The sequence below is a fragment of the Pseudomonas sp. COW5 genome, assembly GCF_026240005.1.
Lineage (GTDB): Bacteria > Pseudomonadota > Gammaproteobacteria > Pseudomonadales > Pseudomonadaceae > Aquipseudomonas > Aquipseudomonas kribbensis.
Map to the genome: position 1 here is coordinate 2,355,600 of NZ_JAPHVP010000001.1, position 904,667 is coordinate 3,260,266.

A 904,667-nucleotide genomic window follows, 5' to 3' on the forward strand; every position below is an offset into this window, starting at 1 on the left:
CAAGGGCGAGTGGATGGAAGCGACCGAGGCGTTGAAAGTCGCCGGTCTGACCCCGCTGACACTGGCTGCGAAAGAGGGGCTGGCGCTGCTCAACGGCACTCAGGTTTCCACCGCATTTGCGCTGCGTGGTCTGTTCGAAGGTGAAGACCTGTTTGCCGGTGCACTGGCGCTGGGTGGTCTTACAGTTGAAGCGGTATTGGGTTCGCGTTCGCCGTTCGACGCGCGCATCCACGCCGCCCGTGGCCAGAAAGGCCAGATCGACACCGCTGCCGCTTACCGCGATCTGCTGGGCGAGCGCAGCGAAGTCTCCGACTCGCACCAGAACTGCGAAAAGGTGCAGGATCCGTACTCGCTGCGCTGCCAGCCACAGGTCATGGGCGCGTGCCTGACCCAGTTCCGTCAGGCCGCCGAGGTGCTGGTGATCGAAGCCAACGCCGTTTCCGACAACCCATTGGTATTCGCCGCCGAAGGCGACGTGATTTCCGGCGGCAACTTCCACGCCGAGCCAGTGGCCATGGCTGCTGACAACATGGCCTTGGCCATCGCTGAAATCGGCTCCCTGAGCGAGCGCCGCATCTCGCTGATGATGGACAAACACATGTCGCAACTGCCGCCGTTCCTGGTGGCCAATGGCGGCGTGAACTCCGGCTTCATGATTGCCCAAGTGACGGCTGCGGCACTGGCCAGCGAGAACAAGGCGCTGGCCCATCCGCATTCGGTGGACAGTCTGCCGACCTCCGCCAACCAGGAAGACCACGTATCGATGGCCCCGGCCGCCGGCAAGCGCCTGTGGGAAATGGCCGAGAACACTCGCGGGATTCTGGCGGTGGAATGGCTGGCGGCGGTGCAGGGCCTGGACCTGCGCAACGGCCTGAAGACCTCGACCAAACTGGAAAAGGCCCGGGGAATCCTGCGTCGCGAAGTGCCGTTCTACGAGAAGGACCGCTTCTTTGCGCCGGACATCAATGCGGCGACCGAACTGCTGGCGTCGCGCACGCTGAATGATCTGGTGCCGGCGAACCTGCTGCCGAGTCTGTAAGTGCCTCATCGCCAACAGGCTGTCTTCCACTCTGCGTGGAGGCCGGCCTGTTGGCGTTTCGATTTTTGCGTCGAATAAAAATAAATAAGGACGAAAAATGCAGCAGTCAGCAAAAGGTTTGAAACGCGGGCTCTCGGCCCGACACATTCGCTTCATGGCCCTGGGATCGGCGATCGGAACCGGGCTGTTCTACGGTTCTGCCTCAGCCATCCAGATGGCTGGTCCCGCCGTTCTGCTCGCTTACCTGATCGGTGGTGCGGCGGTGTTCATGGTCATGCGCGCCCTCGGCGAGATGGCGGTGCACAACCCGGTCGCCGGCTCGTTCGGGCAGTACGCAAGCACCTATCTCGGCCCCATGGCGGGCTTCATTCTCGGTTGGACCTACGCGTTCGAAATGGTCATCGTCGGCATGGCCGACGTGACGGCGTTCGGCATCTATATGGGCTTCTGGTTTCCGGAAGTCTCGCGCTGGATCTGGGTTCTGGGCATCGTTTCGGTGGTCGGCGGGCTGAACCTGTGCAACGTCAAAGTCTTCGGTGAAATGGAGTTCTGGCTGTCGTTGCTCAAGGTGGCGGCCATCGTCGCGATGATCCTCGGCGGCTTCGGCATCATGCTGTTCGGCATCAGTACCGCTCCCGGTCAGGCCACCGATATCAGCAACCTGTGGACTCAGGGCGGTTTCATGCCCAATGGCATGGGCGGCCTGATCGCCTCGTTTGCGGTGGTGATGTTTGCCTTTGGCGGTATCGAAATCATCGGTGTGACCGCCGGTGAAGCCAAGGACCCGCACCGTGTATTGCCCAAGGCGATCAACGCCGTGCCGATGCGCATCCTGCTGTTCTATGTGCTGACGATGCTGGTGCTGATGTCGATCTTCCCGTGGCAGCAGATCGGCAGCCAGGGCAGCCCGTTCGTGCAGATCTTCGACCATCTGGGCATCAGCTCGGCGGCCACCATTCTGAACATCGTGGTGATCTCGGCGGCGGTGTCGGCCATCAACAGCGACATCTTCGGTGCAGGCCGGATGATGTACGGCCTGGCCCAGCAAGGGCATGCGCCGAAAGGCTTCGCGCGTCTGTCGCGCAATGGCGTGCCGTGGCTGACCGTGATCGTGATGAGCTGCGCGCTGTTGCTGGGTGTGTTGCTGAACTACCTGATCCCGGAAAACGTGTTCCTGCTGATCGCTTCCATCGCGACCTTCGCCACGGTGTGGGTCTGGCTGATGATTCTGTTCACCCAGGTGGCCATGCGTCGTTCCATGACGGCCGAGCAGGTGGCGCAACTGAAATTCCCGGTACCGTTCTGGCCGTACGCACCCATGGCGGCGATTGCCTTCATGCTGTTCGTGTTCGGCGTGCTGGGTTACTTCCCGGACACCCAGGCGGCATTGATCGTCGGCGTGGTCTGGATCGGGTTGCTGGTGCTGGCGTATCTGACGTGGGTCAAGCCGGCGGCCGGGCAGGCTGCGCGAGTGACCAGCGATCAGCCGGTTTCTCAGTCCTGATCTGATCGAAGGGGCGCCCGGGATCGGCCGGCGTCCCTTTCACGCATCACTTCTTCGGCGATTTGCTGCCGTTGGGGATGTGCAGGTAAGACATCACGCTTTCAGTCAGCTCGGTCGCCAGTTTGACCGCTTCCTTGTTGCGCGCCATCACGCCCGCTACCAGTCCCTCGATCAATGCCAGCATGGCCACGTTGGAGCTGGTCAGCACCGGGTGATCGCAAGGCGCAAACAACACATGCTCGGCAATGCCGGTGAGCGGCGAGGCCGGTGAGTCGGTGATGGCCAGTACCGACGCGCCGCGTTCGTTGGCGAATCGGGCGAGTTGCAGGGTGTCGAGGGAATAACGCGGCAAGGAAATCGCCAGCAACACATCCTGATCGGTGATCGCGGCCAGTCGGTACGCAGCGTTTTCGTTGCCGCCCTCCATGCTGATGGCGGTGGCGTCGGCGCAGAACGGCATCAGGGTCGAGGCGGCGAGGCCGGCGAAGTAGACGCTGTTGCCGAACCCGAGGATGTAGATCTTGCGCGCGGTGGTCAGCCGGGTGACGAAGGCTTCGAAGGCTTCGGCATGGTTGTTGGTCGCCGCCGTGGCCAGGTTGCTGCTGGCGCTTTCGATCTGCTCATGCAGGCCAAAGGCTCCGCCCGGACGATGGGCCAGTTCATTGCGCAGCTTGTCGACCGGCGACACCATCTGCTGCAACGTCGCTACCAGTTCAGCCCTCATGCCCATGTAGCCACCGAGGTCCATCGCCTTGGCCAGTCGGTTGACGGCGGCCGGCGAGGTCGATGTTTCGTGGGCCATTTCCTCGATCGTCAGCGTCGCGGCTTTCAGTGGATGACGCAGGATGAAGTCAGCCACCTTGCGCAGCGACGGCGGCAGATCGGCAACGATTTCCGCCAGTTTGCGCATGACCGGTGCGGCGTAGACCGTGGTGTCTTTCGATGAGCTGGGCATATCCGGATCAACAGTTCCTGAAAGTGAGAGAAGGGCTGCGCCTGACAAGGTTGGCTGGAGTGTATCCGAAGCCAACCGTTGCAGGACAACGCCGCGCGCGCCGGCTTACTTCAGGCTGCCGGCGAGGAACTGCTGCAGGCGTTCGGACTGCGGATTGACCAGCACCTCTCGCGGATCTCCGCGCTCCTCGACCCGCCCTTTGTGCAGGAACACCAGTTGGTTTGAGACCTCGCGGGCGAAGCCCATTTCGTGGGTCACGACCACCATGGTGCGGCCTTCCTGGGCAAGGTCCTGCATGACCTTGAGCACTTCGCCCACCAGCTCGGGATCGAGCGCCGAAGTGGGTTCGTCGAACAGCATCACTTCCGGTTCCATCGCCAGCGCGCGGGCAATCGCCACACGCTGTTGTTCGCCACCCGACATGTGGGCGGGCCAGGCATCCTTGCGATGCGCCACGCCGACCTTGTTCAAATAGTGCTCGGCCTTTTCCCGGGCCTCTTTCTTGCCTACGCCGAGCACGTGCACCGGGGCTTCCATGACGTTTTCCAGAGCACTCATGTGCGACCACAGATTGAAATGCTGAAACACCATCGACAGCCGTGAGCGCATGCGTTGCAACTGCCGGGGTTCGGCTGCCTTGAGCCCGCCGAGTTTGTTGGCCACCAGTTTCAGTGGTTCGCCATTGAGCACGATGCTGCCGGCGTTGGGTTGTTCCAGCAGGTTGATGCAACGCAGGAAGGTGCTTTTGCCCGACCCGCTGGAGCCGATGATGCTGATCACGTCGCCGGCCTGGGCCTGCAGGGAAACGCCCTTGAGCACCTGGTGGGCGCCGTAGCTTTTGTGCAGGTCCTGAATTTCAAGTTTGTACATGATTTGAACTCTCTGGCATCAGTCGCTGAGCAAGCGGCCCTGGCGAATAGGGGTGAAACCGGCGACCTTGGCCAGCCACAGACCGGGCTGGGCAAAACGCAGGCGTTCGCGGGCATAAAGCACGCCGTCGGTGCAGGCGCGGACGATGCTGTGGCGGTCGTTGAGCGGGTCATGGATTTCGAACAGCGGATCGCCGACCTTCACCCGCGCCCCCAGCGGTTGCAGGAAACTGACCACGCCCGGATGCGGCGCACAGGCGTACTGCGCGCCGGCGAACGGCATCGCTTCGCAACGACTCGACGGTGCTGGCGGCCATTCACCGCTGATCAATCCCTGCTCGGCCAGATAGCCGAGAATCGCCTGGGCGCTGTCGGCACATTGCTCGCGTTCGGTGTCGGCCATGCCGCGCAATTCGATGGTGGTGGCTGCGCACGCCAGCGGAATACTGGCTTCCGGGAACAGCTCGGTCAGGCGCAGCCACGGCACCGCGCAAGCCTCGTCGAAAGCACTGCCGCCAGCGTCTTCGGCCAGCAGCGTGACCTCGGCACCCAGGCGTGCAGCCAGTGAATGCAGGCGTCCCCAGTGTTGCGGCATGGTGTAGAGTAACATCACCGATTCGAAATCGCAGTGCAGGTCGAGCACCACATCGGCGTCGCAGGCATGTTGCAGCAACAGGCGACGCAGGCCATCGAGTTCCGAGGTCGGTGGCGGCATGTCGGCGAGGGTGTCGATCAAGGCGCGGCGGATCAGCGCGACGTTGGCCTCGGCGTCATCGCCCAACCGTCCTTTGAGCAATGGCGCCACGGCTTCGGCCAGCTCCGGGAAGTCGCGATTGAAGTTCTTGCCGCTGGCGAACTCGAAGCGACCTTGATGGGTAGCCTGGAACATCTGGGCGATGCCGATCGGATTGGCCATCGGCACCAGTTCGATCACCCCGTTCAGGCGACCCTGTGCTTCCAGTTCCTGGAGGCGGCGCTTGAGCTCGACGGCCACGCGCATCCCCGGCAGCTCGTCGGCATGCAGGGAGGCCTGGATGTACGCCTTGCGCGAGCCGGTGCCAAACCGGAACACCGACAGTGTCCGTTCGGTGCCCGAAGCGCTCCACGGCAACAGGTATTGAATCTTTTCCATGTCAGCTCCTTAGTGCTTGCGCGGTGCCAGGTAGGCCAGCCAGCGGCGTTCGGCCAGCTTGAACAGGCGCACGAGAATGAAAGTCAGGGCGAGGTAGACGAGGCCGGCGGTGATGAACGCTTCGAACGGCATATAGAACCGCGAGCTCACCGTGCGCGCCGCGCCGGTGATATCCACCAGCGTGACGATCGAGGCCAGGCTGGTGGTCTGCAGCATCATCAACACTTCGTTGCTGTACTGCGGCAGTGCCCGGCGCAAGGCCGACGGCAGCAGGATGCGGCGGTACAGGGTCAGGCGGGACATGCCCATCGCCCGGGCGGCTTCGATTTCGCCGTGGGACGTGGACTTCAGGCTGCCCGCCAGCAACTCGGCGCTGTAGGCGCTGGTATTGATGGCGAACGCCAGGCAGGCACAGAACGTGGCGCTGGAGAGGTAAGGCCAGAGCGCGCTTTGGCGCACCGATTCGAACTGCGCCAGGCCGTAATAGATCAGGAACAGCTGCACCAGCATCGGCGTGCCGCGAATCACGTAGGTGTAGAGCCACGCCGGGAAACTGAGCAACGGCGAGCGCGACACCCGCATCAGCGCCAGCGGAACCGCCAGCACCAGCCCCAGGCTCAGGGAAATCAGCAGGACTTTTAGGGTCAACAAGGCGCCGTCGAGATACAGCGGCAGGTTTTCCCGGATCAGGTTGTAGTCGAGAATCATCGGCAGGTTCTCCTCACAACTCGGCGGCTTTGATGCCGACCGAATAGTGTTTTTCCAGAGCGCGCAGCACCAGCAGCGACAGGCTGGTGAGCATCAGGTACAGCGCCGCCACCGCGATGAAAAACGTGAACGGCTCGTGGGTGGCGTCGGCGGCGTTCTTGGCCTTGAACATCATGTCCTGCAGGCCGATGACCGAAATCAGCGCGGTGGATTTGGTCAGCACCAGCCAGTTGTTGGTGAACCCCGGAATGGCGAAGCGGATCATCTGCGGCACCAGAATCCGCCAGAACACTTGCGTGCCGCGCATGCCATAGGCCGCACCGGCCTCTGCCTGACCCTTGGGGATGGCCATGAACGCGCCGCGAAAGGTTTCCGACAGATACGCGCCAAAAATGAAGCCCATGGTGCACACGCCGGCGATGAACGGATTGATGTCGATGTAGCGGGTGTAGCCGCACGCCAGTGCAATGCGGTTCACCAGATCCTGGCCGCCATAGAAGATCAGCAGGATCAGCACCAGATCGGGAATGCCGCGAATCAGGGTGGTGTAGCCCTCTCCGAGCATGGCCAGCCATTTCAGCGGCGACAGGCGAAACGCCGCGCCGATCAGGCCCAGGGCAATGGCCAGCGACATGGAGGTCAGGGCCAGGTTGATGGTCAGCCAGGCACCATCGAGAATGCTCGATCCGTAGCCGTGGAGCATGATGAAGTTCCTCAAGCGTGCGCCCGAAGGCGCGCAAGACATAGCCGAAGGGCGCCCGCAGCGGGCCGGCGCCGGACGGAGGCGACGGCTTATTCGCCGTAGATATCGAAGGCGAAATACTTGCCCATCACTTGCTGGTATTTACCGTTGGCGCGGATGGCGTCGATGGCCGCGTTCAGGCGCGCAGCGTTGGCGGTGTCACCCTTGCGCAGCGCGATCCCGGCGCCACGGCCGAAGTATTTCGGGTCGTTGATGTCCGGCCCGGTCAGGGCGAAACCTTGTCCGGCCGGTGTCTTGATGAAGCTTTCATCGGTATTGACGATGTCGGCGAGGGTGGCGTCCAGACGACCCGAGGCGAGGTCAAGGAAGGCTTCATTCTGGGAGCCGTAACGCACCACGACGACCCCGGCCTTTTCCAGTTGCTCGGTGGCAAACCGGTCATAGGTCGAAGAGCGTTGTACGCCGAGTTTCTTGCCCTTGAGGTCTACCAGCGGGTCGTTGATCACGCTGCCGGCCTTCATCGCGAACTTGCCCGGCGTGTGGTAGTACTTTTTGCTGAAGTCGACCGACTTCATCCGGTCTTCGGTGATCGACATCGACGACAGCACGGCGTCGATCTTGCGCACCTTGAGCGACGGAATCATGCCGTCGAACTCCTGAATCACCCACTCGCACTTGACCTTCATCTCTTCGCACAAGGCGTTGCCGATGTCGTAGTCGAAGCCGCTGACATTGCCTTCCGGCGTTTTGTAGGAAAAGGGTGGGTAGGCGGCTTCGATACCGATACGCAAGCTGTCTTCATCGGCATGGGCCATGAAGCTGAATGCGCACAGCGCCAGCGCACCTAGAAGTTCTGTCTTGTTCATTTTGTCGACTCCTGGGAGGGCGTTAGGGAAACAGGTGCCCGCCATCCGGGATGGCGCGCTGGATCATTCCTGTGATCGGCGAGGCTATAAATGACATGAAATAAATCATTCATCAATACAACTGAAAATAAAAACATCAGTTCTGGATCGGCGGTCGTTCGCCTCGCCCGTTGAGGATCGGGTACTGCCTATAATGCGAGGCGGTTTTTCATCCACTTCGGGGACACCATGGATCGCTTCCAGGAAATGCAGGTCTTCGCGGCCGTTGCTCAGGAACAGGGCTTTTCGGCGGCGGCGCGACGCTTGGGTCTGTCGGCGGCCAGCGTCACCCGGGCGGTGGCGGCGCTGGAGCAGCGGATCGGTACGCAATTGCTGATTCGCACCACCCGCAGCGTGCATCTGAGTGAGGCGGGTCAGCGTTACCTGGAAGACTGTCGGAGGATTCTTGCCGAGGTGCAGGAAGCGGAAGACTCCGCCGCCGGCAGCCACACCCAGCCCCGTGGGCAATTGACGGTGACGGCGCCGGTGTTGTTCGGCGAGCTGTTTGTCACACCGGTGATGGCGGGTTATCTGACGCAATACCCGGACGTTTCCATCAACGCCTTGCTGCTGGATCGCGTGGTGAGCATGGTCGAGGAGGGCGTGGATGTGGCGATCCGCATCGGTGAGTTGCCGGACAGCAATCAGCATGCGATCCGGGTCGGTGAGGTGCGCCGGGTGATCTGCGGCTCGCCGGATTATTTCGCCGCGCATGGGTGGCCAACCCATCCACAGGCACTGGCCGGCGCGCCCGTGGTGGCGACCTCGTCCATCGGTCAGCTGCGCAACTGGCCGTTCCTGGAGGACGGTGAGCCCTTGGTCGTCCGCCCCGAGCCGCGACTGGTAGTCACCGGCAATCAGGCGGCAATCACCGCCGCTTGTCTGGGGCTCGGACTGACACGGGTGCTGTCTTATCAGGTCGCGAGCAAGATCGCCTCGGGTGAGCTGGAAATCGTCCTCGCCGAGTACGAGTTGCCGCCATTGCCGATTCACGTGGTGTATCAGGGCGGGCGCAAGGCGCCGACCCGGGTGCGCAGTTTTGTCGACTACACCGTGAACGCCTTGCGCGGGCATCCGGCCCTGAAAAACGCGGCGTTATTTCATCCAGAGAAATAATGGATTGCGTTTGCTGGTGATTCTGTTGTTTTCAAGATAGGTGGAAGATGGCTGCCACGGTTGTTGCCCATTCCGGGCGACGCAAACGTCCAGCGGAGTCGACCATGCAAGCGATCAAACTCTACAACTTCCCGCGTTCCGGCCATGCCCACCGGGTCGAGCTGATGCTGTCACTGCTGCAATTGCCGACTGAACTGATCTTTGTCGATCTGGCCAAGGGCGAGCACAAACAACCCGACTACCTGGCGATCAACAGCTTCGGACAAGTGCCGGCCATCGATGACAACGGCGTGGTGTTGGCCGATTCCAATGCGATTCTGGTGTATCTGGCGCAGAAGTACGGCAACGGTCGCTGGCTGCCGGGCGATCCGGTCGGCGCGGCGCGCGTCCAGCGCTGGCTGTCGGCAGCGGCCGGCCCGATTGCCTTTGGCCCGGCAGCAGCGCGGCTGGTCACGGTGTTCGGGGCGAAGCTGAATGCCGATGAAGCGATCACCCGTGCGCACAACCTGCTGAAGGTGATGGACCTGGAACTGGGCAAGACTCCGTTCCTGGTCGGCAGCGAACCGACCATCGCCGACGTTTCGGCCTACAGCTACATCGCTCACGCCCCGGAAGGCAATGTGTCACTGGACGACTATGGCAACGTGCGCGCCTGGCTGGCACGGATTGAAGCATTGCCCGGTTTTATCGGCATGCCACGTACCGTCGCCGGTCTGCAAACCAGCGCCTGAGGTTCACCATCCAGACTGCGCCGCTGGCGTGGGGGAGAGGTCGTCATGGAACGTTCACCCTGGCACGCCGGCGAGCGGCAACTGCAAGCGCAGGTCGGTGTTGCCGAGCGCATGGAGGAGTTCGGTCGCAAGGTGATTCGCACCTGGATGCCGGATCAGCACCGTCAGTTCTATCAGCAATTGCCGTTCATGCTGTTCGGCGCGGTGGATGCCGATGGTCGTCCGTGGGCCAGCGTACTGGAGGGCGAACCGGGTTTCGCTCACTCTCCCGAGCCGACGCAGTTGCACTTCGAAAGTCTGCCCGCCGGCGATGACCCTGCGCAGTTGCGGGACGGCGCGGCGATCGGTCTGCTCGGCATCGAGTTGCACACCCGTCGGCGCAATCGCCTCAATGGCCACATCGGCAATCTTGGCGCGAGCGGTTTCGATTTGACGGTGGATCAGTCCTTCGGCAACTGCCCGCAGTACATTCAGTTGCGCCAGTTCCAGCGGGTCCCGCTGACGGATCCGCAAACCCGGCGCGCCGAACACTTCGACGGGCTCGATGACGCGGCAGTCGCGCTGATCGAAACCGCCGACACCTTCTTCGTCGCCAGTTACGTCGATGTCGATGGCGAGCGCTCGGTGGATGTTTCCCACCGAGGCGGCCAGGCCGGTTTCGTGCGGGTGGAAGGCAATCGCCTGACCATCCCGGATTTTGCCGGCAACCTGCATTTCAACACTCTCGGTAACTTGCTGCTCAATCCCCGGGCCGGCTTGCTGTTCATCGACTTTTCCACAGGCGACCTGTTGCAGCTCAGCGGCCGCACGGAAGTCATTCTCGACGGACCGCAGATCGCAGCCTTCCAGGGCGCCGAACGGTTGTGGACGTTCGAGGTGGAAAAAGCGGTGCGGCGTCCGGGGGCGTTGGCCCTGCGCTGGCGCTTCGACGGCATGTCGCCGACCAGTCTGCTGACCGGTACCTGGGCCCAGGCCGACGCGCGTTTGCAGGCGCAGGCTCTGGGCGATAGCTGGCGGCCGCTGCGGGTTGCGCGGATTGAAGCGCAGAGCCGGCACATTCGTTCGTTCTACCTCGAACCGGTGGACGGCGCCGGTTTGCCGGTGTTCCAGGCCGGGCAGCATCTGCCACTGCGTTTCACTCTCGATGGTGAAGTGTTCATCCGCACCTACAGCTTGTCGGGTGCGCCGTCTGACGACTTCTTCCGGATCAGCGTGAAGCGTGAAGGGCGGATATCGACCCACCTGCATGATCAGGTACGCGTCGGCGATGTGCTGGAAGCGCGTTCGCCCCAAGGGCACTTCACCGTGGCGCCGCTGGAGCGCCGGCCCTTGGTGCTGCTCGCAGCCGGGGTCGGTATCACGCCGTTGCTGTCGATGCTGCGGGAGGTGGTGTATCAGGGCCTGCGCACCCGGCGGATTCGTCCGACCTGGCTGATCCAGAGTTCCCGCAGCCTTGCCGACCAGCCGTTTCGCGCGGAGCTGGACCGCTTGCTGGAAGACGCCGGCGATGCGGTGCGGGTGGTGCGCCTGCTCAGTCAGCCCGAGCCCGACCTGGTGGAAGGCGAGGATTACGATCTGCACGGGCGCATCGACGGTGCCTTGTTGAGGAACCTTATCGACGAATTTGATCAGATCGACTTTGTGCTCTGCGGCCCCGGCGGTTTTACCCAGGGCCTTTACGACAGCCTGCGTGAACTGGACGTGCGTGACGACCAGATCCACGCCGAGACTTTTGGTCCTTCGACCCTCAAGCGCCAGGGCGATCCGGACGCCATTGTGATCGAGCAATTACCGGCCGCCACCACCTCGGTGCCGGTGGTCTTCGAGCGTTCGGCCAAGGAAGCGCGGTGGCAGCCCGAGGGCGGCAGTCTGCTGGAACTGGCGGAAAGCCGTGGATTGCGCCCGGAGTTCAGCTGTCGCGGTGGTTCGTGCGGCACCTGCAAGACGCGGTTGATCAGCGGTGCAGTGAATTATCCACAGCCCCCGGCCGAAGTGCCGGAGGAAGGGCAGGTGCTGATTTGCTGTGCGGTGCCGGCGCAAAGTACCAGGCCGCTGGTGCTGGATCTGTAGAGGATCAGGCGTAGGACAGCGCCTTTTCCTCCAGTAGTTCCTGATACAGCGCCGTCCACTTGCGACCCATTTCGTCGGCTGTGAATAATTGCCGGTAACGGGCTTCAGCCTTGACGCCCATTTCGGCGGCGCGGGTCGGGTTTTCCCACAGGGTGCGCATCGCTTCGCGAAACGCCTGTGGATGACTTGGCGGCACCACCAGCCCGGTTTCGTTGTGGATATTGATGTAGCTGGTGCCGGTGCCGATCTCGCTGGAGATCATCGGCTTGCCGTACATCGCGCCTTCCAGCAGGGAAATGCCGAACGCTTCCGAACGCAGGTGCGACGGGAAGACGATGGCATAGCTCAATTGCAGCAGGGCAACCTTGTCTTCATCGCTCACCCGCCCGAGGAAGTGGATATTGCGCAGCCCCAGCGCAGCGGCCTGGGCGTGCAGTTCCTGCTCCAGCGGGCCGGCACCGACGATCACCACCGGGTAGTCCACGTCTTTCAAGGCATCGAGCAGAATGTGCAGGCCCTTGTAGTAGCGCATCACCCCGACGAACAGGAAAAACTTATCCCCAAGCTGCTGGCGCCAGCGATTCATGCGCTCAACGTCGGGCTGTGGATAACCGGCCTTGTTCAAGCCGTAGGGGATGACGCGGGTCTTGTCCTGGAACTGCTGCAACACATCGCTGGTGTGCAGATAGTTCGGCGAGGCCGCGACAATCCGGTCTGCGCTGGCGAGGAAGCGGTTCATCAGCGGGCGGTAGAGTTTGAGCAGGTTTTTCTGGCGAATGATGTCCGAGTGGTACGTCACCACCGTCGGTTTGTTCACGCCGCTGGCGAAGTGCACCAGGTCCATGAACGGCCACGGGAAGTGATAGTTGATCACGTCGGCCTCCGCGGCCAGTTCGCGAAACTGTTTGAACACGCTCCAGGAAAAACCGGTAGAGGCGAACTGGATGTCGAGCCTGGCGCGATGCACTTCGTGTTGGCCCAGTTGCAGCACCGCCGGCTCGGGATTGGCGCTGAGGGTCAGCACCTGACCTTCGATGCCATGCTGGGCGCCGCTCTCGCAGAGCTGGAAGATCACTTGCTCGATGCCACCGACCGAGTCAGGCAGGTACGTCTTGAAAAAATGAAGAACTCGCATTCAACCTCCCAAAGCCTGGCGGTAGGCGCCGGCCGTGGCCTGCGCGCAACGCTTCCAGGAAAAAAGCCGTGCCTGCTGCAATCCGGCTTCCCGGCATGCCTGCCAATGTGCTTGATCGTCGATCAACCGGCTCAGCGCATCACGCAGGCCGTCTGCATCGTCAGCTTCGATATAATTTCCGGCGGCACCCGCGACTTCCGGCATTGCCGAGGAGCGGGTGATCACCACGGGCGTGCCACTGGCCATCGCCTCCAGCACCGGCAGGCCAAAACCTTCATATAACGAGGGGAAAACCAGCGCCCGGGCGCCGGCCAGCAATTGTGCGACCTGCTCATCCGGCAAGTAGCCGAGCAGGCACACATGACCGCTGGCCAGGGCTTCACGCAATTCATCACTGAACTGTTCGCGCTGCCAGCCAGCCATGCCGACGATCAGCAGCGGAAAGCGCTGGCGCACGGCTTCGGGCAATAGCCCGTGGGCGCGCAGGGCCAGGCTCAGGTTCTTGCGCGGCTCCAGGGTGCCGACGCACAGGAAATACTCCCGCGCCTCCACGGCATGGGCTTTGAGCACTGTGTCGATAGCTTGCGGCTCGCGTGGATGAAAGCGCTCGGCGACACCCAGAGGCGCCACCACGAAGCGCTCGGCAGGCAGTCCGAAATAGTCTTGGGCTTCGTCAGCGATGGCTTGCGAGTCGGTCAGAATCACCTGCGCCTGCTGGACGCCGTCGGCCAGTCGCCGCTCGATTTCCCTGAGCCGAGCCTGCGGCTGGGTGTCCGGGAAATGCAGGTGCGTCAGATCGTGCAAGGTGATCACGGTCGGGCCGTCGAAGGCCAGCGGCCACAGGCTCGGTTCGTGATAGAGGTCGATGTCGTTTGTGCGCCCCTGATCGAAGCGTTTCTGCTCCAGCCAGCGGCGTGCCTGATAGGCACCGGGGATCTTGCGCAGCATCGGGGTCAGGCGCGAGTAACCGGGCATCGCCGCTTCCGGCAGCTGCGAGCTCCAGCCCCAGCCGTGAAACAGCGCCACGTCGATATCGGTCTCGGCGTGCAAGGCGTTCACCAGTTCGGCGACGTAGTGACCGATCCCGGTGCGCGGCGCCTGGAGAATCCGCGCGTTAAGGGCTATGCGCATGGGACCTCGCTTGCGCCGCAGGCGTCTGCAGCACATGGTGTGCGGTGCGTTCGGCCAGTTGCTGACTGGCTTCGCGCCAGCCGATCCATTGCCAGTCGGTCACATCGCGGGCGGCGGGGAATTGGCCACTGCGCTCGAAGGCCAAGACCAGTTCGGCGAGCTGTTGTGGATCGTGCAGATCGAAATAGGCCATGAACTCACCGCCGATCTCGCGGAACACCGCGATGTCGCTGCCCATTGCCGGCAATCCACGCTGCATGGCCTCCACCAGCGGCAGACCGAAGCCTTCGACGAACGACGGGAACACCAATGCACTGGAATGGGCATAGGCGTATTCCAGGCTGGTGTCGCTCAGGTCGTTGAACATGAACAGGCGCCGGTTCAGTTCGGCGTGGTTGCGCACCCGGGCGAGCAGGGCGTCGCACTTCCAGCCGATGCGTCCGGCGATGCACAGGCGTGCGTTCGAACCGGCCGCCCAGGCACGTTCGAAAGCATCCAGCAGGTAGTCGTGGTTCTTGCGCGGTTCGATGGTGCTGACCATCAGGAACACCGGCTCCGGTGTGGCGAACAGGCGTTCCAGGCGCGGCTCGACAGCGGCCTCGACGCTCTGCAGATCGAGTTCCGAGCCGAGGTGGAAGTAGTCGAACCAGCGTTTCTCGACCTGTGCCGAACCGAGGCGGCGCTGCACCTCCTCACGGACCTGATCGCGCACCGTGGCGGAAATCGCCAGGTAGCCGTCGGCGGTACGGGTGATCCAGTCGAACCATTCGCTGAAAACCTGCACCAGCCGCGTGTCGTAAAACTGCGGGTGGGTCAGGGGAATCAGGTCGTAGATCACCGCAACGATGCCCACGCCTTCGCGTTTGAGCCGTTCGGCATGCAGGAAAAAGTCCGAGTGCCAGGACGAATCCAGCAGCACCAGTTGATCGCCCGGCCGGTGTTGCAAAGGCTCGCAGCGCTGGGGCAACTGATAACGGTTGACCTGCTCGACCAGCCGCAGCGGTATGCCGAACAGACCGAACGAAGCCAGACGATAGCCGACGTATAGAGCACGTCGTGTCAGTTTGCTCCGGCAACGGCTGTCGAGGCGCTGATGCCATTGCCAGAAGCGATGGGCCAGGCGTTCCAGGCGCTCGCCGAACGTGACGATGGCGTTGAACAGTGGCGAGTTCAGTGGCGCCAGGCGCGTCACGCGGTACAGCTTGCCCTTGAGCAAGACCACCGGCACACAGTCGACACCTTCTGCGCTCGGCGGCAATTGTTTGATGACGTTGCGCACCACCCGCTGAATCCCCGAATTGACTTTCGGGTGCCGGAATACATGGGTGCATTCGACCAGCAGGCGAGTCATGGCGCACGCTCCGCGAGGGCTTCAGTGCGCCGGGTGATCAATGTTCTGGCTCCGAGCCACGAGCAGCCGACGAAATCTTCCTGACGGTTGTTGATCACGTGGAACACCAGCCCGTAGTCGCGCCATTCGAAATTGCGGTCCAGATGCGAGTCCAGCCGTGAGAGGCTCAGGGCTATAGAGTAGTTGCCCTTGCCCAACCCCATCACGAAAGCAAAACGGTAGGTGATGCGCTCGCCTGCGTGCAGGTCTTCCAGAGCCTGGTTCTGGCGATGGGTGTTGATCCCGTACATGGCCTGCCCGAGGCGATCCTTGATCATGAAGCCCAGCACCAGCCGTTCGATGTCCTGACGGACTTCGACCTGTACCTCCAGCACCACCGCCTGGCCGACTTCGGCGGCATCGAGGGCGCGCTCGTGCTCATCGAGCAGGCGCACGCTGAGAATAGCGGCCTCGCCGGTGCCGGACACGGTCTGTACCTGGCCGCCGGGCAGTGTTTCCTGGCGCACTGTCTGGCCTTCGCGCTCGGCGAGCAGGGCGTTGTAGTAATCCATGACCGCTTCGGGCTTGTCGTGCATGGCCATGTGGCCACCTTCGAGCAGGATCGCCGAGTCGCAGATCGACTGGATCGCCGAGCGGTCGTGGGACACGATCAGCAGCGTGGTGCCGGCCTTGCGGAAGCTGCGGATGCGGTCGAAGCTCTTGTGCTGGAAATACGAGTCGCCAACCGACAGCGCTTCGTCGACGATCAGGATGTCCGGGCGGCGTGCGGTGGCGACACTGAAGGCCAGGCGCATCTGCATGCCGCTGGAATAGGTGCGCACCGGGTGATCGATGGCCTCGCCGATTTCCGCGAAGCGTTCGATGTCCGGCATCAGGGTTTCGATCTCTTCGACCTGCATGCCCAGCAACTGTCCGGCCATCACGGCGTTCTGCCGGCCGGTGAAGTCCGGGTGAAAGCCCATGCCCAGTTCCAGCAGTGCCGCGACCCGGCCTTGCAGCTGAATCTGGCCGCAGGTCGGCTGGGTGGTGCCGGTGATCATTTTCAGCAGGGTGCTTTTACCGGCGCCGTTGACCCCGACAATGCCCACCGCTTCACCGGGAGCGATTTCGAAATTCACATCCTGAAGCACCCAGTGCTGGCGGTGACGCACCGGCGAAAACGGAATCAGCCATTCGGCCAGACGGCTCCAGCGAGTGGGGTACTGCTTGTAGGCCTTGCCCAGGCCTGTGACGCGTATTTGCCCCATCAGAGTTCATCCACCATTTCGCCGACCCGCCGGCGGAACAGGCGCAGGCCGGCCGCGCACAACAGCAGGCCGATCACGAAGATCGGCAGCAACGAACTCCACACCGGCCACTGACCGTAGAGAAACAGGTTCTGGTAACTGCCGATCAGGTTGGTCAACGGGTTGAGTTGCAGCAGGCGCTGCACCCACTCGGGCAGGATGCTCAGCGGATACACTATCGGCGTCAGCCAGAACCAGAATTGCAGGCAGATGGCGAACAACTGCCCGACATCACGAAAGAACACGTTGAGCACGCCGAGGATCATGCCCAGCCCGGCGCAGAACAGCACTTGCAGCGCCAGCAGCGGCGCCAGTGCCAATAGCGCCATGCCCGGCCAGCGCCCGGTGATCAGCAGGAAGCCGAGAAACAGGCCGATGATGATCGCGAAATTGATCCCGGCATTGAGCAGCACGATCACCGGCAGGCAGAGGCGCGGGAAGCTGATCTTCTTCAGCAGGTTGGCGTTCTCCAGAAACATGTTCTGGCTGCGCAGGGTGATTTCCGAGAACAGGCCCCAGGTCAGCAGCCCGGCGCACAGGTAGACGCTGTAGGCCATGCCGTCGTCAACGCCGGGCAGGCGGGCACGCATGATGTGGGAAAAGATCACGGTGTAGACGATGATCATCGACAGCGGGTTGAGTACCGTCCACAGCGCGCCGAACAGCGAATTGCGGTACCGCGCTTGAAACTCCCGCTTGACGCTACCGAGGATGAAACCCCGGTAGTCGTGCAGCGAGCGGTACAGGGAAAGCAGCATTCACACCGTCCTGCCGTATTGGTCTTCGAAGCGGACGATGTCGTCCTCTCCCAGGTATTCGCCGCTTTGCACTTCGATGATTACCAGGTCGATCACACCGGGGTTTTCCAGACGATGCTTGTGGCCGGCGGCGATGAACGTTGATTCGTTCTTCGCCACCAGGGTCGTGCCGCTGCCGTTGTTGGTGACCTTGGCCATGCCTTCGACCACCACCCAGTGTTCGTTGCGGTGATGGTGCATCTGCAACGACAGCTTGCCGCCAGGCTTGACCACGATGCGCTTGATCTTGAAGCGCGGGCCTTCCTCGAGCACGGTGTAGGTGCCCCACGGACGGCTGACCGTGCGGTGCAGGCGATAGGCTTCGTGGGATTTGTCCTTGAGCTGCTTGGCCACGCGCCGCACATCCTGTGCGCGGTCGGCGTGCGCGACGAGAATCGCGTCGGCGGTGTCGATCACGATCAGGTCTTCCACACCCACGGCGGCCACCAGCCGGCCTTCGCTCTGGACGAAGTTGTTGCGGCTGTCGATGAAGATCGCCTCACCGCTGGCGCGGTTGTTGTCGGCGTCCGCCGGCACCAGTGCGGCGACCGCACCCCATGAACCGATGTCGCTCCAGTCGAAACCGGCGGGCACGACCGCGACTTTTTCCGAGCGCTCCATCAACGCGTAGTCGATGGAAATATCGGTGATTTCGGCGAACAGCTGTGGCGACAGTTCCTGTTGCAGGCAGCCGACGGTTTCCACCGGTTCGCTGGCGGCCATGCAAGCGCGGGTCTGCTCCAGCAGCTCGGGGGCGTGCAGTTGCAGTTCGGCGATCAGAGTTGCCGTGGTGAAGCAGAACATCCCCGAGTTCCAAAGGAAGTTGCCGCTTTCCAGATAGTGGGTGGCGGTTTGCAGGTCGGGTTTTTCCACGAAGCGCTGCACCTTGGCTGCGCCCCTGGCATCCAGTGGCGCGCCGGTCTCGATGTAGCCGAAGCCGGTTTCCGGGGCGGTCGGCACTACGCCGAAGGTCACCAGATAACCGTCCTTCGCCAGGTTGACCGCGTGTTCGACCGCGCCCTTGAGTGCATCTTCGTCGACGATCAAATGGTCGGCGGGCATCACCACCATGATGGCCGCATCGCCATGCAGGGCTTGCAGCGACAGGGCCGCGGCCGCGATGGCCGGGGCGGTGTTGCGTCCGGTGGGTTCGAGCAGGAAGTGCCCGCGATGCCGGGACAGGCGCGCGGCCTGATAGTGATCCTTGCTCTGGAAGTAGTACTCGCGGTTGGTCACCGTGACGATGTCGCCCCAGCCGTCCAGCAGGCCGGCGGCGCGCCGATAGGTCTTGCCCAGCAGTGACTGGCCGTCGGGCAGGGTCATGAACGGCTTCGGATGGCCCTCGCGGGACACCGGCCACAAACGGGTGCCGGCACCGCCGGACAGAATCACGGGGATCAGCATGGCCTACTCCTTGGCGACGCGCTTCATGTCCGCATCCATCATCATGCGGATCAGAGTGTCCAGGTCGGTCTTCGGTTTCCAGCCCAGCACGCGCTGGGCCTTGGCCGGGTTGCCGAGCAGCACTTCGACTTCGGCCGGGCGGAAGAACGCCGGGTCGATTTTCACGTAGTCGCGGTAGTTGAGACCCACGTGATCGAAGGCGATGCGGCACATCTCGCGCACGGTGGTGGTCACGCCGGTGGCGACCACGAAGTCGTCAGGCTTGTCCTGTTGCAGCATCAGCCACATGGCTTCGACGTAATCGCCGGCAAAGCCCCAGTCGCGCTTGGCGTCGATGTTGCCCAGGGCCAGTTCCTGCTGTTTGCCCTGCTTGATCCGGGCGGCGGCGTCGGTGACCTTGCGGGTCACGAACTCGATGCCGCGCAGTGGCGATTCATGGTTGAACAGGATGCCGCTGCTGGCGTGCAGGTTGAAGCTTTCGCGGTAGTTGACGGTGATCCAGTGGCCATAGAGTTTGGCCACGCCGTAAGGGCTGCGCGGGTAGAACGGGGTGTTCTCGTCCTGTTGCTCGGCCTGGATCAGACCGAACATCTCGCTGGTCGATGCCTGATAGAAACGGGTGTGCGGGCTGAACTGGCGGATCGCTTCGAGCAGGTGAGTCACGCCCAGGCCATCGACAATGCCGGTGGTCACCGGTTGATCCCAGGACGCGGCGACGAAGCTTTGTGCGGCGAGGTTATACACCTCGTCCGGCGCCGACTTGATGACCGCGCGCTGTACCGAGCAGGCGTCGGCCATGTCGCCGTCCAGGTACACGATGTCGCCTTCAACGCCCATTTCCCGCAGACGCCAGCGCGAGTCGCTGCTGCGTCGCGCCACCAGGCCGTGAACCTTGTAGCCCTTGTCGAGCAACAGTCTGGCCAGATAGGCGCCATCCTGACCGGTGATCCCTGTGATCAATGCACTTTTTGTCATTCTTGTCGTACTCGCTTCTCCCAGTCGGACAGGATCGCCCGCAGGGATTGTTGTATAGAGATTTGCGGCGTCCATCCTGTGGTCCGGGCGAGCCGTTGATGGCTGCCGCAGACGCGACGCTGATCGGCGCGACGCATGCGCGCCGGATCCTGAACCAGTTGCAGCTCGACCTCGGCCAGGTCGCCCATCTGCTCGATGAGGCTGCGAATGCTTTGCTCATGACCCGAGCAAATGTTGTACACCTGTCCCGGCGTGCCTTTTTCCAGCAACGCGAAATAGGCCGAAACCACGTCGTCGACGTCGAGGAAGTCGCGGGTGACATCGATGTCGCCGACTTCCAGTTGCGGCGCTTGCAGCCCTTGTTTGATGCGGTTGATCTGCCGTGCGGCGCTGGCGATCACGAAGCTGTCTTTCTGCCCGGTACCGATGTGGTTGAACGGGCGCGCCACCAGCACCGGCCAACATTCGCTCAGGCCCCATTGCAGGCTGAGGAATTCGGCGGACAGTTTGCTCACGGCGTAGGGATTGCGCGGGCAGGGCGGCTGTTGCTCGGTGATCGGCAGTGCGGACTCTTCGACCTGACCGTACACGTCGCCGGAACTGACGTACAGGAACGGGCCCTTGAAACCTCTGGCCTTGAGCGCCTGCAACAGGTTCAGGGTGCCGAGCAGGTTGATGTCGAAGGTGCGGGCCGGGTCGCGAAACGCTTCGGGCACAAAGGTCTGGCCGGCCAGGTGAATGATGGCGTCAGGCAATTGCGGCCACAGGTCGACGAGGCTTTGCGGATCCGTCAGGTCATAAGGTGAAGCGGCAGGCAGCAGTTCCCACGCCGAATCATCGAGCATCAGACGCGACTGGATATGTTGTCCCACGAATCCGCTGAGACCCGTGATGAACAGACTTCTTTTCAAACAGCGACCCCTTGGTCTTTAACTCTCACCTTTTCCCACAGGCTTGAATGGGGAATGTCTGTCAGACCGTGTGTAAGTTTCGGTCGGAAGACGGGTGAAGTCGTTGTTGTATTTGTTTGGCTGCCAATCTGTGCCAATTGCGCAGCAATTTCAACCGACCAAACCGTGACCGGTCAGTTCTCGTCAGCGTAGCCCGGTTTTTCTCGCCGGGCGGTTCACGAATCCCGAACGGATGTGTTTAGAATGCCCCTCGTCGCGGTTTGCCGAGCGTTGCCGGAGTGGTAGCGCGGCACGGTGAAACTGACCACTAAAACAAGAACGACGACGTGCTTCGGGACACAGGACGATTGTCGGCCATGCCGACCCCATCCGATGCCTGGCCGTCATAGCGTGAGGCTGCCGGGATGGTGGCCGCACCGTGGGATGCCATGAATTTCATTCTCTACTCGGACGTCAACGACCGCTCCATCAGCCAGAGTCTCGGGCGTCCCGAATACAGCTATTACTTCGTGCTCAAGGCCTATCGTCCGGTGCTCGAAAGCCTGGGCCGGGTGCATGTGGTGTCCACCCGCGCCGAGGTCGATCCACTGTATCGACAGCTGCTCGCTGCCGGCGAAAGCAGTGTGTTCCTGTCCTTCACCCCGCCGCAGAATACCCCGACCGATCTCGAGTGCCCGACGATCTGCGTGATTGCCTGGGAGTTCGACTCCATCCCCGATGAGTCGTGGGACGGCGATCAGCGTCAGGACTGGACACAGATGCTCGCACGGCAAGGACGGGTCATCACGCTGTCGAGCCACACCGCCCGGGCGATCCGCCGGGCCATGGGCGAAGACTTTCCGGTGCTGGTATTGCCGACGCCGCTGTGGGAAAACTTCGCGGACATTCGTGAGCAACATGTCAGCGCACCGATCAACTCCGGAACCACCCTGGCGATCAAGGGCTGCATTTTTGACAGCCGCACGCTGGGACTCTCTGCCGATGACCTGCTGCCCAAACCGCTGACCGCCGAGCAACTGGCCGATATCGAGGCGCGCCGCCCGCCACCCCTGACACTCAAGCGTCGACTGGTCATTGCCCGTCATTACCTGCGTCTGTGGGCGTTGAACCCGAGTGATCAACCCGAGCCCATGGCCCGCGTGAAATACCTGCATCACGGCTACTGGGAAGGCTTTCGCGATCTGTTTTCGGACAAGGCCCATGCCTGGCTCGAACGGCGCCTGCCGAACATTGCAGGTCCCCATGAAGTGGCGGTGGACGAACCGCCGCTGGACCTGCCGGACACTTCAGCCGTGGTGGAAACCACCGTCGATGGCGTGGTCTACGTCACCGTGTTCAACCCCAAGGATGGCCGCAAGAACTGGCATCAACTGATCACTGCATTCTGCTGGGCCTTTCGCGAAACACCTGACGCGACGCTGGTGTTGAAGATCACCCAGAACGATCTGGCGTCCTACTACAGCGAACTGATGACCTTGCTGGCGCAACTGACGCCGTTCGCCTGCCGGGTGCTGGTGATGCATGGCTATCTGGATGATCCGCAATATGCGCGGCTTTACCAGGCCGCCAGTTTTTACGTCAACGCGTCACGCTGCGAAGGCCTGTGCCTGCCGTTGATGGAGTTCATGTCCAGCGGCAAACCGGTGATCGCTCCGGATCACACGGCGATGGAGGACTACATCGACGAGGCGGTGGCCTTCGTCGTCCAGTCCAGCGAAGAGCTGACGATCTGGCCCCAGGACACCCGCATCATCTACCGCACCCTGCGTCACCGGCCGGACTGGGGCTCGCTCAAAAGTGCCTACGAGAACAGTTACCGAATGGCCAAGGCACAGCCGCAGGACTATCGCCGAATGTCGGTCTCCGCTGTCGAGCGCATGCACGACTACTGCGCTTTCGCCCCGGTACAGCAGCGTCTGGCGGACTTCTTCGGCCTGTTGCCGGCGGCTGCCGATGACGCCCCCGTGACGGACAACGCCCCATGCTGATCATCATTCATTCGGAAACCAACCAGCACACCATCGCGCAGAACCTTGGCCGTTCCGAGTACAGCTATTACTTCGTGCTCAAGGAATACCGCCCGGTGCTCGAGCGCCTCGGGCAGGTGGTGGAAGTGACGGACCCGGCCCGCGAAGTCGATGCGCTGTACCTGGAATGCCTGGCCCGTGGCGAGCCGTGCGTGTTCCTGTCGTTCTCGCCGCCCCATCGCACGCCGATCCACCTGGCTTGCCCGACATTGCCGGTATTTGCCTGGGAATTCAGCACAATCCCCAACGAGCCTTTCGACGGCGAGCCACGCAACGACTGGCGCACGGTGCTGCGCGCCTGCGGTGCGGCAATCACGCACTCCAGCTACACGGTCAATGCGGTCCGCGAGGCCATGGGCGCCGACTACCCGATTGTCGCGGTACCGGCGCCGGTGTGGGACCGCTTTGCCGCCCGGGGCGCCCAGTTGCAAGACCAGCCCTCGACGGGGCCGGTGCGCCTGAAGATCAAGGGGCTGGTGGCCGACAGTCGCCAGCTGGATCTCGATGCCTTTGGCCCGAAGCATCTGCGCCGAGGCAAAGGCATCGACTTCGAGGCGCCGGTCCGCGAGCAAGAGTTGTTGCTGGACGGCGTGGTGTACACCTCGGTGTTCAACCCCGGCGACGGGCGCAAAAACTGGGAAGACATGCTCAGTGCGTTCTGTGTGACGTTCCGTGAGGTCGAAGACGCCACGCTGGTGCTCAAACTCACCCACCACGATGCCGAAGAAGCCCTCAGCGACATCCTTCACCATCTGTACAAGAACCGCTCCTACCGCTGCCGCATCGTGCTGATTTACGGCTACCTCGCGGACGCGGACTATGAGCGCCTGGTGCAGGCCACCCGCTACGTGGTGAACACGTCCTACGGCGAAGGCCAGTGCCTGCCGCTGATGGAATTCATGTCCTGCGGCAAGCCGGCAGTGGCGCCGCGCACCACGGCGATGATCGATTACCTGAGCGAAGACAATGCGTTTCTGGTCGAGTACACCGATGAACTCACCGCTTGGCCTCACGACCCGCGCAAAGCGTTTCGCACGCTGCGTTACATGACCAACTGGGCGTCGGTCTGCGTCGCCTATCGCAACAGCTACGAGGTGGCGAAACACCAGCCACAACGTTACGCGCAGATGTCGGCGCAAGCCGTCCTGAGCCTGCAAGGGTTTTGCAGTCAGGCTGTGGCCGAGCAGCGTTTGCGGGACTTTCTCGCGCAGCTGTTCGAGCATCGTGCAATGGCGGCGGTCGAGGCTTCCGGTTCATGATCCGCGCATTGATCAGACGCCTGCGCCCGGCGGCGCAACCCGCGCCAGTGCCGCTCCCTGAACCTGTCAGCGAGCGCGGTTCACCGCGGGATATCGGCTTGCTCGACGCGATCCTCGACGGCTGGTTTCGCGCTGACAGCGGCGAGTTGCTCAAAGGGTTCGCCATCGGTGCGGACGATACCTTGCTTGATGTCGGTTGCGGTGAGGGCGTGGCGACCCTGTTCGCGGTGCGTCAGGGTGCCTCGGTGATCTTCACCGACAGCGAGCTCGACAAGGTGCGTGAACTCGCCCGGCAGGTCGAGGCGCAATCGACCCGGACGAATCTGGGCCTGGTCAGCAACAGCCTGCCATTGCCGCTGGCCGATGGCTGCGCCAGCAAAGTGGTGTGCATGGAAGTGCTCGAGCATATCGACGAGCCCGAACCCTTCATGGCCGAACTGGTGCGCATGGGTTGCCCCGGCGCCCAGTACCTGCTGAGTGTCCCGGCCCCGGTGGGCGAGCATCTGCAAAAAGGTATCGCCCCCGCCAGTTACTACCAGTCGCCCAATCATGTGCAGATTTTCACCCCCGAGCGGTTTGCCGCGCTGGTGGAGGATGCCGGGCTGGTGATCGAGCATCGTCAGGTCAACGGCTTCTTCTGGGTGATGGGCATGATCTTCTTCTGGGCCAGCGAACGGGCGGCCGGTCGCGATCTGGAAGGCGCGGTGCGTGACCGGATCCAGGCGCCGTATCCGCCGCTGATGGAAAGCTGGGCGCGCACCTGGCAAGACCTGCTGGCGCTGCCCGACGGGCCGGCGATCAAGCAATTGCTCGATCAACTGATGCCCAAGAGTCAGGTGATCATCGCCCGCAAACCGCTGCAAACCGCTTCGTCCACCGCCGAACCTCTTTCTGGAGCCACCCCATGCTGAGCCTTTTGAAGAAACTCACGGCGACGACGCCTGCGCAGCCATCGCTGCCTGCGGCCGAGACGATCAACTCGTTCGACCTCGGCTTGCGCGACGCCATGCTCAGCGGCTGGTTCAACCACGAAACCGGCGAGCTGTACAAAGGCTTCCCGGTGTCCGCCGACGACACGGTGCTGGATGTCGGCTGTGGTGACGGCGGCAACATGCAGTTCTGCGGCATGCGTGGGGCGAAGCTGATCGTTGCCGACATCGACGCGGGCAAGATCGACGCTGCGCGCCAGCGCCTGGGCGAAACCACGGCGCAAAGCGTCGAGTGCCATGTCACCGACGGCAATCCGCTGCCGATTGCCGACAGCACCGCGACCCGCGTGGTATCCACCGAAGTACTTGAACACGTCGATGACCCGGCGCAGTTTCTCGCCGAGCTGGTGCGCGTTGGCCAACCGGGTGCGCTGTACCTGTTGAGCGTGCCGCACCCGAGCTCGGAAAACCTGCAGAAGGACATCGCCGCGCCGGCGTATTTCGAGCACCCCAACCACATTCGCATCATCAGCGAAGAGCAGTTCAAGGAGATGGTCAGCGAGTCGGGTCTGGAGATCATCAGCCACAGCCAGTACGGTTTTTACTGGTCGCTGTGGATGCTGCTGTTCTGGGACGCCAAGGTCGATCTGAGCAATCCGGATCACCCGCTGCTCAACCATTGGGCCGAGACGTGGCAGGCGGTACTCAACTCGCCGCGGGGTGCGCAGATCAAGGACGCGCTGGACGGTGTCGTGGCGAAAAGTCAGGTGATCATCGCTCGCAAGCCCTGATCCACGGGCTTTTGTGTAACCTTGCAGCCTTGTGTATTCGAAGGTTCGCAAAGGTATGCGGGTTATCGTGGGTCTGCCGGCACTGCTGGTTTCCTTGTTGTTGCTGGGCGCGTGCAATCAATCCGACGCGCCGGCGCTCGACCAGCAACTCTATGTCTGGCAACGCCAGTGGACGCAGGCCCATGAGGCTGCGCTCAACGACAGTCGCGCCGACTTCTCGACCCTGCGGGTGCTGGCGTTGCAGGCCTTTCCTCAGGTGGGCTGGAGCCGGGCGCGAATCGATCCGCAGTTGCTCAAGCGCGACGGGCGGCCGCTGATCGCGGTGATTCGCCTTGATGGCCAGCTCAAGGCGCTGGATCAGGAGCAGGTTACGGCGCAGATCCTCCAGGTCATCGCTATCTGGCAGAGCCAGGGACTCAAGCTGGCCGGAGTCGAGATCGACCACGATGCCGGCATCTCGCGGCTGCCGGCTTACGCTGACTTCCTGACTCAGCTGCGTGCTGCTTTGCCGTCATCACTTCCCTTGAGCATCACTGCGTTGCCGGCCTGGCTCGACAGCCCGCAACTGCCGGCGCTGCTGGCGACGGTCGACAGCAGCGTGTTGCAGGTGCATGCGGTCAGCGATCCGCGACGTGGACTGTTCGACCCTGAGCAGGCGCGCAACTGGGCGAAGCGCTGGGGGCGGGTCAGCGATAAACCCTTCTACCTGGCCCTGCCGGCCTACGGTGTGGCGCTGTTGCCGGACGACGGTGGCGCGCCAGTGGTGGAAAGCGAGGTGACGCTGGAGCGAAGCGGAGAACGGCGTGAATTGCTGGCCGATCCACAGCAATTGAGCCGACTCGCCACAGAGCTGCGCGAGGATAGGCCGGCGCACCTGGCCGGGCTGATCTGGTTCCGCCTGCCGCTGGCCAACGACCGCCGTGCCTGGAGCCTGACCACGTTGCGTGCGGTGGCCCGAGGCGATGCGCTGTCCAGCAGACTCGGCATGAGCTTCAAGGCGCAGGACGGCCTCTACGACATCACACTCGGCAACGCCGGCAACCTTGATAGCCCCTGGCCTGCGCGTTTGCGGGTAAAAGCCAGTGGCTGCGAAGGTGCCGATGCGCTGGCCGGTTATTCGTTGCAACAGACTGCGGATCTGCTTACCTTCACCCGCCTGCGCGACGGCCGATTGCCGGCGGGCGGGCAGCGTGCGATCGGTTGGGCACGTTGCGCAAATATTGATCAAGGAGGTTCGCATGTTGACCCGTAACTGGCCCCGCCATCTGCTTTGCCTGAGCCTCAGCCTGCCGCTGGAATCGGCGCTGGCCTGCGGCCCGGATTTTCCGATGCGTCTGCTCGACGATCGCGGGCAATCGCTGGCGGAACTGCCGGAGGGCAACTTCAGGTTCGAGATCAGTCGTCTCGGCAAAACCATTGCGGGGCTGAAGAACGTCACGGCGGTCACCTACAACCCGGACGACATTTATGGCGAACCGAAGGAGCCTGCTGAACTGCGCGAGAAGGCCGAGCAGCAGGGCCTGAGCGCGGAGCAGCAAGCGCTGGTCAAACAACTGCGCAGCCTCACCGATGCGCGTCAGGTCGAGGAGCAGGGCGCGAGCCTGCCGGCGGAGCTGCGTCTGTATGTGGCGGGCGCCGTGGCATTCGGCGCTGGCGATCATCAACTGGCGGTCGAGTATTTCCGCCAGTTGCTGGCGCTGCCGGCCGATCAGCGTCCGTTGCGCAGCACTTGGGCCGCTTATTCGCTGGGCCGGGCGTTCTATGCCATGAGCAGTGAAGCGGGCGATGCGCTCGAGGCGTTGGAAAACGCTATCGAAGCCTTCCGCCAGACGCGGCAATTGAGCATCGACGGTTTCAGCGATCCGCTGGAGCTGGGCGTGGCCAGCCTCGGCGAAGAAGCGCGAGCGCTGCGCACGGCGGGCAGTTGGGACAAGGCGATCGAACTCTACGCCACGCAAAATCTGCACGGTTCGAACGTCGGCTACACCTCGTTGAAGTTGTTGATGAACGATCTGGCTGAAGAACCCGAGGATCGACTGGAAAAGTTGCTGCGTGGCAAAGCCGTACAGCAATTGGTCACCGCATCGCTGATCAGCCGGATCGGCTGGTCGTTCGGCGATGAGCCGCCGAACGAGAAAAAACTGATCAAGGCGTTGCAGGAGAGCACCCGCGGCAGCCTCGATAACGCGGATCGCCTGGCGGCCATGAATTATCAACAGGGCGATTACGCCAGCGCCAAGGCGTTCCTCGAACACGCCGGCGACAGCGGCCTGGCGTGGTGGCTGCGGGCGAAACTGGCGGTGCGCGACGGTGATAAAAACGCCGCTGCAGCGGCTTATGCCAAAGCCGCGCAAGCCTTCCCGCAGGACGAGTCCTGGGGTGAACGGCGTACCGCCGACTGGAATCTTGAATCCCTTCAGCCTAAATGTCGGGTCGAAGGTGAAAGCGCGATTCTGGCGCTGCAACGTGGCGAGTATCTGCAGGCGTTCGATCAGTTGTATCGCAGCCAGAGCATTTACTGGTTCGACGCCGCGACCGTGGCCGAGCGGGTGCTGACGCTTGATGAGCTCAAGCAGTATGTCGATGCCAAGGTCCCGGCGCCGCCCGCGCTGAGCCAGCAGGATCGCGACAATTACGTGCCGCTGCCGGTGGCCGCGAGCCTGCGCAATCTGCTGGGGAGACGCTTGTTGCGTGAGGGTCACTACGAAGAAGCGGTCGGCTATTTCGACAACCCCGATCTGCAGCACAAGGCCCGGCTCTACGGCCAGCAACGGATGAAAGCCGATTCGGCGTGGTGGCCGACCAAGCGCGCCAGTGCGCTGTTCAATGCCGCATGGACGGCCCGCGAGTGGGGCATGGACATCCTGGGTTATGAAATGGCCCCGGATTACGCGACCTTCGGCGGCAACTACAGCCTGGAAACCACCGAGCTGAAGGTCGGGCCGCTGGTGAGCGAAGCCGAGGTGCAACGGCAGAAGGCCAGCGAAGCACAGCCGGATGAGCGCTATCACTACCGGTTCGTTGCCACGGCGCTGGCCAGTCGTGCGGCGGACAACCTGCCGCACACCAGCCAGGCATTCGCCGCCGTGCTGTGTTCGGCCGCCGGCTGGAACAGCAGCCTGGAAGAGCAAAGTGCGTTGTACAAGCGCTATGTCGATGAAGGGCCTTACGTTCCATGGGCTGTGGACTTCGGTCATCAGTGCCCGTATCCGGACTTCGAAAATGCCGACAAGCGCTATGTCACCCAGGTGACCGATTCGGTGCGCTCGACACTGCGTCCTTACAAGTGGCCGGTGATCGGTGTGATTGTCGCGTTCACGGCCGTTGCGTTGTTGCTGATTACCCGCCGTCAGCGCAAGGCCCGCAAAGCCTAAGCCTGCTGCACGAAGGTCAGGCGCACGGCAAAGCCGATCAACAGGCCGCCGAATAACCACTGCTGCACCCGTTGGGCCGTCGGGCTGTGTTTCAGCCAGCGGCCCAACGCCGTGCCGAGCAAGGCATAGGCGCTGTCGAACAGCAATCCTGCGGCCACCAGCATCGCGCCGAGCGCCGCAAATTGCGTCAGCACCGGTGCGCCATCCTCCACGATGAATTGCGGCAGCAGCACCGAGCAGAACAACAAGGCTTTCGGGTTGAGCAGGTTGGTCAGCAGGCCACGGCGGATCGCTGCGCGCCACTGACCAGGGCTGTCCGCTACGGTGCCGGCGTTCAGATCCGGCAGCAGTGTGGTGCGCAGGCATTGAATGCCGATCCACAGCAAGTACGCCGCCCCGGCCATCCGCACCGCATCGAACGTCCACGGCGCAGCCTTGAACAGCGCCGCCAGCCCCAACGCCGCCAGTGCTACATGACAGCCTCGGGCAACTGCCAGACCCACTGCTGTGGCGAGCGCTGCGCCGCGACCCTGACGGGCGCCGGTCTGCAACAGCAGGATCATGTCCGGACCGGGCAGCAGATAGACCACCGCCAAAGCCAGGAAAAACAGCCAGAGACTCGCCATGTCGCACCCCTTTCGTTGTCGATTCGGTGCAATCAGTCTATGACCGAGGGGCAGGGCAGGTGCTTGCGTAGTTGGCTTCTATAACCGTCAGGATTGGCATAACCTGCTTTCTTTTCGCGCTTAAACCATCAGGATCTGCCAACCATGAAACTCGACGCCTTTGATCGCAAGATTCTCGCCGCGCTGCAACGGGACGGGCGCCTGAGCAACGTGCAACTGGCGGACGAAATCGGTTTGTCCGCGTCGCCGTGTTTGCGCCGGGTACGGATGCTGGAGGAGGCCGGGGTGATTCGCGGCTATCAGGCGAACCTGGATCGCGATGAGGTGGGGCTGGGGCTGACGGTGTTTGTCGGAGTCAAAGTCGAGCGGCACAACGATGAACAGGCCGAGGCGTTTCACCGGGCGGTGACGGCGTTGCCGGAGGTGATTTCGGCGTTTCTGGTGTCCGGGGAATCGGACTTTCTGCTGCAAGTGGTGGTGTCGGATCTGCGCGCCTATGACCGTTTTTTAACCGGCTGTCTGCTGAAGTTGCCGGGGGTAAGCGACATTCGCAGCAATTTCGCGATTCACACGGTGAAGACCCCAGGAGCGCTGCCCCTGGGGCATCTGCCGTCCTGATACTTCCCGCATTGCGCGGGAAGTATCTTCAACGTGCTTACATCTGCGTCGCCATGCCCTCGACATTCATGGCCGCCTGACGCAGCGCCTCGGAGCGGGTCGGGTGAGGGTGGCAGGTCAGGGCGATGTCTTCGGCCGACGCGCTGAATTCCATGGCCACGCAGTACTCGCCGATCATTTCACTGACACTCGGGCCGACCAGATGCACGCCGAGGACTTCGTCGGTGTGCGCGTCGGCGAGGACTTTGGCAAAGCCTTCGGTTTCGTGATTGATCTTCGCCCGGCTGTTGGCGGTGAACGGGAATTTGCCGACCTTGTACGCCCGGCCTTCAGCCTTGAGCTGCTCCTCGGTCTTGCCGACGCTGGCCAGCTCCGGTTTGGTGTAGATCACGTTCGGGATCAGGTCGTAATTGACCTCGCCCGCCTTGCCGACGATCTGCTCGATGCAGGCCATGGCTTCGTCTTCGGCCTTGTGCGCCAGCATCGGCCCTGACGTGACATCGCCGATCACCCAGACGCCAGAAGCCTCGGTGCGATGGTGTTTGTTGGCAAGCATGCCGCGTTTGTCGGTGCTGAGGCCGACGTTCTCCAGCCCCAGGCCTTGTGTATAGGGGCGGCGGCCGATGGCGACCAGCACGTAATCGGCTTCCAGCAGTTCGGCGGTGCCACCTGCGGCCGGTTCGATGCTCAGTTGCACGCCGTTGGCGGAGGACGTAGCACTGGTGACTTTCGAACTCAGCTTAAAGCTGATGCCTTGTTTGCTCAGCGAACGTTGCAGGGTCTTGCCGGCCTCACCATCGACGCCGGGGCAGATGCGGTCGAGGTATTCCACCACCGTCACCTGCGCCCCGAGCCGCCGCCAGACCGAGCCGAGTTCGAGGCCGATCACGCCGGCTCCGATCACCACCAGATGTCTGGGCACTTCGCTCAAGGACAACGCGCCGGTGGAGTCGAGAATGCGTTGGTTGTCGATCGCCACGCCGGGCAGGGGAGTGGGCTCGGAACCGGTGGCAATGATGATGTCGGTGGCGGTCAGTTCGATCCGGCTGCCCTGATCGCCGGTCACGCTGACTTTTCCGGGGCCGTCGATATGGCCCCAGCCCTTGATCCAGTCGACCTTGTTCTTGCGAAACAGAAATTCGATGCCTTTGGTCAGGCCGGCGACGCTTTCATCCTTCTGCTTCATCATTTGCGCGAGGTTGAGCGTCGGTTTGACCTCGATGCCGAGGTTGGCGAATTCCGCGCCCATTGCCGCGTCGTACAGTTCGGACGCGTGCAACAACGCCTTGGACGGCATGCAACCGACGTTGAGGCAGGTGCCGCCCAGTGTGGCGCGGCCTTCCACGCAAGCGGCCTTGAGGCCCAACTGGCCGGCGCGGATCGCTGCGTTATAACCGCCGGGCCCACCGCCCAGAATCACTACGTCATAGTTGCTCATGCGCTTACTCCTGGCTGAAGAATGCGGATCGCTAAAAATTACGTACGTAATATGTGCGTTTCCGGACATTTCGGTCAAGGCTTCAGGAACGCGACAGGTTGAGCGACTTTGAATGGCGCAAATGAGTACAAATATTTCACTGCTTTCGTTATATCGTAACGAGTTAAGCAGTGAGCCAAGGGTTTTGGGGGGATATGCAAGTCGATCTGGACGTTGATGGCACGCAAGTGACCGGTTTGCCGCGCTTTCAGCAGGCGGCAGCCCAGGGTCGCCGATTGCGTCGGTTGGCCATGGGGCTCGGCGGGTTGGCCGTGGCCGGAGTGGTACTGGCGTTTTTTGTTGGCCTGTTCGCCTCGCAATCGTTGTGGCCGGCGCTGTTGGTCAATCTGAGTGCGGCGTTGCTGGTGTTGGTCGCCGGGTTGCAATCGGCGTGGTGGGTGACCGATTGGCGAGCCCGGGTGATCAACCCGGTGGTGCCGGTTACCGTCGAGGAAGAGACGCCCGGGCCGGACGGCTGGTACGAGCGACTGCTGGATCGGCTGAGCCGCCGCAGCCTGCATGTACTGGGGCAGATCGGTGCAGCGACATTATGGCTGGGCGGTCTGGCGCTGCTGGCGTTGCTTGGCATCGAGCAGGTGTGGAATCTCACTCTGCAACCGACTGCCGTGGGTTTGTCCGCTTCTGTCAGTGCGGCGATCGCGCTGCTGCTGGCGTTCGGTCTGCTGGTGCTGGAGCGGCAACTGGCTCAGGAAAACCCGGCGCAATGGCCCGAGGCCGGTGCGCTGGCGCAACTGACGCGCGTGACCATCATCAGCCTGGTACTGGGCGCGTTGTGCTTGTTGTTCGCCAGCGAGAGTTCGGTCTGGCCTGTGCGACTGGCGGTGCTGACCGGCATCCTGCCGGGGCTGGTCGCGCTGGAGTTGCTGCTGCGTGCGGTGCTGTCGCTGTTCAGTCCGCGCCGTGAACAGCTCGAACCGGTCTTGCTGGCCCGCAGTTTCGTTGCTGATCTGCTGCGTTGGCCACCGCAACCGCTGCTCGCGTTGCAGTACGAATTGCACAACCGCTTCGGTATCGACCTGCGGCAGATCTGGGCCTTCAGCTACATGCGCCGCGCGTTCCTGCCAGTGTTGGTGCTGGTGGCGGCGGTGGGCTGGTTGCTCACCGGCATTCATGAAATCCCGCTGCAAAGTCGTGGCATCTACGAGCGCTTCGGCAAACCGGTGCAGGTCTTCGGCCCGGGTTTGCATGCCGGTCTGCCGTGGCCGTTGGGCCGGGTGTTGAGTGTGGAGAACGGCGTGGTGCACGAATTGGCGACCAGCGTCGGCGAGAACCCGGCGCCGGTTCAGCCGGATCCGGCGGAAGGTCCGGCCCCGATTACCGCCAACCGCTTGTGGGATGCCAGCCACGTCAACGACAAATCCCAGGTCATCGCCAGCAGCCGTGGCGAGCAACAGAGCTTCCAGATCGTCAACATGGATGTGCGTTTCGTCTATCGCATCGGCCTCAGCGATCAAGCGGCATTGGCCGCGACTTACAACAGCGCGGATGTGCCGACGCTGATCCGCAGTACCGCGAGCCGGATACTGGTCCACGATTTTGCCTCGCGCACCCTCGACGGTTTGTTGGGGCAGGACAGGGTTGGGCTGGCTGACGAGATCGGCCGAGCCGTGCAAAGCGATTTGCAGAAACTCGACAGCGGCGTAGAGATTCTTGCCACGGTCGTTGAGGCGATTCATCCACCGGCTGGCGCGGCCAACGCGTATCACAGCGTGCAAGCGGCGCAGATTGGAGCTCAGGCGCTGATCTCTCGCGAGCGCGGCGCGGCGGCCGAAGCGAGCAATCAGGCGCAGTTGCAGGCCAGCCTCGCGCGCGACCAAGCCACCGCCAATGCCCACGAAACCAGCTCGACCGCCCGCGCGGCGGATCTGAAATTCAGCGCCGAGCAAAAAGCCTATGCCAGCGCCGGCCAGGCCTTCGTGCTGGAGCAATATCTCAGTCAGCTCAGTCAGGGACTGGGCAAAGCCAAACTGTTGGTGCTCGACCATCGTCTGGGCGGCAGCAGCAACTCGCCGACCATCGACCTGCGTACGTTCACGCTGCCGGCTGACCCGTCGCCGGCGCGCACCACCGCTCAACCAGGAGCCACTCATTGAGCCAGTCGCATACTCACGATCACCATGACCACAGCGGTCACGACCATGCTCATGGCGGTCACCACCATCACGGGCATCACCACCACCATCACGGCGCGCCGGAAGAGGCGGGGCCATTCCCGTGGCGACGCATGGGCTGGGCCGTGTTGCTGGTGGCGTTTGCCATTGCAGCGGCCAGTCTGGTGCAGGTGCGCTCCGGTGAAGCCACGGTCATTACCCGCTTCGGCAACCCGTCCCGGGTGTTGCTGGATCCAGGTCTGAGCTGGCGCTGGCCGGCGCCGTTCGAAGCGGCAATCCCGGTGGATCTGCGCCTGCGCACCACATCGAGCGGTTTGCAGGACGTCGGCACCCGCGACGGTTTGCGCATCATCGTGCAAGCGTATGTCGCGTGGCAGGTGCAGGGTGATGCGGACAACGTCCAGCGTTTCATGCGTGCGGTGCAGAACCAGCCGGACGAAGCGGCGCGGCAGATTCGCACCTTCGTCGGCTCGGCACTGGAGACCACCGCCAGCAGTTTCGATCTGGCCAATCTGGTGAACACCGATGCCAGTCAGGTGCACATCGCCGATTTCGAAGCGCAGTTGCGTCAGCAGATCGATCAGCAATTGCTCGCCACTTACGGCGTGCGCGTGGTGCAAGTGGGCATCGAGCGATTGACCTTGCCGTCGGTGACGCTCACCGCAACGGTTGACCGGATGCGCGCCGAGCGTGAAACCATCGCCACCGAACGCACTGCCATCGGCAAGCGTGAAGCGGCGCAAATTCGTTCTGGCGCCGAGCGTGATGCCCGAATTGTGCAGGCCGACGCCACGGTAAAAGCAGCCGAAATCGAAGCGCAATCGCGAGTCGAAGCCGCGCAGATTTATGGTCGCGCTTATGCCGGATCGCCACAGCTGTACAACCTGCTGCGCTCGCTAGACACCCTCGGCACCATCGTTACGCCCGACACCAAGTTGATCTTGCGCACCGACGCCGCGCCATTCCGTGTGTTGGTGGACGGCCCGCCGACTCTGGAAAGCAAGACCGGAACGCAGCCATGAGTGAAGTTCCACGTGGAACAAATTCGTTGAACAGTCCGTGGATTCAGGCGGGACGTCTGGCGTTTTTTGCACTGTACGCGGTAACGGTGCTGGCGGCGTTGGCCTGGGCGTTTTCCAATGTGCGGCAGATCGATCCGCAGAATCGCGCAGTAGTCATGCATTTCGGCGCACTGGATCGCATCCAGAATGCCGGGTTGTTATTGGCCTGGCCGCAGCCGTTCGAACAGGTTGTTTTGCTGCCGGCGGCAGATCGTGTCATCGAGCGTCGCGTGGAAAACCTGCTGCGCAGTCCCGCTGCAATACAGGCAGATCGCGTCGCGACATTCGCCACGCCAATCAGCGATGCACTGGCCGGTTCCGGCTATTTGCTCACCGGTGATGCCGGTGTGGTGCAGCTGGATGTGCGGGTGTTCTACAAGGTCACCGATCCTTATGACTTTGTGCTGCAAGGCGATCATGTGTTGCCGGCACTGGATCGGCTGGTGACCCGCAGCGCGGTGGCCCTGACAGCGGCGCGGGATCTGGACACCATTCTGGTGGCGCGACCGGAACTGATCGGCGCCGACAATCAAGCCGCTGAACGACGCGAACGCTTGCGCGGTGATCTGGTGCAAGGCATCAATCGCCGCTTGGCTGAATTGAAGGCAAGCGGGCAGGGCATCGGTATTGAAGTGGCGCGGGTCGATGTGCAATCGAGTCTGCCAGAGCCTGCGGTCGGTGCGTTCAATGCCGTGCTGACCGCCAGCCAACAGGCTGACAAAGCGGTGGCCAATGCCCGCACCGACGCTGAAAAAATCACCCAGACCGCCAACGAACTGGCCGACCGCACCTTGCAGGTCGCCCATGCCCAGGCCGGTGAGCGGTTGGCAAAAGCCTCCGCCGATACCGCGACCGTCATGAGTCTGGCCCAGGCCCGACAACAGGGCACCGACCCGCAAATGCTGTTGCGCCTGTACCGCGAGCGGATACCGAAGATTCTCGGCCAGGCCGGTTCGGTCACCACGGTCGATCCGAAAGACGATTCCCGCCTGATCATTCAGGGAGCCAGTAAATGACCGCCACTACCGCCGCACCGAGCCTGTTGTCCTCGGCTGAGCAACGTCGCGCTGCACGCCAGTTGACCCTGGCGATGCTCGCCCTCGGCCTGCTCGGGCTCGGTTTGATCTGGCGCTGGTTGATGCCGGAACAAACCGGGGTCAGTCAGTTGCTGCTCGGTTTTGCTTCCTTATTGGTGGCGGTACCGGTGATGCGTTCGGCTTGGTTCAGCCTGCGTTATCCGAGTCTGCACGGCATCACCGACCAGTTGATCGCATTGGCGATGCTCGGTGCCTGGGCTACTGGTGATCTGCTGACCGCCGCGCTCTTGCCGATCATCATGATCTTCGGCCATGTGTTGGAGGAGCGCAGCGTGATTGGCTCGCAGGAGGCGATTCACGCGTTGGGCCAGCTCACTCGCAGTCATGCTCGGAAAATCCAGGCGGACGGCACAGTCATCGAAGTCGATAACGGCACGCTCAAGGCTGGCGACACCGTTGAAGTCCGGGCTGGCGATCGGGTGCCGGCGGATGGCCGCGTGTTGTCTGGCCAGGCCAGCCTCGACACCGCCTCGATCACCGGTGAGTCGGTGCCGGTTGAGGCGGGCGTCGGAATGACCGTGTTCGGCGGGGCGATCAACCTCGATGGCCTGCTGCGTATCGAGGTGACCCGCACCGGCGATGAATCGACCTTGGGCAAAGTCATCGCCCTGATGCAGAACGCCGAGCGCTCCAAGCCGCCGATCACCCGGCTGCTGGAACGTTATGCCGGCAGCTACATGGTGCTGGTGTTGCTGCTCGCGGCGGTAACCTGGTTTGTGACCAACGATGCACAGGCAATGTTGGCGGTGCTGGTTGCAGCCTGTCCTTGTGCGCTGGTGTTGTCCGCACCGGCCACGGCGATTGCCGGCGTGGCGGTCGCGGCGCGGCACGGGATTCTGATCCGTAGTTCGGCGTTCCTTGAAGAACTGGCCGACCTCACATCGTTGGTGGTCGACAAGACCGGCACGCTCACTTACGGCACGTTGCGTTTGCAGTCGATCAACAGCGCGCAGGCGGATCACGATTCGGTGATGGCACTGGCCGCCAGTCTCGGTGCTGCCAGCAGTCACCCGGTCAGTCGTGCATTGGCCGGACTGGTTCACGCGGACAACGTGCTGGTGCTGACCGACATTCACGAACGCCAAGGTCTGGGTGTGGTGGCCAAAACCGAGCAGGGTGAAGCTGCACTCGGGCGTCCGGAGCTGTTTGCGCAGTTGGGGATCCCGACCACAACGATTCCCGATCACGACGGCCCGATTGCCGGCCTGGCGTTGAACGGTGAATTCCTCGCCTGGCTGTTGCTGGCCGACAGCGTCAAACCGGAAGCACGCTTCGCCTTGAGCGAACTGCGAGAGCTGGGCCTCGGTCGGCAACTGTTGCTGACCGGCGACCGTCAAAGCGTGGCGCAGACCTTGGCCCGGGATGTCGGTCTGCATGAAGTCGAAGCCCAGGCGTTGCCCGAAGACAAACTCAATCGCGTGTTGAAGGAAATCGACAACGGTTTCCGGCCGATGGTGGTCGGTGACGGCATCAATGATTCGCTGGCACTCAAGGCCGGGGTAGTAGGTGTTGCGATGGGTGCGGGCGGTGCAGACATCGCATTGGCGTCCGCCGACATCGTGCTGATCGGCAGCGACTTGCGCCGTCTCGGCACCTGTGTGCGCCTGAGTCGCCAATGCCGGCGCACGCTGCAAGTGAACGTGATCATCGGTCTCGGCTGGACGCTGGCCATCGTCGTGTTCGCCGCGTTCGGTTGGCTGGGTGCCGCCGGCGCGATGATCGCTGCGCTCCTGCACAACCTCAGCACATTGCTGGTGTTGGGCAATGCCGGTCGCTTGTTGCGATTCCAAGAGCCGCTGCTGAAGCTGAACGAGCAGAACTGATCATTTTTCGAACTGTGCGCCGGTCTTGAAGTCTTCTGAGAAGGCGCACTGCAGCATGGAGATCGGTGCCGTTACGGCCGTTTTGGCTGATAGGTGGCGACTATCGAATCGATAGCCTGCTAATTTTCAAGGATGGTCTACCCTCAGATCAGACGTCTGAAACCAGGGGGATATTCCATGCTCGCGCAACTTCCACCGGCCTTACAGAATCTGCAGCTTCCGCTTCGCCTGCGACTCTGGGACGGCCATGAATTCAACCTGGGCCCGACGCCCAGCGTCACCATCGTGGTCAAGGACCCGTTGATGGTGTCCCAGTTGACCCATCCAAGTCTCGACGCGCTGGGGGCGGCGTTCGTCGAGGGCAAACTCGAACTCGAGGGCTCGATCAGCGAGGTCATCCGGGTTTGCGACGAATTGAGTACGGCGTTGCTCGATGAAGATGAAGACAGTCAGCCGGTGCGAACCGTGCACGACAAGGAAACCGACGCCAAAGCCATTTCCTATCACTACGACCTGTCCAACGCGTTCTATCAGCTCTGGCTGGACAGCGACATGGCGTATTCCTGCGCCTATTTCGAAACCGGCAGCGAAACCCTGGAGCAGGCGCAACAGGCCAAGTTCCGGCACCTGTGTCGCAAGCTGCGTCTGCAGCCGGGCGATTACCTGCTGGATGTCGGCTGCGGCTGGGGCGGTCTGGCGCGTTATGCCGCCCGTGAGTTTGGTGCCAAGGTGTTCGGTATCACCCTGAGCAAGGAACAACTGGCGCTGGCTCGTGAGCGGGTCAAGGCTGAAGGCCTGGAAGACCAGGTCGAACTGCAACTGCTCGATTACCGTGACCTGCCGCAGGACGGTCGTTTCGACAAAGTGGTCAGCGTCGGCATGTTCGAGCACGTGGGCCACGCCAACCTGGCCGAGTACTGCAAGACCCTGTTCGGCGCGGTGAAAGAGGGCGGTCTGGTGATGAACCACGGCATCACCGCCAAGCACACCGATGGCCGTCCGGTAGGACGCGGTGCCGGCGATTTCATCGAAAAATACGTGTTCCCCAACGGCGAGCTGCCGCACCTGGCGATGATCTCGGCCGAGATCAGCGAGGCCGGTCTGGAGATCGTCGATGTCGAGAGCCTGCGCCTGCACTACGCGCGCACGCTGGACCACTGGAGCGAACGGCTGGAGGACAACCTTGAAGCGGCCGGCAAACTGGTGCCGGATCAGGCCCTGCGTATCTGGCGTCTGTACCTGGCCGGTTGCGCCTACGCGTTTGCCCGGGGCTGGATCAACCTGCACCAGATTCTCGCGGTGAAGGCCCACGCCGACGGCAGCCATGAACTGCCGTGGACCCGTGACGACATCTACAACCCTTGAGCTAGAGAATCGGTGAAATCAGCCGGGCGATCCGCATGCCGAGTTGTTGCAGGCGGTGGATCTCCCGGCCTTCTTCCTTGGCGATTTCGTAGGCCTGGGCAAAGTCGTCGTTGAGCATCTGTTCCACGTGGCCGGCGAATTCGCTGTCGACCGTCAGCAACATCACTTCGAAATTCAGCCGGAACGAACGGTTGTCCAGATTGGCGCTGCCGATGGCGCTGATTTCGCTGTCGACCAACACCACTTTCTGATGCAGGAAACCCGGTTCGTAGCGGAACACCCGCACCCCGGCGCGCACCGCTTCGAACGCGTAAAGGCTCGATGCGGCGTAAACGATGCGGTGATCGGGACGTGATGGCAGCAGCAGTCGCACGTCGACACCGCGCAGGACCGCGAGACGCAATGCGGCGAACACCGCCTCATCAGGAATGAAGTAGGGGCTGGTAATCCATACGCGTTCGGTCGCGGCATGGATGGCTTCGACGAAGAACAGCGAGCAGGTCTCGTAGGCATCCGCCGGGCCGCTCGCCAGCAGTTGGCAGAGCACGCCGTCTTCCGGGTAAACCTCCGGCAGGATCAGTGGGGGCAGCGTGCGTGCGGCCCAGAACCAGTCTTCGGCAAATGACTCCTGCATGCACGCAACCACCGGGCCGCGCACCTGCACGTGGGTGTCGCGCCATGGCGCCAAGGGTGGTTTTTCGCCCATGTATTCGTCGCCGACGTTGTGCCCGCCAACAAAGCCGATCAACCCGTCGACCACGACGATCTTGCGGTGGTTGCGGAAATTCACCTGGAAGCGATTGAGCCAGCCGCTGCGGGTGGCGAACGCTTTGACCTCGATCCCGCCATCGCGCAACGCCTGCACGTAGCTGTGGGGCAGGGCGTGGCTGCCGATGCGGTCGTACAGCAGATGAATCGCGATACCTTCCGCGGCTTTCTTCAGCAGCAGTTCGAGCAGGCGCTGGCCGAGGCGGTCGTCGTGAATGATGAAAAACTGAATCAGCACGGCTTCCCGTGCCTGGTCGATTGCGTGGAAAATCGCTTCGAAGGTGGCGGTTCCGTTGATCAGCAATTTCACTTCATTGTTGGCCAGGCACGGCATGCGTCCCAGCTTCGGCATTGCCCGTAGTGAATCGTAGGCATTCGAGGCGCGAGCGGTCAGGGCTTCTTCTACCCAGGGGCGCCAGTTCAGTTCAGAAACGGCCTGGCGCATCTGTTCGTTGGCCTGACGTCGGGCCTTGATATAACCGTCGAAGGTGCTGCGACCGAACACCAGATAGGGGATGAGGGTGAGATAGGGAATGAAGATCAGCGACAGCGCCCAGGCGATCGCGCCTTGCGCCGTGCGGACGGTCAGCACCGCATGGATGGCGGCAATTGTGCCCAGGCTATGTATCAGCGCGATCAGATAACCGAAGATGTGCGGTCCAAAATAATCCATGGGGCAACCTTGCTCCTGAAGATTCAATGCTTAACAGAGCATGTTCCTTTGCGGTTGTCGCTATTTTCTTTTTAGCCATGAAAGCAGGCCATGAACCGAAACAAGCGGCCGGCGTCTAACGGCCATTACTGATCAGGAGTTTTGCAATGAACGTTCGTCTGCTGGGTTTGGCGCTGGGTCTGGGGTTGGCCTTACCGTTGGTGGCTCAGGCGCAAATGCTGCAGCCGGGGTTGTGGGAAATGACATCGAGCAATGTGAAAGTCGATGATCAGGCCATGGACGTGCAATCGATCCTCGGCCAGATTCAGGGCCAGATCACCCCGCAACAGCGGGCGCAGTTGGAGAAGCAGGGGATCAACATTGGCGGCAAGGGCATTCGTGCCTGCCTGACACCGCAGCAAGTGGCGACCAACGACATTCCGCTGGCAGACCCGCAGTCAGGCTGCAAACAGCAGATCACCGAGCGCAATGGCAACCAGTGGAAATTCCGTTTCAGCTGCCCGCGAGCCTCGGGCACCGGTGTGGCCACGTTCGTCAGCGATCGTGAGTTCACCACCATCGCCAACGGCACGTTCAATGCCATCGGGATCAACCAGAAGGGCAGTCTGGAAACCCGCGCGGTGTGGCTGGGTCAGGATTGCGGCACTGTCAAACCAAGAGCCTGAAAATCGAAACCGCCCCACAACATTGTGGGGCGGTTTTTTTCTAGCGCATGAAGCGCAACGGCAATCCCTGACACCCGTCATGCAGGCGATTGCCGTGCCACGCAACCTGTCCCGACACCAGCGTCGTACTCACCCGATGGCGAAAGCTGCGACGGGCAAATGGCGTCCATCCGCACTGCGACAGGACCGGTTGTCGTGATACCGCGACACCCTCGGGCTCTGGCTGAATCAATACCAGATCCGCCCAATAACCTTCCCTCAGATAACCGCGATCCGGAATGGCAAACAGATCCGCCACCCGGTGACTGGTCTTCGCCACCAGCGTGGTGATCGGCAGCACGCCATCCGCCACCAGTTCCAATAATGCCGGAAGCGCATGTTGCACCAGCGGCAGCCCGGACGGCGCCTGGGCATACGACAGCTGTTTCTCCGCCCAGGTATGCGGGGCGTGATCGCTGCCGATCACATCCAGACGGTTGCTCAACAAGGCCAGACGCAGGGCATCGCGATCAGCCTGGCTTTTGATCGCCGGGTTGCATTTGATCTGGTTGCCGAAGTCCGGATAGTCGCGATCATCGAACAGCAGGTGATGCAGGCAGACTTCCGCCGTGATGCGTTTGTGCGCCAGCGGTTTGTCTTCGAACAGGTCCAGCTCTCGAGCCGTGGTCAGGTGTAGCACGTGCAGACGAGTGCCATGGCGTTTGGCGAGATCTACCGCCAGCGAAGAGGAGCGATAGCAGGCCTCGGCATTGCGGATCAGCGCATGGGCATCGGGTGGAAGATGCTCGCCAAACTGCTCGCGCAACCTAGCGGTGTTGGCTTCGATGCTCGGTGTGTGTTCGCAATGGGCCAGGAGGATCGTCGGCACCTCGGCGAACAATCGCTCCAGCGTCCGGGGATCATCCACCAGCATGTTGCCGGTCGACGCGCCCATGAACACTTTGACCCCGGCCACCTCACTCGGGTTGAGTGCTGCGACGGTGTCCAGGTTGTCGTGACTGACGCCGAAGTGAAAGCCGTAGTTGGCCACCGAATTGATCGCCGCCCGACGCTTTTTGTCAGCCAGCGCTTCGAGGGTGAGGGTGGCCGGGTTGGTGTTGGGCATGTCCATGAAACTGGTAATGCCACCGGCCACGGCCGCGCGGGATTCAGTGTAGATGCTGCCCTTGGTTGGCGAGCCCGGCTCACGGAAATGCACCTGATCGTCGATCATCCCCGGCAGCAACCATTGGCCGTTGGCGTCGATTTCCAGTGTGGCGTTTTCACCTTCAATGGAGCTAGCGATCTTGACGATGCGACCGTGGCTGACCAGCACATCGGCGTCGAACTCGCGCCCTTCATTCACCAGCCGCGCATTGCGAATCAGCACACTGTTCATGGTTCAGAACTCGTTCTGCAGGGCTTTGTAGCCGCGCACCAGATCGACGTTGGTGCGCGCCACGTCTTCGGAAAACTCCGAAGCGCTGACGCTCACCGGCGGGAATTGCGAAAGGTCGGTGTTCGGGCCGATGCGGGTGGTGGAGGGCACATAGAATGAATCCGGCAGATCCCGGCCATCGACCACCGAGTTGTGCCGCACCACGCAACCGTTGCCGACCACGCAGTTGAACAGCACGCTGTTGAAGCCGATAAACACTCGGTCTCCGACCTTGCATGGCCCATGCACGATCGAGCGGTGGGCGATGGAGCTGAACTCGCCGATGGTCACCGCCGCGCCGGACTTGGAGTGGATCACCACTCCATCCTGGATGTTCGAGTTGGCGCCAATAGTGATCGGCTCCATCTCGCCCGAAGCGTCCACTTCATCGGCGCGGATGACCGCGTAGGGGCCGACGAACACATTTTCGCCGATCACCACTTTGCCGCAGATGATCGCGGTTTTATCGACGTAGGCAGACTCGGCAATTTGCGGCAGATCGCCGGAAGGATTTTTGCGGATCATGGTTGGCTCAGGGCGTCGTAAAGGGTGTTGAGGTTGTATTCGAACAGGCCGGTGAACGTGCTGGCCGGACCCGACGCGGCGAGGGCATCGGAGTACAGCGTGCCGCCAATGTGCGCGCCGCTTTCGTCGGCGATCTGTTTGAGCAGGCGTGCGTCCTTGATGTTTTCCATGAACACCGCTTTGACCTTGGCCTGACGGATCTGGGTGATCAGCGCGGCGACTTCGGCGGCGGAAGGTTCACGTTCGGTGGAAAGACCTTGCGGCGCCATGAAGTCGATCCCGTAGGCTTGGCCGAGATAACCGAAGGCATCGTGGCTGGTGACGATCTTGCGATTGCCCGGCGGCAGGGAACCGAGCTTGGCCTTGGCTTCAGCGAGGAGGGCGTAGATCTGTTTCAGGTAAGCCTTGCTGTTAAGTTCGTAGTCGGCTTGGTTCGCCGGGTCGGCGGCGATCAGTGCCTTGGTGATGTTGGCGACGTACAACTCGGTGTTGGCCAGGTTGTGCCAGGCGTGAGGGTCGGGAACGGTCTCGCCGTCTTCATCCAGAGAACGGGGGATCACGCCGTGGCTGGCACTGATCACCGTAGCTTTGGTGTCGGTGCTGGTCACCAGTCGGTCCAGCCAAGGCTCGAAACCCAGCCCGTTCTTGACGATCAGTTTGGCTTTCAGAAGTGCCTTGGCATCGTCCGGCGTCGGTTCGTAGGTGTGGGCGTCGGCGTCCGGGCCGACCATGTTGGTGATCTGGATATGCTCGCCGCCGACCTGATGCACCATGTCGGCAAGGATGCTGAAACTGGTGACCACCGGCAGTTTCTCCGCTGCCGACAATGACATCGACAGCATCAGGCTGAACAACACAAGTAGAGCGCGCATCGGGAAACACCTCATTGGGATGTGAGCAGGGGCGGCCGGCGCAGCAGGCCATGAACCGGCCCGAGCACCACGGACAACAGGTAACCGATGCCCGCGACCAGCACGATGGCCGGACCGCTGGGCAGCGAGTAGTAGAACGACAGCAACAGACCGAGCCACACCGACAGGCAACCGATCACGGCGGCGATGGCGATCAGGATCGGCAGGCGTCGGCTCCAGAAACGAGAAGCGGCGGCGGGCAGCATCATCAGACCGACCACCATCAGTGCGCCGATGGCCTGGAATCCGATGACCAGATTCAGCACCACCAGCGTCAGGAACACACCGTGGGCGATCGGGCCGAGTCGGCTGACGGTTCGCAGGAAGAGTGGATCGAGGGTATCGAGCAGAAGCGGGCGGTAGATCAGTGCCATGGCCATCAGGCTTAGCAGCGATACGCCCAACATTCCGTTCAGGGTGGGACCGTCGACTGCCAGTGCTGACCCGAACAGCAAGTGGAGCAGGTCGAGACGTTTGCCGGCGATACCAAGAATCAGCACGCCACTGGCCAGAGAGATCGGGTAAATCGCGGCGAGACTGGCGTCCTCGCGCAGGCCGGTTCGGCGGGTGATCCATGCGGCGAGTCCGGCCATGCTCAGGCCGGCGCCAAGGCCGCCGAGGGTCAGCGCGGGAAGACTCAGGCCGGCAAACCAGAAGCCCAGCGCCGCACCGGGAAGGATGCCGTGAGCGACGGCGTCGCCGATGAGGCTCATGCGTCGCAGGATCAGAAACACGCCCAATGGTGCGGTACTGCACGCCAGCAGCAGACCGCCGAGCAGTGCTCGGCGCATGAACACGAACTCCAGGAACGGTTGCCAGAAGTGCGCGGCGCTGAGCATCAGGCCACCTGCACGTTGGGTGTTTGCTGGATCAGTTCGACGCTGGGGCCGAACACGCAGCCGCTGTTTTTGATCAGCAGCGTTTGTGGAATATGTTGGCGGACGGCGGTGAGGTCGTGGCCCACCATGACCAGTGTCCGTCCTTGCGCATGCCAGGTGTGCAGGTGTTGCCAGAGCAATGCCTGACCCAGTTCATCGAGAGCAGCATGGGGTTCATCGAGCAGCAGCAAAGGTGTGTCGGCCAGACTCAATCGAGCGAGCAGGGCGCGTTGCAGTTCACCGCCGGAGAGGGCCATTAATGGACGCTGTTCGAGGCCACTCAAGTGCCAATCTTCAAGTGCCTGGGTGAGGCGCTGTGCGCGCAGTTGAGTGGATAGTCGGCGCCCCCAGAATCCGGCAGCGACTAGTTCCTGGAGGCTGATCGGGAATTGTCGGTCCAGGTGCTGTTGCTGGGGAAGGAATGACAAACCGCTTTGGCGCGGAACACCCAATGCGACGGCACCGGCCAAAGGCCTCTGTAGTCCGGCGATGACTTTCAGCAGGCTGCTTTTACCGCTGCCGTTCACGCCGATGATGGCGGTCAGGCTGCCGCGTTCCAGTTGAAGACTCAACGGTGGCGTGAGCGGTTGGCCGGGGGCGCCCCAACTCAAAGACTGCAGGCGGATCATGCGGTCTCCCGGCGCCAGTGACTTTCAGCGACTGCATCGTGGGCGTGGAGGCTTTCGGCATGGATCACGCGCAGGTGGAATTCGCGAATGCCGGGTGAGCGACGCAGAGCCAGGTTCAGACGGCGAGCGGCGTCTTCGCAGAACATCAGGTTCTGGCCATTGGCGAGGGCGAAGGCTTGTTCGTCGGCGCGTTTCACGGCGGTTTGTACGGCGGTGCCGAGGGCAGCTTCGGCGTCGTTGATGGTCGAGGTCATCGGTAAACCATCGACGAATTCATCCAGGTGCAGATGCAGTTGTGCGGTGCTGCGCTGGCTGTGGGGCGTTGCGATAATCCCTTGAGTCGAGCCCAGCCATGCCAAAACCTCGGCATGTTGCAACGGCTTGTTGGCGAAATCGTCGACGAATTGCTGCTGGATCAATTGCCTCGCCAGAGCGGCAGAGCAGGGGCAAGTCGAGGAGTAAGCCACCTCGATTTTCAGTTCCACGTGGAACACTGTGTTTTTCAGAGTGGCTGCTATGGTCACCGGATAGGTTTTCCATCCTGCCAATGGGCTGACCAATGCGGGCCTTCTGAGCAGCAAATCGGTATGGATATTCAGATAGGCCGAGTTAGCCAGGCCTTCGTGGCTGTCGAGAAAACGCTGTAAAACCTGCTGCAAAAGTGCGGGAGTGAGGTTTTGCTGTTCGAGCATTTCCAGCGCGAGGTACAGCCGTGACATGTGAATCCCACGGGCCTCGCCGTCATCCAGGCTGACACCCGCATCGGCTTTTGCTGCCAGGCGTTGGCCCTCGATAAAGACAGGTAGAGCGATACCACGCATTCCCACCCAATCAAGCGGCAAGGCTTGGCGGGCAGCTTGCGCGGCGATATCCGGCAGCGTCAGCGCATTCATGTTCAGTACCATCGTGTTGATTGAATTTGATGTTACATTATAACAATTCAAATCACGATGCCTTTTTCATGAACGGGCTTTCATATGCACAGACGCCATTTGCTTAACCTGATGTTGGCCAGCGCTGCGTTGGCTTTTCCTTTCAGTGTCAGCGCCACACAAATCCGCAATGCACGCCTCTGGCGGTCGGATGACAAGCTTCGGCTCGTCTTCGATTTGAGCGGGCCAGTGAGCTATAAGACGTTTACGTTGAGTGCGCCGGATCGTCTGATTGTCGACCTGAGTGGTGCCAGCTTGAGTGGCGATTTCAGTCAGTTGGCGCTCAGCGAAACAGTTATTCGCAGCATCCGCTCCGGGCATTTTGGGAAAGGCGATACCCGAATCGTCCTGGATTTGAATCGCCCGGTTCAGCTCAATACCTTCCTGTTGGCGCCTCAGGATGGACAAGGGCACCGCCTGGTTCTGGACCTTTTGAGCGACTCAAAAGTGGCAACGCCAAGCGTTCCACGTGAAACACCGGGGAAAACCAATCATCCAAAACGAGACATTATCGTCGTGGTGGACCCTGGTCATGGGGGCAAAGATCCGGGCGCAGTCGGGGCAAAAGGCGAGCGTGAGAAAGACGTTGTGCTCTCGATTTCACAGCTGCTTGCCCGCCGGTTGAAGCGGGAAAAAGGCTTCGATGTGAAGCTTGTGCGCAATGACGATTTTTTCGTGCCGCTCCGCAAGCGGGTCGATATTGCCCGTCAGCACAAAGCCGATATGTTCATTTCGGTGCACGCAGATGCCGCGCCTCGTCTGACCGCTTCAGGCGCTTCGGTGTATTGCCTTTCTGAAGGTGGTGCGACTTCAGCTACTGCGCGTTTCATGGCTCAGCGGGAAAACGGTGCGGATCTGCTCGGTGCAACCAGCCTGCTGAATCTCAAGGACAAGGACCCGATGCTCGCCGGAGTCATCCTCGATATGTCGATGAACGCCACCATCGCCGCCAGTTTGCAGCTGGGCAGCACGGTGCTGGGGAGTCTGGCGGGCATCACCACGCTGCATCAAAAGCGTGTGGAACAAGCGGGATTTGCGGTGCTGAAGTCACCCGATGTGCCGTCGATTCTGGTGGAAACCGGGTTTATTTCCAACGCGCGGGACAGTCAGCGATTGGTCACTGCACGCCACCAGCAGGCGGTTGCTGACGGATTGTTCGAAGGGTTGCAGCGTTATTTCCAGAAAAACCCACCGGCCGACAGTTACATCGCCTGGCAGCAGGAGCAGCAACAAGCGCGTGTCTAGCAGCCCGTGAGTCGGCTGCAGGTGAACTTCCCGGTGCTTCCGCCGGAGCTGGAGAAGCGGTTGATCGTCGTCCAGCCCACCCGGCGGTTGTAGCCGACCCAGGCTTCGCCGTCGGAGGCGATCCCGGTGAAGAACGTCAGTTGCCCATAAATGCTGTTGGTTTGCGCCCAATAACGTTGGCCGATCTTCTCGAAACCCCGCAAATAAATCGTCTTGCCGGCGGTGTTGACGCTATAGGCGTTGCCATTGGTATCCACGCAGGCCAGCAGGTTGGCGCTGCGCGTGCAGTTGGCGAGCCCCGGGACTTGTGCCCATGCATCGATGGTCAGCAAGGCCAGGCCAAAGAGCGAGCATTTCAGCGCAGTTTTCATGAGATCACTCGACGGTGAAGTGTTTTCAGCTTCCGGCCCTTTGTCATTTCCGGCAAGAAGAAAGTGGATCTTTAATATTGTTATACTATAACATAAATTGAATCGGGCTTTCCGTGGCTCCTGTTTTCAAGCGTCTGCTTCTCTGACTGTCTCGTAGAAGCCCAAGAACGCCTGCCGCCGAGAGCGTTTCTTGCGTTTAGCTACCGTTTGATGAGGTTTACCCCATGTCTTCCCCGCTTCCCGTGACCGTTTTATCCGGCTTTCTCGGCGCCGGAAAAAGTACACTTTTGAATTACGTACTACGTAACAGAGACGATCTGCGCGTGGCGGTGATCGTCAATGATATGAGCGAAATCAATATTGATGGCAGCGAAGTCCAGCGTGATGTCGACCTGAACCGCGCAGAAGAAAAACTCGTGGAAATGAGCAACGGCTGTATCTGCTGTACGTTACGCGAAGACCTTCTGGAAGAAGTCGCCAAACTGGCCCGGGAAGGCCGATTCGATTATCTGCTCATCGAATCCACCGGCATTTCCGAGCCACTGCCGATTGCCGAGACCTTCACCTTCCGCGACGAGCAGGGTCAAAGCCTCGCGGACATCGCTCGCCTCGACACCATGGTCACTGTAGTCGACGGCCTGAATTTCCTGCCTGATTTCCAGGCTGCCGAAAGTCTGGCCTCCCGTGGCGAAATCCTCGGTGAAGAAGATGAGCGCTCGATCACCGATCTGTTGATCGAACAGATCGAGTTCGCCGACGTTCTGTTGATCAGCAAAATCGATCTGATCAGCAGCAGCGAGCGGGAAGAGCTGATGGCGATCCTCAAGCGGCTCAACGCGAACGCCGAGATCATCCCGATGGTGATGGGCGAAGTGCCGCTGGAGAAGATCCTCAACACCCACCGCTTCGATTTCGACCGGGCCGCATTGGCTCCGGGCTGGCTTCAGGAGTTGCGTGGCGAACATGTGCCGGAAACGGAGGAATATGGCATCGCGTCCACGGCTTACCGCGCGCGCCGACCCTTTCACCCTCAGCGCTTTTTTGACTTCATCAATCGACCTTGGCTAAACGGAAAACTGCTGCGCTCCAAAGGTTTCTTCTGGCTTGCGAGCAAACCCACGGATGCCGGTAGCTGGTCCCAGGCGGGCGGTTTGATGCGCCATGGTTTCGCCGGGCGCTGGTGGCGTTTCGTGCCGAAGAATCAGTGGCCACAGGATCGGGAAAGCACTGCTGCGATTATGGAAAACTGGACCGCGAGCGTAGGAGACTGCCGCCAGGAGCTGGTGTTTATTGGTCAGAACATCGATTTCGCACAACTCGAGTCAGGCCTGGACGACTGCCTGCTGACCGATGCGGAGATGGCGCTTGGTGTAGAAGGCTGGCGATTGCTGGCCGATCCGTTCGGCCCCTGGCATGACGAGGCCGCGTGATGCTTGCCCTCAAACCGCTGCAAAGCAAAACACGTCATCAAGTGCTCGGCCCGACCCCGCAAGCGCTGGCGAGCATTCTTGAAGATGAAATAAACCTCGCTGTCTGGCAGCGGCAACTACCGCTGCATGTCGCCGATTTTGCGAAGTTGTTGGTGTCACTCAACGAGCCTTATGCCGAAGCGCTGAGTCTCGAATTGCACGACGAAGACGCAGAACCAGACCTGACGGGACTGGCCAGCGGATTCCGTGACCTGGAAGGCTACGAAGGTTTTATCGCCGACCTGAAATGGCTGGTCAGCGCCTTCGCCTGCCTGCTCGGCGCACGGCGGATCGGCCTGCGTTTGCGGGTGCTGAACAAGGCGATGTGCCCGCGTTTTCACGTCGATCACGTGCCCGTACGACTGATTACCACCTACGCCGGTATTGGCAGCGAGTGGCTCAAAGAAGGGGAAATGGATCGCCAGCAACTGGGAAAACCACTGGCCGAGCCGCAGGAAAAATCGCGGATTCAGCAACTGGTCAGCGGTGAAGTGGCGTTGCTCAAAGGGGAGAAGTGGCACGGCAACGAAGGCTTCGGGTTGATCCATCGCTCTCCACAACCGGCGCCGGGCGAACGGCGTCTGATGCTGACCCTGGACTGGCTCGGCTGACGCCTCAAGGCTTGAGCCAGTTGCCCTGGCTCTGGCTTTCGCAGTACGGCTTCAAATACGCCGCGTCGGTGGCTACGCCGTAATAGTGGATATCCTGGCGATAAGGCATATTGGCGACTTGCGCGTTGCTGCACACGCCAAAAGCCCCGGCAGGGCACTGATCGACGTATTGCACGTCGACTTTTTGCCCTGCAAGGGTGGGTTGGCAGAAGCCGTCGTTGAACAGTTTCTCCGGGATGTTTCGGTTCTGCTGGCAGACCTTCACGTCGAGGCGTTCTGCCTGGCTGTGCACCACGCAGGCCTGGGCCAGCGCCTCGCCCGACACCAGCGCCAACAGCATCATCCACCCCATCCACCGCATTCCCGACCTCCAGAAAACCTTGATCATGTTGCAGAACATTCCTACCCACGTCATCGCAGGCCCCTTGGGCGCCGGCAAGACCAGCCTGATCCGCCAGCTCATGGCGCAGCGACCGGCCAGTGAGCGCTGGGCGGTGCTGATCAACGAGTTCGGCCAGATCGGCCTCGACGCTGCGCTGTTGACCCGGGACGCCGATGGTATCGCACTGGGCGAAGTGGCCGGAGGCTGTTTGTGTTGCGTGAACGGTGCGCCGTTTCAGATCGGGTTGGGACGATTGCTGCGCAAGGCTCAGCCGGATCGCCTGTTTATCGAGCCTTCCGGATTGGGGCATCCGGCGCAGCTACTACGACAACTGAGCGAGGCGCCGTGGCAGGGGGTTCTCGCGGTTCAACCCTGCGTGCTGGTGCTGGACGCCCAGGCACTGGCGGCGGGCAAGTCACTGCCGCCGGCCCAACAGGAGGCGCTCCCGAATGCCGGCCTGCTGGTGTTGAACAAGGCGGAAAACCTCGATGAATCCGAGCGTGAGCGGATCGCCCGTCAGTTGCCGTCCGTCAGGCTGATCTGGACGCAACAGGCGTCGTTGCCCTTGAGCGAACTGCCGGGTGTAACAGCTCAAGCGCAAGCGGGTGTGGATAAGTTGATCGTGCCCAAAGGGCTGGCGCAGATGCCGGCCGTCTGGAGCGATCAAGCTTCTCCGATTTGCCTGAGTCAGGCGCAGGAGGGCGGCTGGAGCATCGGCTGGCGCTGGCACCCAAGCCAGACGTTTGACGTGATTCGCATCACTCAGTGGCTGGAGTCCCTGCACTGGCGCCGGGCGAAGCTGGTTATCCACAGCCAGACTGGCTGGGAATCAGTCAATGCCCTGGATAACGCCAAACTGGACTGGCAGCCCAGCGAATGGCGCAAGGACTCTCGGATCGAACTGATTTTCGACCAGTCGCAGGCGGTCGATGAGTTGCAGGCGGGACTGGCCGGCTGTCGGATTCAAGCGGCCTGACTCAAGGCTTCCACTTGGTGTGTTCCTGGCGCCATTGGCTCAGTTCGATGACTTGCGCGCTCGGCCTGGCCACCTCCACCACGGGCGGGGTGTCGTCGAACGGTGCGGGGTAGGGCGCCAGTTCGATCTGCGCACTGTGGGGGCCGAACTGGGTGATGGTGCCGTTGTGGCGAGTTTCGCCGGTCACGGTGAATTCGAAGTTGTAGACCCGGGCCAGACGCCGACGCCCGCTGGCATCCTTGATGAGACCGATCTTCTTCAGCGCCACGTTGCCGTCGAGCAATTCGACGCCGACATTCACGCAATGCTGCTTGACCCGTTCCAGCGCCCGCTCGCGCAGGCCATGGTTGTGCCACAGCCACGCGCCGGCAACGGCGAACAGCATCAGCACGAAAATGTTTTCCAGGGTCAGCATCAACAAGAAACTCCAAAAGTTGGCATCAGCTTAACTGCGTCGCCGGTCTGTCGTACAGACTGCGTTTCGTCGCATACTGCGCGGCTTGAATTTCAATCGTTTTACGGAAAAACCCGAATGAAACGTACGCCTCATCTGCTCGCCATCCAGTCCCATGTGGTGTTCGGCCACGCCGGCAACAGCGCTGCGGTTTTTCCGATGCAGCGGGTCGGGGTCAATGTCTGGCCGCTCAACACCGTGCAGTTCTCCAACCACACTCAGTACGGCCAGTGGGCGGGCGAAGTGCTGGCACCGCAGCGAATCCCGGAACTGGTTGAAGGTATTGCCGCCATCGGTGAGCTGGGCAATTGCGACGCGGTGCTGTCCGGCTATCTCGGCAGTGCGGCGCAGGGCCGGGCGATTCTCAGTGGCATCGAGCGGATCAAGGCGGTCAATCCGAAAGCCCTGTATCTGTGCGACCCGGTGATGGGGCATCCGGAGAAGGGTTGCAGCGTGCCGGCCGAAGTCAGCGATTTCCTGCTCGACGAAGCGGCGGCGGTGGCGGATTTCATGTGCCCGAACCAGCTTGAGCTCGACAGCTTCTCCGGGCGCAAGCCGCAGTCGTTGTTCGATTGCCTGGCGATGGCGCGGGCGCTGCTGGCACGCGGGCCGAAAGCGGTGCTGGTCAAGCATCTGGATTACCCGGGGAAACCAGCGGATGGCTTCGAGATGCTGCTGGTGACGGCCGAGGGCAGTTGGCACCTGCGTCGTCCGCTGCTGGCGTTCCCGCGTCAGCCGGTCGGTGTGGGCGATCTGACGTCCGGCCTGTTCCTCGCGCGGGTGCTGCTCGGCGACAGTCTGGTGGCGGCGTTTGAATTCACTGCAGCGGCGGTGCATGAGGTGCTGCTGGAAACCCAGGCCTGTGCCAGTTACGAGCTGCAACTGGTGCGGGCGCAGGACCGGATTGCGCATCCGCGGGTGAAGTTCGAGGCCACGCCGATCAGCCTGTAAACCGCGTTGCCCTCATTCGCGAGCAAGCCCGCTCCCACATTTGGAGTGCTTTCCTCCTGTGGGAGCGGGCTTGCCCGCGAAAGCTATCTACAGAGCGCCATTGATCGAAGGGCTGATCAGGCGTCGCCCTTGATTTCCTGATAGCGCTTTTCCAGTTCCTGGCGAATCTGCCGGCGCTGCTGGGCCTGCATGTAGCGGCGTTTATCTTCGCTGTTCTGCGGCTGTAGTGGCGGCACGGCGGCCGGTTTGCGCTGATCGTCCACGGCAACCATGGTGAAGAAGCAGCTGTTGGTGTGGCGTACCGAGCGCTCGCGGATGTTCTCGGTCACCACTTTGATGCCGACTTCCATCGAGGTGTTGCCGGTGTAGTTGACCGACGCCAGGAAGGTCACCAGTTCGCCGACATGGATCGGCTCGCGGAAAATCACCTGATCCACCGACAGGGTCACCACGTAGCGGCCGGCGTAGCGGCTCGCGCAAGCGTAGGCCACTTCGTCGAGGTATTTGAGCAGGGTGCCGCCGTGGACATTGCCAGAGAAGTTGGCCATGTCAGGGGTCATCAGTACCGTCATCGACAGCTGGGCGTTTCCGGGTTCCATAACGTTCTCACGGGTCAAGGCAGGGTTGCTGGAAGAAGCACCTCTGCGGGTGCCTGGTCGCTTTTCAAAACCACCGTTATCGGGACGCCGGGCAACTGGCCGCCGTCACGCCCGGATCGATCTGTTTCCATATATTGCACCGCCTTTCAGCCGGAAGTCGCGGTGTTACCCTGCAAAAGCCCACCCCAAGGGCGATTCCTACACCTAAAGCGGATTTTTACTCAGCTCGCCCAGACGTTTTCAGACGCCTGCCGCGAGCATCGTCATTCAAGGAGCCCACGCCATGCATGCCATCAGTTTCATTCAGGATCTGGCAGTGATCATGTTGGTCGCAGGTGTGGTGACCGTGCTGTTCCACCGTTTCAAGCAGCCGGTGGTGCTCGGCTATATCGTCGCCGGTTTCATCATCGGCCCGCACACGCCTCCGTTCGGTCTGATCCACGACGAAGAAACCATCAAGACCCTCGCCGAGCTGGGGGTGATTTTCCTGATGTTCTGCCTGGGTCTGGAGTTCAGCCTGCGCAAACTGTTCAAGGTCGGGGCCACGGCGTTCATCGCGGCGTTCCTGGAAATCATCCTGATGATCTGGATCGGCTACGAAATCGGCCGCTGGTTCGACTGGAACACCATGGATTCGCTGTTCCTCGGCGCAATCCTGGCGATTTCCTCGACCACCATCATCGTCAAGGCGCTCAACGACCTGAAGATGAAAAACGAGCGCTTCGCCCAGCTGATCTTCGGTGTGTTGATCGTCGAGGACATTCTCGGCATTGGAATCATCGCCTTGCTGTCGAGCATCGCGGTCAGCGGCACAGTGAGTTCCGGCGAAGTGTTTTCCACGGTCGGCAAGCTTTCGCTGTTCATGATCGTCGCGCTGGTCATCGGCATTCTGCTGGTACCGCGATTGCTGGCCTATGTGGCGAAGTTCGAAAGCAACGAGATGCTGCTGATCACCGTGCTGGGCCTGTGTTTCGGTTTCTGCCTGTTGGTGGTCAAGCTTGAGTACAGCATGGTGCTCGGCGCGTTCCTGATCGGCGCGATCATGGCCGAGTCGCGGCAATTGCTGAAGATCGAGCGCCTGATCGAGCCGGTTCGCGACCTGTTCAGTGCGATCTTCTTCGTTGCCATCGGCTTGATGCTCGATCCGATGATCCTTCTGCAATACGCGTGGCCGATTGCGGTGATTACCGTCGCCGTGGTGCTGGGCAAGATGTTGTCCTGCGGCCTCGGTGCGTTTATCGCCGGCAATGACGGACGCACCTCGCTGCGGGTCGGGATGGGTCTTTCGCAGATTGGCGAATTCTCCTTCATCATCGCCGCGCTGGGCATGACGCTGCAGGTAACCAGCAACTTCCTGTATCCGGTGGCCGTGGCGGTTTCGGTGATTACCACGTTACTGACGCCGTACCTGATCCGCGCCGCCGATCCACTGTCGATCAAGTTGTCCGCCGCCATGCCGCAGCGTCTCGGGCGGGTGTTCGGGATGTACGGCGAATGGCTGCGCAGCATTCAGCCGCAGGGCGAAGGCGCGATGCTGGCGTCGATGATCCGGCGGATTCTGCTGCAGGTCGGGGTCAATCTGGCGCTGGTGATTGCGATCTTCTTTGCCGGCGCTTTCTTTGCCGGGCGTCTCTCGACCTGGCTGCAGGACTGGATCAGCGATCCGAGCTGGCAGAAGGCGTTGATCTGGGGTGGGGCGTTGCTGTTGTCGCTGCCGTTCCTGATTGCGGCCTATCGCAAGCTCAAGGCGCTGTCGATGCTGCTGGCGGAGATGGGCGTGAAGCCGGAGATGGCGGGGCGTCACACACAGCGAGTGCGCCGGGTGATCGCCGAAGTGATCCCGATTCTCTCGCTGCTGGTGATTTTCCTGCTGCTGGCAGCCTTGTCGGCCAGTATCCTGCCGACCAACAAGTTGCTGGTGCTGGTTGCCGTGGTCGCGGCCGCCGTGGCGGCGCTGCTCTGGCGCTGGTTCATCCGGGTGCACACGCGGATGCAGGTGGCCCTGCTGGAAACCCTCGACAACCACAAGGAATCGTCGGGGCACTGACCCGGCGGGGCGGCTGGGGAATCAGCTCTCCAGCCAGACGTCCCGGGCCCAGTGCCAGACCGATTCCCAGGACTCTTCGGTGATCAGCTCTTCTTCGCCGGACCACAGCACCACGGTGCCGTCTTCTTCGACGCAGTAGTAGTTGTCGCCGTCCTGGCAGATCGGGATCAGGTCACGCGGCACACCGGCATCCCAGGCATTGGCGGCTACATCCGGCAGATAGGTGTGGGACTGCGGGTCGGTGACGGTCACCGGCTCCAGGCTGCCGTAAACCACGTCGCTGACGGTCAGCAGAAATTCCTTGAAGACGAACGGGATGTTGATGAAGAGTTCTTCTTCGACTTCCACCAACTGGTCTTCGTCGGGCAACTCCAGGGGAACCGGCACGGGTTCGTTGGCTTCGCGCAGTTGTTCGATGATTTCTTCCACGTCCGGGATCCTCTTGCTTGAATGGCGCGGTTTATATGGGCCGGTTTATACAGTAGCTCGCTATAGATGCAACCGCGAAATAGAAAACCCCGGCCGAGGCCGGGGTTTTTATTGCAGCGGATAAAACGTCGGAGGTGATCAGCCGTTCTGGCGGATACCGGCAACCAGCCAAGGCTGGTTGTCGCCCTGTGGACGTTCCATGTTCCAGCTTTCGCTGAACACTTCGCCCTGCTGGTCGAAACGCGAGGTTTTCGACACACCGTTGAAGGTCAGGGTGGCGATGGTCTTGTCCGCACGGTCATCCACGCCGTCCAGTTGTACCTGGAGGTTTTCGATGAAGGTGGACTGGAACGCATCGCCCAGTTCCGCGCGCTCGCGCTTGAGGAACTCGAACATTTGCGGAGTCACGAACTCGGCGATCTTGTCCATTTCGTTGGCGTCCCAGTGCTGCTGCAGCGCCTGGAAGTGGCTGCGGGCGGCTTCGAGGAAGCGCTGCTCGTTGAACCAGGCCGGTGCGTTGATCACCGGACGGGCGGCAGCCGGAGCGGCCGAACCACCGAAGATCGAACCCATGGCGGCAGGTTTCTGCTCGAACACTTCACGCTGCATCGGCGCACCGGCCGGCGCGAACTGCTCTTGCTGCTTGCGGCGACGAGCGGCGATGAAGCGGAAGATCACGAAGGCGATCACGGCCATGATCAGGATGTCGAAGATCTGCATGCCCTGGAAGCCGCCGCCCATTAGCATGGAAGCGAGCAGGCCGCCGGCAGCGATGCCGGCCAGAGGGCCGAGCCATTTCGAAGCGCCGCCAGCCTTGGCAGCAGCGCCCGCGGCACCGGCAGCACCAGCGGTCGCAGCCGCGCCGCCCATGCCTGGGGAAGAAGGAGCCATCTGGCTGGTCTGGTGCGTCGGCGCAGCGCCGGCGCTTTTGCCACCACCGAAGCGCTTGGCGTTGGCGTCGAGGCTCATCGTCAGGCCGATGCACAACGCCATGGCGATGCTAAGAAAACGTTTCATAAAGGGAATTCCCGTTTGTGGAGACACGCGCGCCATGTTGCACAGCTGAAGTGTCACTGGCTAGCGAGAGAGTGTTTCGGGCTTTTGCCTGACAGGTTACGTTCAGCTCGGTCGAGGCAATAAGGCTATGTACTTTTGTCTGTAGGAAAAGGATGTAGGTTCAGTGGGAAATGGATCAGCGTCGAAACGCCAACATCACCACGCCCGCGGTGATCAGACCGATGCCGCCCCATTGGCGCAGGTCGAGTTTCTCGCCCAGCAGGATCACGCCGAGCACCGCCACCAGCACCACACTGAGCTTGTCCACCGGAGCGACCAGCGAGGCTGGCCCGGCTTTCAAGGCGCGGAAATAGCACAGCCACGAAGCCCCGGTACCCAACCCCGACAACAGCAGGAACAGATAGCTTTTGGCAGAGATCGACCCCAGGGACTGATATTGGCCCGTGGCGTACAAAATCAAGGCCAGGCTGACGAGTACCACGATGGTGCGCAGCAGGGTGGCGAAGTCGGAGTTGACGTTTTCGATGCCGACCTTGGCGAAGATCGCCGTCAGCGCGGCGAAGGTGGCCGAGAGCAGGGCCCAGAATGTCCAGGAGGAAAAGAAGCCAGAGCCCATGGATGTTGTCCTGTCGGTAAGGGTTGCATGAATCCATGTGGGAGCGAGCCTGCTCGCGATGGCTGCACCGTGGTTTATCAGATAAACGCGGCGCTCCAATTCGCGAGCAGGCTCGCTCCCACAGAACAGCAGAGCCGGCGTTTAGATGGCTTCCAGCTTCGCGTAACCCAGCATCAGCCACTTGCTGCCTTCGCTGAAGTTCACCTGCACCCGTGCCTGAGCTCCGGCGCCCTCGAAATTGAGGATCACGCCGTCGCCAAAGATCGAGTGCCGCACAGCCTGGCCGAGGCTCAGGCCGGTATCCGGGATCTCGCTGCCGCTGAACAGGTTGCTGCCGCTCATCGACTGGTTGCCGCCGAACGGTCGGCTGACGCTGTTCGACAGGCGTACCTCCTGAATCAAACCTTTCGGCACTTCCCGTACGAATCGCGACACCTTGTTGTAGGTTTCGCTGCCGTACAGGCGTCGGGTTTCAGCGTAGGTCATCACCAGGTTCTGCATGGCCCGGGTGATGCCGACGTAAGCCAGGCGACGCTCCTCTTCAAGACGTCCCGGTTCTTCCAGGCTCATCTTGTGCGGGAACAGGCCTTCTTCCATGCCCACCAGGAACACGTAAGGGAATTCCAGGCCCTTGGCACTGTGCAGGGTCATCAACTGAATGCTGTCTTCGTGCTCGTCGGCCTGAGTGTCGCCGGCCTCCAGCGACGCGTGGCCGAGGAACGCCGCCAGTGGCGTCAGGTCTTCGTCTTCTTCGGTGTTCTCGAAGTTGCGCGCGGCGCTGACCAGTTCCTCAAGGTTTTCCACCCGGGCCTGGCCTTTCTCGCCTTTTTCCGCTTCGTGGTAGGCGATCAGGCCGGATTGCTCGATGACGGTCTGGGTCATCAGGTGCAACGGCATCTCGGCGCACTTGGCGGCGAGGTTCTCGATCAGCTCGATAAACGCACCGAGGGCGCCGGCCGCACGACCGGTCAGACCTTTATTGGCCACCAGTTGGCGCATGGCTTCCCACATCGACACATCGCTGTGGCGCGCATGTTCACGGATGGCTTCGACGGTCTTCTCGCCGATGCCGCGAGCCGGGACGTTGATGACCCGTTCCAGCGCCGCATCGTTGCCGCGACCTTCCAGCAAACGCAGGTAGGCCATGGCGTTTTTGATTTCAGCCCGCTCGAAGAATCGTTGGCCACCATAGATGCGGTACGGAATGCGCTCGCGCAGCAAGGCTTCTTCCAGAACGCGGGATTGGGCGTTGGAGCGGTAGAGAATCGCGATATCGCTGCGAGCCAGGCCGGTTTTCAGCGCGCTTTCGATGGTTTCGACAACGTAGCGTGCTTCATCGTGTTCGTTGAACGCGGCGTACAGATTGATCGCTTCGCCGTCGCCGCCGTCGGTCCACAGCTCTTTGCCCAGCCGCCCGGTGTTGTTGGCGATCAGGGCGTTGGCGGCTTTCAGGATGCCGGCGGTAGAGCGGTAGTTCTGCTCCAGACGGATGGTCTCGGAATCCGGGAAGTCGGAAGAATACTGGTGGATGTTCTCGATTTTCGCGCCGCGCCAGCCGTAGATCGACTGGTCGTCGTCGCCGACCACCATCAGGCTGTCGCCACCCTTGCCCAGCAGACGCAGCCAGGCGTACTGCACGGCGTTGGTGTCCTGGAACTCGTCCACCAGAATGTGGCGGAAACGCTTCTGGTAGTGGGCCAGCAGGCCCGGATGGTCGCGCCACAGGTCGAGGGCGCGCAGCAGCAGTTCGGAGAAGTCGATGACGCCGGCACGCTGGCAGGCCGCCTCGTAGGCCTCATAGATGCCGCGCATGGTGGCCAGGTACAGATCGCCGCTGGCCTGAATGTGCTGCGGACGCAGACCTTCGTCTTTCTGCCCGTTGATGAACCATTGGGCCTGACGGGCCGGCCAGCGCTGTTCGTCCAGCCCCAGCTCGCGGATCACCCGCTTGACCAGACGTTGCTGGTCATCGCTGTCGAGAATCTGGAAGGTCTGGCTCAAGCCTGCTTCCTGCCAGTGCGCCCGCAACAGGCGGTGTGCCAGGCCGTGGAAGGTGCCGACCCACATGCCGGCCGGGTTGATCCCCAGCAATTGCTCGATGCGGTGACGCATCTCGGCAGCGGCCTTGTTGGTGAAGGTCACCGACAGGATCGAATGGGGCGAGGCGTTTTCGACCTGGATCAACCAGGCGATACGGTGCACCAGCACTCGGGTCTTGCCTGAGCCGGCACCGGCCAGGACCAATTGACGACCAACGGGAGCCGCTACGGCCTGGCGTTGGGCATCGTTGAGGGAGTTCAGCAGAAGGGAGAGATCATCGCGCATCGGGGCATTCTAGGGTGCGCCGCAGGCCCGGGCAAACCGAGCTTTGCATTAGCCGATGAAAGTGCTGCCGATGACGACCGGTCGGTCACTGGCTACAGGCGTTGGCCCGCCTGGCGTCGGGGCTTTTGCGGGTGACGGGAGGTCGAAAAGTTTCGGCGAAATTATGATCTGGAGCAGTTTGGCAAGTGGTTGGGCTTGTGTATGCTCCGTCCACGTTTCCGGGCGCATGCTCACACTTATAAGAACAAGAACGTTGCCTATGACCCTCAGCTTCGACCTGTCGGGCCCCTCTGTGGAACCCCGGGTAATCCGCAAGCATTACGCCACCCAGATGGCGGTCGAGCGCACGCGCCTTCTATATCAGGGTTCGCTGTTACCCACCCTGTTCATGTTGATCAATGGTCTGGTCTGCGCCGGTCTGCTCTGGAGCCCGCAGCGTTATTTCGTGGTCAGCGTCTGGCTGGTGTGGCTGTTGTCGCTGGTGGCATTGCGGGTGATTCAGGTCGCTGCGTTCGATTCAGCGATCCCCGACCGCCAGGCCCAGCCGATCTGGGGCCGGATGTTCCTGCTCGGTTCGACCATGACCGGCCTGACCCTGGCCGGCGCCGGCATCGCCCTGGTCCCGGCCGACAATTTCATGCAGCAGGCGTGGGTGTTCGGCCTGATCGGCGCCGCAACCCTGTCGGCCAGCGTGGCCTACGCCGTGAGTATTCCGGCGTTTCTTTCCTTTACCTTGCCGTGCCTGCTGCCGGCCATCGGCTATTTGTTCTGGGGTGGTGACGAACTGGCGCGGGGCTGGGGCTGGCTCGGGCTGATCCTGCTCGGTTCCCTGAGTGTGGTGGCGTGGCAGGTTAACCGGTTGATCGACCGTGGTTTGCTGCGACGCTTCCAGAATCAACATCTGATCGAACACTTGCAACAGGCCCAATCTCGCAGCGAACTGCTCAACCAGGCGTTGGCGAAGGAAATCGAACAGCGGCGCTGTGCCGAAGCAAAGTTACGCGAAGCCCAGGTCGAACTGGAGGACCGGGTGGCCCAGCGCAGCCGCGAACTGGATGCCGCCAACCAGGCCCTGAGCAAAAGCGAAGCGCGTCTGGCCCTGGCGTTGAAGGCCAGTGAACTGGGGCTGTGGGACTGGAACCTGCAGACCGACGAAGTTCACCACACGCAGATTCAGGAACTGTTCGGCCTTGATCCGGAATACGTCACTGGGTTGCTCAGGCATCTGCGGCCCCGGCTGCACCCGGAAGATGTGCCACCGCTTAAACGGGCGTTGATCGAGCATCTGAAGGGGCGCACCGAGGATTATCAGATCGAGTACCGCGTGCGCCATGGCGACGGCCACTGGGTCTGGATCGAAGACCGAGGGCGCGCGGTGGAGCGCGATGACAGCGGGCGGGTTATCCGCATGGTGGGCACCCGGCGCGACATCAGTGTCAGCAAAAGCCTGGAGGCCCAGCAGCAACTGGCGGCTACGGTGTTCGAAGCGGCCAGCGAAGGCATCGTTATCCTCGACCCGAACTATTCGCTGATCGCCATCAATCAGGCCTTCAGCCGGGTTACCGGGTATGACATCGATGACATGCTCGGGCGCAATGTCGTTGAACTGCCGTGCAGTCGTGACGCCCGGCGGCATTACGTCGCCATTCGCCACGCGCTGGAGCAGCACGGCAGCTGGCAGGGCGAACTGGTGGAGACCCGCAAGAACGGCGAGCTGTATCCACAGTGGCTGCAATTGAATGCGGTACGCGACAGTCGGGGAAATGTAAGTCATATCGTCGGCTTCTTCGCCGATCTGTCGGCAAGACGCGAATCCGAAGAACGCATGCGTTATTTGACGCACTACGACGAACTTACCGGTCTGGCCAACCGTTCGCTGTTCCGCGAACGCCTGCACGAAGCCCATCAGCGTGTACGGCAGGGCGGGCGCCGGAGTCTGGCACTGCTGCACATCAATCTCGATCGCTTCAAATTGCTCAACGACAGCCTCGGTCATGAGATAGCCGACCAGTTGCTGCAGAAAATGTCGCGGCGTCTGGTCAGTGCCTTGCCGGAGGCCGACACCATCGCCCGGTTATCCGGCGACGAGTTCGCGGTGTTGTTCGATGCCTATGGCAATCTGTCGAGTCTGGCGCGGGTCGCCACGCGGCTGTCGGCCAAGCTGCGCCTGCCGCTGACGGTGGAAGGGCATGAGCTGGTGGTCAGCGCCTCGATGGGCATCAGCATGTTGCCGGACAACGCCCGGGAGGTTGCCGCGCTGGTCAGTCAGTCGAACATGGCGATGCAGCATGCCAAACACCTGGGCGGCAACAACTTCCAGTTTTACACCGACAGCCTGCAAGCCAGCACGCTGGAGCGTCTGCAACTGGAAAACCAGCTGCGCAAAGCCATTGAGGACAAGCAGCTCAACGTCTTCTATCAACCGAAACTGTGCCTGGCAACCGGCCGTCTCAACGCGGCCGAAGCGCTGGTGCGCTGGGATCATCCGACCATGGGCCGGGTGCCGCCGGGGGACTTCATCGGTCTTGCAGAGGAGACGGGACTGATCGGGCCGATCGGCGAGTTCGTGTTGCGCCAGGCCTGCTGGCAGGCCTGCGAATGGCAGCGTCAGGGGCTGGAGCCGATCCGGGTTTCGGTGAACCTGTCGGTGCATCAATTGCGTCAGGGCAAACTGGTCAGTCTGGTACGGCAGGTGCTGGAGGAAACCGGGCTGGCGCCGCACTACCTCGAACTGGAACTGACCGAAAGCCAGTTGCTCGACAGCGTCGAACACATCATCGCCACCTTCCAGCAACTGCGGGATCTGGGGGTGAAGCTGGCGATCGATGATTTCGGCACCGGCTATTCGTCGCTGAGTTATCTGAAACGGATCCCGGTGGATTACGTGAAGATCGATCAAGCCTTTATCCGCGGGTTGGGGGAGGGCAGCGAGGACGCGGCGATCACCCGCGCGATCATTGCGATGGCTCATGGGTTGTCGCTGAAAGTAGTGGCAGAGGGCGTCGAACGGCCGGAGCAGCTTGAGTTCTTGAAGGCCGAGGGTTGCGACGAAGTGCAGGGGTATCTGATCAGCCGCCCAGTGGAGGCAGCCGGTCTGGCTGGCTTGTTGGGCCGGCAGGCAAATCCCCGTTAAAGGGCTACATGCAGTGCATGTCGCCTGATCCGGGGCGATCCAGTTACGCATTGAGCAGGCAAAAAGCCAATTCATGTAGTATAACTACAAGCTTGCTACATCCCCGGCATCTGGCCAAAGCACATCTTTCCATAACAAGAGTCCAGCCCCTTGAATCTGCTGCAACACATCGCCCAGTCACGTCACCTGTTACGCAAGTCGGAGCTCAAGGTCGCCGACCACGTGCTGCTTGACCCTGCGGCAGTGATGCACAGTTCCATGGCCGATCTGGCCCACAGCGTCGGCATCAGCGAGCCGACCATCGTGCGCTTCTGCCGTGCCATCGGCTGTTCCGGTTTTCAGGACCTGAAACTCAAACTCGCACAAAGCCTCGCGGCCGGCGCCAGTTTCGGTCAGTTCGCGATCCATGAAGACGATTCCGTCGCTGACTACAGTCTGAAGATTTTCGACACCACGTTGCACACGCTGATGGAGGTTCGCGAGAAGCTCGATCCGCTGGAGTTGCAGCGTGCGGTGACGTTGATGTCCCAGGCCCAGCGTGTCGAGTTCTACGGTTTTGGTGCGTCGGGCGCGGTGGCGGCGGATGCGCAGCACAAGTTCTTCCGTCTGCTGCTGACGGCGGCGGCCTATTCCGACCCGCACATGCAGGCGATGTCGGCGGTAACGCTGAAGCCCACCGACGTGGCGATCTGTATTTCCCAGTCCGGCCGTTCCAAGGACCTGCTGATCACCGCCAACCTCGTTCGCGAAAGCGGTGCGTCGCTGATCACCTTGTGTCCGAGCCAGACGCCTTTGGCCGAGCTGTCGACCGTCAACCTGGCGATCGACGTGCACGAAGACACCGAAATCTATACACCGCTGACCTCGCGCATCGCTCACCTGGTGGTGATCGACGTGCTGGCCATGGGCGTGGCCATGGCGCGCGGGCCGAGCCTGGTCAACCACCTCAAGAGCGTCAAACGCAGTCTGCGCAGCTTGCGGCTGTCGCCCAAGTCGGTGAAAGCGCTGGATGACTGAAAGTCATGGGGTGAAGGCAATCTTCATCTGCCTGTAACCCCGGCGAAGCCAAACCGTCATCGCCCGCGCCTATCGTGAAACTCCCGTACTCGCCTTGGGAGACTCGAAATGGCTCAGCCTTACGAAGAACGCAACAGCGCCGCGAAAACCCGTCGTCAGCAGGAAGACCAGCGCCGCATGGAGTTCCGCCGCGCCATCGAAGATCGCTTCGAACTTCGTCAGCTTCAGACCGAAATCAGCGATTTTCCCGAGGACATCGAACTCAACTACTGGCAGGCAGCTCCCGCAGCTTCCCGTCGAAGCGCTCAACCAGCGCGCTGATCTGCACCCGTTCGCTGCGGATAAACGCCAGGAAGGCGTGCGCCACCGGTGACAGGCGCTTGGCTTTGGCTTGCACCAGGCACCAACTGCGAAACAGCGGCAACTCTTCGACCGGAAGCTCCACCAGGCCGCCGGTCGCCAGCTCCAGGTTCAGGGCGTGGCGCGTCAACAGTGCTACGCCCAGACCCGCCAAAACGCACTCGCGCTGAGCTTCAGCCGACGCCACTTCCTGGGTCTGGGTGAAGTGCACGCGTTTTTCCTTGAAGTATTCCTCGCAGGCTAGCCGTGTTCCCGAACCGGGTTCGCGAATCAGCAAGGTGTAAGGCTCAAGGTCTTGCAGGCGCAGCGGTCCCATGTGTGCCAGCGGATGGTCCGGTCGGGCGGTTGCCACGATCGGATTGTTGAGGAAGGGGAGGAACTCCAGGCCCATGTCCTGCGGCACCATCGACATGATTACCAGGTCGTCGCGGTTGTCCGAGAGACGGCGAATCACCTGGCCGCGATTGACCACCGTCAATTGCAGGTTCACCTCCGGATGCTGGCGCTTGAAGGCTGCAAACAAGTGCGGCACGAAGTATTTGGCGCTGGATTCCACCGCCAGTTTCAATTGGCCCTGCAAGGATCCCTGCATGTCCGACAGCTGCATGTCGAGGTTTTCCAGACGGCCAAAGATGTCGCGACTGGCACGCTGGAGTGCTTCGGCAGCCTCGGTCATGTAGAGTTTTTTGCCGACGTAATCGAACAGCGGCTGCCCGATCAGCTCTTCAAGCTGACGAATCTGTAGGCTGACGGCCGGTTGTGTGAGAGACATTTCCTCGGCTGCGCGGCTGTAGGAGCGTAAATCACACACTTCGTTGAAGATCTGCAATTGACGCAATGTCATACGCATCAAGGACTTACGCATTTTCTACCGACTCTGGCCGCTGGCTGGTGCAATGACTATAAGTCTTTACTTATGCCTGACCCAATTTTTATTCATTTTTGTTAATCCCTTGTGAGCGCTAGTGTGAAGCCGCGACCAGATTGAAACATTTGGTCACGCGTCGACCTGGGTCTAGCAGGTCGTGGGTACCACCGGCTCAAGGGAACCTCCAAGTGATAACAAAGATCCTGATCGCCAACCGTGGTGAGATTGCCGTACGAATCGTGCGTGCGTGCGCCGAAATGGGCATTCGCTCGGTTGCGATTTTTTCCGACGCCGACCGCCATGCCTTGCATGTGAAGCGTGCGGACGAGGCCCACAGCATTGGTGCCGAGCCGCTGGCCGGTTACCTCAACCCGCGCAAGCTGGTGAACTTGGCGGTGGAAACCGGTTGCGATGCACTGCACCCCGGCTACGGTTTCCTTTCGGAAAACGCCGAGCTGGCAGAGATCTGCGCCGAACGCGGGATCAAATTCATCGGCCCGTCGGCGGAAGTCATCCGCCGCATGGGCGACAAGACCGAAGCGCGCCGCAGCATGATCAAGGCCGGTGTGCCGGTCACGCCGGGCACTGAAGGCAACGTCTCGGGCATTGAAGAAGCGTTGAGCGAGGGCGACCGCATCGGTTACCCGGTGATGCTCAAGGCCACCTCCGGTGGTGGCGGTCGCGGTATCCGTCGCTGCAACAGCCGCGAAGAACTCGAACAGAATTTCCCCCGGGTCATTTCCGAAGCCACCAAGGCCTTCGGTTCGGCAGAAGTGTTCCTGGAAAAATGCATCGTCAATCCGAAGCACATCGAAGCGCAGATCCTCGGCGACAGCTTTGGCAATGTGGTGCATCTGTTCGAGCGTGACTGTTCGATCCAGCGCCGCAACCAGAAGCTGATCGAAATCGCCCCGAGCCCGCAGCTGACCCCGGAACAGCGCGCCTACATCGGCGACCTGTCGGTGCGCGCGGCCAAGGCTGTGGGTTACGAGAATGCCGGCACCGTGGAGTTCCTGCTCGCCGAGGGCGAGGTGTACTTCATGGAGATGAACACCCGGGTGCAGGTGGAACACACCATCACCGAAGAAATCACCGGGATCGACATCGTCCGTGAACAGATCCGCATCGCCTCCGGCCTGCCGTTGTCGGTGAAACAGGAAGACATCCAGCATCGCGGTTTTGCGTTGCAGTTCCGGATCAACGCCGAAGACCCGAAAAACAACTTCCTGCCGAGCTTCGGCAAGATCACCCGTTACTACGCCCCCGGCGGCCCGGGCGTGCGGACCGACACGGCGATCTACACCGGCTACACCATTCCGCCGTTCTACGACTCGATGTGCCTGAAACTGGTTGTGTGGGCACTGACCTGGGAAGAGGCGATGGACCGTGGTCTGCGCGCCCTCGACGACATGCGTCTGCAAGGTGTGAAGACCACCGCCGCGTATTACCAGGAAATCCTGCGCAACCCGGAATTCCGTAGCGGCCAGTTCAATACCAGCTTCGTTGAAAGCCACCCTGAACTGACCAACTACTCGATCAAGCGCAAACCCGAAGAGCTGGCCCTGGCCATCGCCGCCGCCATTGCCGCCCACGCAGGCCTGTGAGGAATAGAACAATGACTAAAAAGATTTTCGTAACCGACACCATCCTGCGCGACGCCCACCAATCGCTGCTCGCCACCCGCATGCGCACCGAAGACATGCTGCCGATCTGCGACAAGCTGGACAAGGTCGGCTACTGGTCGCTGGAAGTCTGGGGCGGCGCGACGTTCGACGCCTGCGTACGCTTCCTGAAAGAAGACCCGTGGGAGCGCCTGCGCCAACTGCGCGCTGCGCTGCCCAACACCCGTCTGCAAATGCTCCTGCGCGGTCAGAACCTGCTGGGCTATCGCCATTACAGCGATGACGTGGTCAAGGCGTTCGTCGCCAAGGCTGCGGTCAACGGCATCGACGTGTTCCGCATCTTCGACGCCATGAACGACGTGCGTAACCTGCGCGTGGCCATCGAAGCGGTGAAGGCTGCCGGCAAACATGCCCAGGGCACCATCGCCTACACCACCAGCCCGGTGCATACCATTGACGCTTTCGTCGCCCAGGCCAAGCAGATGGAAGCCATGGGTTGCGACTCGGTGGCGATCAAGGACATGGCCGGCCTGTTGACCCCGTATGCGACGGGCGAGCTGGTCAAGGCATTGAAAGCCGAGCAATCGCTGCCGGTGTTCATCCACTCCCACGACACCGCCGGTCTGGCCGCGATGTGCCAGTTGAAGGCCATCGAAAACGGTGCCGACCACATCGATACCGCCATCTCCAGCTTCGCCTGGGGCACCAGCCACCCGGGCACCGAGTCGATGGTTGCAGCTCTCAAGGGCAGCGAGTTCGACACCGGTCTGAACCTGGAGCTGTTGCAGGAAATCGGTCTGTACTTCTACGCCGTGCGCAAGAAGTACCACCAGTTCGAAAGCGAATTCACCGCTGTCGACACCCGCGTTCAAGTCAACCAGGTACCGGGCGGGATGATTTCCAACCTGGCCAACCAGTTGAAAGAGCAGGGCGCGCTCAACCGCATGAATGAAGTGCTGGCGGAGATCCCACGCGTACGTGAAGACCTCGGCTTCCCGCCGCTGGTGACCCCGACTTCGCAGATCGTCGGTACTCAGGCGTTCTTCAACGTGCTGGCCGGCGAGCGTTACAAGACCATCACCAACGAGGTGAAGCTCTACCTGCAAGGCGGCTACGGCAAGGCGCCGGGCACCGTGAACGAGAAGCTGCGTCGCCAGGCCATCGGTAGCGAGGAAGTGATCGATGTACGCCCGGCCGATCTGCTCAAGCCGGAAATGACCAAGCTGCGTGCCGACATCGGCGCCTTGGCCAAGTCCGAAGAAGACGTGCTGACCTTCGCCATGTTCCCGGATATCGGCCGCAAGTTCCTCGAAGAGCGTGCTGCCGGCACTCTCACCCCGGAAGTGCTGCTGCCGATCCCGGAAGCGGGCAAGGTGGCTTCGGCCGGCGGCGAAGGCGTACCGACCGAGTTCGTCATCGACGTCCACGGCGAAACCTACCGCGTGGACATCACCGGTGTCGGCGTCAAGGCTGAAGGCAAGCGCCACTTCTACCTGTCCATCGACGGCATGCCGGAAGAAGTGGTGTTCGAGCCGCTCAACGAATTCGTCGGTGGCGGCAGCAGCAAGCGCAAGCAAGCTTCGGCACCAGGTCACGTCAGCACCACCATGCCGGGCAACATCGTCGATGTGCTGGTCAAGGAAGGCGACACCGTCAAGGCCGGCCAGGCTGTGCTGATCACCGAAGCGATGAAGATGGAAACCGAAGTCCAGGCCGCGATTGCCGGCAAGGTCACTGCCATTCATGTTGCCAAGGGCGACCGGGTGAACCCGGGTGAAATCCTGATCGAGATCGAAGGCTGAGATAACGGCCTCGATACAACGCTTTAAACCTCGGGGGGGCATGTGCTCCCCTTTTTTTTGCTTTCAAAGTGCTGCCGCAATGTGCGGCAGCAACCCGTCCGGACTCAGAACGCCGTTCGCCACTGGCCTGATACGCCGTGGTTTCGGCTGTCGGTGCCGATTTCTCCGGACAGTCCGACACCCAATGTGTGGTTGTTCGAGATTGCCAGATCCAGCCCGGTGTCGAGTTTAAGGCTGTTTCGATCCAGTTCGGCGCCGTAAACGGTGTAGTCGTGGCCGCCCTTGGCCAGACGTTGGCGGGTGCTGGTGTAGGTTTCGCCCGAGACATGTTTCAAGGCAACACTGAATCGTGGGGTGAGGCGCATGCCGTTATCCAGCGTACTGACTTTCGCCATGCGCAAGCCGACAGTGGTGTTGAAGTTGCCCTGGGATTGAGCATGAACCTTGAGCGCTGCATCCCCGCCTTTCTCGGTGTAGCCGTCACGCTGGTAGCGCTCGTAGCCGATTCCGGCAAATGGCTCGATGCTGACGCTGGCCCTACCAAGGTTGTACCCCGACTCGATGAACACTTGCCGGGTGCTGGCGTGGTAGTTGCCTTTGAGCCGGTCATGGAAGCGGCCGGACGCGACTTCGCGGCGGGTACTGCCTTCATGGTTGCTCCAGGCTGCGCCTAACCGAAGTGACAGCGGGCCGGTCTGGCGCAAGGCGTAGGCGCCGATGTGCCAACTGTCGAGATCGCCGTCCAGCTCCTTGCTGTCCATGCGTGTGTCGGAGGTGCCGCCCATTAAGCCCAGTCGCCATGCTTCGTCGAGACGCCAGTCCGCACCGAGCAGTAACCCTTTGGTGGAATGCTGCATGGGTTCCACATCGCGATCCAGTTTGCCGCCATGGCCGAGGGCTTGCAGCCAGACCCTGCCGCTGTCTGCGTTTCCGGCCGCATGAAGTGGAGTGTTTCCCTGAGCATCATGGATGCCATCGAGTTGATGCATGGCCGACAGCAGGCTGGCGCTGACCGGCGTGACACTGCTCAAGGTTGCCTTGGCGAGATTGGCATTGCTGCCGCCTGCCAGTTGATCGTAGGCGAGGGCGGCCGTGGATTCGTCGGCTGCGAGCACGGCTTCGATGGCTGCATTGCCGGCGGATGGAGGGGAATCCGTTGACGGTAGCTGGTCAACCACCTGGGCTTGTTGGGCTGCGGGCGTTTCGGTCAGAACCGGTTCCGGTGAGGGCGCTGGTTTTTCGAGACTTTCTTCGAGCGCGCTGCCGCTCTCGGTCGTGGCGACTTTGTTGGATGTGGGAGCGGGTACTGCCGGAATCTCAGTACTGACGGGGATTGTTCCTGGTGGCGGAGAGATCCTCTCCTCACGCACTGTTTCTTCAGCGAGATTCAGCGGAGCAGGTTTCTCCTTAGGAGGTTTGCGCGGGCTCCTGGGTTTCACTTCTTTTACGACGGGCGCGTCAGGCTCCGACTGCTCCGCCAGCGAAAACTCTACGCAACCGATAGCCAGTGCAACCGCGAGAACAAGATGCTTGAGCTTGTATTTGCATTGAATGGGCATGCAGTTCGACCTCTCGAAGGATGAGGCCGAACTGTAAAAGTCGAGGTGGGTGTGCCGATGCCGGGTGATTCCGATCAGGATGCAGGCGATGACGTCTGCTTTTGTAGCCCGGTCGGTAGCGAGTGATGAGTCCGCGCTCGTTTACCCGATCGACCAGACGCCTTTGCCTACAACACCCGCTGAAGTATCGATTGGCGAGGCCTCAGAAACTCATCTGCCACTGCCCGATCAACCCGTGATTGCGACTGTTGCTGCCAATCTCGCCACTGTAACCAAGCCCCAGCGTATGCCGCGCCGAAACACCCAGATCCAGCCCCGCTTCCAGCACCAGGCTGTCACGATCCAGCGAGCTGCCATCAACATTGAACGCTGTACCGCCAACGACGAATGCCTGACGGGTCGAACTACTGACATCGCCGTAGGTGTGCTTCCAGCCTGCCGCCATGCGCGGGGTCAGGCTCATGCCGTTTTCCAGCGCGTTCAGGTGCGCCAGGCGCAGACCGACGGTGCTGCTGAAGTTGTCCTGAGTCTGGCTGTCGACCTGCAAGGCTGCCGCGCCGCCCTTTTCCTGATAGCGGTCGCGGTGATAACGCTGGTAACCGAGGCTGGCGTAAGGTTCGGCGCTTAAACGGCCGCTGCCCATGGCGTAGCCGAGTTCGGCGAAGGCCTGCTGGCTGTGGGCGTCGTAATCGCCTTTGGGCCGATCGCTGAAACCGTTGAACGCGACCGTGCGTTTGCTCTCGCCTTGATGACCGCTGTAAGCCGCGCCCAGGCGCAGGGCGATCGGGCCGTTTTGGTGTTGGGCGTAGACCCCGGCATGCCAGCTCTCGACATTGCCATCGACACCGGTGGCGTCCAGATCGGTCTTCGAATAACCGCCAAGTACACCCAGTCGCCATTGTGGATTCAGCGCCCAATCGGCACCGAGCACGCTGCCCTTGGTGCGCTGTTCCAGACTGCTGTTGCCGTGTTCGCCATCGAGCTTGCCGTAGCCGCCGATGGCTTGCAGCCAGAGTCGGCCCCGAGCGTTCGGATCATTCAGGTTTCGCGCTTCGGACGGTATGCCGTTGGCGGCGAGGATCGGTGTATCACGCTGATCAAGGCCGACCATCAAGCCGGGACTGCCGCCCATCTGCTGCATCGCCGAGAGCATGCTGTTGCCCACCTGGCTGCTGGCACCGAGGGTGGCGCTGGTCAGGTTGGCGTTGCTGGCGCCGGCCAGTTGTTCGATGGCCGCGCCTGCGCTGCTTTGAGTGGTGTTGAGCAGCGCGTTGTACAGCGCGTTGTACAGCGCGTTGTTCTTGCCCATCGAGGCCAGGCTGTTGGCGGCGTTGCTGCCGTTGCCGGTGACGGCGAACTCATTGAACGCCACGTCATTGCGGGTGTAGGTCAGGTCGACCTGAGTCGGCGTGTAAGTCAGGGTCGGGGTGAGGAACGCGTAGTCGCTGGTGACCGCGCCGAACGTGCCGTTGACCCGTGCAGCCTGCAACACCGTGTATTGGCTCTGCCACGGATAGGTGCCGCTGCCGGGATTGACCGCCAGCGTTGCGCCGTTGAGGTTGGCCGTGCCACCGACCTGGACCGGTGCGCTGCTGCCATCGGCGTTGACACCGTAGGCGAGGGTGGCTGCGCTGCCCATGTTCAAGTCGTGCACGATGGTAGCCGTGCCGAGTCGGGTGTCAGTGCGCAACGTACCATTCACGTTGAGGTTGCCCACCGAACCACCGCCGGCATACACGCCGCCAGCGTCTACGGTCAGGTTGCCGGCGATACCGCCCTGGTTGATCAGGGTCGCGCCGTTGCGCACGGCACCGCCGTCGCTGAAATCGCCGCTGCCGGTGAGCGTCCAGGCGCCTTGCCTGACTTCCAGCCATTCGAAATTGCGGCTGGCACCGAAGCTGCCGCCCGCCGCGTCATCCATCACCACGCGGTCATAACCAGTGCCGCCATCGACCATGCCGATAAACCGGCTGCCGTTGCGCAGGGTCAGGCTGTCGTTGCCGCCGCCCAGGTCCAGCGCCAGGCCGTTACTGCCGCTGATGGTGCCGCCGTTGATCACGTTGTCGGCGAACTCGCCGACGAACTTCACGCCGAAACCGTCGAGCCCTTGAATGGTGCCGTAGTTCTCCAGTGTGGTGGCTGCCAACCCTGAACCGCCACTGCCATCGTCCACCAGAATCGCGCTGTTGGCGCCGCTGATCAGCGCGCTTTTGGCGTTGAGGATGTAACCGCCACCCAGGGCGATGCCTTCACTGCCGTTGGCAAAACCACCTTTGTCCACGCCGCCGGCGCCGACGCCCTGGATGGTGCCGTAGTTTTCGATGTGGGCGATTTTGTCGATGTCCACGCCGTCACCGTCGCCGTTGGGCTGCAAACCTGAATACGCGCCGGTGATGGTGCCGTGGTTGATCACCGTGCCGTCGCCGTCGGAACCGAAACCGGAGCCGTTGCGCCCGGTGATCTGCCCGTAGTTGACCAGCGTCGCGCCGAGGTCGGTGGTGATGCCGTGGCGGCCGCCGGAAATCACGCCGTAGTTGGTCACGCTGACGCCGGTCGCGGTGTCGATATCGATGCCGTCGAACTTCTCGTCGGCGTTGTGCGAATCACCGGTGGAAATTTCGCCGTAGTTGCTGATGGTCGCATTGGCGCCGGTCTTCATGCCGTCGCTGGCGTCACCGCGAATCAGCCCGCCCGCGCGGTTGATGATGGTGGTTTTGACCCCGTCGCTGCGCAGCGCATCCAGATCCAGCCCTTGGCCTGTGGTCGAGCGAATGGTGCCGCTGTTGTCGATCAACAGGCTGCCGCTGACGAAGTTGCTGTCGATGCGAATCGCGTCGTTGGAACCGAGAATCTGCCCGCCGCTTCGGTTGTAGATCGCGTAATTGCGCGCCTGGGTCAGGTCGCCGCTGCTGTCAATGGCCCGGCCGCCGGTGGAGATGATCTTGCCGGCGTTGTCGATAATCACGCCCGCACCGCTGGTGCTGTCCTTGAGGCTTACAGCCTTGCCGCTGTTGGTAATACTGCCCGGCGCCGAAATCGTCAGGGTGTCGCTCCCGCCCAATGTCTGCGACGCGGTGGTGGCGGTGTCGATCACGACATTTTTGCCGTGGGCGGCACTGGTGGCGATCAACAGGGCGGTGGCGAGCGACAGGCGCTGGGGCGGGAGCGGCATGGGGAGAACGTCCTTTTAGTTATAAGTGAGGGCGTTCTGTATAGCGGAGGGGGTTTACAGAATGATGTCTGGGTTATGTGCATTCTTTTGCAGATATGTCTGCGAGTTGAGTGCTTCATCTGCAATTCGTTGCAGATGAAGCAATATCAGACAGGAAGCCCCTTCAACTGCCGTAGGAGCTGCCCGGGGCGTTTATGTACTTAGCCGCGGCACTCAACCAACCCTTTCACCTGCCCCTCGGCCGTCTGATTCTCATCGCTCAGCCAGCGCTCGAACCCCGCCGCAATCGCCGGCCATTCCGAGTCCAGGATCGAGTACCACGCGGTATCGCGGTTCTGGCCTTTCACAACCATGTGCTGGCGGAACACGCCTTCGAAGCTGAAGCCCAAGCGCTCGGCCGCGTATTTGGAGCGGGCGTTGCCGTTGTTGCATTTCCATTCCAGGCGGCGGTAGCCGAGGGCGAAGGATTCCTTGGCCAGCAGGTAGACCGCTTCGGTACTTTTCGGCGAGCGCTGCATTGGCGCGCCGAAGGTAACGTGGCCGATTTCGATGCGGCCCTGGGCCGGGACGATCGACATCAGGCTGAGGATGCCTTGCACCTGGCCGCTGGCGCGGTCGATGACGCTGAAGAAATACGGATCGCTGTGGGCGGCGTGGTTGTTCAGCCAGTCATTGAAGGCGCTGCGCTCCGGAAACGGGCCGTAGGGCAAGTAATCCCAGAGTTTCGGGTCGGCGCCGGGGCCTTGCAGGGCGCTGAACAGGTCGTCGCCATGGCGCGCCGGGTCGAGCTTTTCCAGGCGGATGAAGCGGCCTTCGATCAGGGTGGTGGAGGGCGGTGGCACGCCTTTCCAGTCGGCGAGAGAAATCGTCATGCACGTGGCTCCTTAAATGGCTTTGCGAAACTGGATGAAACCCGGGCGTTCGGCGATGCGCTCGTAAAGCTGGATCGCCGTGGCATTGGTTTCGTGGGTCAGCCAGTGCACCTTGCAGCAACCGTCGGCCTTGGCGGTGGCGTAGACATGTTCGATCAGCAAACGGCCGACGCCGGTACCGCGGGTTTGCGGCTCCACCAGCAGGTCTTGCAGGTAGCAGGAGTTCTCGATGCTCCAGTTCGAACGATGGTAGATGAAATGCACCATGCCCACCGCTTTGCCATCGGCCCAGGCGAGGGCGGCGTGGGTCGGTTCGTTCGGGTCGAGAAAACGCTGCCAGGTGCTTTGGCTGACGGCCTCCGGCAATTCGGTGTTGTAGAAGCGCAGGTAGGCCTGCCACAGCGGCAGCCAGGCCGCGTGATCGGCGGCGCTGACCGGACGGATGTCGATCTGACTCATGGTGATTTCCTTAACGCATCAAGTGAGCGAGGGTTTGATCGTTGATGTCGGGGCTGGCGGCCAGGCCTTCGCGCACGCCGGCGATATCTTCGGGGCTGCGGTTCTGGCTGAGCTTGCGTTTGCCTTCGAGGCGGTCGATCGGAATGGCGAACCCGACGATGGCCTTGAGCATGCCGTCGATGTAGTCGGCCGGGGCATCGTCGACCGACCAGGGCTGGGCGCGGCCCGCTTCATGGCGATCGGTAAGGGTGCTGACGATGTCCAGCAGCCGACCGCCATCGCTGAAGGTTTCGGCGTGACCGTAGGCGTGCACGGCGACGTAGTTCCAGGTCGGCACGACTTTGCCGTGCTCGGCTTTGCTCGGGTAAAAGCCCGGGCTGACGTAGGCGTCGGGCCCCGGGAAAATCAGCATGGCCTCGGCACCGTCACGCAGGTCCTTCCATTGCGGATTGGCCTTGGCCAGATGCCCGTACAGCGTGCCGTTCGCACCTTGCTCACGATGCAGTAGCACCGGCACGTGGCTGGCCTGCAAGCCTTGTTCACCGTGGGTCACCAAGATGGCGAGGCGGGTGGCGAGGATCAGTTCGTGCAGTTGGGACAAGTCGTCGATGGCAAAGGCGCGTGGCGTGTACATGGAGAGATTTTCCTTGGCGAATGCCTGCATCCTAGGCAGGCTATTGGTCTGTTGTAAGAGCCATTGATGACCAATTTCATAGGTCCATTGCCATGCACGATTCGACTACGCTGTCGCTGCCGTTCAACCCTGCCGGTATCGAACTCGACCGCCGCAAAGGCCTGAGCCGCCAGCTCTATCAGGCCTTGCGCCTGCGGGTGCTCGACGGGCGCCTGGCCAGCGGCACGCGGCTGCCGGCCAGCCGGGATCTGGCGGCAGCGCTGGCGATATCCCGCAACAGCGTAGTGCGCGCCTACGATCAGCTGTATGCCGAAGGCTTCATCGAAGGGCGGGTCGGGGACGGTACTTATGTGGCGCAGTTGCCACAATCGACGAGACCGACGAAAAAACTATCCACAAAAGTATCCACAGGGTTGTCAACAGGCTTACCCACAGCCTTATCCACAAAATCGGTCGATTTCACTGGTGATTTATCCAGCAAAGTTATCCACAGCGGTGCGATGCAGCGGCTTGAACAGAACCATTTGCCGACGCCGCCGAGTGGTCCGCCACGGGCTTTCAGGGTGGGGGTTCCGGCGTTCGATCTGTTCCCGTTCGACGTCTGGGCCAAGTTGAATGCGGCGTTCTGGCGTAAACCCGATTTGCAGCAACTGTGTTACGGCGATCCGGCGGGCGATGCGCGCCTGCGTGGTCTGATCGCCGCTTATTTGCGCAGTTCGCGCGGCATGCAGTGCTCGGCTGAGCAAATTGTGATCACCAGTGGCGCGCAACAGGGAATCAGCCTTTGTGCACAGTTGCTGGTGGAGCCGGGCGCGGGGGTGGGCATCGAGAATCCCGGCTATCGCGCAGCGGGTCACGCGTTCGCGCTGGCCGGCGGTCGATTGCACGGCATTGCGGTGGACGAAGAGGGTATCGACTGCGCTGCACTGGCGGCCGCCGAAGATTGTCGGGTGGCGTACGTCACACCGTCTCATCAGTATCCGACCGGGGTAGTGATGAGCTTGGCCCGGCGCCTGGAATTGCTGGCCTGGGCCGAGCGCACCGGCGGCTGGATCGTCGAGGACGACTACGACGGCGAGTATCGCTACACGGGCGCGCCGCTGGCTCCGTTGGCTGCGCTCGATCGGCAGGGCCGTGTGCTCTACGTCGGCACTTTTGGCAAAGTCGCCTTTCCGGCGCTGCGTCTGGGCTATCTGGTCTTGCCGCCGGGGCTGGTTGAAGCTTTTGCGCAGCGGCGAGCGGTGGATGTCCGACATTCCGAAGTGAGCACTCAGGCGGTGATGGCCGAGTTCATGGCGGCCGGACACTTCCAGCGACACATCCGGCGGATGCGCCGGGCGGCGCTGAGCCGGCGTGACACCCTGTTGGCGGGGTGGCCTCGAGATGTACCCGGTATCGCCAGCTTGCCGAGCGTCGCTGCAGGACTTCATTTGACTGTCGCTGTGGACTCTTTGGCTCGGGAGCAGGCGCTGGTCGAAAGTGCTGCCCGGGTTGATGTCGAGATCAATGCGCTGAGTCGTTACTGGCTGCCGGACTCAGACAAACCCCTGGACCAGCGAGCCGGACTGGTTCTGGGATTTGCAGCGGTGCCCGAGGCCGGCATCACAGCCGCTTTGGAGCGTCTGGAAAAGGTCTGGCGCTAATGCAGAGAATCGCTACATAACGGGCTCTCTCCATTTAATCTGATCAGTTTGCGGAAGCAGAGGGGCCTGGCCCTGACAAGAACAACGCCATGGCCAGACGTGGGCTGATTTCGCTGCGATAGATTGCAATCAGCTCACTGTTGGATGTCGCGCTCCGTAGATCGAATCCACCCCCCAGTCTGCGCTGTGAAGCCGTTTTCAGGTGGGCGGCAGTGTAACCGCTGGCCGGTGCGTCGGGTCTGGGGTAATGAAAATGCGCGTACCAAAGCACCGCGCCTGAACTTTCGGCTTTCTTGTCCGCCTTTTCGACCCGCTCGCGAATTTCATACTCTTCCAAAAAATCTTTCCTGTTCCCCTTGAGTGGTTTGCGGCCCGGTATCTTGACGATTTTCACCAGCCCCTCACCCTGCAGCCATTCAATCCTGGCAGCCGTCGGTGGTTGGCGCTTGATCATGCTGATGCGGGTCAGGCGTCCCTTTTTGATCAGTTGTGCTGCTCCTTCGCTGAGCTGCCTTGTCAGGGTGACGGCTGAATCAGGTCCCCCCTCGGTGGCGTTCAGATCGGTCAGTGCGTTTTCGATTGCCTCGGCTGCCTCGCGCATCCGGGTAGCCTGCTGATTGAACATCTCCTCGATTTCCACCGGAATGCGTCCATCCTGCAGGGCGTGTGTTTCGGTTCGTCGAAGAAACGGCTCGAGTTGATCGATCAACGATCGACCCTTCTGGACACTGATGTCGAGACCGGGGCGTTCGGGGCCCGGCGCCTGGACCGGTCGGGTAAGGTGCTCAACCCAGTTTCCGGGTGTCTTTTCGTGAAAAGTCGCGATCACTTTGCCGGTCAGAGGAGAGGTCACGTCGTACAGATCATTCTGTTTGCCGCCAGTGGAAGGGCGTCGAGTGCCGACGACTGTGCCTTTAAAGCGTGTCTTGATGATGCGTTTGGGCGTTGGAATGACTCTGTATGGACCAGGTGTCGGCTCGAATGCCCTGCGCTCATGCAACAGGCCGGCGAGTTGCTTCACGGCAGGCTCGTTGAATGCCTCGACTCGCGCGCGCATGAGCTCCAGCGGTGGCTTGAGCAATTCAACAGGATATTCATCCGCAAGATCTGCGATGCGTTGGTCAAGGTTTGCAAATTGCTCGACCAGATCGCTCAAGGCATCGATCCGCTCGGGCAACGCGCGCGATTCGCTCTCTTCGGCCAGATCCAGAAAAGACTGGATGGTGAGTGCCGCATCTTCGACAACCCATTGCATTACCCTGCGCGCCGATGTCGTGTCGATGGCGTGATCGTCGCTCAGACACAGCTCCTGAGCCATGCTGACCTGGAACATTTTCAGGTCTTGCAGTTTGTATCTCGGTAGCTGTGTGCTGTATTCGCGAGCCACTTCGCTGGCTTCCTTGCCGAGTCGTGTTAATTCGTCGATTCGGGCCCTGGCAAATTCGATCCTGTCGATGAAACCCTGTGTCAGATCGCTGGTGCGCTGGTGGATCTGGCGGGGTGTCAGTTCGTCTTCCAGGTGTTCCTTGTCCAGCAATGCAAGGGACTGGCGCATACGTTCACCGTATTCGCGATTGCTGCGAACGAACCACTTCTGAGTCAGTGACAGCTGGCGATCCAGGCAGCTGACGATGACTGGGCGATAGTTGGAAATGGCTTCGAGGGCGTTGTAGGTCTTGAGTTGCTCGATGTAGGTTCCATAAGCGTTCACTTGTGAATCCAGGAGGTCGATCAGGGTTTTCTGATCGGTGTCGGTGGCCGACTTTTCCGCCGCTTCCAGTTCTGTCTGCATGACCAGCTTGCGGGCATCAAAGGTCTTGAGTTGTTGCTTCAACGCCTCCCTGCGTTGCTCGTTGGCACGCTGAAGGGCTGCGCGACGGCCACCGCCTCGCAACCGAAGTCGAGTGTCTATGAACCATTCGCCTTTCGCGGAATGAGTGAGCAGCGGACCTTTTGCCAACGGCATTTTGCGTGAGTCGACGATCTGTACGTCTTCGTTATCGTTCAGCATCACTTCGAACCATCGCTCACCGACCTGCGCGTACCATTTTCGATTGAGTTCATGAAGATGCCGATGAGGGCCGCTGTCGTGCGAAGGTGCGTTCAGGCCAGCCGGTTTTTCAGTACTCAGTGCATCGAGTAGCGCCCCCAGGCTTTTGGGTGTCAATGCGCCGAGTGAGTGCAGCGAGGACTCATGGGACGCCGGTGGCTGGCTGGATTGCCAATCAGGCAGGCGAGTCACTGTCGCCTTGGGGGATGGTGAGGCTTGGGGGAGGGGGCGCGTGACTTCGGTTTTTTCGGTTTGCGGCGTGGGTGAACGGGGGCGAGCGGCCTGATGGGCGAGCACCATGCCCAGGGTCAGCAACAAATCCGTCAAGGCTGCCCAGGCTACCTGACTGTCATCGTTTTCCTTCGCATCGACGGCCTGCTGCAGGTCGTCCATGATTTGCCAGATCCAGGCAGCCGTGCCGACAGTGCGACCCAGAAAGGGCAGCGCGCCATTGAACAGCTTCCAGGCGCCTTGCTTCAGTGTTTCCCAGCGGGCTTCGGCGTTGGAGACCGACTGGCGGTCGGCCAGAGTGATCATCGCATCGGCATTCGCTTTAAACAGAGACGCGAAGATTTCGCCTTCAAGCATCTTTGTACTGAACGTCACGCTGGCCATTTTCCCCAGCAGCGAGCCGGGCTCGACCAGCCATTGTCCGATTGTCCAGACTGAAGGCAGTTCACCGGGGAACACGTATTGCGAGTAATTGAAACGAACATCATCCGGTAACCAGGCCAGGACCGATTGGCGAAGCAGCTTATGGCGTTTGATCGCATACAGCAGATTCGCCTCACCCGGGTACTGCAATAGCGGAGGGTCGAGCAGTGGCCGGTAAAGCAGACAAGGTCCTTTGGTTGCGAGTCGCGGACCGATCACAAACATGTTGGCGACGCTGTCTGCGGTGTTTACAGGAGTGTTTCCATGAGTGAATGCCAGCGGGCGGATGATGATTTCCTGCCCGTCCACGCAGCGGTCCGCCGGGCTTTCCTGCATCACCGCAAGCACGTACTGGTAGCCGCGCTCATCAATGCCGGCCTGGTCCCGGATCTTGAATTGCAGAGCCTGCAACGGCAGCTGAATCTGCAGATGGCGACCAAATAGATTCTGCCGACGCAAGGTTTCCTGCGGATCGGAAAGCAGTTTTTGCCTGATCAGTGCGGGATAAGTTGCGCCCACATCGATCCGGGCAACGAGCGTTTCCAGATAGGCAGGTGTCATCCATTCTGGCGTGGCGTCACCGTTTTTGTATTGCACCGTCTTGTTACCCAAGGGAAGGGCTATCAGATTTTGCAGTGCAAGCTCCACCAGCGACAGGTTGAGGGTCTGTGTCTGGCCGGGCACGATGAACGTTCCGAGCACGATCAGGCTGGTGACACGGATTTCGACATTCTCGAGTTTCAGAGCCGATGCCCCCGGCTGATCCTTGATCATCTGCTCGCGCAGTTTTTGCAGGGTAAACGCCTGCAGCGTCGGAATATCGTCGAGGAAGGATTTGCCGGCGTCCTGCTCGCGTAAATTGGCGAGGTCCATCAAATGCCTGCTATAGCGGGTAAGGTCCGCGCTCGATGCATTTTCCAGCCAGTCCGGGATCTGATTCTGAAGGTTGTCGAATAGAGGCGAAGGCCGTTCCCTTCTGGTCGGGTTCCCGGGGGAAGCACGACCAGGAGGCAAAACAGCGGCAGCGTCATCGGTCATATTCAACTCACCGATAGCTTCGGTTTCCAACCCGATCAGCGCGCAGGCCTGATGGTGGAAAAAGTTGCCATCAGGCTCATACAGTCGCCACTGCAGGTCGTGTCGGGCTGGTAGACGTCCACTTAATGCCTCGATGGAGTCGTAACGTCTGAATCCCTCGACAATGGAATGGGTGATTACAAAGGTACGGTCGCCCAGAGTTCCAACAAGGACGGCGACGTCCAGAATCCACGCGTGCCTGCTCGTTCCGTCAATGACACTGTCGCAATCGATCAGGCAGGCTCTGCTCAGGTACTTGTCCTTGGCGCGCCGTGTTACCCGTTCGGGTTGGTCGAACACCGCCCGTGCGATGGCTTTTTCGTCTTCGCTCCAGTCGAGCGCCGGATCAAGGTTCCAGATCGCCTGCAAAGACCGCGAGAGCTGATGCCAGCGTGGCGTTGAAGGGGTTGTTTCCTGGTTCCAGTAATCCAGCTGTTGCTGCTGCCAGGCATTGAAAAGCAGCGGGGCGAGCGAATTGAGCAGTCGACCGATCGCATCGATTTTTACTGCCAGATGAGGCCTGGATTCGTCGCCCGGATGCAGCGTCAGAAAGTGTTCACCGTCGATGTAGTTCACGACGGATTCTGCATAGGCGAGTTTCACCAGTACGCGGGTGAGAGACTCATACAGGTTGTTTCCAGGAACGACGCGATCTTCGGTGATGAGCCAGGTCGGCGTAACCACCATGGCCAGCATCGGATCGATCTTCAGCTGCGGATACAGTGCATCGAGTTCGGGCCTGAGAAAATGAGCGGCGACTTCATTGACCGAAGGGCCGGTGACCAGTTCGGTCAGTAGATCCAGTTCTTTCTGGTGAGGGATTTCGGGCATCGTAGTCTCCTGACTGTAAGGAACGCCGTGGAGGACACAGCGATGAGTCGGGGGGAGACGTTAGCGGGCAGCGACAGCGGTTGTGCGGTAGATAAATATGGCCGTCAAAGAAAGACCCGCGCAGGCGCGGGTCATCAATGTTGTCAGGCATTGCCGGTCGGCAGTCAGGTACCGGACTTGATCTTGGTCCACGCCCGGGTCCGTGCCCGCTCCGCATCGCGCGGCAACGGTTGCAGGGTATAGAGCGTGTTCATCGCCGCATCGGTCGGGTACAGATTCGGGTTGTTGCGAATCGCCGGGTCGACCTGTGCGGTGGCGTCCTTGTTCGGGTTCGGGTAACCGACAAAGTCACTGACCGGCGCGATCACCTGCGGTTGCAACAGGTAGTTGATGAAGGTGTAGGCGTCCTGCGGGTTCTTCGCGCCTTTCGGGATGGCGAGCATGTCGAACCAGATCGGCGCCCCCTCCTTCGGCAGGCGCATGTCGACCACCACGCCGTTCTTCGCTTCCTTGGCGCGGTTGGCGGCCTGGGAGAAGCTGCCCGAATAACCGACTGCGACGCAGATGTCACCGTTGGCGATATCGGCCATGTACTTGGACGAGTGGAAGTAGGTCACGTACGGGCGAATTTTCATCAGCAGCGCTTCGGCCCTGGCGTAGTCCGCCGGGTTCTTGCTGTTCGGATCCAGGCCGAGGTGTTGCAGGGCCAGCGGCAGGATCTCCGACGGCGAGTCGAGCAGGGCGACGCCGCACTGCTTGAGCTTGCTGATGTTCTCTTCCTTGAAGATCAGGTCCCAGCTGTCCACCGGAGCGTTGTCACCCAACGCCGCCTTGACCTTGGCCGGGTTGAAGCCGATCAGGATAGTGCCGTACATGTACGGCACGGCGAACTTGTTGCCAGGGTCGTTGGCCTCGATCAGCTTCATCAGTTTCGGGTCGAGGTGGTTCCAGTTTGGCAACTGGCTGCGATCCAGCGGCTGGAATACCCCGGCCTCGATCTGCTTGGCGAGGAACACGTTGGACGGCACCACCACGTCGTAGCCGGAGTTGCCGGTCAGCAACTTGGCTTCCAGCGCTTCGTTGGTGTCGAAGATGTCATAGACCAGTTTGGTCTGGCTGTTCTGCGCCTTGAAATCCTCCAGTGCCTTGGGGGTGATGTAGTCGAACCAGTTGTAGACGCGCAGGGTGCGTTCTTCGGCGTGGGCGGTGCCGCTCAGCAGCGCTGCGCACAGCGCGGGGGCGATGAAGTGCTTGAGACTTTTCATGACTCGAAACCTTCCAGCACGTTCACCGCGTTGATGCCGATTTCCTCCACCGCGTAACCACCTTCCATGACGAACAGGGTCGGTTTGCCGAGGGCGGCGATGCGCTTGCCCATCGCCAGGTAGTCCGGGCTGTCGAGTTTGAACTGCGAGATCGGATCGTCCTTGAAGGTGTCGACGCCCAGCGACACGACGATGATGTCGGCGCCGTAGTTTTCGATCTCCGCGCAGGCCTGATCCAGCGCCGCGCTCCAGACATCCCAGCCGGAACCGGCCGGCAGCGGATAGTTGAAGTTGAAGCCTTCGCCGGCCCCTTCGCCGCGCTCGTCTTCGTAGCCGAGGAAGAACGGGAATTCCGCTTCCGGGTGACCGTGGATCGAGGTGAACAGCACGTCGCTGCGCTCGTAGAAAATCGACTGGGTGCCGTTGCCGTGGTGGTAGTCGACGTCGAGGATCGCGACCTTCTTGTGGCCCTGATCGAGAAATGCCTGAGCGGCGATGGCGGCGTTATTGAGGTAGCAATAACCGCCCATCAAATCGCCGGCAGCGTGGTGTCCCGGCGGACGGCACAGGGCGAAGGCACCACGGGCGCCGCGCTGGATTTCCGCTTGGGCGGTCAGTGCCACTTGCGCTGCGCTGTACGCCGCTTGCCAGGTGCCGGCGGTGATCGGCGCGCCGCCGTCGAAGCTGTAATAACCGAGCTGGCCGTGCAGGCTGGAGGGTTTGACCTGACGCAGGGTGCGCGCCGGCCAGGTGTAAGGCAACAAGTCGCCGTCGGTGTTGAATTCGGTCCAGCGCGCCCAGGCGCCTTTGAAGAAGTCGAGGTAGTCGCGGCTATGGATGCGCTCGATCGGCCCGAGGCCGAAATCCTTCGGCGCCTCGACCGGGCCGAGGTTTTGGTTTTTTACCCGTTGCAGCACGTGGTCGGCGCGGGACGGCATCTCGAAGCAAGGCTTGAGTTGCCCGTCGATCAATTCGCAGCGGCCATGGTGCAGGTGGTGATCGTCAGAGTAGATCGTCAGCATTTGTTGTTCTCCGCAGGGCTGATTCGGTTGGCTCCAGTGTTGCGGCGCGGGGCGAATCGGAGAACGGCCAGAGAGGCCAAAAGGGGATCGATGTGGCCAAAAATGCTGACCTGATATCGCCCCTCGATGGTTTAACCGTGTGGACGGAACTGACTCGGCGCCACACCGCTCCAGCGCACAAAGGCATGGCGGAAGCTCGCGGTCTCGCTGAAGCCGAGGGTTTCGGCGATGCGGTAGATCGGCAACTGGTCTTCGCAAAGCATCTGCTTGGCCCGCTCGAAGCGCAGTTCGTCGAGCAGTTCCTGATAGCTGCAACCCATGTCCTTCAGATGCCGGCGCAAGGTGCGCGGCGAGCAGTTCATCTGCTGCGCCAGACCTTCCAGCCCCGGTGCGGCATTGAGTTGCGCAGTGAGCAACTGGCGGATCCGCCCGAGCCACGCCTGACGGCCGGTGAACTCGGTGTTCTGCTTGCGGCAGCGTTCGGCCATCGCCTGATGGGTGATGATGTCGGCCAGCGGCAGCGGCTGGTCGAGCCAGCGTCGGTCGAAGGCGAAGGCGTTGTCCTTGGTGCCGAAGTGCAGGGGCGCCTTGAAGTGTTCGGAGTAACTGTCGCGATAGTCCGGTGCGGCGTGTTCGAAGCGGGCGGCCAGCAAGGGCAGCGGATGACCGAGCAGGTCGTCGCAGATGACTTTCAGCGACACCAGACAGAACTCGGCATTGAACACCGCCATCGACGGACTCTCGCGGTAATCGGCGGCGACGAACCAGACACGCTCGCCGTCGTCTTCCAGGCTCAGCTCGAAAAGTGTTCCCAGCAGCGCCGGATAACGGATCGCCAGCCGCAAAGCGTCACCGAAGGTGGCACAGGTCAGCAGCGCGTAACCGAGGATGCCGTAGCAGGAAACATGCATGCGCCGCCCCAGTTCCAGGCCGATGTCATGCTTGAGCGCGACCGCGTTGGCGCAGACCTGCATCTCCTGATTGGTGGTGATGCGGGTATCGGCCCGGCTCAGATCCGCCGCGCTGATGCCGCTGCCGGCCAGCAGTGCTTCGCTGGACAGGCCTTCGGTCTTGAACGTGTTGAGGATCAGCGAGACCGCATTGAGCGTGGTGAGGTGGGAGTGGAGCATAGGATCTTCCAGCCTTGAGGTGCTGGAAACGGCAGCAAGTTGCATGCCGGACGAAGAGTCAATTGTGGGAGCGGGCTTGCTCGCGAATGCGTTGTGTCAGACGACATCAACGTATCTGATATACCGCTTTCGCGAGCAAGCCCGCTCCCACAGGGGGATGACGTGGTCTCAGACCAACTCGCCGCACAGGTCGAGTTCGACCAGACGCCGTACTTCAGCCGTCTCAAGGCCTGCCCCCAGCAAAGCATTCAACTTGCCGAACGCCGCCTCACGAGTCATGCCGCCACCGGACAACACACCGACGCCACGCAAGCGGCTGCCCGCTTCGTAGATATCCAGTTCCACACCGCCTTCATGGCACTGCGTAACCGCAACCACCACCACGCCCTTATCCCGCGCCCGGCCGAGGCTGGCGAGGAACTCCGGGTTGTCGCTCGGCCCGGTGCCGCTGCCGTAGCACTCCAGCACCAGACCCTGAATGCCGCTGTCGAGCAGGCCGTCGATGATCTCGGCGCCGATACCCGGGAACAGCGGCAGCACGGCAACCCTGGCCAGCTGCTTCGGCTGGTTGTAGCTCAGCGCTGCTGGCAGGGAAGTGGCTTTCACACCGCCGCCCTGACGTTCCAGGCGCTTGAACGGGTGACGGCCGAAGCTGCGCACTTTCGCGCAACGGGTCGGGGCCAGCAGCTCGCCGTGGAAATACAGATGCACGCCCGGCGCCAGGCCATGGCCGAGGGCAACCAGCGCGCCGCTGAGGTTTTCCCAGGCGTCGCTGTCGGTGACGCCGGCCGGCAGCATCGAACCGGTGAAGCACACGCGGGAATGCAGGCCGAGCAACTGAAAGCTCATGGCGGCGGCGCTGTAGGCAAGGGTATCGGTGCCGTGGAGGATCAGCACGCTGTCGCAGCCTTGCACATCGACGGCATCGACGACGGCTTCGCGCAGTTGCTGCCAGTAGGTCGGGGTCATGTTGGCGCTGTCGATCAGCGGCGACATCTCGCGAAAGCGCCACTGCGGTACGACCAGTTCAGGCTGGCTGTGAAGGTAGTCGCGCATCCGCGCTTCGAAACCGGAGGCCGGGGCCAGACCGTTGGCGCTGGCCTGCATGCCGATGGTGCCACCGGTGTACAGCACCATGACGTGCTGGGCGGCAGGGTAGGAATTGGCAATCATCTGAAGGTCTCCACAAGAGATGACATGTGGGAGCGGGCTTGCTCGCGAATGCGGTGTGTCAGCTAAAGATGTTTCGACTGATTCACCGTCTTCGCGAGCAAGCCCGCTCCCACAGGTAATGCATTGCACTTTAACTGACGGGCGCAGGGGATGCGCCCGTCATTCACCCATCAGCGTTGCGCTGCAGGGATGCCTTGCGCCTGAGCGTCAGCCTTGGCAGCAGCCGACGGGCTGGTTGGCCAGGCCTTCAGGTCCAGGTCCAGATCGGCAAATTTGCTGGAGTCGAACACTGGTTGATCGACACCGGCGCGGCGCTGTTCGTCGTAGTCGCGCATCACACGCATGCCGACCTTGAACAGCAGGGCCAGGGCCACCAGGTTGACGAAGGCCAGGCAGGTCATGGTGATGTCGGCGAAGGCGAACACGGTCGACAGATCCTGCATCGAACCCCAGACCACCAGCGCCAGCACCAGACCGCGGAACGTCATCAGCGCAACGCGGTTGCGGGTGAGGAACTGCAGGCTGTTTTCGCCCAGGTAGTAGTTGTAGAGGATGCAAGTGAAGACGAACAGCGACAGCGCGACGCTGACGAACATGCGGCCCCAGTCACCGACCACGGCGGCCAGCGAGTTCTGGGTCAGGACGATGCCGTCACCTTCGAAGCCCGGGGTGTAGAAGCCCGACAGCAGGATCAGCAGCGCGGTGCAGGTGCAGATTACGAAGGTGTCGAGGAACACGCTGAACGCCTGAACCACGCCTTGGGCGCCAGGGTGCTTCACGGCCGCCACGGCGGCGACGTTCGGCGCACTGCCCAGGCCCGCTTCGTTGGCGAACACGCCACGCTTCACGCCCATGACAATGGCGCTGCCGAGCAGGCCACCGAAGGCCGGGTCGAGACCGAAGGCGCTCTTGAAGATGGTGACCAGCATGGCCGGTACGTGTTCGATCTGGGTGCCGATCACGTACAGGGTCACCGCGATATAGGCCAGTGTCTTGACCGGAACCAGCAGGTCGGACACCGAGGCGATGCGCTTGATGCCACCGATGAAGGTGATGGCCAGCAGCACCGCCAGGACGATGCCGGTGTGTTGCGGGTCAAAGGCAAAGGCGTTTTGCAGCGAGTGGGTCACGGTGTAGGACTGCAGGCCGATGAAGGCGAAGCCGTAGGTGACCAGCAGCAGGATCGAGAACACCACCGCCATGCCCTTGAGCTTCAGGCCGTGCTGGATGTAGTAAGCCGGACCACCACGGTACAGACCATCGCCATCGGCACGTTTGTAGACCTGGGCCAAAGTACATTCGAAGAAGCTGCTGGACATGCCGACCAGTGCGGTCACCCACATCCAGAACACTGCACCCGGACCACCCAGGGTCACGGCGATACCGACACCGGCGATGTTGCCTGCACCGACGCGGCCGGCAAGGCTGAGCATCAGGGCCTGGAACGAGCTGAGTTGACCGGCGCTGCCTTTGAGGCTGTCGCGGAACACCGCGAACATGTGGAAGAAGTGGCGCAATTGAACGAAACGCGAGCGAATCGTGAAGTAGCTACCGAGCCCGACAATGAGCACGATCAGTACTTTCCCTGAGAGGAAGTCGTTGATGACTTCGAGCATGGATTTTTCCTCGCTGTTTATTGTGTAAGCAAATGCTGGATGGTCGGAAACATCGCGTTACACCGGTGTGCGCGCGGCACAACGGGCGAGGCGAGGGTTTCGTCCCGGATCCATATCGCGGGTTTGTTATTAGTTCGGGTTTCGCATGGGTTATGGCCTCGTTACCGACGACCGCTCACGCGAAGAGGGGCGGCACTATACCGATCAGTGCGGCGCCCGTCTGCACGGTTGTGGTGCAAGCGACGAAACGAAGCTTTGAAACACCCGACGTTACCGGCGTCGGGCTCTTGTGGGAGCGAGCCTGCTCGCGATGCAGACGCTGCGGTTCAACAGGCAAACCGCGTGATCGTTTATCGCGAGCAGGCTCGCTCCCACAGAAGACGATTTTGCTACTCAATAGTTAAAAAAAAGGGCTTGGGGAATGATCCCCAAGCCCTCAAAAGGTGAGAGGTGTCTAGTCCCTCGACCTGGTGAGCGGTGCTACAAGTAACGCGTCGGATCAGGCCTTCAGAGGCACCAGACGCGGAGCAATCATGTTTTCCGGGCGCAGGATGTCGGCGAGCATGGCGTCGTCGAGCAGACCTTCTTCGCGCACCAGTTCCAGCACGCCGCGGCCGCTTTCAAGGGCGATACGGGCGATGCGGGTGGCGTTTTTGTAGCCGATGTACGGGTTCAGTGCGGTGACCAGACCGATCGAGTGTTCGACCAGTTCGCGGCAGCGCGCTTCGTTGGCGGTGATGCCGACGATGCAGTGCTCACGCAGCATGTCCATGGCGCGTTGCAGCAGACGGATCGAGTCGAGGATCTTGAAAGCGATCAGCGGCTCCATCACGTTCAGTTGCAGTTGGCCGCCTTCGGCCGCCATGGTCAGCGCCAGATCGTTACCGATGACCTGGAATGCAACCTGGTTCACGGCTTCCGGGATCACCGGGTTGACCTTGCCTGGCATGATCGAGCTGCCTGGCTGACGCGCCGGCAGGTTGATTTCGTTGATGCCGGTGCGTGGGCCGCTGGACAGCAGGCGCAGGTCGTTGCAGATCTTCGACAGCTTGACCGCGGTGCGCTTGAGCATGCCGGAGAACAGCACGAAGGCGCCCATGTCGGAGGTGGCTTCGATCAGGTCGGCGGCTGGAACCAGCGGTTGACCGCTGATCAGGGCCAGACGCTGTACGGCCAGGGCCTGATAACGCGGGTCGGCGTTGATGCCGGTACCGATCGCGGTGCCGCCCAGGTTCACTTCGGTCAGGACTTCCGGGGCCAGCGTCTTCAGACGGGCCAGGTCTTCGCCCATGGTGGTGGCGAATGCGCGGAACTCTTGACCCAGGGTCATCGGCACGGCGTCTTGCAGCTGGGTACGACCCATCTTCAGGACGTGGTTGAATTCTTCACCCTTGGCCGCGAATGCCTGAATCAGGCTGTCGAGGCTGGCCAGCAGCGCGTCGTGACCCAGCAGCAGACCCAGGCGGATCGCGGTCGGGTAGGCGTCGTTGGTCGACTGCGCCATGTTCACGTCGTCGTTCGGGTGCAGGTACTGGTACTCGCCTTTCTGGTGACCCATCGCTTCCAGCGCGATGTTGGCGATCACTTCGTTGGCGTTCATGTTGGTGGAGGTACCGGCGCCACCTTGAATCATGTCGACCACGAACTCTTCGTGGAAATCACCGCGGATCAGACGGGCACAGGCTTCGCTGATGGCAGCGTGCTTGGCTTCGCTCAGGTGACCCAGCTCACGGTTGGCGTCAGCGGCGGCCTGTTTGACCATCGCCAGACCGACAACCAGCTTCGGGTAGTGCGAAATCGGAACGCCCGAGAGGCGGAAGTTGTTCACCGCTCGCAGGGTCTGGATGCCGTAATACGCTTGAGCAGGGACTTCCAGGGAGCCAAGCAGGTCGTTTTCTGTGCGGAATGATGCAGCGGAGGACATGATAGAAATCATCTCGATATGGACCCGGTCTGTGCCGGAACGCTGCGAATGCTAGGCTTGTGGGAATTTTTGGGCCAATGCTGTTAAACACTGCCCTATGCACATTCGGCATAATGCCCGTGTGACGCCGCGTGCGCGGCAGACGTGTGACCTGTTTTGGTGCGTGTCCGGGAGGACGTGATGAATCTGGAAAGCAAATGGCTCGAGGACTTCAGTGCCCTGGCCGCCACCCGCAGCTTCTCGCAGGCAGCCGAACGGCGCTTCGTGACCCAGCCGGCCTTCAGTCGGCGGATCCGCAGCCTGGAAGCGGCGCTCGGGCTGACGCTGGTCAATCGCTCGCGCACGCCGGTCGAGCTGACGGCAGCGGGGCAACTGTTTCTGGTGACCGCGCGCACCGTGGTCGAACAGCTCGGCGAGGTGCTGCGCCATCTGCATCACCTGGAAGGCGGGCAGGGTGAAGTGATCCAGGTGGCGGCGGCGCACTCGCTGGCGCTCGGTTTCTTCCCGCGTTGGATCGCACAACTGCGCAACGAAGGCCTGAACATCGCCACGCGGCTGGTGGCGACCAACGTTGGCGATGCTGTGCACGCGCTGCGCGAAGGTGGCTGCGATCTGATGCTGGCGTTCTATGACCCCGACGCGGCCATGCAGATGGACCCTGAAATTTTCCCGTCGCTGCACCTGGGCCAGACCGAAATGCTCCCGGTGTGTGCAGCGGATGCCAATGGCAAACCGCTGTTTGACCTGGAAGGCGAGGCCAGCGTGCCGCTGCTGGCCTACAGCGCCGGGGCATTTCTCGGGCGCTCGGTGAACGGCTTGCTGCGCCAGCGACAGTTGCGCTTCACCACCATCTACGAAACCGCCATGGCAGACAGCCTTAAAAGCATGGCCCTGGAAGGCCTCGGCATTGCCTGGGTTCCGCAATTGAGCGTGCGGGCCGAGCTGGCCCGGGGCGAACTGGTGGTCTGCGGCGGCCCGCAATGGCATGTGCCGCTGGAAATTCGCCTGTACCGCTGTGCGCTGGTGCGCAAGGCCAATGTGCGGTTGTTGTGGCGCAAGCTTGAAGGCGGGGCTGCACAATCTTCCTGAATGCGCTGGCGCTGACCTTTGAGTCAATAAAACCGGGGCTTTTGCTCATTTGACAGATGGTCGCAACGGGGGCTGTTTATTGCTTTCTTTGCGGTATACTGCGCGGCCTTCGGCCGGTTCGTCCGGCCATTTTTCCTACAACAAGCCACGCAATCTGCGTGGCTTGTTGTTTTTGACGCGCCTGCGGGCGCCCAGAGAGAAGAGGCGCGACGATGAGTGCACTGGTTGGCGTGATCATGGGCTCCAAGTCCGATTGGTCCACCCTTAGCCACACCGCCGATATGCTGGAAAAGCTCGGCATCCCGTACGAGGTCAAGGTGGTTTCTGCCCACCGCACCCCGGATCTGCTGTTCCAGTACGCTGAAGAGGCCGAAGGCCGCGGCATCGAGGTGATCATCGCCGGTGCCGGTGGTGCGGCTCACCTGCCAGGCATGTGTGCGGCCAAGACCCACCTGCCGGTGCTGGGCGTTCCGGTGCAGTCGGCCATGCTTTCTGGCGTCGACTCGCTGCTGTCGATCGTGCAGATGCCGGCCGGCATTCCGGTAGCCACCCTGGCCATCGGCAAGGCCGGTGCGATCAACGCCGCGCTGCTGTCGGCGAGCATCCTGGGCGCCAAGCATCCACAATTCCACGCGGTACTGAAGACCTTCCGTGCCGAGCAGACGGACAGCGTCCTGGACAATCCAGACCCACGTATTGCCTGAGGTTGTTGAGATGAAGATCGGTGTAATCGGTGGCGGCCAGTTGGGTCGCATGTTGGCCCTGGCGGGCACTCCGCTGGGCATGAACTTCGCTTTCCTCGACCCTGCGCCGGACGCTTGCGCCGCTGCGCTGGGCGAACACCTGCGGGCCGATTACGGCGATCAGGATCATCTGCGTCAGTTGGCCGATGAAGTCGATCTGGTGACTTTCGAGTTCGAAAGCGTCCCGGCTGAAACCGTGGCCTTCCTTTCGCAGTTCGTGCCGGTCTACCCGAGCGCCGAAGCCCTGCGCATCGCTCGCGACCGCTGGTTCGAAAAGAGCATGTTCAAGGACCTGGGGATTCCGACCCCGGCGTTCGCCGACATTCAGTCGCAAGCCGATCTGGACGCCGCTGTCGCTTCGATCGGCCTGCCTGCCGTTTTGAAAACCCGCACCCTGGGTTACGACGGCAAGGGTCAGAAAGTCCTGCGCAAGCCGGAAGACGTGGTCGATACCTTTGCTGAACTGGGCAGCGTGCCGTGCCTGCTGGAAGGCTTCGTGCCGTTCACCGGCGAAGTGTCACTGATCGCCGTGCGTGCCCGCGATGGCGAGACGAAGTTCTATCCACTGGTGCACAACACCCACGATAGCGGCATCCTCAAGCTGTCGGTCGCCAGTTCCGATCACCCGCTGCAGGCCCTTGCTGAAGACTATTCCAGCCGCGTCCTCAAGCAGCTGGACTATGTCGGCGTGATGGCGTTCGAGTTCTTTGAAGTCGACGGTGGCCTCAAGGCCAACGAAATCGCCCCGCGGGTGCACAACTCCGGGCACTGGACCACAGAAGGCGCCGAGTGCAGCCAGTTCGAAAACCACCTGCGGGCCGTTGCCGGTCTGCCGCTGGGCTCGACGGCCAAGGTCGGCGAGAGCGCGATGCTCAACTTCATTGGCGTTGTGCCGCCGGTCGAGAAGGTCATCGCCATCAAGGATTGCCATCTGCATCACTACGGCAAGGCCTTCAAGGCCGGGCGCAAGGTCGGTCACGCCAACCTGCGTTGCAAGGACAAGGCGACCCTCGAACAGCAGATCCTCAAGGTCGAGGCGCTGATCGCCGAGTAACGAGAGTTTCATCTGGCAGCGGCGGAACCATTAAGGGCCGCCGTTCTCTGATGGCAGGATGCCAAAGTCTGACTAGGCTTTCGCATATCGACCAATTTCAGAGGGAAATGCCATGGGAATTATCGGAACCATCTTTATCGGCCTGATCGTCGGCCTGCTGGCACGGTTCCTCAAGCCGGGCGATGACAGCATGGGCTGGATCATGACCATCCTGCTGGGTATCGGCGGTTCACTGGCAGCCACCTACGGCGGCCAGGCTCTGGGCATTTATCACGCGGGTCAGGGCGCCGGCTTCTTCGGTGCGCTGGTGGGCGCGATCATCCTGCTGGTGATCTACGGCCTGATCAAAAAGAACTGATCCAAAGCGACAAAGCCCTCTCTGCCAAACCGGTGGAGAGGGCTAGAATGCTCGGCGATTTACTGTTTCCTTTTTCCTACGAGCATCTTCATGCGCCGTCTTCTGTTGACTCTCCTTTTGCTGGGCAGCGGTCTGGCCCACGCCGGCGAACTGCCGGAAACCGACTGGCTGGAACTGATGCCCAAGTCGGATCAGAAAGCCCTCGAGGCCATGCCTGAAATCGACCACAACTCTCCGGAAGCCACCGGCACCTTCACCCAGAAAGGCGGGATGAAGCAGGCCAAGGGTTTGCCGGCGGTGATGTATTCGACCAAGACCGTGGCGTCGATGAACGACAAGCACATCCGCATCGGTGGTTATCCGGTGCCGCTGGAGTCGGACGCCAAGGGCCGCAGCACGCTGTTTTTCCTCGTGCCGTACCCGGGCGCCTGCATCCACGTGCCGCCACCGCCACCGAATCAACTGGTGCTGGTGCGCTACCCCAAGGGTTTGAAGCTGGACGATATCTACACGCCGCTTTGGGTGACTGGCACGCTGAAGATTGAAAAGGTCAGCAATGACCTGGCCGATGCGGCCTATGCGCTGGAAGCGGACAAGGTGCGGGTGGTGCAGGAAAAGGATCTGTAATCCCTAGCAGCAAAAAAACGCAGCCCAAGGGCTGCGTTTTTGTTTTCAGAGTGGCTTGCTGCCGACGCTGACGCCCATGGTGTGGCGGGCATCCGGCGCGAGGGTCACGACGTCATCCATCACATTCGCCGTTTCGATGCACAGCATCCGCTGCCAGCCGTCGTTGTCCATGTCGCTGAACGCGGCGGCGCGGTCGATCCAAGGGTTCCAGATGACCGCCGTGCGTGAGCCGGTAGCGGTCAGCACGATACGCCGCTCCCAGGCCGGATCGACGATGCTCAGTTGCGGCGGAGCGTCGAGGTAGATGCGGTCGGTTTCCCCGGCAAAACGCAGGTCGCCTTGCTGGGTGTGCGTCTTCCAGTCATCCAGGGTCTCGATGTAGTTCAGGCCGTCCACGCCTTCGACGCGTACGTTGCGCACATCGCTGACGGCGAAATAGCTGTGCAGCGCCTGGCTGATGCTGACGGTGTCGGTGCCACGGTTGTGGCTGGTCAGGCTGATGTGCAGCTGATCGTCGAGGCGCAGGGTCAGGGTCAGGTCAACCTGATGCGGCCAGCCTGGAAAGCCGCCTTCAGGATAGGGCAGAGTGAACTCGACCTTCAGGCTTTCACCCTCGGTTTCGATACCGCCCAGCTCCCAGTCCATCGCCCGGACAAACCCGTGAGCGGCCGCCGGCTCTTCGCTGACGCGCATGGCCTGCACGCTCTGCGGGTTGCGGGCGAAGACGCCGAACCACGGCCAGCACACCGGCACGCCGGCGCGGATGCTCTTGCCGGTCTTGAACACGGCCTTGTCGTTCAGCCAGATCAGCGGCGGCTGGCCGTCAACCTGATAACTGAGGATGTGCGCGCCTTGCTGGGCCACCAGCACTTCGGCCTGACCGTGGCGGATGCGCCAGCAGTTCAGTTCATCCAGTTTCACGGCTTCAACGTTGGGCGTGTTCATGGGACAACTCTCGAATCAGCAACTTGGGACGACTATCGACCTTCAAACGGCCGCGAGGTTTAACGTGCGCGTGGCGGAACCGAACGGGTGCGACCGCTGCCGTCGATGGCCACGAACACGAACACCGCTTCGGTCACTTTACGCCACTCGCTGGACAGCGGGTCGTCGCTCCACACCTCGACCATCATCTGGATCGAGCTGCGGCCGATTTCCAGGGTCTGGGTATAGAAGGACAATTGCGCGCCGACAGCTACCGGCACCAGGAACGCCATGCGGTCGATGGCAACGGTCGCGACACGGCCACCGGCGACGCGGCTGGCCATTGCGGTGCCGGCCAGGTCCATCTGCGCCACCAGCCAGCCGCCGAAAATATCGCCGAAGCCGTTGGTTTCGCGGGGAAGCGCGGTGATTTGCAGGGCCAGGTCGCCTTGCGGGATCGGATCTTCTTGTTCGAGCTCTATCATGCCGGGGGTGCCTCTGACCCGTGACTCTTCGTTGGGTATTGCTGGTGGTAGCCGTCTTCAGGAAAAACGATTCAGCACCGAACATACTACGTTCGTCACGTTTTCCATAAGGCAACTAAAGGGGAAACTCTGCGAAACCGACTGGTTCAACGCGATAAGGCGGCCAGCAACGTTTTCGCACAGCAACCCCTTACAAGCCGGAGCAGGATTGCGAGTATATCGGTCGGTAGACTCCGCGACGACCATCCGGTTCTCATTTCGACCGTCAAATACGCGCCTCTATGTGCTTTTTCGAACAATTTGCTATGGTGCCGAACCTGCCCGAGCCACAGCCAGCGTTGTTGTGGCGGCAGATCCGACTATAAGAGAAGACCTTGCCATGACCACAGCGCCCTCGAGCATCGCGCAGCCGGACCAACCCGCACGACCCTTGACCCGCAATGACTACAAGACTCTGTCGCTATCGGCCCTGGGCGGTGCGCTGGAGTTCTACGATTTCATCATTTTCGTGTTCTTTGCCACCGTGGTCGGCAAATTGTTCTTCCCCGCCGACATGCCCGAGTGGCTGCGCCTGATGCAGACCTTCGGCATCTTTGCCGCCGGCTACCTCGCGCGGCCGCTGGGCGGGATCGTGATGGCGCACTTCGGCGACCTGCTGGGGCGCAAGAAGATGTTCACCCTGAGCATCTTCATGATGGCCGTGCCGACCCTGATCATGGGCCTGCTGCCGACCTATGCGCAGATCGGCATGTGGGCGCCGATCCTGCTGCTGTTGATGCGCGTGATCCAGGGCGCGGCGATTGGCGGTGAAGTGCCGGGGGCATGGGTCTTCGTTTCCGAACACGTGCCCGGAAAGCATGTCGGCTATGCCTGCGGCACCCTGACCAGCGGCCTGACGGCGGGCATCCTGCTGGGTTCGCTGGTCGCCACCGCGATCAACAGCATTTATACGCCGGTGGAAGTTTCGGATTACGCCTGGCGGATTCCGTTCCTGCTCGGCGGCGTGTTTGGCCTGTTCTCGGTCTACCTGCGCCGCTGGCTGCACGAAACCCCGGTATTCGCCGAACTGCAACAGCGCAAGGCCCTGGCCGAAGAAGTGCCGCTGCGCGCAGTGCTGCGTGACCATCGTGGCGCCATCGCAGTCTCGATGCTGCTGACCTGGTTGCTGTCCGCCGGCATCGTCGTGGTGATCCTGATGACCCCGACCGTGCTGCAGACGGTCTATCACTTCTCGCCGACGATGGCGCTGCAATCCAACAGCCTGGCCATCGTCTTCCTGAGCCTGGGCTGCATCATTTCCGGCGCGCTGGCAGATCGCTTCGGTGCTGGTCGCGTGTTCGTGTTCGGCTGCCTGGGTTTGCTAGCCAGCTCATGGACTTTCTATCACAGCCTCGCCGATCACCCGGACTGGCTGTTCCCGCTGTATGCGCTGACCGGCTTCCTGGTCGGCACCATCGGCGCGGTGCCGTACGTGATGGTCAAGGCGTTCCCGCCGGTGGTGCGCTTCAGCGGTCTGTCCTTCTCTTATAACGTCGCCTACGCGATTTTCGGCGGCCTGACCCCGATGGTGGTCAGCCTGCTGCTGAAAGAAAGTGCGATGGGGCCTGCCTATTACGTGGCGGTGCTGTGCGGGATGGGGATCCTGGTCGGCGCCTGGCTGTGGAGCAAGGGTCGGTAATTCATCCCACACGTCCGGTTACATCTGAAAGGCCAGCCTTCCGACAGGGATGCTGGCCTTTCATCCAATTGTCATATTTCAGCCATAGAGTGTTCACACGGCCTGCTGATACTTGGCCCCGACTTAACACCCCCTATCTGCTAGGAGTAAGGCATGAAACTGAAGCGTTTGATGGCGGCAATGACTTTTGTCGCTGCTGGCGTTGCGACCGCCAACGCGTTCGCCGCTGTTGACCCGTCGATCCCGAGCTACACCAAGACCACTGGTGTGTCGGGCAACCTGTCCAGCGTCGGCTCCGATACCCTGGCCAACCTCATGACCTTGTGGGCCGAGAACTACAAAAAAGAATACCCGAACGTAAACATCCAGATTCAGGCCGCTGGCTCCGCCACCGCGCCACCTGCGCTGACCGAAGGCACCTCCAACCTGGGCCCGATGAGCCGCAAAATGAAGGACACCGAACTGGCGGCCTTCGAACAGAAATACGGCTACAAGCCAACCGCTATCCCGGTTGCCGTGGACGCCCTGGCTGTCTTCGTACACAAGGACAACCCGATCCAGCACCTGACCATGGAACAGGTTGACGCAATCTTCTCGTCCACCCGTCTGTGCGGCGCCAAAGCCGAAGTCAAAACCTGGGGCGACCTGGGCGTGACCGGCGACCTGGCCAACAAGCCGGTTCAACTGTTCGGCCGTAACTCGGTATCCGGCACCTACGGCTACTTCAAGGAAGAAGCCCTGTGCAAAGGCGACTACAAGCCTAACGTCAACGAACAACCAGGTTCGGCTTCGGTCGTGCAGTCGATCAGCTCCTCGCTGAACGGCATCGGTTACTCGGGCATCGGCTACAAGACCGCCAGCGTGAAAACCGTTGCTCTGTCGAAGAAAGGCAGCACCGAGTTCATCGAAGACAGCGAAGAAAACGCCCTGAACGGCAAGTACCCACTGTCCCGCTTCCTGTACGTTTACGTGAACAAGGCCCCGAACAAGCCTCTGGCCCCGCTGGAAGCCGAGTTCGTGAAACTGGTTCTGTCGAAACAAGGCCAGGAAGTGGTAGTGAAAGACGGCTACATCCCACTGCCGGCCAAGGTTGCTGCAAAAGCACTGGCTGACCTGGGTCTGCAGGAAGGCGGCGCTGAAGTCGCAAAAAAGTAACAAACTGAGTCAGGGGTGAACCCCGCCTGACTCCCGTGTGGGGCCCGGCCCGCAAGCGGCCCGGCCCCCACACTCCCCGAATTCTTTTATCCACTGCCAGTGCCCTGCTGGCGGCGGATTTGGTGCGTCACTGCATTGTCATCTTTCTGTCATACAGGATCGCTAGGGTGTGCGCATGAATGATCTGGCCAATTCCAAAATGACTACGAACCCTCCCAAGCGCATTGATTTCAATACGCCTGAGTTGCAACGCAAGCGCCGCATTCGCGCGCTCAAGGATCGCTTCACCCGTTGGTACGTCCTCGTCGGCGGTCTGGCGGTGCTGGCAGCCATCACCCTGATCTTCTTCTTCCTCGCCTACGTCGTCGCGCCCCTGTTCAAGGGTGCCGAACTGACCGCGAAAGACGCCATCACCCCGGCCTGGATGCAGGACGCCGGCAAGCCACTGATGATTTCGCTCGAAGAGCAGAATCAGGTGGCCATGCGCGTTTCCGACAAGGGCCAGGCGCTGTTCTTCGATATCGACAGTGGCGCTGAATTGAAGCGCGTCGATCTGCCGTTGCCGGCAGGCGCCAGTGTGACCTCCATCGGTGAAGACCAGCCGGGCCATCCGCTGGTGGTCGTGGGCCTGTCCAACGGTCAGGCGCTGGTGTTCCGTCACACTTATAAAGTCAGCTACCCGGAAGGCAAGAAAACCATCACCCCGGCGATCGAGTTCCCGTACGGCGAAGCGCCGATTGCGTTGAACGAGAGCGGCGGTGCGCTGGAGCACGTCAGCCTCAACGCCACCGACTCGACCCTGATGCTGGTCGGCTCCACCGGTTCGCAACTCAATGTGCTGTCGCTGACCAGCGAAGAAAACATGATGACCGGCGAAGTCACCAACGAGCAGAAGCGTATCGATCTGCCGCAGATGACCGAGCCTGTGAAAAACATCTTCGTCGACCCGCGCCAGCAATGGCTGTACGTGGTCAACGGTCGCGCCCAGGCCGACGTGTTCAGCCTGCGCGACAAGAGCCTCAACGGTCGCTACAAACTGCTGGAAAACGCTGACGCGCAAGTCACTGCCGCCACTCAACTGGTGGGTGGCATCTCGCTGATCGTCGGTGACTCCACCGGCGGCCTGGCCCAGTGGTTCATGGCCCGTGACACCGATGGCGAACTGCGCCTGAAGCAGATCCGCACCTTCCAGATGGGCAAGACGCCGATCGTTGAAATCACCGCCGAAGAGCGCCGCAAGGGCTTCGTTGCCCTGGATGCTTCCGGCAAGCTCGGCGTGTTTCACAGCACCGCGCACCGCACCTTGCTGGTCGATCAGGTGGTCGAAGGCCAGGGCCTGTTCGGTCTGTCGCCACGGGCCAACCGTGTGATCGTCGAAGCCGGCGGCAAGCTGCAACCGCTGCTGCTCGACAACCCGCACCCGGAAGTGTCGTGGAGCGCGCTGTGGAGCAAGGTCTGGTACGAGAACTACGACGAACCTAAATACGTCTGGCAATCGACCGCCGCCAACACCGATTTCGAACCGAAACTGAGTCTGTCGCCACTGACCTTCGGCACTCTGAAAGCCGCGTTCTACGCGATGCTGCTGGCTGCACCGCTGGCGGTTGCCGCGGCGATCTACACCGCGTACTTCATGGCCCCGGGCATGCGCCGCAAGGTCAAGCCGGTGATCGAATTGATGGAAGCGATGCCGACGGTGATCCTCGGCTTCTTTGCCGGCCTGTTCCTCGCGCCGTATGTGGAAGGGCATCTGCCGGGCATCTTCAGCCTGCTGATGCTGCTGCCGATCGGCATCCTGGTGGCCGGTTTCACCTTCAGCCGCCTGCCTGAATCGATCCGCCTGAAAGTCCCGGACGGCTGGGAAAGTGCACTGTTGATCCCGGTGATCCTGTTCGTGGGCTGGCTGTCGCTGTACATGAGCCCGTTCATGGAGAACTGGTTCTTCGGCGGTGACATGCGCATGTGGATTTCCCACGACCTGGGCATCACCTACGACCAGCGCAACGCACTGGTGGTCGGTCTGGCCATGGGCTTCGCGGTGATCCCGAACATCTACTCGATCGCCGAAGACGCCGTGTTCAGCGTGCCGCGGGGCCTGACCCTGGGCTCGCTGGCCCTCGGTGCCACGCCGTGGCAGACCATGACTCGTGTAGTGATCCTGACCGCCAGCCCGGGCATCTTCTCGGCCCTGATGATCGGCATGGGCCGTGCAGTCGGCGAGACCATGATCGTGCTGATGGCCACCGGCAACACCCCGGTCATGGAAATGAACCTGTTCGAAGGCCTGCGCACCCTGGCGGCCAACGTCGCGGTGGAAATGCCGGAGTCGGAAGTCGGCGGCAGCCACTACCGCGTGCTGTTCCTCTCGGCGCTGGTGCTGCTGTTGTTCACCTTCGTCATGAACACCCTCGCGGAACTGATTCGTCAGCGTCTGCGCAAGAAATACTCGTCGCTTTAAGAAAGGTAGAAGTCTGTGAAACAGAACTCCCTGAATGGATGGTTCAAGAGCGGCGCCCCGGGCGTCTGGATCAGCGGTGGCGCGGTGTCCATCGCGGTCATCATGACCATTGGCCTGCTGGCGGTGATTGCCGTGCGCGGTCTGGGTCACTTCTGGCCGGCGGACCTGATCCACGCCAGCTACAACGTCCCGGGCCAGGGCAATCACCTGGTCATCGGCGAAGTGGTGCAGAAGGAAGAAGTGCCCCGCGCACGCCTGAAGAGCGCCGGCTTGCCGGTGCCTGACCAGGGCCCGGAATTCATGACCCGCGAGCTGATCAAGGTCGGCAACCGGGACCTGAACGGCAACGACTTCACCTGGATCGTCGGCGAGTGGCTGACCGACCAGAAGAACCCGCCGGAGCTGATGGCGCTGGAGCGTCGTGAGTGGGGCAACTTCTACGGCTACCTGGTCAACGTCAAACAGGACGGCAAGGTCATCGCCGAAGGCGAAGCGGCCTGGCCCGAGCTGCAGGCGCGAATCAACCGTGTGAACGGCCTCGCCGCGCAGCTCAAGACCCTGGAAAAAACCGACATCGGCGCGATCAACGCCGGTCTCGAGCGCATCCGTCTGCACGGTCGCAAGCTGGAACTGGAAGGCAAGCTCGACGCCACTGCGCAAGCGGACATGGACGCCGAACGTGCCGAGCTGAACGCCCGCTATCAGGACGTCGAAGCCCGCCTGGCCGATCTGCACGCGCAGTTCAACCGCGACGCCCTGACTGCTCGCGATGCCAACGGCAAGGAAATCGAAATCGGCCTGGGCAAAGTGGTTCACGCTTACCAGCCGAACGCCATGGGCACCTTCACCAAGGTCGGATTCTACTTCAGCAAGGTCTGGGAATTCCTGTCCGACGACCCGCGTGAAGCGAACACCGAAGGCGGGATTTTCCCGGCGATCTTCGGCACCGTGATGATGACCCTGATCATGGCGATGATCGTGACCCCGTTCGGCGTGCTGGCGGCGGTGTACCTGCGTGAATACGCCAAGCAGAACACCCTGACCCGGGTGATCCGGATCGCGGTGAACAACCTGGCGGGTGTTCCGGCCATTGTTTACGGCGTGTTCGGTCTGGGCTTCTTCGTCTATGTGCTGGGTGGCTCGCTCGACCGTCTGTTCTTCCCGGAAGCGCTGCCGGCACCGACCTTCGGTACACCGGGTCTGCTCTGGGCTTCGTTGACCCTGGCGCTGCTGGCGGTGCCGGTGGTGATCGTGGCCACCGAAGAAGGTCTGGCGCGCATCCCGCGTACCGTGCGTGAAGGCTCGCTGGCCCTCGGCGCGACCAAGGCTGAAACCCTGTGGAAGATCGTTCTGCCGATGGCCAGTCCGGCGATGATGACCGGCATGATCCTCGCCGTGGCCCGTGCCGCCGGTGAAGTGGCGCCGCTGATGCTGGTGGGTGTGGTGAAACTGGCGCCGTCGCTGCCCGTGGATGGCAACTACCCGTACCTGCACCTGGACCAGAAGATCATGCACCTGGGCTTCCACATCTACGACGTCGGTTTCCAGAGCCCGAACGTCGAAGCCGCACGACCGCTGGTGTACGCCACCGCGTTGCTGCTGGTGCTGGTGATTGCCGTGCTCAACCTGTCGGCAGTGTGGATTCGTAACCACCTGCGCGAAAAATACAAAGCATTGGATAGCTGATTTCCTGTGGGAGCGGGCTTGCTCGCGAAAGCGGTGGGTCAGGCAGCATTGATGTTGAATGTGCCGACCTCTTCGCGAGCAAGCCCGCTCCCACACTAGATTGCGTACAGCCGCACCATGCGGCAAACCGAACCGAATTTGTTAGCACAGGGGATCTCCCATGCAGCACGAAACACATACCCACGGCATCAACATGTCTGCCCTGGGCCGCGACAAGCAGAGCCTGAACCTCGAACAGGAAACCGTGGCCATCGAAGTGCCGGGCCTGAGCCTGTTCTACGGCGAGAAACAAGCGCTGTACGACGTCAGCATGAACATCCCGAAACAGCGCGTGACCGCCTTCATCGGCCCGTCCGGCTGCGGCAAGTCCACGCTGCTGCGTACCTTCAACCGCATGAACGACCTGGTGGACGGCTGCCGCGTCGAAGGCGCGATCAACCTGTACGGCAACAACATCTACCGCAAGGGCGAAGACGTGGCCGAGCTGCGTCGCCGGGTCGGCATGGTATTCCAGAAGCCTAACCCGTTCCCGAAGACCATCTATGAAAACGTGGTCTACGGCCTGCGCATCCAGGGCATCAACAAGAAGCGCATCCTCGATGAAGCCGTCGAGTGGGCACTGAAGGGCGCGGCCCTGTGGGACGAAGTGAAAGACCGTCTGCATGACTCGGCACTCGGCCTGTCCGGTGGTCAGCAGCAGCGTCTGGTGATCGCCCGTACCATCGCCGTGGAACCGGAAGTGTTGCTGCTCGACGAACCGTGCTCGGCCCTCGACCCGATCTCGACCCTGAAAGTCGAAGAGCTGATCTACGAGCTCAAATCCAAGTTCACCATCGTCATCGTGACCCACAACATGCAGCAGGCGGCGCGGGTGTCCGACTACACGGCGTTCATGTACATGGGCAAACTGGTGGAATTCGGCGACACCGATACCCTGTTCACCAATCCGGCCAAGAAGCAGACCGAAGACTACATCACCGGTCGTTACGGCTAGCAGACGCTGGTTGTCGCTCACTGAATTGACGCTCGCACCTTACCGGACGCTCCAAGGACGCCAACATGATTAGTAAAGAAGGCCTTACCCATCACATTTCCGCGCAGTTCAACGCCGAACTGGAAGAAGTGCGCAGCCACCTGCTGGCCATGGGCGGGCTGGTCGAGAAACAGGTCAACGACGCGGTCACCGCGCTGATCGAGGCCGACTCGGGCCTGGCCCAGCAAGTGCGCGAGATCGACGACCAGATCAACCAGATGGAACGCAACATCGACGAAGAATGCCTGCGCATTCTGGCCCGTCGTCAGCCGGCGGCGTCCGACCTGCGTCTGATCATCAGCATCTCCAAGTCGGTGATCGACCTGGAGCGTATCGGTGACGAAGCGACCAAGATCGCCCGTCGTGCGATCCAGCTGTGCGAAGAAGGTGAAGCACCGCGCGGTTATGTCGAAGTGCGTCACATCGGCGACCAGGTGCGCAACATGGTCCGCGATGCGCTGGACGCGTTTGCCCGCTTCGACGCCGATCTGGCGCTGTCGGTGGCGCAGTACGACAAGATCATCGACCGCGAATACAAGACCGCCCTGCGCGAGCTGGCGACCTACATGATGGAAGACCCGCGCTCTATCTCGCGGGTCTTGAGCATCATCTGGGTGCTGCGTTCGCTGGAGCGGATCGGAGACCACGCGCGCAACATCTCGGAGCTGGTGATCTACCTGGTGCGCGGCACCGACGTGCGTCACATGGGCCTCAAGCGCATGAAGGAAGAAGTTGAAGGAACAAGCGGCGAAACCGCTAATGTTCCGGGCGATGCTGACGATAAGTAAGATTGCCTGAGAAAAGCGCCCGGCCCTTTGGCCGGGCGTTTTTGTTTCTGCTTTTCATAGGCAGAACCGAATTAAAAAGCAGCACCCGCGAACGAAAAGTCCCGGCGTGACTGAAGAGTTTTGGCAATGTGCCATCAGCCAGCGTTATGCTTGCCGGGATTTTAATAGGGGTGTTGGATGAGCAAGATCAGTGTGTTGGTCGTGGACGATGCATCGTTCATTCGTGACCTGGTGAAAAAGTGCCTGCGAAATTACTTCCCGGGGATCCGCACCGAGGACGCCGTCAACGGTAAAAAAGCCCAGGCCATGCTGGCCAAGGAAGCTTTCGACCTGGTGCTGTGCGACTGGGAAATGCCGGAAATGTCCGGTCTCGAACTGCTGACCTGGTGCCGTGAGCAGGACAACCTCAAGACCATGCCGTTCATCATGGTCACCAGCCGTGGCGACAAGGAAAACGTGGTGCAGGCGATTCAGGCCGGCGTTTCCGGCTACGTCAGCAAACCGTTCACCAACGAGCAGTTGCTGACCAAGGTCAAGCAGGCCCTGAACAAGGTGGGCAAGCTCGACACCCTGATGAACAGCGCCCCGACCAAGTTGAACTCGGCGTTCGGCAACGACTCCCTGAGCGCACTGACCGGCGGCAAGGCTGCAGTGGTCGGCTCCGCGCCGTCTGCGCCTGCGGCCAATCCGTTTGCCAAGCCTGCCGCTGCCGCCCCGGCACCTGCCGCCGCGCCACAGCGTGGCCTGCTCAACAGCCCGCCGGTGAAAGCCCCGGCAGCCTCTGCTGCTCCGGCCAGTGGTCGTGGCCAGGGCCAGTTGCGCCTGCCAAGTGGCACCCAGCAATGCGTGATCAAGGCCCTGAGCATCAAGGAAGCGCTGCTGGTAGTGAAGCGCACCGACACCCTGCCGCAGATCCTCGACAGCGCCGTGCTTGATCTGGAGCAGGGCGACAACGCCGAAATCGCCCGCCTCAACGGTTACCTGCACGCCGTCGTTGCCCATGAGCCGAAACCCGACAGCGACTGGTTGCAACTGACCTTCCGCTTCGTCGACCAGGACGCGCAGAAGCTCGACTACATCTCCCGCCTGATCGCTCGCGGCACGGCGCAGAAGCACTTCGTTCCGGGCGCGTAAGCGTCGCGGGAAAAAGAAGACCGCCGCCTAACACAGGCTGCGGTCTTTTTTCATGCTGTGCCAAATTTGAAACATCTGTCGACTAGCCTGGTCTGCTTCAGCTGCTAGGCTCATTTCCAGGCCTTACTCGACAGAACTTTTGCCCATGCCCCTGCGCCTGCTGTTTTTCTGTGGTCTGTTCATGGCCTCCACCTCGACCGTGGCCATGACGATTTACAAATCCACCGATGCCAACGGAGTGGTTTCGTACAGCGACCGTCCGAGCAAAGGCTCCCAGGTGTTCGTGTTTCAGGACCGGATGGTCGAGAGGCTCGAGCGTCAGGTCTATCTCGACATCAAGAAGCAGAAGGGCACCGACGTAGTGTTCGTGCGCAACGACCTGTATGCACCGGTGGAGGTCGCACTGGCGTTCACCGGGATGAGTAACGTGCGTGGCGCGCCAACGGAAACGATCCGCCGGGTGCTGCCGGCGCGCAGCAACACGCGGCTGGCGTTGCTGACGGCGGTGTCCGGCGGCAAACCGTTGGTTTATACGCCGCAGTTCCAGTATTCCCTCGGCGACCCCGCTGGCGCCGCCCAGAGCTATCGCTATCCGTTTCCGTGGCGGGGCGGCCCCTTCCGCCTGAGTCAGGGCGCCAACGGCGACTACAGCCACTACGGGCCGAAGAACAAGTACGCGATGGACATCGCCATGCCGGTGGGCACGCCGATCATCGCGGCGCGGGCCGGGGTGGTGGTGAAGATCGAGAACTCGCAGAACGGGCGCGGCACCGATCCTTCCGGCAATTTCGTGCGGGTGCTGCACGACGACGGCACGATGGGTGTGTACCTGCACCTCAAGCAAGGGTCGGTGAGTGTGCGGGAGGGGCAGCGTGTGGCGGTGGGCAGTCCGCTGGCGCTGTCCGGCAACACCGGCAACAGCAGCGGCCCGCACCTGCACTTCGTGGTACAGCGCAATACCGGAGGGGGGCTGGTGTCGATTCCGTATCAGTTCAACCAGCCGCTGGGGGCGTTGCCCAACTTTGCGTTGGGCAAGCGGTAATCCCCGTCAGTCGAGCATCAGCACCTTGGCCAGAATGATCTTCGGGCCTTTCATCTTCTTGATGATGATGCGCAGGCCTTCGACTTCCAGTACTTCTTCCTCTTCCGGTACCCGTTTCAGGGTTTCGTAGATCAGCCCGGCGAGGGTTTCGGCTTCGATGTGGTCCAGGTCGATACCCAGCAGGCGCTCGACCTTGAACAGCGGCGTATCGCCCCGCACCAGCAGTTTGCCCGGCTGGTAGGCGAGGATGCCGCGCTCGGCCTTGCGGTGTTCGTCCTGGATGTCGCCGACCAGCACTTCCAGCACGTCTTCCATGGTCAGGTAGCCGATGATGTTGCCGTCGGCCTCTTCGACCACGGCGAAGTGCGAGCCGCCCTTGCGGAACTGCTCAAGCAGCTGCGACAGCGGCATGTGCCGCGACACGCGCTCCAGCGGGCGGGTCAGTTCGGCGAGGTTGAACGACTCGGGAATGTGGTCCAGCGCCGCCAGTTCCAGCAGCAGGTCCTTGATGTGCAGCAGGCCGACGAACTCCTTGCGCTCGCTGTCGTACACCGGATAGCGGCTGAACTTGTGGCGACGGAACATCGCCAGGATTTCTTTCAGCGGTGCGTTGAACTCGAGGGTGATCAGGTCTTCACGGGAGTTGGCCCAGTCGACCACTTCCAGTTCGCCCATTTCCACCGCCGAGGCCAGCACGCGCATGCCCTGGTCGCTCGGGTCCTGGCCACGGCTGGAGTGCAGGATCAGTTTCAGTTCTTCACGGCTGTAATGGTGCTCGTGATGAGGGCCGGGTTCACCCTGGCCAGCAATGCGCAGGATGGTATTGGCGCTGGCGTTGAGCAGGTAGATCGCCGGGTACATCGCCCAGTAGAACAGGTACAGCGGCACCGCCGTCCACAGCGACAGCAGCTCGGGTTTGCGGATCGCCCAGGACTTGGGGGCGAGCTCACCGACCACGATGTGCAGGTAGGAAATGATGAAGAACGCGGTAAAGAACGAGATGCCTTTGACCACTTCCGCCGACTGCACGCCGACCGCGCTCAGCAGCGGCTCGAGAATGTGCGCGAACGCCGGCTCACCGACCCAGCCCAGGCCGAGGGAGGCGAGGGTGATACCGAGCTGGCACGCCGAGAGGTACGCATCGAGCTGACTGTGCACCGTGCGCAGGATGTGCCCGCGCCAGCCGTGCTGCTCAGCGATGGCTTCGACCCGGGTCGAGCGCAGTTTGACCATGGCGAATTCCGCCGCAACGAAGAAGCCGTTGAGCAGAACCAGGATCAGAGCGAAAAGAATCATGCCGAAATCGGCGAATATTGTTGCGAGGGACAAGCCAGGGGAAGGGTCCATGATGGAGTTTTGCGGGTTCCGTGTGATTCGTAAGAGAGAAGAAATCGCGCCTGAAAGGCAGGCGCAAGTCAGCCAATGTAGCGGCTGACCTGGCGATTGCCTAGTCCGGCATTACTCAGCGGCGCTGATGAGCCGTGCCTGGGCGACCTGCGCCGGGGCGAAATGGCAGGTGAACGTGCTGCCGTGACCGGGCACGCTGCTGATTTCCATCCGCGCGCGGTGGCGCAACAACACGTGTTTGACGATGGCCAGGCCCAGGCCCGTGCCGCCGGTGTTGGAGTTGCGGCTGGAGTCGACACGGTAGAAGCGTTCGGTCAGGCGCGGCAGGTGTTTGCTGTCGATGCCGATCCCGGAATCCTGCACGCTCAGGTGTGCGCCCTGATCGTCGCCCCACCAGCGGATGCGGATATTGCCTTCGGCCGGGGTGTATTTGACGGCGTTGAACACCAGGTTGGAAAACGCGCTGCGCAGTTCCGCCTCGCTGCCCTTGAGCAGGATGCTGGCGTCGGCTTCCAGGGTGATTTTCTGATTCTTCGACCCCGAGAGCTGCTGTGCATCGCTCTTGATCGACTGCAACAGGGTGTCGATGTGCACCGGCTGGTTGTCCGACGGGTAATCGGTGGCTTCCAGTTTGGCCAGCAGCAACAAGTCGTTGAGCAGGGTCTGCATGCGTCCGCCCTGTTGCTGCATCTGCTGCAGGGCGCGGCTCCAGCGCGGGTTCACTTCCTCGACGTTGTCGAGCAGGGTTTCCAGATAGCCACAGATCACCGTCAGCGGGGTGCGCAGCTCATGGGAGACGTTGGCGATGAAGTCTTTGCGCATCTGTTCCAGCTGATGGATGCGCGTGACGTCGCGCACCAGCATCAAGTGTTCGTTGTTGCCGTAGCGCGTGAGGTACATCTGGATGCGCACGCGGTCGTTGGTCGGCGAGGGGATTTCCAGCGGCTCGGCGTAGTTTTCCTGCTCGAAGTATTCCTTGAAGCGCGGATGGCGGACCAGGTTGGTCACGGGTTGGCCGCTGTCTTGCGGGGTCTTGAGGCCGAGCAGGGTTTCGGCGGCGCGGTTCCACCATTCCAGGTTGCCGTCGCTGTCGAGCATGATCACCGCGTCTTTTAGCGCGGCGGTGGACTCCTGAACGCGGTCGATCACCGCTTGCAGGCGTCCGCGTACCCGCTGGTCGCGGCGTTGCAGGTGGTAGATGCTGTCGAACACCTCACCCCACAGGCCGTAGCCGTCGGGCGGGGCTTCATCGGGTTGGTGCAGGCGCAGCCATTCGTGAAGGCGCAGCAGTTGCTTGAGCGTCCAGGCCAGGTACAGGCCCAGTCCCGCCGCGAGGCTCCAGCCGTAGTAGCCGGTGATCAGGCCGATCACCAGGCAGCCGGTGACCAGCAACAGCATGTGGCGAATCAGGGTGCCATGCCAGTTTTGATTCACGGGAAATACGGTCCTTGTCAGCGAGTCTGGCGGTCGGCTCAGGCCTTGGTAGAGAACCGATAGCCGGTGCCGCGCACGGTTTGTACCAGATTTTCGTAGGCGTCGCCGAGGGCCTTGCGCAGGCGCCGGATGTGCACGTCGACTGTGCGCTCTTCAACATAGACGTTGCCGCCCCAGACCTGGTCCAGCAACTGGCCACGGGTGTAGGCGCGTTCCTGGTGGGTCATGAAGAATTGCAGCAGACGGTATTCGGTCGGGCCCATTTCGGCTGGACGGCCATCGATGGTCACGCGGTGGCTGATCGGGTCGAGCAGCAGGCCGCCGACTTCGATCGGCGCTTCGCCATCGGTCGGGCCGGCGCGGCGCAGCACAGCCTTGAGGCGTGCCACCAGTTCGCGTGGGGAAAACGGTTTGGTGATGTAGTCGTCGGCGCCGACTTCCAGGCCCTGGATCTTGTTGTCCTCTTCGCCCTTGGCGGTGAGCATGATGATCGGGATGTCCCCGGTCAGTTCGTCACGCTTGAGGCGGCGGGCCAGCTCGATGCCGGAGGTGCCGGGCAGCATCCAGTCGAGCAGGATCAGGTCCGGCTTGCGGTCGACGATAATGGCGTGCGCCTGCTGCGAGTTCTCTGCCTCGAGGCAGTCATAGCCGGCCATTTCCAACGCAACGGCGATCATTTCGCGAATGGGCGCTTCGTCGTCGACGATCAGAATGCTCCTGCCAACCATGCCTTAATCCTCTTGTCATTTAACTGTCTTGCGCCGCATTAGATAACGGAATTATTGCAGTCGTGTGACAGTATTTTAGTCCAGCGGCGATTGTGCAAATCCTGAACTAAGCTCTAAGTCCGAATCCTGACAACCACAAAAGAAGGTTTCCATGACTCAAATGACTGCTTCCTTTAAAGCTCTGCTGATGGCTGCTGCCGTGACGCTGCCCGGCCTTGCGATGGCCGCTGAACCGGCGATGATGAAAGACGGCATGATGGTCGATCACAAAGGCATGACCGTTTACACGTTCGACAAGGACGCTGGCGGCAAGTCGATGTGCAATGACAAGTGCGCCGACAACTGGCCTCCGATGATGGCGCCGGCCGGTGCGAAGGCGGAAGGCAAGTGGACGGTGATCAAGCGCGACGACGGCAAGATGCAGTACGCCTACGACGGCAAGCCGCTGTATACCTTCAAGATGGACGCCAAGCCGGGTGACATGATGGGCGACGGCAAGATGGACGCGTGGCACGTGGTTCACGAGCACAAGTAAGCCATCGCCAGTGAAACAGCATCGCGGCCCGCCGGCATTGCCTCGGGCCGCGATGCGTTGAGGTCAGCGCAACGCGTAATCCAGCACGATCCCGACGAAGATCGCCAGACCGGCCCAATGGTTGTGCAGGAACGCCTTGAAGCAACGCATCCGGTCCCGATCGCGGGTGTACCAGAACTCCCACGCATAGCACCCGGCCGCCACCAGCAGGCCGAGGTGGAACCACGTCCCCAACTCGAACTTCGTCCCGGCCAGCAACAGGCAGCCCAGTGACAGGGCCTGCAAGGTCAGGATGATCACCCGGTCCGCCTCGCCGAACAGGATCGCCGTGGATTTCACGCCGATCTTCAGGTCATCGTCGCGGTCGGTCATTGCGTAATAAGTGTCGTAGCCCACCGTCCACAGCAGATTGGCGATCCACAGCAGCCAGGCCGTCGCCGGCAGCTCACCGGTCTCGGCGGTGAACGCCATCGGCATGCCCCAGGAAAACGCCGCACCCAGCACCACTTGCGGGTAATAGGTGTAGCGCTTCATGAACGGGTAAGTGAACGCCAGCGCCAGGCCACCCAGCGACAGCCAGATCGTCGCGGCGTTGGTGCACAGCACCAGCAGGAAACTCACACCCATCAGCAGGGCGAAGAACACCAGTGCCTCTTTCGAACTGATCCGGCCGGCGGCCAGCGGGCGTTCGGCGGTGCGCTTCACATGGCCGTCGACCTTGCGGTCGGCCCAGTCGTTGATCACGCAGCCGCCGGCACGGGTCAGCACCACGCCGAGGACGAAAATCACGACGTTGGCCAGCGACGGCGAACCTTTGCCGGCAATCCACAGCGCCCAGAGCGTTGGCCACAGCAGCAGATAGATGCCGATCGGCTTGTCCATGCGGGTCAGCTGGATGAAGTCCCAGGCGCGCGGGTTCAGGCGATTCAGGGATTTGAGCAGGCTTTGATACATCAGCAGTTCTCCGGACGGGCGCGGACGGCTTCCCACAGCGTAGGCAGGAAAATCTCCGCCACCAGTACGCTCAAGGCACCACGGTCGAAACGCGAACGACGACCCCACAACCCGGGAGCCCGGGAATGCTCGGGCAGCCAGTGTTCCGGGTAATGGCAGACTTCTATGGCGCGGCGCTGAAACGCGTGATCGCAGAACAGCAGTTCGCCCAGTGAGCGGCTGCCCAACTCATCCATATGCAAGCCGTCGCCCTGCAAGGCACTGCGCGACGCCACGCTGCGGGCGAACACCCAGGCCTCACCATGACCGCGCAGATACACCTCGCGCACCCAGCCTTCGCTGCCTTCGGCCAGGTCCAGCGCCGCGCATTCGTCGTCGCGCAGGGTCTGCCAGCCTTCGAACAGCGGCGTGACGCTGAAGCCGTCATCGGACAGGCGGGTCAGACGGCGGGTCAGGGAGCCTTCGTCGAACAGCCAGTCGAGCGTGGACGTGTCGGGGAGGGGTGTCAGGTGGCTTTGCGGGCGCCACAACGGGGCGTTTTTGAGTTGCACAATGAGTCATTATTGGCAGCAAATGAGGCGGCGAGCTTACCATGGCGCACCGCGAATTTGATTGATCCGGGCCGCCATTGCGCCGAACAGGCTTGCATCTGGCCGGTACCATCAGTACAAAACGCCCTGAGCCGGATGGCAGTGCTGCACCATCGACCGTCCGCGCCGGCTAAAGCCTGAATCCTGAGGAAGTACCTGAATGAAAAAGTGGCAATGTGTGGTCTGCGGCCTGATCTATAACGAAGCCGACGGCTGGCCGGATGACGGCATTGCGCCGGGCACCCTGTGGCAGGACGTGCCGGAAGACTGGCTGTGCCCGGACTGCGGCGTCGGCAAGATGGACTTCGAAATGATCGAAATCAACTGAGAAAACACTGAGGAGTAGGGCATGAGCGCACCTGTCGTAATCGTTGGCACCGGGCTTGCGGGTTACAACCTGGCCCGCGAGTTTCGCAAACTCGATGGCGAAACCCCGCTGCTGCTGATTACCGCCGATGACGGTCGTTCCTACTCCAAGCCGATGCTGTCCACCGGTTTCGGCAAGAACAAGGACGCCGACGGCCTGAGCATGGCCGAACCGGGCGCCATGGCCGAGCAGTTGAAGGCCGAGATCCGCACCCACACCCGCATCAGCGGCATCGATCCGGGCCACAAGCGCCTGTGGATCGGTGAGGAAGCAGTGAGCTATCGCGACCTGATCCTCGCCTGGGGCGCCGAAACCGTGCGTGTGCCGATAGAAGGCGATGGCGGGGATCTGGTATTCCCGATCAACGATCTCGAAGACTACGCACGTTTTCGCGCGGCGGCGGCAGGCAAGCGTCGGGTGTTGCTGCTTGGCGCCGGTCTGATCGGCTGCGAGTTCGCCAACGATCTGATTCTCGGCGGCTACGAGGTGCAACTGGTAGCGCCGTGCGAGCAGGTGATGCCGACCCTGTTGCATCCGTCCGCTGCCGCAGCGGTGCAGGCCGGGCTGGAAAGCCTGGGTGCGCGTTTCCACCTCGGCCCGGTGTTGACCCGCCTGCAAAAAGTTGCCGATGGACTGGAAGCCCACTTGTCCGACGGTCAGGTCATCCCGTGCGATGTGGTGGTGTCGGCCATTGGCCTGCGCCCACGGATCGATCTGGCAGCGGCTGCCGGCATCCAGACCAACCGCGGTGTGGTGGTCGACCGTCATCTGCAAACCTCTCACGCCAATATTTACGCCCTGGGCGACTGCGCCGAGGTCGAGGGGCTGAATCTTCTGTACGTCATGCCCCTCATGAGTTGTGCGCGAGCGCTGGCACAGACCCTGGCCGGCAACCCGACCGTGGTGAACTACGGACCGATGCCGATCACCGTGAAAACCCCGGTCTGCCCGCTGGTGGTTTCGCCGCCGCCACGGGGCCGCGAAGGCGTCTGGACCGTCGAAGGGCAGGGCGCCGACGTCAAGGCGCTGTGTCACGACGCGCAAGGGCAATTGCTCGGTTACGCCCTGACCGGCGCGGCGGTGATGGAAAAACTCGCGCTGAACAAACAGCTTCCGGCCTTGCTGGCGTAAATACCGGTCGTTCTGTCGGAATCACCCCGCTTTTGCCCCCACAAAGGTCGCGGGGAGACTGGCGCCGCCCTTATCCGCGTGCCATTCTCACTCCCGTCTGCCGCAGAGTAGAGCCTGCGGCGCCTTGGGCGCTGTTCCAACGAGAGCAGCACGGACATAACAACAAAAAACCGACTCAAAGGGGCTTCACTAATGCGTAAACCAGAACTCGCCGCTGCAATCGCTGAAAAAGCGGATCTGACCAAAGAGCAGGCCAACCGCGTTCTCAATGCCGTCCTCGAAGAAATCACCGGCGCCCTGCACCGCAAGGACAGCGTCACGCTCGTCGGCTTCGGCACCTTCCTGCAACGCCATCGCGGTGCCCGCACCGGTAAAAACCCGCAAACCGGTGAACCCGTCAAAATCAAGGCCAGCAACACTGTTGCGTTCAAGCCGGGCAAGTCGTTGAAAGACAGCGTCAATCCATAATTACGGCGCATCCCTGAATAGCGGGGAGAACCGTAATAAAAAATGGGCACACCGATTGCGGTCGGGTGCCCATTTTTTGTGTCTGGAGAATCCCGAGGCCGCAGGTTCTCTTCTGGCCTTCATTGATGTATCGATCGAGCTTTCTTTGTCTTGATATGCATACGTTATAAGTCATTATCCTTGTTATTGTCTAGATATCTAGGCGTTGCTGATGTTTCATGTATCGTAGGTATTGCTTAAATCCAATGTCTTTAAATTGAGACATAAGGTTCGTTTCGTTCGTTATTGACCAGATATACGTACGCAGGGTTGGCGTTGGCTTTCATGCAGGTCGACCCTTCTGCAATGTCTAGTATTGAATACACACACTTCGTGAATTGCACATTCGCTCCAGGAATTCAGACACTATGCGCCTCCAAGCCATGACCGACGATGCGATTGCCAGTGCCATTGGTGCCCGGCTCCAGGAATTGCGCCTGAAGAAAAATCTCAGCCAGGAGCATGTCGCCAGGGAGGCCGGCATCAGCCGCCAGACCCTGATCAATCTTCTCCATGGCAAAGGCACTCTGGTGAATCTGCTGGCCGTGCTGCGTGTCATCGGCGAGCTGGAAAGAGCGGCCTCGCTCGTGGAGCCCGTTCGACCGAGCCCGTTGCAGGTAATCAAGATGGCCGGAACCCGGCGTATGCGGGCAACCGGCACGCGGGTGGTGGGCAAGGCCTCGGCGGGGAGTGCAGGCGAGCCAGTGTCCGGCAGCGAAGTCAAAAAGGAGGTTGATTGGTGATTACGGCAAAGGTCTATCTCTTCGAGCGGTTTGTCGGGGGGCTGCTCTGGGATGAGGGAACCCGGCTGGGTTTGTTCGAATACGATCCTGAATTCGTCAAGACCGGTATCGAAATCTCACCTATCCATATGCCATTGGCCGCCAATCAGACATACGCCTTTCCCGGCCTGAACCGGGAAACCTATAAGGGCCTTCCGGCCATCCTGGCGGACTCCTTGCCGGACGATTTCGGTAACGCACTGATCGATGCCTGGCTCGCCAAGGAGGGCCGTGACAAAGCGACGTTCACCCCGGTTGAAAGGGTCCTGTATCAGGGTTCGCGCGGAATGGGCGGGCTCGAATACCGGCCCGCTCTCAGCGGTTCTGTAAATGCCAGCGAACGTATTCAGATTGATGCGCTGGTAGAGCTCGCCAGCGAAGTGCTCTCGCAACGGGAAAGCCTGGCCGATCGCCTCGCCCATCACGACACCGAGGTCGATGACGAGGCACTGAAGCGTTTGATCCAGGTCGGTACCAGCGCTGGCGGTGCCCGGGCCAAAGCGGTTATCGCGATGAATGCGGCTGGCGAGATCCGCTCGGGGCAAGTCAGGGCGCCAAAAGGGTTTTCCTATTGGCTGCTGAAGTTCGACGTTGCCAAGAACACCGACGTCCTGGCCGATTCGCAAGGCTTCGGCCGCGTGGAGTACGCCTATTCGCTCATGGCCAAAGCTGCCGGCATTACCATGAGCCCGTGTGAATTGCTGGAAGAGGGTGGTCGCGCGCACTTTCTGACCAAACGCTTTGATCGTACCGATGATGGAGAAAAGATCCACATGGCCACTCTGTGTGCCATGGATCATGCCGACTACAAACAGCCGGGCGGCTACTCCTACGAGGAGGCGTTCGGGGTCATGCGGGTTCTTGGTTTGCCGCGCCGTGACGCCGTAGAGTACTTCCGCCGCATGGTTTTCAATGTGGTGGGCCGCAATCAGGATGACCACACCAAGAACACCAGCTTCCTGATGGATCGGGCAGGCACCTGGTCTCTTTCCCCGGCCTATGACGTTTCCTGGTCGTACCAGCCCGGCAGCTTTTGGGTGGCTACCCACCAGATGACGATCAACGGCAAGCGCGACAACTTCGAACTAGCGGACCTGGAGGCGGTGGCCGGACAGATCCGGGGCATCGACGCGCCGGCCATCATCAAGGAGGTTTGCGCGGCGGTTAAACGCTGGCGCGAAATAGCCGGGTCCGTAGGCGTTGCCCCGCGATTGATCGAAGAGATCGAGAAGACGCATCGTCTCTATCTCGGTGAGGCATTTGTCTGATCAGGTAGAGAAGAAGTACCGGGTCATGTGAAAGAAAATCGGTGCAGCGAAGCTGATCGGCGTCATCCAGAACATGCAACCACCGATCAGCTGTCGTTGCTACCGGTAGACGGCGCTCGATAATCGGGTGACCGCAGATACTGCTTTTAGCAGTTCACCCATAGGTAGCCAATACCATCTTGGCAAACTCGTTCTTGCTTGGCTGGTGCCCATAGGATTTCAGGTATTGACGCCACTCGGACTCGAGTATGGGGCTTTCGTATTCGCCCTCCGTCGCCAGATGTGTAGCTGCATCGTCTATCAGGGCCTGGGTGTAATGTTTCGAGGATTTGTTTGTACTGGCTTCCGAAGTTGAAATGAACGGTCCCGCCACTGTGAGAAGCAAGCCGATACCCGTCAGCATTGAGAACTCCAGGGGGCCACCGTTCACCAGGCATCCAATACCAACGCAGCCTTCTGCTCGAACAGAGGTGCTGGTTGTGAGCGTCAGCATGACAACCAGTGCGCATCCAATCCCCGATATTGATTGTTTATTGTGTCTACCGCTCATGTTGGTTTTAAAGCTCCCTTTATTGCTTACAAATCCCTTTGTGAAGCGATTGCACATGGCAAGTGACTGGAGGGTGTTTGTGATGCCTTACCAGCTCCCGAAGGGGATGCCGTATTTTTCGATGTAGGTTTTGGATGCGTCTTTGAGAGGTCGATGTTGACCTCCGGATTTACCGTCATAGGGACCTTTGGGGTTGATAGTTCCTTCGACTCGGGTAATTTCGACTGACTTCAAGCACGGCCCGCTTAGCCACACCTTGGCAATGCCGCCAGGCGCCAAGCCGATACCTATGCGATCGCGGTAGTCCGTGATCCATTTGCCATCCAGTCTGCAGTACGCCTTTTCCGGTTTGCGCATGATTTCCCGCGCAGACTCGGGAATCACAATGTAGGCCTCATAAGTTTGAGGCTCAGCCAGTGATTGCCATCGCACATAGATCAAGCGGGGAAGATCGGCACCGGTGACGTCACGTCCGGCGCCGCTGCCGGGGCTGTCAGGCCAGCCTGCGGGCTTGCCCTTGTTGTCGGCGGGGGTGTTCACCGAGGCAATCCCGGCGCCGGCGCGTTTGAACACACGTTCACGGATATCCACCACGTCGGCCGTTTCAATCCAGACCTCCATGTAGGCGGGTGCTCCGAAGCCGAGATACCAGGGCCGTTTGGTGATCGGTTGTGCATGACTTTGAGTGCAAAGCACCAACAGCAATCCGAAGACGAACCCCGTGTGTTTTTTGACGGGCCGAGTGAATTTATTCATGGGGGTGCACCACTCGTTGTTTGTTCTTTGTTGGGCGGTTGATAAAAACAACGCTCCAGTCGCTGTTGTTGAAATCTTTGGCTGCGTTCCAGTGCGCAGAAAGATGGATATAGCGGCTGCGTAACAAAGCCCGTTCTTTGATGGTCAGTCCCTCAACGGATGAATTTCCAAGCGCATAAGCCTCAAGCTTGGTGTAGATCGGGATCAGTTCCTCAGGCAGCGAAAGTTTTGAATCGTTTTCGTCAATCGCTTCAAATGGCACACCATGTCTGACTCCAAGCTCACGCATGATGCGTAGATACACCAGCGACAACTCACCGTGTACCGGGCGTTCAATCATGGCCGCAGCATAAACCCGCTTCTGGGGATCCGGTGTGGATCTGCCCCTTTCCAATCGTTGAATTACAGGGGTCTCCCAGAGTGCAACCCGCAGTTGATTGCCTGGAGCGTCATCTTCGATGACGCCTTTCGTATACCAGGCAAATGCCTCCTTTTCGGCAGCGACATAGGCTGCGCTACGGGTCGCTTCGTGGCTTCGCCTGATGGTGCTGCTGACCGGACTGCTCAACAGAAGTTTCTCCCTGGCTCTGGGCAGATAACCACCTCCCAGATCCGAGTGGGCGCCGGGTAATACCAGATCAATCTCACCCAGGCTGTTAAGGGCAAAGTTCTCGCGATATTCATCACGAGCCACCAGGTGCACCACTTTGCTGGCGCAACCTTCCGGCAGCTTCAAGTCCAGCCTGGGATTTCTGCTGTTAGCGCCTGTGAAGTCGAGCAACCATGGATTGGTGATTGCCGCGACGGTATCAAACAGACCAATGAAATTGATGCTGATACTTGATTGTGGATCCCAGTCAAAGCTACTTGCTAAAGACGGAGAGCCCGCTGGCAGCGCCTTTGCAAGAATACTGCGCTTGCCTTTGAGCACCTCGTTTGCGAAGTGCCGTGCAGCGGCGGCGCCTCGACTGAAACCGAAAATATCGAACTCGATTCTTTCTATTAGCGCGTTGGGATTGTTTTTTATCAGTGCCCGCATTTGCTTAATGATTTTTTCAGGGCTCTGCTCCACACGAGCCAGGACACCCGTTTCGCCTCGGCCGGTTGCCTGGGCGTAAAGTGAATCGCCTCCATCAGCTGTCGTACCAATGCCTTCGATGTATACGCGCAAGGAAGCCTGTTTCGTTTTTTCCGGCAGTACCTCGAACGCATGGTCCGTATACAGCTCATGCAACCGCACGATATTGCTCACATCATTGCCATAACTGTTATCCGGCGAGTTGCCATTTCCGTCATAGCCATAAGTGGCGCAGTGCTTCTGAATCTCTTCGGCTGCCTCCGCCAGATTGGCATCTGGCGCATAGCAAGCCGCGACCGTTTCGCTGTTGGCCTTGTTGTTCCCCGTCCCATCGAAAAACACGCCAATCCGCAACGTAATCCCGGCAGGCGTTTCATCCTCCAGCTCGACTTCTTCTTCCTCTTCTTCGAGCTCGCTTTCCTCTGGGGAGGGTTGCGAGGCGTTCGTCTGTCTTGCTGCCGGATTACCCGTGGCCTGCGACACAAAACGCTTGGCAGATTCATCCCTGGATACCTCGCCGCCCATCACAATCTCGGTACTGCTGAAGATCCCGCCCTCGTCGATCACGATGTGATGACCGCCTGCTTTCAGCGTGATGCTGGCGCCCGCATCCAGCACCACATTGGCACCGGCCTTGATCTGCACGTGCTGTCCCGCCTCGACGGCAATGACCTTGCCGACAGATGTCTGGCTGCTGCCCTGGATGCTTTCTCGTCGATCGCGTCCGACCTCCAGTCGACTGTCATGGAGGATCTGCCGCTCCATGTCGCGTTGGGCGCGCAGGTAAATCAGTTCCTGGCCGGCGCGGTCTTCTAGCGTCAGTTCGTTGTAGCCGCCGGTGTCGGGTGAGCTGCGACTGCGCAGCACGGTGCGGGTCTTGTGCTCTGGCAATCTGTAAGGTGCGGGCGTGAGTTTGTTGATCACGCAACCGGTAATCAGTGGTTGACCGGGGTCGCCCTCCAGAAAGGTCACCACGACTTCCATTCCGACGCGGGGAAGGGTCATTGCGCCAAAACCGTTTCCGGCCCAGTTCGACGACACTCGTACCCAACAACTGCTGCGTTCGCAGTTCAGCTCGGCCCGGTCCCAATGGAATTCGATCTTCACGCGACCGAACTCATCGCAGTAGATCTCTTCACCTTTTGGCCCGGTTACCCGAGCCGTCTGGCTCACCAACGGAGGACGGCGCGCAGAGAGAGGCGGGCGGAAAACCACTTCGGCAGGAATGGCGCGGAAGCTGTTGCGGTATCCCTGGGTAAAACCGTCTGCGGAAGCGGTTTCGTGTGTGGCATGTTCCTCCAGAACTTGAGGTTGTCGCCCGGTGTGCGTGACCTCAAGTAATTGCCACAGTCCGTTGCATTGCTTGCGGGGATGTTCGGTCAATTCGAACAGGTGGCCACAGCGCAGGGTTGGCTGGTTGCTCTGACCCTCGGCCGTTTCATAATCGGCGCGATGGCGTTCCAGGGCCTGACGGGCAAGTTGTTTGCCGCGTTTTTCGTTCTCCATCGCCAGCGGATAGCGATAGTCCTCAAGTCCGGGTGTGAAATCGGCGACAAAGCGGCTTTCAAGCAACAGGTGCGGGCGCTTCAGGTCGTAGTCCCGACGGGTGACGCGGCTGGTACGTGTTCGGGCGTGCCAGGAAAACCGGTGGACCACCGGGTACTCCGCCACCATCGCGCTGTCGTGCCGGTAGGTTGTTGCGTGCAATGTCTGTAGGAACACCGTGTCATCGGTGAATACCAGCAAATGCCTCTCCACAGAGTGCTGGTGATGCCATGCGATGCCGTCTTCGGCGCACAGGCGCTGGATGAACTCGAAATCGCTTTCACCGTACTGGGTGCAGTACGCACGTGGTGGCAAGGTCTGGACATGGAACCTGAACGCATCGGCAAGGATGCCGTGACGTTTGAGCACTTGGGTGATGATTTGCGGGACAGTCTGGTTCTGGAAAATCTGTTGATCGTGACTGAACTGCAAATAGTGGAGGACCGGAACCAGTGTCAGGCCATAGTGCGACAGGCGCTTTCCCGACTCGCCGGCCTGTACGTCCTCGATGCACCCGTGAATACCCTCGCCATCCAGTCCGAAGCGCAGGAACGCCGGCTGACCAAGCAAAGGTTCCACGTCGAAATCATGAACCTCGCAGACCAGTTCTACCTTGATGGCATACAGCGTGCTGACGGCCTCGGAACCCTCGAAAGCCAACACCTTGAAGTCGTTGCGAACGGCGGGAATCTGCAGCGTAAAGCGCGCAGAACTGACAGCTCCAGACATACGCTTGTCCTTAAGCAGAGAGGGAAATTTAGCGTGATGTCGAAACCCTCCCTGGTCAGCGCACGCGAACATTGCCCGGCACGCTAACAAGGCGTGAAACAAATTTATGTAAGAAGAGTCCCTGGTTTAAGTCGGAACATTCCGCGTTGTAAAACAGCGCCAGGGTTGTGGGAAATGCCTGTGGGAAAGTGATTCAAGGCGATAAGGAAACCCTGCGATAGTCCTGTCTGTGCAGGTATTCCAACAATATTCAACATATGAATTGCCATCAATTTGATGGCACTTTTATTGTTTGCAGTTGTCGCCGGTCATTTGTTAATAGATGAGCGTGTATTTTCGGAAGCGTCCTACTTCAAATTTTTTCCGTTTTTGTCATGCTTTCATCCGTATTTATGGAACGGTCGTGCCATCACTGTTGATGGCTTTCACTGGGCGCTCTAGATCAATGCTTACGGGGCAGCAGGCCGAAAATGTGAAATATAAACCGATATCAGGGAAACCCCTGCGACATATAGGGCGATCTCCTACACACCCCAATGAACAGTTCGTCTTGTTGTTTAATCGGATGCTTGCTAGTGGCCATCATTGTGATTACGATGCGCGCACTTGAAAGAGCACACACTCAATTGGATGAGTTTCCCCAATGCTCTTCGATACTGTCCCCGCGCCGCTGCAACTCCAATAGGCGTACGACCGTAATCCAAATAAAGGCCATGGATGTCCTACTCAAGCAAACTTTCCGCCCATTACCTCGAACTCGCTAAAGTCTCTGTTTCCAAAGAGAATTTTGCGGGCGAAGACGTTCGTTTCTCGAGCGAATTCGAGGCGCTGGAAAGCGAGCTGGCCAAAGCTTCGTCGATGCACGAAAGCGGGCAGGTCGACTGGCTGAAAATCCGCGAAAACAGCGAAAACCTGCTGCGCACCCAATCCAAGGATCTACGTGTCGGCGCCTGGCTGACCTGGTCGCTGTACCAGCGTGAATCCTTCCCCGGGCTGCTCGCCGGCCTCGGTTTGCTGCACCACTTGTCGGAAAATAACTGGGCCGACGTTCACCCGCTCAAGCCCCGTACCCGGGCCGCCGCCATCGGCTGGCTGGTGCCTCGTCTGGAGCAGGTGATCACCGAGAACATTGCGATCAAGGAACAGCTGCCGATGTTCCGGCAGTTGTTCGAGCACCTGTCCGGTCTGGACGCGGCCTGCACCGAACATCTGGGCGATGACGCGCCGCTGTTGCTGCCGCTCTCCCGCCGCCTGAAAACCATGATCCAGCGCGCCGCCGACAACCAGCCGGCCCCCGGCGTGGTGGGTGCGGCGGTGGCGCAGGTCAAACAGGCCGCCAGCCAGTTGCTGGCGCCGGGCGCGCCGATCGACAACGAGAAAGAAGCCCACAAGGCCCTCCGCGCCCAGCAGGAAAGCGCCCGCCCGCTGTGCGCCTGGTGGCTCAAGCAGAAGGCTACCGACCTGCGCGCCCTGCGCCTCAATCGCACCTTGCTGTGGATGACCATCGACGCGGTCCCCGAGCGCAACGCCGAGCAGATCACCGTGCTGCGCGGCTTGCCGGTGGACAAGCTCAAGCAGTATCAGGACCGTTTTGACCAAGGCAAATACGCCGACCTGCTGGTGGAACTGGAGGCGAGCCTGGCGAAGGCGCCGTTCTGGTTCGATGGCCAGAGGATGGTCTGGGAATGCCTCCAGAACCTCAACGCCGAGCTGGCCATGCGCGAAGTGGAAATCCACTTCGCGCTTTTGATTCAGCGCCTGCCCGGCATCATCGAGCTGCGTTTCCATGACGGCGCGCCGTTCGCCGATCCGTCCACCCGGGCGTGGATCGCGGGCAACGTCATGCCGCACCTGCAAAGCGCCAGCGCGCCGCGCAAGGTCGAAACCGAGAACGTCGAAACCCAGCCGGCCTGGGAAAAGGCCCTGGAAGAAGTCCAGCCGATCCTGCGCAAGGAAGGCCTCAAGCCGGCGGTACAGATCCTCAAACAGGGTCTGCAATCGGCGCACGGCGGCCGCGAACGCTTCTTCTGGCAGTTCGCCCTCGCGCGGCTGTGCTTCCTGGCCAAGAAATACGAACTCGCCAAGAACCAGCTCGAAACCCTCGATCAGACATTACAGGACTCAGGCCTGCACGCCTGGGAGCCCGATCTTGCATTGGAAGTGCTGCACCTGCTGCACAGTTGCTGCGAGTTGCTGCCGCAGAACCATGCCGTACGTGAACGCAAGGAAGAGATTTATCGCAGGCTGTGCCACCTCGACCTCGAAGTGGTACTCGAATAGGCCCCAGGGCCACAACCGCAAGGAGAAAAGCCATGGCCAAAGAAGGCTCGGTAGCCCCCAAGGAACGCATCAACGTCACCTTCAAACCCGCCACCGGCGGTGCTCAGGAAGAGATTGAACTGCCGCTGAAGCTGCTGGCAATCGGTGACTACACCCACCGCAAGGACGATCGCAAGATCGAGGATCGCAAGCCGATCAGCATCGACAAGATGACCTTCGACGAAGTGCTGGCCAAGCAAGAGCTGGGTCTGACGCTGAGCGTGCCGAACCGTCTGCAGGAAGATGGCGAGGCCGACGAGCTGGCCGTGCAACTGCGCGTCAACTCCATGAAGGACTTCAACCCGGCCAGCCTGGTCGAGCAAGTGCCTGAGCTGAAAAAACTGATGGAACTGCGCGATGCGCTGGTGGCCCTCAAGGGCCCGCTGGGTAACGCACCTGCGTTCCGTAAAGCCATCGAAGGCGTGCTCGCCGACGACGAATCCCGCGGTCGCGTACTCGGTGAGCTGGGCCTGAACGCCGCAGCCCCGGACGCCTGAGCCCACAGCAGCCAAGGAAGCCAACACAATGAGCACTAGCGCAGCACAACAGAACGCCGCCGAAAACGGCGAATACAGCATTCTCGACAGCATCATCGCCGAAACCCGCCTGACACCGGACGACGAAGCCTACGACATCGCCAAGCGCGGTGTGTCGGCGTTCATCGAAGAGCTGCTCAAGCCGCAGAACAACGGTGAGCCGGTCAAGAAAGCCATGGTTGACCGCATGATCGCCGAGATCGATGCCAAGCTCAGCCGTCAGATGGACGAAATCCTGCACCACCCGGACTTCCAGGCGCTGGAATCGTCGTGGCGTGGCCTGCAACTGCTGGTCGACCGCACCAACTTCCGCGAAAACATCAAGATCGAAATCCTCAACGTCTCCAAAGACGACCTGCTGGACGACTTCGAAGATTCGCCGGAAGTGATGCAGTCGGGCCTGTACAAGCACATCTACACCGCTGAATACGGCCAGTTCGGTGGTCAGCCGGTTGGCGCGATCATCGCCAACTACTACCTGTCCCCAAGCTCGCCGGACGTGAAACTGATGCAGTACGTGGCCAGCGTATCCTGCATGTCCCACGCGCCGTTCATCGCCGCTGCCGGCCCGAAATTCTTCGGCCTGGAAAGCTTCACCGGCCTGCCGGACCTGAAGGATCTGAAAGATCACTTCGAAGGCCCGCAATTCACCAAATGGCAGAGCTTCCGTACCTCGGAAGACTCCCGCTACGTTGGCCTGACCGTTCCGCGTTTCCTGCTGCGTAACCCGTACGACCCGGAAGAAAACCCGGTCAAATCGTTCGTGTACAAGGAAAACGTTGCCAACAGCCACGAGCACTACCTGTGGGGCAACACCGCTTACGCGTTCGGCACCAAGCTGACCGACAGCTTCGCCAAGTTCCGCTGGTGCCCGAACATCATCGGCCCACAGAGCGGCGGCGCCGTTGAAGACCTGCCTCTGCACCACTTCGAAAGCATGGGCGAAATCGAAACCAAGATTCCTACCGAGGTTCTGGTTTCCGACCGTCGTGAATACGAACTGGCCGAGGAAGGCTTCATCTCCCTGACCATGCGTAAAGGCTCCGACAACGCGGCGTTCTTCTCCGCAAGCTCGGTGCAGAAGCCGAAGTTCTTCGGCATCAGCGCAGAAGGCAAGGCTGCAGAGCTGAACTACAAGCTCGGCACCCAGCTGCCGTACATGATGATCGTCAACCGCCTGGCTCACTACCTGAAAGTGCTGCAGCGCGAGCAACTCGGTTCGTGGAAAGAGCGTACCGACCTCGAGCTGGAACTGAACAAGTGGATCCGCCAGTACGTGGCCGACCAGGAAAACCCGAGCGCCGAAGTACGTGGCCGTCGTCCGCTGCGCGCTGCGCAAGTGATCGTCAGCGACGTTGAAGGCGAGCCGGGCTGGTACCGCGTCAGCCTGAACGTGCGCCCGCACTTCAAGTACATGGGTGCCGATTTCACCCTGTCGCTGGTTGGCAAGCTGGACAAAGAGTAAGAGCGACTCATGGACGGATACGGCAGCCTTTTCGAACGCCTCAACGGCGACGCGGAACTACGCAAGGGCAAGAGCCTCGAGGCTTCTGCCATGGCGTCGGTGGCTGCCCATCTGGCCAAAATGCTCAGCACCCGGGCCGGCAGCGTGCAAACGCTGTCCGACTACGGGTTGCCCGATCTCAATGACATGCGCCTGAGCCTGCACGACTCCCTGAGTCAGGCCCGCCTGGCCATCGAAAGCTTCATCGAAGCCTACGAACCGCGCCTGAGCAACGTGCGTGTCATTTCCCTGCCGCGTGACCACGACCAGCTCCGACTGGCCTTCAGCATCGAAGGCCTGCTGGAAGTCGAGGGTTTCAAGCGTCAGGTCAGTTTCGCCGCGCGCCTGGATGGCAGCGGTCAAGTGAAGGTCACCTAAGGAGAACCCCGATGTCTGGCAAACCTGCAGCACGCGTATCCGACCCCACTGCTTGCCCGCTCCCCGGCCACGGCACCAACCCGATTGCCGCCGGCTCCGGCGACGTGTTCTTCGACGGCCTCGCGGCCGCCCGCGAAGGCGATGCCTCCGCGTGCGGTGGTGCGTTGGTTGGCGATCTGGCGACCACGGTTCTGATCAATGGCAAGCCCGCGGCCACCGTTGGTTCGGTTGGTTCTCACGGCAATAAAGTCACGGCTGGATCAGGGACGGTGATTATCGGCAATTCGCATTCGCCGGCGCCGTTTGTGCCGCCGTTGCCGGTGGAGATTCAGTGGCCGTTTAACGAGCACTACGTAATCAATTGCCAAGATTCCGGTAAGCCGCTGGCTGGTGTTGCGTACAGCTTCAAAACCGCTTCGGGGAAAATAATTACCGGAGTTACAGGTGTCGACGGTAAGACGCAGAAAGTCTCATCTTCGGAAGCGGAATCATACGAGCTGATTATCGAGCAACAAACTGAAGTTGTAATTGGATAACGGTAGGAAGGGCTTAGATATGGCGGATACGAAAATAGCTTCCACTCTGACGCCGGCCAGTAACCAAGCCGGAAAGTCCGCTGCTGTGCGTCAATTTAAAATTACAGACATCCCTTCTGCGATGGACAAGATGAGTTGGCCGGTTGCCGCAAAACTCATGCGTCATTGGTTTAACGGTAAACCTTGGTCTACTCCCGACGGTGCCATGAGTAAGGAGGTCAAGGATCATGATGCCCTTCCGGATCTGGTTTATGTAGAAAGTACCATCGTAAAAATGGCATGGCTCAATCAGTTCGAACCTGCCAAAGCCGTAATCAAGGAGTTGGAGTCCGTTTGGGATAATCCTCCAGCTCGTGCCAACATAAGCAAAAAAATTAAAGATAAGTATCTTGGTTCGAAACCGGGTACTTATCCTTTTAAGTTTGATAGCGCCAGAAAGGTTGAAGAGTTTGGATACAGTAATAACCGCGCAATCAAATTTGGGCTCATAGAAAAAACGGATGAGCTCAGGGCCGCACTGGCAAATTTCAACATTAGAGTATTTCCAGAGGGGCAGTTGGTGGTGTCCGCAGACAGCATCCAGTTGTTTGTAAGTCGTATTGGTTTTTACGCCGAAGATGCTTATGACTTCAATGACTCGCCGGACGACAATTTTAGCCAGCCGTTAGGGTTCTGGAATTTTGATGGGATTGCCAATCCGGCCTACGCCGCCGCCGCAAACGCTGGCATGGCGCAGATGAAATCAGATATTTCGTCGAACCCGTATATTAGTGCGGAAGACTCTCAAGCGATGTTTAAAGAAATAGAAAGCTCGCGCTATTTTTATATTACCAATTCCCATTTTGTTAAGTACCGCTCGGAATTTGGTAAGGGCGGTGATTTTCAGGTTTTGTCTGATATCCAATACAAAACTGTTGCGCCGACGATTATCAATGTCTGGAATAAATGATGCGGTTCTTGATTTTTATTGTTGTCAATTTGAAGGGTGTGGGACGTAATGATCATGCCTAAGAAAAAATGGTTGTGGACGATCAGTCTATTCCTGGTTGTTGTTGCTGCATCGCTTATCTACTCCGTTGACGCAATGCTGGGGTTCCCTGCAAGTACGGCTAAAAAAAGCCCTTCGGGGCGCTATACGATCGAGAATGTGCGTGTCGGTAGAATTTTTATGCTTGGCGGTATGGCGTATTTGAGAATTACTGATGTGCAAAACCCGAGGGAAATCTACCGGACACCGTTGTACGATACACAATCGCTGGATATGCGCGCGTTTGAAGACGATTCTCAGGTCGGTATCACCTGGATTGAGTTTGATAAAAAAAATAAAACATTCAGGATTTCCATGCCGCAATGGGAGGAAAGTTGGTTGAATCCTTTTATTAGTAATACGCCTTATGAGGTTATACCTAATTGAAGAGAGCTGACTGTCTGGAATGTCAGCCATCGGTGAGAATGGGGACTGTCCCCGATGTCATTACCGATGTCAAAGGCAATGCCATGAAAGCGTCCCTTAGAAAGAGCTTTTTACCTTTTTCGTTGTGCGTGCTTGTGCCGGTTTTGGTTCTTTTGGGCCTGAAGGTGATTAGCTCAAAGGCCGCGGAGCCTCTTTTCATTGACTGGAATGACTCAGGAAGCTGCTATATCGCAACGTATTCACCGAATTACATTTTTTTGGGTGTAGTGGCTGGTCGTGCGTTTAAGTACTTCAGCAGCCCGTATTTTTATCGCGTTTATACAAAAAATAACGACCTACTAAAAACATCAGAATGGTATCTCTGGCGGGATGAGGGGAGTCCCGGCGTTGCACCCGAATTTCGCGGAGAGATGATTGTTTATCCAGGCTCTGAAGGCTGGGAAAGTTGGATAGTTTCAGAGTGTCGTTGATGCCTGATTTAAAGCCGGCGTCGCTACCTGAGAAAGTTGGAGAGCGGTATTGATGGACGCAATGAGTTTGCAGGGGTATCTGGCCGGTGTTGCTGACAGTGATCTGTTTGGCTGCCTGGCCCTGTTGAGCTTGGTATTGCTCCTGACTGCCTCACATCGGGCTGCTCGAAATTCACGTCTTCACCGCGCACTAACGCTCTCGGTTTTGGCCGATGTTGTAGCTATCCATGGCCTTGGGTCGTGGTACGGAAATCTGAGACCAGCATGAGCAACTACTCGCGTATCTCCATGTGCCTGTTTGTCCATGCCTTCGGATGCGTGGCCTACGTGTTTTTGAATGATGCAGTCGTACATGCCTACAAGCATCTGAACGGTGGGTTCACCACTCGTGGAGTCGCCATCGGTATGGCCAGCTACGCGATGTTTTACATATTTCTCGGGGTCAATCTGATTGCAGCGCTGATTCCAGGCCTCGTCGCCAAGCTAGTGATCCTGAGCCTTCTGGTGGGATTCATCCTGCTCTGGATGCTCCCCGACAACCCGTTGAGAGCCTTGTTTTATGGCGTGGCTCAAGGTTGTGCCACGTTGCTGGCAATCCTGACCACTCAAGTCATCGAGTTGCGTTGGGCATCGCGAAACATCGCTGGACGCATCCAATCGGCTCAGTTTGAGAGCGTCATTCCATGATCAGGTCGGGCATCGAGCGTAATCCACAGGACAGTTTTTTCATGAGTTCCACTACCAGGCAGGTAACCCGTGTCCTTTAACCACTACTACCAAAGCGAACTCACCGCACTGCGCCAACTGGGCCGCCGTTTCGCCGAGCGTAGTCCGGCGTTGGCGCCGTTTCTGGGGCAGGCCGGGCGGGATCCGGATGTGGAGCGGTTGCTGGAAGGCTTTGCGTTTCTGACCGGGCGCTTGCGCCAGAAGCTCGATGACGAGTTGCCGGAGCTCAGCCATTCCCTGATGCAGTTGCTGTGGCCGAACTACATGCGCCCGCTGCCGGCGTTCAGCATTCTGCAGTTCGATCCGCTCAAACGTTCGGGGCCGGCGCTGAAGGTCGAGCGTGATACGCCGATCGAGAGCGTGCCGATCGAAGACGTGCGTTGCCGCTTCCGCACCTGCTACCCGACCGAAGTCATGGCGCTGGATCTGGCCGCGCTGAACTACTCGGTGAAGGGCGACGGCTCGTTGCTCAGCCTGCGCCTGGAGATGAGTGCCGACGGTCATCTCGGCGAACTGGAACTGAGCAAGCTGCGCCTGCACTTTGCCGGCGAGCGTTACATCAGCCAGATGCTCTACCTGAGCCTGCTGCGCAACCTCGACGGCATCGAACTGATCCCCCTCGACGGCGCTGGCAAGCCAATCGACGGCGTGAGCGGCAAGCCGATGGCGTTCAAGATTCCGGGTGACCGCGTCAAGCCAGTGGGCTTTGCCGAAGAAGAAGCGTTGATCCCGTATCCGCTGAACACCTTCCGGGGCTATCGCTACCTGCAGGAATACTTCGCCTTCCAGGACAAGTTCCTGTTCGTCGATGTCCATGGCCTGGACATTCTCAAGGCACTGCCAGAGGACACCCTCAAGCAGATGCGCGGTCTGGAATTGCGCTTCGATATCCGCAAGAGCGGCATCATGCGCATGCGCCCGACGACGGATAACGTGAAGCTGTTCTGCACGCCGATCGTCAACCTGTTCAAGCACGATGCACTGCCGATCCGCCTCGACGGCAAGCAGGACGAATATCTGCTGCTGCCGGCGGAATTCGATCTGGAAAACTGCGGTGTGTTCTCGGTGGAAACCGTGACCGGCTGGAAGCCCGGCGGCCTCGGTTATCAGGAATACGTGCCGTTCGAATCCTTCGAGCACGACCCGAGTTTCGACGTGCCCAACAGCCGTCCGCATTACAGCATCCGCCAGCGTTCGTCGCTGCTGCACGACGGTCTCGACACCTACCTGAGCTTCGGCATCCGCCACACCGAAGCCCACGAAACCCTGTCGATCGAGCTGGTCTGCACCAACCAGAACCTGCCGCGCAAGCTCAAGCTCGGGCAGATCTGCATGGCCTGCGAAGAGACCCCGGAGTTCCTGAGTTTCCGCAACATCACCCCGGCCACTTCGAGTTTTGCGCCCCCGCTGAACCGTGACTTCCTGTGGAAGCTGATCAGCAACATGTCGCTCAACTATCTGTCGCTGGCCGACGTCAATGCGTTGAAGGTGATTCTCGAAACCTACGACCTGCCGCGCTACTACGACCAGCACGCGGAGAAGGTCAGCAAGCGCCTGCTCGGCGGTCTGAAACTGATCAAGCATCACCACGTCGACCGGCTGCACCGTGGCTTGCCGGTGCGCGGTCTGCGCACCGAACTGACCATCGACCCGGAAGGGTATATCGGTGAGGGCGACCTGTTCGTCTTCGCCTCGGTTCTCAACGAGTTTTTCGCGCTTTACGCCAGTCTCAATTCATTCCACGAGCTGCGGGTAAAAAGCACACAGGGAGAGGTGTACCAATGGACACCACGTATGGGCCTGCAGCCCCTGCTTTAAGCGGGCTGACGAAGGTAATACGCGAGTACTCGCTGTTTCAGGCCGTGCTGCTGGTGATCGACCGGCTGCGCGAGGCGCACCCGTACCTGAGCGAAGAGGATCTGTACGACCAGGTGGAGTTCCAGGCCAATCCGAGCCTTGGATTTCCGCGCAGCGATGTCGATCGCGTGGAGTTTTTCGAAGAGCACGGGCAGATGCGCGCGCGCCTGCGCTTCAACCTGATCGGTCTGGTCGGTTCCGGATCGCCGTTGCCGGCGTTCTACGGCGAACAAGCCCTGGGCGACAGCGAAGACGGCAACCCGACGCGCAATTTCCTCGATCTGTTCCACCATCGCCTGCAACGGCTGATGCTGCCGATCTGGCGCAAATACCGTTACCGCGCGAGCTTCCAGAGCGGCGCGGTCGACCCGTTTTCGTCGCAGCTGTTTGCGCTGATCGGCCTCGGTGGCGACGAGATTCGCCGGGCCAAGGAGCTGAACTGGAAACGCCTGCTGCCGTACCTCGGCCTGCTGAGCCTGCGGGCCCACTCGGCGGCGCTGATCGAAGCGGTGCTGCGTTACTACTTCAAGCACGAAGACCTGGTCATCGAGCAGTGCATCGAGCGCCGTGTGGAGATTCTCGAAGAACAGCGCAACCGCCTCGGCTTCGCCAACAGCGTGCTGGGTGAAGACCTGGTGCTGGGCGAACACGTGCGCGACCGCAGCGGCAAGTTCCGCATTCACATCACCGAACTCGACTGGGAACGCTTCCACGAATTCCTGCCCATCGGTTTCGGTTACCAGCCGCTCTGCGCGCTGGTGCGGTTCACCTTGCGTGACCCGCTCGATTACGACATTCGCCTGGTGCTGCGCCCGGAAGAAATCCGCGAACTGCGCATTGGCGAGAAGAACGACTGTCGCCTGGGTTGGACCAGTTGGCTGGGCTGCGAGAAAGCAGACGGCGTGGTGACCCTGGGCAGCAAAATTCATTAAGGACGTGAGCCATGATCAACGTAGACCTGCAACAACTCATCCAGGCGCTGGACGCCGAAACCCGTCGCGATCTGGAGCGTTCCGCCGAGCGCTGCGTCGCCCGTGGCGGTAGCAAGATTCTGGTCGAAGACCTGATGCTGGGCCTGCTGGAACGCCCGAACGGTCTGCTCTCCCGCGCACTGCAGGATGCCGACGTTGATGCCGGCGAACTGAGCGCCGCGCTGCAATCGCGGGTCGAGCACAGCGCTTCGCGCAACCCGGTGTTCGCTCCGGAGCTGGTGCAGTGGCTGCAAGACGCACTGCTGGTGGCCAACCTTGAACTGGGCCAGACCTCGGTGGAAGACGCGGCGCTGATCCTCGCGCTGCTGCGCAACCCGATGCGTTACGCCGGCAGCCGCTACCAGCCGTTGCTCGCCAAGTTGAACATTGATCGCCTGAAAGAATTTGCCCTGTCGCAACAGCCTCAGGCAGCGGCCAACGGCAAACCGGCCGCCCAGGGCGAATCGCTGCTGGAGCGCTTCACCCACAACCTGACCCAGCAGGCCCGCGACGGCAAACTCGACCCGGTGCTGTGCCGCGATGGCGCGATCCGCCAGATGGTCGACATCCTCGCCCGTCGCCGCAAGAACAACCCGATTGTGGTCGGTGAAGCCGGTGTCGGTAAAACCGCCATCGTCGAAGGCCTGGCCTCGCGCATCGCCGCCGGTGAAGTGCCGCAGGTCTTGAAAGGCGTTGAACTGCTGTCTCTGGACATGGGCCTGTTGCAGGCCGGCGCCAGCGTCAAAGGTGAATTCGAACGTCGTCTGAAAGGCGTGATCGACGAGGTCAAAGCCTCGCCGAAGCCGATCATCCTGTTCATCGACGAAGCCCACACCCTGATCGGCGCGGGCGGCAATGCCGGCGGTTCCGACGCGGCCAACCTGCTGAAGCCGGCGCTGGCCCGTGGCGAACTGCGCACCATCGCCGCCACCACCTGGGCCGAGTACAAGAAATACTTCGAGAAAGACCCGGCGCTGGCCCGTCGTTTCCAGCCGGTTCAACTGCACGAACCGACGGTGAACGAAGCGGTGACCATCCTTCGTGGCCTGGCTCAGGTCTACGAGAAGAGCCACGGCATCTACCTGCGCGATGACGCGGTGGTGTCGGCAGCGGAACTGTCTGCCCGTTACCTGGCCGGTCGCCAACTGCCGGACAAGGCTGTCGATGTGCTCGACACCGCCTGTGCCCGCGTACGCATCAGCCTCGCCGCCGCCCCGGAAAGCCTGGAGCGCCTGCGTGGCGAACTGGCGGAAGGTGGCCGTCAGCGTCAGGCCCTGCGCCGCGACGCCGAAGCCGGTCTGCTGATCGACCACGAAGCGCTGGAGGCACTGGAAGCGCGCCTGGATGAAGCCGAAACCGAAATGGTCGCACTGGAAACCCTGTGGACCGAGCAGAAACAACTGGCCGAGCGTCTGCTGGAACTGCGTCAGCAACTGGCCAAGGCCCGTGAAGCGGCGGCGGTCGAGCCGGTGGTCACCGTTGAGGAAGACGCCGAAGGCACCGTGATCGAAACTCACGCTGCCGAAGTCGACGAAACCCTCAGCGTCGAAGCGCTGGAAGCGCAACTCAACGAAACCCACAGCGCCCTGACCGCCGCTCAGGTCAAGGAGCGTCTGGTCAGCTTCGAAGTCTGCCCGCGTCTGGTGGCCGAAGTGATCAGCGCCTGGACCGGCGTGCCGCTGGCGCAACTGGCCCGCGAACACAACGCCAAGGTCGCCAGCTTCGCCACCGACCTGCGCACCCGCATCCGTGGTCAGGAACAAGCTGTGCACGCGCTGGATCGCTCGATGCGCGCCACCGCTGCCGGCCTGAACAAGCCTGACGCACCGGTCGGCGTGTTCCTGCTGGTGGGCCCGAGCGGCGTCGGCAAGACCGAAACCGCCCTGGCGCTCGCCGACCTGCTGTACGGCGGTGACCGCTTCATCACCACCATCAACATGTCCGAGTTCCAGGAGAAACACACCGTTTCCCGCCTGATCGGTGCACCGCCAGGCTACGTCGGTTACGGCGAGGGCGGCATGCTCACCGAAGCGGTGCGCCAGAAGCCGTACTCGGTGGTGCTGCTCGATGAAGTCGAAAAGGCCGACCCGGACGTGCTCAACCTGTTCTACCAAATCTTCGACAAAGGCGTGGCCAACGATGGCGAAGGGCGCGAGATCGATTTCCGCAACACGTTGATCCTGATGACCTCGAACCTGGGCAGCGACAAGATCAGCGACCTCTGCGAAGACGGCGCGCGGCCAACCGCCGAAGTGCTGGAAGAAACCATTCGCCCGGTGCTCAGCAAACACTTCAAACCGGCGCTGCTGGCGCGGATGAAAGTGGTGCCTTACTACCCGGTCGGCGGCCCGGTGCTGCGCGAGCTGATCGAGATCAAACTCGGTCGTCTGGGCGAGCGCCTGAACCGTCGTCAGCTGGATTTCAGCTGGTGCCAGAACCTCGTCGATCACCTGTCCGAGCGCTGCACCCAGAGCGAAAGCGGTGCGCGTCTGATCGACCACTTGCTCGACCAGCACGTGCTGCCGCTGGTGGCCGACCGCTTGCTCGACGCCATGGCCACCGGTGAAAGCCTCAAGCGCGTGCATGCGACGCTCGATGGTGAAGCCAGCGTGACCTGCGAGTTCGCCTGAGGTGAGTGTGATGTTCACTCAAGTGCCGCAGCCACTGCTCTATGCCGAAGCGTTGCTGGCGCAGTTCGCCAGCCTGTCGCGTTCGGCGGACGGTGCTGCGCTGCTGGGTGACTTCGTGCGCGGCGTGGCCGGGTTGAGTGGCTGCGAATTGGCGCAACTGTATCTGCTCGATGCCACCCACACGTGCCTGGGGATGAACGCCGAGTGCCTCGACGGCGTGCTGCAACCACGCGGCGCGGCGAGCCTGCCGGCGGACTACAACGGCGAGCAGTTGCTGCAGTTCGCCCTGTGCCAGAACCGCGTGGTGTGCCTCGACGACCTGGGCGGCAGCCTGCACGAAACCAGTTTCCTGCCGGCGTCGGCCACGCCGTGGCAGTCGCTGTTGTGTGTGCCACTGGTCAATCAGCAGAAGGCCGTCGAGGGTCTGTTGCTGTGCGCCAGCCGTCGTCATACCGACCTGCAAGGCTTCGCCGATTCCCTCGGTCAGCTCGGCTCGTTCGTGCTCGGGCAGTTGCATCTGCTGCAACGCCTGCGCCAACCGGTGGATACCGTTGCACCGGCGATTCGCAGCGTGCCGAGCATCAGCGGCTACGGCCTGATTGGCAAAAGCGCGGCTATGCGCCAGACCTATTCACTGATCAGCAAGGTCCTGCACAGCCCGTACACCGTGCTGTTGCGCGGCGAAACCGGCACCGGCAAGGAAGTGGTCGCGCGGGCGATCCACGATTGCGGGCCGCGCCGTTCCCAGGCGTTCATTGTGCAGAACTGCGCGGCGTTCCCGGAAAACCTGCTGGAAAGCGAGCTGTTCGGCTATCGCAAAGGTGCGTTCACCGGCGCCGACCGCGACCGCGCCGGGCTGTTTGACGCAGCCAACGGCGGCACGCTGTTGCTCGATGAAATCGGCGACATGCCGCTGTCGCTGCAATCGAAACTGCTGCGCGTGTTGCAGGAAGGCGAGATCCGCCCGCTGGGTTCCAACGACACCCACAAGATTGACGTGCGCATCATCGCCGCGACGCACCGCGATCTGTCGGTGCTGGTCAGCGAAGGCAAATTCCGCGAGGACCTGTATTACCGCCTCGCGCAATTCCCGATTGTCCTGCCGGCCCTGCGTCAACGCGAAGGCGACATCCTCGATCTGGCGAAGCATTTCGCCGAGAAGGCCTGTGCCTATTTGCAGCGGGACCCGGTGCGCTGGTCCGATTCTGCGCTCGAGCATCTGTCCGGTTACACCTTTCCCGGCAACGTCCGTGAACTCAAGGCGCTGGTCGAGCGTGCCGTGTTGTTGTGCGAAGGCGGCGAGTTGCTGGCCGAGCATTTTTCCCTGCGCATGGAGCCGATGCTCGAGGACGACAGCAGCCTGAACCTGCGTGAACGGCTGGAAAGGGTCGAGCGCACGTTGCTGCTCGATTGCCTGCGCAAGAACGACGGCAACCAGACGCTCGCGGCCCGCGAACTGGGCCTGCCCCGACGCACGCTGCTGTACCGGCTCGGCCGTTTGAACATCAATCTGGGTGACTTCGATGGGTAGGCAAAAGTCCGTCGGTTTCACCTCGTCCGCTTCTATCAGCGCCGCCCGAAAGGGTCGGCGCTTTGTGCTTTGTCTACACCTGGAGACCCTCTGATGTCTGTTCGTCACTGGCACGCTGTCCTGCTGACCCTCGTCGTTCTATGCGGCCTCGGCGGCTGTAGCGGCAATTACAAATTCAACGATAACGATTACCGCCCATTGGGTGATCCGCAGGCGGTCAATCGCGGCAAGTGACCGCAAGGAGCATCAAACATGGAATTGGTTTTCGAAATGCTGAACACCAAGCAGTTCGTGCCCACCGAGCTGTGCCAGCGGACCTTCAAACAGGCCGGCGGCGTGATCGGGCGGGGCGAGGACTGCGACTGGATCATCCCTGACCGCAAGCGTCACTTGTCCAACCACCACGCCATCGTGAGTTATCGCGAGGGCACGTTCTTCCTGACCGACACCAGCAGCAACGGTGTCCAGGACGGCGACAGCGGCGCACGCCTGCACAAGGGCGAACCGGTGCGCATCGAGCACGGCAGCACCTACGTGCTGGGCGACTTCGAGATTCGTGCGCGGCTGGTGCGCGACCCGGCGACCTTTGACGGTGAAGCAGGTCTGCCTCGGGCCGCCGGCACCATCATTCCGGATGACGCGTTCCTTGACCTCGACCCGCTGAAATCGCTGGAGCAGCAAGAGCGCGTGTACTCGGAATTCGAGGAAATGCTCGCGCCGACCACCGACCCGGAAGATTCCCGTCAGCGCGCCGACTATGCGCGCATCGACATGGAAAGCCTGATGGTGCCGGAGCTGATCGTCGAGCCCAAGCCAGAACCTGCGCCGGCTCCGAAAGAAGTCGAGCGTCAGCCACAGGGTTTCTGGGATCACTTCGGTGCGGCACTGGGTGTCGATCTGAAAGGCCTGAGCCATGACGAGCGCGAGGCGCTGGCGGTCAATGCCGCACGTCTGCTGCGCCAGAGCATCGGCGGTCTGCAACAGAGCCTGCGCACCCGTTCCGAGCTGAAGAACGAACTGCGTCTGGCCCAGACCACCGTGCAAGGCACCAACAAAAATCCGCTGAAATTCGCCGTCGATCCGAGCGAAGCGCTGGACATCCTGTTGCAGCCGCACAAGCCGGGCCACTTGCCGGCCGAGCAGGCGATCTCCCGTGCGTTCCGCGACTTGCAGGCGCATCAGGTGGCGCTGCTGACCGCCAGCCGCGCGGCGGTGCGCGGCACCCTGGAGCACTTCTCGCCGGAGCAGCTGACCCTGCGTTTCGAGCGCGACAACAAGCCGTTGCTCGCCACTTCCGGTGGCCGCTGGAGAGCGTTCAACCGCTACCACCACGCGCTGCGTCAGGACGACGACTGGAGCGAGCGTCTGCTGGCCCGTGACTTCGCCCAGGCCTACGAAGAACAGATCCGCCTGATCTCCACCCTCCACACCGACCACCAAGGATGATGCGCATGTCTCGCCGCTCGACCGCTTTTTTCCAGACGCTGACCGCGCTCACCCTGTTGGTGCTGCTCGCCGGTTGCTCGTCGCTGTCACCGTATTCGAAAGTGACCAAGATCAACCTGAAGCTGACCGGCAGCGATCAGCTGAACCCGGACCTCAACGGTCGTCCGTCGCCGATCGTGGTGCGCCTGTTCGAACTCAAGCACCCGGTGACCTTCGAGAACGCCGATTTCTTCAGCCTCTACGAGCGCGCCAAGGAATCCCTCAACCCGGATCTGGTGGCCAGCGAAGAACTCGAACTGCGCCCGGGTGAAACCGTGGAACTGAAACTCAGCGTGGAGGAGGGCAGCCGCTACATCGGCATCCTCGCCGCCTACCGCGACCTGCCGGAAACCAAATGGCGCCACACGTTCCCGATCACGCCGCTGGAAGTCACCGAAGCCGATCTGACCCTGGATCAGGCCGGTATCCGCAAGACCAACGAAGTGCTCGCCAAGGCGGATGACTGATCATGAATACCCATAAAGTCATCTGGCAGGAAGGCATGCTGCTGCGTCCGCAGCACTTCCAGCACAACGACCGCTACTACGATCACCAGATGAAGACCCGCACCCAGTTGCTGGGTGGTTACACCTGGGGTTTCCTGAATCTGGAGATCGACTTGCAGTTCCTCAACATGGGCAAACTGGTAATCAGTGAAGCCTCGGGGATTCTGCCGGACGGTAGCCTGTTCGAACTCGGCGGCAACACCGAACCGCTGGCCCTGGACATTCCGCCGAACACCGGCAATACGCCGATTTACCTGGCGCTGCCGCTGGTCACCGGCAACCACATCGAGGCCCGTCGTCCGGAGCAGTCCGACGTGCTGGCGCGCTACACCGCCTATGAAACCGAAGTGGCCGACTCCAACGCCGGCGACGATTCGGCAAGCCAGGTCAAATGCGGTCGCCCGGACTTCAAGCTGTTGCTCGGCGAGCAGCAGAGCGACCAGGCCTACGTGAAGCTGAAGATCTGCGACGTGCTCGACACCACGCCGGACGGCGTGATCAGCCTCGACCCGGATTTCGTGCCGACCTACATTCAGGCCCACGCCTCCAGCTACCTGCTGTCGTGCCTGAAAGAGGTGATCAGCATGCTCGGTCACCGGGGTGACACCATTGCCGAGCGGATTCGTTCGAACGGCAAGGTCGGCGGCGCGGAAATCGGCGACTTCATGATGCTGCAACTGATCAACCGCACCGAACTGCTGCTGCGCCACTACCTTGGTCTGGAGCAGGTTCACCCGGAAGAGTTGTACCGCACGCTGCTGACCATGCTCGGCGATCTGGCGACCTTCTCCAGCGACAGCAAGCGCCCGCGTCTGGACAGCCGCTACTCCCACGCCGACCAGGGTGCGAGTTTCCGCAAACTGATGGAGTCGATCCGTCAGGTGCTGTCGATGGTGCTGGAACAGCACGCCATCGAACTGATCCTGCAGGCGCGTCAGTACGGGATCATCGTGTCGCCGCTGCACGATCACAAACTGCTGGGCTCGGCGTCGTTCGTGCTGGCAGCCAGTGCCAACTGCGACTCCGAAGAACTGCGCAACCGCTTGCCTGCGCACCTCAAGGTCGGCCCGGTGGAGCGCATCCGCCAACTGGTCAACCTGCACTTGCCGGGGATCAAGGTCAAACCGTTGCCGGTGGCCCCGCGGCAGATCGCGTTCCACTCCAACAAAACCTATTTCATCCTCGAACTCAGTTCCGAAGACCTGGCGCAACTCGAGCGCTCCGGCGGCTTCGCGTTCCACGTGTCCGGCGAATTCGCCGAGCTTGAACTGAAATTCTGGGCCATCAGGAACTGACCGACATGATCAAGGACATGGAACACAACCAGGACGACAAAACCGTCCTGCTCGACCGTCAGGGCCATGGCCCGGCGGCGAGTCCGCTGACCGACTTCGCCGCGCCGCCGCGCTTCGAACAACTGGAAGAACGGATGATCTACGCCGCGCGCCTGCGCCCGGCGGAAGCCTTCAACATCAGTCTCAATTCGCTGGTGGCGGCGTCCTCCGAACTGCTGTCGGAAGTGGTGCGCCTCAAGCACAGCGAAACCCGCGAAGACCTTTATGCGCTCAACGAGCGCCTGACCGCCGGGCTCAAGCTGTTCGAAGTGCGCGCCCTGCACAACGGCGCCGAAAGCAGCCAGGTGATGGCCGCCCGTTACGTGCTCTGCACCGTGGTCGACGAAGCCGTCGTGACCACGCCGTGGGGCAACGAAAGCGAGTGGTCGCAGATGAGCCTGCTCAGCAGCTTCCACAACGAAACCTTCGGCGGCGAGAAGTTCTTCCAGCTGCTCGATCGGCTGTCGAAAAACCCGGTCAAGCACCTGCCGATGCTGGAGCTGATGTACCTGTGCCTGTCCCTCGGTTTCGAGGGCAAGTACCGCGTGCAGGCCCGCGGCATGCTGGAGCTCGAAGGCATCCGCGACGCCCTGTACCGGCAGATCCGTCAGTTGCGTGGCGATGTGCCGCGCGAATTGTCGCCGCAGTGGGAAGGCCTCAACGATCAGCGCCGCAACCTGGTGCGCATCGTGCCGGCGTGGATGGTGGTGCTGTTCACCTTCGTCTGCCTGGTGATGATGTATTCGGGCTTCGCCTGGGTCTTGGGCGAGCAGCGCGACACCGTGCTGCAACCTTATCAGCCGCTTGATCCGGCCGCGGTCCAGCCGCAGTCGCAGCCGTAAACAGGGACGTGTGATGAAAAAGTTTTTCAAGAAAGTCGGCGCCTTCCTGCGCCAGACCTGGGTCTGGACCCTGCTGCTGGTGCTGTTCGTGGCGCTGCTGGTGTGGTTCGTCGGCCCGCTGTTGGCGGTGGATGACTACAAGTTCTGGGAGAGTTCGACCTCGCGCTTGCTGACCATCGCCGTGCTGTTCCTGATCTGGGGCCTGACCATGGTCTTCGTAAGCTGGCGCGCCGGTATCCGCAAGAAAGCCGTCGAGGAAACCGAAGACGGCCAGGACCGTATCCGTCGCGACGACCTGATCGAAGAAGAGCAGAAAGAGTTGAAGGAGCGTTTCAAGGACGCCCTGAAAACCCTCAAGACTTCGAGCCTGTATCGCGGCCGCAGCGAGCGCTGGCGCAGTGACTTGCCGTGGTACTTGCTGATCGGTCCGCAGGCCAGCGGCAAGACCAGCCTGCTGGACTTCTCCGGGCTGGAATTCCCGATCAACAAGATCGACCGCAAGCTGACCCGCGACACCCACGGCACCCGTCACTGCGACTGGTACTTCGCCGACCACGGTGTGCTGATCGACACCGCCGGCCGCTACCTGACCCAACCGGATTCGGAAGTCGACGGCAGCGCCTGGACCACTCTGCTGGAGCTGCTGCGCAAGCGTCGTCGCGGTCGTCCGCTGAACGGCGTGCTGGTGACCATTCCGGTGGAAACCCTGACCGGTGGCAGCGAGCAGGACATCGACACTCTGGCCCGCCAGGTGCGCGCGCGTCTGCAAGACGTGTATCAGAAGCTGCACGTCGACGTGCCGGTGTATCTGGTGCTGAGCAAGGCTGACAAGCTGCTGGGCTTCGACGAGTTTTTCGATCAACTGACCCGCGAAGAAAGCGACCAGGTGCTGGGTACCAGTTTCCGCAAGGATCAGGTCGGCACCGACGTCGCTGTGCTGCGTGGCGAGTTCGAAGAGCTGCTGCGTCGCCTCAACAGCCAGGTGATCATGCGCATGCACTCCGAGCGCGACACCCAGCGCCGTGGCCGCATCCTCGACTTCCCGCACCAGATGGGGCAGATCGGCGAGCGTCTGTGCCTGTTCGTCGACATGGCGTTCACCGGCAACCGCTACCAGCGTGCGACCCAACTGCGTGGTTTCTACCTGACCAGCGCACCGCACCTGACCCACGAAATGGACTCGACTACCGCCGGTATCGGCGCCAGCCTGGGCATGAGCGCCGGCGTGCTGCCGACCCTGCGCAGCGGTCGTTCGCGTTTTATCCACCACTTGCTCAGCCGGGTGATTTTCCCCGAGGCCGATCTGGCCGGGCTGGACAAGCGCGAGCGCAGCCGCATCCATTGGGGCCAGCGTGCGCTGTACGTCGGTGCACTGGGCGCGCTGGTGCTGTTCGGCATGCTCTGGGCCGGCGGTTTCTCGGCCAACTGGGAACGTCTGGAAAACCTGCGCAACCTGGCGCAGAACTGGACTCAGCAACGCACGGCACTGTCGCCGCGCGATGACGCCATGGGCACGCTGAAAACCCTCGACACCAGCTACGCCGCGACCCAGGTGTTCCCGAAGAAGGGCGACGCTGCGTACCACGAGCGCGTCGGTCTGTATCAGGGCCAGGACGTCAATCCGGTGGTCAAGGAGGCCTACGAGCGTGAGCTTGAAAAGCAACTGCTGCCACGGGTTGCAACCATGCTCGAAGGCCAGATCCGCGCCAACATGAAGGACCGCGAAAAGCTGATCAACAGCCTGCGCGCGTACCTGATGCTGAACATGAAGGACCGTCGCGATGCGGCATGGCTCAAGGATTGGGTCGCTACCGACTGGTCCCAGCGCTATACCGGCAACACTGCGGTGCAGAACGGTTTGAATGCGCATCTGGAGCGTCTGCTGAAGCTGCCGTTTATCTACCCGCTCAACGAGCAACTGGTGACTCAGGCCCGTCAGGTTCTGCGCAGTGAGTCCCTGGCGGCTGTGGTTTACCGCATGCTCCGCGAACAAGCGCGCAACCTGCCGGACTACCGTTTCAGCCAGCACCTTGGCCCGCAAGGTTCGTTGTTCATCGGCACCGAATACGTGATTCCGGGTTTCTACACCCAGACCGGTTATCAGCAGTATTTCTCGGTACAGGGTTCGGCGCTGGTCACCGACATCCTGCGTGACAACTGGGTACTGGGCGAAGGCGCGGGCATCAGCGACATGGACTTGCGTCGCTTGATGGTCGAGCTGGAGCAACTGTACTTCCGCGACTACGCCAACTACTGGAGCGAGGCCGTTGGCCAGGTGGCACTGCCGCCGATCAGCGATGCCGGTGAAGGCGCCGAGCAACTGGCGGGCCTGACCTCGGCCAACTCGCCAGTGCTGGCGCTGCTGACTGAAGTGCGCGAAAACACCCGCTTCCCGGCGGCTCCTGAGCCGGTGGATGAAGCCGGTGACGCTGCCGATGCACTGGCAGGCCAGAAGGGCAAACTGGGCAAGGTCGGCAAACTCGCCTCCGCGCTGACGGACAAGGCTGCGGCCATGAACGTGGCGAAGAACCTGCCGGACACCGCCAAGAAGTCGCTGCAACGTCGCTTCGAACCGCTGCACAAGCTGCTCGACGACAACAACGGCCCGGCCGCTGACCTGACCCCGGCCTTCGCCGCGCTCAACGACCTGCAACTGCAACTGGCGGGCCTTGCCCGTTCCAGCACGCCGGAGCAGGCCGCGTTCGAACTGGCCAAGACCCGCATGAGCGGCCAGCGTGATGCGCTGACCAACCTGCGCAATGCCTCCGGTCGTCTGCCGCGTCCGCTGAGCGTGTGGTTCAACGTGCTGGCCGAAGACTCGTGGCGCCTGGTGCTCAACGACGCCTACCAATACCTGAACGGCCGTTATCAGAGCGAGCTGTACAGCGTGTATGGCAAGACCATCAACCAGCGTTACCCGTTCAGCGCATCGAGCACCAGCGACGTAGCGATCAGCGATTTCCGCGAGTTCTTCCGGGCTCAAGGCACCATCGACCGCTTCTTCGACAGCTACATGCGTCCGTTCGTCAGCGGTGATCCGGGCAACTACCGGATGCGCAGCATCGACGGTCGCAGCCTGCCGGTGTCCAAGGTCTTCCTCGACCAGATGGCGGCGGCACTGAACATTCGCCAGAGCTTCTTCTCGATCAACCCGGCCGAGCCGACCGTGCAGTTCAAGCTCGAGCCGTACACCCTCGATCCGGCGGTCAGCCGCTCCGAGTTCAAGTTCGGCGACAAGACCATGGAATACCGCCACGGTCCGATCCTGCCGATGAACTTCAAATGGCCGACCGATGCTGAAGACGGTCGCACCAGCCTGGTCATGGACAAGATGGCCGGCCGCCCGATCGGCATCGAGAAGAACTCCGGCCCGTGGTCGCTGTTCCGTCTGTTCGACCTGATGCAGACCGAGTACCTGACCGGTCGCGATGTGCTGGTGCTGAAAGCCGATGTGGGTGGCCTGCGCGCCAACTACCTGCTGACCAGCCAGCGCACGCCGAACCCGTTCGACATGGGCGTGATGCGCACCTTCCGTATGCCGGTGCAGCTCTGATGCTGGTGGCCAGTCCCTGGCGCAGCGCGGCGCGAACCGACCCGGGCAAGGTGCGGTCGCGCAACGAAGATGCCTTCCTCGACACCCCGCAGCATGGGCTGTGGGTGGTCGCGGACGGCATGGGCGGTCATCAGGGCGGCGACATCGCCAGCCAGATGATCGTCGCCAGCCTGGCTGAACTGCCGCAGCACGAAGACTTCGACGAACGCCTCAAAGCCATCCGCCAGTGCCTGCACTGGCTGAACCGGCGCCTGGGGCAGGAGTTGACCGTCACCGCCGGGCGTCACGACAGCATCATGGGCAGCACCGTCGTGGCGCTGCTGGTGGAAGGCAATCGTGCGGCCTGCATCTGGGCCGGCGACAGCCGTTGTTACATGTGGCGCGGCCAGCGCTTGTATCAGCTGTCGAAGGACCATTCGCTGCAGCAGCAACTGATCGACGAGCAACAGATGAGCGTCGAGCAGGCTGCGGCGCACCCGGCCGCCCAGGCCTTGACCCGGGCAGTGGGCGCGGCGGAGCAACTGACCCTGGATGTGCTGGAACTCGAAGTCTATCCGGGCGACGTGTTCCTGCTGTGCAGCGATGGTTTGTATCAAGGCCTGAGCAGCGATGCCCTCGGCAACGCCCTCAGCCTGGCGGCGCCGCATGTGGCGCTGGAACGTCTGTTCGACGGCGCCCTGCGTGGCGCCGCCCGGGACAATCTGACTGCCGTGGTGATCCGCCAATGACTGAACTCGAATCCTCAGTCGATGACTTGCTGATGAGCGAAGAGCAGGCCAACAACCTGACCTACTTCGCCTTCGCCAAGGAAAACAAGGCAGAGCCTTTGCTGGCGCCGACCAAGGCCAGCATCGGTGCACTGCCGGACGTACTCGCCGGCCGCTATCACCTTGAGCGTCTGCTCGGGGCCGGCGGCATGGGTGCGGTTTACCGGGCCCGGGATCTGCTGCACGAACAGTTCGGCGATCCCGATCCTTACATTGCGCTGAAAATCCTCAGCGAAGAATTTGCCGAGTCGCCGGACGCCAGTGCCTTGCTCTACAGCGAGTTCGCCCTGACCCGACGCCTGCGCCACGACAACGTGCTGCGACCGCACACGTTCGAAGTGGACACCGATTGCCAGCGGGCCTTCATCACCATGGAACTCATGCGTGGCCTGACGCTGGACAAACTGCTCTGCGAGCGGCCGCTGGGCCTGCCGTGGAAAGAACTGCGCGACATCGCGCTGCCGCTGCTCGACGCGCTGGCCTACGCCCACCGTCGCGGCGTGCTGCACGGTGACATGAAACCGAGCAACGTCATGCTCTGCGAAGACGGCGTGCGCCTGTTCGACTTCGGTCTCGGGCAAGCCGAGGAGGGCATCCTGCCCGGCCTGCCGCACCTGAGCCGCGAGCGCTTCAACGCCTGGACCCCGGGCTACGCCGCCCCCGAACTGCTTGAGGGGCAACCGCTGTCGGCCAGCGCGGACGTGTATGGCGTGGCCTGCGTGATCTATGAACTGGCGGGCGGCAAACACCCGTTCCGCCGCTTGCCCTCGACCCAGGCCCGTGACGAACACCTGGATCGCGAACTGCAAGCCCCGGCAAATCTGCCGACACACTGTTGGCCAGCGCTGCGCACCGCACTGGCCTTTGACGCGGCAGAGCGCAACATCACTGCCGAACAATTGCGTGACGCCTTGGGCGCCACTTCGTCCTGGTTGCAGCGTTTGCGGCTGAGGGCGTAACGGATGACATTCGAACAGGGAGCACACTATGTTCAACCCAGCTAACGAAACGCACTTCAGCCTGACGGTCGAAGACTACGTGGGCGACCTGCAAGTCCTGTCGTTCACCGGCACTGAAGGCATCAGCCAGCCGTTCCGTTTCGACCTGGAGCTGGTCAGCGAAAACCCGGATCTGGATCTGGAAAAACTCCTGCACAAACAGGCGTTCCTCGCCCTCGATCCGCAGGGCTCGGGCATCCACGGCCAGATCTACCGCGTCGCCCAGGGCGATGCCGGCAAGCGTCTGACCCGCTACAAAGTCTCGTTGGTGCCGCAGCTGCAATACCTGCATCACCGCACCAACCAGCGCATCTACCAGCAGATGTCAGCGCCGAAAATCATCGCGCTGATCCTCGACGAGCACGGCATCAAGGGCAACGCCTACAGCTTCCAGTTGAGCCAGCCGTGCCCGGATCGCGACTACTGCGTGCAGTACGACGAAACCGACCTGCATTTCGTTCAGCGCCTGTGCGAAGAAGAAGGCATTCACTACCACTTCCAGCACAGCCAGAAAGGCCACCTGCTGGTGTTCGGCGATGACCAGACCGTGTTCCCGAACCTCGGCCAGCCGACCGCGTATGTGCAGGGCAGCGGCATGGTCGCCGAAGAGCCGGTGATCAAAGGCTTCAAACTGCGCCTGGAGACCCGCACCAGCCGCACCACCCGCCGCGACTACGACTTCGAAAAGCCGCGCCTGCAAATGGAAGCCGCGTACAAGCCGGATGGTGAGAGCACCGAGCCGGACCTGGAAGACTACGACTACCCCGGCCGCTTCATCGACCGCGCCCGCGGCAAATTCCTAAGCCAGCGCGCCCTCGAGCGCCATCGCGCCGACTACCGTCAGGCCGAAGGTCGCGGCGACCAGACCCGACTGGTCAGCGGCCACTTCATGGAAATGTCCGACCACCCGCGCAGCGAGTGGAACGACCTGTGGCTGCTCACCGAAATCTTCCACGAAGGCAAACAGCCGCAAGTCCTCGAAGAATCGGTGACCAGCGACACCACCGACAACAAGGACGACTTCCACCAGGGCTACCGCAACACCTTCCTCGCCACCCCATGGGACGTGTTCTACCGCCCGGCCCTCGAACACCCGAAACCTCGCGTGCTCGGCAGCCAGACCGCCATGGTCACGGGCCCCAAAGGCGAAGAAATCCACTGCGACCAGTACGGCCGCATCAAGGTGCAATTCCACTGGGACCGCGAAGGCCTGGCCGACGACAAGACCAGCTGCTGGCTACGCGTCTCCAGCAGTTGGGCCGGCGACCGCTACGGCGCCATCTCCATCCCGCGCATCGGCATGGAAGTCCTCGTCACCTTCCTCGAAGGCGACCCCGACCAGCCACTGGTGACCGGTTGCCTGTACCACAAGGAAAACCCGGTGCCCTACGCCCTCCCGGCGAACAAAACCCGAACCGTCTTCAAAACCCTCAGCTCCCCGGGCGGCGGTGGCTACAACGAACTGCGCATCGAAGACAAAAAAGGCGCCGAACAAATCTTCATCCACGCCCAGCGGGACTGGGATGAAAACGTCGAACACGACCAGAAGATTCGCGTCGGCAACGAACGGCACGACACCGTGGTGAAGAACACCTACACCGAGCTGAAGGCCGAAGAGCACCGCACCACGATTTCCGACCGCAAGATCGAAGCGCGGATGGATGACCACCTGACTATTGGTGAGAACCAGCATGTGAAGCTCGGGACTGCGCAACTGACCAGTGCCGGGAAAGAGATACACATCAAGGCAGGGGACAAGATTGTCATTGAGGCGGGAACTGAGCTGACGATTCTCGGCGGCGGCAGTTTCATCAAACTTGATGGCGGTGGGGTGACCGTGGTTGGGCCGGTGGTGAAGATCAACGCCGGCGGGTCGCCGGGAGCGGGCACTGGCATCGGGATCAAACCGCCGGTGCTGCCGGGGGCGGCGGATAAGGATAAGGCGGGGAGTTTGATGGATCAGGCGTTGTTGAATGCGCCGCCTGAGAAGGTTAAGCCGAAGGCTTTTTTTGTGTTTTCTGAGTAATGAGTTAGTTATGAAAATTAAAAAGAACGCCGGGAAATTCGGCTTGAGATGGATCGTGTTGCTGGTATTGGGCCTGAGTTCAGACGTATTCGCCATTCAGTGCCCTTCTGATAATTTTCATGGTTTTGTGAAAGAGTTTTTGGCGAAGCCAGAGGTGCAACGCGCGTTTACCGCTTCTCCTATCCACTTTTTGGAGGTTGTTGCCGAGGGTAGTCAACCTAAAGTGGTTGAGCGAGAAATTGAGGTACTTGGGGGGGGCGAGCTGAGCGCGGTCTCTCCCGAAGTAGTCGAAATGTCGAGTTTGGAGGTAAAGGTTCAACCTCCGAATAAGATCTTCGTACGTGATCGGGCAGGAGAGTTGCTGAAAATCCTTACATTCCAAAGAGCTGATTGCTGGTCTTTGAGTAGCCTTGAAAACTGGTCGTTAGAAACCGTGTTGGACTCTCAGGTTGATGCATCAAGTCTCCCTCCTGGGGAGCGCAGCTTGATGAGAGGGAAAAGCTATGCTGATTTGGCGATGGAAGCAGAGTTTCCAGCATCAAGTCAGCTTTATATTTCTGCACTTGATAGCTATATGAACGGCGCAGATAAGGGCTCCATAGAAGCGGGGTATCAGGCAGTCTTGCTGAGCCTATCAGGCCAAGCGCCGCGCTTGGATGACGCCAGGATTCTTGAGCTTTTGCTCAGCGCGGCCAGCACTTCTGGAGCAGCAAATCTGGCGCTAGCGAACTTCTATTGCGACGAAGGCCGTTATGACCAAGTCCGTCCCTGCGCAGATCCCCAAAAGTCTTTGAACGCCCTTGAGGCAGGTTCAAAACTGGGCTCTATGGAAGCGTTGAATCAATTGGGACTCTCATATGAAAGGGGGACCCTCGGTACTAAAAACATCAATCGTGCACTGGCGTGTTTCCAAGCTGCGGCTGCTCAAGGTTTTGAGTTATCCAAGGAAAATGCAGCGAGATTGATTGCCAAGAATGTAAAAACTGAATCCTCAAATTGCTTGAAGCAGGAAGCTAACTGATGACTACTGGAGTTCTTGAGCAGCGACCGCTCTATACCAAGGGCGATTATGTTTATGGTGGCGGCAAGGGAAAAGATACTGATGGCGACGGCAAAAAAGAGATTGATTGCTCAACTTTAGTGTGGGAAATGCTAAAGGCGGCTGGCTATAACGTTCCGTACAATAATACTGCTTTGCTCAAAACGAACGTCGACAATTACGATGTTATTGAGTGGAAAGATGTGTTGCCAGGGGATATCGCGCTTTGGCCAACCCATACGGGATTTGTCGAAGATATCGATGTCGAAAACAGAAGTGGAAACTTTTTCGGTTCACAAAATTCGACTGGTCCTGCTTCCGCTAAATTTGGGAACGGTTCAAATTATTGGCGAATGCCGATAAAGTTCTTACGAGTTAAGGAGATTTTTAAGACAGGTTCCCAACCGGCGTCTACCCCTGCGCCGACTCCCACAGCGCCGACTGCGCCAGCCGCTGCTCCTATAATGAATTTTCAATTTCCATTTAGAAAGGCTGATGGAACACAGTTCAAAGATTCTGAAGAGGTTTTTAAGGCCCTTGAGGGTGAGACTTCGGGAAATTTTTTATTAGGTAATCATGGTTTTTGGCATGGCGGAATTCATATATCACATAGGATTGCCCCGCAATGTATGCGAGACGAGCCTATTCGTTGTATTGGAGACGGTGTCGTCGTAGCCTACCGTTTGAATGAAGATTATCTAGCGACTGCATTTGAGACATCAAATTCTACAGAAGCATTGAAATACTCAAATTCATTTTGTCTTGTTAGGCATGACTATAAGTCACCTCCGAATAAGGAAGTGACGCCTAACACTAAGAATGAGCTCGTATTTTATAGCCTGTATATGCATCTGCTACCATATGACAGGTATGCGGATGACCCAGAGCAACCAGGTGCTCCAAAAATAAAAATGATTGCAAGTGGGTTTAAAGCGCGAAGCGATATTCTTGGCGCAACCGGCTGCGTCGAATATGGTTCGATTTCTGCTGGAACTGAAATTGAAATACTAGAAGAGCATTCTGATCACGTCCACGCCAAGGGTAAGCTGATTAAAGGCACTGTTGGAGGGCGCACTCCAGGGCAAGATTTTTGGTTCGCTTATAAACAAAACGGCATCGCCTATCCAAGAGGTGATGGAAGCGCGAGCTGGAACGCAATAACTGCACCAGAGCGAAAGAAGCCAGACTATTGGAAGGGAAAAGTTAGAGCTGTAGTTTCCGGAACGGGGCTTACTTTGCGAGCGGCTCCCTCAACGCAAAGTCACGGTGCTTTAGCTGGGGCTGCAATTAGGCAGGTAAATAGTATAGGACAGAACGAAGACTTAGTTCTTTGTACAAATAGCATAATAGAATTTGATAGCGGGAAAGTTTTTAGCCTGAAGATTGGCTCTAAGCTTTTCAAAATGGCGGAATGCTCCTTTGTACCGAGTACTTCCGGTGCCGCAACCGGTTTGAAAAGCCATTCCACTCCTGTGCCCGCCACTTTTTGGGCTTGTGTTGAAAAACCTTATGTTCAATTGCAAGGCTTGGTTCCGACTGAGTTTGATAAGATTGTGCCGATGGATACGGCAATTAAGGCAGGCGACACAATTGGTTTTCTTGGTTTAAATGAAACATTGGCAGGTCCAGATGGTGGGGTTTCGAGAAGTTATCAAGTTCACGTGGAGATTTTTTCGGCTGATCCTAAAATTGAGGATTTTCTAAAAAATAAAGCAAATGTGAAACAGGGGAAACAATACCTGCATTTGCAAGCGAATACGAACTTAAGAAGCAAGCCACCGCAAACCGGAGTGGTGACGATTTCTAATGAAAGCTTTGTAGAGCTTGGAAAGGCCGTTCTATATAAGGACACTGAAGAATGGTATGAAATAACTATAATTGATAACGCAGAAAGCAAAACCGGCTTGCTCAAAAAAGAAGGCGCGAAGCTCCTCAGTCAACACGATTGGGAAAAACTAGGTTTTCGTGTTGTTAAGGAGTCGAATTCAAATTCCGATGGTTTTCTGGATCCCGGAGATATGCCGGATTTTTTTCAAGCCTTATATAAGGATTTGGATAAGTTTGGTAATAAGGATCAAAAAGTCACCCCCGAAGATTTTCCAATTGCGCTTAAGAATGTAGAGTTTAGAAACCACTGGTCAAAGCTTATTGCATATCACCCAACAGAGTGGAGATCTAAGTCTGATTCTGCCAAGTGGGCACGGCTAGATACGTTGCTCGAGGGGAATCCGTCTGTTTTAAAGCACGAGAAAGAACGGATAGATAGCTTAATATTTTGGGATGATCCGGTTACGCAGTCTAAAGGCGTGGGCGATGGAAATGTATGGCATTTTCATCCAATTGCTATGATCGGAAATATGATGCCTTCGTCGGGCACCAATATGTGCAAGAAGTGTGGCAGTAATATCGCGTTAACTAATGCATTGATGCGAAGCGTTTGTCCATCCTCTGTAACGGATACATTTATCAGTGAATTTGTTACGGTGGCGAACGAGCTTTTCCCCAAGTATGGTGTGAATACCTGTTCTCAGGTTTTCCATATAATGGGGCAGGGTAAGCACGAAACTTTTCAATTTTCTGCTTTCAGAGAGAGTCTAAATTATACTCGCCGTAGTTATACTGCCGAAAAACTCTATAGAATGGCACCGACCGCTATTAATGATGGTTTTGCAAGGCTGGGAATGTCACTAACCAGAGAGGAAAAACTTGAGTATATAGATCAGCATTTGATTGAAAATGATCCAGCGTACGGTAAACATAGCTTTGGTAGCAATCAGTACCCTCATAACGACTACAGGGGCAGAGGGCTTCTTCATTTGACTCACTATGCTAACTATCGTGAATGTGCTGTGGCGATAGGGGTGAATATCGATGTTAATCCAAACCTGGCACAAGACAATATGAAAGTCGCAATAGAGTCTGGTCTGTGGTTTTGGAAGGCGAAAGGTATCGGTGCGCTTGCGGATGCTAGCTCATCTGATATAGATGCCAAGATTAAGTCTGTAACTAAGGTTATCAACTCTGCGCTGAAAGAGCTTGATAAACGAGAGAAGTACACTAAAGAGATTGCTGAAAAATTTAAGGCTGGATTTGGAGGCTGTTCGTTATGAGAGCTTTGTTTAAGTCGGGATTTCTAATTTCATTTTGTCTGTATTCGGTAGCTTCATTTGCTTGCGATGTCCCTGAGAGTCAAGCTTACCATTCGATCTCAACAAAAGACGGTGCGATTGTTTTTGATCTGGTTCCCATAGAGGGTGAGGCGAGTAGTGACGGATCAAACAGTCAAATGGGTATAGATGTTAACTATATTGATTGTGCGAGTAGGGCTAAGACATTGGTCGGGCAGTTACCGTATTTGGCAGATACAGGAAAAGTCCGTGCGGCTTTTTTTGCTGATGTAAAAGGCGGCTCTGAAAATGAGCTGTTTGTAATTCACAGTGTTGGAATACATTCTGATACCGGAGTTAAGTACTCTGGCGAGTACTACAGTGTGCATGTTTACAAAAAGAGCGATGATGGTTACTCAAGGGATGAGCGGATTTCCAAGTATTTTGGTGAGGGTGGGGATATATTGACTGATGACTATAAGGGGCTTTTGTACGTGTTTCCTTATAAAGATCAATTATCTGTCAGTAATAAACTTGCTACCACGGCTTTTTCTAAATGGAATGACGGTATTCCTGTTCAGCTGACGATAAACAAAAAAGCCAAAATTTATAGTTCGCCGGTTTTTGACGATGTCACTCGTATGTATCTGATCGCTGGGGACAAGGTCCAGCAGGAAGCTGTTGAGGCTGGCTGGCTCTCGGTTATGTTCAAAACACCAAAAGGTAAAGAAATTCGCGGATGGATCTTATGTGGTGATGCGGATGGATGCTGATATCACGGGACTATGAACAGGGTAAAAACTAGGGTTTGAATGGCGAGGGAAATGAACGCCGGCAAGCAATCCGCTTTGCAAAGCGCAAAGCTTGATGATCTGAATGAATCAAGGATTGAACACAGTGAAGCGTTTTGTTTTTGCGTTTATCGGCGGTTTTTTGCTGCCGGCTTCGGCGGTGTATGCGCAGGATGACTGCACTCAGGTTACTTCGAGTCTGGAAATGGTGCCCTGTTCCGAATCGGCAATGAAGGCTGCCGATACGCAGCTGAACCTCAGCTACAAGCAATTGATGGCGCGGCTTCAGTCTGACTATCGAGCAGACCCTGCGTTGGGCGCGGAGTACGCGGCGAAGGTTAAAGAGTCGCAACGTGCGTGGCTGAAATTGCGCGATGCGAACTGCCCTTTGGAGGCATTCGAGATCGAGACGGGGATGCCGGCGCATGTGTTCGCGGTCAACTCGTGCATCGCCAGAATGAGCCGCGAGCGCTCGGCGTACCTGGACAAGATCGTCCCTGCTCTTGCATCCGACAAGAGCACTTCGACGGCGCCGGCCAACGGCGCCTGTCCTTCGGAGGAATTCCCTGCTTTCCTGACAGCGTTTTCCGCCAGCAGTGAATCACAGCGTCGTCTCACTGCGATGACGGTCAAGTCGCTTGTGTTGAAGCCGGTTGCAGGTAAGGACCGTAGTACCTTTGAGCCTTCGACCTCGGGCGTCAGCGGATCTTCTTTCACCTATCCGCTGATGGCCGCCATCACACCCGGCAAGACACCTGGAGTCGAGATTGAAGAGGTCGATGACAGTCACGTCAACGTGGTCGATAAGCGGGCGGGCAACAGCAATGTAAAAATCTTCAATTTCTCTCGTCAGGCGTGCTGGGTGCTTGAAGGCGTTGAAGACTGGTCGATCAGCGAGAAGGATCTTGTCGCAACACGTAACCCTGCAATGAGCCGTGCCGAGAACTTCTGTGATCAACGTGCCGAGGCTTTGGGAGGGCTGGGTTCGCTCGAGCAATACCGTCTGACTGCGGAATTGTTAGAAGCGTCCCTGGAAAATTATGTCTGTGCGGCTGAGTCGGGTGATCCAGAGGCGAGCCTGTCAGCGGCGAGCTTGAGTCTTTCGCAGATGGCGTCTCAGTTGGAAACCAGCAAGGTTGAAGCGTTGTTCAAAGCGGCTTCGAAAATACCGAGTGGTGCGTTGGGCTATGCCACGTTTCTTTGTTCAGGAAACTCCACCGACTATGACGGTCCCTGCCTTCATCCGAAGCAGGCCGAAGAGCAGGTCATTCGAGCAATCAACATGGGCTCCATAGAGGCGATGAGTTATCTGGCGTCTACCTTTGAGGGTGGCGAGTTGGGAACAAAGGATATGTCCCGAGCGTTAGCCTGTTATGAAATGGCGGCTGATAAAGGTCACCGGTTGAGCATCAACAACGTGGCGCGATTGAAGTCGCAAGGGCCAGAGCCGATCAAGGCGAGCCACTGCATTTGAAACTCGGAGCGCGGATGTGTCGCGATTCTTTGCCGTTAAATTCCAAGTGAGTGGAGCTGTGCCTGACTTGTCGATTCCGGGTTTCGTGAGAGCTCGATATCTGCGGGTATTGCTGATCGGCATTGCAGCTTTCGCGCAGGCCAGTCATGCCGCCGCAGGTGTTGTCTCGGTGGGCAATGCGTCGGGTCAGTCGCAGATCGCGCAAGGCCCAGCCGAAGCTGCGGTCGACATGACACCTTGTCGGTTCTCAATGACGCTCTCGAAAGATCAATGGTTGCAGTTCAATACGCCTGATCTGGTATTCATTGCGGCCAAACAACAGCCTGAAACCACTAGCGCCCCGCGTTTGTCGCAGGCTCAGACCTCGACGGGTTATGAGTGGAATTTCGAAAAGCCCACAAATCTGAGCCAGCCCTGGTTCGGTGTCATGTGTGAAAGCGTCAACAACTTTTCCGCGCTCACCACTCAGAACCCGTCGCTTGATGACACGATTGAGTTGCAACTAGTGCGAGAGAGTAACGACCTTAAATGCCCGGCGACCCTGACCGATCATGGTTGGGAGCCGACGTCGCTGGCGGGGCCAAAAAACAGGTACACCTTTGAGGCATTAGGTGGGGAGAGATCCTCGGGGTTCATCTTCGGTTTCCATGACAAGTCACGACGTCACATCACCCGCGTCACGTTCTGCCTGCTGCGCGGCGAAAGCGTGCTGATCGGCTCGGCGGAGTCAGGCTCGGCCACACCGTTGGTGATCAGCGCCGAAGGGTTTGAAGAAATCAAAACAGCGGTTCGCAGCATGGCTTTTGAGTAAGCCTGCGAAGACCGAACGGAGTTACCGCGTGAAATGTTGCTGGCGAATGGCGCTACGGCGAGTGCGCCCTTTGCTGCGAATGGAAAAACACTCCCGCTGAATTGAGACGGGTTAGTTCAAAGGAAATGAAGTGAAAAGACTGCTGTTGTTATGTATGAGCTGGCTGCCGATGGCAGGGATGGCGTCGGATGTCTGCAACGAGGAAAGCGATACCAAGACTTTTCTTACGCAATGGAAAGACAGCGGAGAAAGTGTCGAAGACATACATTCTGGCTTCTACGATGGCGAATTTTCTCTAGAGCGTGGCAAGGTGGTGTACCAAGGTGATCTCAATGGCGATGGCCGAGACGATTTCATCTTCCTCTCCTATTCAAGTCACGGTTCGGCTGGCGACATGACGTACGCCTTCCTGATCCAGTGCCGTGGTTACTTGAAGCATACCGGCGGTGATTACTTTGCCGGGATCAAGGTACTGGACGGTCCGCCCAAGAACGGCGGAGACGTCAAAGACATCGAAATCTATTCCTACATCAGGGATAAACGCGGGCAGATTCGCTACAAAAACAACGTAGCCATGACCCGACCACATCTGTGGCAATTCAACCCGCAGACACAGCGTTATGAAGGTCAGTCCGAATAGATTTCAGTTACGGAGTTAAAGCGTGAAAGGATGTTCAATTCTACTCGGTGGCCTCTTGGCCATTGCCGCGTCCATGGCTTACGCCGCCAACCCGGCCTTCAAGGATTACACCGTTTCCCCAGTGTTCGCCGGCACTAATCATGAGCCTGTGCCGCAAGAACACAGCAACTCGATGATGGATAAGGCTCGTGCGCAGGCACTTAAAGGCAAGGTCAACTTTGCCGGCCACTACATCCTGTACCAATTTGGTTGTGGCGGCAGCACCTTGTGCGGCGAAGTACTGGATGCGCGTACGGGGGAGGTTGTCGGCGGACTGCCGAATGCATACGACGGCAATGCGTTAAGCCTGTCGAGCCGGCCTGATAGCCGTCTGCTCATTGTTTCCGGCATTGCGGCCGATACCGAAGAGGACGCGCAGGGTAATGAGCTGGAAAGCCGCTACAGGACTCGCTACTTCGAGTTTGTGAACAACGAGTTCCGGCTGCTGACGTTCAAGGATTTGTGATCGCCGCTGTTTGATTAAGGATGATTGGATGAACCGCTTTTCCATTCGGCCCATGCTGAGTGCACTTCTACTGTTGCCCCTCACCTACGCCATTCCGGCAAGTGCCGAAGCCGGGAGTTGCTACGGCTATCTCACCGAAATGGTCAGGAGCAGTAACTTCCCGTTTCGCTATGTCGGCAAGGACAAGGTCAATCTGTTGATTGATGAGGACGACGGTGCAATGGTGCGAGCCCAGTTGCTCTTTGATACGGACGGCACCGGTACCATCGGCTGGATCAAATACACCCCGGCCACTCGGGTGTTGCTCAACACCTCGGCTGAACTGGAAGAGCCGGTGGAACTGTCATTCGATGCCAAATTCGCCGATGGCTACGCAAAGTGCCTGGCTGGCCAACAGGCCGGTTAACGGCAAAAAGGAATTTTCCATGAATCAGTATCTTCTCGCGGGCAGCCTTTCGCTGTTGCTCTCGTTTCCAGCTTTCGCCGCTCCCAAGGATGCCTACACCCAGCGCGATGTCATGCAATGTGGCGGTGTTGAAGTGGTGATGGTGTCGTCCTGCCGATCCGTGACGGTGGATGACGCAGAAACCCACCTTATCCCTGTCTGCTCCGATCAGACGATCAACATTGGCGGCAAAGTGTTGCGCCGCAACATCGACAAGGTTTCACAGCTCACGTCTGACGGTAAGAAAGCGAAGATGCTGAGTAACGTTGTCGTGGCGATGGATTGTGTGAAAGGCACCAAGGGCAGCCTTGTTTCGATAGGTGGCTACGGCGGTTGCGGTGCCTGTCCTGAATGGCACGGGTATTACTCGACGGCGGGGCGATTGGAGCAATACAGCTTCGATAATAACCAGCGCTCATTTGGTTCGAAGGGTTCCTGGGAAGAGCTGATCAAGGCTTATGGCGTGACGAAGAGGCAGCTGCAGTCGGAAAGTCCGTCAGTGAAAAGGATCGACTATGGGCAGCCTTAAGTGGGTATTGATGATCGGCAGTCTGTGCAGCGCTATGGGCGCGTTTGCCGAGAACCCGCCAATAGTCGGCGTCAACGGGAACACGGTGTCATTTCGGGCTACAGAATGGACGATGCCCGGTGTGGATTCGGCGACTGCGTGGTTCACCGCCAATGGGAAAACCTTCCCACTCTTCGGCGTCGACATTGGCGCCGATTCACACCCGGAGTTGCTCAGTCCTGACAAGAAAACTCTATTGCTCGACCCGGTGGTCTTCGGGATGTTGACGGAGGAGGACGGTAAAGAGACGCTGCATTCGCAACAGCATTGCGATGTGATTTCGATGGAGACTGGTTGCGTGCTGGCTGAGCGCTCTCCCCGCTTTTGTCTCGGTAATTGGGTGGGCAATCAGTGGGTTTCCGAAGACGGCGAAGTGTTCAACCCCGCCCTGGAGACCGAGTCTCCAAAGAACTTGTTGAAGTATGTCGTGGGCATCAAGTCAGCGCAGTCCCGCGCACAATCGATCGAATCGAGCCTGAACTTTCTAAGCCCGGATTCCTACATGGCGTGCCATCCACCGGCACGTAATGTTCAAGCGTTCAACGACTGGGGTTTTTACCTGGCCGAGGGCGGTAACGATGAACTAGCACTGAAGTTCTATCGCGCCGTCGAGGCCGTCGGTAAACGCACAGTGCTGATGTTGAACATCGCCGACTCACTCTGGCGCCTTGATCGCAAAGACGAAGCGCAGCGCTATTACAGCGAGTACCGCGACGCGATGAGCGCCGACGGTAAGGCGCAGAAAATACCTCAACGCGTAGTTGAGCGATCCGTCATTCAGGGAATGAAACATTGAACATGTTTGTGCGCTTTATCGCGTTGTCCTTAGGCCTGCTGTCCGCTTCAATCGCGCTCGCTGAGGACAACTGCAAAGTCATCACGGTGAGCTGGCAATACGACGAGTGTGTGGAAGCTGAGCGGAAAGATGCCGACGCGAAACTCAATTCCAGCTACAAGAAATTGTTGGCTCGGTTCGAGTCTGGGTGGGAGTCTGAGCCTGAGGAGGGGAAGGCTTTCATGGTCATCGCCAGAGACTCGCAACGGGCCTGGATCAAGTTGCGCGACACCACGTGCCCCCTTGAAACCACGGCTGCACAATTCGGGTCGGCGGCGCATACCATGGTTATCAACAAATGCGTCACCAGAATGAGTCTGGAGCGTGCCGTCTATCTTGACGCTATCGCACCTGATGGCCCGAGTGAGGTGGTCGATGTCGTTAACGTTTCGAAAGCTGCTTCTCAGCGTTTCGGCAATGTTGTGGTTCGCTATATCACTACGTTTGGCAACCCATGCCTGAACGTTCAAATTGTTGCACCGGATGGTAACTGGAAGGTGCTTTCCTCTACGCGGTTTTGCAGCTTTGACGGCAAACCGTTTTGGTCGGGTTATGCCTCTGCGGGGTTTGAGGATCATGTGTTCGCGGAAGATGGTTTGCATGTGACGCTTAGCCTGACAGAGCTTCGTTCTACTGGCGCCAAGCGCCTCGCCTGTGTGATTCCGATTCAGAACGAGCAGATCAAAGAGCTGAAATGTGGCGCACCTGAGTCATCGTGAAACCAAAAGCGTAAATATTTAAAAGATTGATCAGCAGGGACGTGATCGGAATTGAACAGGCTCTTAAGTTGTTTTGGTGTGCTCGGGCTCATCGTCGGCTTGTCGACTCAGCCGGCATCGGCAAGTGACCTACAAACCATCGGAGAACTGCATCCCCCGGTGGTTGCTTCGTTGGGTGATCAAAAGATCACGGTGTTCTTTTTGAAGAACAACCTCAAGGATCAAGTCAGGGACGTGCACGTGCCTGATGCCGAGATTTTCTACACGCCCATGAATGCGGTGAAACCTTCGCTGAATTATGTGTGGAAGGTTGAGGGCGAACAGATTGCCTCGGTGTTCTTCTTCGAGCGCAAATTCCCTGAGCGAGCGGGGAAGTCCATGTTTGTCCTGACAAAACACAAAGTTTTGCACGAGCATTTCGAAGGAGATTCCTATTCGGTGTTGGAATTGCCGCTCTTCAAGGACGGTGACCACTTGGCTTTGCAGTTCTTTCGTGTTGACCCGCCAGACCCCGAGTTGCAGAACTGCCGTGACGGTATAGATCAGGAAGATGGCGTAGAAGTCGAGTGTGCTTACAAGGATGCGACGAGCATCAAGAGGTACTTGGCGGATCTGGATGGAAGGATGATTTCGGATTCGAAACTGAATCAGGGCAGCCGTCAGAAGCCACTCAAAAACGACGGTGATAGGGCCAGTGCCGCTTGCCCCTCACCCAACTTTTCAACCTTCCTTTCAGCCTTCTCTGAAAGCGCAGAGGTGCAAAAAGCCTTCGTCCAGCAGCCGCTGAAAATGGTCACGACCGTGGCCGGTGATCCCGAGCCCGAGATGCGAAAAAGCAGCCTCAGCGGCGATCAGCTCAAGTTCCCGATTATCCCGGATTTGGCGAAGCGAGAGGCCCAGGGCCTGACGTTAACCGTCAAGGAAGAGCAGGGTGATCACGCCGTCGCCATCCTGCAGAAACCGGATATCGATTATGTCTTCGAGTATCGGTTTGTTCGTGGGCAATGCTGGCGGCTGGAAGAAGTGATGGATTACTCGCTTTGAAACAGGTGGCAAGTTGAAAAGATTGTGTTTGATCGCGTTATTGCTGTGTTCTTTCTCTGCGGTGGCGGGGCCAATGTTCCCGTCTCTCAAATCGTGCAGGGACGCTGACAGCGACTGCGCGCTGGCGCTGAAAGACAATTTTCTGGTGGACGCACATTCCGGGCAGCGCCTATCCGAGACGGCGGAGCCGGCAGGGGCGATGAGTGACTTCTGGCTGTATCGAGATGACGAGCGCTACATCCTTCAGGAAGAAAACTACTCCCAGGCGAAGACGCGCCGTTGGCTGGTTTTCACCTACGACAGCGGCAAAGTGGTGCTCGACGGCGCTTATGTTTTCTCGATCGACATTGATATGAACACCGGACCCTACTGGCATGGCTATGACTGCCGAGGTGATGCCAAGCCGTTCGCCGTGCCAACGAAAGACTCGTTCAGTGAAGTCGCTTTGGAGGCGTTGTGCGGGGAGGCCGAAGGCTGGGTCGTCTCGGGCGGAGATACCAAGGTGCCGGTGTCGGCCAACGGGCTGGCCGTCAGTGTTCCCGTTTATCACGCCCGCAACCGCGATGGTTCAGCGACTTACCTGTTCACTGAAAGCGATGATCCGGATCTTTCGAAGCTGGTTTGCCTGTCCAACTGTGCTGATATCGCGAAAACGCCGGAGCGCGTTTCGCAGGAGACGGCGCCGTTGAAGGGCGGGCAGGAAGGAACGTTGTGCTCGGATGACGAAGATATCTACTTCAGTTGCCCGCTGGAGGGCGGCAAGACGGTTTCTGTTTGTGCGCGGGGAAACAGCAAGCCCACGGCCGGTTCTGTTCAGTACCGTTATGGTGTGCCGGGAAACATCGAGATGGTCTACCCCAAGAACGCTATGCCACCCAAGGGAAAGTTCTTTGTTGTAGATGCGTCGGAAGGCAGCGTGAACCTGAACATCATCAAGTTCAAAAGCGGTGCGTATACCTACCTCGTTAACCAGGCCTTTTTGAGTTATCTGAAGGTGCTCAAGGGGGACAAAGTTGTATTCCGACAGTCTTGTAATGCCGGTGGTCATGCTTACGTACATCGGTTGGCGGATTTCGGGTTAGAGACGGCCCCAAAAAGCGCAGAGGACTTTCGCTAGTTGCTGTTGCCGAAGAATGGAAAAGGGGACTCAACGTCCCCTTTTTTCCGCCCGTCATTCAGCTACGGCTTGGCCTGATACTCCCGAAACTCAATGTGATCGAGCGTGCCTTCCACCATCAATCGAACGCCGTCCGCCATTCTGCTCAGGCCCAGTGCCATCGAGCGGCGGGGGCCGTCGAGGTCGTCGGCCAGGTTGGCGGCGAAGGCGCTGATGGATAGGAGGTCTTCGGAGGCGTTGGCCATGAGGGCTTCGGCGTCGGCGTTGGGGCAGAGGGCGAACAGGCCGCCCAGGCGTTTGGGGCGTGTGGCTCTGGGTTTGAAGTGGTGGTCGAGCGCGCGTTCGGCGGCTTCGTGGAGTTTCTTCGAGTCTGGGAATTCGTAGGGGGAAACTTCTTCGTCAGTGAGGGTTGGATCGATCATCGGTGTAAATCCTTTTGGAGTTGGAAAGATTTGCCCCGGTTTTCGGACTTGCACATCCGGTCACCGATTTTGCGGTGACACACAGAGGCTATCGACGATGGTCCAGCCTGCCTAGTTCATGGACAGCACCGCAGTTTGAAGGACATTTCCCAAGGATTTGCGGGGTAGAGGAACAAGAAACCACTGCTATCGGCAGCTCCTACAGGAATGTGTTTCTTCAGGTGTAGGACGGGGGAATTGTGTGACGCGGAGCGTCACGGGATGCATTCCCACGCAGAGCGTGGGAACGATCAAGGCTAGGGGTTGGAAATCGTGACTTGGTAGTCATCTTGCAAGAAAAGCCATGCATCGTCTTCTATCAATCCAAGATAGTGGCGAATCCGTCCGAATCCCTTACACTCCCCCAGCCGTTCATTTTCCTTTTGAGGCTGTGCGCATGAAATTTCGTTTTCTACTGTGGATGCTGGGTCTGTTGATGGGTAAGGCCAGTCGGACAAATCCTGCGTTCCAGCAGCAGTTGGGTGACAAGGATCTGGTGTTTCAGCTACAGACTCTGGATGGGAAAGTGGCGCGGCATTTCGTGGTGAAGGACCAGCGCATTACCAGCAAGTCCGGGGTGGTGGCGGAGCCGGCGTTTGCGATTGCCTTCAAAGACGCGGCGTTCGGGTTTGCCACGATGCAGGCGAAGAACAAGCAGCTGGCGTTCATGCAGGGGATTCAGGACAAGTCGATCCAGCTCAAGGGCAACCCGGCGCTGGTGATGTGGTTTCAGGGGTTGATGAAGTATTTGAAGCCGCGGAAGGCCAAGCCGAAGTCATAGGGCTTTCAGGTAGCTTGCCGGGACAGGCCTGCCTCTTCAGCTTTCAGGCTCGGGAGGCTCGGCGTCCAGGGGCTGGGCCCGGTATGTCTTGTAGATCTGCTGGACTTTCGGGTTGTCCAGCTTCTCGTAAGTGATGTCTTCCTTGTCCAGGCCATCCAGGCCTCGGATGCCACTGATGGTCTCTGGCCATTCGTCACGACTGCATATATCGATTACGAACGGGTTGAGGTAGTGATCGAGATGCCTTTCGCGCGGCTCTCGGATCTCGTCGCTAAGGGCCCGCAGGTAGTCGTCTTTGTTTGTTCTTGACCAGTCGATGGCGAACCCGGCTCGATAACAGAGCTCCATGAAGACCAATAGAATCGCGCGGCCATTGCCGTCCAGGAAGGGGTGTGCGAAAGCCAGCTGGCCCATCACTCCACCGGGATGGTCTCTGAAGCGTTTCTTGTCTGCTGCGAGCTTGAGTGCATAGTCGACAGACATTTTGATGGAGTCCGGGCGCTCGAAAACTGTGCTGCGAGGGTCGTCAAAAGAGCCCTTGAAGACCGCCAGATGGGGGACGAGCTCGTTCCGGTCTTTTCCTGCCCAGTGATAGAAGCCTGAGAACAAGATCTCGTGAACCTTGAGTACAGTCTGGTAATCGATTGGCTTTTTTTTGGCCAGATAGGCAAGCGCCTCTTCGATACTCAATTCGAACGAAAGATGTTCTGATTCTTTTACTTCAACGGGATCTTTCAGTTGCAGCGAGTTTTGAAGATACCCAGCCGTCTCGAAGTCGCCGAACGGATCGAAAGTCATGCGCTACGTTTCTGTGCGCGCCTTTCCTGAAGATAGCGCCCTTGGAGCGCCAGGATTTCAGATTTGCTCAGAACGCCTTTTCTCTTGAGATTGACGAGCAACTGTTCGATGCCATCCAGCTCGACGACATCGCCAGCCAAACGGGTAATGCCCACGGCCATACGGCTCATGCCGTCACGTCTGGCCGTAACCTTGTTGTCTTTGGCTAGCTTGCGAACTTCGCTTGCAACGCTGACAGCATCTGTTTGGGTCATCGGAAATTCCTCTGATTGCCGTCAAATCATAGCAGGGCGCTAGTTTGCTGTCGTTGCTGGCAAAGTGACCGAAATCTGTGGAACCAGGGCCCTATTTGCAATCAAAACAGGCCCTGGTTGACGTTCCGAAGAGTGCTTTAAGCCTGGCTGAACTGCGAAGCCAGTTCCCGCAACAGCACTTCAGCCTCAAGCACTTTGCTGACCACGTCATTGGCCTTGTCGCGCGTCAGGCCAACGCGTTCCAGCAGCGCATCCGGAATGTCTTCGTCCGGGCCGGAGCCGATGCCGCGACTGCGCAGCAGGCGCACGGCCAGGCAGACGAGGTTCGGGTATTCGGCGTAGGCGCCGTCGTAGTTCGGGTCGTGCTGGAAGCGCAGGGCGGTGGCCAGTTCGTCCGGCATGTCCCAGTAGCGCATCAGCCAGGAGCCGATCTGTTCGCGGCTGATGCCCAGCAGGTGTTGCTCGACGTAGCTGTGGCACAGGTGCGGGTTGACCTCCAGGTGGCGGCAGATCAGCGAGAAGTGCGGCGGGAACACGTGGGCCAGCAGCAGGTAGCCGAAGTTGTGCAGCAGACCGGCGAGGTAGGTCAGGCCGGCTTCCGGGCGCTGGGCGCGCGGCATGGCGCGGGTCAGGCCTTCGATGACGGCGGCGGTGTAGATCGACTGCTGCCAGTACGGCGTGGTGTGTTGCGGGTGGTCCTTGGGCAGGCTCAGGGTCTTGCCGAGGGCCAGGCCCAGCGCCAGGTTGATCACCAGATCGAAGCCCAGCACACGCACGATCGCGTCTTCCACCGAACGGATCTTGCCCGGCGAGGCGTAGTACGGCGACGCCGCCCAGCTCACCACTTGCGCGGCCAGCGCCGGGTCGGTTTCGACCACGCCGGTGATGTCGTCGATGGTGGCGTTCGGGTCGACGCGCAGCTTGATGATTTTTTGTGCGGTTTCGGCCAGCGGCGGAATCTCGATGGTCGCTTCCAGTCGCTGCTGGATGCGCCGCGCGGTGAACGCCTGCACGGCCTGGGTGATTTCCTCGCGGTCATCGTCCGGGCGGTCGAGGTTCGGGCGGATGCTGCTCAGGGCTTCGCCGAAGTTGGCGGCGCTGGCCTTGGTCAGCATGGTCTTGAAGTCTTCGCTGGCGATTTCCAGCAGCAGGCCCGGCTCGCCGGAGTTGATCAGCAACTTCGGTTCACGCAGCAGGCTTTCTTCGTAGAGGCACGGCGAGCTGGTCAGCGCCGGCAGGCCCGGCAGCAGGCTCAGGCTGTGTTTGCCGAGCATCTTTTCCAGGCGCTCGGTGGACACGGCGGTCAGGCGACGGCCCGTCAGCTCGGCGAGGCGGTTGAGATCCAGCAACTGGCTCTGTGGAAACAGCACCATCAGCGCACCGACGGCGTCGTCCAGCAACACGGCCTGCACTTTGCGCGAGGCGTTGAGGCCGTGGTGGTCGAGCACTTCTTCGTAGGCGACGCCCAGCTTGTTGAGCAGCAGCCGAATAACAGACGGAGCGTGCGGGGATTCGGGGGCGAGAGCAGCTTCGGTCATGGTCTGTATCCGTTTTTGAAACAATTGCTGGAGTATAACCAGCTTGGTTGGAACGAGCTTTGAGAAACTGCGACGGTGCTCACACTTGGCCGTATTGCTGCCCGTGTCGCAGCCAGCGGTCGAGCAACGGGCTGACGTGCGCAGGCCAGCGTTCGAGCAAGGCCTGGGCGGCATCGCGCACGGCGGGCAACAAATCGGCGTCGCGCATCAGGTCGGCGACCTTGAATTGCAGCAGGCCGGTCTGGCGGGTGCCGAGCATTTCGCCGGGGCCACGCAGTTCGAGGTCTTTTTCGGCGATGACGAAACCGTCGTTGGTCTCGCGCATGATGCCCAGGCGCTGGCGGCCGATCTGCGACAGCGGCGGATGGTAGAGCAGCACGCAGTGGCTGACCGCGCTACCCCGACCGACGCGGCCACGCAACTGGTGCAGTTGCGCGAGGCCGAGGCGCTCGGGGTTTTCGATGATCATCAGGCTGGCGTTGGGTACGTCGACGCCGACTTCAATCACGGTGGTGGCAACCAGCAGTTGCAGGTTGCCGGCCTTGAATTCAGCCATGACGGCGGCTTTCTCGGCGGGTTTCATGCGGCCGTGGATCAGCCCGACCTTTAGCTCGCCGAGGGCGGCGGTGAGGTCTTCGAAGGTGGTTTCGGCGGCCTGGCAGGTCAGCTCTTCGGACTCTTCGATCAGCGTGCACACCCAATAGGCCTGACGACCCTCGGCGCAGGCACTGCGCACCCGTTCGATGACTTCGACGCGGCGGGTGTCGGTGACCAGCACGGTGTTGACCGGGGTTCGACCCGGCGGCAGTTCGTCGAGGATCGAGGTGTCGAGGTCGGCGTAGGCGCTCATCGCCAGCGTCCGCGGAATCGGCGTGGCGGTCATGATCAATTGATGCGGACACATGCGCCCGCCGACGCCTTTCTGCCGCAGCGCCAGACGCTGTTGCACGCCGAAGCGGTGTTGTTCGTCGATGATCACCAGCGCGAGGTTCTTGAACTGCACTTCATCCTGGAACAGCGCGTGAGTGCCGACCACCATCGGCGTGCCGCTGGCGATCTGTTCCAGCGCGGCCACGCGGTTCTTGCCCTTGAGCTTGCCGGCCAGCCACGCCACGTCGATGCCCAGCGGTTCGAGCCAGCGCTTGAAAGTGATGAAGTGCTGCTCGGCGAGGATCTCGGTCGGCGCCATCAGGGCGACCTGATAACCCGCCTCCAGCGCTTGCAGCGCGGCGAGGGCGGCGACCACGGTTTTGCCCGCGCCGACGTCGCCCTGAATCAGCCGCAGCATTGGCTCGTGCTGGCTGAGGTCGTAGGCGATTTCGTTGCCGACTCGCTGTTGCGCGCCGGTCGGGTTGAAACCAAGGTTGGCCAGGTATTTCGCCGGCAGCTTGGTGGCTTTCGGCATTGCCGGCGCACGCAGGGAGCGCATGCTTTCGCGCAGGCGCTGCTGCGATAGCTGGTGAGTCAGCAGTTCTTCGAAAGCCAGGCGATGCTGGGCCCAGTGATGACCGAGGGCGAGTTCGTCGACGTCGGCATCGGCAGGCGGGTTGTGCAGGTAGCGGATCGCGTCGGCCAGCGGCGCCAGTTGATAGTCGCGGGCCAGTTCGGTCGGCAGCCAGTCGGGCAGGGTGGCCGGTTTCAGCAGGGTCAACGTCTGCATGCACAACTGGCGCAGGCGCGCCTGGGTCAGGCCTTCGGTCAGCGGGTAGACCGGGGTCAGGGTTTCATCCACCGGGGGCGGTTCGTCGCCGTTGATGGCGCGGTATTCCGGGTGGTAGATCTCCAGCCCCGAGGCACCGGGCCGGGCTTCGCCGTAGCAGCGAATCCGCGTGCCGCGCTTGAGACCTTCTTTCTGCGCGTTGCTGAAGTGGTAGAAGCGCAGGCTCAAGCCGCCGGTGCCGTCCTGCAAACGCACGACGAGGCTGCGACGTCGGCCCATCACCACGTCGGCGCCGCTGACGGTGCCTTCGACCACGGCGTCTTGCCCCGGCCGCAACGCGCCGATCGGCACCACGCGGGTGCGATCCTGATAACGCAGCGGCAGGTGGAACAGCACGTCCTGGAGGTTTTCCAGACCGACCTTGGCCAGTTTCTCGGCCATGGCTTCACCGACACCCTTGAGTGCGGTGACCGACACCTGCGACAGCTCAGTCATGACGCTGGCTTAACCGGCCGTGACCGGCGCGGCGGGTTTGGCGACCGAGCACAGGCGAATGGAGTCGGCGAGGATCTCGATGGCTTTCGGCCGTGGGAAACTGGCGCGCCAGGCGATGGCCACGGTGCGGAACGGCACCGGTGCCGACAGCGGACGCACTTCGATCACGCCCGGGGCGTAGTGATGACTGTCCACCGCCGACAGCGGCAGGATCGAGATGCCGAGGCCGGACGCGACCATGTGGCGAATGGTTTCCAGCGAGCTGGATTCGACCGTGGTGTGCTTGGCGCCATCGTTGCCCTTGGTCAGGGTCGGGCAGGCTTCCAGCACCTGATCGCGGAAGCAGTGGCCTTCGCCGAGCAGCAGCAGACTCTTGTCGTTGAGCAGCGCGGCGTCGATGGATTCTTTCTGGGTCCACGGGTGCTGGGCCGGCATCAGGACGTAGAACGGCTCGTCGTAGAGCGGCAGGGTCAGCACGTCGGCTTCGTTGAACGGCAGGGCGATGATGATCGCGTCCAGCTCGCCGTTGCGCAGTTTGTCGCGCAATACGTGGGTGAAGTTTTCTTCGATGTACAACGGCATCTGCGGCGCGACCCGGTGCAGTTGCGGAATCAGGTGCGGGAACAGGTACGGGCCGACGGTGTAAATCGCGCCGACTTTCAGCGGGGCGGTCAGCTGGTTCTTGCCGGCTTGGGCCAGTTCGCGGATACCCTGGGCCTGCTCCAGCACTTTCTGTGCCTGGGCGACGATGCCTTCGCCGACCGGGGTCAGGCGCACGGCGCTTTTGCTGCGCTCGAAAATCAGCACACCGAGTTCGTCTTCAAGCTTTTTCACGCCCACCGACAGGGTCGGCTGGCTGACGTGGCAACGCTCGGCCGCGTGGCCGAAATGCTGCTCTTGGGCGAGGGTAACGATGTAGCGTAATTCTGTGAGGGTCATAGCAAGCGTCCATGAAGATGCGGGCCAAGCATACCGGCTGCAATCGATAGACGCACGTTATCAGACTGAGTGATGAATGCGACACCGGGCAATGCCGGTTTGCCGTTGGCAGATATGAGAAAGGCACCTTTCGGTGCCTTTCTGGCGGGATCGAGCCGTGTTCTGCCAATGCAGATCAGCGGCGGCGTTCCAGCGAGTAAACAAACGGCGCAACAATTTCGATCGAGCCATTGGTCAACATGTCGGCCGGTGGCTTGGGCAGCGGTTGGGCGCGGCGGATCATGTCCAGGGTAGCCCGGTCCAGATCAGCGTTGCCGGAGCGGCCCACCAGTTCGAACGACAGCACATTGCCTTCGGCATCGACCACGAAACGCAGCCGGTTCAAGCCTTCCTTGCCCCGTGCCTGTGCGCTTGCCGGGTACTTCTTGTACTTCTGCAAATGCGCGAGCAGGGTGCCTTGCCAGCTGGCCTTGGCCGCCAGTTGTGCTGGCGACGGGCCCGGTGCCGGCTGCGCGGATTTCTCCGTCGGCGCCTGGGTCTGCTGAGGCTCCGCCGGTTTTTCCTCGGAAGGTTTTTCCTTCACAGGCTCCGGTTTCTTCTCAACCGGTTTTGGTGGTTGCGGCTTTGGCTTGGGTTTTGGCTTCGGCTTGGGTACGGCAATCTCTGCCTTGGGGGCTTCGGCCAGTTTCGGGATCGGCAGTTCTTCGACCGGAGCCGGAGGCTGCGGTGGCGTGACGACTTTCGGCGGTGCAGGCGGTGGCGGGGCCGGAACCGGTGCCAGCTCGACCATCATTGCCTGCGGCGGCAGTTCGATGGGCGGGCGGGCGGTCCAGTTCAGCGCCAGCGCGATGGCCAGCGCGTGAACGCCCAGCACCACGGCCAGGCTACCGCTGTAACGCGTCAGCTTATGGCGCGTCGTGATCATTTCTTGACTGCGCTCTCGAGGCCGACCAGACCAACCTTCAGGTAACCGGCGCTGCGCAGCTTGTCCATTACGCTCATCAGGTCGCCGTAATCCACGCCTTTGTCGGCCTGGAAGAAGATGGTGGTGTCTTTCTTGCCATGGGTCCTGGCGTCGAGCACGGCGCCGAGGGTTTCGGCTTTGACTTCGTCGTCACCGATGTACAGGCGCTGGTCAGCCTTGACGCTGAGGAACACCGGTTTCTCTGGCCGCGGCGCCGGTTTGGCGGTCGAGGCAGGCAGGTCAACCTTGATGTCCACGGTGGCCAGCGGAGCAGCCACCATGAAGATGATCAACAGCACCAACATCACGTCGATGAACGGCGTGACGTTGATTTCGTGGTTCTCGGCCAGATCGTCGTCTGCGCCTTCTTTCAAATGCAGGCCCATGGCCGATTACCCCACTTTGACCATGTGCGGCTGCGAGCTGCTGCGCTCAGGCTGGTGGTCAAGGTCGCGGCTGACCAGCAACAGGACTTCTGCCGAGGCATCGGACACCTGAGCCTTGTAGCCGGCGATGGAACGGGCGAACACGTTGTAGATGACCACGGCAGGAATTGCAGCAACCAGACCCAGTGCGGTGGCCAGCAGCGCTTCAGCGATGCCCGGGGCCACGACGGCGAGGTTGGTGGTCTGGGTTTTGGCGATGCCGATGAAGCTGTTCATGATGCCCCACACGGTGCCGAACAGACCGACGAACGGCGCGGTGGAACCGATGGTGGCGAGTACGCCGGTGCCGCTGCTCATGTTGCGGCCACAGGCGGCCACCAGACGCTCGAGGCGGAAGCTGACGCGTTCCTTGATGCCTTCTTTCTCGCGGGAGTTGACCGACAGGCGCATCTCTTCGAGGGCGTCGTGGACCAGCAGGTTGGCGAGGGTGCCTTCCTTCGCCGCAGTGGCGCTGGCTTCTTTAAGGGTGGCGGCTTTTTTCAGGGCAGCGATTTCGCCACGCAGACGACGCTTGGCGCCCATCAGCTCGAAGCCTTTGGCAATCCAGATGGTCCAGGTGATGATCGAAGCGATGGCCAGGCCGATCATTACCATCTTCACGATGATGTCGGCGTTCTGGTACATGCCCCATGGCGACAGGTCGTGGGCCATGCCCAGGGTGTTGTCGGCTTCGAGGACTTCAGGTGCGTCTTCGGCGCTGGCGTCCACGGCCTGAACCGGGTCGGTCGCGGCCGGCGCGGCGGCAGGGGCAGCCGGTGCAGTCTGCTCGTGGGCGGCTGGAGTGGCCGGCGCCTGGGCGTCAGCGAAAGCGGCGGTTGGCGCCAGCATCAGGCTGAGGAGCAGGGCAGCCACCGCGCTCCAGGCGCGAGGTCGGTTGGTTGGCGAAGCGGGGGTTTGAATGCGTGTCATGCTGGCCGGACCTGAGGTAGAAAAACGGTGATGCTCTTCCAGGCCTCGTGAGGCCGAGAACAAAAGTGAGGTGCATTATTGCAAGTAATTCTTGTTAACAGAAGTAATAGAGTTGCTTTTTTTCCTTCATTGCTAGCCGCTCGTCCCCTGCCAGGGCTAGTCTGTCGCTTTCCGATGGGAGATTTTTGATGTCCGCGCCCTCTGTTTTGATCGCCGGTTGCGGTGATGTCGGCAGCCGTCTGGCCACGCAATTGCTGGCTGCCGGCTTCCAGGTGTATGGCCTGCGCCGCAATGTTTCACGTTTGCCGGAAGGCGTTATCGGTGTGGCCGGTGACTTGTTCAATGAAGACTGCCCCGAGACCTGGCCGGTCGGAGCCGTGGATTACCTGGTGTATTGCGCGGCGGCGACCGAGCACGATGAGGCCGGTTATCGCGCGGCTTATGTGCAGGGTTTGCAACATGTCCTGGGCTGGCTGGGCGATTACGGACAGGTGCCGGATCGGCTGCTGTTCGTTTCCAGCAGCAGTGTCTACGGGCAGCAGGACGGGGAGTGGGTGGATGAAAAATCCGAGACCGTTGCCGCTGGTTATTCCGGCCGGGTGATGCTGGAGGCCGAGCAGGTTGCGCTCAACAGCGGCATTCCCGCGAGCATCGTGCGTCTGACCGGCATTTACGGCCCGGGCCGTGAATGGCTGCTGACCCAGGTGCGTCGTGGCTATCGCGTGGCGGTCGAACCGCCGCTGTATGGCAATCGCATCCATGCCGATGATGCGGCGGGTTTGATGGCGTTCCTGCTGGAGGCGAATCGCAAGGGTGTGGCGCTGGATGACATCTACATCGGCGTGGACGATGCGCCGGCACCGCTGGCCGAAGTGGTGGCGTGGTTGCGCGAGTATCTGGGTGTCACCGAATGGTCGGAAGACGAGAGCGTGCGTCGAACCGGCAGCAAGCGTTGCAGCAACGCCCGGGCAAAGGCGTTGGGCTGGGTGCCGAAGTATCCGAGTTATCGCGAGGGGTATGCCGCGATTCTTGAAGGTCGCTGCTGACTTTCAGGCATTAGAAAGTCAATGTGGGAGCGAGCCTGCTCGCGATGAGGTCATAACATTCAACATTGATGTTGATTGTCAGACTGCTATCGCGAGCAGGCTCGCTCCCACATGGGATCTCTGAAGCTTCAAAGCCGGGTTACTGCTTCTCGAGCAACCACTTGCGCTCACCCGGGCTGAACTGCGGTTGTTCATCCGCCAGCGCCGTGTTCACGGCCTGCAAAATTTCCAGCTCCTTGCCCTTGCGAACGAAGATCCAGTTATTGCCCTGGCCGTTCTGTTGCAGCCACATGCTGTCGTTGCCGCTGCTCATCGATGCGCAGTCGCCCGCCAGGCACAAGGCATAGCGGTCGGCACCCGGAAGGCCGGAGACTTGTCCGTCAGCCTGGAATTGCACGGTGGCGCCTTCGCCCTGGCCGCTGGCGATGGTCCAGTTGCCGCCCAGGTAGGCCGAATACAGCGCACGTTCGAAGCTGGCGCCGATCGGTGCGCCTTCCGGCACCGGAATCTGCGCGCGATCGAAGAGCTGCTGAGGTTCGTTTTCGCTGGCAGCCTGATGCAACTGGCCGCCGTCGCGTTTCAGTTCGCTGCCGGAGCTGCCGTAGAAGTCGACTTTCCAGGCGCCGGACTGTTCGCCTTGCAGGCGTCCTTCGACGTTCTCGAAACCGTTGGTGAAGCGGGCCTGTCCGGCCTTGGTGTTGATGTCCCATTCCAGGTTCGGGCCATAGGCCTGAAGCGCTTCACGCAGGGGGCCGCCCTTGGCGGCGGCATCGATGGCGACCTGATTGATCCAGGTGCCGCTGATGTCACGGTCGGCAGGGTTGCTGGCGCAACCGCCGAGGAAAATGGCGAGCAGCGAGAGAGCAAGCGCTTTGCGCATGGTGGAATCCTTTCAAAACCTTTTCTTTACCGCAGAGCAGTCGGCGCGACCTTGAAGGGTCGCGCCGTGCGCATTACTCGATGACCAGAATGGCATCCATTTCAACCTGCGAACCCTTTGGCAGGGCAGCAACGCCGATGGCGGCGCGGGCCGGGTACGGCTGGTCGAAGTACTTGCCCATGATCTCGTTGACCTTGGCGAAGTGGCTCAGGTCGGTGAGGAAGATGTTCAGCTTGACGATGTCCTTGAACGAACCGCCGGCGGCTTCGGCCACGGCTTTCAGGTTCTCGAAGACCTGGACGGTCTGGGCTTCGAAGCCTTCGACCAGTTCCATGGTTTTCGGGTCCAGCGGGATCTGGCCCGACATGTAGACAGTGTTGCCAGCCTTGATCGCCTGGGAGTAAGTGCCGATGGCGGCCGGGGCCTTGTCGCTGGTGATAACGGTCTTGGTCATGTATGACTCCTTGTAATGGTGGGCTCAGGCACGCATGCGGGTGATGCGGATCACCCCGGTCAGTGCGCGCAGTTTCTTGATCACGCGGGCCAGGTGCACACGGTCGTGGACGCTGACCACCAACTGGACGACGCTGATGCGGCCATCGCGCTCGTCCATGCTGATTTTCTCGATATTGCCGTCGGCCGCGTTGACGCTGCTGGCCAGCAGGGCGATCAGGCCGCGCTGGTGTTCCAGCTCGACGCGCAGTTCGACGTTGAATTCGCCGGTGACATCCTTGGCCCACGAGAGCTGGATGCATTTTTCCGGGTTGTGGCGGATTTCGCTGATATTGCGGCAGTTGTCCAGGTGCACGACCATGCCTTTGCCCGCCGACAGGTGACCGACAATCGGGTCGCCCGGGATCGGCGTACAGCACTTGGCGTAGCTGAGCACGAGACCTTCGGTGCCGCGAATCGCCAGTGGCCCTTCCGGGCTTGGCAATTGTTCGCCTTCGCCGAGCAGGCGGCGCGCCACGACATAGGCCATGCGGTTGCCCAGGCCGATGTCTTCCAGCAAATCTTCGATCAGTTCGAGGCGGTATTCGGTGAGCATCGCCTTCACGCGTTCGGCCGGAATCTGTTCCAGCGCGCTGTCGAAACCGTTGAGCACCTTGTTCAGCAGGCGTTCGCCGAGGCTGATGGATTCGGAGCGGCGTTGCAGTTTCAGCGCATGGCGGATGTGGGTCCGCGCCTTGCCGGTGACCACGAAATTGAGCCACGCCGGATTCGGCCGTGCGCCGGGGGCGCTGACGATCTCGACTGTGGAGCCGCTTTGCAGGGGTTCGGACAGCGGTGCGAGACGACGGTTGATCCGGCAGGCGATGCAGCTGTTGCCGACGTCGGTGTGCACCGCGTAGGCAAAGTCGACCGCCGTGGAGCCTTTCGGCAGCTCCATGATCCGGCCTTTGGGCGTGAACACGTAGACCTCGTCCGGGAACAGGTCGATCTTCACGCTCTCGATGAATTCCAGCGAGTTGCCGGCACGTTGCTGCATTTCCAGCACGCCTTTGACCCACTGACGGGCCCGGGCATGGGTGCCTTTCGGTTGCTCGTCGCCGCTGGATTTGTACAGCCAGTGGGCGGCAATGCCGTTGTTGGCCATCTCTTCCATTTCGCGGGTGCGGATCTGGATCTCGATCGGTACACCGTGCATGCCGAAAAGGGTGGTGTGCAGCGACTGATAGCCGTTGGCCTTGGGGATCGCGATGTAATCCTTGAAGCGCCCCGGCAACGGTTTGTACAAATTATGTACAGCACCCAGCACGCGGTAGCAGGTATCGACCTTGTCGACGATGATCCGGAACGCGTAGACGTCCATGATCTCGTTGAAGGCCCGACGCTTGCCGCGCATTTTCTTGTAGATGCCGTAGAGGTGTTTCTGGCGACCGCTGACTTCGCCCTGGATGCCGTCGATGGCGAGGCAATGGCCAAGGGATTCTTCGATCTTGTTGACGATTTCCTTGCGGTTGCCCCGGGCGCGTTTGACCGCCTGGTAGATCCGCGCGGAACGCATCGGGTGCATGGCCTTGAAGCCGAGGTCTTCGAACTCGATGCGGATTGCGTGCATGCCCAGGCGGTTGGCGATGGGTGCGTAGATCTCGAGGGTTTCCTTGGCGATGCGCCGGCGTTTTTCGCCGGACAGCACTTCCAGCGTGCGCATGTTGTGCAGGCGGTCGGCCAGTTTGACCAGGATCACGCGAATGTCGCGCGCCATGGCCATAGCCATTTTCTGGAAGTTTTCAGCCTGGGCTTCGGCCTTGGTCTCGAAGTTCATCTGGGTCAGTTTGCTGACCCCGTCGACCAGTTCGGCCACGGTCTCACCGAACTGCGCTTGCAGCGCTTCCTTGGCAATACCGGTGTCTTCGATTACGTCATGCAGCATCGCAGCCATCAGGCTCTGATGGTCCATGTGCATGTCGGCAAGAATGTTTGCCACGGCAAGAGGATGCGTGACATACGCCTCGCCACTGCGGCGGCGTTGGCCGTCGTGGGCTTGTTCGGCGTAGAAATACGCTCGGCGGACCAGGTTGACCTGGTCGTTGCCGAGGTAGGTCGATAAGCGATCGGCGAGGGCGTCTATGCTCGGCATGATAACTCCTGCCGTAGGCTGTGATCCCGCGCCGTGCTACGTCGACCAGGCATAGGCTTAGACGGCCTCGTTGGACTCGTCCTCGAACGCAGCGAAGACCGGGTCTTCGTGGACGATTTCCTGCTCGGCGATGAACTCGTAGGTAATCATGCCTTCAGCGATTTCACGCAGCGCAACTACGGTCGGTTTGTCGTTTTCCCACTGTACCAGGGGCTCTTTGCCGCCGGTGGCCAGTTGACGGGCACGCTTGGTAGAGAGCATGACCAGCTCAAAGCGGTTTTCCACGTGTTCTAGGCAGTCTTCAACGGTTACGCGGGCCATGGTATTCCTCGGAGCGAATGCAATATGCGCGCTGCCCGGTTGGGCGAGCGGACTCAACAGTTTAAAAAATCACCAGCGATTAGGGAAGCGCTGATTTTTTGACCAGACTCTTCAACGCGCTGCAAGCACCAATGTAAAGCCCTTGCAGCGGTTTTGGGAAGTGCTGTTTCAGCCCAGCAATTCAGCCAGCAATTTGCCGAAACGCACCTGCTGGCGTTTCTGTTGCAGCTGATTGGCGCGGAAAATCGCTTTCAGATCGTCCAGCGCGTGGGCGAAATCGTCGTTGATGATCAGGTAGTCGTACTCGACGTAGTGGCTCATCTCGCTGACGGCTTCGCGCATCCGGCCGGCAATGATTTCGTCGCTGTCCTGGCCACGGTTGGTCAGGCGCTGGTGCAGGGCCTGCAGCGATGGCGGCAGGATGAAGATCGAACGGGCCTGGGGCATCAGCTTGCGCACCTGCTCGGCGCCTTGCCAGTCGATTTCCAGAATCAGGTCGTGACCTTCGTCCAGGGTCTGCTGCAGGCGGCTTTGCGAGGTGCCGTAGAAGTTGCCGAAGACTTCGGCGCGTTCGAGGAAGTCGCCGTGCTCGCCCATCTTCACGAACTCTTCGCGGGTTACGAAGTGATAGTTCACGCCGTCCACTTCGCCCGGGCGCATGGCGCGGGTGGTGTGGGAAATCGAGACGCGGATTTCCGGGTTGGCGTCGGTCAGGGCCTTGACCAGGCTGCTCTTGCCCGCGCCCGAAGGGGCGGAAATGATGTACAGGGTGCCGGTGCTGTGGGTCATGTCTGTTGCCTTACTCAATATTCTGCACTTGTTCGCGCATCTGCTCGATCAACACCTTGAGGTTGACCGCCGCCTGGGTGCTGCGCGGGTCGAAGGCCTTGGAGCCCAGTGTGTTGGCTTCGCGGTTGAGCTCCTGCATCAGGAAGTCCAGGCGCCGGCCGGCGGCACCGCCGGATTTCAGCACCCGGCGAACTTCGATGATGTGGGTGCTCAGGCGATCCAGTTCTTCAGCCACGTCGCTCTTTTGCGCTAGCATGACCATTTCCTGTTCCAGGCGCTGCGGGTCCATCTCGGCCTTCATGTCGGCGAAGCGGTCGAGGACTTTCTGGCGCTGGGTGGCGAGCATCTGCGGAACCAGTTCGCGCAGGGTCACCACGTCTTCCTCGATGGAGGTCAGGCGATCGTTGATCAGGCGTGCCAGCTCCGCGCCTTCGCGCTCGCGGCCGGCCTTGAGGTCTTTCAGGCCCTGATTGAACAAGGCCAATGCCTCGGCGTTCAGCGCTTGCGGGTCGGTGGCGTCGGCGACCAGCACGCCCGGCCAGGCCAGCACCTCCAGCGGATTCAGCGCCGCCGGGTTCTTGATCAGGCCGGCGACGGTCTCGGCAGCGGCGACCAATTGTGCAGCGCGCTCGCGATCCACTTGCAATGGCTTGCCGGTGCTTTCCTCGGTAAAGCGCAAGGTGCATTCCAGTTTGCCACGCGACAGGCCCTGGCGCAGGGCTTCGCGGACGGCGCCTTCGAGGTCGCGAAACGATTCCGGCAGGCGCAGGTGGGGTTCCAGGTAGCGGCTGTTGACCGAGCGCAGCTCCCAGCTCAGGGTGCCCTGAACGCCGGCTTTCTCGACGCGGGCGAAGGCGGTCATGCTGTGCACCATGGGGTGACCTCGCGATACAGATCGGCGCGAATTGAAGCTTCGCAGCTCGATATCAATGAATTTAAGCCGACTGGCAGCAAAGGCGCAGGATTGTAGCGCAGTGCGGCAGATGCGCCCAAACACACGGTGTGACAAAGGGCTGCAGGCCGTCGGCGAAGCGCGTTTCAGGGCCCTTGAACGACGGCCGGAATTTTTAAGCAGTGCCCAGGCACGGTGCGCAGCTCTATAATGCTCCGCAGTTTTCCGTCCCCAGTACAGGTATCTCCTATGAAACGTCCAAGTGGTCGCGCTGCCGATCAGCTCCGCTCGATCCGCATTACCCGCAACTACACCAAGCACGCCGAAGGGTCGGTACTGGTCGAATTCGGTGATACCAAAGTCATCTGCACCGTCAGCGTCGAAAACGGCGTGCCGCGTTTTCTCAAAGGTCAGGGCCAGGGCTGGCTGACCGCCGAGTACGGCATGCTGCCGCGCGCCACCGGCGAGCGTAACCAGCGTGAAGCGAGCCGTGGCAAGCAGGGTGGCCGCACCCTGGAAATCCAGCGCCTGATCGGCCGCTCCCTGCGCGCCGCGCTGGACATGTCCAAGCTGGGCGACGTCACCCTGTACGTCGACTGCGATGTGATCCAGGCCGACGGCGGCACCCGTACCGCGTCGATCACCGGTGCCATGGTTGCACTGGTCGATGCCCTGAAAGTGATCAAGAAACGCGGCGGCCTGAAGGGCGGCGACCCGCTCAAGCAAATGATCGGTGCCGTTTCCGTGGGCATGTACCAGGGCGAACCGGTGCTGGATCTCGACTATCTTGAAGACTCCGCCGCAGAGACTGACCTGAACGTGGTGATGACCAGCACCGGCGGTTTCATCGAAGTGCAGGGCACTGCCGAAGGTGCGCCGTTCCAGCCTGAAGAGCTGACCGCGATGCTGGAACTGGCCAAGAAAGGCATGAACGAGATCTTCGAACTGCAAACGGCCGCACTGGCTGACTGAGACGGTTCGTACCCGCAAGGAAGACGCGATGAGTGATGAGCAAGAGTTGCTGCCCAAGCCGAGCCAGGAGGTTCGCCAGTGGGCGATGTTCTGTCACTTGTCCGGCTTGCTGGGGATCTGGTTTCCATTTGGCAGTTTGATCGGGCCCCTGATCCTCTGGCAGATGAAGCGCGAGAAGGACTCGTTTATTGATGCGCAGGGTAGGGAAGCACTGAATTTTCAGATCACGATGACCATTGCTACGCTCATTAGCGTGGGGCTGACAGTAGTGCTTATCGGGTATCTGCTGATTATCCCGGTGGTCATTTGCTCGTTTGTGCTGCCGATTATTGCCGGGGTGAAGGCTAACAACGGATTCCCTTACCGCTATCCGTTCACTTGGCGATTGGTCAAATAACGATCAACTCTAGTCCCCTGCATAAAAGCAAAAATCAGCGCCCACAAAAAAGCCGACAGCGATGTCGGCTTTTTTGCATCCACGAATCGACGCTTAGATGGTCAGCGTCCAGTCGTAGTCCACGATCAGCGGCGCGTGTTGCGAGAACCGAGGCTGACGCGGCAGGCGTGCGCTGCGCACAAAGCGCCGCAGGCCCGGGGTCAGGATCTGGTAGTCGAAGCGCCAGCCCAGATTCAGCATCTCGGCCTGTTCGTTGTCCGGCCACCAGCTGTACTGGTCGCCTTCACGGCTGACTTCGCGCAGGGCGTCTACGTAGCCCATGTTGCCGACAATCTCGTCCATCCAGGCACGTTCCGGCGCCAGGAAGCCCGGGGATTGCTGGCTGTCGCGCCAGTTCTTGATGTCGAGCTTCTGCTGCGCGACGTACAGCGAGCCACAATAAATGTACTCGCGACGTTTGCGCCGCTGTTTGTCCAGGTACTTGCCGAAGTCGTCCATGAGCTTGAACTTCTGGTTCAAGTCCTCATCGCCGTTCATCCCCGAAGGAAGCAGCAAGGTGGCAATACTGACTTTGTCGAAATCTGCTTGCAGGTAGCGCCCGTAGCGGTCGGCCGTCTCGAAACCGAGACCGCTGATGACAGCCTTCGGTTGCAACCGCGAATACAAAGCCACGCCGCCTTGGGCAGGGACTTCAGCATCGCAGGCATAAAGGAAGTAGCCGTCCAGTTGGAAGGCTGGGTCATCCAGTTCAAAGGCGGAGGCACGGGTGTCCTGCAGGCAGATGACGTCGGCATTCTGTGCTTGCAGCCAACTGAGCAAACCGCGCTCGACTGCAGCCTGAATACCATTGACGTTCACACTGATGATCCGCATAAATGGCCCCAAAAATCGCGTGCGTGTATGATACACGGCGTCAAGCTAATTAGCTAAATCCGTGGTATTTGGGGTTTTTTTCATGCAAGCGTATCAGCGCGATTTCATTCGTTTTGCCATCGATCGCGGCGTTTTGCGCTTCGGTGAGTTCACCCTGAAGTCCGGACGCACCAGTCCTTACTTCTTCAACGCCGGCCTGTTCAACTCGGGTTCGGCCCTGGCGCAGCTGGGTCGTTTCTACGCCGCAGCCATCGCCGAGAGCGGTATTCCGTTCGACGTGCTGTTCGGCCCGGCCTACAAAGGCATCCCGCTGGCGGCAACCACCGCCGTGGCGCTGGCTGAGCACCACAACCGTGATTTGCCATGGTGCTTCAACCGTAAGGAAGCCAAGGCCCACGGCGAGGGCGGTAGCCTCGTTGGCGCGCCGCTGACCGGTGAAGTGCTGATCATCGACGACGTGATCACCGCTGGCACCGCGATCCGTGAAGTGATGCAGATCATCGCTTCCCAGGACGGCGCCAAGGCCGCCGGCGTGCTGATCGCCCTGAACCGTCAGGAGCGCGGCAACGGCGAGCTGTCGGCCATCCAGGAAGTCGAGCGTGATTTCGGCATTCCGGTCATCAGCATCGTGTCGCTGAATCAGGTGCTGGAATTCCTGGCTGACGATCCGCAGCTCAAGCAGCACCTGCCTGCCGTTGAAGCCTATCGCGCCCAGTTCGGCGTCTGATCGCTTCTTCAGGCAAAAAAAGACCCCGCTCAGTCAGGCTGAGCGGGGTCTTTTATTTGTGCGATCGCTTACGGACGCTTGCGATTGCTGATCAGCGTACCCACACCGGTGTCGGTGAAGATTTCCAGCAGGATCGCATTCGGTACGCGACCGTCGATGATCAGCGAGCTGCCCACGCCACCCTGAACTGCTTCCAGTGCACAGCGGATCTTCGGCAGCATGCCGCCGTAGATGGTGCCGTCGGCGATCAGGTCGTCGACCTGCTGGGTGCTCAGGCCGGTGAGGACCTTGCCCGACTTGTCCATCAGGCCGGCGATATTGGTCAGCAGCATCAGCTTCTCGGCTTTCAGCGCTTCGGCAACCTTGCCGGCCACCAGGTCGGCGTTGATGTTGTACGACTCGCCGTTCTCACCCACGCCGATCGGCGCGATCACCGGGATGAAGTTGCCTTTGACCAGCAGGTTCAGCAGCTCGGTGTTGATCCCGACCACTTCGCCCACCTGACCGATGTCGATGATTTCCGGCTGGGTCATCTCCGGGGTCTGGCGGGTGACGGTGAGCTTCTTCGCACGAATCAGACCCGCGTCTTTGCCGGTCAGGCCGATGGCGCTGCCGCCGTGGCGGTTGATCAGGTTGACGATGCTTTTGTTGACCTGGCCGCCGAGGACCATTTCCACCACGTCCATGGTTGCCGCGTCGGTGACGCGCATGCCGTCGACAAAGTGGCTTTCGATGGACAGGCGCTTGAGCAGATCACCGATCTGCGGGCCGCCACCGTGAACCACGACCGGGTTGATGCCGACGGCTTTCATCAAGACGATGTCGCGGGCGAAGCCGGTTTTCAGCTCCTCGCTTTCCATCGCGTTGCCGCCGTATTTGATCACCAGGGTCTTGCCGACATAACGTCGGATGTAAGGCAACGCTTCGGACAGGACCTTGGCGGTTTGGGCGGCGGCTTCGCGTTCGAGGGTCATTCAGGGCTCCGGGTGAATCAGAAATCAGAACGGTAGTTGGAGATCAGGTGCAACGCGTTTCAGCTGGGCGTGGAACACAACCTTGATGCGCTGCAATTCAGCCTCGTCATCGGCCTCGAAGCGCAGCACCAGCACCGGTGTGGTGTTGGAGGCGCGCACCAGGCCCCAGCCTTTGGCGTAATCGACCCGCACGCCGTCAATGGTGGTCAGGTCGGCGCCTGGACCCCACTGCGCATCGTGCAGTGCATCAATGATGCTGAATTTGCTCTCTTCGGTCACATGGATATTGATTTCCGGCGTGGAAATATCGTTCGGGAAGGTCGCGAACAGCGTTTCCGCGTCGGATTTTTCCTTGCTGAGGATCTCCAGCAGCCGTGCGGCGCTGTAAATGCCGTCGTCGAAACCGAACCAGCGTTCCTTGAAGAAGATGTGCCCGCTCATTTCTCCGGCCAGCAATGCGCCGGACTGTTTCATTTTCTTTTTGATCAACGAGTGACCGGTCTTCCACATTAGCGACTGGCCGCCGTATTCCTTGATCAACGGAATCAGGCGACGGGTGCATTTGACGTCGAAGATGATTTCCGCTCCCGGATTGCGGGACAGCACGTCGCGGGCGAACAGCATCAGCAGCCGGTCCGGGAACACGATGGTGCCGGTGTTGGTCACCACGCCGACACGGTCGCCGTCGCCGTCGAAGGCCAGGCCGATGTCAGCCTTGGTTTCCTTGACCTTGGCGATCAGGTCGACGAGATTTTCAGGCTTGCCCGGATCCGGGTGGTGGTTCGGGAAGTTGCCGTCGACTTCGCAGAACAGCGGGATGACTTCGCAGTTCAGCGCTTCGATCAGTTGCGGGGCGATCACGCCGGCCGCGCCGTTGCCGCAGTCGACCACGACTTTCAGGCGCCGGGCCAGTTTGATGTCCTGGACGATTTCGGTGGTGTAGCGGTCGAGGACCTCGACCTGGGTCACGCTGCCCTTGCCGCTGCTCAGGTTGCCGGTCTTGAGGCGCTCGTGCAGGGCCTGGATCTGTTCGTTGGCGAGGGTGTCGCCGGCGATCACGATCTTGAAGCCGTTGTAGTTCGACGGGTTGTGGCTGCCGGTGAGCATCACGCCGGATTTGCCGGCCAGCACGTTGGCGGCGTAATACAGCGCCGGGGTCGGCACCAGGCCGACGTCGCTGACGTGGCAGCCGCTTTCGGCGATACCGCGGATCAGCTCGGCAACCAGCTCGGGGCCGGACAGGCGGCCGTCACGGCCGACGGACACGTTCGGTTCACCCTGGGCCAGGCTCTGGGAGCCGATGGCGCGGCCGATCCAGTAGGCGGTTTCGGCATTGAGGAATTCCGGCACGGTGCCGCGAATGTCGTAGGCGCGGAAGATGCTGTCGGGAAGCTTCGGGGCGACTTGGGCGGGGGTGCTCATCTGCGGAAATGCTCCATCTCGAAAGTGGCGGGACACACCGACGAATCATCTCGGCGGCAGGCTCAAACTGAAGGGTATGACGGCGGTTTTCACAGAGAGTTCGTGGTGTGAAAGGGCCATGACGCCTTGTGCGGCGTGGCTTTGGCCTGCCAATGCCTTGATTTTCGGCGCTAAACCTTGCAGATGACATTTTGAATTTCGTGGCAAGCAACGCGCACTCGCCACGACAGGTTTCCAGTCGATTACTTGGTGCCGGAATGGCCGAAACCACCCGCGCCACGCTCGGTTTCGACAAACTCTTCGACCATTTCGAAGTGCGCCTGCACTACCGGCACCAGCACCAGCTGCGCCAGACGTTCGCCCACCGGCATGGTGAATTCGGTCTGGCCACGGTTCCAGCAGGACACCATCAGCGGGCCCTGGTAATCGGAGTCGATCAGGCCGACCAGATTGCCCAGCACGATGCCGTGCTTATGGCCCATGCCCGAGCGTGGCAGGATCAGCGCGGCGAGGTTCGGATCGCCGATGTACACCGACAGCCCGGTAGGGATCAGCACGGTTTCGCCCGGCTTGATCACGATGTCCTCTTGCAGCATGGCGCGCAGGTCGAGGCCGGCGGAGCCCGGTGTGGCGTATTGCGGCAGCGGGAATTCGGTACCGATGCGTGGGTCGAGGATCTTGGCTTGCAAAGCGTGCATGTAAATTAAACCTGGTTCAGACGTTCGGCGATAAAAGTGACCAGTTGGCGAGCAATCTTGCTCTTGCTGGTCTGGGCGAAAACCGTGGCGTGCAGCCCACGGTCGATGACGCTGCAGGCGTTTTCTTCGCTGTTGAAGCCGATGCTCGGGTTGGCGACGTCGTTGGCGACGATCAGATCGAGATTCTTGTCCTTCAGCTTGCGTGCAGCGTAGTCGAGCAGGTGTTCGGTCTCGGCGGCGAAGCCGACACTGAACGGACGGTCGGGACGGGTCGCGATGGTGGCCAGGATGTCCGGGTTGCGCACCATTTGCAGGACGAAGCCGTCACCGCTCGTAGGGTCTTTCTTCAATTTTTGCGGGGCGACGACTTCCGGACGGTAGTCCGCAACCGCCGCCGAGGCGATGAAAATGTCGCATGGGATCGCGGCTTCGCAGGCGGCGAGCATGTCGCGGGCGCTGACCACGTCGATGCGGGTGACGCGATCCGGCGTCGGCAAATGCACCGGGCCGCTGATCAGCGTGACGCGGGCGCCGGCTTCCACCGCCGCTTCCGCCAGGGCGAAGCCCATTTTGCCGGAGCTGTGGTTGGTGATGTAGCGCACCGGGTCGATGTTTTCCTGGGTCGGACCGGCGGTGATCACCACGTGCTTGCCGGTCAGCGCCTGACGCTGGAAGCAGTCCGCCGCGAGCTGGGCCAGATCGGTGGCTTCCATCATGCGGCCCATGCCGACGTCGCCGCAGGCCTGGCTGCCGGAGGCCGGGCCGAAGGTCTTCAGGCCACGGCTTTCAAGGAGTTGCAGGTTGGCCTGGGTCGCCGGGTCGCGCCACATGGCCTGGTTCATGGCCGGGGCGACAGCGACGATGGCGTCGGTGGCCAGCACCAGGGTGGTCAGCAGGTCGTTGGCGATGCCCTGGGCCAGACGGGCCAGCAGGTCGGCGGTGGCCGGGGCGATCAGCACCAGATCGGCCCATTTGGCCAGTTCGATGTGGCCCATCGCCGCTTCGGCGGCCGGGTCGAGCAGATCCAGGTGAACCGGGTGGCCGGACAGGGCCTGCATGGTCAGCGGGGTGATGAATTCGCTGCCGCCACGGGTCATGACCACGCGCACTTCGGCGCCCTGATCGATCAGGCGGCGCACAAGGTCGGCGCTCTTGTAGGCAGCGATACCGCCGCCGACGCCCAGAACGATGCGTTTCCGATACAGCCGCTGCATAGGTCTGCCTTTCATTTCGTTGGTGACATGCGTGGCGAAACCCCCTCCCCAGGGTGAATTCGCCCGCAAAAAAGATGGGCTACGATATCACAGCGACCGCTACGGAACAGCGGCGCCCACAGACAAGGAATGTGTATGAGTATTCGCGATTGGCCGGCGGCGGAAAGGCCGCGGGAGAAGCTTTTGGAACAAGGCTCGGGAAGTCTTTCCGATGCCGAATTGCTGGCGATTTTTCTACGCACCGGCGTATCCGGTAAAAGCGCGGTGGATCTGGCGCGACACTTGTTGAATCAGTTCGGCAGCCTGCGGGCGTTGCTGGAGGCAGATCTCGGCGCGTTCAGCGAGCAATTGGGCCTGGGGCCGGCGAAGTTCGCCCAGTTGCAAGCCGTGCTGGAGATGGGGCGGCGACATCTGGCCGAGCGCATGCGGCAGAAAACGGCGCTGGAGAATCCACAGGTAGTCCGCGATTACCTCAAGGCCATGTTGCGCCATGAGCCGCACGAGGTGTTCGGTTGCCTGTTTCTAGACTCCAAACATCAGGTGCTGACCTTTGAGACGCTGTTTCGCGGCTCGATCGACAACACGGCGGTACATCCCCGGGAAGTGGTGAAGCGCTCGTTGGCCAATAACGCGGCGGCCGTGATCCTGTGCCATAACCATCCGTCGGGTAACACCGATCCCAGTCAGGCTGATCGATTATTGACCAAGCGCTTGCAGAAGGCTTTGGAATTGATCGATGTGCGGGTACTCGATCACTTCGTCGTCGGTGATGGGGAACCATTGTCGATGGCGGAGTGCGGTTGGATGTAGCTTGCAGCGACTGCAGTCGCTGCAAGCCGGGGCGGATTACTTGAGGGTGACCCTGGAGTAATCCTGCCGCCCGAACGGGGACACCGAATAACCCTGCACGTCCTTACGCGTCAGCGCATAGGCGGTCGGATGCGCCAGCGGCAGCCACAGTGCCTGCTGCTGGATCTGCGCCTGTGCCTGTTCATAGAGCTTGGTGCGCACGCCCTGCTCGCTGGTGGTCTTGCCGGCGCTGATCAGCTTGTCCAGATCGGCGTTGCAGTAGCGGGCGAAGTTGGTGCCGGACTTCACCGCCGCGCAGGAAAACTGCGGTGTGAGGAAGTTGTCCGGGTCGCCGTTGTCACCGGCCCAACCCATGAACAACAGGTCATGTTCGCCAGCCTTGGCGCGACGGATCAGCTCGCCCCACTCGATCACGCGGATTTCTGCCTGAATGCCGATTTCCGCCAGGTCCGATTGCAGCAGTTGTGCACCCAGGCTCGGGTTCGGGTTGAGCAGGCTGCCGGACGGGCGCGTCCAGATGGTGGTCTGGAAACCGTCCTTCAGTCCGGCCTTGGCCAGTAAAGTCTTGGCTTTTGCCACGTCGTGCGGGTAACCCGGCAGGTTCTTCGCGTAGCTCCAGGTATTCGGCGGGTACGGGCCGTTGGCGGGTTCGGCGGTGTCTTCGAACACGGCTTTCAGGTAGTTGGCCTTGTCGAAGGCGAGGTTGATCGCCTGGCGCACTTCCGGCTTGTCCAATGGCGGATGCTGGCTGTTGATGCCAACGAATGCGGTCATGAACGCGTCAGTCTTTTCGATTTTCAGCGTCGGTTCTTCTTTCGCGGCCTGTACGTCCAATGGTTTTGGCGACAGGGCAATCTGGCACTCGTTACGCCGCAGCTTTTGCAGGCGCACGTTGGCGTCCGGGGTAATGGCGAAGATCAGCGGATCCACCGCAGGCTTGCCGCCGAAGTAGTCCGGGTTGGCCTTGTAGCGGATCGAGGCGTCTTTCTGGAACCGGGTGAACACGAACGGGCCGGTGCCGATCGGCTGGCTGTTGAGCTTGTCGGTCGCGTTGGCCTTCAGCAGCTTGTCGGCGTACTCGGCGGAATAGATCGAGGCGAAACCCATGCTCAGGGTTGCCAGGAATGTCGAGTCCGGATGATCAAGTGTGAAGCGTACGGTCAGCGGGTCCAGTGCGTCGATCTTCTTGATCAGGCTCGGCAGCTGCATCGACTGGGCGTGCGGGAAGCCGCTCTGGGCAACCTTGTGCCACGGGTTGGCTGGGTCGAGCATGCGGTCGAAGCTGAACTTGACGTCTTCGGCGGTCAGTTCGCGGGTCGGCTTGAAGTACTCGGTGCTGTGGAACTTCACCTGCGGGTGCAGTTTGAATATATAAGTCAGGCCGTCGGTGCTGACTTCCCAGCTGTCGGCCAGGCTCGGGACCACTTTGCCGGTTGCCGTATCGAAGTCCACCAGGCGGTTCATCAGCACATCGGCCGAGGCATTGGTGGTGGTCAGCGAGTTGTACTGCACCACGTCGAACCCTTCGGGGCTGGCCTCGGTGCACACGCTCAGGGCGGCGGCATGGGCCAGGGGGCTCAGCAATAACGGGGCGAGCAGCAGGGGGAGGGCAGCGAGGCGCATGGTCGGCTTCCTTTACAGATCGAAGGCCCATCTGCAAGTGCAGTCTGGAAAAGGCCTACCCTAGTGGTCGCGATTGCAAATGACTATCCCCTTTTTGCATTTTCGGGGCTGTGCGGCTGAGGATTTGTCGGAAGTGGCGGCAGGAAAAGTCCCGAATGCGGGTATGATCGGTTTTCTTCGACGAATGGTAAAAATTGCCGCCAGCCTTTGCCCAAGCCGCTTGCGGGCAGGAAAAGCGGCTTTTTAGCCATTCATTGCACACGGAAAGTTGTTGCTCCGTGGTCTTTCTGGTATAAAGCAGCGCTCTTTTCTAGGGGCCCGGTTCCTTCGCTTGTAGGTGTAGCCGGTAAGACCTCTAAAGAATCGCGGCGCCTGGCGCCACAATGACTAGAGATTAAGCGGCCAACCCATGCCGGGTTGGGCATGTGGTTTTAGAGGGCTGAGGCATGTCTAGAGTATGTCAAGTTACCGGTAAGGGTCCGGTAACCGGGAATAACATTTCCCACGCAAACAACAAAACCCGTCGTCGTTTCCTGCCGAACCTGCAGCATCACCGCTTCTGGGTTGAAGAAGAGAAACGTTTCGTACGCCTGCGCGTTTCCGCCAAAGGCATGCGTATCATCGACAAGCGTGGCATCAGCGTTGTGCTGGCCGAGCTGCGTCGCGACGGCAAGATTTAAGGGAGCTAATCATGCGTGAATTGATTCGTTTGATTTCGAGCGCCGGTACTGGTCACTTCTACACTACCGACAAGAACAAGCGTACTACCCCGGACAAAATCGAGATCAAGAAATATGATCCGGTTGTTCGCAAGCACGTGATCTACAAGGAAGGCAAAATCAAGTAATTGATTTTTCCCGACTTACGAAAAAGGCCCGTATCTCACGATACGGGCCTTTTTTGTTGCCTGGCGAAAGGCTTCAGGCCTTCTGTTCGAAGATCACGTAGACCTTGCGGCAGGCTTCCAGCACTTCCCAGGTGCCACGGAAACCGGCCGGAATCACGAAGCGGTCGCCGACACGCAAAGTCTTGGCATTGCCTTCGCCGTCACGCAGCACCGAAACGCCCTGGAGGATTTCGCAGTATTCGTGTTCGGTGTAATTCACCGTCCACTGACCCACTGCACCTTCCCACACGCCAACGCCCATTTGCCCGCAAGGGCTGTCGTATTGATTGAACACCGCCTGCTCGGGATCGCCCTTCAGTACTTTGGCCGGATCCGGGCGGTAGCGCTCGGCCTGGTCCATGGTCAGGCTGATGTCGACGACGTTCTGGATGTTCATTGTTGTTTTCTCCTGTAATGACGGCGCGGTGGCTTGAAAGGGCCAAAGTCTATGTTGATTAAATTGAACGCCGCAAGGCTGTATAACCGCCTTGTGTCAAATATATTGAAACAACCCCGGCCGCTGGTTTAGGGTGGCGGGTGCCTTGGGCCGAAAACAGGCTGGCCGGGCAGAATTCCTGAGGACGCCGGCGAAGATCGCGCGGCGCTCGTATTCAACAAGAGGAGGACACTCGAATGACCACCCTGACTCGTGCCGACTGGGAACAACGCGCTCGCGACCTGAAGATCGAAGGCCGCGCCTACCTCAACGGCGAGTACACCGATGCCGTCTCCGGCGAGACCTTCGAGTGCATCAGCCCGGTCGATGGCCGTCTGCTGGGCAAGATTGCCAGCTGTGACGCCGCCGATGCCCAGCGCGCCGTGGAAAACGCCCGCGCCACCTTCAATTCCGGCGTCTGGTCGCGCCTGGCGCCGACCAAACGCAAAGCCACCATGATCCGTTTCGCCGGCCTGCTCAAGCAGCATGCCGAAGAACTGGCCCTGCTCGAAACCCTCGACATGGGCAAGCCGATCAGCGATTCGCTGTACATCGACGTACCGGGTGCCGCGCAAGCCCTGAGCTGGAGCGGTGAAGCGATCGACAAGATCTACGACGAAGTCGCCGCCACCCCGCACGACCAACTGGGTCTGGTAACCCGCGAGCCAGTGGGCGTAGTCGGCGCCATCGTGCCGTGGAACTTTCCGCTGATGATGGCCTGCTGGAAGCTCGGCCCGGCCCTGTCGACCGGTAACTCGGTGATCCTCAAACCGTCGGAAAAATCCCCGCTGACCGCCATCCGTATCGCCGAACTGGCGGTCGAGGCCGGCATCCCGAAAGGAGTGCTGAACGTGCTGCCGGGCTACGGCCACACCGTCGGCAAGGCGCTCGCTCTGCACAATGACGTCGACACCCTGGTGTTCACCGGTTCGACCAAGATCGCCAAGCAACTGATGATCTATTCCGGCGAATCGAACATGAAGCGCGTCTGGCTGGAGGCCGGCGGCAAGAGCCCGAACATCGTGTTTGCCGATGCACCGGACCTGCAGGCTGCCGCCGAATCCGCCGCCAGCGCCATCGCCTTCAACCAGGGCGAAGTCTGCACCGCCGGTTCCCGTCTGCTGGTCGAGCGTTCGATCAAGGACAAATTCCTGCCGATGGTGATCGAGGCCCTGAAGGCCTGGAAACCGGGCAACCCGCTGGATCCGGCCACCAACGTGGGTGCGCTGGTCGATACCCAGCAGATGAACACCGTGCTGTCTTACATCGAGTCGGGCCACACCGACGGCGCCAAACTGGTGGCCGGCGGCAAGCGCATCCTTCAGGAAACCGGTGGCACCTACGTCGAGCCGACGATTTTCGACGGCGTGAGCAATGCGATGAAGATTGCCCAGGAAGAGATCTTCGGCCCGGTGTTGTCGGTCATTGCCTTCGACACGGCCGAGGAAGCGATCAACATCGCCAACGACACGCCTTACGGCTTGGCGGCGGCGGTCTGGACCCAGGACATTTCCAAGGCGCACCTCACCGCCAAGGCCCTGCGTGCCGGCAGCGTGTGGGTCAACCAGTACGACGGCGGCGACATGACCGCGCCGTTCGGCGGCTTCAAGCAGTCGGGCAACGGCCGCGACAAGTCGCTGCATGCGTTCGACAAATACACCGAGCTGAAGGCGACCTGGATCAAGCTGTAACCCGTTGAGGGAGCCTGCTCAGGCGGGCTCCCGAACGATACAAAGATCCCTGTGGGAGCGGGCTTGCTCGCGAAAGCGGTGTATCCGTCAGCACATCTGCTGAATGTGAAACCGTTATCGCGAGCAAGCTCGCTCCCACAGTGTTTTGTGGTGCACATAAAAATTATCCACAGGAGCGTGGACCATGCGTTGGGCGACGTATTTCGCCGTATTGGCGTCTGTCTTGAGTGTTGGACTGGCCCTTGGCGTCAGCATGCCTCTGGTGTCGTTGCGTCTTGAGGGCTGGGGTTACGGTTCGTTCGCCATCGGCGTGATGGCGGCGATGCCGGCCATTGGCGTGTTGCTGGGGGCGAAGGTTTCGAGTCATCTGGCGGCGCGCTTCGGCACAGCGAACCTGATGCGCCTGTGCCTGTGGGGCGGGGCATTGTCCATCGGCCTGCTGGCACTGCTGCCGAGTTATCCGATCTGGCTGGTGCTGCGGCTGATGATCGGGGTGATCCTGACCATCGTGTTCATCCTCGGCGAGAGCTGGATCAATCAACTGGTGGTCGAGCAGTGGCGCGGGCGATTGGTGGCGCTGTATGGCAGCAGTTATGCGCTCAGCCAACTGTCCGGGCCGTTACTGCTGGGTGCGCTCGGTACCGAGCATGATTACGGCTTCTGGGTGGGTGTCGGCCTCTTGATCGCAGCGCCACTTCTGTTGCTGGGTCGCAGCGGGGCCCCGAGCAGCGAGGCCAGCAGCGTGACCTTCGGTGACCTGTGGGGCTTCAGTCGCGAATTGCCGGCAATTGCCTGGGCGGTGTCGTTGTTCGCCGCGTTCGAGGCGATGATCCTGACCCTGTTGCCGGTGTACTGCCTGCAACAGGGCTTCACGGCGGAAATCGCGCTGGCGATGGTCAGCACCGTGGTGGTGGGCGACGCGCTGCTGCAATTGCCCATCGGTGCGCTGGCCGACTACCTGTCGCGGCGGACCTTGTTCGCCGGCTGCGCTGTGGTGTTGATGTTGTCGAGTCTGGCGATCCCGATGCTGATCGACACCCTGCTGATCTGGCCGTTGTGGGTGCTGTTCGGTGCCAGTGCCGGTGGCTTGTTCACCCTGTCGCTGATCCTGATCGGCGAGCGCTACCGAGATGACGCGCTGGTGCGCGCCAACGCGCATGTCGCGCAGCTGTGGGGCGTCGGTTGCCTGATCGGGCCATTGGCGGCGGGGGCGGGCAGCCAATGGATCAGCGGGCACGCGTTGCCTTGGTTCATGGCGGCCGGGGCGTTCGGGCTGGTGATTCTGCTGTCGCGGCAAGGGGCGTTCGGCAAGGTGCCGGAGCCTGCCTGACGACTTGGCCAGGGCGGACTGCTACAGCATCCGCTCCAGCCCCACCGTGGTGCTGAACCACGCATTGAAGCGCCGCCACCAGCTGCCGGGCTCCTTGGTCAGCGTGTGCATCTGACCGTTGTCCTCGGTAACCCAGACGACTTTCCCGTCCTGCAATTTCGCCTCGTAACTCAACGCCGGCGCCATGCCCTGCAACGCCAGTTCCCGTACATGGGCAGCCAGCTCGGGGCTGTCCACCAGCACCCCGACTTCGGTGTTCCACAGCACCGAGCGCGGGTCGAAATTGAACGAGCCGATGAACGCTTTTTTCCCGTCGAAGATCATCGCCTTGCTGTGCAGGCTGGAGTCCGAGCCGCGAAACGACTTGCTGTAAAACAGGTGCGGGCCGCTGCCGAAGTTATCCCCGGGCTGGCGCCGCAGCTCATACAACTTCACGCCATGTTCCAGCAGCGCCTTGCGATAGGGCGCGTAACCGCCGTGCACCGCTGGCACATCGGTGGCTTCCAGTGAGTTGGTCAACAGGCTCACCGATACGCCCGCATCGGCACGGCCGGTCAGATAGACCAGCCCCGGCTGACCCGGCACGAAGTAGGCGGAAATCATCATCAGTTCCTTGCTGACGCCTCGCAGCTCCGGTGCCAGTTGTGTGGTCAGCAGCAGTTGCGGATCCGGCTCGCCGTCCGCCAGCACTTTGCTCGGCGCATCCCACAGCGCCTGGTTCCAGGCCCAGATCAGCTCCCGGCGCCAGATGTCCATGCGCGGGTGGGTGGTGAAGGTCATCAACTGCTGATAGAGCGCGTGATTCTGTTTGCGGGTTTCCTCGAGGGATTCTTCCAGGCGCGTGCGGGTGTTCTGCAGGTCTTTGGCCGAAGGTTTGCTGGAGAGGAATTCCTCGATCGGCTTGCTCAGGGCGCTGTTCCAGTATTGATCGAAGCCGTGCCCGAGCTGTTCGGCCACCGGCCCGACGCTGAGCATGTCGATGTCGGTGAAGTTCAGGTTGGGCTCGGCATCGAAATACTCGTCACCCAGATTGCGGCCGCCGACGATGGCGGCGCTGTTGTCCGCCAGCCACAGCTTGTTGTGCATCCGCCGGTGTTGCTGCGACAGGTTGAACAGCCGGCCTGCGGCGCGGGTCACGCCGGTGCTGCGGCCCAGGTGCAATGGATTGAACAGGCGGATCTGGATGTTCGGATGCGCCGCCAGCGTGGCGATAATCAGGTCGAGGCCGTCGCTGGTGGTGTCGTCCAGCAGGATGCGCACCCGCACGCCACGGTCGGCAGCCTTGAGCACCTCTTCCACCAGCATTCGCGTACTGATGCCGTCGTGGACGATGTAGTACTGCAGGTCAAGGCTGCTCTGGGCGTTGCGGATCAATTCGGCGCGGGCGGTGAAGGCTTCGGTGCTGTTGGACAACAGGCGAAATCCGGACTGGCCTTTATACGGCGCGGCCTGAGCCTGGATCGAGCGGCCGAAACTCGATGCAGAGGCCGGCAATGCCTGGCTTGGCTCGCGCGGCACGTCGAGGGTCGCGCAACCGCCCAGGAACGAGGCGAGTAGCAGCAGAGCGAGTAGGGGCTGTCTGAAGCTCACGTAGGATCGTTCCGATTGGCGGCAAGGGTCGGCATATGGACGCGGGTCTCTGGAAAAAGGTCAGTCGGCTTCAGCGAGCAGCTTGATCGCCGCTGCACCCACCTTGCGCACAGCTTCTTCGATGAGCGGTGTCGGCTTGGCAGCGTAGTTCATGCGCAGGCAATTGCGGTACTTGCCCGACGCCGAAAAAATGCTGCCGACGGCAATCTGTACGCCCTGATCGTGCAGTGCACGATTCAGTTTCAGGGTATCGAAACCTTCCGGCAGTTCGACCCAGAGCATGAAGCTGCCTTGCGGACGGCTGGCGCGAGTGCCGGCCGGGAAATATCGCGTCACCCAATCGATCATCACGTCGCGATTGCGCTGGTATTGCGTACGCATCCGCCGCAAATGCGGTTCGAAGTGCCCGGCTTTCAGAAACTCGGCGATGGCGATCTGTGGCTGTGGCGCGGTGGAGCCGGTGCTGATGTATTTCATGTGCAGCACCCGCTCGAGGTATCGACCCGGCGCGACCCAGCCGATACGCAGCCCCGGCGCGAGAGTCTTGGAGAACGAACTGCACAGCAACACACGGCCATCTTCGTCGAAGGATTTGATCGTGCGCGGACGCGGGTAGGTGTAGGCCAGTTCGCCATACACGTCGTCCTCGATGATCGCCACGTCGAAGCGCTGGGCCAGCGTCAACAACGCGCGTTTGCGCGACTCCGGCATGATGTAGCCGAGCGGGTTGTTGCAGTTGGGCGTGAGCTGGATGACCTTGATCGGCCACTGCTCCAGCGCCAGTTCCAGCGCTTCGAGGCTGATGCCGGTGAGCGGGTCGGTGGGGATTTCCAGGGCTTTCATGCCCAGCCCCTTGAGGGTCTGCATGGCGCCGTGAAAGCTTGGCGAATCCACCGCAACAATATCGCCGGGCTCGCAGATCGCGTGGATGCTGGTGGACAGCGCTTCGTGGCAACCGGTGGTGACCACCAGATCACTGGCGCTCAACTGGCAGCCGGAATCGAGCATCAGCCGGGCGATCTGTTCGCGCAGTTCAAGGGTGCCGTGGATGTTGTCGTAATACAGACCGGGCATGTCCTGGCGGCGGCTGATACGGGCCAGTCCGCGCAGCAGCGGCTTCATCGTCGGCGACGAGATGTCCGGCATGCCGCGACCGAGTTGCACCACGTCCTTGCGCGGTACGGCGCGAATCAGCTCCAGCACCTGATCCCACTGGGAAATTTCCACCGGACGCTGGGCCGGACGCCCGATGGCCGGCAGTTCCGGCAACTCGCGGCCGACCGGCACGAAGTACCCGGATTTGGGCTTTGGCGTGGCCAGGCCGCTGTCTTCCAGCATTCGATAGGCCTGCTGCACCGTGCTCAGGCTGACCCCGTGTTCTACGCTCAAGGCGCGCACCGACGGCAGGCGATCACCAGGACGGTAGAAGCCTTGTTCGATGCGGGTGCCGAGCAACTCGGCGAGGTTCACATACAGGGTCATGGCACTGCCTCGATGCAGGTGATTCGAAAAACCAGTACAGATGCGGCGTAAATCGACAATTCAGTCCCGGAGACAGCAAATCTGTATGGAAATAATACAGATGTGTTGAATCTGTAATGCTTTTGTCGGCCCGCGCATCATGGAATCTCTGGCTACCCAAGTAAACAGGAGCGACAAAAATGAACGGCTTGAGCGATGTGCGGCTGACGTTACACAGTCAGGAACTGGAGGCAGGGCAACAGGACAGGGCGCGCAACGAGATGCTGCGCAACGCGCCGTCCGGCCTGAGCCGCTGGGGTCTGTTCTGGCATCGTCTGCACACACGCAAAGCGTTGCTGGGCCTGACACCGGAGCAGCTCAAGGATGTCGGGCTGACCCGGGAACAGGCGCTGGAGGAGGGGTTGAAGCCGTTCTGGAGGATCTGAATCTTCGGAACTCAGAAACCCATTCGCGAGCAGGCTCGCTCCCACAGGGATATGCATTCCAAAGTGGGAGCGAGCCTGCTCGCGAAGGCGTCATCAATGGCGCTGCAAAAATATCAGACCAGTTCTTTGAGTCGATGCCACAACATCCCCAACGCCAGCAACGGCGAGCGCAGATGCTTGCCGCCGGGGAAGGTGATGTGTGGCACTTTGGCGAACAGATCGAAGCCACCGCTGTGCTGGCCGCTGATGGCCTCGGCCAGCAACTTGCCCGCCAGGTGCGTGGCATTCACGCCGTGGCCGGAATAGGCCTGGGCGTAATACACGTTCGGCTGATCGCTCAGCCGGCCAATCTGCGGCAGACGGTTGGCACCGATGCCGATCATCCCGCCCCACTGATACTCGATCTTCACTGACGCAAGCTGCGGGAATACTTCCAGCATCTTCGGCCGCATGTAGGCGCCGATGTCTTTCGGGTCACGCCCCGAATAATGGCAGGCGCCGCCGAACAACAGGCGCCGGTCCGCCGAGAGCCGGTAGTAATCCAGCGCCACCCGCTGATCGCAGACGGCCATGTTCTGGGGCAGCAGGGCGTGGGCCTGTTCTTCGCTCAGTGGTTCAGTGGCGATGATGTAGCTGCCGGCCGGCAGCACCTTGCCGCTGAGTTGCGGATTCAGATTGTTGAGATAGGCGTTGCAGCCGAGCACCAGGGTTTTCGCCCGCACCGAACCTTGCGCCGTGTGTACCCGGACTTCGGGGCCGTAGTCGATACGGGTGACTGCCGATTGCTCGAACAGCTTCACCCCGAGTTGCTGCGCTGCAGCAGCTTCGCCGAGTGCCAGATTCAGCGGGTGCAGATGGCCGGAACCCATGTCGATCAAACCACCGACATAGCGTTTGGAACCGACCACGGTGTGCATCTCGTTGGCTTGCAGCAGGCGGGTTTCGTAGCGGTAACCGAGGCCGCGCAATTCTTCGGCGTCTTCGGCAAAGCCTTCCAGGTCGGAAGGTTTGTTGGCGAGGTCGCAGTAACCCCAGGTCAGGTCGCAGGGGATCTGAAATTTTTCAACACGCTGTCGGACGATTTCCACCGCTTCCAGCCCCATGAGCTTCATCTGACGCACGCCGTCGGCGCCGATCACGTTGGCGAACTGGTCGAGCCCGTGGCCTACGCCGCGAATCAGTTGCCCGCCGTTGCGACCGCTGGCGCCCCAGCCGATCCGGTGCGCTTCCAGCAGCACCACGCTTAAGCCGCGCTCAGCCAGTTCCAGCGCGGTGTTCAGCCCGGAGAAACCGCCACCGACCACGCACACGTCGGCAATCAGTTCGCCTTGCAGCACCGGATGGTCGGGCTGCGGCAGGCTGCTGGCGGCGTAATAAGAGGCAACATGGGGTTGGCTCGCGGAGGCGTGGGCGCGGGCATTCATGGGCGTCATCCTGAACGGGTGTCGAGAAAATTTGACGGAGCATAAGCCGCAGGCCCGAGGCCGGGCAACATTGGTCGGCTTATGGTGTCTGGATCACGGCTTTTGCGGCACAATTGCCGCCTATTTCGCTCCGGTTACCGCTGCAATGAGCTGCAACAGTCAGAAAATCCGCACCCTGCGTCAGCAGATTCCCACGTTCGAGTGCGTGCCGGGCTGCCACGACTGCTGCGGGCCGGTGACCACCTCGCCCGAGGAAATGTCCCGCCTGCCGCGCAAGACCCGCGCCGAGCAGGATGCGGCCATGGAAGAACTCAACTGCGTGCACCTGGGGCCGAACGGCTGCACGGTGTACGACGAGCGACCGCTGATCTGCCGGTTGTTCGGCACCACCCGGACCTTGCCGTGCCCCAACGGCCGGCGGCCGGTGGAGCTGATTCATCCACGGGTCGAGAAGCAGGTGTTCGAGTACATGGCCGAAAACCGGCAGGTGCTGGTCTGAGCGATTAATCCGGAATCGGCAGGCTCAGGCTCTCTTTCACTTCTTCCATCACGATGTAGCTCTTGGATTCGCGTACGTGCGGCAGTTTGAGCAGGATGTCGCCCAGCAGCTTGCGGTACGAGGCCATCTCGGAAATCCGCGCCTTCACCAGATAGTCGAAATCTCCTGACACCAGATGGCACTCCAGCACGTGGGGCAGTTTCAGCACGGCGCGTCGGAACTCTTCGAACGTGTCGCCGGATTTGTAGTCGAGGCTGATCTCGACGAACACCAGCAGGCTGCCCTTCAAGTGCTGCGGATTCAGGCGGGCGTTGTAGCCCATGATGATCCCCTCGCGCTCCAGGCGCCGCACCCGCTCGGTGCACGGCGTGGTGGAAAGCCCGACCTTCTCGCCCAGTTCAGTGAATGAAATCCGCCCGTCCGCCTGCAGGATCCGCAAGATGTTGCGGTCGATCTTGTCCAGCTCACGTTTGGTCTGAGTGTTGGTACGCATAGGGGATGCGCCTCCGTGAAAAGGGTTTTTGCCGAGAATTGTCGCCAAATATAGGCGCTTATACAGTGAAAAGCACTGGCGAATCTTTTTTACACTGCGCGCATCATTGCTCTAACAACAGACGTACGCGGCACGCCGCGAGAGGGATACAAAAATGCGCGTTATGGTCTTGGGTAGCGGCGTCATCGGTACCGCCAGTGCTTACTATCTGGCCCGTGCCGGGTTTGAAGTGGTGGTGGTCGACCGGCAGCCAGCCGCGGCCATGGAGACCAGTTTCGCCAACGCCGGCCAGGTCTCGCCGGGCTATGCCTCGCCGTGGGCCGCGCCGGGCGTGCCGCTCAAGGCCATCAAGTGGCTGCTGCAACGTCACGCGCCGCTGGCAATCAAGGCCACCGCCGACATCGACCAGTACCTGTGGATGGCGCAGATGCTGCGCAACTGCACCGCCAACCGTTACGCGGTGAACAAGGAGCGCATGGTGCGTCTGTCCGAGTACAGCCGCGACTGCCTCGACGAATTGCGCGCCGAAACCGGCATTGCCTACGAAGGTCGCAGCCTGGGCACCACCCAGCTGTTCCGGACTCAGGCCCAGCTGGATGGCGCCGCCAAGGACATCGCCGTCCTCAAAGAGTCCGGCGTGCCGTTCGAAGTCCTTGACCGCGCCGGCATTGCCCGCGTCGAGCCGGCACTGGCCAACGTCACCGATATCCTCGCCGGTGCCCTGCGTCTGCCGAACGACCAGACCGGCGACTGCCAGATCTTCACCACCCGCCTCGCCGAAATGGCCGTGAACCTGGGTGTGGAATTCCGTTTTGGCCAGGACATCCAGCGCCTCGACTTCGCCGGTGACCGCATCAACGGCGTGTGGATCGATGGCAAGCTGGAAACCGCCGACCGTTACGTGCTGGCTCTCGGCAGCTATTCGCCGCAACTGCTCAAGCCGCTGGGCATCAAGGCCCCGGTCTATCCGTTGAAGGGTTACTCGCTGACCGTGCCGATCACCAACCCGGCGATGGCGCCGACTTCGACCATTCTCGACGAGACCTACAAGGTCGCAATCACCCGTTTCGACAACCGCATCCGCGTCGGCGGCATGGCGGAGATCGCCGGTTTTGACCTGTCGCTGAACCCGCGTCGGCGCGAAACCCTGGAGATGATCGTCAACGACCTTTATCCTCAGGGCGGTAATCTGGCCGAAGCGAGTTTCTGGACCGGCCTGCGTCCAACCACGCCGGACGGCACCCCGATCGTCGGCGCCACCCCGTTCAAGAACCTGTTCCTGAACACCGGTCACGGCACCCTCGGCTGGACCATGGCGTGCGGCTCCGGTCGCTTGCTGGCTGACCTGATGGCGAAGAAAAAGCCGCAGATCAGCGCCGAAGGCCTCGATATTTCCCGTTATGGCAACAAGACCCAGGAGTCCGCAAAGCATGGCAATCCAGCGCCAGCTCACCAATGAGCGCATGAGTCAGATCGTCAGCCACAACGGCATCGTGTATCTGGCCGGGCAAGTCGGTGACGACTTCAACGCCGGAGTCGAACAACAGACCCGCGACGTGCTCGCCAATATCGAGCGTCTGCTGGACCTGGCCGGGACTGACAAACAGCATCTGCTGTCGGCGACGATCTACCTGAACGACATCGAGGCACACTTCGCCGGGATGAACTCGGTGTGGGATCAGTGGCTGCCCAAAGGCGCCGCGCCGGCCCGTGCCACTGTCGAAGCGAAGATGGCCAAGCCGAGCATTCTGGTCGAGATCTCCATCGTCGCCGCGTTGCCGTAAACCGTTGTAAAGATCCCTCTCCCGGTGCTGTTGGCGGTTCACGTCGTCAGCCAGCGCCGGTTTTTATTCCCATGACCGCCAAGAAGTCTGCTGCCATGCGTCCTGCCCGTGCCCTGATCGATCTAGAAGCCCTGCGTCACAACTACCGTATCGCCCGTGAAATCACCGGTGCCAAGGCGCTGGCGGTGATCAAGGCCGATGCCTACGGCCACGGCGCAGTGCGTTGCGCTCAGGCGCTGGAGGCCGAAGCGGACGGCTTTGCGGTGGCGTGTATCGAAGAAGCCCTGGAGCTGCGTGCTGCCGGGATTCGTGCGCCGGTGCTGTTGCTCGAAGGCTTTTTCGAGGCCGATGAGCTGGCGCTGATCGTCGAGCACGATTTCTGGTGCGTGGTGCATTCGCTGTGGCAGCTCGAAGCCATCGAGCAAGCGGCTTTGAGCAAACCGATCACCGTGTGGCTGAAACTTGATTCGGGCATGCACCGCGTCGGCCTGCATCCGAAGGATTACCCGGCGGCTTACCAGCGTCTGCTGGCCAGCGGCAAAGTGGCGAAAGTCGTGCTGATGAGCCACTTCGCCCGGGCCGATGAGCTGCATGAGCAAAGCAGCGCCGATCAGGTCGCCGTGTTCGAGGCTGCGCGTCAGGGCCTGGCCGCCGAAGTCAGCCTGCGCAACTCGCCGGCGGTGCTGGGCTGGCCGCAGATTCACAGCGACTGGGTACGCCCGGGCATCATGCTCTACGGCGCCACCCCGTTCGAAGAAGCCAACGCGGTGGCCGAGCGCCTGCTGCCGGTGATGACCCTGGAGTCGAAAGTCATCAGCGTGCGCGAACTGCCGGCCGGCGAACCGGTGGGGTACGGTGCAAAATTCATTACCGACAAACCGATGCGCATCGGCGTGGTCGCCATGGGTTACGCCGACGGTTATCCGCGTCAGGCGCCGACCGGCACGCCGGTATTGGTGGCCGGCAAACGCAGTCGCATTCTCGGCCGCGTGTCGATGGACATGCTCTGCATCGACCTGACCGACGTACCGGAAGCCGGCCTGGGTTCGACCGTCGAGCTGTGGGGCAAGAACATCCTCGCCAGCGACGTGGCGAAGTGGGCGGACACCATTCCGTACCAGATCTTCTGCAACCTGCGTCGGGTGCCAAGGCTCTATTCCGAGGGTTGAAGCCCGGGCCGGGCCCAAGTGTTGTAAATACTGAACGCTGTCGCCATGATAACGCTCAATATTTCTACAACACTCAGGAGGCCCAAGCCTTGGACGTCGGTGAACGACTGCAATCGATCCGCAAGCTCAAAGGGCTTTCCCAGCGTGAACTCGCCAAGCGTGCGGGCGTCACCAACAGCACCATTTCGATGATCGAAAAGAACAGCGTCAGCCCTTCGATCAGTTCGCTGAGGAAGGTGCTGGGCGGGATTCCCATGTCCATGGTCGAGTTCTTTTCCGAAGAGATCCTCCAGGAAAAACCGACCCAGATCGTCTACAAGGCCAACGAGCTGATCGACATTTCCGACGGCGCCGTGACCATGAAACTGGTCGGTCGTGCGCACCCGAGCCGGGCCATCGCATTCCTCAATGAAATCTACCCGCCGGGCGCCGACACTGGCGAGGAAATGCTCACCCACGAAGGCGAGGAAACCGGGATTCTGGTGGAAGGTCGTCTGGAGCTGGTGGTGGGCCTTGAAACTTTTATCCTCGAAGCCGGCGACAGCTACTACTTTGAAAGTACCAAGCCGCATCGTTTCCGTAATCCGTTCGACGCACCGGCGCGACTAATCAGCGCAGCCACACCGGCGAACTTTTAAACCGAGAGACGCCAGGCCACTGCGGCAAAGGTGTCCGGACTGTTTGACCGATGCGCAACAAGACCCCTTTAACTTTGGGGTTGTTTCAGTGTGGCGGGCTACCCGCTATACTTGCGCCCGCCTGCGAACCGTGGCCGCAGGCGTGAATAGCCACCATTGAGGGTGAACGCGTGAATCTAATTATGAAAATGCTGGCTGCACCAGCAACCGTACTGGCCCTCTGGGCTGTCAGCGCTCAAGCTGCGACGAATGACGACATTGCCAAACGCCTCGAGCCTGTCGGCCAGGTGTGTGTTCAAGGGCAAGAGTGCAAGGGGATGGAAGTCGCTGCTTCGGCAGGCGGCGGTGGCGGCGCCAAGACGCCGGATGAAGTGATTGCCAAACATTGCAATGCTTGCCACGGCACCGGCCTGCTGGGCGCACCGAAAATCGGTGACGCAGCAGCCTGGAAAGACCGTGCCGATCACCAGGGCGGCCTCGACGGCCTGCTGGCCAAAGCCATCACCGGCTTGAACTCGATGCCTCCGAAAGGCACCTGCGCCGATTGCTCGGATGACGAGCTGAAGGGCGCGATCCAGAAGATGTCCGGCCTGAAATAAGCCGCGCTTCTGACGAAAAAAACCGTCTTCGGACGGTTTTTTTGTGCCTGAGGTTTGCACTGACTTTTGGTGGAATATTTTAGATCTGCCCCCTCACCCCAGCCCTCTCCCGAAGGGAGAGGGGGCCGACCGAGCTGTCTGGCGTTATACATCGACCTGAAAGATCGAGTCGATTATGGATTCAGCACCATTCGCTCACGTCGGCGTAACTCTCAAATATCCCCCATTCAGTCCCCTCTCCCTCCGGGAGAGGGCTAGGGTGAGGGCATCACTCTCAAGCCAAGCAAACATCTCGAAAACAAACACGTAGCCACCCCCAAGCTGTTCATTGCAGCAAACTCAAGGCAATCTCGGTCTACCCCTATTCACGGAACGGGCAGGAGGCTTCAGATGGTGCAGTTGTGTTCGATCGAACAGGCAGTGGACGACGTGCTGGCACGGTTGCCGGCGCACATCCACATGGGCCTGCCGCTGGGGCTGGGCAAACCCAATCCCTTCGTCAACGCGCTGTACCGGCGGGTTGCCGGGTTGCCCGAACGGCAACTGACGATCTACACCGCCCTGTGCCTCGGCCGTCCGGCGTTGGGCGATGGTTTGCAGAAGCGCTTCATCGAACCCTTCGTCGAGCGGGTGTTCGGCGATTATCCGGAATTGGATTTCCTTGCTGACCTGCGCCGCGACAGCCTGCCGGCCAACATCCGCATCGAGCAGTTCTTCATGCAGCCCGGCAGCCTGCTCAATAGCGCGCCGGCCCAACAGGATTACGTCAGCAGCAACTACAGCCACGCCGCCCGCGACATCAACGCCGCCGGGCTGAACCTGGTGGCACAGTTGCTCGCCAGCAGCAGCGAACATCCCGACCGTCTGAGCCTGAGCTGCAACCCTGACATCACCCTTGATCTGTTCCCGATGATTGCCAAACGCCGCGCAGCGGGGGAGACGATCTTGCTGGTCGGCCAGGTGCACACCGAGTTGCCGTACATGCCGGGCGATGCCGAAGTCGACATCGACACCTTCGACCTGCTGATCGACGAGAAGGACAGCAGCACGCTGTTCTCCACGCCGAACATGCCCGTCGGGTTTCAGGATCATTTCATCGGTCTGCACGCCAGTACGCTGGTGCGCGATGGCGGCACCTTGCAGATCGGCATCGGCTCGATGGGCGATGCGCTGACCGCCGCGTTGCTGGCGCGCCAGGCTGACAATGCCGGCTACCGGGAGTTGCTGACCGATGTGAACCTCAGCCAGTGGGCGCAACTGATCGAACGCGAGGGTGGCACTGAGCCGTTCGCCAAGGGCCTTTACGGCTGCAGCGAAATGTTCGTCAACGGCTTGCTGGTGCTGGCGGACGCCGGGATCATCCGGCGCAAGGTCTACCCGGACGTGCAGACTCAGGAGCAAGCCAACGCCGGCACCCTCGACGAGGCGGCACAGACCGACGGCATTTCAGTGCACGGCGGTTTCTTCCTCGGGCCGCGCAGTTTCTATGAGCGCCTGCGCGAGCTGCCCCACAGCAAACGTCTTGAATTCAACATGACCCGCATCAGCTACATCAACGAGCTGTACGGTCAGGAAGAACTCAAACGTCTGCAACGCGTTGATGCGCGATTCATCAACACCGCGTTCACTATGACTTTGCTCGGTGCCGGGGTGTCCGACCAGCTACAGGATGGTCGGGTACTCAGCGGCGTCGGCGGGCAGTACAACTTCGTCGCCCAAGGCCATGCGCTACACGATGCGCGCTCGATTCTGTTGCTGCGCAGCTGGCGCGAATCCGGCGGCGATGTCAGTTCGAACATTGTCTGGGAATATGGCCACTGCACGATTCCACGGCACCTGCGCGACATCGTGGTGACCGAGTACGGCATCGCCGATCTGCGCGGCAAGTCAGATTCGGTGGTGATCGAAGCGCTGCTCAATATCAGTGACTCGCGCTTTCAGCAGGGTCTGATCGAGCAGGCTCAGAAGGTCGGCAAACTGCCGAAGGATTTCCGCCTCGATCCACGCTTTACCGACAACACCCCGCAACGCCTGCAGGCGATTGCCGCGCGGCATCCGAACCTGTTTCCGGAGTATCCGCTGGGCTGCGATTTCAACGAGGTCGAGAAGGATCTGTTGCGGGCGCTGAACTGGCTCAAGAGCAAATTCAAACTGACCGAGATTCTGGAACTGGGCAAGGCAGCGCTGGATGCGCCTGAGGCTTCGCTGTATCCGGAGCATCTGGCGCGCATGCAGCTCACCCACCCGGAAGGTCTGAAGGAAGACCTGTTTCAGCGGTTGTTGCTCACTGGCCTGAAGGCCACCGCGCAATAACTGTCCACCCCCAAAACAACGGTGGGAGCCAGCAAACTGGCTCCCACAGAAGTCCTGCGGTGTTGCGGGTTACTCGATGAAAGTAACCACGCCATCTTTCAGCGATTTCACGCGAGCCAGCGACTCGACGCGGTAACCCTGCGAATCCAGCTCCGCACGGCCGCCCTGGAATGACTTCTCGATCACGATGCCCAGGCCAGCGACGGTGGCGCCGGCCTGCTTGATGATCGAAATCAGCGCCTGGGACGCCTTACCGTTGGCCAGGAAGTCGTCGATGATCAGCACGCGGTCACTGCTGGTCAGGTGACGCGGGGAGATGGCCACGGTGCTTTCGGTTTTCTTGGTGAACGAGTAAACGGTCGCCGACAGCAGGTTTTCAGTCAGGGTCAGGGACTGTTGCTTGCGGGCGAAGATCACCGGCACGCCGAGGTTCAGACCGGTCATGATCGCCGGGGCGATGCCCGAGGCTTCGATGGTGACGATCTTGGTGATGCCGGAATCCTTGAACAGCGAGGCGAATTCGTCGCCGATCAGCTTCATCAGGGCCGGGTCGATCTGGTGGTTCAGGAAGGCGTCGACCTTCAGGACCTGGTCGGAAAGCACGATGCCTTGTTCGCGGATTTTCTGGTGCAATGCTTCCATGAAGCTGTCCTCATTTGGCGCTTTGTGCGCCGAAGGTCTAGTAAAAAGTGGTCAATTCTAGCGCTTTAACATCGCGCGTATATCAGCCAGTGCGCTATTGCCTCGCACGGCTTTGACTTCGGTCGGTGTGTCGTCGTTGCCTTCCCAGGCCAGGTCGTCCGGCGGCAGCTCATCGAGGAAGCGGCTTGGCGCGCAGTCGATGATCTCGCCGTACTGTTTGCGCTTGGCCGCGAAGGTGAACGCGAGGGTCTGGCGCGCGCGGGTAATGCCCACGTAGGCCAGGCGGCGTTCTTCTTCGATGGTGTCGGCTTCGATACTGGAACGGTGCGGGAGAATTTCCTCTTCCATGCCCATGATGAACACATAAGGGAATTCCAGACCCTTGGACGCATGCAGGGTCATCATCTGCACGCCTTCGGCGCCGTCTTCCTCTTCCTGCTGACGTTCCAGCATGTCACGCAGGACGAGTTTGCCGATGGCGTCCTCGACGGTCATTTCGCCGTCTTCGTCTTTTTCCAGGGTGTTCTTCAAGGCCTCGATCAGGAACCAGACGTTGCTCATCCGGTAGTCCGCGGCCTTGTCGCTGGAGCTGTTGGTGCGCAGCCAGTTCTCGTAGTCGATGTCCATGACCATGCTGCGCAGGGCGGAGATCGGGTCTTCGCCGGCGCACTGCTCGCGCACCTTGTCCATGAAGCGCTTGAAGCGCGACAGGCGATCGGTGAAGCGGCTGTCCAGATGCTCGCCCAGGCCGAGTTCGTCGGTGGCGGCGTACATCGAGATCTTGCGTTCGGTGGCGTAGTTGCCGAGTTTTTCCAGGGTCGTCGAGCCGATCTCGCGGCGCGGCACGTTGATCACCCGCAGGAAGGCGTTGTCGTCGTCCGGGTTCACGATCAGGCGGAAGTACGCCATCAGGTCTTTCACTTCCTGGCGGCCGAAGAAGCTGTTGCCGCCGCTCAGACGGTACGGCACCTGGTGGTGCTGAAGTTTCAGCTCGATCAGCTTGGCCTGGTAGTTGCCGCGATAAAGGATCGCGAAATCGCTGTACGGACGGTCGGTGCGCAAGTGCAGGCTGAGGATTTCCATGGCCACGCGCTCGGCTTCGGCGTCCTCGTTGCGGCAGCGGATCACGCGGATCTCGTCGCCGTGGCCCATCTCACTCCACAGCTGCTTTTCGAATTCGTGGGGGTTGTTCGAAATCAGGACGTTGGCGCAGCGCAGGATGCGGCTGGTGGAGCGGTAGTTCTGCTCCAGCATCACCACTTTCAGGGACGGATAGTCGTCCTTGAGCAGCATCAGGTTTTCCGGCCGCGCGCCGCGCCAGGCGTAGATCGACTGGTCGTCGTCGCCTACCACGGTGAACTGGTTGCGTTTGCCGATGAGCATTTTCACCAGCAGGTACTGGCTGGCGTTGGTGTCCTGATACTCGTCCACCAGCAGGTAGCGCACCTTGTTCTGCCACTTTTCGAGGATGTCGGCGTGTTCTTCGAAGAGTTTCACCGGCAGCAGGATCAGGTCGTCGAAGTCCACCGCGTTGAACGCCTTGAGCGTGCGCTGATAGTGGGTGTAGACAATGGCGGCGGTCTGTTCCTTGGGGTTGCGGGCGTTTTCCAGGGCCACGGCCGGCAGGATCAGGTCGTTCTTCCAGGCGCCGATCATGTTCTTGATCTCGTCGACGCCGTCGTCGCCTGCGTATTCCTTCTGCATGATGTCGGTCATCAGCGACTTGACGTCGGTCTCGTCGAAGATCGAGAAACCGGGTTTGTAGCCCAGCCGTTCATGTTCCTTGCGGATGATGTTCAGGCCCAGGTTGTGGAAGGTGCAGACCGTCAGGCCGCGACCTTCGCCGGCACGGAGCAGGGTGCCGACCCGTTCCTTCATCTCGCGCGCGGCCTTGTTGGTGAAGGTCATGGCGACGATGTATTGGGCACGGATGCCGCAGTTCTGGATCAGGTGCGCAATCTTGCGCGTGATCACGCTGGTCTTGCCGGAGCCAGCACCGGCGAGCACCAATAGAGGGCCGCCGACGTAGTTCACGGCTTCTTGCTGCCGGGGATTGAGTCGGGACATACGAAAATTCGGGAGTCGTTGACGAAATGGGCCGGCATTTTAACAGGCTCAGCGATTTGTGCTGCTCTCTCCGACTTGTGACGCACCACGCGATTCAAATTTGCCGGTTTTGATACTTTCACGCAGGATGCGCGGTGATTTTGCGGCTAATGTTCTCATTCGTGACACAAAATAACGTTTTGATAACCGTTGTCATTTGGTCATTGGTTGGCAGAACGGCATAATGCCCGCCGCCCACATCATTGCAGAGTCTAGGGAGTCAGCTTGACTACGCCTGTCGAACCCTTGCGTTTGCTGCTACTGGCCGAAGAGCCAGCGTGGACAGCGTTATTGCGCGAGTGTCTGGCTCCGTTGGGGAGCGCGGCGGTGCTGATCAGCGCGCCGAGCTGGGAGTCGGTCAGCAGTCTGTTCGAAGACAACCGCCATGCGGTGTTGTTGACCGTTCCCGCCTTGCAGCCGGCCCCCGGCCGTTGCAGCCTGCCGACCGTGTTGTTGCTGGAGCACGAACCGGTGACCGCGCCCGATGGCGTCAGCGACTGGCTGGTGTTCGATGCCCTCGATGCCGGCATGCTTCGTCGTTGCCTGCGCCATGTGCGCGAACGCGGCGTGCTGGAAAACACCCTGCAACGCCTGGCCGAACAGGATCCCCTGACCGGCATCGCCAACCGTCAGGGCTTTCAGACCTTGCTGACCGCGCGTCTTGCCGAAAATGACGGTCGCGGCCTGGCCCTCGGGCACCTCGATCTCGACAACTTCCGCTACGCCAACGACGCCCTCGGCCATCAGGCCGGCGACCGGTTGATCCTGCAAGTGGTCGCCCGGCTGAAAAGCCAGCTGGAGGCCGGCGATCAACTGGCGCGCCTGGGCAGCGATGAATTCGCCCTGCTGATCGACACCCGCCGCGCCCCGCAACGGGCCGAATGGATGGCCGAGCGCATCACCGAAGCCTTGGCCGAGCCTTACTGGATCGACGGTGAAAGCCTGCTGATCGGCTCCAGTCTGGGCATTGCACACGCCCGCGCCCAGGGTGGCGCCGATCCGCTGATGTGGCACGCGCACATCGCCATGCAGCAGGCCAAGAGCACCCAAGGCTGCACCTTTCACATCTTCAACGAACGGATCAACCGCAATGCCCGCAGCATCGCCGACCTCGAAAGCGAACTGCGCCGGGCGCTGCGCCGCGACGAACTGGAGCTGCATTACCAGCCACGCCTGGACATGCAGGACGGTCAGATCGTCGGCCTCGAAGCCCTGGTGCGCTGGCGTCACAGCGAACGCGGCCTGTTGCCGCCAAGCGAATTCGTGCCGCTGGCCGAGCAGAGCGGTCTGATCGTGCCGCTGGGCTACTGGGTGATTTCCCGGGCCCTGCGTGACATGCAGGCGTTGCGCGAACGCGGATTGCCGGCGCTGCACATGGCGATCAACCTGTCGTTCCGCCAGTTTCAGGACAGCCAGTTGCTGCCGACGCTCAGCCGGTTGATCGCCGAACGCGGAGTCGAGGCGCAATGGCTGGAATTCGAACTCACCGAAACCGCTGTCATGCGCCGCAGTGACTTGGTCAAACAGACCATGGACGCCCTCGGTCGCCTCGGCGTGCGCTTCTCGCTGGATGATTTCGGCACCGGGTTCTCGTCGTTCGTGCACCTCAACAGCCTGCCGATCACCTTGCTGAAGATCGACAAGAGCTTCGTCGGCGGCATGGAACAGCGCGAAGAGAACCGCAAACTGGTGCACGCGATGATCAACCTCGCGCACAACCTGCACCTGGAAGTGGTGGCCGAAGGGGTGGAAACCCGGGAGCAACTGGATCTGTTGCGCGGATTCGGCTGCGATCAGGTGCAGGGTTACCTGATCAGCAAGCCGTTGCCGTTGGCGGAGCTGGTTGACTATCTGATTGCTGACGCCAGCCAGCCTCCGCTGGGAATTGTGGTCTGACTAAAAGGCTTGCGGGAGCAGGGTTGCTCCCGTAGCCCGTCATTCCGGCTGAGCGATTTTGAATCCTCGAGATTGCGGCTCCAGCCGAATCATCCGCTTCATCTTCCATTCGAACGCCAACGTCAGGCTGATCGCCGCGCAGGCCAGGCCCAGCGCCAGACCCCACCAGACGCCGGTCGGCCCCCAGTGCAGATGGAACGCCATCAACCACGCCGCTGGCGCGCCGATCAGCCAGTAGCAACCGAGCCCGACCAGGAAGGTGGTCTTGGCATCCTTTAGTCCACGGATGCAGCCCATGGCAATGGTCTGTGTGCCGTCGAACAGCTCGAACCACGCCGCCACCGCCAGCAGGCTCACGGCCAGACGAATCACCTCGGCAAACGCCGGGTCGTTATGGTCAAGGAACAAACCGACCAGTTGATTCGGCAGCAACCAGAACACCATCGCAAACCCCAGCATCACCACTGCACCAAATGCGATTCCGACCCGCCCGGACATCCGCGCATCGCTCAATTGCCCGGCGCCGTAATGCTGGCCGACGCGCATGGTGATCGCATACGACATTCCCGCCGGCACCATGAACGCCACCGAGACGATTTGCAGGGCGATCTGGTGCGCCGCCAGTTGGGTGCTGCCCATGGTGCCCATGCACAGCGCCGCGAAGGCGAACAGTCCGACTTCCACTGCATAGGTGCCGCCAATCGGCAGGCCCAGGCGCCAGAGCTCTTTCAGGTACTGCCGGTTCGGCCGCGACAGACCCTCGCGCAACGGGTAAGCGTCGTAGGCCGGATGTCGACGTATATGCCACGCCAGCCCCAGCGCCATGCAGTTGGCCACAATCGCGGTAACCAGACCGATACCGGTTAGCCCCAGTTTCGGCAGGCCGAACATACCGGTGATCAACGCGTAATTGAGCAAGAAGTTGGCCACCGTGCCGGCAAGGCTGATGACCATCACCGGCGTCGCCCGGCCGATGGCACTGGTGAAGCCGCGCAGGGCCATGAAGCTCAGGTAGCCGGGCAGGGCAAACGGCAGGGCGATCAGAAATTGTCCGGCGGCGTTGACGTTGGTCTCGGTCTGGCCGAACAGTAACAGTACCGGTTTCAGATTCCACAGCAGCAACCCGGCGCCCAGCGCCATCAGCCACGCCAGCCACAGTCCGGCCTGGGTCAGTCTGGCGGCGCCGATAATGTCGCCGGCACCCTGACGGATCGCCACCAGGGTGCCGACCGCCGCGATCACGCCGATGCAGAAAATCGACACGAACGAATAGCTCGCCGCGCCCAATCCGCCGCCGGCCAGTGCTTCGGGACTGAGGCGGGCCATCATCAGGGTGTCGGTCAGCACCATCAGCATGTGCGCCAACTGCGAGGCGATCAACGGCCCCGCCAGCCGCAGGATGGCCCAGAGTTCGGTACGCACAGGACGTTGCATGGTTTCACATCCTTATAAAAGAGAGAGCAAGAGACCGTCGATTCTCAGGGTTTGGCGCGGGTTGCACAAAGGGATAAAAAGGATGGGTGGCATGATTAAAACTCATCCATAAGCAATTCTGCTAAGTTGGCGCAATCCCGCCATTGGAGCGCTGTGCATGTCCCGTCGTCTTCCACCCTTGTATGCCCTGCGTGCATTCGAAGCTGCGGCGCGGCACAGTTCGTTCACCCGCGCTGCCGAAGAGTTGTCGATCACTCAAAGTGCGGTGAGCCGGCATATCCGCACGCTCGAAGAGCACTTCGCCTGCCGGTTGTTCCACCGCAGCGGACGCAATCTGCAACTGACCGAGTCGGCGCGCCTGCTGTTGCCAGGCATTCGCGAGGGGTTCGCCGCACTGGAGCGAGCCTGCAATACCTTGCGCGCCGAAGATGACATCCTGCGCATGAAAGCCCCGTCGACCCTGACCATGCGATGGCTGCTGGCGCGGCTCAGTCGCTTCCGCCATTTGCAGCCGGGTAATGAAGTGCAACTGACCAGTGCCTGGATGGACGTGGACTCGGTGGACTTCAACAACGAACCGTTCGATTGCGCGGTGCTGTTGAGCGACGGGCATTTTCCGCCGGACTGGGAGGCCAGCCTGTTGTTTCCGGAAGAGCTGATTCCGGTAGGTGCCCCCAACCTGCTCAAGGACCAGCCCTGGGATGTGGCACGACTGGCCTCCACCGAATTGCTGCACCCGACCCCGGATCGCCGCGACTGGCGCAGCTGGCTGGAGCACATGGGGTTGTCGGATCAGGTATCACTCAAGGGCGGGCAGGTGTTCGATACCCTGGAACTGGGGATGATCGCGGCGGCCCGGGGTTATGGCGTGTCCATGGGCGATCTGTTGATGGTGGCCGAGGATGTGGCGCAAGGACGTTTGAGTCTGCCGTGGCCGACGGCGGTCGCCAGCGGCCTGAATTATTACCTGGTGTGGCCAAAGACCCGTCCCGGAGGTGAACGTTTGCGCCGGCTCAGTGATTTCCTTCAGGGCGAAGTGCGGGCGATGGAACTGCCGGTGGTCGCGCGCTTGAGCTGAAACGTTCGAGCCGCCACAATGCCGGCCTCGTGCCATAACCCTGCTTTGCGCTCAAGTATTCGCGTTCACCGCCGAATACGTCCAAGTGGAACCGTCGTGCCGGTTCCACGCATCACCCCCATTATTAGAATTTTTCCGAGCCGCGATCAGGGAGGATCCGCAGACTCGGCCAGGAGCTGTCCATGTCTCAACCTCGCGCCCGGATCGCCTCGCAGCTGGGCCTTGCGCTCGCCGTGATATTGGCGGTTGTCATCAGTGGCAGTACGGTGTTCGCCCTGCGTTCGCTGGACACCGCCAACCTCGCCACCCGTGAAGAACACCTGGCCAGCGAGGCACGTCTGCTCGCCGACCAGTTGAGCACCTTCCACGGCACGCTGCGTGAAAGCACCCAGCGCCTGAGCGGGCTGTTCGAGAAGCGCTTCAGCGCTGGCCTGAGCATTCACCCAAGCGAGCCGGTCAGTGTGGCGGGCACCCAGACCCCGGGCCTGCACCTGGGCAGCGAAGTGTTGAACAACAACTTCAAGGAAGTCGACGAGTTCAAGCAGATGACGGCGGGTGTTGCCACGCTGTTCGTACGCAGCGGCGAAGACTTCGTGCGGGTCAGCACCTCGCTGACCAAGCAGGACGGCAGCCGCGCCATCGGCACCTTGCTCGATCACGCCCACCCGGCCTACGCGAAGTTGATGGCGGGGCAGGGCTACGTCGGCCGTGCGCTGCTGTTCGATCGCTCCTACATGACTCAGTACACCCCAGTGCGTGACAGCAGCGGCAACGTGATTGCGGTGCTGTTCGTCGGCTTCGACTACACCGACGCGCAGAACGCCCAGTTCGACAACCTCAAGCGTTTCCGCATCGGTCAGAGCGGTTCTCTCGCACTGCTGGATGAACAGAACAAATGGCTGGTCGCGCCGGCCGGCGTGCAGGCGCCGGATCAAGCGGTCCCGGTGGTCAACGGTCTGGCGAAAGCGCCGGGCAAGGGCCGGTTCTGGAGCGACAAGTCCGAAGACTTCTACAGCATCGCCGTACCGTTCGAAGGTGGACCGTGGTCGGTGGTGGCGAGCATGCCGAAGTCCGAGATCCGCGAGGTGACCTGGAGCGTTGGCTTCCAGTTGGCCATCGGCAGCCTGCTGGCGATGCTGATCGCGGTCGGCTCGGCGGTATGGCTGCTGCGCAGCAAACTGCAGCCGCTGGGTGATCTGGTGCGTCAGGCCGAAGCCCTGGGTGCCGGCGATCTGAGCGTGCGCCTGAATGTGTCGAGCAACGATGAAATCGGCCAGTTGGCCCGTGCCTTCAACCAGATGAGCCAGGCGCTGTCGACCATGGTCGAGCACATCCGCCGCGCCTCGGAGGAGGTCAACAGCCGTGCGCAGGCACTGTCCGGTCTGTCCGGTGGCGCATACGAAGGCATGGAGCAACAGTCCGGCGAAATCACCAGCATGGCCGGTGCGGTTGAAGAGTTTTCCGCTACTTCGCTGAACATTGCCGACAACATGGGCAACACCCAGCGTCTGGCCCAGGAAAATGCCCAGCAGACCCAGATCGGCCGCAGCTCGATGGAAGAGGCATCGTCCTCGCTGGAGCAGATTGCCGGCGCGCTGAACACCACGGCGACCGTGATCAACACCCTTGGCCAGCGCTCCCAGGAAATCGGTGGCATCGTCAGCGTGATCACCTCGATTGCCGAACAGACCAACCTGCTGGCGCTCAACGCAGCCATCGAAGCGGCCCGTGCCGGTGAACAGGGTCGCGGCTTTGCCGTGGTGGCCGATGAAGTGCGCAATCTGGCGTCGCGCACCCGTCAGGCGACTGACGAAATCTCCGGGATGATCCACAGCATCCAGCAGGAAACCGGCAACGCCATCAGCACCATGGAACAGGGTAACGTGCTGATGCAGGAAGGCCTGTCGCGCAACGCCAACGTTGCCTCGGCGCTGGCGCGGATCGATGAGCAGAGCCGTTCGGCAGGGCAGCAGTTTGCGGCGATCACCACTGCGACTCAGGAGCAGAGCAGCACCGCGACGTTGTTGAGCAGCAATTTGCAGAGCATTGCGATGGCCAACAGCGAGCAGCGCGAAGTGGTGTCGAACCTGGCGATTACCGCGAAGGAACTGGAAAGCCTGGCGGCCGACCTGCGCCAAGAGGTCGACCGTTTCCGTTGAGATGGCGTATCCGCTTACTGGTACGCGCAGAGGTCTTCGCTGGAGTCGACCTCTCCCCACTCTCCCGTGTAGGCAACAGCCTCGATGGGAACCCGGCCTGCATCGATGACGCGCTGCAGCGTGTTGGTCATGTGCATCTTGTCGCGTTGTTCCGCGGTCAGTTCGGCTCTTAGCCGAACGGCCTCTGCCCAGCCCTCGGGGGTGAAGCGCAGCAGCCCCATGTATTGGCCCTGAACTTCGTCCACCGATTGCGGCTTGTTGCCGATTTCCGCCAGCGTACCGGCGTCGGTCAGGCGGAAGGTTTCGGCATCCAGCAGCGGATCGCCGAAACGTTGCGTCCACAGTTCCAGCCAGTTGGGGTCATAGGTCACCGCCAGTGACGCCGTGTTGGTCATCAACGACTGAACCGCAGCCGGGCTGTAGAAAATATCGGAATAACTCACGATGCACGGCTGCCCCTGCAGCCACGATTCGGCGCAGGCCAGTGACGACACCATGTTGGTGTCCGCCCAGCGCGGGTTGTGAAACTCGATCAGGCCACGGTCGGCCAGCAACTCACGTTTATAGCCGGTGACCACGGCGATTTCACTGATACCGGCCGCGCGCAGGGACTCCAACTGCCATTCGAGCAGGGGTTTGCCCCGCAACTCGACCAGGCACTTGGGCCGCTCATCCGTGAGGCTTTTCATGCGACTGCCACGTCCGGCAGCCAGAATAATGGCTTTCACAACACGTCTATCCCGTGGGTTATTGAGAGGAGTGGGGTTCGCCGAACAACTGCCGGATTCGCTGAAGATCGTGGGAGGCAAAATCCGCTTCACGTTCCGGGTGCCACATCCAGCCTTCCCACGGCAGTTGAAGGTGGCGGATGGCTTCGATTTCCCCGTCTTCGCTGCGGGCCATGACTTCAAACCCCTGCGGGCAGCCAGCAAGGGCGAGGCCGTGATAGCTGTTCACTTCGGCAACGATCCGGCCGGACAACCGATGTCGGGTTCGCACATGACCGGTGACCGGTTTCAGCTCGCCACCGGACCAGTGCGCCAGCATCTGCATGCCGCGACAAATGCCCAGCACTGGCAACTGACGCGCGTTTGCGTGATCAAGTAACTCGCTTTCGGTACGGTCGCGGGCCGGGCACTGACCGATGTCATTGCCCCCCGACAGCACGATGGCGTGGGGCGCGACGGCCGCCAGCCAGTGATCGAGCGGCAAGCCGTTGGGCACTGGCACCGGGACGAAACCGGCTGCCAGAAGGAAACCGATCAGTCGCTGATCCAGCGCATCACGGGTTTCTCCGCGTTCCGGGTGACTGTCCACTCGCTGACTGACGGCGACAACTTTCATGCCATCATCTCCACCCGGCGGCCCGGGCAATCCAGGTGCAGGAAATCCGCCGTCGACCAGCGCCGGTAAAGCACTTCACCCGCACCAATGACGGCCGGCAAGCCCAGTTCGCCGGCACGGATCGCCATGTGCGAATTGGCGCCGCCCCACGCTGTGATCAATCCGGCAATCGGGTAGGCGAACAACCAGTCGAACCCCGGATCCGCGTTGGGAATACAGACGATCGCCCCGGCGAGTTTGTCCCGGTCGTCGCACAGCACAACCGGCGCGGTCACGCGTTTCTGGGTGATGAAATTGGGCGCCGTTTCCGGCCACTCGAAACACCAGACATCTTCCGGTCGGGTGATCACCGGTGGCAGGGAGACCTTGAGCGTCTCGGTATAGCGCGCCTTGCCCTGTTCGATGCTGCGCAGCAGTACCTCTTTCGGATCCGCTGCCGCCACGTGCAGTTCGGTGAAGGCGCGGATATCGCAATAGGCCAGGTCTTCGCGACCGATGCCGTGCTCGGCACCGACTTGCGCAATCAATGCCAGCGCGTCGGAGAGATTGCGGGTGAAGTGAAACTTGGCCAGCTCCCGCAGTTCGATACCGTTCTGCAGAAAGTCCAGCAAACCTACCGGATCGGGCTGCAAGCCATGGGCTTCGAGCAGTTTCACGATCTCGCGCATCTGTGGCAGCGTCAGCGAAAACGGTTGAAGGGGTTCCGGGGCGGCCGGGCGTTGAGTCCAGTCGAAATAGAGCTCCGGCGCTTCATCGTAGCGCGGTGAAAGGATGTCGTAGGTGCCCGGTCGCAGATGCCCGTAACGCGCCAGGAAAGTCGTCTTGTCGAGCGTCGCCCGATCACGTGCCAATTGCCCGCTGACGGTGGAAACACCGGCCATGAACGCATCGTAGTCTGCCTGCGAAAACACACCTACGGTCACCAGCGACCTGAGCATCTGCACGGCGACGAAGCCGGCGCGGGCCAGACCGGCGAAGGGCAGGGTGCCGTAGCGTTTCGCATCTTCCAGCAACCAGTAAATGCGCTCCAGCGGATCGGCATCGGAAGCCAGCAACTCATCGCGGCGGGCATTGAGCACATCGAGTTTGTTGGCATCGCTGCGCCACAGACCGTCCTTGGGGTGGACGATACGGTTGGTCAGCTTGCGCAGGCTGGTGCTGATCGCGTCCAGCTCGTGGGGCTGAAAGCCTGCATCGGCGAGGCGTTCCAGTTGTTGCGACAGATCCAGGGTGTAGCAGGAGAACACGATTTCGAACTCCACCTTGTCGTGGAGTGTCGGCTCGGCCAGCAACCGATCGATGTAGTAGTCGACCAGCCGCCCGGCCAGATCTTCATCAAGGTCAGCCGGAATGAAGGAGTTGAACGACAAGCGCACATCGATATAAGGCAGGCCGAAAAAGTGCGGCATCAGCGGAAAGCTGCGCAAGTTGCGGTAGCCGTAGTTGTGACGCTGGTACGCCCAGATGGAGTCGGTCACCAGGTCCCGGTACAGCGAGAGTGCCAACGGCTTGGGCCGGATACCGATGATCTCGGCCGGGTTCCAGTCAGGCATCACGCCATAGACCGTGCGCTGGCCGATCAGGAAAGGATGCGGTCGCATGCCGCGCGCCACTTTGCGCTGAATGCTTTCCAGGCGGGCGGCCTGCTCCGCCTCGGATTCCGGACGGGAAGGCAGAATCAGCGGCCGGGCCTGTAACAGCCAGAGCGCTTCGCCGTCGTTTTCACCAGTGATTGCAAACTCGCAGTCGAGCGGCACGCCGCCGAATAGCGGCAGCAGCTCTTCGAGCAAGCCAATCACGGGCGCGAGGGACGCAGGTGCTGCAACTTTGCTGTGGGCGGCCTGCTGCCAGAGCCGACCGCCCATGCCACCGGTCACCGAGGCGGTGTCGCTGCCTTCCGACCAGTTCACCACGCGATAGGGGGCGCAGGTGTTGGGGTCGTGGGAAAACGCGACGCCGGAGCGCAGCACATTCCGCAGCATGGGCTGGATCAGGATCTCGTCCGACGGATACACCTCGCCGTAACTGGCGATCACCTGTTCAACCGCCGAGGCCAGCCCTGCGTCATCGACATCCGGGATCGACAGGAAGGCGCCCGCGAAGGACGCCTGGGCGCTGTCTTCGCGTCCGCAGCTTGAACGCACGATCCAGGGAGCGGCAGGCAGCCGTCCCTGGACAGCCTGGACACAGGCTTGCCGATCCCGTTGCCAGTCCGCCACGGTGAATGCCAGCAGCGGCGCAATGCGGGCCGACGCGAGTCGACCTTGCAGGCTGGACAGCGTGCCGGCCTTGGTAGAGAAATGCAGGGCCATCAGGCGTTATCTCAGCTGGGCGACCCAAATGTTCGTCGAGTACGGAATCTGGATCGAAGGCGTCTTCAGGCCTTTCAGGTAGTCGTCGATGGCGCTGATCACTTCGTGGAAGTTCGCACCGGCCTGACGCTCCAGCGTGGCGTGGGAGCGCCAGGCTTCCAGGCATTCTTCGATGCTCTGCTCGTGAATGACTCGGGCGTCCAGGTGTACGACCGGGCCGAACAGTTCACTGGCGTCGATCACGGCCGTCTGGTCTTCGCGACGGGTGCCGTAGCCATAACCCGGTACGCGCTCCTTGATGATGGCTTCGATCCGGGCCTGGATCGGGTCTTCAAGATTGCGGTGGTTCCACATGCAGGCGAACCAGCCACGAGGCTTGAGAATGCGCGCGGTTTCTTTCAGGGCCTGTTGGCGGTCGCAGACGTTGAACGAGCTGCCGAAGGTGACCATGTCGAACGCCTGGGTCGCCTGGCCGGTCACTTCGCCGGTGCCTTCGTGCCATTTGACATTGGCCAGCTCGGCGGTGCGCTTGATGCCGTTGGCGCGCATCGCATCGTTGGGTTCCACGGCGGTAACGTCCAGGCCACGAGCGGCCAGCATCAGCGTCAGGTGAGCAACACCGGCGCCGACGTCGCAGAACTTGTCGCCCTGTTCGGCACCTGCGATCGAGAGCATCGCGTCGATGGCGGCATCGGCGTAGTCAGGACGCTTCAGATAGGCGTCGGCCAGGGTGGTGTAATCCCATTCGGTTTTCATACCAGATTCCTTGTATAAATTTTATTGAGTAAATCGTCTGCCAGGCTTTGCCCGGAGCGCAGGGGGTCGAATTCAACCAGCCAGTCCGCCGCTTGCGGTTCATCAATGGGCAGGTCAAGTCCGGCAACGTTGCTCAGTTCACCGGCATGAAACCGACGGTAGATGCCCTTGGGATCCCGGCGGCTGAGTTCCTCTACCGGTACTTTCAGGTAAACCTCGAAATAACCGGGCAGATGGGCGCGGTTCCACGCATGAACTTCACGAAACAGCGAGATCGTCGCGATCACCACGGTGTGGCCTTGCGCCGCGATCATTCTGCAGAGATGGGCGTATTGCATGGCCAGCGCGAGTCGACCTTCACGGCCATGGTTCTGCGAGTTGGCGGCGGTGGCGCCGAACACCTCGCGCAGCTCATCGCCATCGAGCATCACAACCGATTGGCCATCGCTGCGCAGACGGGCAACGAGCTCACCGGCCAGCGTTGATTTGCCGGCGCCCGAGAGGCCCGTAATCCATATCACTTGCGCGTGAGGGTCACATTTCATAGCGTTCTGACCAGTGTTCCGTGTGGGTAAATGGCGTTGAATCTTGCGGCAGGTTCAACGCGCTTTATCTGTGTTCAGTCACGTTCTTTGATATTGCCAAAGGAGTCGATGGTTAACTGGCAGAACATCGAGTCATGCTTGTTTTCGATCAAGTCATGAAACACATCCTGCGGTAACGGCAAGTTGCGGTACTGCGTTTCGTAGAACTTCTTGTATATAAAATAATTGTCGTCCGGGGACATCAGGCTGAAACCCAGTGCCAGCTCTTTTAGTTCGTCGCCGTTTTTCGCAATGGGCAACAGGTTATTCATCTGTTGCAACCAGGCGTCGACAATCGGATTGCATTCATCGGATGTCGGAACGTAATAGATTGGCAGCTTGCACGAGTTGAGCATGAACGACACACCACCGGTCGAGGCGTCGGTAATGATGGTGTCGCACTGCTGGTAGAAAACCGTGCTGCTGGTGCCTGGCTTGTCTATGGTGATCCAGTCATACACAGAGAGCTGTTTGCACAGGTCCTTCAGGGTTGGATGCTCGAGGTCAGCCATGTACGGACGCAGGATGAACCGGGCATGTGCAATCTGTGACCTGACGGCATTGATCACGGTTTGCAGGTTTTCGTACAGCGACGCGCCACTTGGGCAAATACCCAATTGGGTCGGCAGCAGCCCGACAACGTAGTCTCCCAACGCCTTGTTCGACACCGGAGCGGACTCGAAGAACCGGGGGACCTTGATTGGCAACGTCGCGACCGGACTTGTCTTGCGCATGTCGGTGCGCAATGCGATGCCATCGGCAATCAGGGATTTCAGGGCTTTTCTGTCGGGTCTGTAGCGTTGCAGGCCGGTTTTGATCAGGTCAAAACCTGATCGGGATGAAGCAATGACCACGTCCCAATAGGACGTCAGTTCGGCGTAGTAATACTTGTCCTTGGTCGGCATTCCGATATTGCCGTGGGTCATGAAGATGCCAAAGTTCGAATCGTCGAGCAGGCGGCCAACCCAGGCGTCGTTTGAAATGACGATTTGTGATTCCAGATTCGAAATCTCTTCTACACCTACCTGCTGAACCGGGTAGTCGAGGATCTCTTCTGCCTCTTGCCGGCTCAGCCCCGTCTTGTCTGTTTGCAGGACGATGCAGTTGTAGGTGTTGCGCAGGGCATTGAGCGCAGGGATCAGGTATTCGAGGTATGTTTTGCCGCCACGGGTGACATTGCTGATCAGGTAGACGTTTTTCATTATTGACTGGTACTTATAAAATTTGCCGTGGCAAAACAAGTTGGGTCGGCTGGCGCGCGTTGACAATTAACTGATTGATATTGTCTGGGCGAATTAGCCATTGAAAGTCTGTCATCGGCAGTTGTTTTGGAACATGCCGTTTTATGACGATTTTAATTGATCAGATATATTGCGCCCGGTGGGCTGAAGAGATCTTTTCCATGATGTGCCGCCTCCATTTTATATTGCTTTAAAGTTTGAGCTTTTAACTAAAAGCTCTGGTGCCTGATTAAGAGCGCCGTCGTTATATCACATCTTGGCTAATGGCTATCAGCGCGTGCGGACTTTATTTTCAGCCGGCAAAGATCGCCAGCAAGCAGCCTGTCCATCCTGTCATTGCGTCGCCGGGCGATACTGAAGCGCTTCGGCCAGATGCGCGCGCGAGATGGCATCAACCTTCTCTATATCGGCCAGTGTCCGTGCAACCTTGAGCAGTCGATGTGCCGAACGCAGCGAGAGGGTCAGCCGCTCACACGCTGACTCCAGCCAGTGCTCGTCGGTTGTGGATAACTTGCAGTGTCTGCGCAACCCCGGCAGATCCAGAAACGCATTGGCGCAGCCTTGACGCTTTTGCTGTCGCTCCCGGGCTTCGGCGACCTGAATCGCTGCACTGGCGCTGTCCTCGCCGGGCTTCATTGTCGGGTTCAATGCAGTGGCTTCCCGTGCAACGGTCAGGTGCAGATCGATCCGGTCCAGCAACGGCCCCGACAGCTTGTTGCGATAACGCTGCACCATGTCCGGGGTGCATGAGCAGCGCCCCGTTGGCTCGCCCAGATATCCGCAGGGGCACGGGTTCATTGCCGCAACCAGTTGAAAGCGTGCAGGGAAGCGCACGCGATCTTTCGCGCGCGCGATGACGATATGCCCGGACTCCAGAGGTTCGCGCAGTACCTCCAGCACCTTGCGATCAAACTCCGGCAGTTCGTCGAGAAACAGCACGCCGTGGTGGGCGAGGGTGATTTCGCCGGGCTGAGGTTTTGAACTGCCACCGACCAGTGCCGGCCCGGAGGCCGAATGGTGAGGTTGGCGAAAGGGCCGTTGCGGCCAGTGGGTGAGCGGGGCGCCACTGGCGACCGACTGAATCGCAGCCACTTCCAGCGCTTCACTCTCGGCCAGAGGCGGAAGCAACCCCGGCAATCGACTGGCCAGCAACGTCTTGCCCGTTCCCGGTGGCCCGCTGAGCAGCAGATTATGCGCGCCCGCCGCCGCTATCAGCAGCGCGCGCTTGGCTGCCAGTTGACCCTGAACTTCATTCAAGTCGGGATAAGGTCTGGTGGCATGGATCAACCCATCCGAAACATAGGGTTCGACCGGTGTATGCCCATTGAAATGCGCCACTGCCTCCAGCAGATGATCCACCGCGATCACCTTCAGCCCTGATGCCAGGCATGCCTCTTCGGCATTTGCCCGAGGCACCATCAACGTCCGCCCCGCCTTGCGTGCCGCCAGTGCCGCCGGCAACACCCCGCGCACCGCCCGCACCGCGCCGGACAACGCCAGCTCACCGAGGCACTCCACGTCATCCAGCGTCAACGTCGGCACCTGCACACTCGCCGACAGGATCCCCAACGCAATCGCCAGATCAAACCGCCCGCCATCCTTGGGCAAATCCGCCGGGGCCAGATTCAACGTGATCCGCCGCGCCGGAAACTGCAGCCCGGAATTGATGATCGCGCTGCGCACCCGATCCTTGCTCTCCTTCACCGCCGCTTCGGGAAGACCGACCATGGTCAGCGAGGGCAAGCCGTTGGCCAGATGGACTTCGACGGTGACGGCGGGAGCATCCACGCCAACCTGGGCGCGGCTATGGACGATGGCGAGGGACATGGTCGTTCCTTGGGTTGGATCGGGGGGCCGCTTCCTGCGGGTTTTTTAAGGGTAGTCGGGGAGGAGGGAGTTGAAGGAATAGTTGCCTGGGCAAAGCTTCACTGGATGTTGCCGGAATCGAAATGGCTAATCTTCAGGCGTAAAAAAACCGCCTACCAGACGGTCTTTTAATGCGGGATTCAGGTTCCGCCACCGGCGAGCCAGCCATCAGGCTCCAATTCTTTGCCATAGGCTGCGGCGACCTTCAAAAAGTGCCGCTGACTGGCAGAAACCGTATCGGCCAAACTGGGCGTTTCTGCACGAAGCCTGGATGCGAGTAACGGCTGTTTTTTCTGTTTTTTCTGTTTCATAGACACCTCTCGTGTCTGGATGAATGAGTCGATCTTATTGGTCGTCCAGTGGAAAGACAAGGCGGTCGGTTGTGTCGAAATGAAAGCCAAGTTTTTGATAGTAAGGGATGGCGCCAGAGTCAGGTTCCTGGACCTCGATTTCAGTGCATCCCAGTCTCCGTGCGTAGAATTCAGTTGTCAGTAGCGCCATGGGTGCGATCCAGCCTCGCAAGGTGTGGGTTCTGCCAGTTCGTCCCTGCAAAAGGATGATTTTTATACAGATCGTGCTTTTGCGCGGGGTTGCGTAACACAAGCCGCACAGTTCTCCTTCGTACCAAAAAGCCAGGTCCAGACCCTTTGCGTCTTTGGTTTTCCACTTCAGCACTTCATCCCATGGATAGCTCACGGGCCCGCTCCACTGGTGGTATGCATTGATTGCTACAGGCGTAATTGGCTCAATTCCGAGTGATGTTGCTTCCACCCCGGCTGCTAATGCTTCCGGGTTCATAGATACGGCTTGGTGTGCAAGTTTGCGGGCTTCGGATTTGAGTGTCTGATTACGGAGCTCGGTACCTTTTCCTTTTCTTCGCATTGTCTGAGTTCTGTTTGGATCAGGCCGCAGAAGGTAGCGAAGGCGGGGATACTCACGTAATCAGGCGTGGGGGACAGTCCTTGTAGGACGGTACTTACGTAAGTGAAGGACGTTGGTTTGGGAGGATTCAGGGTGATACGGCTTGGGAGCTAAAAGTTCGCTGCGACTACTCCTCAAAAAAGAAAACGGCGTCCTGTCGGACGCCTTCCTCTTTTTATCTCTCACAGAGACCTCCCTCCTGACGGGTACATTTTCGTTTGCCAATGTAATGACAGGTGTAAGGACTGCATATCCAGGCGCAAACGCTGATTTTTGTAGGGGCATGCCCTAATAGTTGTAGGACGTCAGCGAAAGCGACTCGACGGTCTTGTATTGCAAAGTCGGGTGCTCCAGTTTTGCCGCTCAATGCAGCCTCTGGAGGCGAAAAATGGACCGCAATGGTATGCGCCCGATTCATCCGGGTGAGGTTCTGAATAAGGAATTCATGGGCCCGTTGGGCATGACTGTCATGGACTTGGCCATGCCCACGAACTGGCCTGAAACCGAGATCGAGAAGCTTGTGAAATGCCAGCTCAGGATCTGCGCCGATCTGGCAATCAGACTGGCAATTCACCTCAATACCACGCCTGAGTTCTGGATGAATCTTCAGTCGACTTACGATTTACGAAGAGCCCAGCTCCGGCATGCGGGCTTATAGCGACTGCAGCATCCGCGAAGCCCTTTTCCACCAAGTGGCCGGCACTGGGTGTTTTTGTTTTTCCCGCTCTACCACCATCTGCGGCACATCCTGCAACCGAATCCACGGCTGGTTATTCCAGTGCAGCAAACTCAACGACATCTCGGGCCAATTCAGCAGGCTTAGCTGTGGGCGTTCGCTTGTCGTGGGGTGCTGGGCGTCGCGCAGGGTGGGGATGACTTGATGGGTGAGCCATTCGCGCAGGGCACGGTATTCGGGGCAGTAGTGGTAGACAAGGAGGGCATAGATGCCGGATTCGCTGATCAGGAGGGTGTTTTCGATCTGGTTGTGGATCAGGGTTTTGCGGGTTTGGTATTGGTCAGGGTCGAGTTTTCGCAGCATGCGTTCGTTGAGGTAAATGTGTAGCAGGCGGCCCAGATCGCGGGCAGAGAACCAGGGTTGGTTCTGGATGAGCAGGGCGTGGAGGGGGAGTTTGTGGCGGGTGAAAACCTGAGGAGTGAGATACGTATCTTCGTTATTCATTGAACAGCTCCTTTTGCTTTAGGGCTGCCCTCAATTGTCGCCAAACAATTGGGTGGCAGTCGTACGCGGGTTGGCGAACCGGAGCAAAAGGAACCCGGCAGACCCGAAGGTCTCCCACGCACAACCGCCATGACTCGATGTGGCGGTAAACATAGCCGCCATCATGGTTGTCGTGCGCCTTAAGCTTTCCGGGTCGCCAAACCCAGTGCTGAACATTCAGCATTGGGTGAGCTTAGGAATCAGGGCTTCACGACGCAATCGGACGACGGGGTTGCAAGCTGTAGGATTCTGCCGAGATTCGGCAGCGAATCCTGAATGGCGGGAAGGTCGTTCCGACCTTCATTCGCGGGCAAGCCCGCTCCCACAAGGAGCCGCATTCACAAAGAAACGAGGTATTACTCAGCCGGCGGCGTCAGCTTCGCTTCCATCTCCGCCACCTTCGCCTCAAGGCTCTCAAGCCGGGCGCGAGTGCGTGCGAGTACCACCATCTGACTATCGAATTCTTCCCGGCTCACCAGGTCCAGTTTGCTGAACGCGCTTTGCAGCAGCATCTTGAACTGGCTTTCGATTTCGGCTTTTGGCAATGGCGTGTCGCCGCTGAACAGGCGGGAGGCGGTGCCGCTCAGGGCGTCGAGGAAGTCTTTGGGCGCGAGCATGGGATATGTCCTGGAAACTATGGCCGGCAGTGTATCACGCAGTGTCTATAGTCATTCGCGCGGGCCGGGATGCACGCTTTTCGCGCAAAAGGACGAACGGCTGCGCACCGTTGTTGTGCGTATCCCGTGTGCCATTTCGGTGATGGCATCGACGGCCGCGGCCAAGGGATTGAAATCAGAGGATTTTGGCGAGATGGCAAGCTTTCTGCTTAGTCGGTAGTGACCCATGCACTGATGCAGTCGCTGTGACGAATGCAGTGCGCCGGACGGGACGGGGAGTTTCGTCGGGAGCGGTTAGCTGGCGTCAGTCGGGCGGGTAGGGCCGACGATGCGTTACAAAGCCAGGCACTGCGCTTAGACTTGAGTCGGGTTTGTTTTCCTGGGGCAAGTCCACCAATTCGGGAGAGAGTTTCATGAAGCTAGTCACTGCCATCATCAAGCCGTTCAAGCTGGACGACGTGCGCGAGTCGCTGTCCGAAATCGGCGTGCAGGGCATTACCGTAACTGAAGTCAAAGGCTTCGGCCGGCAGAAGGGTCACACCGAGCTGTATCGCGGCGCGGAGTACGTGGTCGATTTTCTGCCCAAGGTGAAAATCGACGTTGCCATCGACGACAAGGATCTGGATCGGGTTATCGAGGCGATAACCAAGGCTGCCAACACCGGCAAGATCGGTGACGGCAAGATCTTCGTGGTCAATCTGGAACAGGCGATTCGCATCCGTACCGGCGAAACCGATACCGACGCGATCTAAGCGCCGCCACAAACCCAACGCCCCAGGAGAAAACAATATGACTCTGCGTAAATTCGCAGGGCTAGGCGCCCTGTTGTCCATCGTAATGCCCGGCCTGGCTATGGCGGCAGATCCGGTGGCGCCTCCAGTCCTCAATTCCGGCGATACCGCCTGGATGCTGACCTCGACGGCCCTCGTGCTGTTCATGACCATTCCGGGCCTGGCGCTGTTCTACGGCGGCATGGTGCGGTCGAAAAACATTCTTTCCGTGATGATGCAGTGCTTCGCCATTACCGGCCTGGTCACCATCCTGTGGTTCATTTATGGCTACAGCATGGCGTTCGACACCACCGGGATGGAAGCCAACGTCGTCAACTTCAACTCCTTCGTCGGCAGCTTCGGCAAGGCCTTCCTGGCAGGCGTCACCCCGGCCAGCATTACCGGCCCGACGGCGCTGTTCCCTGAAGCGGTATTCGTTACCTATCAGATGACCTTTGCCATCATCACCCCGGCGCTGATCGTCGGTGCCTTCGCCGAGCGCATGAAGTTCTCCGCGATGCTGGTGTTCATGGGCGTCTGGTTCACCCTGGTTTACGCGCCGATTGCGCACATGGTCTGGAGCGGTCCGGGTTCGCTGTTGGGTGACTGGGGCGTGCTCGACTTCGCCGGTGGCACCGTGGTGCACATCAACGCCGGTATCGCCGGTCTGGTGGCGTGCCTGGTACTGGGCAAGCGCAAAGGCTTCCCGACCACCCCGATGGCACCGCACAACCTCGGTTACACCCTGATGGGCGCGGCGATGCTGTGGGTCGGCTGGTTCGGCTTCAACGCAGGTTCCGCTGCAGCCGCCAACGGCACCGCCGGCATGGCGATGCTGGTCACTCAGATCGCAACCGCCGCCGCTGCACTGGGCTGGATGTTCGCCGAGTGGATCACCCACGGCAAGCCGAGTGCGCTGGGTATCGCTTCGGGTGTGGTTGCAGGTCTGGTGGCGATCACTCCGGCGGCCGGCACCGTGGGCCCGATGGGCTCGCTGATCATCGGTCTGGCCGCTGGCGTGGTGTGCTTCTTCTGCGCCACCAGCCTGAAACGCAAACTCGGTTATGACGACTCCCTGGATGCCTTCGGCGTGCACGGTATCGGCGGTATCCTCGGCGCAATCCTCACCGGTGTGTTCGCTGCTCCGGCGCTGGGTGGTTTCGGCACCGTTACCGACATTGCTTCCCAAGTGTGGATTCAGTGCAAAGGCGTCGGCTTCACGGTGATCTACACCGCGATCGTTACCTTCATCATCCTCAAGGTACTGGATGCCGTAATGGGTCTGCGCGCTACCGAGGAAGAAGAATCGGTGGGCCTGGACCTGGCACAACACAACGAGCGCGGCTACAACCTGTAAGTACGCGCCTCAAAAAAACTTGCCCGGTTCGCCGGGCATTTTTTTGTCCGGAATTTGTCATCTCTGATGTGGCTGAATGGATTTTTCGTACTGCTTTGGTCGTGTTTACGACGGGTGTTTTTCTACGGCCAATGGCTTACATCATTGAAGGAATATTAGGGCCTTTGTTTTTTTTCAGAGCGCGCTAGAATGCGCCCCGAACGTGCGGAGAACTGTATGTGGCAACAGACTCTGATAACCCTGCGGGCACGGCCCCGGGGCTTTCATCTGGTAACGGAAGAGTTGCTCGCCGGACTGCCCGAACTCAAGGCATGCCGGGTCGGTCTGTTGCATTTGTGGCTACAGCATACCTCGGCGTCGTTGACCATCAACGAGAACGCCGATCCGGCGGTACGTCGCGACTTCGAACGATTTTTCAATCGTCTGATCCCACAAGGAACAGACGGCTATGAGCATAACGACGAAGGCCTGGACGACCTCCCGGCGCACTTCAAGGCCAGCGTGCTGGGCTGTCAGATCAGTTTGCCGGTAACGGCGGGTCGACTGGCACTGGGCACCTGGCAAGGCGTTTACCTGGCCGAGCATCGCGATCATGGCGGTGCCCGCAAAGTCCTCGCCACCTTGCACGGTGAAGGGGCATAAACCGTTGGTCACCAATGGTTACCGATTTTTTTACGGCGACTTTCGACAGTCGCCAAAGCTGGTCTATAACTAATCTGCTTTTCGCAAGTCATGAGGTAGAACATGAGCGACGATGATCTGGAAAACGACGACCTCGAAGTAGGCGACGAAGACGAGGCCGAAGACGGTCTGGAAGCGGCAGCGGAAGACGTTGCTGAAGACGATGGCGGTGACGATACGCCGGCCCCGGCTGCCAAAGGCAAGGCCAAGGCTGCGGTGTCGGTCGACGAGTTGCCGAGCATCGAAGCCAAGAACAAGGAGCGCGACGCCCTGGCCAAGGCCATGGAAGAGTTCCTTGCCCGTGGCGGCAAAGTGCAGGAAGTGGAGGCCAACGTGGTCGCCGATCCGCCCAAGAAGCCGGACAACAAGTACGGCAGCCGCCCTATCTGAGGCGTGCCGCTTGCTTGCTGAAAAAGCCCGCCGTCGCTGCGGGCTTTTTCATGGGCGAAAGAAAACTAGCCGAGACTGTTCCAGTGAGCGAGCACGGCGGGCAGATCGTTCAGGCTGCGAATCTCCGCATCCGGCAGGCGCTCTGCTTCCCAGACCTTGCCCGCCGGGTTGAACCAGATCGCACGCAAACCGGCCTGCTGCGCCCCGGCGATGTCGTCCCCCGGATGATCGCCAATATGCACCGCCACCTCTGCGCTCACGCCACCGCGCTGCAGGGCTTCATGAAACAGTCGCGCATCCGGTTTGGCGATGCCGATGTCTTCGGCGCACAGCGCAAACTTGAAGTAGTCCGCCAGTCCGAGACGGCGCACATCGGCGTTGCCGTTGGTGACCACGCCGAGGGCGTAGTGTTTGGCCAGGGTTTCCAGGATCGGCTCGACTTCCGGAAATACCTCGATCTGATGCCGGGCATGCAGAAACACTTCAAAACTCTTGTCCGCCAGATCCGACGCTTCGTCGTGGATATATCCGGACTCTTCCAAAGCATGGAACAACACTCGCCGGCGCAACGCGCTGATGCGGTGTTTGAGACCCGGTTCGCTGGCCAGCACGCGCTCGCGGATCGACCACAGATGTTCCACCGGCACCGCGCCAAGCTTCGGTGCATGGTCGCTCAGCCACTGGCGCAAAACCGCTTCGGCGCTGACGATCACCGGGACGGTGTCCCACAGGGTGTCGTCGAGGTCGAAGGTGATCAACTGGATGCTCATGAATCATCGCCTTTCATGCGTTTGGCCCGTGGGTGGGCGCTGTCGTAGACCGCCGCCAGATGCTGGAAGTCCAGGTGGGTATAGATCTGGGTGGTCTTGATGTCCGAGTGGCCGAGCAGTTCCTGCACCGCACGCAGGTCCTGGGAGGACTCCAGCAAGTGGCTGGCGAAAGAGTGCCGCAGCATGTGCGGATGCAGGTTCTGCCCCAGTTCACGCTCGCCGGCCAGTTTGACCCGCACCTGAATTGCACGCGGGCCGAGGCGTCGGCCTTGCTGGCTGACGAACACCGCGTCGTCCGCCGGGTTGGTCAGCGCTCGCAACGGCAACCATTGCTCCAGCGCTTCCCGGGCCTTTTTGCCGACGGGCAACAGACGCGTCTTGCTGCCCTTGCCGAGCACCTGAACCATGCCGTCGGCGAGGTCGAGCTGATCGAGATTGAGCCCGGTCAGCTCCGACAGGCGCAGGCCTGAGGAATAGAACAACTCCAGAATCGCCTGATCGCGTCGGGCCAGAAAGTCGTCCTCGACCGCGCCTTCAAGCAGTTGCAGCGCCCGGTCGGTGTCGAGGGTTTTCGGCAGGCGGCGCTCGCCTTTGGGCGGTGCCAGGCCGGTGGCCGGGTCGTGATCACAGAGGCCTTCGCGATTCAAATAATGATAGAGCCCGCGCACTGCCGAGAGCAGGCGCGCCAGGCTGCGCGAGGACTGGCCCTGGGCATGCAGGCGGGCGATCAGGCTGCGCAGGCGCTGGATGTCCAGGGCCTGCCAGCTGCCGACGTTCTGTTTGTTGCACCAGCCGAGGACTTTGTCGAGGTCGCGACGGTAGGCCGACAGCGTATGCGGCGACACCTGCCGCTCACTGCGCAGGTGTTCGCAGTAAGCGTCCAGTTGTCGTTCCATGCTCAGCGTACCGAGCGCAGGGAGCTGTTGACCCGTGGCAGCACGCGGCCCATGACTTCGGCGATGTAGCTGAGGAACAGCGTGCCGACCGAACTTTTGTAGTGCTGCGGATCGCGGCTGGCGATGGCCAGAATCCCGTGAATGCCCTGGTGGCTGACGGCGACCACGGCGGTAGAACCGATCTGCTTGCGCTGTTCTTCGCCGAACAGGAAGTCCAGTTCGTGTTCACGCAGGCTGCCGCTGACGCTCTTGCCTTCGGTGAGCAGGCCGCCGATGGCGGTCTGCGCGTCGGCGTGGGTCACCCAGCGGCCGACCGGCGCCGGGTTGTCACCGAGCAGGATCAGGCTGACGAAGGGCACCTGGAAGTCCTGGCGCAGACTGTCTTCGACGCTGATGACCACGTCTTCCAGAGTGGCGGCGTCCATTAGGGCGAGGATCAGGCGGCGGGTCTTGTCGAACAGGCGATCGTTGTCCCGGGCCACGTCCATCAAGTGCGAGAGGCGATGGCGCATCTCGATATTGCGGTCGCGCAGGATGGACATCTGTCGCTCGACCAGCGACACGGTGTCGCCGCGACGATGGGGGATGCGCAGGGATGGCAGCAGTTCTTCGTGCTCGACGAAGAAGTCCGGATGAGCCTCCAGGTACGCGGCAACCGCTGCCGCCTCCAGGCTCTCGGACGCTGTTTCACCGGACTGTCGGGCGGGTACCTGAGGCTTATCGGTCATGGCTTCTGCTCACTCAAAGACGGACTTGTCCTTCGTATACACGCACTGCCGGACCGGTCATCAGCACCGGTTGGCCAGGGCCTGCCCATTCGATGGACAGGCGCCCGCCCGGCAGGTCGATCAATAGCGGCGAATCCATCCACCCCTGGCTGATCGCAGCTACAGCAGCAGCGCAGGCGCCGGTGCCGCAGGCCTGGGTTTCCCCGGCACCGCGTTCCCAGACGCGCAGTTGTGCGCGGTTACGGTCGATGACCTGGAGAAAACCGACATTGACCCGCGCCGGAAAGCGCGGATGGTGTTCGATCTTCGGCCCCAGTTCATGCACCGGTGCGGTGTTGATGTCCTGCACGCGCAGCACGGCGTGGGGGTTGCCCATCGACACCGCTGCGAGCTCGACTGATGTACCGTCGACGTCGACCTGATAGCTCAGGGCCTGCTCGGTCGCCTGGAACGGAATGTCCGCCGGCACCTGACGCGGCGCGCCCATGTTCACGCCGATCTGGCCGTCGTTACGCACGTCCAGTTCGATGATGCCGCCCTTGGTCTCGACGCGAATCTGCCGCTTGGCGGTCAGGCGCTTGTCGAGCACGAAGCGGGCGAAGCAGCGCGCACCGTTACCGCACTGTTCGACTTCGGAGCCGTCGGAGTTGAAGATCCGGTAACGGAAATCCACGTCCGGATTGCTCGGCGCCTCGACGATCAGCAACTGGTCGAAACCGATGCCGGTGTGCCGGTCGCCCCACATTTTTGCGTGCTTGGGCTGAATGTGCGCGTGCTGGCTGACCAGGTCGAGGACCATGAAGTCGTTGCCCAGGCCGTGCATCTTGGTAAAACGCAGCAGCATGGGGTTACTCCGGCAGCAGGCTTTCGCCGGCAAACAGCTCGGCCACGGTCTCGCGGCGACGCACTTCAAATACCTGATCGCCATCTACCAGCACTTCGGCGGCACGACCGCGAGTGTTGTAGTTGGAGCTCATCACAAAACCGTAGGCTCCGGCTGAATGCACGGCCAGCAGGTCGCCTTCTTCCAGCGCCAGTTCGCGATCCTTGGCAAGGAAGTCGCCGGTCTCGCAGATCGGGCCGACCACGTCGTACTTGCGTGCAGCGGTGTCGCGCGGCTTGACCGCCGTCACGTCCATCCACGCCTGGTACAGGGCCGGGCGGATCAGGTCGTTCATCGCTGCATCGACGATGGCGAAGTCTTTGTGCTCGGTGTGCTTGAGGTACTCGACCTGGGTCAGCAGCACGCCGGCATTGGCGACGATGAAGCGGCCCGGTTCGAACACCAGCGCCAGATCACGACCGACCAGACGCTCGCGCACGGCCTTGATGTAGTCGGCAGCCAGCGGCGGCTCTTCATCGCGGTAACGCACACCCAGGCCACCACCGAGATCGATGTGGCGCAGGTGGATGCCGCAATCGCCCAGGCGGTCCACCAGATCGAGCAGGCGATCGAGCGCATCGAGGAACGGTGGCAGGGTGGTCAGTTGCGAACCGATGTGGCAATCCACGCCGACCACTTCCAGGTTCGGCAGGTGCGCGGCACGCACGTACACGTCTTCGGCGTCGGCGATGGCGATGCCGAACTTGTTCTCTTTGAGACCGGTGGAAATGTAGGGGTGGGTGCCGGCATCGACGTCCGGGTTCACGCGCAGGGAAATCGGTGCACGAACGCCCAGTTCGGCGGCGACCACTTGCAGGCGCTCCAGCTCGTCGGTGGATTCGACGTTGAAGCAGTGCACGCCGACTTCCAATGCACGACGCATGTCGTCACGGGTCTTGCCGACCCCGGAGAACACGATCTTGTCAGGGCTGCCGCCGGCGGCCAGGACGCGTTCCAGCTCGCCACGGGAAACGATGTCGAAACCGGCGCCGATGCGGGCCAGGACATTCAGTACGCCGAGGTTGGAGTTGGCCTTGACCGCGAAGCACACCAGGTGCGGCATGCCGGCCAGCGCATCGGCGTAGGCCAGGTACTGGGCCTCGATGTGGGCGCGGGAGTAGACGTAGGTCGGTGTGCCGAAACGGTCGGCGATGGCGGACAGCGCCACACCTTCCGCGAACAGCTCCCCGCCACGGTAGTTAAAAGCGTCCATGGCGATCCCTTATTGGTAAACGTCGTGCTTGTGTGCTTTGGACGGCTGCTTTTGCGAAGACTGGGCTTGTGCAGCCGGATCCTGATCTTCATCGGGCAGGTACAGCGGGCCTTTCTGACCGCAGGCCGAAATCAAGCAGGCAAAAGCGACGAGCGAAGCGAGCGCAGCAATGGAAGAGATCAGGCGCTTCATGGCGAAATCCTTGAATATGCGTTAATTGCGCCGGAGTATACCGGCCACCCGGCAGCTTGCCTATGCGACGGAACTCCCGTCCGGCGGGGCTCGGGCTGCGGCGCGGAAAACTTTCCTGCATGGCGGGTGCATATTTCGTCGCCGGGCAGGGCGCTTGGTCGTTATCCTTTGCAATCGGCTGGCAGCGTCCGTATCTTGCGGCGCTTGAGCCTGATCAGACATTTTTTGAGGTTGCCGCAATGAGTTTGTCCGAAGCCCGTTTCCATGATCTGGTCGATGCCACCCAGCAAGCGCTGGAGGACATCTTTGATGAAAGTGGCCTGGATCTGGACATGGAGAACTCGGCCGGTGTGCTGACTATCAAGTTCGACAACGGCAGTCAGTTGATCTTCAGCCGTCAGGAGCCTCTGCGTCAGTTGTGGCTGGCTGACCGTTCCGGTGGTTTCCATTTCGACTATGACGAGCAGGCCGGCAAGTGGGTCTGCGAGAAAACCGAAGAGTTGCTGGGCGAAATGCTGGAGCGCATCGTCTGGGAGCGCGCCGGCGAAAAACTCGATTTCGACGAAATCTGAGATGACGACCGCGCCACGCCCTGCCAAGCCGCTCTACAGCAACGTCAGCCCGGCCGTGCCTTCGCCGTGCACCGGCGTCTGTCGGCTGGATGAGCAGAAGGTCTGTCTCGGCTGCATGCGCCATGTCGAAGACATCCGTGAATGGCGTTCGGCCGATGACGAGCGCCGCCGGGTAATCTGCGCGCAGGCGATGCAACGCCGGCAGCTCGCCGGAGCGTAGCTTGTATATTTTTTGAGCTGTGATAGTGTCCGGAAACGCCTCAACCCATCGAGGCCTGGTGAAAACCCCGTCTTTTTTGGCGGGGTTTTGCTTTTTTTGTGTGCAGAAGAAAGGAGTCTGCCCGGATCATGACCGCACCTTCCATCACCCTTACCCGTCTGGACGTGCAACGTCTGGAACGCCTGATCGACAGCCTGGATGACTCGCTGCCGGGCGTGATCGCGCTGCAAACCGAACTGGACCGCGCCGATACCCTGGTCGGCCACGATGAAGTGCCCGCCGATGTCGTGACGATGAATTCCCGTGTGCACTGTCGCGAAGAAGGCAGTGGCAAGGACTACCACCTGACCCTGGTCTATCCGAAACACGCCAACGCCGATGAAGGCAAAATCTCGATCCTGGCCCCGGTCGGCAGCGCGCTGCTGGGCCTGAAGGTTGGCCAGCACATCGACTGGCCGGCCCCGGGCGGCAAGACCCTGAAGCTGACCTTGCTGGAAGTCGAATCGCAGCCGGCCAACGGCGGCGACTTCCCGGAATAACCCTGCCTCAGACCTGCTCGAGCGCCTCGTTCAGAGAGCGTTCCAGGTCGGCCTTGTAACGCAGATACAGATTGCTCGAACTCTGCCCGTCACCGATCACGCCCGACAGGTCCAGGTCGGTGATGTAGCAGCGGTAGCGCTCGGCTTCCCGGCGCTGCCCGACGATTTCCCGGGCGACCACGCTGAACAGCTGGTCGCCATGTTCCAGCTCGCAGAATTCCCGCTGATTGCAATACAACGTGACCTGCACCTCGCCCGGTGCGGCCTTGCCGATGATCGCCTGCACGTCGTAGAACGGCTTGTTGACCGGCGTCTGCGGCGCCGGGCGCATTTCGACCCGTCGTGTGCGTCCCGGTCCAGATGGCAATAACTGGTAATACAAGATTTCAAGGCTGGCGGCGTGGTTCGAGTCCATGGGCAGCAGTGCTTCGCGCCGGAACTGGATCGATTGCAGGAAACGCTGCAACGGCACCAACAGACTTTGCTCGTCGTGATAGGGCAAATGTTGTTGCCACAGTGCGTTGAATTCGTCGAGCACGTACAACTCGGCCGTCTGCTCGGTGATCCGGTAGAACACCTGAATGCATTCGGGCTGGCCCATCGGCAGGATCAGCGCGAGGTCGTGGTCTTCCAGCGCCATCGGGTCCAGGTGCAGCGGGCTGTAGTGCGGTTGCTCCTCGCCGAGGTAATCGAGCAGTGCCGGCAGGGTCGCGAGGGCGACATGGCTGACCTGGCCCGGCACCAGTTCCAGCACGTGATAGTGCTGCTGCACCTGAATCAGGTAGCGGTGATTCAAGTCGCTGAGCAGCAGGTTCTGTGCGGTGTCGACGATCTCTTCTACCCGGCGGGCGATGAATTGCGCGCGGTTGTGGCAGAAGCAACGCACTCGCAGCGAGGGCTGTTGCGGTCCGCGCGGCAGGTTGTTGAGGTAATCGCGCAGGCAGTCGAGCAGCGCATGCGGGCCGTCGAAGCGGTTGACCAGCACTTCGTTCCAGCTGTTGAGCGTGACCTGATCGAGGGTCAGCACCAGGTTCTCGCGCACGCCGGCATAGCTCAGGGAGTCCGTGCGTTCGGTGGTCATCAGGATGTTCAGGTCGCGGTGATGCTTGAGCGGATCGACCCCGACATTCACCAGAATCAGCACTTCGCTCGGCACGCTGGCGCGCAGCAGCGGTTCTTCGGCAACGGTCGGCAAGGGCAGGGCGATGCTTTGTTGCAGGCTGCCGAGCAAATTGAACAGCTCGAACTCGCTCATGTCGCTGGTGCCGGGGTGCAGGGCCAGTCGGGTGCTGCTGTCGATCACGCCGTTGCGATGACACCAGGTCAGCAGTTCCAGCAACTGGCGGCTGCGCTTGATCGGCGCGAAGTGTTCCCACTCCAGCGCCGTCAGGCTGCCGTTGTACAGGCCCCACTGGGTTTGCCCGGGTTCCTTTTTGTTCGGCGACTGCACCAGGGTCAGGGTGTCTTCGGCCAGGTCCGGGGCGATGCCCGGGTTGATGAACTCGACCTTGTCGGCCTTGCGTTCGAACGCGGCGTACAGGCGCCGGCCGAGAACGTTGAGATCACGTTTGTTGATCAGGCTGACGGTCTGCTCGGTGCGGGCGAACTGGGTCAGGAAGCGATAGCTGTAATTCAGCTCGTTGACCAGAGCCCGGCGCTCGGCACTGACCTGTCGCACTTTCCACTGGCTGCGGCTGTCGAGCAAGGCCAGTTGCCGCTGGTCCCAGTGCCATTCGCTGGCCAGTCTTTCCAGCAATGAGCGTTGCCAGCTCTGGGTGCGGCTGTTGCCGGTGAGCTTGCGGTTGACCTTGAGGTACTGCGCACGGCGTACCAGTTCCAGTCGTTCCGGTTCGTTGCGCGCGGTGAGGTATTCCTCGATCCGGCGGTAAACCACCATGTACGGATCCAGCTCGTCGAGGTCGAGCCGGTTGGCGAATACCGCCTGCTTGAAGCGCAGGCTCAGGCACTGCACCTGCGGATGTTCGCTGGCGTAGACCTCGATCAGCAGCAGCTTGAGCACCGACTTGTATGGCGACTCTATGCCCTTGAACAACTGCCACAACCCGGCACCCACGAACTCGCCCGGCGGAATGTGCGCCAGTGGGCCGAGATCGAGGGTTTCATCGTTGCGGATGAAACGCTTGGAAATCAGGGTGTGGGTGTACTGGTCGTATGCGCGCTCTTCGTAGACCGGCACCAGCCACCAGATCGGCGTGCGCCCGGCCAGCCAGATCGCGGTGCGGTAGAACTCGTCCAGCAGCAGATAGTGCTGGGTGGTGCCGCAATCTTCGGAACTGAGCTGGGTATCGCGCTCGCCTTTGACGAAACGCACCGGGTCGATCAGGAAGAAGTGCGCCTCCGCGCCTTGGCTAGCGGCCCAGGCTTCGAGCAACTGGCATTTCTTGCGCAGTTCGGCGAGTTCGCTGTCGCTCAGGTCGGGGGCGTGGCAGACCCACACATCCATGTCGCTCTGGTCGGCCTGGGCCAGGGTGCCGAGGCTGCCCATCAGGAACAGGCCGTGAATCGGCCTTGGCGGGTTGCTGCCGTGGCGCGGCTTGTAGGAAAACGAACGCGTCAGGCGCTGGGCTTCGGCGAGAGCATCGGCATCCGGTTCGTAATTCGACAACCCGGCCGGTGTGCTGCCCGAGACATAACCGGGCAGCAGCGGATGATTGACGTGGAAAAACAGCGGCAACAGGGTCAGCACGCTTTGCTGGCGCGTCGACAGGCCTTCGAGGGCCCGGTTCAGGCGGCCTTCGTTGAGTTTGAGAAAGCGTGCGCGCAGCTGGCTGAGTACCTTGCGGTCGATTCCCTCGTCCAGGTCGGGGCGGATTTCATGGGTGCGGGTCATGTCGACTCAAACCGGCTCGCAGGGCTCGGAGGCAGAGGGTCACGGAATGCGAGGGAGTTTAGCGCCTGTGCAGCGCGAGCATTAAGCTGAATTTGTTTTTTGACGCCAGATTTCCACCGCGTGGCGTTGGCAGCGACCGGGCTGGCCCGCGGAAATCCCGTGGCGGAGGTTTCCGTGGGCAAAGTCGGGAGGGTCAGGCGGTTTGTTGCTCTTTCAGAATCGTCAGTACGGTCTGCACGTTTTGTGCGGCATCGCGACCGAGACTGGTCAGGTAACCGCCATCAGGCTGGTCTGTCAGTTCTTTTTCAAAGAGGCGTTGGGCAGCAGCAATGTGCTTCGGGGCAGCGGTCTGATGAATTTTCAGACCTTCCTGGGAACTGTCCAGGTTGAAGAGTGCGAGGACTTCCAGTTCGGCAACCAACTCAGGGGTAAGCGACATAAGGACTCCAGACTTTCTAGGAATTGGACGACAGCGCCCCTAAGGTGAACCTGCCGGCGCGGCGTGTCCAGTGTGCGCCAGGGTTTTTGTCTCGGGGGTGGATTCCAGTGTAGTCAGGGGTCGGGAGAAGGCCGGATGGAAGGGTGACAAATTGTGTGGGAGCCAGGCTGCTCCCACATAGAGTTGCCCGGTTACGGCTTTTCCGGTGGCAACTCAGGCAGGGCGCGAAGGGCTGCTTCATACCATTCGGTATTGAACGCGCGGTCGTCATCGAGCATGGCGTCGATTTCGTAGGCCAGCACGTGGGCCATCAGGTTCAGGATGTCTTCGCGCTCGTAACCGACCAGGGTCAGTTTGTTGAACGTGGCCTTGGCTGCGGGCGGGTTGTCGCTTTCGATCTGGTTTTCGATGGCTTCGATCAAAGTGCTCTCGGTGAACTCTTCTTCGTCGTTATCGATGTCTGTCGGCTCGCTCATGGCAGGCTCCTCAAGGAAAGGCGTCAGTTTACCCGCATTCAGCGGCGTGATGCTGCTGGCGGGATTCCCCGGAGCGATCTATAAACAGGCACTGCCCACCCCGCACGGCCTGGAGGCTATGTGATGTTCAAGCTCTACGGATTCTCAGTCAGCAACTACTACAACATGGTCAAACTGGCGCTGCTGGAAAAGGGCCTGCCGTTCGAGGAAGTCACCTTCTACCCGACGCCTACGCCTGAGTCTCTGGCCATCAGCCCGCGCGGCAAGGTGCCGGTGCTGGGGGCCGAAGGCGGTTACATCAATGAAACGATGGTGATGCTCGAATACCTCGAAAGCAGCCAGAAGGGTGTTCCGCTGCTGCCGGCCGAGCCGTTCGCGCGCGCCCAGGTGTTGGCGGTGGCCAAGGAAATCGAGCTGTACATCGAGCTGCCGGCCCGTGCCTGTTACGGCGAAGCGTTTTTCGGCGCGGCGCTGCCGGAGGCGATCAAGGAGAAGACCAAGTCTGAATTGCTGCTGGGGTTTGCGGCGCTGGGCCGCCACGGCAAGTTCGCCCCGTATGTGGCGGGCGACAGCCTGAGCATCGCTGACCTGTACTTCCTCTACAGCGTGCCACTGGCGGCTGCGGTGGGGCACAAGCTGTTCGGTCTGGATCTGCTGGCAGACATGCCGAAGGCCAAGGCGTTGCTGGAGCGGCTTGAGCAGAATCCGCATGTGCAGAAAATTGCAGCGGACAAGGAGGCGGCGATGCCGACGTTTTTGGCGATGATCGCGGCGAAGAAGTAAGTTTTTTGGTGCTTTCGAGATAGCTTTCGCGAGCAAGCCCGCTCCCACATTCGATCTGCTGCGAACACCGAATAGGTGTCCACTCGAGATCAGGTGTGGGAGCGGGCTTGCTCGCGAAGCTTTGGCTTTTAGCGGCTGGCGATCAATGCCTGACCGCGAGCCACGGCAGCCTTGACCTGCGCTGGCGCAGTGCCGCCGATGTGGTCACGGGCATTCACCGAACCTTCCAGGGTCAGCACGGCAAACACGTCCTGCTCGATCTGGTCGCTGAACTGACGCAGTTCTTCCAGGCTCATTTCCGCCAGATCCTTGCCGGTATCGACGCCGTACTTCACGGCGTGGCCGACGATCTCGTGGCAGTCACGGAACGGCAGGCCACGGCGTACCAGGTAGTCGGCCAGATCGGTGGCGGTGGAGAAACCGCGCAGCGCCGCTTCACGCATGATCGCGTGCTTTGGCTTGATCGCCGGGATCATGTCGGCAAAGGCACGCAGCGAGTCGCGCAGGGTGTCGGCGGCGTCGAACAGCGGTTCCTTGTCTTCCTGGTTGTCCTTGTTGTAGGCCAGCGGCTGGCCTTTCATCAGGGTCAGCAGGCCCATCAGGGCGCCGAACACGCGGCCGGTCTTGCCACGTACCAGTTCAGGCACGTCGGGGTTCTTCTTTTGCGGCATGATCGAGCTGCCGGTGCAGAAGCGGTCTGGCAGATCGATGAACTGGAACTGCGCGCTGGTCCACAGCACCAGCTCTTCGGAGAAGCGCGACAGGTGCATCATCGCGATGCTCGCGGCCGAGCAGAATTCGATGGCGAAGTCGCGATCCGACACGTTGTCCAGCGAGTTGCCGCCGACAGCGTCGAAGCCCAGCAGTTGTGCGGTGTATTCGCGGTCGATCGGGTAGGTGGTGCCGGCCAGCGCGGCGCTGCCCAGCGGCATGCGGTTGGTGCGCTTGCGGCAGTCGACCAGGCGTTCGTAGTCGCGGCTGAGCATTTCGAACCAGGCCAGCATGTGGTGCCCGAAGGTCACAGGCTGAGCGGTCTGCAGGTGGGTGAAGCCCGGCATGATGCTCGCGGCCTCGCGCTCGGCCTGTTCCAGCAGGCCTTTTTGCAGGCGGGTGATCTCGGCCAGGATCAGGTCGATCTCGTCACGCAGCCACAGGCGTATGTCGGTGGCGACCTGGTCGTTGCGGCTGCGGCCGGTGTGCAGCTTCTTGCCGGTGATGCCGATGCGGTCGGTCAGGCGTGCCTCGATGTTCATGTGCACGTCTTCGAGGTCCACGCGCCAGTCGAACTGGCCGGCCTCGATTTCGCCCTGGATGGTCTTCAGGCCATCGATGATGCTGTCGCGCTCGGCATCCGTCAGCACGCCGACCTTGGCCAGCATGGTGGCGTGGGCAATCGAGCCCATGATGTCGTGGCGATACAGGCGCTGGTCGAAAGTGACGGAGGCGGTGAAGCGGGCGACGAAGGCGTCGACGGGTTCACTGAAGCGGCCGCCCCAGGACTGATTGGTCTTGTCAGTGCTCATGAATTCGCTCGTATCGGCTTGAAGAAAGATGGCGTGAAACGCTGGCGCGGATAATAACAGGGTTGCCAATCCTGTCGTTGACACTGGTCGATACGTTTTTTTCTCATCTCTGCGTTCATAGTCGCCGCCGGTTCCGGGGGATTTGCGCAAGGATATTTTCCGATTGAGCAATATCGGCCCGGCGAGCGTCTACAGTAGGACTAAGGGTCGGCGCGACTGTGGATCGTGCAAAGGTCTGGCCGCCGACTATAAGAAGAGAGGGGTGGGTGTTTTGACCATCGGCATACCCTGCGTAAAACGCAGACAGACGCGAGCTTCGAGTGGTGCGTCCCGGGTGTCGGCAAATAATGCCGGCCGACGTACGGCACTTTTTGGCGCTCGCGCTAGTCTTAGCGTGGATCGCGGTGACGGACGTCACTCCACTTGTCTACGCTATCCTTGTGCGAGACTCACGCAGGAATCCAGCGCAATATGAATGTCCTGATCGTTGATGACGAACCACTGGCCCGCGAGCGCCTCGCCCGAATGGTGAGCGAGCTCGAGGGCTACACAGTCCTGGAGCCCAGCGCCACCAATGGCGAAGAGGCGTTGGCACTGATCGACAGCCACAAGCCGGATATCGTGCTGCTCGATATCCGCATGCCGGGCCTCGACGGCCTGCAAGTGGCTGCCCGCCTGTGCGAACGCGAAACCCCGCCCGCCGTGGTGTTCTGCTCCGGTATCGATGAATTTCCCTTGGAGGCCCTGCAGGCCAGCGCCGTGGGCCATGTGGTGAAACCCGTGAGAACCGAACATCTGCAGGAAGCCCTGAAAAGGGCCGAACGTCCGAATCGGGCTCAGCTATCGGCCCTGACCCGTCCCGCCGCCGAAAGCGGCAATGGTCCGCGCAGTCATATCAGCGCCCGAACCCGCAAAGGCATCGAACTGATCCCGCTGGATCAGGTGGTGTATTTCATTGCCGATCACAAATACGTGACCCTGCGTCATGAGGCCGGTGAAGTGTTGCTGGACGAGCCACTCAAGGCGCTGGAAGACGAGTTCGGCGAGCGCTTCGTGCGGATCCACCGCAATGCGCTGGTCGCCCGCGACCGCATCGAGCGTCTGCAACGCACCCCGCTGGGCCACTTCCAGTTGTTCCTCAAGGGCCTGAACGGTGACGCGCTGATCGTCAGCCGCCGGCATGTGGCGGGCGTACGCAAAATGATGCAAGGGCTTTAGCCCGAGGGCGTCGGGCGGCTATCCATTCTCTTCACCAGGCAATGCCGGCCAGGGAGGCCACGCCGTTTCTGATTCAGGTCAAAGTGGATTTGGCTGAGCTGTTATTATCCGCCGTATCTATTCAGTACGGATTGATCCATGTCCTCTCGCGAAATCCGCATCGCCACCCGCAAAAGTGCACTGGCCCTCTGGCAGGCCGAATACGTCAAAGCCCGTCTGGAAGCAGCCCACCCGGGACTGCTGGTGACGCTGGTGCCCATGGTCAGTCGCGGCGACAAGCTGCTTGATTCGCCTTTGTCGAAAATCGGCGGCAAGGGCCTGTTCGTCAAGGAACTGGAAACCGCGCTGCTGGAAAATGAAGCCGACATCGCCGTCCACTCGATGAAAGACGTGCCGATGGACTTCCCCGAAGGCCTCGGCCTGTTCTGCATCTGCGAGCGCGAAGACCCGCGCGACGCGTTTGTCTCCAATACTTTTTCCAGCCTTGATGCGTTGCCGGCCGGCAGCATCGTCGGCACGTCCAGCCTGCGCCGCCAGGCGCAGTTGCTGACCCGTCGTCCCGACCTGGAAATCCGTTTCCTGCGTGGCAACGTCAACACCCGTCTGGCCAAGCTCGATGCCGGCGAGTACGACGCGATCATCCTCGCGGCGGCCGGTCTGATTCGCCTCGGTTTCGAAGATCGCATCACCTCTGCCATCAGCGTCGACGACAGTCTGCCGGCCGGTGGACAGGGCGCCGTCGGTATCGAATGCCGCAGCGCCGACACTGAAATCCACGCCTTGCTCGCACCTCTGCATCACGCCGATACGGCTGACCGTGTGAGCGCCGAGCGTGCCCTCAACAAACACTTGAATGGCGGTTGCCAGGTGCCGATCGCCTGCTACGCCGTGCTCGAAGGCGAGCAATTGTGGCTGCGAGGTCTGGTCGGCGAGCCGAGCGGCGGCAAGCTGTTGAGTGCCGAAGCCCGGGCGCCGCGCACTGACGCTGAAGCGCTGGGTGTGCAGGTCGCTGAAGATTTGCTTCGCCAGGGTGCCGACGACATTCTCAAGGCTGTCTACGGCGAGGCAGGTCACGAGTGACGACCTGGCGCCTGCTGCTGACGCGCCCCGCTGACGATTGCGAGGCGCTGGCCGAGGTGCTGGCCGGGCAGGGGATTTTCAGCAGCTGCCTGCCGCTTTTGGAAATTGCGCCGCTGCCGGTCTCTGACACAATGCGCCAGACCTTTGCCGGATTGTCGCGCTACAGCGCGGTGATCGTGGTCAGCAAACCGGCGGCACGCATCGCTGTGCAATTGATCGATGCCGTGCCGGCCATGCCCTGGTTCAGCGTTGGCGCAGCGACGGCGCAGATTCTTCGGGATCGGGGTCTCGATGCGCATTGCCCGGACGAGGGCGATGACAGTGAAGCCTTGCTGCAATTGCCGCGTCTGCTCGAGGTCGTTGAACGGCCCGGCGCACAGGTGTTGATCCTGCGCGGAGAGGGCGGTCGCGAGCTGCTGGCCGAGCGCCTGCGCGCGCTTGGTGCTAGTGTCGAGTATCTGGAACTGTACCGCCGTGACCTGCCGGACTATCCGCCGCGGGAACTGCCCCGACGGATTGCGGCGGAACGCCTGAACGGGCTGGTGGTCAGCAGTGGACAGGGTTTTGAGCACCTGCGCCAATTGGCCGGCGATACATGGCCGGCGCTGGCGCAGATGCCGTTGTTTGTTCCAAGCCCAAGGGTCGCCGAGCAGGCACGTGCCGCCGGGGCCCGAACAGTTGTGGATTGTCGCGGCGCCAGTGCCGCGGCCTTGCTGACGGCGTTACGGGAGAATCCCGTGCCCGTTCTCTAATGCAAAGGATGGATACGTGAGCGAAACAGCCTTGCCTAAAGATGACGTTCAACCTGTGATCGATGCACCGGTTGATGCACCGCCACCGGCCGCTGAACCGCGCCGAGGCAACGGATTGGCCATTGTCGCGCTGCTGCTCGGCGCCGCCGGTGTTGCGGTGGGTGGCTGGGGTGTCTGGCAGGTGCGACACCTGCAAGCCAACACGCAGGAGCAATTGAGTCAGGTGCAGGCGTTGAATGATCAGGCCCAGAACCTGAAACTCAACGAGCAGCGTCTGACCGAGCGTCTCGGGCAACTGCCGGGCGCTGACGAGCTCGCCGAACGCCAGCGTCTGGTGACGCAACTGCAGGGCGATCAGCAGCGCCTCAATCAGCGTCTGGAAACCGTCCTCGGGGCTAGCCGCAAGGACTGGCGTCTGGCCGAGGCCGAGCATCTGCTGCGACTGGCCAGCCTGCGTCTTTCTGCCTTGCAGGACATCAGCAGCGCTCAGGCACTGGTGCAGGGTGCCGACGATATTCTGAAGGAACAAAACGATCCGGGTTCGTTTGCCGCGCGTGAACAAGTGGCGAAAACCCTGGTGGCGTTGCGCAGTACCGAGCAGCCCGATCGTACCGGTCTGTTCCTGAAGCTGGGCGCGCTGCGCGATCAGGTCATCGGGCTCACCGAACTGGCGCCCGAATACAAGGATCGCGGCGATTCACTGCTGGGCCTGACCTCCGATGGTGACGGTGCCAGTCGCTGGTCGCAGTGGTGGGATCAGATCTCGCGCTACATCCGCATCGATTTCAATGCCGACAAGAACGTACGGCCGCTGCTCGCAGGGCAGAGCCTGAGCCAGGTACGCCTGGCCCTGAGTCTCTCTCTGGAACAGGCGCAATGGGCGGCTCTCAACGGTCAGGCAGCGGTCTACACCCAGGCGCTGACTGAAGCGCGGGATGTGCTCAAGGGCAACTTCAATCCAGACAACCCGCAGAGCAAAATCATGCTCGAGCAGGTTGCGGAACTGAGCAAGCAACCGGTCACGGTTGTTACGCCGGATCTGGCGGGCACCCTCAGCGCCGTGCAGGCCTATCTTGAGCGCCGTAACGTCAACGCTGAAGACTCGGTGAAACCCTTCGCCAAACCTGCTGCCACCGCGCAGGAGACCACGCCATGAAACGCCTGTATGTCATCGTGTTTCTGGTGATCGCTGCGACGGCGGCCCTTGGTCTGGCGATTGCCGAGCATTCCGGTTACGTATTGGTGGCCTACAAAAGCTTCCGCTATGAGTCGAGCCTGTGGGCGACGTTGGCGCTGGTGGCGGTGCTGTGGCTGCTGATCTGGGGCATCAAGGCGCTGGTCGAGCTGGTGCTGACCTCCGGTGGCGTGGTCAATCCGTGGTCGCGCCGCAACCGCAGTCGTCGTGTGCAAGTGGCGATCGAGCACGGTCAACTGGATCTGGCCGAAGGTCGCTGGGCCAGCGCCCAGCGTCACCTTTATCGGGCTGCCGAGGCCGAGCGCCAACCGTTGCTGTATTACCTCGGCGCCGCCCGTGCTGCCAACGAGCAAGGCAATTACGAGGAAAGTGACCGTCTGCTGGAGCGCGCGCTCGAACGTCAGCCTCAGGCCGAACTGGCGATTGCCTTGAGTCATGCGCAACTGCAAACCGACCGTGGCGATACCGAAGGTGCGCTGGTGACCTTACAGGCCATGCGCGAACGTCATCCGCACAACGTCCAGACCCTGCGTCAGTTGCAGCGACTGCATCAGCAGCGCGGTGACTGGTCGGCGGTGATCCGCATGCTGCCCGAGCTGCGCAAGGACAAAGTCCTGCCGCCTGCCGAACTGGCCGAGCTGGAACGTCGCGCCTGGGGAGAGAATCTGTCGCTGGCGGCACATCGCGAAGAGGATGGCGCGGTCGGTCTGCAATCGCTCAACCGCGCCTGGCAGCAATTGACCTCGTCACAGCGTCAGGAGTCGCCGCTGGTACTGGCCTACGCCGAGCAACTGCGTCAGCTCGGTGCTCAGGTCGAGGCGGAAGAGGTGTTGCGCAACGCCCTCAAACGCAAGTACGACAGCCACCTGGCGCGCCTCTATGGCCTGGTGCGCGGCAGTGATCCGGCGCGTCAATTGCAGGTGGCCGAGGGCTGGCTCAAGGATCATCCCGCCGACCCGAGCCTGCTGCTGACGCTCGGCCGACTGTGCCTGCAAGCCAGTCTGTGGGGCAAGGCGAGGGACTATCTGGAAAGCAGCCTGCGTACGCAGCGCAACCCGGAAGCCTGCGCGGAGCTGGCGCGACTGCTGGCCCGGCTGGGTGATACCGAGCGCAGCAACCAGCTGTTCCAGGAAGGTCTGGGATTGTTGGACGAGCGCCTGCTGGCCGCGCCTTTACCGGTGCAGGCTCACGCCTGAGTGGATGGGGGAGTGCGCTCCCTCACCCATATCCTTGACTGAATAGTTACCGCTATTTCACTTCTGAGGCAAAGTCCTACAGAGGCCTACATTCTTTCCTCTCGCGTCTGTCGGGATTTCCCTACATCTCTGGTGAAGTGTCGCCAGTGACCTGCCTTGAAAGGCCGAGGCCCTTTCCTCTACCGTAACTGCCTGTCTTTATTGTTACGGATAACCCATGTCGTTGACCTGCTCACGCTCCCTGTTTTTTATGGCTTTCACGGCGGGAACACTGGCGCTGGGAGCTTCCTATTACCTTGAGTACGCGGTGGGTCTCGTGCCGTGCAGCCTGTGCCTGGTGCAACGGTTTTTCCTGAGTATGCTCACCACCTGCTGTGGTGTGGCAGCGGTGCATGGGCCAGGGCGCTTCGGCCTTTCGCTCTACTGGTCCGGTGCGCTGGCGGCCAGTCTCGGCGCAACCATGGCTGCATGGCGGCAGGTGCTCCTGCAAAGCGATTCGATGCATCATCTGGCACAGTGCGCGCCCAGTACCGAGGAGTTATTCAGCCACCTGCCTTGGCTTTGCGCCCTGGCGCGGATGTTCACTGACAGCGAGGATTGCTCGCAAATGTCCTGGACGTTGTTCGATCTGAGCGTTCCCGAGTGGAGCCTGCTGTTCTTCGTCGCCATGTCGATCCTTGCGGTTTACCAATTGCTGCGACTGGCCTGGAGCGCTCTGCAGCGACCGCTCAGCGGCGAAGCGTCGCACCGGGCGCTGGTCGGGGATTAAACACTTGTATGAACTTTCTCTCCTGCGTACCTTGAAGCCACAGGCGTGCGGGCATAATCTGGCCCGCACGTGTCATTGGATTTGTGTTGCTCGATGACGCTCTGCCTGAACGCCTCTCAAAGCAACAGCTACAAGAAGGGGCGCGGGTGTAGGGCAGCATGACCCACAAGGGAAGAGAGATCGCCATGCTCGAAAGTTGTCAGAATGCTCAGGAACGTTGGGGTGGAGTTCATCTGCTGATCGACCGCTGGCTCCAGGAGCGTGAGGAATTGATCGCTGCCTACGACAAGCTGGGCGCAGAACCTCAGGCACTGTCCGAAGATCGAAAGCCCTTGCAGGAATTCTGCGGCGTACTGGTCGATTACGTGTCGGCCGGGCACTTCGAAATCTACGAACAACTGACGGGCGAGGCCAAGGCCTTCAACGACAAGCGCGGCCTGGAACTGGCCGAGACGATCTACCCGCGCATCGATGTCATCACGGAAAAACTGCTGGCCTTCAACGATCTTTGCGATGAAGGCAAATGCGTTGCCGAAAAATTCAAGGAGCTGGGTGGGCTGCTCCACGAGCGCTTCGAACTGGAAGACTGCCTGATCGAAGTGCTGCATACCGCCCACAAAGAAGAGGATCCGGTTCAGGCCTGAACCGGTCCCGCAAGACACAAGAACGGTGCGCCAACAGCGCACCGTTTTTTATTGGGCGATCAACCGGTCGCGCCACGCAATTCGACTTCGAACACCAGCGGTGTGAACGGCGCGATCAAGTCGCCGGCACCGTCGGCACCGTAAGCCTGATCCGATGGAATCACCAACCGCCACTTCGCGCCCACCGGCATGTTTTGCAAAGCGGTGCGCCAGCCTGCGATCACGCTGTCGAGATTGAACCACTGCGGCTGAGTGTTCTGGTCGAACACGGTGCCATCCGGCAGCCGACCGATATACAGCACCTGCACCTTTCCGTCGGGGCCGGCCTTCGCACCATTGCCCGGCGTCAGCTCGGTGAGCAGGATGCCGTCGGACAACTCTTTCACTCCAGGCTTGGCTTTTTCGGCGGTAAGAAAGCGTCGCTCGTTTTCCATCGCCGCTTCAGTCGAAGGCATGGCCGCATGCTCGGCCGTCTGCGATTCGTGATCCGCCAGAATCTGTTCGATACGCGCCTCGCTCAAGGCGAGCGGCTTGCCTTGATAGGCCTGTTGCAGGCCTTCGATCAAGGCCTGGATCTGCAGTTGCGGAACCTCCTGGCGCAGCCGTTCACCAAGGCTCGCGCCGAGACTGTAGGCCAGATCGTGGGCATCGTTCGCGGCGTTTTTTTCGTCGGCCTGGACCGCCGAAAAGATCATGCAGAGGGATAAAAAAAGGTAGCGCGACATGGGCACTCTCCGTCCTGAATTGCGGTGGATTATGCCAGCGCGAAGCTCTGCAACGGTGAACTGCTTTGAGCAATGTGCAGAAGTTTTTCGCGAGCCTGCAACCGAGTGCATTCGATACTGTCAACATGCCCTAGCGGCGGTAGCAGCAGAGGTCTAGTATGAGCCGCACTCACGTCAGCCAGGAGGTAAACCATGTCGGCCACCAAGAAGCCTGTAAACACTCCGTTGCACTTACTCCAACAGCTCTCGGGCAGCCTGCTCGAACATCTGGAAAACGCTTGCTCCCAAGCCTTGGCTGATGCTGAAAAACTGCTCGCCAAACTGGAAAAGCAACGCGGCAAGGCACAAGAAAAACTGCACAAATCCCGCACCAAATTGCAGGACGCAGCCACAGCCGGTAAAGCCAAGGCGCAGACCAAGGCCAAGGCTGCCGTGAAGGAACTCGAAGACTTGCTCGATGCGCTGAAGGATCGTCAGTCCGACACCCGCAGCTACATTCTGCAACTTAAGCGCGATGCCCAGGAAAGCCTGAAACTGGCCCAAGGTGTCGGTCGTGTTCAGGAAGCTGTCGGCAAGGCGTTGTCCCTGCGTTCGGCCAAACCGGCAGCGGCGCCTGCGAAAAAAGCGGCCGCCAAACCTGCTGCAAAAGCACCGGCCAAAGCGCCAGTGAAAGCCGCCGCAAAACCGGCAGCGAAGAAACCCGCAGCCGCAAGCGCTGCGAAACCTGCGGCTAAAACAACCGCTGCAAAACCTGCTGCCGCCAAGCCGGCTGCCGCAAAACCAGCGGCTGCCAAACCTGCTGCGCGAACCGCTGCTGCAAAAGCGGCTCCGGCAAAAATCGCAGCTGCCAAACCGGCTGCTAAACCAGCCGCCAAACCGGCAGCAAAACCTGCGGCCAGAACGGCTGCTGCCAAGCCTGCGGCCAAAACCGCGGCCAAACCGGTTGCAGCCAAACCCGCTGCCAAAGCTGCAGCGAAACCAGCGGCCAAGCCTGCGGCAAAAACAGCGGCCAAACCTGCTGCCAAGCCTGCTGCGAAACCAGCCGCCAAACCGGCTGCCGCTGCCAAGCCTGCAACTGCCGCCGCCAAGCCAGCGACCGCCGCTAAACCGGCCGCCAAGCCAGCCGCAAAACCTGCTGCAAAACCAGCAGTGAAAAAACCAGCCGCTGCCAAGCCAGCTGCAGCCAAACCGGCCACCGCTCCTGCTGCCAAACCTGCCGCTCCGGCAACTCCGGCTGCGACCACAGCACCTGCATCGGCCGCCACTACCTCGACCACCGCAACCACGCCATCCTCGGCGCCGGTGTCGAGCGTCGCCAGCAACCCGTCCAGCGCTTCCTAAGCGCCGGTCGCCGCGACGCGCAGCACTTGCAGCGCGTCGCGGTTAAGGTTGGCCGCAGGGCCGGCCAGCACTTCCAGCCAGTCACTCGATTCCTTCGAATTACGCCTCCATCCCTGCGCTACGCCTTCAAGTCGCGACAGCAACGCGCGCTCCGCCTCCAGCTCCAGCCCCTTGATCTGCTCGCGCATACCCTTGAGCACGGGATCGGTGTCGGCCAGATTTTTCCACTGCATGCGCATCGCGCGCAGCGGTTGAACCACCTCTTTGTCCCAAGGGATGGTCAGCTCTTGAAGCTGCCTCGTGCGTACCTCGTCGCGGGTCGCATCGCGCTGTTCCAGCCACAAACCACACAGCATCAGGCACACACTGGCCCCCGCCGATTGCAGGCGCAGGCAGGCATCCTCCACGCCGGGGCGGGCGTAGACGGCAAGGGCAAAGCTCCACAGGTCAGAGGACATCGTGCTACTCGCGCCAGTTGTGAGCGAAGCTGGTAGACTCCGCCGCCATTATGATCCGACTTCAGAACCTGACTTTACAGCGTGGCCCGCAACGTCTGCTAGAAGACGCCGAGCTGACCCTGCACGCCGGCCACAAAGCCGGCCTCATCGGTGCCAACGGCGCCGGCAAATCCAGCCTGTTCGCCTTGCTCCGCGGTGAGTTGCACCCGGATTCGGGCGACTGCCTGCTGCCGGCCGACTGGCGTATCGCCCACATGCGCCAGGAGGTCGACACCCTCGAGCGTCTGGCGGTCGACTACGTGCTCGATGGCGACCTGCGTCTGCGCGAGGTCCAGCGTGATCTCGCAGCGGCTGAAGAGGCCCACGACGGGGCTGCTCTGGCGCGCCTGCACGCCGAACTCGACAGCGCCGACGGTTACACCGCCGATGCGCGGGCGCGCAAGTTGCTGGCCGGTCTCGGTTTCACCAACGAGCAGATGGATCGTCAGGTAGGAGATTTCTCCGGTGGCTGGCGGATGCGTCTGAACCTTGCGCAGGCTTTGATGTGTCCGTCAGACCTGCTGCTGCTCGACGAACCGACCAACCACCTCGACCTCGACGCCATCATCTGGCTCGAAGAGTGGCTGAAAAGTTACCCCGGCACTTTGTTGCTGATTTCCCACGACCGGGACTTCCTCGATGAAGTGGTCGATCACGTGGCCCACGTCGATCAGCGCAAACTGGTGCTCTACCGGGGCGGCTACACCGCGTTCGAGCGCGCCCGTGCCGAGCGTCTGGCCCAGCAGCAACAGGCCTACGAGAAGCAGCAGGCGCAGCGTGCGCACATGGAAAGCTACATCGCCCGGTTCAAGGCCCAGGCCACCAAGGCCCGTCAGGCCCAGAGCCGGATCAAGGCGCTGGAGCGGATGGAAGAGCTGTCGGCGGCCCACGTCGATTCGCCGTTCGATTTCGTGTTCCGCGAGTCGACCAAGATCTCCAGCACGCTGATCGACCTGTCCGATGCGCGCCTCGGTTATGGCGAAAAAACCGTGCTGGAGAAGGTCAAGCTGCAACTGACCCCCGGCGCGCGGATCGGCTTGCTCGGCCCCAACGGCGCGGGTAAATCGACCCTGATCAAGAACCTCGCCGGCGAGCTGTCGCCGCTGGCCGGGCGCTTGACCCGTGGTGAGAACACGGTGGTCGGCTACTTCGCCCAGCATCAGCTCGATTCGCTGGATGCCAAGGCCAGCCCGTTGCTGCACCTGCAACGTCTGGCGCCGACCGAACGTGAGCAGACCCTGCGCGACTTCCTCGGTGGTTTCGACTTCCGTGGCGCGCGGATCGACGAGCCGGTACTGAATTTCTCCGGTGGCGAAAAGGCCCGTCTGGCCCTGGCGTTGATCGCCTGGGAACGGCCGAACCTGTTGCTGCTCGACGAACCGACCAACCACCTGGACCTGGAAATGCGCCTGGCGCTGACCATGGCGCTGCAGGAGTTCAGTGGCGCGGTACTGGTGGTTTCCCACGATCGGCACCTGCTCAAGAGCACCACCGACAACTTCTTCCTGGTCGCGGACGGCAAGGTCGAAGAGTTCGATGGCGACCTCGAAGACTACGCCCGTTGGCTGGTCGAGTACCGTCAGCGCAACGCCCCGGTCAGCAACACGCCGGTCAACCCGGACAAGACCGACAAGAAGGCCCAGCGCCAGGCCGCCGCTGCGTTGCGTCAGCAACTGGCGCCGCACAAGCGCGAAGCCGACAAGCTCGAAGCCGAACTCGGGAAGCTGCACGAGAAACTGGCCAAGGTCGATGCCAGCCTCGGCGACAGCGATCTCTACGAGCCGGCGCGCAAGAACGAATTGCGCGACCTGCTGGCCGAACAGGCCAAGCTGAAAGTCCGCGAAGGCGAGCTTGAAGAAGCGTGGATGCAGGCGCTGGAAACCCTGGAAACCATGCAGGCGGAGCTGGAGGCGCTGTCCTGATGGAGGCGTTCAAGCTGCCGCTGCCGGCGGTGTGGATCGAGCCGATCTGGCTGGGTGTGCAGATTCTGCTGATCCTGTTGGCGGGTTACTTCGCTCAGCGCGTCGTCGCGCGGTTCCTGACGCGTCTGGGCGAGAAGTATCCGTTCCCGCCGCAACTGCTGATGCCGCTGCGCGGGGGCCTGCGCTGGCTGATCATGGGCAGTGCGCTGATCTTCGTGCTGGAGCGCCTTGGGGTCTCCGCCACGGTGCTGTGGACCGCATTGTCGGGTTTCGTCGCCGTTGCAGCGGTGGCGTTTTTCGCCATGTGGAGCGTGCTGTCGAACCTGCTCTGCGCGATTCTGATATTCACCGTCGGCCCGTTTCGTCTAGGCGACGTAGTCGAACTGGTCGACACCACCGACAAGCCCGGCGTCAAAGGCCGGGTGGTGGCGATCAATCTGCTCTACACCACACTGATCGAAGCCGAAGAGCTCGGCACCGGCAGCGCCATGGTGCAGGTGCCCAACAGCCTGTTCTTCCAGCGTTCGGTGCGACGCTGGCGTGGTACGGATGTATTCCCTTCCAGCGGTTTCGAAAAGTGATCGGGCGCCGGCCACGTTGGTCGGCGACCGCAACATCCTGAAAAAAATCGGTAGTCATCCAGCCTGAATCCCATTAGCTTGGACGTTTGTCACGAGTCTGAGTCGAGGTGTGCGATGGAGCTTCAAACATGGCTGGCGTTTTTTGCCGCGTGTTGGGTAATCAGCCTTTCTCCGGGCGCCGGCGCGATTGCGTCGATGTCCAGCGGTCTGCAATACGGTTTCTGGCGCGGTTACTGGAACGCCCTGGGCCTGCAGCTGGGTCTGGCCCTGCAGATTGCCATCGTCGGCGCCGGTGTCGGCGCGATCCTCACCGCTTCGGCCACCGCGTTCCATGCGATCAAATGGTTCGGTGTCGCTTACCTGATTTATCTGGCGGTCAAACAATGGCGCGCACTGCCGATGGACATGAGCGATGACGCGGCGGTACGCCCGATCGGCCGGCCGATGGCGCTGGTATTCCGTGGATTCCTGGTGAACATCAGCAACCCCAAGGCCCTGGTGTTCATGCTGGCGGTGCTGCCGCAGTTCATCAATCCGCATGCGCCGCTGTTGATCCAGTACGTGGTGATCGGCGTGACCATGATCTGCGTCGACCTGATCGTCATGGCCGGCTACACCGGGCTGGCGTCCAAGGTGCTGCGCCTGTTGCGCACACCGACCCAGCAAAAACGCATGAACCGTACGTTTGCCGGGCTGTTCATCGGTGCAGCGGCGTTCATGGCGACGTTGCGCAAAGCCGCCGCGTAAAGCGCGCAGGCATAAAAAAGGCGACCTTTTCAGGTCGCCTTTTTCGTTTTCGGCGGTCGGTCAGTGAAGAATCACCGGCGCCGAATCACGCGGCAGATTGTTGCGCTGCTGCGGTTCACGCGACTGCTCGTAACCGCCTCCGCCGAGCTGCATGCTCAGCTGGCCGGCCACGTCTTCACCCAACGCCTTCGAGACATCACGCACCACCCGAGGGCGGTTCAGCGAGATCTTGATGTCGCGGTGGTTCACCAGTTTGGTGTCCTGCGCTTCGCCCATGGCCGTGAAGGCCGATGTGATCTCGTAGGTTTTGGTGTTGATCAGGCTGAAGTCGGCCACCAGCGTCAGGCCCAGAACGGCTGAATAGCTGTCGGTGTTGGCCAGCTCGTTCATGTCCTGGGTGAAGTCGATGTCGGACACCGTACCGAACAGCACATAGTCGGCGCCCTTGAAGTTGCCGGCCTTGATCCGCTTGATCACATCGTAGATGTCACCCTTGGACGAGGCGGTGTAGGGCGTGCCCTGAATCAACTGGAACATGCCGGTGCGCAGGATTTCACCCTTGATATCGCCGGTGAATTTGCGCAGTTCGGCTTGCTCGATGTAGCTGGTGTTGGATTCGAATTCGTCGTAGCTCGAAGAACCGCTGGAGCTGTAGTAGCCCTCGCGGTAATTGTTCTTCGACGAAACGACGTGGATGTATTGCTCCACGCGTTCCTGGTACGCCAGATCCGTTACCGCGACTTTCGGGGCCGCTTGCGCGCTGAACGCGCAAGCCAGGGCCATCATGCCAATCCATGCGCGCATCGATTAACGCTCCGTGGTTTTGCGGATCTCTTTCTCGTCCATCCACTCGGCCAGACCGCTTTCAACGTCGATCAGTTGCAGGCTGAATTTGTAGAAGACGTCCTTGTAATCGCTGCTGCGCTTGACGATCGAGCTGATCGAACCTTCAAGACGGTATTTGGCGGCGATCATGTTGCCAGTCTTGGCCACGGTGCTCTTCTTGTACAGGCCGCTCTGGTTCTGCAGCTTGAGCTGGTCGACCTGGCTCTGCATCGCAGTGTTGTCGCTGGCGAAGCGGGCGGTGCCGGACTTCATCAGCTGGGTCTTGATGCTGGTGGTGATTTCGCGGGTGTCGATGTATTCGCTGGTCTTGTTCTTCACGTCGTAGACCTGCACCACCGGGCGGCCTTGCAGAATGCCGGACTGGGCCAGGGAGCGGGTCATCGATTCGGCGATCATCTGCAGGTCGGTCGAGCCGAACTCGTTGGTCACGGTTTCAACGGCCTTGGTGTCACCGTAGCTGATGTTCTTGCTGCCCAGGGTCGGCGAAGTGTTGGCGCAACCGGAAGCCAGCAGGGCGAGGACAGCGATGAAGGAAAAGCGTGCAAACATGGGAATGCTCTCTGAATCGGGAAAGGGTGTCGGGCTCAAGGCGTCTTCATTTCAAGACGGAAGTCCACGGCTTTCGGCGTCGGGGCGATGCCCTGGATGAAGCTGGTCTGGGCGCCGTACATCATCTGGCTCTTCCAGACTTCTTCTTCGGCGATCGGGAAACCTTCCGCGCCGAGCCAGGCAAAGCGGTAGTAGAACGTCTTGTTGCTGTTGAGGGTGTTGGTCAACTGCACATTGACGGTCATGAAGCCGTTCTCGCGGGCAACGCGCATGGCGCCGACCGCGATGTGTTTCTGCGGGCCCATGGCCACGACCTTGCTCGCGGCGCTGCCCGGCTCCGGTGGTGGCGGGGTGGCGCAGCCGCTGGCCAGCACGGCGAGGGCGGCGACAGCGAAGAGTTTGAAACGCATGCAAAGACTCCGTTCTTAAGGTTGTTTGAGGCTGGCTACGGCGGTGGTGCCGGCGCTCGGGGTCACGTGGGCGGCGAGGCCCGCGGCGAACACCTGATTGCCGACGGCGCGCAGGGTGATGACCTGATAACGCTGATCGACGGTGAGCTTGACCTGCGTGCCACCCACGGCGCTCGGCAGAGTAACCTGATGCTCACCCTTTTTCAGGCGCAGACGTACCACTTGAGTGGTGTCCGGCAGGGTACGCCACGTACGGGTATCGGCACCTTCGAGCATTGCTGAAGAGATACCGACTGCCAGACCCGCCAGCGGGTTGGTTTCGTTGATCTTCTTCTGCGCCACGCCTTTGGTGATTGCCCGCACCATGGTGCGCACGATGATGCCCGGCATGTCATCGCGCAAGGCGCGGCGGGACATGGCGGTGGTGCTGTTGAGGGCGGTCAGGTTCAGTTGCTGGCCGTCGACGCCGATCTGCGCGAAGGTCGTGGTCGAGGTGTCAGGCTTGATGATCGGGAACGACAGCGGGGTGATCACCACGTTGTTGGAGATTGGCAGCGGCAGCGGTACGCGGATCGAGTCGCGGGCCGGTGCCAGACCGCTTTGCACCACGATCAGGACGTCGCTGTCATCGCTCTTGACCGGTTTGTCGAGGTTGACCAGTGCCTGCTCCAGCAACGGCGTGTTCGGACGCAGCTCGGCCGCCTTGCGGTAACCCGGCGCGGCCAGGTCTTTTTCATCCAGGGCTTCGTAGACGAAACCGGCCAGGTAGTGGCTGAACGCACTCTGATAGCTGTTCTTCAGGCCGACCACTTCCGGGGCGTCGAGACTGGCGACCGGGTAGCCTTGCAAGTCCTTGTACTGGGTCTTGATGCCTTCTTTCTCGGCTTCCTCTTCGCTCTTGAGGTATTCCTTGTCACGCAGGTCGGCGATCACGGCTTCACGTTCGTGGGTCTTCTTGATCGCGGTGCGGGCGCCGTCGAAATCGTTGACCGCCAGCAGGTTCAGGGCCATCTGCGTGGTCAGCATGACTTTTTCGTAATCGTAGCCTTCGTAGCGACGGACCTTGTCATTGACCAGGAAACTGCCGAATTGGGCCAGGTATTTGTCGGTGTCGAGCTTGACCGAATCTTCCCACTTGCCCACCACCTGGTCGGCGCTGGTCCAGGCGTTCTGGCTGCCGGACAGGTCGCCCTTGGCGCGCAGCAGTTCACCTTTCTCGAAGTAATAGAGCAGGTCCTTGTCCGGGCCGGTGTTGTTCTTTTCCAGCAGGGTCAGGGCGGCGTCGACGTTGCCGGTGGCCAGTTGCTGGTTGGTCTGGGCCAGTTCGGAATCGTAGTTGCGAAACGCCGAACAGCCGGACAGCAGAGTGACTGCGCCAAGCGCGATCAGAGTGGGAGCGCGGAATGCCATGGGGTACTTCTTCCATGAGTAGCGACAGCCTCGGGTGCGGGTCGGGCTGCTGGGACCGATCGGCAGTGGCGCTGGCCTCCTGCCAAATCCTCATAAACAGAGGAGCTTTAATGCCGCGTCGCGATAACGAGGGCGCGGCATTATAAGCGGGCGATGCTGGCTATGTAATAGCTTTTTAATTGCACCGGTTAGTTAGATGCCATTACTTATTTCAGGCCGGATACCACGCGGCTTTCCGCTGAAACGGGCGCCTGGAAAGCACTGCCGTTGGCATAAATTCGGTCGCCCAGGGCTCGCAGGCCGATGATCTGGCGATCCTGATCAATGCGGATTTTCAGCGGGGCGACACCGGGCGCGGTTGGCAGGCTGATCGAGTGTTCGCCTTTCTTCAGACGCAGGCGTAGCACTTGCGTGAGGTTGGGCAGGGTGCGCCAGGTGCGGGTGTCTGCGTGCTCGAATCCATCGTAATGGGTGACGTAGGACGCTTTGGCCGGATTGCGCCGATTGTCGGTGCCCTGGACGTCTGCAGCGAGGAACGCTCGATACGTGGTGCGTTGAATGATCCCGGGCATGTCGTCACGCAGGGTGCGCAGGGACATGTCGGTGATGTTGTTGACGGTGATCAGCTTCTTCTGGCGGCCGTCGAGGCTTATCTGATTGAAAGGCTGGGTGGAGGTGTCGGGCACCATCACCGGAAACGACACATTGGCGACGATCACCTGACCGTCTTCAAGCTTCACCGGATACGGCACGCGCACCGAGCTGCGAGCCGGTGCCAGCCCGCTTTGCACGATGATCAGCACGTCGCTTTCGCCGGCCTTGAGCCCGGGGCTGTCGAGGTCGCGCAAGGCCTGTTGGAAGAACGGCATGTCAGGACGCAGTTCAATGGCCTGACGATAACCCGGGGCCGCCAGATCCTTTTCGCCCAGGGCTTCATAAGTGAAGCCGGCCAGATAGTGGCTGAACGCACTTTGATAGCCGTTCTTCAGGGCGATGACCGCCGGCGAGTCCAGCATGACCACCGGGTAACCTTGCAGGTCCTTGTAATGCACGCGGGCGCCCCGGTCCTTGGCGGCGTTTTCAACACGCTCGTATTCCAGCTCTCGCTGCCGGGCGATCAGTGTTTCGCGCTCGTGGGTCTTCTTGATGTCCGCACGGGCGCCATCGAAATCATTCACGGCCAACTGATTCAGGGCCATTTGCGTGGTCAGCATGACCTTTTCATAGTCATAGCCATCGTAGCGACGAATCTTGTCGTTGATGATGCTGCCCCATTGATTGCCCAGGGCGGAAAGCAGCTTGTCGCCAGTGGTTTCAATGGTGTCCTGGCGCTGGATCACCATCTGTTCGGCACTGCGCCAGGCCACCTGGCTCTGCGGCAACTCGCCGGCGGCGCTGAGTACCGCACCTTTCTCGAAGTAATACAGCAGGTCTTTTTCTTCATCCGGGTTATGCGCCTCGATCAGGGCCAGCGCACCCCCGGTGTTGCCTGCTTTCAATTGATCGGTGGTTTGTTGCAGTTCCAGGTCGTAATTGCGGTAGGCCCCGCAACCGCTCAGTTGCAGGAGCGCACTCAACAGCAAGGGAAACAGCAGGCAATGGCGCATGACCACGAGATCTTCCTTAATCGAAAGGGGCGAAAGGCGACGCAGTATAGAGGCGAGTGTTGGCTATGTGCTGCAGCACAATGCGCGTAATTCCGGTGCGGCCAACGAGAAAGCTTGAGTCAGCCTCCATCGACGTGAACAATGTGTTACTTCGCATTTCCAATTGAGACCCCTTCATGACTGCCTCGTCCCGATTCCTGGCCTGGCTGGTGTTCCCGTTGTTTGCCCTGAGCAGCTTCAATCTGCTGGCCGATACCGTGGAAGGCGCGCCGCAAGCGCTGCACCTGCTCGATTACATCAGCGCCGATTACCCGCCAACGGTAGAGGCAGGCAAGGTCATCGACGATGCCGAATACCGCGAGCAGCTGGAGTTCACCCGCGCGCTGCAAGGCTTGATTGCCGGCATGCCGGCCAAACCGGAGAAGGCCGGCCTGGAGCAGGGCATCGACGCTCTGCTGGCTGCGATCACCGCGAAGCAGGACGGCGCGGACGTCGCCCGTCAGGCCCGGCAACTGGGGGCGAAACTGGCGGTGGCCTATGAAGTCAGCCAGGCGCCGATCATCACCCCGGATCCGACCCGTGGTGCGCCGCTCTATACCCAGCACTGCTCGGTGTGTCATGGCACCAACGGTGCCGGCGATGGCCCTGCGGGTGTCGGCATGGAGCCTGCGCCGGCCAACCTGCGTGATGCCAGGCGTCTGGATCATCTGAGTCTCTACGCGATCTACAACACCCTCGGCCAGGGCGTCGAAGGCACCGACATGCCGGCCTTCGCCGATCAGCTGGACGACCGTCAGCGCTGGGACCTGGCGACCTACATCGCCCAGTTCAGTGCCGACCCGGCTACGGTCAAAACCGACAAGACCTACAACATCGCCGACCTTGCCCGTCAGACGCCGGCCGAAGTGCAGGCCGCGGAAGGCCCGACCGCTGCCGCGACCTTCCGCGCACAGCGGGCGCAACCGCCGCAGGTCAAGCGTGGTCCGGCGCAGTTGCTCGACTACACCGCTGCGACCCTGGACAAGAGCCTCGCCGCCTACCGCGCCGGCGAGCGTGATCAGGCGTATGACTTGTCCGTCGCCGCCTATCTGGAAGGCTTCGAACTGGTCGAAAGTTCGCTGGATAACGTCGACGCCAATGTGCGCAAGGACACCGAAAAATCCCTGATGGCCTACCGGCAATCACTGCAGGACGGCTTGCCGGTGGAGCAGGCCGAGCAGCGTCTCGACGCCGCGAAGGCCAAGCTCAAGGAGTCCGCCGATTTGCTGGGCAGCGACGGTCTGAGCTGGTCGCTGAGTTACATCTCCGGTTTGTTGATTCTGCTGCGCGAAGGCCTGGAAGCGATTCTGGTGCTGGCGGCGATCCTCGCGTTCCTGCGCAATACCGGCCAGCAATCGGCGGTGCGCAGTGTCAACGTCGGTTGGGGGCTGGCGCTGCTGGCCGGTCTTGGTACCTGGGCGCTGGCGGCGTACGTGATCGATGTCAGCGGTTCCCAACGTGAATTGCTGGAAGGCGCCACGGCGTTGTTCGCCAGTGTCATGGTGCTGTGGCTCGGGGTGTGGATGCACGACCGTCGGCACGCGGCGGCCTGGCAGGATTACATCAAGCAGAGCCTGGTCGGTGGCGGCGGGCGGTTCGGCTTCGCGATCCTGGCGTTCTTCTCGGTGTACCGCGAGTTGTTCGAAGTGATCCTGTTCTACGAAACCCTGTGGTTGCAGGCCGGGCCTGCCGGGCATGACGCGGTACTGGCCGGTGGTGCGACGGCGCTGGTGCTGCTGTTCGGTCTGGCGTGGGTGATCCTGCGCGGCTCGGCGAAACTGCCGCTGGCGCTGTTCTTCAGCATCAACGCGGGGCTGCTGTGCGCACTGTCGGTGGTGTTTGCCGGTCATGGTGTGAAGGCCTTGCAGGAAGCCGGGATCTTCGGCACGCGGCCGGTGGCGTTCTTCGATTTCGAATGGCTGGGCATTCACGCCGACGCCTACTCGCTGACGGCGCAGGCCGTGGCGATAGCCGCGATCATCGTGCTGTACGGCCGCAGCCGGGTGGCGGAAAAGCGCCGAGTGGCTGCTTAAACAGCATTCGCTGCGCTCACATTCGCGGGCAAGCCCGCTCCCACAGGGATTGTGTATAACCTTGTGGGAGCGAGCTTGCTCGCGAATTTTTTGGAGGTAGAAAACATGCGCGTATGGATCGATGCCGACGCCTGCCCGAAGATGGCCAAGGAGCTGGTGGTCAAGTTCGCCCTCAAGCGCCGCTTCGAAGTGGTGCTGGTGGCGGGGCAGCCGCAGAGCAAACCGGCACTGGCGATCGTCAAGCTGATCGTGGTGCCGAGCGGCCCGGATGCGGCGGATGATTATCTGGTGGAGCACGCGGTGCCGGGCGAACTGGTGATCTGCAGCGACATTCCGCTGGCCGACCGGCTGGTGAAGAAGGGCGTGGCAGCGCTGGACCCGCGAGGCAAGGAGTTCGACGCGCAGAACATGGGTGAACGGCTGGCGACGCGCAACCTGTTCACCGACCTGCGAGAGCAGGGCCAGGTCAGCGGCGGCCCGGCGCCGTTCGGCGACCGGGAGAAGCAGGCGTTCGCCAATGCGCTGGACCGGATCCTGACGCGGCTATCCCGCCAATCCTGAGCAAAACTCTTTACCCTGTGGGAGCGAGCCTGCTCGCGATGAGGCCCGTACATTCAACATAACGGTTGCCTGTAAAGCAGCCATCGCGAGCAGGCTCGCTCCCACACTGGATTTAGATCAGGCGTCGTTTTCGTGGGTCAGCTCAAGCACGCGATCCACCAGCTTGTTGATCCCCGAAGCTGCTTCACTGATCGACTGCGCCAGCATGTAGGCCGGGGTGGTCACCAGTTTGCGCGCCTTGTCTTCGATGATATCGGTCACCGCGCAGTCTTCGTGGGTGGCACCCATCTTGCCGATGGCCTTGGCCGTCTCCGCGTCATTGCCGATGGTGCAGGTCACGCCCGGGCCGTAGATCTTGGCGGCCAGTGCCGGCGAGATGCACATCAGGCCCACCGGTTTGCCCGCTTCGGCAAACGCCTCGGTCAGCGCCAGCACGTCCGGCTGAACGCAGCAGCCAGCGCCGTCGGCGGCGAAGTTCGACAGGTTCTTGGCTGCACCAAAACCGCCGGGCACGATCAGCGCATCGAAATCATCGACATCGGCTTCACGGACATCCTTGACGTTGCCCCGGGCGATGCGCGCCGACTCCACCAGCACGTTGCGCGACTCGGGCATTTCCTTGCCGGTGAGGTGGTTGATCACATGCAATTGCGCGATGTCCGGGGCGAAGCACTGCACCTGGGCACCGCGCTGGTCGAGGCGCAACAGGGTGATGACGCTTTCGTGGATCTCGGCGCCGTCGTACACGCCGCAACCGGACAGGATCACTGCAACTTTTTTGCTCATGGGTTTCTCTCCAGATTCATGGCGCTAAATGTCCACTAATTTGTCGTTCGTTGCCATAGGGCCAAGCCGTGGCTGCACCTAGGATCTGTGCACACGGATCTCGATCAGGGCGCGTCATGAACTTCATTCTGTATGCGGTGCCGTTTTTCTTCGTATTGATTGCGGCCGAGCTGATCGCCGACCGTTGGCGCGGGGTGAGCAACTATCGCCTGGCCGATGCGGTGAACAGCATCAGCACCGGGGTGTTGTCGACCACCACCGGCCTGCTGACCAAAGGCGTGGGGCTGGTGACCTACGGGTTTGCCCTGGAGCATCTGGCGCTGCTCAGGCTGTCGGCGGACAGCGTCTGGACGTGGGGCTTCGCTTTTGTCCTCTACGACTTCTGCTACTACTGGCTGCACCGCATGGGCCACGAGCGGAACATTCTCTGGGCGGCGCATTCCGTGCATCACCAGAGCGAGGACTACAACCTTTCCACCGCTTTGCGCCAGACCAGCACCGGGTTTCTGCTGGGCTGGATCTTTTACCTGCCGATGGCCGTGCTCGGTGTGCCGCTGCTGGTGTTTGTCAGCGTCGCGGCGATGAACCTGCTGTATCAGTTCTGGGTGCATACAAAGCACATTCCCAAGCTCGGCTGGTTCGAATGGATCTTCGTCACGCCGTCCAATCATCGGGCCCACCATGCGCAGAACGCTCTCTACATGGATCGCAACTACGGTGGGGTGTTCATTATTTGGGATCGCCTGTTTGGGTCGTTCCAGGAAGAGGACGACAACGAACCGGTGATCTTCGGCGTGACCACACCGCTGGCGAGCTGGAATCCGTTGTGGGCCAACGTGCAGTTTTACGCGCAGCTGTGGGACGACGCGCGTCGCGCCGGGAGCAAACGGGACAAGCTGCGGATCTGGTTCATGCGCACCGGATGGCGCCCGGCGGACGTGGCGGCGAAGTACCCGATGCACAAGCCGGACTTGAGCCGTTTCCGCAAATTCGAAGTGCCGCTGGGCGTCCGACAGCAGTGGTACGTGCTGCTGCAATTCGGCGTGTATGTGGCGCTGGGCAGTTACCTGATGAATCTGGAGCGCAGCCTGTCGACCGGCGCTCTGGTACTGGGCTGGGGCGCGGTGGCGTTCGGTTTGTTCGTTTTGGGCGTGGCCCTGGAGAATCGCCCGTGGGCGTTGAGGCTGGAGCTGCTGCGGTTGGCGGCGAATCTGCCGCTGGTGTGGCTGGCGCCGCAGGTCGGGCTATGGCCGGCCAGCCCCGAGGTCTGGGCCGGCCTGCTCGGTTACAGCCTGCTCAGTGGCATCGGGCTGTATTACTGTCGCCAGCGGATTACTCGGCTGGCGTCTTAGGTTCGGCGGATTTGGCCTGTTCGGCTTTATGTCGTTCAGCCTTGGCCAGTTGTTCGGCCTGCTCGTCTTCGTAGACCTTCTTGGCCAGCCGGGCATTCTTGAACCGGCGGCGCAGCCACAGGCCGACACCCAGCACCAGCAGCGCACCGAGCACCCACAGTTCATATTTCTTGATGCTGCCCAGCATGCCTTCGAGCACCGCACCGAAGTGGTACGCGGCCGCGGCCAGGGCGGCGGCCCAGATCGCTGCGCCAATGCCGTTCAACAGCAGATAGCGTCCTGGCGGGTAGCCCGACAGGCCGATCGCCACCGGCATCACCGTGCGCAGGCCGTAAACGAAGCGGAAGCTCAGGACCCAGATGTCCGGGTGTTTGCGGATATGCTCCAGCGCGCGGTCGCCCATCATTTGCCAGCGCGGTTTGCGCGCCAGCAACTTGCGCCCGTGCTTGCGGCCCAGGAAGTACCACAGCTGATCGCCGGCATAGCTGCCGAAGAACGCCACGACCACCACCAGGTTGATGTCCATGTAACCACGGAACGCGAGGAAGCCCGCGAGCACCAGGATGGTTTCGCCTTCGAAGAACGTGCCGAGAAACAGGGCAAAGTAGCCGAAGTCATGCAGAAATTGTTGGAGCATTGTCTGGGTGCTGGCGAAATGAACGCGCAGCCTAACCCTTCGGACACATTCAGGAAAGTGTCGAAATGTGTCTCGACGTTAACATTTCCTACAACGACAATGGATTGCGGCTACATGTCACAGGGGTGCACATAACTGTAATACGACCGTCATAATGGCCGCTTATAACTGCCACACTCGCCCGTCTGCGCGGGCTCAGGAGTCTGCCGTGAGCTTTACCCCAGCCAACCGCCTGTTCCCCGCCACCCGCCTGCGTCGCAATCGCCGTGATGATTTTTCCCGGCGGCTGGTGCGTGAGAACGTGTTGACGGTCGATGACCTGATCCTGCCGGTGTTCGTGCTCGACGGTGAGAACCGTCGCGAAGCCGTGGCTTCGATGCCGGGTGTCGAGCGTCTGACCATCGACCTGCTGCTTGAAGAAGCGGCGAAATGGGTCGAACTGGGGATTCCGGCGCTGGCGCTGTTCCCGGTCACGCCACCTGAACTCAAATCCCTCGATGCCGCCGAAGCGTGGAATCCCGAAGGTATCGCCCAGCGCGCCACCCGCGCCCTGCGTGACCGCTTCCCGGAGCTGGGGGTGATCACCGATGTCGCCCTCGATCCGTTCACCACTCATGGTCAGGACGGCATTCTCGACGAAGAAGGCTATGTGCAGAACGACATCACCGTCGATGCACTGGTCAGGCAGGCGTTGTCCCACGCCGCCGCTGGCGCCCAGGTGGTTGCCCCGTCGGACATGATGGACGGTCGCATCCAGGCGATCCGCGAGGCGCTGGAGCTGGCCGGTCACGTCAACGTGCGGATCATGGCCTACTCGGCCAAGTACGCCAGTGCCTATTACGGCCCGTTCCGCGATGCCGTGGGTTCGGCCGCGAACCTGGGCAAGGCGAACAAGGCTTCCTACCAGATGGACCCGGCCAACAGCGACGAAGCGCTGCACGAAGTGGGCGCGGACTTGTCTGAAGGCGCGGACATGGTCATGGTCAAACCCGGCATGCCTTACCTGGATATTTTGTTCCGGGTAAAAGATGCCTTCAAAGTGCCGACGTTCGTCTATCAGGTTAGCGGCGAATACGCCATGCACATGGCGGCGATCCAGAATGGCTGGTTGAGCGAAGGCGTGATCCTCGAATCCCTGACCGCCTTTAAACGTGCCGGCGCTGATGGCATCCTGACTTACTTTGCTGTCCGTGCCGCTCAATTGTTACGAGAGCAGAAATAGCCCTCCCAGGAACATTCGATGAATACCGAAGGACTCACTGAAGTTGCCGTAAAAGAAGCTCAACCCGTGGTCGAGCAGATTACCGAAACCCCGCCGGAACTGGAGCCTGCGCCACCCGCGCCGACGTCAGAGCCCGCAGCGGCGGCGCCGGTGATCGCGATTCCCGGCCTGGATGACAGCAGCCTGTATATCCACCGGGAATTGTCGCAACTGCAGTTCAACATCCGCGTGCTGGAACAGGCACTGGATGAGTCCTACCCGTTGCTGGAGCGGCTGAAGTTCCTGCTGATCTTCTCCAGCAACCTCGACGAATTCTTCGAAATCCGTGTCGCCGGCCTCAAAAAGCAGATCACCTTCGCCCGTGAACAGGCCGGCGCCGACGGTCTGCAACCGCATCAGGCCCTGGCCCGCATCAGCGAGCTGGTGCACGGTCATGTAGACCGCCAGTACGCGATCCTCAACGACATCCTGCTGCCGGAGCTGGAAAAGCATCAGGTCCGCTTCATCCGTCGCCGCTACTGGACGACCAAGCTCAAGACCTGGGTGCGACGTTACTTCCGCGACGAGATCGCGCCGATCATCACCCCGATCGGCCTCGACCCGACGCACCCGTTCCCGTTGCTGGTGAACAAGAGCCTGAACTTCATCGTCGAGCTCGAAGGCATCGACGCCTTCGGTCGCGACTCCGGTCTGGCGATCATCCCGGCGCCGCGTCTGCTGCCACGGATCATCAAGGTGCCGGAAGAAGTCGGCGGCCCTGGCGACAACTATGTGTTCCTGTCGTCGATGATCCACGCTCACGCCGATGACCTGTTCCAGGGCATGAAGGTAAAGGGCTGCTACCAGTTCCGCCTGACCCGGAACGCCGACCTTGCGCTCGATTCCGAAGACGTCGAAGATCTGGCCCGCGCCTTGCGTGGCGAGTTGTTCTCCCGTCGTTACGGTGACGCCGTGCGCCTGGAAGTCGCCGACACTTGTCCGAAACACCTGTCGGACTACCTGCTCAAGCAATTCAACCTGAGCGAGACCGAGCTGTATCAGGTCAACGGTCCGGTGAACCTGACGCGTCTGTTCAGCATCACCGGTCTGGACAGCCATCCGGAGCTGCAATACACGCCGTTCACGCCGCAGATCCCGAAACTGCTGCAGAACAGCGAGAACATTTTCAGCGTCGTCAGCAAACAGGACATCCTGCTGCTGCACCCGTTCGAGTCGTTCACCCCGGTGGTCGACCTGTTGCGCCAGGCCGCCAAGGATCCGCACGTTCTGGCCGTGCGCCAGACCCTGTACCGCTCCGGCGCCAACTCGGAAATCGTCGATGCGCTGGTAGATGCCGCGCGTAACGGCAAGGAAGTGACGGCGGTCATCGAGCTGCGCGCGCGCTTCGACGAAGAATCCAACCTGCAACTGGCCAGCCGTCTGCAGGCGGCCGGTGCGGTGGTGATCTACGGCGTAGTCGGCTTCAAGACCCACGCCAAGATGATGCTGATCCTGCGTCGCGAGGCTGGCGAGATCGTGCGTTACGCGCACCTCGGCACCGGTAACTACCACGCCGGCAACGCCCGTCTGTACACCGACTACAGCCTGCTGACCTCCGACGACGCCCTGTGCGAAGACGTCGGCAAACTGTTCAGCCAGTTGATCGGCATGGGCAAGACGCTGCGCATGAAGAAGCTGCTGCATGCGCCGTTCACCCTGAAGAAGGGCATGCTCGACATGATCACCCGCGAGACGCAATTCGCGCTCGACGGCAAACCGGCGCACATCATCGCCAAGTTCAACTCGCTGACCGATCCGAAGATCATCCGTGCGCTGTACAAGGCCAGCCAGTCCGGCGTGCGCATCGACCTGGTGGTGCGCGGCATGTGCTGCCTGCGTCCGGGCATCGCCGGGGTTTCGCACAACATTCACGTACGCTCGATCATCGGCCGCTTCCTTGAACACACCCGGGTGTTCTACTTCCTCAACGGTGGCGAGGAGCAGATGTTCCTCTCCAGCGCCGACTGGATGGAACGCAACCTCGACAAGCGCGTCGAGACTTGCTTCCCGGTGGAAGGCAAGAAGCTGCTGACCCGGGTCAAGAAAGAGCTGGAGCTGTACCTGACCGACAACACCCACAGCTGGAGCCTGCAGTCGGACGGCCGCTACATCCGCAACACGCCGACCGGCAACCAGAACCCGCGCAGTGCGCAGGCGACGTTGCTGGAGCGGCTGGGCAGCCCGATTCTGCCGGTGAGCAGCTAAGCGCTGAAAGGCGAAAAGCAGAAAAGGCCCTCACCCTAACCCTCTCCCGGAGGGAGAAGGGACTGACCGAGGTGTCTCACGCTATACATCGACCTGGAAAATCGAGTCGAACTCAGGATTTGAAACGCACACAAATCGGCTCCCTTTCCCCCTCGCCCCCTTGGGGGAGAGGGTTGGGGTGAGGGGGTAGCGATCTCAAACGCGCTAAAAATCCCAAGCCTGAAACAAAAAAGGCGATCCATCCGGATCGCCTTTTTTGTGCCTGCCTTTGACTCAGTGCACGGTCAGGACAACGCCCACCCGCGTCAGCCACTCGGCCTCAAGCGCGAAATCCGCCTGGGTCAGCTGGTTTTCATCCAGCCAGTTCTCCGGGAATTCCACGTCGAGGTTGTCGCCATTGGCGTGCAACGCGACCTGCGGCATGGTCTGGGTGCCGCGGATGTGGTGGAACAGGATCGCGAAGCGCAGCAGCACGCACAGGCGGATCAGCTTGTCGCCGTCCTCGCCGAATTCGGCAAACTTGTCCTTGGGGATGTTGCGGCGGTGGCCGCGCACCAGCAGGGCGAGCATTTGCTGGTCTTCGCGGGAGAACCCGGCAAGGTCCGAGTGCTCGATCAGGTAGGCGCCGTGTTTGTGGTAGTGGTAGTGAGCGATGTCGAGCCCGACTTCGTGCACTTTCGCCGCCCAGCCCAGCAGTTCGCGCCAGATGCCGTCATCCAGTTGCCAATCGACAGCCACCTGATCGAAGGCGTGCAGGGCTTTGCGCTCGACTCGCGCGGCCTGTTCCAGGTCGACGTGGTAGCGCTCCATCAGCGAGGTCAGGGTGCGTTCGCGCACGTCTTCGTGATGATGGCGGCCGAGCAGGTCGTAGAGCACGCCTTCACGCAGCGCGCCTTCGCAGTGATCCATGCGTTGCAGTTCGAGGGCGTCGAAGATCGCTTCAAGGATCGCCAGACCGGCCGGGAAGATCGCCCGACGGTCAGGCTTGATGCCTTCGAAGTCGATCTTGTCGACATCGCCGAGCTTGAACAGGCGACGCTTGAGCCACGCCAGACCTTCGGCGTTCACTTCGCCGGTGCCGTGACCGCCGGCCTTCAGCGCCAGGCCGATGGCGCGGATGGTCCCTGAGGAGCCGATGGCTTCATCCCAGGTCAGACGGTGCAGGGCGTGTTCGATGCTCATGATTTCCAGCCGCGCCGCCGTGTAGGCCTGGGCGTAGCGGGCCGGGGTGATCTTGCCGTCCTTGAAATAGCGCTGGGTGAAACTCACGCAGCCCATTTGCAGGCTTTCGCGCAACAACGGTTCGAAGCGCTGGCCGATGATGAATTCGGTACTGCCGCCGCCGATGTCGGCGACCAGACGCTTGCCCGGGGTGTCGGCGAGGGTGTGGGACACGCCGAGGTAGATCAGGCGTGCCTCTTCACGGCCGGAGATGACTTCCACCGGGTGGCCAAGGATTTCTTCGGCGCGGTGGATGAACTCCAGGCGGTTGCGCGCTTCGCGCAGGGCGTTGGTGCCGACGATCCGCACGGCGCCCAGCGGCATACCGTTGATCAGTTGGGCAAAACGCTTCAGGCAATCGAGCCCGCGCTGCATGGATTCTTCGTTGAGATGGCGCTCATCGTCGATGCCGGCGGCCAGCTGAACCTTCTCCCCGAGACGCTCGAGAATACGGATTTCGCCGTTCTGGGCCTTGGCCACGACCATGTGGAAGCTGTTGGAGCCCAGGTCGATCGCGGCGATCAGGGACAGATTCTTGGCTTGGGATTGCGGCATGGTCTGGGGTCTCGGTCGATAACCCTGACATCGTGCCACGATCAAAGGCTGCCGCCAACGCGCATGGTTCAAACCCTTGATTCAGCGCATAAAGTCTCAAGACCGCGGCGCGGCCATTCGCTAGCAGGCTAGCTCCCACATTGAAATGCGCTGCCCTGTGGGAGCTAGCCTGCTAGCGATGAGGCCTTTACCGGCGCTGAGAGTATTTTCAGGCAGTCGCTTCCACAGTTCCGATGAAGTTCGCCAGCTCCGGCGTTTGCGGGTCGGCAAACAGCACCTTCGGGTCGCCCACCTCGTGCACTTTGCCCTGGTGCATGAACACCAGTTTGTCCCCGACCTCCCGGGCGAAGCGCATTTCGTGGGTGACCATGATCAGGGTCATGCCTTCCTTCGCGAGCTGGCGGACCACGCTGAGCACTTCGTTGACCAGTTCCGGGTCCAGCGCCGAGGTGATCTCGTCGCACAGCAGCACCTTGGGCGACATCGCCAGCGCCCGGGCAATCGCCACGCGTTGTTGCTGGCCACCCGAGAGACGATCCGGGAAGGCGTCGAATTTCTCGCCCAGACCGACGCGCCCCAGCATCTGCCGCGCCAGTTCCGCAGCCTTGGCCTTGGGTACTTTCTGCACCACTTGCGGCGCGAGCATCACGTTTTCGCCAACGGTCAGGTGCGGGAACAGATTGAACTGCTGAAACACCATCCCGACTTTCTGCCGCAGGCTGCGCAGGTCGGCGCGGGCGGCGTCGAGGTATTCGCCGTCGACTTCGATCACGCCGTCATTGATCGATTCCAGGCCGTTGAGGGTGCGCAGCAGGGTGGATTTGCCCGAGCCGCTGCGGCCGATGATCGCCACCACCTGACCTTCCTCGACGCTCAGGTCGATGCCTTTGAGCACGTGGTGATCGCCGTAGTATTTATGCAGGGCGGAAATTCTAAGCAGAGGCATGCAGTCTCCTTTCCAGATAGCGCGCACTGAGGGACAGGGGGTAGCAGAGCAGGAAGTAGCCGGCGGCAACGAGGCCGTAGACCATGAACGGTTCGAAGGTGGCGTTGGCGAGCATGCCGCCGGTCTTGGTCAGTTCGGTGAAACCGATGATCGAGGTCACGGCGGTGCCCTTGACCGCCTGCACCGAAAAGCCCACGGTCGGCGCCACGGCAATACGTAACGCCTGCGGCAGGATCACGTAGCGCAGTTGCTCCAGCGGATTGAGCGCCAGGCTCGACGAAGCTTCCCACTGGCCATCGGGAATCGCCTCGACGCATCCACGCCAGATCTCCGCCAGATAGGCGCTGGTGAACAGCGTCAGGGCAATTGCCGCCGCCATCCACGGCGAAATCTCCACCCCGGCCAGCGCCACGCCGAAGAACACCAGAAACAGCTGCATCAGTAACGGCGTGCCCTGGAACAGTTCGATCCAGGTGCGGGCAATGCTGCTCGGCAGCGGGTTTTTCGAGATGCGCATGATCAGGATCAGCAACCCGACAATCCCGCCGCCGATGAACGCCACCAGCGACAACGCCAACGTCCACTGCAGGCCGGTGAGCAGGTTGCGCAGGATGTCCCAGAACGTGAAGTCGCTCATTGGCTGCTCCTTGCGCTGCTTTTCGACAGGTAGCGCCGGCCGAGCCAGTTCAGTAACTGACGGATCAGCAGCGCCATGCACAGATAAATGAGGGTGGTCAGGGCATAGGTTTCAAAAGCGCGGAAGTTGCGCGACTGAATGAAGTTGGCGGCGAAGCTCAACTCCTCGGTGGCAATCTGCGAACACACCGCCGAGCCGAGCATGACGATGATGATCTGGCTGCTCAGGGCCGGCCAGACCTTGCCCAGCGCCGGCAGCAGCACCACGTGGCGGAACGCTTCGAAACGGCTCATCGCCAGCGCGGCCGCTGCTTCCAGTTGCCCACGCGGAATCGCCTGGATGCCGGCGCGGATGATCTCGGTCGAGTACGCGCCGAGGTTGATCACCATCGCCAGCACCGCCGCCTGCCACTCGGAAATCTGGACGCCGAGGGACGGCAGGCCGAAGAAGATGAAGAACAGTTGCACCAGGAACGGCGTGTTGCGGATCAACTCCACATACACGCCGAAAATCGCCGAGAACGGGCGGATGTTCCACGCCCGTACCAGGGCCCCGACGATGCCCACGCCTACGCCAAACAGCGCGCCGATGGCCGTCAGCTCAAGGGTGAACAGCGCCCCGCGCAACAGCAGGTCGGTGTTTTCCACCACCGGCAAAAAATCGAACTGATAGGCCATGAAAGTCTCCCGCGTCGCCGGTCAGAGGTCGGCCGGCAGCGGCTCTTTGAGCCAGGTCTGCGCGTTCTTTTCCAGCGCGCCGTCAGCCTTGGCGCTGGCCAGGATCTCGTTGACCTTGCCCAGCAACGCCGGCTCGTTCTTGTTCACGCCGACGTAGACCGGCGAATCCTTGAGCTTCACTTTCAGCGCCGGTACGCGCTTCGGGCTCTTTTCGCTGATTGCGACCATCACCACGTTGCCGCTGGCGATCAGATCGACCTGGCCTGCGAGGTAGGCGGCGATGGTCGAATTGTTGTCTTCGAAGCGCTTGATGGTCACGCCTTCGGGGGCGACCTTGGTCAGTTCGATGTCTTCGATGGCGCCACGGGTGACGCTGATGGTCTTGCCCTTGAGGTCGTCCAGGCTGCTGACGGCTGCGTCTGGCGGGCCGAACACAGCGAGGTAGAACGGCGCATAGGCGCGGGAGAAGTCGATGACCTTCTCGCGTTCAGGATTTTTGCCAAGGCTGGAAATCACCAGATCGACCTTGCCGGTGGTGAGGAACGGGATGCGGTTGGTGCTGTTGACCGGGGTCAGCTCGAGTTTGACCTTGAGCTGGTCGGCCAGCAGCTTCGCGGTGTCGATATCGAGGCCGCGCGGCTTCATGTCCGGGCCGACCGAGCCAAAGGGCGGGAAGTCCTGAGGCACGGCGACTTTCAAGGTGCCGCGTTTGACCACGTCGTCCAGACCGTCGGCATGGGCGGGGGCCTGGCTCAGCATCAGACCGGCAAACAGGGCGGCGAGGAGGGCGCTGTAACGCTTCGACATGGACAATCTCCGGATCGGCGGGAAGTGAAATCTGCGATCGGACAGAGCACGGGCCGTGCCAAGCCAGCGGTCTGGCCCCGCAAAGCCACGGGTTTGGCGGGTTTGTTCGGTCTTACTGGTCTGAACAGTCAGGTCGGGTTTCGCACTGCGATAGCGCATCGATGCGCACTGTCGAACCCCACTGGGGCACGACTTGCCTGATGTCTCGAATAGCATTACAACTGGCCGCACCTTGGCCTGGTCCGTCTGGAAAACCATGAACTCGATCTCCCGCGCGGTACCCGAAGTGGCGCTGCAAGCGATCCGCAAACTGATTACCGAGCAGGGTTTCGGCCCCGGCGATGCGCTGCCCTCGCAACGGGATCTGGCGGTGCAGCTGGGGGTCAGCCGGGCGTCGTTGCGCGAAGCGTTGTCGTCTTTGAGTGCGCTGGGCGTCGTCAGCATCCAGCCGGGCAAGGGCGTATTCGTGCAGTCGCCGGTGGAGTTGCCGCGCGGGGAGGGCGCGCCGGCCTGGCCGTTCGCAGCCCAGGCCTCGCCGCTGGAAATCTTTCAGCTGCGCTATGCGCTGGAAGGTTTTGCGGCCGGCTTGGCGGCGGTGACGCTGAGCACGTTCGATCTGGACGAGCTGGAAGACAATGTCGCCGCCATGCGCGAGCAACTGCGAGCCGGCGACTTCGAGGCGGCGGCGAAACTGGACTTCGAATTCCACCAGCGGATCCTGCGGGCCAGCGGCAATCAGGCGATGCTGAGCATCCTCACCGCCAGCGCCGACATCTTTCTGGAGAGCCAGAAGCTACCGTTCATCCGCGCCGAACGGGCCATGGAAACCTGGCAGGAACACCGCAAGATCCTCCGCGCCCTGGCCCGCCGGGCCTCTGCAGCCGCGCAGAAAGCCATGCAGGAACACGTGCGCAACGCGGCACTGCGCACCGGAATTTCCTTCATCGCCCCCGCCGGCGCGTGACTTGAGCTATACCCAAACTCATCGAGTGCCATAGCAAGACTCAATCATCTGCGGCTTCCTGAACAAGGGAAGGGCGGCTATGATGGGCCACGTTTTTTTGCTTACAACCTGGAGAATTCCATGAGCAGCGATCTGATCAAACACGTTAGCGACGCTAGCTTCGAAGCCGACGTACTCAAGGCCGAAGGCGCTGTCCTGGTCGACTACTGGGCTGAATGGTGCGGCCCTTGCAAAATGATCGCTCCGGTTCTGGACGAGATTGCAGAGACTTACAAAGGCAAACTGACCGTTGCCAAGCTGAACATCGACGAAAACCAGGAAACCCCGGCCAAGCACGGCGTACGTGGTATTCCTACCCTGATGCTGTTCAAGAACGGCAACGTAGAAGCGACCAAGGTCGGCGCTCTGTCGAAGTCGCAACTGGCTGCTTTCCTCGACGCCAACATCTAAGCGTCGCGGTAAAGATTGTCCTCAAAAAGCCCCGCAAATTGCGGGGCTTTTTGCGTATTCAGGGCTAGACGCTCCGAAACTCAGGTGATACATTCGGCCCCGCACTGGTTTCTCCACTGCCCCCTGCTAGCCGTCGCCGACGCACTCCTTTTCGAACAAGTACGCGATCCTGTCGCCTTCTCCGCGGCGCGGCCTCATTAAGCCAAAAGCTTAATTTCCCCCCCTCCATAAATGATTACGTCATTCCTATATGAATCTGACTGAACTCAAGCAAAAGCCGATTACCGAACTGCTCGAATTGGCCGAACAGATGGGCATAGAAAATATGGCCCGTTCGCGCAAGCAGGACGTGATTTTCTCCCTGCTGAAAAAGCACGCTAAAAGCGGTGAGGAAATCTCCGGTGATGGCGTGCTGGAGATTCTCCAGGACGGCTTCGGCTTCCTGCGCTCCGCTGACGCTTCCTACCTCGCCGGCCCTGACGACATCTACGTCTCGCCGAGCCAGATCCGCCGTTTCAACCTGCGCACCGGTGACACCATCGTTGGCAAGATCCGGCCGCCGAAGGAAGGCGAGCGTTATTTCGCCCTGCTCAAGGTCGACACGATCAACTTCGATCGTCCTGAGAACGCGAAGAACAAGATTCTCTTCGAGAACCTGACCCCGCTGTTCCCGAACGTGCGCATGAAGATGGAAGCCGGCAACGGTTCCACCGAAGACCTGACCGGTCGTGTGATCGACCTTTGCGCCCCGATCGGCAAAGGCCAGCGTGGTCTGATCGTTGCACCGCCGAAAGCCGGTAAAACGATCATGCTGCAGAACATCGCAGCGAACATTGCCCGTAACAACCCTGAAGTTCACCTGATCGTGCTGTTGATCGACGAACGTCCGGAAGAAGTGACCGAAATGCAGCGCACCGTGCGCGGCGAAGTGGTTGCCTCGACCTTCGACGAGCCGCCGACCCGTCACGTGCAGGTTGCTGAAATGGTGATCGAGAAGGCCAAGCGCCTGGTCGAACACAAGAAGGACGTGGTGATCCTGCTCGACTCCATCACCCGTCTGGCCCGTGCCTACAACACCGTGATCCCGAGCTCCGGCAAGGTGCTGACCGGTGGTGTCGATGCCCACGCCCTGGAGAAGCCGAAGCGTTTCTTCGGTGCTGCGCGCAACATCGAAGAAGGCGGCTCGCTGACCATTATCGCCACCGCGCTGGTTGAAACCGGCTCGAAGATGGACGAAGTGATCTACGAAGAGTTCAAGGGTACCGGCAACATGGAACTGCCTCTGGACCGTCGCATCGCCGAGAAACGTGTGTTCCCGGCCATCAACATCAACAAGTCCGGCACTCGCCGTGAAGAGTTGCTGACCGCCGACGACGAACTGCAGCGCATGTGGATCCTGCGCAAGCTGCTGCATCCGATGGACGAAGTGGCGGCCATCGAGTTCCTGGTCGACAAGCTGAAAACGACCAAGACCAACGACGAATTCTTCCTGTCGATGAAGCGCAAGTAACATCGTCGGTCGAGTCTGAAAATGGCGTCCCTCAGGGGGCGCCATTTTTTTGCCCGTTTTTTGTCCGGGCTTTGGGAGGTTTGCGATCTGGTAAGGTCAGTGTGTTGGCAAAACAACAGGCAGCCCCCGCGGCTGTACAAAAAATAACCATCTGATTGGCATCAAGGATTTATGAGCACTCTCGCTTATCGAAGGGATATCGACGGCTTGCGCGCAGTCGCAGTGATTGCCGTGGTGCTGTTCCACTTTGGCGTCCCGGGATTCACCGGCGGATTTGTCGGTGTGGACGTGTTTTTCGTGATTTCCGGCTACCTGATTACCTCGATCATCTGGAACCAGCGCCAGGCCGGGCGCTTCAGCTTCGTCGAGTTCTGGGCCCGGCGTGCCCGGCGGATCCTGCCGGCGCTGTTTGCAATGATCATCGCGGTACTGGCGGTGGGCTGGTTCCTGCTGGCACCCAAGGACTACGAGGAACTCGGGCGCTCGGTGCGTTACCAGGTGACCTTCGTTTCGAACATTCTGTTCATGCGTCAGGACGGCTATTTCGACGTCGCGTCGGATCTCAAGCCGCTGCTGCACACCTGGTCGCTGGCGGTGGAAGAGCAGTTCTACATCCTTTTCCCGCTGTTGCTGACCTTGCTGTCGAGCCGACTGAAACACTGGCGACTGGCGCTGTCCGGCGTATTGCTGCTGTCCTTCGGGCTGAGCGTTTGGGCGGTCCAGCATTATCCGGAGAAGGCGTTCTTCCTGTTGCCGATGCGGGCGTGGGAGTTGCTGGCCGGTGCGATGCTTGCCGTCGCGCCGCGACATTCATGGCGCCTCAAACCGATGGCCGCGCAGTGGCTGAGCCTGCTCGGTATGACGCTGATCCTGCTGGCCGTCTTCGGGTACGACAAACGCACGCCATTTCCCGGTGTCGCCGCGCTGCTGCCGGTGCTGGGCGTGGTGGCGCTGATCCTGGCCAACGGTCATCGAGAGACGCTGATCGGTCAATTCCTGAGCAGTCGGGTGATGGTCGGCCTCGGCCTGATTTCCTATTCCTGGTACTTGTGGCATTGGCCGGTGTTTGTGTTTTCCAGCTATGCCAGCGTCGAGGAGCCGGGTGCACTGGACATCGCAGGGTTGATCCTGTTGACGCTGGTGCTGGGTTACCTTTCATGGAAGTTCGTCGAAACGCCGTTCCGCGAGCGTCGCCTGCTGGCCGGGCGTCGACAGGTTCTGCTCGCCGGTTTCTGCGGCATCCTGGTGCTCGGACTGGCCGGGCAAGCCCTGCGCTGGACCGATGGCTTGCCGTCGCGTCTGTCCGAACAGGCGCTGCAATACGCCAAGGGCCACGAGTGGCGGCCGGAGCTGATGGCGTGCCTGACGGATGACAAGGCACCGGACGACAAGTTGTTCTGCCATTACGGCGTGGAAAACCTGCCAGCCCAGGCAATGGTTTGGGGCGACAGCCACGCTACAGCATTCATTCCAGTGCTGGAGGACGGTGCGCAAGCCCATGGCGTCAGCGTGATCCTCGCCAGCTCTGCCGGTTGTATTCCGGTCGAAGGGCTGGAAACCGATGCGGCCTGCACGCATTTCAATCGGCGTGTCGAGCAGCGGTTGAGCGCGCAACGTCTCAGCGATGTGGTGCTGGTCGCACGTTGGAGCCTCTATCTGTATGGCGACGGCAAAGGCGATCTCGATCATGCGCTCAGAAAACCGGACGGCAAATACGACCGGGCCGTCGCTGAGCAACGCCTGGCCGAAGGCCTGCGCGCGCAGCTTGCTCAATTGCGCGAGGGCGGGCATCGGGTCTGGCTGGTGAAAGAGGCGCCATTGCAGCCGTTCAGCCCGCCGTATCGCCTGACACGCCTTGCAATGCTGGGCCATCCGGTGGATAGCGTCGGTCTGGCCATCGGCGAGCATGACAAGCGCCAGGCATTCATCAGCCGCTTGTTCGCCCGACTGGCGCAGGATCCGATGGTGCGGGTGATCGATCCGGCGCCACGGCTGTGCGATGAAAACGGTCTGTGTCGAGCCGAGCTCGACGGCTATTCGCTGTACAAGGATGACAATCACCTGTCGGAAGTCGGCGCGCGATTCGTGGCGCCGATCCTCGAACCGCTGTTTGTCAGCCTGCAGGCCGGCAAAAATCCGGGTAACGGCCAGGTGAATGCAGCCAAGTAAGCAGTGACGGGCTGCCAGCGACCGGCATAGCAGGTAGGATGTACGCCTATTTTGAGGGTGCCATCGTCAATGAAATTCAAGGATCTTCGGGATTTCGTGCAGCAGCTTGAGCAGCGCGGAGAGTTGAAACGCATCCAGATTCCCGTCTCGCCGGTGCTGGAAATGACTGAAGTGTGCGACCGCACACTGCGGGCCAAGGGCCCGGCGCTGCTGTTCGAGAAACCCACCGGCTACGACATTCCGGTGCTCGGTAACCTGTTCGGCACCCCCGAACGGGTCGCCATGGGCATGGGCGCCGAGTCCGTCAGCGAACTGCGCGAGATCGGCAAGCTGCTGGCGTTCCTCAAGGAGCCGGAGCCGCCGAAGGGCTTGAAGGACGCGTGGTCGAAGCTGCCGATCTTCCGCAAGATCATTGCGATGGCGCCGAAAGTCGTCAAAGACGCCCCGTGCCAGGAAGTGGTCATCGAAGGCGATGACGTCGACCTGGCGATGTTGCCGGTGCAGACCTGCTGGCCGGGCGACGTGGCCCCGCTGATCACCTGGGGTCTGACCGTCACCAAGGGCCCGAACAAGGACCGGCAGAACCTCGGCATCTACCGTCAGCAAGTGATCGGCCGCAACAAGGTCATCATGCGCTGGCTCAGCCACCGTGGCGGTGCGCTGGATTTCCGTGAGTGGTGCGAGAAGCATCCGGGCCAGCCATTCCCGGTGTCCGTAGCCCTCGGCGCGGATCCGGCAACCATTCTCGGCGCCGTCACCCCGGTGCCGGACAGCCTCTCCGAATACGCCTTTGCCGGTCTGCTGCGCGACAGCCGCACCGAACTGGTCAAGTGCCGTGGCAACGACCTGCAAGTGCCGGCCACCGCCGAAATCATCCTTGAAGGTGTGATCCATCCGGGCGAGATGGCCGACGAAGGTCCGTACGGAGACCACACCGGCTACTACAACGAAGTCGACAGCTTTCCGGTGTTCACCGTCGAGCGCATCACTCACCGGATCAAACCGATCTACCACAGCACCTACACCGGCCGTCCGCCGGATGAGCCGGCGATTCTCGGTGTGGCGCTGAACGAAGTGTTCGTACCGATCCTGCAGAAGCAGTTCCCGGAGATCACCGACTTCTACCTGCCGCCGGAAGGCTGCTCGTACCGCATGGCCGTGGTGACGATGAAGAAGTCGTATCCGGGCCACGCCAAGCGCGTGATGCTGGGTGTCTGGTCGTTTTTGCGACAGTTCATGTACACCAAGTTCGTTATCGTCACCGACGACGATATCAACGCGCGGGACTGGAACGACGTGATCTGGGCCATCACCACGCGCATGGACCCCAAGCGCGACACGGTGATGATCGACAACACGCCGATCGACTACCTCGACTTCGCTTCACCGGTGTCGGGTATTGGCTCGAAGATGGGCCTGGACGCCACTCACAAGTGGCCGGGCGAAACCACTCGCGAATGGGGCCGCGTCATCGTCAAGGACGATGCCGTCACCCAACGGATCGATGCCATCTGGAATCAGTTAGGAATAGATTGATGCGTGTAACCCTGCAGCCCTCCGGAGCGGTGCTCGAGATACGGCCCGGAGAGCGGATTCTCGATGGTGCGCGGCGCCTGGGCTACGAATGCCCGCAAAGCTGCCGCAACGGCAATTGTCATGTATGCGCAGCGTTGCTGGTGGAAGGCCGGGTCGAACAGGCCGGCAAGGTGCACGACCACGGCGAGTTCTACACTTGCATAGCGCAGCCGCTGGAAGACTGCATCCTGCTGTGGGATGGCGTGCTCGCGCTGGGAGAACTGCCGGTGCGCAGCCTGTCGTGTCAGGTCATCGAATGCCGGGACGTCGGTGGCGATACCTGGCGCGTGCGCCTGCGGGCGCCGGCCGGCAAGCCGCCGCGTTATCACGCCGGTCAGTACCTGATGATCGAGCGCGAGAGCGGTGAGAAATCAGCCTTTTCCATGGCCTCGGCGCCCCACGGCGGGCGAGACCTGGAAATCCATGTGCTGGCGCGCGAAGCCAGTGCCCTCAGCCTGATCGAGCAGTTGCAGCGCAATTCGATGGTGCGGGTCGAATTGCCGTTCGGCGACACTCACCTCGCGGAATTACCGGACGGGCCGCTGGTGTTGATCGCCGCCGGCACCGGCATGGGTCAGATTCACAGTCTGATCGAACATTGCCGGGCCAACGGCTTCAAGCATCCGGTGCATTTGTACTGGGGCGTGCGTCGTCCGGAAGATTTCTACGAAATCGAACATTGGGACGAATGGCTGAAGCTGCCCAACCTGTTCCTGCACAAGGTCGTCAGCGACCAGTGCGGCTGGGAAGGGCGCTGCGGGATGTTGCATGAGGCGGTGTGCGAGGACTTCCCGGATCTGAAATCGCTGCATGTCTACGCCAGTGGTTCGCCGGCGATGGTATACGGCACGCTGGATGCGCTGGTGGAAGCCGGGATGGATGCCCACCAGATGCGCGCCGACGTGTTTGCGTATGCGCCGCGCTCTTGAGCCTGCCTGAGTCGCTTTAGAAGCGTACGCCCGTCGTCACCATGGCCGCATTGGCGCCGAGAAACACCAGCTCGGCGCCCAGCGGGCCATAGTGGGTGCCGACCGACGGAATGATCACCGGTGCAACGCCGAAGTGATTGAGCGGGATCTTGTTCTTGTAGTCACCCCGATAGCCCTGAAGCAACCCGCCCGTGAGTTTCACGTACACCGGATAATCGGCGCTCTCGAAGCGTTTGCCGGCATAGGCGTAATTGGAGCGCTGACTGAACGAGTTACGGAAAGTTGCCCCGCCAAATACCCAGCCGGAAGCCTGATTGCGTTCAATGCCGATCAAGTCCTGATGATTATTGTGTTCGGGGTCGGGTGAGTAATGTTTGGTGTAGACACTGGTTTGTGCGTACCAGAAACCTTTGTCTTCTTGCGAGTCATCGGCGGCCACTGCCTGGCCGGTCTGAATCAATAACAGTGCGGCCAAAAGCCTGGTTGTGTTCATCGTGCAGCCTCGGTTGAACGGGTTGGCTTGCGCCAGAGGAAAGCCGTTTTACGCAGGCGATCAGCGACGGTAAATATGGGAAGTCCGAAATTTTAGTAGGAAAAATCCCGGGACTTCATGAACGAATCCTGAACGAAGAGAGGGCTTAACGATATTTCATTCGGGTATTTAAGATATCTGCGCAATGGTATTAGGCTATATCAAACAAGATAGCCCTCGCGGAAAACCCCGAATTAGCGCTATCAAAGGTGTCATACATCCTTTAGCACTTTTCGTTTTACAGTTACTGCTATATGTTCTATCAAGCGAATTGTGCTTACATCTTGTAATACTTGCGGGGCCGAACACTTCCGTCATGACAGCCATAGAATCTGCTTTTCTGAATCTGGCTTACCCTCCGCGGCTCGATCTGGGTCCGCAGCTGACTCACGAACAACTTCTCGCTTCCATGCAATCGACCATGGCACGCCACAAGGGCGGACCGGTGTGGCTGTTCGCGTATGGTTCGCTGATCTGGCGGCCGGAGTGTTCGGCGGTGGAGCGGGTCCGCGGGCGGGTGCATGGCTACCATCGCGGCTTGTACCTGTGGTCCCATGAACATCGCGGCACGCCGGAAATGCCGGGGCTGGTATTCGGTCTGGATCGCGGTGGTTCGTGCAGCGGCTTTGCCTACCGGTTGCCGGAAGACAACCTCGACAGTGCGCTGTATGCGCTGTGGAAGCGCGAGATGCCGTTTCCGTCCTATCGCCCGCACTGGCTCAACTGCCGTCTCGAAGATGGCAGCCAGGTTCAGGCCTTGGGATTCGTGTTGGAGCGACACCTGCCCAGCTATGCCGGCAATCTGCCGGATCACGTGCTGAGCCAGGTGTTCGAAAGCGCTTGCGGGCGTTACGGCACCACTCGCGATTATGTCGAGCAGACCGCCCACGCCCTGCGCAGCCACGCCATGCCAGACCGGAATCTGGAGGCGCGGCTCAAGCGCTGCAAGTCAAAAGCCGATCAGGCGACTGCTTCGCGGCTCTGACTGGCGACTTGCTTGTGCCACAGGGTCGGGGCCAGGAAGGCCATCGACAGCAGGCAAGCGCCCACCAGCAGCACGAAACCGCCATCCCAGCCGAAGTGGTCCACGGTGTAGCCCATCGCTGCACTGGCCGCGACCGAACCACCCAGATAACCGAACAGACCGGTGAAGCCTGCGGCCGTGCCGGCGGCTTTCTTCGGTGCCAGTTCCAGCGCCTGCAGACCGATCAGCATCACCGGGCCGTAGATCAGGAAGCCGATGGAGAACAGCGCGATCATGTCGATGGTCGGGTTGCCGGCCGGGTTCAGCCAGTAAACCAGGGTCGCCACGGTCACCAGGGCCATGAACACCATGCCGGTCAGGCCACGGTTGCCACGGAAGATCTTGTCCGACATCCAGCCACACAGCAGCGTGCCCGGAATGCCCGCCCACTCATAGAAGAAGTACGCCCACGAAGTCTTGTCGACGTCGAAGTGCTTGGCTTCCTTGAGGTAGGTCGGCGCCCAGTCCAGTACGCCGTAGCGCAGCAGGTAGACGAACACGTTGGCCATGGCGATGTACCAGAGCATTTTGTTGCGCAGCACGTATTTGACGAAGATTTCCTTGGCGCTGAATTCGTCTTCGTGGCTGGCGTCGTAGCCTTCCGGGTAGTCGTTCTTGTACTTCTCGATCGGCGGCAGGCCGACCGATTGCGGGGTGTCGCGCATGGTGATGAAGGCAAACGCCGCCACCGCCAGGGCTACCGCCGCCGGTACATAGAACGCGGCGTGCCAGTCGTTGAACAGGCCCATGCCGATCAGGAACAGCGGGCCGATCAGACCGCCGCCGACGTTGTGCGCCACGTTCCACACGGACACCACGCCGCCGCGCTCCTTCTGCGACCACCAGTGCACCATGGTCCGTCCGCTCGGCGGCCAGCCCATGCCCTGGGCCCAGCCGTTGATGAACAGCAGGATGAACATCATGGTCACGCTGGACGTTGCCCAAGGTGCGAAACCGAAAATGAACATCACCCCCGCCGAAACCAGCAGGCCGAACGGCAGGAAGTAGCGCGGGTTGGAACGGTCGGAGACCAGGCCCATGAGGAACTTGGACAAACCGTAGGCAATGGCGATGGCCGACATCGCCAGACCCAGTTCGCCACGGGTGTAACCCTCGTCGATCAGGTACGGCATGGCCAGCGAGAAGTTTTTGCGCAGCAGGTAGTAACCTGCATAGCCAAAGAAGATACCGGCGAAGATCTGCCAGCGCAGGCGTCGGTAAGTACTGTCTATTTTTTCTTCAGGCAATGGAGCCTGATGTGCGGCAGGTCGAAAGAAAGCAAACATTCAAGAGCTCCAGATTTCTTGTTTTGACTGCGGATGCGAATGTTACAGTTTCGTTACCGAAAATAGCACCGGTTCCCATCGGCAAAACAGCGGAAAATGTTGGAAGTCGCACGTTCTTTTACGAACCTGTCGCTCTGCTGTAAGAACAGGGCGTTTTCACCACTTATGAACATGGGCTGGCATAGACTCGCGATCCGTCGACCGACTGATCAGCAGAGATGAATGATGGCTTTGAAGGTTCGCATGCTCATGCGCCGATTATTGGCGGCGGCAGTTATCGCCGTTGCGGCGCTGGGATTGATTTATGCCGATCACCCTGCCCAGTCCGGGTTGCGCAATGCCACGGTGCTGATCATCCGTCATGCGGAAAAGCCGACGGAAGGATCGGTGCTCAATGCCCGGGGCGAAGAGCGGGCCCGCGCCTATGCCGACTATTTCAATCCATTGAAGCTCGACGGCCAGACGCTGACCCCGGAACGGCTGATTGCCGCCGGCGACACTCCCGAGAGCTCCCGCTCACGTTTGACCCTGACGCCGCTGGCCGAGCGTCTGAACCTGTCTATCGAGCAGCCTTACATCAACGGCGACGTGCATGAACTGGTCAAGCTGTTGCGCAAAAGCAATCAGGCGCCGGTCATCCTGATCGCCTGGCATCACGGGCGCATCAACAAGCTGATTGGCGCGTTCGGTGGCGACAGCACGGCGCTGATGGGCCAGAAGAAATGGCCGGACGAGGTTTACGACTGGATGCTCGTGCTGCGCTTCGATGACAAGGGCCGGATTATCAAGTCTGATAGCCGGAAGGTTCTGGAGCACCTGCTGCCGGGCGATGCTGTGGATTCTCCCGGCAACAAATGATGGCTCCGAGGTGCTTCAGCGCACCTGCACCACAACCTTGCCCACCGCCTTGCGCTGCCCAAGATCATTGATCGCTTGTGCCGCCTCACTCAGCGGATAGACCTGCGACACCAGCGGCTTCAGCTTGCCCTCCGCGAACCAACCGAACAGTTGCTGGAAGTTCGCTGCGTTGTCCTGTGGCTGGCGCTGGGCGAAAGAGCCCCAGAACACACCGAGCACCGCTGCGCCCTTGAGCAGGGCGAGGTTGACCGGCAGTTCGGGGATGCGTCCGCTGGCGAAACCGACCACCAGCAGGCGGCCGTTCCAGGCGATGGCGCGAATGGCCTGGTCGAACAGATCGCCGCCGACCGGGTCGTAGATCACGTCGGCGCCCTGGCCGTCGGTCAGGCGTTTGATTTCGTCCTTGAGGCTGGTTTCGCTGTAGTTGATCAATTCGTCTGCACCGGCAGCTTTGGCCACGGCGAGTTTCTCGGCGCTGCTGGCGGCGGCGATAACCCGGGCGCCCATGGCTTTGCCGATCTCCACGGCTGCGAGCCCGACGCCGCCGGAGGCACCGAGCACCAGCAGGGTTTCCCCCGGTTGCAGGTTGCCGCGCTGTTTGAGGGCGTGCATCGAGGTGCCGTAGGTCATGCTGAACGCGGCGGCGGTGTTGAAATCCATCGATGGTGGAATCGGCAGCACGTTATAGCCCGGCACAGCGACCTGCTCGGCAAAGCTGCCCCAGCCGGTCAGGGCCATGACTCGGTCGCCGACTTTCAAGTGACTGATCTTTTCGCCGACTTCGCGGACCACGCCAGCCGCTTCGCCACCCGGCGAGAACGGGAAGGGCGGCTTGAACTGGTACTTGCCCTCGATGATCAGCGTGTCCGGAAAGTTGACCCCGGCGGCGTGCACGCCCAGCAGGATTTCATTCTTCTTCGCGACAGGACTGGCGACGTCTTCCAGCACCAGCGATTCGGCAGGGCCGAAGGCTTTGCACAGCACGGCTTTCATCAGGGCTATTCCTTTGGGAGTGATGGCCGATAAGTGTAGGTGTGGCAGTCAACGGGTCAACGAGCATGCCCGGCCCTGATAGTCCGCCATAAGCTTGTGCTTGCGCGGCGGGTCGTTATGCTAGGCCGCAAACCGGATAAGGAGCGAATTGTGAAAGCGTGGATCATGTTGTTGCTGGCCCTGTCTCTGCCTGTGGCAGCGCTGGCCGAAGAAGCCAAAGAAGGCGAGGCGCCGAAGGTCAACTACATCACCCTGAGCCCGCCGTTCGTGGGCAACTACGGGTTGGACGGCACGCCGAAGCTCAAGGTTTACAAGGCCGACGTGGCGTTGCGGGTGACCGGCGACGAGGCGACCAAACTGGTCAAGGCCAACGAGCCGCTGATCCGCAATCAGCTGGTGGCGCTGTTCACTCAGCAGACCACCGACGCGATGGGCAGCATCGAAGGCAAGGAAAAGCTGCGTCAGGAAGCCCTGAAGCAGACCCAGCAAGTGATGAATGACGAGACCGGCAAGCCGGTGGTTGAAGATCTGTTGTTCAACAACCTGATCATTCAGTAAGGCTGGACCCGCAGGAGTCGGCTTCCGGCTCCTGCGAAGACGCGGTCAACGCAACGCGATAACCGCCGCCCACTGCTCGGCCGTCACCGGCATCACCGACAGCCGCGAGCCCTTCTGCACCAGTGGCATCTCGGCCAGCGCGGTCTGCTGCTTCAGATAATCCAGCTTCAACACCCGGGCAAACGTCTCGACATGGGCGACATCGATCGCACTCCAGGCGTTTTTCTCCGGCGTGGCTTTGGGGTCGAAATAATGGCTCTCCGGTTCCAGTGCGGTGGGATCCGGGTACGCGGCTTCGATGATCCTGCCGATTCCGGCGATACCCGGCTCCGGGCAGCTGGAATGGTAGAAAAAGAACTCGTCCCCCACCGCCATGGCCCGCAGGAAATTGCGCGCCTGGTAGTTGCGCACCCCGTCCCAGCGCGCCTTGCCGAGTTTTTCCAGACCCTTGATCGAGAGTTCGTCGGGCTCGGATTTCATCAGCCAGTAGGCCATGGTGGTTGCTCCTGAAACGGTCATTGGGCAGGTTGTCGGGCAATTTTATGACAAACCGACAGTCGGTTGACGCCAGCATTTGCGCAGAGGTTCACGTTGTCGCAAAATGCCGGCCTTTAAAGCTTGACGCTGCTGCACGGCCTACGAATGGAAACCGCTGCTGTCATCGTGATGATGTGCCTTGAGGGGGGCAATCGATGAAACGCAAACCGGATTTGCTGTGGACTTTGGTGATTTTGTTCGGCCTTGGCGTCGTGACCACCGGTTATGCGCAAAGTCTGTGGGCCAACAAGGCTGATGCTCCGATTGAAGTGGCGCAACAAGTACAGCAGTCGACAGCGTTCAAACGCTGATCCCGTCTTCCCGACGCCGCTGATTCCCTCGCGGCGTCTACCCTGCGAAATACCACGCCTTGTCGGTCACCGTTCCCTGTAACGGTACATCCCAGCTGGCCTGCGCCAGTCGTTCGACTTTCTGACATTCATGGGCCAGTCCCAGCAGCGTCGGCTTGCGCCAGTTCTGGCGGCGAGCCAGGTACGCGAGGCTGCGGTCGTAGAATCCGCCGCCCATCCCCAGGCGTCCGCCGACATCGTCAAATCCCACCAATGGCAACAACACCAGATCCAGTGCCCAGATCTTGCGCTGACGGGCGACATTGACCCGAGGTTCGAGAATACGAAAACGGTTGGGCCGCAGCTTTTCGCCGGGGCGGATCTGCTGAAAGACCATTTTGGTCCGCGGCCAGGCACTCAACACCGGCAGATAGGTTTTTTTGCCGCGACGCTGGGCGGCACGCAGCAACAGGCGCGGGTCGATTTCACCGTCGGTGGGCAGGTACAGGGAAATGTGTTTCGCCCGGCGAAAGTGCGGGTCCTGCGCGAGTTGTTTGTACAGACCTTCGGCGGCCGCGCGTTGCTGACTTGGCGTCAGGGAGCGGCGGGCCTTGCGCAGCAGGCGGCGCAGTTGGGGACGGGGCAGCAGCGCGGGTTCGGTCATGGTCGGCTTCGGCAGGGTGGGGACGAAAACGTACGCATAAAAAATCCGATGCCGGCATGCACCGGCATCGGATTCGAATCAGGCTCCCCGGATGAGCCGCTGTCGACTTAGCCCTTGAACCCGAGAGTTCAAGGTGGAGGATGCAGTAGGCTTTAAGGCTTTCCGTCTGGCGGACATGCACACCAGCCCAACGTGCAACCCCCAGGGTAGTGCAAATCGGCTCAGGGACATCGTCAACTGGCAAGCACCCCAGGGAGTGCGGCGAGTATACCTCAAGCGGCCTGGCGAATCAGCCCTTGCTGATGTCCGGATCGTCGGCGAGCACCAGATCGACACGATCGAGCAAGTCACGCACCTGTTCACGGGTCGAGCCGCTGGCCTGGATGTCCGGGCGCTCTTCTTTGTGCAAGAGATCGTGGGTGATGTTCAGGGCGGCCATCACGGCGATGCGGTCGGCGCCGATGACTTTGCCGCTGCTGCGGATCTCGCGCATCTTGCCGTCCAGGTAACGCGCGGCACTGACCAGATTGCTGCGTTCTTCCTGGGGACAGATGATCGAATATTCTTTGTCGAGGATCTGCACGGTAACGCTATTGCTTGAACTCATGAGTCTTGCTCCAGGGCCTTGAGGCGCGAAATCATCGACTCGACCTTACGCCGGGCGATTTCGTTTTTTTCAATGAGGTGCGCGCGTTCCTCGCGCCAGGTCTTTTCCTGAGCTAGTAAGAGTGCGTTTTGACTCTTTAGTTGCTCGACCCGAGTAATCAGCAGTTCGAGTCTGGCCATCAGCGCTTGCAGGTCGGTGTCTTCCATTGTGTCCACTGATTCGGTCTGATGGGTTTGGCTGGGGGACAGCCTTTAATGGTCTTGGCGAGTCTGTCGATGTAGGATACAAGGCCTTCATTCTAGACATAGCGCCGTCTGGCGCCTAGCTGCCCATGCCCATTCAGAATTCTCCGTACCAAGCCTTCGCCACCCTGCTGACTGCCAGCGGTCACAACGTCTCGCCTGCCGAACTGCATGGCCTGCTGCTCGGCCGCAGCTGCGCCGGTGCCGGCTTCAATGCCGAAGAGTGGCTGATCGACGCCGCCGAGCTGCTCGAAAGCGAGCCGCAGGACAACGTTCGCAACGCGCTCATCGGCCTGCAGGAAATGGTCAAGGGCGAGCTCACCGGCGACGACGTGACCGTCGTGCTGCTGTTGCCGACCGACGACGTGCCGCTGGCCGATCGCGCCGCCGCACTGGGCGAATGGTGCCAGGGCTTCCTCACCGGTTTCGGCCTGAACTGCCGCGACAGCAGCATGCTGAGCACCGAAGCCACCGAGGTGTTGCAGGATCTGGCAGCGATCTCCCAGGTGCAAGATGCACTGGAAGAATCCGAAGACGGCGAAAGCGACTACATGGAAGTCATGGAGTACCTGCGTGTAGCGCCGCTGCTGCTGTTCTCCGAAACCAAGAAAGCCGACGTGCCGCCAGCCGCCAAGCCGTCGCTGCACTGATCGCGTGCCAGGGAAAGCCATCTGCCCATGATCCATATCCCGAAAGCGGAATACGCCCGTCGCCGCAAGGCACTCATGGCGCAGATGGAACCCAACAGCATCGCCATCCTGCCCGCCGCCGCGGTTGCCATTCGCAACCGTGACGTCGAGCACGTCTACCGCCAGGACAGCGACTTCCAGTACCTGAGCGGTTTCCCCGAGCCGCAGGCGGTCATCGTTTTGATGCCCGGTCGCGAGCACGGGGAATACGTGCTGTTCTGCCGTGAACGCAATGCCGAGCGCGAACTCTGGGACGGCCTGCGCGCCGGCCAGGAAGGCGCGATTCGCGACTTTGGCGCCGACGACGCCTTCCCCATCACCGACATCGACGACATCCTGCCGGGCCTGATCGAAGGCCGCGACCGGGTGTATTCGGCCATGGGCAGCAACCCGGAATTCGACCGTCACCTGATGGACTGGATCAACGTGATCCGCTCCAAGGCGCACCTCGGCGCCCAGCCGCCGAACGAATTCGTTGCCCTGGATCACCTGCTGCATGACATGCGCCTGTATAAATCGGCGGCAGAAGTGAAGGTGATGCGCGAAGCGGCGCGGATTTCCGCCCAGGCCCACATCCGCGCGATGCAGGCCAGCCGTGCCGGCCTCTACGAATACAGCCTCGAAGCCGAGCTGGATTACGAGTTCCGTAAGGGCGGGGCGAAGATGCCGGCCTACGGCTCGATCGTCGCTGCCGGGCGCAACAGCTGCATCCTGCATTACCAGCAGAATGACGCGCTGCTCAAGGACGGTGACCTGGTGCTGATCGACGCCGGTTGCGAAATTGACTGCTACGCCAGTGACATCACTCGTACGTGGCCGGTCAACGGCAAGTTTTCCGCCGAGCAGAAAGCGATCTACGAATTGGTGTTGGCCTCGCAGGAAGCCGCGTTCGCCGAAATCGCCCCGAACAAGCACTGGAACCAGGCGCACGAAGCCACGGTTCGGGTCATCACCACCGGACTGGTGAAGCTGGGGTTGTTGCAGGGCGAGGTGGACGAGTTGATCGCCTCCGAGGCCTACAAGGCGTTTTACATGCACCGCGCCGGTCACTGGCTGGGCATGGATGTGCATGACGTTGGCGAGTACAAGGTCGGCGGCGAATGGCGGGTGCTGGAAGTCGGCATGGCGCTGACCGTGGAGCCGGGCATCTACATCGCCCCGGACAATCAGAACGTAGCGAAGAAATGGCGCGGCATTGGCGTGCGCATCGAGGACGACGTGGTAGTGACCAAGAGCGGTTGTGAAATCCTGACCGGCGGTGTGCCGAAAACCGTCGCCGAGATCGAAGCCCTGATGGCGCAAGCACGGACCTGCGCGGCATGAGTCGGGTCAATCTGGCAATCATCGGTGGTGGCCTGGTCGGCGCCAGTCTGGCGTTGGCCTTGCAGGCCGGAGCCAAGGCCCGGGGCTGGAAGATCGTGCTGATCGAACCGTTCGCCCCCGGCGACAGCTGGCAGCCGAGCTACGACGCACGTTCGTCGGCGCTGTCCTTCGGCTCGCGGCAGATTTATCAGCGGCTGGGCGTGTGGCAGGAAATCTCCCGCCGCGCCGAGCCGATCAAGCAGATTCACGTGTCCGACCGTGGACGTTTTTCCACCGCCCGGCTGTCGGCGATGGAAGAGGGCGTACCGGCGCTCGGCTATGTCGTGGAAAACGCTTGGCTCGGTCATAGCCTGTGGCAACACCTCGACAAAGACGTGATCAGTTGGCGCTGCCCGGCGGAAGTCATCCGCATGGAACCGCTGCCGGACGGCTATCGCCTGACCCTCAACGATGAGACCACGGTCGAATGTGATCTGGCGGTGCTCGCCGATGGCGGCCGTTCCGGTCTGCGCGAGCAACTGGGCATCAACGTGCGCAAGCGCCCGTACAACCAGAGCGCGCTGATCGCCAACATCACCCCGAGCGAAGCGCACAACGGCATGGCTTTCGAGCGCTTCACCGACGAAGGCCCGATGGCGCTGCTGCCGCTGCCGGAAAACCGCTGCGCGCTGGTCTGGACCCGTCTGGGGATGGACGCGCAACGTCTGGCGGACCTGAGTGATCGTGATTTCCTCAGCGAGCTGCAAGGTGTGTTCGGCTATCGCCTCGGTACTTTGAAACAGGTCGGCGCGCGGCATCTGTATCCGCTGTCGCTGGTGGAGGCCGAAGAGCAGGTGCGTTCGCATCTGGCCGTGCTCGGCAACGCCGCCCATAGTCTGCACCCGATTGCCGGACAGGGTTTCAACCTGTCCCTGCGCGATGCCGATGCCTTGGCCGCCGCGCTGCTGGCCAGCGACAAACCACTGGGGGATTTCGCCACGCTGCAGGCCTATCGCGAGCGTCAGCGCCTCGATCAGGACCTCACCGTAGGCTTCTCCGATCAGGTCACGCGCCTGTTCGGCAGTACTCAGCCGCTGGTGTCGCTGGGCCGCAACATCGGCCTGCTCGGCCTCGATCTGCTGCCGCCGGCCAAACGCTGGTTCGCCCGTCAGGCCATGGGGCTGGGGACGCGGCCGGATGCGTGAGTGGCTGATCAAACAGTTTGGCAAGGCGCGGCTGATGCGCTGGATCATGACGTTCTACCCGCCGTACTTCGGCGCCGGTGTCCGGGTGAAGCACATCAGCGATGACTTTCGTGACATCCAGGTCGCGATGGGCCTGGGCTGGTACAACCGCAATTACGTCGGCACCCAGTTCGGCGGCAGTCTGTATTCGATGGTCGATCCGTTCTTCATGTTGATGCTCATGGAGAACCTCGGATCGAAGTACATCGTCTGGGACAAGGCTGCCGACATTGATTTCATTGCGCCGGGCAAAGGCCCGGTGTTCGCCCGGTTCAACATCGACGACACCCTGCTCGACGAAATTCGTCGGCAGACCGCCAATGGCGAGAAATACCTGCCGCAGTTGCAGGTCGACATTCATGACGGCGCCGGCAACCTGGTGGCGCGGGTCGGTAAAACCCTTTACGTGCGGCTCAAGCCGCAAGCGAGACAGGCTTAAAGCATGGAAATGCGCGCAGATGTGCTGATTGTCGGAGCCGGAATGGTCGGCAGCGCCCTGGCGCTGGCGTTGCAGGACAGCGGGCTGGAAGTCTTGCTGCTCGACGGCAGCCCGCTGAGCGTCAAACCCTTCAATGGCGATGCGCCGTTCGAGCCGCGAGTCAGTGCGCTGTCGGCAGCCAGTCAGCGGATCCTTGATCGCCTCGGCGTGTGGGACGGCATCGTCAACCGACGCAGCAGCCCCTACACCGACATGCACGTCTGGGATGGCAGCGGCACCGGGCAGATCCATTTCTCGGCCAGCAGTGTGCACGCCGAGGTGCTCGGCCACATTGTCGAAAACCGTGTGGTGCAGGATGCCTTGCTCGACCGTTTGCACGATTGCGATCTGGGCCTGCTGGCCAATGCGCGGCTGGAGCAGATGCGCCGCTCCGGTGACGACTGGCTGCTGACCCTGGCTGACGGTCGCACCCTGCGCGCGCCGCTGGTGATTGCGGCGGACGGTGCCAATTCCGCCGTGCGTCGTCTGACCGGCGTCGTCACTCGCGAGTGGGATTATCTGCATCACGCCATCGTCACCAGCGTGCGCAGCAGCAAACCGCACCGCATGACGGCGTGGCAACGTTTCACCGATCACGGGCCGCTGGCGTTTCTGCCGCTGGAGCGTGACGGTCAGCAGGACTGGTGCTCGATCGTCTGGTCGACCACGCCGAGCGAAGCCGAACGGCTGATGGCGCTGGATGAAGCGGATTTCTGCCGTGAACTGGAGCGCGCCTTCGAAGGTTGCCTCGGCGACGTCATCAGCGCCGACCCGCGTCTGTGCGTACCGCTGCGTCAGCGTCACGCCAAGCGCTACGTGGCCGAAGGCCTGGCGCTGATCGGCGATGCGGCGCACACCATTCACCCGCTGGCGGGACAGGGCGTGAACCTTGGCTTCCTCGATGCCGCCGTGCTGGCGGAAGTGCTGCTGCAAGCCAACGAGCGCGGCGAACGCCTGGCGGACGTGAAAGTGCTGAGCCGCTACGAGCGCCGACGCATGCCGCACAACCTGGCGCTGATGGCGGCGATGGAAGGCTTCGAACGGTTGTTCCAGGCCGATCCGCTGCCGCTGCGCTGGTTGCGCAACACCGGACTGAAAATCGTCGAGCAGATGCCTGAGGCCAAAGCGCTGTTCGTACGCGAAGCATTGGGGCTGACCGGGGACCTTCCAGTCTTGGCTAAACCTTAGTTCTCTGTTGAGACTGACTGCCCCTTCGCGGGCAAGCCCGCTCCCACAGTATTCAGTGTGAAACTCCAATTTTGAGTACGCCCGGAACCCTGTGGGAGCGGGCTTGCCCGCGAAGGCGTCAGTTCAGTCGCCAGAAATTTCGGGCTGTGCAACATCTGGTAACTCCTTGGGAAAGTGATCGATTGAGCTGGTAAATGTGAGTCCTTATCATTTGGACCACTTTTCCCGACCGAGAGATCACTCCCATGTTGGCACCCCAGCGTCTTCTGACCGCACTGGCCCTGACCCTGATTGGCAGCACCGCCGCCCAGGCCGCCGATGAGGTGGTGGTCTACTCGTCGCGCATCGATGAGCTGATCAAGCCGGTGTTCGATGCCTACACCGCCAAGACCGGGGTGAAGATCAAGTTCATCACCGACAAGGAAGCGCCGCTGATGCAGCGGATCAAGGCCGAAGGCGAGAACGCCACCGCCGACCTGCTGCTGACCGTCGATGCCGGCAACCTCTGGCAGGCCGAACAGATGGGCATTCTCCAGCCGTTCACCTCGAAAACCATCGACGCCAACATTCCCCTGCAATACCGCTCGTCCAGCCACGCCTGGACCGGTCTGAGCCTGCGCGCACGGACCATCGCCTATTCCACCGAGCGCGTGAAGCCGGGCGAGCTGACCACCTACGAAGCGCTGGCCGACAAGAACTGGGAAGGTCGCCTGTGCCTGCGCACGGCGAAGAAGGTCTACAACCAGTCGCTGACCGCCACCATGATCGAAGTCCACGGCGCCGAGAAAACCGAGAAGATCCTCAAGGGCTGGGTCAACAACCTGTCCACCGACGTGTTCTCCGACGACGTTGCGGTGCTGGAAGCGATCAACGCCGGCCAGTGCGACGTCGGCATCGTCAACACCTACTACTACGGCCGCCTGCACAAGCAGAAGCCGGATCTGCCGGTGAAACTGTTCTGGCCGAACCAGGCGGATCGCGGTGTGCACGTCAACCTGTCGGGCATCGGTTTGACCAAACATGCACCTCATCCGGAAGCGGCCAAGGCACTGGTGGAGTGGATGACCACGCCTGAGGCGCAGAAGATCTTCGCTGACGTGAACCAGGAATTCCCGGCGAATCCGGCGGTGAAACCTTCGGAAGAAGTGGCGGCGTGGGGGCAGTTTGTGGCCGATACGCTGCCGGTTGAAGTGGCGGGCAAGCGACAGGCTGAAGCGATCCGGATGATGGATCGGGCGGGGTGGAACTGAGTTCTTCCTAAAGACGTTGTTTGCCATGATACCGCTGCCCTCACCCCAGCCCTCTCCCAGGGGGAGAGGGAGCCGATCTTTTTGGATTCAAAACCGAAGTTCGACTCGATGTATCAGGTCGGCGTAGTCCGCAAGAACACTACAGTCAGTCCCCTCTCCCTCCGGGAGAGGGTTAGGGTGAGGGCAGCAATCCCCACTTGAAATACCCAGCCAAACAACACCACAACTCCCTCAGAGACCCCAAAGTGGCCCACCCTGCCCAACGCCGCTGGTACCCCATCGTCTTCGCCATCGCCGCGTTGGTGCTGCTCCCTCTCAGCGTCCTCCTGCTGTCATGGCAGACCATCGACCAGCAGATCTGGTCGCACCTGTGGGAAACCCAGATGCCGCGCCTGCTGGGTAACACCCTGACGCTGGTCCTTGGCGTCGGCATCGGCGTAACCCTGTTGGGCGTCAGCCTGGCCTGGCTCACCAGCCTCTGCGAATTCCCCGGTCGGCGCTGGCTCGACTGGGCGCTGATGCTGCCGTTCGCGATCCCGGCCTATGTGCTGGCGTTCGTGTTCGTCGGCCTGCTGGACTTCGCAGGCCCCGTGCAAAGCCTGCTGCGCGAATGGTTCGGAACCGGTCTGCGTCTGCCACGGGTGCGCTCCACCGGCGGGGTGATTCTGGTGTTGGTGCTGGTGTTCTACCCCTACGTTTATCTGCTGGCCCGCACCGCGTTTCTCGCGCAAGGCAAAGGCCTTATGGAAGCGGCGCGGGTGCTCGGCCAGTCACCGTGGCAAGCGTTCTGGCGGGTGGCATTGCCGATGGCGCGACCGGCCATCGGTGCCGGCGTGGCGCTGGCGTTGATGGAAACCCTGGCGGATTTTGGTGCAGTGTCGGTGTTCAATTTCGACACCTTCACTACCGCGATCTACAAGACCTGGTATGGCTTCTTCAGTCTGTCGAGCGCTGCGCAACTGGCCAGTCTGTTGTTGCTGGTGGTGATGCTGGTGCTGTACGGCGAACGTCGCGCCCGGGGTGCCAATCGGGCGAGCAACGAGCGGCCGAGGGTCAAGGCGCTGTATCACCTGCGCGGCCCCAAGGCCTGGGCGGCGACCGGCTGGTGCGGTCTGGTGTTTGCCTGTGCGTTTGTCATCCCGGTACTGCAACTGCTGGTGTGGTTCTGGCAGCGCGGGCGTTTCGATCTGGATGAGCGTTACGCCGGGCTGATTCTGCACACCCTGTATCTGGGCGGCATGGCAGCGCTGATCACGGTCAGCGTGGCGATGCTGCTGGCGTTCGCCCGGCGTCTGGCACCGACTTCGGCGATCCGTTCCGGCGTCAGTCTGGCCAACCTCGGCTACGCGTTGCCGGGCTCGGTGCTGGCGGTGTCGATCATGCTGGCGTTCAGTTATCTGGATCGTGAGCTGGTGATTCCGCTGTCCGGCTGGCTCGGCGGTGCGGGCACACCGTTGCTGCTGGGCAGTCTGGCGGCGTTGTTGATGGCTTATCTGGTGCGTTTCGTGGCGGTGGCCTACGGGCCGCTGGAAAGCAGTCTGGCGCGTATACGGCCTTCTTTGCCTGAAGCGGCACGTAGCCTGGGTGTCAGTGGGCCGCGACTGTTTTTCAAAGTGTATCTGCCGTTGCTGCTGCCCGGCACGCTCAGCGCCGCGTTGCTGGTGTTCGTCGATGTGCTCAAGGAAATGCCCGCCACCCTGCTGATGCGCCCGTTTGGCTGGGACACGCTGGCGGTGCGCATCTTCGAGATGACCAGCGAAGGCGAATGGGCGAGGGCGTCGTTGCCGGCGTTGACCCTGGTGCTGGTCGGGTTGTTGCCGGTCATCGGACTTATCCGCCGCTCGGCGCACAGAAACACTTAGTCGTCAGTCCTGAATCATGCGGCTACAATGCGCGGCATTCGGTGCGGTCCGTCTTACAGACCCTGTCGCTGAAATCGGCTGAGAGCCTTCTCTTTCGGGGCTTTCAAACCGTGCAGCAGCGCTCCGCACCTTCGCCACGCCCGGAAGGAGAAACCCATGGGACAGCGTACGCCTCTGTATGACCTGCATCTCGCCCTCGGCGCGAAGATGGTCGATTTTGGCGGTTGGGACATGCCACTGCATTACGGCTCGCAGGTCGAGGAGCACCACGAGGTGCGCCGCGATTGCGGGGTGTTCGATGTATCCCACATGACCGTGATCGATGTTGCCGGCCATCAGGCCAAGGCCTGGCTTCAGCATTTGCTGGCCAACGACGTCGAACGCCTGCACAGCCCCGGCCGTGCGTTGTACAGCACCATGCTCAACGAGCGCGGCGGCATCGTCGACGACATGATCGTCTACCGTCTCGAGGATGGTTATCGACTGGTGGTCAACGCCTCGACCCGCGATCAGGATCTGGCGTGGATGCAGGCCCATCTCTCCGGCTTCGACGTGCAGCTGCAAGAGCGCACGGATCTGGCGATGCTTGCCATTCAAGGCCCCCATGCCCGGCACAAAATTGCCGAACTGGTGACCCAGTCCCGCGCCAATCTGATCCAGATGCTCAAGCCGTTCGAAGGTCAGGTCGACGGCGACTGGTTCATTGCGCGCACCGGCTACACCGGCGAGGACGGTCTGGAAATTGCCTTGCCGGCCGATCAGGCCCCCGGTTTCTTCAACGATCTGGTGGGCGCCGGCATTTCTCCCATTGGCCTCGGTGCTCGCGACACCTTGCGGGTGGAAGCCGGGATGAACCTCTACGGTCAGGACATCCATCAGGACGTTTCGCCGCTGGCCTCGAACATGGCCTGGAGCATTGCCTGGGAGCCGGCCACGCGCCGGTTTATCGGTCGCGATGCGCTGGAAGCGGAAAAAACCGCCGGCGTGCAGCACAAACTGGTGGGTCTGGTGCTCGAGGAACGCGGGGTTTTGCGTGCGCATCAGGTGGTTCGTATCGCTGATGTTGGCGAAGGAGAGATCACCAGTGGTAGTTTCTCTCCTACGCTTAGCAAGTCGATTGCCCTGGCGCGTGTACCGATGGCGACTGCCGACCGCGCCGAAGTGGAAATCCGTGGCAAGTGGTATCCGGTGCGAGTGGTCAAACCGACCTTCGTCCGTCACGGCAAAACCTTGATCTAACCTTTTCCGGCGGGCACGACCGCTGACAATTTCTTGAGGACACCGAGCATGAGCAATATCCCCGCCGACCTGCGTTTTGCCGAAAGTCATGAATGGGCGCGCCTGGAAGCCGACGGCACCGTCACCGTGGGCATCAGCGATCACGCACAGCAAGCGCTGGGCGACGTGGTGTTTGTCGAGCTGACTGAAGTCGGCAAGGTGTTTGCTGCCGGTGATGCGGCAGGTGTTGTCGAGTCGGTGAAAGCCGCTTCCGACATCTACTCCCCGGTCGGCGGTGAAGTGATCGCGGTCAACGAAGAGCTGGCGGATTCGCCGGAGCTGCTGAACGAAGAACCGTACAGCTCGTGGATCTTCAAGCTCAAGCCAAGCGACAAGTCCGAGCTGGACAAGCTGCTCGACGCCGCTGCCTACAAGCAGTCCATCGGCGAATAAGCGTCACGCAACACCGCAAAGCCCCGATCCGTCGGGGCTTTTTTGTGGGTGCAGTTTTTTATCGGGATGACTCAGGCGTTGCCCAGCACCGCTTTGACCGCCGCCACCGAGCGCTCGACATCGGCTTTGGTCATGGCCGTGAACATCGGCAACGACACGATCAGCCGTCCGACCCGCTCGGCCACCGGCAACATGCCTTCCTTGAAACCGCGCTCGCGGTACAGGCTCAGCAAATGGATCGGCGGGTAGTGATAACCGATGCCGATGCCCAGCGCCTGAATCTGCTCCATGAACGTGGCCCGCGCCGGCAAGCCGTCCTTGCGCTCCGGCAACACCAGCTGGAACAGGTGCCAGTTGCTGTTGGTGAAATCGGCAGGTGGCAGTTGCGCGCCGTACGTGGCTTCGAAGTCATCGCCAAAGCATTTGAAGTAATGGCGAGCCAGTTCCTGACGATGGGCCGTCAGCGCTTCAATGTGAGCGAACTGGCCGAGACCAATGGTCGCTGCGACATCGGTCATGTTGAACTTGCCGCCCAGCACATCGACATCCAGGCCGTCGAAACCGGTACGGGTGACGCCCTGCAGGCGATATTTCTCCGCCAGACGCGCTTCCTCTGGCGTGTTCAGCACCAGGCAACCACCTTCGGAGCAGGTCACGTTCTTGTTGGCCTGGAAGCTGAACGACACGAAGTCGCCGGTGGCGCCGATGCGCTGGCCGTTCCAGCTCGAACCCAGGGCCTGGGCGGCGTCTTCGACGATGCGCAGGTTGTGCTTTTTGGCGATGGCGTACAGGCGCTCCATGTCCACCGGCAGCCCGGCGAGGTAGACCGGAATGACGGCTTTGGTGCGCGGGGTGATGGCCGCTTCCAGTTTATCCAGGTCGATGTTGCGGGTGACCGGGTCGATGTCGGCGAACACCGGCGTGGCGCCCACCTCAAGAATCACGTTGGCCGTGGCCACCCAGGAAATCGGCGTGGTGATCACTTCGTCACCCGGTCCGATGCCGGCGATGCGCAGGGCAATCTCCATGGTGCAGGTGCCGGAGTTGAAGGTGCGTACCGGACGCCCGCCGAAATACTCCGACAGTTGCGCTTCGAAGGCCTGGACCTTCGGTCCGCTGGTGATCCAGCCGGAACGCAGGACATCGCCGACTGCGGCGATGGTGGCTTCGTCGATGACAGGTTTGGAAAACGGCAGAAACGGCAGTTGGCTCATGAGGATTCGATCATCCAAGGGTTGGGCGCGTGTTGCAGGTGCCACAGCATGCCCCGTTCGACCACCCGCCGCCAAGCCGTCCGCGACGGTATCGACTGCTATGCTGGTTTGACCGTGTTGCATTGACGCCGAGCGCCAGCCAAGAGAGAGCCCGTCATGTCCCAGTTGCCATCCTTGAGCCAGTTACGCGACCCCCATGCCTTCCTGCGCCGTCACCTCGGCCCCGATGCCGCCGAGCAGCAGGCCATGCTCGACAGTCTGGGCCTGGGCAGCCGGATCGAACTGATCGAGCAGACTGTCCCGCCCGCCATTCGCCTCAACCGTGAACTGGATCTGCCACCCGCGCTGGACGAACAGGCTGCGCTGGCGAAACTGCGCGGGTATGCCGAACAGAATCAGGTCTGGACCAGCCTGATCGGCATGGGTTACCACGGCACCCTCACGCCGACGGTCATTCTGCGCAACGTGCTGGAAAATCCCGGCTGGTACACCGCGTATACGCCGTATCAACCGGAAATCGCCCAGGGCCGGCTCGAAGCGTTGCTCAATTTTCAGCAACTGACCATCGACCTCACCGGTCTGGAACTGGCCAACGCTTCGCTGCTCGATGAGGCGACTGCGGCCGCCGAGGCCATGGCGCTGGCCAAGCGTGTGGCGAAGTCGAAGAGCAATCTGTTTTTCGTCGACGAAAACTGTCATCCGCAAACCATTTCCGTGGTGCAGACCCGCGCCGAAGGCTTCGGTTTCGAGCTGATCGTCGACGCTGTGGATAACTTGAAGCAGCACCAGGTATTCGGGGCACTGCTGCAATACCCCGACACCCACGGCGAGGTCCGCGACCTGCGTCCGTTGATCGATCACCTGCATGCGCAACAGGCGCTGGCCTGCGTCGCGGCCGATCTGCTGAGTCTGTTGTTGCTGACTCCGCCGGGGGAACTGGGCGCCGATGTGGTGTTCGGCTCGTCCCAGCGTTTCGGTGTGCCGATGGGGTACGGTGGGCCGCATGCGGCGTTTTTCGCCAGTCGCGAGGAATACAAGCGGGCGATTCCCGGGCGAATCATCGGTGTCTCGAAAGACGCACGGGGCAACGTTGCGCTGCGCATGGCCCTGCAGACCCGCGAGCAGCACATTCGCCGGGAGAAGGCCAATTCGAACATCTGCACCGCTCAAGTGCTGCTGGCCAACATCGCCAGTTTCTATGCCGTGTACCACGGACCGGAAGGGCTGAAACGGATTGCCCAGCGAGTCCATCGGCTGACCTGCATCCTCGCTGCCGGCCTCGAGCGGCATGGCCTCAAACGCATCAACGAGCATTATTTCGACACGTTGACCCTGGACGTCGGTGGCGCGCAGACCGCGATCATCGAAAGTGCTCAGGCCGCACAGATCAACCTGAGGATTCTCGGTCGCGGCCACTTGGGCCTGAGCCTCGATGAAACCTGTGACGAGAGCACCGTCGGCAAACTGTTCGATGTGCTGTTGGGTGTCGATCATGGGCTCAACGTCGAGGAACTCGACGCCGAAGCGTTGGTATCCGGAATTCCTGACAACCTGCAACGCAGCTCGCCGTACCTGCGCCACCCGGTGTTCAACGCCCATCACAGCGAAACCGAGATGCTGCGCTACCTCAAGCAACTGGAGAACAAGGATCTGGCCCTCAACCAGTCGATGATCCCGCTCGGCTCCTGCACCATGAAACTCAACGCCACCAGCGAGATGATCCCGATCACCTGGCCACAGTTCGCCAACCTGCACCCGTTCGTGCCCCGGGAGCAGGCCGTCGGTTACACGCTGATGATCGAAGAGCTGGAACGCTGGTTGTGCGCGATCACCGGTTTCGACGCAATCTGCATGCAGCCCAACTCCGGCGCCCAGGGCGAATACGCCGGGTTGCTGGCGATCCGCAAATACCACGAAAGCCGCCACCAGGGCGGGCGCGACATCTGCCTGATCCCGTCTTCGGCTCACGGCACCAACCCGGCCTCGGCGCAAATGGCCGGGATGCGCGTGGTGATCGTCGAGTGCGACGAGGCGGGCAACGTTGATCTGGATGACCTGAAATCCAAGGCATCCGAGGCGGGAGACAAGTTGTCGTGCCTGATGGCGACGTATCCGTCGACCCACGGTGTGTACGAGGAGGGCATCAGCGAAATCTGCGAAGTTATCCACAAGCACGGCGGCCAGGTGTACATGGACGGCGCCAACCTCAATGCCCAGGTCGGGCTGGCGCGGCCGGCGGACATCGGCGCCGACGTCTCGCACATGAACCTGCACAAGACTTTCTGCATTCCCCACGGCGGAGGCGGGCCGGGCATGGGACCGATCGGCATTCGCGCGCATCTGGCACCGTTCGTCGCCAATCACCCGGTGGTGCCGATCGACGGTCCGCAGCCGCAGAACGGCGCAGTGAGTGCAGCGCCCTGGGGCAGTGCGAGCATTTTGCCGATCAGCTGGATGTACATCGCGATGATGGGGCCGCAACTGGCGGACGCCAGCGAAGTGGCGATCCTTGCGGCGAATTACCTGGCGCAGCATCTGTCCGGCGCCTTTCCGGTGCTCTACACCGGGCGCAATGATCGGGTAGCCCATGAGTGCATTCTGGATCTGCGGCCGCTGAAGGCGCAGACCGGCATCAGTGAGGAAGACATCGCCAAGCGCCTGATGGATTACGGCTTCCATGCACCGACCATGTCGTTCCCGGTGCCAGGTACCTTGATGGTCGAGCCGACCGAGAGTGAATCCAAGGCTGAACTGGACCGCTTCATCGGCGCCATGTTGAGCATCCGCGCGGAAATCACCGAAGTGCAGAACGGTAACTGGCCGGCCGAGGACAATCCGCTCAAGCGGGCCCCGCATACGCTGGCCGATATCACCGGCGTCTGGGAGCGGCCCTACAGCATCGAGCAGGGTATTACCCCGGATGCGCACACCAAGGCGCACAAGTACTGGCCGGCGGTAAACCGGGTGGACAACGTTTATGGCGACCGCAATCTGTTCTGCGCCTGCGTGCCGGTGGACGATTACCGCTGATCGGCGGGCAAAAAAATGCCGCTCAAATGAGCGGCATTTTTGTGGGCGACAGATTTATTCCGAGGCCACGGCGTTCTTCGCCAGAATCGCGTTCGCCAGTTCCATGTCCGTCGCCTGCAGGCCCGGGTTGTCGGCGCGGACTTTCTGCATGGCGGCCTCCAGGTACGGGCCACGGATGCCGCCATCGCTGGCAACGAAACTGCCGGCGTCGTCCTGGGCGGCGACGATCAGCTTGTGATCCTTGAAGGTCAGGTACGTCGAGCCGGTGGTGGCGCCGGACGAAATGACGTTACGCCAAAAGCTGTCAGCCATTGCCGAACCGACGGGCAGAGACAGCAGGGCAAGGGTGGCGACAGCAAGTTTGAGACGCATGAGGGATGACTCCACTGGTGTTGAATAACGGCTTGGATCGTCATTTCGTCGATCCGGTTCCGTGAGGGGCTATTTCTGTTCGCTCTGCGGCGTCACCCGCAGCACCTCCTCGATGGTTGTCAGCCCCGCCGCGACTTTCTGCGCGCCGGACAGCCGCAGGCTGCGCATGCCTTCCTTGAAAGCCTGGCGGCGGAGCGCCGTCAGATCGGTATCGGGGCTGATCAGTCCCTTGAGGCTGTCGGTCAGTTGCATGATTTCGTAGACCCCGGCGCGGCCGTGATAGCCGGTGTCGCGGCATTCCAGGCAGCCGATGGCCCGTTGCGCGTTGCCCGGCAGCGGCGCCTGCCACGGCCGGGTCAGGGTTTGCCAGTCCTCTTCGGCGACAGGCAGCGGCGCCTTGCAGTGCGGGCACAGTGTGCGCACCAGTCGCTGGGCCATGACCCCGAGCACCGTGGCCTTGATCAGGTAATGCGGCACGCCGAGTTCCAGCAGGCGGCTGATGGCGCTGGGTGCGTCGTTGGTGTGCAGGGTCGAGAGCACCAGATGTCCGGTCAACGCAGCCTGGATCGCCATTTCGGCGGTTTCCAGGTCGCGGATCTCGCCGATCATGATGATGTCCGGGTCCTGCCGCATCAGTGCCCGCACGCCGGCGGCGAAGGTCAGGTCGATGTTGTGCTGCACCTGCATCTGGTTGAAGGCCGGCTCGACCATCTCGATCGGGTCCTCGATGGTGCAGAGGTTGACCTCCGGGGTCGCCAGTTTTTTCAGGGTGGTGTAGAGCGTGGTGGTCTTGCCCGAACCGGTCGGGCCGGTCACCAGAATGATGCCGTTGGGCTGCCGGGTCATGTCCTGCCAGCGCCGCAGGTCATCGGCGGAAAAACCGAGCTGGTCGAAATCCTTGAGCAGCACTTCCGGGTCGAAGATCCGCATCACCATTTTTTCGCCGAACGCGGTGGGCAGGGTCGACAGGCGCAACTCGACCTCGCCGCCGTCCGGGGTCTTGGTCTTGACCCGGCCGTCCTGGGGTTTGCGCTTCTCGGCGACGTTCATCCGGCCGAGGCTTTTCAGGCGGCTGACGATGGCCATCGTCACCTGCGGCGGAAATTGATAGACGTTGTGCAGCACGCCGTCGATGCGAAAACGCACCGTGCCTTGCTCGCGCCGTGGCTCGATGTGGATATCGCTGGCTCGCTGCTGGAAGGCGTACTGGAACAGCCAGTCGACGATGTTGACGATGTGCGCGTCGTTGGCGTCCGGCTCCTGATCGCTGGCACCGAGGTTGAGCAGTTGTTCGAAGTTGCCGAGGTTGCTGCCCGGCTGGTCGGCGTTGCTGGCGCCGCTGACCGACTTGGCGAGGCGAAAGAACTCGACGCTGAAGCGCTGGATGTCCGCCGGGTTGGCCACCACCCGTTTGACCGGCAGTTTCAGCACGTGGGTCAGATCGGCTTCCCAGCCCCTGACGTAAGGCTGGGCGCTGGCTACGGTCACCGCATCGCGATCAACCGACACCGCGAGGATCTTGTGGCGCTGGGCGAAGGCGTAGGACATCAGCGGCGTCACGGCGGCGACGTTGATCTTCAGCGGATCGATGCGCAGGTACGGCTGGCCGGTCTGCTGTGCCAGCCACAGGGTCAGGCTTTCCAGGTCCAGGTGCTTGCCCGGACGGCTGAGGTCGTCGAGTTGCTGGCCGGCGATGAATTCCAGCGGATGTATCTGACCGTGGGTCGCCTGCCGACGGCGGGCATTCAGCGCGTGTTCGGCCGAGTCCTGGCTGATGAAGCCCTGGGCGACCAGTTCACGCAAGACATCATTGAGATCCAGCCAGCGGTCCTGAGTGGCGAGTTGAACGGACATGCGGGCTCCTTTTGAACGACAGTCCGCAAAGGATAGTCGTGGCCCCGCCGACCGTTGGGCCACTACCCGACAAAGGCGTTTCCGCTTTTGTCAGCCAGCCGCCTGAGCCGGCGCATCCCACGCCGCATCGGGGTTCTGCAGATTCACCGAGCAGACGCTGATCAGGTTACGAAGTTTTTCCGCGATCACCTGGGCGCGATGCCAGCTCAGGCCACCCATGACGATGTCGATGGACAGCAGGTCGTCCAGACGCTGGACATTGACCTGTTCCGGGGTGAGGAACTGCAGGGCGAACAGGTTCAGTACCCGCACCAGCAGATCCGGTTCGGCCTCGGCCAGTATCTGGTACTGCGCAAGACAATGGGCGTTGCTGACGTTCCACACATCGGCACGGGGCGCTGGGGTGTTGACGGCTTCGAGGTGTGGCATGGCAGGTCTCCGGAATCAGTGGAGAAATTTTTACATTCGATGCCGGGCATTTCTTGTCTAAGATGAGCCGATTGGCCGGTTGATAGGGTTGGTCAATTCGGTATTGGCGGATTTTGAGGATTATTTATGCACAGTGAGCTGGACAGCTACGACCGGCGCATTCTCGCCCTGCTGCAAGAGGACGCTTCCCTGTCCAGCGCACAGATCGCCGAACAGGTGGGCCTGTCGCAGTCGCCGTGCTGGCGGCGGATTCAGCGGATGAAAGAGGAGGGCATCATTCGCGGTCAGGTGACCTTGCTCGATCGCAAGAAAATCGGCCTGAACACGCAGATCTTCGCCGAAATCAAACTCAACGCCCATGGCCGTTCGAACTTCACCGAATTCACCGAGGCGATTCGCGGCTTTCCGGAAGTGCTGGAGTGCTACGTGTTGATGGGGGCGGTGGATTTCCTGCTGCGGATCGTCGCGGCGGACATCGAGGCGTATGAGCGGTTCTTCTTCGAGAAGCTGTCGCTGGTGCCGGGGATTCAGGAAGTGAACTCGATTGTGGCGCTGTCGGAGATCAAGTCGACGACGAGCCTGCCGGTACTGCGCTGAATATGCTGGCCTCATCGCTAGCAGGCTAGCTCCCACAGTTGGAATCATTTCTTTGTGGGAGCGAGCCTGCTCGCGAAAGGGGTGTTACATGCGCAGCAGCATTTTCCAGGCGCGATTCTGGTAAACCGCAATCGCCTGATGCTTGCGTGCATCGAGCAGTTCATCGCTGATGGTCGGCTCGTTGGCCAGTTGCGCCAGTTTGTTCAGCTCGCCGTACAGACGATCCATTTCCGGGATCTCCAGCACGTTGCGCGCGTGGTGCAGCCAGACCTGGATGCGTTCGATGCGCGGCAGTTGCTCGGCCAGATCTTCCGGCTGCTGCTGATAACGCTGCAATTGCAGGGAAGTGGCTTCTTCGCCCAGCAGGCGCGGCAGCCAGCTTTGCAACTGCGCGGCACCCTGGCGATTGCCACGGGTGTTGCGGTCGGCAGCCCAGGTGCGGGCCAGCAACCAGCGCGAGGTGTTCAGCGAGAACAGGCCCCAGCGCGGGTCTTCCAGTTCTTCGAGGAACTGCTCCGGCGCGGCTTTGCGCACGTCTTCGTCTTCAAGACCGACTTGTACCAGCGGACGCCAGTCTTCCAGCAATGCATCCAGTGCCACACGCAGATCGTGGGTCGACTGACGCGGCGCGGCCTGGCCGAGGCTGCTCAGCAGGGCGCGCATTTCCGCGAGGCTCTCGACCCAGTCCTGCAGCAGGCGCCAGTGGCCGTTGAAGCGATACTGTTCGGCCAGACGCTGACTGCTGCCGAGCAGGTGCCAGCTCAGGGCGGCGAAGGCATCGTCCAGCGGGGTTTCAGCTGTGATGGCCGGCGCTGGCAGGCTCAACGAGTAGCTGTTGGCGTCGTACAGACGATAGCCGCGCTCGGCCTTGCTGATGTCGCACGGCATCAGGGCCAGGGTTTCGGCCAGTTCGGCAGCGAGTTCCAGCAGCGCGGCAGGCTCGCCCTCGCGCAGTTCCAGTTCCAGCTCGCAGATTTCTTCTTTTTGCTTGCCGACCACCACGTGGCCCAGGTCCAGCGCGGCTTCGATGACCACTTTGGTCTTGCCACGGCCCCAGGCGATTTCGGCGCGCTCGCGGACGAAATCGGTGGTGAAGATCGGTTTCAGGGTTTTCTTGTCCAGCTCGGCGAGGGACTCGGGCCAGCATTCGCCGTCGAGTTTCTTCACGTCGAGCTTGGCTTTGGGCAGGTGCCAGTCGTATTCGTTACGCTCGGACAGACCGGCGACGCTCTGGCCACGGGTCTTGAGGGTCTGAATCACTTCTTCGCCGTCCTTGCGCAGGCGCAGGGCAACCTTGGCCCGGGCCAGATCACGCTCGGGCGTGTCGAAATACTGATTCATCAACTCACGGCGTTCCCAGCCACTTTTGTTGCGTTTTTTCAGGAGAGGGTGCTCGCGCAGGGCGGCGAGGGTTTCGCGGCTGACGCGGAGTTTGATTTCGGTTTCTTTCTGCATGGCCGGAAAATCCAGGATCGGGAGCGCAGCCGGGGGAATGTGTGGCTGCCAAGGTCGTGCAGTGTACAGGACTGAACCTTCCTACGCTTTGCGGCGGTTTATTCTCGGCGCCGGATGGTTCTATGATGGACTTCAATCCGGGAGTTGGAGTCAGCGATGCCTTTGCCATCCATGCAAGACCAGTTCGCTGCACTGATCGCCGTGCCGTCGGTCAGTTGCACCCAGCCGAACCTGGATCAATCCAACCGGGCGGTGATCGACCTGCTCGCCGGATGGCTGGGTGATCTGGGCTTCAGTTGCGACATCCAGCAGGTCAGCCCCGGCAAGTTCAACCTGCTCGCCAGTTTCGGCAGCGGCCCCGGCGGGCTGGTGCTGGCCGGGCACAGCGACACGGTGCCCTACGATGATGCGTTGTGGAAAACCGACCCGCTGAAACTCACCGAAGTCGACGGCCGCTGGGTCGGCCTCGGCAGTTGCGACATGAAGGGCTTTTTCGCCCTGATCATCGAAGCCGTGCAACCGCTGCTCGACCAGCCGTTCAGGCAGCCATTGCTGATCCTCGCCACCTGCGATGAAGAAAGCTCGATGTCCGGTGCCCGGGCGCTGGCCGAAGCGGGGCAGCCGCTGGGCCGGGCGGCAGTGATCGGCGAGCCGACCGGGCTCAAGCCGATCCGCATGCACAAGGGCATCATGATGGAGCGCATCGATATCCTCGGGCAGAGCGGCCATTCGTCGGATCCGCGTCTGGGGCATAGCGCCCTGGAAGCCATGCATGACGCCATCGGCGAACTGCGTGGCCTGCGCCTGCTGTGGCAGCGCGAATTCAACAACCCGCAGTTCAGTGTGCCGCAGCCGACCATGAACTTCGGCTGCATCCATGGTGGCGACAACCCCAACCGCATCTGTGGCCAGTGTTCGCTGGAATTCGATCTGCGGCCGTTGCCGGGGATGGACCCAAAGGTGCTGCGGGCCGAAATCCTGCGCAAGCTCAACCCGGTCGCCGAGCGGCATCAGGTGAAGATCGATTACGCGCCGCTGTTTCCCGAAGTGCCGCCGTTCGAGCAGGCCGAAGACGCCGAGTTGGTGCGAATCGCCGAAAAACTCACCGGCCATACGGCCGAAGCGGTAGCGTTCGGCACCGAAGCGCCTTATCTTCAGCGCCTTGGCTGCGAAACCATCGTGCTCGGCCCTGGCGACATCGCCTGCGCCCATCAGCCGGACGAGTACCTTGAAATGTCACGTTTGCAGCCTACCGTGCATCTATTGCGGCAGTTGATCGAACATTACTGTCTCAAAGCTGTATAAATTGCCGTCCTGCCAACCCGTATTCATGAGGAGAGCGCGCGTGTCGCCAAGCCTGTTCCGACGATAACCATCAGCCCGCTGTGCGTTTTCCGTTTCGCCCTTTTTCCGGCTGCTATTTATTACAGGCCCAGGTTCATGCCCGAATACGTCAATTGGCTTCGTCACGCGTCCCCTTATATCAATGCCCACCGCGACTGCACCTTCGTCGTCATGCTGCCCGGCGACGGCGTGGAGCATCCGAATTTCGGCAACATCGTCCATGACATCGTGCTGCTGCACAGTCTTGGCGTGCGACTGGTGCTGGTGCACGGTTCCCGCCCACAGATTGAAACCCGTCTCGCGGCTCGTGGCCTGACCCCGCATTACCACCACGGCATGCGCATCACCGATGCCGCGACGCTTGAGTGCGTGATCGACGCGGTCGGTCAGCTGCGCATCGCCATCGAAGCGCGGCTGTCGATGGACATGGCCTCGTCGCCGATGCAGGGCTCGCGCCTGCGGGTGGCCAGCGGCAACCTCGTGACCGCGCGGCCGATCGGCGTGCTGGAAGGTGTCGACTATCACCACACCGGTGAAGTACGCCGGGTGGACCGCAAAGGTATCAACCGTCTGCTCGACGAGCGCTCCATCGTGCTGCTGTCGCCGCTGGGTTACTCGCCGACCGGTGAAATCTTCAACCTGGCCTGCGAAGACGTCGCCACCCGCGCCGCCATCGACCTGGGTGCCGACAAGCTGCTGCTGTTCGGTGCCGACCTCGGCCTGATCGACGAAAACGGCAAACTGGTGCGCGAGCTGCGCCCGCAACAGGTGCCGGCGCATTTGCAGCGCCTGGGCAGCAACTATCAGGCGGAATTGCTGGATGCCGCCGCCGAAGCCTGCCGTGGCGGTGTAGCGCGCAGCCATATCGTCAGTTATGCCGAGGACGGCGCGCTGCTGACCGAACTGTTCACCCGCGACGGTGGCGGTACGCTGGTGGCCCAGGAACAGTTCGAGCTGGTGCGCGAGGCGGCGATTGAAGACGTCGGCGGTCTGCTCGACCTGATCAGTCCGCTGGAAGAGCAGGGGATTCTGGTGCGTCGCTCCCGCGAAGTGCTGGAACGCGAGATCGAGCAGTTCAGCGTGGTGGAGCGCGAAGGGATGATCATCGCCTGTGCGGCGCTGTATCAGATTGCCGATTCGGATGCCGGTGAACTGGCGTGCCTGGCGGTGAATCCTGAGTACCGCCATGGCGGTCGCGGTGATGAATTGCTTGAGCGCATCGAGACCCGTGCCCGGGCGCAGGGCCTGAAGACTCTGTTCGTCCTTACCACCCGCACCGCTCACTGGTTCCGCGAGCGTGGGTTCGAGCCGAGCAGCGTCGAGCGCCTGCCGGCGGCCCGGGCTTCTCTCTATAACTATCAGCGCAATTCGAAGATCTTCGAAAAATCTCTGTGATGTGACGCCCTCATCGCGAGCAGGCTCGCTCCCACAAGGTTCACTGAGCCTGTGTGGGAGCGAGCCTGCTCGCGATAGCGTTTATTCGGTTACAAACTTCGCACTGACATACGGCGAGTAATCGGGCAGTACGCTTTCGACCTTGCCTTGTTCCTTCAGAAATTTCGCCGTCTCGCCAATCGCCTTCGCCGTGCCGCCGTCCAGCAGCGCCGTGGTCTGTTGCGCCTTGGCATCGGGGAACGCCGAACCTGCGAGCAATTCCGGGACGTCGGCGGCGTTGGCACCGGTCAGTTTGGCGATTTTCTGCACCGGCACCGAGTCGGCGGTCCAGCTGTCCTTATGGGCGGCATAGTCGGCGAACGAGTCCAGAGTCACCTTGGCGAATTTGGCCACGACCTCCGGATGCTTCTCGGCGAAGTCCTTGCGTGCTACCCAGACTTCGAAGGTTGGCGCGCCCCACTGGCCGACCTGGGCGGCGTCGGTCAGGGTTTTGCCTGTCTTGCGGATTTCACCCAGTGCCGGCGACCAGACAAAGGCGCCGTCAATGTCACCGCGCTTCCAGGCGGCCGCGATTTCTGCGGGTTGCAGGTTCACCACTTTGACTTTCGAGGTGTCCAGGCCCCAGTGCTTGAGCGCGCCGAGCAGGCTGTAGTGGGAGGTGGAGACGAAGGGTGTGGCGATGGTCTTGCCCACCAGATCCTCGGGTTTGTCGATACCACTGCCGTTGCGCACCACCAGCGCTTCGGCGGCATTGATCTGTGCCGAAACGATAAAGGCAACGATTGGCAGGTTGCGTGAAGCGGCGGCCGCCAGCGGGCTGGAGCCGAGGTTGCCGATCTGTACGTCGCCGGAAGCGATGGCTGTCACTACTTCCGGGCCACTGTTGAAACGGCGCCAGTCGATTTTCTCGCCTATGGCCTTCTCGTAAACGCCGTCGGCCTGGGGGACTTTGCTTGGATCGATGCCGGTCTGGTAGCCGACAGTGAGGCTGGAAGCATGGACAGAAAAAGAAATCAGCGCTGACACACAAACTGTAACAAATTGACTAGATAGTGCACGTTTGGCCATGATGGCGTCGCCTTTTCGATAGGGTTTGACGAATCGGGGTTTCGCCAAAGCTAAACGATCTAAAAAAAGGCTAACAAATACCATTTAGGAATGAGCTTAGGCGCCGATACGCTGTATCCCGGTACAGATGGCCACTATCCAGCCATATTCCTGAATGGTATGAAAAAGAATGAATAAATTCTTTTTGGGTTTATCTGGAAGTCTTTACCCTGCAAGGACCAAATAACTGCGATTAGACCTTGGTCGTAGACGCACAAGGTTGCGATTGACTTGTCAGTCACGGTCTGGCGCTAATCGCGCATCTTAGGATCCAGGGGCATCAGACTCCGGACCAGGAACACAAGAATTAGAAACGAGAGGAGCGATACATGAACAAGTCCACCCTGGCTCTGGCCGTGGCGGTAGGGGTTATTGCGCAGCAGGCAGGCGCAGCCGGTTTCATCGAAGACAGCAAGGCCACTCTGGGGCTGCGTAACTTCTACATCAACACCGACAACCGTGATGGCACTGGCCCGAACAAGAACGAAGAGTGGGGCCAAGGCTTCGATCTGCGTTTCATCTCGGGTTACACCCAGGGCACCGTCCAGTTCGGCGTTGACGCCATCGGCCTGTACGGCCTGCGTCTGGATTCCAGCCCGGACAAGAGCGGCAACTCGTCGGGTACCGCTTCCGGCGGCACTATTTTCCCGAGCGATGGCAACCGTGCCGTGCATGACTTCGCCAGCCTGGGCCTGACCGGTAAGGTCAAGATCTCCCAGACCGAGCTGAAGGTCGGTACCCTGATGCCGAACAACCCGGTCATCAAGTACAACGATGGTCGTCTGCTGCCACAAACCTTCACCGGTGGCGAGCTGAAGTCCAACGAAATCAAGGATCTGACCCTGACTGCCGGTCAGATCGAATCCGCCAAGGGCCGTAACTCCAGCAACGACGAAAACCTGTCGATCGCTGGTGCGAACGCCGGTTCGAACTACGACAAGGGCGTGTTCAGCAACAAGTTCTACTACGCCGGTGCTGACTACAAGCTGACCAAGGACCTGACCGCCTCGTACTACTACGGCGAGCTGAAAGAGTTCTACTCGCAGAACTTCCTGGGTCTGGTACACAACTGGGCCATCGGTCCGGGCGTACTGAAAAGCGACCTGCGCTACTACCGCAGCCGTGACAACGGCAACAACGGTGACACGCCTGCGTACTTCACCAGCGGCTACTACGGCGGCAAGACCGTCAAGGGCAAGGTCGACAACGATCTGTACAGCTACCTGGCACTGTACTCGGTTGAAGGTCACACCTTCGGTGCCGGCTACCAGTACACCAAGGGCGACAGCGACTTCCCTTGGCTGAACCAGGGTGACGGTTCGTCCAACAGCACCATCACCGACATGCAGATCCAGAAGTTCGGTCGTGCCGGCGAGCGTACCTGGCAGGCTCGCTACGCCTATGACTTCGCCAAGGTCGGCGTACCTGGCCTGACCGCCGGTGTGATCTACCTGCGTGGCGATAACATCGACACTCCGCTGGGCGAAAAAACCGAGTGGGAACGTGACCTGACCGTTGGTTACGTGATTCCGGAAGGCCCGCTGAAGAACCTCGGCGTTGCCTGGAAGAACGCCATGTGGCGCACCGACCTGGCGAACACCCGTTCCCAGGACGAAAACCGCCTGATCGTCAGCTACTCGATCCCGCTGCTGTAATAGCGCTCGAGCAACCGACGTAAAAAAGCCCCGTCCGGCATTGCGCCGGACGGGGCTTTTGCGTTTTCGGGTCAGGCCCACCCCCGTAGACCTTTCCCGACATTTCCCTCTTTACAGCAACTCAAGGCCTTCTCGAACCTTGGGGCCGATGTTCGGCGCGTTGCCGGCGAGCGTCCAGTGAACAGAAGTTTAATATTCGTAAATGATCTAGATATCTAGTTATTTATTCTTTTTCTGAATGGCAAATCCCGAGCTACAGTTGAGGTCTCCAACCACTCATCAGGAGCAGCACCATGAGCCTCAGACTCGGCGATATCGCCCCCGATTTCGAACAGGATTCCAGCGCCGGCAAGATTCGTTTCCACGAATGGCTGGGCAACAGCTGGGGCGTGCTGTTTTCCCATCCGGCGGACTTCACCCCGGTGTGCACCACCGAGCTGGGCTTCACCGCCAAGCTCAAGGATGAGTTCACCAAACGCGGCGTGAAAGCCATTGCACTGTCGGTCGACCCGGTGGACTCGCACCACAAGTGGATCGAGGACATCAACGAAACCCAGAACACCATCGTCAACTTCCCGATCCTGGCCGATGCCGATCGCAAGGTGTCCGATCTTTACGACCTGATCCACCCGAACGCCAGCGACACCCTGACTGTGCGTTCGCTGTTCGTGATCGATCCGAACAAGAAGATCCGCCTGACCATCACCTACCCGGCGAGCACCGGGCGCAACTTCCACGAAATCCTGCGGGTGATCGACTCGCTGCAGCTCACCGACAACTACAAGGTGGCCACGCCGGCCAACTGGCAGGACGGTGAAGAGGTGGTGATCGTGCCGTCGCTCAAGGATGAAGACGAAATCAAGCAACGCTTTCCGAAGGGCTACCGCGCGGTGAAGCCGTACCTGCGCCTGACGCCACAGCCGAACAAATAACCTTCCTCGGATCGTTCCCAAGTTCTGCGTGGGGGCGATCAGAAAAAACCACGATGCAGGGTTTCAGGCCGTTTTCACGGCCTGTTTTTTTGCCCGGAAGAAAGTGAAATGTATATCTCCATAAAGAATAACCAAATGAATAAATATGATTTATGGATATATGAATCAGCTGGTAAGGTCACTGACATCGAAGCGAGATCGCAACCCGCGAATCGCCTGTAACGCGCAAGGAATCGTCTGAATGCTGGTCGTCTCACTCGGTGGCAGTCCCAGTCAACGCTCCCGTTCCGGAGTGTTGCTGGAGCGCTCGCAACGCTGGTTACAGCAGCAAGGGGTGGAAGTGGTGAGTTATCAGGTGCGGGACTTTCCGGCCGAAGACCTGCTCCACGCCCGCTTCGACAGCCCGAAGGTGCTCGACCTGCTGCAACAGATTGAAAACGCCGATGGCCTGCTGATCGCGACGCCGGTCTACAAGGCGTCGTTCTCCGGTGCACTGAAGACCGTGCTCGATCTGCTGCCGGAACGCGCCCTGAACCACAAGATTGTCCTGCCGATGGCCACCGGCGGCAGCATCGCCCACATGCTGGTGGTCGATTACGCCCTCAAACCGGTGCTGTCGGCGTTGAAGGCCCAGGAAATGCTGCAAGGGATTTTTGCCGAGGACAGCCAGATCGCTTACGGCGAAGGCAGTGCTGCGGCGCAGCTGGCGCCGGCTCTGGAACAGCGGCTGCATGAAGCGCTGGACCAGTTTGTCAGCGCCATGGCCCGTCGGCCGAAGCCGCTGGAGCCGGGGCTGTTGAACGAACGTTTGTTGAGTGCTCGCTGGAGCATTTGAGCCACACCGAAACTTGAAGTACTGGCCTTACTCGCCCGCCAACGGGCAAGCAGGTGCAGCCAAAACCCAACAGCAAAAAGGAGAGCGCTATGCGCACTGTATTTTTGCGTCGTGGTCTGGTCGCTCTGTTTGCTGCGGCTGTGTCCTTCGGCGCCATCACTCAAGCTCAGGCCGAGACGCTACGAATCGGTTATCAGAAGTACGGCACGCTGGTGCTGCTGAAAGCCAAGGGCACCCTGGAAAAACGCCTCGCCGCCCAAGGCGTCGACGTGCAATGGACTGAATTCCCCGGCGGCCCGCAACTGCTGGAAGGCCTGAACGTCGGCTCGATCGACTTCGGCGTCACCGGCGAAACCCCGCCGGTCTTCGCCCAGGCGGCCGGTGCCGATCTGCTCTACGTCGCTTACGAGCCGCCCGCGCCAAACAGCGAAGCGATCCTTGTGCCGAAAGACTCGCCGATCAAATCGGTGGCGGATCTCAAGGGCAGGAAAGTCGCCCTGAACAAAGGCTCCAACGTCCACTACCTGCTGGTGCGTGCGCTGGAAGACGCCGGCCTCAAGTACACCGACATTCAAACCGTATTCCTGCCGCCGGCCGATGCCCGCGCCGCGTTCGAGCGTGGCAGCGTCGACGCCTGGGTCATCTGGGACCCGTACCAGGCCGCCGCCGAGCAACAACTGCAAGCGCACACCCTGCGTGACGGTAAAGGCATCGTCGACAACCACCAGTTCTACCTGGCGACCAAACCCTACGCACAGAAAAATCCCGAGGTGATCAAGACCCTCGTGGAAGAAGTGCGCGCCGTCGGTGAGTGGTCGAAAGCCAACCCGCAAGACGTGACCCAACAGGTCGCGCCACTGCTCGGCCTGCCGGCGGACATCACCCTGACCACGGTGAAACGCCAGGGCTACGGCGCGCTGTTCCTGACCCCGGAAGTGGTCGCCGCGCAACAGAAAATCGCCGACACCTTCTACCAGCTCAAGCTGATTCCCAAGCCGTTGAGCATCAAGGACGTGATCTGGACCCCACCGGCCGCTGTGGCCCAAAGCTCGGTTACCCAAGCCCAGTAAATCGAATCCCCAAGGAGACCACTCCATGAGCCTCAACATCTTCTGGTTCCTGCCTACCCACGGCGACGGCCATTACCTTGGCACCGCCGAAGGCGCCCGCGCCGTCGACCACGGCTATCTGCAACAGGTCGCGCAAGCGGCGGATCGCCTGGGCTTCGGCGGCGTGCTGATTCCCACTGGCCGCTCCTGCGAGGACTCGTGGCTGGTGGCGGCGTCGCTGATTCCAGTGACCCAGCGCCTGAAGTTTCTGGTCGCCCTGCGCCCCGGGATCATTTCCCCGACGGTGGCGGCGCGTCAGGCGGCAACCCTGGATCGTCTGTCCGGCGGTCGTGCGCTGTTCAATCTGGTGACCGGTGGCGATCCGGAAGAGTTGGCCGGCGACGGTCTGTTCCTCGATCACGAAGCACGCTATCAGGCCTCGGTGGAATTCACCCGGATCTGGCGTCGGGTGCTGGAAGGCGAGACCGTGGATTACGACGGCGAACACATCAGCGTGAAGGGCGCCAAATTACTCTATCCGCCGATCCAGCAACCGCGTCCGCCGCTGTATTTCGGTGGTTCGTCGGAAGCCGCGCAGGATCTGGCCGCCGAACAAGTGGAAATGGTCCTGACCTGGGGCGAGCCACCCGCAGCTGTGGCCGAGAAGATCGAACAGGTTCGCGCCAAAGCGGCCAGGCTCGGTCGCACCGTACGCTTCGGCATCCGCCTGCATGTGATCGTGCGGGAAACCAACGCCGAAGCTTGGCAAGCGGCGGACCGTCTGATCTCGCATCTGGACGACGACACTATCAAACGGGCCCAGGCTTCGCTGGCGCGGTTCGATTCGGTCGGCCAACAGCGCATGGCCGCGCTGCACGGGGGCAGTCGTGACAACCTCGAAGTCAGCCCGAACCTGTGGGCCGGCGTCGGTCTGGTGCGCGGCGGTGCCGGTACGGCACTGGTGGGGGACGGCCCGACCGTGGCGGCACGGGTGAAGGAATACGCGGCACTGGGTATCGATACCTTCATCTTCTCCGGTTATCCACACCTCGAAGAGTCGTATCGGGTCGCCGAGCTGCTGTTCCCGCACCTCGACGTCGAGCGTCCGGAACTGCCGAAGAGCGCCGGTTACGTCAGCCCGTTCGGCGAGATGGTGGCCAACGACATTCTTCCCAAAGCTGCGTCCCAGAGCTGAGGCGCCGCCATGAAGAAATTCATCCACAGCCTCGCGCCCTGGGCGTTGCCGGTGTTGCTGCTGGCGGTGTGGCAGCTGTCGGTGTCGGCGGGCTGGTTGTCGACGCGGATTCTGCCGGCACCGGTAGCGGTGATCGAAGCCGGCGTGAGCCTGGTGCGCAGCGGTGAAATCTGGACGCACCTGGCGATCAGTGGCTGGCGCGCGGCGCTGGGCTTCACCATCGGTGGCAGCATCGGCCTGGCGCTGGGCTTCATCACCGGCCTGTCGAAGTGGGGCGAGCGCCTGCTTGACAGCTCGGTGCAGATGATCCGCAACGTGCCGCATCTGGCGCTGATTCCGCTGGTGATCCTGTGGTTCGGCATCGACGAGTCGGCGAAGATTTTTCTGGTGGCGCTGGGGACGCTGTTCCCGATCTACCTCAACACTTATCACGGCATCCGCAACGTCGATCCGGCGTTGGTGGAGATGGCCCGCAGTTATGGTCTGTCCGGTTTCAGCCTGTTCTGGCAGGTGATTCTGCCGGGTGCGCTGCCTTCGATTCTGGTCGGCGTGCGCTTCGCGCTGGGCTTCATGTGGCTGACGCTGATCGTGGCGGAAACCATTTCTGCCAGCTCCGGCATCGGTTATCTGGCGATGAACGCTCGGGAGTTCCTGCAGACCGACGTGGTGGTGCTGGCGATTCTGCTCTACGCGGTGCTCGGCAAGCTGGCCGACCTCGCGGCTCGTGGCCTTGAACGTGTGTGGTTGCGCTGGCATCCGGCCTATCAAGTGGCGAAAGGAGGTGCGGCATGACGGCTCAACAACCTCCACGTCTGCTGCGCGGGATTCCGCTGGTAGTGCGCAATCTGCAGAAGACCTTCGGCGCGCGGCAGGTGCTGCGTGACATCGACCTGCATATTCCGGCGGGGCAGTTCGTCGCCGTGGTCGGGCGCAGTGGCTGTGGCAAAAGTACTTTGCTGCGCCTGCTCGCCGGCCTCGATCAGCCCACCGGCGGCGATCTGCTGGCCGGCGCTGCACCGCTCAGCGATGCGCGGGAAGACACCCGATTGATGTTCCAGGAAGCGCGGCTGCTGCCGTGGAAAAAGATCATCGACAACGTCGGTCTCGGCCTCAAGGGCGACTGGCGTCCGCAAGCTCTTGAGGCGCTGGATGCGGTTGGCCTGGCGGATCGCGCCAATGAGTGGCCGGCGGCATTGTCCGGCGGGCAGAAGCAGCGAGTGGCGCTGGCCCGGGCGCTGATCCATCAACCGCGTCTGCTGTTGCTCGACGAGCCGCTGGGCGCACTGGACGCGTTGACCCGGATCGAGATGCAGCAACTGATCGAACGTCTCTGGCAACAGCATGGTTTCACCGTGTTACTGGTGACCCACGACGTCAGCGAAGCGGTGGCGATTGCCGACCGGGTGATTCTGATCGAGGACGGCGAGGTCGGCCTCGACCTGCAAGTGGAGCTGACACGCCCTCGGGTGCGTGGCTCCCATCGGCTGGCAGCGCTGGAAACCGAAGTGCTCAACCGTGTGTTGTCCCTGCCCGGCGAACCGCCGGCGCCGGAACCCGTTTCACCCTTGCCTACGCAACTGCGTTGGGCTCAATAACTCAAGCAAACGACAGGAATCAATGCCATGACTATCAAAGCCATCAACGTACGCAACCAGTTCAAAGGCGCGATCAAGGAGATCGTTCTCGGCGACGTACTGTCGGAAATCGACGTGCAGACCGCTTCCGGCATCGTCACTTCGGTGATCACCACCCGTTCGGTCAAGGAGCTGGAACTGGAGGTCGGCAGCGAAGTGATCGCCTTCGTAAAATCCACCGAGGTGTCCATCGCCAAGTTGTAAGACTGTGAGTAAAAAACAACCCCGGAGGGTGTGAGCCCTTTGGGGTTTTTTGTGCCTGTCGTGCGGCGCTAGAGAACCCGCTTGGGCAGGTAGGGCGGCAGATACAGCCCGATGTAGGCATCGAACACGCGCATCCCTTCCTCGGCCATGCGCGGGGTGATCTGCCCGTGCTGCTGCACCGAGCGGGCGTAGACGCGGTCGCCCAGTTCCATGGCCAGCGCGAACACGTCCACGTCATCCGGCAGCTTGGGCAGTTCGAAGTGGTGGTCGAACAGCTTGTGCATCAGGTCGCCCAGTTCGAGGTCGTGCTGGCGGTCGGCCTGGGTCACTTCGGTAAGGCCGTGTTGCGCGAGGATCAGTTGGCGGGCGGCGGCGTCTTCGTCGTAGATCTCCAGCATCCGTTGTTCGACCAGCCGGGACAGGTCGCGCCAGTCCCGCAGGGCGTCGTGATCGATCGGTGCTTGCAGGCAGGCACGGAAGGCGGCGTGAACATCCGCCGTCAGACCTTCGAGCAAGGCCGGAACGCTGGCGAAGAAATGGTAGACCGAGGAGGGCGGGATCTGCGCGCGTTCGGCGACGCTGTAGACCGACAGGCTCGCCACACCCTCGGCGGCCAGCAGCGTGCGCGCGGCGTCGAGTATCGAATCGATCCGCGCCTGACTGCGGGCACGGGGTTTGCGGACGGGGGCGGGACGCGTCATGAAAGTCTCCTGCGGGGCAGCGGGCATTGTACGCAGAGCTTGAATCTCTGCCACAGAGGCCAATAAAAAAACGCCGCGGGCTGGGAAGCCAACGGCGTTTTCATGTGCTGCAGTCCGCTTAAACGGTGTGCAGGTACCAGTTGTACTCGAGGTCGGAGATGGAGTGTTCGAACTCCTCCAGCTCGCTTTCCTTGCAGGCGACGAAGATATCGATGTATTTCGGATCGATGTACTTGGCCATTACCTCGCTGTCGTCCAGCTCGCGCAGGGCATCGCGCAAGTTGTTCGGCAGGCTCTGCTCGTTCTGCTCGTAGCTGTTGCCTTCGGTCGGGGCCGGTGGCTCGATCTTGTTGGTCAGGCCGTGATGCACGCCCGCCAGTACCGAAGCCATCAGCAGGTACGGGTTGGCATCGGCGCCGGCAACGCGGTGTTCCAGGCGGACCGCGTCGGCGGAGCCGGTCGGTACGCGCAGGGCCACGGTGCGGTTGTCCAGGCCCCAGCTCGGCGAGTTCGGCACGTAAAACTGTGCGCCGAAACGACGGTAGGAGTTGACGTTGGGGCAGAGGAAAGCCATCTGCGCGGGCAGGGTCTCGAGCACACCGCCGATCGCGTGACGCAGCGCGGCGTTCTGCTCGGGATCCTCGCTGGCAAAAATGTTTTTGCCATCTTTGTCGAGAACCGAAATGTGCACATGCAGACCGTTGCCTGCCTGGCCAGGGTACGGCTTGGCCATGAAGGTGGTGTCCATTTCATGGTCGTAGGCGATGTTCTTGATCAGACGCTTGAGCAGTACCGCGTAGTCGCAAGCCTTGATCGGGTCGGCGACGTGGTGCAGGTTCACTTCGAACTGCGCCGGGGCACTTTCCTTGACGATGGCGTCAGCCGGAATGCCTTGCTCTTTCGCACCTTCCAGAATGTCCTGGAGGCAGTCGACGTATTCGTCGAGGTCGTCGATCAGGTAGACCTGGGTCGAATGCGGACGTTTGCCGGAGATCGGCGAGCGTGGCGGCTGAGGGCGGCCGTTCACGTTTTCCTGGTCGATCAGGTAGAACTCGAGTTCGAATGCGGCGCAGATGGTCAAGCCAAGCTCGTCAAACTTTGCAACAACTTGACGGAGCACTTCGCGCGGATCGGCGAAGAAAGGGTCACCTTCGAGTTCGTGCATGGTCATCAGCAGTTGCGCGGTCGGGCGCTTTTGCCATGGCTCGTTGCACAGGGTATCGGGGATTGGATAGCAGATACGGTCGGCGTCGCCGATGTCCAGGCCCAGGCCGGTGCTTTCCACCGTCGAACCATTGATATCCAGAGCAAATAGAGAGGCCGGCAGGTTGATGCCTTTCTCGTAAACCTTGTGGAGGCTGGTGCGTTCGATGCGCTTGCCGCGCACCACACCATTCATATCCGCAATCAGAAGGTCAACGTACAGAACCTCAGGATGTTCCTTAAGGAACGCGTTCGCTTCGTTAAGCTGAACGGCACGCGGGGGTACCGACATGATGCAACACCTTTGTTGTTAAAAATATCAATCATTGATCTTTTCTGGTTTCAGTCAACCCGAACGGCATGCCGAAGTCAAGCGAGGCCTTTTTTGCCCCGAAAAAGCGCCGCGAGGGCATTTATGGGGCACTTTTGGGCATTTTTTTATCCGTGAAAGACGCGCCACCCGCAGGCTTGAGCAGGCCGTGTTGTATTTTTTACGGGGGTGTTGTGTAAAAAAATGAACAAGGCTAAGCTCGGGTCAAACCCATAACAGCAATAATACCGGGGTGCTTCATGTCTCGCCTGCCGTTAATCGGCGTCACCGACTGCTCCGTGCAGTACGGTCTGCATGCTTATCACATCAGTGGCGACACGTCCGTCCGCAGCGCAGCCGACAGCCAGGCTCGCATTCTGCCAGCGATCTCTTTGTCCATGGCGGATCAGGCGCCGGCGTCCGATATTCTGGACGCGGGGAAGGGCATCCTCTTCAGCGGTTCTCCTTTCAATATAGATCTCTTTCCTGCTCCCGGCCTGCACCGCGCCCGTCGCCGTGCCCGTGATTCTGCACACCCTGGATGTGCACAGGAAATGCAACGCCAGCGTAAAGGGCAGGTAAGCTCCTCCTTCATTGTCGATGCGCGGTGCCAGGCGTAAGCCGGTACTGCGCGCAAACAAGCCCCCTTTAACGCGACGCCCCGTGCGTCAAACCTGCCTGACACGTGTCAGGAGACTCAGCCCAGAGGCATTTATGAGCAACAACCTCGACCAGCTCACCGATTGGTTGAAAGACCACAAGATCACAGAAGTCGAATGCATGATCGGCGACTTGACCGGCATCACCCGGGGCAAGATCTCGCCGACCAACAAGTTCATCGCCGAAAAAGGCATGCGCCTGCCAGAGAGCGTTCTGTTGCAGACCGTGACCGGCGACTACGTCGAAGACGACATCTATTACGAACTGCTCGACCCGGCCGACATCGACATGATCTGCCGCCCCGACCAGAACGCCGTGTACCTGGTGCCGTGGGCCATCGAGCCGACCGCCCAGGTGATCCACGACACCTACGACAAGCAAGGCAACCCGATCGAGCTGTCGCCGCGCAACGTGCTCAAGAAAGTCCTGAAACTCTATGCCGACAAGGGCTGGCAGCCAATCGTGGCGCCGGAAATGGAGTTCTACCTGACCAAACGCAGCGACGACCCCGACTATCCATTGCAGCCGCCGGTCGGCCGTTCCGGGCGTCCGGAAATCGGTCGTCAGTCGTTCTCCATCGAAGCGGCGAACGAGTTCGATCCGCTGTTCGAAGACGTCTACGACTGGTGCGAACTGCAGGAACTGGACCTCGACACGCTGATCCACGAGGACGGCACCGCGCAGATGGAAATCAACTTCCGTCACGGCGACGCCCTGTCCCTGGCCGACCAGATTCTGGTGTTCAAGCGCACCATGCGTGAGGCCGCCCTCAAGCACAACGTGGCCGCGACCTTCATGGCCAAGCCGATGACCGGCGAGCCGGGCAGTGCGATGCACCTGCACCAGAGCATCATCGACATCGAGACCGGCAAGAACGTGTTCTCCAATGACGACGGCACCATGAGCCAGCTGTTCCTGCACCACATCGGTGGCCTGCAGAAACTGATCCCGGAACTGCTGCCGCTGTTCGCACCGAACGTCAACTCGTTCCGCCGCTTCCTGCCGGACACCTCGGCACCGGTGAACGTGGAGTGGGGCGAAGAAAACCGCACCGTGGGCCTGCGCGTCCCGGATGCCGGCCCGCAGAACCGCCGGGTGGAAAACCGCCTGCCGGGCGCCGACGCCAACCCGTACCTGGCGATTGCCGCGAGCCTGCTCTGCGGCTACATCGGCATGGTCGAAGGCATCAACCCGAGCGCGCCAGTGGTGGGCCGTGGTTACGAGCGCCGCAACCTGCGCCTGCCGCTGACCATCGAAGACGCGCTGGAGCGTATGGAAAACAGCGCAACCATCGAGAAATACCTGGGCAAGACCTTCATCACCGGCTACGTCGCGGTCAAGCGGGCCGAGCATGAAAACTTCAAGCGCGTGATCAGTTCCTGGGAGCGTGAGTACCTGCTCTTCGCCGTCTGATACGCCAGGCGCGGTGGCCAGCCGCCGCGCCTTCACCGATAACAAGGAGAATTGGCATGACCAGCAACAACCCGCAAACCCGTGAGTGGCAAGCCCTCAGCAGCGAGCACCACCTGGCCCCGTTCAGCGACTTCAAGCAACTGAAGGAAAAGGGTCCACGGATCATCACCAACGCCAAGGGCGTGTACCTGTGGGACAGCGAGGGCAACAAGATCCTCGATGGCATGGCGGGTCTGTGGTGCGTGGCGATCGGTTATGGCCGCGATGAACTGGCGGATGCTGCCGCCAAACAGATGCGCGAACTGCCTTACTACAACCTGTTCTTCCAGACCGCGCACCCGCCGGCACTGGAACTGGCCAAGGCCATCGCCGACGTGGCGCCTGAGGGCATGAACCACGTGTTCTTCACCGGTTCCGGCTCCGAAGGCAACGACACCATGCTGCGCATGGTTCGCCACTACTGGGCGATCAACGGCCAGCCGAACAAGAAAGTCATCATCAGCCGCAAGAACGGCTACCACGGCTCCACCGTGGCCGGCGCGAGCCTGGGCGGCATGACCTACATGCACGAACAGGGCGACCTGCCGATTCCGGGCATCGTACACATCGCCCAGCCGTACTGGTTCGCCGAAGGCGGCGACATGACCCCGGAAGAGTTCGGGATCTGGGCGGCCAATCAGCTGGAAGAGAAGATTCTGGAAGTCGGCGTCGACAACGTCGGTGCCTTCATTGCCGAGCCGATCCAGGGCGCCGGCGGCGTGATCATTCCGCCAGACACCTACTGGCCGCGCATCAAGGAAATCCTCGCCAAGTACGACATCCTGTTCGTGGCGGACGAAGTGATCTGCGGTTTCGGCCGTACCGGCGAATGGTTCGGCAGCGATTTCTACGACCTCAAACCGCACATGATGACCATCGCCAAAGGCCTGACGTCCGGCTACATCCCGATGGGTGGCCTGATCGTGCGTGACGAAGTGGTGGCGGTGCTCAACGAGGGCGGCGACTTCAACCACGGCTTCACCTACTCCGGTCACCCGGTGGCGGCGGCGGTGGGTCTGGAAAACATCCGGATTCTGCGCGACGAGAAAATCATCGAGCGCGCCCATGAAGAAACGGCACCGTATTTGCAGAAACGTCTGCGCGAACTGAACGATCACCCGTTGGTGGGGGAAGTGCGCGGGGTCGGTCTGCTGGGGGCCATCGAGCTGGTGCAGGACAAGGCCACTCGCAAGCGTTACGAAGGCAAGGGTGTGGGCATGATCTGCCGCCAGTTCTGCTTCGACAACGGACTGATCATGCGCGCCGTGGGCGACACCATGATCATTGCGCCGCCGCTGGTGATCAGCAAGGCGGAGATCGATGAGCTGGTGACCAAGGCACGCAAGTGCCTGGACCTGACCCTCAGTGCATTGCAGGGCTAAGTGCTAGGCTTCGAGCGATGGAGCTGTTGCGCTGTCGCTCGGAGCAGTTGGAAAGGCTGGTCTTTTCTTGAAAGACCGCCTCGTATCTTGCCAGACTAGCCGCGGTTCCAGTTGTCCGGGTTCGGCCGCTGAACAAAGTGGTTCAAAAAAGAAAAATTTGGAGCATGACGCATGAAGGCATTAGGTAAAAAGCTTGCTGGCAAGACACTTCTGGCCCTGTCCGTCGCGGGCATGATGGCGGGCGCGGTTCACGCGGACGACAAAGTGCTGCACGTCTACAACTGGTCCGACTACATCGCTCCGGACACCATCGCGAACTTCGAGAAAGAGTCGGGGATCAAGGTGGTCTACGACGTATTCGATTCCAACGAAACCCTGGAAGCCAAGCTGCTGGCGGGCAAGTCCGGCTACGACGTGGTCGTGCCGTCCAACAACTTCCTGGCCAAGCAGATCAAGGCCGGTGTGTACCAGGAACTGGATCGCTCCAAGCTGCCTAACTGGAAGAACCTGAACCAGGACCTGCTCAAGGCCGTGTCGGTCAGCGACCCGGACAACAAGCACGCCTTCCCGTACATGTGGGGTTCGATCGGCATCGGCTACAACCCGGAGAAGGTCAAGGCTGCGCTGGGCGTCGACAAGATCGATTCCTGGGACGTGCTGCTGAAGCCGGAAAACATCGCCAAGCTCAAGGGCTGCGGCGTGAGCTTCCTCGATTCGCCGACCGAAATGCTGCCGGTCGCGCTGCACTACCTGGGCCTGCCAACCGACTCCCAGAAGAAAGAAGACATCAAGAAAGCCGAGGACCTGTTCCTCAAGATTCGTCCTTCGATCACCTACTTCCACTCCTCCAAGTACATCTCGGACCTGGCCAACGGCAACATCTGCGTAGCGGTCGGCTACTCGGGTGACGTGCAGCAGGCCAAGTCCCGTGCCGCCGAGGCCGGTGACAAGGTGAAAGTCAGCTACGCCATTCCGAAGGAAGGCGCTGGCAGCTTCTTCGACATGGTCGCCATTCCGAAGGATGCCGAAAACGTTGAAGGCGCCTACAAGTTCATGACCTTCCTGCAGAAGCCTGAAGTCATGGCCGGCATCACCAACGCCGTACGCTTCCCGAACGGTAACGCTGCTGCAACACCACTGGTAGAGAAAGACATCACCAGCGATCCAGGCATCTACCCGCCAGCCGACGTGCAGGCCAAGCTGTATGCGATCGCCGATCTGCCGGCGGCAACCCAGCGTGAAATGACGCGCAGCTGGACCAAGATCAAATCCGGCAAATAAGCCGGTTTGAAGCCGCAACCGCTGGCCGTCGCCTTCACCCGGGCGGCCAGCGGTGCAATTAAATGACAGAAAGTTTTGCTGGAACGGTTTTTCGAGGGTAAGTTGCGCGCCGGTTTTGTTGCCGGGCAACCGTGACTGTCATGCAGCGCGGGGCAACTTGGGCCCAACTAAATTAGAGGACCTCCACTTGCCTATTTTTTCTTCTTTGCGCAATGCCCTGCTGGCCGCTGCCGGCCTGACGTTCGCTGTCGGTGCCCAAGCCGCCGGTACTGTGCATATTTATAACTGGTCGGATTACATCGGCGAGACCACCCTGGCCGATTTCCAGAAAGAAACCGGGATCAAACCGGTCTACGACGTGTTCGATTCCAACGAAACCCTGGAAGGCAAACTGCTCGCCGGGCGTACCGGTTACGACGTGGTCGTGCCGTCGAACCACTTCCTCGGCAAGCAGATCAAGGCGGGCGCGTTCCAGAAGCTCGACAAGGCGCAACTGACGAACTACGCCAATCTCGATCCGGTGCTGCTCAAGCGCCTGGAACAGAACGACCCGGGCAACCAGTACGCCGTGCCGTACCTGTGGGGCACCAACGGCATCGGCTACAACGTCGACAAAGTGAAGGCCGTGCTCGGCGTCGACAAGATCGACTCCTGGAGCGTGCTGTTCGAGCCCGAGAACATCAAGAAGCTGCACAGCTGCGGCGTGGCGTTTCTCGATTCGGCCGATGAAATGATGCCGACCGTGCTCAACTACATGGGCCTGAACGCCAACAGCACCGATCCCAAGGATTACGAGAAAGCCACGGCCAAATTGCTGGCGGTGCGTCCTTACGTGACCTACTTCCACTCCTCGAAATACATCGGCGACCTGGCCAACGGCGACATCTGCGTGGCCATCGGCTTCTCCGGCGACATCTTCCAGGCCAAGCACCGTGCCGAAGAAGCCAAGAAGGGCGTCAACATCGCCTACGCCATCCCGAAAGAGGGCGGTGCGCTCTGGTTCGACATGCTGGCGATTCCGAAGGATTCGGCCAACGTCAAAGAGGCCCACGCCTTCATCAACTATTTGCTGAAACCTGAGGTGATTGCCCAGGTCAGTGATTACGTCGGTTACGCCAACCCCAACCCGGGTTCGGACAAGCTGATGGAGCAGTCCATCCGCACCGACGAAGCGGTTTATCCACCGCAGGCCGTCCTCGACAAGACCTATGTGTCGATCGAGTTGCCACCGAATATTCAGCGTTTGATGACCCGCAGCTGGACCAAGGTCAAGTCGGGTAAATAACGCGCAAACCATCCTGGGTTCGTCTTGCGTGGGCGAACTGCACTCTTTTTTTTCTGGGAGTTTCGTAAATGGCAGTTGCCTCCGGCGCCTATAAGAAAGCCCTCGAGGGCGACCAGACACCGAAACAGGTGCTGGTTAAAATCGACCGGGTCACGAAGAAGTTCGACGAGACGGTTGCCGTGGACGATGTGTCCCTGGAAATCAAGAAGGGCGAAATCTTCGCCCTGCTCGGCGGTTCGGGATCGGGCAAATCCACTCTGCTGCGGATGCTGGCAGGGTTCGAACGGCCCACGGAGGGGCGCATTTTCCTCGACGGCGTCGACATCACCGACATGCCGCCGTACGAGCGACCGATCAACATGATGTTCCAGTCCTACGCTCTGTTCCCGCACATGACCGTGGCGCAGAACATCGCGTTCGGCCTCAAGCAGGACAAGATCCCTGCAGCCGAGATCGACGCCCGCGTAGCCGAGATGCTCAAGCTGGTGCAGATGAGCCAGTACGCCAAGCGCAAACCGCACCAGTTGTCCGGCGGCCAGCGTCAGCGTGTGGCGCTGGCGCGCTCCCTGGCCAAGCGGCCGAAGCTGCTGCTGCTCGACGAGCCGATGGGCGCACTGGACAAGAAACTGCGTTCGCAGATGCAGCTTGAGCTGGTTGAGATCATCGAGCGCGTCGGCGTGACCTGCGTGATGGTGACCCACGACCAGGAAGAGGCCATGACCATGGCCGAGCGCATTGCGATCATGCACCTGGGCTGGATCGCCCAGATCGGCAGCCCGATCGACATCTACGAAACCCCGACCAGCCGTCTGGTCTGCGAATTCATCGGCAACGTGAACATCTTCGAAGGCGAAGTGATCGACGACGCCGAAGGCCACGCGACCATCACCTGCAAGGACCTCGACCGGCAGATCTACGTCGGCCACGGCATCAGCACCTCGGTGCAGGACAAGTCCGTGACCTACGCGATCCGTCCGGAAAAACTGCTGGTCACCGCCGAAATGCCGAACTGCGAATACAACTGGTCCAGCGGCAAGGTGCACGACATCGCCTACCTCGGCGGGCACTCGGTGTTCTACGTCGAACTGCCGAGCGGCAAGCTGGTGCAGTCGTTCGTGGCCAACGCCGAACGTCGTGGCGCACGTCCGACCTGGGGCGATCAGGTCTACGTGTACTGGGAAGATGACAGCGGCGTGGTACTTCGCTCATGAACATGCGCAAATTCAAACGCCGGCTCAATCGAATAATTCCCGGTGGCCGCCAACTGGTCATCGGGGTGCCGTTCATCTGGCTGTTCCTGTTCTTCATGCTGCCGTTCTTCATCGTTCTGAAGATCAGCTTCGCCGAAGCAGACGTGGCCATCCCGCCGTACACCGAGATCTACACCTACGCCGAGCAGAAGCTGCAATTGCTGCTGAACCTGGGCAACTACGCGATGCTCGGCGACGACGAACTGTACATCTCGGCGTACCTCGGATCGCTGAAGATGGCGTTCTTCAGCACGCTGCTGTGCCTGCTGATCGGCTACCCGATGGCCTACGCCATCGCCAGTGCCCGCAAGGAAGTGCAGACGGTGCTGGTGCTGCTGATCATGATGCCGACCTGGACCGCGATCCTGATCCGCGTTTACGCGTGGATGGGCATCCTCAGCAACAACGGCCTGCTCAACGGTTTCCTGATGAGCATGGGCTTGATCGACGAGCCGCTGCAGATCCTCAACACCAACCTCGCGGTGTACATCGGCGTCGTCTATTCGTATCTGCCGTTCATGATCCTGCCGCTGTACGCTAACCTGGTGAAACACGACACCAGTCTGCTGGAGGCCGCGTCCGACCTGGGTTCGAGTACCTTCAACAGCTTCTGGAAAATCACTGTTCCGCTGTCCAAGAACGGCATCATCGCCGGCTGCATGCTGGTGTTCATCCCGGTGGTGGGCGAGTTCGTGATCCCGGAGCTGCTCGGTGGTCCGGAAACCCTGATGATCGGTAAAGTGCTCTGGCAAGAGTTCTTCAACAACCGTGACTGGCCGGTGGCGTCCGCCCTGGCGGTGGTGATGCTGGCGATCCTGATCGTGCCGATCATCCTGTTCAACCGCAGTCAGGCCAAGGAAATGGAGGGTAAAGAATGAAGCGCTTCCGTTTCTCCAGCCTGATGCTGGTGCTCGGCCTGTTGTTCATCTACCTGCCGATGCTGATCCTGGTGATCTACTCGTTCAACGCCTCGAAGCTGGTGACGGTCTGGGGCGGCTGGTCGATCAAGTGGTACGTCGGCCTGCTCGACAACACCCAGTTGATGGGCTCGGTGGTGCGCTCGCTGGAAATCGCCTGCTACACCGCCGTTGCGGCCGTGGCGCTGGGTACGCTGGCGGCATTCGTGCTGACCCGCATCACCCGCTTCAAGGGCCGCACGCTGTTCGGCGGTCTGGTCACCGCGCCGCTGGTGATGCCTGAAGTAATTACCGGTCTGTCGCTGTTGCTGCTGTTCGTGGCCATGGCGCAGATGATCGGCTGGCCCCAGGAGCGTGGCATCGTCACCATCTGGATCGCCCACACGACGTTCTGTGCGGCGTATGTGGCGGTGGTGGTGTCGGCGCGCCTGCGTGAGCTGGACCTGTCGATCGAAGAAGCGGCGATGGACCTGGGGGCGCGGCCGTGGAAGGTGTTCTTCCTGATCACCATCCCGATGATCGCGCCGTCGCTGGCGGCGGGCGGCATGATGTCGTTCGCCCTGTCGCTGGACGACCTGGTGCTGGCGAGCTTCGTCTCCGGCCCGGGCTCGACGACCCTGCCGATGGAAGTGTTCTCGGCCGTGCGTCTGGGCGTGAAGCCCGAGATCAACGCCGTGGCCAGCCTGATTCTGTTGGCTGTTTCGCTGGTGACCTTCATGGTCTGGTTCTTCAGCCGTCGTGCCGAAGAAGCGCGCCGCAAGGCGATCCAGCAAGCCATCGAAGAAAGCGCTGCCGATTCGTGGAAGCAACCGGACGTGCGCCGGGCGCAGACGCCGGAAGCGGCTTAAGTCTGCAAACACAAAAACCTCGCGACCGGTAACGGCCGCGAGGTTTTTTATGCCCGTCAGGAAATCCACGGAGACTGGCGAATGACCTCGACGAAATTCATCGGCTTGAACCCCGGCACCTGATCTTTCAGCACATCGGTCTTCACATTGCCAAACGTGGTCTGCGGGCGATGACGCAAGCCGTCGGCAAACGCGCAGATGATGCATTCCTTGAAACCCTCGCCCCGTGGGTGCGCATGCACCACCGCCTCGCGCTGCACCGTGGTGAATGCCGCGTAGTCCATGCCCAGCACATCCATCTCGACACCCGCCGTCACCAGCGCCACGGTCGGACGCAAATGCTTCGGCACGCCCGGCGTGGTGTGCAGGGCGATCGACAGCCAGACCTGTTCGATGTCGTCGTCGCTCAACCCGTAAGGCTTGAGAAACGCGGCGGCTGCGTTGGCGCCATCGACTTCGAAGCGCTCGTCTTCGCTGCGGTGTCCTTCGACCAGACCCAGATCGTGGAACATCGCGCCGACGTACAGCAGTTCCGGATCGTAGGCCAGTTGCCGGCGTTCGCCGCTCAAGGCACCGAACAGAAACACCCGGCGCGAGTGGTGGTAAAGCAGATCGGATTCGATGTCGCGGATGTACTCGGTGGTGGCCCGGGCCAGGGCACTGTCGGGGATCTTGATACCGGCGATAGTCGTGGTCATGTTGAGCTTCCTCGTCGAAAACGCCGTTGCGGCGCTGATGGGGAAAGTCTGTTCTTGGGGGCAAACCCGGACAATCGATCCATGGCTGCGATCCTTGCCATTCCACCTGCAAATCGTGCCAGCTCGCTTCTGCGGCGCGGATTGGCTAGGGTTGGCGCTGATTAGCCATTCCCAGGGAGCCGACATCGCCATGAACAAAACCGTCGCCATCGTGGTGTTCCCCGGCGTGCAGGCACTGGACGTCAGCGGGCCCATGGACGTGTTCGCCGAGGCCAATCGCTTTCTGGCGGCGGAGGATCATTACCGGCTCGAAGTGATCGGCGTCGAGCGCGGGCCGATGGCGTGTTCCAACGGGCTGACCCTGAGTGCTCATCGGCATTTCAGCGACGTGCGGGAAGCTTATGACTTGCTGCTGGTGGCCGGCGGACCGCAGTTGCCGTTCCTGGATTTCGGTGAGGCGTTCGATGCGTGGTTGCGCGAGGCCTGCGGGCGGGCGCGGCGATTCGGCTCGATCTGCAACGGTGCGTTTATGCTGGCGCGTGCCGGGTTGCTGGAAGGGCGCACGGTTACCACTCACTGGAACGACGCTGAGGCGCTGGCGCAGTTGTGCCCGTCGAGCCGGGTCGAGGCCGATCGGTTGTATGTCGAGGACGGTCAGCTCTACACCTCGGCAGGTGTGACGGCGGGGATCGATCTGTCGCTGTACCTGTTGGCGCGTGACTACGGAGCCGAAGTGGCGCTGAGCGTGGCCAAGCGGCTGGTGGTGTTTACCCAGCGCTCGGGCGGGCAGTCGCAATTCAGCCCGTTCCTCACGCCTCACGCCGAACCGACGTCGGCAGTGGCGATGGTGCAGCTGTATGTGCTGGCCAACCTCACCGGCGACCTGACCATCGCCGACCTGGCGAATGCCGCGAACATGAGTGCGCGGAATTTCTCCCGGGTGTTTACCCGGGAGGCGAAAGTCACCCCGGCGGAATTCGTCGAACGGGCGCGGGTGGATGCGGCGCGGGTGATGCTCGAAAGCACCACGGCGCCGCTGAAGACTGTGGCGTATCAATGCGGGTTTCGCGATGCGCAACACATGCGCAGCGTGTTCAACCGCCGGTTGGGGGTGACGCCGCAGCAGTTTCGGTTGAATTTTGCGGCGATGGTTTGAGCTGAGGTTGGCTTGAGATCGCTACCCCCTCACCCCAGCCCTCTCCCGGAGGGAGAGGGGGCCGATTGGGGGGTGTTCGATAATTTCGCCGACCTGAAAGAGCTTTGTCGAATCCATAGTCGACTGGATCTTTCAAGTCGATGTATGACGTGGGACACCTCGGTCGGCTCCCTCTCCCCCCGGGAGAGGGCTGGGGTGAGGGCAGCTTTTAAGGCTCGGCGCGCTTTGGCAGCAATTTCAACGTACTCCGCGTATTCGCCGTCACCTCTTCATCACTGAAATGCGCCTGCACATACAGCCCGTCCACATACGCCTCCGCCTGATCGTCATAGTGGCTGTCGAACGGCACGCCGCTCTGGCCGACCGGGTTGATGGTCAGGCTGTGGGCCGGATCGGCGAAGTCCACCAGTCGCCGGGTCGACGGGCCGTAGGTCACCGGCCACGGTGCCGGGCCGATCTTCGCCGAGAGGTTGTTAGGCACTTCATGGGAGCCGGGGGCGGCAAACGGGCCGACGTTGAAAATCCGGTCCAGCGGCTTCTGCTGCCCCAACGGATGACCATGGGTCAGCGTGTGCGCCTTGCCCCATTGCCAGCCGGAAGCATCATCGCCGAGGGTCTGCTTCAGATGCGTGATGCTGGCCTGCCACGCGGTGCGCACGGTGTCGGCGCGGGTTTCCTTGCCCGGGGTGTTGCGGTTGTCCCACCACGGTGAATCGGCGTTCGCCGCCAGTCGCGGCAGCGCTGCGTCGAGCACGCGGGTCGACAGCAGGGTCTCGAACATGTCGTTGCCCAGCTCATCGCGCATCGCCGCGTCGGCCAGGTCGTAGAGGAACTGGTTGAACACCGTCGCGCTGACGGAATCCAGCGGGTAGTCGCCTTGCCACTGCGCCAGTTGCTCGACCAGTTTCAGCTGTGCCGGGTCGGTCACCACTTCACGCAATACCGGCAACAGCGGCGCCAGCACGCGCGGGCCATAACCGGTGGTGGTGCCCAGTTGCAGCTTCTGGTTGGCTTCGTTGTCCCACTTCACGTTCTTGTCGGCGAGCTGGCGGTTGAGCTGCTGGCCGCGGTCGGCGAGGTTGTAGTAACCGGGAATCTCCATGCCGGTCGGCGACACGGGCTGGAAGTTGGCCGAGACGATATAGCCCCGCGCCGGGTTCTCTTCCTGCGGGTTGGCGCTGAACGGGAAGTAGCCGTCCTTGTCCGCCTGATTGCTGCTGCCATCGAGGATGAACTCGGGTTTGACCCCGGCCGGCCGCTTGGGCAGCAGCGCCGAGGCCCACCAGGCGATATCGCCCTTGGCGTTGGCGTAGACGATGTTCAGCCCCGGTGCCTGCACCTTGGCTGCTGCGGCGCGGGCCTTGGCCAGGGTGTCGGCGCGGTTGAGCTGGTAGAAACCTTCGAGGATCGGGTTCGGCGTTTCGAGGAACGCCCACCACATGGCAATCGGGGTTTTCCCGGCGGCGCTGCCGAGGGCGTCGTTGACGATCGGCCCGTGGGGCGACTGACGCAGGGTGATAGTCACCGGGGCCTGGCCTTTCACCGCGATCTGCTGCTCGGTGCTGACCATGTCCGTCCACTGGCCGTGATACCAGACCTGATTCGGGTTGTCCGGATTGACCTTCTCGGCGATCAGGTCCAGGTCATCGTTCTGGAACATGGTCAGGCTCCAGCCGAAATCCAGGTTGTGTCCCAGGAACGCAAACGGCACCAGCGCCTGATGATGGCCGTAAAGTTCAAAACCCGGTGCCGACAGCTGCGCTTCGTACCACACCGATGGCACCGAGAAGCGGATGTGCGGGTCGCCGGCCAGCAAAGCCTTGCCGCCCTTGCTGCGACTGCCGGCAATCACCCAGGCGTTGCTGCCTTCGAACTGCGGCAGGCCGTTGTCGATCAGTGCCTGCTCACTGAGGCGGGCGAGGGCGTTCAGGTCTTTCCAGTCATCGGCAGCGAGGGCCGGTGGAGTGCCGGCACGGCCCTTGGCGAGCACGCCCTTGGGCTGCCAGTCGAGGTCGAAGACGTTGAGGTAATCGGCGCCCAGTTGATCGCGCACGTAGGTCAGCAGCGGTTCGGTGCGAAACGCGGCGGCGAAGCTGTAAGCCATGTAGCCGGCGACGCTGATGGTGTCTTCGGCAGTGAACGGCCGCTTGGGGATGCCCAGCACGTCGAACTCGACCGGGGCGGCGTGCGAGTCCTGATACTGGTTGATGCCGTCCAGATAGGCTTGCAGGGCCTTCCACGCCGGTGACTGCTTGTCGAGGCCGGCCACGTAACTGGCGGCGCGTTCGCGGATGCGCAGGCTGCGGAATAACTTGTCGGTGTCGAGCAGCTTCGGCCCCAGCACTTCGGCCAGTTCGCCACGGGCTAGACGGCGCATGGCTTCCATCTGGAACAACCGGTCCTGGGCGTGCACATAACCGAGGGCACGATAGAGGTCGGTTTCGTTTTCGGCACGGATGTGCGGCACGCCGCGCTCGTCGTAACGCACGGTCACCGAGCCTTGCAGGTTGCGCAACTCCACCTGGCCCTGACGCGTCGGTTGCTTGCTGTACACGTACCAGCCGCCGGCGGCGAGCAGGACAACGATGAGCAAGGCAAGAACGGTGAAGACGCGTTTCATGGTGACTCCTTGTGCATTCGGGATTGCCGCCCGTCGGGCTGCAAACAATTAGCACACGCCTCGTGTGCCGTGCATCGCTGTCCTTGAAATGTCCGGAATGCCTTACTTCGTCTCCACCGGCCACGGGCAGTAGCAACCGACCGCGAGCGTGTGGGTGGCATTCACCGGACGATCATCACTCAACGCCTGCAGGATCGGTTCAATAAAACTGTTGCTGGAGTTGCACGTCAGGCCTTCGCTGTACGGGCCGAAGTAAGCCAGTTTGCCGCTGCGATCCCAAATCGCCACGGCCGGGCTGGCGGGAATCTGTTCTGAACCGGGCAACACCGCGATGGTTTTCAACTGGCTCAGCGTGGCGGGTAACTGACCGTGGCTGCCGGTCTTCTGCACGGCGAAGAACTCCACGCCCTTGGGGCCGAACTGTTCGACCATCTCGGTCAGGTGCTGTTGATTGCCGACGTTGCATGGGCAGGCCGGGTCCCAGAAGTGCACCAGGCGGATATTGCCGGGGCCGGCGAGGTCGTCGGGCAGACGCAGCGGATCGCCGGAAAACACCGCGGTATGTTCGCTGAACGCCCGCAGGTAGCGGCCCTGAAACCAGTCGTACGCAGCCCACAGCACGCCGGCACACACGATGGCGAGCAGGCTGGCAAACAGTGCAGTGCGGTAGGGCGGGCGCATGGATTTGGTTCCTCGAGAGCGCGCTAGCTTGCCATGCTTGCTTCTACAGATGAATATCGCAGGCCGATAAAGTCTGTTTACCGTTCTGGAATTGCCCATGTCTGTTGCTTTCGATCCCGATCATCTGCGTGCGAGCCTCAAGCCGTTGGCCGAGTGGCAGCCGTTGTCCGAGGAGGCGAAGGCGTATCAGCGGTACTACCAGACCGACTTCCCGGAGCGCGATGTCTGGCGTGGCATGGGTCGCTTCGATGTCGATGGTTACGAACTCGTCAGCCATTGCTGGTGGCCGGCGGAAACGGCCAAGGCCACGCTGTTTCTGGTGCACGGTTTTTATGATCACACCGGCCTCTACCGGCATGTGATCGAGTGGGCGCTGGATCTGGGGTTCGCAGTGATTGCCTGTGACTTGCCCGGGCATGGTCTGTCGAGCGGGCCACGGGCGAGCATCCGCGATTTCTCCGAATATCAGGATGCGCTGCAAGGCCTGTTCGCCGAGGCGCGCTCGATTGCGTTGCCGCAGCCGTGGCACCTGTGCGGGCAAAGCACCGGCGGGGCGATCATTGTCGATCACGTGCTCAATCACGGTGAGAGCAGCCCGGCCCAGGGCCAGTTGATTTTGCTGGCGCCGCTGGTGCGTCCACGGGCCTGGGGTTGGTCGCAGTTCAGTTATTACCTGCTGCGGCCCTTCGTCCGGGGCATCGCCCGGCGTTTCAGCGAGAACTCCAACGACCCGGATTTCCTGCCGTTCCTGCAGGCCGATCCGTTGCAGCCTAAACGTCTGCCGACGGCGTGGGTCGGGGCGCTGTCACGCTGGATCAAACGGGTGGAATACGCGAAGAAAAGTCCGCGCCGGCCGCTGATCGTCCAGGGGCAGGCGGACATGACCGTGGACTGGCAGCACAACCTGCAAGTGATGAAATGGAAATTCGACCGGCCGCAGATTCTGCTGCTGGCCGAGGCGCGGCATCACCTGGCCAATGAAACGGCAGAGATGCGCGAGGAGTATTTCGAGTTCTTGAACAAGCGGATCAAGGGCCGTCATTCCCAGTGATCCTGATGGCCCTTTCGCGAGCAAGCCCGCTCCCACATTTAACCGTACTCATCCAGCATCAACTCGGTCGAATGTGGGAGCGGGCTTGCTCGCGAAGGCGGTCTGTCAGGTCATAAAAATTACTGGCTGAGGTTCGAGGTGCTTTGCCCCACGGCCAGCCCGGCACGAATCGCCGCCAGCGCGGCCTGATAGTAGGCCTTGCCTTCGGTGGATTCGGCGAAGGTCGCGAACTCTTCCAGTTCTTCATCCGACAGATCGCGATAAACGTACAGCAGCGTGTTGTTCAAGTCGGCACCGATCTGATCCATCAGACGCTGGCGTTGACCGTTCAACATGCCTTGCGCCTGACCGCCACCGAGCAGGCCGGGAATCATCGAACTCAAACTGTCCGCCGCCACACCGGCAATCGCCAGGCTGACTTCGGCACCGGCCTCGCGGGCGGGCAGGGCCTGGGCGAGGTGGCCGATGATCAGCAGGCGACTGTCGCTGGCCGGCATCTTCGGCAGGCCCTTGGCGTTTTTCGCCAATTGATCGCGACGGGTCGCCAGCAGTTCGGCGGCGACGATCTTTTTGCCCAGCGGTGACTGGAAAAACGACAAGGCCGGTTTCGGATCGGCGAGGTTCTTGCGCAGTTGCGCTTCGGCGCGTTGATCCACGGCCTGCGGAGCAAAACGCTGATTGCTGTTGTTCACCAACGCCTGAAACACCGCCGGCGGCAGGCTGCTCTGATAGCGCTGTTGCGCGGCACTCAGGGCGTCATTGAAATGCGCACGTTGGTCCGGCCAGCCGGCGACCTTGTACAACTGGTCGTGGCCGTCTGCCCAGGCGGGCAAAACGCAGAACATCAACAGTGAAAAAAGCAAACGGCGCATAGGGACTCCTGTCGGCAGCGGACTATTCTCCGTGCGGTGCCAGTACTTGTCGAGAATTCGTATCAAGCCGCCGCGTGGCTCTGTCGGAATTCTTGCCGCAGGCATACTATGCGCGCCATGCAAATATCCTCTGAACACCCGCTGCTGTTACGTATCGTCGACGACCTGGCCGAGCGTGGCTGGTCGCAGCAGAACATATTCCTGCCTGCGGATCTGACCCGCGCGCTGGCCGCCGAGTGCCGTAAACGTGAGGCCGAAGGTGAGCTGGCACCGGCGGGCGTCGGACGCGGGCCGTTTTCGGAGGTCCGCGAGGGCATTCGCGGCGACCATATCCAATGGATCGATCCCGGCCAGGCCGAGGCCAGCGACCGTTATCTGAACCTGATGGACAGCCTGCGCGAGGCCCTCAATCGCGGGCTGTTCCTCGGTCTGGAAGACTTCGAATGCCATTTCGCCCTGTACCCGTCGGGTGCGTTCTACCGCAAGCACGTCGACCGTTTTCGCGACGATGACCGGCGCATGGTTTCGGCGGTGATCTACCTCAACGATGGCTGGCTGCCGGAGGATGGCGGGCAGTTGCGCATGTATCTGGAAGGTGACCGGGTCCATGACGTGCAACCCACCGGCGGTTGTCTGGTGGTGTTCCTCTCCGGTGAAGTCCCTCATGAAGTGTTGCCGGCGCAGCGCGAGCGCTTGTCGCTGACAGGCTGGTTTCGCCGCCGTGGCAACGAGCCGTTCTGAGATGCAGAAGATCCTCGTCAGTCGCTGCCTGCTCGGCCATCGCGTGCGTTACGACGGTGGGGCCAGCGGGCCGTTCGATCTGCTGGAACAGTGGATCAATGAGGGACGCGTCGTACCGTTGTGCCCGGAAGTCGCTGGTGGTCTGCCGACGCCTCGGGCGGCGGCGGAGATTCCGGGCGGGCAGGGCAGTGAAGTGCTCGATGGCCTTGCAGCGGTGATCACCACCGAAGGCGAGGACGTCAGTGCGCAGTTTCTCGATGGCGCCCGCCAGGCGCTGGAGCTGGTGCAGAAACACGGGATTCGCGTGGTGGTGCTCAAGGCCAACAGCCCTTCGTGCGGGAATCTGCTGACCTATGACGGGACGTTCAGTGGGGTGAAGGTGAGTGGTGAGGGGGTTACTGCTGCTCTACTCAAGCGTCATGGTGTACAAGTCTTCAGTGAACTGGAGCTGGTTGAAGCAGCGGTGGCTTTGGAAATATTCGGCTGATCCGAGAGCGCTGCCCTCACCCCAGCCCTCTCCCGGAGGGAGAGGGGGCCGACCGCATTGTCTGGTGAGTTATATCGACCTGAAAAAACCAGTCGATTATGGATTCAGCAGAGCAACTTCAGGTCGGCGGATTTCTAGAGCATCCCCCAATCAGTCCCCTCTCCCTCCGGGCGGTCCGACGTTTCGGGAGGGTTAGGGTGAGGGGGGGGTCAAGGTTTCAACCACTTCTGCGACAACGCCTCCAGCCGCCCGTCCGCCCTGATCCGCTGCAACGCATTCTCCAGACTCGCCTGAAACGCCGGATTGCCCTTCTGAAACGGAATCGCCAGATCCACCGGCGGCCCGACCTTCGGTTTCTCTTCCGTCAGCGCCTGGACCAATACCAGCGGGCGGGGCTGTTCATCCTTTTTCGCCAGCAGATGCGCATTGACCTGCGTGTAAGGTTGGCTCACGTCGAAACGATCCTTGAGTTCCGGGGTCAGTGCTATGTGGTTGAGCGCGACGTCGTACTTGCCGCTTTCGACGCCCTGGAGCAGATCGGCTTCGTCGGTGACGATGAAGTCGGCGCGCACATCCAGCTCGTTGGCCAGCTGTTGCCCAAGCTCGACCTCGAACCCCGTGAGTGTGTCGCCGTCCTTGAAATTGAAGGGCGGTGTATTAGCCTCTAGGGCTATGCGCAACTCGCCACGGTCGTTGACGTCATCAATCAGTTCGGCGTGAGCCAGAGGGCTCAGAAGGGGAAGCAGGCAGATCAGGCCAGGCAGAAAACGCATGGTCACTCCTTTGAAATCATTGTCGCGGCCTGTTGGTCAGGCTCGCTTTGCTATGGTTGTCGAGTGCCTTCGACAACGAATGGTCATGAAGTTGTCATGACCGCGCGGATTTTACGGAAAAACTGGAGAAGAGAATGAAAACATTCATGTCACGTGCTGCTTTGGCTGGTTTGCTGATGGGCGTTTCGGTGCTGGCCAGTGCGGCCACGCCGGCGCCGAAGGGGGCCGAAGTGTTCATCGTTTCTCCCGAAGACGGAGCAAAGGTTTCGCAGACCTTCACCGTCAAGTTCGGCACCAAGGATGTCGCGCTGGCACCGGCCGGTGATGCCACGCCGAATACCGGTCACCACCATCTGCTGATCGACGCCAAGGAAATCGTTCCGGCCGGCGCAGTGGTGCCGACCGACGCCAACCACATGCATTTCGGCAAGGCCCAGACCTTCGCCGAGATCAAACTGGCGCCAGGCAAGCACACCCTGCAGCTGGAGCTGGGCGACAAGAACCACATGGCTTTCGATCCACCCGTGGTCTCGAAGAAAATCACCATCACCGTGGAATGATTTTTCCACCGGCATGAAAAAGGGAGCCCCGAGGGGCTCCCTTTTTTGTGGCTCAGCGCCGGATCAGAACAACACGCGGCTACGGATGGTGCCGTTGACGTGTTGCAGCTTCTCTTGCGCCAGCTCCGAGTACTCGGCGTCGACGTCGATCACCACGTAGCCGACCTTTTCGTTGGTCTGCAGGAACTGACCGGAGATGTTGATGCCGTTTTCGGCGAAGACCTTGTTGATCTCGCTCATCACACCCGGGATGTTCTCGTGGATGTGCAGCAGACGGTGCTTGCCAGGGTGAGCCGGCAGGGCCACTTCCGGGAAGTTCACCGACGATACCGAGGTACCGTTGTCGCTGTACTTGACCAGTTTCTCTGCCACTTCCAGACCGATGTTGGCCTGCGCTTCAGCGGTGGAACCACCGATGTGCGGAGTCAGGATCACGTTGTCCAGGCCACGCAGCGGGCTTTCGAACTCTTCGTCGTTGGAGCGCGGTTCGACCGGGAACACGTCGATGGCGGCGCCGATCAGGTGCTTGTCCTTGATCGCAGCGGCCAGGTGATCCAGCTCGACCACGGTGCCGCGTGCCGCGTTGATCAGGATGCCGCCCTTCTTGATGGCGCGGATTTCCTTCTCGCCGATCATCCACTGGGTCGCAGCGGTTTCCGGAACGTGCAGGGTGACGATGTCGGACATGCCCAGCAGCTCGTGCAGGTTGCCGACCTGGGTCGCGTTGCCCAGCGGCAGCTTGGTCACGGTGTCGTAGAAGAACACCTGCATGCCCAGGCCTTCAGCCAGGACCGACAGCTGAGTACCGATCGAGCCGTAGCCGACGATGCCCAGTTTCTTGCCACGGATCTCGAAGGAGTTGGCTGCGGACTTGATCCAGCCGCCACGGTGGCAGGAAGCGTTTTTCTCAGGGATGCCGCGCAGCAGCAGGATCGCTTCGGCCAGCACCAGCTCGGCCACGGAGCGGGTGTTGGAGTACGGTGCGTTGAACACGGCGATGCCGCGCTCGCGGGCCGCTTCCAGGTCGACCTGGTTGGTGCCGATGCAGAAACAGCCGACTGCCACCAGCTTCTTCGCGTGATCGAAGATCTCTTCGGTCAGTTGGGTGCGCGAACGAATGCCGATGAAGTGAGCGTCAGCGATCTTTTCCTTGAGCTGGTCTTCCGGCAGGGAGCCAGTCAGGTATTCGATGCTGGTGTAGCCCGCCGCCTTGAGGACGTCGACAGCCGATTGGTGGACGCCTTCGAGAAGAAGGAACTTGATCTTGCTCTTATCGAGAGAAGTCTTGCTCATCTGCGTAAACCTGTATCCCGGAGAAAAATGGCAGGAAATGGTCAACAGACATTGACCTTGACGACAAGAAAGCCGTCACCGCAGAACCGCCGTTGGGCACTGGCCTGCGGGGTCGGTATGCTAGCATAGCCGCCCCGCTAATCACTCATTCCTGCGACGTGAAGCGTTCTCAGGATGACCATGAATTGTTCGAGAGTTCTGTCGATGACCAATCCTGCCCTGATTGATGAACTGAAGACCCTGGTCGAGCCTGGCAAGGTCCTGACCGATGCCGACTCCCTGAACGCGTACGGCAAGGATTGGACCAAGCACTTCGCCCCGGCGCCGAGCGCCATCGTGTTCCCCAAGACCATCGAGCAAGTGCAGGCCATCGTCCGCTGGGCCAACGAACATAAAGTGGCGCTGGTGCCATCGGGCGGGCGCACCGGTCTTTCCGCCGCTGCCGTCGCCGCCAATGGCGAAGTGGTTGTCTCGTTCGACTACATGAACCAGATTCTCGACATCAACCTCACCGACCGCACCGCCGTGTGCCAGCCAGGCGTGGTCACCGAGCAGCTGCAGAACGCGGCCGAAGAACATCACCTGTACTACCCGGTGGACTTCGCTTCCGCCGGTTCCAGCCAGATTGGCGGCAATATCGGCACCAATGCCGGCGGGATCAAGGTCATTCGCTACGGCATGACCCGCAACTGGGTGGCGGGCATGAAAGTGGTCACCGGCAAGGGCGACGTGCTGGAACTGAACAAGGACCTGATCAAGAACGCCACCGGTTATGACCTGCGGCAGCTGTTCATCGGCGCCGAAGGTACCCTCGGTTTCGTGGTCGAAGCCACCATGCGTCTGGATCGTGCACCGAAAAACCTGACCGCGATGGTTCTCGGCACCGCCGATTTCGACTCGATCATGCCGGTGCTGCACGCCTTCCAGGGCAAACTCGACCTGACCGCGTTCGAATTCTTCTCCGACAAGGCGCTGGCCAAGGTCATGGGCCGTGGCGATGTCCCGGCACCGTTCGAGACCGACTGCCCGTTCTACGCCTTGCTGGAATTCGAAGCGACCACCGAAGAAGTGGCCAACAGCGCCCTGGAAACCTTCGAGCATTGCGTGGAGCAGGGCTGGGTGCTGGACGGCGTGATGAGCCAGAGCGAAACCCAGTTGCAGAACCTGTGGAAGTTGCGCGAGTACATCTCCGAAACCATCTCCCACTGGACGCCGTACAAGAACGACATTTCGGTCACCGTCTCGAAAGTCCCGGCGTTCCTGCGGAAAATCGACGCGATCGTCGGCAAACACTATCCGGATTTCGAAATCGTCTGGTTCGGCCACATCGGCGACGGCAACCTGCACCTGAACATTCTCAAGCCGGACAACCTGAGCAAGGACGAGTTTTTCGCCAAGTGCGCCACCGTCAACAAGTGGGTGTTCGAAACCGTCGAGAAGTACAACGGTTCGATCTCCGCCGAACACGGTGTGGGCATGACCAAGCGCGACTACTTGACCTACAGCCGCTCGCCGGTGGAAATCGAATATATGAAAGCGGTCAAGGCGGTGTTCGACCCGAACGGCATCATGAACCCGGGCAAGATCTTCGCGGTTTGATTGGCAATCCCTGATGAATCAATGAAGGCAGGAGTCGGTAATGAGCTATCAGCACCAGTATGTCGACGGTACGCGGATTCATTTTCCGCTGGGGAAAGTGGTGTGCATCGGTCGTAATTACGCCGAACACGCCAAGGAACTGGACAACCCGGTCCCTACCGAGCCGCTGCTGTTCATCAAGCCGGGCAGTTGCGTGGTGCCGCTGGAAGGCGGTTTCAGCATTCCGACCGAACGCGGCTCCGTGCATTACGAAGCGGAAATCGCCGTGTTGATCGGCAAACCGCTGTCGACCAAACCGAGTCGTGAAGAAGTGCTGGACGCGATCTCCGGTTTCGCCCCGGCACTGGATCTGACCCTGCGCGACAAGCAGGCCGAGCTCAAGTCCAAGGGGCTGCCGTGGGAAATCGCCAAGTCGTTCGACGGCGCGGCGGTGATCGCACCGTTCGTGGCCGGCAGCACCTTTGCCGACCTGACCGACATCGGCATCCGCCTGACCATCAATGGCGAAGTGCGCCAGGACGGCAACAGCAGCGCGATGCTCAACCCGATCGTGCCGATGATCCAGCATATGGCCGGTTGCTTCTCGCTGCAGGCCGGTGATGTGATCCTCACCGGCACGCCGGTGGGCGTGGGGCCGTTGAACGTCGGCGATGACATCGTGCTGGAACTGCCGGGCGCCAGTCGCTTCACCAGCAGCGTGCGCTGATCCGGGCATCGCGTTCCCGAGCGGGAGGTCGCCGGTTTGAGTTGAAAGTTCAAGCCGGCAACCTCCCGTTTTTTTGTTTTGTGATCGAGCCTGCAAAGACGCAGGGCAATCCGGCCATTTGCCGTTTTTTTCACATCTTGTCCGGATAATTCCGGTCATCCTGGCGTCTGAGCCGGCCTCTTTGTGCTATTACCCATAGCCTGAATTTTCGGAACGCGTCCTCTGATGTCATCTCAAACTCAGCTCAACCCTGCCCGTCGTTCACGTTTCGCCCTACGCTGGTATTACTGGCTGTTGCTGGTGGTCGCTGCCGCTTACGGTCTGGCGCATGCCATGCATTGGGATGACCGCGGCCTGCTCTGGGTGCGCGAGCGCTTTGAAAGCCCGACCGAGCGCAAGGAAAGTGTCTGGCTGCCGGACTATCGGGTGGTGATCGACGCCAAACTGTTGCCGGGTATGGAAAAGGACGAGGCTTCGGACCTGTCCTACGACCCGCAGTCCAAGACCCTGTTTTCGGTGATGGGCAAGAACCCGTTCCTGGTCGAGCTGACCTTGCAGGGCGACGTGCTGCGCAAGATGCCGCTGGTGGGCTGGAGCAACCCGGAAGGTGTGACCGTGCTGGGCAATGGTCTGGTGGCGATTGTCGATGAGCGAGAGCACATGCTGTCCATCGTCAAGGTCGATACCACGACCCGCGAACTGAAGCGCGACGATTTCCCGAAATACGACCTCGGCCCGTCGAAGGACCAGAACAAGGCCTTTGAAGCGATTGCCTGGGACCCGCGCAATCAACAGTTGTTGCTGGGCGAAGAGCGGCCACCGGCGCTGTTCACCTGGAAAAGCGACGGCAGCCAGACCCTCACCGGCGACAAGCAGAAACTGCCGAACGACGATCTGGACATCCGCAACCTCTCGGCGCTGGCAGTCGATCCGCGTACCGGGCATACCCTGGTGCTGTCCGCCGACTCGCACCTGCTGCTGGAGCTGGACGAGAAGGGCGAGCAAGTCAGCTTCATGACCCTGCTCGGCGGTTTCAACGGTCTGAAGAAAACCATTCCCCGCGCCGAAGGCGTGACCATGGACGAGCAGGGCACGCTGTACATGGTCAGCGAACCGAACCTGTTCTACCGCTTCGAAAAGCAGAAATAACCAGCCCGCCGCACCAAGGTTGTCGTTCCGGGCAAGTGGCCTTTAAGCTTCGATTCAGACAGGCGTGATATTTCATCCGCCTGTTTTGATCCCGAGCCCTGTCCGCATGCGTCGATTTGCCCGTCCCAAGCCACTTCTGATCATCCTTTCGGTGATTGCCCTGATCGCACTGATTGCGATCGGCCAATACCTGCGCCTGTTCGAGCGCGCCTGGTTCAACCTGCAAAGTCACTGGCAGCCCCACAGTATTGAAGCCATCAATCTGGATCAGTACCGGGTGGACATCGAGGCCCGGGTCATCGAGGGGCTGAACGATGACGTCTCCGCGCTGACCTACGATCCGGTGCGCAAGAGCCTGTTCACCGTCACCAACAAGAATGCCGAGCTGATCGAGTTATCGCTGGAGGGACAGATCCTGCGCCGTGTCGCGTTGATCGGCTTCGGCGATGCGGAAGCGGTGGAGTTCATCAACGCCGATACCTACGTCATCAGCGACGAGCGTCAGCAGCGTCTGATCAAAATCCATCTGGAGCACGACACCACGTTCCTCGATGCGGCGGACGCCGAGCAGATGACGCTCGGCGTGCACATGAGCGGTAATAAAGGGTTTGAAGGCCTGGCTTACGACTCGGTGGGCAAGCGTCTGTTCGTGGCCAAGGAGCGCGACCCGATGCTGATTTACGAAGTGCACGGCTTTCCGCACTTCAACCCGGAAAAGTCTTACGCAGTGCATGTGATCAACAACCCCAAGCGCGACGCCGGGATGTTCGTGCGTGACCTGTCGAGCCTGCAATACGACGAACGCAGCGGCCATCTGCTGGCGCTGTCGGACGAGTCGCGGCTGATTCTGGAACTGGATGTGGACGGGCGCCCGATGAGCACGATGTCGTTGAGCGGTGGCCGGCAAGGGCTGAAGAAAACCGTGCCGCAGGCGGAAGGCATCGCGATGGATGACGACGGGACGTTGTATCTGGTGAGCGAGCCGAATCTGTTTTATGTCTTCAGAAAGCCTGCGCAGAATTAACCAACACCACAAAACACTGTGGGAGCGAGCTTGCTCGCGATGAGGGAGGATCAGTCGCCAAACAAGTCGACTGACACACCGCTATCGCTAGCAAGCTAGCTCCCACAGGTTTTTTCATCTGCCCATAAAGTTGTGGGCAGGCTGGCTTACTCAGCCTTCAGGGTCTTCACACCTTCGCTGGTGCCCAGCAACAGCAGATCCGCAGGACGCGCCGCGAACAGGCCGTTGGTGACCACGCCGACGATCGCATTGATCTGCGCTTCCAGCTCCACCGGGTTGGTGATCTGCAGGTTGTGCACGTCGAGGATGATGTTGCCGTTGTCGGTCAGCACGCCTTCGCGGTAGACCGGGTCGCCGCCCAGCTTCACCAGTTGGCGGGCGACGTGGCTGCGCGCCATCGGGATCACTTCCACCGGCAGCGGGAACGCGCCGAGCACCGGCACCAGTTTGCTGCCGTCGGCGATGCAGATGAAGGTCTTGGCCACGGCCGCGACGATCTTCTCGCGGGTCAGGGCTGCGCCGCCGCCCTTGATCAGGTTCAGGTGTTCGTCGCTTTCGTCGGCGCCGTCGATGTAGAACTCCAGGTCGCTGACGGTGTTCAGTTCGTACACCGGAATCCCGTGGCCCTTGAGGCGCGCGGCGGTGGCTTCGGAGCTGGCGACCGCGCCATCGAACGCACCCTTGTGCCGGGCGAGGGCGTCGATGAAGCAGTTGGCGGTGGAGCCGGTGCCGACGCCAACGATGCTCTTGTCGTCGAGTTTCGGAAGGATGAAGTCGACGGCGGCCTGGGCCACGGCCTGTTTGAGTTGATCCTGGGTCATGCGGGCTCCGGAAGCGGGCAAGGTAAGAACGGAAAGGCCGGCATTATAGCCTCAAGCCGGGCTAAAACCTCTGGATTCGTGTGGTCGTGCGCCCGAAAGCCGGGTTAGACTCGTTGGCCCTGCCCAACCCGCTCAGTGATGCTTTCCGATGCTCGAACAGTACGTCAAGAAGATCCTCACCTCGCGCGTTTATGACGTTGCCGTAGAAACCCCGCTGCAGAACGCTCGCCAGCTCTCCGAGCGGCTGGGCAACGACATCTGGCTCAAGCGCGAAGACTTGCAGCCGGTGTTCTCGTTCAAGATTCGCGGCGCCTACAACAAGCTGACCCAGTTGAGCGACGAAGAACGCGCCCGTGGCGTGGTCACCGCGTCGGCGGGCAACCATGCGCAGGGCCTGGCCCTGGCGGCGAAAGTGCTGGGTGTGAAGGCGACCATCGTGATGCCCAAGACCACCCCGGAGATCAAGGTCGAAGGCGTGCGCTCCCGTGGCGGCAAAGTGGTGCTGCACGGGGATTCGTTCCCGGAAGCCCTGGCCTACTCGCTGAAACTGGTCGATGAAAAAGGCTACGTCTACATCCACCCGTACGACGATCCGCACACCATTGCCGGGCAGGGCACCGTGGCGATGGAAATCCTGCGCCAGCACCCGCAGCCGCTGGACGCGATCTTCGTGCCGGTGGGCGGCGGCGGCCTGATCGCCGGCATTGCGGCTTACGTGAAATACCTGCGGCCGGACATCAAGGTCATCGGCGTCGAGCCCGACGACTCCAACTGCCTGCAGGCAGCGATGGCGGCGGGCGAACGCGTGGTACTGCCGACCGTGGGCATCTTCGCCGACGGCGTGGCGGTGGCGCAGATCGGTCAGCACACCTTCGATATCTGCAAGGATTACGTCGATGAAGTGATCACTGTCAGCACCGACGAGATCTGCGCAGCGATCAAGGACATCTACGACGACACCCGTTCGATCACCGAACCGGCCGGCGCCCTGGGCGTGGCGGGGATCAAGAAGTACGTCGAACAGCGCGGCGTCAGCGGCAAGACTTTCGTCGCCATCGATTCCGGCGCCAACGTCAACTTCGACCGCTTGCGCCACGTCGCCGAGCGCGCCGAGCTGGGTGAAGGCCGCGAAGCGATCATCGCCGTGACCATCCCGGAAAAGGCCGGCAGCTTCAAGGCGTTCTGCGAAGCCATCGGCAAGCGCCAGATCACTGAATTCAACTATCGCTACAACACCGGCAGCGAAGCGCACATCTTCGTCGGCGTGCAGACTCACCCGGAAAACGATCCGCGCAGCGCGCTGCTGGCGAGCCTGACCGAGCAGGGGTTCCCGGTGCTCGACCTCACCGACAACGAACTGGCCAAGCTGCACATCCGCCACATGGTCGGCGGGCGTGCGGCGCAGGTGGTCGATGAAGTGGTGCTGCGCTTCGAGTTCCCGGAGCGTCCGGGCGCACTGTTCAACTTCCTCAACAAGCTCGGCGGGCGCTGGAACATCTCGATGTTCCACTACCGCAACCACGGTGCGGCGGACGGTCGTGTGGTCGCCGGCCTGCAAGTGCCTCACGACGAGCGACATCTGGTTCCCGCTGCGCTGGCGGAAATCGGCTACCCGTACTGGGACGAAAGCGACAACCCGGCCTATCAGCTGTTTCTTGGCTGAGCGGCTACGCTGATGGGCAGGCCATAAGGAAATTCGACAATGGAAACGTTAACTGCCCTGAAAACGGCGCACATGGTCGCCACCGTGGTTTTGCTGGCGAGTGCGCTGGGGCTGGGCGTCTGGGTTTTACTGGCCCGGCGCAAGGGTGATGCGACGGCGGGCAGCCGCACCTTGCAGCGGCCACGGGTGTTTGTCTGGCTGCTGATGGGCCTGGCGCTGCTGAGCATGCCGTTCACCGGCTGGTGGATGGTGCATCTGGTGGGCTGGCCGCTGGGGCAGACGTGGATACTGGCCTCCAGCGTGCTGTATACCGTGGCGGCGCTGGCGTGGTTCTGGCTGCTGGTGCGCTTGAACCGCTTGCGCAAGACGCCGGGCGGCGTCGGCAGGTTCAGCTTTGCCCTGGCGTTGTTCAGTTTTGTCTGCTTTGTGGCGATTGCCGGGTTGATGGGCGCCAAACCGGTTTAAGGCCCGGCACCCCACCTCGACATCAATCGCGCAGCGAGATGACCGACCAGCCACGTTTCTCGGCTTCGGCCCGCAGATTCGGATCCGGATCAACAGCGACCGGGTTCACCACCTGCTCCAGCAGCGGCAAGTCATTCATCGAGTCGCTGTAGAAGTAGCTGTCTTCCAGCGAATGCCCGGTCTCTTCCAGCCAGCGGTTCAGGCGCGTCACCTTGCCTTCGCGGAAGCAAGGCACGTCGGTGCTGCGCCCGGTGTAGCGGCCGTCCTGCATCTCGCACTCGGTGGCGATCAGGGTTTCAACGCCCAGGCGCACGGCAATCGGCGCGGTCACGAAACGGTTGGTGGCGGTGATGATCACCAGTTTGTCGCCGGCGTCGCGGTGCTTTTTCAGCAGCTCGACCGCTTTTGGCAGCATCAGTGGCTCGATGCAGTCGCGCATGAAGTCGCTGTGCCATTGCTCGAGCACGGCCATGTCGGTGCGGCCGAGGATTTCCAGACAGAAGTTCAGGTACGCGGCGTTATCCAGTTTGCCCGCCAGGTAATCCTGGTAGAACTCGTCGTTGCGCGCCTTGTAGGCGATCGGGTCGAGGAAGCCGCGTTCACACAGATAGTCGCCCCAGGCGTGATCGCTGTCGCCGCCCAGAAGGGTGTTGTCCAAATCGAATAAAGCCAGGCGCATTGCAGTTACCCGCTGAAAAGTCAGTAAAAAGGCCACAAGAATACGGTCTTTTCACAAGAGTGCACATAAGCTCGGAACCTTCGTTGCCGCCTTCACAAGCTTTGTGGAACAATGCGGCGACATGCGTTTGCGAGGTTGTTGCCGTGATCGACCCCGATGGTTTCCGTCCTAATGTCGGGATCATTCTGACGAATGACGCCGGACAGGTGCTATGGGCTCGCCGTATCAATCAAGATGCCTGGCAGTTTCCACAGGGAGGAATCAATCCCGAGGAGACGCCGGAAGACGCCTTGTACCGCGAGTTGAACGAAGAAGTGGGCCTGGAACGCGAAGATGTTGAAATTCTCGCCTGTACCCGGGGCTGGTTGCGCTATCGTTTGCCGCAACGTCTGGTGCGAACCCACAGCCAACCGCTGTGCATCGGCCAGAAACAGAAGTGGTTTCTCCTGCGCCTGATCTCCAACGAGCAGCGGGTGCGGATGGATTTGACCGGTAAACCGGAGTTCGATGGCTGGCGCTGGGTCAGCTATTGGTATCCGCTGGGCCAGGTGGTGACATTCAAGCGCGAGGTGTATCGCCGCGCTCTCAAAGAGCTTGCCCCGCGCCTTTTAGCGCGCGACTGACGACGGAGTTCGACCCCGAGCCATGCTCAATACGCTGCGCAAGATCGTCCAGGAAGTTAACTCCGCCAAGGATCTCAAGGCGGCGTTGGGGATTATTGTGTTGCGCGTCAAAGAGGCCATGGGCAGCCAGGTCTGCTCGGTCTATCTGCTTGATCCCGAGACCAACCGCTTCGTCCTGATGGCCACCGAGGGCTTGAACAAGCGCTCGATCGGCAAGGTCAGCATGGCACCCAACGAAGGTCTGGTCGGCCTGGTCGGCACGCGTGAAGAACCCCTGAACCTCGAAAATGCCGCGGATCACCCGCGCTACCGCTACTTCGCCGAAACGGGCGAGGAGCGCTACGCCTCGTTCCTCGGGGCGCCGATCATCCACCACCGCCGCGTCGTCGGCGTGTTGGTCATCCAGCAGAAAGAACGCCGCCAGTTCGATGAAGGTGAAGAAGCCTTCCTCGTGACCATGAGCGCGCAGCTCGCCGGTGTAATCGCCCACGCCGAGGCCACCGGGTCGATCCGTGGCCTGGGCCGTCAGGGCAAGGGCATCCAGGAAGCCAAGTTCGTCGGCGTGCCGGGCTCGCCAGGTGCGGCGGTCGGTACGGCGGTGGTCATGCTGCCGCCGGCGGACCTCGATGTTGTGCCGGACAAGACTGTCGACGACATCGATGCCGAAATAAAACTGTTCAAGAAGGCGCTTGAAGGCGTGCGCGCCGACATGCGCAACCTGTCGACCAAACTGGCCACCCAGTTGCGTCCCGAAGAACGCGCGTTGTTCGACGTGTACCAGATGATGCTCGATGACGCGTCCCTTGGTAACGAAGTCAAAACCGTGATCAAGACGGGGCAGTGGGCCCAGGGCGCACTGCGTCAGGTGGTGACCGACCACGTCAATCGTTTCGAATTGATGGACGATGAATACCTGCGTGAGCGGGCGTCGGATGTGCGTGACCTCGGTCGCCGTCTGCTGGCCTACCTGCAGGAAGACCGCACGACCAACATGGTTTTCCCCGACAACACCATTCTGGTCAGTGAAGAGCTGACCGCCACCCAGCTCGGTGAAGTGCCGGAAGGCAAGCTGGTGGGGCTGGTCTCGGTACTGGGTTCGGGTAACTCCCACGTCGCGATCCTGGCCCGGGCCATGGGTATTCCGACGGTGATGGGTGTCGTCGATTTGCCGTACGCCAAGGTCGATGGCATCCCGATGATCGTCGACGGGATCAAGGGCGAAATCTACACCAACCCGAGCGAAGTGCTGATCAAGCAATTCGCCGACGTGGTGGAAGAAGAGAAGCAACTGGCGCTGGGCCTCGATACCCTGCGCGACTTGCCGTGCGTGACCCTCGACGGTCACCGCATGCCGCTGTGGGTCAACACCGGCCTGCTGGCGGACGTGGCGCGGGCGCAGAAGCGTGGGGCCGAAGGTGTCGGTCTGTACCGCACCGAAGTGCCGTTCATGATCAACCAGCGCTTCCCGAGCGAGAAGGAACAGCTGGCGATCTACCGCGAGCAGCTCGCCGCGTTTCACCCGCAACCGGTGACCATGCGTACGCTGGACATCGGCGGTGACAAGGCGCTGTCGTACTTCCCGATCAAGGAAGACAACCCGTTCCTTGGCTGGCGCGGGATCCGCGTCACCCTCGACCACCCGGAAATCTTCCTGGTGCAGACCCGTGCGATGCTCAAGGCCAGCGAAGGCCTGAACAACCTGCGGATCCTGTTGCCGATGATCTCCGGCATCCATGAGCTCGAAGAGGCGTTGCACCTGATCCACCGGGCCTGGGGCGAAGTGCGCGACGAAGGCACCGATGTGCCGATGCCGCCGGTGGGCGTGATGATCGAGATTCCGGCGGCGGTCTACCAGACCAGAGAACTGGCGCGGATGGTGGATTTCCTGTCGGTGGGTTCCAACGACCTCACCCAGTATCTGCTGGCCGTGGACCGCAACAACCCGCGCGTGGCCGATCTCTACGACTATCTGCACCCGGCGGTGCTGCAAGCCTTGCAGATCGTCGTGCGTGACGCCCATGCCGAAGGCAAGCCGGTGAGCATCTGCGGCGAGATGGCCGGTGACCCGGCGGCAGCGGTGCTGTTGATGGCGATGGGCTTCGACAGCCTGTCGATGAACGCCACCAACTTGCCGAAGGTGAAGTGGATGCTGCGTCAGATCAACCTGAGCAAGGCGAAGGATCTGCTGGCGGAACTGATGACCATCGACAACCCGCAAGTTATCCACAGCTCGCTGCAACTGGCGCTGAAGAGTCTCGGGTTATCACGGATGGTCAAACCGCTCTGAACAGAAGATCGCAGCCTTCGGGCTGCGATTTTCAAAGATTGATCTCCACTTCCCCCAGATGCCCGCCGTACGGCCCGAAGCTGCGCTCCACCATCCGCCGCGTCCCGTCCGCCTGCACGATCAGCGCCGTACATGCCCGGGTTCCGTAACTCTGGCTGGCAATAAACACACTCGACAGCAACGACTCTGTCGCCAGCCCCACGCCGGTATCCGGCAGCTCGGCAAACGGCGCCGTTTGCGCATCCCCCAGCAGCGCGAGCAACTGCTCGGGTTGTGGATCATCCAGCACCGCACTCAATGCCGCCTTGGCCTTGAGCAGTTTCGGCCACGGTGTATCCAGTCCCGCGTTTGAAAGCCCGTAGAGGCCCGGCTGCAACATCACCGGTTCCGAAGAACGGGCGTTGAAATGCCACATCTCGTGGGCATTGCCCAGCAGCAGATTGAACCCGGCATACTCCGGAGAACGGGCGACAACGTCGGACAGATAGTCATCGATCGACAGGTTTCCGGTCAGAAACCCCGCCACCAGTTCACCCCGGGAGCGCCGGGCCGGAGGCTGATGCGGATCGCGGATGTTGGTCAGCGCGGCAAAGCGGCCGTTGGCGCCGAGGCCGAGCCAGGTGCCGCCGGCCTCCAGATCCCGTCCGGCATGGACGTGCGGCGACTCGGGCCACTGGGCCAGCGGCAGGCTGGGCCGGGCGTAGAATTCGTCACGGTTGGCCGCGACGATCAGCGGCTGGGCATGCCCCGGCCGCCAGGCGAAAACGATCAGGCACATAAGGTGGTCCTTGTGTGTTTTTTGCCCACTCTACGCAGACATCGTCCGTGCATCCATCGCCAGTGGAGCCGAAGGCCATGCATCCGTTACCATGCCGCTCCGGTTTTGGGATGCGCCTCTGGAGGCAGTCATGGAATTTCTGCTCTATCTGGCGCTGGGTGCCTGTGCAGGCGTACTGGCGGGGCTGTTCGGGGTTGGCGGCGGGATCATCATCGTCCCGGTGCTGGTGTTCAGTTTCACCTTGCAGGGCTTCGATCCGTCGATCCTGACCCACCTGGCCGTCGGCACGTCGCTGGCGACGATCATCTTCACCTCGGTCAATGCCGTGCGTGAACATCATCGGCGCGGGGCGGTGCGCTGGCCGATTTTCGCCTGGATGACCGTCGGGATCCTGCTGGGTGCCGGTTTCGGCGCGCTGACCGCTGAAGCGATCTCCGGGCCCAACTTGCAGAAGATCATCGGTGTGTTCGCCCTGGTGATCGCGGCGCAGTTGGCGCTGGACGTCAAACCCAAGGCCAGCCGAACGGTGCCGGGCAAACTCGGTTTGACCGTGGCCGGCAGTGTGATCGGCTGGGCGTCGGCGATTTTCGGCATTGGCGGCGGCTCGCTGACCGTGCCGTTCCTGACCTGGCGCAGCGTGCCGATGCAGCAGGCCGTGGCGACTTCGTCGGCCTGTGGCCTGCCGATCGCTTTGGCAAGTGCAATAAGTTTCATGATTCTGGGCTGGCATGATCCGTTGCTGCCGGCCCATAGTCTCGGGTTTGTGTATCTGCCGGCGCTGCTGGGCATTGCGCTGACCAGCATGGTGTTCGCCCGGATCGGCGCGCGGCTGGCGCACAAGTTGTCGCCGAAGTTGCTGAAACGGCTGTTCGCCGCTTTGCTGTTCTGCGTGGGGCTGAGCTTTCTGTTCTGAGGCGTCTGTTCCGAGCAGGCCACAATCCTGGCTTAATCCTGAGGTGGCAGCGTCGCCCGGGAATTTTGAAGATTTGAACTCTAACGAGGAGTCGCAATGCTGCCTTACCCGCAGATCGACCCGGTGGCCCTGGCCATCGGTCCGCTGAAAATCCATTGGTACGGCCTGATGTATCTGGTCGGCATCGGCGGTGCGTGGCTGCTGGCGTCGCGCCGGCTCAACCGTTTCGACCCGACCTGGACCAAGGAGAAACTCTCCGACCTGGTGTTCTGGCTGTCGATGGGGGTGATTGTCGGCGGGCGACTGGGCTATGTGCTGTTCTACGATCTGAGCGCCTACATCGCCAACCCGACGCTGATTTTCGAAGTGTGGAAGGGCGGCATGTCGTTCCACGGCGGCTTCATCGGCGTGATGCTGGCGGCGTTGTGGTTCGGCAAGCGTAACGGCAAGTCGTTCTTCCAGCTGATGGACTTCGTCGCGCCGATGGTGCCGATCGGTCTGGGCGCCGGGCGTATCGGCAATTTCATCAACGCCGAGCTGTGGGGCAAGGCCACCGACGTGCCGTGGGCCATGGTGTTCCCGCCGTTCAGCGACCCGGCGCAACTGCCGCGTCACCCGTCGCAGCTGTATCAGTTCGCGCTCGAAGGCGTGGCACTGTTCCTGATTCTCTGGCTGTTCTCGCGCAAGCCGCGTCCAACCATGGCGGTCTCGGGCATGTTCGCGCTGTTCTATGGCATCTTCCGTTTCATCGTCGAATTCGTCCGCGTGCCGGATGCGCAGCTGGGCTACCTGGCCTGGAACTGGCTGACCATGGGCCAGATCCTCTGCGTACCGATGATCATCGGCGGGCTGTTCCTGATCTGGCTGGCCTACCGCCGTGCCCCGTCGGCGCCGGTTGCACCGACAGCTTAAATATTCGAACCCCGGCGCAGTTGGCCGGGGTTCAAGGACACAGGTAACTCATGAAGCAATATCTCGATCTGGTGTCGCACGTCATCAACAACGGCACCAAACAGGCCAACCGTACCGGCGTGAACACCATCAGCTTTCCGGGCGCCATGCTGCGCTTCGATCTGCAGGAAGGTTTCCCGGCGATCACCACCCGCAAGATGGCCTTCAAGTCGGCCATCGGCGAGATGTGCGGCTTTCTGCGTGGCGTGAACAACGCCGCCGAATTCCGTGCGCTGGGCTGCAAGGTCTGGGATCAGAACGCCAACGAAAACGCCCAGTGGCTGGCCAACCCGTTCCGCCAGGGCGAAGACGACCTCGGCGAAATCTACGGTGTGCAATGGCGCAAATGGCCGGCGTACAAGCAGATCCCGCTGAGCAACACCGCCGCCATCGAACAAACCCTGAGCAACGGCTACAAGCAGATTGCCCAGGGCGAAGAAGACGGCCAGGCCTACGTGGTGCTGTACAAAGCCATCGACCAGGTGCGCCAGTGCGTCGACACGATCATCAAGGACCCGGGCAGCCGCCGCATCCTGTTCCACGGCTGGAATTGCGCCCAGCTCGATGAAATGGCCCTGCCGCCGTGCCATCTGCTGTATCAGTTCCACCCGAATGTCGAGACCAAAGAGATTTCTCTGACCCTCTACATCCGCTCCAACGACCTGGGTCTGGGCACACCGTTCAACCTCACCGAAGGCGCCGCGCTGCTGAGCCTGATCGGTCGCCTGACCGGCTACACGCCGCGCTGGTTCACCTATTTCATCGGTGACGCCCACGTCTACGAAAACCACCTCGACATGCTCAACGAACAGCTCAAGCGCGAGCCGTTCGCCATGCCGAAGCTGAAGATTTCGGATCGCGTGCCGGAGTTTGCTAAGACCGGTGTTTACCAGCCGGAATGGCTGGAGCTGGTAGAGCCGGGCGACTTCTCGCTGGAAGGCTACGAGCACCATGCGCCGATGACCGCGCCGATGGCGGTCTGACGAGCAATACGCAAAACCCCTGTGAGAGCGGGCTTGCTCGCGAAGGCAGTGTTTGAGTCGATAGAGATGTTGGCTGATACACCGCTTTCGCGAGCAAGCCCGCTCCCACATTTGGTTCTGAGTAAGTATCAATGGCCGTGACTGCGGCCCACATGCGAATGCTCGACCTCCGTCGCCACAACCCCGCCACTCACTTCCAGCCGCTGCAGGATCCCGCACTGATCCGCCTCCGGCCCCTCGCCACAGCGCTGGCGCAGGTCGAGTAGTTGCGTCTGCAATGCCAGTAACCCGTCGATCCGCGCCTTGACGTGCTGGATGTGCTCGTCGATCAGCGCATTCACGCTTTCGCACTGATCCTGCGGGCTGTCGCGCAAGGCGAGCAGGCTGCGGATTTCTTCGAGGGTCATGTCGAGAGTGCGGCAGTTGCGGATGAAGGTCAGGCGCTCGGCGTGGGCCTGGGTGTAGACGCGATAGTTGCCGTCGCTGCGGGCCGGTTCCGGCAGCAGGTTTTCGCGCTCGTAGTAGCGGATGGTTTCCACGGCGCAATCGGTCTGTTTCGCCAGTTCTCCGATCTTCATGACGGCAATCTCCAAAAGGGTGCTTGACCCTATAGTGGCTACAGGGTCTTTACTTGGCAACAGGCACCTTCATGGACGCGACCAATGAGCGATTCCCAGCACACCCACAAATCCCACGCGGGACACGACCACAGCCACAAATTGCAGCCTGTGCATAAACATGACCACGGCGCTGACTCCTGCTGTGCATCGAAAGCCGCAGCCCCGTCGCTGATTCAACTGAGCGAGGCGAAGAGCGCCGACGCCCGGTTGAGCAGTTTCCGCATCGAAGCAATGGACTGCCCGACCGAGCAGACGCTGATCCAGAACAAGCTCGGCAAACTGGCCGGGATCCAGCAGCTGGAATTCAACCTGATCAACCGCGTGCTCGGCGTGACCCACAATCTGCCGGACACCGCGCCGATCATCGACGCGATCAAATCCCTCGGCATGCAGGCCGAGCCGCTGGAGGCGGGCGTTGATGCCCCGGCCGCCGTCCCGGTGAAAAAACACTGGTGGCCACTGGCGCTGTCCGGCGTCGGTGCGCTCGCTGCCGAAGTGATCCACTTCACCAGCGCCGCGCCGACCTGGGTGGTGGCGATCATCGCGCTGATTTCGATCCTCAGCGGCGGCCTCACCACGTACAAGAAGGGCTGGATCGCCCTGAAGAACCGCAACCTCAACATCAACGCCCTGATGAGCATCGCCGTGACCGGTGCGGTGTTGATCGGCCAGTGGCCGGAAGCGGCGATGGTGATGTTCCTGTTCACCGTGGCCGAGCTGATCGAAGCACGCTCGCTGGATCGCGCACGCAACGCCATCAGCGGTTTGATGCAGATGACGCCAGAACAGGCGACTGTGTTGCAGGCGGACGGCAACTGGGTCGAACTGGATGTGAAAAGCATCGATCTCGGCGCCCGCGTGCGGGTGAAACCCGGTGAGCGCATCGCGCTGGACGGTGAAGTCGTCAGCGGCAGTTCGACTATCGATCAGGCGCCAATTACCGGCGAGAGTCTGCCGGTGGAAAAAACCGTCGGTGACAAAGTCTTCGCGGGCACCATCAACCAGGCCGGTTCGCTGGAATACACAGTGACCGCAGCGGCGAACAATTCCACCCTGGCGCGGATCATCCACGCCGTGGAACAGGCGCAAGGCGCACGGGCGCCGACCCAGCGCTTCGTCGATCAGTTTTCGAAAATCTACACCCCGGTGGTCTTCGTCCTGGCGCTGGCCGTGGCGATCATTCCGCCGCTGTTCATGGGCGCCGCGTGGTTCGACTGGATCTACCGCGCGCTGGTGCTGCTGGTGGTCGCTTGCCCGTGCGCACTGGTGATTTCCACCCCGGTGACCATCGTCAGCGGCCTCGCCGCAGCGGCGCGCAAAGGCATTCTGGTCAAGGGCGGCGTGTATCTGGAGGGTGGTTTCAAGCTCGACTATCTGGCCCTCGACAAGACCGGCACCATCACCCACGGCAAACCGGTGCAGACCGATTACCTGTCCCTCGACCCGACCGCCGACGCCACAGCCCCGGCCATTGCCGCCGCGCTGGCCGGGCGCTCCGATCACCCGGTGTCGCTGGCCATCGCCAATGCCGCTGTGGATAAAGGTTTTGCCACGTTGGTTGTGGATAACTTCGAAGCGCTGGCCGGGCGCGGTGTGAAAGGTGAGGTCAACGGTCAGGCCTACCATTTGGGCAATCACCGACTGGTGGAAGAACTGGGCCTGTGCTCGCCGCAACTGGAAGAAAAACTGTTCGCGCTGGAGAAACAGGGCAAGTCCGTGGTGTTGCTGCTCGACAGCTCCGGCCCGCTGGCACTGTTCGCCGTGGCCGACACCGTCAAGGAAACCAGCCGCGAGGCGATCCGCCAGTTGCACGACCTGGGCGTGAAAACCCTGATGCTGACCGGCGACAACGTCCACACCGCGCAGGCGATTGCGGCGCAGGTCGGCATCGATCAGGCCAAGGGCGACCTGCTGCCGACCGACAAATTGCAAGCCATCGAAGACCTGTATGCGCAGGGCCGACGGGTCGGCATGGTTGGCGACGGCATCAACGATGCGCCAGCACTGGCTCGGGCCGAGATCGGTTTTGCGATGGCGGCGGCCGGCACCGATACAGCGATTGAAACCGCCGATGTCGCCCTGATGGACGACGATCTGCGCAAGATTCCGGCGTTCATCAGCCTGTCCCGCAACACGGCCAGCATCCTGAAACAGAACATTGCGTTGGCTTTGGTGATCAAGGCTATCTTTCTTGGGGTAACCTTCGCCGGGCTCGCCACCATGTGGATGGCGGTGTTTGCCGACATGGGCGTGAGCCTGCTGGTGGTGTTCAACGGTTTGCGCCTGTTGCGCAAATAGAGGAAGAGGGACAGTTGTGCTGAGTGCCGAGCTGAAAGCGTTTTACATGGTGGCCCGTCTGGGCAGCATTACGCTGGCGGCGAAAAAGCTCGGCCTCAGCCAACCGACCGTGACCACCCAGATCCGCAATCTGGAAAGCCAGTATTCGGTGGAGCTGTTCTACCGTGGTGGCCGCCGCCTGAGTGTCAGCGATGAAGGCGCGCGGCTGTTGCCGATGGTCAAGGCGCTGTTGCAGCAGGAGGCCGATATCGAGTTCTTCCTGCGCAACAGCGGCCAGGTTCAGGGCACGCTGCGCATTGCTGCCACCGCACCGTATTACATCCTCGATCTGGTGAAGACCTTCCGCGAGCGCCTGCCGCAGGTGGAAGTGTCGGTGGAAATCGGCAATTCACAGCAAGTGCTCGAAGCGCTGGAGGACTACCGGGTGGATGTCGCGGCGTCGTCGCAGTTGCTCGACGATGCGCGGCTGATCCGCCGGGTGCTCGGCAGCGATCCGCTGGTACTGGCGGTGCATCGCAATCATCCGCTGGCGGCGCACGACCATGTGACGCTGAGCGCGCTGGCCGGGCATACCCTGTTGATGCGCGAGCCGGGCTCGACCACCCGTCGCCTGACCGAAGAGTTGCTGGCCGGTGCAGGAGTCAGTTTCGGCCCGTTGCTGGAGATCGGTAGCCGCGAGTCGATCCGCGAGGCGGTGCTGCGCAACATCGGCATCAGCATCATTGCCCGCCAGGAAGTGCCGCACGATCCGCAGTTGCGGGTGCTGACCCTGGAGAATGCGCCGCAGATTCCCGAATACCTCTACTGCCTCAAGGAACGCAAGAACGCCCGGTTGCCGGCGGCGTTTCTCGGGCTGGCGCAGGAAATGTCTCCGGCCTGAGATCTCCAGTGCCTGTTCAGGCCTCATCGCTAGCAGGCTAGCTCCCACACTGGATCTTCAGTGAATACAAATGTTGTTAGCACCCGGCTCCCCTGTGGGAGCTAGCCTGCTAGCGATGGCGGCAACCGGGACAACGGATAACCTCAAATCTGCCAATACCACTATCGGTCGTTTTTGCCTCGTTGCCATATGACCGACGCATTACAACTCTAGGATTCGTCTCATCTGCTTGATGAGGCCTGTCCATGAACCCTGCAATCGCAACTGCCCTGACCAACCCCGGCGCACCGATGAAAGTGCGCGGCGTGCAGAAGCGCTTCGGCGCCTTCACGGCGCTGGATAACGTCTCCCTCGATGTCGCGGCCGGTGAGCTGGTGTGCCTGCTCGGCCCGTCGGGTTGCGGCAAGACCACGCTGCTGCGTTGCATTGCCGGTCTGGAAAAACAGGACAGCGGCGAGTTGTACCTCGGTGATCGCGATGTTTCCCACCTCGCGCCCCAGGCCCGGGACTACGGGATCCTGTTCCAGTCCTACGCGCTGTTCCCCAATCTGACCGTCGAAGCGAACATTGCTTACGGCCTCGCCGGCAGTGGTCGCGATGAAGTACGCCGTCGCGTTGGTCAGATGCTGGAACTGGTCGGCCTCAGCGGCAGTGAGAAAAAGTACCCGGGCCAGTTGTCCGGCGGCCAGCAACAACGTGTGGCGCTGGCCCGTGCCTTGGCGCCGGCGCCGTCGCTGCTGTTGCTCGACGAACCGATGTCGGCCCTCGATGCCCGGGTCCGCGAGCATCTGTGCACCGAGCTGCGCCAGCTGCAGCGCAACCTCGGCATCACCACGCTGATGGTCACCCACAATCAGGACGAAGCCATGCTGATGGCCGACCGCATCGCCGTGATGAACAACGGCAAGGTCGAGCAATACGCCACCCCGCAGGAAATCTACAACCGCCCGGCCACGCCGTTCGTGGCCGAGTTCGTCGGCCAGGGCAACTGGCTGCCGTTCCAGCGCAGCAGCGACAGCCACGCCAAGGTCGGCGGGATGAACCTGCGTCTGGCCGACGGCAGCGTCCACAGCCCGTCGGGCCGGCTGTTCTGCCGCCCGGAAGCGATCAACGTCAATCCGCTGGTGCACGAAGAAAACCTGTTCCCGGCCAAGGTCCGCGAGATCACTTTCCTCGGCAACCGCTGCCGCATGAGCTTCGAACTCGATCAATTGCCCGGTCATGCCTTGCTCGCCGAACTGGCGCCGGAAGCCATGCCGCGCCTCGGCGCCCAGCAGATCATGGTCGCCTTGCCGCCACGCAGCCTGCAGGTGTTTGCCTGATGAACAGCAACCTCGCACTGCCGCTACCGCAAAAGCAGGCGCGGCAGGTATCCGGGGCCGAGGTCGGTGACCGGATCTTCGTCCTCGGCGGCAAACTTCTGCTGCTGGTGTTGCTCGGTGTGGCGGTGCTGTTGCCTTTGCTGGCGATCTTCTGGCGTGGCTTCAGCAGCGAAGCCGGGCAGGGCGGCGGCTGGCTCGCCGCGAAGGAGCTGGTGACCAGCGACAATTTTCACTGGCTGCTCGGTAACAGCCTGAAAGTTTCCCTCAGCGTGGCGGCGATCGTCGTACCGCTGGCCTACCTGTTTGCCTACGCCTTGCAGCGCACGTTGATTCCGGCAAAAGGCATCTGGCGCGGGATTTCGCTGCTGCCGCTGATGGCGCCGTCGATGCTGCCGGGGATTGCGCTGGTGTATCTGTTCGGCAATCAGGGCATGTTGCGCGGGCTGCTGTCGGACAATATCTACGGTTTCTGGGGAATTGTTCTGGGTGAGGTGATCTACACCTTCCCACACGCCTTGATGATTTTGCTGTCAGCCCTGTCGCTGGCGGATGCGCGACTGTTCGACGCCGCGTCGAGCATGGGTGCCAGTCCGGCGAAGGCCTTTCGCAGTATCACCTGGCCGGCGACGCGCCAGGCTGTGTTCGCCGCATTCTGTCTGGTGTTCACCCTGACCATCACCGATTTCGGTGTGCCGGTAGTGGTCGGTGGCGACTATCAAGTGCTGGCGCTGGAAGCCTACAAAGCGGTGGTCGGCCAGCAGCAATTCGGTCGCGGCGCGTTGATCGGCATGGTTCTGCTGCTGCCGGCACTGTTCAGCTTCGGTGTCGATGCCTGGTTGCGTCGGCGGCACGGTGACTCCATGAGCGGCCGCGCCCAGGTGTTCAAACCGGCGCCGTCGAAGAAGCGCGACGCCTGTTATCTGGCCATCGTCCTGCTGATCAGCGCGGCGTTGCTGCTGGTGTTCGGCATGGCGGTGTTCTCGTCGCTGGTGAAGTTCTGGCCGTACAACCTGTCGCTGTCGCTCAATCACTATCAGTTCAACGAAACCGCCGGCGGTGGCTGGCTGGCCTACGGCAACAGTCTGAAAATGGCGCTGGGCACGGCGTTGATCGGCAGCGTGCTGATCTTCACCGGCGCTTACCTGATGGAAAAGACCCGCAGCCAGCGCGGCCTCAATCTGACACTGCGCATGCTCAGTTTCGTACCGATGGCGGTGCCGGGGCTGGTGCTGGGTCTGGGTTACGTCTTCTTCTTCAACCTCACCGGCAACCCGCTGCACGTGTTGTACGGGACCATGACCCTGCTGATCGTCTGCACCATTGCTCACTATCTGACCACTGCGCAGATGACCGCCACCACCGCGTTGCGCCAACTCGACGCCGAGTTCGAAGCCGCCGCGCTGTCGCTCAAGGCGCCGCTGTACCGGCATTACCTGCGGGTCACCGTGCCGATCTGCCTGCCGGCGCTGCTGGATATCGTGCGCTACCTGTTCGTCTCGGCCATGACCACTGTTTCCGCCGCGATCTTCCTCTACAGCCCCGACACCATCCTCGCGGCGGTGGCGGTATTGAACATGGATGACGCCGGCAACGTCGGCGGCGCGGCGGCGATGTCGACCCTGATTCTGTTCACCTCGGCGGGCGTGTCCTTGCTGCTGGCGTGGGCTTCGCGCGGCTTGCTGCGCCGTTCCCAGGCCTGGCGGCAAACGGCGCCCGGTCACTGATCCACGACTTGTCCCTTTAGCCTCAACTCACCTACAGGAAAACGATCATGTTCAAGCCTATGGCCCTGGCCGCTGCTGTGCTCGCTACTTTCAGCCTGAATGCCTTCGCGGCAAAAACCGAGTTGACGGTGTACACCGCCCTCGAAGCCGAACAGCTGACCGCCTACAAGGCTGCGTTCGAAAAGGCCAACCCGGACGTCGAGATCAAGTGGGTACGTGATTCCACCGGGATCATCACCGCCAAACTGCTGGCCGAAAAGGATCGCCCGCAGGCTGACGCGGTATGGGGCCTGGCCGCTTCGAGCCTGGCGATCCTCGACCAGCAAGGCATGCTGCAAAGCTATGCGCCGAAGGATCTGGGCAAGATCGGCGCGAACTATCGCGACGCCGCCAACCCGCCAGCCTGGGTCGGCATGGACGTCTGGGCCGCGACCATCTGCTTCAACACCGTCGAGGCCGAGAAGCAGGGCCTGACCAAACCGGTGAGCTGGCAGGACCTGACCAAGCCTGAGTACAAAGGCAAGATCGTGATGCCGAACCCGGCCTCGTCCGGCACCGGTTTCCTCGACGTCAGCGCCTGGCTGCAAACCTTCGGCGAGAAGCAGGGCTGGGCCTATATGGACGGTCTGCACCAGAACATCGGCCAGTACGTTCACTCCGGTTCCAAGCCTTGCAAACTGGCGGCCGCTGGCGAATTCCCGATCGGGATTTCCTTCGAGTACCCGGCCGTTCAGCTGAAGCGTCAGGGCGCGCCGCTGGACATCATCCTGCCGAAGGAAGGCCTTGGCTGGGAGATCGAAGCGACTGCCGTGATCAAAGGCACTCCGCATGAAGAAGCCGCGAAGAAACTGGCCGACTTCTCCGCCAGCGTCCCGGCGATGGACCTGTACAAGGAAAACTTCGCCGTCCTCGCCCAGCCGGGCATCGCCAAGCCGCAGACCGAACTGCCGGCCGACTACGAACAGCGCCTGATCAAGAACGACTTTGCCTGGGCCTCGAAGAACCGCGACGAGATCCTGACCGAATGGCGCAAGCGCTATGACGGCAAGTCCGAGAAAGTTGCTGCCAAGTAAGATCTTCATCGACTGACAGGGCCCCATCGCGAGCAGGCTCGCTCCCACATTGGATCTTCAGTGAACGCAAATTCTGTGTGCACCAAAAATCCCCTGTGGGAGCGAGCCTGCTCGCGAAAGCGGTCTCTCATTCAGAGCACTTCTCAATGACACAACACAAAGACTTGCTGATCGTCGGCGCCGGCATCCTGGGTCTGTCCCACGCCTATGCCGCCGCCCGGCGCGGTCTCAAGGTCACGGTTTTCGAGCGCACGGCCACGCCAATCGGCGCATCGGTACGCAACTTCGGCCAGGCTCTGGTCACCGGCCAGCCACCGGGCCCGATGCTCGAACTGGCCAAGGCCAGCCGCGAAATCTGGGGCCAGTGGGCGCAGCTCGCCGGCCTGCAACTCAAGCGCAACGGCTCGTACCTGTTCGCCCGCACCAAGGCCGAAGAACATTTGCTCGAAGCCTTCTGTGCCGGGCGCGCCGTGGAGCACGACTACCGCGTCGAGCTGCTGCGCGGTGCCGCATTGCGTGATCTGTATGGCGGCCAGTTCAGCCATCACCGCGCCGCGCTGCACGGGGTGGACGATCAACAGCTGTATTCCCGGGAGGCGATTCCGGCGCTGATCGAATACCTGCGCCGCGAACTTGGCGTCGAGTTTCACTTCTCGACGCTGGTGCGCGATGTCGAGCCGGGGCGTCTGCAAAGCACCGCCGGGATCTTCACCGCCGAGCAGATCATCGTCTGTTCCGGCCACGATTATCAGACACTGCTGGCCGAGCCGATTGCCGCCCTCGACCCGCAAATCTGTCGCCTGCAAATGCTCCGCGCCCGGCCGCAGATCGACCTGAACCTGCAACACGCCTTGCTCACCGGCCTCAGCTGCGTGCATTACGGCGCTTTCGCTGACTTGCCGGAAGCGGCGGCGGTGCAGGCGCAGATCCTGCGCGAGCAACCGCACCTGCAGGAAAACGGCATTCACCTGCTGATCAGCCCGACGCCTTACGGCGAACTGATCATCGGCGACTCGCACCATTACGGCAGCGATCCGTCGCCGTTCAACGCCGAGCAGGTCGATAACTGGATGCTCGAACTGGCCGAACAGACCCTCGGCTGCAAGGTGCAAGTGGTCGAGCGCTGGCAGGGTGTCTATGGTTCCCGGGGGCCGGGGCCGTTTTCGTTCCTGCGTCCGGCGCCGGGGCTGAGTGTGGCGCTGATGCACAGCGGCGTCGGCATGAGCGTCGGCCCGGCCATGGCCGAGCGCAATGTTGCACAGCTTTTTGGAGAGCATTGATGTTGAGTCACGAGCAAGTCATTGACCGGGTGTTCGGCCTCTATGAGCGCTTCGGCGCCAGCGACTACATCGGCGAACCGGTGTCGCAGATCGAGCACATGTCCCAGGCGGCGCAACTGGCCATCGCCGAAGGCTTCGACGACGAAGTGGTGCTCGCCGCGTTCTTCCACGACATCGGTCACTTGTGTGTCGAAGGCGCGGAGAACATGGGCGGTTACGGTGTGGTCAGCCACGAACGCCTCGGTGCCGACTATTTGCGTGAAGCCGGATTCAGCGAGCGCCTGGCGCGGCTGGTGGAGTATCACGTCCAGGCCAAGCGCTATCTGACGCTCCGGGAGTCGGGTTATTACGAACGCTTGAGCGAAGCCAGCCGCCGCACCCTGGAGTATCAGGGCGGGGTGATGACCGAGGCTGAAGCCGATGCGTTCGAGCAGGATCCGCTGTGCGCCGTCAGTCTGCGGATGCGCCAGTGGGATGAGCTGGCGAAGGAGATGGCGGTGCCGGTGATGGATCTTGCGGTGCTGAAGCACAAGGCTTTTACCGTGCTGTCACGCGAAGCGCGCTGAACCTTCTTACGCCAAACCGGGAAACGGTGCATGGCGCGTGTTGCCCCTTCGGCCCAGACTGGTTTTTTGCCGAAGGAGCGCACGGATGCGTTTTTTGAAAGTGATTGCTCGGGATCGATCCGGCAGCGGCGCAGGGGACAGTGCCCAGCTGCGCTTTCATGACAGTGAACAGGATTGGCGCGAAGCCTCTGCCCGTGAAGTCGCGCAACTGCGCAGCTTCACCCGAACCTATCTGAAATGTGCCTGGTTCAACGCGGCCGACGAGGACACGCGACATCTGCGGATCTTCGCTCTGAACCCCGGTAGCGATGGAACGCCGGAATCAGTGAGGCTGCACTTTCATCAGGGCGAAACCATCGCTTACAAGGCCGCCGTCCACGACCTGGATAACGATGGCCGCTTCGAGGTCGTCCTGAGTTCGGACGTCGACAACGACGGGCGCGCCAATCGCACCGATCGCAGCCGGGTGACGGCGCTGGTCAAACAGTTCCTCAAGCTCGGCTGGTTCTAGAGTTCGAGGACCTTGCCGACCAGTTCATCGATCTGTTCCTGACGCTGGGCCTGATTCAGTTTCGGGTGCGGATTGAGCGACGACCACTGCGGATGGGCCCGGGCCATGTTCAGCGCCTCCGGCAGCTTGCCTTCGCGCCAGGTCTTGTCCTGCGGCGTGGCCACCTGAATGCTGTCCAGTGCCGCATGACCCCGGGCATTCAGCGCCTGCAGCAGTTGCCGCTGACGCAGGGCCAGCAGACGCAACACATTGTCGTCGACCGTCAGTTCTCGCTGTCCTTTGATCTTGCCGAGCAGGCGGTTGCCATAGCTGCGGGCGGTTTGCAGGGCGCCGCCGGCAATCGCGCCGGCCAGGGCGGCGGCACCGAGGGTGATCCCGCCGACCAGCAAATCCACACCTGCACCGGCGGCTGCACCGGCCGCAATCCCGCCACCAACGCGCACGCCCAGTTGCTTGAGGGTTTCCGGGTTGAACAGGTCATCGCCCCAACGCCCGTCGAGCAGCGGCAAATCACTGGCCGCGGCGTCTTGCGGGCGGAAGGCGTAAAGCTTGAGCAGCGCTTCGACGCATTTCTGCTCGCGCTGGCGCACGGCTTTGCGCAGATCGCTAATGGCCTGTTGTTCCTGCTCGGCGTTGCTCGCCACGCTGCGTCTACACGCGGCACAGTCGATCAGCAATTCGGCAATCAGGCGCGCGGCACTTTGCTCACGGGCGAGGCGTTGGGCCTGTTGATCGGCGATCAGGCGTTCGAGCTGCGGGCGGGCGTTTTCCAGCAACAGTGCGAGGCTTTCATACAGCCGCCGCTCGCCATCTTCGGGCGGGGCGACGCTGTCGAAGCGCACCAGCGCATGCAGTCCCAGACGCGCCAGTGCTTCACGCCAGTCCGGCTCGCGGTGGTTGGCGCTGCTGACGAAATTCAGCACCGGCAGCAACGGTTTGCCGCAACTGGCCAGCACCTCCAGTTCATCGCGGTACTTGGCCAGCACCGGTTCGCGGGCATCGATCACATACAGGCCGGCATCGGAGTCGAGCAGTTGCCGCAAGACTTTGGCTTCCTGTTCGAAACGCTGACGCGCTTCGCTGCCGTCGAGAAACCGCGCCAGCCGCGCCGGGCCGTCGAGGCGTTCGCCGGGGCGTTCCAGACGCTCGAGAAAATCCAGCAGGGCGATGGCGTCTTCCAGGCCGGGTGTGTCGTAGAGGTCAAGCAGCGGTTCGCCATCCACCGACAACCGCGCGCCTTCGACATGCCGCGTGGTGCTCGGCCGATGGGAGACTTCGCCGAAGCCGACGTCGCGTGTCAGGGTGCGCAACAGCGACGTCTTGCCGACGTTGGTGTGGCCGACCACCGCCAGTTTCAGCGGCGCTTTCCAGGCATCAGTCATGTCCGTGCTCCAGCCAGTTCAACGGGGCGCAATCGGCGAACGGCAGCTCCAGTTGTTGCAGCGCCACGTGCCAGTCGCCGAGGCGTTCAGCGTCCAGCGCCTGTCCTTGCGGCGCCTGCAACAGCCAGACCCGGGTCGCGGCGGCATTGCGCGCCAGCTCGGCAATCAGCGCCAGGCTGCCGCGATCCGGTGAGCGCCGAGGGTCGCAGGCAATCGCGAGACGCGCCGGCGGAAAACGGCTGAGCTGTTCGAGCAGTTTGTTGCGCGACTCGCGACTGTCGAGGATGCCAGCGTTGCTGACGTTTTTCGGCAGCGTCGGCGGCCATGAGTGTTGATCGTCGAGCTCGATTGCCACCAGCAACGCGCCATCGCTGGCGTGTTCGCCAACGGTGCTTTCGACGCGGTGCAATTGCGCAGGCTCGGGGTCGGTGATGCCGAGGCGTTCGCTGGTCGGCATCAGGCGTTCGCGTAACTGAGCGTAACCGGGGAGGTTCAGGTCCAGACGCAACGCCGCTTTACCACTGTTCCAGCGCCAGAAGCAAAACAGCGCCAACAGCAGGCGCGGCAACACGCCGTACACCACCAGCACGCCGACCAGCCAGGTCGCCCAGGCCTGACGGGCGCTTTCGATGTTCAGCGCGGTGTCGCCGCTGGCGCGGATCATGTCCACGGTCGGCACGTTGAAGCCCAGCAGCGCCGGCAATGCGCCGAGGGCCTGGGTCATGTTGATGAACGTGTCGGCGCTGAGAATCGTGGTTTCCCAGACGAAGCCGTAGCGCCGGGTCGCCATCAGCGTCAGCAGCAAAACCAGCGCGCTGACCATCGCCAGCAACCACAGGCCATTGACCAGCGTACCGAGCGCCCAGCGATTGAGTTTCTTTCGTTGCAGCATCAGCAGCAGGGCCGGCGCCAGTTGCGCCGCCTTGGCGTCGCGGGCGAGTTTTTCACTGAGCCACAGCCACAAGCGGCCGAGAGTGGCGCCGTGTTCGCCGGCGAAGACCAGCCCCAGCGCCCAGCTCAACAGCAGAATCAGGTTCAGCCCGAGCAGACTGCCCAGGGCCCAGAACACATTGACCGGCGTCTGGCCCAGTGCGGCGAAGGCCAGACCCGCGCCGCTCAATACCGCGAGGATCGCCAGCAGCACGAGCGCAAGTCGTGCGCCTTGCAGCCAGTGCCTGAGCGCGGAGGTCAGACCATCACGCTCGGCCAGCCACAGGGCGCGGCGTTGAATGCGTCCCGGCAGATCGCCGCCGGCCGCGCGGGCCAGGCGATTGGCTTCCTGATCGTCCAGCGAGCCTGCGTGTTCTTCGCGCAGGCGCACGGTTTCGGTGAGCCAGAGGTTTTGCAGTGAAGTCAGTTCAGTCACGCGGCATCCCGATGCTTGATTGAGCCGTGAGCATAACCGCTGTGGCGCTTATCGGGGTAAGCGCGGCTCTGGTATCCTCGCCGGCATGACTAAATCACTCCCCCTCAGCCTGATCGCAGCCCTCGGTGAAAACCACGTGATCGGCGTCGACAACAGCATGCCCTGGCACCTGCCGGGGGACTTCAAATACTTCAAGGCCACGACGCTCGGCAAGCCGATCATCATGGGTCGCAAGACCTGGGATTCGCTGGGTCGTCCGTTGCCGGGCCGTCTGAATATCGTAGTCAGCCGCCAGCAGGATCTGGTGCTGGAAGGCGCGGAAGTCTACCCGTCGCTGGAAGCCGCCGTGGTTCGCGCCGAAGAATGGGCGAAAGAGCAGGGCGTCGACGAGTTGATGCTGATTGGCGGGGCGCAACTGTATGCGCAAGGGCTGGCGCAGGCGGATCGCTTGTATCTGACCCGTGTTGCGCTGAGCCCGGAAGGCGATGCGTGGTTTCCGGAGTTCGATCTGAACCAGTGGAAACTGATATCGAACGTGCCGAATCCGGCTGAAGGCGACAAACCGGCTTACCACTTCGAAGTCTGGGAAAAAGCCTGAATCCGTGGCGAGGGAGCACGCTCCCTCGCCACAGCGTCAATCAAGCCTGAGCAAGCTCCGCATGCTCATCGGCCTCCAGCAGGGCCTTGTCGGTCTGCTGCATCACTTGGCTGGTAATCGCGCCAGCGGTGATCGAACCACTCACGTTCAGCGCCGTACGACCCATGTCGATCAGCGGCTCGACCGAAATCAGCAACGCCACCAGCGAAACCGGCAAGCCCATGGCCGGCAGCACGATCAGTGCCGCGAAGGTCGCGCCGCCACCTACGCCCGCCACACCGGCCGAACTCAGGGTCACAATCGCCACCAGCGTCGCGATCCACAGCGGATCCAGCGGGTTGATGCCGACCGTTGGCGCAACCATCACCGCCAGCATCGCCGGGTACAGGCCGGCGCAGCCGTTCTGGCCGATGGTCGCGCCGAACGAGGCGGCGAAGCTTGCCACCGATTGCGGAATGCCCAGACGACGGGTCTGCGCTTCGATGCTCAGCGGAATGCTCGCGGCGCTGGAGCGGCTGGTGAAAGCGAAGGTCAATACCGGCCAGATCTTGCGGAAGAAACGCAGCGGGTTGATCCCGGCCGCCGACACCAGCAAGCCATGCACCACGAACATCAGGCCCAGACCGAGGTACGACACCACCATGAAACTGCCGAGCTTGATGATGTCCTGAAGGTTAGAACCGGCCACTACTTTGGTCATCAGCGCCAGCACGCCGTACGGGGTCAGCTTCATCACCAGACGCACCAGACGCATCACCCAGGCTTGCAGGGTGTCGATGGCGTTGATCACTTTCTGACCTTTCTCGACGTCATCCTTGAGCAGTTGCAGCGCGGCAACCCCCATGAACGCGGCGAAGATCACCACACTGATGATCGACGTCGGCTTGGCCCGTGCCAGGTCGGCGAACGGGTTCTGCGGGATGAACGACAGCAGCAGTTGCGGCACATTCAGGTCGGCGACCTTGCCGGCGTAGTCGGTCTGAATGGTTTGCAGACGGGCCATTTCCTGAGTGCCGGCGACCAGACCTTCGGCGGTCAGGCCGAACAGGTTGGTCAGGCCGATGCCGATCAGCGCCGCAATCGCCGTGGTGAACAGCAGCGTGCCGATGGTCAGGAAGCTGATCTTGCCCAGCGACGATGCGTTGTGCAGACGGGCCACGGCGCTGAGGATCGAGGCGAACACCAGCGGGATCACGATCATCTGCAGCAGCTGCACGTAACCGTTGCCCACCAGATCGAACCAGCCGATCGAGGCTTTCAGCACCGGGTTGCCGGCACCGTAAATCGTGTGCAGCGCGACGCCGAACGCCACGCCCAGCACCAGGGCGAGCAGGACTTTTTTCGCCAGGCTCCACGAGGTGTGACGGGTTTGCGCCAAGCCGAAGAGCAGGGCGAGGAACACCAGCAAGTTGAGAATCAGGGGCAGATTCATGAGGACTCCAGAAAAGACTGTGCCAACAACCTTCCGGGGCTGTTGCGAACCGGCAAGCCTAACAGTTTGATTTCCAATGATTTAATACCGAAATCAAAGGTCGTCCGTCGTTTTTGGAATAAGCGGGTGTCGCTCTCGGGGATGCAGTTGGCGCAAAAGGGACGTGGACGGTCGCTGACAGACGGTAACTGTCACACTGATTTGTTAGCGTCGATCTCTTTCAATCGGGGAGAAACGCAGAATGAAGTTCGCACCTAAATTGCTGGCTGCCGCACTCTGCTTCGGCCTTGTTGGCCAAGCGTTCGCCACTGACCTCAAGCACTGGCCGGCGGATCAGGCCAAGGCGCTCGACGCGATGATCGCGGCCAACGCCAACAAGGGTAACTACGCGGTGTTCGACATGGACAACACCAGTTACCGCTACGACCTCGAAGAGTCGTTGCTGCCGTTCATGGAAAACAAGGGCCTGATCACCCGTGACAAGCTCGACCCGTCGCTGAAACTGATCCCGTTCAAGGACACCGCCGACCACAAGGAAAGCCTGTTCAGCTACTACTATCGCCTCTGCGAAGTCGACGACATGGTCTGCTACCCATGGGTGGCGCAGGTGTTCTCCGGCTTCACCCTCAAGGAACTCAAAGGCTACGTCGACGAACTGATGGCGTCGGGCAAACCGGTGCCGGCGACCTATTACGAAGGCGATGTGGTCAAGAACATCGACGTGCAGCCGCCGAAAGTCTTCACCGGCCAGGCCGAGCTGTACAACAAACTGATGGAGAACGGCATCGAGGTCTACGTGATGACCGCCGCCTCCGAAGAACTGGTGCGCATGGTCGCGGCCGATCCGAAGTACGGCTACAACGTCAAACCGCAGAACGTGATCGGCGTGACCACCTTGCTGAAGAACCGCGAGACCGGCGAACTGACCACCGCACGCAAGCAGATCACCGCCGGCAAGTATGACGAGAAGGCCAACCTCGGCCTCGAACTGACCCCGTACCTGTGGACCCCGGCGACCTGGATGGCCGGCAAGCACGCGGCGATCCTGACTTACATCGACGAATGGAAAAAACCGGTACTGGTGGGCGGCGACACCCCGAGCAGCGACGGCTACATGCTGTTCCACAGCGTTGACGTGGCCAAGGGCGGCATTCACCTGTGGGTCAACCGAAAGGACAAGTACATGACCCAGCTCAACGGCATGATGGCCAAGCACGCGGCAGCCCAGGCGAAGGAAGGTTTGCCGGTGACGGCGGACAAGAACTGGGTGATCGTGAAGCCGGAAGAGATTCAGTAAGCCTCAAGGCAAAAAAAATGCCCCGCACTTGGCGGGGCATTTTTGTTTCTGCGATTTGACCCTTACAGGCCGTCGAGCATCGCCTTGTTACGCACCGCACCCTTGTCGGCGCTGGTCGCCAGCAGGGCGTAGGCCTTGAGGGCGGTGGTCACTTTGCGTGGACGCTTCTCGACCGGTTTCCAGCCCTTTTTGTCCTGCTCGACCCGGCGTGCCGCCAGTTCTTCGTCGCTGATCAAAAGGTTGATCGAGCGGTTCGGAATGTCGATCAGCACCTTGTCACCGTCCTGCACCAGACCGATCGCGCCACCGGCCGCAGCCTCTGGCGAAGCGTGGCCGATGGACAGGCCGGAAGTGCCGCCGGAGAAACGGCCATCGGTCAGCAGGGCGCAGGCTTTGCCCAGGCCCTTGGATTTCAGGTACGACGTCGGGTAGAGCATTTCCTGCATGCCCGGACCGCCTTTCGGGCCTTCGTAGCGAATGATGACGATGTCGCCTTCCTTCACTTCGTCGGCGAGGATGCCGCGTACGGCGCTGTCCTGGCTTTCGAAGATCTTCGCGTTGCCTTCGAAGACGTGGATCGATTCATCGACGCCGGCGGTTTTCACCACGCAGCCGTCCAGGGCGATGTTGCCGTACAGCACGGCCAGGCCGCCTTCTTTCGAATAGGCGTGTTCGAAGCTGCGGATGCAACCGTTTTCACGGTCGTCGTCCAGGGTTTCCCAGCGGGTCGACTGGCTGAACGCGGTTTGCGTCGGGATGCCGGCCGGGCCTGCCTTGAAGAAATGGTGCACGGCTTCATCGTCGGTCTGGGTGATGTCCCACTTGGCGATGGCTTCTTCCATGCTGCGGCTGTGCACGGTCGGCAGGTCGGTGTGCAGCAGGCCGCCACGGGCCAGCGAACCGAGGATGCTGAAGATGCCGCCGGCGCGGTGCACGTCTTCCATGTGGTACTTCTGGATGTTCGGCGCGACCTTGCACAGCTGCGGCACTTTGCGCGACAGACGATCGATGTCGCGCAGGTCGAAGTCGATCTCGGCTTCCTGGGCGGCGGCCAGCAAGTGCAGGATGGTGTTGGTCGAACCGCCCATGGCGATGTCGAGCATCATCGCGTTTTCGAACGCCTTGAAGTTGGCGATGTTGCGAGGCAGTACCGACTCGTCGTTCTCGCCGTAGTAGCGTTTGCACAGTTCGACGATGGTGCGGCCGGCCTGCAGGAACAGCTGTTCGCGGTCGCTGTGGGTGGCCAGGGTCGAACCGTTGCCCGGCAATGCGAGGCCCAGGGCTTCGGTCAGGCAGTTCATCGAGTTGGCGGTGAACATGCCGGAGCACGAACCGCAGGTCGGGCAGGCGCTGCGCTCGTACTCGGCAACCTTCTCGTCAGAAGCGCTGGAGTCGGCGGCGATGACCATGGCGTCGACGAGGTCGAGACCGTGGCTGGCCAGTTTGGTCTTGCCGGCTTCCATCGGGCCGCCGGAGACGAAGATCACCGGGATGTTCAGGCGCAGGGCGGCCATCAGCATGCCGGGGGTGATCTTGTCGCAGTTCGAGATGCAGACGATGGCGTCGGCGCAGTGAGCGTTGACCATGTATTCGACGGAGTCGGCGATGATCTCGCGGCTCGGCAGAGAATACAGCATGCCGTCGTGGCCCATGGCGATGCCGTCGTCCACGGCGATGGTGTTGAATTCTTTCGCCACGCCACCGGCGCGTTCGATTTCACGGGCAACCAGCTGGCCCAGATCCTTCAGGTGAACGTGGCCCGGTACGAACTGGGTGAAGGAGTTGGCAATGGCGATGATCGGCTTCTTGAAGTCGTCATCCTTCATCCCGGTGGCGCGCCACAGTGCGCGGGCGCCGGCCATGTTGCGGCCGTGGGTGGATGTTTTCGAGCGGTAATCTGGCATGGAGCACTCCGGGCGGCTAATCAGGTATCAAAAGGGAGTGAGCTTCTATTGACGTCTGGAACACTCAGAAATGGCCGTGTGTCCTGAAGTTGCCGATGACGTTGCGGGATCGCCGCTGGTCTCAGTCTGAGCTCATAAACCCGCCGGGGATGAATGGCGATGAATCTCGCGATTCTACACCGCTGGCGTCAGGAGGGAATGGCGCAAAACGTTGTTCCAGTGCTGACACCGCGTGTGGAATGACGACCGGCAGGTTTAATCGCCCCCCGGCTGTGCGATGGCGTCGGCTTGCAGGACTTTGGCGCGACGGCTGATCCGGTTGTTCAGCGCTAGCGCCACGCCACTGAGCAAGACAAAGGCGTAACCCAGGGTGGATTGCAGATTGGCCGGGCTGAGGCTGATCAAGGCACTGATCAAGCCACCGCAGATGAAGATGATCGTGCTGCCGGCCGAAGCCGAAGTGCCGGCGTTGTCCGGAAACAGGCTCATGGCCCGGGAGGTGGCAGCCGGCCGGGCAATGGTGGTGCCGGCGGTGCAGATCAGCATCGGGATCAGCACGGTTGCCGGTGCCAGTGCAAAACTCGACGACAGGTACAGCATGGCCACGCCGGCGAACAGTATCAGGCTCAGGCCGACAACGATCTGCTGGCCGCTGCTGATACGCCTGCTCAGCACGCTGGCGAGAATGCCTCCGGTGACGTAAGCCGCACCGTAGACCAGCAGGATCAAGGAGAACTCGTAGGCGGACAATTGCAGCCGGTCCATGAAGATCAGCGGCGAGATCACGATGAATGAAAAGTGGCAGGCGAACGCAAATGCCGAAATCAGCCAGTAACCGACAAAGTCGAAATTCCCCAGAACCCGTCGGTAAGCCGTGAGGAAATTCGTGCGCGTGCCACGGGTGGTCGGTCGGCTGTTGTCCAGAAACAGCCACGCCTTGAGCATCACCACGGCCGATAGTGCGATGAACACCCAGAAGCTGCCACGCCAACCCAAGGTTGCCTGCAGGAAAGTACCGGCAAGAGGTGATACCGAGATGAAAATCCCGCCAGCGGTGACCATCAGGATTCGCAGGCGATCGCGTTCCTCACCTTCGAACAGGTCCTGAACCAGCGCCTGGGACAGCACGAAGCAACCGCAGCCCAGCGCCTGCACGACCCGGAACATCAGGAACAGCGAATAGTCGGTGGTTATCACGCAGCCGAGGGCACCGAGCATTGAAACGCTCATGCCGGCGAGCAGCAAACCCTTGCGCCCGATCACATCCGACAGCGGCCCGATCAGCAACTGGGCGAAAGCGATGCCGACGGCGAACAGGCTGATGGACAGCGCGATGTCGGCCTGGGTGCTGCGAAAGTGCTCGGCCAGCGCCGGAAATGAAGGCAGCACCACATCCAGCGGAAAAACACCCAGCAACACCATCGCCAGCAACAGGCTGACGGCCCCGCGACGCTGTCGGGTCGTCACCCCGGATTTTCCTTTACCCATCGATCAATCCCGCCCTGGCGAAAAGTATCTGGTTGTAAGGTTCAGCGAAAAATCCGGCCTTCCTCAGTGCATTCAATGTGGCAATGCTGCCCGTCCGGGCACGTCGTCGGGAGGCTTGCGCTGTTGTCAGGCTTTCGAGTATTTCCAGCACGGCACCGTCGGCAATCCCGGCATCGCACAGACTTTGTCGCAGCCACTGTTCATCGGTTTCGAAGAAAATCCCGATGATCTCGAGCAAGGTGGTGGCGGTGAACGTTCTTTGCTGCAACCCCAGATGCAGCCAGAGGTAATGGAACACTTCGGTGAAGTAGCGACTGTGTCGCGCCTCGTCGGTGAGGTGATCGCGCAGCATGTCGTTGACCCCGGACACCAGGCTGTCCCGGCAGACGTCGAGCAGTTCCCGGGCAATGATGGTTTCCGAGACGAAGCCGAGCAGAAACCATGTCAGCGGCCGCCGCTGCGGAAGGGTTTCGTCGATCAGCCTGATCATGCGAGTGATCCGCCTGGGCATCACCGGGCGCCCGGTGATGCCGTAGAACCCGGCGATCTGTTCCGCGACCTGATGGGAGAACAGGGCGTGGTAGCCCTCATCGGTGTAGAGCTGCAGCGCGGCGGTTTTCATAGGGGGCGGAACATCGACCGGCAATTCGCCGTGGACGATGACTTCCACGGCGCGATTGACGATGCGGTGTTCGAGCAGGGTGGTGTAGTCGAGAAAGTGCACCAGATGATTGGCCGTGAGCCGGTGCACTACCGAGCGGCCCGTGGCTTCGATGGCCGGGTGGGCGAGGTAGGGCAGAAATGCCGGCGGGAACCAGTGACGGGTTTCCAGTTGTTGCGCTATGTCATCCGGCAAGCGGTAATCGTGGGCACTGGCACGCACGGATGCGCGAGTGTTCCAGTCGCCCAGCGAAAACTCGAAGACCGGGGCCCGGGAGGGAAGGCTCATGCTGGCATCTCACGCAGCAGATCGCGCATTTCCTGGCACATCGCCTGACCATCGCTTTCCCCGCAACCGACGAAGAACAGGGGTTGTTCCGCACTGTTCTCGAGTTTCAGCAACGTCTCGACCTGGTCGTCGGAAAACGCACCGGTCAGCCAGGTGTTCATGCCCAGGGCCGTGGCCACCAGTTGAAACGTCTGTGAGAGGTGCCCGGCTTCGACGAATGCCATTCGATAGGCGCGCGAGTGCGGGTATTTCCACCAGAGCCTGTCGAAGCGGGCGGTGATGAACAGGCCCAGTGGCAGGTTATTGATGAAGTGCTGGCCTCCCAGCAGATTGCCCAGTGCTGTGTCGGGCAAGGGATTGATGAAGCTCAGGGCGTGTTCCGCGGGGTGATAGGCGTATACGCCCGATGGCAGTCCGTCGACGTTCTGCACCAGCACGAACCCGGCGCAGGTATTGAGACCGCCCCCGGAAGGGCTGCCGCGCCGGGCGCCAAGCCCTTCGGCGATGCTGTCGTCGCGGTCGGCTTCGCGTTCTCGCAGGTAACCGAGGGACAGGTAAAGCAAGGTGCCGACTTCGTCCAGCGACAGGGGGGCGCCGGTGAAGGATCGGCAGGTCTTTCGCCGGATCAGTGAACCCGACAGGCTGTCGTCCTTCAGTGCCGGTGGTGCGGGCAGGGCGATGAGTGCGTTCGGGGCGGTGTCCACAGGGACGTCCGCCGGAGGCGACGTGGCAAGCACAGTGTTGCAGTGTTCGAGGTATTGCCTGGACCATTCCTGAATATTTCGGGGCGTGTGTTCGCAGGGAATATTCCGGGTGCCGATATGGTAGATCCTGGACAGGTCATCCCAGCCCCAGACAGGCGCTGCGATTTTTGAAGAAGTCAGTATTCCGGCATTTAGAAGTTGTGTGTCTATTGTGTTGTTGTTGTCATATAAAGCAGGCTCGTGAATAAGTTGTGCCAGTCGAAAGGAGTATTCGAGATCAAGTTCGTGCTGAGTATGATCTTTGTAGTTCCAGACTATCTGGCCGGGCGTTCGTGGCAGTATGAATAAATAAGGATTTATATGCATGTTGGGGAACGCTGCTCTGGGTAGGTATTTTGCCAGAGGCGCTGGGTAGCCGGCATACCCAGCGCCCACCTTACTTAACGGGCTTTAGGGGCGACCAGAAAAGCCAGGTTTGCGAGGGTGCGGGATTCCAGAGTAATTGCTTTCATGATTGAACTCCTTGTTCATTGTTGCTTCGTGGTTAGTTGATGTCACCTTCGTGGTGACGACTTAATAATAGTTTGTAATGGATTAATCGCAAGCAAATATTAAGTAGGAATAATCCAGTAATTTTGTCGGAGTGATCTTTGGTCGGAAGTAAATGTGTAAGTTAAATTCCAGTAAATAAAATAGTTAAGGAAATATCCTGCACGCCGGCAGGACAATAAATGTAGGAAAGCAAAGCTCAAGACAAAAAGAAGGGGAGCCCGCGGGCTCCCCTTTGACAGCATCAATGCCGTGCGTCTGTCAGCTGTTGGGCAGCAGACGGCAGGTGATGCTCTTGATGTAGCGGGTTTCCGCAATGGCCGGGTGCACCGGGTGATCCGGGCCCTGACCGCCGCGTTCCAGCAACTGGATGTTGCGATCCAGGTGACGGGCGCTGGTCAGCAGGATGTTCTGCAGATCGTCTTCCGGCAGGTGCATCGAGCACGAAGCGCTGACCAGGATGCCGTCCTTGTTGAGCAGGCGCATGGCTTGCTCGTTCAGGCGACGGTAGGCGCCTTCACCGTTTTTCATGTCCTTCTTGCGTTTGATGAACGCAGGCGGATCGGCCACGATCACGTCGAAGCGCTCTTCGCTGGCCTTGAGTTCCTTCAGGGCTTCGAAGACGTCGCCTTCGATGCAGGTCATCTTGTCGGCGAAACCGTTCAGCGCGGCATTACGCTCGACGCCGTCGAGAGCGAAGCCCGAGGCATCGACGCAGAATACTTCGCTGGCGCCGAATGCGGCAGCCTGCACACCCCAGCCACCGATGTAGCTATACAGGTCCAGCACGCGTTTGCCTTTGGCGTAAGGCGCCAGGCGCGCGCGGTTCATACGGTGGTCGTAGAACCAGCCGGTCTTCTGGCCCTGGATCACCGGGGCTTCGAATTTCACGCCGTTCTCTTCCAGAGCAACCCACTCCGGCACCAGGCCGAACACGGTTTCGGTGTAGCGCTCCAGACCTTCGGCGTCACGGGCGGCGGAGTCGTTCTTGAACAGAATGCCGCTCGGCTTGAGCACCTGGGTCAGTGCCGCGATCACATCATCTTTATGGGCTTCCATGGTGGCGGAAGCGATCTGCACCACGAGGATGTCGCCGAAACGGTCGACCACCAGACCCGGCAGCAGGTCGGAGTCGCCGTAGACCAGGCGATAGAACGGTTTGTCGAACAGGCGCTGACGCAGGGACAGCGCGACGTTCAGGCGATGCACCAGCAGCGACTTGTCCAGTGGCAGCTTGATGTCGCGCGACAGCAGGCGGGCGCAGATCAGGTTGTTCGGGCTCATGGCCACGATGCCCAGCGGCTTGCCGCCGGCGGCTTCGAGGATCGCCTGGTCGCCGGCCTTGAAGCCGTGCAACGGGGTGGCGGCCACGTCGATTTCGTTGCTGTAGACCCACAGGTGGCCGGCGCGCAGGCGACGGTCGGCGTTGGCTTTGAGGCGCAAGCTAGGCAGGGACATGACGTCGCTCCGGAAAAAAGAGCGGGAGTATACCGTGTTGCGACGCAGGCGGGTTCGGTGCTGGACATGTGGCGCACAGGCGTGGCGCGCAAAGGGACGAAGGCAGAATTCTGTCCATGGTCTTGAATGAAAGTTTCCGCCGATCTGCCCCTGATGTGTCGTTCGTCGGTTTTTAGGGGTTAGAATCGCCGCCTGTCCAAGAGTATGTACTTATGTCCCAAGAGCTGACCACCGAACAGATTCAACAGTCCCTGCAAGGCATCAGCGTGCCGGCGCAACCGCAGATCATGGTGGATCTGCAAATGGAGCAGTACATGCCCGACCCGGACCTGGAGACGATCGCCAAGCTGATCTCCCAGGATCCCGGCCTGTCCGGCTCTCTGCTGAAAATCGTCAACTCCCCGTATTACGGCCTGAGCAACAAGATCACCTCGATCAAGCGCGCGGTGAACCTGCTGGGCAGCCGCTCGATCATCAACCTGATCAACGCGCAGTCGATCAAGGGCGAGATGAACGACGACACTATCGTCACGCTCAACCGTTTCTGGGACACCGCCCAGGACGTGGCCATGACCTGCCTGACCCTGGCCAAGCGCGTCGGCACCGAGGCGAGCGACGAAGCCTACGCGTTGGGCCTGTTCCATGACTGCGGCGTGCCGCTGATGCTTCAGCGTTTCCCGGATTACATGACGACGCTCGAAAAGGCCTACGCCAACGCGAGTGCCGAACGCCGGGTCGTGGACACCGAGAACGATGTCTACAACACCAATCACTCGGTGGTCGGTTACTACACCGCCAAGTCCTGGCGCCTGCCAGAGCATGTCAGTGCGGCCATCGCCAATCACCACAACGCCATGGCGATCTTCAGCGACGAGACTTCGCGCAACAGCCAGATGAAAAACCTGCTGGCGATCCTGAAAATGGCCGAGCACATTTGCGCGTCGTACCGGGTACTGGGCAACCAGAGCGAAGACTTCGAGTGGCAGGCTGTCGGGCCGCTGGTGCTGGAATACATCGGTCTTTCGGATTACGACTTCGAAACCCTGAAGCAGACGATCCGCGAACTCGGCGCACACTGATCAAGACACTCAAGATTCGAGACGCTCATGCCTGAATTGCCGGAAGTCGAAACCACCCGTCGCGGCATCGCCCCGCACCTGGAAGGCCAGCGCGTCAGCCGGGTGATCGTGCGTGACCGGCGGCTGCGCTGGCCGATTCCCGAAGACCTCGATGTGCGCCTGTCCGGGCAGCGCATCGTGCTGGTCGAGCGGCGCGCCAAGTACCTGCTGATCAATGCCGAAGTCGGCACGCTGATCAGCCATCTGGGCATGTCGGGCAATTTGCGGCTGGTCGAGGTCGGGATGCCGGCAGCCAAGCATGAGCATGTGGATATCGAACTGGAATCCGGCCTGGCCCTGCGCTACACCGATCCGCGACGGTTCGGGGCGATGCTCTGGAGCAACGATCCGCTCAATCACGAATTGCTGATTCGCCTGGGGCCGGAACCGTTGACCGATCTGTTCGACGGCGATCGGTTGTATCAGCTGTCACGCGGGCGGTCGATGGCGGTCAAACCGTTCATCATGGACAACGCGGTGGTGGTAGGGGTCGGCAATATTTACGCGACGGAAGCGCTGTTCGCCGCCGGCATCGATCCGCGCCGCGAAGCCAAGGGCATTTCCCGGGCGCGTTATCTGAAGCTGGCGATCGAGATCAAACGCATCCTCGCCGCCGCCATCGAGCGCGGCGGCACCACGTTGCGCGATTTCATCGGCGGCGACGGGCAGCCGGGATATTTCCAGCAGGAGCTGTTTGTTTACGGTCGCGGTGGTGAACACTGCAAGGTTTGCGGCACGGGCCTGCGGGAAGTGAAGCTGGGCCAGCGGGCCAGCGTTTTCTGCCCGCGCTGCCAGACCTGACGAAAAGCTGAAAAAGTCCTACGGTCTATAGTGAGTTGTCTCACTGTTCAGCCCGAAGGATCGTGCCATGAAGTCCTCGCAAGCCCTGCTCCTCGCACTGCTGCTGTGTTCCAGCCTGACCATTCAGGCCACGGAAGGCGGCAGTGGTGATCCGCGATACGCCATCCAGAATCCACCGGCCTACGCCATGATCGGCGATCTGCTGATTGCCCGCCCCTTGCTGGTGGCGGCGACAGTGATCGGTGCAGGCGTGTTTGTGGTGTCGTTGCCGTTTACCGCGCTGGGTGGCGGTGTCGGCGATGCGGGGGAGGCGCTGGTGGTGGCACCGGCGAAAGCGGCGTTCGTGCGTTGCCTGGGCTGTACCGGGGAAGGATTCGAGCAGCGCGAGTGAGCTGATCCGGCTTTTTTCGGTGTTGCCGATACCCTTCGCGAGCAGGCTCGCTCCCACAGGGGAATGCATTTCAAATGTGGGAGCGACGGTGCGACGGCTCGACCTGCTCGCGAAGGGGGCCAGTCAGGCGCTGCAGGACTCAGGCCTTGCCAGTAATCTTGCGGTACTTCTCCATCAACTGTTCTTCAGTCTCCGGATGGGCTTCGTCCAGTGGAATGCAATCCACCGGGCAGACCTGCTGGCACTGCGGTTCGTCGTAGTGGCCGACGCACTGGGTGCACAGGTTCGGGTCGATCACGTAGATCTCTTCGCCCTGGGAAATGGCGGCGTTCGGGCACTCAGGTTCGCAGACGTCGCAGTTGATGCAATCGTCGGTGATGATCAGGGACATGCTAACTCCAGCCGGGGCGGGGAGCCCGGGCGCTATGAATCAATGCGCGCAATTGTGCCGCATTGGCGCCCGCAGTGCACGCGGGCGCCGTTTGAACGGTCGTTACTTCTTGAAGCGCAGGGTCAGGGCATCAGCCACGGCCGGGTGGACGAACTTGCTGATATCGCCGCCCAGGGCTGCAATTTCCCGCACCAGTGTCGAGGAAATGAACGAATAACGCTCGGACGGAGTGAGAAACAGGCTCTCCACATCCGGCGCCAACTGACGGTTCATGTTGGCCAGCTGGAATTCGTATTCGAAGTCCGACACCGCGCGCAAACCGCGCAGAAACACATTGGCGTTCTGCTCTTTGGCGAAATGCGCCAGCAGCGTCGAGAAGCCGACCACTTCCACGTTCGGCAGGTGTTTGGTGACCTCGCGGGCCAGCTCGACCCGTTGTTCCAGCGGGAACAGCGGATTCTTCTTGGGGCTGGCGGCGACGGCGATGATCACATGGTCGAACAGGCGCGAGGCGCGTTCGACCAGATCGCCATGGCCCTTGGTAATAGGGTCGAAGGTACCTGGGTACAACACTCGGTTCATCGCGTCGTCCTGGCGGGAATCCGTTGGGGAGTCGGATGGTATCGCAGCCGTCCCGGTCGGCCAAGTCGCCTTTTGGGTAAGAAAGCACTATGGACGGTACGAATCTTCGGCTTTTTCACGGGTTTTTCAGCCGTTCGCCGAGGGATGTCGCCAGTTGCGCCGTCAGACCATACACCGACAACTGCGGGTTGGCGCCGATGCTGGTGGGGAACAGCGAGCCGTCGTGAATCGACAGATTACGCAACTGATGATGCCTGCCAAGGCTGTCGGTAACAGCGGTCTTCGGGTCTTCGCCCATCGCACAACCGCCCATGACGTGGGCGCTGCCCAGGCGGGTGCGATACAGCTCAAGGCTCAGGCCGTCGATCATTTTGCGGGCCTCGGCCAGGCTGTTCACATAACGCGCATCGGCGTGCATCGGCATCACCGCTTTGGCGCCGCCGGCGAACTGGATTTCGGCCATAACGTGGAAGGCCCGGCGCAAACCGTCCCAGGCGTAGGACGACACCTGATAATCGAGCACCGGCGAACCATCCCCGCGCAATTCGACACTGCCGCCCTCACTGTCCTGATGAAAGCCGTCACGCAGCAACGCCAGCATGGCGTGGGTGTGCGGAAGATCCGCCATGTGCTGCGCGTTTTCCTGGCCGAATCCGCCAAGCAAGGTAGCGGCCAGCGCCGGGTGCAGCGGCGGCACTTCGAGTTTGAAGGCCATCGGCCCGGTGGTGCCGTCCTTCCACTGGAAATGGTCGGAGTAGATCGACTGCGGTGCTCCGTAAAACGGGTTGATGACCTCGTCGAAGCGCCCGGCGGACATGTTCACCGGATGCAGGAACGTTCGCTTGCCGAGGCGTTGATGCGGGTCCGGCGCGTCCGAGCGCAGCAGCAGGGCAGGGCTGTTGATGCCGCCGCCGGCCAGCACGTAATGGCGGGCCTTGACCGTGATCTTGCGCCCGGTCGGCTCGACGCAGCGTTCGTCCATCGCCACGCATTGCAGGCCGGTGACCTTGTCGCCGTTGATCAACAGTTTTTCGGCGCGGGCCAGATAAAGCAGTTCACCACCCTTTTCCAGGGTCGCCGGAATGGTCGTAACCATCATCGATTGTTTGGCGTTGGTCGGGCAGCCCATGCCGCAGTAGCCGAGGTTCCAGCAGCCGCGCACGTTGCGCGGGATCACGTGCCAGCTGTAGCCGAGTTGTTCGCAGCCTTTGCGGATTACGTCGTTGTTGGCGTTGGGCGGCACCATCCACGGGGCGACGCCGAGGCGTTGCTCCATTTTTTCGAACCACGGCGCCATGTCGGCAGCGCTGTGACCTTTGACGTTGTGTTCCTTGGCCCAGTGTTCGAGGGTCGGTTCGGGTGTGCGAAAACTCGAGGTCCAGTTGATCAGGGTGGTGCCGCCGACCGCGCGACCCTGAAGGATGGTGATCGCGCCGTCCTTGCTCATGCGGCCGATGCCTTCCTGATAGAGGCTGCTGTAGGCCTTGTCTTCCAGCATCTTGAAGTCGCTGCTGGTCTTGAGCGGGCCTTCTTCGATCAGCAACACCTTGTAGCCGGCGGCGCTGAGGATTTCCGCCGTGGTGCCGCCGCCGGCACCGCTGCCGATGATGGCTACGTCGGTTTCCAGGGTCAGGTCATCGGTCAGTTGCGCGCCGTTGTAGGTTTTCCAGCCACGGGCAAGGCCTTCGCGAAACGGGTCGGGTACGGGCATCAATCAGGCTCTCTTATTATTGTTCGGGGGAGGCGCGAGTCTTAAACCGTAGGTGGGCCGGGATATCCGCAGTGGGCCCAGGATTCGGCGCGGGTGTACCAGGCCATCATCACCATTTGCTGCAGGGAGCTGTGGCCCATGCGCAGCAGGCTCAACGAGCTGTTTTCCCAGCGCTCGAGAAAGTGCCGGATCGCCTCGGGGCTAGCGTTTTCCCAACTGCCCCAGATGCCGGTCAGCGGTCCACGGGTCACGGCCATGCCCAGCACATCGAACAGCTGTCGGGTGAGCTTGAGCATTTCCGGCGACAGGCGATCGAGGCTGTAGTCCAGGGACTTCAGGGTTCCGTCGACAGCGGCGGGCATCTTTTCCACCGCGACGGCGCCATCGAGCATTACCGGAATCAGCGCGCTCAAAAACAGCAGGTCACCGCTGCGCAACGTGGCGAATCCGTTGGCCGATACACTCGATGAGCAACCGCTCAGACTGGCGCCAAGGCCGGCGGTGGCGAGGAAAGCCGTGGCGCCGAGGCTGAATTTCAGCAGGCCACGGCGCGAGAGGGCGGGTGTTTCGGTCAGGCTTGGGTGCATTGTTGTTATTACCCGGCGGTGACGTTAGCGAATGAACAGTTTCTGGATCAGTTTCTGAATGGATTTGCCGTACGGCGGATAAATCAGCTTCGCCGCGTTGAAGCGCTGTTTAACCAGCACGCCCTTGGCCTTGCTGAAGGTCAGAAAACCTTCGTGCCCGTGGTAATGGCCCATCCCCGACGGCCCGATGCCGCCGAACGGCATGTCGTCCTGGGCCACATGCAGCAGCGTGTCGTTGAGGCAGACGCCGCCGGAGTGGGTTTCGTGGAGCACGCGGTTCTGTTCGCGTTTGTCGTAGCCGAAGTAGTAAAGAGCCAGAGGACGTGGGCGCTGATTGATGTAAGCAAATGCCTGATCCAGGTCCCGGTACGGCACGATCGGCAGCAGCGGGCCGAAGATTTCGTCCTGCATCACCGTCATCTCGTCGCTGACATTCAGCAGCAGGCTGTGCGGCATGCGTCGGCCCTGGCCCTGCTCGAACAGCGGAATCAGCAGCGCGCCCTTGCTGGTGGCGTCGCTGAGGTAACTGTTGAGCCGCGCCAGTTGGCGTTCGTTGATGATCGCGGTGTAGTCCGGGTTGTTGGCGAGGGTCGGATAAAACCCGCGCACGGCCTGGCGATAGGCCTCGACGAAACCACCGACCCGTTCTTCCGGCACCAATACGTAGTCCGGCGCCACGCAGGTCTGGCCGGCGTTGAGGGTCTTGCCGAAGGCGATGCGTTCGGCGGCGTCATTGAGCGGCACGTCGAGGGAGACGATGGCCGGCGACTTGCCGCCCAGCTCCAGGGTCACTGGCGTGAGGTTTTCCGCCGCTGCGCGCATCACGTGCTTGCCGATGCTGGTGGCGCCGGTGAACAGCAGGTGATCAAAGCGCAATTTCGAGAAGGCCACACCGACGTCGGCTTCGCCGAGCACCACGCAGACCAGATCTTCAGGAAAGATCCGCGCCAGCAAATCCTTGAGCAGCAGACCGGTGGCCGGGGTCGATTCGCTCAACTTGAGCATCACCCGGTTGCCTGCTGCGAGCGCGCCGGTCAGTGGGCCCATGGCCAGGAACAACGGGTAGTTCCACGGCACGATCACGCCGACCACGCCCAGCGGCTGATACACGACTTTTGCCGACGCTGGCTGAAATGCGACGCCGACCTTGCGCCGCGAAGGCTTCATCCATTGGCTGATATGCCGACTGGCGTAATGAATACCGTGCAGGCTCGGCATCAGCTCGGCAAGCAGGGTTTCATCCGCGCTGCGATGGCTGAAATCCGAACTGATCGCCTCGATCAATGCCTGCCGTTCGTTGCTCAACAGATCGCGCAAGGCCTTGAGCCACTGCTGACGCTGGGCGGCAGGCGGCATCGGGTTGGCGGCGTAGGCGGCGCGCTGCGCGTCGAACAACCGGTTGAGCTCTTCCAGCGGCTGTTGCAACGATTGCAGGTAGGCAATATCGGCGGTCATTGTCGGCTCCGGATTTGTTGTCGTGAGGAACTTTCTAGAGTCTATGCTCTAGAAAGTCAAATGACTTCCTTGGGCATCATGGTTTTATCCCGTTCCGGTTAGGTCGTAAGATGCCCCCCAACGCACTCTGAATTAAAGCTCAAGCCATGGCCCCACGGATCAAAACCAGCGAGCGCATCGTGCAGAACAGCCTCGAGCTGTTCAATCAGCAGGGCGAGCGCAGCATCAGCACCAATCACATCGCGGCCCACATGGAGATTTCTCCGGGCAACCTGTACTACCACTTCCCCAACAAGCAGGCGATCATCGCCGTGTTGTTCAGTGAGTACGAAAGCCTGGTGGACAGCTTCCTGCGCCCGCCTCAGGGGCGTGCGGCGACGGTCGAAGACAAGCGTTTCTACCTCAAGGAACTGCTGTCGGCGATGTGGCGCTACCGCTTTCTGCACCGGGATCTGGAGCACCTGCTCGACAGCGACCCGGACCTTGCCGGGCGTTATCGGCGCTTTTCCCAGCGCTGCGTGATCCAGGGGGCGGCGATCTATGAAGGCTTTGTCGCCGCCGGCATCCTGAAAATGGACCGGGTGCAGATCGAATCCCTGACCCTCAACGCGTGGATCATCCTCACCTCCTGGGTACGTTTTCTGTGCACCACCCGGGAAAACTCCAACCACCTCAGCGAGCAGGCCATTAAACGCGGCGTGTATCAGGTGCTGGTGCTGGAAGCGGGATTTGTCACCGAGCAAGCCCGCGACGAGGTCAATGCACTGTTCGAAGAATTCTACGTACCGTTGGCCCAGGCCCTCGAAGAAAGGTCCTGACCCATCCGCTCACAGGAGTCGTTCGCTATGCCGATTGCGCAACTGATCAGCCCGACCACGCTGGATGCCCGCAAGGAGCAACCGGGGCTGGTGATTCTCGATTGCCGTTTTGCCCTCGAAGACCCGGATTACGGCCAGCGCAGCTATGCCGAAGGGCACATTGCCGGGGCGAGTTTCGCCGATCTTGAACGCGACCTGAGCGGGCCGGTGACCAAGGGCGTGACCGGACGTCATCCGCTGCCGGAGCCGGCGGCGTTGATCGAGCGTCTGCAAGCTTTCGGTATCAACAACGACAGCGACGTGGTTCTGTATGACGACGGCCCCGGCGCCTACGCGGCACGGGCCTGGTGGTTGCTGGCATGGCTGGGCAAGCGCGACGGCGTGTTCATTCTCGACGGTGGGCTCAAGGCCTGGCACGCGGCCGGTCTGCCGCTGAGCCTGGATGCGCCTTCGGTGGCGCGCGGGACGTTCAGCGGGCACCCGGACAAGCATCTGCTGCTCAGCGCCGAGCAATTGCAGCAGCGCCTCGGCCAACCGACTCTGACCCTGCTCGATGCCCGCGCCTTGCCGCGCTTCAAGGGTGAAGTGGAGCCTATCGACCCGATTGCCGGGCACATTCCCGGTGCGCAATGCGCAGCGTTTACCGAGAATCTGGGCAGTGATGGACGTTTCTTGCCGGTCGATCAGCTCAAGCAGCGCTTTGCCGCGAAACTCGGCGAGCGTTCGCCGAACGATCTGGTGGCTTATTGCGGTTCCGGGGTGACGGCGTGTCACAACCTGTTCGCCCTGTGTTTGGCGGGTTATCCGTTGGGTACGCTGTATGCCGGGTCGTGGAGCGAGTGGATCAACGAACCTTCGCGCGGTATCGCCACCGGCGAGTAAGCGCGTTCAGCGGTCCAGCCGCGCACTGCGATAGGCCGCCGGCCCCACGCCATAAACCTGTTTGAACTGCCGGCTCAGATGACTCTGGTCGGCAAAGCCCAGTTGCGTGGCGACTTCCACCGGCAGGCAGCCGCTCTGCAACAAACCCCGCGCGCAGGCAATTCGTTGCTGCATCAGCCAGGTGTGCGGCGGCATGTCGGTGGCGCGGCGGAATACCCGGGCGAAGTGGAAGGGCGAGAGGTTTACCGCCGCCGCCAGCTCTTCCAGTGAGGGGGGCGCCGCCAGTTGCGCCTGTAGCAATTCCTTGGCCATCACCACTGCGCGGTGCTCTTTTCCGGGTTTACCGTTGATCTGCACCGCCGCGTGACGTTGCAGCAGCAACATCATCATTTCGCGCCACACCGTCTGCTGTTGCAGCGCGGTGGCGGGGCTTTCCAGCAAACGGTGCAACTGGCTGAAGCCGTTGACCAGATCCGGATCGCGATACAGCGTCGCGCCAAAGGCCGGCATTGGCGCGGTTGGCAGCTCCAGTTCTTCAAGCAGCGAAACAATCTTGTCGGTATCCGGATAGAACGCCCGGTACAGCCAGCCGTCCTCTGTGCCTTTGTGGCCGGTGTGCAATTCGTCCGGGTTGATCAGCACCAGCGTGCCGCTGCCAGCGAGGTGTTCGGCACCGCGATAACGGTAGCGCTGGGCGCCGGCCATGATCATGCCGATCACGTAGCCGTCGTGGACATGCGGGGCGAAGCGATGCTCGATGTAGCGCGCCGAGAGCAGCTCGACGCCGGCCAGCGGCGCGGTTTGCCAGAAACGGATCGACTCGCCCTGATCGCTCATGACCTCACCCGTGCCCCGTTTCGGCCAGCCACTGGGGAATGCGCCGTTCCAGGTAATAACCCGGTTGGCGGAATGAGCCGTCGACGAAGCCGACATGCCCGCCCCGGGCCTGCAATTCGAATGCGGTCGAGCTCGACAGTTCACTGGCCGAAGGCAGGCTGTGGGGAAACACGAAGGGATCGTCCGCTGCCTGAATGATCAAGGTCGGCGTACGGATCTCGCCCAGAAAGTAGCGGCTCGATGCCCGACGATAATAATCCTCGGCATCGGCAAAACCGTGCAGTGGCGCGGTCACCCGGCCATCGAAATCCCAGAAAGTGCGCATGTTTTCCAGTGAGCCAAGGGCGGCCAGTGCGGCAAGACCCTCCTCGCGGCCGTCGTGCTGGAACTGGCGCTGCTTGTTCTTGATGTAGGCGACCATTTCACGCATGAAGTGCGCCTGATAGACCTTCGAAAACCCCTGGCCGATACGGTCGGCGCATTGATCCAGTCGAAACGGTACCGACACCGCCACCGCGCCGAGCACGCCGCTGGCACTGCCGGTTTCCCCCAGATGCTTGAGCAGCACGTTACCACCGAGGGAGTAGCCGACCGCATACAGCGGCGCCAATGGCCGCTTGGCTTTCAGGTGCTTGATGGTTTCGGCAAGGTCTTCGCTGGCGCCGGAATGGTAGCTGCGCGGCAACAGGTTCGGCTCGCCCGAGCAACCACGCCAGTTCAATGCGACGCTGGCCCAGCCTCGGGCGGCGAGCGCTGCCTGAATCCCGGCGACGTAAGGCGAGTTGGAAGAGCCGGTCAGCCCGTGCAGCACCAGCACCAGCGGCGCCTCGGCGCTGTGCGGGCCGTGCCAGTCGAGGTCGAGGAAATCGCCATCCTCCAGCCACAGGCGTTCGCGCTGGCGATCAAGGTGTACGGTCTTGCGCCACAGCGGTCCCCACAACGTTTGCAGGTGCGGATTGCCGAGGCCGAAGGCGGGGATGAACGGTTTTGACGAAGGGGACACGATTGCTCTCGATGCAGCGCAGCGAGCCTCGGCTGAGGCTCGCCGCTTTTTCAGGCCGGTCGGTTAACCGGCGATCACTGCCATACGTTGCCACAACGCGTAGTACACCCGCCCGGATTTCTGCTCGCGGTGCAGGCGCCAGTTGCCTGGCAGGCCGAGGGTCGATGGCGCGGTTTCGCTTTCAGTGTAGATCCACGAATCATCGGCCAGCCATTGGCGCTCTTCCAGCAACGTGCAGACGGACGGCAGCAAGTTCTGGTTAAAGGGCGGGTCGAGGAACACCAGGTCGAACGCGGTCGCGGTCTGGGTTTCCAGGTAGCGCAAGGCATCGGCGGTCTGCACCTGGCCGTTGGTGCAGCGCAGGGTGCCGAGGTGTTCTTTCAGGCTGGAGACCGCGACATGGCTGGCATCCAGCGCCTGGCCCATGGACGCGCCACGGGACAGCGCTTCCAGAAACAGCGCGCCGCTGCCGGCGAACGGGTCGAGAACCTTGGCCCCGGCAACGTATGGCGCGAGCCAGTTGAACAGGGTTTCACGCACACGGTCCGGCGTCGGGCGCAGGCCCGGTGCATCCGGGAAGCTCAGTTTGCGGCTGCGCCACTCGCCGCCGATGATGCGCAACTGGTTCACACCGTTGTGCAGTTTTTGTACAGGTTTCTTTGGACTGGCCATTAATGCTCCGGAACCCCGAGCGGCTGCTCGGCAGGTTTATCAGATGGGGCCGGTAACGGCTTTTGCGGCACGGTCGGGCCAGCGCTGACGATGACCATTTTGTCCGTGCTCAAGTGTTTGTTCAGGGCGTCGCGGACCTGCTCGACGGTCAGGCTCTGGGACTGACGCATGAAGTCGTCCAGATAGCTCAGCGGCAGGTTGTAGAAACCCATGGCGCCGAGCTGGCCGACGATATCGGCGTTGCTCGCAGTGGACAGCGGGAAGCTGCCGGCCAGTTCACGCTTGGCGTCATCGAGTTCTTTCTGGGTCGGGCCGGTCTTCAAGTAATCGGCAAGCACGTCCTGCACCAGTTTCAGGGTGCCTTCGCTCATTTCCGCGCGGGTTTGCAGATTGATCATGAACGGGCCGCGCGCCTGCATCGGGCTGAATGCCGAATACACGCCGTAGGCCAGGCCGCGCTTCTCGCGAACTTCGCTCATCAAGCGAGTGCCGAAACCACCGCCGCCGAGGATCTGGTTGCCCATCGACAGTGCGGCGTAGTCCGGGTCGTCACGGTCGATGCCCAGTTGTGCGAGCATCAGGTTGGTCTGCTTCGACGGGAATTCGATGTGGCCGACGCTGGCCTTCGGCTCCTGCGGCTGGGCGATCTTCACCAGCGCCGGGCCTTTCGGCAGGGCGGCGGAGACCTGATTGGCAATCGCCTCGGCTTCGCTGCGGGACAGGTCGCCGACCAGTGCAATCACCACGTTACCGGCGGCATAGGCCTTGGCATGGAACTCACGCAGTTGCGCCAGGGTGATCTTCGGCACGCTTTGCGCGCTGCCATCGCTGGAGTGCGCGTACGGGTGATCGCCGTACAGGCGCTTCATCAACTCCAGGCTGGCGAGTTTGCCGGGGTTCTGTTTCTGGTACTCGAAACCGGCGAGCATCTGGTTCTTGATGCGTGCGAAGGAGTCAGCGGGGAAGGTCGGCTTGCCGATCACTTCCGAGAACAGTTTCAGTGCCGGCTCGCGTTTGTCGGTGGCACTCAGGCTGCGCAACGAAACAATGGCCATGTCCTTGTAGGCGCCGTTGCCGAAATCCGCGCCCAGGCCTTCGAAGCCCTGGGCGATGGCGCCGACATCCTTGCCCGCCACGCCTTCGTTGAGCATGGCATTGGTCAGCAGGGCCAGGCCCGGCGCGTTGCCGTCCTGGCTGCTGCCGGCGGAGAAGATCAGGCGCATGTCGAACATCGGCAGTTCGCGAGCCTCGACGAACAGCACCTTGGCGCCTTCGGCGGTGTTCCAGGTCTGCACGTCGAGCTTGCGGCTGGCCGGGGCCTTGCCGTCGAGTTCGGCCAGCGATTGCAGCTTCTGGCTGGACTTGGCGTTATCCAGCGCTTCGCTGGCCTTGCTGTTGTCGCTCGGCGCCAGATACAGCGCGGCGGAGCCAATGACTGCCACGGCGATCAGACCGAGCAACAGGCGTGGGGTTTTGCGCTCACTCATGAGTCGTCTCCAGGGGCAGGACGTGGGCGACGCTGAGACGTTCGCGGGTGAAATACAGCTTGGCGGCGTTCTGGATGTCTTGCGGGGTGACGCTTTCCAGATCGGCCAGTTCTGTGTCCATCAATTTCCACGACAGACCGACGGTCTCCAGTTGGCCGATGGCGGTGGCCTGGCTGGTGATCGAATCGCGTTCGAAGACCAGGCCGGCGATGACTTGCGCCCGCACGCGCTCCAGCTCTTCAGCGGACGGTGCGGTGGTTTTCAGCTGTTCCAGGAGTTTCCACAGGCCGGCTTCAGCCTGGGCCATGGTCTTTTTCTTCTGGGTGTTCGGCGTGGCCGACAGGGTGAACAGGCTGTCGCCGCGAGTGTAGGCGTCGTAGCTCGACGAGCCGCCGGACACCAGCTCTTCGCCGCGCTCCAGCTGGGTCGGGATGCGTCCGCTGTAACCGCCGTCCAGCAGCGCCGAGATCAGGCGCAAGGCGTTGATCGAGCGTTTGTCTTCGGCCGTGGCCAGGCTCGGCACGTTGAAACCGAGCATCAGGCTGGGCAATTGGGTCTGCACATGCAGGGTGATCTGGCGTTCGCCGGGTTCGGCCAGTTCCAGCGGTTGCTTCGCCGGTGGCACGTCGCGTTTCGGGATCGGCCCGAAGTAGCGCTGGGCGAGGGTTTTCACTTCGTCCGGGGTCACGTCGCCGACCACCACCAGCGTGGCGTTGTTCGGCACATACCAGGACTGATACCAGTGGCGCAGCTCTTCGACTTTCATCCGGTCGAGGTCGGCCATCCAGCCGATGGTCGGCGTGTGGTAGCCGCTGGCCGGGTAAGCCATGGCCTTGTAGCGCTCGTAGGCCTTGGACATCGGTTTGTCGTCAGTGCGCAGACGGCGCTCTTCCTTGATGACTTCGATTTCCTTGGCGAACTCGTCGGCCGGCAGGCGCAGATTGGCCATGCGGTCGGCTTCCAGTTCGAAGGCTACGCCCAGTCGGTCACGGGCCAGCACCTGGTAGTAGGCGGTGAAGTCATCGCTGGTGAAGGCGTTCTCTTCGGCGCCGAGGTCGCGCAGGATCAGCGAGGCTTCACCGGGCCCGACTTTCTCGCTGCCCTTGAACATCATGTGCTCAAGGGCATGGGACAGACCGGTCTGGCCCGGAGTTTCGTAGCTGGAACCGACCTTGTACCAGACCTGCGATACCACCACTGGCGCGCGATGGTCTTCGCGCACGACGACTTTCAGACCGTTGTCGAGGGTGAATTCGTGGGTCGGTTGCGGATCGGCCGCCAGGGCCGAAAGGGGCAGGCAGACTGTGCTGAGCAGCAGGCCTGCGGCGCGGCGGGCTAGAGCATTCATTCGTTTTTAAACCTGTTCGGCTGCCCGCTTGGTCTTAGCCTAGGCGGGCGAGGAGGTGCTAGGATACTGATCCGTTTTACTGGCGGCCACGCCTATCAGGCCACTGATCGGTCTATAGGTTGTACGGGTTACCGGCAGAAGCGTTGAGTTTGTCAGCTAAGCTCTGCGTTTTCGCCGACGATGCCGTTCCAGTCCTTCGTATTTACAGACCTTTGAGGTGCTTTTGGCGCCTCGACAAAATGTTGCGCGTGAACAAGCTGGGTGAAACACAGTCTGTTCTGCATCGAATATTTATTTGCCGGGGCGCCCCTGTGGCGCGTCGCTACCGTGAGATAGCCGTCCTCCATGTTTGGTTCCAACGACGACAAGAAGACCCCAGCTGCGGCTGGCGAGAAGAAAAGCCTGTTCGGATGGCTGCGCAAAAAGCCGCAGGAACCCGTCGTCGAACAGCCGACTGCCATTCCTGAGCCAGCCCCGGCGCCCGCTCCGGTAATAGAAGAAGTGCCGGCTCCGGTTGTGCTGCCGATTGCCGAGCCGGTGTTGCAAACGGTGGCCGAAGCCGAGCCTGAAGTGCCGGCTGCCGCTGAACTGCCGCTGACTCCGGCTGCCCAGCCATGGCTGACCTTGCCCGTGGCGGAAGAGCCGGTGGCGCTGGTCGAAGAGGCTGCGCCGCACATCACGCCGCCGATTCCGGCAGCGGTTGCATTCACTCCCGAGCCTGTTCAAGCGCCGGTGGTCGAACCTGCTCCTGTCATTCCCGAGCCGGTGGTCGCTGCGCCGGTTGCGCCGATTGTCACTGCGCCCGAGCCTGCACCTGCACCTGCACCTGCACCTGCACCGGTCGTCGCAGCGCCAGTCGCTGTCGTCGAAACTCCGGTTGAGGCTCCGCGCACCGAAGAAACCAAGGCCGGCTTCTTCGCCCGCCTCAAGCAAGGCCTGTCGAAGACCAGCGCCAGCATCGGCGAGGGCATGGCCAGCCTGTTCCTCGGCAAGAAAGCCATTGATGACGATCTGCTCGACGACCTCGAAACCCGCCTGCTGACCGCCGACGTCGGCGTCGAAGCGACTTCGGTGATCATTCAGCGCCTGACCCAGAAGGTCGCACGTAAAGAGCTGGCCGATTCCGACGCCCTGTACAAATCCCTGCAGGCCGAGCTGGCCGCGATGCTCAAACCGGTCGAGCAGCCGCTGAAAATTGCTTCGCAGAACAAGCCGTTCGTGATTCTCGTGGTCGGCGTCAACGGCGCCGGCAAGACCACCACCATCGGCAAGCTGGCCAAGAAGCTGCAACTGGAAGGCAAGAAAGTCATGCTCGCCGCCGGTGACACCTTCCGCGCTGCGGCGGTCGAGCAGTTGCAGGTCTGGGGCGAGCGCAACAAGATTCCGGTGATCGCCCAGCACACGGGCGCGGACTCGGCTTCGGTGATCTTCGACGCCGTGCAGGCCGCCAAGGCCCGTGGCATCGATGTGTTGATCGCCGACACCGCCGGTCGTCTGCACACCAAAGACAACCTGATGGAAGAACTGAAGAAGGTTCGCCGGGTGATCGGCAAGCTCGACGCCGATGCGCCGCACGAAGTGCTGCTGGTGCTCGACGCCGGCACCGGTCAGAACGCCATCAACCAGGCCAAGCAATTCAACCAGACCGTCGAACTGACCGGCCTGGCGCTGACCAAGCTCGACGGCACCGCCAAGGGCGGGGTGATTTTCGCCCTGGCCAAGCAATTCGGCCTGCCGATCCGCTACATCGGCGTCGGTGAAGGCATCGACGATCTGCGTACCTTTGAAGCCGAACCCTTTGTCCAGGCACTGTTTGCCGAGCGGGAGCGTTCATGATTCGTTTCGAACAGGTCGGTAAGCGCTACCCGAACGGTCACGTCGGCTTGCATGAGCTGAGCTTTCGAGTCCGTCGCGGCGAGTTCCTGTTTGTCACCGGCCACTCCGGTGCCGGTAAATCCACGTTGTTGCGCCTGTTGCTGGCGATGGAGCGTCCGACCAGCGGCAAACTGCTGCTGGCCGGACAAGACCTGAGCACCATCAGCAATGCGCAGATTCCGTTCCTGCGCCGGCAGATCGGTGTGGTGTTCCAGAACCATCAACTGTTGTTTGATCGCACGGTGTTCAACAACGTCGCGCTGCCGTTGCAGATCCTCGGGCTGTCCAAGGCGGAAATCGCCAAGCGCGTCGATTCGGCACTGGAGCGCGTGGCGCTGTCGGACAAGACCGATCTGTACCCCGGCGACCTGTCTACCGGTCAGCAACAGCGCGTCGGCATCGCCCGTGCCATCGTGCACCGCCCGGCCCTGCTGCTGGCGGACGAACCGACCGGTAACCTCGACCCGCGTCTGGCGGCCGAGATCATGGGCGTATTCGAAGACATCAACCGTCTGGGCACCAGCGTGCTGATCGCCAGTCACGACCTGGCCCTGATTGCGCGCATGCGCCATCGCATGCTGACCCTGCAACGCGGCCGATTGATCGGCGACGGGGAGGCTGGCGAATGAGTGCAACACGTAGTCCGAAGGTTTCCGAGCGCGTGGCCCCGAAGGCCGCCGATCCGCAGCCGCCGAAGAAGAAAAAGCACGACGAGGACGATGGTCCGGATTTCGCCACGCTGTTCCACGCCTGGATCGAAAGCCACCGTGCCAGCCTGCTGGACAGCCTGCGCCGTCTCGGCAAGCAGCCGATTGGCAGCTTCTTCACCTGCATGGTGATGGCGGTTGCGCTGAGCCTGCCGATGGGCCTGTCGTTGTTGCTGAACAACGTCGAGCGCTTGGGCGGTTCCTGGCAGCGTGCGGCTCAGATCTCGCTGTATCTGGAGCTCGAGGCCAGCCCGGCCCAGGGTGAAGCATTGCGGGATCAGATCAAAGGCATGCCGGGCGTAGCTGATGCTGAATATGTCGGCCGCGACCAGGCGCTGGAAGAGTTCCAGCAACAGTCCGGATTGGGCGAAGCCCTGCGCGAGCTGCCGGAAAACCCGCTGCCGGGCGTTGTGCTGGTGACGCCGAACGAGGTCGACAAGCCGACCCTGGAAGCATTAAGACAAAAACTTTCCGAGCTGCCCAAGGTACAACAGGCGCAACTTGATCTAGTCTGGGTCGAGCGTCTGGCCGCCATCCTCAAGCTCGGCGACCGCTTTGTCTTCGGTCTGACGGTGTTGCTGGTTTCCGCATTACTTTTGGTGATAGGCAATACCATTCGTCTTCATATTGAAAACCGCCGCACAGAGATAGAAGTGATTAAACTCGTCGGCGGCACCGACAGCTATGTGCGTCGTCCCTTCCTTTATATGGGCGCGTTGTATGGTTTCGGTGCGGGGCTGCTGTCCTGGGGTGTGCTGGCGTTCGGCCTGAACTGGCTGAACGACGCGGTGGTTGGGCTGGCCGGCTTGTACGGCAGTGATTTCGCACTGGCCGGAGTGCCAGTTGCCGACGGTCTGTCGCTCTTGCTTGGCGCGGTGCTGTTGGGTTATATCGGTGCATGGATTGCAGTCGCACGTCATCTCAGGGAGCTGGCGCCGAAGTAGAATCTTTTTTGCGCGTGATTGACCTTGCGGTTTTTTGGGAACTTGTACCTGAGTTCCCGGTCAATTTTTCGCAGTGCCGAAAGGCGCGAGTATGTAAGTCGGAGGTTTTTTCGTATGACCAATTCTTTGCAACCTGCGTATGCATTGGTTCCGGGCGCAAACCTGGAAGCCTATGTGCACACCGTCAACAGCATTCCATTGCTGACGCCGGAGCAGGAGCGTGAACTGGCCGAGAGTCTCTACTATGAGCAGGATCTTGGGGCGGCTCGGCAGATGGTGCTCGCCCACCTGCGATTTGTCGTACACATTGCCCGTAGCTATTCCGGCTACGGTCTGGCTCAGGCTGACCTGATCCAGGAAGGCAACGTCGGCCTGATGAAGGCCGTTAAGCGTTTCAACCCGGAAATGGGCGTGCGTCTGGTGTCCTTTGCGGTGCACTGGATCAAGGCCGAGATTCATGAGTTCATCCTGCGCAACTGGCGGATCGTGAAAGTCGCGACCACCAAGGCCCAGCGCAAGCTGTTCTTCAACCTGCGCAGCCAGAAGAAACGTCTGGCCTGGCTGAACAACGAGGAAGTCCACCGTGTGGCGGAAAGCCTCGGCGTCGAGCCCCGTGAAGTGCGTGAGATGGAAAGTCGCCTGACCGGCCATGACATGGCCTTCGACCCGGCCGCCGAAGCCGACGACGACAGTGCTTTCCAGTCGCCGGCCAACTACCTGGAAGACCACCGGTACGACCCGGCGCGTCAGCTGGAAGATGCCGACTGGAGCGACAACTCCAATCACAACCTGCACGAAGCGCTGGAAGTGCTGGACGAACGCAGCCGTGACATCCTCTACCAGCGCTGGCTGGCAGAAGAGAAAGCCACGCTGCACGACCTGGCGCAGAAATACAACGTGTCGGCCGAGCGGATCCGTCAGCTCGAGAAGAGCGCGATGAACAAGCTCAAGTTGTCGATTGCCGCGTAACCGGTAGTCCGGCAATAAAAAACGCCCCGATCAGTGATGATCGGGGCGTTTTTGTGTGCGCTTCAGAAACTCATTGGGCCCAGGGTGCGCGGCGTGAATCATCGAGTGTCAGCAGATAGCTGTCGCCACCCAGCTGGCTCATCTGCTGGCGAATCCAGCCGGCCCGGCGCGAAACATAGGAAGTCGGGTGACTGGCGCTCCAGACCCGCGGATTCGGCAGCACGGCTGCCAGATAGCTCGCCTGCTGCCGGGACAATGACTTGGCAGAAACGCCAAAGTGATGCCGTGCCGCCGCTTCAGCGCCAAACACGCCGTCATCCCACTCGACACTGTTCAGGTACACCTCAAGAATCCGCTGCTTTGGCCAGAACACTTCGATCAGCGCAGTAAACCAAGCCTCAAGACCTTTACGCAGATAGCTGCGGCCCGACCACAAAAACAGGTTCTTCGACACTTGCTGGCTCAAGGTGCTGGCACCGCGTATCGAACCGCCGAGTTCGTTGTGGGCCAGTGCGGCCTTGATCGCACTCAGGTCAAAACCCCAGTGCTCGGGGAATTTCTGGTCTTCGCCGGCAATCACCGCCACCTTCAGGTCATCGGAGATCTCGTCCCACGGCTTCCAGGTGCGTTGCAGATCGATCGGCTCGCCGTCGACCCAGGATTCGATCTTGCGCTCGACCATCAGCGCCGTGCCCGGCGGTGGCACAAAGCGAAACACCAATACCAGCAATACGCTGCCGCCCGCGAACCAGAGCAGGGCCTTCGTGAAACGACGGAGAAATAAACGCAGCATAGAGATGGCTTGGCCGAACCGGTTGAGCGGGCCATTATACAGACCCTGCCGATCGAGTCTGAGTGGAGTTCTACATGCTGCGTAGCTTTCTGATGCTGGCTGCCTTCTTTGGTTTCACCGGTGTCGGCCTTGGCGCATTCGCCGCCCATGGCCTGAAAAACCGCCTGACCCCCGAGTACCTCGCGATCTTCCATACCGGCGTCACCTATCAGCTGGTGCACGCGCTGGCGCTGTTCGGCGTGGCGCTGCTGGCCACCCAGCTTCAGGGGCGCCTGGTCGCCTGGGCCGGTATCTCGTTCAGCATCGGCATCCTGCTGTTCTCGGGCAGCCTGTACCTGCTGACCACCGTCGGCATCGGCAAGCTCGGCATTATCACTCCGTTCGGTGGCCTGGCGTTCCTGATCGGCTGGCTGTGCCTCGGACTCGCCGCCTGGCGCCTGCAGCCAACCGCTTGACGCTTGGTGCTGACCTTTAGGTCATGATCGGGCTAGAATGCCACCCCCTAAAAAGTGATGGCGGCGTTGCGCATGCGCATTCAGTTGAATGGTGAATCCTTTGAACTGCCCGACGGTGAAACCGTTGCGGCCCTGCTGACCCGTCTGGACCTGACCGGACGCCGCGTCGCGGTCGAACTCAATCTGGATATCGTCCCGCGCAGCCAGCATGCCGACACCACTTTGAACGACGGCGACAACGTCGAAGTGGTGCACGCCATCGGCGGCGGCTAGCCGTCCGGCCTGCATGGGCCGAGAATTCTGCAAGACCCTCACCCCAACAGAGGATTTCCCATGAGCATCGTTCGTAGCGACAAGCCTTTCGTTCTGGCCGGTCGTACTTACCAGTCGCGTTTGCTGGTCGGTACCGGCAAGTACCGTGACATGGAAGAAACCCGCCTGGCCATCGAAGCCTCGGGTGCCGAGATCGTCACCTTCGCGGTGCGCCGCACCAACCTGGGCCAGATCGAAGGCGAGCCGAACCTGCTCGAAGTGCTGTCGCCGGATCGCTACACCTTCCTGCCGAACACCGCCGGCTGCTACGACGCGGTCGAAGCCGTGCGCACCTGCCGCCTGGCCCGTGAGCTGCTCGATGGCCACAATCTGGTGAAGCTGGAAGTGCTGGCCGACCAGAAAACCCTGTTCCCCAACGTGATCGAAACCCTCAAGGCCGCCGAAGTGCTGGTCAAGGAAGGTTTCGACGTGATGGTTTACACCAGTGATGACCCGATCATCGCCCGGCAACTGGCGGAAATCGGCTGCATCGCGGTCATGCCGCTGGCCGGTCTGATCGGTTCGGGCCTGGGGATCTGCAACCCGTACAACCTGCAGATCATCCTCGAAGAAGCCAAGATCCCGGTGCTGGTGGATGCCGGTGTCGGTACCGCTTCCGACGCCACCATCTCCATGGAACTGGGCTGTGACGCCGTGCTGATGAACTCGGCCATCGCCCACGCCCAGCAGCCGATCATGATGGCCGAAGCCATGAAACACGCGATCGTCGCGGGCCGCCTGGCCTACCTCGCCGGCCGCATGCCGAAAAAACTCTATGCCAGCGCCTCTTCGCCGCTGGATGGTCTGATCAAGTAAGAGCTATTGATGACTGAATCGAACGACACGCCAATCCAGACGGAAGAAGGCGACGAGCGCCAACACCGCCGCATCAAGAGTTTCGTGATGCGCGCCGGGCGCATGACCGAAGGCCAGCAGCGCGGCCTGGATCAGGGCGCGCCGAAGTTCGTCCTGCCGCTGGCCGATGCACCGGTGGATTACGATCAGGTGTTCGGCCGTTCCGCGCCGCGTTCGCTGGAGATCGGTTTCGGCATGGGCCACTCGCTGCTGGAAATGGCAGCCGCTGCGCCGGAACAGGATTTCATCGGTGTCGAGGTTCACCGTCCGGGTGTCGGCGCGCTGCTCAATGGCGTACTGACCCAGGGCCTGACCAACCTGCGGGTCTACGATTGCGACGCGATCGAAGTGCTCAACCGCTGCATCGCCGACAACAGCCTCGACCGCTTGATGCTGTTCTTCCCGGATCCGTGGCACAAGAGCCGTCACCACAAGCGCCGCATCGTTCAGGCGTCCTTCGCTGAGCTGGTGCGTAGCAAGCTGAAAGTCGGCGGCATCCTGCACATGGCCACCGACTGGGAACCGTATGCCGAATACATGCTGGAAGTGATGAACGTCGCCCCGGGCTATCGCAACCTCGCCGAAGACGGCAAGTGCGTACCACGCCCGGCCGAGCGCCCGATCACCAAGTTCGAACGCCGCGGCGAACGTCTTGGGCATGGCGTGTGGGATCTGAAGTTCGAAAAGCTCGCTTAAGCCTTATGCAATAAAAAACTGTGGGAGCCATTGGCTCCCACAGTTGTTTTAGCAGTACTCGGTCATTACATCGTAGAAAGGAATTTTGCCGGTACCCGCTCGGTCAGCCAAACACCATTCTCGGCCTGATAGAACTTGAACCCCTGCTCCTGCATCTGTCGCGCGGCGACTTGCAGAATCACGACCGTTCCGTAACGTTGCCCGACCGCCGAAGCCGTGGCGGTTTCCTGGGAAAGATGCACGTGATGACGTGATCCCGGGATCAATCCCTGTTCGTTGATCGAGTCCATGAAACGTGTCGCGGTGCCGTGATAGAGCGTTTCCGGAGGCTGCTTTTCTTCGAACTGCAGCTCCACGCTTTTCGTCGAGTGGCCCTGTACGGCGCGAATCGACTGACCGTCCGGAGAGATCGAAAAGCGCTTTTTGTCACTGCTGGCCACGACGTTTTCGATCAGCGCGCGATCCAGCGTTCTACCGTCCCGTGCCGCGCCATCGATCAAGGCGTCGATGTTCGCCCAGCCTTCTGAATCCAGCGTCAGGCCGATCGCCTGTGGCTCATGACGCAGCACGAAGCTGAGAAATTTGCTTGTTTCGTCCAGCAGTTTCTTGCTCATGAACTTCCCTGTCTGTATTCAGCGGCGATCGGCGACTACACCGATCAAAACGAGCACCACCAACAGCACCGGCGCCAGACTGTAGTTGTTGAACTGGCTCAACCCTTTCACTACCCAAGGTGTGGCGTAGATCAGCGCCGCGCCGCTGCCGACCATGCACAGCAGAGCCATCAGCGGGACGCGCAGGGCGCCGGCGATGCTGCCCAGGCGTTGCTCGACCCAGCCTTTGAAGTCGGCGCCGAACAGCACCAGCAGGCAGCCCACCAGGGCCAGCGCGATTTCCGAGAGATTGCTGCGGCTCCAGCGGGAGACAGTGGCGAGCAGGTCGAGTATCAAATCCATGCGGTTTCCCCGGGAGCCATTCAGCTCAGAAATTTCTGCAGCAAATCGTTGAGAAAGAGTTGTCCGCGCTCGGTGGCCGCCAGACGTGACGGTTCGACCTGCAACAGACCGCTTTGTTCGGCCTCACGGCGGTGTTCGTCGAGGCTTTCCAGCGGCAGGCCGGTGCGCTCGGGGTACAGGCGCGATTCGACGCCGGCAGTCAGGCGCAGGGCGTTCATCAGGAATTCGAACGGCATCTCGTCGTTGGTCAGGGCTTTCTCGCCGGCCTGGAAGCTTTTGGCCGGGTTGAGGTAGTCCTTCGGCAAGCGCGTCTTCCACGTGCGCACGATGCGCCCGTCCGGATGGCTGAGCTTGCCGTGGGCGCCGGCACCGATGCCGATGAAGTCGCCGAAACTCCAGTAATTGAGGTTATGTCGCGCCGGGCGACCCGGTTGGGCGTAAGCGGAGACTTCGTATTGCGCGTAACCGTGTTCGGCCAGCAGCGCCTGTCCGGCTTCCTGAATGTCCCACAACGTGTCGTCTTCCGGCAGCACCGGCGGATGGTTCCAGAACACGGTGTTCGGCTCCAGCGTCAGCTGATACCAGGAAATGTGCGTCGGTTTCAGCTCGATGGCCTGGCGCAGATCGCTCAGGGCATCGTCCAGCGACTGGTCCGGCAAGCCGTGCATCAAGTCGAGGTTGAAGTTATCGAACCCGGCCTGGCGCGCCATGCTGGCGGCGCGTACCGCTTCGTCGCCGTTATGGATGCGGCCGAGGGCCTTGAGCTTTTCCTGCTGGAAGCTCTGGATACCGATCGACAGGCGATTGATCCCCAGTTTGCGGTAGGCGACGAACTTCTCTTGCTCGAAAGTCCCGGGGTTGGCTTCCAGGGTGATTTCGATGTCCTCGGCAAACGGGATGCGTTGTTTCACGCCTTCCAGCAAGCGTCCCAGTGCTTCGGCACTGAACAGGCTCGGCGTACCGCCGCCAAAGAAGATCGAACTCAACTCCCGGCCGTACACCGCGTGCAGATCCTGATCGAGGTCGGCAAGCAACGCGTCGACGTATTCCTGTTCCGGCAGCACCGGGCTGGCGGTGTGGGAGTTGAAGTCGCAATACGGACATTTGCGCACACACCACGGGATGTGGATGTACAGCGCCAGGGGCGGCAGCGTCGGCAACGGCGCCCGAGGCGAGGAGGCGGCGCCACCGACGATCAGCGACGACGCGGAGGAGCTATCGGTCATTTCAAGCCCAGACGCTGGCGCAGCAGATCCATTGCACGGGCGCGGTGGCTGATCTGGTTCTTGTCGCTCGGGCTCAGCTCGGCGCTGGACACGTTACGCTCCGGCACCCAGAACAGCGGGTCGTAGCCGAAACCGTGCTCACCGCTCGCGGCGGTCAGGATACGCCCGTGCCACAAGCCTTCGCACAGAATCGGCAGCGGATCGTCAGCGTGACGCACCAGCGCCAGCACACAGACGAACTGCGCGCCGCGCTCGGCTTCAGGCACATCCTTCAAGGCGTCGAGCAGCTTGGCGTTGTTCGCCGCGTCGCCCTTGCCGTCGGCGTAGCGCGCCGAGTAGATGCCCGGCGCACCGCCGAGGAAGTCCACCGCCAGACCCGAATCGTCGGCCAGCGCCGGCAGCCCGGAGATGCGTGCGGCATTGCGGGCCTTGAGGATCGCGTTCTCGACGAACGACAGACCGGTTTCTTCCGGTTCCACGCTGCTGAACTCGCCGATCGAGCGCAGATGCACCGATTCGCCGAGCATGGCCTGGAGTTCCTTGAGTTTGCCGGCGTTATGGCTGGCCAGTACGAGTTGCTTGAGGTTCATCATTCGCCGGGGAAAAGCTCTTGGTTGAAATTGATGGTGTTGATCTTGTCGCCGTTCTGCACCTTGATTTCAAAGGTGCGGGTTTCCTGCTGTTCCACCGGGTACTGGGCGATGTAATAGATCGCGCCCTGTTCGGTGACCTGGCGGAAATTCAGGGTCACGGTCTGGCTAGTCAGATCTTTCACCGTGCCGGTGACATTGGCGGTCAGCGGCTTGCCGTCCTTGATCACCGAGACATTGATCACGCCCTGATTCTTGCTGCGGATCAGCTCGGCAGCCTTGGCGATGTCCGGTTGCAGGTAGGTCGAGTTGAAGGTGTTGTAGTGCACCGTCACGTCGCCGAAAGTTTCCTGGCGCTCGCCTTTGATGACGTCGGCAGCCATGGCCGAGAGGCTCAGGCAGGCGGCCAATAGCGCGGTAATCAAGCGTCCCATGTTCGTTCTCCTCGCAATGTCGTGGTTCAGACCGCGATTTTGTGATCCTGCAGCCCCGGGCTGCTGACGCGGTAGATACCGATCTCACCTAACAGATTAGGCCATAGCTTACTGGCCCACCCGTGGCGGTGCTGTTGATCCACGGCAAGCCGATCAATGACCTTCGCCTCACGTTCGCGGCAAAGTTCTTCAAAGTCTTCGAAGGTGCAGAAGTGGATGTTCGGCGTGTTGTACCAGGTGTACGGCAGGAACTCGGACACCGGCATCCGGCCCTTGCTCGCCAAGTACCAGCGGCAGCGCCAGTGGCCGAAGTTGGGGAAGGTGATGATGCACTGGCGACCGACCCGCAGCATTTCGTCGAGGATCTTGTCCGGGTAGTGCACGGCTTGCAGGGCCTGGGTCATCACGACTACGTCGAAGCTGTTGCTGGCGAAGTTGCCCAGGCCCTTGTCCAGGTCCTGCTCGATGACGTTGATGCCCTTGGCCACGCACTCGGCGATGTTGTCCGGGTCGTTTTCCAGGCCATAACCGGTGACTTGCTTGTGGTCGCGCAGCCAGGTCAGCAACTCGCCGTCACCGCAGCCGAGGTCGAGCACGCGGCTGCCGGCGGGGATCCATTCCTGGATGATTTCCAGATCAGCTCTCATGGCTTTCTCACAACGTGATTCGGTTCATGTAATTGCCGAACGCCTGCAAATAGCGCGGGATCGGAATCAGGAAGGCGTCGTGGCCCTGGGGGGCGTCGATTTCCAGGTAGCTGACGTCCTTGCGCGCTGCCATCAGCGCATCCACCAGTTCCCGCGATCGGGCCGGGGAGAAGCGCCAGTCGGTGGTGAACGACATCACGCAGAACTTGGCTTTTGCACCTTCGAAGGTTTTCGCCAGGTTATCGTCGAAGTTCGCCGCCGGATCGAAGTAGTCCAGCGCCTTGGTCATCAACAGATAGGTGTTGGCATCGAAGCGCCCGGAGAACTCTTCGCCCTGATAGCGCAGGTAACTTTCGACCTGGAACTCGACGCTGTGGAAGTCGTAGTTGAGTTTTTCGCTCTTCAGGCCACGGCCGAATTTCTCGCCCATGGAGTCGTCGGACAGGTAGGTGATGTGCCCGACCATCCGCGCCAGCATCAGCCCACGCTTGGGGATCACGCCCTGTTCCTGGAACGAGCCGCCGTGGAACTCGGGGTCGGTGAGAATCGCCTGACGCGCCACTTCGTTGAAGGCGATGTTCTGCGCCGACAGCTTGGGGGCCGAGGCGATGGCCAGGCAGTGGCGCACGCGATCCGGATACGTGATGGTCCATTGCAGCGCCTGCATGCCGCCGAGGCTGCCGCCGATCACCGCGGCCCACTGGCCGATGCCGAGCAGGTCGGCCAGGCGCGCCTGGCTGTGCACCCAGTCTTCCACGGTCAGCACCGGGAAGTCGGCGCCGAACGGCTTGCGGGTGTCCGGGTTGAGGCTGCTCGGGCCGGTGGAGCCGTTGCAACCACCGAGGTTGTTCAGGCTGACCACGAAGAACTTGCTGGTGTCGATCGGTTTGCCGGGGCCGATGCAGCTGTCCCACCAACCGGGCTTGCGGTCGTCGACGCTGTGATAACCAGCGGCATGGTGGTGGCCGGACAAGGCGTGGCAGATCAACACGGCGTTGCTCGCTTGCGCGTTCAGCGTGCCGTAGGTTTCGTAGATCAGGTCATAAGCGGCCAGCGAACGGCCGCAGGCCAGGGCCAGCGGTTCGCTGAAGTGCGCCGTTTGCGGCGTCACCAGACCAACAGAATCGGGGGGAAAGGCAGCTGGCATCGACCCTGCTCTCGTTGAAATGAGGCGTAAGTCTAAAGACCGCTGCCCCCAGCGGCAAGCAACGATCAGGCCTGATTTGCGCTCGTTCCCAAGCGGAGCGTGGGAGCGATCAAGGAAGAGCTAAACCGGGTAAATCCGGGAGTTTCTTCGGTGAGCAAATCTTTACCCGCTTCTGCCGGTTCAACTCACCGCTGATCAGGCTGACCTGACTCTTGGAAACCCCGAAAGCCTTGGCCAGAAACCCCATCAGATACGCATTGGCCTTGCCTTCGACCGGCGGCGCGGTCAGGCGGATCTTCAGGCGATCACCGTGCAGCCCGCAGAAAACATCGCTGCGGGCTGCCGGTTGCAGGTGACACTCGAGGATCAGGTCGTCACCGTCCCAACGGAACCAGCTCACATCAACAGGCGCAGGATTTCCGGCATCATCGTCATCGCCGCGAGGTTGTTGATCACCAGCATGTCGATCAGCTTCAGCGCGAGGAAGGCGAAGATCGGCGACAGGTCCAGGCCGCCCATGCTTGGCAGGAAGCGACGGAACGGCGCCAGGGCCGGTTCGCAGATCTGGTTCACAAGTTCGGCGCCCGGATTGTGGCTGCCCGGGGCGACCCACGACAGGATCACGCTGATGATCAGGGCGAAGAAGAAGATCTTCAGGAACAGCGCGGTCACGCCGATGATCGACCAGATGAACAGTTGCAGCGGGTTGCCGGTGGTGCCGTAGGTCAGCAGCAGGGTCAGCGCCATCAGCGCCAGTTGCACGAGGATTGCCAGCACCAGCGACGACATGTCCAGGCCGAACAGGCTCGGGATGATCCGGCGCAGTGGCTTGAGCAGCGGCTGGGTGGCCTTGACCACGAACTGGCAGAGCGGGTTGTAGAAGTTCGCCCGTACCAGTTGCAGGACGAAGCGCAGCAGCACGATCAGCAGGTACAGGCTGCCGAGGGTTTGCAGCACGTAGACCGCTGCGGTGTTCAATCCAATCATGTAAGGCTCCTTATTTGCCCAGTTGTTCGGCCATCTCGGCCGAGCGGTGCGCGGCGGCGCCGAGTGCTTTTTCCACCAGGGCTTCGAAGCCGCCGGCCTGGAACGATTTGATCGCAGCTTCAGTGGTGCCCGCTGGCGAGGTCACGCGGCGGCGCAGTTCGGCGGCGTCGACGTCGCTGGAAACCGCCATGTGCGCGGCGCCCAGCGCGGTTTGCAGGGTCAGTTGCTCGGCGGTTTCCTTCGGCAGGCCGAGTTTGACGCCGGCAGCGGTCATGGCTTCGATCAGCAGGAAGAAGTACGCAGGGCCGGAACCGGAGACGGCGGTGACCGCGTCCAGTTGCTGCTCTTCGTTCAGCCACAGGGCGATGCCCACGGCGGACAGCAGCTCTTCAGCCTGCTGGCGTTGTTCGGCGCTGACTTCGCCGGTGGCGTACAAGCCGCTCACGCCCTGACGCAGCAACGCCGGGGTATTGGGCATGCAGCGTACGATCGGCTGCTCGCCAAGCCATGCAGTCATGCTGGCGCAGGTGATGCCGGCGGCGATGGACACCACCAGTTGATTCGGTTTCAGGCTCGGGCGAATCGCTTCGCACACGGCCTTCATGGCCTGCGGCTTGACCGCCAGCACGACAACGTCGGCGCCGTCGATGGCCTGGGCGTTGTCGGCGAAGGTTTCGATGCCGTGTTCGGCGCTGACCCGGTTGCGGGTCTCTTCGCCCGGATCGCTGGCGCGGATGTGTGCGGCTTCCAGACTCTTGGCCCGCAGGCCGCCGATCAGGCTGGCGGCCATGTTGCCGGCACCGATAAAGGCAATACGCGTGTTGCTCATGTCAGGTCCTTATCTGGAAATCATCAAGATTGGGAGTAGTTGCGAGCGCCAAACAGGGCCGTACCGATACGGACCCAGGTGGCGCCCTGGGCAATGGCCGACTCGAGGTCGTGGCTCATGCCCATGGAAAGTGTGTCGAGCGGCAGATCGAGGCCGGCCTGAAATTTCCGGACGGCGGCGAATGCAGCATCCTGCTCGGCGCGATCTTCGGTCGGCTCGGGAATCGCCATCAGCCCGCGCAACTTCAAGCGCGGCAGGGCGCTGATGGCCTCGGCCAGGGCCGGCAGGTCGGCCGGGGTGCAGCCGGACTTGCTGGCTTCACCGCTGACGTTGACCTGAATGCAGATGTTCAGTGGCGGCAGATCCGCCGGACGTTGCTCGGAAAGGCGTTGGGCGATTTTCAGACGATCCACGGAGTGCACCCAGGCGAAGTGCTCGGCAATCGAGCGGGTCTTGTTCGACTGAATGGGGCCGATGAAGTGCCAGATCAAGGGCAGGTCGGCCAGTTCGAGCTGTTTGCCCAAAGCTTCCTGCAGATAGTTCTCGCCAAAGTCGCGCAGGCCGGCGGCGTACGCTTCGCGCAGGGCTTCGGCGGGTTTGGTCTTGCTCACGGCCAGCAGCTGGACGCTGTTTTCATCGCGGCCGGCGGCTTTGACGGCTGCCTTAATGCGCGAACTAACCTGGAGAATGTTGTCTGCTATCGTGGACATCAAGAGGCGCCAGCGGTCTGAAGGTTCGCGGCATTCTACTGGAATTGAGGGACGCTATGGATATCACTGAACTGCTGGCCTTCAGCGCCAAACAGGGCGCTTCCGACCTGCACCTGTCGGCCGGACTGCCGCCGATGATCCGCGTGGATGGCGATGTGCGGCGGATCAATCTGCCGGCGCTGGATCACAAACAGGTGCACGAGCTGATCTACGACATCATGAACGACACCCAGCGGGTGGAGTACGAGAAACACCTGGAAACCGACTTTTCCTTCGAAGTGCCGGGCGTGGCGCGGTTTCGGGTCAACGCCTTCAACCAGAACCGTGGCGCCGGCGCCGTGTTCCGGACCATCCCGTCGAAAGTGCTGAGCATGGAAGACCTCGCCATGGGCGACGTCTTTCGCAAGATCACCGACGCCCCGCGCGGGCTGGTGCTGGTGACCGGACCGACCGGCTCCGGCAAGTCCACCACCCTGGCGGCGATGATCGATTACCTCAACACCCACCGTCATCACCACATCCTGACGATTGAGGACCCGATCGAATTCGTCCACGAATCGCGCAAATGCCTGATCAATCAGCGTGAAGTCCACCGCGATACCCGCAGTTTCGCCACGGCATTGCGGTCGGCGCTGCGTGAGGACCCGGACGTGATCCTGGTGGGCGAGATGCGCGACCTGGAAACCATCCGCCTGGCGCTGACCGCTGCGGAAACCGGGCATCTGGTGTTCGGCACGTTGCACACCACCTCGGCGGCCAAGACCATCGACCGGGTGGTGGACGTGTTTCCGGGGGACGAGAAGTCCATGGTGCGCTCGATGTTGTCCGAGTCGTTGCTGGCCGTGGTCTCGCAGACGCTGATCAAGAAGATCGGCGGCGGCCGGGTGGCGGCGCACGAAATCATGCTGGGAACGTCGGCGATCCGGAACCTGATCCGCGAGGACAAGGTGGCGCAGATGTATTCGGCGATTCAGACCGGCGGGTCGCTGGGAATGCAGACACTCGACATGTGCCTGAAGGATCTGGTGACCAAGGGTCTGATCAGTCGCGAACATGCGCGGGAGAAGGCGCGGACGCCGGATAATTTCTAGTGGCGAAAAAAAACGCAGCCCGAGGGCTGCGTTTTTTTGTGATCTGCAAGGATCAGCGCTGAACCACGCGCATCTGCTTGCCGCCCGGTTCTTTCGGCAGCACGCGCTTGGCAACCACGTAATGCTGTTCCCAATACGGCTTGTTCAGCGTATCGATGCTCACCGCTTTGCCACGGCGCGGTGCGTGGATGAAGCGGTCGTTGCCCAGGTAGATGGCAACGTGATTGACCCGACGGCTCTTGATGTTGAAGAAAATCAGGTCGCCAGGCTTGAGATCCTTGCGCTCGACTTTCTCGCCGTGACCGCTGGCCATGGCATTCGAGGTGCGCGGCAGATCGAAAGTCGCGTCGTTGAACGCGTATTTCACCAGGCCGCTGCAGTCGAAACCTTTACTCGGGCTGCTGCCGCCCCAACGGTAAGGTGTACCGAGGACGTTCACCGCACGACTGAGGACGTTGCTGCTTTCCTTGTTTGCCATCGGTGGAACCAGCTTGCCGTGACCCTTGCTGGCGAGCGTGGTGTGTTTCGTTTGCTTGCCTTTGTTCGACGGAGCAGAGGCATGGGATTTGGGAGTGAAACCGTTGACGTTGGGAAGACGTTGCTCACGATTGGTGGCGTGGGCGGCCAGTGGCATTAATAGGCAAATAGTTAGCCATGTCTTGAAAAATGGACGCATTAGGCAGGGCTCTTATGTGTTAGCGCGCAACTTTATAACAGCTTTTTTGTCCCTTCCGAGGCCGTTGGTCGATTCAAAAGGCGGGCAACGGAACCAAACAAGCGGCAAATAGACGCAATTGTCGGACAGAAGTCAGGTGCTATAAGGCTTTGACGGACCACAAGGTAGCATTTGCCGTACGTCGGGTACCTGTAAAAAAGTCACAAAGAATTAAAGAAAATTTATCTATCGCGTGTATCGAGGTCTTCATGAACCGCTATCAACTGCCCCGCGTGAAGGAAAAGGACACCCATAGCAAGGTGATCGGTTACCTGTTGTGGATCTTCGGTTTTACCGGGTCGCACCGCTTCTATTACGGCAAGCCGGTGACCGGCACGATCTGGTTTTTCACCTTCGGCCTGCTGGGGATTGGCTGGCTGATCGACGTGTTCCTGATCCCGGCAATGGACCGGGAAGCGGACCTGCGCTTTGCGGCGGGGCCGATCGAATACAACGTGGCGTGGATTCTGCTGACATTCCTCGGTGCGTTCGGCGTGCACCGGATGTATCAGGGCAAGTGGATCAGCGGAGTGGTGTACCTGCTGACCGGCGGGTTGTTCTTTCTGGGCGTGCTGTATGACTTCTGGACGCTGAATGATCAGGTGTCGGTGCGTAATGCCGAAGGGCGGGGCGCTTTTCAGTAAGTGATGGCGAGGGGAGAACCGCCGGCGCAGTTCGTGCGCTGGCAGGCTTCCCCTTCGACATGTGGTCTTGCGCGTTATTTCAATCGCACCAAGGTTTGTATTTGGAAAACGGCAAACGTAATGGCAGTCACACCATAAAGTATTGCAATGACGGCGTGATGGGGTATCGACCAATACACAATCCTGTCCACCAAAATCACCAAGGATATTGTTGCAATCAGGTAGGCCGATATTTTCAGTAGCAGACCTGCAAACGAATTGGCGCGCGCTCGGCGTAATAAGAGAATCTGCAGTAAGTGCATTAGTGAAAGTGTCAGGAAAATAATCAGCGTTGTACCAATGGGCAGGCCAATCGAATCCTGGTGTATGTCATAAATTTCTGACTTAAGATTTTTTATTAGTATAAGTGCTCCTGCGCCAGATGTGAGTGCGAGAACGGTCAGGTACATGTAACTCAACAGTTTGCAGGTTCTGTTCATTCGTCCGCCAGTGTGCAGGTGTATTTAAAATATTGATGCTCACGGGGTGGGGTTAAGCCCAGTCTCGCTCAATCTTATTTTATGGTCGCCGATAATGTCGATCGCGACCGCCCTTAGTGATGAACGCCTCTCCTGCGCCCTGCCAATCTGCGGTTGCATAGGTTCCCCATCTGAAACCGGAGTCGACTGTAAAACCGCCAGAGTTTCCTGTTGTACCTCTGGTGATAATAGGGGGAAGCGTAAGTCCATTTTTCATGTGCTCATCCTTGTGGGTATTAGTTATCCTTCTGACGGTTTTATGTTAGTGACTCTACGTAGATATTACCTACGAGAACTTTGTAGGCTGTTTCTGATTGTTTCGCGGCTGTTTTTACAGGGTGGGTGTAAAACGTCGGAGATTTCTTTATGGCGGGTAGCCGCTTTCCTGCGCCACTTGGTGCAGATCTAACGGCAGAAGACCGGTGAGGGAGATTTGATGTTGCGAACAGTGACTTTGAGCGAAACTTTTCCAATAAGGATGTTTGTCGTTATCAAATGAAGTTCAAGAGGTAGCAGGCCATTGCAGCCTGCTACCTCCAGTCTTCATGCCTGATGGCTGATCCGGCCATCCACCAGCGTGTAGCGCACCACACCCGGCAGGCTGTGACCGAGGAACGGGCAGTTCTCGCCTTTCGACAGCCAGCTCTCGCCGGCCACGGTTGAAGCCTTCGGATCGAACAGCACGATATCCGCCGCGCCGCCGACTGCCAGCTTGCCTGCCGGCAGGCGCAGGGCCTCGGCCGGGCCGGCGCTCAGACGTGCCAGCAGGGTCGGCAGGTCCAGCAGACCATCCTCGACCAGTGTCATCGCCAGCGGCAGCAGCAGTTCAACGCTGCTGATGCCCGGCTCGGTCGCGCCGAACGGTGCCAGTTTGGCATCGCGCTCATGGGGCTGGTGATGGCTGGAGATCGCCGAGACCACCCCGGACTTCACCGCTTCACGCAGACCGTCGCGGTCGGCGCGGGTGCGCAGCGGCGGTTGCACGTGATACAGGCTGCTGAAGTCGATCAGCGCTTCGTCCGTCAGGATCAGCTGATACAGGGCGACATCCGCCGTGACTTTCAGGCCACGGGCCTGGGCCTGAGCGATCAGGGCCACGCCACGAGCGCTGGTCAGCTGACTGAAGTGCGCACGCACGCCGGTCTGCTCGACCAGCAGCAGGTCCCGGGCCAGGGCCACGGTTTCAGCGGTTTCCGGGATACCCGGCAGGCCGAGGAAACTGGCTGTCGCGCCTTCGTGGGCCAGGCCGCCGTCGGCGAGGTCGTGATCCTGGGAGTTGAAAATCACCGTCAGGTCGAACGTTGCCGCGTAGTCCAGCGCCCGGCACAGGGTGCGGGTGTTGCGGAAGCTCTCCAGGCCGTTACCGAAGGCCACGCAACCGGCGTCGCGCAAGGCAACAAGTTCAGCCAGTTGTTCGCCGTCCAGGCCTTTGCTCAGGGCGCCGATCGGGAACACCTTGGTGTTGCCGGCCTCGCGCGCACGGTCGAGGATCAGCTCGGCCACGGCGGAGGTGTCGAGCACCGGTTTGGTTTTCGGCGGGCAGCACAGGCTGGTCACGCCGCCGGCCGCTGCGGCGCGGGTTTCGCTGGCGATGGTGCCTTTGCGGCTGTAGCCCGGCTCGCGCAGGGCGACGTTCAGGTCTACGAGACCTGGAGCGGCAACAAGGCCTGTGGCGTCGATGGTTTCGACGGCGGTGAAACCGGCCGGTGCAGCGCCGAGGGCGACGATCTTGCAGGCTTCAACGTGAATATCGGTGATTTGATCCAGGCCGCTGCTTGGATCGATGACGCGGGCGCCGAGAATGCTGAGCTTCACTGGGCGTTCTCCTGCTCGAATTGGCGCTGCGCGGTTTGTCCGCTCATGGCCATCGACAACACGGCCATACGGATCGCGATGCCGTAGGTGACTTGATTGAGGATCACCGAGTGCGGGCCGTCGGCCACCGCCGACTCGATCTCCACGCCGCGGTTGATCGGCCCCGGGTGCATGACGATGCAATCGGGCTTGGCGCCGGCCAGGCGCGCGGTGGTCAGGCCGAACAGGCGGTAGAACTCGCCTTCGCTCGGCAGCAGGCCGCCGGTCATGCGCTCACGCTGCAGGCGCAGCATGATCACCACGTCGACGTCCTTCAGGCCTTCGGTCATGTCGGTGTAGACCTTCACGCCGTACTGCTCGATGCCGATCGGCAGCAGGGTTTTCGGCGCGATCACGCGGATGTCCTGGCAGCCGAGGGTCTTCAGGGCGAGCATGTTCGAGCGTGCCACCCGCGAGTGCAGGATGTCGCCGACGATGGCCACCGAGAGGTTTTCGAAGCTGCCCTTGTGCCGACGGATGGTCAGCATGTCGAGCATGCCCTGGGTCGGGTGCGCGTGACGGCCGTCGCCGCCGTTGATGATCGCCACCTGCGGGCAGACATGCTCGGCGATGAAGTGTGCGGCGCCCGAATCACCGTGGCGCACGACGAACATGTCGGCGGCCATGGCTTCGAGGTTGCGCAGAGTGTCGAGCAGGGTTTCGCCCTTGCTGGCCGACGAGGTCGACACGTTCAGGGTGATCACGTCCGCCGACAGCCGCTGGGCCGCCAGTTCGAAGGTGGTGCGGGTGCGGGTGGAGTTTTCGAAGAACACGTTGCACACGGTCTTGCCGCGCAGCAACGGGACCTTCTTCACGGCCCGGGCACCGACTTCGAGGAACGAGTCGGCGGTGTCGAGGATTTCCGTCAGCAACTCGCGGCGCAGGCCGTCGAGCGAGAGGAAGTGGCGCAGCTGGCCCTGATCATTGAGCTGCAGCGGGCGCTTGGTATCTAGAGGCGTCATCGCGAAGGGGACTCTCAATAGGGCGGATTAAAGGGCAAGGTCTTGCAGTTCGAGGGCCAGCTCCGGGCCGGACAGCTTGACCCGCTCGTGGGCGGCCAGCGACAGGGTCGCGCCGACCACGTTTGGGCGGATCGGCAGTTCGCCGGCGTCCAGGTCCAGCAGGCAGACCAGCGTCACGCTGGCCGGGCGGCCGTAGTCGAACAGTTCGTTCATGGCGGCGCGGATGGTCCGGCCGCTCATCAGTACGTCGTCGATCAGCACCAGATGCTGGCCTTCGATCTCGAAGGGCAGGGCGGACGGGCGCACTTGCGGGTGCAGGCCGTTCTGGCTGAAGTCGTCGCGGTAGAAGGAAACATCCAGCGTGCCCAACGGCGCGTCGCTGCCCAGCTCTGCGAGCAGGGCCTGGGCGACCCAGACGCCGCCGGTGCGGATGCCGATGTAACGCGGTTCGCTGATACCACGCTGGGCAAGGTGCGCCTTGAGGCGGGTCGCCATCTGGCTGATCAGATCGGCGGGATTGGGCAGGCTCATGGTTGCTCCTTCTCGGGGTCGAGCCGGTTCTCGCGAACCGGGGCTCGGGTTGTAGCCAAAAGAAAAGCGCCGTAGCGCTTGTCAGGATTCAAACAGTGCGGTGTTTTCGTCGAGCCAGCCCTGCAGCAGCAGGGCGGCGGCGATGGCGTCCACCGGGTTGTCGCGGTAACTGCCTTTCTGCCCGCCGCGCACCAGTCGCTCGCCCTTGGCTTCGAAGGTCGTCAGGCGCTCGTCGTGGGTATAGAAGGGCAGGTTGTAGCGGCCGTTGAGGCGACGGGCGAATTTTTCGGCGCGCACGCACATCTCGCTGGGCGTGCCGTCCATGTTCAGCGGCAGGCCGACCACCACGGCGTCGGGTTTCCATTCCTTGATCAGGGCTTCGACCTGGTTCCAGTCCGGCACGCCGTTCTGTGCCTTCAAGGTGCACAGCTCGCGGGCCTGGCCGGTAATCACCTGGCCGACCGCCACGCCGATCTGTTTGGTGCCGTAGTCGAAGCCGAGGATCAGGCGCAGGGCCATCAGGCGTGCCCTGCCTGGCTGGTCAGCAGGTTGAGGTTGATCCCCAGGTGTTTGGCCGCCGCTTCCAGGCGCAGTTCGCTGCTGGTGTTGAACAGGATGTCGGCGTCGTACGGGCAGGTCAGCCAGGCGTTGTCGGCCATTTCAGCCTCCAGTTGCCCGGCTTCCCAGCCGGCGTAGCCGAGGGTGATCAGGCTTTTCGCTGGGCCCACGCCGTCAGCGATGGCGAACAGTACGTCTTGCGAGGTGGACAATGCGAGGTCGCCGTCCAGCTCGACGGTGGCCTGGAAGGTCTTGCCCGCCGGATGCAGGACAAAACCGCGATCGGTCTGCACCGGGCCGCCGATGAAGATCGGCACATGCTGGCACAGCGCTGGCGGATCGATGTCCGGGCGCAGTTGCTCGAGGATGTCGGCCAGATTCAGCTCTTGCGGTCGGTTGACCACCAGCCCCATGGCCCCATTGGCCGTGTGCTCGACGATGTAGGTCAAGGTGTGGGCAAAGTTCGGGTCGGCCATGTGTGGCATGGCGATCAGGAAGTGATGCTTGAGGTAGCTGGGGCTGACGTTTTTCATGTGCGGTAGTGTGGCGTTCGGGGGGCGAACTGACAAGCTGGAGCGGTCAAAAGATCGGCTCAGTTGCTGGACAGCCGGTCGCCCCGGGCGAATTTCCAGGTGCGGATGATTTCCAGTCGGTCGATGTCCGACAGGTCGCCGGTAAACGGTGCGAAAGGCGCGGCCAGCCGCACGATGCGCTGCGCCGCCTGATCCAGCAGCGGCTGGCCGGAGGATTCCAGCACCAGCACTTCATACAGTGAGCCGTCGCGGTTGATCGACACCATCAGACGCAAATTGCCGTAAATCTGCTGGCGACGGGCTTCTTCGGGGTAATTGAGGTTGCCGATGCGCTCGACCTTCTTGCGCCATTCGTCCTTGTACCAGGCGCCCTTGTCGCGCATGGTCGAGGCCGCGCTCAGGCGGTGAATGCGCGGGCGTTTGGCGTACAGCTGTTGTTCGTTGGCCAGTTCGGCTTCGAGGCTGGCGATGTCGCTGGAGAGCTGCGAGCTGTCGAAAGTCGGCGCATCGACCGTCGGTTTGGTCTCGGTCTTGGCTTCTTCTTTCTTGGTCGGCGCCTTTTTCGGTTTTGGCGCAACGGTGGTCACCGCTGCCTTGGGCGCGGCTTCCTGCACTTCCGGTTTGGCGGCCGGTGGCGGGGTGACTTTCTTGACCTGATTGTCCTGGAACGGCGCGACCTCGGTGGTTTTGGGGATCGCCTTCTTGTCGAGGGTGCCGCTGCCTTCCTGGTTTTCCTGGGCGAGGAAATCGGCCTTCTTGGGCTTGGTTTCGCTCTTGAAGGTGGCGAGGGTGATTTCCAGGGTTTTGCTGATCTGCTTGGGCTCGACCATGGTGAAACCCACGCCGAGCAGCAGCGCCAAATGGATCAACGCCGCGAGAAACAGGGTAAATCCGAGGCGATCGACCGGGCGCACGCCTTTATGGGCGAGTTCAGCGGGCAGATCGGACGGAAGTGTCATGACAAGAAAACCAACATCGCGTTTTTCACAGGCCGCGCATGATAACGCAATGTTGGTTTCACGCCTTGGGCTTCAAGCATCAAGCGACAGGCTGCATGTGACACACATCAACCTTGCAGCTTTTTCTCGATGGCATCCATCAGCATCCCGCCGATGTCGGTGCCGAAGGCATTGTCGATCTCGCGGATGCAGGTCGGGCTGGTGACGTTGATTTCGGTCAGGTGTTCACCGATCACGTCGAGGCCGACGAACAGCAGGCCTTTCGCGCGCAAGGTCGGGCCGACCTGAGCGGCGATCCAGCGATCCTTGTCGGTCAGCGGACGGGCCTCGCCACGGCCACCGGCCGCGAGGTTGCCACGGGTTTCGCCCTGGGCCGGAATCCGCGCCAGGCAGTAATCCACTGGCTCGCCGTCGATCATCAGGATGCGCTTGTCGCCGTCCTTGATTGCCGGCAGGTAGGCCTGGCCCATGATCTGCTGGGTGCCGAGGGCGGTCAGGGTTTCCAGAATCACCGACAGGTTCGGATCGCCGACGCGGTGACGGAAGATCGAAGTACCGCCCATGCCGTCCAGCGGCTTGAGGATCACATCGCCATGTTTGGCGGCGAATTCACGCAGCACGTCGGCGCGGCGGCTGACCACGGTCGGCGGCGTGCACTGCGGGAACAGGGTGGCGAACAGCTTTTCGTTGCAGTCGCGCAGGCTCTGCGGCTTGTTGACCACCAGTACGCCGGCGGCTTCGGCCTGTTCGAGCAGGTAGGTGGAGTAGACGAACTCCATGTCGAACGGCGGATCCTTGCGCATCAGGATCACGTTCAGGTCGCTCAGCAGGGAATCCTGTTCGGCGCCCAGTTCGAACCATTTTTCCGGGTTGGCGAAGACTTTCAGCGGCTTCATCCGTGCCCGTGCCTGACCTTCACCTTGATAAAGGTCTTTCTGTTCCATGTAGAACAGTTCCCAGCCGCGCTTCTGCGCCGCCAGCAGCATGGCCAGCGAGCTATCCTTTTTATAGGAAATGCTGGCGATTGGGTCCATGACTATCCCGACGCGAACGCTCATTGGGTTTTCCTCGAAAATTGGCTACCGGATCGGTATGAAAAAAGTGCCGCCAGAGTGGCTCCGGGCGGGTTTTCGGTCAAGGAAAAACCCGTCGATAGATTGCGTCAGGAGACTGTGCTAAAAAGGCTGCCATATCGTGCTGGCCCTTAAGCATCAAGGGTTTCCGGCCATTACGCATCGCAAAACGGACAAATTGATTCGCAAAGGCGACGGTAGAGCCCCCTTATGGAACAGCAGTCCAGCGCCTTGAAGGTCATGGTGATCGACGACTCGAAAACGATTCGTCGCACCGCCGAGACCCTGTTGAAAAATGCAGGGTGCGAAGTCATCACGGCGATCGACGGTTTCGACGCCCTGGCGAAGATCGCCGACAACCACCCCGGGATCATTTTTGTCGACATCATGATGCCGCGTCTGGATGGTTATCAGACCTGCGCTTTAATCAAGAACAACAGTGCCTTCAAGGCGACGCCGGTGATCATGCTGTCGTCCCGCGACGGGCTGTTCGACAAGGCCAAGGGGCGGATTGTCGGTTCCGATCAATTTTTGACCAAGCCTTTCAGCAAGGAAGAACTGCTCGACGCGATTGCGGCCCATGTTCCGGGCTTTGCCGCTGATTTGCCGCAGTAAGACACGCACAGTGACGCTCGGCCAGCGGGCCCGGTGTCGACAAGAAAAAATGGGGAAGACCATGGCACGTATTCTGATCGTCGATGATTCGCCGACCGAAATGTACAAACTGACCGGCATGCTGGAAAAGCACGGCCACGAAGTGTTGAAAGCCGAAAACGGCGCCGACGGCGTGGCCCTCGCCCGTCAGGAAAAACCCGACGCGGTGCTGATGGACATCGTCATGCCCGGCCTCAACGGTTTCCAGGCGACCCGCCAACTGACCAAGGACGCTGAAACCAGCCACATCCCGGTCATCATCATCACCACCAAGGATCAGGAAACCGACAAGGTCTGGGGCACTCGCCAGGGCGCCAGGGATTACCTGACCAAACCGGTCGACGAAGACACGCTGATCAAGACCCTGAACAACGTGCTGGCCGGTTGATCGCGCCGCCATGAGCGAGTCGCTGACCGCGTTCGAACTGTTGTGGCAGATCGACCAGCGCTGTCGCCTGCTGGCGGCGGACCTGCCGTCGCAACCGGCGCGCCAGGATCGCTGGAGCGGCATCGGCTTTCGCCTCGGCGAGCACTGGTACGTCGCGCCCATGGGCGAGGTCAGCGAAGTGCTGCCCGAACCGCGTTTCACCCAGATGCCGGGGGTGAAGCCCTGGGTCAAGGGCGTCGCCAATCTGCGCGGGCGGTTGCTGCCGATCATGGACCTGTGCGGATTCTTCGGCCATGAGCTGTCACCGATGCGCAAGCAGCGGCGGGTATTGGTCGTGGAGCATCAGGACGTGTTTGCCGGTGTGCTGGTCGATGAGGTTTTCGGCTTGCAGCACTTCGAACAGGACAGCTTCGAACCCGTCTCGATCCGCAAGCGGCAAGGCTCCAAGGGCGAGTTCGTCAAAGGCTATTTCCGGCGCGAGCAGAACTGGCGAGTGTTCAGCCTGTTTGCGCTGGCGCAGTCACCGAGTTTCATGCACGTCGCGGTTTAACAGGCGAGGACCGATGATCAAAGCAAAAACCAGCAAGCCCGCAGAAGGCTCGCGCAGCCGCTCGCAGATCATCGTGCTGTTCATCGCGCTGATCGTGTTCATCATGCTGCTGTTCGCCAATTTCGCTTACCTCAACACCCAGGCCAACTACGACAAACAGTACATCGGCCACGCCGGCGAGCTGCGGGTGCTGTCGCAGCGGATCGCCAAGAACGCCACCGAAGCCGCCGCCGGCAAGGCCGCCGCGTTCAAGTTGCTGAGCGATGCGCGCAACGATTTCGCCCAGCGCTGGGGTTATCTGAAGAAGGGCGACCCGGCCACCGGACTGCCGCCGGCACCGTCCACCGTGCGCCCGGAAATGCGCGCCGTGCAGCTGGACTGGGAACGCCTGCTGAAAAACACTGACGCCATCCTGTCCAGCGAACAGACCGTGCTGTCCCTGCATCAGGTCGCCGCGACCCTGGCCGAAACCGTGCCGCAGTTGCAGATCGAATACGAAAAGGTCGTCGAGATTCTCCTGCAACGCGGTGCCCCGGCGGCGCAGGTGGCGATGGCCCAGCGTCAGTCGCTGCTGGCCGAGCGGATTCTCGGCGCGGTCAACACCGTGCTCTCCGGCGATGAAAACTCGCAACAGGCCGCCGATGCCTTCGGCCGTGACGCCACGCGCTTCGGTCAGGTGCTCAACGGCATGCTGCAAGGCAACCCGACACTCAAGATCAGCCAGGTCGAAGACCGTGATGCCCGTGCGCGCCTGAGCGAAATCGCCGAGCTGTTCCAGTTCGTCTCCGGTTCGGTGGATGAAATCCTCGAAACCTCGCCGGAGCTGTTCAAGGTCCGCGAGTCCGCCACCAACATCTTCAGCCTGTCGCAGACCTTGCTCGACGAAGCCTCGCACCTGGCCACAGGTTTCGAAAACCTCGCCGGCGGGCGCAGCACCGACACCATCGGCGGTTACGTGCTGGGCCTGCTGGCGCTGGCGTCGATCATCCTGATCGGCATGGTCATGGTCCGGGAAACCAACCGGCAATTGCAGGAAACCGCCGAGAAGAACGAACGCAACCAGAACGCGATCATGCGCCTGCTGGACGAAATCGAAGACCTCGCCGACGGCGACCTGACGGTGACCGCCTCGGTGACCGAAGACTTCACCGGAACCATCGCCGACTCGATCAACTATTCCGTCGACCAGTTGCGCGACCTGGTGGCGACCATCAACCTCACCGCCGGCCAGGTCGCCGCCGCCGTGCAGGAAACCCAGGCCACCGCCATGCACCTGGCCCAGGCCTCGGAGCATCAGGCCCAGCAGATTTCCGAAGCCTCGACGGCGATCAACGAGATGGCCCAGTCCATCGATCAGGTGTCGGCCAACGCTGCCGAATCCTCGGCGGTGGCCGAGCGTTCGGTGGAGATTGCCAACAAGGGCAACGAGGTGGTGCACAACACCATCCACGGCATGGACAACATTCGCGAACAGATCCAGGACACCGCCAAACGCATCAAGCGCCTGGGCGAGTCGTCCCAGGAAATCGGCGACATCGTCAGCCTGATCGACGACATTGCCGACCAGACCAACATCCTCGCCCTCAACGCGGCGATTCAGGCGTCGATGGCCGGTGACGCCGGCCGTGGCTTTGCCGTGGTGGCCGACGAAGTGCAACGGCTGGCCGAACGATCGTCCGCCGCGACCCGGCAGATCGAGACGCTGGTGCGGGCGATCCAGACCGACACCAACGAAGCCGTGATTTCCATGGAACAGACCACCACCGAAGTGGTGCGCGGCGCGCGGCTGGCGCAGGATGCCGGTGTGGCCCTGGAAGAAATCGAAGGCGTGTCCAAGACTCTCGCGGCGTTGATCCAGAGCATTTCCAACGCGGCGCAGCAGCAGACGTCGTCGGCTGGGCAGATTTCGCTGACGATGAACGTGATCCAGCAGATCACCTCGCAGACCTCGTCCGGCTCCACGGCCACCGCCGAAAGCATCGGCAACCTGACGAAAATGGCCAGCCAGTTGCGGCGTTCGGTGTCCGGTTTCACCTTGCCGGCGGCGGCAACACCCGCCACGGGCAAGGCGTGAAGCCTGCGGGCGAGATCATGTCGAGCGGAGCGGTTATGGGCGACCGGCACGACTACGTGGCCCTCGAATGGGTCAAGGGCGAAATTGCCGAAACGCTGAGGCAGGCGCATCAGGCCATCGAAGCCGTGCTCGACGATCCGCAGTCGGTGCCCGGGCTGGACGAGTGCCTGGCGTGCATCCATCAGGTCCACGGCAGTCTGCAGATGGTCGAGTTCTACGGCGCGGCCTTGCTCGCCGAAGAGATGGAGCATCTGGTCGAAGCCCTGCAGAACGACCGCGTCAGCCACCGCGACGAAGCCTTGCACCTGTTGTTGCAGGCCTTCGGCCAACTGCCGACCTACCTCGACCGCGTGCAAAGTGCACGCCGTGACTTGCCGCTGGTGGTGCTGCCGTTGATCAACGATTTGCGCAGCGCCCGGGGCGAAAGCCTGTTGTCCGAGACCAGCCTGTTCAGCCCGCAATTGCCGGAGCTACCGCCGCTGAGCCCGCAAGCGCTGACCATGCTGGAACCGGCCGATTTACCCAATGTGCTGCGCAAGTTGCGGCAGATGTTGCAGATGGCGTTGGTAGGCCTGCTCCGCGAACAGGACGACCAGACGCATCTTGGCTACCTGAGCAAAGTCTTCACCCGCCTCGAAGCCTTGAGCGGCGATGCACCCTTGAGTCCCTTGTGGCAGGTCGCCTCGGCGCTGGTCGAAGGCATGCGCGAAGGCCGGATCGCCAACAGCCCGGCCCTGCGCAGCCTGTTCAAGGACGCCGACAAGGAACTCAAGCGCCTGCTCGAACAAGGCATGGCCGGCCTCAACCAGCCACCGCCGCCCGAGCTGTTCAAAAGCCTGTTGTTCTACATTGCCAAAGCCGAACATCCCACCGGGCAGATGCTGACCATGAAAGATCGCTACTCTCTGGACGACGCGTTGCCCGACAGCGCGATGGTCGACGAAGAACGCGCACGCCTGGCCGGCCCCGACCGCGATGCCATGCGCTCGGTGCTCGCGGCGTTGTGCGAAGAGCTGGTGCGGGTCAAGGAACGCCTCGACCTGTTCGTGCGCAGCGACCGCCAGCACACCTCGGATCTGGACAGCCTGCTGGCGCCGTTGCGGCAGATCGCCGACACCCTCGCGGTGCTCGGCTTCGGCCAGCCGCGCAAGGTCATCATCGATCAACTGGCGGTGGTGCTCAGCCTCGCTCAGGGCCAGCGCGAACCGAACGACGCCACGCTGATGGATGTCGCCGGCGCCTTGCTTTACGTCGAAGCGACCCTGGCCGGGATGGTCGGCACGGTGGAACCGGAGAGCCCGGAAGACTCGCGCCTGCCCACCACCGACCTGACGCAGATCCACCAGATCGTGATCAAGGAAGCACGTATCTGCCTGCAACAGGCCAAGGACATGATCGTCGACTACATCGACGCCGACTGGGATCGCCAGCAGCTGCAACCCTTACCGGCGCTGCTGACCCAGGTGCGTGGCGCGCTGGCGATGATTCCGTTGACCCGTGCGGCGAGCCTGCTGGAAGCCTGCAACGGCTTCATCCGCGAGCACCTGCTGCTCGATCCCCACGAGCCGGGCTGGCAGCAGCTGGACAACCTCGCCGATGTCATCACCAGTCTCGAGTATTACCTCGAACGCCTGACCGATGACCCGCAGGCACCGAGCGAGCAATTGCTGGATGTCGCGCAGAAGAGCCTGGCCCGTCTCGGCTACTTTCCTGACGAGCCGCCCAGCGAACAGCATGTGCCCGTGCTCGAGGATGTGCTCAGCCCCGGCGAAGCGCTGGTCATGCAGGACCTGCAGGAACTCGATGACCCGCAAATCGCCCAGTCGCTGGCCGATGTGCTGGCCAGCCCGGTGTCGGCGGTCAACCCGCCCGCGTTGACCACGCCCGGCAGTCTGCTGCCACCGCCCGCCGATGAAGAGCCGGTGGACGACGAGTTGCGTGAAGTGTTCCTCGAAGAGACCGAGGAAGTGCTCGATGTCCTGCGCGACTACCTGCCGCGCTGGACCGCCGATCCGCAGGACCGCGCAGCCCTGAGCGAACTGCGTCGCGCCTTTCACACCCTGAAAGGCAGCGGACGCATGGTCCGTGCGCTGGTGCTCGGCGAACTGGCCTGGGCGGTGGAAAACCTGCTCAATCGTGTGCTGGAGCACAGCGTCGAACCGTCGCCGGCGGTGCAGCAATTGCTGGCCGATACGCTGCTGTTGCTGCCGGACCTGATCGCCGAGTTCGCCATCAATGGTCAGCGTCAGCGTCAGGATGTCGATCACCTCGCGGCCCGGGCCCACGCCCTGGCCAAGGGCGACACGCCACTGCCGGCCGAAGACGTGGAAGACGTCGCGGCGCTCGATCCGTTGTTGCTGGAGATTTTCCGCAACGAAGCCGAAACCCACCTCGCCAGCCTCAACCGCTTCCTCGATCAGGCCGCCGAACACGTGCCATTGCAGGCCAGTGACGAACTGCAACGTGCGCTGCACACCCTCAAGGGCAGTGCGTCGATGGCCGGCGTATTGCCGATCGCCGAACTGGCGGCGCCATTGGACAAACTGGCCCGGGAGTTCAAGGCCCATCAACTGGCGCTGGACCTGGACGAAGTGGAGTTGCTGCTGGAAGCCGAAGGCCTGTTTCGCGTCGGTCTGCGTCAGCTCAAGCACGACCCGCTGGCACCGATTGTCGGTGCGCAGTCGCTGATCAAACGCACCGAAACCCTGCTGAGCGAACGCCTCGAATCCATCCTCAACGCACCGAGCAGTGCCCTGCGGGTCAAGCGCGATCCGCAACTGATCAACAACTTCCTGGCTCAGGGCATGGACATCCTGCTCGACGCCGAAAACCTCTTGCAGCGCTGGCAACAGCATCCCGGCGAACGCCAGGAACTCAGTGCGCTGCTGGATGAACTGACGACCCTTGGCGAGGCCGCGCACCTGGCGGATCTGCTGCCGGTGGATGTGTTGTGCGAAGCCTTGCTGGATCTGTATGGCGCGGTGGAAGAAAGCAGCCTCGCGGTCAGTGAGCGGTTTTTCCATGAGGCGCAGCAGGCCCACGAAGCGCTGATCAACATGCTCGACGAACTGGCCGCCGGCCAGGAAATCACCCCGCAACCCCAGCGCATCCGTGCGCTGCACGAACTGCTCGACGAAGGCCTCGACCCGTCGGCCATGGGCCTGATCCGCAGCGACGGCAGCCGGACCCTGAGCATTTCCGAACTGGGCAGCGCCACTGCCGAGCTGCAAAAAAGCACCGGAATCGGCGCGGATGACGAGATCGTCGAGATCTTCCTCGAAGAGGCGGTGGACATTCTCGACAGCGCCGGACAAGCCTTGCAGCGCTGGTTGAACGACCCGGAAAACGGCGCGCCGCTGTCGTCGCTGCAACGGGACCTGCACACCCTCAAGGGCGGTGCGCGGATGGCCGAGGTCGAGGCGGTCGGCGACCTGGCCCAGGAGCTGGAGAACCTTTACGAAGGTCTGGTGGATCGCCGCTACAACCACAGCGACGCACTGGACCGACTGTTGCTGCAAAGCCATGAGCGCCTGGCGTTGTACCTCGATCAACTGCATGATCATCAACCGCTGAAACCGGCGCCGGACCTGATCGACGCGATCCGCCAGTTCCGTCAGGGCCAGGCCGGCAGTCCCGAGACGCCGCCGGAGGCCGCCAGCCATGATGGCGCCGGACACGACCCGGAGCTGCTGGAAATCTTCCTTGAAGAAGGTTTCGACATCATCGAAAACTCCGGCGCCGCGCTGCTGCGCTGGCAGGCCGAACCTGGCAACCGCCAGGAAGTGGAAACCCTGCTGCGCGATCTGCACACCCTCAAGGGCGGCGCGCGGATGGTGGAAATCGGCCCCATCGGCGACCTCGCCCATGAGCTCGAATACCTTTACGAAAGCCTGTCCTCCGGCACCCTGCAAAGTAGCGCCGAACTGTTTGCCCTGTTGCAGCGCGGCCATGACCGGTTGGCGCAGATGCTCGATGCGGTGCGCGCCGGCCAGTCATGCCCGCCGGCGGATCGGCTGATCGGCGCGATCCAGAATTTCAGCCACCCGGTGGCGGTGGAAACGCCTGCGCCGATATTGCCGGTGCCCTTGAAGACCGAACCCGCCGCGCCCGCTGCCGAGGCCGGCGCGGACATGGTCAAGGTTTCCGCCGAGCTGCTCGATGAACTGGTCAACCTTGCCGGCGAAACCTCGATTTTCCGTGGCCGTATCGAACAGCAGGTCAGCGATGCGCAGACCGCGCTGAACGAAATGGAAACCACCATCGAGCGCATGCGCGACCAGTTGCGCCGGCTCGACACCGAAACCCAGGGGCGGATTCTCAGCCGCCAGCAAGTGGACGCCGAACGCCTGGGCTATGAAGAATTCGATCCGCTGGAAATGGATCGCCATTCGCAGTTGCAGCAGTTGTCCCGGGCGCTGTTCGAATCCGCCTCCGACCTGCTCGACCTCAAGGAAACCCTCGACCGGCGCACCCATGACGCCGAGAACCTGCTGCAACAGCAAGGCCGGATCAACACCGAATTGCAGGAAGGCCTGATGCGCACGCGCATGGTGCCGTTCGAGCGCATGTTGCCGCGACTCAAGCGCATCGTCCGTCAGGTGGCCGAAGAGCTGAACAAGGACGTGGCGTTCACCGTCGGCAACGCTGAAGGCGAGATGGATCGCAACGTTCTCGAACGCATGGCGGCGCCGCTGGAGCACATGCTGCGCAACGCCGTCGACCATGGTCTGGAACCGGCCGACGTGCGAATGGCGGCGGGCAAACCGGCCCAAGGACAGATAAGCCTCGACCTGTCCCGCGAGGGCGGTGACATCGTTTTCGACATCCGCGATGACGGTGCCGGCGTGCCGCTGGACGCGGTGCGACGCAAGGCGATCAAGCGCGGCCTGCTGGCGCCGAATGCGGAAATCAGCGACCGCGAAGTGTTGCAGTTCATCCTCCAGCCCGGTTTCTCCACCGCCGAGAAAATCACCCAGATTTCCGGACGTGGCGTGGGCATGGACGTGGTGCACGAAGAAGTGCGGCAACTGGGCGGCACCATGAGCATCGATTCGGTGCCGGGGCAGGGCGTGCATTTCCGTATTCGCCTGCCGTTCACCGTGTCGGTCAACCGGGCGCTGATGGTGCAGTGCGGCGAGGATCAGTACGCGATTCCGCTGAACACCATCGACGGCATCGTTCGCGTCTTGCCGAATGAACTCGACGGGCATTTCCGTCACGATCCGCCGCGCTACGAGTACGGCGGCCAGCGATATGAACTGTGCTATCTGGGCGAGCTGCTGAAAACCGCGCCACGGCCGAAACTGCTCGGCCAGAGCCTGCCGCTGCCGGTGCTGCTGGTGCAGTGCAACGACCGGCACATCGCGGTGCAGGTCGACGCCATGGCGGGCACCCGGGAAATCGTAGTGAAGAGCCTCGGCCCGCAGTTCGCGGCGGTGCAGGGCGTGTCCGGGGCGACGATCCTCGGCGATGGACGGGTGGTGCTGATCCTCGATCTGCTGGCGCCGATCCGCGCGATGCAGGCGCGGTTGCCGCAGCGTCCGGCCGGTCACGAAATCGAGAGCGAACCGCAGAAGCCGCTGCTGGTGCTGGTGGTCGACGACTCGGTCACCGTGCGCAAGGTCACCAGCCGTCTGCTCGAACGCCACGGCATGAACGTGCTGACCGCCAAGGACGGGGTCGATGCGATGTTGCTGCTGGAGGAACACATGCCGGACCTGATGTTGCTCGACATCGAAATGCCGCGCATGGACGGCTTCGAAGTGGCGACCCAGGTGCGCCACGATGAACGCCTGCAACACCTGCCGATCATCATGATCACCTCGCGCACCGGGCAGAAACACCGCGACCGCGCCATGGCCATCGGCGTCAACGACTACCTCGGCAAGCCGTACCAGGAATCGGTGCTGCTCGAAAGCATTGCCCTGTGGAGCAAAAAACATGCATGAGCGGCGTCATAACCAGCGCAGCAGCCAGCTCACCGGGCTGTTGCTGCCGCTGGCCGACCGGAATCTGATCCTGCCCAACGTCGCCGTCGCCGAGCTGATCGACTACCAGTCCAGCGCTTTCGACCTCGATACACCGCCGTGGTATCTGGGCCGGGTGACCTGGCGCGAGCGGCAGATTCCGCTGCTGAGTTTCGAGTCGGCGTGCGGCAACAAGATCGTCATCGGCGAACGGGCCCGGATCGTCATCCTCAATGCCCTCGGCGGATTGCCGACGCTGCGCTTCATTGCCTTGCTGGTGCAGGGGATTCCGCGCTCGTACAAGCTCGACAGCCAATTGAGTTATGTCGACGTGCCGCTGTGTGCGCTGGAGCAGGCGGCGGTGCAGGTGGGGGAGCAGGTGGCGAAGGTGCCGGATCTGTTGGCGCTGGAGGGATTGTTGGTGGATGCGGGGCTGGTTTGATTTTCGCTTGAATTTTGCGTTGTCCTTCCCCCCTCACCCCAGCCCTCTCCCCCAGGAGAGGGAGCCGACCGAGGTGTCTTGCATAATCCATCGACCTGAAAAAACCAGTCGATTATGGATTCACTGCAACACGTTCAGGTCGGTGCAGCTATCGAACATTCCCGGATCAGTCCCCTCTCCCTCCGGGAGAGGGCTAGGGTGAGGGCGCTCTTGATCGTTACTCCAGGCGTAACGATCACGCACCGCGCTTGATTGATGCCCCCACCCGACACTCCTAAGGTAGCTCCACGACAGCGAACCCCGTGGAGTGAGCATGACAACAACAATTTCCCCCGACTCGCGCTGGACGCGGCGGCGCGACGAGAAGCAGCGGCGCCTCGACAAGGTGCGCGGGCTGGCCGACGGTGCGGTGTTGCCCACCGACAGGATCGTCGCGGCGCTTGAGGCGCTGATCCTGCCCGGCGACCGTGTGGTGCTGGAGGGCAACAACCAGAAGCAGGCGGATTTTCTTTCCCGTGCTTTGGCCAAGGCCGATCCTGAAAAGCTCCACGACCTGCACATGATCATGCCCAGTGTCGGTCGCTCCGAGCATCTGGACCTGTTCGAACGCGGCATCGCCCGCAAGCTCGATTTCTCCTTTGCCGGCACCCAGAGCCTGCGCATCAGCCAGTTGCTCGAAGACGGCTTGCTGGAAGTCGGCGCGATCCACACCTACATCGAACTCTACGCCCGGCTGGTGGTGGATCTGATCCCCAACGTCGTGCTTTCGGCCGGGTTCATGGCCGATCGGGCCGGCAATATCTACACCGGCCCGAGCACCGAAGACACCCCGGCGCTGATCGAACCAGCGGCGTTCAGCGACGGCATCGTCATCGTCCAGGTCAACCAACTGGTGGACGACGTCAGCGAACTGCCCCGCGTGGACATTCCCGCGTCGTGGGTGGATTTCGTGGTGGTGGCGGACAAGCCGTTCTACATCGAACCGCTGTTCACCCGCGACCCTCGGCACATCAAGCCTGTGCATGTGCTGATGGCGATGATGGCGATCCGCGGGATCTACGAAAAACACAACGTGCAGTCGCTGAACCACGGCATCGGTTTCAACACCGCCGCCATCGAACTGATCCTGCCGACCTACGGCGAATCCCTCGGCCTCAAGGGCAAGATCTGCCGCAACTGGACCCTCAACCCGCACCCGACTTTGATCCCGGCGATTGAAAGCGGCTGGGTCGAAAGCGTGCATTGCTTCGGCACCGAGCTGGGCATGGAAAACTACATCGCCGCCCGTCCCGACGTGTTCTTCACCGGCCGCGATGGCTCGCTGCGTTCCAACCGGATGTTCTGCCAACTGGCCGGGCAATACGCGGTGGATCTGTTTATCGGCGCAACGTTGCAAGTCGATGGCGATGGCCATTCTTCAACCGTGACCCGTGGGCGCCTTGCCGGTTTCGGTGGCGCACCGAACATGGGCCACGATCCGCGCGGCCGGCGTCACGGCACCCCGGCGTGGCTCGACATGCGTCATGACGATTCGCAGCAACCGATGCTCGAACGCGGCAAGAAACTCGTGGTGCAAATGGTCGGGACCTTCCAGGAGGGCGGCAAACCGACCTTCGTTGAAACCCTCGACGCGGTAGATGTGGCGAAGAAAAGTGGCATGCCGCTGGCACCGATCATGATCTACGGCGACGACGTCACCCACCTGCTCACCGAAGAAGGCATCGCCTACCTGTACAAGGCGCGCTCGCTGGAAGAGCGTCAGGCGATGATCGCCGCCGTTGCGGGTGTCACCGCCATCGGTCTGCGCCACAACTCGAAAGATACCGAACGCATGCGCCGCGAAGGGCTGATCGCCTTGCCCGAAGACCTCGGCATCCGCCGCACCGACGCCACCCGCGAACTGCTCGCGGCGAAAAGCGTGGCCGATCTGGTCGAGTGGTCCGGCGGCCTCTACAACCCGCCCGCCAAATTCAGGAGCTGGTAATGCACGCACTCAACCTGAAAGCGAAACCTGTTTCCTTGGCTGACCGGTTAGCGGATCTGGCCGTGGACGCGCTGATCGACGAAGCCGACCTGTCGCCGAAACCGGCGCTGGTCGACCGTCGCGGCAACGGTGCGCACACCGATCTGCACCTGGGATTGATGCACGCCTCGGCGCTGGCGTTGTGGCCGGCGTTCAAGGAAATGGCCGAGGCCGCGCTTGAGTTCGGCGAGATCGGCTTGCCGCTGCGTGAAGCCATTGGCCGCATCGGCCGGGAAGGCGAGCAAGCGATGCTCGCCACCACCCACGGCGTGAACACCCATCGCGGTGCGATCTGGGCGCTGGGCCTGTTGGTTACGGCCGCGGCGCTGGACACGAAAACCACCAGCGCTGGCGCCGTTACCCTGCGCGCCGCACGTCTGGCGTTGCTCGATGACCGTCATGCACCGCGCCCGCTGAGTCACGGTGCGCAAGTCGCTCAACGCTACGGCGCTCGCGGTGCCCGGGAAGAAGCGCAGCTCGGCTTCCCGTCCGTGGTGCAGCGCGGACTGCCGCAGCTCAAGCGCAGCCGCGCCGCCGGCCATGGCGAACAGAACGCCCGGCTCGATGCCTTGCTGGCGATCATGACCGACCTTGCCGACACCTGCGTGCTGTACCGCGCCGGCGAACCGGGCCTGCACGCCATGCAGCACGGCGCGCGGGCGGTGCTCGACGCCGGTGGCAGCGCCAGCCTCACCGGTCGCCGTCGCTTGCAAGAACTGGATCAACAACTCATCGCATTGAATGCCTCGCCCGGTGGCGCCGCCGACTTGCTCGCCGCCACGCTGCTGCTCGACCGGATCGAGCGCGACGGCATCCTTCAGGGAGCGTTTTGATGGAAACCTTATCCTTTGAATTCCCCGCCGGGCAGCCGCCACGGGGTCGGGCGCTGGTCGGTTGTGTCGGCTCGGGCGATCTGGAAGTGCTGATCGAACCGGGCCTGGCCGGCAAGCTGACAATCAATGTGCAGACCTCGGTCAACGGCGCGCAGCAGCGCTGGCAGCATCTGTTTGCGCGGATGTTCGATGGCACCACACCGCCGGCGATGGCCATTGATATCCACGACTTCGGCGCGACCCCGGGCGTGGTGCGCCTGCGACTGGAACAAGGCTTCGAGGAGATCGGCCATGACTGACACCTCGGCACTTTTGCACAAACATTCATTCGTCGAACTCGGCGCACGGCAACGGGCGAAAGCCTTGCTCGACGCCGGCACCTTCCGCGAACTGCTCGATCCGTTCCAACGCGTCATGTCGCCATGGCTGGAGCGTCAGGGCGTGGTGCCGCAGGCCGATGACGGTGTGGTGATCGCCAAGGGCAATCTCGACGGTTTGCCGGTGGTGATCGCAGCGATCGAAGGCGCGTTTCAGGGCGGCAGCCTCGGTGAAGTCGGTGGCGCAAAAATCGCCGGCGCACTGGAACTGGCCGCCGAGGACAACCGCAAGGGCATCCCGACCCGCGCCATCCTGCTGCTGGAAACCGGCGGCGTGCGCTTGCAGGAAGCCAACCTCGGACTGGCGGCGATTGCCGACATCCACGCGGCGATTGTCGACTTGCAACAGTACCAACCGGTGGTCGGCGTGGTCGCCGGCAGCGTCGGTTGCTTTGGTGGGATGTCGATTGCCGCCGCGCTGTGCAGCTATTTGCTGGTGACCCAGGAAGCACGCCTCGGCCTGAACGGCCCGCAGGTGATCGAGCAGGAAGCCGGGATCGAGGAATACGACTCCCGCGACCGGCCGTTCATCTGGAGCCTGACCGGCGGCGAGCAACGTTTCGCCAGTGGTCTGGTGGACCGCTATGTCGCCGATGACGTGGCGCAGATTCGCCAGCAGGTCGGCGAGTTGCTGCAACAAGGCTTGCCGCTGCAACCGCGCAGTCAGCGGGCCGAGTGGTTCCTGCAACGGCTCGCGAGCCTGGACACTGACAAGCAAATCGAGCCTTCGGTGGTTCGCGATCTGTATCAAGGAGAGCGCTCATGAGCGGTTATTCCGTGCGCGGTTTGAACTGGTTCAACGCCCTGAGCGCTGGTGCGAATGCCGTTGAGGGTTTGCCGCCATCGTTGAAGGTCGCCGACGGTGAGCTCGGGCGTTTTATCGCCGTGGTCGCCGATCCGAAAAACCGTTTCCCTCGCGCTCGCAACGGCGAAGTCGGATTGCTCGAAGGCTGGGGTCTGGCCAAGGCTGTGGATGACGCGATCACCGCCGATCGTGACAAAACACAAAAGCGCCCACTGATCGCCATCGTCGATGTGCCGAGCCAGGCCTATGGCCGCCGCGAAGAAGCCCTCGGCATTCATCAGGCTCTGGCCGGTGCGGCGGACGCTTATGCCCGGGCTCGTCTGGCCGGGCATCCGGTGATTGCGCTGCTGGTGGGCAAGGCCATGTCCGGGGCGTTTCTGGCCCATGGTTATCAGGCCAACCGCTTGATCGCCCTGCGTGATCCGGGGGTGATGGTGCATGCGATGGGCAAGGCTTCGGCGGCGCGGGTGACCTTGCGCAGTGTCGAAGAACTGGAAGTGCTGGCGTCCAGCGTGCCGCCGATGGCTTATGACATCGACAGCTACGCCAGCCTCGGATTGCTCTGGGAAACCTTGTCGGTGCAACAGATCGAACAGCCGACAGCGGAGGATCTGGCGCGGGTCGGCGAATGCCTGAAGCAGGCCATCGGCGATATTGGCGCGACGGATTTGAGCAATCGCCTCGGCGCGAAAAACCGTGAAGCCTCCAGCCGCGTGCGTGAGCTGCTGAGGGCGCAGTGGTGAACAGCGTTCTCGCCCACGACCTGCTGTGGGGCATGACGCCTGCGCAGTTGCCGACGGATGCGCCGCAGTGGGCTATTGATTCGCTGGCTGCCGGGCAGCCGGTGGTGGTGCGGCGGGCGTTGAGTGAAGACGGGTTCGTGGCGGTGGGCGTGCGCGGTCGATTGCGCGAGCAGCGGCTGGCGGCGTTCATGCCTGTCGATTCGATTGCCTGTCGGGTCAGTCCGGAAGCGCTTTGTCAGGTCGAGAGCGAACGTGATCTGCCTGTCATGCAGGCGCTCCGGCAACTGCGGCCGGTGCTCGATGATTGTGGTTGGGTCTGGGGCATCAGCGGCAGTGCCGGGTTTGAACTGGCCAGCGGGTTTGCAGCAATGCACGAGGCCAGCGATCTCGATCTGATCCTGCGTACACCGCAACTCATCACCCGTAATCAGGCACGCAAACTGGTTGCGATTTTCGATCAGGCAATCTGCCGGGTCGACCTGCAATTGCAGACGCCATTCGGTGCCGTCGCCCTGCGCGAATGGGCCGGGAACGCTTCGCGGGTGCTGCTGAAAAACGCCCATGAAGCCTGTCTGGTGTCTGATCCGTGGAACCCGCAGGAGCAGGCAGCGTGAGCAGCCTGCTGGTGTTTCCCGGCCAGGGCGCGCAGCAACCCGGCATGCTCCAGCATCTGCGTCGGGAAACGCTGGTCGAGGCCAGCGATAGCCTCGGTGAGGATGTCTTGCGCCTGGATTCCAGCGAAGCGTTGCGCAGCACCCGGGCGGTTCAGCTTTGCTTGCTGATCGCCGGCGTCGCGGCCTCGCGGCAGTTGTTGCAGGACGGACTCACCGCCGATTACGTCGCCGGCCTGTCCATCGGAGCCTACCCGGCAGCGGTGGTCGCCGGCGCGTTGAGCTTCAGCGATGCGTTGCATCTGGTCAGCCTGCGCGGCGAGTTGATGCAGCAGGCTTATCCACAGAGCTTCGGCATGACCGCGATCATCGGTCTGCAATTATCCACAGTCGAAACGCTGCTGGCGCAGGTGCACGGCGCAGAAACACCGGTGTACCTGGCCAACATCAACGCCGATAACCAGGTGGTGATTTCCGGCAGTGACAAGGCGATGCACGCGGTCGCCGAGCTGGCCCGCAGTCGTGGCGCCGGGCTGGCAAAACGTCTGGCGGTCAGCGTGCCGTCGCACTGCCCATTGCTGGATGAGCCTGCGCAAACACTCGCAGAAGCGTTCAAAAAGGTAGAACTGAAAACACCCAAAATCGCTTACCTGAGCGGCAGTCGCGCAAGGCCTGTGACCAAGGTAGAAGCGCTGCGCGACGATCTCGCCTTCAACATGTGCCGCGTGGTGGACTGGCGCGGCACCGTGCAAAGCGCTTACGAACGCGGCGTACGTTTACAGATCGAACTGCCGCCCGGTGCGGTGCTGACCGGGCTGGCGCGCCGGGTGTTCGAACAGGGGACTGTCACTGCCTCCGACAGTGCCCGGCTCGACACCCTGCAGGCGCTGTTGCGTGAGGAGGGTAGCCGCCGACTCTAGACCGCCGCGACTCAGGCTTCGAACAACAAAAACAACATTCGACGATGCACTTTGAGGACTACAACAATGATTATTTACGGTGTGGCGCTGCTGGCGATCTGTACGTTGGCAGGGGTGATCATGGGTGACCTGCTCGGCGTGTTGCTGGGGGTCAAATCCAATGTCGGCGGGGTCGGCATCGCGATGATCCTGTTGATCTGCGCGCGGCTGTGGATGCAAAAACGCGGCGGCATGACCAAGGATTGCGAAATGGGCGTCGGCTTCTGGGGCGCCATGTACATTCCGGTGGTGGTGGCGATGGCCGCGCAACAAAACGTCGTCACCGCCCTGCACGGCGGCCCGGTGGCGGTGCTGGCGGCAATCGGTTCGGTGGTGGTCTGTGGCTGCACCATTGCCCTGATCAGCCGCACCCACAAGGGTGAACCCTTGCCCGACGAACCGGCGGAAGTCTCCCCGGTCGGCACACCCGTAGGAGGTCGCTGACATGTGGGATCTCATTGAAAAAGGTCTGGAACACAACGGTCTGATCACTGCGTTCGCCTTCGTCGGCGTGATCATGTGGGTCTCGGTGATTCTCTCCAAACGCCTGACGTTCGGGCGGATTCACGGCTCGGCGATTGCCATTGTCATCGGCCTGGTGCTGGCCTGGGTTGGCGGGACCATGACCGGTGGTCAGAAAGGTCTGGCGGATCTGTCACTGTTCTCCGGCATCGGCCTGATGGGCGGCGCGATGCTGCGGGATTTCGCCATCGTTGCCACGGCTTTCGAGGTGCAGGCGACCGAGGCGAAGAAGGCCGGGTTGATTGGCGTGATCGCACTGCTGCTGGGCACGATCCTGCCGTTCATTGTCGGCGCGTGCATGGCTTACATGTTCGGTTATCGCGATGCCGTGAGCATGACCACCATCGGCGCGGGTGCGGTGACTTACATTGTCGGGCCGGTGACCGGCGCGGCGATTGGCGCAACTTCGGATGTCATGGCGTTGTCGATTGCCACCGGCTTGATCAAGGCGATTCTGGTGATGGTCGGCACCCCGGTGGCGGCGCGCTGGATGGGCCTGGATAACCCGCGTTCGGCGATGGTGTTTGGCGGGTTGGCCGGGACGGTGAGTGGCGTGACGGCGGGGCTGGCGGCGACGGATCGGCGGTTGGTGCCTTATGGGGCGTTGACGGCGACGTTTCACACCGGGCTTGGGTGCTTGCTGGGGCCTTCGCTGTTGTTCTTCATCGTCCGCGGGATTGTTGGCTGAACGTCAAAAGCCCCTCACCCTAGCCCTCTCCCGGAGGGAGAGGGGACTAACCGAGGTGAATATTTGAGTTACGCCGACCTGACACTTCCGAGTCGAACTCAGGTCTTGAAAGACCCCCGGTCTGCTCCCTTTCCCCTCGCCCCCTTGGGGGAGAGGGCTGGGGTGAGGGGGTAGGCTTTTGATTTGCTGTTGATCTGCTTTTGATCACACCGCCAACTGGCGATTCGCATACATCCGACACTCAGCCAACAACGCCAGCAAATTCGGATCCCGCTCTTTAGCCTTCAGAAACACCACGCCAATGTGCTGCTGCAACCGGTACTTCTCCTGCAACGGAATCAGCTTCACCCGGTTCTCGTACACCGCGGCAATCCTCCCCGGCAGCAACGCATAACCGACCCCGGAGCTGACCATGCTCAGCAGGGTGAAGATGTCGTTGACCTGCATCGCCACCTTCGGCTCGAACCCTGCCTGCCTGAACACCCGGATACCGTCCTGGTGGGTGGCGAAGCCTTGCGTCAGGGTGATGAAGGTTTCGTCGCGCACCTCTGCCAGATCCACTTCGTTGCGTTGAGCGAAGCGCGAATCAGCCGGGGTGGCGAGGAAGATGTCGTCGGAAAACAGCGGAATCTGCTCGCAGTCCGGGTCGTTGACGCTGTCGTCCAGCGACACGAGGATCGCGTCGACTTCCATGTTTTTCAGCTTGTAGAGCAGGTCGATATTCGAGCCGAGGATCAGGTCGATGTTGAGTTCGCTGCGGCGGATCTTCAAACCCATGATCAGCTGCGGCACGGTCTTCACCGTCAGCGAATACAGCGAGCCGAGCTTGAAGCGTTCGGCCGAGAACCCGGCGGCTTCGCGGGTCAGGCGTACGCTTTCGACCACATCCTGAATCAGCTTCTGCGCCCGCTCTTCGAGTACGTAGGCACTTTCCAGCGGCGTCAGGTTGCGTCCTTCGTGCTTGAACAGCGGGCAGCGCAAGGCGCTTTCCAGCGAATGGATCGCACGGTGCACGCTGACGTTGCTGGTCTGTTGCTCGGCGGCGGCGCGGGCGAGGTTGCCGGTGCGCATGAAGGCGAGGAACACCTCAAGTTTCTTCAGGGTCAATTCTTCGTCGATCAGCATGGCGCGGACTCTTCTTGGTATTGGTCGATTGTGCCCAAATATCAGGACAGGTGCAGGCCCGCGTTGAACGGAAACATTGCGCTTTTACGCTCAAGGCCGGAGCCTTGCGCGCTGCGGTAATGAAATCGAGGTGTGCGACACATGTATCACGGAGAAAAACTGAACGCCTGGACGCATCTGGTCGGGGCGGTAGCGGCGTTTGTCGGGGGCGTCTGGATGCTGGTGATTGCCAGCCTCGACGGCAGCCCCTGGAAGATCGTCAGCGTGGCGATTTACGCCTTCACCTTGCTGGTGCTCTACAGCGCATCCACCGTGTATCACAGCGTGCGCGGGCGCAAGAAAGCGATCATGAAGAAGGTCGATCACTTTTCGATCTATCTGCTGATCGCCGGCAGTTACACGCCGTTCTGTCTGGTGACCCTGCGCGGGCCGTGGGGCTGGACGCTGTTCGGGATTGTCTGGGGGCTGGCGCTGATCGGCATCCTGCAAGAGATCAAACCGCGCTCCGAGGCGCGGATCCTGTCGATCGTGATCTACGCGGTGATGGGCTGGATCGTGCTGGTGGCGGTCAAGCCGCTGATCGACGCGCTGGGGACGGCGGGGTTTGCCTGGCTGGCGTCGGGCGGCGTGCTGTACACCGTGGGGATTATCTTTTTTGCCCTTGATCACCGGTTGCGGCATGCCCACGGGATCTGGCATCTGTTCGTGATCGCTGGGAGCCTGCTGCACTTTGTGGCGATTCTGTTTTACGTCCTTTAAGGGCGCATCAGTCGGTCGAGTTGTTCCCGGGCGCGCTGACTGAAGATCTGCAGCAAATCATTCAAGGTGTGGGGCGGTGGCTCGGTGGCGCGGGTCACGGCGTACAGCGTGATTGGCAGCGGCGGGGCGAGCGGGCGGATAGTGGTGGTGGCCGATGAGGCACCGAGCGCGGTGAACGGATCAATCACCGCCACGCCAGCTCCGGATTCAACCATCGCCCGCGCCAGCGAATACGTCTGCACGGCGATCCGCACACGCGGCGGCGGTTCGACTGCTTCCAGATAACTGTCGAGGCGAGCGGCCAGCGGGTCGGCGCTGGACAGCCCGATCAGCGGCGCCCCGGCCAGAGCCATCAGTGGCAACGGCTGGCCGGCGTCTTCCTCCGGCCAATAACCTTTCGGCGCCAGCGCTACCAACACACCCGCTGCCAATGCCTGCGCCTTCAGCCCCGGATGATCCGGCAACTGCAACGTCAGGGCCACGTCCACTTCGCGCATCAGCAGGTTCTGCATCAGCTCGCGACTGTGGGCGCTGGACAGTTCGCAGACGATGTCCGGGAACTGCGCCGTCCATTGCCGGATCGCCGGCGGCAGTAATGACAGCGCCAGCGCCGGGGTCGCGCCGATCCGCAGGCTGTGGCCGGGCTCGCGACGCAGGCTCTGGGCCAGGCGCCGTACGCCTTGCAGGCTTTCCGTGACCTTGTCGACTTCGCGCTCCAGCTCCAGTGCTTCAGGGGTTGCCTGCAATTTGCCGCGCACCCGCAGAAACAGCGGAAAGCCCAGTTGCTGCTCGGCGTGCTGCAACACCTTGGTCACCGCCGGTTGCGAGACGTGCAGCAACTGCGCAGCGGCGCTGACCGAACCGGTCTGGCGAATGGCCTGGAAAATCTCGATGTGGCGAAGGCGCATGGCGAGTCCATAACCTTTGTTTATAGGTCTGGCATCTTTATTCATTGTTCGACGCCTGTCACCTCACCCTAACCTCAGCCCCGTCTTCAAATAGAAATAAGGACGGACATGGCTCAGCGTGTGTGCATCATCGGCGGCGGTGTGATTGGCCTGGCAACGGCCTACGCGCTGGTGCGCGACGGCTTCGAGGTGACAGTGGTCGAGGCGCGGCAGTCGCTGGGCAGCGAAACCAGTTTTGCCAACGGCGGCCAGTTGTCCTACCGCTATGTGGCGCCGCTGGCCGATGCCGGCGTGCCGTTGCAGGCGATCGGCTGGATGCTGCGCGGCGATTCACCGCTGAAACTTCGCCCGCGTCTGGACCCGGCGCAGTGGCGCTGGATGGCGTCGTTTCTTGCTGCGTGCCGCACCTCGGTCAACCGGGAAAACGCGGCGCATCTGTTGCGTCTGGCGCTGTTCAGCCAGAGCACGCTGAAATGCTGGCGCGAGGACGATGGACTCGCCGGCTTCAACTGGCGGCGCAACGGCAAACTGGTGACCTTTCGCAATGCCGCCAGCTTCGATCATGCGCGCAAGGGCCTGGCCGATCCGCAGCAACAGCAGGTGTTGTCCGCCACCGAATGTGCGCAACTGGAACCGGCTCTGGCCGATGCGCCGTTTGTGGGCGCGATCTACACGCCGGATGAAGAAGTCGGCGATTGTCATGGCTTCTGCCAACAGTTGGCGGCGCGATTGAAGGCATCGGGCCGCTGCGAGTTTCGTCTCGGTCAGGCAGTCACCGGCATTCGCCACAGTGACGGCGCTGTCGCCGCCATTGAGCTTGGCGACGAAGTTCTGCCGGTCGAACAACTGGTAATCGCCGCCGGCCATCGCAGTCCGTCGCTGGCGCTGCCTGGCCTGCGGCTGCCGCTGTATCCGCTGAAGGGCTACAGCCTGACTGTGCCGATCGGCAGCGAGCATCGGGCGCCGGAAGTGAGCATCACTGACTACGACCGCAAGATTGTCTACGCGCGCATTGGCGAACAGTTGCGGGTGGCGGCGATGGTCGACATCGTCGGTTTCAACCCGGCAGTCGATCCCGAGCGGCTGGCCCTGATCAAGCGCCAGGCCCGCGACACCTTTCCCGACGCCGGCAATTACGACGCCGCCGTCGAATGGGCCGGCATGCGCCCGGCCACCCCGACCGGCGTTCCGCTGCTGGGCGCCACGGCGTATCGCAATCTGTGGCTGAACCTCGGCCACGGCGCGCTCGGTTTCACCCTGGCCTGTGGTAGCGGGCAGTTGCTCAGCGAACTGATCGGCCAGCAGCGCACATCGATTGATCTGCACGGGTTCAATCCCCGTGCGGCGTGACGGTCTCTGCTAAAACACCTCACCCACAACGGAGAATAACAATGCAAAAAATCACGTTGCTCGGCTGCACACTGGCGCTGTTCATCGGCGCCCAGGCACAGGCCAATGAAGAGCCGCTGACAGGCGCGCTTGGCAAGATCGCCAGCGCCAACAGCATCACCTTGGGGTATCGCGATGCGTCGGTGCCGTTCTCGTATGTGGGCGATCACACTGGGCAGCCGATGGGGTATTCGGTGGAGCTGGCGGGCAAGATTGTCGAGCGCATCAAGCAGCAACTGGCGCTGCCGGAGCTGAAGGTGAAGTACAACCTGGTGACGTCGCAGACGCGGATTCCGCTGGTGCAGAACGGCACGGTTGATCTTGAGTGTGGCTCCACCGGGGTGACGGCCGAGCGGCAGAAACAGGTCGCGTTCTCCTACGGTTTCATCTACGTCAAAGGGCAGTTGCTGACCGCAAAGGACAGCGGCATCCACAGCTTCGATGACCTGCGCGGCAAGAACGTGGTGACCACCGCCGGCACCACCAACGAGCGCTATTTGAAGAGCTACAACCTCGACCACAAATTGAACATGTTCGTGATCAGCGCCAAGGATCACGGCGAGGCTTTCCAGATGCTGCAATCGGGGCGCGCGGCAGCGTTCTACATGGACGACGCATTGCTCTACGGCGAGCGGGCCAAGGCGCGCGACCCGCACAACTGGGTCGTGGTGGGGGAGGAACAATCGCGGGAAATCTACAGCTGCATGGTGCGCAAGGATGATCCGCAATTCCTCGCGCTGGTGAACGGCGCGCTGGCCGATCTGTACAGTTCGGGGGAGATCAACGGGATCTACCGTAAGTGGTTCGAACAGCCGATCCCGCCGAAAGGCTTGAACCTTGAGTTCCCGATGACCAGCGAACTCAAGGCGATCATTTCCAAACCGATCAGTGATCCGGTGCAGTGACGGGTTAGAAATCCCCCCACAGTTGCTGCGCCACCGCCAGCGCCACAACCGGCGCCGTCTCGGTACGCAGCACGCGCGGGCCGAGACGGGCGGCGTGGAAGCCGTTGCCCTTGGCCTGCTCGACTTCAGCGTCGGACAAGCCGCCTTCGGGGCCGATCAGGAACGCCAGGGTCGATGGTTTGGCATGGCTGACCAACGGCTCGGCCACCGGGTGCAGAACCAGTTTCAGTTCGGCCTCGATCTGTTTCAGCCAGTCCGCCAGCAGCACCGGTGGATGAATCACCGGTACCCGCGAACGACCGCATTGCTCGCAGGCGCTGATCGCCACCTGGCGCCAGTGCAGCAGGCGTTTGTCGGCGCGTTCGTCCTTGAGGCGGACTTCGCAGCGTTCGCTGAAGATCGGGGTGATTTCATTCACGCCCAGCTCGGTGGCTTTCTGGATCGCCCAGTCCATCCGCTCGCCCCGGGACAGACCCTGGCCGAGGTGGATGTGCAACGGCGATTCAACCTGACCGGCGAACTGCTCGTCGATCTGCACCACGACACGCTTCTTGCCGACTTCCACCAGCGATCCGCGAAACTCGTGGCCGGAACCGTCGAACAACTGCACCGCATCGCCCTCGGCCATGCGCAGCACGCGGCTGATGTAATGCGCCTGGGCTTCCGGCAGTTCGTGTTCGCCGGTGCTGAGCGGGGCGTCGATAAAGAAGCGGGACAGTCTCATGGTGGTTCTCTAGAAAATTGAATCAGGATCGCTGTTCTGGCGAGTGACGCTTAGCCCGGATCACGGAACCCGGGATGGAAATCCTTCGGCACCGCCACGCTGACGCTGTCACGGGTGGCGATGTCGATGCCTTCGCTGGCGACTTCGGCGAGGAAGTCGATCTGCTCCGGGGTGATCACGTACGGCGGCAGGAAATACACCACGCTGCCCAGCGGACGCAGCAACGCGCCACGCTCCAGGGCATGCTGGAACACTTTCAGGCCGCGACGTTCCTGCCATGGGTAGGCCTCTTTCGTGGCCTTATCCTTGACCATTTCGATGGCCAGCACCATGCCGGTCTGACGGATTTCCGAAACATTCGGATGATCCACCAGATGCGCGGTCGCAGACGCCATGCGTTGCGCCAGCGCCCGGTTGTTCTCGATCACGTTGTCCTGTTCGAAGATATCCAGGGTCGCCAATGCTGCCGCGCAGGCCAGCGGGTTGCCGGTGTAGCTGTGCGAATGCAGGAAGGCGCGCAGGGTCGGGTAATCGTCGTAGAACGCGCTGTACACCTCGTCGGTGGTCAGGCACGCCGCCAGCGGCAGATAACCGCCGGTCAGGGCTTTGGACAGGCACAGGAAGTCCGGGCGGATGCCGGCCTGTTCGCAGGCGAACATGGTCCCGGTACGGCCGAAGCCGACGGCGATTTCGTCGTGGATCAGGTGCACGCCGTAACGATCACAAGCCTCGCGCAGCAGCTTGAGGTACACCGGGTGATACATGCGCATGCCGCCGGCGCCCTGGATCAGCGGCTCGAGGATCACGGCAGCGACGCTGTCATGGTTTTCCGCCAGCGTCTGCTCCATGGCCGCGAACATGTTGCGCGAGTGTTCTTCCCAGCTCATGCCCTGTGGGCGCAGGTAGCAGTCCGGGCTCGGCACCTTGATGGTGTCCATCAGCAGGGCTTTGTAGGTTTCGGTGAACAGCGGCACGTCGCCGACCGCCATCGCCGCCATGGTTTCGCCGTGGTAGCTGTTAGTCAGGGTGACGAAGCGTTTCTTGTTCGGCTGGCCGCGGTTGAGCCAGTAGTGAAAGCTCATTTTCAGCGCGACTTCGATGCAGGACGAACCGTTATCGGCATAGAACACCCGGTTCAGGCCTTCCGGCGTCATCTTCACCAGACGTTCGGACAGCTCGATCACCGGCTGATGGCTGAAACCGGCCAGAATCACGTGTTCCAGCTGATCGACCTGATCCTTGATGCGCTGGTTGATGCGCGGGTTGGCGTGGCCGAACACGTTGACCCACCAGGAACTGACGGCGTCCAGGTAGCGCTTGCCTTCGAAGTCCTCCAGCCACACGCCTTCACCGCGCTTGATCGGGATCAGCGGCAGCTGTTCGTGGTCTTTCATCTGGGTGCAGGGATGCCACAGCACCGCGAGATCGCGTTGCATCCACTGGTTGTTCAGGCCCATGTTCAGTCTCCTCGAGGCGGCTCGCGTCAGGCGCGGGCAAACAATCGCGCAAGCCTATGCAATGCGTCGCGCCGGGACAACCCATTGCGTCGATTGAGCTACTTTGTATGGGCCGATAGACGTCGCTGGCGGCGTTTTGATGGCTGACGTATTCTTCGCGGTTCTTTGGGTCGACTGACCCGCAAAACTGCTTTTTCCTACGTGTTTTTCCGGAGTTCGCTGAATGTCTGTCGGTTGGCTGCGCGCCTGTGCGCTTGTGGTGTTGGGGCTTTTCAGCGTTACGGCGCTGGCCAAGGAAAAAACCGCGATCGTGATCGGCGGCGGCCTGTCGGGCCTGACCGCGGCTTACGAACTGCAGAACAAGGGCTGGCAGGTCACGCTGCTGGAAGCCAAGCCGAGCCTGGGCGGCCGCTCGGGCATGGCCACCAGCGAGTGGATCGGCAACGACAAGGCGCAGCCGGTGCTGAACAAGTACGTCTCGACTTTCAAGCTGAGCACCACGCCGGCCCCTGAATTCGTGCGTACCCCGGGTTACCTGATCGATGGCGAGTATTTCTCCGCCGCCGACCTGGCCACCAAGCAACCGGCCACCGCGCAGGCGTTGAAAACCTTCGAGAAAACCCGTGACGATCTGGCGCGTTCGATCGACGATCCGCAGAACCCCGCGGCGACCAACACCCTGCACGCACTGGACCAGATCAACGTGTCGAGCTGGCTCGACAAGCAGAACCTGCCTGCCAGCGCGCGTCAGCTGATCAACCAGGATATTCGCACCCATTACGACGAGCCTTCGCGTCTGTCGCTGCTGTACTACGCACAGCAGAGTCGTGTTTATCGCGGCGTGTCCGACCGTGACATGCGCGCTTCGCGTCTGGTCGGTGGCAGCCCGGTGCTGGCCCAGGCCTTCGTCAAGCAACTGAAAACCATCAAGACCAGTTCGCCGGTTTCCGCGATCGTCCAGGACAAGGACGGCGTGACCGTCAAGGTCGGCAGCGTGGGCTATCAGGCAGACTACGTCGTGCTGGCGGTGCCATTGCGCGCCCTCGACAAGATCCAGCTGACCCCGGCCCTGGATGCCCAGCACCTGGCCGCGATCAAAGGCACCAACTACGGCTGGCGCGACCAGATCATGCTGAAGTTCAAGACGCCGGTCTGGGAAAGCAAGGCGCGGATGTCCGGCGAGATCTACAGCAACACCGGTCTGGGTATGTTGTGGATCGAGCCGGCCCTTAAGGGCGGCGCGAACGTGGTGATCAACCTGTCCGGCGACAACGCCCGCGTCATGCAGGCCTTCGGCGACAAGCAGATGGTCGATCAGGTGCTGATTCGTCTGCACGCGTTTTATCCACAGGCCCGTGGCGCGTTCACCGGTTATGAAATCCGTCGCTACAGCACCGACCCGTCGACCGGTGGTTCGTACCTGGCCTTCGGCCCTGGCCAGATCAGCAAATACTGGCGCCTGTGGGAGCGTCCGCTGCAGCGCGTAGCGTTTGCCGGCGAGCACACCGACACCCTGTATCCGGGCACCCTGGAAGGCGCGTTGCGTACCGGTCAGCGTGCAGCCAGTCAGGTTGAAGACCTGGCGGCAGGCAAATCCTTCGAACCGATCAAGGTCGGCCCGGCAGCCGCCACCGCAGCAGCGGCGGCAGGCGCAGCGGGTGCGGCCACGGCGGCGAAGAAAGGCAACTTCTTCACCAACCTGTTCGGTGGTTCGGATGACGAGAAGAAACCGGAGCCAGTAAAAGCCCCAGAGCCGGCACCTGCTCCAGCCGCTCCGGCGCCTGCACCGACTCCGGCACCTGCGCCAGCCCCGGTGGAAGCGCCGAAGCCAGCGGCTCCGGTGAAAGCCGAGCCAGCCAAGAAAGCGCCAGCCAAGCCGGCAGCGAAGAAACCTGCGGCCAAGACCGAGGCGAAAAAAGCCCCGGCCAAACCGGCAGCGAAAAAGGCTGAACCGGCGAAGAAGCCAGCCGCAAAACCGGCTGCGGCCCCGGCGGCAGCGACCGATACCAAAGCGCAGTAAGGCTTTGCGGTGAATGAAAAAGCGCGGCTTTCAGGCCGCGCTTTTTTATTGCCTGAAAGATCGTAATCGCGAGCAGGCTCGCTCCCACAGGAGATTGCATTCCAGCTGAAGGAACACAGGCGAATGTGGGAGCGAGCCTGCTCGCAATGGGATCAATGTGGGCACTGTAAATTGAAGACCTGTCAGCTAATCTCCCGTCACACTTTTCCCTTTAATCTTTCCTTAACTCCCTTGTTCAAGACTCTTGATCGTATTTCTCGATATTTCAAAGCGAAATTTTCCGCTTTAATTCGATAGATAACTCGCTAGTCTTGGTTCGCAGTTCTCACAGGATTTGGGCAATGCAGCTACGTAACTCTTCTTCGCGCTACGGTTGGGTCAGCATCTTCATGCACTGGGGTGTGGCGCTGGCGGTCTTCGGGCTGTTTGCGCTCGGTCTGTGGATGGTGGGGCTGGATTACTACAGCACCTGGCGCAAAGACGCGCCGGATCTGCACAAGAGCATCGGTCTGGTGCTGCTGGCTGTGATGGTGTTGCGGGTGCTGTGGCGCTTTGTCAGCCCACCGCCGCCAACGCTGCAGAGCTACAGCCGCATGACCCGCATCGGCGCAAAGTTCGGCCACGGGTTTCTGTACCTTGCGCTGTTCGCCGTGATGATTGCCGGTTACCTGATTTCCACCGCAGACGGTGTCGGGATTCCGGTGTTTGGCCTGTTTGAAGTTCCTGCACTGGTTTCCGGACTACCGGATCAGGCAGATACCGCCGGGGTGATTCACTTGTACCTGGCGTGGGCGCTGGTAATTTTTTCCGGCCTCCATGCGTTGGCAGCATTGAAGCACCACTTTATCGATCGTGATGCGACCCTCACTCGAATGCTCGGTCGCAAAGCCTGAAGCTCAACCTCGACTCAAAGGAAAAGAAAGCATGTTGAAAAAGACTCTGGCCGCTCTGGCAATCGGTTCTGCCGTGCTGTCCGCCAACGTAATGGCCGCTGACTACACCGTCGACAAGGAAGGCCAGCACGCCTTCGTCGACTTCAAGATCAGCCACCTGGGCTACAGCTACATCACCGGTACCTTCAAGGACATCAGCGGCAAGTTCAGCTTCGATGCTGCCAAGCCTGAAGACAGCAAGATCGAGTTCGACGTGAAGACCGCCAGCGTGTTCACCAACCACGCCGAGCGTGACAAGCACATCGCCAGCAAAGACTTCCTGGACGTGGGCAAATTCGCTGACGCCAAGTTCGTCTCCACCAGCGTCAAATCCACCGGCAAGAACGCCGATGGCAAAGACACTGCCGACGTGACCGGCGACCTGACCCTGCACGGCGTGACCAAGCCGATCGTGGTCAAGGCCACCTTCCTGGGTGAAGGCAAGGATCCATGGGGCGGCTACCGTGCCGGCTTCGAAGGCACCACCAGCATCAAGCGTTCTGATTTCGGCAAGATGATGGACCTGGGTCCACAGTCCGACAAAGTCGACCTGTACATCTCGTTCGAAGGTGTCAAAGCGAAGTAATTTTCGCCAGACATACAAAAACGCCCCCGGTCTTGCGACCGGGGGCGTTTTTTATTGCCTTGTCGAAACTCAGCGATTGCGCGTCAGCAAGGCCGGTTTCTCACCGCGTGGGCGGCTTGGCAGTTGATCGAGCTGCTCAGGCGTCGGGAAGCGGTCGGCTTTCGATTCCTTGTGCATGATCTTCGGGCCGCTGCTGCGCGGGTTCTGCACGGCCGGTTCGGCACGTTGCTGATCGTCACGGGCCGGACGGCGGTTGCGCGAGTTTTCGTCGCGACGACCCTGGCCGTCACGCGGGGCACCGTTGCGCGGGCCGTTACGTTTGCCCGGCGGGGTGCCGGTGCTCGAACCGTTGCTGTTGCGCGGGCCGTTCTGACGACCTTGCGACTGACCGCCACGTGGAGCGCCCGAACCTGCGCCTTGCGCCGGAGCGCCAGGGCGACGGTTGCGACCGCCGGCAGGTGCCTGCTTCGGTACGTAATCAACGCGGTTACCGAAGTTATCGATATCGTCGTCGAGGAACTCGTCCGGTGCACGATCAGCCGCAGCACGTGGCGGCTGGCTTGGCTGACGCTGTTCGCGGGCCGGGGTGCCTTCGCGCGGTTTCTGCTGACGGGCTGGACGCTCGCCACGCTCACCGCGTTCGCCGGCAGGTTTTTCCTTGCCCTTGTCTTTGCCTTTGTCTTTACGACCGCCGCCACCGCCGCCGCCATTCGGGCCGTCGCCGCGCGGGCCACGACCGTTGCGCGGGTTGCGCATGTCCGGACGCTCGCGCACTTCAGGCTTTTCGGCCTCGATGGTGCTGGCGTCGAAGCCCATCAGGTCGCCGTCGGCGATTTTCTGCTTGGTCATGCGTTCGATGCTTTTCAGCAGTTTCTCTTCGTCCGGCGCAACCAGCGAGATCGCTTCGCCCGAACGACCGGCACGGCCGGTACGACCGATGCGGTGCACGTAGTCTTCATCGACGTTCGGCAGTTCGAAGTTGACCACGTGTGGCAACTGGTCGATGTCCAGGCCGCGCGCCGCGATGTCGGTGGCAACCAGGATGCGCACCTGGTTGGCCTTGAAGTCGGCCAGGGCTTTGGTGCGGGCGTTCTGGCTCTTGTTGCCGTGGATCGCCACAGCCGGCAGGCCGTGTTTGTCCAGGTATTCGGCCAGACGGTTGGCGCCGTGCTTGGTGCGGGTGAACACCAGTACCTGTTCCCACGCGCCGGCGGTGATCAGGTGGGCCAGCAGCGCACGCTTGTGGCTGGCCGGCAGACGGAAGACGCGTTGTTCGATGCGCTCGACCGTGGTGTTCGGCGGCGTCACTTCGATGCGTTCCGGGTTGTGCAGGAGCTTGCCGGCGAGGTCGGTGATGTCTTTGGAGAAGGTCGCCGAGAACAGCAGGTTCTGGCGCTTGGCCGGCAGGCGGGCGAGGACTTTCTTCACGTCATGGACGAAGCCCATGTCGAGCATGCGGTCGGCTTCGTCCAGCACGAGGATTTCAACGTGGGACAGATCGATGCTGCCCTGGCCGCACAGGTCGAGCAGACGGCCCGGGCAGGCAACCAGTACGTCCACACCACGGGACATGGCCTGAACCTGCGGGTTCATGCCGACGCCGCCGAAGATACAGGCGCTGACGAATTTCAGGTCACGGGCGTAGATCTTGAAGCTGTCGTGTACCTGGGCCGCGAGTTCGCGGGTCGGGGTCAGGACCAGGACGCGCGGCTGGCGCGGGCCGTGGCGCTGGGATTTGTCCGGGTGACCGTTGGGGAACAGCCGCTCCAGGATCGGAAGGGCGAAACCGCCGGTTTTACCGGTACCTGTCTGTGCCGCAACCATCAGGTCGCGACCTTGCAACACGGCGGGAATGGCCCGCTGTTGCACCGGAGTAGGCTCGGTATAGCCCGCGTCTTCGATAGCGCGGACCAAAGCCTCGGAGAGACCGAGGGAAGCAAAGGACATGAGTAATCCTGTTTTAGTTAGGGCTTGGCCCAATGGGAGTCTTGCCTGGCGCGAATGGCGTTTAAGAGGACGCAATCCCGTCCGGTCCTGCTGCGGTTCCGAAGGCACGTCCGGAGCGCTCGCGCGGGCTGAAAAGCTGCGCTGTAGCGGGTCGGGAGGCCTGTAACGGTTCCGGGCGTCCGGGCGTGAGCCTGGCGGGAACGCCGGAGTATAACAGAGCAATCACTGCGCGCCGCTTTCCTGCTGCTCAACGGTTTTGCCGCTGGCGGTGGCGCTGCTCAAGGGTTTTTCCGAAACCGGGGCTGCACCGTAGCGCGCGCTCAGCTCGGCATAGGCCGGCTCACGCTTGAAACGCTTGAGCTCGGCGCCGAAGCGCTGCACCAGCAAATCCATCCCCGCATTGCGCCGCACGGCCAGAAACTGGCTCTGGCGGCTAATGACGGTGGGGTTTTCGGTGATCTGATCGCGGATATTCAGTTCATCGAGCAAATGCTGACCCACGCGGCGATCGGTGATCAGCAGGTCGATGCGCCCGCGCACCAGTTTGCCGAAGTTGGCTTCATGGGTCGGGGCCGGTTCCCGGTTGAACAGGGTCGATTCACTGAAGTCCGGGCTGTACAGATAACCCGGCGAAGTACCGATGGTCAGGCCTTTGAGGTCTTCAAGGCTGCGAAAAGGGTGCGGTCGGTCGTTGGCGTAGAACATCACGAACTCGACGTCCGACAGCGGTTCGCTCGGGTAGAGCAGGGTGGCGTCGCGTTCGTCGCTGTGAAAGATGTCCAGCGCACCGTCGGCCTGGCCGGTTTCGAGCATCGACAGGCAACGTTTCCATGGCAGGAACTGCCACTCGACATCGATGCCCAGACGTTTGAACACAATGGCAGTGGTTTCGTAGTCCAGCCCGAGGTTCTTGCCGTTCTCTTCGTAAACGTACGGCGCCCACGGTTCTGTGACGATACGCAGCTTCTCGCCTCGAGCCGCAAAGCTCAGGCAAGCAAAAACCAGCACGGCGAATAACTGCGTGATCAAAGGCATGACTTGAGATTACGACGAGAAACGCCAAAGAGCCAGAAACTGGCTGCAGAAGCTCTGTTTCGGGCCTTAAAAGCAAAAGATCGCAGTTGCGACAACCCAACAGGAGCTGTCGAAACTTGCGATCTTCTGTTGTTGCATGAAGCTTTCAGCTTGAAGCTTACAGCGGTATCAGCGTGGCAACTTCAGGTTGTTCCAGATCGCCAGGCTAGGTTCGGCCTGGTTCATGGAATAGAAGTGCAGGCCAGGAGCGCCGCCTTGCAGCAGGCGTTCGCACATTTCGCTGACGACTTGCTCGCCGAAGCGCTGAATGCTCTGGCTGTCATCGCCGTAGGCTTCCAGTTGCTTGCGGATCCAGCGCGGGATTTCCGCACCGCAGGCATCGGAGAAGCGCGCGAGTTTGCTGTAGTTGGTGATCGGCATGATCCCCGGAACGACCGGAATGTCCACGCCCAGCGCCTGCAAACGGTCGACGAAGTAGAAGTAGCTGTCGGCGTTGAAGAAGTACTGGGTGATCGCGCTGTCGGCGCCGGCGCGGGCCTTGCGCACGAAGTTGGCGAGATCGTCTTCATAGTTGCGCGCTTGCGGATGCATCTCCGGGTAAGCGGCGACTTCGATGTGGAAATGATTGCCGGTTTCTTCACGAATGAATTCAACCAGTTCATTGGCGTGACGCAGCTCGCCGCTGGTCATGCCCATGCCGGACGGCAGGTCGCCACGCAGGGCAACGATGCGTTTGATGCCGGCAGCCTTGTACTCGTTCAGCAGGCCGCGCAGGTCGTCCTTGCTGTCGCCGACGCACGACAGGTGCGGGGCGGCGGGTACTTTGACTTCGCTTTCCAGCTGCAACACTGTGTTCAGCGTGCGGTCACGGGTCGAGCCGCCCGCGCCGTAGGTGCAGGAAAAGAAGTCAGGGTTGTAGGTGGCCAGCTGACGTGCAGTGGCGAGCAGTTTTTCATGCCCAGCATCGGTCTTGGTCGGGAAGAACTCGAAGCTGTAGCGACGGTCTTGGGACATCGAGGGGACCTCCAGCTACAAGCTGCAAGCTTCAAGCTGCAAGAGCAGCGGAGGTGCGCCGGTCTCTTGTGCCTGAAGCTTGCGGCCTGACACTGTTTTGACAAATAGGGGCAGAGCTTTCGGGCTTCGCGCGGCAAGCCCGGCTTGTGGCCTTGCTTGCCGCTTGAAGCTTGAAGCTCGCAGATGCTCTTAGTAGCGGTAAGCGTGCGGCTTGAACGGGCCTTCGACGGTCACGCCGATGTAGTCAGCCTGTTGCTTGGTCAGTTGAGTGACCACGCCGCCGAAGCCGCGAACCATTTCCAGAGCCACTTCTTCGTCGAGTTTCTTCGGCAGTACTTCAACGGTCAGGCGCTCGGCTTTCTGGGCTGGCGACAGGTCGGCGTACTTCTGGCCGAACAGGAAGATCTGCGCCAGAACCTGGTTGGCGAACGAACCGTCCATGATGCGGCTCGGGTGACCGGTGGCGTTGCCCAGGTTCACCAGACGGCCTTCGGCCAGCAGGATCAGGTAGTCGTCGTTCTGCGCGTCGAAAGCGCCCGGGCCGGTACGGTGGATCTTGTGTACCTGTGGCTTCACTTCTTCCCATGCCCAGTTCTTGCGCATGAAAGCGGTGTCGATTTCGTTGTCGAAGTGACCGATGTTGCAGACAACGGCGCGCTTTTTCAGGGCTTTGAGCATGTTTGCGTCGCAAACGTTGACGTTACCGGTGGTGGTCACGATCAGGTCGATCTTGCCCAGCAGCGCTTTGTCGATGCTTGCTTCGGTGCCGTCGTTGATACCGTCGATGAACGGCGAAACCAGTTCGAAACCGTCCATGCAGGCTTGCATGGCGCAGATCGGGTCGACTTCGGAAACCTTGACGATCATGCCTTCCTGACGCAGGGACTGGGCCGAACCCTTGCCCACGTCACCGTAACCGATGACCAGCGCTTGCTTGCCGGACAGCAGGTGGTCAGTACCACGCTTGATGGCGTCGTTCAGGCTGTGACGGCAGCCGTACTTGTTGTCGTTCTTGGACTTGGTCACCGAGTCGTTGACGTTGATGGCCGGGATGCGCAGTTCGCCCTTGGCCAGCATGTCCAGCAGGCGGTGTACGCCGGTGGTGGTTTCTTCGGTCACGCCGTGAACGCGGTCCAGAACCTGTGGGTACTTGTCGTGCAGCAGCTGGGTCAGGTCGCCGCCGTCGTCGAGGATCATGTTGGCGTCCCATGGCTGGCCATCTTTCAGGATGGTCTGCTCCAGGCACCACTCGTACTCTTCTTCAGTCTCGCCTTTCCAGGCGAAAACCGGGATGCCGGCAGCGGCGATGGACGCAGCAGCCTGATCCTGAGTCGAGAAGATGTTGCAGGACGACCAGCGAACTTCGGCACCCAGGGCAACCAGGGTTTCGATCAGCACGGCGGTCTGAATGGTCATGTGGATGCAGCCGAGGATTTTTGCGCCTTTCAGCGGCTGCTCGGAAGCGTACTTGCGACGCAGACCCATCAGGGCCGGCATTTCCGACTCGGCGATGATGGTTTCGCGACGACCCCAGGCAGCCAGGGACATGTCGGCAACTTTGTAATCGTTAAAATCTGCAGGCGTGATAACAGCGCTCATGAGAGCCTCCATTCGTAATGTATGCGAATGGGCGCCGTTGTGCGTTTAGTGTCCGGCCTGAGCCAGTCAACGCCCCATCCGAGCCTGACAGGTTGAACCTGCTGCAGCGCCCCTCGGACAGGTGGCGGGAAAACGGTATCAAGCGAACGTTACCGTTTTGAAACGGGAGCGATTATAGCCGTCTAGACTGATCTTCCAAAGGGTTTCTGTCGGCCAGATGAAGATCATTAATAGCGACCATAGTAGAAGCCTCATGGAGCATGACCGCTCAGTCTGCCAAGATGGCCCCATCATTCGGCAAGACGCTCAGGAGTGAAGATGAATTTCCACACCCGCAAGTGGGTAAAACCCGAAGACCTCAACCCCAACGGCACCCTGTTCGGCGGCAGCCTGCTGCGCTGGATCGACGAAGAAGCGGCGATCTACGCCATCGTTCAACTGGGCAACCAGCGCGTGGTGACCAAGTACATTTCCGAGATCAACTTCGTCAGCGCCTCGCGCCAGGGCGACATCATCGAACTGGGCATCACCGCCACCGAGTTCGGCCGCACCTCGATCACCCTGACCTGTGAAGTGCGCAACAAGATCACCCGCAAGAGCATCCTGACTGTCGAGAAGATGGTCTTCGTCAACCTCGGCGAAGACGGCCTGCCAGCGCCGCACGGGCGGACCGAGATCAAATACGTCAAAGACCAGTTCAAGGATGAAACGCCCGTTACCGAGTAATCGGCGCACCCCACAGAACGGAAGCCGAGCGGCGCGTGTCGTAGCTTTATGACCCCGCCACCGGTTTCCCGCCATGACCACGCCAACAGACGGCAAGACCCCCGACCTCTCGGCCAAGGAACAACACGAAGTCGAGAAAAACCAGCCGCCCCGGGCGGCGGTCCTGCATGAAATCATCCGCAAACAGGGCGATCAGGAGCTGGAGCGCAGCATCGCCGCGCTGTGGTGGTCGGCACTCGCGGCCGGGCTGACCATGGGCCTGTCGCTGATGGGCATGGGCCTGCTCAATTCGCGGTTGCCCGAGGGCGACGAGTTCAAGGTGATCGCCAGCTTCGGCTACTGCGCCGGTTTCCTCGCGGTGATCCTGGCTCGCCAGCAACTGTTCACCGAAAACACCCTGACCGCTGTTCTGCCGGTCATGACCAAACCGACGCTTGGCAATTTCGGCCGCTTGATCCGACTCTGGACAGTCGTGCTGTTCGGCAACCTGTGCGGCACGATTCTGGTGGCGTATGTGATGCTCGAACTGCCGATCTTCGACAGCAAGACCGACGCCGCCTTCCTCGAAATCGGCCGCAAGGTCATGGAAAACCACGCGAGCCAGATGTTCGCCAAGGGCATCGTTTCCGGCTGGATGATCGCCACCATGGTCTGGATGATCCCGTCCATGGAGAGCGCGAAGATGTGGATCATCATCCTCATCACCTACCTCATGGCGCTGGGCGACTTTACGCACATCGTGGTGGGTTCGGCGGAAGTGTCGTACCTGGTGTTTGCCGGCGAGTTGCCGTGGAGTGATTTCTGGGCGGTGTTTGCCGGGCCGACCTTGGCGGGGAACATCATCGGCGGCAGTTTCATCTTCGCCCTGATCAGCCATGCGCAGATCCGCAGCGAAAGCGGAAAACCGAAGGAGTCTGCGGATCAGGCGGAAAAGCCCGACCCGCAGCAGATCAATAAATGATCAGTGGTGCGCAGGCTCGGCAGTGGTTGCCGGTTCATCGCGGGTGGCGTGCTTGACCAGTTTGCCAATCGTCAGACCCTGCAACAGGATCGACGACAGCACCACGATGTAGGTGATGCTCAGCAGCAGATCGCGCTCGGGGCCCAGCGGCAGGGCCAGGGCCAAAGCCACCGAAACTCCGCCGCGCAAACCGCCCCAGGTCAGGATGCGGATCGTGCCGCGCGGCACCGTGCGCCAGCGCCGCAACAGGACAATGGCCGGGGCCACGGTGAGCAGGCGCGACAGCAGAATCGCCAGCGCCAGCAGGCTTGCCGCCGCCACGTGCAGCCAGTTGAACGGCAGCAGCAACAGCTCCATGCCGATCAGCGCGAACAGCAGGGCGTTGAGCATGTCGTCGAGCAACTCCCAGAAACCGTCCAGGTATTTGCGCGTCATGTCGTTCATCGCCAGGTTGCGACCGAGGTTACCGATGATCAGACCGGCGACCACCATCGCAATCGGCGCCGAGACGTGCAGCTCGGTGGCCATTGCCGAGCCGCCGATCACCAGCGCCAGGGTCAGCATGACTTCGATCTGGTGCTGCTCGATGCTCTTGATCATCAGGTACACCAGATAACCGATCAGCCCGCCGAACAGCACGCCGCCGATCGCTTCATGGGCAAACAGCATGGCGGTGGCGCCGATGGTCGGGGTTTCGCCCAGTTGCGCGATGCCCAGTAACACGGTGAACACCACCACGGCAGTGCCGTCGTTGAACAGCGACTCGCCGACGATGGTGGTTTTCAACGGTTTCGAGGCGTTGGCCGTCCGCAACACGCCGAGTACCGCGATCGGGTCGGTCGGGGAAATCAGTGCGCCGAACAACAGGCAGTAAAGGAAGCTCACGTGCCAGCCGAACAGGGCGAAGATGTAGTAGGCGAGGCTGCCGATCACGGCGGTGGCGATCAGTACGCCGAAGGTCGCCAGCAGGCCGATGGGCCAGCGATAGCTGCGCAGGTCGTTCAGGTTGACGTGCAAGGCGCCGGCGAACAGCAGGAACGACAACATCCAGTTCATCAGCAGATCACCGAAGTCGATCTGACCGATCAGTTGCTGCACGCGTTCTTCGAGGCCGGGATAACCGAGCAGGCTCAGGCCTTGCAGCAACAGGGAGAACATCAGTGCGGTAACCATCACGCCGATGGTCGGAGGCAAACCGATGAAGCGGTAATTCACGAAAGTGAGGAGGGTGGTGAGGCAGATGAAAGCGGCGACAAGTTCAAGCATCCGGGGTCCTTTGGATGGGGGGTGAAAAGACAGCGCGCCTGTTCATGGGCACAAGGGTTGGATGGGTAGACACCGGGTGGGGGCACAATTGTGTGTCCCGGACAGGATTTTTTTGGCATTTGCCTGTGCGCAATCGGGTGTGGCGAGGTCGCTTGACGTATAAACAGCGGCTGACACATCGCGAAGCAAAGACCTGATCAAATGGCTCGGGTTCAAAAACAAGAATGAAGGAGTGACACGTGCTGGCGACAGCTCTGGTGTTGGTGGCGGCGCTGTTGCACGCCGCGTGGAATACCCTGATCAAATTCAGCGCCGAGCGGTTGCTGGTGGTGGCCTGCATGGACACCGTGGCGCTGTTGTTCGTCGCGCTGGCGTTTCCTTTCATCAGCCTGCCGCCGCCGGAAATCTGGCCGTGGATTCTGGCGTCGGCGGCGTTCGAGCTGCTTTATCGCTACCTGTTGATCCAGGCCTATCGGGTCGGCGACCTGGGGCTGGTCTATCCGTTGATGCGCGGCTTGTCGCCGCTGGTGGTACTGGCGCTGACCCTGATCTTCGCCGGCGAAGTGCTGACCACCCAGCAGGTCTTCGGGATCATGTTGATCCCGCTGGGCATGGCCTGCCTGCTCTGGCAGGGCGGCGGCGGGAAACACCTGCCGTGGTCGATGCTGCCGGTGGTGGCGCTGATCGGGCTGTGCATCGGCTGCTACACCTACATCGATGGGCAGGCCTTGCGGCGCTGGTCGCATCCGCTGGATTACCTGGTCTGGGTCACGCTGCTCAGCGCCTGGCCGTTCCCGCTGCTGGCGTGGGTGGCCAAACGTCCGGCGTTCCTGCAGTTCTGGCGCGAACAATGGAAGTTGGGGCTGGCGGTCGGGTTCTGCGTGTTGTTCAGCTACGCTCTGGTGCTGTGGGCGATGCAACTGGGGTCGATTGCCGAAGCCGCCGCGTTGCGCGAGATCAGCGTGATTCTGGTGGTGCTGTTCGGCATGCGCTACCTGAAAGAACCTTTCGGCCGGCCACGGCTCTTAGCCTGTGGGCTGGTGCTGATCGGCATGCTGGTGATGAAGTTCTGACCCGCCAATACTCTAAAAACTGAAGAAGGACGGCGTTATGACGGTGGCTCTGTGGTGCGTTTTCATTGCGATCTTTCTGCCCTATGTGTGCACGGGCGTGGCCAAGGCTGTCGGTGGTTACCGGCTCAGCGACAATCACGATCCCCGGGACTTTCTCGAAAGCCTGAACGGTGTGGCGCGACGAGCCCACGCGGCGCAACTGAACAGTTTTGAAGTGACGCCGGCCTTTGCGGCGGCGGTGATCGTCGCGCACCTGGTGGGCACGGCGCAGCTGGTGACGGTCAATGTGCTGGCAGTGCTGTTCATCACCAGTCGCCTGCTGTACATCATCTGCTATCTGGCGGACTGGGCGATTCTGCGGTCGCTGGTGTGGTTTGTCGGGATGGGGCTGATTGCCAGTTTCTTCTTTGTTTCAATCTGACGCTGAAAGGATCGCAGGCTGAAGAGGCCTGCGATCTTTTGCGTTTCGCTTACTGCTTGTCGGCCACCTGCGGTACTTGCGGCAATGCTGCGCCTTTTGGCCAGAGCATCCAGATCTGCCCTTGCTGTTTCATGTCGCCGGCCAGTTGCCCGGCGGCATCGCCGGTGCCCCAGAACAGATCCGCACGAACTTCGCCGGCAATCGCGCCGCCGGTGTCCTGCGCGGCCACCGGGCGTACCAGTGCCGTGCCGTCAGGGCGAGTGGTCGACAGCCACAACAGGCTGCCCAGCGGAATCACCTTGCGATCCACCGCCGCGCTGTAACCGGCGGTCAGCGGCACATTCAGCGAGCCGCGCGGGCCTTCGTTGCTGTCCGGGTTGCGGGTGAAGAACACATAACTCGGGTTGCTGCCCAGCAATTCCGGAATGCGCGACGGGTTGGCCTTGGCCCAGTTGCTGATCGCGCCCATGGTCACGTCTTCTTTCTTCAGTTCTCCCTGTTCCACCAGCCAGCGGCCGATCGGCCGGTACGGGTGGCCGTTCTGGTCGGCGTAGGCGATGCGCAGTTGCCGGCCGTCGTCGGTCTGAATCCGCCCTGAACCCTGGATTTGCAGGAATTGCAGGTTCATCGGGTCGGTCAGCCACGCCACCACGGGCGCCTTGACGCCTTTGCTCTCGATGGTCGAGGCGTCGTCGTAAGGCTTGAGCACGCGACCTTCGAGGCGACCGCGCAGGCGCTTGCCTTTAAGCTCCGGGTAAATGCTGTCCAGAGAGACGATGATCATGTCTTCGGGCACGCCATACACCGGAACATTGGCGGTCGCGGTTTGCGTCAGGCTGCCGGGATAGACCGGTTCGTAGTAACCGGTGATCAGACCGTTGGGGTTGTCATTTTCGGCGCGCAGGCCGAACACATCGAGGTGCTGCTTGAGGAACGTGCGGATGTCGCCAGCGCTTTGCGGCACATTGGCCGCCGCCGCGCAGGTGGCGCCCCAGATCGGGTCAGCCTTGAGCCGGGTGCAGGCGCTGCGCCACGAACCGAAACCGGCCACCAGATCGTTGTCGGAAACCGCAGGCAGGGCTTCCCAGGTGGCGCTGGAGTAAGTGGCCAGGGCGTGGGTTTTCGGCTTGGCACTGTCGCCTCCGGTGCAGCCGGCAAGAATGGCCAGCAGCGGCAGGGTTGCGATGAGTGGGTGACGCCAGGCCTTGAAACGGCTGTTCATGGAGAGTTTCCTGTGTCGGTTGCAGGCGTGCTCCATGCGCGCCAGCAACCCATATTATTAATAGGGCTATTGGTGTTTGGCGGTGACGCGAGGATACTGGCCGCCGAATTCCGTGACCTGAAGCCACCATGACTCTTAAAAGACTTTCTGTTGTATTGCTGGCCTGTCTGACCTTGTCCGCCTGCGGCGGTGTCGACCCGAATTCCCCGCTGGGTCAGCGCAAGGCGATCTTCAAGCAAATGCTCAAGACCGGCGAAGACCTGGGCGGCATGCTGCGCGGGCGCATCCCCTTCGACGGTCCGAAATTCACGGAAGGCGCGGTCAAACTCGATGCGCTGTCCCATGAGCCGTGGAAGCATTTCCCGTCGGTGCGCGAAGAAGATCACACCAGCGCCAAGGACGATGTCTGGCAGAGACAGGCACGTTTCCAGGAGATGGCCCGCACCCTTGAGGCGGCCACCGGTGAGCTGGTGATCGCCAGCAAGGTTCAGCCGTACAAGGCCAGTAACCTGGGGCCGGCGGTGCAGAAGGTCGAAGATGCCTGCAGTGCCTGTCATAAAGAGTTTCGGGATCATTGATCCTGAGGTGCGGTGACGGAGAGGACTCTTTCACCGCACATTGCCTGGCGGATTACTTGTCCAGTTCGTCCAGCGCGTCCTGCAATTCCTTGCGCGACTCGGCGAGCTTGTTCTTGCGCTTGTCGATCTTCTCCGGGTCGCCTTTCTTCATGGCCTTGTCGAGATCGGCCTGGCGCTTGCTCACTTCGTGCTTGGCGTCGAGCACCTTGTTTTCACGTTCCTTCTTCAGGCCGGCGTCGGTGCAGTGCTCGGTGACTTCGCGCAGGGCGGTTTCGAGGCCGGCCTGCTGGTCGGCGTTGCCACGGGATTTGGCCTGTTCGATCTGATTGATGATGCCTTGCTTCTTGGCGGCACAGCCGGTCAGGCCCGGGGCGTCTTCGCCAGCCATCGCGGGTGCGGCCATTACGCCGCAAAGAGTCAGCATGGCGAGCGGTGCGAGAAATTTCATAAAAGCTCCATGTGCAAAGGCAATCGGGTCGGGAAAGCACTGCGCTGTTGGAGCGCTTCGGCGACCGTTGGGTTCCCGGCTTGCCGGGATGCATGTTCAGAAACCGTCGATTCCGGCGGCGCGTAAGGTTTCACTCAGGGCCAGCACCTGCGGGTCGCGGAAAAAAGCGCTCAATTGCGCCGCGCGACCGGGGCCGATTCCGGGTTCTGCCTGCCATTGTTCGGTATTTCGTTGTGCCAGCGCTTGCCATGAATCAGCCAAAGAGGCCTGACCGGTCGGCGGCAGCCCGAGGGCCTTGAGCCACTGGGTGAACGGCCGCTGGCGAGCACTGTGAAAACTGTGGAGCAGGCGGGCGCTGCTGCGCTCGCCAAGGCCGGCAATCTTAGCAAGCTCTGGCTCGTCGAGGGCCAACCAATCCAGCAGGCTGTTCAGTCGGCCTGTATCCAGAAGTTTCTCCCACGTGCCGCGACCGACATGGGGCAGTGCCAGCCCTTGCTTGCCGCCAAGCCAGGTCAGGCGCGCGAGGAACTGGCTCTCGCATCCGGGCGTCGGTTGCCAGCAGCTTAGCGGGTGAAAGTCGCTGGCGAGAGGAACGTCCAATTCGACGCGTTCCGTGCTGCGCAGCACGACGCTGTCGAGTCGCGGAATCGTCAGCCCTGCCAGGCTGATCGCCACTTGATCGCCGGGACGAATGTCCAGTTCCTGCCAGCGTTTGAGCGAGCTGACGCTGACCCGTCTGATCTGGCGGTCGTCGAGCATGACCGGCGCCAGTTCCAGTACGGGGGTGATGCGCCCGGTTCGGCCGACCCTGAAATCGACCTTGCGTACGTCGGCCAATGCCTGGGCGAACGGATATTTCCAGGCCACGGCCCAGTAAGGCGAGCGCGCCTGCCAGCGTTCGGCGGCAGGACGCTGGCTCTGACGCAAGACGATGCCGTCACTGGCGAAGGGCAGTGGCGAGCGATACCAGTGATCACGCCACTGCTGCGCATCGGCAAGACCACTGACGGGTTGGCTGTAAGGTTCTGTCGTGGCCAAGCCCAGTGTTGCCAGCCCCGTGATTCGCTCCTTCAGGCTGTCCGGCCCCAGCGGCCAGTCCCAGACAAACAGCCCGATACCCGCGGCCTGTTCGGCACTCAAGTCCTTGCGGCCCATCAGGCCGGCGACTTTCGCGCGGGCGTTGGCGCTGCCGGCGCGGGCCTGGATATGGTCGTTCAGTCGCCAATAGAGTTCGCCCTGCACCGAGAGGTCCAGCGGTTGGGTCAGCTGTCGGGGAATGGCGTTGATCTTCTGTGCCGAGTCGGTCCAGTCCTGCCCGCGAACACCGTCGCCGCGACTGATCGCCTGCTGCAACCGCCCGGCGCGATAGATCAGCGTGACGGCCACGCCATCGACCTTGGGTTGTGCCCAGACGTCCTTGCGGTCGCGCAGCCAGGCTTCGATGTCGGTTGCGTCGTGAAGTTTGTCGAGGCCAGTGTGGGCGATTGGATGCGCGACCGGGCCAGCCGCAGTCCGTAACGGCTTGGCCGGTGATGGAAGTTTGAAGCACTGGCGCCATTCGCCGAGCCGGTTGCGGGACTGATCGTAGAGTTCATCGGCGATCAGTGAACGACCTTCACGGTGATAGGCGTCGTCCCATTGATCGATCTGCTGTTGCAGGGTAGTGATTTCGCTTCGGGCCCGGTCGGCTGGCCAAGTGGGGCAATCGCCAGCGAAGGTGCTGAGGTGGGCGCAGAGCAGCAGGGAAATGCAAAACAGGCGCAGTGTAGCAGGCATCGTGAGCGTCCTTGCTCAGGGAGATACCTGAAGGCTAGGCGAGGATCTGTTGTTGAGAGAGGTGGGTGTTTTGCGAGCTGTTTCCAATCCCGATTTGAGGTCGCTGATTCGGGCCTCTTCGCGAGCAAGCTCGCTCCCACAGAGTACGAATGAAAAAGCCCCGCACGGCGAACCGTGCGGGGCTTCTTGTACCGCCAGGAAAATTACAGGCCGGCAGCAGAACGCAGAGCGTCGGCGCGGTCGGTTTTTTCCCAGGTGAAAGTGGAGAAGGTGTCTTCGCCAACAGTCTTGGTCTGCGGAGCACGGCCGAAGTGGCCGTAGGCTGCGGTTTCCTGGTACATCGGGTGCAGCAGGTCGAGCATGGTGGTGATCGCGTATGGACGCAGGTCGAACACTTCACGGACCAGTTTGATGATCTTGTCATCGCTGATCTTGCCGGTGCCGAAGGTGTTCAGCGAGATCGAGGTAGGCTGGGCCACACCGATCGCGTAGGAAACCTGGATTTCGCAACGCTCGGCCAGGCCGGCAGCCACGATGTTCTTGGCAACGTAACGGCCAGCGTAGGCAGCCGAACGGTCAACCTTCGATGGATCCTTGCCGGAGAACGCGCCGCCGCCGTGACGGGCCATGCCGCCGTAGCTGTCGACGATGATCTTGCGACCGGTCAGACCGCAGTCACCTACCGGGCCGCCAATGATGAACTGGCCGGTCGGGTTGATGTGGAACTGGGTGTCCTTGCTCAGCAGTTCGGCAGGCAGCACGTGCTTGACGATCAGTTCCATCACGCCTTCGCGCAGGTCGTTGTACGACACTTCAGGGTTGTGCTGGGTCGACAGGACCACGGCGTCGATACCGACAACCTTGCCGCCTTCGTAACGGCAGGTCACTTGCGACTTGGCGTCCGGACGCAGCCAAGGCAGCAGACCCGATTTACGGGCTTCGGCCTGGCGCTGAACCAGCTGGTGCGAGAAGGTGATCGGTGCCGGCATCAGCACGTCGGTTTCGTTGCTGGCGTAGCCGAACATCAGGCCCTGGTCGCCGGCGCCCTGATCTTCAGGCTTGGCACGGTCAACGCCCTGGTTGATGTCAGGAGACTGCTTGCCGATGATGTTCATCACGCCGCAGGTAGCGCCGTCGAAGCCGACGTCGGAGCTGGTGTAGCCGATGTCGCAGATCACGTCACGAACGATCTGCTCCAGGTCGACCCAGGCGCTGGTGGTCACTTCACCGGCAACGATGGCCACGCCAGTCTTGACCAGGGTTTCCACCGCAACGCGTGCGTGCTTGTCCTGGGCGATGATGGCGTCCAGCACTGCATCGGAAATCTGGTCGGCGATTTTGTCCGGATGTCCTTCGGACACGGACTCGGAGGTGAAGAGGGAGTATTCGCTCATCTCGATGTTTTCCTGAATTTACCGATGGTGAGTGTCGCCAGCCGGCCGCTGAAAATGGCGGACCTGGATCTGGAAACCATTACGTAAGCCTACATAGAGGCTTTCCCCGGGAACGAGTCCCGCAGCGGTGGCCCAACGGGCCAGATCGTCCTGTTCAAACCCCAACCACAGATCACCGCAGGCCTCCCTGGCCCAACTCTGGTTGTGGCTACATAACTCTGTCACGAGCAGGCTACCGCCCGGTTGCAGCAAGCCGGCCATGTGCTTGAGCGCTTCGGCCGGCGCGGCGAAATGGTGTAACACCATGTTCAAAACTACGCAATCGGCTTGAAGGCTCACGCCACCCAATGCATCGGCCAATTGCAGGCTGACGTTAGTCAGCTTTTCACGTTCACACACCTGGCGTGCCAGTTCGAGCATCGCCGCGCTGTTGTCCAGTGCGGTTACGGTGCTGAAGCGACGCGCCAGTTCCGGCAGGAAAGCACCATCGCCGGGGCCGACTTCGATGGCCGAGGCAGCGCCACCGAAATTCAGTTTGTCGAGCAAGGCCAGCACGCTTTCACGGTACTGCGGCAGGCCGGCAATCAAATCCTGCTGGGCGCGGAATTTCTCTGCTACCCGTGCGAAAAAGTCCTGGCTGTTGGCCGCGCGTTGCCCATGGACCTGTGCGATCCGCGTTTCCACGTCGGCCGGCAGTGCCAGATTGTCGACTTCTTCTAACAACGCCGCGTGCAGCTTGCCGCCCAGTAACTCGGTGTGGGGCAGGGCGCGGCGATAGAAAATCGCGTTGCCTTCGCGGCGAGTTGCCACCAGATCCGCTTGCGCCAACACCTTGAGGTGATGGCTCATGCCGGACTGGCCGATATCGAAAATCTGCGCCAGTTCCAGTACGCCGAACGAATCGTTGACCAGGGCGCGCAATACATTCAGCCGCAGCGGATCACCGCCGGCCTTGCACAGGGCCGCCAGCTCGTCGCAATCGTCATGGCGAATGGAAGGCACGCGTAAGTTCATAGGGCCAGCAGTCTAGAGACGGCCGGAAAACACCGCAAGGCCAATATCAAAAAGTTTTGATATTGCTCGATGGGTGGCACTTTTTATTGCACTTCTCACTGACCGGTTAACTCTACAGACGAACAGCGGAAAGGTTTCACCAGCCGAAACCGATGTTATCCATTGGAAAAACGCCTCCGGATGACTATCTGTCATTGCCCCGAGGCGCTCGGGTGAGGGAAAATGCCCTCCTTTTTTCCGTTTCAATCTATTCACACCCAGGAGATCAGCGATGCCTAGCCGTCGTGAGCGTGCCAACGCCATTCGTGCCCTCAGCATGGATGCCGTGCAAAAAGCCAACAGCGGCCATCCCGGTGCCCCTATGGGTATGGCAGATATTGCCGAAGTGCTTTGGCGCGACTACCTCAAGCACAACCCGAGCAATCCATCCTTCGCCGACCGTGACCGCTTCGTGCTGTCCAACGGCCACGGCTCGATGTTGATCTACTCGCTGCTGCACCTGACCGGCTACGACCTGTCGATCGACGACCTGAAACAGTTCCGTCAACTGCACAGCCGCACCCCGGGCCACCCGGAATTCGGTTACACCCCGGGCGTCGAGACCACTACCGGCCCGCTGGGTCAGGGTCTGGCCAACGCCGTGGGCTTCGCCCTGGCTGAAAAGGTACTGGGCGCGCAGTTCAACCGTCCCGGCCACAACATTGTCGACCACCACACCTACGTGTTCCTGGGTGATGGCTGCATGATGGAAGGCATTTCCCACGAAGTCGCTTCCCTGGCCGGGACCCTGGGCCTGGGCAAGCTGATCGCCTTCTACGATGACAACGGCATCTCCATCGACGGCGAAGTCGAAGGCTGGTTCACCGATGACACGCCGAAGCGTTTCGAAGCCTACAACTGGCAGGTGATCCGCAACGTCGACGGTCACGATCCGGAAGAGATCAAGACCGCCATCGAGACCGCTCGCAAGAGCCCGCTACCGACTCTGATCTGCTGCAAGACCACCATCGGTTTCGGTTCGCCGAACAAACAGGGCAAGGAAGATTGCCACGGCGCCCCGCTGGGTGACGCGGAAATCGCCCTGACCCGTCAGGCGCTGAACTGGAACCACGGTCCGTTCGAAATCCCGGCCGACATCTATGCCGAGTGGGATGCCAAGGAAAAGGGCCGCGCCGTCGAGTCCGAGTGGGACCAGCGTTTCGCTGCCTACTCCGCCGCGTTCCCGACCGAAGCCAACGAGCTGATCCGTCGCCTGAGCGGCGAACTGCCAGCTGACTTCTCCGAGAAGGCCGATGCCTACATCGCCGAAGTCGCGGCCAAGGGCGAAACCATCGCCAGCCGTAAAGCCAGCCAGAACGCCCTGAACGCGTTCGGCCCGCTGCTGCCGGAAGTGCTGGGCGGTTCGGCTGACCTGGCCGGTTCCAACCTGACCCTGTGGAAAGGCTGTAAAGGCGTCAGCGCCGAAGACGCCAGCGGCAACTACATGTACTACGGCGTGCGCGAATTCGGCATGACCGCGATCATGAACGGCGTTGCCCTGCACGGCGGTCTGGTGCCTTACGGCGCGACCTTCCTGATGTTCATGGAATACGCCCGCAACGCGGTGCGCATGTCCGCGCTGATGAAGCAGCGTGTAATCCACGTCTACACCCACGACTCCATCGGTCTGGGCGAAGACGGCCCGACGCACCAGCCGATCGAGCAACTGACCAGCCTGCGCAGCACGCCGAACCTCGACACCTGGCGTCCAGCCGATGCCGTTGAATCGGCTGTGGCCTGGAAAAACGCTCTGGAGCGCAAGGACGGCCCGTCCGCTCTGATCTTCTCCCGTCAGAACCTGCAGCACCAGACCCGCGATGCCGGCCAGATCGCCGATATCCGCCGTGGTGGCTACGTGCTGAAGGACTGCGCAGGCGAGCCTGAGCTGATCCTGATCGCTACCGGTTCGGAAGTCGGTCTGGCCGTTCAGGCCTACGACAAGCTGACCGAGCAGGGCCGCAAGGTGCGCGTGGTTTCCATGCCATGCACCAGCGCGTTCGACGCTCAGGACGCCAGCTACAAGCAATCGGTCCTGCCGTTGCAGGTCGGCGCGCGTATCGCGATCGAAGCGGCCCACGCCGACTTCTGGTTCAAGTACGTGGGTCTGGAAGGTCGCGTGATCGGCATGACCACCTACGGCGAATCGGCTCCGGCTTCGGCACTGTTCGAAGAGTTCGGCTTCACCCTGGAAAACATCCTGGGTCAGGCTGAAGAGCTGCTGGAAGACTGATCCAGAATAGGTGTCGCCTGAACTGACGCATTCGCGAGCAAGCTCGCTCCCACAGGGTTATGTATGACTCGTGTGGGAGCGAGCTTGCTCGCGATAGCGATGGTTCAGGCGCCATCGCATCAACGGATACACCACGGTAATCGAGAACCCCATGCCTCAACCGCGTCCCTACAAAGTTGCACTCAACGGCTACGGCCGGATTGGTCGTTGCGTCTTGCGTGCGTTGTTCGAGCGAGGCTCGACGGCAGGGTTTGAAATTGTCGCGATCAACGATCTGGCCGACATGGCCAGCATCGAATACCTGACACGCTTCGACTCCACTCACGGCCGGTTTCCCGGTGAAGTGAAGGTCGACGGCGATTGTCTGCATATCAATGGCAACTGCGTGAAAGTCTTGCGCAGTGCCACCCCCGAAGGCATCGATTGGGCGTCCCTTGGCGTCGATCTGGTGCTCGAATGCTCCGGCGCTTACCACACCCGTGAAGACGGCCAGCGTTTCCTCGACGCCGGCGCGCCGCGGGTACTGTTCTCGCAGCCGATGGCCAGCGAGGCGGATGTCGACGCCACCATCGTCTACGGCGTCAATCAGGATTGCCTGACCGGCGATGAACTGCTGGTGTCCAACGCCTCCTGCACCACCAACTGCGGCGTGCCGCTGCTGCGTCTGCTGGACAAGGCGATCGGCCTGGAATTCGTGTCGATCACCACGATTCACTCGGCGATGAACGATCAGCCGGTGATCGACGCCTATCACCACGAAGACCTGCGCCGCACCCGTTCGGCGTTCCAGTCGGTGATCCCGGTGTCCACCGGTCTGGCGCGCGGTATCGAGCGTCTGCTGCCGGAACTTGCCGGGCGAATCCAGGCCAAAGCCGTACGCGTGCCGACGGTCAACGTGTCCTGCCTCGACATCACGATGCAGACCGCGAGCGACACCGACGCCGGCGAGGTCAACCGGATCCTGCGCGAGGCTGCTACCAGCGGCCCGCTCAAAGGCCTTTTGGCCTACACCGAGCTGCCCCACGCAAGTTGTGATTTCAACCATGACCCACATTCGGCCATCGTCGATGCCAGTCAGACCCGCGTTTCCGGCCCCCGGCTGGTGAACATCCTGGCCTGGTTCGACAACGAATGGGGTTTTGCCAACCGAATGCTGGATGTTGCAGAACATTTTCTGCAGACAGCGACTTCAAAAAAACCGTAGGAAGTGCGACCCATGACCGTGTTGAAGATGTCCGACCTCGATCTGCAAGGTAAGCGCGTATTGATCCGCGAAGACCTCAACGTCCCAGTCAAGGACGGTGTTGTCACCAGCGATGCGCGTATCCTGGCTTCGCTGCCGACCATCAAGCTGGCCCTGGAAAAAGGCGCGGCCGTGATGGTCTGCTCGCACCTGGGTCGTCCGACCGAAGGCGAGTTCTCTGCCGAGAACAGCCTCAAGCCTGTTGCTGACTACCTGAGCAAGGCCCTGGGCCGCGAAGTGCCGCTGGTGGCCGACTACCTGGGCGGCGTTGACGTCAAGGCCGGCGACATCGTGCTGTTTGAAAACGTGCGCTTCAACAAGGGCGAGAAAAAGAACGCTGACGACCTGGCCCAGCAATACGCCGCCCTGTGCGACGTGTTCGTGATGGATGCTTTCGGTACTGCTCACCGTGCCGAAGGTTCGACCCACGGTGTGGCCAAGTTCGCCAAAGTCGCCGCTGCCGGCCCGCTGCTGGCCGCTGAGCTGGACGCACTGGGCAAAGCCTTGGGCGCACCGGCCAAGCCGATGGCCGCCATCGTGGCCGGCTCCAAGGTCTCGACCAAACTCGACGTGCTGAACAGCCTGAGCCAGATCTGCGATCAACTGATCGTCGGTGGCGGCATCGCCAACACCTTCCTGGCTGCTGCCGGTCACCCGGTCGGCAAGTCGCTGTACGAGCCGGACCTGCTGGACACCGCTCGCGCCATCGCCGCCAAGGTCAGCGTGCCGCTGCCGGTGGACGTTGTGGTTGCCAAGGAATTCGCTGAAAGCGCTGAAGCGACCGTGAAGTTGATCGCTGACGTCGCTGCTGACGACATGATCCTCGACATCGGCCCGCAAACCGCCGCCAACTTCGCCGAGCTGCTGAAGTCGTCGAAAACCATCCTGTGGAACGGCCCGGTCGGTGTGTTCGAATTCGACCAGTTCGGCAACGGCACCAAAGTGCTGGCCGAAGCCATCGCCGAAAGCGCGGCGTTCTCGATTGCCGGTGGTGGCGATACCCTGGCGGCCATCGATAAATATGGCGTGGCGGAAAAGATCTCCTACATTTCCACCGGCGGTGGCGCGTTCCTCGAATTCGTCGAAGGCAAGGTGCTGCCGGCCGTTGAAGTCCTGGAAAGCCGGGCCAAGGCCTGAGGCCGCCCGTTTGGCCAGGCAAAGGAGTGTTCAGATGGTCAAGTCGTTAGCGCTGTTGTTGCTGACCGGTACGCTGGCGGCCTGCGGGAGTAACCCGAAGGCCGAGCCGACACCGGCACCCGGCGAGGCACAGAAAGGCTGCTACCAGGCCGACTGGCAGGCTGAAACCAACCCGGTGCTGAACAAGCGCTCGGGACCGGAAGGCCTGGACAAGTACGAGACGCAAACCCCGGCCAAGGAACATGGTTGCCCTTGACCGGTCTGACTCTTTAACTCAGGGCCGGCGGCGTGCGCTGCCGGTCGAGGAACACGGATGAAAGGCTTGATCGCCGTTGCGGCACTGGGATTGTTGGGTGGTTGTGCGCAGTGGAACCCGTTCCAGTCGTCCGCCCCTGTGGATAACTGGACCACCTGGACCTGCGACAGCCAGGCCAAGGTGTTGTGGCGCTATACCGACGCCGGCCAGAAGGCAGTCGATGTGCGGCTGGGCGGCGGCGATCAGGTCTATCGCCTGAAAGAAGAGCCGGGCGCGTCGGGCGCGTTGTACAGCGACGACATGCTGGCGTTTCACATCAAAGGTAATGAAGGCCTGGTCTACTGGGTCGCTACCAATGATCTGATCGGCCGGGGCTGCAAAGCCGAATAAAACAGAATTTGCTTTATCGAATCACCAGGCCGGGCCTCAACCCCCGATCTGCAATCACTTGAATAGCCGCCGCCGCTCCGGCAGGCTGGCACGATTAACGACCCAAACCGGGAGAGAGACACACAATGGCACTTATCAGCATGCGCCAGATGCTGGACCACGCAGCCGAGTTCGGCTACGGCGTTCCAGCCTTCAACGTCAACAACCTTGAGCAGATGCGCGCCATCATGGAAGCCGCTGACAAGACTGACTCCCCGGTGATCGTTCAGGCTTCGGCCGGCGCTCGCAAATACGCCGGCGCGCCGTTCCTGCGTCACCTGATCCTGGCCGCGATCGAAGAATTCCCGCACATCCCGGTGTGCATGCACCAGGACCACGGCACCAGCCCTGACGTCTGCCAGCGCTCCATCCAGCTGGGCTTCAGCTCGGTGATGATGGACGGCTCCCTCGGCGAAGACGGCAAGACCCCGACCGACTACGAATACAACGTCCGCGTAACCCAACAGACCGTAGCCATGGCTCACGCCTGCGGCGTTTCGGTCGAAGGCGAGCTGGGCTGCCTGGGTTCTCTGGAAACCGGCATGGCCGGTGAAGAAGACGGCATCGGCGCCGAAGGCGTTCTGGATCACAGCCAGATGCTGACCGACCCGGAGGAAGCCGCTGACTTCGTCAAGAAGACTCAGGTCGACGCCCTGGCCATCGCCATCGGCACCAGCCACGGCGCCTACAAGTTCGCCAAGCCGCCTACCGGTGACGTGCTGGCGATCGACCGCATCAAGGAAATCCACAAACGCATCCCGAACACCCACCTGGTGATGCACGGTTCCTCGTCGGTTCCGCAAGAGTGGCTGGCGATCATCAACCAGTACGGCGGCGACATCAAAGAAACCTACGGCGTACCGGTTGAAGAAATCGTCGAAGGCATCAAGCACGGCGTGCGCAAGGTCAACATCGACACCGACCTGCGTCTGGCATCCACCGGCGCCATGCGTCGCCTGATGGCCACCAACCCGAGCGAATTCGACCCGCGTAAATTCTTCGGTGAAACCGTCAAGGCGATGCGCGATGTATGTATCGCTCGTTATGAAGCTTTCGGTACTGCCGGCAACGCTTCGAAGATCAAGCCGATCTCGCTGGAAAGCATGTATCAGCGTTATCTGAAGGGTGAGTTGAACGCCAAGGTCAATTGAGACTGGGTGTTGAGCTGATTTGAAAGAAACCCGCCGTGAGGCGGGTTTCTTTTTGCCTGGGTTTTTTATGTCTAGCTCATATACGTTGCGTGAGATGTCACCTATAACGGACAAAAAGCCGGAACGGCTTACTGAAGTCCGATATAGGTGACATTGATGATCTTGTACAACCCTCCGCTGTTCGGTGAGCGAATCCGTCAGTACAGGCGTGCTAAGGGTTATACCCAGGCGCTGTTGGCGCAGAGAGCGGCGTGCAGCCGTAAGACCATTATGGATCTTGAGGCGGGAGGGAATGTGGCCCTATACACCGTGTTCAGGGTTTTGACAGCGCTGGGAATGGCACTTGATATCGTGGATAACAGGATAGATATCAAATCCTTGGCGGATCTGGTTGAGCACGATGAGTAAGCTGCAACGGAGTCCGTCTACGGATTTTTACAGGAGATGATTTTTGCGTGGGGTAAGAATTATCTAAAAGTCAGAGATCATTGAATAACTCCGCAAGCTCTTCAAGAGTTGGCATTACAGCTGGAATGACAACAAGCTCACTATCCAGAGCCGCCAGGGTGCGTGCGTAGGCGATCATGCTGACAGATGGAGCGCCTTTCTCCACTGCGATGATGTTGTATCGTGTCAGCCCTGCGAGCTCGGCAAGTTGTACTTGCGTCAGGCCACGAGCTATACGTTTTTCGCGTAGTTGATTACCTAGACGGCTGATCAATAGGACGTAGTCCATGTTCCGCTACCGCAACGTTTGAAGGTTCATGTTGTGTAAATACAACATGTCATCCCGAGAAACCCGCCCTGAAGCGGGTTCCTTATATAGAGCTGGTTACTTCGGCTCGACGTGATCCAGCGCCTGATTCACCGCCAGTTCCGCCAGCATCACCACTTGTGCAATACCCAGCGCGGTTTTGCGGTGGGATGTCGGGAGTATCGCGGCGAAGTTGTTGAGCATTTCGCTGGCGGAGCCGAGGGTTTCGCTGGCGTTGGCCAGCAGGGATTCGGTGTTGTAGGCGGGGTTGGCGAAGTACATGCGGTCGGGTTCGTTGACCGTGGCCATGATGCGGGCGCCGGGGCAGAGGTAGTGGTCGAGGGCGCGTTCAGCGGCTTCGTTGAGTTTTTTGGGGTCGAGGGAATCGTAGGGGGAGGCCAGATCTGTTTCTGGCGGATGAGGCGTAGATTTAATCATTTGCTCGAAACCTGATTGGAGTGCCCCCGCTCTGGCTACTAATCAAAGTGGAGGCAACTGTACGCAGGTTAGTAGACCGGGGTTTCGAGCAAGCCGGCGCACCCGAAGGTGCCCTGCGCACAGTCGCCATCGAGTGCAGGAATCGAAATTCCTGACTGACAGATGCTTGTGAACCAAGCTTGAAACCACGGGCTACTAAACCCGATCACTGCGAATCAGTGACCCGAATCAAGTTACCGACGGCCCTCCAGGCGCACAAGCCGGCGGATTCTGGCGTACCGGTAGGCAGCGACGCAAGCCGTTGTAGGCTTCAGGAAGTAACGCGAACCGTCTTTAAACAGGAGCCTTAAACGATCACGCCGCCACTATTTATCGTGATCGATATCCAGCTTGCTGAACGTCACCTGCCCACCTTCGCTGGTGTACCCGGTGTTGTCCTGCACATACACGCCCGCCTTGAAATACAGCGGTTTGTTGCGCCAGGTCGCGCTGATCTGCGAATCCCACTGATACCCGGCCGCACTCACGCCCAGCGCGCCGCCGGGGCTGAGGTGAATCAGGTAATTGAATTCGCGATCCAGTTTGATCCCGGTCGCGAGGGTAATCACCCGGCCTTCGTCATCATCCGGGTGCATGCGCACCTTGATCACCAGGTTGCCGGAGTCCAGTTTGCTCTTGTACTGATACTCGAGTTTCACCAATGGTTTCTGGCTTTCATAGGCGTGGATCTGCCCGATGACGATCTTGCCCGAGCTGGGCACTTTGTTGACGGACAGGGTCGCGCGCAGCAGGTTGTCGGCGTCCGGGTAGTACCAGTTGCGCAGGGTGCCGTTGCTGAAGGTTTCGCGCAGTTCGGTGCGCGGGTAGATGGCGTTTTCGGTTTTCGAGCCGGTCACCGGGGACCAGAAGAACAGGGTGCCGGTGTCCGAATGGAAGTACTGATCCTTGAAGCCGTTCACCAGTCTGGAGGTTTCGACGGTGTGGGGCGGGCTGCCAACGGGAACGCTGAGGTTCCAGGTTGCGAGGTCGATCATGTCGGTTCTTCCACTCTGTTTCTGCTGCACGCGCGTGCCAGAAGCTCTAGCCCGCGCCTCTTGGGGGCGGCCTTTATAAGCGTAGAGGGATTTTTTGTTAACGGCCGTCTGGCGGATGATTGGCGCCAACATCCTGTCGAAATGCCATGTTTCCCGGTTTTCGGGGGCTGCAGCGATGACCGTTAGTCGGCTACTTACCGGTTTGGTTAAATGATGGCCTGATGACAGCTACTGCTTTTTCGGATCCAGGACTAGAGTGAAGGCTCAGTAACAGTACGGTTTTCACGAGAAACCGGCCGCGTCCCGATTGGATGTCCCGACAAGAGAAGCAGCATGGAATGCGCGCAAACCCAGCCAGGTGAAGGCAGCTCCGTCCTTTTGATCGTTGATGATTACCCTGAAAATCTGATCAGCATGCGCGCGTTGCTGCAGCGCCAGGACTGGCAGGTCATGACCGCGGCTTCCGGTTTCGAAGCCCTCAGCCTGTTGCTCGAACACGACATCGACCTGGTGCTGCTGGATGTGCAGATGCCGGGCATGGACGGTTTCGAAGTCGCACGCCTGATGCGTGGCAGCCAGCGAACGCGGCTCACTCCAATCATTTTCCTTACCGCCAACGAACAGTCCCAGGACGCCGTGATCAAGGGCTATGCCAGTGGTGCGGTGGATTACCTGTTCAAACCTTTCGACCCGCAGATTCTCAAGCCCAAGGTCCAGGCGTTGCTGGAGCACCAGCGCAATCGCCGGGCGTTGCAGCGCCTGAGTCAGGATCTGGAATCGGCGCGGGCCTTCAATGCATCGGTGCTGGATAACGCCGCCGAAGGCATTCTGGTGCTGGCCGAGGATGGCTTGATCCGCTTTGCCAACCCGGCGATTTCCCGTTTGCTCAATGCGCCGGTGAAGGAACTGGAAGGGCAGGAGTTTCTCGATTACCTGCAGAAACCGCACATTCCGCTGTGGGCCGATTCCGAGTTTTATGCCAGTTACAAACGGGGCGAGACGCTGCGCTTACACGACGCGTTGCTGCGTACCGCGCCAGGCCAGCAAGTGCCGGTGGCGCTGTCCTGCGCGCCGCTGCCGAGCGAGCAGCATGCGATGGTGGTAACGGTGCTGGACATGTCGGTGGTGCGTCATCTGCATCAGCAGCTGGAATTTCAGGCTGTCACCGATCCGTTGACCGGGCTGCTCAATCGTCGTGGCTTTTACCAGACTGTGGAAAACCTGCTGTTGCGCGGTGAGCGCAGTGACAGCAGTTGGGTGCTGATGTACCTCGATCTCGATGGCTTCAAACGGGTCAACGATTCTCTCGGCCACGACGCCGGCGACCGGGTGCTGCGCTGGGTTTCCGAACAACTGAAAGCCTGCCTGCGACCGTTCGACATTCTGGCGCGGATGGGCGGTGACGAGTTCACCGCGCTGCTGGATCTGGAATTCCCCGAACAAGCGGCGAAGATTGCCGAAAAGCTCATCGAACGGGTGTCGATCTGTCAGCAGATTGAAGGCATGGACATCGCCCTTGGCGCCAGTATCGGCATCGCCACGTACCCGGATTGCGGCAACAACCTCGACGGTTTGATGCGCGCCTCGGACATCGCCATGTACGAAGCCAAGCGTGCCGGGCGTCAGCAATATCGCTTCTACGATCATGAGATGAACGGCCGCGCTCGCTCGCGGCTGATGCTGGAAGAGAGCGTGCGTAACGCCATCGAGAACCGCGATTTCAATCTGGTGTATCAGCCACAGGTGGCGATTGGCGACGGCCGGATTCGCGGTTTCGAGGCGTTGCTGCGCTGGCAGCATCCGAGTGTCGGCGACGTGCCGCCGGGGTTGTTCCTGCCGTTGCTGGAAGAGGCGACGTTGATCAGCCGGCTCGGCAGCTGGATCTATCACCGCAGCGCCGGGCAGCGTAAGGCCTGGGAGTCCGAATTTTCCAGGGATCTGGTGCTTGGGGTGAGCCTGAGCAATACCCAGTTTGGTTTGCCGAATCTGGTGACCGAGTTACGCCAGGTGCTGGAGCGCCATGGTTTGCAACCGCATCAGATGGAAGTGGAAGTGACCGAAGAGGCGCTGACGATCAACCCGGACGAGACCCGCAAACAACTGAAGCTGCTGCGCAATCTCGGGGTGCGGGTGGCGCTGGACGATTTCGGCTCCGGGTCCTGCTCGCTGTCGCATCTGCGGGATCTGGAGCTGGATACGCTCAAGCTCGATCGCCACCTGATCGCCCGATTGCCGGACTCGTCCCGGGATGCCTCGCTGGTGCGCACTGTCATTGATCTGTGCAAGGAATACGGCTTGCTGGTGATTGCCGAAGGCGTGGAAACCGTCGAGCAATATCAATGGCTGCAAGCCCACGGGTGTGAGTACGTGCAAGGCTTCCTGGTGGCGCGGCCGTTGGTCGCCGAGGACGCGACGCGCTTCGCCGAGCCGTTCGACTGGAGCGCGTTGGCCGGTTGAATTCGCTACACTGGCGGCCTTTTCATGACCCGTGCCGCCCCATGACTGCGTTGAAATACCTCCAGGCCTATCCCGCGCAATTGCAGGATCAGGTGCGCCAATTGATTGCCGAAGATCGCCTCGGTGATTACCTGAGCCAACGCTATCCGGGCCGCCACGATGTGCAGAGTGACAAGGCGTTGTACGGCTACGCGCTCGATTTGAAGCAGGAATACCTGCGCAACGCCCCGGCCATCGACAAGGTTCTGTTCGACAACCGCCTCGACCTGACCCACCGCGCACTCGGCCTGCACACTACGGTGTCGCGGGTGCAGGGCGGCAAGCTCAAGGCCAAGAAAGAGATCCGCATCGCCTCGCTGTTCAAGGAGGCCGCGCCTGAATTTTTGAAGATGATCGTCGTGCATGAACTGGCGCACTTCAAGGAGTCGGATCACAACAAGGCGTTCTATCAATTATGTGAGCACATGCTGCCGGGCTATCACCAGATCGAGTTCGATCTGCGGGTGTACCTGACGTGGCGGGACCTGCAATAAGACATCAAACAGCGGAGTGCATGCATGGACGTGAGCAAGACCAAGAGCAGTTTCTACCGGCGCTTGTACGTGGCGTATCTGATCGACAGCGGCCTGGCCAGCAGCGTACCGGCGCTGACCGACGTCACCGGCATGCCCCGGCGCACGGCGCAGGACACTATTGCGGCGCTGGCGGATCTGGATATCGTCTGCGAGTTCGAACAGGAAGAGGGCGCGCGCAACCATGCGGGGCGCTATCGGATTCGTGAGTGGGGGGCGATTGATCGGGGGTGGATCGAGCGCAATTTGCGGCAGATCAAGGCGGTTCTGGAATATCCCTGAGTTGTGGAATCGGCTCTGGATCGTTGCCCTCACCCCAGCCCTCCCGAAACGTCGGACCGCCCGGAGGGAGAGGGGGCCGATTGGGGGACATTGGAGAGATTCGCCGACTTGAACGAATGCTGTTGAATCCATAGTCGCCTAGCTCGTTCAGGTCGGGGTATAGCGCAAGACAACGCGGTCAGTCCCCTCTCCCTCCGGGCGGTCCGACGTTTCGGGAGGGTTAGGGTGAGGGGCTTTTCAGGAACGCCGCATCCCGATATGCGGAATGTCATCCTCCAGATATTCCTCACCCGCCACGACAAACCCGTACCGCCCGTAATACCCCTGCAAATGCGCCTGGGCCGACAGATAGATCGGCACCTCAGGCCAACGCTTTTCGGCCTGCTTCAGCGCCTGTTCCATCATTTCATGTCCCAACCCCTTGCCACGCCCGGCCGGCGCCGTCAGCACGCGGCCGATCACCACATCGCCTCCCTGGGATTCCGGGTCCAGCAGACGCAGGTACGCCACCAGTTGATCACCGTCCCAGCCCATCAGGTGGCAGGTGTCGCCATCCAGATCCTGACCGTCCGGATCCAGGTAGGCGCAGCGCTGTTCGACCACGAACACTTCCGAGCGCAATTTCAAAATGGCGTACAGCTGCTCCAGTCCCAGATCGCTGTGATGTTTGCAGACCCACTCGATTGTCATCTTCCGATTCCTTGAACAACGTCGCCCGATACTAAGCGCACCGTCGAAATATGTCTGTATGGCGCAATAATCTGTGACGAAGGCCAAAATGCCATCATTCCTTTCTCGCGCCGCCGACTTCTTTGTGTAATCTGCTGAGAAGCGCTGTGCAACGGCTTCAATGAGCTAATGTTAGGGCCTGGGATTCGCCGGTACGGGGCCTTGGGGTTTTGACTGAAAACACGCCGGGCGGCCCGCCCGCTAAGGATTTTCAAGCATGCCGCGATTGCATCGAGCGTTGGCTTTGATCGGATTGCTGTTGCTGGGTCAAAGCGCTGCAGCGGAGAAATTGCGTCTGGTCTTCGACGTCTGGCCGCCGTTTACCGATGACACGCTGGTCAACGGTGGGCTGGCCACGGACATTGTCAGTACGGCTCTGGCCCGGGCAGGTTATGCCAGCGATTACGAACAGGTGCCATGGGCGCGGGCGCTGCTCGGGGTTGGCGAGGGGCGTTACGACGTGCTGGTCAACGCCTGGTACAACGACGAGCGCACGAAGCTGGGGCAGTTTTCCGACGAGTACCTGCTCAACCGCGTGCGTTTTCTCAAGCGCAAAGACACGCCCATCGAATACAACAACCTGCAGGAACTGCACACCTATCCGATTGCGGTAGTGCGCGGCTATGCCTATTCGGCGCCGTTCGATGCCGACACCGCGCTGCAGAAAGTTCCTGTGCATAACTTCGCGATGGCCGTGCGCATGCTGGCGGCGGACCGGGTCAAGCTGACCCTGGAAGACGAATACGTCGCCCGTTATTACCTGGCCCGTGAATCACCGAAAGTGCGCAACGCCGTGGAGTTTCTGCCCAAGCCCCTGAGCGAGAACAGCCTGCACATTCTGGTCAGCCTGAAGAACCCGGAGCACGAACAGATCGTGGCCGGGTTCGACAAGGCGATTGCGGCGATGAAGGCCGATGGCAGCTATGACAAGTTGCTCAGGCAGCATGGCATGTGAAGCGGCTCAATCCTCGGCGGTGTCCTTGATCAAGTGCGCCGCCAGCGTCCGCAACGGGCCTAGCTGACGGCAGATCAGCGCCAGTTGCGTCTGCACCAGTCGCTGGCCTTCGTCGATCTCGTCCGCCATCTGCTCCAGTTCATTGGCCAACGCTTCTTCTTCATCGCTCTGGATCGCAATCGGCTGTTTGCTCGCCAGACCCTGGGCGATCTCGTCGATGCTGCTGGCCAGTTTCACGCCCGCGCCATCGATCAGATGCTCACGCACCTCGGCCGGCAACTGGGTTTCCCGGTGTGCGCCGAGGCCTGACAGATAACTGAGCAAGGTGTGTGACAGCACCAGGAAACGGAAACCGACATCGGCCTCTTTCCGGAAATGCCCCGGCTCCATCAGCATGTTCGCCAGCGTGGTCGACAGTGCTGCGTCGGCGTTGTGCGCGTTGCGCCGGGCGAGGCGGTAGGCGAGGTCGTCGCTCTTGCCGGCGGCGTATTGCTGCATGATCTGGCGCAGATAGATGCTGTTGCAGGTCAGGGTGTTGGCCAGCACTTTGTTCAGGCGCCGACCCTGCCAGTCCGGCAGGAACAGGATCACCGTCAGGCCTGCGATCAGGCTGCCGAGCAGGGTATCGAACAGGCGCGGCACGAACAGCCCGTAGCCGTCGCCGACCTGGTTGAAGCAGAACAGCACCATGATCGTGATGGCAGCGGTCGCCACGGTGTAGCGGGTGGTGCGGTTGGTAAAGAACACCACGCCGGCGGCGATGGCGAAGCACGACTGCACCAGCGGGCTCGGGAACAGATCGAACAGCGCCCAGGCGATGGTCAGGCCGATGGCGGTGCCGAGAATCCGCTGGCCGAGTTTGCGCCGGGTGGCGCCGTAGTTCGGCTGGCAGACGAACAGCGTGGTGAGGATGATCCAGTAACCCTGCGACGGGTGAATCAGATGCACCATGCCGTAACCGATGCTCAGCGCCAGCGGCAGGCGCAAGGCATGGCGGAACAACAGTGACGTCGGCGTGAGTTGGGTGCGCAGACGCGTCAGCACATCCTTGAAGTTGCGCGGCGAACGGTCGAGCAGGCTGCTGTCGGTGGCATCGGCCAGCGCATCCGGATTGCTGGCATCGCTGAGCAAACGGTCGAGCGTGCCGAGGTTGGCCGCCAGTGCCCGCAGCGAACGCAGCAGCCCGCGCCAGGCCGGGTTGCTCTGGATGCGCAGGTGTTCGAGGGAAGCGTGCAGGTCACTCAGGGCTTCGGCGAATGTCGCGTCGTAGATGAACGGCTGGCGCATCTGGATCGATTCAGCCAGCGCCCGACAGGCCTTGCCTTGCTGGCGCAGCAGGCGCTGACAGCGGAACAGCACGTCGCTGTGGAAAAACGCCTCGGCCAGTGCGTTGTAAGGGTAGTGCGAAGAACTGGCGCGTTCGTGAATGTCCTGGGCGAGGAAGTACAGCTTCAGGTAGCGGCTGACTTTCGAGCCGGGGCGACCGTTGCCGACCCGATGGAGAATGATTTCCTTGGCGCTGTTCAGGGCTGCGACGACACGGCCGTTTTGCTGGGCCAGTTCCAAGCGCCGCGCTTCGACGTCCAGCTGACGGATCGGCTCGAACAACGAGGCTTTCAGCTTCAGGTAATAACCCAATTCACGGAACAGCCGCGCCAGACTCTGCTGCACCGGCTGGTTGGAAAACATCGCCTGCCACAAAACCGACAGCAAGCCATACCACGCGGCACCGGCCACCAGCAGCATCGGTTCGTGCCAGAAATCCGTGACCGCGCCGCCGCGCTGGTCCACGCCGATCATGGTGTAGACGGAAAGAATCAGGGTCGCCGAGGCAATCGCCCCGTAACGCTCGCCGAGCGCACCGAGCATGGTCAGGCCGAAACTGGCCAGTGCCAAAGCGATGACGAACACGATGGGGTAGGGGAACAGCAATTCCACCGACAGCGCCGCAACGCTGAAACACACCAGCGTCACCGCCAGTGCGTTGAGACGGCCCTGCCAACTGTCGTCGGTCTCGGCCAGGGCGCTGGCGATGATCCCGAGGAACAGCGGGATCAGCAGCCCCATTTCATCCTGATACCAGCACAGCGCCATGCTGCCGGTCAGGGCGATGAACACCCGCACGCTGTAGCTGAATTTATCCAGCGCCCACAGGCGCCGCAAAGACTGACGAAACGAGGTCGAGGACATGAAGTGCGAAGGCCTTCCGAGGCGATGCCGCTAAATTGAGCCAGTAATGACGCCGACGCAATGGCGCCGATCACATCTGACAGCAAAAAGTGTTCCCTACAGCTTCAGCGATAACAAATGTGGGAGCGAGCTTGCTCCGGGCGGCGATCCGACGATTGCAGTCTGTCAGTTGATACTTTTGTGACTGACACACCGCTATCGCGAGCAGGCTCGCTCCCACAGTTTGATATTTTCAGACGTACTGCGCGGCGGCGTAGCCGGAAGCCCAGGCCCACTGGAAGTTGAAACCGCCCAGGTGCCCGGTGACGTCCAGTACTTCGCCGACGAAGTAGAGCCCCGGGCTTTTCAGCGATTCCATGGTCTTGGACGACACTTCCCGGGTATCGACGCCGCCGAGGGTGACTTCGGCGGTGCGGTAGCCTTCGGTGCCGGCCGGGACGACTTTCCAGCTGCCGAGTTTCTCGGCGATGTCCGCCAGTTCGGCATGGGTGTACTGCTTCATCGGTTTGGAGACGAACCAGTTGTCCGCCAGCAGGTTGGCCATCTTCTTGGTGAAGATTTCCCCGAGCAGGGTTTTCAGTTCGCTGTTCGGGCGCTCGGCAGTTTGCTGTTGCAGCCAGCTCGCCGCGTCGTGATCGGGCAGCAGGTTGATCTCGACCGTGTCGCCCGGCTCCCAGAACGAGGAAATCTGCAGAATCGCCGGGCCGCTGAGGCCGCGGTGAGTGAACAGGATGTTTTCGCGAAAGCTCTGGTCGTTGCAGCTCACCAGGCAATCCACCGAGGTGCCGGACAGTTCGGTGCACAGTTCCTTGAGCTGATCGGTGATGGTGAACGGCACCAGCCCGGCACGGGTCGGCAGCAGGTCATGACCGAATTGCTTGGCGACCTGATAACCGAAACCGGTGGCGCCCAGCGTCGGGATCGACAGGCCTCCGGTGGCAATCACCAGCGACTGGCACTGGATCTGGCCGAGGGTGGTGTCGAGCAGGTAACCACCTTCGACTTTTTCGATGGTCTGGATCGAAGTGTCGAGGTGCAGGTTGACGCCGACCTGATCGCACTCGTCCAGCAGCATGCCGAGGATGTCGCTGGATTTGTTATCGCAGAACAGCTGGCCGAGTTTCTTCTCGTGATAGGGCACGCCGTGCTTGGCGACCATGCCGATGAAATCCCACTGGGTATAGCGGGCCAGGGCGGATTTGCAGAAGTGCTGATTCTGCGAGAGGAAATTGCCCGGTTCGGTGTACATGTTGGTGAAGTTGCAGCGCCCACCGCCGGACATCAGGATTTTCTTGCCGGCCTTGTTCGCGTGGTCGAGCAGCAACACCTGACGCCCGCGCCCGGCGGCGGTCAGTGCACACATCAACCCTGCGGCGCCAGCGCCAATGATCACGACTTCGGTAGAGCGCAAAACGGTGTCCTCACACAAAATTCAAATTCACCGGAAACCAATGTGGGAGCGAGCTTGCTCGCGATGTGGTCGGCACATGCAACATAGTTGTTGGCTGACAGTCCGCCATCGCGAGCAGGCTCGCTCCCACAGGGGATCTTCCTTGGGTGGAAGATCGCTTACAAAACGCGAACGCGCAGCGAACGACCCTTGATCTTGCCGTTGTTCAAGCGCTGCAGCGCCTGCATGACCACGGTGCGCTCGACGGCCACGTAGGACTGGAAGTCGAAGATCGCGATCTTGCCGACCTGCGTGCCCGGAATCCCGGCTTCACCGGTCAGTGCACCGAGAATGTCGCCCGGACGCACCTTGTCCTTGCGCCCGCCGGCGATGCACAGCGTGCTCATCGGCGGTTGTAGCGGGGCACCACCCTGGGATTTCAGGTTGTCCACCTGATCCCAGTTCAGCGGGGTTTTCTGCAGTTGTTCGATGGCTTGGGCGCGGTGCGCTTCCGACGGCGCCACCAGGCTGACCGCGATGCCTTTCTCGCCGGCACGACCGGTACGGCCGACGCGGTGAATGTGGATTTCCGAATCACGGGCCAGCTCGACGTTGATCACCATGTCCAGCGAATCGATGTCCAGGCCACGGGCGGCGACGTCGGTGGCCACTAGCACCGAAGTGCTGCGGTTGGCGAACATCGCCAGTACCTGGTCGCGGTCACGCTGTTCCAGATCGCCGTGCAGGCCGACGGCGGAAATGCCCTTGGAGGTCAGGTGATCGACGGTTTCCTGCACTTGCTGCTTGGTGAAGCAGAACGCCACGGTGGAGGCAGGGCGGAAGTGGTGCAGGACCTTGGTCACCGCGCTCATGCGCTCTTCCGGGGAAATCTCGTAGAAGCGTTGCTCGATCTGGGTGTCGTCGTGGAACGCTTCGGCCTTGACCGTCTGCGGGTCGCGCATGAACTTCGACGCCAGTTGCTTGATGCCCACCGGATAGGTCGCCGAGAACAGCAGGGTCTGACGGCGGGTCGGGGTCTGCTCGATGATGTCTTCGATGGCGTCGTAGAAACCCATGTCGAGCATGCGGTCGGCTTCGTCGAGGATCAGCGTGTTCAGGCCGTCGAGGACCAGCGAACCCTTGCGCAGGTGCTGCTGGATGCGCCCCGGGGTGCCGACGATGATGTGCGCGCCGTGCTCCAGCGAGGCGATCTGTGGACCGAACGACACGCCGCCGCACAGGGTCAGGACCTTGATGTTGTCTTCGGCACGGGCCAGACGACGGATTTCCTTGGCGACCTGGTCGGCCAGCTCGCGGGTCGGGCAGATGACCAGCGCCTGGCAACCGAAGTAGCGCGGATTGATCGGGTTCAGCAGGCCGATGCCGAACGCGGCGGTCTTGCCGCTGCCGGTCTTGGCCTGGGCGATCAGGTCCATCCCCTTGAGGATCACCGGCAAGCTCTGCGCCTGGATCGGCGTCATCTGGGCATAACCGAGAGATTCGAGGTTAGCCAGCATGGCGGCGGACAGCGGCAAAGTATTAAAAGCGGTGGCGATGGTGGTCACGGGACTGGCCTGCAAAACAAAATGTCGCGCAGTGTAGCAGCCCCGTGCCACTTTCCTCGAAAGTTCTGGACGAACAGCGGTTAATGTTCGATGTGTTCGTCCGGATGTTCATCGGGACGTTTGACGCGCCGCCCGTCCTCTTTCGAGAGTTGCGAGAAGATGGTCGCCGCCAGCATCGCCATGACACCCACGGTGACGAACGTCAGCTGGAACGCGCCCAGCACGGTTTCAACGCCATCATTGCCGATTTCCGCCGTGAAGCCGCCGAGCAAGGCACCGGCGCAGGCGACCCCGAGACTCAGCGACAATTGCGCAACCACCGACAGCAGGCTGTTGCCGCTGCTGGCGCTGGCGTCGTCGAGATCGATCAGGGTCACGGTGTTCATCGCGGTGAATTGCAGCGAGTTGATCGCGCCGAGAATCGCCAGCAGGCACAACAGCAGCCAATACGGTGTCTGCTCGCTGACCAGGCCCATGCTCGCCAGCATGATTCCCAACGCCAGCGTGTTGCCGGTCAAAACGATGCGATAGCCGAGACGTTCGATCAGCGGCCGCGCCATCCACTTGGCAAACATCGCTGCGGCGGCCAGCGGCAGCATGCTCATCCCGGCCTGCGACGGTGAATAACCCAGCGCCACCTGCAGCAGCAACGGCACCAGAAACGGCAACGCACCGCTGCCCAGGCGGGCGAACAGGTTGCCGATGATCCCCACCGCAAACGTCCGGGTCTTGAACAGCGAAGGCGCGAACAACGGATTCTCGACCCGCCCGGCGCGCAGCCAGTACGCGGCCAGACAGGCCATGCCACCAAACAGCAGCAACATCACCCGCAGGTGCGGCAGATGCAATTCGCCAAGGCCTTCCATGGCGATGGTGATCAGAATCATCGCCGCGCCGAACAGCAGGAAACCCAGGCTATCGAAGCGTGTGCGCTCGGTGCCGCGCAGGTCGGGAATGAACTTCCACACCGCATAGCAGCCGATGACGCCGACCGGCAGGTTGATCAGGAAGATCCAGTGCCACGTCAGGTATTGCACCATCCAGCCGCCCATGGTCGGGCCGATCAGCGGGCCGAGCAGGCCGGGAATGGTGATGAAGCCCATGATCCGCACAAGTTCAGAACGCGGGTAGGCGCGCAGCACCACCAATCGCCCGACCGGCAGCATCAACGCGCCGCCCAGACCCTGAATGACCCGGGCGCCGACCAGCATGGTCAGGCTGCTCGACAGGGCACAGAGCAGCGAGCCGATGCTGAACAGCAGGATCGCGCCGAAGAAGATCTTCTTGGTGCCGAAGCGGTCGGCGATCCAGCCCGAGGCCGGAATCAGCAACGCCACGGTGAGCATGTAGGCGATGACTACGCCCTGCATGCGCAACGGGTCTTCGGCCAGATCCCTGGCCATGGCCGGCAGGGCGGTGTTGAGGATGGTCCCGTCGAGGGACTGCATGAAGAAAGCGATGGCGACGACCCACGGCAACCAGCGGGCGGTGATGGCGTCGAGAGGCGGGCGGTTGGGCATGGAACCTCTTGTGGTTGGAGTTAATGCATATCCATGGTCGAGCACGGTCAATGTGGGAGCGGGCTTGCTCGCGAAAGCGGTAAATCAGTCGACATCAATGTTGAATGAAGTGGCCTCTTCGTCGGATCTCCGCCCGGAGCAAGCCCGCTCCCACAGTAGATCTGCGGTGTTCCGCTGATCCGGGGTTTACAGGGTCAAGGTCAATCGGCTCACCAGCGCCCCCGGCAGCAACGCCGACGAGGTATTGCGCTGGCTGTAGGTACTTGCCGACAGCAGCAACTCACGCTCGGCAGTCAACGCTTCCAGCTGCGAACCCAGCAGGCTGTAGGCACTGTCGTCGAAACGCATGGTGCTGACCGGCGCCTGAATCTCGCCGTTCTCGACCCAGAACGTGGCAAACCGGGTCATGCCGGTCAGGCGCGCCGCCGGTTGATCCGAGAAGTTCAGGTACCACAGGTTGCTGATGTACAGCCCGGTGCCCAGTTGCTTGAGAATCTCCGCTTGCGGCAGATCACCGGCGCCCATGTTCAGCGCGCTCGGCGATTCGCCACCGCCGGCACCGTTGGCTGTCAGGCCGTATTCAGCAGCACTGCGCGAACCCACCAACTGGTCACCCGCCTTGCCTTCGATGATCAACCGCAGATCGCTGCGCGGATAACCTTCACCGGAAAACGCCGGGCTCAGCGAGCCGCTGACTTTTTCGTCGAGGGACACCAGCGGACTGAACACCTGATCGCCGGCATACAGCTTCTGCAACGGGCTGCTCTTGCTGGCAATCGACTGCGCCGAGAAACCGCCCCAGCACAGCATGCCCATGATTTCTTCCAGGGCTGCCGGTGCCAGGTAGGCGCGGTATTGTCCCGGTGGCAGGGTGCGCAGCGGACGACCGAGAAACTCAAGCTGCTCGCGGGCCTGCTGGAAACGCTTGGCGAAACCTTCGCTGCTCCACTCGTGCCCGGCATAGCTGGCTTTCACCGCTTCACCGTTCTCGTGGAACAGGCTGAAGTCGAAGTTGAAGCTGTTGGCCTGATGCCAGCCGAACGCCCCTGAAGAACTGGCGAAACCACGGCTGATGGGACCTGCGGCATAGAAACCGACCAGATCCAGACCTTCAGCCGCCTCGGCAATTTCAGCGACCACCTGCTCGGTGTCCGGCAGCGGATGTTCCTGCACGTTCTGGCTCTGCCAGCCGTTGTGGTTGAGCAGCAGATAGGGATCCTGCGGCAGCAGCGGCAGGGTTTCGCGCAGTTGTTGCAGGCCTTCGGCCAGGCGTTGCAGGTCGGTTGCCTGTTCGCCGGACAGGGTGATGTGCAGATCGGCATGGCGCCCGTCGTCGATCAGTTTCAGACCGATACCGGCTTGTTGCACTTGCCCGGCCTGACGCACCTTGGCGTGATTGAAGCGGACGAAGGCCGACGACTCGGCGTCGTAACTCAGCGTGAATTGTTCCGGCTCGCGCACGGCATCGCGCAGCCAGTTGACCAGCACCTTGAAGGCCTCGACCTGGCTCTTGGAAATACTCATCAGGCGTCTCCCCCAAACACATCAACATTGCTGAACACGCAGGCCGGCGAAGCGTGGCCGACGCGGATCACCTGGTTCGGTTCGCCCTTGCCGCAGTTCGGTGTGCCCAGCACCCGGGTGGTGCCGGCGTTGCCGACTGCGCGCAGGCTCTTCCAGAAGTGCGCGGAAATGCCCCGGTAGTTCGGGTTTTTCACCACGCCTTTGAGTTCGCCGTTTTCAATCAACTGGCCCCATTCGCAGCCGAACTGGAATTTGTTCCGCGCGTCGTCGATCGACCACGAACGGTTGGTGCTCATCAGGATGCCGTTTTCGATGCCGCCGATCAGTTGCTCCAGCGACTGGTCGCCCGGCTCGATATTGAGGTTGGCCATGCGGTCGATCGGCGGTCGGTTCCAGCCGCAGGCGCGGCTGTTGGCGACGCCGTCCAGACCCGCGCGGAATTGCGACAGGGCACCGCCCAATGGCCGCACCAGCAGACCTTCGCGAATCAGGAACTGCTTGCTGGCAGCCGTGCCGTCGTCATCGTGGCCATAGCTCGCCAGCTCTTCGGGAATGTCCGGATCGAAGGTCACGTTGAGCAGCTTCGAGCCGTATTGCAGGCTGCCGAAATCCGAGGCTTTGACGAAGCTGGTGCCGGCGTAGTTGCGCTCGTCGCCGAGAATCCGGTCCAGTTCCAGCGGGTGGCCGATGGATTCGTGGATCTGCAGCATCATCTGGTCGGGCATCAGCAACAGGTCACGCGGACCTTGCGGCGTATTGGGTGCGAGCAGCAGTTGCAGCGCCTGATCGGCGACTTGCGGACCGGCACCGATCAGGCCGCAACGGCTGATCACGTCGGCGCCGCCCTGCTGGCCGAAGTTCTCGCGGCCGAGGCTGCGGGTCTGGCTGTCGTTGCCGTCGTAGGCGGTGACGTCCAGGCCCGGGTAGACGAAGCGCTGGGCCTGGCGCAATTCGGCCCCGGCGCTGCTCAGGTAGATCTGTTCGACGTGGGTGATGCCGATGCTCACTTCCCAATTCACCAGGCGCTCATCCTTTGGCACCGAGGCGGATTCCGCGCCGAGCAGCTCGAAGCATTCGCTCAGGGACGGGAAGGGTTGTTGCAGATTGGGTGAAAAGTAGTCGGCGCGGTCGCTGGACACCGGCTGCTGGCTCAGGTCGAGCAGGGCGTGGGGCTTGATCCGCCGGGCCTGCTGTTCGGCGCGCTCGAGGGCGGCTTGCAGGCCTTGTTGCGACAGGTCATTGGTCGCGGCGTAGGCTTCGACGCCGTTGACGCGAACGGTGAGCATCGCGCCTTCGTCGCGGCTCAGGCTCGGCGGTTCGGCGACGTTCTTGCGCACCGACAGGTACTGGCCGGACTCGCGTACGTATCGCAAGGAAAAAAACTCGGCGCCCGTGCGCAAGGCAGCGAAGCGCTGCTTGAGCTGGGGGTGGAAATCGAACATCAGGGAACCTCCTTGTTATGGGAGTAGCGGCGAAGCGGATTCGGCGGGGAGGGGTGAAACGATTGCGCGAGGACTAGAGTAGGCCTGCGTGGGGGTAGGATCAAGTGAAGAGGGGGTGTAGGAGAATTTACTGCTTTGAGTCGGCTGATCGTTCCCACATTGCATGGGAACGATCACCGCCCGGTATCACGACTTACTGAGCAACAGCACTCACATCACGCAGTGCCTTGCCTTTCACCGGCGCATCGCCGGCGACGTAGTACGGCGCCTTGCTGCGTGGCAGTGGCTGACGGCCACGGATCTTGTCGGCGATTTTCTCGGCCATCATGATCGTCGGGGCGTTCAGGTTGCCGGTGGTGATGATCGGCATGATCGAGGCGTCGACCACACGCAGACCCTGCATGCCATGCACGCGGCCCTGGCCGTCCACGACCGCCATCTCGTCGGTGCCCATCTTGCACGAGCAGGACGGGTGGAACGCGGTTTCGGCGTGCTCGCGGATGAACTTGTCCAGCTGCTCATCGGTTTGCACTTCGATGCCCGGGCTGATTTCGCGGCCACGGAAGGCGTCCAGTGCAGGCTGTTGCATGATTTCACGGGTCAGGCGGATGCCGTCGCGGAATTCCTGCCAGTCCTGCTCGGTGGCCATGTAGTTGAACAGGATGCTCGGGTGCTGGCGCGGATCCTTGGATTTGACCTGGATGCGACCACGGCTCGGCGAACGCATGGAACCCATGTGCGCCTGGAAACCGTGCTCTTGTACGCCGTTGCTGCCGTTGTAGTTAATCGCTACCGGCAGGAAGTGGTACTGGATGTTCGGCCATTCGAATTCCGGACGGGTGCGGATGAAACCGCCGGCTTCGAACTGGTTGCTGGCGCCGATGCCGGTGCCGTTGAACAGCCACTCGGCACCGATGGCCGGCTGGTTGTACCAGAGCAGCGACGGGTACAGCGAGACCGGTTGGGTGCAGGCGAATTGCAGGTACAGCTCGAGGTGATCCTGCAGGTTTTCGCCGACGCCCGGCAGATCGTGAACGACCGGGATGTCGAGGCTTTCCAGCAGTTTCGCCGGGCCGACGCCGGAGCGTTGCAGCAGTTGCGGCGAGGCGATTGCGCCGGAGCAGACGATGACTTCTTTGCGGGCGCGGGCTTCAACGCGCTCTTCGGCAGTGCCGACCAGGTAACGTACGCCGATGGCGCGTTTGCCTTCGAACAGAACCTTGTCAGTCAGGGCGTGAGTGACGATGGTCAGGGTCGAACGCTTCTTGGCCACGTCCAGATAACCACGGGCGGTGGAAGCACGACGGCCTTTCGGCGTCACGGTGCGGTCCATCGGGCCGAAGCCTTCCTGCTGGTAGCCGTTCAAGTCTTCGGTGCGCGGGTAACCGGCCTGCACGCCGGCTTCAACCATGGCGTGGAACAGCGGGTTGTTGCCAGCCTTCGGCGTGGTCACGCTGACCGGACCTTCGCCACCGTGGTAGTCGTTCGGGCCGATGTCGCGGGTTTCCGCTTTACGGAAGTACGGCAGGCAGTCGAGGTAGGTCCAGTCTTCCAGGCCTGGCAGCTTTGCCCAGCCGTCGTAGTCCATCGCGTTGCCGCGGATGTAGCACATGCCGTTGATCAGCGAGGAACCGCCGAGGCCCTTGCCGCGACCGCATTCCATGCGACGACCGTCCATGTACGGTTCCGGATCGGTTTCGTACGCCCAGTTGTAGCGACGGCCCTGCAGCGGGAAGGCCAGTGCGGCCGGCATCTGCGTGCGGAAGTCCATGCGGTAGTCCGGGCCGCCCGCTTCGAGCAGCAGGACGGTGACGCCTTCGTCTTCAGTCAGACGGGTCGCCAGGGTGTTACCGGCAGAACCGGCACCCACAATGATGTAATCGAATTCCTGGGACATTGAATGCACCCTCTTTAGATGTGGTCAGGTCGGGGCCTCGGCGAGTGCTGTGCACTCGAATCGCTGGCAAGCCAGCTCCCACAAGGATTGGGAGTTGCCACGGATTTGATGGGCGACACACAAACCTGTGGGAGCGGGCTTGCCCGCGAAGAGGCCCTCGCAGGCAATACAAGACGCGGGTCTTAGAACACCGAGACGTAATCGCCCAGCTCGACCTGTACCGATTTGATGCGAGTGAAGTTGTTCAGCGAGCTGATGCCGTTCTCACGACCAACGCCCGACTGCTTGTAACCGCCGACCGGCATTTTTGCGTCGGACTCGCCCCAGGCGTTGATCCAGCAGATACCGGCTTCCAGTTGATGAATCACGCGGTGGGCGCGGTTCAGGTCGCGGGTGACGATACCGGCGGCCAGGCCGAAGTCGGTGTCGTTGGCGCGGCGGATCACTTCTTCTTCGGTTTCGTAGGTCAGGATCGCCATTACCGGGCCGAAGATTTCTTCACGGACGATGGTCATGTCGTCGGTGCAGTCGGTGAACACGGTCGGTGCCACGAACGCGCCTTTGGCGAATTCGCCGTCGGTCAGACGGTCGCCGCCGCACAGAACGCGAGCGCCTTCTTCTTTACCCTTGGCGATGTAGCCCAGCACGTTTTCCATGTGAGCGAAGCTGACCAGCGGGCCGAAGTTGGTGTTTTCGTCTTCCGGGTTGCCAACGCGGATGCGCGCAACGCGCTCGACGATCTTGGCTTCGAAAGCGGCTTTCAGGTGGCTCGGCACGAATACGCGAGTGCCGTTGGTGCAGACCTGACCGGAGCTGTAGAAGTTGGCCATCATGGCGGTGTCGGCGGCGCGATCCAGGTCGGCGTCGTCGCAGATGATCAGCGGGGACTTGCCGCCCAGTTCCATGGTCACGTCTTTGAGCGACGAAGCCGAAGCGCTGGCCATTACTTTTTTGCCAGTGTCGGTGCCGCCGGTGAAGGAGATTTTCTCGATGCGCGGGTGCTCGGTCAGCCAGGTGCCGACTTCACGGCCGCTGCCGGTCAGGACGTTGAACACGCCGTTTGGAACGCCGGCTTCGGTGTAGATTTCGGCCAGTTTCAGGGTGGTCAGCGAGGTGACTTCGCTCGGCTTGAAGATCATCGCGTTACCGGCCGCCAGGGCTGGAGCGGATTTCCACAGGGCGATCTGGATCGGGTAGTTCCACGCGCCGATACCGGCAACCACGCCCAGCGGCTCGCGACGGGTGTAGACGAATGCGGTGTCACGCAGCGGGATCTGCTCGCCTTCGATGGCGGGTACCAGGCCTGCGTAGTATTCCAGCACGTCGGCGCCGGTGACGATGTCGACGTATTTGGTTTCGGAGAAGGCTTTACCGGTGTCCAGGGTTTCCAGGGCAGCCAGTTCATCGTTGCGCTCGCGCAGGATGTCGACGGCGCGACGCAGGATGCGCGAACGCTCCATGGCGGTCATCGCGGCCCAGATCTTCTGGCCTTTTTCGGCGCTGACGACAGCGCGCTCGACGTCTTCCTTGGTCGCACGTTGCACTTGTGCGAGGACTTCACCGTTAGCCGGGTTGATGGCTTCGAAGGTGGCATCGCTGCCGGCGTCGGAGTACGCGCCATCGATGTAGAGTTTTTGCAGTTCGAAACGGGCCATAGTGTCCTCGCAAGTGCATAAGTGGTTGGCGTTGACCACCGCGATCAGGCTGCGGTGGCGTTCAGGGGCCGAGCGTTTTCTGTGTGCTCTAGCTCACCTTCTTGGCCAATTGGAAATCCATGTATTCGTAAGCGATCTGTTGCGCCTGCGCAGTGTCGAAAGCGTCTCCCGACAGCGCGCCGCGTAACCACAAGCCGTCAATCAGAGCTGCCAGTCCACGGGCGGCGCTGCGCGCATCTTCGAGCGGCAACACACGGCGGAACTCGCAGCACAGGTTGGAATACAGACGGTGATCGTTGATCCGCTGCAACCTGTGCAAAGACGGCTGGTGCATGCTGGTGGCCCAGAAGGCCAGCCAGGTTTTCATTGCCGGGCCATTGACCTGGCTGGCGTCGAAGTTGCCTTCGATGATCACCTGCAGATGCGCCCGGGGGCTGCTGTCTGCCAGCGCCTGACGGCGCGCGGTGACGTTCTCGCTGAGGACGCTCATCAGATACCGCATCGTGGCGGCAATCAGGCCGTTCTTGTCCTGAAAATAGTGACTGATGATGCCATTCGAGACACCGGCCAGACGGGCGATCAGCGCAATGCTGGCGTCCCCCATTCCGACCTGATCGACGGCCTGCAAAGTGGCTTCGATCAGTTGTTGGCGGCGGATGGGTTGCATACCGACCTTGGGCATCTTGCACATCTCCTTAGGCCTTCCGACGAGCGATAAACGCCGATCGGATTGAGGGCCAGTCTATTTTGTTTTGATTGAACGTTCAATCAACAAAGAATAAGATCTGCGACAAATCGTCGCTGCCTACAGATTTTTCCTACGAGTAAGTGGCGATAAACCGACATCCGAAAATGCTCGAAACCTGCGCGGGGCAAGGCGCGGTTCGACGTTCGATGGACGTGTTGAATGGGCAAGACGCTCGAGGCCAGGTTTCGGATGAACGTCCGGACCTCGGCCACGACGGCGATTCGCGGTGCCATCTCTGCAGGTTCGGGCTTTTTTCGGGGTGTCTTTATATCACCCGCCGGTCGGCTGCCAACTAACCGATTGGTCGGGTTCCGTGTTGCCTTGTGTTCTTCTCTCGCACTGCCTGGAGCATTTGTGCCATGAGTTCTGCCTCGCTTATAAAGACCCCGCCCGAGAAGGTGACGGTCAACGGTTGGGTGTTCTACACCTCTACCGTGCTGATTCTGTTGTTGACCGCCATTCTGATCATCGCCCCGCAAGAGGCCGGCAGAATGTTGGGAGTGGCTCAGGCCTGGTTGTCCCGCAGCTTCGGCTGGTACTACATGGTGGTGATCGCCGCTTACCTCGTTTTCGTGGTGGGCCTGGCGTTTTCCTCCTACGGCAAACTCAAACTGGGTAGCAAGGACGACACCCCTGATTTCAGCTACGGCGCCTGGGCGGGGATGCTGTTCTCGTCGGGTATCGGTATTTCGCTGCTGTACTTCGGCGCGTCCGAGCCGCTGGATCACTACTTCAACCCGCCGGAAGGCGCGTCGGCCACCAACCTGGCAGCACGTCAGGCTGTCCAGCTGACCTTCCTGCACTGGGGCCTGCACGGCTGGGCGATCTACGCACTGGTCGGTCTGGCCGTGGCTTATTTCGCTTACCGTCACAACCAGCCGCTGGCACTGCGTTCGGCGCTGTACCCGCTGGTGGGCGAGCGTTGGGTCAAGGGCGCTGCGGGTCATGCGGTAGACGGCTTCGGCATGTTCGTGACCCTGCTGGGTCTGGTGACCAACCTGGGGATCGGCTCGCTGCAAGTGTCCTCGGGCCTGGAAAACCTGTTCGGCATGGAGCACAGCAACACCAACCTGCTGATCGTGATCATCGTGATGAGCACCGTGGCGACCATCGCTGCCGTGTCCGGCGTGGAAAACGGCATCCGTCGTCTGTCCAACCTCAACATCATCCTGTTCAGCGGCCTGCTGATTTTCGTGCTGCTGTTCGGCCCGACCCTGCACCTGCTCAACGGCTTCGTGCAGAACATCGGCGACTACCTCAACGGCGTGGTCATGAAGACCTTCGACCTGTACGTCTATGAAGGCGACAGTGCCAAGTCCGACCGCTGGCTGGGCCTGTGGACTCTGTTCTACTGGGCGTGGTGGATTTCCTGGGCGCCATTCGTAGGCATGTTCATCGCGCGTATTTCCCGTGGCCGTACCGTGCGTGAACTTGTGGCCGGCGTGCTGCTGATTCCGCTGGGCTTCACTTTGGCGTGGCTGTCGATCTTCGGTAACTCGGCGCTGGACCTGGTGATGAACCACGGTGCGGTGGAACTCGGCAAGACGGCGCTGGAACAGCCGTCGATGGCGATCTATCAGTTGCTGGAACACTACCCGGCGTCGAAAGTCGTCATCGGTGTGTCGATCTTCGTAGGTTTCGTGCTGTTCCTGACCCCGGCCGACTCCGGCGCGGTAATGATGGCCAACCTTTCCTGCAAGGGCGGCACTGTCGATGAAGACGCGCCGCACTGGCTGCGGATCTTCTGGTCGGTCGTGATCACTCTGGTGACCATCGGCCTGCTGTTCGCCGGTAACTTCGAAGCCATGCAGACCATGGTGGTGCTGGCCGGTCTGCCGTTCTCGGTGGTGCTGGTGTGCTTCATGTTCGGCCTGCACAAGGCGATGCGCCAGGACATGCAGATCGAACAGGAGCAGGCGCAACTGGCTGAGCGCGGCCGTCGTGGTTTCAGCGAGCGCCTGACTCAACTGGATCTGCAACCGAGCCAGTCGGTGGTGCAGCGTTTCATGGACAAACACGTCACGCCGGCGCTGGACGATGCGGCTGCACAGCTGCGTGCCCAGGGTCTGGAAGTGCAGACACTGCTGGGTAAATCCAAGCGCTGCATGGGCGTGCGCGTCGAGATGGAAGAGGGCAACCCTTTTGTCTACGAAGTGAGCCTGGACGGCTACCTGGCGACCCCGACCGAATCGGCCCAGTCCGATGAAGCGCGCCAGCGTTACTACCGCGCCGAGGTGTATCTGCACAACGGCAGCCAGGATTACGACCTGATGGGCTTCACGCAGGACCAGATCACTCGCGATGTGCTCGATCAGTTTGAAAGCCATCGGCAGCTCCTTGGCCGGGTGTATAGCTAAAGTCAAAAGCCCCCTCACCCCAACCCTCTCCCCTAGGGAGAGGGGGAAAGGGAGCAGATTGGGGGCTTTTCAAAGCCTGAGTACGACTCGATAGTTCAGGTCGATGTAGTTTTGAAGTGCAACTCGGTAGGTTCCCTCTCCCTCTGGGAGAGGGCTAGGGTGAGGGCTTTTTCCCTGGCCCAATAAAAAAGGGATCGCTCACCGCGATCCCTTTTTTTCATCCCGCCTTACCCCAGGTTCTTGCCGAGCAGCGCGTGATACAGCTCGCTGTCCCCGAGAATCCCCACCACATGGTTGTTGTCGTGCAGCACCAGCTTGTTGCCAGTCTGGTAACGGATCTGCAACGCGTCACGCATGCCGATGTTCGAGTCCACCAGTGTCGGACGACGATCGAGGCCTTCCACCGCTTGTCCCGGCACCCAGTTCTGCAGGTCGAGTACCGAGCCGTTCTTGCGTGCACCCTTGATGGTGTTGCCTTCGGCCAGATCCAGCCACGAATCGCCGCCCGGATCGAGGCATACCGAGCCGTTGATGCGTTTGCAGTTGTCCAGCGTGCGCATCAGGCTGCGACCGCACAGCACGTTCAGCGGATTGGTATGGGCGACGAAGGTGCGCACGTAGTCGTCCGCAGGGTTGAGCACGATCTCTTCCGGCACGCTGTACTGGATGATCCGGCCGTCTTTCATGATCGCGATGCGGCTGCCCAGTTTCAGCGCCTCGTCGAGGTCGTGGCTCACGAACACGATGGTCTTGCTCAGCTTGCGTTGCAGTTCCAGCAATTCGTCCTGCAGGCCCTGACGGATCAGCGGGTCGAGGGCCGAGAACGGTTCGTCCATCAGCAGAATGTCGGCGTCCATCGCCAGTGCGCGGGCCAGGCCCACACGCTGTTGCATGCCGCCGGACAGTTCGTTGGGTTTCTTGTTGCGCCACTGGGTCAGGCCTACCAGCTCAAGTTTGTCATCCACCAGTTTGCGGCGTTCTTTCTCGGGGCGGCCCTGCATTTCCAGACCGAAGCTGATGTTCTCGCGTACGGTCAGCCAGGGCATCAGGGCGAACTTCTGGAACACCATCGCAATGCGCTTGGTGCGCATCATCTTCAGTTCGGCCGGGCTGCAGGAGGCGATGTCGATCTGTTTGCCTTCGTGCTCGACGAACAGCTTGCCGCGGCTCACGGTGTTGAGGCCGTTGATGCAGCGCAGCAGGCTGGATTTACCGGAGCCGGACAAACCCATCAGTACACAGATTTCGCCTTTCTCGATATCCAGGCTGGCCTTTTCAACGCCGACAATCTGCCCGGTCTTTTTCAGGATCTCGTTACGGGTCATGCCCTGATCCAGCAGCTTGAGTGCCTCGCGCGGATCCTTGGCGAAGATAACGTCTACGTTGTCGAAGCGGATTATGCTCATGCGTCACCCCCTACTTTGGCGTCGGGTTGTTTGCAGATACGGTCGAGCATGATCGCCAGCAGTACGATCGCCAGGCCCGCTTCGAAGCCCAGGGCGATATCAGCAGTGTTCAGTGCGTTGACCACCGGTTTGCCGAGTCCGTCGGCGCCCACCAGTGCCGCGATCACCACCATCGACAGCGACAGCATGATGCACTGGGTGATGCCGGCTGCGATGCTCGGCATGGCGTGGGGCAGTTCGATCCGTGAAAGCAGTTGGCGACGCGAGCAGCCGAAGGCCTTGCCGGCGTCCATCAGTTCTTCCGGGACATCGCGGATGCCCAGGTAGGTCAGGCGGATCGGCGCAGCGATGGCGAACACCACCGTGGAGATCAGGCCCGGGACCACGCCCAGCCCGAAGAGGGTCAGGGTAGGAATGAGGTAAACGAAGGTCGGTACGGTCTGCATCAGATCGAGCACCGGCCTCATCAAAGTGTAGAACATCGGTTTGTGCGCGGCGACGATGCCCAGCGGCACGCCGATGACCACGCAGACCAGGGTCGCGAACATGACCTGGGCGAGGGTTTCCATGGTTTCCTGCCAGTACCCCAGGTTGAGGATCAGCAGAAAGGAGGCGATCACGAAGGCGGTGAGGCCCCATTTGCGTTGAATGAAGTGCGCGAGCAGAGCGATGAGGCCGATCAACACCAGCGGGTTGAACCAGGTCAGCGCAAACGTCACGCCGTGGATCATCGTTTCCAGGGTCACGGCGATTGCGTCGAAAGTGCTGGCGCCGTGTTGCGTCAACCATTCAACGAAGCCCGCGATGTACTGGCCTAAAGGGATTTTCTGATCAATCAGCATGGTAGTGAACGTCCGCATGCAAGGAAATAACAGCCCGGGCGGGACTGGCCCGCCCGGCATAAGCGATTACTGAGCAAGTTTGGCTTTCACGGCCTCCAGGCCAGGTTTACCGTCAATGGTGGTCACGCCAGCGAGCCAGGTATCGAGCACCTGTGGATTCTTTTTCAGCCAGGCCTTGGCGGCCGCGTCAGGCTTCATCTTGTCGTCGAGGATGTTGCCCATCAGGGTGCTTTCCATGTCGACGGTGAACTCCAGATTTTTCAGCAACTGACCGACGTTGCTGCATTCCTCGACGTAGCCCTTGCGGGTGTTGGTCGCGACAGTAGCGGCGCCGAAATCCGGGCCGAAGAAGTCGTCGCCGCCGGTCAGGTATTGAATCTTGAAGCGCTTGTTCATCGGGTGCGGCGCCCAGCCGAGGAACACCACGGCGGTGTCGCGTTTCTGCGCACGGTCGACTTGCGAGAGCATGCCCGCCTCGGACGATTCGACGACCTTGAAGCCGGCGTCTTTCAGGCCGAAGGCGTTCTTGTCGATCATGCTCTGGATCAGACGGTTGCCGTCGTTGCCAGGCTCGATGCCGTAGATCTTGCCGTCGAGCTCTTTCTTGAATTTGGCGATGTCGGCGAAGTCATGCAGGCCCTTGTCGTACAGCGCCTGCGGCACGGCGAGGGTGTATTTGGCGCCCTTGAGGTTGGTGCGCACCACTTCCACGGTGCCGGCGTCACGGTAGGCCTTGATGTCGTTTTCCATGGTCGGCATCCAGTTGCCGAGGAACACGTCCATGTTCTTGCCGTCGGCCAGCGACTTGTAGGTCACCGGCACGGAGATCATGGTGGTCTTGGTCTTGTAGCCGAGGGCGTCGAGCACCACGCTGGTGGTCGCGGTTGTTGCGGTGATGTCGGTCCAGCCGACATCGGAGAAGTTAACGGTACTGCACTGCGCCGGTTCTGCGGCTTGAGCCAGTAACGGCAGACTCAGCATGGCGGCCAACAACAACGACGGGGAACCTTTCATGGATGGACTCCTTGGTGTTTTTTTTGGCAGTGTTCCGACTGGACCACCGCACTTATAGGTTGCGGTTGGATGGCGTTCTGGAGACAGCTCTGTCACGGCGCCTTGCAATCGAGTCGATACGATCATGTACCAGTGAAAATCTGACGCCTACAGGGTGCGTCGTATCCAGTACAGGGATGGTCGCATCCAGTGTCAGTGACGTCGTTTACAGCTTTTTTCCGCCCTGTTTGGCCATCTGAACCGCATAAAAACGGCGAAAACACGGGCGAAAACCGGCACGGCGTTCGTGGGCATGAGTGCGTCGGTGTCAGACGCCGTGCGACCCGGGAAAAGCCTGATGATGCGGGCATTCCGGCGGATCGCAGCTTGAGCGTAGCAGCTCCGCCAGCGGGCGCTTCACACCCCGGACCGGCACTCTCAGGAGCTCTGCATCAATGGCTATCAGCGTTTTCGACCTGTTCAAAATCGGCATTGGTCCCTCCAGTTCTCACACCGTCGGGCCGATGCGCGCCGCGGCGCTGTTCGTCGAGTCGCTGCGCGACAGATTCCTGCTGGAGCAGGTTCGGCGGATCGAAGTGCAACTGTTCGGTTCGCTGTCGGCCACCGGTGTCGGTCACGGCAGCGACAACGCGGTAATCATGGGCCTGATGGGCGAGTGGCCGGACGCGATCGACCCGTCGCAGATCGGCCCGCGGATCCACGCCCTGCGCGAAACCCACACCCTTTTACTGGATGGTCGATTGTCGGTGCCTTTTATATGGGCCCGCGACATGCGTCTGATCGACGAGAACCTGCCGTTCCATCCCAACGCCATGACCCTGGTTGCCGAAGGCGATCACGGCGAGATTCATCGCGACACCTACTATTCGGTCGGCGGCGGTTTTGTCGTCGATGAGGCGCAGGCGTCCAGCGGTGTGGTGGATCTGGATCGCACCGAATTGCCCTATGACTTCTCCAGCGCCGTCGAACTGCTGGAGCTATGCAAGCAGAACAACCTGCGCGTGGCCGAACTGATGATGGCCAACGAAAAAGTCTGGCGCAGCGAAGAGGAAATCCGCACCGGGCTGATGAAGCTCTGGCGGGCGATGCAGGATTGTGTCGAGCAGGGCCTCAAGCACGAAGGCATCCTGCCCGGCGGCCTTAATGTGCGCCGGCGTGCGGCCAAGTTGCACCGCAGTCTTCAGGAATTGAACAAGCCCAACGTGATCGGCTCGACCCTCAGCGCCATGGAGTGGGTCAACCTGTTCGCCCTGGCGGTGAACGAAGAGAACGCGGCCGGCGGGCGCATGGTCACGGCACCGACCAACGGCGCGGCCGGGATCATTCCGGCGGTGCTCCACTACTTCATGAAATTCAGCGAAGCGGTGACCGACGCCAACGTGGTGGATTATTTCCTCGGCGCGGCGGCGGTGGGGATTCTGTGCAAGAAGAACGCTTCGATCTCCGGTGCCGAAGTCGGCTGTCAGGGCGAGGTCGGTTCGGCCTGTGCAATGGCGGCGGCGGGGCTGGCGGAAGTGCTCGGTGCCACGCCGGAGCAGTTGTGCAACGCGGCGGAAATCGGCCTGGAACACAACCTCGGCCTGACCTGCGATCCGGTGGGTGGTCTCGTCCAGGTGCCGTGTATCGAACGCAACGCGATTGCGGCGGTGAAGGCGATCAACGCCGCGCAGATGGCCTTGCGCGGCGATGGTCAGCACTTTATTTCGCTGGACCGGGTGATCCGCACCATGCGCGATACCGGCGCCGACATGCATGACAAATATAAGGAAACTTCACGGGGTGGATTGGCGGTCAGTGCGGTCGAGTGCTGATACGCCGACAGCGCCAGACCAGTCAAAACTGCGCACCAAGTGAGCATCGACAATAAAACGCGCCACCTTTTGGCGCGTCGCAATCAGATAAGAGTGTTTCCCACCCGCATGGCCGGATTCGCACCGGCTACCGTCCGTCATCCGTGCCAGCGGTGACACTGTAGGACAATCCCCCGCAGCCCTGTTCCCACAAGTGCTACCGATCTGCTCACGCACGCCGGGGCAGGGCTTTCACCGCCGCTGATGGCACTTCGAACAACCTTTCGTCGGACGGCTTGTATAGACGCGTCGCGACGTCGTTTTCAGGAGTTATTGAACAGCCATTCAATTTTAGGCATGGCAATTGCTCTGTCATAACAAAGCCCCGTCTCACGCAAGAGAACGATGGCAATAACAAGAGCCTCCGCCTGAGGCCATCACCTGCTTTGTGTGAGGAGATACCGCGATGACGTCGTTCAACTCCGGGGCTCAACCCCAGAACCGTGCGCCTCAATCCATCGGCTTTCTGCTGCTGGACAATTTCACACTGATTTCCCTGGCTTCCGCAGTCGAACCGCTGCGCATGGCCAACCAGTTGTCCGGTCGCGAGCTGTATCGCTGGACCACCCTCACCGTTGATGGCGGCCAGGTCTGGGCCAGTGACGGTCTGCAGATCACCCCCGACGCCTCCATGCACAAAGCCCCGGCCCTCGACACCATCATCGTGTGCGGCGGGATCGGCATTCAACGCACCGTTACCCGTGAACACGTCTCGTGGCTGCAAAGCCAGGCGCGCCAGTCCCGTCGCCTCGGCGCCGTGTGCACCGGCAGTTGGGCACTGGCCTGCGCCGGCCTGCTCGACGGCTTCGATTGCAGCGTGCACTGGGAATGTCTGGCGGCCATGCAGGAAGCTTTCCCGCGCGTGGCGATGAGCACCCGTCTGTTCACCCTCGACCGCAACCGTTTCACCAGCTCCGGCGGCACCGCGCCGCTGGACATGATGCTGCATCTGATCAGCCGCGATCACGGCCGTGAACTGTCCGCCGCGATCTCCGAGATGTTCGTCTACGAGCGCATTCGCAACGAGCAGGATCACCAGCGCGTGCCGCTCAAGCACATGCTCGGCACCAACCAGCCGAAACTGCAGGAAATCGTTGCGCTGATGGAAGCCAACCTGGAAGAGCCGATCGACCTCGACGAACTGGCGGTGTACGTCGCCGTGTCCCGTCGCCAGCTCGAGCGCCTGTTCCAGAAATACCTGCACTGCTCGCCGTCGCGCTACTACCTCAAGCTGCGCCTGATCCGTGCCCGGCAACTGCTCAAGCAGACGCCGATGTCGATCATCGAAGTGGCGTCGGTCTGCGGGTTCGTGTCGACGCCGCACTTCTCCAAGTGCTATCGCGAATACTTCGGCATCCCGCCGCGTGACGAGCGCGTCGGCTCCAACACCACCCAGCAGGTGGCGATGCTGCCGCTGCCGCAAGCCATCGTGATGTCGCCGCTGTCCGGGCCGATGTCGGCGCTGAGCCAGGCGCGCAACGAGTCGACCTTCGCCAGCGTGCGCCTCTAAAACGAAAGATCGCAGCCTGCGACAGCGCCTTCAGGAAAGGCACTGTCGCAGGCTGCGATCTTTTTTTCGGACAGGTATCAGGCGCGGGTCTGCTGGTACTGCGCCAGGGCCGGCAGCAACTGTTTGTCGATGGCTTCACGCACGATCGGCTGGATGCTCGCGCTGCTGGTGTACATCTGCTTGACCATGGTGCGCAGGGTATTGGCCCGCACATCGTCCAGACCGCGCACGGCGCACTCGCAGGCCTGCTGGGCCGTGGAGCCGGACGGTACTTCGAATCCCAACGACTTGAGTTGGCCCAACAGGTCTTCCTGATCGATCAAATCGGCATACATCATGACGCGAATCCTTCTTTGGCAACGGAGGTCGTGGCTCGATTCTGGTAGGCCCGCACAGGCACGGCAAGGGCGATTTGTCGCAGTGTCCACATTGGCTATGAGCATGTCGTTTTCGGCTAACTTGCCGGCCAGGGGAGTGGGCACACTGGCCTCAGCTCGCTTCACGAAGGTTTGGTCACCCTCGGCATGGCAGCTCCTCAACAGTACCCTCGCCCCGATCCTGTCACGGCTTGTATCGGGGCTTTTTTTGCCTGCAATAACGCTGGCGCGGTCTAGCGCTGCAACACCAGAATCCGCGACAGCAACTCGTCCCGATCGATGTAGCAGCCCTGAAAATGCCGGGCGCCGGTGGACGGGTCGAACGCATTGCGCGCATGCAGGGTTCGGCGGTTGTCGAAGCACCACAACTCGCCGGGATTGAGTCGTTGCATCACCCGGAAGCGCGGCTCGCGGGTCATGGCGATGAAGCGTCGATACGCTCGATACAGCACGGGCATTTGCTCCACGGACGTGTCGAATGCGCCGCGCAGAAAGTTGGCCATGCGGATTTCTGCAACCCGGCCCAAGGCATCGAGGGCGATGATCGGCGCGAGGCAGCGATAGTCGCTGTGGCGGTCCTTGTTGCGAAACTCCACCGGAATCTCGCACAGCGCCTGAAACGATGCGGGATCCTCCAGACGCAACGCTTCGGCAATCGCAAAACCGTCGACGAAAATGCTCTCGCCACCCTCGGCGTCGTTCACCAGACAATGCAGAAATTGCAGGCCCGGTTGCAGCTCGCGGGTCGGCAGGTCCGTGTGCAATGGCAGGTTGAATGCGGTGTAGGCATTGCTGTCGGCGTCGGCCTTGGATTGCACATTGAACAGCACACCGAAATTGCTCTCGCGAATGAACGAAATGCGCTGGGCGATCAGCTTCAGCGAGCCGGGTTCGGTGGGCACGCCGCGGACCTGAGTCAGGCCGATGTCGCGTACCGCCAGCAACCATTGCAGCAGTGCGGCGTTGTCGTTCATCAGCGCTGAATAGTCGAACACCGGCAACTGCAAATCGCTGTGCCACAGGAAAGGTTTCGGCTTGGTGGCGAGGCGTTCGGCACGGGATTCATCGTCATAGGCGTGGGCCCGCAACCAGCCTGCATCGAAGCGACTCAGGTGGCCGTCCTGCCAGTCGATACGCAGGCAGCCATCGGTGTCGATATGCGCGGCGGAGGGCGACAGGTCCTGCGCCGCATCGACGATCTCGAACACCTGCTCACGGGTAACGCTGTAGACGCACTGCGGACACGGGCAGTTGTCCCGCAGCCACACGTGGTGGAACGGGCTGACGCGGCCGTCGGCCCATTCGATCAGAATGCGATCCGCCAGGTTCTGCACGCCGTTCAGCGCGCTGATCAACGGATAAGTACGGAAATCGGCAACTGCGGCGGCGGTTTGCATGGCGGCTCCTTGCGTTGGATGGATTTACCGGGCTGGCGGCAATGCGATGACCCGGCCGATGTAAGCCGGGGCGGACAGGTCGGCCTGCTCGGCGACGATGGCTTGCAGACGGCCCAGGGTGTCCGGGGTGAACGGCGCGGAGCGCGGCCCTGCGAGGTCGACGTGCAGCAGCATTTGTTCGTTGCCGGCCAGCTCCTTGTCACCGCCGGCCAGGTGCAGGCTGTGATAGAGGTGCAGGCGTTTCTGGTCGTGGCCGATGATCTGCGTGCGCACTTCGACTTCGGCATCGAGCTTCACTTCGTGCAGGTAGTTGAGGTGCAGTTCGAGGGTGAACAGCGAGTTTCCGCTGGCTTCGCGGTTGTTGCTGTCCATGCCGAGGCGATCCATCAGGGCGTCGGTGGCGTAGCTGAAGATCAGCAGGTAGAAGGCGTCGCGCAGGTGACCGTTGTAGTCGACCCAGTCGGGGATGATTCTGGTTTGGTAGGTGGTGAGGGTGGGCATGATGTTGGTTCCGGCAGTTGAATGGTCATCAAGATCAAAAGCCACCCCTCACCCCAGCCCTCTCCCCAAGGGGGAGAGGGGAAAGGGAGCAGATCGGGGGCTTTTCAAAGCCTGTGTTCAGCTCGGTATTTCAGGTCGGCGTAACTCTAAAGAACAACTCGGTCAGTCCCCTCTCCCCCCGGGAGAGGGCTAGGGTGAGGGCGGCGGTCTCAAGCCAGACATATCACTCGCTGAAACTCATCCCATGCTTTTCTTTGGTGGTCTTCACCGCCTCAAGCACCGCCAGCAGACAATCATCACGATAGCGCTCCAGCGCCGAAATACTGTGTCGGCCCAGTTGATCGCTGGTGCCATCCACCACATCGTCGATCAATTTGTCCGTCAGTTCCGGTGCTGGCAGGTACGTCCACGGCAACTGCAACGCCGGGCCGAACTGCGACATGAAGTGGCGCATGCCGGCATCGCCACCGGCCAGGGTGTAAGTCAAAAACGTACCCATGAACGACCAGCGCAGACCGGCGCCAAAGCGGATCGCATCGTCGATTTCACCGGTGGTCGCCACCCCGTCGTTGACCAGGTGCAGAGCCTCGCGCCACAGCGCTTCGAGCAGGCGGTCGGCGATGAAGCCGGGCACTTCCTTGCGCACATGCAGCGGGCGCATGCCGAGGGATTCGTAGACTTTCATCGCCGCTTGAACCGCTTCCGGCGCGGTGTTCTTGCCGCCGACCACTTCCACCAGCGGCAGCAGGTAAACCGGGTTGAACGGGTGGCCGACCACGCAACGTTCCGGGTGGGTCGAGCTCTCGTAGAACTCGCTCGGCAACAGGCCCGAAGTGCTGGAACCGATCAGCGCATTCGGCTTGGCCGCTGCGCTGATCTTGCTGTGCAGTTCCAGTTTCAGTTCGAGGCGTTCCGGGGCGCTTTCCTGGATGAAATCCGCGTCACGCACGCATTCTTCAATGGTCGCGACAAAGCGCAGGCGATCCTGCGAAGCGCCCGGCGCCAAACCATTTTTCTCCAGCGCACCCCAGGCATTGGCCACGCGTTTGCGCAGCGCCGCTTCGGCACCCGGCGCCGGGTCCCAGGCCACCACGTCGAGGCCGTGGGCGAGGGCGCGGGCGACCCAGCCGCTGCCGATGACGCCGCTGCCCAGTGCTGCGAAGGTTTTGATTTCGGTGATAAAGCTCATGGTCACTTCCTGGAATGAGGCAAAAAAACGGTGGGCGCCAATGGCCCGCCCACCGGGGGAAAGGGTGTTTTCAGCCGCGCTGGGTCAGGCCCATTTTCTTGCGACCTTCAGCCGGGGTCAGCACGCGGGCGCCGAGGCGGCTGAGGATCTCGGTGGCGCGTTCGACCAGTTGGCCGTTGGTCGCCAGCACGCCTTTATCCAGCCACAGGTTGTCTTCCAGACCGACCCGCACGTTGCCGCCAAGCAGCACCGCTTGCGCGGCCATCGGCATCTGCATCCGGCCGATGCCGAAGCCGGCCCACACCGCGTCGGCGGGCAGGTTGTCGACCATCGCTTTCATGGTGGTGGTGTCGGCCGGCGCGCCCCACGGGATGCCCAGGCACAGCTGGAACAGCGGGTTGTCGAGCAGGCCTTCCTTGATCATCTGTTTGGCGAACCACAGGTGACCGGTGTCGAAAATCTCCAGCTCCGCCTTCACGCCCAGCTCGGTGATGCGTTTGGCACCGGCGCGCAGCTGTGCCGGGGTGGAGACATAAATGGTGTCGCCGTCGCCGAAGTTCAGGGTGCCGCAATCCAGCGTGCAGATTTCCGGCAGCAGCTCTTCGACGTGGGCCAGACGGGTCAGCGGGCCGACCAGATCGGTGTTCGGGCCGAACTCCATCGGGTTCTCGCCCGGGCCGATTTCCAGGTCGCCGCCCATGCCGGCGGTGAGGTTGACGATGAGGTCGACGTCGGCTTCGCGGATGCGCTCCATGACTTCGCGGTACAGCGCCACGTCACGGCTGAACTTGCCGGTCTGCGGGTCACGGACGTGGCAGTGCACGACGGTGGCGCCGGCCTTGGCCGCTTCCACCGCGGCTGCGGCGATCTGTTTCGGGGTGACCGGCACGTGAGGGCTCTTGGCGGTCGTGTCGCCAGCACCGGTGAGTGCGCAGGTGATGATGACGTCGTGGTTCATGGTGCGTTTTCCTTCAGGCGTGATGGGTCTGTTCGCAGCCCGTCGCGGGCTGCGAAACGTCGGTCAGTTCCCTCTCCCTCCGGGAGAGGGTTAGGGTGAGGGGCTTTTCAATCGAGGTTTATTTGCTGGTGAGCTGGAGGTTTTCAGCCGCCGGTTTGCCATCGAAAGTGGTGACGCCTTCGAGCCAGCGCTGTTTGTCCTGCGGGTGATCCTTGAGCCATTGTTTGGCCGATTCGAAAGCGTCCTTGTGATCGAGCAGCGGCTGCATCATCCGGCTCTCGTCTTCGGCGGTGAACGTCAGGTTGCTCAGCAGGCGGCCGACGTTCGGGCATTGCTCGGCGTATTTCGGCGCGGTGACGGTCCACACGGTGGCCATGCCTTCGTTCGGGCCCAGCGCGTCGTCGCTGCCGGTCAGATAAGTCATTTGCACGTTGACGTTCATCGGGTGCGGCGCCCAGCCGAAGAACACCACGGCTTCCTTGCGGCGCACGGCGCGGTCGACGGCGGCGAGCATGCCCGCTTCGCTGGATTCCACGAGCTGGAACTTGCCGAGGCCGAACTGGTTCTTGGCGATCATCGCCTTGATCTGGGTGTTGGCGCCCGAGCCTGGCTCGATGCCGTAGATCTTGCCGCCCAGTTCTTTCTCGAACTTGGCGATGTCGGCGAAAGTTTTCAGGCCCTTGTCCGCCAGATAGGTCGGCACGGCGAGGGTGGCGCGGGCGTCTTTAAGGCTCGGCGCCGGAAGGACCTTGACCTGATTGGCATCGACGAACGGGGTGATGGTCTGGGTCATCAACGGGTTCCAGTAGCCGAGGAACAGATCCAGACGCTGGTCGCGAATGCCGGCGAAAATGATTTGCTGGGAGGCGCTGGTCTGTTTGGTGCTGTAGCCGAGGCCGTCGAGCAGAACCTGAGTCATGGCGCTGGTGGCGATCACGTCGGTCCAGTTGACCACGCCCATGCGCACGTTCTGGCACGACGCAGGTTCGGCCGCCATGACACTGGCGCTTAAAAACGCGGTACCGCTGAGTGCGAGAACACAGCTGCTGATCAGTCGTTTCATGTCGGGTTCCTCGGCAGGTCGTTATTGTGGGTTCCGGTGTCTGATGCGCCGGTGATGCCAAGTTACGCAGCAATGCCCCTGTGAAAACGCACTGCGGCGACTGGCTCTTGCACTGTAGCGACCTGTGCTCTTGAACGCCGACGGCAAACGGCGTATCAACGTTGCACGCTACCCGCTGACCGAGTGCGCACCATGTCCCAGGATTTCTACTTTCTGTTGATGCCGGGTTTTTCCGCCATCGGTTTCATCTCCGCGATCGAACCGCTGCGGGTGGCCAACCGCTTTCGCGGCGAGCTGTATCGCTGGCACGTCTTGAGCGCCGATGGCGGGGCGGTGCTGGCGAGCAACGGGATGTCGGTCAACGCCGATGCGGCGCTGGAGCCGCTGAAGAAAGGGGCGACGCTGCTGGTGGTCGCCGGGTTCGAGCCGCTGAAATTCGCGACTCCGGCACTGGAGCACTGGCTGCGCCGGCTGGACAACGAAGGCGTGACCCTCGGCGCCATCGACACCGGCAGCTTCGTCCTCGCCGAGGCGGGCCTGCTCGATGGTCATCGCCTGACCCTGCACTGGGAGGCCATCGATGCCTTCAAGGAATCTTATCCACAGCTCAGCGTCACCCAGGAGCTGTTCGAGATCGACCGTCGGCGCATCACGTCTGCTGGCGGCACCGCGTCCATCGACCTGATGCTCGACCTGATCGCCCAGGCCCAAGGCCCGCAACTGGCGATCCAGGTCAGCGAGCAGTTTGTATTGGGGCGGATTCGCCCTCGCAAGGACCACCAGCGCATGGAAGTCGCCACGCGTTACGGCATCAGCAACAAGAAACTGGTGCATGTGATCGGCGAGATGGAGCAGCACAGCGAACCGCCGCTGACCACCCTGGAACTGGCGGAATCGATCAAGGTGACGCGGCGGCAACTGGAGCGCCTGTTCCGCCTGCACCTGAACGACACACCGAGCAACTTCTATCTGCGCTTGAGACTGGAAAAGGCCCGGCAGCTGTTGCGCCAGACCGACATGAGCGTGCTGGAAGTCAGCATCGCCTGCGGGTTTGAATCACCGTCGTATTTCACCCGCAGCTACCGGGCGAAATTTGCCCGGTGTCCACGGGAGGATCGGCGTACTGCTCAGACCTGAGCCAGACGCCAAACCAATGTGGGAGCGGGCTTGCTCGCGAAGGCTGTGGATCAATCAATTCATACATGGACTGACACACTGCTTTCGCGAGCAAGCCCGCTCCCACATTTGATCGTGTTACTTCTTCAATAGCGCCGAGCACGCCGCTTTGTAAGCCTCATGCTGATACTTGTTCAGCGTGCCCGGCAGCTCGAAATTGTGCTTCTTGGCCTGGGCATTGATTGTCTGCGGCGACAGCAGCGTCACCTCGCAACCGTCCAGCAACTGAAACACGCCCTCGATCTTGAACGTGGTCGGTCCACCGGCAAACTCGCCTTTCTTGCTGCGCTTCTTGATCGCGATGCGATCGATGGAGTTCTCCCGCACGAATGAAGCTACCTGCGCGGCGAATAGTTTGACGTTGGCCGCCTCGTCGTCATCGTCCAGGGCGATTTTCTTGGTGCTCAGAGCGACATGGCTCAGCACCGAACCGTCGAGGGACGCCACGGCGATGATCGCTTCACTGCCTTTGATTTCGATACCGCAGATGTTCATGTGAATCCCTTGATTGGCTGAAGAGGTGCAGCTTACAGCTCGAGCTGGTTGGCGGTGATGCCAAACGCCGCGGCAATCTTCTCGCGAGTGGCCTTGCGCGGCTTTGCAACGGTTTCCTGCTGTGCGAAGGCTGGCTGCGAAATGCCCATGCGTTTCGCCACTTCTTCCTGAGTCAGGTTGAGATGTTCGCGCCAGGCGCGAACCGGGAGGGCGCCATCAACGATGCGGCTAACGACTTCGTGGGGAATCATGCTTTCCATCTTCCAGTTACTCCTGACCTATCGACTCCAAAAACTCCGACCGCTCGTCACTCATCCGCGCCACGCAGTCATTCTGCGCAATCTTGAACGCCTTGCTGCCGTCCGTCGCCGGGAAGGCTTCGACGGCGCAGTCGGCGTCGCGGGTTTTCAGCCATTGTTGCTGGGCGGTCTTGAGTTTGGCGGTGATGTCGGCCAGTTGCGCGGGGTTCTTGCCGTAGGTCGCCTGCATGCGCTCGTTCAGGTTTTTGTAGTTGTCCTTGAGCAGGTCTTCGGCGGTGGTGCGGCTGTAGGTCGAGCATTCCAGGGTCTGGACGTCGTTTTCCACCGCGTCGCACGGGTTGTTGTCGGACTCTTCGGCGGCGTGTACGCCGGTCGCAATCAGTGCCAAAGCCAGGAAGATCGATTTCATTGATGTCGCCGCTCTAATCCAGTGGTGTTTCCGAGATGCGCCAGATTCTGGCTCAAGCTCGCGGGCTTGAACAGGTGGCTGGTCGGACCGGTTGGCGACGCTTTGTCGCGGATTGACGCTTTCGGCAATTCCCCTGTCGTTTTTGCACCCGGCTGGTCGCGCACCGAGGCATATGCTGGCCCCAAAGCGCCGGCAGACGATTCGGCGCATGAATCGCCAATAAGGGGACGCCTGATGAGCCCAGCCGAATTACACGCCGACAGCATCGTTATCGACGGTCTGATCATTGCCAAATGGAACCGCGAGCTGTTCGAAGACATGCGCAAGGGCGGTCTGACGGCGGCCAACTGCACCGTGTCGGTGTGGGAGGGCTTTCAGGCCACGGTCAACAACATCGCCGCCAGCCAGAAACTGATCCGCGAAAACAGCGACCTGGTGATCCCCGTCCGTACCACCGCCGATATCCGCAAGGCCAAGGAGCAAGGCAAGACCGGCATCCTCTTCGGCTTCCAGAACGCCCATGCGTTCGAAGACCAGATCGGCTATGTCGAGGTGTTCAAGCAGCTCGGCGTCGGCATCGTGCAGATGTGCTACAACACCCAGAACCTGGTGGGCACCGGTTGCTACGAACGTGACGGCGGCCTGTCGGGCTTCGGTCGCGAAATCGTCGCCGAGATGAACCGCGTCGGCGTCATGTGCGACCTGTCCCACGTCGGCTCCAAGACTTCCGAGGAAGTCATCCTCGAATCGAAAAAACCGGTCTGCTATTCCCACTGCCTGCCGTCGGGGCTGAAAGAGCACCCGCGCAACAAGTCCGATGAAGAGCTCAAGTTCATTGCTGACCACGGCGGTTTCGTCGGCGTGACCATGTTCGCGCCGTTCCTCGCCAAGGGCATCGATTCGACCATCGACGACTACGCCGAAGCCATCGAATACACCATGAACATCGTCGGCGAAGACGCCATCGGCATCGGCACCGACTTCACCCAGGGTCACGGTCAGGACTTCTTCGAATACCTGACCCACGACAAGGGCTACGCCCGCCGTCTGACCAACTTCGGCAAGATCATCAACCCGCTGGGCATCCGCACCGTCGGCGAGTTCCCGAACCTGACCGAAACCCTGCTCAAGCGCGGCCACTCCGAGCGAGTCGTGCGCAAGATCATGGGCGAAAACTGGGTGAACGTCCTCAAGGACGTCTGGGGCGAATAAGCCGCCGCTTCCCGAATACTTTCCCCCGGCCGTCCGTGCCGGGGGCAACACCAAAATTTTTCTGGAGTTAAGTTTCCATGGCCAAGATCGCCCCGCAATTGCCAATCGAAGTCGACAGCGAGACCGGTGTCTGGACCTCCGACGCCCTGCCGATGCTGTACGTGCCGCGGCATTTCTTCGTCAACAACCACATGGGCATCGAGGAAGTGCTGGGCGCCGACGCCTATGCCGAAATCCTCTACAAGGCCGGCTACAAATCCGCCTGGCACTGGTGTGAAAAAGAAGCCGAATGCCACGGCCTGGAAGGCGTCGCGGTGTTCGAGCATTACATGAAGCGCCTGTCGCAGCGCGGCTGGGGCCTGTTCAAGATCCAGGACATCGACCTCGACAAAGGCACCGCCAGCGTCAAGCTCGAACACTCGGCGTTCGTCTACGTCTACGGCAAGGTCGGGCGCAAGGTCGACTACATGTTCACCGGCTGGTTTTCCGGTGCCATGGATCAGATCCTCGCCGCGCGCGGCAGCAAGATCCGCACCGTGGCCGAGCAGGTCTACGGTGGCTCCGAAGAAGGCCACGACGACGGCCTGTTCACCGTCAAGCCGTTGTAAGTCGAGGAACCCGCCATGGCTTTCGAAGCAATGTTTCAGCCAATTCAAATTGGCAAACTGACCATCCGCAACCGCGTGCTCAGCACCGCGCACGCCGAGGTCTACGCGACCGACGGCGGCATGACCACCGAACGGTACGTCAAATACTACGAAGAGAAAGCCAAGGGCGGCATCGGCCTGGCGATCTGTGGCGGTTCGTCCGTGGTGGCGATCGACAGCCCGCAGCAATGGTGGAGTTCGGTGAACCTGTCCACCGACCGGATCATCCCGCACTTCCAGAATCTCGCCGACGCCATGCACAAGCATGGCGCCAAGATCATGATCCAGATTACCCACATGGGCCGTCGCTCCCGTTGGGACGGTTTCCACTGGCCGACCCTGATGTCGCCGTCGGGCATCCGCGAACCGGTGCACCGCGCGACCTGCAAGACCATCGAGCCGGAAGAAATCTGGCGGGTGATCGGCAACTACGCGCAAGCGGCGCGTCGCGCCAAGGCCGGTGGTCTGGACGGCGTCGAACTGTCGGCCGTGCACCAGCACATGATCGACCAGTTCTGGAGCCCACGGGTCAACAAACGTACCGACGAATGGGGCGGCACTTTTGAAGGCCGGATGAAGTTCGGTCTGGAAGTGTTGAAAGCCGTACGTGCTGAAGTCGGTGACGATTTCTGCGTCGGCATGCGCATCTGCGGTGACGAGTTCCACCCGGACGGTCTGTCCCACGAGGACATGAAGCAGATCGCCAAGTATTACGACGACACCGGCATGCTCGATTTCATCGGCGTCGTCGGCTCGGGTTGCGACACCCACAACACCCTGGCCAACGTGATTCCGAACATGAGTTACCCGCCGGAGCCGTTCCTGCACCTGGCGGCCGGGATCAAGGAAGTGGTCAAGGTTCCGGTGTTGCACGCGCAGAACATCAAGGACCCGAACCAGGCCACGCGGATTCTGGAAGGCGGTTACGTCGATATGGTCGGCATGACCCGCGCCCACATCGCCGACCCGCACCTGATCGCCAAGATCAAGATGGGGCAGATCGACCAGATCAAACAGTGCGTCGGCGCCAACTACTGCATCGACCGTCAGTATCAAGGTCTGGACGTGCTGTGCATCCAGAACGCCGCCACTTCCCGTGAATACATGGGCGTGCCGCACATCATCGAGAAATCCACCGGGCCGAAACGCAAGGTGGTGATCGTCGGTGCCGGCCCGGCGGGAATGGAAGCTGCTCGCGTGGCAGCCGAACGTGGCCACGACGTGACCCTGTTCGAGAAGAAGGAATTCATCGGCGGGCAGATCACCACGGCTTCGAAAGCGCCGCAGCGTGACCAGATCGCTGGCATCACCCGCTGGTTCCAGCTGGAACTGGCGCGGCTGAAAGTCGACCTGCGTCTGGGCACTGCCGCAGATGCCGACACCATCATGGACCTGCGTCCGGACATCGTGGTGCTGGCGGTCGGCGGTCATCCGTACCTGGAGCAGAACGAACACTGGGGCGCCGCCGAAGGGCTGGTGGTCAGTAGCTGGGACGTGCTCGACGGTAAGGTCGCGCCGGGCAAGAACGTGCTGGTCTACGACACCATTTGCGAGTTCACCGGGATGTCGGTGGCGGACTTCCTCGCCGACAAGGGCAGCCAGGTCGAGATTGTCACCGACGACATCAAGCCGGGCGTGGCCATCGGCGGTACGTCGTTCCCGACCTACTACCGCAGCATGTACCCGAAAGAAGTGATCATGACCGGCGACATGATGCTGGAGAAGGTCTACCGCGAAGGCGACAAACTCGTCGCCGTGCTGGAGAACGAATACACCGGCGCCAAAGAAGAGCGGGTGGTGGATCAGGTGGTCGTCGAGAACGGCGTGCGCCCGGACGAAGAAATCTACTACGCGCTCAAGGACGGCTCGCGCAACAAGGGCCAGATCGATGTCGAGGCGCTGTTCGCGATCCAGCCGCAACCTTCGTTGAGCAGCACTGGCGACGGTTACCTGCTGTTCCGCATCGGTGACTGCGTGGCACAGCGTAATACACACGCTGCGATCTATGACGCCCTGCGGTTGTGCAAAGACTTCTAAAGGTTTGCACATGACCCTGTGGGAGCGGGCTTGCCCGCGAATGCATTCTGTCAGTCACCGCTGCATCGACTGACCCGGCGCTTTCGCGAGCAAGCCCGCTCCCACAGGAACACGCCGAACGTGTTTCTCCAGGCTGTACTGGTGGGAGCTTCACCATGTTGAACACCCTTCTTCCAATCCTGTTGTTCGCAGCCCTGGCCCTCGCGGTGCTGGGTGCGTTGCGGCGGGTGGCCATGTGGCGTCGGGGCCGGGCCTCGAAGGTCGATCTGATCGGCGGCCTGTTCGCCATGCCCAAGCGTTACATGGTCGATCTGCACCACGTGGTGGCGCGGGACAAATACATCGCCAACACCCACGTGGCCACGGCGGGCGGCGCGGTGGCGTCGATTGTGCTGGCGATTCTGGTGCACGGTTTCGGCCTGCATAACCGCATCCTCGGCTACGCGTTGCTGCTGATGACGGCGGTGATGTTCGTCGGGGCGATCTTCGTTTATCGGCGTCGGCTCAACCCGCCGTCGCGGCTGTCGAAGGGCCCGTGGATGCGCCTGCCGAAAAGCCTGCTGGCGTTCTCGGCGTCGTTCTTCCTGGTGACCTTGCCGGTGGCGGGGATCCTGCCGGAGAACTTCGGCGGCTGGGTGCTGGCAGCGATTCTCGGGATCGGTGTGTTGTGGGGCGTGTCGGAACTGTTCTTCGGCATGACCTGGGGCGGCCCGATGAAGCACGCCTTCGCCGGTGCCTTGCACCTGGCCTGGCACCGTCGCGCTGAGCGTTTTGGTGGTGGCCGTTCCACCGGTTTGAAACCGCTGGATCTGAATGATCCAACCGCGCCGCTGGGCGTGGAAAAACCCAAGGATTTCACCTGGAACCAGTTGCTCGGTTTCGACGCCTGCGTGCAGTGCGGCAAGTGCGAAGCGGCGTGCCCGGCGTTCGCCGCCGGCCAGCCGCTGAACCCGAAAAAGCTGATTCAGGACATGGTCGTCGGCCTCGCCGGCGGCACCGATGCCCAGTTCGCCGGCAGTCCTTATCCGGGCAAAGCGGTGGGTGAACACTCAGGCAATCCGCACCAACCGATCGTCAACGGTCTGGTGGATGCCGAAACCCTGTGGTCGTGCACCACTTGCCGTGCCTGCGTCGAGGAGTGCCCGATGATGATCGAGCACGTCGATGCCATCGTCGACATGCGTCGTCACCTCACTTTGGAAAAAGGCGCGACCCCGAACAAGGGCGCCGAAGTCCTGGAAAACCTGATTGCCACCGACAACCCCGGCGGTTTCGCCCCGGGTGGGCGGATGAACTGGGCGGCGGACCTGAACCTCAACCTGCTCAGCGAGAAGAAGTCCACCGACGTGCTGTTCTGGGTCGGCGACGGTGCCTTCGACATGCGCAACCAGCGCACCCTGCGTGCCTTCGTCAAAGTGCTGAAAGCGGCCAAGGTCGACTTCGCGGTACTCGGGCTGGAAGAACGCGACAGCGGCGACGTGGCACGGCGTCTTGGTGATGAGGCGACCTTCCAGTTGCTCGCCAAACGCAATATCCAGACGCTGGCCAAATACAGCTTCAACCGCATCGTCACCTGCGACCCGCACAGTTTCCATGTGCTGAAAAACGAGTACGGCGCGTTCGATGGCAACTACCTCGTGCAGCACCACAGCACTTATCTGGCGGAAATCATCCAGGCCGGTGCGCTGAATCTCGGTCAGCACAAAGGCAACAGCGTGACCTATCACGATCCGTGCTACCTCGGCCGCTACAACGGCGAGTACGAAGCACCGCGCGAAGTGCTGCGCGCCCTCGGTATCGAGGTGAAAGAGATGCAGCGTTCCGGCTTCCGTTCGCGCTGCTGCGGCGGCGGTGGCGGGGCGCCGATCACCGACATTCCGGGCAAGCAGCGGATTCCCGACATGCGCATGGAAGACATCCGCGAGACCGGCGCCGAGCTGGTGGCCGTGGGTTGTCCACAGTGCACGGCGATGCTCGAAGGTGTGGTCGAACCGCGTCCATTGATCAAGGACATCGCCGAACTGGTGGCCGACGCGCTGCTCGAAGACGCCGCGCCGAACAAGCCTGCCACCCCGGCCAAACGTGAACCTGCGGAGGCCCACTGATGAGCGACATTATCCGCCGCGACCCCCGCGCCGAATGGATCGCACGCAACCGCCTGCATCCGCTGCACGCGGCCATGCAACCGGCGCAACACAGCTGGATGGGCCCCAACGGGATCATCCGCAAGAACCTGCACGGCATCGGTTTCATCGGGCCGAACGGCATCAAGCGCATCGACCGCAGCGGCGCCCAGCAGGGCGGGGCGGTCAAGCGTTCGGCAGCGGTCGAAGTGCAATTGCCGCTGCATCAGGTGCCGGCCCCGGCGTTCTACATCAGCGTGGTGCCGGACATGGTCGGCGGCCGTTTGAGCAGCCACGACCGCGACCTGCTTGGCCTGGCTCATCAACTGGCCGGCAGCGACGGCGCGGTGCTGGCGGTGGTGTTCGGCGAGCAAAAGGAAAACGCTTTCGCCACGGCGGGCGTTGACCGCTTGCTGGTGCTGGAAGGCGAGGAATTCAGCGGTTATGCACCGGAGCAACGGATCCAGGGCCTGCGGGCTGTGGATAACCAGTTCAACCCGCGTCATTGGCTGCTGCCGGACAGCCGCAGCGGTGGCGGCGAACTCGGTCGGCGCTTTGCCGCTGCACTGGGCGAGCGTCCGGCCACACGGGTGTGGCAGGTCAAGGATCAGGAGTGCATCGGCCGCGCCGGTGCCGGGTTGCAGGATCTGGCCCGCCCGGTGGCACGGCTGATTCTGGCGTCGGCCGAATGCGCCGAACCAGTCAGCGAAACCCGTCACGAAGCGCTGCCGGTGGAGTTATCCACACCCGTGGCGCGCAGCCTGTCGCGGATCGAGGATCTGGGTGCCGTAGCGGTGGACCCGGCGGCGATCCCGATGGCCGAAGCCGAGTTCATCTTCTCCGGTGGTAACGGGGTCAAGGACTGGGAGCTTTTCCACAAGACCGCCGCCGCCCTCGGTGCCACCGAAGGCGCCTCGCGGGTGGCCGTGGACGATGGCTTCATGTCCCGCGACCGCCAGGTCGGCGCGTCCGGCACCTGGGTCACCGCACGGGTATACGTGGCCGTGGGGATTTCCGGGGCGATCCAGCATCTGCAGGGCATCGGCGCCTGCGACAAGGTGGTGGCGATCAACCTCGATCCGGGCTGCGACATGATCAAGCGTGCCGACCTGTCGGTGATCGGCGAAAGCGCGGAAATTCTTCAGGCCTTGATCGCGGCGGTAGAGGCTTACCGCAACGAAGCCAAGCGCGATGCGGCTTAAGGAACGGTTATGAGCACAAAGATCATCAGTCTGGTTTCAATCGGCGCCCATCCGACCTCGGGCCGCCCGCGTCGTGCCGAACAGGATGCACGGGCGGTGGAGCTCGGCTTGCAACTGGCTGGGGATAACCTGCAAGTGCTGCATGCCGGGGACATTGGCGAACCTGCGCTGCGCGCTTATCTGGGCATGGGCCTGGAACAGATGCATGTGCTGGAACAACCGGCCGATGCGGATGCGTTGCCGGCGTTGACCGACTATTTGCGGGATGCCGGCGCTCAGGTGGTGTTGACTGGCAGTCAGGCGGAAACCGGTGAAGGTTCGGGGATGCTGCCGTTCCTGCTGGCCGAAGGGCTGGGATGGCCATTGGTCGTCGGTTTGGCTCAGGTCGAGTCGATCAACGACGGCTCGGCGCTGGTGCTGCAAGCGTTGCCCCGTGGGCAGCGCCGCCGGCTGAAGGTGCGCCTGCCTTTTCTCGCGACTGTGGATAACGCCGCGCCCAAGCCTCGGCAAAGCGCTTACGGCCCGGCGCGACGCGGCGTTCTTCAGGCAAAAGATGTGGAAGTGGTGGATGACGAATTGCTCTCGGTGGCGACCCTGCAACCGGCCAAGCCACGGCCGAAACGGTTGAAGGTGATCAAGGCCAAGAGCGGGGCGGACCGGATGAAGGCGGCGACGGCGAAGGCCAGTGGGGGTGGGGGGCAGGTGCTCAAGGGCGTGACGGCGCAAGCTGGTGCTGAAGCCATTCTCAAGCTGCTGATCGAAGAAGGTGTTGTCCGCTAGAAGCCCCCTCACCCTAGCCCTCTCCCAAGGGGAGAGGGAACTGACCGAGTTGAACTGGCTATCTACATCGACCTGCGACTTCAGCGGTGACCTTGGTTTGGCCAAGCCTGAGAACACGTTGCCTTACTGTAGTTTTATCGAACCTGAGGTCGCGATGAACGCTCAGGTCGGGGTACCTCTCGAGATCACCACCGTAGGCTCCCTCTCCCTCCGGGAGAGGGCTGGGGTGAGGGAGGGCTGTTTACCCACAATCCCTGTTGGCGGATCTGTGGATAACGTGTTCGCCCATCCCTGAACCCCACGCCAATCAAGCCATCCAGCCCTCAGATCAAAAAACGATCAGCCTAACTTGCGGTTTTTACGAGCTTTTTCCCCAGGATAGCTCCCCGACTTGCCCCCAATCTCTGTTGGCGCTTCTGTGGATAAGATGTTCGCTATCCGCTAAGAGCCATATAAACCGTGGCTTTCAAAGAACTGATCAAAAAACGTTCAATTCAGCCTTTTAACCCACCAATCCCCACGCAAACCCCGACTTATCAACGCCTCCAGCGCTTTTCCACAGCACCCGCCAAGTTACCCCCGATCTCTGTTGGCGCTTCTGTGGATAAGGTGTTCGCCATCCTCTGAAAGCCACGTAATCCGTTGCTTGTGGCGATTTGATCAAAAAACAGTCAATCGCTAATGGAATCGCTGCTTCTGAATAAGTCACGGTTTTTCTTCAAAAAACCCCGGTTATTTTTCCGTGTCATCCCCAGTTGTCCCCATTTGCTGTGGGTGGCTATGTGGATAACTTGTTCGCCAAACCCTGCGGCCCCCGCCGGCTATAGTCCAAATGGCAATTGATCACATTTCATACAGTTCTAAGAGCCTGCCTTGACTTCAAACCGGCCGCTGTCTTCACTCCAATGGCACAAGGACCGCCGTCACTTATCCACATCTGGTTCAGGGAGAACGCGTGATGGATACCCAGCCACATCGCTCGCCCCTCAATCTCCGCTTGCTGTCAGCCCCGAAGCCGCGTGCGCGCACCTTGCGTCGTGCCGCCAATCAGCATGCCCGTCTATAGCGCCTGAATCCTGCCACATAGCTGTACTGCCGCCGGGCCTGCCCGGGGGCCAGGTGCCCGTTCGCCCATTGATTGCAGGCAACCGCAGAGTTGCCCCATCTGCCTGAGAGAGGAACCACCTCATGACACGGATCGCAACGCCCATCAGCGACATCAAGGAACACTACGACGTGATCGTCATCGGCTCCGGGTACGGTGGCGGCATTGCCGCTTCGCGTCTGTCCCGGGCCGGCAAGAAGGTGTGCCTGCTGGAGCGCGGTCGGGAAATCCAGCCCGGCGAATACCCCAACACCATGATCGCTGCGACCGAAGAGCTGCAGGTGCACGACCCCGACGGTCACATCGGATCGCGCACCGGGTTGTTCGATCTGCACGTCAACGCACAGCAGAACGTGGTGGTCGGCTGTGGCCTCGGTGGCACGTCGTTGATCAATGCCAATGTTTCGCTGGAACCGACAGCCGATGTGTTCAAGGATCCACGCTGGCCGTTGGCGGTGCGCGAAGACCAGGATGGCTTGCTCAAGGAGGGCTACAGAAAGGCCCGGGAGATGCTCAAACCCAACGCTTATCCGGACAGCGCACCGAACCTGCCCAAGCTCGATGCCAACAAAAAGTCCGCGGACTTCCTCAAGCAAGGCGCAAACTTTTACAAACCGCCGATCAACGTGACCTTCGACAAACTGCCGAACAACCTCAACCACGTCGGCGTCGAGCAACTGCCGTGCAACCACTGCGGCGACTGCGTTTCAGGCTGTAACAACAAGGCCAAGAACACCACGCTGATGAACTATCTGCCGGACGCCACCAATCACGGCGCGGAGATTTTCTGCCAGGCCCAGGTGCGGCATCTGGAGCGCGATGGCGATGGCTGGATCGTTCACTTTCAATATCTGGACAGCGGCCGCGAGAAGTTCGACGCGCCAACGCTGTTCGTGAAGGCCGACATTGTCGTGGTGTCTGCCGGCACCTTGGGCTCCACGGAAATTCTGCTGCGCTCGCGGGACAAGGGCCTGGCGATGTCCGGCCAGCTCGGCGAGAACATGAGCGGCAACGGCGACATCCTCGGCTTCGGCCACAACTGCGAACAGACCATCAACGGCATCGGTTTCGGTACGCACTCGGCCAAGGAGATGAAACCGGTCGGCCCGTGCATCACCTCGATCATCGACATGCGCAACGGGGGTGATCGCAGCAGTCGCATGGTCATCGAGGAAGGCTCGATCCCCGGCGCCCTCGGGCGGCCGATGGTGCCGGCGATGGCCGGGTTCGCCGAGATGATCGGCGTGCCCACCGACGACAGCTTCAGCGGCAAGGTGAAGTACAAGGAGCGCGAAGCCGAAAGTTTCCTGCGCGGCCCGTACTACGGCGCGCTGCACAACATGCAGACCTACCTGATCATGAGTCACGACAGCGGCCAGGGGCGCATGGTCCTCGACAGCAAGGATCAACTGCGCATCGATTGGCCGGGCGTCGGCGAGCAGGAAAACTTCAAGATCGGCAACGAACGGCTGTACCAGAGCACCAAGGCACTGGGCGGGATCTGGGTCGAGAATCCGATCTGGACCAAATTGCTCAAACACAGCATCGTCTCGGTGCATCCACTGGGCGGTTGCGTGATGGGTGAAGACGCCGCGCAAGGCGTGGTCAACCACAAGGGGCAGGTGTTCAGCGGCGCGAGCGGCAGCGATGTCTATGCCAACCTGTACGTGACCGACGGTGCGGTGATCCCGACGTCACTGGCGGTCAACCCGCTGCTGACCATCTCCGCCGTCAGCGAGCGCAACATGGGCCTGCTGGCCGCCGACCGTGGCTGGACGATCGATTACACACTGCCTTCGGCGCCGCGCAAACAACCGGTGCCACCGACCCTCGGCGTGCAGTTCACCGAGACCATGAAAGGCTACTTCTCCCGGGCCTTTACCGCTGCGCAGAGTACCGATCTGAAGGTTTACGAAGCGGCGGCCAAACGCGGCGAGGCGGACAACTCGCCAATCGACTTCACCCTGACCATCACCGCCAACGACCTCAACCGGATGATCAAGGAACCGGAGCACGCCGCGACCATCGTCGGCACGGTGATCGCCCCGGCCCTTTCGCCGCAGCCGCTGACCGCCAGTAACGGCGTGTTCAACCTGTTCGAGCAATTCGAGCAGCAGGTCGACACACGCCACATGAAGTACGACATGAAACTGACCGCCGAGGACGGCAACGACTATTTCTTCAGCGCCTTCAAAACCGTGCCGGAAGACAACGGCGTGCTGAATATCTGGCATGACACCAGCACCCTCTACGTCACGCTGTATCGCGGGCCGGACAAATCCGGCGAAGTCATCGGCTCGGGTGTGATGCACATCAAACCGGCGGATTTCGCCAAGCAGATGACCACCATGAAAGTCCTCAATGCGCGCAACGAGCGTGAGCGCATTGAAGGGCTGGCGCGGTTCGGCAAGTTCTTCGCCGGGATCCTCTGGGAGAGTTACGGCGGCGTGTTTGCCGGTGACAAATACTTCAACCCTGACGCACCGCCACGCTTGAAACGGCCGCTGGATGCGCCGACGCCGGATGTGCATTTCTTCCCCACCGAGGATGGCGTGGAACTGCGCCTGAGCCGCTATCAGGCCGGCAGCAAGGGTCCGGTGATGCTGGTGCACGGGTTGGGTGTGGGCTCGAACATCTTTTCCACCGACACCATCCAGACCAACCTGCTGGAGTTTCTCTGCAAGCATGATTACGACGTGTGGCTGCTGGACTTCCGGGTGAGCATCCTGCTGCCGGCCAGCAAGAAGGAATGGAACGGCGACCAGATCGCCCAGTACGACTTCAAGGCTGCCATCGGGCAGATCCAACAGAAGACCGGCGCTAAGGACGTGCAGTGTGTGGTGCATTGCTACGGTGCAACCACGTTCTTCATGTCGTTGCTCGCCGGGCTGCAAAGCGTGCGTTCAGTGGTCTGCTCGCAGATCGCCGCCGACACGGTGGTCGCGACGGCGACGGGGTTGAAGGCCGGTCTGCACTTGCCGGGGATGCTCGACGCCATCGGCATCAAATCCATGACCGCCTACGCCGACAGCAAGGAGAACTGGTTCAACCGCCTCTACGACAAGGCCCTCAACGGCTACGCGCGGATCGAAGCCCAGGGCTATTGCACCAATCCGGTGTGCCACCGCATCACCTTCATGTACGCGTCGCTGTACCGCCACGACACCCTCAACGAGACGCTGCACGATAACCTGCACGAACTGTTCGGCGAGTCGAACATCGAGACCTTCGAACACCTGGCGCTGATCGTGCGCAAAGGGCATCTGGTGGACTTCAAGGGCAACGATGTCTACATGCCGCACTTCGACCGGCTGACCATGCCGATCTGCTTCATCAGCGGCGCGGAAAACCAGTGCTATCTGCCGGAGAGCACGCTCAAGACCTATCAGCGGGTTTGCGAGAAGCACGGGCCGGAGCGTTATAGCCGGCATGTTGTGCCGGGTTACGGCCACATCGATTGCATGTTCGGCAAGAACGCGGTGGTCGATGTGTATCCGATCATCCTTGAACACTTGGAGAAAACCGCCCTCGGTTGATCTCGGACCGAGTCGACTGCATCGCTGGCAAGCCAGCTCCCACAGGGTTTTGTGCCGGTCACAAAATCAGCAGACACCCCAGTCCATGTGGGAGCGGGCTTGCCCGCGAAGGCGGTAGGTCAGGCACTACATCTCTCGGGTTGCACAAGGAAATGGATGACATGGACAGCTACATCCGCTGGTTTCAACGCTTCATCTGGCTCGGCATTGCGATGAACATGGTGTTCGCGATCCCGGCGCTGTTCGCGCCGGGGTTGCTGACATCGGTGGTCGGCCTGCCGCCGCAACTCTCCGACCCGTGGCTGGAAAACGCCGGGATGCTGCTGGTGGGCATCAGCGTGTTCTACATGCCGTCGGGCTTCAACGCGCCGCGCTACGTGGTGCATTCCTGGCTGTGCGTGCTGACACGGCTGATTGCCGTGGCGTTCTGGATCTACCTGATCGACACCAGTAGCCAGGGTTCGGTGTTCGTACCGATGCTGATGGGCGATCTGAGTTTCTTCGTGATTCTCGGCATTCTGTTGTACCTCGGCACCACCCCTGAAAGCCGTCCGCTGGCGCTGCTCTGTGACGGCTGGCGCGAATGGCGGGCGGCGTGGGCGCGGCATTGGCAGAGCCACGCATTCAAGGTCGGCACGCTGGTGGTGGTCGCGCTGCTGGGATTCATCGGCTACGAGACCTGGTATCAGATGCTGCGTGTGGTGCCGGAGCAGGAATACGCCTCCGACGAAGATCACTACAAATACGCCGCCATTGGCCTGGGCATTGAAGCGCGGATTCCGTATTACCTGTTCTCCGTGCTGCCGCAGATGTGCCCCGAGAAGATGCCTAAGCCCGGCGGCTGGGAAGTCTTCGGTTTCCTGTTCGAGAACGGCAAGGACCTGCCGATCGGCATGGCCAAGCGGCAGATCGGCTACCCGACGGTGGAGCCGAACTGCGCGCTGTGTCACACCGGCTCCTACCGGGCGAATGCCAGCGACGTTGCGGTCAATGTGCCGAGCGCACCGGCCAATACCCTGCAACTGCAAGCCTTCCAGTGGTTCGCCTACGATTGCGCCAGCGACCCGAAATTCACCACCGACGCGGTGATGGCGGCGATCAACAGCAAGTTCCAGCTCGGTTTTTTCGAGCGGCTCTACAACCGTTACCTGATCATCCCGATGGCCAAGACCGCGCTGCTCAAACAGAAGCAGGCCTACGCCTGGCAAAAGCTGCGGCCGCCGCAGGGGCCGGGGCGTACCGACACCTTCAACCCGACGAAAATGGTGGTGTTCGGCTTCCCGGATGACTCGACCATCGGCACCGTCGACCTGCCGCAAGTGTGGAACCAGAAACCCCGGGAATCGATGTACCTGCACTGGGACGGCAATAACAACAAGATCCACGAGCGCAACTACGCCGCCGCGATGGCCGTGGGGGCGACGCCGGAGTCGGTGCTGCCGCCAAGCTTCAACCGGGTCACCAACTGGCTGCTCGGACACAAGGCGCCCGCGTGGCCGTGGGCGCTGGATCAGGCCAAAGTCGCCCAGGGCAAACCGATCTGGGAAGCCAATTGCGCCGGTTGCCACGACTTCGGTCGCGCCGACACCGGGCAGGTCACCACCAACATCGACCAGCTCGGCACCGATCCGCATCGGCTCGACTCGTTCACCACCGGCCTTGTGGCGGCGTTCCACACCTTCAAGAAACCGCCGTTCGATTTCGGCGCCTACCGCAAGACCCAGAGCTACAGCAACACGCCCACCGACGGCATCTGGCTACGCGCACCGTACTTGCACAACGGCTCGGTGCCGACCCTGTGGGACTTGCTGCAACCGCCGGAAAAACGTCCGCAGGTGTTCATCACCGGCTCCGATGTCTACGACCCGGTCAACGTCGGCTTCGTGACCAGCGGCGCCCAAGCGAAAGCCTCGGCGGACTTCAAGTACGACACGCGCCTGGAGGGCAATCACAACACCGGTCACCTGTATGGCACGACGCTGTCGGACGACGACAAACGCGCGCTGATCGAATTCATGAAAACCCTGTGAACCCTTACGGATAGAGGATTACGCCATGTCAGCGGTCGGTCATCTGAAACATGAAATCGACAAGGTCAAGGTTCGTCTGCACGGCCTGTTCACGCGAGTGGAAATGGCCTGGATGAAGCTCATCAGCGAGCTGGAACCCGAAGAGTTCCAGGCCATCATCAAGCTGCTCCAGCGAGGTCACGATCAGGCGCAGTACGTGCTGAAAAATGGTGAACTGCCGGACGACGAGCCGGCGGTGCCGTGGGAGTTGTCCCACGGGTTGTCGATCCTGCGCATCGGCAATGCAACGCCGTTGCCGCAGTCCCCTGATCAACTGCAAACCAAAGTGCTCAAGGACGGCACGCTGCTCGGCTGCCGCAAGTGGGAACTGCTGGACCTGCTGTGGAGCGAGGCGCTGCTCAAATGGATCGAAAACCTGCGTCACCACGCGACCTTCGGCACCGACCCGGCGCTGGTGACCATGGAGCGCGAAGTGACGTTGGCGATTGCCGGCGACTGGGGCACCGGGCCGTTCAACAGTCATGCGCCGGCGGTGTCGGTGGCCAACCAGATGCAACTGGCCAATGCCGACTTCACCATTCACCTGGGGGATGTCTATTACGCGGGCACCCATTCCCAGGAAGACACCGACATGTCCGGCTGGCCGATGGGCACCCACGGCTCGTTTACCCTCAATTCCAACCACGAGATGTACAGCGGCGCCCACGGTTACTTCAAGGAACTGGCCGCGCGTTTTCCGAGGCAGCAGGGCACCAGCTACTTTGCCCTGATCAACGACGACTGGCTGATTGTCGGGCTGGACACGGCCTATGCCTCGGACGTGATGAACCTGTACATGGACGGCACGCTGAACGAACCGCAAATCGCCTGGATGAAGGGCTTGCCCAAACGCAAGAAACTGATGGTGCTCAGTCATCATCAGGGCTTCGATATCACCGGGCACAACAAGACTGCGCTGTATCAACCGGTGTGCGATGCGCTGGGACGTGAGCCGGATTACTGGTATTGGGGGCATCTGCACAACGGCATCGTCTATGCGACCCAGGGCGGGTTGCATGCACGCTGCGCCGGGCACGGAGCGATTCCCTATGGCACCACCAGCGAGCTGAACGGGCATTCACGGATACTGTTTTCCGAAACGCAGGATGCGAAGGATCCGGACTATCCGCTGCGGGTATTGAACGGGTACGCGAAAATCAGGTTGGTGGGGGAGGAGATTTTCGAAGAGTTTATTGGCGAGGATGGCAGTGTGAGGTGGTCATCCACGTGACCGGGCGCCTGCGGTATCTGTACCGCAGGCCTTTTCATGCATTGAAAATATTAAAAATCTTAACGCCGCTTGTGCTGGCTAGTTAAAGGGTTTGGTTGTCGGTATATGCCGAATCAAAATAGAAACAGTTTCCGATAGTTCTATTGGCAAGTTTGACAGGTATGGTGGCTGCGACTTTACTTGGCCGCACGTGAGGAATTGAACAAAATTGTTCAGCAATAAATTCCGCCGGGTTCAATGCAGGAGTTTTTTTGTAATGGAGTACTTTTAGTCAATTTATTGGCTTTTTATCAAGAAGCCCTACTTTGTGATTAATCCATTTCGGGATGGCGCTGCGAAAGCTGTTTAATTCGCGCGTATTTCATGTGGGGTGCTGTTTGATAATTGCCGGATTTAAAAAGACAACGAGCAGTTGCATGGGCGGAGTATGAGTTTTTTGACGAGTGCTGCCTGCCGGTTTTATCAGCAGCATTTGTCTGCCGGGGCACAACACCAAGTGCGATAAATACAACACTACAAGGAGTTCCAAAATGTCTGAAGCAGCCAAGTCCAAAGTCAAGTCGGTCGCCGAAGCGGCCGTTCCTCCGTCGAAAGAGGCTTATGTCGAACTGCTGAACGAAATGCGCGTTCATGCCAAGAAACGCTCGTCGGGTGCGGCACGAGGCGTACTGATGGCTTCGCCACGCCTGCAACAGATTCACCTGCGCAGCCTTTATCTGAGCAATGGCGCCAATGATCCAGGTGTGAAAAGGCTGGAAAAAGAAGCCAGGGAAGCAGGAGAAGGACAGTCGAATCAATCGGAAAAAGGGCTGGTGAAAGCCACCGAAGCGTTCCAGAATTCCGGGTCGACCGATACCAAGTCCTACAAGGAAAAACTTGAGGAACTGCGTAAACGTGACCAGAAGGCTGCCGAAGAGCGAATCGACAAAATCTACGACGCGGCCATCAATGAAGTTGACAAATTTCCGGCCAGTGCCGATGCGGTTATTGGTTTTATGGAAAACTTTGGCAATCTCTTCAATGGCGTACTCAACAAGATCGGTGACTTCTTTATCGAAATTGGCCAGAAGATCCTCAGTTGGCTGAAGAATGTCTGGGAGAAAATTACCAATACTTTCAATTCGGTCGTCAGTTGGATTGGAGGCTGGTTCTCCTGAAGCCATTTTATGGTCTGTGAGGTGTTTAATGATCAAACCATTTAAACCCATCGGGCCACCGCCGTTTATCGATCCTATTGAAGGCGAGTGGTGTCGCGCAATCAATCTTGAAGAAAATCGGGCGCTTGATGCAAATAAAGCAAAGCTCGATGCTCTTCGACTTCGCGACAAGAAACGAACCGAAGAAAAGATCGATGGTTTGTACGATGCGCTGCAAAGAAAAATCGACCCGGACTATAAACGTCCGCCGAGTGCCGCTGATGTGAACAATATCTTCGAGGCGGCGCAGAGCATCATCAGATCCTGGAACTGGTAACGGTGCCACGGCTGCAATAAAAAAACCGCGAGCGTGCTCGCGGTTTTTTATTGTCGGCACTGGCGATTTTCAACCCTGAACCGGCACGCCTTTGAGGTACGGCGCAGGCTCGGCCCCGAGGTTGCTCAGCATGCGCTCGCTGTACCAGTCGACGAAGTTGACCACGCCGAACTCATAAGTCTTGGAGTACGGCCCCGGCTGGTACGCGGTGGAGTTGATCCCGCGCTGGTTTTCTTCGGCCAGGCGACGGTCCTGGTCGTTGGTCGCGTCCCACACCTTGCGCATGCGCTCGACGTCGTAGTCCACGCCTTCCACGGCATCCTTGTGCACGATCCACTTGGTGGTGACCATGGTTTCCTGGGCGCTGATCGGCCACACGGTGAACACGATGATGTGGTCGCCCATGCAGTGGTTCCACGAGTGCGGCAGGTGCAGGATGCGCATCGAGCCCAGGTCCGGGTTCTTGATCCGGCCCATCAGTTTGGCGCAGCCCTGTTTGCCGTCCATGGTCATCGACACGGTGCCCTTGAGCAGCGGCATGCGCACGATGCGGTTGCGCAGGCCGAAGCTGGCGTGGGCGTAAGGGATCTTTTCGGCTTCCCACGCGGCAGCAGAGGCGGCGACGTGGTCCTTGAACGCCTGGTCGGCGCGCGGGTCGGTGACGTCGTCCCACTCCAGCAGGGTTTTCAGCAATTCCGGGTGTGAACCGTTGCAGTGGTAGCACTCGCGGTTGTTTTCCAGCACCAGTTTCCAGTTGGCCTTTTCCATCAAGGTGGTGGTAATCGCCACCTTGGTGTTCTCCATGTCGTAGGGTTCCATGTAGTGGTTCAGGGTCGACAGGAAGTCATCGATGGCCGGCGGGTTCTCCGCCAGGCTGATGAAGATGTAGCCGCCGGCGGTCTTCACGTTCACCGGTTTGAGGCCGTACTGCTTCATGTCGAAGTCGGCGCCCATCTCGGTGCCGGCGAACAGCAGACGACCGTCCAGCTCATACGTCCACTGGTGGTAGTGGCAGACCAGTTTGGCGACCTTGCCCTTGTCGCTGGTGCACAGGCGTGAGCCACGGTGACGGCAGACGTTGTGGAACGCATGCACCACGCCTTCGGCGCCACGAATGACGATGATCGGGTTCTTGCCGATCTGCAGGGTGATGTAGTTGCCCTTGGCCGGGATCTCGCAGGTCATGCCGGCGATCAACCACTCTTTCTGGAAGATCTCCTGCATGTCGATATCGAACAGGCGCTCGTCACTGTAGAACGGTTGCGGCAGCGAATAGGTGCGCTCGCGCTCCTGCAGCATTTGTGCGGTGGCCTTGCGTGCGGGTTCCAGCAGGTCGCCCAGGCTGAGTTTTGCGGTGTCCATCGATGAATTCCTCAAGGCCATCTGCGTGGCCGCGAAAGTGGCTGATCGGGTGTGCGGCTAAAGGGTGCAACGCAAGGTGTAAAGAATCTGTTTGTGTTGGGGCGAGTGTGGGGCCGCCGCTGCCCGGAACCTTATCCATGGGCGACATGGTGCAATCTGTTCCCGACGCGCAACCCCCGGTGGTTGGGGGCTGGTCGCGATAAGTATGTGAATGTCGCGGATAGGTAAACGGGCCGTTCGCGCTATACGCAGAATCGCCACATGAAGGCCGACAGTCGGCCGTGGAGAACAGCATGTCGAACAGCTTCCTGAATCCGGTCACCACCCAGACCTGGGCCAATGGCCGACACATCGTCCGTTGCGTCAAAGTCATCCAGGAAACCTGGGACGTGCGCACCTTCTGTTTCATGGCCGACCAGCCGATCCTGTTCTTCTTCAAGCCCGGGCAGTTCGTGACCCTGGAGCTGGAAATCGAAGGCCAGCCGATCATGCGTTCGTACACCATTTCCAGCTCGCCGTCGGTGCCCTACAGCTTTTCGGTGACCATCAAGCGGGTGCCGGGGGGCAAGGTGTCCAACTGGCTGCACGACACGTTGCACGAAGGCCAGGAACTGGCGGTGCACGGCCCGGTCGGGCTGTTCAACGCCATCGACTTCCCGAGCCCGAAAGTGCTGTATCTCAGCGGCGGCGTCGGCATCACCCCGGTGATGTCCATGGCGCGCTGGTTCTACGACACCAACGGCAACGTCGACATGACGTTCATCCACAGCGCCCGCTCGCCCAAAGACATCATTTACCACCGCGAGCTGGAACACATGGCGTCGCGGATCGACAACTTCAGCCTGCACCTGATCTGCGAGAAACACGGGCTGGGCGAGCCGTGGGCCGGTTATCGCGGCTACCTCAACCACAAAATGCTGGAACTGATGGTGCCGGACTTCCTCGAGCGCGAAGTCTTCTGCTGCGGCCCGACGCCGTACATGACGGCGGTCAAGCGCCTGCTGGAAAACGCCGGTTACGACATGAAGCGCTACCACGAGGAATCCTTCGGCGCTACGCCACCGGAAGCCCGCGCCGACGCAGTGGAACAGGCCGAACAGGCCGCCGAAGCACCGGAAATTCCGGCGGCGGATCTGCATCTGGTGGAATTCACCTCATCGGACAAGAGCATCCGCGTGGCCCCGGGCGAGACTGTGCATGCGGCGGCTGCGAAGGTCGGCCTGATGATCCCGAAAGCCTGCGGCATGGGGATCTGCGGGACGTGCAAGGTGCTCAAGCTCGGCGGCGAGGTGGAGATGGATCACAACGGCGGGATTACCGAGGACGACGAGGCGGAGGGGTACATTCTTTCTTGCTGTAGTGTGCCGAAGGGGGATGTGCGGATCGAATACTGATCGGCGGTGGGGCGGTCTCCTGCGCCAGGCCTACCCCCTCACCCCAGCCCTCTCCCCAGGGAGAGGGAGCTGACCGAGGTGTCTTGCGCTATACATCGACCTGATCAAGCGTGGCGATTATGGATTCGGCAAAGCAGATTCAGGTCAGTGTATTTCTTGAGCATCCCCCAATCAGTTCCCTCTCCCTTTGGGAGAGGGTTAGGGTGAGGGGCTTTTCTCAGTCGATAAACAAATCTGGCATTAGTGCCACGTCGCTTTCTCGTTCAAAACGGTAATGATCGAAATCGGTCACGCCGCTCTCCCGCAAAATCTCTTCATCGATCAACAACCGCCCGGTAATCCGCCGCCCGCTGCTGCCCAGAATCACATACGCCGCATCCGCCATGATCTGGGGCGTGCGCGCATGCTTGAACGACTCGCGGTTGCCCAGCTGAAACTCGATCGCTGCCGTGGCGATCATGGTCTGCGGCCACAGCGAATTCACACTGATCCCGTAGTTGGCGAATTCCTCGCTCATGCCCACCGTCAGCATGCTCATGCCGTATTTGGTCACGGTGTAGGGGCTGTACTGGGCGAACCATTTGCTGGCCATATTCAGCGGCGGCGACAGGTTGAGAATGTGTCCGCCTGACTTTTTCAGATAGGGCAGGGCCGCCTGGCTGCACAGCAACACCGCGCGGGTATTGATCTGGTGCATCAGGTCAAAGCGCTTGAGTTCGATGTGCTGCACACCGGTCAACTTGATCGCCCCGGCGTTGTTCACCAGCGCATCGATCCCGCCGAAATGATCGTTGGCCTGGGCCAGTGCCTGACGCACTGCGTCCTCATCACGCACATCCAGTTGCAGGGCCAAAGCCTTGCCGCCGGCCACTTCGACTTCCGCCGCGACGCTATGAATGGTGCCGGGCAACTTGGCGTGGGGTTCGGCGCTTTTGGCGGCGATCACGATATTGGCCCCGTCCCGCGCAGCCCGCAGCGCAATCTCGCGCCCAATGCCACGACTGGCGCCAGTGATGAACAAGGTTTTGCCTTTTAGCGACATGCGCAAGCTCCTGCTTATTGTTATGTGAGCGATGGCTCGACAGACAATGTAGACGATGGAGCTGAAACGGGAGGAGGTGAGCGGTGGCGGGGAGCAGGCTCCCGCGCCACGGGGAAGGGGATCAGGCCGACATGACTTCGCGAATGTCGCGGGCCAGTTCACGCACGCGTTCTTCTTCGGTGTCCCACGAGCACATGAAGCGCGCACCACCCTTGCCGATGAAGGTGTAGAAGCGCCAGCCGCGAGCGGTCAGGGCGGCGATGGCCGGTTCCGAGAGTTGCAGGAACACGCCGTTGGCCTGGACCGGGAACATCAGTTCCACGCCCGGAATGTCGCTGACCAGTTCGGCCAGCAGTTGCGCGCAGTGGTTGGCGTGGCGGGCGTATTTGAGCCAGGCGTCGTTTTCCAGGATGCCGACCCACGGGGCCGACAGGAAGCGCATCTTTGACGCAAGCTGCCCGGCCTGTTTGCAGCGGTAGTCGAAGTCTTCGGCCAGTTTATGGTTGAAGAACAGGATCGCTTCACCCACCGCCATGCCGTTTTTCGTACCGCCGAAGCACAGCACGTCGACGCCGGCCTTCCAGGTCAGATCCGCCGGCGAGCAGCCGAGAAATGCGCAGGCGTTGGAGAAACGCGCGCCGTCCATGTGCAGGTTCAGGCCCAGTTCCTTGCAGGTGTCGCTGATGGCGCGGACTTCTTCCGGGGTGTAGACGCTGCCGACTTCGGTGGCCTGGGTCAGGGTCACGACGCGCGGTTTCGGGTAGTGGATGTCCTGGCGCTTGAGCGCGACTTCGCGGATCGAGGCCGGGGTGATCTTGCCGTTTTCGGTGCCGGCGATCAGCAGTTTCGAGCCGTTGGAGAAGAACTCCGGTGCGCCGCATTCGTCGGTTTCGACGTGGGCGGTTTCCGAGCAGATCACGCTGTGGTAACTCTGGCACAGCGACGACAGCGCGAGGGAGTTGGCGGCGGTGCCGTTGAAGGCGAAGAACACTTCGCAGTCGGTCTCGAACAGTTTGCGGAAATAATCCGAGGCGCGTGCTGTCCACTCATCGTCGCCGTAGGCGCGCTGGTGGCCGTGGTTGGCCTGTTCCATGGCAGCCCAGGCTTCGGGGCAGATACCGGAGTAGTTGTCGCTGGCGAATTGTTGGCTCTTGTCGGTCATGGCCGGCTTCCGTGATCGAGGCGCTTGTGGCGCTTCGTGGGGTCAATGATGGTGCGCACTGTACCGAAGATCATCCGGGGAGCACACGGGATGTCGCTGTCAGAACTTTACAAGGATGCGAGCCGATTATGCACCTGAGCCGGCGCGACGGCGCACTCGATCTGCTCAAGTGGCTGGCGCTGCTGAGCATGCTGTTCGATCACCTGCGATATGTCGGGATCAGCGCCGATTGGCTGTATGTGCCGGGGCGGCTGGCGTTCCCGTGGTTCTGTCTGGCGATGGCGGCGAACCTGGCGCGGGACGGCGCGCGCAAGACCGAATGGCGCTATCTGGGCTGGTTGCTGCTGTTCAGTCTGTTCAGCGAGATTCCCTACCGTTTGTACGTTCCCGATCCCGACACCTTGAACGTGATGCCCACGCTGGCGCTGGGTTTGCTGGTGGCGCGGGGCTGGCAGGATCCAACAGCGATTTCGCGACTGCTGGGCATAGTTGCCTTGCTGGTGGCCGCGCTGTTCCCGGAGCGACTGATGTTCGGTCTGTCCGGCGTCTTGCTGCCATTGGCGATGTTGCTGGTGTTTCGCAAACCCTGGTATTTCAGCCTGCTGCCGGGGCTGGTGTGTCTGGCGGCGAATCAGTGGCAGGTGCTCTTCGAATCCGCGCAGTTCGGCAACCGCGTGGCGGTCCTCGGCATTGCGACCTGCCTGATTGCGCCACTGTCCGGAATGTTCCTGTTGCGACACGCCACTTACCTCCATGCGCCACCCCTGCGGCGCTGGGCGTATGCGCTCTATCCCGCGCATTTCCTCGTTCTTCTGGCCTTGCGCCAGCTGCTTGTTTGAGCCTGTCGCTGTCGCCATGTCGTAAACGCACCTTTGCGTGGCGTCCGTAGGCATTTGACCTCCCTGCGCCGGCCATACCATCGGCATCAAAGGGCACTGCCAACATAGCCAGTGCCTTACCGAGACGAATGGCGCACAGATGCCGCTGGGAGAGACGCGATGTTCAGCAAGCAAGACCGGATCCAGGGTTACGACGATGCACTGCTGGCGGCGATGAATGCCGAGGAGCAACGTCAGGAAGATCACATCGAGCTGATCGCGTCGGAGAACTACACCAGCAAACGCGTGATGGAAGCGCAAGGCAGCGGCCTGACCAACAAGTACGCCGAAGGTTATCCGGGCAAGCGCTACTACGGTGGCTGCGAGCACGTCGACAAGGTCGAAGCCCTGGCCATCGAACGCGCCAAACAACTGTTCGGCGCCGATTACGCCAACGTCCAGCCGCACTCCGGTTCCTCGGCCAACAGCGCGGTGTATCTGGCGCTGATCCAGGCCGGCGACACCATTCTCGGCATGAGCCTCGCCCACGGTGGTCACCTGACTCACGGCGCCAAGGTCTCGTCTTCGGGCAAGCTGTATAACGCCGTGCAGTACGGCATCGACACCACCACCGGCCTGATCGATTACGACGAAGTCGAGCGTCTGGCCGTCGAGCACAAACCGAAAATGATCGTCGCCGGTTTCTCGGCCTACTCGAAAACTCTGAATTTCCCGCGCTTCCGTCAGATCGCCGACAAGGTCGGTGCGCTGCTGTTCGTCGACATGGCCCACGTCGCCGGTCTGGTGGCTGCCGGTCTGTACCCGAACCCGCTGCCGTACGCCGACGTGGTCACTACCACCACCCACAAGACCCTGCGCGGACCCCGTGGCGGCCTGATCCTGGCCAAGGCCAACGAAGAGATCGAGAAGAAACTCAACGCTGCGGTATTCCCCGGCGCCCAGGGCGGCCCGCTGATGCACGTCATCGCCGGCAAGGCCGTGTGCTTCAAGGAAGCATTGGAGCCTGGCTTCAAGGCCTATCAGCAACAAGTGATCGACAACGCCCAGGCGATGGCGAGCGTATTTATCAAACGTGGCTACGATGTAGTGTCCGGCGGCACCGACAACCACCTGTTCCTGGTCAGCCTGATCCGTCAGGGCCTCACCGGTAAAGACGCGGACGCCGCCCTCGGCCGCGCCCACATCACCGTCAACAAGAACGCCGTACCGAACGACCCGCAGTCGCCGTTCGTCACCTCCGGCCTGCGCATCGGCACCCCGGCGGTGACCACCCGCGGCTTCAAGGTGGCGCAGTGCGTGACGCTGGCCGGCTGGATCTGCGACATCCTCGACAACCTCGGCGATGCCGATGTCGAGGCCAACGTCGCCCAGCAGGTTGCGGCCCTGTGCGCAGACTTCCCGGTTTATCGCTGAGCGTTCTGGAGTAAATGACTATGCAACGCTATTCGGGCTTCGGCCTCTTCAAGCACTCCCTCAGCCACCACGAAAACTGGCAGCGCATGTGGCGCACGCCGACCCCGAAAAAGGTCTACGACGTGGTCATCGTCGGCGGCGGCGGGCACGGTCTGGCGACTGCCTACTATCTGGCGAAAGAGCACGGCATCACCAACGTGGCCGTGGTCGAGAAGGGCTGGCTGGGCGGTGGTAACACCGCGCGTAACACCACCATCGTTCGCTCCAACTACCTGTGGGACGAGTCAGCGCACCTGTACGAACACGCGATGAAACTGTGGGAAGGCCTGTCCCAGGATTTGAACTACAACGTGATGTTCTCCCAGCGCGGCGTCTACAACCTGTGCCACACCCTGCAGGACATCCGTGATTCCGAGCGTCGGGTCAGCGCCAACCGCCTCAACGGCGTCGACGGCGAGCTGCTCAACGCCAAGCAAGTCGCGGACGAAATCCCGTACCTCGACTGCTCGAAAAACACCCGCTACCCGGTGATGGGCGCAACCGTCCAGCGTCGCGGCGGCGTGGCCCGTCACGATGCCGTGGCGTGGGGCTTTGCCCGTGCCGCCGACGCCCTCGGCGTGGACCTGATCCAGCAGACCGAAGTGATCGGTTTCCGCAAGGAAAACGGCGTGTGCATCGGCGTTGAAACCAACAAGGGCTTCATCGGTGCCAAGCGCGTCGGCGTGGTCACCGCCGGTAACTCCGGGCACATGGCCAAGCTCGCCGGTTTCCGTCTGCCGATCGAATCCCACCCGCTGCAGGCGCTGGTGTCCGAGCCGATCAAACCGATTATCGACAGCGTGATCATGTCCAACGCCGTGCACGGTTACATCAGCCAGTCCGACAAGGGCGACCTGGTGATCGGCGCCGGTATCGACGGCTACAACGGCTACGGCCAGCGCGGTTCGTATCCGGTGATCGAGCACACCATCCAGGCCATCGTCGAGATGTTCCCCGTGCTGTCGCGGGTACGCATGAACCGTCAGTGGGGCGGCATCGTCGACACCACGCCGGACGCCTGCCCGATCATTTCGAAAACCCCGGTACCGAACATGTTCTTCAACTGCGGTTGGGGCACCGGCGGCTTCAAGGCCACACCGGGTTCGGGCAACGTGTTTGCCGCGAGCCTGGCCAAGGGTGAAATGCACCCGTTGGCTGCACCTTTCTCCATCGACCGTTTCCACAACGGTGCGTTGATCGACGAACACGGCGCTGCGGCTGTCGCCCACTAACAGGAGAAATCCCATGTTGCATATCTTCTGTCCTCACTGCGGCGAACTGCGCTCCGAAGAGGAATTCCACGCATCCGGCCAGGCGCACATCCCGCGTCCACTGGACCCGAACAGCTGCACCGACGAGGAGTGGGGCGACTACATGTTCTTCCGCGACAACCCGCGTGGTCTGCACCACGAGTTGTGGGATCACGTCGCCGGTTGCCGCCAGTACTTCAACGTCACCCGCGACACCGTGACCTACGAGATTCTCGAAACCTACAAGATCGGCACCAAGCCGCAATTCACCGACAAGGCTGACCCTGCGAAAACAGCTACGCCGGCGCTGGGAGAGAAGGTATGAGCCAGACCAATCGCCTGTCCAACGGTGGACGGATCGACCGCAACAAAGTGCTGAGCTTCACCTTCAACGGTCAGAGCTACAAAGGCTTCGAGGGCGACTCGCTGGCCTCGGCGCTGATCGCCAACGGCGTTGACATCATCGGCCGCAGCTTCAAGTATTCGCGCCCTCGCGGCATCTTCGCCGCCGGTGCCGAAGAGCCGAACGCCGTGCTGCAGATCGGTGCGACCGAAGCTACCCAGATCCCTAACGTGCGCGCCACGCAACAGGCGTTGTACCAGGGGCTGGTCGCCACCAGCACCAACGGCTGGCCGAGCGTCAACAACGACATGATGGGGATTCTCGGCAAGGTCGGCGGCAAGCTGATGCCGCCGGGCTTCTACTACAAAACCTTCATGTACCCGCAATCGTTCTGGATGACTTACGAGAAGTACATTCGCAAGGCCGCAGGTCTTGGCCGTTCGCCGACCGAAGTCGATCCGGATACCTACGATTACATGAACCAGCACTGCGACGTGCTGATCGTCGGCGCCGGCCCTGCCGGTCTGGCCGCTGCCCTGGCCGCTGCGCGCAGTGGTGCCCGGGTGATCATCGCCGATGAACAGGAAGAGTTCGGCGGCAGCCTGCTCGACTCCCGCGAGAGCCTCGACGGCAAACCTGCCGTGGAATGGGTCGCCAGTGTGGTTGCCGAACTGAAGAACACCCCGGACGTGCTGCTGTTGCCGCGCGCCACGGTCAACGGTTACCACGACCATAACTTCCTGACCATTCACGAACGCCTCACCGATCACCTCGGCGACCGCGCGCCGATCGGCCAGGTGCGTCAGCGCATCCACCGTGTCCGCGCCAAGCGTGTGGTACTGGCGACCGGCGCTCACGAGCGTCCGCTGGTCTACGGCAACAACGACGTGCCGGGCAACATGCTGGCCGGTGCGGTCTCGACTTATGTGCGCCGTTACGGCGTGGCGCCGGGCAAGAAGCTGGTGCTGACCACCAACAACGATCATGCCTATCGCGTGGCGCTGGACTGGCTCGACGCCAGCTTGCAAGTGGTGGCCATCGCTGATGCCCGCAGCAATCCGCGTGGCGCATTGGTTGAAGAAGCGCGCGCCAAAGGCATTCGTATCCTCACCGGCAGCGCCGTGATCGAGGCCCGTGGCAGCAAGCGCGTGACTGCTGCCCGTGTAGCTGCCATCGATGTGAAAGGCCATGCCGTGACCAGTCCCGGCGAATGGCTGGACTGCGACGTGATCGCCAGCTCCGGCGGCTACAGCCCGGTGGTGCACCTGGCGTCGCACCTCGGCGGCAAGCCGGTCTGGCGTGAAGACATTCTCGGTTTCGTACCGGGCGAAGCACCGCAGAAACGTGTGTGCGTCGGCGGCATCAACGGCGTCTACGGTCTCGGCGATTCCCTGGCCGACGGTTTTGAAGGTGGCGTGCGCGCCGCGGCCGAAGCCGGTTTCCAGACCGTCGAAGGCGTGTTGCCGAAAGCCCTGAGCCGCCACGAAGAACCGACGCTGGCGCTGTTCCAGGTGCCGCACGAAAAGGGCACTTCCCGGGCACCGAAGCAATTCGTCGACCTGCAGAACGACGTCACTGCCGCCGCCATCGAACTGGCGACCCGCGAAGGTTTCGAGTCGGTCGAGCACGTCAAACGCTACACCGCGCTGGGCTTCGGCACCGATCAGGGCAAGCTCGGCAACGTCAACGGTCTGGCCATCGCCGCCCGTTCGCTGAACGTGACCATCCCGCAGATGGGCACCACGATGTTCCGTCCGAACTACACGCCGGTGACATTCGGCGCGGTAGCCGGCCGTCACTGCGGGCACATCTTCGAACCTGTGCGTTACACCGCACTGCATCAATGGCACCTGAAAAACGGCGCCGAGTTCGAAGACGTCGGCCAGTGGAAACGTCCGTGGTACTTCCCGAAAAACGGCGAAGACATGCATGCCGCGGTCAAACGCGAGTGCAAGGCAGTGCGCGACAGCGTCGGTCTGCTGGACGCTTCGACCCTGGGCAAGATCGACATCCAGGGCCCAGACGCCCGTGAATTCCTCAACCGCGTGTACACCAACGCCTGGACCAAGCTCGACGTGGGCAAGGCCCGTTACGGCCTGATGTGCAAGGAAGACGGCATGGTCTTCGACGACGGTGTGACGGCGTGTCTGGCCGACAACCATTTCGTCATGACCACCACCACCGGCGGTGCGGCTCGCGTACTGCAGTGGCTGGAGCTGTACCACCAGACCGAATGGCCGGAAATGAAGGTGTACTTCACCTCTGTCACCGACCACTGGGCGACCATGACCCTGTCCGGCCCGAACAGCCGCAAGCTGCTCAGCGCCGTGACCGACATCGACCTGGCCAACGAAGCGTTCCCGTTCATGACCTGGAAAGAAGGTCTGGTCGGCGGTGTGCCGGCGCGGGTGTTCCGCATCTCGTTCACCGGTGAGCTGTCGTACGAAGTCAACGTCCAGGCCGACTACGCAATGGGCGTGCTGGAAAAAATCGTCGAGGCCGGCAAGCAGTACAACCTGACGCCGTACGGCACCGAAACCATGCACGTCCTGCGGGCCGAGAAGGGCTTCATCATCGTCGGCCAGGACACCGACGGCTCGATGACCCCGGACGACCTGAATATGGGCTGGTGCGTCGGTCGCACCAAACCGTTCTCGTGGATCGGCCAGCGCGGCATGAATCGTGAAGACTGCGTGCGTGATCAGCGCAAGCAACTGGTGGGCCTGAAGCCGATCGATCCGAACGTCTGGCTGCCGGAAGGTGCACAACTGGTGTTCAACACCAAGCAGACGATCCCGATGACCATGGTCGGCCACGTGACCTCCAGCTACGCGCACAACTCCCTCGGTTATTCGTTTGCCATGGGCGTGGTGAAGGGCGGTCTGAAGCGTCTGGGCGAGCGGGTGTTTGCACCGCTGGCGGATGGCAGCGTGATCGAGGCGGAAATCGTTTCTTCGGTGTTCTTCGATCCGAAAGGCGATCGTCAGAACATCTAATTGAGCGCTCCCGTGCCTGGCGCGGGAGCGGCACAGAATTCAGGAAGGGTGCTTTATGACCGCAGCCAACGTTTACCAACAACGCCCGACCACCGGGGCCAAGGCCGAGTCGTCGCTGCATCACGCCGACCTCGCCAGCCTGGTGGGCAAGGGCCGCAAAAGCGCCGGCGTGACCGTGCGCGAGAAGAAACTTCTTGGCCATCTGACCATTCGTGGCGACGGCCACGATGCCGCGTTCGCCGCCGGTGTGCACAAGGCCCTGGGCATCGAGTTGCCGGGAGCCCTGAGCGTGATCGTCAAAGGTGAAACCAGCCTGCAGTGGATGGGCCCGGACGAGTGGCTGCTGATCGTGCCGAGCGGCGAAGAGTTCGCTGCCGAGCAGAAATTGCGCGAAGCGCTGGGCGATCTGCACATCGCAATCGTCAACGTCAGCGGCGGCCAGCAGGTGCTCGAACTGAGCGGGCCGAACGTGCGTCAGGTGCTGATGAAATCCACCAGCTACGACGTGCATCCGAACAACTTCCCGGTCGGCAAGGCCGTGGGCACGGTGTTCGCCAAGTCGCAGCTGATGATTCGCCACACCGCCGAAGACACCTGGGAACTGCTGATCCGTCGCAGCTTCTCGGATTATTGGTGGTTGTGGTTGCAGGATGCCTCGGCTGAGTACGGGTTGAGCGTTCAGGCTTGAGGTGAATTGCGTCGATCTTGCTTGCGTGTAGGGTCTGAGATTTCCCCCTCACCCCAACCCTCTCCCCCAAGGGGAGAGGGGGAAAGGGAGCTGATCTCGGTTGATTTCAAAGCCTGAGTTCGACTCGGTTTCTCACGTCGGCGTAGCTCGAAAGAACAACCCGGTCAGTCCCCTCTCCCTCCGGGAGAGGGCTAGGGTGAGGGGAAATTCCCTGACACCCCGCACAAAGAACAGGAGTCACCGCACCATGAGCCGCGCCCCAGACACATGGATTTTGACCGCCGACTGCCCCAGCGTTCTCGGCACCGTGGACGCGGTGACGCGTTTTCTGTTCGAGCAGGGTTGCTACGTCACCGAGCACCACTCGTTCGATGACCGGCTCTCGGGCCGTTTTTTCATTCGTGTGGAATTCCGTCAGCCCGACGGTTTTGACGAGCAATCCTTCCGCGCCGGCCTCGCCGAGCGCGGTCAGGCGTTCGGCATGATCTTCGAGCTGACCGCGCCGAACTACCGGCCGAAAGTGGTGATCATGGTCTCCAAGGCCGATCACTGCCTCAACGACTTGCTCTACCGCCAGCGCATCGGCCAGTTGTCGATGGACGTGGCGGCGGTGGTGTCGAACCACCCGGACCTCAAGCCGCTGGCCGACTGGCACCAGATTCCCTACTACCATTTCCCCCTCGACCCCAACGACAAGCCGTCGCAAGAGCGTCAAGTGTGGCAGGTGATCGAAGAGTCCGGCGCCGAACTGGTGATCCTTGCCCGCTACATGCAGGTGTTGTCGCCAGAGCTGTGCCGCAAGCTCGATGGCAAGGCGATCAACATTCATCACTCGCTGCTGCCGGGCTTCAAGGGTGCCAAGCCGTATCACCAGGCCTACAACAAGGGCGTGAAGCTGGTGGGCGCGACCGCGCACTACATCAACAACGACCTCGACGAGGGGCCGATCATCGCCCAGGGCGTCGAGGCGGTGGATCACAGTCATTACCCGGAAGACCTGATTGCCAAGGGCCGCGACATCGAAGGCCTGACACTGGCCCGGGCAGTCGGATATCACATTGAGCGGCGGGTGTTCCTGAACGCCAATCGCACCGTCGTTCTTTAAGTCATAACAACGCAAGACCAACAAGCAATAACCCGAGCACTTAACGCGCTGCCTGTCTGGGCGGCGCGGTTCCATAAAAACAACAGCGAGGTGAAAGCATGTCTGGCAATCGTGGTGTGGTGTATCTCGGCGCTGGCAAGGTCGAAGTACAGAAAATCGACTATCCGAAAATGCAGGATCCGCGCGGCAGGAAGATCGAGCACGGTGTCATCCTGCGTGTGGTTTCAACCAACATTTGCGGCTCCGACCAGCACATGGTGCGCGGCCGTACCACGGCTCAGGTCGGTCTGGTGCTGGGGCACGAGATCACCGGTGAAGTGATCGAGAAGGGCAGCGACGTCGAAAGCCTGAAAATCGGCGATCTGGTGTCCGTTCCGTTCAACGTGGCTTGCGGGCGCTGCCGTTCCTGCAAGGAGCAACACACCGGCGTCTGCCTGACCGTCAACCCGGCTCGTGCCGGCGGTGCCTATGGTTACGTCGACATGGGCGACTGGACCGGCGGCCAGGCCGAATACGTGCTGGTACCGTACGCCGACTTCAACCTGCTGAAACTGCCGGACCGCGACAAGGCCATGGAGAAAATCCGTGACCTGACCTGCCTCTCCGACATCCTGCCGACCGGTTACCACGGCGCCGTCACTGCTGGCGTCGGTCCGGGCAGCACGGTATACATCGCGGGCGCCGGTCCGGTTGGTCTGGCGGCTGCCGCTTCGGCCCGTCTGCTCGGCGCTGCGGTGGTGATCGTTGGTGACGTCAACACCATCCGCCTGGCCCACGCCAAGGCTCAGGGTTTTGAAATCGTCGACCTGTCGAAAGACACCCCGCTGCACGAACAGATTGCCGCGCTGCTGGGCGAACCTGAAGTGGATTGCGCGGTGGACTGCGTGGGCTTCGAAGCTCGCGGCCATGGTCACGACGGCGTCAAATCCGAAGCCCCGGCCACCGTGCTGAACTCGCTGATGGGCGTGGTGCGCGTCGCCGGCAAGATCGGTATCCCGGGCCTGTACGTGACCGAAGATCCGGGCGCTGTCGATGCCGCCGCGAAAATGGGCAGCCTGAGCATTCGCTTCGGTCTAGGCTGGGCCAAATCCCACAGCTTCCACACAGGGCAAACCCCGGTGATGAAGTACAACCGCCAGTTGATGCAGGCGATCATGTGGGACCGCATCAACATTGCCGAAGTGGTGGGCGTGCAGGTCATCAGCCTCGATCAGGCGCCGGAAGGTTACGGCGAGTTCGATGCGGGCGTGCCGAAGAAGTTTGTGATTGATCCGCACAAGTTGTTCAGTGCGGCGTAAGCATCAGAGCACAAAAAAACGGCGACCTGAGGTCGCCGTTTTTTATGGTTGTTACAGCGCGGCCAACGCCCCTTGATAAAGAACCGGCCCCGTCGGCTGTCCGGTCGGCGACCCACCCTTCGGTTCAAGACTGACCGCCAGCGCAATCGGCTTGCCGATCAGCGCCTTCTGTGCCTCACTCAGTTCAACCTTGCCTTTGCCGCCCGCCGGAATCACACCGAGCGAAATGGGCTTGCCATCGGCCGGAATCGCCCACAGTTCCAGACTGCGCTGTGGATCGACGGCCGCCAGTGTCAGCGGCTCGACTTGCAGGTAGTCGTCATGGGCCTCGACCTTCAGCGCCGGTTGCGCATCGGCGCTCAGCAGCGTGGCGCGGTAGCGGGCGTCGTCGTGGGTGTACAGCGAGCCGAGGAACACCAGCACCACGATGGAGGCGAGGGCTGCTGTCACCCGCAGCCAGTTCCAGAACGGACGTTTTTCGGGCACATGCAGTTCTTGCGGTTCGATCCGCGCGGTAACGCCGTGCCACACGCGCTCCGGCACCGGAACCTCCGGCAGTGTTTCGGTGAGGCTGGCGAGGCTTTCCTGCCAGAGCGCCAGTTCGGCACGCAGGGCCGCGTCTTCCAGCAGCAATTGCTCGAAACGCCGACGGGCCGGCGCAGCCATCAGGCCGATAGCGTAATCGGCGGCGAGGGCGCGGCGCAGGGCAGGGGTCTGGTAGTTCATGATTCAAGGCACCGGCGCAGGCGTTCCATGCCACGACGAATCCATGACTTGACCGAGCCCAGCGGCGCGGCCAGATGCTCGGCCAGTTCCGAGCAGGACAAACCCTGAAAGTAAGCCACGGTGATCGACCGGCGCTGCATGCCTTCGAGGGTTTCCAGGCAGCGGTTCAGGGCTGTGGCTTCGCGGGCGCTGTTCAACAGGTCATGGGCCGAAGGATTTTCATCCACCAGGGCTTCCTGCTCGAAATCAGTCAAAGGCCTGTCCCGGTGTTTGCGCAGCTGGTCGATGGCCTGATTGCGGGTGATGTTGATCATCCAGGTCATCGGCGCCGACAGGTGCGATTCGTAGCGCGAGGCGTTGTTCCAGATCCGCACGAAGCTTTCCTGCAACACTTCTTCGGCCAGATCCGGGCGCCCCATGAACCGCAAGGCCACACCGTGCAGGCGCGGCCCCACGCTGCGGTACAGTGTTTCAAAGGCACGGCGGTCGCCCAGTGAGCACTGGGCCAGCAATTGCCGGAGCTGATCGGTGTCGGCGAGGGTAATGACGAGTCTCCAGACAGGACGGGCGCTGGTTTCGGATAGTTCACAGGCTAGTTCAGCGACAGCGCTCGTGCCATTCATCATGAGGTATCCGGCGTTTCACGTTTCATATACGCGGCCGGGTTCAGAATGGATGCGCTACGCTCGGAACATGTCGGTGGATACTCGGTCAAACCGGCAGTTTTACTCTTCGTCGACGAAGGGTTTTCACGCCACAAGAGGATGTCTGAATGAAGATTTCACGCGGTTTTGCCCTGGCATCGCTCCTGACCCTGGCGGCTGGTCCGGTGTTTGCCGGTTTCAGCCTGAACGACGTCGCCGGTGCGGTATCGGGCATGCAGGGCGGTGACAAGGCTGCGGCAGCGGCGCCAACCTCGGAAACCGCCGGGCTGTTGAGTGCACTGAGCGCGCTGAATGTCACGCCGCAGCAAGCGGTCGGCGGTACCAGTGCCATGCTGGGGCTGGCGAAGAACAAACTCAGCAACACGGACTATTCGCAGTTGGCAAAGGACGTGCCGGGGATCGACAAACTCTCCGGTGGTGGCGGCAATCTGGCGGCGTTGAGCGGTCTGCTCGGCTCCTCGGGTAAATCCGCCGGGCTGGAAAATGCCTTGGGTAACGTCAAGGACACCAATGATCTGAACAATGCCTTCGGTGCGTTGGGCATGGACAGCGGCATGGTCGGCCAGTTTGCCCCGATCCTGCTGCAATACCTCGGTCAGCAGGGTGTCGGCGGCTCGTTGCTGCAAAGTCTGGGCAGCATCTGGGGCAGCGGCAGCTGATTCAGCCGCGCTCGCCGCGCAGTTCGGCGATGCGCTGGTCTTTCTCGGTCCAGAGCTGGTTGACCCAGCTCTGGACCTTCTCGCGAAACACCGGATCGTTTTCGTAATCGCCTTGCCACAGCGCCGGGTCGAGTTCACGAGTCCGGATATCGATGATCACCCGAGGCACGTTGCCGCTGATCAGGTCCCAGAACCCCGGAATCTTCGGTTGTGGATAAACCACGGTCACATCGAGAATCGCGTCCAGTTGTTCACCCATCGCCGCCAGTACAAACGCCACACCGCCGGCCTTGGGCTTGAGCAAATGGCTGAACGGTGATTGTTGCTGCGTGCTCTTGGCCGCAGTGTAGCGGGTGCCTTCCAGATAATTCACCACCGTCACCGGCTGGCGCTTGAACAGCTCGCACGCGGCTTTGGTGATTTCCAGATCCTTGCCCGCCAGTTCCGGGTGTTTCGCCAGGAACGCTTTGGTGTAGCGCTTCATGAAAGGGTAATCCAGCGCCCACCAGGCGAGGCCGAGGAACGGTACCCAGATCAGTTCCTTCTTGAGGAAGAACTTGAAGAACGGCGTGCGTCGGTTGAGGGTCTGGATCAGCGCCGGGATATCAACCCAGGACTGATGGTTGCTGATCACCAGATACGACGTGTCGCCGCGCAGATCATCGCCGCCACGGATGTCCCATTGTGTCGGGATGCACAGGCGGAAGATCAGTTTGTCGATCTCCGCCCAGGTCTCGGCGATCCACATCACCGCCCACGAGGCGTAATCGCGAAAGCGTCCCGGCAGGATCAGCTTGAGCAGGGCGAACACCATCAGCGGGCCGAACAGCACCAGGGTGTTGAGCAACAGCAGCAGGGTGACGAGACAGCCGGTGAGCAGGCGGCGCATAAGCAACTCTTGAAAGCGGATGGGCGCGCCATGATAAGTGGCTTCGGGCCGACAGGCCAAATCATGGGTTACGAATGTTTCACCTTTGGCGCGTTAGCCTTGCGGGAACGATCAAGCGAACAGCGGTCTAAAATCTCGCGTCAGTCGCCCCCATTTCCCAAGGAAGCCCATTACGTGAAATCCCTCCTTGCATTGCTTTCCCTTGTTGCCCTGCCGGTGCTGGCCGCCGAGCCGACCCTGTACGGACGCTACGAATACATCGCGCTGCCGGAAATCGGCGGGCAAGTGCTCAAGGCGAAAATGGACACCGGTGCGCTGACCGCCTCGCTGTCGGCCAAGGACATCGAGACCTTCACCCGCGACGGTGAAGACTGGGTTCGCTTCCGCCTCGCCACCAAGGACGCCAGCAACAAGGTGTTCGAACACAAGATCGCGCGGATCAGCAAGATCAAGAGCCGCTCGGATGAAGAAGACGAGGGTGAAAGCACCGAAGTGGCCAAGCGTCCGGTGGTCGATCTGGAGCTGTGCCTGGGCAACGTCAAGCGTACCGTCGAGGTCAACCTGACCGACCGCAGCCACTTCAACTACCCGTTGCTGATCGGTGCCAAGGCCTTGCGTGAGTTCGGTGCAGCGGTAAACCCGGCGCGGCGTTTCACCGCCGACAAGCCGGACTGCTAGAGCGTCGCGTCTCGCAAATACTGTTCCCTTTTGACGGCGTCTGTCGCCGTCATGCTGCGTTGCCGCTCCTCGCCATAGCCAGCTATGACTCGTCGCGGCGCCTTGCCTGACGGCAACAGCCACTCGTCAAAAGATGAACGTATTTGTGAGACGCGACGCTGGTGGTCTCATTGACGTAACGTCAGGCTTGGGGCACCGTTCGCGCACTCATTCCACAGGCTCGGACGCCATGCCTCATATCCTGATTGTCGAAGACGAAGCGGCGATTGCCGACACGCTGATTTTTGCCTTGCAGGGCGAGGGCTTCACCACGACCTGGCTGAGCCTCGGCGCGCAAGCGCTGGAGCATCAGCGCCAGACACCGGCCGACCTGATCATCCTCGACATCGGCCTGCCGGATATCAGCGGCTTCGAAACCTGCAAGCAACTGCGCCGGTTCAGCGAAGTGCCGGTGCTGTTTCTCAGTGCCCGGGATGCCGAGATTGACCGGGTGGTGGGCCTGGAAATCGGCGCCGACGATTACGTGGTCAAGCCGTTCAGCCCAAGGGAAGTGGCGGCGCGGGTCCGGGCGATTCTCAAGCGCATGGCGCCGCGCCCGCCGGCCGAAGCCTGGTCGGGAGTGTTTCGCATCGATCCCGAACGCGTGCAGATCAGCTATCGCGGCCAGGCGTTGAGCCTGACCCGTCAGGAATTTCGTTTGCTGCAATGTCTGCTCGAACAACCGGAGCGGGTGTTCAGCCGCGAGCAGCTGCTCGATGCGCTGGGTGTGGCAGCCGACGCCGGCTATGAGCGCAGCATCGACAGCCACATCAAGAGCGTGCGCGCCAAGTTGCGCCTGATTCGCGCCGAGGCCGAGCCGATCCAGACCCATCGCGGCCTCGGCTACAGCTACAGTCCGGGGCACAGCTGATGTCACTGGGGCTGCGGATTTTCCTGGTGTACGTACTGTTTATCGGCCTCACTGGTTATTTTGTGCTCAACACCGTGATGGAAGAAATCCGCCCCGGCGTGCGCCAGTCCACTGAGGAAACCCTGGTCGATACCGCCAACCTGATGGCGGAAATCCTCAAGGACGATTTCAAGGCCGGCACCCTCAGCCAGAATCGCTGGCCGGAACTGCTCCGCGCCTATGGCGAGCGCCAGCCGAAAGCGACGATCTGGGGCCTGCCGAAAAACCAGGTCAACCACCGCATCTACGTCACCGACGCCAAGGGCATCGTGGTGCTGGATTCCAGCGGTCTGGCGGTCGGTCAGGATTACTCGCGCTGGAACGACGTCTACCTGACCCTGCGCGGTGAATACGGCGCGCGCTCCAGCCGCAGTGACCCGAATGACCCGAATTCCTCGGTGATGCACGTCGGCGCGCCGATCCGCGATGATGGCCAGATCATCGGCGTGGTCACCGTGGCCAAGCCCAACAGTTCATTGCAACCTTACGTCGACCGGACCGAGCGCCGTCTGCTGGGTTATGGCGCCGGGCTGATCATCCTGGGTCTGCTGTTCGGTGCGCTGTTGTCATGGTGGCTGAGCCGGGCACTGCACCGGTTGACCCGTTATGCCGAGGCCGTGAGCGAAGGGCGCCGGGTGGAAGTTCCGCATTACCGTGGCGGCGAGCTGGAACAACTGGCGAGCGCTGTGGAACAGATGCGCACCCAGCTTGAAGGCAAGGCCTACGTCGAACGTTACGTCCACACCTTGACCCATGAACTGAAGAGCCCGCTGGCGGCGATTCGCGGTGCTGCCGAGTTGCTGCAGAGCGAAATGCCATTGGCGCAACGCCAGCGTTTCGTCGGCAACATCGACAGCGAAAGTGCGCGCATGCAGCAGTTGATCGAACGGCTGCTCGATCTGGCCCAGGTGGAGCAGCGTCAGGCGCTTGAGGAGCGCGTCGCCGTACCGCTTGCGGCGCTGGTCGATGAAGTGTTGCAGGCACAGGCCGCACGTATTGAAGGTAAACAGCTGCGAATCGAGTGCACCATCGCGGCGGACCTGTCGTTGATCGGCGAGCCATTTCTGCTGCGTCAGGCCTTGGGCAATTTGCTGGAGAACGCCCTGGATTTCACGCCGCCACGGGGAGTGTTGCGATTTGACGCCGAGCGGGTTGGCGAGCAGATCGAGTTCCGGCTGTTCAACGAAGCAGCGTCGATTCCCGATTACGCGTTGGCGCGTCTGACCGAGCGATTCTATTCATTACCGCGTCCGGACAGCGGGCGCAAAAGCACCGGGCTCGGGCTTAATTTCGTCGAAGAAGTAGTCAAGTTACACGGTGGTTCTCTGCGCATCGACAACCTGGAAGGTGGCGTGCAGGTCCAACTGCTCCTGCCGTGAACACACGAGTGACCCGCTTTCTGCTCAGGACGGCGTCATCACCTGATTGATTCGGGCCTTGCTTCGACGGTGCACCCACTGCAGCGCTGGTCGTTCAATCCAGATCCATGAGGCAGCGGCCAACACGATCACGATCAGCGTCGACACGATCATGGACGGCACGAACGCCAGTGACGTCTTGTTGATCACCAACTGCTGTACCGGAAACGCATACAGATAGATGCCGTAAGACAGATCGAACCGGCCCCGGATAGTGTGATCGACGTACAGCAGACCCAGGCTCAATGTGGCCAGGCAAATGCATAGCGTGACGACCACCCCGGACAGCGACGTTCCCGCCGCCAGCGGAATCAGGCCCAGACAGGTCGCCAGGGTGATGACCAATCGGTGCCTGGCACCCAGATGCTGCCTGTAGAAAGCCACCAGCGACCCGGCAAAGAAAGCGATACCGGCACAGCCATACAACGCCAGTTTCTGCGTCAGTGCCGTGACCGGTGCATTACCCAGCACATAGGTCGCAATACAAAACGCCACGAGCAACGCAGCGGCCGTCGCGGCCCGGCGGAACAGGCCCAGCGCGACCGCTACCAGCAGATAAAAGGCGAATTCGATTTTCAGCGTCCACAGGCTGCCGTTGAAAGATTCGCTGAAGATAAAGGCTTCAGTGATTTCTTCGATGTTCGCCCGGCCGAACAGTGAAATACGCAGGAAGTCGATCAGGGCGGCGGAGTCCGTCACATAGCCCTCGGCGAACACCGCGCCGGCCACAAAAGTCATCATGAAGGCGCAGACGATCAGTGCCGGGAAAATCCGTGCGATGCGCTTGCTCAGGTAGTCGGTGAAGCTGTTGGCATTGAGGAAGCTGAGGGTGATCAGCAGGCCGGAAATCGAGAAGAAAGCGATGACCGCGATCCCGCCCAGCGAGTTGTAGCCGGCAATTCCCGGACCTTCCGACCCTGTGAGGGCGAAGTGATGGCTGACCAGCACCAATAGCGCGGCAACGTGCCTGATCAAATCGAATGAGTTGTTTCGCAATCCAATAGTCCTTTATTCCTGCCTTGTCCGCTGGTGGCGGGCAAGTTTGCTCGTTGCTCCTGGAAGAAAGCTTTTTACAGGTATTTCCACGTAAAGCCCACACAACCTCCATAACAAAACCACACAGCACTTCCAGACTCGCCTCATTCAAACGAGGGGCGTGGCCATGAACAAAAACCTGACATTCAAACTGGGGGCGATTGCCCTGCTGATCCTGCTGTTACTGGTGCCACTGCTGATGATCGACGGCATCATCGACGATCGCCAGCAACGACGCGATGGTGTCCTTGAAGACATCGCCCGCAGTTCAAGCTACAGCCAGCAGATCAGCGGGCCGGTGATGGTGGTGCCGTATCGCAAAGTGATACGCACCTGGAAGACCCGGGAAAAAAACGGCGAGCAATATCTGGAGCTCAGCGAAGAACGTGGTCGCCTGTACTTCCTGCCGGAGCGCTTCGAACTCGACGGCCAGGTGCAGACCGAGCTGCGAGCCCGGGGCATTTACGAGGCGCGGCTGTTCCATGCAGAAAACCGCATCAGCGGGCATTTCTCGCTGCCGGCGCAGTTGGGAATTACCGAGGACTTCACCGATTACCACTTCGATGCACCGTTTCTGGCGATCGGCATCAGCGACATTCGCGGGATCGAAAATGCCCTGAAACTGGAACTCGGTTCGCAACGCCTGGACTTCGTGCCCGGCACGCAAGTGGGCTGGCTCGGCGAGGGTGTTCGGGCGACGTTGCCGGCACTCGATACAACTCAGGCCACGGAACTGGCCTTCGGTTTCGATCTGCGTTTGCAGGGCACCGGCTCGTTGCAGGTGCTGCCGGTGGGCAAGACCAGTCGCGTGAATCTTTCCGCCAACTGGCCGCACCCAAGCTTCATCGGCAACTTCCTGCCGGCCAAACGAGAAGTCACCGATCAGGGCTTCACCGCCGATTGGCAGACCTCGTTTTTCTCCACCAACCTGCAAGAAGCCATGAATCGTTGCGTTTCTGGCAACGATTGCGAGGCGTTCAACGGGCGCAGTTTCGGGGTGAGTTTCATCGATCCGGTAGATCAGTACCTGAAGAGTGAACGGGCGATCAAATATGCGCTGCTGTTCATTGTCCTGACGTTCGCCGGTTTCTTCCTGTTCGAAGTGCTGAAGAGCCTGGCGGTACACCCGGTGCAATACGCGCTGGTGGGGGTGGCGCTGGCGTTTTTCTACCTGTTGTTGCTGTCGCTGTCGGAACACATCGGGTTTGCCCTGGCGTATCTGCTGTCGGCCAGTGGTTGTGTGTTGTTGATTGGCTTCTATGTCTGCCATGTGTTGCGCAGTGTGCGTCACGGCCTGAGTTTTTCGGCGGGGCTGGCGGCGTTGTATGGCCTGCTCTACGGCTTGCTGAGCGCCGAGGATTACGCGCTGCTGATGGGCTCGCTGTTGCTGTTCGGCCTGCTGGGTGTGTTCATGGTGCTGACCCGTAATCTGGACTGGTATGGCGTCGGGCAGAAACCGGCCAAGCCCCTGGAGTTTGATCTCGGAGCGGTGCAATGAGCCGGTTCGTGGGGTTGCGTGAGGAGCAGCGGGAGGCGGAGGTGTTGATGACGCGGATTATCGGGTTTCTGCCAGTTGAACCGCGCTGGTGCATTCGCGAGCAAGCTCGCTCCCACAGGTGCACGCGTTCCAGTGTGGGAGCGAGCTTGCTCGCGAAGGGGCCGGAACAGTCGGCCTAGACTTTCGGCATTGTCGCAATCATCGACGGGCGCTGGCTCACTTCAAAGAACCAGTTGGCCAGTTGCGGGTTGGCTTCACGCCAGCCCAGATCCGGGAAGCGCAGATCCAGATAACCCAGTGCGCAGGCCACGCTGATCGCGGCGACGTCGAAATGGCTGGTCAGTTCGGCGATGGCGTCGTGCTCCAGCAGCGCCAGGGTGCGGCGGATCTTGTCGCGCTGGGCCTCGAGCCACTCGTCCCAGTGCTTCTCCGGGGCGCGCAGGACTTGCTCGTAACGCACCATCACCGAGGCGTCCATGATCCCGTCGGCCATCGAGGCCAGTGTTAGGCGCCGCCAGCGGGCCGAGCCGTCGCGAGGGATCAGTGGATTGCCGACGTGCTGGTGGTCGAGGTAATCGAGGATCACCCGGCTGTCATGGATGACGTTGCCGTCGGCCAGGCGCAGGGCCGGTATCTTGCCCAGCGGGTTGTCTTCGTTCAGCGCAGCGTTCGGGCTGACCGGTGTCAGGACGCAGTCCTGCAGGGCGACGCGATCCTGCTGGCCGGTCTCGTGCAGCAGCACCATGACTTTGCGCACGAACGGGGACAGGGTGTTGTGGAACAGGGTCATGCTGGGAGCGGACATCGGCAGGGTCTCGGTCAAGGGCAATGAACGGGCAGCATAGCCTGTCAGCGACTTGGCTCAAGCCTTTTGTGGGAGCGAGCTTGCTCGCGATAGCGGACTCTCAGTCGCCTGGATTGTGAATGAACAGACGCTATCGCGAGCAGGCTCGCTCCCACAGGTTTTTCAGCTTCGCCACAGCAGACCGCGCAAGGCGAGTGCGGCCGGCACACCCAGACCGATCCAGCTCAAGCCGTCCCAGATTCCGTCGCCCAGCAGTGCGGCGAACAGCCCCGCCGCACTGAGCAACGCGATCACCAGCGGTGTGCTGAAGACTTTCCAGAAGTTCGACTGACGCGGTTTCATGTCGAAGCCTCCATTGTTTCCAGTACCGGCTTCGCCGCTTTACGTCGCACCACCCACAAGTACACGCCGCTGCCGAGGACGATGATGGTCAGTACGTCCAGCGTGGCCCAGAGGATTTTCATCGGCATGCCGCCGTAGTCGCCAAAGTGCAGCGGCTGCGACATGCCCATGGCGTCCATGTACCACGGCCGTTCTGCGACTGCCGTGACCTGCAGGGTGCTGGCGTCGATCAGCACCGGCGTCAGCAAGTGCGAAGTCAGGTGGGTGCCGCCCTTCATGAACACCGAGTAATGGTGCTCGCTGGAAAACCGCGTACCGGGAAAGGCGATGAAGTCCGGTTTCATCCCCGCTGCGACTTCGCTGGCGATATCCAGCAGGCGGGTGGCCGGGGCGAGATAAGTCAGCGGCGGGGCATCGCGGTAGGGCGCGATCATGGCGTTTAGCGAATCGTTGCGCCAGGCCGCGATGATCAGATCGGCACAGGCGCTGATCACTCCGGTGACTCCCACCACCAGCGCCCAGGTCAGGGTCACCACGCCGATCAGGTTGTGCAGGTCGAGCCAGCGCAGGCGGGTGGATTTGTCCCGGCGCACGGTGCCAAAGTCCAGGCGACGCATGAACGGCAGGTACAACACCGTTCCGGACACGATGGCGACCACGAACAAAACACCCATGAACGCCAGCAGCAACTTGCCCGGCAGGCCGGCAAACATGTCGACGTGCAGGCGCAGGATGAACAGCATCAGGCCACCGTTGGCCGACGGTGTTTCCAGGGCTTCGCCGGTGCGCGCGTCGAGCATGAAGGTGTGCGAGGAGTTCGGCTCGGTGCCGGCGGTCTTCGCCATGATCGTCAGCACGGTGTTCGGCTCGTCGTCTTCGAAGCCGAAGTACTGCACGACTTCACCGGGGCGATGGGCCTCGGCGGCTTGCACCAGTTGCGCCAGATTCAGGTGCGGCGTGTCGGCCGGCATCTCGCGCACCACCGGAGCGTCACCGAGCAGGTGCTCGATCTCATGATGGAAAATCAGCGGCAGGCCGGTCAGGGCCAGCAGCAGCAAAAACACGGTGCAGATCAGACTGGTCCAGGTGTGGACGAGCGACCAGCGACGGATTGTTTTACTTTTCATTTCATGACCTTCAAAAACACCAAAGCCGTCCACGAGGGACGGCCTGGTTGCAGGGCCTGTTTCAGCTCAAGCAATTACCACTTGTAGGTGGCGCTGGCGACGACGCTGCGCTGGTCGCCGTAGTAGCAGTAGAAGCTGTCGCAGGTGGAAATGTAGTCCTTGTCGAACAGGTTGGTGGCGTTGAGGGCCAGCGATGCGCCCTTCAAGCTGTTGTCCAGGCGACCGAGGTCGTAATGCACGCTGGCATCGAACACGGTGTAGGCGTCGGCCTTGCCCAGCCAGGTGTTGGCCTTGTCGCCGTAGGTGTTGCCGGTGTAGCGCACACCGCCGCCGATGCCGAAGCCGTCGAGCACGCCGCTGTGCCAGGTGTAATCGGTCCACAGCGAGGCTTGCTGGTTCGGCATCAGTTGCAGGCGGTTGCCCTTGTCGACGCCGTTCTGCACTTCGGACTTGGCCAGGGTGTAGGCCGCGATGACTTTCAGGTTTTCGGTGACGTCGGAGGTGGCTTCCAGCTCCAGGCCTTTGACTTTCACTTCGCCGGTCTGGCTGGTGATCGATACGCCATTGACGAAGGAGCTCACCGAGACGTTTTTCTGGGTCAGGTCATACACGGCGGCGGACAGCAGGGTCTTGCTGCCGGGCGGCTGGTACTTGATGCCCAGTTCCCACTGCTTGCCTTCGGTCGGCTTGAGCGATTCCGTGGAAGAGGCGTCGGCGCCACTGGTGGGCTGGAAGGATTCGGCGTAGGAAATGTACGGCACGAAACCCGAGTCGAACACGTAGCTCAGTGCCGCGTTGCCGCTGAAGGCCTTGTCGCGGTCGGTGTTGGTCGCATCGGCCTTGTTGATGAACTTCGTACCGGTGTGCACCCAGTCTTCACGACCGCCGAGGGTCAGGCGCCATTGGTCGAGGGCCATCTGGTCCTGCACGTACAGGCCGGTCTGGTTTGTCTTTTGCTCATAGTCGTAGAAGGCGGTGGAGCGCGCCGGACGCACGATCGGCTGACCGTAGATCGGGTTGAGCACGTTGGTGGTCAGGCCGTCACCGAAGATCGAGGTGTAGTTGTTGTTGCTGCGCTGGTGATCCAGACCCAGCAACAGGGTGTGGCGGATGTCGCCGGTGGCGAAGTCGGCCTGGAAGTTGTTGTCCACGGCGAACTGGCTGATGTCCTCATTGACACTGGTGCTGGTGCGGCCGACGTTGCCAGCGTTGTCCACCTGAGTGTACGGATACGAACCCGGGGTCAGGCTCTGGAACGACAGCTCTGACTTGGTGTAACGCAGATTCTGCTTGAACTGCCACACATCGTTCAGGCGATGTTCAAAGGCGTAACCGAGTGCGTAGTAGGTGCGGTCGTAGTATTCCCAGTCCGGATCACCGAGGTTCTTGTGATGGGAAACCTTGCCGAACGGCATGTCGATCTTGGTGCCCTGCACCGGCAGGAACTGGCTGGTGATGCCGGTATCGTCGCGGGTGAACTGGGTCAGCAGGGTGAACTTGGTGTTGTCGTCGATGTTCCAGGTCAGGCTCGGCGCGATGTTGTAGCGCTTGTTGTCGACGTGATCGACCTGCGTGCCGCTGTCACGAACCACGCCGCTGAGGCCGTAGAGGAACTGGCCGGCGTCGTCGATCTTGCCGGTGCTGGCGAAGTTGATCTGACGGTGGTTGTCGCTGCCGTATTGCAGCTGGATTTCGCTGCTCTGAACATCGCTCGGGCGACGGCTGACCATGTCCAGCAAGCCGCCTGGCGGGGTCTGGCCGTAAACCGACGAGGCCGGGCCGCGCAGCAGGGCGAGGCGGTCGAGGTTCCAGGTTTCCTGTTTCGGGTTGGCGTACACGCCTTTTGGCAGCGGCAGGCCATCGAGGAACTGGGTCGGTTCGAAGCCACGCACGCGCAGCCAGTCGGCGCGGGTGTCGCTGCCATAGCTGCTGGCGGTGATGCCCGGCATGTAGCGCACGGCGTCATCAAGGCTGTGCACGCTGCGGTCGTCCATCTGCTGGCGGGTGGCGACGGAGATAGAGCGCGGCGCTTCGACCAGCGCGGTGTCGGTCTTGGTGCCGGCGGCAGTACGGGTGGCGGTGTAGCCTTCGACCGGGCCCCAGGCGCTTTCAGTGTTTTCCACACCGATCACCGAAGTCTCCGGCAAGGCCATTACGCCTTCCGGCACGGCGACCAAGGTGTAAGTGCCGGTGCTGCTCTGCTCCAGTTGCAGGCCGGTGCCGCGCAGGGCAGCGCTCAATGCACCTGCCGCGTCATATTGGCCGTTGACCGGCGCCGAGGTCTTGCCGGCTGCCAGCGACGGATTCAGCGACAGCGTGAGGCTGCCCTGACTGGCGATCTGGTTCAGGGTGGTGGACAGCGGCGCGGCCGGCAGGTTGTAGGCGCGTACGCTCGACGCCTGTTCAGCGGCGATCAGCTGGCTGCTGGCCAGCGGGGTGCAGAGAGCAATGGCGACCGCCAGCAAACTGGGGCGCAACAAGGTGTCTAGCGAACGGGACATACGGCGGCTCCTGAATGGAAATATTTCTCAATTGCCTGTGTGCCGGACGAGATTCGAAAAGTGATAGGGCTGGATGAAAATAATTTCGATTAACGGACGGCATGGCGGCTGAAGTCAGCTGAAAGTCCGTTTTCATGGGGGGAGGGCGAGCAGGCAACGCGGTGTGTCAGGGCTTCGGATCAGCCTTGGCCACGGTGACCCACCACGGCGTGTGCTGCTCGATCTGCACCGGCAGGGTCGGGAGCAGGGCGCTCAACGCTTTGTCGGTATCGTGCAGCGGGAAGCTGCCGGTAATGCGCAGGTCAGCGACTTCCGGCGCAATGCCCAGATGACCGCGACGATAGCGGCCAAGCTCATGCACCAGGTCTTCCAGGCGGGCGTTGTCCACCACCAGCATGCCCCGGGTCCAGGCATCGGCACCGGGGTTGAGCGCCACCACCGAATCCAGACCGTTATTGCGGATCAGCACTTGCTGGCCTTCACGCAGGATCTGTTCCTGCGGATCGGATTGCGGATGCGCCGCGACGGCCGATTGCAACACGCTCAGGCGCGTACCCTGTTCTTCGCGCTTGACCAGAAACCGCGTGCCCAGCGCACGCATGCGGCCTTCGCGGGTTTCGACGATGAACGGTCGTGCATCGCCATGGCCGGTCTCTATGAGGATTTCGCCTTCCTGCAACACCACCAGGCGCTGCTTGTCATCGAACCGCACATCCATGGCGCTGTGGGTGTTGAGATTGACCACGGTACCGTCTGCCAGCCGCACGGTGCGTTGTTCGCCGGTGGCGGTGCGCTGGTCGGCGAGCCAGTAATCCAGCGGCAGATAGTGTTCTGCGGCAAACAGCGAAAGGCCGATCACCGCGACAACACTGGCCAGACCACTGCCAAGCTTGCGCACACGCCGGCGAATGCCTTCGCGCGATTGCAGCAACGCGGCGCGGGCCGGACCGCTGGCCATGCTGAAACGCTGGTCGAGCATGCCCAACTGGCGCCAGGCGCGGGCGTGTTCTTCGTTGGCGGCGTGCCATTTGGCGAATTCTTCGCGCTCCAGTGGCGTGCTGGAATCGAGGGTCAACTGCCAGGCAATCGCCGCATCCAGTACATGGGCCGGCACCGGTCTGGAACTGGCGGGGTTCATGTCGGCTCACCGTACAGGGCGATGTAGCACTGGCGGATGCCCTGGGCCAGATACTGGCGCACGCGCGGCACCGACACGCCGAGTTTGTCGGCGATCTCGGCATGGGTCAGGCCATCGAGACGGTTATAGAGGAATGCGGCGCGAGCCTTGGTCGACAACTGGCCGAGCAGGCGGTCGATGGCTTTGAGGTCTTCGAGTATCAGTTGCTGCTCTTCCACCGACGGCTGTTCGCCTTCGGGGATCAGCATCAATTCGGCGAGATAGGCCTGCTCCAGCGCGGCGCGACGGAAATAGTCGAACAACAACCCTTTGGCGATCGCCACCAGAAAGGCCCGGGGCTCGCGGGGTGTCAGCAGTTCTTCGCGACCAAGCAGGCGCACGAAGGTGTCCTGGCTCAGATCTTCTGCACGTTGCGGACAAGCCACGTTGCGCCGCAGCCAGGCCAGCAGCCAGCCGCGATGGTCGCGATACAACGCACCGACGAGCTCACTGTGAGGGCTTTGGGCTGACGACACGAAGGCACCGACTGGGAAATGTTAACCAACGAGAATTGTTCGCGATTGTGGCAGAGGTGGGAATGGTTAGCAATTGGCCACCGGTCGGGTTGTCGGGCGACAACCCGGGGCTCAGAACGAATGTGTCTGCTGGCGGCGCTTCCACTGGCTCAGGCGTTGCTGCAAATTCAATGGGCTATGAATCTGCTGCTGACGCGCCCGGCTGAACAGAATCAACGCCAGCTCCGCCGTGGCCAATGCGTCGGCGCTGGCGTGGTGGCGCTCGAACACTTCGAGCTTGAACCAGTTGATCCACTCATCCAGACCTGCCTCGCGAATGTGAGCCTGCGGGCAAACCAGCGGTGCAATGTCTGCGACATCCAGAAATACCTGCTGCAACTTGTGGCCCAAATGTTCCTTCACCGCCCGGCCCAGCATGTGCTGATCGAACGGCGCATGAAACGCCAACACCGGACTGTCGCCAATAAACTCCAGCAGCTCGAGCAATGCCTCGGCCGGCTCGCTGCCGGCAGCAATCGCATTCGGCCCCAAACCATGGATCAACACGCTGGGGCCGAGTTTGAGTTCACGACATTGCAGCGTGCGTTCGAACTGCTGGCTGAAATCGATGGCGCCGTCTTCGATTACCACCGCGCCAATCGACAGCACCCGGTCCTTGTTCAGGTTGAGCCCGGTGGTTTCCAGATCCAGCACCACCCAGCGCTGTTCACGCAGGCTGCACTCGCTCAGTTCGAGGACCGCGGGCAGTTGCGCCAGGCGTTGTCGTAAATCGTCCGGCAGAACGGGGCTGGCCGGACGCAGCCACGAGAACAGGCTCATAGCTGATACCGCAGGGTCAGGCTGCTTTGCAGGCGTTGGGCCTGGCGCAGGGATTCACGCAGGATGCGCCGGTCCAGATGATTGAGGCTGTCCGGATCGACCCGGTTGGAGTACGGCAGGTTTTCCCGGGTCTGCAGTTGATGCTGTTGCATGCGCGTCTGCTGGATGAAGTGATAGGCCTCTTCGTAAGCTGCGCCATCCAGCCGCTCGATGACTTCTTTATCGACTAACTGGCGGAAACGTTCGAGGGTGTTGTTCGCATCGATGCCGTTGGCCAGTGCCAGCAGGCGTGCGCCATCGACAAACGGCGTCAGGCCCTGGATCTTCAGGTCCAGCGTGGCTTTCTCGCCGTTCTTTTTCGTCAGCACGAATTCACGGAAACGCCCCACTGGCGGACGGTTGCGCAGGGCGTTCTCGGCCATCATGCGCTGGAACAATCGATTGTCGCCTACCTGATCGAGAATCCCCCGGCGCAATTGCTCGCAACCCTGTTCATCGCCCCAGACCACCCGCAGGTCGAAATAGATGCTGGAGCCCAGCAGGTTCTCCGGCGTTGCCTCGCGGATGAACGCGGCAAAGCGCCGGGCCCATTCGGCGCGGGACAAACACAGCTGCGGATTGCCGGCCATGACGTTGCCCTTGCACAGGGTGAAGCCGCATTGCGCCAGGCTGTTATTGATCTGCTGGGCGATGGGCAGCAACTTGCCGCGAATCTCCGCCGCATGGGCCGCATCCCGGGCTTCGAACAGAATGCCGTTGTCCTGATCGGTGTGCAGGGTCTGCTCGCGTCGGCCTTCGCTGCCGAAACACAGCCAACTGAACGGCACACCGGGGTCGCCTTTCTCGGCGAGGGTCAGTTCGATCACCCGGCACACGGTGTGATCGTTGAGCAGGGTGATGATGTGAGTGATTTGTGTCGAAGAGGCACCGTGAGCGAGCATGCGCTCCACCAGCTGGCCGATCTCGCCGCGCAGGGTCACCAGTTGTTCAACCCGCTGGGCGCTGCGGATGGTCCGCGCCAGGTGTACCAGATCGACCCGCTGCAGCGAAAACAGATCGCGCTCTGAAACCACGCCACACAATCGCTGATCCTTGACCAGGCAGACGTGGGCGATATGCCGTTCGGTCATGGCGATTGCCGCGTCGAAGGCGCTGTGATCCGGCGACAGATAGAACGGCGAGGGCGTCATGTGGCGTTCTATCGGTTCATTGAAGTCGCCGACACCTTCCGCCACCACATGCCGAAGGTCACGCAGGGTGAAAATCCCCAGCGGTGCCTTGTGTTCATCCACTGCGACGATGCTGCCGACCTGTTGTTCGTGCATCAGCTTCACCGCTTCGCGCAACGGCGTGGTCGGGCTGCAGGTGACTGGATGGCGCATGGCCAATTCGCCGAGGCGGGTGTTCAGCGAATACTGGGTGCCGAGGGTTTCCACGGCTTTCTGCTGGACCTGCTGGTTGACCTGATCCAGCAGGCTGCTGACCCCGCGCAGGGCGAAGTCGCGGAAGGTGTTGGAGAGGGCGAACAGCTTGATGAACGCCAGTTTGTTCAGTTGCAGGCAAAAGGTGTCTTCGCCGGCCAGGTGTTCGGTGCGGGTCGCCCGTTCGCCGAGCAGCGCGGCGAGGGGAAAACACTCGCCGGTGGTGATTTCAAACGTGGTTTCGGTGCCGCCCTTGGCCGTGTGCGGACGCTCGCCGACCACCCGGCCCTGCTTGACGATGTAGAAGTGTTCGACCGGCCCGTCGGCGGGTTTGATGATGCTCTCGCCCTGGCCGTAGAAACGCAGCTGGCATTGCTCCACCAGATAGGCGAGGTGGGCGTGTTCCATCTGATTGAAAGGGGGGAAGCGCTGGAGAAACTGCAATGTGCCCTGAATGTTCTGCAACACCGCGGTTTTCCCTGCCTGGGTGAAGGCGTCCGCTTTACTCATAACCATTACCGCAGTCTTTTTCGAATTGTTGTTATTGGATCGTTGCAGCCATGGTCGACTCCGGCGCGCAGGGTGCCCATTGGACGTAAGTCTAGGTTTGGCATGCCGTTGGGTAGTTTTCGGATATGCCCTACACAAACAGTCGGAAATTCTCGGGTTCGCCCCTTGGAAAAAAATCCGACGAAGTGCACATTGAAGCTCTGCCCAGCGATGTCTGACCACTGTGCCAGGGGATCGATTTTGAAAACGTAGAGAACGCCATGTCCGACCACGATATTTTGAGCGACGCCGAGCGGGAAGCGCTCAGCGCCGTCATGCTGGAACCCGACCTGCCGCCGCAGCGGGTACTGATCGTTGATGACGACAAGGACGCCCGCGAGCTGCTGTCGGAGATCCTGGCACTGGACGGCATTCGTTGCATGACGGCAGCCAGCGGCGAGTCCGCGCTGAAGATGATCGAGGAAAAACCTTCGATCGGCCTGGTGATCACCGATCTGCGGATGGGTCATGTCGACGGGCTGGACCTGATTCGTCAGGTGCGAGAGTCGGCGCGGGCGGCGATGCCGATCATCATTGTGTCCGGTGATGCCGACGTGAAGGATGCGATTGCGGCGATGCATTTGAGCGTGGTGGATTTTCTGCTCAAGCCGATTGATACGGCGAAGTTGCTGGGGTTGGTCAAACATGAGCTCGGCATAGAGCCTTAGTTGTTCCGGCACAAACAAAAAAAGCCCTGATCGAAAGATCAGGGCTTTTTCATGTCCGGCATCAACCGCAGGTTACAGGCCGTTGGCAGCCTTGAACTCGCGACGACGACGGTGCAGGACCGGCTCGGTGTAGCCGTTCGGCTGTTTGGTGCCTTCGATCACCAGTTCGACCGCCGCCTGGAAGGCGATGTTGCTGTCGAAGTTCGGCGCCAGCGGACGGTACAGCGCATCGTTGGCGTTCTGACGGTCCACCACCGGCGCCATGCGCTTGAGGCTTTCCATCACTTGCGCTTCGGTCACGATGCCGTGGCGCAGCCAGTTGGCGATGTGCTGGCTGGAGATACGCAGCGTTGCACGGTCTTCCATCAGGCCGACGTCGTTGATGTCCGGCACTTTCGAGCAACCCACGCCCTGGTCGATCCAGCGCACCACGTAACCGAGAATGCCCTGGGCGTTGTTGTCCAGTTCGTTCTTGATCTGTTCCGGCGTCCAGTTCGGGTTGACCGCCAGAGGGATGGTCAGGATGTCATCGACCGAAGCACGGGCACGTTTGGCCAGCTCGGCCTGACGGGCGAATACGTCGACCTTGTGGTAGTGCAGCGCGTGCAGCGCAGCGGCGGTCGGCGATGGAACCCAGGCAGTATTGGCACCGGCCAGCGGGTGAGCGATTTTCTGTTCGAGCATCGCTGCCATCAGGTCGGGCATCGCCCACATGCCTTTACCGATTTGCGCACGACCTTGCAGGCCGGTGCTCAGACCGATATCGACGTTCCAGTTCTCGTAGGCGCCGATCCACTTTTCAGCCTTCATGTCAGCCTTGCGCACCATCGGGCCGGCTTCCATGGAGGTGTGGATTTCGTCGCCGGTACGGTCGAGGAAGCCGGTGTTGATGAACACCACGCGCTCGCTGGCCGCCTGGATGCAGGCCTTGAGGTTGACCGTGGTACGGCGTTCCTCGTCCATGATCCCGACTTTCAGGGTGTTGCGCTTGAGGCCCAGCACGTCTTCGATGCGACCGAACAGTTCGTTGGTGAACGCCGCTTCTTCCGGGCCGTGCATCTTCGGTTTGACGATGTAGACGGAACCGGTACGGGTGTTCTTGCGCGAGGTGTTGCCGCTCAGGTTGTGCATCGCCGCCAGGCAAGTGACCAGACCGTCGAGGATGCCTTCCGGCACTTCGTTGCCGTGCTTGTCGAGGATCGCGTCGATGGTCATCAGGTGGCCGACGTTACGCACGAACAGCAGCGAGCGGCCGTGCAGGGTCAGTTCGCTGCCGTCGACCTTGGTGTAGGTACGATCCGGGTTCATGGTGCGGGTGAAAGTCTGGCCGCCCTTGGAAACGGATTCTGCCAGGTCGCCTTTCATCAGGCCGAGCCAGTTGCGGTAGATCACCACCTTGTCGTCGGCATCGACGGCGGCCACGGAGTCTTCGCAGTCCATGATGGTGGTCAGCGCCGCTTCCATCAGGATGTCTTTGACGCCGGCGGCGTCGGTCTGGCCGACCGGGGTGCTGGCGTCGATCTGGATTTCGAAATGCAGGCCGTTGTTCTTCAGCAGGATCGCGATCGGCGCATTGGCGTCGCCCTGGAAACCGATCAGCTGTGCATCGTTGCGCAGGCCGCTGTTGCTGCCGCCCTTGAGGGTGACGACCAGTTTGCCGTCAGCGATCTTGTAGCCGGTGGAATCGACGTGGGAGCCGGCCGCCAGTGGCGCCGCTTCGTCGAGGAACGCACGGGCGAAGGCGATGACTTTGTCGCCACGCACCTTGTTGTAGCCTTTGCCTTTTTCCGCGCCGCCGGCTTCGCTGATGGCGTCGGTGCCATACAGGGCGTCGTACAGCGAACCCCAGCGGGCGTTCGAGGCGTTGAGGGCGAAGCGGGCGTTCATCACCGGAACCACGAGTTGCGGGCCGGCGGTACGGGCGATTTCGTCATCGACGTTTTGCGTCGTTGCCTGGAAATCAGCCGCTTCTGGCAGCAGATAACCGATCTCTTGCAGGAAGGCTTTGTAGGCCACGGCGTCGTGCGGCTGACCGGCACGGGTCTGGTGCCAGCCATCGATACGGGCCTGGAAGTCATCGCGTTTGGCGAGTAGGGCTTTGTTCTTCGGCGCCAGGTCGTGAATGACCTTGTCGGCACCTTCCCAGAATTTGTCGGCGGTGAGGCCGGTACCGGGAATGGCTTCGTTGTTCACGAAGTCGAACAGGACTTTGGCGACCTGCAGGCCACCGACTTGAACGTGTTCAGTCATTGCTTGCCTCACTCTGCTCAGCTATTTCGCTTTTCAGCTCTTCAATTTGACAATGAAGCCTCTGGCCATTTAAACCACAAACCCCTCGACCAGTACATGCCATCGCTGGCGGCTGGGCTGGGACCAATCAACGGCTTGGGGGCCTTGCTGACGGGGCTTTCAGGGTTGCGAACGTGCCTTGGGCAGACATCGATCCAACGTTATGTAGTGCGCGCTGCGGCATACTACATGATGACTTGCGGTTGTGAAAATCAGACTAATTACGTCGTTCTGCGACCCCATGACGCATTGCGGTCACGGCGCGGAACGGGATGTTCTCAAAAAACCAATGGATTGTTCCAGCTAAATATCAAAAGTTGTACACATAAATACTATGCGTCTGCTATGGCCCCTCGTTTGCCGTCATCACGGCAGTGCCGGCCGGCTTGCCTATACTTGCTTTTCTATAACAAAAGTCATGACAAGAGGGCTGCGCCATGGATCACCTCGTACTCACCGTCTTCGCGCCGGACAAGCCCGGGCAGGTCGAGCGCATCGCCCAATGCATCGCCGAGCACGGCGGCAACTGGCTGGAAAGCCGCATGTCGCGCATGGCCGGGCAGTTCGCCGGGATTCTGCGGGTCGGTGTGCCGGCGGAGGCTTACGACGAATTAGTCGATGCCTTACAAGCGCTGTCGGCGCAGGGCATTCGCGTGCTGGTGGCCGAAAGCGGTATTGAACAGGCCTGCACCTGGAAACCGATTGCCATGGAACTGGTGGGCAATGATCGTCCGGGAATCGTGCGCGATATCACCCGATTGCTGAGCGAACAGGGCGTCAACCTCGAACGGCTGGTGACCGAGGTGCGCCCGGCACCGATGAGCAGCGAGCCACTGTTTCACGCCGAGGCGATTCTGGCGGTACCGCTGACTCTTTCACTGGACGTGCTGCAATCGCGCCTGGAAACCCTGGCCGACGACTTGATGGTGGAGTTGGTGCTGCGCACCGACTTGTGAGGACGGATCGGGTTATCCAGTTTAAACGTGCACCTGCCTGTGGATAACCTGTAGAGACTGCCTTCCAGGCCACGTCCGCCGTGGCTTGGCGATGATTGATCAAAAAAACGCCAGCATTCAGTGACTTGCGCACAAACGGCGGGGATCACGCTGTGGATAACCTTGGGAAGGAACGATACAGGCCACGAGAACCGTGGCCTGTGGAGGTTTGTGCGTTTTTTGATCAGCTGCGCCGGCGCAGACTTATCCACGCATCGACGCTGTACACCGCCAGACCGGCCCAGATAAACATGAAAGCGATCAGCGTGCTGGACGACAAATGCTCGCCGAACAGCAGCACGGCTTGCAGCAGCACCAGGGTCGGCGCCAGGTATTGCAGGAAACCGAGGGTGGTGTAAGGCAGGTGCCGGGCGGCGGCGTTGAAGCACACCAGCGGCACCAGCGTCACCGGACCGGCCGCCACCAACCACCAGGCTTCTGAAGTAGTCCAGAAGGCGGCCTGTGCACTGGTGGCGGTCGGATTGAACAGCAGCCATGCAAGGGCGATCGGCACCAGCATCCAGGTTTCCACCACCAGCCCCGGCAATGCCTTGACCGGCGCCTGCTTGCGGATCAGCCCGTAGAAGCCGAAGGTCAGTGCCAGCACCAGCGACACCCACGGCAGACTGCCCACCTGCCACACCTGCTGCGCAACGCCGACTGCCGCCAGACCGACCGCCAGCCACTGCATGCGGCGCAGGCGTTCGCCGAGGATCAGCATGCCCAGCAACACGTTCACCAGCGGGTTGATGTAGTAGCCGAGGCTCGCCTCAAGCATCCGCCCGTTGTTCACCGACCAGACGTAAGTCAGCCAGTTGGCCGCGATCAAGGTGCCGCTCAGCGCAAGAATCGCCAGGCGTTTCGGGTTGTCGCGCAGCTCCTGCCACCAGCCCGGATGTTTCCAGACCATCAACAGTAGCGCGCCGAACAACGCCGACCACAACACCCGGTGGATGATGATTTCCACCGCCGGTACTTCGGCGATGGCTTTGAAGTAGAGCGGGAACAGTCCCCAGATGATGTAGGCACTCAGGCCCAGAATGTACCCGCGACGCGGGTTGGCGGCTTGCATGCAGAATCCTTGCTTAGGCAGCTAACAAAGCAGCGATTGTACGGGCAGTTGTATAGACGTGTCGTGTCAGAAAAGCTTCAACGGCTCTTCATTCAACGCCGCCAGTTGCTCACGCAACGCCAGCACCTGATCGCCCCAATACCGTTCGCTGCCGAACCACGGAAAACTGCGAGGAAACGCCGGATCGTCCCAGCGTCGCGCCAGCCAGGCGCTGTAGTGCATCAGGCGCAGGGCGCGCAGCGGTTCGATCAGGGCCAGCTCCCGCGGGTCGAAATCGTGGAATTCGTTGTAGCCGTCCATCAATTCCGACAACTGTCCGAGACAATCCTGACGGTCGCCGGCGAGCATCATCCAGATGTCCTGCACCGCCGGGCCCATGCGGCAGTCGTCGAGGTCGACGATGTGGAACATCTCGTCGCGGCACATCATGTTGCCGGGGTGGCAGTCGCCGTGCATGCGGATGTTCCGGTGCGGCGTGGCGGCGTAAACGTCTTCCACACGCTTGAGCAGATCGCGGGCGACGGACTCGTAGGCCGGCAGCAGGCTTTTCGGAATGAAGTTGCCTTCCAGCAGTGTGGTCAGCGACGCATGGCCGAAGTTCTGCACAGCCAAAGCTTCACGGTGTTCGAACGGCCTGGTTTCGCCGACCGCGTGCATGCGCCCGAGCAACTGGCCGAGGCGATACAGTTGATCAAGATTGCCCGGCTCCGGCGCCCGGCCACCGCGACGGGGAAACAGGGTGAAACGGAAACCGGCGTGTTCGTGCAGGGTCTGGCCGTTGTGGATCAGTGGCGCCACCACCGGGATCTCGACGTCGGCCAGTTCGAAGGTGAACTGGTGTTCTTCGAGAATCGCTTCGTTGGTCCAGCGCTGCGGGCGATAGAACTTGGCGATCAGCGGCTCGGAGTCTTCGATGCCGACCTGATAGACGCGGTTTTCGTAACTGTTGAGCGCCAGAATGCGCGCATCGCTCAGGAAGCCGATGCTTTCGACGGCATCGAGCACGAGGTCTGGGGTGAGGGTTTCAAACGGGTGGGCCATGCTGACTCCTGCGCGCGGCAGGCTGCCGCGTCCGGCCCAGCATGGTAGCGCAGACGGGCTGTCTTGAGTGGGATCGTTCCCGTGCAAGGCACGGGAACGATCAGAGCGTTGCGGCATCAGGCGCCGACGATCCCGCCATCCTCACGGGTAATCGCCATCACCGAAGAGCGCGGCTTGCCGTTCGGCAAATGCTCGGGGAAGGTCGAACCGCCGTTCTCGCCCGGATGCTGGATCCCGACAAACAGGGTTTTCTGGTCTGGCGAGAAGCTGATCCCGGTGACTTCGCAGCCGATCGGCCCGACCATGAACCGGCGAATTTCGCCGGTCTTGGGATCGGCACAGAGCATCTGGTTGTTGCCCATCCCGGCAAAGTCCCCGGCGTTGCTCGAATCACCGTCGGTGAGAATCCACAGTCGGCCAGCCTTGTCGAAACCGAGGCCGTCCGGGCTGTTGAACATGTTCTGAGGAGTGATATTCGACGAGCCGCCCTTCGGCGTCCCGGCGTGCACGCTCGGGTTGCCGGCCACCACGAACAGATCCCAGCCGAAAGTCTTCGAGCCGTGATCGTCGCGGTCGGTGCGCCAGCGCAGAATCTGTCCGTAAACGTTTTTCTCGCGAGGGTTCGGGCCGCCCACCGGTTGCCCGTCTTCGCCGCGTTTGGCGTTGTTGGTCAGGGTGCAATAGACCTGGCCGTCTTTCGGGCTGACCACGATCCACTCCGGGCGATCCATACGCGTGGCGCCGACCACACTGGCCGCCAAGCGTGCATGAATCAGCACTTCGGCCTGATCAGCGAAACCACTGCTGGCGTCGATGCCGTTCTTGCCGTGGGTCAGTTCGATCCACTGGCCCTGGCCTTTCGGGTGGTCGGGGTTGCCGTCGCCGGCGTCGAACTTCGCCACGTACAGGGTGCCGTGATCGAGGATGTCGCGGTTGGCTTTGGCGTTGCGGTGATTGATGCGGTCGCGGCTGACGAACTTGTAGATGAACTCGCCGCGTTCGTCGTCGCCCATGTACACCACGGCGCGACCGTCGTCGGTCTCGGCCAGGGCGGCGTTTTCATGTTTGAAACGACCGAGGGCAGTACGTTTGACCGGGGTCGATTGCGGGTCGAACGGGTCGATTTCCACCACCCAGCCGTGACGGTTCAGCTCGTTCGGGTTCTTCGCCATGTCGAAGCGCGGATCGAACGGATGCCAGTTGATCTCGCGACTGGCGGCTGTCACGCCGTAGCGCTTCTGCGCCGGGTCGAACTGTTGCTGGGCGTTGCTGCTGCCGAAGCAGTCGGTGAAGTTCTCTTCGCAGGTCAGGTAAGTGCCCCACGGCGTCTTGCCGTTGGCGCAGTTCTGGAAGGTGCCGAGGACTTTCTTGCCGTGCTTGTCGGCGCTGGTTTTCATCAGCTCATGGCCGGCCGCCGGGCCGCTGATGCGCAGCGGCGAGTTGCCGTGGATGCGACGGTTGTAGCGCGAGCCCTGGACGAACTGCCACTGACCGTTCTTGCGTGCCACTTCGATCACCGACACACCTTCGCAGGCTAGGGCCTTGCGCACGTCTTCCGCCGACTGCGGCAGGCCGCCGTGGGGGTAGAGGTAGCGGTAGTTGGTGTATTCATTGTTGATCGCCATCAGCGCGCGATTTTTGTCGTCCGGGAAGGCGAACAGGCTCATGCCGTCGTTGTTGTCACCGAACTGCACTTCCTGTGCAGCCGCGGTGCCGTTACCGCTCGGGTCGAAGGCCGGACCGTTCTTGTGCAGGGGCTGGCCCCAGCTGATCAGCACCGATGACTTGTAGCCCTTGGGCAGGCTGATGACGTCGGTAGTGGCAGCCGGAATGCTGTCGAAGCCCAGCAGGCGGCTGTTGCCGGCGCTGACACCGGTGGCCAGCGCGCTACGGCTCAACAGGCTGCCGCCGAGGAACATCGCTGCGCCGCACAGTGCGCCGGCGCCGATGAAACCGCGACGGCTCATGCCGACCATTTTTTCCAGGTCAGTGGATTGGTTTTCTTCTAATAGGCTCACATCAGGCTCCCTGCTTGGTTTTGGCAGCCACCTTAATGAGAGGCGATGAAGCTTTTGTTGCAGGAACCCGCGCTAAAGCGGTGTGCCGATCAGCACATTGGACGGCGAGAACTGCACTTGTACCGGCTGGTCGACGGTCAGTTTGTGGGTGCGCAGGTGCAGCGGCTCAGCCAGGGCGCAGAGTGTCTGGCCATTGGGCAGAGCGATGCGCACTTCGCTGGGGCCGTCCTCGGCGTCGAGAATCGCTTCGAGGGTGCCTTCGAGAAGATTGTGACCAGATGTTGCGGCCTGTCCGTTGCCCAACAATTCAAGCCAGCCAGCCTTGATCAATGCCACCACTTCGGTGCCCGGTTGCAGCTCCAGATGCACGGTGCTGTCGTGGGTGATCTGCGCATCGATGCACAGGCCTTCGGCCAGTTCGAGACGGATCAGGTCATTGCGGCCCTGATGCTCGATGCTCACGACCTTGCCGTGCAATTGGTTGCGGGCGCTGGTCCGGAGCATCAAACGACCGAGCAGATCCAGATCGCTGGCGTCTTCGGCGGCTTCGAGCACCTGCGCCTGCAAGGCTTGCAGCTTCTGATAAAGACGCAGCACCCGTTCGCCTTCGCTGGACAATTTGGCGCCACCACCACCCTTGCCGCCGACAGCGCGCTCGACCAAGGGTTTCTGCGCCAGATTGTTCAGCTCATCGATGGCATCCCACGCCGCTTTGTAACTCAGGCCCGCGCTTTTTGCGGCGCGGGTGATTGAGCCCTGTTCGGCGATGTGTTGCAGCAGGGCGATGCGCTGCGGGCGGCGGACGATGTGCTGGGACAACAGGGAAGGCAAGGACATGTCAGGTGCTTTGTGCTGGGTTGATGGAGGAGGAAGTTGGCCGCTTGGCGCGTGCGAGTCAAGCCGCGTCGCCAGGTTTCGGTGTTCGGGCCAGGCAGTAGACGTCGACCCGCGTGGCGCCGGCGTCCACCAGCAGCCGGGCCAATGCCTGGGCGGTGGCGCCGGTGGTCAGCACATCATCCACCAAGGCGAGATGCCGGCCTTTTACATCAGCGTCCGGCACAAGGTTGAAGGCATTGCGCAGATTGCGTTTACGCGCCTTGGCATCGAGTGCCTGCTGGGCGCTGGTGTCCTGAATACGGCGCAGGACATGTTCTTCGCAGGGCAAATCCAGTTGCTTGCCGAGCCACCGCGCCAGCATGGCTGCCTGATTGAATCCGCGCTGCCGCAGGCGTTTGTTCGCCAATGGCACTGGCAACAAGGCGTCCGGGCGAGGCAGGCCCTCGTCGAAGCGATGTTGCAGGAATTGCCCGAGAACCTCGCCCAACAGGCGGCCAAGCGGCCATTTTGCGTTGTGCTTGAACCGGGTGATCAGGCTGTCCACCGGGAAGCCGTAGGACCACGGCACTACCACTTGTTCGAAGGCGGGCGGATCTTTCAGGCAGCCGCCGCATGTCAGGCCTGCTGCGGGCAGCGGCAATGCGCAAGTCATGCATTGATCGCCAAGCCAGGGCAGGTCGGTTTCGCAGGCTACGCAGAGAGGTGTTTCAGTTTCCGCCGGCTCATCGCAAATCAAACAGTGCTGGTTGTTATTTAACCAGATGTAAACCGGTCTATCTTGATGTGGTTGACAGTGCATGACTCTTCCTTAAATATGCCGAACATCCGTGTCGTGCCTGTGGGTATCCCGTTTCCCCAGGCGCAAGCCAAGCATAACCAAGGAATCGCCCATGAGCGCCAGCACCACTGCCACCCTGCGTCACGACTGGACTTTGGCGGAAGTCAAAGCACTCTTCGTTCAGCCTTTCAACGACTTGCTGTTCCAGGCGCAGACGGTGCACCGCGCGCATTTCGACGCCAACCGGGTCCAGGTTTCCACCCTGCTGTCGATCAAGACCGGCGCCTGCCCGGAAGATTGCAAATACTGTCCGCAGTCCGGTCACTACAACACCGGTCTGGAAAAAGAAAAGCTGATGGAAGTGCAGAAAGTCCTCGAAGAGGCTGCCCGCGCCAAGGCCATCGGTTCGACCCGTTTCTGCATGGGGGCGGCGTGGAAACATCCGTCGGCCAAGGACATGCCGTACGTGTTGAAAATGGTCGAAGGCGTGAAAGCCATGGGCCTGGAAACCTGCATGACCCTCGGTCGTCTCGATCAGGATCAGACCGAAGCGCTGGCCAAGGCCGGCCTCGACTACTACAACCACAACCTCGACACCTCGCCGGAGTTCTACGGCAGCATCATCACCACTCGCACCTACAGTGAGCGTCTGCAGACCCTGGCCTACGTGCGCGATGCCGGCATGAAAATCTGCTCCGGCGGCATTCTGGGCATGGGTGAGTCCCTCGATGACCGCGCGAACCTGCTGATCCAGCTGGCCAACCTGCCGGAGCACCCGGAATCGGTGCCGATCAACATGCTGGTGAAAGTGGCCGGCACGCCGCTGGAAAACGCTGACGACGTCGATCCGTTCGACTTCATCCGCATGCTCGCCGTGGCGCGCATCCTCATGCCGCAATCCCACGTGCGCCTGTCCGCTGGCCGCGAGGCGATGAACGAGCAGATGCAGGCCCTGGCGTTCTTCGCCGGCGCCAACTCGATTTTCTACGGCGACAAACTGCTGACCACCGCCAACCCGCAGGCCGACAAGGACATGCAGCTGTTTGCACGTCTGGGCATTCAGCCGGAAGCCCGTGAAGAGCACGCCGACGAAGTGCATCAGGCCGCCATCGAGCAGGCGCTGGTGGAGCAGAAGAGCAGCGAGCAGTTCTACAACGCGGCGGTCTGATCGCCCGTTCTTTCAGGCGCTGCCTCGTGCAGCGCCTGCTGATTCATTTGCCACCCGTGAGGCTTGCATGTCTTTCGATCTCGCCGCACGCCTTGCTGCCCGTCGTGCCGAAAATCTCTATCGCCAACGCCCGCTGCTTGAAAGCCCACAAGGGCCGGAAGTGGTGGTCGACGGTCAGCCGTTGCTGGCGTTCTGCAACAACGATTACTTGGGCCTGGCCAATCATCCGCAAGTGATCGAAGCCTGGCGCGCCGGTGCCTCCAAGTGGGGTGTTGGCGGCGGTGCTTCGCATCTGGTGATCGGCCACAGCGGCCCGCATCACGCACTGGAAGAAGCTTTGGCCGACCTCACCGGACGGCCCCGCGCGCTGTTGTTCACCACCGGCTACATGGCCAACCTCGGCGCGGTCACGGCACTGGTCGGGCAGGGCGATACGGTGCTGGAAGACCGGCTCAATCATGCGTCGTTGCTGGATGCCGGATTGTTGTCCGGTGCGCGCTTCAATCGCTATCTGCACAACGACGCCGATAGCCTCGCCAAGCGTCTGGAGAAAGCCACCGGCAATACGCTGGTGGTCACCGACGGCGTGTTCAGCATGGACGGCGATCTCGCCGATCTGCCGGCGCTGGCCCGGGAAGCCAAGGCCAAAGGCGCTTGGTTGATGGTCGATGACGCCCACGGTTTCGGTCCGCTGGGCGCGAACGGTGGCGGGATCGTCGAGCATTTCGGTCTGAGCCAGGAGGATGTGCCGGTGCTGGTTGGCACTCTTGGCAAAGCGTTCGGCACGGCGGGCGCGTTTGTCGCCGGCAGTGAAGAGTTGATCGAAAGCCTGATTCAGTTCGCCCGACCGTACATCTACACCACCAGCCAGCCGCCGGCGCTGGCCTGCGCGACGCTGAAAAGTCTGGAGTTGCTGCGCAGCGAACACTGGCGCCGCGAGCATCTGCAGACGTTGATCCGCCAGTTCCGCCATGGCGCCGAACAGATCGGACTGGAACTGATGGACAGCTTTACGCCTATCCAGCCGATCATGATTGGCGATGCCGGTCGCGCCGTGCGTTTGTCGCAGATGCTGCGCGAGCGGGGGCTGATGGTCACTGCGATCCGTCCGCCGACCGTGCCTGCCGGCAGTGCGCGACTGCGGGTCACCCTGACCGCAGCACACAGCGAGGCGCAGGTGCAACTATTGTTAGAAGGACTGGCCGATTGCTTTGCCCAATTGAAGTCGGAGCCAAGCCATGCGTGATCGACTGATTCTGCTCCCCGGCTGGGGCCTCGGAGTTTCTCCGTTGGAGCCGTTGGCGGCGGCGCTGCGTGGGCTCGACGAACACCTGACGGTGGAAATCGAACCGTTGCCGGAGCTGGAGTCCAGCGATCCTGCAGACTGGCTCGATGAACTCGATGAGCGCATTCCCCAGGATGTCTGGCTCGGTGGCTGGTCGCTGGGCGGGATGCTGGCTTCAGAACTGGCGGCGCGGCGTGGTGAACATTGCTGCGGCTTGCTGACGCTGGCGAGCAATCCTTCTTTTGTTGCCCATGAACAATGGCCGAGCGCGATGCCGGCGGAAACCTTCGATGCGTTTCTGGCCGGTTGCAGTGCTGATCCGCGTCAGACCCTCAAGCGTTTTTCGTTGTTGTGCGCTCAGGGTGCGCAAGACTCTCGCGGCTTGTCGCGACTGTTGCTGGGCGGTGCGCCGAATACTTCACCGATCGCCTTGATGGCTGGTCTGGAGTTGTTGGCGCAGATCGATACGCGCAATGCCTTGCAGGTGTTTCGAGGTCCGCAATTGCATCTGTTTGCCGGGCTGGACGGGCTGGTGCCGGCGGAAGCTGCGGGCGAGTTGTTCGCGTTGCTGGCAGATGTCGAGGTCGGGCTGATCGAGCAGGCCAGCCATGGGTTTCTTCTGGAAGACCCCCACGGTGTGGCCGGTGCGATCCAGGCGTTTTTAAGTGAGTGTGGTGATGACTGATTTGTCTCTCGCGGCGCTGCCCGGCGGCTTGCCTGACAAGCGCCAGGTAGCGGCTTCCTTTTCCCGTGCAGCGGCCAGCTACGACAGTGTCGCCGAGTTACAGCGTGATGTTGGTACGCAGTTGTTGAATCGCTTGCCGATGGATTTTCTGCCGCCGCGCTGGCTGGATCTCGGCTGTGGCACCGGTTATTTCACAAGAGCGCTGGCCGAACGTTTTGCAGGAAACGAAGGGCTGGCGCTGGACATTGCCGAAGGCATGCTCAATCACGCCCGGCCGTTGGGTGGTGCCACACACTTTATTGCCGGCGATGCCGAACGCTTGCCGTTGCAGGATTCGACCTGCGATCTGATCTTCTCCAGCCTTGCCGTGCAGTGGTGTGCGGACTTCGAATCGGTGCTCGGCGAAGCCTTTCGGGTGCTGAAACCGGGGGGGATTTTCGCGTTTGCTAGTCTTTGTGTAGGGACGCTGTACGAACTGCGCGATAGCTGGCGTCAGGTCGATGGCCTGGTGCACGTCAACCGCTTCCGCGAGTTCGCCCGCTACGAACAATTGTGCGCAGCCAGTGGTTTGCGCACGGTCAGTCTGGAGAATCAGCCGCATGTGCTGCATTACCCGGATGTGCGCAGTCTGACGCATGAGCTCAAGGCGTTGGGCGCGCATAACCTGAATCCCGGTCGGCCGGGTGGATTGACCGGGCGTGCTCGGATTCTGGGTCTGGTCGAGGCTTACGAGCAGTTCCGTCAGCAACAAGGCTTGCCGGCGACTTATCAGGTGGTCTACGCCGTGTTGGAGAAACCCTTATGAGCGCAGCCTATTTCATCACCGGAACCGACACTGACGTCGGCAAGACCACCGTTGCTGCCGGGTTGCTGCATGCCGCCAGATCAGCAGGGTTGAGCACGGCGGCGGGTAAACCGGTGGCGTCCGGTTGTGTCGTGACGCCCAAAGGCCTGCGCAACTCTGATGCCCTGGCATTGCAGGCCGAGTGCTCTTTGCCGCTGACTTATCAGCAGGTCAATCCGGTAGCGTTCGAACCGGCGATCGCGCCGCATCTGGCGGCGCGAGAGGCCGGTGTGGCGCTGACCGTGCAATCGTTGCTGGGGCCGATGCGCGAGATTCTGGCCATGAACGCCGACTTCACATTGATTGAAGGCGCGGGCGGCTGGCGGGTGCCGTTGGCGGATCAGGACAATCTGTCGGATCTGGCGATTGCGTTGCAGCTGCCAGTGATTCTGGTGGTGGGCGTGCGCCTTGGGTGTATCAGCCATGCTTTGCTGACGGCCGAGGCGATTGCCCGAGACGGACTGCAACTGGCGGGATGGGTGGCGAACATCATTGATCCGAAGACATCACGACTTGAGGAAAACCTGGCGACGCTGGCCGAGCGGATTCCGGCGCCGTGTCTGGGACGAGTGCCGAAACTCAAGGCCGTCAGCGCCGAGACGGTCGCCGATCATTTGCAACTGGATCTGCTCGACTGATTTTGGCTATGACAAGGCACTGTGCCATTAGTGTTTTTGACGGGTGTTTTTCTGACGCCTCTGGTTCAATGGCACCCATTGATCCTTCCCAAGGATGAGAGCTCCCATGGAAATCTCCGGAAACACAGCTTTTTATGCAGGTCTGAGCACCATTCAGACCGGGCAGAACCGCGTCGATCAGGCCGCCAGCCAGATCGCCAACAACACCATCGAGCGCTCGGTCACCAGCCAGTCTTCCGAGGCCCAGATCGATCGCCTGCGCGGTGTGGATCGCAGCCAGCAAATGGATCCGGGCAGCGCCATGGCCGAGATGGCCCAGGGCAAGTTTCAAGTGGAACTGGGCACGAAAGTCGCCAAGGCATCCGATGAAATGCTCGGTACGATCATCGATACGTTCGCCTGATTTTCTGATATCCGCTGAGCCAGACGCCGCGACTGTTCGCGGCGTTTTTCGTTGTAAGTCCTTCTCCCTCAACTAATCTTTTTTCATTGCACATGGCTCGTCCGGGCGCATGTCGTGGTGCTGTGTCCGGCGTTCGGAAAATGTGATGACGAATGGCAAAAGAACGACGCTTGACAAGATTTCGGCGTAAACGTATGTTTCAAACAACTGTTTGACCGTCACAACAAATCAATGCGGTCGTTCATTCCCGGTTACATCAGCAGAGGTTTATCGCTATGCCTGACTACAAGGCCCCCTTGCGTGATATTCGCTTCGTTCGTGACGAACTGCTCGGCTACGAAGCGCACTATCAGAGCCTTCCAGCGTGCGCAGAGGCAACGCCGGACATGGTTGACGCCATTCTCGAAGAGGGCGCCAAGTTTTGTGAGCAGGTGCTGGCACCGCTGAACCGCGTGGGCGACATCGAAGGTTGCACCTGGAGCGAGTCCGGTGTGAAAACCCCGACTGGCTTCAAAGAGGCCTACAAGCAATTCGTGGAAGGCGGCTGGCCAAGCCTGGCCCATGACGTCGAGCACGGCGGTCAGGGCCTGCCTGAGTCGCTGGGCCTGGCTGTAAGCGAAATGGTCGGTGAAGCCAACTGGTCGTGGGGCATGTACCCGGGCCTGTCGCACGGTGCGATGAACACCATTTCCGAGCACGGCACCCCAGAGCAGCAGGAAGCCTATCTGACCAAGCTGGTCTCCGGCGAATGGACCGGCACCATGTGCCTGACCGAGCCGCACTGCGGCACCGACCTGGGCATGCTGCGCACCAAGGCCGAACCTCAGGCCGACGGTTCCTACAAAGTCTCCGGCACCAAGATCTTCATCTCGGCCGGTGAACACGACATGGCCGACAACATCGTCCACATCGTACTGGCCCGCCTGCCGGATGCACCGGCCGGCACCAAAGGCATTTCCCTGTTCATCGTTCCGAAGTTCCTGCCGAACGCAGACGGCACTGTGGGCGCTCGCAACGCGGTGAGCTGCGGTTCGCTGGAACACAAGATGGGCATCCACGGCAACGCCACTTGCGTGATGAACTTCGACGGCGCGACCGGTTTCCTGATCGGCCCGGCGAACAAAGGCCTGAACTGCATGTTCACCTTCATGAACACCGCACGTCTGGGTACCGCGCTGCAAGGTCTGGCCCACGCCGAAATCGGCTTCCAGGGCGGCCTGAAATACGCTCGCGACCGTCTGCAAATGCGCTCCCTGACTGGCCCGAAAGCGCCGGACAAAGCCGCTGACCCGATCATCGTGCACCCAGATGTACGCCGTATGCTGTTGACCATGAAGGCATTCGCCGAAGGCAACCGTGCAATGGTTTACTTCACCGCGAAACAGGTCGACATCGTCAAATACGGCGTGGACGAAGAAGAGAAGAAGAAAGCCGACGCACTGCTGGCCTTCATGACTCCGATCGCCAAGGCGTTCATGACCGAAGTCGGTTTCGAATCCGCCAACCACGGCGTGCAGATCTACGGCGGCCACGGCTTCATCGCCGAGTGGGGCATGGAGCAGAACGTTCGCGACAGCCGCATCTCGATGCTGTACGAAGGCACCACCGGCATCCAGGCACTCGACCTGCTGGGCCGTAAAGTGCTGATGACTCAAGGCGAGGCTCTGAAAGGCTTCACCAAGATCGTCCACAAGTTCTGCCAGAACAACGAAGGCAACGAAGCCGTCAAGGAATTCGTCGCCCCGTTGGCTGCACTGAACAAAGAGTGGGGCGAGCTGACCATGAAGGTCGGTATGGCCGCCATGAAAGACCGCGAAGAAGTCGGCGCGGCTTCCGTGGACTACCTGATGTACTCCGGTTACGCCTGCCTGGCCTACTTCTGGGCTGACATGGCGCGTCTGGCTGCTGAAAAACTGGCTGCCGGTACCACCGACGAGGCCTTCTACACCGCCAAGCTGCAAACCGCGCGCTTCTACTTCCAGCGCATCCTGCCGCGTACCCGTACGCACGTGGCAACCATGCTGTCGGGCGCCAACAACCTGATGGACATGAAGGAAGAAAACTTCTCGCTGGGCTACTAAGCCTTTACGCGGTCGTTCTGAAAACCGCTGCGCCTTCGGGGGCAGCGGTTTTTTTGTGCCCGGATTTCCCCAATCCCGGGGCTGATTCCCCAGCATCGACGACGGCTTTGCTCAGCCGATCCGCTGTCCTGATTGATTCAAGATGTTTCCAGAAGAGTGGCCAATTAATTGCACTGCCCGAATTACCGGTGCTAACCAGAACTGCCTGCTCAAAGAAGCATGACGCCCGGCACTTAACAACAACAGTCAGGGTGAAGCCTATGAACATCAGTCGACTCGCTCGTTTGACCTTCTGGTTACCCATCGCGCTGTCAGTCCACAGCGCATGGGCCGCCGACCCCGCCGAAGTCGATCCTCCCGTGCCCGAGGTTCCGTCGCTGCAGTCGTTGCGCGGGATGGTGCCTCCCGATCCGTCCGGAACCGAAGGCGGGCGCAAGGTCGACTTGATGACCGACTACGTGCTCAACCGCTCTGCCGCGATCCTGTTGGGCAAGGCATTGTTCTGGGACATGGAGATCGGCAGCGACGGCGCAACGGCGTGCGCATCCTGCCACTACCATGCCGGCGTCGATCACCGCATCACCAACCAGATCAACCCCGGCCAGGCCAACACCAACGCCAACGTCGCGTCGATTTTCAACAAGCCGTTTGTGGCCTCTGACATTCCCGGTGATGTGGCGACCTACTCAACGTTGTCCGGCGGCAAGGGCGGGCCGAACTACACGCTGAAAAAAACCGACTTTCCGACTCATGTGCTGAACAATCCGCTGGAGCGCAACTCGCCGATCGTTTTCTCGACTGACGATGTGGTTGGCTCGCAAGGTGTGTTCGATGCCAACTTCGTCAAACCCAATCAGCCGCGGTTCGACAAATGCACCCAGCAGCCGGACGGCCTGTTTCAGGTCGGTGGCATAAACGTTCGCCGCAGCACCGGACGCAATGCGCCTTCGGTGATAAACGCTGCGTTCAACGTGCGCAACTTCTGGGACGGTCGGGCCAACAACGTGTTCAACGGATTTTCGCCGTTCGGCAATCGCGATCCGGATGCGGGGATCTACGTGACCAGCGAACGCAGCACGGTCGCGACCAAAGTCAGGCTGGCGCTCAACGATGCTTCCGCCGCCTCGCAAGCTGTCGGCCCGCCCGGCAGCCCGGTGGAAATGTCCTGCGGTGGCCGTACCTTTGCCGACATCGGTCGCAGGATGCTCGACACGCTGATGCTCAAGCAGCAACGGATCTCGTCCAGCGATTCAGTGCTCGGCCCAGTGTCCGGTGCGCGGCGTCCGACTTATCGCGAACTGATCAAGAATGCCTTCCAGCCCCGGCTGTGGAACGCCACGCAAAATGTGTTGGTGGGCGGCGCGCCGTACACCCAGATGGAAGCCAACTTCCCGCTGTTCTTCGGCCTGGCGATCCAGATGTATGAAGCCACGCTGGTCTCCGATCAGGCGCCGATCGATGCCTACCTGCAAGGCGATCACACCGCGATGAACGCGCAGCAGGTCGAGGGCATGAACCTGTTCCTCGGCAAGGGCAAATGCGTCAATTGCCACGGCGGGCCGGAGTTGACCAACGCGGCGAGTCGCTTGCTGATGCACCCGCGTGAGCGTATCGAACGGATGGTGATGGCCGACAATCTGACCACTCTGTACGACAACGGCTTCTACAACACCGGCGTGCGGCCAACTTCCGAAGATCTGGCCCTCGGTGGCGCGGATGCCTGGGGTAATCCGTGGTCGTTCACCCGCCAGTACAACACGGTGTTGCAGGGTGGAAAATCAGTCGATCCGCTGGATGTCGACGTGTGCACCTTCGAGGCGCCGCTGAGTGCAGCGATTCCGTGCGATGCCACGCTCAAGCCGAATGTCGGGTTCCGCGATTCAGTCGACGGCGCATTCAAGACCCCGACCCTGCGCAACATTGCCTTGACCGGCCCGTACTTCCACAACGGCAGTCGCGCCACGCTCAAGCAGGTCATGGAGTTCTACAACCGTGGCGGCGACCGGCGCGGCGAGGATGCCAACAACACCAGCGGTTTCGAGCACCCGGCGGTGAATCAGCACAACACCTCCAACCTCGACCCGGACATGACGGCGCTGAACCTGACGCCTGATGAAATCGACGCGCTGGTGAAATTCATGGAGGTCGGCCTGACCGATCCGCGCGTCGCCTGGGAACGGGCACCTTTCGATCATCCGTCGCTGGTCATTCCGCAGGGCCACGTCGGTGATGAAAATGCCGTGACCCAGCGCCCGGCCAGTCCGAAAGTCACGACCCGTCAGGCAACGGATGCGGTGCTCAATCTCAAGCCTTATGGCGCTGAAGGCCGGCCGGCGGCGGAGGGCCCATTGCAGCCGTTCTACAACGATCTTTGAGTAGAAATGATCGTCATGGCCATCAAACATGATGGCCATGACGGAAGTTTCATGTTTGTCAGGGAAAAAACCTTGATTGAAGGCTCAGAAACCAAGGGATTCGGCCGTTAAAGAGACAACCTGTGATCTGGATCACATTGTGTGTGCGTAACTGGCCACATTGCAGGCACAATGCCATCTCTTTGCCAAGACGGTCGGAGCTTTACCCTTGCCGCGTTCTTCCGCTGTACGTTTCAGTCATTTCATACCTTCACTGCTGTTGTTGCTTGCGGGGTTGGCGGCTGCGTACGTCAAAGACCTCAACGTGTTCTTCACCTCGCTGTTCAACGTGTTGCCAACCCTGGTGCTGTTGCTCGGCGGGTCGTATTGCGCGGTTTACCGACGCCAGCGCGAACTGTTTCTGATGGTCACGGTGTACATCGCCTACTTCCTGCTCGACACCCAGACCGACTATTACCGCGACAACGGCAAGGTGCGCGAAGACGCGGCCGTGGTGTTCCATCTGGTGTGTCTGCTGCTGCCCTTGTTGTTTGGTCTGTTCGCCGCGTGGCAGGAGCGTACGCACCTGTTTCAGGACATGGTGGCGCGATTTGCCGTACTGCTGGCCTTTGGCAGTGTGGCGCTGGGGCTTGAGCAAAGTTATCCGCAGGCGTTGCTGATGTGGCTCTCGGAGATTCGCTGGCCGGCGCTGCACGGCGCGTGGATGAGCCTGATCCAGATGTCTTACCCGGTATTCCTTTCAGCATTCTTGCTGTTGGCCTGGCAGTACTGGCGCAACCCGCGTCCGCTGCACGCGGCACAACTGGTGGGGTTGCTCGGGGTGTTCTGGATGCTGCCGAAAACTTTCATCCTGCCGTTCACCCTGAACATCATGTGCAGCCAGGTGATGCTGATGATTGCGGCGGCCGTAGCGCATGAGGCTTATCAAATGGCCTTCCGTGACGAGCTCACCGGTCTGCCGGGCCGTCGCGCACTCAACGAGCGCATGCAGCGGCTGGGTCGCAACTATGTGCTGGCGATGAGCGACGTTGATCACTTCAAGAAATTCAACGACACCCATGGTCACGACGTGGGTGACCAGGTTCTGCGACTGGTGGCCAGCAAACTGTCCAAAATCAGCGGTGGGGGTAGGGCCTATCGTTACGGCGGCGAGGAATTCGCCCTGGTGTTTGCAGGCAAGACCCTTGAAGAGTGCATGCCGCACCTGGAAGTCATCCGCGAGTCGATTGCGTCCTACAATATCCAGCTGCGCAATCAGGAAAACCGCCCGCAGGACGATCAACAGGGGCGTCAGCGACGAGGCGGCTCCGGTGCGTCCAGCGTATCGGTCACGGTCAGTATCGGTGTCGCCGAACGGGTCGAGCAGCGCACCCCGGAAGACGTGCTCAAGTCCGCCGACCAGGCGCTCTACGCCGCCAAGGGCGCGGGTCGCAACTGCGTGATGGCGTTCGGTCAGAACCGCCGTGGTGCGGTGCGCATGGACAGCGCCGCAGGTTGAGTGATGACGGCGCATTCAGCGTCTGGACAGTGATTGTGGGGCAGGGTGGCCGGCAGTAGGTTGAAACGATCTGCTGACGGAGAAGCCACCATGCCCGAGTACAAAGCTCCCCTGCGCGACATGCGCTTTCTGATCGACCACGTCTTCGACTTTCACACTCAGTACGCGGCCCTCGGCGCCCACGACGCGAGCCCGGACATGGTCAACGCGATCCTCGACGAGGGTGCGAAGTTCTGTGAAAACGTTCTGGCACCGCTCAATCGCAGCGGCGACGAAGAAGGCTGCCATTTCGACAACGGCGTAGTGACAACGCCAGCAGGCTTCAAGCAAGCCTTCGCACAATACGTGGAAGGTGGCTGGCACGGTCTGGCGGCAGACCCGACCTATGGTGGCCAGGGCCTGCCGAGTTCGCTGGGGCTGGTGATCAGCGAAATGGTCGCTTCCAGCAACACCTCCTGGGGCATGTACCCGGGCCTGACCCACGGCGCGATGTCAGCGATCCACGCTCATGGCACCGAAGAACAGAAAAACACCTATCTGCGCAAACTCACCGCCGGTCAGTGGACCGGCACCATGTGCCTGACCGAAGCCCATTGTGGCACCGACCTGGGCATCATCAAGACCCGCGCCGTGCCTCGGGCCGACGGCAGTTATGCGGTCACCGGCAGCAAGATTTTCATCTCCGCCGGCGAGCACGACCTGAGCGACAACATCATTCATCTGGTGCTGGCCAAACTGCCGGACGCCCCGGCGGGCACCAAAGGCATTTCGCTGTTTATCGTGCCGAAATTCCTCCCGGATGCAGCCGGCGAGGCGGGGGAACGCAATGGTGTTTCCTGCGGTTCGATCGAACACAAGATGGGCATCAAGGCCTCGGCCACCTGTGTGCTGAACTTCGATGACGCCAAAGGCTTCCTGATCGGCGAACCGAACAAAGGCCTCAACTGCATGTTCACCATGATGAACCACGCGCGCCTCGGCACCGGGATGCAGGGCCTGTGTCTGGGCGAGGCAAGTTTCCAGGGCGCAATCAAATACGCCAACGACCGCTTGCAGATGCGCGCCCTGACCGGCGCCAAAGCTCCGGATAAACCGGCCGACCCGATCATCGTCCATCCGGACGTACGACGCATGCTGCTGACCATGAAAGCCTTCAACGAGGGCAACCGTGCGCTGACCTATTTCACTGCGCAGATGCTCGACGTCGCGCACCTGAGTCCGGATGCCGAGGCGCGTCAGGAGGCCGAAGATCTGCTGGCGTTCCTTACCCCGATCTGCAAGGCGTTCATGACCGACACCGGGCTGGAGGTGACCAACCACGGCATGCAGGTGTTCGGTGGCCACGGTTTCATCCGTGAGTGGGGCATGGAGCAACTGGTTCGCGACTGCCGGATTGCACCGATCTACGAAGGCACCAACGGCATTCAGGCGCTGGATCTGCTGGGGCGCAAAGTCCTTGGCAGCCAGGGCAAGCTGCTGCGCAACTTCACCAAAATCGTCCACAAATTCTGTGCGGCGAATGCCGGGCATGCGCAACTGGGCGGGTTTGTGACGCAGCTTGATGGCCTCAATCAGCAGTGGGGCGAATTGACCATGCAAGTCGGCATGGCAGCGATGAAGAACCCGGATGAGGTCGGCGCCGCGTCGGTGGATTACCTGATGTACAGCGGTTACATCGTCCTCGGCTATTTGTGGCTGCGTATGGCGCTGGTCGCCCAGGCACAGTTGGAGTCGGGCGAGGGTGATGGCGATTTCTACCAGGGCAAACTGGCGACGTGCGAGTTTTACTTCAAGCGGCTGTTGCCGCGTACCGCTGCGCATCGTGCGGCCATTGAGGCAGGCAGTGATTGCCTGATGAAACTGCCGGCGCAATTGTTCTCGCTGTAACACGCCACTGTTAAACAAAAGAGCCCGCTGATTGCGGGCTTCTTTTTGGGTACAAGGCGGTGACTAAAAATAACAAAACAGTCATGGCCTGACCCTATGTGTCGCAAAAGTTGTTGGGTTACACTCCAGCTCAACGAAATCACCCTTCCACGAATCACCTGTTTAGATCTTTGCGAGGTTTGCCATGGCTGACTACAAAGCGCCGCTGCGCGATATGCGCTTCGTCCTCAATGAAGTGTTCGAAGTCGCCAAACTCTGGGCTGAACTGCCGGCCCTGGCCGAGACCGTCGACGCGGAAACCGTTGAAGCCATTCTCGAAGAGGCCGGCAAGGTCACCAGCAAAAGCATCGCGCCCCTGAGCCGCGCGGCCGACGAAGAGGGTTGCCACTGGGCCGACGGTGCCGTCACCACGCCGGCCGGTTTCCCACAGGCCTATCAGACTTATGCCGAAGGCGGCTGGGTTGGCGTTGGTGGTGATCCTGAATACGGCGGCATGGGCATGCCCAAAGCCGTCTCGGCTCAGGTCGAAGAGATGGTCAACTCCGCAAGCCTGTCCTTCGGTCTGTACCCGATGCTGACGGCCGGCGCCTGCCTGTCGATCAACGCCCACGCCAGCGAAGAGCTGAAAGCCGCTTACCTGCCGAACATGTACGCCGGCGTCTGGGCCGGTTCCATGTGCCTGACCGAGCCGCATGCCGGTACCGACCTGGGCATCATCCGCACCAAGGCCGAACCTCAGGCTGACGGTTCCTACAAGGTCAGCGGCACCAAGATTTTCATCACCGGCGGCGAGCACGACCTGACCGAAAACATCATCCACCTGGTGCTGGCCAAGCTGCCGGACGCACCGGCGGGGCCGAAAGGCATTTCGCTGTTCCTGGTGCCGAAGTTCATGGTCAATGCCGATGGCAGCCTGGGTGCGCGCAACCCGGCGAACTGCGGTTCGATCGAACACAAGATGGGCATCCAGGCCTCCGCTACCTGCGTGATGAACTTCGACGAAGCCGTGGGTTACTTGGTCGGCGAGCCGAACAAGGGTCTGGCCGCGATGTTCACCATGATGAACTACGAGCGTCTGGGTGTTGGTATCCAGGGGCTGGCCACCGGCGAGCGCTCGTACCAGAACGCCCTCGAATACGCCCGTGATCGTCTGCAAAGCCGTTCGCCGACCGGCGCGCAGAACAAGGACAAGGTGGCCGATCCGATCATCGTTCACCCGGACGTGCGTCGCATGCTGCTGACCATGAAAGCCTCGAACGAAGGCGGTCGTGCGTTCTCCACCTACGTGGCGATGCAGCTCGATACCGCCAAGTTCAGCGAAGACGCCGCCACCCGCAAACGTGCGGAAGATCTGGTTGCCTTGCTGACGCCAGTAGCCAAGGCGTTTCTGACCGATCTGGGTCTGGAAACCACGGTCCACGGCCAGCAGATCTTCGGCGGCCACGGCTACATCCGCGAGTGGGGCCAGGAGCAATTGGTGCGTGACGTGCGCATCACCCAGATCTACGAAGGCACCAACGGCATCCAGGCGCTGGACCTGGTGGGTCGCAAGATCGTCGGCAGCGGCGGCGCGTTCTACAAGTTGTTCGCCGACGAGATCCGCCATTTCACCGCCACTGCCAGTGCTGATCTGGGCGAGTTCACCAAGCCGCTGAATGACGCCGTCGACAACCTCGACGAACTGACCTCGTGGCTGCTGGACCGGGCGAAAACCAACCCGAACGAAATCGGTGCGGCGTCGGTCGAGTATCTGCAAGCCTTCGGCTACACCGCTTACGCCTACATGTGGGCGTTGATGGCCAAGGCATCGCTGGGCAAAGAAGCGCAGGATGATTTCTACGCCAGCAAGCTCGGCACGGCGCGCTTCTATTTCGCCCGTCTGCTGCCACGGATTCACTCGCTGAGCGCGTCGGTGAAGGCTGGCAGCGAATCGCTGTTCCTGCTGGATGCTGCGCAGTTCTGATGATGTAACGTCATGTAAGCGATCTCTTACATGACGTGCTGCTGTTCTCCCATAGGCGTAGATTGGATCCAGAGCTAATCTACTTTCCATGGACGTCGCGCAGGAAGCGCAAAGCAACAACACGGACACGTAAGGATTCTGCCAGGGTGGCGGAGTGAAATGGATGTCAGGGAAACAGTCTGCAAAGCCCCGCTTCGGCGGGGTTTTCTTATGCCCGCAGAAAAGTTTTCAGCTCAGCGAATCCAGACCTGGCGCAGCTTTGAGCGGTTTGTCCTCGCGCTGCATCACTTCCTCCAGCAACGTTCGCAGCAAGGCCAACGACGCCTGCTGACGCTGCACATCGCGACACACCAGGCCCACCTTTAGCGGCACCCGGGGTTCACTGATCGGTTTCCACAGCAAGTCCTGATCGTCGTACTCCTTCTGTGAGCGCCCCGGCAACACCGTCGCCAGCCGTGTGTGCGGGAGACTGTCGAGAATCCCCACCATATTGTTCAGTTCTGCCTGCACCTGCGGACGGCGCCCGAGGCTGGCCAGTTGCGCCTGCCAGATCTGGCGGATCTGAAACTCCTCGCCCAGCAGCAACATGGGCAATTCTGCGGCCTGGCTCATCGAGACTTTCTTGAATTCGTGCAACGGATGATCCGCCGGGATGACCAGTGTCAGTTCATCTTCGTACAACATCACGCCGTGCAGACCCGGCTGGCGGGGCGGCAGATAGCTGATGCCGATATCCAGCGAACCATTGAGCAGGCGCCGCTCGATCTCCAGTCCCGTCAGTTCATAAATCTGAACCACCAGATGGGGCTGGGCCTTGCGCACCCGCTCAAGCATTTGCGGCACAAGGCTGGTGTGCACGGTTTGCAGCACACCGATCGCCAGCGTACGCAGCGCCTGCCCCTTGAAGTTGCCCAGCGCCTCGCGGGCGCGCTGCATGCCGTCGAGCAGTGGCAGCGCGTGGTTGTACAGCGTATGGGCGGCCAGGGTCGGCAGCAGGCGTTTGCTGCTGCGCTCGAACAGGATGACGTCGAGGTTTTGTTCCAGATGGCGGATCTGCTGGGACAACGCGGGTTGAGAGATCGACAGGCGCTCGGCGGCGCGCCCGACATGGCCTTCTTCGTAGACCGCGACGAAATAACGCAGTTGTTTAAAATCCATAAGTGATACTTATCGAAAGTGCTGGGAAATCGAAATGGCTCGGCGCCTTGAAGACGCCTAGTCTAACCGCATTCACAAGGCTTACAGGGCCGGAAAGCGCAATGATCAGCGTTTGCTTCGAAAGTGTTTACATAGGCAGTTCAAAAAACCTCGATCGAGGTTTTTTTCAATGAATCTGTTCAGCTTGCGGCGCCAGGCGCCGAGTCTCGATGACCTGGCTTTTGAAACCCATGAATCGGATGCCGCTGACGGCCTGAATGCCGAGCGCCTGATGCCCAGTGTCGAGCGCCCGCAGCAGGTTTTCGTTCGTGGCCAGGGTTCCTGGTTGTGGGACAGCAATGACCGCGCCTACCTGGACTTTTCCCAGGCCGGCGGCGCCAACAGCCTCGGCCACAGCCCTTCGGCGCTGGTCAAAGCCATCGCCAGCCAGGCACAGGCCCTGATCAATCCCGGATTCAATCTGCACAACCGCGGCATGCTCAGTCTCGCCGAGCGTTTGTGTGCCAGCACTTTCAGCGATCAGGCGTATCTGCTCAACAGTGGCAGCGAAGCCTGTGAAGCCGCGATCAAACTGGCGCGCAAATGGGGCCAGCTGCATCGCGGCGGCGCCTCGCGGATCATTGTCGCCAGGCAAGGGTGTCACGGACGTAGTCTGGCAACGATTTCGGCGTCGGACAGTTGCAACCTGCACAATCGCTTCGCGCCGCTGCTACCGGGCTTCGATCTGGTGCCGTTCAATGATCTGCCGGCGCTGCATGCTGCAGTCGATGCGCAGACCGTAGCGATCATGCTCGAACCGATCCAGAGCGATGCCGGTGTGATCCCGGCGACCGAGCATTATCTCAAGGGTGTCGAACGCCTGTGCCGTGAACTGGGAATTCTGCTGATCCTCGACGAAGTGCAGACCGGCATCGGCCGCTGTGGCACCTTGCTCGCCGAACAATCCTACGGCGTGCGCGCTGATATCGTCGTACTCGGCAAGGGACTTGGCGGTGGCGTACCGCTGGCTGCGCTGCTGGCGCGAGGCAAAGCCTGCTGTTTCGACTCCGGCGAGTTGGGCGGCACACATCACGGCAATGCACTGATGACCGCCGCCGGCCTGGTGGTGCTCGACAGCGTGCAGGATCGCGCCTTCCTCGAACAGATCCGGGACAACGGCCAGCATCTGCGCGAAGGACTCGCCCGTCTGGCCCATCGTTACGATCATGGCGAGTTGCGCGGACAAGGTCTGTTCTGGGGGCTGACCCTGTCGGAAGACTCCGCCGAGGCCGTCGTCAAAGCCGCGCTTCATGAAGGCTTGCTGCTCAACGCCCCACAAGCCAACTGCCTGCGCTTCACCCCGGCGCTCACCGTCAGCAAGGCCAACATCGACGAAATGCTCCTGCGCCTGGCCCGCGCCTTCTCCCGGGTACGCACGGCGCAACTGCAATGCCGCAAAGGGATTGCCGTCTGAGCTGAAGTTTCCCACCCGAATTCAAGAACCGTCTCGCGGTATAACGCACGCCCCACGCCTGATTCTTTTGGCGTGGGGCGTTTTTTTGTGGCCGGGTAATGGCATTCAAATGGCGAGATCACGGGTTGCACTGAACCCTGACAAACGGCACAGGTCGATTAGCTTGTATGGCTCAGTCGAGCCAGCCCCCAATCAGGAGCTGCCCCATGGACTTCATCCGCATCATCATCGCCATTATCTTGCCGCCGCTGGGTGTGTTTCTGCAGGTCGGGTTCGGCGGCGCGTTCTGGCTGAATATCCTGCTGACGCTGTGCGGTTACATCCCGGGGATCGTGCACGCGGTGTACATCATCGCCAAGCGCTGAGTTTCAGTCCGCCAGGCCCATCACTCGCCGATAGAAACGCCACTCCTGCTCCAGCGCATGGGCCTGATTGACGGCCCGGCGGAAGCCGTGGCGTTCGTCGGCGTAGTAATGCGCCTCGACCTCGATGCCGTTGTGCTCCAGGGCCGCGACCATGTCGCGGGTCTGTTGCGGCACGACCACGGCGTCCAGTTCTCCCTGGAAGAAAATCACCGGCACGCGAATGTTGCCGGCGTGCAGCAACGGCGTGCGGGCGGCATAGCGTTCGGCGTCTTTCTCGGGATCGCCGATCAGCCAGTCCAGGTAATCGCCTTCGAACTTGTGTGTCGCGCGGCCAAGCGCTACCGGGTCGCTGACGCCGTACAGGCTGGCGCCGGCGCGGAACACTTGATGGAATGCCAATGCGCACAGCGTCGTGTAACCACCGGCGCTGCCGCCGCGGATAAACGCACGCTCGCCGTCGATCATGCCGCGATCATTCAGGTAAGCGACGACCGCACAGGCATCCTCGACATCCACCGCGCCCCAGCTCAGATGCAACGCCTGCCGATATTCCCGGCCATAGCCGCTGCTGCCACGGTAGTTGAGGTCGGCGACGGCGAAGCCGCGTTGCGTCCAGTACTGGATGCGCGGGTCGAGCATCGGGTAGCAGGCCGACGTCGGGCCGCCGTGAATGAACACCACCAGCGGCGGTTTGTCATCGCCATTGGTGGCCGGGTAAAAGAAGCCGTGCGCTTCACCTGAACCGCTGGGATAGCGCAGGGTTTGCGGTCGGCTGATGCGTTCGGCAGGCAGCGGGGCAATGCCGCCGGCCAGCACCTTTACTTCACGGGATTCGCGATCTATGGCAAGTACCGCTGAAGGGCTGATCGGTGAAGCGGCGATGCAGTAAATGAACTGATCATCGACCGCCAGATGACGGAAACGACTGTAGTCGCCAGTGAAGTCTTCACCGTTGAGTGCCAGACGACCGAAACCGCCTTCGCTCCAACTTGCCAAATAGCTTTCGCCGATGGGCAGCCAGGTGCAGCCGCCGAGTTGCCACGGCGCTGGTGCATGATCGGCCTTGGCACAAGGTAACGGTTGCAGGCCGTCGGCAGACTCGATCCACGGCTGCCAATACCCGCCACGGTCGGTCAGGCAGCCCAGTCGGCCATTGGCATCAAAGCGCGGTTGCTGGATCGACTCTTCAAGCATTTCACCGGCCACGCAACGGGGGGCAGAAAATCCATTACCTGTGCGTTCGGCGAGCATCAAACGGGTGGACGTCCACGGCTGATGCGGGCGGCTCCACTCGATCCACGCCAGGCGCTGGCCGTCCGGGCTGATGATCGGCGACGCGTAAAAGTCTGCTCCTTCAATCAGCTTTCGGCGGGTGCCAGTCGCCAGATCGATGGCCACCAGACGATGGCGATCACCGTTCTCTTCCACGGCCAGCACCTGACCGCCGGCAAAATGCAGGTCGCCATACCGACACTCGCCAGATGTCAGTGCCTGGGGCTCGCCATCCAGCGTTTGGCGGTAAAGCTGCTGATCCGCCTCGTTGACGAAAACCACCCCATCAGGCGTCAGACAAAACGCCCCACCGCCATATTCGTACACCCGGCTGCGCACGCTGAAACCCGCAGGTGTCAGACATTTCGCCGCGCCATCGCGCCAGTGCCAGATCCGGCACGCGGCGTCTGCAGGGCGGTATTCATTCCAGAACAAACCCTGTGCGCCGAGCTGCAGTTCGGCGAAATCCACACCGGCTGCAACGGCGGCAGTGGCGCTGAAAGGCTCAGCCTTTGGCGATGAGGCGCGAGTTTCGTTCATTGCGAAAGGCCAGTTGTTCGATGGTCTGGGTGGCGTGCTCGGCTTCTTCGCGGGCCTTGAGGATCACGCCGTGATGTTCGGACTTGCTGCACACCGGGTCGGCATTGCTGGCATCGCCGGTGAGCATGAACGCCTGGCAGCGGCAGCCGCCGAAGTCCTGTTCTTTCTCGTCACAGGAGCGGCACGGCTCGGGCATCCAGTCATAACCGCGAAAACGGTTGAAGCCGAACGAGTCGTACCAGATGTGCTGCATGCTGTGGTCGCGCACATTGGGAAATTGTACCGGCAGCTGTCGGGCGCCATGACAGGGCAGGGCGGTGCCGTCCGGCGTGACCGTCAGAAACAGGCTGCCCCAACCGTTCATGCAGGCCTTCGGGCGCTCTTCGTAGTAGTCCGGGGTGACGAAAATCAGCTTGCACGGATGCCCTTCGGCTTCCAGCCTGGCGCGGTATTCGTTGGTAATGCGTTCGGCGCGGACCAGTTGTTCCTTGGTTGGCAGCAGGCCGACACGATTGAGCTGCGCCCAGCCGTAGAACTGGCAAGTGGCGAGCTCGACGAAGTCCGCTTCGAGCGCGATGCACAGCTCGATGATGCGGTCGATCTTGTCGATATTGTGCCGATGGGTGACGAAGTTCAGCACCATCGGATAGCCGTGAGCTTTTACCGCCCGGGCCATTTCCAGTTTCTGCGCGAAGGCTTTTTTCGAGCCGGCGAGCAGATTGTTCACTTGCTCGTCGCTGGCCTGGAAACTGATCTGGATGTGATCGAGCCCGGCCTTCTTGAAGTCGCTGATCTTCTGCTCGGTCAGGCCGATGCCGGAAGTGATCAGGTTGGTGTAGAAACCCAACTGACGCGCTTCACGGATCAACTCGGCGAGGTCCTGGCGCACCAGTGGTTCGCCCCCGGAAAAGCCCAGTTGCGCCGCGCCCATCTCCCGCGCTTCGCGGAACACCTTGATCCACTGCTCGGTGCTCAGCTCTTTGCCTTGCTCGGCGAAGTCCAGCGGATTGGAGCAGTACGGGCATTGCAGCGGGCAGCGGTAAGTCAGTTCGGCGAGCAGCCACAGCGGCAGGCCGATTTCCGGTTTGGCCGGGACTTGCACCGATGACTCAGGCAAGTTCGATCCAGTGCTGCGCACGGGCAACCTCCATGAATTGCTCGATGTCGTCACCGAGCTCGGGTACGCCGGGGAACTGTCTGTCGAGTTCGGCGATGATCGCCGCGACATTCCGCTCACCGTCGATCAGGCCGCCGATCAGCGCGGCACTTTCGTTGAGCTTGATCATGCCTTCCGGGTACAGCAGCACGTGGCCTTTCTGCGCCGGTTCGTACTGGAAGCGGTAGCCGGGACGCCAGATCGGAGTCTTGCTGCGGTCGAAACTCATAAGGCGATTCCTTTATGCCAGACCCGTTGATCGGTGACGCTGTGATACGGCGGGCGGTTCAGTTCGTAGGCCATGCTCATGGCATCGAGCATGCTCCAAAGGATGTCCAGTTTGAACTGGAGAATTTCCAGCATGCGCTCCTGGCCCTCGCGGGTCTTGTAGTGCTCCAGCGTGATCGCCAGACCATGCTCGACATCGCGCCGGGCCTGACCGAGACGGGTGCGGAAGTACTCGTAGCCGGCCGGGTCGATCCACGGGTAATGCTGCGGCCAGCTGTCGAGGCGCGACTGGTGGATCTGCGGCGCGAACAGTTCGGTCAACGAGCTGCTGGCGGCTTCTTGCCAACTGGCGCGGCGGGCGAAGTTGACGTAAGCATCGACGGCGAAACGCACGCCGGGCAACACCAGTTCCTGGGAGCGCAATTGATCCGGATCGAGACCGACGGCCTGGCCGAGACGCAGCCAGGCTTCGATGCCGCCGTCTTCGCCGGGGGCGCCGTCGTGGTCGAGCAGGCGTTGAATCCACTCGCGGCGGATTTCGCGATCCGGGCAGTTGGCGAGGATGGCCGCGTCTTTCAGGGGGATGTTCACCTGATAGTAGAAGCGGTTGGCGACCCAGCCCTGGATCTGCTCGCGGGTAGCCCGGCCTTCATACATCGCCACGTGATACGGGTGATGGATGTGGTAATAGGCGCCCTTGGCGCGCAGGGCCGCTTCGAATTCGGTGGGGGACAGCGGGGTGTCGGTCATTGCGGTTCTCCGGGCCATTCGTTACAGGACGATGCTCATGCCGTCATACGCCACTTCAACATTGCGTCGCGCCAGCTCCGCGCGCTCCGGGGAGTCTTCGTCGAGAATCGGGTTGGTGTTGTTGATGTGGATAAGTACCTTGCGCTGCTCGGGAAGCTGTTCCAGCACTTCGAGCATGCCGCCGGGGCCGTTCTGCGCCAGGTGACCCATTTCGCGACCGGTGCGGGTGCCGACGCCACGGCGCCGCATTTCATCGTCGTCCCACATTGTCCCGTCCACCAGTACGCAGTCGCTGCCGGCCATGATTTCCAGCAACGGCGCGTCGACCTTGCCCAGGCCCGGCGCGTAGAACAGTTTGCCGCCGGTGCCGAGGTCTTCGACGATCAGGCCGATGTTGTCGCCCGGATGCGGGTCGAAGCGGTGCGGCGAGTAGGGCGGTGCGGCGCTGCGCAATGGCAGCGGGGTGAAGCGCAGGTTCGGGCAGGCGGTGACGGTGAAGCTCTGGTCGAGCTCGATGCGGTTCCAGTCCAGCCCGCCGTTCCAGTGCTTGAGCATGGTGAACAGCGGGAAACCGGTGCTCAGGTCTTCGTGGACCATGTCCGTGCACCAGACCTGATGCGGGCAGCCTTCGCGCAGGCTGAGCAGGCCGGTGGTGTGGTCGATCTGGCTGTCCATCAGGATGATCGCGCTTATGCCGGTGTCACGCAGGGCACGGCCCGGTTGCATCGGGGCGAAGCTCTGGAGCTGCGCGCGGATATCCGGCGAGGCATTGCACAGCACCCAGTTCACGCCGTCATCGGAAATCGCGATGGACGATTGGGTGCGGGCCTGGGCATTCAGGCTGCCGTCGCGAAAACCGGCGCAATTGACGCAGTTGCAGTTCCACTGCGGAAAACCGCCACCGGCGGCCGAACCCAGAATCTGGACGAACATGAACGCTCCATCATTTCAACGCTGAAAATAAAACGCCCCGGCGAGCCGAGGCGTTGCACTGCAATTCTGACGAGGCAGAACTCAGCGGCTGGCGAAGTACATGGTGACTTCGAAGCCGATACGCAGGTCGGTGTAAGCAGGTTTGGTCCAGGCCATCGGGTGACTCCTTCTTCAGGTGGGTGAGATAGCGCTATCCATAGGTATAGTCCACGGCAGCGCTGAGATGTTCCAAATAGTTAGGTGGCTATGTTACTCAAAATTTCAGGGGGTTGGCCCGTGAATCTTTGAGAAAGCTCCTTGCAGCCCCGGTAATGATCATTTTGCCGCTTGCCATGGCGTACCTGGCGCAGGGTCACTGGACAGGCCGTGCCAGCCGCCTTCGGCGCGGATCAGGTGTTGTGCGGCGGCTTGTAGTGCCGGGCGATTCAGCTCAGCGATGGCGCGGCGCAATTGCAGCAGATAATCCGACGAGTGGCCGGCGAGTCGGGCCTGCCACAGGAGCTCGGCCGCCTCTTTGCCGGACAGGACGCTTTCATCGAACTGATCGGCAAGCGTCTGGCGTTGCTGGGCGAGGCTGGCGTCATCGAGTTGTTCGATAAGGGCTGGCAAGCCGTCGAGGAACTGTTGAATGTGCACGAGCAATTGAGCGGCGCTGGTCGTTGGCGATTGCACACCGAACAACAATCCGCTCCGGCCATGGATCTGGCGCAACCCGCTGAACACGGCATAACCCAGTTGCAGCTCGACTCGCAGGCGTTGGTAGAAAGGCGTCTGGCACAGGTGCTCGAGCAGACGCCACGCGGCTTCGTCAGCGATTTCATGACTGGCGGCAGGACAGAACAGTAGCAAGGCGTGTTCGCTGGAGTCGCTTTCGATTTGTTGCCACGAGTATTGGGTGTGGGTTGTCGAGGGGGCGGCCAATTGATTGTCCGGTGCGCCGGGGATGCGACTCAGGGACAGGCCCATGGCGGATTGGGTCTGAGAGTTGAGGCCCAACGCCAGACCGTCCCAGCGGGAAGTTGTCCACAGGTTCGCGGCGTCATCGGACTCGCTTACTGCTGGCAGGCAGTGTTCGGGCAACGCCTTGAGCAATTGGCGAATCGGTATCAACGGTGGTTGCGGCCCTTCCTTTGCGGAATTGGCGCCCACTTGCGTCAGAGATTTCAGCGCATGCTCCAGCACAGCGGGGAGCGTGTCCTGCAGACCGGTCACTTTCAGCAGCCACTGATTACCCATGGTGCTGAACGACAACTCGACCCCGGCCTGACGGGCATCGTCAGATACTTCCTGCAGACTGCGTTGCAGTTTCGCCTGCAGCTCGGCCGTGGCCACTGCTTCCGTTTGCCAGCGTACATACACCGCGCCTACGTCGCTGTTATCCGGCAGTGCCTGACTGAATTGCATCGGCGAGCGTTCACGGCGGGTGCGCGAGCGATCCTGAGCAAACGTGCGCAGCCCCCGGTGAGCGCTGGTCTGGCCACGGATCAGGCCGGCGTTGGCCAGCGGTTCGGCTGTGCGCAGGAAGGGGTTGGCAGTTGGCAGATGCCAATGGGGGCTGAAGTTATCCACAGTGCCGATTTTGCCGAGAATCTCTTTGAGCGCTGTAACGGCCGATTCGGACAGGCCGCTTTCGAGTTGTTCGCTGTCGAGCCGTGCCAGTTGCAGTGCACCGCTGACTTGCTGCTGACGCTGAAGCAGTTCCGCGTATTCCGCACGCAATGCCGGCCAGTCCTGCTGCGCTGCGAAGAAGCTCAGCCAGTCGAGAAACTGTGCACGGATGGTGTCGAGTGTTCCGGATGTCGCGGTGAACTGAAGATGCAGCAAAGCTTGCTCAGCAAATTGATACAGCACACAGGCCTGTAAACCTTCCGCCAGACCCTGCTGCTGCAAATGCGCGAGCAACCCACCGGGTTTGGCGCTGTTCAAACAGTGACAGAGAAATGCCAATGCCTCGGGCGACGACGCCGGCAAGTCCTCCAGCGCAAACAGCAGATTGCCGTGCCGCTCGCCGACCTGTTGATAACTTGTCTGCGGGTTGTCCATCAAGCGGAGGGGGCCCGCCTGCGCAGTTTTATCCCCAGCCATCAGTGCGGCGGTAAATTGTTCGGCCAACGCTCGGAGTTCTTCAACACTCTGCGGTCCGACCAGGCTCAGTGTCATCTGTCCGGTTCTGTAGAACTGTTGATGGAAATCTTTCAGTGCTTGCTGAAAGCCCGCTCGTTCTACCGGCAGGCTGTTGCGGTTCCCGGCATGGAAGCCGCGCAACGGATGCGCTGCTGACAGCCCTTCGAACAGCGCTTCTTTCTGCTGAGCCGCAGCATCCTTCGACCACGCGACAAACTCCGCCTGCAGCACTTCCCGTTCCCGCAACTGATCGTCCGGATTCATACGCGACCGGGCGAGCATGTCTGACAGACGCTCCAGCCCACCGCTGAAGGACGCCGGCGGCAATTCAAAGAAGAAATCGGTGGTGCGCTCGCGAGTGCTGGCATTCACCTGACCGCCGTGACCTTGCACGTAGGCCATCAACCCTTGCTGTGCAGGAAAACGCTCGGTACCGAGGAACAGTAAGTGCTCAAGGAAATGCGCCAGTCCCGGCCACGCCAACGGCACATCATGACTGCCGGCAGCCACCCGCAACGCGGCGGCGCTGCGCTTCAGGCCGGGCACGTGACGCAGGGTCACGCGCAAGCCGTTGGCCAGGGTTTCGGAGTGGGGACGGGGATGAGTCGGCGCAGGCATGGGCACTTCCAGAACAGTGAAGTGCCCATGCTAGCGGATTAGCGCTTGTTGAGCGCGTCGTAAAGTTCGGGGCGGCGGTCGTTGAAGTAGCGGTTGGCGCTGCGGGAGTCGACCATCAACTGGCGATCCAGCTCACCGACGATCAAGGCTTCGTCCAGTCCGGCCTGGGCGATACGGCTGCCATCCGGCGCGGCAATGCTGCTTTGTCCGCAGTAATGGATGTCGCCTTCGTGGCCGCAGTAGTTGGCGTAAGCCACGTAGCACTGGTTCTCGAAGGCGCGGGAGCGCACGGAAACATCGGCAATGAAATCGAAAGGAATCATATTCGCCGTCGGCACCAGAATCAGCTCGGCACCTTCAAGGGCCAGGCGCCGCGCGTTTTCCGGGAACTCCAGGTCGTAGCAGATCAGGAAACCGAGCTTCCAGCCGTTGAGCTCGACGATGGGAAACTCGCCATCGCCGGGGCTGAACATCGAACGATCCAGATCGCCGAACAGATGCGTTTTGCGGTAATTGCACAGGCGCTCGCCGTTCGAATCGATCAACTGCACGGCGTTGTAGATCTGCCCTTCGGCGGTGCGTTCAGGGTAACCGTAGAGAATCGCCAGACCGGCAGCCTTGGCGATCCGCCCGACCTGTTGCGCCCATTCACCGTTGTAGACCTCGGCCAATGTCGCGACCGCTTCCTTGCCGATGTTGTAGCCGGTCAGGAACATCTCCGGCACCACCAGCAAATCGGCACCTTTGGCCTCCATCGCCAGTTGATGCAGGCGCTGGAGGTTGGCGGCCGATTCCAGTGGCAGCGGTGGGCATTGGTAAAGGGCTACACGCATCGGGGATTCCTCTTACTCGGGCAGGGCGATCGGGCCGATGTCGTTGAACACATCACCCGGGCCGGGGTTCTCTTTATGTGTGGACCCGCCGAAGTGCTTCATGATTCCCCACACCGCGTTGAGCGACGTCTGTACCGCGCCCTCGACCCAGGCCGGCGTCCACGAGACGTCGTCGCCGGCGATGAAAATCCCGCGCTGCTCCGGCGGCATGTCGTCCTGCATGAAGTGCGCGTACATGCGCTGGTTGTAGCGATAGTGGCCGGGCAGGGCGCCTTTGAACGCGCCCAGGAAATGCGGGTCGGCTTCCCACGACACGGTGATCGGATCGCCGATGATCCGCGCCGCGATGTCGACTTTCGGGTAGATCTTCTTCAACGCGTCCAGCGCCAGTTTCACGCGTTTTTCCACCGGGTGCGGAAGCATCTTCAGCGCATCGCTCATCCACGAGTACGACAAGCAGATCACGCCCGGCTTGTCGTCGCCGTTGTCGAACAGATAGGTGCCACGGGTCAGGCGATCGGTGAGGGTCATGCTCATCAGGTCGCGGCCGGTTTCCGGGTCCTTGTCCTTCCAGAACGGGCGGTCGACCATCACGAAAGTCTTCGACGATTGCATGTAGCGCGTGCGGTCCAGCGCCATCCACATCTTTTGCGAGAACAGGGTTTCGTCGCATTCTATCTGGGTGGTCAGCAGCCAGCTCTGGCAGGTGGTCAGCACGGCGGCGTATTCGCGGGTGTCGCCGTTGTTGTCGGTGACCGCGAAACGTCCGTCAGGCGCGTGGGCGATTTTCTTCACCCCGGAGCGCGGCGCGCCATGGTGCAACGATTTCAGGCTGGTGCCTTGCGGCCAGTGTACGCAGCGCTCCGGCGCATGACGCCAGATACCTTGCGGCACTTGTTCCACGCCGCCGACCACCAGATGTTGGTGATCGTCGCAATTGGTCATCACCACGCGGAAGATTTCCAGCATCGAGTTGGGGAAGTCCGAGTCCCAGCCGCCGGTACCGAAACCGACCTGACCGAATACTTCGCGGTGATGGAACGACAACTTGGCGAAGGCTTTCGACGTGGCAACGAAGTCATAGAACGTGCGGTCGTCCCACAGCGGCACCAAGGTGTTCCACAGTTCCTTGAGGCGTGGCACATCGCGGTCGCGGATCGCTTGCTGGATATCGGCGAATTGCGAGCCGGCCTCCAGGGCATCAGCCCAGGCGTCAGCCACTTCCTGGAACAACGCAGGAAGATCCTTCAGGCTTTGTGCGTAATGGGTTTTGCCTTCCAGGTCGATCACGGTGCTGCCAGAGGCAGGCGTCAGCGGGTTGGGGAAGGGCTTTGTCTCGAGGCCGAGTTTGTCGACGTAGTGATAGAACGCGGTGGAGGACACCGGGAAACGCATGCCGCCAAGCTCGGCGACGATGCCATCGGTACCGTTGAAGGCCTGGGAACGCAGACGGCCGCCAAGTTTCGAGGCCTCGTAAACGACCGGTTTCAAACCAAGTTTCATCAGCTCGTAAGCGGCCACCAGACCTGCGATGCCGGCACCGACAATCGCTACTTCGGCACCGTGGTTGTGCTCGGGAATGCTGCCCAGGCCGGCGGGGTGTTCGATCCAGTCGTCGAAGGCGAACGGAAAGTCCGGGCCGAAAATGGTGATCGGTTTTTTACCGTCTGCAGGATGGCGATTGTTCTTGTTCATGGCTGACCTTGCTGGCGACCCGACGCCGGATGCGCGTCTGAGTATAGGAAAAGATGCCAGCCATTCTAGGGAGCGTAGAACACGTTAATAAGACGCAAAGTGTCGTCGATTTGAGTGTTGATGATGCAATATGACGAATATTTTGATCAGACTGGATGGCCGCGATCAATTTTGCTGCTGAGGATGATCGAGGTCGTGGTCTTGTCCACGCCGTCTACGCTGCCGATCTGATCGAGAAGCTGGTCCAGTTGTTCAGGCGAGTCGGTGCGCAGCCACGCCACATAATCAAATTCGCCACTCACCGCGCACAATTGCTGAACCTGGGCCATTGCACTCAACCGGCGCAGCACCTCTTTACCGGAGCGCGGCTGCACCTTGATCCCGACGTACGCCTGCAACCCGCCATCCACCACGCGCTGACCCAGGCGCACGCCATAGCCGGTGATGACTTTGGCTTTTTCCAGCCGCGCCAGCCGCGAAGTCACGGTCGTGCGGGCGATCCCCAATTGCCGGGCCAGCATCGCCACGCTCTCGCGGGCGTTGATTTGCAGGGCAGCGATCAGCTGGCGGTCGATTTCATCGAGCACGGGTGGGCGGATGTCGGGCAAGGGCAGGCTCCAGCGGTACGGATCAATGGGGTTGCATGTTACAGGCTCGTCAAGCTAGGCGCTTGTGAGTGCTGATTGAGAGGTTGGGGCCAGGCAGTCGCCGGGCCGCGGGATTTTACTGAAACAAAAGAACAGACAAATGATTTGACTTGCCTGCTGCCTTTATAAAAAATGGCCTCAAGAGCGCGAAATCTGCTGCCTTGCAGGGCTTCAGCAGACGTAGGTACCTCAGCGATGCTGCAACATCGGTGTAAGGTGAGACCTCTTCATCCCATTTCCTGAGGATGCCAATATCAGGATTCAAATATTCGAGGGGAGCCAACAGGCTCCCCTTTTTGTTTGTCCTGAAGAACGTATCTCTTGTAGAGAAGTTCGCCCTGGCGGTGCTTGTTCATCGCTCTTGCCGGGGCATGCATGAAGTTCCACAGGACGTGTCCGTGCCTGACATCCACCACGACGAGCATGTCATTCTTTGCCTCGTAAGCGTTGATGAAGGCCAGGCGATATCCACCGTTGTCGTACAGGACTCTCCAAATTTCAAAAGGTCCCGTCAGCGTATCAATGGCATGTCGAACATAGCGCTCTCGTGAGTCAGCACGCTTTTCGACAATATGGGCGAGCTTGTCTCTCATCACCGCAACATTTCCGATCGGCGTGAGGATGGTCACTGCCAGTAGCGCCTCGTCGATGAATCCGAAGTGAGCCAAGAGGATTCTGAGGGCTCCTTGCGCATCGTCTGCCCTTTTCACTTCCTCAATTGCGGCAGAGCAAAGCTCTCTGGTCAGTGTCCGCAGATCGGGCAAAGCTAAGTCGATCCATGTTTGTTGGCCACCTGCTTCTTTGACCAGTGGCGCAGCACTCACGAGCATGAAAGTAATCCTTGGCGGGCAGCGGCGCCCGGAGATTACTTGCTCGGAGAAAAGGCCAAAAAGGCTGAAACCTAAGTAAAAATACAGCTTGGGAAATTGCCTACAGACCTTGCGGTAGTCTTCCTAAAACTGTGTTTTTGAAGGCAGCGTCGCCAAACTACAGGCGAAAAAAAGCCGCACATAAGCGCGGCTTTTTTTTATGTTTGGTGGGCCCACACGGACTTGAACCGTGGACCAAAGGATTATGAGTCCTCTGCTCTAACCAACTGAGCTATAGGCCCTCAGTAGGCCGCGGATTATAGCGACGGTTTCTCGGCTGTGCTATCCGAAAAATCTGATACGGCTATGCGAAGAAACGTCGCGGCGAATTCCTCGGGTGGCAGCGGCAGGCTGACGATGTAGCCCTGGATCTGTTCGCAGCCTTCGGCAGCGAGGAATTGTTGTTGGGCCTGTGTTTCCACACCTTCGGCGATCACGGTGAATTGCATGCTGCGGCCCAGGGCGATGATGGCGCGGACAATCGCCGCGTCGTGGGGGTCGTCGGGCAGGCCGCGTACGAAGGACTGGTCGATCTTGAGGATGTCCAGCGGCAGGCGTTTGAGGTAGCTCAGCGAGGAATAGCCGGTGCCGAAGTCGTCGATGGCCAGTTGCACGCCGAGGTGTTTGAGCTGGTGCAACACGGCCAGCGCCTCTTCGGCCTGGCTCATGATGAAGTTTTCGGTAATTTCCAGTTGCAGTAAATCCGGCCTGAGCCGGTTGTCCTTGAGCAGTTGTTCGATGCGCCCCAGCAGGTTCGGTTGGCGTAGTTGGGCGCCGGCGAGGTTGACCGAGAGCGGGCCCAGGGATTCGTAGATCTGGCTCCACTCGAACATCTGCCGGCAGGCGGTTTCCAGCACCCAGTCGCCGATTTGCAGAATCATGCCGTTCTCTTCTGCCAGCGGAATGAAATGTTCCGGAGGCACTTCGCCGAAGGTCGGGTGGCGCCAGCGGATCAGGGCTTCGGCCCCGACCAGGCTGTGATCGTCGAGGCTGATTTTCGGCTGGTAATAGAGATACAACTCTTCCCGTTCGATGGCCCGGCGCAATTCATGCTCCAGCGCCACCCGTTCGCTGGCCTGGGCGGTGAGGTCGCGGGTGTAGCTTTCGACACGGTTGCGGCCCTTGGCCTTTGAGCGGTACATCGCCGCGTCGGCGTTCTTGATCAGAGTGGCGACGTCGCAGCCGTCACGCGGATAGAGGCTGGTGCCGATGCTGGCGCTGATGAAGAACTCGTGCTCGCCGGCCTGAAACGGAGCGCCGAAGCAATTCAGCAGTTTGGTGGCGATGTTGTCGGCATCTCCGGCTTGTTGCAGCCCCGGCAGCAGGATGATGAATTCGTCGCCACCCAGTCGCGCCACGGTATCTATATCGCGCAACTGTTCCTTGAGGCGAACGGCGATGCCCTTGAGCAGTAGGTCGCCAACCGGATGGCCGAGGCTATCGTTGATGTGTTTGAAGCGATCGAGGTCGAGGAACAGTACCGCGCCCAGACCGCCATTCTCTTGCTGGCCGTTCAGTGCCGTCAGCAGGCGACTTTCAAACAGCGTGCGATTCGGCAGGCCGGTCAGTGGGTCATGGTGGGCCTGGTAATCGAGTTTGGCCTGGGCATGCTTGAGGCTGGAGATATCGGCAAACACCGCGACGAAGTGGGTAATGAACCGGTCGCGGTTGCGCACGGCACTGATGGTCAGCCAGCTCGGGTACAACTCGCCATTTTTGCGCCGGTTGGAAATCTCGCCCTGCCAGTGGCCTTCGTCAGTCAATTGATGCCACATCGCTGCATAGAATGCGCTGTCGTGCAGGCCGGAAGCCAGCAGGCGCGGGGTATGGCCCAGCGCCTCGCTTTCGCTGTAACCGGTGATTTCGGTAAAGGCGCGGTTTACGGCACTGATGTGCTGTTGCGTATCGGTGATCAAGACGCCTTCGGCAGTGCTTTCGAACACTGTGGCGGCCTGTTGCAGTTTTTCCTGCATCAGGTGGCGTTCGGTGATGTCCCGGGCGATGGTCAGCATGCAGTCGTCTTCGCCGATCGGCAGTGGGCGACTGGACACTTCGCACAGACGGATCTGCCCGTCACTGCGGCGGATGTGGCAGGTGAAGTCACGAACGAAACCGTCACGATGCAGCAGGTCGAGCATCTGTTTGCGTTCGTTGAGATTGACCCAGATCCCCAGATCCAGTGCCGAACGGTCCACCGACATGGCGCTGTTGAAACCGGTGATGCGGCTGAAACCTTCGTTGACCTCCAGCAGCAGACCATCGCTCTGACGCGACAGCAACAGGCCGTCCGGCGAGGCGTGGAAGGCCTTGGCGAACTTCTCTTCGGAGGTTTGCAGTTGCTGTTGGGTTTCCTTGAGCTGGGTAATGTCGCGCACTACCACGACCAGCGCCGGTGTGGTGTCGAGTTCGAACGGTTCGGCGGAAATCAGCCCGGTGAATACTTGCCCGTTGCTGCGACGAAAGGGCATTTCCAGGTTGCGTATGCTGCCGGCCTGCAGGCGTTGCAGCAGGCCAGGGCCAACGCCGGGAATGCCCCAGATATTGAGTTCGGTAGCGGTCTGGCCAATGACGTCTTCGGCTTTCAGCCCGATCTGTTCTTCAAAGGCTTCGTTGACCTCCAGCAGACAGCCGTCGGACAGCCGCGCGATCACCAGAATGTCCGGGCATTGCTGGAACACCGAGGCGAACTTCTGCTCCGACAGGCGCAGGGCTTCTTCGGTACGCTTGGTTTCGCTGATGTCGATCATCAGGCCGCGCATCACCGGTTCGTGGCCGTGCTCGATCAGGCTGACGATGTCGCGCACCCACAGGCAACGGCCATCAGCGGTGATCACCCGGTAATCGAGGCTGTGATCGCGCCCGGCGAGGACTTCGTGATCGCAGAAACTCTGTGCGCGGGTCAGGTCGGCGGGGTGGATGATGTTGCGCCAGAAGCCCGGAATCAGCCAATGGGACAGGGGATAACCCAGCAAATCCTCGGCGTGGGGCGATACGTAGCTGTAGGTGAAATCGCTGATCCGCGCTTCCCAGGCAATGGCCGACAGGCTTTCCACCAGCCCGCGATAGTGGTATTCGCTGCTGCGCAGTTCCTGTTCGAGGTCGATGCGCCGGGCGATTTCCGAGCTCAAGCGGCGGTTGATGCGGATCACCACTGCCAGGATGATTACCAGCAACAGCAGGCCTGGCAGGCCATAGACCAGCAGATCCGACCAGAATGTCCGATGATCGAGGACGTTGCCCACCCAGTGTTCCTGGATGCTGCTGATCTGCTCCGGGGACATGTCGGCCAGGACCTTGTCCAGAATGCCCACCAGCATTTTGCTGTCGCGGGGAACCCCCATTGCCAGTTGATAGCGATAAGGGGTTTCGCCGCTGACATACAGCCCGTCGAGCTTGAGCTGGCGCAGGCTCCAGACACTGGAGGCGAGATCGCCGACCACCGCGTCCACTTCGTCGGTGGCCAAGGCCTGCAGCGCCGAGCTGACATTGGGCATGGCCACCAGATTCAGGTCCGGATGATGGGTGCGTAACAGCTCATGGGGAGCATAGTTTTCGACGACGGCGATCTTCAGCCCGTACAAATCCTCGATCTTGCGCGGTTGCGGCCCGCCGACATGGGCGAGGATGACGATCGGAAAATCCAGGTAAGGTCGGGTGAAGGCCAGGTAATTCTGGCGTTCCGGAGTGGACATGATGCCCGGCAGCAGATCGATCGTGCCGTTTTTGGCCTGTTCGAGCACGGCTGTCCAGCTCGAGGGTTCGATGGGCGTAAGTTTGATGGCCAGACGCTGGCGGATCACGTCGATATAGTCCGCCGCCAGGCCCTGATAGCGGTTCTGGTCATCGCGAAACTCGAAGGGGGGCCACGATGCATCGACACCCAGGCGCAAGTCCGGGTGAGCCGCCAGCCAGCTACGTTCTTCGTCGGTCAGAGTCAGCGCGTCAGCCGTTGCGGTCCAGATCATCAGTGACAGCAAAAAAAGCACGGACGCCAGTCTGGGCATAACGGTCTCGTTATGGCACGGGGGAATGTTTCGAGTGTAGACGGGCTGTGCGCGGGGGAGGGTGGTGCGAGGTATTTAATCTGCCCGATAAAACAAAACCCCCGGCCTGGGCCGGGGGTTCTGGTATTACTCGTCGAGGAACGAACGCAGGTGTTCGCTTCGCGTCGGATGGCGCAGCTTGCGCAGCGCCTTGGCTTCGATCTGACGGATCCGCTCACGGGTCACGTCAAACTGTTTGCCGACTTCTTCGAGCGTATGGTCGGTGTTCATGTCGATACCGAAACGCATGCGCAGTACCTTGGCTTCACGGGCAGTAAGGCCGGACAGCACTTCGCGGGTCGCTTCTTTCAGGCTCTCGACAGTGGCGACATCGATTGGCGACTGCATGGTCGAGTCTTCGATGAAATCACCCAGATGAGAGTCTTCGTCATCACCGATCGGGGTTTCCATGGAGATCGGTTCTTTGGCGATCTTCAATACCTTGCGGATCTTGTCCTCAGGCATCTCCATGCGCTCGCCCAGCTCTTCCGGGGTCGGTTCGCGACCCATTTCCTGCAGCATCTGGCGGGAAATGCGGTTGAGCTTGTTGATCGTCTCGATCATGTGCACCGGAATACGGATGGTGCGTGCCTGGTCGGCGATCGAGCGAGTGATCGCCTGACGGATCCACCAGGTGGCATAGGTCGAGAACTTGTAACCACGACGGTATTCGAACTTGTCCACCGCTTTCATCAGACCGATGTTGCCTTCCTGGATCAGGTCGAGGAATTGCAGGCCACGGTTGGTGTACTTCTTGGCGATGGAGATCACCAGACGCAGGTTCGCTTCAACCATCTCTTTCTTCGCACGGCGGGCTTTCGCCTCACCGATCGACATGCGACGGTTGATGTCCTTGATCTCGGCGATGGTCAGACCGGTCTCGGTTTCCAGCGCGGTCAGCTTCTGCTGGCAACGGATGATGTCCGGTTGCACGCGGCCGATGGCTTCGGCGTACTTGCTCTTGCCTTTGGCCAGGGCGTCGGACCAGCTTTCGTCGACTTCGTTGCCCGGGAACTGGCGCAGGAAGTCGGCACGCGGCATACGTGCATCACGTACGCACAGCTGCATGATCGCGCGCTCTTGCTGACGCAGACGATCCAAGGCACTGCGAACACGCTCGACCAGGGCTTCGAATTGCTTCGGCACCAGTTTGATCGGCATGAACAGATCAGCCAGGGCCAGCAACTCGGCAACCGCTGCCTTGTTGTGACGACCGTGCTTTTTCAGGGCCTTGCGGGTGATTTCCATCTGGTCGGCCACGGCGCCGAAGCGCTGGGCAGCAATGACCGGATCCGGACCGCTTTCGGCTTCTTCTTCGTCATCGGAAGCTTCGGCGTCATCGTCCTCGGAATCGTCGTCCGCTTTCGCGGCTTTCGCGTCGATCGGCGGTGGTACTTCGGCAGCCGGCGGCGTAATGCCGTCGTCCGGGTCGATGTAGCCGCTCAGAACGTCGGACAGGCGACCGCCTTCGGTGGTGACCCGAGTGTACTCGGAGAGAATATGGTCAACCGTGCCGGGGAAGTGCGCGATTGCGCTCATCACCTCACGGATGCCCTCTTCGATACGCTTGGCGATTTCGATTTCGCCTTCACGAGTCAGAAGCTCGACCGTACCCATTTCACGCATGTACATGCGCACTGGGTCAGTGGTGCGACCGATATCGGTCTCGACCGCTGCCAACGCGGCGGCTGCTTCTTCCGCAGCGGCCTCGTCAGTATCGGCGTCGGCCAACATAAGGGCGTCCGCATCCGGAGCACTCTCGTGTACGGGGATCCCCATGTCGTTAATCATGCGGATGATGTCTTCCACCTGCTCCGGATCTGAAATATCCTCGGGCAGGTGGTCGTTGACCTCGGCGTAAGTCAGATACTTCTGCTCACGACCCAGTTTGATCAACTCAATAATACGAGACTGCTGTTGCGCTTTTCCGGACATAACACCCTATCCACTGAAGGTCTTGGCGGGCAAAAAACAAGCCGAGGATTATACCTGAGCTATGACCTCACGCGCCAGTTGAGGTCGGGTTTGATGCAGGAACATCCCGTTTGAGCAATTCGAGCAGCAAAGATTTTTCTTCGGTGCTCAGATCGCTTTGACGTGATTTCCTGAGAAGTTGTTCCAGCTTTCGCTCGCGCTGGCGGGCTGACAAGCTAGTTATGGTGTCGAAAAACTGTTGTTCAAGGTTTTCTCCGTTGATCAACCACTCCTTTTCTGCCAGGCGGGTCAGCAATCGACCTTGTTCGGTGCCATGCCATCGCGAGATCAACTGAAAAGAGTTTAGCTGAGGATTCTTTTGCACGGCTTCCAGTGAGGCCACCAGCAACTGAGTGTTGGTATTGTCTTCGTCCGCAAAGTGGCTGGCCGTCTCGACCTTCAGCGCCAGTTGCGGGTGATGGATCACCGTTCGCAGGGCAGCCATGATCGGTGGCTCGACAGGCGCCGGCACTCTCGGGGCGCGCGGTTGATCACGATCGCCGCCACGCTTGCCGTTCTTGTCCCAGGGCTTTTTGTCCCATTTCTTGCCGCCGGCACCGGGCTTCTTCGGCGTCCATTCCTGCTGCGGCACATACATGTCCTGTGCCTGCGGCTGATGGTAGTCGCTGAAGTCCGGCATTGCGTCGTAATCGATGCCCGGATCGTAGGCGGGCGGCGCTTCCTGCGGTGTGCTCTGGGCCAGCTGACTGACGGTCTCGCTGCTCAGGCCGGTGATCTCGGTCAGGCGCTGGCGCATCAGGATTCGCAGGTTGGCCCCTGGCACTTTGTCGATCAGCGGTGCGGCAAGCGTCGCCATGTGCGCCTTGCCTTCGAGTGAGCGAGGGTCGGCCTCTTCGGTCAGTTGCTGGAAGAAATAGTCTGCCAATGGCTGCGCGTGCTGATTGATCCGTGCACGAAAGGCGTCGGTGCCTTCAGCGCGGATCAAGGTGTCCGGGTCTTCGCCTTCGGGCAGGAACAGGAAGCGTGCGCGGCGACCGTCCTGCAGGCTGCTCAATGTCGCTTCCAGTGCACGCCACGCTGCGTTGCGGCCGGCCTGGTCGCCGTCGAAGCAGAACAATACGTTCGGCACGACGCGAAAAAGGCGCTTCAGATGCTCTTCGCTGGTGGCTGTGCCCAGGGTCGCGACGGCGTTTCGCAGGCCTTGCTGGGCCAGGGCGATCACGTCCATGTAGCCCTCGACGACGATGATTTCATCGAGGTTGCGGTTGTTCTTGCGGGCTTCATAGAGGCCGTAGAGTTCCTGGCCTTTATGGAATACCGGGGTTTCCGGTGAGTTCAGGTATTTCGGCTTGTCGTCGCCGAGGACCCGACCGCCGAAGGCGATGATGCGCCCGCGGGTGTCGCGGATCGGAAACATCACGCGATCGCGGAAGCGGTCATAGCGCTTGCCGGTTTCAGCGTTCTCGATCAGCAGGCCGGCGTCGATCATGGCTTTCTGCTGCAGGGTGTCGCTGCTCAGGTGCTTGAACAGATTGTCCCAGCCTGGCGGGGCGAAGCCGAGGCCGAAGTCCCGGGCAATTTCACCCGTCAGTCCACGGCCCTTGAGGTAATCCACGGCAGCCTTGCGTGCCGGGTGGCTCTTGAGCGCCTGGCGGTAAAAGTCCGCAGCGGCAGTCAGCAGTGGATAAAGCGGCGAATCGGTCGGCTGTCGCGGCTTGTGCGAGCGGCCACCTTCTTCGCGCGGCACTTCCATGCCGGCAGCTTTGGCCAGGTCCTCGACGGCCTGGGGAAAGTCCAGGTTGTCGTGGTCCATGAGAAAACCGAGCGCGTTACCGCCGGCGCCGCAACCGAAGCAGTAATAGAACTGCTTGTCGGGGCTGACGCTGAACGACGGGGTTTTCTCTTTGTGGAACGGGCAGCAGGCGGTGTAGTTCTTGCCGGCCTTCTTCAATTGCACGCGCGAGCTGACCACGTCGACGATGTCGGTGCGGTTCAGCAGGTCGTCAATGAAGCTCTGGGGAATCAGCCCGGCCATGGCGTTCTCGTCGTCTGCGCTGTAATGAGTCCGATGCGATGGGCGGCCGGACGCGGGTCATGCTTGAAAGCGCACAAAGAGTGCGGCTCGACCGGTATCGTCTGCGTAATCGCTGTCGGGAAGTGTATCTGCCGAAAATCCACTGACGTTAGTACCTATCAGTCTTCGACTTTATGAAAGTGTTGCGCTGAATCCGCTGACGGCCGGTTGAAGGCCTCGGATAGCTCATGAAGCGGGCACGCAAGCAGGTGCCTTGGGCTGATCGTCGTAAGAGGAATCAGTGGGTGTGCTCGTCAGTAGCCTTGAAAGGCTCGTCAGAAAAGACGTGCACCGCTGGCAAAAGAGCCAGGCCTGACGCGGTGAAGCGGATTTGTCTCGGTCGCGTGTGCGGCTTCGACGGTGAAGCATCAAGCGTTTTACGCAAATGCCATTAGCCCGGCTGAGGGCCGGGCTTGGCAGAAGCTTGCTACGATCGTCTGTGTATTAGTACAGACGAACGGCGCGGCGCTGTTCGCGCTGAACTTTCTTGGCGTGACGCTTAACAGCGGCTGCTGCCTTGCGCTTACGCTCGGAAGTTGGCTTCTCGTAAAATTCGCGGCTACGAACTTCAGCCAGTACACCGGCTTTTTCGCAGGAGCGCTTGAAACGACGCAGAGCTACGTCGAAGGGTTCGTTCTCTTTAACTTTGACGGCTGGCATCCAGAGCTACCTTCATTCATTACCGGGGTCAACATCCTCGCGGCAAAAGAGCACTTGAAGACGTCGGTTTTTAAGGGTTGCGGATGTTAACCCCTCAACGCTCGGAATGCAAAGCCTCTGATCGAAAACCGCTGGTCGGGGCATCCAGTGGCGACTATTATGCGCGCCTTCGAATTCAGCCTAAACAAGGCGCAAACCCATGCTAGTACTGGGATTAGAAACTTCCTGCGACGAAACCGGCGTCGCTTTATACGACAGCGAGCGGGGCCTGCTGGCCGACGCACTGTTCAGTCAGATCGACCTGCACCGCGTCTACGGCGGCGTGGTGCCGGAGCTGGCCTCGCGCGATCACGTCAAGCGCATGCTGCCCTTGATCCGTCAGGTGTTGGCAGAGGCTGACTGCGTACCGACCGAGATCGATGCCATCGCCTACACCGCCGGTCCTGGCCTGGTCGGCGCGTTGCTGGTGGGTGCTTCGTGCGCTCAGGCGCTGGCGTTTGCCTGGGGCATTCCGGCGCTCGGCGTGCACCACATGGAAGGCCACTTGCTGGCACCGATGCTGGAGCCAAAACCGCCGGAGTTTCCGTTCGTCGCTTTGTTGGTCTCCGGAGGTCATACGCAGCTGGTTCAGGTCGATGGCATCGGCCAATACAGCCTGCTGGGCGAAACCCTTGATGACGCAGCGGGCGAAGCCTTCGACAAGACCGCGAAGATGATGGGTCTCAATTATCCGGGCGGGCCGGAAATCGCCAAGCTGGCAGAGAAGGGTGTCGCAGGACGTTTCACCTTCCCGCGTCCGATGTGCGATCGTCCGGGGCTCGATTTCAGCTTCAGCGGCTTGAAGACTTTTGCTCTCAACACCTGGCAGCAGTGCGTCAGCGCCGGGGACGACAGCGAGCAAGCCCGTTGCGACATCGCGCTGGCGTTCCAGCAGGCCGTGGTGGAGACTTTGACCATCAAGTGCAAGCGTGCGTTGAAGCAGGCCGGCATGAAGCGTCTGGTGATCGCCGGTGGCGTCAGCGCCAACAAGGCATTGCGGGCTTCTCTGGAGAAAATGCTCGGCGACATGAAGGGCGATGTGTTCTATGCCCGTCCCGAGTTCTGCACCGACAATGGCGCGATGATTGCGTTTGCCGGTTGCCAGCGTCTGCAGGCCGGCCAGCAGGAAAGCCTGGCGATCAGCGTGCAGGCACGCTGGCCGATGGAGCAGTTGTCGGCGCTGTGATGAACGGTGCTCACGTACGGTATTTAAAAATGCCGTTCGCGCCCGGCAAACAGGTCGCGTAGATTGCCCCGGTGGCGCCAGACGATCAGCAGCGTAAGCGTGCTCATCGGCAGCAGCGCCTCCGGTTCCTGCCAGGCCAGCAATGGCAGGGTCAGGGGCGTGGCGATCAGCGCTGCCAGTGAGCTGGTGCGGGTCAGGTAGAACGTCAGCAGCCAGGCGCAAACAGCCAGTAGTGCAGCAGGTGGATAAAGGCCCAGCAGCATGCCGGCCGCCGTGGCGACGCCCTTGCCGCCGCGGAAACGGAAGTACAGCGGGAACAGGTGACCGATCACGGCGCAGACGCCGATCCAGGCCTGATCCTGCAGCGAAAGGCCCGCCGCCGATGCGATCAGTACCGGCAGCAGGCCTTTGCACAGATCACCCAGCAGGGTCAGGATCGCGAGTTTGCGACCGGCCAGGCGCAGCATGTTGGTGGCACCGGCATTACCCGAGCCACTCATTCGCGGATCCGGAGTTCCGGTCAGGCGGCTGAGCAAAATGGCGAAGGACAGCGAGCCGAGCAGGTAGGCGAGGATCGCCAGTAACCAAAACATGCTAACTATTCCGGGCGAGGACGCCCTGATTCTAACGGCGCATTGCGCCCTTGTCGTGCAGCGGAGAAAAGTGCTTGGACAGAGTGTTTATCGAGGGCCTGGAAGTCGACACCGTGATCGGTGCCTACGACTGGGAGCGCGGCATCCGACAGTGCTTGCGTCTTGATCTGAGCTTCGCTTGGGACAATCGCCCGGCTGCTGCCGGTGACGACCTGACCCTGGCACTCGATTACGCCAGTGTTTCCACGCGGATCCAGGCCTTTGCCGAGCAGGCACAGTTCCAGCTGGTCGAGACCTTCGCCGAGCGTCTGGTCGAAGTGCTGATGGCCGAATTCAAGATCACCTGGGTGCGCCTGAAGCTGACCAAGCCTGGCGCGGTTCCGGCCGCCAAGGGTGGCGTGGGTGTGGAGATCGAGCGCGGATGTCGCTGACTCAGGTCTACCTCGGGCTCGGTAGCAATATCGAGCGCGAAACTCATTTGCGAGCCGGTCTGGATGCCCTGGCCGGTTTCTTGGTGGATATCCGCTGCTCGGCGGTGTTCGAAAGCCAGCCGGTAGGGATCAAGAGTGGCCCGTTCTTCAATTTCGTGGTGTCGGCCTACACCGATCTGCCGCTGATGGAGCTGGATCGTCGGCTGAAATTCATCGAGGCGGATAACGGTCGTTATGCCCCGGATCGCAAGGGATTGCCGCTAGATATCGACGTCCTGCTGTACGGAGAGCTGGCAGGCAATTTCGACGGGCTGATCCTGCCCCGGGCCGAGATTCTGAAAAATGCCTTCGTGTTGTGGCCGTTGTCGCTGATTGCGCCGGATCGGGTGCATCCAGGTGTGGGAAAAAGCTTTGCCACGCTGTGGTCCGAGGCGCAGATCGATCAGGTGCTGGCACCGGTGGGGTTTGAGTGGCGCGGCATTCAGCTCACGCCTCCAGATCTGTTGAACTGACTGACGCCATCGCGACCGGTTCGCGATGGCGTCAGGTATTCTCAGGACGACGCTGATTCCTTGTAAGCCTTCAACGCCTTGAGCCGTTCGCGCTTGAGTGCTTCGCCCAGTTCCGGGCCCTTGAATCCTTTCTCCAGCAGCGGCTGTATCGCGACGCCCCGAGCAGCGCTGGCTGCACCACGCAGGTAATCGGCCTGTGGATAACTGCGCTGCTCAAGTCCTTTGCGGCCTCGGGCATCCATCTCGCATGCGACGATAAATTCTTCGAAGCGCTGCGGTCGGCGATAAACATCAAAGCTCTGCAGCAATTCCAGCAAGGTCGAAGCCTTCAGCTCCAGGGCGCGATGGCCGTGGGTGTGATACTGGCCGACCAGCAGGGCCAGTTCCTGACAGTCCTTCGGTGCCTTGAAGCGTTCGTTGACCGCTTTGATCAGCTTCAGGCCCTTGTGCTCGTGGGCAATGTGCCGCGGCCATTCCTCTTCCGGGGTCAGGCCCTTGCCGAGATCATGCAGCAGGCAGGCCCAGCGCACTGTCAGTGGCTGTTTGTGCAGGGCGGCTTGCTCAAGCACGCTCAGTGTGTGAATGCCGCTGTCGATTTCCGGATGATGGACTTCCGGTTGCGGTACGCCGAACAGGGCGTCGACCTCCGGCATCAGCACTTTCAGTGCGCCACAGTCACGCAGTACCTGAATGAACACCTGCGGTTGATTTTCCATCAGTGCGCGGGAAATCTCTTTCCAGCTGCGTTCAGCGGTCAGGGCCTCCAGTTCCCCGGATTCGCTGAGCTGGCGCATCAACTCAAGGGTCTCGGGGGCAACCTTGAAACCGAGTTCTGCGTAACGAGCCGCGAAGCGGGCAACACGCAAGACTCGCAGGGGATCCTCGGCGAACGCGGGGGAAACGTGACGCAGGATTCGGCCTTCGAGATCGCGCTGGCCGTGATAGGGATCCGTCAGGTTTTGCTGATCGTCCTCGGCCATGGCGTTGATCGTGAGGTCGCGACGGATCAGATCTTCTTCAAGCGTGACCTCGGGGCTGGCGTGAAAGGTGAACCCGCCGTAACCACGACCGCTCTTGCGTTCGGTGCGGGCGAGGGCGTACTCCTCGCCGCTTTTCGGGTGAAGAAACACAGGGAAATCCGCACCGACCGGGCGAAACCCCTTGGCAAGCATTTCTTCTGCGGTGGCGCCGACCACCACCCAATCGATATCGGTGACCGGTTTGCCCAGCAGGCGATCACGTACCGCACCGCCGACCTTGTAAATCTGCATAAAAAACCTCCGTTGGCCCGACAGGATAACCCTTGCGCCGGACTTTCGGAGGCCAGAACGGGATCAAAGATGAATGACGGCGAGATCGAGCCGACCGTAATCCCCCTCGCCGTGTTCGCTGCGGGGCGGCACATGGTGGGTTTTCATGATCTGGTCGCCCTGCAGGGTCTCCAGATGAATGTCGAAACCCCATAGCCGATGCAGATGTTTGAGTACCTCGTCGGTGGAGTCGCCCAGCGGTTTGCGGTCGTGCTGCTGGTGACGCAGGGTCAGAGAACGGTCACCGCGCCGGTCGATGCTGTAGATCTGCACGTTCGGTTCACGGTTGCCCAGGTTGTACTGCGCGGCCAGGGTCTCACGGATGATCCGGTAGCCGCCCTCGTCATGGATGGCGGGCACTAGCAGATCGTCCTTCTGGTCGTCATCGAGGATGCTGAACAGTTTCAGGTCGCGGATCACCTTCGGCGACAGGTACTGCAGGATGAAACTCTCATCCTTGAAGCTGCTCATGGCGAACTTGATGGTCGACAGCCAGTCGGTGCCGGCGATTTCCGGGAACCAGCGACGGTCTTCTTCCGTCGGTTCTTCGCACATGCGCCGGATGTCGCGGTACATGGCAAAGCCCAGTGCGTAAGGGTTGATGCCGTTGTAGTAGGGGCTGTCGAAACCTGGCTGGAACACCACGCTGGTGTGAGACGTCAGGAATTCCATCATGAAGCCGTCGGTGACCAGACCCTCGTCGTACAGGTCGTTCATCAGCGTGTAGTGCCAGAAAGTCGCCCAGCCCTCGTTCATCACCTGGGTCTGGCGCTGTGGATAGAAATACTGGGCGATCTTGCGCACGATGCGCACGATTTCCCGTTGCCAGGGCTCCAGCAGCGGCGCGTGTTTCTCGATGAAGTACAGGATGTTTTCCTGAGGCTCGGCCGGGAACCGCGCATTGTCCTTGTCGCTGAACTTGTCCGCGCCTTTGGGAATGGTGCGCCACAGGTCGTTGATCTGCTTCTGCAGGTGTTCTTCGCGATCCTTTTGCCGGCGCCGCTCTTCCTCGGCGGAAATCGGATACGGGCGTTTGTAGCGGTCGACGCCGTAGTTCATCAACGCATGGCAGGAGTCGAGCAAGTCCTCGACCGCGTCGATGCCGTGGCGCTCCTCGCACTGCATGATGTACTGCTTGGCGAACACCAGGTAGTCGATGATTGAGCTGGCATCGGTCCAGGTGCGGAACAGGTAGTTGCCCTTGAAGAAGCTGTTGTGGCCGTAGCAGGCATGGGCCACCACCAGTGCCTGCATGCAGATGGTGTTTTCTTCCATCAGGTAGGCGATGCACGGATCGGAGTTGATCACGATCTCGTAGGCCAGTCCCATCTGCCCGCGGCTGTAGGATTTCTCGGTGCTGAGGAAGTGTTTGCCGTAGGACCAGTGGTGATAGCCCAGCGGCATGCCGACCGAAGCGTAGGCGTCCATCATCTGTTCGGCGGTGATCACTTCGATCTGGTTGGGATAAGTGTCCAGGGCGTACCCGGCCGCGATCCGGGCAATTTCGCGGTCGTAGGTCTGGATCAGCTCGAATGTCCATTCGGAGCCGGTGGAAATGGGTTGGCGCTTCTGCTCTTTGGCGGTCATGTCACTAACCTGCGCTGGAAGAGTTCACGGAAGACCGGATAGATATCTCCGGCCGAGACCAGCTGCTGCTGGGCAAAAGTGTCGGAAAAGGCTTCGGCGATGCGTTCGTATTCGTACCACAGGGCCTGATGTTCGCGCGGGGTGATCTCTACGTAAGTGTAGTACTGCACGAACGGCATGATCTGGTTGATAAGGATGTCGCGGCAGATCGGCGAGTCATCGTTCCAGTTGTCGCCATCGGAGGCCTGGGCGGCGTAGATGTTCCATTCGTTGCTCGGGTAGCGCTCGGCCATGATCTCCTGCATCAGTTTCAGGGCGCTGGAAACGATGGTGCCGCCGGTTTCCCGCGAGTAGAAAAACTCTTCCTCGTCAACTTCCCGGGCGCTGGTGTGGTGGCGGATGAACACGACGTCGATCTTGTCGTAGTTCCGCTTCAGGAACAGGTACAGCAGGATGAAAAAGCGTTTGGCGATGTCCTTGGTCGCCTGGGTCATGGAGCCGGAAACGTCCATCAGGCAGAACATCACGGCCTTGGAGCTGGGGTTCGGCTGCTTGATCAGCAGGTTGTACTTGAGGTCGAAGGTGTCGAGGAAGGGCACGCGATGAATGCGCGCACTGAGTTTCTCGATTTCTGCTTCCAGGTTCTGAATGTCGCCGAAATTATCCGGTTCTTCGCGTTTCAGGCGTGCCAGCTCTTCCTTGGCCTCGCGCAGCTTGGCGCGGCTGCTGCCGGACAGCGCGATCCGCCGGGCATGGGCCGAGCGCAGGGTGCGGATGATGTTGATCCGGGACGGGTTGCCCTCGTTACTGATCCCGGCGCGAACAGTCTTGAAGGTATCGGTACCGGTCAGGTTGCGTTTGACCAGGTTCGGCAGTTCGAGGTCCTCGAACATGAACTCGAGGAACTCTTCCTGGGTGATCTGGAAGACGAATTCGTCCATGCCTTCGCCGGAATTGCCGGCCTTGCCCGGCCCACGGCCTCCGCCACCTCCCGGTGGGCGGGCGATGTGTTCGCCGGCGGTGAATTCCTTGTTGCCGGGATGAACCACCGTCTGCTTGCCGCCGCGACCATGGTGAAGCACCGGTTCGTCGATGTCGCGACCGGGAATGCTGATCTGCTCGCCGTGCTCCATGTCGGTGATGGAGCGCCGGCTGACCGCCTCTTCGACAGCCTTCTTGATGTGGTCACGGTAACGCCGCAGGAAGCGCTGACGGTTCACCGTGCTCTTGTTCTTGCCATTGAGACGTCGGTCGATCACATAGCTCATGACTGCTCCTTAGAAGCTGTCCTGCAAAGGGCGAGCGGTCATGCAGCGTTTAACCGAATGCCTGGGGACGCAAACGCTCCCCCAAGCGCTTTGGGTGCTGCCTGAACCTCGCTACCGCCTTTCGAACACCTTCCAGAGGCCTGTGTAGCAGAAAATGCGCACACAGGCCTCGGGCTGACGACAACCGGTCTGACCGGCCGCGGTTTACTGTGATTTTCTGACCCGCAGATACCACTCGGAGAGCAGTCGTACCTGTTTGTCGGTGTAGCCGCGCTCGACCATTCGTGTAACGAAGTCGTTGTGTTTCTGTTGATCCTCTTTGCTGGCCTTGGCATTGAAGCTGATGACCGGCAGCAGGTCCTCGGTGTTCGAGAACATTTTCTTCTCGATGACCACCCGCAGTTTTTCGTAGCTGAGCCAGGTCGGGTTCTTGCCGTTGTTGTTGGCCCGGGCGCGCAACACGAAGTTGACGATTTCGTTGCGGAAATCCTTCGGATTGCTGATGCCGGCCGGTTTCTCGATCTTTTCCAGTTCCTCGTTGAGGGCGACGCGGTTGAGGATCTCGCCGGTTTCCGGATCGCGGTATTCCTGATCCTGAATCCAGAAGTCCGCGTACAGCACGTAGCGGTCGAAGATGTTCTGGCCGTACTCGCTGTAGGACTCGAGGTAGGCGGTCTGGATCTCCTTGCCGATGAATTCGATATAACGCGGTGCCAGGTATTCTTTCAGGTAGCGCAGATAGCGCTCGCGGGTCTCGGCCTGGAACTGCTCCTGCTCGATCTGCTGTTCCAGTACATAGAGCAGGTGCACCGGGTTGGCAGCGATTTCGTGCGGGTCGAAGTTGAAGACCTTGGACAGGATCTTGAACGCGAACCGGGTCGACAGACCGTTCATGCCCTCGTCGACACCTGCCGCGTCGCGGTATTCCTGGATCGACTTGGCCTTCGGATCGGTGTCCTTGAGGTTTTCGCCGTCATACACGCGCATCTTGGAATAGATGTTGGAGTTTTCCGGCTCCTTCAGGCGTGACAGAACGGTGAACTGCGCCAGCATCTTCAGGGTGTCCGGCGCGCAATGGGCCTTGGCCAGGGAGCTGTTGAACAGCAGCTTGTCGTAGATCTTCACTTCGTCGCTGACCCGCAGGCAGTACGGCACTTTGACGATGTAGATCCGGTCGATGAAGGCTTCGTTGTTCTTGTTGTTGCGGAAGGTGTGCCACTCCGATTCGTTGGAGTGGGCCAGCAGGATCCCGGTGAACGGAATCGCGCCGAGGCCTTCGGTACTGTTGTAGTTGCCCTCCTGGGTGGCGGTCAGCAGAGGGTGGAGCACCTTGATCGGTGCCTTGAACATTTCGACGAATTCCATCAGGCCCTGGTTGGCCCGGCACAGCGCACCGGAATAGCTGTAGGCATCGGCGTCGTTCTGCGGGAATTCTTCCAGCTTGCGGATATCGACCTTGCCCACCAGCGCGGAGATGTCCTGGTTGTTCTCGTCGCCCGGTTCGGTCTTGGCCACGGCGATCTGGTTGAGGATCGACGGGTACAGTTTGACCACGCGGAACTGGCTGATGTCGCCACCGAATTCGGCCAGGCGCTTGGTGGCCCATGGCGACATGATGGTGTTCAGGTAGCGCCGGGGAATGCCGAAGTCCTCTTCGAGGATCGCGCCATCTTCGGTGGCGTTGAACAGACCCAGTGGAGACTCGAATACCGGTGAGCCCTTGATGGCATAGAAGGGCACTTTTTCCATGAGCTGTTTCAGCTTCTCGGCCAGGGACGATTTACCGCCACCGACGGGGCCGAGCAGGTAGAGGATCTGTTTCTTCTCCTCGAGTCCCTGGGCGGCATGGCGGAAATACGACACGATCTGGTCGATGCATTCTTCCATCCCGTGGAAGTCTTCAAAGGCCGGATAGCGGCGGATCACCTTGTTGGAAAAGATTCGCGACAGCCTCGAATTGGTCGAAGTGTCGAGCAGCTCCGGTTCGCCGATAGCCATCAACAGACGCTCGGCGGCGGAAACGTAGGCGCTGCGATCCTTTTTGCACAGTTCCAGGTATTCCTGCAGCGAGAATTCTTCCTGGCGTGTGGACTCGAAGCGTTGTTGGAAGTGGCTAAAGATACTCATGACGTCACCTCGCTCGATACGTGGAGCCGACGCCGGATCACTCAGTCGATGCTGGCAAGCAGCCGCGATGGCAGCTGTTGTTTACCCCCCAGAACCCTTCCGCGATCGACAACCGCGAAAGTCACTCCCGATGACCCGTGCGCCGGTGTACCGGCTCTCCCCTGTTTTGGATGGCCTGGGCTTAAGGATAGTTGGGAATTCGGGAGGTAAAGGCGAGATACGTAATTAGTTGTGGCAGACCGTTCGTCTGCCACCGCGCGAGCCCACGGGAGCCGGGGCCTGCACGTTACAAAAAAATTATTCGGAGGTGCCTTGCGCGGTTTCCGAAGGAAAAGTCGTACGCCACAGCTCGAAGCCGCCGTCCATGCTGTAGACGTCGGAAAAGCCCTGGCTGACAAGATACGCCGCAGCACCCTGGCTCGAATTGCCGTGGTAGCAGACCACGACAGTCGGGGCATCGAGGTCGGCACCCTGGATGAAGGCATGCAGGGAATGATTGTCCAGATGCTTCGAGCCGCTGATGTGCAGCGCCGCGAATGTGGCAGGGTCACGGACGTCGACGACCACGGCACCTTGCTCACGCAGGGCCTGGGCCTGTTCCGGGGGGATTCGTTTGAATTCGCTCATGGCGGGTTCCTGTGGCTCGGCTGAAAACGCAGTCTAACGCGGGGCGCTGACTGGCGAGGATTCGGTGATCGGTGGTGCGACGGGAGGCAGGACGCCGCCGTGTTCGTCGCATTTGCACGACAGCCGTTCAAAGCTGTCGACGTTCATCAGGGTCAGGCTGCCGCCCCACACGCATCCGGTGTCGAGGGCCGAAATGCCGGGCTCGTGGACATCGCCCTCAAGCGCCGCCCAGTGGCCGAAAATGATCCGCAGGCCACGGGTCTTGCGTTCCTTGTGCTGGAACCACGGTTTGTAGCCCGGTGGCGCCGTGTCGAGACCTTCCTTGCTCTTGAGGTCGAGTTTGCCTTCGGCGGTGCAGAAGCGCATGCGCGTGAAGTAGTTGGTGATGACCCGCAGGCGGGCCACGCCTTTGAGCTCGCTGTCCCACTTCGCCGGTTCGTTACCGTACATGCCGTCGAGGAAGGCCGGGAGCCGGTTGTCGTCGCGCAGGGCGGTCTCGACTTCTTCGGCGTACTTCAGGGCCTTGCGCAGCGACCATTGCGGGGGGATGCCCGCATGGGTCATGGCGACGTCACGTTGCTCGTCGTAGTGCATGAGTTTCTGCTGACGCAGCCACTCCATCAGTTCGGCGCAGTCCGGTGCTTCGAGAATCTCGCGCAGCGTGTCGGACTTTTTCATGCGCTCGATGTTTTTCGCCGCTGCCAGCAGGTGCAGGTCGTGATTGCCGAGGACGCAGACCAGCGACTCACGCATGCCATAGAGGAAACGCAGGGTTTCCAGCGATTGCGGACCACGGTTGACCAAATCGCCCACCAGCCACAACCGGTCCACTGCCGGGTCGAACGCGACTTGCCTGAGCAGGCATTTGAGCGGTTCGAGGCAGCCTTGAAGGTCGCCGACGGCATACGTCGCCATTAGTGCAGGGCTCCGGGAACGGCGAGGCGGAAGGGTTTGATGATTGCATCGAAATGCTTGCCGTCGCTGGCGACCATTTCATAGCTGCCCTGCATGGTGCCGACCTTGGTGGTCATGACCGTGCCGCTGCTGTAGGTGTGGCTTTGTCCCGCGTCGATCAAGGGCTGCTGGCCGACCACGCCGGCACCGCGCACTTCTTCGACATGCCCGTCACCATCGGTGATCACCCAATGCCGGGACATCAGTCGGGCCGGTTGCTCGCCATTGTTCTGCACAGTGATGGTGTAGGCGAAGGCGAAGCGGTCGTGCTCGGGTTGCGATTGGTCTGCCAGGTAGTGAGTAACGACACTGACATCGACCTGATAACGAGGATCAGACATGCAAAAGGCCTTAAGGACAAAGCGGGACGCGGGGGGTAGCCGATGGATTGAGTCTAGGCAAGTATCGGGCAGGAGACCAGAGCGGTGTCCTGCCCGAGTGCGATGCTTGCCTGTCAGTCGGCTGCAGGTGTTTTCGCAGGCTGTTCGGCAAGCTTGTCGGCCAGACGCACGAATGCGGCCAGATCAAGCTGCTCGGGACGCAGGCTGCCGTCTACGCCGGCGGCTTCGATTTCAGCGTTGCTCAGCAATTGCTTGAGGGTATTGCGCAGGGTCTTGCGGCGCTGGTTGAACGCTTCGCGCACAACGCGCTCCAGCAGGCGATGATCCTTGGCCGGGTGCGGCAGTACCGCGTGCGGCACAAGACGCACGATGGCCGAGTCGACTTTCGGCGGCGGGTTGAAAGCCCCCGGCCCGACGTTGAACAGATGTTCGACCCGGCAGTGGTACTGAACCATGATCGACAGACGGCCCCAGTCGCCGCCACCCGGGCCGGCGGCCAGACGCTCCACGACTTCCTTCTGCAGCATGAAGTGCATGTCGCGAATGATGCCGGCGTTGTTCAGCAGGTGGAAAATCAGCGGCGTGGAAATGTTGTACGGCAGGTTGCCGACCACGCGCAGGCTGTTTGGCGCAGCATTCAGGGTGTTGAAGTCGAACTTCAGCGCATCGCCCTGATGCAGGTTGAAATTGCTCTTGCCGGCGAACTGCTGGTTGAGGATCGGGATCAGGTCCTTGTCCAGTTCCACCACGTCCAGCTGTGCGCCAGAGTTGAGGATGCCGGCGGTCAGTGCGCCCTGGCCCGGGCCGATTTCCAGCATCCGGTCGCCGGATTTGGCACTGATGGAGCGCAGGATGCGGTCGATGACGCCGGCATCGTGCAGGAAGTTCTGGCCAAAGCGTTTGCGCGCCTTGTGTTGGTATTGCTCGGTCATAAACGGGTCTCGGCCATCTGGTAGGCGGTTTCCAGGGCGACCTGCAGGCTGCCGGTGTCGATCTTGCCGCTGCCGGCCAGATCCAGGGCGGTGCCGTGGTCGACGGAGGTGCGGATGATCGGCAGGCCCAGGGTCACGTTGACTGCTGCGCCGAAGCCTTTGTACTTGAGCACGGGCAGGCCCTGGTCGTGGTACATCGCCAGCACTGCGTCGCAGTGCTCCAGATATTTGGGGGTAAACAGAGTGTCGGCAGGCAGCGGGCCACGAAGGTCCATGCCCTCGCCGCGCAGGCGCTCTAATGTTGGTTCGATGATGTCGATTTCTTCATGGCCCAGGTGTCCGCCTTCACCGGCGTGCGGGTTGAGCCCGCAGACCAGGATGCGCGGTCGGGCGATGCCGAATTTGTCTTGCAGGTCGGCGTGCAGGATCCGCGTGACCCGTTCCAGCCGCTCCGGCGTGATCGCATCGGCGATGTCGCGCAAGGGCAGGTGAGTGGTGACCAGCGCCACGCGCAAACCGCGGGTGGCGAGCATCATCACCACCTGGGCGGTGTGGGTCAGGTCGGCGAGGAATTCGGTGTGTCCGGAAAAGGCGATGCCGGATTCGTTGATCACGCCCTTGTGCACCGGGGCGGTGATCATCCCGGCGAAGTCGCCGTTCAGGCAGCCATTGCCGGCGCGGGTCAGGGTTTCAAGGACGAATGCGGCGTTGGTCTTGTCCAGTTGACCGGCGACCACGGGGGCGCTGAGCGGGGTGTCCCAGACATAAAGGCTGTTGGCCGGCGCCGGAAGGTCCGGCCATTGACCGGGCGACACAGGCAGCAGACTGACGGCCAGCCCCAGCTGCGCGGCCCGCTCTTGGAGCAGGTCGCGGCTGGTGATGGCAATCAGGGGATGTGGCTGGGCTTGCGAGGCGAGCAGCAGGCACAGGTCGGGACCGATGCCGGCTGGTTCGCCGGGTGTCAGCGCGAAACGCTTGGGTTTCACTGCGCTGCCTGGTCTGCACCAGGGAGTTTGATCTCTACGTACGCTTCGTCACGGATCTGACGCAGCCAGGTTTGCAGCTCTTCGTCGTATTTGCGGTTACGCAGTACGGTCATTGCTTGCTGCTCGCGGGCCTGTTCGGTGCTGTCGGTGGCGCGACGGCCAAGGACTTCCAGAACGTGCCAGCCGTACTGGGTCTGGAACGGCTTGGACAGCTGACCCTGCGGGGACTTGGCCATCACGGCGCGGAATTCCGGTACCAGTGCGTTCGGGTCGATCCAGTTCAGGTCGCCGCCGTTGAGGGCGGAACCCGGGTCTTCCGAATATTTCTTCGCCAGTTCGGCGAAATCTTCGCCAGCTTCGATGCGGTTATACAGCGATTGAACCAGCTCTTTGGTCTTGGCTTCGTCGCGGACCGGACTTGGCTTGACCAGGATGTGGCGCACATGCACTTCGTCACGCATCTGGCTTTCGCCGCCGCGTTTTTCCAGCAGCTTCAGGATGATGAAACCACCTGGAGTGCGTGCCGGTTGAGTGATGTCGCCCGGCGACATGGCGCTCAGTTCGCGATCGAACGGCGGTGGCAATTGAGCGGCTTTACGCCAGCCCATGTCGCCGCCTTCCAGGGCGTTGTCGCTGCCGGATCTGGCAACAGCCAGTTGACCGAAGTCAGCGCCTTGCTTGAGTTGCTGGTAAACCTCCATCGCCTGGCGTGCGGCGCTCTGAATCGCTTCAGAGTTGGCGCTTTCCGGGGTCGGAATCAGGATGTTGGCCAGGTGCAGCTCTTCCGACAGTTGCATCTTGCCCAGGTCGGAGGCGAGGAAGTTCTTCACCTCCTGTTCCGATACCTGAATGCGTTCTGCAACACGGCGCTGACGCACACGGCTGATGATCATTTCCTTGCGGATCTGGTCACGGGCGCCTTCGTAGCTCAGGCCGTCGCGAGCCAGGGCTGCGCGGAACTGGTCGACAGTCATGTTGTTGCGCTGGGCAATGGTGCCGACAGCCTGGTTCAGTTCTTCATCGGTGATGCGGATGCCGGAGCGTTCGCCGATCTGCAGCTGCAGGTTTTCGACGATCAGGCGCTCGAGCACCTGCTGATCCAGCACGCCCGGAGGCGGCAAGCCGCCACCGCGCTTGGCGATGGTTTGCTGAACTTCGTGGACGCGTTGATCCAGTTGGCTCTGCATGACCACGTCGTTGTCGACGATGGCCACAACCTTATCGATGGACTGTACTGCGGCGTTCGCCGCAGTACCCAGGAACAGCGCGCCCAGCATCAGCGGGCGCAGACAATCAGAAAGCTTGGTCTTCACGTTGACGATAACCTTGGATGCCTTTGTCGAGGAAAGTCTCTGTCTTGGCGCCGGTGAGGCCGCCGAGTCCTTTCAGGACAATTTGAAGGAAGAGCCCGTGGTCGCCTTTTTCGTTTTCCGGGGCGTTCTGACTGAATTCGTCATAGCTGACCCAGTAACGGTTGATCAGGCGCAGTTTCCAGCAGCAGTTGTCGTATTCGAAACCACCGAAGGCTTCCAGCGTGCGGTTGCGGTTGTAGTCGTACTGCCAGCGGCTGATGGCGCTCCATTGTGGAACGATCGGCCAGATGACCGAGAAGTCATGCTGCTGGATCTTGTAGTAGTCCTTCACGTAACCAGGCTGGCCCGGGGTGCCGTAGTCACCACCGCCCACCGACCATTTGCCGGTGTTCTGGTCGTAACGAACCTGGTCGTTGCGATAGCGATAACCGACGTTGACCACCTTGTTCGGGTTGTCTTCAGGCTGGTAGTGGAACATCGCGCTGCCGGAGCGAGGGCTGCGGCTGTCAGGGTCCCAGTTGTAATCGGCAGTGGTGCGCCAGTCGCGGTTCCAGCGGTATTCGTATTCCAGCGCATAGGGCGAAACATTGGAATGCGCGTCATCGCGGGTTTTCGGATCGATGCCTGGCAGTTGGACTTCGCGATCCTTGAAGTACAGGGCCTGGCCGACGCTGATACGTTGACGCTCGAATCCGTTGTCTTCGATCCAGCGGCTGGTCACGCCCAGCGACAGTTTGTTCTCGTCGCCGACACGGTCGGAGCCGGAGAAGCGGTTGTCACGGAAGAGCGAGGCGTAGTTGAAGGTGTATTCGCTGGTGTCGAAAACCGGAATATCAGACTGGTCTTTCTCGGGCACATAAAGATAGAACAGGCGTGGTTCCAGGGTCTGACGGTAGTTCTTGCCAAAGTAGGACGTGTCGCGGTCGAAGTACAGTCCGCCGTCGATGCTCGCGATAGGAACGCCACGGTTCTGGTTGCTGCTGAACTTGCCGTTGAGGTTCTGGTTTTCTGGCGTCATTGCCGCAATTTGCGATTTACCGATACCGTCCAGATCCAGCTGGTACTGGGTGTACTGGTACTTGAGCGATGGCTTGAGGAAGCCATAGGTCCAGTTCATCGGCAGGCTGACGCCTGGTTTCAGGTTGAGCCGGTCGCCGTTTGCACGGGCCAGACCAGTGATGTTGTTGTCCAGACGACGTTCGACAGTACCGTCTTCGTTCGTGAAGTTGCCATTCTGCAGATCACGATCAAACCGTACGATCTCGGTTTCGTAATCGAAGTCCAGGCCTTCCGGGTGATATGGCAGCTGACCATTGAAGGTGATCTGCGGCAGACGGTCGTACGGCGTGAGGTTCGAAACGGTCGCCAGTTGATACGCCTGAGCGTTCAGACGTGCCGTGTAGCTGTCGCCACGATAGGTGACGGAACCCTGCTGATTCACGTAGTCCTGGCTCTTCACACCGATCTGGTCGGTGGTCAGGTCCTGGAAGTAATACGGATCGCTGATCTTGGTGTAGTCGACCTGGGTGAGCACGCGGGAGTCGAGACCGCCCTTGTGCTGCCAGTTGTACATGTAACGGTTTTTCTCGTAGTCGCTCTGCTTGCTGCGATCGGTGTCTTCGTCGTTGAGGTACGCGGCACCGAACTGACCTTCGCTGGACTTGGTCAGGTAGCGGAATTCGCCTTCCATCAACAGACCGCGCTTGCTCATGTAGCGCGGGTACAACGTGGCATCGTAGTTCGGTGCCAGGTTGAAGTAGTACGGTGTGACCAGCATGAAGCCGGTGTCGCTGCCGGTGCCGATGGTCGGCGGCAGGAAGCCCGACTGACGGCGGTCGTCGATCGGGAAGTAGATGTACGGGGTGTACAGGATCGGAATGTCCTTGACCCGCAGTGTCACGTTGGTCGCGGTACCGAAGCCGGTGGCAGGGTTCAGGGTGATGTTGTTGCCCTTGAGCTGCCAGGCGTTGCTGTTCGGTTCGCACGTGGTGTACGTGCCGTCCTTCAAGCGGATGATCGCGTTTTCGGCACGCTTGGCGTACAGCGCGTTACCGCGGATGCGCGATTTGTGCATCACGTATTCGGCGTTGTCGACCTTGGCTTCACCGGTGTCGAGCTGCACATCGGCGTGGTCGCCGACGATCAGCGCGCCATTGTCGCGGATGCGCACGTCGCCCTTGAGTTCGGCGCGGCTCTCGGCCTGATAGAGGCTCGCTTCCTGGGATTCGACCTGCATGCTGCCCTGACGCAGGACCACGTCACCGGCCAGCGTGCCGACCTGATCTTCGGTGTTGTAGCGCGAAGCTTTCGCGCCGATGAAGGTCGGGGCGTCACTTTTATTCGTCTTGTCATTCATGCCAGGACGAATCGGTTCGATATAGGAACCAGAGCAGTAAGGACCGGTCTCGGCCAGTTGGGCGGCGGTGAGCTTCTCGCGCGGAACCCAGTCGAGGTGACTGTAGTCTTCGCTACGGGATTTCAGGCCGCGGCCCTTGGACTCGGTGACCAGCATGGGTTTGGGACCGGAGTCCGAAACGCTGCCGTTCTCGGCCGGGGCTTCGCCGGTGGCGCTGACAGCGCTGCCGTCATGCACCGGGCGCGGCGGCAATGCAGCCGTCGGCGTCTTCGGCGAACAGGCCCAGCCGCCCGTAGCCGAGACGGCGCAGTCATACTGCTCGGCGGCGACAACGAATGAACTGGCCAGAGGTTGCATAGCCAGCAGACTGCCGGTTACCAACAACGGAAATTTTTTACGAAACGCGGGGGATTTCAATGCCATCTTATTAGTCCGGGCTTCCTGCGTGCCATCTGCCCGCGGTGTGGGCCGCACGCCTCTCGATGGTCTGAAAAAGATGCTGGATAATAAAGCATGACCCGCTTGACGGCTAGCGCCGTCGGAGACCCTTGCAATGCCTGACCAAGATGTACGCTTGCAACACCTGAAAGTTTGGCTCGATGAACAGTTGGCGACCCTTTTTGCCGAACAGGGCTGGGGTGCCGTACCCCCGGCCACGTTGACTGCGGCCAGCAGCGACGCGAGTTTCCGCCGTTATTTCCGCTGGGAAGGTGCCGGTCGCAGTTTCGTCGTGATGGACGCACCGCCCCCCCAGGAAAACTGCAAACCGTTCGTGGATATCGCCTTTTTGCTGGCGAAATCCGGTATCAATGTGCCGAAAATTTATGCAGAAGACCTTGATCGCGGATTTCTTTTGCTCAATGACCTGGGCAACAAGACCTATCTCGACGTGATCAATGGCGAAAATGCCGACGCATTGTTCAGCGATGCCTTGCAGGCGCTGTTGGCTTTTCAGCAGTTGCCGATGGTGGCACCGCTACCGAGCTATGACGTCGCGCTGCTGCGCCGTGAGCTGGAACTGTTCCCCGAGTGGTACGTGAAGCGCGAGCTGGGCATCGAATTCGACGCCACGCAACAGCAGCAATGGCAGCAAGTCAGCGAACTGCTGATCGACAGCGCGCTGGCCCAGCCCAAAGTGCTGGTGCACCGCGACTACATGCCGCGCAACCTGATGCTCAGCGAACCGAACCCCGGCGTGCTGGATTTCCAGGACGCGGTGTACGGCCCGGTGACCTATGACGTGACCTGCCTGTTCAAGGATGCCTTCCTCAGCTGGCCTGAAGAGCGTGTACGCGGCTGGCTCGAAAGCTACTGGCAGCAGGCGACGGCGCTGAATATTCCGGTACAGCCGGATTTCGAAGATTTCCTGCGCGCCAGCGACCTGATGGGCGTGCAGCGCCACTTGAAGGTCATCGGGATCTTCGCCCGCATCTGTCACCGCGATGGCAAGCCTCGATATCTGGCCGACGTACCGCGTTTCTTCGCTTATATAGAAGCGGTGATCGCCCGCCGTCCGGAGTTGGCGCAATTGCAGGCGCTGCTGGTCAGCCTGCGTGCCGGAGTGACGGCATGAAGGCAATGATTCTGGCGGCCGGCAAAGGCGAGCGCATGCGCCCGCTGACCCTGACCACCCCCAAACCGCTGGTGCGTGCCGCTGGCGTGCCATTGATCGAGTATCACCTGCGCGCCCTCGCGGCGGCGGGTTTCAGCGACATCGTGATCAACCATGCCTGGCTCGGCCAGCAGATCGAAGATTACCTGGGTGACGGCTCGCAATTCGGCCTGAGCATCCGTTATTCGCCCGAAGGCGAGCCGCTGGAAACCGGCGGCGGCATCTTCCGCGCCTTGCCGCTGCTCGGTGACGAAGCGTTCCTGGTGGTCAATGGCGATATCTGGACCGATTACGACTTCAGCGTGCTGCACCAGCCGATCAGCGGACTGGCGCATCTGGTGCTGGCAGACAACCCGGCCCATCACCCGGCCGGTGACTTTAGTCTGATCGGTGATCAGGTACAGGACGGCCAGCCGGACTCGCCGACCCTGACCTACAGCGGCATCGCCGTGCTGCATCCGCAACTGTTCGACGGCTGCGCGGACGGCGCCTTCAAACTGGCACCGTTGCTGCGCAAAGCCATGGCGGACGGGCAGGTGAGCGGTGAGCGACTGAAAGGCCACTGGGTCGATGTCGGTACGCACGAGCGTCTGGCTGAAGCCGAAACCTTGATAGAAGCGAGTCGCTGATATGTTGTGGCCAGGGACTCTGATTGGAGCCGGAGCGGGTTTTGCTATCGCCAGCATTCCGGGGGCCATGCTTGGGGCTTTGTTGGGGCAGGCGCTGGATCGGCGTCTTCATCTGCAGAGCTGGGGACATTTGCGGGAAAAACTCGGCGGCCAGCCGATGCTGCGCAACGACGAGCTGTTGTTCGTCCTGCTCGGGCGTCTGGCCAAGAGTGACGGGCGGGTCACCGACGGTCATATCCAGCAAGCGCGTCAGGAGATGCGCGCACTGGACATGAGCGAGCCGGCGCAGCGCCGGGCCATTGCCGCGTTCAATCGCGGCAAGTCTGGCGGGGATCGTCTGCGCGGTTACCTGCGGCGTCTGAGTGCTCAACCCCATGCTGCCGAAGGCGTGTTGCGTGCCTGCTGGCGGATGGTCTGGGCCGATGGCCGGGCCGGCAGCAGCGAGCGCGAACTGCTGGCGCAGTGGGGCAAGTGGCTGGGCTGGACGACTCACCAGATTCAGGCGCTGGCGGCGGATTACGAACCGCACAAGCGCCCGATCGTCAGCGCGGCGGTGAGTTATCAGGACGCGATGCGTCTGCTCGGGGTGTCGGCGACCAGCGAACCGGCACAGATCAAGCGCGCCTATCGTCGCCTGCTCAGTCGCCATCATCCGGACAAGGTGGCCGGTAGTGGTGCGACGGCGGCCCAGGTGCTCGAAGCGACTGAAAGGACCCGCGAATTGCACAATGCCTACACATTGATTCGCGAGCGGCGGGATTTCCGCTAGATGAAAAAAAGATCGCAGCCCTGGCTGCGATCTTTTTTTGTGTGGTAGGTCAGTCCGGTTTTTGCGGATTCAACCAGCCGCGCACCCGGCGGAACAATTGCTCCTGCTCGGCCTTGTTGTCGGGCAGCGCCTTGAGCGCGACCTGGCTGAACGACGACGTCTTCAAGCGCTTGCTGGCCTGCAAACGTTCCAGCGCGGCGTTGCGATCCAGCGGCTTGTCCATATAGAAGATATCGGCCGTCGGCAGCTTCAGCAGTGGCGTCAGTTCTGCCAGTTCAGGATTGGCCTTGGGCGGCACTTGCGCGGCGACCATCAGCAGCTTTTCCACTTGCGCGGTCTGCTTTTCGTTGAGGAAACGTGCGGCCCAATAGGCGCCGGTGCCGTGACCCAGCAGCACGATGCTGTGCGCATCTTGCTGTTCGGCGTAGGCAATTGCCGCGTCGATGCGGGCGAAGATTCGCTCGGCGTCGGCTTTGGCCTGTTCTTCGGTGGTTTCGGCAACGACCTTGTCACCCACGTCCGCTTCACCGCCGGCGGCTTGCTCGATCGGTTGGGCGGTGGTCGAATCCTTGCTGCCGGCATCGGCGGTTTTCGGCGCTGCGGGTGCTTCGACCACGCGCGGTGCGATGGCATCGCTTTGCAGGTCGGGCAGGGTGATACTCAGGCTGTTCCACTCGACGTCCGGCAATTTACGCCGCAGCGGGCCGATCGCCTGGGGCCAGTCAGCGGTTTCGCCGGCACCGGGGATGAGGATCACCACGCCTTTGGGGTCGGCGGTGTTGGCCGGTTTCCACAGAGCGAGGAAGGTGTCGCTGCCGGCCTGCAACTGTTGTTGTTCCTGGGCCGGGACTTTGCGTTCGAGTGCCGAAGCCTCTTCCTGACTACGCTCAAGCAGTGGCTGGCGTTCGACCGGTTTTTCTTCGGCGGGTTTTTCCGCGGCAGGGGCGGGTGCCGGATCGGCGGCTTCGACGGAAAAGGCACAAGGCAGGATCAGCGACAGGCACAATGCTGGCATTGCCAGGCGAGAGACAGGGGGCATCGGTTATTCCAGGCCAGAAAGTATCCCGGCAGCCTAATGGGTTGGTCAGAATTTGTCAGTGTATGGGATTTCAATGATGCGTTTTTGCTGCCTGTGGGTTATCGGCTGTCTGGCGTTTCCCTTGATGGGCTGGGCCGCGTCTGCCCCGCCGAGTCATGCTGCGCAGCTGTCGGCGAGCCAGCATCAGTGGCTGGCCGGGCACAATGAATTGCGTGTGGGCCTGATTCTGCAGGCGCCGTACGCGCAATACGACCGGCGCCTGCAGCGGCTGTCCGGGGCCAATGTCGAGTTGATGAAGTGGATGGCCAAGGCCCTCCACATCGAACTCAGCTGGCGCAACTTCCCCGATCTGGAACAACTCGAAGCCGCCGCACGGGACGGCGAAATCGATATCGCCCCGGGTCTGACCCAGACCCCCGGCTCATTGCGCCTCTGGCAGTTCTCCGATCCCTACATGCGCGTGCCGCAACTGGTGGTCAGCGACCAGAAAGTCAGCAGTTCGGTCGAACTGGAAAAGCTCGACAGCCAGGCCCGGGTGGCCGTACGCATGCCCAGCGTCACCGCCGATTACCTGCGCGGCAACTATCCCCATCTGAATCTGCAAGGCGTGCCGCTGGAGCGTCAGGCGTTGCAGTTATTGTTGAGTCAGCAGGCGTCTTACGCGGTGGTGGATGAAGCGCAACTGGGGCGGCTGTCCACAGAGCCTGAGTTTGCCGGGCTGGTAGTGGTCGGCGACATCGGTTTGCCGCAACTGCTGCGGGTCGCCACCCGTCGCGACTGGCCGGAACTGGCCGGGATCGTCGAAAGCGCCTTGCGGGCGATCCCGGCGAAAGATCTGGAGCGCCTGCACACGCAATGGCTGCAACCCAAATACCCGAGGCTCTCGGAGTCGCCGGGGTTCTGGCAGAACCTGAGCCTGTTGTTCGCCGTGTTGCTGCTCAGTTGTGCGGCGATTGTTTTTTGGCAGCGGCGTCAGCAACGCAGTCTCGAACAACGCCTGCTGGCCGCCCGGGAAGACATCGCCCTGCGCGCGGCCAGCGAAGAAGCCCTGCGCCTGACCCAGTTTTCCATCGACCAGAGCACCGTCGGCATTCTCTGGGTCAACTGGGACAGCCATGTGCGTTACGCCAACCGCGCGGCGGAACACATGCTCGGTTATCCACAGGGCGCGCTGATCGAGCGACCGCTGATCGACTTCGAACCCGGCCTGCACATGGATCGCTGGCTCAATTTGTGGAAACGCGCCCGGGCCAGCGAAGAAGGGCCCCTCAGCTTCGAGACGAACTGCGTGCGGGCCGATGGCAGTGTGTTGCCGGCGGATGTGTCGCTGAGTTTTTTGCGCTTTCGCGACAGCGAGTATCTGGTGGTCTACCTCACCGACGTGACCGAGCGCCGTCGTGCCCTGGCTGCGTTGCAGGAAAGCGAGGCGCGCCTGCAAGGCATCGCGGCCAACGTGCCGGGGCTTGTATTCCGCCTGGAGCGGGCGCCGGTGACCGGGCAGATCGACTTTGCCTACATCAGCGAGGGCAGCGAAAGTCTGGTGGGCTACGCACCGGCCGCCATCGCCCATCGCGACATGGGTTTGCGCAGCCTGGTGCATCCGGACGACAAGGCCGGTTATCACCAGACTCAGGACCATGCGCTGGACACCGACAGCGACTGGTCGTGGCAGGGGCGAATTCTTACGCGCCAGGGCGAGCAGCGCTGGGCCGAGATCAAGGCCATCACCCGGCAACTGGAGGACGGCGCCTACGTCTGGGACGGCATCGTCTGGGACATCACCGAAAGCAAGCGTATCGAACTGGAGCTGGCGGCATCGCGGGAGCAGTTGCGCGAACTTTCCGCGCACCTCGAAAGCGTGCGGGAAGAGGAGAAGGCGCGCATTGCCCGTGAAGTTCACGATGAACTGGGGCAGATGCTGACGGTGCTGAAACTGGAGACATCGATGTGCGAACTGGCCTACGCGCAACTCGATCCCGGGCTTAACGAACGTCTGAACAGCATGAAACGCCTGATCGCCCAGTTGTTCCAGTTGGTGCGCGACGTGGCGACGGCGCTGCGCCCGCCGATTCTCGATGCCGGGATTGCCTCGGCGATCGAATGGCAGGCCCGACGTTTCGAGGCGCGCACGCAGATTCCGTGTCTGGTGCAGGTGCCGGACAATCTGCCACCGCTGAGCGACGCCAAGGCCATCGGCCTGTTCCGCATCCTCCAGGAGGCGCTGACCAACGTCATGCGCCACGCCCAGGCGCATACTGTGGAACTGACGCTGGCGCTCGAAGGCGCCGATTTGTGTCTGACCGTCAGCGATGATGGCGTAGGATTTGTCGCCGCTGCGGGCAGGCCGACATCCTTTGGACTGGTGGGCATGCGTGAGCGGGTGTTGATCATGGGCGGGCAGTTGTCACTCGACAGCGCGCCGGGCGAGGGCACCACACTGAGCGTGCGGGTGCCACTGGATGAGGAGAAGTAAGTGATCCGTGTACTGGTAGCCGAAGACCACACCATCGTTCGCGAAGGCATCAAGCAATTGATCGGCCTGGCCAAGGATCTGCAAGTGGTGGGGGAAGCGAGCAATGGCGAGCAATTGCTCGAGACCTTGCGCAATGTGCCGTGCGAGGTGGTGCTGCTGGATATTTCCATGCCCGGGGTCAACGGGCTGGAAGCGATTCCACGCATCCGCGCACTGAACAATCCGCCGGCGATTCTGGTGCTGTCGATGCACGACGAAGCGCAGATGGCTGCCCGGGCGCTGAAGGTCGGCGCCGCCGGCTATGCGACCAAGGACAGCGATCCGGCGCTGCTGCTGACGGCAATCCGCAAGGTCGCAGCCGGTGGACGCTACATCGATCCGGAACTGGCCGACCGGATGGTCTTCGAAGTCGGCCTGACCGATACGCGGCCGCTGCATTCGTTGTTGTCCGAACGTGAGTTCTCGGTGTTCGAACGTCTGGCCCAGGGTGCCAACGTCAACGACATCGCCCAGCAACTGGCCCTGAGCAGCAAGACCATCAGCACCCACAAGGCGCGGCTGATGCAGAAACTCAACATCACCTCACTCGCCGAACTGGTGAAGTACGCGATGGAACACAAACTTCTCTAGTTCACCGGAAACCAAATGTGGGAGCGAGCCTGCTCGCGATAGCGGTCGAACCGTCACCGCATCACCGACTGACAGAATGCAATCGCCAGCAGGCTGGCTCCCACCGGGTCTTCACTCCCTTGCAGACTGCACATATCCATTAGCGACAACTGCTTTTGCCGGTTCTGACGACTTGAGCCCCGACCCATGCGTCGGGTTTGCCAAAACGCGCCATCCTTGTAGGGCAATCCCTACCCCCGGCCTTCCATCCGGCTGAGGCGATTCTCTCCTGCGCCCCGATTTGCGTGACTGCAGGCAGCCACTAGGCTTAATCCCACAGCAGTCATCAATAACAAAGGTGTGGGTATGAGCCAGGTCGAATCAAACGCAGGGGCCAGCGATGTGCTGGTCAGCTTTCGTGGAGTGCAGAAGAGCTACGACGGCGAGAACCTGATCGTCAAAGACCTCAACCTGGACATCCGCAAGGGCGAGTTCCTGACCCTGCTCGGGCCGTCCGGCTCCGGCAAGACCACCAGCCTGATGATGCTCGCCGGTTTCGAAACGCCGACCGCCGGCGAAATCCTCCTGGCCGGGCGCGCGATCAACAACGTGCCGCCGCACAAGCGTGACATCGGCATGGTGTTCCAGAACTACGCGCTGTTCCCGCACATGACTGTCGCCGAAAACCTGGCGTTCCCGCTGACCGTGCGTGGCCTGAACAAGAGCGACGTCAGCGACAAGGTCAAGAAAGTCCTGAGCATGGTCCAGCTCGATGCCTTCGCATCGCGTTATCCGGCGCAACTGTCCGGCGGCCAGCAACAGCGTGTGGCACTGGCCCGCGCGCTGGTGTTCGAGCCGCAACTGGTGCTGATGGACGAACCCCTCGGCGCTCTCGACAAACAGCTGCGCGAACACATGCAGATGGAGATCAAACACCTGCACCAGCGCCTCGGCGTGACCGTGGTCTACGTGACCCACGACCAGGGCGAAGCCCTGACCATGTCCGACCGCGTTGCCGTGTTCCATCAGGGCGAGATCCAGCAGATCGCACCGCCGCGCACTCTCTACGAAGAACCGAAGAACACCTTCGTCGCCAACTTCATCGGCGAGAACAACCGCCTCAACGGTCGCCTGCTCAGCCAGAACGGCGAGCGCTGTGTGGTCGAGCTGGGTCGTGGGGAAAAGGTCGAGGCGCTGGCGGTCAACATCGGCCAGACCGGCGAACCGGTCACCCTGTCGATTCGCCCGGAGCGCGTCAGTCTCAACGGTTCGAGCGACCAATGCGTCAACCGCTTCTCCGGGCGGGTGGCCGAATTCATCTATCTGGGCGACCACGTCCGGGTGCGCCTGGAAGTCTGCGGCAAGACCGACTTCTTCGTGAAACAACCGATTGCCGAGCTCGATCCAGCGCTCGCGGTCGGCGACGTGGTTCCGCTTGGCTGGCAGGTCGAGCACGTTCGCGCGCTTGATCCTCTTCTAGAGGCGCATTAAGCGCCCCGGCAATACCAACACCAACCCTGCACGTGGAGAGAACAATAAATGTTGAGATCCCTGAAGTTCACAGCCCTGACCCTGGGCCTGATGGGTGCGGCAAGCGCAATGGCCGCCGGCCCGGATCTGACCGTGGTGTCGTTTGGCGGGGCGAACAAGGCGGCGCAAGTCAAAGCCTTCTACGCACCGTGGGAAGCGGCGGGCAACGGCAAGATCGTTGCCGGCGAGTACAACGGTGAAATGGCCAAGGTCAAAGCCATGGTCGATACCAAGAGCGTGTCCTGGGATCTGGTGGAGGTGGAATCGCCGGAGCTGTCCCGTGGCTGCGACGAAGACATGTTCGAGCAGCTCGATCCTGCGCTGTTCGGCAAGACCGAAGACTACGTCAAAGGCGCTATCCAGCCGTGCGGCGTGGGCTTCTTCGTGTGGTCGACCGTGCTGGCCTACAACGCCGACAAGCTGAAAACCGCACCGACCAGTTGGGCGGATTTCTGGGACACCAAGAAATTCCCGGGCAAGCGTGGCCTGCGTAAAGGCGCCAAGTACACCCTCGAATTCGCACTGATGGCCGACGGCGTTGCGCCAAAAGACGTCTACAAGGAACTGGCCAGCAAGAACGGCCAGGACCGTGCGTTCAAGAAACTGGATGAGCTGAAACCGAACATCCAGTGGTGGGAAGCCGGCGCCCAGCCGCCGCAGTACCTCGCTTCCGGTGACGTGGTCATGAGCTCGGCCTACAACGGTCGTATCGCTGCCGTGCAGAAAGAATCCAACCTGAAAGTGGTGTGGAACGGCGGCATCTACGACTTCGACGCCTGGGCCATCCCGAAAGGCCTGGACAAGGCACGTGCCGAAGCGGCGAAGAAATTCATCGCGTTCTCGGTGCAGCCGCAGCAGCAGAAGACCTACTCGGAAAACATCGCCTACGGTCCGGCCAACTCCCAGGCCGTGCCTTTGCTGGACAAGGCGATCCTGAAAGACATGCCGACCACCCCGGAAAACATCGCCAACCAGGTGCAGATCGACGTCAGCTTCTGGGCTGACAACGGTGAGCAACTGGAGCAGCGTTTCAACGCCTGGGCTGCGAAGTAAGTAGAGGGCTCGCCCCCCCTGTGGGAGCGGGCTTGCTCGCGAAAGCGTCAGTACATTCAACATTGATGTCGACTGACACGCCGCCTTCGCGAGCAAGCCCGCTCCCACATTTGGATCTGTATGCATCAATCGATCGAGGTGGTTCGCCACCTCTGTAACGATCAAAGATTTGCGGAGTACGTCATGGCTATCGCCGTTCCCCTGAACGAGGGCAACAGCCCCACCTTGAAGCAGCGGCTCAAGCACGCCGAGCGGGTCAACCGCTGGAAGGCCCAGGCGCTGATCGCGCCGCTGGTGCTGTTTCTGTTGCTGGTGTTCCTGGTGCCGATCGTGGCGCTGCTCTACAAAAGCGTCGGCAACCCGGAAGTGGTGGGCGGCATGCCACGCACCGTGGCGGCCATTGCCAGTTGGGACGGTCGCGGACTGCCCGCTGAACCGGTCTACAAGGCCGCCGGCGAAGACCTCGCCGAAGCGCGCAAAAACCAGACCCTGGGCGATCTGTCCAAGCGCTTGAACATGGAGTTGGCCGGCTATCGCAGCCTGCTGACCAAAACCGCTCGTTCGCTGCCATTCGCCAGTGAACCGGCCTCTTATAAAGAAGCACTGGAAGGCCTCGACGAACGCTGGGGCGATCCGGCCTACTGGCAGGCCGTGAAGCGCAACACCAGCAGCATCACGCCGTTCTACCTGCTGGCGGCAGTGGATCATCGCATCGACGACCTCGGCGAACTGGCCCCGGCCACCCCGGATCAGGCGATCTACCTCGACATCTTCGCCCGGACCTTCTGGATGGGCTTGATCATCACTGTGATCTGCCTGGTGCTGGCCTATCCGCTGGCGTACCTGCTGGCCAATCTGCCGTCGCGTCAAAGCAACCTGTTGATGATTCTGGTGCTGCTGCCGTTCTGGACCTCGATCCTGGTGCGAGTCGCCGCGTGGATCGTGTTGCTGCAATCCGGCGGCTTGATCAACAGCGCACTGATGGCGATGGGCATCATCGATAAACCGCTGGAGCTGGTGTTCAATCGCACCGGGGTCTACATCTCGATGGTGCACATCCTGCTGCCGTTCATGATCCTGCCGATCTACAGCGTGATGAAAGGCATCTCGCCGACTTACATGCGCGCCGCGATTTCCCTGGGTTGCCATCCGTTCGCCAGTTTCTGGCGGGTGTACTTCCCGCAGACCTATGCCGGTGTCGGCGCCGGTTGCCTGTTGGTGTTCATCCTCGCCATCGGCTACTACATCACCCCGGCGCTGCTCGGCAGCCCGAACGATCAGATGGTCAGCTACTTCGTCGCGTTCTACACCAACACCAGCATCAACTGGGGCATGGCCACTGCACTCGGCGGGCTGTTGCTGCTGGCGACCGTGGTGCTTTATCTGATCTACAGCTGGCTGGTGGGCGCCAGTCGCCTGCGCCTGAGCTAAGGGGAATTTGAAATGCTGAGTCCTTATATGTCGCCCGTCGAGCGGGTGTGGTTCTACAGCTTGCGGATCCTCTGCGGCTTGATCCTGTTGTTCCTGATCCTGCCGGTGCTGGTGATCGTGCCGCTGTCGTTCAACTCGGGCAGCTTCCTGGTGTACCCGCTGCAAGGTTTCTCGCTGCACTGGTATCAGGACTTCTTCGCCTCGGCGGAATGGATGCGCTCGCTGAAGAACAGCATCATCGTCGCCCCGGCCGCAACGGTGCTGGCCATGGTCTTCGGCACGCTGGCGGCCATCGGCCTGACCCGTGGCGATTTTCCCGGCAAGGCGCTGGTGATGGCGCTGGTGATTTCGCCGATGGTAGTGCCGGTGGTGATCATCGGTGTAGCGAGTTATCTGTTCTTCGCGCCGCTGGGGCTGGGCAACAGTTTCTTCTCGCTGATCGTGGTGCACGCGGTGCTGGGTGTGCCGTTCGTGATCATCACGGTGTCAGCGACCTTGCAGGGCTTCAACCACAATCTGGTGCGGGCGGCGGCCAGCCTTGGGGCCTCGCCTCTGGTGACATTCCGCCGGGTAACCTTGCCGCTGATTGCGCCGGGGGTGATTTCCGGGGCGCTGTTTGCCTTTGCGACATCGTTCGATGAAGTGGTGGTGACGTTGTTCCTCGCCGGACCCGAGCAGGCGACGTTGCCTCGGCAGATGTTCAGCGGGATTCGCGAGAACCTGAGTCCGACGATTGCGGCGGCTGCCACTTTGCTGATTGCCTTCTCCGTCATCCTGCTGCTGACGCTGGAGTGGTTGCGTGGGCGGAGTGAGAAGCTGCGTACTGCTCAGGTTTAGCATTCGGCTTGAGATCGTTACCCCCTCACCCCAACCCTCTCCCCCAAGGGGGCGAGGGGGAAGGGAGCAGATATTCGTGCTGTTCAGAATCTGTGTTCGACTCGGTATCGCAAGTCGGTGTACATCTCCTAATCACCACGGTCAGTTCCCTCTCCCCCCGGGAGAGGGTTAGGGTGAGGGCGCTCTTGCTCTTAATCGATCATTCATGGAGTGAATGACAGACAACCCCAATTCCCCAGCTACGCTTGTGCTCAGCTCCCACATCTATAAGAGGCTGCGCACGATGAGTCTTTCCTCGTTCAAGATCGCTCACAAACTGATCACCGGCGCCGGGGCCATCGAGCAACTGGCGGCCGAGCTCACGCGGCTGGATATCGACAACCCGCTGATCGTCACCGATGCCGCGCTGGTCAAGTCCGGCACGGTGGAGCTGGCGCTGGCGCAGATCGGCGAGCGTGAGTACGAAATCTTCGACCGAGTGCTGCCGGATCCGGAAATCGCCATCGTCGAAGACTGCATGCGCGTCTACCGAGAGGGCGGCCATGACGGTCTGATCGGCCTCGGTGGTGGCAGTGCCATCGACATCGCCAAGAGTGTTGCCGCGTACGCCGGTTATCACGGCGCGCTGGAAGATCTGTTCGGCGTCGATCAGGTGCCGCGCAAAGGCCCGCCGCTGATCGCCATCCCGACCACGGCCGGCACCGGTTCTGAGGTGACCAACGTGGCGATTCTTTCGGACAAGGTCGCCCAGTTGAAGAAGGGCATCGTCAGTGACTACCTGTTGCCGGACGTGGCGCTGGTCAGCCCGCAGATGACCCTGACCTGTCCGCGCAGCGTGACCGCCGCCAGTGGTGTCGATGCGCTGGTGCATGCCATCGAGTCCTACCTGTCGTTGAATGCCTCGCCGATCACCGATTCGCTGGCCATCGGCGCAATCAAGCTGATCGCCCGGTCTTTGCCCAAGGCCTACGCCAATCCATCCAACCTGCAGGCCCGGGAAGACATGGCCACCGCCAGCCTGATGGCCGGCATGGCGTTCGGCAATGCCGGGGTCGGCGCGGTGCATGCGCTGGCGTATCCGCTGGGCGGGCGTTTCAACATTGCCCACGGCGTCAGCAATGCGCTGTTGCTGCCGTATGTCATGACCTGGAACAAGATGGCCTGCGTCGAACGGATGCAGGATATTGCCGAAGCCATGGGGGTGAAGACCGCTCATCTGAGTCTCAATGAAGCGGCCGACAGTGCCGTCACGGCAATGACCGAACTGTGCGCTGCGGTAGAAATCCCGCCGGGGCTGCGCAGTTTCGGCGTGCCCGAAGACGCGATCCCGGCCATGGCCGTAGAGGCCGCGGGGATCGAGCGCCTGATGCGCAACAACCCGCGAAAGCTCAGCGCTGGCGACATCGAGAAGATCTACCGGGCGGCGTACTGAGAACCCGACGGTCATCCGTCATGGCACAACCCAATCATCGCGGTCACGGTGCGCGCGCGGAAACTTGAGGTATACAATGCGCGCCATCGTGATTTAGCTCAGAAAAGGTGCGTCATGCAGCCCTTCGTTATTGCTCCGTCGATTCTCTCCGCCGACTTCGCCCGCCTGGGCGAGGAAGTGGACAACGTTCTGGCCGCCGGTGCCGACTTCGTCCACTTCGATGTCATGGACAACCACTACGTGCCGAACCTGACCATCGGCCCGATGGTCTGCGCCGCGCTGCGCAAGTACGGCATCACCGCGCCGATCGACGCACACCTGATGGTCAGCCCGGTGGATCGCATCGTCGGCGACTTCATCGAGGCCGGCGCCACCTACATCACCTTCCACCCGGAAGCCACGCTGCACGTCGATCGTTCGCTGCAACTGATCCGTGAAGGCGGCTGCAAATCCGGCCTGGTGTTCAACCCGGCGACCCCGCTCGACGTGCTCAAGTACGTGATCGACAAGGTCGACATGGTCTTGCTGATGAGCGTCAACCCGGGCTTCGGCGGGCAGAAATTCATCCCCGGCACCCTTGACAAGCTGCGCGAAGCGCGCGCGATCATCGATGCCTCGGGCCGTGACATCCGCCTGGAAATCGACGGCGGCGTCAACGTCAACAACATCCGTGAAATTGCCGCTGCCGGTGCCGACACCTTCGTGGCCGGCTCGGCGATCTTCAATGCGCCGAACTATCAGGAAGTCATCGACAAGATGCGTTCCGAACTGGCGCTGGCCCGCCCATGAGCGGATTTGAGCAGCTGTTCCCGGGGCAACTGCCGCGGTTGGTGATGTTCGATCTGGATGGCACGCTGATCGACTCGGTACCCGACCTGGCGGCGGCGGTGGATAACATGCTGCTCTCCCTCGGGCGCAAGCCTGCCGGTATCGAGTCGGTGCGCGAGTGGGTCGGCAACGGTGCGCCGGTGCTGGTGCGCCGCGCCTTGGCCGGTGGCATCGACCATTGCGCCGTGGATGACGTCGAAGCCGAGCATGCGCTGGAGGTGTTCATGGAAGCCTACGGCGCCAGCCATGAGCTGACCGTGGTCTATCCCGGCGTGCGCGACACTCTGAAATGGCTGCACAAGCAGGGCGTGGCCATGGCGCTGATCACCAACAAGCCGGAGCGCTTCGTCGCGCCGCTGCTGGATCAGATGAAGATCGGCCGCTACTTCAAGTGGATCATCGGCGGCGATACCCTGCCGCAGAAGAAGCCCGATCCGGCGGCGCTGTTCTTCGTCATGAAGATGTCCGGCATTCCGGCCTCGCAATCGCTGTTCGTCGGCGACTCGCGCAGCGATGTGCTGGCGGCGAAAGCGGCGGGGGTCAAATGTGTCGCGCTCAGTTATGGCTACAACCATGGCCGGCCGATTGCCGAAGAATCCCCGGCGCTGGTGATCGACGATCTGCGCAAGCTAATTCCCGGTTGCCTGGATACGGCCGCTGAGATAACGTTGCCCGACGCATCTCAATCCCCTTCTGGAAACGCCATCGTGGTGGTCACCCGCAAACTCTGGATGAAAGTCATCAAGGCCCTGGCCCGCTGGCGTTGGCGCGCCTGACTTGTTCCTGGCCGGCCTGCCGGCGCGTTTGCACACCTGACTGATTTGCACCTCACACCACGAGGCACCCTATGATCCGCGAAGAATTCCTGCGTCTGGCCGCTGACGGCTACAACCGCATCCCGCTGGCCTGCGAAACCCTGGCCGACTTCGACACCCCGCTGTCGATCTACCTGAAACTGGCCGACCAGCCCAACTCCTACCTGCTCGAATCGGTGCAGGGCGGCGAGAAATGGGGCCGTTACTCGATCATCGGCCTGCCGTGCCGCACCGTGCTGCGGGTTCATGACCATCACGTCAGCATCACCGTCGATGGCGTCGAGACCGAAAGCCACGACGTCGAAGACCCGCTGGCCTTCGTCGAAACCTTCAAGGCTCGCTACAACGTGCCGACCATCGCCGGTCTGCCGCGCTTCAACGGCGGCCTGGTGGGTTACTTCGGCTACGACTGCGTGCGTTATGTAGAGAAGCGCCTCGGCAAGTGCCCGAACCCGGATCCGCTGGGCGTACCGGATATTCTGCTGATGGTCTCCGATGCGGTAGTGGTATTCGACAACCTCGCCGGCAAGATGCACGCGATCGTGCTGGCCGACCCGGCGCAGGCCGATGCCTACGAGCAGGGTCAGGCGCAGTTGCAGGAACTGCTGGAAAAGCTGCGTCAGCCGATCACCCCGCGTCGTGGCCTGGATTTCAGCAAGCAGCAGGCGGCCGAGCCGGTGTTCCGCTCCAGTTTCACCCAGGATGACTACGAAAAAGCCGTCGACACCATCAAGGAATACATCCTCGCCGGTGACTGCATGCAGGTTGTGCCGTCCCAGCGCATGTCGATCGACTTCAAGGCTGCGCCGATCGATCTGTACCGCGCGCTGCGTTGTTTCAACCCGACGCCATACATGTACTTCTTCAACTTCGGCGATTTCCACGTCGTCGGCAGCTCGCCGGAAGTGCTGGTGCGGGTCGAAGACAATCTGATCACCGTGCGCCCGATTGCCGGCACCCGTCCTCGCGGAGCCACTGAAGAGGCGGACGTGGCGCTGGAAGAAGACCTGCTGTCCGACGACAAGGAGATCGCCGAGCACCTGATGCTGATCGACCTCGGTCGCAACGACACCGGGCGTGTTTCGGAGATCGGCTCGGTGAAACTCACCGAGAAAATGGTCATCGAGCGTTATTCCAACGTGATGCACATCGTGTCCAACGTTACTGGCCAGTTGAAATCCGGGCTGACCGCCATGGATGCATTGCGGGCGATTCTGCCGGCGGGCACCTTGTCCGGGGCGCCGAAGATCCGCGCGATGGAAATCATCGACGAACTGGAGCCGGTCAAGCGTGGCGTGTATGGCGGCGCGGTCGGTTACTTCGCCTGGAACGGCAACATGGACACCGCCATTGCGATCCGCACTGCAGTGATCAAAAACGGCGAGCTGCATGTGCAGGCCGGTGGCGGCATCGTTGCCGACTCGGTGCCGGCGCTGGAGTGGGAAGAAACTATCAACAAGCGTCGGGCGATGTTCCGTGCCGTTGCGCTGGCGGAGCAAACCCCGGACTGAGTGACGGGGGGGATTCAGCCATAAAAAAACGCGGCGCCTGTGAGGGCGCCGCGTTTTTTATTGCCGACTGATCAGAAGTCGAGACTTACGCCAACATTGACCCCTTGCTGGGTAAAGTCGTCATCCTTGCGAATGTTGTAGCTGGCGCGAAGAGCGACTTCCTTGGTGAGGTTGTGGCTGACGCCCAGGTTCAGGCGGTTGAGGTTGGTCTGCGGCGTGTAGCCTTCCAGGGTGTAGCGATTGTTCGGCAGGCTGTTGAGGTTCATCGTCAGATCCTGGGCGTCGTCGTTGTATTCGCGCTCGTGGGCGAATTCGCCGAACACCTGGGTCTGTGCGGTGATCTGGTATTTGCCCTGGATGCCGAGACCGAGACGGCGGGAGTTGCGCGACTGGTCGTCGAAGGTCAGCGCAGTGGCGTCCGCGCCTTTTTCCGAATAACCGTCGACTTCCACCTTGCCGAAGTCGGCGCTGACGAATGGCGACAGATGCCATGGGCTGCTCGCCTCTGGCGCGATGTCGTAGCCGACGCGGCCGCCGATGGCCAGTACATAGCCGTCGGTATCGCCTTTCTCGCCACGTTCGTTGACCCCGAGCTGGAACTTGCGCTTCAGGCTGTCGTAGTCCAGATGTCCGGCGGTAACGGCCAGGTCACCCCACCAGCGGTTTTGCTGGTACTGGGCGAATGCGGTGCCCATGTAGGAGTTGAGTTTGTACTCGGAGTCGTTGTCGCCGGCTTCGAGTTTCTGGTGATAGAAACCCGCCGCCACACCGACACGCCAGGCGTCGTCGAGGCGGTAGCTGCCACCGATATTCAGGTTGTAACCGTTGCCGTCGGCGCTTGCCCCGGCGTGCTGGTCGTCGAAGTCCTGATGCTGGCCGCCAGCGGAGACAATCGCTCGCCATTGACCGACGCCTTGCCAGTTTTCCCAGTCGGCCAGCCATTGGTTACGCAGTTCGTCCTGATGCGCGCGCAACGTGCCTTGGGCCATTTCCGGCAGCAGGGTCAGTTCCCATGGGGCGGCCAGCAACGAGTAGGCGTAGTCGGCGATCAAGCGTTGCCCGGCTTCGGTCGGGTGCACCGAGTCGTTGTAGATCAGCTTGGTCGGGTCCGGCGTGGCGCTGTTGATCCCGTACCGAGCGTTTTCGGTGCAGCTGTCGCCGCTGAAGCAGGTGGCGACCAGGTTCTGATCGGTAGCCAGGCCGAACTGTGCCGGGTTGGCAAACGCTTCCTTGAGCAGAACCGGAATGTTCAGCGGGATCACGTTGGCGCCGACCGTCTGCAACTGGCTCACCAGCTCGGTGTTGAACTGGGCGCTGAGTTGCGACGTGAAGCCTTGCAACGGTGAGCCGTTGATGGCCGGAGTCAGGCCGATGTCCGGCAGCAGCCAGACCATGATGTAGCGGGCACCCGCGCCTTGCAGAGTGCGCACGCTGTCGACCAGTCGATCGGCGGCGGCGTTGGCCTGAGGCAGGCTGGTGACGCGGCCCTGAAGGAAGTCGTTGCCGCCTCCAGTCAGGTAATACAGGGCATTCGGGTCGGCGCGGAAGCCGTTCGACGGCAGGTAGCCGGCACGGGTGCGTTCACCGCTGGCGGATGTAGTGGTGATCGAATCGAGAATCTGGTCGGTGCGGTAGCCGCCGACCGCCCAGTTATTGCCATCCGGCAGACCCTGGCCGGCGCGTACCGCCGAATCCGCGGAGGCGGTCTGATTCGGCGTGAAGCCCAGGCGGCCGCCAATCAGTTGGGTGGCGTTGAGCGAATAGAACTCTCCGCTGCCGTCCTGATAGTTGGGGCCGGTGCGGTTGGTAAACCGTTTGACCGAGCCGGCAGGACCATCCGGATCGGAAAACGTCCCCGCGTCGCTGAGACTGTCACCGAAGACAACGAAATTCGAATAAGGATTGGGTGCGGCATTCGCCTGGGCGCAGGCCATCGCGAGCAGGCATCCGGCGAGCGGTACAAACAACGTCTGTTTGATCATGAGCAAGTCCGTTTATTTATTGTTGTATGGAACGAAACGACAGTACCAAAAACTTCCGGCGTTTTGCCATCGGTCGTCAACCCTCCCATAGTTTTCCCCCCGTCAGGCCCGGCCATATTGCACGCTCTGCCCAGCTAAGTTACTGTGCGGGAACGTATGAACGAGACCTTCCCCGTGTTGATCACCAGCAAACTTCTGGATCAAGTCATCAAGGCACACGCCCGCTGGCGTTGGCGCGCCTGAATCTTTTCTGCCGGCCCCGCCGGATCTGTATCGCTTTGCCTTCCTTGCCCGTTTGATATGCCGCCTTGCCGTCGCCACTTGCGCGTCCGACTTTGTGCAGCGTCCTGGCAAGTCATCCGAAGGCTGTTTCCAAGTCAGAATTCAAGAGGTTCGAAACGCCATGTTGCTGATGATCGACAACTACGACTCCTTTACTTACAACGTTGTGCAATACCTCGGCGAGCTGGGTGCCGAGGTCAAGGTCGTGCGCAACGACGAGCTGACCATTGCCGAAATCGAAGCACTCAACCCGGAGCGAATCGTGGTGTCCCCCGGTCCGTGCACGCCGACCGAAGCCGGCATCTCCATCGAAGCCATCAAACACTTCGCCGGAAAACTGCCGATCCTCGGCGTCTGCCTCGGCCATCAGTCCATCGGCCAGGCCTTTGGCGGTGATGTGGTACGTGCCCGCCAAGTGATGCACGGTAAGACTAGCCCGGTATTCCACGAGGACAAGGGCGTATTTGCCGGTCTGAATCGTCCGCTGACCGTCACCCGTTATCATTCCCTGATCGTCAAGCACGAGACCTTGCCCGATTGTCTGGAGCTGACCGCGTGGACTCAGCACGATGACGGCTCAGTCGACGAAATCATGGGCCTGCGTCACAAGACTCTGAACATCGAAGGCGTACAGTTTCACCCGGAATCGATCCTCACCGAGCAGGGCCATGAACTGTTCGCCAACTTCCTCAAACAAACCGGCGGCACGCGCTAAGGACTCTCCATGAATATCAAGACAGCCCTGAGCCGTATCGTCGATCACCTCGACCTCAGCACCGAAGAAATGCGCGACGTGATGCGCGAAATCATGACCGGCCAATGCACCGACGCGCAGATCGGCGCGTTCATGATGGCCATGCGCATGAAGAGCGAGAGCATCGACGAAATCGTCGGCGCGGTGTCGGTGATGCGCGAGCTGGCTGATCAGGTCGAACTCAAGACCCTCGACGGCGTGGTCGATGTGGTCGGCACCGGCGGTGATGGCGCGAACATTTTCAACGTTTCCACGGCTTCGGCTTTTGTCGTTGCCGCTGCCGGCTGCACTGTGGCCAAGCACGGCAACCGCGCGGTGTCGGGGAAGAGCGGCAGCGCCGACCTGCTCGAAGCGGCCGGGATCTACCTCAACCTGACCCCGGTTCAGGTGGCACGTTGCATCGACAACGTCGGCATCGGTTTCATGTTTGCCCAGACTCATCACAAAGCCATGAAGTACGCCGCCGGCCCGCGCCGCGACCTTGGCCTGCGCACCCTGTTCAACATGCTCGGCCCGCTTACGAATCCGGCCGGCGTCAAACATCAGGTAGTCGGCGTCTTCACCCAGGCCCTGTGCCGGCCATTGGCCGAAGTCTTGCAGCGTCTGGGCAGCAAACATGTGCTGGTGGTGCATTCGAAGGACGGTTTGGACGAGTTCAGCCTTGCCGCGCCGACTTATGTGGCCGAGCTGAAGAACAACGAGATCACCGAATATTGGGTCGAGCCGGAAGATCTGGGCATGAAGAGCCAGAGCTTGCACGGTCTGTCGGTCGATGGCCCGGAAGCCTCGCTGGCACTGATCCGCGATGCACTGGGCAAGCGCAAGACCGAGAACGGCCAAAAGGCTGCGGAAATGATCGTGCTCAATGCCGGTGCAGCGCTGTACGCCGCTGACCTGGCGACAAGTCTGAAAGAAGGCGTGGCACTGGCCCACGACGCTCTGCACACCGGCCTCGCTCGGGAAAAACTCGAGGAGTTGGGTGCCTTTACCGCGGTATTCAAAGTGGAGAATGAGGGATGAGTGTACCGACGGTTCTGGAAAACATTCTGGCCCGCAAGGTTCAGGAAGTCGCCGAGCGTAGCGCCCGTGTGAGCCTGAGCGAGCTGGAAAGTCTGGCCAAGGCGGCCGATGCACCCCGCGGTTTTGCCCAGGCATTGCTGGCGCAGGCCAAGAAGAAACAACCGGCCGTGATCGCCGAAATCAAGAAGGCGTCGCCGAGCAAAGGCGTGATCCGCGAGAACTTCGTTCCCGCCGACATCGCCAAAAGCTACGAGAAGGGCGGGGCGACCTGCCTGTCGGTACTGACCGATATCGACTACTTCCAGGGCGCCGATGCTTACCTGCAACAGGCCCGCGCCGCGTGCTCGCTGCCGGTGATCCGCAAGGACTTCATGATCGATCCGTACCAGATCGTCGAAGCCCGTGCCCTGGGCGCCGACTGCGTGCTGTTGATCGTCTCCGCGCTGGATGACGTGAAAATGGCCGAGCTGGCTTCGGTGGCCAAAGGCGTCGGTCTCGATGTGCTGGTGGAAGTTCACGACGGTGATGAGCTTGAACGCGCATTGAAGACGCTGGACACGCCGCTGGTCGGGGTCAACAACCGCAACCTGCATACCTTCGACGTAAGCCTGGAAACCACCCTCGACCTGCTGCCACGGATTCCGCGCGACCGTTTGGTGATCACCGAGAGCGGGATCCTCAATCGTGCCGATGTCGAACTGATGGAAATCAGCGACGTTTACGCGTTCCTGGTCGGAGAAGCGTTCATGCGCGCGGAAAGCCCGGGCATTGAACTGCAACGTCTGTTCTTCCCTGAGCGCGGCGTTCCGGTGAGCGGTTCGACCCTCGACTGATCGACTCTTCGCTGGCGCCCGTATCCCTGTGGGAGCGGGCTTGCCCGCGAAGGCAGCATAAGATTCACCTCAGGCTCAACGTCCTATGGAAACCTTATGATCCCCACTTCCCTGACCATCGAAGCCGGCCTGCAAGCCGAACAGGATCTGCTGGCATCGGTCTGCGCCGGCGACGCCGAATTCGGTTTGCTGTTCTGGCAGCCCAGTGATCGTGCTTTGGTCATGCCGCGCCGTTTGAACCGCCTCCCCGGATTCGATCACGCCTGCGAAGTCTCCGCCGCTGCCGGTTGGCCGGTGTTGCTGCGTGAAACCGGCGGTGAACCTGTTCCGCAATCGGCTTCCACCATCAATATTGCACTGGTCTACGCACCGCCTCGCAGCGAAGGCGATCTGAACCGCATCGAAACCGGATACCGGCGTCTGTGTGATCCGATCTGTCAGTTGCTGGATGAGTTGGGTGGCGTGTCTTCGCTGGGTGAAATTGACGGCGCGTTCTGCGACGGTCGCTTCAACGTCAACCTCGACGGTCGCAAGATGGTCGGCACCGCTCAGCGCTGGCGTCAGAGTCAGGGTGGGCAGCGCCCGGTTGGCCTGGTGCACGGTGCGATGTTGCTGGATGACGAACGCGAATCGATGGTGGCGGCGGTCAATCGCTTCAACGAGGCGTGTGACCTGGAGCAACGGGTACGCGCTGCAAGCCACATCGCGTTGCATGAGAAATTCCAGGCGCCCCATGCCTTGGCGCGTCTCGATGAACTCTTTCGTTTGATGCTGGCGCAGATCTACGCCGGCTGACTTTTCAGATTCAGCGAGTGCCGAAGACCACCATGGTCTTGCCCTTCACATCCACCAGGTTGCGTTCCTCAAGATCCTTGAGCACGCGACCGACCATCTCCCGCGAACAGCCAACAATCCGCCCGATTTCCTGACGGGTCACCTTGATCTGCATGCCGTCCGGGTGGGTCATCGCGTCGGGTTGCTTGCACAGTTCCAGCAAGCAGCGAGCAACACGACCCGTGACGTCGAAGAACGCCAAGTCGCCGACCTTGCGTGTGGTGTTGCGCAGGCGTTGTGCGATTTGTCCGCTGAGCACGTAAAGAATGTCTGGATCCTGCTGCGACAATTCGCGGAATTTGGCGTAGCTGATTTCCGCGACTTCGCACTCGACCTTGGCCCGCACCCAGGCACTGCGCTCCTGTTCCTGGCCGGCCTGTTCGAACAGGCCCAGCTCGCCGAAGAAGTCCCCGGCATTCAGGTACGCGATGATCATCTCGCGGCCGTCGTCGTCCTCGATCAGGATCGTGACCGAGCCGCGGATGATGAAGTACAGCGTGTCCGAGCGATCCCCGGCGCAGATGATGTTGCTCTTGGCCGCATGGCGCCGGCGCTGGCAATGCATCAGCAGCTTGTCGAGGTTCTTGATTTTGGGTGTGGGGGTAATACCAACCATGGTTGTATCCCGAAAAGACTGCACGGTTATATTTGGTTTTTATATGAGGCGCTGAGGCGATCGCTACAAATACCGGCTTGGGGCGCCAGTGAATTGGCGCCAGCTTACCAGACACTTCGTCGAAAATTCGAGAAATTACCTACGCAGTAAAGGCATCGGTCCTAGGATCACCGCTCGCAGTCAAACCGGGGCCCTGTGCTAAGCTGGCGACCCTTTTTTCTACAGTGGAGTCTTGGCGATGAAGGCACGCATCCAATGGGCTGGCGAAGCCATGTTCCTCGGCGAATCCGGCAGCGGTCATGTCGTGGTCATGGACGGTCCGCCGGACGCCGGTGGTCGCAATCTGGGTGTTCGCCCGATGGAGATGCTCCTGCTGGGCGTTGGCGGTTGCAGCAATTTCGACGTGGTCAGCATTCTGAAGAAGTCCCGCCAGGCCGTTGAAAGCTGCGAGGCTTTCCTGGACGCCGAACGTGCGACCGAAGATCCGAAGGTGTTCACCAAGATCCACATGCACTTCGTGGTCAAGGGCCGTGGTCTGAAAGAAGCCCAGGTCAAACGCGCCATCGAGCTGTCGGCGGAGAAGTACTGCTCGGCCTCGATCATGCTCGGCGCGGCCGGCGTGGCAATCACCCACGACTACGAAATCGTCGAACTCGGCTGAGCCGACATTCAACTATCATAAAAGCAGTGCAGACTCTGGCGATCCCCCGCTGACGTCTGCATAATGCGCCACTTTTTTCAGGGCAGTGATCGGTCAGCCGACGGGTCATCCGCCTGAACAGATAACCAAAATCGCCATCGCGAAGAGGTGTTAACCGTCCTACGCAGGTGCGTCGTTCGCACTTGACGGGCATGCTTGATCACGCGGCCGGGCCGCATACATAGAGAGTTTTTAACGGTGAAAAGCAAACTCAAGCTCCACGGGTTCAATAACCTGACAAAGACCTTGAGCTTCAACATCTATGACATCTGCTACGCGGAAACCCCGCAAGACCAGCAGGCTTACGTCGAGTACATCAATCAAGAGTACAACGCCGAACGCCTGACGCAGATCCTCACGGAAGTTGTCGAAATCATTGGTGCCAACATTCTGAACATTGCCAGTCAGAACTATGAGCCTCAGGGTGCCAGCGTCACGATTCTGATCTCGGAAGAACCGGTCACCCCGACCGAAAGCCAGATCGAAGAGTCCCCGGGTCCGCTGCCGGAAATCATCCTGGCCCACCTCGACAAGAGTCACATCACGGTGCATACCTACCCGGAAATCCATCCGGACGCCGGTATTGCGACGTTCCGTGTGGACATCGACGTGTCGACCTGTGGTGTCATTTCACCGCTCAAAGCGCTCAACTTCCTCATTCACCAGTTCGATTCGGACATCGTGACCGTGGATTACCGTGTGCGCGGCTTTACCCGTGACGTTGAAGGCAACAAGCACTTCATCGACCACGAGATCAACTCAATCCAGAACTACCTTTCCGAAGACACCCGCGACGCGTACCAGATGACCGACGTGAACGTGTACCAGGAAAACCTGTTCCACACCAAAATGCTGCTGAAGAACTTCGAACTGGATAACTACCTGTTCGGTGATGCCACCAGCAACCTGTCGTCCGAGCAACGTGCTCAGGTGACCGAGCGTGTGAAACACGAAATGCTGGAAATCTTCTACGCGCGCAATATGCCGAGCTAAGAAGTCCAGGCACAAAAAAAGGCGACTGCTTTGCGGCAGTCGCCTTTTTTATAGGCGTTTTTCAGATCCGGTAAGTGCTCTTGGTCATCACTTTGGCCAACAGGCTCATGCCGAACTTCACCGGTGCCGGGAAGCGGAAACCACCAGCCTCCAGCGCACTTTCTGCGTGATGTTCTTCATCGATACGCATCTGTTCCAGAATCGCCCGGGATTTTTCATCCTCGGCCGGCAGTTGCTCCAGATGCTCGTTCAAGTGCTTGCACACCTGATGCTCGGTCGCCGCGACAAAACCGAGGCTGACCTTGTCGCTGATCAGCCCGGCGACTGCGCCGATCCCGAATGACATCCCATAGAACAGCGGATTGAGCACGCTGGTGTGGCTGCCCAACTGATGAATGCGCTGTTCACACCAGACCAGATGATCGATCTCTTCTTCGGCAGCATGCTCCATGGCTTCGCGAACCTGCGGCAGCTTGGCGGTCAGGGCCTGACCTTGGTATAGCGCCTGGGCACAGACTTCACCGGTATGGTTGATGCGCATCAGGCCGGCGACGTGGCGGGTGTCTTCGTCGCTCATCTGCACGTCGGGCTGCACGATGGCCGGCGACGGACGGTACGGCTGGCCGCTGAAGGGCAGCAGGGTTCGCATTGCGGCATCGGCTTGCAGCAGAAGACGGTCAATTGGCGAATAGTGACGTTGGGTAGTCATGCTGACCTCCGGGAAGAATCTCGGCGGCCAGTTTAACCGAATCGGCCGGGGAAGGTTTGCGCTGGGTCATATGGGAGCAGGGCGCTCCCACAGATTTTAGGTCGATCAGCCCGGCGGCCAGTTCATCTGGCGTTGACCGAGTACGTGCATATGAATGTGGTAGACCGTCTGTCCACCCTTTTCATTGCAGTTCATCACCACCCGGAAGCCTTCTTCGCAACCCAGCTCCAGCGCCAGACGCTGGGCGGTGAACAGGATATGCCCGGCCAGTGCCTTGTCGTCTTCGGTCAGGTCGTTGAGGGTGCGCACCGGTTTCTTCGGTATCACCAGAAAATGCACCGGTGCCTGCGGGGCGATGTCGTGGAACGCCAGAACCTGGTCGTCCTCGTAGATGATCTTCGCCGGGATTTCCCGGTTGATGATCTTGGTGAACAGAGTATCCACAGCTGTTTTCTCCGTTGTGTGAGCTGGGCTGAGTGTACCCACGAGGGGTCACCACGCCCAGCCAGTTGCCTGCCGGCCCTTCAGCGCGGGCAGTAAGCTTTGTTGACCATGCCGACGATGGTGCGGTTGAGCCAGCGCGAACCCAGTCGTGGCAGAAAGGCGAACCAGCGGTTCCTGCGCCCGGGAATGATGATTGCGCGGTTTTTTTCCAGGGCGCGCACGGTATACAGCGCGACCTCTTCGGGGCTCATCAGCAGTTTGCTGGCGTTGAGTTTGTCGTTGTTCAGTTGCGCCGTACGAAAGAACGCCGTGCGCGTCGGGCCAGGGCAGAGCACCGAGACTTTCACGGCGCACTTTTTCAATTCCACCCGCAGCGCTTCGGAAAAATGCAGAACGTAGGCCTTGCTGGCGTAGTAAGTGCTCATCCACGGACCGGGATTGAACGCGGCGACCGATGCCACGTTGAGAATCTGCCCGCCACCCTGCAGGGCCATGCTGTTGCCGATTGCATGGCAGAGGCGGGTGAGGGCGAGGATGTTCACCTCGATCAGGTCTTGCTCGGTCATCCAGTCCTGGGCCAGGAACGGGCCGCACGTACCGATGCCGGCGCAGTTCACCAGCAGATCGATCTGCCGGTCGCCTTCTTCAAGCTCCAGCAGAAACCCGGACAGGCGCAACGGCTCGCCCAGGTCGCAGGCGCGGAACAGTACCTCCACGCCGAAACGCTGGGTCAGTTCAATCGCAATGCTTTCCAGCTGATCACGTTGTCGGGCCACCAGAATCAGGCTGCGGCCACGGCGGGCCAGGGCTTCGGCCATGGCCAGGCCGATGCCGCTGGAAGCGCCAGTGATCAGAGCGTAACGGGTCATGCAGTTCTCCATCGCAACAGCTCCGCGCCGTGGACGCAGGTGTCACGGCGGGGAGCGCTGTTCATTCTTTCGCAGAGTCTACAGGGGCGGGTGCAGGTTCGGCTGCATCGTCCACCGGATTCGGCACGGGCTCGACTTCGACATCGACTTCATCGGCGGTCACCGAGCCGCTTTCATAACTGCTTTCGAGGCTGGTTTCGTACTCCTGCTGGATGGCAGAAATCCCGCCTAGCATGCCTCCGACGAAAAACAGGCCGATAAAGACGATCCACAGGGAGCACAGTACTTTGACGGCGGTGCTGTTCGGTGGCGGCGGTGGGCCATAGCGGTTGGCGTCGGTATTGCCCGGCATGACCATGATAACCAGCGGAAAGAAGCTGCCCACGAACGGTACCAGGGTCAGCAGCCATAGCCAGCCGGACCAGCCGATGTCGTGCAGGCGCTGAATGCTGAACAGGATGCCGACGATCGCAAACGCCAGGAACAGGAAGAAGGCGAAGATACCGCCGATGATCAGGCCGCTGGTCGAGTCGGTACTCACCAGCCCCAGACCGATCAGGGCGAAAACGCCGACGATCGGCAGGGTTACAAGACTCAACACCATCGACCATGCCAGGTAACGCAGGCGTCCGATCCGGCCTTCGACACTGAAGGGTTTGAGTGTGGCGAATTCTGCCAGTTGTTCACCGACACTGGCCCGGGGTGGTGCATAAGGCGAATCGGGCTCAGCCACGGTGGAGGAATGCTCCTGCACATCGGACAGATTCAGTTCGATGGCTGTTTCCGGCTCGATCCGGGCGTCGATCCCGGTCTTGCCCAGCGCTTGCAGATAGGCTTGGGCATCGCTGTGCGACAGGTCGCGTTTGAGGGCGACGGCGCGGCCATTGAACAGGCGTTCGATGGCTGCCACATCGCTCTTGAACAGATCGGCCAGGTTGAGTTTGGCTGTGGTGATATCGACACCGGGCTGCAGGGCTCCGTCGAAAACGATCTTGTAGCGGGTTTCGCTCATGGCCGAGGCATCCTTGTCGCGAAGAAATTGAGTTGAGATGTGTCGCAACCGCCAAGTGTAAGGCCAGTCAGGCTGCAACTGGCCGGAATTTTCTCAGCGCGGCCAGCGGTTCGGTAGCTGTGCCGCATGTTCCAGGGCCTGGCGATACTCTGCATCAAGGCGCGCCACCAGTTGGTCCACGCTTGGCAGGTCTTTGATCTGGCCAACCCCTTGGCCAGCCGACCACACGGTTTTCCAGGCTTTGGCCTCATCGTTGATCGGCTTGAGTTTGTCGCCGAAATTCACTTCACCCTTGCCTTGCAGCGCAGCCATGTCGAAACCCGCAGCCTCCAGGCTTTGACGCATGAAGCTGGCCGGAACTCCAGACACGGCAGGAGTATGAATGATGTCCGCTGCCTTGGCTGTCAGCAGCATCTCCTTGTAGGCGTCGGGCGCATGACTTTCAGTCGTACCGATGAATCGCGTACCGAAGTAGGCCAAATCCGCGCCGAGCAGCTGTGCGGCGAGAATCTCATGGCCGTGGTTCAAACATCCTGCAAGCAGCAACGTCTTGTCGAAGAACTGGCGAATCTCGGCGATCAGCGAGAACGGGCTCCAGGTACCGGCGTGTCCACCGGCGCCGGCGGCAACGGCGATCAAGCCATCGACGCCGGCTTCCGCGGCTTTTTCTGCATGTCGGCGAGTCGTCACGTCGTGGAACACCAGGCCGCCATAGCTGTGCACGGCGTCCACTAACTCTTTCACCGCGCCGAGACTGGTGATGACGATGGGCACCTTGTGCTCGACGCAGATGTTCAGATCCGCCTCCAGACGCGGATTGCTCTTGTGAACAATCAGGTTCACGGCATAAGGCGCCGGGTTGTCCAGTGTCGCCAGTCCTGCTTCGATCTGTTCCAGCCAGGCCTTGAACCCGCTGCTCTCGCGTTGGTTGAGCGCCGGAAAGCTGCCGACCACGCCGTTGCGACAGCACGCGAGCACCAGTTCTGGATTGGAAATCAGGAACATCGGCGCAGCCACGACGGGCAGGCGCAGACGTTGTTCGAGCAGAGCGGGCAGCGACATCGGAAGTACCCCGGAAAGTTGAACCAGTTGAAGTTAGAACGGCTTGACCACGACCAGAATTACGATAGCCAGCAATATCAGAACCGGCACTTCATTGAACCAGCGATAAAAGACATGGCTGCGGGTGTTCTCGCCACGGGCGAAACGTTTTACCTGCGCGCCGCACATGTGGTGATAACCGATCAGCAGCACCACCAGGGTCAGTTTGGCGTGAATCCAGCTACCGCTGCTGAAGATGCCCGGGTTCAGGTAAATCAGCCAGCCGCCGAAGATCAGGGCAGCGATCATCGCCGGCCCCATGATGCCGCGATACAGCTTGCGCTCCATGATGCTGAAGCGTTCCTTGCTGATCGTATCTTCACTTTGTGCGTGATAAACGAACAGTCGCGGCAGGTAGAACAGTCCGGCAAACCAGCACACGATGCTGACGATATGCAGCGCTTTGATCCATAGATAGAGCATTTTTGGTTTTTCCCTCATTCACGGTAGGCCGGATAGTAGAGGCTTGAGCGTCCGCACGTCACCTTGACGGTTGTCGCAGGGGCGCGCGGCCCCTATTATCGACGGCTTTCCAGTGGGTTCGTTGAGGGCAGGTTTATGGTCAAGGTCGGTATCGTCGGCGGCACGGGTTACACCGGTGTCGAACTGCTGCGTCTGTTGGCACAGCATCCGCAGGCAGAAGTGGTTGTGATCACTTCCCGATCCGAGGCCGGGCTGGCCGTGGCTGACATGTACCCGAACCTGCGCGGCCACTACGACGGCCTGGCGTTCAGCGTGCCGGACATCAAAACCCTGGGCGCTTGCGACGTGGTGTTCTTCGCGACTCCGCACGGCGTTGCCCATGCACTGGCCGGTGAATTGCTGGCAGCGGGCACCAAGGTCATTGATCTGTCGGCCGACTTCCGCCTGCAGGACGCCGATGAATGGGCCAAGTGGTACGGCCAGCCGCACGGTGCGCCGGAGCTGCTGGACGAAGCGGTTTACGGCTTGCCGGAAGTCAACCGTGAGCAAATCAAGAAAGCGCGCCTGATCGCGGTGCCGGGTTGCTATCCGACCGCAACGCAGCTGGGTTTCCTGCCATTGCTTGAGGCAGGTCTGGCCGATACTTCGCTGCTGATTGCCGACTGCAAGTCCGGTGTCAGCGGTGCCGGTCGTGGTGCTTCCGTAGGCTCGCTGTACTCCGAGACGTCGGAAAGCATGAAGGCTTATGCGGTGAAAGGTCACCGTCATCTGCCGGAAATTCGTCAGGGTCTGCGCCGTGCAGCGGGCAAGGATGTCGGCCTGACCTTCGTGCCACACCTGACGCCGATGATTCGTGGCATTCATTCCACGCTCTATGCGACCGTGGTGGATCGCTCCGTCGATCTGCAGGCGTTGTTCGAGAAGCGTTATGCCAATGAGCCGTTCGTCGACGTGATGCCGGCCGGCAGCCATCCGGAAACCCGCAGCGTGCGCGGTGCCAACGTCTGCCGAATTGCGGTTCACCGTCCACAGGATGGTGATCTGGTGGTGGTGCTGTCGGTGATCGACAATCTGGTCAAGGGCGCGTCGGGCCAGGCGGTGCAGAACATGAACATTCTGTTCGGGCTGGATGAGCGCTTTGGTCTGTCCCACGCGGGCATGCTGCCGTAAGACTGATCTTGCATGAAGAAAAGGCCCGTCTGACGGGCCTTTTTGCATTCCGGGTCGCTGATGGCTTTATTGATATACCGTAACAATAGTTGACCGATTTTCTAGGACAAGCGGATAATGCGCGTCATCACGCATTATGGCGGCGTAACGCCGGGAGATAGTCAGCATGAGCGTCGAATCCTTCACCCCCACGGCTTTGCAATTCACCCAGGGTGCCGCGCACAAGGTGAAGAGCCTGGTCGATGAAGAGGGGAATGATCGCTTGAAGCTGCGCGTATTCGTTACGGGCGGCGGTTGTTCAGGGTTTCAGTACGGCTTCACCTTCGATGAGGATGTGGCCGAGGACGACACCATCGTCGAGCGCGAAGGCGTGAGTCTGGTGGTTGATCCGATGAGCTTCCAGTACCTGGCGGGTGCCGAGGTGGACTACCAGGAAGGTCTGGAAGGTTCGCGCTTCGTGATCAAGAACCCGAATGCCACCACCACTTGTGGTTGCGGTTCTTCGTTCTCGATCTGATCTCGTTTCACCGTACACAATAAAACGCCGCAGTACCTCACGGTTCTGCGGCGTTTTGTTATCTGCGTTTTGTCTTAATTGGGATAGATGGCGCCGAGTACGCGCAGGCCTTTTGCACCGGTGACGCTGGGGCGATTGGCGGTGATACCTTCAAGGCAGCAATGCGCCAGCCAGGCAAAGGCCATGGCTTCGACCCAGTCAGGATCGACACCGTGGGTCGTGGTGCTGGCGACTTTTGCGTTGGGCAGCAGCTCGGCCAGGCGCTTCATCAGCGTGGCGTTGTGGGCGCCACCGCCGCAGACCAGGAGTTCTTCGGTATTCGATTGGGCGCTTTGCAACGATTCGACGATGGTCAGCGCTGTCAGTTCGAGCAGCGTTGCCTGTACGTTTTCGGGAGCGAAATCCGGCAGGTGTGACAGTTGCTGTTCCAGCCAGGGCAGGTTGAACACTTCCCGGCCAGTGCTCTTCGGGCCTTGGGTCGAGAAAAAGGGATCGCTCAGCAATGCTTTGAGAAGGGTCGGTTCAACCTTGCCGCTGGCTGCCCATTGACCGTTGCGATCATAGTTTTCGCCACGCTGTCGATGAATCCACGCATCCATCAGCACATTCCCAGGGCCGCAGTCGAAACCGGCTACAGGCTTGTTCGGCTCAATCAGACTGAGATTGCTGAAACCGCCGACATTCAGGACTGCGCGGTTGCCGGTACGCTCTTCGAACAACGCTTCATGGAAGGCAGGAACCAAGGGGGCGCCTTGACCGCCGGCGGCCACATCGCGGCTGCGGAAGTCACTGACTACCGTAATGCCGGTCAACTCGGTCAGCAAGGCAGGGTTGCCGATCTGTACGGTGAAGCCGCGTGCCGGCTCGTGGCGGATGGTCTGGCCGTGGCTGCCGATCGCGCGAATGGCTTCGGGTTTGAGCTGTTGCTGTTCGAGCAGGGCGTGGATGCCTTCGGCGGCAAGCCTCACCCAGTTCTGCTGGGCGATGGCCGAGCGGGCAATCTCGTCGGGACCGCTGGCGCACAAGCCAAGCAGCTCGGCGCGCAGGGATTCAGGCATCGGAATGTAGTGCGTGGCGATCAGGTTGATCGCCGAGGCCTGCTCGATCAGGGCGATGTCCAGACCATCGAGACTGGTTCCGGACATCACGCCGATATAAAGAGCCATGGCTTAACGCTTGCTCGAAGCCAGCATGGTGGCCTTCTCTTGGTCCATGCGCGCCATCAACGGCTGGCTCTGCGCCAGGAAACGCGCGCGTTCGGATTTGGCGATCGGATCGGCCATTGGCAGTTTCTGGCCCAATGGGTCGACGTGAACGCCATTGACCTGGAACTCATAGTGCAGGTGCGGGCCGGTGGACAGGCCGGTAGTACCGATGTAACCGATCACCTGGCCCTGCTTGACGGTGCCCCCGGTTTTCACGCCTTTGGCGAAGCCTTGCATGTGGCCGTACAGCGTGCGGTAGGTATTGCCGTGCTGAATGATCACGGTGTTGCCGTAACCACCACGGCGACCGGCCAACAGTACTTTGCCATCGCCGGCAGCCTTGATTGGCGTACCGCGTGGGGCGGCGTAGTCGACACCTTTATGGGCGCGGATCTTGTTGAGGATCGGATGTTTGCGGCCCATGGAAAACTTGGAGCTGATGCGGGCGAAGTCCACCGGGGTGCGGATGAACGCCTTGCGCATGCTGTTGCCGTCGGCAGTGTAGTAGCTGCTGTTACCTTGCTTGTTGGTGTAACGCACGGCGGTGTAGGTCTTGCCGCGGTTGGTGAAGCGGGCGGACAGGATCGGGCCATTGCCGACGGCTTTGCCATTGACCACTTTCTGCTCGTAGATCACGTCGAACTCGTCACCCTGGCGGATATCCTGGGCGAAGTCGACGTCGTAGCCGAACACGCTGGCCATATCCATGGTCAGTCTGTGGGACAGGCCGGCGCGGGCGGCGGACTGGGACAGCGAGCTATTGATCACGCCGTGGACATAGGCGGTACGAACGGTTGGCTTGGCGGTAACGCGGTTGAAGACATAACCCTTGTCGTTCTTGGTCAGGGTGATGGTTTCGACGTCGCTGACCTTACTGTGCAGATTGGTCAGTTGACCTTGTGGATTGAGTTCGAATTCGAGTTTTTGGCCGTGTTTGAGCTGGCTGAACTGTTTGGCCTGTTTGTCGCTGGCCAGCACGTCGTGCACGGTTGCAGCCGGGAGGCCGACCTTTTCAAACAGTGTCGAAAGGGTATCGCCCTTGGAGACGATCACTTCCCTGTGGCCTGGAGCCTTCTTTTCAGGCGCGACCGGTGCAGGCGCTGGTGCGACCTGGGCTGTTTCGGGTGTGTCTTCTGCGCTGTTTTCGATTTGTGCGAAGGGCGAAGCTACCGGCTCATTTGTGGCTTGAACCGCGTCAGCAGCGTCTTGATCTTGTGTCAGTTGTTCAGCAGGACTTTCCAGTTCAAGGCTCAGGGTCGTCTTTTTGGCTTCAACATCACTGGAAGGAAATACCAGGAGCGCCAGGCTGAGAAGGGCGGCGATCCCACTTGCGGCAAGCAGGTGGGTCTTCGGGTAAAGCGGTGGCGCTTTAGACGGTTCAGTGGTCATAAGTAGTTTTGACTTTGAAAAGATGAATTGGAAAAGATGAATGACATGATGAAGATGAAATAACTGTATAAAATATAACCAAATCATCTCTGAGGCAAGTCCGCAGGTATCTCGCCCGTGGATTGGTATCCGTGCGCCGGGCAAAACTTGTAATTGGTGCGCGATCTTGTATGGTTGGTTCCCTTTGAATCTGAGCCTTGCGGGTCTGTTATGAAGTCGGTTGAAGAGCAGCTAGCGCTGATTAAACGTGGTGCGGAAGAACTGTTGGTCGAGTCCGAGCTGATCGAAAAGCTCAAGCGTGGCCAGCCGCTGCGAATCAAGGCCGGCTTCGATCCAACGGCGCCGGATCTGCACCTTGGCCACACTGTGCTTATTAATAAGCTGCGTCAGTTCCAGGAGCTGGGGCATCAGGTGATCTTCCTGATTGGTGACTTCACCGGGATGATCGGTGATCCGAGTGGCAAGAGTGCAACTCGTCCGCCGCTGACCCGTGAGCAGGTTCTGGAAAATGCCGAGACCTACAAGACTCAGGTATTCAAGATCCTTGATCCCGCGAAAACCGAAGTCGCGTTCAACTCCACCTGGATGGATCAGATGGGGCCTGCGGACTTTATTCGCCTGACTTCGCAGTACACCGTGGCTCGTATGCTTGAGCGTGATGACTTCGACAAGCGCTACACCACCAATCAGCCAATCGCCATTCATGAGTTCCTCTATCCGCTGGTTCAGGGGTATGACTCGGTTGCATTGCGCGCGGATGTTGAGCTGGGCGGTACCGATCAGAAGTTCAACCTGCTGATGGGGCGCGAACTGCAGCGTGGTTATGGTCAGGAAGCTCAGTGCATTCTGACGATGCCGCTGCTCGAAGGGCTGGATGGCGTTAAAAAGATGTCCAAGTCGTTGGGTAACTACGTCGGTATCCAGGAAGCGCCGGGTGTCATGTACAGCAAGCTGGTTTCGATTCCGGATGCGTTGATGTGGCGCTATTTCGAGCTGCTCAGCTTCCGTTCGATGGATGAGATCAATGCGTTCCGTGCCGATGTAGAGGCGGGCGCCAACCCTCGCGACATCAAGATCAAGCTGGCTGAAGAAATTGTTGCGCGCTTCCATGGGGACGAGGCTGCTGCCAATGCTCATCGTGGCGCGGGTAATCGTATGAAGGACGGCGAGCTGCCAGATGATTTGCCAGAGGTTGAGCTGACTGCTGCCGAGGATATGCCGATTGCTGCTGTCCTTAATAAGGCTGGCCTGGTGAAGAACTCGGCGGCGGCTCGTGATCTGCTGGCTTCCGGTGGTGTGCGTATAGATGGTGAGGTTGTCGATCGCTCCTTTATATATGTGCTGGGCGCGACTCACGTTTGCCAGGCCGGCAAGAAGGCCTTTGCACGGATTACGCTGAAATCTGAGTAAAGTTGAAATAAGGGGTTGACGGCGAATTTTAGATGTCTATAATTCGCCCCACTTCCGGCGCAGTCGAAACGGAAAACTCCTTGATATTCAATGAGTTATGTAGGTTTCGATAGCGAGTTGCTTCAGTTCATCGAAGCCTGGAAGGAGTTGGAAAAGCCGGTTCTTCTGGCGCTTTCAACGGTTCGGTCTTCTCGATCGAAAGCGGAGAAAAAGAGGTGTTGACAGCAGCGTGTAACGCTGTAGAATTCGCCTCCCGCTAACGAGAGATTGGAAGCGCAAGTGGTTGAAGTTGTTGAAGAAATCTTCGAAAACTTCTGAAAATAATCACTTGACAGCAAATGAGGCTGCTGTAGAATGCGCGCCTCGGTTGAGACGAAAGATCTTGACCAACCGCTCTTTAACAACTGAATCAAGCAATTCGTGTGGGTGCTTGTGGAGTCAGACTGATAGTCAACAAGATTATCAGCATCACAAGTTACTCCGCGAGAAATCAAAGATGTAACCAACGATTGCTGAGCCAAGTTTAGGGTTTCTTAAAAACCCAAAGATGTTTGAACTGAAGAGTTTGATCATGGCTCAGATTGAACGCTGGCGGCAGGCCTAACACATGCAAGTCGAGCGGATGAAGGGAGCTTGCTCCTGGATTCAGCGGCGGACGGGTGAGTAATGCCTAGGAATCTGCCTGGTAGTGGGGGACAACGTTTCGAAAGGAACGCTAATACCGCATACGTCCTACGGGAGAAAGCAGGGGACCTTCGGGCCTTGCGCTATCAGATGAGCCTAGGTCGGATTAGCTAGTTGGTGAGGTAATGGCTCACCAAGGCGACGATCCGTAACTGGTCTGAGAGGATGATCAGTCACACTGGAACTGAGACACGGTCCAGACTCCTACGGGAGGCAGCAGTGGGGAATATTGGACAATGGGCGAAAGCCTGATCCAGCCATGCCGCGTGTGTGAAGAAGGTCTTCGGATTGTAAAGCACTTTAAGTTGGGAGGAAGGGTTGTAGATTAATACTCTGCAATTTTGACGTTACCGACAGAATAAGCACCGGCTAACTCTGTGCCAGCAGCCGCGGTAATACAGAGGGTGCAAGCGTTAATCGGAATTACTGGGCGTAAAGCGCGCGTAGGTGGTTCGTTAAGTTGGATGTGAAATCCCCGGGCTCAACCTGGGAACTGCATCCAAAACTGGCGAGCTAGAGTATGGTAGAGGGTGGTGGAATTTCCTGTGTAGCGGTGAAATGCGTAGATATAGGAAGGAACACCAGTGGCGAAGGCGACCACCTGGACTGATACTGACACTGAGGTGCGAAAGCGTGGGGAGCAAACAGGATTAGATACCCTGGTAGTCCACGCCGTAAACGATGTCAACTAGCCGTTGGGAGCCTTGAGCTCTTAGTGGCGCAGCTAACGCATTAAGTTGACCGCCTGGGGAGTACGGCCGCAAGGTTAAAACTCAAATGAATTGACGGGGGCCCGCACAAGCGGTGGAGCATGTGGTTTAATTCGAAGCAACGCGAAGAACCTTACCAGGCCTTGACATCCAATGAACTTTCCAGAGATGGATTGGTGCCTTCGGGAACATTGAGACAGGTGCTGCATGGCTGTCGTCAGCTCGTGTCGTGAGATGTTGGGTTAAGTCCCGTAACGAGCGCAACCCTTGTCCTTAGTTACCAGCACGTTATGGTGGGCACTCTAAGGAGACTGCCGGTGACAAACCGGAGGAAGGTGGGGATGACGTCAAGTCATCATGGCCCTTACGGCCTGGGCTACACACGTGCTACAATGGTCGGTACAAAGGGTTGCCAAGCCGCGAGGTGGAGCTAATCCCATAAAACCGATCGTAGTCCGGATCGCAGTCTGCAACTCGACTGCGTGAAGTCGGAATCGCTAGTAATCGCGAATCAGAATGTCGCGGTGAATACGTTCCCGGGCCTTGTACACACCGCCCGTCACACCATGGGAGTGGGTTGCACCAGAAGTAGCTAGTCTAACCTTCGGGAGGACGGTTACCACGGTGTGATTCATGACTGGGGTGAAGTCGTAACAAGGTAGCCGTAGGGGAACCTGCGGCTGGATCACCTCCTTAATCGACGACATCAGCTGCTCCATAAGTTCCCACACGAATTGCTTGATTCATTGAAGAAGACGAAAGAAGCAGCCCGAAATTGGGTCTGTAGCTCAGTTGGTTAGAGCGCACCCCTGATAAGGGTGAGGTCGGCAGTTCGAATCTGCCCAGACCCACCAATTTTGTGTGGGAAACGCCTGTAGAAATACGGGGCCATAGCTCAGCTGGGAGAGCGCCTGCCTTGCACGCAGGAGGTCAGCGGTTCGATCCCGCTTGGCTCCACCACTACTGCTTCTGAAGTAAGAGCTTAGAAATGAGCATTCCATCGATTTGATGGTGAATGTTGATTTCTAGTCTTTGACTAGTTCGTTCTTTAAAAATTTGGGTATGTGATAGAAAGATAGACTGAACGTTACTTTCACTGGTAACGGATCAGGCTAAGGTAAAATTTGTGAGTTCTCTTAGTTGAGAAATTCGAATTTTCGGCGAATGTCGTCTTCACAGTATAACCAGATTGCTTGGGGTTATATGGTCAAGTGAAGAAGCGCATACGGTGGATGCCTTGGCAGTCAGAGGCGATGAAAGACGTGGTAGCCTGCGAAAAGCTTCGGGGAGTCGGCAAACAGACTTTGATCCGGAGATGTCTGAATGGGGGAACCCAGCCATCACAAGATGGTTATCTTGCACTGAATACATAGGTGCAAGAGGCGAACCAGGGGAACTGAAACATCTAAGTACCCTGAGGAAAAGAAATCAACCGAGATTCCCTTAGTAGTGGCGAGCGAACGGGGACTAGCCCTTAAGTGGCTTTGAGATTAGCGGAACGCTCTGGAAAGTGCGGCCATAGTGGGTGATAGCCCTGTACGCGAAAATCTCTTAGTCATGAAATCGAGTAGGACGGAGCACGAGAAACTTTGTCTGAATATGGGGGGACCATCCTCCAAGGCTAAATACTACTGACTGACCGATAGTGAACTAGTACCGTGAGGGAAAGGCGAAAAGAACCCCGGAGAGGGGAGTGAAATAGATCCTGAAACCGTATGCGTACAAGCAGTGGGAGCAGACTTTGTTCTGTGACTGCGTACCTTTTGTATAATGGGTCAGCGACTTATTTTCAGTGGCGAGCTTAACCGAATAGGGGAGGCGTAGCGAAAGCGAGTCTTAATAGGGCGTCTAGTCGCTGGGAATAGACCCGAAACCGGGCGATCTATCCATGGGCAGGTTGAAGGTTAGGTAACACTGACTGGAGGACCGAACCGACTACCGTTGAAAAGTTAGCGGATGACCTGTGGATCGGAGTGAAAGGCTAATCAAGCTCGGAGATAGCTGGTTCTCCTCGAAAGCTATTTAGGTAGCGCCTCATGTATCACTGTAGGGGGTAGAGCACTGTTTCGGCTAGGGGGTCATCCCGACTTACCAAACCGATGCAAACTCCGAATACCTACAAGTGCCGAGCATGGGAGACACACGGCGGGTGCTAACGTCCGTCGTGAAAAGGGAAACAACCCAGACCGTCAGCTAAGGTCCCAAAGTTATGGTTAAGTGGGAAACGATGTGGGAAGGCTTAGACAGCTAGGAGGTTGGCTTAGAAGCAGCCACCCTTTAAAGAAAGCGTAATAGCTCACTAGTCGAGTCGGCCTGCGCGGAAGATGTAACGGGGCTCAAACCATACACCGAAGCTACGGGTATCACGTAAGTGATGCGGTAGAGGAGCGTTCTGTAAGCCTGTGAAGGTGAGTTGAGAAGCTTGCTGGAGGTATCAGAAGTGCGAATGCTGACATGAGTAACGACAATGGGTGTGAAAAACACCCACGCCGAAAGACCAAGGTTTCCTGCGCAACGTTAATCGACGCAGGGTTAGTCGGTCCCTAAGGCGAGGCTGAAAAGCGTAGTCGATGGAAAACAGGTTAATATTCCTGTACTTCTGGTTATTGCGATGGAGGGACGGAGAAGGCTAGGCCAGCTTGGCGTTGGTTGTCCAAGTTTAAGGTGGTAGGCTGAGATCTTAGGTAAATCCGGGATCTTAAGGCCGAGAGCTGATGACGAGTTGCCTTTAGGCGACGAAGTGGTTGATGCCATGCTTCCAAGAAAAGCTTCTAAGCTTCAGATAACCAGGAACCGTACCCCAAACCGACACAGGTGGTTGGGTAGAGAATACCAAGGCGCTTGAGAGAACTCGGGTGAAGGAACTAGGCAAAATGGCACCGTAACTTCGGGAGAAGGTGCGCCGGTGAGGGTGAAGGACTTGCTCCGTAAGCCCATGCCGGTCGAAGATACCAGGCCGCTGCGACTGTTTATTAAAAACACAGCACTCTGCAAACACGAAAGTGGACGTATAGGGTGTGACGCCTGCCCGGTGCCGGAAGGTTAATTGATGGGGTTAGCTAACGCGAAGCTCTTGATCGAAGCCCCGGTAAACGGCGGCCGTAACTATAACGGTCCTAAGGTAGCGAAATTCCTTGTCGGGTAAGTTCCGACCTGCACGAATGGCGTAACGATGGCGGCGCTGTCTCCACCCGAGACTCAGTGAAATTGAAATCGCTGTGAAGATGCAGTGTATCCGCGGCTAGACGGAAAGACCCCGTGAACCTTTACTATAGCTTTGCACTGGACTTTGAATTTGCTTGTGTAGGATAGGTGGGAGGCTTTGAAGCGTGGACGCCAGTTCGCGTGGAGCCATCCTTGAAATACCACCCTGGCAACTTTGAGGTTCTAACTCAGGTCCGTTATCCGGATCGAGGACAGTGTATGGTGGGTAGTTTGACTGGGGCGGTCTCCTCCTAAAGAGTAACGGAGGAGTACGAAGGTGCGCTCAGACCGGTCGGAAATCGGTCGTAGAGTATAAAGGCAAAAGCGCGCTTGACTGCGAGACAGACACGTCGAGCAGGTACGAAAGTAGGTCTTAGTGATCCGGTGGTTCTGTATGGAAGGGCCATCGCTCAACGGATAAAAGGTACTCCGGGGATAACAGGCTGATACCGCCCAAGAGTTCATATCGACGGCGGTGTTTGGCACCTCGATGTCGGCTCATCACATCCTGGGGCTGAAGCCGGTCCCAAGGGTATGGCTGTTCGCCATTTAAAGTGGTACGCGAGCTGGGTTTAGAACGTCGTGAGACAGTTCGGTCCCTATCTGCCGTGGACGTTTGAGATTTGAGAGGGGCTGCTCCTAGTACGAGAGGACCGGAGTGGACGAACCTCTGGTGTTCCGGTTGTCACGCCAGTGGCATTGCCGGGTAGCTATGTTCGGAAAAGATAACCGCTGAAAGCATCTAAGCGGGAAACTTGCCTCAAGATGAGATCTCACTGGAACCTTGAGTTCCCTGAAGGGCCGTCGAAGACTACGACGTTGATAGGTTGGGTGTGTAAGCGCTGTGAGGCGTTGAGCTAACCAATACTAATTGCCCGTGAGGCTTGACCATATAACACCCAAGCAATTTGAGTCGGCTCTCTAAACCAGAGCAACCAGATTGCGGTGTGTGAAGACGCAAGAACCGAAAGTTCGAGTTCACAAAACACCGAAAACTATCCCATACCCAATTTGCTGAAGCGAGGCCATCCGGTCACGAGTCAGTACCCGAATTTCTTGACGACCATAGAGCGTTGGAACCACCTGATCCCATCCCGAACTCAGAAGTGAAACGATGCATCGCCGATGGTAGTGTGGGGTTTCCCCATGTGAGAGTAGGTCATCGTCAAGATTAAATTCCGAAACCCCAATTGCGAAAGCAGTTGGGGTTTTGTTTTGCCCGCAGGAAAGTTGGCTGTTTGAATTCTATGCAACAGCTCGGTGCATGGCTATTATTCGGGCCTCATTCCGAGGCGAGACCTGCATGCTGACGTTGTTGAATCTTCTGAAGGATGGGCGATTCCATTCGGGCCAGGCTCTGGGGGTCGCCCTGGGAATTAGTCGAAGTGCAGTGTGGAAGCAGCTTCAGCATCTTGAGGCTGAGCTTGGGCTGTCCATACATAAAGTTCGAGGGCGAGGCTACCAGTTGGCTTCGCCGCTGATGCTGCTCGACTCGCTCAAGATCGAGGAGAGTCTTGCGGACTGGTCCGTGAGTGTCTTCAACTCAATCGACTCTACTAACGCCGAATCGCTGCGTGCCGTTGAGCGAGGCCAAATGGCCCCCTTTCTGATACTGGCTGAGCGACAAATATCTGGACGTGGACGAAGAGGTCGCAAATGGGTAAGCCCGTTTGCCGAGAACCTCTATTACAGTCTTGTGTTGCGTATTGACGGTGGGATGCGCCAGCTTGAAGGGTTGAGTCTTGTTGTCGGTCTTGCGGTCATGCAAACCTTGCGAGCGCTTGGGGTGGCGGGTGCCGGGTTGAAGTGGCCCAATGATGTTTTGGTGGGGCGAAAAAAAATCGCGGGAATCTTGCTGGAGCTGGTTGGGGATCCGGCAGATGTGTGTCATGTAGTGCTGGGTATCGGCATAAACGTGAACATGCAAACAGCCGACGAGGTTGATCAGCAGTGGACCTCGATACGGCTCGAGTCTGGGAAGACTTGTGATCGCAATGGTCTGGTGGTTGAGCTGAGCCGACAGTTGCAGCTTTATTTGCGGCGTCACCAATCAGGCGGTTTCTCAGCGCTTCAGGCAGAGTGGGAGGCGAGCCATTTATGGCAAGGGCAGCCGGTTTCTCTCACTGCCGGCGTCACTCAGATAGATGGTGTGGTGCTGGGGGTCGATAATCAAGGTGCGCTGCGATTGAAGGTAGATGGTGTGGAAAGAGTCTTTAGTGGTGGTGAGCTCAGCTTGAGGTTGCGTGATGATTCTTGAGCTTGATTGCGGAAACAGCTTTATCAAGTGGCGGGTGCTGAGTGGCGAGGCCGGTACCCTGGTCGCGGAAGGGGTGGTCGACTCTGATGGGGCATTAGTTGGCAATCTTCGTTCGCTCGATAAGTTGTCTCTCGGCAAGTGCCGCCTTGTCAGCGTAAGAACTGAAGACGAGACCAATTTGCTGATTGGTCTCCTCAAGCGTGAGTTCGATATATCCGTTGTCTGTGCGACACCTGCTCGCGAAATGTCTGGCGTCAAGAACGGCTATGAGGACTACGAGCGTCTGGGCCTTGATCGCTGGTTGGCGATGCTTGGTGGCTTTCATCTGGCTGGTGGGGCTTGCCTGGTTCTTGATTTTGGGACGGCGGTGACTGCTGATTTCATCTCGTCGGAAGGTGAGCATCTGGGAGGCTTCATTTGTCCTGGTATGCCATTGATGCGAAATCAATTGCGTACGCATACTCGAAAGATTCGCTATGGCGATCTGGCGGCGGAGCGTGCATTGACGAGTCACGTTCCGGGGCGCAATACGGTCGAGGCGGTGGAGCGTGGCTGTTCGTTGATGCTCAGGGGGTTCGTACTGACGCAGTTGGAGATGGCGCGTTCCTACTGGGGAGAAAGCTTCAGTGTCTTCATCACTGGGGGGGATGCTGAGCTGGTGTCGGATGTTGTGCCTGAGGCCAGGGTGGTTCCCGATTTGGTGTTCGTCGGTTTGGCTATGGCTTGTCCTTTGTCCTGAGGTTTGTATGCGTTGGTTGTTTCTCCTGCTTCTGGTACTCAATGTGTTTTATTACGTCTGGCATCAGCAGGAGGCGCCACTGCGTGCAAAGGATGTCACGCCTCTGCGTCTTTATAGTGGTTCGCAGCAGGATATCCGTTTGCTGAGCGAGGCTGGTGATGCTACGCGGGGCGTGAAGACTGATGGGCAGTGTCTATATATAGGTGGGTTGAGTCGTCCTGAAGCGGCACAGGCTCTGGGGCAGGGTCTGGCTGAGTTGGGAGTGAAGGCTCAGGCTGTGCCAAAAGACCTTTCCAGCAATGCATATTGGTTCCGAATTACACCCGAAGCCCAGCGTTTGCTGGGGGATGCTCAGATACAAAACCTTTCCAAGGAATTCAATGAGTTAAAACATAAAATAATGCTGTGTGAGGGGGTTGCACCTGCGGAATAGTTTGCATAGAATGGCGCCCGCTCCACAGCGAAGACCTGAAAGGGTTTAAGCAGTGAGGCGATGTCAACGCAGCTAACCTCAGGTTTTTAAATGAGAAAATGCTTGACAAGGGTTTGGCATAGTATAGAATGCCGGCCTGATTAGGAGGGGTTCCCGAGCGGCCAAAGGGATCAGACTGTAAATCTGACGTCTACGACTTCGAAGGTTCGAATCCTTCTCCCTCCACCAGATTTTAGCGTGAGCTGCAGGCTCCGCGGGTATAGTTTAGTGGTAGAACCTCAGCCTTCCAAGCTGATGATGCGGGTTCGATTCCCGCTACCCGCTCCAAGTTTGCAGGTTGTGCAAAGTGTTACGCTCTTGTAGCTCAGTTGGTAGAGCACACCCTTGGTAAGGGTGAGGTCAGCGGTTCAAATCCGCTCAAGAGCTCCATATAACAAGGCAGATATGAAAATATCTGCCTTTGTTTTAATGGCTAGGGTTGTTTGCTTATTTCTTCTGTTAGGGGTGATATCGATGGCTAAGGAAAAATTTGATCGTTCCCTACCGCACGTCAACGTCGGAACTATCGGTCACGTTGACCACGGTAAAACCACTCTGACCGCTGCTCTGACTCGCGTCTGCTCCGAAGTTTTCGGTTCGGCCGTAGTTGAATTCGACAAGATCGACAGCGCTCCAGAAGAAAAAGCTCGCGGTATCACCATCAACACCGCGCACGTTGAGTACAACTCGAACATTCGTCACTACGCTCACGTTGACTGCCCAGGTCACGCTGACTACGTGAAGAACATGATCACCGGTGCTGCCCAGATGGACGGCGCGATCCTGGTTTGCTCGGCTGCCGATGGTCCGATGCCACAAACTCGTGAGCACATCCTGCTGTCCCGTCAGGTAGGCGTTCCGTACATCGTGGTTTTCCTGAACAAGGCTGACCTGGTAGACGACGCAGAGCTGCTGGAACTGGTTGAGATGGAAGTTCGCGACCTGCTGTCCACCTACGACTTCCCAGGCGACGACACTCCGATCATCATCGGTTCGGCTCGTATGGCTCTGGAAGGCAAAGACGACAACGAAATGGGCACCACCGCTGTCAAGAAGCTGGTGGAAACTCTGGACAGCTACATCCCAGAGCCAGAGCGTGCTATCGACAAGCCGTTCCTGATGCCAATCGAAGACGTGTTCTCGATCTCGGGTCGTGGCACCGTGGTAACTGGTCGTATCGAGCGTGGTATCGTTCGCGTTCAGGACGCCCTGGAAATCGTTGGTCTGCGTGACACCACCACCACCACCTGCACCGGTGTTGAGATGTTCCGCAAGCTGCTGGACGAAGGTCGTGCTGGCGAGAACTGCGGCGTTCTGCTGCGTGGTACCAAGCGTGACGACGTTGAGCGTGGTCAGGTTCTGGTTAAGCCGGGTTCGGTTAAGCCGCACACCAAGTTCACCGCAGAAGTTTACGTTCTGAGCAAGGAAGAAGGCGGTCGTCACACTCCGTTCTTCAAAGGCTACCGTCCACAGTTCTACTTCCGTACTACTGACGTGACTGGTAACTGCGAGCTGCCAGAGGGCGTTGAAATGGTAATGCCAGGTGACAACATTCAGATGACTGTTACCCTGATCAAAACCATCGCGATGGAAGATGGTCTGCGTTTCGCTATCCGTGAAGGCGGTCGTACCGTCGGCGCTGGCGTCGTAGCCAAAATCATCGAGTAAGTAGTTGTAATGTATTTTTCGGGCCGGCATAATGGTCGGCCTGATTTTGTTTTAGGTCAGTAGCTCAATTGGCAGAGCGACGGTCTCCAAAACCGTAGGTTGGGGGTTCGATTCCCTCCTGACCTGCCAGATTCACTCGGTGTGTCTGGCTTTCTTTTCACAGGATCTTCATAGATGACTCCTAAGGCTGAAGCTCAAGGCTCTCGCTTCGATCTGCTCAAGTGGCTTGTAGTGGTCGCTTTGGTGGTGGTTGGCGTTGTAGGCAATCAGTATTACTCTGCTTCGCCGATCCTGTACCGTGTACTCGCTTTGCTTGTCATTGCTGCTGTAGCTGCCTTTGTAGGCCTGCAGACTGCCAAGGGCAAGTCTTTCTTTGTACTGGTTAAGGAAGCTCGTACCGAGATTCGTAAAGTCGTATGGCCAACTCGCCAAGAAACCACGCAGACCACTCTGATTGTTGTGGCTGTTGTTCTGGTTATGGCGTTGCTGTTGTGGGGGCTTGATTCCCTGCTCGGCTGGCTTGTTTCCTTGATTGTCGGCTAAGGGTGTCCCGTGGCTAAGCGTTGGTACGTTGTGCATGCTTACTCGGGTTACGAGAAGCATGTCATGCGCTCGCTGATCGAGCGTGTAAAGCTGGCTGGCATGGAAGATGGCTTCGGCGAAATTCTGGTTCCCACTGAAGAAGTGGTTGAAATGCGTAATGGCCAGAAGCGCAAAAGCGAACGCAAGTTCTTCCCTGGTTATGTGCTGGTGCAGATGGATATGAACGAGGGTACTTGGCACTTGGTCAAGGACACTCCTCGGGTGATGGGTTTTATCGGCGGTACCGCTGACAAGCCTGCGCCAATCACTGATAAAGAAGCCGAGGCGATTCTGCGTCGCGTTGCTGACGGTAGTGACAAGCCGAAGCCGAAGACGTTGTTCGAGCCAGGTGAAACCGTTCGTGTCAATGACGGTCCATTCGCTGACTTTAACGGTGTTGTTGAAGAAGTTAACTACGAAAAGAGCCGGATCCAAGTGGCAGTGCTCATTTTCGGTCGCTCTACTCCGGTAGAGTTGGAGTTCAGTCAGGTCGAAAAGGTCTAACTGGACAAGCATCCCAACCCCGCAGCCCTAGGCTGTGGGGTTTTGTCGTCACTGGGATAAACGCGCAAGTAACCGGGGAGCCTTTCGAGGCGTTCGAACCCGTAATTGGAGTGCCTCATGGCCAAGAAGATTACCGCTTACATCAAGCTGCAAGTGAAGGCCGCTCAGGCTAACCCAAGCCCACCTGTTGGTCCTGCTCTGGGTCAGCACGGCGTGAACATCATGGAATTCTGCAAAGCTTTCAACGCCCGTACCCAGGGCCTGGAAGCTGGTCTGCCGACTCCAGTGATCATCACTGTCTACAGCGACCGTAGCTTCACTTTCGAAACCAAATCCACCCCTGCTTCGGTTCTGCTGAAGAAGGCGGCCGGTCTGACCAGCGGTTCCGCTCGTCCGAACACCGTTAAGGTTGGCACTGTTACCCGTGCTCAGCTGGAAGAAATCGCGAAAACCAAAAACGCGGATCTGACTGCAGCTGATATGGATGCAGCCGTGCGCACTATCGCCGGTTCTGCTCGTAGCATGGGCCTTAACGTGGAGGGTGTGTAATGGCTAAGCTGACCAAGCGCCAAAAGGCTATCGCTGAAAAGATCGAAGCGGGCAAGTCCTACAACTTCGAAGAGGCCGCAACTCTGCTGGCCTCGCTGCCAGCTGCCAAGTTCGTCGAGTCGTTCGATGTGGCCGTTAACCTGGGCGTAGACCCGCGTAAATCCGACCAGGTCGTTCGTAGCGCTACTGTGCTGCCACACGGCACTGGCAAGACCGTTCGCGTTGCTGTGTTCACCCAGGGTCCGGCTGCCGAGGCCGCTCTGGCTGCCGGCGCTGACCGCGTAGGTATGGACGAACTGGCTGCCGAAATGAAAGGCGGCGACCTGAACTATGACGTAGTGATCGCATCCCCGGATGCCATGCGCGTTGTAGGTCAACTGGGTCAGATCCTCGGTCCACGTGGTCTGATGCCTAACCCGAAAGTTGGTACCGTTACTCCGGACGTAGCCACCGCGGTTAAAAACGCCAAGGCTGGTCAGGTTCGTTATCGCACCGACAAAAACGGCATCATCCACACTTCCGTTGGCAAGATCGGCTTCGACGCCGTCAAGCTGAAGGAAAACGTTGAAGCCCTGATCGCTGACCTGAAGCGTATCAAGCCAGCTTCCTCGAAAGGTATCTACGTCAAGCGCGTTACCCTGAGCACCACCATGGGCCCAGGTCTGGTCATCGACCAGAGCTCGCTGGACGCGTAAGACAAAAATTGGCGCAGTTGACTGCGCCAATTGAAAGATTGGGGTCCCTGCCTGGCGGGGGCTATCCAAGACCGTAGGCGACGCAAGTCTTAAACCTCAAGCCTACGCAGATGGTGCTCCCGGTTCCTTACCGAATCAGACACCAAAACGACATTCGGTTTCGATCGAATGAAACGGTAACAAGCAGGAGTTAAACCCGTGGCAATTAATCTCGAAGACAAGAAGGCCATCGTCGCTGAAGTCAACGAGGCTGCCAAAGTCGCTCTGTCCGCTGTCGTGGTTGATGCCCGTGGCGTAACAGTAGGCGCAATGACCGGACTCCGTAAAGAGGCTCGTGAAGCTGGCGTTTACGTACGTGTTGTACGTAACACCCTGCTCAAGCGCGCTGTTGCTGGCACTTCGTACGAAGTGCTGAACGACGCGTTCACCGGCCCGACCCTGATCGCATTCTCCAACGAACACCCGGGCGCTGCTGCTCGTCTGTTCAAGGAATTTGCCAAGGGTCAGGATAAGTTCGAGATCAAGGCAGCTTCGTTCGAGGGCAAGTTCCTCGCAGCGAATGAGATCGACGTGCTGGCAAGCCTGCCAACTCGCGACGAAGCTATTGCGAAACTGATGAGCGTGATTCAAGGCGCTACCAGCAAGCTGGCTCGTACTCTGGCGGCAATTCGCGATCAGAAAGAAGCTGCTGCAGCCTGAGGCTGAGCGTTTCCAATCTCGCGTATTTTTGTTTATTTCGACGGCCGTACAGGCTGTCCACCAAATCAGGAATTGAGTCATGTCTCTGACTAACGAACAAATCATCGAAGCAATCGGCCAGAAAACCGTTCTGGAAGTTGTTGAGCTGATCAAAGCAATGGAAGAAACCTTCGGCGTGACCGCTGCTGTTGCTGCTGCTGGTCCAGCTGCTGCTGCCGCTGTTGTTGAAGAGCAAACCGAGTTCAACGTTGTTCTGGTTGAAGCCGGCGAGAAGAAAGTAAACGTGATCAAGGCAGTTCGTGAACTGACCGGTCTGGGCCTGAAAGAAGCCAAAGAGAAAGTCGACGGCGCTCCTCAGGTTGTAGCTGAAGGCGTTTCGAAAGAAGCTGCTGAAGACGCTAAGAAGAAGCTGGAAGAAGCAGGCGCTAAAGTCGAGCTGAAGTAAGCATCGACTTTGCTCCTCCAGCCCGAGCGTCAAGCGACAGGCTGATGGCTGGTGGCTCTTGCCACCGGCCTTTTTCCGTTATTGGCAGCCGACTCGGTCGGTGTCGATAACGAGCTGTAACCATCCGATGTGATGGCGCAAACCATGGGGTTTGCACGATTTTCTGGCTGCTCCCGTCGGGAGGGGCCAAACAAGCAGGTGACCAAGCTGGGGAACGCTGATGGCTTACTCATATACTGAGAAAAAACGTATCCGCAAGGACTTTAGCAAGTTGCCGGACGTCATGGATGTGCCTTACCTCCTGGCCATCCAGCTGGATTCGTATCGTGAATTCTTGCAAGCGGGAGCGACTAAAGATCAGTTCCGCGACGTGGGCCTGCATGCGGCCTTCAAATCCGTTTTCCCGATCATCAGCTACTCCGGCAATGCTGCGCTGGAGTACGTCGGTTATCGCCTGGGCGAACCGGCATTTGATGTCAAAGAATGCGTATTGCGCGGTGTAACTTTCGCCGTACCTTTGCGGGTAAAAGTGCGCCTGATCATTTTCGACAAAGAATCGTCGAACAAAGCGATCAAGGACATCAAAGAGCAAGAAGTCTACATGGGTGAAATCCCCCTGATGACTGAGAACGGTACCTTCGTAATCAACGGTACCGAGCGTGTGATCGTTTCCCAGTTGCACCGCTCCCCGGGCGTGTTCTTCGACCACGACCGTGGCAAGACGCACAGCTCCGGCAAACTGCTGTACTCCGCACGCATCATTCCTTACCGCGGTTCCTGGCTGGACTTCGAGTTCGACCCGAAGGACTGCGTATTCGTACGTATCGACCGTCGTCGCAAGCTGCCGGCCTCGGTACTGCTGCGCGCGCTCGGCTATACCACCGAAGAAGTGCTGGACGCTTTCTACACCACCAACGTATTCCACGTTAAGGGCGAGACCCTGAGCCTGGAACTGGTACCTCAGCGTCTGCGCGGTGAAGTTGCTGTTCTCGATATTCAGGATGACAAAGGCAAGGTAATTGTCGAGCAGGGTCGTCGTATCACTGCCCGTCACATCAACCAGCTGGAAAAAGCCGGGATCAAAGAGCTGGACGTGCCTCTGGACTACGTCCTGGGTCGCACCACCGCCAAGGTCATCGTGCATCCGGCAACCGGCGAAATCCTGGCAGAGTGCAACACCGAGCTGACCACTGAAGTCCTGGCGAAAGTCGCCAAGGCCGGCGTCGTTCGCATCGAAACTCTGTACACCAACGATATCGACTGCGGTCCGTTCGTCTCTGACACTCTGAAGATCGACTCCACCAGCAACCAATTGGAAGCGCTGGTCGAAATCTATCGCATGATGCGTCCAGGCGAGCCGCCAACCAAAGACGCTGCCGAAACCCTGTTCAACAACCTGTTCTTCAGCCCTGAGCGTTATGACCTGTCTGCGGTCGGCCGGATGAAGTTCAACCGTCGTATCGGTCGTACCGAGATCGAAGGTTCGGGCGTGCTGTGCAAGGAAGACATCGTCGCGGTACTGAAGACTCTGGTCGACATCCGTAACGGTAAAGGCATCGTCGACGACATCGACCACCTGGGTAACCGTCGTGTTCGCTGCGTAGGCGAAATGGCCGAGAACCAGTTCCGCGTTGGCCTGGTACGTGTTGAACGTGCGGTCAAAGAGCGTCTGTCGATGGCTGAAAGCGAAGGCCTGATGCCGCAAGACCTGATCAACGCCAAGCCAGTGGCTGCTGCGGTGAAAGAGTTCTTCGGTTCCAGCCAGCTGTCGCAGTTCATGGACCAGAACAACCCGCTGTCCGAGATTACCCACAAGCGTCGTGTCTCCGCACTCGGCCCTGGTGGTCTGACTCGTGAGCGCGCAGGCTTCGAAGTTCGTGACGTACACCCGACTCACTACGGTCGTGTCTGCCCGATCGAAACGCCGGAAGGTCCGAACATCGGTCTGATCAACTCCCTGGCTGCTTACGCTCGCACCAACCAGTACGGCTTCCTCGAGAGCCCGTACCGTGTGGTGAAAGAGGGTGTGGTTACCGACGAGATCGTGTTCCTGTCCGCTATTGAAGAAGCCGATCACGTGATCGCGCAGGCTTCGGCGACCATGAACGACCAGAAAGTCCTGATCGACGAACTGGTAGCCGTACGTCACCTGAACGAATTCACCGTCAAGGCGCCTGAAGAAGTCACCCTGATGGACGTTTCGCCGAAGCAAGTAGTTTCGGTTGCAGCGTCGCTGATTCCGTTCCTCGAGCACGACGACGCCAACCGTGCGTTGATGGGTTCGAACATGCAGCGTCAGGCTGTACCAACCCTGCGTGCCGACAAGCCGCTGGTAGGTACCGGCATGGAGCGTAACGTGGCTCGCGACTCCGGCGTTTGCGTCGTGGCTCGTCGTGGCGGCGTGATCGATTCCGTCGATGCCAGCCGTATCGTGGTTCGTGTTGCCGATGACGAAGTTGAAACCGGTGAAGCTGGTGTCGACATCTACAACCTGACCAAATACACCCGCTCGAACCAGAACACCTGCATCAACCAGCGTCCGCTGGTGAGCAAGGGTGATCGCGTTCAGCGTAGCGACATCATGGCCGACGGTCCGTCCACCGATATGGGTGAACTGGCTCTGGGTCAGAACATGCGCATCGCGTTCATGGCGTGGAACGGCTTCAACTTCGAAGACTCCATCTGCCTGTCCGAGCGTGTGGTTCAGGAAGACCGCTTCACCACGATCCACATTCAGGAACTGACCTGTGTGGCCCGTGACACCAAGCTTGGCCCAGAGGAAATCACTGCGGACATCCCGAACGTGGGTGAAGCTGCACTGAACAAGCTGGACGAAGCCGGTATCGTTTATGTAGGTGCTGAAGTTGGCGCAGGCGACATCCTGGTTGGTAAGGTCACTCCGAAAGGCGAGACCCAACTGACTCCGGAAGAAAAACTGCTGCGCGCGATCTTCGGTGAAAAAGCCAGCGACGTTAAAGACACTTCCCTGCGTGTACCTACCGGTACCAAAGGTACTGTCATCGACGTGCAGGTCTTCACTCGTGACGGCGTTGAGCGTGATGCTCGTGCCCTGTCGATCGAGAAGACCCAGCTGGACGAGATCCGCAAGGATCTGAACGAAGAGTTCCGCATCGTTGAAGGCGCGACCTTCGAACGTCTGCGTTCCGCTCTGGTAGGCCACAAGGCTGAAGGCGGCGCGGGCCTGAAGAAAGGTCAGGACATCACCGACGAAGTACTCGACGGTCTTGAGCATGGTCAGTGGTTCAAACTGCGCATGGCTGAAGATGCTCTGAACGAGCAGCTCGAGAAGGCTCAGGCCTACATCGTTGATCGTCGCCGTCTGCTGGACGACAAGTTCGAAGACAAGAAGCGCAAACTGCAGCAGGGCGATGACCTGGCTCCAGGCGTGCTGAAGATCGTCAAGGTTTACCTGGCAATCCGTCGTCGCATCCAGCCGGGCGACAAGATGGCCGGTCGTCACGGTAACAAGGGTGTGGTCTCCGTGATCATGCCGGTTGAAGACATGCCGCACGATGCCAATGGCACCCCGGTCGACGTGGTCCTCAACCCGCTGGGCGTACCTTCGCGTATGAACGTTGGTCAGATCCTTGAAACCCACCTGGGCCTCGCGGCCAAAGGTCTGGGCGAGAAGATCAACCGGATGGTCGAAGAGCAGCGCAAAGTCGCTGAGCTGCGCACCTTCCTGGACGAGATTTACAACCAGATCGGCGGTCGTAACGAAGATCTGGACAGCTTCTCCGATCAGGAAATCCTGGACCTGGCGAAGAACCTGCGTGGCGGCGTTCCAATGGCCACCCCAGTGTTCGACGGTGCCAAGGAAAGCGAAATCAAGGCCATGCTGAAACTGGCGGACCTGCCAGAAAGCGGCCAGATGCAGCTGACCGACGGCCGTACCGGCAACAAGTTCGAGCGTCCAGTTACCGTTGGCTACATGTACATGCTGAAGCTGAACCACTTGGTAGACGACAAGATGCACGCGCGTTCTACCGGTTCGTACAGCCTAGTTACCCAGCAGCCGCTGGGTGGTAAGGCGCAGTTCGGTGGTCAGCGTTTCGGGGAGATGGAGGTCTGGGCACTGGAAGCATACGGTGCTGCTTACACTCTGCAAGAAATGCTCACAGTGAAGTCGGACGATGTGAACGGCCGGACCAAGATGTACAAAAACATCGTGGACGGCGATCACCGTATGGAGCCGGGCATGCCCGAGTCCTTCAACGTGTTGATCAAGGAAATTCGTTCCCTCGGCATCGATATCGATCTGGAAACCGAATAACACGTGACGCGATCGAGAGCGGGGCAGGATTGCCCGCTCTCTGCTCCGCCAGGAGGAAAGGCCTTGAAAGACCTACTGAATTTGCTGAAAAACCAGGGTCAAGTCGAAGAGTTCGACGCCATCCGTATCGGATTGGCCTCGCCTGAGATGATCCGCTCGTGGTCGTTCGGTGAAGTTAAAAAGCCGGAAACCATCAACTACCGTACGTTCAAACCCGAGCGTGACGGTCTGTTCTGCGCCAAGATCTTTGGCCCGGTAAAGGATTACGAGTGCCTGTGCGGTAAGTACAAGCGCTTGAAGCATCGTGGTGTTATCTGCGAGAAGTGCGGCGTTGAAGTTGCGCTGGCCAAGGTTCGTCGTGAGCGCATGGCGCACATCGAGCTGGCTTCGCCGGTTGCCCACATCTGGTTCCTGAAATCGCTGCCGTCCCGTATCGGCCTGCTGATGGACATGACCCTGCGTGATATCGAACGCGTTCTCTACTTCGAGAGCTATGTCGTTATCGATCCAGGCATGACCACTCTTGAAAAAGGTCAGCTGCTGAACGACGAGCAGTACTTCGAAGCGCTGGAAGAGTTCGGTGACGATTTCGACGCCCGCATGGGTGCTGAAGCTGTCCGTGAACTGCTGCACGCTATCGACCTGGAGCACGAGATTGGCCGTCTGCGTGAAGAAATTCCGCAAACCAACTCCGAAACCAAGATCAAGAAGCTGTCCAAGCGTCTGAAGTTGATGGAAGCCTTCCAGGGTTCCGGCAACCTGCCAGAGTGGATGGTGCTGACCGTTCTGCCGGTTCTGCCGCCGGATCTGCGTCCACTGGTCCCGCTGGATGGCGGTCGCTTCGCGACTTCCGACCTCAACGATCTGTATCGTCGAGTGATCAACCGTAACAACCGTTTGAAGCGCCTGCTGGATCTGTCCGCTCCGGACATCATCGTGCGCAACGAAAAGCGTATGTTGCAGGAAGCTGTCGATGCGCTGCTCGACAACGGTCGTCGTGGCCGCGCTATCACCGGTTCGAACAAGCGCCCTCTGAAATCCCTGGCTGACATGATCAAGGGTAAGCAAGGTCGTTTCCGTCAGAACTTGCTCGGTAAGCGTGTTGACTACTCCGGTCGTTCGGTAATTACCGTAGGCCCGACCCTGCGTCTGCACCAGTGCGGTCTGCCGAAGAAAATGGCTCTCGAGCTGTTCAAGCCGTTCATTTTCGGCAAGCTGGAAATGCGTGGTCTGGCGACCACCATCAAAGCGGCCAAGAAAATGGTCGAGCGCGAGCTGCCGGAAGTTTGGGACGTTCTCGCTGAAGTGATTCGCGAACACCCGGTTCTTCTCAACCGTGCACCGACCCTTCACCGTCTGGGTATCCAGGCGTTTGAACCGGTACTGATCGAAGGTAAGGCTATCCAGCTGCACCCTCTGGTCTGTGCTGCGTACAACGCCGACTTCGACGGCGACCAAATGGCCGTGCACGTACCGCTGACGCTGGAAGCCCAGCTCGAAGCGCGTGCGTTGATGATGTCGACCAACAACATTCTGTCGCCAGCCAACGGTGAGCCAATCATCGTTCCGTCGCAGGACGTTGTATTGGGTCTGTACTACATGACTCGTGAAGCGATCAACGCCAAGGGCGAAGGTCGTGTGTTCGCGGATCTGCAGGAAGTTGACCGTGTGTTCCGTGCCGGCGAAGCCGCACTGCACGCGAAGATCAAGGTTCGTATCAACGAAACCGTGAACGATCGTGACGGCAACAGCGTGAACAACACCCGTATCGTCGACACCACTGTCGGCCGTGCGCTGCTGTTCCAGGTCGTGCCAAAAGGTCTGTCGTTCGACGTCGTCAACCTGCCGATGAAGAAAAAGGCGATCTCCAAACTGATCAACCAGTGCTACCGCGTGGTTGGTCTGAAAGAGACCGTGATCTTCGCTGACCAGTTGATGTACACCGGTTTTGCCTACTCGACCATTTCCGGCGTTTCCATCGGTGTTAACGACTTCGTTATCCCGGATGAAAAAGCCCGCATCATCGGTGCTGCCACCGACGAAGTGAAAGAGATCGAGAGCCAGTACGCGTCCGGCCTGGTAACCCAGGGCGAGAAGTACAACAAAGTGATCGACCTTTGGTCGAAAGCGAACGACGAAGTCTCCAAGGCGATGATGGCCAACCTCTCGAAAGAGAAAGTCATCGACCGTCACGGCGACGAAGTCGAGCAGGAATCGTTCAACTCGATGTACATGATGGCCGACTCGGGTGCGCGGGGTTCCGCAGCACAGATTCGTCAGCTGGCCGGTATGCGTGGTCTGATGGCCAAGCCGGACGGTTCCATCATCGAAACGCCAATTACCGCGAACTTCCGTGAAGGTCTGAGCGTACTCCAGTACTTCATCTCGACTCACGGTGCTCGTAAAGGTCTGGCGGATACCGCGTTGAAGACTGCGAACTCCGGTTACCTGACTCGTCGTCTGGTAGACGTGGCGCAGGATCTGGTCGTGACCGAGATCGATTGCGGCACCGAGCATGGCCTGGTAATGACTCCGCACATTGAAGGCGGTGACGTTGTAGAGCCGCTGGGTGAGCGCGTATTGGGTCGTGTCATCGCCCGTGACGTATTCAAGCCGGGTACCGAGGACGTCATCGTTCCTGCCGGCACTCTGGTAGACGAGAAGTGGGTCGAGTTCATCGAGCTGAACAGCATCGACGAAGTGATCGTGCGCTCGCCGATCAGCTGCGAAACCCGCTACGGCATCTGCGCCAAGTGCTACGGCCGTGACCTGGCTCGTGGTCACCAGGTGAACATCGGTGAGTCGGTCGGCGTAATCGCTGCCCAGTCCATCGGTGAGCCGGGTACCCAGCTGACGATGCGTACGTTCCACATCGGTGGTGCGGCAAGCCGTACTTCCGCAGCCGACAGTGTTCAGGTGAAGAACGGCGGTACCGTCCGTCTGCATAACCTGAAGCACGTTGAGCGTGTGGATGGCAACCTGGTTGCCGTGTCCCGTTCCGGTGAGCTGGCGATTGCTGACGACTTCGGTCGTGAGCGCGAACGTTACAAGCTGCCGTACGGTGCCGTGATTTCGGTTAAAGAAGGTGACAAGGTCGACGCTGGCGCCATCGTGGCCAAGTGGGATCCGCACACTCACCCGATCGTTACCGAAATGAAAGGTACCGTGACCTACGTGGGCATGGAAGAAGGCATCACGATCAAGCGTCAGACTGACGAATTGACCGGTATGACCAACATTGAAGTACTTGATCCGAAAGATCGTCCGGCTGCCGGCAAGGACATTCGTCCTGCTGTGAAGATGGTCGATGACAACGGCAAGGATCTGTTGCTGCCAGGCACTGACGTTATTGCTCAGTACTTCCTGCCAGCCAACGCCCTGGTCGGCGTTGCGGACGGTGCGAAGATTGCGATCGGTGATGTTATCGCTCGTATCCCGCAGGAAACTTCGAAGACTCGTGACATCACCGGTGGTCTGCCGCGTGTTGCCGACCTGTTCGAGGCCCGCCGTCCGAAAGAAGCATCGATTCTGGCTGAAGTCAGCGGCACCATCGCGTTCGGTAAAGAGACCAAGGGCAAGCGCCGTCTGGTCATCACCCCGAACGACGGTAGCGATCCGTACGAAGAGCTGATTCCGAAGTGGCGTCACCTGAACGTGTTCGAAGGCGAACAGGTAAACCGCGGCGAAGTTATCTCCGACGGTCCGAGCGATCCGCACGACATCCTGCGTCTGCTGGGTGTGAGCGCGCTGGCCAAGTACATCGTTAACGAGATCCAGGACGTTTACCGTCTGCAGGGCGTGAAGATCAACGACAAGCACATCGAGACCATCCTGCGTCAGATGCTGCGTAAAGTTGAGATCTCCGAGTCCGGCGACTCCAGCTTCATCAAGGGCGACCAGATGGAACTGACTCACGTTCTGGTAGAGAACGAGCGTCTGAACGCGGAAGACAAGTTTGTCTCCAAGTTCACCCGCGTTCTGCTGGGTATCACCAAGGCGTCGTTGTCGACCGAATCGTTCATCTCGGCGGCTTCCTTCCAGGAAACCACCCGCGTACTGACCGAAGCGGCCGTAACCGGCAAGCGCGATTACCTGCGCGGCCTGAAAGAAAACGTGGTTGTGGGTCGTCTGATCCCGGCCGGTACCGGTCTGGCTTATCACAGCGAGCGCAAGCGTCGTCGTGATGCAGACAAGCCGTTGCGCGTAAGCGCCAGTGAAGTGGAAGCTGCACTGACCGAAGCGCTGAACTCGAGCGGTAACTGAGTTCTGCGACAAATGAGCTGAGGCCCTGATCTAACCGTTCATCGAATCGAGACAATTTGTCGAGGTTCGACGAGCGGGGAGGTCGGGGCCTTGCCTTGACTGGGGACAAGATCCTCTTTAGACTCTTGATCCCCTAAATTTGGCGGGAATCCGTTCCTGCCATTTTGCTTTTCTTGCAAGACAATAGCGTCGCAAGACAACAGTGGAGCTAGTAGATGGCAACTATCAACCAGCTGGTACGTCAGCCGCGTAAGCGTATCGTCGAGAAATCCGACGTACCTGCGCTGCAGAACTGCCCGCAACGTCGTGGCGTGTGCACCCGTGTGTACACCACTACGCCGAAAAAACCTAACTCGGCACTGCGTAAAGTATGCCGTGTGCGTCTGACCAACGGTTTCGAGGTTTCCTCGTACATCGGTGGTGAAGGCCACAACCTGCAAGAGCACAGCGTGGTACTGATCCGCGGCGGTCGTGTAAAAGACTTGCCAGGTGTTCGTTACCACACCGTTCGCGGCTCCTTGGATACTTCCGGCGTTAAAGGCCGTAACCAGGGTCGTTCGAAGTACGGTACCAAGCGTCCGAAGTAATCGGCCGTTTTGCAGATTTTCATTTTATTGAGTCGATAAGAGTAAGGTCGGGCGCGAATCCTCAAGGATCTGTCCCGAACTAACCTGAAGACCGTTTGAGGGCTTATCAATGCCAAGACGTCGCGTAGCAGCAAAGCGTGAGATTCTGGACGATCCGAAATACGGAAGCCAAATCCTCGCCAAATTCATGAACCACGTTATGGAAAGCGGCAAGAAAGCCGTTGCCGAGCGTATCGTTTATGGTGCCCTGGAAACCGTTGCGGCTCGCAAGACCGGCACCGATCCCCTGGAACTCTTCGAAAAAGCACTCGACGCCATCGCTCCGCTGGTCGAAGTGAAGTCGCGCCGCGTTGGTGGTGCTACTTACCAGGTTCCGGTCGAAGTTCGTCCGTCCCGTCGTAACGCTCTGGCAATGCGCTGGTTGGTAGACTTCGCCCGCAAGCGTGGCGAGAAGTCTATGGCTCTGCGCTTGGCTGGCGAGCTGCTGGATGCTGCTGAAGGTAAAGGTGCTGCTGTTAAGAAGCGTGAAGACGTGCACCGTATGGCCGAAGCTAACAAAGCTTTCTCGCACTACCGCTTCTAATTTTAGCTTCACTAATTTTGCGAGGGCTTTATGGCTCGTACTACTCCGATTAGTCGCTACCGTAACATCGGTATCGTCGCTCACGTGGATGCTGGTAAAACCACCACCACCGAGCGCGTCCTTTTTTACACTGGCAAAAGTCACAAAATGGGCGAGGTGCATGACGGCGCCGCGACCACAGACTGGATGGTTCAGGAGCAGGAGCGTGGTATTACCATTACTTCTGCTGCCATTACCGCCTTCTGGAAAGGTTCCGAGAAGCAGTACCCGCACGAGCATCGCTTCAACGTAATCGATACCCCGGGCCACGTAGACTTCACTATTGAAGTAGAACGTTCCCTGCGCGTACTCGACGGCGCTGTCGTTGTGTTCTGCGGTACTTCGGGTGTTGAGCCTCAGTCGGAAACCGTATGGCGTCAAGCCAACAAATACGGCGTTCCACGTCTTGTTTATGTAAACAAGATGGACCGTGCTGGTGCCAACTTCCTGCGCGTGATCGGTCAGATCAAACAGCGTCTGGGTCACACTCCGGTGCCGATCCAGCTGGCTATCGGTTCGGAAGACAACTTCCAGGGCCAGATCGACCTGATCAACATGCAAGCTGTTTACTGGAACGACTCTGACAAGGGTATGGTTCCTGTTCGCAAGGAAATCCCTGCGGACATGCTCGAGCTGGCCACTGAATGGCGCAGCAACATGGTTGAGGCTGCGGCCGAAGCCAGTGAAGAGCTGATGAACAAGTACCTGGAAGGTGAAGAGCTGTCGATCGCCGAGATCAAGGCTGCTCTGCGTCAGCGTACTATCGCTGGCGAAATCGTTCTGGCTGTTTGCGGTTCGTCCTTCAAGAACAAGGGTGTTCCCCTGGTTCTCGACGCCGTTATCGACTTCCTGCCTGCTCCGACCGACATTCCTGCTATCAAGGGCTCCAACCCTGATAACGAGGAAGAAGAGATGGAGCGTCATGCAAGCGACGACGAGCCGTTCGCGGCGTTGGCGTTCAAGATCGCTACCGACCCATTCGTGGGTACTCTGACCTTCGTCCGCGTTTACTCGGGCGTGTTGAACTCCGGCGACGGCGTGATCAACTCGGTCAAAGGCAAGAAAGAGCGCGTGGGTCGTATGGTGCAAATGCACGCAAACGCCCGTGAGGAGATCAAGGAAGTGCGCGCTGGCGACATCGCGGCCCTGATCGGCATGAAGGACGTCACCACTGGTGAAACCCTCTGCAACGCTGACAAGCCAATCATCCTGGTTCGCATGGACTTCCCGGAGCCGGTTATTTCGGTTGCCGTAGAGCCTAAGACCAAGGATGACCAGGAAAAAATGGGCATCGCTCTGGGCAAGCTGGCTCAGGAAGACCCGTCTTTCCGCGTTAAAACTGATGAAGAGACTGGTCAAACGATCATCTCCGGCATGGGCGAGCTGCACCTGGACATCCTGGTTGACCGGATGCGCCGTGAGTTCAACGTCGAAGCCAACATCGGCAAGCCTCAAGTTTCGTACCGTGAGCGCATCACGAAGAACTGCGAAATCGAAGGCAAGTTCGTTCGTCAGTCCGGCGGTCGTGGCCAGTTCGGTCACTGCTGGATTCGCTTTGCTCCTGCTGACGAAGGTCAGGAAGGTCTGCAATTCCTGAACGAAGTAGTAGGTGGTGTGGTTCCTAAGGAATACATCCCGGCTATCCAGAAGGGTATCGAAGAGCAGATGAAGAACGGCGTTGTTGCCGGCTATCCGCTGATCGGCCTGAAGGCTACCGTGTTCGATGGTTCTTACCACGACGTCGACTCCAACGAGATGGCGTTTAAAGTGGCTGCTTCCATGGCGACCAAGCAACTGGCCCAGAAGGGCGGTGGTGAGTTGCTCGAGCCGATCATGGCGGTAGAGGTTGTTACGCCTGAAGACTATATGGGTGACGTGATGGGCGACCTTAACCGTCGTCGCGGCATGATCCAGGGTATGGAAGACACAGTGTCCGGCAAGGTTATCCGTGCCGAAGTTCCACTGGGTGAGATGTTCGGTTATGCGACCGACGTTCGTTCCATGTCTCAGGGTCGCGCAAGCTACTCTATGGAATTCAAAAAATACGATACGGCTCCGTCGCACATCGTCGAATCCGTTACCAAAAAACAAGGCTGATTCAGCCCCTTTAGGCTAGGAGTTAATTGTCGTGGCTAAAGAAAAATTTGATCGTTCCCTACCGCACGTAAACGTTGGCACCATCGGCCACGTTGACCATGGTAAAACCACTCTGACCGCTGCTCTGACTCGCGTCTGCTCCGAAGTTTTCGGTTCGGCCGTAGTTGAATTCGACAAGATCGACAGCGCTCCAGAAGAAAAAGCTCGCGGTATCACCATCAACACCGCGCACGTTGAGTACAACTCGAACATTCGTCACTACGCTCACGTTGACTGCCCAGGTCACGCTGACTACGTGAAGAACATGATCACCGGTGCTGCCCAGATGGACGGCGCGATCCTGGTTTGCTCGGCTGCCGATGGTCCGATGCCACAAACTCGTGAGCACATCCTGCTGTCCCGTCAGGTAGGCGTTCCGTACATCGTGGTTTTCCTGAACAAGGCTGACCTGGTAGACGACGCAGAGCTGCTGGAACTGGTTGAGATGGAAGTTCGCGACCTGCTGTCCACCTACGACTTCCCAGGCGACGACACTCCGATCATCATCGGTTCGGCTCGTATGGCTCTGGAAGGCAAAGACGACAACGAAATGGGCACCACCGCTGTCAAGAAGCTGGTGGAAACTCTGGACAGCTACATCCCAGAGCCAGAGCGTGCTATCGACAAGCCGTTCCTGATGCCAATCGAAGACGTGTTCTCGATCTCGGGTCGTGGCACCGTGGTAACTGGTCGTATCGAGCGTGGTATCGTTCGCGTTCAGGACGCCCTGGAAATCGTTGGTCTGCGTGACACCACCACCACCACCTGCACCGGTGTTGAGATGTTCCGCAAGCTGCTGGACGAAGGTCGTGCTGGCGAGAACTGCGGCGTTCTGCTGCGTGGTACCAAGCGTGACGACGTTGAGCGTGGTCAGGTTCTGGTTAAGCCGGGTTCGGTTAAGCCGCACACCAAGTTCACCGCAGAAGTTTACGTTCTGAGCAAGGAAGAAGGCGGTCGTCACACTCCGTTCTTCAAAGGCTACCGTCCACAGTTCTACTTCCGTACTACTGACGTGACTGGTAACTGCGAGCTGCCAGAAGGCGTTGAAATGGTAATGCCAGGTGACAACATTCAGATGACTGTTACCCTGATCAAAACCATCGCGATGGAAGACGGTCTGCGTTTCGCTATCCGTGAAGGCGGTCGTACCGTCGGCGCTGGCGTCGTAGCCAAAATCATCGAGTAATCTCTTTTTTGAGATGGCTTCGATGAGTTGAAAAAGCCCCCGCTTAGCGGGGGCTTTTTTATTGGGTTGACACCTATCTGGGGCGTCTATAGAATTGCGCCTCCTTTTAACGGGCGTATTGCGCCCGGTGGGAATAGCAGCCGGAGTCTGAAATCCAATGCAAAATCAGCAAATCCGTATCAGGTTGAAGGCTTTTGACCATCGCCTGATCGACCAATCAACCCAGGAAATCGTGGAAACCGCGAAACGTACTGGTGCTCAAGTGCGTGGTCCAATTCCACTGCCTACCCGTAAAGAGCGGTTCACCGTTCTGGTTTCCCCGCACGTCAACAAAGACGCGCGTGACCAGTACGAAATCCGCACTCATAAGCGCGTTCTGGACATCGTCCAGCCAACGGATAAAACCGTTGATGCTCTTATGAAGCTTGATCTTGCGGCCGGTGTGGAAGTGCAGATCAGCCTCGGCTAAGACTCGGTCTTGGTCGTGTAACGCTCTGAAATGGGCGGCCATAGCGGGTGAAAGCCCCGTACACTCATGAGGTTTACAACATGACTATTGGTGTAGTCGGTCGTAAAGCGGGTATGACCCGTATTTTCACCGAAGAAGGTGTCTCCATTCCGGTCACGGTCATTGAGATCGAGCCGAATCGCGTCACCCAGTTCAAAACTGAAGAAACCGATGGCTATCGTGCAGTGCAAGTCACTGTCGGCGAGCGTCGTGCTTCCCGTGTTACAGCTGCTCAGGCTGGCCACTTCGCCAAGGCGAACGTTGCCGCTGGTCGTACCGTAATGGAATTCCGCCTTGAAGAAGGCGAGTACCAGGCCGGCGATCTGATCAACGCTGAAATCTTCGCTGCTGGTCAACTGGTTGATGTAACCGGTCAGTCCAAAGGTAAAGGCTTCCAGGGTACGATCAAGCGTTGGAACTTCCGCGGGCAAGATAACACCCACGGTAACTCCGTATCCCACCGCGTCCCAGGCTCTATCGGCCAGTGCCAGACTCCTGGTCGTGTATTCAAGGGCAAAAAAATGTCCGGTCATATGGGCGCTGAGCGCGTGACCGTGCAGTCCCTGGAAGTAGTGCGCGTGGACGCTGAACGCAATCTGTTGTTGGTCAAGGGTGCTGTTCCTGGCGCTACTGGCGGCAACCTGGTTGTACGTCCAGCAGCCAAGGCTCGCGGTTAAGGGGAAGCTGACATGCAATTAAATGTAAATGACGCTCAAGCGATCGAAGTTTCCGAACTGACATTTGGCGGCGAGTTCAACGAGACGCTGGTTCACCAAGCAGTCGTGGCCTACATGGCTGGCGGCCGTCAAGGTAGCAAGCAGCAAAAGACCCGTTCCGACGTTCGTGGTGGCGGTAAGCGCCCATGGCGTCAGAAAGGTACTGGCCGTGCTCGTGCCGGTACTATCCGCAGCCCAATCTGGCGCGGCGGCGGCACCACTTTCGCAGCTCGTCCACAGGATCACTCCCAGAAGCTGAACAAGAAGATGTACCGCGCAGCAATGCGTTCCATCCTTGCTGAGCTGGTGCGTACTGATCGTCTGGTCGTGGTTCAGGATTTCGCAGTTGAAACTCCGAAAACCAAAGACCTGCTGGGCAAACTGAACAACATGAGCCTGACCGACGTTCTGATCGTGTCTGACGCTGTTGATCAGAACCTGTACCTGGCTGCTCGCAACCTGCCACACGTAGATGTACGTGACGTGCAAGGTTCCGATCCAGTTAGTCTGATCGCATACGACAAGGTGTTGATCACCGTGTCGGCCGTGAAGAAATTCGAGGAGCTGCTGGGATGAACCAGGAACGCGTATTTAAAGTTCTGCTTGGCCCGCACGTTTCCGAGAAGGCTACGGTTCTGGCAGACAAGAAAGGCCAGTTCGTTTTCAAGGTTGCTACCGATGCAACCAAGCTGGAAATCAAGAAGGCCGTCGAAAGCCTGTTCAGCGTGAAAGTTGAGCGTGTTACTACCCTGAACGTTCTGGGTAAGAGCAAGCGCACCGCTCGCGGTCTGGGCAAGCGTAATGACTGGAAGAAGGCAGTTATCTCCCTTCAGCCAGGCCAAGATCTCGATTTCAGCAGCAGTGCTGAGTAAGGAAGGGGTGCATCATGGCAATCGTTAAATGCAAACCGACTTCCCCTGGCCGCCGTTTTGTGGTCAAGGTGGTCAACCAGGAGCTGCATAAAGGCGCTCCTCACGCACCGCTGCTCGAGAAAAAATCGAAGTCTGGTGGTCGTAACAACAATGGCCGCATTACCACTCGTCACATCGGTGGTGGTCATAAGCAGCATTACCGTATGGTCGATTTTCGTCGCAACGACAAAGATGGCATCGTCGCCACTGTCGAGCGTATCGAATACGATCCAAACCGTACTGCTCACATCGCACTGCTGTGCTACGCAGACGGCGAGCGCCGCTACATCATCGCCCCTAAAGGCGTGAGTGCTGGCGACCAGCTGATCGCAGGCGCTCTGGCTCCAATCAAGCCAGGCAACGCTCTGCAACTGCGCAACATTCCAGTCGGTTCTACCGTACACGGCATCGAACTGAAGCCAGGTAAAGGCGCACAGATCGCTCGTTCCGCTGGTGCTTCGGCTCAGCTGATCGCTCGTGAAGGTGTGTACGTTACCCTGCGTCTGCGTTCCGGTGAAATGCGTAAAGTGCTGGCTGAGTGCCGTGCGACCCTGGGCGAAGTCTCGAACTCCGAGCACAGCCTGCGTTCGCTGGGTAAAGCTGGTGCCAAGCGCTGGCGTGGCGTTCGCCCAACCGTTCGTGGTGTTGCCATGAACCCGGTTGACCACCCACATGGTGGTGGTGAAGGTCGTACCTCTGGTGGTCGTCATCCGGTATCGCCATGGGGCTTCCCGACTAAGGGCGCGAAGACTCGTGGTAATAAGCGTACCGACAAAATGATCGTCCGTCGTCGCAAGTAAATAGAGGGATACGACAGTGCCACGTTCTCTGAAAAAAGGTCCTTTTATTGATCTTCACCTACTGAAGAAGATCGAAGTGGCGGCGGAAAAGAACGATCGCAAACCAATTAAGACTTGGTCGCGCCGTTCGATGATCCTGCCACAAATGGTCGGTCTGACCATCGCAGTACACAACGGTCGTCAGCACGTCCCAGTTCTCGTTAACGAAGACATGGTCGGCCACAAACTGGGCGAGTTCGCCGGTACCCGCAACTATCGCGGGCACGTGGCAGACAAGAAAGCCAAGCGTTAAGGGGTAAGGAAATGGAAGTAGCCGCTAAGTTGTCGGGCGCTCGAATCTCCGCCCAGAAAGCCCGCTTGGTCGCCGACCAGATCCGCGGGAAGAAGGTGGGCGAAGCGCTCAACCTGTTGGCTTTCAGCAGTAAGAAAGCCGCCGAGATCATGAAAAAAGTGCTGGAGTCGGCCGTAGCCAACGCCGAGCATAACGAAGGCGCAGACGTTGATGACCTGAAGGTCAGCACCGTTTTCGTCAACGAAGGGCGTTCGCTGAAGCGCATCATGCCACGTGCCAAAGGCCGTGCTGATCGCATCGTCAAGCGGTCTTGCCATATCACTGTCAAGGTTGCTGACAAGTAACGGAGTCGAAGAGATGGGTCAGAAAGTACATCCCATTGGCATTCGCCTGGGAATCGTCAAGGAGCACACCTCCGTCTGGTACGCAGACGGTCGGACTTATGCGGACTATTTGCTCGCAGATCTGAAGGTGCGTGAGTATCTCCAAGACAAACTAAAAAGCGCGTCCGTAAGCCGTATCGATATCCATCGTCCGGCTCAAACTGCACGCATCACCATCCACACCGCTCGTCCAGGTATCGTTATCGGGAAGAAAGGTGAAGATGTTGAAAAACTGCGTCAGGACCTGACCAAGCAAATGGGTGTGCCTGTGCACATCAATATCGAAGAGATCCGCAAGCCGGAGCTCGACGGTATGCTGGTTGCCCAGAGCGTAGCTCAGCAGCTGGAGCGTCGTGTGATGTTCCGTCGCGCCATGAAGCGCGCCGTACAGAACGCCATGCGCATTGGTGCCAAAGGCATCAAAATCCAAGTGAGCGGTCGTCTCGGCGGTGCTGAAATCGCACGTACTGAATGGTATCGCGAAGGTCGTGTGCCACTGCACACCCTGCGTGCCGATATCGACTATGCCACCTACGAAGCTCACACCACCTACGGTGTGATCGGTGTAAAGGTTTGGATCTTCAAAGGCGAAGTAATTGGTGGTCGCCAAGAAGAACTGAAACCACAAGCACCAGCGCCTCGTAAAAAAGCTGCTAAGTAAGGGGTACGCCAAATGTTGCAACCAAAGCGTACGAAGTTCCGCAAGCAGATGACCGGCCACAACCGTGGTCTGGCACTGCGCGGTAGCAAAGTCAGCTTCGGCGAGTTCGCGCTGAAGTCTGTTGCTCGTGGTCGTCTCACCGCTCGTCAGATCGAGTCAGCGCGTCGTGCTCTGACCCGTCACGTAAAACGTGGTGGCAAGATCTGGATCCGTGTATTCCCGGACAAGCCGATCTCCAAGAAGCCTCTCGAGGTTCGTATGGGTAAAGGTAAGGGTAACGTGGAATACTGGGTTGCCCAGATTCAGCCAGGCAAAGTCCTGTATGAAATCGAGGGTGTTTCTGAAGAGCTGGCGCGTGAGGCTTTCGCCCTGGCTGCTGCAAAGCTGCCGCTCGCCACCTCCTTTGTTAAACGGACGGTGATGTGATGAAAGCGAATGAACTTCGTGAAAAATCCGCACAGCAGCTGAACGAGCAACTGCTCGGCTTGCTGCGCGACCAGTTCAATCTGCGCATGCAGAAAGCAACTGGCCAGTTGGGGCAGTCTCATCTGCTCTCGCAAGTTAAGCGTGACATCGCTCGCGTGAAGACTGTGCTCAACCAGCAGGCAGGTAAGTGATCATGGCTGAAGCCGAAAAAACTGTCCGTACGCTGACTGGCCGTGTTGTCAGCGACAAGATGGACAAAACCATCACCGTTCTGATCGAGCGTCGCGTTAAGCACCCGATCTACGGTAAATACGTTAAGCGTTCGACTAAGCTGCACGCGCACGACGAAACCAATCAGTGCCACATCGGCGACAAAGTCACTATTCGTGAAACTCGTCCGATGGCCAAGACCAAGTCTTGGGCGCTGGTTGATGTTCTCGAACGCGCTGTGGAAGTCTAAGGGCTAGGGGTCGGAGAAATTATATGATTCAGACTCAATCCATGCTCGATGTGGCCGATAACAGCGGCGCTCGCCGCGTTATGTGCATCAAGGTGCTGGGTGGCTCCCATCGTCGTTACGCTGGTATCGGTGACATCATCAAAGTTACCGTGAAGGAAGCAATTCCTCGCGGTAAAGTGAAAAAAGGCCAAGTGATGACTGCTGTAGTAGTCCGCACTCGTCACGGCGTACGTCGTGCTGATGGCTCCATTATCCGCTTTGATGGCAACGCTGCTGTTCTTCTGAACAACAAGCAAGAGCCGATCGGCACCCGTATCTTTGGGCCAGTGACCCGTGAACTTCGTACTGAGAAGTTCATGAAGATCGTCTCGCTCGCCCCAGAAGTGCTGTAAGGAGATCCGACATGCAAAAGATTCGTCGTGACGACGAGATCATCGTGATCGCCGGCAAAGACAAAGGTAAGCGCGGTAAGGTGCTGAAGGTTCTTGCTGACAACCGTCTGGTTGTTGGTGGTCTGAACCTGGTCAAGCGTCATACCAAGCCTAACCCGATGTCGGGCGTACAGGGCGGTATCGTCGAGAAAGAAGCGCCACTGCACGCTTCCAACGTCGCCATCTTCAACGGCGAAACCAACAAGGCTGACCGCGTTGGTTTCAAAGTAGAAGACGGTAAGAAAATTCGTGTCTTCAAGTCGACCCAAAAAGCGGTTGATGCTTGAACACTGCTAGGTAGAAGACCATGGCACGACTAAAAGAGATTTACCGGAAGGAAATCGCACCGAAACTTAAGGAAGAACTTAAGCTTTCGAACGTGATGGAAGTTCCGCGCGTTACCAAAATCACCCTGAACATGGGTCTGGGCGAAGCGATCGGCGACAAAAAAGTCATCGAGCACGCTGTTGCTGACCTGGAAAAGATCACCGGCCAGAAAGTCGTTGTGACCTACGCTCGCAAATCCATCGCTGGCTTTAAAGTCCGTGAAGGTTGGCCGATCGGCGTCAAAGTGACCCTGCGCCGTGAGCGTATGTACGAGTTCCTGGATCGTCTGCTGTCGATCTCCCTGCCTCGGGTTCGCGACTTCCGCGGCCTGAATGCCAAGTCCTTCGATGGTCGTGGCAACTACAGCATGGGCGTGAAAGAGCAGATCATTTTCCCGGAAATCGACTACGACAAGATCGATGCTCTCCGCGGTCTGGACATTACCCTGACCACCACTGCCAAGAACGATGATGAAGGCCGCGCTCTGCTGCGTGCTTTCAAATTCCCGTTCCGCAACTGATTGGAGTAGGAAAATGGCCAAGAAGAGCATGAAGAACCGTGAGCTGAAGCGTCAGCTCACCGTTGCCAAGTACGCCACCAAGCGTGCAGCGCTGAAAGCTATCATCGTCGATCTGAACGCAAGTCCAGAAGCGCGTTGGGAAGCTACCGTAGCTCTGCAGAAGCAGCCACGTGACGCAAGCGCTTCGCGCATGCGTAACCGCTGCCGCCTGACTGGTCGTCCGCACGGCGTTTACCGCAAGTTCGGCCTGGGCCGTAACAAGCTGCGTGAAGCTGCAATGCGTGGTGACGTTCCAGGTCTGGTTAAAGCCAGCTGGTAATTGCTGTCAAAGTCTCGATGGTCGGGGTCGCAAGAACCTGACCATCGGTGGCCTTGAACATGAATCAAGCCCCTTTTGGGGCTTGATTCATTTCTGGGGTGTGTCTAGAATGACCGGCTCGCCTGAGCCCGTGTTTTTCTGCCCGGAATTTCTCGGCGACAAGTAGTAGCCGCAAGGCTAATTTTTCTGTATTAGGAGCGTCTAGCCCATGAGTATGCAGGACCCGTTAGCGGACATGCTAACTCGAATCCGTAATGCCCAGATGGCTGAAAAGTCCGTCGTAAGCATGCCTTCTTCCACGTTGAAGGTGGCTGTAGCTAAAGTCCTGAAGGACGAAGGTTACATCGCGGGTTATCAGATCAGCAGCGAAACCAAACCACTGCTGTCTATCGAGCTGAAATATTTCGAAGGCCGTCCGGTTATCGAAGAAGTCAAGCGCGTTAGCCGTCCAGGCCTGCGTCAGTACAAGTCCGTCGAAGAGCTGCCAAAAGTACGTGGCGGTCTCGGCGTGTCTATCGTCTCCACCAACAAAGGTGTGATGACTGATCGTGCTGCGCGCGCTGCCGGTGTCGGCGGCGAAGTTCTTTGCACTGTGTTCTAAGGGGGGATAAGCATGTCTCGCGTCGCTAAGAACCCCGTTAAGCTGCCAGCCGGTGTCGAAGTAAAATTCGCAGGCCAACAGCTTTCGGTGAAGGGTGCCAAGGGTACTCTTGAACTGAACGTCCATTCGTCCGTTGAGATCGTTGAAGAAGCCGGTGAGCTGCGTTTTGCTGCTCGCAATGGCGATCAGCAGACTCGCGCAATGGCCGGTACCACTCGTGCGTTGGTAAACAACATGGTCCAGGGCGTAAGCCAAGGCTTCGAGCGCAAGCTCCAGCTGGTCGGTGTTGGTTACAAAGCGCAAGCAAAAGGTCAGGTGCTGAACCTGGCTCTTGGCTTCTCGCACCCAGTGGATTACGAACTGCCGGAAGGCATCACCGCTGAGACTCCTAGCCAGACCGATATCCTGATCAAGGGCATCGACAAGCAGCTGGTAGGTCAAGTGGCCGCCGAGATCCGCGACTTCCGTCCACCAGAGCCGTACAAAGGCAAAGGTGTGCGCTACGCGGACGAAGTCGTCCGTCGTAAAGAAGCCAAGAAGAAGTAGGGCATAGCAAATGACCGACAAAAAAGTTACTCGACTGCGTCGCGCTCGCAAAGCACGCCTGAAAATGCACGAACTCGAAGTCGTGCGTCTCTGCGTGTTCCGCTCTTCGCAGCACATCTACGCCCAGGTCATTTCGGCCGACGGCAACAAAGTCCTGGCAAGCGCCTCGACTTTGGATAAAGAACTGCGTGATGGCGCCACTGGCAACATCGACGCGGCCACTAAGGTTGGCCAGCTGGTCGCTACGCGTGCTAAGGCCGCTGGCGTCTCGCAGGTGGCTTTCGACCGCTCTGGCTTCAAGTACCACGGCCGCGTAAAAGCGCTGGCTGATGCTGCTCGTGAAGCTGGGCTGGAGTTCTAAGTTATGTCAAATAACGACCAAAAGCGCGACGAAGGCTACATCGAGAAGCTGGTTCAAGTTAACCGCGTAGCCAAAACCGTTAAAGGCGGCCGTATCTTCACTTTCACCGCGTTGACCGTGGTTGGTGATGGTAAGGGCCGTGTTGGCTTCGGCCGTGGCAAGTCGCGTGAAGTGCCTGCTGCGATCCAGAAGGCAATGGAAGCTGCTCGCCGCAACATGATCCAGGTTGATCTGAACGGCACCACTCTGCAGTACGCAATGAAGTCCGCCCACGGCGCTTCGAAGGTGTACATGCAGCCTGCTTCTGAAGGTACCGGTATCATCGCTGGCGGCGCTATGCGTGCTGTCCTCGAAGTTGCTGGCGTTCAGAACGTTCTGGCCAAGTGCTACGGCTCGACTAACCCTGTAAACGTGGTTCACGCCACTTTCAAGGGTCTGAAGGCTATGCAGTCTCCTGAGTCCATCGCAGCCAAGCGTGGCCTGCGTGTTGAGGAGATCAAGTAATCATGGCTACCGTTAAAGTTACGCTGATCAAAAGCATGACCGGCCGCATCCCTAACCACAAACTGTGCGTTAAGGGTCTGGGCCTGCGTCGCATCGGTCACACTGTAGAAGTCCAGGATACTCCCGAGAATCGCGGGATGATCAACAAGGCTTACTACATGCTGCGTGTCGAGGGTTAATCGATGAAACTCAATGATCTGAGTCCAGCGCCGGGTTCCCGTCGCGAAAAGCATCGTCCGGGCCGTGGTATCGGTAGTGGTTTGGGTAAGACTGGTGGCCGTGGTCACAAAGGTCAGACCTCCCGCTCCGGTGGCACCATTGCTCCAGGCTTTGAAGGCGGTCAACAGCCGCTGCATCGTCGCCTGCCGAAGTTCGGTTTCGTTTCCCTGAAAGCCATGGACCGCGCAGAAGTGCGTCTGTCCGAGCTGGCTAAAGTGGAAGGCGACATCGTCACCGTGCAGTCCCTGAAAGATGCCAACGTGATCAACGTCAACGTACAGCGTGTGAAAATCATGCTGTCCGGTGAAGTGACTCGCGCTGTCACTATCGGCAAGGGAATCGGCGCCACCAAAGGTGCGCGTGCGGCTATCGAAGCAGCTGGCGGCAAGTTCGAGGAATAAATGGCTAAGCAAGGTGCTCTCTCTGCGCTCGGCAAAGGCGGTATGTCTGAACTCTGGGCTCGTCTGCGTTTTCTGTTCCTGGCGATTATCGTCTACCGAATAGGCGCACACATCCCGGTTCCAGGTATCAACCCGGACCGACTCGCGGACCTGTTTCGACAGAATGAGGGGACCATTCTTAGCTTGTTCAACATGTTTTCCGGCGGCGCGCTGGAGCGGATGAGCATCTTTGCACTGGGGATCATGCCGTACATTTCGGCATCGATCATCATGCAGCTGATGACTGCCGTCAGCCCGCAGCTGGAGCAGTTGAAGAAGGAAGGTGAAGCTGGCCGTCGCAAGATCAGCCAGTACACCCGCTACGGCACCGTCGTCCTCGCTCTCGTCCAGGCCATTGGCATGTCCATTGGTCTGGCGGGGCAGGGCGTTGCGTTCACTGGTGACTTTGGCTTCCATTTCGTCGCGGTATCCACGTTTGTGGCTGGTGCGATGTTCATGATGTGGCTGGGTGAGCAGATTACTGAGCGTGGTGTAGGCAACGGTATCTCGATGTTGATTTTTTCGGGAATCGTCGCCGGTCTTCCGAGAGCAATCGGGCAGTCTTTCGAGTCTGCGCGTCAGGGTGATATCAATATCTTCGCCCTGGTTGCCATCGGTTTGCTGGCAGTAGCGATTATCGGTTTCGTGGTGTTCATTGAGCGTGGTCAGCGTCGTATCGCTGTTCACTACGCCAAGCGTCAGCAAGGCCGCAAGGTTTTCGCTGCGCAGACTAGCCACTTGCCGCTGAAGGTGAACATGGCCGGCGTTATTCCGGCTATTTTCGCGAGCAGCATTCTGCTGTTCCCGGCTTCGTTGGGTGCCTGGTTTGGTCAGTCTGAAGGTATGGGCTGGTTGCAGGACATCTCGCAGTCGATCGCTCCTGGTCAGCCGTTGAATATTCTGCTGTTTAGTGCAGGGATTATTTTCTTCTGCTTCTTCTATACGGCGTTGATGTTCAATCCGAAAGACGTAGCGGAAAACCTGAAGAAGTCCGGTGCCTTTATTCCGGGCATCCGTCCAGGTGAGCAGTCTGCGCGCTACATTGATGGCGTTCTGACTCGCTTGACCATGTTCGGTGCTCTTTACATGACGGCCGTGTGCCTGTTGCCCCAGTTCCTGGTGGTTGCAGCAAACGTTCCGTTCTACCTTGGCGGGACCTCGTTGCTGATCGTGGTCGTGGTTGTGATGGACTTCATGTCCCAAGTACAATCGCACCTCGTTTCGCACCAGTACGAATCCCTGATGAAGAAAGCCAACCTGAAGGGTTACGGCAGCGGCATGTTGCGCTGAGTACCCATAAGGTTCGAGGAGTTGGTGATGAAAGTTCGTGCATCGGTGAAAAAGCTGTGCCGTAACTGCAAGATTATTCGCCGCGAAGGTGTTGTTCGAGTAATTTGCAGCGCGGAACCGCGTCACAAACAGCGCCAAGGCTGAGTGTGATTGTGCTTCAAGCCCGGCAGCTAGTGCGCTGCCGGGTTGATTATTTGTTATTACAGCGATATTATCTCGCGCCCTATTTCTTGGCTTCCGGGGCGTAGGTAGCTGTCAATTGGAGTCCCACTGAATGGCCCGTATTGCAGGCGTTAACATTCCAGATAACAAGCATACTGTTATCTCGCTGACCTACATCTATGGTGTTGGTCGCACTACTGCGCAGAAAATCTGTGCAGTGACTGGGGTAAACCCAGCAGCAAAGATCAAGGATCTGAGCGACGAGCAAATTGAACAGCTGCGTGGCGAAGTGGCGAAGTTCACCACTGAAGGTGACCTGCGTCGCGAAATCAACATGAAAATCAAGCGCTTGATGGACCTCGGTTGCTATCGCGGTCTGCGTCATCGTCGTGGTCTGCCAGTACGCGGTCAGCGTACCAAGACCAACGCGCGTACCCGTAAAGGTCCGCGTAAGCCGATCCGCAAGTAATCGCCCCAGCGAATCGACAGGAATTTAATCATGGCAAAACCTGCTGCTCGTCCTCGTAAAAAAGTTAAAAAGACAGTGGTTGATGGCATCGCCCACATCCATGCCTCTTTTAACAACACCATCGTGACCATTACCGACCGTCAAGGTAACGCTCTTTCCTGGGCTACCTCCGGTGGTTCGGGTTTCCGCGGTTCCCGCAAGTCCACCCCGTTCGCTGCTCAAGTAGCTGCTGAGCGTGCTGGTCAAGCTGCGCTGGAATACGGCCTGAAAAACCTCGACGTAAACGTCAAGGGCCCAGGTCCAGGTCGTGAATCCGCAGTCCGCGCTTTGAACGGCTGTGGCTACAAGATCGCCAGCATCACCGACGTGACGCCAATCCCGCACAACGGGTGCCGTCCGCCGAAGAAGCGCCGCGTGTAATCCAGGAGATTGTAAAGAATGGCTCGTTACATTGGTCCAAAATGCAAACTCGCTCGTCGCGAAGGCACCGATCTCTTCCTGAAGAGCGGCGTGCGCGCGATCGAATCGAAGTGCAACATTGAAGCAGCACCTGGTATCCACGGCCAACGCCGCGGTCGCCAGTCCGACTACGGCACCCAACTGCGTGAAAAGCAGAAGGTCCGTCGTATCTACGGCGTTCTCGAGCGTCAGTTCAGCGGCTACTACAAAGAAGCTGCTGGCAAGAAAGGTGCAACCGGTGAAAACCTGCTGCAACTGCTCGAATGCCGTCTGGACAACGTCGTATACCGTATGGGCTTTGGTTCGACTCGTGCCGAATCCCGTCAGCTGGTATCGCACAAGTCGATCAGCGTTAACGGTCAGACCGTAAACGTTCCTTCGTACCAGGTTCGTGCTGGTGACGTGGTCGCTGTTCGCGAGAAAGCAAAAAATCAACTTCGCATTGTCCAAGCTCTCGATCTGTGTGCTCAACGTGGCCGCGTAGAGTGGGTAGAAGTAGACACTGAGAAGAAGTCGGGCGTTTTCAAGAACGTTCCTGCTCGCAGTGATCTGTCCGCCGACATCAACGAAAGCCTGATTGTCGAGCTCTACTCCAAGTAAGGGCTAGAAAATAGGTGCATCCATGCAGATTTCGGTAAATGAGTTCCTGACACCCCGCCATATTGATGTGCAGGTTGTCAGTCCAACCCGCGCCAAGATCACTCTCGAGCCTCTCGAGCGTGGTTTCGGCCACACCCTGGGCAACGCGCTGCGCCGCATCCTGTTGTCCTCAATGCCCGGCTGCGCAGTAGTCGAGGCCGAGATTGACGGTGTGCTCCACGAGTACAGCGCCATCGAAGGTGTACAGGAAGACGTAATTGAAATCCTGTTGAACCTTAAAGGTCTGGCTATCAAGCTGCACGGCCGTGACGAAGTTACGCTGACCTTGTCGAAGAAGGGTTCGGGGGTGGTTACCGCTGCCGATATTCAGCTGGATCATGATGTCGAGATCGTTAATCCCGATCACGTAATCGCTAACCTGGCGTCTAACGGCGCCCTGAACATGAAGCTCACCGTAGCTCGTGGTCGTGGTTATGAACCAGCCGACTCGCGTCAGAGCGATGAAGACGAAAGCCGCAGCATCGGTCGCTTGCAGCTTGACTCTTCGTTCAGCCCGGTTCGCCGTATCGCATACGTGGTGGAAAACGCCCGTGTCGAGCAGCGTACCAACCTGGACAAGCTGGTTATTGATCTGGAAACCAACGGTACTCTGGATCCTGAAGAGGCTATCCGTCGTGCTGCAACCATCCTGCAACAGCAGTTGGCTGCGTTCGTCGACCTCAAGGGTGACAGTGAGCCAGTGGTTGTCGAGCAGGAAGACGAGATCGATCCGATCCTGCTTCGCCCGGTTGACGATCTGGAACTGACTGTACGTTCGGCTAACTGCCTTAAGGCGGAAAACATCTATTACATCGGTGACCTGATCCAGCGCACCGAAGTAGAGCTGTTGAAGACTCCGAACCTGGGCAAGAAATCCTTGACTGAAATCAAGGACGTTCTGGCCTCCCGCGGTCTGTCCCTCGGCATGCGCCTCGACAACTGGCCGCCTGCAAGTCTTAAGAAGGACGACAAGGCGACTGCCTGATCGTCGTAATCACCGAACGTAGTGTTTGGTAAGGAATGAACCATGCGTCATCGTAAAAGTGGTCGCCACCTGAGCCGCACCAGCTCGCACCGCAAGGCCATGTTCCAAAACATGGCAGTGTCGCTGTTCGAGCACGAGCTGATCAAAACTACTCTGCCAAAAGCCAAAGAACTGCGCCGCGTTGCCGAGCCGCTGATCACTCTGGCCAAGACAGACAGCGTTGCTAACCGTCGTCTGGCTTTCGACCGTACTCGTTCGAAAGCTATCGTTGGTAAGCTCTTCAACGACCTGGGCAAGCGTTACGCTACCCGTGAGGGTGGCTACCTGCGCATCCTCAAGTGCGGTTTCCGCGCTGGCGACAACGCGCCTATGGCGTACGTCGAACTGGTTGATCGTGCTGTCGGCGGTGAAGCTGTATCCGCTGAGTAAGACGTCAGTCTGAAACAAAGAACCGGGCCTAGTGCCCGGTTTTTTGTGCGCGTAAGAAATGCACCGTTCGTACAAGCTTCTACCCTGTTTGGGTCTGCACTATGTGCTGGGTTTTGTCGTTAGTTATTTTCTATTGATGGCCATGAGTTAATGAATTTGTGGCTGTCATATTGATGATCGATACTCCCCAACAAGCCGATTAGCCGGCAGTTCAAGACTGACAGAGGAAGAAGATCGCATGAGCCAGAACAAGACGCTTACGACTGCCAGCGGTGCGCCAGTCGCCGATAACCAGAACTCTCGCTCCGCCGGGCCGCGCGGACCGTTGCTGCTCGATGACTTTCATTTGATCGAGAAGCTTGCTCACTTCAACCGCGAAAACATTCCTGAACGCCGTGTGCATGCCAAGGGTTCGGGCGCCTACGGCACCTTCACCGTCACTCGCGATATCACGCAATACACGAGCGCCAAGCTGTTCTCCGCTGTAGGTAAGCAGACGCCGACTTTCCTGCGATTCTCCACAGTGGGCGGTGAGCGTGGCTCGGCCGACACCGAGCGCGACCCTCGCGGTTTTGCCCTGAAGTTCTACACCGAAGAAGGCAACTGGGACATCGTTGGCAACAACACACCCGTGTTCTTCATTCGTGATCCGCTGAAGTTTCCTGACTTTATCCACACCCAAAAACGCCTGCCGCAGAGCAACCTGAAAAGTGCGCAGATGATGTGGGACTTCTGGTCGCACTCGCCCGAGGCGCTGCATCAGGTCACCATTCTGTTCTCTGATCGCGGTATCCCGGATGGCTACCGTCATATGCACGGCTTCGGTAGCCACACTTACAGCTTGATCAGTGCTCAAGGCGAGCGTCACTGGGTGAAGTGGCACTACAAGACCAAGCAAGGGATCAAGAACCTCGCGCCGGCAGATGCGGCACGCCTGGCGGGCACTGATCCGGATTACGCGCAGCGCGACTTGTTCGAGGCTATCGAGCGTGGTGACTTCCCGAAATGGAGCGTGTGCATCCAGATCATGACCGAGGCCCAGGCCGCGGCGCATTACGAGAACCCGTTCGACGTGACCAAAACCTGGTCGCAGAAGGAGTTCCCGCTGATCGAAGTCGGTGAGCTGGAGTTGAATCGCAATCCGCTGAACTACTTTGCTGAAGTCGAACAAGCCGCGTTCGGCCCAAGCAACATGGTGCCAGGTGTCGGCCTTTCGCCGGATCGCATGCTGCAAGGTCGCGTGTTCGCTTATGCCGATGCGCATCGCTACCGTGTAGGCACCAATCACCAGCAACTGCCGGTAAACGCCCCGCGCAGCCCGGTCAACACCTACCAGCGGGATGGCTCGATGGCATTCGGCAGCAACGGTGGTGCGGCACCCAACTACGAGCCGAACAGTTACGTGGAGTCGCCGAAACAAGCGCCGCACTACGCCGAACCTGCACTGGCCTTGAGCGGTTCAGCTGATCGCTACGATCACCGCGAAGACACCGACTACTACAGCCACGCGGGTGCGCTGTTCCGTTTGATGAGCGACGAGCAGAAAGCCTTGCTGGTCAACAATATCGCCGGTGCGATGGCCGGTGTTTCGAGTGACGTGGTGGACCGTCAGTTGCAGCATTTCTACAAGGCTGACCCGGCGTACGGAGAGGCAATCGCAAAGCTGCTCAACGTACAGCTTAACGAAGTCTAAACGAGAAGCAGAACCGCCCTCATTGGGGCGGTTTTTGCGTTATTTAACCTGCTTTTCTCAGAATATCTTCGCTTTTATTGCGCGAAGTAAGTGACCTTGCGGTCATGTTGGTTCAAACTACAGACTTTCAAGAAGGGAGATGTAGGGCGATGCAAGGCCACCCAGACGTTATCGATTACCTCAACACGTTGCTGACCGGCGAACTGGCCGCGCGTGACCAATATTTCGTTCACTCGCGGATGTATGAGGACTGGGGATTCACCAAGCTCTACGAACGAATCAACCACGAGATGGAAGAGGAAGCCGGTCACGCCGACGCGCTGATGCGCCGGATTCTGATGCTCGAAGGCACGCCGCGCATGCGTCCGGATGACCTGGACGTCGGCACCACGGTGGAGACCATGCTCGAAGCGGATCTGCGCCTCGAGTACAAGGTTCGTGCCGCACTGTGCAAAGGCATCGAGCTGTGCGAGAAGCACGGCGACTACGTCAGTCGCGATATCCTCAAACTTCAGTTGCACGACACTGAAGAAGATCACACCTACTGGCTTGAAAAGCAGTTGGGCCTGATCAAGTTGATCGGCATTCAGAACTACCTGCAACCTCACACATCCTGATTGCGTCAGATACAAAAAAGCCCCTGTCACTGATGAAGTGACAGGGGCTTTTTCATGCCCGGCAATCAGGCCCGATCGCGGATCAGCAGTGGCTTGAGGTAATGACCGGTGTGAGATTGCTTCATCTCGGCCACTTCCTCCGGCGTACCGGTCGCGATGATCTGCCCGCCTTTCGAACCACCCTCGGGTCCGAGATCCACCAGCCAGTCGGCGGTCTTGATCACGTCGAGGTTGTGCTCGATCACTACCACGGTGTTGCCGTGGTCGCGCAGGCGATGCAACACATCGAGCAGTTGCTGGATGTCCGCGAAGTGCAGACCGGTGGTCGGCTCATCGAGGATGTACAGGGTCTTGCCGGTGTCACGCTTGGACAGCTCGCGGGACAACTTGACCCGTTGCGCCTCACCACCGGACAGCGTGGTCGCCGACTGCCCAAGCTTGATGTACGACAGGCCCACATCCATCAATGTCTGCAGCTTGCGCGCCAGCGCCGGCACCGCGTCGAAGAACTCCCGCGCTTCCTCGATCGTCATCTCGAGGGTTTCGTGGATGCTCTTGCCCTTGTATTTGATTTCCAGGGTTTCGCGGTTGTAGCGCTTGCTCTTGCACACATCGCACGGCACGTAGATATCCGGCAGGAAGTGCATTTCCACCTTGATCAGACCGTCGCCCTGGCAAGCCTCGCAACGACCGCCCTTGACGTTGAACGAGAAACGCCCCGGGCCATAACCACGGGAGCGGGATTCCGGCACACCGGCAAACAGCTCGCGGATCGGTGTGAACAACCCGGTGTAGGTCGCCGGGTTGGAGCGCGGTGTACGACCGATCGGGCTCTGGTCGATATCGACGACCTTGTCCAGGTGCTCCAGGCCCTTGATGCTGTCGTGAGCTGCCGCTTCCAGTGTGGTCGCGCCATTGAGTGCCGTGGCGCTCAACGGGAACAGCGTGTTGTTGATCAGCGTCGATTTGCCGGAGCCGGAAACACCGGTCACGCATGTCAGCAGGCCGATCGGGATCTCGAGGTCGACATTGCGCAGGTTGTTGCCCCGCGCGCCTTTGAGCGACAGCACCTGTTTCTTGTTGCGCGGCGTGCGTTTGGCCGGCACTTCGATCTTGACCCGACCCGACAGGTATTTGCCGGTGAGCGAGTCCGGGTGCGCCATGACTTCATCCGGCGTGCCTTCGGCGACGATTTGCCCGCCATGAACGCCGGCACCCGGGCCGATATCCACTACGTAGTCAGCCAGGCGGATCGCATCTTCGTCGTGCTCGACCACGATGACCGTGTTACCGATATCGCGCAGGTGCTTGAGGGTGCCGAGCAGACGGTCGTTGTCACGCTGGTGCAGGCCGATGGACGGCTCATCGAGGATGTACAGAACCCCGACCAGTCCGGCGCCGATCTGGCTGGCCAGACGAATCCGCTGGGCTTCGCCACCAGATAACGTGTCCGCACTGCGATCCAGCGACAGGTAATCCAGCCCCACGTTGACCAGGAACTGCAGACGCTCACGGATTTCCTTGAGAATCTTGTCGGCAATTTCGCCACGGCGGCCGGTCATCTTCAAATCGCCGAAGTAGTCGCAGGCATCACCGATCGGCAGGTTGGTCACCGCCGGCAGGGTTTTCTCGCCAACCCACACGTGCCGCGCTTCGCGACGCAGGCGGGTACCGCGGCAATCCGGGCAGGACTGGGTGCTGAGGAACTTCGCCAGTTCTTCACGCACACTGGCCGACTCGGTTTCGCGGTAGCGGCGCTCGAGGTTCGGCACGATGCCTTCGAACGGGTGCGAACGCTTGACGATGTCACCCCGGTCATTGAGGTATTTGAAGTCGACGTTCTGCGAACCGCTGCCATGCAGAATGTATTTCTGCTGATCCGCCGGCAGTTCGTTGAACGGCTGCTCCAGGCTGAAGCCGTAATGCGCAGCCAGTGAGCCAAGCATCTGGAAGTAATAGACGTTGCGCCTGTCCCACCCACGTATTGCGCCTTCGGCCAGGGTCAGCTCACCGTTGACCAGACGCTTGATGTCGAAGAACTGCTTCACCCCCAGACCGTCACAGGTCGGGCAGGCGCCGGCCGGGTTGTTGAAGGAAAACAGCTTGGGTTCCAGCTCGCTGATCGCGTGGCCGCAGATCGGGCAGGCGAAGCGCGCGGAGAAGATCATCTCTTCGCCAGGCTCGTCATCCATCGGTGCTACGAGAGCGATTCCGTCGGCCAGTTTCAGTGCGGTCTCGAAGGACTCGGCCAGACGCTGCTGCAAATCTGCGCGAACCTTGAAGCGATCAACCACGACTTCAATGGTGTGCTTTTTCTGTTTATCCAGCTTTGGCAGCTCGTCGAGCTCACAGAGCCGGCCGTTGACCCGGGCGCGGACGAAGCCCTGGGCGCGCAGCTCTTCGAACACCGAAAGATGTTCACCCTTGCGCTCACGGATCACTGGCGCCAGAAGCATCAGCTTGCTGCCTTCCGGCTGTGCCAGCACCAGGTCAACCATCTGGCTGACGGTCTGGGCTTCCAGCGGAATGTCGTGATCCGGGCAGCGCGGCGTACCGACGCGCGCATAGAGCAGGCGCAGGTAGTCGTAGATCTCGGTGATGGTACCGACCGTGGAGCGCGGGTTGTGCGAGGTCGACTTCTGTTCGATGGAGATGGCCGGCGACAGACCTTCGATGGTGTCGACGTCGGGTTTTTCCATCATCGACAGGAACTGCCGGGCATAGGCCGACAGGGATTCGACATAGCGGCGCTGACCTTCGGCGTAGAGCGTGTCGAAGGCCAGGGACGACTTGCCGGATCCGGACAGGCCGGTGATGACGATCAGTTTGTCCCGTGGCAGGGTCAGGTCGATGTTCTTCAGGTTGTGGGTACGGGCCCCACGTATCAGGATCTTGTCCAAAGTGGCCTCGCTCGGCGGGCATCGAAAACACAGGAGTATACGGCCAAATACTGGATGGATGCACACTATCGAATGAAGGGTTTTTCGCCTTACATGAAGAGAGTTTCATCTGTACGTGGCAAAGCGTCGCGATATACCCCGTCTTTCGATGGGACTGGTAGAATCGCCGCCGGTTCACACGAGGTTTTTCCATGCACGATCCCCACAGCGAACGCATGAGTGGCAGCGAGACCCGCGCGGCGAGCGGTCTGGCCCTGGTGTTCGCCTTCCGTATGCTTGGCATGTTCATGGTGCTGCCGGTACTGGCGACCTATGGCATGGATCTGGCGGGAGCGACCCCGGCCCTCATCGGGCTGGCGATTGGCGCTTACGGCCTGACCCAGGCGATTTTCCAGATTCCGTTCGGGATCATTTCCGACCGTATCGGTCGTCGCCCGGTGATTTACCTGGGGCTGATCGTCTTTGCCCTCGGCAGCGTGCTGGCGGCTCAGGCCGACTCGATCTGGGGCGTGATTGCCGGCCGGATCCTGCAGGGTGCCGGCGCGATTTCCGCAGCGGTCATGGCACTGCTTTCCGACCTGACCCGCGAACAGCACCGCACCAAGGCCATGGCGATGATCGGCATGACCATCGGCCTGTCGTTCGCGGTGGCCATGGTGGTCGGTCCGCTGCTGACTCGCGCATTCGGTCTTTCCGGCCTGTTCCTGGCCACCGGCGGCATGGCGCTGGTGGGGATCGTGATCGTGCTGTTCATGGTGCCGAAATCCACCGGGCCGCTGAGTCATCGTGAGTCTGGCGTGGCGCGTCAGGCGTTGATGCCGACGCTCAAGCACCCGGACCTGCTGCGCCTGGATCTGGGCATTTTTGTGTTACATGCGATGTTGATGTCGAGCTTCGTCGCGCTGCCCCTGGCCCTGGTCGAAAAAGCCGGGCTGCCCAAGGAACAGCACTGGTGGGTCTACCTTACTGCCTTGCTGATCTCTTTCTTCGCCATGATCCCGTTCATCATCTACGGCGAGAAGAAACGCAAAATGAAACGAGTTTTGCTCGGCGCCGTCATGACGCTGATGCTCACTGAGCTATTCTTCTGGCAGTTCGGTGACAGCCTGCGGGCTCTGGTGATCGGGACGGTGGTGTTCTTTACCGCGTTCAATCTGCTGGAAGCTTCGCTGCCGTCGCTGATCAGCAAGGTTTCACCGGCAGGTGGCAAGGGCACGGCCATGGGCGTGTACTCCACCAGCCAGTTCCTCGGTTCGGCACTCGGCGGGATTCTTGGCGGCTGGATGTTCCAGCATGGCGGTCTGTCGGTTGTGTTCCTCGGATGTGCCGGGCTGGCTGCCATCTGGCTGGCCTTTGCTGTTACCATGCGCGAACCACCCTACGTGACGAGCCTGCGCTTGCCGTTGTCGCCCGAGGCGATCCGCGAAGCGGGTCTGGTCGAGCGCCTCAGGGCCCTCGTAGGGGTAACAGATGCAGTGATAGTCGCCGATGAAGCGGCTGTTTACATCAAACTGGATAAAGAATTAGTGGATCGCGACACCCTCGAACGCCTGGTGAACAACCCGGCCGGGGCTGCTTGCGAAGCCTAGGAGAACGTTATGGCCCGTGGGGTTAACAAAGTCATATTGGTCGGCACTTGCGGCCAGGATCCCGAAGTTCGCTACTTGCCTAACGGTAACGCCGTGACCAACCTGAGTCTGGCAACCAGCGAACAGTGGACCGACAAGCAGACCGGTCAGAAGGTCGAGAAGACCGAGTGGCACCGTGTATCGATGTTCGGCAAGGTTGCCGAAATCGCCGGCGAATACCTGCGCAAGGGTTCGCAGGTGTACATCGAAGGCAAGCTGCAGACCCGCGAGTGGGAAAAAGACGGCATCAAGCGTTACACCACCGAAATCGTGGTCGACATGCAAGGCACCATGCAACTGCTGGGTGGCCGTCCACAACAGGGCGACCAACAAGGCGGTGGCAACAACTATCAGCAACAGGCGCCACGCCAGCAGGCTCCGCGTCCGCAGCAGTCGGCTCCTCAGCAGCGTCCGGCCCCGGCTCCACAGCAGGCCGCGCCGCAGCCAGCTCCGGATTTCGACAGCTTCGATGACGATATCCCGTTCTGATCGAAGTCGCTGAACCAGGCCCGGTCTGGATTCGAAGCCCCCGCATTGCGGGGGCTTCGTCGTTTTGGCGGTTGCACACGGCTTTGGGATGTTCGTGAACTGACTGAACAGTCCCGGCGCTCAGGGCGGTAAAGTTTCGCGAAGAGTCTTGAAGGCAGCGGCAAGCCGATCCATGATCGGTCCCGGCGCTTTCGAGCCCGTCCATTTTTGCAAGAGCGGGCTCCCCGGCATCGGGCGTCAGTTCTCATCACAAGAACAAGAGAAACCGATGAGCAGTAGCAAGAACAAGGAAATCGAGTACCTGCGCGGTGTGGCCATCCTGATGACGGTGTTTACCCACAGCACGCAGCTACTGCCATTTCATGGCGCGTTCATGGAAAAGCTGTTCAACGTGTATTCCCCCTGGTCAGGGGTGGATCTGTTCTTCTGTATTTCAGGTTTTGTCGTCAGCAAGGCCTACCTCGACTATTTCGACAGCAACCGCGAGCAGAGCCGCTTCGGTCTCGCCGCAACGTCATTCTGGATTCGACGGGCCTACCGCCTGCTGCCCACTGCCTGGCTGTGGGTGCTGATACCGTTGGTATTCTCGATCTTCTTCAACCAGTCCAATGCGTTCCAGTCGTGGTTCGACAATGTGCGCAGCTTCACCGCCGTCGCGACATTCACCGGTAATCTGGCGAACCAGTACGGTGCGATCCTGGGTCCAAACTCGGTGTATTGGAGCCTGGCGCTGGAGGAGCAGTTCTACTTCATTTTTCCGCTGTTCCTGCTGTTGATCACTTCGACACGCTGGCGGGTGATCGCCTTGATCACGCTGATCGCCGTGCAGTTTCCGCTGGATCGCAATGCCTTTGGCGCAGCGCCGGCCAGCATGCTGTTTTCGTTCCGCCTTGACGCCATGATGTGGGGCATCTTGCTCTGCTTGTTCACGCGCACATCCTTGTACAAGGACATCGAACCTGTGGCGTTGGGGGGCAGCCTGATCAAGCGGCTGGGTATCACGCTGTTCCTGCTGTACATGTTGGGCGCCATTGCCGGTCAGCTCATCGCAACACCGATCGCGGTCGGGCTGTTGGCTATCAATGCATTGATCCTTGTCTGGCTCTCCAGTTACCAGAAGGGCTACATCTACTGCCCGGCCATCTTGAGCGGGCTCGGCCAATGGCTGGGTTCGCGTTCCTATGCCTTGTACGTCGTGCACGTATTTGCCTACCACTTGAGCACCGAGATCTGGACGCGTGTGGCCAGCGAGCGTGGCGTCGAGCTGGGCAGCGGATTCACGGTTCAGCTGTTGCTGACGTCGTTCGCGATCATGGTGGTGTGCAGCGAGTTGAACTATCGTTTTGTCGAAACCCCATTGCGTCGTCGCGGTGCGGAAATCGCGCGGCGGAGAATGGCCGGGGTCATCACCGCCGAGCCAGTCAAGGAAAAGCCTGCGTCCGAGGTGCCGGCGCGCACGACCGAGCTGTCGTAACCGACGCCGGAAACGAAAAACCCGTAGCGCGCAAACGCTACGGGTTTTTTATTGCCAGCCTCGAATCAGTCAAGAATCAGGTGCGGTAAAAAACGGCTCGAGTCCTTGGTGATCAGACTGTTGTCTTCGCGCACGCCGATTCCTGCGGCCTGGTCGCCAATCACCCAGGAACCAATCAGCGTGTAGCTGTCATCGAACCTTGGCAGTGGCGCAAATTCCTGCAGGATGAAGGGCGCATCCGTGTAGGGACCATCCTCTTTGACGATCAGACCCTCGGCAGTTTGCAGCTCGATGTTGGCACCTTCCCGGGAGAAGTACGGTTTGCGTACCCAGCCTTTCGGCACTGCGCTGCCCGGATTCGGATCGAGATGAGCGGCCAGCAGATTCGGATGGCCTTTGTGCATTTCCCAAAGCAGGGGCAGGGCGCCTTTATTGGAGAGAATGGCCTTCCATGCCGGTTCGAAAAACTGCGTATCGCAATCGGCGATGGCTGCGCCGAACGGCTCGTGGAAGATGAACTCCCAGGCGTGCAGCTTGAACAGATGCGGGATCCAGCGATCTTCGAGATCGACGAAACGTCCTTCGGTTGTCAGGCCGATGTCTTCGATATCGATGTGCCGTGATTCGATGCCGACCTTTTCCGCGATCAATCGCAGGTAGTCCGTGGTGCCCTTGTCCTCGACCGAGCCTTTCATCGAGGCAAAGTAGAACGGGCGCTTGAGCTTCAGCGCGGCAAAGGCCTCATGCAGGCGGGTGTCGATGCTGTTGAACTGGTCGGCATGGCGCGGCAGCATCCCGCGCTCGATGCACTGCTCAAGCCAGCCCCACTGGAATGCGGAGGCCTCATAAAGACTGGTGGGCGTGTCGTAATTGAGCTCCAGCAATTTCGCCGGGCCGTTGCCGCTGTAGGAGAAGTCCATGCGTCCGTACAGATGCGGATGACCTTCCAGCCAGGACGTTCGGATCATGTCGTAGTACGGCGCGGGGATGCTCAGGCGATCGAGCAGTTCTTCACTGCGCACGACCCGGTCCACCAGGTCCATGCACATCTCGTGCAGTTCGGTGGTGGGATCCTCGAGATCGTTCTCGATCTGTGCAAGCGTGAACTGATAGTACGCGCGCTCGTCCCAGTAGGGCTCGTCGTCGATGGTGTGAAACAGAAAACCGAGGCTTTCGGCCGTCTGTTTCCAGTCGTGGCGCTCGGCGCAATGGATCTTCTTCATCAGCTGCTCGAACTGCCCCAGCCGCCCCAACCGCTGCGTGCGCTGGACTGGCTGCCGAAACCGCCACGGGAAGTAGAGGACGCCACGTTGACCGATTTGCTTCGAGAGCTGGTGTAGTCCGAATCATTGCGGCTGGTGCGTGTAGATTCGATCCGCCGGTTCAGCGTCGAAGTGTCGTACGTCTGGCGCGTATCGCGATCGCGATAAACCGTCCGCGAGTTGTTGCTCATGGCGTTACCGATCAGCCATCCGGTGAGCCAGCCGTTGCTCGATCCGCCACCGCTGGAGACGTGGGTCGTGTTCTGGGTGGTCTGCACTGGCTCGGCATTGCCTTCCGGCATCTGCGCATTGGCAATTGCATCGAGGTTCTGTGCCGGCTCGGTGTTTTGCGGCACCTTGAAACCACCGAGCTTCGGCACAAAGCGGCCGTCGGAATTTTTCTGACACCAGCCAGCGGCAAAGTCCGCGTCGCACTTCGCTTTGTCGTCATAAGCCGGGGCGATGCGCCGGTGTTCGGCCAGGGCTGCGACGTAGGCATTCGAGCAGGCATCGGCAGCCACTTCGGCGTCGACGCACTGTTCCACGCTCTGGAAGGTGTGCTGTTGTTCCTGGGCGGCTGCTTCACCGGAAATCGCCAGGGCCACCGAAGCGGCGAGGGACAGTTGAACGTACTTGCTTCGTTTCATCTCGGGCTTCCTGCCGATCAGTAGGACGGGGTCATGCACGCGGCGTTGAGCATGCCGACGCTGATCGCCACCGCAGCGACGTAGATGCCGGCGGCAACTTCGCCGTTGGCGATGCGCTGGGACGTGCCTTTGAGCACCAGCCCGGTGGCCAGGAATGCCAGCAGTTGCACCGCAGCGGCGATCACCGCCCAGAGGACGAAATCGAGGACGTTGATCGAGTGGGCGATGATGTTGCTCGCCGGGATCGCGAAACCGATGATCGCGCCCGACAGAGCGATGGCAGCAGCGTTGTTGCCGCCGCGAATCAGTTCGAATTCCTTGTGCGGCGTGATGCGGGTGTAGACGAACTGAAACAGCATGAACAGCAGCACGGCGCCGATCAGATAGGCGGCGAAACCGACGAGCGCGGCCTTGTTCAGGGAAACGGACAGCACTTCCAGCATGGGGAACTTCCTTTTAAATGGTGCTCAGATCGGTGGTGTACAGCGAGATGCCCAGCGATGTGCTCAGGCTGACGGTGCCTTCTTCGTCCTGTTCGACGGAGAACAGCAGCAGTTCGCGGCGGTCGGTCAGGCCGGTTTCCCGGGCGTACAGCATCGAATGGTGTTCGATGGTGTAGGACTCGTCGGGATTGACCACTTGTTCGGTGAGCGGGACCAGTTCGGTCTGGCCGCGTTCGGTGCCCCATTCACGGGTGAAGGACACGCCGTCATGGGTGTAGGCCGGCAGGCCGATCAAACTGTTCGGGCCCGCCAGGCGCTGCAGTTCGGCGTCACTGTTGACCGTGACATAGCTGACGTAATTGAACAGCGTCACCGATTCGATCTGATCGTCGCCGGTGACGTGGACCTGCAGCCAGAAATCTTCGTTGTCCAGGTAGTAGCGATACAGCTTGTTCGACTGGCCGAGGTCGATCCAGCCGGCGCTCCAGATGGCCTGGGCATCGGGGACCCGGACCGAGGTGCTGCCGTCGAGCAACAGGGCGAGGGTCGTATCGAAACGGATCGCCTTGCCCTGCGCCAGGCCCAACGGGCCGCTGGCCGCCTCGCGTGCAGGTGCCGAGCCGGTGCCGAGCAAGTTCTTTAACCATCCCATGGGTACATTCCTTGAAGCGGGTGGAGGTGTTCGTTGGCAAAACGCCGCTAGTGTACCGGCCTCGTGACAAACGAGCAGGCAAAAAAGAAGGGCACCCGGTGCCCTTCCTTTAGCTGGCTGCCCTTACTGGGTCGACTTCTGCTTCAGACGCTCAAGGATCGCGTTGGCGCTGCCCTCGTTCGGCGTGATGCCGGCGTCGCGCAGCTTGCGCTCCAGATCGTTGCCGGTCGTGGCATCGGCCAGTTCGTCCTGAGCGTTCAGCTCGGCGGCGCGCTGCTTTTGCTTCTCTTGCAGACGGTTCAGGGTGCCGACTGCGGTTTCCAGCTTGCCGTTGGCGCCGCCGCTGGCGATGGATGCGCTGACCTGGGCTTTCTGCACGCTTTCACGGGCCTTGGCCATGTCCACTTGCTGACGCAGGCTTTTGATCCGCGCTTCGGCCTTGTTGATGTCCTTGCGCATGTTGTCGGCGTAGGTGCCGAACTCGTCGCTCTGGGCCTTCTCGGTGGTCAGGTCGTTGGTCAGGGTCGAAATCGCTTCGGCCACTTCCATCGCCAGATCTTCACGGCCGGCGTTCAGTGCGGAGACAGCCTTGGCTTCCAGGTCCTTGATCTTGGCGTCGTACTCGCTCACGCGGTCGGCGGACAGTTTGTGCTTGGCCATGATGGTGACCAGTTCGCGACGGGCGTTGGACAGGGCGCTGTCGGCGTCACGGATTTCCTGATCGAGGATGCGCAGGGCCTGTTGGTCGACGATTGCTTCGCCGACTTCATTGGCGCCGCCGCGCAGTGCGGTGAACAACTTGTTCCAGATGGACTGAGTCATTGGACTTTCCCTGTTGATTACTTGAAGAAGTGTTCGAAGGCTTCGCTGGCGCGCTGCACGTTATCGACCAGGGTTTTCACCTCGGTGACCACGTTGGTCAGGCTCGAATCCGCACTCAGCGCGCCGAACATGTTGTAGACGGTCTGGCCGTTGGGCATGGTTTCGATGCCGATCGACGACAGCGGGAACATTTCCCGGCTGCGCAGTACCGCGTCGTTGAAGGTGCGCACGTCGGTGATCGAATCGATGTCCACCAGCACGGTGTCGACGATGATCTGCTGACCGGCGATGGCGATGTGAATCGGCAGGCCGCCGAATTCGTTCATTTCCAGCTTGAGGCTGGGTTCGGCGCTCTGGATCAGGGACAGCGTGATCTCGTGCGACGCCACCTCGTCCAGTGCCTTGAAAGCGTTGTAGAGGCTATCGATGTTCCAGTTGTTGCCTGCGCTCATGTAATTCTCCGACATGAAAGAGCCAGCCAGAATCGGTTGGCGTAGCTGTTGCTCCATTTGCTTGAGCAAGCTTCGGTTTTCGGGAAGCACCCAAGTTTCGTGTTTCACATAACCGGCGGCAGCCAGGCCCGCGCGCATCTGCTTCATATAGAAGCTCGACGGTTTTTTCGCGGACGTTGTCGAGCGCACTCCCTTCGGGCTCTCCGATTTTGTTGCAGGGGAGCTGCTTTTCATGGCGATGACTCCGTTATGAACATCTCACGCGTGAGCCACACTACAACCAATTCAAAGTGCCATCAATGGCTCACGCGTGAGATTTTTTCAGCGCACGAAAAAAGGCCCGCAGCGGGGCGGGCCGGTCTTTCTTGCGGGCGGTTGCTTATGAGGATCAGCGGGTGGGCACGAGGAACTCGTCTGCCGAGACCACACTGGCGTAGGCAAACCCCAGCGAGGACATGAAGGCGGCGTGTACCTGGGCCGCCGGCACGGTCAGGCCATTGAATTCCAGGTCGCGGGTGGCGCAGGCATCGTGGATCACCGTGACGGTGTAGCCCAGATCCGCTGCAGCCCGGACCACGCCGTCGATGCACATGTGGCTCATGCTGCCGACCACCACCAGTGCCTTGATGTCTTGCTCATCGAGGATCGACTGCAATTCGGTTTCGCGGAACGCGTTGACGAAGTGTTTGAGCACCACCGGTTCATCGGAGCGGTTGAGCACTTTGGGGTGCAGCTTTGCGCCCTCGGAGCCCGGGGTAAAGAACGGGGCATCCGCCGAGGTGAATTCGTGACGGATATGGATCACCGGATCGCCCGCTTCACGGAACGCGGCGATCAGTCGGGCGGCGTTGTCGGCAGCGGCGTCGACGCCAGCCAGCGGCCACTTGCCTTGGGGGAAGTAGTCGTTCTGGATATCGACTACGATGAGCGCTTGCCTGGCCATGGGTGTTTCCTCGAAGTGTTTGTTGGGAGTGGAATCAGTATCGGCGCCCGCTACGTCTTCGAGGATTGGCCGCACCGACAATAGACAGGGGAAAACTGACAATGGGTGTTGAAACGGCCGTTGCCGAGCTGGGTGTGCTGATTTATCCCGGCGCGCAAATGGCGGCGGTGCATGGTTTGACCGACCTGTTCGGCGTGGCCGACCGGATCGCGGTCGAACATCAGGCCGCGCAATTGCCGCGACTGCGGGTGAGTCACTGGCAGGTCGAGAACGAGCAGGCACCGGTCAGGGTTTACGACAGTCTTCCCGCTGAAGAAACGGGGTTGCTGGCGGTGCTGATTCCGCCGTCGATCGCCGGGTTCAGTGCAGAGCAGGCATCGCCGGGATTGCTGCAATGGCTGTGCGACCAACATGCTCGCGGTGCGACGCTGGGCGGCGTTTGCGTGGGCTCGTGGTTGCTGGCCGAAAGCGGTCTGCTCAACGGTCGCAGCGCCACCACTCACTGGACCTCGGCCAAGGCCTTTGCCGAGCGTTATCCGCAGATCAGACTCAAGGCCGACACACCGATTGTCGACGACGGCGACCTGATCACCACTGCCGGGTTGATGGCCTGGTCGGAGCTGGGGCTGCGGCTGGTCGATCGTTTATTGGGGCCGAGCATCGCCAGCGCTACCGCGCGTTTCCTGGTGATGGAACACAGCGACAGCGCCAGTGCCTGCGGCAGCAACTTCGCACCGATCCTCAACCATGGCGACGCGTCGATTCTCAAGGTCCAGCACTGGCTGCAGAGCACCGGAGCAACTGACGTATCGCTGGCCTCGATGGCCGAGCGCTCGGGGCTGGAGGAGCGCACGTTCCTGCGACGCTTTCGGGCCGCGACCGGCCTGAAACCCACCGAATACTGTCAGCACCTGCGGGTCGGCAAGGCCCGGGAGATGCTCGAGTTCACCAACGGCACCATCGATCACATTGCGTGGACGGTGGGGTATCAGGATCCGGGAGCCTTTCGCGCCATCTTCAAGAAAATCACCGGGCTGGCGCCGAGTGACTACCGCAATCGGTTCGGCGTGACCCCGCCGACCGCGCTGGCGAGATAGCACCACGCGGTCGTGCAAAATACCGCGGCCGTGGCGGCCATCGTGCAGATTGAAACGGGCTCAACGCCAGTACGAAAAGGCTAATCGTCTGATTCGCAAAGGGTTTGGCGTTGCCGTCGTTTGGCCTGATCTCTGCACTCTCTGACCTACATTCACCGATCCGCTGGAAGGGGGACGCATGACCCCGACACCTCGCAACAGAATAGTGGTCGCCCATTCCGTACGCCCCGACGCGCCGCAACACGAAGTGCAGACCAACAAGGCGCTGGCCCGCTGGCTGGCGCAGATTCTCGGACTGAAATTCGGCGGCAGCTACGACGCTCAAAAGCATCGCGGTCGTGACCTGTATCTGCTACCGACCCAAACCATCGTCGGCGCCGCCAAGGCCCATGAACTGGGCATCAAAGGCCCGGAGGATCTGTGGGGCGGTTTCGTCGAGCACGATTTCATCTGCACCAAAGCCATCAGCCATGGCTTGCGCAGCCATCAGGCCAAAGCACCGCAAGGCTGGTCGCCGCTGTTCTCCGAACGCACGCGTAATGTCGTGCTCGACGGGCTCAGCGTGTTTGATCTGAAAGATGCACGACCCGCCGCCGAACATCTGCTGTACAGCGGCCCGATCCGTCTCAAACCAATTCATGCGTGCGCCGGCCGCGGACAGGAAGTGATCAAGAGCCTCGACGCTTTCGACGAAATCGTCACTCGCCCGGACATTGCAAAACAGTTCAGCGAAGGCGTGGTGCTGGAGCAGGACCTGAGCCAAGTGGTTACCCACAGCGTCGGCCAGTCGTTCATCGGCGACCGGGTCCTCAGTTACTGCGGTGATCAATACTTGACCGAAGACGCCCACGGCGAAGAGGTCTATGGCGGCTCGAACCTGCTGGTGGTGCAGGGCGGTTATGACGACTTGCTGAAACTGAAACTGCCGGACGATGTGCGGCTGGCTATCGAACAGGCGCAGGTGTTCGACCGGGCAGCGGATGAAGCCTATCCACGGTTCTACGCCTCTCGGCGCAACTATGACATCGCTCAAGGTCTGGACAGCGAAGGCCAGCCGCGCAGCGGCGTGCTCGAACAATCCTGGCGCATGGGCGGCGCCAGCAGCGCGGAAGTGGCGGCGTTGCAGAGTTTCATCAACGACCCGTCGATGCGCGCGATCCGCGTCTCGTCGGTGGAAACCTACATCGACCAGGCCCTGCCCGCGGATGCCATCGAGGTCTATCGCGGCCCGGCCGAGAACAGCGACTTTCTCCTCAAATACGTAACGGTCCAATCCTATGACGGCTAGAAGCGAAAGCATTCAGATCGACATTGATGACGAACAGATGAGCGGAACCTTCCTCAGTCCCAAATCGAAAGTGCCCGGCGTGTTGTTCGTGCACGGCTGGGGCGGCAGTCAGGAGCGGGACCTGGAACGGGCCAAAGGCATTGCCGGCCTGGGCTGTGTGTGTCTGACGTTCGACTTGCGCGGACATACCGGCGGCACCGGCATTCCGTTGAGCCGGGTGACCCGTGAAGACAACCTGCGTGACCTGCTCGCAGCCTACGACCGCTTGCTCGCCCACCCGGCGCTGGACACTTCGGCCATCGCGGTGGTCGGCACCAGCTACGGCGGTTATCTGGCCTCGATCCTCACCTCATTGCGCCCGGTGCGCTGGCTGGCGCTGCGGGTGCCGGCGCTGTATCGCGACGAGCAATGGCATACGCCCAAGCGCGATCTGGACAAGGCCGACCTGCGCGATTATCGCGGCACGCTGGTGCGGGCCGACAGCAACCGGGCGTTGCATGCCTGCTCGCAATTCACCGGCGATGTGCTGCTGGTGCAATCGGAAACCGACGACTACGTGCCTCACGCGACGATCATGAGTTACCGCGCCGCGTGCCAACAGACTCACTCGCTGACCCACCGCATCATCGACGGTGCCGACCATGCCCTGAGCGATCCGACTTCGCAGCAGGCCTACACCTCAATCCTGGTCGACTGGATCACCGAGATGGTGGTGGGCGAACGCTTGAGCATCATTCAGTCGCGCTGATCACGGCTTGGGTTTCTTCTCGATCCGCAACGCCTTGGCCTTGGCTTCCACCACCAGGTACATCACCACGGCGATCAGCAGCGGCAGCAGAAAATAGATCGCCCGATAGGCCAGCAACCCCGCCACCAGACTGCCCCGGGAAGCCTCGTGTTGCAGCAGCGCCACGAACACCGCTTCGAGCACGCCGAGCCCGGCGGGGATGTGAGTGATGACCCCGGCAATCGCGCTGATCAGCAGCACGCCGAGCACCAGCGGATAGTCGAGCTTGCCCGGCAGCAAAGTGAAAATCACCGCCGCCATCAACGACCAGTTCAGCGCGCCGAGCAGCAGTTGCAGGACCGCCATGCGCAGCGACGGCAGGTTGATTTCCACTCCGCGAATCGACCACTCGCGCCGCCGGGAAAATTGGCACGCAACCAGGTAACCGAGGCTGATCAACAGCAGCAAAACGCCAATCCCCTGCAACGCATCGCTGCTGACCTTCCAGCCCGGCGGCATGCGCACCAGCCCGCTGCTGAACACCGCGCCAGCGATAGTCATGTAGCCGAACCAGTTGGTTGCAAGGCTCAGCCCGAGGATCTTGGCGATGTTGCCTTTGCTCACCCCGAGTCGTGAATACAGCCGATAGCGCATGGCAATCCCGCCGACCCAGGCGCTCAGATTGAGGTTGAACGCGTAGCTGATGATGCCCACCGGCAGGATCTGTTTCCACGTCAGGTCCTGGCGGATGTAAGTGCGGCCGATCAGGTCGAAACTGGCGTACACCAGAAAGCTCAACAGCGTCAGGCTCGAAGCGATGATCAGTGTGCGCACCTTGAAGTCGGCGAGGGTTTGCAGCACTTCAGTCCATTCGATGCGGCTGGCGAACATTGTCAGCAGGACGATCAGCGCGAGGAAAAACAACAACGTCAGCGGACGCTTCCAGCGGCTCCAGCGAGAGGTTGCGGCTGGCGGCGAATGCGTTGCGGACTGAGCATCGGAGCGACTCATGACGGCTCGCTCCCGCGCTTGCCGATGAAGGGTTTCAAACGGGGTTTATGCGCGGGCAGCCAACCGGCCATCGCTGGAAAGTGGCGCAGGAAGTGAAACACCAGAAAACCCACGGTCATGTGCCAGATGCGCCCGCGCGGGGACTTGCTGGCGTCCATCGTTTTGCAGTGGTTGTTGCTCAGATCTTCGAGACGTTCAAACAGATGAGCATTGAAGGCCCGGTCGCGGATCAGCACGTTGGCTTCCAGGTTCAGCGACAGGCTTAGCGGATCGAGATTGCTCGACCCGACTGTGCTCCATTCCTCATCCACCAGCGCGACCTTGCCGTGCAGCGGCCGCTGGCAATATTCGTGGATCTGTACCCCGGCCTTGAGCAGGTAGTCGTAGGTCATGCGCGCCGCGAGCTTGGCCACCAGCATGTCCGGCTGGCCTTGCAGGATCAGCCGCACATCGACACCGCGCCGGGCCGCGTTGCGCATCTCGCGCAGCAAGCGATAACCGGGGAAGAAATAGGCGTTGGCGATCACTACCCGGCGTTTCGCGCGCCGCAACACCTGCAGGTAAACCTCTTCGATATCGGTGTGATGCCGGTCGTTATCGCGGAATACCAATCGCACCTGACCGTCGTGCTCGGTGAAAGCCATCTCCGCCCGACGCTGGCGCCGGCGTTGCCACCAGAAGCGTGCCCGGCCGGGGCGACCGCTTTGCAGCAGGGCGAAATGATGGATGTCGGCCACCGCCGGGCCCTGAACTTCCACGGCGTAATCCTGCTTCGCCTCCGGGCCGAAATCAGCGAGATGATCGCCGGAGAAATTGATCCCGCCAATGAACGCAATCAGCCCGTCGACCACCACGATCTTGCGGTGCAGGCGGCGGAACCAGTTGGTGCGAAACCCCAGGCGTTTCGGTGCAGGGTCGAAGATTTGCAGGTGAACACCGGCCTCGCTCAACGCGGTGAGATACCCGGTGCTCAATTCTCCGCAGCCGAAGCCGTCGAGGCTGACAGTGGTGCGGACGCCGCGTCGGGCAGCGTCGATCAGAATCTGCTGCAATTCGTTGCCGACCTTGTCTTCGAAAACAATGAAGGTCTCCAGCAGGATTTCACTCTTCGCCGCGCGCATGGCGGCGAAGACTCGCGGGAAGTATTCCTCGCCGTTTTCCAGCAGCTCGACACGGTTGCTTCCCTGCCAGCCATAGTCGACATCGACGTGACCGGGTTCGCGGATCGGCGGGGTGATGGTGATCGGTTCCACGGCGGATTTTTCCAGCGGCGCGCTGCTCATAGTTCGATCTCCACGGACAGTGGCACGTGGTCGGACAGGTGCGACCAGGGTCGGTTGGCAAGGACCTTCGGCTCGCTGGCCTTGAGGTTACGCACGTAGATCCGGTCCAGCCGCAACGCCGGCCAGCGCGCCGGAAAACTGCGCGCCGGCTTGCCCTGATGGTCGGCAAACACTTCCCGCAGGCCGCAGGGTTCAAGCAATGCATCGGCGCGCTGGCGCCAATCATTGAAGTCGCCGGCGACGATGACCGGTGCATCGTCGGGCAGGTTGGCTAGGCGTTTTCGCAGCAGTTTCAGCTGTGCGTTGCGATGACTTTCACGCAGGCCCAGGTGCACGCAGATCGCGTGCAGTTCGCGATCATCTCCCGGCAGGCGCAGGACGCAGTGCAACAGGCCACGGTTTTCGTGGCCGCTGATGGACACGTCGAGGTTGTCGTGGCGCACGATCTGGAATTTCGACAGCAGCGCGTTGCCGTGATCGCCCTCCGGGTACACCGCATTGCGCCCGTAGGCGAACTGCGGCCACAGGCTGTCGGCGAGGAACTCGTACTGCGGCATGGTCGGCCAGTTGTTGTAGCGCTTGGGATGGTGTTCGTGGGTGCCGTGCACTTCCTGCAGAAACACCACGTCGGCGGACACACTGCGCACCGCTTCGCGCAGTTCGGGGAGGATGAAGCGGCGGTTCAGCGCGGTGAACCCCTTGTGGGTGTTGACCGTCAGCACCGTGAAGCGGCGCACCGTCGTGATGACGCTGGCCTGTTCGTCGGTGACGCCGACCGGCTCGGGAATGCTCATGACGGCATGCCTGCCGAGGTGTGGCGCTTGCTGCGCCCAGGTGGGCCATCGATGTGAATCGCTGTCATGCCGTTCTCCCGTCGAAAGTCCTCGTACTGCCTCTGTCTGTTGGTGACTGCGGGCGGTTCGGGAAAGTTTCGACGGAACTACGGACGGTCGGTATTCGCCGGATCAGTGGCCGGCAACGATGCGGGTGGAGCCTTCAGCGGGTTCGGCATACACCGGGCCCAGCCGGTCGAGGCGACCGCTCAACGCGGTCAGGGCCAATGCCACCAGTACCACCAGCCCGCCGATCCATGCGGTATGGATCAGGCCGATGTGTTCGACGATCAGCCCGCCGCCCCAGGCACCGCCGGCAATCCCGAGGTTGAACGCAGCAATGTTCAGTCCCGACGCCACATCCACCGCTTGCGGCGTGTGATGTTCAGCCTGGCGCACCACATACACCTGCAGGCCCGGCACGTTGCCGAAGGCGACCGCGCCCCAGACCAGCACGGTAGCCAGTGCCAGCCACGGGTTGGCAGCGGTGAAGGTGAGCACGAACAGCACGGCGGCGAGCAGGGCGAAGATGATTTTCAGGGCGCTGATCGGCCCGCGCTTGTCCGCCAGTTTGCCGCCCCAGATGTTGCCGACGGCCACCGATACGCCGTACACCAGCAGCACCAGGCTGACCGTGCCGGCGCTGAAACCCGAGATGTCCTGAAGAATCGGCGCCAGGTAAGTGAAGGCGATGAACGAGCCGCCGTAACCGATGGCGGTCATGGCGTAGACCAGCAACAGGCGCGGTTGCTTGAGTACCTGCAACTGTTGCAACAGCGAGGCTGGTTTGCTGTGAGCAATGTTTTTCGGCACGTACAGCAAGCTGCCGATGAACGCGATGACACCCAGCGCCGACACGGCGAGGAAGGTTTCACGCCAACCGAAATGCTGACCGATGAAGGTGCCCAGCGGTACGCCGGTGACCAGCGCCACGGTCAGGCCGGTGAACATGATCGCAATCGCACTCGCGGCTTTTTCCTTGGGCACCAGGCTGGTGGCGATGGTCGAACCGATGGAGAAGAACACGCCATGGGCCAGACCGGTGACGATCCGCGCCAGCACCAGCGATTCATAACTCGGCGCCAGCCAGGCCAGCAGGTTGCCGAGGGTAAAAAGCACCATCAGCGACAGCAGCAACAGTTTGCGCGGGACTTTGCCGGTGAGGGCGGTCAGCACCGGCGCACCGATGGCCACGCCAAGGGCGTAGAGACTGACCAGCAGCCCGGCGGACGGCAGACTGACGCCGAGATCGGCGCCGATGGTGGGAAGCAGGCCAACGATGACGAACTCGGTCGTCCCGATGGCAAATGCGCTGAGAGTCAGCGCGAGCAAGGCAATGGGCATGACGGCACTCCGGTAAGGGGATTGAATGGAGCGCAGTGTCGGGGTTTGGCAGGGGGCGAAAAATACAGGGATGGGCATTTGATATTTGATCTGGGCGCAAAGATCAAAAGCTCCCCCTCACCCCAGCCCTCTCCCCCTAGGGGTGGCGAGGGGGAAAGGGAGCCGATCTTCATGCTTTTCAACACCTGAGTTCGACCGAGATCTCGCAGGTCGACGTAACTGGAGTTGTCACCTCGGTCGGCTCCCTCTCCCTCCGGGAGAGGGCTGGGCGGGCGGCGTTCCGATGAGGGTGCTCTTGAACTTTGCCAGTCAAATGTCGATCAGTTCCTTACAGGTTCAACCAAGGGAGCTCTGCGTTTTGACCAGGTTCAGGATCGCAATTCTATTGGGGGCGCTGCTGTTTTCCGGTGGCCAAATGCTGCAGGCCGCCACATTGCCGGGCGTCCCGGCAGCCAACGCAAAAGCCGCCGAACCCGAGCCATTGGTGCAGGGCGGACTGCTCGGTGCAATCAGTTCGAGCATCGACGACGTGCAGGACAAACTCGATCTCAACGAGCATCTGGTCGACGCCTGGCGTCTGCGCGCCGACCGGGCGGCGGATGAAGTCGACAGACTGGTCAATCAGCCGTCGGATCGCTCGGGGTGGAGCGTGGCCGGGGACTTCATGATGTTGTCCGGCGTGTGGCTCGGCACCTTCGCCGTGTTGACCGTGCTTGGCAGCGTGCTGGCCAAGCGGATGCGCGACGGCCGCTGGCTGCGCGCCCGTCAGCGCAGCCAGGACCTGATCGGTTATTTGTTGCCCTACACATTGCCCGCATTGATCTGCCTGCCGTTGACCCTGTACGTCAGCCACTTCCTGCCAGCGTCGGTCGGCCGGGCGCTGGCGCTGTGTTTTGCCTACGCCACCAGCAGCGGCATCTTTTCCACCTCGATGCTGTTGTGTGTGGTGGTGATGTTCAACACCGGCCACAAGCGACGGGCGGTGCAGATCATCCGCGACTACTGCCCGAAACCGCTGTTCCTGATCGGCTTTCTCGCCGCGTTGAGTGATGCGCTGACCAGCCCGCAGATCGCTCGGCAACTGGGCGGCAATATCACCAGCAGCATCGCGGTGTTCACCGGTCTGCTGGCGTCGATCATCTTCGGTCTGTTGGTGATTCGCTTGCGCCGGCCGGTGGCGCACCTGATTCGCAACCGACCGCTGGCCCAGCGTTTGAAACAACCCTCGCTGCAAGAGTCGCTGCGGATATTTTCAGGGCTCTGGTACTGGCCGATCGTGCTGATGGTGCTGGTCTCGGCGGTCAATCTGATCGGCATCGGCGAGGACAATCAAAAGGCTCTGCGCTGCGCGCTGTTCACCACGGTGCTGCTGATCGGCACGGTGTTTCTCAGCACGGTTCTGCAACACCTGTTCAAGTCGCGCCGGGCCGAGGCGATCCAGCGCAGCAGCGCCTACAAGGAGCGTTTTCTCAGCCTGCTGCATGCGTTGCTGCGGATCGTCATCGCGATTGCGTTCATCGATATCCTCGGGCGGATCTGGGGCGTATCGCTGATCGATTTTGCGCAAAGCAGCACGGTCGGCCGGGCGATCAGCAATGCCTTGAGCAGTATTGGCCTGATCTTCCTCGTGACATGGCTGCTGTGGGTGGTGCTCGACACGGCGATTCAGGAAGCGCTGAAACCACCGGTCAGCAAACGCTCGGCGCGCCAGCCCAGCACCCGGGTGAAAACCATCCTGCCGCTGCTGCGCAATGCGATCAAAATCATCCTGGTGGTGATCTGCGCAATCACCACCATGGCCAATCTCGGGATCAACGTCGCGCCGCTGCTGGCCGGTGCCGGGGTGGTCGGTCTGGCCATCGGTTTCGGTTCGCAGCAACTGGTGCAGGACGTGATCACCGGGTTGTTCATCATCATCGAAGACACGCTGTCGATCGGCGACTGGGTGGTGCTCGATTCCGGGCATGCCGGCACGGTCGAAGGCCTGACCATTCGCACCCTGCGCCTGCGCGACGGCAAGGGCTTCGTGCACTCGGTGCCGTTCGGTCAGATCAAGGCCGTGACCAATCAATCGCGGCAGTTTGCGTTCGCGTTCTTCTCGGTGCAGTTCACCTACGACACCGATGTCGAAAAAGCCATCGAGTTGATCCGCGAGACCGGGGATTCGATCCGCGAAGACCCGTTCCTCAAGTACAACCTGCAAGGGCCGTTGGACGTGTTCGGCGTGGACAAGATGGACTTGAACGGCGTGGTCCTGACCGCTCAGTTCCGCACGGTGTCGGGCGGGCAGTACGCGGTGAGCCGCGCGTTCAACCAGCGTTTGAAAAAGCTTGTGGATAACAGCCCGTGGGTGCATTTTGCGCAGACTTATCCACAGCAGGTTTTGTTGCCGAAGCGACAAGACGATGAGGTGGCGGCGCATTCGTCGGTGGTGCTGCCGGAACAGGCGCGGACTCAGTGACGGGTCAGCTTGTTGCGAATGTCGCTCATGGCGGTGGGGTCCAGTTCCACCCAGAATTGCTGCTTGCCGGCGACCTCCGCAGCGACTGGCAAGCCGTCGCGATACACCAGTCGATTGCTCGCCAGCGCCGGTACTTTTGCGCCGGGTAGCAAGGTGCCGGCGAGGTTCAGCGGATCGACCCCGCACACCGCGATCAGGCTGCCGTCGTGAGGGCGGCGGCGCACTTCGCGCAACAGCGGAATTGCCTCGGGCAGGGCAAATTGTTCACCGGCCAGACCGCTGACAAACCGCCCGCCGCGAATCTCGCCCCGTGCCTCCAACCGGTGAAAGGTGCGCAGCAGTTCGCGCCAGCTCGGCAGCCAATCGGCTTCGCGCTCCAGCAGGCGCCAGAACACCACGCCGTAACGGCGCAACAAGGTCATGGCGATGTGTTCCAGGGTTTCGGGCGACGCTGTCTGGCTGTTCTCCACAGCCGGCCCGCGACGCAGAAGCGCCCAGCGCCCGGCATCGTCCATGCCGCCGACAAAGGCTCCGCGCCCGCGCCGACTGCTGCGTTGCTGGCGCTTGCTCGCCGGGGTGATCAGCGCCCGCAACCCGGCAAAACTGTCGGCATTCACCAGACCGGCGCCGACCAGTTCCTGCAAGGCGATTTCCAGTTCCGTGCGCAGCAGATGCGCTTCATGAATCAGCTCATCGAAAAACAGCGCACCGTGTTGGCTGAGGGCCTCGAAGACTTTCTGAGTCTTGGGCGACAGTTCGCTGAAGGGCGTCTGTTCGGCCAGCGAACTCCACAACCCGACCTGACTGCGCGGCAGCAACACGACCGGCGTGCTGCGCAGCGCCGTGCCGCTGGTTTTCTGCCGGGCGCTGAGGCGTGTCCACACCAGTTTTCCGCTGCGGCACAGATCATCCAGCCAGCTCGGTGAGTAGTCCTTGAGCCGCGCCGGAAGGATGTCGCTGTCCCACGCCGAGGCGGCTGCCGGATAACCTTCGAACTGACCGACAATCGCCGGCAACACGGCGCTGCCCTGACCTCGGGTGGACGGGGACAGATGCTGCCAGTCGAACAGAAAACGCATGAAATCCTGCAACGCCACCGGTTCGATTTCCCGGCGCAAGCGCTTGACCGTGTAGCGGTGGATCCGCGCCAGCAGATGCCGCTCGCACCATTCTTCAGTCGTCAGCCCCGGGGTGAACCGACCGCGCAGCACGTAGCCTTCACGTTCGAGTTGGGCGAGGGCTTGATGGACGTGGGCGGGTGGCAATGACAACGGCTGGGCAATGGCCTCCAGTGGCAGCGGGCCGAATGCACTCAGCCGTGCGCGGATGACTTCCACCAAGGCATCGTCGGCAGTCCAGACCTCATCGAAACCGGGTAGCGGCGGTAGTGTTGAATGCGCCTGTGGATAAATCGCTTGCAGACAGGTCAGGCGTTCCCGTGCCAGCCACAGCGAGTGCTCGGGATCGATCTGCAATCGGCAGGCTCGACCGGTGTCAGCCAGGGCATTCAGCCAATCGCGCCAATGCGGATTGGCCTCGACTTCGTGGTCGCTGATACAGGCCAGACTCATCAGTGCCTCGTGCATTTCATCGGCGCTGTTTGGTGTCGGCCACGCCTCTTCGCGCACGGCGTTGATCGCGTCGGCGTCCAGCGCACCGAGGTCATCGGTGGATTGCGGATCGCTCCAGCGGCGGTTGAGCACGGCCTGGGTGCGGCGTTCTTCCAGCGGCGCGTCGTCGAGAAAGGTGTAAGGGCGGGCGCTGAGAATTTCCGCGGCCAGCGGCGAAGGTGCGGGAAGGTCACGGGCGATCAGCCGCACTTCGCCGCGCTCCATGCGCCGCAGCAATTGCAGCCAGCCTTCGCTGTCCATCGCTTCGTGCAGGCAATCGTCGAGGGTTTGCTCCACTAGCGGGTGCTCGGGAATTTCCCGTTCACCGGCGAGGTTTTCCAGACAGGCGATCTGATCGGGAAACACGCTGGCGATCAGGTCTTCGCTTTTCATCCGCTGCAATTGCGGCGCGACTTTGCGCCCGCCCGTATAGCGCGGCAGGGCCAGCGCCACCCCGGCGTTCCAGCGCCAGCGCACACCGAACAATGGCGCATCCAGCACCGCTTGAATCAGGATGTGCTCGGCGCTGTTGCTGTGCAGGTAACGCCAGACTTCGTCGAGTTCGAAACTGTGGCTGGTGGATAACGACAGCACGATGGCGTCTTCGCTAGCGGCGGCCTGCAGTTCGAAGTTGAAGGTGCGGCAGAAGCGCTTGCGCAAGGCCAGGCCCCAGGCACGGTTGATTCGGCTGCCGAACGGCGAATGGATGATCAGTTGGGTGCCGCCGGACTCGTCGAAAAACCGCTCCATCAGCAGCGTGTCCTGGGACGGCAACGCGCCGAGGGCGAGGCGGGCGCGAGCCAGGTAATCCACAAGCTGTTCGGCGCTGGCCTGATCCAGTCCCAGGGTTGCGGTCAGCCAGTCGAGGGCCTGTTGCAGGTTCCCGAGGCTGGCGCTCAGCAATTCATCGAGCTGTGCCTGCAGGCGTGCCACGGCCATCGACAGTTCGGCACTGCGACCGGGCGCTTCGCCGAGCCAGAACGGAATGGTCGGCGGCTGGCCCTGGGCATCTTCGACCCGCACCTTGCCGGTTTCCACCCGCAGGAATCGGTAAGAGGTGTTGCCGAGCTGGAACACATCGCCGGCAATGCTTTCCACGGCGAAGTCTTCGTTGACGCTGCCGATGTTCAGGCCTTGGGGTTCCAGCAGCACGCTGTAGTCGGCGTTGTCCGGGATGGTGCCGCCGCTGGTCACGGCAGTGAGTCGTGCACCGCGTCGCCCGCGCAGGGTTCGGCTGACGGCGTCGCGATGCAGGTAGGCGCTGCGGATGCCCTGGCGACCGTTGTAGCCCTCGGCGAGCATCGTCAGCAACGCCTGATAATGTTTTTCGTCGAGGCGGGCGTAGGGCTCGGCCCGACGGAGCAATGCGAGCAAATCGTCTTCGGCCCACTCCTGGCAACTGACCTCGGCAATGATCTGCTGGGCCAGCACATCCAGCGGCGCCTCGGGGATGTGCAGGGTGTCGAGTTCGCCTCGGCGCACGCAGTCGAGCAGGGCGGCGCATTCGATCAGGTCGTCGCGCGTCGTCGCGAACAGGCGTCCCTTTGGCGTGCCGCCGACCTGGTGACCGGAGCGGCCGACCCGTTGCAGAAACCCGGCAATCGAACGTGGCGAGGCGATCTGACAGACGAGGTCGACTTCGCCGATGTCGATCCCCAGTTCCAGCGACGCGGTGGCGATCAGCACTTGCAGTTCGCCGCGCTTGAGTCGCTGCTCGGCGTCGAGACGAAACTCCTTGGCGAGGCTGCCATGGTGCGCGGCTACGGCGTGTTTGCCGAGGCGTTCGCTCAGGTGCCGGCTCAGGCGTTCGGCCAGGCGCCGGGTGTTGACGAAAATCAGCGTGGTGCGGTGTTCACGGGCCAGCGTGGCGAGACGGTCGTAGACCAGCTCCCAGACGTCATTGGCCATGACCGCCGACAACGGCACCGGCGGCACTTCGATGCCCAGATCCCGTGGGCGGGCATGGCCGATGTCGATGATTTCGCAGGGGCGCTCATGTCCCACCAGAAAGCGTGCGACGGCATCGATCGGTTTCTGCGTGGCCGACAGACCGATGCGGGTCAGCGGCTCGGCGCACAACGCCTGCAAGCGTTCAAGGCTCAAGGCCAGGTGGCTGCCGCGCTTGCCGGCGGCGATGGCGTGGATTTCATCGACGATCACGGTGCGCGTGGTGCCGAGCATTTTGCGGCCGGACTCGGAACCGAGCAGCACGTAGAGCGATTCCGGGGTGGTCACCAGAATATGCGGCGCGCTTTTGCGCATGGCGGCTCGGTCTTTTTGCGGGGTGTCACCGGTGCGCACGGCGGTGGTTATCTCCAGCGGCGGCAGATCCATTTGCCGTAACTGGTCGGTTATCCCGGCCAGCGGATTCTGCAGGTTGATGCGGATGTCGTTGGACAGCGCCTTGAGCGGTGAAACGTAGACCACCAGCGTCTCGTCCGGCAGGCCGTCCGGGGTTTCCAGGCCACGGTGGATCAGATCGTCGAGCACCGCGAGGAATGCGGTAAGGGTCTTGCCGGAGCCGGTGGGCGCGGCGATCAGCGTCGAGCGGCGCTGGCGGATCAACGGCCAAGCGCGGGCCTGGGCGGCGGTGACCGTCGCGAATGTGCGGCTGAACCAGGCGCTGACGGCGGGGTGAAAGCCTGCCAGGGCCACGTCCTTGGGGATGGGCAGATTCATGTCTGCAGTTATGCGGGTGGGCGGGTGAAGTTGCAAGTACCGCTGGGGATCTACACTTTACGGGTGACGGTTGCGCACTAAACCCGCAAAATGCAACGATTCCGGCAATTATCGACGACGGTGCCACGCGCATCGCCGCTAAAGCCATCGTTCCAATCAGACTGGGCCTGCTGACTCTATGCGAATGCGCCTTATGTTACTGGGCGGCGGAAATGCCCTTGGGCAGGCGCTGATTCGCCTCGGTGCGGAGGAAGACATCGGTTTCCTCGCCCCCCGCCCGCCCGAAGACGGCTGGGATGCCGCGAGCCTGACACAACTGCTCGACGACACCCGTCCCGATGCATTGATCAACCTTGCCTACTATTTCGACTGGTTCCAGGCCGAGACCGTCAGCGAAAGCCGTCTGTCGGGGCAGGAACGCGCCATCGAGCGTCTGGCCGAACTGTGCCAGCACCACAACATTGTGCTGGTGCAGCCGTCCAGCTATCGGGTATTCGACGGCTCCCGCGCCACCGCCTACAGCGAAAAGGACGAGCCGGTGCCGTTGGGCCTGCGCGGTCAGGCTTTGTGGCGGATCGAGCAAAGCGTACGCGCCACTTGCCCTCAGCATGTGTTGCTGCGTTTCGGCTGGCTGCTGGACGATAGCCCGGAAGGCACCCTCGGACGCTTCCTCGCTCGCGCTGAAAAGCCGGACGAATTGCTGCTGGCCGACGACCGTCGCGGCAATCCGACGCCGGTCGACGATGCGGCCCGGGTGATCATCTCGGTGCTCAAGCAACTCGATTGCGCCGCGCCGCTGTGGGGCACTTACCACTACGCCGGCCACGAGGCGACCACACCGCTGGCGCTGGGGCAGGCGATTCTCACCGAGGCCCGCAGCCTGCATCCGCTGGCGATCGAAGAGCCGACCGCCCAGGCTCACGCCGCACGTGAGGACGCCGCCGAAGAGCCGCAACACGCAGTGCTGGCCTGCAAGAAAATTCTGCACACTTTCGGGATCAAGCCGCGCGCCTGGCGTGCCGCGCTCCCGGGCTTACTGGATAGGTTTTATCGTCATGGCTGAAGGCCCTGTTTTAATCACTGGCGGCGCCGGTTTCATCGGTTCGCACCTGACGGACGCGTTGCTCGCCAGCGGCCATTCGGTACGGATCCTCGATGACCTGTCGACCGGCAAACGCAGCAACCTGCCGCTGGACAATCCCAAGGTCGAACTGATCGTCGGCGACGTCGCCGATGCCGCTCTGGTCGCCCGTGCGATGCAAGGCTGCAGCGCAGTCGCGCATCTGGCCGCCGTGGCCTCGGTGCAGGCGTCGGTGGATGATCCGGTGAAGACTCACCAGAGCAATTTCATCGGTACGCTCAACGTCTGCGAAGCCATGCGCGAGGCCGGCGTGAAGCGCGTTCTGTTCGCTTCCAGCGCAGCGGTCTACGGCAACAATGGCGAAGGCGAGTCGATCAGCGAAGACACGCCGAAAGCGCCATTGACGCCGTATGCATCGGACAAACTGGCGGGCGAACACTACTTCGATTTCTATCGTCGCCAGCACGGTCTGGAACCGGCGATCTTCCGTTTCTTCAACATTTTCGGCCCGCGCCAGGATCCGTCCTCGCCGTACTCCGGCGTGATCAGCATCTTCAGCGAACGCGCGCAGAAAGGCCTGCCGATCACCGTGTTCGGCGATGGCGAGCAGACCCGGGATTTCATGTACGTCGAAGACCTGGTCGACGTGCTGGTGCAGGCCCTGGAAAAACCTGAAGTGCAAGTCGGTGCGGTGAACGTCGGCTGGAATCAGGCGACCAACCTCAAGCAGATGCTGGCCGCGCTGGAAGCGGTGGTCGGTGAGCTGCCGGCCGTCAGCTACGGCCCGGCGCGCTCCGGCGACATCCGTCATTCGCGGGCGAACAACGGCCGTTTGCTCGAGCGCTTCAAATGCCCGACGCCAACGCCGATGAGCGTCGGCCTGGCGCGCCTGCTCGGCCGCTGAGCTTCTTGCGGACATGAAAAAGGCGCCTTTTGACAGGCGCCTTTTTCACGGCCGGAATTCGGGTTTCAAACCTGTTTCCTGTAGCGAGGGAGCTTGCTCCCCGGTCGATTGCGTAACATCGCCGTCAGTTCTGAGTCTGCCCGCCACCAAGCCTCATTCACCACCACGTGAACGTTCTTTGATTGCTCGCTTAGAACTTGTAGCCCAGACCGACCATGTACACAAATGGATCGACGTCGACATTCACTTTTGCGCGAGTGCCCGGAGCCACGGCGTTGTTCTCGACGGTGGCGCGGGTGTCGATGTCGATGTAGCGCACCTGGGCGTTGAGCATGATGTTGTCGGTCAACATGTAGTCGGCGCCGACCTGCCAGGCCAGGCCCCAGGAGTTTTTCGCCTTGAAGTTGCTGAAGCCGTTGGACTGGGCTTCGCTGCCGACGTGCTCGTCGTAGATCCAGGTGTAGTTGATGCCGCCGCCGATGTACGGCTGGAAGGCCGACTTCGCGTCCAGCGGGTAGTAGACGACGCTCAGGGTCGGCGGCAGGTGTTTCAGGGTGCCGAGCTTGCCGTTGGCGGCCGGCAGGGCAGTGCCCTTGATCTTCACATCATGCTCGAACGGCGATGCGGCCAACAGCTCGATACCGATGTTGTTGGTCAGCATGTAGGCGAAGTTCAGACCCAGTTGGGTGTCGCTGCTCATGGTCGCCTTGCCGCCCAGGTTGGTGCCGCTCAGCGGACCCTGATCGACCTTGACGCTGGAGCTGTCGGCCTTCGGGTTGACGGTGATGGCACCGGCACGAACGATGATGTCGCCGGCTTCGTGGGCGTGGGCGAGCGGGGCTGCGAGCGCGAGGGCAAACAGCGAAGCGCTGAGCAAGGACTTGTTCATGGAAGCTCCCAAAGGACGTTAAAAATGTTTGATGTCCTATGGTACGAATCCGTCTGATACGGTCTTTTGACTCAGCTCAATGAAACAGTGAAGGGGTGATTTTTTATGGAACCTTTGCCGACCCCATCGCGAGCAGGCTCGCTCCCACAGGTGATCGCGCTTTAATGTGGGAGCGAGCCTGCTCGCGAAAGGGATGGATCAAGCAGCACAGAACTGGCCGGAATTACTCCGGCAGCTCATAAACGTAAATCTTGTCCGCATCCATCTGATACCCGGCATCGGCCAGTTCGCTGGTGGACGCCTTGACCTGCAACGGCCCTTCGACCCAGTACGGCTGATACAGCTCGTCGAGTTTCACGCCGACTTCACTTTTCACGTGCACGATCTGGTTCGACGGCGGTGGCGGCACGTGGATGCAGGCGCCGAAATACGGCACCAGCAGGAAGTCCGTGGTGCGGCCTTCCTCGCTGACTTCCAGCGGCACGATGTAGCCCGGCAGGCGGATGTTCTGGCCGTCGAGGCTCTGCACCACCGGCGCGTTGGGCATGTCCTGCTTGGCGGCTGGTGCCGACTCGGCGGACAGTGCATCGCTCATCTTCGACAGGTCATGCAGCGGCGTCATGTTCGGCACTTCGGGCGCCGCGTCCGGCGGGATCATCTCCGACCAGGTCAGGTCTTTCGGTGCCGCTGCCCACACGGGCAGGGCGACCAGCATCAGCAGCGCAAGGACAGCGCGGGGCATGGTGAACATCCTCATAAACGGATCGACAGGCCATCGGCCAATGATTGGCGATACGCGCGCCAGGCCGGCACGCTGCCCATCAGCAGCGCGGCAGCCAGAATGCCACCGAGCAGCGTCCATTCATACTCGCTTGGCCATGCCAGCGGCAGATACAAGCCGTAATTGGCCTGCACATAACCTTGAGCGGCGGCGATGCCGATGTACAGCAACGCCAGCCCGGCGATCACCCCGGTCAGCGCCAGAGCAAACGCTTCCAGCACCAGCAGGCTCGCGATGTGCCACGGCCGCGCGCCCACCGAACGCAGGATCGCCATCTCGCGGCGACGTTCGTTGAGGCTGGTGAGAATCGCCGTGAGCATGCCGATCAACCCGGTCAGAACCACGAACAGCGAGACCACGAACAGCGCTTTTTCAGCGGTGCTCATCAGGCTCCACAGTTCCTGCAAGGCCACGCCCGGCAGGATCGCCAGCATCGGTTCGCCACGGAATTCGTTGATTTCCCGTTGCAGCGCGAAGGTGGAAATCTTGCTGTTGAGGCCGAGCATGAACGCGGTGATCGCTTGCGGCGTCAGGTCCATGTTACGCGCCTGATCGGCGCTGATCCGCCCGTTGCCACGGGCCGGCACACCGTTGTGCCAGTCGATGTGGATCGCCTCCATGCCGCCGAGGCTGATGTGCAACGTGCGGTCCACCGGCGTGCCGGTGCGCTTGAGAATGCCGACCACGGTGAACGGTTTGTCGTCGTGCTTGACCAGACTGATCGCCGCCACACCGTGGGCCAGTACCAGTTTGTCGCCGAGCTTGTAATGCAGCGCCTCGGCCACTTCGGCACCGAGCACCACTTCGAACGGATCGGTAGCAAAGGCGCGGCCGTCGGCCAACTCCAGATGCTGCTGGCGACCGTACTGGTAATGCTCGAAATAGGCTTCGGTGGTGCCCATCACCCGGTAGCCGCGATGGGAGTCGCCGAGGGACATCGGGATCGCCCACTTCACTTTCGGGTTGCTGGCGAAGTGTTCGAAGCTGTCCCAACGAATGTTGTTGGTGGCGTTGCCGATGCGGAACACCGAATACAGCAGCAGGTTCACCGACCCGGAACGGGCGCCGACGATCAGGTCGGTGCCGCTGATGGTGCTGGCGAAACTGGCCTTGGCTTCGGTGCGCACCCGTTCCACGGCCAGCAGCAGGCAAACGGAAAGGGCGATGGCAAACGCGGTGAGCAGGGCGGTGAAGCGGCGGTTGGCGAGGCTGGCCATGGCCAGACGGAACAGATACATCTCAGACCTCGGCAGACGTGGCGGCGCGATTGAGTTCGGCCAGGGACAGGTGACGGTCGAACAGCGGCGCCAGGCTCTGATCGTGGCTGACGAACAACAGGCTCGAACCGGCCTCACGGCATTCGGCGAACAACAGGCGAATGAAGTTTTCCCGGGCGTCGTAATCCAGCGCCGAGGTCGGCTCGTCGGCGATCACCAGTTCCGGCTGACCGATCAGTGCACGCGCAGCGGCAACCCGTTGCTGCTGACCGATCGACAGCGAATCCGCGCGGCGCCCGAGAATGCCTTCGTCCTTCAGACCCAGGTGGGCGAGCAGGGTGGCGGCGGCCTGATCGACGCTGCCATGACGTTGCTTCGCACGGTCTGCCCGCAGCTTCGAAAAGTGGCAGGGCAGCTCGACGTTCTCGCGCACCGAGAGAAACGGCAGCAGGTTGAACTGCTGGAAGATGTAGCCGGTGTGATCGACGCGAAAACGGTCGCGAGCGCCGGCACCCAGTTCGGTCAGTTCCTGGCCGAGCAGGCGAATGCTGCCGCGCCCGGGCTTCTGCACCCCGCCGAGCAGGCCGAGCAGGGTAGTCTTGCCGCTGCCGCTGGGGCCCTTGAGGAACAGGGTTTCACCCGGTTCCAGACGAAACGCCGGGATATCCAGCAGCGGCGGGTGACCGGGCCAGTTGAAGCCGAGGTCGGACAGTTCGATGAGTGCTTGGGTCATGGTGCCGGTTCGTGATCAGAATTTCAGGGCGGCGGATTTGGCCGTCACTTCCGTGCCTTGCTGGCCGTTCGGGCTGATCAGTTGTACCTGAATTTTCTGGGTCGCCGGGAAGGTGTTGAAAATGTTCGCCAGATCCAGAGTAGTCAAGGCGCCCGGAGCTGCGCAGGTGAACTGGTAGTGAGCGTGGATTTCGCTGTGGTCGTGGTGATGCGCTTCACCGCCCTTGGCGTCTTCGTCGTGGTCATCGTCGTCATGATCGTCGGCATCCGGCTTGTCGCCGAACAGCGGGCTTTCCAGTTTCTGGCTGGCGACTTTGCAACCGGCGGCGGCCGGCAGGCTGAACAGCGCCAATGGTTTTTCCAGCTGAGCGCGAGCGGCGGCGACCTTGGCCTTGTCGGCATCGCTGGTGGCGGCGTGTTCGAAACCGACGAGGTTCATCGCCGGGCTATCCAGTTCCAGCTCCAGGGTCTGGCCGTCGAGCGCGGCGTTCAGGCGACCGACGCCATGCTCGTGGGCACCGAGGCTGCCATGTTCGTGATCATGATCGTGCTCATCGGCGGCCTGGGCGATGGCCAGCGGCAACAGGGCAAACGGCAAAGCGAGCAGCAGACGACGCATGGCGAACTCCGGGAAGTAAAGTGAAGACTTTGTTATGTAATCTTATAACGAAAGTGCGCAGAGTTTGCCCGCCCGAAACGCTTTGCGCAAGGCATGACTGAGCACCGTCCGGGATGTCCCCGGAGCGGTACGTGGATTGAATGTCACGATTGTTGAATCAGAATCCGGCGCCGGGATGGTCGAACCAGTAGCCTCCCGTCAGCACATGGCGGATCAGACTTTCGTCGAGCAGATTCGGAGCATCGCGAGTGAAGCGCTGGCGCCAGGCTGGAAGCCACCAGTAGTTGATCGCCGTGCCGCGCGGAAGTACCACCACCTTCATGACCTCCGGATCTATTCTGTGCTCTGAGTAGAGTTGATGGCTGCGATCCATGAAGCCCATGTACTGACTGATCGGCAACTGAAACATCAACGCCGTAGTGAAGATTTTTTCACTTTCACTGAACGCGGGATTCTGCAGTATCTGTAACGCTTCACAGGCGTACGGCATTGGTTGGCCGGCAACTTTTTGGCCTTCGGGAGTAGAAAGTATGTCGAAGCGGTCATCCATATCCCGCCATCCGATACGCCTATTACTTTCAAAGTAATTGTGAACGATGGCGGTCAACGGCCCTGGTGCTGCGCCTTCGGAGGTGCAGGCTGAGAGGTCGGCAGGCGACCAAAAGCGCCATGCCACAACGAGCAGGAGTGAAGCAGCCAGGATTATCCAGAGTCGTTTCATTGTGGTTTGCTGTACTTGTAACGTCGGAAGATGGTGAAGTCGTGGTCACTGCGAGCAGCATTACCCGATGCGATTCGAAAGCCTGTGTCGGGCAGCCGCAGGCGATATAGTCACCCTCCAGTGCAGCCGGGCCGGCGGGCAGGATCAGAGTTCTTTCGCCAACGGCGACAATCGGTCCTTGGCCAGCGCTGCATGCCGGGCAACTGGCAAATTGCCCGATCGAGGCGATAATTTTGCCTTCGATACGCAGGTTTTCGTTTCCTTCGAGAATCACGCCACCTGTAGAGGTGGGGCCTCCCTTCGACGCCAGTTTTCTTCCTGAAGACATGGGGTTCCTTCCCATGAAAAAAAGAAGAAATGTAGCCGATAAGGCAAGCGTCGCCAGCTCCTGACACTTGGCGTTACACAAGTCCCATGGGAGCATGCAGGTCAGAAATGTGCGGGAGCGAAGTTATGTTGCGGATACGCGGAACCGTCGGTGAGTTGCCGGTGGATTTGACCCTGGAACTGGATGAAAGCGACTGGGCGCGGCTCGGTGCGAAGTTTGGCGTGCAGGTGCAAACGGCCCAGCCGCAAGCAGCAGCGACGGCGCCTGTGGCGAAGCCGGTCAATCAGGATGACGCGTTGTGGCAGGTCGCCAGGGATCTATTGCGCAAGGCCGGGCAGCTCAGCGGGCCGGAGCTGCTGGATCAGCTCGAAGGGCTGACCGGCAGCGCGGTGGCGGGCAAGCGCCTGCTGGTGCGCCTGCGGCATTCGGCAGACGTGAAAGTGGTGAGCGGCGGGGACACGCCGCTCTACGGCTGGATCGAGTAAGCGCTTAGTAAAGCGCGGCAAACACCTTGCGCCGGTAAGCGGTCACCAGCGGGTGATCGTTGCCCAGCAGTTCGAACACTTGCAGCAAGGTCTTGTGCGGCAGGCCTTCACCGTAGCTGCGGTTGCGGATGAACAGCTTGAGCAAGGCATCCAGCGCCGCTTCGTATTGCTGGCGGGCCAGTTGCTGGATCGCCAGTTGATACACCGCTTCATCGTCCTGCGGGTTTTGCGCCAGACGGCTTTTCAGGTCGGCGGCATCCGGCAGGTCACGGGCCAGGCCGAGGAACTTGATCTGCGCCTTGGCACCGGCCAGCGCGGCCTTGTGTTCGTCGCTCTTGACCGCGTCGAGCACGGCTTGCGCTTCGCCCAGTTCGCCGCGTTCGGTCAGGCAGCGGGCGTACAGGATCAGCGCCTTGGCGTTGGTGTTGTCTTCGTTGAGCATCACCACCAGCGCGGCTTCGGCATCGGCGAAACGGCCTTCGTCGAACAGCGCCTGGGCTTGCTCGAACGGATCAGCCGCTGCCGGCGGTGGCATTTTTACGTGAGGTTCAAGCAGGGCACGCACGGCGGATTCCGGCTGGGCGCCGGCAAAACCGTCCACCGGTTGACCGTCCTTGAACAGCACCACGGTCGGCAGGCTGCGGATACCGAAGCGGGCGACGATGTCCTGCTCGACGTCGCAGTCGACCTTGGCCAGCAGCAACTCGCCCTGATAGCTCTCGGCGATGCCTTGCAGCATCGGCATCAGCGCCTTGCACGGCGCACACCATTCGGCCCAGAAATCCACCAGCACCGGTTTTTGAAAGGAAGCCTCGATCACCGACTGGTCGAAGTCGGCCGTCGTGGCGTCGAAGATGTACGGCGTTTGCTGACTCATGGGGTATCTCGTAAAAGCGTGAATGGGGCAACTATACGGTCAGGCACGGGCCGCGTGGTAGAGGCTGACATGGCGGAACTCCTCAGGCTCGGCCAGATCCGGCAGGGTCATGGCTTCGAGCATTTCGATGCGCCGGTACAGCGGATGACGGAAATCCCTGACCCGCGAATCCGCCACCAAGGCTTCGCGACCGCGACTGAGAAAGGCATCGAGCAACGGCAGGTTTTCGCGGTCGTACAGAACGTCGGCCACCAGGATCAGATCGAAGCGATCCGCCTCGGCAAAGAAATCCGTGGAGTAGCTCATTTGCACGTCATTGAGTTCGGCATTCGCCCGGCACGCGGCAATCGCCAGCGGATCAAGGTCGCAGGCCACCACTTCGAGCGCGCCGGCCTTCACGGCGGCAATCCCGGCGATCCCGGAACCGGCGCCGAAATCCAGTACGCGCTTGCCACGGACCCACTCGGGGAATTCCGCCAGATAACGCGCCACCGCCAGGCCGCTCGCCCAGCAAAAACTCCAGTACGGCGGTTCGTGCAGGATCCGCCGGGTTTCCTCCGGGCTGAACTCCCGGGCCATGTTGTCGCCGTCGATCAGCCACAGTTTCAGGTCAGTGTCCGGCAGCGGGCAGGCCACCAGCCGGGCGTCGCCGAGCAGTTCGCCCAGCGCCTGTTGCAGGTCCAGCGGTGCATTCATGGTGCTTTGACAAATTGCAGCTGGCCCAGGGCCTGGGTGGTCGGCTGGCTGATGGTCTGCGACGGCAGGTGCAGGATCAACTGACCCGATTGAGTGGCGCGGCCACGCAGTTCGACCCGCGCGCCGACCGGGAAGGCATCAGGATTGAAGCGCAGGCGAAACGGCAGAACCTGGTTGTTGCCGATCAGGCTGGAGCTGGCGAGCAATTGTTGCGGGCGACCTTTCTCGTCGATCACCAGCAGCGCCAGTTCGACTTCGGCGCCCGCCGGCACGCCTTGCAGGGTGCCGCTCAGTTCCCGTTGATACGCGGGCAGCGGGCCGAGGTCGGCTGCTTCCTTGGCCTTTTTCTGCGCCTGTTGCGGCGCCGGGCCCGGCGTTGGCGGCTGCGGCTTGGGCTTATCGCTGCCACAGGCCACCAGCAGGGCGAAAACACTGAGCAAAACGAGCGGTCGTAGCGACATTGGTGGCTCCGTCAAAATGAAATCCATGGATCAAACGATCATGGCAGTCTGTATACCGCAAAGCCTATGGCTTGTCTTGCCACCGGGATGCGCTACCATGGCCCTCCCTTTTTTTGTTGCCAGCCACCATGCACTGTCCCTTCTGCGGTGCCAACGACACCAAGGTCATCGACTCGCGTCTGGTCGCCGAGGGCGAACAGGTGCGCCGCCGGCGTGAATGCCTGGCCTGCGGCGAACGTTTCACGACGTTCGAGACGGCCGAACTGGTGTTGCCGCGCCTGATCAAAACCGACGGCAGCCGTCAGCCGTTCGACGAAGAAAAACTCCGCGCCGGCATGCAGCGCGCCCTGGAGAAACGTCCGGTGAGCGTCGAGCGTCTCGAGTCCTCGCTGGTGCACATCAAACACAAGCTGCGCGCCACCGGCGAACGCGAGGTCAAATCCCTCGTGGTCGGCGAACTGGTGATGGCCGAGCTGCAAAAGCTCGATGAAGTCGCCTACATCCGTTTCGCTTCCGTGTACCGCCGCTTCCAGGACCTCAACGAGTTCCGCGAAGAGATCGACCGCCTCGCCCGTGAACCGGTGAAAGAATGACCACCGCCGCCGAGCAGGCCATCCTCGACGCCCGTTTCATGGCCCGGGCCCTGGAACTGGCGCGCAAGGGACACTACACGACCCATCCCAATCCACGGGTCGGCTGCGTGATCGTGCGCGACGGGCAGATTGTCGGCGAAGGCTGGCATGAACGTGCCGGCGAACCCCACGCTGAAGTGCACGCCCTGCGCGCCGCCGGTGAGCTGGCCCGGGGCGCCACCGCTTACGTCACCCTCGAACCTTGCAGCCACCACGGCCGCACACCGCCCTGCGCCGATGCGCTGGTGAATGCCGGTGTCGGTCGGGTGGTCGCGGCGATGCGCGATCCCAATCCGCAAGTCGCCGGACGCGGTCTGCAGCGTCTGGCCGATGCCGGCATCGCCACTGAAAGCGGCGTGCTGGAAAGCGAAGCACGCAAGCTCAATCAAGGTTTTCTGAAACGCATGGAACACGGCTTGCCGTTCGTGCGGGTCAAGTTGGCCATGAGTCTCGACGGCCGCACGGCGATGGAAAGCGGCGAGAGCCAGTGGATCACCGGCCCTGCCGCACGTTCAGCGGTGCAGCGCTTGCGCGCCCAGGCCAGCGTGGTGCTGACCGGCGCCGATACGGTGCTGGCCGATGGCGCTCGCCTGACCGTGCGCGGCGATGAGCTGGGGCTGGATGCTGAACAAACCGCGCTGGCCCTGAGTCGTCCGCCGCTGCGGGTGCTGATCGATGGACGCCTGCGAGTGCCGCTGGATGCACCGTTCTTCAAGGCCGGCCCGGCGCTGGTTGCCACGTGTGTGGCCATCGAAGAACAGTACGCCCATGGCCCGGAATGCCTGATCGTGCCGGGTGATGACGGTCAGGTCGATCTGCATCAATTGCTGATCGAGCTGGCCAGTCGTGGCGTCAACGAAGTGCTGGTCGAGGCCGGCCCGCGACTGGCCGGCGCGTTTGCACGGCTCGGTCTGGTCGACGAGTTCGTGATCTTCATCGCCGGCAAGTTCCTCGGCTCCACGGCGCGTCCGCTGCTGGACTGGCCGCTAGCCTATATGAAGGATGCGCCGGAGCTGAAAATCACTGAAATTCGCGCGGTTGGCGATGACTGGCGAGTCACTGCAATCCCTGTCCCATCGGCGAGCGTATAATTCCCGGCCATCGCGTTAGCGCTGGCTTCGTTCTCAAGGAGAACCCCATGTTTACCGGCATCATCGAATCCATCGGCAGTATCCGCGCACTGACCCCAAAGGGCGGTGATGTGCGGGTGCATGTCGAAACCGGCAAGCTCGACCTGAGCGACGTCAAACTCGGCGACAGCATCGCGGTCAACGGCGTGTGCCTGACCGCCGTGGAACTGCCGGGCGACGGCTTTGCCGCCGACGTCAGTCGCGAAACCCTCGACTGCACCGCCATGAATGACCTGAAAAGCGGCAGCCCGGTCAACCTGGAAAAAGCCCTGACCCCGACCACCCGTCTCGGCGGGCATCTGGTCAGCGGTCACGTCGACGGTGTCGGCGAAGTGGTCTCGCGCAGCGACAACGCCCGCGCCGTGGAATTTCGCATCCGCGCGCCGAAGGAGCTGGCCAAGTACATCGCCCACAAAGGCTCGATCACCGTCGACGGCACCAGCCTGACCGTGAACGCGGTCGATGGCGCCGAGTTCCTGCTGACGATCATTCCGCACACCCTGAGCGAAACCATCATGGCGTCCTACAAGCCAGGTCGCCGGGTGAACCTGGAAGTCGACCTGCTGGCGCGTTATCTGGAGCGTCTGCTTTTGGGCGACAGGGCCGCTGAGCCTGACTCTTCACAAAAGCCCGGTGGCATCACCGAAAGCTTTCTGGCCGCCAACGGCTACCTCAAATCCTGACTGAAGGGGGTGCCTTGTGGCGCTCAATAGCATCGAAGAACTGGTTGAAGACATCCGCCAAGGCAAGATGGTCATCCTCATGGATGACGAAGACCGCGAGAACGAAGGCGACCTGATCATGGCCGCCGAATGCTGCAAGGCCGAGCACATCAACTTCATGGCCAAGCACGCCCGTGGCCTGATCTGCATGCCGATGAGCCGCGAGCGCTGCGAAACCCTGAAGCTGCCGCTGATGGCCCCGCGCAACGGTTCCGGTTTCGGCACCAAGTTCACCGTGTCGATCGAAGCGGCCGAAGGCGTGACCACCGGCATCTCCGCCGCTGACCGCGCGCGCACCGTGCAGGCGGCTGCCGCGAAAGACGCGAAAGCCGAAGACATCGTCAGCCCGGGCCACATTTTCCCGCTGATGGCCCAGGCCGGCGGCACCCTGGCGCGCGCCGGCCACACCGAAGCCGCCTGCGACCTGGCGCGCATGGCCGGTTTCGAGCCGAGCGGCGTGATCTGCGAAGTGATGAACGACGACGGCACCATGTCCCGTCGCGCCGAACTTGAAGCTTTTGCGGCCGAGCACAACATCAAGATCGGCACCATCGCCGACCTGATTCACTACCGGATGATCCACGAACGTACCGTTCAGCGGATTGCCGAGCAGCCGCTGGACAGCGAACTGGGCCAATTCAACCTGGTGACCTATCGTGATTCCGTGGAAGGCGACGTGCACATGGCACTGACCCTGGGCACCGTTTGCGCCGAAGAGCCGACCCTGGTTCGCGTGCACAACATGGACCCGCTGCGCGACCTGCTGATGGTCAAGCAACCGGGCCGTTGGAGCCTGCGCGCCGCCATGGCTGCGGTTGCCGAAGCCGGCAGCGGTGTGGTGCTGCTGCTCGGTCACCCGCTCGATGGCGACGTGTTGCTGGCGCACATCCGCGAAACCGGCGATCAGGCGGCGGTGAAAAAACCGACCACCTACAGCATCGTCGGTGCTGGTTCGCAGATCCTGCGTGACCTCGGTGTACGCAAAATGCGTTTGATGAGCGCACCGATGAAGTTCAATGCGATATCCGGTTTCGATCTGGAAGTTGTAGAATACGTGCCCTCCGAATAATGACCGGTTGTTTCCGGACCCGAATTCGCGGCAAATAAATCACTGAGGGACGCGTAACAGACGCGTCCCGGCTCTTTAAGAGATCTGACGAATGACCCTGAAGACCATCGAAGGTACCTTCATCGCCCCTAAAGGCCGCTACGCTTTGGTAGTGGGCCGTTTCAACAGCTTCGTGGTTGAAAGCCTGGTCAGCGGTGCAGTTGATGCCCTGGTTCGCCACGGCGTGAGCGAAAGCGACATCACCATCATCCGCGCACCTGGCGCCTTCGAAATCCCGCTGGTTGCGCAAAAAGTCGCCCAGAAAGGCGAGTTCGCAGCAATCATCGCCCTGGGCGCGGTCATTCGTGGCGGCACTCCGCACTTCGAATACGTGGCTGGCGAATGCACCAAGGGCCTGGCCCAGGTGTCCATGGAATTCGGCGTTCCGGTCGCTTTCGGCGTCCTGACCGTTGACTCCATCGAGCAAGCCATCGAACGTTCCGGCACCAAGGCCGGCAACAAAGGTGCTGAAGCTGCCCTGTCCGCTCTGGAAATGGTCAGCCTGCTGGCGCAGTTGGAGGCCAAGTGATTAGCGACGATAGCGATCGTTTCAACCCGCGCGATCCGAAACCTGCGGATGCCGGCAAGCCATCGAAGAGCGCCAAGCGCCGCGAAGCCCGTCAGCTCGCGACTCAGGCCCTGTATCAATGGCACATGGCCAAGGCTTCGCTGAACGAGATCGAAGCGCAGTTCCGGGTCGATAACGATTTCACCGATGTCGACGGCGCGTATTTCCGCGAAATCCTCCACGGGGTTCCGGCCAACCGCACCGAAATCGACACCGCGCTCAAGCCTTGCCTGGACCTGGCGATCGAAGAGCTGGACCCGGTTGAACTGGCGGTTCTGCGCCTGTCCACCTGGGAACTGCTCAAGCGCGTCGACGTGCCGTACCGCGTTGTGATCAACGAAGGTATCGAACTGGCCAAGGTCTTCGGTTCCACCGATGGCCACAAGTTCGTCAACGGCGTGCTCGACAAGCTGGCCCCGCGCCTGCGTGAAGCTGAAGTGAAGGCGTTCAAGCGCTAAAACGCGCTTGAGACCTCATGGGCGAGTTTGAGCTGATCCGCAATTTCTTCGCCGCCGCGCCTTGTGCGCAGGGCGGCGAGGGCGTTGCACTGGGGATCGGCGACGACTGTGCCTTGCTGGCGGTTCCTTCCGGGGAACAGCTGGCGATCTCCACCGATACGCTGGTGGCCGGCGTGCATTTCGCCGATCCCTGCGATCCGTTTCTGCTCGGTCAGCGTTCGCTGGCCGTGGCGGTCAGCGACCTCGCTGCCATGGGCGCCACGCCCGTTGCCTTTACCCTTGCCCTGACCTTGCCGACGGTGACCGCCGATTGGCTGCAAGCCTATGCCCGTGGTTTGAACCGCATGGCGCAAAACTGCAGTGTGGCGTTGGTCGGCGGCGACACGACGCGCGGGCCGTTGAGCCTCACAGTCACCGTGTTCGGTCGCGTCCCGGCCGGCCAGGCCCTGACCCGCAGTGGCGCGCAGCCAGGCGATCTGTTGTGTGTCGGCGGTGAGCTGGGCAATGCCGCCGGCGCCTTGCCGCTGGTGCTTGGCCAGCGTGACGCCGAGCCGCACATCGCCCAGCCGCTGCTCGATCACTACTGGTCGCCGCAACCGCAACTGGCCCTCGGTCAGGCCTTGCGGGGCAAGGCCACTTCGGCGCTGGATATCTCCGATGGCCTGCTCGCCGATTGCGGTCATATCGCACTGGCCTCGAAGGTTCGCCTCGAAGTCGAGCGCGAACGCGTGCCGTTGTCGGACGCGCTGGTGGCGTTTCTTGGTCAGCGCGGTGCCGAACGTGCAGCGTTGAGCGGTGGCGATGATTACGTGCTGGCCTTTACCCTGCCGTCCGTCGAATTGCCGGCGCTGCTGGCCGATGGCTGGCCGATCCATGTGATCGGGCGTGTGGCCGAGGGGCAGGGCGTGGTGCTGCTGGACCGCGAAGGGCATGACATCACCCCGCAAATCCGGGGTTATCAACATTTTCAGGAGTCACCGTGACAGATCACCCGAAACAGGTTCCCGGCGAATTCGTTCCGCCGTCGGTCTGGCGCAACCCCTGGCATTTCATTGCGTTCGGCTTCGGTTCCGGCACCTTGCCGAAAGCGCCGGGCACGTGGGGCTCGTTAGTTGCGCTACCCTTTATTCCGTTGTGGCAGATGTTGCCCGACTGGGGCTACTGGCTGATGCTCGGGATCACCATGCTGTTCGGCTTCTGGCTGTGCGGCAAGGTGGCCGACGATCTGCGGGTGCACGACCACGAGGGTATCGTCTGGGACGAGATGGTCGGGATGTGGATTACCCTGTGGCTGGTGCCGGAAGGCTGGTACTGGCTGCTCGCCGGGTTCCTGATGTTCCGCTTCTTCGACATCCTCAAGCCGTGGCCGATCCGCTGGATCGACCGGCATGTGCACGGCGGCGTCGGCATCATGCTCGACGACGTGCTGGCGGGCGTGTTCGCCTGGCTGGCGATGCAGGGTCTGGTGTGGATTTTCGCCTGATTTCAAGGCGTGGATGAGGGACACAGGGATGGCTCGACGCTGGTTGGCGATTCTGGTTTTCACCTTGCTCGGTGCGACGGCCCTGGCACAGGAGGCGCCGCCGTCGGTCATTCACCTGGCCAGTGAAGACTGGGAAGACTACACCGCCGCCGACGGCCACGGCCTGGGCTGGGACGTCCTGCGCAAGGTGTTCGAACCGGCCGGCGTGACTCTGGATATCCGCACCGTGCCATACACCCGCTCGGTGGGGCTGGTGCAACTGAAGGAAGTCGACGCACTGGTCGGCTCCTATCGCGGTGAGGCCGAGCAGGTTCTGTATCCCAAATGGAACTTCGATTCCGATCACATCTACGCGCTGGGCCTGGCCAGCAATCCGGCACCGACCGAGGCCACCCTCGGCAAATACCGGCTGGCCTGGGTGCGGGGTTATCGATACGAGACCTACCTGCCGAACATCAAGCGCTACAACCAGATCGAACGCCGCACCGGGATCCTGTCGATGCTCAAACAGGGGCGGGCGGATTACTACATCGACGCCCTGACGGAAATCGAAGCGGTGCTGAGAAATGCCGCCGACCCTTCGCAATACCGTTATTCGCATCTGGCTGAGTTGCCGCTGTACCTCGGCTTCGCCGACACCCCTCAGGCCCGTGCGCTGATGTCGATCTACGACCAGCGCATGGATCAACTGGTGAAAAGCGGCGAACTGAAGCCCATCTTCGAACGCTGGAAACAGCCGTATCCGTTCGACCGGGGGCAATGACGGCTGGCCAGTCATCAAACTTTTTGATCGTTATGGCCGATAATTCAGCCTAAGCGTCTGCCGGAACCTGCTGTTACAATGCCGCCCAGCGAATCTCGGACTTTTTAGATCAGGAGCACACCGGTGCCTGTCGTTTTTGTCGCCGCTTCCAAGCTGCCAACGCCTTTTGCGCAATTCACCATGCACGGTTTTCTCGATGAAGCCACCGGCCGCGAGCACGTCGTGCTGAGCCTGGGTGAGATTGCCGACGGTGCCCCGGTACTCGGCCGGTTGCACTCCGAATGTCTGACCGGCGATGCCTTGTTCAGCCAGCGTTGCGACTGCGGCTCGCAACTGGAAGCTGCCCTCAAGGCGATCGCCCGTGAAGGCCGTGGCGTGTTGCTGTACCTGCGTCAGGAAGGTCGTGGCATTGGCCTGCTGAACAAGATCCGCGCCTACGAATTGCAGGACGGCGGCGCCGACACCGTTGAAGCCAACGAGCGTCTGGGCTTTGCCGCCGACCAGCGTGACTACGCCATGTGCCTGCCGATGCTTGAGCATCTGGGTGTGAAATCCCTGCGCCTGATGACCAACAACCCGCGCAAGGTCAAAGCCCTGACCGACATGAACATCGTCGTCGCCGAGCGCGTACCGCTGCACACCGGCCACAACCCGCACAACAAACTCTACCTGGCGACCAAGGCCAGCAAGCTCGACCACATGATGGGCAATGAACATCAGGGCGAGGTAGACCGGGCGTGACCCGCGGTCAGGTGCGCCGCCGCCTGTCGGTCGCCTGGTGGAAATACCTGGCGCTGGCACTGGTGCCGCTGTTCGTGCTCAACGCGGTGTTCGGCGAGAGCGAAGCGATCATGCCGGTGCTGGCGATGCCGTTGTTCATTGCCGGCGTGGCCTCGATGTTTGTCAGCCTGAAGTTCTTCGGCCGCTACAAACATGCGCTGATCGCCACACAAAAAGCCCTCGATACCCCGGATGAACCCGCTGCGTGGATTGCCCTCGCGGCTCGTCGGCGCACGGCGTTTCTCGCGGCGGGATTACCGGCGTGGATTGGCGCACTGGCGGTGTTCGTCGGCCTGGAGGCCGTGCCGCTGATGCTGCTGGCGCTGTCCACGGCGGTGCTGTTCTACCTCTACCGTATCCCGCGTCAGCTCGGTTGATGCGTCGTCTCTGGCTGGCGGTTCTGCTGCTGGCCGTCAGCAGCGAAGCCCTGGCCGCCCTGCGGGTGGTCAGTCTCGCGCCATCCCTGTCTGAAATCGTTGTGGAGCTGAATTCGGCCGATCTGCTGGTGGGCGTGCTGGATGCCGGTGACCGGCCGTCCGCGATCAAGGATGTGCCTTCGGTGGGCCGTTATGGCCAGCTCGACATGGAGCGGCTGCTCAGTCTCAAACCTGACTTGTTGCTGTTGTGGCCCGGCAGCGTCGGCCCGGCCCAGCGCGATCAGCTCAAGCGCCTGAACATCCCGACCTTCGTTGCCGAACCCCACAGTTTCGAGCAGTTGACCACGCAGATCGAAGCCATCGCTGCGCAGCTCGGTCGTCCTGAACGCGGGGTTGAGCGGGCGGCCGAGCTGCGACTGAAACTCGATGAGCTGCGTCAGCGCTATCGACGGGAAACGCCGCTACGGGTGTTCTATCAAGTCTGGGACAAGCCGCTGTACACCGTCGGCGGCGGGCAGATCATCAGCGATGCGCTTGAAGTGTGCGGCGCACGCAATGTGTTCGCCGACCTGACGCTGCCGGCGCCGCAGGTGAGCATCGAAGCCGTTTTACAGCGTGATCCCGAGGTGATTCTGGCCGGCGATCAGCCACAACTGGATGCGTGGAGTGCCTGGCCGCAGGTGGCGGCGGTGAAGCACAGGCAACTGCTGTTGGTCACCGATAAAGGTCTGGAGCGTCCAAGCGGGCAGATGATCGAGGCGACGGCCAAGCTCTGCCAACTGATTGCGCCAGACCGCTGACCGCTAGAGCTGCGGCGTCCAGGTCACGCCGAACATGAATGCCCGGCCTTCCTCACGATAGCCATACTGACTGCCGTCATGGCTGTACAGCGCCCGGCTGTAACCCTTGTCCAGCAAGTTATCCACCTTGAAATCCAGCTTGATCTCACGGTTCAGCGCCCAGCTGCTGCGCAGTCCGAGCAACGCATAACCACCCAATGGCTGCTGATTGTTCAGGTCGTCATAACTGCTGCTGACGGCCTGCCAACTGGCGCCGAGGCCGAGGCGATCGAACTGCCGATCCAGATCCCAGCTCAAGGTACGACGGGCACGGCGCGCCAGGGTGTGGCCGGTGTCACGGTCGCGGGGATCGATGATTGCCACGCCGAGGTTGCTCTGCCAACCCAGCAGTTCTTGTTTCAGGGCTGCTTCGAAGCCGTTGATCCGCGCCGAGGCGACGTTTTCCGGGCGTGAGTTGCTGCCGAAGATGATCGCGTCTTGCAGATCGGTCCGATACAGCGACGCTTCGAGGCGGCTGCTGTCGCTCAACTGGCTGCGCCATTGCAGCTCGTAGCTTTTCGAAGTTTCCGGTTTCAGGTTCGGGTTGCTGAAGTCCGGGTAATACAGGTCATTGAAGGTTGGCGCGCGGAAGCCTTCGCTGTAGCTGAGCAACAGATCGTTGTCCGGGTTGACCGGCAACGTCAGCGTGCCGCTCCAGCTGTTCTGGCCACCGAACTGCTGGTTGTCGTCACGGCGCAGGCCCAGCTCAGTGGAGAAACTGTCGGCCTGGAAGCGATGCTGGACGAACGCGGCGCGGTTCCAGCGGCTGTCTTCGTCGAACGCGGTACTGCTGTTGACCCGGTCTTCGTACCAGTCGCCGCCGAGGATCAGGCTGTTGCGTGCATCGAGGGTCAGGTCGTTCTGCCAGGTCACCGAGTCGCGGTAGGTGTTGAACACCGAGCGTTCGTCACTGAGCTTGTCGAGGGACTTGTCGCGGTTTTCGCTGTGGCCAAGCTCCAGGCGCGACTTCCAGCGCTCGTTGATCCGCGCATCGATGTAGCTGCTGAAACTGCTGACAGCGAAATCGCTGTAGGGCTGTTGCTGGACGGAGTCGAAGGTGACCGGGTCAAAGCGCCCGAACGGGTTGTCGAACTCGCTTTTGCCACGGTTATCCAGCAGGTTGGCGCCGACTTCGATGTCATCGGTCAGCGCATGGCTGAGGCTCAGGCTGATGGATTTGTTGCGGTACGCATCGTGATCGCTGTCGCTGGGATAGGACTCGCGGGTGCGGTCGATCCCCGCGGTTTCATCGAGGCTGGCACCGAGGTTGAAGCGGGTTTTCTCATCGCCACCGGATAGGCCGACACTGCGCTCCCAGGTCTGGTTGCTGCCGAAACCGACATGCATTCGCGGCTGCAAGCCTTGCTCAGCGCCGCGCCGGGTGAAGATCTGAATCACCCCGCCAATCGCATCGCTGCCGTAGATCACCGAACGCGAACCGCGCAGCACTTCGACGCGTTCGATCTGCTCGATGTTGAGGTGTTGCAGGTTGCTGTCGCCGGACGTCGAGTTGCCGATGCGCTGGCCGTCGACCAGCACCAGGCTCTGTGCCGATTGCGTGCCGCGAATGTAGATCCCCGGCAGACTGCCGCGCCCGCCGGTTTGTGCCACTTGCACGCCGGGCACCCGTTGCAGCAGATCGGTGACGCTGCTCGGTTGCAGGCGCTCGATGTCTTCGCGGGTGAATACGGTGTTGGCGGCGCTGCTGTCGTTGCGCGCTTCCACCTGACGGTTGGCGCTGATCAGCACGTCCGGCAGCTTCAGGGCCTGATCGCGTTCGAAGGTGTCGGCGAGGGCGTTGGTGGTGGGCAGCAGCAGGAGGGGCAGGGCGAGACGCGAGAGGTTCATCGGAGTCCGTTGGTACATAAAGCGAATTGAATTTTGAAAGCTGCACAAACCACTGTGGGAGCGAGCTTGCTCGCGAATGCGGTGTGTCAGTCAAGAATGAGTCGACTGACTGTCCGTCTTCGCGAGCAAGCTCGCTCCCACAGGGTTATTCACAGGTCTGGCGATTAGCGGTTAAGCAGCTCCAGACGCTCTCGCACCGCCGCTTCGATCCCGGCCTCGTCCAACCCGCACTCGGCCAGCATCTGCGCCGGTTTGGCGTGCTCGACGTAAATGTCCGGCAAGCCAAGGTGCAGCACCGACTTGAGAATGTTCTCGCGGGCGAGGAATTCGCTGACCGCGCCACCGGCGCCGCCCATGATCGCGTTCTCTTCGATGGTCACCAGCAGCTCATGGCTGTTGGCAATTTCGCGCACCAGCGCTTCGTCCATCGGTTTGACGAAACGCATGTCGACCACGGTGGCGTCCAGGGTTTCAGCGACGTTCAGCGCTTCGGCCAGCTGCACGCCGAACACCAGCAGGGCAACCTTGCTGCCCTGACGACGAACCACACCCTTGCCGATCTCAATCGGTTCGAGGTCTTTCTCGATGGTCGCGTTCGGGCCGGTGCCGCGCGGGTAACGCACCGCCGCCGGGCCGTTGTACAGGTGACCGGTAGTGAGCATCTTGCGCAGTTCGTTTTCATCGCTCGGGGTCATGATGACCATGCCCGGGATGCAGCGCAGGAACGACAGGTCGAAGCTGCCGGCGTGGGTCGGGCCGTCTTCGCCCACCAGACCGGCGCGGTCGATGGCGAACAGCACGTCGAGGTTCTGCACCGCGACGTCATGCACCAGTTGGTCGTAACCGCGTTGCAGGAATGTCGAGTAGATCGCCACCACCGGTTTCGCGCCTTCGCAGGCCATGCCGGCCGCGAGGGTCACGGCGTGCTGCTCGGCAATCGCCACGTCGAAGTAACGCAGCGGGAAACGTTCGCTGAACGCCACCAGGTCCGAGCCTTCCTTCATCGCCGGGGTGATGCCCACCAGGCGCGGGTCGGCAGCGGCCATGTCGCACAGCCATTCACCGAATACGCCGGAGTACTTCGGCCCGCCAGCCTTCTTCGGCGCAGCGGCCGGGGCGTCCAGCGGCTCGAGTTTGGTGATGGCGTGGTAACCGATCGGATCGACTTCCGCCGGGGCGAAGCCTTTGCCTTTCTTGGTGACGATGTGCAGGAACTGCGGGCCCTTCAGATCGCGCATGTTGCGCAGGGTGGCGATCAGGGTCGGCAGGTCGTGGCCGTCGATCGGGCCGATGTAGTTCCAGCCCAGCTCTTCGAACAGGGTGCCGGGAACCAGCATGCCTTTTGCGTATTCTTCGGTACGACGGGCGATTTCCCAGGCGCCGGGCAGGCGCGACAGCACTTTCTTGCTGCCTTCGCGCATGCTCGCGTAGGTGCGGCTGGAAAGAATCTTCGCCAGATAGTTCGACAGACCGCCGACGTTGCGCGAGATCGACATGTCGTTGTCGTTGAGGATCACCAGCATGTTGGCGTTCACTTCCGGCGCATGGTTCAGCGCCTCGAAGGCCATGCCGGCGGTCAGCGCGCCGTCGCCGATCACCGCAATCGCCTTGCGATCGCTGTTCTGCAGGCGGGCGGCGATGGCCATGCCCAGCGCGGCACTGATCGAGGTGCTGGAGTGGCCGACGCCAAAGGTGTCGTACTCGCTCTCGGAGCGACGCGGGAAGGCGGCGATGCCGTCCTTCTGGCGCAGGGTTTCCATGCGCTCGCGGCGACCGGTGAGGATCTTGTGCGGATAAGCCTGATGACCAACGTCCCACACCAGCCGGTCATCCGGGGTGTCGAAGACGTAATGCAACGCGATGGTCAGCTCGATGACGCCCAGGCCGGCACCGAAATGCCCACCGGTCTGGCCGACCGTGTAGAGCAATTCCAGGCGCAACTCATCAGCCAGGGTTTCCAGCTCGGCTTCGCCTAACCGGCGCAGGCCGTCCGGCGTGTTCGCGCGGTCGAGCAGGGGCGTGGTCGGGCGCTTGCGGGGAATCTCATGGAACGTCGTGGGCATCAGGCGAATCGTTATAGGTATAAAAGATGCGGCAGTTTACCTGATGCATCGTCCCCTGCCCACGCGTTGGTCTTTTTTGGCTGATCAGCCTTTAGTTGCGGCGGTCGACGATATACCGGGCCAGATCACGCAACGGCTCGGCCGCCGCGTCAAACGGTCGCAGCGCGTGCAGGGCCTGATCGCGCAGTTCCAGGGCGTAAGCCTTGGCAGCTTCGAGGCCGAGCAGGGCCGGGTAAGTCGGCTTGTCGCGGGCAATGTCCGCGCCTTGGCGTTTGCCGAGGGTTTCGGTATCGCTTTCGACGTCGAGGATATCGTCCTGCACCTGGAACGCCAGGCCGATGGCCTGTGCATAACTTTGCAGGGCCTTGAGTTCATCCTTCTCGGCGCGGCCGCTGGCCAGGGCGCCGAGTTTGACGCTGACTTCGATCAGCGCGCCGGTCTTGTGCCGGTGCATCTGTTCGAGGGCTTTCTGATCGAGCTTCAAACCGACCGAACCGAGATCAATGGCCTGGCCGCCGACCATGCCGGCCGGGCCTGCCGCGTGCGCCAGCGCCGTGACCTGTTGCAGGCGGATATCCGCGCTCAGGTCACTCAGGCGCGGGTCGAGCAGGGCGCTGAATGCCAGGCTTTGCAAACCGTCGCCGGCGAGGATCGCGCAGGCTTCATCGAATTTCTTGTGGGTGGTCGGCTGGCCGCGACGCAGATCGTCGTCGTCCATCGCCGGCAAATCGTCGTGTACCAGCGAGTAGGCGTGGATCAACTCCACTGCACTCGCCGCACCGTTGGCCTGCTCGGCCTTGCCGCCGAGGGCTTCGCACGCGGCGTAAGCCAGCAGCGGGCGCACGCGTTTGCCGCCGTTCATCACGCTGTAGCGCATCGCTTCGTACAGCCGCGCCAGTTCCGGCAGCGGTGCGTTGAACAAGGTTTCCAGTGCCGCATTGACCCGCGCCTGGCTGGTCGCCGAATACGCCGCGATCATTCTGGCTGGTCCGCGTCGAAGGGTTCCTCGGCCAGCTCGCCATCGCGCTCCAGCAACACCTGGACCTTCTGCTCGGCCTGGGCCAGCGCTGCCTGGCAGTCACGGGTCAGACCGATGCCCTGCTCGAAAGCGGTCAGCGAGTCTTCCAGGGACAATTCACCGTTCTCCAGACGCTCGACCAGCGTTTGCAGGTCAGCGAGGGACTGTTCGAAATCCAGTGCAGCTTTTTTGCGGGCCATGGCGGCTAATTCCGGTTGACGTTAAACCGGCGCGACACTAGCAGATAGGGGGTTTATGGGCAAATGAGCGGGCCGACGGACAAGGGTGTCAGTCGGTCGAGTCACCCGGATATTGAATCTGATACCGAGTGCTCCGCCCCCCGCCCGGAAGACGTTGCAGACAACCCTTCTCCAGCAGTTCCGCCAGATGTCGGGTCGCGGTGGCTTTGGAGACCTTGGCCACACTCTGGTATTGCGCCGCACTGATACCGTGCTCGAAACCGCGCTCACCACCGTCGAGCAAGCGATTGAGCACTTTAATCTGCTCCACCGAAAGCCCGGATTCCCGGTGCGCCTGCCAGAAGCGTGATTTTCCCAACACACTTTCAATCCGCGCGATGGCCTGCTGCAGGCTGCGCAGCAAGGTTTGCAGGAACCATGTGAGCCAGTCGGTAATGTCCAGCGTGGCTTTCTGGCTCGATTCGAGAATCCGGTAATAGCCCGCACGATCATCGAGGATGCTGGCGGACATCGCATAAAAACGAATCGCTTGCGCTTCGTCCTGTGCCAGTGCCAGATCGGTAAGGGTGCGAGTCAGGCGCCCATTGCCGTCGTCGAATGGATGCAAGGTGACGAACCAGAAGTGTGCGATGCCGGCTCGCAGCAAAGGATCGAGGCCTGCCTGATGCCGGCTGGCGTCGAACCACTTGAGAAAACTGTCGAGTTGTCGCTCAAGGCCTTGTCGCGGTGGCGCCTCGAAGTGCACGGTCGGACGGTCGATTCGCCCTGAAACCACCTGCATCGGCTCATCGCCGCGTAATGCGCCGACATTGATTGCACGCGATAAGAAGCCACTCTCCGGTTCTGGAAACAGCCATGAATGCCATTCCAGCAATCGTTCCAGTGTCAGCGGTTCGGCAAAGCGTTGAGTGGCATCGAGCATCAGTTGCGCGAGCCCCTCGCTGCGCTTGCTGACGTTGTCGCCATCCGGTGATTCCAGCCCCAGGCGTCGTGCCAGTGAAGAACGCACGGATTCAACATTCAATTGTTCCCCCTCGATGGCCGAGGAGGTCACGATGTTTTGCAGCAACGCGTCCAGCTCAGTCTGAGCGCTCAGTGAATTGCCCACTGATCCTGCCATGCCCATCAATTGTCCCTGCGCCTGAACGCATTCGCGCAACAGCGCAGTGAGACGCTCTGCCTGCCAGTTGAAGTCGGGCCAGTCGGGCTGCTGCCAGATCCAGTGAGTTGCCATGAAATGCCGTTCCTGAGTGCGTGAGCCGAATAGAAACGCTATTCGGCTCATTTGGTGAGCCGAATATGACGCCTATTCGGCTCATCGTCCACCCGAGGGCGTGATTCCCACCGCATTTCAAGATGTATCCGATTGTTAAAAAACTGCCGAATCGCTAACCTTCGCGCCTTCTACGACCCGACAGTCACGGGTCTTTCAGACGAAACGCAGTTTTCACCGCTGTGAAGTACCGAGGATCGGGTGCAAGGTTTCGTTCAGGCATGGCAGGAGGCATTACATGCGTTCACTTCTTTTGCTGCTGATCGGCCTGGCCTGCGCGCCGGCGCTGTGGGCCGCGCCGACTGCCGAGATGTCGGAACCGGTGGGCGGCTGGCGCTACAACGGCTTGCTCGACCGCAGCGAAAACCCGCAAGTCGCCTATCCCACGCCGCCGATCGATCGCGGCATCCAGCGCAATCGTACGATGATCCAGGGCCAGCTCAAGGCCATCGGCAATCAGCGCGGGCCGCACACCCTGGCGGTCAATGGCAATCCGCTGAACCTGTACACCGACGACGATGGGCGTTTCGCCCGGCCCTATGCATTCGGCGCCGGCTCCAACAGCGTCGAAGTACGCAGTGCCGAAGGCCAGTCGCTCAAGCGCGTGCAGTTCTACGAAGCGAACAACCTGCGCACACCGGCGCGGATTCGCGTGGTGCTCGGCTGGGACGATCCCAAGGCCGAACTCGACCTGCACATCATTACCCCGGACGGCCAGCACGCGTTTTTCGCCCACACGGCGTTGACCAACGGCGGCGGTCTGGACCCGGACGGCGTCGACGGCCCCGGCCCGGAAATGTTCACCATGACCGCACCGCTGCATGGCACCTATCTGGTTTACGTCAACTATTGGGGCAACTTCGGCGACGGCGGCTATAACTTCGAGGAGGCCAGCAACCAGAACGAGGTCATCACCTCGCAGATCACGCTGGTGCTCAACGAAAACACCGTCGACGAAAAACGCGAAACGTTCATCGTGCCCCTGCGGGCCATCGGTGATCTGCTGCTGGTCAAGACTTTCAACTATTAAGCATCCCGCACCACGGATGAACTGCCGAGCTTTGGGAACATGAGCGAGAAGATGAGCGAAAACACTGAGACTCCGGCGACCGCCGCACCCACCGCCAAACCTTCCCGGCGCTGGCCGTTGCTGGTGGCCGGGCTGTGCCTGGTGGCCGGCGTGGCGGGCGGGCTCGGCTGGCTGATGCACAAGCCCAAGCTACCGGCGGCGGCACTGGCCAGCGACAAGCTCGGCTTGAGTCGTCCGGACGCGCTGCTGGAAACCCGCTCCCTGAGCCAGTTGCCCAAGGATCTGCTGACGGTGCCGTTCCTCAAGGCCACGCTCACCGAGGATTTCGTCTTCTATTACGAAACCCACGCCGACCGCCTCGGGTTGATCGGCAGTCTGCGGCGGATCATCTACGAACATGACCTGAAGCTGCAGGACAGCCTGATCGAGCAACTCTTCGATCAACCGGCAGACGTGGCGCTGTGGCGCGGCGCCGATGGTCGCCTGAAGGATTTTCTGCTGGTGATGGATCGCGGCGGGCTGGCCAAGCTGCTGGAACCGCTGGCGAAAGTGGCGCTGGATGATTCGCAACTGAGCGTCTTCAGCACCCTGAAAGTCGGCAGCGATGAAGTGTCGCTGTATCAACTGACCTACAACGCCAGCAAATCCCTGTTGTTCGCTTCCCGTGGCGACAAGCTGGTAGTGCTGTCGAATCCGGCCAAGTTCTACGACCCGGAAAGTGGTGCTTCCGAAGAGTCCGGCCATGTTTCGCCGCAAGCGCTGGCTGCGCTGCTCAACGGTGAAAAACTGTTCCCCGAAGCGTTCGGGTTACCGGCCAGGACGCCTGAAACCAAACAGCGTCTGTCGGTCAACTCCAGCGTCCTGGCCATGGGTTACCAGCGCTTCATCCCGAACTTCGCCGGCCTGCGCTTCGACATGGACGACAAAGGCTGGCACAGCTTCCTGGCCATGGATGAACTGGACAACCAGCCGGACTTCGATTTCAAACCGGTCTGGCAAGCCATGCCGCTGGGCGCCAGCGCCTGCGTGACTTTGCCGGTGGCCGCCGAACCGCAGAAACCGTTGCTGGTGAAACTCGGCGCCGAGGAAGCGGTGGCACAGAAACTCACCGAGCATGTGGCCGGCGCGGCGGGCCTGTGCTGGTACGCCGATTCGCGGCTGTACACGCCGTTGCTGGTGGCCAGTCTGAAGGACGAGGACAGCGGCAAGCTCGACGCTGATATCGGCACGCTGTTCGATTCGATGGTCGGCGCCTACGAAAGCAAGGTCGACGACCATGCGTTCCCGGTGGTCGAGAAACAGGAAGGCCAGAGCCACCTCTGGCAGCGTCAGGTCAGCTCCAACTTCGGCCCGTACGCGGCCAAGGATGCCGAGAACCCGGACGCGATCACCGGCCGTGCCTTCATGAAAGTCAGCCTCGCGCGCCACGGCTCGACACTGCTGTTTTCCCTCGACGACAAACTGGTCGACAAGGCCCTCGGCACCCTCGACAAACGCTTCCCGCCGATGGCCGATGTGTTGCCGAAGGACGTGCTGATGCCGATCTACTTCGGCCCGGACTCGATGGCGCAACTGATGCAGCAGGAAACCCTCGACAGCCTGCCCCAGGACATGGAACCGGTGTTCTACAACGCCGCGCAAACCTACCTGATCCCGAAACTGCGCACCCTCGGCGGCATGGGCAAATACGCCCTGACCTTGCCGGAAGGCAGTGAGCCCGACGGCCACTGGCAATGGCTGCCGCTGGAGTGGAAAGCGCTGTGACGGCACTGATCCGCAGCCTCGGCTTGCTTGCGCTGCTACTGAGCGCGGGCGCCCGAGCGGTCGAAGCGCCGGCCCTTGATCCTGCGCAGTCCCAGGTCTTTCGTGCCTGGTTCGTGCGCATTGCTCAGGAGCAGTTGAGCAAAGGCCCGAGTCCGCGCTGGTATCAGCAGGACTGCGCCGGACTGGTGCGGTTTGCCGCCAACGAAGCGCTGAAAGTCCATGATGACAAATGGCTGCGCAGCAATGGCGTGTCCAATCGCTACCTGCCGCCGGAGCTGGCGTTGAGCGACGAGCAACGCAAGTTCGCCCAGCAATGGCAGCAGGGCGGCGGCAAGATCGGGCCTTACGTCAACGCGATCAAACTGATTCAGTTCAACAGCCATCTGATCGGCCGCGATGTGTCCCAGGCACGGCCCGGCGATCTGATGTTTTTCGATCAGGGCGACGACCAGCACCTGATGATCTGGATGGGCCGCTACATCGCCTATCACACCGGCACGACTACCCCAACCGACAACGGCATGCGTTCGGCAAGCCTGCAGCAACTCATGACATGGAAGGACACCCGATGGATACCCGACGCAGCCAACCCCAACTTCATCGGCGTCTATCGACTGAACTTTCTCTCCCAATGACCGGTGCCCGCATGCTGCGTTTACTGCCTTTTCTGTTGCTGTTAGCCCTGCCGTTTTCGGCGGTGAATGCCGAAGACTCCGTCGAGCCAAGCGGCTACACGCCGGTGTCCGGTGAAAGCTTCTTCCTGCTGGCCGACAGCAGTTTCGCCAGCGACGAGCAGGCGGTGGTACGTCTCGAAGCACCGGGCCGTGACTACCGCCGTTTCCGCATGGAACCGTACGGCGGCGCCGACATCCGCGTGTACAAGATCGACAAGCCGCTGGACTTCCTCAAGCGCCAGAAGAACCTGCACCGGGTGGTCAGCGACGGCCAGTTCAAGGGCGAAGGCCTGTCGAACACCCTCGCGTACCTGTGGGACAACTGGTATCGCAAATCCCGTCGGGTGATGCAGCGTGCGTTCTCCTACGAGTCGCGTCAGCAAGTCACCGAGGAAGTGCCGGAACTGAAGATGGGCAATGCCATCGCCGCGCCGACGCCTTACGACGCGCAGCCGCAATTCGCCCTGATTCCGGGCCTGCCGGTGGTCAGCCAGTTTCGTTATCCACTGTGGCAGGCCAAGCCGATCCAGCCACCGGCCGGGGTCAATCTGGCCGGGTCTTCCAGCGAGTTCGTCAGCGTCGCGCCGGGTAACGTGTACATCCCGCTGGGCAACCTGAAACCGGGCCTGTACCTGGTTGAAGCGCTGATCGGCAAGTACCGCGCGACCACCATGGTCTTCGTTTCCAACACCGTCGCGGTGAGCAAGATAGCCGGTGATGAATTGCTGGTGTGGGCCGCGCGCAAACACGAAGGTAGCTCGGTGCCGAAGGTCAATGTGCTGTGGACCGACGGCCTCGGCGTAATGAGCAGCGGCGCCACCGACACCGACGGTCTGTTGCGCCTGAAGCACGTCAGCCCGGAGCGTTCGTTCGTCATCGGCGAGGACGAAGAGGGCGGCGTGTTCGTCTCGGAAAATTTCTATTACGACAGCGAAATCTACGACACCAAACTCTATGCCTTCACCGACCGGCCGCTGTATCGCCCGGGCGATTGGGTGTCGCTGAAAATCGTCGGACGCGAATTCAAGAACGCCCGGGATTCGGTGTTGCCGGGCGCGGCGGATGTCAACGTCAGCGTGCTCGATGCCACCGGCACCGAGTTGCAGCGTCTCGACCTGAAGCTCGATTCCAAGTCCGGCACCCAGGGCCGCTTCCAGTTGCCGGACAACGCGGTGGCCGGTGGTTACGAGCTGCGTTTCAACTACAAGGATCAGGCCTACAGCAGCGCGTTCCGGGTGGCGGAGTACATCAAGCCGCACTTCGAAATCTCGCTGAATCTGGCCAAACAGGATTACCGCACCGGCGAAGCGGTGAAGGGCAGCCTGGTGCTGCTGTACCCGGATGGCAAACCGGTGGCCAACGCCAAGCTGACCCTGAGCCTGCGGGCCCAGCAACTGTCGATGGTCGACAACGAGCTGCAATACCTCGGGCAATTCCCGGTGGAACTGACCAGCACCGAACTGACCACCGACAGCAAAGGCAACGCGACCCTCGACCTGCCGGCCGCCGACAAACCGAGCCGCTACATGCTCACCGTGTTCGCCAGCGATGGCGCGGCGTATCGGGTCAAGACCACCAAGGAAATCCTCATCGACCGGGGCGCCGCCAGTTTCCGTCTGACTGCGCCGCAGCGTTTCAGCGCGGTCGGTGACAAGGTTGTATTCAGCTACGCCAACGAGGGCGGCAGCGTGCAGGCTCAGGCCGTTGTGCCGAGCAGCTACAGCTGGGTGCGTCTGGAAGACCAGACCACCGGCGAAGGCAAACTGGCGGCGAAAGACAAAGGTTTCAGCGTGACGTTCGATCGTCCGGGGACCTACAACCTGTCGCTGACGGATCAGTTCGGCCGGGTGCTCGGTGGCACCGGTCATTCGGTCACCGGCGACGGCGTCAAGGCCGTGCCGGGCACCGTGGAAATCGTCCTCGACAAACCGGAGTACAAGGCCGGCGACGAAGCATTGGCGCTGATCACCTTCCCGGAGCCGGTCAGCGATGCACTGCTGTCGCTGGAGCGCGACAAGGTTGAAGCCACAGCGCTGCTGGCCAAGGGCGGCGACTGGCTGAAACTGGAAAAACTCAGCGACACCCAATACCGCGCTCGCATCCCGGTGAAGGACAACTTTGCGCCGAACCTGACGTTCTCGGTGCTGTACACCAAGGGCGGTCAGTACAGCTTCCAGAACGCCGGGATCAAGGTCGTCGCGCCGCAGATCGACGTGGCGATCAAGACTGACAAAGAGACCTATCAGCCGGGCGATACCGTGACAGTCGACCTGACCACGCAGTTCGCCGGCAAGGCTGTGCCGGCGCACCTGACGGTCAGTGTCGTGGATGAAATGGTCTACGCGCTGCAACCGGAAGTCGCGCCGACCATCGACCAGTTCTTCTACCACCCGCGCCGCAACAACGTGCGCACCAGCGCCAGCCTGTCGTTCATCAGCTACGACGTGGCATTGCCGGGCAGCCCTGGCGCGCCGGGCAAGGCCAATCGCAGCGAGCGCGGGGTGAAAGTGCTGGAGCGGCCGCGTCGCGAAGACGTCGACACCGCTGCGTGGCAGCCGGAGTTGTTGACCGATGCCGACGGCAAGACCCGTTTCACCTTCAAGATGCCGGACTCGCTGACCCGCTGGCGCATCACCGCGCGAGCGATTGCCGATGACGGTCAGGTCGGGCAGAAGAAGCAGTTCGTCCGCTCGGAAAAACCGCTGTACCTGAAGTGGAGCGGGCCGAGCAAATTCCGCAAGGGCGATCAGCCGCAACTCGGCGTGTTCGCCTTCAGCCAGGCCGAGAAACCGGTGAAGGCTGAACTGGTGACGCACTACGCCGGCGCCGAACAGCGCCTGCCGGTGACCCTCAACAACGGCATCAACTACCTGCCGCTGCCGGCCTTCGCCTTGGCAACCGGCGAATGGACAGCCGAACTGGTGCAGGACGGCAAAACCGCCGACGCCCTCGCGGTGCGCCTGACCGCGACCGGCGAAGGCTGGCAAGTGACGCAGACTCAAAGCCTCGACGTGGCCAGCGGCGACACGCCGTTGAGCCTGCCGGCGGACGCCACCGACATTCGCCTGCGTCTGGATGACAGCCCGCAAGCGCTGTTCCGTTCGGCCCTCGACGATCTGCTCAGCTATCCGTACGGCGGCGTCGAGCAGACCGCCAGTCGCTTGCTGCCGCTGAGCATCGCTTATCCGTCGCTGGCGTCGAGCCCGCAGATCCGCGACCGCCTGCGCCTGATCATGCAGAACAGCCGTCTGCGTCTGGTGCAAATGGCCGGGCCGTCGGCGAGCTTCACCTGGTGGGGCTTCGACGGCGAGCCGGATGCGTTCCTCACCGCTTACGCCTACTACGCCGACTGGAACGCCAGTCAGGTGCTGGAACTGACCCTGCCGCCGGAGCACTGGCAGCGGGTGCTGGAGGTCTACGCCAAGCAGGCGCCGAATACGCCATTGCTGCAACGGGCGCTGATTCTGTCGTTCGCCAAGCAGATGCATCTGCCGGTCAACACGCTGCTCAGCGGCTTGATGGACGATCTGGCCAAGGCCGGTGAGGGCAATGCCGCCAACCTGATGGACGACGGTGAAGACAGCCTGGTGATGAGCGATCCGGATTCGGCGCTCGGTCTGGCGGCGGCGCGGGTCTTGACCGCATCGCTGGCGACCCAGTCGAAAGTCGCTTTGCCGGATGCGTTCAATCGTCAGATCGGTGCTGCACAACAGCGTTTGGCTGTCAGCTCTCAACCGTTTGTCGAGGCGCTGAACCTGTCGCTGCAACCGTTCGATCAGACTCGTGCGACAGCACTGCTGCAACGCCTTTTGCCGCAGCAATCGACCCTCGAGCGTGCGCTGGCGCTGACCTGGCTGCAACGCAGTATTGCTCAGGCGTCGCCGACCATCGCGCTGGCACCGGGCGAAGGCTGGAAGAAAAACTACGGCGCGACCGGCGAGATGTATTGGACGTGGCAGGGTGCTGCGCCGGTACCGAGCGTGTTGTCGGTGTCGGGCACTCAGGAGCGCCCGTTGCGTGCGGCGCTGAGCTTCCAGACCCAGCAACCGGCGGTTGATCCGATGGCCGTGTCCATCACCCGTCGCCTGTCGCGTCTGGTGCCGGGTGACGAAGCCTTCACCTTCAAACTGGAGCCGGTCGGCACTAAACCGCTGTCCAGCGACAGCCTGTACCTGGACGAAGTGATCCTCACCAGCAAGGCACCGAAACCGCTGCGCTACGGCATGCTCGAAGTGCCGCTGCCGCCGGGCGCGGATGTCGAGCGCACCACCTGGGGCATCAAGTTGCAGGGCAAGGACGGCACCGAGCCGACCGCGCTGGAGAAAGCACGGTTCGAACCGGGTCAACTGGCCTACGCGGTGCCGGTGGATGCGCTGAGCGGTGAATTGCGTCTGCGGCATCTGGTGCGCTTCTCGCAGAAGGGCCAGTTCAACCTGCCACCGGTGCGTTTCACTCAGGTCTACGCACCGCAGCATCAGGCCCAGGAAGCGAAAGCCGCCCTCGGTCAGGTCACGGTCAACTGACATGAACCGGCCGCTGCTGTGGCTGATGCTGTGTGTGATTCCTGCGCTGGCGACGGCGCAGGATGAACCACTGCGCGTGGCCTACAAGGGCGAGTTGCTGTCGTTGAGCGCCACGCAACTGACCGCCCGCGAGCCGTTGCCTTCGTCGCTGGATACGCCGCTGGGCAGTCTGTGGAAAGTGTTCGTTTACGCGTGGCTGGTGGATACCGGCGCGCAAGAGCCGGCGTATGAATGCCGCGGGCAGTCGAAGGAAGAAGTCTATTGCTGCACGGCGGGCGGCAAGATCGAGCGTGATCAGGCGCTGGTGAAATCCTGCGGGCTGTATTTCGAGCCGGCGCGGTTGGGCATAACCGCTGGCGACTGGAAATCCTATTGGCAGGCGCGACAGGCGCCTTCGTGGTTGCTGGACCTGCCATCGATGCAACCGGCTACCCGGGTGTCCGTGGCTGACTTGCTGAAGGTTTTATCCTGGTTGCCGGCTCAGGATCAGCTGCGTCGTGTGCTGCTCGACGTGGTGCTGAACGCGGCGGACGGCAATGTCGTCGGTGAACTCGGCGGACGCTTGCGGGGGAAAACCTGGAGCTGGCTCGGCGATCAGGATCCGCAATCACGTCAGGGCGGTTTCGCTGGCTGGACGGCGGACGGCTCGCCGATCTGGGCCGGTGGCCGTGGCACCAGTCAGATGGTGCTGCGGCATTACGGTGCGGCGTTGGCGACAGTGCTGCCTGCTTCCTGGCCGGCGGACGCGGGGCGATGTGTCGAGGTCGGTCTGTTTTCGCGTTATCCGCTTGCCCGGGTTCTGGCCGGTGATCGGGTGGCGGATTCGGGCCCGTTGCAGGGCGATTACCGTGTCGAATTCGCCAACGGCAATGCGCTGGATATCCACAGCGACGGCGAACTGTTTCTGCTCAACGACAAGCTTGTGGCGCGGCTGGATCGTGAAGAGTACGTCGCTCGAGTTCTTGAGCGTGAAGCCAAACCGGAACCTGCCGAAGCGGCTAAGGCATTGGCCGTGGCGATACGCACGTATCTACTGCAAAACGCCACGCGCAATGGCGAATGTCTGAGCATCGACGACAGCAGCACCCGCCAGCGTGTCGCCCCGCGTCCTGCTTCCGCCGAATCGCGCAGCATCGCGGCGTGGACGTCGGATCTGGTGTTGGCCGGGAGCACCGTCACCTATCACTCCGATCAACCCGGCCCCGACAAACTGGCCTGGCAGCAAGCCGTCGAACAAGCCAACGCCGGCCAGCGCTACGACGCGATTCTGCTCCACGCCTATCCCCGTGCCAGCCTCAGCCGTTGGGACAACCCGATGGTGTCCTGCGAAGCGCTGCCCGCCGCGCAGGACTGGCTGCAGAAGCAGCGGCGTGGCTGGCGTCCGAAGCTGGAAAGCGAAACCGGCTACAACGAAGTCAGCACCTTCGCCGTCTGCAAACTCGCCTTCGGCCGGCCCTTCGTCGACCGCGAACGTCAGCGCATCTACGTGCGCGGCGTGCTGTCGTTGCAGGACCGCCTCGACCTGACTCACGAATACCTGCACCTGGCCTTTGAAGCACACCCCAACGGCCAGGATGAAAACTATATCGAAGGGCTCGCCCGTCACCTTTTGCTGGAATAGACCATGACACTCCGTTATCCACAGGTCTTGCTGTTGCTCTGCGCCCTCAATGCGTTGCCGACGGCGATGGCCGCCGACAGCGTCAAACTCGACACCCCGGTCGGCGGCTGGCGCACTGGTGCGCCCGAGGGCGAAGGTGAAAGCTTCCGCCAGACCGTCAACTACCCGGCCTCCTCGGTGAACACCCCGGTCGGCCAGGCCAACACCGCCCGTATCAGCGGTGAAATCAAGGCCACACCGAAAAGCAAAGAGCCCGGTCGGCTGATCGTCAACGGCGTCAGCATGCCGCTGAAAATCGACGACAGCGGCCGCTTCGACCGCCCGTTCTCCTTCCCCAAAGGCAGCAACAGCGTCGAAGTCCGCAGTCCCGACGGCCAGCAACGCCACCGCACCCAGTTCCTCAACGCCAACGGCAGCGCCACCCCGGCCAAACTGCGCGTGCTGCTGTCCTGGGACAGCGACGGCACCGACCTCGACCTGCACCTGATCACACCTGACGGCGCACACATCTGGTACGGCGACCGCGTCGCCCCCAACGGCGCGGCGCTGGACGTCGACGTGACCACCGGTTACGGCCCGGAAATCTTCGCCATGCCGGCGCCGATCAAGGGGCAATATCTGGTGTATGTGAACTACTTCGGAGGTGGCTATCGTGGGGATGATGAAGGTGGGGAAGAGGCGGTGCAGCCGCTGACCACCGCGCAGGTGACGGTGATTACCGAAGAAGGGACGCCGAGCGAGAAGATGGAAACGTTCGTTGTGCCGATGCGGGCGGTGGGGGAGTTGACGTTGGTGAAGTCGTTTAGTTATCCGTGATGGTAATTGGGCAGCAGGTTGCTGCCCAATTCCATTCAATCCCTCAGGCCGCTAATTCAGGTCGGAAGCTGCTGGTGGTCAGACGCTTGAGTGCAATATCAAGAGACTGATCATCGAACAGGTTGCTCTTGCGCGCCGCAGCACCGGAGCCACCGTCCCAGTGCTTCAGTGCTTCGCGCACGGCAGGAACATTCGCGCTGACGCCTTCCCGGTTCAGCAGCCAATCGACGGTCGCTAATAGCTCCATTCCAAATGGCGACTCAAATCCGTCAATCAACTCGGCAGTGCGTTCCAAGGCCTTGGAATATTCCTTGGCCTCAGTCTTGAGATAAGTCTGCAAAAAGGCTTTGCGTTCCTGATCAAACCAGATCACATCGCTTATTCCAGCGTCACTGATTCGCTTGTCACAGTGCAAATAGCTGCCATCAAGGTTATCGAGCAGATGTTCCAGGCGATTAGCGTATGGGCCGTATTTATGTGCGACAAACTTGAGGTTGAGCGGGTTTTCGGTGTCCGGAAGCTTCTCGATAGCGCGCTCAAGAAACCAGGCCAGTTTCTGGATTTCCAGCAGGCTGCATTCCATGCCCAACACCCAATAGCGTCGAACCAGTTCGGCGATAAGGGCACGAGCCGGTGTGAGTTTCTCTACACCGCTGCGCTTGGCGACATTCAAATATTGATTGGTAGGCTCGAACACCAGTACGTCGGCATCCAGATCACCCAAAACCTCAACGATTTGTTCGCGGACTTCAGGCCACTTCAATCCACCATTACCAGCACCTAGTGGCGGGACCGCGACGGACTTCACATCGTTCTCAATCAGAAAACGACGAAGGTCATGCAAACCTTCCGTTATCCAAGCCATCTGCGAAGGTGAACGCCAGTGACGTTTGGTCGGGAAATTGACGATCCAGCGAGGCCCATCAAGCTCGTTGGTGGCGGTCACGTGCATCTTGCCGGTTTCTACTTCATTGGCCTTGCACGCCGCTGCATAAAGACGATAGTTCTGCGCAAAGCGCTCTTTGAACATCAATGCGATGCCTTTGCCCATCACGCCCACGGTGTTCACCGTGTTGACGAGGGCTTCGGTCTTGGCTTCCAGCAGGTTGCCTTGGGTAAATCTGATCATTGGAAATACCATTTGGGACGCGCATGGACTGGCAACGTCAGGCCTCTAGCGGCGACGTCTTGTTCTATGCGTTCTTTCATTGCATCGGTGTGGCACATGATGCCCAGCAGTCCGGTAATCGGTAAGTGATTGTGGATCAGCGCTTCGGCTTGATAACGCTCCATTTTACGAGGGTCATCCGGATCGCGCTTGAAGTCGCGCCGTTGAAGGATAGACCAATCGATCTGGTCGAGATTCGCCAGATCGCTGTAATAGTTTGTCCAACTCGGATAGGCATGTGCGTTTGTGAAGACAAACGGTAGGTTCAGCTCTGCAACGCGATAAAGGCTGGAAACGAGAATGACGATCTCATCGTTGGTGCGCTGCTGCACGCTCCAGCCAGAATGAATGTTCTGCATCATCACCGAGAAGGGCGTGAAGTAGAAGGGCACGTAGTCGGCGAGAGCGCCTTTGGGGGCGATAGGCACCTGACGGGAACGGCGCTTGTCGATCAAATCGACGTTGCCGATGTTCACGTACTGAGGTGCCTGCACTTCCGAGTTCGCGCAATGCAGACCGTTATCCAGAATCCAGGGCAGGTTATCGCGATGGACGATACGCCAAATCAGAGCTTTCTCTGGATTCAGGCTGGTGTAGTTCATTGCGAAACATTCCCCGATTTATATGAACGGGTGTATTAAAACCCGCTTTTAGCACTATTTTCATGCACTCAGCACTGACTTCAGAGTTTGGTGCAAATAGCATGATGAAGTCTTTTGGTTTTACTACTTCAGGCGAAAGGCATTCCGCCATGCAAACATTTTTGCATTCGGAATTCGAGTAGTCGCGCGTATTCATCAGCTCCCAGTCGATCGCTTTGAACCCTTTGTCGTACTCAAGCAGCTCTATCTCATCACCCGCCAATGGATGTCGAGGAATGATTTTCCATTCATTTTTTTGAGCAAGTAATCTACGAACGCAGATCAGCACAAAACTCTTGTCCGGATTATCTCCCTGTACGCGCCCATCAAACGGATTTTTGGCAAACCAGTGAAACGGTACGAAGCTGTCAAGCTCCAGAATTTTGCGCTTCTTGAGAATCTCGCCATCTGCTACGTCAGCGAAATCAGTGAGGTCGGCCCTAGGTTTTAAACCATCGCGGAAAATGCCCTCCAAATTTTCAACGGAGGTGAGGTGATAGAGAAGAAACTGTTCCTCTATTTTCTTTTTTTCTTTGACGTCCGACATAGTGGCCTCCTTGACCTGCACATCAACCTAAACTGAATTCAGTCCCGGCCTTGCCCCGCGCTGATGTAACCCTCGATCCGTGGGGGTTGGTAGAACAGTTGTCGTGATTCTAGTGTGCCATCACTTTTAACCATAAGCCCCATATGGAAATTAGCTAGTCAACGTCAAACAGCACAACTCCTGCACTCACTCCTCATCAAAATAATCGCGATCCAGCGTTGGCAACCGCAACAACCGCGATGTCACCCCCACCTCATGATCCATCATCAGATGCACCAGCCGCGTACCGTCGACCAACACAATTCCATCTACCGATTTGGCGAACTCGACAGCGTTAGCCGTAAATCCAGAGGTTGTAATAAACACCCCGCGCTTGGCTTTTTGTCCTGCAAGCGCGCCATAGAACGCCTGCAATTCAGGTCGGCCAACCGTGTTCTGCCAGCGCTTGGCCTGAACGTAAACCTTCTCCAGCCCCAATTTATCGAGTGAGATGATGCCGTCGATGCCGGCATCACCGGAACCGCCGACACGTTGCAAGTCGTTGCGACTGGCGCCGTAACCCAAGCGATGAAGTACATCCAGCACGATCACTTCAAAGCGGTTGGGGCTGACCTGGAGCAAGTTATCCAAAAGGTCTGCCGCTGTGGCATCGCGCAATTCCTTCAGCGCTCGCTCCAGTCGGTCGTCGGGACTTTCGGTGGCGGAAGCCAGATCGGGCTCGACACTTGGCTGGCCATCCAGCGGCTCGGCGTCCGGTGCGACCTTCAGCTTCACGTTCATGTAACCAATTGCCAAATGCTCCACGTCTTTGGCCGACAGGGGAAATGCATGCTCTTTGGCGTACTGCACACCTGCATCAGTCAACTTCCAATAGCCGCGCTTGGCACTGTTGGAAAGACCGGCACGCTTGAGTCGGTCGTGCGCCCAGCCTGATCGGTTCTTGTAGGTAGCCTGACCACTGGCTATCAGTTCTTCGCGCTGAGCTTCAGTCAGGTTCAGCATTTTTGCTGCTGCTTCATGGGCATCCCGAGCGATTGCACCCTCGGGTTTTGTGGCGAGAAAACGCAGGATCGGTTCAATGAACTGATCGTAGGTTGGAACGGACATGGCGCATCCCTGTGCTGATGGTGTTTTCGTGGTGATCGGATGGCAATTGTGCATCAACGGTGAATATGGAGGGCTTCGCGACGAAAGCGTTGGCAAGTGAAAGCGTAAGTCGCTGTGTCAATTCCATTATCAGTCCGGATAAACGCCGCAAAGCGCGTTGCCTTGGTAACCATGGACGATCGGACCCAACATCATGAACGGGCCGCAAGCGTAGAACGGGGATGGGACCTTTTGTTGCGAGTCGAGTAGAACGGCTTCGTTTCCGAATTCGTCTTTACCGAAGGACTGCTCGAAATACGATGTACACACCGGTAGTTTCAATGGCACCGGTATGATCAGAGCCCAAACGGTAATCCCGCACCACTCTCGCGTGGGTGTCGACGTGACCGTCCTACTTATTTGCGGTGTGATTGAACGATAGCTTTGCGCTTTGTAAGCATCCGTTTTGACAGTTGTCTTTTCCGGGAGCGATACGATTGCTCCAACGCATCCTGAAAGACAAAGGCACAACGCGGCTGCCATGCCAGTTGATTTCAGGTGAGAGCTGATGAATTGGGGCATCAATAATGAACGTCCTTGTGGGTGACTTGAACAATCAGAGTTGCCGTCGCTTCCGGCAGGCGGGCTCTGTTGTGCAAGATAAAACCAACCCCGGCCAGCTTTTCAGCAGGCATTAAAAAGCCGGCTTGTGGCCGGCTTCTCGGGGACTGGCTTGGTTTATTTTTGGTAAACCGCGCCAGCCTTCAAAACTTACACCCGGATCTTGCGTCCGGCTGTGGGACTTGGTCAGACAGTGGTCTGCCGCGTCAGGCGTCATCTGGGCCGCTGGGCGGGTCGATGCGCGAATGTGGGGCGCAGGATACTGAGTTTTGCTTCTGATTCCCAGCTTGAAGTGCGGTTTAGAGCGATCAAACTGGAGAAAATCCGGGATTTGTACCGACTTTCAGGGCCTCATCGCCAGCAGGCTGGCTCCCACCACACCGGGTGACTCAGAGAAACGGCACCACCGGTCGCCGCTTGCCCAGGGTCGACCACCAGAACACCCACCCCAGCACATGAATCCTTTGCTCCTCGATCTGTGCGGCGCGGAAGATTTCGTCCGGATATTCGGCGCTGTTGTGACTGCGCAGGCGCAGGGCGTTGCCGGGCATGCGGTGCAGGTATTTGATGCGCAGCATGCCGTCGTGTTCGATGGCGTAGATTTCGCCGTCCACCACCTGGGTGAGGCCGCGGTCGATGGCGAGGGTGGAGCCGTCTTCGATCTTCTCGGCCATGCTGTTGCCGATCATGTGGGTGCAGATGGCGTCGGTGTGGCGGATTTCCAGGGCTTCGAGGTGGCTGCGGGGCAGGCGGATGGTTTGCTCCGGGTCCTTGATGACATGGGTTTTGTCGGAGCCTGGGGCGGTCGGGGCTTCCTTGTAGAGCGGCAATTCGATGTCGTTGGTTTCGAGCACCGTATAGACACCCTGAATCGCCTGGGCATCCAGCGTGTCGCCGGCGGTGTACAGATGCGGTGCTTCTTTCGGGCCTTCGCCGGTCTTCAGCCACTGGCTGTTGACGGACAGCAGGCGCGCGACTTCTTCCATGCGGTACGCGGGTACGCCCCGGGTGTACCAGTTATGAACGTTTTGGGCTTCCGTGCCCCAGAACTTTGCGAATCCCGTGGTGGTGATGTTCGCAGCTTCCAGGAGTGCCTTGAATCTTGGACCGCTAGTGTTCTTTCTCATAAACACGAGTCTAAGGCCGGCCCAGAGCGGTTTGAATAAACCTTGCGTTCAAAATCAGGGCAAATTTTGCGACGGGATGTAAGACGTACTTGTGGGAAATTACACACAGCAAAACTTTTCTGTAGGGCGCCATAAACAAGTCGTTTAGGACCCCGCCAGCCAGGCACAAAAAACCCCGGATCAACCGGGGTTTTCTTCAAGCATGTCGCTGGTCGCGAGGCTTAGCCTTTGTAGGCGGCAACCGACTTGGTGATCGCGGCACGGGCAGCGTCAGCGCCGTCCCAGCCTTCGATTTTCACCCATTTGCCTTTTTCGAGATCTTTGTAGTTCGCGAAGAAGTGCTCGATCTGCTGGATCAGCAGGGCTGGCAGGTCGGTGTATTCCTTAACGTCCACGTACAGCTGGGACAGCTTGTCGTGTGGGACTGCGATGACTTTGGCATCGCCGCCGCCGTCGTCGGTCATGTTCAGGATGCCGACCGGACGAGCACGGATCACCGAACCTGGAGCAACCGGGTAAGGGGTTACGACCAGCACGTCCAGGGGATCGCCGTCGTCAGCCAGGGTGTTCGGGATGTAACCGTAGTTGGCCGGGTAGAACATCGGGGTGGCCATGAAACGGTCAACGAACAGGCAATCGCTGTCTTTGTCGATTTCGTATTTGATCGGCGCGTGGTTGGCCGGGATCTCGATCGCGACGTAGATGTCGTTCGGCAGGTCTTTGCCAGCCGGAATCTTGCTGTAGCTCATTGGGCGTTGCCCCCGTTAGTAGACCAAAACACTTGGCCGGATTGACCAAAAAGTGGCGGCGATTATAGGCATATTCCACCCGCGATGCCATGCACCGAAGGTCGTCCAGGCCTTACTCGTGTGCCTGATAGACCGGGTCGGTGGCCTGAAGTTGCTTCAGTCGGGCCAGCGGATCCTGTCGGTAGAAAAGCTGCAGCTGCGCATACACCTGTGGATAAGCCTCGTGCAGCAGATCCGGGGCACTGAAAAAGTACTCGCTGGTGACGGCAAAGAACTCGGCCGGGTTCTCGGCGGCATACGGGTCGATGGCGGTTTCGGCGTCCGGATGGCGGTCGAGCTGGCGGTTGAGGTCGTCATAAGCCTTTTGCATGACCTTTGCCCAGTCGCTGACCCGCATGTCCGCGTGCAGCGGTGGCAGGCCGTTGGCGTTTCCGTTGAGCATGTCGAGTTTGTGTGCCAGCTCGTGGATCACCAGGTTGTAGCCTTCCCAGCCACCACTGGCCATCACTCCGGGCCAGGCGAGGATGATCGGCCCCTGCTGCCAGGCCTCACCGCTGTGTTCGCCGTCCCACTCATGCTCGACGCCGCTGGCATCACGATGGCGCTGCGGGCTGAGGAAGTCGTCGGGGTACAGGATGATTTCATGGAAGCCCTGATACCAGTTCAGATCGCCAAGGTGCAAAAGCGGTAACTGCGCCTGGGCTGCGAGCAGCAGGCGCTGTTCCTGATGCAGTTCGACGCCGGGGAGGGCGGTCAGGTGTTTGTCTTCGAGGAATAACACGCTGGCTTCGCGCAGCCACTGATCTTCCGTGGCGCTGATGCCGTCGAGGAAGCTCAAGTGGTGACGCACCCGCTGCCACATATCATCGGCAATCGGGTGCTTCGCCAGAGTGCGCCGGCGTCGCCAGGCGCTCAGTGACCACATCGGTTCAGCGCGATTCGGCTTTGGAACCGGCGCCACCGAGGCGGCTGCGCAGCATGCCGATGATCATCGGCACCAGCGACAGCAGGATGATGCCCACCACCAGCAGCGACAGGTTCTTCTTGATGAACGGTACGTTGCCGAAGAAGTAGCCCAGGGTCACCAGGCCGCCGACCCACAGGATGGTGCCGAATACGCTGAAACCGAAGAAACGCGGGTAAGGCATCTTGGCGACACCGGCGACGAACGGCGCAAACGTACGGATAATCGGCAGGAAGCGCGCCAGGGTCACGGTTTTGCCGCCGTGCTTGTCGTAGAAGTCATGGGTCTGTTGCAGATAATCGCGACGGAAAATCTTCGAGTTCGGATTGCTGAACAGTTTTTCCCCTGCCGTTCGTCCGATCACGTAGTTGGTACTGTCGCCGAGAATCGCCGCCAACATCAGCAGGCCCGCCAGCAGCACCGGGTCCATACCGCCGCCTGCCGCGACGGCGCCGGCGATGAACAGCAGCGAATCACCCGGCAGGAACGGTGTGACCACCAGGCCGGTTTCACAAAAGATGACCAGAAACAGGATGGCGTAGATCCAGGTCCCATAGTTGTTCACCAGCATGTCGAGGTAGACGTCGAGATGCAGAATGATGTCGATCGGGTTGAAATCCATGTGGGCACCTGTGGTGATGGCCCGACTCGGCAGGCCTGTGCGGATGATTCGGTGTAAGCCTACAAGCGGGTGTAGTTTTTCTTACAAGCCGGAAAGCACAGGATTATACGATCTGATAGGTGAAAAGCGCGTTGGTTTTGTAGCGGGGCATTTCGAGGGGGAAGCGAGGTGCAGGCCTTTGTGGCGAGGGAATTTGTACCTTCGCCACAAAGGCCTGCATCCGCACTGTTAGAAAAAATCAGAGTTCGTCGCTGATCGGCAAAATGTAGTTCTTGAACTCGGTGTCTTCCTTGAATCCGATGGATTCGTAGGTTTTCTGCGCCACTTCGTTGTCGCTGCTGGTGGATACACGCATGCGCACGGCCTGGGTTTCCTTGGCCATGCGCTTGGCGGTGCGGATCAGGTTGTCGGCGACCAGTTGGCGGCGGGCATCTTCGGCGACATAGATGTCGTTGAGGATCCACACGCGCTTGAGCGACAACGAGGAGAAGCTCGGATAGAGCTGGCAGAAGCCCATGAGCTTCTTGTCGTCATCATCGGCCAGGGCCAGATAAATGACCGACTCCTTGCGCCGCAGACGCTTTTCGAGGAAGGCCCGGGACGAGTCCGGATAAGGCAGTGCGCCGTAGAACTCACGATATTTGACGAACAGCGGAGCCAACAGGTCCAGGTGTTCGAGGGTCGCTTGAATAATCCGCATGATAGGTCTCGTCTTCAAGTGGCTGTCTTCAACTGCTCTGACGGCGATGGGAAACCCGGGCGGCCGTGCGTCGATCCTGCCTGAAACCGGCGCAGTTAGGCAATGCGGAAACGGTTCAGGCCGGGGGCGGATCGAGTAGGAAATTACTCTTCATATCTGCACCGGCTTCCGATTCCAGCGTCTGAACCTGCGCTTCGTCCTTCAGATTGACCCCCGACAGCTGCCGCCGACAGGCTTCGCGCATCAGATACAGCAGGCGATGGGCCGCCATGCCGTAGCTCAAGCCTTCAAGCCGCACATTGGAGATGCAATTGCGGTAGGCATCGGTGAGGCCGACCTTAGGATTGTAGGTGAAATATAAACCGAGGCTGTCCGGCGAACTGAGTCCGGGGCGCTCTCCGATCAGCATCACGACCATTTTGGCGCCCAGCAACTGGCCGATTTCATCGCCAACCGCCACCCGACCTTGCTCAACCAGCATCACCGGTGCGATTGACCATTCGTCGGCGGTCATCTGTTCTTCCAGTCGGGAGATGAACGGCAAGGTGTGACGATGCACCGCCAGCGCTGAGAGGCCGTCAGCCACGACAATGACTAGATCCACCCCGCCCGGATGTTCCAGCGCGTACTCGCGCAGGGCTTGCGCCGATTGATCGCTCAACTTGCGCCCCAGATCCGGGCGTTGCAGGTAGCTGTTGCGATCCGTCGCCGCGCTGTGCAGCAGCAGGCTGTCGCGCTGGCGGTCGGCCAATTGGGCACTGAGCCCGGCGTGATCGAAGGGCAAATGTACGGCATCCCGGGCCTGCGCGTGGGCGTACTGGAAATCCAGTTGTGCGCGGGTCGGCAGGCTGGTGCCGGTACGGCCGAGGGCGATCCGCGCCGGGGTCAGGCGACGCAGCTCAAGCCAGGGGTTCTGTGGATCGACGGGCGGTTTTTCCATCTGACTCATCTCAGTTGCGCCAACGCCTGGCGAAACGCCGGCGGCAGATTGTTGCCGAAGCGGACCTTGCCGTCCGCCTGGGTGAAGATGCCCATGTTCGCCAGCCACTGCTCGAACTCCGGCGCCGGTTTCAGGCCCAGAGTCTGGCGTGCATAGAGCGCGTCGTGGAACGAAGTGGTCTGGTAGTTGAGCATGATGTCGTCGGAGCCGGGGATGCCCATGATGAAGTTGATCCCCGCCACGCCCAGCAGGGTCAGCAGGGTGTCCATGTCATCCTGATCGGCTTCGGCGTGGTTGGTGTAGCAGATGTCGCAGCCCATCGGCACGCCCAGCAACTTGCCGCAGAAGTGGTCTTCGAGGCCGGCGCGGATGATCTGCTTGCCGTTGTAGAGGTATTCCGGACCAATGAAGCCTACGACGGTGTTCACCAGAAACGGTTTGAAATGTCGCGCCACGGCGTAGGCCCGGGTTTCGCAGGTCTGTTGATCGACGCCGTGGTGGGCGTTGGCCGACAGCGCGCTGCCCTGACCGGTTTCGAAATACATCAGGTTCTGCCCGAGCGTACCGCGATTGAGGCTCAGGCCCGCTTCATAACCTTCCTGCAACACGTTCAGGTTGATACCGAAACTGGCGTTGGCCGCTTCGGTGCCGGCAATCGACTGGAAGACCAGATCCAGCGGCACACCACGGTTGATCGCTTCTATAGAAGTGGTGACGTGGGTCAGCACACAGGCCTGGGTCGGAATGTCGTAACGCTGGATGATCGCATCGAGCATTTCCAGCATCGCGCAGATCGAGGCGATGCTGTCGGTGGCCGGGTTGATGCCGATCATGGCGTCGCCGTTGCCGTACAGCAGACCGTCGAGAATGCTCGCGGCGATGCCGGACGGCTCGTCGGTCGGATGATTGGGTTGCAGCCTTGTGGATAACCGCCCGCGCAGGCCGAGGGTGCCACGGAATTTCGTCACGACGCGGATCTTCTGCGCCACCAGCACCAGATCCTGCACCCGCATGATCTTCGACACGGCGGCGACCATTTCCGGCGTGAGGCCGGGGGCGAGGGCGCGGAGGCTGGACTCGTCGGCCGCCTCGCTCAGCAACCAGTCGCGAAAGCCGCCAACGGTGAGATGGCTGACAACGGCAAAGGCCTGTTTGTCATGGCTGTCGATGATCAACCGTGTGACTTCATCGGCTTCGTAGGGAATCAGCGCTTCCTGCAGGAAATGTGTCAGCGGGATGTCGGCCAGCGCCATTTGCGCGGCCACTCGCTCGCCATCGTTGAGCGCGGCGACGCCGGCCAGAAAATCCCCGGAGCGCGCCGGGCTGGCCTTGGCCATCACGTCCTTGAGGCTGTCGAAGCGGTAGGTCTGGGCGCCGACGGTATGGGCAAATGCGGCCATGGGGCGCGTTCCTCCTGAATGAATGCTTTTAGTGCAGGCACCGAGCCTGAGGCCCGGTGCCGGTGCAACTTCTAGATACCTTCGAGCATAGCGTCTGCCGGTGCTTCGGAGCGTTGCTTGGCGGTCAGCTGGAAATACAGGTAACCGGCAGCCATGAACCCGAGGAACACGCCACCGATCAGGGTGTTGAACCAGGCCATCGCCACCAGGCACACCAGCGCCAGAAACAGCGCGATCCCCGGCACGATCGGATAGCCCGGCGCGCGGAAGGTGCGCTCAAGGTTTGGCTCGGTTTTACGCAGTTTGAACAGGCTGAGCATGCTGATGATGTACATCACGATGGCGCCGAACACCGACATGGTGATCATCGCGGCGGTGAGGCTCATGCCTTGCAGATTGACCAGGCCGTCGCTGTAGATCGCGGCAATGCCGATGACGCCGCCGGCCAGAATCGCCCGATGCGGCGTCTGGAAGCGCGAGAGTTTGGCCAGGCTTTTCGGCAGATAACCGGCCCGGGCCAGGGCAAAGAACTGCCGCGAGTAGCCGAGGATGATCCCGTGGAAACTTGCCACCAGCCCGAACAGACCGATCCACACCAGCATGTGCATCCACGTCGAGTTGTTGCCGACCACTGCTTTCATCGCCTGGGGCAGCGGGTCGTTGATGTTCGCCAGTTGTCGCCAGTCGCCGACACCGCCGGCCATCACCATCACGCCGATGGCCAGGAACACCAGGGTCAGGATGCCGCTGACATAGGCCTTGGGAATCGTGCGTTTCGGGTCCTTGGCTTCCTCGGCCGCCATGGCCGCGCCCTCGATGGCGAGGAAAAACCAGATCGCGAAAGGAATGGCGGCGAAGATCCCGGGAATCGAGCCGAGGCTGAATTCGCTGGAGCCCGACCAGCCATTGAGCACGAAGTTGCTGAAACTGAAGCCCGGCGCAACCACGCCCATGAACACCAGCAGTTCGGCAACCGCCAGCACGGTAACCACCAGTTCGAAGGTCGCGGCGATGCTGACGCCGAGGATGTTCAGGGTCATGAACACGAAATACGCGCCGACCGCCGCGACTTTCGGGTCAAGCTCCGGATATTGCACGTTGAGATAGGCGCCGATGGCCATGGCGATGGCCGGCGGGGCGAAGACGAACTCGATCAGGGTGGCGATCCCGGCGATCAATCCGCCTTTTTCACCGAATGCCCGGCGACTGTAGGCAAACGGCCCGCCCGCATGGGGAATCGCGGTGGTCAGTTCGGTGAAACTGAAGATGAAGCAGGTGTACATGGTCGCGACCATCAGGGCCGTGACCAGGAAACCCAGGGTTCCTGCGGTGCCCCAGCCGTAACTCCAGCCGAAGTATTCGCCGGAAATCACCAGGCCGACGGCAATGCCCCAGAGATGCAGGGTGCCGAGTGTGGGTTTGAGCTGTGTGGTGGAAGTCATAAGTCCTCTCTGTCTTTTTTATTGTTCGATCTGTTGGACTTTCGGGTGCAGCGGTTGAGTGGGTGGATGCTGTTCACGCAGCGGCAGTGTTCACGCAAATCCTGAATGACGGGTACGCAAGGCCCGTGCCAGAGCGGCCAGACCAGGGATTGTCATCGGGATGGAAAGGGCGACACCGATAGTTCGGTGTCGCCCGGTTTTTTAGAAGAAGCCCAGCGGGTTGATGTCGTAGCTCACCAGCAGGTTTTTGGTCTGCTGGTAGTGATCGAGCATCATCTTGTGGGTTTCACGGCCGACGCCGGACTTCTTGTACCCGCCGAACGCGGCGTGCGCCGGGTACAGGTGGTAGCAGTTGGTCCATACACGACCGGCCTTGATGGCGCGGCCCATGCGATAGGCGCGGTTGATGTCACGGGTCCAGAGGCCGGCGCCGAGGCCGAACTCGGTGTCGTTGGCAATCGCCAGGGCTTCGGCTTCGTCCTTGAAGGTGGTGATGCTCACCACCGGGCCGAAGATTTCTTCCTGGAACACACGCATCTTGTTGGTGCCCTTGAGCAGGGTCGGCTGGATGTAATAACCGGAGGCCAGGTTGCCTTCGAGTTTTTCCACCTTGCCGCCGGTCAGCAGTTCGGCACCTTCGCCCTTGGCGATTTCCAGGTACGACAGGATCTTGTCGAATTGCTGCTCGGACGCCTGGGCGCCGACCATGGTGTCGGTGTCGAGTGGGTCGCCACGTTTGATCTGGCTGACTTTCTTCATCACCGCTTCCATGAACTGCGGATAGATCGACTCCTGTACCAGAGCGCGGGAAGGGCAGGTGCAGACTTCGCCCTGGTTGAAGAACGCCAGCACCAGGCCTTCGGCAGCCTTTTCAATGAAGCTTGGCTCGGCCTGCATGATGTCTTCGAAGAAGATGTTCGGCGACTTGCCGCCCAGCTCAACGGTGGACGGGATGATGTTTTCGGCGGCGCATTTCATGATGTGCGAGCCGACCGGGGTCGAGCCGGTAAAGGCGATCTTGGCGATGCGCTTGCTGGTGGCCAGGGCTTCGCCGGCTTCTTTGCCGAACCCTTGCACCACGTTGAGTACGCCCGGTGGCAGCAGGTCGCCGATCAGCTCCAGCAGCACGCTGATGCCCAGCGGGGTTTGTTCGGCAGGTTTGAGCACCACGCAGTTGCCGGCGGCCAGGGCTGGGGCGAGTTTCCACGCGGCCATCAGGATCGGGAAGTTCCACGGGATGATCTGGCCGACTACGCCCAGCGGTTCATGAATGTGATAAGCGACGGTGTTGCCGTCAATCTCGGCGGCGCTGCCTTCCTGGGCGCGCAGGCACCCGGCGAAATAGCGGAAGTGGTCGGCGGCCAGCGGGATGTCGGCGTTGAGGGTTTCGCGGATGGCTTTGCCGTTGTCCCAGGTTTCGGTGATCGCCAGGGTTTCGAGGTTCTGTTCGATGCGGTCGGCGATTTTCAGCAGGATCAGCGAGCGGGCCTGGGCGGAAGTGGAGCCCCAGGCATCGGCAGCGGCGTGGGCGGCGTCCAGGGCCTTTTCGATGTCTTCGGCGGTGGAACGCGGGAATTCGGCAATCGGCTGGCCATTCACTGGCGAGGTGTTGGTGAAGTACTGACCTTTGACAGGCGCGACGAACTCGCCGCCGATGTAGTTACCGTACTTGCTCTTGAACGAGACTTTGGCGCCTTCAGTACCGGGGTGAGCGTAACGCATGATGATGTTCTCCTTGGCTTTGTACTTATTAGAGAAACGCGCATGTGCGCTTGCTATAAGCGTAGAGCAAAGGTCGGGCCACCGCCGTGCAGGTCAGGCAAATCAAGGCCTTGCGTGATTTCTGTCGGACAAGTGGCAAGCGTCTGTGACGGTATCGGTACAGCTCGGGTGACAGTTTGTACCGCTTCTGGCACAAGCTGTGACCGGGCGGTCTTGCCAGCATTGCAAAGACCGGTTGGCTGGAGGATGCTGGGCACCACTTCACGCATGGGCCGATGAGCCTCGGGGAGAATAATAAGAAATGCACGACAACCATTTGAGTCGCCATGCCCGACAGGTTCTTACCGTCACCCAGGGCAAGCCGCACCTGCATGGCCCCGGTGCCGACCCGTCGATCGCCCGCTCGTGGCTGCGTTGTCTTGAGGATTATCACCTCGACCCGGCCCTGACCATGGCGCCGACCGTGCTCGAACACGGTCGTGTCCTCGAAAGCCGAGAGCGGCTGCAGCAGGTGTTGCAGATCGCTGGCAATGAAATGAGCAGCCTGCATCAACAACTCTCCGGCGCCGGCCACGCGGTGCTGCTGACCGATGCGCGCGGGGTGATCCTCAACTGCGTAACCGCGCCTTCCGAACGCAAGATCTTCGAACGCGCCGGACTGTGGCTGGGTTCCGACTGGAGCGAAGCCTGCGAAGGCACCAACGGCATCGGCACCTGCCTGGTGGAACGCCAGGCCCTGACCATCCATCAGGACGAACATTTCCGTGGTCGCCACACCGGCCTGACCTGCTCGGCGAGCCCGGTGTTCGACCCTCACGGCGAACTGCTGGCGGTGCTCGACGTGTCCTCGGCGCGACCGGACGTTTCCCGCCAGAGCCAGTTCCACACCATGGCGCTGGTCAATCTGTCGGCGAAGATGATCGAGAGCTGCTATTTCCTGCGCTGTTTCGATAATCAATGGTTGCTGCGTTTCCATCTCCATGCCGAATCCGTCGGGCTGTTCAGCGAAGGGCTGCTGGCGTTTGACGGGGAAGGGCGGATCAGCGCGGTCAATCAGAGTGCCTTGAACCTGCTGGGGCACATTCGTGGCGGCTTGCTCGGCAAACCGGTGGAAGCGTTTTTCGATTGCTCGCTGGATGAGTTGCTCGGGCGCGCCAGTGCCCACGCCAGCGCGAGCTGGCCGTTGCGTACCCGTGACGGGCGGCATCTGTTTGCAGTGTTGCGCGGAGAAGCGCGCAAGCCGACTCCCGTCTTGCCGAAACCGGCAGTTCCCGAGGCGCCGCGCCTGGCCGGCATTTGCCTGGGCGATGCCGGGCTGCAAGCGGATTTCCGCAAGGCCCTGCGGGTGTTCGAGCGCGACGTGCCGCTGCTGATCAACGGCGAAACAGGTTCGGGCAAAGAGGCGTTCGCCAAGGCTGTGCATCAGGCAAGTCAACGCGCGAGTAATGCCTTCGTCGCCCTCAACTGCGCGGCGATCCCCGAAAGCCTGATCGAGAGCGAACTGTTCGGCTATCGCGGCGGCAGCTTTACCGGCGCGCGCAAGGACGGCATGCGCGGCAAGTTGCAGCAGGCCGACGGCGGCACGTTGTTCCTCGATGAAATCGGCGACATGCCGCTGGCCTTGCAGACCCGTCTGTTGCGAGTGCTCGAAGACCGGCAAGTGGTACCGATCGGTGGAGAGCCGGAAGCGGTCAATGTGCGGATCATCAGTGCCACGCACCGCAATCTGCTGGAACGAGTGGCGGACGGCAGTTTCCGTGAGGATCTGTACTACCGGCTCAACGGACTGGAAGTGGCGCTGCCACCATTGCGCGAGCGCAGTGACAAATCCCAATTGCTGGATTTCCTCCTGGCCGAAGAGGCGGGCGGGGATGCGATCCTGATCGAAGAGCCGGCGCGCCGGGCGTTGCTGGGGTTCAACTGGCCGGGCAATGTGCGGCAGATGCGCAATGTGCTGCGCACGCTGGCGGCGCTGTGCGATGAGGGGCGGATCGGGCTGGATGATCTGCCTGCGATGTTCCGGCAGGTGCAGCCGCTGTTGGTCAAAGTCGATGAAGCGTTGTCCGCACAGCCGCTGGAGGATGCCGAGCGGCTGGCGTTGCTCAATGCACTGGAGCACACGCGCTGGCATATGACCCACACGGCCGAGCAGCTTGGCGTCAGTCGCAATACTCTTTATAGAAAGCTGCGCAAGCACGGGATTGAGCGGCGTGTCAGTTAAAAGCCCCTCACCCTAACCCTCTCCCAGGGGGAGAGGGGACTGACCGTGGTGTCTTTTGCCATACATCGACTTGGGCGACCGAGTCGATTATGGATTCGGGCCTGAGTTCACCGCGATATGTCAGGTCGGCGTACCTCAAAAGAACACCGCGGTCGGTCCCCTCTCCCTTGGGAGAGGGCTAGGGTGAGGGGCGCGATCTCAAATCGGACACATATTCAGACCTCCACTCTTCAATCAGCTAAAGAGTGCGATTTCCCCCTCCCTGCGCTAACCTGCGGCCATGTTTTACGAGGTCGACTATGCACATTCATATTCTGGGTATCTGCGGGACTTTCATGGGCTCGATGGCGGTTCTGGCCAAAGAGCTGGGCCATCACGTGACCGGCTCCGATGCCAACGTCTATCCGCCGATGAGCACCCAGCTCGAAGCCCAGGGCATTCAGTTGACCCAGGGTTACGACCCGGCGCAGCTTGATCCGGCACCGGATCTGGTGGTGATCGGCAACGCCATGTCCCGCGGCAATCCGGCAGTCGAGTATGTGCTGAACAAAGGCCTGCCGTACGTCTCCGGCCCGCAGTGGCTGGCGGATCACGTGTTGCAAGGTCGCTGGGTGCTGGCGGTTGCCGGCACGCACGGCAAGACCACCACCAGCAGCATGCTCGCCTGGGTGCTGGAACATGCCGGCATGAGCCCGGGCTTCCTGATCGGCGGTGTGCCGCAAAACTTCTCGGTGTCGGCGCGTCTGGGCGGCACGCCGTTCTTCGTGATCGAGGCTGACGAGTACGACAGTGCGTTCTTCGACAAGCGTTCGAAGTTCGTCCACTACCGTCCGCGCACCGCGATCCTCAACAACCTTGAGTTCGATCACGCCGACATCTTCCCTGATCTGCCAGCCATCGAGCGCCAGTTCCACCACCTGGTGCGCACCATTCCGAGCGAAGGCCTGGTGATCCATCCGACCACCGAACCGGCCTTGCAGCGCGTGATCGAGATGGGCTGCTGGACCCCGGTGCAAACCACCGGTGCCGGCGGTCAGTGGCAGGTCAAATTGCTGAAGGATGACGGCTCGGCGTTCGAAGTGATGTTCGAAGGCGTGTCCCAAGGCGTGGTCGAGTGGGAACTGACCGGCCAGCACAACGTGGCCAACGCCTTGGCAACCCTGGCCGCAGCACGTCACGTCGGTGTCGTGCCGTCCATGGGCATTGCCGGGCTGAGCGCGTTCAAGAGCGTCAAACGCCGGATGGAAAAAGTCGCGGAAGTACGCGGCATCACCATCTATGACGACTTCGCCCACCACCCGACCGCGATTGCCACCACCCTCGACGGCCTGCGTAAACGCATCGGCGATGCGCCGTTGATCGCGATCATTGAGCCACGCTCCAACTCGATGAAGCTCGGCGCACACCGTGACGGTCTGCCGGACAGCGTGGTCGATGCCGATCAGGTGATCTGGTACGCCCCGGCCAATCTCGGTTGGGACCTGGCGGGCACTGCTGCGCTGTGCACCGTGCCGTCGATCGTCAGCGATTCGCTGGAAGGCATCATCGAACGCGTGAAGAGCCAGGCCCAGCCCGGCACCCACGTGGTGATCATGAGCAACGGCGGTTTCGGCGGTCTGCACGGCAAACTCGCCGAGGCGCTGAAATGAACACTCGCTTTCAGGACGGCGGCCCGGAACGCATCACACTGGCTATGACCGGCGCGTCCGGCGCCCAGTACGGCTTGCGTCTGCTGGATTGCCTGGTGCGCGAGGATCGCGAAGTGCACTTCCTGATCTCCAAGGCCGCGCAACTGGTGATGGCTACCGAGACGGATGTGTCACTGCCGGCCAAGCCGCAAATGATGCAGGCGTTCCTCACCGAATACACCGGCGCCGCCGCCGGGCAGATCCGCGTGTATGGCAAGGAGGACTGGATGTCGCCGGTGGCCTCGGGCTCCGGCGCTCCGGCGGCGATGGTGGTAGTGCCATGTTCGACCGGCACCTTGTCGGCCATCGCCACCGGCGCCTGCAACAACCTGATCGAACGTGCGGCAGATGTAACCTTGAAGGAGCGTCGCCAGTTGATTCTGGTGCCGCGCGAAGCGCCTTATTCGAGCATTCATCTGGAGCACATGCTCAAGTTGTCGAACATGGGCGTAACCATCCTGCCAGCCTCGCCGGGTTTCTATCACCAACCGCAGACCATCGATGACCTGATCGATTTCGTGGTGGCACGGATTCTCAATCTGCTGGGCATTCCCCAGGACATGCTGCCGCGCTGGGGCGAGCACCATCTGAGCAGCGATGAATAAGCTGCTGGCGATCCTGCTGATGTTGCAACTGACCGGCTGCGCCACTGCGCGCACGCTGGATGCCGCCAAACCCGGCGCGCCGGTGGTGTATTCCGGCACCCGGCTGGATCTGTATGCGATGAATGGCGGCTGTTGCGCGATGGACCGGTTCGGCGCCGAGGCGCCGAGCTATCCTGGCGTGGATCTGCCGGCCAGTGCGTTTCTCGATACGCTGCTGTTGCCGTTGTCGGTGCTGACGGTGCTGGGCGTCGGGTTTCAGGCGACCGGGGGGTTATGAAAAACACCGGCTCGATCAGGCAAGATCGAGCCGGTGATACCGCTTAAAGCAGGCTGATCAGCTCGGGCGGGAAAATGATGTCGGTGGAGAAAACATCCTGTCCCGCCGGCATTTCGATAGTTCGTTTGCCGGCCTTCGCCACCTCATCGATCAGCGCGTCATATTCGCCCCGGTTCAATTCTCCTGCCTGTGTCCGGGCCTCGATGAGCTCTGCATGGCTCTGACCCGATCCCGTGGCGCGTTCAAGCGCCTGCGTGTGTACATCGTCCACGGTGGCCGCGCGGCTCATGTCTGAGTTGACCAGCCACACACGTCTCGACGTGAACCCGATGGAGGACATGGAAACATGGCCCTCCATTTTCATGCTCGGGAAGCGTGTCTGGTCGTCTGCCGGTCTTTTGTCGATCCGTGTCGGGTTATAGGCGCGATTGTCTTGCCCCGAGACGACCTCGACATTGCGGGTATCGAGCAGGTAACAAAACGTCATGCGACGGGAGCGAGACAGCGAAGCGGCTTCATTAGTCTGGCGGGGTTCGCTGCCAGTCAATGGACTGTCCGTCCGGGTATCGAGGGAGCCCGTTGCGTCATTGGACTCGTTTGCGAATTTCATGGCAGCCCTGAGACTGAACATCGCACTGACGGCTGTCTCGCTGGTAGAGCCCTCGATCGAAAGTGTTGGTGCGGCCATGGCACCGGGCCGGGCGATTTCGAAGGGCGTCCGGTTATCGACCTTGAACGCGGCAGGAATGTCGAGTCTGTACAGATAATTATGCCTGTTGCGTTTGAAACCACCCTGCAGCAACAGCTCGCGAAAGAAGGGCGGAGTGAGGCTGTCTTTCAGGAGGCTGGTGCCTTCTCCCTGATTCCTCAACCTGATGATTTCGGCTTGAAGCTCCGGTAAAAACGGGGCGAACTGTTTCGGGTTGGTTACGACCAGCGTTTGAGCCTGATGGGTATGGACCCAAGTGGGCAGCTCGTCATTGATCAGTTTGTTGAATTGCCCTGTTGGCGATAATTCTTTGCAAAGTCGCGCGAGTTGCAGCGTGGACAGATTGTAGGGCTGGAACCGGGCATTGACCTGTTCCCGTGATTTGAGCGGAGAATCAGGGTTGGTCCAAAGCCGCAGGTATTCGAGCAACTCTTCACGCCGGGACGAGAGTTCCCGCTGCTTGACCCAGGCCGGCTGTTTCAGGTTCAGAGCGACGTCCTGACGAAAGCGCAGGATATCTGCGCCTTCGATCCGGTACAGGTTCCAGATATCAATGTCCCGCCAATAGGGGCGAAACGCTCGTTGACTGGCGGAATACCTGATGGGGCTGACGATGGTCAGTCCGCTGCCTTCGGGGAACGCCACTTGGGTAAGAGGGCCATGGCTGTCGTCCAGGCCTGGCTTGCGTTGCATTTCTACGTAGCCATGAAAGTTCTGGTTGTCGATGTCCCAGGTGTAGTGACTCTGATGGCCATAACCCGGCGTGGTGTCCGTTGTCTCGGGAGTGTCGGGTGTGGGCGGGCGCGGCGAAGGCGTTTGCAGGGCAGGCATTTCGGGTGTCGGCACGCGTGGCAATGGAGATTGCGGGGCTGGCGTGCTGCGATGCAAGGTAACCGAATCAAGGTGTTTCACCCACTCGGCGGGAGTGCGCTTCTGATGCTCCAGGAGACGATTGAACATGTCGCGGTCCATCTCCAGACCTGACCAGCGGTGCAGCTCGTCAAACAGGTAGGTGTTTTCCATCCGTTGAGCCCGGACTCTGGCCCACTGAGGTTTCTTGCCGGTTCGCTCGGCTTCAGTGCGAAAACGGGTGATATCCGCGCCCTGCAGGCCATAGAGATCCCAGATGTCGCGGTCAGTCCATGCGGGCAGCGATTCTGCTGGCCGATCGATGGCGTAAGTGGGGGCCTCAACAATGACATACGATCCGTTTTCGTCCATGAAAGCATGATGCGACGGGGGGCCGACAGCGTCGCCCCGTCGCATTTTCCGGTGCATGACCACATAGCCATGGTGATTGGTTATGTCGTTATTCCAGACGTAGTTTTGGGTGTCGATGTAAACCGCTGTCATGTCCGATTGCGTCCGGGGCGCAAGTCCCTGTGCCGGGATATCGTCCGGGTTGTCTGCTTGTCGGTGTACCACGGGCCCGATCATATCTCCGGTGTATGGAGGCTCGCCGACTCGCCAGGTATTGCTTTGCGGGTCGAATCGCAGGGCAGGACCAGAGGGATGCATTTCCTGTGGAAGCTTGGCCCGATAGGTGCCTGCGCCTTCGTCCCAGTCCACCATGACCGTGGTGGTCGTGGTGTATTGCACCTCGGCATAAATGCGTCCTCTGTGGACGCGCAATCCTTCGGTATTGGCGCCAGGCAAAAGCGTTCTCGTCTGTGGCGACAGCTCGTAGTGACGGATTGAGTCGGTCGGGCGCGGGTTGCTGGATGGAATGTGCTCACCGTCCCTGGGCGTGGGAACCAGGTCCTGAATCAGTAGCGTGGGCGATGTGTCGCTTGAATGCGGCAGTGTCGACAGCTGTGGCGCGGGCTGATGGGGGACCGGTGCTCCCGGTCGAGTCATTCCCGGAAGTTCAAGGCGCGGTGTGGATAAAAGCGGTGACGTATCAAGGGTGCTGTGAGGTGCACCGGTATTTTTCGGTGATGGATTTTTGGGTCTCATCAAGGCGTCCTTTCATTGATGGCCTGCCGTCGGGGATTGCCATTCGATGACGGGATGGCAGACGCAGGCGTGCCGGAGGACACGTTATCCATGAAAGGGAAGGGGGGTGTGGTAGATAGTTAGGGCACGGTTGTTGAGTCGATTCGGCCCATTTCACGTGGCGAGCAGTTCAACACAAGATCCTTGGGCGTCATCGGAAGGTGACTGCCCGGACCTGCGTTGAACCACTGTGACAAGTGAGCTTATTTACCGAGTTTTCTTAGTTCATCCGACTCGACGATCCGCACGCCGTCCTGCTCCTCCAGCGCCAGGCGCCACATGGCCCGGGCCAGCTGGCAGGCTTCGATGCCACGGTACTTGCCGGGAATCAGTTTCGAGAACGGCGCGGCAAGCTGCTCACCCAGGCGCGGCTCGCTGCGTTCGCCAAGCAGCAGTGATGGCCGGCAGATGGTCAGTTGCGGCCAGTCCTGCGCGCGTAAGGCGTGTTCCATCTCGCCTTTGACCTTGTTGTAGAAAATCGAGGACCGGCGATCAGCCCCCAGGGCACTGATCACGATCAGGTGCCTTGCGCCCATTTCCCGTGCGCGTTTGGCGAACGCCACTACCATGTCCAGATCCACGGCGCGAAACGCCTCTTCGGAGCCGGCCTGTTTGATGGTGGTGCCGAGGCAGCAGTAGGCAATGTCGACCCGGCCGGCCAGTTGCGGCAGGAAGGTCTGTGGATCGCCGACCGGGTTTTCCAGATGTGGATGTTCGGCCAGCGGCCGGCGTGAAGGGGCCAGGACACGGGTAATCGTCGGCTCGTTGAGCAAACGGTCGAGCAGATGTTCACCGGTCAGCCCGGTGGCTCCGGCAAGCAAGACATGCTGAGGCGTCAAGTACATAGTGTCTCTCCCTTGATACTGTTCAGCTTAGTTGCTGTTTGTCGCTCCGTCGTTCAACGCAGCACTTTGCAACGCTTTTCTCGCCTGTTGTTTGCGCAGCAGTTGCCAGTGCGCGAGTACTGTTTTCGGTGCCCAGATCTGCGGTTCCGAGGCTTCGAAGTTGTCCGCCAGCTCGCGCTCGGCAACGGTGGCTTTGGCCAGTTTGAAGGCTTGTTCCAGGTCGTCGGTCTGGTTCAGCGCCTGGGCAAACAAGGCATCGCCGAAATAGGTGAAGTTGGCCTCCTCGGAGCAGCCGAACGATACGCGGTCGGCGCGCGAGGCGGTCATGATCAGTGTGCGTTCGTCCTTCAGCGCCGGAATGAAACCACCGGAATAGCACGAGGAGATGACAATGATCTTGTCGCGGTTCTTCAGCGGTGCGAGCACGGCGGCGAGTTCGTCGGCGGGCAGGTCGGCCAGTTCCATTCGTGGCTGATCCAGCACCAGTTCGTGTTCGGCGGTGCCGTGGCTGGTCAGGTAGATGAACACCAGGTCTTCCGGGCCAGTTCGTTCGGCCAGGGTCAGGGCGGCGCGACGCAGATTTTCACGGGTGGCCATCGGCCGGTCGCCGAGGTGGTCGCGGTGATTGACCAGGCGAATCTGGCCAACGGCACCGAAACGGCTGGCGAGCATGTTGGCCACGTAATCGGATTCGCGCAGGAACACGCTTTGCTTGCCGTCGCCGCCGAGGGTCAGGGTGTACAACTCCACCGCCGGGGTCGAGGCTGGCACATTGGCCAGCGCTTCGTCGAGCAGGCGGCCCTGGGCCAGCAGGCCGAGCTCGAGTGTGTCTGGCAGCAATTTACCGTCGGCATCGCGTACTCGCTGGCCGTTGATCCAGGTGCCGCTGAGCACGGTGCCGTCGGTCAGCACCAGGGTGCCCCGGCCCGTGTAGCTGTCGCTGTCGAACCCGCCGATATAGAAACTGCCGTCGGACAGGTTCAAGCGGCCCTGGCCACTGAAACGCCAGTCGTTGAAGTAGCCGATGTAATGACTGCCGTCGGCGCCGATCAGTTCGCCTTTGCCGGTCAGTGCGCCTTCCTTGAACTGTCCGAGCCAGACATCGCCGTCAGCATTTTCGTAGCGGCCCTTGCCGTGGAGTTGATTGTTCTTGAAACCGCCGACATAGATGTCGCCGTCGGCGCTGTTGAAAGTGCCGTTGCCTTCGAGTTGGCCATTGATGAAGTGGCCGCTGAACTGATTGCCGCTGGCGTCGCCGCGCTGGCCTTCACCGTTGGGTTTGCCGTGGGCGAACTGGCCCTGATAGGAACTGCCGTCGTCCAGTTCCAGACGACCCAGGCCGGAATACTGGTCGTCCTTGAATTCGCCGCGATAGGTCATCGCGTTTTCCTTGAGGGTGCCTTCGCCCTCGCGCCGGCCCAGTTTGAATCCGCCGGTGTAGCTGCCGCCGTGGGTGGTCAGCGTGCCCTGGCCGTCGAACAGGCCTTGCTGGAAATTGCCGCGATAGACCTCGCCGTTGCTGCCGTGCCATTCGCCCTGACCGTGCCACTGACCCTTGTCGAAAGCGCCCGCGTACCAGCTGCCGTTGGGGTAGTCGACCCGGCCCTGGCCTTGCAGCAGGCCGTTGACCAGTTCGCCGCGATAGCGTCCGCCGTCGGGCAGGCGTGCGTCCGGGGGCAACAGCGATTCGCCGTCGCCGCAAGCGGTGAGCATCAGGGTCAGGGCAAGCGGTGCAAGAGCAGCAAGTTGGCGCATAGCGGGATCCGGGCAATTAGGCGACCGAGTATGCCGTAGCTATGTGACCTTATACAGCCGGCAGAGAGGAGTGGATGCGAAACCGCGTGAGCCGTTTCGCATCCCGGCACTCAGACGAAGCAGAGTGACAGCGGTTCGGCGATGTAGGCCGGTTTGTCCGAGCCTTCGATCTCCAGGGTGGCGGTGGCCTTGAGCAACCACTGGCCGGGTTTCTTCTCGGTCACTTCACCGAGGTCGACCTTGAGCCGGACCTTGGAGTTGACCTTGACCGGCTGGATGAAACGCACGCTGTCCAGACCGTAGTTGACCACCATCTTCACGCCTTGCGGCAGGATCAGGATGTCTTCCATCAGTTTAGGGATCAGCGACAACGACAGGAAACCGTGTGCAATGGTGCTGCCAAATGGCGTTTGCGCGGCTTTGACCGGGTCGACATGGATGAACTGATAATCCCCGGTGGCTTCGGCGAACAGGTTGATGCGCTCCTGATCGATGGTGAGCCATTCGGAACGTCCGAGTTCCTTGCCGACATAATCTTTGAGCTCTGCAACTGGAACATAGGGCATTGAGACTCTCCTTGGGTTCATCGGTTTTATAGTTTTTCAGGTGGGGGATTTGACCGCCCTGCGAACCACTGTAGATCATCATGGCGATTTGCTCAGGTCAACCGACCATGCTTTTGGCGAATGCCGATCCATAGCGCAGGCGTGCTTATAATGCCGGGCCCGTGCTTGGCGGGATGTCGGACGGAGATGACGGATGTTGCTACGCGGCCTGACCATGCTGGTGCTGTTTCAATTGCTCGGCACGGCCCTCAATCATTTGCTGTTGCCGGTGCTGCCGGGGCCGATCATCGGCCTTTTGCTGTTGCTGGCGTTTCTGATCGTGCGCGGTGAAGTCGGCGAGCCGCTGAACCTCGCTGCCGGCAGTCTGTTGCGCTATTTGCCGTTGCTGCTGGTGCCGCCGGCAGTAGGTGTGATGGTTTACGCCACGGCGATTGCCGCGGATTTCTGGGCTATCGTCGGTGCGCTGGTGGTGTCGCTGATCCTGTCCATGGCCTTCGCCGGCGTGCTGATGCAACGGCTGGTCAAGCGTCACGCGCCGCATTCGGAGGAATCCTGATGCTGTTCGACTGGCAAGGTGCCTGGGCTTCGGTGATTCACCATCCGCTGTTCGGCATCGGTATCACCCTGGGGGCCTATCAACTGGTGCTGGCGGCGTTCGAGAAAACCCGCTGGATCTTCCTGCAACCGGTGCTGGTTTCCATGCTGCTGGTGATCGGCGTGCTGGTCGGTTGCGGCCTGACTTACGTCGAGTACCGCAAGAGCACCGAGATCCTCAGCATTCTGCTGGGCCCGGCGACTGTGGCACTGGCAGTGCCGCTGTATCTGAACCTGCGGCGCATCCGCCAATTGTTCTGGCCGATTTTTACTACGCTGGTGATAGGCGGGGTGGTCGCCACGGGCATGGGCGTGGCGCTGGGCTGGTGGTTCGGTGCCGATCACATGATCCTGATGACCATGGCACCGAAGTCGGTGACATCACCGATTGCCATGCTGGTGGCCGAACAGATCGGTGGCGTCGCGGCACTGGCGGCCGTGTTCGTGCTGATCACCGGGGTGATCGGCGCGATTTTCGGCCCGGCGTTGTTGACCCGCCTCGGCGTGCACAGCCCTGAGGCGCGGGGCATGGCGCTGGGCATGACCGCGCATGCGGTTGGTACGTCGGTGGCGTTGCAGGAAAGTGACGAGTGCGGCGCCTTCGCGGCACTGGCGATGAGTCTGATGGGCGTGGCCACGGCGGTGTTCCTGCCGTTGGCGGTGTCGATGGTGGTGTAAGGAAATGTCTATGAGTCTGCCGCTTTTTCCGCTGAACACGGTGCTGTTTCCCGGCTGCAACCTGGATTTGCAGATCTTCGAGGCGCGCTACCTGGACATGATCGGCCGCTGCATGAAACAGGGCGGCGGTTTCGGTGTGGTGTGCATTCTCGAAGGCCATGAAGTCGGCGCCGCCCCCGAAGGTTTTGCCATGGTCGGCTGCGAAGCGCGCATCACTGATTTCCAGCAGCAGGACAACGGGCTGCTGGGCATCCGGGTGCAGGGCGGGCGCCGGTTCATCGTGCAGCGCACCGAAGTGCAGCGCGATCAACTGATCGTGGCCGAGGTCGAGTGGCTGGACGAAGAACCCGAGCAGCCGTTGCAGGATGAAGACGCCGATCTTGTGGCCTTGCTCAAGGCCCTGGCCGAACACCCGATGGTCGAGGCGCTGAACATGGGCATCGAGGCGGCAGGGCAGCAGTCGCTGGCCAATCAGTTGGCGTACCTGTTGCCGTTCGCCGAAGAAGACAAGATCGACCTGCTGCAACTTGACGACCCGCAGCAGCGACTGGATGCGATCCAGGCGCTGCTCGATGAGTTGCAGGGTGAGCTGTTCGCCTGAAGCGGTTTATTCGGGCCAGACGATATCGTTGGCGAACCACTCCTTGCCCCTGTCCAGTGTCAGGATCGGTTTGCCTGCCAGGGCAACCTTGTCGATCAGGGCGTCATATTGATATCGGTTGTCGGCGCCATGGTGGGTCCGTTCCTCGATGTCCATTCGTGATTGATAACCTGCCTCGTAGGCAATGTCGTCGACTTTCGCCGCGCGAGAGCGGGTGGAGTCGAGCAGCCAGAGGCGTTCCGATTCGATGCCCCGTTTCGACGTTGAAATCAGTGCTTCGAGTTCATCTTCGGGAAACCACGCTCCCTTGTCTCGGGCGGCGGTATTGAGGAGATGGTTCTCTTCCCCCAGGACGATTTCCATCTTTCGTGTGTCGATGACGTAGGTGAATATGACCTGCTGATCATGCCGGATGGTTTCGTAATTACGTTCGGAATCAAGTTCCACGTCCGAGGCATCAGACCAGTCGTTGTCGGACTCCCCTGATTCGTTGTCCGATTCTCCAGGCTTGCGTCCGGGGTATTTGTTTTTCTGATTGTTGTAGCGCAGGTATTCGGGATCGGGCGAGTCAGTGCCTCTGCCGGCATATTGATGAACCAGTTTGAGGCTGACGGTGGCACTGATCGGTTTCTCGGTCGTTGCTCCGCGAGGATGTTTTAACCGCGGCAACATCCGGCCATCGTTGTAGAACTCGAACGGCGTGCGCTCATCGGCTCTGAACAGGGCCGGGATGTCTGTCCGGAACAAACAGTCGCTGGCGTTGCGCAGATAACCCAGTTTGGCCAGGAACCCGTCGAGGAATTCGCGGCTGACACTCTCACTGAAACCGCCATAGTCGCCGAGGCGACTGATCAGCAACTTGCCGTTCCTCAGCGGCAGGAGCAAAGGTTCTATTTCTTCATGCAAAGCGTCGAAACGTGAAGGATTGCCGGCATCGAGAGAGTGTGTCCTGTGCTGCGTTACCCATTCGGGAAGTGCTGAAGGATTGACGATCAGGTCGTCGCGCAATCGGATGTGTTGAAGGGGTGAGAGGTTGCAGGAGCGCAATTCCATGATTCGCTCACCGTGAGTCAAATGTGGATAAAGCTGTGCGAAATACGTACTCAGCAATTCCGACGTGGCCATTTTCAGGTGTGCGGGCATCGATGTGATTCGCGGCTGTCTTGCGGGCACCGCCGATGCCCCGCCAGAGTTGTCTGCATTCGGCCGTTTGAGCGGATTGCCTGTACCGCTCTGTCGAGCAGGGCTCCAGGTCGACTCACCGGCATTCCTGAAAAGCGCAGGCCCCGGCGCAAGCTTTTTGTAGAGATCCATTGCCCGATAGGTACCCAGGCTCATATCGAACTCCACGTAAACCGTGCCGACATCTTTCACGTCGACGAACTTGCGTCCGACCACATAACGCAAGCCTTCCTCATCGGCCGCTTGCATATTGCGCAGCAAGCCGGGGTTCAGCAGATAGCTGCTCAGCGTGGTTGCCGGTTCCCGCGACAGGCCGGGCAAGTCCGTGACTTCGATTCTTGACGGGCCGGGTATCGCTGCGGGTGTCTGACCATGGCCCGGGTTTCGAGGGTTCGATATCGGCGGGTCGGGGAGAGATTGATGTGTCTGTGGATCCTGGATCTGTGGTCGCAACCGGGAAGACTGCAGCGACGGATCGGCGGACGTGCCGGTACGGGACGGGGTTGGCAGTGAGGGATTTTTTGGACGCATGGGGTCATTCCTTGACGATGGTCAGATGTTCGATCGAGATCGGGCGGGACGGGGCGTTTTCGAGTCTCCAGCTGTTGCTGAGGACGTTGTAGAAAATCCTCCCGGGAATGGCGTCGAGAAGACGAATGTTCAGAACCGGCACATCAGTGACTTCCAGCTCTGCGCGATGCTGGTGATCGCGGATGTCCAGAATCAATGCCTGAATCGTTGGATAGCCTCGTGCATCGACGACGCAGAGCCCGATCATTTCAAACAGGGAGTTGATCCGGTAACGGTTTCCTGAATAGACCACGACATCGATGGTTTCCAGCGGCAGCTCTGGATTGCTGCTGTCCGGCAGATGAACATGGATGCTGCCGATTTTGAGTAGATCGTCCTTGATGGAGAGATCGCCGGGGCTGATCCGCTCCTGCAGATGACGGGTGTGAATGAGCCAGGTAGAGGAGCCCGAAACGATGGCGTCCGCTTGAGCAGTCGATAGCCGCATGGAAATAGCTCTGGCGGGATACAGCTCATAGGTTGCGGATCGCCCCTCCAGCCAGTAGCTGGTGTTGTGCTCGTCAGCCTGAAAATCCACTCGCTGCGGAGTCGCCTTCAGGGTGCGCTTCGTGATGCCGGGCTTGAGGAATGTGTATCGGCCCGCGCGTTCGCGCAGCGAGGCACGGCTTTGAATAACGGTATAGCCGGTCTTTTTTGCATCATCGATATACGAGTTGCGCGGAAAGTCGAGGTGGTAGGAGACACCGTCGCGCATCACCAGAATGACCGGATGACTTGCCTCCCAGCCCGAAGCCATGATGCCGCCACCCCTGTCGGTTTTCTTGTCGGGTCTTTCTTTCACGATCCCGTGTAAGGAAAGCAGGCCTGACGGGTGATTGAAAGTGATGGTGAAGTGGACATCCTTGTAGCCAAGAAACGTGAATGCATCTGTCTCGGTTTTTGAAACGGTGTAGATGGCCCTGACTTCATCGATTTCGGTGCTGTCATGTTCAACGTAGATCGTACTGGACGCGGCCTGATCGTTTTGCGTGGCTATCAGCGTCGAATGACGTGTCTGACGGGAAATGAAGTAGGACGAATGTGCGTTTTTCGAAATTCTGCAGGGATAGTCATTGACCGGGGCGGGGGAAGTCCTGTTCATGCCGACTGTCAGGACAGTGACGCTGAGCGTCAGCTCGCCAGTTCCCACAATGTTGGCAGGCCATATCGGTTGCAGGTGGAAACCGTCCTGGGTAATGAACACCCATTTGTCATTGTGCAGTGAGCGTTTGCGACCGACTGTCCGGTAGACCGCTTCAAGCACCAGTTCCCGTCGCGGAGTTCCGGGCGAATCGTCGCGCAGCGATTCGATCACCAGCGCATCATCACGCAAGTACCAGCGCTGGATGGCTTCAAGCGTCACGCCCAGATAGACCGTGCTCGTCTCTGCACCGTCATCGCTGATGGATACGGTACGGCACATCGGGTCGAGAATATAGGTGTCGTTACCCGGCCCCCCGACGACGGATCCGTGGATGCCGCGAACGGAAATCCGGTCATCTCCCGCACCGGCGTCAACGTGGTCGTCACCATTGGCGGAAATGATGTCCGCCTGATCGGAACCCGTCACGCGATTGGCCGCACCGGCGAGCGTCTCGACCTTTTCGATGGACTTGAGCGTCGAGTGCAGCACAGGTCCCAGCGCCGGGTTCGCGGGACGTAACTTCAGCGTGCCTTTCTTCAGGTCAATGTCATAACCGAGATGGCGCGGTGGGTCGGGAATGTGATCGATATGCCTGTGCGTGCCTTGCAGCCATAGCAGATCGATACCGTCCCCTCCTGACAGCTCGCTGACCTTGATCGGGTCGAGCGAGAGCGATTCGCAAGCCGACTGAAAGAGAAACGAATCATCCCTCTCGCCGCCTTCGAGGACTTTCCTTCCCGTGCCATAGCTGAAGAAGTTGGTTTTGTTCCGTACGCCTTGCACGGTGTCATTGCCTGCACCGAGGCTCCAGAAAACGCCTTTGGCCGGATCGGTTTTTGTTTTGGCAATGATGGCGTCCGAGGTCGGCAGGCCATCCCTTGCGTCATAACTGTCATCGGTGTCACTGATGGCTGGCCGGTCCTCGGTGACGTATGGGGTTTCGCCACGGGATTCATCCCACTGAAAGCGATAGAGGCGAGTGGGCTGCATCTTCACCTCGAACCGGCCATTGACGATTACGTCGATACTCTCCTTGAATTCATTGTCCAGCCAGCCAAGGCTGCGGGTCTTCAGGGCTTTGGCGTAGTCCGCAGTGGTTTTGGCGACCAGGTAGCGATCCATCAGCGCCTTGTCCTGGTCCTGACCGGTGAACGCAAACCAGCCGGCACGCCAGCGTTCGATCACGGTCAGTTCGATGTAGTCGTCAATGTCGTCGACCGCCCGGACGGCGCCATAGATCTTCGCCCCGACGATCATGATTGCGGCAGCGGCGATACCCACCGGGCCTGCTGCGTGAAATCCCGCCAAAGCTGCACAGCCGAGAGCAAGTGAGAGTACGCCGCTGAATACACTCAGCCCACCGGTGACATACAGGTCCTGCGCTTCCTTGCCCTGGGCCTTGGCTGCATCGTTGAAGGATTTGATGGCGGTATAGATATCGAAGGGCAGCGTCAGCACGCTGGCAATCAACCCGGCTCCGCGACACAGCCACTTGCCCATGGAAGTCTTGCCGAATTGTTCGAAGGCCATGGAGCCCTGGCGGATCATATGTTCGCCGGTCTTGCTCAGGGCGTACTCGACCCCCAGTGAAGTGATTTCCGAGAGGCCTCCGCCCACGTTGATCAGCGCTTCAGCCGTGTCACCTTTCTTCAGCGCGTCGATGGCGCCGGTGTAAGCGCTGTAGAGTCCGTACGCCTGCATTCCGACGCCCATGCTGGCCATCCCGCGGCTTTTGGTTTTATCGACCCAGTCCGGCAGGTGTTCGGGCAACGGGTCTCGGCGAATGTCCAGGCGTTGGGTGGCGTTCAGCAGGTGGTTGATCTTGTTCATGGCCTCAGCGAACTCGCCGGTGGATTTCTCTCGCATGAGCGGTGGGGCGTCGGGGGAGCGCTGAGTGACGATTTCGTACAGCAGGGGCGGGATCTGAGCGTTTTCCGGTGAGGGAACGGATCTCATGCGCTGTTCGATCTGAGCCGTATCGAACTCCAGTGCATCGATGAACGCTTGGTCAGGTTCGGAAAAGTAGGTGTTGGTCGCCGAGAGGTTTTCCCCATCGATTCGGCCGCCCAAGGCCTGGAGCGTCTGGCGGCTGACGCTGAATTCTCCGATGCGCAGAGGGCCGAACAGGGTGTCGAGATCCGCAAGCCCGGGTTTTTGGCCCGAGGGCTGAAGGGGCGGTTCCGGGTGGATGTTCAGGTCGGATATTTTGATCGGAGCTGGCGGTCGGTCAGTCCGGGATAGATCGTTTGATTGATTCTTCAAAGTCATTGCTCTTTTCACAAGTCCGTTTGTGGTGCTGCTGCCGGAATGTGGCATGGGGCACGGACTTGTTCATGAGCATTTGCTTTGCCAAATGTTTGATGGCGCTCATCGGCGCTGGGTGCACCGATGAGCGTTGAGCGCGGACTCAGTAGGCATATCGCAACAAGGTATGTGGCAGATGCCGCAATACAAAGAAACCGAACAGGGCGACCAGCGCCGGCAGCACCAGCCACCAGACTTTCTGCGGCATCGCTTCAAGGGGGGACTGGCGCTGAATCAGCCACAGGCTCGCTGCGCAGACACAGGCGGCGAGCATGGCACCGGCCAGGACATCCGTCGGCCAATGTGCCCCCAGATAGACCCGTGACAGCGCAATCGCCAGCGCCGGAATGCAGCCGATCAACAGCCAGGTCAGGCGCAGTCTTGGTGGTTGTCCACGTCCGGCCAGCACGGCGAGGGTCAGGAACAGTGCGAACGACCCGGACGCATGGCCGCTGGGCATGCTGTAACTGGTGATCGGGTCGGTCAGCACTTCCGGGCGTACCCGGGCGAAAAACAGTTTGGTTCCGGTGTTGGCCAGCGCGGTGACGAGCAAGGTACTGCCGGCGAAGATCGCCTGGCGCCACTGGCGACACAGCAGCAACAGGCCGGTCAGCAAAATGCTGAACACCAACATGTTGCGGAACTCACCGATCAGGGTGAAGACCACCGCGACCTCGTCTAGCACCGCGCTGCGGTGTTCCTGCACGAGGGTCATGACGCCCTGGTCCAGCGCGGTCAGGTACGGATAACCGATGAACAACGCGATCAGGATCAACAGGCTCATGCTACTGATCCAGATTGTCGCCCGGCGGTGACGGCGCAGGCTGCTGTTGGCACTCAGGCCGACCATCACCGCAATGCTGGCGGCGACGATCCCGGCCTGCAGCCAGAAACCTTCCGGCAATGGCAGACGAATCGCCGCCCCGGTGGCCCAGCCCGGCAGCAGGTAGGCGATGCTCCAGCCCGCCGCAGCCAGCAGACTGACGGCAACGAAGCGCGGGAAGGGCATGTCGCACATCCCGGCGACCATCGGCAACATCGGCCTCAGCGGACCGATGAAACGTCCGACCAGCAGGCTGGCGATACCGTAGCGCTGGAAGTAGGTTTCTGCGCCGGCCATCCATTCAGGGTGATGACGCAGGCCCGGCAGGCGCCGGATGTTCTGGTGGAAGTGGCGCCCGAGGAAATACGACACCAGGTCGCCGAGAATCCCGCCGAGAAAGCCCAGCAACAGGGTCTCGCTCAACGACAGCGCACCGCTGCCGGCAAGTGCCGCCACGGCGAACAGCAACACCGTGCCGGGCACGATGATCCCGGCAATCGCCAGACACTCGACGAATGCCACGACGAATACCGCAGCGGCCAGCCACTGCGGGTTGGCGGCCAGCCACCCGGTCACGCTATCGAGCCATGGGCCCATACAACACACTCCATTTCATTGATGTCCCTGGCCGGCGTAGCGCAGAGGGGAAATTCACAGCAGAAAATAATCGCGTCCTTCGACCTGACCCCGGCGCAGCGGGTTCCGGGTGCACCACTGGGCGTAGGCCGCATCGACGAAGCGATACATCAAATGCTCGTCGCGCCCATGGGGGATGCCCAGGCGGGTGGTCTGGATGATGTGGCCCGGCGCGGGGCCGGTGTCTTCCACCAGCAGGATTTCGTGGTCGAAGCGCTTTGCATCCCACACCGGCACTTTCAACCCCAAGGCTTTGCACAGCAGGGTCTGCCCGGCGCAGAGCTTTTGCGACGGTCGCGGGCGACCCTGAGCGTCGGGATTGTTCAGCAGCATCTGCGCCAGACTGGCCGGGCCGCTGATCTCGTCGACCCACGGATAGGCCGATTTGATCAGCACCGCATTGCCGGGACCCTGCGCGCTGAAGTTCAGCGAATCGCCGCCACGGGCGTAGTACATATAGATGTGGCCGCCATCCAGAAACAAAGCCTTACGCTTTTCCGTGTAGCCGAGGGAGGCGTGACTGCCCTTTTCTTCGCAGTAATACGCTTCGGTTTCGATGATCCTGGCGCTGAGCCACAGGTCGCCGACCCGGTGACGGATGACTTTACCCAGCAGATCGCGGGCCAGGACCTGGGCGTCACGGTCGAAAAAAGCATCCGGAAGGCCCAGCGGCAGGCGCTCGGCGCGGGCGCGAACGGTCAGGTTGGACATGGCAAACGGTGTTTATCCAGGCGAAAGAGGTCGTGATGATAACAATCCGAGCCTTAATTACGGCTGAACATCGGCAAATCGCCGTCCATTTCGACCATCCGCCCGTCACCGCTGTTAGTCCCGGGACGCGACAGCTATAATCTGCCGCTTTCCTCTTTGCCAAGACCCCAGCAGACCATGACTGAGTCCGTTCTTGACTACATGACCCGATTGGGTCGCGCCGCCCGCGAAGCTTCCCGGGTCATCGGCCGTGCCAGCACCGCGCAGAAAGACCGCGCCCTGCTGGCTGCCGCCAATGCGCTGGACGCCGCCCGCGCCGAGCTTGCGGCAGCCAATGAACAGGATCTGGCCGCCGGACGCGCCAACGGTCTGGAGCCTGCACTGCTGGAGCGCCTGGAACTGACCCCGGCCCGTATCGACGGCATGATCGTCGGTCTGCGCCAGGTGGCGGCGCTGCCGGATCCGGTCGGTGCGATCCGCGACATGAGCTTCCGTCCGTCGGGCATTCAGGTCGGCAAGATGCGCGTGCCGCTGGGCGTGATCGGGATCATCTACGAATCCCGTCCGAACGTGACCATCGACGCCGCGAGCCTGTGCCTGAAGTCCGGTAACGCGACCATCCTGCGTGGCGGTTCCGAGGCGATTCACTCCAACCGCGCGATTGCCGCCTGCATCCAGCGTGGCTTGGCCGAGGCCGAATTGCCGGCCGCCGTGGTGCAAGTGGTGGAAACCACCGACCGCGCTGCCGTTGGCGCTTTGATCACCATGCCCGAGTACGTCGATGTGATCGTGCCGCGCGGTGGCCGTGGCCTGATCGAGCGCATCAGCCGCGACGCCCGGGTGCCGGTGATCAAGCATCTGGACGGCATCTGCCACGTCTATGTCAGCGAACACGCTGACCTGCCGAAAGCCCAGCGCATTGCCTTCAATGCCAAGACCTATCGTTATGGCATCTGCGGCGCGATGGAGACCCTGCTGGTCGATCAAAGTGTTGCGAAGGATTTCCTGCCGTCGATGGCCAGACAGTTCCGCGAAAAAGGCGTCGAGCTGCGTGGTTGCGAGCGCACCCGGGGGATCATCGAGGCGGTAGCGGCGACTGAAGAAGACTGGGGCACCGAGTATCTGGCGCCGATTCTGTCGATCCGTGTGGTCGACGGTCTGGACCAGGCCATCGAACACATCAACCATTTCGGCTCTCACCACACCGATTCGATCGTCAGCGAAAACCTCGCCGACACCCGGCAGTTCGTGGCCGAAGTCGACTCGGCCTCGGTGATGATCAACACCCCGACCTGCTTCGCCGATGGATTCGAATACGGATTGGGTGCCGAGATCGGCATTTCTACTGATAAGCTGCACGCCCGTGGCCCGGTGGGCCTCGAAGGACTGACCTGCGAGAAATACGTCGTGGTCGGTGATGGCCAGTTGCGCGGCCAGGCGACGGTCTGACTTGTCCGACCTCGACCCGAAAGCGCCGAAATCCGGCAGGAAGTCTCGCCCCAGACGCATCGGCGTCCTGGGCGGAACCTTCGATCCGGTGCATGTCGGCCATTTGCGCGGCGCGCTGGAAGTCGCCGATGCGCTGGCGCTCGATGAGCTGCGCATGATGCCCAGTGCCCGGCCGCCCCATCGCGATACCCCGCAGGTGTCGGCGCAGGATCGGCTGGCAATGGTTGAATGTGCGGTGGCCGGTGTGCCGCCGCTGGTGGTGGACGCCCGCGAGTTGCAGCGGGACAAACCGTCCTGGACCATCGATACCCTGGAGTCGCTGCGCGCTGAACTGGCCGCCGAGACCCAGGTTTTTCTGCTTTTGGGCTGGGACGCATTTTGCGGCCTGCCCACTTGGCACCGCTGGGAGGAGTTGCTCCAGCATTGCCACATCCTGGTGCTACAGCGCCCGGACGCCGACAGCGAACCGCCGGATGCCTTGCGCAACCTGCTGGCAGCGCGTTCGGTGAGCGACCCGCTGGCCCTGAAAGGGCCGAGCGGACAGATTGCATTCGTCTGGCAGACACCGCTCGCGGTCTCCGCCACCCAGATCCGTCAACTGCTGGCCAGCGGTAAGTCGGTACGTTTCCTGGTGCCCGACGCGGTCCTGGCCTACATCGATGCGCACGGTCTGTACCGTGCGTCGAACTGAACAAGGCGTGCTCGAGTAACACGATCATCGTGGAACGAGGCGCCGAATACATGAGCAAAACGAGTTTTATATGACTGACAAAGACCAAACCAAAGTAAAGCGCAAAGGCACGTTCAAGAGCGCTCCGCTGCCGGAAGTCGCCAACACCAACGAGCCGCTGAAAGGCGACGAGCTGGTCAAGGTGGCCGTGGCTGCCCTGGAAGACGTCAAGGCCCAGGACATCCAGATCATCGATGTGCGCGACAAGCAGAGCATCACTGACTACATGATCATCGCTACCGGTACGTCCAACCGCCAGATCAACGCGATGCTGGACAAGGTTCGCGAAGAAGTGAAAAAGCAGGGCGCCAAGCCGCTGGGCGAAGAAGGCAAGGGCGACAGCGACTGGGTGCTGCTGGACCTGGACCTGGTGATCGTGCACATGATGACCGCCTCGGCCCGTCAGTTCTACGACCTGGAGCGCCTGTGGGCCGGTGCCGAGCAGAGCCGCGCGGCAGACGCCAAGCACCACAGCCCGGAAAACACCCACGAGCACTTCACCAAGCTCAACAAAGACCAGCTGTAAGGGAAGCGCTGTGCGACTGCGACTGATCGCCGTCGGTTCACGCATGCCCAAGTGGGTGGAAGAAGGCTGGCATGAATATGCCAAGCGTCTTCCGTCCGAGCTGGCGCTGGAACTGGTGGAAATTCCGCTCAATACCCGTGGCAAGAATGCCGACGTGGCCCGCTTCATCCGTCAGGAAGGCGAAGCCATGCTGGCCAAGGTCGGGCACAACGAGCGGATCGTCACCCTCGAAGTGCACGGCAAGCCCTGGAGCACCGAGCAGCTGGCGGTCGAACTCGACCGTTGGCGGCTGGACTCGCGCACGGTCAATTTCATGGTCGGCGGCCCGGAAGGGCTGGCGCCGGAAGTCTGTGCCCGCGCCGACCAGCGCTGGTCGTTGTCGCCATTGACGCTGCCGCACCCGTTGGTGCGCATCCTCATCGGCGAGCAGTTGTATCGTGCCTGGACCGTGTTGTCCGGCCACCCTTACCACAAGTAATCCTGCCCTCATGTCCCAGCCGATCCGCATCAAGGACCACGAAAAAGACGCCCGCCTGGTGCGTAGCCGCGTCGTGTTCGGGGCCATTGCGGTGGTGCTGCTGATCTGTGTGCTGATTGCCCGGCTGTATTTCCTGCAGGTGATCCAGTACGAGTATCACTCGACCCTCTCGGAAAACAACCGTGTCCATGTCCAGCCGATCCCGCCGACCCGTGGCCTGATTTACGACCGCAACGGCGTGGTGGTGGCGGATAACCGGCCGAGCTTCAGCCTGAGCATGACCCGCGAGCGCTCCGGCGACTGGCAGCAGGTGCTCGACGTGATCGTCGAAGTGCTGGAGCTGACGCCGGAAGACCGGGTGATCTTCGAAAAACGCATGCGTCAGGGGCGCCGGCCGTTCGAGCCGGTGCCGATCCTGTTCGAGCTGACCGAAGAGCAGATCGCCCGGATCGCGGTGAACCAGTTCCGCCTGCCGGGCGTGGAAGTGGTCGCGCAGCTGGTGCGTCACTACCCGCAGGGCGCGCATTTTGCGCACTCGGTGGGGTACATGGGGCGGATCAACGAGAAAGAGCTGAAGACCCTCGATCCGGTCAACTACAGCGGCACCCACCACATCGGCAAGACCGGCATCGAGCGCTTCTATGAAGCCGAGCTGCACGGGCAGGTGGGTTACGAAGAGGTCGAGACCAACGCCCGGGGCCGCGTACTGCGGGTGCTCAAGCGTACCGATCCGGTGCCGGGCAAGGACATCGTCCTGAGCCTCGACATCAAGTTGCAGGAAGCTGCCGAAGCCGCACTCGGCGGGCGCCGCGGCGCAGTGGTGGCGTTGGACCCGAACACCGGCGAAGTGCTGGCAATGGTCAGCCAGCCGAGCTTCGACCCGAACCTGTTCGTCACCGGTATCAGCTTCAAGGCTTACGCCGAACTGCGTGATTCCATTGACCGGCCGCTGTTCAACCGCGTACTGCGCGGCCTGTACCCGCCGGGCTCGACAATCAAGCCGGCGGTAGCCATTGCCGGTCTGGACGCGGGCGTGGTGACGGCGTCGAGCCGGGTGTTCGACCCGGGTTACTACATGCTGCCCAACTACGATCACAAATACCGCAACTGGAACCGCACCGGGGACGGCTTCGTCGACCTCGACACGGCGATCATGCGGTCCAACGACACCTACTTCTATGACCTGGCGCACAAGCTCGGCATCGACCGGTTGTCGGCTTACATGAACAAGTTCGGCATCGGCCAGAAGGTCTCGCTGGACATGTTCGAAGAATCCCCGGGCCTGATGCCGTCCCGCGAATGGAAACGTGCCACCCGCAAACAGGCGTGGTTCCCGGGCGAGACCCTGATTCTCGGGATCGGCCAGGGCTACATGCAATCGACCCCGCTGCAGCTGGCCCAGGCCACCGCGCTGGTGGCCAACAAGGGTGTGTGGAACCGTCCGCATCTGGCCAAAACCATCGAGGGCGAGAAGCCCAAGGATGAAAACCCGATGCCGGACATCGTCCTGCGCGATCCGTCGGACTGGACCAAGGTCAACCACGGCATGCAGCAGGTGATGCACGGCGCCCGGGGTACGGCGCGCAAGGCGTCGGTCGGCGCGCAATACCGGATCGCCGGCAAGTCGGGTACGGCCCAGGTGGTCGCGATCAAGCAAGGCGAGAAATACGACCGCTCCAAGGTGCAGGAACGCCACCGCGACCACGCCCTGTTCGTCGGTTTTGCACCGGCCGACAACCCGAAAATCGTGGTGTCGGTGATGGTCGAGAACGGTGAGTCCGGCTCCGGCGTCGCTGCGCCCGTGGTGCGTCAGGTAATGGATGCCTGGCTGCTGGATCAGGACGGACGCTTGAAGGCCGAATACGCCAGCCCAATCAGTGCGGAGGCTACGGCCCGTGAAGAATAATTTCGATCGCATGCTCTCCAGCGAGGATGTGATGCGTCGCCGCGCGACGCTGTTGCAACGCCTGCATATCGACGGACCCTTGCTGGTCCTGCTGCTGATCCTCGCCGCCGGCAGCCTGTTCGTGCTGTATTCGGCCAGCGGCAAGAGCTGGGACCTGCTGGCCAAACAGGCCACATCGTTCGGCATCGGCCTGGTGTCGATGATCGTCATCGCTCAGTTCGAACCACGGTTCATGGCCCGCTGGGTGCCGCTCGGTTATGTGGTCGGGGTGGTGCTGCTGATGGTGGTGGACATCATGGGCCACAACGCCATGGGCGCGACCCGCTGGATCAACATTCCCGGGGTGATCCGCTTCCAGCCGTCGGAATTCATGAAGATCCTGATGCCGGCGACCATCGCCTGGTACCTGTCCAAGCGCACGCTGCCGCCGCAGCTCAAGCACGTCGGGATCAGTCTGATGCTGATCGGCGTGCCGTTCATTCTGATCGTGCGGCAGCCGGATCTGGGCACGTCGCTGCTGATTCTGGCCGGCGGTGCGTTCGTGCTGTTCATGGGCGGATTGCGCTGGCGCTGGATCCTCAGCGTGCTGGCCGCCGCCGTGCCCGTGGCGATCGCCATGTGGTTCTTCATCATGCACGACTACCAGAAGCAGCGGATCCTGACCTTCCTCGACCCGGAAAGCGATCCGCTGGGCACCGGCTGGAACATCATTCAGTCGAAGGCCGCCATCGGTTCCGGTGGCGTGTTCGGCAAGGGCTGGCTGCTGGGCACCCAGTCGCACCTGGACTTCCTGCCGGAAAGCCACACCGACTTCATTATTGCGGTGCTGGGCGAAGAGTTCGGCCTGGTGGGCATTTGCGCGCTGCTGTTGATCTATCTGTTGTTGATCGGTCGCGGCCTGGTGATTACCGCCCAGGCGCAGACGCTGTTCGGCAAATTGCTCGCCGGCGCCTTGACCATGACGTTTTTTGTTTATGTTTTCGTCAACATCGGTATGGTCAGTGGCCTGTTGCCGGTGGTGGGGGTACCGTTGCCGTTCATTAGCTACGGCGGAACTTCGCTGGTGACGCTGCTGTCAGCGTTTGGGGTTTTGATGTCGATCCATACGCATCGCAAGTGGATCGCACAGGTTTGAATAAGGTGAAGAGTTCAATGCAAGTAATGCGTGACTGGGCGACACGATACGCACCGTGGCTCGGCCTGGTAGGCATCCTTGGCAGCGCGCAGGAAGCGCTGGCCGGCGATTACGAAGGCTCGCCCCAGGTGGCCGAATTCGTCGGTGAAATGACCCGCGACTACGGTTTCGCCGGCGAGCAACTGATGGCGGTGTTCCGTGAGGCCCAGCGCAAGCAGGCGATTCTCGACGCGATTTCCAAACCCGCCGAACGGGTCAAGCAGTGGAAAGAATACCGGCCGATGTTCATCACCGATGCGCGCATCGCCCGTGGTGTGGACTTCTGGCGCCAGCACGAGGCGGTACTGGCCCGCGCCGAGCAGGAATATGGCGTTCCGGCCCAGGTGATCGTGTCGATCATCGGCGTCGAGACCTTTTTCGGACGTAATACCGGTAATTACCGGGTGATCGATGCCTTGTCCACGCTGGGTTTCGACTATCCTCCCCGTGCCGAATTTTTCCGCAAGGAACTGCGTGAGTTCCTGCTGCTGGCGCGCGAAGAACAGGTCGACCCGCTGACCCTCAAGGGCTCCTACGCCGGGGCGATGGGCCTGCCGCAGTTCATGCCGAGCAGTTTCCGCGCCTATGCGGTGGATTTCGACGGCGATGGCCACATCAATATCTGGAACAACCCGGATGATGCGATCGGCAGCGTCGCCAGCTACTTCAAGCGTCACGGCTGGGTGGCCGGCGAGCCGGTGGTCAGTCGTGCCGATGTACGCGGCGAGCAGGTGGATGAAGGCCTGACCACTGGCATCGAGCCGACGAAAACCGTCGGGGAGTTGCGAGCGCTGGGCTGGTCAAGTCATGATGCGCTGCGCGATGATATGCCGGTTACTGCATTTCGCCTGGAAGGCGACAATGGCCCGGAATACTGGATGGGCCTGAAGAATTTCTACGCGATCACGCGTTATAACCGCAGCGTGATGTACGCCATGGCTGTACATCAACTGTCTGAAGAGCTGGTAAAAGCACGGGGCGTCAAGTAATGCAGGCATTGCCTATCAACAAACCCCTGAAGCTGGTGGCATTCGCTGCGTTGGCGGTGCTGGTCGCCAGTTGCTCGACCAGCCGGGCGCCCACTCAGAAATACGCTTCCAATACCGTTCGTGCCCAGCCTGGTCTGGACATCAACCGGGCCCACAAGGACGGTGCGCCATGGTGGGACGTCGATGTGTCGCGCATTCCGGACGCCACGCCGACCCTGCACACCGGTCCGTACAAGGCCAACCCGTACACCGTGCTGGGCAAGACCTACTTCCCGTTGCAGGAATCCAAGACCTACGTGGCCTCGGGCACGGCCTCCTGGTATGGCACCAAGTTCCATGGTCAGAACACCGCCAACGGCGAGGTCTATGACCTGTACGGCATGAGTGCCGCCCACAAGACCTTACCGCTGCCAAGTTACGTTCGGGTGACCAACCTGGACAACAACAAGAGCGTGATCCTGCGGGTCAACGACCGCGGGCCGTTCTATTCCGACCGGATCATTGACTTGTCCTACGCGGCGGCCAAAAAGCTCGGTTATGCCGAAATCGGCACCGCGCGGGTCAAGGTCGAGGGGATCGACCCGCAACAATGGTGGGCCGCCAAGGGCCGTCCGGCGCCTCTGATGCTCAACGAGCCGCAAGTCGCGCAGAATACTGCACCGGTGATCACGGCTTCGGCCGGTACCATCGAGCAGTGGACTCCACCGCCGCAACAGCATGCCTCCGACACTGTCCCTGTACAGATCGGCGCAAAAAAAAACGCTTCTGCACCAGTGTCTGGCCAGTATCTGCAGGTGGGCGCGTTCGCCAACCCGGACGCTGCAGAACTCCTGAGGTCGAAGCTCAGCGGGATGGTGAGCGCTCCGGTGTTCATCAGCTCGATCGTGCGCAATCAGCAGACCCTGCACCGGGTACGCCTGGGACCGATCGGTTCGCCGGGTGAAATTGCCCAGGTGCAGAACAGCGTGCGCCTGGCCAACCTTGGTTCGCCAAGTGTGGTCACCGAGTAAGTAATACGTAGCACTTGATTGACGGTTCACCAGCGATTGGGGGGTGAATCAGGTTGTTGGCTCGTCGAAGAACAAAAGCCCGGCAAAGGGTGACTGGAGTGAGCAACTGAACACGCGATGACTCGTTAGAAAGTCATCTGATTAATTTTGCCCGCAAGGGCAGTTTCCATTAGCGATTTCGAGAGACGGATGAACATCACCACCTTTGCCAAACGCCTGTGTCTGCTAGTCCCGCTGCTCCTCTCGCCAGCCGCCTTCGCGGCCGAGATGATGCCGTCGCCACCTCAACTGGCCGCAAAAGCCTACGTGCTCATGGACGCCAGCAGCGGCAACGTGCTGGTGGAGAACAACGGTGACCAGCGTCTGCCACCGGCCAGCCTGACCAAACTGATGACCGCGTACATTGCTACGCTGGAAATCCGTCGTGGCCAGATCGGTGAAAACGATCCGGTGACCGTCAGCGAAAACGCCTGGCGCACCGGCGGTTCGCGGATGTTCATCAAGGTCGGCTCGCAGGTGACTGTCAGCGACCTGCTGCACGGCATCATCATTCAGTCCGGCAACGACGCCAGCGTCGCGGTGGCCGAGCACATCGCCGGTAGCGAAGACGCCTTCGCCGACCTGATGAACAAGACTGTCGCCGATCTGGGCATGACCAATACCCACTTCATGAACCCGACCGGTCTGCCAAACCCTGAGCACTACTCGTCGGCTCACGATATGGCGATCCTGGCGCGTGCGATCATCCACGAAGACCCGGCTCACTACGCGATCTACTCGCAGAAAGAGTTCTTCTGGAACGGCATCAAGCAGCCTAACCGCAACCTGCTGCTGTGGCGCGACAAGACCGTCGACGGTCTGAAAACCGGTCACACCGACGAAGCCGGCTACTGCATGGTGTCCTCGGCCGTTCGTGACGGCATGCGCCTGATCGCCGTGGTGTTCGGCACCAACAGCGAAGTGGCTCGTGCTGCCGAGACCCAGAAACTGCTGACCTACGGTTTCCGCTTCTTCGAAACCCAGACCTTCTATCAGAAGGGTACCGAACTGGCTCAGGCCCCGGTGTGGAAAGGCACCACCAGCCAGGTCAAGGCCGGCCTGGCTGAAGATCTGACCATGACCCTGCCGAAAGGCCAGCTGAAGAAGCTCGCTGCCAGCATGACCATGAACCCGCAACTGACCGCGCCAATCGCCAAGGGCGACGTGATCGGTAAAGTCGAAGTGAAACTGGACGACAAGGTGGTGCACAGCGCCGACCTGATCGCTCTGGACGCTGTCGAGGAGGGTGGTATCTTCCGCCGCATGTGGGATAGCATCCGTCTATTCTTCTACGGCTTGTTCAACTGATTCGAGTTGACCTGCATGGCCCCGTTCCCTTCCGGAGCGGGGCCTTGTTCGTTACCGGGCTTACGCTTACGAGGCCGTTACGCCATGACCGATACCGAAGTAAAGGCGCCAAAGATCGAATTTCCGCAGGTTGATTATCCGGTTAAGGTGATCAGCGATACGGGCGTCGGCAACAAAGACAAGATCATCGACATCGTCAAGAAACACGCAAAGATCAACGATGAGCGTGTCGACGAGCGTCAAAGCAGCAACGGCAAGTACACCACCATCCAGTTGCACATCGTCGCGACCGACCAGGATCAGCTGTACAACATCAACAGCGAACTGCGGGCGACCGGCTTCGTACACATGGTGTTGTGATGCCGGGCACGCTGGGCTTTCGCGAACTTGGCCAGATGGCTTACGAGCCGGTCTGGCATGCCATGCAACGCTTTACCAACGAACGCGGCAGTGATGCCGCCGACGAAATCTGGCTCGTCGAACACCCGCCCGTGTTCACTCAGGGGCAGGCCGGCAAGGCCGAACATCTGTTGCTGCCGGGAGATATCCCGGTGGTTCAGGTCGACCGCGGCGGGCAGGTGACTTACCATGGCCCCGGCCAACTGGTGGCGTACCTGTTGCTGGATGTACGCAAACTGGGTTTTGGCGTACGCGACCTGGTCACACGCATGGAGCGGTGCCTGATCGAACTGCTGGCCAGCTACGGCGTCACCGCTGTGGCCAAGCCAGATGCTCCCGGCGTCTATGTCGACGGAGCGAAAATCGCTTCTCTGGGTTTGCGGATTCGCCACGGTTGTTCCTTTCATGGCCTGGCCCTGAACGTGGATATGAACCTGGAACCGTTTCGACGGATTAATCCCTGCGGCTATGCCGGGCTGGCGATGACCCAGCTGAGCGATCACGCAGGATCGATTGAATTTGCCGAGGTAAGTGCCCGGCTGCGCGCGCAGCTCGTCAAACACCTCGACTATGCTGAGCAGACGACCCTGACGGGCGGAATCGACTGATATGACTACTGATGCAGTGCAAACCATGATCCCGACGCTCGACGTGACCGAGCGCCCGGCCCCGCGTCCCAAGGTTGAAGCCGGCGTCAAGCTGCGCGGCGCCGAGAAGGTTGCACGCATCCCGGTAAAGATCATTCCGACCACCGAACTGCCGAAGAAACCCGACTGGATCCGCGTGCGCATCCCGGTTTCGCCGGAAGTCGAGCGCATCAAGAGCCTGCTGCGCAAGCACAAGCTGCACAGCGTCTGCGAAGAGGCATCCTGCCCGAACCTGGGCGAGTGCTTCTCCGGCGGCACCGCGACCTTCATGATCATGGGTGACATCTGCACCCGTCGCTGCCCGTTCTGCGACGTGGGTCACGGTCGTCCGAAACCACTGGACGTCAACGAGCCGGAAAGCCTGGCCATCGCCATCGCCGACCTGAAACTCAAGTACGTGGTGATCACCTCGGTTGACCGCGACGACCTGCGTGACGGCGGTGCCCAGCACTTTGCCGACTGCATCCGCGAAATCCGCAAGCTGTCGCCGAATGTGCAGCTCGAGACCCTGGTCCCGGACTACCGTGGCCGCATGGACATCGCTCTGGAAATCACTGCGGCCGAGCCGCCGGATGTGTTCAACCACAACCTGGAAACCGTACCGCGCCTGTACAAGGCTGCGCGTCCGGGTTCGGACTACCAGTGGTCGCTGACCCTGCTGCAGCGTTTCAAGCAGATGATGCCGCACATTCCGACCAAGTCCGGCCTGATGCTGGGTCTGGGCGAGACCGACGACGAAGTCATCGAAGTCATGAAGCGCATGCGCGAACACGACATCGACATGCTGACCCTGGGCCAGTACCTGCAACCGTCCCGCAGTCACTTGCCGGTGCAGCGTTTCGTGCACCCGGACACCTTCGCCTGGTTCGCCGAGGAAGGTTACAAGATGGGCTTCAAGAACGTCGCTTCCGGCCCGTTGGTGCGCTCTTCGTACCACGCCGACGAGCAGGCGAAACTGGTCAAGGCCGAGCTGCTCGGTTCCTGACTCAGCGCTGAATGAGAAGGTGCCCGCCGGGTTTTATCGCCCGGCGGGCATTTTTTTGTCCGGCCTACGCTCGTTACTGACTTTTCCTGCAACCTGCGGCGCATCTGAGCCTCTTCTGTTTGTCGCCGTTCCTGACTACTGTGTGTGCATGACTTCACACAGGGAGATCCATGGATGACCGTTCGACCGACCCACACCCTTTTTCCGCACAAGCCTGTGCCGGCGCTGCCGTCGGAAGGGCTGATAGGCGTCATTGCGCCCGCCGGTCCTGGCGCGCTGGATACCGAAAAGGCCATCCAGTGGATGCGCGCCCGGGGTTACGGTTTGCGGGTGTTCCCGGGGGTTTACGAGAAGGAAGGCTATCTGGCCGGCAGCGACGAGGTACGACTGAACGATCTGCACGCGGCGTTCACTGATCCCGAGGTTGACGCAATCATCTGTCTGCGTGGCGGTTACGGCACGCCGAGGTTGCTGGACCGGATCGACTACGATCTGCTGAGCCGCCATGCCAAACCCTTCGTCGGCTACAGCGACATTACTGCGCTGCATCTGGCTATCAGTCGTTACGCCGGGTTCGTGACTTTTCACGGGCCACTGTTGAACGCTGACCTGCTGGGGGACAAGGAACCGCCGACGGTGACGTCGTTCTTCGCCATGCTGCGCGGGCAGTTGAAGGCCGGCAGTGTGTTGAGTCATCCGGTGGCTTATCCATTGACTACGGTTGAGCCTGGCATCGCTCACGGGCGTTTGCTGGGCGGCAATCTGGCGATGATCGCCGCAACCCTGGGCACGCCTTACGAGATCGACGTCGAAGGGGTGATCCTGCTCATTGAGGATGTCAACGAGCCGCTGTATCGGATCGACCGCTTGCTGACCCAGATGCGTCTGGCGGGCAAGCTGGCCCGATTGCGTGGCGTGTTGGTCGGGGATATCGCGGGGGTGGATGTCGATGCGCTGAACCGCCTGCTCAAGCAGACCTTCGAGCCGCTGCGGATTCCGGTGTTGTCAGGATGGCGCAGCGGACACTGTGATCCGAACCTGACGCTGCCGTTGGGCGCGCTGGTTCGACTGGATGCGGGGAAGAAGGAGTTGATGCTGGAGCAGGATGTAGTGATTCGCTGACCGAACCGCAAAAAAAACGCCGCCTCTTCAGGCGGCGTTTTTTTATTGGTTACGCAGGCTTTCAAGCAGCTTGTGCGTCGGATAGCCATCCGCCGGCCAGCCGAACGACTGTTGCGCACTGCGGATCGCCTTGCGCGTATTGGCACCGATGATGCCGTCAGCGGTGCCCGCGTCGTAGTTGCGCGCGGTCAGCAGGTTTTGCAGCTCGATGCGCTCGGTACGGCTCAGCGGCAGATCATCCTTCGGCCAGGTGCCGTTGATCAGGCCTGCGCCGTTGAAGCGCTCGGACAACAGGCTTACCGCCAGGGCATAGGACGACGAGTTGTTGTACTTGAGGATCGCCCGGAAGTTGTCGAGGATCAGGAACGCCGGGCCACGATAGCCCGCCGGCAGCAGCAGGGCAGCCGACAACTGCTCGGAGCCAGCCGGTGCCTGGCCACCGTTGGGCAGGATCACACCCAGTTGACGCCATTCGGCGACACTCTTGCGAATCGCGCCATCGGCCAGGGTGTAGTTGAAACCGCTCGGCAGTTGCACTTCGAAGCCCCATGGCTGGCCACGTTGCCAGCCGGAGCTTTGCAGGTAGTGCGCAGTCGAGGCCAGAGCGTCGGCGGGGCTGCCCCAGATGTCGCGGCGACCGTCGCCGTCGAAATCCACTGCGTGGGTGTTGTAGGTCGTCGGGATGAACTGGGTCTGGCCCATGGCGCCGGCCCAGGAACCGAGCATTTTCTCCGGCGAGATGTCGCCCTGTTGCAGGATCTGCAGCGCCGCGATCAGTTGCGCGTGGGCAAATGCCGGGCGGCGGCCTTCATAGGCCAGGGTCGCCAGGGAGTTGATTACCGACTTGGTGCCCTGGAACTGACCGAAATTGCTTTCCATCCCCCACACCGATACCAGCGCCTGACGGTCGACGCCATAACGTTGCTCGATGCGTTGCAGGATATCGGCATACTGGTTGATCAGCGCCTGGCCTTTGCGCACCCGCAGTGGCGACAGGGCACCGTCCAGGTATTCCCATACCGGGCGGGCGAACTCCGGCTGGCTACGGTCGGCGCGGATTACGCTGGCATCGAAGCTCACGTTGGCAAAAGCGCGATCGAACACGTCGGCGCGGATACCGGCGGCCAGGGCGTCCTTGCGGAAACCTGCCTGCCACTCGGCGAAAGTCTGGGTTGGTTGCAGATCGAGGTCGTCACCGGACGGCACTACCGGCGGGATGACCGCAGGGGCTATGGCAACGGGAGCAGCCTGAAGCGGTTGCGCGTCGGCGGCGGTGGGTTTCTCCGCGCAGGCGACAAGCAGTATGAAACTTGTGGCAGCGATCAGTTGGCGAACGGGCCAACGACGGGAAAGACTGAGGGGCATGCACAGGTCCAGGGGATACGAATCAGGTGCAGACCTTAACATGAGGAAGGGGTGCTGCGCTTCAAGCGGCCAGAAAGTAAGAAGCCTCCCAGCTGTCAGACTGGAAGGCTTCGCGGCGGTAGCTGCCTTTACCCTTGGTTGGTCGTTCCTGGCGGCTGCGGAACAGGGGTTGGGCGACGATGGATTTGGCCTTGTTGTGGCCATGTTTCGATGGCTTTTTGCTCATTAGGGTTCTCGCGAGTGAGTGGGTTTTGCGCGGCAAATGATCTGCCGATGTCGAGCGTCTGTCTATAGGACTGAAGGCGCGATTTTCTGTAGGAAATGGTCTGTGCAAAAAAGGGATCGCAGGGTGCGATCCCGGATTTCATTCGGCAGGTAACGTCAGACGCTGACCGGCCATCAACATCGCCAGCCGGCTGAGGCTCATCCACGGCGATCCGGCCGCCTGGCCCTTGATCTGCGCATCGATGCGCTGGGCCTCGAGCAACAATTGCGCCCAGCGTTGCGCCGAGTAGCGTTGCAGGGCCTTGCTCATCAGCGGTTTGCGCTTGTCCCAGACCGGCGGTTTCGCCTGACTGAAGCACTTGTCCAGCGGCGTTCCCTGGCTGTACTGCAGCGAGATATTGGCCAGCAGACGCAGCTCCCGGGCCAGGGCCCAGAGGATCACCGGCGGCTCGACACCTTCACCGCGCAGCCCTTCGAGCATGCGCAGCGCGTGAGCCGGTTCGCCGTTGAGGACTGCGTCGGTCAGGCCGAATACGTCAAAACGCGCACTGTCGGCCACGGCCGCCTGGACGGTTTCGACGGTGATCTGTCCGCCTTCGGCCATCAGCTTGAGCTTCTCGATCTCCTGCGCGGCGGCAAGCAGGTTGCCTTCGACCCGCGCGGCAATCAGTTCCACCGCGTCCTGACTGGCCGACAACCCGGCCTGAGACAGTCGTTGACGAATCCAGCTCGGCAACTGGTTGGCATCCACCGGCCAGATCTGGATGAACTGGGTCTGCTGACCTTCGACCAGCGCCTTGCCCCACTTGGTCTTCTGCGCGCTGCCGTCCAGCTTGGGCAAGCTGATCAACAGCACCGTGTCCTCTGCGGGGCGCGAGCAGTATTCGATCAGTGCGGCTGCGCCCTTGTCACCCGGCTTGCCGGAAGGCAGGCGCAGTTCCAGCAGGCGCTTTTCAGCGAACAACGACATGCTGGCGCCGGCCAGCAGCAGCGTACCCCAATCGAAGTTGGCGTCGGCAGCGAACACCTGGCGTTCGTCGAAACCTTGCTGACGGGCAGCGGAACGAATGGCGTCGGCAGCTTCCTGGCACAGCAGCGGGTCATCACCGCTGATGATGTAGACCGGCGCAAGGGCGCCTTGCAGGTGTTTGCCGAGTTGGGCGGGAGCGAGCTTCATAAGAAAGGGCGAACGGGGCGCCTGAGCGCCCCGGACGTCTTACTGCTGCGGCAGTTCGAGCGGCGACTGACGCGGGGTTTCCGCTTCAGCCTTCTGCGCCGCTTCCAGGGCGTCGGCTTCTGCCTTGGCCCGGGCGTTGGCGGCTTGTTGCAGAGCTTCCAGCTGGGCCGGCGTCAGTTGCTGCAGGCGCAGCATCATGCGCTGTACCAGCTCGCGGCGTGTCTCGTTGCGGGCATCGTTGGCTTCCTGGTCGGAACCCACCAGGTTGTTGCCGTCGTGGATGAACACTTTCTGCACTTCAAGCTTGTCGCTTTTGAGCAGCAGGTCTTTTTCGCCACGGATGTCGTAATTGAGCACGGTGGTCACCTGGTATTCGCCAGTACGACCGGCACCGGCGTAGCTGAGGATGCGCTGGTTTTCCTGCTCATCGGCCAGATACAGCTTGTACGGTGCGCCGGAAACGATCCTGACGCCGCTGGCCTCCAGCACCTGGCGCAGTTGCGTCACGGTTTCGCCGTAGGCGTTGCGGGCGCTCAGGTCGAGTTCCTTGATCGCCAGTTCGGTGGTGCCGGTGCCGCGCAGCTGGAAACCGCAGGCGCTCAACAGGACAGCGAGGCCCATCACCAGCAGATTGCGTTTGATCATTGTGTTGCTCCCCTTGAAACCATGTGGGCCGACCCTGCGGCCCGAAAGGTTTTACTGGACGCCAGGCAGACCCGGCGTCCGATCCAATTAGCTGGCGACGATATTGACCAGTTTCCCGGGCACTACGATCACTTTGCGAATAGTCAGGCCGTCGACGAAGCGCAGCACGTTTTCGTTGGCACGGGCGGCGGCTTCGACTTCTTCGCGGGTGGCGGCGGCCGGCATTTCGATCTGGCCGCGCAGCTTGCCGTTGACCTGGATGACCAGGGTCAGGCTGTCCTGTACCAGCGCGCTTTCGTCCAGCACCGGCCAGCCGGCGTCGATCACCGGGTCAGCGTGGCCCAGGCGGTTCCACAGCTCATGGCTGATGTGCGGCGTGATCGGGGCCAGCAGCAGGGTCACGGCTTCCAGGCCTTCGTGGATCAGTGCGCGGTCTTGTTCGGTGGTTTGTGCGGCTTTCTCCAGCACGTTCATCAGCGTCATCACCTGGGCGATGGCGGTGTTGAATTTGTGGTTCTGGCCGACGTCGTGGCTGGCCTGCTTGATCGCCTGGTGGATCGCACGACGAATGACTTTCTGCTCGTCATTCAGGCCGGCGATGTCCAGTTTGCCCGGCAGGCCCTGGGTGACGTGGGCCTGAGCCAGACGCCAAACGCGCTTGAGGAAGCGATGCGAGCCTTCCACGCCGGAGTCGGACCACTCAGCGCTCATGTCAGGTGGCGAAGCGAACATCATGAACAGGCGGCAGGTGTCGGCGCCGAACTGATCGATCATCGACTGTGGGTCGACGCCGTTGTTCTTCGACTTGGCCATCTTCTCGGTGCCGCCGATTTCCACCGGCAGGCCGTCGGATTTCAGTTTGGCACTGATGACCTTGGCCTTGCTGTCGCGCTCCAGTTCCACGTCCGCCGGGTTGAACCAGGTGTAGGCGCCGTTGGCTTCACGGCGATAGTAGGTCTCGGCGACCACCATGCCCTGGGTCAGCAGGTTCTTGAACGGCTCGTTGGAGCTCACCAGACCTTCGTCGCGCATCAGTTTGTGGAAGAAGCGCGCGTAGAGCAGGTGAAGAATGGCGTGTTCGATACCGCCGATGTACTGATCCACCGGCAACCAGTGGTCGGCTGCGGATTTTTCCACCAGGCCGCCTTCGAAGTGCGGCGAGGCGTAACGGGCGTAGTACCAGGACGACTCGACGAAAGTGTCCATGGTGTCGGTTTCACGCTTGGCAGGCTGGCCGCATTTCGGGCAGGTGCACTCGTAGAACTCGGGCATGCGCGCCAGCGGCGAACCGGCGCCGTCCGGCACCACGTCTTCCGGCAGTACGACCGGCAACTGGTCTTCCGGCACCGGCACGTCGCCGCAGGCATCGCAGTGGATGATCGGGATCGGGCAGCCCCAGTAGCGCTGACGGCTGATGCCCCAGTCGCGCAGGCGGAACTGGGTGCGCGAGGCGCCGAGGTTCTTCTTGATCAGGGCGACTTCCATGGCGTCGAAGGCGCCGGCGAAGTCCAGGCCGTCGAACTCGCCGGAGTTGATCAGCGTGCCGTGCTCGCCGTAGGCGTCCTGCCATGGGGCCGGGTTGGTTTCACCGGAACTGGTGCGAACCACGGATTTGACCGGCAGGTTGTACTTGTGGGCGAACTCGAAATCGCGCTCGTCGTGAGCCGGCACAGCCATCACTGCGCCGTCGCCGTAGTGCATTAACACGTAGTTGGCGACCCACACCGGCAGTTTTTCACCGGTCAGCGGGTGCTCGACGAACAGGCCGGTCGGCAGGCCTTTCTTCTCCTGGGTGGCGACGTCGGCTTCGGCAACGCTGCCGCCCTTGCATTCGGCGATGAACGCTTGCAGTTCAGGGTTGTTCTTCGCGGCGAGAGCGGCCAGGTGGTGCTCGGCGGCCACGGCAACATAGGTTGCGCCCATCAGGGTGTCCGGACGGGTGGTGAAGACTTTCAGGGTGCCGCTTTCGCCGATCGAATCGACGTTGTACGGGAACTGCACTTCCATCCCGCGGGACTTGCCGATCCAGTTGCGCTGCATGGTCTTGACCTGCTCAGGCCAGCCGGTCAGTTCGTCGAGACTCTCCAGCAGCTCATCCGCATAAGCGGTGATCTTGAAGTAGTACATCGGGATTTCGCGCTTTTCGATCAGCGCGCCGGAACGCCAGCCGCGACCGTCGATCACCTGTTCGTTGGCCAGAACGGTCTGGTCGATCGGGTCCCAGTTCACGGTACCGTTCTTGCGGTAGATCACGCCTTTTTCGAACAGGCGGGTGAACAGCCACTGTTCCCAGCGGTAGTAATCCGGCTTGCAGGTGGTGACTTCGCGGGACCAGTCCACCGCCAGGCCCAGACTGCGCAGCTGGGATTTCATGTAGGCGATGTTTTCGTAGGTCCACTTGGCGGGGGCCACGTTGTTCTTCATCGCGGCGTTTTCCGCCGGCATGCCGAAAGCGTCCCAACCCATCGGTTGCAGGACGTTCTTGCCGAGCATGCGCTGGTAGCGGGAGATCACGTCGCCGATGGTGTAGTTGCGCACGTGCCCCATGTGTAGCTTGCCGCTGGGGTAAGGGAACATCGACAGGCAGTAGTAAGTCTCCTTGCCTGGCTGTTCACTGACTTCAAAGGACTTTTGCTCGTCCCAGAATGACTGGGCGGCGGCTTCGATTTCACGGGGCTGATATTGTTCGTGCATGGCTACTTTTGTACTGGATAGGGGTGGCCTAATCCTCTTCAATGCGACATCCGGAGCGGGCCGGACGGGCTGGAAGTGGAGTTACAGGAAGCGCCGTAGCATACATGACCGCGCTTGGCCTAGGGAAACCCTGATTGCAGCCGTTTGCCCCGTTGAAATCGCGGCGAGGGCCGTTGGTCGCGGCGTGCAGCCGGTTTGTGCAGCGAAGCTAAGCTCTAACTGGGGAGTGAGTCTTATCTTCAATGAGGTGAGGGATGGTGGAGTCACAGCAAAGAAACATAACCAAACCCGAGTTGTACGAGCGGTTGATCGATCGTCTGGGAATGGCCCTGGACGCTGCAAAAACCGCTGGACGGCTGCGCGACGAGCGCCCCCTGGAGCTGGAATTGCGTGGCTTGAGCCCCGCCGAGTTCAATCTGGTCAAGGCTTACCTGGATCGCAGTGAGCGTGAAACCCACGGATACCTGTCACAGGCAGTGAAGCAACTCGATGCAGCCCATTCGGCCAAGGTCATCTGGCTCAAGGACAAGGCACCGGGCAGAGAGACCGTCAAGGTTCGGACTCTGCAGGCCAAGTAAACGCATGGCAGGTCAAAAAACGGATCTTTTTCAACGGGATCCGACCCTACTGGTTGTCGCGTTGTATCAACCCACTTAGGCTTCGGGCATCTCTGGAGATGCTCGATGCCTTTTCGTTATTTCATTAAACAACTTCTGTTGCCGCCTGGCCTTCTTTTGCTGCTGTTGCTCGTCGCCTGGTGGTTGCGACGTTCGCGGCCGCGACTGGCCGGGCTGTGCTTCGTTCTGGGGTTTGGCGGCTTCCTGCTGATGAGCCTGCCGGTGGTCGTGCAATGGGGCGCCAAGGCCCTGGAACGCGAGCCGCCGCTGGCCCGGGATTCATGGACAAGCCTTGCGCAACGCGCTGATGCGATTGTGGTGCTGGGCTCCGGGCGCGAGCGTGGCGACCTGGCCTGGGGTGAGGATCAACCGACGGGCGTCGGGCTTGAGCGGCAGCGCTACGCGGCGCGGCTGGCCAAGGCCTCGGGGTTGCCGATTCTGACCAGCGGTGGCCTGCATTACGGTACGCCGCCGACTGAAGCCAAACTGATGGCCGATTCGCTGCGTGATGATTTCGGTGTGACGGTGCGCTGGCAGGAAGGGGAGAGCCGCACCACGTGGGAAAACGCTGCCTTCAGCGCCAAAATGCTGCTGCCGGAAGGCGTCAAACGCATCGTGCTGGTGACCCAGGCCTGGCACATGCCGCGTGCGGTGTGGAGTTATCAACAGGCTGGATTCGAAGTGGTACCGGCACCGGTCGGTTTCCTCGGCACCGACAATGCCCGGCCGTTCGGCGGCTGGCTGCCGGAGTTCAAGTCGATCTGGCAGAGCGGGCAATTGATGAACGAGGCGGTGGGGCAGATCGGCTATTCGTTGTTCTACCGAGGGGAAGACAGCGCCGATTGATCACTCCCGCGCAGAACGCGGGAGTGATCGGGTTTTCAAAGGGTCTTGGACATCCGGTTGGTCATCAGCGCCCAGCCAAACAGCACCACGCACAGGATGATCAACGGCCACGAGCGCCACTGCAGATACGGAGTCAGGTTGTGCATCGGCACCACTTCGCCGTACAGCACGCCTTGTTCGAACTGCGGAATGCGTTCGGTGATCTGCCCGAACGGGTTGATCAGGCCGGTCACGCCGTTGTTGGTGGCGCGGATCATCCAGCGCCCGGCTTCAAGAGCGCGCATCTGCGCCATCTGCAGGTGTTGCAGAGGGCCGATGGAGGTGCCGAACCAGGTGTCATTGCTGATGGTCAGCAGCAGGTCGCTGTGTGCGGCCAGGCCGGCAGCGAACTCCGGGTACACCACTTCGTAGCAGATGAACGGCGCAATCTGATAACCCTTGGCCTGCAACAGCGGCTGATCGGCAGGGCCACGGGCAAAGTCGGACATCGGCAGATCGAAGAACGCGATCAGCCCGCGCAACAGGTCCTGCAACGGTACGTACTCGCCGAACGGCACCAGTTTCTGCTTCAGATACGTGCCATCGCCTTCGCCGACCACGGTAATGCCGTTGAAGAAGCGTTTTTCGTGACGCACCGTCTGGCGGATCGGCACGCCCGTGATCAGCGCCGATTTACGCTCGGCGGCGAAGGTGCCCATCATGTTCAGGTAACCCTCGGCGGACTCCTTGAGCACCGGGACGGCGGTTTCCGGCCAGATCAGCAGATCCACCGGTTTCGAACGGAAACTCAGGTCACGGTACAGCGCCAGTTGCGCGTTGAGCTGTGCCGGGTCCCATTTCATGCTTTGCTCGACGTTGCCCTGAATGGCGGCAACGGTCAGCGGTGCGCCTGACGGACTGGTCCAGGCATGGCCCTTGAGCGCGATACCCGCTACCCACGGTCCAACCAGCAGCACCAGACCTGCGGCGATGAAACCTTTACGACCGGTCTGTAGCAGGCGTGGTGCGTTGTAGATCAGAGCAGCGGTCAGCGCCAGGACGAACGACACCAGCCACATCCCGCCCACCGGCGCGAGCCCGGCCAGCGGACCATCGAGCTGGCTGTAACCGGAATACAGCCACGGGAAACCGGTGAGGAACCAGCCACGAAAGGCTTCCTGGCCAACCCACAATGCCGCGAAGGCCAGGGCATCGGCCAGCGGCGCCTCGTTGCGACGCAGCCAGCGCGCCCACAGCCAGGCGGGCAGGGCGAAGAACCAGGCAATGGCCGCCGTGAAGATCAGCATCAGGAACCCGGCCAGCAGCACCGAAGCGCCGCCGAAGTGGTGGATGCTGTAATAGATCCAGCTGGTGCCGGCGCCGAACAGGCCGAAACCGAAGCACCAGCCACGGCCCAGGGCCTGGCGCGGGCTCAGCTCGCGCAGGCCGGCATAGAACAGGCCGACCGCCAGCAGGGCCAGCGGCCAGAGATCGAACGGTGCCAGCGCGAAGGTGGTGATTGCACCGGCCGCCACGGCCAGCAGGTTACCGGGCCAGCCGGGGCGGGTTGTCCAGCGCATTTCTATCCTTAATGGTTACCGGGCGATTGGCGTGAGTCGCAGCAGATGAATCCGACGGCTGTCGGCGTTCAGGATGCGGAAACGATAAGCGCCGATTTCAGTGATTTCGTTGCGTTTTGGCAAGTGCCCGAACGCGCTCATCACCAGCCCGCCGACGGTGTCGAATTCGTCGTCGGAGAATTCGCTGTCGAAGAACTCGTTGAAGTTCTCGATCGGCGTCAGGGCCTTGATCAGGAAATCACCGCTGGGCAGCGGCTTGATGTAGCTGTCTTCTTCGACGTCGTGCTCGTCTTCGATGTCGCCGACGATTTGCTCGAGCACGTCTTCGATGGTCACCAGACCCGCCACACCGCCGTATTCGTCGATCACGATGGCCATGTGATTGTGGTTGGCGCGGAATTCACGCAGCAACACGTTCAGACGCTTGGACTCCGGCACGAAGGTGGCCGGGCGCAGCAGGTCCTTGATGTTGAAGCTGTCGCCGTTCTCCTTGAGGATCAGCGGCAGCAGATCCTTGGCCAGCAGCACGCCCATCACGTCGTCATGGCTTTCGCCGATGACCGGGTAGCGCGAGTGGGCCGAGTCGACCACGGCAGGGAGAAATTCGCGGGGTGTCTGGGTCGCCTTGATGCTGATCATCTGCGAGCGCGGCACCATGATGTCGCGTACTTGCAGGTCAGCCACCTGGATGGCGCCTTCGACGATGGCCAGCGCTTCGCTGTCCAGCAGTTTGTTCTGATGTGCGTCGCGCAGCAGCTCCAGCAGCTCCTGGCGGTTCTTCGGCTCGTGGGCAAAAGCCTGGGTCAGTTTACCCAGCCAGGACTTCTGCCCGTTGCTCGATCGATCTTCGCTCATAGCGATTACTCTGAATCCTTTGTTGTAACGATAGGGGATGTTTCGGTTTCGTCGTCCGCGTACGGATCGGGATAACCCAATTCGGCAAGCAACTCGCGTTCCAGTGCTTCCATTTCCTCGGCTTCCTCGTCATCTATATGGTCGTAACCAAGCAGATGCAAGCAGCCGTGAATGACCAGATGTGCCCAGTGGGCCTTTAGTTCCTTGCCCTGTTCGGCGGCTTCGCGCTCAACCACGGCCACGCAGATCACCAGATCGCCCAGCAGCGGGATGTCGAGAAACTCGTCGGGCACTTCGGCGGGAAAGGACAGGACGTTGGTCGCGTAATCCTTGTGGCGCCAGGTGTGATTCAGTTCGCGGCCTTCTTCTTCGTCGACCAGACGAATGGTCATTTCCGAGTCGGCGGTGCGCTGGCGCAGGGCCAGTTCGCACCACTGGCGGAATTCGGCTTCGGTCGGCGCAGACGCTTCGGTCGCGATTTGCAGGTCAAGCTCAAGCATCGTGGCGAGTGTCCTTTGGCGCTTCATCGGCCAAACGCGTTTCGAAGCGCTCGTAGGCTTCGACGATGCGTTGCACCAACGGATGGCGCACCACGTCTTTGGGCTGGAAGTGGGTGAAGCTGATGCCCGGCACATCCTTCAGGACTTCGATGACATGATGAAGTCCGGACTTGGTGCCACGCGGCAGATCGACCTGCGTGATGTCGCCGGTGATCACGGCCGTGGAGCCGAAACCGATCCGGGTCAGGAACATCTTCATCTGCTCGACGGTGGTGTTCTGGCTTTCGTCGAGAATGATGAAGCTGTTGTTCAGCGTGCGACCGCGCATGTAGGCCAGCGGTGCAACTTCGATCACCTGACGTTCGATCAGCTTGGCCACGTATTCGAAGCCGAGCATTTCATAGAGGGCGTCGTAGAGCGGGCGCAGGTACGGGTCGATCTTCTGCGACAGGTCGCCGGGCAGGAAGCCGAGTTTCTCGCCCGCTTCGACCGCCGGACGCACCAGCAGGATGCGGCGGATCTGCTCGCGCTCCAGGGCATCAACGGCGCAGGCCACGGCCAGATAGGTCTTGCCGGTACCGGCCGGGCCGATGCCGAAGTTGATGTCGTTGCCGAGGATTTCCTTCACGTAGCGCAGCTGATTCAAGCCACGTGGGCGAATCATGCCTTTCTTGGTGCGCAGGGCGACGGAGGCTTCGGCGGGGGCGTGGTTGTCCAGTTGCTCGACGGCCGATTCCTGGAGGAACAGGTGAACCGTATCCGGCGACAGCTCTGAACCCTTGGTTTCCCGGTACAGGCGGCGAATCAGGTTTTCCGCGGAAGTGGTGTGCTTGGGTTCGCCGATCAACTCGAACTGATTGCCGCGGTTGCGGATCTCGATGGCCAGGCGCTGTTCGATCAGGCGCAGGTGTTCGTCGAACTGCCCGCACAGATTGGCGAAGCGGCGAGCCTCAAAAGGCTCGAGGATGAAACGATGAGGTTCTATGGGTGCGTTCAAGGTCGTATTTAGCCGCCCTGGGGCAATTGGGATGAAATCAAGGATAACGCCAGTGGCGTGGGTGCGAAAGCTCTTAAAAAGCCTGGCACCGATTCAGCCCTCTGGCGCGGTCTCCTTGCGGTGTTACTGGATCAGCGAGCCGCGCAGCGAGTGCGGTTGTGCCGCGTCGATGTGCACGTCGGCGAACTGGCCGATCAGGGTCGGATTGTCGCAGCGGAAGTTGACGATACGGTTATTCTCGGTGCGCCCTTGCAGCTCGCCCGGGTCTTTCTTCGAATAGTCGGTCACCAGAATCCGCTGGACCGAACCGACCATTTGTCGGCTGATCTCGAAGCCTTGCTGGTTCAATCGGTGCTGCAAGGCGTTCAGGCGTTCTTTCTTCAGTTCTTCCGGGGTGTCGTCGGCCAGGTCGGCAGCCGGGGTGCCCGGGCGTTGGCTGTAGACGAACGAGTAGGAAAAGTCGAAGCCGACGTCGGAAATCAGCTTCATGGTCTGTTCGAAGTCTTTCTCAGTTTCCCCCGGGAAGCCGACGATGAAGTCTGAGCTGATGCAGATGCCCGGTACGGCAGCGCGCAGTTTGCGCAGCTTGGATTTGTACTCCAGTGCCGTGTGGTTGCGTTTCATCGCCGCCAGGATCCGGTCCGAACCGGACTGCACCGGCAAGTGCAGGTGCTTCACCAGTTCCGGCACTTCGGCGTGGGCCTGGATCAGGCTGTCGGAGAACTCCAGCGGATGCGACGTGGTGTAGCGGATGCGGTCGATGCCGTCGACCGCCGCGACGACGCGGATCAGTTCGGCCAGATCCGCCAGACGACCGTCGTGGGTCAGGCCGCGATAGCCGTTGACGTTCTGCCCCAGCAGGGTCACTTCACGCACGCCGTTTTCCGCCAGATGGATGATCTCGGTGATCACATCGTCGAATGGCCGGCTGACCTCTTCGCCGCGGGTGTAAGGCACCACGCAGAACGTGCAGTACTTGCTGCAACCTTCCATCACCGACACGTAAGCGCTCGGGCCATCGATGCGCGGCTCGGGCAGGTGATCGAACTTTTCGATTTCCGGGAACGAGACGTCCACTTGCGGCAGCTTGCTGATGCGCGCGGCGTCGATCATTTCCGGCAGGCGGTGCAGGGTCTGCGGACCGAACACCACGTCAACGTACGGGGCGCGATCACGGATCGCCGCGCCTTCCTGGCTGGCCACGCAACCGCCGACGGCGATGACCATCTCCGGGTTGGCCAGTTTCAGTTCGCGCCAGCGGCCGAGCTGGGAATACACCCGGTCCTGGGCACGTTCGCGGATCGAACAGGTGTTGAGCAGAATCACGTCGGCGTCTTCTGCCCGCGCCGTGACTTCCAGGGCCTGGTGTTCGCCCAGCAGATCGACCATGCGCGAGCTGTCGTACTCGTTCATCTGGCAACCGTGGGTTTCGATGTAAAGCTTCTTGGCCATGGAATAGGGTCGTCACGTGGTTCAAAGAACCGCGCATTATAGGGAACATGTCCCCAGGTTCCTACCGTTGCGCGTCCGGTGGCTATGCTATAGTTCGCGCCCTCATTTTTACCCCGATGTGTTGTCCGCCCGCCATGACCAAACGCGAAGCTCCAATCTACAAGGTGATTTTCCTCAACCAGGGCCAGGTGTTCGAAATGTACGCCAAGCAGATCTATCAAAGTGATCTGTGGGGCTTCCTGGAAGTGGAAGAGTTCGTCTTTGGCGAGCGCACCCAGGTGGTCGTCGACCCGAGCGAAGAGAAGCTCAAGGCACAGTTCGAAGGCGTGGTGCGCAGCTTTGTGCCGATGCATTCGATCGTGCGCATCGACGAAGTGGAACGCCTTGGCACGCCGAAAATCAGCGAAGCCCGCGGCGGTGTTGGCAATGTGATGCCGTTCCCGGTACCGATGCCCGAGAAGTAAGCGGGGCGGGAATAGGAGCTACGACAAGAGCTACGGCAGGGGCGAGAACGGCGTACGCCCGTCGGCGCTCTGCAGTTCCATCAGGTATTTACGGAAAATTTGCCCGAGCACCTGGGTTGCGGTTTCCAGGTCTTCGCGGGACATCTTTTCAGACACTTCGTCGGCGGTGTCGAGCGCATCTTCGGCGCCGTTGACCGCGGCCATCTTCAGCACGATGTAAGCCTGAATGTTGTTGGCCTGCACGCCTTCACCGTGGAAGAACATGGTGCCGAGCTTGAATTGCGCCTGGGCGTGGCCTTGCAGCGAGGCCTTCTCGAAATAGCTCAGGGCTTGATTGAGGTCGCGCGGCGCATTCTTGCCGTCGTAGTAGAACTCACCCAACTCGTATTGCGCTTGCGCATCCCCTTCATCCGCTGCCTTTTGGCAGGCGGCGAGGGCCTGCGTGACATCTTGCGGCTGAGTATTGAGGGTGCAGCGACCCATCGCCGGGATCAACAACGAGTTGCCGCCTGCTTGTGCATGTGCGAGCAGCGGCTGAAGGAGCAACAGGCAGCCCAAGGCAAGGGTGCGGCCGGTGCGGTTCATGGGAATCGACTTACCTCTGAAGGGCGCGCGGACCCGTCGAGGGATCCAATAAGCGCGCATTATGAAATAAGCAGGGGCCACCTTACAAAGTCTTTACTCGATTTTCTGCTGTGTGGGGAATATATCACCCGGTTTGCGGGAGATTTTTGGCAGAAGCGTCGGAGAAAACGCTGGAATGTAGGTGAAAGCTGACGTTGGCAATGGCCAACGTCAGCGATCAACCCATTACTTCAGTTTGGCGAACGCGCGCTCGGCGGCATCGAGGGTCAGTTTCAGCTCCGCTTCGCCGTGGGCGATCGAGGTGAAGCCGGCTTCGAATGCGCTTGGTGCCAGGTACACGCCACCTTCGAGCATCAGGTGGAAGAAGCGACCGAACAGCGCCGCATCGCTGGCCATTACGTCTTCGAAAGTAACAATATCGTCGGCGCCGCTGAAGTACAGACCGAACATGCCGCCGGCCTGGGTGGTCACGAACGGAATGCCCGCCGCGTCAGCGCGCTGCTGCAAGCCGTCGAGCAAGCGAGTGGTGTAGTCGGTCAGCTCGGCGTGGAAACCCGGACGGCTGATCAGGCGCAGGGTGGTCAGGCCGGCGGCCATTGCCAGCGGGTTGCCCGACAGGGTGCCTGCTTGGTAGACCGGGCCCAGCGGTGCAATGCGCTCCATGATCGAACGCTTGCCGCCGAAGCAGCCGACCGGCATGCCGCCGCCGATGATCTTGCCGAAAGTGGTCAGATCCGGGGTCACGCCGTAGTAAGCCTGGGCGCCGCCGAGGGCCACACGGAAACCGGTCATCACTTCGTCGAAAATCAGCACCACGCCATGCTTGTCGCACAGGCTGCGCAGGCCTTCGAGGAAACCCGGCGCCGGCGGCACGCAGTTCATGTTGCCGGCAACCGGCTCGACGATGATGCACGCCACGTCCTGACCCACTTCGGCGAGCATTTTCTCAACCGCGTCGATGTCGTTGAACGGCAAGGTCAGGGTGTGTTTGGCGAACGCGGCCGGCACACCGGCCGAGCTTGGCACGCCCTGGGTCAGTGCGCCGGAGCCGGCCTTGACCAGCAGGCTGTCGGAGTGACCGTGGTAGCAGCCTTCGAACTTGATGATGCTGTCACGGCCGGTGAAACCACGGGCCAGACGGATTGCGCTCATGGTCGCTTCGGTGCCGGAACTGACCATGCGCACCATTTCCATCGACGGCACCAGCGAGCAGACCAGATCGGCCATCTCGGTTTCCATCGCGGTCGGCGCGCCGTAGGACAGGCCGTGTTGCAACTGGTTACGCACGGCCTCCAGCACGTCCGGGTGACTGTGGCCGAGAATCATCGGGCCCCAGGAGCCGACGTAATCCACATAACGCTTGTTGTCTTCGTCGGTGACGTAGGCGCCTTCGGCGTGCTTGAAGAACAGCGGTGTGCCGCCGACGCTCTTGAACGCGCGAACCGGCGAGTTCACGCCACCGGGAATGTGTTTCTGGGCGTTGGCAAACAGGGTTTCGGAACGAGACATGATCGGGCTCTCAGACTTTTAGTAATTCGTTGAAGGCGCGGGCGCGGCGGGTCACTTCGGCGGTGCTGTCGGCGCCGAACAGGCCATGGACCACGGCCAGCAGATCGACACCGTGGGCTACCAGCGGCGCGGCGTTGTCGAGGGTGATGCCGCCGATCGCGCAGATCGGCAGGTGCAAAGTGCGTTTGGCCTCGTCGAGCAGATCGAGGCTGCAGGTCGGCGCGCCGGGTTTGGTGTTGGAATTGAAGAAGCGACCGAAGGCGACGTAGCTCGCACCTTCTTTGGCAGCCAGTTCGGCCAGTTCGAGTTGCGCGTGGCAGGTCGAACCGATGATCGCTTTCGAACCGAGCAGGGCGCGGGTCGGCGACAGCGGGCCGTCGGTCTGGCCCAGATGTACGCCGACGTTCAGGCGTGCGGCCAGTTCGGCGTCATCGTTGATGATCAACTGGGTCTTGTAGCGCTCGCACAGATCACGCAAGGCCTCGGCCTCACGCAGGCGCCGGGCTTCGTCGCTGCTCTTGTCGCGGTATTGCAGGAGGGTGACGCCGCCTTCCAGCGCCGCCTCCACGTACGGCAGAAACTTGCCGGCCAGCAATGGACCGTCGGTAATGGCGTACAGGCCACGTAGTTTCATCAGGCAGACCTCACGACGTTACGAGCAGAAATCCAGCGGCAGGCGACGCGGCACGAACTGGCCTTTGCCCAGTTGTTCGGCATCGCGCAGGGTGCGCCAGGTGTAATCCAGCGCGGTACGCACGGCGCTGGCCAGGTTTTCGCCCTGTGCCAGTCGACCGGCGAGGGTGCTGGCCAGGGTGCAGCCGGAGCCGTGATAGCTGCCCGGCAGACGCTGGCACTTGAAGGTTTCGCGCAGGCCGTCACGGCTGTACAGGCGATTGTGGATTTCGGTTTCGTCGCCGTGGCCGCCGGTGATCAGCAGGTTCTTGATGAACGGCAACAGTTTTTCAGCACACTCGTCCGCGGTGCCTTCTGGCAGTTCGGCGAGGATCCGGGCTTCGGGAAGGTTGGGGGTGGCGATGATCGACAGCGGCAGCAGGCGTTCGCGCATGGCGTAGCCGACTTCGTCCTTGCCCAGGCGTCCGCCGCCGCCGGCGCGCAGCACCGGGTCGCAGACCACTGGCAAGTGCGGGTGCGCCTGGAGCAGTTCGACAACGGTGTCGACCATTTCCAGGGAACCGAGCATGCCCAGTTTCACTGCCGCGACTTCGGAATCGTTGAGCACGGCATTGGCCTGGGCCAGTACCCACTCACGGTCGAGGACGCGAAAGTCAGTGACGTTGACGGTGTCTTGCACGGTCAGGGCGGTGACGGCCGGAGCCGCATGGCAACCCTGAGCGAGCAGGGCTTCGATATCTGCCTGCAAGCCGGCGCCACCACTGGGGTCGTGGCCGGAGAGACAGAGGACAACGGGGCGGGAGCTGTAGATATTCATGGTGCGCGAGCTTACCACCAAACCTGTTTTTCGGGTGTTGTGGCGCAGCGCTTGGCCGATAACCTCGATAACCGGATCCGCAAGGCTTGTAACAATCTGACCAAGCCAACAGCTCTAGCTCGGTGTTTTGCTCTGAGATGCCCGTTCTAGAGCCTTTGTCAGAAAAATTTCCATGGTGCTCAATGGCCATCAACGGCTATGCTAGAGTGGATCCAAACCAATAACAGGTAATACCGGTTTTACGTCATCTCAAAGGGAATGGGGGGCTTCCTGACACAACCGGACAAGCCACGCTGGGGCTTCAATGCGCTATTTGTTGATGTTGCTGTTCTGTTTGCCCCTCCTGGCAAACGCCGTCGAGTTCGACGAGTTCACCCAGAGCCTCCCCCTGGGTCGATCCCTGCAAGTGTTCGAAGACCCGAGCGGTCAGGCGAGCATTGCCGACGTCCGCGCGCAGGCCGCTGCCGGACAATTCAAAAAACACGATAAAGCCACGCTCAATGCCGGTTACTCGCGCTCGGCGTTCTGGCTGAAGATCGACCTGCATTACCGTCCGAGCAATCCGGCGGCGCAGCGTACCTGGCTGCTGGAGCTGGCCTATCCGCCGCTCGATCACCTCGACCTGTATCTGCCCGACGCCGCCGGCGACTATCGCCTGGTGCGCCAGACCGGGGACGCGTTGCCGTTCGCCAGTCGCGAGATCCGGCAGAACAACTACCTGTTCAACCTCACGTTCAAGCCTGACCAGCAACAGACCGTTTACTTGCGGCTGTCCAGCGAAGGCTCGATCCAGGCGCCGGTGACTTTGTGGTCGAGCACCGCGTACCTCGAAGACCAGCCAGTGCGCCTGTATGTGCTGGGCCTGATTTATGGCGTGCTGCTGGGGATGCTGGTCTACAACCTGTTCATCTACCTCAGCGTGCGCGACACCAGTTATCTCTACTACATCTTCTATATCGCGTCGTTCGGGCTGTACCAGCTGTCGGTGAATGGCGCAGCGGTCGAGTATTTTTGGCCGGACAACCCATGGTGGGCCAACGCCGCCACGCCATTCTTCATTGGTTGCGCAGGTCTGTTCGGCAGCCAGTTCGCCCGCAGTTTCTTGCAGACCAAGAACCACAGCCGCTGGCTCGACCGGCTGTTGATTGCCTTGATCGCTTTCGGCGCACTGGTGATCGGTCTGTCGCTGATGACCAGTTACGCCTTGGCCCTGCGCCTGGCGACGACCCTGGCGCTGACCTTTACCGTGGTGATCTTCGCCGCCGGGATCCTCGCCTGGTGGCGCGGCCTGCGCGTGGCCCGCTACTTCATCATCGCCTGGTCGGCGTTTCTGCTCGGCGGGATCGTCAACACGATGATGGTTCTGGGCTTGCTGCCGAACGTGTTCCTGACCATGTACGCCAGCCAGATCGGCTCGGCCATCGAAGTGGCGCTGCTGTCGCTGGCGCTGGCCGACCGCATTAATGCAATGCGTGAACAACAGGCGCAGACCTTGTTCGACGCCGGCCAGAAACTCGAAGTGCTCAACCAGCAACTGGCCCACAGCAACAAGCTCAAGGATGAATTCCTTGCGACCCTGACCCACGAACTGCGCACGCCGATGAACGGCGTGATCGGTTCGCTGGAACTGATGCAGACCGTCGAGCTGGACCCGGAACTGGAGCAATACCAGCAGACCGCCGCCGGTTCGGCCCGGGACATGATGCGCATGGTCAACGGGATCCTGACCCTGACCGAATTGCAGGCCGGCAAGCTCAAGGCCACGCCGGGCAGTTTCAGCCTGCGCGCGGTGGTCGAGGCGCTGCGCGTGCAGTTCGACGGCAATGCGTCGAGCAAATCGCTGGACTTCAAAGTCGACGTGCTGCCGACCCTGCCGGATCGCCTGCATGGCGACAGCGCCAAACTCGCGCAATGCCTGGAATGCCTGCTGGACAACGCGATCAAGTTTACCCGTGTCGGCGGTCTCGCATTACGGGTTACCGGCAAACCGTCGACAGACAATCGTCTGGCGCTGTCCTTTGCGGTGATCGACACCGGCATCGGTTTCACCGATCTGGGCGAAGCCACGCTGTATCAGCGCTTCTTCCAGCTCGACGGTTCCATGACCCGTGAGTACGGCGGCCTGGGCGTCGGTCTGGCGATCTGCCGACAACTGGTGGAATTGCTCGGTGGCAAACTCACGCACCGTTCCGAGCCGGGGCGCGGCAGTCGTTTCCAGCTGGACGTCGAGTTCGAGTTGCCCGCCGTCGAAGCCGCGCCGACGCTTGTTCGCGATGCCATACGCGCACCGCAGGACTGCACCGTGTTGCTGGTGGACGACAACAGCGTCAATCAATTGGTGATGCGCGGCATGTTGCTCAAGCTCGGTTTCCGCGTGCGCACCGCCGACCACGGTGCTGCAGCCATCGAATGCCTGCAGCGCGAACCGTTCGATGCGGTGCTGATCGATTGCCAGTTGCCACCGCTCGATGGCGCATCGTTGTGCAGCCAGATCCACGACCTGCCGGGCTGCGCCAACCTGCCGGTGTTCGTGATCGCGCTGGGGGTGGATCGAGAGCATTGCGCTTCCGCCGGCTCGATCGATTACTTGAGCAAACCGGTGAAATTCGAAGACTTGCAGGTCGCGATGCAGCGGCGGGTATTGAGTTGCTGACAGGGTGAAAGCGCCGGCATTTAGGCCGATATGACACTTTGATCGGTTCGGGGGCGGTGCTTAACTGAAGCTCTGGCCGATCAAGGAGCCCCGTCATGAACCTGCATCAGTTCGCCGAAACCCACGAAGTGACCAACCAGCCACCGTCGCTGGACGGCACCAACCTGTACCGCATCGACCTGCCGCTGCAGGAGTGGTCGCGGCGGTTCGGCGCCGGCTGGGCCGAGCCGCGGATCGATGCCTACGGCGCATTGGCCGGCGGGCCGCTGATGGAGGCCGGATTCCTCGCCAACCAGAACAAACCGGTATTTGCCAGCCATGACTGCTACGGTCATCGCATCGATCTGGTGGAGTTTCACCCGGCGTATCACGAGCTGATGCGCACGGCCATCGAACATGGCCTCACGTCGTTGCCCTGGGCTCATCCACAGGACGGCGCCCATGTTGCCCGCGCCTCCATGAGCTATCTGCACAGCCAGGCCGAGGCCGGCAGCGGTTGCCCGTTGACCATGACTTTCGCCAGTGTCCCCGCGCTGCGCTTGCAGCCGGATCTGGCCGAACAGTGGTTGCCGAAAATTCTCGCCACCGAATACGACCCGCGCAATGTCGGCATGGCCCACAAGGCGGGCGTCACCATTGGCATGGCGATGACCGAGAAACAGGGCGGCACTGACGTGCGGGCCAACACCACCAAGGCTTATCCGGTCGGCGCCAGTGGCCCGGGCCAGGCTTATGAGCTGGTGGGTCACAAGTGGTTCTGTTCGGCGCCGATGTGCGATGCGTTTCTCACGCTGGCGCAGACCGACAAGGGCCTGACCTGTTTCCTGCTGCCGCGCCATCGCCCGGACGACACGCGCAATCAGTTCTACATCCAGCGCCTGAAAAACAAACTCGGCAACCAGTCCAACGCCTCCAGCGAAGTCGAGTTCCGTGGCGCGCTGGCGTGGATGGTCGGCGAAGAAGGGCGCGGCGTGCCGACCATCATTGAGATGGTGGCCATGACCCGCTTCGATTGCATGGTCGGTTCCAGTTCGCTGATGCGTCAGGCGCTGACCCAGGCCAGCCATCACTGCGCCCACCGCAAGGTCGGCGGCAAATTGCTCAGCGAACAACCGCTGATGCAAAACGTGCTGGCCGATCTGGCGCTGGAAAGCGAAGCCGCGCTGGCCCTGAGCCTGCGCATGGGCAAGGCGCTGGATCATCTGAATGATCGCCATGAAGCGCAATTCGCCCGGCTGGTGACGGCGGTGGGTAAATACTGGATCTGCAAACGTGCGCCAGGGATGATCAACGAAGCGGCCGAATGCATGGGCGGCGCCGGGTATGTCGAAGACAGCATTTTGCCGCGCCTGTACCGCGAAGCTCCGGTGAACTCGACGTGGGAAGGTTCCGGCAACGTGCAATGCCTCGATGTGTTGCGCGCACTGTCGAAAGAGCCGGGTGTGCTGGATGTGCTGTTCAACGAACTGGGCGACGGTCATGGCGACAAACGTCTTGCGGCGCATATCCAGCAATTGCAGGCGTCGTTCAAGGACACCAGCGACATTCAATACCGTGCGCGACAACTGACCGAAGACATCGCTCTGGGGCTGCAAGCGAAGCTGTTGCTGGAGGCCGGGAATTCGGCGGTCAGCGATGCCTTTATTGCCAGTCGTCTGAGCGGGGGCGGTCGGGTCTACGGCGCGTTGCCCCGTGGGCTGGATGTCGAAGCCATCGTTGCCCGCTCGACACCGCAAGGTTTCTGACTTCATGCAAGTGGACTGTGGGAGCCGGCAGGCGGGCTCCCGCCGCTGACGGATTGCTGAACAGCCAACATGCCACTGTTTCCGTGAAGCCACGATGCAGGCAAGATGAAGCTCTGCAAGTCAGAACACAGGAAGCTGATCGTGACCGAAGCGTTTATTGTCGTTCAAACCGCCGAACAAGCCGTGGATCGTCTGGCCGAGCTGCATGAGCGGGCCACCACGGCGCTGAACTCGGCGCTCAAGCGTTATCTCAAGGATCGCGTCGAGCCCGACGCCGAGCAACGTGCCCTGTTCCGTTATCCCGAACTGCGTCTGACCTATCACTGCCAGGGCGAAGTCCCGCAGACCACCCGCGCCTACGCCAAGGTGCAGCTGCCGGGCACCTACAGCGTGACCGTCACCCACCCGGCGGCGTTTCGCAAATACCTGCTGGAGCAGCTTACGCCGCTGATGCATGACTTCACGGTGACCGTGGAAGTCGGGGTCAGCGAGCAGAACATTCCGTACCCGTACGTGGTCGAGCAGGGCGATGAACTGGCCGGCTCCGGCGTCACCGCCGCCGTGCTGGCGCGAGTGTTTCCGAGTACCGACCTGTCCGCCGCCACCGATGGCATCGCCGACGGTCTCTACGACTGGGAAAACACCGATCCACTGCCGCTGGCGCTGTTCGATGCGGCCCGCGTCGACTTCTCGCTGCGTCGTCTGGTGCACTACACCGGCAGCGACTGGCGTCATGTGCAGCCGTGGATTTTGCTGACCAACTACCACCGTTACGTCGACCAGTTCATCGTCCACGGTCTGGAGCAATTGCGCCGCGACCCGCGTTTCGTGCGCATGGTGTTGCCGGGCAACGTGATCATCGAAAAGGGCATGGATCACGGCGAAGCCTCGGCGATTGCCGCCGGCGTCGTCTGGCACCGCTACCAGATGCCGGCCTATCACCTGATCGCCAGCGATGGCCACGGCGTGACCCTGGTGAACATCGGCGTCGGCCCGTCCAACGCCAAGAACATCACTGACCACCTGGCCGTGCTGCGTCCGCATTGCTGGCTGATGATCGGTCACTGCGGCGGCCTGCGTCAGTCGCAGACCATCGGCGACTACGTGCTGGCTCACGCTTACATGCGTCGCGACGGGATTCTCGACCGGGTGGTGCCGCCGAACATTCCGATCCCGGCTCTGGCCGAGGTGCAACTGGCGCTGCAGCAAGCGGCGGCCAACATCACCGGCGAGAAGGGCGAAGAGCTGAAGAAGCGCCTGCGCACTGGCACCGTGCTGACCTACGACGACCGCAATTGGGAATTGCGCTGGGCCCAGGAGCGACCGCTGATCAACCTGTCCCGCGCCGTGGCAGTGGACATGGAAAGCGGCACCATCGCCGCTCAGGGTTATCGCCTGCGGGTGCCGTACGGCACGTTGCTGTGCGTCTCGGACAAACCCCTGCACAGTGAAATCAAGCTGCCGGGTTCGGCCAACGCGTTCTACGAGCGCGCGGTCAGCCAGCACTTGAAGATCGGCATCGAAGCGGTTGATCTGCTGCGCACCGAACTCAATTCACTGCACTCGCGCAAACTGCGCAGCTTCGACGAGCCGCCGTTCCGCTAACGGTTAGTCGTGGTTATTTGGCGGTCGGGGCACTAGCATTGTCAGCCCCGACCGTTAGATGTTGTTTTGCCCATGTCCCGTCCCCAACGTCCACCTTCCCGCCGCCCCGGCGCGAAGCCAGCTTCTTCAGCCCCGCGCCGTGTCGCCAAGGCACCGCCGGCCGAGCCGAAGCTGATCCTGTTCAACAAACCGTTCGATGTGCTGACGCAGTTCAGCGACGGCGAAGGGCGGGCGACGCTCAAGGATTACGTCGACGTTCCGGGCATCTACCCGGCCGGACGGCTGGATCGCGACAGTGAAGGTTTGCTGCTGCTGACCAACGATGGCCAGTTGCAGGCGCGGATCGCCGACCCCAAGCACAAGCTGGCGAAGACGTATTGGGTGCAGGTCGAAGGCGTGCCGACGGCCGAGCAGTTGCAGCGCCTGCGTGACGGTGTCGAACTGAATGACGGCATGACCTTGCCCGCCGAAGCGCGGCAACTGGAGGAGCCTGAACTGTGGCCACGCAATCCGCCGGTACGCTTTCGCGCAACCATTCCGACAACCTGGCTGGAGCTGGTGATTCGCGAAGGGCGCAACCGTCAGGTGCGGCGAATGACGGCGGCGGTAGGGTTGCCGACGTTGCGGCTGGTGCGGGTCAGGATTGGTGACTGGACGATCGAAGGGCTCGATCAGGGCCAGTGGAAAGAAGTGCCGGCGCGCTTATAAGGCGCCGGATTCGATCAGGCCGATCACCACACTCTTGATGATGAACGCGGCCACGCCCAGGCCCAGCACGAAGAACAGAATGAACGAGCCGAAGCGCCCGGCCTTGGACTTCTTCGCCAGATCCCAGACGATGAAACCCATGAAAATGATCAGGATGCTGACCAGGCCGGTCATCATCCACTCTTCAAATACTGCTGGATCCATCGGGCATCTCCGGCGCTGTGCGGCTGAAAGGGCGGGCGGGAGTATACGCCAGCGGCGAACGACGCAGCATTGACCTGCGTCGGTGTGCCGCAGTCATTCGTCGATTTCAGCTACGCAGATGAGTCAGCGGCAGCTCGGTGCTGTTGAGCACCTGATTCAGCACAAAACTCGACCGAACGCTGGTCACGCCTTCAATCCGGGTCAGATGCCCCAGCAGCAGCTTCTGATAGTGATCCATGTCCGGCACCACGACCTTCAGTTGATAGTCGGCATCGACCCCGGTCACCAGGCTGCATTCAAGCACCTGCGGCAAGGTGCGGATCGCCGCTTCGAAGTTCTCGAAACGCTCCGGCGTGTGCCGGTCCATGCCGATCAGCACGTAGGCGGTCAGGCTCAGGCCGAGCATCTTGCGGTCCAGCAGGGCCACCTGGCGCGAGATGTAGCCGTCGTCCTCCAGTTGCTTGACCCGGCGTGAGCACGGGGAGGGCGACAGACCGATGCGCTCTGCCAGTTCCTGGTTGGAGATGCGGGCGTCGCGCTGCAATTCCGCCAAAATGCTCAGGTCGTAACGGTCGAGTTTGCTCATCAATCGGTCCTTGGTTCTAACTATTGCGGCGGATTATCTATCCAGGGTTAAAAATTGCGCAAGTGGTGTTTAATTGAGCAATCTTCGCAATCATCTGTCGCGGCCTCAGGCCTATTCTTATCACCAGAATCACTGCTCGGTAACACAGTCCACTGCGGCCCGCCCAATCAGGCCCGCCGTGGCCGCCACCCCCACCGGGGTTGTGCCGGCCCCCGAGCTGCACACTGTCCAGAAGACGGCGTGAGGTGAGCCGACGTCAAAAGCGTCGAGCCAGGACGAAGTTCTCTAAAAGGGAGGCCGACGGGTCTCCCTTTTTTCTTGCCCGCGATTTGGCCTCGCTCGCTCAATAAATAAATGGCGTGACTGATAACCTGTTGCAGAACCCGGTGTGCCCCTTACCGGTCTTAGCTACAAACCCTCTTAATTACAGGGTCCGGCCCGCAGTGAGGAATTTCATGAAGTCGCGTATCTGGCGTCTGGCCAGTGTAGGTTTGCTGTGTGTGAGTGTCTGCGCCCAGGCGCTGGCCGATGAGCCGCAGAATCGCGGCCCCGAGGGTGGCGGTCGCGAGCGGGAGCATCAGGGCCACAACGAAGGCCGTGAAGGCAACAACCAGCCACGTCCACAAAACCAGCCGCAGCAGAATCAGCCGCGGCCGCAGAACAACGAGATCATTCGCGGCGACAACAGCCGCCAGTTCGAGCACAACGGTCAGCAGCACAACAATGGGCAGTGGCAGAACCACGACCAGAACCGTCCGGCCTACAATCCCAATCCGGTTCGCCAGCCGCCGCCACCACCACAACTGCCGGCCAACAGCTTGCCGATCCAGCCGCGACCCGACACCGTGCGCCAGACTCAGGAGCCGCGTCAGGGTTATTACCGCGACGAGCGCCCGCAGAATGGCTACCACCAGAACTGGCAGACCGGCAACCGGCCCGATGACCGTCGCTGGCCGGGTCGTCCGGACGGGCATGGCAATGGTTGGGGCCCCGGTCCGCAATACCGGCCGGGCCATGTGATCGACCGTTTCCCGGATCGTGACTTCCGCGTTCCGTATCGTGGCCAGGATTATTTCTTCTCCGGCGGCTACTGGTATCGCCCGCAAGGTCCGAGATATGTCGTGGTTCAGCCGCCACGGGGGATCCGCATCCAGTACCTGCCGGATTACGCCCGCGAAGTGTGGATCGGCGGTTCGCTGTTGTTCCTGGCGGCAGGCTCGTATTACGCCTATCAGGAAGCGACCCAGGATTACGTAGTGGTCGAGCCGCCGGTGCAGCAACCGCCGCAACCGACAAACAACGGTTATGACGTGGAAGCCTATCCGGCCAACGGCCAGTCGCCGGAGCAGGTCCAGCAGGACGGCTACCAGTGCTATCAATATGCGGTGCAGCAAAGCGGTTTCGATCCGCGCACCGCGACCTACCAGCCCGCACCTGAAGTGGTGCAGGCCTACCGTCAGGCCCAGGGCAATTGCCTGAGCAGTCGCGGTTATCAGGTCAACTACTGAGCCCGGGCGGCTTTCACCACTTCCTGCGGGTCGGCGTGCACCAGCACTTCGGCCCGCGGGTAGGCAGCGTGGATCGCATCGGCGGCCTGATCGCTGATGCCGTGGGCGACTGACAGCGTCAGCTCCCCCGGCAGTTCCAGGTGCAACTGCACGAACCAGTGATTGCCCGAGATCCGCGTGCGCAGATCATGTGCGCCCAAAACACCCGGCACACCACACGCCAGTTCGAGCATGTGCTGACTGACATCCACCGGCAGCTCTTCATCCATTAGCACCGAAAAACTCTCCCGGGCGATCTGGATCGCGCTCCAGAGGATGTACACGGCAATCCCCAGGCCGAACCAGGCATCCAGTTGATGAAAGCCCAGACCCGCCAGGATCAGGGCGATCAGGATGCTGCCGTTGAGCAACATGTCCGAACGGTAATGCAGCGAGTCCGCTCGCACGGCGTTGGAGCCGGTCTGCTTGATCACCCGATGCTGCAGCATCAGCAGAGCCGCCGTCAGCAGCAGGGAAAACACGATCACGCCGATGCTGATCCAGGGCGCGCCGAGCGGTTCCGGTTGCTGGATGCGCTCATAAGCCTGAAACGCAATCAGCACCGCACTGCCGCCAATGAACAGCGCCTGCGCCATGCCCGCCAGGGATTCGGCCTTGCCGTGGCCATAACGGTGATCGTCATCCGCCGGGCGCAGTGCGTAGTGCACCGCCAGCAGATTGAGCAACGAGGTGACGCCATCGAGGGCCGAGTCGGTGAGGCCGGCGAGCATGCTCACCGAACCGCTCAGCCACCAGGCGATGGCTTTGGCGATGATCAGCGTACAGGCCACCGCCACCGAGGCGCGGGTCGCCAGCCGCAGCAGGCGGGCGTGTTCGGGGCTGGAGGTCATGGGTGCGTCGATTCCTTATGCGGCAGGTTGCAGGCCGAACATCGCCAGTTGCTGGGTGCTGCCCTTGTGCTGGATCAGGCGCGGGTCATCCAGCGGCAGGTTGCGGCCCAGTTCTGTTTCGAGAATAGCCTGCAACTTGAGGTTATCGACCTGACCGTCCGGGCCGACGGCTTGCTTGAGCTTGGCCGGATCGACCTGCGCCGTGTGGCCCGGTTCGAAATAGATCGCGCCGGTGGTGAAGTCCACGGCAAACGCGATCACGCCGGGAAGGATATAGAACAACAGGCCCACGGCATCGAGCACGGCAATCGCCGGGTCGATCTTGCCGTCGATCTGACCGCGCCGGTCGGGATAGAAAATCGAACCGCACGCGGTGATCTGAGTGAGCAGGGTGGCAACCAGTACACCGCCGATCAGGCGAAAAGGTAAGCGCATGGGAATCTCCTGAGTCATCTGTTAACGAAGCGTCATCGTGTGAAGTTAAGACCCTGACGAACGCCTGGCAGTTCGCCGTTATACTCGGCCCGGCAGGGCATGCCCACAGTAAATTGCGGCCCCGTCTCACCCCTATCGAAATACGTTGAGGATTGAAGTTGTTTTCTCCAGATCCATACCGCGTGATGGCTGCCGAATCCTTCCGGGGTTCGGCCCTCCGGGCTAAAGCTGTGAGCGCGCCATGCTGCGTTGCGGGACTTGGTAAGGAAACGACCCTTACCTGCGCCCCGCGCCTTGCCTGGCACGCTCACAGCTTTAACGCGACTCGCAATTTACTGTGGGCACGCCCTGGGGAGCCAGTATGAATTCGTTGCCGATCGATGACGTTTTACCCGCCCTGCGTGAAGCCCTCGCGACACGCCACGAAGCCGTGCTCGAAGCACCGCCCGGCGCCGGTAAAACCACCCGTGTGCCCCTGGCCCTGCTCGATGAAACATGGTTGAACGGGCAGACCATTCTCATGCTCGAACCCCGTCGGTTGGCCGCGCGCGCAGCGGCGGAACGGCTGGCCAGCGAGCTGGGCGAGAAGGTCGGTGAAACCGTCGGTTATCGCATCCGCCTCGACAGCAAGGTCGGCCCCAATACACGCATCGAAGTGCTCACCGAAGGCATTCTCACCCGGCGCTTGCAGGACGACCCGGCGCTGGAGGGCGTGGGCCTGCTGATCTTCGACGAATTCCACGAACGCAGTCTCGACGCCGATCTGGCGCTGGCCCTCAGTCTGAACGGTCGCGAACTGTTTCGAGCTGAACAACCGCTGAAGATTCTGCTGATGTCCGCCACCCTTGAAGGCGAACGTCTGGCCGGTTTGCTCGACGATGCGCCGATCCTGCGCAGCGAGGGCCGGATGTTCCCGGTGACGATGCGCTGGGGCCGGCCGTTCCAGCCCGGCGAATATATCGATCAGCGCGTCACGCAAACGGTGCTCGAAGCGCTGCACGATGAAACCGGCAGCCTGTTGGTGTTCCTGCCGGGGCAGGCGGAAATCCGGCGTGTTCATCAGCAACTGGCGGATGCCATCGGTGAGCGCAGTGACGTGTTGCTCTGCCCGTTGCACGGCGAACTCGACCTGAACGCCCAACGTGCCGCTATCGACCCTGCGCCGGCTGGCCAGCGCAAAGTGGTGCTGGCCACCAACATCGCCGAGACCAGTCTGACCATCAACGGCGTGCGCGTGGTGATCGACGCCGGGTTGGCGCGGGTGCCGCGTTTCGATCCGGGCAGCGGCATGACTCGCCTCGACACTCAACGCATCTCCAAAGCCAGTGCGACCCAGCGTGCAGGCCGGGCCGGGCGTCTCGAACCGGGCGTGTGTTATCGCCTGTGGTCGCAGGATCAGCACGAACAACTCGCGGCCTATGGCAGTGCGGAAATTCTGTCGGCGGATCTTGCGGGGCTTGCCTTGCAACTCGGACGCTGGGGCGTGGCGCCGAGTGATCTGATCTGGCTGGACGTGCCGCCAGCTGCTGCCTATGCGCAGGCTCAGGATCTGTTGCAGCGCCTCGGTGCCCTGGACGGTGAAAGCCTTAACCGCCACGGCCAGGCCATGGCTGAATTGCCGGCCCACCCGCGCATCGCGCATTTGTTGCTGCGCGGTCAGGCGTTGGGTCTGGCGAGCATGGCGTGTGATGTCGCCGCATTGCTCGGCGAACGGGATATCTTGCGCGGCGCGGGGGCGGATCTGCACAGTCGCCTGGTGCTGCTGTCCGGCGAAGAACGCGCGGCTCGGGGCGCTCAGGGCGGCGTGCAGCGCGCCCGGCAACTGGCGCGGCAATATCGCGGCTACCTGCGCGGCAAGGCGAGCGAGCCGGTTGCCGATCCGGATCATCCACGCTGGCTCGGCGCTCTGCTGGCGCTGGCCTACCCGGATCGCGTCGCCCAGCAGCGGCGTGCCGGTGGTGCCGAATATCGTCTGGCCAATGGCCGAGCGGCGTTGTTCGCCGAAGCCGACAGCCTGATGAAGGAACCATGGATCGTCATCGCCGACCTCGGCAGCCGCCAAGGTCAGCGCGAAGAGCGGATTTATCTGGCGGCGGATTTCGATCCGGCGCTGTTCGATTCGGTGCTGGCCGAGCAGGTGCACACCGTCGATCAACTGGACTGGGACGAGCGCGAAGGCGTGCTGCGTGCCGAGCGTCAGCGCAAGGTCGGCGAACTGATCCTCAGCCGCGAACCGTTGACCGGTCTCGACGAAAACGCCCGCAGCCAGGCACTGGTCAATCTGGTGCGACGCAAAGGTCTGGAGCTGCTGCCGTGGACACCAGAGCTGCGCCAGTGGCAGGCGCGAGTCGCCTTGTTGCGTCAGCTCGATCTGGACGCCAAGGGCGACAGCCAATGGCCGGATGTCAGTGACGCCACGTTGCTGAAAACCCTCGAAGACTGGCTGATGCCTTATCTGGGCAAGGTCTCGCGCCTCAGCCATTTCGCCAACCTCGACCTGTCGAGCATCGTGCGTAATCTGCTGCCGTGGCCGCTGCCACAGCAACTCGATGAACAGGCACCGCATCAGCTGAGCGTTCCGTCGGGCTCGTCGATTCGCCTCGACTACAGCGAACAGCCACCGATTCTCGCCGTGCGCTTGCAGGAGTTGTTCGGCCTCGCCGACACACCGCGCATCGCTGGCGGCCGGCAAGTGGTCAAGTTGCATCTGCTGTCGCCCGCACGGCGTCCGGTGCAGGTGACGCAGGATCTGGCCAACTTCTGGCGCAGCACCTATGCCGAGGTGAGGAAGGATTTGAAAGGGCGGTATCCGAAGCATTACTGGCCGGATGATCCGCTGGTGGCAGAAGCTACCGCACGAGCCAAACCGCGCGGTACGTGAGGTTTAGCGGCTGGCCTTCGCCGTCAGCTGCTCCCGACAATAATCGGCAAACAACTGCGCCGGTTTGGTCAGTTGCCCGCGTTTGAGCCACGCCGCCACCAGGCCTGAGCCGGTGACGTCTTCGACGATGTCGACGCACACGACTTTCTTGCCGTCGTAGGTGCATTCTGAATGCGGGCGGGTGACCAGGATCGAGAAGCCGAAACCCTGGCCGACCATGCCGCGCACCATTTCGATCGACGGCGAGCTGAACTCGATGCGTGGTGACAGCCCGAGTTCTTCGAACAGGCTGACGAAGTAGGTGCGGCTCGGTTGCACGTCGAGCAGGATCATCGGCTCCAGGCACAAGTCCCGCAGCGACACTTGCTTGAGCTGGGCGAAGCGGTGATCTGCCGGCAGCAAGGCGTAAGGCCGTTGCGCCGGCATCAGCGGTTCGGTTTCGATGGTGGCGTCGAGGTCGTGCTTGTACAGGATCGCGAGGTCGAAGGTGCCCGAGGTCAGGCCTTGCACCAGTTCCTGTTGTTCGCCATCGCGGATGCGGATCTTCACCCCCGGATACAGCGACGAGAAGCCGGCAATCAGCTGCGGCAGGTACAGCGGCGCGACGGTTTCAAAACAGCCGATATCGATCTGCCCGGCCACCACGTCGTTGTCGGCGAGGGCGTTCTGTTCGAACTCCTTGGCCATGCGCAGCAGTTCCTGGGCCTTGCGGAAGAACCGCGCGCCGCTCGGTGTCAGGGACACGCCCTGGGCGTGATGGCGGATCAGCAGTTGCACGCCGAAGCTGTCTTCCAGCCCCTTGATCGCCGTGGAGATCGCCGGTTGCGCTATGTACAGCTTGCGCGACGCTTCGGCGACGCTGCCGCATTCGACGGTAGTGATGAAGTATTTCAACTGACGCAGGTTGTAAGCGGCCACGGGAACCTCAGAACGAACGGATTTCACATCCAAGCAATTTGTACGCCGCCGGCCTCCGTTCTGTCGGCGGTTTTTTTGTCCCTGAACAATAGCCCCATACGCGCGCGAGGGGGCCATCGGCTGGTTACCTTTTTTATTGTCTGCGAAGACATTTTTACTGGTTTTGGCTCGCGCCGGCCTGAGCGACTATCGACTGCAGCCGTTTATAAAAGAATAAAAGTCCAAGGAGCATCCACCGTGTTCGAACTTGCAGACTGGCAGCGCAAGGCCGCTGAATTGAGCTATCCATACCAGGCCGTGATCGACGGCAAGCTGTGTGACGCGCAGTCGGGGCAGACTTTTGCTGCGATCAACCCGGCCACCGGCCAGTTGCTGGCAAATGTCGCCGCGTGCGGTGAAGAGGATGTCGACGCGGCGGTGAAGAATGCGCGGCAGATGTTCGAAGCCGGCACCTGGGCCGGGCGTTCGCCCACCGAGCGCAAGCAAGTGCTGCTGCGGCTGGCGGATCTGATTCTGGCCAATCGCGAAGAGCTGGCGCTGCTCGATTCGCTGAACATGGGCAAACCGGTGATGGACGCCTACAACATCGACGTGCCGGGCGCCGCCGGGGTGTTCCGCTGGTACGCCGAAAGCCTCGACAAGCTCTACGATCAGGTCGCGCCGAGCGCCTCGAACGTGCTGGCAACCATCACCCGCGAAGCGCTGGGCGTGGTCGCCGCCGTGGTGCCGTGGAACTTCCCGCTGGACATGGCCGCGTGGAAACTCGCGCCGGCGCTGGCGGCGGGCAACTCGGTCATCCTCAAACCCGCCGAGCAATCACCATTCTCCGCATTGCGCCTGGCCGAACTGGCACTGGAAGCGGGGTTGCCGGCCGGTGTGCTGAATGTGCTGCCGGGGCTTGGTGAGCAGACCGGCAAAGCCCTGGGGCTGCACCCGGATGTCGATTGTCTGGTGTTCACCGGCTCGACCCAGGTCGGCAAATATTTCATGCAGTACTCCGCGCAATCGAACCTCAAACAGGTGTGGCTGGAGTGCGGCGGCAAGAGCGCCAATCTGGTGTTTGCCGACTGCAAGGATCTGGATCTGGCGGCGCAGAAAGCCGCGTTCGGGATCTTCTTCAATCAGGGCGAAGTCTGCTCGGCCAACTCGCGGTTGTTGGTGGAGCGCTCGATTCATGACGAGTTCGTCGAGCGACTGAAGGCTCAGGCCGAACGCTGGCAGCCAGGTGATCCGCTGGACCCGGCGAGTGCCGCTGGGGCGATTGTCGACACCCGTCAGACCGAAAGCATTCTGCGCTTCATCCACCAGGCCGAACGCGAAGGTGCGACCCGCGTCTGCGGCGGCCGACAACTGAGTTTCAACGGTTCAGACAACTTCGTTCAGCCGACGATTTTCACCGACGTGCAGCCGCACATGACCCTGTTTCGCGAAGAAGTGTTCGGCCCGGTGCTGGCGGTGATTCCGTTCGATGACGAGGCCCACGCCTTGCAACTGGCCAACGACAGCGTCTACGGTCTGGCGGCGTCGCTGTGGACCGATGATCTGCACCGCGCCCATCGGATGGCGCGGCAATTGCGAGCCGGTACGGTGTCGGTCAACAGCGTCGATGCGCTGGACGTGACCGTACCGTTCGGCGGCGGCAAGCAGTCCGGTTTCGGCCGCGACCTGTCGCTGCACTCGTTCGACAAATACACCCAGTTGAAAACCACCTGGTTTCAACTGCGCTCATGACAGCCGCTCACAACAAAAAAGGAGATCCGGCGATGACCACCTCACGTGAAACCCGCGACTACCAGGCCGCCGATGCAGCGCACCACATTCATGCGTTCGTCGACCAGAAGGCCCTCAACGACGAAGGCCCACGGGTGATGGTGCGCGGCGAACGCCTGCACCTGTGGGACAACGACGGTCGGCGCTACCTCGACGGCATGTCCGGGCTGTGGTGCACCAACCTCGGCTACGGGCGCAAGGACTTGAACGCGGCTGCGAGCCGGCAACTGGAGCAGTTGCCGTACTACAACATGTTTTTCCACACCACCCACCCGCAGGTGATCGAGCTCTCCGAACTCCTGTTCAGCCTGCTGCCGGGGCACTACAGCCACGCGATCTACACCAACTCCGGCTCCGAGGCCAACGAGGTGCTGATCCGGACCGTGCGTCGTTACTGGCAGGTGCTGGGCAAGCCCGAGAAGAAAATCATGATCGGCCGCTGGAACGGCTACCACGGTTCGACCCTGGCGGCGACGGCCCTCGGCGGCATGAAGTTCATGCACGAGATGGGCGGGATGATTCCCGACATCGCGCACATCGACGAGCCGTACTTCTTCGCCCACGAAGGCAATCTGACCCCTGCGGAATTCGGCTTGCGGGCGGCGCAGCAGCTGGAAGCGAAGATCCTCGAACTGGGTGCCGACAAGGTCGCCGGGTTCATCGCCGAACCGTTCCAGGGCGCCGGCGGAATGATCTTCCCGCCGGAAAGCTATTGGCCGGAAATCCAGCGCATCTGCCGCAAATACGATGTGCTGTTGTGCGCCGATGAAGTGATCGGCGGCTTCGGTCGCACCGGCGAATGGTTCGCTCATGAATACTTCGGTTTCGAGCCGGACACCCTGTCCATTGCCAAGGGGCTGACCTCCGGTTACATCCCGATGGGCGGCCTGATCCTGTCGAAGAAAATGGCCGACGTGCTGGTGGAGCAGGGCGGTGTGTTCGCTCACGGCCTGACCTATTCCGGGCACCCGGTGGCGGCGGCGGTGGCGATTGCCAACCTCAAGGCCCTGCGTGATGAAGGCGTGGTGACGCGGGTCAAGGATGACATCGGGCCGTACCTGCAACAGTGCCTGCGCGAGGTGTTCGGCAATCACCCGCTGGTGGGCGATATCCAGGGCACGGGCATGGTCGCGGCGCTTCAACTGGCGGAAGACAAGGCCACACGCAAGCGCTTCGCCAATGAGAACGACATGGCCTGGCGCTGCCGCACGATCGGTTTTGAAGAGGGGGTGATCATTCGCTCGACCCTGGGGCGGATGATCATGGCGCCGGCGTTGATTGCCAGCCGTGAAGAGATTGACGAGCTGGTGGGCAAGACCTTGAAAGCGGTTGATCGTACGGCGCAGGAATACGGTCGGCTCTGAGGTATTTGTAAGGCTCAAGGGCCCCTTCGCGGGCAAGCCCGCTCCCACAGGTTTATCGGTCGTGCACTAGATTTGTGAACGATACCGGTCCCTGTGGGAGCGAGCCTGCTCGCGATTGCGTCAGCCGATTCAACATCGTTTTTGCTGTCTTGCACCCCCTCCGTGCACCCCCGCCCGACGCGCCCTTTCGCGGTGCGCACTACCCAGTTTTTTCATCGTTCGCGTCTAACTATTTCCTCGTTTTCCTGACGCCGGGCCTGGGTCAACATCGATTTCGCCAGCCAAGGCATTGCCCGCCAGAGTCCGACAGAGACCGCAGCGTGCAATCGCGAGACCCCGGCTGGCCGTACTGCCCATGACAACTAAATCAACAGCGTTGGGAGTGCTCCATGAACAAGTCCTTGTTTACCCGTCTTGCTTGTCCTCTGGCGATTTCCGCCCTTTCAGTCACCGCCGCCCAGGCCGGCACCTTGTCGATCGGCCACACCACGTGGGTCGGTTACGGGACCCTGTATCTGGCCCAGGATCTGGGCTACTTCAAGGAAAACGGCCTGACCGTCGAATTGCCGGTGGTCGAGGAAGCCTCGATGTACATGGCCGCCCAGGCATCCGGGCAATTGTCCGGCTCGGCCTCGACCATCGACGAAGTGCTCAAGTACCGCCCGCAGTTCTGCTTCAAGGCCGTGGCCGCGCTGGATGATAGCCATGGCGGCGACGGCGTGCTGGTCGGCAAAAACGTGAAGAGCCTGCAAGAACTCAAGGGCCAGGCCGTGGCCGTCAACGAAGGGTCGACCTCGCAGTTCTGGCTCTCGTACCTGCTGAAAAAGAACGGCATGAGCATGAGCGACATCACCGTGCAGAACATGACCGCCGACGATGCCGCCACCGCGTTCATCGCCGGTCGTGTGCCGGCCGCCGTGACCTGGGAACCGCATCTGTCGATGGTGCGCGACAAGCAGCAGGGCAAGGTGCTGATCGACAGCAGCAGTACGCCGGGCGTGATCGTCGATGTGGTGGCGCTCAACTGCACGGTGATCGAGAAGCAGCCGGAAGACGTCAAGGCGCTGGTCGCCGGTCTCTACAAAGCCGTGCAGTACACCAAGGACCATCCACAGAAAGCCTACGAAATCATGGCCAAGGGCGTCGGCGGTTACCTGTCCGATCCGAAGGAACTGGCCGCCGCCGCACAAGGCGTGCGTTTCTACGATCAGGCCATGAGCGAGAAGCTGCTGGGCAAACCGGGCGCGCCGGGTGACAGCGAGCCGCTGATCAAACTGGCCAACGAAACCGCCAGCGAACTGCAGGGCAAGCCCTACAACGTCAGCAACGACGATCTGGTGGATAACCGTTTCGTCAGCCCGCTCTAGGAGACTGGTCATGTTCAAGCGCAATTCATGGCTGAGCCGCTGCATCACGCCGAAGACCGGGCTGCCGGTGCCGGTGGTGTGGAGCGCCAGCGGTCTGGCCTGGGTGTTGCTGGTCGGCCTGTGGGCCGGGTTGTCCTATGGCGGCATCGTGCCGGGGATGTTCCTGCCGACGCCCGGTGCGGTGGTCGAAGCCGCCGTGCGCCTGAGCCGCGACGGCACCCTCGGCCAGCATGTCTGGGCCAGTGTCGAAGTGGTGATGGTCGGTTTCATCGTGTCGTCGCTGGTGGCGGTGCCGCTGGGTTTGCTGATGGGCAGCTTCCGCATCGTCCAGGCGTTCCTCGAGCCGATGGTCAATTTCATCCGCTACCTGCCGGTGACCTCGTTCGTGCCGCTGTTCATCCTCTGGATCGGCATCGGTCTGGAGCAGCGGGTGTCGGTGATCATTTTCGGCGTGTTCTTCCAGCAACTGGTGATGGTCGCGGACGTGTCCAAGGGCATCTCCAAGGACTTGATCAACGCTTCCTACACCCTCGGTTCCAACCGGCGTGACGCGGTGCTGCACGTGATCGCCCCGGCATCGCTGCCCGGTGTGCTCGACACCTTGCGGGTGACCATGGGCTGGGCCTGGACCTATCTGGTGGTGGCCGAACTGGTCGCCGCTTCCAGTGGCCTCGGCTACTTGAGCCTCAAGGCCATGCGCGGCTTTCAGGTCGACGTGATTTTTCTCGCCATCGCGATCATCGGCCTGCTCGGCCTGGTCACCGATCAACTGTTCCGCTTCTTGCGTTTGAGGATTGCCGCATGGGCTCAGTAACCGCTGCCAACCGTCGTTTCATCGAGCCGGTCGCCGCACCGGCACAAGCTGCGCCAAGGTTGCAGGTGGACAAGGTCAGCCTGCGCTACACCAAGCCCGGCGGTGGTACGTTCACCGCGCTGGAGGAAGTGTCGTTCGAAGTGCCGGATCAGCAATTCGCGGTGCTGGTCGGGCCGTCGGGCTGCGGCAAGTCGAGCCTGCTGTACCTCACCGCCGGCCTGGCCGAGCCGACCTCCGGCGAGATCTACGTCGGCGGCCAGCAAGTGCAGGGCCCTGGCGCGGATCGCGGAATGGTGTTCCAGAGCTACACGCTGTTCCCGTGGCTGACCGTGCGGCAGAACGTCGAGTTCGGCCTCAAGCGCCGGGGCATGCCGGCGGCCAAACGCAAGGAAATCGTCGATCACTACGTGCACGAAGTCGGGTTGTCAGGATTTGCCGACAACTACGCCAAGCAGTTGTCCGGCGGCATGATGCAGCGGGTGGCGATTGCCCGGGCCCTGGCCAACGACCCGCAGATCCTGCTGATGGACGAACCCTTCGGTGCCCTCGACAGCCAGACCCGCCTGCAAATGCAACAGCTGTTGCTGCGGGTGTGGGGCAACAGCAAGAAAACCGTGCTGTTCGTCACCCACGACATCGACGAAGCGATCCTGCTCGGTGACCGGGTGTATGTGATGGGCGCTCGGCCGGGGCGGATCAAGCAGATTCTGGACGTGCCGATCGAACGCCCACGCACCCTGGACATGGTGATGGAGCGCTCGTTCATCGACATGAAGCGGCAGATCTTCGGGCTGTTGCACGACGATCTTGAAGAGGCTCACTGAGTTCAGTTGGGTGGCAGTAGGAACTTCGCAATCACCGGCAAATGATCGGAAATGCGCAACGTATCGTCCTGCCGCACCGTGGCTTCGACCCGTTTGATTTTCGGGCTGTAGAACAGGTAATCGACCGTGCGGTCCGGGCCGTTGAGGCCGGGGTCGTTGGGGTAGTGGGTCAGCCACTTGGCGCGGTCGATGCCGCTGGCTTCATTGTTGGTCGGGATCATCGGGTACTTGTCCCACAACAGGTGCAGCGCACTGTCCACGGAGTAGGGCGTGCGCTGTTCGACCGGCAGGCGCCGGTACTGGCCGAGCGGCAACAGGTTGAAGTCGCCCCCGATCAGCCACGGCGTGCCGTGGCTTTCGTGTTTGTCGAGCACCTTGGCCACCGCCGTCACCTGCGCCTGCAAGGTTTCGTCCGGTTGCACGGCACGATCCAGATGGGTGTTGAACACCACCAGTTGCCCACCATCGCTGAACGGCAGGGTGGTGGCGAGCAGGGCGTTTTTCGGCTGGAACTGGCGGCTGATGATATTCAGCGGTTGCACCGGCAATTGCAGGCGTTCGGCGTGTTCGATGCGGAAGCGGCTGAGGGTCGCGAGTTGTCGGCCGACGCTGCCGAAGATATGCGGATCAGGCACGAAATCGGCCTTCCAGTCGAAGGCATGGGCGCTGCACGGGTAGAGGTCGGTGAGGCGTTCCTGCAACAGCTTGAGCTGGTTCTGATAGTCGCTGGCCTTGGCGCCATCATCCAGTTCCTGGATCAACACCACATCGGGCTGCTCGTCGCGGATCACCCGCGCCACTTCGTCGAGGCTGAAGGCCATGTCTTCCGGGGTCGGGGCTTCGTCGTCGCCTTGCGCCAGGTCATTCCAGAACACGTAACGCTTGCCGGCCAGATATTGCACGTTCCAGGTCATGACCTTCAGCGCCTGGCCGGGCACCAGCGTCGGCGGTTGCCCGCTGCAACTGACCGGCAGGGTCTCCCGGGCGTCGGGGCGCCAGGTCAGGCTGAAAATCATCACGCCGATCAGGGCGACGGCCAGCAGCACGCAGAGCAGGATGTAGCGCAGTAGACGGGTCATGGCTCGGCTTATAGCGATACGGAAGTGGTCCCGAGCATATACGAGACCCCCGCATCACCCAAGCGCAGAGCGGTCAGACTATTCCGTCACGTTTGTCGGGCAATTCGCTGATCAGCATAAACAGGCGGAACAGCACCACGCTGGTGAACAGCTGCAGGAAGCTGTGGCCACTGTCGATCAAAATGGCGATCAACGGATTCTGCGGATCGGGGTAGACCTGCAGGGTCAGGCCCTTGAGCAGCCACAACGGCCCCATCACACAGAGGATGCACACCAGAATCCGCAGGAAATGCCCACGGCTCAGGCGCAGGCTTTCTTTCATCGCCTGTAACGGGCCGTAGCCGCGCAACACCAGCAGGTATTCACCGAAGGCCAGGGTGACCATCAGCCACAGGCCTGGCAGGAAATACAGGGACAGACCGAGCAGAATCAACAACGTGTTCAGCGCGGTGAGCACGGCAAAGCGTGGCCACAGGCGCGCCGCCATCGCCAGCAAGTCGAGGGTTTGCGGGGATTCGCCACGGGTGCGGGCGTCGAGAAACAGGATCAGCGCGGCGGTGTACAGCGGATAGACCAGCAGGCCGACGATCACGCTGATGGCCGAATAACCGTCCGGGTCGCTTGTGTGATCCACCACCTGTTGCAACGCGGCTTCGAAGATCACCAGCGGCAGGCACAGCTGGACGATCCGCGCCAGATTGCGTTTAAAGAAATACAGCGAGTCACGCAGCACATCGAAGGCATTCATCAGTCGGTATCGCAGGTCAAAAACAGTGGCTCACTTTAACCGATGATGTGCTGCGGGGCGCAAACGTAAACGTTCGGTAAAGACCATTGAAACATTCTGTCGCTGCCTCCATTACGTAGGTGCGCCTCCTCCACTGTGGACGAGGGCAACGTTATCCCCGGCAATCTACGAGGTCGCCATGAACAGCGAAGAGCAAACCCTGATCGATGGACTGTTTTCCCGGCTGCAACAGGCCGAAACGGAGGCAGCCCCGCGTGACGCCCTGGCTGAAGCGCGGATCAAGGAACACCTGACGCGCCAGCCGGCCGCAGGCTATTTCATGACCCAGGCGATTCTGGTGCAGGAGGCCGCGATCAAGAGCCTCGACGAACAGAACAAACAACTGACTCAACAGGTCCAGCAACTGCAGGCCGAACTGCAATCGGCCAAGGCGCAAAGCGCAGCCCCGGCGTCGAGTGGCGGCGGTTTCCTGTCGAGCATCTTCGGTGGCAGCAGCCCGCGTCCGGCCCCGACCCAGAGCGCCCCGGCGTCCACCGGCGGCTGGCGTGAACCGGCTCCGCAGCAGAACTTCGGTGCTCCCGCGCCACAACAGAACTTCGGCGCGCCACCACCGGGTTATGGCCAGCAGCAAGCGGCCCCGGCGGCCGGCAGCAGCTTCCTCGGCGGCGCCCTGAAAACCGCCGCCGGTGTGGCCGGTGGCGTGATGCTGGCACAAGGCATCAGCAGCCTGTTCCATCAAAACCAGCAGCCGCAGGAAATCGTCGAGGTGATCAAGGAAGAGCCGGCCCAGGTCAACGATCAGGGTAATAACGGTTGGGGCGATGACCAGCGCATGGCTAACAACGATTCCTGGGGCAACAACCAGGGTGGCTTCAGCGACACCGACTACAGCGATGACAACTCATCGTTCTTCGATGACGACGATTCCTTCGTCTGATTCACCATTCGTCCGGGGCGCCTGAGCGCCCCGGGCCGATTATTCGCGGAACCTTCCTTCGGGCTGGCATACTGGGCGCCTTTTTCGGGCCTGGTGCCTGATCCGGCTCATGCGCGTCAGCGCTCACAGGAACTCCGGTGAAAAAAATCGCAGTGTTCGCCGATGTGCAGAACCTCTACTACACCGTCCGCCAGGCCTACGGTTGCCACTTCAACTACGCGGCGCTGTGGGCGGATGTCAGCCAGCACGGGCAGATCGTCGAGGCCTACGCCTATGCGATCGACCGGGGCGACAGCAAACAGCAGCAGTTCCAGCAGATCCTGCGCAACCTCGGTTTCACCGTGAAACTCAAACCCTACATCCAGCGCAGCGACGGCTCGGCCAAGGGCGACTGGGACGTGGGCATCACCCTCGACATCATGGACGCCGCCGACCACGTCGACGAAATCGTCCTGGCTTCCGGTGACGGCGATTTCGACATGCTGCTCGAACGCATCATCAACAAACACGGCGTGCAAGCGGTGGCCTATGGCGTTCCCGGCCTGACCGCCAATTCGCTGATCCGCGCCGCCAGCCGTTATGTGCCGATCGAAGGCGCACTGCTGTTGAAAAACTGAGCGTTGCTCAAGAATTGATTTGAACGGAGTTGAACCCGGTTTGGAACGCATTGCAGTCATCGACTTTGAAACCACCGGCATCTCGCCGAGCAGCAGCTGCCGGGCCACGGAAATCGCCGTGGTCATGCTGGAAAACGGCCGCATCGTCGAGCGTTACCAGAGCCTGATGAATGCCGGCGTACGCGTTCCGGCCTTCATCGAACAACTCACCGGCATCAGCAACGCCATGCTGCGCACCGCGCCGTCGGCCGAGCAGGTGATGAACGAAGTCAACGAATTCGTCGGCTGCACGCCCCTGCTGGCGCACAACGCCGCGTTCGACCAGAAGTTCTGGGACTTCGAACTGGGCCGGATCAAACGCACCCGCCTGCAGAACTTCGCCTGCTCGCTACTGCTGGCCCGCCGCCTGATGCCGGCGGCGCCGAACCACAAGCTCGGCACGCTCACCACGTTTGCCCAATTGCCGCACACCGGCCAGGCGCACAGGGCGATGGCGGATGCGGAGATGGCGGCGAACCTGTTGGCGCATCTCGCGGATGAATTGCGGCACAAGCATGGGGTGCGGGAGCTATCGCACGACCTGCTATGCAAACTGCAGAAAGTCCCGGCCGCCAAGGTCGGCGAGCACTTGCAGCGCTATCGCTGACCCGATGAGCGCTGGAGCAAGCCTGCTCCCACAAAGCGAAGGCATTGTTGTCTCCGTAGATTTTCAGGTTTGTTTAATTGCGTTTTTAGATTGGCGAAGACTCCTACCAAAAGTTAAGGATTATCCGTCTTGAGCCCCCCCTGCCTCCCTCGCTAACCTTGGTCCGTCGCTGAAAACTCAGCGACCGGGACTGCAAGCCCGCCGATAGTTTGTTAGGCACTGACCGGTGCACCTATAATCGCGTCGCTCTTTTGGCGACCAACGATTTTATGGTGGCTGTGTGCGGGAGACCCTCGGGTCTGCCGAGGTTGCCTAACGACTCGGTCTTGCAGACCCGTGCACAGCCGCCACCCATCATCTGCAAGTGATGCTGGCGGCTCCAACTTTCGTTAGGTGATTTGCCATGATCAAAGTAATTCCCAACGCTCCAAAAAACGCCGGCTCGTCATTCAGCCGTGAGTCACTCGTAAAACCCCAAACCTTCATCCGCCATCACATCCAGCTGCAAGCCGCTCTGGTACATGGCGAAGCCTGGTTCTGCGCCCGAGGTATTGGTCGTCTCATGGGGTTGGAAATCAATGACCGGCAGGTGCTCAAGCTTGATACGGATCAGCGACGTACGATTTGCCTCTCGGGACCTGATGACACTCAGGAAACCCTGATGCTCAGCGAGTCAGGTGTCTATGCAATGCTGGTTTATCACTACTCTCCGGAAAACCGTCATCTACGCCGTTGGCTGACTCATGAGGTAGTGCCGTTACTGCACGAGGATGTGTTGTCTTCTTTCAGTCCGCGCCCACATCTGCAGTTGATGCTATGTGCGGGGCAGACCTTGAAGCTGTTGCATTGGCGCAATGAGCCGTGGATTCGCCTGCGGGACATGCCAAGCCTCTTGAGCCAAGAAGGCTACAGCTACGGCTGATGAACCCTCGCCATGATCGTTCCCACGCAAAGCGTGGGGACGAGCGGTACGGGAAGGTTACTTTCCGTTCCCTTCGATATGACCAAGCGGCACCCGCTTCTCTATCGCACTCGACAACACGATCGACGTCTTGCTGAACCCGAATTTCGCCACCTGGTTGATCAAATCCTCCAGCTCCGGCATCGAACCCACCGCGGCCTTCATGATCACGCACGGATCGCCCGTCACTCGAAAGCACTCGGTCAGTTGCGGAATTTTCACCAGTTCGTCGTAGACCTTTTGGCTGCCGTTCTGGTGGAGGCGCAATTCGATCACGCACTGGATCGGCAAGCCGATTTTCGACAGGTCGATGTTCGCCTGATACCCGGTGATGACTCCGGCCGCCTCAAGTTTGGCCACGCGCTCGGCGACGGCGGGGGCGGAGAGGTTCACTTTGCGGGCGAGGTCGGCGTAGGACGCGCGACCGTTTTCGAGCAGGGCGCCGAGCAGCATGCGGTCGTATTTGTCCAAGGTCGGACTCCTGAAAATGCCAGACTTTCGAAATCACGGCTTCGGCCGTCGATCTCCGTGTTTTCGAAAGTGTACCGGCGCTATAAACAGGTTTTGTAACTTATTTTTAGCGGTTGGCCTTTCTAGAATAACCAGTCTCCCTGCCTTGATGTCGAGTCGTCTCATGTCTGCCGTGCGCCGTTTTTCCTTGCCGCTGATCGCCGCGTTTTTTGCGTTGTACGTGATTTGGGGATCGACCTACCTGGTGATCCGCATCGGCGTCGAATACTGGCCGCCGCTGATGCTCGGCGGTGTGCGCTTCGTGATTGCCGGCAGCCTGATGTATGCGTTTCTGCGCTGGCGCGGGGCACCGGCGCCGACCTGGGCGCAGTGGAAAGCGGCGGGGATCATCGGGATTCTGTTGCTCAGTTTCGGTAACGGCGCGGTGACGCTGGCCGAGCACAGCGGCGTGGCGTCGGGTGTTGCCGCGTTGGCAGTGGCGACGGTGCCGCTGTTCACTTTGCTCTGCGGTTATTTCTGGGGCGCGCGCAACACCCGTCTGGAATGGGCCGGGGTGGCGATGGGGATTATCGGCATCGCGATGCTCAACATGGGCTCCAACCTGCAATCGAGCCCGTTGGGCGCGGCGTTGCTGATTTTCGCGGCGGCGAGCTGGGCGTTTGGTTCGGTGTGGAGCAAACATCTGCCGTTGCCTCAGGGCGCGATGGCCAGTGCCGTGGAAATGCTGGTGGGCGGCGTGGTGCTGCTGATCGGCAGCGCGGCGAGCGGTGAACACCTGCAAGCCATGCCGCCGCTGGAAGGCTGGTTGGCGCTGGCGTACCTGATCTTCTTCGGCTCGATCATCGCTTTCAACGCCTACATGTATCTGTTGAAAAACGTTCGCCCGGCTGCGGCCACCAGCTATGCCTATGTGAACCCGGCGGTGGCGGTGTTGCTGGGGATCGTGTTTGTGGGCGAGACCATCGGGGTCGAAGAGGCGTTGGCGATGCTGGTGATCATCGGCGCGGTGGTGCTGATCGGTCTGCCTCAATGGCGGCGCCCGGCGCAGCCACCAGTGGTCAGCGAGCCGGCTGCCATAGCGACGGAGCAGCGTGCGAATTAGGGTAAACTGCGCGCCATCGCACACGTGCTCTGATTTTTTCCTACGGTACTCCCATGACTTTCGCCACCCTTGGCCTGATCGAACCCTTGCTGCGCTCCCTCGAGAAGCTCGGCTACCAGACCCCGACGCCGGTGCAGGCGCAGGCCATTCCGGCCGTGCTGGCCGGTCGCGACCTGATGGCTGCGGCCCAGACCGGCACCGGCAAGACCGCCGGTTTTGCCTTGCCGCTGCTGCAACTGCTGGCGATGGAAGGGCCGAAAGTCACCGCCAACTCGGTGCGTGCGCTGATTCTGGTGCCGACCCGCGAGCTGGCCGAACAAGTCCACGAAGCCGTGCGCCAGTACGCTGAAAACCTGCCGCTGCGCACTTACGCGGTGTACGGCGGCGTCAGCATCAACCCGCAGATGATGAAGCTGCGCGGCGGCGTCGATCTGTTGGTCGCCACTCCGGGCCGTCTGCTCGACCTGTTCCGCCAGAACGCGCTGAAGTTCAATCAGCTGCAAACCCTGGTGCTGGACGAAGCCGACCGTATGCTCGACCTGGGCTTTTCCGAGGAGCTGGCGAACATTTACCGTGCGCTGCCGAAGAAACGTCAGACACTGCTGTTCTCCGCAACCTTCTCCGATGACATCCGCCTGCTGGCCGGGCAGATGCTCAACGATCCGCAGAGCATCGAAGTCAGCCCGCGCAACGTGGCCGCCAACACCGTCAAGCAATGGGTGGTGACGGTGGACAAAAAGCGCAAGCCGGAATTGTTCGTGCACCTGATGCGCAAGAACAAGTGGAAGCAGGTGCTGGTGTTCGCCAAGACCCGTAATGGTGTGGACGCGCTGGTCGAGAAACTCCAGGGCCTGGGCGTGAACGCCGACGGCATTCACGGCGACAAGCCGCAAGCGACTCGTCAGCGAGCGTTGGACCGTTTCAAGCTGAGCGAAGTGCAGATTCTGGTGGCGACCGATGTTGCTGCCCGTGGTCTGGATATCGAAGACCTGCCGCTGGTGGTCAACTTCGATCTGCCGATCGTCGCCGAGGATTACATTCACCGTATCGGCCGGACGGGCCGCGCCGGTTCGACCGGTGAGGCGATTTCGCTGGTGTGCGCCGATGAAGTGAACATGTTGTCGGCGATTGAAATGCTGACCCGCAGCACGTTGAAGCGCGAGATCGAACCGGACTTCGTACCGGAGCACCGCGTGCCGGATACCGATGCCAGTGGGCAGGTGATCAAGAAGCCGAAGAAACCGAAGAAGCCGAAAGTTTCCGGTGGCGGCGGTGGCAAGCGCAATCTGGGCAAGTGGGTGGACAGCGGGGATACCCCGGCGCCGGAAGTGGCGATCAAGCCTGTGCGGAAGGTGCCGGTGTTCAATACCGGGCCGCGCAAGCGTAAGCCTTAAAGATTGCCTTAAAGATCAAAAGCCCCCTCACCCTAACCCTCTCCCGGAGGGAGAGGGGACTGACGGGGTTGTTTTGGCGAGTTACGCCGACCTGCAATACCGAGTCGAACTCAGGCTATGAAAAGCACCTGATCGATGAATCCATAATCGACTCGGTCTTTCAGGTCGATGTATGACGCCAGACACCTCGGTCGGCTCCCTCTCCCTCCGGGAGAGGGCGGGGGTGAGGGTGAAGGGGACAACTCAAATCTCGCGTCGTAACCAGTCCAGCATCCCCAACCCCGCCGCCCGGCCACTGGCAAAACACGCCGTCAGCAGATACCCCCCGGTCGGCGCTTCCCAATCCAGCATTTCCCCCGCACAGAACACCCCCGGCAACGCCTTGAGCATCAATCGCTCATCCATCGCCTCAAATGTCACGCCCCCAGCACTGCTGATCGCTTCATCCAGCGGTCGGGTTTTCACCAGCGTCAGCGGCAAGGCCTTGATCGCACGGGCCAGCAGCGCGGGATCGGCAAAGGTCGCGGCATCAGTGAGTTCACGCAGCAACGCCGCTTTCACCCCATCAATCCCGACCTGACTGTGCAGATGCTTGGCCATTGAGCGCGAACCTCGTGGTTTGCTCAACGCCGCCTGCAATTTATCCACAGGTCGGCCGGGCAGCAGGTCGATGTGAATGGTCGCGGCACCGTGCACATTGATCGCCTCGCGAATCGGCGCTGAAAGCGCATAAATCAGACTGCCCTCGATCCCGGTCGCGGTGATCACGCATTCGCCCAGACGTGGAACATCGTCGTTCAAACCGATGGCGATATTTTTCAGCGGCGCGCCGGCGAATTTGCTGACCAGCAATTCGCTCCAGGCCTGCACCTCGAAGCCGCAATTGCTCGGCTGCAACGGCGCCAGTCCTACGCCGCGTTGCTCCAATGGCAGCATCCACGCGCCGTCTGAACCAAGCCGCGACCAACTGCCGCCACCGAGGGCGAGCAGGGTGGCGTCGGGACTCAGGGTTTTCTCGCCTTCCGGGCTGTCGATGCGCAACGCGCCGTTTTCATCCCAGCCAAGCCAGCGGTGGCGGGTGTGGATAACCACGCCGCTGTCGCGCAGGCGCTTGAGCCAGGCGCGTAGCAGGGGCGCGGCTTTCATGTCGGTGGGGAACACCCGGCCGGAGCTGCCGATGAAGGTTTCGATGCCCAGCTCGTGAATCCACCGGCACAGTGCGTCGGCGTCGAATGCGCGCAGCAGCGGGGCGATGTTCGGGGCGCGCTCGGCGTAGCGCGAGAGGAACGCCGGGTAGGCTTCGGAGTGAGTGATGTTCATGCCGCCGACCCCGGCCAGCAGGAACTTGCGACCCACCGAGGGCATGCCGTCGTACAGATCGACGCGAACTCCGGCCTGGCTCAGCACTTCGGCGGCCATCAGGCCGGCGGGGCCACCGCCGATGATGGCGACGTGAGCGGGAGAGGTGGCGTGAATCTGGGTCATGGCGTGCGCTGCGGTCTGACGAAATATGGCGCGCATTCTAACAGCGCAAATCCCTTGTGGGAGCGAGCCTGCTCGCGATGCGGCGGATCAGTCGCCATCGATTCCGGATGAGACGGCCTCATCGCGAGCAGGCTCGCTCCCACAGAGGCTTGCGGTGGATCAAATCGCTGATCAAAAAACAACCAGTGCGCTGCAGGCCATGTTCAGCGTGGGCTGTAGTCCCTTTCGCTCAGGTTATCCACAGGCCGTTCCACAGCCATTGTGGGTAACGCAGCACAACTCAATGACAACCGGATGACTGCCAGACGCGCTGCGCACTGTGATGCAAGATGCCGTGGCGGCGGGCGAGGGCCTGGCGATCCTTGCTGTAGCCACCGCCGATCACGCCGACCACCGGAATATCGCGGCTCAGGCAGTGGCGCATCACGCTTTCGTCGCGGGCGGCAACGCCTTCGTCGGTCAGTTGCAGATAACCGAGGGCGTCGTCCTTGTGCACATCGACGCCGGCGTCGTACAGCACCAGATCCGGCTGATACAGCGGCAGCAGGTAGTTGAGCGCATCGTCGACGACTTTCAGGTAATCGGCATCGCCCATGCCGTTGGGCAGCGGAATGTCCCAATCGCTTTCGGCCTTGCGTGCAGGAAAGTTCTTTTCGCAGTGCAGGGAAACGGTGATCGCTTCCGGGGTGTTGTGCAGAATCCGTGCAGTCCCGTCGCCCTGATGCACATCGCAATCGAAGATCAGCACCCGGTTCACCCGGCCGCTTTGCAGCAGGTAGTGACTGATGATCGCCAGGTCATTGAAGATGCAGAACCCGGCGGGATAGTCGTAGTGGGCGTGATGAGTGCCACCGGCGAGGTGACAGGCCAGACCATGTTCCAGCGCTTTCTCCGCTGCCAGAATCGAACCGCCGACGGCCCGCACCGTGCGTCGTGCCAGCGCTTCGTTCCACGGCAGACCGAGGCGCCGCTGGTCTTCGCGGGACAGTTCGCCGCTCATGTAGCGTTCGATATAACCGCGGTCATGGGCCAGGGCGAGGATGTCGGCAGGGCACAGTTCAGGGCGCAGCAGGTCTTCGTCGCGGGTCAGGCCGCTGTCCACCAGGTGATCGCGCAGCAGGCGGAACTTGTCCATGGGAAAGCGGTGATCCGCCGGAAACTCGGGGCTGTAGTCTTCGTGGTAGATCAACGGCAATGGCATGGCGGACTATTCATAAAGGCTGTAGGAAAGAGTGCAAAGCCTACCAGCGATGTAGACTGGCGGCATGGAAACGGAGGGGCACGATGGAGCCGATACTGCAGCTGGAAAGCGCGCGACTGCTGATGCGTCAGTGGCAGGACGCGGATTTGCCGGCATTTGCGGCGATGTGCGCCGATCCGCAGGTGATGCGCTATTTTCCCGGGCTGTTGAGCCGGCTGGAAAGTGCCGCAATGATCGGCCGTGTGCGTGGCCATTTCGCCGAACACGGCTTCGGCCTGTGGGCGCTGGAGCGCAAGGACACCGGCGAATTCATCGGTTTTACCGGGCTTGGCGTGGTCGGTTTCGAGGCGCCGTTTACCCCGGCGGTGGAAATCGGCTGGCGTCTGGCGAAGGAACACTGGGGCCTGGGATATGCCAGCGAGGCGGCGTGGACCGCGCTGCGTTGCGGCTTTGACCGGTTGGCCCTGAAGGAGATTGTGTCCTTCACGGCGCAGAGCAATCTGCCGTCGGAAAAAGTAATGCAGGCCATCGGCATGCATCACGACCCGGCCCATGATTTCGATCACCCGAAACTGGCTGTCGATCACCCGTTGCGTCGACATCTGTTGTACCGAATCACCAGGGAGCAATGGCTGCAGACCCTGCATGGCTAAGCCGACACGGACGTTTACAATGGCGCGATCATGGCTCGCGCCAGAACCTGAATTGGCCGCCGCAGCCAAGACTGCGCGGCATAGCGTTGTGTGAGGAGAGTCTGAATGAGCCAAGTGTTGGAAGATCTGGTGGATCTGCTGACCCTCGAACCGATCGAGGAAAACCTGTTCCGTGGTCGCAGTCAGGATCTGGGCTTTCGCCAGTTGTTCGGCGGCCAGGTGCTTGGCCAGTCGCTGTCGGCGGCCAGTCAGACCGTTGAAGAGACGCGTCATGTGCATTCGATGCACGGTTATTTCCTGCGCCCGGGCGATGCCAAGTTGCCGGTGGTTTACTCGGTTGACCGCGTACGTGACGGCGGCAGCTTCAGCACCCGCCGCGTGACCGCCATCCAGAAGGGCCACCCGATTTTCACCTGCAGCGCTTCGTTCCAGTACGACGAAGAAGGCTTCGAACACCAGAGCCAGATGCCGCAAGTGGTCGGCCCGGAAAACCTGCCGTCGGAGCTGGAACTGACCCAGCAACGCGCGCACCTGATCCCGGAACACATGCGCGAAAAGCTGCTGTGCCCGAAACCGATCGAAGTGCGCCCGGTCACTGAAAAAGACCCTTACAACCCGCAACCGGCGGATCCGGTCAAGTACGTGTGGTTCCGTGCCGACGGTGCGTTGGCCGATATTCCGGCGCTGCACAAATACCTGCTGGCCTACGCCTCGGACTTCGGTCTGCTGACCACTTCGATGCTGCCCCACGGCAAATCGGTCTGGCAGAAAGACATGCAGGTCGCCAGCCTCGACCACGCCTTGTGGTTCCACAACGACCTGCGCGCCGATGACTGGTTGCTCTACGCCATGGACAGTCCGTGGGCCGGCAACTCTCGCGGATTTTCCCGTGGCAGCGTGTTCAACCGCGCCGGTCAACTGGTGGCCTCGGTGACTCAGGAAGGCCTGATCCGTCATCGCAAGGACTGGGCATGAGTCTGGCGGAGGTGCGGCACTGGGTGTTCGACATGGACGGCACCCTGACCGTCGCCGTGCATGATTTCGCGGCGATTCGCGTGGCGCTGGCGATCCCGCCGGAGGACGACATCCTCACGCACCTCGCGGCGCTGCCCGCCGAAGAGGCGGCGGCGAAACATGCGTGGCTGCTGGAGCATGAGCGCGATCTGGCGCTTGGCTCGACCCCGGCAGTCGGTGCGGTGGAGCTGGTGCGCGAGCTGCACGCGCGGGGTTATCGGCTCGGCATCCTGACCCGCAATGCGCGGGAGCTGGCCCATGTCACCCTGGAAGCCATCGGCTTGGCGGACTGCTTTGCGGTGGCGGATGTGTTGGGACGCGATGAAGCACCGCCGAAACCGCATCCTGGTGGCCTGCTGAAACTGGCGGATGCCTGGCATGTGCCGGCGAGCGAGATGGTGATGGTCGGCGATTACCGCTTCGACCTCGATTGCGGTCGGGCCGCCGGGGCGCACACGGTGCTGGTGAACCTGCCGGATAATCCCTGGCCGGAGCTGACCGACTGGCATGCGAAGGATTGTGTGGAGTTGCGGCGGATGTTGTTCGCTTGAAAAAAAACGGGGGCTTTGGCCCCCGTTTTTTATTGGTCGAAGATTGCTTTCTGGCCTTCCGGCGAGGTCAGCATGCCATCGCCGTTATGCCCGACACCGGGCACTTCCACTAGCCGCTGATTAACCCCTTCCGGGTGCCGACGCAGCAGATAGCTGAAGAACATTTTTCCGCGCATCAGGCGATAGGCGCCTTGCGCTTCGGCGGCGCAGCTCTTGTCCAGGGCCGGGTGCTGCGGGTCGGTGTCCTGCTGGCCGAGCAGATAAATCACCTCGCGTTTGACGTAACTGCCTTCAAGCTGCGCGGGCGTTTGCCCACCGGAGTAAATCGGCGGATCCACCAGACCGTACTTCCAGCGGTTGAAACCCGGGCACTGCGCATGATCGAACGCCACCGGCCGTTGTTCATTGAAGTAGGCGTAGGACGACGGGTTGGCCACCACGTAGCGCAAGCGAATGCCTTCAGCCTTGAGCGCCGGTTGTTCGCGGGCGAGCAGGGCATAGCGCTGTACCACCTGACCGCCGCCGGAGTGGCCGAAGATCACGATCTGCTTCACGTCCGGAAACTGCTTGCGATCACTCAGTCGGCCAATGATTTCGTCGAGGGCGGCGTAGGAACTGAGCGCGTTCGGCCCTGTGGATAACCCGCCGCCCATCCATTCATTGCCCTTCCAGCGCAAAACGCTGGCGGGCAACGAATAGAGGGCGACATCGCTTTCGTTGAGAAACTGCGGGGCGATCACCAGGGTATTGGCGGTTTGCCCGGCCAGTTCGGCGGCGCTCTCGCCACTCTTGCGATAGGTCTCGGCGTTACGCAGCTTGCCATGAATGACGATCAGCACCCGCTCGATTTTCGCCGGCGCCGGGCCGATGCCCACCGCCATTTCGCCGGCCTGCAATTGCAGGCGTCCGGGACTGATCGCGTCGACGCCGGCCGCTTGTGCGGTGCCAACGATGAACAGTAAAGCCAACAGCCATTTATGCATTTACAGGTTTTTCGCCGCAAAGGTATCGCACTGGCCGACCTGGCCCTGGGCGAATCCGGTTTTGAACCAGCGCACCCTTTGCGCCGACGTACCGTGGGTGAACGAGTCCGGCACCACACGGCCCTGACCCTGTTGTTGCAGGCGATCATCACCGATGGCGTTCGCCGCGTTCAAGGCTTCTTCGATGTCGCCCGGCTCCAGCCAGTTCAGGCGTTTCTGCGCATGGTAGGCCCAGACGCCGGCCAGGCAATCGGCTTGCAGTTCCTGACGCACCAGCAGACCGCCATCACCTTGCATCTGCCGACCTTGCTGGCGGGCCGCCTGAATTTTCGCCGAGACACCGAGAAGCGTCTGCACATGGTGTCCGACTTCGTGAGCGATCACGTAGGCCTGGGCGAAATCACCGGCGGCCTTGAAGCGTTGGGCCATTTCCTGGAAGAACGCCATGTCCAGATAGACCTTCTGGTCTGCCGGGCAATAGAACGGGCCGGTGGCCGAGGTGGCCATGCCGCAGGCCGAGTTGACCCGGTTGCTGAACAGCACCAGGGTCGGGTCCTTATATTGACGGCCGGCCTGCTGGAATATCGCGCCCCAGGTGTCTTCGGTGTCGCCGAGGATCGAGCGCACGAATTCGGCCTGTTCATCGTTGGCCGGCGGTGCCTGACGGGTTTGCGAAGTAGGGGCCGATTGCTCGGTCATCTGCCCGGTGAGCTGGCCGAGGATCTGCAACGGGTCCTGCCCGGTGATCCAGCCAATGCCGACGATCAGCAGAATCGCGCCGAGGCTCAGGCCCTTGCCGCCACCGAAACGCATGCCGCCTCCACCGCCCATGTCATCGCCACGGGCATCGACGACGTTGTCACTGCGTCGACCTTTTCTCCATAGCATGTGGGAATCCTCTGTCTGATCGTGGTGATGAGTGTTGCTGGTGTGTGAGTGTGGCGCCAGTCCGGTCGTCCGTCCATTCGTACACAGGCAAACAGGCCCGACCTCGGGGGACGAGATCGGGCCTGTTATTGACGAGTATGAGCGCCGGGAATTCAATCCGTCGGCGGATTTCTTTCGGCGGGTCAGCGGTCGAAGGCGTCCCACACCGGCGCGAAGTCCGGGCTGACCTGACGCTCGCGTTTGGACAACGCGGCAATCAGTGCGCGGTCGTCATCGTCCAGTTCCACATTCAGTGACGCGAGGTTGGCCAGTTGATTGGTCTTGCTACTGGCCTTGGGAATCGCTGCGACATTGTCCTGATCCAGCAACCACTTCAACGCGACCTGAGTCGGCAGCACGCCGTATTTTTCGGCGATCTGTTGAATCTGCGCAATCTCCGAGACCTTGTTGCGTGCCAGCGGCGTGTAGGCCGTCAGCGCCAGGTCGTGTTGGCGGGCGTAGTCGAGCAAGGCGTTTTGTCCGAGCAGGACGTGGTATTCGACCTGAATCGCTGACAGAGGAATGCCATAGTCCTCGACGACTTTGCGCAGCAACGGCAGCGGAAAATTCGCCACGCCGATGTTGCGAGCCAGGCCTTGCTCCTTGAACGAGGCGAGGGTCTCGAGGGTGCGCGGCAAGTCCCAGTCGGTGGTTGGCCAATGGATCATGAACAGGTCGACGTACTCGCTGCGCAAGGCCTGGAGGCTGCGCTCCAGCGAGTGACGCATGGCATCCGGTTGCAACTGGTCCCACCAGACCTTGGTGGTGACGTGGATCTGCTCGCGGGGTGTCGGTGTATTCGCCAGTGCCTGTCCGACGGCGTCTTCGTTGTTGTAGGCCGCTGCCGTGTCGATATGTCGGTAACCAAGTTCCAGCGCCTGCTCCACGGTGCGGGTGCATTCGTCGCCGAGCATTGGCCAGGTGCCGAGGCCGAGTTTGGGCAGGTTCAGTCCGTGTTGGTTGACGATGTGCTGCATGGTCGGCGCTTCCTGCATTGATGGGTTTCAGAATGGGATTCCGAAAACTAAACAACGCCGACCTGCATCAGCAACTCGTCAGCCGAGAAAGGGGGCGATTATCGAGCGCTCGGTTCCAGATTTCGCAATCAGTGATATGTATTTTAGAATCGGCCAAATTTCACTGGGATCGCACCATGGCCGGCAGTCAGATCGAACGGGTTTTCAGCGTACTCGAAAGCCTTACCCACGAGCCGCGCGGACTGCCGCTGCAAACCCTAGCGGAACAAATCGACATTCCGAAAAGTGCGACCCACCGCTTGCTCGCCGAATTGTCCCGGTTGGGCTATGTGCGGCAGAACCCGGAAACCCTGCGTTATCACTTGTCGACCAAATTGGTGGCGATGGGTTTTCGTTATCTGTCGAGCAGCGGTGCCGATATCGTGCAGCCGGTGCTTGATCGACTGGCGCAGGAAACCGGCGAACTGGTGCGGCTGGGCGTCACCGACGGCGAGCGCCAGACCTGGATTGCCAAGTCACAGGGCGCGCGCAGCGGTTTGCGTTACGACCCGGACATGGGCCGCGATGCGCCACTGTTCTATACGGCCTCTGGCCATGCGTGGCTGGCGAGCATGAGTGATGCCGAGGCCCTGTCGCTGGTTGAACGTCAGGCTGCCGAAATGCCGGCGGATATCGGGCCGAATGCACCGCGAACCAACATTGAACTGCTCGAACATCTGCGCGTGGCGCGGGAACAGGGTTACGCCTGTGTCGAAGAAAGCTCGGCGGTGGGCACATCGGCCATTGCTGCCGTGGTGCGGCATCCGGCGGATGGCCGGGTGATCGGTGTGTTGAGCATTGCCGGGCCGAGTGCGCGGCTGCCGGGGGCGAGGTTGCATGAGCTGGCGCCGCTGTTGTTGAAGTTTACCGAGGAGTTGTCGGTGGCGAGCCAGGCGTCGGAGCTGTTCGTCTAGCCGCGAAACGGCAGACGGGATCGGGTTGTCTGTAAAGCTGTGCGTTGATCGCACAGTATTCTGCTTCAAGGGTGTGAGAATTTGGAACCCGGTTCTAAATTATCGCTGGAGGCTCTTTCCTCATTTTGATTTCCAGAGATCGCCAATGACTGTCAGCACACCGCTTTCCGGCGTCAACCAACCCTTCAAGGGGATCTTGCTGATTGTCGTGGCGACGTTCCTGTTCTCCAGCCACGATGCGCTGTCGAAATACCTCTCGGGTTTTTATCCGATCGTCATGGTGGTGTGGGCGCGGTATCTGGTGCACACGCTGCTGATGGCGGGGATTTTCCTGCCGCAGTCCGGGTTGCGCGTGCTGCGCACCAAGCGCCCGTTGTGGCAGTTGGCGCGGGCGTTGTGCTTGCTGGGCACCAGCCTGTTTTTCACCACGGCGCTTTTGTACATCCCGCTGGCGGAGGCCACGTCGGTCAACTTTCTTGCGCCGGTGCTGGTGACGGCGCTGTCGGTGCCGCTGCTCAAGGAGCGGGTGACGGGAGGGCAGTGGATCGCGGTGATCTGCGGCTTCATCGGCGTGCTGATCATCGTCCATCCCGGTGGCGAATTGTTTACCCCGGCGATTCTGTTGCCGTTCTGCTCGGCGCTGTTTTTCTGCTTCTATCAGTTGCTGACCCGCAAGCTCAGCGAGGTGGACAGCCCGACCACCAGCAACTTTTTCGCCGGGTTGTGCAACACGCTGGTGATGAGTGCGTTGGTGCCGTTCTTCTGGCAGGTGCCGAGTCTTGGCCACGCTTTCTTGATGCTGGCGCTGGGCACATGCGGGATGACCGCGCATCTGTTTCTGACCCAGGCATTCCGGCATGCCGCGCCGGCATTGCTGGCGCCGTTCGGCTATTGCCAGATCGTGTTTGCGGGGTTGCTGGGGTGGCTGCTGTTTGCGCACACGCCGACCCTGATGACGGTGATCGGGATCGCGGTGATCTGTTGCAGCGGGCTGGCGGCGGCGTGGCAGCAGAGCCGTAGATGAGGGACAGGTAAAAATACTGTGGGAGCGAGCCTGCTCGCGATGGCGGTGTTTCAGTCGACATCAATGTTGGATGTCAGTGCGCTATCGCCAGCAGGCTGGCTCCCACGGTGGGTCTTGCAGAGAGATTACTCAGTGACGGTAGGAATCTTGCGCGGGGCCATGAAGTACATCCAGGTCAGCGCGATGAAGTACATCGCCGGGATCAGGGTGAACAACACGGTGTAGTTGTTGTTGGTGACGGTGAGGATGTGGCCGACGATCTGGGTCATGAACATCCCGCCGATCGCCGCGCACATGCCGCCGAAACCGAACACCGTGCTCATCATGTGCTTGGGCGTGTAGTCCATCACCAGGCTCCAGATGTTGGCGGTCCAGGCCTGGTGCGCGCCGATGGCCAGGGAGATGGCGGCCACTGCGATCCACAGGTTGGCGGAACCGGCGGCCATGACCACGCCGATGATGCAGCAGGCGAACAGGAACATCGACAGCAGTCGTGCCTTGATCGAGTTCATGCCGCGACCGATCAGGAACGAAGACAGAATCCCGCCGCCCACGCTGCCGAAGTCGGCGGTGACGTAAATGATGATCAGCGGAATGCCCATCTGGGTAACGTTGATGCCCAGGTTGTATTGCTGATTGAGAAACGGCGGCAGCCAGTACAGGTAGAACCAGAATACCGGCGCGGTCAGCGAGTAGGCGAGGGCGAAGGCCCAGGTGCCGCGCATGCGCAGGATTCGCGAGAACGGTACGCGGGCCTGTTCCGGTTCGACTTCTTTCTGGATGTAGTCCAGCTCCGACTGTTTCACGCTCGGGTGATCTTCCGGGTTGAAGTACTTCAGGCCCCAGAACAGCAACCAGATCCCGCCCAGTGCCGACATGCACAGGAACGCGGCCTGCCAGCCCCACACATGCAGGATCAACGGCAGCAGCATCGGGGTGAACATCGCACCGACGTTGGTGCCGGCGTTGAAGATGCCGGTGGCCACCGCACGCTCGCCGGCCGGGAACCACAGGCGCGTGGTCTTCACGCAGGCCGGGTAGTTGGCCGCTTCGGTCAGACCAAGGATGAACCGGCAGACCATGAAGCCCACCGCTGAGGTCGCCAGGCCGTGGGCGCCGGTGGCCAGGCTCCAGAGCAGCACCGCGCAGAAGAACACGCGTTTCACGCCCACCCGGTCGATCAGCCGTCCTTGCAGCACGAAGCCGATGGCGTAGCCGACCTGAAACCAGAAGTTGATGTTGGCGTAGTCCATCGCCGTCCAGCTCATTTCCTTGGCGAGGATCGGCTGCATGACGCCGAGGGCGGCGCGGTCGATGTAGTTCAGGGTGGTGGCGAAAAACACCAGCGCCAGCATGCCCCAACGGGTCTTGCCGACGGCCATGGCGCCGCGGATCTTGTCGCCGATGCCACCCGTGGCAGTGCTCATGGCCGGGGCCATGCGGGAAGTCTGTGAAGGAATCATGTGTTCCACCCGTTTTTGGATTTGTTATTTGGTGTGCTTTCTTGTGCACGCTGCGACCGGTGGTTCAGATCCGGACTCAAGGTGAAAGGGATGTTGGGCAGTGGGCGAAAAATCGTCAATTCGCCAAACCGGCATTGTGTTCGATAATCGCACGCAAAACTAACCGGGTAGTACAGTTTAAATTGCTCAAAGAAAAACCGGGACCAATAATTCGCTCACCTTATAAAAGCGGCGCAATCACCGTAGCCGACGTCTCCACCGGGAGTTGAAACATGCAGCGATCCATTGCCACCGTTTCCTTGAGCGGAACCCTGCCGGAAAAACTCGAAGCCATTGCCGCCGCCGGGTTCGACGGGGTGGAGATTTTCGAGAACGACCTTCTGTATTACGACGGCAGCCCTCGGGAAATCCGGCAGATGTGCGCCGACCTCGGAATTGCCATCACTCTGTTTCAGCCGTTTCGCGATTTCGAAGGCTGCCGCCGCGATCGGCTGGAGCGCAATCTGGAGCGGGCCGAACGCAAGTTCGATCTGATGCAGGAACTGGGCACCGACCTGGTGCTGGTCTGCAGCAATGCTTCTCCCGACAGCGTTGGCGATCAGCAAATCCTGATCGACGACCTGCGTCTGCTGGCCGAGCACGCCGGTGCCCGAGGCTTGCGCATCGGTTATGAAGCGCTGGCCTGGGGCCGTCACGTCAATACTTATCAACAGGTCTGGGACATCGTGCGTCAGGCCGATCACCCGGCTCTCGGCGTGTTGCTCGACAGCTTCCACACCTTGTCGCTCAAGGGCGATCCACGGGCGATTGCCGAGATTCCCGGCGACAAGATTTTCTTCGTGCAAATGGCCGATGCGCCGATCCTGGCCATGGACGTGCTGGAGTGGAGCCGGCATTTCCGCTGCTTCCCGGGACAGGGCGAATTCGATTTGCCGGGTTTCCTCGCGCCGATCATCCAGAGCGGATACACCGGGCCGCTGTCGCTGGAAATCTTCAACGACGGCTTCCGTGCCGCGCCGCCTCGGGCCAATGCCGCCGACGGTTTGCGTTCGCTGTTGTATCTGGAGGAGAAAACCCGCCAGCGTCTGGAGCAGGAAATCCGCCCTGTGGATAACCGCGAAATCCTCTTCGAAACGCCGAAGGCCAGCGAGTACAACGGCATCGAGTTTCTGGAGTTCGCCGTCGACGAAGCCCTCGGCGCCAAGCTGTCGAACTGGCTGGAGCGGCTGGGGTTCGTCAAGGCTGGACAGCATCGTTCCAAGAGCGTCAGCCTGCTGCGGCAGGGCGATATCAACCTGATCCTCAACTCCGAACCCTATTCGTTCGGTCACAGCTTTTTCGAGGCACACGGCCCGTCGTTATGCGCCACAGCCGTGCGGGTCAAGGACAGCGCCAGTGCGCTGGCCCGCGCCGTTGCCTATAAAGGTCAGCCGTATCGCGGACTGGTCGGCCCCAATGAGCTGGAGCTGGCAGCGGTGCGGGCACCGGATGGCAGCCTGATTTATCTGGTGGATGAAGAGGCGGATGTCTACGGCACCGACTTCAATCTGCTGCCGGGCGCGGTGGCAAGTGGCGGGCTCAAGCGCATCGATCACATGGCCATGGCGCTGCCGGCGGACAGCCTCGACAGTTGGGTGCTGTTCTACAAGAGTCTGCTGGATTTCGAGGCCGACGACGAAGTGGTACTGCCCGATCCGTATGGTCTGGTGAAGAGTCGCGCGCTGCGCAGTCGCGACAGTTCGATCCGTCTGCCGCTGAACATTTCCGAGAACCGCAATACCGCGATCTCACACGCGCTGTCGAGTTATCGCGGCTCCGGGGTGCATCACATCGCGTTCGACTGCGACGACATCTTTGCTCAGGTCAGTTGTGCGAAAGAGGCGGGCGTGCCGCTGCTGGATATTCCGCTCAACTATTACGATGACCTCGCGGCGCGTTTCGATTTCGATGACGAGTTCCTCAGCGAGCTGGCGTACTACAACGTGCTTTACGACCGCGATGCTCAGGGCGGTGAGTTGTTCCATGTCTACACCGAGCCGTTCGAAGGACGCTTCTTCTTCGAGATCATTCAGCGCAAGAACGGTTACGCCGGTTACGGCGCGGCCAACGTCGCGGTGCGACTGGCGGCGATGGCCAAAGCACGCAGTGGCGCTGTTCGCCAGGCGAAGTTGTAGGAAATTCGTAAACGCGGGATTAAACACGGGCCTCGCGGCTTCCTTCACTGTGCCGCGCGGCCCATAATCGCCAGCCTGTGCAGTGATGGCCGTGAGCCCGCAATGACAATGACTTCAGAACTTTCCGCAGCCCCCGTTTCATCAGCGGTAGAGCCGCGCAAGAGTCGCAAGAACAACCCGGAAAAAACCCGCGAGAACATCCTGCAGGAAGCGATCGTCGAGTTCGTCCAGCAGGGCCTGTCTGGCGCCCGCGTCGATGCGATCGCCGAGCGTATCCACACCTCCAAGCGCATGATCTATTACTACTTCGGCAGCAAGGAGCAGTTGTACGTCGAGGTGCTGGAGAAGCTCTACGGCGATATCCGCAGCACCGAAAACCGCCTGCACCTGGCCGAGCTGCCGCCAGTGGAGGCGATCCGCCGTCTGGTGGAGTTCACCTTCGATCACCACGACCGCAACGTCGATTTCGTGCGCATCGTCTGCATCGAAAACATCCACAACGCTGAATACGTGAAGCGTTCCGATGCGATCAAGGCGATGAACAATACGATTCTTGATTCGCTGGGCGAGATCCTGGCGCGGGGTGCCGCTGAAGGCCTGTTCCGGGCCGGGCTCGACGCGCTGGATGTGCATCTGCTGATCAGTTCGTTCTGCTTTTATCGCGTATCGAACCGCCACACCTTTGGTGAGATCTTTCAGATCGACCTGCCGGACGAAACCATCAAACAGCGTCATCGCGAGATGATTTGCGAGTCGGTGCTGCGCTACCTGCAGGCCTGACCGGTATCGAGGGGGCGTCGCCCCCTCACGGTTTTATCCTTTCATGCTTTGAAAGTGCGCCAGCATTCGTTGCGCATCCGGCGCCACGCCGCTGAACAGTTCAAACGCCTTCACCGCCTGAAACACCGCCATGTTGCCGCCATCCAGGGTTCGGCAACCCAGGGCGCGGGCGTTGCGCAGCAGTTCGGTTTCCAGCGGGAAATACACGATCTCCGCCACCCACAGCTCCGCCCGCAGCAATGCTGCCGGCACGGGCATGCCCGGCAGTTTGGCCATGCCCATCGGCGTGGTGTTTACCAGCCCGTCAGCGTGGCTCAGTGTGCTGGCCAGATCGTGTCCGGCCACGGCCCGACCAGTGCCGAAATGCTGGTTGAGGTTGTTGGCCAGGCTTTCGGCCCGTTCGAAATCCACATCAAAAATGCTCAGTTGCTGTACGCCTTCGCTCAGCAAGGCGTGGGCCACTGCCGCGCCTGCGCCACCGGCGCCCATCTGGACTACGCGCTCGCGGGCGACGTCTGGCAGGCCGCGACGAAAACCTTCGGCGAAACCCAGGCAGTCGGTGTTGTGGCCGACGCGTTTGCCGTCCTTCAGCACCACCGTGTTCACGGCGCCGATGCCTCGGGCCTCCGGTGACAGTTCATCGAGCAACGGAATGATTGCCTGCTTGCACGGGAAGGTGATGTTCAGTCCGGTGTAATTCATCCGCTCGGCGGCCAGCAGCAGGTCGGGCAGGGCATTGCTGTCCAGTTGCAGTTGATCGAGATCGATCAAACGGTACAGGTAGCGCAGGCCCTGTTCGTCACCTTCGTGTTCATGCAGTGCCGGGGTGCGGGAGGCCTGGATGCCGGCGCCGATCAGCCCGGCGAGTATCACGTTGTTGCGATTCATGCGGATCACCCCTTCAGCCGCTGGCTGAAATGTTCCAGGGCCAGGCGATAACCGTGGCTGCCGAAGCCGCACATCACGGCCGTGGCGATGGCCGAGACGAACGAGTGATGACGAAACGGCTCGCGCGCGTGGACGTTGGACAGGTGCACTTCGATCACCGGTAATTCACTGGCGACCAGGGCATCGCGGATCGCTACCGAGGTGTGTGTCCAGGCAGCCGGGTTGATCACGATCCCGGCGCAGCGCTGGCGGGCGCCGTGAATCCAGTCGAGCAATTCGCCTTCGTGGTTGGTCTGGCGAAACTCTACGGCAAGGCCGAATTCTTCGGCGGCGCGCCCGCACAGGGCAGAGATGTCGGCCAGGGTTTCGTGACCGTAGGTCGCCGGTTCACGGGTGCCGAGCAGGTTCAGGTTCGGGCCGTTGAGCACCAGAACGATCGGGGGCATGGGGGCAAACTCCACTTATTGTTTTTGGCTTGGGCCGAGGGTTTCGACCTGTGGAGTTAAATTGTACTAGCTGGTTACTTTAATCAATTGATCAACGGTCGCTGCTCCGTTTTGTGTTCGGTAATCGGACATTAATGCGGCAATTGCTCCACCAGAAAATCGATGAAAGCCCTGACGCGCAGTGGCATGTGGCGATTCTGCGGGTACAGCAAGGTGAACGGTCGCGAGCGTCCACTGTAGGGTTTGAGCACTTCCACCAGCGAACCGTCGGCCAGTTCTTTTTCGACGATGAAGCGATAGGTCTGGAACAGCCCGGCGCCGTGCCTGGCCAGGGTCACGCCACCGAGCACGTCATCGGAGCAACAGAAATTGCCCTCGGCGAGGATTTCCCGTGGCGCGTCCTCTTCGTAAAACAGCCAGGTAATCCGCCGCCCGCTGCTGGGCAACTCGTACTGAATGCACTCGTGCTGTTCGAGGTCTTCGATGGTCTGTGGCGTGCCGGCGCGCTTCAGGTAATCGGGGCTCGCGACCATCACCAGCGCCGCATCTTCCAGGTGTCGGGCGATCAGGCCGGAATCGGGAATTGCCCGCACGCGGATCGCCATGTCGTAACCTTCGCCGACGAAGTCGATGTTGCGATTGCTGATGTGCATCTCGACCTTCACTTGCGGAAAGCGCGCGCGAAAGGCCGGCAGCAGCGGCAGGATCCGGTGATGGGCGTAAGTTGTAGGAATACTGATGCGCAGGGTGCCAGACGGTTCCTGCTGCTGGCCCATGACTTCCCGTTGCGCCTCCATCAGTTGCGCCAGCGCCTGACGACATTCTTCGTAATAGCGCCGGCCGCTGTCGGTCAGTTTCACACTGCGGGTAGTGCGCGCGAACAACCGCACACCCAGGCGTTCCTCCATGCGCGAAACCGAGCGACTCACCGCCGCCGGCGTCACCGAAGCCGCCTGCGCCGCACCGGTGAAACTGCCGCACTCGGCCGCCAGACAAAACAACTCGATGCTGCCCAGCTGAAGGTCGTCGAAGTGTCGCTGCATGATTGATTACACCGGGGAATGAGTCTTCGTATGTAGCAAATGCACGGCCGCTGCGAAAGAACTGCTTACCATTTTGCGCGGGGCTTTTGCGGCTCCCGCACTAGGCTCGAAAGGTAACGACCACAGTGGGCGTCGGCGCCGATGGTCAGATTTGCCAGGGAATGGCAAATGTTGAAACTTTTAAACCTAACGGATGGGTTAGCATGAAGGTATGCAGTTACAAAGGGCTTTCTGTGGTGATCATGTTGCGTGACGAACATTGTCCGCCCCACGCACATGTGGATGCTGGCGCCTGGAGCGCCCGCTTCAAATTCAGTTTCTGGCATAACGGCGTTGAACTGTGGGATGTGGTGCCGCTGTCGCATCGACCGCCGGTCAGCCTGCTTGAAGGGGTGCGCCAGTCGTTGCGTGAAACCGATCATCTGCGGCGGGCCCGCTGGATCTGGTGGACCCGGTTGCGAACCGCCTGTCTCGACAATCAATGGTGGGACGGGCAGTCGAACCAGGTGGCGGTACTGCGGGAGGTCGCCAGCACAAGCTTCAGGATTGGATCGGCGTATTACGAGCCGGAGGTCAACAAAACCCTGTTGGCCCTGGTCGGTGCCCACGAAGGAGTGGAAATAGAATTATGAAAACAGTCAAAGCCACGCTGCACGCGGATCGCCCCGTCACGGAAAAACGTCTGGACGAGGCAGTCGACCGTGGCGGCGTGCGGCGTCGCAGCAGCCTGCAAGCCGTGTCGGTGGCCTTTCAGAAACCGTGTCTGGTGATTCACTTCGAGGACGACAGCGGCGTGCTGCTGCCGGTGAATCTTTACCGCGAATTCGATGATTTCGAACCGGAAGACTTCAACGGGTTGAACGTCGGATTTGCCGGCACCGCGCTATGCCACGACGGCAAGGATCTGCAGGTTTCCATCGCCGGCATGATCTCGGCCAGTCAGCCATTGATGGCGATGGCGGCCTCGGTGATCGCTTCCCGCAATGGCCGCCAGAGCAGCACCGCGAAAGCTGAAGCTGCACGGGCCAACGGCAGGAAGGGCGGGCGCCCGCGCAAAGTCGATCCTGTGTCATGAACGGGCACAAAAAAGCCGTCGGTCAGGACGGCTTTCTTGTATCTGGCACCGGCGATCAACGCCGGGTCAACAGCACGCCGGATTCCATGTGGTGGGTCCACGGGAATTGGTCGAACAACGCGCAGCGGGTGATGCGGTGCGTGTCGTGCAGTTGGGCGATGTTGGCCGCCAGGGTCTCCGGGTTGCAGGAGATGTACAGAATGTTGTCGAAGCGACGGGTCAGTTCGCAGGTGTCCGGGTCCATGCCGGCCCGAGGTGGGTCGACGAACACGCTGCCGAACTCGTAGCTTTTCAGGTCGATGCCGTGCAGGCGACGGAACGGGCGAACTTCGTTCAGGGCTTCGGTCAGCTCTTCGGCGGACAGGCGCACCAGGGTGACGTTATCCACAGCGTTTTCGGCCAGGTTGCTCAACGCAGCGTTGACCGAGGTCTTGCTGATTTCCGTGGCTAGCACTTTGCGCACACGAGTCGCCAGCGGCAGGGTGAAGTTGCCGTTGCCGCAGTACAGCTCCAGCAGATCGTCGCTGCGATCGCCCAGTGCTTCGTATGCCCAGTTGAGCATCTTCTGGTTCACGGTGCCGTTGGGCTGAGTGAACGCGCCTTCCGGCTGGCGATAGCTGAAGGTACGACCGCCGACTTCCAGTTTCTCGACCACGTAATCGAGGCCAAGCACTTCGCGCTTGCCCTTGGAGCGACCGATGATGCTGACGCCCAGGTCCGCCGACAGCTTGGTGGCCGCCGCGTGCCAGTGTTCGTCCAGAGGACGGTGATAGCACAGGGTGATCATCGCGTCGCCGGCCAGGGTGGTCAGAAACTCCACCTGAAACAACTTGTGGCTCAGCGCCGCGCTGGCCTGCCAGGCCGCCTTCAATTGCGGCATCAACTGGTTGATGCGCAGGCTGGCGATCGGAAACTCCTCGATCAGGATCGGCGTGCGCTTGTCGTCCTGGGAAAACATCGCGTAGTGCCGCTCACCCCCCTCGCGCCAAAGGCGGAATTCGGCGCGCAGGCGGAAGTTCTGCAGCGGCGAGTCGAACACCGTTGGCTCCGGCGCATCGAACGGGGCCAGCAGGTCACGCAGGCGTGTGACCTTGTCTTCGAGTTGTGCGGCGTAGGCCTGGGAATCAAAAGTCATGCGTTGAACCAACCCAGCTTGATCACGAACAGAATCGACAGGATCACCAGCGCCGGGTTCAGCTCACGGGCGCGGCCGGACAGCAGTTTGATCGCAGTCCAGGCGATGAAGCCGAAGGCGATGCCGTTGGCGATGGAGTAGGTGAATGGCATCGCCAGGGCGGTGACCACGACCGGTGCGGCGACGGTGATGTCTTCCCAGTCTATTTCCGCCAGGCCCGAAGTCATCAGCACGGCGACGAACAGCAGCGCTGGCGCGGTGGCGAACGCCGGTACGCTGGCAGCCAATGGCGAGAAGAACAGCGCCAGCAGGAACAGGATCGCCACGACGATGGCGGTCAGGCCGGTGCGGCCGCCGGCGCTCACGCCTGCAGCAGATTCGATGTAGCTGGTGGTGGTCGAGGTGCCCAGCAGCGAGCCGGCCATTGCCGCCGTGCTGTCGGCGATCAGCGCACGGCCCATTTTCGGCATGTGGCCGTCCTTGCCCATCAGGCCGGCGCGCTTGGCGACGCCGATCAGGGTGCCGGAGTTGTCGAACAGGTCGACGAACAGGAAGGCGAAAATCACGCTGACCAGACCGATGTCCAGTGCGCCCTTGATGTCCAGTTGCAGGAAGGTCGGGGCCAGCGAAGGTGGCATCGACGTCACGCCGCCGAACGGGGTGAACCCCATCACGATCGAGACGATGGTCACCGCGAGAATGCCGATCAGCACCGCACCGCGCACTTTCAGGGCTTCAAGGGCAACGATCAGGGCGAAACCGAGGGTGGCGAGGATCGGAGCCGGTTGTTTCAGGTCACCGAGGCCGACCATGGTCGCCTGATTACTTACCACGATACCGGCGTTATGCAGGGCGATCAGCGCCAGGAACAAGCCGATGCCGGCGGCAATCGCCGAACGCAGCGGCAGCGGGATGCTGTTGATGATCCATTCACGGATGCGGAAGATCGACAGCAGGAAGAAGCACACGGCCGAGATGAATACCGCACCCAGCGCCACTTGCCAGGTATGGCCCATGTGCAGCACGACGGTGTAGGTGAAGAAGGCGTTCAGACCCATGCCCGGCGCAAGGGCGATCGGGTAGTTGGCGATCAGGCCCATGACCGTGGAGCCGATGGCGGCTGCCAGACACGTGGCGACGAACACCGCGCCCTTGTCCATGCCGGTCTCGCCGAGGATGCTCGGGTTGACGAACAGAATGTAGGCCATGGCCAGGAAGGTCGTGACGCCCGCCAGAATCTCGGTCCGCACGTTGGTGTTGTGTGCCTTGAGTTGAAACAGCCTTTCCAGCATGTCTGCTCCCCGTGGCGCGCGTGGCGCCGTGAATGTATCGACCTCAACAGCAAAGCACAGACCGTCGCAAGCGCCTGGAAAATTGTGGTGGGCCGGAAAAAGCCGCGCATCATACCAGCAGCGTGAGGAATATGGCGGATGTTGGTATCGATCGTCGGCGAAGTTTTGTGTCGCGGCCAAACCGGCCATACTGCGCGCTGATTTTTGGGGAATGGATCGCATGAACAAGCTTTGGATGAAGGCCTGCGGGTTGATCGCACTGATGCTGGCCGGGGCTCCCGCAGCGCTCGCGGCGTCGGCGGCGCCACTGAGCGAAGTGAAAGTCATCAAGGTGCAGTCGCCGTCCTGCGGGCTCGAAGACATTACCGATGGTCAGGTGCAGACCCGTTGCGATCACAGCGGCCCGGGCATCAAGGTCTATGTGCTGGAAATCGGCTACGGCCAGAGCCAGCCCCAGGCGGCAATGGACGGCTTTGAAGTAAACGGCACGCGAAGCCCTGTGTGCGCCTTTGATAACGGTAATCTGACCGAGTGCACGCCCGGCAGCAAAACGGTCGGCTCTCTCTATACCTTCGATCTGGCCGGTCGGCAGGAGGGTACTTTCACGTTCAGCAACACCTCGATCAACGCCCCGCGCAACACGATGTCGACCCAGCTTTACATCAAGTAACGGCTGCCGTGAACAGGGCAGGGCAAAGCTGACTACGCTTTGAAGATCACCCAGCGGATGGCGCCCATGACCTTTAGAGCCCTGATTACCCTCGCCGAGGGCATCGATGATCTGCAAAGCGTGACCTTGATCGACGTGCTGCGCCGGGCCGGTATCGAAGTGATGGCGGCCAGCATCGAAGGCCGGCGCATGCTGACCTGCGCCCGGGGCACTCGACTGACCGCCGACGGCATGCTCATTGATGTGCTGGCCCAGACCTTCGACCTGATCGTCCTGCCCGGCGGCGCGGTCGGCGCACAACATCTGGCGGCCCATCAACCTCTGCAACAATTGCTCAAGGACCAGGCCAGCGCCGGACGCCTGTTCGCCGCCATCGGCGAAGCCCCGGCGGTCGCGCTGCAAAGTTTCGGCGTCCTGCGCCAGAGACGCATGACCTGTTTGCCCACCACCAGCCATAACCTCTCGGGTTGCACGTTTGTCGATCAACCGGTGGTGGTCGACGGCAATTGCATCACCGCCCAGGGTTCCGGCGCCGCGCTGGCATTTGCCCTGACGCTGGTCGAGCAATTGGCGGGCAAGACCGCCAGATCGAAGGTAGCGGGGGAGTTGCTGGCCTGAGAGCGTCAGGCCTTCACCTCTTCCACCGGCACATGCATCCGGTCGCGGTTGGCCAGGGTCGGGAACAGTTTGATCCAGGTTCCGGTCACCACCAGCGTACCGATCCCGCCCATCACCACGGCTGGCACGGTGCCGAACCAGTGGGCGGTGAGGCCGGATTCGAATTCGCCCAACTGGTTCGAGGCGCCGATGAACAGGCCGTTCACTGCGCTGACCCGGCCGCGCATTTCGTCCGGGGTTTCCAGTTGCACGAACGAGGCGCGGATCACCATGCTGATCATGTCCGCCGCGCCGAGTACCACCAGCACCGCCAGAGAGAACCAGAACGACGTCGACAGACCGAACGCAATGGTGGCTACGCCGAATACGCCGACGGCAGTGAACATCACCCGGCCGACGTTACGTTCGACGGCGAAGCGCGCCAGGAACAGCGACATCATCAACGCCCCCACCGCCGGCGCCGAACGCAGCAAGCCGAGGCCCCACGGACCGGTCAGCAGGATGTCCTTGGCGAACACCGGCAACAAGGCCGTGGCGCCGCCGAGCAGCACGGCGAACAGGTCCAGCGAGATCGCCCCGAGGATGTCCGGACGGCTGCGGATAAATCGAATCCCCGCCAGCAATGAGTCCAGCGTCGCCTTGCCTTTGTTCAGCGGCGTTTGCCGGGCCGGCAGATTGAGCATCAAGGTGCAGGCGATGACATACAGAATGACCGTCGGGCCATAAACCCACACGCTGCCGAAGGCATAAAGCAGACCGCCAAGTGCCGGGGCGACAATGGTTGCCGATTGCTGCGCCGACTGCGCGGCGGCGACCGCCCGTGGGAACAATGCGCTGGGCACGATACTTGGCAACAGGGCCTGGGTCGTTGGCATCTCGAACGAGCGCGCGGCGCCGAGCAGGAAAGCCAGGATAAAGATCATTTCCCGGGTGACATGGTCGGTAGCACTGCCGATGGCCAGTGCCAGAGCGATCAACGCCTGCAACGACTGACAGATGGCTGCGACCTTGCGCCGGTCGTAACGATCGGCAACGTGGCCGGTGTGCAGCATGAACAGCACCCGTGGGGCGAATTCCACCAAACCGACCAGGCCAAGATCGAGCACGTTGCCGGTCAGTTGATAGAGGTTCCAGCCGATGGCCACGGTGAGCATCTGGAAGCCGCTGGCGGTGAAGATCCGGGCAAACCAGAACGCGAGGAAAGGACGATGGTGGCGTAACAGCAAGGGCTCTTGGCTGGGCATCTGCGGGCCGGTCTTGATCGAGGGGAATCGCGAGATTATCACCAGTCTGTAACAGGAAGTTGCCATGACGAAAAATTTAGTTAGCCAGACATCGATTTTCCGCGTCCGTACAGCGATCACGGCCAGGGATGTATTTCAGAGCGTTGCCAGATCTGTGAGGCAACTTGTCACGCGGCAAAAGACCACGCGGTTCCCCGTCGGAAATGGGACTACTCTTTCTACGTTGATTGATCCAGATCAAGACCCTTCGCGGAACCGATCCCGGACCCGTCGGCAGACTCCCTGCGTCGCGATGCCTGTAAAAAGAAGAACGAATCCGAGTTCGCCGCACTCCATACCCGTGGGGGCAGTGGTTCAAGGCCGCCAGCCTTGGAACCGTTATCTGATAGAGGAAAGCTTATGTTCGGTTTAGAGGCACTAGATCTCGCCCGAATCCAGTTCGCGTTCACCATCTCGTTCCACATCCTGTTCCCGGCAATCACCATCGGTCTTGCGAGCTATCTCGCGGTGCTGGAAGGCCTGTGGCTGAAAACCGGCAACGACACCTACCGCGATCTCTACCATTTCTGGTCGAAGATCTTTGCCGTCAACTTCGGCATGGGCGTGGTTTCGGGGCTGGTCATGGCCTACCAGTTCGGCACCAACTGGAGCCGTTTCTCGGACTTCGCCGGTTCCGTCACCGGACCTTTGCTGACCTACGAGGTGCTCACGGCGTTCTTCCTCGAAGCCGGCTTCCTCGGAGTGATGCTGTTCGGCTGGAACAAGGTCGGACGCAAACTGCACTTCTTCGCCACGGTGATGGTTGCCATCGGCACGCTGATTTCGACCTTCTGGATTCTCGCGTCCAACAGCTGGATGCAAACGCCGCAGGGCTTCGAGATCGTCAACGGTCAGGTGATCCCGACCGACTGGCTGGCAATCGTGTTCAACCCTTCGTTCCCCTATCGCCTGATGCATATGGCGACCGCGGCGTTTGTAGCGACCGCATTCTTCGTCGGCTCGTCGGCGGCCTGGCATCTGCTGCGCGGCAAGGATAACCCGGCGATCCGCACCATGCTGTCGATGGCGATGTGGATGGCGTTGATCGTTGCGCCGATCCAGGCGGTCATCGGCGACTTCCACGGCCTCAACACCCTCAAGCATCAGCCGGCGAAAATCGCCGCGATCGAAGGTCACTGGGAAAACGTCGGCAACGAAGCGACGCCGCTGATCCTGTTCGGCTGGCCGGACATGAAAGAAGAGAAAACCAAATATGCCGTCGAGATCCCGTACCTCGGCAGCCTGATCCTGACCCACTCGCTGGACAAGCAAGTCCCGGCACTCAAGGAATTCCCGCCTGAAGACCGGCCCAACTCGACCATCGTGTTCTGGTCGTTCCGGATCATGGTCGGCCTCGGCTTCCTGATGATCTTCACCGGCCTCTGGAGCCTGTGGCTGCGCAAGCGCGACACGCTCTACACGTCGCGGCCGTTCCTGTACCTGGCGTTGTGGATGGGGCCATCCGGTCTGATCGCGATTCTGGCGGGCTGGTTCACCACTGAAATCGGTCGTCAGCCGTGGGTGGTCTACGGGCTGATGCGCACGGCGGATGCGTCGTCAAATCACAGCTTCATGCAGATGAGCATCACGCTGATCATGTTCGTAGTGGTGTATTTCGCGCTGTTCGGTGCGGGTCTGGGCTACATGATGCGCCTGGTGCGCAAAGGGCCGAAGACCGACGAAGGCAAGGAAACCAACGATGGTGGCCCAGGCCAGAAACGCACACCGGCCCGTCCGTTGTCCGCTGCCGACGACGATGGCGCTGAACACGACCGCAGCCTGACCAAGGAGATTTGAATCATGGGTATTGATCTTCCGCTGATCTGGGCCGTGATCATCATCTTCGGGATCATGATGTACGTGGTCATGGACGGCTTCGATCTGGGCATCGGGATTCTCTTCCCGTTCATCCCCGGCAAGACCGACCGCGATGTGATGATGAACACCGTCGCCCCGGTATGGGACGGCAATGAAACCTGGCTGGTACTGGGCGGTGCAGCGTTGTTCGGTGCGTTCCCGCTGGCCTATTCGGTGGTGTTGTCGGCGCTATATTTGCCGCTGATTTTCATGCTGATCGGGCTGATCTTCCGTGGCGTGGCGTTCGAGTTCCGCTTCAAGGCCAAGGATGCCAAGCGTCACTTGTGGGACAAGGCCTTCATCGGTGGTTCGGTGGCGGCAACGTTCTTCCAGGGCGTGGCGCTTGGCGCGTTCATCGACGGCTTGCCCGTGGTCAACCGGCAATACGCCGGCGGTTCACTGGACTGGCTGACGCCATTCACGCTGTTCTGCGGTGCCGCGTTGGTGGTGGCGTATGCCTTGCTCGGCTGCACCTGGCTGATCATGAAGACCGAAGGCAAGCTGCAGGAGCAGATGCATGACCTGGCGCGCCCTCTGGCCTTCGTGCTGTTGGCGGTGATCGGCATCGTCAGTCTGTGGACGCCGCTGGCCCACCCGGAAATCGCGACGCGCTGGTTCAGCATGCCGAACCTGTTCTGGTTCATGCCGGTGCCGATTCTGGTGCTGGTGACGATGTACGGTCTGATCCGCGCGGTGGCGCGCAATGCCAACTACATGCCGTTCCTGCTGACCCTGGTGCTGATCTTCCTCGGCTACAGCGGTCTGGGTATCAGCCTGTGGCCGAACATCGTGCCGCCGTCGATCTCGATCTGGGACGCCGCCGCACCGCCGCAAAGCCAGGGCTTCATGCTGGTCGGCACGCTGTTCATCATCCCGTTCATCCTGGGTTACACCTTCTGGAGCTATTACGTGTTCCGCGGCAAGGTCACCCATGAAGACGGCTATCACTAGGGGTGATCACGATGGCGCCGACAGCGGCGCCATCTCCCTCAACCGGAGGATGCAAGCATGACCGGCAAACATTCCCTGCACGACATTGAAGAAGCCGAAAAAAAGCCGCTGTGGCAGCGGCTTGGCTGGTTGGCCATGATCTGGGTCGGCAGCGTCGGTGCATTGTTCATCGTCGCCAGCCTGATGCGCATGTTCATGAACGCCGCAGGCCTGACTACACACTGAAACTTCCCATCCCGTCGCCTTGAGGCACGGATTTTTGACCCTCCGACCGGAGGGTTTTTTTTGCCCGGATTATTTACGCGCCTTGAGGATCACGAACTTCGGCGTGGCCGCGACTTGCTCGACGCCCCGGAACAGCCGCGCCAGTTTGCTGTGATAACCCAGGTGACGGTTGCCGACGATGTACAGCGCACCGCCGACGACCAGCGCTTCGCGCGCCTGCTGGAACATGCGCCAGGCGAGAAAATCGCCGACCACCTGTTGCTGGTGGAACGGCGGGTTGCACAGCACCACGTCCAGCGATTGCGCTTCCTGCCCGGCCAGACCGTCGCCGGCGCGCACGATCACTTCACGTTCACCCAACGCCGCGCGCCAGTTTTCGGCGGCGGATTGCACGGCCATGAACGATTCGTCCACCAGCGTGTAATGCGCATCAGGGTTTTGCAGGGCGCTGGCGATGGCCAGTACGCCGTTGCCGCAGCCAAGATCCGCGACACGAGCCGAGCCGAGGTTTTTCGGCAGGTGAGGGAGAAAGGCGCGAGTCCCGATATCCAGCCCTTCGCGACAGAACACATTAGCGTGATTGAGCAGTTCGATGGCCGGTTCGTCGAGGCGATAACGGGTCGGATAAGGCGAGACAGCCGATGCCTTGGCCTCGGGCGTTGCGATCAGCAAGCGCGCCTTCTTCACCGCCAGCGAAGCCTGAACCGGGCCGATGTAGCGCTCCAGCAGATCACCGGCAGCACGGGGCAAGTGTTTGACCATTGCTGCGGCTACCACCTGCGCGCCGGGTGCCAGTTGACCTTGCAGGCGAATCAATTGCTCTTCCAGCAGCGCGAGGGTTTTCGGTACACGGATCAGCACCCGATCGAATGGCCCGGTCAACGGCACACTGGCGGGAATGCCGTGCAGAGCATCGAACGCCTGCCCATTGCGCAACAGGTTTTTTTCCAGGCCTTGAAACGCCAGGAACGAGTCGCCGCTGGTGCTGACCTGGACTTTGCCCGAGAGGCTGATGGCCAGCGCGCCGAAACTGTCGTTGAGTACCAGAACCCGTGTCTCGACCGGCAGATTCTGTTCAGCCAGATGATTGAGCAGGTATTCGTCAGCCGCATCGAAGGCTTGCAGCGGTTCGTTCTGCTGTTCGGGCTGGCGGATCAGATCAAGCTGGGCGAAGTGCGTATCGAGCAAAGGCATGGGGCGGGGACTCTGGGTAATCGACGGGTGTCCCGCGGCCCAGGGTATCGTGCGGCGGAACCGTCCGAGTGGACAGCGGCGCGAAGAGACGCGTCATCACTCAGGAAGGTCGCAAATGGTACTTTTTTTTCGGCTGCTTTACTTGCTTGTTTTCGGTGCCGTCGACTAGATGATTCCTGCCTTCGCGGCAGCGATGACTGCAGAGATCTTGTTACAGACGTTCATTTTCACGATCACGTTTTGCACGTGATAGTTCACGGTGCGCTCACTCAGGCTCAGGATCCTCGCGGTTTCATAGGCGGTCTTGCCGGAAGCGCAGAGCTTGAGCACTTCCACCTCCCGCGTAGACAGGCGAGGCGGCTTGGCTTTCTCAGGTCGGGAAGGAAGCGTACGGGCGAACAACTCGCTCAGATGACTGGTGACGTAGAACATATAGCCAAAATGTTCGTACAACTCGATCGACGTGATCGGACAGTGAGGCCGGGCCAGGCTGAGAATGCTGCACAGACCGCTTTCTTCGTGATGAAAGGATTGCGACCAGCCGTGTTCCAGTCCCTGTTCTTTTAACGACTCCCACAACTCTGGTGTTTTTGAGAATAGTTCTTTGCTCCATGTAATGGGCAGCATTGAACGACTGCAGTGTGCTACTACCGGATCAAATTCGTAGTGTTTTTCTTCTTCATATTGCTTATTCCAGGATTGAGGATAGTTGTTGATGCGCAAGGGCTTTGGCAGTGTGTTCCGATCAGGCGACGTGACTGAGATACCGCAGAACTGGAAGCCTATGTTTTTGGCAAATGTCAGCAGAATCGGGTAAGCAGTGTCGACTCTCGTGGCGAATGTCAGCTGCTTTATCTGCGACTCCTTCCAAATTTCCATTTGAAGATTCTCCGAGATTTTCCGCAGGGGTGCGATCTTGGATCCAAGAGTCATGCACGAAATCGAGTGTAGGACGTTTCCTATACAAGTGTTTGGAATTTTTTGCTCTTAGATAGGAGGAAGTTAGTCGTTTGTGATTAGCCGCAAATGTTTATTGGATTGACTCCGTCATTTGATGTCTGGGAAGTGTCAATTCGCTAGTACCTATTTGCATAACTTTCTCATCAGGACATGAAACATCTTTTATTCCACTACAAATCGTAGGTTTTTTATTGAGCGCCTGTGCGTGACACTATGGCCATAGCCGAGGGAGTTATCGATGACCGCCAGCGCAGAAAAATTCAGTCGCCAGATCTTGCTTGATGTAAAGCCGCTGACCCCGAGCCTGTTCACGTTGCGTACGAGCCGAGACGCTGGCTTTCGCTTTCGCGCCGGACAGTTTGCCAGGCTCGGAGTGACCAAGGATGACGGCACTACGGTATGGCGGGCCTATTCCATGGTGTCTTCGCCGTTCGATGAGTTCCTCGAGTTCTTTTCCATCGTGGTGCCCGGCGGGGAGTTCACGAGTGAATTAAGCCGGCTCAAGGCGGGCGATTCATTGCTGGTGGATCGCCAGGCCTTCGGCTATCTGACCCTAGACCGGTTCGTTGATGGCCGGGATCTCTGGCTGTTATCCACAGGCACCGGGGTGGCGCCGTTTCTGTCGATCCTGCAGGACTTTGAAGTGTGGGAGAAATTCGAACGGATCATCCTCGTCTATAGCGTGCGGGAGGCGCGGGAACTGGCTTATCAACAGCTGATCGCCGAACTCATGCAGCGTGACTACCTGGCCGAGTACGCTCACAAGTTCCAGTTCATCCCCGTGGTGACGCGCGAGCCGCATGCCGGTGCCCTGAATGGGCGCATCACCACCCTTATCGAAAACGGCGAGCTGGAGCAGGCGGCAGGTGTGGCGCTGGATCCAGCCCATTCGCGGGTCATGCTCTGCGGCAATCCGCAGATGATCGATGACACCCGGGCGCTGCTCAAAGAGCGGGGCATGAGCCTCAGCCTGACGCGGCGGCCAGGGCAGGTGGCGGTGGAAAACTACTGGTAAGGAAACGGCGCCCTCAGGCGCCGTTTCAGTCTTCAAGGCCGGTTGTTTTGGGCTTTGAGCAGATCGCGGATCTCACCCAGCAGTTCTTCTTCCTTGGTCGGCACCGGCGGCAAGGTCGGAGCGACGGCTTCTTCGCGTTTCAGGCGGTTGATGGCTTTGACGCCCATGAAAATCGCGAAGGCGACGATGATGAAGTCCAGAATGCTCTGGATGAACTTGCCGTAAGCCATCACGACCGCAGGGGCGCTGCCCTCGGCGGCTTTCAGGGTTATCGCCAGGTCACTGAAGTCCACCCCGCCGATCAGCAGACCGATTGGCGGCATGATCACATCACCGACAAACGACGAAACGATTTTGCCGAAGGCCGCACCGATGATGATACCGACGGCCATGTCGACCACATTGCCTTTGACCGCGAAGGCCTTGAACTCGCTGAGCACGCCCATAGTTATTTCCTTGTTACAGATGAGTTTGGTGTACGCAGTGTAAATCAGCAAAACGCGTCCTGCGCGCAACACCTTCTTACAAAGCCCGTTTTTATCGACACATCAATTCGCAATTAGTTTGCAAAGTGCCACTAATCGCGCGCGAAATACGCTGCAATCCACTGATCTTGAAGGAAAATTAATCAATCATGGCGTTACGATCTTTCTATTTATGTTTGTCTGGCTGAGCTCTTAGCCTCTGTCTGGCGCACCTGGATGCGCCTCAAAAAAACAGAGGAACCTGAAATGAATTCCACACTTGGTTCAGGGATTATTCCCCGTCGCACCGTTGGTGTATTGGCCGCCAGCCTGTTGAGCCTTTCCGTGAACGCCGCCCCCCTGACCCGGGATAATGGAGCGGTGGTCGGCGATAACCAGAACTCACAAACCGCCGGTGCCAACGGCCCGGTGCTGTTGCAGGACGTGCAACTGATCCAGAAGCTGCAGCGCTTCGACCGCGAGCGTATTCCCGAGCGCGTGGTGCATGCCCGGGGCACCGGTGCTCATGGCACGTTCACCGCGACTAACGACTTGAGCGACCTGAGCAAGGCCAAGGTGTTTACCGCCGGCCAGGTCACACCGGTGTTTGTGCGTTTTTCGGCGGTGGTGCACGGCAACCACTCTCCGGAAACGTTGCGTGACCCACGAGGGTTCGCGACCAAGTTCTACACCGCTGACGGTAACTGGGATCTGGTCGGTAACAACTTCCCGACATTCTTCATCCGCGATGCGATCAAGTTTCCGGACATGGTGCATGCCTTCAAACCAGACCCGCGCACCAATCTGGATGATGATTCCCGCCGCTTCGACTTCTTCTCCCATGTACCTGAAGCCACTCGTACATTGACCGAGCTGTATTCCAACTCAGGGACGCCGGCCAGTTATCGTGAAATGGACGGCAACAGTGTGCATGCCTACAAGTTGATCAACGACAAGGGGGAAGTGCATTACGTCAAGTTTCACTGGAAAAGTTTGCAGGGGATCAAGAATCTCGATCCTGAACAAGTCGTGAAAGTTCAGGGGCGTGACTACAGTCATATGACAAATGACTTGGTGGCGAATATCGAAAAGGGTAACTTTCCGAAGTGGGACTTGTACATTCAGGTTCTGAAACCGCAAGACTTGTCCAAGTTTGATTTCGATCCTCTTGATGCAACCAAGATCTGGCCCGGTATTCCGGAGCGAAAAGTTGGACAAATGGTCTTGAACCGTAATCCTTCGAACGTCTTCCAGGAAACCGAACAAGTGGCCATGGCACCCTCGAATGTCGTGCCGGGAATCGAGCCATCTGAAGATCGTCTGTTGCAAGGCCGGATATTTGCCTATGCCGACACCCAGATGTATCGCCTTGGCGCCAATGCCCTGCAATTGCCGATCAATGCTGCGAAAGTGGCGGTCAACAACGGCAATCAGGACGGCGCGATGAATGCCGGCGCAAGCCATTCGGGTGTCAACTATCAGCCAAGCCGTCTGCAACCGCGTGAAGAGACGCAAAGTGCACGTTATAGCCAGACCGCCCTGCAGGGCAGCACGCAACAGGCGAAGATCCAGCGCGAACAGAACTTCAAGCAGGCCGGTGATCTGTATCGCTCGTTCAGCAAGAAGGAACGCCAGGATCTGATCGAGAGTTTCGGTGGTTCGCTGGCGAGCACCGATGACGAGAGCAAGCACATCATGCTGTCCTTCCTCTACAAGGCCGATCCGGAGTACGGCGCCGGTGTGACCAAAGTGGCCAAAGGTGACCTGGATCGGGTCAAGGCGTTGGCGGCCAAACTGGTCGATTGACAGCGATCCTTTCAATCTCCGGCAATCGCCGGGGTTTGATCGACAACAGCGCCGCGCGTCTGGCCAGCGGGGAAATCCGCACCTGCGCGCCGCGCTGATTGGTGACGGCTGCGTTATCATCGCGGTTTTTGCCGGGGGTTCAGATGGCCAAGGCCAAGCGCATGTACGGCTGCACCGAGTGCGGCGCAACCTTTCCCAAGTGGGCCGGGCAGTGCGGCGAATGCGGCGCCTGGAACACCCTGACCGAAACCATGGTCGAGAGCGGCGGTGCCGCCGCCCCGAGCGGACGCACAGGCTGGGCCGGGCAACAGGCCCAGATCAAGACGCTGGCCGAAGTCAGCATCGAAGAGATTCCGCGTTTTTCCACAGCCTCCGGCGAACTGGACCGAGTACTTGGCGGTGGTCTGGTGGACGGCTCGGTGGTGCTGATCGGCGGTGATCCGGGTATCGGCAAATCGACGATTCTGCTGCAGACCCTGTGCAACCTCGCCAAGAACATGCCGGCGCTGTACGTCACCGGTGAGGAATCCCAACAGCAAGTCGCCATGCGCGCACGTCGCCTTGGGCTGCCGCAGGATCAACTGCGGGTCATGACCGAAACCTGCATCGAAACCATCATCGCCACCGCCCGCCAGGAAAAACCCAAGGTGATGGTGATCGACTCGATCCAGACGATCTTCACCGAACAACTGCAATCGGCACCGGGCGGCGTGTCTCAGGTACGCGAAAGTGCGGCGTTGCTGGTGCGCTACGCCAAGCAAAGCGGCACGGCGATTTTCCTGGTCGGCCACGTGACCAAGGAAGGCGCACTGGCCGGCCCGCGCGTTCTGGAACACATGGTTGACACCGTGCTGTATTTCGAAGGCGAGTCCGATGGCCGGTTGCGCCTGCTGCGGGCGGTGAAAAACCGCTTTGGCGCGGTCAACGAACTGGGCGTGTTCGGTATGACCGACAAGGGCCTGAAAGAAGTCTCCAACCCTTCGGCGATTTTTCTCACCCGCGCTCAGGAAGAAGTTCCGGGCAGTGTGGTGATGGCAACGTGGGAGGGCACCCGGCCGATGCTGGTGGAAGTCCAGGCGTTGGTGGATGACAGTCACCTGGCCAACCCGCGTCGGGTCACGCTGGGTCTGGATCAGAACCGTCTGGCGATGTTGCTGGCGGTGCTGCATCGCCATGGCGGCATTCCGACCCACGATCAGGACGTGTTCCTCAACGTGGTCGGTGGAGTGAAAGTGCTGGAAACCGCGTCCGACCTGGCGCTGATGGCTGCCGTTATGTCGAGCTTGCGCAACCGGCCGTTGCCTCATGACTTGTTGGTGTTCGGCGAAGTCGGCCTGTCCGGCGAAGTGCGCCCGGTGCCGAGCGGTCAGGAGCGTTTGAAGGAGGCCGCCAAGCATGGCTTCAAGCGCGCGATCGTGCCCAAGGGCAACGCGCCGAAGGAGGCTCCGGCAGGGTTGCAGATCATTGCGGTGACGCGTCTGGAGCAGGCGCTGGATTCACTCTTCGAGTGATCAGAGCTCCATCAACGCGCCAAGCTCCCGTTCGAGCTCGGCCTCATCCCCGAGGTTGAGTTCGATCAGGCGTCGCAGGCGCTGGATCGATTCCAGGCTGATATGCCGGCACTGGAAGCCCAACTGGCCATGATCGTCGTGTGCCAGTTGCACATCCATCTGGATGTCGGTGTCGTCGCTCAGGTGAATGTCGACGTTGAAGTCCTGCGTTTCATCCCCCAGCCACGGCTCCGGCCGCTCGATCAGCAGTCCCTTGAGCGACAGGTCGATCAGCTTCACCGGCCAGATGTACTCGCCCTGGCTCAATTCGGTTCTGGCATCGAACGCGATACGTTTGAAGCGGCGACGCTCGGACGGGTGCTCGCTCATGGCGCGATCCTCTTGACGGTACGCTGACTATAGACCCGCCACGTCAAACGCTGCCAGTCGGGCAGGGCGTCAGACCAATGTCGGGTATGGTCTTTGCCGCCAACAGCGCTAAACTCGAGGTGGCTGTCTTTCTTGTCCACCCTGGCTGGAATAATAAAATGAAAAATAATAATAGCCCGCTGCGCCACTTACCCTGGCTAGTGCTGGCAATCGTAGGAGCGTGCGCCCTGGGCGTAGTGGCATTGCGCCGAGGCGAGGCGATCAACGCCTTGTGGATCGTGGTCGCCGCCGTGGCCATTTATCTGGTTGCGTACCGTTACTACAGCCTGTTCATCGCAAACAATGTGATGCAACTCGATCCACGCCGGGCCACCCCCGCCGTGCTCAACAATGACGGTCTGGACTACGTTCCGACCAACAAACACATTCTCTTCGGACACCACTTCGCGGCCATCGCCGGCGCGGGACCACTGGTCGGCCCGGTACTGGCGGCGCAGATGGGTTACCTGCCCGGCACGCTGTGGCTGATCGCCGGCGTGGTGCTGGCGGGCGCGGTGCAGGACTTCATGGTCCTGTTCATGTCCACCCGTCGCAACGGCCGATCCCTGGGCGACATGGTGCGTGAAGAAATGGGCCGCATCCCCGGCACCATCGCGCTGTTCGGCTGCTTCCTGATCATGATCATCATCCTTGCGGTGCTGGCGCTGATCGTCGTCAAGGCACTGGCCGAGAGCCCGTGGGGCATCTTCACCGTGATGGCGACCATCCCGATTGCGATGTTCATGGGCATCTACATGCGCTACATCCGCCCGGGCCGCATCGGCGAGATCTCGGTGATCGGCGTGATTCTGCTGCTCGGTTCGATCTGGCTGGGCGGGCAGATTGCCGCTGACCCGGTGTGGGCCAAGGCCTTCAGCTTCACCGGCGTGCAAATCACCTGGATGCTGATCGGTTACGGCTTCGTTGCCGCTGTGTTGCCGGTCTGGCTGATTCTCGCCCCGCGCGACTATCTGTCCACGTTCCTGAAGATCGGTACCATCATCGCCCTGGCGATCGGCATTCTGGTCACCATGCCCGAGCTGAAAATGCCGGCGCTGACCCAGTTCGTCGACGGCACCGGCCCGGTATGGAAGGGCGGCCTGTTCCCGTTCCTGTTCATCACCATCGCCTGCGGTGCGGTATCGGGCTTCCACGCACTGATCTCGTCCGGCACCACGCCGAAACTGCTGGATAACGAAACCAATGCCCGCTACATCGGTTACGGCGGCATGCTGATGGAATCGTTCGTGGCGATCATGGCCATGGTTGCCGCTTCGGTGATCGAGCCGGGCGTGTACTTCGCCATGAACAGCCCGGCTGCCGTGGTCGGCGGTGATGTGGTGGCCGTGGCGACCGCTGTCAGCAACTGGGGTTTTGCAATTACCCCGGATGCGCTGCAGGCCGTGGCCCATGACATCGGCGAAACCACCATTCTGGCCCGTGCCGGTGGTGCTCCGACCCTGGCGGTCGGTATCGCGCAGATCCTGCACAGTGTCCTGCCGGGTGAAAACACCATGGCGTTCTGGTACCACTTCGCGATCCTGTTCGAAGCGCTGTTCATCCTGACCGCTGTGGACGCCGGCACCCGTGCCGGGCGCTTCATGCTGCAGGATCTGCTCGGCTCCTTCGTCCCGGCGCTGAAACGTACCGAATCCTGGACCGCCAACCTGATCGCCACTGCCGGTTGTGTGGCGATGTGGGGCTGGTTGCTGTATCAGGGCGTGATCGATCCGCTGGGTGGCATCAATACCTTGTGGCCGCTGTTCGGTATCTCCAACCAGATGCTGGCCGGTATCGCGCTGATGCTCGGCACCGTAGTCCTGATCAAGATGAAGCGCCAGCGCTACATCTGGGTCACTCTGTTGCCAGCCGCCTGGCTGCTGATCTGCACCACGACCGCCGGCTTCATCAAACTGTTCGACGCCAACCCGGCGGTGGGCTTCCTGTCGCTGGCCAAGAAGTACAGCGATGCACTGGCCGCAGGGCAAGTGATCGCACCGGCCAAGAGCGTCGAGCAGATGCAGCACGTGATCTTCAACGCTTACACCAACGCAACGCTGACCGCGCTGTTCCTGTTCGTGGTATTCAGCATCCTGTTCTATGCGCTCAAGGTCGGCATCGCCGCCTGGGGCAAAAAAGAGCGTACGGATAAAGAATCGCCATTCCAGGCCCTGCCGGACGCGTAACCAGAGGATTGCACCATGTTCAATGACCTGAGTCGCCTCGGTAAATACCTCGGTCAGGCCGCGCGCCTGATGGTCGGCATGCCCGACTACGACACGTACGTCGAGCATATGCAAACCAAACACCCGGACAAACCGGTGATGAGCTACGAGATGTTCTTTCGCGAACGTCAGGAAGCCCGTTACGGTGGCAAGGGTGGGCCGAAGTGCTGTTGAGCCGCTGATCGCGGTTCATCAGAGGTGAGGTGGGAGCAGGTCTTTCGGCCTGCTCCCATTTTTATTTGTGCAATTGAAGGAGATCCAGTTTGTCTTCTCCCATCCCGGTCACGGTACTCAGCGGTTTCCTCGGCGCCGGCAAGACCACTTTGCTGCGTCATCTGTTGAAAGCCGAGCATGGCCTGAAAATCGCCGTGATCGAAAACGAATTCAGCGACGCCGGCATCGACACCCAATTGCTGGGCGACGAGCCGGTGCAAGTCATGACCCTGGCCAACGGCTGCGTCTGCTGCACCATTCACACCGACCTGACCAAAGCCCTGTACCTGTTGCTCGAACGGCTGGACAGCGGTGAGATTGCCTTCGATCGTCTGGTCATCGAGTGCACCGGCCTGGCCGACCCGGCCCCGGTGGCGCAGACCTTTTTCATCGACGAAGAACTGCGCGAGCGTTACCTGCTCGACGGCATCATTACCCTCGTCGACGCGGCCCACGCTGAGCTGCACCTGATCCAGACCATCGCTCAGGCGCAGATCGGTTTCGCCGACCGCTTGCTGGTGAGCAAGACCGATCTGGTGGACGAGGCCGCATTCACCGCACTCAGCGAACGCCTGAGCCGTATCAACCGCCGTGCACCGATTCGTGTGGTCGAACACGGCAATATCGATCTGGCCGAATTGCTCGATGTACGCGGTTTCAACCTGAATGCCGATCTCGGTGGCGGGGTGAATCTGCGACCGGTGAGCAAGGTGCCGTCCATCGACCGGATTTCCAGTCTGGTGCTGCGTACCGATCAGCCGCTGGATATCGATCAGCTCAGCGAATTCATGAACGAGTTGCTGGAAGACCATGGCAAGCAATTGCTGCGCTACAAGGGTGTGCTGAACATTGCGGGCGAGGATCGTCGGCTGGTGTTTCAGGGCGTGCTGAAGTTGTATGGCTTCGACTGGGACACCGAATGGGCCGACGGCGAGGCGCGGGAAAGCGTGATCGTGTTTATCGCCGATGATTTGCCGGAAGAGAAGATCCGGGCGGGGTTTGCTCGGGTGGCTGCACAGCAAAACTGAATTTGTGGAGGCTCGAAGGGCCTCTTCGCGAGCAAGCTCGCTCCCACAATAGATCGCATTCTGTCAGGAAGAATGCAGTTCATTGTGGGAGCGGGCTTGCTCGCGAAGGCGTTCTAACCGACAACGGATTGCTCAAGAGCTGAACCCAGCAACGTCTGCTCAAGATGTTCCAGATGCCGACTCATCAACATGCCGGCTTTAGAAACATCTCTACGCTCTACCGCTTCAACCAACGCCAAGTGTTCCTGCCACGCGCAACAGCTGTGCGTCTGCTCACCACATCGCGCAATCGCCAGTGAGGTCAACGGCACCAGCGTGCCGAGAAAATGCGCCAACGGTGCATTCCCCGCCATTTTCGCCAACTGCAAATGAAACTCCCCCGAAAGGCGAATCGCCGCCCCCCGTCGATCTTTATCCACAGCCTGGCGCTCGCGTTCGATCAGCGTTCGCAGGCGCTTCAGATCTTCAGCCTGCGCATGCTGACAAGCCAGTCGCACCAGCGTGTTCTCGGTCAGACGCCGGGCGTGCAAGGCCTGACGGGTCTGCTCGGCATCCGGCGCAGCAACCCGTGGCCGATGGTTGGCCCGCAGCACGATGATCTGTTCGTGGGACAACTGGGTCAGCACCCGACGCACATCGGCGCGGCTGACACCGAACATGTGCTTCAGGCTCTCTTCGGTAAAACGGCTGGCGGCATCGAGGCGTTGTTCGAGGATCGCGTCGAACAGTCGCGGATACAGATCCTCTACCGGCGCCTGCAGGCGGGAGAAGGGCAGGGCCGCCGAGGTCTGGCGAGGGTGCGACGGCGTGGCAAGACTGTTCATGGCCGGTCTCCAGTGTGAGGCGTTTCAGGTGTTCAGGTTGTCATCCGGAATATTCAGCTCGATGCCCATGCGCTGGCCTTCACGCAGGATGTGCCGACGCATCTCGGCGCTGGCCTGGGCGCTGTTCTTGCTGCGGATCGCGCGTACCACGGCTTCGTTTTCCTCAAGACGTTCGGCCAGATGTTCAGGCGAGTTGTGCAGCACTTCGGCGCTTTGTTTGAGGGCGTTACTGGTCTGTTGCACCACGCTCTGGAAAATCGGGTTAGAGGTCAGGGTGAACAGTTCTTCGTGGAAGGCGATGTAGGCGCTGACCCCGGCCTCGCTGTCGCCGGCTTCGAGGGCCTCGCGCATGTCCATCAAAGTCAGGCGCAGTTGCCCGACTTCCTTGCTGCTGATCGACTGCGCCACCAGACCGACGATGAACGGTTCGAGTGTGTAGCGCAGTTGCAGCACGTCTTCGAGGCTGGCACCGGCCACGGCGCTGTCGTGGCTTTGACTGTCACTGGCCAGAGCGTCGAGTACCACCACGCCTTTGCCCGGCATCGAACGCACCAGACCGAGGGTTTCCAGCACGATCACCGCTTCGCGCAGGCTCGGGCGGCTGATGCCCAGTTGTTCGGCCAGTTCGCGCTGGCCCGGCAGCATCTCGCCGGAGCGCCACTGGCCACGGGCGAGGGCGGCCCGGAGTTTTTCTACCACTGAGTTGACGACGGTTGATGTAGTAATCACGTGTTCGCTCCATGAGCCGTGCCTGCAGGTGCGCAGGCACGGCGCTCATTCAGAATTCTTTGGCCGCCGCTTGAGCGGCCGTTTTTCTCGGCTGAAAGTTATAGCCCTGCTCGCCGTTGAGCACCTTGTTCGCCCGTTGTACGTCGATGTCCTTTTCCCAGCGGGCGATGGCCACGGTGGCGACGCAGTTGCCAATCAGGTTGGTCAGCGCCCGGCCGATGCCCATGAACCAGTCCACCGCCAGCACCAGCACCAGCCCGACCACCGGAATCGCCGGGATCGCCGTCAGCGTCGCGGCGAGAATCACCAGCGCCGAGCCCGGAATGCCGTGGGCGCCTTTGGAAGTAATCAGCGACACCAGCAGAATCGTCAGCAGATCGGTCATGGCCAGCGGCGTACCGGTGGCGTTGGCGATGAACACGATGGCCAGGGTCAGGTAGATCGAAAATCCGTCGAGGTTGAACGAGTAACCGGTGGGAATCACCAGCCCGACGGTCGAGCTGCCGATGCCCAGATGTTCCAGCTTGCGCATGATCTGCGGCAGCACGGCGTCGGAGGAGGCGGTGCCCATGACGATCAGCAGCTCTTCGCGCAGGTACTTGAGCAGCGGCCACATGCGCAGACCGGAGGCACGCATCACCAGACCCAGAATCACGCTGACGAACGCGATGCACGTCAGATAAAACAGGCCGACCAGACTGCCAAGGTGTTGCAGGGAGTCCAGGCCATATTTGCTGGTGGTGAAGGCGATGGCGCCGAACACGCCGATCGGTGCCAGACGCACGATCATGCCCATGATGCGGAAGATCACATGGCTCAGCTCGTTGATCAGCCGCGAGATCCCGGAGGCCGCTTCGCCCACCAGATTCAACGCGCTGCCGAACAGCACCGAGAACAACAGCACTTGCAGGATATTGTTGTCGGCAAAGGCGCCGAGTACCGAGGTCGGAATCAGGTCCATCAGGAACTGAGTGGTAGTGTGCATGTGCTGGCCGCGTTCGGCGATGTCGCCCATGTCGGCGGCGGACAACTGCTCCAGATGGATGTTGGCGCCGCTGCCGATCCCGGTGCTGAAGGCGAACACCAGGCCGATCACCAGAGCGATGGTGGTCAGCACTTCGAAGTAGATCACCGACTTGAGGCCGATGCGCCCGACCTTCTTCAGGTCGCCGGCGCCGCTGATACCGCTGACCACCACGCAGAACACGATCAGGCCGATGAGCATCTTGATCAGTTTGATGAAGCCATCGCCGAGCGGTTTGAGCTGGGCCGAGTATTCAGGAAGGGTCAGCCCGCAGACGATGCCGAGCACCAGTCCGAGAACCACTTGGAGGAAGATTGAACGCGAGCACCATCTGAGCATGGGAGGAATCCTGGTCGGTGTCCTGGCTGCCGTACGCGGGGCGTATCAGATTCAGGACTTAATTATTGTGGTCTTACCGGTATGTCCAGTGCGGGTGCAGTCTAGGCGCTGTTTTTTAGGGATCGCAAGTGAAAAATGACGAATTGGCATGACCGGTCTGACCAGTTGGGCGCAATGCCCCGACCTTGAGCCATTCGCAGTCCGAAACTTTTTTGCGGGCGAAAAAAAACCGGCCATCACTGGCCGGTTTTTCATGCTGCGGTTTTAGCGTCGCAATTAAGCGCCGTATACCGGCAGTTTCTTGCAGATGGCTTTGACTTTCTCACGAACGGCGTCGATCACCGCTTCGTTGTTCAGGTCAGCCAGGATGTCGCAGATCCAGCCAGCCAGTTCTTTGCACTCTGCTTCCTTGAAGCCGCGAGTGGTCACAGCCGGAGTACCGAAGCGCAGGCCGGAAGTGACGAACGGGGAGCGTGGATCGTTTGGCACGGAGTTCTTGTTCACGGTGATGAATGCTTTGCCCAGAGCGGCGTCGGCGTCTTTACCGGAGATTTCCTGCTTGATCAGCGACAGCAGGAACAGGTGGTTTTCAGTACCGCCGGAAACCACGTCGAAACCGCGCTCGATGAACACGCCGGCCATGGCCTGGGCGTTTTTCACCACTTGTTGCTGGTAAGCCTTGAACTCAGGCTGCAGGGCTTCCTTGAAGCAGATCGCCTTGGCGGCGATCACGTGCTCCAGCGGGCCACCCTGGGCGCCCGGGAATACCGCGGAGTTCAGCTTCTTCTCGATGTCGGCGTTGGCCTTGGCCAGGATCAGGCCACCACGTGGACCGCGCAGGGTCTTGTGGGTGGTGGTGGTCACGACGTCAGCGAAAGGAACCGGGTTCGGGTAGACGCCAGCGGCGACCAGACCGGCCACGTGAGCCATGTCGACGAACAGGTAGGCGCCAACCTTGTCGGCGATGGCGCGGAAGCGCGGGAAGTCGAGGATCTGCGAGTAGGCAGAGAAACCGGCCACGATCATTTTCGGCTTGTGCTCAACAGCCAGGCGCTCGACTTCGTCGTAGTCGATCAGGCCGTTGGCGTCGATGCCGTACTGGATGGCGTTGTACAGCTTGCCGGAGGAGGAAACGCTGGCGCCGTGGGTCAGGTGACCACCGTGAGCCAGGCTCATGCCCAGGATGGTGTCACCGGCCGACAGCAGGGCCAGGTAGACAGCGGCGTTGGCCTGGGAACCGGCGTGCGGCTGAACGTTGGCATAGTCGGCGCCGAACAGTTCCTTGGCGCGGTCGATGGCCAGTTGCTCGACAACGTCGACATACTCACAACCACCGTAGTAGCGCTTGCCCGGGTAGCCTTCGGCGTACTTGTTTGTCAGAACCGAGCCTTGAGCTTCCATCACCGCTGGGCTGGTGTAGTTCTCCGAAGCGATCAGCTCGATGTGTTCTTCCTGGCGCTGGGCTTCTTGCTCCATGGCGGCAAAAAGATCGGCGTCGTACTTGGCAATAGTCAAATCACGGCTGAACATGGCGGTCCTCAAGGATCGGGGGCAGAAAAGGGGGGCATTCTAACCCAACGGGTTTTGGATGGCATATGAAACGACATCATGTCGCAGACAAGTGGCGTTCATGACCAGATATGTGGCGTCCGTGCCGGCCTTTTCCTGGCCAGCCGGTTCGCACAATAGCCGGGTTGGCGGCAGGATTACGTGATCGGCATCAATCCCTGCTCGCGAATGCCGCCCCGCAGATCTTCAGTCGAACATGAACAGCGCGTCATTGCTGAACTGCGCCTCGAAGCGGGTGGCCGGCATCGGTCGTCCGAACAGATAACCCTGAACCTCGTCGCAACCGTGCTCGCGCAGGAAGTCCAGCTGTTCATGGGTTTCCACGCCCTCGGCGATCACCGCCAGATTGAGGCTGTGGGCCATGGCGATGATCGCCCGGGCGATCTGTGCGTCCTGCTCGCCGGACGGCAGGCCGTCGACGAAGGTGCGGTCGATCTTCAGTACGTCGATCGGGAATTGCTTGAGGTAGTTCAGCGATGAGTAACCGGTGCCGAAGTCGTCGACCGCGATGCTCAGGCCGAGGTTCTTCAGGCCGGCGAGAATCTGCATCGCCTCGCTGACTTCGCGCATCAGGATACTTTCGGTCAGTTCCAGCTCCAGGCACGCCGGCGGCAGGCCGGTTTCCTTGAGGATGGTGGCGATCCGCGTGCCGAGCTGGCCGTCGGAGAACTGCCGGGCGGAAATGTTCACCGAGACCTTCGGTACGCGCACGCGGCTCTGGTGCCAGGTCTTGAGCTGACGGCAGGCCTCGCTGATCACCCAGTCGCCGACGTCCACCACCAGTCCGAGTTCTTCGAGCACCGGAATGAAATCCCCCGGCGGCACAAGTCCGCGACGCGGATGACGCCAGCGCAGCAGGGCTTCGGCGCCGGTCAGACGTTTGCCGTCGCCGCTGAACTGCGGCTGGTAATACAGCACGAATTCGTTCTGTTCCAGGGCATGACGCAGGTCGCTTTCCAGCTCCAGGCGTTCCAGCGCACTGGCGTTCATGTCGGCCTGATAGAACTGGAAGTTGTTCTTGCCGCGCTCCTTGGCGTGGTACATCGCGGTGTCGGCGTTCTTCATCAGCTGACTGAGTTCGTTGCCGTCCTGCGGGCTCAGGGCGATGCCGATACTGGCGGTGACGAAGAATTCGCGACCCTCCAGCACGAACGGTCGCACCAGGCTGCCAAGAATCTGCTCGGCCACATGGATCGCACGGTTCAGCGCCATCTCGCGGCTGGAGCGGTGCTGCAGGAGCAACGTGAATTCATCGCCGCCCATCCGCGCCACGGTGTCGTCATCGTCGACGCAGGCCAGCAGCCGGGTGGCCATGTCCTTGAGCATGCGGTCGCCGGCGGCGTGGCCGAGGGAGTCGTTGATCGGTTTGAAACGATCGAGGTCGAGGAACATCAGCACCACCCACGACTTCTGCCGGTCCGCCGATTGCAGCGCGGTATGCAGGCGATCCTGGAACAGCGTGCGGTTCGGCAGATGGGTCAGGGCGTCGTAGTAGGCGAGGCGGTGAATCCGTTGTTCGCTGGCCTTGCGCTCGCTGATGTCGCTGAAGAAGCACACATAACTCGCCAGGTCGCCTTCGTCATCGAGCACTGCCGTGATACCCACCCACGCCGGGTAATGCTCGCCGTTGCGGCGCTTGAGCCAGACTTCGCCTTCCCAGGTGCTGTGCTGATGCAATTGCTTGAGCACGTAACGCAGGTGCGCATCCTGCTGTTCGTCGACGGTGAGCATGTTCGGCAACTGGTCGAGCACTTCGCTCACCGCGTAGCCGCTGACGCGACTGAACGCTTCGTTGGCCTGAACGATGTAACCGGCCGGGTCGGTGATCAGGATCGCCGAAGTCGAGTGCTCGAATACCGTGGCCGCCATGCGCAGGTCTTTTTCGGCGCGGCGCTGCTGGCTGATGTCGCGACCGACCCCGAGCACGCCTTCGAAGGCGCCGTGTTCGTCCCACACCAGTACCAGGCGCAATTCGATCGGGATCTTGCGGCCATCGGCGCGCAGGCAGTCGAACAGGAACATCTGGGTCTGCACCTGACTGCGCAGGATTGCCAGTTGCTCGGGTTTGTCCAGCGCTTTGCTGACCCGGTCCATCAGGTGATAGATGCCGTTCAGTTGCTGCGGGTTGGCGATGGTCGATTGCCAGCCGTTCTGGAAAATCCACTCGGCGTCGTAGCCCAGCACCGCTTGTACCGACGGGCTGACGTAATTGAGCGACAGCTTGCTGTCGGTGGAGAAGATCACGTCACTGATGCTTTCGGCGAGCATCCGGTAGCGCTGTTCGCTGTCGCGCAGGGATTCGCTGGCTTCGATCTGCTCGGTGATGTCCTTGGCCACGCCGATGATCCGCGTCACCTGATCGTGTTTGTCCCGGGCCAGCGCCTGTTCGCGGATATCGAAACGCCGCCACTTGCCGTCGCGATGACGGAAGCGCAACTGGCATTGCAGTAACTGGCTGTAACCGGCGTGACGCTGCATTTGCCGCGAGCGGTGGTAATAGTCGGCGTCTTCCGGGTGCAGGAGGATTTCCCAGAAATACTCGCCCATCTGATGCAGCTCGGAGCGGTTGTAACCGAGGGTCTGGCCCAGGTGGTGGTTGCTGAAAATCATCCGCTGGCTGATCACATCCTGCACGTACAGGTGATCCGGCACGGTGCGCACCACGTCCGACCAGAAGCCCTCGCGCTCCAGCAACGACAGTTCAATCAGCTTGCGACTGGTGATGTCGTTGATGCTCAGGATCACGGCCTTGTAGTCGTGCTGCTCATGAGGCAGACGCAGCACCAGCCACAGGTGCTGGTCGCGGCCGTTGATGTCCGGCAGTTTGATTTCCAGTTCCAGCTGCTTTTGCTGCTGGAGCACGGCGTCGAGCACTTGATTGCCGATCGCGCACTGACTGTGCGGGTGACCGTCGATCAGCAGTTGCCAGGCGTGGTCGCAGGAATTGACGTTGAGCAGTTGCAACGCCACCTGATTGACCTCGGTGACTCGCAGTTCCTGCAGCAATTGCTGGCGTTGCTGTGGCTGGTCGAGCCAGGCCTTGAGCTGGTCGCTGGTCTGGATCTGGGCCTTTTCGAAAACCTGTTTCAGTCCCGAAAGATCCAGCACGCACAGGGCCACACCGGTGCCTTCGAAAATGTCCTGATAACGGCGGCGTCCTTCATGCACCTGGCGCTGGCGGCGGCGCATGTTCAGCAAGGCAATGAACGGCAGCAGGGACAGCGCCAGGCCCAGCAGGCATTTGCCGATGAACGCCGGCAGCAGCTCTTCGAACACATGTTGCCGATCGAACAGTCCACGCAGTTGCCAGTCGCTGCTGCTCAGGGGCACGGTCAGCACGCTGTTGGCCAGATCTTCGGGTGTCAGGGTGCTGGCCTTGGTGGAAGGCAGGCCTTCGTCACGGCTGATGATCTGGTGATTGATGCGGTTTTCCACCAGCCACAGCGGGCGGATGCCGGTCTCGCCCTGTTTGGTCAGCGAGGCAAAGAAGGTCGGGGTCAGGCGCAGTGCCCAGTAGCCGCGAGTGCTGCCGCTGGCCTGATGCAGCAACAGATGCACCACCGAACCGTCATCGGCGTTGCTGAAATAATGTGCCTGGGCGTGGCTGCGGCGCACCAGATCGCTGAGGTAGTCGGCGTCCTTGCTGTCGGTGGCGCTGTCACTGAGAATTTTCCCCGACGGGCTCAGCAAGGCCATGCTCTGCAGGTCAGGCAGGGATTTCTGCAGCTTGCGCAGCAGCGCCTGCTGTTCGTCGGCAGACTGCGGCTGTTCGACGATCGGTAGCAGATTGAGCGCGATCTGCGCATTCAGCGACATGTTGAGGCTGACTTGCGAGGCGAGATCGGCGGTGTAATCGATGGTGTACTGACGCTGGTTTTTCTGGGTTTCGCGCAGTTGATCGAGCAGTTGCCAGAACAGCAACGCCAGCAGCATCAGCACCAGCGTCGCCAGCGCGCCTTTCAATGTTCCGCGCAGGGACGAGCCGGGCGCCGGTTGGGTGCTGCTCACAGAGGCTGGCGGAGTGACATTGGACAAGCTGTAATCCTGCGGTTTGGCTGGACTGGCGCGACGTGCACTATAAGCCGGACGCCCAAAGGGCGGCTAGCATGCCTTGAGTTGTGGCGAAGTGCCAGCCCCGCTCGGCTGGACTGCCTTCTGTCATTAAGGTAGCTTTGCCGGTTACGCGGGAGCGTTCCAGCTCCTAGACTTTCCGCGCGCACGCATTGATATCTTCCAGTGAACGACGCGCACGGTCTGGCCGGGCATTGCCTGTGTCCCAATCATTCATCAGTCACTGACCCAAGGTTCTCCATGGCTCAATACGTCTTCACCATGCATCGGCTGGGCAAAGTTGTTCCGCCGAAGCGGGAAATCCTGAAAAACATTTCTCTGTCCTTCTTCCCGGGCGCCAAGATCGGCGTACTCGGCCTTAACGGTTCGGGTAAGTCCACGCTGCTGAAAATCATGGCCGGCGTCGACACCGAATTCGAAGGCGAAGCGCGCCCGATGCCGGAACTGAACATCGGTTATCTGCCGCAAGAGCCGCAACTTGATCCGACCAAGACCGTGCGTGAAGTGGTCGAGGAAGCGGTCAGCGTGATCAAGGATGCGCAAGCGCGTCTGGACGAGGTCTACGCCGCCTACGCCGACCCGGACGCCGACTTCGACAAGCTGGCCGCCGAACAGGCCAAGCTCGAAGCGATCCTGCAGGCCAGCGACGGTCACAACCTGGAGCGTCAACTGGAAGTCGCCGCCGATGCGCTGCGTCTGCCGGCCTGGGACGCAAAAGTGGAACACCTGTCCGGTGGTGAAAAGCGTCGTGTGGCCCTGTGCCGTCTGCTGCTGTCCGCCCCGGACATGCTGCTGCTCGACGAACCGACCAACCACCTGGACGCCGACTCCGTTGCGTGGCTCGAACACTTCCTGCACGACTTCCCGGGCACCGTGGTAGCGATCACGCACGACCGTTACTTCCTGGACAACGTCGCTGGCTGGATTCTGGAACTCGACCGCGGCGCGGGCATTCCTTACGAGGGCAACTACTCGGGGTGGCTGGAAGCCAAGTCCGATCGTCTGGCCCAGGAATCCAAGCAGCAATCGGCTCACGAAAAAGCCATGAAGGAAGAACTGGAGTGGGTGCGCAAAGGCGCCAAGGCCCGCCAGTCGAAATCCAAGGCACGTCTGCAGCGCTTCGAAGAAATGCAATCGCAGGAATTCCAGAAGCGTTCGGAAACCAACGAGATCTACATCCCGGCCGGTCCGCGCCTGGGCGACAAGGTCATCGAATTCAAGAACGTCACCAAGGGCTACGGCGATCGCGTGTTGATCGACAACCTGTCGTTCTCCATGCCGAAAGGCGCCATCGTTGGCGTGATCGGCGGTAACGGTGCCGGTAAGTCGACCCTGTTCCGCATGCTGATGGGCAAGGAAACCCCGGACTCCGGCAGCATCGAGATCGGCGAAACCGTGCAACTGGCCTGTGTGGACCAGAGCCGCGAAGACCTGGACGGCAGCAAGACCGTGTTCCAGCAGATCTCCGACGGTTCCGACCAGATCCGCATCGGCAACTACGAGATCCCGTCGCGTACCTACGTCGGTCGCTTCAACTTCAAGGGCGGCGATCAGCAGAAGTTCGTCAAGGACCTGTCCGGTGGTGAGCGCGGTCGTCTGCACCTGGCGCTGACCCTGAAGGAGGGCGGCAACGTCCTGCTGCTCGACGAACCGTCCAACGACCTCGACGTTGAAACCCTGCGTTCCCTGGAAGAAGCCCTGCTGGACTTCCCGGGCGCCGCCATTGTGATCTCTCACGACCGGTGGTTCCTTGACCGCGTCGCGACGCACATCCTGGCGTACGAAGACGACTCGCAAGCGGTGTTCTTCGAAGGCAACTACACCGAGTACGAAGCCGATCGCAAAAAGCGCCTCGGCGAAGCAGCGGCCCAGCCACACCGGGTACGCCACAAGAAACTGGCCTGATTTCAGGTTGGTTGCATGAAAAAGCGGAGCCTTCGGGCTCCGCTTTTTTTTGCCTGCAATCCGCCGTGATTTATAGCGTGTGTACTATTTGTTTTCATAAATGCGACATTTTTGTCTGTTGCTGTGTACAGGTCGTTTGTTACAGTCCGGCTCAATCTCTTCCAACGACAACAAATTTGCCGAGACTTTTCCCATGATCGAATCCGTCGAATCCTTCCTCGCCCGTCTGAAAAAACGCGATCCGGATCAACCCGAATTCCACCAGGCCGTCGAAGAAGTCCTGCGCAGCCTGTGGCCGTTTCTCGAAGCCAATCCGCACTATCTGACCTCGGGGATTCTGGAGCGCATCTGCGAACCGGAGCGGGCGGTAGTGTTCCGGGTGTCGTGGGTCGACGATCAGGGCAGGGTGCAGGTCAATCGCGGCTTCCGCATCCAGATGAACAGCGCCATCGGCCCGTACAAGGGCGGTTTGCGTTTCCATCCTTCGGTGAACATGGGCGTGCTGAAATTCCTCGCCTTCGAACAGACCTTCAAGAACTCCCTGACTTCGTTGCCCATGGGCGGCGGCAAGGGCGGTTCGGACTTCGATCCGAAGGGCAAGAGCGACGCCGAAGTCATGCGTTTCTGCCAGGCGTTCATGAGTGAGCTGTACCGCCACATTGGCGCCGACGTGGACGTACCGGCAGGTGATATCGGTGTCGGCGCACGGGAGATCGGTTTCCTGTTCGGTCAGTACAAACGCCTGAGCAACCAGTTCACCAGCGTACTGACCGGCAAGGGCATGACCTACGGCGGCAGCCTGATCCGCCCGGAAGCCACCGGTTTCGGTTGCGTGTACTTCGCCGAGGAAATGCTCAAGCGCCGCGAGCAGACCGTCGAAGGCAAGCGCGTGGCGATCTCCGGTTCCGGCAACGTTGCCCAATACGCGGCCCGCAAAGTGATGGATCTGGGCGGCAAGGTGATTTCCCTGTCCGATTCCGAAGGCACGCTGTATTGCGAGGCCGGCCTGAGCGAAGAGCAGTGGCTGGCGTTGCTGGAGCTGAAAAACGTCAAGCGTGGGCGGATCAGCGAGTTGGCGGCGGCATTCGGCCTGGAATTCCGCGCCGGTCAACTGCCATGGTCGTTGCCGTGCGACATCGCGTTGCCATGTGCCACCCAGAACGAGCTAGACGCCGAAGCTGCCCGCACCTTGCTGCGTAACGGCTGCATCTGTGTGGCCGAGGGCGCGAACATGCCGACCACCCTTGAGGCTGTGGATATCTTTATCGAGGCGGGCATTCTGTTCGCGCCGGGCAAGGCATCGAATGCCGGCGGCGTGGCGGTCAGCGGTCTGGAAATGTCGCAGAACGCCATGCGTCTGCTGTGGACGGCGGGCGAGGTGGACAGCAAGCTGCACGGGATCATGCAGTCGATCCACCACGCCTGTGTGCATTACGGTGAGGAAAACGGCCGGATCAACTACGTCAAAGGCGCGAACATCGCCGGTTTCGTCAAGGTCGCCGACGCGATGCTGGCGCAGGGCGTGGTTTAAGCACTGTGCTTCAAGAACGATCGATGCGGATCACTTCGATCAGCTGATTGCCGGCCGGACGCTGCCACAGCACTTCGTCGTTGAGTCGCGCGCCAAGCAGCGCGCGGCCCAGCGGGGAGGCCCAGTTGATCAGGCCGTTGGCGGCATCGGCCTGATCTTCGCCGACCAGTTGCACCCGGCGTTCGGTGTTGTGTTCGTCGGCGTAGGTCACCCAACTGCCGATCTGCACTTTTTCGTTGGAAGTCGGTGCGGGGGCGACCTGAGCGCTGCCGACCCGTTGATTGAAATAACGTAAATCCCGTTCGAGATCGGCCAGCCGCTGTTTGTCGGCCTGTTCGCCCATGGCCGTCTGTTCGGCGTGCAGTGTCTGCAGCTCGGCGACTTTCGCCTGCAACTGGGCAAGCCCCTTTGGTGTGACGTAATTGGGCTGCGTGCTGACCTGCCGTTCGACCGGCTGATCGGCTTGCGCAGCGGCGTTGTCTTCGTTGACGAAAGCACGGCTCATGGTGACCTCCTGTGACAACCGTTGGGCCATGGTCGCAGGCTAAAGGTTTCGCCGGATGTCTGGAAACGACCTACTGCGAACGATAAGCCCGCGCGGCGCCCTGATCTTTCTGTTGCTGCCAGGCCCGCTCGCGCTCGTCCCAGTGTTCGTTGCGATACTCCTCGCGATCCTTGTTTTCCAGCATCGCCTGACACTGGCGGAAACCGTCGCTCCAGCCCTCGGCGTATTGCGGATCCTTGAGATAGCGCGGCACGTTCTTGCGAAACTCGCCGCTGATCGAACCGGCCGCCTGACGACCGCTGATGCAACCGTCATCGAAACCGTCGGCGAACGCCGGTGGATAACCCTTGGCAATCAGATCTTCGTGGGTGCTCTGACAGCCACCCAGCAACAGCAACACACCCACAAATCCCGCACACCGCCACATCAGACTCTCCCGCGCCGTTCTCCGGCTGACAGGGAAAGTCTAGAAGCGGATTCGTCGACGGGGTGTGAAAGGAAGATCAAAACCTCAGTAGTGATACCACTTCACTTCCAGCATCACTTCGGTCTCCGGCGTTGCCAGATGGCTGAATTCACGCTGCGCACTCAGGCGCAAACCCAGGTTGCGGGACAATTCCCATTGCTGGTTCAGGCTCAGGCTGCGGCGCACTTCGCCGTTGAAGAAGTAATCGCCCTTGGCCTCCACACTGAGATTGCCCAACGGGTTTTTCCACAGCACGCCGGTATTGAAACCGCCCGCGGGGGAAACGAATTCGGCGAAATCATTGTTGTGTTCAACACGCACGGTGCCGAGTGCAAAACCAAGCACATCGTCACCCAGCGCCCAGGTTCCACCGCCGCCACCGTTGACATGGCTGACCAGCGTCTCGTCGTCATGCTTGCCCGGCACCCGCTCCAGACCTCCGGTGACTTGCCACGACAACGGCTGCAGCAGTGCATTGCGCGGCGTCAGCGAGCGGATGGTCGCCAGATCCAGTTGCTGGAACTGCCAGTGATTGCCTTCGTACTGGCGCAGCTTCATTTGCAGAATTTCGATCTGCGCGCCCAGGGGGAAACTCTCGGCGTTGTCGTTGAGGTCGTGATAGGCCATGCGCAGACCGTACTCGCCGAACGCGCGGTCGCCTCGGGTGCCGAGACCGGCCTGCCAGGTGCGCGATTCGTGGCCGTCTTCGGGCAGGCCCGGTTGTGGAATTTGCAGCTCCGGCGCCGGGTTCTTGTTGATCGCCCGCAGCAATTCGAAACTGCGCTGTGCCCGTTGCGGATCACGTTCCTGGCCGTTGGCACGGTAGCGCTCCAGCCGATACGCCGCGTCGACGATCAGTGCTTGCCGATCACGGGGCAGGGCCTTGAAGGCCGGATCCTGCAATTGTTGCTGGTCGGCGCTGACTTTCAGCACCCAGTCTTGTTCTTCGCCGGTCAGGGGCTCGGCGCGGCTGAGCAACTCACGCTCGCGGGACGGGCGGTATTCGATGTGCTCGACCAGTCCGGCTTCTTTCACCGCTTTGACGGTGTCGGTAGGAATCGCGGTCAGCGGGAATTGTTCGGTCAGGCGCAGGCTCGGACGAGCGACCTGCAACAGTTCGAGCAGGCGATAGGAGCAGTTTTCATCGAAGAAGAAGTAGTCGAACTGAATCTGCTTCAGTTCCCACACATGCTCGACCATCCGTGCGGTTTCGGCTTGTGTCAGGTTGAGTCGGTATTCCCACAAATCGCGGTTTTCCAGGCTGCGGTATTCCGAGAGTTTTTCCTGATACGGCACCAGCGCGAACAGTCCCGGATAGCCGCCCATCAGGCCTTTCCAGGCGTAGAGAATGCTGTTGTCGGAACCTTCGATGTAGGCGCCGAAGTTGATCGCGTAGCTGAGCAGCGAAGTCTTGTCGCTTTGCACGTCAGCCTGGTCGATGCGCAGCAGGGTGTGGCCGAACATCGATGAAGGGCTGTTGAGGTAGGCCGCCGGGAATATCATCACCGCGCTGTGGGGCGAGACGTCCTTGAACCATTTCTTGAATTCGGCGCAGTCCGGCGCCGGCAGGTCGGTCAGGTTGAACTGATCTTTCAGCCAGCGCGTTCGCGCCGGGTAGACACACTGGGCGTGTTGCTCCCCGAGACTGGCCGGGGCGTACAGCGCCTGGACCGTGGCGGCCAGCTCATGGTCGGGGTGTTCGTTGCCGTCGGGGGCGAGGAAGAACTTTTTGTCGCTGACGTAACTGCGCCAGCCGCCGAGCTTGGCGGTTTCGTAATGGCCGAGGGAAATCCAGAAGCGGTCGTTGGCCAGTTGCTGCAAACGTTGAGGGTCGATGTGGGGCGCGGCGGACAGCGGGGCGCAGACACACAGCGCCAGCCAGGCAAGGCGTTTGAGCATAGGTGGCAACTTAAGTCGAAAGAAACAAAAGACCCAGGGAGGGCGGGCCGAAAAAACAAAACCCGCTTCCCGAAAGAAGCGGGTGGGGTCGAGCTTAAGCCTGAGTCGCGTACTTGGCCAGACGAGGGTCTGCTTTCAGCACGGCCAGGGTGTTGGTATGCACGTCTTCGGCGGTCACGTCAGCCTTGCTGAAGATCTGCTGGAAGTGCTCGTGAGTGACGGCGGCGAAGTGCGCACGGTCTTCCGGCGCCACGCCCAGTACCACGGCATAGGTCGTCAGCGCTTCGCCGTTGCCTTTTGCCATGTCTTCGGACAGCTCGTTCATCATGCCATTCATGGCAAACCAGGATTTGCCGCCGTAGGTCAGCGAGGCGTTGGTGGAGCAACCGTTGGTGCCGGACGTCATGCCGAACGTGGCGTTGCCCGAGGTGCCGTTGGTGGTGGATGCCAGGAAGTGAGCCGGGGTGCCACGCTGACCTTCGAACAGCATGTTGCCCCAGCCGCAATCCGGACCGCCTGGCGCCTGAGCCATGGCGTTGATGGATACAGCGGTGAAGAGAGTACCGAGAAGAATCCGTTTCATAGCTTTGTTCTCTTTTATGTGCGTACCAATGGACAGGGTTCTGGCCCCGCTCTCTACATCAAAACGCCACTTGGCGAGTTTTCGTACAGACCTTCTGGCGCCAGTGGGCCGGTATTAGTTCCAGCCGCGCAGTTTGGAGTTTAGGCAGGTTCCCGTGGTTCCGTGATTTTTTGCAGCATATTCGTGATCCAGCCCGGTTTTGCGGGGCCGGCCGTGGGGTTGGCCGGTTGTCTATGCTTTGTCGTGTGGCGCGCCTTGCCAGTGGGGCACGGGCAGCGCCAGAATGCCGCTATCTGCCCCGCCTGATTGTTAAGGAAGCCCGATGCCTGATCCTGTTGCTGCCAGCTTGCGTCTAGCGCCCGAAGCGCTGACCCGTCCGTTTTCCGCTGAACAGTTCAGCTTCACTACCACCAATGATCTGGAGCCCTTTCGCGGTGTGCTTGGCCAGGAACGTGCGGTCGAAGCCTTGCAGTTCGGTGTGGCCATGCCACGCCCCGGTTACAACGTATTCGTCATGGGCGAGCCCGGCACCGGCCGTTTCTCGTTCGTCAAACGCTACCTGAAGGCCGAAGGCAAGCGCCTGCAGACCCCGGCGGACTGGGTCTACGTCAATAATTTCGACGAGCCGCGCGAGCCACGTGCCCTGGAACTGCCATCGGGCAGCGCCGCGGCGTTCATCGGCGACATCAACGGCTTGATCGACAACCTGCTGTCGACATTTCCTGCGGTGTTCGAACACCCGTCCTATCAGCAGAAGAAGAGCGCCATCGACCGCGCCTTCAACCAGCGCTATGACAAGGCACTGGACGTCATCGAGCGTCTGGCCCTGGAAAAAGACGTCGCTCTGTACCGCGACAGCAGCAACATCGCGTTCACCCCGATGCTCGAAGGCAAGGCGCTGGACGAAGCCGAATTCGCCCAGTTGCCGGAGTCCGAGCGCGAACGTTTCCACGAGGACATTTCCGGCCTCGAGGAACGCCTGAACGAAGAACTCGCCAGCCTGCCGCAATGGAAGCGCGAATCGAGCAACCAGCTGCGTCAGCTCAACGAAGAAACCATTACTCTGGCGTTGCAGCCTTTGCTCGCACCGCTGTCGGAGAAGTACGCGGAAAACGCCGCGGTCTGCGGTTACCTGCAAGCGGTGCAGGTCTATCTGCTGAAAACCGTGGTCGAGCAACTGGTGGACGACAGCAAGACCGACGCCGTTGCGCGCAAGCTGCTGGAAGAACAATACGCGCCGAGCCTGGTGGTCGGCCATCCGGCCAGCGGCGGTGCGCCGGTGGTTTTCGAACCGCATCCGACCTATGAAAACCTGTTCGGCCGCATTGAATACACCACCGATCAGGGTGCGCTCTACACCACGTATCGCCAGTTGCGTCCGGGTGCGTTGCACCGCGCCAACGGTGGTTTCCTGATCCTCGAAGCGGAAAAGATGCTCGGCGAGCCCTTTGTGTGGGATGCGCTCAAACGCGCCCTGCAATCGCGCAAACTGAAAATGGAATCGCCACTGGGCGAGATGGGCCGTTTCGCGACCGTGACGCTCAATCCGCAGTTCATTCCGTTGAATGTCAAAGTCATCATCATCGGTGCGCGTCAGCTGTACTACACGCTGCAGGACCTCGATCCGGACTTCCAGGAGATGTTCCGCGTCCTGGTGGACTTCGATGAAGACATCCCGATGGTCGACGAAAGCCTGGAGCAGTTCGCCCAGTTGCTGAAAACCCGCACTTCGGAAGAAGGCATGGCGCCGTTGACCGCCGACGCGGTGGCGCGTCTGGCGACTTACAGCGCACGTCTGGCCGAGCATCAGGGGCGTTTGTCGGCGCGGATCGGTGATCTGTTCCAACTGGTCAGCGAAGCGGACTTCATCCGTCACCTGGCCAACGATGAAATGACCGACGCCGGCCACATCGAGCGCGCCCTGAAAGCCAAGGCTACCCGTACCGGCCGGGTGTCGGCGCGGATTCTCGACGACATGCTGGCGGGGATCATCCTGATCGACACCGACGGCGCGGCGGTCGGCAAGTGCAACGGCCTGACGGTGCTGGAAGTCGGCGACTCGGCGTTCGGTGTGCCGGCGCGGATTTCCGCCACGGTGTACCCGGGCGGCAGCGGTATCGTCGACATCGAGCGCGAGGTCAACCTCGGCCAGCCGATTCACTCCAAGGGCGTGATGATTCTCACCGGGTATCTGGGCAGCCGTTACGCCCAGGAATTCCCGCTGGCGATTTCCGCGAGCATCGCCCTGGAGCAATCCTACGGTTATGTCGATGGCGACAGTGCGTCGCTGGGTGAGGCCTGCACGCTGATTTCGGCCTTGTCGAAAACCCCGCTCAAGCAGTGCTTCGCGATCACCGGTTCCATCAACCAGTTTGGCGAAGTGCAGGCGGTGGGCGGGGTCAACGAGAAGATCGAAGGCTTCTTCCGTCTCTGTGAAGCGCGCGGGCTGACCGGCGAGCAGGGCGCAATCATTCCTCACGCCAACGTCGCCACGCTGATGCTCGACGAGAAAGTGCTGGCGGCGGTGCGCGCCGGGCAGTTCCATGTTTACGCGGTGCGTCAGGCGGATGAAGCGCTGAGCCTGCTGGTGGGCGAGCCTGCCGGTGAGCCGAACGAGGAGGGCGAGTTCCCGGAAGGCAGCGTCAATGCGCGCGTGGTGGAGCGTCTACGAGTGATTGCCGAAATGATCAGCGAAGAAGACCTGAAAGAAGCCGAGAAGGAACTGGCGCAGGAGGCGCTGGCCGAGGCCAAACCGGTGTAAGCCAGGCTGCAGTCAGAAAAATGGGAGCCTTGTGCTCCCATTTTGTTTTGTCGCGAACGTCGGCAAATGTGCCATCACTCTGGCGTCAATATTCACACAATGACCATTCGGCGCCTTCTGGTTCTGCGCGGTTGGCGCGGCGGACTTTTCTTCTATTCTCAGCTCAAGGACATCGACAGTATCACGGGATCGAAACAGTCCTTCAGCAAGGGCTGAACACCGGCTTTACCGAGGGTCGCCGCCATGTCGCGCAACCTCTGCCTCACCCGTCAGTGCCTGGGTCTCGTGACCCGAATCGAATGCGCCATCAAGCCGTTGGCCGGCGATAACGGCATGTGGACGTTACTCTTCGCCGCCGGCATGGCCGGTGAACAACCTTCCGCCATCAAGGCCCAGGGCCCGTTCCACGGGCCGGTCGCCGCCGAATCGATCCTCGATACCATCGTCGAAAGCCTGACGATGCACGGCTACGAACTGGCCAATGATCCGCAGATCTGGTCCTTGCACCTGCAAGCCCAGCTGCGGCAGATCAACGGTGGGCGCGGACGCAATCTCGGCGTTTTCGATCATTAGCACCGATCAAGGCGCGGCGCCCTGGGTCTGCGCCTTCTCGAGCTTGACCTCAAAGCCGTATTGCACGGTGGCGAGGTCGGTTCGCTGATAGGTTTCCACCTGCGTCGGGCGGCCGTAGAAATAGTGCACGCCGAACAGCGCCGGGCCTTCTGCGCTCGCGTCGTGGCTGACCGAAAGGATCTGCTTCAGGTAGTTGCCGCTGTCGTCCTTGACGAAGAATCGCCATTCGTTGGCCGGAAACAGCTTCAGGTCGACCACCAGTTCGTTGTTCCTGATTTCCAGGCCTTTGGGCAATGCCTTGGCTTCGTAGGACTGTTTCGCCACGGTGGCGAGGAACAGGGGCATCGAACCGACGGCCACTGCCGGGGTTTCCGGAAACAGGTTCAAGTCATACGTGATGGTCGCTTGCAGCGGATCCACCTGATAGGCCTCGGCCGGCAGTTCGATCGGCTCGTCGAGTTTGCCGTTGTGTTTTTCGGTGAAGAACGTCACCGGGCTTTCGCCGGGAGCCAGGTCGTCGCCCAGCAGTTCGTCATTGAAGGTCTTGCGGTGATCGAACTCGATGCGCGCGGCGCTGGGCTCTTCCACTGACTGGCGGATATGGATGCTTTTTTTCAGGTCGTCCTCGGTCAGTGATGCTCCCTTGAGCCAGTTGGGGGCCTGGTCGTCGTAGACGGTGATCGCCAGATCCAGCGGCTGCACGGCTTTCGCTGTGGTGTGCGAATCGAATTCGCGGATCGGCAGGTCCAGTGGCTTGCGGGTGACGGTCGCCTCGGAGAAGTCCAGCACGCTGACTTCAAGGGTGTCGATTGGGCCGTTGAAGTAAACCTTGTTGTAGCGGCGCGTATGCTGCTGTTCGAAGGTGCGCTGGTCGTCGTTCAGCTGTTTCTCGAGGTCCTCGCTCCAGACCTTTTGCTGTTGCAGGTGCGCCAGTTGTTTTTGATAGAAGGTGATCTGATCGGGGCTCTCGTTGATGGCGCCGGCGCGCACCAGATATTGCCCGGTCGTATCGCGGGCCTGGACGATCAGCGGATTGAGCGGCGTGTTGGCGACTTCCGGGGCAAGCGGCAGGCTGTTGCTGAATTCGACTTCGGCGTAGTTCTTTTCCAGCTTCAGCAGTTTCACACTGAGGTTGGCGTCGGTCCGGGTCTGGCCGACGTCTTTTTTGCCCAGGTCGAAACTGTGCAGACGTTTCGGGGCGATGACTTCTACCTGCCCTTGCAGGCTTACGGGACGCGGCCGGGTTTTCTTGTCGACGTCCAGGCCCTCGATGAACGGGTAGGTCACGGTCAGGTCATCGGGGTTGGTGACGTTGGAACTGGACGGGCTCAGCTGGATGCCCGGATCGGTTTCCGACCATTCCGGCTGGTAGGCGATGACCCGTTTGTTGCTCAGGGTTACCGATTGCCATTCAACGCCATGGGGAAACAGGAACCCGCCCGGAATGTTGAGATTGAAAGGGAATACCGGCTGCAGGTCGGTGAGGTAGTCGGAGCTGGCGTCCTTGTGCAGCACGAACAGGCCGTTGATGAAGGTGTCGACCAGCGCCTGAGGCGTCGGGTAGTGCTTGAGCACACCGAGGGCGTCTTCGCCGTATTCGGTTCTGGGCGGTTTGTTGTCGAGACGTTGCTGCGCGCGCTCCAGCAGCAGTAGCGAGCCGCCGAGTTCGGTCACGGCATCCTTGAGTTTCGGATCGGTGATGGCGTCCAGCGACTGTTCGAACTGCGCGGTCTTCTGTTCGAGGCTGAGCGGGTGTTTTTTTTCTTCACCGGGTGAGCAGCCTCCGACCGATAAGGCGAGGCAAATTCCGGCAGTCATTAACGGCAATCGCACATCCATTTCCAGTCGTCCTGTCCACTGTCGCTGGGCTGTCAATGGTTTGGACACTAGCAGAAAAACTTTGACACACACACGCAGGTGGCGGATTTTCGGGCGGTTTCTGGCTGTCACGGGGGACTGGTATACTCGCCGCCGATTACAACCCCCCTTGTGTGAGAGTCAATGGAACGCTTTATCGAAAATGCAATGTACGCCACGCGCTGGCTGCTGGCG

The 904,667-nt window shown here is 60.9% G+C and carries 829 protein-coding genes, 7 tRNA genes, 3 rRNA genes, 1 other RNA gene, 4 pseudogenes and 1 riboswitch (2 of these 845 cut by a window edge); of the genes and pseudogenes, 464 read left to right on the plus strand and 380 right to left on the minus strand.

Features of this window, described 5'->3' with window-relative positions:
- Together hutH and OQ248_RS10650 are read left to right on the plus strand one after the other, a co-directional pair.
- Positions 1–1,039, plus strand: the 3' portion of a protein-coding gene (gene hutH, locus OQ248_RS10645) for a histidine ammonia-lyase (protein ID WP_265812800.1). The gene continues 494 nt to the left of window position 1, outside the view; 1,039 of the gene's 1,533 nt are visible here — the last part of the coding sequence; its start codon lies off the left edge, out of view; it ends in the stop codon at positions 1,037–1,039.
- Between the two features lie 97 nt (positions 1,040–1,136).
- Complete coding sequence (locus tag OQ248_RS10650; RefSeq protein WP_265812801.1) at positions 1,137–2,543, plus strand: amino acid permease; 1,407 nt, start codon at positions 1,137–1,139, stop codon at positions 2,541–2,543.
- Between the two features lie 46 nt (positions 2,544–2,589).
- Here OQ248_RS10650 and OQ248_RS10655 read toward each other — a convergent pair whose 3' ends face one another.
- The 6 genes from OQ248_RS10655 to OQ248_RS10680 all read right to left on the minus strand — a co-directional run bounded on the left by OQ248_RS10655 (position 2,590) and on the right by OQ248_RS10680 (position 7,776).
- Positions 2,590–3,498 (minus strand): MurR/RpiR family transcriptional regulator, encoded by a 909-nt coding sequence (locus OQ248_RS10655; RefSeq protein WP_119426903.1) that lies wholly within the window; start codon positions 3,496–3,498, stop codon positions 2,590–2,592.
- A gap of 105 nt (positions 3,499–3,603) precedes the next feature.
- On the minus strand, positions 3,604–4,368 hold the full coding sequence (locus OQ248_RS10660) for an ATP-binding cassette domain-containing protein (RefSeq protein ID WP_134828591.1): 765 nt from the start codon (positions 4,366–4,368) through the stop codon (positions 3,604–3,606).
- A gap of 18 nt (positions 4,369–4,386) precedes the next feature.
- The gene (locus tag OQ248_RS10665; RefSeq protein WP_265812802.1) at positions 4,387–5,499 is read right to left on the minus strand and encodes a succinylglutamate desuccinylase/aspartoacylase family protein; all 1,113 of its coding nucleotides are present in this window, start codon (positions 5,497–5,499) and stop codon (positions 4,387–4,389) included.
- 9 nt (positions 5,500–5,508) lie between these two features.
- A complete protein-coding gene (locus OQ248_RS10670) occupies positions 5,509–6,207 on the minus strand; it encodes an ABC transporter permease (RefSeq protein ID WP_265812803.1) in 699 nt (232 codons plus the stop codon).
- Positions 6,208–6,220: 13 nt separating this feature from the next.
- Positions 6,221–6,910 (minus strand): ABC transporter permease, encoded by a 690-nt coding sequence (locus tag OQ248_RS10675; RefSeq protein WP_102359135.1) that lies wholly within the window; start codon positions 6,908–6,910, stop codon positions 6,221–6,223.
- A gap of 89 nt (positions 6,911–6,999) precedes the next feature.
- The gene (locus OQ248_RS10680; protein WP_249483260.1) at positions 7,000–7,776 is read right to left on the minus strand and encodes an ABC transporter substrate-binding protein; all 777 of its coding nucleotides are present in this window, start codon (positions 7,774–7,776) and stop codon (positions 7,000–7,002) included.
- Between the two features lie 228 nt (positions 7,777–8,004).
- On the opposite strand from OQ248_RS10680, the gene OQ248_RS10685 reads away from it, so the two are divergent.
- The 3 genes from OQ248_RS10685 (at position 8,005) to OQ248_RS10695 (ending at position 11,732) form a co-directional block, all read left to right on the plus strand.
- Positions 8,005–8,931: a LysR family transcriptional regulator gene (locus tag OQ248_RS10685; RefSeq protein WP_265812804.1), complete on the plus strand. Its 927-nt coding sequence runs from the start codon at positions 8,005–8,007 to the stop codon at positions 8,929–8,931.
- Positions 8,932–9,035: 104 nt separating this feature from the next.
- The gene (locus OQ248_RS10690) at positions 9,036–9,662 is read left to right on the plus strand and encodes a glutathione S-transferase (RefSeq protein WP_265812805.1); all 627 of its coding nucleotides are present in this window, start codon (positions 9,036–9,038) and stop codon (positions 9,660–9,662) included.
- A gap of 45 nt (positions 9,663–9,707) precedes the next feature.
- Entirely contained in the window at positions 9,708–11,732 is a 2,025-nt protein-coding gene (locus tag OQ248_RS10695; protein WP_265812806.1) for a pyridoxamine 5'-phosphate oxidase family protein, read from the plus strand.
- A gap of 4 nt (positions 11,733–11,736) precedes the next feature.
- On the opposite strand, the gene OQ248_RS10700 is transcribed toward OQ248_RS10695, so the two are convergent.
- From OQ248_RS10700 to OQ248_RS10735, 8 genes are read right to left on the minus strand one after another with little or no spacing between them, the layout of a single operon-like run.
- Complete coding sequence (locus OQ248_RS10700) at positions 11,737–12,867, minus strand: glycosyltransferase family 4 protein (RefSeq protein WP_265812807.1); 1,131 nt, start codon at positions 12,865–12,867, stop codon at positions 11,737–11,739.
- A complete protein-coding gene (locus OQ248_RS10705) occupies positions 12,868–13,998 on the minus strand; it encodes a glycosyltransferase family 1 protein (RefSeq protein WP_265812808.1) in 1,131 nt (376 codons plus the stop codon).
- Complete coding sequence (locus OQ248_RS10710; RefSeq protein ID WP_265812809.1) at positions 13,982–15,349, minus strand: glycosyltransferase family 1 protein; 1,368 nt, start codon at positions 15,347–15,349, stop codon at positions 13,982–13,984. Before OQ248_RS10710 ends, OQ248_RS10705 begins: the two co-directional genes overlap by 17 nt.
- Positions 15,346–16,596 (minus strand): ABC transporter ATP-binding protein, encoded by a 1,251-nt coding sequence (locus OQ248_RS10715; protein ID WP_265812810.1) that lies wholly within the window; start codon positions 16,594–16,596, stop codon positions 15,346–15,348. The genes OQ248_RS10710 and OQ248_RS10715 overlap by 4 nt, the downstream gene beginning before the upstream one ends.
- A complete protein-coding gene (locus tag OQ248_RS10720) occupies positions 16,596–17,393 on the minus strand; it encodes an ABC transporter permease (RefSeq protein WP_265812811.1) in 798 nt (265 codons plus the stop codon). Before OQ248_RS10720 ends, OQ248_RS10715 begins: the two co-directional genes overlap by 1 nt.
- Complete coding sequence (locus OQ248_RS10725) at positions 17,394–18,836, minus strand: mannose-1-phosphate guanylyltransferase/mannose-6-phosphate isomerase (RefSeq protein ID WP_119426892.1); 1,443 nt, start codon at positions 18,834–18,836, stop codon at positions 17,394–17,396.
- Positions 18,837–18,839: 3 nt separating this feature from the next.
- Entirely contained in the window at positions 18,840–19,811 is a 972-nt protein-coding gene (gmd, locus tag OQ248_RS10730; RefSeq protein WP_085708757.1) for a GDP-mannose 4,6-dehydratase, read from the minus strand.
- Positions 19,808–20,722 carry a GDP-mannose 4,6-dehydratase gene (locus tag OQ248_RS10735; RefSeq protein WP_265812812.1) on the minus strand — a complete coding sequence of 305 codons (915 nt, stop codon included), beginning with the start codon at positions 20,720–20,722 and terminating at the stop codon, positions 19,808–19,810. Before OQ248_RS10735 ends, gmd begins: the two co-directional genes overlap by 4 nt.
- Before the next feature lie 428 nt (positions 20,723–21,150).
- Here OQ248_RS10735 and OQ248_RS10740 point away from each other — a divergent pair, with 428 nt between their 5' ends.
- From OQ248_RS10740 to OQ248_RS10765, 6 genes are read left to right on the plus strand one after another with little or no spacing between them, the layout of a single operon-like run.
- The gene (locus OQ248_RS10740) at positions 21,151–22,710 is read left to right on the plus strand and encodes a glycosyltransferase (protein ID WP_265812813.1); all 1,560 of its coding nucleotides are present in this window, start codon (positions 21,151–21,153) and stop codon (positions 22,708–22,710) included.
- The gene (locus OQ248_RS10745) at positions 22,704–24,008 is read left to right on the plus strand and encodes a glycosyltransferase (protein WP_265812814.1); all 1,305 of its coding nucleotides are present in this window, start codon (positions 22,704–22,706) and stop codon (positions 24,006–24,008) included. Before OQ248_RS10740 ends, OQ248_RS10745 begins: the two co-directional genes overlap by 7 nt.
- A complete protein-coding gene (locus OQ248_RS10750) occupies positions 24,005–24,919 on the plus strand; it encodes a class I SAM-dependent methyltransferase (RefSeq protein WP_265812815.1) in 915 nt (304 codons plus the stop codon). Before OQ248_RS10745 ends, OQ248_RS10750 begins: the two co-directional genes overlap by 4 nt.
- Entirely contained in the window at positions 24,913–25,728 is an 816-nt protein-coding gene (locus tag OQ248_RS10755; protein ID WP_265812816.1) for a class I SAM-dependent methyltransferase, read from the plus strand. Before OQ248_RS10750 ends, OQ248_RS10755 begins: the two co-directional genes overlap by 7 nt.
- 55 nt (positions 25,729–25,783) lie before the next feature.
- The gene (locus OQ248_RS10760; protein ID WP_265812817.1) at positions 25,784–26,980 is read left to right on the plus strand and encodes a DUF3142 domain-containing protein; all 1,197 of its coding nucleotides are present in this window, start codon (positions 25,784–25,786) and stop codon (positions 26,978–26,980) included.
- Complete coding sequence (locus tag OQ248_RS10765) at positions 26,967–29,102, plus strand: hypothetical protein (protein WP_265812818.1); 2,136 nt, start codon at positions 26,967–26,969, stop codon at positions 29,100–29,102. Before OQ248_RS10760 ends, OQ248_RS10765 begins: the two co-directional genes overlap by 14 nt.
- On the opposite strand, the gene OQ248_RS10770 is transcribed toward OQ248_RS10765, so the two are convergent.
- Positions 29,099–29,728, minus strand: a complete 630-nt coding sequence (locus tag OQ248_RS10770; protein ID WP_265812819.1) for a LysE family translocator — start codon at positions 29,726–29,728, stop codon at positions 29,099–29,101. The two genes, OQ248_RS10765 and OQ248_RS10770, sit on opposite strands and share 4 nt — an antisense overlap.
- A gap of 144 nt (positions 29,729–29,872) precedes the next feature.
- Here OQ248_RS10770 and OQ248_RS10775 point away from each other — a divergent pair, with 144 nt between their 5' ends.
- On the plus strand, positions 29,873–30,346 hold the full coding sequence (locus OQ248_RS10775; protein ID WP_265812820.1) for an Lrp/AsnC family transcriptional regulator: 474 nt from the start codon (positions 29,873–29,875) through the stop codon (positions 30,344–30,346).
- 37 nt (positions 30,347–30,383) lie between these two features.
- On the opposite strand, the gene lpdA is transcribed toward OQ248_RS10775, so the two are convergent.
- Positions 30,384–31,784: a dihydrolipoyl dehydrogenase gene (lpdA, locus tag OQ248_RS10780; protein WP_265812821.1), complete on the minus strand. Its 1,401-nt coding sequence runs from the start codon at positions 31,782–31,784 to the stop codon at positions 30,384–30,386.
- A 194-nt stretch (positions 31,785–31,978) separates the two neighbouring features.
- On the opposite strand from lpdA, the gene OQ248_RS10785 reads away from it, so the two are divergent.
- The 5 genes from OQ248_RS10785 to cfaB all read left to right on the plus strand — a co-directional run bounded on the left by OQ248_RS10785 (position 31,979) and on the right by cfaB (position 39,301).
- Complete coding sequence (locus OQ248_RS10785; protein WP_265815085.1) at positions 31,979–33,937, plus strand: protease modulator HflK; 1,959 nt, start codon at positions 31,979–31,981, stop codon at positions 33,935–33,937.
- Positions 33,934–34,977, plus strand: a complete 1,044-nt coding sequence (locus tag OQ248_RS10790; protein WP_265812822.1) for a protease modulator HflC — start codon at positions 33,934–33,936, stop codon at positions 34,975–34,977. The genes OQ248_RS10785 and OQ248_RS10790 overlap by 4 nt, the downstream gene beginning before the upstream one ends.
- Positions 34,974–36,032 carry a protease modulator HflK gene (locus tag OQ248_RS10795; protein WP_265812823.1) on the plus strand — a complete coding sequence of 353 codons (1,059 nt, stop codon included), beginning with the start codon at positions 34,974–34,976 and terminating at the stop codon, positions 36,030–36,032. The genes OQ248_RS10790 and OQ248_RS10795 overlap by 4 nt, the downstream gene beginning before the upstream one ends.
- The gene (locus OQ248_RS10800; RefSeq protein WP_265812824.1) at positions 36,029–37,936 is read left to right on the plus strand and encodes a heavy metal translocating P-type ATPase; all 1,908 of its coding nucleotides are present in this window, start codon (positions 36,029–36,031) and stop codon (positions 37,934–37,936) included. Before OQ248_RS10795 ends, OQ248_RS10800 begins: the two co-directional genes overlap by 4 nt.
- Before the next feature lie 177 nt (positions 37,937–38,113).
- Positions 38,114–39,301 (plus strand): C17 cyclopropane fatty acid synthase CfaB, encoded by a 1,188-nt coding sequence (cfaB, locus tag OQ248_RS10805; RefSeq protein WP_085708771.1) that lies wholly within the window; start codon positions 38,114–38,116, stop codon positions 39,299–39,301.
- Between the two features lies 1 nt (position 39,302).
- Here cfaB and cls read toward each other — a convergent pair whose 3' ends face one another.
- Complete coding sequence (gene cls, locus OQ248_RS10810) at positions 39,303–40,742, minus strand: cardiolipin synthase (protein ID WP_265812825.1); 1,440 nt, start codon at positions 40,740–40,742, stop codon at positions 39,303–39,305.
- Between the two features lie 146 nt (positions 40,743–40,888).
- Between cls and OQ248_RS10815 the strand changes: the two genes are divergently transcribed.
- On the plus strand, positions 40,889–41,407 hold the full coding sequence (locus OQ248_RS10815) for a DUF3617 domain-containing protein (protein ID WP_207865369.1): 519 nt from the start codon (positions 40,889–40,891) through the stop codon (positions 41,405–41,407).
- A gap of 40 nt (positions 41,408–41,447) precedes the next feature.
- Here OQ248_RS10815 and OQ248_RS10820 read toward each other — a convergent pair whose 3' ends face one another.
- From OQ248_RS10820 to folE2, 6 genes are read right to left on the minus strand one after another with little or no spacing between them, the layout of a single operon-like run.
- Positions 41,448–42,785, minus strand: a complete 1,338-nt coding sequence (locus OQ248_RS10820; protein ID WP_265812826.1) for a dihydroorotase — start codon at positions 42,783–42,785, stop codon at positions 41,448–41,450.
- Between the two features lie 3 nt (positions 42,786–42,788).
- Entirely contained in the window at positions 42,789–43,349 is a 561-nt protein-coding gene (locus OQ248_RS10825; protein ID WP_265812827.1) for a carbonate dehydratase, read from the minus strand.
- Complete coding sequence (locus tag OQ248_RS10830; RefSeq protein ID WP_265812828.1) at positions 43,346–44,221, minus strand: metal ABC transporter substrate-binding protein; 876 nt, start codon at positions 44,219–44,221, stop codon at positions 43,346–43,348. Before OQ248_RS10830 ends, OQ248_RS10825 begins: the two co-directional genes overlap by 4 nt.
- Positions 44,222–44,232: 11 nt before the next feature.
- Positions 44,233–45,099 carry a metal ABC transporter permease gene (locus tag OQ248_RS10835; RefSeq protein WP_134828562.1) on the minus strand — a complete coding sequence of 289 codons (867 nt, stop codon included), beginning with the start codon at positions 45,097–45,099 and terminating at the stop codon, positions 44,233–44,235.
- A complete protein-coding gene (locus OQ248_RS10840; RefSeq protein WP_265812829.1) occupies positions 45,099–45,767 on the minus strand; it encodes an ATP-binding cassette domain-containing protein in 669 nt (222 codons plus the stop codon). The genes OQ248_RS10835 and OQ248_RS10840 overlap by 1 nt, the downstream gene beginning before the upstream one ends.
- A complete protein-coding gene (folE2, locus tag OQ248_RS10845) occupies positions 45,764–46,660 on the minus strand; it encodes a GTP cyclohydrolase FolE2 (RefSeq protein ID WP_265812830.1) in 897 nt (298 codons plus the stop codon). The genes OQ248_RS10840 and folE2 overlap by 4 nt, the downstream gene beginning before the upstream one ends.
- Positions 46,661–46,744: 84 nt before the next feature.
- Between folE2 and OQ248_RS10850 the strand changes: the two genes are divergently transcribed.
- On the plus strand, positions 46,745–47,944 hold the full coding sequence (locus OQ248_RS10850; protein ID WP_265812831.1) for an N-acetylmuramoyl-L-alanine amidase: 1,200 nt from the start codon (positions 46,745–46,747) through the stop codon (positions 47,942–47,944).
- On the opposite strand, the gene OQ248_RS10855 is transcribed toward OQ248_RS10850, so the two are convergent.
- The gene (locus OQ248_RS10855) at positions 47,941–48,315 is read right to left on the minus strand and encodes a glutamine synthetase (protein ID WP_119426871.1); all 375 of its coding nucleotides are present in this window, start codon (positions 48,313–48,315) and stop codon (positions 47,941–47,943) included. The genes OQ248_RS10850 and OQ248_RS10855 overlap by 4 nt on opposite strands.
- 224 nt (positions 48,316–48,539) lie before the next feature.
- On the opposite strand from OQ248_RS10855, the gene zigA reads away from it, so the two are divergent.
- Positions 48,540–49,745: a zinc metallochaperone GTPase ZigA gene (gene zigA / locus OQ248_RS10860; protein ID WP_265812832.1), complete on the plus strand. Its 1,206-nt coding sequence runs from the start codon at positions 48,540–48,542 to the stop codon at positions 49,743–49,745.
- On the plus strand, positions 49,745–50,395 hold the full coding sequence (locus tag OQ248_RS10865; protein ID WP_265812833.1) for a DUF1826 domain-containing protein: 651 nt from the start codon (positions 49,745–49,747) through the stop codon (positions 50,393–50,395). The genes zigA and OQ248_RS10865 overlap by 1 nt, the downstream gene beginning before the upstream one ends.
- Before the next feature lie 4 nt (positions 50,396–50,399).
- Here the strand turns inward: OQ248_RS10865 and OQ248_RS10870 are convergent, their stop codons facing one another.
- Complete coding sequence (locus OQ248_RS10870; RefSeq protein ID WP_265812834.1) at positions 50,400–50,756, minus strand: NADH:ubiquinone oxidoreductase; 357 nt, start codon at positions 50,754–50,756, stop codon at positions 50,400–50,402.
- A gap of 25 nt (positions 50,757–50,781) precedes the next feature.
- Here OQ248_RS10870 and OQ248_RS10875 point away from each other — a divergent pair, with 25 nt between their 5' ends.
- Entirely contained in the window at positions 50,782–51,753 is a 972-nt protein-coding gene (locus tag OQ248_RS10875; RefSeq protein WP_265812835.1) for a CobW-like GTP-binding protein, read from the plus strand.
- Position 51,754: 1 nt separating this feature from the next.
- Here OQ248_RS10875 and OQ248_RS10880 read toward each other — a convergent pair whose 3' ends face one another.
- The gene (locus tag OQ248_RS10880; protein WP_085708786.1) at positions 51,755–52,168 is read right to left on the minus strand and encodes a DUF3301 domain-containing protein; all 414 of its coding nucleotides are present in this window, start codon (positions 52,166–52,168) and stop codon (positions 51,755–51,757) included.
- Between the two features lie 117 nt (positions 52,169–52,285).
- Between OQ248_RS10880 and pdxY the strand changes: the two genes are divergently transcribed.
- Positions 52,286–53,158 carry a pyridoxal kinase PdxY gene (gene pdxY / locus OQ248_RS10885; protein ID WP_114886444.1) on the plus strand — a complete coding sequence of 291 codons (873 nt, stop codon included), beginning with the start codon at positions 52,286–52,288 and terminating at the stop codon, positions 53,156–53,158.
- A gap of 116 nt (positions 53,159–53,274) precedes the next feature.
- Here pdxY and OQ248_RS10890 read toward each other — a convergent pair whose 3' ends face one another.
- Entirely contained in the window at positions 53,275–53,757 is a 483-nt protein-coding gene (locus OQ248_RS10890) for an acyl-CoA thioesterase (protein ID WP_003229693.1), read from the minus strand.
- 283 nt (positions 53,758–54,040) lie between these two features.
- Here OQ248_RS10890 and OQ248_RS10895 point away from each other — a divergent pair, with 283 nt between their 5' ends.
- Positions 54,041–55,804 (plus strand): cation:proton antiporter, encoded by a 1,764-nt coding sequence (locus tag OQ248_RS10895; RefSeq protein ID WP_085708788.1) that lies wholly within the window; start codon positions 54,041–54,043, stop codon positions 55,802–55,804.
- Positions 55,805–55,825: 21 nt separating this feature from the next.
- On the opposite strand, the gene OQ248_RS10900 is transcribed toward OQ248_RS10895, so the two are convergent.
- From OQ248_RS10900 to uvrD, 4 genes are all read right to left on the minus strand, one after another.
- Complete coding sequence (locus OQ248_RS10900; RefSeq protein ID WP_007995855.1) at positions 55,826–56,233, minus strand: SMI1/KNR4 family protein; 408 nt, start codon at positions 56,231–56,233, stop codon at positions 55,826–55,828.
- 138 nt (positions 56,234–56,371) lie between these two features.
- Complete coding sequence (locus OQ248_RS10905) at positions 56,372–57,250, minus strand: Tim44 domain-containing protein (RefSeq protein ID WP_085708789.1); 879 nt, start codon at positions 57,248–57,250, stop codon at positions 56,372–56,374.
- A gap of 175 nt (positions 57,251–57,425) precedes the next feature.
- A complete protein-coding gene (locus OQ248_RS10910) occupies positions 57,426–57,866 on the minus strand; it encodes an EamA family transporter (RefSeq protein ID WP_265812836.1) in 441 nt (146 codons plus the stop codon).
- A gap of 141 nt (positions 57,867–58,007) precedes the next feature.
- A complete protein-coding gene (gene uvrD / locus OQ248_RS10915; RefSeq protein WP_114886442.1) occupies positions 58,008–60,191 on the minus strand; it encodes a DNA helicase II in 2,184 nt (727 codons plus the stop codon).
- A gap of 259 nt (positions 60,192–60,450) precedes the next feature.
- Between uvrD and OQ248_RS10920 the strand changes: the two genes are divergently transcribed.
- From OQ248_RS10920 to OQ248_RS10930, 3 genes are all read left to right on the plus strand, one after another.
- Positions 60,451–63,324: a GGDEF domain-containing phosphodiesterase gene (locus OQ248_RS10920; protein WP_265812837.1), complete on the plus strand. Its 2,874-nt coding sequence runs from the start codon at positions 60,451–60,453 to the stop codon at positions 63,322–63,324.
- Positions 63,325–63,474: 150 nt separating this feature from the next.
- Positions 63,475–64,341, plus strand: coding sequence for a transcriptional regulator HexR (gene hexR / locus OQ248_RS10925; RefSeq protein WP_007954250.1), 867 nt, complete (start codon positions 63,475–63,477; stop codon positions 64,339–64,341).
- A gap of 108 nt (positions 64,342–64,449) precedes the next feature.
- Positions 64,450–64,662, plus strand: coding sequence for a hypothetical protein (locus tag OQ248_RS10930; RefSeq protein ID WP_085708792.1), 213 nt, complete (start codon positions 64,450–64,452; stop codon positions 64,660–64,662).
- Here OQ248_RS10930 and OQ248_RS10935 read toward each other — a convergent pair.
- The gene (locus OQ248_RS10935) at positions 64,604–65,566 is read right to left on the minus strand and encodes a LysR family transcriptional regulator (RefSeq protein WP_085708793.1); all 963 of its coding nucleotides are present in this window, start codon (positions 65,564–65,566) and stop codon (positions 64,604–64,606) included. The genes OQ248_RS10930 and OQ248_RS10935 overlap by 59 nt on opposite strands.
- Positions 65,567–65,757: 191 nt before the next feature.
- On the opposite strand from OQ248_RS10935, the gene OQ248_RS10940 reads away from it, so the two are divergent.
- Both OQ248_RS10940 and oadA read left to right on the plus strand, forming a co-directional pair.
- Complete coding sequence (locus tag OQ248_RS10940; RefSeq protein ID WP_085708794.1) at positions 65,758–67,173, plus strand: acetyl-CoA carboxylase biotin carboxylase subunit; 1,416 nt, start codon at positions 65,758–65,760, stop codon at positions 67,171–67,173.
- Between the two features lie 11 nt (positions 67,174–67,184).
- Positions 67,185–68,993, plus strand: coding sequence for a sodium-extruding oxaloacetate decarboxylase subunit alpha (oadA, locus tag OQ248_RS10945; protein WP_096817122.1), 1,809 nt, complete (start codon positions 67,185–67,187; stop codon positions 68,991–68,993).
- Between the two features lie 104 nt (positions 68,994–69,097).
- On the opposite strand, the pseudogene OQ248_RS10950 reads toward oadA, so the two are convergent.
- From OQ248_RS10950 to OQ248_RS10970, 5 genes and pseudogenes are all read right to left on the minus strand, one after another.
- Positions 69,098–70,126 (minus strand): annotated as a pseudogene (locus tag OQ248_RS10950) (autotransporter outer membrane beta-barrel domain-containing protein); the annotation flags it as partial.
- Between the two features lie 628 nt (positions 70,127–70,754).
- On the minus strand, positions 70,755–73,724 hold the full coding sequence (locus OQ248_RS10955) for an autotransporter outer membrane beta-barrel domain-containing protein (RefSeq protein ID WP_265812838.1): 2,970 nt from the start codon (positions 73,722–73,724) through the stop codon (positions 70,755–70,757).
- A 200-nt stretch (positions 73,725–73,924) separates the two neighbouring features.
- Positions 73,925–74,596: a GNAT family protein gene (locus tag OQ248_RS10960; RefSeq protein ID WP_265812839.1), complete on the minus strand. Its 672-nt coding sequence runs from the start codon at positions 74,594–74,596 to the stop codon at positions 73,925–73,927.
- 12 nt (positions 74,597–74,608) lie between these two features.
- Positions 74,609–75,055, minus strand: coding sequence for a GNAT family N-acetyltransferase (locus OQ248_RS10965; RefSeq protein ID WP_114886430.1), 447 nt, complete (start codon positions 75,053–75,055; stop codon positions 74,609–74,611).
- Positions 75,056–75,065: 10 nt separating this feature from the next.
- The gene (locus OQ248_RS10970) at positions 75,066–75,689 is read right to left on the minus strand and encodes an FMN-binding negative transcriptional regulator (protein WP_265812840.1); all 624 of its coding nucleotides are present in this window, start codon (positions 75,687–75,689) and stop codon (positions 75,066–75,068) included.
- A 92-nt stretch (positions 75,690–75,781) separates the two neighbouring features.
- On the opposite strand from OQ248_RS10970, the gene OQ248_RS10975 reads away from it, so the two are divergent.
- Entirely contained in the window at positions 75,782–77,332 is a 1,551-nt protein-coding gene (locus OQ248_RS10975) for a PLP-dependent aminotransferase family protein (protein ID WP_265812841.1), read from the plus strand.
- Positions 77,333–77,375: 43 nt separating this feature from the next.
- Here the strand turns inward: OQ248_RS10975 and OQ248_RS10980 are convergent, their stop codons facing one another.
- The 7 genes from OQ248_RS10980 to aspA all read right to left on the minus strand — a co-directional run bounded on the left by OQ248_RS10980 (position 77,376) and on the right by aspA (position 90,074).
- Complete coding sequence (locus tag OQ248_RS10980; RefSeq protein ID WP_265812842.1) at positions 77,376–81,944, minus strand: DUF6543 domain-containing protein; 4,569 nt, start codon at positions 81,942–81,944, stop codon at positions 77,376–77,378.
- Between the two features lie 164 nt (positions 81,945–82,108).
- Positions 82,109–83,209, minus strand: a complete 1,101-nt coding sequence (locus tag OQ248_RS10985) for a polyamine ABC transporter substrate-binding protein (RefSeq protein WP_265812843.1) — start codon at positions 83,207–83,209, stop codon at positions 82,109–82,111.
- Positions 83,206–84,231 carry a histone deacetylase family protein gene (locus OQ248_RS10990; RefSeq protein WP_265812844.1) on the minus strand — a complete coding sequence of 342 codons (1,026 nt, stop codon included), beginning with the start codon at positions 84,229–84,231 and terminating at the stop codon, positions 83,206–83,208. The genes OQ248_RS10985 and OQ248_RS10990 overlap by 4 nt, the downstream gene beginning before the upstream one ends.
- A 131-nt stretch (positions 84,232–84,362) precedes the next feature.
- Positions 84,363–85,361 carry an AraC family transcriptional regulator gene (locus OQ248_RS10995; protein ID WP_265812845.1) on the minus strand — a complete coding sequence of 333 codons (999 nt, stop codon included), beginning with the start codon at positions 85,359–85,361 and terminating at the stop codon, positions 84,363–84,365.
- A 168-nt stretch (positions 85,362–85,529) separates the two neighbouring features.
- Positions 85,530–86,534: an asparaginase gene (locus tag OQ248_RS11000; RefSeq protein ID WP_265812846.1), complete on the minus strand. Its 1,005-nt coding sequence runs from the start codon at positions 86,532–86,534 to the stop codon at positions 85,530–85,532.
- Between the two features lie 170 nt (positions 86,535–86,704).
- Positions 86,705–88,150, minus strand: a complete 1,446-nt coding sequence (locus OQ248_RS11005; RefSeq protein WP_085708807.1) for an alanine/glycine:cation symporter family protein — start codon at positions 88,148–88,150, stop codon at positions 86,705–86,707.
- A 499-nt stretch (positions 88,151–88,649) separates the two neighbouring features.
- Positions 88,650–90,074: an aspartate ammonia-lyase gene (gene aspA, locus OQ248_RS11010; protein WP_085708808.1), complete on the minus strand. Its 1,425-nt coding sequence runs from the start codon at positions 90,072–90,074 to the stop codon at positions 88,650–88,652.
- 180 nt (positions 90,075–90,254) lie between these two features.
- Between aspA and OQ248_RS11015 the strand changes: the two genes are divergently transcribed.
- The 5 genes from OQ248_RS11015 (at position 90,255) to OQ248_RS11035 (ending at position 93,945) form a co-directional block, all read left to right on the plus strand.
- A complete protein-coding gene (locus OQ248_RS11015) occupies positions 90,255–91,163 on the plus strand; it encodes a LysR substrate-binding domain-containing protein (protein ID WP_085708809.1) in 909 nt (302 codons plus the stop codon).
- 212 nt (positions 91,164–91,375) lie between these two features.
- On the plus strand, positions 91,376–91,867 hold the full coding sequence (gene purE, locus OQ248_RS11020) for a 5-(carboxyamino)imidazole ribonucleotide mutase (RefSeq protein ID WP_007954291.1): 492 nt from the start codon (positions 91,376–91,378) through the stop codon (positions 91,865–91,867).
- Between the two features lie 10 nt (positions 91,868–91,877).
- On the plus strand, positions 91,878–92,960 hold the full coding sequence (locus tag OQ248_RS11025; RefSeq protein ID WP_265812847.1) for a 5-(carboxyamino)imidazole ribonucleotide synthase: 1,083 nt from the start codon (positions 91,878–91,880) through the stop codon (positions 92,958–92,960).
- Between the two features lie 112 nt (positions 92,961–93,072).
- Positions 93,073–93,318 (plus strand): GlsB/YeaQ/YmgE family stress response membrane protein, encoded by a 246-nt coding sequence (locus OQ248_RS11030; RefSeq protein ID WP_114886415.1) that lies wholly within the window; start codon positions 93,073–93,075, stop codon positions 93,316–93,318.
- A 90-nt stretch (positions 93,319–93,408) separates the two neighbouring features.
- Positions 93,409–93,945 carry a DUF3299 domain-containing protein gene (locus OQ248_RS11035; protein ID WP_085708811.1) on the plus strand — a complete coding sequence of 179 codons (537 nt, stop codon included), beginning with the start codon at positions 93,409–93,411 and terminating at the stop codon, positions 93,943–93,945.
- Between the two features lie 45 nt (positions 93,946–93,990).
- On the opposite strand, the gene OQ248_RS11040 is transcribed toward OQ248_RS11035, so the two are convergent.
- Both OQ248_RS11040 and OQ248_RS11045 read right to left on the minus strand, forming a co-directional pair.
- Positions 93,991–94,890 (minus strand): D-hexose-6-phosphate mutarotase, encoded by a 900-nt coding sequence (locus OQ248_RS11040; RefSeq protein WP_265812848.1) that lies wholly within the window; start codon positions 94,888–94,890, stop codon positions 93,991–93,993.
- A gap of 59 nt (positions 94,891–94,949) precedes the next feature.
- Positions 94,950–95,354 carry an acyl-CoA thioesterase gene (locus tag OQ248_RS11045; RefSeq protein ID WP_003229628.1) on the minus strand — a complete coding sequence of 135 codons (405 nt, stop codon included), beginning with the start codon at positions 95,352–95,354 and terminating at the stop codon, positions 94,950–94,952.
- Positions 95,355–95,733: 379 nt separating this feature from the next.
- Here OQ248_RS11045 and OQ248_RS11050 point away from each other — a divergent pair, with 379 nt between their 5' ends.
- The 8 genes from OQ248_RS11050 to OQ248_RS11085 all read left to right on the plus strand — a co-directional run bounded on the left by OQ248_RS11050 (position 95,734) and on the right by OQ248_RS11085 (position 106,328).
- On the plus strand, positions 95,734–97,032 hold the full coding sequence (locus OQ248_RS11050) for an MFS transporter (protein WP_119426847.1): 1,299 nt from the start codon (positions 95,734–95,736) through the stop codon (positions 97,030–97,032).
- Between the two features lie 153 nt (positions 97,033–97,185).
- A complete protein-coding gene (locus OQ248_RS11055) occupies positions 97,186–98,187 on the plus strand; it encodes a phosphate ABC transporter substrate-binding protein PstS (RefSeq protein WP_248742417.1) in 1,002 nt (333 codons plus the stop codon).
- Between the two features lie 175 nt (positions 98,188–98,362).
- Positions 98,363–100,645 (plus strand): ABC transporter permease subunit, encoded by a 2,283-nt coding sequence (locus OQ248_RS11060; protein WP_265812849.1) that lies wholly within the window; start codon positions 98,363–98,365, stop codon positions 100,643–100,645.
- Positions 100,646–100,660: 15 nt separating this feature from the next.
- On the plus strand, positions 100,661–102,331 hold the full coding sequence (pstA, locus tag OQ248_RS11065) for a phosphate ABC transporter permease PstA (RefSeq protein ID WP_114886409.1): 1,671 nt from the start codon (positions 100,661–100,663) through the stop codon (positions 102,329–102,331).
- Between the two features lie 160 nt (positions 102,332–102,491).
- Entirely contained in the window at positions 102,492–103,325 is an 834-nt protein-coding gene (gene pstB / locus OQ248_RS11070) for a phosphate ABC transporter ATP-binding protein PstB (RefSeq protein WP_065258233.1), read from the plus strand.
- Positions 103,326–103,390: 65 nt separating this feature from the next.
- A complete protein-coding gene (phoU, locus tag OQ248_RS11075) occupies positions 103,391–104,152 on the plus strand; it encodes a phosphate signaling complex protein PhoU (protein WP_007954334.1) in 762 nt (253 codons plus the stop codon).
- Positions 104,153–104,329: 177 nt separating this feature from the next.
- Positions 104,330–105,286: a response regulator gene (locus tag OQ248_RS11080; RefSeq protein ID WP_265812850.1), complete on the plus strand. Its 957-nt coding sequence runs from the start codon at positions 104,330–104,332 to the stop codon at positions 105,284–105,286.
- A gap of 145 nt (positions 105,287–105,431) precedes the next feature.
- Positions 105,432–106,328, plus strand: a complete 897-nt coding sequence (locus OQ248_RS11085; protein WP_085708818.1) for a M23 family metallopeptidase — start codon at positions 105,432–105,434, stop codon at positions 106,326–106,328.
- Positions 106,329–106,334: 6 nt separating this feature from the next.
- On the opposite strand, the gene OQ248_RS11090 is transcribed toward OQ248_RS11085, so the two are convergent.
- From OQ248_RS11090 to phoB, 3 genes are all read right to left on the minus strand, one after another.
- On the minus strand, positions 106,335–107,675 hold the full coding sequence (locus OQ248_RS11090; RefSeq protein WP_007954342.1) for a hemolysin family protein: 1,341 nt from the start codon (positions 107,673–107,675) through the stop codon (positions 106,335–106,337).
- 111 nt (positions 107,676–107,786) lie between these two features.
- Positions 107,787–109,073, minus strand: a complete 1,287-nt coding sequence (phoR, locus tag OQ248_RS11095) for a phosphate regulon sensor histidine kinase PhoR (protein ID WP_240789170.1) — start codon at positions 109,071–109,073, stop codon at positions 107,787–107,789.
- Positions 109,074–109,147: 74 nt separating this feature from the next.
- On the minus strand, positions 109,148–109,837 hold the full coding sequence (phoB, locus tag OQ248_RS11100; RefSeq protein WP_003229608.1) for a phosphate regulon transcriptional regulator PhoB: 690 nt from the start codon (positions 109,835–109,837) through the stop codon (positions 109,148–109,150).
- Positions 109,838–109,988: 151 nt separating this feature from the next.
- Between phoB and OQ248_RS11105 the strand changes: the two genes are divergently transcribed.
- On the plus strand, positions 109,989–110,372 hold the full coding sequence (locus OQ248_RS11105; RefSeq protein WP_085708820.1) for a hypothetical protein: 384 nt from the start codon (positions 109,989–109,991) through the stop codon (positions 110,370–110,372).
- A 63-nt stretch (positions 110,373–110,435) separates the two neighbouring features.
- Here the strand turns inward: OQ248_RS11105 and ubiA are convergent, their stop codons facing one another.
- Both ubiA and OQ248_RS11115 read right to left on the minus strand, forming a co-directional pair.
- Positions 110,436–111,326 carry a 4-hydroxybenzoate octaprenyltransferase gene (gene ubiA, locus OQ248_RS11110; RefSeq protein ID WP_265812851.1) on the minus strand — a complete coding sequence of 297 codons (891 nt, stop codon included), beginning with the start codon at positions 111,324–111,326 and terminating at the stop codon, positions 110,436–110,438.
- A complete protein-coding gene (locus OQ248_RS11115; protein WP_265812852.1) occupies positions 111,326–111,877 on the minus strand; it encodes a chorismate lyase in 552 nt (183 codons plus the stop codon). Before OQ248_RS11115 ends, ubiA begins: the two co-directional genes overlap by 1 nt.
- 199 nt (positions 111,878–112,076) lie before the next feature.
- Between OQ248_RS11115 and OQ248_RS11120 the strand changes: the two genes are divergently transcribed.
- The 5 genes from OQ248_RS11120 to OQ248_RS11140 all read left to right on the plus strand — a co-directional run bounded on the left by OQ248_RS11120 (position 112,077) and on the right by OQ248_RS11140 (position 115,971).
- A complete protein-coding gene (locus tag OQ248_RS11120; RefSeq protein ID WP_007954349.1) occupies positions 112,077–112,244 on the plus strand; it encodes a rubredoxin in 168 nt (55 codons plus the stop codon).
- Between the two features lie 21 nt (positions 112,245–112,265).
- On the plus strand, positions 112,266–113,414 hold the full coding sequence (locus OQ248_RS11125; RefSeq protein ID WP_265812853.1) for an FAD-dependent oxidoreductase: 1,149 nt from the start codon (positions 112,266–112,268) through the stop codon (positions 113,412–113,414).
- Positions 113,415–113,606: 192 nt separating this feature from the next.
- Positions 113,607–113,882, plus strand: coding sequence for an HU family DNA-binding protein (locus OQ248_RS11130; RefSeq protein WP_003213368.1), 276 nt, complete (start codon positions 113,607–113,609; stop codon positions 113,880–113,882).
- A 407-nt stretch (positions 113,883–114,289) separates the two neighbouring features.
- Entirely contained in the window at positions 114,290–114,664 is a 375-nt protein-coding gene (locus tag OQ248_RS11135) for a helix-turn-helix transcriptional regulator (protein WP_265812854.1), read from the plus strand.
- Positions 114,661–115,971 carry a type II toxin-antitoxin system HipA family toxin gene (locus tag OQ248_RS11140; protein WP_265812855.1) on the plus strand — a complete coding sequence of 437 codons (1,311 nt, stop codon included), beginning with the start codon at positions 114,661–114,663 and terminating at the stop codon, positions 115,969–115,971. Before OQ248_RS11135 ends, OQ248_RS11140 begins: the two co-directional genes overlap by 4 nt.
- Before the next feature lie 154 nt (positions 115,972–116,125).
- On the opposite strand, the gene OQ248_RS11145 is transcribed toward OQ248_RS11140, so the two are convergent.
- The 3 genes from OQ248_RS11145 to tssI all read right to left on the minus strand — a co-directional run bounded on the left by OQ248_RS11145 (position 116,126) and on the right by tssI (position 120,629).
- Positions 116,126–116,374: a hypothetical protein gene (locus OQ248_RS11145; protein WP_265812856.1), complete on the minus strand. Its 249-nt coding sequence runs from the start codon at positions 116,372–116,374 to the stop codon at positions 116,126–116,128.
- A 234-nt stretch (positions 116,375–116,608) separates the two neighbouring features.
- Positions 116,609–117,277 (minus strand): DUF2931 family protein, encoded by a 669-nt coding sequence (locus tag OQ248_RS11150; protein ID WP_265812857.1) that lies wholly within the window; start codon positions 117,275–117,277, stop codon positions 116,609–116,611.
- Positions 117,270–120,629, minus strand: coding sequence for a type VI secretion system tip protein TssI/VgrG (tssI, locus tag OQ248_RS11155; protein WP_265812858.1), 3,360 nt, complete (start codon positions 120,627–120,629; stop codon positions 117,270–117,272). Before tssI ends, OQ248_RS11150 begins: the two co-directional genes overlap by 8 nt.
- A 717-nt stretch (positions 120,630–121,346) precedes the next feature.
- Here tssI and tssA point away from each other — a divergent pair.
- From tssA to OQ248_RS11330, 35 genes are all read left to right on the plus strand, one after another.
- Positions 121,347–122,909 carry a type VI secretion system protein TssA gene (tssA, locus tag OQ248_RS11160; RefSeq protein ID WP_265812859.1) on the plus strand — a complete coding sequence of 521 codons (1,563 nt, stop codon included), beginning with the start codon at positions 121,347–121,349 and terminating at the stop codon, positions 122,907–122,909.
- Positions 122,910–122,941: 32 nt separating this feature from the next.
- Positions 122,942–123,445: a type VI secretion system contractile sheath small subunit gene (gene tssB, locus OQ248_RS11165; protein WP_003229587.1), complete on the plus strand. Its 504-nt coding sequence runs from the start codon at positions 122,942–122,944 to the stop codon at positions 123,443–123,445.
- Positions 123,446–123,473: 28 nt separating this feature from the next.
- Positions 123,474–124,949 carry a type VI secretion system contractile sheath large subunit gene (tssC, locus tag OQ248_RS11170; protein WP_085708829.1) on the plus strand — a complete coding sequence of 492 codons (1,476 nt, stop codon included), beginning with the start codon at positions 123,474–123,476 and terminating at the stop codon, positions 124,947–124,949.
- 9 nt (positions 124,950–124,958) lie between these two features.
- The gene (gene tssE, locus OQ248_RS11175; protein WP_102688426.1) at positions 124,959–125,366 is read left to right on the plus strand and encodes a type VI secretion system baseplate subunit TssE; all 408 of its coding nucleotides are present in this window, start codon (positions 124,959–124,961) and stop codon (positions 125,364–125,366) included.
- 11 nt (positions 125,367–125,377) lie between these two features.
- On the plus strand, positions 125,378–125,902 hold the full coding sequence (locus OQ248_RS11180) for a PAAR domain-containing protein (protein WP_265812860.1): 525 nt from the start codon (positions 125,378–125,380) through the stop codon (positions 125,900–125,902).
- Between the two features lie 19 nt (positions 125,903–125,921).
- Positions 125,922–126,851: a DUF6402 family protein gene (locus OQ248_RS11185; protein WP_265812861.1), complete on the plus strand. Its 930-nt coding sequence runs from the start codon at positions 125,922–125,924 to the stop codon at positions 126,849–126,851.
- Positions 126,852–126,899: 48 nt separating this feature from the next.
- A complete protein-coding gene (locus OQ248_RS11190) occupies positions 126,900–127,316 on the plus strand; it encodes a hypothetical protein (protein WP_265812862.1) in 417 nt (138 codons plus the stop codon).
- An 83-nt stretch (positions 127,317–127,399) separates the two neighbouring features.
- Complete coding sequence (locus tag OQ248_RS11195) at positions 127,400–127,786, plus strand: hypothetical protein (protein ID WP_265812863.1); 387 nt, start codon at positions 127,400–127,402, stop codon at positions 127,784–127,786.
- A gap of 264 nt (positions 127,787–128,050) precedes the next feature.
- Complete coding sequence (locus OQ248_RS11200; RefSeq protein ID WP_114886376.1) at positions 128,051–128,473, plus strand: hypothetical protein; 423 nt, start codon at positions 128,051–128,053, stop codon at positions 128,471–128,473.
- A 69-nt stretch (positions 128,474–128,542) separates the two neighbouring features.
- On the plus strand, positions 128,543–130,330 hold the full coding sequence (gene tssF / locus OQ248_RS11205; RefSeq protein ID WP_007954380.1) for a type VI secretion system baseplate subunit TssF: 1,788 nt from the start codon (positions 128,543–128,545) through the stop codon (positions 130,328–130,330).
- The gene (gene tssG, locus OQ248_RS11210) at positions 130,294–131,301 is read left to right on the plus strand and encodes a type VI secretion system baseplate subunit TssG (RefSeq protein WP_085708833.1); all 1,008 of its coding nucleotides are present in this window, start codon (positions 130,294–130,296) and stop codon (positions 131,299–131,301) included. Before tssF ends, tssG begins: the two co-directional genes overlap by 37 nt.
- An 11-nt stretch (positions 131,302–131,312) precedes the next feature.
- Entirely contained in the window at positions 131,313–133,970 is a 2,658-nt protein-coding gene (gene tssH, locus OQ248_RS11215) for a type VI secretion system ATPase TssH (protein ID WP_265812864.1), read from the plus strand.
- 10 nt (positions 133,971–133,980) lie between these two features.
- On the plus strand, positions 133,981–135,501 hold the full coding sequence (locus tag OQ248_RS11220) for a sigma 54-interacting transcriptional regulator (protein ID WP_265812865.1): 1,521 nt from the start codon (positions 133,981–133,983) through the stop codon (positions 135,499–135,501).
- A 93-nt stretch (positions 135,502–135,594) separates the two neighbouring features.
- A complete protein-coding gene (locus tag OQ248_RS11225) occupies positions 135,595–135,735 on the plus strand; it encodes a hypothetical protein (protein ID WP_003229566.1) in 141 nt (46 codons plus the stop codon).
- Between the two features lie 18 nt (positions 135,736–135,753).
- Positions 135,754–136,947: a type VI secretion system-associated FHA domain protein TagH gene (gene tagH, locus OQ248_RS11230; RefSeq protein WP_085708836.1), complete on the plus strand. Its 1,194-nt coding sequence runs from the start codon at positions 135,754–135,756 to the stop codon at positions 136,945–136,947.
- Between the two features lie 5 nt (positions 136,948–136,952).
- Positions 136,953–137,453, plus strand: coding sequence for a type VI secretion system lipoprotein TssJ (gene tssJ, locus OQ248_RS11235; RefSeq protein WP_265812866.1), 501 nt, complete (start codon positions 136,953–136,955; stop codon positions 137,451–137,453).
- A 2-nt stretch (positions 137,454–137,455) separates the two neighbouring features.
- Positions 137,456–138,787 (plus strand): type VI secretion system baseplate subunit TssK, encoded by a 1,332-nt coding sequence (tssK, locus tag OQ248_RS11240; protein WP_085708838.1) that lies wholly within the window; start codon positions 137,456–137,458, stop codon positions 138,785–138,787.
- A 5-nt stretch (positions 138,788–138,792) separates the two neighbouring features.
- Positions 138,793–139,668 carry a type IVB secretion system protein IcmH/DotU gene (gene icmH, locus OQ248_RS11245; RefSeq protein ID WP_007954389.1) on the plus strand — a complete coding sequence of 292 codons (876 nt, stop codon included), beginning with the start codon at positions 138,793–138,795 and terminating at the stop codon, positions 139,666–139,668.
- A gap of 13 nt (positions 139,669–139,681) precedes the next feature.
- A complete protein-coding gene (tssM, locus tag OQ248_RS11250) occupies positions 139,682–143,221 on the plus strand; it encodes a type VI secretion system membrane subunit TssM (RefSeq protein ID WP_265812867.1) in 3,540 nt (1,179 codons plus the stop codon).
- Positions 143,221–143,949: a PP2C family serine/threonine-protein phosphatase gene (locus tag OQ248_RS11255; RefSeq protein WP_085685940.1), complete on the plus strand. Its 729-nt coding sequence runs from the start codon at positions 143,221–143,223 to the stop codon at positions 143,947–143,949. The genes tssM and OQ248_RS11255 overlap by 1 nt, the downstream gene beginning before the upstream one ends.
- The gene (locus OQ248_RS11260; protein WP_265812868.1) at positions 143,946–144,947 is read left to right on the plus strand and encodes a serine/threonine-protein kinase; all 1,002 of its coding nucleotides are present in this window, start codon (positions 143,946–143,948) and stop codon (positions 144,945–144,947) included. Before OQ248_RS11255 ends, OQ248_RS11260 begins: the two co-directional genes overlap by 4 nt.
- Before the next feature lie 28 nt (positions 144,948–144,975).
- Positions 144,976–147,012 (plus strand): type VI secretion system tip protein VgrG, encoded by a 2,037-nt coding sequence (locus OQ248_RS11265; protein ID WP_265812869.1) that lies wholly within the window; start codon positions 144,976–144,978, stop codon positions 147,010–147,012.
- A gap of 10 nt (positions 147,013–147,022) precedes the next feature.
- Positions 147,023–148,033, plus strand: a complete 1,011-nt coding sequence (locus tag OQ248_RS11270) for a sel1 repeat family protein (protein WP_134828521.1) — start codon at positions 147,023–147,025, stop codon at positions 148,031–148,033.
- Positions 148,033–151,161: a glycoside hydrolase family 19 protein gene (locus tag OQ248_RS11275; protein WP_265812870.1), complete on the plus strand. Its 3,129-nt coding sequence runs from the start codon at positions 148,033–148,035 to the stop codon at positions 151,159–151,161. Before OQ248_RS11270 ends, OQ248_RS11275 begins: the two co-directional genes overlap by 1 nt.
- A complete protein-coding gene (locus tag OQ248_RS11280; RefSeq protein ID WP_265812871.1) occupies positions 151,158–151,931 on the plus strand; it encodes a hypothetical protein in 774 nt (257 codons plus the stop codon). Before OQ248_RS11275 ends, OQ248_RS11280 begins: the two co-directional genes overlap by 4 nt.
- Positions 151,932–152,055: 124 nt before the next feature.
- Positions 152,056–153,423, plus strand: coding sequence for a lysozyme inhibitor LprI family protein (locus OQ248_RS11285; protein WP_265815086.1), 1,368 nt, complete (start codon positions 152,056–152,058; stop codon positions 153,421–153,423).
- A 16-nt stretch (positions 153,424–153,439) separates the two neighbouring features.
- The gene (locus tag OQ248_RS11290; protein WP_265812872.1) at positions 153,440–154,234 is read left to right on the plus strand and encodes a hypothetical protein; all 795 of its coding nucleotides are present in this window, start codon (positions 153,440–153,442) and stop codon (positions 154,232–154,234) included.
- A gap of 130 nt (positions 154,235–154,364) precedes the next feature.
- Positions 154,365–154,874: a hypothetical protein gene (locus OQ248_RS11295; RefSeq protein ID WP_265812873.1), complete on the plus strand. Its 510-nt coding sequence runs from the start codon at positions 154,365–154,367 to the stop codon at positions 154,872–154,874.
- 73 nt (positions 154,875–154,947) lie between these two features.
- Positions 154,948–155,379: a hypothetical protein gene (locus OQ248_RS11300; protein ID WP_265815087.1), complete on the plus strand. Its 432-nt coding sequence runs from the start codon at positions 154,948–154,950 to the stop codon at positions 155,377–155,379.
- A 28-nt stretch (positions 155,380–155,407) separates the two neighbouring features.
- Positions 155,408–155,785, plus strand: a complete 378-nt coding sequence (locus tag OQ248_RS11305; RefSeq protein WP_265812874.1) for a hypothetical protein — start codon at positions 155,408–155,410, stop codon at positions 155,783–155,785.
- Positions 155,786–155,804: 19 nt separating this feature from the next.
- Positions 155,805–156,353 carry a hypothetical protein gene (locus tag OQ248_RS11310; protein WP_265812875.1) on the plus strand — a complete coding sequence of 183 codons (549 nt, stop codon included), beginning with the start codon at positions 155,805–155,807 and terminating at the stop codon, positions 156,351–156,353.
- Positions 156,340–157,188 carry a tetratricopeptide repeat protein gene (locus OQ248_RS11315; RefSeq protein WP_265812876.1) on the plus strand — a complete coding sequence of 283 codons (849 nt, stop codon included), beginning with the start codon at positions 156,340–156,342 and terminating at the stop codon, positions 157,186–157,188. The genes OQ248_RS11310 and OQ248_RS11315 overlap by 14 nt, the downstream gene beginning before the upstream one ends.
- A gap of 2 nt (positions 157,189–157,190) precedes the next feature.
- Positions 157,191–157,946, plus strand: a complete 756-nt coding sequence (locus OQ248_RS11320; RefSeq protein WP_265812877.1) for a lysozyme inhibitor LprI family protein — start codon at positions 157,191–157,193, stop codon at positions 157,944–157,946.
- 78 nt (positions 157,947–158,024) lie between these two features.
- Complete coding sequence (locus OQ248_RS11325; protein WP_265812878.1) at positions 158,025–158,990, plus strand: hypothetical protein; 966 nt, start codon at positions 158,025–158,027, stop codon at positions 158,988–158,990.
- A 28-nt stretch (positions 158,991–159,018) separates the two neighbouring features.
- Entirely contained in the window at positions 159,019–160,107 is a 1,089-nt protein-coding gene (locus OQ248_RS11330) for a hypothetical protein (RefSeq protein ID WP_265812879.1), read from the plus strand.
- Between the two features lie 62 nt (positions 160,108–160,169).
- On the opposite strand, the gene OQ248_RS11335 is transcribed toward OQ248_RS11330, so the two are convergent.
- A complete protein-coding gene (locus OQ248_RS11335; RefSeq protein WP_265812880.1) occupies positions 160,170–160,529 on the minus strand; it encodes a DUF6124 family protein in 360 nt (119 codons plus the stop codon).
- A 436-nt stretch (positions 160,530–160,965) separates the two neighbouring features.
- On the opposite strand from OQ248_RS11335, the gene OQ248_RS11340 reads away from it, so the two are divergent.
- Entirely contained in the window at positions 160,966–161,349 is a 384-nt protein-coding gene (locus OQ248_RS11340; protein WP_039765176.1) for an SCP2 sterol-binding domain-containing protein, read from the plus strand.
- A 36-nt stretch (positions 161,350–161,385) separates the two neighbouring features.
- Here the strand turns inward: OQ248_RS11340 and OQ248_RS11345 are convergent, their stop codons facing one another.
- The 8 genes from OQ248_RS11345 to exbB form a co-directional block, all read right to left on the minus strand.
- On the minus strand, positions 161,386–162,147 hold the full coding sequence (locus tag OQ248_RS11345) for a Fic family protein (RefSeq protein WP_265812881.1): 762 nt from the start codon (positions 162,145–162,147) through the stop codon (positions 161,386–161,388).
- Complete coding sequence (locus OQ248_RS11350) at positions 162,144–162,401, minus strand: hypothetical protein (RefSeq protein ID WP_085731368.1); 258 nt, start codon at positions 162,399–162,401, stop codon at positions 162,144–162,146. Before OQ248_RS11350 ends, OQ248_RS11345 begins: the two co-directional genes overlap by 4 nt.
- Before the next feature lie 137 nt (positions 162,402–162,538).
- Positions 162,539–163,939, minus strand: a complete 1,401-nt coding sequence (locus OQ248_RS11355) for an aminoacyl-tRNA deacylase and HDOD domain-containing protein (RefSeq protein WP_114886341.1) — start codon at positions 163,937–163,939, stop codon at positions 162,539–162,541.
- A 79-nt stretch (positions 163,940–164,018) separates the two neighbouring features.
- Positions 164,019–166,094 carry an ATP-dependent DNA helicase RecG gene (gene recG, locus OQ248_RS11360; protein ID WP_265812882.1) on the minus strand — a complete coding sequence of 692 codons (2,076 nt, stop codon included), beginning with the start codon at positions 166,092–166,094 and terminating at the stop codon, positions 164,019–164,021.
- Between the two features lie 9 nt (positions 166,095–166,103).
- Positions 166,104–167,033, minus strand: coding sequence for a hydrogen peroxide-inducible genes activator (locus OQ248_RS11365; RefSeq protein ID WP_064379831.1), 930 nt, complete (start codon positions 167,031–167,033; stop codon positions 166,104–166,106).
- Between the two features lie 175 nt (positions 167,034–167,208).
- Positions 167,209–167,958 (minus strand): energy transducer TonB, encoded by a 750-nt coding sequence (locus OQ248_RS11370; protein ID WP_114886336.1) that lies wholly within the window; start codon positions 167,956–167,958, stop codon positions 167,209–167,211.
- Positions 167,955–168,383, minus strand: coding sequence for a TonB system transport protein ExbD (gene exbD / locus OQ248_RS11375; RefSeq protein WP_085708863.1), 429 nt, complete (start codon positions 168,381–168,383; stop codon positions 167,955–167,957). Before exbD ends, OQ248_RS11370 begins: the two co-directional genes overlap by 4 nt.
- 6 nt (positions 168,384–168,389) lie before the next feature.
- Complete coding sequence (exbB, locus tag OQ248_RS11380; protein ID WP_248742386.1) at positions 168,390–169,352, minus strand: tonB-system energizer ExbB; 963 nt, start codon at positions 169,350–169,352, stop codon at positions 168,390–168,392.
- Between the two features lie 188 nt (positions 169,353–169,540).
- Here exbB and OQ248_RS11385 point away from each other — a divergent pair, with 188 nt between their 5' ends.
- The gene (locus OQ248_RS11385) at positions 169,541–170,398 is read left to right on the plus strand and encodes an SDR family oxidoreductase (protein ID WP_265812883.1); all 858 of its coding nucleotides are present in this window, start codon (positions 169,541–169,543) and stop codon (positions 170,396–170,398) included.
- Between the two features lie 139 nt (positions 170,399–170,537).
- Here the strand turns inward: OQ248_RS11385 and OQ248_RS11390 are convergent, their stop codons facing one another.
- From OQ248_RS11390 to OQ248_RS11415, 6 genes are all read right to left on the minus strand, one after another.
- A complete protein-coding gene (locus OQ248_RS11390) occupies positions 170,538–171,278 on the minus strand; it encodes a hypothetical protein (RefSeq protein ID WP_114886331.1) in 741 nt (246 codons plus the stop codon).
- A 73-nt stretch (positions 171,279–171,351) separates the two neighbouring features.
- Entirely contained in the window at positions 171,352–171,732 is a 381-nt protein-coding gene (locus OQ248_RS11395; RefSeq protein WP_003229509.1) for a RidA family protein, read from the minus strand.
- A gap of 24 nt (positions 171,733–171,756) precedes the next feature.
- Positions 171,757–173,862, minus strand: coding sequence for a bifunctional GTP diphosphokinase/guanosine-3',5'-bis pyrophosphate 3'-pyrophosphohydrolase (spoT, locus tag OQ248_RS11400; RefSeq protein ID WP_007954439.1), 2,106 nt, complete (start codon positions 173,860–173,862; stop codon positions 171,757–171,759).
- Between the two features lie 57 nt (positions 173,863–173,919).
- Positions 173,920–174,183, minus strand: coding sequence for a DNA-directed RNA polymerase subunit omega (rpoZ, locus tag OQ248_RS11405; RefSeq protein ID WP_119426810.1), 264 nt, complete (start codon positions 174,181–174,183; stop codon positions 173,920–173,922).
- A 168-nt stretch (positions 174,184–174,351) separates the two neighbouring features.
- Positions 174,352–174,972, minus strand: coding sequence for a guanylate kinase (gene gmk / locus OQ248_RS11410; protein WP_065258181.1), 621 nt, complete (start codon positions 174,970–174,972; stop codon positions 174,352–174,354).
- A 10-nt stretch (positions 174,973–174,982) separates the two neighbouring features.
- The gene (locus OQ248_RS11415) at positions 174,983–175,846 is read right to left on the minus strand and encodes a YicC/YloC family endoribonuclease (RefSeq protein WP_007954440.1); all 864 of its coding nucleotides are present in this window, start codon (positions 175,844–175,846) and stop codon (positions 174,983–174,985) included.
- A 267-nt stretch (positions 175,847–176,113) separates the two neighbouring features.
- On the opposite strand from OQ248_RS11415, the gene rph reads away from it, so the two are divergent.
- Both rph and OQ248_RS11425 read left to right on the plus strand, forming a co-directional pair.
- Positions 176,114–176,836 (plus strand): ribonuclease PH, encoded by a 723-nt coding sequence (gene rph / locus OQ248_RS11420; protein ID WP_085708868.1) that lies wholly within the window; start codon positions 176,114–176,116, stop codon positions 176,834–176,836.
- A 28-nt stretch (positions 176,837–176,864) separates the two neighbouring features.
- The gene (locus OQ248_RS11425) at positions 176,865–177,233 is read left to right on the plus strand and encodes a DUF4870 domain-containing protein (protein ID WP_265812884.1); all 369 of its coding nucleotides are present in this window, start codon (positions 176,865–176,867) and stop codon (positions 177,231–177,233) included.
- A 93-nt stretch (positions 177,234–177,326) separates the two neighbouring features.
- Here the strand turns inward: OQ248_RS11425 and OQ248_RS11430 are convergent, their stop codons facing one another.
- The gene (locus OQ248_RS11430; RefSeq protein WP_007920349.1) at positions 177,327–178,106 is read right to left on the minus strand and encodes an exodeoxyribonuclease III; all 780 of its coding nucleotides are present in this window, start codon (positions 178,104–178,106) and stop codon (positions 177,327–177,329) included.
- Between the two features lie 82 nt (positions 178,107–178,188).
- On the opposite strand from OQ248_RS11430, the gene pyrE reads away from it, so the two are divergent.
- Complete coding sequence (gene pyrE, locus OQ248_RS11435; RefSeq protein ID WP_007954442.1) at positions 178,189–178,833, plus strand: orotate phosphoribosyltransferase; 645 nt, start codon at positions 178,189–178,191, stop codon at positions 178,831–178,833.
- Positions 178,834–178,901: 68 nt separating this feature from the next.
- Here the strand turns inward: pyrE and argB are convergent, their stop codons facing one another.
- From argB to coaBC, 4 genes and pseudogenes are all read right to left on the minus strand, one after another.
- Positions 178,902–179,807, minus strand: coding sequence for an acetylglutamate kinase (argB, locus tag OQ248_RS11440; RefSeq protein ID WP_065258175.1), 906 nt, complete (start codon positions 179,805–179,807; stop codon positions 178,902–178,904).
- Between the two features lie 24 nt (positions 179,808–179,831).
- Positions 179,832–181,208 (minus strand): annotated as a pseudogene (locus OQ248_RS11445) (phosphomannomutase/phosphoglucomutase); the annotation flags it as partial.
- A gap of 263 nt (positions 181,209–181,471) precedes the next feature.
- Positions 181,472–181,927, minus strand: coding sequence for a dUTP diphosphatase (gene dut / locus OQ248_RS11450; RefSeq protein ID WP_007954445.1), 456 nt, complete (start codon positions 181,925–181,927; stop codon positions 181,472–181,474).
- Between the two features lie 5 nt (positions 181,928–181,932).
- A complete protein-coding gene (gene coaBC, locus OQ248_RS11455; RefSeq protein WP_085708873.1) occupies positions 181,933–183,141 on the minus strand; it encodes a bifunctional phosphopantothenoylcysteine decarboxylase/phosphopantothenate--cysteine ligase CoaBC in 1,209 nt (402 codons plus the stop codon).
- A gap of 135 nt (positions 183,142–183,276) precedes the next feature.
- Here coaBC and radC point away from each other — a divergent pair, with 135 nt between their 5' ends.
- On the plus strand, positions 183,277–183,951 hold the full coding sequence (gene radC, locus OQ248_RS11460) for a DNA repair protein RadC (protein ID WP_119426806.1): 675 nt from the start codon (positions 183,277–183,279) through the stop codon (positions 183,949–183,951).
- Positions 183,952–183,987: 36 nt separating this feature from the next.
- Here the strand turns inward: radC and OQ248_RS11465 are convergent, their stop codons facing one another.
- The gene (locus tag OQ248_RS11465) at positions 183,988–185,574 is read right to left on the minus strand and encodes an ABC transporter substrate-binding protein (RefSeq protein ID WP_265812885.1); all 1,587 of its coding nucleotides are present in this window, start codon (positions 185,572–185,574) and stop codon (positions 183,988–183,990) included.
- 446 nt (positions 185,575–186,020) lie between these two features.
- On the opposite strand from OQ248_RS11465, the gene rpmB reads away from it, so the two are divergent.
- Both rpmB and rpmG read left to right on the plus strand, forming a co-directional pair.
- Entirely contained in the window at positions 186,021–186,254 is a 234-nt protein-coding gene (gene rpmB, locus OQ248_RS11470; RefSeq protein ID WP_003229474.1) for a 50S ribosomal protein L28, read from the plus strand.
- Between the two features lie 11 nt (positions 186,255–186,265).
- Positions 186,266–186,421, plus strand: a complete 156-nt coding sequence (gene rpmG, locus OQ248_RS11475; RefSeq protein WP_003177274.1) for a 50S ribosomal protein L33 — start codon at positions 186,266–186,268, stop codon at positions 186,419–186,421.
- Positions 186,422–186,494: 73 nt separating this feature from the next.
- Here rpmG and OQ248_RS11480 read toward each other — a convergent pair whose 3' ends face one another.
- Positions 186,495–186,857, minus strand: a complete 363-nt coding sequence (locus tag OQ248_RS11480; protein ID WP_085708876.1) for a cupin domain-containing protein — start codon at positions 186,855–186,857, stop codon at positions 186,495–186,497.
- A gap of 236 nt (positions 186,858–187,093) precedes the next feature.
- On the opposite strand from OQ248_RS11480, the gene OQ248_RS11485 reads away from it, so the two are divergent.
- Both OQ248_RS11485 and OQ248_RS11490 read left to right on the plus strand, forming a co-directional pair.
- Complete coding sequence (locus tag OQ248_RS11485; RefSeq protein WP_085708877.1) at positions 187,094–188,587, plus strand: aldehyde dehydrogenase; 1,494 nt, start codon at positions 187,094–187,096, stop codon at positions 188,585–188,587.
- Positions 188,588–188,771: 184 nt separating this feature from the next.
- Entirely contained in the window at positions 188,772–189,917 is a 1,146-nt protein-coding gene (locus OQ248_RS11490) for an MFS transporter (RefSeq protein ID WP_265812886.1), read from the plus strand.
- A 21-nt stretch (positions 189,918–189,938) separates the two neighbouring features.
- Here OQ248_RS11490 and OQ248_RS11495 read toward each other — a convergent pair whose 3' ends face one another.
- Both OQ248_RS11495 and OQ248_RS11500 read right to left on the minus strand, forming a co-directional pair.
- Positions 189,939–191,507, minus strand: coding sequence for a phospholipase D family protein (locus OQ248_RS11495; protein WP_134828501.1), 1,569 nt, complete (start codon positions 191,505–191,507; stop codon positions 189,939–189,941).
- A 60-nt stretch (positions 191,508–191,567) separates the two neighbouring features.
- A complete protein-coding gene (locus OQ248_RS11500) occupies positions 191,568–192,989 on the minus strand; it encodes a PLP-dependent aminotransferase family protein (RefSeq protein WP_114886319.1) in 1,422 nt (473 codons plus the stop codon).
- A gap of 179 nt (positions 192,990–193,168) precedes the next feature.
- Here OQ248_RS11500 and OQ248_RS11505 point away from each other — a divergent pair, with 179 nt between their 5' ends.
- Positions 193,169–193,414, plus strand: coding sequence for a DUF1127 domain-containing protein (locus tag OQ248_RS11505; protein WP_119426800.1), 246 nt, complete (start codon positions 193,169–193,171; stop codon positions 193,412–193,414).
- 113 nt (positions 193,415–193,527) lie between these two features.
- Here the strand turns inward: OQ248_RS11505 and OQ248_RS11510 are convergent, their stop codons facing one another.
- The gene (locus OQ248_RS11510; RefSeq protein ID WP_265812887.1) at positions 193,528–194,838 is read right to left on the minus strand and encodes an FAD-binding oxidoreductase; all 1,311 of its coding nucleotides are present in this window, start codon (positions 194,836–194,838) and stop codon (positions 193,528–193,530) included.
- A 145-nt stretch (positions 194,839–194,983) separates the two neighbouring features.
- Here OQ248_RS11510 and OQ248_RS11515 point away from each other — a divergent pair, with 145 nt between their 5' ends.
- Positions 194,984–195,337: a YkgJ family cysteine cluster protein gene (locus tag OQ248_RS11515; protein WP_085708887.1), complete on the plus strand. Its 354-nt coding sequence runs from the start codon at positions 194,984–194,986 to the stop codon at positions 195,335–195,337.
- A gap of 4 nt (positions 195,338–195,341) precedes the next feature.
- Here OQ248_RS11515 and OQ248_RS11520 read toward each other — a convergent pair whose 3' ends face one another.
- On the minus strand, positions 195,342–195,830 hold the full coding sequence (locus tag OQ248_RS11520; RefSeq protein ID WP_003177284.1) for an Lrp/AsnC ligand binding domain-containing protein: 489 nt from the start codon (positions 195,828–195,830) through the stop codon (positions 195,342–195,344).
- A gap of 154 nt (positions 195,831–195,984) precedes the next feature.
- Here OQ248_RS11520 and dadA point away from each other — a divergent pair, with 154 nt between their 5' ends.
- The 6 genes from dadA (at position 195,985) to OQ248_RS11550 (ending at position 202,333) form a co-directional block, all read left to right on the plus strand.
- Positions 195,985–197,289, plus strand: coding sequence for a D-amino acid dehydrogenase (gene dadA, locus OQ248_RS11525; protein WP_265812888.1), 1,305 nt, complete (start codon positions 195,985–195,987; stop codon positions 197,287–197,289).
- Positions 197,261–197,614, plus strand: coding sequence for a RidA family protein (locus tag OQ248_RS11530; RefSeq protein WP_085708889.1), 354 nt, complete (start codon positions 197,261–197,263; stop codon positions 197,612–197,614). Before dadA ends, OQ248_RS11530 begins: the two co-directional genes overlap by 29 nt.
- A 95-nt stretch (positions 197,615–197,709) precedes the next feature.
- Positions 197,710–198,783 (plus strand): alanine racemase, encoded by a 1,074-nt coding sequence (gene alr, locus OQ248_RS11535; RefSeq protein ID WP_265815088.1) that lies wholly within the window; start codon positions 197,710–197,712, stop codon positions 198,781–198,783.
- A gap of 89 nt (positions 198,784–198,872) precedes the next feature.
- Positions 198,873–199,421, plus strand: a complete 549-nt coding sequence (locus OQ248_RS11540) for a cupin domain-containing protein (protein WP_003229444.1) — start codon at positions 198,873–198,875, stop codon at positions 199,419–199,421.
- 182 nt (positions 199,422–199,603) lie between these two features.
- Complete coding sequence (locus OQ248_RS11545) at positions 199,604–200,020, plus strand: c-type cytochrome (RefSeq protein ID WP_025112727.1); 417 nt, start codon at positions 199,604–199,606, stop codon at positions 200,018–200,020.
- A 390-nt stretch (positions 200,021–200,410) separates the two neighbouring features.
- Positions 200,411–202,333 carry an acetyl-CoA hydrolase/transferase C-terminal domain-containing protein gene (locus OQ248_RS11550; protein ID WP_265812889.1) on the plus strand — a complete coding sequence of 641 codons (1,923 nt, stop codon included), beginning with the start codon at positions 200,411–200,413 and terminating at the stop codon, positions 202,331–202,333.
- Positions 202,334–202,402: 69 nt separating this feature from the next.
- Here OQ248_RS11550 and OQ248_RS11555 read toward each other — a convergent pair whose 3' ends face one another.
- On the minus strand, positions 202,403–202,975 hold the full coding sequence (locus tag OQ248_RS11555) for a xanthine phosphoribosyltransferase (RefSeq protein ID WP_007920398.1): 573 nt from the start codon (positions 202,973–202,975) through the stop codon (positions 202,403–202,405).
- A 57-nt stretch (positions 202,976–203,032) separates the two neighbouring features.
- The gene (gene rep / locus OQ248_RS11560) at positions 203,033–205,042 is read right to left on the minus strand and encodes a DNA helicase Rep (protein WP_248739849.1); all 2,010 of its coding nucleotides are present in this window, start codon (positions 205,040–205,042) and stop codon (positions 203,033–203,035) included.
- 264 nt (positions 205,043–205,306) lie between these two features.
- Here rep and OQ248_RS11565 point away from each other — a divergent pair, with 264 nt between their 5' ends.
- Positions 205,307–206,977: a bifunctional diguanylate cyclase/phosphodiesterase gene (locus OQ248_RS11565; RefSeq protein WP_265812890.1), complete on the plus strand. Its 1,671-nt coding sequence runs from the start codon at positions 205,307–205,309 to the stop codon at positions 206,975–206,977.
- A 39-nt stretch (positions 206,978–207,016) separates the two neighbouring features.
- Here the strand turns inward: OQ248_RS11565 and OQ248_RS11570 are convergent, their stop codons facing one another.
- Positions 207,017–208,411, minus strand: a complete 1,395-nt coding sequence (locus tag OQ248_RS11570) for a NorM family multidrug efflux MATE transporter (RefSeq protein ID WP_265812891.1) — start codon at positions 208,409–208,411, stop codon at positions 207,017–207,019.
- Between the two features lie 157 nt (positions 208,412–208,568).
- Here OQ248_RS11570 and OQ248_RS11575 point away from each other — a divergent pair, with 157 nt between their 5' ends.
- Positions 208,569–209,489, plus strand: coding sequence for a LysR substrate-binding domain-containing protein (locus OQ248_RS11575; RefSeq protein WP_265812892.1), 921 nt, complete (start codon positions 208,569–208,571; stop codon positions 209,487–209,489).
- A gap of 182 nt (positions 209,490–209,671) precedes the next feature.
- Positions 209,672–211,648, plus strand: coding sequence for a methyl-accepting chemotaxis protein (locus tag OQ248_RS11580; RefSeq protein WP_265812893.1), 1,977 nt, complete (start codon positions 209,672–209,674; stop codon positions 211,646–211,648).
- 14 nt (positions 211,649–211,662) lie between these two features.
- Here OQ248_RS11580 and OQ248_RS11585 read toward each other — a convergent pair whose 3' ends face one another.
- From OQ248_RS11585 to OQ248_RS11625, 9 genes are all read right to left on the minus strand, one after another.
- Complete coding sequence (locus tag OQ248_RS11585) at positions 211,663–212,376, minus strand: phosphocholine cytidylyltransferase family protein (protein WP_265812894.1); 714 nt, start codon at positions 212,374–212,376, stop codon at positions 211,663–211,665.
- 19 nt (positions 212,377–212,395) lie between these two features.
- Positions 212,396–212,992, minus strand: a complete 597-nt coding sequence (locus OQ248_RS11590) for a gamma-glutamyl-gamma-aminobutyrate hydrolase family protein (protein ID WP_265812895.1) — start codon at positions 212,990–212,992, stop codon at positions 212,396–212,398.
- On the minus strand, positions 212,989–215,304 hold the full coding sequence (locus OQ248_RS11595; protein WP_265812896.1) for a PEP-utilizing enzyme: 2,316 nt from the start codon (positions 215,302–215,304) through the stop codon (positions 212,989–212,991). Before OQ248_RS11595 ends, OQ248_RS11590 begins: the two co-directional genes overlap by 4 nt.
- Before the next feature lie 6 nt (positions 215,305–215,310).
- Complete coding sequence (locus tag OQ248_RS11600) at positions 215,311–216,060, minus strand: class I SAM-dependent methyltransferase (RefSeq protein ID WP_096817321.1); 750 nt, start codon at positions 216,058–216,060, stop codon at positions 215,311–215,313.
- On the minus strand, positions 216,057–216,605 hold the full coding sequence (locus OQ248_RS11605) for an adenylyl-sulfate kinase (RefSeq protein ID WP_265812897.1): 549 nt from the start codon (positions 216,603–216,605) through the stop codon (positions 216,057–216,059). Before OQ248_RS11605 ends, OQ248_RS11600 begins: the two co-directional genes overlap by 4 nt.
- Positions 216,606–216,679: 74 nt before the next feature.
- Positions 216,680–217,846, minus strand: a complete 1,167-nt coding sequence (locus tag OQ248_RS11610) for a hypothetical protein (protein WP_265812898.1) — start codon at positions 217,844–217,846, stop codon at positions 216,680–216,682.
- A 372-nt stretch (positions 217,847–218,218) separates the two neighbouring features.
- A complete protein-coding gene (locus OQ248_RS11615) occupies positions 218,219–219,712 on the minus strand; it encodes a YifB family Mg chelatase-like AAA ATPase (RefSeq protein WP_265812899.1) in 1,494 nt (497 codons plus the stop codon).
- 179 nt (positions 219,713–219,891) lie between these two features.
- Entirely contained in the window at positions 219,892–220,062 is a 171-nt protein-coding gene (locus tag OQ248_RS11620; RefSeq protein ID WP_167443788.1) for a hypothetical protein, read from the minus strand.
- Between the two features lie 34 nt (positions 220,063–220,096).
- Positions 220,097–220,447 carry a hypothetical protein gene (locus OQ248_RS11625; protein ID WP_305955952.1) on the minus strand — a complete coding sequence of 117 codons (351 nt, stop codon included), beginning with the start codon at positions 220,445–220,447 and terminating at the stop codon, positions 220,097–220,099.
- 613 nt (positions 220,448–221,060) lie between these two features.
- Here OQ248_RS11625 and OQ248_RS11630 point away from each other — a divergent pair.
- Positions 221,061–221,330, plus strand: a complete 270-nt coding sequence (locus OQ248_RS11630) for a HigA family addiction module antitoxin (protein ID WP_265812900.1) — start codon at positions 221,061–221,063, stop codon at positions 221,328–221,330.
- On the opposite strand, the gene OQ248_RS11635 is transcribed toward OQ248_RS11630, so the two are convergent.
- Entirely contained in the window at positions 221,325–221,852 is a 528-nt protein-coding gene (locus tag OQ248_RS11635; RefSeq protein ID WP_265812901.1) for a Bro-N domain-containing protein, read from the minus strand. The two genes, OQ248_RS11630 and OQ248_RS11635, sit on opposite strands and share 6 nt — an antisense overlap.
- Positions 221,853–222,247: 395 nt before the next feature.
- On the minus strand, positions 222,248–222,508 hold the full coding sequence (locus OQ248_RS11640) for an accessory factor UbiK family protein (RefSeq protein WP_007920416.1): 261 nt from the start codon (positions 222,506–222,508) through the stop codon (positions 222,248–222,250).
- 413 nt (positions 222,509–222,921) lie between these two features.
- On the opposite strand from OQ248_RS11640, the gene glnK reads away from it, so the two are divergent.
- The 4 genes from glnK to sutA all read left to right on the plus strand — a co-directional run bounded on the left by glnK (position 222,922) and on the right by sutA (position 225,706).
- The gene (gene glnK / locus OQ248_RS11645) at positions 222,922–223,260 is read left to right on the plus strand and encodes a P-II family nitrogen regulator (RefSeq protein WP_002555808.1); all 339 of its coding nucleotides are present in this window, start codon (positions 222,922–222,924) and stop codon (positions 223,258–223,260) included.
- Between the two features lie 37 nt (positions 223,261–223,297).
- A complete protein-coding gene (locus OQ248_RS11650) occupies positions 223,298–224,635 on the plus strand; it encodes an ammonium transporter (protein WP_085708919.1) in 1,338 nt (445 codons plus the stop codon).
- Positions 224,636–224,851: 216 nt separating this feature from the next.
- Positions 224,852–225,277 carry a secondary thiamine-phosphate synthase enzyme YjbQ gene (locus OQ248_RS11655; RefSeq protein WP_265812902.1) on the plus strand — a complete coding sequence of 142 codons (426 nt, stop codon included), beginning with the start codon at positions 224,852–224,854 and terminating at the stop codon, positions 225,275–225,277.
- Between the two features lie 102 nt (positions 225,278–225,379).
- The gene (gene sutA / locus OQ248_RS11660) at positions 225,380–225,706 is read left to right on the plus strand and encodes a transcriptional regulator SutA (protein WP_007951900.1); all 327 of its coding nucleotides are present in this window, start codon (positions 225,380–225,382) and stop codon (positions 225,704–225,706) included.
- 65 nt (positions 225,707–225,771) lie between these two features.
- Here the strand turns inward: sutA and OQ248_RS11665 are convergent, their stop codons facing one another.
- The 6 genes from OQ248_RS11665 to OQ248_RS11690 are packed head-to-tail and all read right to left on the minus strand — an operon-like array spanning position 225,772 to position 230,388.
- Positions 225,772–226,476 carry an HAD-IA family hydrolase gene (locus OQ248_RS11665; RefSeq protein WP_265812903.1) on the minus strand — a complete coding sequence of 235 codons (705 nt, stop codon included), beginning with the start codon at positions 226,474–226,476 and terminating at the stop codon, positions 225,772–225,774.
- Positions 226,473–227,372: a tyrosine recombinase XerC gene (gene xerC / locus OQ248_RS11670; RefSeq protein WP_085708922.1), complete on the minus strand. Its 900-nt coding sequence runs from the start codon at positions 227,370–227,372 to the stop codon at positions 226,473–226,475. The genes OQ248_RS11665 and xerC overlap by 4 nt, the downstream gene beginning before the upstream one ends.
- A 2-nt stretch (positions 227,373–227,374) precedes the next feature.
- Complete coding sequence (locus OQ248_RS11675) at positions 227,375–228,100, minus strand: DUF484 family protein (RefSeq protein WP_114886291.1); 726 nt, start codon at positions 228,098–228,100, stop codon at positions 227,375–227,377.
- A 13-nt stretch (positions 228,101–228,113) separates the two neighbouring features.
- Positions 228,114–228,944, minus strand: a complete 831-nt coding sequence (gene dapF / locus OQ248_RS11680) for a diaminopimelate epimerase (protein WP_085708924.1) — start codon at positions 228,942–228,944, stop codon at positions 228,114–228,116.
- 4 nt (positions 228,945–228,948) lie between these two features.
- Complete coding sequence (lysA, locus tag OQ248_RS11685) at positions 228,949–230,196, minus strand: diaminopimelate decarboxylase (RefSeq protein WP_085708925.1); 1,248 nt, start codon at positions 230,194–230,196, stop codon at positions 228,949–228,951.
- A 9-nt stretch (positions 230,197–230,205) separates the two neighbouring features.
- Entirely contained in the window at positions 230,206–230,388 is a 183-nt protein-coding gene (locus OQ248_RS11690) for a lipoprotein (protein ID WP_119426778.1), read from the minus strand.
- Positions 230,389–230,627: 239 nt separating this feature from the next.
- Between OQ248_RS11690 and cyaY the strand changes: the two genes are divergently transcribed.
- The 3 genes from cyaY (at position 230,628) to rnk (ending at position 231,719) form a co-directional block, all read left to right on the plus strand.
- Entirely contained in the window at positions 230,628–230,960 is a 333-nt protein-coding gene (gene cyaY, locus OQ248_RS11695) for an iron donor protein CyaY (RefSeq protein WP_114886277.1), read from the plus strand.
- A gap of 1 nt (position 230,961) precedes the next feature.
- Positions 230,962–231,180 carry a DUF1289 domain-containing protein gene (locus tag OQ248_RS11700; RefSeq protein WP_085708928.1) on the plus strand — a complete coding sequence of 73 codons (219 nt, stop codon included), beginning with the start codon at positions 230,962–230,964 and terminating at the stop codon, positions 231,178–231,180.
- A 128-nt stretch (positions 231,181–231,308) separates the two neighbouring features.
- Positions 231,309–231,719 carry a nucleoside diphosphate kinase regulator gene (gene rnk / locus OQ248_RS11705; RefSeq protein WP_085708929.1) on the plus strand — a complete coding sequence of 137 codons (411 nt, stop codon included), beginning with the start codon at positions 231,309–231,311 and terminating at the stop codon, positions 231,717–231,719.
- Between the two features lie 7 nt (positions 231,720–231,726).
- On the opposite strand, the gene OQ248_RS11710 is transcribed toward rnk, so the two are convergent.
- From OQ248_RS11710 to OQ248_RS11720, 3 genes are all read right to left on the minus strand, one after another.
- Positions 231,727–234,570, minus strand: a complete 2,844-nt coding sequence (locus tag OQ248_RS11710; RefSeq protein ID WP_265812904.1) for a class I adenylate cyclase — start codon at positions 234,568–234,570, stop codon at positions 231,727–231,729.
- A 193-nt stretch (positions 234,571–234,763) separates the two neighbouring features.
- On the minus strand, positions 234,764–235,009 hold the full coding sequence (locus OQ248_RS11715) for a TIGR02647 family protein (RefSeq protein WP_007951883.1): 246 nt from the start codon (positions 235,007–235,009) through the stop codon (positions 234,764–234,766).
- A 191-nt stretch (positions 235,010–235,200) separates the two neighbouring features.
- Positions 235,201–235,485: a hypothetical protein gene (locus OQ248_RS11720; RefSeq protein ID WP_085708931.1), complete on the minus strand. Its 285-nt coding sequence runs from the start codon at positions 235,483–235,485 to the stop codon at positions 235,201–235,203.
- Positions 235,486–235,608: 123 nt separating this feature from the next.
- Between OQ248_RS11720 and OQ248_RS11725 the strand changes: the two genes are divergently transcribed.
- Positions 235,609–236,268, plus strand: a complete 660-nt coding sequence (locus tag OQ248_RS11725) for a glutathione S-transferase (RefSeq protein WP_265812905.1) — start codon at positions 235,609–235,611, stop codon at positions 236,266–236,268.
- Positions 236,269–236,396: 128 nt separating this feature from the next.
- Here OQ248_RS11725 and argH read toward each other — a convergent pair whose 3' ends face one another.
- Positions 236,397–237,791 carry an argininosuccinate lyase gene (gene argH, locus OQ248_RS11730; RefSeq protein WP_103368168.1) on the minus strand — a complete coding sequence of 465 codons (1,395 nt, stop codon included), beginning with the start codon at positions 237,789–237,791 and terminating at the stop codon, positions 236,397–236,399.
- A gap of 471 nt (positions 237,792–238,262) precedes the next feature.
- Here argH and OQ248_RS11740 point away from each other — a divergent pair, with 471 nt between their 5' ends.
- From OQ248_RS11740 to rsd, 7 genes are all read left to right on the plus strand, one after another.
- Positions 238,263–239,009 carry a LytTR family DNA-binding domain-containing protein gene (locus OQ248_RS11740; protein WP_085708933.1) on the plus strand — a complete coding sequence of 249 codons (747 nt, stop codon included), beginning with the start codon at positions 238,263–238,265 and terminating at the stop codon, positions 239,007–239,009.
- Positions 239,010–239,147: 138 nt separating this feature from the next.
- Positions 239,148–240,089 carry a hydroxymethylbilane synthase gene (hemC, locus tag OQ248_RS11745; RefSeq protein ID WP_085708934.1) on the plus strand — a complete coding sequence of 314 codons (942 nt, stop codon included), beginning with the start codon at positions 239,148–239,150 and terminating at the stop codon, positions 240,087–240,089.
- Positions 240,086–240,841 carry a uroporphyrinogen-III synthase gene (locus OQ248_RS11750; RefSeq protein ID WP_265812906.1) on the plus strand — a complete coding sequence of 252 codons (756 nt, stop codon included), beginning with the start codon at positions 240,086–240,088 and terminating at the stop codon, positions 240,839–240,841. Before hemC ends, OQ248_RS11750 begins: the two co-directional genes overlap by 4 nt.
- A gap of 16 nt (positions 240,842–240,857) precedes the next feature.
- Positions 240,858–241,997, plus strand: a complete 1,140-nt coding sequence (locus tag OQ248_RS11755; RefSeq protein WP_265812907.1) for a uroporphyrinogen-III C-methyltransferase — start codon at positions 240,858–240,860, stop codon at positions 241,995–241,997.
- On the plus strand, positions 241,994–243,232 hold the full coding sequence (locus tag OQ248_RS11760) for a heme biosynthesis protein HemY (protein ID WP_265812908.1): 1,239 nt from the start codon (positions 241,994–241,996) through the stop codon (positions 243,230–243,232). The genes OQ248_RS11755 and OQ248_RS11760 overlap by 4 nt, the downstream gene beginning before the upstream one ends.
- A 217-nt stretch (positions 243,233–243,449) precedes the next feature.
- Entirely contained in the window at positions 243,450–244,001 is a 552-nt protein-coding gene (locus OQ248_RS11765) for a disulfide bond formation protein B (protein WP_265812909.1), read from the plus strand.
- Positions 244,002–244,186: 185 nt separating this feature from the next.
- Positions 244,187–244,645 (plus strand): sigma D regulator, encoded by a 459-nt coding sequence (rsd, locus tag OQ248_RS11770; protein ID WP_085708939.1) that lies wholly within the window; start codon positions 244,187–244,189, stop codon positions 244,643–244,645.
- Positions 244,646–244,704: 59 nt separating this feature from the next.
- On the opposite strand, the gene OQ248_RS11775 is transcribed toward rsd, so the two are convergent.
- Positions 244,705–245,370, minus strand: coding sequence for an FKBP-type peptidyl-prolyl cis-trans isomerase (locus tag OQ248_RS11775; RefSeq protein ID WP_265812910.1), 666 nt, complete (start codon positions 245,368–245,370; stop codon positions 244,705–244,707).
- A gap of 192 nt (positions 245,371–245,562) precedes the next feature.
- On the opposite strand from OQ248_RS11775, the gene OQ248_RS11780 reads away from it, so the two are divergent.
- Positions 245,563–246,711, plus strand: a complete 1,149-nt coding sequence (locus tag OQ248_RS11780) for an AlgP family protein (protein WP_265812911.1) — start codon at positions 245,563–245,565, stop codon at positions 246,709–246,711.
- On the opposite strand, the gene OQ248_RS11785 is transcribed toward OQ248_RS11780, so the two are convergent.
- A complete protein-coding gene (locus OQ248_RS11785) occupies positions 246,708–247,169 on the minus strand; it encodes a TIGR02444 family protein (protein ID WP_265812912.1) in 462 nt (153 codons plus the stop codon). The two genes, OQ248_RS11780 and OQ248_RS11785, sit on opposite strands and share 4 nt — an antisense overlap.
- 50 nt (positions 247,170–247,219) lie before the next feature.
- On the opposite strand from OQ248_RS11785, the gene OQ248_RS11790 reads away from it, so the two are divergent.
- From OQ248_RS11790 to OQ248_RS11800, 3 genes are all read left to right on the plus strand, one after another.
- Positions 247,220–249,130 carry an ATP-binding cassette domain-containing protein gene (locus OQ248_RS11790; protein ID WP_265812913.1) on the plus strand — a complete coding sequence of 637 codons (1,911 nt, stop codon included), beginning with the start codon at positions 247,220–247,222 and terminating at the stop codon, positions 249,128–249,130.
- Positions 249,130–249,711 (plus strand): mechanosensitive ion channel family protein, encoded by a 582-nt coding sequence (locus tag OQ248_RS11795; RefSeq protein ID WP_265812914.1) that lies wholly within the window; start codon positions 249,130–249,132, stop codon positions 249,709–249,711. Before OQ248_RS11790 ends, OQ248_RS11795 begins: the two co-directional genes overlap by 1 nt.
- Positions 249,712–249,825: 114 nt before the next feature.
- Positions 249,826–250,458, plus strand: coding sequence for a LysE family transporter (locus OQ248_RS11800; protein WP_192552540.1), 633 nt, complete (start codon positions 249,826–249,828; stop codon positions 250,456–250,458).
- 60 nt (positions 250,459–250,518) lie between these two features.
- Here OQ248_RS11800 and OQ248_RS11805 read toward each other — a convergent pair whose 3' ends face one another.
- The 5 genes from OQ248_RS11805 to OQ248_RS11825 form a co-directional block, all read right to left on the minus strand.
- Positions 250,519–251,262, minus strand: a complete 744-nt coding sequence (locus OQ248_RS11805) for a penicillin-binding protein activator LpoB (RefSeq protein ID WP_265812915.1) — start codon at positions 251,260–251,262, stop codon at positions 250,519–250,521.
- Positions 251,263–251,265: 3 nt separating this feature from the next.
- Positions 251,266–251,853 carry a penicillin-binding protein activator LpoB gene (gene lpoB, locus OQ248_RS11810; RefSeq protein WP_007951848.1) on the minus strand — a complete coding sequence of 196 codons (588 nt, stop codon included), beginning with the start codon at positions 251,851–251,853 and terminating at the stop codon, positions 251,266–251,268.
- A gap of 35 nt (positions 251,854–251,888) precedes the next feature.
- Positions 251,889–252,263: a YcfL family protein gene (locus OQ248_RS11815; RefSeq protein WP_085731449.1), complete on the minus strand. Its 375-nt coding sequence runs from the start codon at positions 252,261–252,263 to the stop codon at positions 251,889–251,891.
- A gap of 15 nt (positions 252,264–252,278) precedes the next feature.
- Positions 252,279–253,673, minus strand: coding sequence for a hypothetical protein (locus OQ248_RS11820; RefSeq protein ID WP_265812916.1), 1,395 nt, complete (start codon positions 253,671–253,673; stop codon positions 252,279–252,281).
- Positions 253,674–253,879: 206 nt separating this feature from the next.
- Positions 253,880–255,280: a hypothetical protein gene (locus tag OQ248_RS11825; protein WP_265815089.1), complete on the minus strand. Its 1,401-nt coding sequence runs from the start codon at positions 255,278–255,280 to the stop codon at positions 253,880–253,882.
- A gap of 176 nt (positions 255,281–255,456) precedes the next feature.
- Here OQ248_RS11825 and OQ248_RS11830 point away from each other — a divergent pair, with 176 nt between their 5' ends.
- On the plus strand, positions 255,457–257,352 hold the full coding sequence (locus tag OQ248_RS11830) for an FTR1 family protein (protein ID WP_265812917.1): 1,896 nt from the start codon (positions 255,457–255,459) through the stop codon (positions 257,350–257,352).
- A gap of 105 nt (positions 257,353–257,457) precedes the next feature.
- Complete coding sequence (locus OQ248_RS11835) at positions 257,458–257,913, plus strand: YaiI/YqxD family protein (RefSeq protein ID WP_262193210.1); 456 nt, start codon at positions 257,458–257,460, stop codon at positions 257,911–257,913.
- 117 nt (positions 257,914–258,030) lie between these two features.
- Here the strand turns inward: OQ248_RS11835 and elbB are convergent, their stop codons facing one another.
- A complete protein-coding gene (gene elbB, locus OQ248_RS11840; protein ID WP_085708951.1) occupies positions 258,031–258,699 on the minus strand; it encodes an isoprenoid biosynthesis glyoxalase ElbB in 669 nt (222 codons plus the stop codon).
- Between the two features lie 116 nt (positions 258,700–258,815).
- On the opposite strand from elbB, the gene OQ248_RS11845 reads away from it, so the two are divergent.
- The gene (locus tag OQ248_RS11845) at positions 258,816–260,051 is read left to right on the plus strand and encodes a sterol desaturase family protein (protein WP_265812918.1); all 1,236 of its coding nucleotides are present in this window, start codon (positions 258,816–258,818) and stop codon (positions 260,049–260,051) included.
- On the opposite strand, the gene OQ248_RS11850 is transcribed toward OQ248_RS11845, so the two are convergent.
- A complete protein-coding gene (locus OQ248_RS11850) occupies positions 260,032–260,688 on the minus strand; it encodes a DedA family protein (protein WP_085708953.1) in 657 nt (218 codons plus the stop codon). The two genes, OQ248_RS11845 and OQ248_RS11850, sit on opposite strands and share 20 nt — an antisense overlap.
- A 208-nt stretch (positions 260,689–260,896) precedes the next feature.
- Here OQ248_RS11850 and hemB point away from each other — a divergent pair, with 208 nt between their 5' ends.
- Both hemB and ppk1 read left to right on the plus strand, forming a co-directional pair.
- Positions 260,897–261,910 (plus strand): porphobilinogen synthase, encoded by a 1,014-nt coding sequence (gene hemB / locus OQ248_RS11855; RefSeq protein ID WP_265812919.1) that lies wholly within the window; start codon positions 260,897–260,899, stop codon positions 261,908–261,910.
- 18 nt (positions 261,911–261,928) lie between these two features.
- Positions 261,929–264,154, plus strand: coding sequence for a polyphosphate kinase 1 (ppk1, locus tag OQ248_RS11860; protein WP_265812920.1), 2,226 nt, complete (start codon positions 261,929–261,931; stop codon positions 264,152–264,154).
- A gap of 273 nt (positions 264,155–264,427) precedes the next feature.
- On the opposite strand, the gene ppx is transcribed toward ppk1, so the two are convergent.
- The 5 genes from ppx to OQ248_RS11885 form a co-directional block, all read right to left on the minus strand.
- Positions 264,428–265,930 carry an exopolyphosphatase gene (ppx, locus tag OQ248_RS11865; RefSeq protein WP_134828472.1) on the minus strand — a complete coding sequence of 501 codons (1,503 nt, stop codon included), beginning with the start codon at positions 265,928–265,930 and terminating at the stop codon, positions 264,428–264,430.
- Between the two features lie 208 nt (positions 265,931–266,138).
- Entirely contained in the window at positions 266,139–266,876 is a 738-nt protein-coding gene (locus tag OQ248_RS11870) for an amino acid ABC transporter ATP-binding protein (protein ID WP_265812921.1), read from the minus strand.
- Positions 266,863–267,513, minus strand: a complete 651-nt coding sequence (locus tag OQ248_RS11875) for an amino acid ABC transporter permease (protein WP_265812922.1) — start codon at positions 267,511–267,513, stop codon at positions 266,863–266,865. Before OQ248_RS11875 ends, OQ248_RS11870 begins: the two co-directional genes overlap by 14 nt.
- Positions 267,510–268,190 carry an amino acid ABC transporter permease gene (locus tag OQ248_RS11880; protein ID WP_039765327.1) on the minus strand — a complete coding sequence of 227 codons (681 nt, stop codon included), beginning with the start codon at positions 268,188–268,190 and terminating at the stop codon, positions 267,510–267,512. The genes OQ248_RS11875 and OQ248_RS11880 overlap by 4 nt, the downstream gene beginning before the upstream one ends.
- Before the next feature lie 21 nt (positions 268,191–268,211).
- Positions 268,212–268,997, minus strand: a complete 786-nt coding sequence (locus OQ248_RS11885; RefSeq protein WP_265812923.1) for a transporter substrate-binding domain-containing protein — start codon at positions 268,995–268,997, stop codon at positions 268,212–268,214.
- 256 nt (positions 268,998–269,253) lie between these two features.
- On the opposite strand from OQ248_RS11885, the gene OQ248_RS11890 reads away from it, so the two are divergent.
- The 6 genes from OQ248_RS11890 to OQ248_RS11915 all read left to right on the plus strand — a co-directional run bounded on the left by OQ248_RS11890 (position 269,254) and on the right by OQ248_RS11915 (position 276,594).
- The gene (locus OQ248_RS11890; protein ID WP_265812924.1) at positions 269,254–269,961 is read left to right on the plus strand and encodes an FCD domain-containing protein; all 708 of its coding nucleotides are present in this window, start codon (positions 269,254–269,256) and stop codon (positions 269,959–269,961) included.
- Positions 269,962–270,081: 120 nt separating this feature from the next.
- Positions 270,082–270,411: a thioredoxin TrxA gene (gene trxA / locus OQ248_RS11895; protein WP_003206727.1), complete on the plus strand. Its 330-nt coding sequence runs from the start codon at positions 270,082–270,084 to the stop codon at positions 270,409–270,411.
- A gap of 250 nt (positions 270,412–270,661) precedes the next feature.
- Entirely contained in the window at positions 270,662–271,921 is a 1,260-nt protein-coding gene (gene rho / locus OQ248_RS11900) for a transcription termination factor Rho (RefSeq protein ID WP_007951825.1), read from the plus strand.
- A 171-nt stretch (positions 271,922–272,092) separates the two neighbouring features.
- Positions 272,093–274,090, plus strand: coding sequence for an acyltransferase family protein (locus tag OQ248_RS11905; protein ID WP_265812925.1), 1,998 nt, complete (start codon positions 272,093–272,095; stop codon positions 274,088–274,090).
- A gap of 69 nt (positions 274,091–274,159) precedes the next feature.
- A complete protein-coding gene (gene ubiD, locus OQ248_RS11910; protein WP_265812926.1) occupies positions 274,160–275,626 on the plus strand; it encodes a 4-hydroxy-3-polyprenylbenzoate decarboxylase in 1,467 nt (488 codons plus the stop codon).
- Positions 275,626–276,594, plus strand: coding sequence for a CDP-6-deoxy-delta-3,4-glucoseen reductase (locus OQ248_RS11915; protein ID WP_085708962.1), 969 nt, complete (start codon positions 275,626–275,628; stop codon positions 276,592–276,594). Before ubiD ends, OQ248_RS11915 begins: the two co-directional genes overlap by 1 nt.
- A 16-nt stretch (positions 276,595–276,610) precedes the next feature.
- On the opposite strand, the gene OQ248_RS11920 is transcribed toward OQ248_RS11915, so the two are convergent.
- Entirely contained in the window at positions 276,611–277,087 is a 477-nt protein-coding gene (locus OQ248_RS11920; protein ID WP_265812927.1) for a sn-glycerol-3-phosphate transporter, read from the minus strand.
- Positions 277,088–277,442: 355 nt separating this feature from the next.
- Between OQ248_RS11920 and OQ248_RS11925 the strand changes: the two genes are divergently transcribed.
- A complete protein-coding gene (locus OQ248_RS11925) occupies positions 277,443–278,111 on the plus strand; it encodes a gamma-glutamylcyclotransferase (RefSeq protein WP_085708964.1) in 669 nt (222 codons plus the stop codon).
- Here the strand turns inward: OQ248_RS11925 and glpT are convergent.
- Positions 278,087–279,436, minus strand: a complete 1,350-nt coding sequence (glpT, locus tag OQ248_RS11930; RefSeq protein ID WP_085708965.1) for a glycerol-3-phosphate transporter — start codon at positions 279,434–279,436, stop codon at positions 278,087–278,089. The two genes, OQ248_RS11925 and glpT, sit on opposite strands and share 25 nt — an antisense overlap.
- 225 nt (positions 279,437–279,661) lie before the next feature.
- Between glpT and OQ248_RS11935 the strand changes: the two genes are divergently transcribed.
- The gene (locus OQ248_RS11935) at positions 279,662–280,294 is read left to right on the plus strand and encodes a flagellar basal body-associated protein FliL (protein ID WP_265812928.1); all 633 of its coding nucleotides are present in this window, start codon (positions 279,662–279,664) and stop codon (positions 280,292–280,294) included.
- Positions 280,295–280,309: 15 nt separating this feature from the next.
- On the opposite strand, the gene OQ248_RS11940 is transcribed toward OQ248_RS11935, so the two are convergent.
- Complete coding sequence (locus tag OQ248_RS11940; protein ID WP_265812929.1) at positions 280,310–281,287, minus strand: NADPH:quinone oxidoreductase family protein; 978 nt, start codon at positions 281,285–281,287, stop codon at positions 280,310–280,312.
- Positions 281,288–281,437: 150 nt separating this feature from the next.
- Between OQ248_RS11940 and OQ248_RS11945 the strand changes: the two genes are divergently transcribed.
- Positions 281,438–281,845, plus strand: a complete 408-nt coding sequence (locus OQ248_RS11945; RefSeq protein WP_065259922.1) for a flagellar basal body-associated protein FliL — start codon at positions 281,438–281,440, stop codon at positions 281,843–281,845.
- Positions 281,846–281,890: 45 nt separating this feature from the next.
- Here OQ248_RS11945 and OQ248_RS11950 read toward each other — a convergent pair whose 3' ends face one another.
- Complete coding sequence (locus tag OQ248_RS11950; RefSeq protein ID WP_265812930.1) at positions 281,891–282,340, minus strand: EVE domain-containing protein; 450 nt, start codon at positions 282,338–282,340, stop codon at positions 281,891–281,893.
- Between the two features lie 197 nt (positions 282,341–282,537).
- Between OQ248_RS11950 and OQ248_RS11955 the strand changes: the two genes are divergently transcribed.
- Entirely contained in the window at positions 282,538–282,693 is a 156-nt protein-coding gene (locus OQ248_RS11955) for a hypothetical protein (protein WP_007911192.1), read from the plus strand.
- A gap of 37 nt (positions 282,694–282,730) precedes the next feature.
- On the opposite strand, the gene OQ248_RS11960 is transcribed toward OQ248_RS11955, so the two are convergent.
- From OQ248_RS11960 to OQ248_RS11975, 4 genes are all read right to left on the minus strand, one after another.
- Complete coding sequence (locus OQ248_RS11960; RefSeq protein WP_134828460.1) at positions 282,731–283,336, minus strand: 5-formyltetrahydrofolate cyclo-ligase; 606 nt, start codon at positions 283,334–283,336, stop codon at positions 282,731–282,733.
- A gap of 80 nt (positions 283,337–283,416) precedes the next feature.
- A non-coding RNA gene (ssrS, locus tag OQ248_RS11965) (6S RNA) lies at positions 283,417–283,595 on the minus strand.
- A gap of 30 nt (positions 283,596–283,625) precedes the next feature.
- Entirely contained in the window at positions 283,626–283,943 is a 318-nt protein-coding gene (locus OQ248_RS11970; protein WP_007967943.1) for a cell division protein ZapA, read from the minus strand.
- Positions 283,940–284,149 carry a TIGR02449 family protein gene (locus tag OQ248_RS11975; RefSeq protein WP_007940359.1) on the minus strand — a complete coding sequence of 70 codons (210 nt, stop codon included), beginning with the start codon at positions 284,147–284,149 and terminating at the stop codon, positions 283,940–283,942. The genes OQ248_RS11970 and OQ248_RS11975 overlap by 4 nt, the downstream gene beginning before the upstream one ends.
- A 125-nt stretch (positions 284,150–284,274) precedes the next feature.
- Between OQ248_RS11975 and OQ248_RS11980 the strand changes: the two genes are divergently transcribed.
- The 9 genes from OQ248_RS11980 (at position 284,275) to gcvH (ending at position 293,869) form a co-directional block, all read left to right on the plus strand.
- Positions 284,275–284,835: a YecA family protein gene (locus OQ248_RS11980; RefSeq protein ID WP_085708970.1), complete on the plus strand. Its 561-nt coding sequence runs from the start codon at positions 284,275–284,277 to the stop codon at positions 284,833–284,835.
- A gap of 27 nt (positions 284,836–284,862) precedes the next feature.
- Entirely contained in the window at positions 284,863–286,197 is a 1,335-nt protein-coding gene (gene pepP, locus OQ248_RS11985) for a Xaa-Pro aminopeptidase (protein WP_039765352.1), read from the plus strand.
- On the plus strand, positions 286,194–287,381 hold the full coding sequence (ubiH, locus tag OQ248_RS11990) for a 2-octaprenyl-6-methoxyphenyl hydroxylase (protein WP_085708972.1): 1,188 nt from the start codon (positions 286,194–286,196) through the stop codon (positions 287,379–287,381). The genes pepP and ubiH overlap by 4 nt, the downstream gene beginning before the upstream one ends.
- Complete coding sequence (locus OQ248_RS11995; RefSeq protein WP_265812931.1) at positions 287,374–287,859, plus strand: DUF4442 domain-containing protein; 486 nt, start codon at positions 287,374–287,376, stop codon at positions 287,857–287,859. Before ubiH ends, OQ248_RS11995 begins: the two co-directional genes overlap by 8 nt.
- Before the next feature lie 9 nt (positions 287,860–287,868).
- Positions 287,869–289,086 carry a 2-octaprenyl-3-methyl-6-methoxy-1,4-benzoquinol hydroxylase gene (locus OQ248_RS12000; RefSeq protein ID WP_265815090.1) on the plus strand — a complete coding sequence of 406 codons (1,218 nt, stop codon included), beginning with the start codon at positions 287,869–287,871 and terminating at the stop codon, positions 289,084–289,086.
- 245 nt (positions 289,087–289,331) lie between these two features.
- Positions 289,332–290,336: an extracellular solute-binding protein gene (locus OQ248_RS12005; protein WP_085708975.1), complete on the plus strand. Its 1,005-nt coding sequence runs from the start codon at positions 289,332–289,334 to the stop codon at positions 290,334–290,336.
- Between the two features lie 245 nt (positions 290,337–290,581).
- On the plus strand, positions 290,582–292,198 hold the full coding sequence (locus OQ248_RS12010; protein WP_265812932.1) for an iron ABC transporter permease: 1,617 nt from the start codon (positions 290,582–290,584) through the stop codon (positions 292,196–292,198).
- 156 nt (positions 292,199–292,354) lie between these two features.
- Positions 292,355–293,437, plus strand: coding sequence for a glycine cleavage system aminomethyltransferase GcvT (gene gcvT / locus OQ248_RS12015; RefSeq protein WP_265812933.1), 1,083 nt, complete (start codon positions 292,355–292,357; stop codon positions 293,435–293,437).
- A gap of 48 nt (positions 293,438–293,485) precedes the next feature.
- The gene (gcvH, locus tag OQ248_RS12020) at positions 293,486–293,869 is read left to right on the plus strand and encodes a glycine cleavage system protein GcvH (protein ID WP_085708978.1); all 384 of its coding nucleotides are present in this window, start codon (positions 293,486–293,488) and stop codon (positions 293,867–293,869) included.
- Positions 293,870–293,940: 71 nt separating this feature from the next.
- On the opposite strand, the gene OQ248_RS12025 is transcribed toward gcvH, so the two are convergent.
- On the minus strand, positions 293,941–295,083 hold the full coding sequence (locus OQ248_RS12025; protein ID WP_265812934.1) for a DegT/DnrJ/EryC1/StrS aminotransferase family protein: 1,143 nt from the start codon (positions 295,081–295,083) through the stop codon (positions 293,941–293,943).
- 156 nt (positions 295,084–295,239) lie between these two features.
- Between OQ248_RS12025 and gcvP the strand changes: the two genes are divergently transcribed.
- Entirely contained in the window at positions 295,240–298,113 is a 2,874-nt protein-coding gene (gene gcvP, locus OQ248_RS12030; RefSeq protein ID WP_265812935.1) for an aminomethyl-transferring glycine dehydrogenase, read from the plus strand.
- A gap of 54 nt (positions 298,114–298,167) precedes the next feature.
- Here gcvP and OQ248_RS12035 read toward each other — a convergent pair whose 3' ends face one another.
- The 3 genes from OQ248_RS12035 to OQ248_RS12045 all read right to left on the minus strand — a co-directional run bounded on the left by OQ248_RS12035 (position 298,168) and on the right by OQ248_RS12045 (position 300,768).
- Positions 298,168–298,485, minus strand: a complete 318-nt coding sequence (locus OQ248_RS12035; RefSeq protein WP_007951791.1) for a DUF2388 domain-containing protein — start codon at positions 298,483–298,485, stop codon at positions 298,168–298,170.
- Positions 298,486–298,554: 69 nt separating this feature from the next.
- Positions 298,555–300,339 (minus strand): type II/IV secretion system protein, encoded by a 1,785-nt coding sequence (locus OQ248_RS12040; RefSeq protein WP_265812936.1) that lies wholly within the window; start codon positions 300,337–300,339, stop codon positions 298,555–298,557.
- A gap of 90 nt (positions 300,340–300,429) precedes the next feature.
- Positions 300,430–300,768 carry a hypothetical protein gene (locus OQ248_RS12045; protein ID WP_085708982.1) on the minus strand — a complete coding sequence of 113 codons (339 nt, stop codon included), beginning with the start codon at positions 300,766–300,768 and terminating at the stop codon, positions 300,430–300,432.
- Between the two features lie 126 nt (positions 300,769–300,894).
- Here OQ248_RS12045 and OQ248_RS12050 point away from each other — a divergent pair, with 126 nt between their 5' ends.
- Positions 300,895–301,365: an Lrp/AsnC family transcriptional regulator gene (locus OQ248_RS12050; protein WP_007951785.1), complete on the plus strand. Its 471-nt coding sequence runs from the start codon at positions 300,895–300,897 to the stop codon at positions 301,363–301,365.
- A gap of 84 nt (positions 301,366–301,449) precedes the next feature.
- Here the strand turns inward: OQ248_RS12050 and OQ248_RS12055 are convergent, their stop codons facing one another.
- Entirely contained in the window at positions 301,450–302,820 is a 1,371-nt protein-coding gene (locus OQ248_RS12055; RefSeq protein ID WP_265812937.1) for a CYTH domain-containing protein, read from the minus strand.
- 156 nt (positions 302,821–302,976) lie between these two features.
- Between OQ248_RS12055 and argE the strand changes: the two genes are divergently transcribed.
- Together argE and argA are read left to right on the plus strand one after the other, a co-directional pair.
- Positions 302,977–304,125 (plus strand): acetylornithine deacetylase, encoded by a 1,149-nt coding sequence (gene argE / locus OQ248_RS12060; protein WP_265812938.1) that lies wholly within the window; start codon positions 302,977–302,979, stop codon positions 304,123–304,125.
- A 135-nt stretch (positions 304,126–304,260) separates the two neighbouring features.
- Positions 304,261–305,559 (plus strand): amino-acid N-acetyltransferase, encoded by a 1,299-nt coding sequence (gene argA, locus OQ248_RS12065; protein ID WP_007951778.1) that lies wholly within the window; start codon positions 304,261–304,263, stop codon positions 305,557–305,559.
- Positions 305,560–305,640: 81 nt separating this feature from the next.
- On the opposite strand, the gene tauA is transcribed toward argA, so the two are convergent.
- The gene (gene tauA, locus OQ248_RS12070) at positions 305,641–306,630 is read right to left on the minus strand and encodes a taurine ABC transporter substrate-binding protein (RefSeq protein WP_265815091.1); all 990 of its coding nucleotides are present in this window, start codon (positions 306,628–306,630) and stop codon (positions 305,641–305,643) included.
- A 365-nt stretch (positions 306,631–306,995) separates the two neighbouring features.
- Between tauA and OQ248_RS12075 the strand changes: the two genes are divergently transcribed.
- The 8 genes from OQ248_RS12075 (at position 306,996) to OQ248_RS12110 (ending at position 314,170) form a co-directional block, all read left to right on the plus strand.
- The gene (locus OQ248_RS12075; protein WP_265812939.1) at positions 306,996–308,321 is read left to right on the plus strand and encodes an OprD family porin; all 1,326 of its coding nucleotides are present in this window, start codon (positions 306,996–306,998) and stop codon (positions 308,319–308,321) included.
- Positions 308,322–308,614: 293 nt separating this feature from the next.
- Entirely contained in the window at positions 308,615–309,253 is a 639-nt protein-coding gene (locus tag OQ248_RS12080; protein ID WP_085708987.1) for a peroxiredoxin, read from the plus strand.
- A 241-nt stretch (positions 309,254–309,494) separates the two neighbouring features.
- Positions 309,495–310,088, plus strand: a complete 594-nt coding sequence (gene ssuE, locus OQ248_RS12085; RefSeq protein WP_085731495.1) for an NADPH-dependent FMN reductase — start codon at positions 309,495–309,497, stop codon at positions 310,086–310,088.
- Positions 310,089–310,177: 89 nt separating this feature from the next.
- Complete coding sequence (locus OQ248_RS12090) at positions 310,178–311,158, plus strand: sulfonate ABC transporter substrate-binding protein (RefSeq protein WP_265812940.1); 981 nt, start codon at positions 310,178–310,180, stop codon at positions 311,156–311,158.
- Positions 311,159–311,183: 25 nt separating this feature from the next.
- A complete protein-coding gene (ssuD, locus tag OQ248_RS12095) occupies positions 311,184–312,332 on the plus strand; it encodes an FMNH2-dependent alkanesulfonate monooxygenase (protein WP_192552522.1) in 1,149 nt (382 codons plus the stop codon).
- 9 nt (positions 312,333–312,341) lie between these two features.
- Entirely contained in the window at positions 312,342–313,124 is a 783-nt protein-coding gene (gene ssuC / locus OQ248_RS12100) for an aliphatic sulfonate ABC transporter permease SsuC (RefSeq protein WP_248739888.1), read from the plus strand.
- The gene (gene ssuB / locus OQ248_RS12105) at positions 313,121–313,927 is read left to right on the plus strand and encodes an aliphatic sulfonates ABC transporter ATP-binding protein (protein WP_265812941.1); all 807 of its coding nucleotides are present in this window, start codon (positions 313,121–313,123) and stop codon (positions 313,925–313,927) included. The genes ssuC and ssuB overlap by 4 nt, the downstream gene beginning before the upstream one ends.
- A gap of 27 nt (positions 313,928–313,954) precedes the next feature.
- Positions 313,955–314,170, plus strand: a complete 216-nt coding sequence (locus OQ248_RS12110) for a TOBE domain-containing protein (RefSeq protein WP_007953520.1) — start codon at positions 313,955–313,957, stop codon at positions 314,168–314,170.
- A 68-nt stretch (positions 314,171–314,238) separates the two neighbouring features.
- Here the strand turns inward: OQ248_RS12110 and OQ248_RS12115 are convergent, their stop codons facing one another.
- Both OQ248_RS12115 and OQ248_RS12120 read right to left on the minus strand, forming a co-directional pair.
- Positions 314,239–314,871 (minus strand): TetR/AcrR family transcriptional regulator, encoded by a 633-nt coding sequence (locus tag OQ248_RS12115; RefSeq protein WP_102619652.1) that lies wholly within the window; start codon positions 314,869–314,871, stop codon positions 314,239–314,241.
- Positions 314,872–314,989: 118 nt separating this feature from the next.
- The gene (locus tag OQ248_RS12120; protein WP_085581012.1) at positions 314,990–316,366 is read right to left on the minus strand and encodes a glutamine synthetase family protein; all 1,377 of its coding nucleotides are present in this window, start codon (positions 316,364–316,366) and stop codon (positions 314,990–314,992) included.
- Positions 316,367–316,644: 278 nt separating this feature from the next.
- Here OQ248_RS12120 and OQ248_RS12125 point away from each other — a divergent pair.
- From OQ248_RS12125 to OQ248_RS12160, 8 genes and pseudogenes are all read left to right on the plus strand, one after another.
- Positions 316,645–316,869: pseudogene (locus tag OQ248_RS12125) on the plus strand (gamma-glutamyl-gamma-aminobutyrate hydrolase family protein); the annotation flags it as partial.
- Between the two features lie 229 nt (positions 316,870–317,098).
- Positions 317,099–318,457 (plus strand): glutamine synthetase family protein, encoded by a 1,359-nt coding sequence (locus OQ248_RS12130; protein ID WP_011336448.1) that lies wholly within the window; start codon positions 317,099–317,101, stop codon positions 318,455–318,457.
- Positions 318,458–318,513: 56 nt separating this feature from the next.
- Complete coding sequence (locus OQ248_RS12135) at positions 318,514–319,878, plus strand: aspartate aminotransferase family protein (RefSeq protein WP_265812942.1); 1,365 nt, start codon at positions 318,514–318,516, stop codon at positions 319,876–319,878.
- 171 nt (positions 319,879–320,049) lie between these two features.
- Entirely contained in the window at positions 320,050–321,159 is a 1,110-nt protein-coding gene (locus OQ248_RS12140; RefSeq protein WP_085708996.1) for a polyamine ABC transporter substrate-binding protein, read from the plus strand.
- Between the two features lie 187 nt (positions 321,160–321,346).
- Positions 321,347–322,444: a polyamine ABC transporter substrate-binding protein gene (locus OQ248_RS12145; RefSeq protein ID WP_085708997.1), complete on the plus strand. Its 1,098-nt coding sequence runs from the start codon at positions 321,347–321,349 to the stop codon at positions 322,442–322,444.
- 68 nt (positions 322,445–322,512) lie between these two features.
- Positions 322,513–323,655, plus strand: a complete 1,143-nt coding sequence (potA, locus tag OQ248_RS12150; RefSeq protein WP_265812943.1) for a polyamine ABC transporter ATP-binding protein — start codon at positions 322,513–322,515, stop codon at positions 323,653–323,655.
- Positions 323,656–323,690: 35 nt separating this feature from the next.
- Positions 323,691–324,572 carry an ABC transporter permease subunit gene (locus OQ248_RS12155; protein ID WP_170931574.1) on the plus strand — a complete coding sequence of 294 codons (882 nt, stop codon included), beginning with the start codon at positions 323,691–323,693 and terminating at the stop codon, positions 324,570–324,572.
- Positions 324,569–325,459 carry an ABC transporter permease subunit gene (locus OQ248_RS12160; RefSeq protein ID WP_249482978.1) on the plus strand — a complete coding sequence of 297 codons (891 nt, stop codon included), beginning with the start codon at positions 324,569–324,571 and terminating at the stop codon, positions 325,457–325,459. Before OQ248_RS12155 ends, OQ248_RS12160 begins: the two co-directional genes overlap by 4 nt.
- A gap of 56 nt (positions 325,460–325,515) precedes the next feature.
- On the opposite strand, the gene OQ248_RS12165 is transcribed toward OQ248_RS12160, so the two are convergent.
- On the minus strand, positions 325,516–326,157 hold the full coding sequence (locus OQ248_RS12165) for an HD domain-containing protein (protein ID WP_265812944.1): 642 nt from the start codon (positions 326,155–326,157) through the stop codon (positions 325,516–325,518).
- Between the two features lie 190 nt (positions 326,158–326,347).
- Between OQ248_RS12165 and OQ248_RS12170 the strand changes: the two genes are divergently transcribed.
- Positions 326,348–327,313 (plus strand): GlxA family transcriptional regulator, encoded by a 966-nt coding sequence (locus OQ248_RS12170; protein WP_265812945.1) that lies wholly within the window; start codon positions 326,348–326,350, stop codon positions 327,311–327,313.
- Positions 327,314–327,521: 208 nt separating this feature from the next.
- Here OQ248_RS12170 and OQ248_RS12175 read toward each other — a convergent pair whose 3' ends face one another.
- The gene (locus tag OQ248_RS12175; protein ID WP_265812946.1) at positions 327,522–329,933 is read right to left on the minus strand and encodes a penicillin acylase family protein; all 2,412 of its coding nucleotides are present in this window, start codon (positions 329,931–329,933) and stop codon (positions 327,522–327,524) included.
- Positions 329,934–330,035: 102 nt separating this feature from the next.
- Positions 330,036–330,614: a DUF6436 domain-containing protein gene (locus tag OQ248_RS12180; protein ID WP_265812947.1), complete on the minus strand. Its 579-nt coding sequence runs from the start codon at positions 330,612–330,614 to the stop codon at positions 330,036–330,038.
- 97 nt (positions 330,615–330,711) lie between these two features.
- On the opposite strand from OQ248_RS12180, the gene OQ248_RS12185 reads away from it, so the two are divergent.
- Positions 330,712–331,665, plus strand: coding sequence for an alpha/beta hydrolase (locus OQ248_RS12185; RefSeq protein WP_265812948.1), 954 nt, complete (start codon positions 330,712–330,714; stop codon positions 331,663–331,665).
- Positions 331,666–331,784: 119 nt separating this feature from the next.
- Here OQ248_RS12185 and OQ248_RS12190 read toward each other — a convergent pair whose 3' ends face one another.
- A complete protein-coding gene (locus OQ248_RS12190) occupies positions 331,785–332,537 on the minus strand; it encodes a DUF2059 domain-containing protein (protein ID WP_085731514.1) in 753 nt (250 codons plus the stop codon).
- 108 nt (positions 332,538–332,645) lie between these two features.
- On the opposite strand from OQ248_RS12190, the gene OQ248_RS12195 reads away from it, so the two are divergent.
- Complete coding sequence (locus tag OQ248_RS12195) at positions 332,646–333,278, plus strand: 2OG-Fe(II) oxygenase (protein ID WP_265812949.1); 633 nt, start codon at positions 332,646–332,648, stop codon at positions 333,276–333,278.
- Position 333,279: 1 nt separating this feature from the next.
- Positions 333,280–333,765 (plus strand): DUF523 domain-containing protein, encoded by a 486-nt coding sequence (locus OQ248_RS12200; RefSeq protein ID WP_265812950.1) that lies wholly within the window; start codon positions 333,280–333,282, stop codon positions 333,763–333,765.
- Between the two features lie 209 nt (positions 333,766–333,974).
- Here OQ248_RS12200 and OQ248_RS12205 read toward each other — a convergent pair whose 3' ends face one another.
- Positions 333,975–334,538 (minus strand): transporter substrate-binding domain-containing protein, encoded by a 564-nt coding sequence (locus OQ248_RS12205; RefSeq protein WP_265812951.1) that lies wholly within the window; start codon positions 334,536–334,538, stop codon positions 333,975–333,977.
- Positions 334,539–334,672: 134 nt separating this feature from the next.
- Between OQ248_RS12205 and OQ248_RS12210 the strand changes: the two genes are divergently transcribed.
- A complete protein-coding gene (locus OQ248_RS12210) occupies positions 334,673–335,098 on the plus strand; it encodes a DUF4399 domain-containing protein (RefSeq protein ID WP_085709014.1) in 426 nt (141 codons plus the stop codon).
- A gap of 63 nt (positions 335,099–335,161) precedes the next feature.
- On the opposite strand, the gene serA is transcribed toward OQ248_RS12210, so the two are convergent.
- Entirely contained in the window at positions 335,162–336,391 is a 1,230-nt protein-coding gene (gene serA, locus OQ248_RS12215; protein ID WP_085709015.1) for a phosphoglycerate dehydrogenase, read from the minus strand.
- Between the two features lie 204 nt (positions 336,392–336,595).
- On the opposite strand from serA, the gene OQ248_RS12220 reads away from it, so the two are divergent.
- From OQ248_RS12220 to OQ248_RS12235, 4 genes are all read left to right on the plus strand, one after another.
- Positions 336,596–337,990 (plus strand): FAD-binding oxidoreductase, encoded by a 1,395-nt coding sequence (locus OQ248_RS12220; RefSeq protein ID WP_265812952.1) that lies wholly within the window; start codon positions 336,596–336,598, stop codon positions 337,988–337,990.
- 40 nt (positions 337,991–338,030) lie between these two features.
- Positions 338,031–338,696, plus strand: coding sequence for a fumarylacetoacetate hydrolase family protein (locus OQ248_RS12225; RefSeq protein WP_085709017.1), 666 nt, complete (start codon positions 338,031–338,033; stop codon positions 338,694–338,696).
- Positions 338,697–338,921: 225 nt separating this feature from the next.
- The gene (locus OQ248_RS12230) at positions 338,922–339,845 is read left to right on the plus strand and encodes an SdiA-regulated domain-containing protein (RefSeq protein WP_265812953.1); all 924 of its coding nucleotides are present in this window, start codon (positions 338,922–338,924) and stop codon (positions 339,843–339,845) included.
- A 106-nt stretch (positions 339,846–339,951) separates the two neighbouring features.
- Positions 339,952–340,869 carry an SdiA-regulated domain-containing protein gene (locus OQ248_RS12235; protein WP_265812954.1) on the plus strand — a complete coding sequence of 306 codons (918 nt, stop codon included), beginning with the start codon at positions 339,952–339,954 and terminating at the stop codon, positions 340,867–340,869.
- A 146-nt stretch (positions 340,870–341,015) separates the two neighbouring features.
- Here OQ248_RS12235 and rpiA read toward each other — a convergent pair whose 3' ends face one another.
- Complete coding sequence (rpiA, locus tag OQ248_RS12240) at positions 341,016–341,690, minus strand: ribose-5-phosphate isomerase RpiA (RefSeq protein WP_265812955.1); 675 nt, start codon at positions 341,688–341,690, stop codon at positions 341,016–341,018.
- Between the two features lie 148 nt (positions 341,691–341,838).
- Here rpiA and ilvA point away from each other — a divergent pair, with 148 nt between their 5' ends.
- Both ilvA and OQ248_RS12250 read left to right on the plus strand, forming a co-directional pair.
- Positions 341,839–343,353 carry a threonine ammonia-lyase, biosynthetic gene (gene ilvA, locus OQ248_RS12245; protein WP_248739900.1) on the plus strand — a complete coding sequence of 505 codons (1,515 nt, stop codon included), beginning with the start codon at positions 341,839–341,841 and terminating at the stop codon, positions 343,351–343,353.
- Between the two features lie 39 nt (positions 343,354–343,392).
- Positions 343,393–343,818, plus strand: a complete 426-nt coding sequence (locus tag OQ248_RS12250) for a DUF2269 domain-containing protein (protein ID WP_119427503.1) — start codon at positions 343,393–343,395, stop codon at positions 343,816–343,818.
- A 22-nt stretch (positions 343,819–343,840) separates the two neighbouring features.
- Here the strand turns inward: OQ248_RS12250 and OQ248_RS12255 are convergent, their stop codons facing one another.
- Positions 343,841–344,497, minus strand: coding sequence for an HAD family hydrolase (locus OQ248_RS12255; RefSeq protein ID WP_085709023.1), 657 nt, complete (start codon positions 344,495–344,497; stop codon positions 343,841–343,843).
- A 143-nt stretch (positions 344,498–344,640) separates the two neighbouring features.
- On the opposite strand from OQ248_RS12255, the gene OQ248_RS12260 reads away from it, so the two are divergent.
- Both OQ248_RS12260 and ptsP read left to right on the plus strand, forming a co-directional pair.
- A complete protein-coding gene (locus OQ248_RS12260) occupies positions 344,641–345,120 on the plus strand; it encodes an RNA pyrophosphohydrolase (protein WP_003229203.1) in 480 nt (159 codons plus the stop codon).
- Between the two features lie 22 nt (positions 345,121–345,142).
- Positions 345,143–347,407 (plus strand): phosphoenolpyruvate--protein phosphotransferase, encoded by a 2,265-nt coding sequence (ptsP, locus tag OQ248_RS12265; protein WP_114886157.1) that lies wholly within the window; start codon positions 345,143–345,145, stop codon positions 347,405–347,407.
- A 31-nt stretch (positions 347,408–347,438) separates the two neighbouring features.
- Here the strand turns inward: ptsP and OQ248_RS12270 are convergent, their stop codons facing one another.
- Positions 347,439–348,185, minus strand: a complete 747-nt coding sequence (locus OQ248_RS12270) for an NRDE family protein (RefSeq protein WP_265812956.1) — start codon at positions 348,183–348,185, stop codon at positions 347,439–347,441.
- Between the two features lie 130 nt (positions 348,186–348,315).
- Here OQ248_RS12270 and OQ248_RS12275 point away from each other — a divergent pair, with 130 nt between their 5' ends.
- From OQ248_RS12275 to OQ248_RS12285, 3 genes are all read left to right on the plus strand, one after another.
- Entirely contained in the window at positions 348,316–349,098 is a 783-nt protein-coding gene (locus OQ248_RS12275; protein WP_085709026.1) for a sulfite exporter TauE/SafE family protein, read from the plus strand.
- Between the two features lie 96 nt (positions 349,099–349,194).
- Positions 349,195–350,010, plus strand: coding sequence for a prolipoprotein diacylglyceryl transferase (gene lgt / locus OQ248_RS12280; protein WP_065258902.1), 816 nt, complete (start codon positions 349,195–349,197; stop codon positions 350,008–350,010).
- A 50-nt stretch (positions 350,011–350,060) separates the two neighbouring features.
- Positions 350,061–351,032 carry a thymidylate synthase gene (locus OQ248_RS12285; protein ID WP_114886153.1) on the plus strand — a complete coding sequence of 324 codons (972 nt, stop codon included), beginning with the start codon at positions 350,061–350,063 and terminating at the stop codon, positions 351,030–351,032.
- A 128-nt stretch (positions 351,033–351,160) separates the two neighbouring features.
- Here the strand turns inward: OQ248_RS12285 and cadR are convergent, their stop codons facing one another.
- Complete coding sequence (gene cadR, locus OQ248_RS12290) at positions 351,161–351,610, minus strand: Cd(II)/Pb(II)-responsive transcriptional regulator (RefSeq protein WP_064600182.1); 450 nt, start codon at positions 351,608–351,610, stop codon at positions 351,161–351,163.
- 84 nt (positions 351,611–351,694) lie between these two features.
- Here cadR and OQ248_RS12295 point away from each other — a divergent pair, with 84 nt between their 5' ends.
- The 8 genes from OQ248_RS12295 to OQ248_RS12330 all read left to right on the plus strand — a co-directional run bounded on the left by OQ248_RS12295 (position 351,695) and on the right by OQ248_RS12330 (position 361,306).
- A complete protein-coding gene (locus OQ248_RS12295; RefSeq protein ID WP_265812957.1) occupies positions 351,695–353,950 on the plus strand; it encodes a heavy metal translocating P-type ATPase in 2,256 nt (751 codons plus the stop codon).
- 16 nt (positions 353,951–353,966) lie between these two features.
- Positions 353,967–354,830: a LysR family transcriptional regulator gene (locus OQ248_RS12300; protein WP_102619666.1), complete on the plus strand. Its 864-nt coding sequence runs from the start codon at positions 353,967–353,969 to the stop codon at positions 354,828–354,830.
- 245 nt (positions 354,831–355,075) lie between these two features.
- Entirely contained in the window at positions 355,076–356,152 is a 1,077-nt protein-coding gene (locus OQ248_RS12305; RefSeq protein ID WP_085709030.1) for a putative 2-aminoethylphosphonate ABC transporter ATP-binding protein, read from the plus strand.
- Positions 356,152–357,876, plus strand: a complete 1,725-nt coding sequence (locus OQ248_RS12310) for a putative 2-aminoethylphosphonate ABC transporter permease subunit (protein WP_119427510.1) — start codon at positions 356,152–356,154, stop codon at positions 357,874–357,876. Before OQ248_RS12305 ends, OQ248_RS12310 begins: the two co-directional genes overlap by 1 nt.
- 47 nt (positions 357,877–357,923) lie before the next feature.
- Positions 357,924–358,949 carry a putative 2-aminoethylphosphonate ABC transporter substrate-binding protein gene (locus OQ248_RS12315; protein WP_119427511.1) on the plus strand — a complete coding sequence of 342 codons (1,026 nt, stop codon included), beginning with the start codon at positions 357,924–357,926 and terminating at the stop codon, positions 358,947–358,949.
- Positions 358,950–359,095: 146 nt separating this feature from the next.
- A complete protein-coding gene (locus tag OQ248_RS12320; protein WP_265812958.1) occupies positions 359,096–360,229 on the plus strand; it encodes a TIGR03364 family FAD-dependent oxidoreductase in 1,134 nt (377 codons plus the stop codon).
- Positions 360,229–360,795 carry a phosphonate degradation HD-domain oxygenase gene (locus OQ248_RS12325; RefSeq protein ID WP_265812959.1) on the plus strand — a complete coding sequence of 189 codons (567 nt, stop codon included), beginning with the start codon at positions 360,229–360,231 and terminating at the stop codon, positions 360,793–360,795. The genes OQ248_RS12320 and OQ248_RS12325 overlap by 1 nt, the downstream gene beginning before the upstream one ends.
- Before the next feature lie 85 nt (positions 360,796–360,880).
- On the plus strand, positions 360,881–361,306 hold the full coding sequence (locus OQ248_RS12330) for a hypothetical protein (protein ID WP_265812960.1): 426 nt from the start codon (positions 360,881–360,883) through the stop codon (positions 361,304–361,306).
- Here the strand turns inward: OQ248_RS12330 and OQ248_RS12335 are convergent.
- On the minus strand, positions 361,303–362,688 hold the full coding sequence (locus OQ248_RS12335; RefSeq protein ID WP_265812961.1) for a GTPase/DUF3482 domain-containing protein: 1,386 nt from the start codon (positions 362,686–362,688) through the stop codon (positions 361,303–361,305). The two genes, OQ248_RS12330 and OQ248_RS12335, sit on opposite strands and share 4 nt — an antisense overlap.
- Positions 362,681–364,054: a DUF2868 domain-containing protein gene (locus OQ248_RS12340; RefSeq protein WP_265812962.1), complete on the minus strand. Its 1,374-nt coding sequence runs from the start codon at positions 364,052–364,054 to the stop codon at positions 362,681–362,683. The genes OQ248_RS12335 and OQ248_RS12340 overlap by 8 nt, the downstream gene beginning before the upstream one ends.
- A gap of 85 nt (positions 364,055–364,139) precedes the next feature.
- On the opposite strand from OQ248_RS12340, the gene OQ248_RS12345 reads away from it, so the two are divergent.
- The gene (locus tag OQ248_RS12345) at positions 364,140–364,652 is read left to right on the plus strand and encodes a dihydrofolate reductase (protein ID WP_265812963.1); all 513 of its coding nucleotides are present in this window, start codon (positions 364,140–364,142) and stop codon (positions 364,650–364,652) included.
- A gap of 40 nt (positions 364,653–364,692) precedes the next feature.
- Here OQ248_RS12345 and OQ248_RS12350 read toward each other — a convergent pair whose 3' ends face one another.
- On the minus strand, positions 364,693–366,084 hold the full coding sequence (locus OQ248_RS12350) for an L-cystine transporter (protein ID WP_265812964.1): 1,392 nt from the start codon (positions 366,082–366,084) through the stop codon (positions 364,693–364,695).
- A gap of 241 nt (positions 366,085–366,325) precedes the next feature.
- On the opposite strand from OQ248_RS12350, the gene OQ248_RS12355 reads away from it, so the two are divergent.
- A complete protein-coding gene (locus tag OQ248_RS12355; RefSeq protein ID WP_114886132.1) occupies positions 366,326–367,381 on the plus strand; it encodes a haloacid dehalogenase-like hydrolase in 1,056 nt (351 codons plus the stop codon).
- Between the two features lie 62 nt (positions 367,382–367,443).
- Here OQ248_RS12355 and ilvD read toward each other — a convergent pair whose 3' ends face one another.
- The 5 genes from ilvD to OQ248_RS12380 form a co-directional block, all read right to left on the minus strand.
- Positions 367,444–369,285: a dihydroxy-acid dehydratase gene (gene ilvD, locus OQ248_RS12360; RefSeq protein ID WP_064380052.1), complete on the minus strand. Its 1,842-nt coding sequence runs from the start codon at positions 369,283–369,285 to the stop codon at positions 367,444–367,446.
- A gap of 255 nt (positions 369,286–369,540) precedes the next feature.
- Positions 369,541–370,773 (minus strand): MFS transporter, encoded by a 1,233-nt coding sequence (locus OQ248_RS12365; protein WP_265812965.1) that lies wholly within the window; start codon positions 370,771–370,773, stop codon positions 369,541–369,543.
- A complete protein-coding gene (locus OQ248_RS12370) occupies positions 370,766–371,722 on the minus strand; it encodes a diiron oxygenase (protein WP_265812966.1) in 957 nt (318 codons plus the stop codon). Before OQ248_RS12370 ends, OQ248_RS12365 begins: the two co-directional genes overlap by 8 nt.
- Positions 371,719–372,792: a SagB family peptide dehydrogenase gene (locus OQ248_RS12375; protein WP_265812967.1), complete on the minus strand. Its 1,074-nt coding sequence runs from the start codon at positions 372,790–372,792 to the stop codon at positions 371,719–371,721. Before OQ248_RS12375 ends, OQ248_RS12370 begins: the two co-directional genes overlap by 4 nt.
- A 444-nt stretch (positions 372,793–373,236) precedes the next feature.
- Positions 373,237–374,433, minus strand: coding sequence for a class I SAM-dependent rRNA methyltransferase (locus OQ248_RS12380; protein ID WP_085709044.1), 1,197 nt, complete (start codon positions 374,431–374,433; stop codon positions 373,237–373,239).
- Between the two features lie 266 nt (positions 374,434–374,699).
- Between OQ248_RS12380 and OQ248_RS12385 the strand changes: the two genes are divergently transcribed.
- The 3 genes from OQ248_RS12385 (at position 374,700) to OQ248_RS12395 (ending at position 376,743) form a co-directional block, all read left to right on the plus strand.
- A complete protein-coding gene (locus OQ248_RS12385; RefSeq protein ID WP_162803536.1) occupies positions 374,700–375,512 on the plus strand; it encodes an HDOD domain-containing protein in 813 nt (270 codons plus the stop codon).
- Between the two features lie 27 nt (positions 375,513–375,539).
- The gene (gene mutM / locus OQ248_RS12390) at positions 375,540–376,352 is read left to right on the plus strand and encodes a bifunctional DNA-formamidopyrimidine glycosylase/DNA-(apurinic or apyrimidinic site) lyase (RefSeq protein ID WP_265812968.1); all 813 of its coding nucleotides are present in this window, start codon (positions 375,540–375,542) and stop codon (positions 376,350–376,352) included.
- A gap of 67 nt (positions 376,353–376,419) precedes the next feature.
- Positions 376,420–376,743: a multidrug transporter gene (locus tag OQ248_RS12395; RefSeq protein WP_265812969.1), complete on the plus strand. Its 324-nt coding sequence runs from the start codon at positions 376,420–376,422 to the stop codon at positions 376,741–376,743.
- Positions 376,744–376,882: 139 nt separating this feature from the next.
- Here the strand turns inward: OQ248_RS12395 and OQ248_RS12400 are convergent, their stop codons facing one another.
- The 5 genes from OQ248_RS12400 to OQ248_RS12420 form a co-directional block, all read right to left on the minus strand.
- On the minus strand, positions 376,883–377,134 hold the full coding sequence (locus tag OQ248_RS12400; RefSeq protein ID WP_003195146.1) for a YfhL family 4Fe-4S dicluster ferredoxin: 252 nt from the start codon (positions 377,132–377,134) through the stop codon (positions 376,883–376,885).
- Between the two features lie 102 nt (positions 377,135–377,236).
- Positions 377,237–377,716 carry a pantetheine-phosphate adenylyltransferase gene (coaD, locus tag OQ248_RS12405; protein ID WP_003229157.1) on the minus strand — a complete coding sequence of 160 codons (480 nt, stop codon included), beginning with the start codon at positions 377,714–377,716 and terminating at the stop codon, positions 377,237–377,239.
- 115 nt (positions 377,717–377,831) lie between these two features.
- Entirely contained in the window at positions 377,832–379,427 is a 1,596-nt protein-coding gene (locus OQ248_RS12410) for a GMC family oxidoreductase (protein ID WP_265812971.1), read from the minus strand.
- A gap of 41 nt (positions 379,428–379,468) precedes the next feature.
- On the minus strand, positions 379,469–380,014 hold the full coding sequence (locus OQ248_RS12415; RefSeq protein ID WP_265812972.1) for a twin-arginine translocation pathway signal protein: 546 nt from the start codon (positions 380,012–380,014) through the stop codon (positions 379,469–379,471).
- A gap of 24 nt (positions 380,015–380,038) precedes the next feature.
- Positions 380,039–381,469 (minus strand): coniferyl aldehyde dehydrogenase, encoded by a 1,431-nt coding sequence (locus OQ248_RS12420; RefSeq protein ID WP_265812973.1) that lies wholly within the window; start codon positions 381,467–381,469, stop codon positions 380,039–380,041.
- A 146-nt stretch (positions 381,470–381,615) separates the two neighbouring features.
- Between OQ248_RS12420 and OQ248_RS12425 the strand changes: the two genes are divergently transcribed.
- Entirely contained in the window at positions 381,616–382,287 is a 672-nt protein-coding gene (locus tag OQ248_RS12425; protein WP_085709051.1) for a TetR/AcrR family transcriptional regulator, read from the plus strand.
- Positions 382,288–382,314: 27 nt separating this feature from the next.
- Positions 382,315–383,169 (plus strand): sulfurtransferase, encoded by an 855-nt coding sequence (locus tag OQ248_RS12430; protein WP_265812974.1) that lies wholly within the window; start codon positions 382,315–382,317, stop codon positions 383,167–383,169.
- 6 nt (positions 383,170–383,175) lie between these two features.
- On the opposite strand, the gene OQ248_RS12435 is transcribed toward OQ248_RS12430, so the two are convergent.
- From OQ248_RS12435 to OQ248_RS12455, 5 genes are all read right to left on the minus strand, one after another.
- On the minus strand, positions 383,176–384,006 hold the full coding sequence (locus OQ248_RS12435; protein WP_265812975.1) for an AraC family transcriptional regulator: 831 nt from the start codon (positions 384,004–384,006) through the stop codon (positions 383,176–383,178).
- Positions 384,007–384,010: 4 nt separating this feature from the next.
- A complete protein-coding gene (locus tag OQ248_RS12440) occupies positions 384,011–385,009 on the minus strand; it encodes a hydrolase (RefSeq protein WP_265812976.1) in 999 nt (332 codons plus the stop codon).
- A 63-nt stretch (positions 385,010–385,072) separates the two neighbouring features.
- The gene (rsmD, locus tag OQ248_RS12445) at positions 385,073–385,681 is read right to left on the minus strand and encodes a 16S rRNA (guanine(966)-N(2))-methyltransferase RsmD (RefSeq protein ID WP_265812977.1); all 609 of its coding nucleotides are present in this window, start codon (positions 385,679–385,681) and stop codon (positions 385,073–385,075) included.
- Complete coding sequence (locus OQ248_RS12450; RefSeq protein WP_265812978.1) at positions 385,681–387,168, minus strand: pitrilysin family protein; 1,488 nt, start codon at positions 387,166–387,168, stop codon at positions 385,681–385,683. Before OQ248_RS12450 ends, rsmD begins: the two co-directional genes overlap by 1 nt.
- Positions 387,161–388,516 (minus strand): pitrilysin family protein, encoded by a 1,356-nt coding sequence (locus OQ248_RS12455; protein WP_114886107.1) that lies wholly within the window; start codon positions 388,514–388,516, stop codon positions 387,161–387,163. Before OQ248_RS12455 ends, OQ248_RS12450 begins: the two co-directional genes overlap by 8 nt.
- A 345-nt stretch (positions 388,517–388,861) precedes the next feature.
- Between OQ248_RS12455 and ftsY the strand changes: the two genes are divergently transcribed.
- From ftsY to rpoH, 4 genes are all read left to right on the plus strand, one after another.
- Positions 388,862–390,352: a signal recognition particle-docking protein FtsY gene (ftsY, locus tag OQ248_RS12460; RefSeq protein ID WP_265812979.1), complete on the plus strand. Its 1,491-nt coding sequence runs from the start codon at positions 388,862–388,864 to the stop codon at positions 390,350–390,352.
- A complete protein-coding gene (gene ftsE, locus OQ248_RS12465; protein WP_008065082.1) occupies positions 390,349–391,020 on the plus strand; it encodes a cell division ATP-binding protein FtsE in 672 nt (223 codons plus the stop codon). The genes ftsY and ftsE overlap by 4 nt, the downstream gene beginning before the upstream one ends.
- The gene (gene ftsX / locus OQ248_RS12470) at positions 391,017–392,042 is read left to right on the plus strand and encodes a permease-like cell division protein FtsX (RefSeq protein ID WP_085709059.1); all 1,026 of its coding nucleotides are present in this window, start codon (positions 391,017–391,019) and stop codon (positions 392,040–392,042) included. The genes ftsE and ftsX overlap by 4 nt, the downstream gene beginning before the upstream one ends.
- Before the next feature lie 114 nt (positions 392,043–392,156).
- Positions 392,157–393,011, plus strand: a complete 855-nt coding sequence (gene rpoH / locus OQ248_RS12475) for an RNA polymerase sigma factor RpoH (RefSeq protein WP_003229146.1) — start codon at positions 392,157–392,159, stop codon at positions 393,009–393,011.
- Between the two features lie 70 nt (positions 393,012–393,081).
- Here the strand turns inward: rpoH and mtgA are convergent, their stop codons facing one another.
- Entirely contained in the window at positions 393,082–393,804 is a 723-nt protein-coding gene (gene mtgA, locus OQ248_RS12480) for a monofunctional biosynthetic peptidoglycan transglycosylase (RefSeq protein WP_085709060.1), read from the minus strand.
- A gap of 74 nt (positions 393,805–393,878) precedes the next feature.
- Between mtgA and OQ248_RS12485 the strand changes: the two genes are divergently transcribed.
- The 4 genes from OQ248_RS12485 to trmB all read left to right on the plus strand — a co-directional run bounded on the left by OQ248_RS12485 (position 393,879) and on the right by trmB (position 396,122).
- Complete coding sequence (locus OQ248_RS12485) at positions 393,879–394,259, plus strand: DUF423 domain-containing protein (RefSeq protein ID WP_085709061.1); 381 nt, start codon at positions 393,879–393,881, stop codon at positions 394,257–394,259.
- 72 nt (positions 394,260–394,331) lie between these two features.
- Complete coding sequence (gene thiS / locus OQ248_RS12490; protein WP_007953386.1) at positions 394,332–394,532, plus strand: sulfur carrier protein ThiS; 201 nt, start codon at positions 394,332–394,334, stop codon at positions 394,530–394,532.
- A gap of 60 nt (positions 394,533–394,592) precedes the next feature.
- Positions 394,593–395,387 carry a thiazole synthase gene (locus OQ248_RS12495; RefSeq protein WP_007953385.1) on the plus strand — a complete coding sequence of 265 codons (795 nt, stop codon included), beginning with the start codon at positions 394,593–394,595 and terminating at the stop codon, positions 395,385–395,387.
- A gap of 9 nt (positions 395,388–395,396) precedes the next feature.
- Positions 395,397–396,122, plus strand: a complete 726-nt coding sequence (trmB, locus tag OQ248_RS12500) for a tRNA (guanosine(46)-N7)-methyltransferase TrmB (RefSeq protein ID WP_085646976.1) — start codon at positions 395,397–395,399, stop codon at positions 396,120–396,122.
- A gap of 65 nt (positions 396,123–396,187) precedes the next feature.
- Here trmB and OQ248_RS12505 read toward each other — a convergent pair whose 3' ends face one another.
- The 11 genes from OQ248_RS12505 to OQ248_RS12555 form a co-directional block, all read right to left on the minus strand.
- Positions 396,188–396,736: an RNA 2'-phosphotransferase gene (locus tag OQ248_RS12505; RefSeq protein ID WP_265812980.1), complete on the minus strand. Its 549-nt coding sequence runs from the start codon at positions 396,734–396,736 to the stop codon at positions 396,188–396,190.
- Positions 396,737–396,754: 18 nt separating this feature from the next.
- Positions 396,755–397,078: a DUF3392 domain-containing protein gene (locus OQ248_RS12510; protein ID WP_085709063.1), complete on the minus strand. Its 324-nt coding sequence runs from the start codon at positions 397,076–397,078 to the stop codon at positions 396,755–396,757.
- 20 nt (positions 397,079–397,098) lie between these two features.
- A complete protein-coding gene (gene hemW / locus OQ248_RS12515; RefSeq protein WP_265812981.1) occupies positions 397,099–398,304 on the minus strand; it encodes a radical SAM family heme chaperone HemW in 1,206 nt (401 codons plus the stop codon).
- Positions 398,301–398,897 carry an RdgB/HAM1 family non-canonical purine NTP pyrophosphatase gene (rdgB, locus tag OQ248_RS12520; RefSeq protein WP_265812982.1) on the minus strand — a complete coding sequence of 199 codons (597 nt, stop codon included), beginning with the start codon at positions 398,895–398,897 and terminating at the stop codon, positions 398,301–398,303. Before rdgB ends, hemW begins: the two co-directional genes overlap by 4 nt.
- Complete coding sequence (locus tag OQ248_RS12525; RefSeq protein ID WP_265812983.1) at positions 398,894–399,328, minus strand: DUF4426 domain-containing protein; 435 nt, start codon at positions 399,326–399,328, stop codon at positions 398,894–398,896. The genes rdgB and OQ248_RS12525 overlap by 4 nt, the downstream gene beginning before the upstream one ends.
- Before the next feature lie 26 nt (positions 399,329–399,354).
- Positions 399,355–399,975, minus strand: a complete 621-nt coding sequence (gene metW, locus OQ248_RS12530; protein WP_085709067.1) for a methionine biosynthesis protein MetW — start codon at positions 399,973–399,975, stop codon at positions 399,355–399,357.
- Positions 399,976–399,982: 7 nt separating this feature from the next.
- A complete protein-coding gene (locus OQ248_RS12535) occupies positions 399,983–401,122 on the minus strand; it encodes a homoserine O-acetyltransferase (protein ID WP_265812984.1) in 1,140 nt (379 codons plus the stop codon).
- A 109-nt stretch (positions 401,123–401,231) separates the two neighbouring features.
- Positions 401,232–401,522, minus strand: a complete 291-nt coding sequence (locus tag OQ248_RS12540; protein WP_265812985.1) for a DUF167 domain-containing protein — start codon at positions 401,520–401,522, stop codon at positions 401,232–401,234.
- Entirely contained in the window at positions 401,519–402,109 is a 591-nt protein-coding gene (locus tag OQ248_RS12545; protein ID WP_085709070.1) for a YggT family protein, read from the minus strand. The genes OQ248_RS12540 and OQ248_RS12545 overlap by 4 nt, the downstream gene beginning before the upstream one ends.
- 10 nt (positions 402,110–402,119) lie before the next feature.
- Complete coding sequence (gene proC / locus OQ248_RS12550; RefSeq protein ID WP_265812986.1) at positions 402,120–402,938, minus strand: pyrroline-5-carboxylate reductase; 819 nt, start codon at positions 402,936–402,938, stop codon at positions 402,120–402,122.
- A 23-nt stretch (positions 402,939–402,961) separates the two neighbouring features.
- Positions 402,962–403,648 carry a YggS family pyridoxal phosphate-dependent enzyme gene (locus OQ248_RS12555; RefSeq protein ID WP_265812987.1) on the minus strand — a complete coding sequence of 229 codons (687 nt, stop codon included), beginning with the start codon at positions 403,646–403,648 and terminating at the stop codon, positions 402,962–402,964.
- Between the two features lie 56 nt (positions 403,649–403,704).
- On the opposite strand from OQ248_RS12555, the gene OQ248_RS12560 reads away from it, so the two are divergent.
- On the plus strand, positions 403,705–404,739 hold the full coding sequence (locus OQ248_RS12560) for a type IV pilus twitching motility protein PilT (protein ID WP_085709073.1): 1,035 nt from the start codon (positions 403,705–403,707) through the stop codon (positions 404,737–404,739).
- 52 nt (positions 404,740–404,791) lie between these two features.
- Here OQ248_RS12560 and OQ248_RS12565 read toward each other — a convergent pair whose 3' ends face one another.
- Positions 404,792–405,415, minus strand: coding sequence for a C40 family peptidase (locus OQ248_RS12565; RefSeq protein ID WP_085709074.1), 624 nt, complete (start codon positions 405,413–405,415; stop codon positions 404,792–404,794).
- Positions 405,416–405,663: 248 nt separating this feature from the next.
- Between OQ248_RS12565 and OQ248_RS12570 the strand changes: the two genes are divergently transcribed.
- The gene (locus tag OQ248_RS12570) at positions 405,664–406,098 is read left to right on the plus strand and encodes a TM2 domain-containing protein (RefSeq protein WP_114886089.1); all 435 of its coding nucleotides are present in this window, start codon (positions 405,664–405,666) and stop codon (positions 406,096–406,098) included.
- Between the two features lie 74 nt (positions 406,099–406,172).
- On the opposite strand, the gene OQ248_RS12575 is transcribed toward OQ248_RS12570, so the two are convergent.
- From OQ248_RS12575 to gshB, 8 genes are all read right to left on the minus strand, one after another.
- A complete protein-coding gene (locus OQ248_RS12575) occupies positions 406,173–406,547 on the minus strand; it encodes a hypothetical protein (RefSeq protein WP_265812988.1) in 375 nt (124 codons plus the stop codon).
- Positions 406,548–407,159: 612 nt separating this feature from the next.
- A complete protein-coding gene (locus tag OQ248_RS12580) occupies positions 407,160–408,431 on the minus strand; it encodes a dihydroorotase (protein ID WP_265812989.1) in 1,272 nt (423 codons plus the stop codon).
- Positions 408,428–409,432 carry an aspartate carbamoyltransferase catalytic subunit gene (locus OQ248_RS12585; RefSeq protein WP_025109148.1) on the minus strand — a complete coding sequence of 335 codons (1,005 nt, stop codon included), beginning with the start codon at positions 409,430–409,432 and terminating at the stop codon, positions 408,428–408,430. Before OQ248_RS12585 ends, OQ248_RS12580 begins: the two co-directional genes overlap by 4 nt.
- 27 nt (positions 409,433–409,459) lie before the next feature.
- Positions 409,460–409,963, minus strand: coding sequence for a bifunctional pyr operon transcriptional regulator/uracil phosphoribosyltransferase PyrR (pyrR, locus tag OQ248_RS12590; RefSeq protein ID WP_085709078.1), 504 nt, complete (start codon positions 409,961–409,963; stop codon positions 409,460–409,462).
- An 81-nt stretch (positions 409,964–410,044) separates the two neighbouring features.
- Positions 410,045–410,482, minus strand: coding sequence for a Holliday junction resolvase RuvX (ruvX, locus tag OQ248_RS12595; RefSeq protein ID WP_119427542.1), 438 nt, complete (start codon positions 410,480–410,482; stop codon positions 410,045–410,047).
- The gene (locus tag OQ248_RS12600) at positions 410,482–411,054 is read right to left on the minus strand and encodes a YqgE/AlgH family protein (RefSeq protein WP_134828394.1); all 573 of its coding nucleotides are present in this window, start codon (positions 411,052–411,054) and stop codon (positions 410,482–410,484) included. The genes ruvX and OQ248_RS12600 overlap by 1 nt, the downstream gene beginning before the upstream one ends.
- A gap of 59 nt (positions 411,055–411,113) precedes the next feature.
- Complete coding sequence (locus tag OQ248_RS12605) at positions 411,114–412,013, minus strand: energy transducer TonB (protein ID WP_265812990.1); 900 nt, start codon at positions 412,011–412,013, stop codon at positions 411,114–411,116.
- Positions 412,014–412,120: 107 nt separating this feature from the next.
- Positions 412,121–413,071 carry a glutathione synthase gene (gene gshB / locus OQ248_RS12610; RefSeq protein ID WP_265812991.1) on the minus strand — a complete coding sequence of 317 codons (951 nt, stop codon included), beginning with the start codon at positions 413,069–413,071 and terminating at the stop codon, positions 412,121–412,123.
- A 225-nt stretch (positions 413,072–413,296) separates the two neighbouring features.
- Between gshB and pilG the strand changes: the two genes are divergently transcribed.
- The 15 genes from pilG (at position 413,297) to madM (ending at position 430,721) form a co-directional block, all read left to right on the plus strand.
- Positions 413,297–413,701 carry a twitching motility response regulator PilG gene (gene pilG / locus OQ248_RS12615; protein ID WP_085709083.1) on the plus strand — a complete coding sequence of 135 codons (405 nt, stop codon included), beginning with the start codon at positions 413,297–413,299 and terminating at the stop codon, positions 413,699–413,701.
- 61 nt (positions 413,702–413,762) lie between these two features.
- Entirely contained in the window at positions 413,763–414,128 is a 366-nt protein-coding gene (gene pilH / locus OQ248_RS12620) for a twitching motility response regulator PilH (protein ID WP_011336365.1), read from the plus strand.
- A 10-nt stretch (positions 414,129–414,138) separates the two neighbouring features.
- The gene (locus OQ248_RS12625; protein ID WP_085709084.1) at positions 414,139–414,678 is read left to right on the plus strand and encodes a chemotaxis protein CheW; all 540 of its coding nucleotides are present in this window, start codon (positions 414,139–414,141) and stop codon (positions 414,676–414,678) included.
- A 13-nt stretch (positions 414,679–414,691) separates the two neighbouring features.
- Positions 414,692–416,752 (plus strand): methyl-accepting chemotaxis protein, encoded by a 2,061-nt coding sequence (locus OQ248_RS12630; RefSeq protein ID WP_265812992.1) that lies wholly within the window; start codon positions 414,692–414,694, stop codon positions 416,750–416,752.
- 35 nt (positions 416,753–416,787) lie between these two features.
- The gene (locus tag OQ248_RS12635) at positions 416,788–422,700 is read left to right on the plus strand and encodes an Hpt domain-containing protein (protein ID WP_265812993.1); all 5,913 of its coding nucleotides are present in this window, start codon (positions 416,788–416,790) and stop codon (positions 422,698–422,700) included.
- Positions 422,693–423,160 carry a chemotaxis protein CheW gene (locus OQ248_RS12640; RefSeq protein WP_265812994.1) on the plus strand — a complete coding sequence of 156 codons (468 nt, stop codon included), beginning with the start codon at positions 422,693–422,695 and terminating at the stop codon, positions 423,158–423,160. Before OQ248_RS12635 ends, OQ248_RS12640 begins: the two co-directional genes overlap by 8 nt.
- 313 nt (positions 423,161–423,473) lie before the next feature.
- Positions 423,474–425,144, plus strand: a complete 1,671-nt coding sequence (gene mdcA, locus OQ248_RS12645; RefSeq protein WP_265812995.1) for a malonate decarboxylase subunit alpha — start codon at positions 423,474–423,476, stop codon at positions 425,142–425,144.
- Positions 425,144–426,016, plus strand: a complete 873-nt coding sequence (locus OQ248_RS12650) for a triphosphoribosyl-dephospho-CoA synthase (protein ID WP_265812996.1) — start codon at positions 425,144–425,146, stop codon at positions 426,014–426,016. The genes mdcA and OQ248_RS12650 overlap by 1 nt, the downstream gene beginning before the upstream one ends.
- Positions 426,016–426,315 carry a malonate decarboxylase subunit delta gene (locus OQ248_RS12655; protein ID WP_003229075.1) on the plus strand — a complete coding sequence of 100 codons (300 nt, stop codon included), beginning with the start codon at positions 426,016–426,018 and terminating at the stop codon, positions 426,313–426,315. Before OQ248_RS12650 ends, OQ248_RS12655 begins: the two co-directional genes overlap by 1 nt.
- The gene (locus tag OQ248_RS12660) at positions 426,308–427,159 is read left to right on the plus strand and encodes a biotin-independent malonate decarboxylase subunit beta (RefSeq protein WP_265812997.1); all 852 of its coding nucleotides are present in this window, start codon (positions 426,308–426,310) and stop codon (positions 427,157–427,159) included. Before OQ248_RS12655 ends, OQ248_RS12660 begins: the two co-directional genes overlap by 8 nt.
- Positions 427,156–427,941 carry a biotin-independent malonate decarboxylase subunit gamma gene (gene mdcE / locus OQ248_RS12665; protein ID WP_265812998.1) on the plus strand — a complete coding sequence of 262 codons (786 nt, stop codon included), beginning with the start codon at positions 427,156–427,158 and terminating at the stop codon, positions 427,939–427,941. Before OQ248_RS12660 ends, mdcE begins: the two co-directional genes overlap by 4 nt.
- Positions 427,935–428,555, plus strand: a complete 621-nt coding sequence (locus OQ248_RS12670; RefSeq protein ID WP_265812999.1) for a malonate decarboxylase holo-ACP synthase — start codon at positions 427,935–427,937, stop codon at positions 428,553–428,555. Before mdcE ends, OQ248_RS12670 begins: the two co-directional genes overlap by 7 nt.
- Positions 428,552–429,472 carry a malonate decarboxylase subunit epsilon gene (mdcH, locus tag OQ248_RS12675; protein WP_265813000.1) on the plus strand — a complete coding sequence of 307 codons (921 nt, stop codon included), beginning with the start codon at positions 428,552–428,554 and terminating at the stop codon, positions 429,470–429,472. The genes OQ248_RS12670 and mdcH overlap by 4 nt, the downstream gene beginning before the upstream one ends.
- Positions 429,473–429,538: 66 nt before the next feature.
- Positions 429,539–429,955 (plus strand): malonate transporter subunit MadL, encoded by a 417-nt coding sequence (madL, locus tag OQ248_RS12680; protein ID WP_085709094.1) that lies wholly within the window; start codon positions 429,539–429,541, stop codon positions 429,953–429,955.
- A 1-nt stretch (position 429,956) separates the two neighbouring features.
- Positions 429,957–430,721 carry a malonate transporter subunit MadM gene (madM, locus tag OQ248_RS12685; RefSeq protein WP_265813001.1) on the plus strand — a complete coding sequence of 255 codons (765 nt, stop codon included), beginning with the start codon at positions 429,957–429,959 and terminating at the stop codon, positions 430,719–430,721.
- A gap of 204 nt (positions 430,722–430,925) precedes the next feature.
- Here madM and OQ248_RS12690 read toward each other — a convergent pair whose 3' ends face one another.
- A complete protein-coding gene (locus OQ248_RS12690; RefSeq protein ID WP_265813002.1) occupies positions 430,926–431,846 on the minus strand; it encodes a LysR substrate-binding domain-containing protein in 921 nt (306 codons plus the stop codon).
- Positions 431,847–431,987: 141 nt separating this feature from the next.
- On the opposite strand from OQ248_RS12690, the gene OQ248_RS12695 reads away from it, so the two are divergent.
- Positions 431,988–432,605, plus strand: a complete 618-nt coding sequence (locus tag OQ248_RS12695; RefSeq protein WP_114886061.1) for a hemolysin III family protein — start codon at positions 431,988–431,990, stop codon at positions 432,603–432,605.
- Here OQ248_RS12695 and OQ248_RS12700 read toward each other — a convergent pair.
- Entirely contained in the window at positions 432,602–433,513 is a 912-nt protein-coding gene (locus tag OQ248_RS12700; protein WP_265813003.1) for a LysR family transcriptional regulator, read from the minus strand. The genes OQ248_RS12695 and OQ248_RS12700 overlap by 4 nt on opposite strands.
- A 108-nt stretch (positions 433,514–433,621) precedes the next feature.
- On the opposite strand from OQ248_RS12700, the gene OQ248_RS12705 reads away from it, so the two are divergent.
- On the plus strand, positions 433,622–434,863 hold the full coding sequence (locus OQ248_RS12705; protein ID WP_265813004.1) for a D-amino acid dehydrogenase: 1,242 nt from the start codon (positions 433,622–433,624) through the stop codon (positions 434,861–434,863).
- 41 nt (positions 434,864–434,904) lie between these two features.
- Entirely contained in the window at positions 434,905–435,807 is a 903-nt protein-coding gene (locus OQ248_RS12710; protein WP_265813005.1) for a transporter substrate-binding domain-containing protein, read from the plus strand.
- A 4-nt stretch (positions 435,808–435,811) separates the two neighbouring features.
- On the opposite strand, the gene OQ248_RS12715 is transcribed toward OQ248_RS12710, so the two are convergent.
- Together OQ248_RS12715 and OQ248_RS12720 are read right to left on the minus strand one after the other, a co-directional pair.
- On the minus strand, positions 435,812–436,531 hold the full coding sequence (locus tag OQ248_RS12715; RefSeq protein ID WP_265813006.1) for a 16S rRNA (uracil(1498)-N(3))-methyltransferase: 720 nt from the start codon (positions 436,529–436,531) through the stop codon (positions 435,812–435,814).
- A 50-nt stretch (positions 436,532–436,581) separates the two neighbouring features.
- Complete coding sequence (locus OQ248_RS12720; protein ID WP_265813007.1) at positions 436,582–437,988, minus strand: adenosylmethionine--8-amino-7-oxononanoate transaminase; 1,407 nt, start codon at positions 437,986–437,988, stop codon at positions 436,582–436,584.
- A gap of 223 nt (positions 437,989–438,211) precedes the next feature.
- On the opposite strand from OQ248_RS12720, the gene OQ248_RS12725 reads away from it, so the two are divergent.
- The 3 genes from OQ248_RS12725 to OQ248_RS12735 all read left to right on the plus strand — a co-directional run bounded on the left by OQ248_RS12725 (position 438,212) and on the right by OQ248_RS12735 (position 441,526).
- The gene (locus OQ248_RS12725; RefSeq protein WP_265813008.1) at positions 438,212–440,008 is read left to right on the plus strand and encodes a flavin monoamine oxidase family protein; all 1,797 of its coding nucleotides are present in this window, start codon (positions 438,212–438,214) and stop codon (positions 440,006–440,008) included.
- Positions 440,009–440,349: 341 nt separating this feature from the next.
- Entirely contained in the window at positions 440,350–440,901 is a 552-nt protein-coding gene (locus tag OQ248_RS12730; RefSeq protein WP_011336344.1) for a cytochrome b, read from the plus strand.
- 31 nt (positions 440,902–440,932) lie between these two features.
- Entirely contained in the window at positions 440,933–441,526 is a 594-nt protein-coding gene (locus OQ248_RS12735; RefSeq protein ID WP_085731599.1) for a YceI family protein, read from the plus strand.
- Between the two features lie 69 nt (positions 441,527–441,595).
- On the opposite strand, the gene OQ248_RS12740 is transcribed toward OQ248_RS12735, so the two are convergent.
- The 4 genes from OQ248_RS12740 to ahcY all read right to left on the minus strand — a co-directional run bounded on the left by OQ248_RS12740 (position 441,596) and on the right by ahcY (position 447,121).
- Complete coding sequence (locus tag OQ248_RS12740; protein WP_248739960.1) at positions 441,596–443,473, minus strand: DEAD/DEAH box helicase; 1,878 nt, start codon at positions 443,471–443,473, stop codon at positions 441,596–441,598.
- 222 nt (positions 443,474–443,695) lie between these two features.
- On the minus strand, positions 443,696–444,508 hold the full coding sequence (locus tag OQ248_RS12745) for a transporter substrate-binding domain-containing protein (RefSeq protein WP_114886048.1): 813 nt from the start codon (positions 444,506–444,508) through the stop codon (positions 443,696–443,698).
- A 168-nt stretch (positions 444,509–444,676) separates the two neighbouring features.
- Positions 444,677–445,522 (minus strand): methylenetetrahydrofolate reductase [NAD(P)H], encoded by an 846-nt coding sequence (gene metF / locus OQ248_RS12750; RefSeq protein WP_114886047.1) that lies wholly within the window; start codon positions 445,520–445,522, stop codon positions 444,677–444,679.
- Between the two features lie 189 nt (positions 445,523–445,711).
- Positions 445,712–447,121 (minus strand): adenosylhomocysteinase, encoded by a 1,410-nt coding sequence (gene ahcY, locus OQ248_RS12755; protein WP_127800358.1) that lies wholly within the window; start codon positions 447,119–447,121, stop codon positions 445,712–445,714.
- A gap of 22 nt (positions 447,122–447,143) precedes the next feature.
- Positions 447,144–447,242: riboswitch (S-adenosyl-L-homocysteine riboswitch) on the minus strand.
- Between the two features lie 197 nt (positions 447,243–447,439).
- Here ahcY and OQ248_RS12760 point away from each other — a divergent pair.
- Both OQ248_RS12760 and OQ248_RS12765 read left to right on the plus strand, forming a co-directional pair.
- Positions 447,440–447,847 carry a hotdog domain-containing protein gene (locus OQ248_RS12760; RefSeq protein WP_007959686.1) on the plus strand — a complete coding sequence of 136 codons (408 nt, stop codon included), beginning with the start codon at positions 447,440–447,442 and terminating at the stop codon, positions 447,845–447,847.
- Positions 447,848–447,920: 73 nt separating this feature from the next.
- Positions 447,921–448,808: a formate/nitrite transporter family protein gene (locus OQ248_RS12765; RefSeq protein ID WP_085709107.1), complete on the plus strand. Its 888-nt coding sequence runs from the start codon at positions 447,921–447,923 to the stop codon at positions 448,806–448,808.
- Here OQ248_RS12765 and OQ248_RS12770 read toward each other — a convergent pair whose 3' ends face one another.
- Positions 448,809–450,074, minus strand: coding sequence for a sodium:proton antiporter (locus tag OQ248_RS12770; protein WP_265813009.1), 1,266 nt, complete (start codon positions 450,072–450,074; stop codon positions 448,809–448,811).
- Positions 450,075–450,313: 239 nt separating this feature from the next.
- Between OQ248_RS12770 and OQ248_RS12775 the strand changes: the two genes are divergently transcribed.
- Positions 450,314–451,147 carry an EamA family transporter gene (locus OQ248_RS12775; protein WP_265813010.1) on the plus strand — a complete coding sequence of 278 codons (834 nt, stop codon included), beginning with the start codon at positions 450,314–450,316 and terminating at the stop codon, positions 451,145–451,147.
- A gap of 37 nt (positions 451,148–451,184) precedes the next feature.
- Positions 451,185–451,568 (plus strand): MAPEG family protein, encoded by a 384-nt coding sequence (locus OQ248_RS12780; RefSeq protein ID WP_134828375.1) that lies wholly within the window; start codon positions 451,185–451,187, stop codon positions 451,566–451,568.
- A gap of 49 nt (positions 451,569–451,617) precedes the next feature.
- On the opposite strand, the gene OQ248_RS12785 is transcribed toward OQ248_RS12780, so the two are convergent.
- A complete protein-coding gene (locus OQ248_RS12785) occupies positions 451,618–452,790 on the minus strand; it encodes an MltA domain-containing protein (protein ID WP_265813011.1) in 1,173 nt (390 codons plus the stop codon).
- Between the two features lie 128 nt (positions 452,791–452,918).
- Between OQ248_RS12785 and OQ248_RS12790 the strand changes: the two genes are divergently transcribed.
- Positions 452,919–453,368 (plus strand): cytochrome c, encoded by a 450-nt coding sequence (locus OQ248_RS12790; RefSeq protein ID WP_114886040.1) that lies wholly within the window; start codon positions 452,919–452,921, stop codon positions 453,366–453,368.
- Between the two features lie 52 nt (positions 453,369–453,420).
- Here the strand turns inward: OQ248_RS12790 and OQ248_RS12795 are convergent, their stop codons facing one another.
- From OQ248_RS12795 to OQ248_RS12810, 4 genes are all read right to left on the minus strand, one after another.
- Complete coding sequence (locus OQ248_RS12795) at positions 453,421–453,816, minus strand: DUF1090 domain-containing protein (protein ID WP_085731609.1); 396 nt, start codon at positions 453,814–453,816, stop codon at positions 453,421–453,423.
- A 96-nt stretch (positions 453,817–453,912) separates the two neighbouring features.
- Complete coding sequence (gene ligB / locus OQ248_RS12800) at positions 453,913–455,592, minus strand: NAD-dependent DNA ligase LigB (RefSeq protein WP_265813012.1); 1,680 nt, start codon at positions 455,590–455,592, stop codon at positions 453,913–453,915.
- A gap of 203 nt (positions 455,593–455,795) precedes the next feature.
- A complete protein-coding gene (gene metK, locus OQ248_RS12805) occupies positions 455,796–456,986 on the minus strand; it encodes a methionine adenosyltransferase (protein WP_011336330.1) in 1,191 nt (396 codons plus the stop codon).
- Between the two features lie 18 nt (positions 456,987–457,004).
- Entirely contained in the window at positions 457,005–458,000 is a 996-nt protein-coding gene (locus OQ248_RS12810) for a metalloregulator ArsR/SmtB family transcription factor (RefSeq protein ID WP_265813013.1), read from the minus strand.
- Positions 458,001–458,271: 271 nt separating this feature from the next.
- Here OQ248_RS12810 and tkt point away from each other — a divergent pair, with 271 nt between their 5' ends.
- From tkt to OQ248_RS12845, 7 genes are all read left to right on the plus strand, one after another.
- Positions 458,272–460,269 carry a transketolase gene (gene tkt, locus OQ248_RS12815; RefSeq protein WP_265813014.1) on the plus strand — a complete coding sequence of 666 codons (1,998 nt, stop codon included), beginning with the start codon at positions 458,272–458,274 and terminating at the stop codon, positions 460,267–460,269.
- A gap of 151 nt (positions 460,270–460,420) precedes the next feature.
- Positions 460,421–461,473: an erythrose-4-phosphate dehydrogenase gene (gene epd, locus OQ248_RS12820; RefSeq protein ID WP_265813015.1), complete on the plus strand. Its 1,053-nt coding sequence runs from the start codon at positions 460,421–460,423 to the stop codon at positions 461,471–461,473.
- A gap of 12 nt (positions 461,474–461,485) precedes the next feature.
- Positions 461,486–462,649 (plus strand): phosphoglycerate kinase, encoded by a 1,164-nt coding sequence (locus tag OQ248_RS12825; protein WP_085709119.1) that lies wholly within the window; start codon positions 461,486–461,488, stop codon positions 462,647–462,649.
- Positions 462,650–462,683: 34 nt separating this feature from the next.
- Positions 462,684–462,905 carry a hypothetical protein gene (locus OQ248_RS12830; protein ID WP_197867242.1) on the plus strand — a complete coding sequence of 74 codons (222 nt, stop codon included), beginning with the start codon at positions 462,684–462,686 and terminating at the stop codon, positions 462,903–462,905.
- Between the two features lie 57 nt (positions 462,906–462,962).
- Positions 462,963–463,295 carry an MliC family protein gene (locus OQ248_RS12835; protein ID WP_114886030.1) on the plus strand — a complete coding sequence of 111 codons (333 nt, stop codon included), beginning with the start codon at positions 462,963–462,965 and terminating at the stop codon, positions 463,293–463,295.
- 125 nt (positions 463,296–463,420) lie between these two features.
- Positions 463,421–464,485, plus strand: coding sequence for a class II fructose-bisphosphate aldolase (gene fba / locus OQ248_RS12840; protein WP_265813016.1), 1,065 nt, complete (start codon positions 463,421–463,423; stop codon positions 464,483–464,485).
- A gap of 156 nt (positions 464,486–464,641) precedes the next feature.
- A complete protein-coding gene (locus tag OQ248_RS12845) occupies positions 464,642–464,893 on the plus strand; it encodes a helix-turn-helix domain-containing protein (RefSeq protein WP_114886028.1) in 252 nt (83 codons plus the stop codon).
- Positions 464,894–464,963: 70 nt separating this feature from the next.
- On the opposite strand, the gene OQ248_RS12850 is transcribed toward OQ248_RS12845, so the two are convergent.
- From OQ248_RS12850 to OQ248_RS12860, 3 genes are all read right to left on the minus strand, one after another.
- Complete coding sequence (locus OQ248_RS12850; protein WP_114886025.1) at positions 464,964–465,221, minus strand: helix-turn-helix domain-containing protein; 258 nt, start codon at positions 465,219–465,221, stop codon at positions 464,964–464,966.
- Between the two features lie 96 nt (positions 465,222–465,317).
- Entirely contained in the window at positions 465,318–465,677 is a 360-nt protein-coding gene (locus OQ248_RS12855) for a hypothetical protein (protein ID WP_265813017.1), read from the minus strand.
- 365 nt (positions 465,678–466,042) lie between these two features.
- Positions 466,043–466,711: a polysaccharide lyase family 7 protein gene (locus tag OQ248_RS12860; RefSeq protein ID WP_265813018.1), complete on the minus strand. Its 669-nt coding sequence runs from the start codon at positions 466,709–466,711 to the stop codon at positions 466,043–466,045.
- A 333-nt stretch (positions 466,712–467,044) separates the two neighbouring features.
- Between OQ248_RS12860 and OQ248_RS12865 the strand changes: the two genes are divergently transcribed.
- The 3 genes from OQ248_RS12865 to OQ248_RS12875 are packed head-to-tail and all read left to right on the plus strand — an operon-like array spanning position 467,045 to position 470,022.
- Entirely contained in the window at positions 467,045–469,168 is a 2,124-nt protein-coding gene (locus OQ248_RS12865) for an EAL domain-containing protein (protein WP_265813019.1), read from the plus strand.
- 41 nt (positions 469,169–469,209) lie between these two features.
- Positions 469,210–469,701 (plus strand): M48 family metallopeptidase, encoded by a 492-nt coding sequence (locus OQ248_RS12870; protein ID WP_265813020.1) that lies wholly within the window; start codon positions 469,210–469,212, stop codon positions 469,699–469,701.
- 24 nt (positions 469,702–469,725) lie between these two features.
- Complete coding sequence (locus OQ248_RS12875) at positions 469,726–470,022, plus strand: winged helix-turn-helix domain-containing protein (protein ID WP_008033286.1); 297 nt, start codon at positions 469,726–469,728, stop codon at positions 470,020–470,022.
- Between the two features lie 237 nt (positions 470,023–470,259).
- Here the strand turns inward: OQ248_RS12875 and OQ248_RS12880 are convergent, their stop codons facing one another.
- Positions 470,260–470,712 (minus strand): GNAT family N-acetyltransferase, encoded by a 453-nt coding sequence (locus OQ248_RS12880; RefSeq protein WP_011336314.1) that lies wholly within the window; start codon positions 470,710–470,712, stop codon positions 470,260–470,262.
- 256 nt (positions 470,713–470,968) lie between these two features.
- Between OQ248_RS12880 and OQ248_RS12885 the strand changes: the two genes are divergently transcribed.
- Positions 470,969–471,706, plus strand: coding sequence for a transporter substrate-binding domain-containing protein (locus OQ248_RS12885; protein WP_085709128.1), 738 nt, complete (start codon positions 470,969–470,971; stop codon positions 471,704–471,706).
- Between the two features lie 6 nt (positions 471,707–471,712).
- Here the strand turns inward: OQ248_RS12885 and yccS are convergent, their stop codons facing one another.
- From yccS to betI, 9 genes are all read right to left on the minus strand, one after another.
- On the minus strand, positions 471,713–473,896 hold the full coding sequence (gene yccS / locus OQ248_RS12890; protein WP_134828362.1) for a YccS family putative transporter: 2,184 nt from the start codon (positions 473,894–473,896) through the stop codon (positions 471,713–471,715).
- A gap of 232 nt (positions 473,897–474,128) precedes the next feature.
- Positions 474,129–475,307, minus strand: coding sequence for an NAD(P)/FAD-dependent oxidoreductase (locus OQ248_RS12895; protein WP_265813021.1), 1,179 nt, complete (start codon positions 475,305–475,307; stop codon positions 474,129–474,131).
- 158 nt (positions 475,308–475,465) lie between these two features.
- Positions 475,466–476,851 carry an ATP-dependent RNA helicase DbpA gene (gene dbpA, locus OQ248_RS12900; protein WP_085709131.1) on the minus strand — a complete coding sequence of 462 codons (1,386 nt, stop codon included), beginning with the start codon at positions 476,849–476,851 and terminating at the stop codon, positions 475,466–475,468.
- An 80-nt stretch (positions 476,852–476,931) separates the two neighbouring features.
- Positions 476,932–478,371 (minus strand): multidrug transporter subunit MdtD, encoded by a 1,440-nt coding sequence (mdtD, locus tag OQ248_RS12905; RefSeq protein WP_085709132.1) that lies wholly within the window; start codon positions 478,369–478,371, stop codon positions 476,932–476,934.
- A gap of 186 nt (positions 478,372–478,557) precedes the next feature.
- Entirely contained in the window at positions 478,558–479,895 is a 1,338-nt protein-coding gene (locus OQ248_RS12910; protein ID WP_265813022.1) for a TldD/PmbA family protein, read from the minus strand.
- Positions 479,895–481,337: a TldD/PmbA family protein gene (locus tag OQ248_RS12915; RefSeq protein WP_265813023.1), complete on the minus strand. Its 1,443-nt coding sequence runs from the start codon at positions 481,335–481,337 to the stop codon at positions 479,895–479,897. The genes OQ248_RS12910 and OQ248_RS12915 overlap by 1 nt, the downstream gene beginning before the upstream one ends.
- Positions 481,338–481,530: 193 nt before the next feature.
- Positions 481,531–483,234 carry a choline dehydrogenase gene (gene betA, locus OQ248_RS12920; protein WP_265813024.1) on the minus strand — a complete coding sequence of 568 codons (1,704 nt, stop codon included), beginning with the start codon at positions 483,232–483,234 and terminating at the stop codon, positions 481,531–481,533.
- Positions 483,235–483,416: 182 nt separating this feature from the next.
- The gene (gene betB, locus OQ248_RS12925) at positions 483,417–484,889 is read right to left on the minus strand and encodes a betaine-aldehyde dehydrogenase (protein ID WP_096817745.1); all 1,473 of its coding nucleotides are present in this window, start codon (positions 484,887–484,889) and stop codon (positions 483,417–483,419) included.
- Positions 484,890–484,977: 88 nt separating this feature from the next.
- On the minus strand, positions 484,978–485,571 hold the full coding sequence (gene betI, locus OQ248_RS12930) for a transcriptional regulator BetI (protein ID WP_085731629.1): 594 nt from the start codon (positions 485,569–485,571) through the stop codon (positions 484,978–484,980).
- Between the two features lie 425 nt (positions 485,572–485,996).
- Here betI and betT point away from each other — a divergent pair, with 425 nt between their 5' ends.
- Complete coding sequence (gene betT, locus OQ248_RS12935) at positions 485,997–487,994, plus strand: choline BCCT transporter BetT (protein WP_085709137.1); 1,998 nt, start codon at positions 485,997–485,999, stop codon at positions 487,992–487,994.
- Between the two features lie 227 nt (positions 487,995–488,221).
- Here the strand turns inward: betT and choV are convergent, their stop codons facing one another.
- The 3 genes from choV to OQ248_RS12950 form a co-directional block, all read right to left on the minus strand.
- Positions 488,222–489,400: a choline ABC transporter ATP-binding protein gene (choV, locus tag OQ248_RS12940; protein WP_085709138.1), complete on the minus strand. Its 1,179-nt coding sequence runs from the start codon at positions 489,398–489,400 to the stop codon at positions 488,222–488,224.
- Complete coding sequence (choW, locus tag OQ248_RS12945) at positions 489,397–490,242, minus strand: choline ABC transporter permease subunit (RefSeq protein WP_085709139.1); 846 nt, start codon at positions 490,240–490,242, stop codon at positions 489,397–489,399. Before choW ends, choV begins: the two co-directional genes overlap by 4 nt.
- 66 nt (positions 490,243–490,308) lie before the next feature.
- Positions 490,309–491,256, minus strand: coding sequence for a choline ABC transporter substrate-binding protein (locus tag OQ248_RS12950; protein WP_169432241.1), 948 nt, complete (start codon positions 491,254–491,256; stop codon positions 490,309–490,311).
- Between the two features lie 434 nt (positions 491,257–491,690).
- Between OQ248_RS12950 and OQ248_RS12955 the strand changes: the two genes are divergently transcribed.
- A complete protein-coding gene (locus OQ248_RS12955; protein ID WP_265813025.1) occupies positions 491,691–493,067 on the plus strand; it encodes an L-serine ammonia-lyase in 1,377 nt (458 codons plus the stop codon).
- A 445-nt stretch (positions 493,068–493,512) separates the two neighbouring features.
- Entirely contained in the window at positions 493,513–494,616 is a 1,104-nt protein-coding gene (locus tag OQ248_RS12960; protein ID WP_065260190.1) for a GlxA family transcriptional regulator, read from the plus strand.
- Positions 494,617–494,693: 77 nt separating this feature from the next.
- Here the strand turns inward: OQ248_RS12960 and OQ248_RS12965 are convergent, their stop codons facing one another.
- The 6 genes from OQ248_RS12965 to OQ248_RS12990 all read right to left on the minus strand — a co-directional run bounded on the left by OQ248_RS12965 (position 494,694) and on the right by OQ248_RS12990 (position 500,101).
- Complete coding sequence (locus tag OQ248_RS12965) at positions 494,694–494,954, minus strand: hypothetical protein (protein ID WP_085688602.1); 261 nt, start codon at positions 494,952–494,954, stop codon at positions 494,694–494,696.
- 272 nt (positions 494,955–495,226) lie between these two features.
- Complete coding sequence (locus tag OQ248_RS12970) at positions 495,227–496,390, minus strand: gamma-butyrobetaine dioxygenase (protein ID WP_265813027.1); 1,164 nt, start codon at positions 496,388–496,390, stop codon at positions 495,227–495,229.
- Positions 496,391–496,414: 24 nt separating this feature from the next.
- Positions 496,415–496,891 carry a thioesterase family protein gene (locus OQ248_RS12975; protein ID WP_265813028.1) on the minus strand — a complete coding sequence of 159 codons (477 nt, stop codon included), beginning with the start codon at positions 496,889–496,891 and terminating at the stop codon, positions 496,415–496,417.
- A gap of 223 nt (positions 496,892–497,114) precedes the next feature.
- Positions 497,115–498,080, minus strand: a complete 966-nt coding sequence (locus tag OQ248_RS12980) for an L-carnitine dehydrogenase (RefSeq protein WP_007959763.1) — start codon at positions 498,078–498,080, stop codon at positions 497,115–497,117.
- A 70-nt stretch (positions 498,081–498,150) separates the two neighbouring features.
- A complete protein-coding gene (locus OQ248_RS12985; protein ID WP_265813029.1) occupies positions 498,151–499,038 on the minus strand; it encodes a 3-keto-5-aminohexanoate cleavage protein in 888 nt (295 codons plus the stop codon).
- A gap of 118 nt (positions 499,039–499,156) precedes the next feature.
- Entirely contained in the window at positions 499,157–500,101 is a 945-nt protein-coding gene (locus OQ248_RS12990) for a choline ABC transporter substrate-binding protein (protein ID WP_248742253.1), read from the minus strand.
- Between the two features lie 192 nt (positions 500,102–500,293).
- Between OQ248_RS12990 and OQ248_RS12995 the strand changes: the two genes are divergently transcribed.
- On the plus strand, positions 500,294–501,238 hold the full coding sequence (locus tag OQ248_RS12995) for a GlxA family transcriptional regulator (protein WP_265813030.1): 945 nt from the start codon (positions 500,294–500,296) through the stop codon (positions 501,236–501,238).
- Between the two features lie 117 nt (positions 501,239–501,355).
- Here OQ248_RS12995 and OQ248_RS13000 read toward each other — a convergent pair whose 3' ends face one another.
- The 3 genes and pseudogenes from OQ248_RS13000 to OQ248_RS13010 all read right to left on the minus strand — a co-directional run bounded on the left by OQ248_RS13000 (position 501,356) and on the right by OQ248_RS13010 (position 502,441).
- Complete coding sequence (locus tag OQ248_RS13000; RefSeq protein ID WP_085688587.1) at positions 501,356–501,772, minus strand: DUF3010 family protein; 417 nt, start codon at positions 501,770–501,772, stop codon at positions 501,356–501,358.
- A 32-nt stretch (positions 501,773–501,804) separates the two neighbouring features.
- Positions 501,805–502,035, minus strand: a pseudogene (locus OQ248_RS13005) (helix-turn-helix transcriptional regulator); the annotation flags it as partial.
- A 4-nt stretch (positions 502,036–502,039) separates the two neighbouring features.
- Positions 502,040–502,441 carry a lysozyme inhibitor LprI family protein gene (locus OQ248_RS13010; RefSeq protein ID WP_265813032.1) on the minus strand — a complete coding sequence of 134 codons (402 nt, stop codon included), beginning with the start codon at positions 502,439–502,441 and terminating at the stop codon, positions 502,040–502,042.
- 234 nt (positions 502,442–502,675) lie between these two features.
- On the opposite strand from OQ248_RS13010, the gene OQ248_RS13015 reads away from it, so the two are divergent.
- The 11 genes from OQ248_RS13015 (at position 502,676) to OQ248_RS13065 (ending at position 519,856) form a co-directional block, all read left to right on the plus strand.
- Positions 502,676–503,653, plus strand: coding sequence for a dipeptidase (locus OQ248_RS13015; protein ID WP_007959776.1), 978 nt, complete (start codon positions 502,676–502,678; stop codon positions 503,651–503,653).
- A 77-nt stretch (positions 503,654–503,730) separates the two neighbouring features.
- Positions 503,731–504,261, plus strand: a complete 531-nt coding sequence (locus OQ248_RS13020; protein WP_265813033.1) for a DUF5943 domain-containing protein — start codon at positions 503,731–503,733, stop codon at positions 504,259–504,261.
- A gap of 15 nt (positions 504,262–504,276) precedes the next feature.
- Positions 504,277–506,337, plus strand: coding sequence for a dimethylglycine demethylation protein DgcA (dgcA, locus tag OQ248_RS13025; RefSeq protein WP_011336289.1), 2,061 nt, complete (start codon positions 504,277–504,279; stop codon positions 506,335–506,337).
- 155 nt (positions 506,338–506,492) lie between these two features.
- The gene (gene dgcB / locus OQ248_RS13030; protein WP_265813034.1) at positions 506,493–508,442 is read left to right on the plus strand and encodes a dimethylglycine demethylation protein DgcB; all 1,950 of its coding nucleotides are present in this window, start codon (positions 506,493–506,495) and stop codon (positions 508,440–508,442) included.
- A complete protein-coding gene (locus OQ248_RS13035; protein WP_265813035.1) occupies positions 508,442–509,662 on the plus strand; it encodes an electron transfer flavoprotein subunit alpha/FixB family protein in 1,221 nt (406 codons plus the stop codon). The genes dgcB and OQ248_RS13035 overlap by 1 nt, the downstream gene beginning before the upstream one ends.
- Positions 509,663–509,671: 9 nt before the next feature.
- Positions 509,672–510,442 (plus strand): electron transfer flavoprotein subunit beta, encoded by a 771-nt coding sequence (locus OQ248_RS13040; protein ID WP_265813036.1) that lies wholly within the window; start codon positions 509,672–509,674, stop codon positions 510,440–510,442.
- Positions 510,443–511,630: 1,188 nt separating this feature from the next.
- The gene (locus OQ248_RS13045; RefSeq protein ID WP_265813037.1) at positions 511,631–515,083 is read left to right on the plus strand and encodes an alpha/beta fold hydrolase; all 3,453 of its coding nucleotides are present in this window, start codon (positions 511,631–511,633) and stop codon (positions 515,081–515,083) included.
- A gap of 161 nt (positions 515,084–515,244) precedes the next feature.
- The gene (locus OQ248_RS13050) at positions 515,245–517,113 is read left to right on the plus strand and encodes a hypothetical protein (protein WP_265813038.1); all 1,869 of its coding nucleotides are present in this window, start codon (positions 515,245–515,247) and stop codon (positions 517,111–517,113) included.
- A gap of 25 nt (positions 517,114–517,138) precedes the next feature.
- Complete coding sequence (locus OQ248_RS13055) at positions 517,139–518,383, plus strand: metallophosphoesterase (protein ID WP_265813039.1); 1,245 nt, start codon at positions 517,139–517,141, stop codon at positions 518,381–518,383.
- A gap of 530 nt (positions 518,384–518,913) precedes the next feature.
- A complete protein-coding gene (locus OQ248_RS13060; protein WP_064589562.1) occupies positions 518,914–519,540 on the plus strand; it encodes a hypothetical protein in 627 nt (208 codons plus the stop codon).
- Between the two features lie 28 nt (positions 519,541–519,568).
- Positions 519,569–519,856 carry a hypothetical protein gene (locus tag OQ248_RS13065; RefSeq protein WP_064589561.1) on the plus strand — a complete coding sequence of 96 codons (288 nt, stop codon included), beginning with the start codon at positions 519,569–519,571 and terminating at the stop codon, positions 519,854–519,856.
- Positions 519,857–519,925: 69 nt separating this feature from the next.
- Here OQ248_RS13065 and gbcA read toward each other — a convergent pair whose 3' ends face one another.
- Entirely contained in the window at positions 519,926–521,218 is a 1,293-nt protein-coding gene (gene gbcA, locus OQ248_RS13070) for a glycine-betaine demethylase subunit GbcA (protein ID WP_114885985.1), read from the minus strand.
- Positions 521,219–521,511: 293 nt separating this feature from the next.
- Here gbcA and gbcB point away from each other — a divergent pair, with 293 nt between their 5' ends.
- Positions 521,512–522,612 (plus strand): glycine-betaine demethylase subunit GbcB, encoded by a 1,101-nt coding sequence (gbcB, locus tag OQ248_RS13075; RefSeq protein ID WP_085697770.1) that lies wholly within the window; start codon positions 521,512–521,514, stop codon positions 522,610–522,612.
- 217 nt (positions 522,613–522,829) lie between these two features.
- Here gbcB and OQ248_RS13080 read toward each other — a convergent pair whose 3' ends face one another.
- Positions 522,830–523,654, minus strand: coding sequence for an NAD(P)-dependent oxidoreductase (locus tag OQ248_RS13080; protein WP_265813040.1), 825 nt, complete (start codon positions 523,652–523,654; stop codon positions 522,830–522,832).
- A gap of 121 nt (positions 523,655–523,775) precedes the next feature.
- A complete protein-coding gene (locus OQ248_RS13085) occupies positions 523,776–524,816 on the minus strand; it encodes a low specificity L-threonine aldolase (protein ID WP_007959802.1) in 1,041 nt (346 codons plus the stop codon).
- Between the two features lie 128 nt (positions 524,817–524,944).
- Here OQ248_RS13085 and OQ248_RS13090 point away from each other — a divergent pair, with 128 nt between their 5' ends.
- The 8 genes from OQ248_RS13090 (at position 524,945) to fdhA (ending at position 534,787) form a co-directional block, all read left to right on the plus strand.
- Complete coding sequence (locus OQ248_RS13090; RefSeq protein WP_265813041.1) at positions 524,945–525,655, plus strand: TraX family protein; 711 nt, start codon at positions 524,945–524,947, stop codon at positions 525,653–525,655.
- A 159-nt stretch (positions 525,656–525,814) separates the two neighbouring features.
- Complete coding sequence (gene glyA / locus OQ248_RS13095; protein WP_265813042.1) at positions 525,815–527,068, plus strand: serine hydroxymethyltransferase; 1,254 nt, start codon at positions 525,815–525,817, stop codon at positions 527,066–527,068.
- 20 nt (positions 527,069–527,088) lie between these two features.
- A complete protein-coding gene (locus tag OQ248_RS13100) occupies positions 527,089–528,339 on the plus strand; it encodes a sarcosine oxidase subunit beta (protein ID WP_003206307.1) in 1,251 nt (416 codons plus the stop codon).
- Positions 528,340–528,352: 13 nt separating this feature from the next.
- Positions 528,353–528,682, plus strand: coding sequence for a sarcosine oxidase subunit delta (locus OQ248_RS13105; protein WP_085709160.1), 330 nt, complete (start codon positions 528,353–528,355; stop codon positions 528,680–528,682).
- Positions 528,679–531,696 carry a sarcosine oxidase subunit alpha gene (locus OQ248_RS13110; protein ID WP_265813043.1) on the plus strand — a complete coding sequence of 1,006 codons (3,018 nt, stop codon included), beginning with the start codon at positions 528,679–528,681 and terminating at the stop codon, positions 531,694–531,696. The genes OQ248_RS13105 and OQ248_RS13110 overlap by 4 nt, the downstream gene beginning before the upstream one ends.
- Before the next feature lie 55 nt (positions 531,697–531,751).
- Positions 531,752–532,384 carry a sarcosine oxidase subunit gamma family protein gene (gene soxG / locus OQ248_RS13115; protein WP_096817792.1) on the plus strand — a complete coding sequence of 211 codons (633 nt, stop codon included), beginning with the start codon at positions 531,752–531,754 and terminating at the stop codon, positions 532,382–532,384.
- 247 nt (positions 532,385–532,631) lie between these two features.
- Positions 532,632–533,489: a formyltetrahydrofolate deformylase gene (purU, locus tag OQ248_RS13120; protein WP_008086918.1), complete on the plus strand. Its 858-nt coding sequence runs from the start codon at positions 532,632–532,634 to the stop codon at positions 533,487–533,489.
- 98 nt (positions 533,490–533,587) lie between these two features.
- Positions 533,588–534,787 (plus strand): formaldehyde dehydrogenase, glutathione-independent, encoded by a 1,200-nt coding sequence (gene fdhA / locus OQ248_RS13125; RefSeq protein ID WP_011336270.1) that lies wholly within the window; start codon positions 533,588–533,590, stop codon positions 534,785–534,787.
- Positions 534,788–534,838: 51 nt separating this feature from the next.
- Here the strand turns inward: fdhA and OQ248_RS13130 are convergent, their stop codons facing one another.
- Both OQ248_RS13130 and OQ248_RS13135 read right to left on the minus strand, forming a co-directional pair.
- Positions 534,839–535,513 carry an anti-sigma factor gene (locus OQ248_RS13130; RefSeq protein ID WP_265813044.1) on the minus strand — a complete coding sequence of 225 codons (675 nt, stop codon included), beginning with the start codon at positions 535,511–535,513 and terminating at the stop codon, positions 534,839–534,841.
- The gene (locus OQ248_RS13135; RefSeq protein ID WP_265815093.1) at positions 535,510–536,136 is read right to left on the minus strand and encodes a sigma-70 family RNA polymerase sigma factor; all 627 of its coding nucleotides are present in this window, start codon (positions 536,134–536,136) and stop codon (positions 535,510–535,512) included. Before OQ248_RS13135 ends, OQ248_RS13130 begins: the two co-directional genes overlap by 4 nt.
- A gap of 149 nt (positions 536,137–536,285) precedes the next feature.
- Between OQ248_RS13135 and OQ248_RS13140 the strand changes: the two genes are divergently transcribed.
- On the plus strand, positions 536,286–536,837 hold the full coding sequence (locus OQ248_RS13140; RefSeq protein WP_119427605.1) for a DUF2780 domain-containing protein: 552 nt from the start codon (positions 536,286–536,288) through the stop codon (positions 536,835–536,837).
- Between the two features lies 1 nt (position 536,838).
- Here the strand turns inward: OQ248_RS13140 and OQ248_RS13145 are convergent, their stop codons facing one another.
- On the minus strand, positions 536,839–537,726 hold the full coding sequence (locus OQ248_RS13145) for an acyltransferase (RefSeq protein ID WP_265813045.1): 888 nt from the start codon (positions 537,724–537,726) through the stop codon (positions 536,839–536,841).
- 174 nt (positions 537,727–537,900) lie between these two features.
- Between OQ248_RS13145 and OQ248_RS13150 the strand changes: the two genes are divergently transcribed.
- The 3 genes from OQ248_RS13150 to creC all read left to right on the plus strand — a co-directional run bounded on the left by OQ248_RS13150 (position 537,901) and on the right by creC (position 540,732).
- A complete protein-coding gene (locus OQ248_RS13150) occupies positions 537,901–538,404 on the plus strand; it encodes an ATP-dependent zinc protease (RefSeq protein WP_119427607.1) in 504 nt (167 codons plus the stop codon).
- Between the two features lie 229 nt (positions 538,405–538,633).
- Positions 538,634–539,314: a two-component system response regulator CreB gene (gene creB / locus OQ248_RS13155; protein ID WP_265813046.1), complete on the plus strand. Its 681-nt coding sequence runs from the start codon at positions 538,634–538,636 to the stop codon at positions 539,312–539,314.
- Positions 539,314–540,732, plus strand: a complete 1,419-nt coding sequence (creC, locus tag OQ248_RS13160; RefSeq protein ID WP_265813047.1) for a two-component system sensor histidine kinase CreC — start codon at positions 539,314–539,316, stop codon at positions 540,730–540,732. Before creB ends, creC begins: the two co-directional genes overlap by 1 nt.
- Positions 540,733–540,756: 24 nt before the next feature.
- Here the strand turns inward: creC and OQ248_RS13165 are convergent, their stop codons facing one another.
- Positions 540,757–541,767, minus strand: coding sequence for an acyltransferase (locus OQ248_RS13165; RefSeq protein ID WP_265813048.1), 1,011 nt, complete (start codon positions 541,765–541,767; stop codon positions 540,757–540,759).
- A 166-nt stretch (positions 541,768–541,933) separates the two neighbouring features.
- Here OQ248_RS13165 and creD point away from each other — a divergent pair, with 166 nt between their 5' ends.
- Positions 541,934–543,304, plus strand: coding sequence for a cell envelope integrity protein CreD (gene creD / locus OQ248_RS13170; RefSeq protein WP_265813050.1), 1,371 nt, complete (start codon positions 541,934–541,936; stop codon positions 543,302–543,304).
- 175 nt (positions 543,305–543,479) lie between these two features.
- On the opposite strand, the gene OQ248_RS13175 is transcribed toward creD, so the two are convergent.
- From OQ248_RS13175 to OQ248_RS13210, 8 genes are all read right to left on the minus strand, one after another.
- Positions 543,480–544,109 carry a glutathione S-transferase gene (locus OQ248_RS13175; RefSeq protein WP_085709173.1) on the minus strand — a complete coding sequence of 210 codons (630 nt, stop codon included), beginning with the start codon at positions 544,107–544,109 and terminating at the stop codon, positions 543,480–543,482.
- A 162-nt stretch (positions 544,110–544,271) separates the two neighbouring features.
- Positions 544,272–544,451 carry a hypothetical protein gene (locus OQ248_RS13180; RefSeq protein ID WP_065259090.1) on the minus strand — a complete coding sequence of 60 codons (180 nt, stop codon included), beginning with the start codon at positions 544,449–544,451 and terminating at the stop codon, positions 544,272–544,274.
- Entirely contained in the window at positions 544,448–545,578 is a 1,131-nt protein-coding gene (locus OQ248_RS13185; RefSeq protein WP_265813051.1) for a PepSY domain-containing protein, read from the minus strand. Before OQ248_RS13185 ends, OQ248_RS13180 begins: the two co-directional genes overlap by 4 nt.
- 74 nt (positions 545,579–545,652) lie before the next feature.
- A complete protein-coding gene (locus OQ248_RS13190; protein ID WP_265813052.1) occupies positions 545,653–548,079 on the minus strand; it encodes a TonB-dependent siderophore receptor in 2,427 nt (808 codons plus the stop codon).
- Positions 548,080–548,245: 166 nt separating this feature from the next.
- Positions 548,246–549,217 (minus strand): FecR family protein, encoded by a 972-nt coding sequence (locus tag OQ248_RS13195; RefSeq protein ID WP_265813053.1) that lies wholly within the window; start codon positions 549,215–549,217, stop codon positions 548,246–548,248.
- Positions 549,214–549,732, minus strand: a complete 519-nt coding sequence (locus tag OQ248_RS13200) for an RNA polymerase sigma factor (protein ID WP_085731669.1) — start codon at positions 549,730–549,732, stop codon at positions 549,214–549,216. The genes OQ248_RS13195 and OQ248_RS13200 overlap by 4 nt, the downstream gene beginning before the upstream one ends.
- Before the next feature lie 111 nt (positions 549,733–549,843).
- On the minus strand, positions 549,844–550,551 hold the full coding sequence (locus OQ248_RS13205; protein ID WP_119427615.1) for a 3'-5' exonuclease: 708 nt from the start codon (positions 550,549–550,551) through the stop codon (positions 549,844–549,846).
- Complete coding sequence (locus OQ248_RS13210; RefSeq protein ID WP_114885950.1) at positions 550,548–552,488, minus strand: putative nucleotidyltransferase substrate binding domain-containing protein; 1,941 nt, start codon at positions 552,486–552,488, stop codon at positions 550,548–550,550. The genes OQ248_RS13205 and OQ248_RS13210 overlap by 4 nt, the downstream gene beginning before the upstream one ends.
- A 254-nt stretch (positions 552,489–552,742) precedes the next feature.
- Here OQ248_RS13210 and OQ248_RS13215 point away from each other — a divergent pair, with 254 nt between their 5' ends.
- Positions 552,743–553,189, plus strand: a complete 447-nt coding sequence (locus OQ248_RS13215; protein ID WP_134828326.1) for a response regulator — start codon at positions 552,743–552,745, stop codon at positions 553,187–553,189.
- A 72-nt stretch (positions 553,190–553,261) separates the two neighbouring features.
- Here the strand turns inward: OQ248_RS13215 and OQ248_RS13220 are convergent, their stop codons facing one another.
- Positions 553,262–555,439 carry a malate synthase G gene (locus OQ248_RS13220; protein ID WP_265813054.1) on the minus strand — a complete coding sequence of 726 codons (2,178 nt, stop codon included), beginning with the start codon at positions 555,437–555,439 and terminating at the stop codon, positions 553,262–553,264.
- A gap of 476 nt (positions 555,440–555,915) precedes the next feature.
- On the opposite strand from OQ248_RS13220, the gene OQ248_RS13225 reads away from it, so the two are divergent.
- Positions 555,916–556,434, plus strand: a complete 519-nt coding sequence (locus OQ248_RS13225) for a glycine cleavage system protein R (RefSeq protein WP_011336250.1) — start codon at positions 555,916–555,918, stop codon at positions 556,432–556,434.
- Between the two features lie 223 nt (positions 556,435–556,657).
- Here OQ248_RS13225 and rarD read toward each other — a convergent pair whose 3' ends face one another.
- The 5 genes from rarD to OQ248_RS13250 form a co-directional block, all read right to left on the minus strand.
- Positions 556,658–557,545 (minus strand): EamA family transporter RarD, encoded by an 888-nt coding sequence (gene rarD / locus OQ248_RS13230; protein WP_248740016.1) that lies wholly within the window; start codon positions 557,543–557,545, stop codon positions 556,658–556,660.
- 66 nt (positions 557,546–557,611) lie between these two features.
- Positions 557,612–558,586, minus strand: a complete 975-nt coding sequence (locus OQ248_RS13235) for a serine/threonine protein kinase (RefSeq protein ID WP_265813055.1) — start codon at positions 558,584–558,586, stop codon at positions 557,612–557,614.
- A gap of 116 nt (positions 558,587–558,702) precedes the next feature.
- Complete coding sequence (locus OQ248_RS13240) at positions 558,703–560,604, minus strand: PhoX family phosphatase (RefSeq protein ID WP_265813056.1); 1,902 nt, start codon at positions 560,602–560,604, stop codon at positions 558,703–558,705.
- Between the two features lie 72 nt (positions 560,605–560,676).
- Positions 560,677–561,441, minus strand: a complete 765-nt coding sequence (locus OQ248_RS13245; RefSeq protein WP_114885938.1) for a TOBE domain-containing protein — start codon at positions 561,439–561,441, stop codon at positions 560,677–560,679.
- A gap of 58 nt (positions 561,442–561,499) precedes the next feature.
- The gene (locus tag OQ248_RS13250) at positions 561,500–562,240 is read right to left on the minus strand and encodes a ComF family protein (RefSeq protein ID WP_265813057.1); all 741 of its coding nucleotides are present in this window, start codon (positions 562,238–562,240) and stop codon (positions 561,500–561,502) included.
- 91 nt (positions 562,241–562,331) lie between these two features.
- On the opposite strand from OQ248_RS13250, the gene bioB reads away from it, so the two are divergent.
- From bioB to OQ248_RS13305, 11 genes are all read left to right on the plus strand, one after another.
- Entirely contained in the window at positions 562,332–563,387 is a 1,056-nt protein-coding gene (gene bioB, locus OQ248_RS13255; protein ID WP_007959840.1) for a biotin synthase BioB, read from the plus strand.
- 67 nt (positions 563,388–563,454) lie between these two features.
- Positions 563,455–564,633 (plus strand): 8-amino-7-oxononanoate synthase, encoded by a 1,179-nt coding sequence (bioF, locus tag OQ248_RS13260; protein ID WP_265813058.1) that lies wholly within the window; start codon positions 563,455–563,457, stop codon positions 564,631–564,633.
- The gene (locus OQ248_RS13265; RefSeq protein ID WP_265813059.1) at positions 564,626–565,357 is read left to right on the plus strand and encodes an alpha/beta fold hydrolase; all 732 of its coding nucleotides are present in this window, start codon (positions 564,626–564,628) and stop codon (positions 565,355–565,357) included. The genes bioF and OQ248_RS13265 overlap by 8 nt, the downstream gene beginning before the upstream one ends.
- Positions 565,350–566,162: a malonyl-ACP O-methyltransferase BioC gene (gene bioC / locus OQ248_RS13270; protein WP_265813060.1), complete on the plus strand. Its 813-nt coding sequence runs from the start codon at positions 565,350–565,352 to the stop codon at positions 566,160–566,162. Before OQ248_RS13265 ends, bioC begins: the two co-directional genes overlap by 8 nt.
- Positions 566,159–566,839, plus strand: coding sequence for a dethiobiotin synthase (gene bioD, locus OQ248_RS13275; protein WP_265813061.1), 681 nt, complete (start codon positions 566,159–566,161; stop codon positions 566,837–566,839). Before bioC ends, bioD begins: the two co-directional genes overlap by 4 nt.
- 106 nt (positions 566,840–566,945) lie before the next feature.
- Entirely contained in the window at positions 566,946–567,242 is a 297-nt protein-coding gene (locus OQ248_RS13280) for a hypothetical protein (RefSeq protein ID WP_011336239.1), read from the plus strand.
- A 275-nt stretch (positions 567,243–567,517) separates the two neighbouring features.
- A complete protein-coding gene (locus OQ248_RS13285; RefSeq protein ID WP_085709193.1) occupies positions 567,518–569,323 on the plus strand; it encodes a phenylacyl-CoA dehydrogenase in 1,806 nt (601 codons plus the stop codon).
- Between the two features lie 260 nt (positions 569,324–569,583).
- Positions 569,584–571,698, plus strand: a complete 2,115-nt coding sequence (locus OQ248_RS13290; RefSeq protein ID WP_265813062.1) for a cytochrome c peroxidase — start codon at positions 569,584–569,586, stop codon at positions 571,696–571,698.
- Between the two features lie 208 nt (positions 571,699–571,906).
- The gene (locus OQ248_RS13295) at positions 571,907–573,196 is read left to right on the plus strand and encodes a GGDEF domain-containing protein (protein WP_114885924.1); all 1,290 of its coding nucleotides are present in this window, start codon (positions 571,907–571,909) and stop codon (positions 573,194–573,196) included.
- A gap of 90 nt (positions 573,197–573,286) precedes the next feature.
- Positions 573,287–575,083, plus strand: a complete 1,797-nt coding sequence (locus OQ248_RS13300) for an acyl-CoA dehydrogenase C-terminal domain-containing protein (RefSeq protein ID WP_265813063.1) — start codon at positions 573,287–573,289, stop codon at positions 575,081–575,083.
- A gap of 184 nt (positions 575,084–575,267) precedes the next feature.
- Positions 575,268–577,046 carry an acyl-CoA dehydrogenase C-terminal domain-containing protein gene (locus tag OQ248_RS13305; RefSeq protein ID WP_085709197.1) on the plus strand — a complete coding sequence of 593 codons (1,779 nt, stop codon included), beginning with the start codon at positions 575,268–575,270 and terminating at the stop codon, positions 577,044–577,046.
- Between the two features lie 228 nt (positions 577,047–577,274).
- On the opposite strand, the gene OQ248_RS13310 is transcribed toward OQ248_RS13305, so the two are convergent.
- Positions 577,275–578,204 (minus strand): LysR family transcriptional regulator, encoded by a 930-nt coding sequence (locus tag OQ248_RS13310; RefSeq protein ID WP_265813064.1) that lies wholly within the window; start codon positions 578,202–578,204, stop codon positions 577,275–577,277.
- A 169-nt stretch (positions 578,205–578,373) separates the two neighbouring features.
- Between OQ248_RS13310 and OQ248_RS13315 the strand changes: the two genes are divergently transcribed.
- Together OQ248_RS13315 and OQ248_RS13320 are read left to right on the plus strand one after the other, a co-directional pair.
- Complete coding sequence (locus OQ248_RS13315) at positions 578,374–579,657, plus strand: aminotransferase class III-fold pyridoxal phosphate-dependent enzyme (protein WP_265813065.1); 1,284 nt, start codon at positions 578,374–578,376, stop codon at positions 579,655–579,657.
- Positions 579,658–579,863: 206 nt separating this feature from the next.
- Entirely contained in the window at positions 579,864–580,022 is a 159-nt protein-coding gene (locus OQ248_RS13320) for a YqaE/Pmp3 family membrane protein (RefSeq protein WP_065259115.1), read from the plus strand.
- Between the two features lie 3 nt (positions 580,023–580,025).
- On the opposite strand, the gene OQ248_RS13325 is transcribed toward OQ248_RS13320, so the two are convergent.
- The 16 genes from OQ248_RS13325 to rpsU all read right to left on the minus strand — a co-directional run bounded on the left by OQ248_RS13325 (position 580,026) and on the right by rpsU (position 600,399).
- The gene (locus OQ248_RS13325) at positions 580,026–581,834 is read right to left on the minus strand and encodes a S9 family peptidase (protein WP_265813066.1); all 1,809 of its coding nucleotides are present in this window, start codon (positions 581,832–581,834) and stop codon (positions 580,026–580,028) included.
- A complete protein-coding gene (gene pqqE, locus OQ248_RS13330) occupies positions 581,800–582,972 on the minus strand; it encodes a pyrroloquinoline quinone biosynthesis protein PqqE (protein WP_134828308.1) in 1,173 nt (390 codons plus the stop codon). The genes OQ248_RS13325 and pqqE overlap by 35 nt, the downstream gene beginning before the upstream one ends.
- Complete coding sequence (pqqD, locus tag OQ248_RS13335; RefSeq protein ID WP_265813067.1) at positions 582,944–583,219, minus strand: pyrroloquinoline quinone biosynthesis peptide chaperone PqqD; 276 nt, start codon at positions 583,217–583,219, stop codon at positions 582,944–582,946. Before pqqD ends, pqqE begins: the two co-directional genes overlap by 29 nt.
- The gene (gene pqqC, locus OQ248_RS13340; protein WP_064380316.1) at positions 583,216–583,968 is read right to left on the minus strand and encodes a pyrroloquinoline-quinone synthase PqqC; all 753 of its coding nucleotides are present in this window, start codon (positions 583,966–583,968) and stop codon (positions 583,216–583,218) included. Before pqqC ends, pqqD begins: the two co-directional genes overlap by 4 nt.
- 21 nt (positions 583,969–583,989) lie before the next feature.
- Entirely contained in the window at positions 583,990–584,901 is a 912-nt protein-coding gene (gene pqqB / locus OQ248_RS13345; RefSeq protein WP_265813068.1) for a pyrroloquinoline quinone biosynthesis protein PqqB, read from the minus strand.
- An 81-nt stretch (positions 584,902–584,982) separates the two neighbouring features.
- On the minus strand, positions 584,983–585,057 hold the full coding sequence (gene pqqA, locus OQ248_RS13350) for a pyrroloquinoline quinone precursor peptide PqqA (RefSeq protein ID WP_003444522.1): 75 nt from the start codon (positions 585,055–585,057) through the stop codon (positions 584,983–584,985).
- Between the two features lie 159 nt (positions 585,058–585,216).
- On the minus strand, positions 585,217–587,643 hold the full coding sequence (pqqF, locus tag OQ248_RS13355; RefSeq protein ID WP_265813069.1) for a pyrroloquinoline quinone biosynthesis protein PqqF: 2,427 nt from the start codon (positions 587,641–587,643) through the stop codon (positions 585,217–585,219).
- A gap of 38 nt (positions 587,644–587,681) precedes the next feature.
- Positions 587,682–588,476: a carbon-nitrogen hydrolase family protein gene (locus tag OQ248_RS13360; RefSeq protein ID WP_265813070.1), complete on the minus strand. Its 795-nt coding sequence runs from the start codon at positions 588,474–588,476 to the stop codon at positions 587,682–587,684.
- Positions 588,477–588,488: 12 nt separating this feature from the next.
- Positions 588,489–590,171 carry an NAD(P)/FAD-dependent oxidoreductase gene (locus OQ248_RS13365; protein WP_085709206.1) on the minus strand — a complete coding sequence of 561 codons (1,683 nt, stop codon included), beginning with the start codon at positions 590,169–590,171 and terminating at the stop codon, positions 588,489–588,491.
- A gap of 146 nt (positions 590,172–590,317) precedes the next feature.
- Positions 590,318–590,779, minus strand: a complete 462-nt coding sequence (locus OQ248_RS13370; protein ID WP_065259123.1) for an Lrp/AsnC family transcriptional regulator — start codon at positions 590,777–590,779, stop codon at positions 590,318–590,320.
- 293 nt (positions 590,780–591,072) lie between these two features.
- On the minus strand, positions 591,073–591,648 hold the full coding sequence (locus OQ248_RS13375; protein WP_265813071.1) for a PBECR2 nuclease fold domain-containing protein: 576 nt from the start codon (positions 591,646–591,648) through the stop codon (positions 591,073–591,075).
- Between the two features lie 204 nt (positions 591,649–591,852).
- Positions 591,853–591,929, minus strand: a tRNA-Ile gene (locus OQ248_RS13380).
- 15 nt (positions 591,930–591,944) lie between these two features.
- On the minus strand, positions 591,945–595,691 hold the full coding sequence (locus OQ248_RS13385; RefSeq protein WP_265813072.1) for an EAL domain-containing protein: 3,747 nt from the start codon (positions 595,689–595,691) through the stop codon (positions 591,945–591,947).
- Positions 595,692–595,817: 126 nt separating this feature from the next.
- Entirely contained in the window at positions 595,818–597,665 is a 1,848-nt protein-coding gene (gene rpoD / locus OQ248_RS13390) for an RNA polymerase sigma factor RpoD (protein WP_085709208.1), read from the minus strand.
- A gap of 67 nt (positions 597,666–597,732) precedes the next feature.
- On the minus strand, positions 597,733–599,700 hold the full coding sequence (gene dnaG / locus OQ248_RS13395) for a DNA primase (RefSeq protein WP_248740036.1): 1,968 nt from the start codon (positions 599,698–599,700) through the stop codon (positions 597,733–597,735).
- A gap of 483 nt (positions 599,701–600,183) precedes the next feature.
- Positions 600,184–600,399, minus strand: a complete 216-nt coding sequence (gene rpsU, locus OQ248_RS13400) for a 30S ribosomal protein S21 (RefSeq protein ID WP_002551877.1) — start codon at positions 600,397–600,399, stop codon at positions 600,184–600,186.
- A gap of 199 nt (positions 600,400–600,598) precedes the next feature.
- On the opposite strand from rpsU, the gene tsaD reads away from it, so the two are divergent.
- Positions 600,599–601,624: a tRNA (adenosine(37)-N6)-threonylcarbamoyltransferase complex transferase subunit TsaD gene (gene tsaD / locus OQ248_RS13405; protein WP_265813073.1), complete on the plus strand. Its 1,026-nt coding sequence runs from the start codon at positions 600,599–600,601 to the stop codon at positions 601,622–601,624.
- Between the two features lie 23 nt (positions 601,625–601,647).
- On the opposite strand, the gene plsY is transcribed toward tsaD, so the two are convergent.
- Positions 601,648–602,217, minus strand: coding sequence for a glycerol-3-phosphate 1-O-acyltransferase PlsY (gene plsY, locus OQ248_RS13410; RefSeq protein ID WP_265813074.1), 570 nt, complete (start codon positions 602,215–602,217; stop codon positions 601,648–601,650).
- Positions 602,218–602,291: 74 nt separating this feature from the next.
- On the opposite strand from plsY, the gene folB reads away from it, so the two are divergent.
- Together folB and folK are read left to right on the plus strand one after the other, a co-directional pair.
- On the plus strand, positions 602,292–602,648 hold the full coding sequence (gene folB, locus OQ248_RS13415; RefSeq protein WP_016772885.1) for a dihydroneopterin aldolase: 357 nt from the start codon (positions 602,292–602,294) through the stop codon (positions 602,646–602,648).
- A complete protein-coding gene (folK, locus tag OQ248_RS13420) occupies positions 602,639–603,160 on the plus strand; it encodes a 2-amino-4-hydroxy-6-hydroxymethyldihydropteridine diphosphokinase (protein WP_085709213.1) in 522 nt (173 codons plus the stop codon). Before folB ends, folK begins: the two co-directional genes overlap by 10 nt.
- A 41-nt stretch (positions 603,161–603,201) precedes the next feature.
- Here the strand turns inward: folK and OQ248_RS13425 are convergent, their stop codons facing one another.
- From OQ248_RS13425 to OQ248_RS13475, 11 genes are all read right to left on the minus strand, one after another.
- The gene (locus OQ248_RS13425; protein WP_265813075.1) at positions 603,202–604,431 is read right to left on the minus strand and encodes a multifunctional CCA addition/repair protein; all 1,230 of its coding nucleotides are present in this window, start codon (positions 604,429–604,431) and stop codon (positions 603,202–603,204) included.
- Positions 604,432–604,494: 63 nt separating this feature from the next.
- Complete coding sequence (locus OQ248_RS13430) at positions 604,495–606,057, minus strand: SpoVR family protein (protein ID WP_085709215.1); 1,563 nt, start codon at positions 606,055–606,057, stop codon at positions 604,495–604,497.
- Positions 606,054–607,325: a YeaH/YhbH family protein gene (locus OQ248_RS13435; RefSeq protein ID WP_085709216.1), complete on the minus strand. Its 1,272-nt coding sequence runs from the start codon at positions 607,323–607,325 to the stop codon at positions 606,054–606,056. Before OQ248_RS13435 ends, OQ248_RS13430 begins: the two co-directional genes overlap by 4 nt.
- Before the next feature lie 204 nt (positions 607,326–607,529).
- A complete protein-coding gene (locus OQ248_RS13440; RefSeq protein ID WP_011336211.1) occupies positions 607,530–609,452 on the minus strand; it encodes a PrkA family serine protein kinase in 1,923 nt (640 codons plus the stop codon).
- Positions 609,453–609,749: 297 nt separating this feature from the next.
- Positions 609,750–610,079 (minus strand): thiosulfate sulfurtransferase GlpE, encoded by a 330-nt coding sequence (gene glpE / locus OQ248_RS13445; protein WP_007959911.1) that lies wholly within the window; start codon positions 610,077–610,079, stop codon positions 609,750–609,752.
- A gap of 33 nt (positions 610,080–610,112) precedes the next feature.
- Positions 610,113–610,994, minus strand: a complete 882-nt coding sequence (locus OQ248_RS13450) for a symmetrical bis(5'-nucleosyl)-tetraphosphatase (RefSeq protein WP_265813076.1) — start codon at positions 610,992–610,994, stop codon at positions 610,113–610,115.
- The gene (gene apaG, locus OQ248_RS13455; protein WP_085709218.1) at positions 610,994–611,374 is read right to left on the minus strand and encodes a Co2+/Mg2+ efflux protein ApaG; all 381 of its coding nucleotides are present in this window, start codon (positions 611,372–611,374) and stop codon (positions 610,994–610,996) included. The genes OQ248_RS13450 and apaG overlap by 1 nt, the downstream gene beginning before the upstream one ends.
- A gap of 113 nt (positions 611,375–611,487) precedes the next feature.
- Entirely contained in the window at positions 611,488–612,306 is an 819-nt protein-coding gene (gene rsmA / locus OQ248_RS13460) for a 16S rRNA (adenine(1518)-N(6)/adenine(1519)-N(6))-dimethyltransferase RsmA (RefSeq protein WP_085709219.1), read from the minus strand.
- Positions 612,303–613,292, minus strand: a complete 990-nt coding sequence (pdxA, locus tag OQ248_RS13465; protein ID WP_265813077.1) for a 4-hydroxythreonine-4-phosphate dehydrogenase PdxA — start codon at positions 613,290–613,292, stop codon at positions 612,303–612,305. Before pdxA ends, rsmA begins: the two co-directional genes overlap by 4 nt.
- Positions 613,289–614,605, minus strand: coding sequence for a peptidylprolyl isomerase SurA (gene surA / locus OQ248_RS13470; RefSeq protein ID WP_139831842.1), 1,317 nt, complete (start codon positions 614,603–614,605; stop codon positions 613,289–613,291). The genes pdxA and surA overlap by 4 nt, the downstream gene beginning before the upstream one ends.
- Entirely contained in the window at positions 614,586–617,384 is a 2,799-nt protein-coding gene (locus OQ248_RS13475; RefSeq protein WP_265813078.1) for an LPS-assembly protein LptD, read from the minus strand. Before OQ248_RS13475 ends, surA begins: the two co-directional genes overlap by 20 nt.
- 130 nt (positions 617,385–617,514) lie before the next feature.
- Between OQ248_RS13475 and OQ248_RS13480 the strand changes: the two genes are divergently transcribed.
- From OQ248_RS13480 to OQ248_RS13490, 3 genes are read left to right on the plus strand one after another with little or no spacing between them, the layout of a single operon-like run.
- On the plus strand, positions 617,515–618,534 hold the full coding sequence (locus tag OQ248_RS13480; RefSeq protein ID WP_265813079.1) for a phosphotransferase: 1,020 nt from the start codon (positions 617,515–617,517) through the stop codon (positions 618,532–618,534).
- Positions 618,531–619,202: an N-acetylmuramate alpha-1-phosphate uridylyltransferase MurU gene (gene murU / locus OQ248_RS13485; protein WP_265813080.1), complete on the plus strand. Its 672-nt coding sequence runs from the start codon at positions 618,531–618,533 to the stop codon at positions 619,200–619,202. The genes OQ248_RS13480 and murU overlap by 4 nt, the downstream gene beginning before the upstream one ends.
- Position 619,203: 1 nt before the next feature.
- Complete coding sequence (locus tag OQ248_RS13490; protein WP_265813081.1) at positions 619,204–619,971, plus strand: TerB family tellurite resistance protein; 768 nt, start codon at positions 619,204–619,206, stop codon at positions 619,969–619,971.
- Between the two features lie 49 nt (positions 619,972–620,020).
- Here the strand turns inward: OQ248_RS13490 and OQ248_RS13495 are convergent, their stop codons facing one another.
- Complete coding sequence (locus tag OQ248_RS13495) at positions 620,021–621,010, minus strand: alpha/beta hydrolase family protein (RefSeq protein WP_265813082.1); 990 nt, start codon at positions 621,008–621,010, stop codon at positions 620,021–620,023.
- 73 nt (positions 621,011–621,083) lie between these two features.
- Here OQ248_RS13495 and OQ248_RS13500 point away from each other — a divergent pair, with 73 nt between their 5' ends.
- The 10 genes from OQ248_RS13500 (at position 621,084) to trpE (ending at position 633,529) form a co-directional block, all read left to right on the plus strand.
- On the plus strand, positions 621,084–623,483 hold the full coding sequence (locus tag OQ248_RS13500) for a sensor histidine kinase (RefSeq protein ID WP_265813083.1): 2,400 nt from the start codon (positions 621,084–621,086) through the stop codon (positions 623,481–623,483).
- The gene (locus OQ248_RS13505) at positions 623,484–624,113 is read left to right on the plus strand and encodes a response regulator transcription factor (protein ID WP_085709227.1); all 630 of its coding nucleotides are present in this window, start codon (positions 623,484–623,486) and stop codon (positions 624,111–624,113) included.
- A gap of 345 nt (positions 624,114–624,458) precedes the next feature.
- Positions 624,459–625,583, plus strand: coding sequence for an ABC transporter ATP-binding protein (locus tag OQ248_RS13510; RefSeq protein ID WP_007959931.1), 1,125 nt, complete (start codon positions 624,459–624,461; stop codon positions 625,581–625,583).
- Between the two features lie 48 nt (positions 625,584–625,631).
- Positions 625,632–626,675 (plus strand): ABC transporter substrate-binding protein, encoded by a 1,044-nt coding sequence (locus OQ248_RS13515; RefSeq protein ID WP_085709228.1) that lies wholly within the window; start codon positions 625,632–625,634, stop codon positions 626,673–626,675.
- A gap of 183 nt (positions 626,676–626,858) precedes the next feature.
- Positions 626,859–628,106, plus strand: a complete 1,248-nt coding sequence (locus tag OQ248_RS13520; protein WP_085709229.1) for an ABC transporter permease — start codon at positions 626,859–626,861, stop codon at positions 628,104–628,106.
- 12 nt (positions 628,107–628,118) lie between these two features.
- On the plus strand, positions 628,119–628,943 hold the full coding sequence (locus OQ248_RS13525; RefSeq protein ID WP_085709230.1) for an ABC transporter permease: 825 nt from the start codon (positions 628,119–628,121) through the stop codon (positions 628,941–628,943).
- A 283-nt stretch (positions 628,944–629,226) separates the two neighbouring features.
- Positions 629,227–630,375: an iron-containing alcohol dehydrogenase gene (locus OQ248_RS13530; protein ID WP_265813084.1), complete on the plus strand. Its 1,149-nt coding sequence runs from the start codon at positions 629,227–629,229 to the stop codon at positions 630,373–630,375.
- Positions 630,376–630,489: 114 nt separating this feature from the next.
- Positions 630,490–631,164: a ribulose-phosphate 3-epimerase gene (gene rpe / locus OQ248_RS13535; RefSeq protein WP_003228808.1), complete on the plus strand. Its 675-nt coding sequence runs from the start codon at positions 630,490–630,492 to the stop codon at positions 631,162–631,164.
- On the plus strand, positions 631,161–631,979 hold the full coding sequence (locus OQ248_RS13540) for a phosphoglycolate phosphatase (RefSeq protein WP_265813085.1): 819 nt from the start codon (positions 631,161–631,163) through the stop codon (positions 631,977–631,979). The genes rpe and OQ248_RS13540 overlap by 4 nt, the downstream gene beginning before the upstream one ends.
- A gap of 71 nt (positions 631,980–632,050) precedes the next feature.
- Positions 632,051–633,529, plus strand: coding sequence for an anthranilate synthase component I (gene trpE / locus OQ248_RS13545; RefSeq protein ID WP_085709232.1), 1,479 nt, complete (start codon positions 632,051–632,053; stop codon positions 633,527–633,529).
- A gap of 71 nt (positions 633,530–633,600) precedes the next feature.
- Here trpE and estP read toward each other — a convergent pair whose 3' ends face one another.
- Positions 633,601–635,511 (minus strand): esterase EstP, encoded by a 1,911-nt coding sequence (gene estP / locus OQ248_RS13550; protein ID WP_265813086.1) that lies wholly within the window; start codon positions 635,509–635,511, stop codon positions 633,601–633,603.
- A 403-nt stretch (positions 635,512–635,914) separates the two neighbouring features.
- On the opposite strand from estP, the gene OQ248_RS13555 reads away from it, so the two are divergent.
- The 4 genes from OQ248_RS13555 (at position 635,915) to OQ248_RS13570 (ending at position 639,195) form a co-directional block, all read left to right on the plus strand.
- Entirely contained in the window at positions 635,915–636,508 is a 594-nt protein-coding gene (locus OQ248_RS13555) for an aminodeoxychorismate/anthranilate synthase component II (RefSeq protein WP_007956309.1), read from the plus strand.
- 9 nt (positions 636,509–636,517) lie between these two features.
- The gene (gene trpD / locus OQ248_RS13560) at positions 636,518–637,567 is read left to right on the plus strand and encodes an anthranilate phosphoribosyltransferase (RefSeq protein ID WP_265813087.1); all 1,050 of its coding nucleotides are present in this window, start codon (positions 636,518–636,520) and stop codon (positions 637,565–637,567) included.
- Positions 637,564–638,400, plus strand: a complete 837-nt coding sequence (gene trpC / locus OQ248_RS13565; RefSeq protein WP_119427656.1) for an indole-3-glycerol phosphate synthase TrpC — start codon at positions 637,564–637,566, stop codon at positions 638,398–638,400. The genes trpD and trpC overlap by 4 nt, the downstream gene beginning before the upstream one ends.
- A gap of 96 nt (positions 638,401–638,496) precedes the next feature.
- The gene (locus OQ248_RS13570; protein ID WP_265813088.1) at positions 638,497–639,195 is read left to right on the plus strand and encodes a lipoate--protein ligase family protein; all 699 of its coding nucleotides are present in this window, start codon (positions 638,497–638,499) and stop codon (positions 639,193–639,195) included.
- 10 nt (positions 639,196–639,205) lie between these two features.
- Here OQ248_RS13570 and crp read toward each other — a convergent pair whose 3' ends face one another.
- Positions 639,206–639,850, minus strand: coding sequence for a cAMP-activated global transcriptional regulator CRP (gene crp, locus OQ248_RS13575; RefSeq protein ID WP_085709238.1), 645 nt, complete (start codon positions 639,848–639,850; stop codon positions 639,206–639,208).
- Positions 639,851–640,088: 238 nt separating this feature from the next.
- On the opposite strand from crp, the gene OQ248_RS13580 reads away from it, so the two are divergent.
- Positions 640,089–640,511, plus strand: coding sequence for an OsmC family protein (locus tag OQ248_RS13580; RefSeq protein ID WP_016772921.1), 423 nt, complete (start codon positions 640,089–640,091; stop codon positions 640,509–640,511).
- A 237-nt stretch (positions 640,512–640,748) separates the two neighbouring features.
- A complete protein-coding gene (gene speD / locus OQ248_RS13585) occupies positions 640,749–641,543 on the plus strand; it encodes an adenosylmethionine decarboxylase (protein WP_007956315.1) in 795 nt (264 codons plus the stop codon).
- 61 nt (positions 641,544–641,604) lie between these two features.
- On the opposite strand, the gene coq7 is transcribed toward speD, so the two are convergent.
- From coq7 to hemJ, 6 genes are all read right to left on the minus strand, one after another.
- Positions 641,605–642,252 carry a 2-polyprenyl-3-methyl-6-methoxy-1,4-benzoquinone monooxygenase gene (coq7, locus tag OQ248_RS13590; protein ID WP_007956317.1) on the minus strand — a complete coding sequence of 216 codons (648 nt, stop codon included), beginning with the start codon at positions 642,250–642,252 and terminating at the stop codon, positions 641,605–641,607.
- Between the two features lie 105 nt (positions 642,253–642,357).
- Positions 642,358–642,696: a histidine triad nucleotide-binding protein gene (locus tag OQ248_RS13595; protein ID WP_003228789.1), complete on the minus strand. Its 339-nt coding sequence runs from the start codon at positions 642,694–642,696 to the stop codon at positions 642,358–642,360.
- A gap of 80 nt (positions 642,697–642,776) precedes the next feature.
- Positions 642,777–643,565 carry an SDR family oxidoreductase gene (locus tag OQ248_RS13600; RefSeq protein WP_007956321.1) on the minus strand — a complete coding sequence of 263 codons (789 nt, stop codon included), beginning with the start codon at positions 643,563–643,565 and terminating at the stop codon, positions 642,777–642,779.
- 61 nt (positions 643,566–643,626) lie between these two features.
- Positions 643,627–644,577, minus strand: a complete 951-nt coding sequence (locus OQ248_RS13605; RefSeq protein ID WP_265813089.1) for a DUF805 domain-containing protein — start codon at positions 644,575–644,577, stop codon at positions 643,627–643,629.
- 93 nt (positions 644,578–644,670) lie between these two features.
- A complete protein-coding gene (locus OQ248_RS13610; RefSeq protein ID WP_265813090.1) occupies positions 644,671–645,639 on the minus strand; it encodes a nitronate monooxygenase family protein in 969 nt (322 codons plus the stop codon).
- Between the two features lie 33 nt (positions 645,640–645,672).
- Positions 645,673–646,101 carry a protoporphyrinogen oxidase HemJ gene (gene hemJ, locus OQ248_RS13615; protein WP_265813091.1) on the minus strand — a complete coding sequence of 143 codons (429 nt, stop codon included), beginning with the start codon at positions 646,099–646,101 and terminating at the stop codon, positions 645,673–645,675.
- Between the two features lie 135 nt (positions 646,102–646,236).
- Here hemJ and argC point away from each other — a divergent pair, with 135 nt between their 5' ends.
- Together argC and erpA are read left to right on the plus strand one after the other, a co-directional pair.
- Complete coding sequence (gene argC / locus OQ248_RS13620; protein WP_096817941.1) at positions 646,237–647,271, plus strand: N-acetyl-gamma-glutamyl-phosphate reductase; 1,035 nt, start codon at positions 646,237–646,239, stop codon at positions 647,269–647,271.
- Between the two features lie 166 nt (positions 647,272–647,437).
- A complete protein-coding gene (gene erpA / locus OQ248_RS13625; RefSeq protein ID WP_003228776.1) occupies positions 647,438–647,788 on the plus strand; it encodes an iron-sulfur cluster insertion protein ErpA in 351 nt (116 codons plus the stop codon).
- A gap of 74 nt (positions 647,789–647,862) precedes the next feature.
- Here erpA and OQ248_RS13630 read toward each other — a convergent pair whose 3' ends face one another.
- Both OQ248_RS13630 and OQ248_RS13635 read right to left on the minus strand, forming a co-directional pair.
- Positions 647,863–648,954, minus strand: coding sequence for an anhydro-N-acetylmuramic acid kinase (locus OQ248_RS13630; protein ID WP_265813092.1), 1,092 nt, complete (start codon positions 648,952–648,954; stop codon positions 647,863–647,865).
- A 3-nt stretch (positions 648,955–648,957) separates the two neighbouring features.
- A complete protein-coding gene (locus tag OQ248_RS13635) occupies positions 648,958–650,382 on the minus strand; it encodes a peptidoglycan DD-metalloendopeptidase family protein (RefSeq protein WP_265813093.1) in 1,425 nt (474 codons plus the stop codon).
- A gap of 210 nt (positions 650,383–650,592) precedes the next feature.
- Between OQ248_RS13635 and tyrS the strand changes: the two genes are divergently transcribed.
- The 56 genes from tyrS to bfr all read left to right on the plus strand — a co-directional run bounded on the left by tyrS (position 650,593) and on the right by bfr (position 694,256).
- A complete protein-coding gene (gene tyrS, locus OQ248_RS13640; RefSeq protein WP_265813094.1) occupies positions 650,593–651,792 on the plus strand; it encodes a tyrosine--tRNA ligase in 1,200 nt (399 codons plus the stop codon).
- A 553-nt stretch (positions 651,793–652,345) separates the two neighbouring features.
- Positions 652,346–653,882 (plus strand): 16S ribosomal RNA (locus OQ248_RS13645).
- Positions 653,883–653,963: 81 nt separating this feature from the next.
- A tRNA-Ile gene (locus OQ248_RS13650) sits at positions 653,964–654,040 on the plus strand.
- A 30-nt stretch (positions 654,041–654,070) separates the two neighbouring features.
- Positions 654,071–654,146: transfer RNA gene (locus OQ248_RS13655), tRNA-Ala, on the plus strand.
- A gap of 245 nt (positions 654,147–654,391) precedes the next feature.
- Positions 654,392–657,282: ribosomal RNA gene (locus OQ248_RS13660) — 23S ribosomal RNA — on the plus strand.
- 163 nt (positions 657,283–657,445) lie between these two features.
- A 5S ribosomal RNA gene (gene rrf / locus OQ248_RS13665) occupies positions 657,446–657,561 on the plus strand.
- Together the 16S, 23S and 5S rRNA genes with 2 tRNA genes alongside form the textbook arrangement of a ribosomal RNA operon.
- Before the next feature lie 132 nt (positions 657,562–657,693).
- Positions 657,694–658,647: a bifunctional biotin--[acetyl-CoA-carboxylase] ligase/biotin operon repressor BirA gene (gene birA / locus OQ248_RS13670; protein ID WP_265813095.1), complete on the plus strand. Its 954-nt coding sequence runs from the start codon at positions 657,694–657,696 to the stop codon at positions 658,645–658,647.
- Positions 658,637–659,386: a pantothenate kinase gene (locus OQ248_RS13675; RefSeq protein ID WP_265813096.1), complete on the plus strand. Its 750-nt coding sequence runs from the start codon at positions 658,637–658,639 to the stop codon at positions 659,384–659,386. Before birA ends, OQ248_RS13675 begins: the two co-directional genes overlap by 11 nt.
- Positions 659,387–659,393: 7 nt before the next feature.
- On the plus strand, positions 659,394–659,819 hold the full coding sequence (locus tag OQ248_RS13680) for a hypothetical protein (RefSeq protein WP_265813097.1): 426 nt from the start codon (positions 659,394–659,396) through the stop codon (positions 659,817–659,819).
- A 143-nt stretch (positions 659,820–659,962) separates the two neighbouring features.
- Positions 659,963–660,047: transfer RNA gene (locus OQ248_RS13685), tRNA-Tyr, on the plus strand.
- Between the two features lie 25 nt (positions 660,048–660,072).
- A tRNA-Gly gene (locus OQ248_RS13690) sits at positions 660,073–660,146 on the plus strand.
- 26 nt (positions 660,147–660,172) lie between these two features.
- A tRNA-Thr gene (locus OQ248_RS13695) sits at positions 660,173–660,248 on the plus strand.
- 84 nt (positions 660,249–660,332) lie between these two features.
- Positions 660,333–661,526, plus strand: a complete 1,194-nt coding sequence (gene tuf / locus OQ248_RS13700; RefSeq protein WP_010220303.1) for an elongation factor Tu — start codon at positions 660,333–660,335, stop codon at positions 661,524–661,526.
- 53 nt (positions 661,527–661,579) lie between these two features.
- Positions 661,580–661,655 (plus strand) — tRNA-Trp (locus OQ248_RS13705).
- 45 nt (positions 661,656–661,700) lie between these two features.
- Positions 661,701–662,069, plus strand: a complete 369-nt coding sequence (secE, locus tag OQ248_RS13710) for a preprotein translocase subunit SecE (protein ID WP_007916493.1) — start codon at positions 661,701–661,703, stop codon at positions 662,067–662,069.
- 9 nt (positions 662,070–662,078) lie between these two features.
- Entirely contained in the window at positions 662,079–662,612 is a 534-nt protein-coding gene (gene nusG / locus OQ248_RS13715; protein WP_007957598.1) for a transcription termination/antitermination protein NusG, read from the plus strand.
- Positions 662,613–662,729: 117 nt separating this feature from the next.
- Positions 662,730–663,161, plus strand: a complete 432-nt coding sequence (gene rplK / locus OQ248_RS13720) for a 50S ribosomal protein L11 (RefSeq protein WP_003228756.1) — start codon at positions 662,730–662,732, stop codon at positions 663,159–663,161.
- Entirely contained in the window at positions 663,161–663,856 is a 696-nt protein-coding gene (gene rplA / locus OQ248_RS13725) for a 50S ribosomal protein L1 (protein WP_011336175.1), read from the plus strand. The genes rplK and rplA overlap by 1 nt, the downstream gene beginning before the upstream one ends.
- Before the next feature lie 198 nt (positions 663,857–664,054).
- On the plus strand, positions 664,055–664,555 hold the full coding sequence (rplJ, locus tag OQ248_RS13730) for a 50S ribosomal protein L10 (RefSeq protein ID WP_011336174.1): 501 nt from the start codon (positions 664,055–664,057) through the stop codon (positions 664,553–664,555).
- A 79-nt stretch (positions 664,556–664,634) separates the two neighbouring features.
- Positions 664,635–665,000, plus strand: coding sequence for a 50S ribosomal protein L7/L12 (gene rplL, locus OQ248_RS13735; protein WP_007957596.1), 366 nt, complete (start codon positions 664,635–664,637; stop codon positions 664,998–665,000).
- 220 nt (positions 665,001–665,220) lie between these two features.
- Positions 665,221–669,294, plus strand: a complete 4,074-nt coding sequence (gene rpoB / locus OQ248_RS13740; RefSeq protein WP_085712353.1) for a DNA-directed RNA polymerase subunit beta — start codon at positions 665,221–665,223, stop codon at positions 669,292–669,294.
- Between the two features lie 63 nt (positions 669,295–669,357).
- On the plus strand, positions 669,358–673,557 hold the full coding sequence (gene rpoC, locus OQ248_RS13745; RefSeq protein ID WP_085712352.1) for a DNA-directed RNA polymerase subunit beta': 4,200 nt from the start codon (positions 669,358–669,360) through the stop codon (positions 673,555–673,557).
- A gap of 215 nt (positions 673,558–673,772) precedes the next feature.
- Positions 673,773–674,144 carry a 30S ribosomal protein S12 gene (rpsL, locus tag OQ248_RS13750; RefSeq protein ID WP_003186084.1) on the plus strand — a complete coding sequence of 124 codons (372 nt, stop codon included), beginning with the start codon at positions 673,773–673,775 and terminating at the stop codon, positions 674,142–674,144.
- A 109-nt stretch (positions 674,145–674,253) separates the two neighbouring features.
- Complete coding sequence (gene rpsG, locus OQ248_RS13755; protein WP_007957592.1) at positions 674,254–674,727, plus strand: 30S ribosomal protein S7; 474 nt, start codon at positions 674,254–674,256, stop codon at positions 674,725–674,727.
- Positions 674,728–674,757: 30 nt separating this feature from the next.
- Entirely contained in the window at positions 674,758–676,863 is a 2,106-nt protein-coding gene (gene fusA, locus OQ248_RS13760; protein WP_085712351.1) for an elongation factor G, read from the plus strand.
- 31 nt (positions 676,864–676,894) lie between these two features.
- Positions 676,895–678,088 carry an elongation factor Tu gene (gene tuf, locus OQ248_RS13765; protein ID WP_010220303.1) on the plus strand — a complete coding sequence of 398 codons (1,194 nt, stop codon included), beginning with the start codon at positions 676,895–676,897 and terminating at the stop codon, positions 678,086–678,088.
- 157 nt (positions 678,089–678,245) lie between these two features.
- Positions 678,246–678,557 (plus strand): 30S ribosomal protein S10, encoded by a 312-nt coding sequence (gene rpsJ / locus OQ248_RS13770; protein ID WP_003186070.1) that lies wholly within the window; start codon positions 678,246–678,248, stop codon positions 678,555–678,557.
- A gap of 80 nt (positions 678,558–678,637) precedes the next feature.
- The gene (gene rplC / locus OQ248_RS13775) at positions 678,638–679,273 is read left to right on the plus strand and encodes a 50S ribosomal protein L3 (RefSeq protein ID WP_007955641.1); all 636 of its coding nucleotides are present in this window, start codon (positions 678,638–678,640) and stop codon (positions 679,271–679,273) included.
- Between the two features lie 12 nt (positions 679,274–679,285).
- Positions 679,286–679,888 (plus strand): 50S ribosomal protein L4, encoded by a 603-nt coding sequence (gene rplD, locus OQ248_RS13780; protein WP_003228735.1) that lies wholly within the window; start codon positions 679,286–679,288, stop codon positions 679,886–679,888.
- Positions 679,885–680,184 (plus strand): 50S ribosomal protein L23, encoded by a 300-nt coding sequence (gene rplW / locus OQ248_RS13785; protein ID WP_002555488.1) that lies wholly within the window; start codon positions 679,885–679,887, stop codon positions 680,182–680,184. Before rplD ends, rplW begins: the two co-directional genes overlap by 4 nt.
- A gap of 14 nt (positions 680,185–680,198) precedes the next feature.
- Positions 680,199–681,023 carry a 50S ribosomal protein L2 gene (rplB, locus tag OQ248_RS13790; RefSeq protein ID WP_016772943.1) on the plus strand — a complete coding sequence of 275 codons (825 nt, stop codon included), beginning with the start codon at positions 680,199–680,201 and terminating at the stop codon, positions 681,021–681,023.
- A 16-nt stretch (positions 681,024–681,039) separates the two neighbouring features.
- A complete protein-coding gene (rpsS, locus tag OQ248_RS13795) occupies positions 681,040–681,315 on the plus strand; it encodes a 30S ribosomal protein S19 (RefSeq protein ID WP_011336172.1) in 276 nt (91 codons plus the stop codon).
- 11 nt (positions 681,316–681,326) lie between these two features.
- Complete coding sequence (gene rplV / locus OQ248_RS13800; RefSeq protein ID WP_003103908.1) at positions 681,327–681,659, plus strand: 50S ribosomal protein L22; 333 nt, start codon at positions 681,327–681,329, stop codon at positions 681,657–681,659.
- Positions 681,660–681,672: 13 nt separating this feature from the next.
- On the plus strand, positions 681,673–682,359 hold the full coding sequence (rpsC, locus tag OQ248_RS13805) for a 30S ribosomal protein S3 (RefSeq protein ID WP_085688068.1): 687 nt from the start codon (positions 681,673–681,675) through the stop codon (positions 682,357–682,359).
- Between the two features lie 12 nt (positions 682,360–682,371).
- Positions 682,372–682,785, plus strand: coding sequence for a 50S ribosomal protein L16 (rplP, locus tag OQ248_RS13810; RefSeq protein WP_003228729.1), 414 nt, complete (start codon positions 682,372–682,374; stop codon positions 682,783–682,785).
- Positions 682,785–682,976: a 50S ribosomal protein L29 gene (gene rpmC / locus OQ248_RS13815; RefSeq protein ID WP_002555481.1), complete on the plus strand. Its 192-nt coding sequence runs from the start codon at positions 682,785–682,787 to the stop codon at positions 682,974–682,976. The genes rplP and rpmC overlap by 1 nt, the downstream gene beginning before the upstream one ends.
- A gap of 2 nt (positions 682,977–682,978) precedes the next feature.
- Positions 682,979–683,245 carry a 30S ribosomal protein S17 gene (gene rpsQ, locus OQ248_RS13820; protein ID WP_003194644.1) on the plus strand — a complete coding sequence of 89 codons (267 nt, stop codon included), beginning with the start codon at positions 682,979–682,981 and terminating at the stop codon, positions 683,243–683,245.
- 23 nt (positions 683,246–683,268) lie between these two features.
- Positions 683,269–683,637 (plus strand): 50S ribosomal protein L14, encoded by a 369-nt coding sequence (rplN, locus tag OQ248_RS13825; protein WP_002555479.1) that lies wholly within the window; start codon positions 683,269–683,271, stop codon positions 683,635–683,637.
- 11 nt (positions 683,638–683,648) lie between these two features.
- On the plus strand, positions 683,649–683,963 hold the full coding sequence (rplX, locus tag OQ248_RS13830; protein ID WP_003186046.1) for a 50S ribosomal protein L24: 315 nt from the start codon (positions 683,649–683,651) through the stop codon (positions 683,961–683,963).
- 20 nt (positions 683,964–683,983) lie between these two features.
- Positions 683,984–684,523, plus strand: a complete 540-nt coding sequence (gene rplE / locus OQ248_RS13835) for a 50S ribosomal protein L5 (protein ID WP_003210069.1) — start codon at positions 683,984–683,986, stop codon at positions 684,521–684,523.
- A gap of 13 nt (positions 684,524–684,536) precedes the next feature.
- Positions 684,537–684,842 (plus strand): 30S ribosomal protein S14, encoded by a 306-nt coding sequence (rpsN, locus tag OQ248_RS13840; protein ID WP_003228726.1) that lies wholly within the window; start codon positions 684,537–684,539, stop codon positions 684,840–684,842.
- A gap of 208 nt (positions 684,843–685,050) precedes the next feature.
- Entirely contained in the window at positions 685,051–685,443 is a 393-nt protein-coding gene (rpsH, locus tag OQ248_RS13845; protein WP_011336171.1) for a 30S ribosomal protein S8, read from the plus strand.
- Between the two features lie 12 nt (positions 685,444–685,455).
- Positions 685,456–685,989, plus strand: a complete 534-nt coding sequence (gene rplF, locus OQ248_RS13850) for a 50S ribosomal protein L6 (protein WP_065259511.1) — start codon at positions 685,456–685,458, stop codon at positions 685,987–685,989.
- A 10-nt stretch (positions 685,990–685,999) separates the two neighbouring features.
- Positions 686,000–686,350 carry a 50S ribosomal protein L18 gene (rplR, locus tag OQ248_RS13855; RefSeq protein ID WP_003186037.1) on the plus strand — a complete coding sequence of 117 codons (351 nt, stop codon included), beginning with the start codon at positions 686,000–686,002 and terminating at the stop codon, positions 686,348–686,350.
- A 3-nt stretch (positions 686,351–686,353) separates the two neighbouring features.
- Entirely contained in the window at positions 686,354–686,854 is a 501-nt protein-coding gene (gene rpsE, locus OQ248_RS13860; RefSeq protein ID WP_007955637.1) for a 30S ribosomal protein S5, read from the plus strand.
- 2 nt (positions 686,855–686,856) lie between these two features.
- Positions 686,857–687,033 (plus strand): 50S ribosomal protein L30, encoded by a 177-nt coding sequence (gene rpmD, locus OQ248_RS13865; RefSeq protein ID WP_003176408.1) that lies wholly within the window; start codon positions 686,857–686,859, stop codon positions 687,031–687,033.
- A gap of 3 nt (positions 687,034–687,036) precedes the next feature.
- On the plus strand, positions 687,037–687,474 hold the full coding sequence (gene rplO / locus OQ248_RS13870) for a 50S ribosomal protein L15 (RefSeq protein WP_003228720.1): 438 nt from the start codon (positions 687,037–687,039) through the stop codon (positions 687,472–687,474).
- Entirely contained in the window at positions 687,475–688,803 is a 1,329-nt protein-coding gene (gene secY, locus OQ248_RS13875; protein WP_003228718.1) for a preprotein translocase subunit SecY, read from the plus strand.
- A 27-nt stretch (positions 688,804–688,830) separates the two neighbouring features.
- Positions 688,831–688,947: a 50S ribosomal protein L36 gene (rpmJ, locus tag OQ248_RS13880; protein WP_002555468.1), complete on the plus strand. Its 117-nt coding sequence runs from the start codon at positions 688,831–688,833 to the stop codon at positions 688,945–688,947.
- A 130-nt stretch (positions 688,948–689,077) separates the two neighbouring features.
- Entirely contained in the window at positions 689,078–689,434 is a 357-nt protein-coding gene (gene rpsM / locus OQ248_RS13885; RefSeq protein WP_003186020.1) for a 30S ribosomal protein S13, read from the plus strand.
- A gap of 30 nt (positions 689,435–689,464) precedes the next feature.
- Positions 689,465–689,854 carry a 30S ribosomal protein S11 gene (rpsK, locus tag OQ248_RS13890; protein ID WP_002555466.1) on the plus strand — a complete coding sequence of 130 codons (390 nt, stop codon included), beginning with the start codon at positions 689,465–689,467 and terminating at the stop codon, positions 689,852–689,854.
- An 18-nt stretch (positions 689,855–689,872) separates the two neighbouring features.
- Positions 689,873–690,493: a 30S ribosomal protein S4 gene (rpsD, locus tag OQ248_RS13895; RefSeq protein ID WP_003176404.1), complete on the plus strand. Its 621-nt coding sequence runs from the start codon at positions 689,873–689,875 to the stop codon at positions 690,491–690,493.
- Between the two features lie 22 nt (positions 690,494–690,515).
- Complete coding sequence (rpoA, locus tag OQ248_RS13900) at positions 690,516–691,517, plus strand: DNA-directed RNA polymerase subunit alpha (protein ID WP_003186012.1); 1,002 nt, start codon at positions 690,516–690,518, stop codon at positions 691,515–691,517.
- 42 nt (positions 691,518–691,559) lie between these two features.
- A complete protein-coding gene (gene rplQ, locus OQ248_RS13905; RefSeq protein WP_007955635.1) occupies positions 691,560–691,946 on the plus strand; it encodes a 50S ribosomal protein L17 in 387 nt (128 codons plus the stop codon).
- Positions 691,947–692,184: 238 nt separating this feature from the next.
- Complete coding sequence (locus tag OQ248_RS13910; RefSeq protein WP_119428954.1) at positions 692,185–693,639, plus strand: catalase; 1,455 nt, start codon at positions 692,185–692,187, stop codon at positions 693,637–693,639.
- 149 nt (positions 693,640–693,788) lie between these two features.
- Complete coding sequence (bfr, locus tag OQ248_RS13915; protein WP_265813099.1) at positions 693,789–694,256, plus strand: bacterioferritin; 468 nt, start codon at positions 693,789–693,791, stop codon at positions 694,254–694,256.
- 65 nt (positions 694,257–694,321) lie between these two features.
- Here bfr and uvrA read toward each other — a convergent pair whose 3' ends face one another.
- Positions 694,322–697,156 (minus strand): excinuclease ABC subunit UvrA, encoded by a 2,835-nt coding sequence (gene uvrA, locus OQ248_RS13920; RefSeq protein ID WP_119428953.1) that lies wholly within the window; start codon positions 697,154–697,156, stop codon positions 694,322–694,324.
- 191 nt (positions 697,157–697,347) lie between these two features.
- Here uvrA and OQ248_RS13925 point away from each other — a divergent pair, with 191 nt between their 5' ends.
- The 3 genes from OQ248_RS13925 to OQ248_RS13935 all read left to right on the plus strand — a co-directional run bounded on the left by OQ248_RS13925 (position 697,348) and on the right by OQ248_RS13935 (position 700,747).
- Positions 697,348–698,745 (plus strand): MFS transporter, encoded by a 1,398-nt coding sequence (locus tag OQ248_RS13925; protein WP_119428952.1) that lies wholly within the window; start codon positions 697,348–697,350, stop codon positions 698,743–698,745.
- Positions 698,746–698,754: 9 nt separating this feature from the next.
- Positions 698,755–699,273, plus strand: a complete 519-nt coding sequence (locus OQ248_RS13930; protein ID WP_007966163.1) for a single-stranded DNA-binding protein — start codon at positions 698,755–698,757, stop codon at positions 699,271–699,273.
- 268 nt (positions 699,274–699,541) lie between these two features.
- Positions 699,542–700,747, plus strand: a complete 1,206-nt coding sequence (locus OQ248_RS13935; RefSeq protein ID WP_265813100.1) for an acyltransferase — start codon at positions 699,542–699,544, stop codon at positions 700,745–700,747.
- A 65-nt stretch (positions 700,748–700,812) separates the two neighbouring features.
- On the opposite strand, the gene OQ248_RS13940 is transcribed toward OQ248_RS13935, so the two are convergent.
- The 7 genes from OQ248_RS13940 to OQ248_RS13970 all read right to left on the minus strand — a co-directional run bounded on the left by OQ248_RS13940 (position 700,813) and on the right by OQ248_RS13970 (position 705,968).
- The gene (locus tag OQ248_RS13940) at positions 700,813–701,970 is read right to left on the minus strand and encodes a glutathionylspermidine synthase family protein (protein WP_119428950.1); all 1,158 of its coding nucleotides are present in this window, start codon (positions 701,968–701,970) and stop codon (positions 700,813–700,815) included.
- The gene (locus OQ248_RS13945; RefSeq protein WP_265813101.1) at positions 701,970–702,656 is read right to left on the minus strand and encodes a DUF1190 domain-containing protein; all 687 of its coding nucleotides are present in this window, start codon (positions 702,654–702,656) and stop codon (positions 701,970–701,972) included. The genes OQ248_RS13940 and OQ248_RS13945 overlap by 1 nt, the downstream gene beginning before the upstream one ends.
- Positions 702,657–702,673: 17 nt before the next feature.
- Complete coding sequence (locus tag OQ248_RS13950) at positions 702,674–703,099, minus strand: DUF350 domain-containing protein (RefSeq protein WP_085712345.1); 426 nt, start codon at positions 703,097–703,099, stop codon at positions 702,674–702,676.
- 13 nt (positions 703,100–703,112) lie between these two features.
- The gene (locus OQ248_RS13955) at positions 703,113–703,751 is read right to left on the minus strand and encodes a DUF2491 family protein (RefSeq protein WP_119428948.1); all 639 of its coding nucleotides are present in this window, start codon (positions 703,749–703,751) and stop codon (positions 703,113–703,115) included.
- Between the two features lie 123 nt (positions 703,752–703,874).
- Entirely contained in the window at positions 703,875–704,573 is a 699-nt protein-coding gene (locus OQ248_RS13960) for a PspA/IM30 family protein (protein ID WP_119428947.1), read from the minus strand.
- 17 nt (positions 704,574–704,590) lie between these two features.
- Complete coding sequence (locus tag OQ248_RS13965) at positions 704,591–705,259, minus strand: YjfI family protein (protein ID WP_134828264.1); 669 nt, start codon at positions 705,257–705,259, stop codon at positions 704,591–704,593.
- Positions 705,260–705,413: 154 nt separating this feature from the next.
- Entirely contained in the window at positions 705,414–705,968 is a 555-nt protein-coding gene (locus OQ248_RS13970; RefSeq protein ID WP_265813102.1) for a cysteine hydrolase family protein, read from the minus strand.
- A 101-nt stretch (positions 705,969–706,069) separates the two neighbouring features.
- On the opposite strand from OQ248_RS13970, the gene OQ248_RS13975 reads away from it, so the two are divergent.
- From OQ248_RS13975 to OQ248_RS13985, 3 genes are all read left to right on the plus strand, one after another.
- Positions 706,070–707,065, plus strand: a complete 996-nt coding sequence (locus OQ248_RS13975; protein ID WP_265813103.1) for a GlxA family transcriptional regulator — start codon at positions 706,070–706,072, stop codon at positions 707,063–707,065.
- 178 nt (positions 707,066–707,243) lie between these two features.
- On the plus strand, positions 707,244–708,353 hold the full coding sequence (locus OQ248_RS13980; protein ID WP_265813104.1) for a DUF3182 family protein: 1,110 nt from the start codon (positions 707,244–707,246) through the stop codon (positions 708,351–708,353).
- Positions 708,343–709,101: an alpha/beta fold hydrolase gene (locus tag OQ248_RS13985; protein ID WP_007955615.1), complete on the plus strand. Its 759-nt coding sequence runs from the start codon at positions 708,343–708,345 to the stop codon at positions 709,099–709,101. Before OQ248_RS13980 ends, OQ248_RS13985 begins: the two co-directional genes overlap by 11 nt.
- On the opposite strand, the gene OQ248_RS13990 is transcribed toward OQ248_RS13985, so the two are convergent.
- The 4 genes from OQ248_RS13990 to OQ248_RS14005 all read right to left on the minus strand — a co-directional run bounded on the left by OQ248_RS13990 (position 709,102) and on the right by OQ248_RS14005 (position 713,551).
- Positions 709,102–710,091, minus strand: coding sequence for a lysylphosphatidylglycerol synthase domain-containing protein (locus OQ248_RS13990; protein ID WP_265813105.1), 990 nt, complete (start codon positions 710,089–710,091; stop codon positions 709,102–709,104).
- On the minus strand, positions 710,088–711,374 hold the full coding sequence (gene clsB, locus OQ248_RS13995) for a cardiolipin synthase ClsB (protein WP_265813106.1): 1,287 nt from the start codon (positions 711,372–711,374) through the stop codon (positions 710,088–710,090). Before clsB ends, OQ248_RS13990 begins: the two co-directional genes overlap by 4 nt.
- Positions 711,371–712,168 carry an endonuclease/exonuclease/phosphatase family protein gene (locus OQ248_RS14000; protein WP_265813107.1) on the minus strand — a complete coding sequence of 266 codons (798 nt, stop codon included), beginning with the start codon at positions 712,166–712,168 and terminating at the stop codon, positions 711,371–711,373. The genes clsB and OQ248_RS14000 overlap by 4 nt, the downstream gene beginning before the upstream one ends.
- A 171-nt stretch (positions 712,169–712,339) precedes the next feature.
- Positions 712,340–713,551: an MFS transporter gene (locus OQ248_RS14005; protein WP_265813108.1), complete on the minus strand. Its 1,212-nt coding sequence runs from the start codon at positions 713,549–713,551 to the stop codon at positions 712,340–712,342.
- Between the two features lie 358 nt (positions 713,552–713,909).
- Between OQ248_RS14005 and OQ248_RS14010 the strand changes: the two genes are divergently transcribed.
- Entirely contained in the window at positions 713,910–716,012 is a 2,103-nt protein-coding gene (locus tag OQ248_RS14010; RefSeq protein WP_265813109.1) for a mechanosensitive ion channel family protein, read from the plus strand.
- Here the strand turns inward: OQ248_RS14010 and OQ248_RS14015 are convergent.
- Entirely contained in the window at positions 716,006–720,301 is a 4,296-nt protein-coding gene (locus tag OQ248_RS14015) for a DEAD/DEAH box helicase (RefSeq protein WP_265813110.1), read from the minus strand. The two genes, OQ248_RS14010 and OQ248_RS14015, sit on opposite strands and share 7 nt — an antisense overlap.
- A 178-nt stretch (positions 720,302–720,479) precedes the next feature.
- Between OQ248_RS14015 and OQ248_RS14020 the strand changes: the two genes are divergently transcribed.
- Together OQ248_RS14020 and OQ248_RS14025 are read left to right on the plus strand one after the other, a co-directional pair.
- Entirely contained in the window at positions 720,480–721,364 is an 885-nt protein-coding gene (locus tag OQ248_RS14020; RefSeq protein WP_085712332.1) for a sugar nucleotide-binding protein, read from the plus strand.
- Positions 721,357–722,286 carry an NAD-dependent epimerase/dehydratase family protein gene (locus OQ248_RS14025; RefSeq protein ID WP_265813111.1) on the plus strand — a complete coding sequence of 310 codons (930 nt, stop codon included), beginning with the start codon at positions 721,357–721,359 and terminating at the stop codon, positions 722,284–722,286. The genes OQ248_RS14020 and OQ248_RS14025 overlap by 8 nt, the downstream gene beginning before the upstream one ends.
- Positions 722,287–722,476: 190 nt before the next feature.
- Here OQ248_RS14025 and OQ248_RS14030 read toward each other — a convergent pair whose 3' ends face one another.
- The 7 genes from OQ248_RS14030 to OQ248_RS14060 form a co-directional block, all read right to left on the minus strand.
- Positions 722,477–723,175, minus strand: coding sequence for an OmpW family outer membrane protein (locus OQ248_RS14030; protein WP_085712330.1), 699 nt, complete (start codon positions 723,173–723,175; stop codon positions 722,477–722,479).
- Positions 723,176–723,398: 223 nt separating this feature from the next.
- Positions 723,399–723,917, minus strand: a complete 519-nt coding sequence (locus OQ248_RS14035) for a DUF3299 domain-containing protein (protein ID WP_265813112.1) — start codon at positions 723,915–723,917, stop codon at positions 723,399–723,401.
- Positions 723,918–723,928: 11 nt separating this feature from the next.
- Positions 723,929–725,194: an ABC transporter permease gene (locus tag OQ248_RS14040; protein WP_064599744.1), complete on the minus strand. Its 1,266-nt coding sequence runs from the start codon at positions 725,192–725,194 to the stop codon at positions 723,929–723,931.
- A gap of 1 nt (position 725,195) precedes the next feature.
- The gene (locus OQ248_RS14045; RefSeq protein ID WP_085712329.1) at positions 725,196–725,906 is read right to left on the minus strand and encodes an ABC transporter ATP-binding protein; all 711 of its coding nucleotides are present in this window, start codon (positions 725,904–725,906) and stop codon (positions 725,196–725,198) included.
- A gap of 15 nt (positions 725,907–725,921) precedes the next feature.
- A complete protein-coding gene (locus OQ248_RS14050; protein ID WP_265813113.1) occupies positions 725,922–726,524 on the minus strand; it encodes a DUF2796 domain-containing protein in 603 nt (200 codons plus the stop codon).
- A 157-nt stretch (positions 726,525–726,681) separates the two neighbouring features.
- Positions 726,682–727,074 (minus strand): hypothetical protein, encoded by a 393-nt coding sequence (locus tag OQ248_RS14055; protein WP_265813114.1) that lies wholly within the window; start codon positions 727,072–727,074, stop codon positions 726,682–726,684.
- Between the two features lie 28 nt (positions 727,075–727,102).
- Entirely contained in the window at positions 727,103–727,573 is a 471-nt protein-coding gene (locus OQ248_RS14060; RefSeq protein WP_265813115.1) for a PAAR domain-containing protein, read from the minus strand.
- 125 nt (positions 727,574–727,698) lie between these two features.
- Between OQ248_RS14060 and OQ248_RS14065 the strand changes: the two genes are divergently transcribed.
- Positions 727,699–728,058, plus strand: a complete 360-nt coding sequence (locus OQ248_RS14065; protein WP_265813116.1) for a hypothetical protein — start codon at positions 727,699–727,701, stop codon at positions 728,056–728,058.
- A 4-nt stretch (positions 728,059–728,062) separates the two neighbouring features.
- Here OQ248_RS14065 and trxA (OQ248_RS14070) read toward each other — a convergent pair whose 3' ends face one another.
- Genes trxA (OQ248_RS14070) through OQ248_RS14080 form a run of 3 tightly spaced genes read right to left on the minus strand, consistent with a single transcriptional unit; the run spans position 728,063 to position 730,092 of the window.
- On the minus strand, positions 728,063–728,935 hold the full coding sequence (gene trxA / locus OQ248_RS14070; RefSeq protein WP_265813117.1) for a thioredoxin: 873 nt from the start codon (positions 728,933–728,935) through the stop codon (positions 728,063–728,065).
- Between the two features lie 39 nt (positions 728,936–728,974).
- The gene (locus OQ248_RS14075) at positions 728,975–729,631 is read right to left on the minus strand and encodes a 50S ribosomal protein L11 methyltransferase (RefSeq protein ID WP_085732990.1); all 657 of its coding nucleotides are present in this window, start codon (positions 729,629–729,631) and stop codon (positions 728,975–728,977) included.
- Complete coding sequence (locus OQ248_RS14080; RefSeq protein ID WP_114885802.1) at positions 729,628–730,092, minus strand: hypothetical protein; 465 nt, start codon at positions 730,090–730,092, stop codon at positions 729,628–729,630. Before OQ248_RS14080 ends, OQ248_RS14075 begins: the two co-directional genes overlap by 4 nt.
- A gap of 128 nt (positions 730,093–730,220) precedes the next feature.
- On the opposite strand from OQ248_RS14080, the gene nrdR reads away from it, so the two are divergent.
- The 12 genes from nrdR (at position 730,221) to OQ248_RS14140 (ending at position 738,913) form a co-directional block, all read left to right on the plus strand.
- Positions 730,221–730,685, plus strand: a complete 465-nt coding sequence (gene nrdR, locus OQ248_RS14085; RefSeq protein ID WP_003228656.1) for a transcriptional regulator NrdR — start codon at positions 730,221–730,223, stop codon at positions 730,683–730,685.
- Positions 730,682–731,815 carry a bifunctional diaminohydroxyphosphoribosylaminopyrimidine deaminase/5-amino-6-(5-phosphoribosylamino)uracil reductase RibD gene (ribD, locus tag OQ248_RS14090; protein ID WP_265813118.1) on the plus strand — a complete coding sequence of 378 codons (1,134 nt, stop codon included), beginning with the start codon at positions 730,682–730,684 and terminating at the stop codon, positions 731,813–731,815. The genes nrdR and ribD overlap by 4 nt, the downstream gene beginning before the upstream one ends.
- 47 nt (positions 731,816–731,862) lie before the next feature.
- Positions 731,863–732,537 (plus strand): riboflavin synthase, encoded by a 675-nt coding sequence (locus tag OQ248_RS14095; protein WP_265813119.1) that lies wholly within the window; start codon positions 731,863–731,865, stop codon positions 732,535–732,537.
- 16 nt (positions 732,538–732,553) lie between these two features.
- Positions 732,554–733,645: a bifunctional 3,4-dihydroxy-2-butanone-4-phosphate synthase/GTP cyclohydrolase II gene (gene ribBA, locus OQ248_RS14100; RefSeq protein ID WP_065259547.1), complete on the plus strand. Its 1,092-nt coding sequence runs from the start codon at positions 732,554–732,556 to the stop codon at positions 733,643–733,645.
- 91 nt (positions 733,646–733,736) lie between these two features.
- The gene (gene ribE / locus OQ248_RS14105; protein ID WP_003228649.1) at positions 733,737–734,213 is read left to right on the plus strand and encodes a 6,7-dimethyl-8-ribityllumazine synthase; all 477 of its coding nucleotides are present in this window, start codon (positions 733,737–733,739) and stop codon (positions 734,211–734,213) included.
- Entirely contained in the window at positions 734,210–734,710 is a 501-nt protein-coding gene (nusB, locus tag OQ248_RS14110; protein WP_085712321.1) for a transcription antitermination factor NusB, read from the plus strand. The genes ribE and nusB overlap by 4 nt, the downstream gene beginning before the upstream one ends.
- A gap of 17 nt (positions 734,711–734,727) precedes the next feature.
- Positions 734,728–735,693 (plus strand): thiamine-phosphate kinase, encoded by a 966-nt coding sequence (thiL, locus tag OQ248_RS14115; RefSeq protein WP_265813120.1) that lies wholly within the window; start codon positions 734,728–734,730, stop codon positions 735,691–735,693.
- On the plus strand, positions 735,690–736,193 hold the full coding sequence (locus OQ248_RS14120) for a phosphatidylglycerophosphatase A (RefSeq protein WP_065259550.1): 504 nt from the start codon (positions 735,690–735,692) through the stop codon (positions 736,191–736,193). The genes thiL and OQ248_RS14120 overlap by 4 nt, the downstream gene beginning before the upstream one ends.
- 28 nt (positions 736,194–736,221) lie before the next feature.
- On the plus strand, positions 736,222–736,956 hold the full coding sequence (locus OQ248_RS14125) for a transporter substrate-binding domain-containing protein (protein ID WP_119428925.1): 735 nt from the start codon (positions 736,222–736,224) through the stop codon (positions 736,954–736,956).
- A gap of 123 nt (positions 736,957–737,079) precedes the next feature.
- Complete coding sequence (gene ribA / locus OQ248_RS14130) at positions 737,080–737,697, plus strand: GTP cyclohydrolase II (protein ID WP_065259552.1); 618 nt, start codon at positions 737,080–737,082, stop codon at positions 737,695–737,697.
- Positions 737,694–738,113, plus strand: coding sequence for an MFS transporter (locus tag OQ248_RS14135; protein WP_114885795.1), 420 nt, complete (start codon positions 737,694–737,696; stop codon positions 738,111–738,113). The genes ribA and OQ248_RS14135 overlap by 4 nt, the downstream gene beginning before the upstream one ends.
- Positions 738,113–738,913, plus strand: a complete 801-nt coding sequence (locus OQ248_RS14140) for a cobalamin-binding protein (protein ID WP_265813121.1) — start codon at positions 738,113–738,115, stop codon at positions 738,911–738,913. Before OQ248_RS14135 ends, OQ248_RS14140 begins: the two co-directional genes overlap by 1 nt.
- Before the next feature lie 3 nt (positions 738,914–738,916).
- Here the strand turns inward: OQ248_RS14140 and OQ248_RS14145 are convergent, their stop codons facing one another.
- From OQ248_RS14145 to OQ248_RS14165, 5 genes are all read right to left on the minus strand, one after another.
- A complete protein-coding gene (locus tag OQ248_RS14145; RefSeq protein WP_265813122.1) occupies positions 738,917–740,800 on the minus strand; it encodes a TonB-dependent receptor in 1,884 nt (627 codons plus the stop codon).
- A gap of 164 nt (positions 740,801–740,964) precedes the next feature.
- The gene (gene dxs, locus OQ248_RS14150; RefSeq protein WP_265813123.1) at positions 740,965–742,863 is read right to left on the minus strand and encodes a 1-deoxy-D-xylulose-5-phosphate synthase; all 1,899 of its coding nucleotides are present in this window, start codon (positions 742,861–742,863) and stop codon (positions 740,965–740,967) included.
- 91 nt (positions 742,864–742,954) lie between these two features.
- Positions 742,955–743,842 carry a (2E,6E)-farnesyl diphosphate synthase gene (gene ispA / locus OQ248_RS14155; protein ID WP_265813124.1) on the minus strand — a complete coding sequence of 296 codons (888 nt, stop codon included), beginning with the start codon at positions 743,840–743,842 and terminating at the stop codon, positions 742,955–742,957.
- Complete coding sequence (locus tag OQ248_RS14160; RefSeq protein ID WP_007894317.1) at positions 743,839–744,081, minus strand: exodeoxyribonuclease VII small subunit; 243 nt, start codon at positions 744,079–744,081, stop codon at positions 743,839–743,841. The genes ispA and OQ248_RS14160 overlap by 4 nt, the downstream gene beginning before the upstream one ends.
- Before the next feature lie 88 nt (positions 744,082–744,169).
- Positions 744,170–745,315, minus strand: a complete 1,146-nt coding sequence (locus tag OQ248_RS14165; protein WP_265813126.1) for a Fic family protein — start codon at positions 745,313–745,315, stop codon at positions 744,170–744,172.
- A 277-nt stretch (positions 745,316–745,592) separates the two neighbouring features.
- Between OQ248_RS14165 and OQ248_RS14170 the strand changes: the two genes are divergently transcribed.
- The 6 genes from OQ248_RS14170 to OQ248_RS14195 are packed head-to-tail and all read left to right on the plus strand — an operon-like array spanning position 745,593 to position 755,782.
- A complete protein-coding gene (locus OQ248_RS14170; RefSeq protein ID WP_265813127.1) occupies positions 745,593–746,384 on the plus strand; it encodes a DUF2135 domain-containing protein in 792 nt (263 codons plus the stop codon).
- 51 nt (positions 746,385–746,435) lie between these two features.
- Positions 746,436–748,148 carry a DUF2138 domain-containing protein gene (locus OQ248_RS14175; RefSeq protein WP_265813128.1) on the plus strand — a complete coding sequence of 571 codons (1,713 nt, stop codon included), beginning with the start codon at positions 746,436–746,438 and terminating at the stop codon, positions 748,146–748,148.
- Complete coding sequence (locus tag OQ248_RS14180; RefSeq protein WP_265813129.1) at positions 748,118–748,783, plus strand: DUF1175 family protein; 666 nt, start codon at positions 748,118–748,120, stop codon at positions 748,781–748,783. The genes OQ248_RS14175 and OQ248_RS14180 overlap by 31 nt, the downstream gene beginning before the upstream one ends.
- A complete protein-coding gene (locus OQ248_RS14185) occupies positions 748,780–753,345 on the plus strand; it encodes an alpha-2-macroglobulin (RefSeq protein WP_265813130.1) in 4,566 nt (1,521 codons plus the stop codon). Before OQ248_RS14180 ends, OQ248_RS14185 begins: the two co-directional genes overlap by 4 nt.
- 1 nt (position 753,346) lies before the next feature.
- Positions 753,347–754,966 carry a DUF2300 domain-containing protein gene (locus OQ248_RS14190; protein ID WP_265813131.1) on the plus strand — a complete coding sequence of 540 codons (1,620 nt, stop codon included), beginning with the start codon at positions 753,347–753,349 and terminating at the stop codon, positions 754,964–754,966.
- Between the two features lie 3 nt (positions 754,967–754,969).
- The gene (locus tag OQ248_RS14195; protein ID WP_265813132.1) at positions 754,970–755,782 is read left to right on the plus strand and encodes a DUF2135 domain-containing protein; all 813 of its coding nucleotides are present in this window, start codon (positions 754,970–754,972) and stop codon (positions 755,780–755,782) included.
- A 43-nt stretch (positions 755,783–755,825) separates the two neighbouring features.
- Here OQ248_RS14195 and OQ248_RS14200 read toward each other — a convergent pair whose 3' ends face one another.
- The 13 genes from OQ248_RS14200 to OQ248_RS14260 all read right to left on the minus strand — a co-directional run bounded on the left by OQ248_RS14200 (position 755,826) and on the right by OQ248_RS14260 (position 769,511).
- The gene (locus OQ248_RS14200; protein ID WP_265813133.1) at positions 755,826–756,911 is read right to left on the minus strand and encodes a macro domain-containing protein; all 1,086 of its coding nucleotides are present in this window, start codon (positions 756,909–756,911) and stop codon (positions 755,826–755,828) included.
- A complete protein-coding gene (locus OQ248_RS14205) occupies positions 756,908–757,552 on the minus strand; it encodes a DUF4433 domain-containing protein (protein ID WP_265813134.1) in 645 nt (214 codons plus the stop codon). Before OQ248_RS14205 ends, OQ248_RS14200 begins: the two co-directional genes overlap by 4 nt.
- The gene (locus OQ248_RS14210; protein ID WP_265813135.1) at positions 757,491–758,138 is read right to left on the minus strand and encodes a DarT ssDNA thymidine ADP-ribosyltransferase family protein; all 648 of its coding nucleotides are present in this window, start codon (positions 758,136–758,138) and stop codon (positions 757,491–757,493) included. The genes OQ248_RS14205 and OQ248_RS14210 overlap by 62 nt, the downstream gene beginning before the upstream one ends.
- A 186-nt stretch (positions 758,139–758,324) precedes the next feature.
- Positions 758,325–759,245 (minus strand): restriction endonuclease, encoded by a 921-nt coding sequence (locus OQ248_RS14215; protein WP_265813136.1) that lies wholly within the window; start codon positions 759,243–759,245, stop codon positions 758,325–758,327.
- A 989-nt stretch (positions 759,246–760,234) separates the two neighbouring features.
- Positions 760,235–760,972: a helix-turn-helix transcriptional regulator gene (locus OQ248_RS14220; RefSeq protein WP_114885775.1), complete on the minus strand. Its 738-nt coding sequence runs from the start codon at positions 760,970–760,972 to the stop codon at positions 760,235–760,237.
- Between the two features lie 221 nt (positions 760,973–761,193).
- A complete protein-coding gene (gene ppa / locus OQ248_RS14225; protein ID WP_007933577.1) occupies positions 761,194–761,721 on the minus strand; it encodes an inorganic diphosphatase in 528 nt (175 codons plus the stop codon).
- A 112-nt stretch (positions 761,722–761,833) separates the two neighbouring features.
- A complete protein-coding gene (locus tag OQ248_RS14230; RefSeq protein WP_265813137.1) occupies positions 761,834–762,646 on the minus strand; it encodes a zinc-dependent peptidase in 813 nt (270 codons plus the stop codon).
- 4 nt (positions 762,647–762,650) lie between these two features.
- Positions 762,651–763,307, minus strand: a complete 657-nt coding sequence (locus OQ248_RS14235) for a DedA family protein (RefSeq protein ID WP_085712304.1) — start codon at positions 763,305–763,307, stop codon at positions 762,651–762,653.
- Positions 763,308–763,545: 238 nt separating this feature from the next.
- Positions 763,546–764,007: a GNAT family N-acetyltransferase gene (locus OQ248_RS14240; protein ID WP_085712303.1), complete on the minus strand. Its 462-nt coding sequence runs from the start codon at positions 764,005–764,007 to the stop codon at positions 763,546–763,548.
- 115 nt (positions 764,008–764,122) lie between these two features.
- Positions 764,123–764,947 carry an ethanolamine ammonia-lyase subunit EutC gene (gene eutC, locus OQ248_RS14245; protein WP_265813138.1) on the minus strand — a complete coding sequence of 275 codons (825 nt, stop codon included), beginning with the start codon at positions 764,945–764,947 and terminating at the stop codon, positions 764,123–764,125.
- Positions 764,948–764,952: 5 nt separating this feature from the next.
- Positions 764,953–766,347 carry an ethanolamine ammonia-lyase subunit EutB gene (locus tag OQ248_RS14250; protein WP_265813139.1) on the minus strand — a complete coding sequence of 465 codons (1,395 nt, stop codon included), beginning with the start codon at positions 766,345–766,347 and terminating at the stop codon, positions 764,953–764,955.
- A gap of 71 nt (positions 766,348–766,418) precedes the next feature.
- Positions 766,419–767,789 (minus strand): ethanolamine permease, encoded by a 1,371-nt coding sequence (gene eat, locus OQ248_RS14255; protein ID WP_085712300.1) that lies wholly within the window; start codon positions 767,787–767,789, stop codon positions 766,419–766,421.
- Between the two features lie 201 nt (positions 767,790–767,990).
- Positions 767,991–769,511 (minus strand): aldehyde dehydrogenase family protein, encoded by a 1,521-nt coding sequence (locus OQ248_RS14260; RefSeq protein ID WP_007958625.1) that lies wholly within the window; start codon positions 769,509–769,511, stop codon positions 767,991–767,993.
- Between the two features lie 301 nt (positions 769,512–769,812).
- On the opposite strand from OQ248_RS14260, the gene OQ248_RS14265 reads away from it, so the two are divergent.
- The 4 genes from OQ248_RS14265 to OQ248_RS14280 all read left to right on the plus strand — a co-directional run bounded on the left by OQ248_RS14265 (position 769,813) and on the right by OQ248_RS14280 (position 774,302).
- Positions 769,813–771,732, plus strand: a complete 1,920-nt coding sequence (locus OQ248_RS14265; RefSeq protein ID WP_265813140.1) for a sigma-54-dependent Fis family transcriptional regulator — start codon at positions 769,813–769,815, stop codon at positions 771,730–771,732.
- A 299-nt stretch (positions 771,733–772,031) separates the two neighbouring features.
- The gene (gene mpl, locus OQ248_RS14270) at positions 772,032–773,381 is read left to right on the plus strand and encodes a UDP-N-acetylmuramate:L-alanyl-gamma-D-glutamyl-meso-diaminopimelate ligase (RefSeq protein WP_007958628.1); all 1,350 of its coding nucleotides are present in this window, start codon (positions 772,032–772,034) and stop codon (positions 773,379–773,381) included.
- Positions 773,378–774,025, plus strand: a complete 648-nt coding sequence (gene ubiX, locus OQ248_RS14275; RefSeq protein ID WP_134828226.1) for a flavin prenyltransferase UbiX — start codon at positions 773,378–773,380, stop codon at positions 774,023–774,025. The genes mpl and ubiX overlap by 4 nt, the downstream gene beginning before the upstream one ends.
- Positions 774,018–774,302 (plus strand): YceK/YidQ family lipoprotein, encoded by a 285-nt coding sequence (locus OQ248_RS14280; RefSeq protein ID WP_265813141.1) that lies wholly within the window; start codon positions 774,018–774,020, stop codon positions 774,300–774,302. Before ubiX ends, OQ248_RS14280 begins: the two co-directional genes overlap by 8 nt.
- 43 nt (positions 774,303–774,345) lie before the next feature.
- Here the strand turns inward: OQ248_RS14280 and OQ248_RS14285 are convergent, their stop codons facing one another.
- The 4 genes from OQ248_RS14285 to OQ248_RS14300 all read right to left on the minus strand — a co-directional run bounded on the left by OQ248_RS14285 (position 774,346) and on the right by OQ248_RS14300 (position 780,172).
- Positions 774,346–776,967: a hypothetical protein gene (locus OQ248_RS14285; protein ID WP_265813142.1), complete on the minus strand. Its 2,622-nt coding sequence runs from the start codon at positions 776,965–776,967 to the stop codon at positions 774,346–774,348.
- A 242-nt stretch (positions 776,968–777,209) separates the two neighbouring features.
- Positions 777,210–777,851: an oxidoreductase gene (locus tag OQ248_RS14290; protein ID WP_119428903.1), complete on the minus strand. Its 642-nt coding sequence runs from the start codon at positions 777,849–777,851 to the stop codon at positions 777,210–777,212.
- A gap of 27 nt (positions 777,852–777,878) precedes the next feature.
- Positions 777,879–779,606: a C13 family peptidase gene (locus OQ248_RS14295; RefSeq protein WP_265813143.1), complete on the minus strand. Its 1,728-nt coding sequence runs from the start codon at positions 779,604–779,606 to the stop codon at positions 777,879–777,881.
- 110 nt (positions 779,607–779,716) lie between these two features.
- Positions 779,717–780,172: a MaoC family dehydratase gene (locus OQ248_RS14300; RefSeq protein ID WP_007909575.1), complete on the minus strand. Its 456-nt coding sequence runs from the start codon at positions 780,170–780,172 to the stop codon at positions 779,717–779,719.
- A 193-nt stretch (positions 780,173–780,365) separates the two neighbouring features.
- Between OQ248_RS14300 and OQ248_RS14305 the strand changes: the two genes are divergently transcribed.
- The 3 genes from OQ248_RS14305 to OQ248_RS14315 are packed head-to-tail and all read left to right on the plus strand — an operon-like array spanning position 780,366 to position 782,045.
- The gene (locus OQ248_RS14305; RefSeq protein WP_039771873.1) at positions 780,366–780,728 is read left to right on the plus strand and encodes a CidA/LrgA family protein; all 363 of its coding nucleotides are present in this window, start codon (positions 780,366–780,368) and stop codon (positions 780,726–780,728) included.
- Positions 780,728–781,444, plus strand: a complete 717-nt coding sequence (locus OQ248_RS14310) for an LrgB family protein (RefSeq protein WP_096820777.1) — start codon at positions 780,728–780,730, stop codon at positions 781,442–781,444. The genes OQ248_RS14305 and OQ248_RS14310 overlap by 1 nt, the downstream gene beginning before the upstream one ends.
- Positions 781,445–781,454: 10 nt before the next feature.
- Positions 781,455–782,045: an LON peptidase substrate-binding domain-containing protein gene (locus OQ248_RS14315; protein WP_119428899.1), complete on the plus strand. Its 591-nt coding sequence runs from the start codon at positions 781,455–781,457 to the stop codon at positions 782,043–782,045.
- Between the two features lie 6 nt (positions 782,046–782,051).
- Here the strand turns inward: OQ248_RS14315 and OQ248_RS14320 are convergent, their stop codons facing one another.
- The 4 genes from OQ248_RS14320 to OQ248_RS14335 form a co-directional block, all read right to left on the minus strand.
- Complete coding sequence (locus OQ248_RS14320) at positions 782,052–783,758, minus strand: hypothetical protein (RefSeq protein WP_265813144.1); 1,707 nt, start codon at positions 783,756–783,758, stop codon at positions 782,052–782,054.
- 4 nt (positions 783,759–783,762) lie between these two features.
- A complete protein-coding gene (locus tag OQ248_RS14325; protein ID WP_265813145.1) occupies positions 783,763–787,209 on the minus strand; it encodes a calcium-binding protein in 3,447 nt (1,148 codons plus the stop codon).
- 139 nt (positions 787,210–787,348) lie between these two features.
- Positions 787,349–788,665, minus strand: coding sequence for a bifunctional DedA family/phosphatase PAP2 family protein (locus OQ248_RS14330; RefSeq protein ID WP_265813146.1), 1,317 nt, complete (start codon positions 788,663–788,665; stop codon positions 787,349–787,351).
- Positions 788,666–788,719: 54 nt separating this feature from the next.
- On the minus strand, positions 788,720–789,415 hold the full coding sequence (locus tag OQ248_RS14335; RefSeq protein ID WP_265813147.1) for a DNA-3-methyladenine glycosylase: 696 nt from the start codon (positions 789,413–789,415) through the stop codon (positions 788,720–788,722).
- A 177-nt stretch (positions 789,416–789,592) separates the two neighbouring features.
- On the opposite strand from OQ248_RS14335, the gene OQ248_RS14340 reads away from it, so the two are divergent.
- The 13 genes from OQ248_RS14340 to OQ248_RS14400 all read left to right on the plus strand — a co-directional run bounded on the left by OQ248_RS14340 (position 789,593) and on the right by OQ248_RS14400 (position 802,177).
- A complete protein-coding gene (locus OQ248_RS14340) occupies positions 789,593–790,864 on the plus strand; it encodes a glutamate-5-semialdehyde dehydrogenase (RefSeq protein ID WP_265813148.1) in 1,272 nt (423 codons plus the stop codon).
- Positions 790,833–791,555, plus strand: coding sequence for a nicotinate-nucleotide adenylyltransferase (gene nadD / locus OQ248_RS14345; protein ID WP_085712285.1), 723 nt, complete (start codon positions 790,833–790,835; stop codon positions 791,553–791,555). The genes OQ248_RS14340 and nadD overlap by 32 nt, the downstream gene beginning before the upstream one ends.
- Before the next feature lie 70 nt (positions 791,556–791,625).
- Complete coding sequence (rsfS, locus tag OQ248_RS14350; RefSeq protein WP_085712284.1) at positions 791,626–792,120, plus strand: ribosome silencing factor; 495 nt, start codon at positions 791,626–791,628, stop codon at positions 792,118–792,120.
- Positions 792,121–792,130: 10 nt separating this feature from the next.
- The gene (gene rlmH / locus OQ248_RS14355; protein WP_011063671.1) at positions 792,131–792,598 is read left to right on the plus strand and encodes a 23S rRNA (pseudouridine(1915)-N(3))-methyltransferase RlmH; all 468 of its coding nucleotides are present in this window, start codon (positions 792,131–792,133) and stop codon (positions 792,596–792,598) included.
- Positions 792,599–792,608: 10 nt separating this feature from the next.
- Entirely contained in the window at positions 792,609–794,504 is a 1,896-nt protein-coding gene (mrdA, locus tag OQ248_RS14360; protein ID WP_119428893.1) for a penicillin-binding protein 2, read from the plus strand.
- 31 nt (positions 794,505–794,535) lie between these two features.
- A complete protein-coding gene (gene rodA, locus OQ248_RS14365) occupies positions 794,536–795,639 on the plus strand; it encodes a rod shape-determining protein RodA (RefSeq protein WP_085712360.1) in 1,104 nt (367 codons plus the stop codon).
- A gap of 17 nt (positions 795,640–795,656) precedes the next feature.
- Entirely contained in the window at positions 795,657–796,667 is a 1,011-nt protein-coding gene (gene mltB / locus OQ248_RS14370) for a lytic murein transglycosylase B (RefSeq protein WP_085712282.1), read from the plus strand.
- Entirely contained in the window at positions 796,667–797,677 is a 1,011-nt protein-coding gene (locus OQ248_RS14375; RefSeq protein ID WP_265813149.1) for a septal ring lytic transglycosylase RlpA family protein, read from the plus strand. Before mltB ends, OQ248_RS14375 begins: the two co-directional genes overlap by 1 nt.
- Before the next feature lie 189 nt (positions 797,678–797,866).
- The gene (locus OQ248_RS14380; protein WP_065259591.1) at positions 797,867–799,024 is read left to right on the plus strand and encodes a D-alanyl-D-alanine carboxypeptidase family protein; all 1,158 of its coding nucleotides are present in this window, start codon (positions 797,867–797,869) and stop codon (positions 799,022–799,024) included.
- Between the two features lie 84 nt (positions 799,025–799,108).
- On the plus strand, positions 799,109–799,384 hold the full coding sequence (locus OQ248_RS14385) for a DUF493 domain-containing protein (protein ID WP_007958664.1): 276 nt from the start codon (positions 799,109–799,111) through the stop codon (positions 799,382–799,384).
- Positions 799,384–800,031 (plus strand): lipoyl(octanoyl) transferase LipB, encoded by a 648-nt coding sequence (lipB, locus tag OQ248_RS14390; protein ID WP_085712280.1) that lies wholly within the window; start codon positions 799,384–799,386, stop codon positions 800,029–800,031. Before OQ248_RS14385 ends, lipB begins: the two co-directional genes overlap by 1 nt.
- A 25-nt stretch (positions 800,032–800,056) precedes the next feature.
- Complete coding sequence (gene lipA / locus OQ248_RS14395; RefSeq protein ID WP_162803535.1) at positions 800,057–801,055, plus strand: lipoyl synthase; 999 nt, start codon at positions 800,057–800,059, stop codon at positions 801,053–801,055.
- Between the two features lie 174 nt (positions 801,056–801,229).
- A complete protein-coding gene (locus OQ248_RS14400) occupies positions 801,230–802,177 on the plus strand; it encodes an LD-carboxypeptidase (RefSeq protein WP_265813150.1) in 948 nt (315 codons plus the stop codon).
- Positions 802,178–802,219: 42 nt separating this feature from the next.
- On the opposite strand, the gene OQ248_RS14405 is transcribed toward OQ248_RS14400, so the two are convergent.
- The 5 genes from OQ248_RS14405 to leuS form a co-directional block, all read right to left on the minus strand.
- A complete protein-coding gene (locus OQ248_RS14405; RefSeq protein WP_265813151.1) occupies positions 802,220–803,542 on the minus strand; it encodes a lytic murein transglycosylase in 1,323 nt (440 codons plus the stop codon).
- 61 nt (positions 803,543–803,603) lie between these two features.
- The gene (gene arfA, locus OQ248_RS14410; protein WP_007958672.1) at positions 803,604–803,768 is read right to left on the minus strand and encodes an alternative ribosome rescue factor ArfA; all 165 of its coding nucleotides are present in this window, start codon (positions 803,766–803,768) and stop codon (positions 803,604–803,606) included.
- 138 nt (positions 803,769–803,906) lie between these two features.
- Positions 803,907–804,944, minus strand: a complete 1,038-nt coding sequence (holA, locus tag OQ248_RS14415) for a DNA polymerase III subunit delta (RefSeq protein WP_119428890.1) — start codon at positions 804,942–804,944, stop codon at positions 803,907–803,909.
- Positions 804,945–804,983: 39 nt separating this feature from the next.
- Complete coding sequence (gene lptE / locus OQ248_RS14420; protein WP_119428889.1) at positions 804,984–805,589, minus strand: LPS assembly lipoprotein LptE; 606 nt, start codon at positions 805,587–805,589, stop codon at positions 804,984–804,986.
- A gap of 87 nt (positions 805,590–805,676) precedes the next feature.
- Positions 805,677–808,283 carry a leucine--tRNA ligase gene (leuS, locus tag OQ248_RS14425; protein ID WP_265813152.1) on the minus strand — a complete coding sequence of 869 codons (2,607 nt, stop codon included), beginning with the start codon at positions 808,281–808,283 and terminating at the stop codon, positions 805,677–805,679.
- Positions 808,284–808,537: 254 nt separating this feature from the next.
- On the opposite strand from leuS, the gene OQ248_RS14430 reads away from it, so the two are divergent.
- Entirely contained in the window at positions 808,538–808,861 is a 324-nt protein-coding gene (locus OQ248_RS14430) for a hypothetical protein (protein WP_085712273.1), read from the plus strand.
- 105 nt (positions 808,862–808,966) lie between these two features.
- Positions 808,967–809,746: a YdcF family protein gene (locus OQ248_RS14435; RefSeq protein WP_265813153.1), complete on the plus strand. Its 780-nt coding sequence runs from the start codon at positions 808,967–808,969 to the stop codon at positions 809,744–809,746.
- Positions 809,747–809,781: 35 nt separating this feature from the next.
- Here the strand turns inward: OQ248_RS14435 and lnt are convergent, their stop codons facing one another.
- From lnt to miaB, 5 genes are all read right to left on the minus strand, one after another.
- On the minus strand, positions 809,782–811,305 hold the full coding sequence (lnt, locus tag OQ248_RS14440) for an apolipoprotein N-acyltransferase (RefSeq protein ID WP_265813154.1): 1,524 nt from the start codon (positions 811,303–811,305) through the stop codon (positions 809,782–809,784).
- A gap of 15 nt (positions 811,306–811,320) precedes the next feature.
- On the minus strand, positions 811,321–812,160 hold the full coding sequence (locus tag OQ248_RS14445) for an HlyC/CorC family transporter (RefSeq protein WP_007909641.1): 840 nt from the start codon (positions 812,158–812,160) through the stop codon (positions 811,321–811,323).
- 5 nt (positions 812,161–812,165) lie between these two features.
- Positions 812,166–812,660, minus strand: coding sequence for an rRNA maturation RNase YbeY (gene ybeY / locus OQ248_RS14450; RefSeq protein ID WP_085712270.1), 495 nt, complete (start codon positions 812,658–812,660; stop codon positions 812,166–812,168).
- Positions 812,653–813,657: a PhoH family protein gene (locus OQ248_RS14455; protein ID WP_011336084.1), complete on the minus strand. Its 1,005-nt coding sequence runs from the start codon at positions 813,655–813,657 to the stop codon at positions 812,653–812,655. The genes ybeY and OQ248_RS14455 overlap by 8 nt, the downstream gene beginning before the upstream one ends.
- A gap of 123 nt (positions 813,658–813,780) precedes the next feature.
- Positions 813,781–815,109: a tRNA (N6-isopentenyl adenosine(37)-C2)-methylthiotransferase MiaB gene (gene miaB, locus OQ248_RS14460; protein WP_265813155.1), complete on the minus strand. Its 1,329-nt coding sequence runs from the start codon at positions 815,107–815,109 to the stop codon at positions 813,781–813,783.
- Between the two features lie 134 nt (positions 815,110–815,243).
- Between miaB and OQ248_RS14465 the strand changes: the two genes are divergently transcribed.
- Positions 815,244–815,573: a DUF1820 family protein gene (locus OQ248_RS14465; RefSeq protein ID WP_007958692.1), complete on the plus strand. Its 330-nt coding sequence runs from the start codon at positions 815,244–815,246 to the stop codon at positions 815,571–815,573.
- Between the two features lie 30 nt (positions 815,574–815,603).
- Here OQ248_RS14465 and OQ248_RS14470 read toward each other — a convergent pair whose 3' ends face one another.
- The 4 genes from OQ248_RS14470 to OQ248_RS14485 all read right to left on the minus strand — a co-directional run bounded on the left by OQ248_RS14470 (position 815,604) and on the right by OQ248_RS14485 (position 819,117).
- Entirely contained in the window at positions 815,604–816,158 is a 555-nt protein-coding gene (locus OQ248_RS14470) for a tetratricopeptide repeat protein (RefSeq protein WP_003228518.1), read from the minus strand.
- 225 nt (positions 816,159–816,383) lie between these two features.
- Complete coding sequence (hemL, locus tag OQ248_RS14475; RefSeq protein ID WP_265813156.1) at positions 816,384–817,667, minus strand: glutamate-1-semialdehyde 2,1-aminomutase; 1,284 nt, start codon at positions 817,665–817,667, stop codon at positions 816,384–816,386.
- Positions 817,668–817,677: 10 nt separating this feature from the next.
- Positions 817,678–818,301 (minus strand): thiamine phosphate synthase, encoded by a 624-nt coding sequence (gene thiE, locus OQ248_RS14480; RefSeq protein WP_265813157.1) that lies wholly within the window; start codon positions 818,299–818,301, stop codon positions 817,678–817,680.
- Between the two features lie 18 nt (positions 818,302–818,319).
- Positions 818,320–819,117, minus strand: a complete 798-nt coding sequence (locus OQ248_RS14485; protein WP_085712267.1) for a hydroxymethylpyrimidine/phosphomethylpyrimidine kinase — start codon at positions 819,115–819,117, stop codon at positions 818,320–818,322.
- A gap of 304 nt (positions 819,118–819,421) precedes the next feature.
- On the opposite strand from OQ248_RS14485, the gene OQ248_RS14490 reads away from it, so the two are divergent.
- The 4 genes from OQ248_RS14490 to OQ248_RS14505 all read left to right on the plus strand — a co-directional run bounded on the left by OQ248_RS14490 (position 819,422) and on the right by OQ248_RS14505 (position 825,828).
- On the plus strand, positions 819,422–821,770 hold the full coding sequence (locus OQ248_RS14490; RefSeq protein WP_265813158.1) for a hybrid sensor histidine kinase/response regulator: 2,349 nt from the start codon (positions 819,422–819,424) through the stop codon (positions 821,768–821,770).
- A gap of 95 nt (positions 821,771–821,865) precedes the next feature.
- Positions 821,866–823,515, plus strand: a complete 1,650-nt coding sequence (locus tag OQ248_RS14495; protein WP_265813159.1) for an acyl-CoA dehydrogenase family protein — start codon at positions 821,866–821,868, stop codon at positions 823,513–823,515.
- Positions 823,516–823,620: 105 nt separating this feature from the next.
- Positions 823,621–825,120 carry an AMP nucleosidase gene (gene amn / locus OQ248_RS14500; protein ID WP_162130486.1) on the plus strand — a complete coding sequence of 500 codons (1,500 nt, stop codon included), beginning with the start codon at positions 823,621–823,623 and terminating at the stop codon, positions 825,118–825,120.
- A 72-nt stretch (positions 825,121–825,192) separates the two neighbouring features.
- On the plus strand, positions 825,193–825,828 hold the full coding sequence (locus OQ248_RS14505) for a pseudouridine synthase (RefSeq protein ID WP_265813160.1): 636 nt from the start codon (positions 825,193–825,195) through the stop codon (positions 825,826–825,828).
- On the opposite strand, the gene OQ248_RS14510 is transcribed toward OQ248_RS14505, so the two are convergent.
- Both OQ248_RS14510 and OQ248_RS14515 read right to left on the minus strand, forming a co-directional pair.
- Positions 825,823–826,032, minus strand: coding sequence for a DUF2788 domain-containing protein (locus tag OQ248_RS14510; protein WP_003228500.1), 210 nt, complete (start codon positions 826,030–826,032; stop codon positions 825,823–825,825). The two genes, OQ248_RS14505 and OQ248_RS14510, sit on opposite strands and share 6 nt — an antisense overlap.
- A gap of 106 nt (positions 826,033–826,138) precedes the next feature.
- Entirely contained in the window at positions 826,139–826,618 is a 480-nt protein-coding gene (locus OQ248_RS14515; protein ID WP_007909658.1) for an Lrp/AsnC family transcriptional regulator, read from the minus strand.
- Positions 826,619–827,073: 455 nt separating this feature from the next.
- On the opposite strand from OQ248_RS14515, the gene OQ248_RS14520 reads away from it, so the two are divergent.
- Complete coding sequence (locus OQ248_RS14520) at positions 827,074–828,126, plus strand: DUF6515 family protein (protein WP_248740496.1); 1,053 nt, start codon at positions 827,074–827,076, stop codon at positions 828,124–828,126.
- Here the strand turns inward: OQ248_RS14520 and OQ248_RS14525 are convergent.
- Together OQ248_RS14525 and OQ248_RS14530 are read right to left on the minus strand one after the other, a co-directional pair.
- Positions 828,120–829,016 carry a cation diffusion facilitator family transporter gene (locus OQ248_RS14525; RefSeq protein WP_085712262.1) on the minus strand — a complete coding sequence of 299 codons (897 nt, stop codon included), beginning with the start codon at positions 829,014–829,016 and terminating at the stop codon, positions 828,120–828,122. The genes OQ248_RS14520 and OQ248_RS14525 overlap by 7 nt on opposite strands.
- Positions 829,017–829,031: 15 nt before the next feature.
- On the minus strand, positions 829,032–829,451 hold the full coding sequence (locus OQ248_RS14530) for a polyribonucleotide nucleotidyltransferase (RefSeq protein WP_134828201.1): 420 nt from the start codon (positions 829,449–829,451) through the stop codon (positions 829,032–829,034).
- A 361-nt stretch (positions 829,452–829,812) separates the two neighbouring features.
- On the opposite strand from OQ248_RS14530, the gene hrpB reads away from it, so the two are divergent.
- A complete protein-coding gene (gene hrpB / locus OQ248_RS14535; protein WP_265813162.1) occupies positions 829,813–832,332 on the plus strand; it encodes an ATP-dependent helicase HrpB in 2,520 nt (839 codons plus the stop codon).
- Positions 832,333–832,335: 3 nt separating this feature from the next.
- Here the strand turns inward: hrpB and OQ248_RS14540 are convergent, their stop codons facing one another.
- Entirely contained in the window at positions 832,336–833,250 is a 915-nt protein-coding gene (locus OQ248_RS14540; protein ID WP_265813163.1) for a LysR family transcriptional regulator, read from the minus strand.
- A 237-nt stretch (positions 833,251–833,487) separates the two neighbouring features.
- Between OQ248_RS14540 and OQ248_RS14545 the strand changes: the two genes are divergently transcribed.
- The 5 genes from OQ248_RS14545 (at position 833,488) to OQ248_RS14565 (ending at position 839,389) form a co-directional block, all read left to right on the plus strand.
- A complete protein-coding gene (locus tag OQ248_RS14545) occupies positions 833,488–834,981 on the plus strand; it encodes an aldehyde dehydrogenase (protein WP_265813164.1) in 1,494 nt (497 codons plus the stop codon).
- 32 nt (positions 834,982–835,013) lie between these two features.
- Positions 835,014–836,384 (plus strand): aspartate aminotransferase family protein, encoded by a 1,371-nt coding sequence (locus OQ248_RS14550; protein WP_114885707.1) that lies wholly within the window; start codon positions 835,014–835,016, stop codon positions 836,382–836,384.
- A 389-nt stretch (positions 836,385–836,773) separates the two neighbouring features.
- Positions 836,774–837,751, plus strand: coding sequence for an ABC transporter substrate-binding protein (locus OQ248_RS14555; RefSeq protein WP_192552405.1), 978 nt, complete (start codon positions 836,774–836,776; stop codon positions 837,749–837,751).
- Positions 837,752–837,761: 10 nt separating this feature from the next.
- Positions 837,762–838,565: an ABC transporter permease gene (locus OQ248_RS14560; protein WP_119430100.1), complete on the plus strand. Its 804-nt coding sequence runs from the start codon at positions 837,762–837,764 to the stop codon at positions 838,563–838,565.
- Positions 838,553–839,389: an ABC transporter ATP-binding protein gene (locus OQ248_RS14565; protein ID WP_265813165.1), complete on the plus strand. Its 837-nt coding sequence runs from the start codon at positions 838,553–838,555 to the stop codon at positions 839,387–839,389. Before OQ248_RS14560 ends, OQ248_RS14565 begins: the two co-directional genes overlap by 13 nt.
- Before the next feature lie 2 nt (positions 839,390–839,391).
- Here OQ248_RS14565 and OQ248_RS14570 read toward each other — a convergent pair whose 3' ends face one another.
- Both OQ248_RS14570 and OQ248_RS14575 read right to left on the minus strand, forming a co-directional pair.
- A complete protein-coding gene (locus OQ248_RS14570; RefSeq protein WP_265813166.1) occupies positions 839,392–840,468 on the minus strand; it encodes an endonuclease/exonuclease/phosphatase family protein in 1,077 nt (358 codons plus the stop codon).
- Between the two features lie 73 nt (positions 840,469–840,541).
- The gene (locus OQ248_RS14575) at positions 840,542–841,216 is read right to left on the minus strand and encodes a YciC family protein (RefSeq protein ID WP_248740488.1); all 675 of its coding nucleotides are present in this window, start codon (positions 841,214–841,216) and stop codon (positions 840,542–840,544) included.
- Between the two features lie 178 nt (positions 841,217–841,394).
- On the opposite strand from OQ248_RS14575, the gene OQ248_RS14580 reads away from it, so the two are divergent.
- From OQ248_RS14580 to OQ248_RS14595, 4 genes are all read left to right on the plus strand, one after another.
- Complete coding sequence (locus tag OQ248_RS14580; RefSeq protein ID WP_134828196.1) at positions 841,395–842,153, plus strand: DUF2076 domain-containing protein; 759 nt, start codon at positions 841,395–841,397, stop codon at positions 842,151–842,153.
- A 137-nt stretch (positions 842,154–842,290) separates the two neighbouring features.
- Positions 842,291–842,770 carry an NYN domain-containing protein gene (locus tag OQ248_RS14585; protein ID WP_007958730.1) on the plus strand — a complete coding sequence of 160 codons (480 nt, stop codon included), beginning with the start codon at positions 842,291–842,293 and terminating at the stop codon, positions 842,768–842,770.
- Positions 842,771–842,810: 40 nt separating this feature from the next.
- On the plus strand, positions 842,811–843,416 hold the full coding sequence (locus tag OQ248_RS14590; RefSeq protein WP_085703127.1) for a 3'-5' exonuclease: 606 nt from the start codon (positions 842,811–842,813) through the stop codon (positions 843,414–843,416).
- 403 nt (positions 843,417–843,819) lie between these two features.
- Complete coding sequence (locus OQ248_RS14595; protein WP_265813167.1) at positions 843,820–844,338, plus strand: Bro-N domain-containing protein; 519 nt, start codon at positions 843,820–843,822, stop codon at positions 844,336–844,338.
- A 57-nt stretch (positions 844,339–844,395) separates the two neighbouring features.
- Here OQ248_RS14595 and OQ248_RS14600 read toward each other — a convergent pair whose 3' ends face one another.
- Positions 844,396–844,848 (minus strand): Lrp/AsnC family transcriptional regulator, encoded by a 453-nt coding sequence (locus tag OQ248_RS14600; protein WP_265813168.1) that lies wholly within the window; start codon positions 844,846–844,848, stop codon positions 844,396–844,398.
- A gap of 163 nt (positions 844,849–845,011) precedes the next feature.
- On the opposite strand from OQ248_RS14600, the gene yedA reads away from it, so the two are divergent.
- Together yedA and OQ248_RS14610 are read left to right on the plus strand one after the other, a co-directional pair.
- Positions 845,012–845,950 (plus strand): drug/metabolite exporter YedA, encoded by a 939-nt coding sequence (yedA, locus tag OQ248_RS14605; protein ID WP_265813169.1) that lies wholly within the window; start codon positions 845,012–845,014, stop codon positions 845,948–845,950.
- 53 nt (positions 845,951–846,003) lie between these two features.
- Positions 846,004–847,344: a DEAD/DEAH box helicase gene (locus OQ248_RS14610; protein ID WP_248743687.1), complete on the plus strand. Its 1,341-nt coding sequence runs from the start codon at positions 846,004–846,006 to the stop codon at positions 847,342–847,344.
- Positions 847,345–847,587: 243 nt separating this feature from the next.
- Here OQ248_RS14610 and OQ248_RS14615 read toward each other — a convergent pair whose 3' ends face one another.
- Positions 847,588–848,829 (minus strand): TIGR03862 family flavoprotein, encoded by a 1,242-nt coding sequence (locus OQ248_RS14615; RefSeq protein WP_265815095.1) that lies wholly within the window; start codon positions 848,827–848,829, stop codon positions 847,588–847,590.
- 280 nt (positions 848,830–849,109) lie between these two features.
- Positions 849,110–850,030, minus strand: a complete 921-nt coding sequence (locus tag OQ248_RS14620; protein WP_265813170.1) for a histone deacetylase — start codon at positions 850,028–850,030, stop codon at positions 849,110–849,112.
- Positions 850,031–850,113: 83 nt separating this feature from the next.
- On the opposite strand from OQ248_RS14620, the gene OQ248_RS14625 reads away from it, so the two are divergent.
- The 3 genes from OQ248_RS14625 (at position 850,114) to OQ248_RS14635 (ending at position 852,248) form a co-directional block, all read left to right on the plus strand.
- On the plus strand, positions 850,114–850,683 hold the full coding sequence (locus OQ248_RS14625) for a GNAT family N-acetyltransferase (RefSeq protein ID WP_085712242.1): 570 nt from the start codon (positions 850,114–850,116) through the stop codon (positions 850,681–850,683).
- A gap of 105 nt (positions 850,684–850,788) precedes the next feature.
- Entirely contained in the window at positions 850,789–851,658 is an 870-nt protein-coding gene (gene tesB / locus OQ248_RS14630) for an acyl-CoA thioesterase II (RefSeq protein ID WP_085608733.1), read from the plus strand.
- Positions 851,655–852,248 carry an HAD family hydrolase gene (locus OQ248_RS14635; RefSeq protein ID WP_265813171.1) on the plus strand — a complete coding sequence of 198 codons (594 nt, stop codon included), beginning with the start codon at positions 851,655–851,657 and terminating at the stop codon, positions 852,246–852,248. The genes tesB and OQ248_RS14635 overlap by 4 nt, the downstream gene beginning before the upstream one ends.
- Positions 852,249–852,277: 29 nt before the next feature.
- Here the strand turns inward: OQ248_RS14635 and OQ248_RS14640 are convergent, their stop codons facing one another.
- From OQ248_RS14640 to OQ248_RS14650, 3 genes are all read right to left on the minus strand, one after another.
- Positions 852,278–853,231, minus strand: coding sequence for an alpha/beta hydrolase (locus OQ248_RS14640; RefSeq protein WP_265813172.1), 954 nt, complete (start codon positions 853,229–853,231; stop codon positions 852,278–852,280).
- On the minus strand, positions 853,232–854,119 hold the full coding sequence (locus tag OQ248_RS14645) for a neutral zinc metallopeptidase (protein WP_085712238.1): 888 nt from the start codon (positions 854,117–854,119) through the stop codon (positions 853,232–853,234).
- 182 nt (positions 854,120–854,301) lie between these two features.
- Positions 854,302–855,135 (minus strand): aldo/keto reductase, encoded by an 834-nt coding sequence (locus OQ248_RS14650; protein ID WP_265813173.1) that lies wholly within the window; start codon positions 855,133–855,135, stop codon positions 854,302–854,304.
- 176 nt (positions 855,136–855,311) lie between these two features.
- Here OQ248_RS14650 and OQ248_RS14655 point away from each other — a divergent pair, with 176 nt between their 5' ends.
- Both OQ248_RS14655 and OQ248_RS14660 read left to right on the plus strand, forming a co-directional pair.
- Positions 855,312–856,088 (plus strand): IclR family transcriptional regulator, encoded by a 777-nt coding sequence (locus OQ248_RS14655; protein WP_265813174.1) that lies wholly within the window; start codon positions 855,312–855,314, stop codon positions 856,086–856,088.
- Between the two features lie 145 nt (positions 856,089–856,233).
- Positions 856,234–857,112: a DMT family transporter gene (locus OQ248_RS14660; protein ID WP_119430112.1), complete on the plus strand. Its 879-nt coding sequence runs from the start codon at positions 856,234–856,236 to the stop codon at positions 857,110–857,112.
- Between the two features lie 125 nt (positions 857,113–857,237).
- Here the strand turns inward: OQ248_RS14660 and OQ248_RS14665 are convergent, their stop codons facing one another.
- Complete coding sequence (locus OQ248_RS14665) at positions 857,238–858,575, minus strand: MFS transporter (protein ID WP_114885678.1); 1,338 nt, start codon at positions 858,573–858,575, stop codon at positions 857,238–857,240.
- 272 nt (positions 858,576–858,847) lie between these two features.
- Between OQ248_RS14665 and quiC the strand changes: the two genes are divergently transcribed.
- Positions 858,848–860,749: a 3-dehydroshikimate dehydratase QuiC gene (quiC, locus tag OQ248_RS14670; protein WP_265813175.1), complete on the plus strand. Its 1,902-nt coding sequence runs from the start codon at positions 858,848–858,850 to the stop codon at positions 860,747–860,749.
- A 102-nt stretch (positions 860,750–860,851) separates the two neighbouring features.
- Positions 860,852–861,529: a TetR family transcriptional regulator gene (locus OQ248_RS14675; protein ID WP_114885674.1), complete on the plus strand. Its 678-nt coding sequence runs from the start codon at positions 860,852–860,854 to the stop codon at positions 861,527–861,529.
- A gap of 33 nt (positions 861,530–861,562) precedes the next feature.
- Here the strand turns inward: OQ248_RS14675 and OQ248_RS14680 are convergent, their stop codons facing one another.
- The 3 genes from OQ248_RS14680 to OQ248_RS14690 all read right to left on the minus strand — a co-directional run bounded on the left by OQ248_RS14680 (position 861,563) and on the right by OQ248_RS14690 (position 863,906).
- Entirely contained in the window at positions 861,563–862,417 is an 855-nt protein-coding gene (locus tag OQ248_RS14680; protein ID WP_265813176.1) for a shikimate dehydrogenase, read from the minus strand.
- Positions 862,418–862,422: 5 nt separating this feature from the next.
- On the minus strand, positions 862,423–862,863 hold the full coding sequence (gene aroQ, locus OQ248_RS14685) for a type II 3-dehydroquinate dehydratase (protein ID WP_011336043.1): 441 nt from the start codon (positions 862,861–862,863) through the stop codon (positions 862,423–862,425).
- Positions 862,864–862,994: 131 nt separating this feature from the next.
- A complete protein-coding gene (locus OQ248_RS14690; RefSeq protein WP_265813177.1) occupies positions 862,995–863,906 on the minus strand; it encodes a LysR family transcriptional regulator in 912 nt (303 codons plus the stop codon).
- A gap of 203 nt (positions 863,907–864,109) precedes the next feature.
- Here OQ248_RS14690 and OQ248_RS14695 point away from each other — a divergent pair, with 203 nt between their 5' ends.
- Together OQ248_RS14695 and OQ248_RS14700 are read left to right on the plus strand one after the other, a co-directional pair.
- A complete protein-coding gene (locus OQ248_RS14695) occupies positions 864,110–864,538 on the plus strand; it encodes a DUF4160 domain-containing protein (protein ID WP_265813178.1) in 429 nt (142 codons plus the stop codon).
- Positions 864,535–864,981 (plus strand): hypothetical protein, encoded by a 447-nt coding sequence (locus OQ248_RS14700; protein ID WP_119430118.1) that lies wholly within the window; start codon positions 864,535–864,537, stop codon positions 864,979–864,981. Before OQ248_RS14695 ends, OQ248_RS14700 begins: the two co-directional genes overlap by 4 nt.
- A gap of 55 nt (positions 864,982–865,036) precedes the next feature.
- Here the strand turns inward: OQ248_RS14700 and trmA are convergent, their stop codons facing one another.
- Together trmA and OQ248_RS14710 are read right to left on the minus strand one after the other, a co-directional pair.
- Positions 865,037–866,116, minus strand: a complete 1,080-nt coding sequence (trmA, locus tag OQ248_RS14705; RefSeq protein ID WP_085712227.1) for a tRNA (uridine(54)-C5)-methyltransferase TrmA — start codon at positions 866,114–866,116, stop codon at positions 865,037–865,039.
- The gene (locus OQ248_RS14710) at positions 866,113–867,408 is read right to left on the minus strand and encodes an NCS2 family permease (protein WP_007950999.1); all 1,296 of its coding nucleotides are present in this window, start codon (positions 867,406–867,408) and stop codon (positions 866,113–866,115) included. Before OQ248_RS14710 ends, trmA begins: the two co-directional genes overlap by 4 nt.
- 220 nt (positions 867,409–867,628) lie before the next feature.
- On the opposite strand from OQ248_RS14710, the gene OQ248_RS14715 reads away from it, so the two are divergent.
- The gene (locus tag OQ248_RS14715; RefSeq protein ID WP_265813179.1) at positions 867,629–868,078 is read left to right on the plus strand and encodes a DUF4879 domain-containing protein; all 450 of its coding nucleotides are present in this window, start codon (positions 867,629–867,631) and stop codon (positions 868,076–868,078) included.
- A 66-nt stretch (positions 868,079–868,144) separates the two neighbouring features.
- On the plus strand, positions 868,145–868,696 hold the full coding sequence (locus OQ248_RS14720) for a DJ-1 family glyoxalase III (protein WP_265813180.1): 552 nt from the start codon (positions 868,145–868,147) through the stop codon (positions 868,694–868,696).
- Between the two features lie 5 nt (positions 868,697–868,701).
- Here OQ248_RS14720 and OQ248_RS14725 read toward each other — a convergent pair whose 3' ends face one another.
- A complete protein-coding gene (locus OQ248_RS14725; RefSeq protein WP_045121629.1) occupies positions 868,702–869,940 on the minus strand; it encodes an MFS transporter in 1,239 nt (412 codons plus the stop codon).
- 399 nt (positions 869,941–870,339) lie between these two features.
- Here OQ248_RS14725 and OQ248_RS14730 point away from each other — a divergent pair, with 399 nt between their 5' ends.
- From OQ248_RS14730 to OQ248_RS14740, 3 genes are read left to right on the plus strand one after another with little or no spacing between them, the layout of a single operon-like run.
- Positions 870,340–871,776 (plus strand): cytochrome ubiquinol oxidase subunit I, encoded by a 1,437-nt coding sequence (locus OQ248_RS14730; protein ID WP_085712222.1) that lies wholly within the window; start codon positions 870,340–870,342, stop codon positions 871,774–871,776.
- 3 nt (positions 871,777–871,779) lie between these two features.
- Complete coding sequence (gene cydB, locus OQ248_RS14735; RefSeq protein ID WP_085712221.1) at positions 871,780–872,787, plus strand: cytochrome d ubiquinol oxidase subunit II; 1,008 nt, start codon at positions 871,780–871,782, stop codon at positions 872,785–872,787.
- Positions 872,788–872,844: 57 nt separating this feature from the next.
- Positions 872,845–873,012 carry a DUF2474 domain-containing protein gene (locus tag OQ248_RS14740; RefSeq protein WP_007950992.1) on the plus strand — a complete coding sequence of 56 codons (168 nt, stop codon included), beginning with the start codon at positions 872,845–872,847 and terminating at the stop codon, positions 873,010–873,012.
- Between the two features lie 69 nt (positions 873,013–873,081).
- Here the strand turns inward: OQ248_RS14740 and OQ248_RS14745 are convergent, their stop codons facing one another.
- Together OQ248_RS14745 and OQ248_RS14750 are read right to left on the minus strand one after the other, a co-directional pair.
- On the minus strand, positions 873,082–874,206 hold the full coding sequence (locus tag OQ248_RS14745) for a class I SAM-dependent methyltransferase (protein ID WP_265813181.1): 1,125 nt from the start codon (positions 874,204–874,206) through the stop codon (positions 873,082–873,084).
- Positions 874,207–874,371: 165 nt separating this feature from the next.
- Entirely contained in the window at positions 874,372–875,085 is a 714-nt protein-coding gene (locus OQ248_RS14750) for an autoinducer binding domain-containing protein (protein ID WP_265813182.1), read from the minus strand.
- Positions 875,086–875,404: 319 nt separating this feature from the next.
- On the opposite strand from OQ248_RS14750, the gene OQ248_RS14755 reads away from it, so the two are divergent.
- Positions 875,405–876,181: a ferredoxin--NADP reductase gene (locus OQ248_RS14755; protein ID WP_265813183.1), complete on the plus strand. Its 777-nt coding sequence runs from the start codon at positions 875,405–875,407 to the stop codon at positions 876,179–876,181.
- Between the two features lie 32 nt (positions 876,182–876,213).
- On the opposite strand, the gene mscL is transcribed toward OQ248_RS14755, so the two are convergent.
- On the minus strand, positions 876,214–876,627 hold the full coding sequence (gene mscL, locus OQ248_RS14760; RefSeq protein WP_085712217.1) for a large-conductance mechanosensitive channel protein MscL: 414 nt from the start codon (positions 876,625–876,627) through the stop codon (positions 876,214–876,216).
- A gap of 285 nt (positions 876,628–876,912) precedes the next feature.
- Here mscL and katB point away from each other — a divergent pair, with 285 nt between their 5' ends.
- Positions 876,913–878,451, plus strand: a complete 1,539-nt coding sequence (gene katB, locus OQ248_RS14765) for a catalase KatB (protein WP_265813184.1) — start codon at positions 876,913–876,915, stop codon at positions 878,449–878,451.
- Between the two features lie 143 nt (positions 878,452–878,594).
- The gene (gene radA / locus OQ248_RS14770) at positions 878,595–879,962 is read left to right on the plus strand and encodes a DNA repair protein RadA (protein ID WP_085689697.1); all 1,368 of its coding nucleotides are present in this window, start codon (positions 878,595–878,597) and stop codon (positions 879,960–879,962) included.
- On the opposite strand, the gene OQ248_RS14775 is transcribed toward radA, so the two are convergent.
- On the minus strand, positions 879,963–880,331 hold the full coding sequence (locus OQ248_RS14775) for a PilZ domain-containing protein (protein ID WP_085712214.1): 369 nt from the start codon (positions 880,329–880,331) through the stop codon (positions 879,963–879,965).
- Positions 880,332–880,489: 158 nt separating this feature from the next.
- On the opposite strand from OQ248_RS14775, the gene OQ248_RS14780 reads away from it, so the two are divergent.
- The 3 genes from OQ248_RS14780 (at position 880,490) to yjiA (ending at position 883,836) form a co-directional block, all read left to right on the plus strand.
- Complete coding sequence (locus OQ248_RS14780; protein ID WP_119430129.1) at positions 880,490–882,556, plus strand: carbon starvation CstA family protein; 2,067 nt, start codon at positions 880,490–880,492, stop codon at positions 882,554–882,556.
- A 15-nt stretch (positions 882,557–882,571) separates the two neighbouring features.
- A complete protein-coding gene (locus tag OQ248_RS14785) occupies positions 882,572–882,769 on the plus strand; it encodes a YbdD/YjiX family protein (RefSeq protein WP_003228401.1) in 198 nt (65 codons plus the stop codon).
- 89 nt (positions 882,770–882,858) lie between these two features.
- Positions 882,859–883,836, plus strand: coding sequence for a GTPase (gene yjiA, locus OQ248_RS14790; protein WP_265813185.1), 978 nt, complete (start codon positions 882,859–882,861; stop codon positions 883,834–883,836).
- Between the two features lie 113 nt (positions 883,837–883,949).
- Here yjiA and OQ248_RS14795 read toward each other — a convergent pair whose 3' ends face one another.
- The 5 genes from OQ248_RS14795 to OQ248_RS14815 form a co-directional block, all read right to left on the minus strand.
- Positions 883,950–884,660 carry a GntR family transcriptional regulator gene (locus OQ248_RS14795; RefSeq protein WP_265813186.1) on the minus strand — a complete coding sequence of 237 codons (711 nt, stop codon included), beginning with the start codon at positions 884,658–884,660 and terminating at the stop codon, positions 883,950–883,952.
- Positions 884,661–884,684: 24 nt separating this feature from the next.
- Positions 884,685–885,389, minus strand: coding sequence for a FadR/GntR family transcriptional regulator (locus OQ248_RS14800; protein WP_265813187.1), 705 nt, complete (start codon positions 885,387–885,389; stop codon positions 884,685–884,687).
- 49 nt (positions 885,390–885,438) lie between these two features.
- A complete protein-coding gene (locus tag OQ248_RS14805) occupies positions 885,439–886,752 on the minus strand; it encodes a C4-dicarboxylate transporter DctA (protein WP_085732867.1) in 1,314 nt (437 codons plus the stop codon).
- Between the two features lie 276 nt (positions 886,753–887,028).
- Positions 887,029–888,282, minus strand: coding sequence for a serine hydroxymethyltransferase (glyA, locus tag OQ248_RS14810; RefSeq protein ID WP_007950978.1), 1,254 nt, complete (start codon positions 888,280–888,282; stop codon positions 887,029–887,031).
- A 225-nt stretch (positions 888,283–888,507) separates the two neighbouring features.
- Positions 888,508–892,356, minus strand: coding sequence for an EAL domain-containing protein (locus OQ248_RS14815; protein WP_265813188.1), 3,849 nt, complete (start codon positions 892,354–892,356; stop codon positions 888,508–888,510).
- A gap of 276 nt (positions 892,357–892,632) precedes the next feature.
- Here OQ248_RS14815 and ettA point away from each other — a divergent pair, with 276 nt between their 5' ends.
- Positions 892,633–894,297 carry an energy-dependent translational throttle protein EttA gene (gene ettA / locus OQ248_RS14820; protein ID WP_007950976.1) on the plus strand — a complete coding sequence of 555 codons (1,665 nt, stop codon included), beginning with the start codon at positions 892,633–892,635 and terminating at the stop codon, positions 894,295–894,297.
- Between the two features lie 193 nt (positions 894,298–894,490).
- Positions 894,491–895,828 carry an NADP-specific glutamate dehydrogenase gene (gdhA, locus tag OQ248_RS14825; protein WP_265813189.1) on the plus strand — a complete coding sequence of 446 codons (1,338 nt, stop codon included), beginning with the start codon at positions 894,491–894,493 and terminating at the stop codon, positions 895,826–895,828.
- Between the two features lie 10 nt (positions 895,829–895,838).
- On the opposite strand, the gene OQ248_RS14830 is transcribed toward gdhA, so the two are convergent.
- From OQ248_RS14830 to OQ248_RS14845, 4 genes are all read right to left on the minus strand, one after another.
- A complete protein-coding gene (locus tag OQ248_RS14830) occupies positions 895,839–896,333 on the minus strand; it encodes a GreA/GreB family elongation factor (RefSeq protein WP_265813190.1) in 495 nt (164 codons plus the stop codon).
- Positions 896,334–896,403: 70 nt separating this feature from the next.
- Positions 896,404–896,760: a hypothetical protein gene (locus OQ248_RS14835; RefSeq protein WP_114885642.1), complete on the minus strand. Its 357-nt coding sequence runs from the start codon at positions 896,758–896,760 to the stop codon at positions 896,404–896,406.
- Between the two features lie 84 nt (positions 896,761–896,844).
- The gene (locus OQ248_RS14840) at positions 896,845–898,698 is read right to left on the minus strand and encodes a DUF4105 domain-containing protein (RefSeq protein WP_265813191.1); all 1,854 of its coding nucleotides are present in this window, start codon (positions 898,696–898,698) and stop codon (positions 896,845–896,847) included.
- Between the two features lie 94 nt (positions 898,699–898,792).
- The gene (locus OQ248_RS14845; RefSeq protein WP_007950971.1) at positions 898,793–899,281 is read right to left on the minus strand and encodes a DUF3015 domain-containing protein; all 489 of its coding nucleotides are present in this window, start codon (positions 899,279–899,281) and stop codon (positions 898,793–898,795) included.
- A 322-nt stretch (positions 899,282–899,603) separates the two neighbouring features.
- On the opposite strand from OQ248_RS14845, the gene OQ248_RS14850 reads away from it, so the two are divergent.
- Positions 899,604–902,042 carry an AAA family ATPase gene (locus OQ248_RS14850; protein ID WP_265813192.1) on the plus strand — a complete coding sequence of 813 codons (2,439 nt, stop codon included), beginning with the start codon at positions 899,604–899,606 and terminating at the stop codon, positions 902,040–902,042.
- 243 nt (positions 902,043–902,285) lie between these two features.
- Positions 902,286–902,615, plus strand: a complete 330-nt coding sequence (locus OQ248_RS14855) for a hypothetical protein (RefSeq protein ID WP_265813193.1) — start codon at positions 902,286–902,288, stop codon at positions 902,613–902,615.
- A gap of 6 nt (positions 902,616–902,621) precedes the next feature.
- Here the strand turns inward: OQ248_RS14855 and OQ248_RS14860 are convergent, their stop codons facing one another.
- Positions 902,622–904,454 (minus strand): hypothetical protein, encoded by a 1,833-nt coding sequence (locus OQ248_RS14860; protein WP_265813194.1) that lies wholly within the window; start codon positions 904,452–904,454, stop codon positions 902,622–902,624.
- Positions 904,455–904,616: 162 nt separating this feature from the next.
- On the opposite strand from OQ248_RS14860, the gene OQ248_RS14865 reads away from it, so the two are divergent.
- Positions 904,617–904,667 carry the beginning of a TIGR00645 family protein gene (locus tag OQ248_RS14865; RefSeq protein WP_065257512.1) on the plus strand. The gene runs 438 nt beyond the window's last position, so the window shows 51 of its 489 coding nt (coding positions 1–51); it begins with the start codon at positions 904,617–904,619; its stop codon lies off the right edge, out of view.

What these genes read in the sequence shown, in the direction of transcription:
- OQ248_RS12980 (WP_007959763.1), bottom strand. Translation starts at nt 498,080, where the DNA reads ATGAGCTTTATCACCGAAATCAAAACCTTCGCAGCACTGGGCAGCGGC.
- OQ248_RS10765 (WP_265812818.1), top strand. Translation starts at nt 26,967, where the DNA reads ATGTTGACCCGTAACTGGCCCCGCCATCTGCTTTGCCTGAGCCTCAGC.
- OQ248_RS11485 (WP_085708877.1), top strand. Translation starts at nt 187,094, where the DNA reads ATGACCACCCTGACTCGTGCCGACTGGGAACAACGCGCTCGCGACCTG.
- OQ248_RS13085 (WP_007959802.1), bottom strand. Translation starts at nt 524,816, where the DNA reads ATGACCGACAAGAGCCAACAATTCGCCAGCGACAACTACTCCGGTATC.
- OQ248_RS11055 (WP_248742417.1), top strand. Translation starts at nt 97,186, where the DNA reads ATGAAACTGAAGCGTTTGATGGCGGCAATGACTTTTGTCGCTGCTGGC.
- yccS (WP_134828362.1), bottom strand. Translation starts at nt 473,896, where the DNA reads ATGTCCTCGACCTCGTTTCGTCAGTCTTTGCGGCGCCTGTGGGCGCTG.
- metW (WP_085709067.1), bottom strand. Translation starts at nt 399,975, where the DNA reads ATGAGAGCTGATCTGGAAATCATCCAGGAATGGATCCCCGCCGGCAGC.
- OQ248_RS14045 (WP_085712329.1), bottom strand. Translation starts at nt 725,906, where the DNA reads ATGACCCAAGCACTCATCGAACTGTCCGACCTCGGCTTCAACTGGCCC.
- tssJ (WP_265812866.1), top strand. Translation starts at nt 136,953, where the DNA reads ATGTCTCGCCGCTCGACCGCTTTTTTCCAGACGCTGACCGCGCTCACC.
- OQ248_RS11005 (WP_085708807.1), bottom strand. Translation starts at nt 88,150, where the DNA reads ATGCTCGAAGTCATCAACGACTTCCTCTCAGGGAAAGTACTGATCGTG.
- OQ248_RS14310 (WP_096820777.1), top strand. Translation starts at nt 780,728, where the DNA reads ATGCTGTTCGACTGGCAAGGTGCCTGGGCTTCGGTGATTCACCATCCG.
- OQ248_RS12075 (WP_265812939.1), top strand. Translation starts at nt 306,996, where the DNA reads ATGAACAAGTCCACCCTGGCTCTGGCCGTGGCGGTAGGGGTTATTGCG.
- OQ248_RS11830 (WP_265812917.1), top strand. Translation starts at nt 255,457, where the DNA reads ATGACTGCCTCGTCCCGATTCCTGGCCTGGCTGGTGTTCCCGTTGTTT.
- rplD (WP_003228735.1), top strand. Translation starts at nt 679,286, where the DNA reads ATGCAATTAAATGTAAATGACGCTCAAGCGATCGAAGTTTCCGAACTG.
- OQ248_RS12305 (WP_085709030.1), top strand. Translation starts at nt 355,076, where the DNA reads ATGAACCCTGCAATCGCAACTGCCCTGACCAACCCCGGCGCACCGATG.
- OQ248_RS10955 (WP_265812838.1), bottom strand. Translation starts at nt 73,724, where the DNA reads ATGCCGCTCCCGCCCCAGCGCCTGTCGCTCGCCACCGCCCTGTTGATC.
- tssK (WP_085708838.1), top strand. Translation starts at nt 137,456, where the DNA reads ATGAATACCCATAAAGTCATCTGGCAGGAAGGCATGCTGCTGCGTCCG.
- cyaY (WP_114886277.1), top strand. Translation starts at nt 230,628, where the DNA reads ATGAGTTTGTCCGAAGCCCGTTTCCATGATCTGGTCGATGCCACCCAG.
- OQ248_RS13985 (WP_007955615.1), top strand. Translation starts at nt 708,343, where the DNA reads ATGACGGCTAGAAGCGAAAGCATTCAGATCGACATTGATGACGAACAG.
- OQ248_RS11925 (WP_085708964.1), top strand. Translation starts at nt 277,443, where the DNA reads ATGACAGCCATAGAATCTGCTTTTCTGAATCTGGCTTACCCTCCGCGG.
- argB (WP_065258175.1), bottom strand. Translation starts at nt 179,807, where the DNA reads ATGACCCTCGAACGCGAAGCCGCCGCCCAAACCGCCAAGGTCCTGTCC.
- tssI (WP_265812858.1), bottom strand. Translation starts at nt 120,629, where the DNA reads ATGTCTGGAGCTGTCAGTTCTGCGCGCTTTACGCTGCAGATTCCCGCC.
- OQ248_RS13515 (WP_085709228.1), top strand. Translation starts at nt 625,632, where the DNA reads ATGTTGAGATCCCTGAAGTTCACAGCCCTGACCCTGGGCCTGATGGGT.
- OQ248_RS12350 (WP_265812964.1), bottom strand. Translation starts at nt 366,084, where the DNA reads ATGAATCTGCCCCTGATTCTCAACTTGCTGGTGTTCCTCGCCCTGCTC.
- OQ248_RS14750 (WP_265813182.1), bottom strand. Translation starts at nt 875,085, where the DNA reads ATGGAAATTTGGAAGGAGTCGCAGATAAAGCAGCTGACATTCGCCACG.
- OQ248_RS12970 (WP_265813027.1), bottom strand. Translation starts at nt 496,390, where the DNA reads ATGCAAACCGCCGCCGCAGTTGCCGATTTCCGTACTTATCCGTTGATC.
- OQ248_RS10650 (WP_265812801.1), top strand. Translation starts at nt 1,137, where the DNA reads ATGCAGCAGTCAGCAAAAGGTTTGAAACGCGGGCTCTCGGCCCGACAC.
- hemJ (WP_265813091.1), bottom strand. Translation starts at nt 646,101, where the DNA reads ATGCTCTATCTATGGATCAAAGCGCTGCATATCGTCAGCATCGTGTGC.
- OQ248_RS12330 (WP_265812960.1), top strand. Translation starts at nt 360,881, where the DNA reads ATGCGTTTTTTGAAAGTGATTGCTCGGGATCGATCCGGCAGCGGCGCA.
- OQ248_RS11135 (WP_265812854.1), top strand. Translation starts at nt 114,290, where the DNA reads ATGCGCCTCCAAGCCATGACCGACGATGCGATTGCCAGTGCCATTGGT.
- OQ248_RS14845 (WP_007950971.1), bottom strand. Translation starts at nt 899,281, where the DNA reads ATGAAACGGATTCTTCTCGGTACTCTCTTCACCGCTGTATCCATCAAC.
- OQ248_RS14035 (WP_265813112.1), bottom strand. Translation starts at nt 723,917, where the DNA reads ATGCCCCGCGCTGTCCTTGCGCTGCTGATGCTGGTCGCCCTGCCCGTG.
- thiS (WP_007953386.1), top strand. Translation starts at nt 394,332, where the DNA reads ATGCGCATTCAGTTGAATGGTGAATCCTTTGAACTGCCCGACGGTGAA.
- OQ248_RS12600 (WP_134828394.1), bottom strand. Translation starts at nt 411,054, where the DNA reads ATGAAAAACGTCAGCCCCAGCTACCTCAAGCATCACTTCCTGATCGCC.
- phoB (WP_003229608.1), bottom strand. Translation starts at nt 109,837, where the DNA reads ATGGTTGGCAGGAGCATTCTGATCGTCGACGACGAAGCGCCCATTCGC.
- tssB (WP_003229587.1), top strand. Translation starts at nt 122,942, where the DNA reads ATGGCCAAAGAAGGCTCGGTAGCCCCCAAGGAACGCATCAACGTCACC.
- OQ248_RS11635 (WP_265812901.1), bottom strand. Translation starts at nt 221,852, where the DNA reads ATGAATAACGAAGATACGTATCTCACTCCTCAGGTTTTCACCCGCCAC.
- ruvX (WP_119427542.1), bottom strand. Translation starts at nt 410,482, where the DNA reads ATGGCCCTGCGCCTGATCCTCGGCTTCGACTACGGCACCAAACAGATC.
- pyrR (WP_085709078.1), bottom strand. Translation starts at nt 409,963, where the DNA reads ATGAGCCTGCCCAATCCCGCCGATCTGATCAGCCAGATGGCGACCCGC.
- sutA (WP_007951900.1), top strand. Translation starts at nt 225,380, where the DNA reads ATGAGCGACGATGATCTGGAAAACGACGACCTCGAAGTAGGCGACGAA.
- OQ248_RS13540 (WP_265813085.1), top strand. Translation starts at nt 631,161, where the DNA reads ATGAGCGGATTTGAGCAGCTGTTCCCGGGGCAACTGCCGCGGTTGGTG.
- epd (WP_265813015.1), top strand. Translation starts at nt 460,421, where the DNA reads ATGCCTCAACCGCGTCCCTACAAAGTTGCACTCAACGGCTACGGCCGG.
- pdxY (WP_114886444.1), top strand. Translation starts at nt 52,286, where the DNA reads ATGAAACGTACGCCTCATCTGCTCGCCATCCAGTCCCATGTGGTGTTC.
- OQ248_RS12180 (WP_265812947.1), bottom strand. Translation starts at nt 330,614, where the DNA reads ATGCGCCCGCCCTACCGCACTGCACTGTTTGCCAGCCTGCTCGCCATC.
- OQ248_RS11890 (WP_265812924.1), top strand. Translation starts at nt 269,254, where the DNA reads ATGAACTCGATCTCCCGCGCGGTACCCGAAGTGGCGCTGCAAGCGATC.
- purU (WP_008086918.1), top strand. Translation starts at nt 532,632, where the DNA reads ATGAGCCGCGCCCCAGACACATGGATTTTGACCGCCGACTGCCCCAGC.
- OQ248_RS11370 (WP_114886336.1), bottom strand. Translation starts at nt 167,958, where the DNA reads ATGATCACGACGCGCCATAAGCTGACGCGTTACAGCGGTAGCCTGGCC.
- OQ248_RS14470 (WP_003228518.1), bottom strand. Translation starts at nt 816,158, where the DNA reads ATGAACCGCACCGGCCGCACCCTTGCCTTGGGCTGCCTGTTGCTCCTT.
- OQ248_RS12045 (WP_085708982.1), bottom strand. Translation starts at nt 300,768, where the DNA reads ATGCCACACCTCGAAGCCGTCAACACCCCAGCGCCCCGTGCCGATGTG.
- OQ248_RS13555 (WP_007956309.1), top strand. Translation starts at nt 635,915, where the DNA reads ATGTTGCTGATGATCGACAACTACGACTCCTTTACTTACAACGTTGTG.
- ligB (WP_265813012.1), bottom strand. Translation starts at nt 455,592, where the DNA reads ATGCCTGCTACACTGCGCCTGTTTTGCATTTCCCTGCTGCTCTGCGCC.
- OQ248_RS14185 (WP_265813130.1), top strand. Translation starts at nt 748,780, where the DNA reads ATGACCGGTGCCCGCATGCTGCGTTTACTGCCTTTTCTGTTGCTGTTA.
- gbcA (WP_114885985.1), bottom strand. Translation starts at nt 521,218, where the DNA reads ATGGACACCGCAAAACTCAGCCTGGGCGACCTGCTGGAACCCGCACGC.
- OQ248_RS10750 (WP_265812815.1), top strand. Translation starts at nt 24,005, where the DNA reads ATGATCCGCGCATTGATCAGACGCCTGCGCCCGGCGGCGCAACCCGCG.
- OQ248_RS11835 (WP_262193210.1), top strand. Translation starts at nt 257,458, where the DNA reads ATGCGCGTATGGATCGATGCCGACGCCTGCCCGAAGATGGCCAAGGAG.
- folE2 (WP_265812830.1), bottom strand. Translation starts at nt 46,660, where the DNA reads ATGAATGCGCTGACGCTGCCGGATATCGCCGCGCAAGCTGCCCGCCAA.
- OQ248_RS14570 (WP_265813166.1), bottom strand. Translation starts at nt 840,468, where the DNA reads ATGACCCGTCTACTGCGCTACATCCTGCTCTGCGTGCTGCTGGCCGTC.
- secY (WP_003228718.1), top strand. Translation starts at nt 687,475, where the DNA reads ATGGCTAAGCAAGGTGCTCTCTCTGCGCTCGGCAAAGGCGGTATGTCT.
- ispA (WP_265813124.1), bottom strand. Translation starts at nt 743,842, where the DNA reads ATGATCGCGGCGTATTCGGCGACCAGCCAGGCGCGGGTCAATGCGGCA.
- OQ248_RS14060 (WP_265813115.1), bottom strand. Translation starts at nt 727,573, where the DNA reads ATGTCTTCAGGAAGAAAACTGGCGTCGAAGGGAGGCCCCACCTCTACA.
- OQ248_RS11090 (WP_007954342.1), bottom strand. Translation starts at nt 107,675, where the DNA reads ATGGACCCTTCCCCTGGCTTGTCCCTCGCAACAATATTCGCCGATTTC.
- ssuC (WP_248739888.1), top strand. Translation starts at nt 312,342, where the DNA reads ATGAAGAAATTCATCCACAGCCTCGCGCCCTGGGCGTTGCCGGTGTTG.
- OQ248_RS10980 (WP_265812842.1), bottom strand. Translation starts at nt 81,944, where the DNA reads ATGCCCGAAATCCCTCACCAGAAAGAACTGGATCTACTGACCGAACTG.
- nadD (WP_085712285.1), top strand. Translation starts at nt 790,833, where the DNA reads ATGGCCAGTTGCGCGGCCAGGCGACGGTCTGACTTGTCCGACCTCGAC.
- OQ248_RS10840 (WP_265812829.1), bottom strand. Translation starts at nt 45,767, where the DNA reads ATGATCCGCCTGCAGTCTTTGAGTTGGGGCGCCCCCGGCCAACCGCTC.
- OQ248_RS12870 (WP_265813020.1), top strand. Translation starts at nt 469,210, where the DNA reads ATGACTGCGTTGAAATACCTCCAGGCCTATCCCGCGCAATTGCAGGAT.
- OQ248_RS11145 (WP_265812856.1), bottom strand. Translation starts at nt 116,374, where the DNA reads ATGCTGACGGGTATCGGCTTGCTTCTCACAGTGGCGGGACCGTTCATT.
- miaB (WP_265813155.1), bottom strand. Translation starts at nt 815,109, where the DNA reads ATGGCCAAGAAGCTTTACATCGAAACCCACGGTTGCCAGATGAACGAG.
- OQ248_RS10975 (WP_265812841.1), top strand. Translation starts at nt 75,782, where the DNA reads ATGCACGATTCGACTACGCTGTCGCTGCCGTTCAACCCTGCCGGTATC.
- OQ248_RS10760 (WP_265812817.1), top strand. Translation starts at nt 25,784, where the DNA reads ATGCGGGTTATCGTGGGTCTGCCGGCACTGCTGGTTTCCTTGTTGTTG.
- OQ248_RS13945 (WP_265813101.1), bottom strand. Translation starts at nt 702,656, where the DNA reads ATGAAACGAAGCAAGTACGTTCAACTGTCCCTCGCCGCTTCGGTGGCC.
- OQ248_RS12860 (WP_265813018.1), bottom strand. Translation starts at nt 466,711, where the DNA reads ATGATCGACCTCGCAACCTGGAACCTCAGCGTTCCCGTTGGCAGCCCG.
- pyrE (WP_007954442.1), top strand. Translation starts at nt 178,189, where the DNA reads ATGCAAGCGTATCAGCGCGATTTCATTCGTTTTGCCATCGATCGCGGC.
- tkt (WP_265813014.1), top strand. Translation starts at nt 458,272, where the DNA reads ATGCCTAGCCGTCGTGAGCGTGCCAACGCCATTCGTGCCCTCAGCATG.
- OQ248_RS13360 (WP_265813070.1), bottom strand. Translation starts at nt 588,476, where the DNA reads ATGCGTGTAGCCCTTTACCAATGCCCACCGCTGCCACTGGAATCGGCC.
- OQ248_RS11510 (WP_265812887.1), bottom strand. Translation starts at nt 194,838, where the DNA reads ATGAATGCCCGCGCCCACGCCTCCGCGAGCCAACCCCATGTTGCCTCT.
- OQ248_RS13175 (WP_085709173.1), bottom strand. Translation starts at nt 544,109, where the DNA reads ATGTCCGCTCCCAGCATGACCCTGTTCCACAACACCCTGTCCCCGTTC.
- OQ248_RS12420 (WP_265812973.1), bottom strand. Translation starts at nt 381,469, where the DNA reads ATGACCGCCGATATTGCCTACCTGCAATCGTTGCAACAGCCGCTGGAA.
- OQ248_RS14550 (WP_114885707.1), top strand. Translation starts at nt 835,014, where the DNA reads ATGACCACCTCACGTGAAACCCGCGACTACCAGGCCGCCGATGCAGCG.
- OQ248_RS14240 (WP_085712303.1), bottom strand. Translation starts at nt 764,007, where the DNA reads ATGCGGATTATTCAAGCGACCCTCGAACACCTGGACCTGTTGGCTCCG.
- OQ248_RS12295 (WP_265812957.1), top strand. Translation starts at nt 351,695, where the DNA reads ATGAGCGATTCCCAGCACACCCACAAATCCCACGCGGGACACGACCAC.
- OQ248_RS10775 (WP_265812820.1), top strand. Translation starts at nt 29,873, where the DNA reads ATGAAACTCGACGCCTTTGATCGCAAGATTCTCGCCGCGCTGCAACGG.
- OQ248_RS13145 (WP_265813045.1), bottom strand. Translation starts at nt 537,726, where the DNA reads ATGCGCCGCCTGCTCACCGGCTGTCTCGTCACCCTGCTGCTGTTGCTC.
- ubiD (WP_265812926.1), top strand. Translation starts at nt 274,160, where the DNA reads ATGAAATTCAAGGATCTTCGGGATTTCGTGCAGCAGCTTGAGCAGCGC.
- gdhA (WP_265813189.1), top strand. Translation starts at nt 894,491, where the DNA reads ATGATCGAATCCGTCGAATCCTTCCTCGCCCGTCTGAAAAAACGCGAT.
- OQ248_RS12795 (WP_085731609.1), bottom strand. Translation starts at nt 453,816, where the DNA reads ATGAAATTTCTCGCACCGCTCGCCATGCTGACTCTTTGCGGCGTAATG.
- OQ248_RS11795 (WP_265812914.1), top strand. Translation starts at nt 249,130, where the DNA reads ATGGAGGCGTTCAAGCTGCCGCTGCCGGCGGTGTGGATCGAGCCGATC.
- OQ248_RS12700 (WP_265813003.1), bottom strand. Translation starts at nt 433,513, where the DNA reads ATGCGCCTTCGCCACATCGAGATTTTCCAGGCCATTCGCCAGACCGGT.
- OQ248_RS13910 (WP_119428954.1), top strand. Translation starts at nt 692,185, where the DNA reads ATGAGCCAGAACAAGACGCTTACGACTGCCAGCGGTGCGCCAGTCGCC.
- OQ248_RS13990 (WP_265813105.1), bottom strand. Translation starts at nt 710,091, where the DNA reads ATGAGTCGCTCCGATGCTCAGTCCGCAACGCATTCGCCGCCAGCCGCA.
- OQ248_RS13300 (WP_265813063.1), top strand. Translation starts at nt 573,287, where the DNA reads ATGCCCGAGTACAAAGCTCCCCTGCGCGACATGCGCTTTCTGATCGAC.
- OQ248_RS12770 (WP_265813009.1), bottom strand. Translation starts at nt 450,074, where the DNA reads ATGCTTGAACTTGTCGCCGCTTTCATCTGCCTCACCACCCTCCTCACT.
- OQ248_RS10675 (WP_102359135.1), bottom strand. Translation starts at nt 6,910, where the DNA reads ATGCTCCACGGCTACGGATCGAGCATTCTCGATGGTGCCTGGCTGACC.
- OQ248_RS11845 (WP_265812918.1), top strand. Translation starts at nt 258,816, where the DNA reads ATGAACTTCATTCTGTATGCGGTGCCGTTTTTCTTCGTATTGATTGCG.
- rplE (WP_003210069.1), top strand. Translation starts at nt 683,984, where the DNA reads ATGGCACGACTAAAAGAGATTTACCGGAAGGAAATCGCACCGAAACTT.
- OQ248_RS12975 (WP_265813028.1), bottom strand. Translation starts at nt 496,891, where the DNA reads ATGCCCACCCTCACCACCTACCAAACCAGAATCATCCCCGACTGGGTC.
- OQ248_RS14005 (WP_265813108.1), bottom strand. Translation starts at nt 713,551, where the DNA reads ATGCCCATTGCCTTGCTCGCGCTGACTCTCAGCGCATTTGCCATCGGG.
- OQ248_RS11790 (WP_265812913.1), top strand. Translation starts at nt 247,220, where the DNA reads ATGATCCGACTTCAGAACCTGACTTTACAGCGTGGCCCGCAACGTCTG.
- OQ248_RS13980 (WP_265813104.1), top strand. Translation starts at nt 707,244, where the DNA reads ATGACCCCGACACCTCGCAACAGAATAGTGGTCGCCCATTCCGTACGC.
- cadR (WP_064600182.1), bottom strand. Translation starts at nt 351,610, where the DNA reads ATGAAGATCGGAGAACTGGCGAAACAGACCGATTGCGCCGTGGAAACC.
- OQ248_RS12485 (WP_085709061.1), top strand. Translation starts at nt 393,879, where the DNA reads ATGCTGCGTAGCTTTCTGATGCTGGCTGCCTTCTTTGGTTTCACCGGT.
- OQ248_RS13605 (WP_265813089.1), bottom strand. Translation starts at nt 644,577, where the DNA reads ATGAGCGAAACCCGCTACAAGATCGTTTTCGACGGAGCCCTGCAGCCC.
- leuS (WP_265813152.1), bottom strand. Translation starts at nt 808,283, where the DNA reads ATGCACGAACAATATCAGCCCCGTGAAATCGAAGCCGCCGCCCAGTCA.
- OQ248_RS11880 (WP_039765327.1), bottom strand. Translation starts at nt 268,190, where the DNA reads ATGGCCTATCAGTTCGATTTTTTGCCGGTGGTGGAAAACACCGACCTG.
- OQ248_RS13925 (WP_119428952.1), top strand. Translation starts at nt 697,348, where the DNA reads ATGCACGATCCCCACAGCGAACGCATGAGTGGCAGCGAGACCCGCGCG.
- amn (WP_162130486.1), top strand. Translation starts at nt 823,621, where the DNA reads ATGAAGCTCTGCAAGTCAGAACACAGGAAGCTGATCGTGACCGAAGCG.
- OQ248_RS12990 (WP_248742253.1), bottom strand. Translation starts at nt 500,101, where the DNA reads ATGAAACGACTGATCAGCAGCTGTGTTCTCGCACTCAGCGGTACCGCG.
- OQ248_RS14660 (WP_119430112.1), top strand. Translation starts at nt 856,234, where the DNA reads ATGACTGTCAGCACACCGCTTTCCGGCGTCAACCAACCCTTCAAGGGG.
- OQ248_RS14235 (WP_085712304.1), bottom strand. Translation starts at nt 763,307, where the DNA reads ATGGATTTCAACCCGATCGACATCATTCTGCATCTCGACGTCTACCTC.
- OQ248_RS13675 (WP_265813096.1), top strand. Translation starts at nt 658,637, where the DNA reads ATGATTCTTGAGCTTGATTGCGGAAACAGCTTTATCAAGTGGCGGGTG.
- OQ248_RS11675 (WP_114886291.1), bottom strand. Translation starts at nt 228,100, where the DNA reads ATGACCGATAAGCCTCAGGTACCCGCCCGACAGTCCGGTGAAACAGCG.
- rpsG (WP_007957592.1), top strand. Translation starts at nt 674,254, where the DNA reads ATGCCAAGACGTCGCGTAGCAGCAAAGCGTGAGATTCTGGACGATCCG.
- gcvP (WP_265812935.1), top strand. Translation starts at nt 295,240, where the DNA reads ATGTCCCAGTTGCCATCCTTGAGCCAGTTACGCGACCCCCATGCCTTC.
- OQ248_RS14280 (WP_265813141.1), top strand. Translation starts at nt 774,018, where the DNA reads ATGAATAAGCTGCTGGCGATCCTGCTGATGTTGCAACTGACCGGCTGC.
- OQ248_RS14145 (WP_265813122.1), bottom strand. Translation starts at nt 740,800, where the DNA reads ATGAACCTCTCGCGTCTCGCCCTGCCCCTCCTGCTGCTGCCCACCACC.
- ilvA (WP_248739900.1), top strand. Translation starts at nt 341,839, where the DNA reads ATGCTCGAACAGTACGTCAAGAAGATCCTCACCTCGCGCGTTTATGAC.
- OQ248_RS11315 (WP_265812876.1), top strand. Translation starts at nt 156,340, where the DNA reads ATGGGCAGCCTTAAGTGGGTATTGATGATCGGCAGTCTGTGCAGCGCT.
- OQ248_RS13635 (WP_265813093.1), bottom strand. Translation starts at nt 650,382, where the DNA reads ATGACCACTGAACCGTCTAAAGCGCCACCGCTTTACCCGAAGACCCAC.
- OQ248_RS13225 (WP_011336250.1), top strand. Translation starts at nt 555,916, where the DNA reads ATGGATCACCTCGTACTCACCGTCTTCGCGCCGGACAAGCCCGGGCAG.
- OQ248_RS12080 (WP_085708987.1), top strand. Translation starts at nt 308,615, where the DNA reads ATGAGCCTCAGACTCGGCGATATCGCCCCCGATTTCGAACAGGATTCC.
- cfaB (WP_085708771.1), top strand. Translation starts at nt 38,114, where the DNA reads ATGCTCGCGCAACTTCCACCGGCCTTACAGAATCTGCAGCTTCCGCTT.
- oadA (WP_096817122.1), top strand. Translation starts at nt 67,185, where the DNA reads ATGACTAAAAAGATTTTCGTAACCGACACCATCCTGCGCGACGCCCAC.
- OQ248_RS12395 (WP_265812969.1), top strand. Translation starts at nt 376,420, where the DNA reads ATGAAGTCCTCGCAAGCCCTGCTCCTCGCACTGCTGCTGTGTTCCAGC.
- coaD (WP_003229157.1), bottom strand. Translation starts at nt 377,716, where the DNA reads ATGAACCGAGTGTTGTACCCAGGTACCTTCGACCCTATTACCAAGGGC.
- OQ248_RS14645 (WP_085712238.1), bottom strand. Translation starts at nt 854,119, where the DNA reads ATGCTATGGAGAAAAGGTCGACGCAGTGACAACGTCGTCGATGCCCGT.
- OQ248_RS11350 (WP_085731368.1), bottom strand. Translation starts at nt 162,401, where the DNA reads ATGACCCAAACAGATGCTGTCAGCGTTGCAAGCGAAGTTCGCAAGCTA.
- OQ248_RS13375 (WP_265813071.1), bottom strand. Translation starts at nt 591,648, where the DNA reads ATGCTCGTGAGTGCTGCGCCACTGGTCAAAGAAGCAGGTGGCCAACAA.
- rpsJ (WP_003186070.1), top strand. Translation starts at nt 678,246, where the DNA reads ATGCAAAATCAGCAAATCCGTATCAGGTTGAAGGCTTTTGACCATCGC.
- OQ248_RS12285 (WP_114886153.1), top strand. Translation starts at nt 350,061, where the DNA reads ATGAAGCAATATCTCGATCTGGTGTCGCACGTCATCAACAACGGCACC.
- OQ248_RS14690 (WP_265813177.1), bottom strand. Translation starts at nt 863,906, where the DNA reads ATGCAGCGACACTTCGACGACCTTCAGCTGGGCAGCATCGAGTTGTTT.
- OQ248_RS11340 (WP_039765176.1), top strand. Translation starts at nt 160,966, where the DNA reads ATGAAATTTCGTTTTCTACTGTGGATGCTGGGTCTGTTGATGGGTAAG.
- OQ248_RS11280 (WP_265812871.1), top strand. Translation starts at nt 151,158, where the DNA reads ATGAGAGCTTTGTTTAAGTCGGGATTTCTAATTTCATTTTGTCTGTAT.
- OQ248_RS11015 (WP_085708809.1), top strand. Translation starts at nt 90,255, where the DNA reads ATGAATCTGGAAAGCAAATGGCTCGAGGACTTCAGTGCCCTGGCCGCC.
- OQ248_RS13365 (WP_085709206.1), bottom strand. Translation starts at nt 590,171, where the DNA reads ATGAACAAGAACAATCGCCATCCTGCAGACGGTAAAAAACCGATCACC.
- OQ248_RS11125 (WP_265812853.1), top strand. Translation starts at nt 112,266, where the DNA reads ATGAGCGCACCTGTCGTAATCGTTGGCACCGGGCTTGCGGGTTACAAC.
- phoU (WP_007954334.1), top strand. Translation starts at nt 103,391, where the DNA reads ATGATTAGTAAAGAAGGCCTTACCCATCACATTTCCGCGCAGTTCAAC.
- OQ248_RS11785 (WP_265812912.1), bottom strand. Translation starts at nt 247,169, where the DNA reads ATGTCCTCTGACCTGTGGAGCTTTGCCCTTGCCGTCTACGCCCGCCCC.
- OQ248_RS11655 (WP_265812902.1), top strand. Translation starts at nt 224,852, where the DNA reads ATGTGGCAACAGACTCTGATAACCCTGCGGGCACGGCCCCGGGGCTTT.
- OQ248_RS12560 (WP_085709073.1), top strand. Translation starts at nt 403,705, where the DNA reads ATGGATATCACTGAACTGCTGGCCTTCAGCGCCAAACAGGGCGCTTCC.
- dgcA (WP_011336289.1), top strand. Translation starts at nt 504,277, where the DNA reads ATGGCTTTCGAAGCAATGTTTCAGCCAATTCAAATTGGCAAACTGACC.
- OQ248_RS14340 (WP_265813148.1), top strand. Translation starts at nt 789,593, where the DNA reads ATGACTGAGTCCGTTCTTGACTACATGACCCGATTGGGTCGCGCCGCC.
- xerC (WP_085708922.1), bottom strand. Translation starts at nt 227,372, where the DNA reads ATGGAACGACAACTGGACGCTTACTGCGAACACCTGCGCAGTGAGCGG.
- OQ248_RS12505 (WP_265812980.1), bottom strand. Translation starts at nt 396,736, where the DNA reads ATGAGCAAGAAACTGCTGGACGAAACAAGCAAATTTCTCAGCTTCGTG.
- OQ248_RS11150 (WP_265812857.1), bottom strand. Translation starts at nt 117,277, where the DNA reads ATGAATAAATTCACTCGGCCCGTCAAAAAACACACGGGGTTCGTCTTC.
- OQ248_RS13580 (WP_016772921.1), top strand. Translation starts at nt 640,089, where the DNA reads ATGAAGGCACGCATCCAATGGGCTGGCGAAGCCATGTTCCTCGGCGAA.
- OQ248_RS11980 (WP_085708970.1), top strand. Translation starts at nt 284,275, where the DNA reads ATGCCCATTCAGAATTCTCCGTACCAAGCCTTCGCCACCCTGCTGACT.
- madL (WP_085709094.1), top strand. Translation starts at nt 429,539, where the DNA reads ATGATTATTTACGGTGTGGCGCTGCTGGCGATCTGTACGTTGGCAGGG.
- OQ248_RS11415 (WP_007954440.1), bottom strand. Translation starts at nt 175,846, where the DNA reads ATGGTGCACAGCATGACCGCCTTCGCCCGCGTCGAGAAAGCCGGCGTT.
- OQ248_RS14430 (WP_085712273.1), top strand. Translation starts at nt 808,538, where the DNA reads ATGGTGGAGTCACAGCAAAGAAACATAACCAAACCCGAGTTGTACGAG.
- OQ248_RS11875 (WP_265812922.1), bottom strand. Translation starts at nt 267,513, where the DNA reads ATGAGCGACTTCACGTTCTGGGACATCCTGCGCAACCTGCTCACCGGC.
- OQ248_RS14720 (WP_265813180.1), top strand. Translation starts at nt 868,145, where the DNA reads ATGACCTTTAGAGCCCTGATTACCCTCGCCGAGGGCATCGATGATCTG.
- OQ248_RS11120 (WP_007954349.1), top strand. Translation starts at nt 112,077, where the DNA reads ATGAAAAAGTGGCAATGTGTGGTCTGCGGCCTGATCTATAACGAAGCC.
- OQ248_RS11190 (WP_265812862.1), top strand. Translation starts at nt 126,900, where the DNA reads ATGATCATGCCTAAGAAAAAATGGTTGTGGACGATCAGTCTATTCCTG.
- OQ248_RS12725 (WP_265813008.1), top strand. Translation starts at nt 438,212, where the DNA reads ATGTCTGTCGGTTGGCTGCGCGCCTGTGCGCTTGTGGTGTTGGGGCTT.
- OQ248_RS10855 (WP_119426871.1), bottom strand. Translation starts at nt 48,315, where the DNA reads ATGAAAACTGCGCTGAAATGCTCGCTCTTTGGCCTGGCCTTGCTGACC.
- trpE (WP_085709232.1), top strand. Translation starts at nt 632,051, where the DNA reads ATGATCCGCGAAGAATTCCTGCGTCTGGCCGCTGACGGCTACAACCGC.
- OQ248_RS14785 (WP_003228401.1), top strand. Translation starts at nt 882,572, where the DNA reads ATGTTCAATGACCTGAGTCGCCTCGGTAAATACCTCGGTCAGGCCGCG.
- OQ248_RS14680 (WP_265813176.1), bottom strand. Translation starts at nt 862,417, where the DNA reads ATGAATCGCAACAACGTGATACTCGCCGGGCTGATCGGCGCCGGCATC.
- OQ248_RS11995 (WP_265812931.1), top strand. Translation starts at nt 287,374, where the DNA reads ATGCGTGAGTGGCTGATCAAACAGTTTGGCAAGGCGCGGCTGATGCGC.
- rplN (WP_002555479.1), top strand. Translation starts at nt 683,269, where the DNA reads ATGATTCAGACTCAATCCATGCTCGATGTGGCCGATAACAGCGGCGCT.
- OQ248_RS11815 (WP_085731449.1), bottom strand. Translation starts at nt 252,263, where the DNA reads ATGCGTTTCAAACTCTTCGCTGTCGCCGCCCTCGCCGTGCTGGCCAGC.
- OQ248_RS10710 (WP_265812809.1), bottom strand. Translation starts at nt 15,349, where the DNA reads ATGACTCGCCTGCTGGTCGAATGCACCCATGTATTCCGGCACCCGAAA.
- OQ248_RS14725 (WP_045121629.1), bottom strand. Translation starts at nt 869,940, where the DNA reads ATGCCCAGCCAAGAGCCCTTGCTGTTACGCCACCATCGTCCTTTCCTC.
- OQ248_RS12845 (WP_114886028.1), top strand. Translation starts at nt 464,642, where the DNA reads ATGATCTTGTACAACCCTCCGCTGTTCGGTGAGCGAATCCGTCAGTAC.
- lgt (WP_065258902.1), top strand. Translation starts at nt 349,195, where the DNA reads ATGCTGCCTTACCCGCAGATCGACCCGGTGGCCCTGGCCATCGGTCCG.
- OQ248_RS14320 (WP_265813144.1), bottom strand. Translation starts at nt 783,758, where the DNA reads ATGCGTCCAAAAAATCCCTCACTGCCAACCCCGTCCCGTACCGGCACG.
- OQ248_RS12225 (WP_085709017.1), top strand. Translation starts at nt 338,031, where the DNA reads ATGAGCTATCAGCACCAGTATGTCGACGGTACGCGGATTCATTTTCCG.
- ettA (WP_007950976.1), top strand. Translation starts at nt 892,633, where the DNA reads ATGGCTCAATACGTCTTCACCATGCATCGGCTGGGCAAAGTTGTTCCG.
- OQ248_RS12535 (WP_265812984.1), bottom strand. Translation starts at nt 401,122, where the DNA reads ATGCCAGCTGCCTTTCCCCCCGATTCTGTTGGTCTGGTGACGCCGCAA.
- OQ248_RS12825 (WP_085709119.1), top strand. Translation starts at nt 461,486, where the DNA reads ATGACCGTGTTGAAGATGTCCGACCTCGATCTGCAAGGTAAGCGCGTA.
- tsaD (WP_265813073.1), top strand. Translation starts at nt 600,599, where the DNA reads ATGCTAGTACTGGGATTAGAAACTTCCTGCGACGAAACCGGCGTCGCT.
- birA (WP_265813095.1), top strand. Translation starts at nt 657,694, where the DNA reads ATGCTGACGTTGTTGAATCTTCTGAAGGATGGGCGATTCCATTCGGGC.
- OQ248_RS12915 (WP_265813023.1), bottom strand. Translation starts at nt 481,337, where the DNA reads ATGTTCGATTTCCACCCCCAGCTCAAGCAGCGCTTCGCTGCCTTGCGC.
- OQ248_RS14755 (WP_265813183.1), top strand. Translation starts at nt 875,405, where the DNA reads ATGACCGCCAGCGCAGAAAAATTCAGTCGCCAGATCTTGCTTGATGTA.
- lnt (WP_265813154.1), bottom strand. Translation starts at nt 811,305, where the DNA reads ATGCGCTGGACAACCCGCCCCGGCTGGCCCGGTAACCTGCTGGCCGTG.
- OQ248_RS11555 (WP_007920398.1), bottom strand. Translation starts at nt 202,975, where the DNA reads ATGGAAGCATTGCACCAGAAAATCCGCGAACAAGGCATCGTGCTTTCC.
- OQ248_RS13035 (WP_265813035.1), top strand. Translation starts at nt 508,442, where the DNA reads ATGAGCGACATTATCCGCCGCGACCCCCGCGCCGAATGGATCGCACGC.
- rplC (WP_007955641.1), top strand. Translation starts at nt 678,638, where the DNA reads ATGACTATTGGTGTAGTCGGTCGTAAAGCGGGTATGACCCGTATTTTC.
- betT (WP_085709137.1), top strand. Translation starts at nt 485,997, where the DNA reads ATGAGTTCTGCCTCGCTTATAAAGACCCCGCCCGAGAAGGTGACGGTC.
- OQ248_RS13440 (WP_011336211.1), bottom strand. Translation starts at nt 609,452, where the DNA reads ATGAGTATCTTTAGCCACTTCCAACAACGCTTCGAGTCCACACGCCAG.
- hemW (WP_265812981.1), bottom strand. Translation starts at nt 398,304, where the DNA reads ATGACCGATAGCTCCTCCGCGTCGTCGCTGATCGTCGGTGGCGCCGCC.
- glpT (WP_085708965.1), bottom strand. Translation starts at nt 279,436, where the DNA reads ATGTTTGCTTTCTTTCGACCTGCCGCACATCAGGCTCCATTGCCTGAA.
- OQ248_RS14300 (WP_007909575.1), bottom strand. Translation starts at nt 780,172, where the DNA reads ATGCCCTATGTTCCAGTTGCAGAGCTCAAAGATTATGTCGGCAAGGAA.
- aspA (WP_085708808.1), bottom strand. Translation starts at nt 90,074, where the DNA reads ATGTCCTCCGCTGCATCATTCCGCACAGAAAACGACCTGCTTGGCTCC.
- OQ248_RS11335 (WP_265812880.1), bottom strand. Translation starts at nt 160,529, where the DNA reads ATGATCGATCCAACCCTCACTGACGAAGAAGTTTCCCCCTACGAATTC.
- OQ248_RS10920 (WP_265812837.1), top strand. Translation starts at nt 60,451, where the DNA reads ATGACCCTCAGCTTCGACCTGTCGGGCCCCTCTGTGGAACCCCGGGTA.
- trpD (WP_265813087.1), top strand. Translation starts at nt 636,518, where the DNA reads ATGAATATCAAGACAGCCCTGAGCCGTATCGTCGATCACCTCGACCTC.
- OQ248_RS11430 (WP_007920349.1), bottom strand. Translation starts at nt 178,106, where the DNA reads ATGCGGATCATCAGTGTGAACGTCAATGGTATTCAGGCTGCAGTCGAG.
- rplR (WP_003186037.1), top strand. Translation starts at nt 686,000, where the DNA reads ATGACCGACAAAAAAGTTACTCGACTGCGTCGCGCTCGCAAAGCACGC.
- ftsX (WP_085709059.1), top strand. Translation starts at nt 391,017, where the DNA reads ATGAGTGCAACACGTAGTCCGAAGGTTTCCGAGCGCGTGGCCCCGAAG.
- gmk (WP_065258181.1), bottom strand. Translation starts at nt 174,972, where the DNA reads ATGACCCACAGCACCGGCACCCTGTACATCATTTCCGCCCCTTCGGGC.
- ppx (WP_134828472.1), bottom strand. Translation starts at nt 265,930, where the DNA reads ATGCCGCAATCCCAAGCCAAGAATCTGTCCCTGATCGCCGCGATCGAC.
- OQ248_RS13950 (WP_085712345.1), bottom strand. Translation starts at nt 703,099, where the DNA reads ATGCTGGAAGTGCTGTCCGTTTCCCTGAACAAGGCCGCGCTCGTCGGT.
- yedA (WP_265813169.1), top strand. Translation starts at nt 845,012, where the DNA reads ATGTCTGCCGTGCGCCGTTTTTCCTTGCCGCTGATCGCCGCGTTTTTT.
- dapF (WP_085708924.1), bottom strand. Translation starts at nt 228,944, where the DNA reads ATGCTGCTGCGTTTTACCAAGATGCACGGCCTGGGCAACGACTTCATG.
- OQ248_RS10880 (WP_085708786.1), bottom strand. Translation starts at nt 52,168, where the DNA reads ATGCTGACCCTGGAAAACATTTTCGTGCTGATGCTGTTCGCCGTTGCC.
- OQ248_RS12715 (WP_265813006.1), bottom strand. Translation starts at nt 436,531, where the DNA reads ATGAGACTGTCCCGCTTCTTTATCGACGCCCCGCTCAGCACCGGCGAA.
- OQ248_RS11355 (WP_114886341.1), bottom strand. Translation starts at nt 163,939, where the DNA reads ATGACCGAAGCTGCTCTCGCCCCCGAATCCCCGCACGCTCCGTCTGTT.
- OQ248_RS11690 (WP_119426778.1), bottom strand. Translation starts at nt 230,388, where the DNA reads ATGAAGCGCCTGATCTCTTCCATTGCTGCGCTCGCTTCGCTCGTCGCT.
- OQ248_RS11800 (WP_192552540.1), top strand. Translation starts at nt 249,826, where the DNA reads ATGGAGCTTCAAACATGGCTGGCGTTTTTTGCCGCGTGTTGGGTAATC.
- OQ248_RS13960 (WP_119428947.1), bottom strand. Translation starts at nt 704,573, where the DNA reads ATGACTCAGTCCATCTGGAACAAGTTGTTCACCGCACTGCGCGGCGGC.
- rpsK (WP_002555466.1), top strand. Translation starts at nt 689,465, where the DNA reads ATGGCAAAACCTGCTGCTCGTCCTCGTAAAAAAGTTAAAAAGACAGTG.
- OQ248_RS11850 (WP_085708953.1), bottom strand. Translation starts at nt 260,688, where the DNA reads ATGCTCCAACAATTTCTGCATGACTTCGGCTACTTTGCCCTGTTTCTC.
- bfr (WP_265813099.1), top strand. Translation starts at nt 693,789, where the DNA reads ATGCAAGGCCACCCAGACGTTATCGATTACCTCAACACGTTGCTGACC.
- ribE (WP_003228649.1), top strand. Translation starts at nt 733,737, where the DNA reads ATGACCCTGAAGACCATCGAAGGTACCTTCATCGCCCCTAAAGGCCGC.
- mrdA (WP_119428893.1), top strand. Translation starts at nt 792,609, where the DNA reads ATGTCCCAGCCGATCCGCATCAAGGACCACGAAAAAGACGCCCGCCTG.
- OQ248_RS11905 (WP_265812925.1), top strand. Translation starts at nt 272,093, where the DNA reads ATGAGCACTCTCGCTTATCGAAGGGATATCGACGGCTTGCGCGCAGTC.
- OQ248_RS11550 (WP_265812889.1), top strand. Translation starts at nt 200,411, where the DNA reads ATGGTGCAGTTGTGTTCGATCGAACAGGCAGTGGACGACGTGCTGGCA.
- OQ248_RS14065 (WP_265813116.1), top strand. Translation starts at nt 727,699, where the DNA reads ATGTTGCGGATACGCGGAACCGTCGGTGAGTTGCCGGTGGATTTGACC.
- OQ248_RS11940 (WP_265812929.1), bottom strand. Translation starts at nt 281,287, where the DNA reads ATGAAAGCCGTGCTGTGCAAAGCCTTCGGCCCTGCCGAATCGCTGGTG.
- OQ248_RS12425 (WP_085709051.1), top strand. Translation starts at nt 381,616, where the DNA reads ATGGCCCCACGGATCAAAACCAGCGAGCGCATCGTGCAGAACAGCCTC.
- OQ248_RS11570 (WP_265812891.1), bottom strand. Translation starts at nt 208,411, where the DNA reads ATGCAACGTCCTGTGCGTACCGAACTCTGGGCCATCCTGCGGCTGGCG.
- OQ248_RS14200 (WP_265813133.1), bottom strand. Translation starts at nt 756,911, where the DNA reads ATGATCAGATTTACCCAAGGCAACCTGCTGGAAGCCAAGACCGAAGCC.
- OQ248_RS10875 (WP_265812835.1), top strand. Translation starts at nt 50,782, where the DNA reads ATGTTGCAGAACATTCCTACCCACGTCATCGCAGGCCCCTTGGGCGCC.
- rsmD (WP_265812977.1), bottom strand. Translation starts at nt 385,681, where the DNA reads ATGGCCAGTCCAAAGAAACCTGTACAAAAACTGCACAACGGTGTGAAC.
- rpoB (WP_085712353.1), top strand. Translation starts at nt 665,221, where the DNA reads ATGGCTTACTCATATACTGAGAAAAAACGTATCCGCAAGGACTTTAGC.
- rho (WP_007951825.1), top strand. Translation starts at nt 270,662, where the DNA reads ATGAATCTGACTGAACTCAAGCAAAAGCCGATTACCGAACTGCTCGAA.
- lptE (WP_119428889.1), bottom strand. Translation starts at nt 805,589, where the DNA reads ATGATCAAACGCAATCTGCTGGTGATGGGCCTCGCTGTCCTGTTGAGC.
- OQ248_RS11520 (WP_003177284.1), bottom strand. Translation starts at nt 195,830, where the DNA reads ATGCGTACCAACACTCAGACCAAACGTGAGCTGGACAAGATCGACCGC.
- betI (WP_085731629.1), bottom strand. Translation starts at nt 485,571, where the DNA reads ATGCCCAAGGTCGGTATGCAACCCATCCGCCGCCAACAACTGATCGAA.
- bioB (WP_007959840.1), top strand. Translation starts at nt 562,332, where the DNA reads ATGAGCGCCAGCACCACTGCCACCCTGCGTCACGACTGGACTTTGGCG.
- rplX (WP_003186046.1), top strand. Translation starts at nt 683,649, where the DNA reads ATGCAAAAGATTCGTCGTGACGACGAGATCATCGTGATCGCCGGCAAA.
- zigA (WP_265812832.1), top strand. Translation starts at nt 48,540, where the DNA reads ATGTCTTCCCCGCTTCCCGTGACCGTTTTATCCGGCTTTCTCGGCGCC.
- OQ248_RS14565 (WP_265813165.1), top strand. Translation starts at nt 838,553, where the DNA reads ATGGGCTCAGTAACCGCTGCCAACCGTCGTTTCATCGAGCCGGTCGCC.
- OQ248_RS11920 (WP_265812927.1), bottom strand. Translation starts at nt 277,087, where the DNA reads ATGAACACAACCAGGCTTTTGGCCGCACTGTTATTGATTCAGACCGGC.
- OQ248_RS14575 (WP_248740488.1), bottom strand. Translation starts at nt 841,216, where the DNA reads ATGAATGCCTTCGATGTGCTGCGTGACTCGCTGTATTTCTTTAAACGC.
- rplV (WP_003103908.1), top strand. Translation starts at nt 681,327, where the DNA reads ATGGAAGTAGCCGCTAAGTTGTCGGGCGCTCGAATCTCCGCCCAGAAA.
- glpE (WP_007959911.1), bottom strand. Translation starts at nt 610,079, where the DNA reads ATGAGCGAATTCAAACGAATCCCCCCGGAACAGGCCCAGGCCCTGCGT.
- OQ248_RS14125 (WP_119428925.1), top strand. Translation starts at nt 736,222, where the DNA reads ATGGCTCGACGCTGGTTGGCGATTCTGGTTTTCACCTTGCTCGGTGCG.
- OQ248_RS13975 (WP_265813103.1), top strand. Translation starts at nt 706,070, where the DNA reads ATGGGTGTTGAAACGGCCGTTGCCGAGCTGGGTGTGCTGATTTATCCC.
- rplB (WP_016772943.1), top strand. Translation starts at nt 680,199, where the DNA reads ATGGCAATCGTTAAATGCAAACCGACTTCCCCTGGCCGCCGTTTTGTG.
- OQ248_RS14075 (WP_085732990.1), bottom strand. Translation starts at nt 729,631, where the DNA reads ATGAATGCACCGCTGGACCTGCAACAGGCGCTGGGCGAACTGCTCGGC.
- OQ248_RS11775 (WP_265812910.1), bottom strand. Translation starts at nt 245,370, where the DNA reads ATGTCGCGCTACCTTTTTTTATCCCTCTGCATGATCTTTTCGGCGGTC.
- OQ248_RS13135 (WP_265815093.1), bottom strand. Translation starts at nt 536,136, where the DNA reads ATGAATGGCACGAGCGCTGTCGCTGAACTAGCCTGTGAACTATCCGAA.
- exbD (WP_085708863.1), bottom strand. Translation starts at nt 168,383, where the DNA reads ATGGGCCTGCATTTGAAAGAAGGCGCAGACGACGATCTGGCCGAGAAC.
- OQ248_RS14730 (WP_085712222.1), top strand. Translation starts at nt 870,340, where the DNA reads ATGTTCGGTTTAGAGGCACTAGATCTCGCCCGAATCCAGTTCGCGTTC.
- OQ248_RS12960 (WP_065260190.1), top strand. Translation starts at nt 493,513, where the DNA reads ATGACGTCGTTCAACTCCGGGGCTCAACCCCAGAACCGTGCGCCTCAA.
- madM (WP_265813001.1), top strand. Translation starts at nt 429,957, where the DNA reads ATGTGGGATCTCATTGAAAAAGGTCTGGAACACAACGGTCTGATCACT.
- OQ248_RS11780 (WP_265812911.1), top strand. Translation starts at nt 245,563, where the DNA reads ATGTCGGCCACCAAGAAGCCTGTAAACACTCCGTTGCACTTACTCCAA.
- ppk1 (WP_265812920.1), top strand. Translation starts at nt 261,929, where the DNA reads ATGAATACCGAAGGACTCACTGAAGTTGCCGTAAAAGAAGCTCAACCC.
- OQ248_RS12040 (WP_265812936.1), bottom strand. Translation starts at nt 300,339, where the DNA reads ATGTCCGTTCAACTCGCCACTCAGGACCGCTGGCTGGATCTCAATGAT.
- OQ248_RS12345 (WP_265812963.1), top strand. Translation starts at nt 364,140, where the DNA reads ATGACTAAATCACTCCCCCTCAGCCTGATCGCAGCCCTCGGTGAAAAC.
- OQ248_RS12000 (WP_265815090.1), top strand. Translation starts at nt 287,869, where the DNA reads ATGCGCGCAGATGTGCTGATTGTCGGAGCCGGAATGGTCGGCAGCGCC.
- OQ248_RS14025 (WP_265813111.1), top strand. Translation starts at nt 721,357, where the DNA reads ATGGCTGAAGGCCCTGTTTTAATCACTGGCGGCGCCGGTTTCATCGGT.
- OQ248_RS12495 (WP_007953385.1), top strand. Translation starts at nt 394,593, where the DNA reads ATGAGCATCGTTCGTAGCGACAAGCCTTTCGTTCTGGCCGGTCGTACT.
- OQ248_RS13570 (WP_265813088.1), top strand. Translation starts at nt 638,497, where the DNA reads ATGATCCCCACTTCCCTGACCATCGAAGCCGGCCTGCAAGCCGAACAG.
- OQ248_RS12050 (WP_007951785.1), top strand. Translation starts at nt 300,895, where the DNA reads ATGCACAGTGAGCTGGACAGCTACGACCGGCGCATTCTCGCCCTGCTG.
- OQ248_RS11885 (WP_265812923.1), bottom strand. Translation starts at nt 268,997, where the DNA reads ATGTCGAAGCGTTACAGCGCCCTCCTCGCCGCCCTGTTTGCCGGTCTG.
- OQ248_RS11025 (WP_265812847.1), top strand. Translation starts at nt 91,878, where the DNA reads ATGAAGATCGGTGTAATCGGTGGCGGCCAGTTGGGTCGCATGTTGGCC.
- lpdA (WP_265812821.1), bottom strand. Translation starts at nt 31,784, where the DNA reads ATGAGCAACTATGACGTAGTGATTCTGGGCGGTGGGCCCGGCGGTTAT.
- estP (WP_265813086.1), bottom strand. Translation starts at nt 635,511, where the DNA reads ATGATCAAACAGACGTTGTTTGTACCGCTCGCCGGATGCCTGCTCGCG.
- OQ248_RS13940 (WP_119428950.1), bottom strand. Translation starts at nt 701,970, where the DNA reads ATGAAGAAGATCCATTGCGCCGAGCGCCACGACTGGAAACAGACGGCC.
- OQ248_RS13450 (WP_265813076.1), bottom strand. Translation starts at nt 610,994, where the DNA reads ATGGCGACGTATGCCGTCGGCGACCTTCAAGGCTGCCTCGAACCGCTC.
- OQ248_RS14635 (WP_265813171.1), top strand. Translation starts at nt 851,655, where the DNA reads ATGAGTCTGGCGGAGGTGCGGCACTGGGTGTTCGACATGGACGGCACC.
- OQ248_RS14160 (WP_007894317.1), bottom strand. Translation starts at nt 744,081, where the DNA reads ATGGCCCGCAAAAAAGCTGCACTGGATTTCGAACAGTCCCTCGCTGAC.
- OQ248_RS12965 (WP_085688602.1), bottom strand. Translation starts at nt 494,954, where the DNA reads ATGATGTATGCCGATTTGATCGATCAGGAAGACCTGTTGGGCCAACTC.
- OQ248_RS10755 (WP_265812816.1), top strand. Translation starts at nt 24,913, where the DNA reads ATGCTGAGCCTTTTGAAGAAACTCACGGCGACGACGCCTGCGCAGCCA.
- OQ248_RS12450 (WP_265812978.1), bottom strand. Translation starts at nt 387,168, where the DNA reads ATGAGTGAGCGCAAAACCCCACGCCTGTTGCTCGGTCTGATCGCCGTG.
- OQ248_RS10795 (WP_265812823.1), top strand. Translation starts at nt 34,974, where the DNA reads ATGAGTGAAGTTCCACGTGGAACAAATTCGTTGAACAGTCCGTGGATT.
- OQ248_RS14230 (WP_265813137.1), bottom strand. Translation starts at nt 762,646, where the DNA reads ATGTGGTCACTGAGCGCCTGGCGACGCCGGCGCACTCTGGCGAAGCAC.
- trmA (WP_085712227.1), bottom strand. Translation starts at nt 866,116, where the DNA reads ATGACTTTTGATTCCCAGGCCTACGCCGCACAACTCGAAGACAAGGTC.
- OQ248_RS10655 (WP_119426903.1), bottom strand. Translation starts at nt 3,498, where the DNA reads ATGCCCAGCTCATCGAAAGACACCACGGTCTACGCCGCACCGGTCATG.
- tagH (WP_085708836.1), top strand. Translation starts at nt 135,754, where the DNA reads ATGGAATTGGTTTTCGAAATGCTGAACACCAAGCAGTTCGTGCCCACC.
- OQ248_RS11615 (WP_265812899.1), bottom strand. Translation starts at nt 219,712, where the DNA reads ATGTCCCTCGCCATCGTCCATAGCCGCGCCCAGGTTGGCGTGGATGCT.
- OQ248_RS12995 (WP_265813030.1), top strand. Translation starts at nt 500,294, where the DNA reads ATGTCCCAGGATTTCTACTTTCTGTTGATGCCGGGTTTTTCCGCCATC.
- rdgB (WP_265812982.1), bottom strand. Translation starts at nt 398,897, where the DNA reads ATGATGAACCTCAAGCAACTCGTACTGGCCAGCCATAACGCCGGCAAA.
- OQ248_RS13320 (WP_065259115.1), top strand. Translation starts at nt 579,864, where the DNA reads ATGGACTTCATCCGCATCATCATCGCCATTATCTTGCCGCCGCTGGGT.
- OQ248_RS11580 (WP_265812893.1), top strand. Translation starts at nt 209,672, where the DNA reads ATGTCTCAACCTCGCGCCCGGATCGCCTCGCAGCTGGGCCTTGCGCTC.
- OQ248_RS12875 (WP_008033286.1), top strand. Translation starts at nt 469,726, where the DNA reads ATGGACGTGAGCAAGACCAAGAGCAGTTTCTACCGGCGCTTGTACGTG.
- choW (WP_085709139.1), bottom strand. Translation starts at nt 490,242, where the DNA reads ATGCTGATTGATCAGAAAATCCCTTTAGGCCAGTACATCGCGGGCTTC.
- dnaG (WP_248740036.1), bottom strand. Translation starts at nt 599,700, where the DNA reads ATGGCCGGGCTGATTCCCCAGAGCTTCATTGACGACCTGCTGAACCGC.
- OQ248_RS14505 (WP_265813160.1), top strand. Translation starts at nt 825,193, where the DNA reads ATGTCCCGTCCCCAACGTCCACCTTCCCGCCGCCCCGGCGCGAAGCCA.
- eat (WP_085712300.1), bottom strand. Translation starts at nt 767,789, where the DNA reads ATGACTTCCACCACACAGCTCAAACCCACACTCGGCACCCTGCATCTC.
- OQ248_RS12545 (WP_085709070.1), bottom strand. Translation starts at nt 402,109, where the DNA reads ATGATTGGATTGAACACCGCAGCGGTCTACGTGCTGCAAACCCTCGGC.
- OQ248_RS13045 (WP_265813037.1), top strand. Translation starts at nt 511,631, where the DNA reads ATGACACGGATCGCAACGCCCATCAGCGACATCAAGGAACACTACGAC.
- metF (WP_114886047.1), bottom strand. Translation starts at nt 445,522, where the DNA reads ATGTCCCAAGACCGTCGCTACAGCTTCGAGTTCTTCCCGACCAAGACC.
- OQ248_RS11970 (WP_007967943.1), bottom strand. Translation starts at nt 283,943, where the DNA reads ATGAGTTCAAGCAATAGCGTTACCGTGCAGATCCTCGACAAAGAATAT.
- OQ248_RS10665 (WP_265812802.1), bottom strand. Translation starts at nt 5,499, where the DNA reads ATGGAAAAGATTCAATACCTGTTGCCGTGGAGCGCTTCGGGCACCGAA.
- OQ248_RS14020 (WP_085712332.1), top strand. Translation starts at nt 720,480, where the DNA reads ATGCGAATGCGCCTTATGTTACTGGGCGGCGGAAATGCCCTTGGGCAG.
- OQ248_RS10785 (WP_265815085.1), top strand. Translation starts at nt 31,979, where the DNA reads ATGCAAGTCGATCTGGACGTTGATGGCACGCAAGTGACCGGTTTGCCG.
- OQ248_RS11955 (WP_007911192.1), top strand. Translation starts at nt 282,538, where the DNA reads ATGAAACGCAAACCGGATTTGCTGTGGACTTTGGTGATTTTGTTCGGC.
- OQ248_RS11575 (WP_265812892.1), top strand. Translation starts at nt 208,569, where the DNA reads ATGTCCCGTCGTCTTCCACCCTTGTATGCCCTGCGTGCATTCGAAGCT.
- ubiX (WP_134828226.1), top strand. Translation starts at nt 773,378, where the DNA reads ATGAACACTCGCTTTCAGGACGGCGGCCCGGAACGCATCACACTGGCT.
- gcvH (WP_085708978.1), top strand. Translation starts at nt 293,486, where the DNA reads ATGAGCAATATCCCCGCCGACCTGCGTTTTGCCGAAAGTCATGAATGG.
- rpoH (WP_003229146.1), top strand. Translation starts at nt 392,157, where the DNA reads ATGACCAATTCTTTGCAACCTGCGTATGCATTGGTTCCGGGCGCAAAC.
- OQ248_RS14740 (WP_007950992.1), top strand. Translation starts at nt 872,845, where the DNA reads ATGACCGGCAAACATTCCCTGCACGACATTGAAGAAGCCGAAAAAAAG.
- OQ248_RS12810 (WP_265813013.1), bottom strand. Translation starts at nt 458,000, where the DNA reads ATGAACTTACGCGTGCCTTCCATTCGCCATGACGATTGCGACGAGCTG.
- phoR (WP_240789170.1), bottom strand. Translation starts at nt 109,073, where the DNA reads ATGCTGTTGCTGGTCACCGGCTGCCTGGTGATCGGCCTGATCACCGGC.
- hemL (WP_265813156.1), bottom strand. Translation starts at nt 817,667, where the DNA reads ATGTCTCGTTCCGAAACCCTGTTTGCCAACGCCCAGAAACACATTCCC.
- OQ248_RS14265 (WP_265813140.1), top strand. Translation starts at nt 769,813, where the DNA reads ATGCACGACAACCATTTGAGTCGCCATGCCCGACAGGTTCTTACCGTC.
- rplL (WP_007957596.1), top strand. Translation starts at nt 664,635, where the DNA reads ATGTCTCTGACTAACGAACAAATCATCGAAGCAATCGGCCAGAAAACC.
- OQ248_RS14030 (WP_085712330.1), bottom strand. Translation starts at nt 723,175, where the DNA reads ATGAACAAGTCCTTGCTCAGCGCTTCGCTGTTTGCCCTCGCGCTCGCA.
- OQ248_RS13050 (WP_265813038.1), top strand. Translation starts at nt 515,245, where the DNA reads ATGGACAGCTACATCCGCTGGTTTCAACGCTTCATCTGGCTCGGCATT.
- OQ248_RS12120 (WP_085581012.1), bottom strand. Translation starts at nt 316,366, where the DNA reads ATGTCGGTACCCCCGCGTGCCGTTCAGCTTAACGAAGCGAACGCGTTC.
- OQ248_RS11180 (WP_265812860.1), top strand. Translation starts at nt 125,378, where the DNA reads ATGTCTGGCAAACCTGCAGCACGCGTATCCGACCCCACTGCTTGCCCG.
- recG (WP_265812882.1), bottom strand. Translation starts at nt 166,094, where the DNA reads ATGACTGAGCTGTCGCAGGTGTCGGTCACCGCACTCAAGGGTGTCGGT.
- OQ248_RS14860 (WP_265813194.1), bottom strand. Translation starts at nt 904,454, where the DNA reads ATGGATGTGCGATTGCCGTTAATGACTGCCGGAATTTGCCTCGCCTTA.
- OQ248_RS11220 (WP_265812865.1), top strand. Translation starts at nt 133,981, where the DNA reads ATGTTCACTCAAGTGCCGCAGCCACTGCTCTATGCCGAAGCGTTGCTG.
- OQ248_RS12195 (WP_265812949.1), top strand. Translation starts at nt 332,646, where the DNA reads ATGCGCGCCATGCAAATATCCTCTGAACACCCGCTGCTGTTACGTATC.
- OQ248_RS14840 (WP_265813191.1), bottom strand. Translation starts at nt 898,698, where the DNA reads ATGCTCAAACGCCTTGCCTGGCTGGCGCTGTGTGTCTGCGCCCCGCTG.
- OQ248_RS14055 (WP_265813114.1), bottom strand. Translation starts at nt 727,074, where the DNA reads ATGGATGACCGCTTCGACATACTTTCTACTCCCGAAGGCCAAAAAGTT.
- OQ248_RS14175 (WP_265813128.1), top strand. Translation starts at nt 746,436, where the DNA reads ATGAGCGAAAACACTGAGACTCCGGCGACCGCCGCACCCACCGCCAAA.
- tssH (WP_265812864.1), top strand. Translation starts at nt 131,313, where the DNA reads ATGATCAACGTAGACCTGCAACAACTCATCCAGGCGCTGGACGCCGAA.
- radA (WP_085689697.1), top strand. Translation starts at nt 878,595, where the DNA reads ATGGCCAAGGCCAAGCGCATGTACGGCTGCACCGAGTGCGGCGCAACC.
- OQ248_RS11605 (WP_265812897.1), bottom strand. Translation starts at nt 216,605, where the DNA reads ATGAAATGTGACCCTCACGCGCAAGTGATATGGATTACGGGCCTCTCG.
- OQ248_RS10830 (WP_265812828.1), bottom strand. Translation starts at nt 44,221, where the DNA reads ATGCGCGCTCTACTTGTGTTGTTCAGCCTGATGCTGTCGATGTCATTG.
- mutM (WP_265812968.1), top strand. Translation starts at nt 375,540, where the DNA reads ATGCCTGAATTGCCGGAAGTCGAAACCACCCGTCGCGGCATCGCCCCG.
- bioD (WP_265813061.1), top strand. Translation starts at nt 566,159, where the DNA reads ATGAGCGCAGCCTATTTCATCACCGGAACCGACACTGACGTCGGCAAG.
- OQ248_RS12650 (WP_265812996.1), top strand. Translation starts at nt 425,144, where the DNA reads ATGCACGCACTCAACCTGAAAGCGAAACCTGTTTCCTTGGCTGACCGG.
- rodA (WP_085712360.1), top strand. Translation starts at nt 794,536, where the DNA reads ATGCGTCGCCGCGCGACGCTGTTGCAACGCCTGCATATCGACGGACCC.
- OQ248_RS12320 (WP_265812958.1), top strand. Translation starts at nt 359,096, where the DNA reads ATGACACAACACAAAGACTTGCTGATCGTCGGCGCCGGCATCCTGGGT.
- OQ248_RS11425 (WP_265812884.1), top strand. Translation starts at nt 176,865, where the DNA reads ATGAGTGATGAGCAAGAGTTGCTGCCCAAGCCGAGCCAGGAGGTTCGC.
- OQ248_RS10985 (WP_265812843.1), bottom strand. Translation starts at nt 83,209, where the DNA reads ATGAAAAGTCTCAAGCACTTCATCGCCCCCGCGCTGTGCGCAGCGCTG.
- OQ248_RS12785 (WP_265813011.1), bottom strand. Translation starts at nt 452,790, where the DNA reads ATGAACAGCCGTTTCAAGGCCTGGCGTCACCCACTCATCGCAACCCTG.
- OQ248_RS13495 (WP_265813082.1), bottom strand. Translation starts at nt 621,010, where the DNA reads ATGCCCCCTGTCTCTCGCCTGGCAATGCCAGCATTGTGCCTGTCGCTG.
- OQ248_RS11950 (WP_265812930.1), bottom strand. Translation starts at nt 282,340, where the DNA reads ATGGCCTACTGGCTGATGAAATCCGAGCCCGACGAACTCTCGATCAAG.
- trpC (WP_119427656.1), top strand. Translation starts at nt 637,564, where the DNA reads ATGAGTGTACCGACGGTTCTGGAAAACATTCTGGCCCGCAAGGTTCAG.
- OQ248_RS11915 (WP_085708962.1), top strand. Translation starts at nt 275,626, where the DNA reads ATGCGTGTAACCCTGCAGCCCTCCGGAGCGGTGCTCGAGATACGGCCC.
- creB (WP_265813046.1), top strand. Translation starts at nt 538,634, where the DNA reads ATGCCTCATATCCTGATTGTCGAAGACGAAGCGGCGATTGCCGACACG.
- OQ248_RS11490 (WP_265812886.1), top strand. Translation starts at nt 188,772, where the DNA reads ATGCGTTGGGCGACGTATTTCGCCGTATTGGCGTCTGTCTTGAGTGTT.
- lpoB (WP_007951848.1), bottom strand. Translation starts at nt 251,853, where the DNA reads ATGTTTGCACGCTTTTCCTTCATCGCTGTCCTCGCCCTGCTGGCTTCC.
- rpmC (WP_002555481.1), top strand. Translation starts at nt 682,785, where the DNA reads ATGAAAGCGAATGAACTTCGTGAAAAATCCGCACAGCAGCTGAACGAG.
- OQ248_RS10890 (WP_003229693.1), bottom strand. Translation starts at nt 53,757, where the DNA reads ATGGAACCCGGAAACGCCCAGCTGTCGATGACGGTACTGATGACCCCT.
- OQ248_RS14530 (WP_134828201.1), bottom strand. Translation starts at nt 829,451, where the DNA reads ATGCGCTTACCTTTTCGCCTGATCGGCGGTGTACTGGTTGCCACCCTG.
- OQ248_RS11275 (WP_265812870.1), top strand. Translation starts at nt 148,033, where the DNA reads ATGACTACTGGAGTTCTTGAGCAGCGACCGCTCTATACCAAGGGCGAT.
- OQ248_RS12270 (WP_265812956.1), bottom strand. Translation starts at nt 348,185, where the DNA reads ATGTGCCTGATCGTTTTCGCCTGGCGGCCGGGGCATGCCCAGCCGCTG.
- OQ248_RS11610 (WP_265812898.1), bottom strand. Translation starts at nt 217,846, where the DNA reads ATGAAAAACGTCTACCTGATCAGCAATGTCACCCGTGGCGGCAAAACA.
- mtgA (WP_085709060.1), bottom strand. Translation starts at nt 393,804, where the DNA reads ATGCTGCGTTTATTTCTCCGTCGTTTCACGAAGGCCCTGCTCTGGTTC.
- OQ248_RS12410 (WP_265812971.1), bottom strand. Translation starts at nt 379,427, where the DNA reads ATGCCCGTACCCGACCCGTTTCGCGAAGGCCTTGCCCGTGGCTGGAAA.
- ilvD (WP_064380052.1), bottom strand. Translation starts at nt 369,285, where the DNA reads ATGCCAGATTACCGCTCGAAAACATCCACCCACGGCCGCAACATGGCC.
- OQ248_RS14795 (WP_265813186.1), bottom strand. Translation starts at nt 884,660, where the DNA reads ATGAACAGTCTTGCCACGCCGTCGCACCCTCGCCAGACCTCGGCGGCC.
- trxA (WP_265813117.1), bottom strand. Translation starts at nt 728,935, where the DNA reads ATGAGTCAGCAAACGCCGTACATCTTCGACGCCACGACGGCCGACTTC.
- tssM (WP_265812867.1), top strand. Translation starts at nt 139,682, where the DNA reads ATGAAAAAGTTTTTCAAGAAAGTCGGCGCCTTCCTGCGCCAGACCTGG.
- mdcE (WP_265812998.1), top strand. Translation starts at nt 427,156, where the DNA reads ATGAGCGGTTATTCCGTGCGCGGTTTGAACTGGTTCAACGCCCTGAGC.
- OQ248_RS11195 (WP_265812863.1), top strand. Translation starts at nt 127,400, where the DNA reads ATGAAAGCGTCCCTTAGAAAGAGCTTTTTACCTTTTTCGTTGTGCGTG.
- OQ248_RS10910 (WP_265812836.1), bottom strand. Translation starts at nt 57,866, where the DNA reads ATGGGCTCTGGCTTCTTTTCCTCCTGGACATTCTGGGCCCTGCTCTCG.
- OQ248_RS13020 (WP_265813033.1), top strand. Translation starts at nt 503,731, where the DNA reads ATGGCCAAGATCGCCCCGCAATTGCCAATCGAAGTCGACAGCGAGACC.
- OQ248_RS13130 (WP_265813044.1), bottom strand. Translation starts at nt 535,513, where the DNA reads ATGAACTACCAGACCCCTGCCCTGCGCCGCGCCCTCGCCGCCGATTAC.
- OQ248_RS14000 (WP_265813107.1), bottom strand. Translation starts at nt 712,168, where the DNA reads ATGAGCATTCCCGAGCCGGTCGGCGTCACCGACGAACAGGCCAGCGTC.
- OQ248_RS13425 (WP_265813075.1), bottom strand. Translation starts at nt 604,431, where the DNA reads ATGCAGATTTACAAGGTCGGCGGTGCGGTACGTGATCGCCTGCTGGGC.
- icmH (WP_007954389.1), top strand. Translation starts at nt 138,793, where the DNA reads ATGATCAAGGACATGGAACACAACCAGGACGACAAAACCGTCCTGCTC.
- rpiA (WP_265812955.1), bottom strand. Translation starts at nt 341,690, where the DNA reads ATGACCCAGGATCAACTCAAACAGGCCGTGGCCCAGGCCGCCGTCGAC.
- OQ248_RS12375 (WP_265812967.1), bottom strand. Translation starts at nt 372,792, where the DNA reads ATGCATATAAATCCTTATTTATTCATACTGCCACGAACGCCCGGCCAG.
- OQ248_RS13195 (WP_265813053.1), bottom strand. Translation starts at nt 549,217, where the DNA reads ATGAACCCCGCCAGTTCCAGACCGGTGCCGGCCCATGTACTGGATGCG.
- uvrD (WP_114886442.1), bottom strand. Translation starts at nt 60,191, where the DNA reads ATGCGCGATGATCTCTCCCTTCTGCTGAACTCCCTCAACGATGCCCAA.
- OQ248_RS11260 (WP_265812868.1), top strand. Translation starts at nt 143,946, where the DNA reads ATGACTGAACTCGAATCCTCAGTCGATGACTTGCTGATGAGCGAAGAG.
- rpmJ (WP_002555468.1), top strand. Translation starts at nt 688,831, where the DNA reads ATGAAAGTTCGTGCATCGGTGAAAAAGCTGTGCCGTAACTGCAAGATT.
- potA (WP_265812943.1), top strand. Translation starts at nt 322,513, where the DNA reads ATGGCAGTTGCCTCCGGCGCCTATAAGAAAGCCCTCGAGGGCGACCAG.
- OQ248_RS14335 (WP_265813147.1), bottom strand. Translation starts at nt 789,415, where the DNA reads ATGTCCAACCTGACCGTTCGCGCCCGCGCCGAGCGCCTGCCGCTGGGC.
- OQ248_RS14095 (WP_265813119.1), top strand. Translation starts at nt 731,863, where the DNA reads ATGTTTACCGGCATCATCGAATCCATCGGCAGTATCCGCGCACTGACC.
- OQ248_RS12850 (WP_114886025.1), bottom strand. Translation starts at nt 465,221, where the DNA reads ATGGACTACGTCCTATTGATCAGCCGTCTAGGTAATCAACTACGCGAA.
- OQ248_RS14250 (WP_265813139.1), bottom strand. Translation starts at nt 766,347, where the DNA reads ATGGCCGCATTTGCCCATACCGTCGGCGCCCAGACCTACCGCTTCGAC.
- pilH (WP_011336365.1), top strand. Translation starts at nt 413,763, where the DNA reads ATGGCACGTATTCTGATCGTCGATGATTCGCCGACCGAAATGTACAAA.
- rplO (WP_003228720.1), top strand. Translation starts at nt 687,037, where the DNA reads ATGAAACTCAATGATCTGAGTCCAGCGCCGGGTTCCCGTCGCGAAAAG.
- rplK (WP_003228756.1), top strand. Translation starts at nt 662,730, where the DNA reads ATGGCCAAGAAGATTACCGCTTACATCAAGCTGCAAGTGAAGGCCGCT.
- OQ248_RS11515 (WP_085708887.1), top strand. Translation starts at nt 194,984, where the DNA reads ATGAGCTGCAACAGTCAGAAAATCCGCACCCTGCGTCAGCAGATTCCC.
- OQ248_RS12235 (WP_265812954.1), top strand. Translation starts at nt 339,952, where the DNA reads ATGCGTCGATTTGCCCGTCCCAAGCCACTTCTGATCATCCTTTCGGTG.
- OQ248_RS12885 (WP_085709128.1), top strand. Translation starts at nt 470,969, where the DNA reads ATGCCGCGATTGCATCGAGCGTTGGCTTTGATCGGATTGCTGTTGCTG.
- OQ248_RS11465 (WP_265812885.1), bottom strand. Translation starts at nt 185,574, where the DNA reads ATGCGCCTCGCTGCCCTCCCCCTGCTGCTCGCCCCGTTATTGCTGAGC.
- thiE (WP_265813157.1), bottom strand. Translation starts at nt 818,301, where the DNA reads ATGAAACTACGTGGCCTGTACGCCATTACCGACGGTCCATTGCTGGCC.
- rplQ (WP_007955635.1), top strand. Translation starts at nt 691,560, where the DNA reads ATGCGTCATCGTAAAAGTGGTCGCCACCTGAGCCGCACCAGCTCGCAC.
- OQ248_RS10670 (WP_265812803.1), bottom strand. Translation starts at nt 6,207, where the DNA reads ATGATTCTCGACTACAACCTGATCCGGGAAAACCTGCCGCTGTATCTC.
- lipB (WP_085712280.1), top strand. Translation starts at nt 799,384, where the DNA reads ATGCCGGGCACGCTGGGCTTTCGCGAACTTGGCCAGATGGCTTACGAG.
- OQ248_RS11270 (WP_134828521.1), top strand. Translation starts at nt 147,023, where the DNA reads ATGAAAATTAAAAAGAACGCCGGGAAATTCGGCTTGAGATGGATCGTG.
- OQ248_RS12880 (WP_011336314.1), bottom strand. Translation starts at nt 470,712, where the DNA reads ATGACAATCGAGTGGGTCTGCAAACATCACAGCGATCTGGGACTGGAG.
- pqqB (WP_265813068.1), bottom strand. Translation starts at nt 584,901, where the DNA reads ATGTTCGTCCAGATTCTGGGTTCGGCCGCCGGTGGCGGTTTTCCGCAG.
- OQ248_RS13220 (WP_265813054.1), bottom strand. Translation starts at nt 555,439, where the DNA reads ATGACTGAACACGTTCAAGTCGGTGGCCTGCAGGTCGCCAAAGTCCTG.
- pepP (WP_039765352.1), top strand. Translation starts at nt 284,863, where the DNA reads ATGATCCATATCCCGAAAGCGGAATACGCCCGTCGCCGCAAGGCACTC.
- mpl (WP_007958628.1), top strand. Translation starts at nt 772,032, where the DNA reads ATGCACATTCATATTCTGGGTATCTGCGGGACTTTCATGGGCTCGATG.
- rsd (WP_085708939.1), top strand. Translation starts at nt 244,187, where the DNA reads ATGCTCGAAAGTTGTCAGAATGCTCAGGAACGTTGGGGTGGAGTTCAT.
- OQ248_RS14830 (WP_265813190.1), bottom strand. Translation starts at nt 896,333, where the DNA reads ATGAGCCGTGCTTTCGTCAACGAAGACAACGCCGCTGCGCAAGCCGAT.
- OQ248_RS14805 (WP_085732867.1), bottom strand. Translation starts at nt 886,752, where the DNA reads ATGCTCAGATGGTGCTCGCGTTCAATCTTCCTCCAAGTGGTTCTCGGA.
- OQ248_RS11530 (WP_085708889.1), top strand. Translation starts at nt 197,261, where the DNA reads ATGGCAATCCAGCGCCAGCTCACCAATGAGCGCATGAGTCAGATCGTC.
- fusA (WP_085712351.1), top strand. Translation starts at nt 674,758, where the DNA reads ATGGCTCGTACTACTCCGATTAGTCGCTACCGTAACATCGGTATCGTC.
- OQ248_RS11035 (WP_085708811.1), top strand. Translation starts at nt 93,409, where the DNA reads ATGCGCCGTCTTCTGTTGACTCTCCTTTTGCTGGGCAGCGGTCTGGCC.
- OQ248_RS13250 (WP_265813057.1), bottom strand. Translation starts at nt 562,240, where the DNA reads ATGCACTGTCAACCACATCAAGATAGACCGGTTTACATCTGGTTAAAT.
- OQ248_RS13105 (WP_085709160.1), top strand. Translation starts at nt 528,353, where the DNA reads ATGTTGCATATCTTCTGTCCTCACTGCGGCGAACTGCGCTCCGAAGAG.
- rpsE (WP_007955637.1), top strand. Translation starts at nt 686,354, where the DNA reads ATGTCAAATAACGACCAAAAGCGCGACGAAGGCTACATCGAGAAGCTG.
- OQ248_RS10690 (WP_265812805.1), top strand. Translation starts at nt 9,036, where the DNA reads ATGCAAGCGATCAAACTCTACAACTTCCCGCGTTCCGGCCATGCCCAC.
- OQ248_RS14855 (WP_265813193.1), top strand. Translation starts at nt 902,286, where the DNA reads ATGTCGCGCAACCTCTGCCTCACCCGTCAGTGCCTGGGTCTCGTGACC.
- aroQ (WP_011336043.1), bottom strand. Translation starts at nt 862,863, where the DNA reads ATGCCCCCGATCGTTCTGGTGCTCAACGGCCCGAACCTGAACCTGCTC.
- OQ248_RS12205 (WP_265812951.1), bottom strand. Translation starts at nt 334,538, where the DNA reads ATGCGTTTTCTGCCTGGCCTGATCTGCCTGCTTCCCCTTCTGAGCCCT.
- OQ248_RS10935 (WP_085708793.1), bottom strand. Translation starts at nt 65,566, where the DNA reads ATGCGTAAGTCCTTGATGCGTATGACATTGCGTCAATTGCAGATCTTC.
- OQ248_RS12910 (WP_265813022.1), bottom strand. Translation starts at nt 479,895, where the DNA reads ATGAGTATTTCCAAGAGCCAGGTCGAGGCCTTCAAGGTGCTGGTCAAC.
- OQ248_RS12005 (WP_085708975.1), top strand. Translation starts at nt 289,332, where the DNA reads ATGTTGGCACCCCAGCGTCTTCTGACCGCACTGGCCCTGACCCTGATT.
- cydB (WP_085712221.1), top strand. Translation starts at nt 871,780, where the DNA reads ATGGGTATTGATCTTCCGCTGATCTGGGCCGTGATCATCATCTTCGGG.
- OQ248_RS14555 (WP_192552405.1), top strand. Translation starts at nt 836,774, where the DNA reads ATGAACAAGTCCTTGTTTACCCGTCTTGCTTGTCCTCTGGCGATTTCC.
- pqqD (WP_265813067.1), bottom strand. Translation starts at nt 583,219, where the DNA reads ATGAGTTTCGACCGCAGCAAGACTCCGATCTGGCGTCCCGGCTACCGC.
- OQ248_RS13475 (WP_265813078.1), bottom strand. Translation starts at nt 617,384, where the DNA reads ATGGCATTGAAATCCCCCGCGTTTCGTAAAAAATTTCCGTTGTTGGTA.
- coq7 (WP_007956317.1), bottom strand. Translation starts at nt 642,252, where the DNA reads ATGACTACCCAACGTCACTATTCGCCAATTGACCGTCTTCTGCTGCAA.
- OQ248_RS11805 (WP_265812915.1), bottom strand. Translation starts at nt 251,262, where the DNA reads ATGCGCGCATGGATTGGCATGATGGCCCTGGCTTGCGCGTTCAGCGCG.
- OQ248_RS12660 (WP_265812997.1), top strand. Translation starts at nt 426,308, where the DNA reads ATGACTGACACCTCGGCACTTTTGCACAAACATTCATTCGTCGAACTC.
- alr (WP_265815088.1), top strand. Translation starts at nt 197,710, where the DNA reads ATGCGTCCTGCCCGTGCCCTGATCGATCTAGAAGCCCTGCGTCACAAC.
- OQ248_RS12735 (WP_085731599.1), top strand. Translation starts at nt 440,933, where the DNA reads ATGTTGAAAAAGACTCTGGCCGCTCTGGCAATCGGTTCTGCCGTGCTG.
- OQ248_RS13015 (WP_007959776.1), top strand. Translation starts at nt 502,676, where the DNA reads ATGAGCCCAGCCGAATTACACGCCGACAGCATCGTTATCGACGGTCTG.
- OQ248_RS11265 (WP_265812869.1), top strand. Translation starts at nt 144,976, where the DNA reads ATGTTCAACCCAGCTAACGAAACGCACTTCAGCCTGACGGTCGAAGAC.
- OQ248_RS14490 (WP_265813158.1), top strand. Translation starts at nt 819,422, where the DNA reads ATGCGCTATTTGTTGATGTTGCTGTTCTGTTTGCCCCTCCTGGCAAAC.
- OQ248_RS13090 (WP_265813041.1), top strand. Translation starts at nt 524,945, where the DNA reads ATGCACCTGAGCCGGCGCGACGGCGCACTCGATCTGCTCAAGTGGCTG.
- OQ248_RS12655 (WP_003229075.1), top strand. Translation starts at nt 426,016, where the DNA reads ATGGAAACCTTATCCTTTGAATTCCCCGCCGGGCAGCCGCCACGGGGT.
- OQ248_RS11305 (WP_265812874.1), top strand. Translation starts at nt 155,408, where the DNA reads ATGAACCGCTTTTCCATTCGGCCCATGCTGAGTGCACTTCTACTGTTG.
- OQ248_RS11545 (WP_025112727.1), top strand. Translation starts at nt 199,604, where the DNA reads ATGAAAATGCTGGCTGCACCAGCAACCGTACTGGCCCTCTGGGCTGTC.
- OQ248_RS12165 (WP_265812944.1), bottom strand. Translation starts at nt 326,157, where the DNA reads ATGACCACGACTATCGCCGGTATCAAGATCCCCGACAGTGCCCTGGCC.
- OQ248_RS13385 (WP_265813072.1), bottom strand. Translation starts at nt 595,691, where the DNA reads ATGCCCAGACTGGCGTCCGTGCTTTTTTTGCTGTCACTGATGATCTGG.
- OQ248_RS13205 (WP_119427615.1), bottom strand. Translation starts at nt 550,551, where the DNA reads ATGAGCCTGTTCTCGTGGCTGCGTCCGGCCAGCCCCGTTCTGCCGGAC.
- OQ248_RS11500 (WP_114886319.1), bottom strand. Translation starts at nt 192,989, where the DNA reads ATGACCCTGTATGTGAACCTCGCCGAGTTGCTCGGCACCCGCATCGAA.
- OQ248_RS12855 (WP_265813017.1), bottom strand. Translation starts at nt 465,677, where the DNA reads ATGATTAAATCTACGCCTCATCCGCCAGAAACAGATCTGGCCTCCCCC.
- rplW (WP_002555488.1), top strand. Translation starts at nt 679,885, where the DNA reads ATGAACCAGGAACGCGTATTTAAAGTTCTGCTTGGCCCGCACGTTTCC.
- OQ248_RS12310 (WP_119427510.1), top strand. Translation starts at nt 356,152, where the DNA reads ATGAACAGCAACCTCGCACTGCCGCTACCGCAAAAGCAGGCGCGGCAG.
- lipA (WP_162803535.1), top strand. Translation starts at nt 800,057, where the DNA reads ATGATCCCGACGCTCGACGTGACCGAGCGCCCGGCCCCGCGTCCCAAG.
- OQ248_RS10865 (WP_265812833.1), top strand. Translation starts at nt 49,745, where the DNA reads ATGCTTGCCCTCAAACCGCTGCAAAGCAAAACACGTCATCAAGTGCTC.
- cls (WP_265812825.1), bottom strand. Translation starts at nt 40,742, where the DNA reads ATGGATTATTTTGGACCGCACATCTTCGGTTATCTGATCGCGCTGATA.
- OQ248_RS12370 (WP_265812966.1), bottom strand. Translation starts at nt 371,722, where the DNA reads ATGAGCCTTCCCTCCCGGGCCCCGGTCTTCGAGTTTTCGCTGGGCGAC.
- rpsC (WP_085688068.1), top strand. Translation starts at nt 681,673, where the DNA reads ATGGGTCAGAAAGTACATCCCATTGGCATTCGCCTGGGAATCGTCAAG.
- OQ248_RS11365 (WP_064379831.1), bottom strand. Translation starts at nt 167,033, where the DNA reads ATGACCCTCACAGAATTACGCTACATCGTTACCCTCGCCCAAGAGCAG.
- OQ248_RS11760 (WP_265812908.1), top strand. Translation starts at nt 241,994, where the DNA reads ATGAAACGCCTGTATGTCATCGTGTTTCTGGTGATCGCTGCGACGGCG.
- rpsN (WP_003228726.1), top strand. Translation starts at nt 684,537, where the DNA reads ATGGCCAAGAAGAGCATGAAGAACCGTGAGCTGAAGCGTCAGCTCACC.
- ftsE (WP_008065082.1), top strand. Translation starts at nt 390,349, where the DNA reads ATGATTCGTTTCGAACAGGTCGGTAAGCGCTACCCGAACGGTCACGTC.
- OQ248_RS13630 (WP_265813092.1), bottom strand. Translation starts at nt 648,954, where the DNA reads ATGGCTCTTTATATCGGCGTGATGTCCGGAACCAGTCTCGATGGTCTG.
- OQ248_RS11085 (WP_085708818.1), top strand. Translation starts at nt 105,432, where the DNA reads ATGCCCCTGCGCCTGCTGTTTTTCTGTGGTCTGTTCATGGCCTCCACC.
- OQ248_RS11630 (WP_265812900.1), top strand. Translation starts at nt 221,061, where the DNA reads ATGGACCGCAATGGTATGCGCCCGATTCATCCGGGTGAGGTTCTGAAT.
- OQ248_RS10970 (WP_265812840.1), bottom strand. Translation starts at nt 75,689, where the DNA reads ATGTACACGCCACGCGCCTTTGCCATCGACGACTTGTCCCAACTGCAC.
- OQ248_RS12555 (WP_265812987.1), bottom strand. Translation starts at nt 403,648, where the DNA reads ATGTCCACGATAGCAGACAACATTCTCCAGGTTAGTTCGCGCATTAAG.
- OQ248_RS13040 (WP_265813036.1), top strand. Translation starts at nt 509,672, where the DNA reads ATGAGCACAAAGATCATCAGTCTGGTTTCAATCGGCGCCCATCCGACC.
- OQ248_RS13140 (WP_119427605.1), top strand. Translation starts at nt 536,286, where the DNA reads ATGAAGATTTCACGCGGTTTTGCCCTGGCATCGCTCCTGACCCTGGCG.
- rpsQ (WP_003194644.1), top strand. Translation starts at nt 682,979, where the DNA reads ATGGCTGAAGCCGAAAAAACTGTCCGTACGCTGACTGGCCGTGTTGTC.
- OQ248_RS14465 (WP_007958692.1), top strand. Translation starts at nt 815,244, where the DNA reads ATGACCAAACGCGAAGCTCCAATCTACAAGGTGATTTTCCTCAACCAG.
- OQ248_RS13325 (WP_265813066.1), bottom strand. Translation starts at nt 581,834, where the DNA reads ATGAACGAAACTCGCGCCTCATCGCCAAAGGCTGAGCCTTTCAGCGCC.
- OQ248_RS10725 (WP_119426892.1), bottom strand. Translation starts at nt 18,836, where the DNA reads ATGCTGATCCCCGTGATTCTGTCCGGCGGTGCCGGCACCCGTTTGTGG.
- OQ248_RS12765 (WP_085709107.1), top strand. Translation starts at nt 447,921, where the DNA reads ATGACCACGCCAACAGACGGCAAGACCCCCGACCTCTCGGCCAAGGAA.
- OQ248_RS10700 (WP_265812807.1), bottom strand. Translation starts at nt 12,867, where the DNA reads ATGCGAGTTCTTCATTTTTTCAAGACGTACCTGCCTGACTCGGTCGGT.
- OQ248_RS12210 (WP_085709014.1), top strand. Translation starts at nt 334,673, where the DNA reads ATGAAAACATTCATGTCACGTGCTGCTTTGGCTGGTTTGCTGATGGGC.
- OQ248_RS12355 (WP_114886132.1), top strand. Translation starts at nt 366,326, where the DNA reads ATGAAGTTCGCACCTAAATTGCTGGCTGCCGCACTCTGCTTCGGCCTT.
- OQ248_RS13290 (WP_265813062.1), top strand. Translation starts at nt 569,584, where the DNA reads ATGAACATCAGTCGACTCGCTCGTTTGACCTTCTGGTTACCCATCGCG.
- holA (WP_119428890.1), bottom strand. Translation starts at nt 804,944, where the DNA reads ATGAAGCTCGCTCCCGCCCAACTCGGCAAACACCTGCAAGGCGCCCTT.
- dgcB (WP_265813034.1), top strand. Translation starts at nt 506,493, where the DNA reads ATGTTGAACACCCTTCTTCCAATCCTGTTGTTCGCAGCCCTGGCCCTC.
- fba (WP_265813016.1), top strand. Translation starts at nt 463,421, where the DNA reads ATGGCACTTATCAGCATGCGCCAGATGCTGGACCACGCAGCCGAGTTC.
- OQ248_RS11300 (WP_265815087.1), top strand. Translation starts at nt 154,948, where the DNA reads ATGGCTTACGCCGCCAACCCGGCCTTCAAGGATTACACCGTTTCCCCA.
- argH (WP_103368168.1), bottom strand. Translation starts at nt 237,791, where the DNA reads ATGAGCACTGACAAGACCAATCAGTCCTGGGGCGGCCGCTTCAGTGAA.
- OQ248_RS12525 (WP_265812983.1), bottom strand. Translation starts at nt 399,328, where the DNA reads ATGGGACGCTTGATTACCGCGCTATTGGCCGCCTGCCTGAGCCTCTCG.
- OQ248_RS12025 (WP_265812934.1), bottom strand. Translation starts at nt 295,083, where the DNA reads ATGAGCCAACTGCCGTTTCTGCCGTTTTCCAAACCTGTCATCGACGAA.
- OQ248_RS12175 (WP_265812946.1), bottom strand. Translation starts at nt 329,933, where the DNA reads ATGAAACGCGTCTTCACCGTTCTTGCCTTGCTCATCGTTGTCCTGCTC.
- OQ248_RS14510 (WP_003228500.1), bottom strand. Translation starts at nt 826,032, where the DNA reads ATGGATCCAGCAGTATTTGAAGAGTGGATGATGACCGGCCTGGTCAGC.
- OQ248_RS12955 (WP_265813025.1), top strand. Translation starts at nt 491,691, where the DNA reads ATGGCTATCAGCGTTTTCGACCTGTTCAAAATCGGCATTGGTCCCTCC.
- OQ248_RS10835 (WP_134828562.1), bottom strand. Translation starts at nt 45,099, where the DNA reads ATGCTCAGCGCCGCGCACTTCTGGCAACCGTTCCTGGAGTTCGTGTTC.
- OQ248_RS13480 (WP_265813079.1), top strand. Translation starts at nt 617,515, where the DNA reads ATGCCTGACCAAGATGTACGCTTGCAACACCTGAAAGTTTGGCTCGAT.
- OQ248_RS12690 (WP_265813002.1), bottom strand. Translation starts at nt 431,846, where the DNA reads ATGCTGATCGACGAAGAATTGACCCTGAAGAAACTTGAGGTGTTCCTC.
- OQ248_RS12695 (WP_114886061.1), top strand. Translation starts at nt 431,988, where the DNA reads ATGTATCACGGAGAAAAACTGAACGCCTGGACGCATCTGGTCGGGGCG.
- OQ248_RS11185 (WP_265812861.1), top strand. Translation starts at nt 125,922, where the DNA reads ATGGCGGATACGAAAATAGCTTCCACTCTGACGCCGGCCAGTAACCAA.
- OQ248_RS14180 (WP_265813129.1), top strand. Translation starts at nt 748,118, where the DNA reads ATGGCTGCCGCTGGAGTGGAAAGCGCTGTGACGGCACTGATCCGCAGC.
- OQ248_RS14205 (WP_265813134.1), bottom strand. Translation starts at nt 757,552, where the DNA reads ATGAACTACACCAGCCTGAATCCAGAGAAAGCTCTGATTTGGCGTATC.
- OQ248_RS14400 (WP_265813150.1), top strand. Translation starts at nt 801,230, where the DNA reads ATGACCGTTCGACCGACCCACACCCTTTTTCCGCACAAGCCTGTGCCG.
- OQ248_RS14520 (WP_248740496.1), top strand. Translation starts at nt 827,074, where the DNA reads ATGAAGTCGCGTATCTGGCGTCTGGCCAGTGTAGGTTTGCTGTGTGTG.
- rplP (WP_003228729.1), top strand. Translation starts at nt 682,372, where the DNA reads ATGTTGCAACCAAAGCGTACGAAGTTCCGCAAGCAGATGACCGGCCAC.
- OQ248_RS10695 (WP_265812806.1), top strand. Translation starts at nt 9,708, where the DNA reads ATGGAACGTTCACCCTGGCACGCCGGCGAGCGGCAACTGCAAGCGCAG.
- OQ248_RS14210 (WP_265813135.1), bottom strand. Translation starts at nt 758,138, where the DNA reads ATGTCGGACGTCAAAGAAAAAAAGAAAATAGAGGAACAGTTTCTTCTC.
- ptsP (WP_114886157.1), top strand. Translation starts at nt 345,143, where the DNA reads ATGCTCAATACGCTGCGCAAGATCGTCCAGGAAGTTAACTCCGCCAAG.
- OQ248_RS10870 (WP_265812834.1), bottom strand. Translation starts at nt 50,756, where the DNA reads ATGCGGTGGATGGGGTGGATGATGCTGTTGGCGCTGGTGTCGGGCGAG.
- OQ248_RS14780 (WP_119430129.1), top strand. Translation starts at nt 880,490, where the DNA reads ATGAAAAATAATAATAGCCCGCTGCGCCACTTACCCTGGCTAGTGCTG.
- OQ248_RS13305 (WP_085709197.1), top strand. Translation starts at nt 575,268, where the DNA reads ATGGCTGACTACAAAGCGCCGCTGCGCGATATGCGCTTCGTCCTCAAT.
- OQ248_RS11650 (WP_085708919.1), top strand. Translation starts at nt 223,298, where the DNA reads ATGACTCTGCGTAAATTCGCAGGGCTAGGCGCCCTGTTGTCCATCGTA.
- OQ248_RS14190 (WP_265813131.1), top strand. Translation starts at nt 753,347, where the DNA reads ATGAACCGGCCGCTGCTGTGGCTGATGCTGTGTGTGATTCCTGCGCTG.
- OQ248_RS12760 (WP_007959686.1), top strand. Translation starts at nt 447,440, where the DNA reads ATGAATTTCCACACCCGCAAGTGGGTAAAACCCGAAGACCTCAACCCC.
- ppa (WP_007933577.1), bottom strand. Translation starts at nt 761,721, where the DNA reads ATGAGCTACAGCAAGATTCCGGCTGGCAAAGACCTGCCGAACGACATC.
- rep (WP_248739849.1), bottom strand. Translation starts at nt 205,042, where the DNA reads ATGTCCCGACTCAATCCCCGGCAGCAAGAAGCCGTGAACTACGTCGGC.
- OQ248_RS14330 (WP_265813146.1), bottom strand. Translation starts at nt 788,665, where the DNA reads ATGGGCCCATGGCTCGATAGCGTGACCGGGTGGCTGGCCGCCAACCCG.
- OQ248_RS10745 (WP_265812814.1), top strand. Translation starts at nt 22,704, where the DNA reads ATGCTGATCATCATTCATTCGGAAACCAACCAGCACACCATCGCGCAG.
- OQ248_RS14305 (WP_039771873.1), top strand. Translation starts at nt 780,366, where the DNA reads ATGTTGCTACGCGGCCTGACCATGCTGGTGCTGTTTCAATTGCTCGGC.
- OQ248_RS12565 (WP_085709074.1), bottom strand. Translation starts at nt 405,415, where the DNA reads ATGCGTCCATTTTTCAAGACATGGCTAACTATTTGCCTATTAATGCCA.
- creD (WP_265813050.1), top strand. Translation starts at nt 541,934, where the DNA reads ATGAACAAAAACCTGACATTCAAACTGGGGGCGATTGCCCTGCTGATC.
- OQ248_RS11345 (WP_265812881.1), bottom strand. Translation starts at nt 162,147, where the DNA reads ATGACTTTCGATCCGTTCGGCGACTTCGAGACGGCTGGGTATCTTCAA.
- OQ248_RS11030 (WP_114886415.1), top strand. Translation starts at nt 93,073, where the DNA reads ATGGGAATTATCGGAACCATCTTTATCGGCCTGATCGTCGGCCTGCTG.
- tssA (WP_265812859.1), top strand. Translation starts at nt 121,347, where the DNA reads ATGTCCTACTCAAGCAAACTTTCCGCCCATTACCTCGAACTCGCTAAA.
- OQ248_RS13430 (WP_085709215.1), bottom strand. Translation starts at nt 606,057, where the DNA reads ATGACCGCCAAAGAGCAGAAGCGCCAACCCATTTCCACCGGCTCCGAA.
- OQ248_RS14695 (WP_265813178.1), top strand. Translation starts at nt 864,110, where the DNA reads ATGAAGGTATGCAGTTACAAAGGGCTTTCTGTGGTGATCATGTTGCGT.
- OQ248_RS11000 (WP_265812846.1), bottom strand. Translation starts at nt 86,534, where the DNA reads ATGATTGCCAATTCCTACCCTGCCGCCCAGCACGTCATGGTGCTGTAC.
- trmB (WP_085646976.1), top strand. Translation starts at nt 395,397, where the DNA reads ATGACTGAATCGAACGACACGCCAATCCAGACGGAAGAAGGCGACGAG.
- bioF (WP_265813058.1), top strand. Translation starts at nt 563,455, where the DNA reads ATGTCTTTCGATCTCGCCGCACGCCTTGCTGCCCGTCGTGCCGAAAAT.
- pstB (WP_065258233.1), top strand. Translation starts at nt 102,492, where the DNA reads ATGCAGCACGAAACACATACCCACGGCATCAACATGTCTGCCCTGGGC.
- OQ248_RS12140 (WP_085708996.1), top strand. Translation starts at nt 320,050, where the DNA reads ATGAAGGCATTAGGTAAAAAGCTTGCTGGCAAGACACTTCTGGCCCTG.
- OQ248_RS11870 (WP_265812921.1), bottom strand. Translation starts at nt 266,876, where the DNA reads ATGCCTCTGCTTAGAATTTCCGCCCTGCATAAATACTACGGCGATCAC.
- OQ248_RS14495 (WP_265813159.1), top strand. Translation starts at nt 821,866, where the DNA reads ATGAACCTGCATCAGTTCGCCGAAACCCACGAAGTGACCAACCAGCCA.
- dadA (WP_265812888.1), top strand. Translation starts at nt 195,985, where the DNA reads ATGCGCGTTATGGTCTTGGGTAGCGGCGTCATCGGTACCGCCAGTGCT.
- OQ248_RS11595 (WP_265812896.1), bottom strand. Translation starts at nt 215,304, where the DNA reads ATGGCCCTGCATTTCTCTACCAAGGCCGGCACGCTGTCCAGCCTGCAA.
- glyA (WP_007950978.1), bottom strand. Translation starts at nt 888,282, where the DNA reads ATGTTCAGCCGTGATTTGACTATTGCCAAGTACGACGCCGATCTTTTT.
- OQ248_RS11725 (WP_265812905.1), top strand. Translation starts at nt 235,609, where the DNA reads ATGTTCAAGCTCTACGGATTCTCAGTCAGCAACTACTACAACATGGTC.
- OQ248_RS12780 (WP_134828375.1), top strand. Translation starts at nt 451,185, where the DNA reads ATGACGGTGGCTCTGTGGTGCGTTTTCATTGCGATCTTTCTGCCCTAT.
- OQ248_RS11700 (WP_085708928.1), top strand. Translation starts at nt 230,962, where the DNA reads ATGACGACCGCGCCACGCCCTGCCAAGCCGCTCTACAGCAACGTCAGC.
- elbB (WP_085708951.1), bottom strand. Translation starts at nt 258,699, where the DNA reads ATGAGCAAAAAAGTTGCAGTGATCCTGTCCGGTTGCGGCGTGTACGAC.
- OQ248_RS11715 (WP_007951883.1), bottom strand. Translation starts at nt 235,009, where the DNA reads ATGTCGCTTACCCCTGAGTTGGTTGCCGAACTGGAAGTCCTCGCACTC.
- OQ248_RS11225 (WP_003229566.1), top strand. Translation starts at nt 135,595, where the DNA reads ATGTCTGTTCGTCACTGGCACGCTGTCCTGCTGACCCTCGTCGTTCTA.
- OQ248_RS14290 (WP_119428903.1), bottom strand. Translation starts at nt 777,851, where the DNA reads ATGTACTTGACGCCTCAGCATGTCTTGCTTGCCGGAGCCACCGGGCTG.
- OQ248_RS11385 (WP_265812883.1), top strand. Translation starts at nt 169,541, where the DNA reads ATGTCCGCGCCCTCTGTTTTGATCGCCGGTTGCGGTGATGTCGGCAGC.
- rpsD (WP_003176404.1), top strand. Translation starts at nt 689,873, where the DNA reads ATGGCTCGTTACATTGGTCCAAAATGCAAACTCGCTCGTCGCGAAGGC.
- betB (WP_096817745.1), bottom strand. Translation starts at nt 484,889, where the DNA reads ATGGCCCGTTTCGAACTGCAAAAACTCTACATCGATGGCGCGTACTCC.
- OQ248_RS10740 (WP_265812813.1), top strand. Translation starts at nt 21,151, where the DNA reads ATGAATTTCATTCTCTACTCGGACGTCAACGACCGCTCCATCAGCCAG.
- OQ248_RS12985 (WP_265813029.1), bottom strand. Translation starts at nt 499,038, where the DNA reads ATGAACCACGACGTCATCATCACCTGCGCACTCACCGGTGCTGGCGAC.
- tesB (WP_085608733.1), top strand. Translation starts at nt 850,789, where the DNA reads ATGAGCCAAGTGTTGGAAGATCTGGTGGATCTGCTGACCCTCGAACCG.
- OQ248_RS14260 (WP_007958625.1), bottom strand. Translation starts at nt 769,511, where the DNA reads ATGCGTTACGCTCACCCCGGTACTGAAGGCGCCAAAGTCTCGTTCAAG.
- rpsU (WP_002551877.1), bottom strand. Translation starts at nt 600,399, where the DNA reads ATGCCAGCCGTCAAAGTTAAAGAGAACGAACCCTTCGACGTAGCTCTG.
- OQ248_RS14745 (WP_265813181.1), bottom strand. Translation starts at nt 874,206, where the DNA reads ATGCCTTTGCTCGATACGCACTTCGCCCAGCTTGATCTGATCCGCCAG.
- OQ248_RS14715 (WP_265813179.1), top strand. Translation starts at nt 867,629, where the DNA reads ATGAACAAGCTTTGGATGAAGGCCTGCGGGTTGATCGCACTGATGCTG.
- OQ248_RS13610 (WP_265813090.1), bottom strand. Translation starts at nt 645,639, where the DNA reads ATGTCGCTGCCCGCTCTGCTCGAACAACGTCTGCGCCTGCCCGTCGTG.
- OQ248_RS11665 (WP_265812903.1), bottom strand. Translation starts at nt 226,476, where the DNA reads ATGAGCATCCAGTTGATCACCTTCGACCTCGACGACACCCTGTGGGAC.
- OQ248_RS12185 (WP_265812948.1), top strand. Translation starts at nt 330,712, where the DNA reads ATGTCTGTTGCTTTCGATCCCGATCATCTGCGTGCGAGCCTCAAGCCG.
- ubiH (WP_085708972.1), top strand. Translation starts at nt 286,194, where the DNA reads ATGAGTCGGGTCAATCTGGCAATCATCGGTGGTGGCCTGGTCGGCGCC.
- mdtD (WP_085709132.1), bottom strand. Translation starts at nt 478,371, where the DNA reads ATGCCCAACCGCCCGCCTCTCGACGCCATCACCGCCCGCTGGTTGCCG.
- OQ248_RS13000 (WP_085688587.1), bottom strand. Translation starts at nt 501,772, where the DNA reads ATGAACATCTGCGGTATCGAAATCAAAGGCAGTGAAGCGATCATCGCC.
- OQ248_RS12790 (WP_114886040.1), top strand. Translation starts at nt 452,919, where the DNA reads ATGACTCTTAAAAGACTTTCTGTTGTATTGCTGGCCTGTCTGACCTTG.
- OQ248_RS13530 (WP_265813084.1), top strand. Translation starts at nt 629,227, where the DNA reads ATGAGTCTTTCCTCGTTCAAGATCGCTCACAAACTGATCACCGGCGCC.
- OQ248_RS14675 (WP_114885674.1), top strand. Translation starts at nt 860,852, where the DNA reads ATGACAATGACTTCAGAACTTTCCGCAGCCCCCGTTTCATCAGCGGTA.
- OQ248_RS13930 (WP_007966163.1), top strand. Translation starts at nt 698,755, where the DNA reads ATGGCCCGTGGGGTTAACAAAGTCATATTGGTCGGCACTTGCGGCCAG.
- OQ248_RS13520 (WP_085709229.1), top strand. Translation starts at nt 626,859, where the DNA reads ATGGCTATCGCCGTTCCCCTGAACGAGGGCAACAGCCCCACCTTGAAG.
- arfA (WP_007958672.1), bottom strand. Translation starts at nt 803,768, where the DNA reads ATGAGCAAAAAGCCATCGAAACATGGCCACAACAAGGCCAAATCCATC.
- rph (WP_085708868.1), top strand. Translation starts at nt 176,114, where the DNA reads ATGAAACGTCCAAGTGGTCGCGCTGCCGATCAGCTCCGCTCGATCCGC.
- OQ248_RS12200 (WP_265812950.1), top strand. Translation starts at nt 333,280, where the DNA reads ATGCAGAAGATCCTCGTCAGTCGCTGCCTGCTCGGCCATCGCGTGCGT.
- pqqC (WP_064380316.1), bottom strand. Translation starts at nt 583,968, where the DNA reads ATGACCGACACCCCGCTGTCCCCCACCGAATTCGAAGCGGCCCTGCGC.
- rpsM (WP_003186020.1), top strand. Translation starts at nt 689,078, where the DNA reads ATGGCCCGTATTGCAGGCGTTAACATTCCAGATAACAAGCATACTGTT.
- OQ248_RS12510 (WP_085709063.1), bottom strand. Translation starts at nt 397,078, where the DNA reads ATGGATTTGATACTCGACCTGCTCGCCACTGTCTCCCGCTGGAGCCGC.
- OQ248_RS14315 (WP_119428899.1), top strand. Translation starts at nt 781,455, where the DNA reads ATGAGTCTGCCGCTTTTTCCGCTGAACACGGTGCTGTTTCCCGGCTGC.
- OQ248_RS13435 (WP_085709216.1), bottom strand. Translation starts at nt 607,325, where the DNA reads ATGAGCTATGTGATCGACCGACGTCTCAATGGCAAGAACAAGAGCACG.
- OQ248_RS12630 (WP_265812992.1), top strand. Translation starts at nt 414,692, where the DNA reads ATGATCAAAGCAAAAACCAGCAAGCCCGCAGAAGGCTCGCGCAGCCGC.
- pilG (WP_085709083.1), top strand. Translation starts at nt 413,297, where the DNA reads ATGGAACAGCAGTCCAGCGCCTTGAAGGTCATGGTGATCGACGACTCG.
- trxA (WP_003206727.1), top strand. Translation starts at nt 270,082, where the DNA reads ATGAGCAGCGATCTGATCAAACACGTTAGCGACGCTAGCTTCGAAGCC.
- rpe (WP_003228808.1), top strand. Translation starts at nt 630,490, where the DNA reads ATGCAGCCCTTCGTTATTGCTCCGTCGATTCTCTCCGCCGACTTCGCC.
- OQ248_RS12710 (WP_265813005.1), top strand. Translation starts at nt 434,905, where the DNA reads ATGCAAAAAATCACGTTGCTCGGCTGCACACTGGCGCTGTTCATCGGC.
- thiL (WP_265813120.1), top strand. Translation starts at nt 734,728, where the DNA reads ATGGGCGAGTTTGAGCTGATCCGCAATTTCTTCGCCGCCGCGCCTTGT.
- rpoA (WP_003186012.1), top strand. Translation starts at nt 690,516, where the DNA reads ATGCAGATTTCGGTAAATGAGTTCCTGACACCCCGCCATATTGATGTG.
- OQ248_RS11620 (WP_167443788.1), bottom strand. Translation starts at nt 220,062, where the DNA reads ATGAAACAGAAAAAACAGAAAAAACAGCCGTTACTCGCATCCAGGCTT.
- OQ248_RS14525 (WP_085712262.1), bottom strand. Translation starts at nt 829,016, where the DNA reads ATGACCTCCAGCCCCGAACACGCCCGCCTGCTGCGGCTGGCGACCCGC.
- OQ248_RS11640 (WP_007920416.1), bottom strand. Translation starts at nt 222,508, where the DNA reads ATGCTCGCGCCCAAAGACTTCCTCGACGCCCTGAGCGGCACCGCCTCC.
- OQ248_RS13215 (WP_134828326.1), top strand. Translation starts at nt 552,743, where the DNA reads ATGTCCGACCACGATATTTTGAGCGACGCCGAGCGGGAAGCGCTCAGC.
- OQ248_RS11505 (WP_119426800.1), top strand. Translation starts at nt 193,169, where the DNA reads ATGAACGGCTTGAGCGATGTGCGGCTGACGTTACACAGTCAGGAACTG.
- bioC (WP_265813060.1), top strand. Translation starts at nt 565,350, where the DNA reads ATGACTGATTTGTCTCTCGCGGCGCTGCCCGGCGGCTTGCCTGACAAG.
- OQ248_RS11820 (WP_265812916.1), bottom strand. Translation starts at nt 253,673, where the DNA reads ATGGCATTCCGCGCTCCCACTCTGATCGCGCTTGGCGCAGTCACTCTG.
- OQ248_RS12720 (WP_265813007.1), bottom strand. Translation starts at nt 437,988, where the DNA reads ATGGGCCTGAACAACCAGTGGATGCAACGCGATCTCGCGGTGCTGTGG.
- OQ248_RS12435 (WP_265812975.1), bottom strand. Translation starts at nt 384,006, where the DNA reads ATGAGCGATCAGGGCGAGTCGATCCGTTTCTGGCAAACCGCGCCGCTG.
- mscL (WP_085712217.1), bottom strand. Translation starts at nt 876,627, where the DNA reads ATGGGCGTGCTCAGCGAGTTCAAGGCCTTCGCGGTCAAAGGCAATGTG.
- OQ248_RS11720 (WP_085708931.1), bottom strand. Translation starts at nt 235,485, where the DNA reads ATGAGCGAGCCGACAGACATCGATAACGACGAAGAAGAGTTCACCGAG.
- OQ248_RS11600 (WP_096817321.1), bottom strand. Translation starts at nt 216,060, where the DNA reads ATGAAAACCGAATGGGATTACACCACCCTGGCCGACGCCTATCTGAAG.
- OQ248_RS13110 (WP_265813043.1), top strand. Translation starts at nt 528,679, where the DNA reads ATGAGCCAGACCAATCGCCTGTCCAACGGTGGACGGATCGACCGCAAC.
- ssuB (WP_265812941.1), top strand. Translation starts at nt 313,121, where the DNA reads ATGACGGCTCAACAACCTCCACGTCTGCTGCGCGGGATTCCGCTGGTA.
- tuf (WP_010220303.1), top strand. Translation starts at nt 660,333, where the DNA reads ATGGCTAAGGAAAAATTTGATCGTTCCCTACCGCACGTCAACGTCGGA.
- OQ248_RS14560 (WP_119430100.1), top strand. Translation starts at nt 837,762, where the DNA reads ATGTTCAAGCGCAATTCATGGCTGAGCCGCTGCATCACGCCGAAGACC.
- OQ248_RS10705 (WP_265812808.1), bottom strand. Translation starts at nt 13,998, where the DNA reads ATGCGCATAGCCCTTAACGCGCGGATTCTCCAGGCGCCGCGCACCGGG.
- OQ248_RS14050 (WP_265813113.1), bottom strand. Translation starts at nt 726,524, where the DNA reads ATGCGTCGTCTGCTGCTCGCTTTGCCGTTTGCCCTGTTGCCGCTGGCC.
- OQ248_RS12220 (WP_265812952.1), top strand. Translation starts at nt 336,596, where the DNA reads ATGACCAATCCTGCCCTGATTGATGAACTGAAGACCCTGGTCGAGCCT.
- tyrS (WP_265813094.1), top strand. Translation starts at nt 650,593, where the DNA reads ATGAAGTCGGTTGAAGAGCAGCTAGCGCTGATTAAACGTGGTGCGGAA.
- OQ248_RS11935 (WP_265812928.1), top strand. Translation starts at nt 279,662, where the DNA reads ATGGCTTTGAAGGTTCGCATGCTCATGCGCCGATTATTGGCGGCGGCA.
- OQ248_RS14195 (WP_265813132.1), top strand. Translation starts at nt 754,970, where the DNA reads ATGACACTCCGTTATCCACAGGTCTTGCTGTTGCTCTGCGCCCTCAAT.
- OQ248_RS12455 (WP_114886107.1), bottom strand. Translation starts at nt 388,516, where the DNA reads ATGAATGCTCTAGCCCGCCGCGCCGCAGGCCTGCTGCTCAGCACAGTC.
- OQ248_RS14850 (WP_265813192.1), top strand. Translation starts at nt 899,604, where the DNA reads ATGCCTGATCCTGTTGCTGCCAGCTTGCGTCTAGCGCCCGAAGCGCTG.
- argE (WP_265812938.1), top strand. Translation starts at nt 302,977, where the DNA reads ATGCCTTTGCCATCCATGCAAGACCAGTTCGCTGCACTGATCGCCGTG.
- rpsL (WP_003186084.1), top strand. Translation starts at nt 673,773, where the DNA reads ATGGCAACTATCAACCAGCTGGTACGTCAGCCGCGTAAGCGTATCGTC.
- OQ248_RS14615 (WP_265815095.1), bottom strand. Translation starts at nt 848,829, where the DNA reads ATGACCCAGATTCACGCCACCTCTCCCGCTCACGTCGCCATCATCGGC.
- OQ248_RS11040 (WP_265812848.1), bottom strand. Translation starts at nt 94,890, where the DNA reads ATGAACACGCCCAACGTTGAAGCCGTGAAACTGGATGAACTGAACTGC.
- secE (WP_007916493.1), top strand. Translation starts at nt 661,701, where the DNA reads ATGACTCCTAAGGCTGAAGCTCAAGGCTCTCGCTTCGATCTGCTCAAG.
- OQ248_RS13280 (WP_011336239.1), top strand. Translation starts at nt 566,946, where the DNA reads ATGGAAATCTCCGGAAACACAGCTTTTTATGCAGGTCTGAGCACCATT.
- OQ248_RS13060 (WP_064589562.1), top strand. Translation starts at nt 518,914, where the DNA reads ATGTCTGAAGCAGCCAAGTCCAAAGTCAAGTCGGTCGCCGAAGCGGCC.
- OQ248_RS13010 (WP_265813032.1), bottom strand. Translation starts at nt 502,441, where the DNA reads ATGAAATCGATCTTCCTGGCTTTGGCACTGATTGCGACCGGCGTACAC.
- OQ248_RS10720 (WP_265812811.1), bottom strand. Translation starts at nt 17,393, where the DNA reads ATGCTGCTTTCCCTGTACCGCTCGCTGCACGACTACCGGGGTTTCATC.
- ybeY (WP_085712270.1), bottom strand. Translation starts at nt 812,660, where the DNA reads ATGCTTGAGCTTGACCTGCAAATCGCGACCGAAGCGTCTGCGCCGACC.
- nrdR (WP_003228656.1), top strand. Translation starts at nt 730,221, where the DNA reads ATGCACTGTCCCTTCTGCGGTGCCAACGACACCAAGGTCATCGACTCG.
- OQ248_RS12635 (WP_265812993.1), top strand. Translation starts at nt 416,788, where the DNA reads ATGGGCGACCGGCACGACTACGTGGCCCTCGAATGGGTCAAGGGCGAA.
- OQ248_RS11105 (WP_085708820.1), top strand. Translation starts at nt 109,989, where the DNA reads ATGACTCAAATGACTGCTTCCTTTAAAGCTCTGCTGATGGCTGCTGCC.
- OQ248_RS12315 (WP_119427511.1), top strand. Translation starts at nt 357,924, where the DNA reads ATGTTCAAGCCTATGGCCCTGGCCGCTGCTGTGCTCGCTACTTTCAGC.
- OQ248_RS14700 (WP_119430118.1), top strand. Translation starts at nt 864,535, where the DNA reads ATGAAAACAGTCAAAGCCACGCTGCACGCGGATCGCCCCGTCACGGAA.
- OQ248_RS14015 (WP_265813110.1), bottom strand. Translation starts at nt 720,301, where the DNA reads ATGAATCTGCCCATCCCCAAGGACGTGGCCCTGGCAGGCTTTCACCCC.
- erpA (WP_003228776.1), top strand. Translation starts at nt 647,438, where the DNA reads ATGAGCGTCGAATCCTTCACCCCCACGGCTTTGCAATTCACCCAGGGT.
- OQ248_RS11320 (WP_265812877.1), top strand. Translation starts at nt 157,191, where the DNA reads ATGTTTGTGCGCTTTATCGCGTTGTCCTTAGGCCTGCTGTCCGCTTCA.
- OQ248_RS13185 (WP_265813051.1), bottom strand. Translation starts at nt 545,578, where the DNA reads ATGAAAAGTAAAACAATCCGTCGCTGGTCGCTCGTCCACACCTGGACC.
- OQ248_RS12335 (WP_265812961.1), bottom strand. Translation starts at nt 362,688, where the DNA reads ATGACTGATGCCTGGAAAGCGCCGCTGAAACTGGCGGTGGTCGGCCAC.
- OQ248_RS12110 (WP_007953520.1), top strand. Translation starts at nt 313,955, where the DNA reads ATGACTATCAAAGCCATCAACGTACGCAACCAGTTCAAAGGCGCGATC.
- OQ248_RS10685 (WP_265812804.1), top strand. Translation starts at nt 8,005, where the DNA reads ATGGATCGCTTCCAGGAAATGCAGGTCTTCGCGGCCGTTGCTCAGGAA.
- OQ248_RS13265 (WP_265813059.1), top strand. Translation starts at nt 564,626, where the DNA reads ATGCGTGATCGACTGATTCTGCTCCCCGGCTGGGGCCTCGGAGTTTCT.
- OQ248_RS14775 (WP_085712214.1), bottom strand. Translation starts at nt 880,331, where the DNA reads ATGAGCGAGCACCCGTCCGAGCGTCGCCGCTTCAAACGTATCGCGTTC.
- OQ248_RS12325 (WP_265812959.1), top strand. Translation starts at nt 360,229, where the DNA reads ATGTTGAGTCACGAGCAAGTCATTGACCGGGTGTTCGGCCTCTATGAG.
- OQ248_RS13100 (WP_003206307.1), top strand. Translation starts at nt 527,089, where the DNA reads ATGCAACGCTATTCGGGCTTCGGCCTCTTCAAGCACTCCCTCAGCCAC.
- OQ248_RS11045 (WP_003229628.1), bottom strand. Translation starts at nt 95,354, where the DNA reads ATGATAGAGCTCGAACAAGAAGATCCGATCCCGCAAGGCGACCTGGCC.
- OQ248_RS11480 (WP_085708876.1), bottom strand. Translation starts at nt 186,857, where the DNA reads ATGAACATCCAGAACGTCGTCGACATCAGCCTGACCATGGACCAGGCC.
- OQ248_RS13935 (WP_265813100.1), top strand. Translation starts at nt 699,542, where the DNA reads ATGAGCAGTAGCAAGAACAAGGAAATCGAGTACCTGCGCGGTGTGGCC.
- OQ248_RS14835 (WP_114885642.1), bottom strand. Translation starts at nt 896,760, where the DNA reads ATGTGGCGGTGTGCGGGATTTGTGGGTGTGTTGCTGTTGCTGGGTGGC.
- OQ248_RS13285 (WP_085709193.1), top strand. Translation starts at nt 567,518, where the DNA reads ATGCCTGACTACAAGGCCCCCTTGCGTGATATTCGCTTCGTTCGTGAC.
- gshB (WP_265812991.1), bottom strand. Translation starts at nt 413,071, where the DNA reads ATGAGCGTTCGCGTCGGGATAGTCATGGACCCAATCGCCAGCATTTCC.
- OQ248_RS10995 (WP_265812845.1), bottom strand. Translation starts at nt 85,361, where the DNA reads ATGCTCCACTCCCACCTCACCACGCTCAATGCGGTCTCGCTGATCCTC.
- OQ248_RS12865 (WP_265813019.1), top strand. Translation starts at nt 467,045, where the DNA reads ATGGAATGCGCGCAAACCCAGCCAGGTGAAGGCAGCTCCGTCCTTTTG.
- OQ248_RS13965 (WP_134828264.1), bottom strand. Translation starts at nt 705,259, where the DNA reads ATGAAAAGCAGCTCCCCTGCAACAAAATCGGAGAGCCCGAAGGGAGTG.
- OQ248_RS14655 (WP_265813174.1), top strand. Translation starts at nt 855,312, where the DNA reads ATGGCCGGCAGTCAGATCGAACGGGTTTTCAGCGTACTCGAAAGCCTT.
- hrpB (WP_265813162.1), top strand. Translation starts at nt 829,813, where the DNA reads ATGAATTCGTTGCCGATCGATGACGTTTTACCCGCCCTGCGTGAAGCC.
- OQ248_RS11960 (WP_134828460.1), bottom strand. Translation starts at nt 283,336, where the DNA reads ATGACCGAACCCGCGCTGCTGCCCCGTCCCCAACTGCGCCGCCTGCTG.
- OQ248_RS10965 (WP_114886430.1), bottom strand. Translation starts at nt 75,055, where the DNA reads ATGAGTCAGATCGACATCCGTCCGGTCAGCGCCGCCGATCACGCGGCC.
- murU (WP_265813080.1), top strand. Translation starts at nt 618,531, where the DNA reads ATGAAGGCAATGATTCTGGCGGCCGGCAAAGGCGAGCGCATGCGCCCG.
- OQ248_RS14380 (WP_065259591.1), top strand. Translation starts at nt 797,867, where the DNA reads ATGAACATCACCACCTTTGCCAAACGCCTGTGTCTGCTAGTCCCGCTG.
- OQ248_RS13510 (WP_007959931.1), top strand. Translation starts at nt 624,459, where the DNA reads ATGAGCCAGGTCGAATCAAACGCAGGGGCCAGCGATGTGCTGGTCAGC.
- OQ248_RS10660 (WP_134828591.1), bottom strand. Translation starts at nt 4,368, where the DNA reads ATGTACAAACTTGAAATTCAGGACCTGCACAAAAGCTACGGCGCCCAC.
- glnK (WP_002555808.1), top strand. Translation starts at nt 222,922, where the DNA reads ATGAAGCTAGTCACTGCCATCATCAAGCCGTTCAAGCTGGACGACGTG.
- OQ248_RS12575 (WP_265812988.1), bottom strand. Translation starts at nt 406,547, where the DNA reads ATGTACCTGACCGTTCTCGCACTCACATCTGGCGCAGGAGCACTTATA.
- OQ248_RS12115 (WP_102619652.1), bottom strand. Translation starts at nt 314,871, where the DNA reads ATGACGCGTCCCGCCCCCGTCCGCAAACCCCGTGCCCGCAGTCAGGCG.
- OQ248_RS14375 (WP_265813149.1), top strand. Translation starts at nt 796,667, where the DNA reads ATGCAGGCATTGCCTATCAACAAACCCCTGAAGCTGGTGGCATTCGCT.
- ribD (WP_265813118.1), top strand. Translation starts at nt 730,682, where the DNA reads ATGACCACCGCCGCCGAGCAGGCCATCCTCGACGCCCGTTTCATGGCC.
- gmd (WP_085708757.1), bottom strand. Translation starts at nt 19,811, where the DNA reads ATGACAAAAAGTGCATTGATCACAGGGATCACCGGTCAGGATGGCGCC.
- OQ248_RS10930 (WP_085708792.1), top strand. Translation starts at nt 64,450, where the DNA reads ATGGCTCAGCCTTACGAAGAACGCAACAGCGCCGCGAAAACCCGTCGT.
- OQ248_RS12585 (WP_025109148.1), bottom strand. Translation starts at nt 409,432, where the DNA reads ATGACGCCTCTAGATACCAAGCGCCCGCTGCAGCTCAATGATCAGGGC.
- spoT (WP_007954439.1), bottom strand. Translation starts at nt 173,862, where the DNA reads ATGCCGAGCATAGACGCCCTCGCCGATCGCTTATCGACCTACCTCGGC.
- rsmA (WP_085709219.1), bottom strand. Translation starts at nt 612,306, where the DNA reads ATGACCGAGCAATACCAACACAAGGCGCGCAAACGCTTTGGCCAGAAC.
- clsB (WP_265813106.1), bottom strand. Translation starts at nt 711,374, where the DNA reads ATGAGCAGCGCGCCGCTGGAAAAATCCGCCGTGGAACCGATCACCATC.
- folK (WP_085709213.1), top strand. Translation starts at nt 602,639, where the DNA reads ATGTCGCTGACTCAGGTCTACCTCGGGCTCGGTAGCAATATCGAGCGC.
- OQ248_RS10770 (WP_265812819.1), bottom strand. Translation starts at nt 29,728, where the DNA reads ATGGCGAGTCTCTGGCTGTTTTTCCTGGCTTTGGCGGTGGTCTATCTG.
- OQ248_RS14170 (WP_265813127.1), top strand. Translation starts at nt 745,593, where the DNA reads ATGCGTTCACTTCTTTTGCTGCTGATCGGCCTGGCCTGCGCGCCGGCG.
- rnk (WP_085708929.1), top strand. Translation starts at nt 231,309, where the DNA reads ATGACCGCACCTTCCATCACCCTTACCCGTCTGGACGTGCAACGTCTG.
- OQ248_RS11255 (WP_085685940.1), top strand. Translation starts at nt 143,221, where the DNA reads ATGCTGGTGGCCAGTCCCTGGCGCAGCGCGGCGCGAACCGACCCGGGC.
- OQ248_RS10715 (WP_265812810.1), bottom strand. Translation starts at nt 16,596, where the DNA reads ATGGGGCAAATACGCGTCACAGGCCTGGGCAAGGCCTACAAGCAGTAC.
- OQ248_RS10680 (WP_249483260.1), bottom strand. Translation starts at nt 7,776, where the DNA reads ATGAACAAGACAGAACTTCTAGGTGCGCTGGCGCTGTGCGCATTCAGC.
- mltB (WP_085712282.1), top strand. Translation starts at nt 795,657, where the DNA reads ATGCAAGTAATGCGTGACTGGGCGACACGATACGCACCGTGGCTCGGC.
- OQ248_RS13955 (WP_119428948.1), bottom strand. Translation starts at nt 703,751, where the DNA reads ATGGGATGGTTAAAGAACTTGCTCGGCACCGGCTCGGCACCTGCACGC.
- OQ248_RS11060 (WP_265812849.1), top strand. Translation starts at nt 98,363, where the DNA reads ATGAATGATCTGGCCAATTCCAAAATGACTACGAACCCTCCCAAGCGC.
- OQ248_RS12730 (WP_011336344.1), top strand. Translation starts at nt 440,350, where the DNA reads ATGCAGCTACGTAACTCTTCTTCGCGCTACGGTTGGGTCAGCATCTTC.
- OQ248_RS12160 (WP_249482978.1), top strand. Translation starts at nt 324,569, where the DNA reads ATGAAGCGCTTCCGTTTCTCCAGCCTGATGCTGGTGCTCGGCCTGTTG.
- dxs (WP_265813123.1), bottom strand. Translation starts at nt 742,863, where the DNA reads ATGCCCACGACGTTCCATGAGATTCCCCGCAAGCGCCCGACCACGCCC.
- OQ248_RS10820 (WP_265812826.1), bottom strand. Translation starts at nt 42,785, where the DNA reads ATGAACAGTGTGCTGATTCGCAATGCGCGGCTGGTGAATGAAGGGCGC.
- OQ248_RS12230 (WP_265812953.1), top strand. Translation starts at nt 338,922, where the DNA reads ATGTCATCTCAAACTCAGCTCAACCCTGCCCGTCGTTCACGTTTCGCC.
- OQ248_RS14140 (WP_265813121.1), top strand. Translation starts at nt 738,113, where the DNA reads ATGCGTCGTCTCTGGCTGGCGGTTCTGCTGCTGGCCGTCAGCAGCGAA.
- hemC (WP_085708934.1), top strand. Translation starts at nt 239,148, where the DNA reads ATGTCCTCTCGCGAAATCCGCATCGCCACCCGCAAAAGTGCACTGGCC.
- OQ248_RS12605 (WP_265812990.1), bottom strand. Translation starts at nt 412,013, where the DNA reads ATGACACTTCCGTCCGATCTGCCCGCTGAACTCGCCCATAAAGGCGTG.
- OQ248_RS10905 (WP_085708789.1), bottom strand. Translation starts at nt 57,250, where the DNA reads ATGAAACGTTTTCTTAGCATCGCCATGGCGTTGTGCATCGGCCTGACG.
- OQ248_RS14215 (WP_265813136.1), bottom strand. Translation starts at nt 759,245, where the DNA reads ATGTCCGTTCCAACCTACGATCAGTTCATTGAACCGATCCTGCGTTTT.
- OQ248_RS14285 (WP_265813142.1), bottom strand. Translation starts at nt 776,967, where the DNA reads ATGAGACCCAAAAATCCATCACCGAAAAATACCGGTGCACCTCACAGC.
- OQ248_RS12275 (WP_085709026.1), top strand. Translation starts at nt 348,316, where the DNA reads ATGGAATTTCTGCTCTATCTGGCGCTGGGTGCCTGTGCAGGCGTACTG.
- rplF (WP_065259511.1), top strand. Translation starts at nt 685,456, where the DNA reads ATGTCTCGCGTCGCTAAGAACCCCGTTAAGCTGCCAGCCGGTGTCGAA.
- OQ248_RS10990 (WP_265812844.1), bottom strand. Translation starts at nt 84,231, where the DNA reads ATGCTGACGATCTACTCTGACGATCACCACCTGCACCATGGCCGCTGC.
- OQ248_RS10850 (WP_265812831.1), top strand. Translation starts at nt 46,745, where the DNA reads ATGCACAGACGCCATTTGCTTAACCTGATGTTGGCCAGCGCTGCGTTG.
- OQ248_RS13080 (WP_265813040.1), bottom strand. Translation starts at nt 523,654, where the DNA reads ATGTCGCTAAAAGGCAAAACCTTGTTCATCACTGGCGCCAGTCGTGGC.
- OQ248_RS12415 (WP_265812972.1), bottom strand. Translation starts at nt 380,014, where the DNA reads ATGCACCCAAGCCTGACCGAAACACCCGCCCTCTCGCGCCGTGGCCTG.
- OQ248_RS10815 (WP_207865369.1), top strand. Translation starts at nt 40,889, where the DNA reads ATGAACGTTCGTCTGCTGGGTTTGGCGCTGGGTCTGGGGTTGGCCTTA.
- OQ248_RS13190 (WP_265813052.1), bottom strand. Translation starts at nt 548,079, where the DNA reads ATGTCCCGTTCGCTAGACACCTTGTTGCGCCCCAGTTTGCTGGCGGTC.
- OQ248_RS14385 (WP_007958664.1), top strand. Translation starts at nt 799,109, where the DNA reads ATGACCGATACCGAAGTAAAGGCGCCAAAGATCGAATTTCCGCAGGTT.
- eutC (WP_265813138.1), bottom strand. Translation starts at nt 764,947, where the DNA reads ATGGAAAAACCGCCCGTCGATCCACAGAACCCCTGGCTTGAGCTGCGT.
- OQ248_RS14405 (WP_265813151.1), bottom strand. Translation starts at nt 803,542, where the DNA reads ATGCCCCTCAGTCTTTCCCGTCGTTGGCCCGTTCGCCAACTGATCGCT.
- OQ248_RS14040 (WP_064599744.1), bottom strand. Translation starts at nt 725,194, where the DNA reads ATGTATCTGTTCCGTCTGGCCATGGCCAGCCTCGCCAACCGCCGCTTC.
- tssE (WP_102688426.1), top strand. Translation starts at nt 124,959, where the DNA reads ATGGACGGATACGGCAGCCTTTTCGAACGCCTCAACGGCGACGCGGAA.
- OQ248_RS11590 (WP_265812895.1), bottom strand. Translation starts at nt 212,992, where the DNA reads ATGAAAGTTGTCGCCGTCAGTCAGCGAGTGGACAGTCACCCGGAACGC.
- OQ248_RS12705 (WP_265813004.1), top strand. Translation starts at nt 433,622, where the DNA reads ATGGCTCAGCGTGTGTGCATCATCGGCGGCGGTGTGATTGGCCTGGCA.
- rplA (WP_011336175.1), top strand. Translation starts at nt 663,161, where the DNA reads ATGGCTAAGCTGACCAAGCGCCAAAAGGCTATCGCTGAAAAGATCGAA.
- OQ248_RS12740 (WP_248739960.1), bottom strand. Translation starts at nt 443,473, where the DNA reads ATGTCCTTTGCTTCCCTCGGTCTCTCCGAGGCTTTGGTCCGCGCTATC.
- mdcA (WP_265812995.1), top strand. Translation starts at nt 423,474, where the DNA reads ATGACAACAACAATTTCCCCCGACTCGCGCTGGACGCGGCGGCGCGAC.
- OQ248_RS11765 (WP_265812909.1), top strand. Translation starts at nt 243,450, where the DNA reads ATGTCGTTGACCTGCTCACGCTCCCTGTTTTTTATGGCTTTCACGGCG.
- OQ248_RS12250 (WP_119427503.1), top strand. Translation starts at nt 343,393, where the DNA reads ATGGAAACGTTAACTGCCCTGAAAACGGCGCACATGGTCGCCACCGTG.
- OQ248_RS11975 (WP_007940359.1), bottom strand. Translation starts at nt 284,149, where the DNA reads ATGGAAGACACCGACCTGCAAGCGCTGATGGCCAGACTCGAACTGCTG.
- OQ248_RS13210 (WP_114885950.1), bottom strand. Translation starts at nt 552,488, where the DNA reads ATGGTTATGAGTAAAGCGGACGCCTTCACCCAGGCAGGGAAAACCGCG.
- OQ248_RS12380 (WP_085709044.1), bottom strand. Translation starts at nt 374,433, where the DNA reads ATGTCCCTGCCTAGCTTGCGCCTCAAAGCCAACGCCGACCGTCGCCTG.
- OQ248_RS12365 (WP_265812965.1), bottom strand. Translation starts at nt 370,773, where the DNA reads ATGGGTAAAGGAAAATCCGGGGTGACGACCCGACAGCGTCGCGGGGCC.
- OQ248_RS12170 (WP_265812945.1), top strand. Translation starts at nt 326,348, where the DNA reads ATGAACAAAACCGTCGCCATCGTGGTGTTCCCCGGCGTGCAGGCACTG.
- rpmD (WP_003176408.1), top strand. Translation starts at nt 686,857, where the DNA reads ATGGCTACCGTTAAAGTTACGCTGATCAAAAGCATGACCGGCCGCATC.
- ftsY (WP_265812979.1), top strand. Translation starts at nt 388,862, where the DNA reads ATGTTTGGTTCCAACGACGACAAGAAGACCCCAGCTGCGGCTGGCGAG.
- rsfS (WP_085712284.1), top strand. Translation starts at nt 791,626, where the DNA reads ATGACTGACAAAGACCAAACCAAAGTAAAGCGCAAAGGCACGTTCAAG.
- OQ248_RS12625 (WP_085709084.1), top strand. Translation starts at nt 414,139, where the DNA reads ATGAGCGAGTCGCTGACCGCGTTCGAACTGTTGTGGCAGATCGACCAG.
- OQ248_RS14610 (WP_248743687.1), top strand. Translation starts at nt 846,004, where the DNA reads ATGACTTTCGCCACCCTTGGCCTGATCGAACCCTTGCTGCGCTCCCTC.
- plsY (WP_265813074.1), bottom strand. Translation starts at nt 602,217, where the DNA reads ATGTTTTGGTTACTGGCGATCCTCGCCTACCTGCTCGGCTCGCTGTCC.
- OQ248_RS11825 (WP_265815089.1), bottom strand. Translation starts at nt 255,280, where the DNA reads ATGCGCCATTGCCTGCTGTTTCCCTTGCTGTTGAGTGCGCTCCTGCAA.
- OQ248_RS14435 (WP_265813153.1), top strand. Translation starts at nt 808,967, where the DNA reads ATGCCTTTTCGTTATTTCATTAAACAACTTCTGTTGCCGCCTGGCCTT.
- OQ248_RS10800 (WP_265812824.1), top strand. Translation starts at nt 36,029, where the DNA reads ATGACCGCCACTACCGCCGCACCGAGCCTGTTGTCCTCGGCTGAGCAA.
- quiC (WP_265813175.1), top strand. Translation starts at nt 858,848, where the DNA reads ATGCAGCGATCCATTGCCACCGTTTCCTTGAGCGGAACCCTGCCGGAA.
- dut (WP_007954445.1), bottom strand. Translation starts at nt 181,927, where the DNA reads ATGCACGCTTTGCAAGCCAAGATCCTCGACCCACGCATCGGTACCGAA.
- OQ248_RS13500 (WP_265813083.1), top strand. Translation starts at nt 621,084, where the DNA reads ATGATGCGTTTTTGCTGCCTGTGGGTTATCGGCTGTCTGGCGTTTCCC.
- OQ248_RS14580 (WP_134828196.1), top strand. Translation starts at nt 841,395, where the DNA reads ATGAACAGCGAAGAGCAAACCCTGATCGATGGACTGTTTTCCCGGCTG.
- OQ248_RS12570 (WP_114886089.1), top strand. Translation starts at nt 405,664, where the DNA reads ATGAACCGCTATCAACTGCCCCGCGTGAAGGAAAAGGACACCCATAGC.
- metK (WP_011336330.1), bottom strand. Translation starts at nt 456,986, where the DNA reads ATGAGCGAATACTCCCTCTTCACCTCCGAGTCCGTGTCCGAAGGACAT.
- OQ248_RS11395 (WP_003229509.1), bottom strand. Translation starts at nt 171,732, where the DNA reads ATGACCAAGACCGTTATCACCAGCGACAAGGCCCCGGCCGCCATCGGC.
- OQ248_RS10895 (WP_085708788.1), top strand. Translation starts at nt 54,041, where the DNA reads ATGCATGCCATCAGTTTCATTCAGGATCTGGCAGTGATCATGTTGGTC.
- OQ248_RS12055 (WP_265812937.1), bottom strand. Translation starts at nt 302,820, where the DNA reads ATGCAGAAAGAAACCGAAATCAAACTCCGCGTCAGCCGCGAAACCCTC.
- rpmB (WP_003229474.1), top strand. Translation starts at nt 186,021, where the DNA reads ATGTCTAGAGTATGTCAAGTTACCGGTAAGGGTCCGGTAACCGGGAAT.
- glyA (WP_265813042.1), top strand. Translation starts at nt 525,815, where the DNA reads ATGTTCAGCAAGCAAGACCGGATCCAGGGTTACGACGATGCACTGCTG.
- OQ248_RS14665 (WP_114885678.1), bottom strand. Translation starts at nt 858,575, where the DNA reads ATGATTCCTTCACAGACTTCCCGCATGGCCCCGGCCATGAGCACTGCC.
- OQ248_RS11390 (WP_114886331.1), bottom strand. Translation starts at nt 171,278, where the DNA reads ATGCGCAAAGCGCTTGCTCTCTCGCTGCTCGCCATTTTCCTCGGCGGT.
- ssuD (WP_192552522.1), top strand. Translation starts at nt 311,184, where the DNA reads ATGAGCCTCAACATCTTCTGGTTCCTGCCTACCCACGGCGACGGCCAT.
- OQ248_RS12835 (WP_114886030.1), top strand. Translation starts at nt 462,963, where the DNA reads ATGAAAGGCTTGATCGCCGTTGCGGCACTGGGATTGTTGGGTGGTTGT.
- OQ248_RS11050 (WP_119426847.1), top strand. Translation starts at nt 95,734, where the DNA reads ATGACCACAGCGCCCTCGAGCATCGCGCAGCCGGACCAACCCGCACGA.
- OQ248_RS12035 (WP_007951791.1), bottom strand. Translation starts at nt 298,485, where the DNA reads ATGCGTCTCAAACTTGCTGTCGCCACCCTTGCCCTGCTGTCTCTGCCC.
- OQ248_RS13525 (WP_085709230.1), top strand. Translation starts at nt 628,119, where the DNA reads ATGCTGAGTCCTTATATGTCGCCCGTCGAGCGGGTGTGGTTCTACAGC.
- OQ248_RS12950 (WP_169432241.1), bottom strand. Translation starts at nt 491,256, where the DNA reads ATGAAAGGTTCCCCGTCGTTGTTGTTGGCCGCCATGCTGAGTCTGCCG.
- OQ248_RS14325 (WP_265813145.1), bottom strand. Translation starts at nt 787,209, where the DNA reads ATGACTTTGAAGAATCAATCAAACGATCTATCCCGGACTGACCGACCG.
- OQ248_RS13065 (WP_064589561.1), top strand. Translation starts at nt 519,569, where the DNA reads ATGATCAAACCATTTAAACCCATCGGGCCACCGCCGTTTATCGATCCT.
- OQ248_RS14625 (WP_085712242.1), top strand. Translation starts at nt 850,114, where the DNA reads ATGGAGCCGATACTGCAGCTGGAAAGCGCGCGACTGCTGATGCGTCAG.
- OQ248_RS14080 (WP_114885802.1), bottom strand. Translation starts at nt 730,092, where the DNA reads ATGTCGCTACGACCGCTCGTTTTGCTCAGTGTTTTCGCCCTGCTGGTG.
- creC (WP_265813047.1), top strand. Translation starts at nt 539,314, where the DNA reads ATGTCACTGGGGCTGCGGATTTTCCTGGTGTACGTACTGTTTATCGGC.
- OQ248_RS13245 (WP_114885938.1), bottom strand. Translation starts at nt 561,441, where the DNA reads ATGTCCTTGCCTTCCCTGTTGTCCCAGCACATCGTCCGCCGCCCGCAG.
- OQ248_RS13310 (WP_265813064.1), bottom strand. Translation starts at nt 578,204, where the DNA reads ATGGATTTTAAACAACTGCGTTATTTCGTCGCGGTCTACGAAGAAGGC.
- OQ248_RS11130 (WP_003213368.1), top strand. Translation starts at nt 113,607, where the DNA reads ATGCGTAAACCAGAACTCGCCGCTGCAATCGCTGAAAAAGCGGATCTG.
- OQ248_RS11200 (WP_114886376.1), top strand. Translation starts at nt 128,051, where the DNA reads ATGAGCAACTACTCGCGTATCTCCATGTGCCTGTTTGTCCATGCCTTC.
- ahcY (WP_127800358.1), bottom strand. Translation starts at nt 447,121, where the DNA reads ATGAGCGCTGTTATCACGCCTGCAGATTTTAACGATTACAAAGTTGCC.
- OQ248_RS14515 (WP_007909658.1), bottom strand. Translation starts at nt 826,618, where the DNA reads ATGAGCAAACTCGACCGTTACGACCTGAGCATTTTGGCGGAATTGCAG.
- OQ248_RS12255 (WP_085709023.1), bottom strand. Translation starts at nt 344,497, where the DNA reads ATGCGCCTGGCTTTATTCGATTTGGACAACACCCTTCTGGGCGGCGAC.
- OQ248_RS14445 (WP_007909641.1), bottom strand. Translation starts at nt 812,160, where the DNA reads ATGAGCGAAGATCGATCGAGCAACGGGCAGAAGTCCTGGCTGGGTAAA.
- OQ248_RS13600 (WP_007956321.1), bottom strand. Translation starts at nt 643,565, where the DNA reads ATGACCCGTTACGCTCTGATCACTGGCGCTTCCAGCGGCATCGGCCTG.
- serA (WP_085709015.1), bottom strand. Translation starts at nt 336,391, where the DNA reads ATGAGCAAGACTTCTCTCGATAAGAGCAAGATCAAGTTCCTTCTTCTC.
- OQ248_RS12830 (WP_197867242.1), top strand. Translation starts at nt 462,684, where the DNA reads ATGGTCAAGTCGTTAGCGCTGTTGTTGCTGACCGGTACGCTGGCGGCC.
- rpsH (WP_011336171.1), top strand. Translation starts at nt 685,051, where the DNA reads ATGAGTATGCAGGACCCGTTAGCGGACATGCTAACTCGAATCCGTAAT.
- OQ248_RS12190 (WP_085731514.1), bottom strand. Translation starts at nt 332,537, where the DNA reads ATGCGCCGTTTGCTTTTTTCACTGTTGATGTTCTGCGTTTTGCCCGCC.
- OQ248_RS14595 (WP_265813167.1), top strand. Translation starts at nt 843,820, where the DNA reads ATGATCAAAGTAATTCCCAACGCTCCAAAAAACGCCGGCTCGTCATTC.
- purE (WP_007954291.1), top strand. Translation starts at nt 91,376, where the DNA reads ATGAGTGCACTGGTTGGCGTGATCATGGGCTCCAAGTCCGATTGGTCC.
- OQ248_RS10960 (WP_265812839.1), bottom strand. Translation starts at nt 74,596, where the DNA reads ATGACGATTTCTCTCGCCGACTGGAAAGGCGTGCCACCGCCCTCCACC.
- exbB (WP_248742386.1), bottom strand. Translation starts at nt 169,352, where the DNA reads ATGACACGCATTCAAACCCCCGCTTCGCCAACCAACCGACCTCGCGCC.
- fdhA (WP_011336270.1), top strand. Translation starts at nt 533,588, where the DNA reads ATGTCTGGCAATCGTGGTGTGGTGTATCTCGGCGCTGGCAAGGTCGAA.
- betA (WP_265813024.1), bottom strand. Translation starts at nt 483,234, where the DNA reads ATGTCCCAGGAATTCGATTACATCATTGTGGGTGCCGGTTCTGCCGGT.
- OQ248_RS14620 (WP_265813170.1), bottom strand. Translation starts at nt 850,030, where the DNA reads ATGCCATTGCCGTTGATCTACCACGAAGACTACAGCCCCGAGTTTCCG.
- apaG (WP_085709218.1), bottom strand. Translation starts at nt 611,374, where the DNA reads ATGTCTGATCCTCGTTATCAGGTCGATGTCAGTGTCGTTACTCACTAC.
- OQ248_RS14650 (WP_265813173.1), bottom strand. Translation starts at nt 855,135, where the DNA reads ATGCAGCACATCGTCAACCAACACGGACTGAACCTGCCCAAACTCGGC.
- OQ248_RS13315 (WP_265813065.1), top strand. Translation starts at nt 578,374, where the DNA reads ATGAATCTGTTCAGCTTGCGGCGCCAGGCGCCGAGTCTCGATGACCTG.
- proC (WP_265812986.1), bottom strand. Translation starts at nt 402,938, where the DNA reads ATGAGCAACACGCGTATTGCCTTTATCGGTGCCGGCAACATGGCCGCC.
- OQ248_RS14220 (WP_114885775.1), bottom strand. Translation starts at nt 760,972, where the DNA reads ATGAGAAAGAACACTAGCGGTCCAAGATTCAAGGCACTCCTGGAAGCT.
- OQ248_RS11710 (WP_265812904.1), bottom strand. Translation starts at nt 234,570, where the DNA reads ATGACCCGCACCCATGAAATCCGCCCCGACCTGGACGAGGGAATCGAC.
- choV (WP_085709138.1), bottom strand. Translation starts at nt 489,400, where the DNA reads ATGAGCATAATCCGCTTCGACAACGTAGACGTTATCTTCGCCAAGGAT.
- tssC (WP_085708829.1), top strand. Translation starts at nt 123,474, where the DNA reads ATGAGCACTAGCGCAGCACAACAGAACGCCGCCGAAAACGGCGAATAC.
- soxG (WP_096817792.1), top strand. Translation starts at nt 531,752, where the DNA reads ATGACCGCAGCCAACGTTTACCAACAACGCCCGACCACCGGGGCCAAG.
- OQ248_RS11740 (WP_085708933.1), top strand. Translation starts at nt 238,263, where the DNA reads ATGAATGTCCTGATCGTTGATGACGAACCACTGGCCCGCGAGCGCCTC.
- rpoZ (WP_119426810.1), bottom strand. Translation starts at nt 174,183, where the DNA reads ATGGCCCGCGTAACCGTTGAAGACTGCCTAGAACACGTGGAAAACCGC.
- argC (WP_096817941.1), top strand. Translation starts at nt 646,237, where the DNA reads ATGGTCAAGGTCGGTATCGTCGGCGGCACGGGTTACACCGGTGTCGAA.
- OQ248_RS12430 (WP_265812974.1), top strand. Translation starts at nt 382,315, where the DNA reads ATGCCGATTGCGCAACTGATCAGCCCGACCACGCTGGATGCCCGCAAG.
- gcvT (WP_265812933.1), top strand. Translation starts at nt 292,355, where the DNA reads ATGGGACAGCGTACGCCTCTGTATGACCTGCATCTCGCCCTCGGCGCG.
- OQ248_RS12135 (WP_265812942.1), top strand. Translation starts at nt 318,514, where the DNA reads ATGACCAGCAACAACCCGCAAACCCGTGAGTGGCAAGCCCTCAGCAGC.
- radC (WP_119426806.1), top strand. Translation starts at nt 183,277, where the DNA reads ATGAGTATTCGCGATTGGCCGGCGGCGGAAAGGCCGCGGGAGAAGCTT.
- ubiA (WP_265812851.1), bottom strand. Translation starts at nt 111,326, where the DNA reads ATGTATCAAAGCCTGCTCAAATCCCTGAATCGCCTGAACCCGCGCGCC.
- rpoD (WP_085709208.1), bottom strand. Translation starts at nt 597,665, where the DNA reads ATGTCCGGAAAAGCGCAACAGCAGTCTCGTATTATTGAGTTGATCAAA.
- ssuE (WP_085731495.1), top strand. Translation starts at nt 309,495, where the DNA reads ATGCTGGTCGTCTCACTCGGTGGCAGTCCCAGTCAACGCTCCCGTTCC.
- OQ248_RS14295 (WP_265813143.1), bottom strand. Translation starts at nt 779,606, where the DNA reads ATGCGCCAACTTGCTGCTCTTGCACCGCTTGCCCTGACCCTGATGCTC.
- lysA (WP_085708925.1), bottom strand. Translation starts at nt 230,196, where the DNA reads ATGGACGCTTTTAACTACCGTGGCGGGGAGCTGTTCGCGGAAGGTGTG.
- OQ248_RS11310 (WP_265812875.1), top strand. Translation starts at nt 155,805, where the DNA reads ATGAATCAGTATCTTCTCGCGGGCAGCCTTTCGCTGTTGCTCTCGTTT.
- OQ248_RS14165 (WP_265813126.1), bottom strand. Translation starts at nt 745,315, where the DNA reads ATGGCAACTCACTGGATCTGGCAGCAGCCCGACTGGCCCGACTTCAAC.
- OQ248_RS14485 (WP_085712267.1), bottom strand. Translation starts at nt 819,117, where the DNA reads ATGAATATCTACAGCTCCCGCCCCGTTGTCCTCTGTCTCTCCGGCCAC.
- argA (WP_007951778.1), top strand. Translation starts at nt 304,261, where the DNA reads ATGCCCGAATACGTCAATTGGCTTCGTCACGCGTCCCCTTATATCAAT.
- OQ248_RS14710 (WP_007950999.1), bottom strand. Translation starts at nt 867,408, where the DNA reads ATGCTGGAAAGGCTGTTTCAACTCAAGGCACACAACACCAACGTGCGG.
- OQ248_RS11080 (WP_265812850.1), top strand. Translation starts at nt 104,330, where the DNA reads ATGAGCAAGATCAGTGTGTTGGTCGTGGACGATGCATCGTTCATTCGT.
- tssG (WP_085708833.1), top strand. Translation starts at nt 130,294, where the DNA reads ATGGACACCACGTATGGGCCTGCAGCCCCTGCTTTAAGCGGGCTGACG.
- rarD (WP_248740016.1), bottom strand. Translation starts at nt 557,545, where the DNA reads ATGCAAGCCGCCAACCCGCGTCGCGGGTACATTCTGGGCCTGAGTGCC.
- katB (WP_265813184.1), top strand. Translation starts at nt 876,913, where the DNA reads ATGAATTCCACACTTGGTTCAGGGATTATTCCCCGTCGCACCGTTGGT.
- OQ248_RS13490 (WP_265813081.1), top strand. Translation starts at nt 619,204, where the DNA reads ATGTTGTGGCCAGGGACTCTGATTGGAGCCGGAGCGGGTTTTGCTATC.
- OQ248_RS12400 (WP_003195146.1), bottom strand. Translation starts at nt 377,134, where the DNA reads ATGTCCCTGATCATCACCGACGATTGCATCAACTGCGACGTCTGCGAA.
- OQ248_RS13235 (WP_265813055.1), bottom strand. Translation starts at nt 558,586, where the DNA reads ATGGCCCACCCGTTTGAAACCCTCACCCCAGACCTCGTGCTCGATGCC.
- OQ248_RS12090 (WP_265812940.1), top strand. Translation starts at nt 310,178, where the DNA reads ATGCGCACTGTATTTTTGCGTCGTGGTCTGGTCGCTCTGTTTGCTGCG.
- OQ248_RS10825 (WP_265812827.1), bottom strand. Translation starts at nt 43,349, where the DNA reads ATGATCCGCAAAAATCCTTCCGGCGATCTGCCGCAAATTGCCGAGTCT.
- OQ248_RS12130 (WP_011336448.1), top strand. Translation starts at nt 317,099, where the DNA reads ATGAGCAACAACCTCGACCAGCTCACCGATTGGTTGAAAGACCACAAG.
- gbcB (WP_085697770.1), top strand. Translation starts at nt 521,512, where the DNA reads ATGTCGAACAGCTTCCTGAATCCGGTCACCACCCAGACCTGGGCCAAT.
- OQ248_RS12745 (WP_114886048.1), bottom strand. Translation starts at nt 444,508, where the DNA reads ATGCCTTTGATCACGCAGTTATTCGCCGTGCTGGTTTTTGCTTGCCTG.
- crp (WP_085709238.1), bottom strand. Translation starts at nt 639,850, where the DNA reads ATGGTTGGTATTACCCCCACACCCAAAATCAAGAACCTCGACAAGCTG.
- OQ248_RS12640 (WP_265812994.1), top strand. Translation starts at nt 422,693, where the DNA reads ATGCATGAGCGGCGTCATAACCAGCGCAGCAGCCAGCTCACCGGGCTG.
- OQ248_RS13970 (WP_265813102.1), bottom strand. Translation starts at nt 705,968, where the DNA reads ATGGCCAGGCAAGCGCTCATCGTAGTCGATATCCAGAACGACTACTTC.
- OQ248_RS13680 (WP_265813097.1), top strand. Translation starts at nt 659,394, where the DNA reads ATGCGTTGGTTGTTTCTCCTGCTTCTGGTACTCAATGTGTTTTATTAC.
- rpmG (WP_003177274.1), top strand. Translation starts at nt 186,266, where the DNA reads ATGCGTGAATTGATTCGTTTGATTTCGAGCGCCGGTACTGGTCACTTC.
- OQ248_RS13180 (WP_065259090.1), bottom strand. Translation starts at nt 544,451, where the DNA reads ATGAAACCGCGTCAGTCGAACTTCTGGAAAGTCTTCAGCACACCGCTG.
- pqqF (WP_265813069.1), bottom strand. Translation starts at nt 587,643, where the DNA reads ATGCCTGCGCCGACTCATCCCCGTCCCCACTCCGAAACCCTGGCCAAC.
- OQ248_RS13055 (WP_265813039.1), top strand. Translation starts at nt 517,139, where the DNA reads ATGTCAGCGGTCGGTCATCTGAAACATGAAATCGACAAGGTCAAGGTT.
- coaBC (WP_085708873.1), bottom strand. Translation starts at nt 183,141, where the DNA reads ATGCAGCGGCTGTATCGGAAACGCATCGTTCTGGGCGTCGGCGGCGGT.
- OQ248_RS14640 (WP_265813172.1), bottom strand. Translation starts at nt 853,231, where the DNA reads ATGCATAAATGGCTGTTGGCTTTACTGTTCATCGTTGGCACCGCACAA.